Source organism: Priestia sp. VA7 (assembly GCF_055710015.1).
Genome location: NZ_JBVQPN010000002.1, coordinates 1 through 922,746, shown reverse-complemented (window position 1 = coordinate 922,746; position 922,746 = coordinate 1). Strand labels below are relative to the sequence as shown.

Here is a 922,746-nt window from a genome sequence, read left to right as displayed (position 1 = left end):
AGGTAATGAAAAGTAATTTATGCTTTGGGGAATCACATAAATTATGAGAACATAGGTGTAAATAAATACTTACATGCGAAACGTAAAGCATTCATTATTTAAATTGTACTTGGATAGTAGAAAGCAATGCCATTTTTTTTAATTTAAATATATTTTTTTAATTTACATATCAGGTTAAAAAACTTTCATTTATTGAGCTTTTCCCGAACTTAATCCGTTAGAAAAGCTGCAGATAAAAAGTTCTCTCACAAAAAAACCGTCTCTAAGTTAATAGCTTCACTTATGAGACAGCCTTTTCTTTTCCTTCTATTATTTCACCCAGCTTTCCGTCACTTTTTTATTTTTAGAAATCCAGTTTTTCACACCTTTTGTTTCGTCTTTTGCACTGTTAATTTCTGATTCTAAAGATGCTAGTTGATCGGCACTAATAGAAAAATTTTTCAGCCACTTTGCTGCTTCTGGATAATCTTCTTTAAATGCCTTTTTGCTAATCGACTGTATTTTTTCAGGTCCAGTTGGATTCATCGTATTTTTGGGATCTTTTAAGTATCTGAGATTATACTTTTCAAAAGCCCAGTGCGGGCGCCATAACGTAACAACAATGGGTTCTTTATTAGCAATGGCTTTATCTAATTCCGATAACATGGCGGCTGTGCTGCTTTCTACTAAATTCCAGTCTTTTAACTCATAGCTTGGCATCGCATGATCTTTAGTAAGACCGTTTATTCCAGATCCTGGTTCAATACTAATAATCTTTCCGTTAAACTCATCTTTCTTATTTTTTAAATCAGCTAGTGACTGCGCGTCTACGTAGTCGGGAACGGCCAATCCGCTATCTGCTTGATCATACCAAGTACCGAGCACGTCAACTTGTTTTCCAAATCTTTTCATATAAGAGCTATGGGTGGTCGGCATCCATACATCCAAAAATAAATCAATGTTTCCTTGAGCAACTCCTGAGAAAAGCGGAGCTACGTCACTTTGAACTGCTTTAACTTTATAACCTTTTTCCTCTAATAATTCCTTCCATAGAAACGTAACAGCTACGGCTTCGTCCCATGGTATGTATCCAATTGTAATTTCTTTTTTAGTCGTCGCGCTGCTTGCCGTATTGCTATTGCCGCATGCGGAGACAAGCAGCATAATGACGATTGTTAGCATAATAAAAAGAACTTTTTTTGATTGTTTCATATACTCCCACCTTTATTCATTTTATTTACTTGATTGAATACCTTCTCTTTTTTGAGTAGAAAGGTGCGTCAGACGATCTAAAATAACGGCAATAATGACAACTGCAATCCCGCCGATAAATCCTAAGCCTACATCCAACATACTGATGCTTCTTAATACCTCAGCACCCAAGCCTCCTGCACCGACCATTGAAGAAATAACAACCATCGAAAGAGATAGCATAATAACCTGGTTTACACCCGACATAATCATAGGCAAAGCGAGCGGCAGCTGGACTTTAATTAATTTTTGCCATTCCGTCGCTCCAAAAGCTTCTGCCGCTTCTAAAGTGGTTTGGGGAACTTGCTGAAGTCCAAGCAGCGTCAGACGAACGGCAGGCGGCATTGCGAAAATAAAAGTAGCAATAAGAGCTGTAACATTCCCTAATCCAAATAAAAGTACGGACGGAATTAAGTAAACAAAAGCAGGCATTGTTTGCATAATATCAAGAATGGGCCTTATCACTGCTCCAACTTTGTTAAAGCGGTGTGATAATATGCCTAAAGGAACGCCAAATAGAAGTGAGATAATAGTAGAAGCTAAAACGAGAGATAAGGTCAGCATCGATGCTTCCCATAAATTCAGGCTAATAATAAGAAGTAAACCAAAACACGTAAATACAGCTATCTTCCAATCTGTTAGCCATAGCGCTAATAGAACAAAAACAACGACCGTTACTAACGGAGGAGAAGCGGTCAATACCCATTCGAGACTGCTTATTAAGCTGGTCATTATCTGGTTGATTCCAGTAAATACACCTGAAAAACTATCAATCATGTAATCAACAAATGAGTTTGCCCATTTATCTAAAGGGATACGAGGAATCGTCGCGGAATTTACCATCATATTTATCGGACCTCCATTTGATATGACTTAACTTCTTGTTGCTCAGTCACTGCAGTACGTTCAGTGAGATTTGCAATAAGAGTGCTTGGGGAAATCATACCTTGTAGGCGATGATGATTATCAACAATGACTACAGGCGAATGACTGTCTGTAAATAAAGGAATCATTTCTTGTAAAGACATATCTGGATTAACACAATGGGGCTGTGTCATTTCTTTGCCTTTTAAATCATGCTTATGAGCTTCTATCAGCTCCATCACCGTATAAATGCTCATTAAGCCCAATAAGCGGTCAGCACTATCAAGAACAAAAATAGTAGATAAATGATTGGTTCTCATTCTTCTTAATACGACTTGCGGTGATTCATACTCATAGGCAGCCGTTTCTACCGGAACCACCGCATCTTTAGCAAGGCGAATTTTGCCGTAATTAACGTCTTGAACAAGCAGCTTTACATAACCGGTTGCCGGTTGACTTAAAATATCTTCAGCGGTTCCAAGTTGTACAATTTCCCCGTCTTTCATCACGGCAGCCCGGTGGCCTAAAGTTAATGCTTCATCTAAATCATGCGTCACAAAAATAACTGTTTTTTGTACTTCTCCCTGAATATCAAGAAATAGCTTTTGCATATCTCTTCGAATAAGAGGATCTAAAGCTGAAAAAGGCTCATCCATCAGCAAAATCTCCTGTTCAGAAGCAAGAGCTCTCGCTAGTCCAATCCGCTGCTGCATACCTCCTGATAATTCATAAATTCTTTTATAAGCTTGTCCATTTAAGCCCACCATTTCAAGAGCCTTTTTCCCTCGCTTTTCTCTTTCATTTGCTGATACACCTTGTATCTCTAGACCGAATGTAATGTTGTCAATCACGGTGCGGTTTGGAAGGAGGCCCACATTTTGAAAGACCATCCCAATTTTATTTCTCCGGACTTCCTGAAGCTGTCTTTTTGGCATATGAGAAATATCTGTGTTTTCTAGATATACCGTCCCTTCTGTCGGTTCTACAAGCCCGTTCAAGCATCGAAGTAAAGTAGATTTCCCGCTTCCTGATAATCCAATTAACACAAAGGTTTCTCCCTTTTTCACTTCGAAATGAGCATTGTAAATAGCAACGGTTGTCTTAGTAGCTTGTTCGACTTCATATTTACTTTCTCCAGCTTCTCGTAGCTTAAGAGCCTGTTCTTTTTGACGGCCAAATACTTTTGAAACATCGGTAACGCGGATAATGGGTTCTGTTAGTTTAGAGCTTGTACTCAATTTATTTCCCCCTTTTTTTAAAGTAGATTGTTAGAGGTGATCTGACACCTCAAGGTAACGTGTCAGACCACTTCTACTTACTATTCGACCTTCATACCGATTGCTTCCAATACATAATTGTAAAATTGAGAAACGTGCTGTTCGATAGGTACTAAAATACCTCCTTCTTTATAAGATTTTGAGCTCATATTTTCTTGACACCACTCACACGCTTCAAAGTCTTGTAAATTAACGCGATGAAATAATTCCACGGCATCTTTTGGGTCAAAATCAGGCTTAGCCATTTCTTCCGGGTCGAATAACCATTCACAAATCACTTTAGACTTTTCCGCACTAATTGGAATAATACGATGAATAATAACGTGATCCGGTGTTAAATTGATAAATACAAGCGGCAGAACGGTAATGCCAAAATACGTGCGGTCATCTTCCGGAAGCAATCCTTTTAGCATAGGACGGCTTCCTTTCCCGCTGATTGAAAAAGCTTCTAATTCATTCCCAAACTTAGCTCCGCCTCCCACGGAACTTTGAGTGCCGACTCCTGAACGAAATTCAGGCAGCGTTGCCGTAAGTTCAGGATGAATAGAGGAACAGTGATAGCACTCTTGAAAGTTTTCTACAATAAGCTTCCAGTTTGCCTCGACTTCATATTCTTCACGATGAGCGGATTTCAAGTTTTGAATTTCATATCTAGCAAACGTATAAAGTTCTCCAAAACGATCAAAAATTTGTGCGTCTAGCTGATATTCAACAGATATAGGATTGTCAGATAAATTAACCCAAACCATGCCGTGCCACACTTTAATGTGAACGGATGTTAGTCCGTAATTTTCATTATGCACGAGTTCTTCTCGACAGCGGCTTGTGTTAGGAACACCCACTAAATCACCATCTAAGCTATAGCTCCACGAATGATATGGACAGCGAATAACACCTGCTTTACCGGATGCTTGGCTGCACAGCTTAGCTCCTCGATGCCGACATACGTTCAAGAATCCACGCAGCACGTGATCTTTTCCTCTAGTAATTAAAATATTTTCGCCTTCAACTCTCGTCGTAATATATTGTCCTGGTTCCGCTATTTCGTATTCAAATGCAACTAAACTCCATGATTTAGAAAATATATGATCTTTTTCTAACTTAAAAATGTCTGAAGATGTATACAGCTCTCCTCTCAACGTGGGCTCAAGTCTCCCATTATCATTCACTAAACCATGTTCCATAACCATCTACTATTCCTCCTTCGCTTCTTTAGAAACATTTAAATAGAACCATTCGCAAGAGCTGACGACGATTTATACTATTTTATTCGCCGCAAATCGCTGCGGAGTAAACAAATCAATTGGGTGATTAGTTTTTCCCTCTATCACTAAATCTGCTAAAATCTCTCCTACTACGCTTGCAAACTTAAAACCATGTCCAGAAAATCCAGCTGCAATCGCTACTTGAGGATATTCAGGATGCAGTGAAATGACAAAATGTTCATCTGGTGTATTGGTATACATGCACGTTTTCCCTTGTAAAAATCGACCGTTAAGCTGTGGAATACCTTGAGCTAGATAGTGCCGCATCATGTTCACTTCGTCTTCATATATATTTCGATCAATCGTTTCCGGCGTACACGCTGTTCCTTTTCGAAAAAACGCCACTTTTGCTCCTTCAGCCTTTAATCCAAACGAAGGGAAACCATACAACTGTACATAATCATCTGCTTCCCAAATATAAATCGGCTGTTTTCCCACTGAAAAAATATCTATTCCTTGTGTTGGTTCAAAAAACATTTGCACATGACGCTCTACTTGTAAGCTAACACCCAAATCCCGTAATAAATCAGGTGCCCAAGCGCCTGCAGAAATAATGATTTTTCCAGCTTCATATACTCCATTAGCTGTTATAACGCGCACGCCTTCACCAGAAGGATGAGCTTCCCACGACACCACTTCCTCAAAAAAATGAAGCTCAGCTCCGTACTTTTCTGCTTGAAGAAGGTGAGTATATACGCTCGCTTCCGGCCTAACGAATCCAGCTCTTTCTTCATATAGAGCAACCGTAGCAGGTGAAGGTGTAAACGCCGGAAACCGTTTGTAAATATCCTTTGCTTCTAGAATCTCATACGCAAGATTCCACTGTTTAGAGCTTTCGATGCTTCCAGAAACCGTCAAACTATCAGGAGGTCCCATCATAAGTCCACCGGTAATCGTAAGAATTTCTTGACCGCTTTCTCTTTCAATTTCATTCCATAATTCGTAGGCGCGAAGCAATAATGGAACGTAAGCAGGGTCTTCAAAATACGACTGTCGAATGATTCTAGAACCGCCGTGACTCGATCCTAGGTCATGAGCGGGACCGTATTGTTCTAACCCCAATACCCGCTGACCTTTTTTGGCGAGCTGATAAGCAGCCGTACTCCCCATAGCTCCTAATCCGATAATAATGACATCATAATGTGTTGACATCTGCATTCCTCCTGTCTTTCGATTGATCAATTAAACTACCGCTGGGGAGTGTGTCATCATTGTTGCTTTATAACGCTGTCCAAAGTATTCAACTTCTAAAACCATTTCTTCATGTACAGCTTGAGATAATAAAGTGTGTACAATTCCTTTTCCTAAGCTGTATGAATAGCCGGCACTTGTCACAAATCCGAGGGCTGTTTCTCCATAAAAGACCGGTTCATATCCCATTACTATCGCTGAAGGATCATCTAATATGAGCGTCGCTAATACTGTTTCAGAATCTTTTCGCTGACGATCAAGCAATGCCTCTTTTCCAATAAAAACTGGTTTTGTTAAATCAACCATTTCATGAAGGTTAACTTCATATGGATGATGCTCGCTCCAAAAGTCTTTCCCGCTTTTTAAGGAAAAAGATTCAATTCGAAGATTTTCAAGAGCTCGGTCTCCCGCGGCAATCAGCTGATAAGGCTGTCCTTGCTCAATTAATACATCCCATAAATTCAGACCTTGATCAGAAGTCGTAATCAACTCCCAGCTCTCCATTCCCCCGTAGGAATCACGCAGAGCAAGAACTGAACTCTTTTCAATAAACAAGGTTTTCGCTTGCCCTTCAATCCAAGTGCTGCTAAGTTCTGAGCATTGAACCACGGACTTCATTACTCCTGTAGCTTTAGGACCAATTAATGCTATACTGCATGTCCCTGACGTTACATCTTGAAAAACAACTTGACCGTTTTGAGGCACGTGTTTTTGAATCCAGCTTGCTTCTACGGCTCCCGTACAAACAATCAAGAAAGTGGATATATTTTTGCGAATAACCATTATTTGATCTTTTATGCCGCCTCGCTCATGCAACATACACGTACGTATGCTTTGCCCTACTGTAATGTCTATATTTCCTGTCGTTAGCTTCTGTAAAAACTGGAGAGCTCCTTCCCCTTTAATTTCCAACCTTTTCTTTGCTGCCGTTGTATCGTAAATCGCCGCGTACTGACGAGTATGCAACTGTTCAGCCTCGATAATCGGTGACCAATATTCAGCCGACCACCCCTTTCTTATAACCATCTTCTTTTCATATGTGGATATAAGCGGATAGTTAGCTTCATACCACTGCGGCTGCTCCCACCCTGCTTTTTCGTTAAAATACGCTTTTAGTTCTTGCTGACGCATATAAAATGGACTTACGCGCATGTTTCGCGATACTTTTCGCTGCATAAATGGATGATGAATGCTATAAACCTCTTCATATTCTTCAATAGACCGCTGTTTGTAATAAACAGGGCTGCATGCATACGTATCGAAACGATTAATATCGCATAGCTCCAAATCCACAGTCGGTGCACCATTCATCAGCCATTCAGCCATTTGCCTAGCGACACCTGCAGAGTGCGTTACCCATATGGCTTCGGCTACCCAAAATCCCCCTACTGCTTGTGATTCGCCAAGCAGCGGCATCCCATCAGGTGTGAAGGAAAAAATGCCGTTCATTCCTTTTTTTATTCCTGGCTGTTTTAATGCCGGAATTAGTTCCAATGCATCTTCCCACGGTTTTTCAAAATCTTTTGGTGTAAAAGGTTTAACAGAAGGCATTTCTTTTGTTTCTCCGTATTTTGTAATGTCACTGAGTTCGATTGGAAACGGCTCATGCTGATATGACCCAATCCCAAGCCCTTTGTCTACCTGACGAAAATAAATTGCATTATCTTGATCTCGAATAAGAGGAGTCGCGACTTCTTCCGTTTCTCCGTTTAATTCAAGTAAATCATTTGTAAACACATATTGATGAGCCATCGGCTGAAGAGGAATTGTTACACCGACCATTTCTCCGATGCGAGGTCCCCAAAATCCGGCACAGCACACGATTACATCTGCTTCAAATTTTCCAGCACTCGTGTACACTGCTTTTACTTGACCATTTGTCACTTCGATATTCGTCACTTCTGTATGACCGTAAAATTCTACTCCGCACTCTTTAGAAAAACGAGTCATTTTATCAACGGCATGCAAAGGTTTGGCAATACCGTCTGAAGGAACATAGAGACCTCCGCAAATACGATCAGGACAAATCAACGAATTTTTTTCCGCGCATTCCTGCGGTGAAAGAAGAAGAGCTTCGATTCCCCATGAGCTGGCAACACCAGCCTTTCTCTTTAGGTCTTCTAATCGCTCTGGTGTACGGGCAACTTCTAAACTGCCGACAGGATAAAACGAGCGCTGTTCATCTGTACTCAACTCTTTAAAGGTCTCGACTGTTTGAGAAGCTAGTGTTGTCAGGACTTTTGAAAAGCTAAGCTGAAATACAAGCCCCGGAGCGTGAGAAGTAGATCCTCCCGTTTCGAACAAAGGGCCTTGCTCAATCACTGTTATGTTTCTTTGCCCCATTTTACTTAAATAGTAGGCAATGCTGCACCCGACAATTCCAGCTCCTATCACTACTATCCTCTTATGTTCCATCACTTTATATCTCCCTCCTTTTTTGGTTTGAAGATGTTAAATATTGTCGATAGTTAATTATATTTTTAAGATTCATAATTTTCAAAGTATTTTGTTAAAAAGTGTGACATAGATTTTTTTAGACTTTCTTCCGCTAATGTTCGGATAACGCTTTCTTAACTTTAAAATATCAGAAAAACTGCCGTCTTTTTCTTTCGAATAACGAATTTTAAAGAAACTATCTATCTGTCAAAATGACACTTATCAATGAATGGTTATATCAAAAATGACGGAAAGAAGATAGCTAAAATAACTTAGCTATCTTCTTTTTAAACCATTTACCGATTAATTAATTTTGAAGGCTTAAATACTTTTGCTTATTTTTAGACCAAAGTTGCTTGTTTGACTACTTTTTTCATTTCTTCTGCAACGTTTCTTTTGTCTTTTTCACTTGTAATCCCCCCGCCTACAATCACAAGATCCGGCTGTGATTGCACGACTTCAGGAAGTGTATTCAGTTTAATACCTCCTGCCACCGCTGTTTTTGCATGTTTTACAACTCGTTTAATCGTTTGAAGCTGCTCGAACGGGGTTTCTCCTTCAGCTTGAAGATCATACCCTGTGTGTACACAAATATAGTCAACACCGAGCGCATCGACTTCTTTTGCACGTTGCTCAAGGTTTTTTACATTAATCATATCAACAAGAATTTGTGTTCCTTGTTTTTTGGCCTCTTCTACAGCGCCTTTTATAGTCGAATCATCAGTAGCGCCAAGAATCGTAATAATACTAGCACCCGCTTCAGAAGCTTTCATTACTTCGTAAGCACCTGCATCCATAATTTTTAAATCAGCTAATACCTTTAAAGACGGAAAGGCTTCCTTGATTTCTTTGACTGCTTTTAGCCCTTCGTTAATTACAACTGGAGTTCCAATTTCTACAATATCGATATACTCTTGAACCTCCTGCACTACTTCTTTTGCCTCTGAAATATTTACAAGATCCAATGCTAATTGAAGTTCCATACTTACTTCACTCCTTCATTAAATGGGGTTGTCTAGCATGAATTCATTGTAAAACCGTTACTTTCAAAAAAAAAGTAGGCACTTTTAAAACATATAGTCACTAAAAATATACTATGGACGCTTCAATGCAGCGTATCATTTGTATTTGTTTTAGAAAATTCTGAATAATAAGAGTGGTTTTATCCTTCTCACCAAAAGATTTTAACCCATATGGCTGGAATTATTCATTTCAGGCTCTATAACGGTTTCCATATAATTTTTTCCCCACTCATCCATGCTCTCAAGGATGGGCATCAAGCTTCTCCCGTGTTCAGTCAAGGAATATTCAACTTTTGGAGGGACAACCGGATAGACTTTTCGGTGAACGATTTGATCTTCTTCCAATTCTCGCAGCTGACTTACTAACATTCGCTGAGTAATTCCCGGCATCATGGACTTTAACTCCCCAAATCGTTTCGTCCCTTCTTTTCCTAGGTGCCACATAATCAGCATTTTCCACTTGCCTCCAATAATCGTTAACGTTAATTCCTTTTCACAGTTAAACGTTTTGCTAAAAAGTCTGCTCAATCCTTTTTCCTCCCTTTTTATGCGTAATAGTATAGTTTTAGACACTATATGAAAATAAAGTGTCTACTTATAAAGGAAAATTGTACCTGCTATACTGTAATCTGTAAAGGTGGTAAAAGACTATATTCACTGCAATAGACCGTTAAAATAAAGGAGGAGATCAATTGGGCAGTGTAGCTCGTTCACGTGATAATTGTCTCAAGTCTCATTCACCACAAGCGTTAGAAGTGGATTCCATGACCTTTATCTTATTTGGAGCAACAGGAGATTTAGCTAAAAGAAAAATTTTTCCTGCGTTATATAATTTATTTTTAGATAAAAAGCTTCCTTCTTCCTTTTCTATTGTTGGTACGGATAGAAGCAACTGGTCTGATGATGCCTTTCAAATATATGTAGAAGAATCAGTAAAGACTTTTTCAAGGCGCTTTAGACAAGGTGAATCCAAGATAAAAGAATTTCTTAAGACAGTTCGCTATCATAAAATGGATGTTACCAATAGTGATGGATATGACCAGTTGCTGCATGCTATTCAAGAAGGCGAAGCAGAATTAAATATTCCTGAAAATCGTCTTTTCTATTTATCAGTGGCTCCTGAATTTGTAGACGTCATTGCTTCAAATATAAACAGCGGCGGATTAGGATCTACAAAAGGCTGGAAACGTCTTATTATCGAAAAGCCTTTCGGACACGATTTACAATCTGCTCAAGTGTTAAATCAAAAGCTTACTGAAACGTTCAATGAAGAAGAGATTTATCGTATCGACCACTATCTAGGAAAACCAATGATCCAAAATTTGGAGGCTTTAGCATCTGCAAACCCTATTTTACAAGCACTATGGAATCATCACTACGTTGCAAATGTCCAAATTACAGCTAGTGAAACAGTTGGTGTAGAAGAAAGAGCGCCTTACTATGATCAGGCCGGTGCAATTAGGGATATGCTCCAAAACCATATGCTTCAAATGCTTATGATGACTGCCATGCAGCTGCCAAAGACACTTAACATCGCAAAGACTCGCCAACAAAAGATAAAAATTATGAAAAGCCTTCGTCCTCTACAAAAAGAGTTTATCCATTCGAACGTCATAAGAGGTCAATACGAAGCGGGAAAAATCCAAAATCGTTCCGTTATAGGATATAAAGATGAGCCCGGCATCAATGCTGCTTCCGTTAATGATACATTTATAGCAGTGCGGGTATGGATTGATCATGAGCTTTGGAAAGGAGTACCTTTCTATCTTCGCACAGGAAAAAGAATGAGTAAAAAATGCACGCGTATCGTCATTGAATTTAAACATCCTTTAAAGGATGTTTATACAGACGAAGAAGTTATTCCCAACCTTTTGGTTGTCGAAATCAGCCCAAATGAAGGTATATCACTGCAATTAAACAGCAAAAACCCTTTGAATGATAATAAAATCGAACCTATTTTTATCAATTTCTCAACAAATCAAAGAGAAGTACCCGAAGCTTATGAACTGCTGTTAGTTGATGCTTTACAGGGAGATTCCACATTTTTTGCTCATTGGGAAGAAGTTGAATTATCTTGGAAATGGGTGCAACCTATTTTAGAAGTTTTTAATGATGAACGCTTTCCTCTTCATTTTTATCCTGCGGGTACGATGGGACCAGCGGCTTCAAATCATTTGTTAGAAGACGACGGGTTTAAGTGGTGGTGATTACTTTTAATCTCGTTAAAAAGAGGCTGGGGTAAAAGCATTTTATTTGAAGAAAGATCCGAACGATGAAGCGAGATTCTTGATGGAGAATCCAACTCGTTCGGACTTTTTCACTGTGGTCGTAAACGTAGGTTTACTGCATGTAGTTGCTTCTAGTTGTTCGTATTTTCTTTATTTAATATCAGCCATTTGATTTTTCGATCTCGCTCTTTTCTTTCTTGTTCATCAACCAAATCATATTTCTTCAGCAAATGAAACATCTCGTTTAATGTTGTTTGCGAAGGATTTCGTACGAGAAACTCATGAAATAACGAGCGAATATCTTCTGGCAGCCATTGTGACTGCGAGTTAAACTTCTGCTGTACATCTTCTACCGAGTGGTCTAAATTACATTTACCCATACCTTTTCCTCCCTTTTTATGTAACTGTTTTACATTTTTCAGTCTTCTTTTTGTTTAAACGTAGTTGGCATAACAACTGCTACAACTTCTCCGGTCGCAACAATGATGTCACTCGCGTATACTTCTGTTTTAACTCTCCATTTCTTCGGGTGAATTTCTTCAACCGTTCCTATTGCTTTTAGTACTTCACCCTGCGGCGTTGGTTTTTTAAAATCCACGTGGAGAGAACCGGTAACAAATCGCGGCGGCTCTGCTGAATCTCCTATTTCGTAGCCATTTTTACGGTATAGAGCAAGAGAAGCAGAGCCTGTTCCATGGCAATCAATCAGTGATGCAAGAAGTCCTCCATAAACAAATCCTGGTATAGCTGTATGTTCAGGCTTAGGTGTATAAAGGGTAATAGTTTTTTCTCCTAACCATCCTGTCCGAAAATGATAGCCTTCCTGATTTAATCGGCCGCATCCGTAACACCATGCAAAATCATCCGGATATTCGTCTTGAATCGCTTTTACTACTTTTTCCATAGTTCACCACTCCTTTTTTCGGAATATTTTAACACATTTTCTTCTACAATCGTTAGAACTAAACGGACTATTTTCAAGCTTAAATAACTAAAAATCATAATAGAAGAAAAGCCTCACTTAAAAAGTAAGTGAGGCTTTATAATTAAAATTCTTCATAAGCAGAGGGGTCTTGATTATTAAGTCTTCCATCCTCGCGATTTAATTCTGAAATCATATTCATCTCAGTTTCATCTAAAGAAAATGAAAAAATGGATATGTTTTCAAGCTGCCGCTTGCGAGATGACGATTTTGGAATTGAAATCGCTCCTAGCTGATAATGCCATCGCAAAATTACTTGTGAAACTGTTTTATTATGACGGTCGGCAATTTGTTTAATTGTTTCATTTTCTAAAACAGCACTTGCTCGCCCTAGCGGACTCCAAGATTCAATTTGAATGTTTTTCTCCTGATACCAATTTCGATATTGATGTTGATTAAAAAAAGGATGCAGTTCTATTTGATTGATACTTGGCAAAATGCCGGTCTCTTTTTCCAAGCGCTCAACATGCTCGGGAAGAAAATTACAAACACCAATTGAACGAATTAAGCCCCAGCGCTTCGCATCAATCAATGCTTGCCAAGCTTCTACATAATGATCTTGTTTAGGATTAGGCCAATGAATAAGATACAAATCGTAATAGTCTAAATTCGCGCGATATAAAGATTCTTGAATAGTAGGAATTGCTTTATCATACATATGGTAGCGCCCTGGGAGTTTAGATGTAACGAATAGTTCTTGTCTAGAAACCGGTGTTCTTCGAAGAGCTTGGCCCACGGTGCCTTCATTTTCGTAATTATAAGCTGTATCAATTAGACGATACCCTACATCAATCGCACTCGTTATAGCGTTGACTCCTTCATTTCCGTTAAGCTTATATGTACCAAAACCTATAGCAGGCAAGGTTACCCCGTCATTAAGGGTTATTTCAGGAATTACTTTACTCATTATTATCCACTCCTTTCGATCATGCCCTAAGGTTAGCATATATTATCCAATACTTGAATAAATTTGCACCACTCATTTTCACAAAGGAGTGATGCTTTCAAACAATCAAAAAAGTGATTACGGAGAAACCTCCGTTTTAAACTCATTAACTTCGCACTTTTCTGTTTCTTTCTTGTTTTTAGTTAACGTAAAGAAAGCTACAAAACCTAAAAGCGCCGTACTAAATAAAATAGCAGCCATCGGAATCGCTGTGGTTTCGTTAATACCCACTAAAGGAGAAACAATTGATCCTAAAGTTAGCGGAAGCATGCCTAACACGGCACTCGCACTTCCTGCTCTATGTCCTTGATTTTTCATTGCCAATGTCACCGAGCCTGTGATCGTCATTCCTATAGAGATCATGTAAATAAAAATGGGAATAACAATCGTAGCTAGCGGCCCTTTAAGCATGGTCATGATAAGAAGTACGCTAGTAGCACTTACAGCCGTAATCACGGCAATGCGAAGCAGGCTTCTTTCATGAAGAATTCCGCTAAAGCGCCCTATAATAAAGCTTCCAGTCACAATGGCCAAGCCGTTAATCCCAAACAAAATGCTGAAAATTTGCGGAGAAACATGGTAGATCCCTTGATAGACAAATGGAGTGCCTGATACATAAGCAAAGCTTCCTCCGTGGACCAGTCCGACAATTAAGGCATACCCAATAAAAGAACGGTCTTGTAATAAACTGCCCATCGTGCGAACGGAATGACCAATTGAGCTTGGCGTTCTATTTTCAATTGGCAAAGTTTCTTTTAAACGCATTGAGATTGTTAGAACAATTAAAAGACCTATTAAACTTAAAAACAAGAAAATAGTATGCCAGCTTGCAAAAGGAAGAAGTAAAATAGCACCTCCGGCCATTGGTGCTATCATTGGCGCAAAGGCATTGATAACCATTAACAGAGCAAAAAACTTCGTAAGCTCTCTTCCACTAAAAACGTCTCTGACAATGGCTCGAGAAAGAACAACTCCTGCCGAAGCCGTAAACCCTTGTAAAAAGCGTGCGATGACTAAAGCTGTAATAGTAGGAGCCAAAGCACAGAGCAAGGACGATATCATAAATAAAGAGATGGAGATAAGTAAAGGCCGTTTTCGTCCCTTCGCATCACTGATTGGACCAATCACGATTTGACCAATGGCAAGGCCTAATAAACACGATGTTAAACTAAGCTGAACAAGTGAAGCTCGCGCATCTAAATGATCAGCAATAGCAGGGAAACTTGGCAAATACATATCGATATTAAGGGGACCTAATATCGCAAGCGTGCTGAGGAGAAACGCCAATCCTAGACGTTTTTTTCCAGTTGGGTTATGAAGCATAATAGCAGAGCACCTTCCTCACCTAAATATTGTATTTTTACAGATAACCTTTAGTCTATTGAAAGGCATCTCTTCTGTCTAGGACATTTGTCTAAAGATGTAGGTAAAGTTCTATTCGCAAAAAAGGATGTATGAGTGATGACATGCGGTTGATATTCAAAAAACAACGCCTGAAATATCCTTAAGATACTTCAAGCGCTGTTTGAACGTTTGTTATATACTATCTAATGCCTGCTGTAAATCTCTCATAATATCTTCCCATGCTTCCAGTCCAACTGATAAACGAAGGAGTTCGTTTGAAATTCCCATTTCTTTCCGAGCTTGTTCCGGCACAACTGCATGCGTCATCGAGGCAGGATGCTGAATAAGTGTTTCAGCATCTCCAAGACTCACCGCAATAGAAATGAGCTTAAGCTGATTAACCACTTTTACGGTTTCTTCATAACCTCCTTTCACTTCAAAGGAGAGAAGCCCCCCTCCTTTTTTCATTTGCTTTTGCATGAGAGAATAAGCAGTGCTTTTTTTATCACCTGGATAATAAACGGCTTTCACCTTGGGGTGGAGACTTAATTGTTTTGCGATATGTTCAGCATTCTCACAGTGACGATCCATTCGAACGGCCAGCGTTTTTAAGCCTCGGAGTAATAGCCAAGCATCAAACGGTGAAAGAATGCCTCCGATATCTTTTTGCGTCGTTTTGCGCAGTACGGAAATAACTTCTTCGTTCCCTACTACAATTCCTGCTACAACATCTCCGTGTCCACCAATAAATTTTGTTGCGCTATGAATGACTAAGTCGCACCCAAGCTTCAGCGGCTGTTGCAAATAAGGAGTTGAAAAGGTATTGTCTACTACCACAGGAATTCCTTTTTGTTTAGCGATAGAAGCAACTAACTCTAAATCTACTAAAGTCATAGTCGGGTTAATCGGTGTTTCAATATAAATACATGCTGTATCTTTTCTGATAGCAGCAAGAATTTCTTCCTCAGTTTCCAAGTTGGAGAAAGAATGATGGATTTGATATTTTTCCTCAAGCATTTCTAAGAGACCAAATGTGCATCCATACACTCCTTTAGAACATAAAATATGATCGCCTGCTTTTGTAAGTCCAATCAATACAGCGGATACTGCAGCCATTCCCGATCCAAATGCCAAAGCGGCTTCTCCTTCTTCAAGCTGTGCCATACGCTCTTCTAAAATGGTGACCGTTGGATTCGATAACCGGGAATATACATAACCATCTTCTGCTCCGCTAAACCGGTTTGCACCTTGTTCTATAGATGAAAATGTAAATGTAGACGTTTGATAGATAGGCGGAGCTAAGCTATCAAAATGATGTTTTGATTCATACCCTGCGTGAATGGCTTTTGTTTCAAACTGATATTTCTCTTTTTCGTTCATACGGCTTCCCCCTTATGCACACAAGCACTATGTCATTTCTGAAAAATGTAAGCGTTTTCTTTTATTATATTTCTCTTTTCTTTTTTCGTTCCCTGCCTCTCCATGTAGATAATTCCACCGTAGAGAAAGAAGCGACATGCACCCTGCACCTCGCTTTACTTCATCATTTGTTTAATTAGTGCTGAATTACGTTTTTTGAATACTTCATTATGAGAAGAAACCATAGCCGCCTTAGCAGCAGAGGGCTGAACGAATTTTTTTGCTTTGTTTACGGCATTAGCAGCGTCTTGAAAAGCACCTGTAATCAAATGGACTTTTCCTTCGTGCATGAGAATATCTCCCGCTGCATACACGCCTTCTACAGACGTTTCGCTTGCTGCATTACCTGCGATGTAATAGTCATCAATAGTTTTGATATGTAGTTCACTGCCCTTTAACAGCTCTGTGTCTCTTTCATAGCCGTGATTAATAATAACTTCGTCAATCGGCAAGTAAGCAATTTCACCGGTTTGATGATTAGTCAGTTCAACTTTTTCTATAAATTCATGCGTCGCATCAGCCACTAATTTTGTAATAGATGTGTTAAGCAGACACCGAGCTGAGCTATTTATTAATTGTCTCACTTGTGCTTCATGACCATTTAGTTCGCTGTTTCGGTACGTAATATACACTTTTTTAGCAACGGGCTCTAGCTCATTTGCCCAATCAATGGCTGAATTGCCTCCACCGGAAACAATCACCGTTTTATTTTTAAAATGCTGCAGAGATTTAACTGTATAGTTTAAGTTTGTTACTTCAAATCGTTCTGCTCCTTCAATTTTGAGCTTTTGCGGGTTTAAAATACCTCCTCCGACAGCAAGGATAATAGTTTTAGAGTAATGATGTTCACCTGAAGAACTCGTTAGCTGGAAAATACCATCTTTTAAGCGAGAAATGGATTCAATCTTCTCATTTAAAACAACAGTTGGATCAAACGTCAGCCCTTGTTCAACAAGCTGTTCAATAAGCTTTGCACCAGCCACAGGAGTTTGTCCGCCCACATCCCAAATCATTTTTTCAGGATAAACGTGAAGCTTCCCGCCTAGCTTTGGCTGATATTCAATCAGCTTTGTTTTCATTTCTCTTAGTCCACTGTAAAAGGCCGAGTAAAGGCCAGCCGGTCCCCCGCCGATAATTGTCACATCAAAAAGTTCATGGTGTGTCATGCACGTTCACTCCTTATAATCAACCGTTATTGATTATCATTCTCATTTAAATATACATCTTCTTCACCGTTTTGACAATAAAAATAACTATTGACATACGAAAACGTTCGAATTATAGTATGTAAAGAAAACGATATTGATAATCATTATCATATATTTGTTGTATTAAATATAAACGGAGGTTCAGATATGGTTCGCCTATATACAGAGAAATTACATATTAGTTATGGTGAACGTCTAATAGTAAAAAATTTAAGCGTTAACATTCCAGACAAAAAGATTACAACGATTATTGGTTCCAACGGATGCGGCAAATCAACGCTTTTAAAAGCCATTACCCGCATTATTTCTCATCAATCTGGTTCCGTTATTTTAGATGGGGAAAACATTTCAAAAGAACATACAAAATCACTCGCTAAAAAAATGGCCATTCTCCCTCAAACGCCGGAAAGTGCCAGTGGGTTGACTGTTGGCGAGCTCGTGTCTTATGGGCGCTTTCCCTATCAAAAAGGTTTTGGACGTCTATCAAAAGAAGACTATCAAACGATTGACTGGGCGCTTGAAGTCACCGGCATAAAAGACTACAAGTTTCGTCTCGTTGACTCTCTTTCAGGCGGTCAACGTCAGCGAGTGTGGATTGCAATGGCTTTAGCTCAAGAAACCGACATTATATTCCTCGACGAGCCGACTACCTACTTAGATATGGCCCATCAGTTAGAAGTGCTTGAGCTGCTTCAAAAACTAAACAAAGAGCAAGAACGTACCGTCGTAATGGTGCTTCACGATTTAAATCAAGCCGCTCGCTTTGCAGATTATATTATCGCTTTAAAAGATGGAGAAATTGTTAAAGCTGGAACGTGTAACGAAGTTATTACGCATGACGTTCTAAAAAAAGTGTTTCATATCGACGCTGAAATCGGACGAGACCCGAGAACCAATAAACCAATGTGCATCACGTATAACTTATTAAGAGGAGATAACTAAATGAAAAAATTACTGCTTCCATTCATGCTCATATTCGTACTACTTATTAGTGCCTGCAGCAGCGGTTCAACTGAAAGCAAAAACGATTCTAATAAAGGAAACAGCGGATCCAAGACAATCACATATCAATCTGAAAACGGTCCTGTAAAAGTTCCGGCTAACCCGAAACGTGTCGTAGTGTTAGGCTCTTACGCAGGTAACGTCATGTCGTTAGGTGTCAATATTGTCGGAGTTGATTCGTGGTCTAAAATGAATCCCCGCTTTGAAAAGAAATTAAAAGGCGTTGAAGAAGTATCAGATGAAAATTTAGAAAAGATCATTAAATTAAAGCCCGACCTAATTATTGGCTTATCTACTACAAAAAACGTTGATAAATTGAAAAAAATTGCTCCTACCGTTACGTATACATACGATAAAGTAGATTACCTTACTCAGCATGTAGAAATCGGAAAACTATTAAATAAAGAAAAAGAAGCACAGTCATGGGTAAACGATTTTAAAAAGCGTACGGCAAAAGCTGGTTCTGACATCAAAGCTAAAATTGGCGAAGATACCACGGTTTCAGTTATTGAGAACTTTGACAAGCAGTTGTATGTGTTTGGCGATAACTGGGGACGCGGAACGGAAATTCTTTATCAAGAAATGAAATTAAAAATGCCAGAGAAAGTAAAGAAAATGGCTTTGAAAGATGGATACTATGCGATTTCGCCAGAAGTTCTTCCTGAATATGCCGGAGATTATTTAATCTTCAGCAAAAACCAAGATGGAGATACATCATTTGAGAAAACAGATACGTACAAAAATATTCCTGCTGTAAAGAATAATCACGTATTTGAAGCAAATGCAAAAGAATTTTATTTTAATGATCCAATCACATTAGATTATCAACTAGATTTCTTTACTCAAAAATTTCTTGGCAAGTAATTCATTCAAGAGGAATTCTTTTTAGAATTCCTCTTACTTTGTTTTACTAAATTTATTCTTATATGAAAAGATGGGTGTTTTATGAAAATAGACAATCAGCGGTTCATTCCTTTCTTATATAAATTAATAGGTATGCTGCTCGTATTCATCGTAATGTTTGGTCTTTCCATGGTTTTTGGTGCTGCTGACATATCGATAAAAGATGTGTGGCTAGCACTTTCATCAAGCAGTGTAAACGAACAGATTTCGATCATCCGAGATATTCGCCTACCTCGTGAAATCGCCGCTGCTTTTGTTGGCGCTGCTTTATCAGTATCAGGGGCGATTATGCAAGGTATGACAAAAAATCCTCTTGCAGATCCAGGACTTTTAGGCTTAACTTCTGGCGCAAATGCAGCTTTAGCTGTAACCATTGCCTTTATCCCTTCTGTAAATTATTTAGGTATTACGATTGCTTGCTTTATTGGAGCTACGGTTGGCGCAATTTTGGTGTTTGGAATTGCCGCTATAAAAAGAGGTGGTTTTTCTCCGCTTCGAATTGTACTAGCCGGGGCTGCCGTTTCAGCGTTTCTTTATGCGATTGGAGAAGGCGTCGGTATTTATTTTAAAATTTCAAAAGATGTATCGATGTGGACTGCTGGCGGAATGGTAGGCACTTCTTGGGAACAGCTTCAAATCATTGTTCCCTTTATTGTCGGAGGTATATTCATTGCCCTTTTGCTTTCTCGGCAGCTTACTATTTTAAGTTTAAATGAAGAAGTTGCTGTGGGGTTAGGTCAGCAAACAACAAAGGTCAAAACCATTTTATTTGTTGTCATGGTTCTTCTTGCAGGTGCTTCTGTTGCGCTAGTCGGAAACATGGTGTTTATCGGCTTGATGATTCCTCATATTGTACGAGGAATTGTAGGAACCGACTATCGTTATATTATCCCTATGTCGGCTATCACTGGCGCAGCGTTTATGCTGCTCGCTGATACGTTGGGCCGAACCGTAAGTGCGCCTTATGAAACACCAATAGCAGCAGTTGTATCCATGATTGGTTTACCTTTCTTTTTAATCATTGTTCGTAAAGGAGGAAAAGCATTCTCATGATCCACCCAGCCCTTATTAGAAAACAACGAATAATTATGATGCTGCTCACTGTTTTGATTCTTGGAACGATTGTGATAGGAGTGGGGCTTGGTGATGCCTCCCCTCCTTATAATAAAGTGTTTCCTACTCTTTTTGGCAAAGGGAATTTTGCGGATGAGTTTGTTCTTTTTTCAATTCGACTTCCGCGAATTATCATTACTCTTTTAGCAGGAATGGCTCTAGCTTTATCAGGCGCTATCTTACAAGGTGTTACGCGCAATGATTTAGCGGAACCTGGAATTATAGGAATTAATTCGGGAGCAGGCGTCGCAATTGCCGTATTCTTTTTATTTTTTCCAATTGAAGCTGGCTCTTTCGTGTATGCTCTTCCGTTAGTAGGGTTCATCGGCGCCTTGTTTACAGCTGGCCTTATCTACCTTTGTGCATATAGTAAAAGCCAAGGGCTGCAGCCTGTAAAGTTTATTTTAACAGGCGTAGGTTTTTCGATGGCTCTTTCTGGAATGATGGTGGTGATTATGTCATCAGCTGATCATGCTAAAGTTGATTTTATTGCTAAATGGATTGCAGGAAACATTTGGGGGACAGACTGGCCTTTTATATGGGCACTTCTGCCTTGGCTTCTTGTCTTGATTCCTTTTATATTGTACAAAGCAAATTCATTAAATATTTTTAACTTAAATGAAGCTGCAGCTATTGGAGTCGGCATCGCTATAGAGAAAGAACGTGTAACATTGCTTTTAGCAGCGGTTGCATTAGCGGCAGCCGCAGTTTCAGTTACAGGCGGGGTTGCCTTTATTGGGCTTCTTGCTCCTCATATTGCCAAAGGCTTAGTCGGACCGAGAAATCAGCTTTTTATTCCCGTTGCTATTTTACTTGGCGGCTGGCTTTTGCTGATTGCAGATACAATAGGACATAACATTGCCGATCCTAACGGTCTACCAGCAGGAATTATTGCTGCCGTAATCGGTGCTCCTTACTTTATTTATTTGCTTTTGAAAAGATAATAAACGAGGCTGAGAAATAACGAACCACTAATCAAACATTTCAATTAGTGGTTCGTTTTTCACTTGGGCTAAAATACTTTTATCTCAGCTTTATTTTTGCTTTTTTTGTCTCTCATCTGCAGCGTTCACTCTAGCCTGAGCTTCTAAATCGTCTTGGTCTGCTAATTCACGAGAAAACTCTTCGTCTACTCCATCTGCTTTAGATGCAGGATAATCCGCTACCTTTTTTAATTGTTTTTTCAACTCTTTTTCATTCATTATAAACCCTCCTTTATTCTAGATTGTTACTAGTATGCGTTTGTCGTTTCTGCACTATGTGGAGAAAGAAGGAATTTTACCAATAAGACCGAAAGCATACGTAATAAGAAAAAGAAAGGACGTTTTATATGATCATCATTATTACACTCTCTATTATCATTGTATTTGTTATTTTACTGCTATGCATAGTGACTACTTCGAAAGCTTATGATTACAAACATACGGTAGATCCACTTACAAAAAAACAAGACGAAAAAAAGTAGGTGCGCTCGTTTCACACCTACTTTTTGTATTAACCTTGCAGTGTTTTTAAATCATCATCGTTCAATTGAAATGCTTGCTTAATTTTGTCTTCCAAATTTTTTGTTACTCTTCGCTTCCCCACTTCAACCAGTGCAATTAAAGAAAAGCTGCAGTTCACTGCTTGAGCAAAGTTTCGCTGATTCATATTGTAGTTTTTCCGAATGTTTTTTACCATTTCTTTATTCATTTACACTCACTCCGCTTAACTCAATATACTTTTTTCTACTCAAGTTCAAGTCACATGTTCATCTAGCTGTCGACAGAGCGTGAGAAATTGCTGCTGTTCTTCTTCTTTATAGCAAGCAAACAGTTTTTCAACCCCTTGCTGCATGTCTTTTTCAGCAGCTTGAATCACTTGTTTCCCTTTGTTTGTAAGCTCGACCATAACTTTACGCCGATCTCTTTTTGAATGGTAGCGCTCCACAAGATTCAATTCATACAAACGTGTAATCGATGCTGTAATAACACTTGGGCTCGCCTTTATCTCGTCTGCCACTTTGGTGACAGGCATTGTACGTGCACGTTCAACAATCAGTAAAATATGATATTGAAAAGGGGTAATTCCGTAATGATGTAAAAGGCTTTTTACATTTGTCATTACTTTTTTGTTTAAAGATATTGAAATTCTTTGAATTTCTTCACCAAATATCAATGGCTCCATCCACCTCACCACCCCTTTCTCCCCAACATTTTTATGAGGAACTTTTGATTCTATAGCACCTTATGAATTTATACTTTTAGGAGCTGGAAGCATACGAATATCTTCCTCTTGAGCTTCTGATTTCTTTTCTTCGACTACTTTATCTTTACGTACGTCACGAAGGAAGAAACTTAGAATTAAACCGATAACAGAAATTGCTGTTGCCCAGTAAAAGGCATCGTTAATACCTTGGATCGTACCTTGCTGCGTCATTTTTCCAGATAAAATCGTCAGCGCTTGCTGCTGAGCCTCATCTTGTGATAAATGCAAAGTAGCAGCTACCTTTTGTACAAATAAATGAAAGCTGTTCATAAAGAATGGATCAGACGTATTCATGGAACTGCTGATTTCATTTACATGATACGTTGTACGATTCGTAAAAATGGTCGTCATTAAACTAATACCAATTGAACCACTTACTTGACGAAGCGTATTAGACATTGATGTTCCGTGACTGCTTAGTCGCTGCGGAAGCTGATTCAAACCGGCTGTCATAATCGGCATCATTAAGAGTGACATACCGAACGAGCGGATAATATAAATCGCTAAAATATGAGTAAACGGTGTATCCATCGTCAGCTTCGTAAATTCAAACGTTGAAATAGATGTAATGAGCATACCAACGATTGCTAGCGGACGAGGTCCAACTTTATCAAACAATGTACCTGAAATCGGCGACATAACCAGCATAACAAGTGCGCCAGGAAGCAGCAGCAGCCCTGAATCAAAAGCAGAATATCCGCGGATATTTTGCAAGTAAATTGGAAGCAAGAACATACCTGCGTACATACTGATTGTAATCGCAATACTAATAATATTTGATAGTGAAAAAATATTATATTTAAACACGCGCATATCCAATAGCGGCTTTTCAGATTTAATTTGTTGAAGAACAAATATAATTAAAAGAACTGCCCCGCCAATGATTGTAGAAAGAACAACTGAATCCGTCCAGCCGTCATTTCCAGCTTCACTAAATCCGTAAAGCAATAATCCCATACCTGCAAGTGATGTCACAACAGAAGGCATGTGAACTTTTACATCCTTTGGAGGCTGAATGTCTTTTAATTGAAAGAAAGCAATAATTAATACAATGGCACCTAATGGCACCATGCCGTTAAAAAGGATGTGCCAATCATAGTTTTGAATAACCCATCCAGATAACGTTGGTCCAATAGCCGGTGCGAACATCATGGCTAAACCAAAAATCCCCATCCCTTTTCCTCGCATGTGAGGAGGGAAAATAAACACAATAATGGTCATAACAAGAGGCGATAAGACACCTCCGCCAATAGCTTGAATTAAACGGCCGGTAAGCATAATCGAAAACGTAGGTGCAATTCCGCAAATCAATGATCCTACTGTAAAACAAAACATTGCAAATAAGAACAAGCGACGCACACCAAATCGTTCAATTAAAAAAGCTGAAAGCGGAATTAATGCCCCGTTCACAAGCATATATCCAGTTAACAACCACTGAGCTGTATTTGCCGTTACGCCAAACTCAGTAATCAAATGCGGGATGGCTACGTTCAGTAACGTTTGGTTTAATATGGCAAGAAACAAACCAAGCATTAAAACAATCAATAGCGGAATATGCTTTTTGATGGACCCATCACTTGTGTTTTCTATACTGGCTGTCATCATATTTCCTCCCTTCTTGAACTGTTGTAGTAAGAATTAGTCTTTCGAAATTTTTACTTCGGCGTTCATACCTGGCAGTACATGCTCTGAATAATTAGAAATAGAAATTTTTACAGGAACCGTTTGAGATACTTTTGTGTAGTTTCCATCTGAGCTTGAGTTCGATGTTAAAGATGAAAGTGAATTGGTTGCATATCCAATTTCTTCGACTTTGCCGTCGATTTTTGCACTGCTGTCTCCGTCTACCGTTACATCTACATCGTCGCCTTCTTTAATATCCTTAAGCTGATCTTCTTTAATATTTGCTACGATAAATAGGTCTTTCATATCTACTTCGGTTGCAATTTGCTGTCCAGCTTGAACCATTTGATTTTCTTTTACGTTTGTTTGAATAATTTTTCCATCTGCTGGTACTGTAGCAGCTATAGAGCCTTTTTCAGCTTGAATCTTAGCAATTTCAGCATCTTTTGATACATCATTTCCTTCTTCTACTGTCCAGCTTGCTACTTTACCTGCTGCAGGTGCAACTACATTGTATACATCTCCAGATACTTTAGCGTTATCCGTTGTAATATAGTTGGATTTTTGAACGTAATAATATCCTCCTCCAATTAATAAAGCTAAAATAACGATGATTCCAATAAAATTTGTTACCATTAAGCGACTTCTAGACATTCATTACTCCTCCTTAATACTTCACTAATAAAATTACTTTTTTATATAGCTTTTTCATAAAGATATTATCTCCATCTATTATGAGATATGTTTCTTTACAATCATCTATTTGGTTAACCGCCTAAATAACTTTATCATAAAGATATTTTTTCGTAAAGGTATTAATTTAAAAATAATAATGGTGGTTAAAGATAATCATTGCCATCCTTTACAATTGTTTCATTTTATTTTAGAGTTAGTTTATATACGTCCGTAGTGTACAAGGAGATGGAAGCTAGCATGGATAACAATTTAGATTCAAAAATTGAACACCTTTATCAAATTAACACATCTTTTTTTCAATATATGCGACATTTAGTCGAAGAAACATTAAAAACACAGCCTTATCACTTAACACCCACTAAATTTTATATCTTAAACTACATTGCCAGCGGCACAAAGTATATGGTAGCAGATATTTCAAATAAACTTCACTTAACCTCGGGCGCTACAACTAGCTTATTAAATCAATTGGAAGAAGAATCTCTCATTCAGCGCGTGCGAGACGAAAAAGACCGGAGAGTCGTGTGGGTTTCATTGACCGATGAATCAAAGAAACTTGTTTCAATGATTACAGAGAAGCGAAATGGATTTTTAAAAGATATGCTAGCAGCTCTAAGTGTAGAAGAACAAGAAGAATATTTTCGCTTATTAAATAAAATGGACGCCCTTTTAAGTGATAAATATGGATTTTCATATTAGATTATCCAAAAGAGCTCCGCTTCGAATTGAAGCGGAGCTCTTCGCTATTTTAGAAAGCAGAACTCATTAACGCACCTGCTTTGTCAGGAAAATCGATAAAAGGATTTCGGTTGCCTTGCAACTCAAAGATTGCTGCATTGCGATGTTTTTCATAAAGTGAAACAGTAAATTCTTCATGCCATTTTAGTAAAAGAGGAAGATCTACTCGCGAAGAGTCAATTTTATTATGATAGCGACTTAAAAAATAAAGAGTTGATCGAGCCACAATTCCTTTTCCATATTCAGGTTCAAACTTACCTTTTTCTGCTTTGCCACATCCTTCTTTCACATCTGATTGCTTTACTTCCGGCGTATAATCCGCGAAGTCAATATAAGAAGAATTACCTCTTCGGCTGTTGCAAGAAGGTTCACACGCAAATAAATGATGCAGGTCACCTCTCATAGGCTCGTGTTTTCCAAACCAAGATTGCGGGACAACGTGCTCACAGTTTAGCAGTATGTCATTGCTTGAAAGAGAGGAGTTACTAAACGATTGAAGTTGATCAATATCTTGCTGTATAGTTTCTAACGGATCCATCCCTTTCCCTGAGTATAGACTTTTCAGCTCCCCATTCTCCTGTAGATCCACCCATGGATATACATATTTATGCGGCGAATAACTTAGCAAATGCTGATGCGTTTCCGTTAACAAAGTTTGCATGGCTTCTCTTTCAAAGAGCGTATCTTGATAATAAAGATTTTTATTTTCTTCATCCGTCTTTTCATCATAATAACTTCGATTGTTTACGTATTCGTGATAAAGAGCTTTTGCCTGCTGCTTTTCCATCATTAACATATCTAAACTGCTTCTCATCTGATCACCTCTGAAGTCATTTGACTTTGAATTTCACGCAACAGCTTTTCAACAACGGTCAAGTGCACAAATCCGTTTCCTACTTCTCTTGGTGATTCATTTAATGGAAGGGTTCTTCTGATTAACTGTGCATAAAGCTCTGGTTCTGTAAGTTCTCTTCCAAACATTTCATTTGAAAGAACTTTTATCAATCCTAAGGCCCCTGCTACGTGAGGTGTTGCCATAGAGGTTCCGCTCAGTGCGGCATACTTTCCATTCAAGTAAGTTGATACGATCTTCTCTCCCGGAGCTACTACATCTACTTCGTTGTTTGAGTTGGAAAATACCGAAGATCGTTTCTCTAAATCAACAGCCCCTACGGTAATCACTTCATTATATGAGCCAGGGTACGCAAACTCATCTGTGGAGCCTTCTCCATCTCCTTCATTTCCCGCTGCGCAGACAACTAAAATATTCTGATCAACAGCATCTTGAATCGCTTCATGCAGCTCAGGCACATCCGACGGACCTCCAAGCGACATCGAAATGATATCTACTTTTTGCTCGATGGCGTAGTTAATACCTTGAATAATCCACTCGTATTGACCTGAACCATTTCCATCAAGTACTTTTAGGATAAGTAAGCCCACTTCAGGAGCCACTCCTACAACACCCGTTCCATTATGCGCTGCTGCAATTGTGCCTGCTACGTGAGTGCCGTGACCATTATAATCTTGAAAAATATCTGGATTTTGCTGATCATCTTGTGTAAAGTTTTTTCCTCCAATAATTCGCTCCTGCAAATCTGGATGTGTAACATCACAGCCGGTATCCAAAACCGCTATGGTTATTCCCCGTCCCTTTGTTTGCTTCCATACTTGCTCTGCTCCAATTAGAGCGACTCCTTTTGGGACTTCATTAAATTGATTCAATTGTTCAACTACTTGAAATGGGATAATGCGCACTTTGCTTTTCATTCAGATTCCCCCTGCAGGATTAAATGGAAGCTAGTTCATGGTGGGATCACTTTTAATCGCTTATTTTTGGAGCTTACTCATCGAGGTTTGTTGCTTCTAAACTTATTATAACACAAAAACAGAACGTGTGTTTGTGTTATTGTGAATTTTTTTGCAAATAAATAAAAAGCAGAAGCGAAATTTCCGCTTCTGCTTTTTATTTATTGTTGGTTTTTAGAGGAATCAGGAACGGCACATTGACCATCTGCACAAAAGGCATCATCTGCGCCTTCTGGAGAAAGGCTCTTCAAAGCGGGAGTCGGATTTTCTTCTTCCCATACTTGTTGGAGAGCTCCTACAAATGTTTCGACTGGCTGTGCACCTGAAATCGCATATTTTTGATTAACAACAAAATATGGAACACCGCTAATGCCATATTGCTGAGCCGTTGCTTCATCACTGCGCACTTCATTTGCGTATGCGTTTTTATCCGCGAGAATTTGACGTGCTTCTTCTCGGTCAAGACCTGCATCTTCTGCAACAGCAACCAGCGTCTCTTCTTCACCTAGATGTTTTGATTCAGTAAAGTATGCATATAAGAGTTTTTCTGTAATGGCTGCTTCTTTTCCTTGAGCTTTTGCAAATTTAGCTAAGCGGTGAGCATCAAATGTATTAGTTGGCTTCATATCGTCAAAATTAAAGGATAAGCCCACACTAGCTGCCTGCTGCCCGATACCTTCATTTGCTTGTTTTGCTTGTTCAATGGTCATTCCATATTTAGCAGCAAGAGCTTCATTAATCGTTTTGCCAGTATTAACTGGGGCATTTGGATCTAGCTCGAAGCTTTTAAATTCAACCTGCACATCATCTTTGTGTGCAAATTGCTGAAGCGCTTGTTCTAATCGGCGCTTTCCAATATAACAAAAAGGACAGACAAAATCTGACCAAACTTCTATTTTCATTGTGACACCTCTTCAATTCAAGATAATTCTTATCGTAGCATACCTTTGAAGAAACTCCATCATAACTTGCTCAAACAAAGCAAAAACACCGTGTTGATTTACATACTAAGTGTATTCAATCAACACGGTGCTTTTATCTCACCTATTTTAAATTCATTGCTTTTAGAAGAGCATCATGTAAATACGTATTTTCATATACTCCGGTAAATCTTTCTGAGCCGGCACCCATTGCATTTAAAGGAACGTCTGATGACGTATGCTCTTCAGTTGTCCAATCCGCAACGAACTGCTCTTTTGAATGAGCGATTGCAAATGGCCCATCTTCTTTTGATACTTCATCTCCACCGTTATCTTTATTGTCTACTTTTTCAAGTGCTAAACCTCCGGTTGCATGGTCAGCTGTTACTAATACGAGAGTGTCTGGGTGTGTTTTAGCATAAGCTTTAGCCATCTTCACCGTATCATCAAGCTGCTTACCTGCTTTAATCATGAGTTCAGCATTATTATTATGAGCCATTTCATCAATGGCCTCCTCTTCTACTACAAGAAAGAACCCTTTTTTATTTTGTGATAGCGTATTGATTGCTTTTTTTGTCATGTCTTTTAGAGATACTTGAGGGTTGTACACATCACCTTGGCCTTCAGGAGCTTGTTGAAACATTTCTTCATTAGCAAACAGACCAAGCAATTTTGTTCCCTTAGCATATTTTAATTCATTTTCGTTATTAACGTACGTATACCCAAGTTTTTGTGCTTTGTTTACTAAGTTTCCTTGCGTTCCTTTGCTTCCTTCAGTTTTATCTTCTGGCGGGGCATCTGAGTGTGCACCTTCATTTCCTTTTGTGTACCAATAATCTTCTCCGCCACCTAGAATCACATCTATCTTACTGTTTTCAAGATACTGCTTGGCGATGTCACTTTGAGCACTTCGATCTTTAACATGTGCGCCAAAAGCAGCTGGAGTTGCGTCTGTTACTTGACTTGTTGTCACAAGCCCCGTCGTTTTCCCAGCTAATTTTGCTTTTTCTAAAACTGTTTGAACAGGCTTTCCTTTCATATTTACGCCAATAGCGCCATTATAACTTTTAACTCCTGAAGCCATGGCTGTAGCAGCTGCTGCAGAATCCGTAACAAATGAATTTCCTGAAGATGTATGGACTCTCCCTACTGCCGGCATATCATCCATTGCTAACTTTCCATTTGCTCCTACGGCGGCCAGTCGGATTGCATCACGATGGTCGGTACCCATACCGTCTCCAACAAAAAGAATAACATTTTTAGCTTTTTGGTTATTTACGCCTTTAGCTGCTTTAGCATCTGTTGGTGAATTTGTTCCAAATGCCAGCGCTGCTACAGTTACCGCTGATAATACTGCCGCTCCAATTGCACGTTTTTTCATTGTTTACACCCTTTACTGTTTATTATTGACATAACTTAACTGTACACGCAGTCTGTTAAATCAACTTGAATAAAAGGTTAAAGGTGTGTAAAGATATATAAACTTCCATTTACAATGCATGAAAGAGGCTTTCATTTTAGCTAATCCATACTTGGCGGAACTTCAAGCCAGCCTTTTTTAATCATAATTTCTGTTGCTTCGCTTGCATATTGAAACGCATCTTCTCCTATCAGCATCATTTTAGCCACAATATCTCTTCGAAAACTAAATGCTGCTCCAAACGCCTGACTTCCGATACTGAAGTTACTTAGTAAAATATCGCATGTCAGCATCAAACGATCCGAAAAAGCAGGCGTTTCAGAAGTGGTTATGCTTCCTGTTGAGGCAACAGAAGGTGAAATATCGTCTTGTATAATTATTTCTTCAAGTCGCGTAATAATTTTTTTACTGACCTCTTTTCCTTTCAAAAAATGCTTTTTCACTTCGGTATCCTTAGCCGTTTGAGAAAAAGCCTTCATTAACTTCATCCCGACAATGTTTGTTTCGACTCCATGATAAATCTGCGCTAGCTCCATCGTATTTAGTACTCTTTTGTCCGCAAATACATTTAAGCCGCTCAGATATTTTCTATCTGAAACAAACTCAACGGTAGTTGGCATTGGAATATAGGGTGGGCGTGATAAAATTCCTTTTCTCAATAAGTACTGCGTACAGGAATCGTAGCACTCTTGCGTAATTTTTGTTAAATCCTGATAAAATTTCACCACATCTTCTCTGTAGGCCTTGCCTAAACTTAATGTATACATCCCCATACTAATTTCTTTGATGACACGAAGAAACATAATATCAAATCCATTAGTAAATAGTTTTGGAGCCTGTACGTTTACGTCTTGAGATGAAAGCCCGGTTGGCACTACGGCTCCTTCTTTTTCAAATATTGTTTTTATTTTTCGTATGTATATAATAAGCTGCTCACGCAAGTCCGTCATAATTGTTTTAGCATCTTCATCATCCGCATGTTCAATCATATAATCTAACAAGCAAATAATTAACGTTTTCTGCTGATATGTCATCCACAGCGTTCCAATTTCACTTGAGGTAATACTAGGTTTGTCAGGCACTGTTACTTCCCTCCGCTTCTTCAGCTTTATTGAGTGCTTTTATTGTTCAAAAGAGAACATACTCATTGTACGTTTACTTATCATTATGCTATCCAACATTCTTTTTTTTATTTAAATCTCTAACAAACAGCTTTTCAGGCAACAAAAAACAGCTCCGATTACAGAGCTGTTTTTACGTTTAATTTGTATAGTTAAGATTCTAATTAATATGAAAAGGCTCGTTTTTTATTAAATCGTTGCTACAATAAAAGTTAATTGACCAGATAGTTTGTATTCTCCAAATTGGGTAAGGACAGTGAAAATTGCTCTTTTAATATTGTCCGTTTTCTTTTAGCTGTTCCTCCAATGAAATTGAGCTGTGTATCCTCATCTACTTCTATTCCTAGCTTTTTAAAGGTATCTTTATTACGGATGCGGTATACAGGTTCACTGTCGACAATTACGCCATCCATATCAAAAATAAAAGCTAATTGATTCATCTTTACCCCTTCTTTCGTTTAAAGATTGTCACGAAAAACTTTTACTTTGTCCATGAATTTTTTTACACGATCAACATCCACATGGTTTTCAAATTTGCCGTCGTATTTAAATGTTGTACCTACAACTGCCCCATCAGCAATAGATAACTGTTCTTTGAAATTAGTGAAATTAACTCCTGTATTAACAAGTAGAATTGTATTGGGAACAGCCTCCTTTACGCGTATTAATAACTGCACGTCCGTCTTGGCCCCTGCTGTTAATCCAGATACACATAGTGCATCTGGTCTATTATTAAATACCGTAGATGCAACAATACTTTCAATTTCCCGATCAGCCAAATACGCAGCAGATTCAGGGACAACATTATATAATAATTTAACGTTTTGTGCCCCAATTCGATGCTGATGTCTAATTGTTTCTCCAACGTTGGTATTCCAAGTACCAAAATCACTTGCATATACGCCTGTAAAAATTTCTCTAACAAATTTAGCCCCTGTAGCAGCCGCTAAATCCAAAGATTTCTTAGCATCCCACAATACATTTACCCCAAAAGGCACTTTAATTTCCAACATCAATTCACCTATAATTCGGGCCATCGCAGCTACAGTTTCCGTTTTAACATCCGTTAAATATGGCATGCTAAACTCATTTGAAAACATAATGGCATCCACTCCGCCTTCTTGAAGAGCATGCAAATCCTTTCTTGCCATTTCTACCACATAGTCCATGCCTTTTTCATTATTAAAATATGGATCTCCGGGCAACGGTAACAAGTGACACATAGCAATAATAGCTTTTTCTGTTCCAAGTATTTCTTTTAACCAGGTCATATACATTGCCTCCTTATTCTACAAATACTATATTTCAAGTCAACTAGTAAACCTCCTTCCAAAATAATCAGAAGGAGGCAATTTTTAAATAAAAACATCAAATAATAGAACGCCTCCAAAAGCAATAAACGAAAGCAGGGTTTCTAGTACCGTCCATGTTTTAAACGTCTCTTTTACTGTTAGACCTAGATATTCTTTTACTAGCCAAAAGCCTGCGTCATTTACATGAGAGAACATTAGTGATCCTGCTCCTGTCGCAATAACCAGCAGTTCCAGATTGACTCCAGACATATGCACAATGATTGGTGAAACAATGCCCGCAGCTGTTGTTAATGCAACGGTTGCCGATCCTGTAGCAATACGAATTAATCCTGCTACCATAAATGCTAAGACAATAGGAGAAAGCGATAATTGCTCAGACATTTGAGCAATTGATGTACCTACACCGCTATCAATTAAAATTTGTTTAAATCCCCCTCCAGCTCCAATAATTAAAATAATAGATCCGACCGGAAGTAAAGATTCTTCCACTAATTTTTTAATCACATCTTTCTTCATTCCCTGACGCATGCCCAAAAGATAAAATGCGGCAAAGCAAGAAATTAAAAGTGCGATGACAGGGCTGCCGATAAATACAAAAAATTTAGTTAAAAAGCTAGAAAGCGGTATATACGGAGCCATAACAGATAACACCATTAATAACACAGGTAATAAGATAATGAAAAATGAAATACCTGTGTTAGGTAATTTTTCAGATGAAGTGCTGACACGAATTAATTCAGGTTCCCCTTCAGGAATCACACGTTTATGCACCCATTTTGCGAATACAGGACCTGCTACTATTGCTGCTGGAAGAGCAATAACCAATGAATAGAGCAAAACTCTTCCTAAGTCTGCATTATATATTCCAATGGCTGTCATCGCTCCTGGATGGGGGGGCACCAGACCGTGTACAATCGATAGTCCTGCAATTACAGGCAGTGCAATTAGTAGAATATTCTGTCTTGTTGTTTTATGAATAGAAATTACTAACGGCAGTAAAATAACAATTCCGACTTCAAAAAAAACCGGAATGCCTATTATAAAGCCGGCAAAGAGCATCGCCCACGGCAACTTTTTGATTCCAAAAAACCTAATAAAAAACTCCGCGACCTGCATGCCAGCACCTGAGTCTGACATCATTTTTCCTAAAATCGTTCCAAGCGCCAAGATTCCAACAAGGTGACCTAAAACACTGCCGACTCCTGTTTCATAAGCTCCCACAATTTTGTCCATTGAAAGCCCTGACATAATAGCCAGAAATAAACTGGCAACGGTTAAGCTGATAAAAGCGTGCCACTTCCACCAAGAGACCCCTAATACAACAATAACAATGGCTAGGCATGTCACAAGCAATAGATACATATCCATACTAAATTCCTCTTTTCCCCCATTTAGTAAACGCTCTCATTTTTTCAGGCGAAAAGAATATGTATTCTTCTCGCACTTCTTAAATATCGTAATTCACAATGTATTGCTGCATCTCTGTATTATAATAGCCCTCACTGTATTCAATGATATTTCCTTCTTCATCATATGAATACCGTGATCTTTTTAATAGCGCTTCTCCGGCCTGCACATTCAGTCTTTCGCCTACATAAGAATCAGCTTTTGCAACAGCAAACTGATCTCGAAATTTCTCCAATGTAATATCCTGTTCTTCAATCAAATCGTATAACGATTGTGCATTTAAGTGTGTTAATTCTATCCCTTCCATGCGCTGCATGGTTAAATAATGCGTGTAATGAATATAAGGTTCATTATCTAAATAGTAAAGACGTTCTATTCGAATGCATTGCTCACCGAACAGCTTATATAAAGTTGTTTCTGGTGCATTTTCAATTGTCTCTGCCCCAAGCAGCCTTTTTTGAATGATATGCCCTTTTTCCACCAACACTTCGGTAAAGCGTTTTCCTTTTGACAGCCTTGAAATGGATGTATTTCGAATAACTTTTGTTCCTTTACCGCTTTTTGTTTCTAAATATCCATCTTTCACAAGTTCTTTAATAGCATTTCGAACCGTAATTTTACTTACTTGAAATTCCTCTTCCATCTGCGGTTCAGAAGGAATATTTGTTTGAATGGGATACACGCCATGCAAAATTCGATCTTTTAAGATATTTTTTATTTGCAAATACAATGGTCCTTTTTTTCGAGATACGTTCACTATTACATCCTCTACCTTTCTACATCGCCTACTGATTCTGTCATCGCTTTTTGTATATCGTACTGGGATGACATAGGAGTATCGCCTACGATTGTATGAGCAAGCATTCCCGCTGTTACAGCGAATGCAACAGTCTTTTCTGTCGAAAAGCCCTCTAACTCGCCATATAAAATGCCGCTTGTATAGGCATCTCCTGCGCCTATTCTATCATAGACAGAAAAAGTAATCGTATCAGAAAATGTAAATGTATGATTTTTATATATAAAACCGCACAAAGAGTGCTTATTGTCCTTATTAATAGATCGGTGCGTACCGGCTACGACAGAAAGATCGTACTTCTTTGCCACCTTTGGAATTAGTTTCATCAGCTGCTCTCTTCTGCTTGTTTCTTCTGTTTCCATCTTAAGAATGTGCATAGCATCTTGTTCATTCATCATTACGATATCTGCAAGGTACAGCATATCTTCATAATGAGGTTTTGCGCTTTCATATCCTCCATCTCCCCATAGAGACGGACGGTAGTTACAGTCAAATACGACCATACCACCGCGTTCTTTTACCGCTTTGGCAAATGATTTCATATGGAACCGGACGGAATCATTCATTGCCAGAGAGATTCCGCAAAAATGCATCACATCTACTTTCTCCGCAATATTCTCAAAATCATATATGCCTTCAGGAGCTCTGTTGAAGCTGCTTTCTAAACGATTGGTATATGTAACCCGGCTAGATCGGGACCCAAATCCATTTTCTAAAAAATACATACCGACATGTTTTCCGCTGCGTTTAATAAATGACTGTGAAATACCTAACTTTTTAAGATAAGATACAGCCGCATCTCCCACAGCGTTATCCGGTAAAGCAGAAATCAAATATCCCGTATATCCGAAGTTAGCTAACCCCGCCGCTACATTTACCCCTGTACCAGAAAACGAATAGCTTAATGTATGAGCTTGAGAAAGTAATTCATATCCTGGTACTTGTAAACGCATCATTACCTCTCCAAATGCTGCAAAATTCTTAGCCATGCTGATCAACTAACTTTTTCATCTTTTCAAGAAGCTCGCGTACATCATTTACTTTTGTCTTTCCTGTTTTCTGATCAATAATTGACGAATAAACATGCGGAATAATTTTTGGAACGTCTGCTTCCAAAGCAATACGCAAAATTGTTTCAAAGTTTTCTTTATCAATTCCGCCAGTTGGCTCTAAAGCGAATCCTTCTTCCCCGCAAGCGTCTGCCACAGCTCGGAATTCCTCTTCATAGCTTAACCCTTTCATAGGAAAATACTTGAGCGCGTTTCCTCCCATGTCACGTACTAGGGAAATAGCTGTTTTGACCGGTACAATAGCTTGTTCATCATGCGCTGCACTAACTGGGCCAGTCGAAATATTTACGTAGCCGACTTTGCCGGTTGGGGACACTAAACTATTAATCCAGCTATCCTTTTCACCTAGATTAGCACGTGTTGCTCCAACAGCAGGAAATACTTGATTAATATGACTGCCAGCATAATTCTTTGCAATTTCTGCTACTACAGCTGCCTGACGATTGTCTCCAGCGCCTAAACCGATTGATACTGCTTCTTCAATTTCTTTTCCGTATTCTTTCATTGCTTTTACTGCTTCTTCGACAGTAGAATAATCCTTGGATAACACGCCTACTAAGACATGCCCTTCTGCAGCCTCAAATACTTCTTTGGCATTTTCGATACTGTTTGCTAATACGTTTAACGCTGCGCGCTCTTTATAAAAACGTTTTGTAATGTTTGACATGTCACTTTCCTCCTACAATTTCGCGTATTCTAGACTCAATTACATGTATATCATCGCCCTTTAAAGGTCTGGGATCGATATCAAAATATCCTTGTCTTATCCCATAATCGCGTGTATAAATAGCAATTTCACCTTCACACAACTCTTTTACAACCTCTTTCGCAGTTGTATTAGCCCGTTCTGGACTGATTTGAATTCGTGCACGGAATATAGCTCGACCTGCTTCATCTTGTACAATTGTCACATTCACGCCTTCTATATCTTTTAATGACATCAATGCTTGTAAACTTTCTTTTTCTTGTTCACTTTTATCTTTTTTCTCGCGATACTCATCAAGAGCTTGAAGTAATCCAAACGTTGTTTCCTTACCAACTTTCATACTTCTTCCAATGCAATGTAATTGAACTTTCAACCATTCAATGTAGCTACGTTTACCACCAACAATTCCAGATGTTGGACCTTCAATTGCCTTTGAACCACTATAAATCGCAAGGTCTGAGTATTTTACATACTTTTGAAGGTCTTCTTCTGCCGCGGCATCCACAATCAATGGAATATTATTTTTCTGTGCAACTTCCCACGCTTCTTCCACAGAAATCATATTTTTTTGAACAGTGTGATGAGACTTCACATAAAGGATAGCAGCTGTATTTTCGGAAATCGCTTCTTCAATATGAGTCGCTCTACCCTCATTAGCATAGCCAACTTCAATAAGCTTTCCGCCACCTAAATAAACCATGGTTTCAACTGGGGCCCCGTACTGTACGTTATGACCTTTCAGCATAATAATTTCATTTTTGGAGATGACCTCTTGATGAAGGCGCTCGCTTTTACGGCGGTTTCCTTGTGTAACAAGAGCAGCAATAGAGAGAGCAATTCCACTTGAAGCTGAGTTAACAACCACAGCTGCTTCTGATCCTAGAATGTCAGCAATATAGTCACCTGCTTTACCAACTAAATCAGCAATCTCAACGTAATTTTGTCCTCCTTGCTTCATTGCATCCATTACTGTATCAGTTGGTGCTGATACTCCTAAGATGCTCATTCGGCCGCTCGCATTAATTACTCGTTTCAAGCCATATTTAGCATTCAATGAACGTTCCATTTACAACTACTCCTTTTGCTTTAATTATTTGCTTACCTTCTCTCTGCTCTCCTTCGGAATCAATAAACAGAACAGGCTCGTCTTCTATAGTAAAGAGAGTTAAATTGGCACGGTCTCCAACTTGTATCCTTCCTAACTCGGGTCTGTTAAGCCATTTTGCCGCATTAACAGTAACACCATTAACTACTTCTTCAAGGCTGTATCCTAAATAAAGAAATTTAGATAATACATGAGCTAAGCTATATACAGGCCCATTTAGTCGGTTCTTCCGATAAATATCTGTACTGATTGTATCGAATTTAACATTATGCTTTTTGGCAGCTTCTGCTACTTGAAACGAAAAGCTTGCATTTCCATGCCCTACATCCAAATGAACACCTCGTTGGATGGCCTCCATTAGGAGTGGAAGCGGCTTTCCTTCATTATCAAATAGATTATTAGCTTTTCCATTCAAATAGTGAGTAATAATGTCTCCTTTTTCTAGAATCGAAACAACTTCCTCAATAGCAGGAGGGCCAGATCCGATATGAACCATTAATGGAAGTGAAATTTCACTAGACATTTTTCGAGCAAAATATAAAGGCTCAATACCGCTTTTACCTACTACACTTTTACTTATACGGGCTTTTAAACCTACAATAATGCTTCTATATGCTTTCATGGCTTCCAAAATTTTTTCCGCTTTTAGCCACTCCATATTTGAAAGCTCATCTGTGCGTTTTAGACCAATACGCGAAATATTTAAAAACGCTAACAAATTAGTTTTTGCTGCATATTGGCTTTGAACTAAATCTGCTATTTGATCAGCACCGCAGCTACCTGCATCTACAAGTGTTGTTACTCCTTGTTTCACTCCTATCTCGTCTATCTCATCTCCATACGGCTCGAAATCTGGAAATGCATGAACATGTAAATCAATCCATCCGCTTGATATGTAGGTTCCTGAGTAATCATAAACAAGCGGTGCTTTTCCTTCACCAGCTTTTGCTATCTCAGAGATTTTTCCATTTTCTATAACAATATCAAACTCTTTTTCAGTGACCGATTTGACATTCCGTAATAGAAACCGATTCTCCATTTCGTTCACTCCCCTTATGATGACGCTTACACTAATGTTAATTATTTTTCTGCTTTTACAAATGTAGAATAACATAAAGAATTAAATAAGTAAATATAACGTTATAATGTTTTGATTCAAAAAAAAGATAAAAAGCGACCAATAGCCGCTGGTTTTTACCTTTTCTTGAATATATATGTCACTTTTGTTAACTCTTCCGATGCGCTCCATAGTTTTTCTGCTACGTCCGGTTTAAATAAAACGTCTCCCATCATATCTTTTACAGGATATCCTTTTTTAGCATCTTTTCCGTCCGGCCCAATATACGCACCGCCTTCTATTGCTTCAGTGGCTGCGTAAAGGGTAGGCAGCGCGCCCATTTCTGCAGATTGACTAAATAGCTTGACCAAAAGCTTCAACAAAGCGTTTGGCTCTTTGCCTGAACCGCGTGATAATAGGTTAGTATTCGAAATGCCTGGATGCACCGCCGCACTAATTGTCGTTGATCCCGCTGCTTCTAAACGTTTTTGCAATTCTTTTGCAAACAACAGGTTGGCGAGTTTACTTTGTCTATAGAACTTCATTGGACTGTAGCCTTTTTCCCCGTCTAGATTATCAAAATAGATTTCTCCAGAATTAGCAGCTATACTGCTTACCGTTACGACTCGTGAATGTGGAGTTTCCATTAGCAAAGGAAGAAGCAAACCCGTCAATGCAAAATGCCCTAAATGATTACAGCCAAACTGCAGTTCAAATCCATCTTTCGTTTTGCTGTGAGGCGGCACCATCACGCCTGCATTATTAATGAGAAGATTCAAAGACGAGTATTGTTGAAGAAATTGATTGGTGAAATGTCGAATAGAGATCAAGTCACTGAGATCTAATGACATAATCGTCACTTTAGCATTCCCGTTAGCCGCTTTAATTCTCTTTTCAGCCTCTTTCCCTTTTGCTTCATTACGTACAGCAAGAATGATTTCTGCTCCGCGCGCAGCTAGAGCCTTTGCAGCTTCAAATCCAATACCGCTGTTTCCTCCTGTTATAAGGGCTGTTTTTCCCGTTACATCGGGCATTCGTTCAGCTGTCCATTTTGTTATCATATAAGTTCTCCCTTTCAGCTATAGCTGTTTTTCTAGAATTTACGCGTCTAAGTCACACTAAATTAACGTTTTTTAAAATTAAAGTATGTATAAAGTATAATGTCTTCAAAACAAAAGGAACAAGCTTTTTCAAAGCTTGTCCCTTTTATATATTTATGTGGTTCGCGGAGAATCGTAGCGCCCAAACCAGTCGTACCGGTTTGTGGAGACCCACTTGTATAGCGGGCTAAAGGCTTTGTTCATCAATGGTAAATGCAAAAGCACACCTATTGGAAATGTAAGAGGCAAAACAGCTAAAAGGCGTCTGACCGTTTCAAATCCTGCTAGAACTTCTCCTTTTTTGGTCACCATATGAATTTGATCATATAAGTCTCTTCCTTCTTCTTTTAAGTAACTATACTCCGTTCGTTCAATGTATTGAACTGGAATCCACTGGATTCGGTTGGTCCAGTCCAGCGCTTTAATTATTTTTTTTACGTTGTAACATAAAGGACATTGCGCATCAAAAAATACTTTGTGTTTCATTGTTTCCACCTTTCTTCTTTTGTTTCTTTTTCCTTAATTTATAAATACCCTTTTCTCCTTTTTAATAACCACTATTAGGAGGCACTTCTTGTGCAGCCTGGCTTTAAAGTGAACATTTTTTGTGGGTTTCTTTTGTGAATCCGCAAAAGAAGACAGGATTTTTTTATAAAATATCACTTTTTTAGTTTAAAGCACTAAAAACATGTTAGAATAGATTTCATATTGATTTGAAGCACCAGGCATTTAGTCACATACTAAAAAGGACTAAATAGATGTAATGATAAAAGATAAAGATAAAGGTAATGTCTTCATAAACTTATCATGGAAGTAGGTTTATAAATAACGAAGAAAAAAGGAGGAACGGGTGATTACTTTTATCCAGTTCATATAAGCTTTTTTACGTAAGGATGTGTAAAAGATGAAAAATAAGTACATGCTGTCAGCTTCAGGTATGTATATTAACTACTTTCTACTGGGCATGGTCAATATCATGCTTGCATCAAATATGTCATTTTTGACAAAACAATTAAATACCGACGGTGCTGGAATCAGCTATATCATTTCTGCTATCGGAATTGGAAAATTGCTTTCGTATTCTCTATCAGGCGTCTTGTCTGATAAAGTCGGACGAAAGCCTTTGATTATTGTTTCGTCTCTGACGATGGCGATTTTTTTAATTGGCATTCCATTATCGCCAAATTATCAAACAGCCTTTATCTTTGCTATTATCGCTGGTATTGCAAACTCTGCTATGGATGCTGGAACGTACCCTGCTTTGATTGAGGTCTTTCCTAAATCTTCAGGTTCAGCCAGTGTTCTTGTAAAAGCATTTATTTCTGCAGGAGCGGCACTTTTGCCGTTTATGATTGCCTTTTTTGCAGATCGTGATTTGTTTTATGGGTATGCTTTTTTTCTTCCTGCTCTTATTTATTTACTAAATATGATCTTTATGTTCAAACTGCCTTTTCCCAATCATAAACGCGAACAGAGTACAGTTCAACAGCTAAATACAGCAGAGAATAAATTTATCTCTGCTCCTAAAATGAAACAAGAAGGAATTGCTCTTATTGTGATTGGATTTACTTCTACAGCGCTTTTTACGGTGGCTCAAATTTGGCTCCCTACTTATGGTCAACAAGTATTAGGTATGGCTGAAAGCAGCTCGGTCCGCCTTTTAAGCTACTACAGCATCGGAGCTTTAATCTCTGTTTTAGTATTAGCTGTATTATTAAGCAAAGTGCTTCGTCCTGTAACGGTTATTCTCGTTTACCCGATGATTACCCTTATAGCCGTACTTACGCTTCTTTTTGTTAAAGTACCTGCTATTGCAATTGCAGCTGCTTTTTTCATGGGATTTTCTACGGCTGGGGTCTTTCAATTAGCGATTACTGTTATGACCGAGCTTTTCTGGAACAAAAAAGGAACGGTTACCGGAATTGTCGCGACGGCTGCTGGATTAGCTGCTATTTTATTGCCTTTAGCAACAGGGCTCATGTCTAAAACGGGACATATTTCAATTATCTTTATTTTTGATGCGATGCTCTCAGTAGTAGGTATGGCAGCGGCAGCTTTTGTTAATTACCGCTACCGCAAAATCTTAAATAAAAATCGCAGCGAACAAATTCAAGAAACAGCCTCATAAAAAAGAGGCGGGGGCAAAAATATTTTAGAGAAAGTAAAAAAAACGAACCATTAATCAATGGTTCGTTTTTTTTTGTTATGGTGAACGTATGTGTCATTTGTTTAGGTCCTTCTAGCAGTTGATTGGAGAGCAAGGCGAAAACTCCTGCGGGAAAAGTGGAACAGATGAGACCCCGCAGGAGCGCAAGCGACGAGGAGGCTCATCCGCCACCCGCGGAAAGCGAAGACTTGTACGGAAATCAACTGCGGTGGCACAAGCAGTCCAGCTCATGTATACTATTTGTCCGCCTTTAGATTGAATTAATTTGGTAATGTCTCAACCTCTTCTTAACTTTTCTTTTCAACTCATTTCCTCAGCTGATTTTTGCTTCATAAACAGGAACATCACACCTGAAATAACCGAGAAAACAGCTAAAATGTAAAAAGTAGAAGGCAGCGGAATCACGCTGACTAGCGACCCCATAGCTAAGCTACTGACAACTGCTGAAGTTTGTATAGCGGTCATATATGCCGTTGTGGCTAGTCCAATTTGACGCGGAGAGAGTGACTGAGCATACACCATTCCCACTCCCATTGTAGCGGACAGAATAAAAGCATAAAATACTTGAAGCACAATTAACCCACTCAGCGGTAAATGAAGGCTCGTTAAAATAAAATAAAGCACTTGGCAAGCAATTCCAATGATAAAGAATCGTTTAACTCCGATCTTATCAGAAAAATAGCCCCCTAACGGCATAAATACTAGCTCAAAAACAGATGTAACAGTAAAGAGAAACCCTACAATCGAAACGGATTGTTTTAACGTATCCGTTATGTAGAGTGGCAAATACATAGAACGCCCGGAATCACCCGCAAAAATGAAAAGAGCTGCTACGAATACAGCTATTAATACAGAAGGTATACCGGCTGGCGCTTTTGAAGATCCATGAACTGAAGTTTGAGGCATACTGTCTTCTTTAAGCGCAAAAAGAACCCACCCTAAAGTTGCTAGCGATAACAACCCTGATAATAAAAATAAAAGAGTATACCCTCCGTGGTCAATAATTAAAGCGCCAAGCATAGGTCCAAAAATATAGCCTTGTGAAAAAGCCATTCGCACGGTACCAGTAATCGTACCTGCCTGCGATTTGCTTTCTTGCTTTTTAACAATAAAATCATTCAGCAGGGCAAAGAAAAAAGAGAACGCATTAAACCCTCCTATAGCAAGTAAAACGAGTGCTATTGTATAAGAATGCGTAAACGCTAACGGCATTCTTGAAATGGTTCCAATCAGTAACGCCCAAATAATAAATGGCTTTCGTTTCCCCCATTTGTCTGATAACGAAGCTAAATAAAACGAGACGACTAAACCAATAATGCTCATTGGCACAAATAAAAATCCTGCTTGAAAAGAAGTGGCATGCAATGTATTTGTTGCCCAAACCGTTAGATAAGGCATAAAGCCGCCAACAGATAATCCAATAATAAATAATGAAATAAAAATCGTTCGAAAATCCCGGTCTGTAAATACAATCTTTATGCCTGATACAAACGAATTTTCTGTTTTTGACATAAACTCATTTCAACCCTTTCTATCCAGCTGTCAAACGTTCCATTTCCGCAAAAAAATGCACCTTTCTTCAAGAAAAATTAGAAGAAAGGTGTGTAAATGAAGGTTATTTTCCAATTTGTACAGCAATTTTTTCTTTTTGTTCTTCTTTGCTGATAAGTTCTTTGAATTTGGTCAAAAGAGGTGCTTTTAATTCTTCATCTTTTAATGCAAAAGCAAGAGTCGTAAAAATAAAATCTAATTTTTCTCCTGCATCATAACGTTCGCCCTCGAATTCGTAAGCATAAATAGAACGGTCTATATTCATACGCTGAATAGCATCTGTCAGCTGAATTTCCCCGCCTTTTCCAGCTTCCTGCGTTTCAAGATAATCAAAAATGTCAGGTGTAAATACATAGCGTCCAATAATTCCTAAATTAGACGGAGCTTCTTCGAATGATGGTTTTTCTACAAAACCATTCACTTCGTATAACCGGTTTTCATTTGCTTTTGGATCTATAATCCCATAACGGTGAACGGATTCTTCCTCTACGCGCTGTACGCCGATAACCGATGATCCCGTTTGGTTATACTGGTCAATCAGCTGTTTTAAACAAGGCTGATCTGGGTCTGTTAAATCATCTCCAAGTAAAACTGCAAACGGTTCGTTTCCAATAAACTGTCGAGCACAGCCAATTGCATGGCCAAGGCCCTTCATTTCTTTTTGACGAACGTAATGAATATTCGCTAGTTCAGAGATATGCTCCATTTCTTCTAATAGTTCAGTTTTTCCCTTTTGATGAAGCAAGTGCTCCAGCTGAATATTGTGATCAAAATGATTTTCAATTGCTTGTTTCCCGTTTCCTGTAACAATTAAAATATCTTCGATTCCTGATTTTAAGGCTTCTTCTACAATAAATTGAATTATGGGTTTATTTACAATTGGAAGCATTTCTTTTGGGATAGATTTTGTAACGGGTAAAAAACGAGTACCTAACCCTGCTGCTGGTATAACTGCTTTTTTTATAGTCTGCATATTATATTTACTCCTCTCTGTTAGTTATCTAGCTGCCTTACATCTATTACGCTTTGACAGGCACCACATTGAAAATTTCTTTCACTCCTTGCTTGTATCCTCCCGCTGAGCGAAGTGATTCTCCAATTTGTTGTGCATGCTGTTTATATGTGTGAGTAGTTAAAACGTCGTTAACTGTCTTTTTGATTAGCTCAGCAGATACATTATTTTTATCTAATTTTACACCTGCTCCTAACTCCTGCACGCGATCGCCAACCATAAATTGATCCACTGCCATTGGAATAACGACAAGGGGCGTATCGTAGTATAACCCTTCACTGCTGCTGTTCATTCCGCCGTGAGTAATGAATAAATCCGCACGTTTTAAAATTTCTAGCTGCGGTACGTATTGTTTCACAACGAAGTTTTCTGGAATGTGTGCTAATTCTTCAGGTTTTGTATTTTTACCAATAGATAAAATAACTTTACCCTCAAAATCTTTTAATGCTTCTACACATAAGTTATAGATTTCTAGCTGCTGATTAAAAATAGTTCCCATAGAAACAAAAATAATTTTTTCATTTTCATTTTGTAAGTAAGAAGGATCTTCAATGTCTAATCGTTTAACAATTGAAGGACCAATAAACTTGTACTCACTCGTAAATTCAGATACGTTTGGCTGAAAGAATTCTGACGTAAATACTAGCGTAATATCCCCTGGATTCGACATAATGTCAATGGAATCTTTTAACTGGGTATTATATTGGTTGTTGAACTTATTTAATGATTTTTCGAATTGAGGATAAAAGGAAGATTGGTCAGGTTCTGTTTGACCACTTGGCATCATACAAGTTGCTAACTCCTTATTTAACGCAAATGTTGTACAAAGAGAAACCTTCGGAAGCTGAAGAAGGTCGGCCACAGCGGAACCTGCTAAAAGGTGATAATCATAAAGTACATAATCATATGTTTCATGTTTCGTTTCACTCATAATTTTAGTAATAATATTTTCAGATTCATTTAAAAACAAATTCATTATTTCATAGCGGTCATAAGACTCTTCGTTTGTCATCCGGTTGCTCATATCAAGACTTGGACGAAAATCTTCGTATTCACGAAATTCCGCGCCTGATTTCCGAATTTTTTCAGCATAGTCTTCAATGCCGTAATAGACGACCTTTTCCCCTTGAGTCATCAACTCTTTTACAATTCCTAAAGAAGGATTCACATGCCCTTCACCTGGAAAGCCTATTACTAATACTTTTCCCATAATATTCATTCCTTTCACTTAATTAATAATTAAATTACTTAATTGTTCATTTAGTAAATTTATTGTATAGAAACTGAATTTACTATAAATTATCTTTATCGTAAAGTCATTAAGCGTTTTCAACTAAAAAAAGGTTAAATAGGCTCATTTTGGAATATAGTTATAAATTAACTCAAGAAAAACAAATATTGTAAAATTTCTCTCGTTTGTAAATAGATGTATGCGCTTCATTATGATGCAAATAAAAAACACACCTCACTAAATCAAGCAAGAGGTGTGTTTTTTATTTAAAAGTTGTATAACTCCCATATATCTGAGGTTTCTGAACCAATATACCAAGCTGCCGCCCCACCTAAATGATAGTCATTAATTAATTTAACCCGGCGCTGCATAGATGCTTTGTCTTCGAGCCATATTTGATGCTTCGTACCATTTTCCGTGTATTCTACATAGTACTGTGAGGCTTGGCTATCCCATTTTTTAGCTAACTTTTTAGAAGAGATAACAGCTTCGGCTTCTTTCATCGTTAAGTCTTTTGTGACAACTTTTTTGGTCGATAGGTCCGTTTTCCATTCTCGCGTATAAAAAGGAACTCCCAGAAGGATTTTGTGTGCAGGTACATCTTTCATAAGAAGTTGTGTGCCTTCTTTCACCCAAGGCAGTGAAGCAACAGATCCTGGAATCTGACTTCCTCCCCAGTGTTCTTCATATCCCATCATAATGACATAGTCTGCCACTTGACCAATCTGTTTCCTATCAAAGCTTCCCGACCAAAAAGGATCATTATTTTCTCTTGTTACGTCTACTGAAATAGTCATACCATGAGGTTTTAACGCTGCTTTTAATTCTTTAATAAATAAAACAAAATCTTGTTTGTTTTTAATATTAATGTTTTCAAAGTCAACATTGATCCCATCGCTGTTTGTTTTTACTAGCGAACTTTCTATTGATGATACAAGCTTTTTCCGCTTTGCTTTATTGCTTAGCACATCACTTGTAAGTACATCATCAAAATTGTTACCAATAAGCGGCCAGACTTTTTTGCCGTTTTTATGAGCCGTTTGAACATATGATTCATTTATAGAAGATGAAACAACTTTGTCATTCGACGTTAGCGTAAACCCACGAGGTGAAACAACGTCTAAATTCTTTTGCTTCATCGATTCTGTATAGCCTGCTGTTTTTTCATTAAAGCTCCAACCCATAACTACAGGCTGATGCTTCTTTTGCACTAAATCAGATTTTTTGATCCAGCCCTTTTTCCCTTCCAAAAGCTGTACTTGTACATAGTAATCAGGAATAATAAGCGTTTGTCCGGGCTTAATATTTGTTGAGGATAGCTGATTTAACTTTGTTAATTCATTTGCTTTTACACCGTACTTTACGGAGACTTTCCAAAGCGTATCTCCTGATACTACTTTATGTAACAAGCCTTTTGGTGGTATTTTCAGCGTTTGCCCTGGAATCAGCTCCGTCTTTTTTAGCTGATTTTGTTTTATTAGATCACTGACTGTTACACCGTATTGCTTAGCTAGTAGCCATAGTGTATTTCCCGGCACTACCGTATGAGTAGTAACTTGAGCTGCATCTCCAGCTTCAGATGAAATGACAGGAAATTCTTCTTCTTTTTTCACTGTTTGCATAACAGAAGAATGTAAGGAAGGAGAATGATATACGTTTACGTTGTCACCTTTGACAGTGCCCACTGAAGAAGCAGCGGCTCCTTTACTCATCGGGGCCAATCCTCCACTGAAAAGACAGAGAACGATCAGGCTCATACATATTTTCTTCATTTTATAATTTCGCCTCCCCACTTTTTGACATCACCTGTCTAGTTTACTACTCCTATAAGATAGAATCCTAGAGGTACATTGTGGTAAAGAAACGTCTGGGTATACGTGAAATTCAAATAAAAAAGCTTACCGTCCGATGACGATAAGCTTTCGTTTCTTATGCATTTCCCACTACATTTTGATCCTTAATATCCATATCAATTGTATTAGCGGTACTGGTACTGCTTGTAATATTCATAAAATTCCCTGTGTTCCCGCTGCCAGAACCGACTGTTGTAAAAGCTGTACTCTTTGGCTTAATAGCCAGACAATCACCAAACTCCACTGAAGATGAAACCAATACATTTGAGATATTTACGGCTCCTACTACCGATGGCATCTGCCTCTCCTCCTGTTCATTATCTATCTGCTATATGATATGAGCAGAAGGCCAAAAAGTAGCTTTTTCATCTTTTTAATTTTATTAAGGATCAATTCGTTTATACCTTGATTCTGCAAACATATATACTCCGTATGCCATAAGCCCGATTGATACGATAGCCAGCAGTACAGACCCAAAAGGACGCTGTGCTACTTCAGCAAGGGCTCCATCTAACCCTTTCGTTTCGTCTGGATCTGCTTGAAGAGCCGTGCGAATCAGAAAGAAGCCAATAATGCCAAAGACGATACTTCGAGCAATAATACCTGTTTTTCCAATATGCCCGCTCCATCGCCACTCTTCTTTTGACATTTCGTTTTTCTTTAGTTTTTTTAGGAAGCGTCCTGAAAGAGCCCAATATACTTGTCCAATCCCAAAGATAATAACGCCGATACCTGTAAGCGCAATGATGGTTTGCCCAAAGGGATAAGATAACAACTTGGCTGATACCGTTTGATAATGCTTACCTGACGTATGAACGTGAGCATGAAGCAAAATTTTTACCGAACTCACACAAAGACTAATATAAAACGTGGCTACCACTAAATAGCCTAAACGAGTAAAAACGCCTTTTACGCCATGCCCAACGTGGTGAGGATCAAAAATAGCAGAAATGATTTGCCAAAACGCATATCCACTTAAACCTACTGCCAAAATAATTAAAATTAAAAATCCAAACGGCTGCTTTGCAATGGTGTGTAGGGCTCCTTGAGAAGTAACTAAATCGCCTTTTAATCCGAAAGCTGTCTGAATTGCTAATATACCGATGATAAAATAGACCACACCTTGAGCCACATGACCAAACCGTGAAAAACGCACGACAAATGGCTTAGTACGTTCTTTTAAGCGATGTAACTTTCGACCAAACGTATCTTTTTTAACAAATGGAGATTCACCCATACGTTTCCTCCTGCTTTTTGAAAACAAACTTTATTTTATAAAACACCTGAAAATAAGCGAGCAAATGATTCTTTCGAACGTTCTACTAAGCTTCGTTTGTAAAATGCTACTGGTTTGATCAAATGACTGTCTTCAATATCTTCTTCGTAATTTTTGATGAGCGTTTGAATCGTCTCTCCTTCAATTAAAAATGCATTAACTTCAAAGTTCAGATGAAAACTTCTCATATCCATATTTGCAGTACCGACCGAAGCCATGTCTCCGTCTATAATCACAATTTTTTGATGCAAAAAACCTTTTTTATACGAATATACTTCAATTCCACAGCGAAGAAGTTCTGCAAAATATGACCTCGTTCCATATTGAGTCAGAAAGCCATCATTAATTTCTGGTACCATAATCCGTACCTCTACACCTTTTCTAGCCGCAATACGAAGGGCGGTTCTTATGGCTTCATTTGGAACAAAATAAGGAGTTGAAATCCAGATTGATTTCGTCGCGCTTGTAATCATAGTATAGTAATAATCACTCATATTTTCCTGCGTATCCGGCCCTGTCGCCACCACTTGCACAAAGCCTTCTCCTTCGACAGGATGAGGCTTTGTATACGCTTCATTGTTAATTAAGCATTCTCCAGAAACGTATTCCCAATCGAACATAAAGATTGAATGCAAGGTTTGAACAGATTCTCCTTTTAGCATCAGATGAGTATCTCTCCAAAAACCAATTTTTTTGTTTTTTCCTAGATACTCATCCCCAACATTCAATCCCCCTACAAAACCTACTTCCCCGTCAATTACGACTATTTTACGGTGGTTTCGAAAGTTAAATTTTTGATTGAAAAATCCATACTTAATAGGTAAGAAAGGATGCACTTTAATATTCGCTTTTTTCATTCGTTTAATATCTGAACCCGATAGTGTAAAACTTCCCATTGTATCGAATGTAAAGCGCACTTCTATACCTTCGCTTGCTTTTTTTATTAAAATATCAATGATTTCTTTTCCTAGAGAATCTGAGTGAAACATATAGTATTCCATATGAATAAACTGTTTTGCTAATTGCAAATGCTTTTTGATTTCATTAAACGTTTCTTGCCCGTTCTTAAGGACGTAGGTTTTTGTATGAACATTCATCTTCGTCAAAGATACACATTGAAGATACTGAGCAAAGTAACGCTGGTGCGATTGAAGCGGCGATAGATCAGGCGTCGTTTCTTTGTCTGCCATCTTTCTAAGCATCTCTCGGTTATGCATACGCTTTTTTTTAAACATATGCCCCTTTAAATAGAGCTGTCCTGAATACAAATAAAAGAAAAAGCCTGCAACAGGGAAGAAAAAGAGGACATATATCCAAACCAACGTACTTTCAGGCGTTCGATTTTCAAGCATAAGTGAATACATACAAATGAAAATGATGACCCCATATAATCCAACTAAGGCATACTTCCAATGAACATCAATAGAGGTAAAAAAGAAAGCATAAATGGAAAGTAAAATAATAAATAAAAAAATAAAGTCCAACCGGCGTTTTTTCATAAAAGCTCTCCTAAAAACAAACTGTATTGTATCACTTGTCTACCTTTCATATGAGGTAGTATATGGAATACACAGAATTCTTATCATGCACGCTACATAAATTGTACATATATTTGCACAAAAAGCAGTTTAGCCGCTTAAGCAACTAAACTGAACTACCTCAGACAAGCATCATTCATATACCTATACCCTGGATGGTAAAACAAAAAACCTCCTTACGGGGAGGTTTTTTGTTTTACACGCATGACGATGTCTTTTTATGAGTTGGTATAACCGGACTCTTTTTCTTTTTTAGGCCAAACGAAATTAGAAAGAGATAATAAGAAATCAATTCCTACAATAACTGTCCAAAATTCCACTACACTTTTCAGCACGTTGGTTTTTCCATTTGGTACTATATACATCATCGCCGCTAAAAGAGCTGCTCCAATAGCGTAAGCAACAAGATGCTGTAGCCATGCCTTAAAATAATGCTTTGCATATTCTTTTCCATAGCGCCTACGAGGTTTTTCTCCGCTTTTCATCACATAATATTGAAAGCGTTCGTCTGCCCATTGAATCATACTTTTTCCAAAAGCGATCGAAATTCCAATATACACGGCTGCAATAGCGTGAGCATACGTCGCTCTAGCACCTCCGTAAAGGTCTATGCTTGTCACAATCAGAAGAAAAAAATCAACAACAGGTGTTAGAGCTAAAATAAAAAAACTGAGCTTTTGTTTTTTAAACATATACCTTGCTGCTAATCCTAAAACGATGACTATCCAAAAAGCGATTTCACATGCAATAATCATCCAGGCTATTAAGTTCAAATAATCCCCTCTCTTCCTCTCCTTCAACGAATAGACAATTGGTTTTAAGTAAAAAATTTTTATGCATAAATTTATTTTTATGTATATACGTCCTGCTTCATAACCTTACGGCTTATTCCATCCTCAGCTGAGTTCTAAGATTCGTTGAACCGTATTTGCTAGGCGGATCTTTTAAATCGATGTCTATAATACTCCCAGCTCATTCCTACCCCGACTCCAATCGAATAAGCTAGTATATCGCTCCATAAGAAGCCATACCCCAGAATGAGCCCTCCTAGCGGAGTCTTTCTTATCTCATCAATCCACCGAGCATGATACAGCTGTGTAAATTCAATGAAGTAACAAAACACTATAGCAAACATACCAATCATTTTTGTCCTCCATGCAGGAAACGAAAAACCCGCGCTGACAAAAATCATTAAGGCCCATAACGAATCTCCCGCATATATATTTACGATGTGAGGAAGATACGCGGTAAGTTTTCTTGATAAAAGGCCTGCTCCCATGATCACAAAAGCTAGAAGAAGATATACCCATCTATTTCTTTTATTCATTTCAAACTCCTTTTTTCTTCTTAAATACTCTGTAGCAATAAGCCTTCACTGTATAATTTTATCAGAACCGCAGACTGTTAAATACCGCTTTTTTTCATTTTTTACAGCTTCCCCCTACGTATATATGACAACTGTCATAGTTTCTATATGACACGTATGTCTTAAATAGTCAGAAAAATCTCTTTATACTGAGGGTAATATACGGTGATGAAAGGAATTTCATATGACTATACAAAAACAAAAAAATTTACGAAAACAAGTTGCACCTTTTGAAAAAGCAGTAATGAAAGACAGCATAAGACAATTGATTAATACTTTTTTACCTTTTTTCACACTGTGGTTTCTCGCTTATGAGAGCCTTTCAATTTCTTATTTTTTAGCATTTCCGCTAACTGTTATCGCAGCAGGATTTTTAGTAAGAATATTCATTATTTTTCATGACTGTTGTCACTATTCTTTCTTTAAGAGTAGACAACACAATAAAATTCTCGGAACCATTACCGGTGTCTTAACGATGTTCCCTTACAGTCAATGGGGACATAGCCATGCAATTCACCATGCAACAAGCAGCAACTTAGATAAAAGAGGTACGGGTGACATTTGGGTGTTAACCGTAACAGAATATAAAGAAGCTTCTATATGGAAAAAAATCGCTTACCGTATCTATCGCAATCCGTTCATTATGTTCGGCGTGGGACCTATATATGTATTTTTGATTACGAACCGATTCAATCAAAAAAATGCAAAGAAACAAGAAAGAATGAATACGTATCTTACAAATGTATTGATCGTTGCATTAGCAGCAGCGACCTGCTGGTTGGTAGGTTGGCAGGCGTTCCTATTAATTCAAGGACCGATTTTCTTCATTTCAGGTTCAATTGGAATTTGGCTGTTTTATGTACAGCATCAGTTTGAAGATTCTTATTTTGAAGAAGATGAGCACTGGGATTATGTAAAAGCAGCCGTTGAAGGAAGTTCATTTTACAAGCTTCCAAAACTATTGCAATGGCTAACAGGCAATATTGGGTTTCACCATGTACATCATTTAAGCCCAAGAGTGCCCAACTATAAGCTTGAAGCTGTTCATCAACACACACAGCCTCTTCAAAATGTACCAACCATTACACTCGCAACAAGTCTTCGCTCTCTTCGATTCCGTCTATGGGATGAAGAAAACAAAATGTTTGTGAGCTTTAAAGAAATAAAAACACGCTCAGCTGCACCAAAAGCAAGCAGAATTTCATCTCAAACAAAAGCAGAACTTTAATAAAATAAAACAAAACAGTCAAGCTTTCAAAAGCTTGACTGTTTTATCTATCTCTCTAAACTTATTTCGTTCTACTTTGTGGTAAACTAATAGTGTATTTTAACAAGTAAACGAGGTTCTTTATGAAAAAATATACGTTTTTCCAAAAAATCACTGGGCTATCTCCTTACATATGGACGGTATTTGTCATTCTACCATTTTATTTTATTTTACAGTCTTCATCCATGAATCACATTATTGTTGGTTCGTTACTCACCATCTTATTTTTTATTTTCTATCGTTTTGCGTTTGTTTCAACAGGCAAGTCCGTTTACGTATGGACGGCTTTGTTAATCGTTATTTCCTTAGCCCTGACAACTATTTTCAATTATATTTACTTTGCCTTTTACTTTGCTTTTTTTATCGCTTATTTTATTGGAAATATCCAAAAACGACTCGCTTTCTTCACTTTGTATGCTGTTCATTTAATTAGCACCGTTATTTCTGTAAACTTTAACGTTGTTATGCAAGAGGAGATCTTTTTAAAACAGCTGCCTTTCATTTTTGTAATTTCCATCAGTGTGATTGTACTGCCATTTAGCATTTATAATCGGAAGAAGCGAGACCGTCTGGAAGAACAGCTTGAAGATGCAAATAAACGTATTTCTGAACTTGTAAAACAGGAAGAACGCCAGCGGATAGCTCGCGATCTGCACGATACGTTAGGCCAAAAGCTGTCTCTTATCGGTCTAAAAAGTGATTTAGCAAGAAAACTTATTACAAAAGATCCTGAAAAAGCAAAATCAGAATTAAAAGATGTCCAGCAAACAGCGCGCACGGCTCTTAATGAAGTGAGAAACATGGTTTCTCAAATGCGTGGAATCCGCCTTAGTGAAGAACTAAAACGCGTTCAAGAGCTTTTAGAAGCTGCCGAAATTAAGTTTGTAGGAGAAGAGGCCATTTCATTAGAGAATGTATCGTTGCTCATTGAAAATATTCTTAGCATGTGCTTAAAAGAAGCAGTAACCAATGTGGTCAAACATAGTCAAGCCACCGTTTGCACGATTACTTTACATCAGTCTGCAAAAGAAGTAGGCATAACGGTAGAAGACAATGGAATTGGTATCAATACGAAGAAAACCTGCTGGAAAGGAAATGGTCTTTTAGGAATGAAAGAACGGCTGGAGTTTGTAAACGGCCATCTTGATATCTCCAGTCAAGGGGGGACGATTATTCATATTACAGTTCCAAACATCGTTAAACATATTAAGGAGGAACAATTATGATTCGAATTGTCATTGCCGAAGATCAGCAAATGATGTTAGGGGCTTTAGGCTCTTTGTTAAATTTAGAGGATGACATGGAAGTTGTCGGAAAAGCTTCAAATGGGGAACAAGCAGTATCACTTGCTAAGCAGCACCAGCCAGATATATGCGTAATGGATATCGAGATGCCTCTTAAAACTGGGCTTGAAGCTGCAGAGGAACTGAAAGATTTAAACTGCAAAGTCATCATTTTGACAACATTCGCTCGCTCCGGCTATTTTCAAAGAGCTTTGAAAGCCGGCGTAAGCGGATACTTGCTAAAAGATAGTCCGAGTGAAGAACTCGCAAATTCCATTCGAAGCGTGATGGCAGGCAGACGCCTCTATGCTCCAGAATTAGTGGATGACTTATATAGTGAATCTACCAGTCCTCTTACAGCTAGAGAGAAAGAAGTATTAGCTCTAGTAGCTGATGGAAAAAACACAAAAGAAATTGCTGACGAACTATCTATTAAGACTGGAACGGTGCGCAATTATATTTCTACCATTCTAGACAAACTTGAAGTAAAGAACCGCATTGAAGCCATTACTCGCTTTAAGGAAAAAGGCTGGTTCAAATGAAAAAAGCATGCATCAAACCGAGATGCATGCTTTTCAATCATTTGGCAATTTATCGTACCCTAATTTGTCGATGATCACAACATGCTCGGGGAATTCATCAAGCAGCTGCTGTTTTGTGAATAATTCAAAGTCACGGAAATCAAAACCTGGTGCGACCATGCATCCAACGAGAGAAAACGTATTCTCATTTGCCACAGAGGAACCAAAAATCGTATCTCTTGGAACTAAAAATTGAGGAACTTCTCCATTTTCTAAGTTTGTACCTAGTTTTACTTCTTGATAGGTTCCGTCGCGGTAAATAATATGAATGGTTAAAGGACTTCCCCCATGATAGTACCATAGTTCATCTGATTGCAGCCGGTGGAAATGCGATACATCTTGAGACCTTAATAAAAAGTAAATACTCGTGTATAGGAAGCGTTTATCATCAAACTGCGATGACACTTCTTTATCAGAAATTTCATCGTTGGAGCGATAGGTTTGTTTATAATACCCTCCTTCTGGATGAGGCTGAAGCTCGAGCTTTGAAATCCAATATTCCCACTTATGTAAATCCATTACGTTCCTTCCCTTCCTTTTTCTTTTATCATTAACTACATCATAGTAAATCATTCTTTCTAACACAACAAACGGCTTCATTATTCCATCAGGAAAAATGAAGCCGCTACCACTGGTATCTTATCATTACATCCTACCCTTTCTGTTAGCACGGTTATATCTATACCTGCTAGGATGGCAGCGATGAAATAAATATGTCATATACAAATCTAACTGAAATCGATCTCCCTCAATGAAACATTGAAACGGCTGTTCTCTGCCTTGATCGTTTTTTGCAGATGAACGCTGCTTAAACGGGACAATATTCATCTCTTTTCCCCCTCAGACAAATGTACTTTCTAGTGTAAATGCTGATGACAAACGTAATATTTTTTGATAAAAGTGAGGGCTGCCTGTGCATCTTGAATGCCAAGCTTTTTACAAACGCCAGCTAACATGAGCAGTTTGTACATAACCAGCTTTTGATTATTTGTTGCCAGTACGTAATAAACAATCGTATTAGCAACTGCCCGCGGTAATCTTATTTTTTTCAACTCATATAGCGCAGCAGACGAAGACATGCCTGCTTCAGTTAAAATCTGCTCAGTTGTGTACGTCTCCAAATAGCGAGCAAGCTTTCTTTCTTTATCGTTAAATATACCTTTAGAATCGTTCATTTTCTCTCCCTCTGTTATTTTAATAATCCATTAAATGCTGCATTAATTAGCCATAATGCGATAGCTCCCCCTGATAAATAAGTGCTGAGATAGAATAATAATTCCATATACCTCCCTCCCATTTCTATCTTACCCCTTCATTTCCCTAGCTGCAGTGATATTCATCACAGGTAAAAAGTGTATTGTTGAGCTACTGAATAGCTCCGCAAAAGAGCTCGTGAGAAAGATCCCACGAGCTGCTTAGTTTAGCATTTTTATTTTCGGATAAAGCGTTTAAAAATCATAATAATTAATAATACAACTACAATAACAAGCAAAAATTTCAACATGAGTTGTCCATCCCTTCAAATCAGTAAATCATCTTTCATTAGTAAGTAGTTACCCTGTTTTGCTTTTTATAAACTGCTTACCTACTTATTTCATGCCAAAAATTATATAATAGTAGAAAATCATCTAAAATAGCCCTAAAAGTAAAACATAAATGGGAGTATAACCATGACTGATTATCTTCAAACATTTCTGCTTGAACATTTAGAAGCAGCTGGGTTTATCAGCATTCTCTTGAACATCCTTATTAGCATTACGGGCGTATTTCCAAGTACACCCCTTACGTTCGTAAACGTAAAATTATTTGGTTTTTGGAACGGATTTTTGCTTTCTTTTATTGGAGAAGTTTTAGGTGCAGCTCTCTCTTTTTGGCTGTATCGAAAAGGTTTCCGTACACTTGTTCATACAAAAACACCTTCTCACTCCAAGTCGCTGAAGCTGCTGCGCGTACAAGGGAAAGAGAGTTTTATATTGATTCTTTCTTTGCGTTTACTTCCCTTTGTTCCATCAGGCCTCATTACATTCCTCAGCGCTATAGGAAAAGGCTCCTTTGCGGTATTCATTTCTGCTAGCGCACTTGGAAAAATTCCAGCGCTTTTTATTGAAGTTTATTCGGTTTATCATATTTCACAAGGATCTATGCAAGGCAAAATCATTTTAATGGTTTTATCCATCATCTTACTTTTTTATATAAGTAAAAAATGGAAGAAAAAAGCTTAACAGACTATAAAAAGGGAAGACTATCTAAAAATAAGCAAAAACATTATCTTATGTAACTGTAATAAGATAACGTATTGGAGATGGTCCATTGATTTTTCTGTTAGTTTCTGGAAGTATTATTATTCCTATTATCATGCTCTTTTTCTCACTCAAATGGAAAGGAGCAGAGCTAGTTTTTAATACGTTAGCCCTTCTTTCAGCGCTAGTATTTGGAAATATAGCTGCTGCTTCTATCTATCGTATCTTAAAAAACCATACTGTTTTTATGACGAGCATTCATGCAATCTTTTTAAATTCAGCTTTTTTATTAACCGGTGCATACCTTGGAATCTATGTATTGTATAAACTGTTAGCTCTGACCTTAAATGTAAAAAGCCGTTCTTTTAAATAAGAACGGCTTTTTACATTAATGAACAAATTCCATTTTTTCTTCGATTTTATGAAATTTCTCATAAAATTCCTCCGCTGAAATCGGTTTGGAGAAATAGTATCCCTGCACTTCATCACATTTTTCTTTATGAAGAAGTTCTACTTGTTCAACTTCTTCTACACCTTCTGCTACGACGGATAGCTGCAAACTTTTGGCTAGTGTAATAATGGCTCTGACAATCGATACTTCCGTTGTATTAGGATCTAAATCTTTAATAAAAGACCGGTCAATTTTCAGCGTATGAATAGGCAGCTTCTGAATATAGCTGAACGAGGAGTATCCTGAGCCAAAATCATCAATCGAAATAAATACTCCTGCATCTTTTAAGATTTGTAGCTTTTCGATTGTTTGCTCAACATGCTTCATCGTTACACTTTCTGTAATTTCAAGTTCTAAATATCGTGATTCTAACTCTACTTCACGCAAGACACCTAACACATAATCAACAAAATCAGTTGTCCCAAAATCCACACTTGATATGTTCACACTCATTTTTAAGGGAGGAAGTCCTTGAAGCTGCCAATACTTATTTTGATGGCACGCTTTTTTTAATACCCATTTCGTCAGTGTAACAATAACGCCTGTTTCTTCAGCAATCGGAATAAATTCTGCTGGAGAAATGACGCCCATCTCGGCATGAGTCCACCGGATTAAAGCTTCCACCCCAACAATATGGCCACTTTGAATATTGACTTTCGGCTGATAGTGAAGCTCCATTTCGCCCAGCTCAAAAGCCTTGCGTAACCCATCTTCAATTCTCATTCGTCGCGTAGTATGAACCTGCATTTCTTTTTGATAAAACAGATAATGATTACGCCCTTGTTTTTTGACTTCGTACATCGCTAAATCAGCATGGCGAACTAGCACTTCAAGCATTTTTCCATCTTTAGGAAATAAACTAACTCCGATGCTTACCCCTAAATAAACATCTCTCGATAGCACTACAAAAGGAGTGGATAAGCATTCATTTAATGATTGACAGATTTTTTTCACTTCTTCATCAGTCCTATCATGCAGTAAAACTAAAAACTCATCTCCTCCAAAACGCGAAAGCACATCTTGGTTTCTTATGCAGCTCTTCATTCGATCAACAACCTGAAGCATAAGCTGATCTCCAGCATGATGACCAAGCGTGTCATTTACCTGTTTGAAACGATCTAGGTCTAAAAATAAGAAATGAAGCTTTTTTCCTGAAGCAGCTGCTGAATCAATGGATTTCTCTACAATGCTTGAAAACATACTTCGATTTGGTAAATCTGTTAGCATATCGTGAAAAGCCATATATTGAAGCGATTCTTGAGCTTTTTTCTGTTCCGTTACATCTCTAGTTACTGTCTGAAAAAGCGTCTCTCCATTAATTTGAATGAGCGTAGATTTTACTTCTAAGAAGAGTTCCTTACCTAACGCATTAAACATTTTCAACTGAGCTAATGGAGATCTTGGCTCATCTTTTCTATCCTTTACTGCCTTCAATCCTTTTTTAATATCAGGAACTTGTTCAGATGAAAAGAAATCATATAACGATTTACCAACGAGCTGGTCTTCCGTTACTCCTAAAAGCTGAATCATAGCATCATTCACAGACACGACCTCTTCTTCTCGATGGACCATAATTGCCAATGGAGAGGAGTAAAACAAGTTTTCATAGCGATTTTTTGCTTCAATCAACGTTTTTTCCGCTTCGCGCTCTTGCGTCATATTGCGGATATACAGCATATACTCAACCGTCTCTTCAATTCCTACCGCCATCACCGTTATCTCAACCGTAACTTCTCTATTACTTATCAAAAGGGAGTGCTCAGTTCGTCCATCTTGTAGAGAAGAAGACTCATAGAAGGGCAGCAGCTTAACAACATTACTCCCGATTACATCTGATGCTTTAAGAGAGAAAAGCGTTTCCGCTGCATAATTGAGCGATAAAACATGTCTTTTTTCATCGATCACCAAAATAGCATCTAAAGCGGATTCAAAAAAAGCCCATTTTAAAACTTCTTGTTTTTGTACGCGTCGATCCATAAAAATGGTTAAAAACACAGCCGTAAATAGGCAGACAATAAAAAAAACAATAACGACGGATAAATATATTGGATTTAAGGCAAAACCGTTTGAGTGTTCAGCCATTGACATTCCTGAAAAAGAAGCTGCCTGCATGCCCGTATAGTGCATACCTGCAATAGCAATGCCCATAATAGTAGAACAAATAACCTTAGCAAAAACGGTAAGCTTCCCTTCATTTAGCTTTGAATAAAAACCAAGCCACAAAGCTGTATTAGAAGCAGCAACAGCAATAAGAATAGAGAGAAAAACGATAAATGAATCATATGAAATCATAATTGGCTCCATAGCCATCATGCCCAAATAGTGCATAAAAACAATTCCCGCTCCCATAAAGCTCCCTGCAGTGATAAGTGCTTTTATACTTTTCTTTTGTTTGTGAATGAGGTAGAGGCCTATATAACATCCCGTTATCGCTCCCAAGATTGAGAGAAGAACAAACCATAAATTATATGAAACATCTACGGGCAGGTGAAAAGCAAGCATGGCGATAAAATGCATTGACCAAATGCCTATCCCCAATGTAAATGCCCCGCTGATTAACCAAAACTGAATAAATTTTGCCTGGGAAATTTTCACACGATTAGCTAACCCAAAAGAAGCGTACGCCGCAGTAATAGCGATAAGGAAAGAGAGTGTAACGAGTAACTCATTGTACGTCCCTTCTAGTAAATGTGTATGATGATTCATTCATGACCTTCCTTCAATTCGTTCTTTTCTTTGTTATCGGTTAAGGCCTAAAAATATTTACTATTTCAAAAGAACTTATGCTCGATTTACTTCTTACCTTTTGAACGTCCTGACAATATCACGCTCACTTTTTCCTTGTTGACGGTGTATAAACAAGTACAATCATCTGACTCATACGCCTCTTCTAGTTGAAACGAAAATTTTTTTAAAAGAGTAATTGAATCTTTATTATTAGGATCAACTTTTGCTTCAATTTCTTGTATATGAAACTCTTCAAAAGCTTTTTCTAGCAAAAGGCAGAGCGCTTCTGTCATGAGGCCCTTTTTCCAAAAAGGTCTGCCTAAATCATACCCAATCTCTGCTTGCTTTTTAACATAATCAATACGGTTTAGACCGCAGGTTCCAATGATCTCATCGGAAGTCTTTAATCGAATAGCATAGCGTGTTGCTTTCCCTTCTTTCGTCAAACTTTGGAGAAGTGCAATCATGCTTTCCGCTTGATAAAGCGTCGTAAAGGGCTCAATATTCATATATCTAGTAACCTCTTCATCCGACCAATATTCAAAAACTTTAGAAGCATCTTTTTTTTGAAGAGGAGATAAATATATCCTCATCTATGTTCTCCTCCTTTTGATGAATGATGGAGCAAGACATTTTCATCTGCGCCTCTTTCACATCTTAAAAAATCTCACATGGTGCACGAAACATGTGAGATTTGACATTTAACTATTTTTTGATTGTGCATCGCGCAGCTGCGTATATAAACGATTAATTGCTACAGTCATTGACTGTTCATAGGAATGATGATCATAATAAACCGCTATATTTTTTAACATTTCATACGTTTGATGATCAAGCTGCACCTCAAGCGTAATTTTTTCGTCAATTGTTGCTGTTTGCAAATGATGAGGCAAGTCCTCTTTTGTAGACACTTGCTCTGCAATATGAATTGCTTCTTCTACTGTTTCAATTCGGCCGTACTGATGCACCCATCTTCTGCCCATTTCAATCGTATCTTTTACAAACTGACGATTGGTAATGGTATCTTTAATATTAAATTGATGATCTGCCACATATACAGATTGATACAAGATTACACTGATCACTTCGTCTTTTAAATTTAATTTTCTCAGCTCATCAATTAAATCCGCTATATATTTAGGTAATGGACTAAATGTCCCTCGCACTTCCTTAATTAAATCCATGGCAATGGATTCAGTTGAATTGCGTTTAAATGCTTTTATAATATCTATCATTACATGTTCGTTTGCCATACATACACCACCATCTATGAATCGAATAATTTCATGCTCCTTGCTGCTTTGCATAGACATTCACTATTCGTTTAAAATATATACTATTATTCTATTATATAAAAAATATGAATAAGTTGGTATAGGATGAATGATTTATCATTATTTTTTCATAAAATTTTATGAAAAAGAACATGTTTATCTATTACTAGCACAAATCCAGCGCAGTAAACAACGGTCTCGCCAAAATCTGAGAAGACAAGCATTTATTATTAGTAAATGTGCGTTTTTCTTTGATAGAAGACATTAAATAAAAGGGAGCAAACCAATCCCGCTTATTGAAGTATATGGTCAAAAGATTTTTAGATGTTAGATGACAGAAGATATCCAATATCAGCAATTAATCTCCTTCCCTGTTCATTGTCACTTAGTCCATCTATCAAAACAACGGCATAATACGTTTCGTTACCTCGCATGAGAATAGCACTATCATGTTCTGCTCCCTGTAGTTCTCCAGTCTTATTCGCAGCTTGAAACGCTGATCCTATACGTGCTGGAAGCTTATGCTGAAACTGCTGCATTTCTAACATTCTCATTATTTTTTCGCGACTAGATTTTTGCAAAAGGTTTCCTTCATATATTTCCCTTAGACACTTTACTACATCAGAGGCACACGTATAATTATCAATCCCTTTTTCAACAGCGATTTCGTCCATCATATAGCGGTTTAAAACGGTTTTCTTTAATCCTAGATTTTTAGCACATTCGTTAATTTTTTCAAATCCTACTAAAGAAATGAGCTCATTTGTAGCTGTGTTGTCAGAAACAATTATCATAAGGGTAAGCAGCTCTTCCACTTTAATATGTGTTAACTGCGGAAGAGCTTTAAGTACGCCTGCTCCGCCAACCGTGTTTTTTTCCATTCTTTGAATGACAGATGTTAAAGCCAAGATGCCCGCATCAATTTGACGAAACGCTTCTATTGTAAGCAGCAGTTTGATTGTACTTGCTGCTCGTTGTTGGATAAAAGAATTAATCCGTATGGATTCTTTTCCTTCAATATGAATACGTATAAGTCCATTATTACTCCGCTTCCACGTAGTAACTGCATCTTCGATTTTCATTCTCGCTTTTTCCATCATTTTGTCGCAGCTGTTTCAATATAGTTGTTACTCATTATCTTTTGATTATATAAGTGACAGGCTACAAAGTGATTGTCTTCAACTTCCTGCCACTCTGGCTTTTGAGTCTTACAGGCTGCTACTGCAAGAGGACAGCGCGTATTAAACACGCAGCCCGAGGGCGGATTCATTGGACTTGGCAATTCTCCTTTAAGAACAATTCGCTTCCGATTATCCTCAACGTCAGGATCAGGAATAGGAATAGCTGACAGTAGAGCTTGAGTGTAAGGGTGAAGCGGTTTTTGATACAGCTCCGCACTTGTTGTTAATTCTACTAAATGCCCTAAATACATAACTCCAATACGACTGCTTATATGCTTTACCATCGACAAGTCATGTGCAATAAATAAATAAGTTAATCCTTTTTCTTTTTGGAGTTTCTTTAATAAATTAACTACTTGAGCCTGTACAGATACATCTAAAGCAGAAATAGGTTCGTCTGCAATAATGCATTCTGGATTTAACGCTAAAGCTCTCGCAATTCCTATGCGCTGGCGCTGCCCGCCGCTGAACTCATGAGGATAGCGATTGGCATGATCACGATTTAGCCCTACGTCTTCTAGCAGCTCATACACCCGGTTCAGCATTTCTTTTTTATTCGAATAAAGTCCGTGAACCTCCATTGGTTCTGAGATAATCTCCTTTACGGTAGAACGAGGGTTTAGTGAAGCATATGGATCTTGAAAAATCATTTGCATATTACGATGAAAAGCAAATTTCTCTTTCTCTGATAGCTCATGCACGTTTTTTCCTTTATAAAGCACCTCTCCCGATGTACGGTTATACAACCCAATGATTGTTCGCCCGGCAGTTGATTTTCCGCAGCCGGATTCACCAACAAGTCCAAAGGTTTCTCCTTTTGAAATATGAAAAGACACGCCGTCTACTGCTTTTAAAACCTGCTTATTCGTAATCGAAAAATACTTGCTCAGCTGCTTTACTTCTAACAAATGCTTTGTTGTCATAACTGCCACCTCCTAATAATAGCGCCGGGCTGCGCACAGCTCTTCTTCATAAAGCGTTCCTTTTAATTCAATGAGTTCGACGGTTTTACCCGTTTTAGGTGAATGAAGCATTTTTCCGTTACCATACCAAATACCAACATGGTGGATAGAACCTTCACCTTTTTCATGAGCGAAAAACAATAAATCTCCAGGTTGAATAGAGTCTAATCCTACTTCTTTGCCTCGCCTTGCTTGATCGGTGGCATCTCTTGGAATAAGATAGCCGTTTGCTTTATGAGTAGCATAGGCAAACCCGGAACAATCATATCCCCAAGCACTCATGCCACCCCATAAATATGGAAGATTCAAAAACTGTTCTCCTGCTGCAATAATCATATCTCCAGTTCCTTTTGTTGCTTTACGGTTTCTATCCTCTATTACAACAGCATCTTGACGTTTTATTTTCCCACTGCCAACCGGCGTTTGAACCTCTAGCCATTCTTTATCTTCTTTTAAAAGAGGCAGCTGCGTTTGATAACTAATTTGTAAGGCTTCTTCCGCTAGCTGCAGTGTCGCAATCGCTGCTGTTACCACTGCCGTTGGTTTATTCAATGGAGAATATTCAGCTTGGGAAATCAGTTGGTGGGAAGGAACCCACCCGGGATATCCTCTTTCATCTTTAGAAGAAAACTGAGAAGGAATAACGATTTTTGCCCATTTACCTTTCCGTTCCGTTACGTATACTTCTTCTCCTAGTAACAGCTGCGTTTGAACTAAATTTTTCTCACAAAGCTCCAACCGACGTGTATACGTTAATTGTTCTAGCCATTTATCTAGTTTTACTGGGACACTTGTTGCATTGTCATCTATTTCTCTGCAAGAGTCATAGGAAGTCCACACAGTCGCCACAGCCACACAAACGTAATACGTTTTTTTATCCATCACTTATTTCTCCTCCCCGCAGGTTTAACCTTCAGCGTTCGACTTTATCTTTTGGTAATGTAATACCGGATTCAAATTCCACCATTCGTTCATACGTCGACATCGTGGCATAACTTCCAATCGCCACAGCTGTTTGAGGAGAGCAATGTCCGATGCGAAACCCTCTCATAACGGGCTTTTTTAAAGAAGTTAGGTAACTTGTTAATGCCTCTTCCAATGAAAGCGACTCTGTACGTTTTTTAGGATAGCAGTTATGAAAATCTCCGATAATAATTCCCGCTGCATCCTGCAGTTTATTGGCCATATACAGCTGTGTCATCATGCGGTCAATTTCATACGGCTCTTCATCAATATCTTCAATAAATAAAATTTTATTTTTCGTATCTAGTTCAAATGGTGTACCAAGCGTGCTTACCAGCAAAGTAAGATTTCCTCCTATCAGCTGACCAGTTGCTTCTCCTTCACAAATAGTGTCGAGCGAACTAATTTGATCCGTATAGCAAAAAGAACGGTGAGAAAATAATTGATAAAAAGCTTGCTTCGTCTCTATATGAACATCTTCTTTTCCGATATCCGACGAAAGCATTGGCCCGTGAAAGGTAACCAAATCTGTGCGCTGATGAATAGCCGTATGTAAAAACGTAATATCGCTATATCCCCAAAAAATCTTTGGGTTTCGCTTGATTAAATCGTAGTTTAATTGCGAGGCAAGCCTAGCAGTCCCGTACCCTCCGCATGCACAAATAATTGCCTTTACTTCCTTATTGGCAAACATCGCATGTATATCGGCTGCTCTCTGTTCATCAGTCCCTGCCAAGTACCCGTTTTTTTTATATAAATGTGCGCCTGTTACTACGTTTAATCCTATTCCCTTTAAATATTCTATTCCTTTTTTTAGATTTTGCTGATTAGGCGGACTAGCAGGCGCAATAACAGCTACTGTATCACCTTTTTGTAATGGTTTTGGTTTTATCATCTGTCACACTCCTTTTGTGTAAAGAAATGAAGAAAGTGAAACTTGGGTCAGAAGGGAATTGAAATCCCCTCTGACGAAAAGTTCCACTTTACTGTTTATCTGCCCACTTCAAATCTAAATAGCCAACAGGATGACGAACAATTCCAGATACGTTATCTTTGATTAAAAACACATAGTTGTAGAAATGGATAGGAATGATCGGCATCTCATCAAATAAAATACCTTCTGCTTTATACATAAGCTCAAAACGTTTTTTATTATCAGTTTCGTTCATAGCTTGTTTAATTAACTCATCATATTCTTTATTGCTCCAAGCTGTACGGTTCATTGAATGACCCGTCTGGAAGCTCTCTAAAAAGTTAATTGGATCTGCATAATCAGCTAAAAATGAACTTCGTGACAGCTGAAACTTTAACGCTTTTTGTTCTTCTTGGAAAACATTCCATTCCATATTGGCAAGCTTCACATCTACGCCTAGATTTTCTTTGAACATTTGCTGCAGTGCTTCTGCTATTTTTTTATGCGTATCGTCTGTACTGTATGTTAGCGTAATAGCTGGCAGCTTTTTATATCCTTCTTCTTTCATTCCTTTTTTCAGAAGTGCTTTTGCTTCTTTGCCATCTGTTTTTAATAAATCGCCGCCCGTTTTACGGAAATCCTTTCCATCTGCATCTTTAAATCCGTAAGATACGAACCCACGAGCTGGTTTTTCTTTATTCTTTGTAACAAAATTAACAATTTGATCTTGATCTACAGCCATTGCAAATGCTTTACGGATATTTTTGTTTTGAAAGGGCTCTTTATCTAAATTAAAGCGATAGAAGTAAGTTCCCGCTTGGTCTTCGATATGAACATCTCCATCTTTCAGCAGCTTTTCACTTAAGTCCGATGGAATTTCAGAAACATCTAGTTCTCCATTTTGATACATTTGATATTCTGTGTTTGTATTTTCAACAATTGCCCATTTTACCTTGTCGAGCTTTACATTTTCAGCATCCCAATATTGATCGTTTCTTTCCATGACTAGATTACTGTTATGCTTCCATTGAGTTAATTTGAAGGGACCATTCGCAACAAACGAATCTGCTTCTGCAAACCATTTCGGATTTTTTGTTGCTACTTTTTCATTAATTGGGAAGAACGCTGGATTGGAAACTACGCTTAAGAAATAGGCTTGAGGGCTTTTAAGCGTAACTTCAAAGGTTTTGTCATCTAGCGCTTTTACCCCTACTTGATCAGCACTACCTTTACCCGTATTAAATTCTTCTCCACCTTGGATGAAATAACCTAAAAATGCCGCTGGTGAACCCGTCTTAGGATCTAAAAGCCTCTTCCAAGCAAATACGAAATCACTTGCTTTCACGTCATCTCCATTTGACCATTTAGCATCTTTTCGTAAATGAAACGTATAGACCTTTTTGTCCTCAGAGATATCCCATTTCTCGGCCATTGCTCCTTCAGGCTCATCGCTTTTTCCTAAACGAGTCAGCCCTTCCATTAAGTTATTAAGCATATTCCATGAATATGAATCAAATCCAATAGGTGGATCAAAAGACGTAGGTTCTGCGCCATTATTCATATAAAGGACCTTACCGTCTTCTTTTTCTGTACTGCTTTTCTTTTCTGGCTCCGCGCCTGAATCTTTTGTGGCCGTACAGGCAGCAAGTGCAAATATAAGTACACACATCATTAGTAAAGACCCTATTTTTTTCATCATTTCCCCCTCTTTCATAAGTTCTCTATTCATCTATAAATCTAGCTTATAGTTGTTACAAATTTTTGGGCTCTCTCATCTTGAAGCCAGCAGTGCACTTGGTGACTTTCTTTCAGCTTTGTCGACGCAGGATACATGCGGTCACATACTTCCATTACGTAAGGACAGCGAGGTGCGAACGAACATCCGGATGGAGGTGCAAATAAATCGGGAGGTGATCCTGCAATAGGCACAAGTTCACTTTCGTATAAATCTAACCGAGGAACTGAACGCAGCAATCCTTTTGTATACGGATGCTGCGGCGTATAAAAGATGTCTCTTCTTGTTCCAATCTCTACAATCTTTCCTGCATACATTACGGCAACACGGTCAGCTACCTGAGCAACTACACCTAAATCATGAGTAATTAAAACAATAGAGACATCCGTTTTCTGCTGAATGTCCTTAAACAATTCTAAAATCTGCGCTTGTATCGTGACGTCAAGAGCTGTGGTAGGTTCATCAGCAATTAGCACTTCGGGATTGCATACAAGAGCCATTGCAATGACAATACGCTGTCTCATTCCCCCGCTAAATTCATGAGGATATTGCTTTAGGCGTTCTTTAGGATTTGGAATTCCGACTAGCTCCAGCGTTTCAAATGCTTTTTCTTTGGCTTTTTCTTTTGAAATGTTTTCATGTTGCATAATATTTTCTGCAATTTGCTCACCTACGCGAAGAGTTGGATTAAGCGCAGTCATGGGATCCTGAAAAATCATCGAAATATCAGCGCCTCGAATGTCTCGCATTTTTTTTTCTGATAGTTTCGTTAAATCCTGGCCTTTAAATAAAATAGATCCGCTTGTGATCCTGCCCGGAGGTGTCGGAATTAACCTCATAATACTTTGAGATGTTACGCTTTTTCCGCACCCTGACTCTCCGACAATCGCTAGTGTTTCTCCTTTATGTAAATCAAAACTAACGCCTCTTACAGCTTGAACTCGCCCTCCGTAAGTTGAAAACTGTACGTGTAAGTTTTTGATTTGGAGCATTTTTTCCATTTGCTTACCTCCTTAATTTCGGATCAAGTGCATCTTGCAGTCCGTCTCCAAGGACATTAAAAGCAAACATGGTAAGAGAAATAAAAAAAGCGGGAAAAAACAAACGCCACCAATAGCCTGATAGAATCGTTGATAAACCATCGTTTGCCATTACTCCCCAGCTGGCATAAGGAGCCTGTACACCCAGCCCTAAAAAGCTTAAAAAAGCTTCAGCAAAAATGGCAGTTGGTACGGTTAGTGTCATTTGAACGATAATCGGTCCCATCGTATTTGGAAGCAGGTTTCGCTTAATGATACGACTAGTTTTTGTTCCAAACGTTTTGGATGCAAGCACGTATTCATAGTTTTTTATTTGCAATACTTGCCCCCGTACAATTCTCGCCATCCCGATCCAACCTGTAACGGAAAGTGCCACAATAATCGTAGAAAGCCCGGGGCCCATGACTACCATTAGTAAAATCACCACTAATAAATAAGGAAGACCATATAAAATTTCAATTACGCGCATCATGACATTATCTGTTTTTCCGCCTTTGTAGCCTGAGAATCCCCCGTAAATGACACCGATGATAAAATCAATAAGCGCTGCCATCAGTCCTACAAATAAAGAGATTCTAGCCCCGTACCATGTCCGGGTGTACATATCTCTGCCTAAGTCATCCGTTCCAAACCAATGACTAGCTGAAGGAGGAAGATTTTGCTCTGTAAAAGAAGCTTTCGTTACACTGTAGGGTGAAAACATAGGACCGAATATAGCCATCACAACGAGAATGACTAAAAAAAAGAGACCCAGCATGGCCAACTTATTTTTTACAAGCCTGCGCCAAGCATCATGCCAATAAGAAAGACTCGGCCTTACAACTGCTTCAGCTTCAGATTTCTTCTTTTTCTTTGGCACAAACCACTCATCAGGAATTTGCTTATACTCCTGTTTTTCCAGCACGTTATCCCTCCTTCTTATACAGTTTGATTCGTGGATCAAGTATTCCGTAAGCAATGTCTACTAAAAAAAGCATAATGATGAGAATTGAACTGTAAAAGACCGTCGTGCCCATAATTACCGGGTAGTCTCTCGTATTAATACTGTCCACAAAATATTTTCCCATGCCAGGAATAGCAAAGATTTGTTCAATAACAAATGTGCCGGTTAATACGCTGGCTGCAATCGTTCCAAGAACTGTTATAACGGGCATTAAAGCATTTCTAAGCGCATGCTTAAATACAATTTTTACTGGTGAAAGCCCTTTTGCACGCGCTGTTCGAATATAATCTTGAGTTAGTACTTCTATCATGCTTGAGCGAGTCAAACGTGCAATAATAGCCATAGGACCTGTGGCAAGAGCTAGAGTCGGAAGAATCATATGTAAAGGGCTCGTCCACGTAGCGGCAGGTAAAATTTTCAAATTAACAGAAAGCTGTTGAATTAACAACGTGGCCATAACAAAATTTGGAACCGACAATCCGATAACTGCTATGCTCATCGCCACGTAATCAATTATTCCATTCCTTCTAAGAGCAGCGATAATGCCTAGTGTAATACCGGAAGTCACCGCAAGAATTAACGTCACCATTCCAAGTTCAAATGAAACGGGAAACCCTCTTCCTAAAAGGTCGTTAACCGTTTGAGACGGCTGTTTAATGGAAGGACCAAAGTCAAAGGTAACAATGGACTTTAAATAAAGAATATATTGCACAGCTAGCGGCTCATCTAAGTGATAAAATGATTCCAGGTTTTTTTGAACTGCATCGCTTGTCGCTCGTTCTTCATTAAATGGAGATCCAGGAATCGAATGCATTAAAAAGAAGGTTAAGGTCACAATTACCCATAGCGTAACAAGCATGGATAAAAATCGTTTCAAAATATAACTTTTCACCTTTATCCCACCTTCTAACAGAATGTTGTGCGCGTCGCTAATTCAGTCATAACAAGCATGGCCTGATAAGCTTCTAAAATATCTTTTGCTTGAAACCGAACAGTCGTCGTTCCAGGCTCAATTTCTGTGCCCGGCATTAAGTGCGCCCACTCTGCTTGACCGTAATTTGCAAATTCTATTCGTAAGGTTGGATGTTTAGGTGGAAGTAAAGGTTTAACAAGGTGTCTATGTTGAATAGCTGCGGCTGTTTTTTCTTGAAGTAATTGTTCTGCTTTCTTAGGGGTTAATGTTTTGGCTGCAGAACGTGAAATGGCCTGTTTGACGATAGCAGTCGTCACGTTTGGAATAAGCTGCTGTGCTTCCAACGCCGTTTGGTCATCACCGACTACCATTAAAACTGGCACGCCGTAATAGCCTGCGACATATGCATTGAAGCCTAACTCTCCAATATTCGTATCGTCTATGTACATATTGCGAGCACCAAATATCATCGAATGAGACATGACACCAGGCATGGATGCTTTAGCATGATATCCTAGAAACATAGCACCATCAAAAGTCTGATCTAATCCCTGTACCATTGAATATGGTTTTACGCTTCCTGAAATAAGCTGAGTTTCTGGATGAAGCCGTTCAACAAGGAGATTATTCATACTCGAATGACTGTCATTTACCACAACTTCTGAGCACTGTTCTCTAAATCCTGCATAAATTACTGCATTTGCTTCATCCGTCATTATTTTGCGGCTTCTTTCATAATTTTCTTTCTGCCGCAGAACATTTGTGTGATCGACGAGTCCCGTAATTCCTTCCATATCAACCGACAGATATAGTTTCATTTGTCTTACTCCTCCTCCTTCCTTGACTGTTAGTCAGTTCATTATAAATTATTCTTATGTTTATAATTTATAATTGTAAGAAAATTATAAATTATCTTTCTTCTTTTTACAACAATATATTGAATTTTTTGACACTTTACTCATCTTCCTTTTAACAAGATATCGCTTACAAATTGGAAATCCCATGGTAAAATAATAGAGCAGCCTGTTGGTTCATTCAGCCGCTCGTCGGCATTAATTGAGGTGTTAAGAATGTTTCGAGTTTCCATTGCTTCACTACAATGGTTTTTATTTATGATTTCTAATAGTATGATTGTTCCTATTGTAATTGCTTCTCAGTTTCATTTAAACGCAGCGGATTCTATTCAATTTTTACAGCGAACGTTATTTATTTTAGCTTTATCCGGGCTCTTGCAGGTATTTATAGGGCATAAATATCCCATCATGGAAGGGCCAGCTGGTGTTTGGTGGGGCGTCTTTTCTCTGTATGCGAGTCTTGGAACCGTTCTATTTGGTTCTCACTCTGAAACGCTCCGCGTGCTGCAGTTCACCCTCCTTATAAGCGGGATAATTGCTATTTTGATGAGCCTGCTTGGTCTCATTGATAAACTAGCAAAATACTTTACCCCGACAGTTACCGGTACATATTTAATTTTATTAGTGACGCAGCTCAGCGGTTCCTTTTTAAAAGGAATGTTTGGTATTACAGAAACGAATTCAGCTATTAAACTTCCTATTGCGCTGGCTTCAGCTGCGATTTTGCTGCTGACTTTTTATTTATTATCGCACCGGACGTTAAATAAGCTCAGCATTATTATTAGTATTGGTGTAGGCTGGGGAGTATTTGCAATGCTAGGGTTAGCTAAACCTATCGAGTTTCAGGCGCATTTATTTTACATACCTAAAGTGTTTGTATTTGGAGCTCCTCGCGTTGAATGGAATATGGTTGTCACTGCTTTTTTTGTGACGCTCATTTTAATTACAAACATGCTAGCTTCTATTCGTGTTGTTGAGTCTGTTTATAAACACAAAGGAGAAAAAATTGAAAAAGACAATATTAAGCGTTCGGGGATGGTTTCGGGTATAAGTCAGCTGCTTGGAGGATTGTTTTCAGGTGTCGGTGCCGTGCCTATTTCCGGTTCCGGTGGATTTATTTCAGCTACAAATCTTTATAGCCGAGTTCCTTTTATTGTAGCATCGTGTCTTTTGCTTTTTCTGAGTATCTTTACTCCTTTAACATCCATTATGTCCGCTCTTCCTCCTGCCGTCGGATACGCGGCAATCTTTCCTGTTTTTACAGGTATGATGGCTCTTGGAATTGGAGAATTCAAGCATGCCAAACAGCCCGAAAAAGCAATGAAAAAAGCCGGTATTGCGTTGCTGTCGGGAATAGGGGTTATGTTTTTGCCTTCTCAAGCTTTTTCAACACTGCCACCTTTAGTTACTACTTTTTTAAGCAACGGATTAGTTCTTGGCACCATTATCATTCTTGCACTGGAAATTTTCGAATCCATTTCTTTGAAAAGACAAGGTGCAAAAGAGGGATAAAAAAAAGAAGCTGAAACCCAGCTTCTTTTTTTTTACCTTCTTACCGTTAATCCTTTTAGTTCATCGTCTTCCATAGCCATTTCATAAAATTCTCCCGTTTCATCGTGTGCTAAAACATAATCCAACTCTTCCTGAGCACAAGCAGTTTTTCCAAGAACAGCTAGATAGCATGCCAAGTTATAGCGAATAAAAAGATCTTCGTCTCCACTTTCTACTCTGGTTATCATAAGCGAAGCTGCTGCTTCCGTTTCACCTTCTAAATGATACGCGATACCTAAATCAGTATACATCCCTTCATACTCTTGACGCTGTTCAATCGCTTTTTGAAGAAGTTGAACAGTTTCATGATAACGTTCTGTTTTATTATACAGTTTTGCTAGTCCTGCATATATGTCAGGCTGATAAATCTCCTGTTGAAGTAATTCTTGAAAAGCTGTCTCCGATTTTTCTACCTCTTCAAGGCTACTCAAAATAAATGCTCGGTATATCTGCAAATCTATATGATACGGCTGCTGTTCAAGCAGTTTTTGAACTAAGTTTAGCGCTTCATGTGCAGCCTGTTCATTTTCATGGATATTAACGAGTATATTGGCTAAATGATAGGCAACATCAAAATCCCAGCTTTGATGCAGCGATTTTTTCAGCACGGTGATGCTATCTTCAATTAATCCTTTCTCTTCGTAAAAAGCCGCAAATGCATGCACAGCCTCTTTATTATTCGGATCCGTTTTTATAGCCAGTTCATACAGTTCAATCGTTAAGCCAAGCAGCGTAACCGTTTTTGCTTTTGCTTTGAACTTTGCTAAGCTTCGTTTGAAGATAGATCCTTGCTGCTCTTCTACGATCGAATCGGCATACTCATTTAAAGCCTCGGCTGCGTTTTTAAATAACAAGCTTTTTCTGTGTTTTTCCATTTTTATCTTTTTTAAATCTGCCGTAAGCCCGGACAGTTTTTTTCCATTTGGAAAGCTCGACATGAACGTTTGAAATAGAGCGTAATCTTCCGGATCCTCACTTAGTAACTCTGTAAGAATTTTTCTAGCTTCTTCATATCTATGCTCCATGATGAGCCATTTTGCCTGATGGTGGCGAATAGCAGGATTCTGTGGATCTAGTTCAAGCGCCTTCTCTAAATACGTTTCAGCCTGTGAAATGTCTCCTTTTAGGCGATACACATGAGCCTGGCTGTCAGCAAGCCACTGAGGCAAAACGATTTCCTCTACGCTTTTTAATACCTCTAACAGCTCTTCATACTCTTTCTCTGTTTCACAAAGTGAAGCTGCGTGCTCAACGTTTACTTCCATAGGATTCAGCTGTATCCATTGAAGCAGCCAATTCCTTTCAGCCGTCCGATTTTGTTCTTCACAAGCCATTTCAGCAAGCTTCATACAAGCGGCTTCAAATGTTTTATCAAGAGTTAAGCATTTTTGAAAGGCCTCTTTTGCTTCAGCAGTGCGATTCATTGATTGATATATTTCACCTAACCGATAATATGGTAAAGCATCTTGCTTGATACGAAGCGCTTGTTGATAAAGTTTCTCACTTTTTGTTAGCTGCTTGGCTTGTTCGTATAATATGCCTAAATAGCACATGTACAAAATCTCATTAGGGTGCTCTTGATATTCTGCGGTTAAAAACTTAATTCCACGAGTCAGTAAAGCCGTGTCTTCTAAATAACTCGTATATGCTTCTAACACTTCATCTAACGCTGTTTGAGCAAAATGAATTCCTTCTTCATAAAGAGCAAATCCAAACTCTATCGTTTGGTTGTCTAGCTCCTGTTGTTTTGCAGCATCTAAAAGCATACTGCCTGCATCCAACAGGACGTCGCTGTTCGATGAAAACTTCTGCGCAATAAGCGTGAGCGTATCAACGGCCGTTAAATGTTCACCTGTTTCTAGATACGCATAAGATAAGCCCAAATACATAAGGGCATCTTCTTCTATTTTTAAGCCTTCTTTATACAGAGCAATAGCTTCTTCGTACCTTTGATTCGCGACGTATAAATCGCCTAGTCTTCCTCGAATTGTCATGTCGCTTGGGAGATGCTTCATGCCTTCTTTGAGATAGCTTTCAGCTTCGTCTGTTTTTTCTAGTTGATATTGTAGCAAATCAGCTATCGAAAGATATGGATAAGGAACAGTCGGCAAAAGCTGTTTAGCTACTTGAAATCCCCGGTAAGCTTTACGAAACTTTTTTAAATGTTCATCACAACGGGCTCTTTCAAACCAGCTGTGCGCATCTTTTGGGTTTTCTTTTAATAACGCGTCGAAAAGATTTCTGGCTTCTGCGTATCTTTCTTTCTCCATTAAAATAAGTCCGTGATTGATTTGTGTATAAGATTCATCGCCATACATATTTAAGGAAATAGTCGAGCATTCAAAAGCCTTTTCGAGGTTTCCTTTGTACATATATGCAAGTGCTAAATAGCTCCAGTTCAAATGCTGCTCTACGTCTAATTGCAGCGAGCTGCGCAGTGCTTCAACAGCCTCATCATATTTCTCTTCATCCAGCGCAATTCTTCCTTTAAGATAGTGATAAAAAGAGCTATGCTTTTTGTTATCTATGTGGTGTAACAAAGAAGATGCTCCCTTACTGTCGTCAAGTTTAAAAAAGGCATATGCAGCGTGAAGCTTAAGATAATCATGATTGCTATATTTCTCTAACACATGGTTAATACACGTACGAATATAGGCTTCATGCTCTTTTCTATACAAATGCTTCATACTGTAAATAGCGCCAAATGGAACATGCTCATTTGCTTTTAGTAAAGAAACGAGATCATTAATGTGTGCCTCTTCATCCGCTTCAACTAGTTCGATTAAGTCATACAGCTGACGAATAAACATATCTTGCTCTTTAGAAAGTGAAGCGAGATCCGCTGCCGCTTTAGAAGCAACAATTGATAAAAAACCCGAATTAGCGTAATGCTGATCAAAATTTTTATATTCTACATACGTTGGACTTAGAAAATTAGCATCTTGTACATGAAAAAGTTCAAGTTCATCATCATAGCCAAATACAACTTGAACGTGGGAAGCTTGTTCAAATTCCAGACTGACCAAAATAGGCAGCCCTTTGTCTAATAGTTCTTTAAACTGTTCAACTGTGCCTGTAAAAAACATCGCTGCAAAGCCAAGAGATTCAAAGTAGCTCACCGCAGTTGATAATTTGGAGCCTAACCCTCCGTAAATATGCGTTCCAATCTCATCCTGTGTTTTTTCGGTATGTAAAAGCCTTAACATCATACTCATACTAGCTGGCACGCAATAATTATCTTTTTGAACAATTGGTACAATAGGAAGCTTGATTGTACTGCATTTATCGTCTGTATTCTTTCCAATTAATTTTTGATAAGGTGAATCTTTTAAGCATCGCTTGGTCGATAGCAGATGCGTAAGCTGAGATTGCTGCTGCTGTTCAAAATAAATGTCGGCGCGCAGCAGCGTAAAAAAATCTTGATAATCGTGATAGGGTAACTTTGAATCGATAAATTCAATTGTTTCAAGCAAGAGAGAATACTCTTTTAAATCTTTTAATCGCATCACTTTATCCATATATAAAGACGGAAGCTGTGGGTAGCGGGCAATAGCTTCGTTAATTTTTTCAAGCGATTGTTTATGCTTCCCTTCATACGCATATAAGTCTGCGAGCATTGCATAGCAAAAATCTCCATTCTTCTTATATGTCGTTCCTTCTTTTAAGCAGGCTTCAGCTTTCATTCTGTCGTTGAGCTGCAAATGAAAATAGCCCCATCTGTCAGCCATACCCTTTTGATTATGGGACGTTACTTGTTTCATCCACTCAGAAGCTTCATCCACTTGTTTCATTTCTAAAAGAATTCTTACCTTTAAAAAATAGATTTTCTCAAGCTGTTCCTCTTTAACTGATTCCGTATCCAGCTGAGAAATTAATAAAGAAAGTCTATCATCAGCGTCGAGTATCTTGCCTTCTCGCAGGAGATCATCACAATAAAGAGTCACCATTCGAATCGAGCCAAATCGACGATATCCATATGTCGTTAACATTCGACTTAAACGATTTAATAAAGCTTCATCACAAAAGCGGATAAGCTCGTACAGCTCTTCTTCCGTTTGTAAGTTTGCTAACCATTGTTTCACAATCACCGTAAGGCTCTTTGGTTGAAGGCTTTGTACTTCTTCTGTTATATACGCTACAAGATCAAATATTTGATAATGATCCACCATGCTTTTTAATTTCTGATAATTTATACTCAATTCAAAACCACCTTATTCAATAAAATAAGAACTATTGCATCTGCTGTCTATAAATTGAAGTATAAGAAATTTCAAGGATTTTTTCTAGACACAATATAAATTTAAGCATATTGACGGGTCTTTAAATAGCAAAGAGCCGTCTTTTATCATAAGACAGCTCCATAAAATCACACTTCAGCTTTCTTCAGTTTTACGCCGCCTTCAGGCTTTGGTTTAATCGCTTTTAAAACTAAAATGGCACCTACCGCACTAACCCCTAGAGACGTTTGGAACACAGCCATGTCCGACCACTTCATAAGCAATGTATAAAGGGGAGGCCCAGCTGCTACTCCTACAAAGCGCATCGAACTGTAAAGAGACGTAATGGTTCCTCTCTCTTCCTTTTCAATTCCTTCTGTAATAAGCGCATCAAGACTGGGAAGAGCTGCTCCAATTCCAATTCCACCAAGCACTAAAGTGAGTAAAATACTAAAAAGAGACGTATTAAAAAATAAAATGATGAAAGAACATGTTAACAATAAGAAGCCAAAAAAAGCAGACCACTTCATAACGATTTTATTGTTTCCAACTTTTTTCCCCGCCACAAAAGAAGAAATAGATAAAGCGAGCAAAGGAATAGCCATCACTAAACCTTTTTTCGTATTCACAATATGATAACGCTCCTCTAGTATGGTCGATAGGTAAAATAAAACACCGAATAATACAAGCATAATAATGGCGCCTAAAATAAAAATAGCCATAAGCCATCCAATATTTTCTTTGAGCGTTTTCTTCAAATCCTTCAAAAACTGCTTAATACTTTTCTTTTTTTGTTCAGATTCAGAAGAACTATCATTTTTCGGAACTTTTACTAAAAACATAACCAAAAGAATCGAAATAAGGCAAAGAATAGGAATGAACCAAAAAGGAAGAAACCAAATCATAGCCGCTAAAAAAGCTCCCAGTATTGGGCTTAGTACTTTCCCAAACGTATTAGCTGTTTCAATTAAACCTAGTCCTTTTGTAATTTCTTGCTCGTCTTTGAACATATCTCCTACACAAGGCATCACAACAGGCATAGCTCCTGCTGAACCTATTCCTTGAATCGCGCGGCCAATTAAAATAACCCAGAAAGGATTGGCCATTTGCCATGAAGCCCAGCCTGTTAAAGCCCCTCCTACTGCAGCAAGCAGCAAACTTGGAATAATAATTTTCTTGCGGCCAAATCGATCTGATAAATAACCAGCAATCGGGATTAAAAAAATAGCGAAAATTGAATAGACCGTGATAATCATGGATACCTGCAGCGAGCTTATCTGTAGACGTTTTTCAATCACCGGCAATACCGGAATTAACATTGAATTTCCGAGGGTCATGATAAGTGGCACAGAAGCAAGAGCAAGTAAATCCAATTTTTTTCTACTTTCCATAGCGTCCTCCAAACCTTACTTCTAATTAACGTCACAATCACACGTTTTTCAATTTAAGCTTTATAAAACCTCTCGTGTTCATTGATTTTAAAGCTTAACTATCTCATTACATAAGATGATGTGTATCTATATTTTTTAGCTAAAAAGGTGATTGCTATTCATGGTTTCACTGTTCTTCTTTAATTTATTAAACTTTGTTATTCATCCCTGTTAATACTTGTAAAATCACATATTTTTAATCCTATATATGAAGAAGCGTACGAGTATCTCCGTACGCTTCTTCATATATAGGTGTCACCTTGTTACACTACTTCACCTCGATGCCCCTCTCCATCATACATAAACTGTTTATCAATGATATGTTCGATATATATGGTTGTCAAATCACTTTTTTTCACTTGAGCTACAATTAATCCTAACGGATCGCCAATGGTGAAGCTTGTTCCATTTTGAAACATTAGCAGCTGCTCATTTAAATGCAATACGCGCTTATAAATTTGCTCTTTCTCTAGGTTGCTGCGGCTCTTTGCTGCTTCGAGCGTTGAAAATAACAAAATGATTTCTTTTCCATTTACTTGTGTACGATACATACACGATCCACTCCTTATCACCGCTTTAAAATTATGCTGACTATACTTTTATTATAAACTAAATTTTCAGTTATTTTTCATCTCATAAGAAATTTTTTTAGTTATAATTGTACTACGCCTACGTTAAATAAAATTTAATTTTCAGAAAAGTTAAATTTTAGTATTGAAATTTTATTTCTTCTTATTATATAATATAAACAATCATTTACCTCTATTGGAAATGATAATTCGAGTTTCAGCAGCATGAGGCTGCACAGTACTAGGGGGATTCAAGTTATGCAAAATGGTAAAGTAAAATGGTTCAACAATGAAAAAGGCTATGGCTTTATTGAAGTTGAAGGCGGCAGCGACGTATTTGTACATTTTTCTGCCATCCAAAGCGAAGGTTATAAATCCTTGGAAGAAGGACAAGAGGTATCTTTTGAAATTGTAGAAGGCAATAGAGGCCCGCAAGCCGCTAATGTCACTAAGCTATCATAAATAGATCTTTTTATTTTATAGTAAAAGAGACTCTTTCCGAGTCTCTTTTTTATTATGCCTAGCGTTTGGCCTCAGTAAGCTGCTGTTCACATGTTTGAATAGACTGCATGCACTGCTGAAGAAATTGCTCGTCTACTCCTGTGCCATGAGCTTTGGCAGATTGAAGCTGTGTTTTTGCATCATTAAGCGCATTCGTTGCCTCTTCAAGCTGCTGAGGACTCATACTCATCGTAGCTGTCCCAATCATCTTTTGAGCAGATTGAATAGACACTTCTACTTGCTTTAAATCATTATATCCTGTTGTTACTTCTTCATTTGAAAACTTATCCATTGAAAGAACACCTCCATATGGATAGAATGAAGCTGCTGCCGGCAAATTATACACGCTTACTTTCTAGTCAGCAAATCTCCATACTGCTTAATTTTTTCTCCTACGGTACACTCTTTAATACAAAACGTCTGAGCGTATGTTTTGCCCTTTTCTTTATTAAACGTTTTTTTTACAAAACAATCACTACAGTAGTAATCCAATAACTCCGTTACTTCTTCTAATAATTGTTTACGTTCCACTCTCGTTCATCTCCATTTCGTTCTGTGTGTTACACTTGCTTCCTGCTAGCAATTGGTATCCCTTGAAGAGCTTGAGTAGCAAGCTGATCAGCCTCTTCATTTTCCTTCCTTGAAATAGGCTCATATACCGGCCGGATACCAAGCTCCTGCATTTTATCTTCTATTCGATCTAAGTACCGATTAAACTCTTCTTCGAAACAGGGCCACTCCCCAGCCAGCTGATTTAATACAACCTGAGAGTCACCTCTAAACGTTACCGGTATATGATGAACACCAAGTTCCTCAAGCTCTTGTATTAAATAATAAAAAGCAGCATACTCAGCCTCATTATTTGATTCAATCTCTTGCAGCCTTGAGTTGCGTCGTATTCGGTAAGAGTTGTTGTTCTGTTTAAAATAAATCACAACCCCAAGCCCCGCTAAGAGCGTATCATGCTCATAGCCTCCGTCAAAATATGCCACAATATCGTGGGGCTCTGTCTGTACTTCCTGTAAGAGCTTTTTCGCTTCTTTTACAGTCCATTTTTGCTGCTGCTCATCAAGTAGAAAAATTTCCTTCGTTCGACCTGTTTTTTCTAAATCACCCACAATCATTAGCGCCTCATTCGCATCTGTGAAATCGGAGGTGAAAATTAACTGTTTATGTTTCGAGGATTTATAATGCCATTCAATTTGGAAATTCATAACGAGCATTCCTTTCATCAGCAATTTTGAATTCAACACTTTTTCTGCTTTTTTGTATTTTATCTTCTATTATGTCTTTTCATGACAGTTTTCTTACCTAATAAGCGGATTTTAGCGTTTATACGTGCTAATATAAAATAGCTGAAGTACTTATGATACAATACTATTGATGAAAAAACATGGTTTAAGCTTATATTGTTTTAACAAGGAGGCTGTATGATGATTGAAGTTTATATAGACGGAGCCACTGCTGGCAACCCTGGTCCTTCTGGAGCTGGTATTTTAATTAAAGGAAATGGTGAACATCATCGTTACGCTATTGCTCTTGGGACAATGACGAATCATGAAGCAGAGTACCATGCACTTCTTCATGCATTAAAAATTTGTTTAGAAAAAAAGTATACGAGCGTATCTTTTCGAACCGACTCTCAGCTAGTAGACCGCGCAATGAACCAAGAATACGTTAAAAATAAAGCGTTTGCTCCTTTACTGGAAGAAGCCCTCAAATTGTCCAGTCAATTTGAGTTATTTTTTATAAAGTGGATCCCTAGCTCTCAAAATGCAGGTGCTGATCAGCTGGCCAGACAAGCCATTAATCAAAAAGAAGCAGGAATGTAATCCTGCTTAAATCATACCTGATGACTTTAAATATTGAATGGCTTGTTTTTGATTGCTAATACGATTTGATGTCAAATTCTCGAGGAGCGATACAAAAAAACTGCCGTCAAATTCTTTTTGTACTTTTAGTGTCCATTCAATTGTAAATATGACCATCTCGTCAGCTGCACGCGTATACTGCTGACCAAATAAAATAAATCCACGTGCATCTTCTGCTAAATGAAAGCCTTTTTCTTCAAGATAAAGAAGATACTCTTCAACCGTTTGAGCTGTTTTTGTCACTTTTTCGTCCCATCCTTTTGCAAAGGTTCTTCTTTATCTTAGCTTACTTTTGGCTATTTGACTATGATTTCCCTTCTAAAAAATAGCCAATCGCTCCAAGTGCTACTCCTAAAATGGCTCCGCCAATCACTTCTTCGGGCTGATGCCCAAGCATTTCTTTCAAGCGCTGTTCCGTCAAATCGTGAAAGCCTCCGTCTGGAAGACCCGCAAGCTTTTCAATTTCTTCATCTAACGTATTCACTTTAATAGTAATTTCGCCAGTCTGCCTTCGAATTCCTTGTGCATCGTACATCACAATAATTCCAAAAACAGATGCTAACGCAAAATCAATCGTAGAAACACCTCTTTTTAACGCTACATAGGTCGCTAAAGAAGATACGCCGGCTGAATGAGAGCTTGGCATTCCACCCGACGCAGCAATCATCCGCATATCCCATTTTCCTGTTTGATACTTTTTAATGGGGATTTTTAAGGCTTGGGCTAAACCGATTGATGAAAGAGCAATGACAATTCCTTTATTCATATTGCTTCACCTCATCTATAGTTTGCGATGGATTGACATCTCGTACCCAAGCAAATATTGCCCAACAAAAAACGCCGGGCTAATCTGCTGACACAGCAGACTAATCTCGGCGCTTTTGGAAACAGTTCTGTTATTTTTTACGCTTTTTTTGTGCAGCATTATTCATTTTGGCAGATTCAACTTCAGCATAAGAGCCGAATTCTTGGCCATATTGATTATTTGCACTTTTATTAGCTTCTAACTTCTTGTTAACAGAATTGTTTTGGTTTTGTTGCACGTTGAACTCAGAAGCAAACTCCCCAGCATAAGTGTCATTTGCACTTTTTGCACGTTTTGCTTTTTGAGCCTGATTTGCTTTAAACTCAGAAGAGAACTCTTGGTTATAATTATGCTTTGCATTGTTATTCGCTTGCGCATTTTTATTACCTAATTTTTGACGACCCATCGCTATCTCCTCCTATTTGTACCTCGTTGGTACACTATTAGTATGGATCAAGCGGCATGTCATATCCTGTTCAAATTAAGGTAAAAACACCAGAGCTTAGCACGTTTATATTCTTGCTACGTACTCTTTAACCATTTCTTCTGTCACTACTTTACGGCCTGGAATGATGGTATATTTTTGAGACAGCTCATTAATTTCTGCTGTTACAGCATTAATACCGTCTACAGAAAAGGGTTTCCCTTCTTTGCAAAGAAGCACAGCTGCTTCAATAGCTTGCTCGCGTCGAGCTTCTAAGCTTGCAAAAGCACGTACTAATTCGTGTTGTTTTTTAGAATGGGCTGAAATTTCTTTATGTACACTCATGTTCGTTCCTCCATTATATTATGCTGAGTTAGTAAAAATAAGTTAATGTCCTCATAACTGATTTGCTTTTCCGGTAATTCTTTTACGCTTTTTTCTATCGCTGCAGCTTCTTTCTTAATGCTGTCCAAAAAGTTTTTCATCTTTTCATTAAAAGCAACTTTCCCGCTTATCTTGCACTGTACAAATTGCTCAATGATGGATTGCTGCCTATCGTCGAGATTTGCCTGCTTACATAAATCGGCAAATAAAATGACAGGGAAACTGCGCTGCTTTACTACTACTTTCAGTGATAAAAATGCACGAATCAGTTGAAGCATCACTTTTATATCCTCTATTGTAACAGAAGATGTCAGATTTCTTTTACTATTTATCGTTAAAATTTTAAAATAATGATACCCCAATGCTTTTAAGGAATATGATTGAGCCATCATTTGCCGCAGGGGCTCAGCAAACGATGGCTTCTGATAATAAACAAAAGGCGACCATAGCCACTCATAAAGCGAAGGGTTTGATTTTGTAAACAAATAAATGGTTTTGTACAAATCCCACCCTTGCATATCATAATTGCCTTCTGCTACATTAATGACCTCTTGAGGTCTATTGAGATGAAGATAGCGTGATGCTTTATACTTGTATATAAAGCGGACGTCAAAATCACTCGCTAACGTGTCGAGTCCGTAAGCACGGCTGCCTGATTCACATGCAAACAAAATTTCCACATTATATTCTTTTTCAATTTCCTGTAAACGTTTATTTATGTGTGTAGACATAAAAATTAATGACCCTTTCTTTCCTCCAATACATGTTCTAGCACCGTCATTGTACTTACCAATTCTTGAATTGGAAATTCTTCAGACACGGCCGCTTGCAGCTGTTTGTAATAATCATACCATTCTTCAGATACAGACTGTTTATGCGCTAAAACGTACTGATTCACTAAATTGGTATAGTGTGAATGAAGAGCGGCTTCTTCTTTCGCAATGTAGTGATTAATATCCGGCTTAATACGTTCTAGTAAAGCAGCGTGAAGCTTTACTTTCTCATTTTTTTCAAAAAAGCTTTTATTGTTTTTATACAGTGAAAGCTCTTTTTGATACGATTCATTCTCATCAAATTGATGACTTGTCACAACTTCACTGCCATTTGGAGGCTCTAACGAGTTCAACGTTGGAGTAAACGTCGGTTCATAGCGCTGTAGCTTTGTAATGATCATTCGATGCCAGTCTTCGATTAATTTTACGATGTATTTTTCGATTCGCAAAGTGGTCGCACGCACTTCTTGCGTTGCGTCGAAGGAAATAGACGTTAACAACTCCTGCAAACAAAGGCGCAGCTGCTTTTGCTTTTCACCTCGATCATCCCTTAAGTTTGCCGGACTGAAGGCTTCTTTAAAGAAGTCATCGTACCTTACAAACAGACGTTTTTTTACATAAAATAAGAGCTCTTCTAATTCTCGGTCAAACTGCTGTTGTTCATATTCAAAATGAATTTCATGCAGTTTTGCTGCTACCTGCTCATTTTTTATGTGAAGAGATTGAATGTATCGCTTTTTATCCACTTCTGATTTTGTTTGCACCTGTTTCATTTCATTGGAAACTGCTAAAATTTGTTCGAAATCTGCATAGACACTTTGGATAGCAAGCTCTGGTAATTCATAATTTATGAAGCGGTAAAACGCATTTTTGAATGGCAGAAACATTTTATCCTCATGGTTTTGCAAAGCCTGCAAGCTTGATACCGGGTATAAGCGCGGAAAACGTATACCATACTGTTCAAGCTGTTCTTTTACATAGGTCTGAACTAACTGCAGCTCTGTATCTGAGCTGGCTAGGTCCGCTGCATTTACTAAGAAAAACATTTTATCAAGCGCAAATACATCTTTTACACGGCCAAGCTGAATAAGAAATTCGCGGTCAGCTTTTGAAAACGCATGATTATAATACGTTACAAATAAAATGGCATCTGCATTTTTGATATACTCAAACGCTACTCCAGTGTGTCTCGCATTGATTGAATCAGCTCCGGGTGTATCAACGAGTGTAATGCCTAAGCGAGTAAATTCACAGTCATAATACAGGTTAATAAATTGAACAAAACACGCTTTTTCTTCTTTAGCTACATAATCATGAAATCCTTCTGTATCCACCACTACTTCTGAACCGATATGCTGCTTGACTTCGCCGTAGCCTTTTTCTACTGCCTGTAAAAACGACAAATGCAGCTGCAGCTCTTCTGTTGCCTGCAGAGTTGGAATAATTGTTAACGCTTCGTCAATTGATTCTACTTCATGGTGAAACAGCTTAAGTGCACCATTCAAATCTTGGATCATCTGCTCGTTTGTTTTCATTTGCACAACAGCTGTTTTATGCGGCCGTTTTTCTGTTGGAGGCATAATTTTATTGATAGTTGCTGTTGTTGGGTTCGGAGATACTGGAAGTAATCTTTCTCCAATCAACGCATTAGCAAAAGATGACTTACCGGCACTGAACGCTCCGAATAAAGCTACAGTAAACGTTTGATTTGATAGCTTTTTACGCTTTTCTTGAAGTCTGGTAATAAAGCGGTCTAACTTTCCAAATGAACGGAGCTGTTCGAGAACAGCTGATACATCTTGAAGAACCTTTTCCGTTCCTGTTTCATGCACAGCTTCCTCAGGCTGTGAAACTAACTGCTGCTCACTCACAGCTTCTTGCTTTTCTTCAGCTTTCATGATGCCCGTTTCATATTCTTCTTGTAACATATATGACAACTCGTTTGTATCTTCTGCCGTTAGGTCGTCATCAGTTTGCTGTAAAGATTGAAGCAAAGCTTTTGTACGTGCCAATTTTGATTTCATTTCCTGAAGAGATGTATACGCTTCTTCAAATACTTCACATTCCTGCAAGTGTTGATAAATTTTTTTACGCTTTACTTCATCTTGCTCGATTTTGCTCTGTTCAATTTGCGCATAAAGCTCGTATAATAATCGCGTCGCTTTTTTCTTAATATGCTCGGCTACATCTTTTGCGTACGTTAAAACATAATCACCATTAATCGTAGCTCCTGCCTTTACCGTTTCAATTAAATCATGCGGCTCTAACGGAATTTCAAACTGCTGAACCTGGCGTATAAGATCCGGATCGGTAAGATTTTGATTTTTCACCAGCTCTTGCACATATTGCTGCAAGTGCCACTGCAGCTGAGAAGCTGCTCGTTCTTTCATATCATCAAAAAATAACGTCAGCCGCTCTTTTTTTACTTCCTCGGTCTTTTTCTTAGCAAATAAAAGACCTACTTTAAAATCAGGCTTTGTCGTTTCTAAAAACAGCCTAGCTTTTTCTCTCATTTCATATGGTGTTAAATTGGCGTTGCTTAGTATCTTACCTGTTTCTTGTTGGTACGTTTCTGCTAGCTGCTTTTCAGCACGCCTTATTTCCGCTTCTTTTTCGAGAAGCTGCTCTTTTTGATGCTTATTCATTTCATGATTCTCAAGCGTCAGCTTATGGCGCAGCTCGTCATGAATCGTTAACTTTTCTTCTTCTTGGTCTTCAATAAAGGCAAGGTGATCGTCAATTAACATTTGCATCGCATGTTGAATATGCTGATGCCGGTTTTCTTTTTCCGTCATCATAGCAAGTAATAGAGATTTTACGTACGAAAGGTCATTATGACGGTTGGTTGGCTCTTTTAACGACGTATAGAAGATTCCTTCTGGTCTCACATTCCACTTTAAAAATGACGTTTCTACAGATTCTTTAAATGCTTGAAATGTTAGCTGATCTTCTTGGTGTTTATCAATTTGATTTACAATTAAATAAAGCGTTTTATTAGCTTCTTGCAGCTGTTTTGCAAATTGAAGATTTAATTCTGCCTGCACATGATTATAATCCATCACGTAGAAAATAACGTCCGCTAAGTGAAGAGCTGACTCGGTCGATACACGATGTGCATCATCTGTTGAATCAATTCCTGGTGTGTCCATCACCACAACATTTTTAGGAATAGCATCTGTATCTATCGATAAATGAATGGACTCTACTTCATCTCCATCCACAGCAAACTGCTTAATTTGCTCATACTCATAAGGTGCTTCATAACGCACCGGCGACTGTTTGCGATAATAAACGGTTGCATGCTCATCCCCTGCTTTTACTGATACTAAGTTTGCGCTTGTTGGAATAGGACTTGCAGGCAAAATTGCTTGCCCCATTAATTCGTTAATCATGCTCGATTTTCCAGCCGAAAAATGTCCGCAAAATGCTACAACAAATTCGCCGTTCACCCACTTTTTTAACAGCTGTATTGCTTTTGCTGCCTGCTGTTCATCTCCAGCTGCTTGAAATTGCTTATGTAAATGAAAAAGAGATGCTTCCAATCGGAGATTTTCTTGATGTTTCACACTCACTTTACCCATTATTACTCTACCCCTTTTGCCTCATTCAAGACTGTATTTAAATGTGCTCTATCCATCTTCATTTCTGCTTATTCTTTCTCTATTTTACTTGATTCGCATGCGTTTTCCCATAAAAAACTGAATTTTTAGTTACAAAAACAATAAAAAAAGCTGTCAATAATTTGACAGCTTTTTTTATTCATCGCATGTATGTTACGCCTTCTGGGCTTTTTCAATATTTTTCATTACATACGTTGTGACGCCAACATATGTAGCAAGTGCTCCGATCACAAAAAGACTAACCATTACGTCCACCACCGTTTCTACTTGATGAAATTGATAATCTTTATCATTTGTTTCATCTTATCATGAAAGATAATCATTTTCAATTAGTTTTAAGATTTTTTTACAGGAAAGAAACGTCCCCTGTTTTGCATCACTTCGCCGTAATTTGTTTCATTCGTTAACGCTTGCTCTTCTAAGGGAATTCTGACGGCTAATATACACAAATTGAAAACAGAAAAAACAGCTAACGTCCAGTATGCCTGAAATATAAGCGGAACTAACACCAATTCTGCCGCTACTACTGTATAGTTAGGGTGCTTCATAAAACGATAAGGACCTCTTAGCACAACCTTCGCATTAGGCAAAACGATAATTTTTGTATTCCAATACTTTCCTAACGAAGAAATAGCCCATATTCTTGCAAGTTGCACAAGCGCAAAAAAGCTAAACAACAAAAAAGAAAAGCGATACATTCCATCGTTTAACACGTACACTTCCGTAAAAAGAGCAGCAAAAAAAGCGGCATGCATGCTTACCATCCATTTGTAGTGACTTTGACCAGCTTCGTATGCTCCCTGCCTCTTCATCCAAGCTTCATTTCTTTTGGCAATAACCAATTCACATAGACGCTGTAAGATAATAAATACAAAAAAGCTATAAAAAAACAATCGCTTTACCTCCACTCTAATAGAAGCATTTCAGAACTAAATCCAGGGCCAAGAGCTGTTAATAAACCGTATTCTTTACTTGAAATTTCTTTCTTCATAAAGCGGTCTAGCACATACAAAACGGTTGCCGAAGACATGTTTCCATGGTTTTTAAGTACATCTAGGGAATCAGCAATCATATTTTCGTTTAACGACAGCGTTGATACATATGCTTCAAGCACTTTTTTCCCTCCAGGATGAGCAACAAAATGCTTCAAATCGCGACTGGTCAAATGCTGAGTTTGTAAAAATGACTCAACTTCTCCGCCTAACCACGAATCGATAATCGTGGGAATATCTTTTGAAAAGACGACAAATAGTCCATCATTTTTAATCTCCCACCCCATTACATCTTCTGAATTGGGCATGAGCGTCGATTGTGTATGTAAAATGTTAGGATAGCTTTTTGCAAGGGCAAAAGTGGTATCAGCTTCGTCACCTGCGACTAAAGCAGCCGCTACTCCATCTGCAAATAAAGACGTACCAATTAAGTTGCTTTTTGAACGATCATTTCGCTGAAAAGTTAAACTGCAAAGCTCAATGGATAAAACAAGGACTTTGGCACGCGGAAAGGCTTTGCAATACTCATAAGCTCTTGAAAGCCCAGACGCTCCTCCAGCACACCCTAATCCCCAAATAGGAATTCTTTTTGTATGGTCTGAGAACGCAAGCTTATTCATAATTCGCGCTTCAATGCTAGGCGTAGCTAAACCGCTTGTTGAAACATAAAAAACAGCCTCAATTTCTCCACACGGCAAAGGAGTACTTACATAGTTCTTATTTGTTAAGCAGTCTTCAATCGCTTTTGTACCTAATTCAACAGCAGATTCTATAAAAGCATCATTTTTTTCTTCAAATGTATGATCTTCTTGAAACCAAGATAAGTCTTTGGCAAAATTACGTTTCTCAATTTGACCATTTTGAAAAACGGTCAGCAGCCGATTAATATCTTTAAATGATTCGGAAAAAAGTTCTTTTGCAAATAGCAGCGTGTCTTGCTGAGTTAATTCATAAGGGGGAACTCCAAATCCAACTGAGATAATCTTTGGCATACACTTCACCTCTTTGATTGCGTTACATTTAACATTTGTAATAGCTGGGGATTTATTCAATTCTTTTTTAGTGGAATGGAAGCGAAACATAAAAAAACTTTCCTGTAACTCAGGAAAGTCTACGTTTTGAAGAAGTGTATGTTTGTTGTGCACTTTTATTATAGCGCAAATAATCTGAATGTACAGATACAATTTATGGATTGACGAAAATAAGTGCTTATTTTTTATGAAAAGAAAATGGACATATAGATTTCATCTACATATTCATTGTTGAAATAAGCTTGTTCTTTCATAACGCCTTCTTGTTCAAATCCTACCTTTCTATACAATTCGTATGCCACTTTATTCGAAGCAAACACAGTTAAAGAAAGTTTATGAAGATTATTTTCTTTGCACCAGTTTAGCGTATAATTCATAAATTGTTTTCCTATTCCCATTCCCTGTGCTTTTGAAATAAGCCATGTACGGAAGAGCCCCGTGTGGCGCTTCATTTTAATTTCGCCTCTAAGAACACGTGCAATTCCAAGTACTTCACCTTCGACTTCAGCTACAACGTACATGTGATTGTTCTTTTCTACTGATGCAATAAAATCTTGCTCTTCTTGGACTGTACGCGGCTCATCTTTTTGAATAAATTCCCCAGCCTCAATAATTTCTCTTACCGCTGTTGTAATATGCTCTGCATCGCTTGCCTGTGCAGGGCGAATAGTGACTTCACGTCCGTCTTTTGCTTTAAATTTCACTATGTTTTTCTCTGCTGTAATCATCTATATCAACTCCTATATTTTTCACCATTCAGTACTACTATTTTGGTTCTAGCGTGGGTAATTTATCAGTGGTAAAGTTCTGCTTTTTATTTCATCTAACAAGCAATCATGTGCGTTTGTTGTATTACCCACGCTTTAAACAAAGCTAAACCATTTTTGAAATACTTATTCTTGCACAGACATCCTAGAAATGCAATTAATTGCGTTAAAGAACTATTATTCCAAATTTTCTTTACAAAAGTGCATAAAAAAGAGGCTGGGACACAACGAAACACACGAAAGCTACGTCCATCTTCACAACAAAAAAATACGAACTAACAACCAATAATTTTGATTATTAGTTGCTAGTTCGTGTTTCACTTCGACTAAAATATTTTTGTCCCTCTACTTTTGATTAAAGTCCCATTGAGATATATTTTACTTCTAAATAATCGTCAATGCCGTAATGACTTCCTTCGCGTCCAAGACCACTTTCTTTAAAGCCGCCGAATGGAGCTTGAGCTGCAGACGGAGAGCCATCATTTACTCCTACAATGCCGTATTCTAACTCTTCAGATACAAACGTTGCTTCTTTAATGTTTTCTGTAAATACGTAAGCGGCTAAACCATAAGGGCTATTGTTTGCTCGTTCTACAGCTTCTTCTACTGTTTTGAATGTTGCTACAGGAGCCAATGGTCCAAACGTTTCTTCAAACATGCAATTCATGTCATCAGTTACATTTGTAATAATTGTCGGCTCCATAAAGAAACCGTTTTTAGTTGTTATAGCTTGTCCGCCAACCACAACTTTAGCTCCTTTACTTTTTGCATCCGCAATTTGTGCTTTTACTTTCTCAACCACTTTGTCGTTAATTAACGGTCCAACTTGTGTACCTTCTTCTAATCCATTTCCTACTGTTAATTGCGCTGCTTTTGCTGCAAATTTTTCAACAAAAGCATCTGCAATGGATTCTTGTACATATACGCGGTTTGTGCAGATGCACGTTTGACCTGCGTTGACAAACTTAGAAGCAATTACGCCGTTTACAGCAGCGTCTAAATCTGCATTTTCTGTTACGATAAACGGTGCGTGACCGCCTAATTCCAGCGATAATTTTTTCACAGTATCCGCAGCACCGCGCATTAAATGTTTACCAACCGCTGTTGAACCAGTAAATGTTAATTTGCGAATGCGTCCGTCTTTTTGCCATGTGTCACTTTATTCGCTCCGCTACAGGAGTAGAATTAACCTCAGCGGGTGAAATTCTTTTACAAGAAGGTGAATCCATACTTTCAAGTGTTCATGCTCTTCAAAAAAAATTAGTGTCTACGCAAGAAGCTTGTGATTTAACTATCGGAACGTGGCAAAGTATGGCTGCTTTTTACTTACCTTATCAACTGGCTTCTGCTAAAGAGCACAATCGCCATATTGATATAAAAACCTCGCATCACTATTATGATTTGTTAGAGAAGTTAGAAAGCAATCAAATTGACGGGGCTTTATTTGATGATCGAGAGGTTCAACATACTTACTGGTCAAAACTATTGTTCAAAGAAGACTTTTATTTATTTGTGAATGATCAGCACCCGTTAGCCGAAAAAGAAAGCGTATTATTTGAAGATTTCAAAGAAGAACCCATTGTAGTTCTCCCCCCAGGGTGCGATGTTCGGACACTAGTAGAAAAAGCGTACAAGCGTCATAACTTAAAAATTTCCCTTTCCAATGAAATTGAATTTGCGCAAAGTATTATGGGATTTATTTCAGCTAATTTAGGTATTTCAATTCTCCCTGAAATTTTTATGCACCATTTACAAAGCTCAAACATTAAAGCGTTACCCATTACAGACTTCAAATTCAAAAGAGAAATTTCATTAGTGGCAAAAAACCCTGACGTGGGGAAAATGCTTTATACACTCTTTTTCAAAACACGGTCTTAATAGGAAAGACGAACAAATTGGACAAATGATCTGCTATGGATCGCTTGTTAAAGCTATGTTCCTTAGGACAATGAAAAGATCCGAACGATTAATCGTTCGGATCTTCTTCACTAAAATACTTTTGTTCTAGCCTCTTTTTATTTCGATACTACTTCATTTGTTAACTTTGTTTCTGCAACTTGCGTACGTGGTGATTTCATCATATTAAAGACAATATTTAAAAAGATTGCTGTAAAGCTCCCCATTACAATACCGCTTCCAGTAAGAACTTGAAGACTCTCTGGTAAGTTTTTGAAGAGTTCAGGTACAACCGTCACCCCTAGACCCATGCCAACCGAACATGCAATCACAAGAAGATTTTCTTGTTTGGCTAAATCAACTTGACTAAGGATTTTAATACCTGAAGAGATTACCATTCCAAACATAGCTACCATTGCTCCTCCAAGTACAGAGCTCGGGATAACTGTCGTCACGGCTGCGATTTTAGGTAGAAAACCCAAAACGATTAAAATTCCACTCGCTGCAAATACAACATTTCTTGTGCGAACACCTGACAACTGTAAAAGTCCTACATTTTGAGAATACGCTGTATAAGGAAATGCGTTAAAAAATCCGCCTAATAAAATGGCCAATCCTTCTGCACGATAGCCTTTAGACAAATCTTTTTCATCCACTTCTTTTTTACAAATATCACTAACAGCAAAATAAACGCCTGTTGACTCGACAATGCCAACAAGTAAAACAAGGAACATTGTCAGAATGGCCATAATATTAAAAGTTGGCATCCCAAAGTACAGCACATGTGGCATATGAACCCACGCTTCTTCTTTTACGCCGGAAAAATCGACTTTTCCCATAAAAGACGCTGCAATTGTTCCAACAACTAATCCTAATAACACAGAGACGGAGCGCATAAATCCTTTTGTAAATCGATACAGAACAATAATTAATAACAAAACGCCAAAACCTAAACCTAAATTGCTCAAGCTGCCAAAATCTTTACTTCCTTCTCCTCCGGCTAAATCTTTAATCGCTACGGGAATTAACGTAATTCCAATAATCGTTACAACCGAACCTGTAACTAAAGGAGGGAAAAACTTAACCAATTTACCTAAAAAAGCAGAAAGAAGGACGATGAGTAAACCAGCCACGATAATAGAACCATATATGGAGGAAACGCCGTAAGAACCTCCAATTGAAATCATAGGTCCTACGGCAGTAAACGTACACCCTAATACAACTGGAAGACCAATTCCAAAAAAACGATTTTTCCATACTTGCAGTAGCGTTGCCACACCGCACATAAATAAGTCAATCGCCACTAAATACGTAAGCTGCTGCTGAGTCAAGCCAATGGCTCCTCCAACAATAAGCGGAACAACAATCGCACCGCCGTACATAGCTAAAACATGCTGTAAACCAAGTGAAAAGACTTTTCCTTTATTCATATTAAACCTCCACTGTTGGTTTATCTTCAACAAATGTCACTTTACCATTTGATAAAGACTGAATGCGTGCTAATGATTCTACTTTAACGCCTGATTGACGAATTTGTTTTCCTCCATCTTGAAACGCTTTTTCAATAACAATACCAATGCCGCCTACTTTAGCACCTGCTTTTTGCACGATATCCATCAAGCCGAATGCAGCTTGACCGTTTGCTAAAAAGTCATCAATAATTAAAATCACGTCATCTTCTTGAATAAATTTATCAGCAACTGAAATTTCATTTTCTTCTTTTTTTGTAAATGAATATACTTTTGATGTAATGAGTCCGTCTTGAAGTGTTAAAGATTTTCTTTTTCTAGCAAACACCATCTCAACGTTTAGCTTCAATGCGGTCATAATCGCTGGAGCAATTCCAGATGATTCAATCGTTAAAATCTTCGTAATTCCTGCATCTTCAAAACGCGAAGCGAATTCTTCTCCAATTTCTTTCATTAATACAGGATCCATTTGGTGGTTTAAAAATGTGTCTACTTTTAAAACCGCGTCTGATAATACGATACCATCTGTTAAAATTTTGTTTTGCAAAGCTTTCATAGTTCGTTCCTCCAACGTTTGTATTAAAAAAGCTCAAAAACATAGCTGCACTCGTATATGAGTAGAGCAATGTCTTTGAGCTTTTACGCACAAAAGTGAAAAACAAACTTCATCGCTCACCCATAGTCAAACTATTTACGGTAGTTTGGTAGATACTTACGAGCCTTATTCTCGTCATTATATGAGTGCGTTATTGAGTTAATTGTATTATATCAGCAAATCTTTTATTTGAAAATATCTAAAAACGATATTTTCGAACATTTACTTGTGATACAAAACATAATATTCGGTTATAGCGCTTTTTATACGTGATAAATTTCTCCATATTTCTTTTCTAGATACTGAATTAAATAATCTACATTTAAGCCTTCTCCCGTTACATCGTTTAAAATTTCAAGAGGCTTTTTCATTTTTCCGTACTGATGAATATGTTCTGTTAGCCAATTTGTAATCGGCGAAATTTCTCCTTTTTCGAGGAGTTCATCATAATTGGGCAAGTCTTTTAACATGGTATGCTTAAACTGCGCTGCGTACATATAGCCAAGAGCGTAGGAAGGGAAATACCCAAAGCTTCCTCCGGCCCAGTGTACGTCCTGAAGCACGCCTTCTCCATCGTGACCTGGACGAACTCCTAAATATTCTTCGTATTTCTCATTCCAAATTTCCGGTAAATCTGCAACTTTATATTCTCCGTTTATTAATCCCTTTTCAATCTCATAGCGAATCATAATATGAAGAGGATACGTTAACTCATCTGCTTCAATACGAATAAGCGACGGTTTCGCCTCATTTACTCCTCGGTAAAAATCTTCTAAATCTACATCGTCAAATTGTCCCGGCGCATGCTCTTTTAGTACGTGGTAATGATGCTGCCAAAATGCTTTATTTTTTCCGACAAACTGCTCAAAAAACAGCGACTGTGATTCATGAATTCCCATTGAAGTACCTTCACATAGAACCGTACCGACAAGATCCTTTGAAATATTTTGCTCATATAAAGCATGGCCGCATTCGTGAATCGTTCCAAAAATAGCCGTTCGGAAATCGTTTTCAGCATACTTAGTCGTGATGCGCACATCTCCCGGGTTTAAGCCAGTAGCAAAAGGATGGACTGTTTCATCAAGTCGCCCCGCTTCAAAATCATAGCCAAGCGTTTTTAACACGTCTAGACTAAATTGCTTTTGCGCTTCTTTTGGGAAAGTACGGAATAAAAATTCCGTATTTGGCTTTGTATTTGACCCGGCGATTCGCTGAACAAGAGGCACAATATGCTCCCGTAGCTTTCCAAATACCTCGTCTAAGATTTCAACCGTCATCCCTGGTTCAAAAAGGTCTAATAAACGGTTATATTTGTTTCCTTCATACCCCCAATACTCCACAAACTTCTGATTGAACGCTACAATTTTTTCGAGGTACGGTTGAAATAAAGCAAAATCTGCTTTTTCTTTTGCGTCTTCCCAAACCGACTCAGCTTTTGAAGTTAATGTAACGTATTCTTTATATTCATGCGGAGGAATCTTTTTATTTAAATCATATTCTTTTTTACATTCTTCCACTGCTTTTTTCGTAATATCGTTTATGTAAGGCTGTGACTCAGGGTTCGTTAATTTCTCAATAAAACCTGCCATTTCATCAGAAACAGAAAGATTGAACGCTTCTGATGACATCATGCCAATAACTTCAGAACGCTGATCCGCCCCTTTTTTGGGAGCACCCGTCCTCAAATCCCAGTACATCACTCCGATTGCCTCTTGATAACTTTTGATTTTATTCATGTATTCATAAAACTGTTTCTCAATTTTCTGTATGTCTTCTCTCATTGTTTTTCCTCCTTACTTTCCTTATTTCACCATAAATTATTTTATCATAATAGTAACGGCGTGTATATAACTGAATATTCAATCTATTATACGTATAAAAAAGCGCGGCTACAACCGCGCTTTTTTATACGTTTTCTATTTTCGTTGGGACATTTTGTTCAATGATTGAACGCACTTTTGAATCTGTGCTTTTTGGCATAAAGATCGTGATTAGACCCTTATCGTTATGAGAGCGAATCAGCCTTCCAACTCCTTGCTTTAAGCGAAGAAGCATATACGGCATATCTGCATCCCAGAATGGATCGACTACTTGATTGCGCTTTGCTTCAAAGACCGGATCATTTGGTGGATACGGCAGAGACCAAATAATTACATTAGATAGCGAAGGTCCAGGAATATCCAATCCTTCCCACAAATGAACAGCGCATAAAATCGTTTCTTCTTCCCTTTGGAACTGAGATACTAATTTACTGATTTCTTGATCGCCTTCAAATAAAAATGTGTACTGATTTAACTCTTTGGAAACTTCTTTGAACATCTCTAGTTCTTCTTTGCTGTTAAACAGTAAAAGTGCTCGTCCGTTCGTTTTTTCGAGCTGTGCAACAGCAAAGGCGAATTTTTCAGCAAACGCTTCTTCTTGATCATCCGAAACATTTTTTACCGCAATTTTCATTTGCTCATCATAATCAAATGGCGATTCCACAGAAAAAGAAAGCGGCTTTGCAATTCCTAAGCTATATGCTAAATAATCGAACGATTGGTTATCTGAAAGAGTCGCAGAAGTGAAAATATATGGTATTTTCTTCGCAAATACTCGTTCTTTTAAGACGTCTTTTACTGCTTGCGGCATAATAACCAACGTCAGCTGCCAGTTATTTTCTTCTACCCAGTAGATGGCATTTTCGTTGTCCATAAATAAGCGCAGCGAATAATCAATTTGATCTAGGTACTCATCTACAATTCGCAGCGTATACTCGTCTACTGTATAGGTCTCACTCTCAAACACAAGCTCGTTTCCGATATGCTCAAGCAGCGATAAAAGTTCTTTTCCTACACTTTGTAATCCGTTTGTGCGGGCTACTTCTTTACGGCTAGAACCAACGATTTCTGTACTTGCTTCACTTAAACGGTCAAAGAACATTGCATATACATCGATAGCGTGCTCGATCTTCACAGCAAATTCTTCTCGCACGTCATTTTCTAATAGACGCGTTAACAAGTTTTCTAACGTATCTTCTTGAATGCGATATGTTAAAGCCTTTTGTGCAGCAAATTCCAGCAGGTGACCTTCATCAAATACAACACAGCTGCTTTCAGGAAGAAGGGGAAGCTGTCCTTCACGCTTGCGGGCTTCATATGTCCAAATGTGCTCCATGTAAAAATCGTGAGAGCAAATAATTAAGTCATGTGCTTTTCTATAGTGCTCACGTGAAAGCGTTAAGCCGCATCTATGACGCTGCTCACAGGAAGAACAGTCTTGAAACGTATCCCAGTTAATTTGATTCCATTCCTCATCCGTTAAATGAGGATATTCTTTACGGTCTCCGTAGTGATAGAACGACTGCATACCGCTATGATCATGAACAAAATCAGGAAGCGTATCGTAAATTTCTTCAATGTTTTCATTATCTGTTCGTGCTGTCACAGCATCTAATTTCTTTAAACACAGATACTGATCTTGAGATTTTGCTAGGCGAACATCCATGTTAATATCTAAAATACCAGAGAGCTTTGCAATGTCTCCTTCGGCTTTTACTAACTGTTCAATTAATGTTTCATCCGCACAGGCAATAATAGCTGGCTTGCCAATATACCTTGCATAACAAATAGCGTACAGTAAATACACAATAGTTTTCCCTGTTCCTACACCTGCTTCTGCAAATATTACATTTTTTTCTTTAAAAGCTCGTTCGATTTGAAAAGCCATAAAAATTTGTTCATCCCGAAGTTCTAACCCCGCGTCTGGAAGATGATCATAAAAAACATCACCTATCCATTCATTTAATTTGTCAAAAAAGTTTTCATCCCGCTCAATTGTAAAAGGCAACCGCTCTCTCATCATCGATACTGACTCCTTTATTTATGTAAATATCTATCAATAAAAATTAGCTTCACTTCTTTTTATCTAGTAAATTTCTCATGTAAGCAAAACTTAATTATTGACTACTTTATCTAAAATGTCAATAAAAAGAGCTGAACATAAAAAAGTTCTGCCTGTAAGGACAGAACCTTTTTGTATAAAAGCTGAGTGTATAGAGCACAAACGGAATAAGTGCTATTAAAAATTAATTACAGCGGAATTTTGAGTCCGTGGACTGAGACAATAAAAAGGCCGCTTCATACTCGGCTTTTGCTTGTTCCAGCTGAGTAAGCGTTTCTCCGCTTACTTCTATTCCCTGCTGCATTAAATGATAGCTGTTTTCCAACGCTTGACGAATCATAGTGAACTCCGTGTTTCTATCCATTTATAAACATCCTCTCTCTGTAGTGCTTACTATAAAAGTGAATACTATCATTCTACACACCAGCTGTTTGTTTTATTCTCAAAACCAGCATCTCTAGCTTAATAAGTGGCTTCTTTCATTTAAGGAAATAATCGAACTTATTAAAATATCTTAATTCTCACTTGACTTATAGGAATTATTTTAAAATTACTTACAGATTCAATCACTCAAAACTACATAATACAGGCTTACCGGTCAACCGATAGCCTCTAATTGCCAGATACACGTACAATCCGTCTGTGCAATTAGAGGCTTTTATTTTTTTAAAAGCCTGCTGAAAGGAGAAAAAATGGCAGAACTGCAGTTACAGCATGTGTATAAAAAATACCGAAAAGATAGTCTTGCAGTTGATAATTTCAATCTTCATATTCAAGACAAAGAATTTATTGTATTTGTAGGCCCTTCAGGGTGCGGCAAATCCACTACCCTTCGAATGATCGCCGGCCTTGAATCGATAACAGAAGGAGAATTGCTTATTAATGGAGATCGTGCAAACGATTTACCTTCTAAGGACCGAGATATTGCAATGGTGTTTCAAAACTACGCGCTTTACCCTCATTTAACAGTTTACGACAACATGGCATTTGCCTTGCAGCTCCGCAAAGTCCCAAAACAAGAAATTGATGAGCGCGTTCGAGAAGCGGCTCGTATTTTGGACTTAGAACCCTATTTAAAACGCAAGCCAAAAGCGTTATCAGGAGGGCAGCGTCAGCGGGTGGCTTTAGGAAGAGCCATTGTACGGAATGCCCAAATTTTTTTAATGGATGAGCCTTTATCTAACCTTGATGCCAAGCTTCGCGTACAAATGCGAGCTGAAATTAGTAAGCTTCATCAGAGGTTGCAGACGACCATTATTTATGTAACCCACGATCAAACAGAAGCGATGACGATGGCAAGCAGAATTGTAGTTATGAAAGATGGAAAAATTCAGCAAATAGGTTCACCTATGCAAATATATAATGCTCCAGAGAATACGTTTGTAGCTAGTTTTATAGGATCACCGGGAATGAACTTTTTCACAGGAAAAGTAGTGAACAACAAACTGCAAATCAGTGAACATGAGTTTCAACTGACAGAAAATCAAATGCATTCGTTACATGAAAAAGGCTACAACAATCAGTTCGTTACTATAGGAATTCGACCTGAGCATATTACGCGGGCCTCTTCTGATGCTCCTCATATTTCATTACCGGTAGATGTGTCTGAGTTATTAGGAGCAGAGTACATGCTATACAGTAGTTTAGGAGACCAGCTCTTTGTGGCTAAAATCCCTGGGGATGAACATATTCAAGTTTATCAGTACTTTCCATTTCATTTTCAAATGAATCATGCTCATTTCTTTGACCAGGCATCTACCAACCGTATCAAAATTGACCAATAACTATCTAAAATGAATTCTATAAGTGGGGGAACTAAAATGAAAAAATTATTAATTCTGTTAGCAATGCTCACCGTGATCATCGCAGGCTGCGGCAAAAACAGTTCAACAAGCGGCGACAGCAGCGACTCTTCTAAAAAAGTAACCATTAACTTTACGCATTGGCGAGGAGAAGATTCGAAAGCTTTTGATTCTATCATTGAGCAATTTGAAAAGAAAAATCCAAATATTCATGTAGAAATGACCGTCTTTCCTTCTGATTCCTATCAATCACAAATTCAAGGATCTCTACTATCTGGAGAAGGTATCGATGTATTTGCTAGTTTTCCAGGAAGTCAATTTGAAACAATTCGCAAAGCAAACGGTTTTGCAAAGTTGGACGACCAAAACTTACTCAGCAAATTTGACGAAAAGCTAATCCAAGCGGGGAAAGCGGATAATACGCAATATGCTCTTCCTTATCAGCTAGTCTATAACATCCCTGTCTATAACAAAGGCATTTTTGAAAAATTAAATTTAGATGTTCCTAAAGATTGGAATAGCTTTTTAAAAACATCTGAAACATTAAAGAAAAATGGATACACGCCGATTTTATTTTCAGGAGACGTAAGTCCTTCTCAATTTATTAATCCAATGATTATGAATAACGAACCTACAAACAACGCCCTTCACGAAGTAGAAACGGGCAAGCGCAAGCTAACTGATGAATGGTTTATCAAAACCCTATCCCAAATTAAAGAATTAAATGACAAAGGTTACTTCCAAAAAGATGCTCTTGGTACGAAAAAAGAAAGTGCTGCAGCACTTTTTGCTCAGGAAAAAGGCGCAATGCTTGCTCAAGGTTCTTATATGATGGCTACAGTCAAACAGCAAAATCCGAAGATTGATCAAGGTTTGCTTGCACCGATTACAGTGGATCAAGATAAAGCAAAATACGAAGGTGTTCATACCACGACATTCTTATTAGGTGTTGCTGAAAAATCAAAACACAAAGAAGCTGCTAAGAAATTTTTAACTTTCCTTGCAGATCCAAAGATTTCTTCTGAGTATGCGAATGCTACTGGCCAGTTATTAACGGTCAAAGACGTGAAATATAATTCACCTGAACTCAAAGAAAGCGCAAAATGGAAAGGCAAAAAAACGGTCTTCCAACCTCGATTTACAATTTTAAATGAGCGCGTATCAAAAGCTGTTGAAACATCTGTACAGGACGTACTATCCGGTATGTCAGTGAAAAAAGCTGCTGAAAAAGCACAAGGAGAGGTAGAACGTGTCGCTAAAAACTAATACGTCTATTCAAGAAGAAGAAAAGAGAACCCCTTCGTTCTCTTTTCCTCTCTTTTCCTCTCTTTTCATTTAAAAGTATCTCTAAAAGCCGACATCTATGGTTGTTTTTACTTCCCGGCTTTATCATATATACTGTTTTCTTTGCATTGCCAACGCTTTCTGCTTTATTTTTAAGCACAACTGATTGGAATGGATTGTCTTCTCAGTTCTCATTTGTAGGGTTTCAAAACTTCAAAGAAATTTTAACAAACGATGCTATTTTTACACAGTCTCTTACAAACAACTTAAAATTCACAATTGGCGTGCTGATCTTTCAAACTTTATTGAGCTTGGGATTTGCACTTTTACTTTATAAAAATTCTGCATGGAATACATTTTATCGCTCACTCTTTTTTGTACCGACGATTATTTCGTCCGTATCGATTGCCTTCACGTGGAACTTTATGTATGACCCCAACATTGGAGGAGTTAACCTGTTTTTAAGTAAAATAGGCCTTGAGCATTGGACCCAGTCTTGGATTGGAAATGGACATATCGCAATTTACAGCTTGGCTTTTGTACAATTTTGGGCACATACTGGTCAAATGCTTATTATTTTTGTAGCTGGAATTCAAGCTATTCCCAGTGAGTTATATGAAGCTGCCAGTATTGATGGAGCAACACGATGGCAAAAATTCAAGCGCATTACGTGGCCTCTTTTAGCTCCAGCTACGACAATGGTTGTAGCTTATACGACCATACAAAGTTTTAAAGCATTTGATTTAATCATTGCAATGACAAATGGAGGTCCCTCCAACTCAACTGAAATTCTTTCGACACTTCTTTATCACGAAGCTTTTATTAATTTTCGTTTCGGCTATGCCTCTGCCATTTCAGTTGTATTTATGATTGTAATTGCTCTTTTAACGTTTCTTCAATTTCGCGTACTTCGCTTGACCAAAATGTAAAAGGAGATTCTTTTATGAAACAAAACCCATTCAGACAACTGATTTTAGGGATATACGGTTTGATCATTCTGTTGCCCTTAAGCTTGGTTTTATTATCAACCTTTAAAACAACGCCTGAACTTTACAGCAACCCAATCGGATTACCAGCAGGCTGGAATATTGAAAATTATAAACAGCTGCTCGTCAATGAACCCATCTTTGGCTATATTAAAAACAGCGTGAGTGTTACCGTCTTTAGCACGTTTTTTATTCTATGGTTTTCAAGCATGATTGCTTATGCCATTATTCAGCTACCTCAAAAGCTTGGCTGGATTGTATACGGCTTTTTTGTTTGCGGAATGATTGTCCCTACTCAAGTCAATATGATTCCTGTCTTTTTGCTGATGAATAAGCTTGGACTCGTCAATACGCTAACAGGCGTCATTATCGTCTCCATAAGTTTTTTGCTTCCCAGCGGTGTGTTTATTATCACGGGGTTTATGAAAACTTTGCCAAGGGAACTATTCGAAGCTGCTCGCATGGACGGAGCGTCAGAGTGGAAAATATATTCAAAAATCGCTCTTCGACTCTCAATACCATCAATGGCTACAGTAGGAATTTTTTCGTTTGTGATTGTGTGGAATGATCTGTTATTCCCTTTGCTATTGTTAAAATCTAAAGAAGTAAAAACGCTGCCTATTGCACTATTGGACTTTCAAGGGGAATTTCTGACTAATTACCCTATGCTGTTTTCAGCAGTCGTTCTTTCTTCTATCCCATTATTGATTGCGTACGTGTTTTTGCAAAAGCATTTCATTTCAGGAATGACATCTGGGGCATTAAAATAGCAGGCAAGAAAATCACGTTTCCCTGCCTGTCCCTTTATTCTATAGGATTATTTTTTAAAGCACGCTGAGGTTTCGGTTTCTCTACTACTAGATGTTGGTAAACGTACATTAAAGCAGCTTTCAACAGAAAGATACCTAGCAAATGGTACTTTTTAAATGTGCCTACCCTAAAAAGCTTTGCACGGCTCATAGCTCGTTGAAAAGGATAAACAAAAAATGTATCTACGATTGCATTTAATAACATATACCTTCCAAAATGGCCATATGTGAACTTTTTAATCCATAAAGAACCTGCTAAAAATGGACCTAAAAGTAAAGCAGCTTCACCTGTTAGATATGGATGAGGAGGATTAGGGAATATCCACCACTTCTTTTTTTCAGCAATATAGCTTTCAACCATCATTAAAAAGGAAATAAACATAGTAGATGATAAATAGCGCTTAATATGCTGTCGTCCTATAAAAGGGATGGTTAACCATGAAAGAAGCATCAGCCCCCCCAAAAATCCCTGCTGATCGATTCTTTCTCATTTTATCACCTCTTAGGTTTTAGTATGAGATTTCCCTTTCGTAAATATGTTAGAAATAAGCTAATCATTTCTCGTTTTAGGCCTGCTATTGAAAAGAAATGAATACATATATTGCCCTGCTACTCGCCCATACTATAAAAAACATAATGGGGTGAGTATATGCATGATTATTATGACGGACTATATAAATACCTGCTTAATGCTACATTTTGGTTTATTTTATTAATTGTCGTGCTCGGTATAGGCATGTTTGGAATGCTAGCTTATCGAGGTTTGAAAAAAAAATAACGTACAAAAGCCAAGCTGGTTTTTACACCGCTTGGCTTTTGTATTTATTGATCGTTGCGTGGAGGACGAGGTCCCCAATATTGATAGTAGTCTGTTTTAATAAACCCGTTAAACAATTTGCGTTTTTTCGTTGCTTTTTTACCGTAGTATTGTTCAAATTGTTCATGAGATGTAAGCATATAAATCGACCACGTATCAAGCTTAGAAAACGCTTCGCCCATTTCAGCGTACATTTTTTCAACAGAAGGACGATCGCTTAAACGTTCGCCGTACGGAGGGTTACCAATAATGATTCCATATTCTTTCGGCGTCGTAAAATCGCGCACTTGCATTTGCTTAAATTGAATTAAATCTCCAAGTCCAGCTTCAAATGCATTTTGCTCCGCTACTTTTACCATACGATGGTCAATATCATGACCAGCAATATCTAGCACTTGGTCGTAGTTCGCTAAGTCTTCTGCTTCTTCGCGCGCTTTGTCCCAAATACTTGCTGACATCCATGGCCATTCTTCTGATAAGAAGTCACGGTTAAATCCTGGTGCAATATTTTGACCGATAAGCGCTGCTTCGATAGCAATTGTACCTGAACCGCAAAAAACATCGACAAACGGACGATCCGCATTCCACGGCGTTAGCATAATTAGAGCCGCTGCCAGCGTTTCTTTTAAAGGAGCTTCCCCTTGCCCCACGCGGTAACCGCGCTTATGAAGCCCTGCACCGCTTGCGTCAATTGTTAATGTAGCAACATCTTTTAATAGCGCTACTTCAATTTTAAACGTTGACCCTGTTTCTTCGAGCCATCCTGTTGTTTTGTTATAATGTTTTTTCATGCTGTCAACAATTGCTTTTTTCACAATGCTTTGACAATCTGATACGCTGAACAATTTAGATTTAACTGATTTTCCCGATACAGGAAACTGTGCATCTACGGGCAAATAATCTCCCCAATTTAATGCTTTTGTTTGTTCAAAAAGCTCATCAAACGTACGAGCTTTGAACTGTCCAACCTGCACTTTAATTCGATCTGCTGTACGAAGCCATAAATTGCAGCGAGCAATTGCGAGCTCGTCTCCTTCAAAGATAACCTTGCCATTATCTACTTCACATTCATATCCTAAAGCACGCACTTCTTTAGCGACCAGTGCTTCAATTCCCATTGCTGCTGTTGCAATAATTTTATATTTCGCCATTTTTCAACCTCATTTTGTTTCTAATTATCTACACTAAGTGTAAAAGTACCATATACATGCGCCGTAGTCAAAGCTTTCTCCGTCTTTTTATTAAAATGCAAAAACTGCTCGCTCTTGACAGAGCCAGCAGTTTCTTCACCTATGTCGTCTATAAATGTGTTTTTAAAAGCTTTTCACTTTAAAAATTGCGCAATCGGTTGCTCAACTTGTTTATGAAAGTAAGTATACACGTGTTTCATATGGGTGCAGCGTACATTTTTCAAGCGTTTCATTTTTATCCAACGGATAATTATGAATCAGCACTTCTCTGTTTGAAAACGAGCTCTCTGAAGGAAACTCGAACGTTTGATTTTTCGGTGACATATTACAAATAACAACAGCGGTTTTACCTTCTAATGTTCGCGTATACGCGTAAATAGCGGAATCTTCTTCTGCCAATAGCTTATAAGTTCCATACACCAGCACATCATGCTGTTTTCTAATTTTAATGAGCTGTTTGTAAAAATTCAGTACCGAATTTTCATCACTTTTCTGCTCTTCTACGTTAATATCTACGTAATTTGGATTCACCTTCATCCAAGGGGTACCAGTCGAAAATCCTGCATTTCTTTCTGTATTCCACTGCATTGGCGTTCTTGAATTATCGCGGCCTGTTTCCCAAATTACTTTCATAATCTCGTCATGTGTATCGCCTTTTTCACGCTGAATACGGTAGTAGTTAATCATACCAACATCATCATAATCGTCAATAGAATCAAACTTAACATTGGTCATTCCAAGTTCTTGTCCTTGATAAATAAACGGTGTTCCTTTCATTAAAAAGTATAGTGCAGCTAAGCACTTTGCACTTTCCACTCGGTAAGCTACGCTGCCGAATTTATTTACAGAACGAATTTGGTCATGATTTTCTAAATATAAAGCATTCCAGCCGTTGATGTTTTCTAAACCATTTTGCCAATTAGTTAAAATCGTTTTTAACTCGATTAAATCAAGCGGTTTTTCTTCTCCTTTATCCCACAGTCCCATATGCTCGAACTGAAAAATCATATTGAAGTTTCCGCCATCTTCAGCTACCCACTCATCTGCGCTGTCCGATGTTACACCATTTGCCTCTCCAACCGTCATAATATCATATTTGGCAAACGTATTTTCTTTTAGCTCTTTTAAATGTTCTTGAATTCCCGGTCGATTCATATGCCCTTCAAACGATGGCACATAATCTAGCTTTTCAGGGTTCGGTAGATCTGGGAAGCCGGCCACTTTCTTAATATGCGAAATAGCATCTACACGAAAACCATCAATTCCTTTATCTAACCACCAGTTAACCATTTCATAAAGCTCATGACGTACTTTTTCATTTTCCCAGTTTAAATCGGGCTGTTTTTTAGAAAATACGTGCATGTAATATTCTTTTGTCTTCTCGTCAAACTCCCAAGCTGATCCGCTAAAAATAGATTCCCAGTTGTTTGGCTCTTTTCCATCTTTACCTTCGTGCCAAATATAATAATCACGATATGGATTCTCTTTAGAAGACCTAGATTCTAAAAACCAAGGGTGTTCATCTGAAGTATGATTAATAACTAAATCCATAATCAGCTTCATTCCGCGATGGTGAACTTCATCTAGCAGCTCATCAAAGTCTTCCATTGTTCCGAAATCTTTCATAATATCTTTATAATCACTGATATCGTAGCCATTATCGTCGTTAGGAGACTGATAAATCGGGCAAATCCAAATGACATCAATTCCAAGATCAGATAAATAGTCTAATTTTGAAATAACCCCTTGAATGTCACCAATTCCGTCGCCGTTTGAATCCATGAAGCTTCGCGGGTAGATTTGATACGCAACAGCTTCTTTCCACCATTTCTTTTCCATGTGCTCAACCCCTCAAAATAGTGCTTTTACGTAAGCGTTTGCCTTTACGCATATCGCTATTTTATAATGAATACATGCAAAAAAATAGGTTTTTCACAAAAAAAATCGTTATTCTCTTTTGAATAACGATTCTCACTGCGCTAATTTGTGTTTAAAGGCGTAGATGACGGCTTGAGTCCGGTCTTGTACATCCAGCTTACTTAATAAATTGCTCACATGTGTTTTTACCGTCTTTAGCGCAATAAATAATTCGTCTGCAATCTCTTGATTTGTTTTGCCTTGTGTCATTAGCAGTAAAATTTCCATTTCACGAGCTGTCAGTTCTTCATGAGGTAAAGACGGTTTTCTCATTTTAGACATCATTTTACCGGTTACTTCGGGCTCTAATACAGATTGCCCCTCATATGTACGGCGAATAGCAGCTGCAATTTCTCCTGCTTTAGACGTTTTTAATAAGTAGCTTGTTGCCCCTGCCTCTAGAGCGGGATATACTTTTTCATCATCTAGAAAGCTAGTGACAATGATCACTTTCGCTTCTGGCCACTGCTTAATCAGTTGTTTTGTTGCTTCAATCCCGTCCATTTCTTCCATGACTAAATCCATTAAAATAATATCCGGGCGCAGCTGAAGCCCTAATTCAACGGCCTGTTGGCCGTTTGCTGCTTCAGCTATTACATGAATGTCTGCTTGAGCCGACAAATACGCTCCTACGCCAATACGAACCATTTCATGGTCATCCACTAACAGTACATTAATCATTTTGCTTCTCCTCTCTTTCTACTAACGGTACTTTTACTTCTAGCTTTGTTCCTTTGTCGGGCAAGCTAATAATTTTTAATAGGCCCCCAATTTCAACTGCGCGTTCGTACATATTTTGCAGGCCGTACGATCCGACTTTTTCCTTTTCTACATCAAAACCAACTCCGTTATCAACAATACGTAAAATAATGGAAAAGTCACGTTTAATCAGCAGCACATCTAAAGCTGTTGCATTGGCATGACGCAGCGTATTTGATACGGATTCTTGCAAAATTCTAAACAAGTGGTCTTCAATGCCTTTATCAAGTTCAAATGCTTCTATTTTCCAATTTAATTCAAGCGGTACTTTTTGAGCAAGCTCATTCATCAGTTCTTTCATTCCAGCCTGCAGCGATTTTCCTTTTAATGCTGCAGGACGAAGATGAAGAAGCAAAGCCCTCATTTCAAGCTGTGATTGGTTAATCATTTTTTCAACCATCTTTAATTGCTTAGCTTCAGAGTCTTGTAGCGTAAGATTGGACTCCGTAATAGCAGACATAAGCATCGAAGCGGCAAATAGCTGCTGACTAACGGAGTCATGCAGTTCTCTAGCAAGCCGATTTCGTTCCTGAGAAACAATTTCTTGCACTTGCTTTTGCTGATTTTCCACTTTTTCCGTTGCCATCTTTTGAGATTGCTGTGCTTGAAGAATCATTTTATAATCTACTTTATTTAAACGGCTTATAATTCGAGACGTTTCTTGAATAAGCGGTTCATTTGCCGACATATGCCGGTGGCCATTTTCCATTTCATATAATCGGTTTTCAACATATGTCCACTGCTGTCTCCACATAAACCCCATGATTCCTCCAATCACGCTTCCAATCGTAAGGCTCAAACTGAAGGAAAACAGCACAAAAGGCATGCCCAATACGCTTGTTTTCCATAAGTCGCTAAGTTGAAAAACAGGATATGCAAAAAACACGGTAAGGAGCACGGATACAAATACAAAAAAACTTAGGAAAATCCCCCATAATAACTGCCGTTGAAGAATACTCATATCCTTTGCACCTCTAAATCTCCAATCACAACAGTTGTAACAATCTTCACCCTATGAGCAGATTGATCAAATCCCTCTGTTTTGATAGACAAATTTTCATTGAACGAAAAGCCGCGCTGATGTCCAAAAACCGTTACGTTTCCTGCTAGTTTAGAATGATTCACAGATACTTCCGTTTCGTAAGGAATGAGCACTTTAATATTTCCAAACACTTGACGAATAAAAATAACCGCATCGCCTTTTGGCAGAACGGTATTGCTTAAATCAACCACAATGTCTCCCCATACGCTTTGAATATTAATATCATCCCATTCGTATACGGAGTCTTCGGTTCTTTGACTACCAAGAAGTTTATTCGTCAAAACCGGCCGGACCTGCACCAAACTTTGGTTTGGCTGCTGGGTAAATTCGTCAGTTGGTCTGAATTCAACCGGATGCTTTCTTGATTGAATAAATCTAAGTAAAAAATACAGAAAAAGAGCAATAATTAAAAACTTAAAGGCAACCGTATTAAATATATTCAACACAAGCCCAATAACGCCAATCCAAAATAAAATGCGCCCTAGTTTTCTTCTCATTTTTTTTCGCCCAATATACATGAACGCACCGGCAATTAATACAGAAAAGATCAAGCCGCTGTGAAAAAACATAATTTCAATAAACAGGACAAATAAACTGCAAATAAAAATGAACATAAGAGATTCTGTTTTGTTTACGCTTTGCACAGCTCTCTCTCCCTTCTCCTCGTAGATGACATAGCGTTCTTTGGATGCTGCAGGTATCTATTCTCTCACCTTAAAAAGACGCAGAAACCTACGCCTTTTTTAGAATACCATGTTTTATGCAGAAACACTGATTTTTTACGATGATTTTACTCTTTTTTCTAATTCAGCAATCTTGCTGTCTACCGTTTGTCTATAGTAATTTGTATTAATTTGATTTTCAAGCTGGTCAATATAGGTTTCCATTTCGTCAAACTGGCTGTAAGACGTATAAGATGCTTCTGTTTTCATTACTGAATTCATACGATGATGCGCACGAGCAATATTTTCGCGCCCCATTAGTTCCATACGGCGAATATGCATATCTTTTACCTTATGCTTCATTTCTTCATACTTTTGTTCAAGCTCTTCTAACTGCTTGGATGCATCTTCATAAGATTCTTTTACGCGCTTTGCTCTCTCTTCGTAGTGAGCATGTTCTTTTAAAATAAATTCATGTAATTCCGCTTCTTCAGCTGCTTGTGCTACTTGTGCTTGCTCATGGCGCTTTTTCATCATATCAAGGGCCAGATGATATTCGCGATTAAACTGTTCTTTTAACGTGTGCTGTCGCTCAACAAGCTGCCTTACCTTTTCGGTCTCCTGCTCGCATTGACGCAAATAGTGGTTTAGTGCAGCAATTGGATTTTTTTGTTCTTTGTGATCAAGTAATTGATGAAGGTCTGCAGAAATCGTTTCTTTCATTCGAGTAAATAAGTTTCTCATTTTGTTCATCTCCTTAGATAATAAAGTGAAATTTTATTATTTTTGATTTAAGTCAGCCCACTGACGTTCAAAGTGCTTAAACGGATCTTCTTTTTCCGTTTTTATAGAGCTGCTGCTGTTCCACTTTTTATACACAATATAAAGTACGACTGCTGCGATGATACCAGCAAGGGCCGGAAGGTTTGAAACGGTTGTTAAGAGTACGACAACACCAATAAACCCCCAGAGCCATTTTTTAAAGGGGGTTTCTGCTTTAACAAACCCTTTAAATGCTACGTACAAAATAACCAAGCCAAGTGCAAGCCCTACCATCGGACCGGCATTTGCAAAAAGAACGATAGCAGCTACCGCTCCAATCAAAAACAAACCAACTTTTTGCATTTTGTCTCCTCCTTTCGCTTATCTATATACTTAGTTTAAGGATTATGACGTTTTTTCAAAACGAGCTAGAGCTTTATTTTCTCCTAAGACCTGAGGCTGACAACAAGCTCAGTCTGATTGTACAAAAAAATGACAGCTTATGATAAGCTGTCATTTTGACATAAAAAAAGCTCTTCCATTATACGAAGAGCTGGGTTGGATTAAAGTATAGTGTATAACAACAAGTGTCGATTGCTTTTCAATAACGTTCTGTAAGCCATGTTTTGTACCATTGTACTGCAAGCGGCTAGCTACCTCGTACTCCGGTGGCAATTATCTATCTACAAAATGTAACCATTTTGTCCTTCCTTCCGTTCAGTTCCTTCCAGAAAGTTCCCCTACCATTATTTGGGTTTCTCGCTCGAGGGGTTTACCTCGTTCCACTCTTACCATTTCTGATAAGACTTCGTCACTGTGGCACTTTCAGAGTAGTCAAGCCATATCTTAAAAAGACTTAGGCTTTTTCCCCGCCGTTAGCTTTTAACAGCTACCCTAGCTTATGACTTCGCTAGGCACGAACACTACAGACATCGCAGTCTGTGCGAGCATGGACTTTCCTCTACATCCTCATATGTGATGCAGCAATTACCCGAACGTTATTGATAACGACTTTCCTTAGTATAATAAAAATAGGAGTTGAATGCAACTCCTATTTTTAGGTTATTCGTATAATTTACTTCCAAACACATGTTTTTCTAAGTTCGACAAACGTTTTAAAATATCAAAGTTTGTCGTACCCGCTTGCTGCTGCTGTTGAGCCGGCGGCGGGGTAAACGAAGGTTGTTGCGGCTTTTTAGATAACTCTTCTACTTGCTTTTTTAAGCGTAAATTTTCAGTTTGTAATGCTTCAATTTCTTCATGAAATGCTTCATAATCTTTAATAACAGAATCTAGATACTTATCTACTTCTTCTTGATTATAGCCTCTCATGCCTGTTTTAAATTCTTTTTCTAAAATTTCTTTGGCCGTTAAACGAATTTTATCAGCTAACATCTCTATCACCTCGAATACGATAAACCTTATCTTTATTATAATTCATTTTTTCAAAAATAGCTTCAAATGTCAATTTATCTTTTAAAATGTTTCGCCAAATGGCGTTAAAAAGACGAAAATTTTTCTTCATCCACGATATCCTGTAAGTCGTGAGACGTCACCATTATAATAGGGTATTCTTCTCGTTCAGCACGTTTTTTAGCCGTTTCTAACATATATTTAGGACTTCCTTCGTGCTCTTCGTCGTAAACTAAACAAATACCTTCACTTTTTTCTACTAAAAACTGATTTTTTAACCGAAACTGTGCTGGACTTTCATATTTCTTTTTTGTGATGCTATCTACATAATCTGCTTGACTTAAGACGAATTCATACAATTCTTTATTGGCTTCATTCCATTTTTCTTCTTGCTCCAAAAATGGTGTTAAAACAGCTAACTGAAGCTCGGGATAATCCAGCTGGAGATCAAATACCACTTCCGCTGCCCAAATCTCTACTCCTAGCTGGCCACTAATCAATACCCATTCTAATCCATCTTCTACTAATTCCTGTAATTTTTTATAGAGCGCTTTTTTTATGTATGTAATGCCTTGATGTTTTTCATTAAAAATCCCAAGTTCGAATGGCTTATAACCAGTAACCGTCAGCACCTTCATTATATAACTCCTTTGTAACAAAATAGAATAGGAACTGATGTAATCAGCTCCTATTAACGTACATTATCTAAAATACCCTGAATTAGGTCCTTGATGCGCGCCTTTTGTATGACAGCTTCCTTGGCCGCAACCTTTGTGTCCCGGATAACTAGCACCTGCTACTTGACCTGGGTAGCCTCCTTGACCTGGAAAACCAGCTCCCCCTACTTGACCTGGGTAACCAGCACCTGCTACTTGACCTGGGTAGCCTCCCATTTGACCTGGATAGCCTGCTCCCCCTACTTGAGTTGGATATTGCTGCGCACCGCCAAAAAACTGTTGATTTGAAGTTTCATTTACAACAGATTGCGTTTGCGGGAAGTAATGTACGTGCTTCACATTTGTATGATTCACCAATGTATTATGACTTGGATGAATGTGAGGTACAACTACCTCCTGAGAAGTAAACTGCGTGCAACATTTTGTTGGATGCACAATTGGTGGCATACATTTTGTTGGTCTTGGATACATATCCTTTTTCCCCTTTCACTGTTTAGTTATTACACTATTACAATATGTGAAGGGTAGTGTACATGTACTAAGACAAACACCTATTTTTGGCCTACATAAAGGAGTTATACGAATTTTTCAAACTGCTTAAGACAATTACTGTTAAACAAATTAATGCGAAAAATGATACTAAAATCACATTTTTCATGAGGCCTCTCTCCATCTCACCAAAGTTCTGTTTTTAAGCTGTAAGAATAAGTCTTACATTGACTAATTTTATCAATGACTGAAAAATAGAACAATATAAAACATCCACAAAAACAAAAGAATAATAATTCTGAATATTTTAAAATAAATCAGCTGAAGTCTATGCTTTAGCTGATTTATTTTTTAGTCTAAGAAGTCTTTTTTCAAGCGCTTCCTTCGACGTTTTTTTAGTCCTTTCTCTGAGTTGATTCCACTTTTCCAAGGCGAGTTCAGTATATAGAAGTGCTTGATGCACATCTTTGAGACGATGCTCACAAATTTTAGCTAGCTCAACCAATGCTTCTATAGCGACGTCACCTTCACATGTTTGAACCAAGGGTTCAAACATGTCCACTGCCTCTTTCCAGCTCTTCTCTTTTTTATAATGATAAGCCATCGCTAGCTGAGCTTTTTCATGCTCTTCTTTTTCTTTTTCCGCTACGCCCTGATAAAGTGAGAAAGCGTGCTTATTCTCCCCTAACTGCTCATACCACCTTGCTACTTCATATGTTTCTTTTTCTGTAAACTCCTCACTAGTAAGGAGATGTTTTGATAAATGAATGTATAAGGTGATAAGTGATAAAATATCATGTTCATTATGTTTCATAATGTCGAATAAGCCTCTTGGATTTTTCGTTTCAATAAAATCAAAATAAATCATGGGAGCTAAGAAACCTGGAATATCATCAACTCGTTCAATTCCAAGTATTTCTTTTTCGACATTCGCAAGCTTAACCGAATTCATTTTGTGTTTCCACAGCCTTCTTGATGCATGCAGTAAATCAAAGTGACCGAACTTAGGCAGTTTGGGCAAATGATCTCTCAATAGTGTATGACGAGTCTTCACATGAGGCCAATCGAAAGATTTCCCATTATAAGTCACAAGCGTCGTATAGTCTACTTCTTTTAAGAAACTTTCGTAAAATGCTACTTCTCCGCTTGGCTCTGTTAATATATGTTGACGAAAAACGACGGAATCTTTTAGCACCCTTGCATATCCTAGCAAAAAGATAGTTGTTCCCGTACCTGTACTAAGCCCCGTCGTTTCCGTATCAAAGAAAAATAAATCTGAATATGTGCGGCCTTTTGATGAAAGCGGATGAGCAACTGTAGACCCATTCCATACTTCCACTACTTTTTTCAGCTCATTAAATTCATAATGTCCATGCTTGTAGTCGAGCGGGTAAACCACCTCTCTTATCATACAGTAGCTGTCTTCCGCAAAGTAAGGAACAGCATGATTTCCCTTCCATTCCTGCTCATAGGGAATAGACGCGCTTTTAGGTTGCTGCGGGTTACTTTCAACCGGCGGCTTTGCTTCTGTAACGTGAAGATGCTTTTTCATACGGTTTAATTTATTTTTAAAAGACAAGAGTTCACCTACTTTGCAGTTGTTGTAGCAGCACGAGCGCATCGCTTTTTGCGTGTTCTCCCTGTGCTTCCATACCGATACAAGACGGACAGCCGCTTTCGCAAGAACAATTTACAATTAATTGATTGGTTTGACTTAGCACATCATTCATTTGTTCGTACACTTTGTCACTTAGCCCAATGCCTCCCGGGTATCGATCATATAAGAAGATAGTCGGCTGTTCGTTGTGCACCGCTTTTACCTGAGGCACTACATGTAAATCAGACGGATCGCACATCACCATAAGCGGTGCAATTGACTGAAGGGCATTTGCCACGGAAATGAGCGCTTGTTCCAATCGTTCTTCAGATTCGTAAAACTGTTCTTTTTCAAAGCTTAGCCACACGGCATTTGTATGAAGCTCTTCTTCTGGAAGTGAAATGGGACCTGACCCTATGTTTTCATGCGTCTCAAACTTTATTTTTTTAAATATCGTAGCCATAGCGCTGACCATTACATCGCCATAACCAATTGAATATGTTCTCTCCATCCGTTCTTTATCAGCTTCTAGCACCTTTAAGTTAACCGCTAAGTTTGCATCGGTGAAATAGTCTATATCGACTTCACGAACATACGCTTTTTTCTCATCCCAGTCCAAGTATTCTACTTGATACTGAATGCCTTGATGCAAGTAAATCGCCTCATCATGAAGAAGCGTCATGGCACTAAACCGATCCATTTCTCCAATTACTTTCACATTTGCAACGTCCGATTGATCAATAATGACAACATTTTCTTGGGATGCAGAACGCAGACTGATATTATGAGCTGGGAACGAATCGTTCATCCAGTACCATTTGTCTCCGCTAAAATGAATCACTCGCTCTTCTTGCAAAAACTCCAGCACGTCTTCAATTTCTACCCCCTCAAATGTTTCTCCCTGCTTAAACGGCAGCTCATAGGACGCACATTTTAAATGATCGACTAAAATAACAAGATTATCAGGATTAATTCGAGCTGTTTCTGGGTTTCTGCTAAAAAAGTAGTCCGGATGCTGAATCATATACTGATCAAGCGGACTTGAACTTGCGACCATCACAATGACGGCTTCTCCGTGACGTCTCCCTGCTCGTCCTGCTTGCTGCCAAGCGCTTGCAACCGTGCCTGGATAACCTGTCATCACACACACCTGCAGCTGCCCGATATCTACTCCTAGCTCTAAAGCATTCGTACTGACTACCCCGTAAATACTTCCCTCTCGAAGTCCTCTTTCTATTTCGCGTCGCTGCTTCGGCAAATATCCTCCGCGGTACCCTTGAATAGACTTATTTTGAAGCTGGTTTTTTACGAGCTCCTGCAGATACGTTAAAATAATTTCCACTCGTACTCGGCTTCGTGCAAATACAATCGTTTGAATTTTATTTTTCAAAAACTCTCCTGCAATATTTCGCACTTCAAGCGTAGCACTTCTTCTAATATTTAACGGTTTATTAACAATAGGCGGGTTATAAAAAATAAAATGCTTGCGGCCGCTAGGCGCTCCGTTGTTATCTATTAACATAACATGAGCTCCCGTTAAATGTTCAGCGAGTTCTTTTGGGTTAGCGATGGTCGCTGATGTACAAATAAAGATAGGATTGCTTCCATAGTAGCGGCAAATTCGCTTTAACCTGCGTATAACGTTGGCTACGTGGCTTCCAAAAACACCGCGGTACGTATGAAGTTCATCAATCACAATGTACTTCAGGTTTTCAAACAGTGATACCCATTTAGTATGATGAGGTAAAATAGCTGAATGAAGCATATCTGGATTCGTAATAACAATATGACCTGCTTTTCTTACCTTTTGACGGATATTTGCCGGAGTATCTCCATCATACGTGTAGCTATTGATTGGTACTTCCATTTCTTCAATGATTTCATTTAATTCACTTTTTTGATCTTGGGCAAGCGCTTTTGTTGGAAACAAATAAAGAGCTCTAGCCTGATCATTCTCCATAATACTTTGAAGTACCGGCAGGTTGTAGCACAATGTTTTCCCCGATGCTGTCGGCGTCACAGCCACAACATTCTTCTTAGATGTCGCCAAATCAAACGCTGTTTTTTGATGCGTATAAAGCGAACCAATTCCTCGGTTCTCAAGTGCTTGCCGCAGTTTCGTATGCAAAGAAGCCGGAAATGGCGCAGTTTTAGCTTCTTTCTCTTCGATTGTATGCCAATGAACAATATTTTTCTGATATGACGGATTCGTTTGCAAGATATCCATTACTTCTTGTAAGTTTTTTCGTATTCTCATTTTCATCACCTGCTTCTATTTTAACGAATGAACGTTCGATAGAAAACAATAAGTTTTTGTATGTTTTTGGGGGATTCGGACATGGTATTAATACAGTAAATTTTTCAAGGAGATGTTAAAAATGGGAAGCCCTTATCTTTGCCCTAGCTGCAAAACAAATCGAACGCGCTTTAATATCATTGAACAAAATGCAAAACCTGTAAAAATGGACCCAAGAAGCGGAGACGTCGTAGAAGAATACACAAACGATACGCTCGATGCCTTTCACGCTGCTTATAACGGACCGCAAAAACGTATTCAGTGCGGAGCTTGCGGCTTAGTAGAAGATGAGACCATGTTTGTACGGCATGCTGAATCCAATAAACTTCAATAAAAAGGTGAGGCTCTTTGGCCTCACCTTTAATCATGTAAATCTTTATGCTTTTTCTTGATCAAAAAGCAGACATTCTCATCTAAAAAATTCATGTCTTTTCTTATACAAACATGCTAAAATACCTAAAAAAAGATATGGAGATGATGATCATGTCATTTCTTCTTTCGCTTTTACCTTTCTCCTTTCTGAAGAAATATCGTTTTCCTTCCCGAAGAGAAGTTAATAAAGATAAAATGTTCGATAAAACGAATGCAGAGATGCTTCAACAGAGAGTCAAGCTAGTTTCACTTGCTCTTGTAGTTTCCTATCCTATTTATATTTATATAGGGTTTTCTTTACTTCAACATGCGGGGACATCTCAGTTTAGACATACACTAATTGGTATTCATTTCACTAGTTTTGCTATCTCCTCTCTTTATTTATTTTTCTATTATGTTAGTAAGAGAAAAGAACGGTTTGCTAACTACTTAAGCACCATTGTATATGGCTATATATTTTATTACGTATTTGCTGCAGCCCTTTCTACTATTAACAGTCAGCTTTTCACAGGTCGCGTAGACGTGTATATGATGCTTTTGATTTCCACAGCTGTTTTATGTCCTATGAAATTAAAACATCTGTGCATCATTTTTATTCCTAACCATCTTTTTTTACTATACGGCTTATCACGATATGTACCAGATTCTTTTTCTCTTATTTCAAAGCAGATCAATACAACTGCAGCAGTTGCTATCGCTTTACTTATTTCATACATTCTTTATACATACCGTCACAAAGAATATATGAATCATTTACAGCTAAAAGAAAGCGAACGTAATTTTTTTACGCTGTTCAAAATTAATCCCTATCCTTTACTATTAACGAGATTATCCGACCACAAAGTGCTGCTCATTAACAATAAAGCTATTCATTTTTACAATCTTGCTTCTCAAGATCTTGATCAAATAGACGGGTTTATAATCTATCCTACCGATGAAGATCGAGAGGATATTTTAAAACGTCTTCAACAAGAGAAATATGTAAAAAACTACATCCTAGAAGCACGTGAACATGGAGATTCTAAGTGGGTTATGATCAATTATGAATTACTAGAGTATCAAAGCGAAAGCTGCATACTCGCAGGTATTACCGATATAACCGATTTAAAAGCAGTAGAGCATGAATTGAGCTTGCACGCTTCAACTGATATGCTAACGGGAATTTTAAATCGAAGAAGCGGAATGGAAAAACTGCAGCTGGAACTGCTGAGAGCTAAAACCAATGATACACCTTTTCTATTATGTTTTATCGATATTAATTCTTTAAAACTAGTAAATGATCAATACGGTCATAGAGAAGGCGACTGGGTTATTAAAACAATTGCAGAATCAATTAGTGGTTATATTAGCAAAGATGATACGCTCTTTCGGTACGGAGGCGATGAGTTTTTATTAATAGCTCCTGAACAAACGGAAGAATACGTACAAAAGCTGTGGCAAAATATTAATGAACAGCTAGAAAATAAAAAGAAAGAATTTAATAAGGCATATGCACTGTCTGCGAGTTACGGATTTATTATATGTGCGCCTTCAGACGACGCCAACCTAGATACATTAATTCAAAAAGCAGATGCTGCCATGTATAAGCAAAAACATACGCGCGTTTCTTCCGCCTTTAAGTAAATCATCGAAGTCCTTGCGCCATCGATTCGCTAAATAGAATGATCAAGGAATAAATCCGTGCATGAATTACGCCTGCACTTTCTTTCTTTGCAAAGAAAAACTATAATAGATGATGCAAGCATTTTACTGATATATGGAAAGGACGTACATATGTTTACAATTAAAGAATATACAGCTGAACAATTGCAGGATCCATTTGGTCTCCTTCTAGGTGAACGCTATGAATTTCATTTATACATTGAGGTAGAAGAAGATGATGAATTATATACGGGCAACGACCTAGCACTACGCTTAGTATATATTAAAGGCGAAGATAACACTTCTATTGCCCAAACTCATTTTTACGAAGTTTCAACAAATAAAGTATTAGACTTCGACCTTGAAGAAGAGGAAGAAGAAGCTGTAAAAGAGTTTTGCGGGAAGCACTTACCTTCAGAGGAAGGTACAAATAACGAGGAATAATTAAAAGAGACTGGGACAAACGTATTTTAGTTGAAGGAAAATCCGAACGATGAATCGAGATTCTTGGTGGAGAATCAAACTCGTTCGGATTTTTTCATTGGTAGAGTGAACATAGGTTTTATGTATGTAACTGCTTCTAGCTGTTGTGTAAAAAACGATCCCTACTAGCTCATTTATCTCATTTGTTCGTCTGTAGATTGAATTGATTGCGTTATGTCCAATCCTCATTTTTGATTTCGTTTTTCCATTAGCTTTTTAACTACTTCTTTTGGCTCCCAGCATGTAAACTGATAAGAAGGACGGGTTTCATAGCCTAGTCTTTTGCATCGATACTTCATTCCCTTATCCAATTTAATGCTTCGAAAATGTTCACATGTGGCACAGCAATGAAATGAACTCATGCCTTCCCTTCTCCCCTACTTTACTCTATTTTCTTAATCATACAAATAAAACAAATTTGTATAAAAAAAGCTGCCTATCGGCAGCTTTCATATGTAGCGTTGAATTATAATTTTACAACATTCTCCGCTTGAGGTCCACGTTGACCTTCAACGATTTCAAATTCAACTTTTTGGCCTTCTTCTAATGTTTTGAAGCCTTCAGATTGGATAGCTGAAAAATGAACGAATACGTCATTTTCGCCTGGTACTTCGATAAAACCGAAGCCCTTTTCACTGTTAAACCATTTTACTGTACCTGTAGTAGCCATGTAAAAAACCTCCAAAAAATGTAAAAATTTTAATATGTTACTCTATATTTACATTTATACCGTAAATAAAAAATTCACATATTATAAAAGAGACCTACGCGAAGTAGATCTCCTTTATAACAAGTGAATTTTCACTAAATCTAATTCGAGTGTATGGTCAAACTTAGTATTCATTACATTTATTAAATTTGGTTGCGTTTACATTATACTATACCTATATGTAGAATGCAAATATTGGGCCATTCTTAGCATATGGCTCAGCCGTTTTGCAAAATATTGATCTTCCTTACGTCAACATGTTATCAATATGGGCGTCGATAATTTCTTTTCGTTTATTTTGCAGGGTCTCAAATAATAACTTAGCTTCTTCTGAAGTTAGTGCAAACGTTGTTGTTTCTTCATGGTTTTCTTCTTTTGTATGAAGCACAAATATGCTTTGTTGAATTCCACTCATACATATTCCTCCTTTTTCGATAGTATAGGCTTTTTTATATTTTTCATGTATGCTTCACACGTTTTTAACAAATTATAAGAAAGGTTAAAACTTATAAGGAGTGATACTATCATGAAGAAATCGTTTTTGTTTGTTGTAGGCTGCATGACGACCCTTTCTTTATTCGGCTGCAGCACAGCAGATCAAGGTAAAGATGGCGTCATTGATGATGATACAGTCCGCAACGTCACATATGAAAATGGAAACAATAAAACGAAAATGAATGACGTAAACGATACGCAAGATGTACAGCGTAACGAAAAAGAACAATATAACCAGTCGGGCGGAATGAGAGTAGCCGATGTGGCTGCTGATCGTATCGTAGCGTTAAAAAACGTTAAAGATGCTAACGTAATCGTAACCGATCATACAGCTTACGTAGCAGCTGTATTAGACGATAACAAAGAAGGTAATCTCACAAAAGATATGGAGCATAAGATCGCACATGAAGTGAGAAAAGCTGACGGCAGTGTTCATCGAGTGTTTGTATCAACAAACCCTGACTTTGTAAACCGTATGAACGGATATGTAGACAAGCTTCAAACCGGCAAACCAGTCTCTGGACTGTTTGACGAGTTTTCAGAAGTTGTTCGCCGCGTATTCCCGAACTCACGCTAATATACATGAATGTCAAAAGAGCATTTTATAAAATGCTCTTTTCATTTTACCTATTGCATAAAATATTGCATAAAAAATGCGCTTGTAAATTTCTGAATATTTTTATTTTACTTTATTTTGAAAACGTTTTCATATCTATAATATAAAGGTTTAGGGGATTTTAGACTTAGGTAATTTACGGTTTTGTGGGTTGATAGTAAGGGAAAAGTTTGTTAGTTTTAGAAACCATAAGATGTTTGCATGGCGAGCAGTGCTCGTTTCGTGCATAAAAAATGCATAAAGGGGAGATTTGGTGGATATTGGTGTTTATATTTCACTGGGCATTTATTTTGTAGGAATGCTTGGAATAGGATGGTATGCCTACACAAAAACAACTCAAGACGTATCGGGTTACATGCTAGGCGGACGCGGACTAGGTCCGGCCGTTACTGCGCTTTCAGCTGGCGCTTCAGATATGAGTGGATGGATGTTAATGGGGCTTCCAGGATCCATGTATGTGACAGGTCTTTCAAGTTTATGGCTTGCAGTAGGTTTATCTATTGGTGCTTATTTAAATTATTTAATCCTCGCTCCGCGTCTTCGCACTTATACGGAAGTAGCGAATGACTCCATTACAATTCCAGACTTTTTTGAAAACCGCTTTGGCGACCATGCCAAGATTCTTCGAACAGTATCAGCGATTGTTATCTTTATTTTCTTCACTCTTTACACTTCAGCTGGTATGGTATCAGGCGGACGATTGTTCGAATCGGCATTTGGTGTGAATTATCAAATTGGCTTATTTGTAACAGCATCTGTTGTTATTGCCTACACCCTTTTCGGCGGATTTTTAGCCGTTAGTTTAACAGATTTTGTTCAAGGTGTTATTATGTTTCTTGCCTTAGTTTTAGTACCTATTGTAGCTTTCACCAATGTTGGAGGCGTTAACACAACAATAGATATTGTACAGGACATTAATCCAGCATATCTTGACATTTTTAAAGGTACGACCGTTTTAGGTATTATATCTTTCTTAGCCTGGGGACTTGGCTATTTCGGGCAGCCTCATATTATCGTTCGCTTTATGGCTATCTCCTCTGTTAAGGAGTTAAAACCCGCACGTCGTATTGGAATGAGCTGGATGATTATTTCTATTATTGGTGCTATGCTGACAGGACTTGTTGGGATTGCATATGTAGAAAAAACAGGTATGAAACTAGCAGATCCTGAAACTATTTTTATTAAATTTGCGGATATACTCTTCAATCCGTTAATTACTGGATTCTTATATGCAGCTTTACTAGCGGCAATTATGAGTACCATTTCTTCTCAGCTGCTTGTAACGGCAAGCTCTGTTACAGAAGACTTTTATAAAACATTTTTCCGACGCAAGGCCTCTGACAAAGAGCTTGTGACGGTTGGAAGAGCTGCGGTTTTAGGTGTTGCAATTATTGGCATTTTGCTTTCTTTAAAACCTAGTGATACGATTTTAGGGCTGGTTGGATATGCTTGGGCTGGATTTGGTTCAGCTTTTGGTCCTGCTATTTTACTAAGTCTTTACTGGAAGCGTATGACTCGATGGGGAGCACTTGCAGGGATGATTGTAGGTTCTGCTACAGTATTAATTTGGGTAAATACTCCATTGAAGGATGCCCTTTACGAAATGATTCCTGGGTTCTTTTTAAGCTTATTAGCTGTTATTATTGTAAGTTTACTAACAAAGAAACCGTCAAACGATGTTCAAAATCAATTCATTGAAATGAAAGAAATCTTAATAAAAGAATCGAAATAAACAAAAAGAAGCTGAAGAAAAGTATGTTAGTTGAAGGAAGATCCGAACGAATTTGATTCTTGATGAAGAATCAAATTCGTTCGGATTTTTTTATTGGTATGGTGAATGTAGGTTTCATGTATGTAGGTGCTTCTAGCGGTTGATTTAGTTATGTCTCAATCTTTTTTTGTTTTTAATCTCCTTTTCTTATCATATATATACTAAAGATCAATAAAGGAGGTTTTTGGTATGCAACATTCTTATTTCCCTTATGAACCTACACAGCAACTGCGCGTAGATACACAAAATAGAGAAATTAAAGTAATTGGGGAAGGAAGTGTTTCAGCAGTTCCCAATGAAATTTCCATGACGATTGGAACCCGCACGGAAAACCGAGACGTTCAAGAAGCCTTAAAAGAAAATTCAGCTGTTTCAAATACTTTGCTGCAAGAGATAAAAAAACTTGGAATCAATGACCAGCAAATTGAAACAGCTTCGTTTACCATAAACCCTAAATATGATTACAGTGATGGAAAATCGACTCTTACAGGATACGAAGTACAGCACTTATTTAGAGTAAGAGTACAAGATGTAAAACAAGCTGGCGATGTCTATAACGCTACTTTTTCAAGCGGAGCCAACGTAGCGCAAGATCTTCAATTCCACGTTACAAATGATGATAAATATGAACAAGAAGCGATAAGTAAAGCTTTGCTTAACGCTAAGGAAAAGGCCTTTACCATTGCCAACACGCTGCAGCTCCCTATTAACCAAATCCCCATTTTAATCGAAGAAGGCCCCGTCTATCAGTCATCTGGCTCCTCGCCTAAGTTATTAGCAGCCTCTCCCCCTATTCAAGCTCAGTCCTTGACTGTATCTGCTTCTGTAAAAGTTACGTACACGTATTAATACTTATGGTAAACTATAGATTATTATAATGAAGAAACTAATCTAAAGGAGCTCTTTGCACAATGACTTCTGAACATTTACTAGCAGCTTATCAAACCCTATGGTTGAACCGTTCGTTCGCTTCTAAACAAGCCACGACAAGTGAAGATCAGCTTCACGAAGCCATTATGAAGGATTTAAAAGATGAAATGACTCATCCACGCGTCCGGCAAACACCGTATGTAAAATATCATCTTGGCATAAAAAGAATTCTAAACAGCAGTCTTTCCTCTGATGAAAAAGTTGCGCTTACGTCCCTATACACAAACCTTTTAGATAGCTGTATATAACGGATATCAATCCAGTGTAAAGACGAACAAATGGGATAAAGGAGCTGAACGGCTTGTGACACCGCGGTTGATTTCCGTGCAAGACTTCGCTTTCCGCGGGCGGCCGATGAGCCTCCTCGTCGCTTGTGCTCCTGCGGGGTCTCACCCCTTCCGCTTTTCCCACAGGAGTCTTCGCCTTGCCCTCCAATCAACCGCTAGAAGCAACGAAATAGATGAAACCTACGTTCACCGTGACAACAAAAAACAAGAACTATTAATCAGTAATTTTGATTAATAGTTCTTGTTTAACTTTAACTAGAATACTTTTGTCCCAGTCTCTTTTCTTTATTTAATTAACGCCTTTTCTTCTAAGCTTTGAAAAACAGCGTTAAAGTCTTGCTTCAAATCCTCGAATTCCTCTAACCCTACTGAAAGGCGAAGAAGTGAATCAGTAATTCCTTTTTCTTCACGCACTTCTTTTGGGATACTCGCATGAGACATTGTTGCAGGATGCGTTAGAATGGATTCAACTGCACCTAGACTAACGCCAATTGAAGCCAATTTGACTCCTTGTAAAATATGTCGCGCTACTTTTTCATCCTGTACTTGGAAAGAAATCATAGCTCCATATCCATTTGCTTGTTCTGAAATCAGTTTGTGGTCTGGATGACTTTTTAAACCCGGGTAGTATACACGGCTCACTAGAGATTGTTCTTCAAGCCACTTTGCAAACTGCAGCGCTGTTTTTAACTGCTGATCTAAACGAACTTTTAATGTCTTAATTCCTCGAAGCAGTAAAAAACAATCCTGCGGTCCTAAGATAGCACCAAAAGCATTTTGTACAAACTTTACTTCTTCTGCTAGCTTTTCATCGCTTACCACAACTAGACCGCCAATGACGTCACTGTGACCGCTGATATATTTTGTAGCACTATGAATCACAATATTTACGCCAAGGTCAATCGGCTGCTGTAGATAAGGTGTTAAAAACGTGTTATCCACAATTGTAAGGAGGTTGCGCTCCTTCGCCAAACTTGCTACTGCTTTAATATCCGTTACCTGTAAAAATGGATTTGAAGGGCTTTCGATATAAATAGCCTTCGTATCTTTTGTGATAGCTTCTTCTACTTTCTCAACCTTCGTTGTATCAACAAAAGTTGTTTTGATACCAAACTTTGAAAATAACCGTGTTAATACACGATATGTCCCGCCGTACGTATCATGTGAAACTAAAATTTCATCCCCTGATTCAAAAATAGATAACACCGATGAGATAGCAGCCATACCTGATGAAAAAGCAAAACCAGCGTATCCATTTTCTAGCTGAGCAATGGTGTTTTCTAAAGCCTCACGAGTTGGATTTCCTGAACGAGAATAGTCATAGCGGCCGTTGTTCGTCTCATCTTCTTGGTTAAATGTAGATACCTGATAAATAGGTACGTTAACCGCTCCAAAATGACCGTCAATTCCTGTATTTGCATGAATTAAGTTCGTACCAAATCTATATTTATTATTGTTGGTATGCATCAAATGCCTCCTTCAAATCTTTAATTAAATCATCTGCGTGCTCAATTCCAACTGATAATCGCAGTAAACAGTTTGTTACTCCGACACGATTTCGAATTTCTTCCGGAATATCAGCATGTGTTTGACGAGCTGGGAATGTCATTAAACTTTCCACGCCCCCTAAGCTTTCTGCAAATGTAATAACTTTGACATTTTCTAAAAGTACTGAAACGATGTCAGGGTGTGAGACAGCAAAAGAAATCATGCCTCCAAATCCAGTTGCTTGTTTCTTCATGATTTCATAGCCTGGATGTGTTTCAAGACCAGGGTAATACACTTTTTCCACGAGATCATGAGCAGTAAGCCAATTTGCAATTTTCAGTGCATTTTCATTATGCTTTTCCATACGAAGCGCTAGCGTTTTAACACCGCGTAATAACAGCCAGCTATCCTGTGGACCTAAGATTGCCCCAGCTGCATTTTGATAAAAACGAATTTTCTCTCCTAAGCTACTACATCGAGCCACTACAAGACCAGCAACTACATCATTATGACCCCCAATGTATTTGCTTGCACTATGTATCACAATATCTGCTCCAAGCTCTAAAGGACGCTGATAATAAGGGGACATGAAGGTATTGTCAACGATAGTAAGCAAATCATGCTGTTTAGCTAACGCAATTGCTTCTGGCAAATCAGTCACGTGCATCATTGGATTCGTAGGTGTTTCAATAAATAAAGCTTTCGTATTGGGACGAAGCGCATCTTTTACTTGTTCGAGATGGGCTGTGTTGACGTACGAAACAGTAATTCCTTGCTCTGAAAAAATTTCATTTAGTACTCGGTACGTTCCTCCGTATAAATCCTCTGATACAATTAAATGATCTCCGTTTTTAAATAGTGCTAAAACTGCCATTACACCCGCCATTCCTGAAGCGAATGCTACTCCTACTTCTCCCTTTTCCAAAGCAGCAATTGCTTCTTCCAATGCTGTACGAGTAGGATTTGCCGTACGTGCATAGTCAAATCCTGTACTTTGCCCTAAAGCAGGATGAGCAAATGTTGATGCTTGGTAAATGGGTGTTGTAATAGAACCTGTTGAAGGGTCACGGCCTACTCCTGAACGAACTAATAAAGTTTCAATTTCCATCTATTTCTCTCCTTAACTCAAAATAAAAAACACTCTTCACAGATGGAAGAGTGTTCGTTTATACACGATTTCTCTCATCTGTTAGAACAATACTGATGTTCCACAGGAATTAGCACCGTTCAAATGAATGTTTCATTTGATGGTTGCCGGGCATCGCAGGGCCAGTCCCTCCGCCACTCTGGATAAGAGTTCTATATAATTGTTGGTGATTAACGTTTGTTGTTAATAACTTTAATAGAGATTTTCTGTATTGTCAACATAATTTTCTAAAAAATTTAAATCGTCTCATTTGTTTATTCAATATACTTGTCCTGATAAGCACATAAAAAAAGAGACGAAAGCGAGGTCTCTTTTTCTAAGGCAAGTGTACAGATTTTACGTGAGCTAACTTCCAATACATACTTTCTCCATTTGCCGTAATTAGTTCAACAATATTATTAGAAACTTCTTTAAGTACGCCAATTTTTTCTGATTGATCCCCTAAATCTAATACGACCAGTTGATTTTCATATTTTTTAAGCTGCTCTTCAAAGTTTCTGACAAAAGGTGCAGAGGCAGGTCTTACTGGGAGCTCTTTGTCACTTAAAGAATAAGGGGTTAACTCATTACTGTAAGGGGTAAGCCATTTCAAATGATGCAGAGAAACAAAGACATTTTTATACACTGGAGAATAAAACACAAGATAATCATTCAGCACGCTTGTAATATAGCCATGCAATGATTTTCCTCCTGTTACATAAATTTCAATAAATTTCCCTTTTGCCTGCTGTAAAATATTACGATAAGAAATCCGCTGACTTTCTTCTATTAAGTTCTCTTCTATTTCACGTAAAACCGTATAGTCTTCTTCTGATACTTCCCGCAAACGATGCATGTGTAAAAGAGGAATATACAAATAATCATGTCCATTATACAAAATCATGACATCTAATCCTAGGTCAACAAGTCTGCCAACAAACTTAGTATTTCCTGAAATATCTACTTCTACAATTTTATTAATATAGCGATTGATACTCATTCTCCTCCCCCTTTCCTATATGACAGAAAAGGTGCTTTATAAGCACCTTTTTTGTTCTTATTCATTATGCTTTCCAGCGATAATTTTTTGTTTGGATGACTTGCTCTCTTGACGCTGATGAGTGTGAATCTGTGCGGCGGCTTTTTCTTGACGAATATGAACCTGTGCGGCGGCTTCTTCCTGTACGACCTTCTGGAGTGCCTTCTGCTGATCCTCCGTCTTCAGTATTTGTATTTTCCTCTTTCTGCTCATCATCTTGATTATTATTTTGTTTAAAAGATCCCTTTGCTCCTACACAAATGGTTTTAACATGTCTTGGTTGTAAGCGTAATACTTGATTGTCCTGAACAAGGGTAAAAGTACCATTCCGGCTTTGCACCAATACACCTTCTACAGCCTCTGGACCGCCGCCATTGATTGATACCCATTTGTGTGATAGATGAGTAAATAAATTATTAAAGGTTTTTGATTTCATATAAGTTGGTTCCTGATTTGTAGCAAATTGATTATTCATTTGATTGTTATTATTGTTATTATTGTTATTATCATTTTGATATTCACTTATACTTTTCACATGTTCAACATTGATATAGACAACACCATCATCTTCCGACAGTAACACAAGGTAAGCAGACTCTGACGAACCTAATACGTCAAGTAGCTGACCTGCTTTTTTCTCAGGACCACCCTGATTTATTTGAACATATTTACTTTTCAGTAATGATAAAGTACTGGCAAATGTCTTGCCTCTATACAACTCTAAAGTACCCTCATTATCAAACCCGGTAAACGTCTGTGCTGAATTTGACATAGCATCTTCCGTAATACTCTTAACATGGGATAAATGATAATATACAACAGTATATTCTTGTTGATTATTTTGGTTATTTTGGTTGTTTTGGTTGTTTTGGTTGCTATTTCCTTCATTATTGTTTTCATCGTTGTTATTATTGTTATCGCTTTCTACTGCTAATATTAAATAATCAGACTGAACATCAAGTAAATAACCTGTTTTTGATTCAGGACCTCCTCGATAAACAGTCACCATTCTTCCTTTTAAAGGTTTAAACTGCGAAGAATAGCCTTTATCAGGCCGATTTGCATTTTTGCTGTGGCTGCGTTTCCGGTTTGGATTTGAATTTTGACCTTGATTTTGCCCATAATAATAATAATAGTTTTCCATTCTTTTTCCTCCTTGTTAGTCATCCATATTGGTCATTCATACTGTATATATACGTATCATGTACAGCTATTGATTTCGTACATTCGCCTATTATTAACAAATTCCACTTTTGCCTATCATTCTATGGTATCTAAAAAGTGAGAAGATTATTTTTAATATATGCTGTTCGGTCTTTTATAAAAGATAAAATAAATGCCGGCTCCTCATAAAATTGTTCTATATTATTTTTTACATAAGGATCTTTCAAAATATAAGGTTTAAGCTCTTCGTGCATTTGATAGACAATGGGCTTCATATATTCCACTGTAAATTGATTATTTAGAACATTGTTCATCTTTTTAATATAACGCTTTTTAATTCCATCTACTGCCAACAAACGAGCTGTAAGCGTGTTGAATCCTTGTGCACGGACATAATCTCCTTCCATTACTTTTCCATTTACATCCCTTCCCCAAGTCGCATCATAATCCCATGGAATCAGTTCAAAACGTCCACTGTCATGGTTTCGATAGAGAGCATAATTATGAACAAAACCGTCATAATTTTGCATACAAATAATACCAACTAACCAAGATAAGTACCGGTCGACGTTTAGATACTTCTCAATATTCTGTTCGAATTCTGTATTTGTCCATGTGTTAACATTAAATATAAACTGTTCTAATTTTTCCTTATCTCCTTGTTTCACTACTTTATCTTCATAACCTGATAATAAGGATGTTTTCGGCTTTTTATCCAAATCACTCATTAAAGAAAAATTAGCATCTCCGTCCACTGCATAAAATATGGATCCATCCGCTAAATTTCTTTTTTTTAAAAATAGTTCATCTACCGATTCAAGCTGAAGATATACTCCTTCGTTTTTCCCATTAATCGTGAGGGTAACAAACTGAGAGTGAGGAGATAAAACGTCTAAGGAGGAGAAAAAATCGAGGGACAATTTGTTGCGCATAAGGGATGGATCTTTGTATTCAGCGTTCAAATGTATTTCTTTAGAATACTGAAAGATTTTTGGGGAATAAAATTCAATATAATATGACTTTTTCTTCATCTTACGAATATGTGAGCCTCTTAGCAGCAAATCAATATCGTAACGCTTTTTGTTAAATTTCATCGTTGCCTGAACGACTTCTTCTGACCAAATGTCTCTGTGCATTTCTTTTAAATCTTTTACATTTACAAACAAAGCGTATTGAGGAATTTCTTTTTGTTTCATTACTTGACCACCTTTCTTCAATTAATAAATTATATGAACCTCAAATTCGCCGTGATACCTCATCCTATCAACTATTTATTTAAATTCCACTTTTGCCCTATATCAAAAATCAATACTGCAACGTATCCTATTAAGACAATACCTAGTCCAATATATAGGAGGTTTTTTAATTGCATATTACAGCTCAAAAAATTAAAGAGGCTGCAGAGGCCCTGGAGTGTACAGAATTAAAATCTTTTATGTTTCAAGAGCCGACTGCCGGCCCTCTGACAAGACGTCGCCGTTCTTCTCGTGGTTCTTCTCGTGGTTCTTCTCGTCGTTCTTCTCGCAGTACTCGCCGCTCTTCTCGTGGAACTCGCCGCTCTTCCCGCAGTACCCGCCGCTCTTCTCGTCGTTCACGCCGTTCTTCTCGTGGAACTTGCCGCTCTTCCCGCAGTACCCGCCGCTCTTCTCGTCGTTCACGCCGCTCTTCCCGCAGTACCCGCCGCTCTTCTCGTCGTTCACGCTGCTCTTCCCGCAGTACCCGCCGCTCTTCTCGTCGTTCACGCCGTTCTTCCCGCAGTACCCGCCGTTCTTCTCGTCGTTCACGCCGTTCTTCCCGCAGTACCCGCCGTTCTTCTCGTCGTTCACGCCGTTCTTCTCGTGGAACTCGCCGCTCTCGTCGTTCTTAATTTCCCTAAACACTCATCCTCTTATTGCAAAAAAAAGCCGAAGAACCATGAGTGTCTTCGGCGTTTTTTTCCACTTATAGTAGGGCACATTTGGAAATATACTAAGATGGGATGTTATTCATTTTACATAGAGAAGGAGAGGTTTTATGAAAAAAAGCAAGCATCAAATTTCAACTTCATCAACAACAGATGTCGAAGAAGTCAAACGTTTAAATGCTCAGTCTGGATTAACTTACAATGAAGTATTTACACTTCTTGGAGAAACCTATTTGAAAAATCAAAAGAAAAAATAATAAGCAGGGACTAGAAAACACCTTCTAGTCCTTATACTTTGAAAATCCCGGAAAACCCTTTAACTAGGGATGTTAATTGGTTCATGGCTCCCATCATCTGCCCCGCAGTATTCATCATCTTGTTCATATCGTAATTGCCATCACTCGATTTAAACTGAGACATTAATGACTGAAATTGAGAAGGCTGAGGCTTTTGTTGCTGAGCTTTAGGGTATGGATTAAAAGGCGCACCTGCATTATTGTACATGGGCTGCTGGTACATTCCGTTCATGTAGGGAATTTGCTGAGGACCAAAAGGCATTTGTTGCTGAGCGTACGGATGTTGCGGCATATAAGCTTCCGTCCATGGCTGCTGATGATACTGCGGAAATGGATGTACCTGACTTAAATCAAAACGTTCTGGTTGATGTTGCTCATAATACGGATAATGCTTACTTGTATACATGCAAAATCAATACCTCCTTTTTAATATTACATAATATATAGTATGTATGCAGAAATAAGAGGTGACGTTCGTCTACTTGTACTTTTGGAAAACACATTCAAAAATATGTAGGTTTCTGTCGAAAGTTTAAATTTTTCAAAAAAACGAGATTATTTAAATATATGGTACGATAAGAACAAGTGATACTACGATACGTAGTGGCACAAATGGGGATTAGGAGGGAATTTACATGTATGTGAACGAACTTCAAGAAGCTTTTATTGCGGTGAAACAGTATGAGCCGCAGTCAAGTAATGAATTACTCGATTTTGCTCAGCAGCAGTATTTAAAAGGTTTTTTAACTCCTATGAATTACAAAGCCGCTGTACGTGAACTCGAACAAATTGGAGCTACTAAGCCCGATTTTAGTGCACAAGATGATTAATTTTTTTACTACCACCGAGAAATCGGTGGTTTCTTTGTTTCCTATAAAGTGGACACATACTTCTTTTTTGACTTGTTTATACTATAAAAGCTTTAACGTAGTATTCAATAAAGGAGGTCTATCTCATGAGTCGTGGAAAACATTTTGATCATAAAAAGCAAGGCCAAAGTGCAGCAACTAAAACAAATAACGCCGTTGCTTCTAAACATACTGAAAAAGTTGATTATCATATCGATACAGTCGCTTCACAAGATCACCCAGCTGTTTCTATCCAATCTCAAAAAGACTTTGATTGATATGATAAAAAGAGGCTGGGACATAACAAAATGAATCCAATCTTGAGACGAACAAATGGGATACATGAGCTGAACCGCTTATGACACCGCAGTTGATCTCCAATCAACTGCTAGAAGGAACAAAACAAATGAAACCTATGCTTCTCATCAAAAAAAACGAACTACGAATCAAAAGTTTTGATCGATAGTTCGTTTTTCATTTCGTGTAAAATACTTTTGTCACAATCTCATACATAGAAAATCCCCACCTTATAAGTCTCAACGGAAGGCCGGGATTAATTATTCAATATCGACTCGAGCACATACTTATTTGAGTGATACATCTTTTTAAATCGCTTTTCTCGCGTCTCGGGATAAAACGACTGTAGTACAACGTTTTGTAAATTTTCTTTTAACGTCTCTACTTGATTAACATGAATATATTTTGGTCGCTCTTTCTTCAGCCATTCCGTTACGAGACTAGCCCATTCATCAAGTTCTTTGAAGAAAATATCTCCATAAGGCTTTACTTCTTCAAAAAATTTCACTTCATAATTTTCTTCCTGTTGAATAGACGCTAATCGTTCTACAGCTACTTCATTATATTGAAACATGATCTCCGTACTTTTTTTCACATCTTCATTCATCGTTATTCGTCACCTCTACGATGACTATTGTAACATAAACAGTCTTTATACTGTATGAAGAACCATTTCTCTTCGGCTTCTATTCCATTCTGTTTCGGAAGGCATGCTTTCATATACAGCTACTTCAATTTCTTGCAGTGATTGGTCAATGCGATGAACTTGTTCCATATATGTTTCTTCACAATGTGTAAATGCTTCATTTATAGATGTAGACATCGTTTTATCCACTAAATCTACTTGCTCTAGTAAGCTATCTAATAAAGTCATCATTTCGCTTGTTTTAACCATACTTTGTTTCATCGCCATCCCTCCAAATTTTCCTTTGCATAACGTATTCTCTCTTTTCTTCATTGTCCCTTCACACATGACAAAACTAGTTTCTATTCGTCAAAGAAAGATGTTTTCGACATTTTCGTTTATGGTGAATCGAAAGTGAACATATTGAAAACACTAGTATAGACATTTCAGCTAAGCAGATACATTCCGCTGCTGAACGTTTATTACAACATGATAGGAGGTGCCTAGATATGGCCAACAAACAGCAAAAATCACAGCCTAAAAATAAGCCTGAAACAAAAACCTACGGTGATCCTAAAAAGTTAAACGGTCCTAACCAGCCTTCTACTTAAGAACAAAACGGTCACTTGTGACCGTTTTTATTTACATTAAATACTTGCGCTACTTTCATTAATATATACAGCTGCTTTTGCTTTTGAAGATACCACTTTGTAAAATGAACTTTCTTTGGAAAAGACGGCTTTTTCATAAGCTTTTGCTCCTCTTTTTTCGTTAAAAACCACTCTTCTCTCTTCTTTTCATGATGTCTAATAGCCGGATACACCTTTCGAAGAGCAGGTGTACGGCAACTGATTTCATTCACAAAATACTGCTCATAATCGTATCTCGAACCCGTATGCTTTGTTTTTAAAGAAAATTCATAAAACAAGGGATAATACTTTTCATGAAATAATAAAGCCGCTAATTTCTTTCCCAAATCAATCCGATTATTTACTTTTGTAAAATCATGAACAGAACAACCGTATAGCTCCCCTTTTGTAGTAGGAAAAAGGACGGAACTAAAGTGGAATATATCTTGAAAAAAAAACAGCGTACTTTTAAACACTCTATCTTGATAAAAAGGCTGTTCAATAACGGGCTGTTGAATAACATGCTGCTCATTCACAATTAACGCATGAATAAGCTGCAGTTCACAAGGTCTCTGCATAAATTGTCTCCACTGCTCTTCGATAAAAGATGAAACATTTAAATAGGGAAGTAAATGAACGTAAGAGACATGTTTTTTACGCGAAACAGCATACAATAGTAATTGCGGGAAGACATCTTTAAAAATAAGCCAATTTGCTCTTTCATACGTCAAAAATAATAAATCGCGCGTTTGCTTTGATAACGCTTTTTTCATGTTTTTCCCTTGCAAATCACACATATTCCATCCTGCGTTTCGTGACACCATACTTGCGAGAAATGCCCACTTTACTTCAGGATATCTATGATAAAAAGTTGCATAAGCCTGGGTTCTTGATATATTATCAATATTCAGCTTGTCTGTGGTTTTTTTAATCGCCGTCAACAGCGCTTGTTCCGAACTATTGAGTGACATCTCTTCATCTTCTTTCATCTATTTTTATTTGTAGGATTTGGTATAATAGAATTTGTTTGTTTAATAGATTTACACTAAAGGAGTGATGGTTATGATTCGCTATCCTAACGGAAAGGCCTATAAGCCATTGAATACCAGCAGTCCTTCCCCTAAAAAGCTAGAAGCTAGCTATAGCAATCGTGGTATGACGCTGGAGGACGATTTAAACGAAACAAACGAATACTATGTTTCAAAAGGAATAGCCATTGTTCACAAAAAACCAACCCCTGTTCAAATTGTAAAAGTAGACTATCCGAAGAGAAGTGCCGCTGTTATTAAGGAAGCTTATTTTAAACAGGCTTCTACTACAGACTATAATGGAGTCTATAAAGGAAAACACCTTGACTTTGAAGCAAAAGAAACGAGAAATAAAACCTCATTTCCGCTGCGTAATTTTCATGAACATCAAATTGAACATATGAAGCAAATTGTGAAACAAAACGGGATTTGTTTCGTTATATTAATGTTCTCTACTTTACAAGAAATATACTTGTTCGAAGCACAGTTCCTTTTTCCTTATTGGGATGCCATGAAAAAAGATGGACGAAAATCAATCCCTAAGGCAGATATTGAAAAAAAAGGACATTTCATCGAACTTGGTTACCATCCGAGAATCGATTACATAAAAACTATAGATAAATTATACTTTTAAGAGTATGATATATATGTTTACGGAAATCATTCTCTTACAATGCGTTGAAAGGTAGGAGTTTTTATGTCAGATAATTATCGCTCTCGTGAAGAACGACGAAGAGCTATGAATGACAACAAACCAGAAGGTAAATCTCAAGGAAAACCGAAAAAGAAGAAAAAAGGAGGCCTATTTCGTAAAATTGTTGCCGCAGTTTTACTAATAGGAATCATCGGGCTCATTGCCGGAGTGGGAACTTTTTTTGCTATGATAAGCGATGCTCCAAAAGTTGATGACTCGGTATTAAAAAACTCTTTTTCATCTAAAGTATATGCAAACGATGGAAAGACAGTTGTAAAAGAAATTGGAGCTCAAAAACGTACATATGTGCAATACGATGAAATCCCTCAAGTCGTCAAAAACGCATTTATCGCTACGGAAGACGTTCGTTTTTATAAACATCACGGCGTCGACTTTTACCGAATTGGCGGAGCATTAATGGCGAACTTTAAAAACGGCTTCGGTGCTGAGGGCGGTAGCACGATTACTCAGCAAGTGGTAAAGAATTCGTTCTTATCACCAAAGAAGACGGTTAAACGTAAAGTACAAGAAATGTGGTTAGCTTACCAGCTTGAGCGTAAATATTCCAAGCAACAAATTCTTGAAATGTATTTAAACAAAATATATTTCGCATCAGGTGAAGTATACGGTATTGAACGAGCAGCTGAGAAATTTTACGGAGTTAAAAGCGTAAAAGATTTAACTCTTGATGAAGCTGCTATGTTGGCAGGCTTACCAAAAGCGCCAACTACTTATAACCCAGTTACAAACCCAGAGAATGCTACTAAACGCCGTAACACAGTATTAAACTTAATGGCTAAAAACGGCTTCATTACACAAGCCGAGGCCGACAAAGCAAAACAAGTAGATGTACAGGCTCACTTAGCTAAACAAACTGAATCAACATCTAAGTACGATGTATTTATTGATCAAGTAATCGAAGAAGTAAAAAAGAAAACAGACGCGGATCCATTTTCTGCGGGCTTAGAAATTTATACAACGCTTGACACTAATGCTCAGGACTATGTGGATGATGTGATGAATAACAAAGTAGTCAACTTCCCGAACGATAAATTCCAAGCAGGTCTTGTCGTTGTAGATAATGAAACAGGCGGTATTCAAGCAATTGGAGGCGGACGTAATCGTGTATCAGGCGGCTTAAACTTTGCAACAAATATGAGACGCCAGCCCGGCTCAACCATTAAGCCGATCTTAGATTACGGTCCAGCGATTGAGAACTTAAAGTGGTCCACTGGACAACCGCTAAAAGATGAAGAATATCATTATTCAAACGGCACGCCAATCCGAAACTTCGGACGAAACTATAAAGGCTGGGTTTCAGCGCGTGAAGCTTTAGGACGTTCACTGAATATCCCTGCTTTAAAAGCGTTTCAAGCAACCGGTGCGGACAAAGCAAAAGAGTTCGCTACGGGCCTTGGGCTAAAATTAGACGAAGAAGACGGCGAAGCTTATTCTGAATCTTATTCTATCGGAGGATTCCGTACAGGTGTTACACCGCTACAAATGGCTGGAGCCTATAGCGCTTTTGCAAATGAAGGTATGTACAATGCACCTCATACAGTGACAAAGGTAAAATTCCCAGATGGAACAGAAATTGATTTAACACCAAAATCAAAACGCGCAATGCAAGATTACACGGCATTTATGATGACGGACATGATGAAATCTGTTGTAAACGAATCATATGGTACAGCTCGTGCTGTTCGTACACCAGGATTAGAAATTGCGGGTAAAACGGGAACTTCGAACTTTAGTGCTGCAGAAAAACAACGATACAACATTCCAGACGCTGGTGAAAAAGACGTTTGGTTTAATGGGTTTACGCCAAACTATACGATTTCTGTATGGACAGGCTATGAAACTGCTAAAGATGGCTATATTTTAAGTCCTAATGAAACAGGCATGGCAAAAAATATCTTTAAGCATGTTATTACTCATATTTCTGAAGGCAAACCTAAAGGAAGTTTCAAGCAGCCGGACAGCGTAGTTGAACGTTCCGTGGAAAAACCAACGGGCAAAGACTTAAAACGCCCAAGCGGCTCTACTCCTTCGAGCTTAATTACTAAAGAATACTTTGTACGCGGTACTGCACCGACAAAAGTATCTCAAACGTTTGTGAAGAAAGAAAAAGAAGAAAAGAAAGAAGAGAAAAAAGAGGACAAAAAAGAGAAAAAAGACAATAAAGACAATAAAGATGTAAAGCCAAAAATTACTGCTTCGTATAGCGGAGGAGCAATTTCAGTTAACTGGTCAGCTTCAAACGCAGCCAGTGATACGACCTTTACAGTCACAATGTCATCTCCTAACGGTTCTGAACAACTCGCATCTGGCGCAGGAGCCGGTGGAAAAACAATTTCCAACCCAGCACCAGGCGCAACGTATAGTTTCACCGTAACAACAAATACGGGCGAAAGCGCTAGTTCTTCTGTAAAAGTCCCTGATTCATCAGATCAAGCTACCGAAGATGATTCTACTAAGCCTGAAGATGACGGAACAACGGACGATAATCAAAATGAAGACAATAGCAACCCTGATCAAAACAACGGCTCTGATCAAGGTGACGATTCATCTACTCAGCCGGATGATAACCAAAACAACAATAATGGCAGCAATAACGGCGGTAACAATAGCGGCAATACCGATAATAACAATAATGATAGCGGCAATGCTAACGATGGTAACAGCGGCCACAACAGTAATAACGGCGGCACAACAACTCCTCCAGCAGACAACGGTGGAAGTGACTCAGGAAGTCAGACACCACCAACAACCCCTGCTACACCATCGACGCCGTCAACATCTGCTACACCGCAGCAAGAGCCAACAACTGAAAATTAACGTAGCAGTAAAAAGCCCCTACACGTGTAGGGGCTTTATTTCTTGTGAAGAATAAGCATTTTTGCATACTGCTTACGCAGCTCATTAAATAACTCTGTCAGCTGAATATACGCTTGATAAGAAGAAACTCGCTGCAGCAAAAACACAAGTCTCTCAGCACAGTTAATAGGCTTATAGGTTAGGTCCGCTATATCTTCTTGCAGCCGATTTAAACGCCGAACGGGCTGTCCGTTAATCCAAAACAGTAAACTAATATACATAGCAGCAGCTTGTTTCATACAAGGGGCTGCTTCTTTTGCTTTTCGCAGAGAAAAAAGCGTATGCAGTTCTTCCCTTTGAGTTTCCCACTTTTCAAAAAATGGCCGTATATTCTTTTGAACATCCCTCCAGGGTGTTTTCGTTTCTTTATGTACATCGTATAAAATATCATAAGCAAAATAATTTTTTCCACCCACTTCAAGAATCCGATCTTCTTTTGAATAGAATGGTTCGCATATGAAATGTGACGGCACTTCAATCGGTAACATCTATCTTCTTCTCTTTTCCTTTCATTCGTTTCTTTCCTTCTCGGCAAAGATCAAGAACCGGGCAGACATGACATTGAGGAGACTGTGCTTTACAGTGATAGCGTCCAAAAAAGATAAGTCGATGATGCGTAACTGACCATTCATCTTTCGGAACTTTTCTCATTAGCGTTTTTTCTACTTCCAAAACAGAATCTTTCCACCTGCAAATCCCAAGGCGTTTACTTACACGTTCTACATGCGTATCTACTGCTATTGACGGTACTCCAAAAGCTACGGATACAACAACATTAGCCGTCTTACGCCCTACTCCTGGAAGATTGGTCAGCTCATCACGATCTGTTGGAACTTCTCCTCCATACTCATCAATGAGCATACGGCAGAGCTTTTGAATATTTTTAGCTTTGTTTCTATATAAGCCGATTGATCTAATATCTTGCTGCAGCTCTTCTAACGAAACGGCTAAATAGTCTTCGGGCGTTTGATATTTTTTGAATAAATCCGCTGTTACGCGGTTGACTAGAGCATCTGTGCACTGAGCAGATAGCGCCACAGCAATGACTAAATCAAAGGGATTCCGATGATTTAACTCACAGTGGGCGTCAGGAAACATTTCCGCCATAGCATCTAAGCACTGTCTGATTTGTTTTAACGTTAACATACTAGTTCTCCTTCTCCTTACAGGTAGTTCCCTCCTATTTTACAATAGGGTTCCTGTCAAATGCTACTTTTGTCCATATTCTTTTAAAAAAGCTGCTTCAAGATTCAATTACTTGGATCTTGAAACAGCTTTTTATCCTGTCATTGCTCTAGCCAGTTAAAAAAAGGAATGGCTGATGTAGACTGAGAAGGGTTAACAGAAGATAGTTTTTTGGGCTGTTGATTTTGACGAAATTTTTGGCTATGCTTGCGGGCTTGATCAATGGTCTGAATACCATTTTTCTTCCATTCAAATAAAATCCGATCAATATACCGGAAGTTTAATTTTCCAGACATCACCGACTCTCTTAGTGCCGCTTTAATAATAATGGGATCATGATGATCTTGATCAATCCACATCGCTAGCGTTTCGCATTCAAACGGAGACAATGCTCTGCCGAACTCTTTTTCAAACATTGTATATAAATTAAGCTCTTCTTGTTCTTCTTCACTTTTTTCTACTTCTCTTGTTTCTTGCATCATATGATGAATAAGCTTTTCCCAAAGCGGTTTTAATGAATAACGTTCACAAATAAGTGCGTTTTGCTGTTGATCTTGCTCAATAGATAAAAAGCCGCGCTGAATTAATGCTCGCAGCGTATCCATACAGACAGCACTTGAAATACTCATTTTTGCCGCCAATTCGTTAGGTGTCGGGAAACCTTCACCGCCTTCAATGGAAACATAAATATGCATTAACGTCATGAATTCCGTTTCGTTCATTCCCAAATCGCTATAGTGATTAAACAGCAGCTTCGGAATTGAAACTGTGCCTTGTTCAAACCATTCAATTAACGTTTCTTTTTTCATATCCGAACACCTCAGTAGTTAGTATATCATGAAGTTTATAGTCAAAGTAATAATTATTCGAAGCTAAAAAAGCTTCTATGTAAAACTTTCCGCTGAAACCGTACCATTGCTCTGCACATATAAAATATATATGAACGATGACTTCCTTCCAAGAATATTACACTAACTTATTTTTTCGAGAATTGCAACTCCCTTTTAAGTTATGCTCTTTTCTATGTTTGCCTTTGTTTTCTTATGATATAAGTAAAAGCCTCGTTTTTCTTTTCTTTTTATGATTCATAAAAAAAGCTAAAAAAGTATCCTGACTACAAGAGTCAGAATACTTTTTTCACTTCCTTACGGGTATAGACGGTTTAATAATCGTGGGAATGGAATCGTTTCACGAACGTGTTCTACGCCGCTAATCCATGCTACCGTACGCTCAAGGCCTAAACCAAATCCTGAATGTGGAACTGAGCCATACTTACGAAGCTCTAAATACCACTTATACGTTTCAGTATCTAATTTGTGCTCTTCTACACGCTGAGCTAAAAGCTCTTGATCATGAATACGTTCAGAGCCTCCAATGATTTCTCCGTAGCCTTCTGGTGCGATTAAGTCTGCGCATAATACTACGTCTTCATTTGTTGGATCTGGCTGCATATAAAATGGTTTTAATGACGTTGGATAGTGTGTAATGAATACCGGCTTGTCATAGCTTTCTGCGATAGCCGTTTCATGCGGTGCTCCAAAGTCATCTCCCCACTGAATGTCTGTAAATCCTTTTTCATGTAAGAATTTAAGAGCGTCATCGTACGAAATACGAGGGAATGGCGCTTTAATTTGTTCTAACTTAGATGTATCACGGCCTAGTACATTTAACTCTAACTTACAGTTTGTTAAAACAGACTGTACGACATGAGACACATACTCTTCCTGTACTTTCAAGTTATCTTCGAATTGGTAGAAAGCCATCTCTGGTTCAATCATCCAAAACTCAATTAAATGACGGCGTGTTTTAGATTTTTCAGCACGGAACGTTGGACCGAATGAAAATACTTTTCCAAGCGCCATTGCCGCTGCTTCCATATAAAGCTGTCCACTTTGAGAAAGATATGCATCTTCGTCAAAATATTTCGTGTGGAATAATTCTGTTGTTCCTTCAGGAGCACTTCCTGTTAGGATTGGCGGATCTACTTTTGTAAACCCGTTTTCGTTAAAGAATTCATACGTTGCACGAATAATTTCGTTACGAACCTTCATAACAGCATGTTGACGTTTAGAACGCAGCCATAAATGACGGTTATCCATTAAGAACTCTGTTCCATGTTCTTTTGGCGTAATTGGATAATCAACAGCTTCATGAATAACTTCAAGGCTTGTAACTGTTAATTCATAGCCAAACGGTGAGCGCTCATCTTCACGTACTATACCTGTTACATATAGTGATGATTCTTGCGTCATAGATTTAGCTAATTTAAAAGTTTCTTCTTCTACTTCAGCTTTTACAACTACCCCTTGCATAAATCCTGATCCATCGCGCAGCTGTAAAAAGGCAATTTTACCACTTGAACGTTTATTCGCTAACCAAGCACCAATTGTTACTTCTTTTCCTACATGCTTGCTTGCTTCTGAAATCGTAATTTTCACGATTAATATCCCTCCAAAAAACTTACATTTCGTAATTATGTATGCCATCCTATTATACATTTCGACAAACATAATAACAAGTAACAAACAAAAAGAGCCTTCTAACACGTGTGATTTGTGCTAAAAGACTCTTTTGTTTCTACCTATTGTTATTTTTTTATTTCATGTGACGAGTCATGAATGATTGAATTCGTTCCAATGCCTTTTCTAGCAAATCTAGTGATGTAGCATAAGAAAGACGTACGTTTTCTGGTGAACCGAATCCTGATCCAGGCACTAGCGCTACCTTCTCTTCTTCTAAAATAGCTTCTACCCATGCATCAACTGTATCAAAACCAGTTAACTTTGCAGCTTCAATTGCATTAGGGAATAAGTAGAAAGCACCCTGTGGTTTTAAGCATGAGAACCCTGGAATGTTAATCAGCTTTTCATGAATTACGTTTAGACGCTCTTCAAAAGCTTGTCGCATCATTTCCACCGGCTCCTGAGTGCCGTTATAAGCAGCAATTGTTGCATATTGAGCAATAGATGTTGGATTTGATGTGCTGTGACTCGCTAGGTTTGTCATCGCTTTAATAACTGTAGCATCACCAGCTGCATATCCAATACGCCAGCCCGTCATGGAATGTGACTTAGAAACACCGTTAATGATAATTGTTTTTTCTTTTAACGCTGGTGAAAGCTGTGCAATCGATACATGTTCATTTTGACCATATACAAGCTTTTCATAAATTTCATCTGATACGATAAAAATATCGTGCTTCAAGCAAACTTCTCCTAAAGCTTGAAGCTCTTCTCTTGTGTAAATCATACCTGTTGGGTTGCTTGGTGAATTGATAATAACAGCTTTGGTTTTAGCAGTAATAGCCGCTTCTAATTGTTCAGGTGTGATTTTAAATTCGTTATTTTCAGAACCTTCAACGAATACTGGTGTACCTTCTGCTAACTTTACTTGCTCAGGATAACTCACCCAGTAAGGAGTTGGGATAATCACTTCGTCACCTTCGTCTAACAGAACTTGAAATAACGTATACAGTGCGTGCTTAGCACCTGTACAAACAATAATTTCAGAAGGTGAATACGTCAGGCCTTGGTCACGTTTGAATTTTTCAATTACCGCTTCTTTTAATGGTGCAAGGCCGCCTGCTGGCGTATATTTTGTCTGACCATCATTCATTGCTGTAACAGCCGCTTCTAAAATGTGCTGCGGCGTATTAAAATCAGGTTCCCCTGCTCCAAGTCCAATCACATCATGACCAGCCGCTTTCAATTCTTTCGCTTTTGCTGTAATCGCTAATGTTGATGATGGCGTTAATGCTGATACACGTTTTGCTAACTTCACTAAAATCTCCCCCTATGAACTAAAGCTATAATCAGCCCGCGGGCTGATTATAGATAAAAAATTGGCTTCATTTTCATAAAGCGCTGAAATCTTATATTATGACACATATGGTATTTCATATGGTATAAACGATTTATGATTGAGATAAGCTGTATCGTTTTATAAATTCACCGCTAGAGAAATCAAGATAATAGTATGTTAAATGTTTCTTATCTTTATCCACATATGTTACTTCCCACAGCGGCTTTTTATTTTCAATGCCTAGGCGCACCGACTTAATTTCCTGCGGGTTTTTATCATTTTTCACAATGGAAATGGCTTTCTCTTTTGTGATCCCGCTGCTTGCTTTCTTTAAAACAGCTGTTTGTTTTTTGCTTTTAGGCATCCAAGCAATTACCTTTTGATTGCTTCGGTTTGTACCTTCTACTACATAAAATGCATGATTGCCGAAATATGGCTGGGTGCTTGTGACAGATTTCAAATTAAATTCTTTTTTTGCTTGGGATGCTGCTTTTTCCTCAGCAGACTGAACATCCTTCACGGACGAGTGATAAATGCTAAAAGAAATGCCTCCGATAATTAAAAGCACAGCAGCTACCGCTACAATAATTAACTTTTTCATAAAATCCCTACTTATGTACGATAAATTGTAAATACAGCTTTGCTTTGATCTTCTTCATCTAACGCTAATCCGAACATCAAATCTTGCTTTTTCAACGTGCGATTCAAACTATCAACAATTTTATATAAATCCGAGGAATTTTCCACGCGGACAGTTGATAATACTTCAATCCTACTTTCCATTGTAAACCTCCTAGCTCGTCTATCACGACGCAAAAATGACGATATCCGTATTATAACAGGTATCAAAAACCACCGTCATCTTTTTCACTCATCAATCCCGTCTGTACGTTTTGCGTAAAAACCGAATAAATAAGTAAACATATATAATATTATAAGGAATTTACCTCTTTTTGCAAAAGGAAATTTGTTTATTTTGCAGAAAATTTCATCACATCATAGGATTTTAGCGACATTTTAATAGAGTAAGCGCTCCCCTCTCTTACATCATATAACTCAATCCATTCAGCTGTTAAATTTGAAAGCAGTCGAGGGGAATAGGAACGGCCTGGTTTCGTAAACGCAACCGCAAGCTGTGTATCTAATTGCTTCAAAAATGCATTCGAAAAAAACGTTCCCTCTCCAAAATCAGGAATTTTCAATACATCTACATGAGTAAGAGGAATGCGCAAAAACTTTTCTTCTACTTCATCTGAGCTGCTCATTGCATATAGAATCCGATGTTCTCCGATCGTAAATAATAGATCCATAGCCGCTATTTTTTGCTTCGATGCATGCAAGACATCAACGTGTATATTATTTGTTAACTGAAATAAATCATTTTCTTTCCACTTCTCTGTTTGAAATTCCGCCTGGTACTGAGCGGGGACAATAATACGCTCTATTTGATAATCATTCACAGCTCGCTGAACATTTGAATCATAGTACTTTTGCTGTTTCGTAATCACTAATTGGTTGATTTTTTTCACTTTATATCGCTTCAACCACTTCTTTAGCTCGGGATAGGAAGATGCATTCCCGGTATTTATCAAAATAGTCTCACCGCTTCCGTCTTGAATCAGACTCGCTTCTCCAGCTGAAAGAGGTAAAAAGGTGATCACTACTTCATCAACTTGTAAACCAAAATCTACGTTTTTAATGACGGCTGCTGAAACCGAACAGTTCATAAAACTAAAAAACAGTACGGCACTTATTAATATTTTAATCATACACTGTCCTCATTTGCTTATCATAGTATATTACTATCGTCTCTCAAGTGAAGAAACAGTATGCATAAAAAAAGACTTAAGCGTATGCTCAAGTCTTTTCATTCCACCATTCTTTGTAGTCCAGTAAGACATCCGAAAACGTTTTTTGAACAACCTGGACTTTTGGAAGTGAGTGAAGGAAATGATACCCATATGCTGTTCGCGTAATACGATTATCAAAAATAAATATAGCTCCTCGGTCACTTTTCGAACGAATCAACCGTCCAAATCCTTGTTTAAAACGGATAACGGCCTGAGGAAGTGAATAATTCATAAAAGGACTTTTTCCTTCTTTTTTCATCTGCTCAAATTTAGCTGTCAGCAGAGGTTGATTTGGAGATGAAAAAGGAAGTCTGACAATTACGAGACATGATAATAAATCTCCTGGCAGATCAATTCCTTCCCACAGGCTATTTGTACCTAATAGAATGGAATGCTCAAACTGGCTGAAGTCCTTTAGCAGTCTATTACGATTTCTAGTTGTGACTCCTTGACCGAGCAGTACAAACTCTTCAAGATCGTTTAACTCTTTTAAATAACCATACGTAGCTTTCAACATGTCATATGAAGTAAAAAGCACCAGCATACGACCATTTGTTACTTTAGCTACGTCAAGAATACTTTCTGCCATCATAGCGCTATACTCATATAATGATACTTCGTTAACAGCAGGCATATCTTGAGGAATATAGACTCTAGCTTGCTTCTCATAATCAAACTCAGAAGGGAGAATGAGTTGAGCAGGCTGAAAGTCATATAACCCTAGCTCTTGAATTAAATAATCAAATGTTCCATTCACCGTCAATGTAGCCGATGTTAAAATAACGCTTTGTTTCTTGGCGAAAAATTCATCAGCCAGCGTATCGGCAATGGAAGTAGGCTGACTATAGATATACGTAGCATTCGCTGCTCCTTTTGGTTCAATCTCAAACCACGTTACGTGATGACTCTGCTGTTTGAACAAAAGCTTTTCTATTTGCTGAGATATGTGTTCAAATCCTTTAACAGCCGTTTGAAATTCATGAAGAGACGACTGTTCATTTTTTGTGACTTTGTCATATAGTTCGTCAAAAGAATGTCTTGCCCCATCATTCCATGTAAAAAGATCGTGAATTAAAAAACGAATGCGCGACGCTGCTTCTTGAATAGCCGTCCAGTAATGCCCATGCTCTTTTTCCACTTTATATCGATAGCTGCTTCTTCCAATCTCACCCTGCTGATTGCCGATTCTTTTTTGGACAAAAGAATGAATCAAACGAAATAAGTCATCGCACTCAGAATGAAGCTGCACAAACAGCCTTTGAAGAAATTCAGTGTTAAGCTCGATGCTATATTTTACAAACGTATGATGAATTTTTTTTAACAGCCCTTTGTCTTGAATGGTTCCGATTCGGTTTAATAGCGCATGAACCGCAAAATAATCTAAGCGCTCTCCCAGCTCTTCTCCGGCAATGTCTTCTAAGTGATGAGCCTCGTCAATAATAATCTGTTCATACTCAGGCAGCAGCTCATGATTACTCATCACATCCATCAACAGCAAGCGATGATTTGTCACTACTATATGGGCATTTTGCGCCCTGTTCTGCGCTCGTTCATAAAAAGAATAAAGTTTCCAAGGATGCTTAAAATCACTTGGAGACGGATTGCTTTCATTTAGCTGTTCCCAAAAAAGTTTGCCGCCAGAAGGCAGGTTTATTTCATCGCTGTCGCCCGTTTCCGTTTCCGTCAGCCAAATAAGCAGCTTCGCTTTTGTGAGGATTGCATCGTAATTATTATTGCGCTCTTTTAAGAGCTGAATAAACTTTCTTATACTAATGTAGTGTTCTCTTCCTTTTAAAACAGCTGCTGTAACAGGAAACGGAACAATCTTTTCTAAAATAGGCACATCTTTTTCGATGATTTGCTGCTGAAGCGTTACCGTGTTAGTTGAGATAATGACTGGTTGATGATGAACAGAAGCATAAAACACAGCAGGAACTAAATAAGCGTAGGTTTTACCAATACCGGTCCCAGCTTCAATTAAAGCATGCTCATTACCTGCAAAGCACTCTTGTACAAAGTTCATCATCTCCCACTGCCCTTTTCGTTCTTCAAACAATGGCAGAGCCTGATGGAACAGCTTTTGCTTTTCAGCTTCAAATATTTCGTAAGTATGAGAGTGCTGCTTTTCATTAGCTGAATGCGGCTGATATTTATTTAGCGCAATGCCATGTATAAATTCATAAGAATCATCCTCGGCATAACTTTTATCATCTATAACTTGTTGAATCAGTTCTCCAATTTCACTTTTAAAGTGCAAGCTTAGCGCATACAGCTGCTTTAAAGTTGTTAGAGGTAGCTTCTTTAATTTTTCAATTAGTAATAGTAAAATACGTGCCGTTACTTCTGCATCACTATCTGCTTGATGAGGGTTTTCATGTTCAATATGTAAATACTCAGCTAATTGGCTAAGTTTGTACCCATCAACTGTAGGCAGCAGAATCCGGGCCAGTTCGACGGTATCTACCGTTGAATTATAAAGCGTCTCCCTTCCGCACTGATAGAGTTCTTCTTGTAAAAAAGTTAAATCAAATGCCACATTATGTGCAACAAAATAAGCATCATCTAGCAATTCTATAATTTTAGGTGAAATTTCTTCAAATAAAGGCGCATCTTTCACCATATCATTTTGAATGTTAGTTAGTTGTGTAATAAAAGGCGGAATATCCATACCCGGATTTAAAAAACTAGAAAAACGTTCAACAATTTTGCCGTCTTCTACTATGACAGCAGCAAATTGAATCATTTTATCTCCTTGTTTTGGAGAATGTCCCGTCGTTTCAAGATCTACCACAACAAAGCGTTTATTCACGGTCAACACCTCGCAAGTCTGTCTTTTTATAGTATAAAGTGAAAGCCTGCTCTATATGCTTTAAAAGCGCAACTCCTTCTCGTGAAAAACAGAGAGGCTTTCATACATAGAAGTTTTACTTTAGTGTGTATAGAGGTTTATACCGTTCACTTACTAGCGTATGTATTTAAATAAAAATCCCCCTCATAAAGGGGGACTGTTCTTATAGAATTGTACCAGCTGGTTCTTGTTTAAGCAATTGTTGGATTTTATTCTGCTCATTCATAATCGCTACGGTTGGATGATGGTGAGCTACTTCTTCATTTGCTACGAGCGCATAAGAGATAATGATGATAATATCCCCAGGCTGCACGAGTCTTGCAGCAGCTCCATTTAAACAAACTACACCGCTCCCGCGTTCGCCGGGAATCACGTACGTTTCCAAGCGAGCTCCGTTATTATTGTTTACAATTTGGACTTTTTCATTTGCTGCGATTCCCACTGCGTCAATGATATCTTCATCAATGGTGATGCTCCCAACATAATTTAAGTTGGCTTCAGTTACATGAGCTCTGTGTATTTTGGCATTCATCATCGTGCGAAACATTTAGTTATCCCCCTGTACGTCTACAATTACATTATCAATTAAACGGGCTTTAGAGAATTGAACAGCTAAAGCAATAATGATTTTGCCAGCGGCTTGCTTAATCGTTTTTAGCTCTGGATACGTATAAACATCGATATAATCCACTTTACCGCTCGTATGTTGCTCAATTTCTTTTCGAATGGTCCCTTTAAGGATTTCTACATGCTTCTCTCCGCTTTCAAGAAGCTGCAGAGCGGTTTGTAAACTCTTAAATAAAACAGGCGCCTCTTCTCTTTCTTTATCTGTTAAATATACGTTACGAGAACTTTTAGCTAATCCGTCTGCTTCTCTCACCGTGTCTACTGCTCTAAGCTCCACGGGGAAATTAAAGTCTTCAATTAAGCTATCTACTACAGCAACTTGCTGCGCATCTTTTTTACCAAAGTATGCACGATCTGGAGTTACAATGTGAAAAAGCTTTGTTAGTACCGTAGCTACTCCATCGAAATGACCGGGGCGCTTCTGTCCACACAATACGTCTACACGATCTGTCACGGTTATAGCAACTGAACGGCTTGACTTATACATTTCCTCTACTGAAGGATAAAATAGGTAGTCGACGTTAGCTTCTTTTGCCACGCGCTCATCACGTTCAAAATCTCTTGGATACGTATCAAAATCTTCATTTGGTCCAAATTGAGTCGGGTTCACAAAAATACTTAGCACCACTACTTCATTTTCTGTGCGAGCTGCTCCAAGCAAAGTAGCGTGGCCTTCATGCAAATAGCCCATCGTCGGGACAAATCCAATTGAATGTCCAAGCTGCTTTTCTTTTTTCATCTCCTGCTGCATGTCTTTAATTGTTGTAATGACTTTCATCTTATTTCCCTCCGTACAGTGCCGTTAACTGCTCTTCTTTCATTGAAAAAGTATGTGCTTCTTTCGGAAACTCTCTTTTTTTCACTTCACTTACATACTGTGAAAGCCCTTGTGAAATAGGCTCATTTATTTTCGCAAATGACTGAACAAATTTGGGCACACGCTCTACGCCGTACGTTAATACATCGTGGTATACAAGTACTTGACCATCCGTGTCAGCTCCTGCTCCGATTCCGATTGTAGGAATGCTTAAGCGTTCAGCTACTTGTTTTGCTACTTGTTTAGGAACACACTCTAATACAACAGCAATAGCTCCCGCCTGCTCACACTTGATCGCGTCTTGGATTAGCTGTTTTGCTTCTTTCGCTTCTTTCCCTTGCACTTTATAACCGCCCAGAACACCGACAGACTGAGGTGTTAACCCGAGATGTGCAACAACCGGAATACCAGCTTGCGTCAATTCTGAAATTGTATAGAGAACATCATTTGCTCCTTCTACTTTTAAAGCATGAGCTCCGCTTTCCTGCATAATGCGAGCAGCATTTCTCATCGTGTCTTCTTTCGACACGTGATAGGACATAAATGGCATGTCGGTGACGATAAATGTATCAGCAGCTCCTCTTTTAACCGCTTTTGTATGATGAATCATGTCATCTACCGTTACAGGAATCGTAGAGTCATATCCTAAAACGACCATTCCTAGAGAATCACCTACTAAAATCATGTCTACGCCTGCTTCCTCAGCGTACTTAGCTGACGGATAATCGTACGCGGTCAGCATCACAATTGGTTCATTGTTTTGTTTCATACGTAAAAAATCTAATTTTGTTTTCACTAACTTTCTCCTCCTTCTCAGAGGAGATGAGCGCACGTCTGCACACAAAAAGCCCTTCTACCTATAAAAGGAAGAAGGACTTTGACAGACTTCATCTATAAAAAGCACACTTTACCTAATGTGCTTACCTATGCGTCATCCCTCTGTCCTAGTCCTTAATGGATCAAGGCAGATTTATTGTCGTATTAAAAATAAACAAACGAGTATCAAGTGAAGTTCTTGCGATACTACCTTGATACTCGTATTATAATAAAAATTTCTTTATTTTTCTACTATTTTTTAGCAGAGAGCTCAATATCTGCAGAATGAATTCGGTGTATAACTCCTTCATCATCTTCAATCAATAAAACGCCTTCATCTGTTATGCCTTTTGCAAAGCCTTCAATGTTGGCTGTCATCGTGCGCGCTATAATTCGCTTGCCAATACTAATTGCATACGTTTCCCAAAGAACTTTAATTAAACCAAAGCCATTTTTTAAGTATTCTTCGTAAAGGGTTTCTAACTTTAAGAAAAACGCTTGCATCAAAGCTGCACGATTAATTTCTTCACCTTTTTCAATACGTAAAGATGTGGCAATGTGTTTGATTTGTTCATTAAAATCCGTTTCCTGCTGATTCACATTGATGCCGATTCCAATGATGACCGAATGAATCCGGTCAAAATCAGCCTGCATTTCTGTTAAAATCCCAACTAGCTTCTTCCCATTTAATAAAACATCATTAGGCCATTTAATGTCTGGAGAAAGGTTCGTCACTTCTTGAATGGCCTGTACAACAGCCACTGCTGATAGTAGAGTCAGCTGAGGAGCCTGCTGCGGTGGGATAGAAGGACGCAGTATAATACTCATCCAGGCACCAGTATATTTTGGGGAATACCACGCTCTATCAAGTCTTCCTCTCCCTGCCGTTTGCTCTTCAGCAACTACGACCGTTCCTTCTTTGGCTCCTTCTTGAGCAATTCGATGAGCAATCTTTTGAGTAGAATGCACGCTTTCCTCATAATGAATATACTGACCGATTTTTGTTGTTTGGAGCCCTAATAAAAGCTCGTTGCTGCTTACTTTGTTCGGCTTCCCAACAATACGATAGCCCTTTTTACGAACAGCTTCAAGTTCATAGCCCTCTTTTCGCAGCTCTTCGATATGCTTCCATACAGCTGTTCTTGAACAGCCTAATAAATCGCTGATCTTTTGGCCAGAGACATAGTCCCCATCTGCGTTCGTAAACATTTCAAGCAGCGTTCTTCTTATATCTGACTGCAAGACTGCACCCACTTTCTTATTGAAGATTTCGTGTTCATTAACTCATTGTATAGAACTTTCTCCTCAATTTCTTTTAACAGTTGAGACACCCATGGACCACCCTTTTTACCTGTCCACACTAAAAGATCTTGACCATTTATATCTAAATCTTTTAAAGAATGAATAGGCAGCTCGCTATAGATGTAAAGAAGCTCATGTTCATTCATATGCTCATTGCTTCGAAGAAGTTGTAAAATACGATTCACGCTTACGCTGGCCTGCTCTCCAATTGTATACATGATGCGTTTTGACCATCCATTTTCCAAAACGTCTCGAAGACCAATAGACTGAAGCTGAATATCTTTAATTTGCTTATTAGATAATTTCCAGCTTTTAAAAAATGCCTGCTTGTCTTGAATGTCGAGTAGATGTACCAGAAGTGTCCATGACTCCGATACTCGCTGAAGCATCATCCAATCGTGTGCACAAACAGATCGGAATTTTTGCGGATCTACATTCAATTGGGGCAAGTAGCGATATAGCTCCGTATCTGCTACAAGTGCTAATGCTAAAGACGGACGCTTTCCGCTCAGCATTTTTTCGAATTCCACTGTAATGCGTTCAATAGAAACATGCCTCAGCAGTTCACCGTATTGTTGAATGGCTCTTTTAGTTTGATCAGACAGCGAAAACGCCAGCTGACTGACAAAGCGAACGGCTCTCATCATACGAAGAGCATCTTCATGAAAGCGTTCTTTAGCATTTCCGACAGTACGAATTAACTGGTTTCGCAAATCTTCTCTTCCATTAAATGGATCAATGATTTCTCCTTTTGCATTCATAGCCATTGCATTGATTGTAAAATCGCGACGCTGCAAATCTTCTATCAGAGACGAAATAAACGTAACGGACGAGGGACGACGAAAATCATCATATTCTCCCTCAGAGCGAAAAGTGGTTACCTCATAGGTCTCGTTCTCATGGACAACGACAACCGTACCATGCTCGATTCCTACATGAATCGTCTTAGGAAAGAGTTCCATCACTTGTTCAGGCCTAGCTGACGTAGCGATATCAATATCTCCAATCGTCCGATTTAAAATGAGATCCCTAACCGCTCCTCCAACAAAATACGCTTCGTAACCGGCTGTCTCCAGTTTTTCAATAATATAAAGCGGATGAATGAACGGTTCTTTCATAACTTCCTCCATTCTTCAACCCTGTACCAATTTATAATAAAGTTTTTCATATTGACTCACAATCTCTGTTGAATGAAATTTATGATTAACTGCGCTTAGAGACGCTTCCCTCATTTGGTGATGCAGCTGTTCATTTTCAAGTAGCTGAATTGCTTTGCTCGCTGCGTCTTCGACGTCTCCCACTTCGCAAATATATCCTGTTTTTTCGTGTTCAATTACTTCAGGAATTCCGCCTATATTTGTTCCGATGCATGGAACACCACAGGCCATAGCTTCTAAAAGTACAAGCCCAAAGCTTTCTTTTTCAGACAATAACAGTTTTAAATCGCTAATCGAATATAATTCTGCTACATTTTCTTGTTTCCCAAGAAATAATACAGAATCTTGAAGATTTAGCTCTCTTACTAATTGAGACACAACCGTCATTTCAGGGCCGTCTCCTACAAGCAGCAGCTTAGACTGAAGCTTTTTATTAATAATAGCAAATGTTTTGACTATATCTGTAACTCGTTTGACTTGACGAAAGTTGGAAATATGAATAACGACTTTTTCATTTTCTAATATGCCATACTCCGCTTTTAAATACTGCACTTCTTTTTTATGATAAACTCGTTCATCAATAAAATTATACATCGTTTCAATTTCTTTATCTGGACTAATCAAATGGTGAGTTTGATCAACAAGTGACTGAGATACAGCCGTCACTGCATCTGATTTCTCAATTCCAAATTTAATTAAGTCTTTTAACGATGGATCCTCTCCTAGAACCGTAATGTCTGTCCCATGAAGAGTCGTCACAATTTTCACTTCGTGCTCCACCATTTGTTTAGCTAAAATCCCGCAAACGGCATGGGGGATTGCATAGTGCGTATGAATAATGTCAAGCTTTTCTCTTTTAGCCACTTCAGCCATTTTACTGGATAAAGCCAGATCATACGGAGGGTATTTAAAGACGGAGTACTGATTTACATCTACTTCGTGAAAATAAATATTTGGATATACTTTCGTCAATCTAAAAGGCATGCTAGAGGAAATAAAATGAATTTCGTGCCCTTTTTCAGCCAGCAGCTTCCCTAGCTCCGTTGCTACCACTCCTGAACCTCCAACGGAAGCATAACATGTAATACCAATTTTTAACTTCATTTATTTTCCACCTACTAAATCGTCGTACATCAAAATCGGTTTTTTAGATAAAAAACCTTCAGCGTATGCTACCCCGACTTCTTTGCCAAATAATCGCTCTCTGCTCTCTACCGTTTCAATATATCCGTTTACCAGCGGCGTATCAAACGTATCTGCTGTTTTTATAAATTGACTTTCATAAGCCTCTAGACTAGCTACTTTCTTTTGAAACGTGCTTGATACATCTACGATAAAATCTGGCTTATGAAATCCATTTATCATATAGAAATAAAGAGACTCAGCACGATGAGCTTTTTGCTTTTTATAATCGATATAATTTTTAACGCCAGCGGAAAACATGGCCTCTTCTACAAGCTTTGCACAATTTCCATGATCAGGATGACGATCTTCAAAGTAAGGAGCAAATATAATCCTTGGTTGATACGTGCGAATGACTGAGGCTATTTCAGCTATATACTCTGCCTTTAAAACCAAACCTCTGTCTGGTAAATGCAGATGAATTCGCTCATGAACACCTAAGACATCAGCAGCTTTAGACGCTTCTTGTTTTCGAATTTCAACCGTTCCATTTGAAGAAAGTTCAGCTTGCGTCAAATCGCAAATAACTACCTTCAAACCTTGTTCACTCATTCTTGCAATGGTTCCACCCATGCCGATTTCTACATCATCGGCATGAGCACCAAAGGCAAGGATATCTATTGTTTCTTTCATTATCTTCACCCTATTTTTTTATAATTGAACGCCAATGCAAATCGCCTCGTTCAAGTCCATGAATTAAAATCTCTGCTGTTCCCATATTCGTTGCAAGAGGAACCGCATAGACGTCACATAGGCGCATCAGAGCTGAAATATCAGGTTCATGAGGCTGAGCTGTCAACGGATCTCGGAAAAAAATAACCATATCCATTTCATTTTGAGCAATTAAAGCTCCTATCTCCTGATCTCCTCCAAGCGGTCCTGATTGAAAGCGGTGAACCTTCAAACCTGTTGCTTCTGAAATACGCGTTCCTGTTGTTCCTGTTGCGAACAGCGAATGTTCCTGTAAAATCGCTTGATAGGCTGTTGTGAATTGTACCATATCATTTTTCTTTTTATCATGTGCAATTAAGGCGATTTTCATTTTTCTCGCTCCTTAGTCAATAATATTTTCTAATCCATATACAAGTGTGTCTACGTTCATAACTGTGTCAACAGCTAGCTTCACACCTGACATAAAAGAAGCACGGTTGTATGAATCATGACGGATTTTTAATGTTTGTCCAAATCCTCCGAACATCACTTCTTGGTGAGCAATCAGCCCTGGCAGGCGTACGCTATGTAGGCGGATTCCTTCATAATCTGCACCGCGCGCCCCTTCTAGCAATTCTTTTTCCTCAGGATGACCCTGTTTTTTTGCTTCACGAACTTCACTGATAAGCTCCGCTGTTTTTAAGCCTGTTCCTGATGGTGCATCTAACTTTTGATCGTGATGCATTTCAATAATTTCAACATCATCAAAGTACTTAGCTGCCATTTGTGAAAACTTCATCATTAAAATAGCGCCAATTGCAAAATTAGGCGCAATGATACAGCCAAGTTCCTTCTCTTCAGCAAGCTGCTGTAATTCTTTTAAATCTTCTTCTGAAAAGCCAGTTGTTCCTACAACAGGTCTTACTCCATATGTTAGGGCTGTTTTAGTATGAACGCGCCCAATTTCAGGTGTTGTCAAGTCAACTAAAACATCTGCCTTAACGTCTTGAAAACATTTTTCAATATCCGTGTAGATTGGTGCCTGTACATTTGGCATTCCTTCAATATCACTTATGTATTTTCCTTCATTGATACGATCTACCGCTGCTACTAATTCAAAATGCTCTGTTTCTTCTATTAATAATACAGCTTCTTTTCCCATACGACCTCTTGGTCCTGCAAGTACAATTCGAATTTTGTCCATTCTTTTTCTCTCCTTAGTCTTCTTTTTTCGTCCAGCGATCTTTGTCACGCGTATTAAATTTATTCATAACGCGATCATGCGCTTCTTGTAAATCAATATTTAATGAATTTGCAAAGCAAATTAATACAAATAAAATGTCGCCCATTTCTTCTTCGACCGTACGTTCTGCTTCAGTCGTTTTCTTCGGCTTTTCACCATAATAGTGGTTAATTTCGCGCGATAATTCGCCCACTTCTTCCGACATGCGCGCAAGCATAGCAAGAGGACTAAAATATCCTTCTTTAAATTGGCTAATATATGCATCAACTTCTTGTTGCATTTGCTCCATCGTTTTTTTTGACATCTTTTTATTTCACCTCTTTTAGAAGTACACTCAGCTTACTATTATAACATCTTTACTTCAAATTATTTAGTGTAATTACTTCTTCTTACCAAGCCTTTATCAGATGCTCTTTCGCAATATTCCTCACGTTGCCCTTAATTCTCAAAAATCTGTCTATATTTTACGAATTGAGGATACTACTAATACATAGCACTAGAAGAAACATCATCACTTTTTACTATTTTCAAAAATCTTTTCGATAGTTATTTACGAAATGAAATATATTCCTTTATGATAAGGTAGTGCAAAAACGGTCATAGGAGGTTTGTAAGTATGAAAGGTCTCAGATTAAAAAATATTATTTTTATACTGCTTGGTGCTGCCATATTTGCGTTTGGACTTGTTAATTTTAACATGCAAAACAATTTAGCTGAAGGTGGATTCACAGGCATTACCCTGCTTTTATTTTTCTTATTTAACATTGATCCCTCTTATTCTAACTTAGTGTTAAATATTCCTTTGTTTTTTGTAGGGTGGAAACTATTAGGGAGAACAGCATTTATTTATACCATGCTCGGAGTCGTTAGCTTATCCCTATTTTTATGGATATTCCAGCGCTTCCCAGTGAATATGCCCCTGCGTCATGATATGACTCTAGCAGCTCTTTTTGCCGGTGTTTTTATTGGAGTGGGTCTTGGCATTATTTTCAGGTTTGGAGGAACAACAGGAGGAGTCGATATCATCGCACGTGTTGTGCAAAAATATATCGGGTGGAATATGGGGAAAACGATGTTTCTTTTTGACTTTATTGTGATTAGTGCGTCTCTCATTTATTTATCCTACCGAGAAGCTATGTACACACTTGTTGCGGTCTTTGTCGCTGCACGGGTTATTGACTTTATGCAAGACGGCGCGTATGCCGCCAAAGGAGCAACGATCATTTCAAATCATAACGAAGCCATATCGGATAAAATTATGAAAGAAATGGATCGAGGCGTGACGATTTTAAAAGGACAAGGTTCTTTTTCTAAGCAAGATACCAACGTGCTATACTGCGTGGTTAGTAAAAATGAAATTTTCCGTTTAAAGCAAGTTATTACTTCTGTAGATCCGCACGCATTCGTTGCAGTTACGGATGTTCATGATGTCTTAGGCGAAGGATTTACCCTTGATGAAAATAAAAAACCGCTTGAAAGATAAAAAAATACCGCTAATGCGGTATTTTTTTTTAGTCGTCGTTATTCATTCCTGTATAAATCATGATTAAACGAACCAACTCAAGAACTGCTACGGCTGCAGCTGCTACGTATGTTAAAGCCGCTGCGTTAAGCACTTTACGCGTCTCGCGCTCTTCGTCATTTCTAATCGCTCCGACTGAGACGATTTGCCTCATCGCTCGGCTTGAAGCGTTAAATTCAACAGGCAGTGTTACAAGTTGGAATACGACAGCTGCTGCCATGAAGATAATTCCAAGTAGTAATAACCCACTAGCCTGCGCGATAATTCCAATCATAATTAAGATCCATGATACGTTAGACCCTAAACTTGCTACCGGCACAAGCGAGTGACGAAGGCGTAAAAACGAATAGTTTTCTTTGTCTTGAATCGCGTGTCCCACTTCGTGAGCCGCAACGGCAGCGCCTGCGACAGACGTTCCGTAGTAGTTGTCTTCTGATAAACGAATGACTTTTGAGCGAGGATCGTAGTGATCCGATAAAAATCCGCCTACAGGCTCTACGTGAACGTTGTACAATCCGTTTTCATCCAAAATTTTTCTTGCTACTTCTGCGCCTGTCATTCCTGATGAGTTGCTTACTTTTGAATATTTTTTGTAAGCACTTCTCACCTTAAACTGTGCCCAAATTGGCACAAGGATAATAATGAGAAAATAAATCAAAAAGCTCATTTACCCACACCTTTCATTATGTGTTTGACTACTCTTTTATTTTAGACAATTCTGCGCTTTTACGTCAATCATTACGCCCTCTAGCTGACTTTCTTTTCTGGTCAGCAAAATATTTCCGCGCTCCTACATAAAAAAGTGTAGCAATAATAATACTTCCGGTGGTAATTGTAACCCAAATAAAAGACGGGTCTGTACGATTTTCTTTTACTTGTTCAAAAAAATCTTTTAAGTTTTGTTCCATTTGGTTAAACTGCTCATCGTTAATCTCACTTAGCGTTCCTTCAGTTTGTAAAAAGTGAACGTCCGCGCTCACACGCTGTACATAGGGAGACGACACGTCTACCTGCGCGCTCGGTAAGATCATATCATATTCCTTCAAAAATTGCTTAAGCTGCGCTTCATAAGCCGATTGTTCTCCTTTTACCGCTTCATTTCGCATCTCTTTAAATGTTGCTAGCATACTGCCTTCGAGCTCAGTCCACATAGGCTGATGCTTGCTGTGCAGCGCATCGACTAACAATCGAAATTGAGTAGCTTTTTGAAGACGTTCTTCATCACTGGAATCAGAAGATAAAAGAGACCTTTCTACCTGTTCATAACAAAGAGTTAAAATACGTATATCTTCGGCCGATACGCCCAAAGAAGCTGTATTGAGACTGGTAAATTCATTCGAAAAGTTTCTGAACAAATGTTGGGCTGCTTTATACTCCTTTTGCTCTACAAGCGATAGCGTTTGATCAGATAAGTTATCAAGCTTTTCCCACTGCCCTTCAGCTGCATGTACAGTAGTCGTATATGCAAAGAAAAGTACGAGCAATATTCCTACTATTCTTCCTTTCATTCTCGTCCCTCCTCTAACCTCTACTAAAACTTATGAGAAAGAGGACAAGAGTAGACCAATTTTCAAAAGGAAGTTTTAATCTTACTATTCATTCATCGGAGTGATAAAGTTTTGCGTGTAATATTTCTCATATACACCTACACCAAGACGCGTAAACTCTTTATTGAGTAAAGCCTTACGATGTCCCTCACTATTAAGCCACCCTTCAACCGCAGCGATTCCATCCTGATAATTCGAGGCAATATTTTCGCCCGCGATACGGTATACTACATCACCTTTTTGCAGACGGTTGCCTAAATCACCTTGTGCTGGTGAAACGTGAGAGAAATAGTTTAAGTCGCTCATTTCTTTGCTGTGTAAATAAGCTACTCCGGCAGTGGCTTCGTCCCAAGCTAAAGGCGACAGCTGAAACCGGTCTCGAATTACATTTGTAATATCGATAATTTGCTGCTCTTCTCCTTCTTGGACACTTTTCCACTCCTCCGATGTCAATGACGGAGCTGTGGGAAGGTCGCCGCGGTAAACAATTTCGTACGGACGCTGTTTTAATAGCGTGTCCATGTCCATAATTCGAATACTTGAGATTGTATTAAGGAACTGATCAAAATATAGTTGGACGTATACATCTCCATATTTAATAATAGGACGCATTTTCATATCCTCTTCACTCAGACGAAATCGGTATTCATTTCCGTCTTTTTGAAGCGTGAGTTCCGATGAAAGTGAAACTCTTTTTTCTACTTCCTCTCGCTTCTCACCAATCTCAAAAGGATCTGTATTTGTTTTTGAGCCAATGACGTATACAGATACGACTTGATTATTTTCTACTCCTACCTGCACATAAGTTTGACGATTCTTTTTGTAAATCCACCAATCATAGCCATATGCAGAAGAATCAATACGATCCGGCTCTCCAAGCATTCCAATTAACTGTTCTGAATGATCTCCAATGAGCCTCATCATATTTTCACTTTGTTTTTCATAAGAAGCCACTTCTTGTGTGGGCTGACTTTTGGAATCCTTTTGGTTTTGCTCAATATTTTGACCCGTTAGATATTTTTCTAGCTGAGGTAAATAATCCTCCGCGTATACAAATGCCACTATTAATACGAGAATAAAAATAACTTTTTTCAGCTTTTCTTCCTCTCCTTACACCTGTTTTCTTTACCTGTTTAACTTATTTTTATCTCTATTATACATGCATTCAAAAAAAAATAGCTATCGGTATGAAGGAAACAAAAGAAAAAGCCAACTATTTACGAATATACTGCAAACAGTTGGCTTTCGCTTTTTAATGCGTTTGTTGTGAAATGTCTGAGAGCGCTTCTCCTGCACGTTCATTTGCATAGCGAAACGTTGATAAATCACCTAGCGATACAATCCCTACTAGCTTTTGATTTTCCACAACAGGAAGACGACGGATTTGATGTTGAGCCATAAGCTTAGAAGCTTCTTCTACAGAGGCTTCCGCTGTAATAGTTATAAGCTCTTCACTCATAACATCCGTTACTTTACTTGAATTTGGCTTCTTTTCTGCAATGCCTTTGATAACTAAGTCTCGATCTGTAATCATTCCTACTAGCTGGTCTCTATCGACAATTGGAATTGCTCCTACATTCCATTCCTTCATTTTCACTGCTACTTCATATACGTTATCAAGCGTGGTGCATGTTTCCGTATCAGCTGTCATTACCTCTTGTACAGTTTTCATTATTTTATCCTCCTTTACATCGTGTGTTCGTTTTATAGTGTGACCAACTTTTTAGTAAACTTTCGTATTTAAAACGTTTAAATAAAAATAGATAACGTTTACATTTTTCCTTATTAGATATTGCAAGTTTTATCCATTCGGCTTATGATTTAATTGGGGTATATCTGTTTTGGGAGGGAGTTCATATGAAATTTGAATATGCAAAATTTGATTCATTAAAGGTTGATTTAGATTTATTAGATGAGATTATGCATCAATTTGGTCTGGTCCGCGCCGGACAATGGGATTATGAACGCGTCACGTACGATCGAAAATTCGAGTTTCAGCGAGATACCTTCTATTTGCGAGTCCAAGGACATGCTATTTCAGGCGACGTAGGGGGCAGGCATGCTGTTATTCATCTTATGACACCTCTACTAGGCAAACATTATTATCCGCACGGTGTAGAATATGGAGACGGCGAATACTTTCCGCCATCCCTTGTAGAACAGTGTGAAAAGATATTAACACAAATCAAATCACAGCTTGAAACCGTTCAGCTATAGAATTAGAAAAAGCGCAGTAATCACACTGCGCTTTTTTTAATTCAAAGGAGGAGTAGACGGAAATTCCTTTGGTTTTATATCTTGAGGCTCAGTAAAATCGGGCATGTACATATCTTTCTCTCGTTCTTTTCGAGCCCACTGAAAAAAAATAAAGCCTAAAACCGTTCCATACACAATTTCTTGAATGATCTTCATAATAACGCCGCCTAGCTGCTGATCTTCCACGGGCGGCAGCGTATTAAACATCTCGGGAGCAAGCTGCCCTAAACTTGCAATCATAGAAGGCGGTACACAAAGGGAAAGAGCTTGTACCCAAGCGCTTGAATCTGTATACGTCGCATATAAAGAATGATTTGCAAAAATAATCAGCGCGCATGCTGGAGTAAGGAGTACGCCATCTGCAAAAATGTATCCAAGCTTTTTTAAAGAACTTAGCTTTTGTTCTTCTTCTAGCTGATTAACGAGTGGCCACCACATGCAAAATGCAGCGACAAATAATACAACACTCACGATTCCGTGGAGCATCATATCCGTTTTAATAAAATCAAAAAGCAGCGGAATATGATACAAAGAGAATAACCCATTGAATAATAGTAGCGCAATTAAGGGCTGTGTAAAGAATTTAAAAATAGGTTTAACTCCTCTTACATAAATAACAGAACGAGCTAACCACGGCGGAATTCCTAAAATAAAAAGCGGAGGAATCACCAAGTAAACGATTGCCATTTGCGTCATATGAGCACTAAACATAAAATGCCCTAGTAAATCTACAGGTCCTCCTTTACATATATATAAAAGAACCATGCTAATAACAAAATACGCTTTTGTTTTTCTGTTTACGGCCACCGCTCCTATAAAATTCCCTCTCCATCTACCAACGATGAAAAAATATAAGGCGGTCACCAGACAAATGGTTAAAAAATAGTAAGGACTCCAAAGTGCTTCAAAACCAAACATCTGCAAATTGTTAATCAACGTCTATTCCTCCTTCTACAGATGATGAAAAGGACTGGCGCATGCCAGCCCTTTTCTTTACCACCAAATAATGGTTACAAAAGCTAAAATGGTTAAAAGAGCTACCAATACACCTGAATACAAGAAAAATGCTGGTATGGTATGTCCTTTGTGGTTCATATGCATGAAATAATAAAGTTGAAAGATGACTTGAACAACGGCCAAGAGCACAATCACCGGCATAATGTACCATCCGCTAAACTCTTGATAAACCGCAAAAAAAGCAATTAGCGTTAGAAACAACATCATCCCAAAAGAGATAACTTGCATTTTCATATCTTCTGCGTTTCTTTTTTTACGATAATCTAAATTGAGCCTTGGGTTATCTGAGTTTGATTGATTTGTCGTCATCAGCTTATCCCACCATTCCCATTAAATATACAACCGTGAAAATAAAGACCCACACAACATCGATAAAGTGCCAGTATAAACTTGCGACATAATATTTAGGAGCGTTATATAAGTTTAACCCCCGCTTCGCATTTCGAATCATCAAAGAACCAATCCAAAGCAATCCGAACGTTACGTGAGCTCCGTGGGTCCCAACCAGCGCGTAGAAAGAAGAACCGAATGCGCTGCTTGTAAACGTATGCCCTTCATGAACATAATGCCTGAACTCATAAATTTCTAGCCCTAAAAACGCTAAGCCTAAAAGCCACGTAACGCCTAACCATAGCTGCATCTTTTTAAATTCAAAATTTTTCATATGATACATAGCATATACGCTTGTTAGTGAACTTGTTAATAAAATCATGGTGGCTGCAAAAACAAGCTTAATATCAAACAATTCTTCTGGCTTAGGTCCTGACATCGTTGAATTACGTAAAGCTAAATAAGTAGCAAAAAGTGAAGCAAACAAAACCGTCTCTCCGCCTAAAAAGAGCCAAAAGCCAGTAAATTTATTTTTCCCTTCAAGCGTTGCTTTTTCAGGCGAAGCAGGGAAAGTTTCAGCAGTTAGCTTTTGTTCAGTCTCCATTACATCTTCGCCTCCTTGTCATCATCAACTAAGTCTTCTTTATGAATATGAAAGCCGTGATCATCAATCCATGAACGGAAGAACATCGATAAAAACATGACGATCATTCCGATAATCCCTACAATATCTCCCCACGCATGATCATTTCGATACAAAAAGCCAATCCCTGCAATAAACATTCCAAGCGATATCATAAATGGAATAAACGATGAGTTTGGCATATGAATATCACCAAGAGGTTCGGCTGGCGTCATTTCTTTATTTCCTGCCATTTTTTCAATCCAATATGCATCTAACCCGCGTACAAGCGGCGTTTGTTTAAAGTTATACTCTGGAGGCGGAGATGAAATAGCCCATTCTAATGTGCGTCCGTCTCCCCAAGGGTCTCCTCCTACCTTTTGTCCTTTGGCAGTTGTTTTTATAATATTAACCAGTAAAATGAGCGTAGCAACCGCCATGAAAGCAGCTCCTGATGAACTGATTGCATTCCCAAGGTCAAGACCTTGATTAGGCAAGAACGTCCATACGCGGCGAGGCATCCCCATTAGTCCTAAGAAATGCTGAATAAAGAACGTTAAGTGGAAACCAATCAAAAAGAGCCAGAACGTTGCTTTGCTTAACTTTTCATCTAACATCTTCCCAAACATTTTTGGCCACCAGTATGTGACACCTGCTAATATAGCGTATACGACACCGCCTACGATAACGTAATGGAAGTGAGCAACGATAAAATAAGAATCTTGAAATTGATAATCTGCAGGTGCTACAGCTGCCATAACTCCTGTTACTCCCCCGATAACAAATGATGGAATAAAAGCGACAGCATACAGCATTGGAGACGTAAACTCAATACTTCCTCCCCAAAGCGTAAACAACCAGTTGAAAATTTTAATTCCAGTTGGAACGGCGATAGCCATCGTAGCGACAGCAAAAATGGCATTTGCAATTGGACCAAGTCCGGTTGTAAACATGTGGTGAGCCCACACCATGAACCCTAAAAATCCGATTAATACGGTAGCAAAAACCATCGACGAGTACCCGAATAATCTCTTTCTTGAAAAAGTAGGTAAAATTTCAGAGAAAACACCAAACGCTGGAAGAATTAAAATATATACTTCCGGATGACCGAATATCCAGAAAAGATGTTCCCAGATAATGGTGTTCCCACCCATTGTGGCGTCAAAAAAGTTTCCCCCGAATAATCGGTCAAAAATCATTAAAAACAATCCAACCGTTAGTGCTGGAAACGCAAACAAAATAAGGGCTGATGCAACAAACGTCGTCCACGTAAACAGCGGCATACGCATATAAGTCATACCTGGCGCCCTCATGTTAATGATTGTCACGAGAAAGTTGATACCTGAAATCAATGTCCCGGCTCCGGAAATCTGCAAACCTATCGCATAAAAATCAATTCCGTGACCAGGTGATGCAATAGACAGCGAAGCATATGAGGTCCACCCTGCATCAGGTGCTCCTCCTAAAAACCAGCTTAGATTTAAAAAGAGTCCCCCAAAGGCAAACAACCAAAAACCTAACAAATTTAAAAATGGAAATGCTACATCTCGAGCTCCAATTTGCAGCGGAACAACTGCATTCATCATGGCAAAAAGAAGCGGCATTGCGGCTAAGAAAATCATTGTTGTTCCATGCATTGTTAAAATTTCATTATACGTTCCTGCACTAACAAAGTCATTGCTTGGTATAGCCAGCTGAATACGTATAAATAGCGCTTCCACTCCTCCGACTAGAAAAAAGATACCGCCGGCAATTAGATAAAGAATGGCAATTTTCTTATGGTCAACGGTTGTCATAAAGTCCCAAATTGTTCCACCTACACCCTTCTTTTGACTGAGTGTACTCATCGCTAAACCTCCCCTTTTAAAAACGACTGGACGTTTATTTTTCTTTTAAACTCATTAAATAGTCTGCTAGCTCATTCACTTGTTCATCTGTTAAGTCAGGATATGTACCACTCATCTTATTACCCGGCTTAACTTTTTCAGGGTCTTTTAACCATTTTTTGATATTTTCCTTGTTGTGAGGAAGCACCCCAGCTACACGCTCACGTTCAGAAAAACCGGCTAAGTTTGGTGCTTGACGAGCTTGTTCTGGACGATTGTCTTTGACGTCAACAGCATGACATCCGATACAGCTTTCATTAAAGACCTCTTGACCAGCTTTCGCGGATGCTGTTTCTACATCAGGCTTTGCCTTTTTCAAATCTTTTGCCCACGTATCAAATTCATCGCTTGATACAGCCCGTACTTTAAAGTCCATAAGAGAATGAGATGGACCGCAAAGCTCAGCACATTTTCCGTAGAAAACCCCGTTAGCTTCCTTCGATTTTTTAGAATCAAACACTAGCCAGAATTTATTATCATTTTCTGTGTTAGCATCGAGCTTTCCTCCAACTGAAGGAATCCAGAATGAGTGCTTGACGTCAGAAGCTTTAATGTTAAAGTAGACTTTTTTATCCGTTGGAACAACTAGATCTTGCGATGTAATAATTTTTTGATTAGGATACTCAAATTCCCACCAGTACAAGTTAGCGCGCACATTTACTACGACAGCATCTTTGTCCTTCATTCCTTTTACATCCGCTAGCTTAAATGTTGAGATGACCGTTGGAACAGTCAAAATAATCAGCAGCAAGATAGGGATCACTGTCCATATAATTTCTAACTTTCTGCTTCCCTCTACTTGCTTTGGAATCACATTTTCTTCGCCTTTACGACGACGAAAGCGCAAAATAACAAATATAAAGATAATGGTGACAACAATAATAACTAAAACCATGATGGCTGTACTAAGCAGCATAAGCGAATATTGTTCTTCAGCTACCTCACCTGCAGGCTTAAGTGTTGACAAAAACGGTTTTCCACAGGCCGATAACACGAATGCAAGCAGCGTAAATAACGACAAAACGCGAAAGTTCAATCGCCATTTTTTCATACCATTCCCCAACCTCTCTTTCATTGACGTGATTTCATCTATGCCCTCTTGAGCATAAAACTTATTCCTTCTATAATGAATTCTACATGTAGAAGAAATCCCCCTTGTGCAGTGTCGCATTCAGTGAAAGATTTTATCTAGGCAAAAAGCGTTGCGACAATCATTGAGACAAATAAAATAGTTAAATAGTTTAGTGAGTAGACAAACATCATGCTAGCCCACTTTGTGTCTTCTTGTTTATTGTATTGAGCAAATCCTAAAAATAGCCATCCTATGTTTAAAACAGTGGCCAAAATTAGAAATGGAGTGCCTAATTCGTATAAATAAAGAGGTAATGGCAACAAACAAGCAATCCAAATGAGAATCTGTCGTTTTGTAAGCTCAAACCCGTGTACAACAGGCAACATAGGGATTCCCGCTGCCCGGTATTCTTCACATCTTCGCATAGCAAGAGCTAGAAAATGAGGGGGCTGCCAAATAAACATGATTAAAAATAATACCCAAGCCACTACATGTAAATTGGGATCAATAGCCGCCCATCCAATTAAAGGCGGGACAGCTCCTGATATACTTCCGATTACTGTATTAATTGTGTATAGTCTTTTGGACCACATGCTGTAAAGAACTACATATGTAAGTATTCCTGCTAATCCAATGAGAGCGGCTACTGAAGAAACAACTAGTAGCATAAGCAAGCCGGTTAACGTAAAACCGATTCCAATCCCAAGGACCGTCAAAGGTGTAAAACTCCCTGTCACTGTAGGTCGTCCCTTTGTTCGTTCCATTAGAGGGTCAATGTCACGATCTATGTAATTGTTCAAACTGCATGAACCGGCGATGATAAGTGAAGAACCTATTAAAGTAAAAAATGCTTTATCCAGGTTTTCTAAGAAGTGTTGTTCGTTGAAGAAAAGAGCTAGCCAAAAACCAGTAAAGGTGGTGATGAAATTCGAGTTGACTATTCCAATTTTAATCGTAGCTAAAAAGTCTGACCAAACGGAACTATTTTCGCTTACATGAGCTGTGTTAGGCGATGCAGAAAGCGTTGAATCTTCCACCATTTTTGAATCTTCCATGGCGCTTCCTCCTTTACTCATCCACAGACTTTTATCTAGTAAATAAAGAGTCTATAAATGAAGGCGTTTTCAACATATTTTTACAAAAATCTCCTCTTTGTTCACAAAGAAGTCATATTCCTCTCACCAAAGCTACTTAAAAGCTTCACATGTAAACGGTAAAATAGTAGAGAAATATCTATTTCTCATGTTTATTAAACCATATTTTGCCGTTACTTTGTGAATAATTCATGAAAAAAATATGGATTTTTTTTGTCATGAGCTAAATGCATGTCCCTGTCACTTGTTAAAAGATATTTGTGCAAGTAAAATAGTTTTCTGCACGGTACCTTTTACATATCTGCAGAGTCAAACTCATGAATAAACCTTACACTTTCTACCATTATAACAAATTCAATCAAGTTTATGGAGAATAAATGAAATTTATGTTTAATATACAAAAAGATTAGGATAAATTGTTTAGCTCGTTATATTACTTACTTTGCTTTTAGGATGGTGATTATTGTGCGACTGGGATTAAAATTTTTATCCGTTGTGACGAGCATGGCCATGTTACTTATTCTACTTGGCGGTGCCCTTGTCACGAAAACTGGTTCAGCAGACGGGTGCGGAGATTCTTGGCCTCTGTGTAATGGACAGCTCATTCCTGACCCTTTAACATTTGAAACCGTTGTTGAATTAAGCCACCGCTTAGTTTCTGGCGTGTCGGGCTTTCTTGTGCTCGCTTTATGCGTATGGGCATGGATTTCACTAGGGCATATAAAAGAAGTTAGACCTTTAGCGTTTATCTCTTTTTTCTTCCTAGTACTGCAAGCATTAATTGGGGCCGCTGCCGTTATGTGGGGGCAATCAGATGCAGTGCTTGCTCTTCATTTTGGTATTTCTCTTATTTCGTTTGCTTCTGTGCTGCTGTTAACACTTATTATCTTTGAAGTGGATCAAAAGCTCGACGCAACTAATATGCAGCTAGGCTCTAAAATGAAAAAACATATTTACGGGGTTATCTTGTACACATATGCCGTTGTGTACACGGGCGCGCTTGTTCGCCATAAAGAAGCTAGCTTAGCTTGTCCAGACGTTCCATTTTGTTCAAACGGAAACGGTTGGCTGCCTGTTGATTTGAATCAGTGGATTCAAATGGGACATCGATTCGCTGCTGTTTTAACGTTTGTATGGATTTTAGCCGCCTTTATCCATGCAGTTAAATATTATCGCCATCAAAAAAATATTTTTTACGGATGGTTAGCTGCTCTCATTCTAGTTACTTTTCAGGCGGTTTCCGGTATGCTTGTTGTTGTCACACGTTTGCAGCTAGAGCTCGCGCTTGCTCATTCTTTAATTATCTCTTTCCTATTCGGTGTATTAAGCTACTTAACCTTACTTGCAACGCGTCATACACATAATTGATCAAAAAAGGTACGAGCTCAGAGCTCGTACCTTTTTTGATCAGCTTTCTAATTCAATTAATAAATCTCCCGGCTGAATGCCATCTCCACTCGACACGTGTACTTGTTTAATCACGCCGTCAAATGGTGCTTGCACGGTTGTTTCCATTTTCATTGCTTCTGTGATCATTAAGTGATCACCTTTTGAGACTTTATCGCCTTTTTCTACTACTACTCGAATAACGGTTCCAGGCATTGAAGCACCGATGTGGGCCGGATTTGCTTGATCGGCTTTTTGTTTTGCCGTAACGGTTGTTTTAACACTTTCGTCTTTAATCACGACTTCACGAGGCTGACCGTTCAATTCAAAGTATACTGCTCGCGTACCGTCTGCCTGCGGTTCTCCAATGGATACAAGGCGAACAATTAAGGTTTTTCCTTTTTCAATCTCAATTTCAATCTCTTCTCCTAAACGCATGCCGTATAGGAAAGTCGGGGTATCAAGAACAGAAATGTCCCCGTATTGTTCGACTGCTTTGTGATAATCCATAAATACTTTTGGATACAGCGCATAAGCAACGGCATCAAAACTCGTTACTTGACGATTTAAGTCTTTAAACAGCTTTTCTTTCACTGCATCGAAGTCCACATCTTCTAACAGTTCTCCAGGACGAACTGTAATAGGTTTTCTGCCTTTTAGAATGATGCGCTGAAGCTCTTTAGGGAATCCCCCATGAGGCTGTCCTAAATACCCTTCAAACAATTCAATAACTGAATCCGGAAAGTCAAGCGTTTCACCGCGCTCAAACAGCGTTTCTTCTGTCAAGTTGTTTTGGACCATAAACAATGCCATATCTCCAACTACTTTTGATGATGGCGTAACTTTTACAATATCACCAAATAACAAATTCACGCGTGAATACATATCTTTTACTTCATCCCAGCGGTTTCCTAAACCAACTGCTTTTGCTTGTTGCTGTAAGTTGCTATATTGACCGCCTGGCATTTCATGCACATATACTTCTGTATGAGGAGCGTTCATGCCGCTTTCGAAGTCTTGGTAATATTTTCGCACGTCTTCCCAATAGTAAGAAAGCTCTTCTAGATTTTTAATATCTAGATTTGGTCTGCGGTCCGCACCTTCTAAGGCGTAATAAAGAGAGTTAGCACTTGGCTGAGACGTTAAGCCTGCCATTGAGCTTACGGCTACGTCTACAATGTCTACACCTGCTTCAATTGCTTTTGCATACGTGTATACACCGTTTCCGCTTGTATCATGCGTATGAAGGTGGATTGGAATATCAACCGTTTCTTTTAGAGCCGATACTAAATCATAAGCTGCCTGTGGTTTTAAAAGACCCGCCATATCTTTAATGCCCAGGATATGTGCTCCAGACTGCTCAAGCTCTTTTGCTAAGTTCTTGTAGTAATCCAAATCATACTTACGGCGCGTCGGATCTAAAATATCACCTGTATAACACATTGCTGCTTCTGCAATCTTTCCTGTTTGACGAACGGAGTCAATTGCAAGAGTCATTCCTTGCACCCAATTTAAGCTGTCAAAGATACGGAAAACATCAATACCTGCATAAGCTGATTTTTCAACAAATTCTTTAATTACATTATCAGGATAGTTTTTATATCCAACCGCATTTGACGCGCGAAGAAGCATTTGGAAAAGAACGTTTGGGGCTTGTTGACGTAAAGTAAGCAAGCGATCCCACGGATCTTCTTTTAAGAATCGATAAGCAACATCAAACGTTGCTCCCCCCCACATTTCCATAGAAAATAAATCTGGAAGCAAGCGTGCAGTTGGGTTAGCTACTTGTTTTAAGTCGTTTGTACGAATACGCGTTGCTAAAAGAGACTGATGGCCATCACGGAAGGTTGTATCCGTTAATAGCACTTCCTTGCGTTCTTTCACCCAATTTACTAGCCCTTCAGCGCCTTTTTCATCTAAAATCTGCTTTGTTCCGTTTTGAATTGGTTTGCTTATATCCACACTAGGAACGCGCGGTTTTGTAAAGATTGGCTTTTTCTTTTCCGATACACCTGGGAATCCGTTTACCGTAACATTCCCAATGTATGTAAGCATTTTAGTTCCGCGGTCTTTTCGCTTCGGGAAAACAAAAAGTTCAGGCGTTGTATCAATAAATGATGTATCATAAGCACCTGTTAAGAACTTATCATGCTTCACTACATTTTCAAGGAACGGAATATTGGTTTTAATTCCACGAATACGAAATTCTTTTAAGTTTCGTACCATTTTTGATGCGGCTTGATCGAATGTTAATGCCCATGTTGTTACTTTTACTAACAGTGAATCATAATAAGGCGTAATTACAGCACCTTGGAAACTGTTTCCCGTATCTAAACGTACGCCAAAACCGCCACCAGAACGATAAGCCATAATCTTACCCGTATCCGGCATAAAATTGTTTAACGGATCTTCTGTCGTTACACGAGATTGAATCGCATATCCATGTACGTGAATTTGATCTTGTGCAGGAATGGATACTTCCTTGCTGTGAAGCCCGTAGCCGTCTGCAATTAAAATTTGCGATTGAACGATATCAATACCTGTAATCATTTCAGTAATTGTGTGCTCTACTTGAACACGTGGATTTACTTCAATAAAATAAAAATCGTTTCCTGATACTAAAAATTCTACTGTACCAGCATTTATGTACTGCACTTTTTCCATCAGCTGTACAGCTGCTTCACAAATGCGGAGACGTAAGTCTTCATCTATAGAAACACTTGGTGCTACTTCTACTACTTTTTGGTGACGACGCTGCACAGAACAGTCGCGTTCATAAAGATGCACAACATTTCCTTGTTCATCACCTAAAATTTGCACTTCAATATGTTTTGGATTTTCAACTAGTTTCTCGACATACACTTCATCATTACCAAAAGCAGCTTTTGCTTCTGATTTAGCACGGTCATAAGATTCGTTCAGACTGTCTGCATCGCGAACGATACGCATGCCTCGACCGCCTCCGCCCAAAGCAGCTTTGATCATTAGAGGATATCCATGCTGATTAGCAAATTCTTTTGCTTCGTCAATTGAATCAATAGGACCATCGGTACCAGGAATAACGGGAATATCTGCTTGAATAGCCTGATGACGTGCTTTTACTTTATCCCCAAACATATCAAGATGCTTGGATTTTGGACCAATAAAAATAATGCCTTCTTCTTCGCAACGTTTCGCAAATTGGATATTTTCTGACAAAAAACCGTAGCCAGGGTGAATAGCATCTACATCATGAGACTTAGCAATGTCGATGATGCCTTCTATATCTAAATAAGCATCAATCGGTTTTTTCTCCGCTCCTACTAAATAGGCTTCATCCGCTTTGTAACGGTGATAAGAACCTGCGTCTTCCTTAGAATAAATTGCAACAGTCCGAATATTCAGTTCAGTACATGCTCGAAATACACGAATCGCAATTTCTCCTCGGTTTGCTACTAATACTTTTTTGATTTTTTTAGTTACAAAACTCATGTTGCTAATCTCCTCTCAATTTCGTATAAACTTCAATATATAGCAAAATTGGATAAAAGAAAAGCAAAAATCAATGGAAAATGATAAAATTCCAATAAATTTTTGCTTTTTTTACACATTTTTTCACGAAAATCAATCGCTTGTTGTTGATGTATTGTTCGGATGTAGCACAATATTTTCCGTATTTTTCTGTTTTTTATTTTGATAGTTTACGAAAAACGAAATATTTACAATAATTCCCATAGATACCATCAGCGTTAGCAGCGAAGACCCTCCGTAACTGATAAACGGAAGCGTGACCCCGGTAATCGGAATGAGTCCCGTAAGCCCTCCAAGGTTAATGCCTGTTTGAATACCTATCATACTGGCTACTCCAATACAAATCATGCTGGCAAACGGATCCTGAGATTTTTTAGCCAGCATTAAAATCCTGAAAATTAAGAAGCCTAAAAGACCCAGCACGAGCATAACTCCAAAGAACCCTAATTCTTCTGCAATAATAGCCATAATGAAATCGGTATGGGGCTCCGGAAGATAACCATACTTTTGTACACTTTCTCCTAAACCAAGGCCTTTTAAGCCTCCTGTACCTATTGCTAAATATGAATTAACCAGCTGATAACCGGTTCCTTGAGCATTCGTAAATGGATCTGATGCACCGGTAAAACGGCCAATTCGATTGGGAGTAAACTGCCCTGTAAAAAAACCAATCGTAATAATTACCGTAAGCAAAATGATACCTAGTGCTAGCATGCGGAAAAAGGTTTTTTTAGAGATTCCCGAACATAGCATAATGGTAACGGCAATAGCAAAAATAATTGATCCCGTTCCAAGGTCAGGCTGAATAGCTACAAAGCCTAATATTAGAAATACAAGACCCATAGGTCCAAAAAAAGCTTTTTTGATGTTGTCAATATACTCTTGCCTTTTAGACAAAACATACGATAAGTATAAAATGACAACAAGCTTGGCATACTCAGCCGGCTGCATGTTTGCCCCGCCAAGCTGCAGCCAACTTTGCGCATTGTTACTCGTATGCCCCATTACAAACACAAGCAAAAGCAGTACAAAAATCCCTAGAATCGCATAAGGCAGTATTTTAGGATACAGCTTGTAAGGTGTTAGCATTGTTAAAATGAACAATATAAGCGTAAAAGCAAGCCACATTTTTTGTCTGTTGTAAAAGAAATCGCTTGATGTATGATATCTTGTAATACTTACAATCATACTTGAACTGTAAACCATAACTAGTCCAACCGCACAAAGAAGCAGCACTGGAATTACAATTGAATAGTCAAAATGCCTAAATATTTTTTTTACCATAACCCTCTTCCTTTAAAAATGACGTGTTTCTGTTTCGTTTCATCTTTTATGTACAAATTTGAGTAAATTAGGAAATTTCAACCACCTGTAATAAAAAACTCAAACTACGTTTGTATATAGTTTGAGTTTCGATCGCGTGATTTTTATTTTTTTGTAAACGCTTCATGCAGTGCAGAAAGTTCACGCTCGAGGCGGTCTAGCAATGTTTTTCCAACACGTTCATCAATTAAACCAAGACGAACTGCAAAATCAATTTCTCTTGATAAACCAAACATTTGTGTATCTAAAACCTCTTCATAAAGAGGACATTGTGGCATTGTTAAGTTATCCATTTGAACTTGAATTAATTGCAAAATCTTATCTGCATCAGCTTTTAACAACGCATACGCTTTTTCACGATGATCTATCATTGTCTCAGGCGTCAAACTCAATCCCTCCGTTCGCGAGCGATTACCTAATCTATCTCTCAATTTTAAAGGCTATGCTCCAAAAAAGCAAGGATAAACATGTCCGTGAGGCTGGCCGTCTTTTTTATACTGTTACTTTCTCAAAACCGTTACCATAGATGTAGGAAATTTCGCACTTTCGTTGACCTTTACATTATATCATACGAGAATCACTCTCAACTAAATTTTTTCATCAAAGTGACAAATAAGTAGAAAGCGCTTATACTTTTAGCAAGGGGGCATTTATGATGAATTCAATTATTATGTTAAAAGGAAAAGTAAAATATACACTGACACTCGACCCAAGCGTGTGGATTTTCGATGACCGCAAGCTCGATATGGAGGTTTTCTTTGAACATCCACCGGAGCAAAAAGACGAGACAGAAGCGTACACAAAGGCTGTTTCGAAGCATTGGGACCGTGAAATTCAAGAGGGAGCCGTCTTTCCTCCTACGTTAAAAACCGAAAAGAAATTCAAAAAACAGGAGCTAGTAAATGGAACATTCGGCATTTTATTTGCACCTTTTCTAGCTAACGCTTCACCTACTGAAGAAGCTACCAACGTTTCATTTAAAACAAAAGACGCACTGGTTTCTTTTTCATTAGAAGAAGCACAAAAACTAATCTTTGGTTTTAGCCAAGATGGAAAGCCTCTTAGAGAAGATGGGCCTATCTATGTCTATTTACCTGACGGATCTAACCGAAATAACCCTATTAAATATGTGGAAGAAATCATCGTTACATAATAAAAGAAGCGGGGTTCCAAAAGGAACCCCGCTTCTTTTAAAGAATATCAGCTGCTAATTGTGCTAGCCCGGAGCGCTCTCCTTTGATTAACCGAACGTGGCCCGATACTTTTTGCTCTTTAAACTTTTCAACTACGTACGTTAATCCGTTGTTATACTCATCTAAATAAGGATGATCAATTTGAGCCGGATCTCCCATAAGGACAATTTTACTCTTTTCCCCTACCCGTGTTAAAATTGTTTTAATTTCATGCTTCGTTAAATTTTGCGCTTCATCAATAATAATGAACTGTTCCGGAATGCTTCGGCCTCTTATATACGTCAAGGCTTCCACTTCTATTGAACTGAGCCCTGCTAGAATGGCATCCAATTCTCCAGGTTTTTTAGTGTTAAATAAGTACTCTAGGTTATCATAAATTGGTTGCATCCATGGACGAAGTTTCTCCTGCTTTTCTCCTGGCAAGAATCCAATATCTTTTCCTAAAGGAACAATTGGACGAGCTACAAGTAGCTTTTTAAAACATCCTAGATCTTCCGTCTGCATAAGTCCTGAAGCTAAAGCAAGCAGCGTTTTACCCGTACCTGCCTTTCCAATTAACGTGACCAGTTGAACGTCGTCTCTAAGAAGAAGTTCTAAAGCCATGATTTGCTGAACATTTCGAGGTTTGATTCCCCAGATATGATCATATTCAAATAAAAGCTTTTTTACTTTCGTTGTTGTTTGATCGACAATGCCGATGGCTGATCCGGATCCCCCAAATGCATCTTTCATCACTAAGAATTGATTTGCAAAAAAGAAGTGGTTCGCAATTTGAGACGTTAGCAGTTCTCCTTTTTCGTAAAATTGACTCAGCAGTTCTTTTGCAATATAGACTTCCGAAAAGCCTGTATAAATACTATTGAATTCCACTACTCGATCACTTAAAAAATCTTCTGCTCTTAAGCCGATTGCGTCAGCCTTCACACGTACCAACACATCTTTACTCACTAGTATCACTTCACGTCCATCTTCTTTTGTTTCCTCTTCAAGAGATAGATTTTTAGCAACAGCTAAAATTCGATTATCATTTGTTTTTTCCACAAAGATTTCTTGAAGCTGTTGAAAAGAGCGATGATTGAGTTCAATTCGCAAATGGCCCCCATTTTCTAAAGGGATTTTCTCATATAACTTTCCATGTTGTCTCAAGTTATCAATGAGTTTGGATACCTGCCTTGCATTTCGTCCGACTTCATCCATATTTCTTTTTTTCGAATCAACTTCTTCTAGCACAACGGCTGGAATCACTACTTCATTATCATCAAATGAAAAAATTGAATGCGGATCTTGTAATAAAACATTCGTATCTAATACATAAATTTTTCCCAATAATTCAGCCTCCTACTCCGATTGTTTTTCCTGTAAGGAGTGAAACAAGGCACCCATCCATTTATATACTATGTAACGCACATGTGTGAAGTGACCTTAAATGGACGGACCATTTTCTTTAAATATATGAACACGTGTATAAAGATAGAAGAACTATTAGAAACTAAATACAAATTACTACAAAAAATGAGTCATTCATAAGGAGGAGTCTCCCACATGAACAAATTTTTTCTATCCATTAGCTTATGTTTTATTACACTAACCGGCTGTAACAATAACCAAGCAGACATTGAAGAAGGGCAAAAAACAGATCGAATTGTACAGGTCAAAAATTCATCTCCTGAGCGCTCTCACAAGCGTACTGCTAATGAAATATCAGCTCATTTAGTTGAACTGGCTTCAAGCGTTCCGAATGTAAATGATGCTACTGCCATTGTGCTCGGTAAGTATGCAATCGTAGGCATTGACGTCGGCAAAGACATTGATCGTTCAGAAGTAAGTTCAATCAAATATACAGTTGCCGAAGGTCTGAAAGCTGATCCGTACGGCGCTAATTCTGTTGTTATTGCAGATCCTGATACGGTCGCTCGGCTAAAACAAATTGGAAATGAAATTCGCAAAGGTCGGCCGGTTACAGGATTTTTAGATGAATTAGCAGCCATTGTAAACCGAGTGATGCCTGAATTTGCAGAAGAAATTCGCCGAAATCCTAGCTCAACAGATACAAACAATCAAAAATTAAATAATAAACAAGAGCAAAATTTAAAGAATGAGCAGGAAAAACAATCTAATAATCATCTTCAAAAAAATGAATAAGAAAGTCGCTTAGCGGCAGGCTGCTGCTAAGCTTTTTTTATCGCTTCAATTACTTGCTTATCGAGTTTAGCAGCTGCTACTGGATCATAGGTCTTTTCATATGAAGGGTTTACTGAAATCTTAGAACCATAGAACATGACATCTCTTACTTCATTAATATCTAGTTCGATTAGCGTCAGCTTTAAAGCCACTCCTTCTAACTTTTCTTGCACTACCTCAGCTATTCCGCTGATTGAGTAGCATGATTCATTAGCAAGAATATTTACCACTGCTTTATTCGTATGTTTAATGTTTTCTACAATCCTCGATTTGACATCTACGGCAAATCGAATTTTTTGTTTAGTCGGAGCTACTAACCACGAAATGGCACTAACATTTGGACCGTTTGTTTCAAAATCAATAGTTGAAATGGTTGCAAATCTCTCTGTCTGTAGCTCATCGTATAATGCATCTACTAGTTGAGTCTCGACTTCGTTGGCCATTTTCATCCCTCCTACTGTTTATGTACTTACTAGTTACTATCTTCGAGCTAACAAGCAAAATTACCTGCTTCTTTAGGAATGTTTTCCTATCGTTCCTTTTCTACTGAGAGACAGCACCGCAAAAAAACTTTATAAAACAAGAATTTTCGGCTAGAATGATGTATAGAGAAGTTGAGGTGATAGAAATGAGAGTACAATGTGTCATGTGCGATAAAATTGAAACAATTGAGGATGAAACGCTCGTAGCAAAACGACTGCGCAACCGTCCTATCCATACATATATGTGCAATGAATGTTCTGAACGGATTGAAAAACGAACAAAAGAACGCATAGCTACTGGCAACTTTAAACTATATGAGTCGAAAAAGACAGAGGAGGATTGGTAAGGTGCTCCGATTAGGAATAAGTATTGGCATGTTAAGCGGGATTATCCTTGGGTTATGTTTAAAATGGATAGAATGGCTAACCGGCAAACAAGTTTATACCCTTTTATTAAATGTTGATTTTATTCCTATCATTGGCCCTATTCAATGGCCTGAATGGGTAGAGTTTGTTTTTCATTTGCTCATTGCCGCTGCAATTGGGATCGTTTTTGTTTACATAGTAGGTAAATTAAATAATATGTCTATTCGAAAAATCGTATTGTGTTCCTTTTTATTAACACTTCCAACCATTCCTTTGTATTTTCCGTTGACGCTGCTTGCGCTCAAGCCTACGCCTGCGGTGGATGATGCAGTAGCGATTTTTTATTGGACAGCTGGCCATTTAGTTTTCACAGCCGCTCTTGTCTTCGGCTATATCATACTAAAAAGACGCTTGTAGCTACAAGCGTCTTTTTATGTAGTCGTTTATGAACCCAACGAGGAGTTTTGCTTTTTAGCCTGATACAGCCGTATTTTATAAATAATTAATACAAGTGCTGCAACCACAAGCCCTTCAGCTACAGGTAAAAAAATGCCTAAAAACGTTAAAATCGTACAGCCAAAAGCTAAAAATAGATAAATAACCACAGATTTTAAAAGCGGCAGTTTCTTTGCAAACCCGAGTTTGTATACGAGAACAGATAGCCCTAAAATGGTAAAGTATAACAGCCACATTCCTATTTTTGCATGTTCATCTACTTGATACAGAGCGGCAAAAAATGAAAGGTGTTCTTTTACATCCATACTTCTTCCCCCTATTCCTTACTTTATATTATTCGATATAAGCCACCTTTTTCCTTTCCAAATCACTTCTTTATAAAACGCTTTCAAAAAATAGAAAATTCTGATATAATAGATAAAAAACAAGCCGCTAGCAGATAGAGCTAACGACTTACTTTTTTTATTATTTCGTGTCAGCGTATTTTTTCTTTTTCGCTGCTTTTTCACGTTCATTTTTATCAAGAATTTTTTTACGTAGACGAATAGATTCTGGTGTGATTTCACAATATTCATCTTCGTTTAAATATTCAAGTGATTGCTCTAAAGACATAATACGAGGTTTTTTCATACCTGTTGTTTGATCTTTATTAGCAGAACGCATATTCGTCATTTGCTTCATTTTACAGATGTTAACAACGATATCATTTTCACGAGTGTGTTCTCCTACGATCATACCTTCGTATACTTCTGTACCTGGCTCAACGAAAATTGTACCGCGGTCTTCTACGCCTTGGATTCCATAAGTAGATGATTTACCGCTTTCCATAGAAACAAGCACACCTTGACGGCGACCTCCAACTTGACCTTGCTGCATTGGCTGGTAGCTATCAAATGAATGGTTAATGATACCGAATCCACGAGTTAACGATAAGAACTCAGTTGTATAACCGATTAAACCACGTGCAGGAACCATAAAGATCAGACGCACTTGACCGCTGCCGTTGTTAATCATATCAACCATTTCACCTTTACGAGCACCCATCGATTCCATAATAGAACCCGTATGTTCTTCAGGCACGTCGATTTGCACACGTTCAACTGGCTCACAGCGCACGCCATCAATTTCACGAACGATTACTTCAGGTTTTGATACTTGAATCTCATATCCTTCACGACGCATATTTTCAATTAAGATAGATAAATGAAGTTCTCCACGTCCTGAAACAACCCATACATCCGGTGAATCAGTATTTTCCACGCGTAAACTTACATCCGTCTCAAGTTCAGACATTAAGCGCTCTTCAATTTTACGAGATGTAACAAATTTACCTTCACGACCAGCAAACGGTGAATTGTTTACTAAGAACGTCATTTGTAAAGTAGGTTCATCAATACGTAAAATTGGCAGTGCATCTTGGTGGTCAAACGGACATACGGTTTCACCTACGTTGATGTCTTCCATTCCTGATACAGCGATCAGGTCTCCTGCTTTTGCTTCTTCGATTTCAACACGCTTTAAGCCTAGGAAACCGAATAATTTTGTTACACGGAATTGTTTTACCGTACCGTCAAGCTTCATTAATGCAACTTGCTGGCCTACTTTCATTGTTCCGCGGAATACGCGACCTACACCGATACGACCAAGATAGTCATTGTAGTCAAGCATTGCCACTTGGAATTGAAGTGGTTCGTCGCTGTTGTCTACCGGTGCTGGAATGTGCTCAATGATTGAGTCAAATAGAGATGACATGTTCTCATCTTGCTTTTCAGGGTTCGTGCTAGCTGTTCCGTTGATTGCTGAAGCATAAACAACAGGGAACTCAATTTGTTCCTCGCTTGCACCTAGTTCAATAAATAAGTCAATTACTTCATCCACTACTTCAGTTGGACGAGCAAAGTCACGGTCAATTTTGTTAACAACAACAATCGGCGTTAAGTTTTGCTCTAATGCTTTTTTCAATACAAAGCGAGTTTGAGGCATACATCCTTCATATGCGTCTACTACAAGTAGAACACCGTCTACCATTTTCATAATACGCTCAACTTCTCCACCGAAGTCAGCATGTCCCGGCGTATCCATAATGTTGATACGCGTATCTTTATAATTAATAGCTGTGTTTTTCGCTAAAATTGTAATTCCACGCTCACGCTCAAGGTCATTTGAATCCATCGCACGTTCTTCAACATGCTCATTAGTACGGAATGTTCCGGACTGATGTAATAATTTATCTACTAACGTTGTTTTCCCATGGTCTACATGGGCAATAATGGCAATATTACGTAAATCTTTACGAATGTTCACGCATTTCACTCCTATGCTTGTAATAACTAAGCTATTATATCACACTAACTCTAGAATTGCAGAATGATTTTGTTGTACACTATAAATATCCTTTATAAATGGGAGGAATCAACATGAGAAACATTAAGTGGGTATTTGTTTTATATGCATTTATCGCAACTGCGGCAATTATGTCAATCGGCATATTTATCGGAGAAGGAAGCGCTCTCGGGGTCATTTTAGCTATCGCAGCTTTAATTGTTGTAATGGGCCTTGGCTTTACGACTAAGAAAAAAATGCGAGAAAAAGGGCAGCTGTAATTTTTTTGCGATGATTGAAAGCGTCATGGCCATTTGCAACATCAAAATGGTTCATGACGTTTTTTCATCACAAAATTCTTTGACTACACGTAAGTCTTCACTTCTATTTTATTTATTCCACTTTCCTTCAAGGTACGTACGAAAGATTTCGTCATGTAATGTTGGTTTGCTTACAAATACACTGCTTTTTTCAAGAATTTCTAACGGCTTTCCTTCTAAATCCGTCATAACTCCTCCAACTTCTTCAATCAATACTTTACCGGCAGCAAAGTCCCATGGAGCCAAACGTAGAGTAATGTATCCATCCAAGCGTCCAGCTGCTACGTAAGCAAGCTCAATAGCTGCGGATCCATATGAACGGGTCCCTCTTACTTTACGCACAAGCGGACTTAATACGGAAGGATCAATACGGCGGTTCTCCGTTACCCATGTTGCATTTAGGCTAATAATAGCTTGTTCAACTGGTACAGGTTCAAGTTTCGGCAATTGGATGTCATTCATAAACGCGCCCTGTCCTTTTAAAGCATGATACAGCTCATTATGAATAACATCATAAATATAACCTGCTTGTCCTACACCATTTTCAAATATACCGATAGAAATAGCAAAATTCCGCTGCTGATGAACAAAGTTCATCGTCCCGTCGATTGGATCGATAATCCAAATCGTTCCTTCTTCTGATTCAAGCTCTTCTCCATATCCTTCTTCTCCAAGAATATGATGTTTCGGAAAGGTTTCATTGATTTTTGAGATAAAAAACTGTTCGATTTCTTTATCCATATTTGTTACTAAATCATTTGGATTCGATTTCGTTTGAATGAGAAGTTCTTTACTAAACGACTGTTGAATTTTTTGTCCAGCTTCTTTTAGCCACTCTTTAACGTATGTATCGATTTCTTTCCAGCGTTGCGTCATCTCAATTCCCCCTCAAAAATACGTCTCTTATTTAAGCTTAAAAAAACCTCTGCAAGATGTCAATTAACAGAGCACGTGGGAGAAGAACTGCCGCTTCTTCTCCCACGTGCTCTGTTACCACTTATGAATCTGCTCATTCAGTTTAATCCTTTTTTACAGTTTACCCTTATTTGTTCTATTTTATTCCCGTATCTGCTACTGAAGAGATATCATTTCTTCACGAAGTTTCTCGAGCTTTCGCTTACATTTTTGTTTTTGTTCCTCATTATTCTCCATCATGGCTTCATATAACGTCGCTAACTCGTAATCTAACTCCAAACGAATTACACCTAATCTTTTTTGTCCATCATTCTTCTTATACATATTCACCACTTGTTTCATGTTTCAAACACCCCTCTCAAATTATTGAACCCGCTTATAGAAAACTAAATTTTCAGATATTTTGATTGATATAGTCTATGTCGAAACCTAATCTCATGTAACTAAATTGTGTGATTACCTATAAAAAAATGATAGACACGTTTTGACAAGCATATGCGAATTAATTGGTGTTTATGCTTTTCATGTGGTAGAATCTTCGCGTAAATCATACTTACTTGCATAGATGCACAGCAGCTATACATATTCACTAAAAAACGGAGGTTTCACATGGCATTCTCAGGATTTTCACAAGATGACTTTAACGTATTCCGTATCGAGGGACTTGATGCACGTATGGAAGCCATCAAGACAACGATACGCCCAAAATTCGAACAATTGAGCAATCATTTTGCTCCTACTCTTTCTTCACTTTGTGGAGATGAAATGTTCGTACACATTGCCAAACATGCACGAAGAACAGTTAACCCGCCAGTAGATACGTGGGTAGCCTTTGCTAACAGTAAACGCGGGTATAAAAAGCTCCCTCATTTTCAAATTGGCCTTTGGGAAACACATGTCTTTGTGTGGTTCGCCGTCATTTACGAATCACCTATTAAAGAACAATTTGGAAAGCTGCTAAAACAAAACATTGAGGAGATTCGTCAAAATATCCCAGCCTCGTTTGTTTGGTCGAAAGATCATACAAAACCTGATAGTGACAAAATGGGCGACTTATCTTCTGAAGACTTAGAGAGTTTGTTTGAACGTCTAGAGACGGTTAAAAAAGCTGAGATCCTATGCGGCATTACAATTCCAAAAGAAGAAGCGATTGCAATGAACGGCGAAGAATGGATGGCTCGTATTGAACAAACATTTCATACGGTAACTCCATTATATGAACTAACTAAAAAAGCATATGCATAATTTTAACGAATTGATATAAAAAAAATGAGGGTGAGACATAACGAAAGGAAGCTCATCGAAAGACCAATAAATGGGATACATAAGCTGAAACGCTTGTGACACCGCAGTTGATTTCCCTGCAGGAGTCTTCGCCTTGCCCTCCAATCAACTGCTCGAAGAAACGAAACAGATAAACTCTATGTTCACCGTAACAAAAAAAACGAATCATTAATCAAACAATTTGATTAATGATTCGTTTTTTACTTCGGCTAAACTACTTTTGTCCCAGCCTCATTTTTTACATTTTTATAATATCTCCAGAAGAAGCAGCCTTTGCTTTTTGAATCGTTCGATAAGAAGAGTATTTGCTTTGATCTTCAAAATCGTTACAGATTGTTTTTTCTTCTGCTTTACTTGGCACAATTTCTTTAAATCGGCGATAGACTGCCATTAGGTGATCACGCTCAATACCTTTTTCATAAGCTCGTTCAATGCTTTCAAAAAACTTCACTACATCAATAATTTCTTCTGTACTCCAATCAAGGGAGATAGGGTATTGATATTCCACTTCTCATCACTCCATTTATTTCTTCAATCTATGTATATCTATATTCTTAACTCTATCACAATCTATAATGTACACAAAATTTATTCTCTTTTCGCACAAAAGAATTTCTCCTTTTTTTTCTTTTTATTTTCTCTTTAAAATATCTTTGCAAATGGGTTAATAAGTGCTATAATTCTTTTGTTTTATGGGGATTTTCAAAACATAAAGAACTATAAAATAATGAGTAATAAGCAGTTTACAATTACTTGTATTTTTTTAACTAAAAATTGTATTTATATTATCAAACAGTAGTAAACATACACGTTTCATTCATTTATATAATGGTTAAAATCAAGAAAACTGCCGAATAGAATTTCTGTTGAATTTCTTTTATAGAAAAAAGATGGGATATTTTAATATGTAGAATTCAACAGCCACTAGTTTTTGGTATATAAAATTGAATGCTGTAATTTGATAAAAAAACAATCAAAGTCCCTCTAAGCTTTGCTTAGAGGGACTGACAATTTATGATAAAAGAGGTGTATAGCAAAGTTGTCTTCTCAATTTTCAACTCCATTATTTACTGGATTAGTTAATCACGCTAAGAAAAACCCAACACAATTCCATATCCCTGGACATAAAAAAGGAAATGGAATGGATCCTGAATTCCGCTCATTTATTGGCGATGATGCTTTATCCATTGATTTAATTAATATCGGTCCCCTTGATGACCTTCACCAGCCAAAAGGCATTATCAAACAAGCGCAGGATTTAGCTGCAGAAGCATTCGGTGCTGACCATACTTTTTTCTCTGTTCAAGGAACGAGCGGAGCAATTATGGCAATGGTCATGGCGACATGTGGGCCTGGAGATAAAATTATCGTTCCTAGAAACGTGCATAAATCTGTTATGAGTGCGATTGTTTTTTCAGGAGCTACGCCTATTTTTATTCACCCTGAAATTGACGAAAATCTTGGCATTTCTCACGGTATTACATCGGACTCTGTAGAAAAAGCCTTAAAGCAGCACCCTGAAGCAAAAGCAGTACTTGTTATCAATCCAACTTATTTTGGAATTTCCGGAGACCTTCGTAAAATCGTAGAAATTGCCCACTCGTATCAAGTGCCTGTACTTGTTGATGAAGCTCACGGCGTTCATATTCATTTCCATGATGATTTGCCTTTGTCTGCTATGCAGGCCGGTGCAGATATGGCAGCAACAAGCGTGCATAAATTAGGCGGCTCTATGACGCAAAGTTCAATTCTAAATATACGCGAAGGCTTAATTTCTCCAAAACGTGTACAGTCTATTTTAAGCATGCTGACAACAACATCAACATCTTATCTGCTGCTGGCTTCTTTAGATGTTGCCCGAAAACGTTTAGCTACAGAAGGAAAAGAGCTGGCTGAACGTGCAATTTCTCTTGCTGAAAAAGCACGAAAAGAAATTAATACCATTGAGCATATCCGATGTATAGGCAGAGAAATTTTAGGGACAAAAGCTACGTATGATTTAGACCCTACTAAATTAATTATTTCTGTTTCAGATTTAGGAATTACGGGCTATGACGTAGAAAAATGGATGCGTGAAGCTCATAATATCGAAGTTGAAATGTCTGACCTTTATAATATTCTATGTATTATCACGCCTGGAGATACAGAAGAAGATCTGTTACGTCTGGTCACGGCTCTGCGTGAGTTATCTGCAAAATTCCATAATCTTTCTGAGACAACGGCAAAACCGGCTATTTTATTGCCTGATATTCCTGTATTGGCTTTAACGCCTCGCGATGCTTTTTACGCTGAAACCGAAGTGGTACCTTTTCATGAGTCGGCAGGTCGTATTATTGCGGAATTTGTGATGGTCTATCCTCCTGGTATTCCTATTTTTATTCCTGGGGAAATCATCACTGAGGAAAATTTAACCTATATTGAAACAAACTTAGAGGCAGGTTTACCAGTGCAGGGTCCGGAAGATTTTGAATTAAAAACATTTCGTGTCATTAAAGAACATAAAGCAATTCAATAAAAAAGGTGCGGAAATCCGCACCTTTTTTTATTGATTAATCTAAATCTTCATCTGCTTTTTGACATTCTCCGCTTTTACATGTTGAGTATAATCGCGTCACTTTCTCATCTTCGAAATGATCAATTGTGCAGTTACATGTTTGACATACGATTGTTCCCATTTTGTAAACTCCCCTTTAACCGTCTTTTTTTGTAAGCGTTTTACAACTCTTGATATTATATTATTATGTCACATTAAATATGTCAACAACTAATTAGTATGTCACATTAAAAATATTTTTCTCATAAATGTTATATTTGTTTTCAAAAAGCTGAACGCTTAGCATCATATCTATTTATATGAAAAAACAATGTCTAATTTCAAATCTATTTCATCACTTTAAAATAATTACGAAAAATAAAAATTTGTTCTCTTTCCGCTTTTTCTTACTAATGGGGTAGACATTTCATACAAACTTCACTAAAATGTATAACCATGTGGTTTCATATATACCTGAAAAGGCTATATGAAACACTATGTTATGTAAAATAGAATAGGAAAGGAGTGTTAATCGATGAAAAAACTGACTCCCGTTTTTATCATTTCGGTTATTATTGCTGCAGTATTTATCGTATGGGGTGTTATTCCGGAATCTACGCTAGGAAGCGCAGCGCTCACACCTGTTACATCGGCAATACATAGTTTTATCATCGAGAAATTTGGCTGGTATTACTTACTAGCAGCTACATTATTCTTAGTTTTTACACTATACTTAATTTTTTCGAAGTACGGAAACATCAAACTAGGGAAGCCTGACGAAAAACCTCAGTATGGTTATGTCTCATGGTTTGCCATGTTATTTAGTGCTGGTATGGGCATTGGTCTTGTATTCTGGGGTGTCTCAGAACCAATCAATCATTTTCATACTCCACCTTCTGGTGAAGGCGGTACAGCAGAATCAGCTCGTGCAGCTCTACGCTATTCGTTTTTCCACTGGGGTTTACATCCTTGGGCTATTTATTCCGTTCTTGCACTGGCCCTTGCATATTTTCAATTTAGAAAAGGTTACCCGTTCATCATCAGCAATATTTTACGTCCACTACTAGGAAAACGTGTTGATGGGCCTCTTGGAACGATCATAAACGTCATCGCCGTATTTGCAACTGTCTTTGGGGTAGCAACATCTCTAGGACTTGGCGCTATTCAAATTACCGGTGGAGCCTCTTACTTGTCGCCAAGTATTGATAACAATTTCACGACTCAATTAATTGTTATTATTATCGTGACGATCTTGTTCATGCTGTCAGCACAGACAGGGCTGAACAAAGGTATTAAGTATTTGAGTAACATTAATATTGTTTTAGCTATTCTGCTAATGCTGTTCTTGTTATTTGCAGGTCCAACCAACTTTATTATGGACTTATTCGTTACAACCATTGGCAGCTACATTCAAAACTTGCCGTCAATGAGTTTTCGATTGAGCCCGTTTGATAACAGCACCTGGGTTCAAGATTGGACAATTTTCTACTGGGCCTGGTGGATTGCTTGGGCACCGTTTGTTGGTACGTTCATTGCTCGTATTTCACGAGGCAGAACCATTCGAGAATTTTTAATTGGTGTACTAGCTGTTCCGACCGTATTTGGTGGTTTATGGTTTGCCGTATTCGGAGGTTCTGGGGTCTATTTAGACTTTTTTAAAGACCTTCCTGTTATGGATGTTATTAATAATAAAGGAACAGAAGTTGCTTTATTCTATGTACTTGAACAGTTTCCATTTGGTACGTTCATGTCCATTGTCGCTATTTGCTTAATTGCTACATTCTTTATTACATCAGCTGACTCAGCTACATTTGTTTTAGGAATGCAGACAACAAATGGTGATCTAAATCCTTCAGGCTCTATTAAACTTACGTGGGGCTTAATTCAATCGTTAACAGCAATCATTCTGCTTTGGACAGGTGGTTTGGACGCGCTCCAAACAGCTGCGATTATAGCAGCACTTCCATTCTCAATTGTGCTAGTGCTAACGGTCTTCTCATTAATGAAAGCATTTAAAGAAGAAGGAGCATTGAAAAGAGAAAAGAAATCTGTGTAAGACAAAAAAAGCGTTAGCTTATATAAGCTAACGCTTTTTTTATGCAATCTTACGCTGTGCAAAATAAAATTAGTTGATAACATGTCAAGCAGACAGCTGAAGTTGTACCCGTCATCATAAGCGCCAGTCTTTTAGATTTGACGTTCATTTCTGCTATGCCGTAAGCTAAATAAGCAAATACTAAAAATAAAATAATTTTAGATGTCAACTGATCACGTTTTGATAGCAATTCAACCAGTGAATAACCCATCCAAATAACAATGTGTAAGCTCCAAACGAAATACGTCTTCATAGCTCCTACGCCGCCTTTTCATTCGTTATCCAAAAGAGCAGTTTTTTATCTACCTATAAGAAAGCACGTCCCACTTCATATGTATGCATCTAGAGCTCATTTAAGACTGCCTCAGCGTTTTTACACGTTTCTTCTAAAAAGGAGTACTCATCAGCAACAAAAACTGTCTGACAAGCACCTGGCACTTTGTGAAAACCGTTTTCTTCAAAAAAAAGCTGATGCGTACGCATCAGCTTTTTAAACCATTATTTATTTTACAATGTGAATTGGGCTTCCAATAGCTACTTCAGCAGCTTCCATTGTGATTTCACCTAATGTTGGGTGAGCGTGAATTGTTAATGCGATATCTTCAGCCGTTACGCCAGCTTCGATAGCAAGACCAAGCTCAGCGATCATGTCAGAGGCGCTAGGTCCAGCAATTTGAGCACCAACAACTACTCCGTCTTCTTTACGAGTGATAAGCTTCAAGAAGCCTTCTGCAGCGTTAAGTGCAAGTGCACGTCCGTTAGCAGCAAATGGGAATTTAGAAGCTTTAACAGCTAATCCTTCTTCTTTCGCTTGTGCTTCAGTATAACCTACAGATGCAAGCTCAGGCTCAGAGAATACAACTGCTGGAATTCCTAAGTAGTCAATTTCAGCAGGTTCGCCAGCAATTACTTCAGCTGCGATTTTACCTTCGTAAGAAGCTTTGTGTGCAAGTGGAGGTCCAGTTACGATATCACCAATTGCAAAGATGTTGCTTACAGATGTACGAGTTTGGTTATCGATTTCGATAAGACCACGGTCAGTCATTTTAACGCCAACTTGCTCAAGACCAAGCTCATCAGTGTTAGGACGACGACCTACAGTAACTAATACGTAGTCAGCATCGATTACTTTTGACTCTCCGCCTACTTCAAACGTAACTTGTACGCCGTCAGCAGTTTCTTCAACACCTTTAGCCATTGCTTTTGTATAAATTTCAACGTTTCCTTTTTTCTTAAGGTTACGTTTAACAAGTGAACTCATTTGTTTTTCAAAACCAGCTAAGATTTCATCAGCAGCTTCTACAAATGTAACTTCTGTACCGAAGTTAGCAAAAGCAGTACCAAGCTCAGTACCGATGTAACCTCCACCGATTACAACTAATTTTTTAGGAACTTCTTTAAGCGCTAATGCACCTGTAGAGTTGATTACGCGCTCAGAGAATTTGAATCCAGGGATCTCGATTGGGCGAGAACCAGTTGCAAGGATAGCATTTTTGAATTTGTACGTTTGTGCAGAATTTTCATCCATTACACGTACAGTTTCGCTGTCAACGAAGTAAGCTTCACCTTTTACGATGTCAACTTTGTTACCTTTAAGAAGGCCTTCAACACCGCCAGTAAGTTTGTTTACAACGCCGTTTTTGAATTCTTGAACTTTAGAGAAATCAACTGTTACGTTCTCAGCGATAATCCCCATGTCTTCAGAATGTTTAGCGTGTTCAAAACGGTGACCTGCAGCGATTAATGCTTTTGAAGGAATACAACCAACGTTTAAGCATACGCCTCCAAGGTTACCTTTTTCTACGATTGTAACTTTTTGACCTAATTGAGCTGCACGAATTGCTGCAACGTAGCCACCAGGGCCAGCACCAATGACAAGAGTATCAGTTTCGATTGGGAAATCTCCTACTACCATTTATTACGCCTCCATTAATAATAATTCTGGATCATTTAATAAACGCTTGATTTGGTTAAGAGCGTTTTGAGCTGTTGCGCCATCGATAATACGGTGGTCAAAGCTTAGTGATAATGCTAATACTGGAGCAATTACAATTTCACCGTCGCGTACAACTGGTTTTTCAGCGATACGTCCGATACCTAGAATTGCAACTTCTGGGTGGTTGATAACAGGAGTAAACCATTGTCCACCAGCAGAACCGATATTTGTGATTGTACAAGAAGCGCCTTTCATTTCAGCAGGAGCTAATTTACCATCACGTGCTTTTCCAGCAAGGTCGTTAATTTGATCAGAAATTTCGAACACAGATTTACGATCAGCATTTTTCACAACTGGTACTAAAAGACCTTTTTCAGTGTCAGCAGCGATACCGATGTTGTAGTAATGTTTTTGAATTACTTCATCAGTAGAGTCATCGATTGAAGTGTTAAGAGCTGGGAACTTCTTAAGTGCTGAAGTTAACGCTTTTACCACGTAAGGTAAGAATGTTAATTTAATACCTTGATCTGCTGCAACTGTTTTGAATTTTTTACGATGAGCAACAAGAGCTGTTACATCGATTTCATCCATTAATGTTACGTGTGGAGCAGTGTGTTTAGAGTTAACCATAGCTTTTGCGATTGCACGACGGATACCGCTCATTTTCTCGCGAGTTTCTGGTAGGTCGCCTTCAGGAATAGCTTGTGCTGCTGCTGCTTTTGGTTCAGCTGAAGCAGTTTCCTCTTTAGCTGGAGCTTCAGCAGTTGCTGTAGCTGTAGAACCACCAGATAGGAAGCCATCGATGTCATCTTTAACAATACGTCCGTTTTTACCTGAACCAGGAACAGCTTTAATGTCTACACCTTTTTCACGAGCATATTTGCGCACTGAAGGCATAGCAATTACTTTACGGTTAGGATCAACATCAGCTTGTGCTGCAGGAGCTGTTGCTTCTTCAGTCACTTCTTCAGTTGAAGCTTCTTCTTTAGCTTCTTCTGCTGGTGCATCATCATGATCGTCACCTTTGAATTTTAAGTCTTCGTATCCAGGAGCATCAAAAGTAACGATAACTTGTCCTACAGTAGCTACTGTACCTTCGTCAACTTTTACTTCTAATACTTTACCTTTTACAGGAGATGGGATTTCAACAACAGCTTTGTCATTTTGTACTTCTGCTAGTACATCATCCTCATCAATTTCATCTCCAGCTTTTACGAACCATTTTACAATTTCACCTTCGTGGATACCTTCACCGATATCCGGCAGTTTAAATTCAAATGCCACGTGTCTTCACCCTCCTAGTTAGTTGCGTTCAATTTGTTAGTGTTTATTTTATCTAAGACAGAAATCAGCACAAAGCTGATTTCTATCACAGTAAAATGCTAATTAAAATTCAAGTACTTTCTTAGCTGTTTCAACGATATCTTTGTGGTCTGGTAACCATACGCCCTCAGCTTGAGAGAATGGGAACACAGTATCCGGTGCTGTTACACGTAATACTGGTGCTTCTAAGCTTAAGATTGCACGATCGTTAATTTCAGCTACAACGTTAGCTGCGATACCAGCTTGTTTTTGAGCTTCTTGAACTACTACTACGCGACCAGTTTTTTCAACTGATGCAAGAATTGTATCGATATCTAAAGGTTGAACTGTACGTAAGTCCACTACTTCAGCAGAGATACCTTCTTTTTCTAGTTCTTCAGCTGCTTTTAATGATGAGTGTACCATTGCACCGTAAGCGATAAGCGTTACGTCTGTACCTTCACGTTTCACATCAGCTGTACCTAAATCAATTGTGTATGATTCTTCAGGTACTTCTTGACGGAATGAACGGTAAAGCTTCATGTGCTCTAAGTATACAACCGGATCGTTATCACGAATTGATGAAATTAAAAGACCTTTTGCATCGTATGGAGTTGAAGGAATTACAACTTTTAAACCAGGTTGAGATGCTACGATACCTTCTAAGCTATCAGCGTGAAGTTCTGGTGTATGAACGCCTCCACCGAATGGTGAACGGAATGTAATTGGTGCATTCCAGCGACCGCCAGAACGGTAGCGCATACGTGCAGCTTGACCTGATACAGAATCAAGTACTTCGTATACGAAACCAAAGAATTGAATTTCAGGAACCGGACGGAAACCTTGAGTCGATAGACCTACAGCAAGACCACCGATACCAGATTCAGCTAATGGCGTATCGAATACGCGATCTTCGCCGAATTCTTGTTGAAGACCTTCAGTCGCACGGAATACTCCACCGTTTACGCCAACGTCTTCACCAAAAACTAATACGTTTTCGTCGTTTTTCATTTCTGTGCGTAACGCATCAGTAATCGCTTGAATCATTGTCATTTGCGCCATGGCTTACTTCGACTCCTTCTCTTTGTAGATTTCATATTGCTCTTGTAAGTTTGAAGGCATAGTTTCGTACATGATTTCCATTAAATCTGTAACTTTTTGTTTTGGATAATCGTCAGCCTTCTTAATAGCTTGTTTGATATCTTCTTTAGCTTGCTCGATTACTTTGTTTTCTTCTTCTTCATTCCAGATGCCTTTAGCTTCTAAGAATTTACGGAAGCGAACAAGTGGATCTTTCTTTTCCCACTCAGTGTCAAGCTCAGCTGTACGATAACGAGTTGGATCGTCACCAGCCATTGTATGTGGACCATAACGGTAAGTTAATGTTTCAATTAAAGTTGGACCTTCACCGTTTACTGCACGCTCACGAGCTTCGCTTACTGCAACGTATACTGCTAGTGCATCCATACCGTCTACTTGAACGCCTGGGATACCAACAGCCGCTGCTTTTTGAGCGATTGTACGTGCTGCAGATTGCTTTTCAACTGGTGTTGAAATTGCAAAGCGGTTGTTTTGTACAACAAAGATTGCTGGAGCTTTGAATGCACCTGCGAAGTTCATACCTTCGTAGAAGTCACCTTGTGAAGCTCCGCCGTCACCTGTATAAGTGATCGCTACTGCTTTTTTACCGCGCTTTTTAAGACCTAGTGCCACACCAGCAGTTTGCACGATTTGTGCACCGATGATGATTTGTGGAGAAAGTATATCTACACCTTCTGGCGCTTGGTTACCGTGGAAATGACCACGAGAGAATAAGAACGCTTGATATAGTGGAAGACCATGCCAAATTAACTGAGGCACATCACGGTACCCAGGTAAAATGAAGTCTTCTTTTTCTAATGCGAAATGTGAAGCGATTTGAGAAGCTTCTTGCCCAGCAGTTGGTGCATAGAAACCTAAACGACCTTGACGGTTCAATGAAATTGAACGTTGATCAAGAATACGAGTGTATACCATGCGAGTCATTAACTCTTTTAATTTTTCGTCAGATAAATCTGGCAACGCTGATTTATTTACTACTTCGCCCTCTTCATTAAGAATTTGGAACGTTTGGTACTGCTCAGCGATTTTATCAAGTTGCTTTGATACATCAATAATAGCCTTTTTAGTTTTAGCAGCCATCTAAGTCACCTCTTCCTTTCATTTAAGCCGTATAAATTCATTTTACTAATCAAACAAACATACACGCTTTTAGAATGTCCCAAATGGACAAGTAAAAGTCATATTTTGTCGAGTAGCTTTTTGAATTCGCTAATCCTTAACATTTCTATGTATTCCCCAGCGAATTCTGTGCAAACATTTACGTAAAAGGAAAGTTTAAGCGAAACGAACGTTTCGTTAAACTGTATTAATTATTTTGCAAAAATGATTAATACAACACTTACTACGCTACCTAGTTTACAATACACTAAAACAGTTCGTCAATGCATTTACATCAAGAAATTACGCTTTTTTAGTTTGTGAAATAAAGCACATAAAAAAGACATGCTGTACTATTACACAGATGCAAACTGTATTATATGTTTTATAATAACCTTTTCTTTTTTTACGTCTGCACATCTCCTATCTTGCCACAAATAAACGATTTTTTAAAACAATAACCTTTTGTAATTTTTACGTGAATCATGTCGAAACTCTTTCTTTATTTCAGAAAACCTTCCTTTTCAGCCAAAAAAAAGACCTGTAAACTTCACAGGCCTTCTTATTTATCCTCGCTATTTTTCACCTTTAACTTCGTTTTGTTATAAAAATCCTCTTTGGCTTTGTTATAGTCAGCCGTTAATGTGTTAAACGCTTCTTTTTTCTTTTCAACTTCTTTATAAGTAGCATTGATCGAAGCGATTTGTGTTTCAAGATTCTCTAATTTCACATTGTCTTTTTCAAAGAGCGTATATAGCTGACGATCTAATTCAATGGAATGAAGATAGGCATCATGTAAGGACTGGTACGCCTTATAACGCTTCTTCATTAACGAAGATAGTTCAAGCGCCTCTTCTTTTGCTTTGCCATCCTCTAGTTTTTGGATCTTCGGCTCTGTCGCTTCAAATTGTTTTTGCGAAGCGCTGATGCTTTTTTCTTCTTTTTGTAATTTACTTTCACGCTCATCTAATAACTGCTGCGCTTTTTGTGCTTTATTTTTTATTTTCTTTTTATCTTTAATCCCTAGCTCAATAATTTGGTCGTATATCGCATTTTCTTGCTGTTCTAAATCAGCTAACGGTTTTTGCTGATCAGCAAATTGCTTTTCTTGTGCTACCACTTTTTCTAATCCATTATATACCTCAAGCTCAGGCGATGAGCCCTCTGCACATCCTGCTAGTGACATAGCAGCAATGCCGATAACTATATATCTTCCGATGCATTTCATATCTGGTAAATCCTCCCTTATTCATGGGTCATTATACAATTTTTGTAGGGAATTAGCAATTTATCTACACCCTTTTTCCACCTTTTAATATATTATACTAACCCAATCGTGAAAAAAAGGGAGTTTATTACTTTTTACCTTGGGATTGATAACTACGGGAGGTTACATTATGTTGGGTTATGGTGGATATGGCTGTGGCGGTTCTAATAAAGGTTTTGTGTTATTAATCGTACTGTTCATTTTATTAGTTATTATCGGCTGCAGCTGTGGCGGCTGGTAATTATACAATAAAAGCGGCTAACGGTCGCTTTTATTTTTCTTATGCATGTTTTTCCATATGTTTGATACATATAATTAGTAGAAACATTTATGTGGTCAAGGTCGAGGTAATGACTTTTTTATACGGATTTGGTACACTTTATACCTATAAAATAGCCTAGGGAGATGTGAAAGTTGATTACAATGAACGATATTATTCAAGACGGACACCCAACGCTGCGAGAAGTAGCAAAAGAAGTACCGTTACCTGCTTCAGAAGAAGACAAAAAGATTTTACATAGCTTATTAGAATATGTAAAAAACAGCCAAGATCCTGAAATTGCTGCTAAATATGGACTGCGATCTGGTATCGGGCTTGCCGCTCCTCAAATTAATGTATCAAAACGAATGATTGGGGTACACGTTACGGATGAAAAAGGCAAGCTATACAGCTATGCATTATTTAACCCTAAGATCATTAGCCACTCAGTTGAAAAGACATACCTTACAGGCGGTGAAGGCTGCTTGTCTGTCGATCAAGATATCCCAGGATTTGTTCCTCGATATGCACGTATCACAGTAAAAGGCACAACGCTTGAAGGCGAAGAAGTGAAAATTCGTTTGAAAGGTCTTCCTGCTGTTGTCTTTCAGCACGAAATTGATCATTTAGACGGAATTATGTTTTATGATTACATTAATAAAGAAAATCCATTTCAAGAACCTGAAAATGCTTTTCCATATGAACGCTAAAAAACGCGAGCTAGAGCTCGCGTTTTTCTTACTTTAATAATCCTACTAGCTCTAATCCGTGGAGAATACCATCTTCTGCTACATCTTTTGTAACAAGATTAGCAACTTCTTTCACGACTTCTTCCGCATTTCCCATCGCTACTCCATTTCCGACAAATTCTAGCATTTCGATATCGTTTAAGCCGTCTCCGAATGCATATACATCTTTTTTGTCAAAGCCAAGCTTTTCAATCATGATCTCAATTCCTCGCGCTTTTGATCCACCTTTTGGCAAAACATCAGTTGAAAATTCATGCCAGCGAATAAAGTCAAATTTCTTAAATTTTTCTTCATAAGGAGCTTCTTCTCCCGCTGTACAGAATAAGAGGGATTGATAAATTTCACGCCCTTCGAAATAAGTAGGATCGTGGTGAGGGTGGTTAAATCCAATTTTCAGCGTGCTGATGCTGGATTCGATATAGTCATGAAACTCAATGTTTGATTTCATATCTTCATGATCCATGTATACGACAGGGTGATCATGCTCAACAGCAAAAGCTGTTAAATCTTGAAGTTCTTCTTTATTTAACGGGTTTTTGTAAAGAACTTCTCCATTTAAAACAATGTACTGACCATTAAAGCTAATATATGTTTGAATATCCAACTCTTCACGCAGATCTTTAAACATAAAAGGAGCCCTTCCAGTTGCAATTGCCACTTCATGCCCCTGCTCTTTTAACAGCTGGACAGCTTTTTTTGTAGAAGCAGGCAGTTTTTTATCATGATCCAATAACGTTCCATCAATATCAAAAAAAATAATCTTTCGTTCCACGTTTATCACCTTATTTTTTATAATTTTTCATCTCTTTGTTAAGCCTTTCCAATTATATCAAACAAGCGCTGGTTTCTCTATAAATGGACGGTCCTATTTGCAATTTTTCCATATTTAACCACGAGAAACCTCTCCCTTTTCATCATATAATAAAAGTACAGAGAGAGACAGGCAGGTATTGCAAAAAACAAAGGAGCTGAAAAATCATGTTAAAAGATTTTCGAAAAAGGCTGCTAAAACGCTGGAATGAATTATTGCGTAAAAAAACGATGGCATAATCGATTTTTTTAGGGCTTTCTGTTGTAAAATTTGCAGAGTGTGTGTCTGCATCGTACAATGGAATAGCCCTTATTTTTTATACGCCCGGAAAATATAGTCTTGTATCCGTTTCCTATTAATATTATTCTATAATTAATTGACTTGTTATATTTAGATGACTAAAATGTAGTGAAAGCAAGTTTCTTTAGAAAATACATGAAATACATACACATTTTATAATATAATAAAATAAGTTATTTGAATTTCGGAATTAAGGAGAGATTTTTGTTATGATTTTTAAAGTTTATTTTCAAGAAAAAATGAGTGAAGTAGCTGTACGTGAAAATACAAAAACAGTGTATGTGAACGCAGATTCTGAGCGTGACGTTCGTCAAAAGTTAAAAGCGCGTTCAATTAATATTGAGTTTGTTCAAGCAGTGACTGGAGACTATCTAGAATATGAACAACAGCATGAAGATTTTAAAGTATTGGAGATATGATGAAAATGAAATTTGTAAAAAATAATCAAACGGCAGTTTTCGCCCTGGGTGGACTAGGCGAAATCGGTAAAAATACGTATGCCGTACAGTTTCAAGATGAAATTATTCTTATTGATGCAGGAATTAAATTCCCTGAAGATGAGCTTTTAGGAATTGACTACGTTATTCCTGACTACAGTTATTTAGTAAAAAATGCAGATAAAATCCGTGGCCTTTTCGTTACACATGGTCATGAAGATCACATCGGCGGAATTCCTTACTTATTAAGAGAATTAAACATTCCTATTTATGCAGGGAAATTAGCCCTTGGACTTCTTCGCAACAAATTAGACGAGCATGGGTTGCTTCGTACAGCTCAGCTTCATGAGATTACTGAAGATGACGTAATTAAATTCCGTAAAACATCGGTAACGTTCTTCCGCACAACTCACAGTATTCCTGATTCTTACGGAATTGTGGTAAAAACACCAAACGGACAAATCGTACATACAGGAGATTTCAAGTTTGATTTTACACCAGTGGGCGAACCGGCTAACTTAACAAAAATGGCTGAAATCGGTAAAGAAGGCGTTCTATGCTTGCTTTCAGACAGTACAAACAGTGAAATTCCTAACTTTACGATGTCTGAGCGCCGCGTAGGTGACAGCATTCATGACATTTTCCGTAAAGTAGACGGCCGTATTATTTTTGCAACGTTTGCTTCAAATATTCACCGCTTACAGCAAGTAGTGGAAGCAGCCGTATTGCATAACCGTAAAGTTGCTGTATTCGGACGCAGTATGGAAGCAGCTATTGAGATTGGCCAACAGCTTGGATATATTTCATGTCCAAAAGATACGTTCATTGAGCCGTCTCAAATTAACCGAATTCCAGCTAACCGCGTGACTATTTTATGTACAGGCAGCCAAGGTGAACCGATGGCAGCGCTATCTAGAATTGCAAACGGTACTCACCGCCAAATTCAAATTATCCCTGGAGATACGGTTGTATTCTCATCTTCACCTATTCCAGGAAATACAGTAAGTGTTAGCAAAACAATTGATATGCTATTCCGTGCAGGAGCAGAGGTTATTCACGGTGCTCTAAACGATATCCATACTTCTGGACACGGCGGACAGGAAGAGCAAAAATTAATGCTTCGTTTGATGAAACCAAAATACTTTATGCCAATTCACGGTGAGTATCGCATGCAGAAGATGCACATCAAACTTGCAACAGACTGTGGAGTTCCTGAAGAAAACTGCTTCATTATGGATAATGGAGAGGTGCTAGCTTTAAGCGACAGCGAAGCTTCAGTAGCCGGCAAAATCCCTTCAGGCTCTGTATATATTGACGGAAGCGGAATTGGTGACATTGGAAATATCGTACTTCGTGATCGCCGCATTTTATCTGAAGAAGGTCTTGTTATTGTGGTTGTAAGCATCAATATGAAAGACTTCAAGATCGCTGCTGGTCCAGACATTATCTCTCGTGGTTTTGTTTATATGCGCGAATCTGGCGACTTAATTAATGATGCACAGTCCCTCATTACAAAACACTTGAACAAAGTGATGGAACGTCGTACGTCACAATGGTCTGAGATTAAAAATGAAATCACAGACACATTGGCTCCATTCCTTTACGAAAAAACAAAGCGCCGTCCAATGATTTTACCAATCATTATGGAGGTTTAATAAAAGAAAAAGAGCAGATGCAATTGCATCTGCTCTTTTTTATTAAGCACTGGCAAATTTATTTTCGAAGCGGTTGATATCTGCATCTGCTCCAATAACAATCAACACGTCCCCTTCTTGAATCGTTTCGGACGCCTGAGGAGAAACGATGATATCTCGATCACGCTTAATGGCTACAATGTTAATGCCATATTTTGCACGAATGTCTAACTCAATCAGCGTATTGCCAGCCATTCTTTTGCTCGCTACTAATTCGACAATACTGTGTTCTTCAGATAGCTCTAAATAATCTAGCACGCTGTTTGAAATCATGTTATTGGCAATTCTTCGGCCCATATCTCGTTCGGGATGCACGATAAAATTGGCGCCAATTTTTGATAATACTTTGGCGTGATAATCATTTTGCGCTTTTACCGTTATTTTTTCAACACCCAGCTCTTTTAAAATAAGGGTCGTCAAAATACTTGCCTGAATATTGTCACCAATAGCTACGATAACATGATCAAAATTACGAATTCCTAAACTTTTTAGAACCCCTTCATCCATTGAATCGCCTACTACTGCATGGGAAGCAACGTTAGCATACTCATTTACCTTTTCTTCATCAATATCAATCGCCAGAACTTCCATTCCTTGATCGCTTAATGTTTTACAAATACTTCCTCCAAATCTACCTAATCCGATGACTGCAAATTCTTTTTTCATTTGAATTCCTCCATTATGTACAGGAAAAAATCTGAACTACCGTTATTTTACCACAATTCTTTTGTATCAACCTCATTTTCCCGTTAACACTTATATCTCTTTACTATTTCTCACACTCATAGAAAAACAGAAGGATCAGCTCCCTCTGTTTTTAAGCTGTAGCATGGGTTTGAACAAGGTAATAATATACGCCTTTTTGCTGCATTAGTTCCCCGTGATTCCCCGTTTCAATAATGCTTCCATGATCTAATACAATGATCTTATCTGCTTCTCGTATAGTAGATAACCGATGAGCAATCATGATGGCCGTTCTGTTTTTTAACAGCGTTTTGAGCGCCTGTTGAATCTTCACTTCTGTTTCTGTATCGATGCTTGCTGTCGCTTCATCTAAAATGATAATACGAGGATTAGCCAACAGCGTTCGAGCAAATGAAATCAATTGACGCTCTCCCACGGATAAGACGTTTCCTCGCTCTTCTACTTCCGTATCATAGCCTTTTTTCAGACGCTTTATAAAATCTGCAGCCCCTACCGCTTCTGCGGCCTTAATCACTTCCTCATCAGTAGCATCCGGTTTTCCAAACCGAATGTTTTCCATAATAGTTCCTGAAAAAATAAAGGTTTCTTGCAGCACAATACTAATTTGCGCTCGTAAACTCGCTAGCGTAATATCTTGAATAGGCATATTATCAATTAAAATCTGCCCTTCGTTTACATCATAAAAACGTGTGATTAAATTAGCAATGGACGTTTTTCCAGATCCAGTATGCCCCACTAAAGCAACCGTTTGGCCTTCTTTTATGTCAATTGATACGTTGTTTAAAGCTTTCCGCTTCCCATCATAGGAAAATGAGACGTGCTTGAACTCAACTTTTCCTTTCATATCCTCTAAAGACGTAGCGGTTTCCAAATCTGCGACGAGAGGTTTTTCATCTAGAAATTCAAAAATACGCTCGGATGAAGCCATTCCCATTAATAATTGATTATACACTTGCCCTAAACGAGAAATCGGTTCCCAAAACATTCCAAGATAAAAAGCAAATGATACAAAAATACCAATTGTTAGCCGTTCATCTTGAATAAGTACAGCACCGAACCAAATTAAAATAGCCGTTCCGACAGCATTTGTGAGTTCTACAAACGGTCGAAACATGGCATTTTTTCGAGTAGCTTGCCTCCAGCTCTCGTAATTTTCATTGTTTATGCGCTCAAAAAACAGCATATTTTCTTGTTCTTGAGCAAATGATTGAGTGACGCGAATGCCTTGAATACTCTCATTTAAATGTGAATTTAATACTGACTGCTTCATACGAACAACTTGCCACGATCGACGGATTCTTCTTCTCAGCTTTGTGGAAATCAAAAACATAATCGGTAAAATGATTAAAACAGCACATGTCAAAGCAGGACTGAGAGAAAATAATATAACTACAATCCCAACTAACAATAAGAGGTCCATAAACAGGTTAACTACCCCGTTGGTAAATAAATCTTGAAGAGAGTTAATATCATTCATGATCCTTACAAGAATAGAGCCTCCTGAACGCGTATCAAAAAACCGGTGCGACAGCCCTTGAATATGCGTAAATAAATGTTTTCTTAAATCATATATAACGTGCTGCCCGAGTTGGTTCATCCATTTAATTCGAAAGATATTCGAAATATAAGATAGTACATACAAGCTAAAGATTATGAAAACTAACTGCATGAGCAGCGTGCTATTTTTATCTTTTACAGCATGATCAAGCGTATATACACCTATCAAAATAGGAATAGCGAGTCTAATGACCGTTGTGATAATGACCATAAGAAACGAGAAAGGAAGCAAGTTTTTTCGATATGGATGAAGATAACGAAACAAGCGGGCCATTTGCTTCCAGTTAAACATCTTATCAATGATTTGATCTGTTTGATAATAAAAGCGCTCTCGCACAACTTTATTTTTTCCGGCTTCCATTCTATTCCTCCCTTGTTATACGTTCATCACTGACGTATTGCTTTCATATTGAATGTCATAAATATTTTTATAAATCCCTTCCTTTTGAATGAGCGTTTTATGGCTTCCTCTCTCTTTTATTTGACCTTCATGCAAGACTAAGATTTCATCGGCATGTCGCAAAGAAGAAAGGCGGTGTGCGATAATAAACGTAGTACGATTTTTCATCACTTCTTTTAAAGCCAATTGAATTTCTCTTTCTGTTTTCATATCAACAGCACTCGTGGCATCATCTAATACTAAGATGCTAGGGTTTAAGATAAGCGCTCGTGCAATTGCAATGCGCTGCTTTTGTCCGCCTGATAACCCCAGTCCTCTCTCTCCCAGCATCGTGTCATACCCATCCGGAAGCTCCATAATAAAGTCATGCGCCTGCGCTCGTTTTGCAGCATCAATAATGTCTTCTCTAGAAATACCCGGCACGCCATAGGAAATGTTGGTTCCTATACTGCTTGAGAACAAAAAGGTTTCTTGAAGTACAAAGCCAATTTCTTTTCGAAGAACAGGAAGCGGATACTCTTTAATCGGACGATGGTTAACTAAGATTTGTCCTGAAGTCGGTTCGTAAAACCTCGTGAGCAGCTGGGTTAAGCTTGTTTTGCCGGCTCCAGTTGCTCCGATTAAACCTACTACTTTTCCTTTAGAAGCAGAAAAAGATATGTTCTCAAGCGACTTTTTTTCTTCGTTTGGATAGGATAAGCTAACATGTTGAAACTCGACCGTTCCATTAATAGAGAAACTTCCGGCATGCTCATGGACTTTTTCTTCTTCTTCTAAAATTTCTAGCAGCCTTTCACCTGAAGCTTTAGACTGTGAAAACATATTGATAACAAACCCTAGATTCATAATAGGCCACATTAAATAAGAGGTTAAGCTAAAGAAAGCAACAAGCTCTCCCGGACGTACGCTTCCGTTCATAACAAGCGCTCCTCCGTACGCAAGGAGACCAACAATAGATAAGTTTCCTATAAACTCCATTAAGGGGAAATAAGTTGCCCACACATTCGCGGTTTCAATGTTTCGATTTTTATAAACTCCGTTGGACTCGTTAAATTTAGATGTTTGAAATTTTTCTCTTGATAATGACTTGACCGTTTGTATGCCGCTTATATTTTCTTGAACATTTGTATTAAGTTCCCCAAACGATTGGCGAATTAAGCGAAACGCTGGATGAACGCGCTTATCAAAGCGATAAACAGCTACCCCCAAAAAAGGCAGCAGGCAGATTGTGACGAGAGTGAGTGAAATAGAGTAATAGAACATAACGGAAAAGCTGGCAGTAAGTAAAATAACGAAGCGAATTAATTCTGAGAATCCAAAAGATAGAAAAAAACGAAATCCTTCTACATCAGCTGTCAACCTGGACATCAAGTCCCCTGTTTTAGCATTGTCATAGTAAGAAAACGGTAAATACTGAAGTTTGCGGTAAAGTTTATTGCGAAGAGTATACACGGACTTAATTCCAAATAAGTCGCCGTAATATTGCTGAATATATGTAAAGATTCCTTTGACAATCATTAGCCCAATAAAAATAAATGCTACATTATCGACTAGCTGATATTGTTTTCCTAACACAATATGATCAATCGTATATTGCAGCACAATAGGGTAAATCACAGTGATTGAGGTTACAAACAACAAGCAAATAGCAGAATAAAAAAAGTACATTCGGTACGGCAAATAAAAATCTTTTAGTTTTTTAAACGTTTCCATATACCCCGTCCTTCCTTTAGCTAAAATGCGGCACACATATTTAAATATATCGGTTTCCGAAATAAATTACCATAATTTTTAGATATTTTTTCAAAAAAAGGTAAATAGTCATAAAAAAGAGGCTCGGATATAACTAAATGAATTCAATCTAAAGACGAACAAATGGAATACATGAGTTGAACTGCTAGAAAGATCTACACAGACGAAACTATCCACCATAACAAAAAAACGAACCACTAATCAAACATGTTGATCAATGGTTCGTTTTTCAATTCGTCTAAAATACGTTTGTTCCAGCCTGTTTTTTTATTGTTTTTCTACTGCGTGTCCGCCGAACTCATTGCGAAGAGCGGCAACTACTTTACCTGTAAACGTATCGTCTTCAAGTGAGCGATAGCGCATCATTAACGATAGAGCAATAACTGGCGTTGGCACTTGTAAATCTAGAGCGGATTCAACCGTCCATTTTCCTTCACCGGAAGAATGCATAACTCCTTTAATACTGTCCAGTTTTGCATCTTTTGAAAATGCACGTTCCATTAATTCGATTAACCATGAGCGAATAACAGAGCCATTATTCCATACGCGGGCTACAGCTTCATAGTCATAGTCAAATTCACTTTTCTCTAACACATCAAAGCCTTCAGCAATTGCTTGCATCATGCCGTACTCAATTCCGTTATGGACCATTTTCAAGAAGTGGCCGCTTCCTGCTGCACCTGAATAGAGATAGCCGTTTTCTACGTTGATGTCGCGGAAAATAGGTTCGATTGTAGCAAATGCTTCTTTATCTCCCCCAATCATCATACAAGCGCCGTTTCGGGCACCTTCCATTCCGCCGCTTGTTCCAACATCAAAGTAGTGAATTCCTTTTTCAGCAGAAGCTGCAGCACGTCGTACAGAATCTTTATACTTGGAATTACCGCCTTCAATAATCATATCTCCTTCTTCAAGTAGTTCTTGGAGCTCAGAAATTACTTTTTCTGTGAGCTCCCCAGCTGGAACCATTACCCAAGCAATGCGTGGTTTTTCTAATTTGCTCACTAATTCTTTAATGGAAGAAGCGCCTTCTGCTCCCTTTTCTGCTACTTTCTGTACGGCTTCGTTGTTTACATCGAATGCTACCACAGAATGGTTATGATCTAGTAAATTCAATACTAAGTTTGCTCCCATTTTCCCTAAGCCAATCATACCTAATTTCATATGTAAATTACCTCCAATAGTAAGTTTCGTATCATGTTGTTAGTGTTAGTATGGTGTAAACTCACAAGAAAAAATCCACATTTTTATATTTCCTTTATCAGTTACTTCCTACACACAAAAAAGAAAAACATTCGATGCAAGTTCTACTAAGCATCGAATGCTTTTCACCTGTTACAACTGCCTGTATTTATTCGTTCTCGCCTAATACACGATTCACGCGCTTTTCAAGCATTTTCATACCGCTTCCACCAGCTTGGAAGTGGCGTAGTTGACCTGTTTTGTCAAATACATAATATGCCGGTACATATTGATTTTCAAATGCATCCGTTAATTTATGCTCACTGTCTACAAAAATTGGCTGCGTAATATCATGTTCTGCTGCTACTTCTTTAATCTTTGATAAGTCTAAATCATCTTCAGAGCGCGGCATATGAACTGCTACTACGTTTAATTGATCTTTGTACTGGTCGCGAAATTCATTTACTTGAGGCATTGCTTCTTTACATAAATGACAGCTTACTGACCAAAAATGAATAAGCGTTGGCTTTTCGCCGATTAGCTGCTCTTTTGTAACCTCTCCGTTTAACCATTCTGTAGCGCCCGTTAACTCAGGCATTGGCTGACGTAATTTCATGAATAAAAGCCTCCCTTATTTTCACTATTATTAACTATATGTTCTTTATTATCCGATGAAAAAAAGGCCTAACGTGGACGTTAGACCTTTTAAACGTTGTGCTTACGCGTTTAAAGTAGCTTGACCTGGTTTCCAGTTAGCTGGGCAAAGTCCGCCAGTTTGTAACGCTTGAAGAACACGTAAAGTTTCATCAACGTCACGGCCAATATTGTTGTGGTTTACAACTGAATATTGTAATTCGCCTTCTGGGCTGATGATGTATAAACCGCGAAGTGCTACACCTTCTTCTTCAATTAAAACGCCGTACTCACGAGAAACAACGTGATTTGTATCAGCTGCTAATGGATATTTAAGATCACCTAAACCATTATCTTTACGATCAGTGTTGATCCAAGCTAAGTGTGTATGGATTGTGTCTGTAGAAACACCGATTACTTCTGCGTCAAGATCTTCAAACTCATCATAACGGTCAGAAAGTGCAGTGATTTCTGTTGGACATACAAATGTAAAGTCCATTGGATAGAAGAATAATACTGTCCATTTGTCATTTTTAATATTTTCTTCTAAGCTAACTTTACCGAATTCTTTGTTTGATAATACAGCTTCCATTTCAAAGCGTGGAGCTTGTTTACCTACCATACGTTCTGGCATACATGATCCCTCCAAATAATTATTAAATGAGAAAATGCATAAAACATTCTCACTTATGTACTGTTATAACGGTTTTCATTATAATGGATATTGTTTTTTTAGTCAATATTAATTAAGAATTAATTTAAACAACACCTTATAATGGCAATATAGTTGTTATGCCCGCCTTTAGGGCAAATTAAACCCTGACTTCAGCAAAAAAATGCTATAAAAGGGTTGCATTTATTTACCTTCTCAGTTTAGCATGTCTAATATCGGGAATAAACAAATGTGCTCATACTCTTACAAAATATTTTCCAGAGAATAAATTCCCACTTATTAATATTGAAACAGAACATAGGAAGGATGAACAATTAATGTTTAAGATGCAAGACATCAACTGGGAACAGCTTCTTACCAATGCTGGAGTTATTGTGTTAAAACTCATTGCTATTACCATTGTATTTTTACTTGTACGAGCAATTGGTAAAAAAGTTATTGAACGTTCCTTTGAAAAAATGAGTGAGCGAGAAAATGCTACGCGCGGACGTATGCTCACACTCAAAAGTTTAACCGTTAATGTGTTTTCATATGTACTTATTTTTATTTTTGTCGTCATGCTGCTTGAAGCAGTAAATATCCACGCCACAGCTTTATTAGCTGGTGCCGGAGTTGTTGGCCTAGCAATCGGGTTCGGTGCTCAAGGACTGGTTAGCGACGTTGTAACAGGTTTCTTTTTGCTTCTTGAAAAACAGCTTGATGTTGACGACTATGTCACAACCGGAAGTTTTTCAGGAATTGTCGAATCAGTAGGTCTTCGTACTACTCAAATTCGCGGATTTGATGGAACTCTACACTATGTGCCTAACCGTGAAATTACAAGTTTAAGCAATCATTCCCGAGGCAATATGCGTGCGTTGATTGATATTGGCATTTCGTATGATGATGATATTGACAAAGCTATTTCCGTACTAGAAAAAGTATGCGAACGCGTTGCTGCAACAAATGAAAACATTGTAGAAGGCCCAAACGTGATAGGAGTTCAAGGCCTAGGCGCATCGGACGTTGTGCTTCGTGTAGTTGGCAAAGCTAAAAACGGTGAACAGTGGGGAGTTGAACGTCAGCTTCGCAAAGAGTTTAAAGAAGCGTTTGACGCAAACGGTATTGATATTCCGTTCCCTCATCAAGTAAATATTGATAAAAAGCAGCCTGAAGATGCCAAGCAGCCTCAGCATGCATAAAAAATAGCCGAAGGATTTATATCCTTCGGCTTTCTTTTATCCTTGTACTTTGTTGCCTACTTGCTGACAAATTTCTTCTGCTGTTAATCCGCTAGCTGTAATAACTGAGCCTTGCGTTACTGCATCAGAAATCCCCATTACGTTTGAATCCTGTCCTGTTACAACACAGCAATCGCACCCTTGTGCATCACTTTCGTTGCGTAATTGTACCACTTCGTGTCCGAGCTGCTGAAGTGCAGCCTGTACATCTGTTAAACCGTATTCTACACCAATTCGTGCCATCGTTGCCCACCTCCTCATGGTATTAATTTAGCCATAAGGAAAAATGATTATACGATTTATTGATTGCCTTTATGTTCAAAATATTTTGTAATAAGTGAAATCGCAATGTCTATTGCGCCTTCATGAGGCTGCAGCTTTGCATGATGAAGCCCATATTCAGACTGAACGCCAAGCCAAAACATAAATCCAGGAATATCTTTTAGCATATAGCCAAAATCTTCTCCCGTCATTGCTTCTTTGCACTCAATCACATCCACGTTCGTTTGCGCTTTGGCAAATTCCATGAACTCTCGCGTGACTTCATGGTGATTATATACTTGATGATACATACAGCCATAATCAATGGCTGTTTCACACTGATATCCCACTTCTACTCCTTTAACAATCGCTTCAATTCGTTCTTTAACACGCGTCATTGATTCAGGAGATAGCGTGCGAATGGTTCCTTCTATGCGAGCTCGCTCCGCAATAATATTTTGAACCGTCCCGCCTTGAATTTTTCCTACTGTAATTACAGCGCTGTCTAGCGGATCAACGTTGCGAGCAACAATAGTTTGAAGCTGTGAAACGAGCTGACATGCAGCAACTACCATATCATTTGTTGTATGTGGATAAGCAGCATGGCCACCTTTTCCTTTTAAATCAATAAATAGCTCAGACGTGTTAGCAAATAGCAACCCTTCCTTCAGCGCAATCGACCCAACCGGATATTCAGGCGCTACGTGAAGGGCGAAGATGAAATCTGGAAGCCATTCTTTCATGATATCGCTTTGGAGCATTGGCTGTGCTCCTCCTGGCCCCTCTTCTGCAGGTTGAAAGATAAACAGTACATTATCTTTGATTTCATGCTGAGCAAAGTAAGTCAGTACGCCTAGCCCAATGGCCATATGCATATCATGTCCGCAGGCATGCATAAGTCCTTCATGCTGTGATTGAAAAGAATAATTCGTTTCTTCCGTGATAGGAAGCCCGTCAATATCTGCTCGGTAGCCTATTGTTTTAGTTGGATTTTTACCATGTACTTTAACAAAGAGTCCTGTTTTCCACGTCTTTACTTCTAAGCGCTCTTGCGGAAGAGTTTTAATATAATCAAGCAAAAAACGCTGTGTTTTCACCTCTTGAAACCCTAATTCAGGAATTTTATGTAGCTCTCTTCTTATTTTCACAAATTCATTTTCAGCCATGTGTATGTCCTCCTCACGAAATAAAGAAGAAAGCGTGGTTGCCCACGCTTCCAACTTGTCCCTATGATACGTTCAAGGATTCAGTATCCCAATCGCTAAAACCTATTAATTCAGCAAAGAAAAAGCGCAAACCGATTGTTTTTCTTATTCTTCGTTTAATTGACGCAATTCTTGCTTGATTTCTGTTTTAGACTTTGTTTTTTCGTCAATTTCTTTAATAACGCGAGCCGGCGTACCTGCTACTACTGTGTAAGGAGCTACATCTTCTACCACAATTGCACCTGCAGCAACTACGGCACCTTTACCTACTGTTACACCTTCAAGAACAACAGCATTAGCACCGATTACTACATCATCTTCTACTACAACTGGTTTTGCAGAAGGTGGCTCAATAACACCAGCTAATACAGAACCTGCACCGATGTGACAGTTTTTACCTACTGTTGCACGACCACCAAGTACTACGTTCATGTCGATCATTGTTCCTTCACCGATCACCGAGCCGATGTTAATAGATGCACCCATCATAATAACAGCGTTGTCCCCGATTTCAACTTGATCGCGAATAATAGCGCCTGGCTCAATACGAGCTTTAATTCCTTTCATATCTAATAAAGGAATCGCAGAGTTGCGGCGATCGTTTTCAATTACGTAGTCTTCAATTTTTCCTTCGTTTGCTTCAATAGCAGCTTTGATTTCTTTCCATTCGCCAAATACTACACCTGTGTTTCCCGTTACGAATGTTTTAGAAGATGAACCAAAGTCAATTCCTTCTACTTCACCTTTTACGTAAACTTTTACCGGTGTTGATTTTGTGCTGTTTTGAATAAATGAGATAATCTCATTAGCATCCATCATTTTCATTATGTATTCCTCCTAAGTAAGCAATGTCTCATTTAATGTAACAAAATGCTTTCACAATGACAAGCATCATTATCGTTTTAATAAAAAGATAACGATTGCAAATAAAAAAAGCGAGCATCTAGGCTCGCTTTAGACCGTTTCTCTTACATATTCACGTACAATATCAACAAATGCTCGAACTTGCTTCAGCTTAAACGCTGATTCATATCCAACTAAAGAAGTGTCTCGCGTAATTGGCTCTCCATTTGCTTTCAGAAGCGGCGTCCGGTGAATATGGCTTCCAGCTTCTTTAATAGCAATCGATGGTAAAATAGCGAAGCCAAGACCATTTAAAGCCATTTGCTTACACGTCTCAATCTGATCCACTACAATCGTACGCTTCGGTGTAGTATGAAACTCTCGATGCCACCATTCTAAAATTTCTTGATAATACGTTGAGTCACTTTTAAATTGAATAAATGGTCGATGAGTATTTACTACTTCCGCTGCCCTTTCAATTTCTGAATCAACTAGGTAAAGAGGATCTGTAAACAAATGTTCTTTGACACCTTTCCAATCCGGATTTCCGCGTATGATTCCAATATGTACCTCATCTTCGTACAGATAGCGAAGCATTTCACTGCTCCATCCGGTTACAAGAGAGATTTTAGCATGTGGGTAACGATCCATATAGCGTTTTAACACCGCCGGCAGCCAGTGCTGTCCAATAATCGAAGCCACCGCTAATTTGAGTGTACCATATACCTCATTATCTAAATGATGCAAGTCCTCACGAACCCGATCTTCTTTTTCTACCACTTCTTTTGCAAATTGAACAATCTTTTCTCCAGCAGGCGTTAATGACAGTCCTTTTTGCGAACGAATGAAGATTTGTGTATCCCATGCTTTTTCAATGGTTTGCAGCCTCTGTGATAAAGCTGGTTGTGATACAAATAATCTCTCTGCAGCTTTTCTCATATTTAATTCTTGAGCTAATACAACGAGCATTCGACATTCTATTAATTGCATTCAGTTATTCCTTTCAAGCCTCTTTTTACTTTCATTTTACCTTTATCATATAAGAAAAAAACGGAGAAAGATAGGCTGAAACACGATTTCTTAAAAAAATTATTGAAATAACTCTTTCGGGAGAATGATGGACTGCCTTCTTAATGACTTTAACAAATTTCTTCGTGTTAAAATCCCTTCAAAAATGCCATCTTCATTCTCTACGCACAAAAAAGGATGGTTAATCATGGCATTTATGACTTTTAATACGGATTTTTTCATGGAGACACGAGGAACATTTTGATTCATAACTTCTTCTACTTTCATGGTTTCTAATCGTTCAAATTCAATGCGCTTTAATCCTAAAATCGAATCTAAAATAAGCGTCATACTCACGAACCCCTGCAGCTGAAACCTTGGATTTAATACGGGAATGGACGTATAGCCAGTCTTTGTTAACACAAGCAAAGCATGTTCTAAATTATTTCCCACTTGAACATGAGCAACTTTATCAGAAGTGACAAGCAAATCTCGAAGTTCAATTTGATTTAACTGATTGTGATCAATATCAATCATTTATACATTCTCCTTCCATTTCTCATAACTTCCACGTGTGTAAAGAGAAAAAGAACAAGCTACAAAATGAAAATAGCTTGCTTACGTAAATGCGAATCTTTAAGAGGGAATAGAAACAGACACAATCGATGTTCTCCCTTATATGTTAAGTCTAGATTTTTTTAAAACAAGTGTCAACGAAAGTTCATAATTATCTGAATTTTTTATTTTGATTTTTTTACAGCATTCGACCCGTTCCTTCTATTTATCAGAAAATCCGCTATCACTTTGTCGATATTTCTCGGGAAAATAGGGCGGAAGCCACCGCAAAAACTCCATACGCAGTAACAAAAAAATACCGCAAAGTATAAAATCCTTTGCGGCATTCGTTTTGCTTTATCCCTTAATGAATAAGTTCAAAAATTTCAATTGCAATCATATCAACGTTATCAAATTGATAAACGGCTGGCTTTTCACCATCTTGATATACTTCAAGTTCGTATGTTTCAGTTTTTGCATGATATTTCACGCTGCAAATTCTTTTTCCCTCTACTTCGAAGAAGCGTTGTGGCGCTTCACTTCCACTTGCTTGCTCACGGAGATTCACAAGACGAGTTAAAATACCTTGTAATTGTGACATATAATCTCTCCTTTCACCTATTACATCATTACGCATTCGACTTTTCTACAATATCAATTCAAATAAATACGTTATCTAAACTAATACTTAAAAGACACCATTTCACTATATGCCACATACTAAAAAAACACAAGTACTTTACGTGATTTTTCATAAGAAAATGCCTTATTATAGCGATATATGTCGTTTTTTATTATAATAACATAGCGATATACTATGTATCATACAAAACTTCATTCTACTTTAACACCATTCATTTTAATATAGGGAGGTGCTTTCATTGAGATCTATAGAGTTGTACACACAACCAGCTTGCCCACCTTGCGAAATTGTTAAACAGTTTTTACAGCATCATCACGTTTCCTATAAAGAATTTGACGTATCTAAAGATGCTTCTGCTCGAAAACGAATGACTACTGAGTTAGAGTCTTATTCCACTCCGACCATTCGTGTTGACCAGGAAATTATCAGAGGATTTGACCTTCAAGCGCTTGAGAAGCTTCTTAACATCGGATAACAGAAACACTCAAAATAAGCTTTCCTCGGCTATTTTGAGTGTTTCTTACTATATATAAACTTTTGCACTTTCCATTTCCCCTGTTTTTTTACTAACGTGATCATTTCGTAATGATCTTGGTATTTTACCCGTTCATTATGCACAGCCGGAAAAAATTGATAGACATAAGCTTTGTTTTGGTCGGAATGAAGAGCTACCTTCGTCTGTTCATCAAAAGAAAAGAAAGGGATGTAGTGTGTTAAATATTCAGGTCCCTCTCCGACATACCCTTGAGCTTTTTGTAAGAGAGCCTCATTAAAAAACACAGATGCATACTCATCATCTAAAAACAATTTCAGCTCACGAACAGCGTCTTGATTAGTATGGGCAGACGCAGCTCTTAGCTGAGCCTGATAAGCGTCCTGCAAATTTATAAAGATTTCATGCCTAATCTCTCCTGATACTTCTGCATGAACAGATTTTCCTGAGTACAAGACAATCAGCAAAAAGACAAGTAAGCATATTTTCTTCAAATTAAATCAGCTCCTTAACTTCTTTTTTATTAGAATTCCGAAATTTTCCCTGCCTATGCATATCCCTATAACCGACTGTCGTTCTCCTTTAAAAAAAACATAAAAAACCGGCAACCACTTTTGCTGATTGCCGGTTTAACTTCAACTTATTTATTCTCTACAAAACGTCTCTTTCGTATAAAAAAGAATATGAAATATCAAGGAATATATAGTGCATATTATCAATTGGATACGAAAAAGTTCGGATATTCTCACCTGTTTCAATATCATTATACAAATCTGATAATATGCCTTTTTTTTCATAGCTCATTCGAATAATATTCTCAAGAAAATATGGGCGCCAGCTCCAATTTTTCTTTACATATTCAGGTTCAAGAATCCAATCCTCGTTTTTCTTTACATAGTTAGAAGACTTTTGAAATCCATTTTCATCGCAGATGTAAAGGCGAAAACACACGTTGGATAGTTCTTCTGCAATAACAGGCAGCATATCGTCATACGTTTCTAACTTTCTGCACTTTGTCATTACCTGCTGCATTTTATCTTGAAAACGTTCTGTCAGCTGGTAAACAGCAAGCAGCTTTTTCTTTTCGTGAGCGATATACATTTCAAAACGTTCCTTTAGTTTATCCTTTAAGATGTTGGGATCGACAAGTTCAGCAGCCGGCTTATGTAAATAATAACCTTGAAAATACCTGCCTCCGTTTCTCCATGCATATTGCAGCTGATAGGAGGCTTCTATATCTTCGTATAGAAGCGTAGCACCCATTTTTCTTGCTAACAGAGATAAAGAATACAATACGTCTTGATACGACTGCGCCATGTCCGTTTGTCTCAGAATATGTAAATCTACTTTTAAGATATCTGGTGAAAGCAACCCAATCCTGTCTAGATTACTACTTTCTTTTCCTATATTATCAATTGCAATCTTAATACCATATGTTTGATAATACTTTAGTAAGTGTTGAAGTGATTCCAAATCTCCACTAAAATTGTGTTCTGTAATTTCGAGAACAATTCGATCAAGCGATAATCCTTTATTTTCGAAAAGTTGCAATAATTCCAGCAAGGATTCTCCATGATCGTTCATTAATAAATTAGGGTTCTGATTAATAAAAATTAAAAATTGTTCTTCCTGGGTCAACATATGCTCGAGCGCTTGTGTTAAAACAGCATAATCAACTTCTATGCGATATTCATCCGGAATCGCATCATCATGAAAGAATGGGCCGAGACTTTCAATTTCCCCTTCATTTTGAAACCTCGCCAACACTTCATAGCCAATTACTCTATGTCCATCTGCACTAAAAATTGCTTGATAATACGGAAGAGTTTTCTCTATGTTTGTTAATACATCTAACGGGTCCACTCAACTCTCCCCTCTCCTTGTTCACTTTACGTTAGTATAATACGAATAGCATAATTTTGCTAGTCCTTCTCGGATTGCTTTGTATTTTTTAGTGCGTATCCAAACTTAAAAAGGATGCTGATTTAGCCACTGTCCCCCGTCCATTGTAATGCATTCCCCATTGATATAAGACGCTTCATCGGAGAATAAGAAACTAGCTAATCCTGCTATTTCCTCAGGAGTTCCAAGGCGTCCTAATGGTACAGAATCCAATGTACGCGCTTTCATTTTTTCTGACTCAAATAATTTATCGGCTCCTCCTGTTCGCTCGATCGGCCCCGGTGCAATCGCATTTACTCGTATACCATATTTCTTCCCCCACTCTACTGCGAGCGTGCGCGTCATGGTTAAAACTCCTGACTTGGCACAAGCTGAATGAATAACACCTGCTCCTGCGTTCCAGGCATATGTAGCTACAATGTTTGTAATGGCCCCTTTTGCGCCTTTATTGATCCAATATTTTCCTACTGCGGAACTGCAATAAAATGTACCGTTTAATACGATATTAATTACGCTGTTCCATCCGTTAATGGATAAGTCTTCAGCTGCACATATAAAATTGCCTGCAGCATTGTTAACTAAAAAATCAATTTGTCCAAATGCCTTGTCTGTTTCTTGCACCATGCGCTCCACATCTTCTGGATTGCGTACATCCATCACCACTGAAAGTACCTGTCCATCAAACGTTTTAATTTCATTTTCTGTCTCTTGTAATCGATCGGCTGATCTACCTGTAATTACCACATGAGCACCTTGTTCTGCAAATCGCTTCGCCATATGTTTTCCCATGCCACTTGAACCGCCAGTAACAATTACGACCTTGTTCTTCAATTTATATTCCTCCCCAAAACATAAGTGTTGTACAACTATCATTTTACTATTTTTTCTGAATAAAGTGAAACTTTTATCTATTTAACTTAAAAGCAGACTTCTCGTTGTGAGGATAAAAAAAACAATGCTATAATTAAAACTTGAAAACTATAAGGAATAGGTTGATTTTGCATGAAAAAGACGTATACAAGACGATCTTTTTTGAAAGGACTAGCGTCTATTTCGTTAGGGTCTTTGCTCACCACGTCTTTTGGGTATACATATGCCAAATATATTGAGCCTAGACGTCTGCAAATTGTTCGTCATACAATTACTTCTAAAAATATTCCGAAAAGCTTTAACGGAATAAAAATTTTACAATTTAGTGATATTCATCTTGGACTCTCTTATGATTTATTACAACTAGAACAGCTTATGGTGACCATAAATAATTTGAAGCCTACTATTATATTATTTACCGGAGATTTAATGGATGTACCTAATGAATACCCGCATCCAGAAAGAATTCCCCCGATTTTACAGAGGCTTCAGGCTCCTCTTGGAAAGTATGCCATATATGGTAACCATGATCACGGAGGATATGGAACAAATATCTATAAACAAGCCATTGAAGACGCAGGATTTAGACTTTTAGTAAATGAAGTTGACACGGTATTCATGCCTGATAAAAGCTACATTCATATTTGTGGACTCGATGATATTATGCTTGGGAATCCACAATATGAAGGAACACTAGGGCAATTACAGCCGGATATTTTTTCTATTGCTATGATTCATGAACCTGACGTTGCTGTCAAAGCAGCTCCTTTTCCAGTGGATCTTCAGCTCTCCGGCCATAGTCATGGAGGCCAAATTCAAATTCCTTTTTACGGTCCTTTGATTACACCGCCCTTTGGGACGGTTTACCCTGAAGGAATGTACGAAGTTGGAGATTCTAAAATGAAGCTTTATGTGAATAGAGGCTTAGGAACCACTCGCATTCCTTTTCGTTTTTTAGCTACGCCTGAAATTACGCTTTTCACCCTGCAATCAACATAAAAACGCCCTTACAGGGCGTTTTTATGTTGATTGTCTTTTTTTAGCTGATCATGACCGCCTAATTCTAGTCTTAAAGAAATAAACCAGGCTCAAAAACTTCTGTTCAGCCATACACTACAAAGACAACTGACAAGGAGGTTAAAATATGTACTATCAATATCCCTATACAGGATATCGTAATATTCCAAATGGCGACGAGCGCTTTTTTGGATTTCCTTTTGTTGCTGGCTTAGCTGGTGGGCTGCTTGGCGGACTAGCTGTTGGCGGTTTTGGAGGCAGACCTGGGTGCTGTCCACCACCTTATCCTTATCCAGTTCCGTTTTACGGCGGTGGATTTCCTGGAGGAGGCTACCCTGGTGCCGGCTATGGAGGCGGTGCTCCTGTTTATAACACATACTACGGACCTGGATACGGTCCTGTTGGTCCCATTCCTAGATAATACCATGACTAAAAAGCCGAGCACTCGGCTTTTTTTATGTTATTCTTGATCGTCGCAAAGAGCATATTGACAAAAAATCTCTTGACTATTAATAGAGAGCTCATGGTCTTTTTTTATGACGTAATGATAATTCCCTTCTTGGTCTTGTTCTCGTGCTTTTACATTATCAGCAAGCATAACTTCAAGCCACTTCCACACTTTTTTTTTCAAATGTGTATCCAAGATAGGAAATAAAATTTCTACTCGTTTCACCATATTTCTTGTCATCATATCTGCAGATGAAAAGAAAAACTTTTCCTGTTTATTATGATGAAAATAATAGATTCGGCTATGCTCTAAAAATCGTCCGACAATGCTTCTTACTCTTATATTCTCGCTAACGCCTTGAATTTGAGGGCGCAGGCAGCACGCTCCTCTAACAATGAGTTCGATTGTCACACCAGCTATAGAAGCTTCATATAGCTTCATAATTAAAATTTTATCCGTCAATGAGTTCATTTTCCCAATGATTCTTCCATTGCCATACCGTCTATGATAATGGATTTCCTGATCAATGAGGTGCAAAAAATCATTTCTTATATCAAATGGTGCAACGGATAAATGATGATATACTGGTTTTTGCGTATAGCCACTTAAGTAATTAAAAAAATTGGCCGCATCTATCCCGATGTTTCGGTTGACAGTAAAAAGACTTATATCCGTATAGATCTTTGCTGTGGCATCGTTGTAATTCCCAGTACCAAGATGAACAAACCGTTTAATATGCTCTCCTTCTCTTCTCACCACGAGCGTAATTTTACCATGCGTTTTTAAATGCGTCATTCCATATATCACGTGGCACCCTGCCCACTCTAGCTCTTTAGCCCATTGCACATTATTCTCTTCATCAAACCTCGCTTTTAGTTCAACTAGTACCGTCACTTGTTTACCTTTTGCAGCCGCTCGTTTTAATGCTTTAATAACGGGAGAATCTCCGCTTACCCTGTATAACGTTTGCTTAATAGCAAGCACATTTTCATCGTCTGCTGCACCGTTAACAAAATCGAGTACCGGCTTAAACGATTCATAAGGATGGTGAAGCAAAATATCTCTTTGAATCATTTGATCGAAAATATTTTGATACGGGTGTAACTCTGTTGTAAGCTTAGGAATAAAGGCTTTTTCAGCCAACTCTTCATGCGTAGATTTAAGTAATCTATAAAACGAAAATAAACTGGTTAAATCCAGCTGTCCTTCGATCTCATACACATCTTCATCGTCAATTTCAAGTACTGACTTTAAATACGCTAGTACACCCTGATCATATGGACTCTTAATCTCAAGACGAACAGCCGCTCCCCATTTTCGCTTCTGCAATTCTTCTTCAATTTCTTTTAGTAAATCTTGAGCGTCTTCTTCGTGAATAGTCATATCTGCGTTGCGGGTAATTCGAAATTGAGAAACGGAAGAAACGCGATATCCCTTAAACAACTTCTTAATAAAATAGGCAATCACATCCTCTAGCAATACAAATAGACGGGTAGAATCTGATGTGGCTATTTCAATGTAGCGCGTTAGCATCGAAGGTACTTGAACGATAGCTAGCCTTCCTTTTATTTCAGCAATTTGCTGCTCATCATTTAAATTTTCTGAAAGGACGACTGCTAAGTTCAAGCTTTTATTCATCAACATAGGAAACGGCCTATAGGTATCAATAGCCATAGGAGTTAATACGGGAAAGATTTGCTCGTCAAAATACTGTTCAAGCTTATCTAGATTTGATTTCTCCAGCTTTTCAACCGCAATGATTTCCACGCCGTATTTCTGTAATTCGGGAAGAAGTGTATGAATATACGTATCATACTGCTGCTTGATTATATCGTGGTTTTGTTTGGAGATAGAAAATAGCTGCTGTTTAGGAGTTAAGCCTGCTTTGTTTTCAGGTTTGCTAAATCCAGCTTTCACTTGATCTTTTAATCCGGCTACCCGAATCATAAAAAACTCATCCAAATTTGAACTGAAAATTCCTAGAAATTTAAACCGCTCAAGCAAAGGGTTTTTCGTATCTACTGCTTCTTCCAGCACCCGCTTGTTAAAAGCCAGCCAGCTTAATTCACGATTATTGTAATAAGCTGAATCAGCCACTTGTATGGTTTGCTTATAAGTGCGATTACTTTCTAACATTAGCCTCACCTTCCAGGATAATGGATTTAATCTAGTTAGCTATACTGAATATTCTAACCGATTCAGCGTTATTCTAAAGCTTAGCAAATTCAAGAACAATATTTTTTTTCACTACTTTTTCTAGATGCTTTTTCTGTTTTTCAGCCTCATATTGTTCAGGACGAAAGGTTTTTGTACATAATAGTTTAATCGTAACTGTGTTTTCATCGCTTTTCATGTCAATATGTTGAATAACATTTCGCTTTGTTGCATGTAAACCGTCAGCTATTTTTAAAACCGCACCGAGCAGCTGGACTTTTTTTTGTTCTTTTTTTGTTAACCACTTTTTAAAAGGAGCAACATATTGCCTAAAAGAAGACTTCCCTTTATATGAAGAAACAAGTGCCAGCTTTAAACGTTCTTTATGTGAAATTCCATCGATTGTACGATTAGCAAGCACATAAAACGTATGCTGGCTGCTTGATTCCGCATCAATATACTCTCCTATATCATACACTTGCGCAGCTTTTATAAGAAGCGCTAAGTCATCCTCTTTTAAATCAACCGGTCCCTGCTCCTTAAGATGCTGAAAAATCATAATAGCTGTGCGGGTAAGCTGTTTGACATAATCTTTATTTATTTCAAACTCTTCCATTATTTCTTGAAAACTTTGCTGTATGACATCGGGGTACATTGGCTGGATATTAGCATCAGACGCTTCCTTAAATAACACCCCTTCTCTTAAGCCTTTGCGACTTAAGATGAAGCGAGTCGCGTTGACTGTTTCATATAATGATTGAAATACTTCAATCGCTGGCAAAATTGTATCCGCACGATCTTTTGACAAGCGGTCTAGCTTTTGAAGATTGTGATAAGACAATGAGTCTATAGCGGATTTCACATGCAATATATCAGCTAAATTCATTTCATATTGATGCAGCCCGGCGAGAGGATAGTGGATAAAACCTTGATGCACTTGCACCATAGTTCTTGCACTTCCTCCAATTGCTACAATCGGAACTTGGCGATTTAAAAGCCACGGGACAGCATGGAAATACCGGATCAGGAAATCGCGGATTTTTACTTTTTCTTCTGCAGTGGGAATATTGCCTTTGACGAACTGCAGACGCAGAGATAAGGCACCGAACGGAAAGCTGTGGTACTGCACTAACTCTCGATTGCGAAAATACGTAACTTCCGTACTTCCCCCACCAATATCAATTGTAATGGCTTCTTCGATCGAAGTGGAATGAATAACGGCAACAAAGCCGTAATACGCTTCTTCATATTCAGACAATAGTTGAATAGAAAAGCCCGTTTCTTTTTTTACAAGCTCTAGAACTTCTTTTGCATTAGCCGCTTGACGGATGGTAGCTGTGGCCACACAGGTAACGTGCGGCAGCTGCTGATGCTTGATAATAACTCCAAACGTTTTAAGCGTATCAAGCAAGGTATATATTCCTTTAGCCGTTAACATTCCTTCTTTACTTAAATAATTTCGAAGCCGTGCAGCTACTTTCACGTTTTCAACTTGCTTAAATCCTCTGCCTTTTTTGTATTCATAAATAACAAGGCGTATCGTATTTGAACCTATATCAATCAGTCCATGTTTATAAGTCAATGTAATTTCAACACCTTTTTTAAAATAACTTTATGCTCACAAAGGTCACTTTTACTTTTTTCAACCGTATACTGTTACAACATAGTCATATATCAAAGGAGCGAAGTTAATGAGATATATAGTAAAGCGCGGTGAAACCTGGCAAAGCGTTTCAGGTGACTACCGGACTCCGGTTGAAGATCTGTGGATGGCTAATCCTTTTGTAAGCCATAGTACGCTGAAGCCTGGGCAAGTAATCATCATTCCAAACCTCCCTGATAAAGAGCTCATTCCTTACACGATCCACGTGTTTATTGCTGAAAAGCAGCTTGAATTACGAAGAAATAATATCATACAAAAAGTCTATCCCATTGCAGCAGGAAAAATGCTGAGCGCAACCCCTACTGGAGACTTTGTTATCGTTAACCGGGAGCCAAACCCCGGGGGGCCTTTTGGCACAATGTGGCTAAGCTTGTCTAAAAAGTCATATGGCATTCACGGAACAAATGATCCAAGTTCTATTGGAAAAGCCGTATCCAAAGGATGCATTCGCATGTATAATGCCCAAGTAAATGAGCTAGCTCAAATTGTGCCAAATGGGACTGGTGTTTATATTCGACCTTCTCGACGAATGGCTCAATAGTTCGGGATTTACTAATCAATGATGGTTTAACTGTGGGAGCAGCATTTTTTTAAAAATAGAAAGTATGGCGTGCTGTTCCACTTTACTTGTATAAGGAAGCGTAACAAAACAAACCCTATACATAGGAAATTTCATTAATTACCAAAATACTTCTTCGTGTAATTATTTTCAAATGGGACAAGACACGCTATAATGAACGTATCAGCTTTCACCTTATAGGTTGAACAGCTGATATGATAGAAAGGGAGTGAACGTATGTCTCAAGCAAATGGACAAGGCTCTTTGACCCCGTCTGTATCTGAGATTGCACAAGCTATTTTCACTGTAAATCGTCACGCAAAAGCTGCTCCTGATCCTAAGCAGTTATATACGTTAAAGAAAATTGCATTAGATCAACTAATTTTAGAAGGAAAAGCCAAAAAAGAAGGACTTCACTTTTCGCCAAACCCTGGTAAAAGTCAACAAAAATCAGATGTACTTGTATCAGTTGGAGACTACTTTTTCCATATGCCTCCAAAGAAAGAAGACTTCAAAGAGTTATCACACCTCGGCCATTTAAACCATCAGTATCGAAATCCCAAAACGACTATGTCATTATCTTATGCGAAGCGCTTATTATCTAAATATACGGGTCATCTCGTACAGCCGGCGAAAAGCCCTGTTTCGACTCCAAGAAAACGGCAAGCACCTGTGTTTAAACCGCTGGGTAAAAGTTATTTTTAAAAAAGTGCCTGAAGTGGAGCAATCTGCTTTCAGGCACTTTTTTGTGATCCTACAAAATATAGAGATCGATCAACTCAACAAGCTCTCCGATTTCCGGCTTACTTACTTGTCCTTCCGCTCCTACCATCTTTCCCTTGTGACGTAAATCTTCTGTGATAAGAGAAGAGAAGATAATGACTGGAAGTATAGAAAGCTGAGGATTTTCTTTCACTTTTTTAGTTAAATGATGCCCATCCATTTGCGGCATTTCTATATCTGTAATAAGCAGCTGGACTTGATCACTGATTTCCACACCTTCATCGATCACTGAGCTCAGATAGTTCCACGCCTCCTCACCGTTCTCAAAAAATCCCGTGTTCTCATAACCTGCTTGTGCAAGAGTATCTTCAATCATTCGGCGCAGCAGCGGTGAGTCTTCAGCTACGACAATCTTTTTATTAGAGCGTTCCCTAGCCCCTAGCTTTTTGATTTTCGACTGATTAATACCCGCATCAGGGTTCACGTCAGAAATCAGCTTTTCAAAGTCTAACAGCAGAATCATTTGACCGTGTAATTTTACCACTCCAGTAATCTGCGTTTCCAAACCTTGATACAAATCTGAAGGCTTCTCAATTTCTTTCCAAGAAATACGGTGAATTTGCGTCACTGCATGGGTATGAAAGACAATTTTTTGCTGATTGAACTCTGTAACAATTAACTTATCTTTTTCCGGCGTATTTGAAGGTTCCATTTTTAATGCTTTTGCTATGTCAACAACAGGAAGTACTTCCCCTCTTAGCTCTATAATACCTTCTATGTAAGAATGCGCATTGGGAACAGGTGTAATAGATACGGGATTAATAATCTCTCTAACTTTTACTACATTAATGCCAAACCAAACATTTCCTATCTCAAATTCGACAATTTCCAGTTCGTTTGTACCACTTTCCAACAGTATTCCTTTATCTGGATTCATATACTTACTCCTCTCATCTCACCTGCTTATCTAATAGTCCATATTTCCCATTATAGTGACGGCCTCTTATATCCGTAAAGAAAAATTTTCTTATTTTGTTATCCTTTTTCCCTAAAACATATACATAAAATATTGTTTTATGAATTAACAGAATATTATATACTATATAAAAACATGAGCGCCGATCCCTTTCGTCTCATCCTCTGCTCAGTTTTTTAATTGCTCTACTTTACTTCTCTATACTAGCTTATGAACTTGATTCAAACGACTACTCCTATTCGAACGAGGTGTAATTTATGAACAGAGGATTACAAAAAGAAGAAACAAAAAAACGCATCCAAAAAGCCGCTATCTCTTTATTCCAACAGCAGGGATATCAAAAAACGACTGTGTCTCAAATTACCCATGAAGCGGGTGTAGCAAAGGGAACATTTTTTAATTACTTCAAAACAAAAGAAGAAGTTCTTCACTACCTTGGAATTAATTTTACAAACCGTATCTCCTACAAATTAGAACAGCTCCTTCAAACAGAAGAATCAACTGCTGCCATTGTTAAACAACTGTTTTTATTACTAGCACAATCAAACGAAGAAGCGAACCCTCACCTAATCCGTTCTTGGTTTCATATTGCTATTACCAACAGTTCCTTTCAACAATCCGAAATTCTTCAAATTGAAAAAATGCGTACTCATTTCACAAAAGTTTTTCAAACAGGACAAGACCGAGGTGAACTTATAGTCGATATCCCTGCCGAAGAAATGGCTTCTATTGCTATACTTAATTTTTTTGGCACACTTCTTTACTGGTGTACCAACCAACCCGACTCTGCTACCCTTCAAGAAAGAATAGACAAGTCGGTTACTCTTCTATTTAGAGGGTTTCTTATTCATTCCTAAAAGCCTGTTCACAAATTTTTAACAAGAAATCGAAGATAGCTGTGGACTCTACAGCCAAAACGGTTTATACTACACAAAGTGAATGAATAATCTTAAAAGAAGGTGTTCGTAATATGAAAGGCTCCGTCATTCTTTTTAATGACGATAATGAAATGACCATTATTGAAAACGTAGAAGAAGCTGTATATCAAGATATTAAAGAACAAGAAGGCTCTGATCACTGCGTTGTAACATTGGACGATCATGAAGTTGATTTTGGCTACGTTTCCCCCGTTTATTGGCGTGAAGGCCAAATCCACACTGACTAATATACAAGACCTGCATATATATGCAGGTCTTTTTATGCGCTTATTATTTTGAATCTAGAATTGAACGTGAAGCAAGGAACCTCTGATTTCCTAACACATACCTCAGCACATTCGCAGCTAAAAACAGGGTTAACAACTATATAGAAAGGGTACATTTCAAGTAATAGAAGCTGCGTTTTATTTTAAAAAAGGAGGTTTATGTTATGAGTTCTTATCGCAAAAATATGAATCACTATCCTCACTCATCTCAGTACACACCTTACCAACACTATTACGCGAAAGAAGCTGATCGTATTTTAACGACTATGAGTACAAACTTTAATAAACAGCATTTGAAATCTCTTATCGACGATGCGTTAGATAACAGAGACGAAGAACAATTTTATGAACTAACAACTGCTTATAATAAGCTATATAACGCCTAACTTAAAACCACTATTTGCAAAATGCGCAAATAGTGGTTTTTTACCTATTTTCATTGTGATAAAATGAGTTGAAAATACGCGGAAGGATTTGAAACCATGGAGCACTTAATCAATAAACGTGTCAAAGAAATTGAACTATCAGGAATACGTACATTTTATAATATGGTCTCACAATACCAAGATGTTTTATCCCTCACAATTGGACAACCTGATTTCTTAACACCACAGCATGTAAAAGAAGCGGCAAAATCTGCAATTGATGGTAACCAAACTTCTTATACCCACAATGCTGGAACAATAGAACTGCGCGAGGCAGCAGCTCAATTTGTCAAAGAAAAATATGACTTGCACTATAACCCAGCGGATGAAGTGATTGTGACCATTGGAGCTAGTCAAGCAATTGACATTGCTCTTCGCACCATTTTAGAAGAAGATTCTGAAGTTATTTTACCTGGACCTGTTTACCCAGGATACGAACCGCTTATCCGGTTAAACGGCGCTAAACCTGTACATATTGATACAACCGAAACAGGATTTCGACTAACAGCGGATTTAATCCAACAACATCTGACGTCTAAAACAAGATGCGTCATCTTACCTTATCCGTCTAACCCTACAGGCGTGACGTTGTCCCAGCAAGAATTAGAAGAAATTGCCGCTCTTTTAAGCGATAAAAATATTTTTGTACTATCTGATGAAATATACAGCGAGCTCGTTTTTGATAAAAAACATCAGTCCATTGCCTCCATTTCCTCTATGAGAGAGAAAACAATTGTTATTAACGGAGTATCAAAGTCTCATTCTATGACGGGCTGGCGAATTGGCCTTTTATTTGCTCCTTCTTATTTAGCCAAACATATATTAAAAGTTCATCAATACAACGTGAGCTGTGCTTCTTCTGTCTCTCAAGCAGCTGCACTCGAGGCACTGACAGCAGGTAAAAACGATGCGGTGGATATGAAAAAAGAATACGAACAAAGGCTGAATTATGTGTATGACCGATTAGTAAACATGGGATTTGACGTAGAAAAGCCGACGGGTGCTTTTTATATCTTCCCTTCTATTCAGAACTTCCACAGCAATTCATTTGATTTTGCCCTGGAGTTAGTAAAAGAAGCAGGTGTTGCACTAGTACCCGGCAGCGCTTTTTCTTCCCACGGGGAAGGATATGTACGCCTGTCGTATGCGTATTCCATGAACACGCTGCGTGAAGCCTGTGATCGAATTGAAACTTATCTTACATCTCGTCAATCACGCTAAGCCGATGGTAAGAAGTGTATGCATTTTTTTGTGAGTGACAGCACATAAGAGCGGGTATACTAGAAGCATATAAATTGACTTCAATAGTGTATCATTATAAAATGTGCATCGATTCACTAAAGAAATACATACTTTTAACGGAGGTTTTTATTATGACAAAAGATTTTTTTGATGTGGTAAATGAACGTACATCGATTCGAGAATATGACTCTTCAGCTAAATTAACCAAAGAAGAATTAACGGAACTTTTAGAAGCAACAGTGAAGTCACCATCAGCTTGGAACTTACAGCACTGGCATTTCGTTGTTATTACAGATCAAGATGCGAAAGAACGTCTACTTCCAATTGCTTACAACCAAAAACAAATTACAGAAGCAGGCGCTGTAGTAGCTGTTTTAGGTGATTTAGAAGCCAATAAAAATGTAGATGACGTGTATAATCCACTAGTCGAAGCAGGTCACATGACAGAAGACGTAAAAAATATTTTGTCAGGACAAATTAACGGCGCTTATAAAAACGGTGCTTTCGCCCGCGATGCAGCGTTTACGAATGCTTCTCTTGCATCTATGACATTCATGCTTGCAGCAAAAGCAAAAGGATTAGACACTTGCTCAATGGGCGGATTTAACGCTCAAAAATTTGTAGAAGAATTTAAAATTGAGGATCGATACATTCCAGTTATGCTTATCTCAGTTGGAAAAGCGGCTAAAGAAGCACACGCTAGCGACCGTTTACCATTAGATCAAGTTACAACTTGGATTTAACAAAAAACCCTGCGGCTGCAGGGTTTTTCTATTTAACTAAATGGATTTCACCATACCTCCGTCGATTAGAAACGACTGGCCTGTCATATATGAATTCGCTCCCGAGACAAAGAAAGCAACGGCTTTTGCAAACTCTTCAGGCTGACCGTAGCGCTTAAGAGGAATTTGGTTTCTCATCTCTTCTTCAATTTTTGAAACGTCTACTCCCATTTTTTCAGCACGAGTGGTATCTAGCTCTTTCACTCGGTCTGTTGCAATTCTTCCTGGGGCAACCGTGTTAATTAAGATACCGTCCTCTGCTAGTTCTGAAGCAAGTGTTTTGGTAAGCCCCACTATTCCTGTACGGAAGGTATTTGACAGAATAAGTCCAGCAATTGGCTCTTTAATGGAAGAAGAAGCAATATTGACAATACGTCCTCCGCTCTTTTTCATAACGGGCACTACCTCACGAATGATACGAATATAACTGAGGAGATTTAACTCAAATGCACGCTTCCAATCATCATCTGTTAACGAAAGGAAGTTCCCTGCTTTAGGACCTCCTGTATTATTAATTAAAATATCAATGGTTCCAAACGTATCTACTGTATATTGAATAACATCTTGAATGTCTTGAGTTTTCGTGACATCTGCCGTTTTATGTAACACTTGTCCGCTTCCAAGGTATGAAATCTCTTCCGCTACTTGGATTAGTTTCTCTTCTGAACGACTTGCAATCATAACGTTTGCGCCTTCTTCTGCGAGCCTGGCAGCAATCGCTTTGCCAAGCCCTTGGCTCGCCGCAAATACAAGCGCTGTTTTTCCTTTTAATTCAACATCCATTTCTTTCACCTCGTCTAATAGTTCGAATCTTTTTAACTTTATCACGTTCTCGTCAAATTCTTCAATAAATATGAAATAATTTCTTTTTTTCATATGGTATACTTAATTATCTGAAAATTATTTCTTAAAGGAGGCAAAAAAGCAGTGTATAAAAAGCAATGCTTTGTCTTTCATCAAAATAAGCCTGTAACATGTACGGTACGATCATATACATCAAATGACTTCGATGAGTTGATTCGGATTCAAGAAGAAAGCTTCCCCCCTCCTTTCCCTTCTGAATTATTATGGAGCAACGATCAGTTAAATAACCATGTGTCCCTTTTTCCGGATGGAGCGCTATGCGTGGAGATAGACGGGACAATATGCGGATCTATCACAAGCGCGATTGTTTCAGTGGAAGGAAATGAAGCTCACACATGGGATGAAGTAACAGGAAGCGGATATATTCATACGCACGACCCTTCTGGTAATACACTTTATGTAGTGGACGTATGCGTCACTCCTTCGCATCGATCGATGGGGCTTGGGAAGCTGCTTTTGCAGTCTTTATATGAAGTTGTGATTCATTACAAGTTAGAAAGGCTGCTTGGTGGATGCCGCATCCCTGGATACGCATCAGTGTCTTCCTTGTACACGCCCGTTGAATACATGAACCTTGTATCAGCTGGAACTCTCTACGACCCGGTTATGACCTTTTTAATGCGCTGTGGCAGATCGCCTATTGGTCTCGCAGCAAACTATATTGAAGATGAAGATTCACACAACTACGCCGTACTAATGGAATGGAAAAATCCATTTTATACGGCTATTCAAAAAGAGGCTGAGACAAAAATAGTTTAGCCCAAGTGAAAAACGAACCATTAATCAACACGTTTGATTGGTGGTTCGTTTTTTTGTGATGGTGAATATAGTTTTATCTGTTTCGTTCCTTCTAGCAGTCCAGCTCATCTATCTCATGTGTTCGTCTTTAGGTTGAATTCATTTAGTTATGTCTCAGCCTCTTTTTAGATTATTGAACTTCTTCAATGCTCCACTCTAGCTCTTTATGAGTGAGAACAAGATGCGCCTGCAATTTACTCATCTCTTTGTGCTCAAACCGATCATTATACATTTCATTCATGTCGTCAAAGTCACCGATTGTATACAAAGGAATTTTAATATCTCTACGCGATTGCACCATGTGTTCAAAATCAATAAACAAACCGTCATTCGTTAAAGTAAGAAGCGTATTTGCTAACACGAGCGGCAATATTGGATATTCTAACTTCTTCCTTCTAAATACAAATCTTTTTTGCTTAATTTCTGACATTTTCAACGGAATGATTCGGCTTAAAATATGCTTCATATCATATACGTCTCGAAAATAGATTTTGTTATAAAATCCATCATCATGAGCTAAATAAACAAATTGATTACCGAGTTTATTATTAAATGGCGAATTGAGCGGTTTTTTTAAATGACCTAAATACAGCAGCGCTGCAATATCTTGAGGTTCTAACAAATCTAACGAAGATACATCCTCAAAATCAATCCAACAAAAATCACCATAATTATAAACATCATCTTCTGCTAAAAGATGAATTTGTTCTTCTTCTACGTAGTCCATATGGGTTTGGTAATGGTAATCACTGTCTTCAAAACCGTGCTTTAACAATAATATATTTGCAAGCGGCGTAGGAAGGGAATGATAAAACTCTTTAAATTCAATTCCATATGTAATAAAGCATTTTTTATTTACATGGCCATTAATATAAACGATATCTCTTATTTCATCTGCTTTACTCAACCGTTCTAACCACCTTATTGATTGATTCTGTGATCGATATGTAACCGTTCTACTGATTTATATATTATACTTCTAAAATAAACAATGTGTAAATATATATTGTTGGCAATTTCTTTTGTATTCACTGCCTCTTCTACTGATCATTTTATTTGATAGGAAAGAAAGGTATAGAGCTGATTGTGAATGTGGTAGAATGTGTGTATCTTATTAATTAGCATGTATGAACACGGAGGTATACAAAATGGATGTTCGCCATTTGCATTACTTAACAGAAGTGGCTAAACATAAAAATTTCACAAGAGCTTCTGAAGCGCTGCATATTTCGCAACCTTCTCTCAGTAAAATGGTTAAATCATTAGAAGAAGAGCTCGGCACACCTTTGTTTGATCGCGCTGGCAAACAAGTTCAGCTTACCGATGCAGGAATAATTGTGTACGAGCAAGCAGAAAGCATTTTATCTTCTCTCCGAGATTTATCGGATTCCCTCTATGATTTAATGCATTTAAAAAGAGGAACCATTAAAATAGGCATTCCCCCTATTATTGGTACATTGTTTTTTCCTACTATTATTAAAGCATTTCGAGAGCAATACCCTGAGATTCATATTCAATTAGTGGAATATGGCGCTAAAAAAATGCAAAAATTTGTGGAACAAGGAGAAGTGGATGTGGGCGTAGTTTTACTTCCAGTTGATGAAAACATGTTTTTTACGACTCCTTTAGCCCGAGAAACACTGCAGCTTGTTGTTCATAAATCTCATCCGTTGGCTCAGCATTCTACGATTTCATTAAAAGAGTTAAAAGACGAAACGCTTATTTCCTTTCATGAAGACTTCACCATGCATGAAATGGTCTATAACGAATGTTTAAAAAATGGTTTTACACCTAATATTGCTTTTAAAAGCTCTCAGTGGGACTTCATTGGAGAGCTGGTAGCTGCTAATCTCGGCATTGCTCTTTTCCCTTATTCATTATGCGAAAAGCTTGATTTGGAGCATGTGAAAGTAATTAATCTCGAGAATGCTATTCCGTGGGAAATTGCTTTAATCGTAAAAAAAGATCGCTATATCTCTTACGCTACACAGGCTTTTATTGATTATATTAAAAGTACAGTTTAACAAAGCTGAGACAAAAGTAGTTTAATTAAAAATCCGAACGAGTTTGATTCTTGATAGAAAATCCAACTCGTTCGGATTTTTTTCATGGCGGTGTAATAAGTCATTCATACTAAATCATTTATCCCATTGGTTCGTCTTTAAATTGAATTGATTTAGGCATGTCTCCATCTCTTTTATTAAATAATTAGACCTTATATTTCACAAATTCTTTTTTGAAAAGGTTACCAACGCATTTGTAAAGAGATTTCTTTCAACTATAACTAAAAAGAATAGTTATCATAGTTATTATATATTTCATATTATAGTCGATTTTTTGTAAGATAAGTGTGTAGCATTCATTTACTGAAGTTGTATCCCCATTTGCAAAATCCAAATAGTTTCTCTTTTCCCATGATGGAGTCGTCTTTTCAGCATAGACGACTCCATTATTGTCTCAACAAACTAGAAATGAATGAATAAAAACATAAATAAAGGAGGCTAATCATGAAACTGATTATGGTGATTTTACAGATTTTATTACTAACGGCTCTGTTTTTAATAGGAGAAAGTATTTCACAATGGTTTGACCTCCCAGTGCCAGGTAGTATCATCGGATTTTTCTTACTGTTTTTCTTACTGTACTTTAAAGTAATTAAATTAAGCTGGGTTGAACAAGGTGGAACACTGTTAGTGGGAGAACTATTACTATTTTTCATACCAGCCGTCGTTGGACTCATCAATTATGGAGATGTATTGATGCATTTTGGAATCCAGATTGTGATTATTATCACAATCAGTACGATTATTGTGATGTCTGTAACAGGAATCATTGCAGAACATATTTCAAGAAGAAAGGAAGGTTCGCTAAAATGACATTACTCACATGGATTGCTCTTCCGCTTACACTGCTCGTTTATGTCGGTACAAAAGTGCTCTATAAAAAATATAAGTCTATGCTAGTTTCCCCTATTTTACTAGCCCCCATTCTTTTAATTGGCATCTTATTAGTGACGAATGGCTCTTATGATCATTATAAGCAAGGTGCCAGTGCTATTAGCTTTATGCTTGGACCAGCAACCGTTGCTTTTGCTGTTCCTATGTTTAAGTATTTTGATTTGCTCAAAAAACACCGTGTTGAAATCAGCTTAAGCGTAGGGCTTGGCACGTTTGCTGCCATGATATCTTCCATGCTGTTAGCATTAGTGTTTCATTTACAATCAACGCTGGTTCATAGCTTGATTCCAAGATCGGTTACGATTCCTATTGCTGTTAATGTATCTCAGACGCTAGGAGGAGATCCGAATATTACCATTATGTTTGTGATTATAACCGGTGTAGTAGGATGTATGGTCGCTCCAAAACTGATTAAGCTCCTCGCACTGCACTCTTCTCTAGCAAGAGGTCTTCTTTTAGGAGTAGCTTCTCATGGGACAGGTACAGCAAGAGCTTTTGAATTTGGAAAAATTGAAGGTACTTTTTCTAGCCTTGGCATGATCGTAGCAGCACTTCTTACAATGCTGTTTGCGAATATGCTTCTGCCTACTATTTTCGCTTAAAAGATAAAAAAGGTGTGATCATATATGATCACACCTTTTTATTATCCAATATGAAAAGTTGATTTTACAAACTCAATAACTTCTTCCGTAGAAGACATTGATAGAATTGTATCTAAATGAGGTTCGATATCAGCTTTTGATAATTGACGGATTTGAGAACGAGCTTTCAGAATAGATGTTGCACTCATTGAGAATTCATCTAAGCCTAAACCTAAAAGAATTGGAATTGCAATCTCATCTCCTGCCATCTCTCCACACATGCCTACCCACTTACCTTCTTTGTGAGCCGCTTTGATTACCATATTCACCAAGCGAAGAATCGCTGGGTTATACGGTTGATATAAATAAGACACGCGCTCATTCATGCGGTCAGCAGCAAGCGTGTATTGAATTAAATCATTTGTTCCGATAGAGAAGAAATCTACTTCTTTAGCAAATAAATCTGCGATTACCGCTGAGGAAGGAATCTCTACCATCATCCCTACTTCGATGTCTTCCGAAACTTGGACGCCTTCTTGTTGAAGTTTAGCTTTTTCTTCTAAAAGAATAGCTTTTGCTTGACGGAACTCATCAACAGTAGCAATCATAGGAAACATAATTTTCAGATTACCGTATACGCTTGCACGTAGAAGCGCACGAAGCTGTGTACGGAACATGTCTTGCATCTCTAGACATAAGCGAATGGCACGGAATCCTAAGAATGGGTTCATTTCTTTTGGTAAATTTAAATAAGGAAGCTCTTTGTCTCCACCAATATCAAGAGTACGAACAACCACTGGTTTACCTTCCATACGTTCAAGAACTGTTTTATAAGAAGTAAACTGCTCTTCTTCCGTCGGAAGATCTTCGCGGCCCATATATAAGAATTCTGTACGATAAAGGCCAACGCCTTCGCCGCCGTTTTCTAATACGCCTTTTACATCTTCTGGTGTACCAATGTTAGCTGCAAGTTCAACGTGATGATCATCAGCTGAAACCGTTTTTTCATTTACAAGCTTAGCCCACTCAGCTTTTTGTTCTGCATACTCAGCGGCTTTTTTCTCGTAAGCTTTTACTGTTTCTTCGCTTGGATCAACGATAACTTCGCCATCTAAACCATCGACAATTACTAATACGCCGTTTTGAATGTCTTCCATAACTGTTTTTGTACCTACAACAGCTGGGATCTCCATGGAACGCGCCATAATTGCTGAGTGAGAAGTACGTCCGCCAATATCTGTTGTAAATCCTTTTACGAACTTACGATTTAACTGTGCTGTATCAGACGGCGTTAAATCTTCTGCGATAATGACAACTTCTTCTGAGATTAAGCTTGGATTTGAAACGTTTACACCTAAAAGATGAGCTAATACACGTTTTGTTACATCACGGATATCAGCAGCACGTTCTTTCATATATTCGTTGTCCATTGACTCAAACATATTAATGAACATTGCCGCTACTTCATCAAGTGCATGTTCAGCGTTTACATTTTCATTTGTAATTTTATCTTTAATTGGATTAATAAGTTCAGGATCGCTTAGAACTAATAAGTGAGCTTCAAAGATTTCTGCTTTGTCATCTCCAAGTTCTTTACGAGCGTGCTCTCTAATAATTTCAAGTTCTGATTTTGACTTTTCTAGCGCAGCTTCTAGACGTGCTACTTCTGCTTCAACTTCAGTTACTGATTTTTTTTCAACGGTTAATTCTGGATTTTCTAGACGAAATGCTTTAGCAATAGCAATGCCGCTAGAAGCGGCAATGCCTTGAATTTCCTTTGTCATTATTCGCCTAATCCTTCTTTGCTCATTGTATCTTCAAGAGCAGCAAGTGCATCTGCTTCGTCAGAACCTTCTGCAGAGATAGTGATTGTAGCGCCTTTTTGAATACCTAAAGACATAACGCCCATGATTGATTTTAAGTTTACAGTTTTACCGTTGAATTCTAAGTTGATATCAGAATCAAATTTGCTTGCTGCTTGTACTAAAGTTGTTGCTGGACGTGCATGAATTCCTGAGTCTGCTGTTACTGTAAATGTTTTTTGTGCCATGTTAAATCAATCTCCTTTTTACTTTGAAATGTTAATAATATTTGCTTCTTGTTGAGAAACTTGGCCCTGCTTTAAGATATCAATTTTTTCATCAGCTTGTAAATTCGTGAAAATGATCGGCGTAATCGTCGATGGCGCATTTTCTTTTACAAAGTCTAAATCAATTTTCAATAGAGGCTGTCCTTTTTTCACTTCATCGCCTTGGGCAACTAAAGCTTCAAAACCTTCGCCTTTTAAATTAACTGTATCAATACCAACGTGAATTAAAATTTCACGTCCAGTCGTTGATTCAATACCTAAAGCATGTTTCGTCGGGAATAAGTTTACTATTTTTCCGTCCACCGGTGCAACTACTGTGCCTGTTTTCGGAATAATCGCAAAACCGTCACCCATTAATTTTTGTGAAAATACCTGATCTGGTACTTCCGATAAAGGTACCAATTCTCCCTCAATCGGTGAAACAATATCATTACCATTATCGCTTCCTACTTCAGATGTTGCAACAGGTTTTTCAATTGTTTTTGTCTCTTCTTTTGTGACAACCGGTGTTTTGCCATTCATAATGTCTTGAATTTGACCTTTTAACGTGTCAGATTTCGGACCGAAAATAGCTTGAATATTGTTACCAACTTCAAGAACACCAGCTGCTCCAAGTTTTTTCAAGCGGTTTTTATCAACATTACCTACGTCATCTACTGATACACGCAAACGCGTAATACAAGCATCTAAATGTGTAATGTTTTCTTTACCGCCAAGTGCAGCTAAAACATTTGTTGGAAGCTCTGCTGCTTCTACTTTTACATCTTCTTCTCCTTCTTCTTTATCTTCACGACCCGGTGTTTTCAAGTTAAATTTACGGATTGCAAAGCGGAAACCGAAGTAGTAAATAACTGCTAGAACTAAGCCTACTGGAATAACTAGCCACCATGCTGTACGGTTTTGCATAACTCCAAATAGAACGTAATCGATAACCCCACCTGAGAATGTCATACCGATTTTAACATTTAATAATTGCATAACCATAAATGATAAACCAGCAAATACTGCGTGAATTGCAAATAGTACTGGTGCTACGAATAAGAATGAGAACTCAAGCGGCTCTGTAATACCCGTTAAGAAAGATGTTAAAGCAGCTGAACCCATGATACCAGCTACATATTTTTTGTTTTCAGGACGAGCTTCGTGATAAATTGCAAGAGCTGCTGCTGGTAATCCGAACATCATGAACGGGAATTTACCAACTTGGAATGTTCCTGCTGTTAAAGGCACGCCATCTGCTAATTGAGCAAAGAAAATCTTTTGGTCACCGTGAATATGTTGACCTGCTTTATTAACGTAATCACCAAATTCAAACCAGAACGGAGAGTAGAATATGTGATGAAGTCCAAATGGAATTAATGAACGTTCAATCAATCCAAATACAAAAGCTGATAAAGTTGGGTTTGCATCAATCATGTTAGTAGAGAAAGCATTTAATCCGCTTTGAATTGGCGGCCAAATGAAAATCATAATAACACCTAAAACAATTGAAAATACCCCAGTAATGATTGGTACAAATCGTTTTCCCGCAAAGAACCCTAAATAAGATGGTAATTCAATATTGAAATAACGATTATACATGGATGAAGCTAAAATACCTACTATGATACCCCCGAATACACCTGTAGCTAACGTAGGAATTCCTAAGATGCTAGTGTAAGCTGGATTGGCACCCATTTTGTCAGGATCTAGTTGTCCTGTAGCAACTAAGATTGTGCTCATCGTTTTGTTCATAATTAAGTAGCCTACGATTGCAGCAATACCTGCTACACCGTCACCACCAGCTAAACCAACGGCAACACCAACGGCAAACAATAGCGACAAGTTGTCAAATACAATTTGACCCGCTTGTGACAAAACATTTGAAACCAATTGAACCCAGTCTGCACCAAGTGCCGGTACTGCATCCAACAATGTAGGGTTTTGAAGCGCTGTCCCTACTCCAAGTAAAATCCCTGCTGCCGGTAAAATCGCAACCGGTAACATAAGCGCTTTTCCGACTTTTTGTAATACTCCAAAAAGTTTTTTAAACATGGCGCTTACCTCCTTTTATATATTTAGTGTGCAACAAGCTATTTATTTGATACGTGAATCATTAACGCGCTTTCATAAAACGCTTTCTTTAACTGGAAAACTCCTTACATCTCCTAGTGTCCTGAAGCCTAAGCTTTAAATGATTGCGCTTTCTTATAACAAAAAAAGGCATGAGGAAAAAGAAACGATAAATGGATACACTCATCCAATTACACATCGCTTCATTTCTCACTCATGCCTGATCGTATCAGTAACACGTATTGAAATGATTTTATAAATCCGTTTTTGTTATAAGTCGCTGCAGATGCATCGTTAAGTAAACTGCTTCTGCTTCATACACAGGTAAATGTAACGCTTGCTGCATTACTTTTATCACTTTCCAAGACACATTGTAACACAGGGGATATTCTTCTTTCAATAGCAAAGCAATTTTTTTTGGCTCTTCTATTTTTTCTCCTGTTTTTACTCGATCAATCGCAAAATGCAAATGACGAATCAATCTCATATAGTGCACAGATTCTTTGTCTACCTGCAGATGAAGCGATTCTTCAATCACATTAATAATCGTTTGAATAAGCTGCGAGTCTTGATTCACTTCCAGCAGGTTTTTTTCAGTCAGCGCACTGTGGATATGAAGCGCAATAAAACCAATCTCTCCTACTGGAAGCTGCACGCCTATTTTGCGACTAATAATTTCTACCACTTCAGATGCGATCGTATATTCCTCTGGATATAAAGCTTTGGTTTCAAGTAAAAATGGATTTTTAAGCCCCATTCCCTGCTGAAAACGTTTTATCGCAAACGCGATATGGTCCGTCAATGAAATGTGTATATGCTCATTCAAAGGAATGTTAACACGTTTTTGAATGTGCGTTACAATATCATTCATCATTTCAATCACGTCTTCATCCACTTGCGCTAAAAGCTGCTTGTACTGTTCTTGCTCTTCTTCACTCTTTAACAAAAACATTTTCTCCACGGCTTTTGCATCGATTTCATCGCCTTTTTTCTTATTGAACCCTATTCCTTTCCCAATTAGCACAACTTCATCATAGGTAAGGTGTTTAGCAATTAATACATTATTATTAAGTACCTTTTCTACAAAAAAGGACTCTTTCACGAATCCTTCACTCCCCTGTTTCGGCTTTCTATTATTTGCTTTCCTATCTTACAAATAATACGCATAACCGTCAATTCATTTTTCTTTGTTTCAAATATTATTGAACTAAACTATTTGAGTTACGTATTATCTTAGTAGTTCTTCGCTGGAAACGCAATGTCTTTTTTGCTCGTCCCATAACAATTTTTCATAATAAAGTTTTGAAGCATAACGCTCAGAATGAATACACCCGCTTGTAAAAGCGTAAAAAGAACAAGTGAAGTGGTAACAGATACCAGCAACACCCCATAGTGAATCAGCAAAATATCTACTATACGGAGCCCCGCTATAATCATCCCAGCCCCCATAAAAAATTCTTTGGCTACACTCCAAACGAGGAGAATCGTAACAATACAAACGTAAATCATCGTGGCATTTACGGAATCATGAGTAGCCGACGCAAACCATCCCGTATAAAACCAATTATTATGAAAATATGCTAACAGCATAAACATAATAGTAGAAGTAATGGCGAGCATTCCGAGAAAAAATGTAGCGTAATGCACAAATGTCATATACCGTTCTGTTAGCCATACATACCAAATCTTTGAAATACTAAAGCCTATAGTCATTAAAGCGCCTGTATAAACTGTTTTCCACCAGTGATGTGTATAAATATCCCAGTGTAAAAATAATTCTTCAATCCCCATAAACATAGCTGAAATGATTAAAATATAGCGAAATTTCAATTGATAAGCAGCTACCACCATAGCCATGATTGGAAAAGCAAACGCTTGAGAAGTTAAGGATCCGAACAAATTATCAAAATATTCATGGGTCATAAAATCAGGATCGTAATCGTAACTTTCAAACACCACAAATACAACATACTCTAGTACATAAGCCATTCCAATGATAAAAAAGAGCAAAACGACTAGCTTTTTATCTTTTTTACGTATGAATACTGTAAGCAAAACGGCTGTGCTGATAATAATCAATGCAAAAAAAGCAGTATAATGAGGCATAGACGTCTCCCTTTTACGACCTAATTATTACTTAGAGTAAGACGTTTTAGCTAAATTATACATAGCTAGCTTCTATTCAAAAAAGCTTGAGATATAACTACATCAATCCAATCTAAAGGCGAACAAACGGGATACATGAGACAGTATAGATCGCTTTCTACACTGCAGTTGATTTCCGTGCAAGACTTCGCTTTCCGCGGGCGGCCGCTGAGCCTCCTCGTCGCTTACGCTTCTGGGGGGTCACACTTCTCCCGCTTTTCCCGCAGGAGTCTTCGCCTGACCTTTTAATCTACAGATAGAAGCCACTACATACCTGAAACCTGCGTTCACCCTACCAATAAAAAAATCCGAACGATTCATCGTTCGGATCTTCCTTCAACTAACATACTTTTGTTTCAGCCTCTTTTAACTCTTCAGCTTATAAAAACTGGAATGGTATCTATTATCCTTCAATCATTTTTGAAAGGTTAGCCATTTCGATAGCTGATGCTGCAGCTTCCCATCCTTTATTTCCTGCTTTTGTTCCTGCACGTTCAATTGCTTGCTCAATTGTTTCAGTTGTTAATACACCAAAGATAATTGGCACGCCTGTTTGTAAGCTTTGAGATGCAACGCCTTTTGCTACTTCATTACATACAAAATCAAAGTGTGGAGTAGCTCCTCGAATAACGGTTCCTAGCGTGATCACTGCATCATATTTTTTAGATTCAGCTAATTTTTTGGCGATTAATGGGATTTCATAAGCGCCCGGCACCCAAGCCACGTCTACATCTTCATCAGCTACGCCGTGACGTTTGAGTGCATCTTCTGCTCCACTAAGTAAACGGCCTGTAATAAATTCATTAAAACGCCCTACCACGATTCCGATTTTTAATCCTGTGCCTACTAAATTTCCTTCATATAAATGATTCATCTTTTGTTCCTCCTGCTAGTATTAATATATAGTTATTTACATTTCTTTTCATGAATTAGCTTCATTTGTTATAACGAAAAAAAGTGTAAAATTATAAATGTAATAAATGACCTAATTTTTTAGCTTTTGTATCTAAGTATTTTTTATTGGCATCCACTGCCGGCATTTGAAGAGGCACTCGCTCGATTACTTCAAGGTCGTAGCCTTTTAGCCCAGTAATTTTACGAGGGTTATTCGTTAAAAGCTTCATTTGTTTGACTCCAAGGTCTTTTAAGATTTGAGCACCGATTCCATACTCTCGTAAATCTGCAGCAAACCCGAGTTTTTCATTCGCTTCTACGGTATCGTATCCTTCCTCCTGCAGCTTATATGCTCTTAGCTTATTTAGTAAGCCAATACCTCTGCCCTCTTGACGCATATACAACAGAATGCCGCGTCCTTCTTCTTCAATTTGCGTAAGAGCTGCGTGAAGCTGAGGACCGCAGTCGCAGCGTTCAGAACCAAACACATCTCCAGTCAAACACTCAGAGTGAACGCGAACGAGAACGGGGCTATTATGATCAATATCACCTTTGATAAGAGCCACATGTTCTTTATTATCAAGTTTATTTGTATATCCTACAGCTTTAAACTCACCAAATGCCGTAGGTAAGCTCACTTCTACTTCACGGCTAATAAGCTGATCATGTTTGCGGCGGTAGGCAATCAAATCTTTTATTGTAATCATTTTTAAATCAAATTGCTCTGCAATTTTTGTTAAATCCGGTACACGTGCCATTGTTCCATCTTCATTCATAATTTCACAAATAACACCCGCAGGCTTTCCTCCTGCTAATACTGCTAAATCAACAGCAGCCTCTGTATGACCTGCACGCTGCAGAACGCCCCCGTCTTTTGCAATCAATGGGAAAATATGTCCTGGGCGTTGAAAATCACTTGCTACCGTCGCTTCATTTACAAGAGCCATAACGGTAGCAGAGCGTTCATATGCACTGATACCTGTTGTACTTGAAATATGATCAATACTTACTGTAAATGCTGTGCCATGTGCATCCGTATTGTTCGCTACCATCGGGTGAAGATTCAATTTATGCGCAATTTCTTCATTAACAGGTGTACAAATTAATCCTCTTCCATGAGTAGCCATAAAGTTAATAACCTCAGGCGTCGTTTTTTCGGCTAATGCAATAAAATCTCCTTCGTTTTCTCGATCTTCATCATCGCATACAATAACCACTTTCCCCTTTTTTAACTCTTCAATGGCTTCTTCTACTTTATGAAACATCTCTTTCACCTCACTGTTAATTTGTAAAACCATGCTGCTGCAATAAATCCTTCATGTTACCTGAACGATTCGAGGCGCCAGGAGTTGACTTATTTGTCATCATCTGATGCATATATTTAGCTAACATATCGCATTCAATATTCACCTTGTCTCCTCGCTGTTTGTCTCCAACGACTGTGTGAAGCACCGTGTGAGGAATAAGAGAAATAGTAAATGATTGGTTGCTGACATCAAAAATAGTAAGACTTGTTCCGTCTACGGAAACAGATCCTTTTAACATCATAAATTCACGAAGTTCAGGATCGACTTGAATTTCATAATAAAAGGCATTTCCTTTACGTGTTTTGCTTACAATGGTTCCAATTCCATCAACGTGTCCGCTAACGAAATGCCCTCCAAACCGGCCATTTGCAGCCATCGCCCGCTCTAAGTTAACACGTGATCCAACGGTTAGAAGCTGAAGGGTACTTGCTTTAATCGTCTCCGGCATGACATCGACCGTAAATTCATTTTGAGAGTAAGCCGTTACGGTTAAACAAACGCCGTTAACTGAAATACTGTCCCCTAAGTTCACATCTTCTAACACGGTCTTCGCATCAATCGCAAGAACAATTGCTTCTGTGGCCTTTTGAATACGTTTTATTTTTCCAATTTCTTCAATGATACCTGTGAACATTTTCTTCACCTGCTTTGGCGCTATTGCAATTTCTTATACCGTTTTGAAATAGCAGCTGCTTTTTTTTCATATTTATCTTTCCCCCAACCACTGAAAATAAAAGAACCCCTTGAACAAATGTCCAAGGGGTCGGCTGAGCTGAATCAGTTTTATCTATGCAAAATTCCGCTAATTGTATACGAAATAAACAGTTATATTTTGTGTACAAAAACAAGGGTAGCTTTAAAAAAGGCAAGCGTGCCCCTTATTAATTCAACACAAAAAAACAACTGTGCTTCCTGATCCTTCTCCCATCCAGACTTTTACTGTCGGCTCTAGACTTTAACTAGATCCACCGCTAACATACATCGTATGAAAACGGGTCACGGGCTTAAAAGCATACGCTTTATCACCGCCGGTTGGGACTTACACCCGACCCCGAAGGATAATAATATATTCGACTGCTATAGTCTTATTTGTTTTACATTATAGCAAAGTAAAAACGACTTGTCACATCATTTAACTTCGTTTTTTCACATCTATTCTTTAAAATCCAGCTTTTAGCTTATTTTTTCTTTTTTAATACATAGCATCCATACAAAAGCTAGTCCAATATAGCCAAATATGGGATACAAAAATTCAAGAAGCTGGGCATATCCGAATTGCCCAATAATAAAGCAAGCCAAGATAATAAATGCAAAAGCTTGTTTGTCATTGAGGGGAAGAAATGACTGAAGCTGCTTAGCGATGCCAAATACATTTCCAATCAATGTAGTAAAAATCTCGCCCAACACAACTACCGTAAATAAAACATTCACCCACGCTGAGATATTTTTAACAACCGCACTCATCGGAATATCAAGTTGAAATGAATAAGGCAAATTGGAAAGGGCAAGATGAGTAGAAACAAGCATAAACGTAAGTACACATCCTCCTATTACGGCCCCTTTTTTAATCACGCTCCTATCTTTCACCGAGCTTCCTAATGGAACCAAAACGGCCTGAGCCAAAGCTAGATTCAGGGAAATATATAAAAAGGGACTAACCGCCCACTTCCACTGCGTGACGAGCGTTAAATCCGGCTTCGTTTGAATCAGTGAGAAATAGCTGATATTCGGCATAAAGATGATAAAAGCAAATGAAAGCATCATCGGCACAACAAGAGAATTAACCATTAAAATACCGTTAATTCCTTTTGCGATAAATATATAAGTTAAAACAATTGTAAAAATCATCCCAACAGGAGGCCACAGCCCGAACTGTTCTTTTCCTATTGCCCCCGTACTCGCTAGCATGACTGAAGTTACTCCAAATAAAATGACAATCATTACACCGTTTACCGCTTTTCCAAGCACATCACCAAATAAATATGTATTAAGCTGCTGATAAGAAGAAGCCCCAATTGCGTGCGAAAGCAGCATCATTTTTGAACCTAGCCAAATAAAAAACAAGCCGCTGACCAAAATTCCGACCATTCCAAGTTCCCCGTACTGTGTAAAAAATTGAACGATTTCCTTGCCTGTTGCAAAACCGGCTCCTACAACGGTGCCTACATACGTAGCAGCAACCTGCAGCGTGAGTTTCCACCTTTTCATGCCCATCACCCTTCTACCCTTCATAGTTCACTATATGTAGAAACGATAAAAAAAAGACGAGCCTTTTTACGTGGAAATCTACGCATATCCCAGCGCTTGTGCCTTTTCGTTTATTTTTTTCATTTTCTTTTTGTATTTCTCACAAAAAACTCCTTAACCCCTAACATAACAGTCATTTCCAAACAAAATATACGGATATTTTCCCTTTAGCTTTTAAATTTTCCTCAATATTTGCTGGAAATTCACAATTTAATGTTGTATAATTTCTAAAAATCAGATAAATTATTAAATAAGTATTCTTTCTATTTAAAAAAATATGTTTCAATTATATACAATTGATTCTTATCATGAGAGGTGGAGGGACTGGCCCTTTGAAACCTCAGCAACCAGTCGTTAGAGACATGGTGCTAAATCCAGCAAGCAATTTATTGCTTGGAAGATAAGAAGGCGAAAAAAGTCTTCTTCTTAAGAAGACTTTTTCTATTTTATCGGCATATTGCATAAAACGAATCACTCGTGAAATAGAAGCGGAACAATTTAAGGAGGTTTTGACATGGGGTTACTTGAAGATTTAAAGTCTAAAATTTTAATTGGGGATGGTGCCACTGGTACCCTCCTTTACTCACACGGTATCGACAGCTGTTTTGAAGAACTAAACATCACCAAACCAGAAGAGGTTTCTCGTATTCACAGAGCCTATGTAGAAGCTGGTGCAAACGTTATTCAAACAAATACGTACGCTGCTAATTATCAAAAACTTGCCCGTTATGGATTAGAAGATTCAGTCAAAGACATCAATGTTGCTGGTGTAAAATTAGCGAAACAAGCTGCAAAAGATCAGGCTTACGTGGTTGGTACACTCGGCGGAATTCGTTCTTTCCAAAAAAACGCTATTAGTTTAGAAGAGGTTAAGCGAAGCATTCGTGAACAAATGTTTTGGCTTTTAAATGAAGGCGTGGATGGCCTTTTGTTTGAAACATACTATGACTTCGAAGAATTAAAAACCGTTCTTACACTGGCAAGAAAAGAAACGGATAAGCCTATTATTACCCACGTTTCCCTGCATGATATTGGCGTACTGCAAGATGGCCGTCCTTTAGCAGATGCATTAAAAGAATTAGAGGCGCTGGGAGCAGATGTTGTCGGGCTAAACTGCCGTTTAGGTCCTTATCATATGATTCAGTCTCTTGAAGAAGTACCGCTTCCTGATCGTGCTTTCTTATCTGCTTATCCTAATGCCAGCCTTCCGGCGTATGTGGAAGGAAAGCTGGAATATGAAACAAATGAAGACTACTTTGTAGAAAGCGCGCGTTTATTCCGCGAACAAGGGGTTCGCTTAATTGGAGGATGCTGCGGTACAACACCAGCTCACGTACGCGCAATGTCATCTGCCTTAAAAGACCTGCCTCCGATTACAAGCAAAGTCGTTAAAATGAGACCTGCCGTTACGGTTCAAGAGCGTGAGCAGCAGGATAAACCTCATATGCATGAAATTGTGAAGAAGCGCCGCTCGGTTATCGTCGAGCTAGATCCGCCTAAACAGCTTGGTCCCACGAAATTTTTAGAAGGCGCAAAAGCACTTGATAAAGTCGGCGTAGATGCTATTACATTAGCTGATAATTCTCTTGCCTCACCTCGCATCAGCAACTTGGCAATGGCAACACTGATGCAGCAAGAAACAAAAGCACGACCGCTTATTCATATTACCTGTCGCGACCGAAATTTAATTGGACTTCAATCTCATTTAATGGGACTTCATACGCTAGGAATGAATCAAGTACTTGCAATTACCGGTGATCCGTCAAAAGTTGGCGATTTCCCTGGCGCCACTTCGGTCTACGATTTATCTTCATTTGACTTGATTAGTTTAATCGCTCAGTTTAATGAAGGACTATCTTATTCCGGCAAACCACTTGGTCAAAAAACCAATTTTTCCATTGCAGCTGCCTTTAACCCAAACGTGCGTCACTTAGACCGAGCCGTTCAGCGTTTGGAAAAGAAAATCGACTGCGGGGCTCACTATTTCATTACTCAGCCTCTCTATTCAACTAAGCAAATTGAAGAGGTATATGAAGCAACCAAACATTTAACAACACCGGTATATATCGGTATCATGCCGTTAACAAGCGCAAGAAATGCTCGATTTATTCACCATGAAGTACCTGGAATTAAATTATCAGAAGATATTCTAGAACGCATGGATGCAACGGGAAATGACCGAATCCGCGGTGAAGTCGAAGGTCTTGCGATTGCAAAAAACTTAATTGATACAGCATATGAGTTATTTGACGGTATTTACTTAATTACGCCGTTTATGCGCTATGAAATGACCGAAATTCTAACACGCTATATTCATGACAAGCAACTTGTTACATCAGAAAGGAAGATATAAATGAGCTCACTTATCGAACAACAACTAAAGAAGCGAATACTCGTCATCGATGGAGCAATGGGAACGATGATTCAAGATGCTGATTTAACCGCTGAAGATTTTGGCGGCGAAGAATATGAAGGCTGCAACGAATATTTGACTCGAACAGCGCCTCATGTGATTCAGCGCATTCATGAAGAGTACTTTGCAGCAGGTGCTGACATCATTGAAACCAATACGTTTGGCTCAACATCTACCGTACTTGATGAATACGATTTAGGTCACTTGGCTTATGAATTGAATATCGAAGCTGTGAAGCTTGCTTGTGCAGCCCGCGATAAATATTCAACTCCCGAATGGCCTAGGTTCGTAGCTGGAGCTATCGGTCCTACCACTAAGACTCTCTCTGTTACCGGAGGTATTACATTCCCTGAGTTAGTAGAATCGTACGAAGAGCAAGCTCGAGGTTTGTTAGACGGCGGCGTTGACTTGCTTTTAGTCGAAACCTGTCAAGACATGCTGAACGTAAAAGCCGCATTTTTAGGCATTACAGCGGCGTTTGAAAAACTAAAAATCGAAGTTCCTATTATGATTTCAGGAACAATTGAGCCGATGGGAACAACTCTCGCTGGTCAAGATATCGAATCTTTTTACTTATCACTGGAACACATGAAGCCTCTTTCAGTCGGACTTAACTGCGCGACAGGCCCTGAGTTTATGACGGATCATATTCGCTCTCTTTCAGACCTAGCCACTTCAGCAGTTAGCTGTTATCCAAACGCTGGACTTCCGGATGAAGAAGGCAATTATCATGAATCCCCTGAGCTGCTTGCTCAAAAAATTAAAGGGTTTGCTGATAAAGGCTGGCTGAACTTTGTAGGCGGATGCTGCGGTACAACGCCTGCTCATATTAAAGCACTGGCTGAAGCGGTAAAAGAGGTTGCGCCCCGTTCGCTTGATCGCTCCGAGCATAACCATGCTGTAACCGGTATTGAACCACTTGTATATGACGATTCTATGCGCCCTCTTTTTGTGGGAGAACGTACGAATGTAATCGGTTCTCGCAAGTTCAAGCGTCTGATTGCGGAAGGAAAAATTGAAGAAGCATCTGAAATTGCGCGTGCTCAAGTTAAAAATGGTGCTCACGTTATTGATATTTGCTTAGCGGATCCGGACCGTGAAGAAATGGAAGACATGGAGGAATTTATTCAAGAAGTTGTAAAAAAAGTGAAGGTTCCTCTTGTAATCGATTCAACCGACGAGAAAGTTATTGAAAAAGCTTTAACGTACTCACAAGGTAAGGTCATTATTAACTCCATTAACTTAGAAGACGGTGAAGAGCGTTTTGATGCAATCTTACCGCTAGTAAAAAAATTCGGTGCAGCTCTGGTTGTCGGTACAATCGATGAAACAGGCATGGCCGTTACTGCAGAACGAAAAGTAGAGATTGCTAAACGCTCACATGATCTGCTTGTTGAAAAACATGGCTTTAATCCAAAAGATATTATTTTTGACCCTCTTGTGTTTCCTGTAGGGACTGGTGATGAACAATATATTGGTTCTGCTGAAGAAACAGTTAAGGGAATTAAAATGATTAAAGAAGCCCTGCCTGATTGCCTGACCATTCTTGGCGTAAGTAACGTGTCATTCGGTCTTCCTCCAGTCGGACGTGAAGTACTAAATGCGGTTTACCTTTATCACTGTACGCAGGCTGGACTCGATTATGCCATTGTTAATACCGAAAAATTAGAGCGCTATGCTTCTATTCCAGAAGCTGAAATTGAGCTTGCTAATGCGTTATTATTTAACACAACTGATGAAACGTTAAGCACGTTTACCGACTTTTATCGTGATAAAAAGAAAGAAGCAAAAGTAGAAATTTCTACGTTAACACTCGAAGAACGATTGGCAATGTATATTGTCGAAGGTACAAAAGAAGGATTGCTTCCTGATTTAGAACAGGCTTTAGCTCAATATGATGATCCGTTAGATATTATTAACGGACCGCTTATGAAGGGGATGGCGGAAGTTGGACGTTTGTTTAATGACAACCAGCTGATTGTAGCAGAAGTGCTTCAAAGTGCGGAAGTTATGAAAGCATCCGTTGCCTTTTTAGAACCTCATATGGAAGCAACTGAAAATGATTCTGGAAAAGGCAAAGTTATTCTTGCAACGGTTAAAGGCGACGTGCACGATATCGGTAAAAACTTAGTAGACATCATTTTAAGCAACAATGGTTTTAAAGTAATTGATTTAGGAATTAAAGTAACGCCCCAGCAGCTGATTGAAGCAGTAAAAGAAGAAAAGCCAGACATCATTGGCCTGTCAGGTCTTCTAGTAAAGTCAGCTCAGCAAATGGTTTTGACTGCCCAGGATTTAACACAATCAAGCATTGATGTTCCAATTATGGTAGGAGGCGCTGCCCTTTCCCGTAAATTTACTGACTTTAAAATCGCCCCGGAATATGAAGGTGCGGTCCTCTACGCCAAAGATGCGATGGACGGATTAGCGTTAGCAAATAAGCTGCAGAACAAAGAAGAAGTTATTCAGCTTTTAGCAGATTTAAAAACGCGGCAAGAAAAGAAAGTAACGGTTCGAGAACGCCAGCCTCAAACCGCTCAAGCAGCTACCGCTGTTTTAGAAAGATCCGCCATTTCAACGGACGCTCCTGTTTTTGTACCGGCTGATTTAAAGCGGCACGTTGTCAAACACTACGATTTGGCACAGGTTCTTCCGTATATTAACTGGCAGATGCTTTTAGGCCATCACTTAGGACTAAAAGGAAAAGTGAATAAACTGCTTGCTGAAAAAGACGAGCGCGCTGTTCAATTAAAAGAAACCGTTGATGACCTGCTCGAACTGGCACTAAAAGAAAACTTAATTAAGCCAGCGGTTATTTATCAGTTCTTCCCTGCTCAAGCAGACGGAAATGATTTAATTATTTATGATCCTGCTGATGAAAAAACAGAAATTGAACGCTTTACCTTCCCTCGGCAAGCAAAAGGACAGTTCCTGTGCTTATCTGATTTTGCAAAACCTAAAGAAAAAGAGATGGACTATGTATGTTTCTTCTCTGTAACAGCAGGAACAGGCATTCGCGAACGCGCGGCGAAATTCAAAGAAAACGGCGAGTTTTTAAAGAGTCACGTGTTCCAAGCTCTTGCGCTTGAACTAGCTGAAGGATTAGCAGAACGTGTTCATCAGCAAATTCGTGACCGCTGGGGATTCCCTGATTCGCCTGACTTTACAATGGCGGAGCGTTTTTCAGCCAAATACCAAGGTCAGCGTTTTTCATTCGGATATCCTGCATGTCCAGACCTTGAAGACCAAGCAAAACTGTTTAAATTACTTAAACCTGAAGACATCGGCATTCAGTTAACAGACGGTTTCATGATGGAACCAGAAGCTTCTGTTACAGCCCTTGTTTTTGCACATCCTGAAGCGAAATATTTTAACGTATTGTAAAATATGGCCGCGGTCTTTTAGACCGTGGCTGTTTTTTACAGTGAACAAACCTGAAAAAAAGGCTGTGACAAATGGATTTTAGCTGAAGAAAGATCCGAACGGTAAATCCAGATTCTTAATTGAGAATCAACTGCGTTCGGATTTTTTCATTGTGATCGTGAACTTGATTTCATGTAGCTGTTTCTAGCTGTTTGAAGGGCAAGGCGAAGACTCCTGCGGAAAAAATTGATGTAGTTATGTCTTAGTCTCTTTGAATTCACCGCCGGTTTGAGCTTTTTTTATGAGTTTCTTGGGAAACACTGATAGAATAAGAAATGTAATAAATTTGTAACGCTCTTATCACAGAAAATTTTTCAAGGAAAGGAATTTTCAAGCAATGATTAAATTATTTGTAAGCGACTTAGATGGCACTCTTTTACATGAAGAAAAATACGTAGAACAGCATAATGCAGACGCACTTAGTGAACTTCAGCGCCAAGGAGTAGAGGTTTGTCTTGCTTCTGGACGAATGGATACGGAAATTTTAAAGATTTCTACTGATATTAATAATACATTTCATCGCATTAGCCAAAACGGAGGATTTGTGTGGACCAAAGAAAATCAAGAACTTCATGGAAAAGTGTTTGAAGATGATTTAGCGGTTCAACTTTATAAAAAAACGATAGATCCTAACCGTATTACGCTTGTCTGTTCAAACGACACGAATTATGTAGAGCAGCGAAATGAAATTATTAAAGCGATTGAAACTCACATGTTTTTCCCTATCGAAGAACAAATTGAAATGACGGATTCATTTGGTCACGCTCTTTCTCCATCCAAAATCACGGTTCTTGGAGATCATGATGAAATGGTAGCTCTGCAAAAAGAAGTGAACGAAGAGTTTGGTGATTATATTGATACATATATTTCCGCCAAGCAGTGTTTGGATATTATGCCTAAACATATCAGCAAAGGAAATGCCATTGAAATTTTATTAAATCATCTTCAGCTAAAACCAGAGGAAATTGCATGTGTGGGGGATTCATTTAATGATATTCCTATGTTTCAATTAACGCCGAACAGTTTCGCTATGGCTACAGCTCCTGAAGCTGTGCAGCGCCACGCCTCTGCTGTTGTGTCATCTGTTAGTGAAGCAGCGGGTATTGTTTTAGAAAAAAATAAGCAAACCATCTAAAAAAAGCGGTCAACGTTTAAATTGACCGCTTTTATCTATTTAATAAGAAAACGGTAGTTATTTTTTCCGTAAAGAACGAAAAAATTCACCTAAGCTTTTTTGCTTTCCATCTGCATGCTCTCCGTGATTAACCAAGCTGCTGATTCTTTCTCGTCGAACAACAACCATAATAAGAGTGGCAAAAAAGATAATGGAAACGGCAATGACAACCAGTGCAAGAACGGATGCTACAATAGCTTCAGAAGTCGTTAGTGACGATAGCATCTGCCTCGTACACCTCCATTTCGTTTGTGGCGAAAAGGAGCCTAGCAATTAGAAATGCAAATAATCTTTTTTCTCAGCTTGATGCATGTTATTATACACCATTTTCATTTTAGAAGCTGTAGCTTTTAAAGACGTAGACGAATCCACATCTTCGGCTAACATAATGTTTACTAAGTCAACCACAGAACGAGACAACAACTCTACATTATTTTGCAACTCTAATTCGTCATAAGTCGTACGGTCTTGAAGACGAAGTCGAATAATTTCATTTGCTAGCTCCCTAACACGCACTAATTGTTGATGTTCTCCCATAGTATCTCCGCCGCAAGAAACTTATAATCAGCCCTTTTATTGGCTTTTATAAGAGCTAGAACTCCCTGCAGCTTACCCCTCCTTATAAAGATGCCTAGCACACCTTTATGTAAATCACACTTTCACCTTGTTTATATGTATATTCGCTATAGCTGGTTCTTTTTCCTTTTGAAATTAGCAGTCATCGTCAACGACCTTCTTCGTTTATCGTTCAGATTTCAAATTTTTAAGGATGTGACATACGAAAATTAAAACGCCAATAGCCGTAAGTGTTGCTCCTGCTGCCACTACGGGTGTAAAAGCTTGGTTTTCTAGTACGATCATGAAAAATAAACCAATCATCATGACCGGTAATCCTATATTATGCAACCATACGTGCAGTTTGGCTAATTTACTTTCGCTAAACGCAGGAAACAAATAATAAATAAGTCCCGCTAACGTAAGCGACGTCCATCCTAATAAATTGATGCGCACGTGAACAGGTGTCAAAGCGTAGCTGTGAACAATTGACATATAATACCCCAATATGATGCCAAGTCCAAAATAAACGGCTGATATTTTAATTAATTTAATTCCCATCATTTTCTCCCCCTTATATCCCCCTCCGACTTCTGTACTACTTTACGCAGGAAACGTCATTTTAGAAGCGAAAGTTAGCCAAAGGACACGAAATACGGAGTATGATATCTAAAAAGAGAATTCTTTACCGCAAATACAAAAAACAGCTGAGCAAAAGTACTCAGCTGTCTATTTTAAGCAATATAATGCAGCACAAAATTCAAGAAAAACAACAGCGCGCTTACATACATAAACATCGATACTTCACGCATTTTACCAAGGAATAATTTAAGCAGTGGATACGCAATGAACCCAAATGCAATTCCATCAGCAATGCTGTACGTAAGAGGAATAAGCGCAATAATTAAAAATGCAGGGAAACCTTCTGTTAAGTCCTGTAAATTGATGTTTTTGATATTTTGAATCATCAATGCTCCAATAACAATAAGAATAGGTGCAATAGCACTATCTGGAACGAGCTTAATAAATGGAATAAACAGAAGTGAACTTAAAAATAAAACTCCTGTAATCAGCGATGTTAAACCCGTTCGCCCTCCAGCTGCAATACCAGATGCTCCTTCTACAGAAGACACCGTTGGACTTGTTCCAAATACGCCGCTTAGCAAAGCTGAGGCGGCTGTTGCTTGAAAGGCCCGGGGAAATTTGCTACCTTGATTCATCATACCTAGCTGACCATGCAGCAAACCGATATTTTCAAAAATCAATACCATTGTTAATGAAAAGACAGCTGCCCAAAACGCCACGTCTCCAATAGCTCCAAAAGACAATGTACCAAAGCTGCTAAAGAAGTCGTTCACGCTCCCAGCGGACTGTCCTTTTTCTGCACCGCTCCTTACACCAAGTAAGAAGGCAAGGACTGATCCAGCAATCATGCTTAACAAAAAGTTACCTTTCACATTTCGGATAAACAGTACGATTGTGATAATTAACGTCAACAGCGTACTGATCACAAACGGATCTGACAAGTCTCCAAGTGCTACAAAAGTGTTTTCGCTTGGAACTACAAGCTTCCCTTTTTGCAAACCGATAAATGTTAAAAATAAGCCAACACCGACTGTTATCGCTTCTTTTAGCGAATGCGGAATCGAAGAGACAATTTTGGCAGACAGTCGTGAGAAAGCTAATGCTATAAAAAGAAAGCCGGATATTACTACTGCTAATAACCCTTCTTGCCAAGATAACCCCATTGATTGAACCATCGTATACGTAAACAATGCATTAATCCCCATACCTGGCACCAGAATAAGAGGCGCGTTTGCCCAAAAAGCCATAATAACACAGCCTACAAAAGCCGAAGCTACTGTTGCGAATATCCCTGCTTCAAGCGGAATACCAGCATCAGACAAAATGGTTGAATTAACAGCAATAATATACACGATGGAAAGAAATGAAATGACCCCAGCTAAGCTTTCTTTTCCAACAGTTGTTTGGTGGTCGTTTAAACGAAACAACTTCTCAAATAATGCGTTCAATCTAATTTCCTTCTTTTCATCTATCCCTCGCCCACCCAGTGACCAAAAATGCCACCGAAGTTATTATAGCAAAATCAACAATTGTTGCAAGGAAAACTTGTCTCCTTTAGCTTAAGCGTTCATTCCTTATTTAAAACTGTTATCATTTTCTAAACGTAACGTCTTGCATTCATTCTATATATATATCTTGGACTGGACATAATAAAAGAGCGCTTTATCAGCGCTCATTGTTTTAATAATAATAAGGATAATATGGTGGGTACGGCGGATAATATGGTGCTGGATAACCGTAATAACCTGGACCTCCTAATGCACTTCCAAGAACTAATCCTCCAAGAAATGGAGCTCCAAAGCCCCAACCCCAAGGGCGACCAAAGCCAAAGCCGAACCCCGGACGGCCGAAGCCAAAACCAGGACGACCGAAACCAAAACCTGGGCGACCGAAACCGAATCCTGGACGACCAAAGCCTCCAAAACCACCGAATGGTCTTCTTATGTCATTAATATCAAATTCTTGCATGATACATGCCTCCTCAAATTATATTTCATTCTCTTTATTACATATGTTATTCACCTACTTCTTGCATAGGCGATCGCCTCTTTTTTTGTGATTTCTTAAAAAATATTCCTTTTCTACCACCTCGGTAGGATTAAACAAGCGTAGAGACATATATTTTTTAAGGCTTTGAAACATACTACATGTAACTTATGTAAAATAAGAGAGATGCAACGAGGAATGGACCTTTACAATTTTCAGCATCTGCTGTCTGCTGCAATGAGGAATAAACATAATATGAACGCATAAAAAGAACGCTCAACAAAAATGTTGACCGTTCTTCTTATGAAAATACATAACGATTTTTTATTAATTTATCTGACCCTTTGCTTGACCGTATATGCCCTAAAGCTATATAATCCCCTTTTTATACAATGCGCTTTGAACATAAAATCATAGGAGCGTCTCCCCAAACGCTGCTATGTATGTATATCTGTAATCGCTTACAAACCTTTAATAAAAAACCGATATGATTTCCTATCTATTTACATTAAACAATATTTCAGGCTAAATTTCAACACATTTTTTGTTTTTCTTTGTACTCAGCAAAAAAACAGGTGATATAGCACAGTGATTTTCCTTTTTTCCTGTCCCTTTTACTTATAGCCATAATCGTTTATAGTTTATAACGAAAGGAAGTGACGCAATGTCTGATCAACTAGAAGAATACTTAGAACGAGGAATGTACGGAGCAAAGGAAACAAAAAGAGACGAAAGAAGATATTTCTTAACTGCTCTACGTGAGAATATTGAACTTGCGCTAAAAAAAGGGCAAGTCATGAAAAAGGATGCAGCAAAAATAAAGCCTCTTTTAAAAAAATTGAAAGACGGTCATTTGTTTTTAAATGGCTCCTTGTCTTACTCATACCTCTCCCCCTATATTCAAGCGGCTAACCAACATAAAGTGCCTTTTACCATCGTTCAGAACTTAGAAGCTGATACCGATATTGGTCTGGTTTTAACAGGTTCTGAAGGCAGTTTGGAACGAGATATTTTTTTAGACTAAAAAAAAGAGCCAGAACGGCTCTTTTTTATTTGGCAAATACATGATGATCAATTGTTTTAATTACAGCACGTGAACGAATCCAGTTATCGGTAGCTGTTTTTGGATTATAAAAGTAAATGGAATCGTCTAAACGATCTTTTCTAGTCAATGCTTGCTCTACTGCTTTTTTCGAATCTTCTGAAGCAGGTTTGTTAATTGATCCGTTTTGGACCGGTGAAAAAGCGTATGCTTTTCCGACAACTTGTTTAATAACTCCTGTTACCGTATCTGGAAACTTCGGAGAATCTACACGGTTTAACACCACTGTTGCTACCCCTACTTTTCCTTCATAAGATTCGCCTTTTGCTTCAGCTTCTACTAAGCGAGCTAATAAATCTTTTTCACTTGCAGAGATTGAAACTGCAGGTGTTGCCTGCTCTGCGGGTTTGGCTTCTGGTTTTGGTTCTGGCTTAGCCGTATTAACCGGTGCTGCCGTTGAAGGTTCCGTTGTTTCAGCAGCCAGCACTTTTGTCTTACTCGGAATCGCTAATGTTTCACCAATATAAATCATATCTCCTTGACGATTGTTTAATTTTTTAATATCGTCAATTGTTACACTATATCTTTTACCTAACTTCCAAAGACTATCGCCTTTGACTACTTTATAATTAGTTGCAGCCGTAGCTGTTGCATTAAAACCTATAAATGAAAGAGTAGCTAAACAAGCTACTACCATTGATTTCATATAACTATGTTTCATAGGTAATACCTCCTGAAATTTCGTATGGTATTACTCTATCATAGCTATATAGGGGTTTCACCGAACGATTCAATTACATTTCTTTAAGTTTGATGAACAAAATTACGTTCGGAACACAATTATGACATTGTACCCTGTTTTTTGTCATAATCACGGTAATTTTTCTAAAATGCAGGTATATTTTCCCGATTTATTTCAGTTTAATCAGAAATTTCTTCATTCGTTTTTCCCTTATAATTCTTATGATAAACATTTAAATTCATCTACTTTTACACAAAAAAGCTGAATGTTGTAATCAACATTCAGCTCTTTTTAATCTTCGATCTCAATTTCTACAACATCATAGAAATCAATCACTAACTTAGCACCCGTATCATCCATAAACGTAAAGACGTCTTGATCATCTGATAAATGTATCACGTATCCGGTCAACTGCTGTTCACTGTTGTCGTAAACAGTAGTAATTAGAATTTTTTTATGATCTACATATGCTTCTTCTAATAACGAATGGAGGTCATAGTCCCCGTCATCTTCGGGCCGGTTCGTTAACAGCATCCCATAAGTCGTCATTCCATTTTTATCTTTCCATATATGATCTGCAAAATAAAAAGGTGCTGTACTTTTTCGAAACTCATCCATAATATCCCTCCTATAACTAAACACGTTTATTCGTTCTTACCGTACGTTACTAAATAAACGCACAAGCACTTGTAACAGTATATTCTCTACTGTACAGGCTCATACATTCATTATATAAGGCATAATCAAATAATGCCATCATTTCGTTTAGCTCCTAGGAATTTCTAGATACGTATAGGTGAAATCTCCACCGCGTCCAGCTATTCCACGAAAATGTTTGAAATCAGGGCGATTTACTAAAAAAGGGCGAAAAGCAAGAAAGTCTTCTTTTTTAACTTTAATTTCGGTTACTTTTCCTTCACTTAACTCATTCAACATGTTTATTGCTGTTTGTTCATCCATTCAGTTTCACCTCGCTTTTAACTGTTCAGCCAATTTTGCAGAGATGCAAATTGAGCTTCTGCTTCTTTATATCCTTGGTTGTAAAGAGCGTCGAGACGCTCACGATTCTTCTCAATTCTCCCTACTACAAGAGGGGTTTGCGGACGAATCACAAAGATATTCCCCTGTCTTTCCTGTTCTTCAATATATGACAATGTTTCATTATACAATTTATAGCGGTTCTCAAGCGCACGAGTCAGCCCATCATAATGACGATATTTGCGCTTCAATAACCAAAGCATATTTGATTTCTTTTTTCGATATCCTTCGTTTCGCGTTAGCACAACAATATTTTTTCTATATCCATCCTGCACTGCTTTTTTGATTGGAATCGGATCACTAATTCCTCCGTCTAACAGCTCTTTTCCTTTATATGTAACGACAGGTGCTAAAAATGGAAGGGAACTAGAAGCGCGAACCGCTGTCAAAATGTCCCGGTCATATTCATCAAAATAAACGGGTTCTCCCGTCACACAGTCCGTTGCTCCTACTACAAGCTTCTCTGTACGCTCAGCAAATGCCTCAAAGTCAAATGGAAGAAGCTGATTAGGAATTTCATCAAAAACGAAATCCATTCCAAATATCTCTTTTGTTTTAAAATAATTTTTCCACGACAAGTAGCGAGGATCCTCTAAAAAATCTAAATTAGCTTTGCGACTTCTTCCTATTTGTCTAGATAAATAAGAAGTGGCATGACAAGCGCCGGCTGAAACGCCAATTACATACGGAAGGTACAGATTTCTTTCCATAAAGTAATCTAAAACTCCAGTTGTATAAAGGCCTCTCATACCGCCTCCTTCGAGCACGAGTCCAGTATCTTTCAATTTCTACACCTTCTAATTCTTATAATTTATGACAAGATTATACCTCGTTTATTATAACGAAAGATGAACAAAGATGGAACTGTCCTGCTTCTCTCTTTCGTTAAAGCTATCAATTCCTTTTATTTCTCAGCACATTTTACTTGTTTTTTCAATTTTATTTTATATTTTTTCAAAAAACCCTTTACTAATTCCCAGTTTTAAGGCAAAATTGTAAAAAAGAAAACGCTAACTAGTTTTACTATTTTTAAAATTAAAATTATTGAAAAAATTTATAATGAACTAATTTAAAACAAAGGAGCGATGAATCATGAAAATAGCAGAGGTAGGAAACTTGATAGAATTTAAAAATGGCTTACAGGGCATTGTCGAAAAAGTAAATGAAAACTCCGTGATTGTAGATTTGACTTACATGACAAACTACCGCGATTTAGACTTAGAACAGCGAACTGTTGTCAACCATAAAAACTACATCATCATTAATCCAGCTATGTAAAGGAAAAAAGCAGCCGGACAGCAAAAGCGGTTGCTTTTTTATTGATTTTGAAAGAATTGATTCTTTTGTTCTTCTGTAATAATCCCCAGCTTATACATGAGGTAAATATACTGTTGCACCTTAACATCCTTCGAACTTTTTTTCACTGTATTCCCTCTTTTCTAAAATGTTTCTTTATACAATAATATATGGTTGAGATAAAAAAAGTTTCCTTAAAGAAACAAAAACAGGCCCCATTTTTCTTGAAAGGGGCTTATTTTCGTGTGACAATAACAACAAGCTACTACTATCTTATCTTCTTACCGAAAGGAATTACTAGCATGTTTGATACTGTATTGTTTATCGTTGCTCTTATTGTCATTCTTTTTTTCATCGTGCAGTTCGTTTTTAAACGCAAACAAACTTCAAATAAAAAAACATCCGTTGAACCCATGAATTATGCCGAAGAAGATTCTAACTCCTACACAAGCTGGAGTGAAACTGCTTCTAACCACGCTCATGATGGCGATGGAGATAGCGGTGGAGATGGAGATGCGGATGGTGACGGAAGATAGAAAAAAGCCCCTTCTTATGAAGAGGCTTTTCTTTATTTTGATAATACTCGCTTGCCGTTGGTAAACGAATAATAGCATTCACCTGTATAAATGTCTTGGCTTTCATGTACATGAACCCCACATTTATCTTCAAGAGCAGCTTTCATCATCGATTTGGCTACGTTATACGCTTTAATTGGACGATACTTTCTCCACTTTCCTACAAGGCAAAATGAACACGACTTTAACGTGTATCCCCCAATCTTTTCAAATAGGCGAAACTCTTGGCGCTTGCCTAATAATAACGATGGGCGGAAAAAGTGAGTAGAACGGATATACAAGCTTGCGATATCTTCTTCTACTTGCCCCTTTACTTTACTGTAAAAGAATGGCGAACGAAGATCAGCACCAATTGCTGTGATCGTTAAAAAGTTTTTGCAGCGATATTTTTCTGCACATTTAGCCGCTTTTAAAGGAAATTCGTAGTCCACTCTAATGAATTTCGCTTTTGTTTTTGCTTTTTTCATTGTCGTGCCTAAACAGCAATATACATCATCAACTGCAAAGCATTCTTCATGCTTATCAAGCTCTGAAAAATCAATTTCAAGCTGACGTAGCTTTGTGTGTTCGATTGGTAGCTTTTTTCGAACAAACACTGTCACATGGTTATATAAGCTGTTGCTTAATAACATTTTTAAAAGTTCTTGACCAACAAGTCCGCTTGCACCTAATACTAATGCTGATCTCTGTGACATTCTTTCACCTTCTCACCTGTTGTTTTTGCAATGGAAAACAGGTTGCATACACAACCTGTTTGTTCGAATTAACGATTATCAATTGTTTCTGGGTATAAATCATGATTCATCAGGCGATAATTAGCCATTTCTTCATACTTTGTACCGGGACGGCCATAGTTTGTATATGGATCAATTGAAATCCCGCCGCGTGGTGTGAATTTTCCCCATACTTCAATATATCTTGGGTTCATCAGTTTAATTAAGTCATTCATAATAATGTTCATACAGTCTTCATGGAAATCTCCATGGTTACGGAAGCTGAACAAATAAAGCTTTAACGACTTGCTTTCTACCATTTTCTCATCTGGAATGTAACTAATATAAATGGTTGCGAAATCCGGCTGACCTGTTTTTGGACATAAGCTCGTAAATTCCGGACAGTTGAATTTCACAAAATAATCACGATTTGGGTGTTTGTTATCAAATGCTTCTAGAATCTCTGGTGCATATTCAAACAAATAGTTTGTTCCTTGATTTCCAAGGAGTGATACACCTTCTAATTCTTCATCTTTTCGACCGCTCATTTGTATTTCCTCTCTTTCTACGATTGTCATTCTAACAGCGTTTTTTTATTTTGTATATATCTGTTTTTATTTTTCTTTGTAAATTTTTTGCTATGCGCTTACACGCCTCGTTTATTTCCCCAAACAAGGGCGTGAACCTGCGGCAGAACTCTTACATCGTTCATGTTTTTAGCTGCCACTGCCTTATCGATTAACCATTCATACTTTTTAAGCAATTCTTGTGTTAACGACGCATTATCGATTGTCGTTAAGTCCTCGTTTCCTACTTGAACAAAAAATGGAACCTCAGGATAACGTTCATGAACAGACGCTGCATACTCAAAGTCCTCATCATTAAATACAACGACTTTTATGCTTATGTGCGCCATGCGTTTTTCCTTTATTAATGTTTCTATAATATCGTCTAATACGGCGAAATTTGTTTTCATTAATGAACTTGGAGGCTTAGGAGAAATCGTTAAATCATCGATCTTTAGGAACCAATCCTGATAACGGCTTCCCTGTGTTTCAAGAGCTGCTTTTACCCCATGACTGTGCAAAAGCTCTACAAGTGAACCAATTGCCTTGATAAGCGCAGGGTTTCCTCCAGAAATGGTGACGTGATCAAAGCACTCTCCTCCAATTTCTTTTAGCTCCGTCCAAATTTGTTCTGCTGTTAGCTGACGAATATCGTTTTTAGCAGATCCATCCCACGTAAAAGCTGAATCACACCAGCTGCAGGAATAATCACAGCCCGCGGTACGAACAAACATCGTCTTACGTCCTACAACCATTCCTTCCCCTTGAATCGTTGGTCCGAATATTTCAAGTACTGGAATTGTATTAGCCACGTTTTTTCACCTTCTTTGGGCGGTAAACTACGTAACTTGTCGGCGTTTCCCGCACGAATACTTGTACGCAAGAAGGCTTATTTGGTAGTGTGTCTAGATATTCTTGAACCAACTCATAAATTTTACGAGCAACAACTTCAGTTGTAGGAAAATCATTTGGATTTTCTTCGTTAAAGATAGAATGATCGTTCAATAATGTATGATCAAATTGACCAGAAACAATTTTTTTCAATAGCGCAAAGTTTACTAAAAAGCCCGCTTCGTCTAATGTATCTCCGGCAACAGTTAGATTTACGAAATACGTATGTCCATGGACTTGACGGCATTTTCCTGCTTCTGTGTGAGGAACAAAATGTGCCGCAGCAAACTGCATATCTTTGTTCAGTTCGTATTGATAGTCATGAAATACTTGAGGATACATTTGTTGCAGCATTATTCCTCTCCCCCTTCTTTTGTTTGCATGTATTGATCTAACCCGCGTTTTCGCAATTGACATGCGGGGCATTCGCCGCATCCATCAGCAACAATACCGTTGTAGCATGTTAATGTTTTTTCACGCACATACTCAAGCGCCCCTAGCTCATCCGCTAACGCCCACGTTTCTGCTTTATCAATCCACATAAGAGGCGTATGAATCACAAATTCAAAGTCCATTGATAAATTAAGCGTGACGTTTAACGATTTTACAAATACATCTCGACAGTCTGGATATCCCGAAAAATCAGTTTCACAAACGCCTGTTACGATATGACGACCTCCGCTGTTTTTAGCCAGTACGGCTGCAAATGATAAAAATAACAGATTGCGGCCATCCACAAATGTGGTAGGCAACTCTCCTTCTTTTTGCTCGATCTCAATATCATCTCGCGTTAAGGCATTTGGTGCTAATTGATTTAAAAGTGACATATCTAGTACGGTGTGCTTCACACCTAAATCAGCTGCAATAGCTTTTGCTACCTCTATCTCTTGGCTATGACGCTGACCATATTGAAAAGTAACCGTTTCTACTTCTTTAAAGTTTTTCAAAGCCCAAAATAGACATGTTGTACTATCTTGACCTCCGCTAAATACAACAATAGCTTTTTCATTTTTCATCATTATTGTTCGTCTCCTTTTTGATTGAAATCAAAAGAAGAAGAAACTTTATTGAACCGTTCGTTCCCTTTGTGACTAATTTTATAACACAAAAAAGAGACTGCTCTTTTCCAGCAATCTCCCTAAAAAGCAACTAAGATACACGTCCTCGCCAGCATACACATCAAAAAGACGCGTTGATAGAAAAGCACGTGAAAGAAGACACGCTAAAACCGTGTCTTTTGTCATCAACGATGATCTTAGTTTTTTATAGAGGGAGTTTTCGAACCTCTCCCGTACATATACAAACGTGCACGGCGTTTCTTCTTGAATTGTCATCGTATTATACCACATGCGTATAAATAATGCTATGTTTGTTGGCTTCTATCGCCTTTAGCTGCCTTATTTTTCTTTATATAAGAAAGAGCAATAAATAACGCCGGAAAACAGACGCTTAGTACAAATAAATAAAACGGCCAGTAATATTTTTCAAAATAATTGAAGTACGCTGTGTTGGGAATAATGTAATACGCCACGCCTGTAATGATTAGACCTAAAGGAAAGCTTAAAAAATTACGTATGCGTAAATTACACAATTGGACGATACTTAACTAAATGGCATAGAACACAATGACAACTTTAAAAAAGATAGATAACATCCAAAATAGTGTTCAACTTCGTCTTTTTTTACTAACCCGTCGATGTAAGCAACACCTAAAGTAAATTTTTCTTCAACCGAAATTCGAAACTCTCGTACAACTAAATCCGTGCTCTGTCCCAGTGCTTTTTTCATGCGGGATAAATTATCTCCCACCCTCTCAGATAATTTCTGCTCTTCCTGTGTAGAAGAAGCACCAGTATCCTTAGTGTCCTTAGTGTCCTTAGAGTCCTTCGATTCATCAGCTTTTTCTTTCCGCTTTTTGGATTTATTCGTTAACTCAGATAGTTTTTTTATACGCATTGTTCATCCTCCACTACATTGAACGAAAAGAAACGGAATTTCTTCTTTTTAGTCTCTATAGTTTTTGTATGAAAAGGAAATTTATACTTGAAGCCATTTTAATAATCTTTATTTTTGACATCATTTGTGCATTTCTATAGGATAGTAATGGATAATTCTTTGTTATTATGAAGAATGTTTATGCGGAACATTGAAAGGAGTCTATACATGGCACAATCACTTAAAGGCAAAGTAGCTCTTATTACAGGAGCAGGAAAAGGCATCGGTCGTTCAACTGCGATTGAATTAGCAAAAGAAGGCGTAAATATCGGTTTAATTGCTCGTACAGAGGCAGATTTAAAGGCTGTTGCTTCTGAACTAGAAGCATTTGATGTACAAGTTGCTTATGCAACAGCAGATGTTTCTTCTATGGAAGAAGTAAATGCAGCAGTTGAGCATCTACATACAAAATTAGGGGCAACAGATATCTTAATCAACAATGCAGGAATCGGTAAATTCGGAAGCTTTTTAGAGCTAGACCCAGCTGAGTGGAAACAAATCATTGATGTGAATTTAATGGGCGTTTACTACGTAACGCGCGCCGTTCTACCTCAATTAATCGAAAAAAATGGTGGAGACATTATCAATATTTCATCCACTGCTGGTCAAAAAGGTGCTCCCGTTACAAGTGCTTACAGCGCTTCAAAATTTGGCGTGCTCGGCTTAACTGAATCTCTAGCGTTAGAAGTGCGCAAACACAATATTCGTGTAACAGCTCTAACACCAAGTACAGTAGCAACGGAATTAGCGTATAAAGAAAACTTAACGGATGGCAATCCTGATAAAGTGATGCAGCCTGAAGACCTAGCAGAAATTATGGTCGCACAATTAAAATTGCATCCGCGTATTTTTATCAAATCTGCGGGCATGTGGTCCACAAATCCATAAACAAACATAGAAAAAGGAGAGCTTCAGCTCTCCTTTTTTGTGTCTTCCTTTATGTGGTGGTTACCTTATTTACGTTTAGGCGTGATTTCTTCTGATAGTTCTTCAAAAGATTTCACTTTTCCATGCGATGGGTTTTGTGATTGTTTTCGCACATTCCACTGACGCTCTTTTTGACTTTTAGACTGAGTCATTTTGCTTCATCCCCTTTTTATATGCTTACATGTAGTAGGATAAAACAAGCTGCTCTTTTCCATTCATCAAAACTACTTCCAATTTCTTTACTGCTTAGCTAAATGTATTTTAAACCATTTATCAATTTCCGCGTTATATTGATCATAATAAGCAGTTAGCGGATGGTCTCCGTTTTTGTACAGTACATATTTATATTCTTTTCCCTGCTCATCTAATTGTTTCACAAGCTTTTCAGCCTGCGTGTGGTGAACTTTACGATCATGATCACCCTGTAAAATCAAAAGAGGTGAATTTACTTTATCGCTCCAATAGACAACAGAACGACTTTTATACCTCTCTGGATACTGCGCCGGATCTCCTACAATCGTCCGCAGCACTTGTTTCATTTCAGGCCCTCTTTGATCATAGAATTGAAACATGTCTGTAATACCTGATTGTACGACAACTGCATCAAATTTAACGCCGTTTTTCATCGTTAAATACGTCATCATGCCGCCGCGTGAATATCCTAGCGCTACCTTTTGCTGGTGATTTACATAAGGAAGCTGTTCTCCCCACTTAATAAGATTTAATACGTCGTCAATATCTTTACCCCCGTACGTCTCTGTACCTTCACTTCCGCCATTTCCCCTGTATTGAGTCGCAACCACGACGTAGCCTTTACTTGCCCAATATGATAAGTACTGCAGTGTTTTTGCGCGAATCATGCCATGTTCGCGATTTCCTCCGCGATTATATACTAAAAGCGGATAATGTTTGTCTGCAATGTCTTTAGGCTGTACTAAAAACCCTTTTATCTTTAAATTATCACTAGGATACGTAATGCTATATACATCTACTTTATTTGAATAAGGCGATAATAAATTCAATTTTTCTTTATTTACATCATCACTTTCAGCTCGGTTGAAAACCGCTGTCACACCGAGCACAGCTACAGTGATTAATGCAATGATGCCCCATTTTTTCAACAGAAACCCTCTCCTCAATAAATATCTTTTCTCTTTTATAATGAGTGTTTTCATTTGGCTTTACCCTTCTTAAATGTTTGCTAAAAAGGGCATTCATCCCATCGCCAATACAGCTTATTTATCATACCGCAAAACTCAAATTTCTTCATCAATAAAGAAATAAGAATTCATCCAAATACATTAACAAGAAAGACGTATAGTAAATTGTATTATTAAATTATAGATTTGAAAAGTGGAATGATACTTTTTTTGTCGTTTTTCACCTGTCCTTTTTCCAAAAAAAAAGCCCAGTTAAGACTGAGCTTTTTTCTTGGCAATGCCAATGCCTGTATATGCTAAAATAATTGAAAAAATAGGACATAAAATGCTAAAGAATGTAAATGGAATATAGTCAGCTGCAGAAATATTTAATGCAGTTGAAATAAAAGCACCGCTGACCCCCCATGGAATAATAGCATTAATAACCGTTCCACCGTCTTCAAGCGTTCGTGATAAGTTTTTTGGATCTAAATTCCACTTTTCATACAGCGGCTTAAACGTATGTCCAGGCAAGAGAATCGATAAATACTGTTCGCCTGTAATAACGTTCACTCCAATTGAAGATAGAAGCGTAGCAAAAATAACGTCTCCGCTGCGGCGAATTTGTTTTGCTAATCCTTCTAACAAAGCATCAATAATTCCAACGGCTCTCATCAAGCCACCTAGCGACAAGGCAATCATGATAAGGGAAATAGAAAACATCATGGACTGCATTCCGCCTTTATTCACAATCGCATCCACTACTTCATTTCCTGACTCTACTGCAGGCCCGCTTTGAAGAACGCCTAGCAATTGACTCAGCGTAAATTCATGCTGTGTGATCATTCCTGTAATGATGGCCGTTACAATACCTAAAACTAACGTTGGCAGTACATCGACTCTTCTCATCGAAAAAATAAGAACTAAAAGTGGAGAAAGCAACGTTAACACATGTAAATTAAACGTATGTTTTAATGCGTCTTGAATTCCTTGAATTTCCCCGTAATTGACGCTTTCCTGATTTCCGTTGATTCCGATTACCAGTGCAATGATTGCTGTAATAACAATACTTGGAACCGTCGTCCACGTAATGTGCTGAATATGTTTAGGAAGCGGAACTTCAACGATACCAGAAGCAAAATTTGTTGTATCAGACAATGGAGACATCTTATCTCCAAACACAGCTCCTGAAACAATCATCCCCGCTGCTAGCCCTGGATGTACACCAATAGCAGTTCCTACGCCAAATAAAGCGACCCCTACCGTACTGACGGTTGTTAATGAACTTCCCGTGAATGTTGAAACTAATACGGTAATAACTAAAGCACTAATTAAAAAGTACTGGGGTGAAATCCAGTGGAAGCCGTAGGATAAAATCGTCGGTATCGTTCCTCCTACCATCCAAATCGCAATAAGCATCCCGATCAGCATTAAAATAAGGATAGGCTTAATGCCCAGTCTGACACCGTCTAAAATCCCTTTCTCCATTTCTGTCCACTTATATTTCAACAAAAAGCCAATCACACTAATAAATGCTACACCAAATATCAGCGGAATATGAGGCGGCAGCTTTAACGTAAATAATGAAACAAAAATAATAGCTAATAGCACCAAAATCACCGCTATTGATTGTATAAATGAAATTTCTTTTTTCATGAGGTATTCCCTTTCTATCTTTCTTTTCCACTTAAACGCTTTTATGCTTTTACGCAGTTAAGTGCAAACCTTCTTGAGTATAATTTTTATCCTTCTTGCTGTCAATAACTTATTTTATCCAACGGTAAGCTCTGCACTCATTTTTCCACTTTTCTTCTTATTAATATTAATTCCCTCTCCAAGCAGATCATTGTACAAAATGCCTCTTATGTTTTTACATGTATAGAACGGGTACACATAAAACACATCTTTTTTTAATGTACTACCTTTTGTACATAAGCGAGGAACTTCCTTCAAAAATTTTTTAAGCAAAAGACTTGAAAGTCAAAAAAGGTCAAAGTATAATGAAATTACGAAAGGTCAAGAAAGGTCAAACACCTGCTGATCTTCGATTAAAATCATTTAGGGAGGCTAATTAAATGATTTGTCAAAACTGTAATAAACGTGAAGCATCTATTCAATTAAATGTACAAACAAATAACCAAAAATCTCAATATCGTTTATGTCATACATGTTATCAAGCACTAATGAAAGAACATAAAATCCCATCAGGTTTTGGAGGTGGCGGCTTTATGAACATCGATGATTTATTCAATCAAATGGCGCACGAACAAGCTGCACCGGAGCAGCCACAGCAAGGAAATGGCAGCGGAGGCTTTTTAGACCAGTTCGGTCGAAACTTAACTCAAATTGCGAAAACGGGATTAATTGACCCTGTTATTGGCCGAGAAGAAGAAGTAGAGCGTGTCATTGAAATTTTAAATAGAAGAAACAAAAACAACCCGGTACTAATCGGAGAACCCGGTGTTGGTAAAACAGCTGTTGTTGAAGGGTTAGCTTTAAAAATCGCGGAAGGAAAAGTTCCTGCCAAGCTGTTAAATAAAGATGTATATCTGTTAGATGTAGCATCTCTCGTAGCTAATACCGGCGTGCGCGGTCAATTTGAAGAGCGCATGAAACAGTTAATTTCTGAGCTTCAACAGCGAAAAAACGTGATTTTATTTATCGATGAAATTCACCTTCTTGTAGGAGCTGGTTCAGCGGAAGGTTCAATGGACGCAAGCAATATTTTAAAACCAGCTCTTGCACGAGGCGAACTTCAAGTAGTCGGAGCTACAACTTTAAAAGAGTACCGTTCCATTGAAAAAGATGCGGCTCTTGAACGACGCTTCCAGCCGGTTATGGTTCACGAACCGTCTGTAGAAGAAGCCGTTGAAATTCTAAAAGGAATCCAAAGTAAATATGAAGATTATCACGGCGTTAGCTATACAGATGAAGCAGTCCGCGCTTGTGTAAATTTATCACACCGCTACATTCAAGATCGCTTCTTGCCTGATAAAGCAATTGACTTGCTAGATGAAGCAGGTTCAAAAATGAACTTACAGGCGGGCATTACAAATAAAGACGACGCGGCCGCTCGCTTAAAAGAAATTACAAAAGAAAAAGAGCAGGCGCTAAAGGATGAAAAATATGAAGTAGCAGCAAAACTGCGAGATGAAGAAGCTGCTCTTGAAAAACAACTAAACGAAGAACAGCAAAAAATGAATGTGGATATTGCTGATATTCAAGCAATTATTGAAAAGAAAACGGGTATCCCTGTTGGTAAACTTCAAGAAAATGAATCAGCAAAAATGAAGCATTTAGCAGAGCACTTAGCTCAAAAAGTAATCGGACAGCAGGAAGCTGTAGAAAAAGTAGCAAAAGCGATTCGACGTTCTCGCGCTGGATTAAAAGCGAAGCATCGCCCAATTGGTTCATTCTTATTTGTCGGCCCAACAGGTGTCGGTAAAACAGAGTTAACCAAAACATTAGCTGAAGAACTGTTCGGCTCAAAAGATGCTATGGTTCGTCTAGATATGAGTGAATATATGGAAAAACACGCGGTGTCTAAATTAATCGGTTCACCTCCTGGCTACGTAGGTCACGAAGAGGCAGGACAATTAACAGAGAAAGTACGCCGTAATCCTTATTCCATCATCTTACTAGATGAAATTGAAAAAGCTCATCCAGACGTTCAGCATATGTTTCTGCAAATTCTAGAAGATGGACGTCTAACAGATAGTCAAGGTCGCACAGTAAGCTTTAAAGACACAGTTATCATTATGACAAGTAACGCTGGTGTAGGTGAAAAGAAAATTACGGTTGGGTTTGACGCAGAAAATGACGCACTTAAACAGGCATCCGTTTTAGATTCACTTTCATCTTATTTCAAACCAGAGTTTTTAAACCGATTTGATACAATCATTGAATTTAATCATCTTGAAAAAGACAACTTGATTAAAATCGTGGACCTTATGCTTGCTGAATTAAAAGAAACATTACAAGAACAAAATATCACGCTGAGCGTAGCAGCTGAAGTAAAAGAAAAACTGGCTGAACTTGGCTATCACCCTGCATTCGGTGCTAGACCGCTCCGCCGAGCAATTCAAGAACAGCTTGAAGATCGAATTACAGACTTACTTTTAGATGACGCAGACGTATCGACAGTGAACGTAACGTTAAATGAAGCAACCGAAATCACCGTACAAAACTAATAGAAAAAGCGACTCTACTTGAGTCGCTTTTTTTTATAAAAATACTTACGTTTATTTACTTTCATCTGTTTTTTCGTCAGCACTATCCGTTGATTCTTCTTGATCATCAGATGCTTCATCCCCAGATGAATCATCTGCTTCGTCTTGCTTCATTGTTTCCTGTGAATCATCTGTAGTTGTATCCTCCGCTTGAGTATCATCCGACTGTTCTGTTTGCTGTTCTGTGGCATCTTTTTCATCCGTTTGTGAGTTGCATGCTGTGATTAACATAATTGCTAGAAGTGATCCAAATAACTTGACTAATAAACTTTTGTTCATTTTACCGTCTCCTTTCGAATCATCTGAGCCTCTATGTAGTCACCATTCATATGGCTCTACTGGCAGTATAGCCTATCCAATTAGAAAAAAGTTCATTTTTACAAGGTTATCACAAAAGCTTTACATCCCCTTCATTTCATTCATATTCCCCTCATATTTCCTTAATAGTTTATGACTAGCTGTATTCTAGATCTATCTTCCTTAGTCAAAGTACTCAATTCGGCTATTCACACAGTTGTAACTATGCTAATATGAGTGATATATCACTATATCGAGCGACTAGCTGACTATAAAGTTATTCTCCTATAAAATTATTCACCATTTAAGAAAGGGATTTTTTATGGAATCACACAACCTCATAAAAAAACGGAATTTTATTCTTTTACTTATTTTTTGGCTGCTGTATTTTGTCCACATTGTGTTATACCACTTTATTGCAGCTGATCCTCATATGATTGTTTTTATAAGCGGAGGAATTTTATTATTGGTAGTGACGGCTATGTACTACTTTCGTTTTCATCCTGCTATCATTATGTATTCTTTTTTTATATGCTATTATGCCTATATTGCGTACATCACATCTATTGAACCTGCTGTTATTAATTATTTATTTTTGTTTCTTGGAATTATTGTTAGCTTTATTTATTATAGCTATGTCGCTATTGTAATTTCTACATTAATGTCCATAATAATTGTTTTGTACTTTTATGTAAGCAACACTCTTTTTACATCTGTGACTTTCGTGAAATTAGATATCGTTTATTTCATTTTGTTTACGCTGATCACAATGATTATTTTGTTGTATTGTGCTCATTTCTCTAAAAAACTGATTGCTATTAAGACGGTCAAAATGAACAAAACCGAAGATGAACTGTACTCAGCTCAAGAGTATTTACAATCTTTTTTTACATACAATCGCGACGCCATTTCCGTGTTCAGTCTAGACGGTAAAGTGATTAAAGTAAACGATGCTTTTGAGCAAATATACGGATGGAAAGCTGAAGAAATTGTCGGAAAAGCCATTCCATTCATTCCTGCTGGCTTAAAAGGCGGCGCTGAAAGCCGATTAGAAAGGGTTAAAAAAGGAGAAAAGCTGGTAGCCTTTGAAACTCAAGATAAGCGAAAAGACGGAAAAATAATTGATGTAGAAATCACTGTTTCACCTATTTTTAATCGTGATCAGCAAGTCGTTGCGCTTTTTGGTATTTCACGCGATCTTACAGAAGAAAAAGAAACAGAAAAATTTCTTCGCCAAACCGATAAGTTATCTTTAGCTGGCGAAATGGCAGCGGGAATCGCTCATGAAATTCGAAATCCGCTTACTTCTCTGAATGGATTTATTCAGCTTATTCATGAAGACAGCAGCCGCTATCATTCTTATACAACCATCATGCTGAGCGAACTGAATCGTATTAACTCAATCGTTGGAGAATTTTTATTGCTCGCTAAACCTCATGACACGGTTATGAAAAAGCACGCATTCTCTACTATTTTAAATGACGTTATTCTTCTGTATGAATCAGAATGTGTATTAAAAAATGTCGTAGTTAAAACGCAGGTGGAAGCCCCGCATACATACATCTGCTGTGATGCAAATCAAATTAAGCAAGTACTCATTAATTTGTTAAAAAATGCGCTTGAAGCTATGCCTAGCGGAGGAGAAATTCATTTAAACGTTACTCAGCATACTAAAGATCTTACTATTTTCATTAAAGATACAGGAGTCGGCATTCCTTCACATTTGCTTACGCACATTCAAAAGCCTTTTTTTACTACGAAGCCCTCAGGTACCGGTTTTGGACTTGTTGTGATTAAAAACATTTTGTATCAGCATAAAGGAACATTTGAGATTAAAAGCACTGTTGGCGAAGGAACCAGCGTTTCCCTTACGATTCCTTTATGGGAACAAGAAATTAATCATTAAAAAAAGAGGCTGGAACAAAAGTATGTTAGTTGAAGAAAGATCCGAACAAGTTTGATTCTTAATTAAGAGTCAAACTCATTGGGATTCTTTTATTATGAGGGTGAACGTAGATTTAATCTAGGTGCTTCTAGCTGTTGATTGGGGGGCAAGGCGAAGACTCCTGCGGGGAAAGCGGAATAGGTGAGACCCCGCAGGAGCATGAGCGCCGAGGAGGCTCACCGGCCGCCCGCGGAAAGCGAAGCCTTGCACGGAAATCAACGGCGGTGTAACAAGCGATTCATACTAGATTGTTTATCCCATTTGTTCGTCTTTAGATTGGATTGATTTTGTTGTGTCTCAATCTCTTTTTTTATAGCTTTTTATCATCAATACTATTTAAATAGTTTTCAATTTCATCTACTACAGACTGCACGCAGCCCTCTTCGAATGGAGAGATCAAATTCGCTTCCTCTACTAATTCTAAAAACGGCTTACTTCCGCCAAGCTTACACAAATGAACGTAATCTTGCCATGCTTGCTCATGATTTTCTCGATCTTTTTTCCAAAATTGAAATGCACAAATTTGAGCGAGCGTGTAATCAATATAATAAAACGGAGACGTGTAAATATGAAGCTGGCGCTGCCAGAAGCCCCCGCTTTCTAGATAATGATGGCCGTCATAGTTTTTAGAAGGCATATATTTCTTTTCAATTTCTCGCCACGTTTGTTTTCGTTCCGAAGGCGTCATCTCAGGACGTTCGTATACAGCATGCTGAAATTCATCTACCGCTACCCCGTAAGGTAAGAAAGTTAAGCCTGAGCTTAAATGAGAAAACTGGTATTTATCTTTGTCTTCTTTAAAGAACAACTCCATCCAAGGCCATGTAAAATACTCCATGCTCATCGAATGAATTTCAGCTCCTTCATGCGTAGGCCAGTGATACTCATTGGTTTCCATATCTCGGCTGGAATACACTTGAAAAGCATGCCCTGCTTCATGCGTTAACACATCAATATCCCCTGATGTTCCATTAAAATTTGAAAAAATAAACGGTGCTTTGTATTCTTCAATAAGCGTACAGTAGCCTCCGCCTGCTTTGCCCTTTTTAGCGACTAGATCCATCAAATTATTTTCAAGCATAAATGAAAAAAATTCGTCCGTCTCTTTAGAAAGCTCCTTATACATAACTCGTCCATTTTCAATAATCCACTTTTCATCACCTTTTGGCACTGCGTTTCCTGTTTCAAACTGAAACGGTTCATCATAATAAGTTAAGCTCTCTACTTGAATTCTTTCCTGCTGACGCTTTTTTAGTTTTTCAGTAAGGGGAACAATATACTCTTTTACTTGTTTGCGGAAAGCGGCAACCATTTCAGCATCGTAGCCTATTCTAGACATACGAGCATAGCCCACTTCTACGAAATTTTTATAGCCTAATTTTTCAGCAAGCTTGGTCCGCACTTTTACAAGTTTGTCATAAATATCATCAAATTCCTCTTCATGATCGGTAAAAAATTGAAATTTCGCTTCTGCTGCTTTTTTTCTCATTCCTCGATCAGGTGACTCCATAAACGGATCAAGCTGAGCTAACGTTCTTTCTTCTCCTTCAAATACAATTTTAGCTGACGCCACTAGTTTCGTATATTGAGACGATAGCTTATTTTCTTCCTGAAGCTCTTTTACTATTTCCGGAGAGAACGTTTTTAACTGCATTTCAGCAAGAGAGAACAGCTGCTTGCCCCACTTTTCTTCTAGTTGCCGTTTAAAAGGCGAAGAGATTAACGCTTTGTAAAATTTCTCTACATATCCTTCTAAAAGCGGCTGTGTTTCATCAAAATAGTCTTGTTCTTCTTTATAAAATTCATTCGCTGTGTCGATAGAATGACGAATATAGCAGATGTTCCCCATTGTGCTGTACTGGGAATACGCATCATTTGCTAAACGAATTGCCTCGTTTTGCTGACTGACTGACGCTGCTTCCGTAAAATGTGTAATGGCCTTTTCAAATTGCTTTTCAATTTCATTCATATCAGGTCGCGTATATGTATAATCTTCAAATTTCATCATTTGTTCTCCTTCCTCTATTGTCTGTATGTAACCTAATTCGTTTTTATCCAGCTGTATTCCTGTTAATTTCAATTTTTTGTCACTTTTTATTTTTATGTCGATTGGTCATGAAAGAAGTCATAGAAAAAAACTCGTTTGTTCAACAGAAACAAACGAGCTTTCCTTAATTAATTAGTCGATTCCGGTAAAAATTCATCTGCATAGTGCCCTAGTTTCTTAAGCATCGAAATGGCAACTTCCTTTTCTTCGCTAGATAAAACGGATAAAATATCATGAATTCTTTTTTCGTGACTCGGAAACATGCTTTCAATCATTTCCTTACCTTGCTTGGTGATAGCTGCATAGGTTACGCGACGATCGTTCGGACAAGCAACGCGCTCTAAGAAGCCTTTTTTCTCAAGCTTGTCTACTACATACGTAATACTGCCGCTTGCGAGTAGAATTTTTCCGCCAATTTGCTGCAGAGGCTGCTGGCCTTTGTGGTACAATAACTCTAGGACAGCAAATTCGGTTGGATTCATTCCATGCTGTTGAATAAATTTATGCACATGATCATTAATTGAACGATTGGCACGAGATAGTACAATAAATAATTTAAGAGATTGGTCTAACTCTTCTCTAGTTACATCATTCGTCATTTTAATCAGTTCCTTTAATATTATCTTGATATCAAGATAATACTAAAATTTCCCTTCAAAGTCAATCAAAGCAGGCTTATTTCATCGGTTATTCTCTCCGCTTGTACAATTTTTTTGATAAAAAATGTATATAAGTGGATTTATACATATGCTTTTAATACAATAAACATATGACCATTACATAAAAAGGTGAATGATTATGAAACCAACCCATTTATTATTTAATTCCGCGATTGGTTCACAAAAGCCTGAAACAATCGTTAACCGGCAAAATCCCTGTCCCTTTTGCGATGTAGAATCTCTTACAGGCATTATTGAAAAACAAGGACCTATCATTTGGCTGAAAAATAAGTTTCCCGTTCTGCAAGATGCTTATCAGACGGTTATTATTGAGACCGATGAATGTTCTTCGGAGCTATCTATTTATCCAAAGGAACATCTGTACACCTTGCTGAGCTTCGCTACTGAACGATGGATATCTATGATGAACAGCGGAGAATATGCTTCTGTTCTTTTCTTTAAAAACCACGGCCCTATGTCCGGAGGATCATTACGACATCCTCATATGCAAATTATTGGTTTAAATGAGATGGATGTAAATGAAAATGTGAAGCTAGAGCAGTTTGAAGGAGTCACAATTGCCCAAAATGAACACGTCACATTTAATTTATCTGTAAAACCTAGAATGGGCTTTTTTGAATTTAACGTGATAACGGATCAGCTTGACAAAGAGCTGCACGCATTTGCAGATTATCTTCAAACGGCTGCTCACTATTTATTAAATCATTTTCATCGTAGCTGCACGAGCTACAACTTATTTTTTTATAATCTTAAAAACGGCAAAATTGCGGCGAAAATCATTCCTCGCTTTGCCACATCTCCTTTGTATGTAGGATATGGCATTCCTCAAGTTTCCAATAAGCTTGAGCACATTGCTAACCAAGTTCAGGAGCTGTACTTTACCTAAAAAGTTGAACCTTCACTGGTTCAACTTTTTTGTAAGGTTATTGCATAAAGCTATTCACTTTTAAAATAGTCATGCTCATAGAAACCAAAAAAACATACACTAAAAGAACGATGTGAATTGAGGATAAAAAGAAGAATACGTAAAAGGAGACGGTTTATGACTGAGGTCCTAATTGGAAGCATTCTTTCTGCGCTATCGACTGGAGTAGGCGCTTTGCCTATTCTGTTTTTGAATCAAGAACTCACTCATCGCTGGAAAGATATACTTCTTGCGCTCACTGCAGGTATTATGACAGCAGCTTCTACTATGAGCTTGATTCCAGAATCTCTTCAAAGTGGCGGTTTTTTTTCCTTAGCCATTGGCTTACTGCTTGGAGTTGTAACATTAACACTCTTGGAGCAGAATATTCCTCACATTGATCTTGAGCATTCTAAAACCGGCATTCAGTTTGATGAAAAAGCACTTTTAATTGTTTCCGCTATTACTTTGCATAACCTTCCTGAAGGACTGTCTGTTGGGGTTAGCTACGCTTCAAATGTTGAAAATACAGGGAACTTAATTGCCCTTGCAATCGGTCTTCAAAATGCACCTGAAGGACTGTTGGTCGCGCTATTTTTAGCTCAGCAAAACATCAGTAAAATAAAAGCATTTTTAATTGCTACCCTTACAGGCTCCGTTGAGATTGTAACGTCTTTACTCGGGTTTTATTTAACTAATTTTGTTGATTCTCTCGTTTCATATGGATTAGCTTTTGCTGCTGGAGCCATGCTTTTTATTATTTATAAAGAGTTGATTCCAGAAAGCCACGGCGATGGAAACGAAAGATTTGCTACTTATTCGTTTATTTTTGGTATTTTGTTTATGATCTTTTTAATTAACATTTTTTAAAGGTGAAGAGAGGCCACGGGCAGCATGATTGTTTTACTGCCCGATCCCGAATGCTTGTCCTGTATTACAGCTTTGAAAAAGATAAAAAGCGGCTAATCAGTGTGGCAAACGATGTCTTTTCTTCCTCTTCTTTTAAACGCTTCTTTTGATAAACGAGTAAGAGCTGATCAAGCTCTTGACTACAGGTAACGGTTTCTTCATTAGTCAAACCTTTTTCTTCTCCGAGCTGCACCATCTTTTGTCTTTTTTGGACGATTTCTACTAATAATCTCTCTGATTTCGTTCTATTTCTCACTCCAAACACAAAATCCTCTCCTATGACAAAGAAATTAGCTTATAACGCATTATTACAAATTCTACTAAATATGTAAATAGAGTCGCAATAATAGACATTTTTTTTGCAAAAAAATTATTTTGTCGGAATTTAAAAACGCTTACATTACTATAGGAATACCATTTATCTTTTTTTTACAACTTGTTTTTCGACAAAAGATGCTGCTTGTCGAATCGAAAAAAGATTAAAAAATAACGAAATCAATACAATCTAAAAACGAACAAATAGGATACATGAGCCGAACCGCTTGTCCCGCAGGAATTTCCGCCTTGTCCTCGAGTCAACAGCTAGAAGCAGCTAAATATATGAAGCCTGCGTTCGTCCTCACCACAAAAAAATCCCAACGAAGTTGATTCTTAATCAAGAATCACTTTGTTCGGATCTTCCTTCAGCTAACATACTTTTGTCTCTATATCTTTTTCTATTCAGCTTTCTGAGCAGCAATTTGTACAGCATCCCATACCGTAGCAAAGGGAGGGGCATACGAAAGATCTAACATGGTTATTTCATCTGTTGTCAGGCGGCAAGTAATAGCTGTCGCAAATACATCGATTCGTTTTGATACTCCTTCTTTACCAATCATTTGAACCCCCAAAATCTCTTTTGTTTCAGGATGATAAACAAGTTTTATCACAATCTTTTCAGCTCCTGGATAGTAAGAAGCATGACTCGGAGCCTCTGCTGTGATGGCTTTGTATAAAAGAGAATTTTCTCTTGCTTCTCTTTCTGAAATGCCGGTTTTTCCAATTTCATAGTCCATCACTTTGACAATACTTGTACCTACAACACCCGGAAATTCTCGCTTTTCTCCCCCTAATCGGTAACCAAGAACCCTTCCTTGCTTATTGGCAATGGTTCCAAGAGCAATATGAACATCTTTTTTTAATACGCGGTGATAGCTCGTTGCACAATCTCCTGCTGCGTAGATATGAGGCACGTTGGTTTCCAACTTCTCATTTACTAAAATAGCTCCATTTTCAAGCATCCTTAGTCCGTTTCTTTCTAAGAATTGCGTATTCGGACGAACTCCTACATTTACAATCACTAAATCTGTTTGATACGTTTGACTGTTTGTTTGAACGTGAGTGACGGAACCATCTGAATACAGCAATGCTTCCACTTCTTCTTCGAAATGAAATAAAATATCGTCATCTAGCTGCTTTTGCAAATGCTCTGCCATTTCTTGATCTAAAATAGATAGAATCTGCTTTCCCTGTTCAATAACCCGTACTTCTTTTCCCAAAGCCTTCATTGCTTCAGCTACTTCCATTCCGACATATCCTCCGCCGATAATGGTGACTTTCTCTACGGAGTGAGTCTGTAGATATGTATAGATTCTTTCGCTGTCTGCTAATGATTTTAATGTGCATACATTCGGCATGTTATCACTCATAAAATTGGGTTTAACAGCTGTTGTTCCAGTTGCAATGATGAGTTCATCATATGTTACCTCTTTTTCCGTTTGCGTCTTTACATTTTGCACTACTATGTATTTTTTTGTATGATTTACTTCTTTTACTTCGTGAAAAAGATGGACGGAGATGTTTCGCTCTTCAAACTCTTGTTTCGTCCGAGCAACCAAATCGTCTTTTTCTTTTACAACACCTGACAGATAGTAAGGCATGCCACATGCGCTGTAAGAGATATCTCCACCTTTTTCAAACACAAGGATTTCCACTTCTTCTTTTTCTTTCATCCGGCGAAGCTGTGAAGCTGCGCTCATTCCGGCAGCTACTCCTCCTATAATGACGACACTTTTCATCTATACTCCCTCTTTCTACATAAATAATAGGCTATACTATCGTTTTTCCTTATTCTTCCCGATTTCAAACGAAAAAAACGGCTGTTTACACAGCCGTAGATGTTTGTTTTGAGCGGTAATACGTTAAAGCCAAGGCTCCTGCTAATACAGCTCCTTTAATAATGTCTTGCATATAATACGGAACATTTAGCATCGTTAACCCATTTAACAGCACACCAATTAAGATAGAGCCAATCAGCGTCCCGAATACATTCGGTTTCCCTGCTCCAAATACGGAGAAGCCAATGTATGTAGCAGCTACGGCATCCATTAAAAATGGTGAGCCGGCGTTCACTTCTCCTACTCCAATACGGGCAGCTAAAACGACTCCTCCAATTCCAGCAAGCAAACCTGAAAACATATAGGCATACATACGGTAACGATTAACCGGTACACCCGAAAGTCTTGCGGCTTCTATGTTCCCTCCTGTTACGTAGAAAAAACGCCCAAACTTCGTATAGGAAAAAACGATATGAACAAGCAGCACAGTCAACAGCATAATGATAACCGGGACAGGAATACCTAGTAAATGACCTTGCCCCAGTGCAAGGAAAGATGGAATAAAAATTCCCGGAGCTCTGTCTCCGCTTGGTAAAGGCATATTGGTATAAATAGCTGAGCCTTTTGTATACGTTAATAAAACCCCCTGTACGATGAACATCATTGAAAGAGTTGCTAAAATATCAGGAATCTTTACTTTCACTACTAAAAAAGCATTTACTAACCCGATAACAAGCGATGCAATAATCGGAACAATGATAGCGACTGCAATTTCTTGTCTGTGTAAAACAAGCATAGAGGCTGATAAAATAGTGGCTAACCCCGCCGTAGACCCTACAGATAAATCGAGTCCGTTGACGGTTAACGATATCGTTACACCAAGCGCTATTAAGGTAACAATGGAAATAGAGCGCAGGATATCACTAATGTTTTCTCCTGTTAAAAAGTTAGGTGTGGCAATGGAGAAGATAATCATAATAACAAAAATCATTAAGACTGTCCCATATTTATAAAAAAAGTCGAAAACACTTATTTTTCTCTTTGGTTTCGCTACAGGTTCTGTTACATACTCCGCACTCATCCTTTTACTCCTCCTGCTGTATAATAAAATAATTTTTCACTAGTTGCTTCTTCTTTGGATAATTCTTTCACGATTTTTCCGTTGTACATAACATAAATTCGATCCGCTACCCCTAGCAGCTCCTCAAATTCACAGGTTGCATAAACAACGCCTTTTTTCTGCGACACAAGATTTGTAATTAAGTCGAATATCTCTCGCTTAGAGCCGACATCAACTCCTTTAGTTGGTTCATCAAACAGCAGTACGTCAGAGTCCGTAACAAGCCATTTTCCGATTGCTACTTTTTGCTGATTTCCACCGCTTAACGTTCCAACTGACTGCTCGATAGAATGAGACTTTACGCCCACTTGTCCAGTCGTTTTCTGCGCTTTTTCTTTGATCTTTCTTCGCTTTAAAAACGAATACTTTGTAAAGCGGGACAGACTTGGCAAAACTAAGTTATCGGCAATCGATTCATGAACAAAAATTCCTTCTTTTCTTCGTTCTTCAGGAACAAGAGAAAGACCTTGTGCAATATAATAATACGGCTGCTTATTCAACTTTAGTTTCTTGTCTTTTAACCGAACGCTGCCGCTCACATATTGCTCTAAACCAAATAGACTTCGGCAAAGCTCCGTTTTCCCCGCTCCTACAAGTCCTGCAATACCGACTACTTCTCCTTCTTTTACATGAAAAGAGATATTCGAAAGGCGCCCTGGAAGAGATAATGCTTCTACATGTAAAAGTTCGTTTCCAAATTCTACTGATTTTTTGACCCACTGCTTTACAGAAGACGTTCCTAGCATGAGCGTAATCACGTCTTCAATTGATGTATGTGAAGTTTCTTTTGTAGCTACATAGCGTCCGTCCTTTAACACCGTTAAGCGGTCGCAAATATCAACCACTTCTTGAAGGCGATGTGAAATATAAATAATGCCTACTCCGCTTTTCTTCAGCTCTCTCATCACAGAAAACAATTGTTTCGTCTCTTCCACACTAAGAGGTGCGGTTGGTTCATCCAAAATTAAATAATCAACATTCTGTACAATTGCACGTGCAATAAGCACCTGCTGTTTTTCTGATAGAGTTAGATCAACGACATTTTTTTTAACGGATAAAGAAGAACCAAGTAAAGAAAGGGCTTCTTCCGCTTTCTTATAAATAGATTTCCAGTTTACAAATGCCTTACTTTTATTAGAAGCCTGTACGTCTAACACAATGTTTTCAGCTACTGACAGCGAAGGAATCAGCGCTACATCGACTTCTTGATGTACAATGCCGATGCCCTGGCGCTTAGCTTCTTTAGGAGAAGAAATAGAGATTTCTCCTCCGTCTTTGCAGATCTTTCCTTCGTACTCGTCGTAAGCTCCGCACAATATTTTCATTAACGTACTTTTACCGGCACCATTGGCTCCCAATAAAGCATGAATTTCCCCTTTTTGAACAGTAAAATCAACTTTGTTCAGCGCTTGAAAAGAACCAAAGTTTTTTGTAATGTTCTTCATTGAAAGCTCGTTCGTCATGTCTGTCCCTCCACTTCTACTCTTTTTTGCCCCATTCTTCTACGTATTGACTAAGCTGATCCATATTAATCGTTTGATTAGGCAAATCAGTTTGTTTGACTAAAACCGGATCAAAGGAATAATAACGAGGGATCTCTTGACCGGAAATCTTTTTAAGAAGCAGATCAACTTGCTTTTCTCCTACTGAAGCTGGATTTACGGCAGCTGACGCTTTCCACGGGCTGTTTTTTGCCTGCATCATTTGCAGATCTTCATCAGATAAGTCCACTCCGTATACTTTAATCTCGTCTCGTCCTGCTTCTTTAATCGCTCTTGTGACTCCTTTGGCAAATTCGTCCCAAGGTGCCCAAACGGCCGCAATGTCTCCTTTATTTGGATACTGCTTCAACACAGCTGCCATTTTATTTTGTGTGTCTAATGAGGTGTTGTCCGTTGCGCTTCCAAATGTGGCAATTTGTTTTACATCTGGATAGCGATTCATCATAATTTTATAAATGCTGTCGCGTTTTTCCATCGGCGCAAATCCTCCAACAAACGCATATACAATGTTTCCTTTTCCGTTAATGTCCTGCATCATTTGCTTCAGACCTTGCAGCGCAAGCATATAATCGTCTTGGTCAATTGTTGTAACGCCTTCTACTTTTAGTTCTACATCGGTTGCAATAACCGGAATCCCTTTTGCAATCGCGCGCTTCACGCCGGGTTCAAGGGTTTCAGCCCGGCCGTGGTCAATCATAATACCGTCTACATTTTGGTTAATAGCCGTGTCTAAATAAGCAGCCATTTTAGATTGATCATTGTTTGAATCAGAAACAGATAGCTGTACTCCTGCTTTTTTAGCCGCTTTTGTCACACCTGTTATGTACTGAGCAGCGTGAGTGCCTGACGTAAATTCAGAAATAAGCGCAATTTTTGTATCTTTCGTAACCTTTTTTCCTTCTTGCTGTACAGGCTTAGCAGAAGCCGCTTGCTGCGCTGGAGCTGCCTGTGCTTTCTCGTTTAGACTTGGCTGTTCTTTCGTGCAGGCAGTCAGCGCAAAGATTAGAAGCACGAGCAAAGTAAGTGGCCACAGCATTTTTTTACTCTTTTTCATGATGTTCCTCCTATTAAACTTATTATTCATATAAAAATAGTTAGTTTTATAATAATCCAAAGAATACCCCGCTTTTAGATGTAAAAGCGGGGTGATGATGACCTATGCTTTACAAGTAGTTGTTATGCGTAAATAGGTACCCATCCTTCAGTTGTCACGAAAATTCGGACAGCGACTACTTTGCGATCTTCCATTAATGTAAAGTAATGAAGAATGTTTTCTGGTACTGAAATTAAATCGCCCGGCTCTAATTCAACATCAAAAAATTCGCCGTCTTTTCCTTGAATAACAAAGATTCCATGACCGCTTACAATAAAGCGAACTTCGTCATCTGTGTGAATATGCTTGCGCTGAAAGTTTTTTAACAATTCATCAATATTTGGTGTAGATTCCGATAACGAGATAACATCTTGAGCTTTATAGCCGCGGCGTTCCGAAATATCTTTAATATCCTCACCAAAAGCGTTTAAAATTTCTGTTTTTTCTTCATCAGTTAAATCATATTTTTCACGAAGATTTTCTGGAAGTTTTGTAATGTCCCAGTTTTCATAAATAACTTCATTGTTTGCCAGAAAAGCTGATACTTCCTCTTGAGTTTCAATCCTTTTATTGTTTACATGTAAGCGAATGTGCGCCATTGTTGTTTCCTCCTTTTATAAATGCACCTTTGGCTTAATGCCTTTAAGTGACAGTAATTTGACGTGGTAGCTAAATAGAAATTCATAGGCTTCTAGCGCTTTTTTTGTTTCAAATGCATTTTTTCCCCATACCGTAATCCCATGGTTACGAATCAAAATCGCGCCTTGATCGCCTTTTATATGATGAGAAAACTCTTCTGCTAGTGTCGGAATATCTGCGTAATTCGGAATAATCGGAACAGTAATTTCCGCATCTTCTTCCCAAATCCCTAGCGCCTTAATAATTTCTTGACCCTTGAATGAAATAACGCCTTCATCTCCGTACAGTTCGGAGATCACGTTGTTGTCGATTGTATGTACATGAAGACTGCACCCAGCACTCGTTAAATCGTAAATCTTAACGTGTAAAAGCGTTTCAGCAGAAGGCTTTAAATGCGTGTCTTCTGCAGGCTTTCCGTATTGATCAACTAATAAAAAATCTTCATTTGTACGTTTTCTTTTGTCTTTTCCACTTGCTGATACAAAGAAAGTTGTCGGATTTTGGTCCACTTTAATCGCTAAGTTTCCGCTTGTACCGAAGAACCAATCGCGCTCTGCCAACTCATCTTTTATATCCGCAAGCTCATGCAACCTTTGCTGAGCCATGATACTCATGCTTTCACCTCTTCTGTTAATTCTTGTAAATGATGAATTACATCATAAAAAGTAGAAAAAGGACGATACGGTAGAGATAGCTCTTCACATTTTTCAATTAAAAAGTCACGTGCAATGACCGTATCAGCTAATTTGGCAGCCTGCAAATCCGTAATTGAATCGCCAATAACAACCATATGATCTCTTTCATCTGCAAGATGGCGAATAATCGTTGGCTTACAGCAGCCGCAGTCATTTGTACACTGTTTATCACATGTATGAGGCCACGTAATGGAAATATGCTCACCGGAAAAATCAGATCCGTTGCAGTAGAGCATTTCCTCTGCAACTCGATTTCCCAAAAGTGGTTTTACAAAAAAGTCAATTCCTCCGCTTACAATATAAAGCGGAATATGGTGCTCTTTTGTATAGGCAATAAAATCATCAAATCCATCTCGAATAGCAGACGTCTCTAAAATATAAGAAATAATATCTTCTTTTAATTCCACGGGGAGCAAGGCAAACATTTGCCCAACTCCTTCTTGAATGGAGACGCGCTGTGCCAACACGTCGTCTTTAATACTTTCCCACTCCGGAGGAGCAAATTGTTTCATAATAGCAATAATGTTATCGCTATTTGTAATTGTTCCATCAAAGTCACAAAAGATTTTTAACGATGTCATGCTTTCACCTCTACTGTTCCCCATAGTTGCAAAGCTTTTTGCAACTCTTTTGATTCTTCAGCTTTTTCGGCTAGTGTTTGATGAGAGAGTACTGCATCTATCGCCGCACGGAATGCTTTTCCTCCTCCGATAGCTCCGTCTGGATGACCGTGAACTCCGCCTCCTGCATTAATAATGCTGTCGATTCCAAAGTCCTTCACAAGCTGCGGTACCATTCCAGGATGAATTCCTGCTGAAGGAACCGGGAAAGACTGCTTATATTTGTATACAGGACGCGTTAATTCGTAGGTAATGCCTGTCGTATCTTCAAGAGAAAGCGCTACGCTTCCGTATGGTGATGGAAACAGTGAGAAATCTGCTCCGACTAAACGCAATAGCTTTCCAAGCAGCAATGAATTTGAAAAACCGTAAAACTCTGACGGCGTAAGCGCTCCGCTAACAGCTGGGTGCGCCATAATCGGCAATTCAATTTCATCATCTTCTCGAAGTGCCTGCAGTACGTCTAACCCGTAAGCAAATACGTTGAATAAAAGAGCATCGGCTCCTAGCTCAGCTGCTTTTCTCGCTTTTTCTTTTAACTCAAACGTTCGTCCCGTTAAATTAACAGCATACAGCGTGCGGTGTCCCGTTTTTTCGTATACTTCATTCAGTACTTTTTTTCCTTCTGTAACGCGAGCTTCAAAAGGTGTTCGTTCACTATCAAACAAAATCTCGTCGTCTTTAACCAAATCCACTCCGCCAAGCGCTTGCTCACGCAGCTGAGTTGTTAAGTACGTCATATCTCTTCCAATCACGCCTTTAAAAATACTCATCACAAGCGGACGGTCATAAACGCCTAGTTTCTCTCGGATACCTTCTATTCCAAAGCGCGGTCCTGGGAATTCAGCTAATAATTCATCAGGAAAATCCAAGTCTAATAATTTCACTTTTCCATCAAGTGATAGTTTTCCGAAAACCGTAACTAAAATAGCCGGTAAATCTCTTGAAAAGTTGGCAGTTGGATAAGCAATTTTGACAATAGCCTGCTTAATTTCTCCGCCTAAATATCCATTTACACGTTCGCAATCTTGAAGCTCAGTTACGGACACGACGCGCCCTTTATGCTTTTGAAGCTGCTGCTGATCTAAAAGCGGCAGATTTGTCCATGAGCCGACGGTTAGTCCTAAAGCGATTCCTTCCGCTTTTTTATGAAAATTTCCTTTATTATCATGTAGTAAGTAGCTTGCAACGATTTCGCTCATTATGCTAAAAACTCCCTTGCTGTTTAATATCGTTAATAAAAAAAACCTCTTCTGTGATTAAGAAGAGGCTTTCGTTGCTCTTCTTATCTCTCAGCTGCGGCTGCAAGAATTAGCACCGTGCTTAACATGCGTTAAGTCGGTTGCCGGGCTTCATCGGGCTAGTCCCTCCACCTACTCTTAATAAGAAAGTTGCTATTTATTTAAATTGAATTCGTAGATTATATACTAAATAAAAAATACCGCTAGGATTTATCGGTTATTAATCTCGTTAACTTCTTACATATTAAGCCAACTCAAAAAGGATTGTCAATGCGTTTTTAAAATAAATTTAATTTTTTTATTCGAGATACAGCTTCTCTCATGCGCTCTTCATCCGTCAGCAGTCCTACGCGCACATAGCCTTCACCATATGTTCCAAAGCCTACACCAGGAGCAACCACAACGTGGGCTTTTTCAAGGAGTAAATCTGAAAACTGTTCGGAAGTATATCCTTCAGGAACTTTTAGCCATGCAAAAAAGGAGCCTGCTGGAGATGTAACATCCCAACCAATTTCTCGAAGCCCTTGAATAAAGGTATTGCGTCTAGATTCATAGCGCTTAACTAAATCATTCACACATTGTTGAGATTCCAACAGAGCTGCGGCTGCTGCCTCTTGAACGGCCCCAAAGAGACTGACATACATATGATCTTGAAGAAGATTAATAGCTTCTACTACACTTTCATTTCCTACAGCAAATCCAACTCGCCATCCCGCCATGTTATACGTTTTAGAAAGAGTATAAATTTCAATTCCCGTCTCTTTTGCACCAGGCGTCTGTAAAAAACTGATTGGCTTTTTACCATCAAACCCAATTGCTCCGTAAGCAAAGTCGTGTACCACACAAATATCGTGCTTGGCAGCAAACGCCACGGTGTCTTCAAAAAATTCTGCCGTTGCCACTGCACCAGTAGGATTATTCGGATAGTTTAAAAACATGAGCTTTGCCTGTTCTTTAGCACGTTCACTTATCTCTTCGTATACGGGTAGAAAATGATTTTCAGCCGTGAGAGGCATCACTTCCATCTTGGCTTTTGCAAGCTCTACTCCAGACCAGTAGTCAGGATATCCAGGATCTGGAACCAGCACCGTATCTCCAGGATTTAACAAGCACTGCGGGATTTCAACAAGTCCACCCTTTCCGCCAAATAAAATAGCTACTTCTTTTTCAGGATCCACATCAACGCCATATTCTCGTTTATAAAAAGTCGCCACGGCCTCTTTTAAAAACTGGTGCCCCCGAAATGGAGAATATTTATGATGCATAGGATTAGCACTTGCTTTTTGCAGTGTTTCTACAATATGTGAAGGAGTAGGCTGATCAGGATTTCCCTGCCCTAAGTTAATAACGTCGTGCCCTTGGGCCATTACTTTTCCTACCTTGCCCACAAGTGATGCAAAAAATTGTTTTGGTAAACTTTTTAATAGTTCCGATTGCTCAAATTGTTTCATCATCGCACACCTTCTCAAAAAATTCTTGAAATTCTAGTCACAAATAATATATTGTAATACTCAACTTGTAAAGTCATTTTTTTCAACTACTAAAAAAGGACGGATGATAAAGTGAGTGTAAAAATTACGTGTTTGCAGCTTGATATTGCGTTTGGAAACCCAACTAAAAACCGAAAATATATCGAACAAAAGATGACGGAAGCCCTGAAAGAAAACCCTGATATCCTTGTGCTTCCTGAGCTATGGGATACAGCCTATGATTTGACGCGGCTAGACGAAATTGCAGATGATGAAGGGCAGCAAGCCAAGCAATTAATCTCTCAGTTTGCTAAAACGAACGAAGTAAATATTGTGGGAGGTTCGATCGCGAAAAAAACAGAGCAAGGCGTCACGAATACGATGTATATTTTTGACCGAAAAGGTCGTGAAGTATCACAATACAGTAAACTGCACTTATTTAAATTAATGGATGAACACCTGTATTTAGAAGCAGGAACAGCAAAAAACCTTTTTACACTTGAACAGTCACTGTGCGCAGGAGTTATTTGTTACGATATTCGTTTCCCAGAATGGATACGGGTTCATACTAGCAGCGGAGCAGAAGTCTTGTTTGTTGTCGCTCAGTGGCCGGCTCCAAGACTTGCCCACTGGAAAGCCCTGCTCATTAGCCGTGCAATCGAAAATCAATGCTATGTAATCGCATGTAATCGTGTAGGCCAAGATCCTAATAACACATTTGCCGGACATTCCTTAGTCATCGATCCGTGGGGAGAAATAATCGCTGAAGCTGGCGATAGCGAAGAACTTTTAAGTGCTGACGTTAACCTGGAACTTGTAAAAGAAATTCGTAAACAAATTCCCGTCTTTACAGATCGCCGTACAGAATTTTATTAATTATGTATTGACAGCCGTTTTTTTGCATGATACGATTTTCACCAGATATCATAAAATATTCAAACAAATCAAAATTGAATAAGTAATCGTACTCTTATCAAGAGTTGGCTGAGGGATTTGGCCCTGTGAAGCCCAGCAACCGACCGTCATTCCATCCTAAGATGGATCACACCCGTAAAACATGTTTTACAAAGGCACGGTGCTAATTCCAACAGAAAGTAATTTTTTCTGGCAGATAAGAGGTTTGAACACTACAATCAAGCCTCTTTCCAACGAAAGAGGCTTTTATATTTTCTAAAATTATAAAAGCCTCCATATATTCTTAAACCTATTAACTTAGTAAACAAATCAGTTTAATAAACTATGGAGGGATTCCGATGTCAATAACAAAAACAGAGAAGTATCACCCTTTAACAGAAATTTCAGCAATCAAACTTGTGAAAAAGCTAGGTCTTTTTGATGCCACAGAAGCACTGACTGCCCGTGAAATTGGTGACGGCAACTTAAATCTTGTCTTTCACATCATAAATGATCAAACGAATAAATCCATTATCGTCAAACAAGCGCTTCCCTATGCAAAAGTTGTAGGCGAAAGCTGGCCTCTATCCTTGAACCGTGCCACAATTGAAAGCAATGCGCTCAAGCAATTCGGTGCATTTACGCCAGAACTTGTGCCCGCTGTTTATTACCACGATGAAACGCTTGCTGTTACGGTCATGGAAGACCTGTCTCACTTAACGATTTCTCGCGCCGGACTTATTCAAGGTGAAAGTTATCCTCTGCTCTCACAGCATATCGGTTCTTTTTTAGGACATATTGCGTTCAAAACGTCTGATTTCGCCTTAAAACCTCAGGATAAAAAAGAAGAAGTTGTTAAGTACAGCAACCCCGACTTATGCAATATTACGGAAGATTTAGTTTTTACAGATCCTTTTTTTGATATTGATACAAATGAATTTGAAAAAGCGCTGCGTCCTGATGTAGAAGAATTGTGGAATGATGGTGATGTAAAGCTACAAGCAGCAAAATTAAAATATAAATTTTTAACAAATGCGCAAACGCTAATCCACGGTGATTTACATACAGGCAGCATCTTTGCTAGCAGTCAAGAAACGAAAGTGATTGATCCAGAGTTTGCTTTTTACGGTCCGTTTGGATTCGATTTAGGGCAATTTGTTGCGAATTTATTTTTAAATGCTCTTTCTCGAGAAACAAATCGCGAACCGTTATTTGCACACATTACGAACACATGGAACGTATTCAAAGATACCTTTACTGCGCTTTGGCATTCTGAAAACACTGAACCTTTCGCTAAAGATGAGCGCTTATTACATGAAATTTTAACGCAAACGTGGCAAGATGCTGTTGGATATGCAGGATGTGAAATCATTCGACGTACGATTGGCTTAGCTCACGTGGCGGACTTAGACGAAATTTCTTCAGAGGAAAGAAAAATTAACGCTAAACGTACTGCGTTAAAAATTGGACGCTATTTGCTTCTGCACCAACAAGACGTTTCACCAAATGAATTTGAACATTTACTTCGATAACGAATAATGTACACAATGAAAGGATCGGTATCAGCATGACAAATACACTATCACTTCCGCGCTCAGTGGAATGGAATGAATCATATATTACTTTATTAGATCAGCAGCAGCTTCCTGGCAACGTTGAATATATTAAGCTGCAAACCATTAAAGACGTATGGGATGCTATCACTACCTTGAAAGTACGCGGAGCCCCTGCAATTGGCATTACGGCGGCTTTTGGTCTTGCTCTTTCTGCGCTTAGCTATGACACAGATTCAGTCAAGGAATTTAACAAAAAGCTAGCTCTTGATCAACAGTATTTAGCTAGCTCACGCCCTACTGCCGTCAATTTATTTTGGGCATTGGAGCGCGTAGCGAAAAGCGCTGAATCCGCTTCGTCCGTTAATGAAGCTAAAACAAAAGTTGTTCATGAAGCTATTCAAATTCAAGTAGAAGATGAAGAAACGTGCTACCGAATTGGGGATTATGCTCTTTCTTTATTTAAAAAGAAGGATAAAATCATGACAATATGTAATGCTGGTTCAATTGCTACAGCTTATTATGGAACAGCCTTAGCACCTTTTCACTTGTCTAAGCAGCGTGATATTCCGCTTGAAGTATTTGCCTGTGAAACAAGACCCGTTCTTCAAGGTTCTCGCTTAACAGCCTGGGAACTTCAGCAGTCGGAAGTGGACGTGACGCTGATTACGGATAATATGGCCGCTCATACCATTAAAACAAAAGGAATTAATGGGATTATTGTAGGTGCTGACCGCATTGCAGCAAATGGCGATACGGCTAACAAAATTGGAACATATGGACTTGCTCTTTTAGCGAAAGCATTCGGTATTCCATTTTACGTAGCAGCGCCGCAGTCCACATTTGATTTATCTATTCAAGACGGCAGCAGCATCCCTATTGAAGAACGTTCACCTAAAGAAGTAACGCACATTGGAGATACACAAATTGCTCCAGACGGAATCTCTGTGTACAATCCAGCTTTTGATGTGACGCCAAGCGAACTGATTACGGCCATTATTACAGAGCATGGAATTATCCATTCCCCGTCTTTGGAATCCATTCAAAAAGTTTTGCTGCAATCTGCTCAATAAAAAAAGCCGCTGCTATGCGGCTTTTTTTGTTGAGCACTGGTTTCCACCTGCATTTGTAACACAATTGTAACAGTACTCTCTTCTTTTTCTACATATATTATAGGGGATTCTTTTTGAATAAGGGGGAGTAAATATGAGTTCAGAGCAAAAAACAGATAAAAACAAAGCGCTGAATCGTAAGCAGCACTATCAGCTATTCGATTTATCCAAAGATGAAGAACTAAATTCCCTCCCTTCTCCTCAGCAAATTGACGGTGTTTTTGTGCAGGGAGAAGGCTGGAAATTGGACGGTGAATAGTTATTTTAACTCCAGAGCGCCTTTTGCTACATTTCTTTCAAGCATTAATAGTTTCTCTTTTATATGAGTTTGGGAGCCTGCATAACCTGTTAAAGCTCCATTTTTTCCAATCACACGGTGACAAGGTAAAATAATAGGCAGTGGATTTCGACGATTCGCTTGTCCCACAGCCCTTACGGCTTTAGAGCGATTAACAGACTCCGCTACATCACTATAAGACCACGTTTGTCCATAAGGTATACCTTTAAGCGTTAGCCACACTTCTTTTTGGAAGTCTGTTCCTTTTATATCCAAAGGCAAATCAAATGTTAGCGTGCGCCCTTCAGCATAATCCTCCAGCTGTCGCTTCGCTTCTTTCACATGGTGATAATTCTCGTCATGGACAAGTTCTTTAAGCTGCTCATTATGATCATCGCTATCAAACCAAATATGTTGAACCCCTGTTTCCGAGGCTACAATATAAATTTTCAAATCAGAAAATAAATTCATTTCTCCGTAGTACATATTTTTTATCCTTTCTAATTAAGCTGGAAGAATAACATGAAAAGCTGTGCCTTCTCCTATTTTGCTTTCCACTTCAATTCGCCCTTTATGTTCTTCGATAATTTTATATGAGACCATCAAACCGAGTCCCGTTCCTTTTTCTTTTGTCGTATAAAATGGTTCTCCTAAGCGCTTGATGCGCTCTTCGGGCATTCCATCCCCTTGATCTCGAATGGAGACCGTCACGTAGTGCGGCTCTGTAGAGTAGACTTCAACAATAATTCTTCCTCCGTTTGACGTGACTTCAATTGCATTTTTAATGACATTTATTAGTACTTGCTTAATCTGGTTCGGCTCGCAGTACACCATTGGCAGCTGAGGAGACACACTTAGTTCAAACTGAATATTTTCTAAAAGCGCTTGAGCATTTAATAAATCAATCGTTTCTTTAACAACCGCAGCTAGATTTTTCTTTTCAAACTTTACGGCCTGTGGCTTAGCGAGTACGAGAAACTCTGTAATAATGGTTTCAATTCTTTTTAATTCAGATTTAATAATATCAAAATAAAGAGAGTGGTCTTCTTGAATGCTGCTTTCTAACAGCTGAACAAACCCTTTTAAAGCTGTCATCGGGTTGCGGATTTCATGCGCAATCCCAGCTGCTAACTGTCCGACTACTTGAAGCGTATCCGATTTTCGAATCTGCTCTTGCATTTGATTTCGTTCCGTTACGTCTCTTAAAAGCGTCATATATAGACCTGGTAAGATATCTTTTTTCGTGGAAAATTCGATATTTTTAACTTTTCCGTTCCCCGTAACGTACGTAATCTCTCCTTCAGCTTCCCCTTTTTGCTCAATCGTTTCTTTATGCTCAATGACCGCATCCAAATTCGCTGAAGAAATAAAATCCTCCATGGAGTGCGCACAAATCTCCTCTTTGCTGAGTTCTAGAATATCACAAAGAGAAGAATTTACATCAATAATATTTCGCTTGCCGTCCCATAAAACTAACCCATCGATCGAACCATTAAAAATCTGTCTGAATTTCTCTTCGTTATTCCGAAGCTCCTGTTCGATTTTTGTACGTTCACTGATGTTTCGAAAAATCGTTAAATGGTCTCCTTCTATAATGCCTTTTTTCCCTGTGAATTCCAACTGTTTGATTTCTCCATTTGGCATGTAAAAAGGAAGCTGATTGCGAATTTCTCCTTTTGTTTGAAACGTTTGGAGCACCTTTAACGCACTAAAGCTTTTTGTATCGATAAATGTATACAAATTGCTTCCAATTAATTTGTTTAACGGCAGCTCAAATGTACGCGAAGAAGCAAGATTAGCGTTCAAGATTTCACCATCATCTCTCCAAATCAAGATCGCTTCAATCGCATTTTCAAAAATAGCCCTGAAATTTTTTTCGCTTCTCAACAGCTGCTGCTCCATCAGCCGTTTTTCCGTCACATCTCTCATAATGGACATATAGTATTGACTGTATATATTAGCCGTTGTGGTAAATTCAAAAAAAGTAACGTCTCCATTTTCGAGCCTGATCGGTAGCTCACCGCTTGTCTTTCCTTCTTGATGCAGAGTTCTCCATAATTTTTTCACCTTATAATGATAAGTAGGTTCTACAAGCTCTTCTAATGTTTTGGTTAGAAGCTGTGCTCTTGTATAATTTAATCGTTCGCAAAATGAAGGGTTCGCGTCGATAAGCTGACCCGTTCGATCAAAAATGACAATTCCGTCTACCGCTTCATTAAATACATCCATAAACATATGATGACTAATAAACCGTTCATTTTCCATCATTTTGTGCTGCGTAATATCCCGAAATGTACACACAATAATGCCCGACATGTGACTATGTTTGTGTGAAGTAAATTCAACATGTTTCATCATGCCGCTTCGAAGCGTCATCGCGCCTTCATATTTGAAATAGCTTTCTTCTAAGAGTGCTGGATAATACGCTTCAATCATGTCATACGGAAAATACATCAGAAAATCTTTCATTTGATACGTTAATAGCTCATCCTTTGTTTTTTCAAACAGCCCGCAGGCTGATTCATTTGCATTTATAACTTGAAAATACTCATCAAATACGACAATGGCATCTAATACGTCATTAAAAATAGCTCGTAGCTGCTGTAATTCACCTTGCTGCTTTTGCTCAGCTTCAGATGTTAATTCTCTGTGTGGTGACATGCTCATTGCTCCTTTCTTTTGCACTTCCCATTTCCCCACCTTTTATCTATAGACTTAATATTCTACAAGATTTGCTTTTTACCTTTTTAAAATTAGGCACGTTTATTCAAAATACGACATTTCTTCACATTATCCCGCTATTTAGAAAGAAAGCATGAATAAAAGAGGCTCATAACTAAATCAATCTAATCTAAAGACAAACAAATTGGATACATGAGCTGAACCGCTTGTTACACCGCTGTTGATTTCCGTGCAAGGCTTTTCTTTCCGCAGGAGTCTTCGCTTTGCCTTCCAATCAACTGCTAGAAGGAACGAAACGGATGAAACCTACGCTCACCATAACAAAGAAAACGAACCATTACTCAAACACGTTGAGTAATGGTTCGTTTTTCACTTGGGCTAAAATACGTTTGTCACAGCCTCATCGATCATTCACTACAATATAAGTTGCTTGAATAGGCCCATGCACACCAACTACTAAATTCATTTCAATATCAGCTGAATTGCTCGGTCCCGTAATAAAGTTAATGCAAGAAGCAATCTTTTCTCCTCGCTCTACTTTTTCATGAATCATTTCAGCGGCTTGTGTCATGCGAGGAACAATTGAGCTTTGAGGTATGATTGCAATATAAGTGGCGGGCAGCAAGCTTACCGATCGTCCTTTTTCAGCGCTGCTGAACAAAACAACTGTGCCGGATTCCGCTAGCGTCAAATCACTGAAGGTAATGCCAACATTTGCTTGTTCAGCTAGTTTAATATTCTCATCGCCTTTTCCAGAATTCCATACATGAAGGCTACTGCTTGTTTCCCATTTCTCCATCAGCAGATTCAATCCATATTCGGAAAACCTAGGATCATTCCACGTGCAGACAAGACCATTTCCATAGTTCGCTACAGCTTCCTCAAGGACAGCTGGCAAGTGTTGTGATGATGTTTCTACATAGCGAGTATGAATACGTTCGCAATGGTTTTCAAGCTCTTTCTTTAATTGATCTGGCGAATAGCTGCGGTAGACCTCATGCTGAGGAGCATGCTTCCATTGTGGCTTTACTACGCCGCTTGTTCGCCTGCTTCGCTTAAGATTAGCAGCGATATTGTCTAAAAAACTGTCTCTATTTTGAATGCTTCCGTTCATCATCATCACTCCTTTTATCAAACCAATCTCGTAAGCGCTCTTTTGTAGGCGCTGGAAACTCTCTGCTTTCCGTCCACGCTTTTAATGGACCAGGCCCTTTGGAAATACTGCTTCCTGACATAAAAGGAGTAAGAGCTGCCGGTGCTACTTTAGCGCCCACTGTATATAGAGAAGAAGAAGCTGCTCCCAAGCCAAATGCTTTCATCGCCAGCTTTTCCGAAATAGGTGCTTTTCCTTCTTTTTCGACAATTCGCTGACGATGCTTGTGCAATAGCTCATGCAGCGGAATTTTGACCGGACAGGCATCTGTACAGGCTGCGCATAGCGTTGAGGCATATGGAAGCTCTTTGTAGTCTTCATAGCCTCCAAGTAAAGGAGATAATACAGCTCCAATCGGACCTGAATAAATAGATCCATATGAATGTCCTCCAATATGGCGATACACGGGACATACATTCACACATGCCGCACAGCGAATACACTGTAAAACAGATTGAAATTCAGTTCCTAAAATCGCAGATCGTCCGTTATCCACAATTACTAGGTGAAACTCTTCCGGTCCATCTACTTCTCCAGGAAGTCTAGGTCCTGTAAGCGCTGTTACGTAACTTGTAAGCCGCTGACCTACTGCACTTCTAGTTAACAGACTTACCAACACTTCAAATTCTTCAAACGTTGGCACAATTCTTTCCATTCCCATAACCGTAATTTGCGTTTTAGGAAGGGCTGTTGTTAACCTTGCATTTCCTTCATTGGTTACAAGTGAAATAGATCCAGATTCTGCAATCGCAAAATTACATCCTGTGATGCCAATATCTGCTGATAAAAATTCTTTTCTCAGCATTTCCCGGGCATGAAGAGCTAGTTCTTCAGGTTTTTCTGTCTTTTTATAAGAAAGCTTTTCCTGAAACACATCTCTAATTTGTTCTTTATTTTTATGAAGCGCAGGAGCTACGATATGAGAAGGCGGATCGTGATCATCTACTTGCAGGATATATTCTCCTAAGTCCGTTTCAATAACTTCACAGCCTAGTTCTTCTAAAGCAGCGTTCATATGAATTTCTTCTGTAACCATTGACTTGGATTTAACCACTTTCTTTGCCTGTTTTTGCTTCGCTACATTTTTTATGTACTCATTCGCTTCTTCAGCTGTTTGAGCGAAAAAAACGTGGCCTCCGCGTTTAGCTACATTATCAGTGAGCTGCTCTAAATAATAATCTAAATTTTCAAGCGTATGCTGACGAATTTCTTCGCCCAGCGCTCTCCATTCTTCCCAGTTTCCTAACTCTTCTGCCGCATCTAATCTACGGCTTCTTAAGCGCTCTTGAGCACCTGAAACCGCAAAGCGCATAAACGCATTATTGACTCCATCATCGACGCGTTTTTTAAACTGATCGTTTCCTATTTTCATAGACATTCGGTATTCTCCTTTCTTTACATTCTGCTATTTAACACTTCAGCGATATGCATCACTTTTACAGGCTGTCCTTTTCGTTCAATTCTTCCTCCAATATTCATAAGACAGCCGCAGTCAGCTCCAATTAAGTACTCTGCGTTTGTCTTAGCTATACAGCTCACTTTTTCATCGACCATTTGTTCAGAGATTTGCCCCATTTTAACCGAAAACGTCCCGCCGAATCCGCAGCAGTTATGACTGTTTTCAAGGTTTTCCATTTCAAGACCCTTTACATTGTTTAATAGTGTAAAAGGTTCTTTTTTTACGTTTAGCAAACGCGTCATATGACAGGAAGAATGATAAGTGGCTTTCCCATTTAAGCTGGCTCCTACATCTTCCACTTTTAAAACGTTTACAATAAAATCTGTTAGCTCATACGTTTTATCAGCAAGCTTCACGGCAGGTTCATGCCATGCAGTATCACCTTTAAAAAGATGGGGATACTCTTTGAACATTGTCACGCACGATCCAGACGGAGATACAACGTATTCTGCATGCTCAAACGTTTTTATCATGTTTTTCATCGCTTCTTTTGATTCTTTTACGTAACCGCTGTTATACGCAGGCTGCCCGCAGCAAACTTGACTCTTTGGAAAATCCACTTCGCATCCTAATCGTTCTAACAATTCTACCGTCGCTTTTCCTACATTTGTTTGAAACATATCAATCAAACATGTGGCAAATAAAGATACTTTCATCATTTGCTCCCTCCAAGCTGATCATTTTACTTCTTTTAGTTAACAGGTCATCAGATGACTTAATGCTATTATACTCCTATGTTTTTCTAATTTCACTAGTTTTTCGAAAATACCTTTCTTTGTTTGCTATCTTTTTTTCATAAAAAATAAGAAATTGGGATACGTGAAACCTACGTTTGCCATAACATTAAAAAAATCCGACCGGTGAAGATTCTCTATCAAGAATCTTCACCGGTCAGATCTTCCTTTAACTAAACTACTTTTGTCTTAGCTTCTTACTTATTTATTTCCAAAAATCATCAAATACTGTGATTGGCAATTGGCGTTTATGCTGCGTTTTTAAGAAGTGACCTTCAATGACGTTACTTGCATGTTCACCTACATCTTTGCCTTCTAAATAATCGTCGATTTGCTCATACGTTACGCCAAGCGCTTCTTCATCCGGAAGCTGTGGACGATCTTCTTCCAAATCAGCCGTTGGTTTTTTCATATATAGATGCTCGGGACAGCCTAATTCTTTTAGCATTTGTTTTCCTTGTCGCTTGTTCAGACGGAAAATAGGTACTAAGTCAGCTCCTCCGTCACCGAATTTTGTATAAAATCCTGTAACAGCTTCAGCAGAGTGATCTGTTCCGAGTACGACTCCACTGTACATGCCCGCTACCGTATATTGCGCAATCATTCGTTCACGCGCTTTTACATTTCCTTTGTTGAAGTCGGAAACTTTATCATCTGCCGCTTCTTCAACAGCAGAAAGCATAGCATCTACTGCTGGTTTTACGTTAATAGAAATAGATTTTGTTGGTTGAATAAAAGCAAGTGCATCTTGACAGTCTGCTTCATCTGCTTGCACACCGTATGGAAGACGAACAGCAATAAACTGATAGCGCTCTTCTCCCGCTTCTTCGTTCAACTCATTAACCGCTAGCTGCGCCAGCTTTCCAGTTAACGTAGAATCTTGGCCGCCGGAAATACCTAGTACAAACGAACGTAAAAACGGATATTTGTTCATGTAGGATTTCAGAAAATCAACGCTGCGGCGAATTTCTTCCACGGGATTAATTTCTTTTTGGACGTGCATTTCTTCAATAATTTGCTTTTGTAGCTCTTTCATAAAAAAACTCTCCTCTCATTACTAGCTGACGGAATCTACACAAGTACGGTATCAGATAGTAACTTGCTTCTAGTCTCTTCAATATTTTGCATTTTGTTATCCCAGCAGTTTGTACTCAAGTCTACCGGATACTCTGTAGGACGGAATACATCTTCGTTCGATTTTGTAATGACTTTGTAGTCATCCCATAGATGCTTTAAGTTCTGTAAGCAGTAGGCTCTCATTTCTTCAATGGTAGGCTGCTCGTACACAAGCTTGCCGTCTGTAAAGATTGGCTGGTGAATTTTACGTGCGTTAAAGTTCGTGACAAACTTGCTGACGTGCGTATGAATAGGATGAAACATTTTTAAATGCTGCTCTTCATTCGGCACTTCGTCTTGCATCGTAATATAATCGCCTTCCCATTTGTGGTTCACTTGATTTACAATTCGGTATACCTCTTTTAAACCAGGAGTGGAAATTTTTTCCGGGTTCTCTGACAGTTTAATCGTATCCACCATGTTTCCATGATTATCTTCAATCGAAACCAGCTTGTACACCGCTCCTAGCGCAGGCTGATCAAAAGATGTCATGAGTTTTGTTCCAACTCCCCATCCATCAATTTTGGCACCTTGCGCTTTCAAATCTAGAATGCTGTACTCATCGAGATCATTCGAAGCAAAAATTTTCACATCATGATAGCCGGCTTCATCAAGCATTTTTCTTGCCTCTTGAGAAAGATATGGAAGTCTTCCGCTATCTAATCGAATACCGATAAAATTAATGCGATCTCCCATTTCATTTGCTACTTTAATAGCATTGGGAATACCTGATTTTAACGTATTATATGTATCTACTAAAAAGATACAGTTACGGTGTGATTCCGCATACTTTTTAAACGCGCTGTACTCATCACGATAGACTTGAACAAGCGCGTGAGCATGAGTGCCGCACACAGGAATTCCAAATACTTTCCCCGCTCTGACATTACTGGTTGCATCAAAGCCTCCAATATAAGCAGCTCTCGCTCCGTAAAATGCAGCATCCATCTCGTGTGCTCTTCTTGAGCCAAATTCCATAAGCTGATTCGTACCCGTATGCTCATATAAATTATCTTCTCCCGCGGCCAGGCGAATACGCGATGCTTTTGTCGCAATCAGCGGGTGGAAATTTAAAATATTTAAAAGCGGCGTTTCAATAAGCTGCGCTTGCGCTAAAGGAGCGTCAATTTGCAGCATCGGTTCGTTAGCAAAAATCATTTCGCCTTCTACAACCGAACGAACATTACCGCTAAAGCGAACTTGCTTTAAATAGTCGATAAACTCCGCTTCATAATGCAATTCTTCATATAAATAATCTAAGTCCGTTTCGCTAAATCTGAAATTAGCAATAAAATCAATTACTCTTTCTAGCCCGGCAAACACAGCATAACCGCTTTCAAACGGCATCCGACGAAAGTAAGCTTCAAATACAGAACGGCGTTTATGAATATGGTCTTTAAAATACGTATGTGCCATATTCAGTTCATATAAATCTGTATGCAAAGCTAAACTATCATCTCTATATTGCTTTTTCATACTTTGTAACCCTCCATTTGACAATCCTAGTTTCTATTATGTAAATCTTTTCACAATAGAGCAAGCATAAATTATCGGAAGGTGCTTGAATTTTAGTTTTTCTGTTATTTGGTGCACACTTTTCTACCTGAAATGGCATTATTTTTCTTCTGGTATGTATTTCATTAACACGTGTTCAACATTATCAAGATGACTCATCATAAAATGCTGAGCGTCTTCTGCGTGCTGAGAAAGAATAGCTTCATAAATTTGCTGATGCTCTTTATAAATCCGTTCAGCCGTTTTTTCTTCCGCATAAAGCCAGATGCGTCTTGTCTCTTTCATCGTTTCAATCATCATTTCTGATACGTTATTCATAAGCTTCACTAAAAGAGGGTTTTGCGAGGCTTTGGCAATGGCTAAATGAAAAGCAAAATCTGCTTTCTCTCCCAGCTCTTCATTGCCAAACGCTCCTTTCATTTGCTCCAGGCTATCAGACAGTTGTTTAAGGTCCGCATCTGTTCTCTTTTGAGCTGCCGCTCGAACAGCTCCAATTTCTAATACTTTTCTCACTTCAAGCAAATATTCAATATCATTTTTATTCATTAATACAGCGCTAGTTACAGGCAAAGACAGCATATCAGAGTTAAATTCGCGTACAAATGTGCCTTCTCCTTGCTTCATCTCCAGAAGCCCCATCGCCCGCAGAGCGCTAAGAGCTTCACGAATAGCTGAGCGCCCTACCTGAAAGTTTTCCGCCAGCTGCTGCACTGAATCCAAACGGTCACCAGGCTTTAAGCTGCCTTCTTTTATATTCTCAAGAAGCGTTTCAGCTACTTCTTCGTATATTTTTTTTGGCTTAATTCGCTTATATTCCACGTTTTCCACCTCATTTTTTTCGTTCACCAAGGTTTACATTAACCGAGACTCTTTCTTCTTTTACGTTTCTGTTACATTTTACCGAAATCCTTTCCCCTCCACAACAAAAGTGGCAAGGTATTTATACTTTATTTCTCAAATGTGCTAAAATAGTAAATTGATTTCATATTACGAGTTAAAAGGAGCTTTTTGAATGAACATTGTTGTCAGTACATTGAATGCGAAGTATATCCATACTTCTTTAGCGCTTCGATGTTTAAAAGCCTATGCCGAGCCTGACTATAAAGTGGATATGGCCGAATATACGATTAAAGATCCTGCTATGAACATTGTCACGGATTTATATAAACGCAACCCAGATATTATTGGTTTCAGCTGTTACATTTGGAATATTGAAGAAACGATTAAAGTCGCACAAATGCTAAAAAAGATCAATCCCGAGCTCATCATTATATTCGGTGGACCAGAAGTAACCTATGATGTAACTCACTGGCTAGAGCGTATTCCTGAAGCTGACTTTATCGCGATCGGTGAAGGAGAAGAAACATTCAAGCAGCTGTTGGACGAACTTCACGGAGAGTGCCAGTTTGAAAACGTAAGCGGCGTGGCTTTCCGAAAAGAAGGAAAACCAGTTGTAAACCCGCAGCGCAATAAAATTGATCTGCGCGAAATGCCTTCTCCTTTCCGTTTTGAAGAAGACCGTCAAGAACTTTCAAAACGCGTTGTATATATCGAAACAAGCCGCGGCTGTCCGTTTAGCTGTCAGTTCTGTCTCTCTTCTATTGAAGTAGGCGTTCGCTATTTCGATAGAGAAAAGGTAAAAGAAGATATTCGCTATTTGATGGATAACGGAGCGCGCACGATTAAGTTCGTAGACCGCACATTCAACATCAGCCGCAGCTACGCCATGGAAATGTTCCAATTTTTAATTGATGAACATCGTGAAGGTACCGTATTTCAATTTGAAATTACTGCCGATATTATGCGCCCAGAAGTTATTCAGTTCTTAAATGATAATGCGCCAAAAGGATTATTCCGCTTTGAAATTGGCGTTCAATCTACAAATGATGCTGTCAATGAACTAGTCAAACGCAAACAAAACTTTAAAAAGTTAACGCGTACCGTAACAATGGTAAAAGAAGGCGGAAAAATCGATCAGCATTTAGATTTAATCGCGGGACTGCCAGACGAAGATTATAACTCATTTAAGAATACGTTTAATGATGTATTTGCACTTCGCCCTGAAGAGCTTCAGCTAGGCTTTTTAAAAATGCTTCGCGGCACTGGCTTACGCTTAAGTGCGCCTCACTATAATTATCAATACATGGATCAGTCGCCTTATGAAATTTTAAGCAATAACGTCTTGCCATTTTCAGATGTCGTACGCATTAAACATGTAGAAGATATTTTAGAAAAGTTTTGGAATGACCATCGAATGGATGAAACAATAGAGTTTTTAGTAGAGCACTGCTATGATACACCTTTTGATTTCTTCCAAAACTTCGGGACGTATTGGGATGAAATGGGCTGGGTTCGAATCGGCCATCAGCTTGAAGATTTATTCAAACGCCTTAGACAGTACATTGAAACAGAGAATTTTTCAAATGAAGAAATGATTGAAGGGTTTATGAAAATTGATTATTTACAAAACCAAAAGCATAAGCCTCGTAAACCTTGGTGGGACGATAAAGTAGAAAAACAAGTCCGCTCTCATTACTATCAGCAAATGCTTGCTAATCCTTCTATCATGGGACAGGCTTTTGAAGCTGAACAGCTTGCTGAAAAAGAATTATACAAGCACACTGTTTTAGAGATTCTTCCATTTGACTATATGTATTATAAACAAACGGGAAAAATAAATGAACAACCATCTGTTCTTCTTGCTTATTATGATCAAAAAGCAAATGATACAAAACTTTATTCAGCACCTGTAGAGGCATTTGGCCTTCCAGTTGTAAGCTAAAACCTCGGATATCCGAGGTTTTTTTCTTTAACATTCTTTTTTCTTTTCATGCTCTTTATCAGACTTTGTCTTTCCTAGGGATTCATATATTTTAGCTGCGTTGGGATCGCCCATTTCCGCTCCGAACTCTTCTTGCAGTAACTGTTTTTGCTTCGCTTCAGTGCTTGCGATATGCTTATTATTTTGTTTATGTTTGCTCATCGTTACTTACCTTGCTTTCCTTTTTTCGAATTGCGATTCGCGCCTTTAGCCGGCTCCTCGCCGCCAGCATATTCAGCAGCAAATTCTGCATCTGAAAGGCTCTCTTTTGGTGTATTATTGTTAGTCAGTGCTGATTTGTAACCCACTTTACGCTTTGCCATCATATATCCCTCCTATGCTTGGAAGTCCATTGAACTTCCTTTTCTTAGAATGCACTTTCTGATGCGTAATATAAGCAGAAAAAGCTGTAAAAAAGCGGTTGAAACATAACGAAATTACTTTAATCTAAAGACAAACAAATGGGATAAATGAGTTCATCTGAACCGCTTGTGACACCGCTGTTGATTTCCGTGCAAAGCTTCGCTTTCCGCGGGCGGTCGGTGAGCCTCCTCGTCGCTTATGCTCCTGCGGGGTCTCACCTGTTCCGCTTTTCCCGCAGGAGTCTTCGCCTTGCCCTCCAATCAACAGCTGGAAGCAGCTAAACATATGAGACCTATGTTTACCATCATAAAAAAATCCGAACGAGCTTGATTAAGAATTAAGCTCGTTCGGATTCTTCTTCAACTAACATATTTTTACCTCAGCCTCTTTTATCCAATAATAATACGTTCTTTCGGATAGTGATAATCCGGTCCAGACGTTGGACGGCGAAGCATTAAAATAAATGAAAACATGCCGATTCGGCCAATAAACATTAAAATCATAATAACGCATTTGCCGATATCAGAAAGCCCTCCCGTAATTCCCATTGATAAACCTGTTGTCCCAAAAGCTGAACACACTTCAAAAATAAGCTCAATGAGAGAAAAATGTTCTGTAATACTTAAAATAAGAAGAGAAATCGAGCAAATGATTACGGCTAACATCGATACAGCTACTGATTTAATAATGTCATCTTCATGAATTTCGCGGCGAAAGATTTTAATCGTCTTATTTCCTCTGACATAATAAAATAGGAAAAGAATATTTAATGCAAACGTCGTCGTACGAATTCCTCCCCCTACTGAACTCGGTGAAGCACCGATAAACATCATCGCACTCATCATAATTAACGTAGGAAGTGAAAACTCATTAATATTCATGGTCGCTACTCCTCCGCTCCTTGTGGCAGCAGATTGGAAAAATGCATAAAAAAACGATTCATCCCAAGACTTATCTGCTAGAAATCCTGAATGCTCTAGCACAAGAATCAAGATTGTTCCCCCTGCTAACAGCAGAAAAAACATAATGGTCGTTAGCTTCGTAAATAGCGAAAATTGAAATTTACGCTTATCTTTAAATGTTAAAAAATAGTGCTTAATTTCAATTAATACAGGGAATCCAATCGCTCCAAGCGTAATTAAAATAACGGTTACCACTTGGACAAAATAATCATGGGCATACGGAATAAATGAAGATCCTGTAATATCGAAGCCAGCATTTGTTGTAGCGCTGACAGAAGCAAAGAAACCATGCAAAAATGCATCTGTCCAGCTCGAATAATAACGGAGAAAATGTAATCCTAAAACAATGGCGCCAACTAGTTCAATGGCAAAAATAATAAATAAAATATTTCTCATCAAGTCAACTAATCCTGATAAGCGGGATTGGTTATGGTCTGTCATAATGAGCTGACGTTCCTTTAAACCGATTTTTTTACCCAAAATCATCCAAATAAATGTACTGAGTGTCATTACACCAATACCACCGATTTGAAAAATAAAAGCGAGCAAAAAATAGCCCGTTGTACTAAATGTATCCGGAGTAGAGACAGGTGTCAGCCCTGTTACACTTACCGCACTAACGGCAATAAATAAGCGATCAATAAATGCTAACTTCACTCCCGGCTTTAAAGCTTCTGGAATACTAAGTAATAGAAATCCAAGCGTAACAGCCACTATGTAAAATGTAACAATAATTTGAGCTGAAGACATCTGCCTTACTCGTCGTTTCCATGGTTGCGGCATAATCTGACATTCCTTTTTTGTTATAATACTAATAGTTTTCTTCTTTCTTCTCAAAGCATACTCATTGTTACACGAATTGCAATATCCATGTAAAAAATCCCATGTTCAAGAAGGTGACTACATTAGTATAAAAGAAGTCACCTCACTTGTCATTAGATATCATATATTCCAGCAGCCCGCATAAAGAACCGTCAATCAATATTGTCTGTTTACAAAAAAAAACGAGGTTGAGACATAATTAAATGAATCCAATCTAAAGACGAACAAATGGGATACATGTGCTGAACCGCTTGTGACATCGCTGTTGATTTCCGTGCAAGACTTCGCTTTCCGCGGGCGGCCCGTGAGCCTCCTCGTCGCTGACACTCCTGCCGGGTCTCACCTGTTCCGCTTTTCCCGCAGGAGTCTTCGCCTTGCCCTCCAAGCAACAGCTAGAAGCAACTATATATTTGAAACCTACGTTTACCATAAAAAAAAACGAACCACTAATATCAGTGGTTCGTTTTTCACTTCGGCTAAAATACTTTTGTTCCAGCCGCTTCTTTATTTTATTTAGAGCGTTTTTCTAGCCAATCGCCGATTGAAGGATATGTTTCCTTCACTGCTTTTGGACCAAATACAACAGATACGTGACCTGTTTGCAACAATTTGTACTCTTTATCTTCACTTGAAACAGCGTCCATTAAAGCTGCCACTTGATGCGGCATCGCAATATGATCACGGCTAGCAGCAATGTTTAAAATATTAGCTTTAATATTTTTCAAATCTACTTTGCGTCCGCGAACTTCAAGTTCACCATTGATTAATTTATTTTGTTGATAGAAGTCACGAATCCACTGACGATAAGCTTCACCAGCAAATGGGATTCCGTCAGCAACCCACTTTTGCATTAGCTTCCAGCTTTCAACAAACCGCTGATTTTCCGAACGGTCCACCAACGTTACATATGGGCCATAGAAATTCGTGATTGGCTTTAACATCTTATTTCCAAAGTCAATCATCTCTGGAGGGATGTTTCCGAATGTATCTACTGCTTTATCTAAATTAAAGTAGCGATCGTCTAGGAATGCTCCGTATAAACCTGTATCCGAAAAATCAAATGGACTTGTCATAAAAATTAAGTTTTTAATCGGCAAGTCTTCATTTAATGCAGCAAAAATAGATGTCATAGTTCCGCCCATGCAGTAACCAAGAACAGACAAATCAGGAGATTTAGAAGTGCGCAGCACCTTTTTCGCCGCTTTTGGAATATAATCTACAATATAATCATCTAGCTTCATATTGCTGTCTTCAAGCCCAGGAGTTCCCCAGTCAAGCAAATACACGTCAAAACCACGGTTTAATAAGTATTCAACAAGGCTGTTTCCAGGTGTTAAATCCAAAATATACGGTTTATTGATCAATGCATATACGAGTAAGATTGGTGTTTTATGCAGGTTATCTTTTACTGGCGTATAGCGGTATAATTTCGCTTTGTTCTTTTTCCAAATAACCTCTTTTGGTGTTAATCCAACTTCCGGTTCCGCTTCTGCTGTCATAATTTCATATGCACGCTTAAAACGTCTTGCAGAACTTTTATATTCACTTGGCATTGATTTGATTAATTTTTCCCACTCTTGCACGTAAGGAATTGCCACGAATATACACACCCTTTCATTCCATTAGTAGTTAGTTAACAAGCACAGCCCCGACAAAAGTCAGGGCCAGCATTTATTACATGTATAAGCCGCCGTTAATGTTTAACTGTTGTCCTGTAATGTACGCGCCGTCTTTTGCTAAGTAAACAACCCCACGTGCAATTTCTTCAGCGTGGCCTAAGCGACGAGTTGGAATTTTCGCAACAATTTTTGCACGAACATCTTCAGGAATTGCCATCACCATTTCCGTTTCAATAAACCCTGGGCAAATTGCATTAACTGTTACGCCTGTCTTAGCTAGTTCAAGAGCTAATGATTTAGTGAATCCTAGCATACCTGCTTTAGCAGCTGAGTAGTTTGTTTGACCAAATCCGCCCGCTTGACCAATAATTGATGAAATATTGATAACACGACCACCTTCAGATTCTAAAAGGTGCGTTAGCGCAGCTGATGTTGTGTTGTATACGCTATGTAAGTTTACATCAATTACTTTTTTCCAATCTTCTTCACCTAACTTCTTGAATGAACGGTCGCGCGTAATTCCAGCATTGTTTACTAGAATGTCTAATTGACCAAACGCAGCTTTTGTTTCTTCGATTAGGTGTTTTGCTTGATCTACATAAGACACGTCAGCTTGAACCGCAATAGCTTCTCCGCCGTTGTCTTTAATTTCTTTTACGATTGCTTCTGCAGATTCTTTACTGCTGTTATAGTTTACTGCTACTTTTACTCCATTAGAAGCAAGCTCACGTGTAATTGCTGCCCCGATACCTTTAGATCCGCCTGTTACGATTGCTACTTTACCTTGTAATGTTGTCATGAAAAATTTCCCCCTTGCTTCTTCAGCGATGATTTTTACTGTAAATACAGCAGTTAATGTTGTTATAAAATCCCCTATACCTTACTTGCGAGCTGGCTGCTCAGTTTTTTGAGCGTTTGATGGTTTTGCTTCAGATTTAGCTTCTGCCTTTGGCTTTTCAGCTAATTTTTCTTGTTTTTCTAACAGCTGAGCCTGAAGCTGCTCACCTTGAGCTTTAATTTGTTTTTGAATAGTTTCTTTTAACTCGTCTTGTGTTTTTTGCTGCCCTTCAAGAAGAGATAAAACTTTGTCGAGTTTTTTGTCTAACGATTTGACATCAGATTTCAGCTTAGTTACATCTTTTTTCAAAGCAGATGCACTTTCTTGCTGTGCTTCTAATTCATCAAAACGATCGTCAAATTGCTCTTCTAATAATTCTACTTTTTCTTCCACATTGATGACTAATGACGCAACGTTTGCTACATCTTCTTTTGTTGGTACATTTACTTGGTGCAGATAGCGCCCCGTTACTTCATTTACTGCTTGTTGATATTGAAGGTTCATATTTAGCACATTTCCCATGAGCTGGGAAAATTCTTCACGATTCATATTGTCCCCAATAACTTTACCCCAGTAAGATTCGGTTTTGTCATATACGTCTTTCCATGCTTGAAACGGATCAAATACTTTTTGCTGTTCCAAAACTCCATCTCCTTTCTTGTGTACGTTAAAAGTGATGGCTTTCAATATGGACACTTAATGTGACAAGCGACATATTAGAAGCTCTAAGTAAACGCAACCAATTTTGCGTTTATTTATTGGATAATGTAAATCTTTTCACAATTCACTTACCAACAAATTATAAATGTTATAAAAATTACCTACATGTACTATTATAAATACGTTTTCCAAAATAAACAATTCTAAATCTTTGTTTATTTTTGAATTTTTTTGACGCTTTTTGTCGAAATCCAAAAAATCGTTCTTTTTTCCTGTATTTGAAAGACCTGTTTTAAAGTGTTGACAAGTTTTTCATCTAGGTGTAAATTACACATATGGAAAACAAATTCTCTTTTTTCGAAGGGGTGATTACCTTGGGATCAAGTGAAAAAGATAACACCTCTAATTCAAACAACTTAGAAAAATCGATTAGCGGTGCACCAAAAAACTTGATGGTTCCTTTTCTTCTTTTAAGTTTAAGAGGTTGGAATCTACATGGTTACAAGCTCATTCAGCAACTAATGAGCTTTGGATTCACATCAGTTGATCAGGGAAATGTCTACCGCACGCTGAGACAGCTTGAAAAAGACAACTTGATTACATCGCAATGGGATACCTCAGCTGAAGGACCTGCACGCCGGATTTATTCATTAACAGATGCCGGCGAACAATATTTAAGCATGTGGGCTAATTCACTTGAACAGTATCAAAACATGTTAGATTCATTTTTTCACATGTATACCGACATGTTGTTCCCTTTTAGCTCTTCTTCTTCTAAAAAGTCAAAAGAATCAAAAGAGGAAGAAAACGATTAAAGGGATTCACGCAGTACATCTGCGTTTCCTAATATAATGTTAAATTTCACGGTCAACCAGCGAGCGCGGAATGTTAGGTTTATCACACAACTACGAATTTCTTCTTTAACGTTTTGTTCATTACGATAACTGTTCGCCAGACCAAATTATTCAAGGAGGAATTTGATTATGTCAACAGTAAAGTATGATACAGTAATTGATGCAATGTGGGAACAATGGACAAAGGGGTTACAAAACATTGCAGAAGGAAACAAACAAATTGAGCAATGGACGTTAAAAGCACTTGAGCAACAGCAAGAATTTGTAACAAAAGCAGTTGAACAACTTCAAGCAACAGACAAACAATGGAAAGCTGAATTAGAAGATCTTCAACAAAAAACAGTTGAAAACTTACGTAAAACAGCTGGAAACGCTGTTGCCGATTCTTATGAAGAATGGACAAACCGCACGCATGAAGCATTAAATAAATTACAAGAGCTTTCTCTTAACCAAAGCAAATCAAGCTATTCTTTAGTAAAGCAAGCTCAAGAACAATATCATCAAGTAGTAACACAATTAGTAGAAGAGCAAAAGAAAACGCGCCAAGAATTCCAACACGTATCTGATGCATACGTAGAACAAGTAAAATCTCTTCAAAAGTCATTTGCTCAGTCTCTTGAGCAATATGCAGTTGTAAAATAATATATAAAAAAGCCCAGCTTCTTTGAAAGCTGGGCTTTTTTATACTTTCTTGCAAACCATTACCAGTATGCAAAATAGGAAACAACAAATAATACAGGTACAGCAGTTCATTGCTGTACCACTAAAAAAAAAAGGAGATGACTAATCATGGCTAGAACAAATAAACTATTAACACCAGGTGTAGAACAATTTTTAGATCAATATAAATATGAAATCGCTCAAGAATTTGGGGTAACTCTAGGTTCTGACACTGCTGCACGCAGCAACGGTTCAGTAGGCGGAGAAATCACAAAACGCTTGGTGCAACAAGCTCAAGCTCACTTAAGCGGCAGCACACAAAAATAAAACATAACTTCATAACATGGCTAAAAAAAGGCACCTGCGTGTGCCTTTTTCTTACATAATATAGTCTTTTAAATACACGTAGTCCCCCGCTAATATAATAACCATCGCGATAATATATTTACGGTTTCTTTCAATTGTTTTCCGGCTCACTTTGACATGTTTTTCAATCAAGCGAATAGGAAGCTGCCGCTTTAAAAACAGCTTATCTTTTAATTCTTTTTCCTTGACGATAAAGGATGCAACTTCCACTGCATTTCCCCTTGCATCCTTATGTTTAGGAGATGTGTTAATAATGTCTTCAAGAGTTAATTTAAACATTTTTAGCGTCTGACAAAAATAAGTCATTTCCTCTTGAATATATGAAGTTTCATTTTGCCTTTTATAGTTAGAAAGCGATATATCCCTTTCTACCTTGCCTTGAATAAAACCTTCATTTTCAATTCGGCCATAGAGCAGCGTTTGATTTCTCTTTTCTTTTCGAATATAGTCAATTACTCTTCTTTTAATAATAAGTTCCGCAAATGCAAGAAGGGATCTGCCTTTTTGGATTGTGTAATTTTCAATGGCTTCATTAAATGCAATCAGACCAATGCTAAATTCATCGTCAGCTTCACTTATATAACGTTTACATACAGCTGAAACAACTTTAGCAATAAACGGTTTATATTGTTGAATCATTTCGTTATGTAATTGTTTATCCCCTTGCTGAATCGTCAGTACAAGCGTTTCAAGCGATGGAGGCGTTTGAACTTTTGTGAGCATTGGCTTCACCTCTTTTACTATACTCAGTTGCTTTATACCATGTTAATATCCATTCTTTTGATGACGAACAGGGTTGAGAAGCGCTCTGCTCCTTTTAATTTCCCTTTATTATAACCCATAATAGCTCAATTTTACCAATTAACATACATTTGAAATATATGTTTATAAACTGAAATAAACTTCATTGAACTGAATTACTCACAGCTGCTTCTGTTCTCTACAGAATATGAACGAAAAAGCAAAACATTCGGATATAAAATAATTAAACATTAGTTAGTTCTTTTACCCTTTATCTAAACAATCCAAACTAGGTATTTTGTCTTAATATAGAAAACGCGCCTTCAATTAGCATTGAAGGCGCGTTTTCTATATTATTGATTTTCAATTTTTTTTAACGATTCTTTTTTTTTCTCTGAGCCTTCAAGATCAGTTTGTTCTTTATTTTTAGATAGAAACCAGCCTGAAGCTGCTATGCCAAGTAACACAATCCAAAACGTAATTTTCCACACTTTTGATTCAGGGAAATGTTCATTAATAATACCTAATTCCGGATGAGCAAGGGTATACACCGCTAACTTAACTCCTACCCAGCCTACAATAGCAAAAGCCGCCGTTTCTAGGCCTGGGCGCGTATTTAATAGCTTCACGAACCAAGTTGCAGCAAAACGCATAATGATTAATCCCATAATTCCTCCGGCGAAGATCACCAAGAATTGTCCGCCATCGAGTCCGCCAATTTGAGGAAGATTTGTTGTTGGCAATGTAACAGCGAGAGCCACAGCAGCCAAAATTGAATCAACGGCAAAAGCAATGTCTGCTATTTCTACTTTTAAAACCGTCATCCAGAAACTTGAGCCCTTTTTTCCGTCTGCTTCTTTCACTTTTTCATGATCGTCTTTTTTCACATATCGCTTCACAATATGATTAATGGAAATGAACAATAAGTAAATGGCTCCTATAGCTTGAAGCTGCCATACGTCGACTAAAAATGAAATCAAGAACAACGAACCAAATCTAAAAATAAAGGCACCGGCTAGTCCGTAAAATAATGCCTTCTTGCGTTTTTCTTCCGGTAAATGTTTGACCATAATAGCCATCACAAGAGCATTATCCGCCGCCAAAATTCCTTCTAATGCAACCAGCACTAACAATACCCATCCATACTCTAACAAAAGCGATGCATCCATAAAAATCCCCTCTCATTTCTTGTATAAGTTTATTTATCCTCATTACCGGAATAAAACACAAAAAGACCTTTGCCAAATATGGCAAAGGTCTTGCTAAGCATAATCATTATGCCAACAAAGCCGATGGAATACTCCATGTAATGACGACTTTGTTTCAGGTTTCCCTGACGCTACTCCCCTTTACTCCTTAAGAAGTAAATATATTAAGTTGTTTTTATTTTACAAAGAGTCCACTAATAAGTCAATTAAAAGCCCTCTAAACTTTTGTTAAGCTTTTGTTAAGCGTTTTAATACATTCAAAAACGTTGCAATATGAATAGGCTTTGTTACGTATTCACTAAAACCGACTAAAAAAGCTTGATCGATATCGCTTTGCATCGCGCTTGCACTCAGGGCGACTCGAGGAATATGCTTCAACTCTTTTTCCAGCTGAAGCTGTGTGCATACCTCAAAACCATTCATATCAGGCAGATCAATATCAATTAAGATCATATCCGGTGAAATGGACCTGATTAGCCCGATGCCGTTTTCTCCTGTTTTGGCAACTAAGAGCTTAACGTTTTTATATGGAGAAAGAATCGATTGCATAAGCTCGATATTTGTATCGTTATCCTCAATATACACAATTGAAATTGGCATGGAAAAACCTAAGAATGACTCGGCTTCCCCTCCACTGGATAATCGTTTAGGAACAGGTGGATGGACTATAGGAAAACGCACCCAAAATGTACTGCCTTTTCCTTCTTCACTTCGCACTCCGTACGTTCCATTCATTAATACAACAAGCTGTTTTACAAGCGCCAACCCAATTCCTGTTCCGTCTTTTTCTAGTCTATTCACACGGTAGAAAGGCTCAAAAATCCGATTTAATTCTGAAGCTGGAATTCCAAAGCCCTTATCTTCGATCGATATAGTTACGTGATGCTGAGTGATGTCGGTATAGATAGTAATATCGCGATAAGCGGGCGAATATTTAATGGCGTTTGTAAGCAGATTTAATAAGATCTGCTGAAACCGAAGTTCATCTACTTCAATAAAGACTTCCTGGTATGCGTGAAAGCGAGTATAAAGTATACTATGCTTATCTTTTGCTAGTGGTTTCATAATTTTAAGCGCGTCTTCAATTGCCTCTTTTACCGACACCGGTTCAAGATTAATCGCTAAGTGGCCTGATTCAATTTTCGATAAATCAAGCGTTTCATTTATCAAATAAAGAAGATGATTACCTGCTTTTAAAATTTTCCGTATACGATTCAATTGTTTTTCTGTTAAATCTTTTTCCCCTTGCTCTTCCAATATCTGTGCATAGCCTAAAATACTGTTTAAAGGCGTACGAAGCTCATGGCTTACTTTTGATAAAAATTCAGACTTGGCTTGATTTGCCTTTTCGGCTTCTTCTTTTGCTATAATCATTTGCTGATTGGAATGAAGCAAATCTTGTTCTTGTTCCTGCTGTTTTGTAATATCATAAAATGTGACAACTACGCCTTTATAATATTTGCTTTCTTGAAGAGGTTCAGCATTCACCGAAAGCCAAGTCAATTTTTTCTCATTTAAATAAATGCCCATGACCGTGTTTCGTACAGGCTCTTTTGTGTGAAGACAACGAACAGATGGAATGTCTTCCAGTGCAAAAGGTGTACCGTCAGGATGAATAATTTCCCAGTCTAAACCAAAAGGGTTAACCGATAACATTTGGTCGTAAGGCACGTTTAGAATTTTAGCAGCGTATGCATTGGCAGCAATTAGATTTCCTTCAAGATCATGAAACACTACACCTTCTGACATTGTAGAGAGAACGGAGCGATACATGCTTTCACTTTTAGCCAGCTTTTCTCTTGCTTCGTGAAGATCAGTAATATCTACTATAGAACCAATAACTTCTTGTACTTCTCCTTTGTAGATATGAGGTATTAACTTCGTATAGTAAGCAAAGTCGTTCAAAAGTACTTCATAAGACACTTTCTCTCCCGCCCATGCCTTCTCATAGTATCTCTTATTTTCTTTTGCGTAGGATTCAGGCAAAAATTCTTCAAGTGTTTTACCAACAACATCTATTTCCTCATATCCCATTTCACGAACCATCTTTCCTTCGCACATGGTATGAATATATCCTTTATCGTTTTTGACAAATTTAAAAATAGCGCCATCTTGCTGTGAAAGCGTGCGTTTTAAATCTTTTTGTAAATCCAACAGCTGCTGTTGAGCCTTTTTTCGGTCCGTCACATCTTTGGCGATGACGTAACTTCCTTTAATTTGACCATGAACAATAATAGGCATTTGCGTTACTTCAACATATACAGGCTGATTATCTTTGCGAATGAGCGTTGCTTCATAATAAACAGAGTCTCCGCTCAGAGATTTCCACATATATTCTTCAGCTTGTTCAGCTTCTCTAAACATATAAGGAAACGGAATTTTCTCCATTTGATGCAACGTGTATCCCGTTAGCTCAATTCCTTTTGGATTAATCGTTTGAATATTGCCGTACAAATCAACCGCACACACAATATTGGGATTGTAGTTAAAAAGAGATTGATAATACTCTTCTTTTAATTGACTCTCCCTCACTTCTTCCTGACGCTTAAAAGCTGCAACGAGCAGGAAGACAATGAGTAGCGTAATTGTGATACTTGCAATAATATTGGAAAATGGTGCTTGATACGGCAGCCACTGCCCCCATTTTCTAGCAACTGAGTGTGCAATATGCAGCTTCATTCCATACATACTGATGAAATGCATAACTGAAATTCCAATGCCCAGTAAAATAGAGCTAACAAGTTTAAGAAACGGATTAGCCTTCACGCTTTTCGAACGAAAAAACAAGTGCATCGCATAAAATGCAACGACCAGGGCGATGATGATAGAAAGCAAAACAGATAGCAGGGCATAATGAATGCGTGCTTCTGTTTCGATTGCTGCCATTGCAATGTAATGCGTACCCAGAATGCTGCTTCCTAAAATAAGCCCTGACCATACCGACGTGCGCCATTTCCAGAATGTCCAAAACGCAACTAATGATCCGCTAATCGCTATTATTAAAGCAAGGACAGAAAGTACAGCATCAAAATGAAAGCTAACAGGAACATAATAAGCAAGCATAGCAATATAATGCATCGCCCCCACTCCAAGCCCCATTGAAGTTGCTGACAGTGTAAGCCACAAATAATTGTTCCGCTGTTTTTTTATCATTTTGCTCATAATATCAAGTGCTGTATAAGAGGCAAGAATCCCTACAATGACAGCAAGAAATACGGTAAATTCATTATAGTGACCAGTAATTGACATCATTTGCTTTCCTTTCAATTCAACGTTACTTCTTCTATCTAACTCTTCTCTTAAGAACTATATTACTATCATTTATTCCGAAAGCAGACACATGAAATAGACGAAACTTGCATAAGCTTCGTCCTTTCATCAACATAGCTATTTTAGAAGCAGCAGCATCTCTTAATTCGTCATTAACTGATGCAGCTGTTTTTGAACGTCTTGGATTTTTAATTTTGAGATATGAGCATATTCATCAATTTCTAAGAAATAAACAAGATATGTTTCGTTTTTTGGCGTGATGTGCGAAACTTTCTGTAAATTCACGATATAAGACCGGTGTGTTTGACTAAATACAGAAGGGTTCAAATACATATAGATATCACTAATATTTTCATATGTCTCATAGACACGTGATTGAGTATAGATTAAGCATTTTTTTCCGGATTTCTCGATAAAAATAATTTGATCAATTGGAATGTAATAAGTAGAACCATTAAATTTTACAGGTAGTCTTTTTAATTTCTCCCCTGGCTTTTTTGACTGATTTTTATCAATTCCAATGGAGTTTTTTGCCCGCTCTAACGCCATATAAAGCCTGGTTTTTTCAATCGGTTTTACAATGTAATCCAGTGCTGACAGCTCAAATGCCTTCACAGCAAATTCATCATAACCGGTGATAAAAATGAAGTTTAAATTCGGCTTAATGCGCAGGCACTTTTTTATGGCATCTACCCCGTTAATCGTAGGCATATTAATGTCTACGAGCAAAAGGTCTGGACTCTTAGCCATCACTTCCTGTACAAGCTGCTCTCCGTCTTTGCAGATGCTAATCACTTCAAATTCCGGAAGCTGTTCTATAAAATAATCTAAAATTTCAACCGAATCTTCGTTATCATCGGCAATAATTAAGTTAATTTTGTTCATCCTGACTCCCCCTAGGATACAATGTTAAAGTATAGTACGAACTATTGCCCATTCTGTTTTATGCATGTCTACACATCGTTATAGTGTTTTTATGTTGAGATGAATGATCTACACGGACGCTAATCGTTAATAAACACACAACGATTGTTCATGGGGAATATTGCAATAATTGTAGGTTTTCTAGAAGAAGACATAAAAACCGTTTATCCATTATCATTTATTTTCCTAACAATGATTTAATACCCTTTTTATAATCTGTAAATCAGCATGTCAAAATCTTTATTTAACATTTTAGATAAAGGCGACACGCTCTTTTCAATCATTTTGTTTTCTCTTACTATTAAAACATGTTCTACGCTCTTTCACCCATACTTTTGTTAATTTTTTTACTTTTTATTAAAGGTAATTACTTACATATTGTCCTTAACAATCATGATTTTGTGATTTCATCCAAAAGAATTTATGTATTTTTTATTCATTTTATTATAAAAATTCTAGCATATAAAGGTATGAACTTACATATGTATTCCGAACTAGTTCCTTTTAAAACTATGATTATTATACCATTTCATAGTATAAATCACATATAGTTAAACGTGAAGACTTTCCATTTCTTTAAGTGTTCAAAGCTATTTATTTGTAAAATAAATAGCTTCATTCCTCTATAAAGGCTACATAACCTAATTAACCATCTATTATTTGTAAAAAAACAGGCCTAAAGTTATAACCCGGCCTGTTTTGCATTCATTTCTTATTTTTCATTTTTTACAATTTGCTGGGCTTGTTTTGATACAAAGAAGCGATTCTTTTTATCCTGTACCACTACGCTGTCCATTTGAATTTCTTTTCCATTTACAATAGCAATATTTTTATTTACTGGAAAACGCACCGTTCGCTTATTGTTTGTAACAACCAGCACAGGGTTGTTTTTGTCTTTTGAGTCAACCGCTACCTTTGAGCCTTTAAAAGCTTTATTTGCTTCAATAAATAATTCATTTGTTAACTGGTTTAAGTTAATATTCATCGATTTAGCTATATGTTTGGCAATATCCGTATTATCAAAGTGCCCTGTTGGTCGATTTACGCCGTATGAATACAGAAATACATCCTCACCCGTATGACCGCCCGTTGTGAATCCAAGGTTTGCTCGGTTGGCTAATAACTTCGATAGTGCAGCACTGATTTCTTTTTTATCTCTTGCTTTAGTCAGCTGCGCTTTTTCCCCTGAAGTTAGATTTGATAAACCATACAGAGCAGCTACTTCTTCTTTATTTGATAAATCTTCTTTTAATTTAGACGTAGCACCTTCTAACGTCATTTTTGCTTTTTTTAATGGATCAATATAAGCAGAAACAGGTGTGGTATCATATCCTTTTGTTGTATTTGCATTACCGATTGAAAGACCGCTGTTTCCGTGATCGGCAATCGCAATAACCATCGTATTTCCATCTTTTTCAGCGAACTCTACTGCTTTGCCTACTGCTTCATCAAACGCTAGTACATCGCTAATCATGCCTATTGGATCATTCGCATGAGCTGCCCAATCGGTTTTGCTTCCTTCAACAAATAAGAAAAAACCGTCTTTATCTTTGGATAGTGTTGTTATTGCTTTATTTGTCATCTGGGACAACTTTGGCTGTTCTGCTTTTGTCTGCGGTCGGTCCATATCATACGCTAAGTCTCGGTCGGCGAAGCTCCCCCAGATTTTTTTGGCGCGTGACTGCTCTAATTCCTTTTTATTTTCTACAAAGTCATATCCTCTTTTATTCAATACATTGACTAAGTTTTCACTATCTTTCCGGCTTTTTTCTTCTTTTCCCGGAAGAAGAGATTGCTTACCTCCTCCAAGCACTACATCAATGTTTTGATACACTTGCTGCTCCGCTAGCGTTTGAAAATCATCACGGTTATAGTTGTGGGCTGAAAAACCAGCTGGTGTGGCGTGCTGGATTTCAGAAGTAGCCACAATTCCTGTCGCGCGCCCTGAAAGCTTTGCTCCTTCTAGAACGTTTGCTACGGGACGAAACTGATCTTCTTTTTCTACGGGTTTAATTCCAGGTGTATTCACTACTGAAGGAAGCACACCTACATAGCCTGAATTTGATTTATTTCCTGTTGCTAAAGCAGTAGCTGCCGGAGCGGAATCTGTAATAGCAGATTCTGCCGAATACGCACGTACTCCCCCGGCCATCAGCTGATCCATATGTAACGGTTTTCCCTTGTACCATCTTGCGAGTGTAGTAGCATTTGAACTCGTCCCGTCCATTACCATCATAATGACATTTTGAGGTTTCTTAGCTGACTTGTGCTCCACTTTTGCTTCCGTTTGAATAAGTGAGTTTCCTACACCAAACGAGGCCAATGCTACGGCTCCTGCCAGTGTAATACCTGCTAATTTTTTCTTCATATAAATGTACCCGCTCCTTTATTTCATTATCTTCGACATGTCTAAAGTTACCATTCAAACGTAAATCCACTGTTTATCCACTGTAAAAGAGTGTAAAGTTTGTCTTTATATTCTTCCTTTCTTCTTGAGAAAAAATAGTCGAATAAAAAGGAAGTACATGAACAAACTACCAGTAATAGAAAGTCAAGTGAGGGGCACGGTTATGTTTAAACATTTATTTAAAAAAAAGAATGCAGACGATCAGCCCAAAAAATCATTGGATGAACTGATTAAACAGTTTAAGAAATCAAGTGACTTTATGACATTAGCCATTGGCTCACAGCATCGAAAATACATCATTACTTATTTTAAGCAGCTCGTAAACATGCAAAGCGTTGAAGATAAAATACTCGAGCCCTTTCAAAAACTAGATTTCACGTTAAGCAGCGTGCAAGAAGTCGAAAACGTGCTGCCAATCGAAGATATTTCCGTTACAAAAGATACAAAAGAGATTTTAGAAAAGATGCTGCGCGGCTACGTAATGTTTCAATTACATAAAGACGATAAGCTAGTAGCGCTTATTAAAGTTCAAAGCTTTGATACAGGTTTTCGAAAAGAAAATGAAACGGAAAATGAGTTCAGCGTTGTTGGTCCTAAAATTGGTTTTGTAGAGGATTTAGATGTCAATCTCTATTTAATGAGAAAAACGGTCATTTCCGAAAACCTTATTTTTAAAGAACTCACCGTAGGAAATAAATCGAAAACGCGCGTGGTGCTTGTTTACTTAGAAGGCGTAACGAATCTTCAGCACGTGGACACTATGACCCAGCGCCTTGAAGATATAGATTTCGACGTCATTTTTGATAGTACAATGCTTGATCAATTAATTTCCGATAATTCTTCTACAGCGTTTCCGCTTTTTTTAACAACAGAGCGGATTGACCGAGTCTTGTTTAGTCTGTTAAACGGGCAAGCTGCCTTCTTTTCAAGCGGTTCACCCTACGCAGTTACGGGGCCGTCAACGCTGCTTGACTTCTTTGTTTCACCTGAAGATTACTATTTACCATGGGTTCTAGGATCGTTTTTCCGAGTTATTCGTATTTTAGGCGTCTTTTTCTCTATTTTTGCTACGCCTCTTTATGTAGCCATTGTTACGTATCATTATGAGATGCTTCCAAAAGATCTGCTGGGTCCTATTATCTTTTCAAGGACCAACGTTCCTTTTCCACCCGTCATCGAAGTACTTTTTTTAGAAATCACCATTGAACTGCTTCGTGAAGCCGGAGCCAGACTTCCAACAAAAGTAGGTCAAACGCTGGGAATCGTAGGCGGGATTGTTATTGGGCAAGCAACAGTAGAAGCTGCATTAACAAGCAATATTTTGCTTATTATTGTTTCACTCACAGCTTTAGCTTCTTTTACAACGCCTATTTTTAAAATGTCTAATACCATCCGGCTGCTACGTTTTCCGTTTATTTTGTTTGCCACTGCATTCGGTTTAGTCGGCATCACCTTTGGTTTTTGTTTCTTACTGGTTCATTTACTTCGTTTAAAATCTTTGGGCATGCCTTATCTTGTTCCGCTTTTTCCGTTTCGTCCAACAGAGTATAGGGATACCTTTCTGCGATTGCCCTATAGTCATACGGCTAAGCGGCCAAGCTACTTGCGTCCTTTAGAACGCTTTCGCTATAACCCTAATAAAGCGAATAAGGCTAAAAGAAAAAGTAATTTAGATAACGAGTAAAGCGAGGAAACGTCATGAAGAAAATACTTATTTTATGCACTTGCCTTACTTTCTTAACAAGCTGTGCAGATCGTGAAACGATTGACGAAATTCAAGTAGTCAACTCCATCGGATATGATTATATTCCTCAAAGTAATAAAGTCAGAGGAACCATTTTATACCCTATCTATAAATATGGACCAACGGAAGAACCAAGTATTATTGCGGCTACTGCTAATTCATCCTTTGATATTCCGCTTCGTTTAAACAATAAATCATCTCTTCCAGTCGCTTTTGGGCAGCTGAGGAGCATCGTCATGGGAAAAGAATTTGCAACACATGGCGTGGATGAATTAGTAAACACAATTGCTAGAAATCCAGACCTTGGACGTAATATTAAATTAAGCATTGCAGATGGCAACGCACATGAATTATTGAGCTCTGTTACGAAAAAGAAAATTAAAGACTATCAGTTTATTTCTAATTTAATCGAACAAAATATCCGCACAGAAAATTTGCCTAACACCAATTTACAAATTTTTTTATTCAGTTTTTTTAGCGACGACCGCGACCCTTATCTTCCTGTTTTAGCGCAGCAAAAAGATGCCATTAAATTAAAGGGACTGGCGCTTTTCAAAAAACAAAAAGTCGTTACAACCATCGGAATGAAAGAAACGTTTTTATTTAAGTTGCTAACAAGCGGAGCAAAGCACGGCCGCTACTCGGTAAAAATTAAAGAAAGTGACCGTAAAGGCGAAATTATACTGCAAAACTTGCGCACCAAAACAAGATATGAAATTAAAGGAAACCATCAAAATCCAAGTATTATTGCGCACTTAACTATCGATGGCCTTGTAAAAGAGTTTCCTGGATGGATAAATTTAACAGAACCAGCTAGTATTAAAATGGTGGAAAAAACGCTCCAAAAAGATATTGAAAAAGATGGGAATGTCTTTATTAAGAAGCTTCAGCAGCACCAAATCGACCCCATCTGTTTTACAGATTATGTTCGAAGTAAAACGCGAGGGTTTAATAGTGAAAAATTCAAAGCGCAATATCCGGATATGAATATTGAAGTAAAAGCTCGCGTTCATCTTATTCAAACCGGTATTAGCAACTAGGAGGAAGAAAAGATGCACAATACAATTAAAGAAGAAAATCAAGTTTCCCCTTCTTTTCTTTTTTTTCTAGTGCATTCTACGCAAATTGGCGTTGGGATACTAGGATTTCAGCGTCTCATTATTAAAGGAGCTGGTTATGAAGCATGGATATCTATCATCCTTGCTGCGATCAGCGTCTGTATTTTACTAGCCATGGTTTTTAATATCTTAATCCGCGAAAACAGCGATATTGTTGATATTCACCGGTTATATTTCGGGAAATACCTCGGAGGAGCTTTAACTCTTGCCGCATCGGCTTATTATTTTATTTTTGCGTTAACCATTTACCGAACGTACGTAGAAATTTTACAAATATGGATGTTTCCGCAGTTAGAAACATGGATTGTATCACTTGTTTACTTGCCTATTATATACTATACAGTTTCCGGTGGGTTTCGCGTGATCACTGGAATTGCTTTTTTTGGGGTTATGCTTCCCTTGCCGCTCATATTTTCCTTACTTTATCCATTAAAATATGGACACATTAACAATTTATTTCCTTTGTTTGATCACACGATATGGGAATTTTTAATTTCGACTAAAGTGATGACCTTTGAGAATTTAGGGTTTGAATCCGTGCTTTTTTTCTATCCTTTTATAAAAAATGGTGCCACTAGCCAAAAATGGGGGCAGCTTGGCGTTTTGTTTAGCACTTTTTTATATTTGTGCACAGCATTAGTATCCTTTGCCTACTTTAGCCAGGGACAGTTAATGCATACGATCTGGCCAACTTTAACGATGGCTAAAATTATTGAAATTCCATTTTTACAGCGTTTTGAATATATTTTAATTGCTCTGTGGCTTTTAGTTGTTCTTCCTACTATTGCTGTCAGCATATGGTGTACCATTCGTGGATTTAGTAAAACATTTAATAAGCCGCCTACGATTTTTCTCATATTAGCTCTTATTGCCCTTCTTGGTTTCTCTATTTTCTTTGATGATCGGGAAACCATCGATCAGCTTAATACACGATTATCCATGACCGGCTTTTACTTTATTTATGGCTACATTCCTTTCCTTTTTCTCTATAGCCTCATTCGAGCCAAAATAAAACAAAAGAAAGCACAAAAAGAAGAGCGTGAGCCAACTTTAAGTTGAATCACGCTCTTCTTCTCATATTATTTTATTTGTTAAATAAAACCGTATATTCCCCGTATCCTTCTTTTTCTAAATCTTCTTTCGGAACAAAGCGAAGAGCTGCTGAGTTGATGCAGTAGCGCAAGCCGCCTGCATCTTGCGGACCATCGTCAAATAAATGACCTAAATGAGAGTTAGCCGTCTTGCTTCGTACTTCTGTACGAACCATATTATGACTAACGTCCATGTTTTCTTTTACTTCATCTTTATTAATGGCTTTTGTGAAAGACGGCCATCCGCATCCGGCATCATATTTATCAGTTGAACTAAACAACGGCTCTCCTGATACGATATCTACATAAATACCATCTTCTGTATGATCCCAAAATTCATTGCGAAACGGAGGTTCCGTTGCGTCATTTTGAGTAACTTCATACTGAATAGGCGTTAATGTCGTTTTCAGCTGCTCGTCGCGTCCAAAGTCTTTCCAGTTTTCTTTAATAAAACGATCACGTCCAGACCCGCGTCGATACATAGCATAGCGGAATTTATTTTTCTTATAGTAACCTTGATGGTATTCTTCCGCTTCATAAAACGGTTTTGCCGGTAGAATTTGTGTAGCAATCGGCTCAGAAAAACGACCGCTTGCTTCTAATTGCTGCTTCGATTCTTCAGCTAGTGCCTTTTGGTGTTCATTGTGATAAAAAATAGCTGTTCGATATGAATCGCCTCGATCCGCAAATTGTCCGCCTGCATCAGTTGGATCAATTTGAGGCCAGTATAGTTCTAAAAGCTTTTCATATGGAAAAACCTCTGGATCAAATGTAATTTGGACCGCTTCATAGTGGCCCGTTGTTTCTGAGCATACTTCTTTGTACGTCGGGTTCTCTTTGTGACCGCCTGTATAGCCAGATACAACTTTTATAATGCCTGGCTGTTCATCAAAGGGCTTCACCATACACCAAAAACAGCCGCCGGCAAAAGTTGCTACTTCATATTGTTCTGTCAAAAAGATGACCTCCTTCATGTGTTCTTTCTATTATTATACGCTGATTTTATGTTCTCACCAACTAACTTGCCTTTCATACTCTTTGCGTTTTAAGACAAAAAAATAATCAGTGAAAGCCATGTTCGCTGATTATTCTTCCGCATTTAAAGCGCTTTATTTTTGATCGCCTTTAATTTTGTGAAACAGTTTATTCACCGTTTCAATTTCTTTATCTGTAAAGTGCTCAAAACGCTCAAGGAAATAGGCTCGTTTCTTCTCTTGAATAGCATTAAAAATATCCTGTCCTTCCTTGGTCAGTTCGATATCAATAATACGCCGATCGTTTTCAGACCGTTTGCGTGCAATGTAGCCTTTTGATAAAAGCAAGTCGGTTACCGCGGTAATGTGGCTTGCTGAAACCTGAAGATACTTTGATAAATCAGTTGATCGCTGCCTGCCGGAATCAACCAGCATACGAAGCACCATAAATTCATTTGTTGATAGCTCTGAATTGTATACTTCATTAATTTCTTGGCGTAGCTGTCTGAACACAAAGCGAAACAGCGTCTCCATTTCTTGAACGAGCTCTTCTCTTTTTTTCACTTGTCACTCTCCTTAACGCTATCGCCTGATAACGAATATGTATTTACGAAAGTATTTCACTTTCTTAACTTAATTAGTTTTATCAAATTACTAAGCGTTTCGTCAACTATTATTGAGATTTTTTTCCACAATTCCGTACAAATTGATGTATTTTTCATAAAATTCCATAAAAAAGGCGATTTACCGTTATGGTAAATCGCTGCTAATAGCTAAAAATACCGGTTAAAAAGCTTCTCCATCTCGGAACAGGCTTTTTACCTTTTAAGCTGTCTTCACTTTTTAACTGACTTTCAAGTTCCACTACTCGATTTTCTAATTTCGTAATAACTTTATTTAATCGATCGATTTCTGAACGATGCTCTAAAATTTGAAAAGTCACTACTTCTCCCGCTTTTTCTTCTGTACGCTTTTCATTTTCAATTAGCCTTAAAAAAAGCTGATCAAGCTGCTTTTGCATGTCTTGTGCACGTTCATCAGATATAACGACTTCCTCTTTTTCCACTACTTTTTCTACCACTTTGACGACGGCTTGACGATTGCGGTTTTTTTGAAAGTTTCTAAGTGCTTCAACATTTTCTTCTGTAAACTCACAGTGTCCCGATTCATTTCTCTCTAGCTCGATATCTGCCATTTTGACCCACTTTAATACCGTACTTGGATGTATTCCTAGCGCTTTTGCCACATCTACCGTTTTCATCGTCATGTTCCATCCCTCCATTTTTTTCATTTACTAGCCATTTCGAGAGAAATTTTTAAATCCCTTCATACGTGACAAAACTAGTATGAATTCGTCAAAGAAAGTGGACGTTCAACAAATGAAGAAAATGATGTCATTATTGCTTAGAAAAACTCGTACAATCCTTCTGCAAAATAACAAAATTCGTGCTGTGAAATCCCCTTGCCGTATCCCTTAAAAAAACACGCGCGCTCTTTACCTGTAAAAATTCCGTCTTCAAAGCGAACAGCAAGGGCCATATCATAACGAGCGTCTCCCCAAGTTCCTCCGCTCCAGTCAATAACAGCTGTTATCCGACCGTCGTGCACAAGTACATTATCAATCGTGTAGTCTCCGTGAATAAGCACCTCTTGTTTGCATATCATGTTTTGCTTCTGCAGTTGTTTTAGCAGCTGTTGATTTCCGTCTACCTTATAGTGGATTAAATTGTACTCTGCCTCTTGCAGCATTCGGTGGATCCACAGCTGCTTACTCACTAATTGTTCTGGACACTTCGCATCGTGAATGCGAGCAAGAAGACGCCCCATTTCGTAGACAATGTGCTCGCGCTTTTCTTCATTATCTTCTTTCTCTAAATACTCTCTTACAGTTTTTCCTTCAAAAAATTCTAGCAGCAGCCAGCTCTCTTCTGCTGTTTTGACGAATTTGTAAACGATCGGACTTCGACATTCTGCCAGTGCTTGTATATTCTTTAATACATAATATTCCTTATATAACCATTTTCTGTACTTTTCCCCTTTTGTCCGCTTTAAAACATACCTTCCTTTAGCGGTATGAAGGATACCAACATCCGACGTACATCCCTGCTTTGGAAACGTCACTTTTTCGATTTGTTTCACATACTTTTTTATAGAGTCAGGAATTTCTTCTACTATAATAGGATGCAACTGTCTCACTCTCCTTTCTTCCTACATTCTCTTTTAATTGCTCTTTCCCTACACAAAAAGTTGAGACATAACGAAATCAATTGAATCTAGAGATAAACAACTACACATACGATAATCATAACAATGAAAAAATCCGAACGAGTTGGATTCTTTATCAAGAACCTCGACTTATCGTTCGGACCTTCCTTCAACTAAACTACTTTTGCCCAGTCTCTTAACCTTTACCAAGCACCCAGCGGCTTTTGGTAAACATCGTATAACCAATCGTAAATAAAACAACTGTACAAACCGACAAGCTTCCTATTGTATAGGCAAGACTCTGCATGTCATAGACACCGTAGAGAAGCTGTTTCATAAGTGCAAATACGTTATAAATAGGAATTAAGAATCCGCTTGGCTGCAGTTCGTGTACGGATTTTCCCATCAGTAAAAAGTATGGAAGTATCGCTACCATCATAATCTGGGATGTGTAGCTTTGCGCTTCTTTAACCGAACTTGCTAAAAGGCTAAGAATACATAATACCATAGCTCCTAGAAGCGCTAGTAAAGTAAGACTAACTAAAAATGAGAAAATAAAGGTTGTAAAATGCCCCTTAAGCTGCAGTGCATTATTTAATACCGTTGTTAAATAACGTACAGACAAAACAAAGGCCAATGTCGACAAAAGGCCGCTTATGATACCGAATGTAGAGATAGTCAGCCATTTCCCAACCAATAATTGAGTTCTTTTGACAGGAGACATCAATAAAGCTTCCATCGTCTTTCGTTCTTTTTCACCGGCAAAGATATCATTTGCAGAAGGAAGAATACCACCTAAAACGCCCATAATGATAATCATTGGGGCAAACATCGCAATCATAGTTAAAGAGCCGTCATCTTCCTTAGACACTCCTTTTTCAACCACATTAAACGGAGCAATCGTTTGACTATTGACATTTAATTGACCTAAGCGTTCGGTAACTATAGCTTCTCGATGTTTATTTAATATATTTTGTATATAATCCGCCGTAGCGCCTGAGTTCATACTGGATGAATCAATATAAACAGTAACTTCTGGCGATTTCATGTTACGCATTTCTGAAGAAAAATTACCTGGTATCTTTAACGCCGCTAACGCTTTCCCTTGTTCTACAGCGCTGAGTGGATTTTTACTTTCAATTACTTTAATGTTGTCATCGTTTTTTAACCAATCGATCACACTGGCATCAGAATTCTTTGTAACAGCTACAGACATAGAATCTATTTGATCACTAGCCATCATTTTGTCGGCAAAAAAGATACTCCCTACATTTAATAAAATAGGAATCAACACACTAAAGATAATCGTCTTTCGATCTCGCAAACAATCAATTAACTCTTTTTTATAAATATGCCAAATCATATTAAGCCCCCCTCACGATACGCGACATAAAGATGTAGTTTAAGTCTGTGCTTTCCTCTTCTTTATAAAGCTGTTCATTTGTTCCTTGATAAATCATTTTTCCTTTATGAATCATGATGATAGACTGACATAGCATCTCCACTTCTTCCATAATGTGACTGGAAAAAACAATCGTTTTTCCTTCTCTTTGCAGACTTTTAATAAGCTCACGAAACATGTTTGCTGATGTAATGTCTAACCCTGTAGTCGGCTCATCAAATAGGATAACGTCCGGGTTATGAAGAATAGTGCGTGCAATGGCTACTTTTTGACGCATTCCTTTTGAAAAGCCTCCGACGCGGCGATCCAAGTAGTCTTTCATTCCAAAACGTTTGGCCAGTTCCTCAATCCTTATCTTTGTTTCATGTTTGCTCATTCCATAAAACTTAGCAAAATAAGCTAAGTTTTCACGCGCAGTCAAACGGTCGTATAAACCTGTTTCACCGCCAAAAAGGACGCCGATTTTTTTCTTTATTTTATCAGGCTGTTTATGAATGTTTATTCCGTGAATGAACATATTACCTTCCGATGGTTCAAGTACAGTCGACAGCATACGTAAAAGAGTTGTTTTCCCCGCTCCATTTTCACCTAATAGTCCTACAATTTCTCCTTGTGCGATGGTTACATGAATATCTTGAACAGCTGCAATTGTTTGCTTTTTCTCTTTAAAATATTTCGTCACACCTTTGATTTCAATCATATCTGCTCTCCCCTTTTACTGTGATTGAATCTATCTTAGCTTATTTTTCATACAGCATCTTCCATCTTGTCATAAAGAGGGTTTTTTATGTCGCGAAACGTCCTTTCTATCTTGTAAATCATGGTAAAATAGTGTGGTAATATCCAATAGAATGAAACAAAGAGGGTTTTTATTTATGAAAGTAGGATTAGTGGATGATCATTCATATGATTTAGAAAAATTGAGGATTTCTTTAGAAAGAGAAGATGATATAGACATACTTTTTTCGACTAGCAGCGCGGAGGAAGCTTATAACGAAATTAAAAAAAATGAAATTGATTTATTAATTACAGATATTGAAATGCCAAAGCTATCAGGTTATGAGCTTGCAGACTCTATCAATGCTTACGCACTTGATATTCAAGTCATCTTTGTCACTGGGCACAGCGGCTTTGCCGTTCATGCATTTGAACTCAACGTTTTAGACTACATTATGAAGCCTTATTCTAAAGAGCGTCTGTTAAAAGGTATTCAGCGTTTTCATCAAAAAAAACAATCAACTGACACAAGAGATAAGCTTATTTTAAAACAAAAAACCGAAATGCAAGTGCTGAACAAACAAGATATTATATTTGCAGAACGAACAGGTCGCTCTACCACAATCATAACGATAAATGGAGAATTTAGTACTTATCAATCATTAAACGAAATTGAAAAAGAATTAACAGCGAGTCATTTTCTAAGGTCTCATCGAGCTTTTATTATCAACATTTCCTATATTCAAAATTTCTCCCTGTATACTAAGCACTCCTACTCAGTGATGTTTCAAAGCACCGAAAAAACAGCTTTAATCACGAAAACAAATTTAGACATCTTGCAAAAAGAATACTTTTAAAGGAGGGACTATCTAAAATGAAACTATTTTACACACTAGTTTTACTAACGGTTTTCGTGCTCCTCTTTTTTAAAGACCTGCCTGTTAGTTTACATCTCCTACTTTGTTCTTTTATAATTGGTTCATTTTTTATATGGAGAAAGAAATATCAAACGGCTCCTCCACTAACGATAAAAAAAGCAATCGTACTGACGTCTTTTTTCCTGCTTTTATTTAGCCTATCTTCACCTTTTAGCATTGCCCTAACCGTTATCGCAATGATTGGTTACATGACCGACATGTTTTCCTCTTATCAACAATACATATTCGTAACCAACCGGGAAAACAGTACTTCACGTGAAATTCAAAAAAACAATGAGCTTTTTCAAGCGTTAAGGGCTGAAAGACATGATTTTATTAAACATGTCAGCGCCGTATCCTATCTTCTAGAAACAAATCAAAGACAGCAGGCACAAGAGTACATTCAAGATTACGTTGAAGCTTTGAATGATACCCGTTCATATATTCAAGGTGAACATTCGCACGTTGCTTCTGTTGTACATCAAAGCAAGAATCAAGCACATACGTGGGGAATACATATGAATGTTCAATTAGATTCACCGTTATCACAGCTGCCTTTAAAGCACCTTGACCAAATGAATCTCATTATGAATTTACTGCATAATGCTTTAGAAGCCGCTCATTCTTCTGAGAAAAAAGAGATAACCGTTTCGAGTATGATCCGAAGTGGCATTTACATTTTAGAAGTCAGCAATTCTACTGCTCCTTTATCACGAGAGCGTCAAGATCACTTGTTTACTTCTTTTCATGTTACAGAAAAGAAAGAACGCCACGAAGGCCTTGGCACGTGGATCATTTCTGAACTTGTTTCCAACTACCACGGACGCTTGGAATATACGTATAACGATTTAACTCTTTCCATTAAAATAAAATTTCCAATAGTCGTTTCCTCAAAACAAGCAACATAGCCGCCGCAGCCCAAGCGGCTTTTTTCGTATGAGCCTCTTCTATACGCACACACTATAAAAAGCACCGAAAAAAAGAAATATTTCACACTTGTTTTAGCTCTTTTATCGTCACTTTTTTAGTTTTTGATTTTTTATATGCAAATCTATTGCATTTCAAGTAAAAAACGAATATTATATATCATGTTGCTTTTAATGTTCGTTATTTTTGGAGGTTACTTATGTTTAAGTTAAAAGAATATAACACGGATGCTAAAACGGAGATTTTAGCTGGTATTACAACGTTTTTAACCATGATTTATATCGTCATTGTGAACCCAGTTATTTTGTCCAGCGCCGGCGTTCCTTTTGATCAAGTATTTACAGCTACTATTATTTCAGCAGTCGTAGCTACGCTATGGATGGCTCTTGCAGCTAACTATCCAATCGCTATTGCTCCCGGTATGGGAATGAATGCATACTTTGCTGCTTTAGTTGTTGGTTCAAATGGAAGTATCGACTATGCTACTGCTTTTTCAGCTGTATTCGTAGCGGGCATTATCTTTATCATCCTATCGTTAACATCGTTTCGTGAAAAATTAATTGAAGCTATTCCAAACAATTTAAAGCACGCGATTAGTGCTGGTATCGGTTTATTTATTGCTTTTATCGGGCTTCGTTCAGCCGGTATTATTGTTGCAAATAAGTCAAATTTAATTGGACTTGGTGATTTGCAGTCTGAAAAAGTAGTTTTAACACTGATTGGACTTGCGATTACAATCATTTTATATACGCTAAATGTAAATGGCGCTTTATTCTTCGGTATGATTATTACGGGGTTAATTGCTTTCTTTAGAGGACAGCTTTCATTTGATAAAGGTTTGTTTGCTTCTCCTCACCTTCCAGACGGCTTAATGATTTCAAATCCTTTTGCTGCTTTTGGAGATGTTATTCATCATGATCTGTACACAGTTGTTTTTTCTTTCTTACTTGTTACAATTTTTGATACAACAGGTACAATGGTAGGAGTAGCTCAACAGGCCGGTCTTATGAAAGGTAATAAGATGCCTCGCGTACGTCAAGCATTGCTCGCTGACTCATTTGGTACAACGATTGGAGCTTTATTTGGTACAAGCCCAACAACGGCTTACGTTGAATCTTCATCTGGTGTAGCAGCAGGCGGACGTACAGGTCTAACGGGTGTGACGGTAGCCATTTTATTTATTGTGGCAGCGTTCTTTAGTCCAGTTGTAAGCTCGGTTTCTGGCGTAGCAGCTATTACTTCACCTGCATTAATTATTGTCGGAAGCTTGATGATGGGCGCTGTAGCTAAAATTAATTGGAATGACTTTGATGAAGCGTTCCCTGCCTTTTTAGTTGTTCTAGCGATGCCCCTTACATCAAGTATTGCAACAGGAATTGCGCTTGGCTTCATTTCTTATCCGTTAATGAAGCTGGTAAAAGGAAAAGGCAAACAAGTCCATCCGCTTGTGTATGTCTTTGCTGTTTTATTTCTCTATCAGCTCATCTTTTTACCGCATTAAAAAAGCTTGGAGATTCGTCTCCAAGCTTTTTTAATTGAAAGTGATTGTTATTTTCTTTGGTTTAATAAAGATAATTTTCCACATAGATTTGTTCTGCATCAGAAGCATTCTTTATTCCTTCTTCTGGATCTAATTCGATACATCTCTTCTTAGCTATATAATCCACTAGCGCCCCAAACCCTAAAAGACCGCCTATGATCCCAGCAAATACAATCCATATTGGCAATCGCTTCACGTCCCTTTCCTTTTAATTGTATCATCCTCAGCACAACAGGTAAGTATTAACATAGTTATCCATTTGTAAATAAAACGCTTTTTACCAAATATACGTAAAAAACTTCTTTGTATTTGGTATACTAAACTCACGGCATGTTCTACAGAGAAAGGGGCTTAATTGCATATGAACAAACAGCTTGGAACGTTAATGTTTGTTATTTTTATGGTATTTGTCGGCTTTGGAGTGATCATCCCCATCGTACCTGAAGTTATTCGTGCCACGGGTGCAAGCACGGTCAATTTAGGAATACTAATGGCTAGCTATTCGATCGCATCTTTTATTACCGCACCTTTTTGGGGAAAGCTTTCCGATATAAAAGGCCGGCGTCCCATCTTACTTTGGGGCTTACTCGGCTTTAGCGCAAGCTTTTTTCTTTTTTCGGTGGCAGAAAACTCTCTGACTTTAATGTATACGTCGCGCATCATCGGAGGTTTGTTTGCAGGAGCTGTTATTCCTTGTGCTTTTGCATATGCTTCTGATAGTACAGATGAAGAAAACCGAACGAAAGCAATGGGACTGTTAGGAATGTCGATTGGCTTAGGCTTTATTTTTGGACCGGCATTAGGCGGCGTCCTTTCATCTTTCGGCTTGTTTGTTCCCTTCGTTATCTCTGGTATCTTGTCACTGATTATGACAGCGTTCTCATTCTTTACGTTAAAAGAATCTTTACGAAAAGAATCTGCTGATAAAGTACAGACATCGAGATGGCATGACTTCACGTCAGATTTTCAAGGAGCTATGAAGTATTTATATGTTCTTTCATTTTTAGCGACTTTTACGCTCGCTGGTTTAGAAGCTACTTTTCAATTTTTTCAAATAGCGAAAATTAATGCTACTCCTACGACAATCGGATGGATGTTTATGGCGAGCGGTTTAACTCAAGCGCTGATTCAAGGCGGTGTGCTGCAGCGATTTAAAAAAGGAAATGAAAAAAAGCTGATGGCCATTGGCTTATTAGTTTCAGCAATAGGATTTACGTCTATTTTGTTATCTTCTAGTGCCGTTAATGCTACCTTATTTTTGTGCATATTTACAGCAGGAAATGCCCTTATTCGTCCTTGTGTCCTCTCACTAATTACGATGAGAACCAAAGTAGGATATGGCTCTGCTTCGGGGCTAACCGCCTCAATGGATAGCTTAGGGCGTATTTTTGGCCCTCTGCTTGGTGCATTTGCCTTTAAACTCAATATGACGCTGCCTTTTATTATCGGAGCTGTTGTCACTTTAGCTGCTTTACTGCTGATTCAGCGTCATACAGCTCTAGATTATTCTGAGCAAACACTCTCATCGTAGAGGCCGGGACAACATTATTTTAGTCGAAAGAAGATCCGAACGGTGAATCGAGATTCTTGATGGAGAATCAACGCGTTCGGATTTTTTTATTGTTATGAGTATTCTAGCTGTGTTGATTGGAGAGCAAGACGGAGACTACTGAGGAATGGCGGAAGAGATGAGACCCCGCAGGAGCGCAAGCGACGAGAAGGCTCAGCGGCCGCCCGCGGAAAGCGAAGTCTTGCACCGAAATCAACAGTCGATTCCTACTAGCTCATGTAGCTCATTTGTTGGCCTTTAGATTAATTTAGCGATGTCTTAATCTCTTTTCATCGTTACTAACACAAGGTTATCAGCAGCTACAGTGTGTTTTATAATTGAAAACTGATGCGCTTTGTACAGCTTAATCGCAGGTGTATTTTTTTCGGCTGTAGACACTATACATTCACATTCAGAATATCTTTGAAGTACATGTGTTAAAAGACAGCTTCCGATTCCTTTTCGAAAGTAACGAGGACGCACAACGAGGCGGCAAATCGTTAATCGCTCATTTTCTTTTTCAAACGACAGCACTCCTGCTAGCTTACCTTCAATCATTTCTCCGATAAACACTTCCTTGCTTTTCATAATATCTTCTTTGCTTTCTGTAAGCTGAGGAATATCTGAAAAACCAATGAGCCTTGCTTCTTCTTGATAAGCTTCTCCTTGCACAGCTACTATTTGAAGAGCGATATCCACTCTTTGATGTTCGAGGATTTGAAGCATGAAAACCACTCCATTTCTTTCACAAATTTAGACAAATTCCATGTTTTCACTATATCCAAAAGCTTTCTTGGTACGTATTCTATTATGTACTACTTAATTAGACCCTAAGGAGGTGTTTGTATGCATATCCCTGCTCAAAAAATTAGAGAAGCAGCAGAATCTCTCTCTTGTACGGAGCTCGAAACATTTATGTATCAAGAGCCAAATTCTCGACGTAAAAGCTCTAGAAGACGCTCTACTCGTCGTTCTAGCCGCCGTTCTACTTATTGCTCTACTCGTCGTTCTAGCCGCCGTTCTACTTATCGCTCTACTCGTCGTTCTAGCCGCCGTTCTACTTATCGCTCTACTCGTCGTTCTAGCCGCCGTTCTACTTATCGCTCTACTCGTCGTTCTAGCCGTCATCACCACTGTCAATGCGGTTCACCTTGCTGCTCATATCCATGGTTTAATAAATCATTGGGCTGCTGCTTTAAAGGACATGGCTGTCGTCGCTAAATAACTCAAAAGCAAGTCGAGTCTCAAACGTACACGGCTTGCTTTTTTAAACTCTCTATTTTACACCTTACATAATCATTCGTTTTACTCTTCTTGGAAAGGAAAATAACGTATAATAATGGGAAAGAATCTCTTTTAAAAGGAGGCCTATCCATGCACTTATCTTTTGATCATCTTGTTCATTTTTCACCTGATCCTATTAAAGCTCAGAAAGAACTAAATGAATACGGAATAAATGCCATTAAAGGCGGCATCCATGAAAAATGGGGCACTTTTAACACGTTGGCTTATTTTAACCTCAGCTATATTGAATGGCTTGGGCTTAGAGATATCGCGTTAGCTCAAAACGTTACAGATAATGACCTTATTCAGCAGCTTGTTAACGAACATACACCGCTTGGTCATTTTGGCCGATTTGCACTTCGTACAGATGATATGGATTTGCTGATAAAAGAGCTGGAAAGCAAGAACGTCACTGTGAAAGGTCCTGTAGCGGGTTCTCGCCAAACCAATGATGGAGAAAGACTTCAATGGAAAATGTGTTTTATTGAAGCTGACCACGATTCCCTGCCTCTTCCTTTTTTTATTGAATGGGGTGAACCAGAAGAAAAACGCAAGCCAAAGCTAGCGGATCTTTCTTCCCACCAAGCTGGTCAGCTGCAGCTAAAAAATATTTACTGTGCTGTACATAACCTCGAAGAATCCATCAGCAAGTGGACGAAACTGCTGGACGTTCAGTCTGGCGAAAGCTACAAAGACTCTTTACTTGATGCACGTTGTCAAAAACTATATGTCAATGGAGGAAACCTTATTTTTTGCAGCGGAACACAAGGTGTTGTCCATGATACATTAAAAAAAGTTGGAGAACGTCCATTTTTGGTTGAATTGGATCACGCTCTAACACCGCAACAAATTACCGTACAAGGAGCTTCTTTTAAATTCAACAAATAAATATCCGCGGACGGATGTTTATTTGTGTGCTTCTTTTATAGCTTGATAAATGAAATGAGGCAAAATTTCAAAGGAATACTGAACGTCTAATCTTTCGGTCCATTGATGCGCATCTCTTCCTAGCGGTCCAATGTTCAGCACCGGCATCTTCAGCTCCTCTAGCTCTTCTAGCGGGATATGATACCCTTTATTCCATAGGGGCATATTGGCTACTAACGTGTTAAATGTATGAAGCGGATGCTGCAGGCTGGCATAGCTTAAATCCGAAATTCCGCCAAAATAACTTTGTTCAACTAGCTCCAATTGGAATTGCTCTTTGGCAGTTGCCTGTACGTTTGACAAAATCTCTTGTACAAATGGATCATCATGTGAACAAACGGCCGGATAAAAAGGCGGCGTAAAAAATAAGACCATCATCGGAGCTGCTTCTTTACATAAACTAGCTAAAGAGTTTACTAATTTAATGGTTTTATTTCTGTCATCCTCCTCTTGTGCCAAAAGTGCTGCTTCCATTTCGTGCACATATTTTTCGCCGTGCTGTTTGACTGCATGAGTATAAAGTTCTTCATACGTCCATACGTTCACGTCACGAGATGAACCCTCCATTCCCTCAGCGTACTGCCTAGCGGCTTTATTATAATGTTTTTTTACATTCAAAGCCGCTTTGTCAGCCGATTTCAACAGCAGATCTGTTACTTCTTTAAGAGAGCGATTTAACATAAATAAATTAAATAATACAACGGCAGAGTGCGGAACTTGAACTGAATACTCTTCTTTTAAATCTTTTTGTATCAGCACCGTAGGAGGTGGACTCGTTTCATCTCTTACTTTTTCGCAAAAATCAACGTTTAATTCTATTTCTTTTGTTAAATAAGAAGCTAGTAAATTAGCATTTAAACCAGCTAGCGGTTCCCCTACATGAGTTTCTTTTCCATAACACAAAAAGCTTGGCATGATTTTTCCAATCGATCCTGAGTACACATAGTTCGTTTGATCTCCAGGATAGCGGCTGAACACCGGTTCTGCATTTAGCATGAGAGAAAAATCCAGCTGATGTTTGCGGGCAAGTTCTAAAAGAACAGGCACTGCTTTTCTCATCCCAAGCGAATTTACTTCTTCATCCGGCACTGACAGCAGCAGGATGTTTCCGTCAAACTCTCCGTTGCATGCTCGTTCAACCATACTGATATGCAAGGCAATGCCTGCTTTCATGTCCATCGTTCCTCGGCCAAAAAGCCAGTCTCCTTTTATCATATCTTTTTGTACGTGCGCCGGAACTTGTTCCATATGGTTATAAAAAGTACTCGTTAATGTATCAGCGTGAAAAGCATCCTTTTTCCACTGTCCATAATCTTGTACATCCACTACATCGTAATGACTTACTAGTACAACTGTTTTATTCGTAATTTCCCCTTGAACAAAAGCTGTGACAATCGATCGCCCGTCTCCTGTTGAATGAAGCTCGACTTGCTCGTTTTTTTGAAAGTAAGGCAGCTTCAATAAATACGACGCTATCGATTCAGCCATTTCCACTTCTGCCATCGTTCCTGTCACGCTAGGTATAGAAACCAATTCGCTTACAAGTTTTTTTAACTGTGCTTTTGTTTGATACAAAGATGTTTTGTTCGACATACCCTTCATCTCTTTCCTTTTTCTAAATTTTCTATCAAACAAAACCATTCGTCAATCCCTTTGACAGAGACCCTTTCATTCTATCCCTATGTATCATAGTATGGCGCTGCCTTTACGCACATGATAAAAAAAGAGTGCGCGGCTAGGGATAGCACCGCACACTCTTTTTTTACTTTTGGTCATCTTCTAAAAAGTCTAGGATACGATCAATAAGCTGTTCGCTTCCTGCATCGTTTCCGTGTTCAAGAGACATTTCCATTTCAATGCTCCTTTCATAAAATATTCTTGTTTTATAACATACCACAATTCATTTCGAATGTAACCTTTAATTTGTGTAAAAATTTCGACAATTTATGATTAATTTTAAAACCTATTGAGTATTGATTATACCCACCAGATTCTTTGCTTGTCAAAAACCATGCTTTCTATTTAAAAACACTTAAAAAATAGAGGCGCGAGCAGACTTCTTCTATAAAAGACAGCCTACTCGCTCAAGCTTGGAACAGCATGATGAATAAATTTCTAGTTCATTTGCTTTTTGTATATCTTTAATATCTATGCCTACAGCATATGTACGAACATGGTTTTCGACCACAATTTCATAAAATGTTTCTAACTCACGATAAGCTACTTGATAATGCTTTCCTAATAATTTCACTGCTTCCTTTAATGCTTTCTCTCCTGTATGTGCTGCAACTGCTGTATGACTCATAAAACCCTCTCCTTTTAGAAAAATAAAAAAAACTCATTTTGCTTTGATGCAAAATGAGTTTTTCACCCGTTTTATCACCCAAAGCACATGCTTTGCTGGTAGGAGCACCTTACATTCGTAGGTTGCTGTGGAGTCAAAGAGCCAGATCTCTCGTCCACTCGTGATAACTTTTTAATTTAAAATTTATTTTATCAAACAATTCCATCCCCGTAAATAGAAAAATAAAAATATTTTAATTTTTTCGGTAATGGAATGAATTCAAAAAATGAAAGCTTAGATTAGCAAAATAAGAAGCTGCTACAAGCAATGCCTCTTCATTTAATGAAAAAGAAGGATGGTGCCATTCATATTCTCCAGCTGTACCCATCCATACAAAAAATCCTGGTACATGCTGCTGATATACGGCAAAGTCTTCTCCTCCAGGCGATTGTTCAGCTTCTACGACTTGATAACTAAGATTCTCTGCAGCGTTAATAGCCAGTTTTTCCAGCGTATCATCATTGTTTACTACAGGAAGATATGGATACCATTTAACGTCTACTGAAGCCCCGAAAGCTGCTCCAATCCCTTCAGCAGTTCGTTTCATAAGACCCGGTATTTTTTCTCTAGCTTCTTCTTGAAAGGTACGCACCGTTCCTTCAAGCGTTACTTTGTCAGGAATGACGTTCCACGAGCTCCCTCCATGGATTTGAGTTATGCTGACAACAACATTTTGAAAGGGGCTGAGATTACGGCTGACAATGGTTTGTAAACTAGTAACAATTTGACCAGCAGCAGCAATCGGATCTACTGTTTTTTCAGGGATGCCCGCGTGACCTCCTACTCCTTTGATGTCAATTTCAAAACGATCAACGCTTGCCATTAAAGGTCCCGATTTGATACCAATGGTTCCTACAGGAAGATCCGGTTTGTTATGCATCCCAAATATCGCTTCTACTCCTTCGAGCACACCTTTTTCAACTAGCATTTTTGCCCCTGAAGCCGTTTCTTCACCCGGTTGAAAGATAAACCGTACCGTACCGCAAAGCTCCTGCTGACGCTCTTTAAGAAGAGTGGCTGCTCCGATTATAGAAGCTGTATGAAAATCATGACCGCATGCGTGCATAACTCCGTTTACTTCAGATGCAAATGGCAGATTGGTTTTTTCTTCAATTGGCAGCGCATCAATATCAGCTCGAATTGCGATAGTAGGTCCCGGCTTTCCTCCCACAATTTCCGCTACTGCTCCTACGTCTAATTGGAATGCATCAGCTATAGAAATATCATAGTGCTTTAACCACTTTTTAATACGTTTAGTTGTTTCATATTCTTTCATTGAAAGCTCTGGAAACCGGTGCAGCTCACGGCGTATGTCTATTAGCGTATTTAGTAGTAATTGATCTGTCACATTTATCACTCTTTCACATTTCTTAATTTGGAGAACTTCTCTATCTTTTACGACAAAGAGTGTACCTTATTAAATTTTTTATAAAGAAATACAGTCGTATAACCTTCTGCAAGGTGCTTTTCTTTAGCTTGAACATATCCTTTTCGTTCATACATCTCAACTAACCAAGGATGTTCTTTTGCTGTTCCTAAAGACATACCTGGTGATTTAAACATATTTTTTATTATCTCTTCCTCTACTAGATGCAGCAGCTTAGATCCAATGCCTTTCCTGGCAAACGACGGGTCTACTGCAAACCACCAAAGATGCGGAACAGCAAACGGACCTGGATGTTCTCCCCAAGGCATTCGTATAGACACAGTTGCAGCGATTCTTTTCTCTTCTTCATATACATAGCATAGCAAAGGTTTTGAGAAATATTTTTCTTAACGAGGGCAAGATCAGCAGTAGCTGCTAAGAAAGGAATGCCTATCTCTTGAATAGGCTTATATGCTTGTAGAGTTAAGTTCAATAAGTTATCTGCGTCGTCATTTGTTGCCAAACGGAATTCATTTTTCATCCCTTCGTCTCCTTATGTATAAATATTTTATTTAACTTATAAGTTTACTAAGAATTAAAAAAGACAGACTGCCGCCTTGCGTACTCACTATACAACTGCTTTTATAACGTGTCAATTTTCATTATCTCTTTCTATGAAAGCTATCATAAAAACCAATACTTACAGTTTATTATACTGAACAAATATCAATAAATCCCCTTACGAAACCCCTTTCATTACTTTCGTTAAATTTTCAACCGCCATTATAGAGCGACGTATGATAAAATAGAACACGGTAGTTGTAAGAAAAGCAAACAGAAATGTAATCACTAGCATAATCGAGGCTGCTTGCTCTTGTTTCATAATAAGATAATAATTTGTCACTTCAATTACAGTAAGTGTTATGACCATCATATATAGCATTTCACATGTAAACTTTGAAACGCTTTTTTTATTTTTCATTCCCTATACCATCTAAAGACATAGAATGTCTAATCTATATTAGTAGTATCGGCATATTTTTATATGTTTTTGTAAAAACTAAAGAAGAATTGAAGCAATTATTATTGGCGCTTTCCCACTAAATATTGGAATACATATCATTCTGAAAGGCGCTGCAACAGCAGTTGATAACTGTCTGATTATTCTTTCATTTGACCAAACTCTACCTTTGCTTATAAAATGAAGATTTGTAGAAAGGAGTACGAAAAATTTTATGTATACGTATCAAACAGGCAATCAAACAATTGACTACAAAATTGAAGTCGTTCCAAATAGAACCGATATCACGGTGCAAATTTGTGACAAAGAAGGGGTAAAAGTTATTATCCCAAGAGGTCTTAATGAAAACAATGTGCGTTCAATCATCGCACGCAAAGCAACATGGATTTTAAAACAACTAAACGGTTCACAGCCAGCTGAGGAAAAGCCAGCTGCTCCAAAGAAAGAAGCAGTAAAAAAAGAAACAGCTAAAAAAGAGGCTTCTAAAGCAGCAGCTTCTGCAGCTAAAACTGGTTCTTTTGAAGAGGGAGACAAATTCCCTTACCTAGGACGTCAATATCGATTAAACATCGTTCGTGGAGATGTAGTAAAGGCTGAAATGACATTCCGTGCAAAATTCATTGCTACAGTACCTGAAAGCTGGAACGAGCAGCAAACAAATGAAGGTATTGGACAACTATTAACAGAATGGTACCAAAGCCGCGCAGGTGAAAAATTCCAAGAAGCTTTGAAATCTGTTAAAAAAGCAGCAGACAATGCTCCTGAATCTGTTAAGTGGGACGAGTTAGGTGAAGAATACGCTACGACTCAAGATAATACAATCGTATTAAACTGGCGTTTGCTAACAGCTCCTCTTGCAACAATTGAATATGTCATTGCTTCTCAATTTACAAATGCAGATGAGTTATTCGAAGATGCAGCTGAACGCAAACAGTGGTTAAGCGATAACACCCTAAACGCATTTTAAGTTTATACATAAAAAAAGCACGCGGCGAACGCGTGCTTTTTTTATTTGGATAGAAGTACTCGAATAATCTCACTGCTCAAAAATTAGTTAACCTGATAGGTTCATTCAAGCGCAGTTTATAAACCAATATATAATATACATGTTTAAAGTTTTATTAATCTAATTTTAAAAGCAGTAAGTAAGAATAAACTGATTCTATAAAAAACTGATTCTTATCCTTTTAATACTCTAAACGCTTCTCTTACTTTTCGTGCAAAATCTAACGGTGGTTCTACGGATTCAAAATGCATATACATTGCTCTCGGCTCTTCAAATAGCCAATGGTTGTGAACGGCCGTAACCTTAATATCTCTTTTTCTAAGCTCCGTTAATAATGGATTTACCTCTTCTTGCAAAAGCACGGTTTCACCTAGATTTAGCGCTCTTCCCTTGCTATCTAAATCTTCAAAAGTGAAAAATTGAGGAGTAACTAACGGAGAGCGTGTTGGACGCCCTAAAATTTTAAAACGAATCGTCCGAAACTTTTGTACCAAACAAACGCCATTTTCATCTAAACTGCCTTGTCCACCTAGAATTCTCGCAAACTCCTGACACAGACTCTTTTTATTTTCCCAACTCATTATGCTGACTTCCTTTCGTATCATAACTTGTCCTTTCTTAATAAATATATGTGAAAGTTATCAAGTAGAAACGGTAAACACACAGGAAGACTACCTATTTTATAAATCCAGATTATCAAAAGTCATATTTATTTTTCTTTGTTCATATCAATAGCATGTATTTTTGAATTTAACTAAAAAGAGAAATTCAAATGCCAATTTAAAGAATTTACTTAAACAGTTTTTAAAATTGAATTTGTAGGGGGAAGTAAAATGAAAAAAATAGGCAAGGACGATTTTGTTTCAGGATTTGTTCCTCATCATAATCATGGCTCAGTAGACTACACTTCTGTTGCGTCAGGACATGTCCATCAATGCCTCGATGTAACGTCTCCTCCAATTCAAAGCGAGGATGGAAGCCACATTCACTATACAGAAGGCTATGTTGTTTTTGAAGACGGACATACACATCATTACAAAGCCTACTCTGGTCCCGCTATTCCCATTGGCAACGGTATGCATGTTCACTATTATGACTTTTATACCAGTGAAGACAACCAGCATCGGCATCATGTCAAAGGTGTAGATCATCCTGCTCCGGGCGATAGATAATGAAATAGTTTAATGCAATTAAGCCAAGGTCTCAGCTTGAGTTCATATAACCGCTTTAATAAAAGTGAGGCTGGGACAAAAGTATCTTAGCCCAAGTGAAAAACGAACCATTGATCAACATGTTTGATGAGTGGTTCGTTTTTTTGTTACTTGAATACTGCTTCATCTGTTTCGTTCCTTCTAGCAGTTGATTGAAGGGTAAGACGAAGACTCCTGCGGGAAAAGCGTGACAGAGGAGGCTCAGCGGCCGCCCGCGGAAAGCGAAGTCTTGCATGGAAATCAACTGCGGTGTCATAAGCGGTTCAGCTCATGTATCTCATTTGTTCGTCTTTAGGTTGGATTCATTTGGTTATGTCACAGCCTCTTTGTACATATATGATTTAAATGAAAGTCTCTCACCCCCGCTTAATCTGCTTAATCAAAAAGGATACGCGAGCTCTTCATTCCAAAAATTCGACATACCAGGTCTTTGGACATGTCAAAGTTGCTACACCAATCGATATATTGTGTTTTAAAAGAAAGATACATATAATCAAGAAAATGTTTGATTTTGTTTAAATGTGGATACGTATACCTATAAGCAAGATAGCAAACACTTAAGATGAGTGGTTACGCTATAAAAGTTGTAATGACCATGTAAAGAAAGGAAGTGCAGCTTATGAAAGGACAGAGCTTTTTTATTTTAGGACTTATATTTGCTCTTATCATTGCTGTTTTAGCTGTAATTAACAACGATCCTGTACAATTTAACTATGTATTTGGTTCACAAAAATGGCCTCTTATTTTAATTATCTTAACAACGGCCGTGTTTGGAGGAGTTGTTGCTGCTTCATTGAGCTTTGTAAAAATTGTTCAACTAAGAGGACAAGTGAAGCAGAAAAACAAGCGAATTGCTGAGCTGGAAGAAGAAATCAAGCAGCATAAGCCTGTTGAGCCTGTTGTGGAAGAAGAACCAAATCAACCAGCTACTCGAACTGAGCGCGCTCACTTATAATAAAAAAGAGCCGTTATTCCCTAGAATAACGGCTCTTTTCATTTTTTGTTCCCTCATGCATATTTTTATATTTTTGGCATACACGCATAAACAGATAGATATAGATATGGAAAACTTTAGTTCTGAATGGTACAATCAACACTGTTATATCTCTATGAAAAACTTAAATTGACAGTCTTACCGTTAAGAAGGTGTTCATCCATTATGGTCAATAAAAAACTAAAGCGTGAAATTCTTACATACACAAGCGTCATCCTCGGCACTGTTTTGCTTTCTGTTGTCGTTCAGCACTATTGGTTTCAGCCCTACACTGTAAAAGGCGATTCTATGAGGCCTATTTTGCACGAAGGCAATCGAATTATTATTAACAAACACAGCAAGCTGGAGCGCTTTGACATTGTCGTTTTGCAAGCTCCCTATAGCAGTGATTTTCTAGTAAAGCGCATCGTCGGCTTACCAGGAGAAACGGTCGAATACAAAGATGATGTTCTGTATATAAATAACAAAGTCAAAAAAGAACCGCATCTTCATAAATATTTATCCAAAGTACCCGCTTACGAGCGATTTACTGAAAATTTTTCCACGTACGAACTGTCTCAAGACGGCACGATACCCGATGGATACGTATTAGTGCTAGGTGACAACAGACGCATTAGCCGAGATGGCAGACATTTTGGCCTCACTCCGATTTCTTCGATCATAGGAGAAGTCAATATGAAATACTGGCCTTTAAAGGAAATGACTCTTATGCATTAACACATAAAAAAGAAAGCTCAAAAGTGAGCTTTCTTTTTATTTTGGATTTTCCTTGTTTTCTACATGCTGTTCTTCTGCAAATTCTGTGTCATACGCTAGTTTTCGCTTAAAAGCGGGACGCGTTCTCGCTGTATGTTTCGTTTCAATATGGTTGAATAAGTAGCGGTGAACAAAAACCTCGGCAAATGTAATAATAGCTGCAGAAATAATACTTCCCCAAGCAATTTGAACGTAGCTGTCTAATAACAATGTTCCAAAAATCCATACGCTCATATAGGTTAGAACAAATTCAACAATAATGGCATCACGGTTGCCCACTCGAGGCAGTACAATTCGATCCACTACTAAATATGTCACAACTGTCGTTAGCAAGCTAAAGGAAATAATGTCTCCGATGGTTGCATCAAAAAACAAATCAAGGCCTATACCAAACGCAATAAGTGCCGCTGCAAATTTAATGAGCAATAATGTTGCATGATTCATATTTGAACCCTCCTTTTTCTATATTAATTTGAACAAAAATAGGGAAATTAATACCTTTTTTGCCAAGAAGGGTATAATATAGGCAAAGCCAGTACGTTTGAGACAGCTCTAGCGTACAACAATGATTTGGGAGATGTTGTAATGATTGTACTAGAAAATAGCGAACTGAAAGTCACCATTGAAGAAAAAGGAGCGGAAGTTGTAGAAGTATTTCATAAAGAAAAAGACCTGCAGTTTATGTGGAGCGGAGACCCCGCTTATTGGGGACGAGTATCCCCCGTATTGTTTCCAATCGTAGGCCGATTAAAAAATGATCAGTATACCGTTGATCAGCGCGAATACTCTTTGCCACAGCACGGTTTTTTACGTGATTCTGCTTTCAGCGTGATCGAACAAACAAACGAAACGGCACGGCTGCAATTTGCTACAAACGGCCGCTTTAAAGACGTATATCCGTTTGAGTGTTCAGTTGAAATCAGCTACCGTCTGGAAAATAACCGATTAACTTTTCAGTGGAAAGTAGTGAATGAAGATAAAGACGATATGTATTTTTCAATTGGAGCCCACCCTGCTTTTCGTATTCCGTTACGTGAAAACGAGCAGATTTCTGATTACTTTTTAGAAATAGAGCCTTCTAAAACTACGCCGAAGGAATTTATATTAAAAGACGCTCTTATTCATGAAAAAGGAGCTGCAGAAAATTTGCATCAGCTGCCGCTAAGCGCAGATTTATTTGCAAATGATGCGCTAATTTTTAGTCATATTGACGGAATTACGATTAAATCGCCGGTTAATGAAAATCAAATTAACGTTCAGTTTAATGATTTCCCGTATGTCGGTATTTGGTCAAAGTATGATGCAGAAAATCATACAATCGCTCCTTTTCTTTGCATCGAACCTTGGTTTGGAATTGCAGATACGCATGATCACAACGGAAATTTCAAAGAAAAATTAGGCATCAACCGTTTATCAAAAGACGGTGTATTTCAAACAGAATTCTCTGTTTCCTTTAGCTAATTCAACACATAACAAAATCAATCCAATCAACAGCTAGAAGCAGCTAAATAGATTAACTCTACGTTCACCATAACAATAAAAAGCTCCGAACGATTACTCGTTCGGAGCTTTCTTCAGCTAAACTACTTTTGTCCCTGCTTCTTTTTGTATTAGTTATTTACAACATCGCTATTTTTTAGCGCATGGACTTGTTCTATTAGCTTCTGAACATATTCTTCGCTGAGTACACCTGTTGCCCCTCGAATAATTTCAGTCGAATAATGATCCGGAGGTGCGACTTCTTTTTCTTTATTTAACACAAAAAAAGTAAGAACATGATCCACCATCTTACCTTCATGCTCGACAGAAATAATAGCAGGACGATAGCCGTTATTATCTACGCCTTCTCTGCCATACAGGTACGTAATTGCTTCAGGCGGCACGCGGTACAGTTTGCCTTCAACGACTCCGCCTTCTTCAACCATGTCTGCACGTCCTCCGTCATGAATAACGTGGTTATATCGAAGCGTATAGCCTTTGAAAACAGCTCTGCCGAGACAGTCTTGGAAATGCTGATCTACCCCGTGCTTAATAAAACGATCGTTATCCATACATGAACCGTAAGCAAAATACAGCATACCTTCTAATAAATCTTCTTTCCACACGCGCCAGTTTCCGCTCGGGATAAATTCGTGCAGCAGCGAACGATCGCTTGCCACATACACAACGGCTTCAAATTCACCTTGGTCCGTTTCAACCGTTTGCACAACTTTATCATATTCATTGTCTTTATGACCTTCATGAATGTACCCTTCTAATTCATCAAGAGCCTTCCACATAAGCTGATCGGTCACTTCATATACTTCTCCGTACACAGTATGTTCACTGTCGATATCAAGCATAGGATAGCCTTGCTTTGTGTCATATAATTTCCCTTTCGTTTTTGCCTGCTTGGCAATAGGGCGCGCATGATGCAGCAATCCGTGATTACCTTCTCCTTCAAGAAGCGTTCCGTATACAAATAAATAATTGCACATACTCCTTATTCCCCCTCTTTCTCTTCATAAAGCTCTAGCGGTAACCCATCCGGATCAGCAAAAAATGTGAATTTTTTTCCCGTTAGTTCATCTACCCTAATAGATTCCACATCAATCCCTTGCTGCTCTAGTTCACGCTTGGAATCCTCTACGCTTTCAACCGCAAAAGCTAAATGGCGTAAGCCGCACGCTTCAGGCCTTGAAGGACGCCGTGGCGGATTTGGAAACGAGAACAACTCAATTTGATAGCCAGGAGCTACTTCTAAATCTAGCTTATATGAATCTCTTTCTTTTCTATATGTTTCTTCTATAATCTTGCATCCTAACACATTTACATAAAAAGCTTTTGAACGTTCATAATTACTTCCTATAATGGCTACGTGGTGCATTCGTTTTAAATTCATTTCATTCTCCCATAAAAACCCTTTTCTAATCATCCTACACAAAATGCCGGCAAACATCAAATAATTACGTTATCACCTTTGACGAGAGTGATAAAAGTCACGGACATAGCTCCTCATAACAAGTAACATAACAACGAGGTGAATAACATGATTTCGTTAACATTTAAAGCAAGAATTGACCGAACTCAAAATTTAGATTCGTTAAAAGAAGAAGCTGCTATTATGCACCGTATTGCTGATCAGCTATCTCCAATGAGCCCTGAGTTCATAGAATATACCGAACGTATTCAATATGTGTATGAACGCATGCACACTATCGTACGTCATCCTACTAAAAAACTCGCTTAATACAAGCGAGTTTTTTTATAAAATCTTTGTCAAACTACCTTATTTTGAGATATACTGAATGCTAATAAAAAAATGAAACTTTTTGATCTTACGCGCGTATACTTAATTACGATAGGATAAAAGATAAATAGTTGCGTAGATAAAAACCATCACGTGATGGTTGACATAGTTAAAGGAGGTGGTATTCTGATGGGGTTGCGACATACAAAATTGGAGAACTTGCAGAGATGGCACATGTAACGAAACGCACGGTTGACTATTATACTAACATTGGGTTGTTAAAAGCAGAACGCTCTGCTTCTAACTATCGCTTTTATAACGAAGAAGCGCTGAAACGTCTTTACTTAATTGAAAAATTAAAAAGCGAAGGCCGTTCTCTTGAAGAGATTTCTTCTCTATTTTCTATAGAGCAATCCGAGAATAGCCACTCCAAAGACGAATTAGCATCCAAATTTTACGTACTAAACGACAGTTTAAAAGAAGTTGCACCGCTTATGGAAAAGCTTAATGAAGAAGATCGAAAAGTAATGATGAATCGGCTTTCACCAGAAAGCGTCACTCTTTTGCACTCTTTACTGCTGCTGCTGTCGTAAATTTATTATTTACAGGAGGTGTTTACTTACTTTATAGCATTATAAAGTAAGTATATTCATTGATAACCATTAACTTAATTATTTTTGCGATTTTAATTGTACTCACTGCTTTTTTCGTTGCTTCAGAGTTTGCAATTGTGAAGCTTCGTAGTTCACGGGTAGATCAACTTGTTGCTGAAGGAAAAAAAGGAGCGAATGCGGTTAAAACCGTGACGACACACTTAGATGAATATTTATCTGCGTGTCAGCTTGGTATTACGATTACTGCTTTAGGACTCGGTTGGTTAGGAGAACCGACTGTTGCGAAGATTGTAGAACCCCTGTTTGAAAAAATGGGTGTTGCTGCATCTTTAACACATATTCTTTCATTCATTATCGCATTTGCGCTTGTAACGTTTGTTCACGTAGTCGTTGGTGAATTAGCGCCAAAAACATTTGCGATTCAAAAAGCTGAAACCGTTACGTTATTGTTTGCTCGTCCGTTAATTTTATTCTATAAAATTATGTTCCCCTTCATTTGGTTACTAAATGGTTCTGCCCGTTTATTAACTGGAATGTTTGGATTAAAGCCCGCTTCAGAGCATGAACTTGCGCACAGTGAAGAAGAGCTGCGCATTATTTTATCAGAAAGTTTTAAAGGCGGGGAAATTAACCAGTCTGAATATAAGTACGTGAACAACATTTTCGAATTCGATAACCGTGTTGCTCGCGAAATCATGGTACCAAGAACAGAAATTTCAGCTGTTTCTGAAGACGACAGCATTGAAGATTTCTTAAAGCTTGCTGTAGAAGATCGCTACACTCGTTACCCTGTTACCGTTGACGGAGACAAAGATAACATTATCGGCTTAGTCAACGTCAAAGAGATTCTAAACGATGTCGTAATTAACGATGCGTTAAAAAAGCAAAGCGTGAAGCTTTATATGAATCCTATTATTCAAGTAATTGAAACCGTAGCGATTCAAGACCTATTGCGCTCGATGCAAAAGAAACGTACGCATATGGCTGTGTTGATTGATGAGTACGGCGGTACGGCTGGTATCGTTACCGTTGAAGATATTTTAGAAGAAATCGTTGGAGAAATTCGAGATGAGTTTGATACAGATGAAAAGCCGCTTGTTCAAAAAATCAGCGATCAGCACTTTGTCTTTAACTCAAAAGTACTGCTTGAAGAAGTTAACGAAGTCCTTCATATCGAAATTGAAAACGACGATATCGATACAATTGGCGGCTGGATGTTAATGCAAAATATCGATATCCAGGAAAGCGAATCGTTCAAACTTTTCGGATACGAGTTTATTGCAAAAGAAATGGACGGTCACCAAATGAAAGAAGTAGAAGTACGTGCCCTTCCTGAAGAAGAACGCGTGCAGCCTGAAAGTCATTCACCAGAACAAGAAGTTACACAAGCATAATAGAAAGAGCCGCTTCTTCATGAAGCGGCTCTTTTTTATCATTACTTTATCTTAATCATGCAGCAGCTTATACACAACGTTCTCTTCTGCCTCTTCCCCAGTCTTTTCCTTCGCTTGGTCCATCGTGCCGACAAATTCCAGCTTTCCTTCCTTCAAGACCGCAAACCGATGACACACATCTAATATTTCATTCAAATCATGGGTAATATAGATAATCGTCTTTCCTTTTGCCGCCAGCTGTTTAATATAACGAATGATCTCAAACTTGGACTGCAAATCAATTCCGACCGTCGGCTCGTCCATTAACAAAACGGACGGTTCATGAATAAGTGAAACGGCTATGTTTAGCTTTCGCTTCATGCCTCCTGATAAATTTTTCACTTTTTCCTTCCATCTTCCTTCGAGCTGTACAGCTGAGCAAAGAGACTGAAGCTGTTCATTCGACAGAGAGTGTGAAGTCATTTTGCTCCACATTTTCATGTTTTCTTTTACGCTAAGCTCTTCCCACAGCGCTATGTCCTGTGGAACATAGCCAATGACTTCTCGAATCGCTTTTTGATTTTTCTTAAGCGATAAGCCTCCAATCGTGACATTCCCGCTTGAAGGAGCCGTAATGGTAGACAAAATAGACAGAAGCGTCGACTTACCAGCGCCGTTTGGTCCTAAAAGACCAATGACTTCTCCACTTTCTACAGTCAGCGTAACATTTGCTAACGACCGTTTTTTTCCGTATGTTTTGCTAACATTGTTAATTTCAATCATTTGATGCTCCTCACATTCCACACTATTTTAAACGCGCACAAACATATACATGCAATGGAAACAGCTATCTCTTTCCAAATGAACGTAAGCGGCAGTGCATGCTGATACAGAAGCAGATGCTGCGGAAGCCACTGACTTATTCTTTCAATCGTTGCAGAAAGCTCTCCTACTGGGAAAAAGCTCCCTCCTATTATACTGAGTCCTGTGACCATGACAACGCTGATCATATAATAAGATCCAACTCGCTGACTTTCACTTGCAAGCCACGTGCTAAAAGCAACGCACACAATCACATAGATACACATATACAGCAGCACACTGTAAGACTCTACTCCATACAGCCATTTAAATAGAGCAAAGCTTATGAGAGCTTGAAACACGTATAGCACAGCATAAGCAGCGCTGACGCTTCGAATATAACCATAAAGCCCTTTTTGCATCGTTTTCATTCGTTTGAAAAGATGCTTCCTCTCTTTAATCATCCAATCTGATGTGAGGCAGCAAAGTAAAAGCGTAAAGAATCCCCATAGCGGCACGTATCCGGTCACTTGAGCGCTCCCTTGCTTCGTATGCTTCGTTCCTTGCGCCTCGTAATCAATTGTCATCAGCGGCTTTGGCTTCCACTGGTTATCGGTATAACGATACGCTTCTTTCCATAAATCCGGTCCTGCATGAATGTTATAAACTCTATATAAAAAACGCACTTCATTTGCCGCTTTAACATTTGTCGTTAACCTTGTCACTTCACTCGCCACGACTTCTCGAACCGCTTCTGTGGCAACTGAAGAAGGCAGCGTAAGCAAATCAATGACTCCTTGATAATTCCCCGCTTCTACTTCTTGTTGAAATCCGTTAGGAAACATAAAAATGCTGTCAATTTTATTTTTGGCCAGCTGCTTTCTCGCTTGTTCTTCATTTAGGGAAATAAACTGAATTTCTGTTGTTTTCTGTAGTCGATCCACCACTTGTTTAGACATTTTGCTATGATCTTGATCGACAAGAGCAACAGGTATTTTTGAATCATTTTGTACTTTTGCTAAAAACGAGCTGCTAATAATCGTTCCTATTAAAGGTAAAAAGAAAATCATGATAACAAGCATAGGGCGCTTCAGCAGCTGCTTTATTTTTTCACTCATCATTTTCTCCACCGCCTTTGCAGCGTCATCACGTAGCCAGCAGCAAGAACAAAACTTCCCGCTGCTGTAATGAGAATAGGCTTAAGGTAAAGAAAAGCTTCGTCTGTGTTATATCCATCAAATTCATAAAATAACAGCTCCAAGACGCGGGTGTTGAGTGACCATTTCTGAAAAACACTCGCCCAGTCCGGTAAATAGACGACCGGCACAACATGTCCACTTAACATCGCACTCAGCAAAATAAACAGCAAACCGGTTATTTGATAAGCTTTTTGTGATAAAAAAAGAACCCGAAGCAGTAAAAACAAACATAAAAAAGCAAACAAGCTTCCGCTTACCCCTAAAAAAAGCTCTCCGTACGTACCGGTTACAGGCAGTTTTAGTCCTCTAAGGAGACTTCCAAACAAAACGACAGAGACCGGTAGCAAAAGAACATACAGAGCCGTCAGCTGCGCTAAATAAATGTGGACAAACGATACACCTCTTGTTTTCATTCGAGCCAGCACGGGAGAAGTCTGCGTTTCACTAGCAAGCAGCCATCCGCCGTAGCTCCAAATCATAAGCAGCAAAGCAGCAAAAGACAGGACATAATATTGCTTCATATCCTGCTGAAAGAAACTCGTTTCTATTTGTTCATCAAATAAACTTCCTCTATCTAACACGTGAAGCCCAAACGTCACCAAGCTCTTCTTAAACTCTGCGCGTCTATTTTCATCGGAAACATTTTCTTTTTCTAAAAAGGCATCAACCGTATTAATACCGCTTTGAGCAGCTGACGTGTAGTCGGCTGCACTTTCCATCACATAGCGAAACAGCTGTGACTGAAGCGGCTTATTGCTATTTCCAATGACGTATAAAGGCTGATTTTTTCCATGAGCAATATCGTGACTAAAACCTTTTGGCAGCGTTACAATGGCTGCCACTTTATTTTGCTGCAGCAGCTGTTTAGCTTTCTGTTCATTCGTGTAAAGAGGCTTCATGATCTTGCGAAGCTTACCTTCAGTCAACTGTTCGATGACGTACTTCGTTTGTGCAGTGTCATCTTTATCCACAATTGCCACGGCGAACCGATTTACTCTCTCCTCACCTTGCATGGTCTGACTAATAATGATCCCTGCTCCAAGTAAAAACAGAGCAGGGATCATTATTAGCAGTATGAGAGATTTTATATTTTTCAATAGAGCTTTACATGTAAAAAGAGTCAAAGAGAAATATATCTTCATCTGCTTTGCACCTTTTAGTAACCAGCGGTTCCCATATTCATCATAAGACCTTGAACATTTTTAGCGAAATTTTCTTGAATCGACAGCATATCTTCAGGCGTTACATCTTTTACATTTGTTGCATTAGACGCATCAAGCTCTGGAATAGTGGCTGATTTTTTTAATTGCGAAGCAGAGTCGATTTTTAACGTAACGTTTGCCGGATCTGCTTTTGGTCCTATTTTTGTACGAATATCAAACGAATAATCTGCTTTTCCTTTTGAAGCACTTATTGCTTGATTTTGCTTTACTTCTCCGTTTACTACTAGATCTTCTTGATCACCTAAGTCTAAAGAGAAAGTACGGTCAGCCGTTTGTTTTGCATCGGTTTTACCGTTAATTACTGAATTCATTTTAAACGTCATATTCGTGTCTTCATCTTTTGAATCTTTTGTTAACAAATGAATAGACATGTTTTCTTTTCGTTTTTCACTTTCCGTTGTTACGTTATTTTTCATATCAAACGTAAACGCATCATCGGTAGTGCTATCCGCTAAAACTGCTTTAAACTGCTTAGCCGTTTTGTTATCTTCATACGGAATATTTTTAGTTACTACGTTAAGTTTGCCTTTATCGTTAGAAGCATTTTTTACGCCCATGTTCATATCGCGAGCTACCACAACATCATCTTGAACGTACACAGTTGATTTAACACCGCCAGGGTAAGTCGTATCTTTTGCTTCTTTTTGGAAGTCTTGAAGACTTTCTTTTACTGATTTTTTCAATTCTTTTGGATCCGCCATATCTTTTAATTCTGGATTCGTTGCTGCCGAAGATTTAAACAGCTTAGATACATGATTTGCATAGATGGTATGAAGCTTGTCATCTTTTGCTACCTTCGCAATAAGCTTATCCATAAATTGTTTTGTTTCTTTATCAGACATGTTAAGCGTCACGCTTGTTAACTGAAGCGTTTTGCCATTTGTTTTATAATCCACATTTTTTTCTTTGGTAAAATAATCGCTGTCTAGCTCATCATAAATGAACGTTCCGTACTCTTTTGCAATGTGGGTCTTTTCTTTTTCCGTTAACTTTAAGTCTTCTAAACTCACGTTGCTTGTGTTAATATCAAGCGTTTCAGGACCTGAATAAGAAGGATCGAACTTACGCGCTACCTGTCCATATTCGTCTAAGTTTAAATAGAAATATTCATTTGCAAGAATCGGGGCTTTAAAACCTATTCTTTCTTTCGTTTGAAAGCCTTCTAGGTCAAGCGCTTTTGAACCGCCGATATTAAGAGCCAGTGAACCGTATCCTTCACTTTTTTTCGGATCTTGTTCCGCTTTAATTTTAATTTCCGCTTTACTGATAAGATCTTGAATCATTTTAAAGCTTGGATCATAGGAAAGTGAATCCATGTTAAAGCCGCCTTTGATAGTAGCATTTGTAGTAGAAGGCTGCTTCATCGCTTTTTCCTGATAAGCCATCGTTTCACTGTACTTTGTTTCTAATTCATCAGCTGCTTTTTGATACGTATTTACTTCAGAAATTAAGTATAATTGCTTAGGAGATTTTTTAAATACCGTAGCAAATGTAATTGCTCCTCCAATAATCACAATTAAAGCTGCTAAAATGATAATCCATTTAGCCGGTGCTTTTTTGGGAGCGGGCGCTGTTTCTAGCGAAGCCGCTGTTTCGTTTGTTGTTCTGTTTTGATCTTTCTCACTCATCTACACCAGAACCTCCTATGTATTTTGTTAGTCACTTTGTACATGATAAGGAATGGTTTCCATAAATTCTACTACTTCGACAAAATAAGACAATAATTAGTCCGATAAACCGATGTCTTTCGGTGCAATACCGTGTGCAAAGTACTCTACTTAAGTACCCAATATATTGAAAATAAAACCAATTATTCAAAACTATCTCAATAACTATTAAAATAGGTAAATGACTTAACTTCTTATTTTATTACAATATATTCCTATTTTTAAGCATTTACACCTAAGAATTACGAATCGGCACTTTTTCTATAGTCGATTCTTTTTCCTTTCATCATATACAGGTGATATCTATGTACGCCTTTATGAAAAGATGATAAAAAAGCACCGTTTTGTTCTGGTTCGAAAGGGAAATAATATAAGAAAGCTTTTTTCTTGCCGGTGATATAAAAATCGAGTAAAGTATTGCTAAATACATTTTACACAATTTAATTTGAGGATAGAAAAAGGAGGATATCATTATGAATATACGCGTCACTCCTTCTGCAAAAGAAGCGTTGCGGAACGTAGAACAAAATCAAATGATTCAGCTTTCTTTTGATCGAGGAAGCTGCGATATTGTTAATACAATTTATGAAATGAAGATCATCTCAAAGCGCAGCCTTCAATCCTATGAAAAAGTTGTAACGGTTGAAGACTTAGAATTTATTGTTGATGATGACATGGAAGAAGTGTACGACAACGAGCTGGTGATTGATCACGCAGCAGGTGCTTTTATCTTCAAAAATCACAACCAAATTTTTAATAACCGCGTAGGATTGCGCTATATCAATTCATAGAAAAAAAGCAGGGAACTAACTCCCTGCTTTTTTCTTGCATATGTTAGGAAACTCGCTTCTATCGATTGACCTTTAAGCGCTCTTGGATAAATAACAACACGTTCACAAGGCTGTTTTCTTCATATACATTCACTTGCTGACGCTTAAATTCTCCTTGTTCATGGTAGTAAATAATATCTCCCGTCCCTTTGTCTTCATTCATATGTAAATGAAAACTAAGCGGCGTTGCCAAAATAGATCCGTCTTCATCTCGCTGAAGAATTTGACAAAGCGTTTGATTCCCTTGTTTTTCAGATAAAAAGTCATAGCCAAATTGACGTGCTAACTTTTCCACTTGTGCAACAATAAGAGCTGTAATCTGTTGATTGTCTTTCATAAGCAGTATTTCTCCTTACTTCATCTCATTAGGGTTTTCTTATTAGTATACTATACCTTAAACTTTTGGTGCTAACGACTTAACCTGTACAAATCATGACCACATGTCCATCCGGATCTTTTATGGTAAAAAACGAAAAATCTTCAAAAGAAGTAATCGGAGAATCAATCGTATAGTGCAGCCCTTTAACAAATTCATACGCTTCTTTAATATCTTCAGTATGAAAATTAAAAATTGGATGGAGACTAACCGCTATTTGTTTTTCTTTTCCTTCAGGACCTGCGTCTAGCGTTAATCCTGTTTCTCCATCAATGTTAAGATTATAAACTGGGTTCTTAACTTCGCTCATCTTGTATTCTTGATTCAATAACTCGCTATACCATTTTACCGAAGTTTTTAAATGAGCTACGTGAATAAATACCGTATTCATTTTATTGAAAACAGGACTCGGCATTTTTAATCCTCCTTTTTGTTTTTGGCTCATTCTATACCATTATCCACGTATCGCTTTATACCTGCTATTCCCTTAACTTTTGCTCATATATACAAAAAAGCTTGCGAATACTATTCACAAGCTTTTTCTTCATAAGAAATATGTATGCTGTACAACTACAATCACAACCGCAATCAAAATCGAAGGCAGTAAATTGGCAACTTTAATTTTAATAATTTCTAATAAATTAATCCCAATCGCTAAAATTAATACGCCGCCTACCCCTGTTACTTCAGCAATGATACTATTCATTAAATCTTGTGGCACGACCGCATTAATTTGCGTAGCAAATAGCGCAATGATACCTTCGTACAAAAATACGGGCACCGCTGAGAAAATGACGCCTATTCCAAGCGTAGTCGCTAATAATAATGAGATAAACCCATCCATCACCGCTTTTGTAAACAATACGCTGTGATCGCCTCGTATTCCGCTGTCTAATGCTCCTACGATTGCCATTGCTCCAATAACAAAGATCAACGTTCCTGTCACAAAGCCCTGTGACATACTGAATGTTTGCTTGTCATTTTGCTGCGATTGAAATTTTCGTTCAATCATATTGCCTAAAAGGTTTAGCTTTTCATCTAAATCAATGAACTCACCAATAACCGCTCCAATGGCTAAGCTCAAAATTACAATTAAAAACTGATGACTTTTAAAGCCCATTTGTAAACCGAGGGTGATAACGGATAAACCCATCACTTGCATCACCGTCACGCTTACTTTTTCAGGAATGCGGTGAGCAAGCTTGCCCATTAATGTTCCTACAACAATTGCTAATCCATTGACTAATGCTCCTATAATAAACATGCCGTCACCTTTACTATGAATAATGCCGCTTCTTTTTTCATTTGTTCTACTCCCTCTCTGCTCCACACTAGCTGTATCAAACACCCTAAATTTTAACACAAAATTCTTTCAATTATGAAGAAAAAAAAGATCCGAACGATGAATCGTTTGGATCTTTTTTTAACTAGAACAGGTTTGTTCCAACCTCTTTATTAAAATGTAATAACATCTTTTGTACCTTGCTTTTGGTAGCCTGTTTTTAACAGCTTCACTTCTTTATCCGCTGGCAAGTTGGTAAATACAACTGGTGTCACAATCGACGGTGCATGCTTTTTAACATAGTCTAAATTCACTTGTAAAAGCGGCGTCCCTTGTTGAACGCTGTCACCTTCTCGAACAAGCGCTTCGAATCCTTCGCCTTTTAAATTCACGGTATCTAATCCAACGTGAATGAGGATTTCAATTCCTTCTGCTGTTTTTAAGCCAATCGCATGTTTTGTTGGGAACACGGTCATGACTTCACCGTTAATCGGTGATACGAGCGTTCCTTCAATTGGTTCAATCGCAAAGCCGTCGCCCATCATTTTTTGTGAAAACACTTGATCTTCCACTTCACTAAGCGGCTTTACAACGCCTTCAAACGGTAAAACAAACTCTGTGTGTGCGTCTGCTTGAACAGCCTGTTGTTCAACAGGTGCAGCGGTTGACGCCGTGCCGTATTTAACTAATTGATTCATTGCGTCTGCAACAAACTCTACTTCTGTTCCGACAATGACTTGAACATTTGTTTTGCTGAGCTTCATGATTCCTCTCGCTCCGTGGCGCTTTAAGGCAGCTTCATTAATATTGCCGGCATCAGCTACTTGTAAGCGAAGACGAGTCGCACAGTTATCAATCACGGTTAAGTTTTCTTTTCCGCCTAGATCTTCAATAAAATACGATGCCATATCCACATATTTATCGCCTGTTGCTACAACCGTTTCGTTTGATGTGTCTACTTCTTCATCATCTTCACGTCCCGGTGTTTTTAAATTTAACGCTTTAATCAGCGTGTAGAAAATGATAAAGTAAATCACTGCATATACAATTCCAATTCCCGCTAACAGCAGCGGTTTTTGTGAAATTCCGTAGTTTAAGAAGAAATCAATGGCCCCTGCTGAAAATCCAAATCCAGCGTGAATGCCAAGAGCAACGGCTAAAGCCATCGATATTCCTGTTAAAACGGCATGAATAACGTATAATAGCGGTGCTACGAACATAAATAAAAATTCAATTGGTTCCGTAATTCCTGTTAAAAAAGAAGTAACCGCAAGTCCAATTAACATACCGCTGACTTGTTTGCGCTTTTCTTTTTTAGCTGCTGCAACCATCGCAAGCGCAGCTGCCGGTAAACCAAACATCATAACCGGGAAGAATCCAGACATGAAGGTTCCTGCCGTTGGATCTCCTTTAAAGAAGCGATTCAAGTCTCCCGTTACGCCGTGATAGTCTCCGAATACAAACCACACTAAGCTGTTTAACACGTGATGCAGCCCAATTGGAATTAATAGACGGTTTAAAAAGCCGTATATACCTGCCCCAAGCGCTCCTGCTCCTGTAATCCACGTTCCTAAGCTGTTAATTTGATCTTGAATCGGCGGCCAAATAACCCCGAAGATTCCTGCAAGCGCAAGCATAACGACTGACGTAATAATCGGCACAAACCGCTTTCCTGCAAAGAAGCCAAGCCACTCGGGCAGCTTAATCGCTGAGAAACGATTGTATAGTAAACCGGCCGTTACCCCTGAGACAATCCCGCCGAGTACACCCATGTTAATATCTTTATCAATAGCTACAGTTCCTTTTGTTAATACAAAATAACCAACGACTCCGGCAAGTGCTGCTGCGCCGCTTCCATCTTTTGAAAGCCCTACAGCAATTCCGAGTGCAAACAGTAGTGCTAAATTCGCAAAAATCGCATCTCCGGCTTGAGCCATAAATGGAATATCTAATAAGTCCTTTTGACCCAAACGAAGAAGCAATGCCGCAGCAGGTAATACTGCGATTGGCAGCATAAGCGATTTACCAATACGTTGTAAAAAATTCAGCATGTTTCTATCCCCTTTGTATAACGTATTTAACCCGATGTTACGAGCAAGGATTTTCGTAACAATATTTATCGGATGACAAGTTACCGCATTCATCCCCGGCCTATGATTACATCATCAGCTGAAATAACGGCGGTTTTACTGCATGGACTCATACTAGCACATAAAATATATAGTTGTCTATACCAATTTCCTTTTTAAAAACCTCTCTATATCAATGTTAAAAGCCCTTACAAAACTTTCTATTTCACAAAAAAGAAACAACTGGTCTAGACAACTATTCCAAAAAGCGTTACACTTAAATCAATACAACGAGCAAAGGAGTGTATGTATGGATACACATTCATCCATCATTATTTATAATGTAACCGTTTATAGTGAAAATCAGACATTAAAAAACGGGTATATTAAACTAACGAACAAGAAAATTACTGAAATCGGAGAGATCCATCAATACGTACGTCAGCCGAATGATCATGTGATTGAGCTTTCTCCTTCCTATAAAGTGATTCCTGGTGCCATTGATGTGCATATTCATGGCGTTAACAATGCCGATGCGATGGACGGTACAGCAGAAGCATTAGAAACAATGGCACGCACGCTCCCAAAAGAAGGGACAACAAGCTTTTTAGCAACCACTATGACGCAGTCGAATAAAGCGGTTGAAAAAGCGCTTCGCAATGCGGGGGCTTATATAGAAGAACAAACAGATGCAGATGCTGAAGTAGTTGGTATTCACTTAGAAGGTCCGTTTATTTCACCAAAACGTGCGGGTGCACAGCCGCCTACTCACATTCAAGATCCGAATGTAACACTGTTTCAAGAGTGGCAAAAAGCAGCCGGAGGACATATAAAACTTGTTACGTTAGCTCCCGAGCAGCCAAACGGCTTAGCGCTTACTTCTTATTTAAAAGAAACAAACGTCGTCGCTTCTATTGGCCATTCTGACGGCACATATGATCAAGTTGGTGAAGCCATCGAAGCGGGAGCTTCTCATATTACGCATTTATATAACGGCATGCGCGGTCTTCACCATAGAGAGCCGGGCGTATTAGGCGCCGCTTATTTGAGAAATGAATTATTTGTAGAGCTGATTACAGACGGCATTCACTGCCGACCTGAAATGGTCAAGCTTGCGTACGATCAAATTACAAGTGAACGCATGATTCTTATCACGGATTCTCTTCGTGCCAAATGGCTAAAAAACGGTACGTATGATTTAGGCGGACAGCCTGTTCACGTAAATGACACAACGGCTACCCTTGCAGACGGAACGTTAGCGGGAAGCATCTTAAAGATGAACGATGCGATTAAAAACACGATGAGCTTTACGAACTGCTCATTAGAAGACATCGTAAAAATGACCGCTGAAAACCCAGCAAAACAGCTTAACCTGTTTGATACAAAAGGAAGCCTTAAAATTGGAAAAGATGCGGATATCGTGGTGTTAAATGAAAACTTAGATGTTGAAATGACATTTTGCCGAGGCACATTGAGCTTTAAAAAGGAGGACTAACAATGAATATCATCCAAGTGAAAAATTACAGTGAAATGAGTGCAAAAGCAGCTGATATGCTGATTAGCAAACTTCATGAAAAGCCAAATATGAATCTGGGACTTGCAACGGGAGGCACGCCGAAAGGATTATATGATCGTTTAATTCAAGATCATAAAGAGCACGGGACGTCTTACAAACACGTTACTTCCTTTAACTTAGATGAATATGTCGGTATGAAGCCGCAAGATCCAAACAGCTATCACTACTATATGGCAGATGCGTTATTTAATCATATTGATATTGACATAAGCAACACGCACGTTCCTAACGGCCTAGCTGATACGCCTGAAGAAGAATGCCGCCGCTACGATGAAATGATTCAAAATCACGGAGGGATTGACCTTCAGATTCTTGGAATCGGCCAAAACGGACATATTGGCTTTAACGAACCTGGTACGTCATTCAACTCTCCTACTCATATTGTGACGTTAGAAGAGTCAACGCGAAAAGCCAATGCGCGCTACTTTAATTCTCTTGACGAAGTGCCTACTCAGGCTATTACGATGGGAATTGAATCGATTATGAAAAGTAAAGAAATTTTACTGCTTATCTCCGGGCAAGCCAAAGCAGAAGCGATGTATCAGCTGCTTAACGGAGAAATCACAGAAGACTTCCCTGCTTCTATTTTAAAGAAGCATCACTGTGTTACAATTATTGCGGACCAAGAAGCTTTAGCTAAAGTATCGACTACGGTTTAATTTATAGCCTCCTCGTCTTTTTTAGATGAGGAGGTTTACATAAAGGAGAGAACTTAAGTGATTGATAAAAGCTCACCTCTTCCGATTTATTATCAAATTGAAGAACAGTTGAAAAGACAAATTGAAAACGGAGAGTTAAAACCAAATGATTCGCTTCCTTCTGAACGAGAGTTTGCAGAACGATTTGAAATCAGCAGAATGACCGTTCGCCAAGCGATTAACAATTTAGTAAACGACGGTTATTTATACCGTCAAAAAGGCCGCGGCACCTTTGTATCTGAAAAAAAACTGGAGCAGCAGCTCGTTGGATTAACGAGTTTTACAGAAGATATGAAAGCGCGTGGAATGGTACCAAGCAGTAAGCTGCTGAGCTTTGAAATTATTGCAGCTTCAGAGAAAATTGCCGAGCAGCTGCAAATCTCTCTTCATGCGCCCGTTTATGAAATCAAGCGTATTCGTTTAGCTGACGACGTGCCAATGGCGCTTGAAAGCGTGTATGTATCCGCTAACTTAGTCAAAGGATTAACAGAATCCATTGTTAACGACTCTCTTTACCGCTATATTGAAGAAGAGCTCGGGCTGAAAATTGGCGAAGCCAACCAAACGTTAGAATCCATTTTAGCTTCTGAAACCGAAGTGAAGCATCTTGGAATCAGCTCATATTCACCCGTTCTATTGATTCAACGAAATACGTATTTGCAAGACGGCACGCCGCTTGAAGTGGTGAAGTCTTCGTACCGAGCAGACCGCTATAAGTTTACGATTAACATGACACGATCTTAACTAAGGAGTTTTTTTATGTCTAGTTTATATCTACAGGAACTAACAAAACTGCTTGCTAAAGTGGAGGCGCATGAACAGCAGGCAATGGAATCCGCAGCCGAGAAAATCTCACAGCAATTAGCTTCTCACCACCTCATTCATTTATTTGGATGCGGTCATTCTCATATTTTAACGGAAGAAGTGTTTTACCGTTCCGGAGGGCTTGCGCCGATTCATCCTATTTTTGTAGAAGAACTGATGCTTCATAAAGGAGCTTCGCGCTCTTCACAGCTAGAGCGTAAAAACGACTATGCTTCCACCTTTATGGAAAAAGAAGATATCGTACCAGGCGATATTATGATTGTCATTTCTACGTCAGGCGTAAATCCTGTTCCGATTGATGTGGCCTTAATTGCAAAAGAAAAAGGCGCCTTTGTGATCGGGCTTACCTCTCCTTCTTATGCCACGAGCCGGGCTTCGCGGCATAAAAGCGGAAAATACCTTCATGATGTCGTGGATCTTGTTATTAATAATCACATTCCAAAAGGAGACGTTCTTCTTCATCAGCAAGACATTTCTTTCGCTTCGGGTTCTACTGTAATCGGAGGCGCTATCCTAAACGATGTTTTATCTAAGGCAATCCAAAAATTGCTCAGCCGCGGCATCACGCCTCCTCTCTTTTTAAGCGGAAATATGGAAGGTTCAGATGAACATAACCAGCGGTTGATTGATACTTACAAAGGAAGAATTACTGCCCTATAACAGCCCGTGCGGCTGTTTTTTTGCACAAAAAAAAGATGCTTGAAAGCATCTCATCAAAGTCGGACTGTACGATTTGGACTAGATCTCCTCTTTATCAGTAGAAGTCTTGTTCACAGTACCATAACCTACTTATCCGACATAATTACTATGTTTAACACAAGTATACTCTTTTATACCTTAGGTGTCAAATAAGTTATAAGAAATTTCGTAGTGCATTCATTTGAAGATTTTTTTGCGGTAATGTTCCAGCTGCCTTTTAGCTTCTTTCATAATTGTTGTATGTATGATTTCATCCGTGATGGTAAAATAATTTACTATACTTAATTTATAGATTTTACATATAAATTTCTGCCAAAATTTTGTATACGATTTCCTGCCGCATCTCACAAAAAAGAAGCTGCATCAAAACTGATGCAGCTTCTTCCCTTCATATCATGCTAATTATTTCATGTTCATTTGCCCTTGTGAGGCCCTTTCGCTACGTATATCGGTTCATAACGAGAGTACCAATTGTGAGATCAGAATATCTGCTTTTCATGTGAGGTAATACGTTTGCTGAAGTTGCTGTTAAGTATTCCAAAACTAAACCAGTCCCTTCATGAAGCTAAGTATTTACCTTTCACAGTAGCCTTAGAAAAATTTCTATCGGCTCTGTACTAGTTGTATACCACGTTTCAATGGAACTAAACGAAAAAATTTACTTTAATCAAAAAATTCTTATCACAGAGCTACACCCATTAACAGCGAATTACAAATGGAGCTTTAATCCTTCATGAGAAGCTGTGAATCCAAGCTTTTGATAAAAACGCAATGCCTCTGACCGTTCCTTGTCGGTTGTTAATTGTACTAACTGGCAATTACGTTCTTTCGCTCGTTCAATCGCCCAAGTAATCAGCTGATATCCAACCCCTTTTCCGCGCTGTGACGAAGCGGTTCGAACTCCTTCAATCGTTGCTCTCCACCCGCCTTGTCGTGCAATGTGGGGCGTAAAGGTTATTTGTTGAACACCTATTACTTCACTATCTTTACATGCGACAATCAGTTCATTGTTTGGATCCGCATCAATTGCCTGAAATGCTTGAACATAACAGTCTGGAAGCGGTAATTCGTAGCGCTCTCGTTTGCTTCCGAGCATATCATCAGCGAGCATTTCAACAATTTGATCTAAATCTTCCCGGACTGCTTCTCTAAAGGTTATTTCTCCCATTTCACACAGCACCTTTCCCGTGTCTATTTATGATGTTAAAAAGAACGCTGACGAACAAGCTCAGAACCGACGCTACAAACAAAGCAGCCGCTAAAGCACCAAGCCCCATTCCTTCAAAGCCACCAACTCCAAATATGCTATATAGAAATAGAAATATACTTATTAGCATGCTGCTAAGTGAAATCCCGTACTGCACAGGCGAGTTCCTTCTATAGAAGAAGTGCGACGCACCAAACAGCAGCACAAAGAAGGCACCCATTAATCCAAATAAAGAAATCATTTACACCCTCCTCCCTCTTCAAAAAAGGAATTTATATCCATTATATACTATCATTTTTATTTATTCTATCTATATTACTAGCCCTGCAGCCACAACTAAATAGACATGACCAAAATGGCCATGTCTATTTTTCTACTATATTAAAAAGAAAGTTCTTTGAACCAAAAAGAATAAGGGGCTAAACAAGCTTCATCAATTTCATTCATACGTTTTTTGCATCGCTGAAGCACCTCAGCAGGAATGTGTCGCTCTAAGTATGCAGATTCTCCGTTCGCTTGAATCGTTTCTTCTACTAGTTCTTCAAACACATCTAAGCATGCTAAAAACTGTGGAAAAGTTGTATTAATAAAGCGCTCGCAGTCATCGTTGGACGTATCGAGCAGTACAACAGAACCGTTTTGGTGGTGAAGACAAATTGGATCTCCAGCGCCTGTTGTTCCTAAAAACCAATAGTGTTGATAGCGAGATGATAACTCAAATGTTTCGCATAGCGTTGTTAGCTTTCCTTTGGATGAAACGAACTCTAGAAATGGTGAAGCTTCTTTGGGCAATCCTTTTTCTGTTAGCAACTTCTTTATCTCTTCATCAATATCAAGGGGTGCAAGCTGTTCGGCATCAAACTTCATTCGTTTTTCCTGTCGTTGCATCACATTTGACAACTTCTTTCACTCCTTTTCACCATTTGCTCTTTCTTTGCTTTTGTTTATTATAAAAGAAATCCAGCTCGTATTATATGCTACAAATGAACTTAATTAGACTGAAAATTTTTCCAATCTTTATTTATATAGCCCGATTTCCTCTTTATAAACACAGGTAAAAAGAAACCGATCAGATTTTCTCCAACAGATTCTGCTTTTAAAAATAATTCTCATTCCCTTCTTCCCTTTTCAGCGTACTCTTGCCTCTTATAAATAGGCTCAATCTTTATTATTCCAATTTTTTCTACTTTTTGCAACTAGGACTTATCTCACCATTTATTCTATGAGATTAATAACTTGACAAAATAACAAAATAAGCAACAGTAATTATTTACAAATTTTTAAACTTTATGGTTTAATAGGTATGTAATTCCTGTTTTTTACTATATTTTTTGGAGGTTTAACATGAAAAAAGGGTCAATTTATCGTTTTATTGCTTTTGCTTTAATGTTCACCTTGTGTTTTAGCCAATTAGGCTTACTGAAAACACAAGCGGCAGGCAATCCTCCTGCTAATGAAAAAACATTAAGCATTGGTAAAGCAGCAAAAGGAACATTTACAGAACCAGAACAAACACATTGGTACAAAATTAATCCTTCTAAGCAAGATGTAGCAAAGTTTTCACACTACCGAATTAAGCTTCAAAGTGATGATGAAGTAAATATCACGGTTTATTCTAGTCTTGAAAATGCCAAAAACAACGTGGCATTTGACCGTTATATGGGATACTCCTACAAAGATGAACCTGCTCAGCTAGATTTTCCAATCGCTTGGACTGGCCCTTATTATGTAAAGGTTGAGTATTACGGAGATGGAGATCTTATTGTTGAAGATGATACCGAAGAAGGTGGACAAACCCCTTCGGAACCTGAGCCGGAATTAAAAACAGAAGTTCCTTACACAATCAGCTATGAAGGCGCTTCACTTCCCCCTTCTCAAATGGTGGCAGAAGAATGCCCAGCTGAATTGAGTACAAGCCAAAAAGAAAACGGAAAAGGTATTTTAAAAGATTTGCGTACGATTCGTGACGCTGTGCTTTCAAAAACAGCAAGCGGAAAAGACCTTTCTTCTCTTTATTACAAAGCCGCTCCGTTTATCAGCTCTAAAATGATTATTGATAAATCGATGCGCGAACAAGTATACAAAGATTTAGTTCAGCTAAAAGGTCTATTTACAGATGTAGCGAAAAACGGCGCATCAAGCACGTACATGATTACAAGTGCTGATCAAAAAGCAATCAATGATTTATACAGCATCGCTTATAAATCCGTTCCGGCTGCTTTAAAGAAAGATTTAGAAAAAGTTGCAGCACAGACAAAATTAAAAGACGTAACGGACTTAAACGTATCGTCTGTATTAGTAAGAGCTAAGTTAGTCAGCGCAAACAGCGTTTCAACAAAAGCTGAAACTCGCTATATTGTTAAATTAAAAGATGGTGCAAATGCTAAATCATTTAAAACAAAAGCACAGTCAAAATCAGCAGGCATTGAATCTATTAATCCATTAAAACAATCAGCTGCTTCTTTTGATAATATGTTTGTTATTCAATTAGATGACAGCAATGGAAAAAGCTTCAGCACGTCATCTGCTCAAGGTAAAATGACGGCAAAACAAATTCAGGCACTTCCTGAAACTGAATTTATCGAGCCGGTTCAAGAGTACCACGCTCTTTCAATGGATTCACAATACCCGTATCAATGGTCATTAAACAATACGGGTAAAAATGACGGTACTCAGCATGCCGATATTCAATACGAATCACTTGAAAAATTACTAAATGGTCAAAAGTTAAAAGATACGGTTATTGCCGTTGCCGATACGGGTGTCGATTCATCACTAGCTGATTTAAAAGGCGTGGTGGATACAAAAACAGGCTATAACTACGTGGATCGTTCGTCAAATGCAACTGATGACAATGGACACGGAACTCACGTAGCAGGTATTATCGCAGCCTCTGCAAACAATAACTATTCAATGGCCGGCATTAATTCTCATGCGAAAATTTTACCGGTTAAAATTCTAGACGCATCTGGTAGCGGAGATACAGAACAAATTGCGTACGGTATTAAATACGCGGTTGATCACGGTGCAAAAGTCATTAACTTAAGCCTTGGCGGATCTTACAGCCGCGTGCTTGAATATTCGTTAAAATATGCATACGACCATAACGTAACGGTTGTAGCTGCAAGTGGAAACGACGGTATGGAAGAGCTTTCTTACCCTGCTTCATCTGCCTATGCGATTTCAGTAGGCGCATCAAACCGTTTAGATATCGTATCTGACTACTCAAACTATGGAAAAGGATTAGATATTACAGCTCCTGGCTCTGATATTCCAAGTCTTGTTCCAGACGGAAACGTCACTTATTTAAGCGGAACATCCATGGCAACACCTCACGTGGCAGCCGTTGCGGGATTATTGCTATCCCAAAACCCAGGCTTAAAGCCAAAAGACGTTGAAAAACGCCTAACCGATACAGCTAAAGATATTAAATTTGATGAAAAAGATGCTCCTGTATACGATGATGAAGAAAGTCCAGCAGAACCCCCTGCTCCAGGCTACGATTACGTATCAGGATGGGGACGTTTAAATGCGTACAGCGCTGTAAGTGCACAGCAGCTGCAAGCGCAGGTAAATCCATTTGTCAGCACGCAAAAAATTATTACAGGTAAAGCTCAAAGCGGTTCAACTGTTAAAGTAATGAACGGTTCAAAAACACTTGGCACAGTTAAAGCTGATGCAAAAAATACGTTCTCTGTGAACATTCCAGCTCAAAAAGCTGATACCGTTTTACAAGTAGTTGTCACAAACGGAAAAGCAAGTACGAGCATTCGTGCAGTTGTTCAAAAAGCACCTGCCAAACCAGCGGTAAAAGCGGTGACGAATAAAGATGAGTATGTAACAGGAACGTCTAAAGCAAATTTTACGGTAAATATTAAAAACAGCGTTAAGAAAGTGATTGCTTCAGCAAAAGCTGATGCAAAAGGCGCGTTCAAAGTAAAAATTCCAAAACAAAAAGAAAAAACAGTCTTGTACATCACGGCTACAAACAGCCAACAACAAGAAAGTGAAGAAGTAAAAGTAATGGTGCGTGACGTTATTGCTCCAAATGCACCTAAAGTAAATCCAGTCAGCGATGCGGATACAGCTATTAAAGGAACAGCAGAAGCAAATGCATCTGTTGTAGCGAAAGTGAACAACAAAGAAATCGGCAAAGCAAAAGCCAATGCAAAAGGTCAGTACAGCATTACGATAAAAAAACAAAAAGCAGGTACAGCAATCAGCGCAACAGCAGCAGACGCAGCCAACAACACAAGTAAAGCTGCGACTGTAAAAGTGAGCGATAAAACTCCTCCTGCTGCACCAAGCGTAAATGCTGTCACAACAAAAAGCACGGCTGTAACAGGTAAAGCAGAAGCAAATGCTACCGTAACGGTAACAGTAAACAAAAAAGGCATCGGCTCTGCTGCTGCAAACAGCAAAGGGCAATACTCAGTAAAAATTAAAAAGCAAAAAGAAAAAACAGTCTTAAGCGTAACCGCAAAAGACAAAGCGAACAATACGAGTAAAGCAACAACAAAAACAGTGACAAAATAAAGAAAAAGGCGCTTGGCTTATGGCCAAGTGCCTTTTTGTTATAACAGCTGTTTGTTTTTAAAGTATTTCCACATTCCCCACGTTAACACAATTAACATAACGATAATAACAGCAGTAGCCCAGTGGGAATTCTGATATGGAATCGGTACGTTCATTCCAAAAAATCCGGTTACGAACGTTAGCGGAAGCATAATCGTTGAAATCAGCGTTAAGACATTCAGCTTTTCAGATGAAGTTGCATTGGTAATAGAATAATACGTATCAAGCGCACTGTTTACGAGGTCTCTAAACGTTTCAGCAGAATCTACAATACGCTCTAAGTGGTCAAGCAAATCAATGTAGAAAGGAACATTTTCTTCTCGTATATCGAATTTCCACTTTCCATTAACCGTTAAGAAAATTCGGCGCTGAGGCAGAATAACGCGACGGATTAAGATAATCGTTCTTTTTAACGCCAAGAACTCTTCCGTCACTCCGCGCACTTCTTTGTTGTAGATTTCATCTTCTAATTCATCAATACGCATGTCGATTCGGTCTAAAATCGGGAAGTATTCGTCCGTGATGCCATCAATCAAAGCATATAATAAAAAGTCGGCGCCGCGGTTCATAAACTTTGGATAACGTGAGCACACAGCATCCATTTTGCGAAGCCAGCCCATTTTATGTTTATGAATTGTTACTACGTAATTTGATCCGACAAAGGCATTTAACTCAAGCGTCGTAATCTCGTCATCACTTTCTTCGTTATAGCGAAGCGCGTGAAAAACGAAAAATTTATAGTCTTCGTAATCATCCATTTTAGCGCGAGGACTGTCGTGTAAGCAGTCTTCAATCGCCAATGGGTGAAAATCGAATAATTTAGCAATTTGAGCAAGCTCTTGTCCGTGGACATCATACAAATCAATCCACAGCAAATTATCAGGATTGCGCAATTTCTCATGCACGTCTCCTAAATCAAGATTCGTTACCATTTCTTTTGTTTCATCATCATATAAGTATGTTTTAATCATTGATTTTTCACCTCACATCATTGAGGCATTAAGGAGTATTTTCCTTCGTTGAAATGAGAGGAACACATACACCTTTGTTGCCCCTATCTTGTTTTGCAGTAACCTTCATCGAAATGGGGTCATCAGTGCCCATTCATCTCACCTCCTAATTAGTTGAAGGAACGCTGACTTGTAATACAGCTACTTCACAAAGTTTAATTTTAACATACAATCCAACTCTAGCGTAGCGCTTTTTTCAAAACCTTGCCCTCTCTATTTAAAGTTTCAAACAAAACTTCCGATATTATAAAAGCAGTTATTATACCCTTATTTTACGAACGTTTTACTAATATACCCGCTATTTAATAATCCAATAGTACTCACAATCAGCAATCGATAACTAAGACCTCTCGAACCCTCCCACAAAGGTCCACCTAAGCGGAGGCCACCAACCCCACAAGGGGGGTGACCTCCGCTTAGGTCTAGAATATCTACCAGGGCCGGTCTGTGGTCATGGTAGATATTCTACATCGATAAACATTATATGGGTGATGGAGAAAAACGTGTAGGAATTTTTAGACTTTCATCGAATACTTACTTAACAAACTTAGATTACGAAAAGGACTGATGATACATGCATTTTAAACGTGAAGAACCGTTTCGCTTTTTATTTGAGACTCCCATTGTTGGAACGTTTTCCATTGCTAAATACGACAACAAAGAAATCGATTCTAAGCCCGGTCCTTTGTCTGTTATCGACCTTTCACCAAAAGGAATCAAAATAATTACGCCGCTTGATTTACCTATTTTCAGCCATCAAATCCAGCTAAAAATCAGCTTTTATTTAAATGAAAAACCCATTCATATTACCGGACTTTGCGTGTGGAAAGAAAAACGGCACACCGAATACCTTTATGGCATTGAAGCATTTAACGATGCGGAAGAACAAGCGATTTTAATTACAGAGCTCAAAACCTACGCCAAGAAAAAGCGAGATAAGCAATAAAAATAGCGCTCATTTGTTTTACTCCCCTTTTAAGATGGCAATACTACGAACGACTTCGATAGAAAAAGGTGAGACGATGAGCAGCAAAGCAAAAAAAGAGTGGATTGGCGGTCTCGTACTATTTTTACTCGTCAGTTTTGTCAGCATCACATTTGCAGGCTATCATACGGTGAAAGCTGCCGTTGATCAAACATATGTACCGCTTGAGCATGGGGACAAAACACACGTCAATTTAAAAAAAGGGCAACCGTTTTCCCTGCTTTTAATTCAAGAGAACCATCAAAATACGTCATTTGTATATATGACTGTTAATAAACAGCATGAATCAATAAAAATGACCCACTTGCCAGGGTCAACTCAGCTCGGCAATGAAACACTGCGAACCATTTATCATCGAGGAAATATGAATGCTGTCGTAAAGAACGTCGAAACGTATGCAAAGCTTCCTGTTGATTATTATGTCAAAATGGATCAGCAGTCAGTCGTCGATGCTGTAAATAAATTAGGCGGCATTATCGTCACAAACAAACGTGCTTTTGAACACAGCAACATTGTTTTTCCAAAAGGATCGATTCGCCTTAACGGAAAAGAAGCACTTGTTTTTTTAAAGGAGCGTAATGAGCAAGACATCTTTACTGCACATGAAAGACAGCTGTCCGTCGCAAAAGCCATTTTCAGCCAAGCAGCTACGATTCCCAATGTTGCAAAGCTTCATTCTCTTGTATTTACGCTCGCTGATCACATTGAAACCAACGCAACGTTTAATGATATCAAACGGATTCAAAAAACCTACAAACCGGCCATTTCTCACGTAGACAAGCAGCAGTTTCCGCAAAACGAATGGAATCAAAAACAAGTCACAACGCGGCTGTATAAGCACTTAGAACGTAAGGAGCTGTTTTTATAAAAAACGCTTCACGAAAAAGAGACTGGGACATAACAAAATGAAACCAATCTAAAGACGACCAAAGGAGATGCATAAGCTGAACTGCTTGTGACACCGCAGTTGATTTCCGTGCAAGACTTCGCTTTCCGCGGGCGGCCGCTGAGCCTCCTCGTCGCTTGCGCTTCTGCGGGGTCTCATCTGTTCCGCTTTTCCCGCAGGAGTCTTCGCCTTGCCCTCCAATCAACTGCTAGAAGGAATGAAACAGATGAAATCTACGTTCACCATAACAAAAAAACGAACCGTGAATTAAACATTTTGATTCATGGTTCGTTTTTCACTTCGCCTAAAAGACTTTTGTCCCAGACTCTTTTTTTGCTACTTATCTTCAGCAGGCACCACTTTTTCATTTATTTTAACCACAATTCTTTCATCCCGTTCATCTTTAAGATAGCTCTTTTGATAAAAAGAATGATTATTAGGCGGTCCAATCACAACCGTATCCGTAATCGGAGCAACCGCTTCTGCTACTTCGCTTGCACTTATTCCATACGCTTTTTGAAACACAATGGGAGGCGTTAAGCGCAGCACGTCGGATCCTTCTGTAGACTCAAATTGATCATTGTTAAAAAAGAGATGAAGATGCGCTTCTTCCGATAAGGGCTCAATCCAATGCCACCAGCCCATCGGTATAAAAACAACTTCGCCTTCTTTTATTCGGTAATTATGCATGCTGCTTGTATCAGGGTCCAAGACAGACACCTGCACTTCACCTGAAACGACGACATCCAATTCCCACGCATTTGGATGCCAGTGCGGTTCTCTCATATGCCCTTTCGTCATATATAAATCAACAAACGCTCCTCCGAGCATGGCAGGCAGCTGAGTTGATGTTAGCTGATACGCTATATTTTGATCATTTCGCTTGAACAGGACGTTTTGCTTATAGTTTACTGACAGATTAGGCGTTCCTGAGCTTTTTTTAATATTTGAATTATCCGGCACAAATCCAGATTTACTCATAGTGTCATACCCTCTTTTCATTAAAAAGTTATATGCACTATCCTATTAAAACTTTTAGCTAAGGGTGTTTTAATTAGAAAAAATAAAAAACGAGCGTTTCCACTCGTTTCTCATCCGACAAGACGTTCAATTTTCTTTTTCTTCCATACAAATTGATAATAGCTGTACTGCAGGATTAAGCTGACCACAAACGCCGCTGGATATCCAATCCAAATCCCTTTAATCGCAAGAGAGGTAAACTGCGATAACACGTAGGCTACCGGTACCTCTACACACCAAATAGCCATAATACTAAATACCGTAGGCCAAAGCACCGTACCGCTCGCTCGCATCGTAGCGGTAATAATTTGCGCATGACCGAAAATCAAATAGCTCCAAAGTGTGATCACTAACAGCTCTTCGGCAATACGGAGCGTATGCTGACTTGTTAAAAACAGAGCTAAAATTTGATTGGAAAAGAGATAAATAAGTAAAATCAATACGCTGCCAATAACGTAATTCAGCATAATTCCAGAGCGGATAACTTCTTTTAAACGCTCAAATTTATTGGCACCAATCGACTGCGCCGCAAAAATAGAAACCGCAATTCCTAAGCTGATTGCCGGCATTTGTACATAGCTTGCCACTTGGTTCACCGCTCCGTACGCTGCTGTAGCGTCTGAGCCAAATCCGTTTACAAACGTAATAACCGCAATTTCAGAAAGAGAAACTAAAATCATATTGATACTCGCTGGAATCCCTAAACGCATAAGCAGCTTTAAAAGCGTTCCGTCCATTTTTAATGAAATAGATGAGTCAAACTTTAACGGATGATTTTTCTTGCGTAAATAGATAATCATAATAATGAACGTTAATACGGTTGAAAACACCGTTGCATACGCAGCGCCGTACACTCCAAGCTTTGGCACTCCGATCCATCCAAAAATTAAAATCGGAAGAAAAATGATGTTTAAGACCGTACTCACAACTAAAAAGTAAAAAGGCGTTTTAGAGTCTCCGGTTCCGCGCATAAACGTCGTATAAACAAAGTATAAAAACAAAACAGGAATCGCCACAAACAAAATGCGCGCGTAGTGAACCGTTACGTCAATAATATTAGCCGGCGTTCCCATAATCCGAAGAATATCCGGAGCAAATATGCTTCCCAAAACAGCAAGCACAATTCCGACTAGAAATGTAAACGTGAGCGTGGTACCGATAATTTCTTTGACTCGTTTTTCGTTTTGTGCCCCGTACGCTTGCCCGATTAAAATGGAACTTCCTGAACCAATTCCAATCGAAAACGACACGAGCAGAAAAAACAGAGGAAAAAAAGCGGAAATAGCGGCTAACGCATCAACTCCAAGCGCTCTTCCGACAATAATACTTCCCGCCAGCTGCCCAACTGACTGCATGGCGTTACTTAACATGAGCGGAATCAAAAACACAAGCATCAGCTTACTGACGGATTTTTCTGATTCCACTACTTCACTTTTAACATCTTGATTCTTCACACCTATTTCTCCTTTGTATCAGCTTTCGGTGAATGATAGCCTTTTTCACCGTAAGGCTGCAGCTTCTCTAACCATTTCGCTTCCAGTTTCAGCAAATCCTTTTTTGAAAGTGCTTTTTCTTCTTCTCTTTTAATCGTTTCCAGCATCTCAATTGAAAAAGCATCCGCCCCGTACGTATTCCACTCGTTTTGAAGCTCTTTATTTTGATGAGTGTTCGTCTTTAACGTGAACTTTACGCCGTTTAACGTTTTGATGTTAGGCGTAGAGCCAATGTAAATCTTATCGTTGTGAAGGTTTTTAATTTGATACACGCCGCCTTCTGTTTTTACTTCTTTCGCTAGCTGCTTCATTTGTTTTTTATAGTCTTTTGAGTCCATACTCATCTCTGTCTCTCCTTTTCTCCAGTAGCTGCTTCCGTCTGCGCTGCGCTCTAAGAAACCGTATTCAATTAAATAGCGTCGCAGCACGGCGTAGTCATCATAAAAAGGTGTTAACCTATCGTTCACTTCTTTTTCGGTATACGTGCTGCCAAAATCAAAATGTCCGCTTAATTCTTCAAGAACAACAAGACGGTGCTTTTCTTGCAAGTGAAAGGTGCGAAGAGGTCCATTTAAACCTTGCGGAAAGTTCTTCGCTAAAATTTTTTCACGCTCTTCATCACTGACGCTGTAGCGCTGACTTCTTCTAGGCGCTGCAGTGGATGCTCGTAGCTTCTTCTCTTCTTCCCCGTCGTTCAACAGTTCCATCAGCGTTAAAAACACTTTTGCCTGACGCTCTTTTTTCTTTAACGTAAAGCGGTGATTTCGAATGGTCGATGAACTGCCAATTCCCATTTCTTTTTGAATATCGCTGTCACTTTTTCCTTCCTTAAAAAACTTCACTAAATTTTTTTGATGATCAGAAAGACCCGTTACCTCTTTATCTAGCCCTATTAAATGATGGAATACAGACCCGTGCTGCTGTTCCACATGAAGCTTCATATAGCGTTTTGCTTCATAAAAAACACCTTCCACCGGATAAATAATGCCTTTTTCAATGCTTTCACCGCACAGTAAGCAGTGGTAGTGATCTTCGCTTTCCCCGTATCCTTTTTTCATCTCTTCAAAAGATGATTCCCAAAACAAATCGTTTACCATTTAAATAGACACCTTTCTATTTTGTTTATTAATTTATAAACAAATATATTATATGTTTATAAATATGTCAATTCTACGTTTGTGATACATAAAAAGATGGAGACATAACGAAATGACTCCAATCAACTGCTAGAAGGAACAAAACAGATCAAACCTACGTTAACCATAACAAAAAAAACGCACCACTAATCAAACACGTTGATCAATGGTGCGTTTTTCACTTGAGCTAAAATAATTTCGTCCCGGTTTCTTTATTCCATTCACTTAAATAAGGAAAATCCTTAGATATAACGGGCTTATCATTCAAAAGCGTAATCAACTCCAAGCGGTTGCCGTCAGGGTCATTAAAATAAACGCAAGCCGCTGGCATCCACGTATGAACAATCGGCTCTGTTTGGGGCTTTCCAAACGACGTCTCTTCCGGTTCAATGCCTTTTGAACGCAGCCATGTTAACGCTTCATGAATATATGCTGCTTCAATTCCAAAAGCAAAATGACTACTTTTCAACTCTTTTTCATCGGTTTCCCAAAGTCCAAGCATCTGCTTTTGTTCCCCAACAAAGAAAAAAGCACAGCGCCTCTCTTCAATTTTATGAACAAACGTCAGCCCAAGACGTCTATAAAACTCAATCGAATCCTCCAAATTCCGAACCTGCACATGCGTCTCATAAATACTCTTAATCATAGCCTTCCCTCCATCCTTTCCTACTACTATAAGCCATTTCACACCAAACAGCTTCCTAACAAAGAATGAAAATCAATCAGCCTTAAGAACGAGAACCCCCAACAGGAACATGCAGCCTTGAAATTCCGAAGAGCACTATAGGTTTGGTTTTGACTACGGTTTTGACCTTAACTACGGTTTTGAGGCCACCCCGCCAGGGGTGGCCTCAAAACCATAGGTCTAGAAAAAACCTCATGGCTGTACTTTAGCCATGAGGTTTTTTCTACATCGATAAATTAAGGATAAATTAAACGTGAGCTTTTGCGAGGCCGATACAGATACCGCCTGAAATAATCAGTACACTCGCAAGAGATACATAGAATAATTGACGCTTTGTTTTCTTTTCTCCCAAGAAGACAATACCGCCAAAGATTGAAATAACAATACCCATTTGCGATAATGAAAAGCTTGTTGCTACGCCTAGTCTTGATTGAGATAAGAATAAGAACATGTTTCCAGATGCCCAAATTAGACCTGGTAAGATATTACGAATCGTATATTTGTTAAATGGCTTATGTTTGTATGTAATGATTAAACCGCCAATTAACATACCGATTGCTTGCGGGAATAGTGCTGCCCATGCGTCTACGTTGAAGATACGTGCGATAACTACGTAAACTAAGAATCCAAGACTTGAAATGATAAGAGTGATAACTCCTTTTTTCGTTTGTCCTGGAGCCCCTTGTGCCCCTTCTTTTTTACCGTCTAATGAAGAAAGCACGACGCCTGCTAGTATTAAAAGAATCGCAATAGATCCAAGCACAATCGTTTGAAGCGTTGACCATTCTTTAAATACAATAACACCAAAAAGAGCTGTTGATACTAATTGCATACCTGTTGAAATCGGCATTGACTTTGAAACACCAAGGTATGGAACACTTTTAAACTGATTGCTTTGACCTACTGACCAGAACAAACCTGAAACAATCCCGACAATAACGAGCGTTGGTGTTAACACCGGCTGCACAATCATAAACTGAACAAATGAAAGAATCAAAGCTCCAATAATTGTTCCAAGCGTTTGACTGTAAGGTCCACCGCCCATCTTCATACTAACTAAAATCATGCTTCCCCACGCAACGGAAGGAAGAACACCTAGCAAAATATCCATCTTTCTCTTAACCTACTTTCCTATTTCTAATCTATGTACATCGTATGTAACGACCTGCTGCTTTTCTCTCATCAAGGGCAAAGAGCCAAGCACTCATACTCCCTCGAATATTCCCCCAAAGGTCTACCTATGCGGATGCTGCCTCCCCCGCAAGGGGGGCAGCAACCCCTTAGGTCTAGAACATTCAATAGGCTCGCTCTTTAGTCCTATTAAATGTTCTACATCGATAAATATATAACGTTTTCATAAATGGTGGTAAAACTGCTATTTCTTGCTGCTCGTACTATACTAACACGAACATTTATTATTTAGCTAGAAATTTTTTTGATTATTTTTTAAAAACAGAAAAAAATTTTTTCTTCTTGCTCTGCAGCTCGCTTCTCCCTCTTATGTGATTTGCAATCAGCAGAAACGGACGCCTCTGCTGATTGCAAATAAGAAGGGATAAAGCCTTTTCATTTTAGTTAGCTACAGGCTTACAAAATTGCTCTACTACTTCTTTGGCTGGAATTGAGCTGATCGCACCTTTTCCAGTTGTCGTTAAGGCACCGCTTGCATTTGCAAAGCGCAAAATAGCGTCGTGGTCAGAGTCAAGAATAGCCGTTAAGTTTTCTTGTGACACATCGCGGCTTAATAGCTGATAAAGGAATCCGCCAATAAATGCATCTCCTGCACCTGTTGTATCAACAACTGCTACTTTGTAACCGTTTGATTCATAGACTGCTTGTTTTGTATAAAGCGTTGCACCTTCTGCACCTTTTGTGAACACCACTACTTGAACGTCACCTGTAAATAGAGACTGAATCGCTTGCTGTTCATCTTCAATTCCTGTGATAAACGATAGCTCGTCGTCTGAAATTTTGACAATGTGCGCTTGTGGGATAAATTCTAAAATTGTTTGACGGCATAGCTCATGGTCTTTCCAAAGCGGAAGACGTACATTTGGATCAAAGCTGATAACGCCGCCTTTTTCTTTCATGCTTTTAATCGCTTTCATATGAGCGTATTTCATAGGACTTTCAACTAAATCAACCGAACAGAAGTGAAGAACATCGTTGCTTGCAAACCAATCTGGGTTAATTTCGTCTTCAGTTAGCAATAAATCTGCTGAAGGATTACGATAGAAGCTGAAATCTCTTTCTCCGTCTTCGCGCAGAGAAACGAAGGCTAAAGCTGTATTTGCTTCTTCCGTACGATAGACCATATCAGTACCTACTCCTACTTCACGAAGCGTATCTACTAGAAAGTCTCCAAACGCATCTTCCCCAACTTTTGTAATAAGCGCTGACTCATTACCGTATGTAGAAACAACTGCTGCAACGTTTGCCGGCGCTCCGCCTGGCACACGCGTAAACGATTCCACTTCTTTCAATTGAAGACCTTTTTGAGCTGGAATCATATCAATTAATACTTCACCGATACTAAATAACTTACCCATTCTATTCACCTTACTTTTCTTTTTTGTCATATTGTCATACTATGTTCCAAAAAATCCTTAAATCAAATTATACGTCCCAAACATCTTTTTCGTAAAGAGAAATTTCCAATTTTTTTTAAAAAAATCGTAAATTATCGTTTTTTTCTCACAATCTTTTATGGGTTAGCCCCCTTCCATCCCTTGTCAAATCTGGGATTTAAATGACGTTCTTAAATAAAGATCACAGAATAAAAAAAGTTAATTTCCAGTTTAAACTGTTTATCTATTCATTTTTCGTTCGACATCTCTTTCCTTATTTCCTGTTTATTCGCCATGAATATGCAAATAATGATAAAAATTCGTGTTTTTACCCCTATTTAAGAAGGAATGCAGGAAAATGTGTCGAATAGACTTAGGTAGGTATATGACATTATGTATGTTACACTAAATACAAGGCAAGGAAGGGAGAATCAGTCATGAAAATCAATGTTTTTCTAGACGACTATCGCAAGTGCCCTGACGGTCATGTTTTAGCCGAAACGATTGACGAATGTATTGATCTGTTAAGGTCATTCGATGTTGAACATTTGTCACTCGATCACGATTTACTCAGCAAGACACGGAATGGATTAATGCTCGTGCATTTTATGGTAAAGCATCATTTATATGCCGATCGAATTACGATTCACTCCGCTAATCATTTAGGCAGCAAAGCAATGTACAACTGCTTTAAGGAAGCTCAAAAAGAGCATAAAATGCCAAACAACATTAAAATTCTAAGATGCCCTCTGCCTCTTCGATGATATCTGCACCCTCACACATTCATTTCAACAGAATCTGTCCGATTCAATTCTCACAGACTCCCTGTTTCTATAAAATGAAGAACGATACTGCTTGTTCGATACGTATAGATGTGAATACGCTTTAAGCAGTTTATATTATATAGAAGAAAACCGCTCTAAAATACCGTGATGATAGCTTTAAAAAGCAGGCTATATGGTATAAAGAGCGGTTTTTTGCTATTTAGACAGTTTAGCAGAATCCAAGTCAGCTGAGAGAGCAGCCGGCTGTTTTTTAACTTCTTTTAGCTGCCTAGCGTTCACGAACCAGTAAATGCTTCCTACAAACAATCCTCCCCCTACGATGTTTCCGAGCGTAACAGGAATTAAATTATGAAATAGTCCAGCAGCCAAAATCGCATCAGGATGCGGAAGCAATAAAGCTAGGCCAAGAAACGTCATATTTGCCACGCTGTGCTCGTATCCTGATGCAACAAATGCAAACAGCATCCAAAAAATGAGCATGATCTTTGCCGCATCGCTTTTAGTGCGCGCAGCCGTCCAAATCGCAAGACAAACAAGCCAGTTGCAAAGAATGCCGCGAAAAAATAATTCACTGACCGGCAAATTCATTTTTTTAGCTGCCAGCGTCATAAGTAAATGGTTCGGTTCAATTCCTTTAAACAAACCAGTTCCGGTAATTAACAAACAAAGCCCAAACGCTCCTATCGCATTTCCGATAAAACACCACGTCCAGTTTTTGACCGTATCTTTCCATGTGGTGACTCCCGATAGCGTACTGACTGTATAAACCATATGATTTCCCGTAAACAATTCAGCTCCTGCAAATACGACAAGCAGGAGAGCAACAGCAAAAGATAATCCCATCACAAGAGAAACGACCGGTAAAGAAGCAGAAGCTAAAGGCGCTCCTACCGATAGAGCTAATATAACGCCAAGTCCTACGTAAGCACCCGCTAGCACAGCTAACAGCAAATAACTCGGCAAATGATCATTCACAAGCTTCGTTTTTTCACGGGCTAACTCATTCATTGACTGCAGTGAATTCTTAAGCAAAAGCGTTTCCTCCTTTTATTCATCTTAGACGCATACTTTTTCTTCTGTTTTTTCCAAAAACCAAGAAAGAGCAGAAGCTTGCTTCACCACTTCACCAATCACAATCATCGCGGGGTTGCTGACTTGCTGCTCCGCAGCCGTGTCTACGATTGTGCCAAGCGTGCCTGTAACCGTGCGCTGATAAACCGTCGTGCCTTGTTCAATAAGAGCGACCGGCGTATCCGCGCTTTTTCCCGCGTCTAAAAGCTGACGGCAAATATACGGCAAGTTTTTAACGCCCATATAAATCGCAAGCGTATCAACTCCTTTTGCTAAATGCTCCCAGCGAATACTTTCCGGCTTGCCGCTTAAACAGTGTCCCGTCACAACGGCAAATGAACGGCTCAGCTCACGATGCGTCACAGGAATTCCAGCATAAGCAGGTGCCGCGATGCCCGCTGTAATACCCGGAACGACTTCAAACGAAATTCCGTTTTGAACGAGCACTTCTGCTTCTTCCCCGCCTCTTCCGAAAATAAACGGATCTCCGCCTTTTAACCGCACGACGGTGTTTCCTTTTCTTGCGTAGCATACAAGCAAATCATGAATATCATCTTGAGAAACGCAGTGATCACCAGGCTTTTTCCCGCAGTAGACGAGTTCGGCTCCTTCTTTTGCATACTGAAGAAGAACAGGGTTCACTAGTCGGTCATATAAAATAACGTCTGCTTTTTCTAAACATTTTGCTGCTTTTATCGTTAGCAAATCTGGATCTCCTGGTCCGGCTCCTACAATGTACACTTTTCCTTGTCTCATCTTCTGCTTCGCTCCTTTGAGTATGTCCCCTTGAATTTTTGTGGCGCGTTGAAAATCAACGCGCCTCGTTACTTATTCTTCAATTAAAAGATACAGCAAATCTCCTTCAACAGACGCTTCGTACGTGTCTACACAGCCACTGTCTGGCTCTTGTACGTTACCGTCATGCAGGCAAATTTTCCAGTCGTGCATCGGACAGAACACCGAGTCGCCGCTCACGATTCCTTCACTTAGCACCCCGCCTTTATGCGGACAGCGATTTTCAATTGCTCGTATTTTTCCGCTTGATAGCTTAAACACCGCAACTTCTTTTCCGTTTACTTTTACTGTTTTACCCAGGCTTACCGGAAAATCATGAATAGACCCCACGCATACTTTTGTAATGTTTTTATTCACCATCTTTATTTCCCCCCAGCATTATGATGTGACAACTGTTTCGAACAGCTCTTTTTTCGTCTTTTTGCTTTCGACGATTTCTTTCCAAGGATCACGGTACGTAGATAACGCTTCGTCCATACGCATATTCAGCTCTCTTCTCGTCTGGGCGTCATCAAGCACTGATTGAATGTGCGAAAGTCCCATGCGCTCAATCCATGCAGACGTACGCTCTAAGTAATTAGCCGTTTCTCGGTAATACTGCAAATACGCTCCTGTAATGTCCATCAATTCTTCATCTGTTTTTACTTTATACAATAAATCTCCGCCGCGAAGATGCGTACCTCCATTTCCGCCCACGTAAATTTCCCAACCGCCGTCAATTCCAATAAAGCCAATATCTTTAATACCTGACTCAGCACAGCTTCTCGGACAAGCAGATACAGCCATTTTCACTTTATGAGGCGTCCATAGTCCTTCAAATTTTTTCTCAAGCGCAATTCCAACGCCCATTGAATCCTGCGTGCCAAAGCGGCAAAACTGTTCGCCGACGCATGTTTTCACCGTTCGCAGCGACTTGCCGTACGCGTAGCCGGAAGGCATATCTAACTCTTCCCATACGCTAGGCAAATCTTCTTTTTTAACACCAAACAAGTCAAGACGCTGACCACCCGTCACTTTTACGAGCGGAATTTCATATTTATCAACAACATCTGCAATTTTTCGTAAATCTTCTGCATTTGTGACGCCTCCGTACATGCGAGGAACAACAGAATACGTGCCGTCTTTTTGAATATTTGCGTGCATGCGTTCATTCACAAATCGTGATTCGCGTTCATCAATGTATCCCGTTGGATTCACCATACCTAAATAATAATTCAGCGCCGGACGGCATTTCGAACAGCCTTCTTCATTGTTCCAGCCAAGTACATTCATAACTTCACGCGTATGCGAAAGACCTTTTGCTTTGATTTCTTCGACAACTTCATCTCGTGACAGAGTCGTACAGCCACAAATCGCTTCTTTTTGAGCCGCTGCGTCAAAGTCAGCGCCAAGAGTATGCTGAAGCACTTCCGCTACAAGCGGTTTACATCCTCCGCAAGAGCGAGAGGCACTTGTACAAGCTTTGATTTCATCAACCGATGAGCATCCTTGTTTTTGGATAGCTTCCACAATCGTACCTTTTGTTACGCCGTTACAGCCGCAAATAATATCATCAGCGCTCATGCTTGCTACTAAGCTTTCACCCGCGTTACCGCCAGATGGCTGTAAAATTGACACTTTTGCGACATCGGATACATCTTCTTGCTTTTGTATCATTGAAAACAGTCGATTTCCGTCGCTGCTGTCTCCAAAAAGAACGGCTCCTACGATTTGATTGCCTCGCAAAACAAGCTTTTTATAAATGCCGTCTTGTTCATCGAACACTTTGATCGCTTTTTTCTCTTCATCTTCTGTAAAGTCTCCTGCCGAAAACACTTCAACACCTGATACTTTTAGCTGCGTGGATAAAACTGATCCTTCATAAGGCACTTTTTCTGCCCCGCAAATCGCTTTTGCTAATGCTTTTCCTTGCTCATACAAAGGTGCCACCAGTCCGTATACCATTCCTCTATGCTCTGCACATTCTCCAACCGCGTAGATGTTTGGGATATCCGTTTGCATATAGTCATTTACAACAATTCCTCGGTTTACGTTAAGTCCCGCTCCTTTTGCAAGCTGAACATTTGGCTTAATTCCAACGGCCATCACGACTAAATCAGCTTCTAAAAACGTACCGTCTTTAAAAGAGAGACCTTCAACTCGCTCATCTCCGACGATTTCTGCCGTTTGTTTTTCAAGCAAAAACTTCATGCCTTGTTTTTCTAATTCGTTTTGAAGCAATTTGCCCGCTGTTGGATCAAGCTGACGTTCCATTAAATACGGAGCTAAATGAATCACAGATACGTCCATTCCTAGATTTAACAGTCCGCGCGCCGCTTCTAATCCAAGCAGTCCGCCTCCAATAACCGCTGCTTTTTTATACTGCTGAGATGCCTGCAGCATTTCATCCGTGTCTTTTATATCTCGAAAAGCCGTAACTCCTTTTTTATCAGACCCTGGAATCGGAAGAATAAAAGGAAGAGACCCCGTTGCTAAAATCAACTCATCATACGATTCTACTCTGCCGCTGTTTGTCGCTACTTCTTTTTTCACTGAATCGATACTAGTAACCGTTTCGCCCGTATATAATGTAATATTGTTTTCTTGATACCAGTTCCAATCGTTTAGCGTAATGTCTTCAACATTCGTATCTCCTTGCAGCACTTTTGATAGTAAAATACGATTATAGTTCGGATGAGGCTCGCTTCCGAAAATCGTAATTTCAAACGCTTCGTTTGAAACCTTCAATACTTCTTCAATCGCTCGAACTCCAGCCATTCCATTTCCAATCAATACGAGTTTCTTTTTTTGCATCTTCCATTCCTCCCCTGGCGTCTATACCTGCTTGTTTCAAAGATATATTTTCTATGCATCTTTAAAGATATATTCAAGATATATGAATTTTCTGAATCGTTCAACTTATGTGTTAGGTTATCTAACATAGTTATGTTATGTATGCGATTCCATTACTTTAACAGCAAGCAAAAAAATAAGTAGTCTCATTACGTCTTAATTGAGATCATCCTTTGCATTTTATTTTGTGATGTTTTTCACAACATTAATTTAGCAGAATAAATAACCGGAGCTATGATAAAAATCACTCCTGAATGTTGATAAGCCAAAAATAAAAACTCTAAAGTTCTTTATAAAGAATTTTTTAAATAAACCGTTCTTTATATTATTTACTATTAATCTCATATTCTTTATAATGAATATACAGAACTTTATAAAGAACGGAACGGAGAATTAAAATGCCACTCGTAAACATTAAAAAACTTTGGACTCCTTTAGAAATCTTTGGCTTTAAGCTTTATAAGTGTAGAGATACAAAAAGCTACTACTATAAAACGAGGAAAAGTCATAATCTAATAAAATTATAAAAAACAAGCCCTATTCCTTTTCAAATAGGGCTTGTCTTTTTATTTTCCCGTAAACCAATTCACAACGTACTCTCCCCACACTTCATTTCCTTTTTTCGTTAAATTACCGCTGTCTTTATTTATATACTCGCCTAAATGAAACGGCCAAATGAGCGAGTGATTCATATAATATACCCAGTTTGCTTCAGATACTCCCCTGATCGCTTCTACCCCTTCTTCATAGGACTCCGTTTGTGAAATGTACGGCTGTGAAGGCTGAATCATAAGGGTTTTTTTCAAGTCTTTAAGCTGATGAATCAGCTTGTCTGTATTTTCAAGCGTCTCATCTAGCGTAAGGTGCTGATAGTCATTTTTAAGAGGTGCTTCAAACAGAATAATGTTTGGCTGAAGTTGATCAATTTGATCAGCAATATGTGAGGATAACAGCTCATCAGTTGTCCCGTTACCATATGAAAGGGTTTTAACCGTAAATACATCACTTCCATATGTAGCTGCTAGCTCTTTTTTTAACTGCTGTGGCCACCCTGCTTCCTTTGCGGATGTGGCAATTACAAGAGTCAGAGGTTTTTTATTTGCAATAGATGACTCTATTTGCTTTGTGATAAAGTCCGGAAGATTTTTTGTATAAGCAGATACATCGGAAAACTGTTTTTCTTTATGTACAACAGCGGACTTCACTTCACTTGCCTGCGCTTCCGTTTGCTCCTGCCAGTGCTGCGTCCCCGCATACATCACCGCCCCGCACAAAACAGCCGCCGCCACATTTACCCCAACCATCGCCTTCATTCAATCTCCCCTTTACAAGTTCTTCTTACAATCTCAGCAAATTGCTTTCATAAAGAAGAACTCAAAATTAGTAGCTCCTTCGAATATACCCTCAAAGGTCCACCTATCCTGATGAGGCCAGCCCGCAAGGGAAGGACTCATCTGGATAGGTCTAGCAACTCTATCATCACTGCTCTTCCGTGATGGTAGAATTGCTACATCGATATAAAAATAATTATAGATTAGTAGAATTTGGAATGGGAGACCTTTCGTACGTAAAATCTCTACAAATACGTATATACTTCGCATATTTCCTAGCGAAACGTGAAGTTTCCGGGGAAATTACGTCACGTTTCTTAAAAAGAAAACATAATGTTCGTTCATTCGCACATGTGACCTTCCCCTTGTACAGTAGAGATACCGGCGGAATACAGCAAAAACGCGTTTTTGAAAAAGGAAGGCTGCATGCAAAAAAGCTCGTTTGATCAAATCGCTTCATCTTTTCATCCATTAATTGTATCGATGATTAAAAAATTTCATATTTACAAAGACTACGACGAATATTATCAAATTGCGTTAATTGGTTTATGGAGAGCGTATCAAAAATTTGATGAAAGCAAAGGCTCTTTTTCCGCTTATGCCTACACAACCGTGCGCGGTACGATCCTTTCTCATTTAAAAGGCACCATTTTATACGAAGAACGTGAAACACCTGCTGAGCAAAACCTGCTTTCACTAAACGAAGATCCCGCTCTTCCCGTTCCGCTAGAAAGTGAAATCATTGAGCAGCATATCGAACACTTAACAGGAAGAGAAAAAATCTATGTACTCGAACATCTGCTAGAAGGCTACTCGTATAAAGATATTGCCTATAAATACGGAGTCTCCACGGGAGCCGTTAAAAACTGGGGAAAAGCAGCTCGCAAAAAGCTAAAGGCCTCGCTTCTTCAGGAGTAAGAAAAGGAGGAAGCTTATGATAAGCTTCCTCCTTCCGTTCATATGTGTAGTCCAAACGATTGTTCATATGTAGGACAAGTTTATTCGATAAATCGAACGCATTATGCCAAGACAACCGGACTTTCTAAACAGTAATTGCGAATAACAGCTGCTCTGGCCAACTTTTTTTCTAAACTATAATAAGAAAGCTTAACTGGAATGAACGTTCCGTCTTTGAAGTGAATTAGCATGGAGGATGAATGAACTGTAGCAAGCGTATGTGAAGTATGAACGTGAGAGGAGAAAATCCAAGCGCAGCTGTAGTCATTGGGCGAAGATGTAGGAAACGCAATAATCGCTTGTGAACGACTAATGACAAGAGGTGTAAGCTGTTTATAGGGAAATAGTTTTCTAACAGCGGCAATCGATCCTTTAAATGTACTTAACTCTCGAATACAAGCTTCTTCTAATAATTGCTTACACGTCTTTCTTAGCATGTATTCTCCTGCTTCATCCAGCACCTTCGTTCGGTGAATAGGATCGTTCACTGGAATCAATGCTTTTGTCGTCAAACCAATTTGATATTTTTCATCATTTGTCATACATCTACCCCCTTTGCTGCTTTATAACTATTCTATACTATCGAAACGGGAAAAATCTAGTCTTTTTTTCTCATTATTTGAAATATTTTGAATGTATTTTATATCAAAGAAAAAAGCGCTGAAACCAGCGCTTTTTCTCTTAGATGAAAATGTCTAAAATAAGAACCATTGCAAACGCCGCAAATGATAGAATCGTTTCCATCACTGTCCACGTTTTTAACGTTTGAGCAACTGACATATTGAAGAATTCTTTGATTAACCAGAAGCCAGAATCATTTACGTGCGATAGCATCACCGAACCTGCGCCTGTTGCTAGCACCAATAGCTCTGGACTTACGTTTGGCATCGTTGCTGCAATTGGTGCGACAATACCTGCTGCTGTTGTCATTGCTACTGTTGCTGAACCAACTGCTGCACGAATTAACCCGGCAATCACAAACGCTAGCACGATGGGAGAAAGATGTGCATCTTGAGCAAATCCTGCAATCGCGTCACCTACACCGCTTGCTGTTAAAATTTTATTAAAACCGCCGCCCGCACCGATGATTAAAATGATCGAAGCAACGGGTCCAAGACATTCGTTTGTGAATTTTAATAGATCGTCTTTGTTGTATCCTCTTGCAAAACCGAACGAATAAAAAGCAAACACTAGCGAAATCAACAGCGCAACGATTGGACTTCCGATAAAGTTTGTTACGTAGCGAATCGTACTTGTTTCTGGATAAACAAACCCAGTGATCGTTGCTAAAAGCATTAATAGTACTGGAAGTAAAATCGTAAATAACGTAATGCCGAAGCCAGGAAGATCTTTATGCTTTGACTCTGTGAACTGCTCCATAATTTCACCCGTTGGCTCTACGTGAACACGGCGTGAAATGAACGATCCGTAAATCGGACCTGCTACGGCTGCAGCTGGAAAGGCCACAACTAATGAATACAAAATTGTTTTACCTAAATCTGCTTTAAAGATATCCACCGCTAGCATCGCTGCCGGATGCGGAGGCACTAAACTGTGAACAACTGCTAAACCGGCAATTAATGATAAACCAATTTTAATAAGTGACGTACCCGTATGCTTGGCAATTACAAACACAAGCGGAATTAATAGTACAACACCAACTTGGAAAAAGACCGGGATACCGCAAATAACGGCTACAACCATCATTGCCCAGTGTACGTTCTTTTCACCGAATACGTTAATTAACGTGCGGGCAATACGCTCGGCTCCGCCTGACTCTGCCATCATTTTACCTAACATCGTTCCAAGACCAAGAACAATCGCGATAAATCCTAATACGCTCGCTACTCCTTCTTGGAAAGCCGTTACGATATCAGGCAGCTTCATTCCTGAAATAAGACCCATAAACAAAGCCGCAACAATCAGCGCTACGAACGGATTTGTTTTAAACTTAGCAATTAAAAAGATAAGTCCAACAATCGATACAATCGCATATAGCAAAAGACTTGCTTCATGACTTAATCCGAATACTGAATTCATATGTTCATCCCCTTAGTGTGACCATTTTTCATGTACGTACATCCAAATAATGTATACGCTTTCAAATAATTTCTAAAGTGAACGCACCTCGTACGTTCACTTCTTTCTATTTACTTAGTAATTCAACCGTTTCTCGAAGCGTTGTTTTTGCTCCAACATTCCCAGGGAAAATGATGTACGCAATGCCTGGAAACTTGCTTTCCTCTCCCGTTACCCATACCGGAATGCCCGGCTTGATTTGTCCAGCAACGGTCGCACGCTTTACAGACAAGCCGTTTACGCCAATGTCACTTGACGTAATGCCGCCTTTTGCGACGATAAAGTTTGGCCGAACGTTCAAGCGGCGAACAATGCTTGTAACCGCATCTGAAATTTTCACCGATAATTTAAGCTCTTCTTCTTTTTTGCCTTCGCCAAGATCTAAGCGCTCGCGTCTTGTATACACAGCTACCGTTTGACCTTTAGAAATAAGCTTCTCTGCTTCATTGATAATACGGTTCACTTCTGCTTCAAACTTTTCAGGTTCTAAGACAAGATGACAATCAAATTCAATAAATTCAATGAAGCTGCATTTCTTCAATTCTTCTAACTGCTCTGTTGTTTTTTTAACATGCGAACCAACCATAATTAATCCGCCGTTTGACGACTTTTCTTTAATGAGCTCTTCTTTTGTTAACAAATCTTTATCGCTCACGCCGCCCATTACTTTTGTTAAAGCCGCAGCGCTGCGATACATAAAATGCTTTCCAAGCTTCATCGCGCGAAGAAGCGCAATCGTCACAACTTTTACGTCTACATAATCCACTGCGTTCACGATCACTTTGTTAAAGTCTTTCACTTCCATTAACTGATTTGTGATCGTCACTAAATCAAGTGCACGAATGCTTCCGAGCGAAATATATGTTGTATGACTTGCTTTGAATTTCCCTTCTGACTTTTCTTCTACCCACTCGCCTAAATGAGATTTACTGTAGCCAAACGTACGGTCTTTTGCAAATTCGGTTTCTCCTGCCGGCACTAAGCAGTCTTCATCTTGCACGTAGTGAATGTTATCAATGGTGAATCGTCCGCCTTCTTTAAAGAAAGGAAAGATCACTTCACCGTCAAGCACTTGATTGGAGTGCTGTTCAACCGTTTTCTTTAACACTTCTGTTTCTAACGGATAGTGACCGCGGAGAGTCGAATCACCTCTGCTGATAATTAAAAACTCTTTATCTACTTCAGCCGCTACCTCTGTAATAACAGCGGCAATGTCCGCGTGGGCTTTTTCCGTTTCAGAAGCGGTAAATCCGCGTGAATTTGTTAGAATAAAAAACATTGAATTTTCTTCTAAAAACCCTTGCTTAATGCTGTCTTTGCTCCAGTCTGTATAAACGGAAATGCCGTTAACCGTTTGAACGCCCGTTGGATCATCATCCAGTACGATGATTTTTTGATTAAACGTCAGCAGCTCTTCATCAAGTATTTTTTGTACAAGTGCCTCATCAACTGCTGGAATGTCTTTAAATACATCGCTTACAAGACGCTTTTCCTGCTGTTTAATCATGCTTCCACCTTCTTTTTCACTTCAACGTTTGCTAACTTTTCATAATACTGTACAATTCCGCCGTGATCATCGCTTGCTTTTCCGTCTACTTTTAACGCATGGAAAATTTCCACAAGCTGACTTGAAAGCGGAAGCGGTACGCCAATGTCATGAGCCGTTTCCATCACGTTTGTCATATCTTTTAAGTTAATATCAATGCGTCCGCCTGCTACGAAGTTGCGGTCTAAAATCAGCGGCACTTTTGCATCTAATACAGCGCTTCCTGCTAATCCGCCGCGAATTGCTTGATACATTTTTTCAACGTCAATGCCTGCTTTGGCTGCTAGTACAAGTGCTTCAGACATCGCTGCAATATTTAAGTTTACAATCACTTGGTTTGCAAGCTTAGCCGTTACGCCGCTTCCGTTTTCTCCAACAAGCGTTATTTCTGCTCCCATCGCATGAAGAATAGGTGAAACGCTTTCAAAGATACGTTCATTTCCTCCGACCATAATCGCAAGCGTGCCGTCAATTGCTTTTGGCTCTCCGCCGCTAACCGGCGCGTCTAGCATGTGAATTCCTTTTTGTGCGAGCTCAGCCGCAATTTCTTTTGATGCTACCGGTGAAATGGAACTCATATCGATGATAACGCTTCCTTCTTTTGCGCTATGAATTAACCCTTCTTCTCCAAGTACTACGCTTTTTACATGATGTGAAGCCGGAAGCATCGTGATCATCACATCGCTGTTCACTGCAACTTCAGCAAGGCTTTCTGCTCCAAATCCTCCTGCTGCTTTCACTTCTTCTACTGCTGCTTTATTAATATCGTAAACCGTTACCTCAAAACCTGCTTTTAATAAATTGAGCGTCATCGGTTTTCCCATAATTCCAAGTCCAATAAATCCAACGCGTTTTGTCATTTTCGTTTCCTCCCCTTGTTGTATACGTTTTCAAATACGTTTCAAAAATAATGTATACGTTAAAATATTTTTTGTATACATTTCTGATAATTTTGTATACACTCATCATATTCGCATTCTATTTATTTGTCTAGCCTTTTTTAAAATGAAATTTATTTCCAAAAGCGAAACTTTCCGTCCCACCTTTTCACAAGTTATAGTATGATTTGGGTATACGCGTACAAAATGATAAAAACTAAAGAGAGAAAGAGACGAGATTTCCTCGTGTCGAATGCTAGAGGTGAAGCAGAGTATGTTAAGAAATCAAGGTTCTCGTTCGTCTCATCACCCTTCTTATGAGATGATTCGAGATAAAATTTTAAACGGTGAGCTTGAAGGCGGTACAAAAATTGTCGAAGAAAAATTAGCGAGCGAGCTTGGATTCAGCCGAACGCCGATTCGTGACTCCATTAGACGCTTAGAATATGAAGGACTGATTGTTCGAAAAAAAGTGGTGTCACCGACAGAAAAAGACTTACGCAACTTGTTTGAAGTGCGAATGCTGCTAGAAGGCTCAGCTTCTAAAGCTGCCGCGACTTTTTTATCTGACAACGAATTAGAAGAATTAAAGGAATGCGTAGACATCGGAAGAAACGGCTCGTTTGAAGAAATTATGAGCGCGAATGAACGTTTTCACGCCATTATTGTGAACGCAAGCAACAATGACGTCATGATTAATATCATCGACCGCATGCAGTCGATCATTTACTTATTCCGTCACACTGTGGTATTTTACAACCGACCGTTTTTAATTGACGAACACGAAGACATTTATAACGCTATTAAAGAACGTAATGCCGAAAAAGCCGAAGCATTAATGCAAGAGCATCTTCAAAAAGACTTAGAATTTTGCCTGCATTTGCTTCAGCGAAGACAATAAAAAAGCTGCCGATCGGCAGCTTTTTTATACGTACATCTTTTCTTTTATAGAAATATCAGCTAACTGTCCGCTGCTGTTTTTGAACACCACGTGTTTTCTTGAAAACTTCGTTGGCGAATCAATACCGGCTGCTGCGGCTAAATTAAACAATCCTTCACGTAATGACAGCACGTAGTTGCACACGCGGTATGATTTTTCTTCAATAATAAGCGCTTTTTGCCGCTTAGGATCCGTTGTGGCTACGCCGACTGGGCACTTATTGTTGTGACAAACCTCCGCTTGAATACAGCCAACAGAAAACATAAAGCCTCTGGCAATATTTACGCAGTCGGCACCCAGTGATAAAGCCGTCGCAATTTTATCAGCCGTTAACAGCTTGCCCGATGCAAAAAGCTTCACTTCATCACGAACACCATACTTTTTAAGCAGTTCATCCACAAAAGGAAGGCCTGAAAACAGCGGTACGCCCGCTCCGTCCGCTAATTCTTGAAACGATGCGCCCGTTCCTCCTTCTGCTCCATCGATTGTAATAAAATCAGGTCCGCTTCCCGTCTCTTTCATATAGGCCGCCATTTCTTCAAGGTCATTTGTGTTTCCAACAACCATTTTAATACCTACTGGCTTGCCTCCCACATCTCGAAGTTTTTCAATAAACTGAAACATTTCAGGATACGATGCAAACTCTTTAAAACGGTTTGGACTGTCTACCGATTCTCCTGGCTTTAAGTTGCGGATTTCAGCGATTTCTTCCGTTACTTTTGAACCGTCTACGTGACCGCCTCGCGTTTTCGCTCCTTGGGCGAGCTTGATTTCAAACGCTTTGATTTGCTTCATTTTACTTTTCTTTTTAAATTCTTCCCATGAAAATTCGCCTTCTTTTGTCCGAACGCCATAGAGTCCTGGACCAATTTGAAAAATAATATCGACGTTTCCTTTTAAATGATAAGGTGACAGTCCGCCTTCTCCCGTGTTCATCCACGTGCCGCCTGCTCGCCCTAATCCTAGTGATAAAGCGGTAATCGCGTGGTCACCAAGCGCTCCAAAGCTCATGGCTGATTGACCGATTAATCCTTTTACAACAAACGGATTTTTGCATGAAGGCCCTATAACGACCGCATCTTCATCCCGCAAATAAAATGGATCCGCTTCTTTTTCTTCTCGATGCTCCCTTCGGCTGAATAAGTTATCGGCGTCCATTTTATATACTTTTGTTTTAATTTTTTGCGTATTATCCGCTTTCATTTCATCGCGCTGCTTTGGAAACACCGCATTTCGAATATAATAGCCCGGTTCGTTAAAATCACGCTCTGAGCCAAACCCCATCATTCGGTTCAAGTATTTACCTGACTTAACGGTTTGTTCATATTGATTTCTAGAAAACGGCTTGCCTTCGTTATTATTTAAAAATAAATACTGACGCAGTTCAGGCCCCATTTTCTCAGAAATATAGCGCATTTTCCCGAGCAGCGGATAGTTTCTAAGCACCGAATGCTCTTCTTGCTTTTCATCTTTTAACCAAAGAATAATAGCCATAATAACCGGCACTACAATCACAAGCATCATTACCGCGCCAAAAATAAGTAAAATGATTTCAAACACTCCCATGATATCCCTCCTAAAAAGACTCTCCTGTAAGGAGAGTCACTGATTAAAGCATTCTGCTTAGCCCTTTTCGAAGCGGCGGCATTTCGAGCTCATGTTCTTTAAAGAACTTTTTCATGATATGTTTCGAATAATTGGCCGCTTGTCCAAATGAAATTTTGCCTGGAAGCGGCGGTTCATCCGCGACAACGACATCAATCACCACAGGGACATTCGCAAGCGTTGCTTTTTCAAACGCTGTTTCGAGCTCTTCGTATTTTTCAACGCGGTAGCCAATTCCCCCGCATGATTCAGCGAACTTCGCAAAGTTCATTTCACCAAGCTGCGTTTGATAATCCAAGTGACCTTGAAGCGCTTGTTCATATTTAATCATCCCGATTTCACTGTTATTAAGGACGACGACAACAATCGGCAGCTTATACTTCACAGCCGTTACAAAATCTTGCATCACCATCGTAAAGCCTCCGTCACCGCATACGGCTACCGATTGTTTTTCAGGATGCGCAAGCTTTCCTGCAATCGCAGCCGGAAGTCCGCAGCCCATTGTTGCCAGCCAGCTTGAAACCACAAATTTTTGATTTGTCATGCGGAAATGTCTCGCCATCCATACCGTCACGTTCCCGACATCAACAGATACAATCGCATCATCTTCAACGATTTTTTGCAGCTTAGAAATGACTTGCTGCGGCTTGATTGGCGTACTCACTTCGTTTTCTTCTTTTTCTACGTGCTTCCACCAGTTTTCCATATTAACTTGACACTCTTCTAAGAAACGGCGGTTTTCTTGATAATCTAAATGATGCGTAAGCTGCGACAGCGTCGTTTTAGAGTCACCGACTAATCCGATCGATACAGGATAGCGTCTGCCAATTTGTGTGGCATCGGAATCAAGCTGTATTGCTTCGGCTCCATCTGGTAAAAACTCACGGTATGGATACGAAGTCCCAACCATAATTAACAAATCGGTTTCTTCCATTGCTTCATACGCAGGCTTCGTCCCAAGCTGGCCGAGCTGTCCTAGATTATAAGGGTGACGGTCAGGCAGTATTCCTTTAGCGGGAAGCGTAAAAATAACCGGCGCTGCAATTTTCTCCGCAAACTGTGCCAATTCAAGCTTCGCATGCTTTGCACCTGTTCCTGCTAAAATAACCGGTTTTTTTGCATATTTAATCGCTAGAAGCGCTTTAGCTACATCTTCCGGGTCACTGTGAGAAATCGATTTTGATACATTCGCAATTGGCGTTTTTTCATCAATTTTAATCGATGAAGACGGAATATCATCTGGAATGACTAATACCGCGACGCCTTTTTTCGCATAAGCTGTTCGGATGGCTTGCTGCAGAAGGTGCGGAAATGATTCAGGCGAATCTACTCGGTGATTAAACACCGACACATCGTCAAAAACACGTTCTAAGTTTACTTCTTGAAATGATTCATTGCCAAGCTTCGCACGCGGCACCTGTCCGGCTAGCACCAACACCGGTGCACCGTCTGCTTTCGCATCATATAAGCCGTTTAACAAATGAATCGCACCCGGTCCCCCGATTGACAGACACACACCGATTTTCCCTGTAATTTTAGCGTAAGAAGATGCCGCCAGTGCGCCTACTTCCTCGTGACGGACTTGAATGAATTCAATTTCATCTTTTTCACTGCGCAAGTTATCCATGAAATGATTGATGGAATCTCCCGGCATACCGAAAATGTGATCAATCTTCCATTCTTTTAATACCGACATGGCTGCTTTTCCAGCTGTAGTTTTTATCATATTCAGCCTTCCTTTCTTTAACTTTGTTTCTATTCCATACCACAATGAATGAAAGACAAAACAAGGGACTTTCCCGTTTTTATGGAAAAGTCCCTTGTTTTCAGCTGAATAATTTAAATAAACTAAATTTTTTCATCGGCTCAGGCTCTAATTGATGAACCGGACGACCGTCGATAATCGCTTCTGCATTTTCAATAAAAAAATAAAGTTCTGACGCACCGTACATATCGGAAATATAATCATACGCTTTTGAAAGTGAATAGTCGTGGTAATTGCGAGCATGAACGCCAGAGGCAATCACGTGGGCTAAGCGGTATTTAATAAGGGTAAATGCCGCTTTTCTTTCTTTTTTGCCGTTTAAACCGAGAATACTAGCGGCGCTCAGCTGAACGAGTACGCCTTTTTTAACAAGCTCATACAAACGCTCAGGGTGATCTCGGAAAATCGGATGACATTCTGGTGAACGTAGAATAGGCACAACGCCTTTTGTTAGAAGATCAGACAGTATCTTTTCAAAATAAGGTGAGATATCATATTCAGGCAGTGAAAGAAACAAATATTTATCGGTGTGATTAAGCGTAAGAAGCTGATTTCGCTCATAGTTTCGCAGAAGTTGAGGCGATAAAGGGACAAGCTGACCTGGTAATACTTGAAGAGGAATATATGAATTTGTAAGCCATTCATTAGCTGCATTCACATAGAGAAATAAATGGTGTTTCATAAACTCTTGATCACTGTCATAAAGAGGCGTCGCCACGACGGATTGAACGCCTTGATCCGCTAAGGAGCGTGCCATCTTCAAAAAGCCGTCTACTTCCTCAGGTCCGCTATCGATATTAGGCAATATGTACGTATGAATATCAATCACTTTATTTCCCTCCCTACGTTTTGTATAGCTCTATTCTACGACGATTTCTAGTGTGAAACTATGTATTCTTCTCGACATTTACCACCACGAATCCCGGAAAACCGCGTACTTTACTGTCATCTGCTCAACTAACAATATTTTACTATCACTCTATGTGAAAACGCAAACATAATTTGTAAAATAACTCCAAATAATGATGATAAAAGAAGGGATTTAAATAGGTCTTTGTATGCAAATACCCTGATTAAACAGAAGTTAATCAGGGTACAAAGGGAAAGTTTAAAAGATTCCTAGGAATTTTGTTTTTTTGATGCGTTCAGGCTCATCTTTTAGAATGGAGTATCCAGTGACAATAGCTTGAGCGTTTTCTACCAAGGTATCTCTAAGTGATTCTCCGTATTGATGACTAATTACATCATATACTTTAGCTAAAGAAGCTTTTTGATATGTAAAAGGATTTGCACTTGAGCTAATTGCATGACATAAACCATGGTCTAACAATTGAAAAGCCACTTTCTTTGTTTTTCGACTATTCATTCCCAAAAAGCTTTGGGCGTCTACTAAAAGAATAGCTCCTTGCTTAGCAATTTTGTATAAAGAATTAGTGTTTTCTTGAAATGATGGGTATTTTTCTGGATGAAGGAAAACCGGAATGAGTCCTGATAATTGAAGATCATATACAAGCGTTTCTATATCAAATTGAAATCCTTGAGGTGGCAAACGCAAATATAAGTATTTGTTGTTTTCATTGACTGTCATAAGCTGATGATTGTTATATTGAATGGGTATGTCTGAACTAGCCATTACTTCTTGAGCACCCGTTAAATGCAAAGGTATAAATTTACTGCTTAATAGCTCGTTAGCTTGTTGTATATACGTTCTAATATTTTTCGGTTGCATCCTGCCGCTTCCGTCATCGAATGGCGCAACAACTGCAGTTTTAACACCTTGCTCCACAAGCTTTTTAGCCATTTCTGTAAATACACTTTCACTTTTGGGACCTTGTCCTACATTTAACAACAAATGTGTATACAAATCAATCATTCTACTAGCCCCCTTAAAATTTGACTTACTTGTAATATTCTACGATTATTATACCAATTCCTACCCTGTTTTTTCTATTTTCAACCATTATCTCATAAAAAAAGAACCTCAATTTTCATTGAAGTTCTCTTTCTTAAAATATTCCTAAAAACTTTGCTTGTTTGATTCGTTCAGGACGTTCTTTAATTAACGCTTCTCCTCGAATAATCGATTCTGCATTTTCTTTCAGCATATAGACCGTTCGACTTCCGTAGCGTTTAAATAACACATCATAAGCTCGCTGCAATCCGTATGTATTAAATGTTTGAGCCGTAACTCCTGACGCAATAACATGAGCAAGACCATGCTCTATAAATTGAAAAGCAGCACGCTTGGCTTTACGACCATTTTGGCCCAAAATGCTAGCGGCCGATAGTTGAATAATGGCTCCATTCTTTACAAACTGATACAGCTTTTGAGGGTTATCTAAGATAAAGAAACACATTTCCGGTTCACTAATAATAGGAACTATTTCCTTTAACTGCATTTTATAAATAATATCCTCAAGCTGCGCAATAAAGTCTTCTTCAGTAAGATCTATCATTAAATACTTGCTTGTATCGTTAATAGTTAAACTTTCTGTGTATAAATTTAGAATTTGTCTGGATGAACGAACTTTTTGTCCAAGAAGAATTTTCAGGGGGATTGATAGTTCAGTTAAGTAGCGATTAACAATATCGATTTGATTAAGAATACCTTCTTTAGTCTCAACTGATACTTCGCTATTAATAGTGGGTGTGGCGACCGCATGGGTAACGCCTTGTTTGACAAGCATTTTAGCTATATGTATAAATGTATCCTTATCTTTTGGTCCCTTACTAAAATTAGGTAAAAAAAAAGTGTGAATATCAACCATAAAAAAAACTCTCCTCTTATTATATAGATATACTTAATAGTAAAATAAAAGAAAAGAATTAAAAAGATTCACTTTTAACAAAATACACCAATTTTAAAGGTAATGCATGTGAAATATTCAAACTAAAGCGCGAAAAGAACAAAAAAGATGTTGAAAAGTTTGCTTAAATTAAGATTTTTGATTTATTAGCTTTTCATCAGATATCCTTCGTTAAGAAAAATTGTTCGTTCTATTGAAATATTGTTCGACTTAACAAACATTTTATATTTATATAATATATTTTCTATAAAAAAATTCAATTTTATTTTTAAAATTTTATATAATGTCACAAAAAAAAGACTGTCTATCTAGACAGTCTTTTTTCATTTACTATTGGTAAAATAAATTTCTAGAGCTTTTGCCCACGCTGCATTTCCTTTTTCACTTGGTGCTGTCTTGTCTGCATTCAAGTAGTTCAACAAGCTTTCAGAATCACTGTTTGGCCATTGTGACCAATGATTGATATACTCATACTCATTTTTTTTAGCAAATGCCTTTAATTGCTCTGCCTCTTTTGGATAATTAGTTGCGTGATAAATGGGGTGAGACGGCTGAATAATCGTGACCAAATCGTCTACATTCTCATTGATATGAGTCATGATTAGACTGATATTATCAAGCGTATTTGTAATACCCACTGTTCCATTATCGTTAGCTAAAAATGGCTCAAACAAAAGTATATCTGGCTTGGCTTCAATAACCTTTTCATAAAGTTTTCCACGTATAAACTCAAGTGAATTTTTATCTTTATATTCTTGAACTTCAACTTCTACTGCAGATCCATATGTATCATTCAACTTTTTTTCTAGCTGAGCAGGCCATGCCCCTGAATCCGTTGAGGTATCTTGTGAGCCTACAATAACCAACTTAATTGATTTTCCAGTTTTCTTTGCTTTCTCCAATTTTTCTACAATAGATGTGGGAAGATTCCCCGTATAGCTTTTCCAGTCTTTTGAAGAAGCAGGAGCCGATGAACTACCAACTGCAGTTGGACGGACAGCACTTTCTGCCTCAACTTTCTCACTCCAATACATCTTACCTACTACTATAGTAGTAATTAAAGTGATAATAGCAATAATATTAATCCATACTTTCATAAATAATCTCCTTACTATTTTTTTTACTTATCCATTATAATATAATTCGAGAAATCTTTTATAAAAAATGATTAATTTTGTCATTTTTTTTGGTAGAATGGAAGAATGATTGTGTCTTTTATCACATGTTAAAAGTCTTGACATTATCAGCAACAAATTTCTTGTAAAGGAAGAGTGAGAATGGAAGAAGAACGTAAGCGTAAGAAACGCAGAAAGAAAAAGAAAAAAGGATTTAAAATAGCTTTAGGTATTATTTTGCTACTTATTATCGGAGTAGGTATCTACGGCTTTTCTGTTTATAATTCAGTTGCCAATACATTTAACAAAACACATGAGCCATTAAGTAGATCAGTTTCTGACAAGCGTTCCACTCAAGTAAGTTTAGAAAAAAAGGATCCTATTTCCATCTTACTAATGGGGGTAGATCAGCGTGGTGCCGATCGAGGACGATCTGATTCTCTTATTCTAATGACTGTTAACCCTGCAACTAACAAAGTAAAAATGGTTAGTATTCCTCGTGACACGCGCACTGAAATTATTGGTAAGGGCAAAAAGGATAAAATTAATCATGCTTATGCTTTTGGCGGCATAGATATGTCTGTTAAAACTGTAGAAAATTTCCTTAATGTACCTATTGATTACTATGTACAAGTCAATATGGAAGGTTTCAGGGATATTGTGAATGCTGTAGATGGCATTACTGTCAATAATCCTTTTGCCTTTGATATCGATGGTGTTCATTATTCAAAAGGCACGCTGAATTTAGACGGTGATAAAGCTTTACTTTATACCCGTATGCGATATCAAGATCCACGAGGAGATTTTGGACGCCAAGAAAGACAGCGACAAATCATTCAAGCTGTTATTGAAGAAGGTGCAAGCGTAAAGTCTTTGGCTAACTACGGTCATATTCTTGATGCAATCGGTAATAATGTAAGAACTAATTTAACATTTGATGAAATGAAAGATATTCAGTCTAATTACAAAGAGGCTCGTAAAGACTTAGAACAAATACAAATCAATGGTAAAGGGACAAAAATGAATGGAATTTATTACTATATTGTTTCTGACTCCGAACGAGAAAAACTATCTAGTATGTTAAAAGAACAATTAAATCTTAAATAGTACATAAAAAGTGAAAGAAGCTTCAGTTCTTTCACTTTTTCACTTATTTTTGCTTGCTTATACATAGTTAGATTTCGATCGAAAATACCCCTAGTATTCCCAAATATTTTTCAAATATGTGGTACAATAGTCTAGTTATGAATTAAATTGGAGGTTTATATGAAAAAGAAATTAGTAAATGAAATTTTTTGGTTAAGAGCCCTCGCATGTTTGGCAGTTGTAACTATCCATTCCATTCAGAAAGGAATCGATTACTACTTTACAGGTGAAAATACACCGATGGTTTATTTTCTGCATTTGTTTTATGCAGCAGCATTATTTGGAACGCCGTCATTTGTTTTCATTTCAGAGTTTTTATTAGCTAAAGCATATCCCTCAGGTGTGCCAAAAGGTTTTTTAAAGAAACGGGTAAAGTTTTTGATCACACCTTTTATCTTTATGGGAATTATTTATACTTTCTTTGAGCTGGGTGCCTCTATCACCTTAAAATCTTTTATCATTGAGTCATTAAAGAATATTTTAATTGGTGACTATGTAGCTTGGTTTATCTTGTTAATTTTGCAGTTTTATTTACTGCACATGTTTGTACCAAAGTATTTAGAAAAAGCATCTCCGAAAGTCATACTGCCTGTTTCACTAATAGTAAACGTTCTTTACTTATCCTTTTTTAAATTTGTACAGCCTATTCAAGCAATTCCATTCCATGACTACATTTGGGAAAGAGGTTATTGGCTATTAGCTATTGGATGGATTTTTTATTTTACTTTAGGATATTATATAGGTAAAGATTTCGAAGCTTTCAAACTTTGGTTGAATAGAAACGGAAAGATTATTTTACTTTTTGCTGTCGTTGCTTATTGTATGGTAGTAGGACTAAAATTAGTTGGAATACTTCCTGATTCATCCTCTAAAAGACCTGATATACCAATTTATACAACAGCTATCATCTGCTTAATTTTTTACTTGACTGAAAAGATAAAACTTGCTCCAAGCTTTATTGTTCTAATAAGCAATTATTCTTTTAACATTTACCTATTACATATGATGTTCTTATATACTATTAAACCGTTACCGCATATGAATATGATTACATATACTTTATATTTATTAATATTGAGTATCACCGGTTCTATTATTTTAGCTACCGTGATTAATAAATTGCCATTTGGTAAATATCTTGTAGGTAATATTTTAAAAATAGGAAGAAAACAAAATAATAGAACACCTAATCACCCAAAAGCTGTTTAAATACTAATAGTTATTCGCTAAATAGGCTAACCTATTTAAATGAAATATTATAAAACACCTCCGAATAAGTTCCCTTAAACAAAGTACTTATTCGGAGGTGTTTTTGTGTAGGCAAAATTAGTTGTTCAAATGAAATCAAATAGGAACTAAAGTGGAGTTAATGATCATCGAAACAATACGTCTAAAATGGGATGTCATTTCATAAGAAAAGAATCAGAAGAGGCAACGTATGTTAACTATAATTCCTATGCGCACGGGCCAAATTCCCACAAAAGAAAAGACTATAGTAAGTAATATGTTGAGAAGAGAAAACCGTGTATGAGGACAATGAGGCAATAGAATAGCTACATTTAAAACATGAAGACTTCCGATTTGTAAAAATATTTCTATGTCTTTTACGAAAGAAAGAACGATTCATCAATAAAATAAGACTACCACGCACCTATAGAATTTGGTGATATGGCAGCCTAAAAGGTTTGCTTTTTATTGATATTGTTTCATCAAACTAAAATTTTAATTGCTTTTGTACCTTTTGCTCTGGTGTTTCAAACAACCGAAACTTAATTCGAGGTTTTTTCTCTTTATTTGTTGCGCCCAATTCATAATTGATTGAATAAGAATTTCGATAAGCCATTCCAATTTGTATCCAAAGAATTATGTTGAAAGGATACATTTCAAGGCAATTTGTGAACATTGAAGATATGCCTAAGGCTATTATTAAAGCATTGGCGTTATTTTCGAATCCTGTCCGATTAGCATTTAGACATCCACTCATTAAAGTTAGAAATAATAAAAATAATAGAATGACCCCAGAAATCCCCATCTGCTCATAGATAGCAAAGAATTGATTATCTACTGCATAGCTTTTTTCCATTGTATTCAATGCAGCTGTAGAAACACTTGCTGCACCAACTGAACCAATCCCCTCGCCATACAAGCCCTGGTGGCTGAACAATGGTGACAAATTGTCACCCCAGTGTGAAAGTCTATCCTGTGTAGATGAAACGCTACCTAAAGTTGTATTTGTAAAAATGTATGTACCGCCTAAAACAACAGGTATTATTAAAAACATTAATAAACCTAGAACCGTATATCCGTAACTTCTAGGTAACTTAGCAAACGAACGAAGAGTAGTGATTATCTGATAGATTAGCCAGAAAATAATTGCCGATCTGATTGTAGCCAACAGTAGGAAAACTAGCGTAAGTACCTTAAATAAAATTGCAAGCTTCTTTTTTCCGCGTTTTGTTAAATCCCAGTCTATAAGAATTCCTATTAAACTTAGTAGAAAAGCATAACCATCTGGTGTCCCTACAAGTGAAGGAAGACGTAAATTTTCATTAAACGTTTTAACGTTCACCCCATATTCAAATCCCATAGACATGAGTGATTCAACTCCCAACATCCGTTGTAGGAACCACACGATAATAATTAGGAAGAAAACAATATACAAAGGCTTAACAATGTTAACTTTAGCTTCACGAAGCGAGATACCTATTAATAAGCCCAGCATTGGGAATATAGTAGTTTTAACTCCATATACAAAATCAGTGGAAGAATATCCACTGGAATTTCCAAATAGACCTATTGCACTTATACAACTGAAAATGACAAGCATAGAAATAATAGAAAATGTTTGTTTTTCAAATCCCTTACGGGTAAAAAATGAAAATAGAAAACTTAACACAATAAATATTAAAATAATATCTTTGGATATCTTAAATATTGTATTATCAAAAAATACGGCAATTGTTCCATAAAAAGATATAAATACGAGAAAAAAGTAAATTAATGGTTTTGAATTAGACATGTTTTGCAATGTTTTTTTCCTCCTTAACTAGACTTATTATACTAATTCACAAATGGAAATACCAATCATTTTTTCAACTCTATACTATTTAACGCCTACTTTCTATCTAAATAAATGATACTAAAGAACTAACCCTGTACGTGTATAAGCTTATTAAGGTTTGAACGCCTTACATGCACTCGAACAGTGATATAACTTCTTATTCATTCAATTATGTAATGCATTCTAAGCATCCAAAACCTAATTCTTAGCATTTATGAAATGTATGTAATTAAACTATATACTCGTCTTGTATTCCCTTGTTGAGTACTTCTGAAAGCAGTGACATTTATGGATGCACAGAGGTATTTCTCAAGCCGATGTGTAAAAGTTCTCTGCTGCATAGAATTTCATTGTTTTCACTGCCTTTCATTCAATGTGTTTTACATCCTCATTAGCTGAAATTAACTCATTACTAGTAATAAGCTCGGTATTGGATTAGGTTACTAAGCGGGCGGCAACCTTTCTGATAACACTTCTTTAAATTAAACACACAACGTATGCTTTTTAAGGGCTTTCCAGCACCTTATAGCGAGCTTCAGCACATTAATTAATACCGCAGTTGTCTATTAAACGCTAAAGCCTAACCAATGATATGTGAAACAATAATTACTATGTATACACGGACTTTTTTATAAATCAAAAAAAGAGCTGATAACAGCCCTCTTTAACCAAAAAATACACCTTCTTGCTAATCAATCATTAAATAAGTAGGACTTGTAAGAAGATTTAAACCCATCTTTTTTTTCAATTCGACTTGCTGTTTAATTCCAAGCATTGAAATTTTTATAGCTTTGCCATCTTTTAAAGGTATAGTTGTGTGATGACTATTTCCAGTTGTCCAATAAACAATAGCCTTTTTCTTATTTCCTTTTGAAAATTCCAATATATAGTCATTGGGGTTTTGAGTTTTAATTTTCTTCGAAAAACGATATCCCTCTAAAGTTCTAGATAAGGTTTGAATAGATAAATAGCTTAATTTAGGAGTTGAATAATAAGAGTTAATACCAAAGTTATGTTCTCTATTATTGGGGTCTTCTCCATCGTTTTTCCAATCATACCATATACTGACTGGTATCTTTTCTAAGTTATTTACTAAATTCATTCTAGCTACATATTCTGCCTGCTGCATTTCAGTAATAGACTTTTGATTTTTTGTATTAGATAGTGAATATCCCCACTCGCCTGATATTATTGGTACATCTTCTTTACTATATTGTTTTATTAAACTTCTTAATTCTTGGTATTGGTCAATAACATTTTCAGGATTATCATATTGGTAAGGGTGAACGGATACCGCATCGATGTAAGGCAATATTCCTTGATCCAACGTATTCTGCATCCATGTTAAAGACTGTTTATTAATACCTGCAAGTGCAGGTGCTACAATAGTTGAACCTTTATCATTTTTTTTAATTACTGGTGCTACTTTTTTAACTAAAAGAGCGTAATTAAGTTCACTAGGCTGTGGACTCCAAAACTTCTCTATGTTCGGCTCATTCCATATTTCCCAAATACCTTTTTGATTACCATACCTTGTAACTGTAGCTTTCACAAATTTCGCAAATGCTGCTCTTCCTTCGCTAGTATTAACTGACCTATCTTGCTCATATAAGGAGTTTCCATAATCTAAGATATAATAGGGTTTAATGTTATTTTCTTTCAAAGATTTGTTTAATTGATCGTATCCTGTTCCTTTAAAATCATAGATACCTTTTTTAGTTTCAACCGAAGACCAAAAAATGTCAATTCTTACCCATTTAAACCCTGCTTCTGCAATAAATTTTATTTCTTCTTCTTTTAATCCTGGATGAATACTTACTCCCAAACCATCAGACACGCTATAATGCGATTCTAGGAAATTTTGTTGCTTTTGTTTCCAAACACTGATGATTCCTGTTATAGCTATTAATAAAATTAACAGTAAAACGAGAATTTTCTTCCTAGAAATCCGTTTTAAATTACTGATTAACATATTTCCCCTCTTTCTTAACCTTCTTTATAATTATATTGTTATGTTTTCTATTATAATTACGTTTAAATCAATTGAGCTGATATTATATATAGTTTTTGATTGACTAGATTCAGTAAATATAATCAAAGAAGTTTATAAGTACCTTTAACTTGCTATATCCAAACTATAGACTTTTAAGTTAAGTAAAGGTCGTACCCAATTAAGAAGCGGTACGGTCGTTAAAATTAGTAGCACTAGAGTCATTCCAATAAAATTTAAAACCTGAAGGATTCTAATACGTAAATATAACTCCTTGTCTGTTGAGAAAGTGAGAGAGTGTGTGTGAGTGAGTCTGTCAATAAATAAAATTAGGCTGCCACACACCTATAGAACTTGGTGATATGGCAGCCTAAAAGATTATTTTATTCTTTTCTTAAATTACTAAGTGAGTCTAAATATCAAGATTTTATTAATTAGTACCATAATAATAGTAATATTGACTATCATTGTCCAACTTTCGATTATTTAAAATAACTCCTAATAATCTACCTTTAGAATTACTTAATAACCCCTTAGCCTTCTTAGCAGCGTCCATATTGGTCTTGCCACTACTTACTACTAAGATGGTACCATCGGCTTTATTAGATAGGATTTGTGAATCTGTAACTGCCAGTGTTGGTGGCGTATCAAAGATAATAAAATCAAATCCAGCTTTCATTTGCTCCAATACTTCATTCATATAACCTGAGGCAAGAAGCTCTGAAGGGTTAGGTGGTATTGGGCCACTTGTTAAAACAAACAGATCTGGAACGTCTGTCTTCTTAACCGCATTTAATAATGTTTCTTGTTTTGTTAAAACATTTGTAAAACCAACGTAGTTTTCTAATCTAAAAGAATAATGTACAGTTGGTTTTCGTAAATCACTATCTACTAAAAGAACTTTCTTGCCTTGCTGAGCATATACAATCGCTAAGTTAGCAGCTGTCGTAGACTTCCCTTCACCAGGACCCGAAGAAGTCATAACAATTGTCTGAATATCCTCCTCCAAAGTAGAGAATTGAATATTTGTACGAATTGTACGATATTGTTCGGCCGATGGTGATTTTGGTGAATTATGTGCAACTAAACGACGTTGAACTGTCAACAGTTTATCGTTATTTTTATTTTTGCGAGCCAATGGATTCCCCCCTCACTCTCTGACCACTAGAAGAATGAGCTCTTCTACTAGTAGACAAGTTAGTGTCACTAATAGGTGCCACAATGCCCATGATTGGCAACTCTAATAAACGTTCTATATCATCTTCTGTTTTTACTGTGTTGTCTAGCTGTTCAGCTAAAAATACAACACCTAACCCTACAATAAGACCTAACACGATTCCGATACCAATATATAACGGCGGATTCGGGCTTACTGGAGATATGTTTTCCTTAACTTCTGCTGGTGCTAAAATACTAACATTATCGATATTCATAATCTTTGAAACTTCATTTTTGAATACCTGTGCTGTTTTGTTTGCAATTTTAGCTGCTACGTACGGTGATTCATCCGTTACTAATACTTCTACTACTTGAGTATCTTTTGCACTTGTAACTTCTATCTTTTCGTTCAATTTTTCAACACTCATATCCAAATTTAGTTCAGATTTGACTTTTTCAAGTATTGCTGGACTTTTAATAATAACGTTATATGTGTTAATTAATTGAATATTTGTTTCTACTTCTCCAGAGTTATAGAGTTGCTGTTCAGACTTAGCCTGGTTCACCAGTAGCTGTGTTTTCACTTCATAAGTTGGCGTTAAAATAAAAAAACTTAAGACGCTACTGATTATCGCTGCTATCAAAGTAATAATACCGATAAGCCACAGACGCTTTTTAATTGTCCGAAACAAGTCTCTCAGCGTGATTGTTTCTGCCATGTTGACCTCCAATAATAGATGAATTCATTCCTATTCATTATAATAGAACTTTTATCCAACTTCTACACTATTTTATAAATATCTGATAAAATTCTCTAAAAAAAAACAACTACTTACCTGTTTTCTAAACTAATGAATAGTTCTTAATTCATATTTTTAAGTGACTGGTTGATTCTTTTTACTTATTATACTATCTACTAATTCTATTACTTCTGTTTGAAGTCTTTCCAATAAATTTTGACTTTCTTCTAGATTTTTACCTTGTACAGCAAAATAAAATTTAGCTTTAGGTTCCGTTCCAGACGGACGGACGGTAAACCATGATCCGTCGTTTAGGTAATATTTTAAAACATTAGACTTCGGTAAGTGAATGTTTTCCAATCTATTGTGAACTACATCTACTTTTTTACTAGATTGGTAATCTTCTATGAACGTCACAGACTTATCAGCTACTTGCGTTGGCGGATTATTTCGGAAGGAAGTTAAAATTCGTTCAATTTGCTCTGCTCCGTCTTTTCCTTTAAGCGTTAAAGAATAAAGAGATTCTTTGTAGTATCCGTATTTTTCAAAAATCTCTAATAGACCCTCATAAAGAGATTTCCCTTGCGCCTTATAAAAAGCTGCAACTTCAGCTGCAAAAACTGCTGACTGGACAGCATCTTTATCACGGACAAAGTCCCCGATTAAATAGCCATAGCTTTCTTCATATCCAAATTGGAATTGATACTCTTTTGTCTGTTCAAACTCATTAATTTTTTCGCCAATAAATTTAAAACCTGTTAATGTATCAATTGTTTCTAATCCGAAGCTAGCAGCAATAGCACGCCCAATTTCAGACGTTACAATAGTTTTAACAACGACTCCATTTTCGGGAAGAATATTTTGTTTTTCTTTCTGCTCTAACAAATAGTGAAGCATTAAAGCACCCATTTGGTTTCCTGTAAGTACTACATATTCACCATTTTCATTCTTCACTGCCACACCTAAGCGATCAGCATCTGGATCTGTTCCCATTAGGATATCAGCATCAATTTCTTTGCCATATTGAATAGCTAATTCGAAAGCTGCATGCTCTTCAGGGTTAGGCGATTTAACGGTTGAGAAGTTAGGATCCGGAAGCTCTTGTTCCTTTACAACCGTAACATTTGTAAAACCAAATGCTTTTAATCCGGCACGAACAGGCTTATTGGCAGTACCATGTAGAGGTGTAAAAACAATTTTCAAATCTTTTCCCGCTTGCTCTACAACTTCACGATTCAACTGAATTGTTTTCAACTGTTCCGTATAAGCTGCATCAACTTCGTCGCCAACATACGTCAATAATTCATTAGCAAGAAGTTCTTGTTCTGCTTTTACTGGTATCAATAACTCGTTTTCCACTGCATTTACATAAGAAATAATAGTATCTGCAGCAGCAGGCGGAAGCTGTCCTCCATCTTCTCCGTACACTTTATATCCGTTATATTCTGGAGGGTTATGACTGGCTGTAATCACGATGCCTGCAAATGCATTTAAATAACGGACGGCAAAAGACAGCTCAGGCGTAGGACGCAACTCTTCAAAAATATACGTTTTAATTCCATGGTGCCCTAATACTTTTGCTACTTCTAATGCAAATTCAGGTGATTTGTGACGAGAGTCGTAAGCTACTACAACTCCTCGTGTCTTTGCACTATCTCCATTTTCCTCAATATAAGAAGCCAGGCCTTTGGTAGCTTTACGAACCATATAAATGTTTAAACGATTTGTACCAGGTCCAAGCTCTCCTCTCATTCCGCCTGTGCCAAATTCTAGGTTTTTATAAAATGCATCTTCTGCTTTTTTTTCATTTTTTTCCATTAAAAGTAACTCTTTTTTTAATTCTTCATTCAAATCATCAAACATTAGCCATTTGTCTAGCTGTACTTGCCATCTCACGTTGATGACCTCCTTTACTGTTTGGTTGTGAAGCAATTAATTGTACCTGTCCTTCAATTGTAAATGAATGCATTTCATGTGGAATAATAAAATGATCACCATATTTAATTGAGTATTCTTTATCTTCTGAGATTATTTTACCTTCACCATTAATCACACTTACTAGTGTAAAGTAGCGTTCCTGAGTCAGTGATAAGGAGTTAGTAATGTCCCATTTATATAGAGTGAAATAATCTTCTTCCACGAATGTTGTAATGCTTCCCCCAGCTGTTTTAGCGATAGCTGGCTCAATTTTAGCTGCAGTGTGAGGAACAGTAGTAACATCAATTGCTTTATCTAAATGAAGCTCTCGAAGCTTACCATCTTCTCCTCGGCGATCATAGTCGTACACGCGATATGTAGTGTCTGAACTTTGCTGAGTTTCTAATACAAGCGTTCCTTTACACAAAGCGTGAATCGTACCGCTTGGAACGTAGAAAAAATCACCTGGCTTAATTTTGACTCGTTGCAGAAGCCCTTCCCAATTACCATCTTCCACTAACTGAACAAATTCTTCTTTGGACTGCGCATGATGTCCAAAAATCATATCTGCGTCTTCATCGCAGTCAACAATATACCAGCATTCTGTCTTGCCTAGCTCACCATTTTCAAACTTATTGGCATACTCATCATCCGGATGAACTTGAACAGATAAATCATCATTTGCATCTAGAATTTTAGTTAACAAAGGAAAACGATCGCTTTCAAAATGACCAAATAAATCTGGATGTTCTTCCCATAGTTCTCCTAAGCTTTTTTCAGCAAACTTTCCAGATGCTACAACACTTTGACCATGTGGGTGAGCAGAAATTGCCCAGCACTCTCCCGTTCTCGAGGATGGAATGGTATATCCGTACTTTTTATTTAGCTGATTTCCACCCCAGATCCTCTCTTGAAATGATGGTCGTAAAAAAATAGGTTGTTTCAATGATTGTACATCTCCTCTATTATTACTTATATAACGTTTTTAGCAGCAAAAATACCAAACAAAAAAGAGTAGATGAAGCTACTCTTTTTTGCTTTTGCTCCTACACTTCTTTTACACTTAATACATGCTCCTGAATAGCGTCCCATTCCATATATAGTCGAACAATGTCTTCTTCGATTAATTGAGAACCAGTTTGCACTTCAATGAATTCCATATCCGAGATTGCTTTAATTGCATGCTTCTCTCCTGCTGCTATTTTTATTACATCCCCGGGTCTTACCATTTGCAAGCGGTCATTTAAAACTAGTTCCCCTTCTCCTTTAATGATTGTCCATACTTCGTCCCTATAATCATGCAGCTGATAGCTTAAATTCTTGCCTGCTGCTACGCCAATTCTTTTTGTTAAAACTTCTTTTTCTTCCTCAAGCTTTGTATAGTCTAATACGCGATACCATCCCCATCGACGTTCTTCGTACATAGGGCGATTGTCAAACTCACCTACTAACTCTTTAATACGAGGACTGGATTCTTTATCCGATACAAGAATGCCATCAGGACTTACAGCTACTACCAGATTAGAAGCTCCAAGTACTGTGACCGGGATATCTAGCTCGTTAATTAAATGAACTCCTTCGCTGTCTTCACTGATAACACCTTTACCAATTTTGACTGTGCCCATTTCTTCCGTTAATGTATTCCAAGTTCCTAAGTCTTTCCAATAGCCGTCATATGGAAGAACCACAATGTCTTTTGTTTTTTCTACTACTTCGTAATCAAAGCTAATCTTAGGAAGAGTACTATATTGTTTCAGCAACTTTTCATAATCAGTTGGCCAGCCCTTAGCCTCAAGAATAGAGATCACATATTCTAGTTTGAAAGCAAATACTCCGCAATTCCACAAAGCGTTATTCTTAATTAAATCAGCGGCTGCCGCTTCACTCGGCTTTTCTGTAAATCGGTTAACTGAAAGGTAATCCGCTTTACTTTCTTCCTTTTCTTCTGCAGGAACAATATATCCATATTTAGATGAAGGATATGTAGGGGTAACACCAATAAGAGCCAGCTGTGCTTCGCTCTCTTGCACAACTCTTTCTAACTCTTTTACTCTATTAAAAAAAGCATCATCTACATACGGATCTACTGGAAGAATAGCTACTACTTCGTCTAATGAAGCTTTTTTAACGCTGTATATATAAGAAGCAGCAAGCGCAATAGCCGGAAATGTATCTCGGCGCATAGGTTCTACAATCAGGTCAGCTTCATTCGATAACTGACTGTGAATCATATCAACCTGAGATTTGCTCGTTGCAATGACTGAAGATTCAGCGAGTCCGACATTCTTTAGCTGATTCCATACTCTTTGAACCATTGATTCAAGCGACTCATTTTTATCTTCTAATACTTTTAGAAATTGCTTTGAACGCGCATCATTGGACAGCGGCCATAGGCGCTTGCCAGACCCACCTGATAAAAGTACTAAATTCAAATTTATGCCCACCTTATTAAATTATTTGTTTGTATACATCAATAATTTTTTTATTCATTATTTCGCTAGTAAAGTTGTCCATAAAATAGTCATAACCATTTAGACCTTTACGTCGCAGCTCAGCTTTATTAAGTGAGTTCAAGATTTGTTCCAATGTACTTAACTGATTAAGCGAAAAAATATAACCATTATCATTTCCAACTAAATCAGGTAACGCTCCTCGATCACTTACTATAATTGGCTTTGCGTTTTTCATTGCTTCCACAGCAACTAATCCAAAACCTTCCCATCTGGAAGGAATAATCACCGCATCAAATAACTCATAATATGAATCTAGTTGATTATTATCTACCCAGCCAACGCTTATCACATTTTCAGGGATTTCAATTGCACTATTTTTCAGCACACTATCACCAATAATATATAGCTGGATATCTTTATTTTTATAGCCTGTAAAAAACTCAATTAAGATATCTAGTCCCTTTTGTCGGTCAAACCTCCCTACAAATAAGAGGTTTATTTTTTCTTTATCGACTTTAAGGTTTGGATTTCCATCACGTACAGTTGTATTAATTCCATTGTTAATGAGCGCTAATTTATTATCAGTAAACCCTAATTCAAGAGATTTCTTTTGTTCGTTTTGCGAAATATTGATAATTTTATCTGTCTTTGTAGACAGTACCTTTTCAACAAACGTAAATACCTTTTTCTTTAAGGAAGATAACTCCATCAAGAAAGCCCATCCATGTGAACAATAAACAACTTTATATTTCTTTCTTCTAAAAAACAAAGGAAACCTTACAAACACTCCTGCAAACGTACTGTGAACATGTACGACATCAGGCTGTACTTGATCGATTGCTTTTTCTATTTGTTTAACCGCACTTGCAACGCTCTTCAAATTGCGTTCGTATTTATAAAAAAACAGGTGTTCAGAAGGAAGATCAAAATTTTTATCAGAATTTGTGTCACTTGCAACGAGATAGATTTCTTCAATATCTTCGCAGTTTTTCTGGTAATCAATAACTTCCTTTACATAAGTGGCTACTCCGCCTTTTACGTATTCACCTACATGCATTACTTTCATAGGGGATAAATCTCCTTTCATAAAAAGACCTTTGCCTTTTTATACATCCAGCGACTTTGTATATCCGATCAGCTGATTAGCTGCTGTTTGCCAAGAAAATTTTTCAGCTTGTTTTAAACCTTTTACTTTTAGCTCTTGCTTTACATCATCACTATTCATGACATATCTAATTTTATCCGCAAGTTCTTGTGAATCGTTCGGATTAAAATAAATAGCAGCGTCACCAGATACTTCAGGCATCGGGCCGACATTGGACACAAGTACAGGACATCCTGTAGACATTGCTTCCAAGGGAGGTAATCCAAATCCTTCGTAAACGGACGGAAATACAAAACAGCCTGCATTCATATACAGACCTTTTAAATCTTCGTCTGTTACATATCCAACTTGCTTAATATTTTCATTTTCAATGTCAATTTTATTAAAAACTTTTAAATCCGTTCCGCCAGCTATAACAATCTGAAAATCTTCGTCTTGCAAATACTCGGTAGCATCGACTAGCGCTTTGAAGTTTTTGTTTGGATTCATACTGCTCACAGCTAGAATGTATTTCTGGGGTTTCAAATCAAACTTCCCAAGGATTGAATCATCTTCTTTAATAGAATCAAAATGTTCTTTGCCTTCAGAAATTAACTCTAATTTCTTTGAACTGATTTTTAGATATTTTATTAATTCCTCTTTTGAAAATTGAGAAATAGTTAATACTTTTTTTGATCTAAGTTTGAAGAATGTGAACATTGTTTTGTACCACACTCTAAAAGCTTTTGAAAAGCCTTGCGGTGAAGCATAGACAGCCGTGTCATGAATCACAACAATTTGATTTTTTTTCAAAATAGGACCCGTATTACAGAAATTAATTAAAGGCTTTGCTTTTACATAAACCGGTAGCTCTAACTGCTCCCATTTATGTCCTGTAGATTGGCCAATTGATTTGATTTTTATGTTTTGAAGCGAATGCTCCCCCTCATAATTAGGGGGAACTAAAATCGTGAATTGAACGTCTTTTTGTTTGTCTAAACGCTGTATGATTTCCCACGCAAACCGTTGCACACCTGTTACGCGCTGAGTCAAAAAGCGTCCATTTATATATACATCCATAGTATTCTCCTTATATTCATTAAAATTTATTCCTAATAGGAAAGGGAAGCCTTGAAAAAGAGAGAAGGCAATTAACCTTCTGATCTCTTAGGAATTAATTAATGACTTAGAAGTGTAAATAGATTTTCGACCAACAGAATGATATTCAATACCTGCTTCTGTTACGGCTTTTTCATCAAAACAATTACGTCCGTCAAAAACAACTGCTTCATTCATGACCGTATGCAAGTCTTTTAAGTTCATATTTTTAAATTCATCCCACTCTGTTACAATTACTGCTGCATCGGCATTTTGTAGAACACCTGAAAGTGATTCTTCGTAAGTAACTGCTTCTGGAAGAAGTGATTTTGCATTTGCCATAGCAATTGGATCGTATGCTTTCACTTTAGCTCCTTGAGCAATTAATTCTTTTGCTAAAACGATAGAAGCTGCTTCACGCATATCATCAGTATTTGGTTTAAACGCCAGACCTAATAATGAAATAACTTTTCCTTCTAAACTGCCAAATTTATAAACAATTTTATCTACCATTAGACGCTGCTGATTGTTATTTACTTGAATAACAGATTTAAGCAACTCAAAATCATGCTCCACTCCGCCTGCGATTTGCACTAATGCATGCGTATCTTTTGGGAAACATGACCCTCCGTAACCAATTCCCGCATTTAAAAAGTTTCGGCCAATACGCTGATCATAGCCCATGCCATTTGCTACATCTTCTACATTCGCCCCTAGCTTTTCACAAATATTAGAAATTTCGTTAATAAAGCTAATTTTTGTTGCTAAGAACGCATTTGATGCATATTTAATCATTTCAGAACTTGAAATGTCTGTTTTAAATACTGGAATATTCAAAGGCTTGTACATCTCTTCAAGAATAGCCGCTGTTTCAGCGTCATCTGTTCCGACAACAATTCGATCCCCGTTAAATGTATCTTGAACCGCTGAACCTTCGCGTAAAAATTCAGGGTTTGAAGCAATGCTGATTTTTACGTCATTTTTAAGATTTTCACGGATAATTTTCTCTACTCGATAATTTGTTCCTACTGGCACTGTACTTTTTGTTACAACGACCACATCAGTTGTTACCTCTTGAGCAATTTGCTCTGCTACCGCTTCAATATATTGTAAATTAGCAGAACCGTCTGGAAGCTGAGGTGTTCCTACTGCGATGAACACGACTTCTGAATTTTCGAAGCCTTCTTTATGGACATTTGTAAAATGTAAGCGACCTTCGTTAATATTTTTAACCATTAGCTCAGCTAATCCTGGTTCGTAGATGGGCGATTGACCTTGTCTCATTTTGTTAATTTTGTTGATGTCTGTATCAATACACGTAACATCATGGCCAATTTCTGATAGACATACACCTGTTACAAGCCCTACATATCCAGTTCCTACCACACTAATTTTCATGTTCTACTCCTCCTACATGCGTGCCTTTATAACACTTGTTACATTACTTTCTCATACACGCGTTTGTAATCTACAAGATTGTCTCTATATTTAACGGAATTTTCGTAACTATCAGAAACTAACTTTTCATAAGATTTACGCGACATTTTTTGGATAACGATTAATTTTTCTTTTAACTCTTCTATATTTTCTCTTTCAAACAACATATCTTTTTCAGGAATTAATTCAGGAATGCCACCTACAGCTGTTGCAAGAACAGGAGTGCCCTGCTGATAAGATTCAATAATTACCCGTCCAAAAGGCTCAGCCCATTTTGACGGTACGACGGTTACATCTACACTGGCCATCTGCTGATATACTTCTTCTTGAGAAATTTTTCCTTTTACTACAATTCTGCTATCTGTCTTAGCAATTTCTTTTATTACGTCAAGCTGATCTCCTGTACCGCAAATAACTAGCTTATTCACAATCGAAGAATCTAGCTGTTGAATTGTATTTACGAGCATCATAACGCCTTTGTTAGAAGCCACTTGGCCAAAGTATCCAACGGTTAGAGGGTCACCCTCTACTCTTGGATTGCGATCAAAACGCTCAGCATTTACTACATTACCAATAACGTCTGCGTCGGAGCGTTGAAACAATTGATGGTCTTGATGATACTTCAAAATATAATTTGAAATACCAACCACTTTTTTCACGTTCAAACTTCTTTTTACATTGACCTTATGAATGAAACGATTGACCACACCGCTATTTACGGGCTCAATAAGAGCATAGTCACGCGTTGTGTGAACAATTGGAATAGATAGCTGGCTGCAGATATTCCATAGATAAGTTCCGATACCCATTAAATTCTGAGAATGAATGAGGTCAGGTTTAATTTCTTTTAACACTTTAGTCAGTAACTTCGCCTGAGATGGCTGATACATATTAATAAAATGCCAGGTTAACTTTTTCAACGTTCCTTTATCTTTTCGGTCTAAAGGCGAATAGATATTTAATGAAGGCAAACGGTGCACCGTAACTCCGTTAATAACTTCTGTAAAAACTTTCTTTTTTTGTTCACCCGTTGTTAACACATGCACTTCGTAATCAGCTGACAATCCCTCTGCAAGCAATTGAGTTGAAATTTCAGCTCCTCCTACGATGGTAGGAAAATAGAAGCTATTGACAATCAATATCTTTTTTTTCATGTTCTCCCTCTTTTTAACGACAAAAGTTTATGCTGCTTGTTTCTTTTTAACGTAGTTAAGAATCCATTTAGACTGGGATTTATTAAAGATAAACGAACCCGTAATATAAGCAGCCGCACCAATTGCAACTTTAAGTACAAATAGAATCAGTACGTTTATTTCAATCTCTAACAAATTCATTCCATACAGTACAATAATCATGAGTACTAACGATTGCACAGTAGGCAGCAATTGCTTACATACAGCTCGTACAGATACACCTAAATGCTTTCTGATGAGCCACAGTCTTGTTGTCTCTACAAGAACAACACGGCAGCACTCTGCTATAGCAACTGCTAGAAGGCCATGCTTTACTCCAATAAGAACTAACGCCGTAAAAGAAACAAACGAAAATACACTAAGCTTCATTTCTAAATCAGGTCGCCCTATACCTCGCAGCACCGGTCCTCCTACTACACTGATAGAAGATATTCCCCCCGCTATGAGCAGCAACTGAAGAACAGGCACAACGTCCATCCACTTCTCTCCATACAGGACGTAAATAAACTCATATGCTACAAGGGCTAAACCGAAGCAAATTGGAAGTGTAATAAAGGCTAATTTTGAAACAACGTTTAAATACATATCTTTTAGTTTGCTAGGATCATCTTGCTGTCTAGATACTTCTGGAAATACAACCCTCATCACAGCTCCTGAAAGATAATATCTAGCTAGTGCTCCCCATTGAAAGGCTAGTGTATAAATTCCTAAGATTTTATCTCCTAAGAAACGCCCTACTAAAAAGAAATCCACGTTGTTATTCATATACATAAATAATTGAGAACCCAGTACATTTGCGCTATACAAGAACAAGTCCTTCAACTCATCCATGTAGATAGCAAATTGAATACGATATTTAGAGTATTTAAAAACAACTAAAGATTGAATGAACGGTCTAAATACATATTTCGCTGATACTGCCAATAACCCGTTGATATAGAGTGCTAGGATAATAGCGGCGATACTTGATACTACCTCAGCTAAGATATCGACCTTTGTTACATCTTTAAATTGATTATTTTTCATTAACAGCGCTCGATGGGTACTTCCAATCGAACCTACTAAAATCCCTATACAAATAAAATGTAAAATGGTAATTACGTGTGTATCGCGATAAAAATCAGCGATAGCCCCTGAACTAAAGTACAGAGCTCCCGCGATGACAATAGAAAAAATGATATTCAGCCAAAAAGTAGTAGAGACAACTTTTTGAATATCACCTTTTTTAAAGATTAAATATGAGTTTAAGCCAGCCTCTTGCACTACAAATGCAAATCCAGCAAACACAATAGCCATCCCTAAAATTCCAAATGTTTCTGGGCTCAGGATTCTAGCTAATGCTACATTGGTCATAATGTTAATGAACTGAACGCCGACAATACTCAGAAACGACCATATAGTATTACGAGACATTGAAGAAGACATAATTTCACCTATTTATTTCTGAATTTAATCGTTCGTTTAATATGCATCTTTTGATCCAAATAAAACGCCGACTGTTTTTAAAATGATATTGATGTCGTATCCAATCGTACGTTTTTGGATGTATTGCAAGTCAAGCTCCACCATTTCTTCAAAACCTATACTGCTTCTTCCGCTTACTTGCCAAAGGCCTGTACAACCCGGTGTTACAAGAAGTCTCTGCTTGTCATACTCAGAATATTGTTCAACTTCCCTTTCGATAGGAGGTCTTGGCCCTACTAGACTCATTTCTCCTTTTAACACGTTCCAAAGCTGAGGCAATTCATCTAAGCTGGTTTTTCGAATAAAACGTCCAATCTTTGTGATACGAGGATCATGCTTCATCTTGAACATGATACTTCCTGTTTCATTTTTCTCAAGTAAATCTTTCAGTCGTTCTTCAGCATCAGAGACCATGGAACGAAACTTAAACATATGAAACTCTTTTTCGTTTTTTCCAATGCGCTTTTGACGAAAAAAGACAGGCCCTTTAGGGTCTTCTACTTTTATAGCAATTGCAATGATAAGAAATAGCCACGATAACAAAATAATTCCAATTAATGCACCTGAAATATCGATAATCCGTTTCCCTATGTAATAAGAAGCAGGTTGTTGTTGAACAACCGCTTCTATGTTCTGAGTTGTGTACGAAGCAGATGATTTACTTTGTGCTACTTTTGATGCACTCAAAAACAAGCCCTCCCATTTACTCCTTATTGTTTTACAGCATTTAATTGAGCAAGCTCATCGATTAGTTTGCGCACATCATCACGCAGCTCCTCGTGATTTAATGCAAATTCAAGCGTTGTACGGATAAAGCCTAATTTTTCACCCACATCATAACGTTTTCCTTCGAAGTCATAAGCAAATACGCGCTGAATTTCATTTAGCTTTTGAATTGCATCCGTTAATTGAATTTCCCCGCCTGCACCAATTTCCTGTTCTTCTAAGAATTTAAAAATTTCCGATGTGAATACATAGCGTCCCATAATAGCAAGGTTTGAAGGTGCTGTTCCTTTTGCTGGCTTCTCCACAAATGTATTCACTTGATGACGACGGCCTTCATTTGAAATAGGATCAACAATTCCATAACGGTGAGTTTGATCGTCTGCAACTGTTTGAACACCGATTACAGATGATAATGTTGTTTCGTATTCATCCATTAATTGACGCAGACAAGGTGTATCAGCTTGAACAATGTCGTCCCCTAACAATACAGCAAAAGGCTCGTCCCCAATAAAATTACGTGCACACCAAACCGCATGGCCAAGACCTTTTGGCTCTTTTTGACGGATATAGTGAATATCTACGTTAGAAGACTGACGAACTTTTTCCAGCAAATCAAACTTCTCTTTTTCCATTAAATTGTTTTCTAGTTCAGGTGCATAATCAAAATGATCTTCAATTGCACGCTTTCCTTTTCCCGTTACAATAATGATATCTTCAATACCTGATTCTACTGCTTCTTCAATTATGTATTGGATTGTTGGCTTATCGACAATCGGCAGCATTTCTTTTGGCATTGCCTTTGTAGCCGGTAAAAATCGTGTTCCCAGCCCTGCAGCTGGAATAATCGCTTTTCTTACTTTTTTCATAGTATTCTCTCCTTTTTAATAAGTAATGGGGAAGGTACTTAATCTAAATTAAATACTTAGGTAAGAAATAAACTATTATTCCTTACCTAAGTATTTAATTGTAAAGCGGGCATCTAACCCTCCCTCACATTGTACTTTTGACGACTAGCGTCTAAGGCTTGATAACCCACAGCACAATCGAGTATCTCCGTCGATAACGGCTAGGAGACATCACCTAAATCTTTAAGTTTTAGATTTTTTTATCTTACAAAGAATAATAATCCAGTTAAAAGAAAAAAATAACATTTATGTAAGGTAAACTTACATAAACGTTTTAAAAAATACCTAAAATCTTCTTTCTTTTAATCTTTTCCGGCGGCTCTTTAAAACACATTTTTGCTTCAATAACAGCTTCCGCATTTTCCTGAAAAAGATAAACCATATCTATTCCAAACTCCTGCTCAACTGCATCAAACGCTTGATCCATTAGAAATCCTCTATTTGTAACATTATGAGCATCAGATGCCACAAAGTGAGTTAAATTACATTCAATCAGTTTATTCGAAAACTTTTGAATCTTTTTACCGAAATGACCAGTTAAGCTCGAAGCTGTAACTTGGGTTAAAGCCCCTTTGTTTACTAAATTATAAAGAATATCTGGTTCTTCCATAATTCGACTGTTGCGTTCTGGATGTACAATAATAGGTGTTAAACCTTCAGATTGAAGGTTAAATAAGAGCTGTTCCGTATATCGAGGCACTTGACTAGATGGAAACTCTACAAATATGTATTTATGCGTATTGTTTAAGGTTAAAACTTTTCCATTCTTGTACTCTTCTACCATTTCTCCAAATATACGAGATTCTTGTCCTGGTAAAATCGTGACAGGGATCTGTTTATCAATTAATATTTTATTTAGAAAAGATGCTTTTTCCTCAATATCTTTTTTTTCATTTGTATACTTGCCATTTCGATGATGAGGTGTCGCTACAATCGTTCGAATCCCTTGAGAAGATGCATGCTTAGCCATTTCTATACTGTCTTCTATATCTTTAGCACCATCATCTATACCAGGCAAGATATGACAATGTAAATCAATCATTTCCTCCACCTCCATTAATCCAAAAGACCCAAAATTACACTTAATCTTAGCATAGGAATTTTATAGGTTCAATGTCTTATTTTGTCGAAGTTCACGAAAAGCACATTTTTTTACTTTTCATGGCTGTTTTTGTCTCCGAAATAGTCCATATCATTCATGAAAGAGGCACTTATAAGCATAAAGAAATATCATTTTAATATAATATCCATTTTTATCTTATTATGATATTTTCTATAATATAGTTTATATATTACCAATAATTACTCGTTTTTTCTTGAGACTGCAGACTTGTTTATCTTTTCAGATTATTTTATGTTATACATAAATAATTTAAAGATTGTTATCGCTTTCATCACTACCATAATAGTATTTTGATGAATTTTGAATTCTCTTAATCGAACACAAAATAATGATTCTTTAGACCTATAAACATTCATAATAAAAACGCATCTAGCAAAATATTATTTATTTATTGGGAGCATTTTTTTGCAGGTTATTATACCTTAGTTCCATAATAATAGTATTGACCATCAGCAGGATGGTTTTTCTGATTCAGTACGACGCCTAAAAATTTACCCCTGACATGTTCTAAAATATCCTTGGCTTTTAACGCTGCATCTTTTTCAACCGCTCCGCTCTTCATCACAAACACAATACCGTGGCTTTGATTTGCTAAAATGTCACAATTACTCTTTGAAAAATAGTTTTCTGGTCATTAATTGTTTTTCATACATTTCTTTTTACTTAGTCACTTATACTTCCTAAATTTTATAACAGAGTAATAATTAGGTTTATACATACTTTTACAATTATCGGAAAATCCGAGTTTACTTCTTGCAATTGCATTTAAATTTCTTTATGATTATTTTTATGATTTTTAAAAATTTAGGAAAAGAGTTTCCATTATGCTAAAACGTATTCTTTTAATCTTTTTAATTTTATCTATTTCAAAGTTCTCTCATACTCCGCATTTGCTAGTCACCAATCCTTCTACTTGGATAAACTCTTCCGTATGGGATCACAATGCGACATTTTGGTCCATATTAAGACCAGGAAGTGAATTTTATACGTCTTATACATATGGATTTGACTTAGAGTTTATATTGCGTAAAATCGCTCACCTTTCATTTTTCGGATTTCTTGGCTTGCTTTTTTACTGGAATCTTAAAAAACAAAAGCACCGATATTTGAAAGCATGGTGCTGCTTGGCTGCGTTTGCATTTTTAGATGAAATTCATCAAGCTTTTATTATTGGACGAGACGGCCGAATTGTGGATGTAATGATTGATTCAGCCGGAGCTGCCATTATGCTATTTTCATTATTTTCATTGCAAAGAAATAAACTCCCAGCTAAATAGTTTGCAAGATAAAAAGCAGAAGGGTTTCTTCTGCTTTTTATCTTATCTCTTATACTTCAACGCCTATTTCTTTCATAATCTTTGTCGTGCTTCCTTCCAAGTTAAAACCACTCTACGGATTGATTCAAAGAACGTTTGATTCGATTAATAACAAAGCGTTCTCCGTCAATATTGCATTGTCGTAAATTATGGAATAACGTTTGAATTTTAGCTTTTATTTCTTCATGGTTAAATGCATAGTGACCTGCAATATCTAAAATTTTGTCAGTGAGTTCTTTTTGTTGAAAAATATCTTCGATTTGCAGCTCGCGCTGATCCCCTACCATCCATTTTCTCCATCTCTCACTTTTAATCGCTTGAAGTGTTAAAACGTATTCAACATTTGATTTATGTTCAATGAACCCATCTTGAGCAAGCTGTTCTTCTACTTTAGCTAATTCAATATACGCACGCGTTTATTCCGTGCCGAACTGCGGAGCAACGTTTGTTGCGGTGATGCCAAGAGGCACGTGTTGCAGCAAAATATGATCATCAATATAATCTCCGTTGTGTTCTTTAAGGCCCACTCCATACTGTTTAGCGATGCTTGCTAGCTCTTGAGCGTTTTTAGAGTTAAATATTCCTACATTCTCTGTCATTTTCACAAGCGTTCCTATTTGACCTATAATAAAGGTTGGAGTAGGCAGCTGCCGTTTCTCCAGCTCACTGTTTAATGTTTGAATGAACGTTTCATAGGTTTCCCTTGAAGTTAATCCCCCATTCGTCTCTTCCGTCCCTACTTCATAGCCAATTTCAGCTAATCCCAGTCGCTTTCATCACTTTCACAGTACTGAATTAGTTCAATTGTACGACGAAGAGCACTTTCCATTGGAACAACTTTTCCCATTTCATAAGGATCTTTGGTTGGATCGATATGAAGTAAATCAAACCCGTTAAACAAATCCTCTCAGTATGATTGCTTGCCTAACTGCATCGCAAGTTCTTCTTCTAGATGATCATTTCTTTCATTGCCCCGCTGCCACGGCCCGCCGTGATCTCGGCACGTGTAATACAAGCCGTCAAACCCTGTCTCAGCCGCTGTTTCAGCAATGGTTTGAGTGAACGTTCTCTGATTCCAACTGCACACGTAGCCTCCGCCTAGTTCTGTTGCATCTACTTGGTTACGGCTTGCGATAAATAACAGTGGAAAATCTTTTTCTTTTCCTAATTCAAAACAAGCTTTTAATAGAATTTTAGACATTGGTCCAATTCCCAGAAGCGTAACTGCCTCTCCTTTGTCTTGCATTTTGAGCATTACTTTTACTACCTCATTAATGTTTACTTTTTGCACGATACTTCCTCCTTTTATGGTTAACACCCCTTTAAAATGGAACGAACAATATGTATACACATATTGTTCATTCGAGGGATTGCTATTTACTTTTAGACGCTGATGCTTTGTTGATCGATCGGTTCTTCGTCAGGCACTTCTTTTGTTACATTTTTCTTTAAAGCATTCACCATGACAGCTGTTACCACTGTTCCTGCTAAAATTGCTCCTATATACCAAAGCTTATGATCGACAACCAATAAAACAATTGGTCCTCCGTGAGGAGCATGATCTGTTACTTTAGCAGTCGCGCTAATGACAGCTCCTGTGGCAGATCCTACCATATATCTTTTTTCATCTCAGAAAATAATAAATACTGTTTTATATAGTAGATTTCATTTTCTAGTATATTAATATCGAAACATTCAGATATTTCTTCACTTACCTTTTTAGCAATGTTATACATTTTCAAAACGTAATCCGTTTGATGATGTAACTCTGGCTCATTAACAGCTGCTATACGCTGATTAGATCGAACACGCTTAATTAAAATTAAAATATGAGTGACCAAATTCAAAAAATACGTATGACTAATGCGGTATTGAAGCTTTTTCTCTGCACGCTCAATGATGTGTTCTACTTGTTTGACTTCAGGATTTTCAAACAAGTTGGATAGCCCCGAAAAAGTCGCAGCATCCATCCTGCTACTGGATTGAATATTATAATCCTACTGATAATTTAAATTTAAAAGTTCATTTGTAATACCGGCTATTGCTCGCCGAGTACTTTCTTCATTTCCTTTTACCCTCGTGCCTTCGTGGTTTTTTATTAAAATTAAACCATAGGGCTTTAACCATTCTTTTACTTTCTCTAAGTCTTTTACTTTCTCTAAGTCTTTTACAATTGATGTTTTACTTACCATAAATTCTTCTGATAACTTTTGAAGAGAAGTCGACTGATTTGCATATAACAGCTGCAAAATAATTTTCATCTTTCTTATTTTAGTTGATAGAGGATCGACTTCTTCTTTTTTAAAATCTAAATCATTTAACAGCATGAGTTTATAATCTGATTTAGTCTTAATTTTAATTCCTACTCCAGTTTTTTTATGAAGAGTGGCGCTTCCTTTTGATAAATATCCAGAAACTAACTTTAAATCATTATGCACCGTTGGTTCTGAAACCTTCATTTTCTGAGAATAGAAATCAATCATTTTGTACTCTTCTTCACTAATGATTAAATGTAATAACTTCTTTTGTCGTGCTGTTAACATCTCCATTTCTACAAACCCCTTTTTATAAATCATGGATTGTAACGTATACTTATTTTTTGTAAACGTTTTCTTGTTAGTTAAATCTTATCACCTTCTTTTGATAATGGGTATATCAATTCTTTGCAACTTCACTGTTGAAGAAAGAGCACAGAACTATGGTAGAAAGTACCTTGTAGCTTAAATAAGCCTACTTCATACAAAAAACATGGAGCGAGTGCTCCATGCTTTTTCTTAGATTTTAAACCTCGCAATCAATTCTTTCGGAAGTATGTTAAAAATAATTTTTCTACTTAGATTTTTGTCCCAGACACTTTCCCCGTGTTATCAACGCTTAGCTTCCAGGTTTGTCCGTCAGGAGATTTAAGGATCAGGCTGTTTCCTTGCTGAAACTCAAGGTTTCCGTACATTTTGCTTCCAGACGTTGCCACCCAAGAGGAACCTGGCAACATGGAAGATGTACCGAATATACGGTTAATTCGAAAGCGCTTGTGGTCTTTTGTATATTCACTTAGGGTGATCCTCATTTTATACAGCGTATTGGCGCGCACTTCTGCTGTTACCGTGTTTCCTAAGTTGTTTTTTACGTCTTTGGCTGTTGTCCACGCCCCGTCTAGTGCTGTTAGATATTCAAATTTAATATTTTTAGGTGACTCACCCCATCCAAATGAAACGCCGGCCATATTCAGCATTTTAATTGGATTCGAGCTAAAGTCCATTTCAATCACAACGGGAACGGAAGCTGGCACGTCGAGGTAGTTCATGCTTTGTTCATCAACTAAGCTGAAGCAGTTGCTGATGCTACCTCCGTATGGAGCTTTTCCAGCGATTTGTTTGACGGTATATTTTTTATCAGCTTGTACGAAAATATCGTCTTGATTGCCAATGATATCTGGTTTTCCCGGGAGACCTGGAGCAAATATATTTCGGGTTTGTTCAAAAGGAGAAGTGATTTCATTGTATTGTCCGTTGTTTAAAATCGATGTGGATAAAAGATTAGAGGCAAGCTGATTTCGATGCGCGATACTTGTAAATTCTACGGGTGGTTCCCCTCCGTTCATTAAATACGCATCCCAAATATGTCCTTCAAACGTGTTGTAAGCACCTGAACATTTAATTGCTCGTTTCGTTTGGCTGCGGCACTGCATTTGAAAATGACTAAAGCTGTTTCCTGATGTTTCATACGGCACATCGCTGATGCCGGCCACGTCAATTCCATACTGACAGCCGTCAATCGATAAATAGCTAAAGTTATTCGCGTTAATCCATGCAGGCGTATTGATGTTAGTGATTTTTTCGGTTTGCAGCAGTACGCCCCTTTCAAAGTTGCGAAGGTGTACAAAGGATACGTTCACAAAGCTAATAAAATTCCACGCTTTCTGGCAGTAAAAATAAATGCCTTTTCCATTATAAGCACCTGACGTATTGATCATGCTGATGTTGCTTATCATCGTTTTGTTTCCTGTTTCTAATTGCTGCGATCCATGAAGGTAAATGACTGAAGATATAAAGGAAGGATCGGTCACTTCAACCGTTCCACCTGAAATGGAGGCATCTTTTTGGAGGGTAAAAACATGATAATTTCCCGTTACTTTAAGTTTGGTTCCGCTGTCCATTTCAAACGAAATAGACGGTTTAATCACAATGGGTGATGCGATGGCGTACGTATATTTTCCTGTTAGGAGTACTCGTGATAATTTGTTAGCCTCTGCGTAATCAATTGCTTGCTGTATCGCAGGTGCATCATCCGTCACGCCGTCTCTTATCACGCCAAAACAAGCGGCGTCGACTATTCTTTCTTCACTGCAGTTTTCCATTAAATTCATCTCGCTTTCTCAGCAGGTGTAAAGCATGTACTGCTTGTATTACTTTATGCGTTTTGGCTACCTGTGGTTCACTTTTTTCATAGAAAAAAAGCTTCCGGTTTAGAAGCTTTTTGCGTTCATATTTACATATTGATCAGCAGTAGAAGCAATCATTTGACTCGACGTAAAGTGCTGCTCGACTTTTTTTCTCGCTCCTTTAGCAAAACGCTGCTTTTGTTCTTGCTCGGCGTACAGTGCCGTAATTTTTTCTGCGAACGCTTGAGGTGAATACGTAGGGATTAAATAGCCCGTGTCTCCGTCTGCTATTGCTTCTTTCACGCCTCCTACATCAATTGAAATCATCGGTGTACCAACGGCCATTGCTTCTAGAACAACCATTGGAAAGACTTCACGATGAGAAGTTAAAAGAAGCATATCCATTTTCGTAATAAATGCTTCTGGATCTTCCACTTCGCCCCATATCTTTATCTTTTCAGACAAGCCTTGCTGCTGGATAAGCTCTTGAATTCGCTGAAGCTCAGGCCCTCCTCCTCCGATATGAAACTTCATATGTTCATGATCTCGGAGCAATGATGCAATTTCGATAAACAGCTCGTGATTTTTTTCTTTTGAAGCTCGTGCCAACAGACCGATATGACAATCGAGTGAAGCAGCTTTTTCCTTAAACACAAATTGATTCAGGTCCACTCCGTTATAAATCGTTGTTACTTTACCGCTATTCACGCCGATATTCATTAGCTGCTCTTGTTCAAAGCGGCTGACGGTAATCACTTGATGTACAAAAGAGTTTACCAGTTTACAAAATAGGCTCTTCGCTTTTTGTTCAAGCACCGTTACATTATGCTTTGTATAAAGTATTTTTACTTTTTTTCGCAGCATCCGATTCACGCATACTGCATACATCACCATGCGCAGGCTGTTGGCATGAATGATGTCAATTTGACAGTCACGCACTTTTTTCCAAAGTACATAAAGGTTATGAAGATGATTGTTTCTGCTTAAAGGCGTGAACCGTTTTTTATATTGAATTTTGCTGTACAGTTCTCCCATTGCAGCTGCTGTGTATACGATAATATCCGGATGATTTAACTGATTTTCCAGTTTGCAAAAATACGTTTCTGCTCCGCCTGTAATCAATTTATCCGTAATTAAAAGTACGTTTTTCAAGACTTCACATCCTTTACGATTTTGAGAGGTTTTTACTTTTGGCGTACGCATTCACGCTGTACTGGACAAAATAAGTGGCGCTTTTCCATAACGGCAGCCTTTCTTGCTTGCGCAGGAGCTTCCAATACCTCGTTGCTGCTTTCAGCTTGTTGCTAGAAACGGAGTGAGATACAAGACGATAATAAGCAAGTGACTCTTGAAGGCCGTATGCTGTATAGCCTTGTCTCAGCAGTGACAGCCAAAGCGCCGTGTCTTCCGGCTGAATGTTTGGCATTGAAATCTCGGAAATTTGTTTTTTATCAAGCATCACCGTCAAACAGCCGATAATGGTGTTCCCCGCTAGCATTCTATAGTCAACACTTTTCGGAACGTTTACTTCAACACCTGTTTTTTCACCTTTTTCATTGATAATGCTGTAGCCCGTATAGGAAAAAACACAGTTTTTTTCAAGCATAAAAGCGACTTGCTTTTTAAGCTTTCCCCTATGCCATAGATCATCACTGTCCAAAAAAGCAATAAACCGTCCGCTTGCTGCGCTTATACCTTCGTTGCGTGCCGCTGCGGCTCCTGAATTTTTTGTAAGCTGAAGCAGCTGAATGCGTTGATCTTTTTTACTGAATTTCCTTACTACTTCAGCCGTTTCATCTGTCGAACAGTCGTCAATCACAAGCAGCTCCCAGTTGAGATACGTTTGCTGCTGAATGGATTTTATGGTGGATGAAATAAAGGCTGCGCAGTTATAGGCAGGTGTAACAATTGAAACGAGGGGTTGATCCGGTTGAGATTTGAAGTTATTCATCTCACATTCTCCTCACTTTGATGATTTCGTAAATAGCCTGACAGCAGCGCTAAGTATAAAAAGAACAGCTCATTTACAATTAACGAAAGCGACATCATTTGAAGCAAAAAACCAATAAACGTTAAAAATAAGTAAGGTTCTTGTTTATGAATTTTTTGTTTCAAAAGCTGAAGCAACACAAGAAGTAAAAAGCTAAAATATAAGCAAAAACCAATCATACCCGTCTCTGATAAAATTTCTAAAAACGTGTTATGAACGTACAGCGCTTCGCCGTAATAAAACAAGTTGTACTCTGAAAAGTTAAAAGCGCCAATTCCAGCAAACGGATGAGATGAAAAAAACTCAAATGCCCGGCTCCACAGCGAAAACCTTCCGCTTCCTCCGTCATGTAAAAAATCATCGGCTCGTTCGGTTAAAATGGTGAACACGTTAAAATTCGTCATAAAATGAGCTATAAGAGCAAGTACACCAAATAAAAACACAAACGAAAGAACTGTTTTGAGACTGTTAAGCGAACGAGTAATGAGCAAATACAGAATCAACACGGCGACCATAGCGATTAATCCCCCACGGGAAAACGTTAAAACGCTGGCTAATGTACTCAGTAAAAGTCCGACTTTATTTTTAGTACTATCGCTACTCGTTAAAAAGTAAGTAAAAAACAGCGTATTATAAAACACATAAATATTAGGATCATCCAGCACGCCAATCAAACGCGGATAGCTGCGGTCAATCATCACGCCCCATTTGATAATTTCTACATCGGAGGCGAATTGAAAATGAACGGCTTGAAGACCCGCCATATAAAGCAGCAAACTCACGCCGTTAAAAAGAATGCCAGCTCCGGTTAACGCACGTTTGATGCTGCCGCTATGAAACTCTGCTATGACATATTTCATTAAAAAGTAGCAAGCAAGGATAAGCAAAACGCCTAGCATAATACGAAGACTCGCTTCTGGATACAGTGAAAACGCTCCGGTCATACAGTAAAAAAGATAAAATAAAAGCAGCAGCACTTCATACGCCTGGAGCTTATAAATGTAAAAAGAAGCAAAGCTCAGCAGCAGAAGGGCAAATAAAAAAATCATGTACGGCTTTAATGCAAAACCAATATTGACGTTATATTTGCTTAGCGTGACAAGAACAAAAAGGCAAAACAAAACGGTCGATTTTCGATTCTGTACATATACACTATCCATTTTGTGCCTCCTTTCTGTTCTCTACGTTTACTGGTTTGTTTTTTTGCAGGTAGCCTAGCGCTTGATTTCTAATCTCTTTATCTAGCAGCGTTAATACAAACACAAGCAGCATGTTTACGCATAGCGCGATAAACGGATGCTTTGAAAAAAACAGCGTGGTAATTGCAAGCGTGCTTCCAAATAAGCAAACAAAAATCGGAAAGGTTTTACGCATGATAATGACTCTTTCAGGATTGCATAACCAGCAGCCAATAAATAAAATTCCTTCAATTAAAAGCGCAGCATATACGGCTCCCATTACCCAATAAACGGAACTTAAAAAGTAGTAGAAAACAATCCCGAATACAACAGCAACCAGCTGAACCCCCGTTCTTCTTCCTTGAAGTCCTTTTGTTGTTAAGCCGTCTGCTAATGCTACGCTTAAGCCTTGGAAAATCAGCATTAGTGACAACCACTTTAACGCACTTCCTGCTGCAGTCCATTTGTCTCCAAACAATAACGACACGGCAAGATCAGATAAATGATAAAAAGGAAGGGCCGTTACCATCCCTACTAAACTCATAAGCTTCACTTGCAAAATATTTAACTGTAAATGTTTGTCTGTCTGCTGATGATTATAGTGGCGAAACAATACTGGATAAAACGCACCCGCCACAATCCCTGGAACTTGATAAAGCGCCGATGGAATGCGGTACGCAACGGCAAACACGCCGACGGCTGCAAGCGGAATTGTATTTTCTAATACGATTGGACCAAGCTGAGGCAGCAGCATAATCAGCAGGCCGCTTATAATAAAAGAGCCGATATTTTTTAGCAGCCCCCGTTGAATTCGCTTTTTCAAATTAAACGCTACTCTTTTTCCCACCATCCACAGACCGTACACTCCTGCTAAAAAGTAGGAAAAGCCAAACAAAAACGAAATAAAAAACGGGCTTGTATGCATCAGCATTCCAATCGTCAGCAGAACCACCAGCAACAGAGCTGAGTAGATCCGAATGGCTCCTAAGTGATGCATTTGTTCAGTGAGCTGAAAATACGTAATCCCGATGCTTTGCATCGCAAGTCCTGTCACCATCGGTATAATCAAGTAGTACATCATCTTTACAAGTGATGCTTCGTGATAAAACAAGGAAATCACTATATACGCTCCTGCAAACGTCGCGAGTAAAAGCAAAATTCTCATTTTCACATACGATGACAAAAGATGATCCACATCTGCCTGTTTTTTAGAGCCTTCGCGAAGCACCGTATTGCTTAAACCAACATCGGTAAAGTAGCCTAATATCATCACAAAAGCTAGTGCTACGCTGAATCTGCCGTAACTGGCTGCGCTTAAATACTGTGCCAGTACGATAAGCGCAGCTGCATTTAACAAACGTGATACAACGGTACTAATAAATAAGTGAACAATGTTTTTCCAAATGGAATTTTTCTTCATACATCCCTCTTACTCCATCGTTTTAGCAAATTGCTGAGCTAGCGTTTCATGATAATAGTCATACGTTTTGGCTAATCCTTTTTCAAGCGTAAAAGCAGGCGACCACTTCAATAATTTGATGGTTTCTTTATTGCACAGCCTGCTGTCTGCAATATCACCTTCACGCACGCTGTGGTAAACAGGTGTTAAGTGACTGCCGGATATACTTTTCATTGTGAAAAAAAGTTCGTTAATGCTGATGCTGCTGTTATTGGAAATATTAAACGTGCCGCACCCTTCATACTGAATAGCCTGTAAGCATGCCTGGCTCACGTCTTCTACGTAAATAAAATCTCTTGTTTGACGGCCGCTGCCGTAAATAATCGGCTGTTGGTTCGTAACAAACCGGTCAAAAAAGATTGAGATTACGCCGCCTTCACCCTGTGAATTTTGCCGTGGGCCGTACACATTGCTGTAGCGAAGAATGACGTAGTCAATATCATACAGCTGTTTGGCAAGCTTGAGATATTCTTCAGATGTAAACTTTGACAGTCCGTACGGTGAAGCTGGACTCGTTGGATGAGTAAGTGAAATTGGAGTGATGTTCGTATTTCCGTACACGGCCGCTGATGAAGCAAAAATGATTTTTTCAGCTCCATGCTTTTTGCATGCATTAATAATGTTAATCGTTCCTTGAATATTGACGTTGGCATCATGATGAAAATTAGTAACAGAATGAGCCACGCTTACTTGAGCCGCTTGGTGAACAACATAATGAGGTTTAAACTCGGCAAATACTTTATCTAATTCTTCACTTACAATATCTCCGTAGTGAAAAGAAATGCCTCGATTTTCTAAGTTTGCTATTTTTCCCGTTGAGAGATTGTCAATGACCTTCACTTCAAATCCTTTTTGATAAAGAAGCTCTGCCATATGTGACCCAATAAAACCGCATCCGCCTGTAACTAATACTCTTTTCATGTTATCCCTCTCCTATCTTGATCCGTCTCCTGTTACGATGACTCTTAGCGTTTTTATCATAATCTTCACGTCAAACCGTATATTCGTATGTTGAATGTAGTAAAGATCAAGCTCCAGCTTTTCTGCTGGCGTTAGCTCATATCCTCCGTTAATTTGTGCCCAGCCTGTCAGGCCCGGCTTAACGGCAAGCCGCTGACTAAAGGAAGGAAGTGTTTTTTGAAACTCTTCTATAAATACGGCTCTTTCAGGTCTTGGTCCGACAATCGACATATCCCCTTTTAACACATTCCACAGCTGAGGCAATTCATCAATTCGCGTTTGGCGAATCAGCTTTCCTATCCTGGTGACCCGGCTGTCATTTTTAACCGCCCACTGCGCTCCGTTTTTTTCCGCGTCACTGTACATTGAACGCAGCTTCATGATGGTAAATGCTCTGCCACTTTGACCTAGACGCTCTTGAAGAAAGAAAGGTGAACCCGGTGTTTCAATCATCACAATGAGCGCAAACAGCAAAATAACAGGCAGCAATACCACTAGAGCCACAAGCGAAATCACAATATCAGCCATGCGTTTACACAGCGAGTAAAAAAGCGGAAATTCTTTTTTTAGCACATCGGAATCACCGTTCGTTTTCGAGACAATTTGATTCATCGTTTCACTTCCTTCTATATAAAGTGAGGAGCTAGTGAGACGGACTCCAAATAACGCCTAGCACATCAATACGCGCTTTTCCCAGCATATTTTTCGTTTTGACAACGGTATCTAGTTTCGTTTTACGCTCTTCCACAACAAGCATAGTAGCATCACATTTTGCTGTAAGAATATGAGAATCGGTCTCTTCTAAAAACTGAGGCGTTTCAAAAAGAATCAGATCATATTCTTCTTTCCATTTTTCTATGAGCTCATCAAAATACTTGGAAACAAATAGTGTGGATGCGTTTCGAAAGTGAGATCCGGCCGGAAGCACATCCAGTCCTTTGTATGATGTTTGTTTAATGGGTACATGTCGGCCTCTCCCGTTTACTAACACATCCGTTAACCCTTCTGAACTTCCAAGGTCAAAGAGCTGATGAAGAGAAGGACAATGTACGTTTCCATCAATAAGAAGAACGTTTTTCCCTTGTTCAGCAAATGAAATCCCTAGCTTTGCCGTTATAAGCGGCTTTTTATCGTTCACTTCCGCTGATGTGATTGTCAGGCATTTGGCTTCACTATTCAGCAGAACCTCAACATTTTTTCGAATCATATTTGTTTGGTTGATCGTTTTGGCATCTTGATACAGTGAAAATGGATACTTTCTTCGTTTAAAACTCAAGGTTCTCCCTCCTAGTCTTTGGTTGATCACTGCCTTGCTTTTGGTTTCTCTTCATTTTTCGAGGTTGGAGTTCCATATGCCCAATGACAGGGAGACCGATAAGCTTCTCAATTTCCTCTTCATTTCGAAGTGAGTCATCTGCGTATTCACGAAGAACAGCAATCGCTACTCCAAGCATGAAGCTTACGACAATTGCTATAGCTGCTACAGGAAGCGGTTTCGGAAAGATTTGTTCACTATCAGAAGGATCTGTCAGCACTTGAATATTGCTTCCTTTCATTAGCTTCTCAGCTTGATTTTTTGATAGAAAAGCGACTCTGTTTGCAATTTCACTTACTTGTTTAGAATCGTGATCTCTGACTGTAATATTAATAAACTGAGAGTTTTCATTGTGCTGAACGGTGATTTCATCACTTAAATCTTTTATTGAGCTTTTTAAGCTCAATTCATCTTTTACTCCTTTTAATACAATAGGATTTTTAATAAAATCGATGTAAGAAGAAATCAATTGTGTGTTCAGCTGTGTAATATTTGCGATTTCATCTACATTTTTAGAAGTTGCTTGATTTACCAGGACTTGAGCTGACGCTTGATATGTTGGCTTTAACACATAGAAACTTACCGCAGCAATACTTGTGCTGGCTAACAGCATAGTGGCTAAAACAGTCAGCCACCTTTTTTTTAAGATGTAAAAGAAGTCCTTAAGCTGAAGCTTATCTTGCATAATAATGTCCCTCCAACTAATCATTTATGGCTCAAACTGCCTTAATAGCGGCTAATTGTACGTCTATTATTTTTTAAAGCTATATTCTTATTTTTAACTAACATCTTTCCAAATTTGCATGAAGGTTTCTCAACAAAACGGTTAACTCCAATAGCCAAACAAAATGATGCAAAGAAACAAAGACATAAAATTATTTCATACGGCAACCGTCCATGTAGAAGATAAATAAACGAAAATAAGACAATTAAATGGACTAAATATAAGCTATATGAAATTTCCCCTAACAAAGTAAACAGCTTTTTTTTCAACATTTTGGAAGCAGCTGGTGATGCTAATGCGAGAACGATTAGAATACAGCTTCCTGCCATTGCTAATACATTTCGGCATAAAAAGTTATTTGTAATATCATAGTTTGTTAGTACGCCTTCAGAAAGATAGAGTGCAAAGCCAATAGTGATAATTCCTATTTTTTGCATCCAGCTTCTTGCACGGTATACATGAATGAAAGTATCTCTGTACTTAGCTGTTATGGCACCAGCCATAAAAAGAAGCAAATAATGAAATGAAAGTAAATAACTCGTAGGTGTTAATGAAGATTGATTTACCAATAACAACAGAGATGACACTACAAAAATGAAAAAGAAAAGCCTCATTACTTTTTGACCAGATAGCTTGACTAATACCAACAAAATTAAAGGAAACAAAAGAGAAATTCTCATTTCATGAACAAGTGACCAAATCACATTGTTGTAGGCATCAGTATTGTATGTCCCGATTAAAAAGAAATGTTCAATTAGTAATCTTGGCGATTCTCTCATGTTCCAAGAATTGTTAAACCATAGACTTAATTCATTGATCCCTCCTTGAGCGAAAAGTAATTTACACCCAATCGCAAGACAAACAGAAAACAGATATGGAAGATAGATCCGGCACACTCGCCTAATTACATATTCTCCGTAACGAAAAGAACTGCTTTCATAAAACGGAAGAGCTAATACAAAACCGCTTAAAACAAAAAACAAAACAACCGACTCGTTGCCGCTGCTAAAAAATAACCGTAGCGGACTTTCTTTTAACACGTACATTAGGAAAGAAGAATGAATTTGATAGCTGTATTCACTGAAACTTGGGAAAATCATGAGGTAATGATTAATAACAACAAATAAAGCGGCCAATCCCCTTACAGAGTCAAGTTCTACGTAACGCTGTTTCATACAATCCCCTGTCTAAAATGTAGTAGCACAACGCGATTATTCTTTTAGATCACGTAATTCAGCTCGTTCATTCTCTTTCTGTATACTCGGCAAAACGTTCATTATAATGAATGAAAAATATGATAAATCGACAAATATTCTTAATAAAGAACAATTTGTAAGTGAAGTATAGCATAATATACCCTCCTCAAGAATAGATATTTCGACCTATTTTATTCTTTATAAAGAACAAAATATTATTTATTTTATATTTTTATGTACACAAAATGCACAAATATACGTTATAATGAACAAAAAACCTATAAGAAGAGGATGAACTGAATGTGATAGGGGAAAAGATTAAGAATTTGCGACTAAAAAAAGGCTATTCTATTACACGCTTGGCTGAGGAAGCCAATATTTCAAAATCGTATTTATCTCATTTAGAAAAAGGGCTAAATAATAATCCCTCTCTTCAAATGCTTGATAAAATTGCTTCTTCTCTTCATACAACAATTGACGATTTAATTGAAGGAGACATCAGCTGTCCGGCTCTAACTTCAAAGCCAGCCCTCAATCTAGAATGGCTACATTTAATTGAACGAGCCATTCAAGACGGCATGACCAAAGAAGAATTTATTGAATTTCAGTATTATTTAAAGTTCCGAAAAACAAACTGATAGATCCATTCATGAACGTTTAATTTTTTTGTTATAATCGACCTATTTCGACATCTTTTACAAATATTATTTTGTAAAATAACTGTATACTAAGAATACTATTACAAATTATCCAGATAAGGGCAAAACTATTGAAAAATAGTGACGCAAAGCTTCAGGTCTAAGGCCGCTTTCGGCTACGATAGCTGGGTTCCCTGGCAAAGGGTGGATGAATCGTAATGAAAAAAGAAAATGTACTGTCAATCGATCAAGAGTGGGTAAGTCTTATAGAAACAGCCCGCAATCTGGGTCTGACCATCGAAGAAGTCCGGAAATTTTTATCGGAGCTTAAGCGGAACTAACTGTAAAAAGCACGCTCAGATTAGAGCGTGCTTTTTACAGTTAATACTATTCTTCTAAAAGAAAGTGAAACACACTCCTATTAAATGCGAATTCCTTTTGGCTTGCGTTGATCAAACGTATAAATCTCCGTAAATCCGCACTGCTTCGCCATTTCAACCGCTTCTTTCATATGTGCTCCTACTGTTTCAGCGAAGTGTGAATCAGAGCCAATCGTTAAGATTTCTCCGCCTAAATCACGGTACAGCCCAACAACTTCCAGTGCCGGCAATGCTTCACCCAGCTTCCCTCTTATACCTGAAGTGTTAATTTCAATTCCAATATTACGATCAATTGCTTTTTTCAAAATATCGGCAAGAATGTCTTTGAATTGATGGAAGTCATATATGCCATATTGCTCAAACGCATAGCGCTTCATTAAATCTAAATGAGCCAACACGTCAATGTCCGCTTCGCTTACTAGCTTATACATTTCATTAAAATAAGCGCGGTAAATTGCTTCTTTATTGTTCAGCTCCAAATGTTTACGAAGCTTGATGTTATTAATGTTATGAACCGACCCTAAAATAAAATCAAAGTTCTCTTGCTTCATCGTTTCTTGATACTTCTCTTTTAAATAGTGCGGCTCGCAAATTTCAATTCCTTTTTTAATCACTAGCTGGCCTTGAAATTGATTTCTGCATTCCGCTAGTTCTCGTTCATATTTATCAAAATCCATATGACCATATGTTGGCGCTAATGGATTTAATGAAAAGTGCTCGGTAAAACAAATTTCGTTTATACCGTTTTTTACAGCCTGCTCGCACACTTCTTTCATGACTGCCTGTGAGTCAAATGAATTGTTCGTGTGATGATGGTAGTCTACTAGATACATAATTTAGTCACCTCTAGGTTTATTATACATCTCTCTTGCCCTTACTGCACATAGAGACCCTTTCCACCGCCTATCCCACCTTTTTTCGTTCATAAAAAGAATTTCCACTAAAAAAAGATATTTTTCCTCTTCCAGTAATCCTTCTTTTCTTATAAACTAACTTAATATAGCAGATGTTCTGACATAAAACTTGACAAACAACTTTTACTTACAAAAGAGAAAGGAAAGAAGAAATGCAGATTGAAAAAAGTTTTGCTCAAACAAAAAATCCCTTTCTGTCTTACTTAAGCTCTTATACTAAAAAGATGAAAGGAGAACTAAAAGAAGAACCAAAAATCAATTATAGAGATGCAGTCGTTTCTTCGATCGGAGGCTTAATTGCGATTATCATCAGCAGCGCGATTGCACTAGCGCTTGGTTATCCAATGGCGCTTGCTCCGATTGGCGCAAGCTGCGTACTTGTCTTCGGAGCTCACAAAGGTCCTTTATCACAGCCCCGCCACGTTCTTGGAGGGCACTTGCTCGCAACGGTTTCCGCACTTATTATTTGGAGTTTATTTCATCGAAGTCTAATCACCATAGCGATTGTGCTTGCTTTTGTTCTTATTTTAATGATTCTTACCAAAACCGTTCACCCTCCCGCTGCAGCTAGTGCGATTGTCGCCATTAACACTCAGGCAGGCTGGGGATACTTAGGTATTATTATGATTTGTGCATGTGTGGTTGTACTAATTTCTACCGTTTATAATAATTTATTTCAAGATCGGCAGTATCCCAGGTATTGGGTTTGAGTAAAAGCTTTGGAATTTTATATTCCAAAGCTTTTTTTGTTTTCATTTATTTCACTAATCAAACTATTTTGCGATTGAAACATCTTGTTTTAATTTTCAGAATTGTTTATACTCAAAACATCTTTGTTTTTTTAGAAAAGCAATGGAGGTGACTTTGCAGCACGGCCTATACATACTCAAGGGGGATTTTTATGTTGAGATTAACTGGAGTTTTACTAGTGGCAGTGGGGTTTCTATTTCGTTTAAACACGCTGCTTGTGATAACTGTTGCAGGCATCGTGACGGGCCTTGTATCAGGCTTATCACTGCATGAAGTAATCACGATGTTTGGACAGTTTTTTGTGGATAACCGCTATATGTCTATGGCTATTTTACTTACTCTTCCTATCTTCGGCGTGTTAGAAAAATACGGGTTAAAAGAACAAGCAGAAGTGCTGATCAAAAAAGCCAAAAACGCTTCTTCTGGAAATGTTTTACTTATATATCTTTTTATCCGTGAAATCTCAGCCGCAGTCGGCTTAAATATCGGAGGACATGCTCAATCCGTGCGTCCGTTAGTGGCACCGATGTCTGAAGGTGCGGCTCGTGCCAAATACGGAGAGCTTCCGCCTAAAGTAAAAGAAGATATTCGCGCCCACGCAGCGGCAGCTGAAAATACAGGCTGGTTTTTCGGAGAAGATATCTTTATCGCAACGGGTGGAATTCTTTTAATGAAAGGGTTCTTTGACTCTGTAGGTATTCACGTTGACGTCTGGGATATGGCGCTTTGGGGAATTCCAACGGCCATCGCAGCGCTGCTGATCAGCGCCATTCGCTTCCGTCAGTTAGACCGACGAATTCACAAAAAAATGGCGAAGCACCAACCAACATCATCTTCTAAGACGGAGGCGAGCTAAATGAAAAGCATCTTGACGCTTGATACGATTTACTACTTACTCGGTATTATTGTCGCTTTTATCGCGATTCGAATTGCACGTGACCCTAACCATCCTAACCGTTTAGGATCTTCTCTATTCTGGGCGCTTTTTTCCATTACGTTTTTATTTGGCAACGTGATTCCGCCTTTTTATGTAGGGTGTTTGGTCATTATCATGGTGCTGCTTGCTTCATTTAACCGCGTGACTAAATCCAATGAAGCGGAAACATCTGCTGAAGAACGAGTGGCTCACGCACAGCGATTAAAAAATAAAATCTTTTTACCAGCTTTATTTATTCCTATTTTTACGATTATCGGTACGCTTCTTTTTGGAAAAATTAAATTTGGAAACTGGGCATTAATCGACCCAGAAAAAGTCACGTTAATTTCACTGGCAATCGCAGCTGTCATTGCCTTTATCGCTTCAATGGGCGTCACTAAAGCCAAAATGGACGTACCTGTTAAAGAAGGAAGCCGCTTGCTTCAAGCAGTGGGGTGGGCCGTTATTTTACCGCAAATGCTGGCAGCTCTTGGCGGCATCTTTTCAAAATCAGGCGTTGGAACAGTAGTATCAGATATTGTAAGTGATGTACTTCCGACTAACTATGCGTTTGTGGCTGTGCTTGCTTACTGCTTGGGAATGCTGCTATTTACGATCGTCATGGGAAATGCCTTTGCTGCGTTTGCCGTTATTACTGGAGGTATTGGACTTCCGCTGATTGTACATATGCACGGAGGTAATCCAGCGATTATGGCAGCGCTCGGCATGTTTGCTGGCTACTGCGGAACACTTCTTACGCCAATGGCAGCCAACTTTAACATCGTACCTGCCATGCTGCTTGAATTAAAAGACAAAAACGCCGTGATTAAAGCTCAAGTGCCAATTGCTTTATCCGTGTTTGTAGTAAATACGCTATTAATGTACTACCTTGTATATCACTTTTAAAGGAGAGTAATGGAATGACAACTGTATTACTAACTGGCTTTGAACCATTTGAAGGTGAAAGTATTAATCCGTCGTTAGAAGCGGTAAAAGCTCTAGACGGCATAGCTGTTGAAGACTATCACATTATTGCTAAGCCTCTTCCCACTGTTTTTGGCGAATCAATCGCAAAGCTTCATACGTATATAGAAGAAATTAGCCCTTCTATCGTCATTTGCGTTGGACAAGCAGGCGGCCGAGAAGGAATTACGGTCGAACGCGTTGCTATTAACGTAGACGATGCGCGAATCCCTGACAACATCGGCCAGCAGCCGATTGATCGCCCTATTATCGAAAACGGCCCTGCCGCATACTTTTCGACACTGCCTATCAAAGCAGCTGTCGAAAACCTGCGCCAAGCTGGCATTCCAAGCAGTGTCTCGCAAACCGCTGGAACGTTTGTGTGTAACCATGTATTTTATGGGCTGATGAACATGATTCAAAACTGCTGTATTAAAGGCGGATTTGTTCATATTCCTTACCTTCCTGAACAAGCTGTGAATCATTCTGGGAAAGCGAGTATGTCTTTGGATTTGATTGTGGAGGGACTGCTTAGTGTGGTGAAGACGACGATTTTGGTTGAAGATGATATTGTAGTGTCGGGTGGAGCTACTCATTAATGCTAAAAACCAGTTCGTGTAGAGAACTGGTTTTTCTTTTTATACACGCGCAAATTTTTTATTTAATAAATTAATGGAAAGTATAAACAACCTCTCTTCTCAGTCGATATATAGTATGAACATATTTACCAAAGGCGTTCAATTAATTTTATCCCGTTTCAAAGCGGGACACTTCTTGCATACAAGGATGTAAGCCAAGAAGTAAAACTATTATATGGAGGTAAGGAAAATGAGAATTAATCACAACATTACAGCTTTAAACACGTACCGCCAGTACAACACAGCCAATAATGCACAAGCAAAATCTATGGAGAAATTATCTTCAGGTCAGCGCATTAACAACGCGGCTGATGATGCAGCGGGTCTTGCAATTTCTGAGAAGATGCGCGGGCAGATTCGCGGATTGGATCAGGCTTCTCGTAATGCTCAGGATGGAGTATCAATGATCCAAACTGGTGAAGGTGCATTAAATGAAACACACTCTATTTTACAACGTGTTCGTGAACTAGCTGTTCAATCAAGTAGTGACACTAACACTGCAGATGACAGAGCTGAAATTCAAAAAGAAGTGACAGATCTAATAAGTGAAGTAGATAGAATTGCTACTGATACAGAATTTAATACTCAAAAATTATTAGATGGTACAGGTGGAAATGCTGGGAAGTTCACTTTTCAGATTGGGGCGAATAAAGATCAAAAAATTGATGTAACGTTTGCTAAAATGGACTCAACTAGTTTAGGAGTTAACGCTATTGATTTAAGTGCAGATGCCGCTACATCTACTGCTGCAATTGATACAATCGATGCAGCAATTAAAAGTGTTTCAGATGAACGTGCTCAACTTGGTGCTAAACAAAATCGTTTGGATCACACGATTAACAACCTAAGCACATCATCAGAAAACCTAACAGCTGCAGAATCACGTATCCGTGACGTAGATTATGCTTTAGCTGCCTAAGCAGCCCTAAGCACAGTCGTCCTAGCTGGTAACGGCTAGTGAGCATAATTGGGTGAATTGCTGGAAACCCCTGAGAGCTTTTCTTACCACAGCGTAGTTGGAAACGACAGGCGTAACGGTTAAAAAAAGAAAAGATTGGGCAATCAGCAGCTAAGCTCCTGTGAGGAAACTCTGGAGAAAGTTCAACGACTAAGATAAACCGTCTAAGGCATCCTGCTACGACGATGAAATCTGTAGGGTAAAAATATGCTGTTCCGCTTATTTTCACCTGAAGTGCCCAACCCCTACTTTTTTCAGAGGGTGAAGATATAGTCTAGTCATTTGTGAAAGCAAATGTTCGCACGATGGCGAAAGAAATGATGGAACAAACAAAGAATTCAATTTTATCTCAAGCTTCTCAAGCTATGCTAAGTCAAGCTAACCAACAGCCGCAAAACGTACTTCAATTGTTACGTTAATTGGTATTTTAAAAGAGTCTCCGTTACGGAGACTCTTTTTTATCATGTGATCTTATTTATTTGTTCCTAACATATTAACGCTGTTGATTGATTAAATCATCTCTTCTCAACAAAAGCTTTCCTTCTCAGCAAACTTCCAAAACCTTTTCTGATAGTTTACAACGTTATCTACTGCTTGAAATAAAGCAGGTGGTGTATTTCTTTGCGGCAAAACGTGCGGATCTTTCCAGTTCACATCTACCCCGGTAAGTCCTTCAATAACTCCCATGGTGGCGATAGGAAGATATGCTAGGTTATATCCTCCTTCTTGTGCTACAATGAGCCTTCCTTTGCAATATGATTCTGCTAATTCTCGCATTTTGTTTGCCATATATTTAAATCCTTCTCTTGTTACCATTAAACGAGAGATAGGATCCAAAGCATTTGCATCTTGGCCCGCTGATACTATGATAAGCTCAGGCTCAAATTGGCTAATAACTGGTGCAATGATAGATTCAAATACATATTGATAGCCTTCATTTCCAGTCAGAGAAGGTACTGGTATATTTATATTATATCCTTCCCCTTTTCCTTGTCCGACTTCGTGTACCTGACCAGATTCTAATGGAAAATATTCTGCCTCGTGAATAGAAATAACAAGTACGTCGTCACGTTCATAAAAGATGTCTTGCGTTCCATTTCCGTGATGAACATCCCAATCCAAGATAACAACTCTTTTTAACCCGTAATGTTCAATTGCATAAGCAGCGCCTACAGCCACATTGTTATAAAAACAAAAGCCCATTGCTTGGTCTGAAGACGCGTGGTGCCCTGGTGGACGTATTTGAGCATAGACTTTACTTATTGTTTCACTCTCCATTACCGTATCTACTGCTTTCATGACGGCGCCTGCGGATAGCCTCGCGATCCCTTCTGTTTCAGGAGACGCATAAGCTTCAGGTCCAATTTCCCTTGTTCCTGCTCTACATGCTTTTTGAACACGCTGGATATGATCTTTAGTATGGACCCGCAGTAAATCTCCATCCGTTGCTTCATAGGGTGATTGTCTAACTAAGTGCTTTGCTAAACCGCTTTTTTCAATCATTTCTTTAATCACAGTCATTCGATGCTTATTTTCAAACTCGTCACAAGGCTCTACTGTTTCTCCACCTTCAAATACATACTGAATCTTGCCGGTGTCATGGCGTAAAAATCGTTCATCCCAAATCCAGCTTGTTTTATGTAACATTCTGTTTGGCTCCTTTCTTTTCATACTAGAAATTAAGCTTATACATTTGAAGGCGTGCGGAATGCTTCTTTTTTTAATAATAATTCGTACGTATCTGGTCTTCTGTCACGCATGAACTGAAGCAAATTACGGGCCGAATCAATTTCTTTCAAATCAACTTCTTGAATCAAAATCCCTTCTTCATCCGTTAAAGATTGTAGAATTTCTCCCATCGGATTGCTTACAAAGCTACCTCCGTAAAAGGTCATCTCTTTTTCCGTTCCTACCCGGTTCACCGCAGCAACAAAGACTCCATTTGAAATCCCGTGTGCTGAAATAGCTTTTTCCCATACGGGACGAGTTGAAAGTTCAGGGTGATCAGGCTCTGAACCAATCGCAGAAGGATAAAATAGAATATCCGCTCCTTGCAGGGATAAAATCCGCGCTACTTCTGGGAACCACTCATCCCAGCATATTCCTACTCCAATTGTTCCGTATTTTGTTTCATATACAGGATATCCCGTATTTCCTGGAACAAAATAATATTTTTCATGATAGTTCGGCCCATCAGGAATATGGTTCTTTCTTGTAATTCCTAAGCAAGTTCCGTCTGCATCGAATACGGCTGCACTATTAAAATAAACGCCTCTAGCCGCTTTTTCATAAAAAGGAACAATTAATACAACTTTCAGCTCTGCTGCAAGGTCTGCCATTTCTTTTAATACGGAGCTCTCTGCTGGTATAGCCAGCTCATATCCTGCCGGTGAAACACTTTGAGGGAAATACTGAGCGTTAAATAGTTCTTGTAGACAAATAATTTGAGCTCCATTCGCTGCGGCTTCTTTAATTTTTGTGAACGTATAGTTAATATTAGCTTCAACGCTTTCTTCACACTCAACTTGAATAAGACCAACTTTTACTGTTTCTTTCATTTTGACCTCTCCTTTTATGTTAGAAATTTCAGATAATTAATAATGTACTCTATCAAGATATATGTTCAGTTTTGAGCTCGTTTGGCTCTGTTTTTTCATCAAAAGCAAATTGCGGCGGTGCTTTTGTAAAAAACGACGTCTTGTATACTAGATACATAAAGCCTATAACAACCCAAATGCTCCCTAACGAAATAGATTTTATATCTAAGCTTGTCCATAACCAAACTGTAAAGACCGCTCCAATAATGGGGCTGATTAAATAACGACATGTGCCTTTAAAATCTCTTTGTTTTCCGCGGATATAATAGTGGAAGATAACAGAGATATTTACAAATGTGAATGCAATCAACGCGCCAAAATTGATAAAGGAAGCAGCTGTAACGACGTCCATTGCAAGTGCACTTGATGAAAGTAACCCAATAAATACAACGTTTCGCGATGGTGTTTTATATTTTGGATGTATATATGCAAATAGTCTTTTAGGCAGCATGGATTCTCTGCCCATTGCATAAAGCAGCCGTGAAGCACTGGCGTGTGAAGAAATTCCTGATGCAATCGTTGAAGTAATAATTCCGGCAAGAAAGACGGATGAGAAGAGTGTTCCTCCAATATAAGCTGCTATTTCAAACGAAGCTGAATCTACAACTTTAAATGAATGGTAGTTTGGATAAACAAGCTGGGTAATGTACGAAACGAGTATAAAAAGTATTCCTCCTATAAATGCTACAAGAAAAATAGCCTTTGGTACATTTTTCTTTGGATCAACCGTTTCTTCAGAAAGCGTAGTCACAGCATCAAATCCAAGGAAAGATAAGCAAAGAATTGAAGCTCCTGCAAGAACAAAAGAAAAAGAAGCCTCTGAGTCGAAGAGCTGTAAAGAAGAAAAGAACAAAAGATCACTTTCTCCTTCTATCATTTTCTTAATCGATAAGATAACAAATAGAGCTGTTACAAGAAATTGAAAAAGAACAAGTATTCCGTTCACTTTTGCTGTCATTTGAATACCAAATACGTTTATACAAGTGATGATAACAATAAAAAGTAGAATCCAAAGAGACGATGGAATAGACGGAAACGCAGCTGATAAAAAAGTTCCCGCTAACAAAAAATTAATCATTGGTAAAAAAAGATAATCTAAAAGCACAGACCAGCCGACGAGAAATCCTATGTGAGGATTTATAGACTTTTGAGTGTACGTATAGGCAGAGCCTGATAAAGGATATTCTTTGGCCATATGCCCGTAGCTGTATGCGGTAAATAGCATCGCTGCAAGAGCAAGGGCATATGCTATAGAAACCATGCCATGCGTAGTTTGAGCCACCACTCCATATGTAGTAAAAACCGTCATTGGAGCCATATATGCAAGCCCTAAAATGACGAGTGATCGAAGCGTGAGCGTACGAACAAATGTAGCACTTGGCTTACCTTCCATCTTGTTTCCCCCATTCAACTAGTATAATTCTCATACACGCCCCCTTCTATTTTGACGCACATAAATGAATGACTATCATTCATTTATGGTTAATGTAATGGAAATTCATAAACAACAACAGAATTAATGAATGACTATCATTCATTATTCTTCTATTATAATCGATAACTTTTTCTTTGTCTTTACTTTTGTCAGAATTTTTAACATATTTAATTTAACTATATATTCTATTTTATAACTTCCACGACTATCATTTATCAATCATCACTTTACTGCATCCCATCTCCCTGTGTATATCAAGTCCAATAAATGGTTCATCAAATTTGGACGCTTCGAAAACATATTCAAGCTTAAAAAAGTGATGTCTCGACGAGACATCACTTTTTTTTATAAAAATCGCATTTTTAAATATTCTGCGGTTTTTTGATGAGCCGCTGGTTGACTGACAATATATCCTTGAATAAATGAACATGCTTGCTTTTGTAAAAAAGCCAGCTGTTCTTTTGTTTCAACGCCTTCTGCGATCACTTTCATGTTAAGGGCATTCGCTAAATACAAAATGCTTTGTGTAATAGCCTGCTGCTTTCCTTTATCAGTAGCGTGTTGAATAAACGTTTTGTCGATTTTTAACGTGTTAAATTCAAAGTCTTTTAAATGTGATAACGAAGAAAAGCCGGTGCCAAAATCATCTAAAGCAAACGTTACGCCGATTTTCTGTAATTCGTCCATCACTTTTTTTACGTGTTCTTCATACTGAATAATGGAGCTTTCCGTCACTTCAAATTCAATGAATGAAGGGTCGATGCTGTATCGGGCTAACGTTTGTTGAACGTGCTCTACAAATCCTCGTTTCAGCAAATGTTTAGACGAAACGTTAATCGAAACGGGCACGGTTTGTAATCCTTGATTTTTCCACTGCTGCAGCTGCTTGCACACATGCTCGATTACCCAGTCGCCGAGTTCGATAATTAAATGAGTTTCTTCTGCTAATGGAATAAAGTCTCCTGGTGATACGCGTCCCCATTCTGGATGATTCCAGCGAATTAACGCTTCGATGCTGTCAATCTCTCTGCTGTTTGTATGAACCTTTGGCTGATATTCAATAAAAAACTCATTTTGAAGAAGTGCGTTGCGCAGACCTTTTTCCAGATGATAGCTTTTATACGTCTCGCTGTCCATTAACGGTGAATACAGCTGCCAGTCGCTTCGCCCGATTTCTTTGGCACGGCGCATAGCAAGGTTGGCATTCGTTAATAGCATCTTCACATCTTCTCCGTCATGCGGGTAGATACTGATTCCGATACTGGCTGTGACATAGAGAGAAAAGTCGTCAATAGTAATTTCTTTTTCGATTTCTTGAAAAAGAGTAGCGGCTAGCTTTTGACATTCATTAATATGTGAAAGAGATAAAAAACAAATCGCAAGCTCGTCTTCTCCTGCTCTAGCTAGCATCACATCTGGCGTTACGAACTTTTTTAACCAATTGGCGATAGACTGTAGCAGGCGATCGCCTACGTCGTGTCCTAATGTGTTATTAATATGTTTGAAGCGATTCATTCCTAGATAAAAGACCGCTAATGAATCTTTTTCTTTTTTCATTTGCCGAATGAAATTTTTTAATTCTCCTTCAAACTTTCTTCGATTTGGCAAGTTTGTCACATGATCATGAGCCGCAAGATATTCAACTTGATCCATGTACTTTTTTTCTGCAGTGATATCTTCAACAATGCCGTCTATGCGTACCGACTTACCGTTCTCATCAAGTGTTGGAATGCATCGACCTTTTACCCATTTCATCTCACCCTTTTTTGTGTAGATCCGATACTGCTGACGAATCGTTTTTCCTTTTTGCAGCTGATGCTGCGCTTTTGCCACAGCAGGTTTATCTTCAGGGTGAATAAAGCTTTCCCACAGATTTCTATCTTCTAAAAATTTAATCGCATCTTCTCCGTAAATATTGCTAACACCACTCGAGCATACAATCACTTTATTACGCTGCACATCAACGGACCATATTCCAACAGCATCCAAATTATTATAAATCGTTTGAAACTGCTGTTCTTTTTGCTTTAATTCATTCGTAATCACTTTTGATTCGGTAATATCATGAACAACGCCAATCAGCTGTATGACGTTTCCTTGCTCATCTATTAGTGCATCCGCTTGCTCAAACACCGTACGTTCTTCACCGTTTGGCCGCACCAGCGCGTATTCAATTTTATAGCTTTCTCCCGTTGAAAGTGCCTCCATCACTGCTTTTTCTAACCTTTTTTGATCACAGCCGCTGATAAATTGAAGAACTTCTTTTAAAGAAGGAGTAAAGAACTGATTAGGGTTTAATCCGCAAATATTATACAGCTGAGGTGACCAATAGCTTTTATCTTCCCCTACGTCATAATACCAGCTTCCTACATTCGCAAGCTTTTGCTCCATTTTTAAATGCGTTTCTAATTTAGAAATGTGATTAGAGCGCTCCTGCTCTTTTGAATCATCTCGGCACACGGCATAGACTCCTGCTACTTGCTCACTTACGATAATAGGAATGAGAGTAATAGACAAAGGAAGTTCTTTTTTTGTGTGGTGATTAATCGTCGTCGAAAACTGAACTTTTTCCCCTTTTAAAGCACGTTGAAAAAGCTCTTGGGCTTGCTGTTGTTTCGTCTTATGTATAAAAGCTGTCAGCTGCTGGCTTTTTTGTTTATGCTCGTTTCCTGTTAGCTTGAAGGCTGCTTCGTTGCTAAACATGATATCCCCTTCACAGTTGATAAAAAAAATACCTTCACTGTATTCTTTTAAAAGCTGCGTATTCAAACGATCAAGATGGTTTATGATCATGATCGGCTGCTCCTTCTCCGTGTTTTTATCTGGCAAGGTCTCATGCTGCCTCCTTTTATCTATTTCTTCTATACTAGTAGAATAAGTTACATTTGACATATATTTTACCCTACTTTCCCCAAATGAGGAACATCTCAGGTAAAGATAGCTGAAAACGTTTTTAAAGCCTTTTTCATTTAGTAAAATAAAACATATAAAGGAGGGATAACGTGACTCAAAGTGCTAAAAAACATGATTTATTTTCTAGAGGTTCCTTTCAAACCGCTGCTTTTCTGCTTCTTTTCTCGCCTCTTTTTACTCGTTTGTTTCAGCAGAACGTCTGGGCGTATATAACAGTCGCTTCTATCATTATTCTTTTTAATTTCATTACCGAGTGTATTCTAGTAAAAAGAATCAGCTCTGTGCATCAAAAATACACTGCTTTTTTCCAAACGATTTGTCTGCCTGTGAATATACTTCTGCTATGTTTCTTTTACTATGTTACGTAAAAAAGCATCTATCCAATTGATAGATGCTTTTTTCATATTATGACTTTTTCAAAAGGCTCGATACATGCTTGGCTACAATCGATCCTTGACCGGCTGAAGAGCTGATACTAGAAAACAAAGGAGTCGTGCAGGCGTCTCCGATTGCGTAAATAGATGGATTGCTGCTTTGATGCACTTCATTGATGACGATGAGCCCGCTTTGTGTAGTGGTGACTTTTTCTTTAATAAGTTCAACATTGGGTGCTACGCCTAGTCTGATCAGCACTGCGTCTACCAATAAATTCTCGCATTCACTGTTTTTACTTTTTAAATCGATCGATGTGACGTGATTTTTCCCGTGGATAGCCGTCACTTCGGTATCTGTCATCACTTTAACACCGGGGTCGGAAAGAACTTTTTCAACGTATTGCTCTCTTGCTTTAAAATGTGTAGAACGATGAATCAGATATACTTCTTTTGCTTTTGATGCTAAAAGATGTGCTCCTTCAAACGCCCGGTCTCCTCCGCCAATGAAAGCAACCCTTTTACCTTTTAGCCGTTCTCCGTCTGCTGAAGCTGAATACACTTCTCCTCGGTCAATCATTTGCTGCTCACCCGGCACTCCGAGCTTTCGCTGACTAGAGCCCGTTGCTAAAATAAGATACGTATAGCCAATTTCTTTTTCTGTTTCTTGCTGCTTTACTTTTACTGTTTTAGAACGTTCATCAATGGAAATTACTTTTGTATTCGCTTCATATAAGCAGTCCATATCGATAAAATGCTGAACCATTTTACGCTGCATTTCGATTCCATTTTCCGCTTGTATTCCGGGATAATCAATAATTTCATTATAAATCGCAAACAGCTGTCCGCCTAACTGTGCCTGTTCTTCAAGAAGCAAGCACTCAACGCCTAGCCTTTTACACCACACGGCAGCAGAGATACCAGCGGGCCCTCCGCCAATAATCAGTACGTCAACGTGTTGCATACAGCTCACCTCGCTTCTGCTTCTCAGCTTATATGGCTTTTTGTTTCTTTACATTTGTCGCTGTAAAAGAGATAAAAATTCTCCTCGAACCTCTGGTTTTTCCATAAACATTCCTCGAACAGATGAAGTGGCTGTAGAAGCTGAAGATTTTTTAATTCCTCTTCCGCACATGCACATATGCTTTGCTTCAATAATCACCATGACTCCTTTTGGCTCTAACACTTCTTCGATTGCATCTGCAATTTCATTTGTTAGACGTTCTTGAACTTGAAATCTTTTTGCATATCCTTCTACCGTACGAGCAATTTTAGATAGACCTGTAATTTTTTTATCCGGTATATACCCAACGTGCGCAACGCCAAAGAACGGCGCAAAGTGATGTTCACACATTGAATGAAACTCAATGTCTCGTATTAACACCAGTTCGTTGTGATTCACATCAAATGTTTTTTCCAAATGAGCTTTCGGGTCTTCTCGGTAGCCTTCCGTGTATTCTAAAAACGCCTTTAACACGCGGTACGGCGTCTCTTCAAGGCCGTCTCTTTCCGGATTATCTCCGCATAAATCAATCAGTTCTTTCACCGCATTCATAAATGTGTCAGCTTGACCGATTTTTTTATCTATTTCAGTTGAATTTGTTCCTAGTGTTTCTAAAAATTTTTGAGCAATTAAATTTTGTGTACTAAGTGCCATCTCTTTATGTCCTCTTCCCTTTTCTTAGTAAGTTTATTTTCAAATGATGGTTTTGTTTCAGCTATTTAAAAACGCTGCTTCAAAATCTTCCGCAGCAAGAGGCTTGCTAAACAAGTATCCCTGCATATGATCACAGCCATTTTCCATTAAAAACGCTTTTTGATATTCTTCTTCCACACCTTCTGCGATCACCTGCAGCTTTAAGCTTTGAGATAAGCTGATAATCGCCTGCGCAATTTCACTATTGCTGTAATCTTCTTGAATATCCTGGATAAAAGACCGGTCGATTTTCAAACAATCGATTGGTAATTTTTTTAAATAACTCAATGAAGAATATCCGGTTCCAAAATCATCGATAGAAATTGATATACCATATTTCTTTAACAGATGTAAAGCTTTAATCGTTTCTTCCGCGTTCATCAGCAATGTACTTTCCGTAATTTCCATTTCAAACCATGTGGGATCAAATTTATGGAGCGAAAGAAATTGCTGTATTTCATTAACCAACACAATCGGATCTTGAAACTGCCGCGGAGAAAAGTTAACCGCTAGCGTCAATTTTTCGCTTCGGTCCTTGTTCCATTTGCTGACTTGAAAACAAGCTTTTCTCATGACAACTTCCCATAGAGACTGAATCAAACCAGTTTCTTCTGCTATAGGGATAAATACTTCCGGAGAAACAAATCCAAGCTCTGCGTCATTCCAGCGAACTAATGCTTCTACGCCGGTGATTACATTGCGATGCGCTTCTATTTTCGGCTGATAGTAAACGTCAATGTCACCTTTTTGAATTGCTTTTCGCAAGCGCGTTTCGATGTGAACTTTCTCAGCTTGTTTTTGATTTAACGAATCATGATAAATACTTACTTTGCTGCCGCCTTGTCTTTTTGAAGCATACATGGCGACATCTGCATACGTAATAAGCGTGTCCAAATTCGTAGAGTGCTCCGGATAAAAGCTTAGCCCGCTGCTGATACTGACGAAAACTTCATCATTGTCAATGTAGCAGGGCTGTTGAACATACGCAATGATCTTCTCGGTGATACCTTTAACTTCTTCCTGCGTAAAATCACTGAATAAAATGACAAACTCGTCTCCTCCTTGCCTTGTAAGAAAGCTGTTAGCAGGAGGCAGACATTCTTTAATACGGTTGGCTATCAGCTGTATAAGCTGATCTCCTTTTGAATGCCCTAGCGTATCATTAATATCTTTAAACCGGTCTATATCCATAAATAACACGGCTACGTGACGAATGGACTTTTCCTTCGACTCAATTAAGCGCCTGTTTAATTCTTCTTTAAAATATCTTCTGTTTGGCAACCCTGTCAAAAAGTCGTGGTAGGCATGGTACTCACTTTCTTCCTGACTTTTCTTTAAATCGTCCACATATGTTTTTAAAAAGTGAGAAAGGTGGTTGATGTTTTCTACAAGTCCTCCCAGCTCATCTTTTCTTCTTACATTCAGCACCTTGCCAAAATTGCCTTTGGCGATTTGATTTACGTGTTCCATAATATGTTTAATCGGCCGTGTAATGGATGTAGAGAAGACAAAGCTGACAATAAGGACAATAAAGATAAACGGAAGAGACAGCAGTAAATGTTTGATTAATTCTTGCTGCAGCTCTTTTTCAATAAGCCCGTAGTCATACACTACCCCTATTACGTAAGCTGGAGAGTTTTTTTCTTTAATCGGTACCAATGTTTTTAATACTTTTTTATGGTTGATTTCAGCAGTATAGCTTTGTGATTTCCCTGTTTTTAAGGCCTTTTGAATAGACTTTTTATCACGTTCGGTATTTCGATACGTGTAGGTACCGTACCAAATTGGCTGATCTTTTATTTTAATATATTTATTGCCGTTTAAATATACGTTTTGATTTCTTTTTCCGAAATTTTTCGGGTTAAAAGCCGTTAGTTCAAGAACGCCTTCAAGATTTTCCGTAAAACGGTCCATCACGTTCGTAGGGCCAAACCTTTTTTCAAAATCGAGGACGTGCTGATCCCGGAAATAAGGATCAACAATATAATTAGTAGACCCATCGTAATAATAACCCCATTTATCAATGTGATTAGGATTACTAGAAGCTACCTCAATCGGCCCGCTCCAATAGTGAGGTAAAGTCAATCCTTTTGTTGTCGTGACCGGCTGCTGAGAAAGCAGCTGCTGAAAAGATGTATACCAATAGCCCCACTCTTTTGTAGACATATTGATTTCTTTAGGGTCAGAAGATTTTACGCCTATAATATCACCTTCTACGGGTGCTAATAACGTAATATGAGATACCATCAGTTTTTTAGCCAATTGCTTTAACTCGTCATTGCTGACGTCTCGGTAATCAGCAGGCAAAGACTGTTGAATCGCAATTGAAGCCGTTCGTAATTCTTGTCCCATTCGATCTTCCATATAGGAAGCACTATTTTTGGAATTTTCGACTTCGTATGCAATTTCTTCTGTGACCAGCGTGATTTCCCTTTGGTTAAACTCTGTTAATCTATTTTTTGATCGAATGTAGTGCAAGGTGTTATTCGCTAGTAGAATACACAATACCAGCAAAGTAAAGAATACGGACAACTTTTTCTTTATCGACACTAGTGATGGCCTCCTGTTTAAAGAACTGATCCGACAGTTTTAAAACTCGCCTGTATGCTCTAGCTTTACATCGGATACTATTCTTCAATTTCCACAAAAAGAGAATGAACTCATACAAAAAACCAACCGCTTTGGTTGGCTCTATTCTTAACTAATCATAAAACATATTAAATACATACTTTTATTTACATGGGTAGAACAAATTTGTATTACTATAATATTTTAACTGCTTTTGTGAAAATATCAATGCGTAAAATTTAACTTTCTTTATCCCTGACGCTACTTCTTAAACTTCTTCAAAATTCGGTGATACCAGTAAATTCCGGCTCCCGTTAGTAAAATAATCGTTCCCCACTGATGCGGTAAAAACTTCAGCAGCCATATGGACATGATAATAGTCGCTACTGTTAAGCTACTCAGCCACTGTTCTCGGCTTAGCTTTTTCTTATTCATCACTACCGCCACATAACCAATGGGCGGTGCAAAAAAACACAGAAGCATCAGAAATTTTTCTGAACGGTACCAAGGCTGTTTTTTCATTTTCGCTTACTTCCATCTCTTCTATTTTAAATAAACTGATAGCCAAACGTCACAATGATTCCTGTCCAAAACATCGAGAGCGACGACATTAACTCGGCCCCATTATAGGAATACATTATTATGTTCACAAAAAGCAAGAATAAAAGAATATAAAAACCTACCGACACAGCTTTATTCCAATTTTGATGCTCCTGCTTAGAAGCATCTTTAAACAACTTCATCAAAACTCTCCTTTTACATCTGATACATCACTTGTCCATTTAGGAATTCTATATTTATGTTAGCATATTGGGTAGTTTTGGAAAATAGATAAAGAGAATTCTATAAAAAATCCATAATCAATAACATTAGAACTATAAAAAGATAATAAATGTAAATAAATAATTCTTTTTAACTATTATTTTCCACACAAAACGCCCATATTAGTATACAATAATCTCAAAATATGTTTTTAAAGGAGATAAAAGGATGACAGCAACTCATAATCAGCTAACAAACGCTTTTCACCGTACACCGCACGATCAAAACACATTTCATTTTCTTGATGAAAAAGTAACGCTTCTTGTATCAGGTGAAGATACAAACGGAGCTTACGCCGTGGCACACGTAGTGAAACCAGCAAACCAAGGTCCCCCGCTTCACCTTCACGAATATGAAGATGAAACGTTTTACGTAAAGCGCGGCTCAATGATTTTTTACATAGGAGAAGAAATAATTGAAGCAAAAGCGGGCGATTATGTTTTTGCTCCTCGAGGTATTCAGCATCGCTTTGTGACCGGACCAGAAGAAACGGAATTTATCCTTACTGCTTCTCCAGCAGGCTTTGATTCATTCGTTAAAGAACTTGGTACTTCCGTTCCCGCAAATGCTCCTCTGCCGCAAGTCGGACCGCCTACTGAAGAAGAAATTATGAGTTTAGTTACCGTCTCTAAAAAATACGGCATTACCTATCCTGAAATTGAAAAAGAAATGAATAAAAAATAAACCAATACATAGAGATCTGCGCTTTACCGGGCGGGTCTTTTTTCTATTTTGATTTCAATTTAAATGTGGAATAATTTAACACACCCTTGTTCACACTATACTTATCTGTTTTTTATAAATACGTACCATTTTTATAGATAGGAGGAAAGCCAATTGAACGCAGAAAGCAAGCGTTTGACTTCAACTGAAATAACGAGTCTATGCGCGCAGTATCACCAGGATACGCTGGCGGTTTGTGTAGCGAAACACGTTCTTGCAACCGTGACAGATGCTGACATTCGGTCGCTGTTTGCCTTTTCGCTAAAGTTATCTGAAAAGCATATTGAGATACTGACTGCCATTTTTCGGGCCGAACATTTTCCGCTGCCGAATGGATTTACAGATGAAGATGTGGATTTGCACGCACCTCCTCTTTTTACAGACTCGTTTTGGCTGAAGTATCTTCACGACATGACGATTCATGGCTTGTCAGGATACGGTATTTCATTTAGCGTGTCAGTTCGCCGAGATATTCGAGATTATTATCATAAATGTAATTTAGATGCGATGGAAATCTACAATCGGTCGCTCGATTTGCTTTTAGCAAAAAATCTTTATGTGCCTGCTCCTTATTTTTTAAATCCGAAAAAACAAGAGCCGATCACAGATTTGTCTTACGCTCTTGATTTTGTCGGAAAGCAGCGTCTTTTAAACGCAAATGAAGCCGGTAATATTTATTTTAACTTACGCAAAAGCATGGCAACCAAAGCGCTTTTGATTGCCTTTAAACAAGTGAGCAAACGAAAAGATGTGAAGAAAGTAATGGAGACCGGTCTTGATGTGGCCCACAAGCATATTGAGCTTTATTCTTCCATTATGCACGAAGAAAACCTTCATACTCCTCCGCTTTTGGATAATGAAATCACAACGTCTACGCACGCGCCTTTTTCAGAAAAGCTGATGACGTTTCATGCAGGCGCAATGTTTAAGGTAGCCATTACTTACTACGCAACGGCAATGACCACAAGCATGAGGCTCGATATTGTCGGGCACTGTGAAGCGTGTATTTTACGAGACTTAAAAGTAGCGGGGCGCTGCAGTGAAGTGATGATTAAAAATGGGTGGATTGAAAAGCCGCCTGAAGCAAGTGATCGTAAGCAAATGTAAGTTTTTTCATAGCAGCTCTTGACCTGAAACGCGTTTCATACTCTATGCTGTATTTATTCCCATCAGCCGGCGTGACACGAACGGTGGCGTTACGGCTGATATGTTATCCATAAAAAAATCCGGTATGTTCACCGGATTTTTTGGTATGCTTACATATTCATTTCTTTTTTATACGCCACGTACGAATACAGATAAGGAACCGCCACGCACAGAACGATACTGCCCCACATGATAACTGACTTGTATCCATCTGGTAAAAAAGCGCTAATAAGAATTAGCAGTCCGCCGATAAAAAAGAGCTTTCCAGATAAACGATGCGTCTTTTTCCATACGGTTTCATTGCTCAATGTCCACGGTGTACGAATCCCCATAAAATAGTTCGAGCGCACGCGCTGCAAGTAGTTTCCGATAATGATAAAAACGAGTCCAGCCATAATCGGAGCAATGTACGCCATCGGCACGTTATAGCCCAGCCCCTGTAAAATAGTACTCATATTTACAAAAAAGAATAATAGCAGTACGGCGTTTAACACGATGTTATACGTTTTTGAAAAGTACTTATAATTTTCTTTACGCGGGTCAATTCGCGGAACAAATGCGATGATAAAATAAATTAGTACCATGATGCCTACTGTTAAGATCATTGCGTTGATCTTCGTTGCAAATCCGTCTGCTTCTCCATTTGCTCCCCAGTGAATGGGCATCGTAGCTGGTAGGTGTGGCAGTGCAATGAGCCATGCAACCAGTGTTAAAAGGGTAATGCCTAAAGGAAATACGTGCTTTTTCATTTAACTCTCTCCTTTCTGAAAGCTGAAAAACCAGCCGATTAAATCTTGAAAAACGGTTGTATTTAACGAATAAATCACAAACTGCCCTCTTTTTTCATCTTGAACGAGGTCCGCTTGCTTCAAGATTTTTAAATGATTTGAGATGCTTGGTTTGGTCATATTAAAATACTCGGAAATTTCTCCTGCGGTTAAATCCCGCTCTTTTAGCAGCTCTAAAATCTTTCTGCGAGTAGGATCCGCTAAGGCTTTAAACGTTTCATTCAATTGAAGTTCATCTCCATCGTATTTAAGTATTTAGATAATTACCTAAATATTAAACTATAAAATATACTATGTCAATATTTTGAAAAGAGAACATGTGCATTTGACTCATTTTTTTGTTTTTTCAAAACAGTCCATGCATACACACTGCGCCTCTTGATGTAGAAAAGCTTTAATTTCGGTCATGCCTCTTTTACTCGGATACTTCATCCGCATCCATACTTCTTCATTCGGCTGAATTTCTTTTTGACAAACAGAACACTGCTCTTTTGTTCCAAACATATTATCCCCTCCATTTCTTTATCTAACTATACGTTTTACTAGCCAAAAGTTTCATAAAAAAGAGGCTGGAACGTACCCAAATCAATTCCAGCTAAAGACAAACAAATGAGAGAATGAGCTGAGCCGCTTGTGACACCGCTGGTGATTTCCATGCAAGACTTCGCTTTCCGCGGGCGGACGGTGAGCCTCCTCGTCGCTTGTGCTCCTGCGGGGTCTCACCTGTTCCGCTTTTCCCGCAGGAGTCTTCGTCTTGCCCTCCAATCACCAACTAAAAGCAACTAGAGACATGAAACCTGCGTTCACTCTGCCAATAAAAAAATCCGAACGAGTCGGATTCTCTCTCAAGAATCTCAATTCATCGTTCGGATTTTTCTTCAACTAAACTACTTGTGTCCTAGCCTTTTTTAAACATTATAGCGGCGCTACGTCTTCCTGCTGTTTTTGCTGTATTCTTTGCTTTTTCGATTTTCTGAAATGAAGCAGTTCATATACAACCGGAATAACTACAAGCGTAAGAAGAGTCGCAACGGCCAATCCACCGATTACAACGACTGCAAGACTTTGAGAAACGAGGCTTCCGCTTTCGCTTTGTTTAAATAAAAGCGGCAGCATCGCACAAATCGTAGCAGCAGACGTCATGACGATTGGACGCATACGCGTAGCGGCTGCTTCGACAATGGCATCGCGCATAATCATTTTCTTTTCATTTTGCTTCACGCGGTCTAATAGTACAATGGCGTTGGTTACAACAATACCAATCAGCATCAGTGCTCCAAGTAAAGCCGTTACGTCTACTGGAATGCGGCTGATTAATAATCCTAAAACGGCACCGATTGCTGCAAGCGGAAGCGAAAATAAAATGGCAAACGGCGTGCGGATTGTTTTAAACGTAATCACCATAATTAAAAACACAATACCAATTGACACGAGCATTGTAATAAACAAGTCAGAGAAATCTTCTCCTTGCTGCGTGCTTGCTCCTCCAATTACAACGTCAACATCTTTTGAAATGGAGAGTCCTTTACTCTTACCGTCTCCAAAAATCGCTGTTTGGATGTTTTTATTAATCTCTGAAAGCTTTTCTGGATTGACATCTGCTGTTACTTGAATATATGGGTCTCCATTTTTATGAAACTGATTGGTCGGCTTTTCAACTTGCGTTAGTGAAGCCACTTTTGAAACAGGCGACGGTCCTGTCTCTGTCATAATAGAAATATCTTTTAGCTCTTTTGGTGACGTCGGATTTAAGACAGATTCAAGAAGTACGTTTGCTTGCTTGCCTTCTAAATCTATCGCTCCAATCGGCGTTTTGTTCAGCATAACGCCAAGCTGCTGCGCTACTTTCTGCGTATTCGCTTTTGTTGGATCTACGTCTAAAGAGTAAATCGTTTTCTTTTCGTCTTGGTTCGTAGAAACTTTGTCTACTCCTTTTATATCGCTAATTTCTTTCTTAATGCTGCTTGCCGTTTTTTCTAACTTGTTCATGTCGTTTCCAATTACATCAACGGTAATGGAAGTAGTGGAAGCTCCCATTAGTGAAGCAGCACTTACGCTAAGATCCCCTCCGTCATCATAAAGTTTCTTTTGATTTTGGATTCGTTTCATTAGCGAATCAGTATTTCCACTGTCTTTTACGATAATCGTATACGTAGCTTCAGTAGGCGAACCAACGTCTCCCCACTTGGCTCCTTCATCCGTATTACCAAGCTGCATATATACCTCTTTTACTTCTTTTTGAGCTAAAATATAGCGTTCAAGCTGCAGTGATTTTTCTTCTACAGTTTTAATTGGCGTGTTGTTTGGATAGCTTAACGTTGTGCTTACAAAGTCAGATGAAGAGTTATCAACCGCTCCTTTAGGCATCATTGTGTACGCGCCAATAGATCCGACAAATAAAAGCAGCGAAAGCAGCAGCACAACCCATTTATGATTAAGCGACCACGTAATGACCTTTGTAAAACGAACCGGCTGCTTGTGCTTGCGAAGTTTTTCATTTTTTAATAATCCCGCACTCATTAACGGTACAACCGTAAGCGCCACAATTAATGAAGACAGCAGTGAATACGTCAGCGTTAGAGCAAACGGAAGCATAAAGTCCTGAAGCCCTCCGTTTACAAGGCCGATTGGTAAAAAGACAGCTACTGTCGTTAACGTAGAAGCGGTAATAGCAGAGCCCACTTCTTTTGTTGCGTCAATAATTAAACCAAGCGAAAACTCTTCTTTTTGCATTTTTCGGAAGATGTTTTCAATAACAACGATACTATCATCTACCAACCTACCAATCGCTACCGCTACTCCTCCAAGCGTTAAAATATTGAGCGTTACGCCTGATTTAGACAGTAAGAACAGCGTAAAGCAAAGCGATAAAGGAATGGATACAATTGTGATAAACGTAGAGCGAACGCTGCGTAAAAACAGCATGATGACAACGGTCGCAAAAAGTGCGCCTAGCAACACTTCTTTCATCATGGAATGAACAGAGTTTTGTACGCTGTCCCCTGTTGCAAAAAATACAGAAGCATTCACATTGTTATAGTCTTTGTTAATTTGCTGAGACAGTTTTTTTACTTCTTTTGTAATGCTAACGGCGTTTGAGTGACTGTCTTTTGTAACAATAAGTAAAAGTGCATCTTTTCCGTTAATATGCGTCACGACGCCTTCAGGCTTTTTGACCTCTACTTTTGCAAGGTCGCCTAGCGTTACATTCGGTGCAACCGGCAGCTTTTTCACTTTGTCCAAGCTGTCAATTTTACCTGTTACATTGATGTTGCTCGACTTGTTATTAATGACTTTTTCTCCAACTGCAAGCGACGTGTTTTTCCCTTCTAACACGCTGATGACTTTATCAATCGTCACGTTCTTTTGTGACAATTTTTTATTATCAACTTTAATAGACACGTAGGAATCCGCTGTTCCATACGTTTGAACACTCGCAATGCCTTTAACGTCTTTATATTTAGGGATCAGTTTTTTTTCTGCAAGATCCAGGTTGTCTCTTGTTAATCCTTCTTTAAATGTAAGTGAAATATCTGCGATGGGAATCATAGAGGTATTTAATTGAATAACATTAGGCTTTGATACGCTGGCTGGAAGCTGCACCGAAGACAGCACTTCTTGGACGTTTGTTTTTGCTTCTTTCATATCCGTTTTGGATTCAAATGAAATATCGATTTTGGAATAGCCGTCTCCCGTCGTCGAATACACGTTACTTTTTCCTTTAACACCAGCTACCGCTTCTTCAATCGGTGACGTCACTTGTTTTTCCATCGAGTCTGCATCCGTTCCTTGCCCCATAACCACTACTGACACTTGAGGCTGATCAGCGGTCGGCAGGAACTCCATCGGAAGTGTAAAATAACTAATGACTCCTAAAGCTAAAATTAAAATAGACATAATGGTAATAGCCGCTTTGTTTTTGAACGACCATTTGGTGAGCCATGACATGAAATATCCCCTTTCACTTTTTCGTACAAACTCAGTCAAACATTTCTAAAATATGCTAAATGACTACTAAATTATACCTAATGTTTTTTGCCATTTAAAGACTTATTTTTGTAAAAAGTCCCATTATTTAAATTTAACATTCTTTACATATTCGTTTTGTTATATAACCTGCGTATAACCACGCAAAAAAAGACGCCGATACCCGGCGTCCCACATGTAGTAAGTGAAAGAAGAAGAAGAATATGCCTACGGTTTATCAGGCAATTCTATGACCTTATTTGGTTTCTTCCCGTTTTTTTATGAAATAAACATATTTAGCATAAATTCCCTCAACTAGCAGCTCGATTGTGCTTTGCTTCCGTATCGTTTTGAATTTTTAAGGAAGTTAATAACGCCACGATGCTTCCGGCAAAGCCAAATAAAAACAAGTGATGAATGCCCGCCATAAAGCTTCCGCCTGAAGTCAGCAAAGCACCCATAATGGTAACGCCGATTGCTGTTCCCATGTTTCTGCAAAACATAAAAAATGACGTTGAAATACCTCTTTCATGTCCGCCTACTAATTGCTGTACACCAATGACGCCAACCGTAGAAAGCAGTCCAAACGATAGTCCTTGTACAATCATGACGCAAAACACATAAAAGAAACCGTGACTTTCATTTAGCATAAGCAGCAGTGTTCCTGAGCCAACCAGCAGCACATTTCCAATTAACAACAGCTTTCTGTAGCCGTGTTTTAAAATCCATTTCCCCGCCGGCACGGACACAGACATCCATCCGACCGCTGTTCCTAACAGGGCTACTCCGCTCATAAACAGTGACAGATGCGCTACTCGCTGTAAAAATAACGGAATGTAGCTTGACGTCCCGAATAAAGCTACTGTCCCAATAAACGCATTGATATTAATCCATGACAGCGTTTTGTTTTGAAACATAGACAGCGGGACAATCGGAGAAGCATGTTTTCGTTCATGGAGATAAAAAATCACTAATAAAATAAGTCCCGCTACTGCATACACAACTCGGTTTTGTTCCACTACCGTAACGAGCAGCAGCGACGTAACGCCCGCTCCAAACAAAATGGCACCGATGTAATCGACTTTTGCTCTTTTCGGCTTATAGCTTTCTTGATAGGGCATTAACGTCAGAAATGAAACAATACATACGGGTAAATTAATAAAGAAAATCCATCTCCACGTTAAATAATCCACAAAAAAAGCGCCTAAAAGCGGAGCTAACACAGCTGATAATCCCCACATCGTTGTAAAGAGCGCCTGAATTTTCCCTCTTTTCTCTACAGGAAATAAGTCTCCGGCAATAATAGCGGGAAAGGCCACCATAAACCCGGCTCCTATTCCTTGAACCGCACGGAAAAGAACAAGCTGAATCATCGTATTCGCCACGCCGCAAAGCATCGAACCAATTAAAAAAGCAATAATTCCAAACCCAAATACTTTTTTGCGGCCAAATAAATCCGATAATCTCCCCGCTACCGGAGATAAAATCGTACTTGCAATCATGTACGAAGCAAACGACCACGCGTACAAATCAAACCTTCCAAGCTCTTTTGCAATAACGGGCATCGTCGTATTCATTATCGTTGAATCAAGCGAAGCCACTAGCATTGCCAGCACAATACTAACCATTACGGACGTTCTGCTTTTCATTTGACAATCTCCTTATCTGTATAATCTGAGCATTTAGTTTACTCCTGCTTGATAGATGTTGTCTAGATTTGTGCATAAAAAAGCAGATAAAAAGCTGAACTACAGCTTTTTATCTGCTTTTTTGACAAGGCCAGCTAACCCCCTGATTGTCAGCAATGTAAAACTAACACTTGCAAATGTATGAAAGATGGTCCACTTTTTCCATTTAAACAGATTGCTATTTCTCTCTAAATACCACTGGCTGATACTCATCGGAACGCTCCACATCAAGCTTTTTAGTAAGATTGCAGGAAGCTTATCTTCATAAGATTGTCTAACCCAAACCATACTTAGCAAAGGAAAAAACAGCAGATCATATAAAATATTAGTTGAAAAAATGCGAGGATACGGCCGAACAGGATATTTGATTCGATTCGTGTTTACAGCATAGGCATCTATAAGCGTGGCCAAAATCCCTTTTGCAAAAAAGACAATCAGCATTTCTTTAAATTTCGGTTTTTTTACAACAAAAGGAAAAAGAACTGCACACAACACAGTTAGCCCTTTTAGCAGTGTTCGTTCCATTTGTAACACTCTTTTCTTTGGGAATATCCATTAGTATGTACGATTACTGGCTAAAATAATAAGCAGGAATATAAAAAGCTTCTCACCGTAAAGGAGAAGCCTTTCTTTTCTTATTTTACATCTTCGCTTATCGGCTCTTGGTCAGACAGTTCTTTGTTTCGAGCCATAACCGCAAATCCAGCCATTACAATGATACTGCTTGAAATTCCGTACAGGATTGGCGTAGTAGAAGAAAGTCCTTCAATCAACAGACCTCCAAGTACTACTAGTGTACTAACAACAATCGCTGAAACTCCTGCTTTTGGATGAATGTCTTTCCAAAACAGCGACACAACAAACGGAACAAAAATCGCTCCTGATAAAATGGCATACGCAACGTCTAAAGCAACAAGCACGTCTTGAATCCAAAGAGCAAAAATAATAGCAAGCACGCCGACAATAAGTGTATTCACACGGGTTAAAATTAAATAGTTTTTCTCTGAAATATTTTTAAGCCACACTTTTTTAATAATATCATTACTAATCAGCGTAGAAGACGCAAGCAGCGTTCCTGAAGCAGTTGACATCAGCGCCGAACAAACGCCTGCCAGCACGAGACCTAATAACCCTTGAGGCAGAATTTGAACTGCAAGCGTCGCAAATATACTTTGACTGCTTTCTGCGTTTGGCAGCAGCAAATACGCACACATTCCAATTACACTTCCCGCAATCGCGTAGGCAATGCTGTACACACCTGCAAAAATGGAGCCGTTTCGCGCAATTTTTTCTGTTCGCGCCGTAAATACCCGCTGCCAAATATCTTGAGATACTGCCATACCAAGCGTATACAAGAGGAAATACTGAAAGATTTGACCGTATCCAATCGATGAAAAATCAAAATAAGATGATGGCAAATCTCCGGCAAGCGCTTTGAAACCTCCTGCTTCTGATACGCTCATTGGAAGCATAAATCCAAAAATCGCGACCGTCATCACAACAAACTGAATAATATCAGTGACCGTTACGCTCCACATTCCGCCTAAAATCGTGTAGAACAAAACAATCGAACCGCCAATTAGCATTGATGCCGTCATGTTCCAGCCAAGCAACGCATGAATGATCGTTCCCATTCCAATCACTTGAGTGACTGATACCATGAGTGTATAAATAGCGGCAACAACGGCGCTGATAATTTGCGCTTGAGCGTTATATCTTTTTCCTAGCAGCTCACTGATAGTGGTCACTTTCAACGACGAAATCCGCTTAATAAAAATCGTGCCAAGCGTAATGATTCCAAGTCCAATCATCGTCACGAACCAAATGCCAGACAGCCCGTGCTCGTAGCCAAGCTGAGCCGTTCCAATCGTTGACGCTCCTCCTAGAATAACGGCAGACAAACATCCTAAATACATGAACATCCCTAAGTTTCGCCCGGCTAAAATAAAATCTTCTGATGACTTTGCTTTTAACGAGCCAATGATACCAGCTACAACCAATACGCCAAAATAGACAAACATAACCGTCATATCCAGTCCGTTCATAACAGATTCCTCCTTATTATGGGTCAATCTATCTTTCATTGAAACAAAGAGCTTTCTAAAGCTTTAGATCACGTGAAGACTTGTGATTTCTGTCAATGCTTCGTCTAACACGCGAAGCCCGGCATCAATTTCTTCTTTTGTAATCGTTAAAGGAGGAATCATTCGAATTACTTCTCCGCTATTTCCGCAAAGGTAAAACAGCACCCCTTTTTCCAAACATTTGTCTAAAATCTCAAGAAGAAGGCTTCCGTCACCTTGCTTTGTTTTCGGATTAATAATTTCAATTCCAATCATTAGTCCTACTGAACGAATACTTCCGATAACTTCATGCTTCGCTTTCAAATGCTGAAGCTGATCCGCTGCATATTCCCCCATTGCTTTTGAGTTTTCAATCAGCTTTTCTTCTTTTAGTACGTCCAATGTCGCAAGCGCTGCTGAACAAGCGATTGGATTGCCTCCAAAAGTGGTTCCGTGTGTACCAATCGGCCACTTTTCCATTAGCTGCTTGGAAGCTACGGTAGCACTTAACGGAAGTCCTGATGCTATGCCTTTTGCGATCGCCATAATGTCAGGCGTCACGTCAAACGTCTGAGCTGCAAACCACTCGCCGGTGCGTCCAAAGCCGGTTTGCACTTCGTCAAAAATAAGCAGAATGCCGTGTCTGTCACACACTTCTCTTATTTTTTGCAGCCACGCTTTCGGAGGGATCACGTAGCCGCCTTCTCCAAGAACCGGCTCTACAATCATGCACGCTACTTCTTCCGGCGTTACTTGATGCTTAAACAAAGTGTCAAAATCTCTTTCCAGCTTTTCCACGCAGTAGATTTCCGGATCTTCTCCTTTTGGACACTGAGTCGCGTCTGCATAAGGCACTTGATACGTTAAGCCCGATGGCTGAAGAAATTTCCGGTATTTGCTTTTTGATGTTGTCACGCTAAGCGCTCCGAGAGAACGGCCGTGAAAGCAGCCCGTAAACGAAACCGTATAAGGTCTTTGCGTAACGTACTTTGCCAGTTTTAACGCTCCTTCTATTGCTTCGGTTCCGCTGTTGGCAAAGAAAAAGCAGTCCAATCCTCTTGGCAATACTGTTTTTAATTCTTCAGCAAGCTGTAAAATAGATTTGTACATAATCACACCTGACGGGCCGTGCATAAGATGATCGACGCTTTCTTTAATCGCTTGTACAATTTTAGGGTGACGATGACCTGTATTCGCTGTTGCAATACCTGATGTAAAATCTAAATACGTTTTTCCGTCCACTCCGTAGTAGTAGCAGCCCTCTGCTTTTACCACGGGTAAATTAGGGTGATCTTTCGCCATGCTTGGTGCTAGTAAATCTGGTAAACTGTTCATTAACTGTGTAAGTGATGCCTGCGTCATCTGACTTCCTCCTCGCAATCTATCAAGTAATGTGTTTGTACTTGTTTTACATGCAAAGAGCGTGCCAAAGACGTTAAAAAACGGAATGTTTTTTTAATTTTCTAACAACTGAAGGCTGACTGATTCCAAGTGCTTCCCCTATTTCTGTTGTCGTTTTATACTGTTTTTTTGCTTTTACTAATATCTCTTTTTCCAGCTCGTTTAACGCGTCGTTAAGCTTCATTTCCCCATGTTCTTCAACGTGTTGAATCCGTTTTTTTCTATGCAGAGAATGCGGCAAATGCTCCATTGTAATCAGCGTTTGTGAAGACACAACCACGGCGTGTTCAATCACATTGATTAACTCTCGTACGTTTCCTTTCCACTCATGTGCAAGTAGTGCGTCAATAACCGCATTATCAAACGTTCTTTTTCGGTTATATTTCTTTTCAAACTGCTCGGCAAAATGTGTGAGCAGCGGAAAAATATCTTCAGGGCGCTCGTTCAAAGATGGAATGGTAATCGGTACGACGCTTAAACGAAAATATAAATCTTCTCGAAATTCTTTTTCAGCAACGGCTTTTTCTAAATCTTTGTTCGTCGCTGCAATTAAGCGAAAGTCCACGGTTTTAGGCTTTCTTCCGCCAACGGAATAAAACTGTTTTTCTTGAATGAGCTTTAAAATTTTTACTTGATGCGCCGGTGACAGTTCTCCCACTTCATCTAAAAAAAGCGTACCTCCATCTGCTAATTCGGCCAGTCCCACCTTTCCATTTTTAGATGCACCGGTAAAAGCACCCGCTTCGTAGCCAAACAGTTCGGCCTCAAATAAATGATCTGGAATGGCCCCGCAGTTCACTTCAATAAACGGCCCTTTGCTTCTTGTACTTTTGTTATGTATTAGCTTAGCTACGTGCGTTTTTCCTACTCCTGACTGCCCTAAAAGTAAAATATTTACGTCTACGTTCGAAACGTGAACAGCCGTACGAAGAACGTGCTGCATCTTTTCGCTGTTGCATACAATTCCTTCTGTTGATAGATTTTGGTTCCGCAGCAGCATAAGCTCGCTCTTTACGCGCTGCATTTCGCCTTCCATCGCATCAAGATATGTTTTCATTTCCATAAGCTCCGTCACATCATGAGAATAGCTGACGATTCTTTTAATCTCTCCTTTTTCATCTTTGACAGGAATGCCTGTAACGAGCACTTGCTTGCCTTGTTTAGTTGTTTGTACAAGCGTAATTTTCTTCTTTGTTTCAAGTACAATTGGCGTAACGATTGGCGTAAACAACCCTTGTTTTTCAAGTTCATAAACAGACTTTCCCAGCAGTTTTTCAGCTTTTACGTCGTAAATATTTCCCGTTCCTTCATGTATTCGGACAATGATGCCTTTTTCATCCGTCACAAGCAAATCATCTTTTAATGAATGAAGGATCCACTGATTTTCATTCCATTCTGAATTCATGTATGCTCCCCGCTTTCTATTCATTTTTGAATAAAACACAATTCGTTTTTGAATAATGGCATTTATTTTTGAATAATCAATTTATTATATCACGAGGGCTTCTTTTTATTTTGAAACAGCGATTGAAATGAAGTTAAAAATGCATTAATATATTTTTATGAAGTTATAACTTCTTTTTAGGAGGCTATATGAATCCATCATTTCAAGAATTAATTAAACATAAATTTCCTGACCTTTCTCGCGGTCAAAAAAAAGTGGCGGAGTTTCTCGTTAATTTTACGGAAAAAGGCTCGCTGTACACGGCTGGGCAAATTGGCAAAGAAGCAGGTGTCAGTGAAACAACCGTTATTCGTCTAGCTTACGCACTTGGGTTAAATGGTTTTTCCGATTTACAGGAGCTAATGCGAAAAGAATGGCTTTCTTCTGCCGAATCAAAAGAAGCAGCTAGCAAGCCTGCAGCTGCTTCTGCAGCAGAAGAAAAGAAACCTTTTAATGAATGGCTTTCCCCTGTTGACGAAAAGGAATTATCTCAAGCTGCAGATGCGCTTATCAAAAGTGATCAAGTGTATATTGCAGGTTTCCGCGAATCTCATACGGCAGCTTACTGGCTGTATTATAAAATGAATCAGCTTCGCAATCATGTTCTTTTATCTTTTCCAACAGGATTTTTGCTTGAAACGCTATGCAATCTTACTAGTGAATCTGCTGTTGTTGTATTTTCACTGCCGCGCTATACAAAAGAAGCGCTTGAAGCAGCTCAGCAAGCTAAAAAACAAGGAGCGAAAGTAATTGCCATTACAGACCGCCGTCTGTCTCCGGTAGGTCAAATCGCTGATATCACGCTTTTAGCCGGCACAACCGAACATATTTTATCGCTTCTTGCCCTATCTCAAATTGTCATTAGCAGCATGCAAAAAAGAGATGAAAAAACGGCTGGAAAAAGACAGGAACACTTGGAAAAGCTCTATGCTGAGCAAAACATCTTTTTAGAATAGATAATAGAAAGGAAGTAAACATATGACTGAAGCTTTAACGATTCGTTCACTTACCACAACCACTGAACTAGAAGACGTACGCGCATTAGAAAGCCGCGTCTGGGGAGAAGAAGAAGCAACGCCCGTTCATCAAACCTTGACCGCTGTTAAAAACGGAGGTCTTGTTCTCGGTGCGTTTCTAAATGAAAAGCTGATTGGCTTTCAGTATAGTTTTCCAGGGTTTGACGGAAATTGCGTCTACTTATGTTCTCATATATTAGCAGTTGACCCTGCCTATCGCAGCATGGGTATCGGAGCTAAGCTTAAGTATGCTCAGAGACAGGAAAGTAAAAAAAAGGGTTATTCATATATCAGCTGGACGTATGATCCTCTAGAAAGCGCGAACGGGTATTTAAATATTGGAAAGCTTGGAGCCGTTTGTTCTACCTATATTGAAAACTGCTACGGAGACATGAATGATCCGTTAAATGCTGATTTGCCTTCTGATCGATTCGTTGTGGAATGGGCATCCACAGAAGATACGAAACGAGCTCAGCCTCTCCATACGCCAGATCAAATGATGGAGGCATCGCTTACTCAATGGACGTTAACGGATCAAGGGGTTCCTTCTGTTACAGGTATTGATGAAAGATGGTTGAATCGTGACTTCGTGTCTGTAGCTATTCCGGCTGCTTTTCAGCAAATGAAAGAAGTCTCTCCTTCTCTTGCATTAGACTGGCGTATGCGAACAAGACGCGTATTTCAAACGTGTTTTGCAAAAGGATTCCAAGTAACAGGTTTTATGAAGCATCCAGAGGGCAGCACGCCCGTTCATTTTTATATTTTAACGAAAAAAGAGGTGCAAAAATGAAGATCAAACGCGTTATTTTACGGCATTTAAAAATGGATTTACTTCATCCGTTTACGACAAGCCTTGGAAAAGAAGTGGATCGAGATTTTATTTTAGTAGAAATTCAAGACGAAGACGGACGATCCGGCTGGGCTGAATCCGTAGCGTGCGCGGATCCTTTTTATAAAGAAGAAACGCTCAAAACAAACTGGCACATCATGGAGGATTTTTTAATTCCTTTGCTTCAACAGAAAGAAATTCAGCATCCTGACGAAGTATCCCAACGCTTTGCTCATATTCGAGGCAATTACATGGCAAAAGCGGCGTTAGAAGGCGCAGTTTGGGATTTGTATGCGCGCAGGCAAAACCTCTCTCTATCTAAAGCGCTAGGAGGCAGTAAAAGTCAAATTGAAGTTGGTCTCAGCGTTGGCATTCAGCCTACGATTGACGAAACGCTTCGAAAAATTGAAGCCGGCTTGAATGAAGGATATAAGCGGATCAAAATTAAAATTAAGCCGGGCTGGGATCTTAACTTGACGCGCGCAGTTCGAAACGAGTTCCCTTCTATTCCCCTGATGGTTGATGCGAACTCTGCTTATACGCTTGCAGATGCTGATCACCTTGCTCAGCTTGATGAGTTTGATTTAATGATGATCGAACAGCCGTTGGCTCATGATGATTTAATTGATCACGCTGAACTGCAGGCCCGCATGCGCACGCCCATTTGCTTAGATGAAAGCATTCATTCAGCTGAAGACGTTCGAAAAGCTATTAAACTTGGAAGCACACAAATTATTAACATTAAAATTGGACGAGTAGGCGGACTAACAGAAGCCAAAAAAATTCATGACCTTTGTCAAACTCACGGTGTGCCCGTATGGTGCGGCGGTATGCTGGAATCAGGTATCGGACGAGCACATAATATTTCCATTACCACACTTGCCAATTTTACGCTTCCCGGAGATACAGCTGCATCCTCTAAATACTGGCCGCGTGATATCGTTCATCCGGAAATAACGGTCGACAACGGTATTATTTCCGTTCCTGATACACCAGGCATCGGCTACGAACCTGACCACGATCAGATAAAAGCGCTAACTTTATACGAAAAAGTCTATACTTGCTAATCTTGAACGGGCTGGAACAAAAGTATGTCAGCTGAAGGAAAATCCGAACGATGAATGGTTCGGATTTCTTTATTGATATGGTGAGCGCAGGTTTCATGTATATAGCGGCTTCTATCTGTACACGACGAAGACTCCTGCGGGACAAGCAGAAAGCAAAGGCTGGCATGGAAATCAACAGCACTTTAAAAAGCAATGCCTACTAGCTCCTTTATCCGATTGATTTCTCTTTAGATTGGATGGGTTTAGTTATGTCCCAGCCTCTTTTTTATAGGCTCCTCTCCCGAGGTGATACGTGCCTTGGCAAGATAAACAAACATATTAGCAAAAATGGTCTTATGCACAATCCTTCTAGTAATAAATGAATATAAATAGAGTGTAAGGGACATGCAAGGGTATATTCATTACAAATTTTAGAAGAAAGGAGCATACTGATGAATATTGAAATTGGAATTGCCATTTTCGTGTTTACAATGACAATGCTCGTCATTTTTTGGAGGCCAAACGGCATCAACGAAGCATGGCCGGCAGCCATAGGAGCAGCCATTATCCTGCTTACAGGAATTGTATCCAAATCAGACATCGTTGATATTTTCGGAAAGATAAGCGGCGCTTCTATCACCATTATTGCCACCATTGTCATGGCCGTCATATTAGAAAGTTTTGGATTCTTCCACTGGGCAGCTGCACGACTAGTGAGTTTATCCAAAGGCTCAGGGTACCGATTATATTGGTACATTCAACTGCTGTGCTTTTTAATGACTTTACTATTTAATAATGACGGCAGTATTTTAATTACCACTCCAATTTTAATTCTACTTTTGAAAAACCTTCAGCTAAAACCCCACCAGCAGATCCCCTACCTTTTAAGTGGAGCGCTTATTGCTACCGCTTCCAGCGCGCCTATAGGTGTAAGTAATATTGTCAATTTGATTGCCTTAAAAATTGTTCATATGTCGCTTTATATGCACACAGCGATGATGTTTGTACCGGCGACACTTGGTTTATTATTTATGTCTTGGCTCATGTATACGGTCGTAAAACGCCATTTGCCAAAAAAACTGCCGCATGCTTCAAAAGATATAGAAGAGAGTTTCTTTACGAAACAGTTTCACCCCTTAAAAGGAAGCATTTCTGTTGAAACAAAACGTAAACGCACACAATTTATGCTGAAAGTTTTATTATTTGTGTTTGTCATGCGCTGTCTCCTATTTGTCGCCTCTTATTTCGGCATACCAATCGAATTGGTTGCTGTACTGGGCTCACTGATCTTACTTATTTGGAGATGGTATCACTTACGTACAAACCCGATTGATATTTTAAAGAAAACCCCGTGGCACATTTTCGTTTTTGCATTTTCAATGTACGTTATTATTTACGGATTGCATAACGTAGGATTGACAGAGCTACTTGTAAAAATTTGCGAACCAATTGTGAATCGAGGGCTTTTTGAAGCAAGCTTTATCATGGGCGGACTTGTTTCCATTCTCTCTAACTTGTTTAACAATCACCCTGCCTTAATGGTCGGAACCATTACCTTGACTGAAATGGGGCTCGATCCTATTACTCTTAAAACCATTTATCTTGCTAATATTATTGGAAGTGATATGGGCTCGCTTTTATTGCCGATTGGAACACTGGCTTCTCTTATTTGGATGCATATTTTAAAAGAAAATCATATCAAAATAAAATGGAAAGATTATTTAAAAGTATCACTTATCGTTATCCCGCTTACCACCATCGTTACGCTTTTCCTCCTATTCTACTGGGTTCAGCTCATTTTTTCTTAATATTGATTTACAGGACGGATTGTACTCTTTTGAAGCTTACAGTCCGTCAGAAATAAACAAATGTCTCTCATAAAAATCCAATAGATTTTTCTATTGTTTTTTCATAGATACACATTCACCTAATAAAAACATTTTTTTACATTCACTAATTATTTAGAACAATTTAAAAAGAAAATCAATAAATATATTGAATCGAATTTCCTTCATGTGATAAGATATGGTTATATTGTTACTTTAACAATACATAGAGCGAATGAATTAGAAAATATGCAGTTGCATAGAACTTTCTAAACCCCACACGCAACATTTAGAGAGTGACATTCATTTTCTCAGTAACACCCATACCTTTCTGAAAAGAGTGAGTACATTAGACTTGCTCTTTTTATCTGTTTACTAGCAAGGTGCACTTCTTATGTAAGGCCTTGTTTTGCAATGAGACAACAAAAAAACAGGTAACTAAGCATGCCGCTTCTTACCTGTTTTTATATGCTAAAATGATAAAATCAAATTCTATCGCGCGAACGCTCTTTACGAAATTGATTTTAATTCTTCAATTAATTGAAAAAATTTCTCTTTGTTTCTTTCTTCTAATGTTTGATCGACTTCACGTAAAATTTGATCTCTTCTAAAATCTCGGATAGCCTTATTTAATACCATTTTAGCAAATATAGAATCGAGGATATCCATACGGATGGGCTGCGAGTCTGTCGGGTGCTTTTCGATATAAATCAACTCCTATCCTTTCCTCTATTATAACAAATTCTAGCAATGTATCAAAATTTCATTGAGATATGCGCTGTTGTGCAACGGCTTCGTATTCTGATTCTAGTTCTTGAAGCGTAAGCTCGTATAGCTGCTTATTTCCTTTTTTATAAACCCCTGCATCCAGCAATAAATCAATCATTGATGTTTTTTTACATTGTATGTGAGAGTAAGCTTGTTTTGTCATCGTTACACCGCCTATTTTACACTTGAAAATGAAATGATTTCTCTATCTTTCACGACCTTTCTTTATCATACAGCCCGTCCTTTAGCTTACTGTGAAGAAAATGTTAAATTTATGTAATAATGCATAAAAAGAGGCCGGGACATAACTAAATGAATCCAACCTAAAGACGAACAAATGAGATACATGAGCTGCACCGCTTATGACACCGCCGTTGATTTCCATGCAAGGCTTCGCCTTGCTCTTCAATCAACAGCTGGAAGGACGAAACAGATGAAGCTGTATTCACCATAAAAAAAACGAACCACTCATCAAACTAGTTGATCAATGGTTCGTTTTTCACTTGGGCTAAAATACTTTTGTCCCAGCCTATTAGTTCTTCTATTAAAAATCAAAATTGTCCGGATCTGGACCTACTCGGTGATTTTGATTTAATCCATCAATTTTGCTTACATCTTCAGCATCCAATTCAAAATCAAACACAGATGAATTTTCAACAATACGGTGCTCTTTTGTTGATTTTGGAATCGTTACAACTCCGTTTTGCAGATCCCATCGCAGAATGATTTGAGCAACTGATTTACCGTGTTTTTCAGCAATTTCTTTTAACACATCGTTATCTAGCAATTCTCCTTGCATAAGCGGAGACCATGCTTCTAGCTGAATATCGTGCTTTTGACAAAAAGCATGCAGCTCTTTTTGCGTCAAACGAGGATGATACTCAACTTGGTTAATAACAGGCTTAACGTCTGTATCTTTCATTAAGTCTTCTAAATGATGAATTTGAAAATTACTTACACCTACAGCTCTTACTTTTTCTTCTTTATAAAGCGTTTCTAATGCTTTCCACGCTGCTTTATACTTACCTTCTACCGGCCAGTGAATTAAGTATAGATCCAAATATTCTAAGCCAAGCTTTTGTAAGCTTGTTTCGTAAGCAGCGAGCGTCTCTTCATAGCCTAAATCTGCGTTCCAAACTTTTGATGTAACAAAAATGTCTTCGCGTGAAAGACCTGCTTCTTTTAGACCTTGGTGAATTCCTTCCCCTACACCTTCTTCGTTTCCATAAATAGCTGCCGTATCGATGCTGCGGTAGCCTTTGACGATAGCTGTTTTCACCGCGTTCACTAATTCAGGCCCTTCTTCTACTTTAAATACACCTAATCCAAACCACGGCATTTTGACTCCGTTATGAAGTGTTACTGTATCTTGCAAATGATTACTCATTATAAAAAACCTCCTGCTAATTTCTTTACATTTGTTATTATGAAACAGAAAAAAAGAAAAAGATAGAACCCACTTTAAAGTAAGTTAGGCACTTCAAAGTTCTAAGGTAACTTTTTAGTAACCTTCTATCCCACTTAAAAATCCCTAAAAAAAGAATCCTCCGCAGAGAATTCTTTTTTGTTTTTATTTAACGTTTATATTGACTGCTGAACTTGTATTTCCAGCGGCATCTTTTGCCGTCACAGCCAGCTTTACGCCTGCTTTTTGTTTTGGAATAGTGACTTTAAACTGTCCTTTGCTATCTGCTTTGCCCGATGCGATCAGTTTTGTACCACTTTTAATCATAACCACGGCATTCGCTTCCGTTTTTCCAGAGATAAACGTGGACAAAAACGTAACGGCATTCACTGCCGGAGGTGCCGGCGGGGTTGTGTCTTGCACTTTTACAATTTTATACGGGCTGTATCCTACTTTATTTTGCAGCACGGCCGTTACTTCTGTTCCTGCTTTTTGAGCAGGAATTTTCACGCTGAACTTGCCGTTTCCATCAATTTTTCCACTCGCAATAATTTTTCCGCCTACTTTAATATAAATAGACGCATTTTTTTCTCCTGTTCCCGTTACCGCTGTACTTTTTTCAGTAAGCGTATTAACGGTTGGAAGCGCTGGTTTTGTCTGTACGGCACTAACCGTTACAAACGTGTTGGAGCTGTAGTTATTAGCTGCATCTTTTGCAATAACAGCTAATTTTGTAGCAGCAGGCTGCTTTGGAATCTTGATGCTGAACGTTCCATCCGATTTTGCATTTCCTTTGCCAATTACTTTTTTATCAATTTTCACATGCACTTCTGCGCCCGCTTCTGTGCTTCCTGTTACGACTGTATCTTGATTGCTTACAGCGTTTACTTTTGGTGTAACGGGTGCTGTTTTATCCTGCACGATTACGGTTACAGCTGGACTTACCCCCGCTGTGTTTCCAGCCGTTACAGACAGTTTGCTTCCTGCTTTTTGTTTTGCAATCGAGATGCTGTATGTTCCTTTAGCATCTGCTTTACCAGCTGCAAGCTGAAGACTTCCGTTTTTAATGATAACCGCCGCGTTTGCTTCTGCTGTACCCGTAACGGCTGTACTTCGATCACTCACTTCATTAACTGTCGGTTTTACCGGAGCTTTTTGCTTTGCTGCAACGATTACAGTCGATTCAGAGCTGTTATTTCCTGCTGCATCTTTTGCTTGTACGCTTAGCTTTGTATTCGCTTTTTGCAGAGAAATGGCAACAGAAAACGCTCCGTTTGCACCTGCTTTAGCCGTTCCCGCATTTGTTGTTCCGACTTTTACAGTAACCGTCGCATTTGCTTCTGCTGTACCTGTAACTTTTGTATCTCGATCACTTACTGCGTTTACTTTTGGCGCAGCTGGTGCCGTTTTATCCTGTACGGTTATCGCAGTGGCTGAACTTGTTCCACCTGCATTTTGAGCCGTTACGGACAGCGTGCTTCCTGCTTTTTGTTTCGCAATTGAGATGCTGTAATTTCCTTTGGCATCTGCATTGCCTGCTGCAAGCTGAAGACTTCCGTTTTTAATGATAACCGTCGCATTTGCTTCAGCCGTTCCTTTAAGCATTGTGTCTTGATCACTTACTGCATTTACTTTTGGTGCAAGCGGTGCTTTTAACGTAGATTTAACCGCAAAAGAAGGAGCTTGACTTTCGTTTCCTGCTTTATCTTTTGCACTTACCGCTATTGTTGTTCCACCTATTTGTACTGGAATTGAAACAGTAAATGTACCGTTACCATCCGCTACTGCAGAGAACGTTGCAACGCCTGCTTTTACCGTCACGGCGGCGTTTGCTTCTGTTACGCCTGTTACGGTCGTATCTTGGTCACTTACTTCATTTACAATTGGAACAGAAGGCGGCGTTTGATCGGTTACGGTCACTACTGTGGCCGTGCTTTCATTTTGAGCTGCATCTTTAGACGTTACCGATACTTTTGTATCTGCTGGCTGCTTGGCAATCGTAATTGTAAATTTTCCAGCTTCGTCAGCAAGACCCGTTCCAATTACTTCATTTTCCACTTTTGCAATAACAGAAGCATTTGGGTCTGTCACGCCCGTAAGCGATGTTTGATTGTCTCCTAGTGCATTAACTGAAGGTGCATCAGGCGCAACCGTATCTTTTGGTGCTTCTTGCTCCTGCTCTTTTCGCGGATATTTAGTTGTATAAAAACTTAAAAGAGTAGTGGTTGGATAATAAAAATCTAAAATTTCACGATAGTCTTTTCCTATGCTTGCCATTTTTTGAGCACCGTATTGACTCATTCCAACACCGTGTCCATTTCCTTTACCATTAAAAGTTGTTGATGTACTTGTTTCATTTGTTTCCGTTACAAGCAGACTAAGCATCGCACGGCTGTTTAACATCGATTTTAGCTTCGCCGATGTTAAATCCTTTAATTCCAAATGATGAACCACTAGTTTTTGCGAACTGTCTACATCTCCTTTAACGAGGTAGTCCACTGTAATTGCACCTTTCGTCACACGGCCTCCTGATGAAGGAGCATAAAAGCTCACCTTTGGAATAGACGTAATTTTAATGGTTTTACCAGGATGCTTATTGGCTACTAACCATGACTTCAAATTATCCGTAACGGTTTTATCTTTTTCAGAAACCATATTCCACCAAGCGCTATAGTTAGCTAAATCTTTTCCTGTTAAATCAATTTGCGTTTTTTGAATAGCTAACGTCCACGGCGTCTGCTTATCGTATGGATCTTCTTTCACCGGGAAATAAGAAAGCTGAGTTCCTCCCCAGGCATTGCTGTTTGATTCGGTTCTTCCGCCGTTGCTTGATGAGAACACGGCGTTGATTAATTTATTGTTGTAGGTGACTACTTGTCCGAATGTCTGATCTACTGCTTGGTTTGTACTGTCATACCACGTATAGCCACCGTACACTTGATAGCTTACCGTGTCATTGATTACTTTTCCTGCATAGCTCATTGCGTATGTTCTTGCTGCTACCGCCTGAGTTTTTAAGGCTTGCAGATTCCAAGATGTATAGACCTCATTTGGCACAACGCCTTTTAAATAGTCTTCAATCGGCAGCGTATTAACAGGTCTGACGTACGTTCCTTTTTCATTTGTAAACGCAACGTCCCCTAAGTACTGTCTGCCGTTAATAGATACGGGATTTTTATAAAGAGACGGTGTAATTTCAAAGCTTGTAAATTCACCTAAGACAGTGCTTCCTTGTTTTAAAGTGACACCTTGAGTTGTTGCTGTTACCGTATACTCTGTATTTGCATTTAAGACCAAATCCGAGTTTTTAATAGTGTATAAATAAGACGGCTTAATTGTAATTGCATGATGATCTCCTAAATAGTTTACTAATTTTACAGACACAACTGGTTCTACCGTTTCAGCTTTCACGCTAGCAAGCGGCGTGAATTGAAACAGCAGTATGCTTAGTACTAAAGCAAATGCCGTTAACTTTCTCATCTTGTTCCCCCATTTTCATATACTGTCTAACGCATTTTAATATCACTTTCTATATCGACACAGTTCTATAAAAATTAAAGCATTTTACCTAGTTTTCTTTTCTGCTCGTCCATTTTTTTGTCGAAAAAACGCTTTTTTATATCATATGAAGGACAAAAAAAACGTGTGACATAAATCAATTGATTTAGTCACACGCTTTTATAGGTCTTTTCACCTTTTATTTTTTCATTTCTTCATATGCCACGATACCGTCTGCAACATGATTCATCAGCTTTGTAAGGTAAGCCTGATCAGACAGGTTCCGGTCTTCTTCTGGATTCGTCATATACCCCAGTTCAACTAGCGTTACGGGTACAGTCGACCAGTTAAATCCTGAAAGATCACTGCGATAGCGAATGCCGTCTGCTTCGACAAACTGATCTTTTTTCACCTCTGTCAGAATAGCTTGAGATGCCTGCAGACTGCTTTGATAAATAGACTTTGTATAGGAATTATCTTCTGCAGGAGTAAGCACAGAAAATCCTTTTACAGAAGCATTTTCAGAACCATCTGCATGTATACGTACGTGCAGATCAGCTTTTGAATTATTCGCAAGCTCCGCTCGTTCCCGGTTGCTGATATCTACATTATCAGAATTTCGAGTAAGCTTTACGGTTATTCCTTTTTCTTCGAGCAGCTGTTTTAATATCATAGAAGCTTCCAACGTCAGCTTGTATTCCGGCTTCTTGGTCACTACGCCTGATGTGCCTCCGGAAACCTTTATTTTTGTTTCTGCTGATCCTGGTCCGATTGGCTCTTTCTCCAGGTTAGCCTGAGATTGATGACCAGGGTCAATGTAGACTAAAAAAGAAGGAGGATCCGCTTTTTCAGGCATGTTGTTTTTTACATTTTTCACTTCATTACCTGCTTCATGAGGCTGTACTGCTTGGAACTGTGAGATCGGCTGCTTCACTCTTTCTCCCTGCGCATGAGCTTTTGGTACATTTCCGCTAACGACGGCTTTCTCTGTTTGACCTTTCATCATAAAGAAAAATGAGAGTACTGCTACTATTGCAACAATACCTATTCCATAACTCCATACTAAGCGCTTCATCTTCGCTCACCAGACTTTCGAATAGAGTGGGATATTCCTTATGTTAAAGTACAAAATGTGTTAACGTTATTATCTCATAGAATATGGATTTTTTTGTATAAAACGTTAAAAATAATATCGGCAATACGTTACGTATATACCAACAAAAAACAACACTACATAATGTAGTGTTGTTTTTTAAAAAAATGACGGATGGTTAAATCCGTTTTGCACCAATATAACGTGCTTTCCAGTAGCTGTTGCTAAGAGATGTAATCGTCACGCCTTTAGATGTAGAAGCTTGAAGAAACTGATTATTTCCTAAGTACACGCCTACATGTGAAGGACCTTTTTTATACGTTTGAAAGAAAACTAAATCTCCTTTTTGAAGCTTTGCTTTTGAAACGCTTGTCCCTACTCGATACATTTGTTCCGTTGTGCGCGGAAGTGTTTTTCCAGCTTTTTTGAAAATGTATTGAATAAATCCCGAGCAGTCAAAACCTTTTGTTGTTGTGCCTCCCCATTTATAAGGAACACCCATTAATTTTTTACCAGTAGCAATAGCCGTGTCCTTGTATGAATATGACGCTGCTTCTACTGTTTGAGCAGGTGCAATAAACGGACTGGCTCCGCTAAATAAGACTGCCGCTGCCGTTATAGACCCAATGATGGCTTTTTTCATTTTTCTCCTCCATTATGTAACCGAACGTTACGTTTCTATGAACTTATTTTTCAATATGTTCGGTTTAATTATAATGAAAAAAGCCTCAAAAACTATTACGCTATGATTAAATAATGTTACAAAATGGTTACTTAGGAATTTTTATCTTTAGATATGTATAAAAGAGGTTGAGACATACCTAAGTCAATCCAATTTACAGACGAATAAATGAGCTAGTATGAATCACTTGTTACTCGGCAGTTGATTTCCGTGCAAGACTTCGCTTTCCGCGGGCGGGCGCTGAGCCTCCTCGTCGCGTACGCTCCTGTGGGGTCTTACCTATTCCGCTTTTCCCGCAGGAGTCTTCATCTTGCCCTTCAATCAACCACTAGAAGCAACTACATAAACGAAAACTACGTTCACAATCACAATGAAAAAATCCGAACGAGTTGGGTTCTTAATCAAGAATCTCGATGCATCGTTCGGATTTTCCTTAAACTAAAACACTCTTGTCTCAGCCTTTTTTCTTTTACTTTTCTTTTTGCTGTTTCAAAATTAAGTCCTGTTTCGCTTTAGCATCATGATGCTGCGCTAATTCACGTGAAAATTCTTCATTTGCTTGATCCGGAGCAATTTTTAACTCTTTTGGTGTTTGAGGCAGTGACCCTTTGTTGTTATGTGATGATTTGTGATTATTTGCTCTTCCCATGTTGAGACCTCCTTGTATCAATCATTTGTTTTTCATCTTTAGTTACTATTCCCAACTTTTCAAAGCAAATTCAAACGAAAAAAGATCCGAACGAATAATCGTTCGGATCTTTCTTCAACTACAATGCTTTTGTCCCACACTCTTTGTTGTTACGATACTTTTTTTGTTACTTCGTTAATATAAGCTTTCTTGTGTTCGTCGTTAAATTGTCCTTCCCACTTCGAAATCACGATTGCGCCAAGTGAGTTTCCAATTACATTTACCGCTGTACGTCCCATATCTAACAAACGATCGATTCCAGCGATAAATGCAAGCCCTTCTACCGGAAGTCCTACAGATCCAAGCGTTGCAAGCAGTACAACAAACGATACGCCCGGAACTCCTGCAATTCCTTTAGATGTAACCATTAAAATTAATATCAGTGAAATTTGCTGTGTGATGCTCATATCAATACCGTACATTTGCGCGATAAAAATCGCAGCAAGCGCTTGATAAAGAGTAGATCCGTCTAAGTTAAATGAATATCCCGTCGGAATAACAAAAGATGTAATGGCTTTAGGACATCCGAACTTTTCCATTTTCGCAATAATACGCGGTAATACTGTTTCTGAACTTGCAGTTGAAAATGCTAATAGCAATTCATCTTTTAGCACTTTTAATAAGTGGAAGATGTTAACGCCAGCCCATTTAGCTACAAGTCCTAGCACAACTAATACAAAGAAAATCATTGTGCCGTAAGCAACAATTACAAGCTTACTAAGCGGAATCAGAGACGCTAGTCCAAATTTTGATACCGTTACACCGATTAATGCAAATACGCCAAACGGTGCAAACTTCATAACTAAATTCGTTACCCAAAACATCGCTTCTGCCGTGCCTTCAAAAAATCTTAAAACCGGCTTGCCTTTTTCACCGATTGATGCAATTCCAAGTCCAAATAGGACCGAGAAGAAAATAATTGGCAGCATGTCGCCTGCAGCAATTGACTCAAATACATTCGTTGGAACGATGTGAACAAATGTTTCTACAAATCCTTTTTGCTCTGTAGCTTCTGCCGTTGATGTGTAGCTGCTGATATCTGATTTTTCAAGACCGCTGCGGTCCACACCAGTACCAGGGTGAAGCAAGTTAGCTGCTAATAAGCCTACAACAATAGCAACCGTTGTAATGATTTCAAAGTAAAGAATTGTTTTTCCGCCTAATTTACCAAGCTTCTTAATATCACCAACACCCGCAACGCCCACAATGATACTAGATATAACAATCGGCACCACGATCATTTTAATTAAATGAATGAATACGTCTCCAATTGGCTGCAGCACTTCAACTGCTTTAGGATTTCCGTAAAAAATAGCCCCTACAATAATACCTGCAATCAAACCAATTAAAATTTGTCCTGCTAATCCAAGCTTTTTGAACATATCTTTGCACCTTCCTTCTTTTTTCTAACAGCTCAAAGCTGTTTATTTGCACTTAATGTATTCAACAGATACAATTCCATTAAGAACTGTTTATTAAGTAGTTCTTTTATTCATAAGATTACATTATCATAGGCATCACAAAATCTAACAAAAACCTACTGAAACTAACAAAAAGTTTTTAGAAAATTACAAAATGAAAACGCTGTATTTTTTTTACTACAGCGTTTGTTTAACTTCATAATAGAGCATTTGGATAAATTTTTTTACGTTTATACGACTCGGAGTGCTGCTTTTTCCCGTGCCTTTTTCTATATCTCTCATGCGCTGATGCACCATTGAAAAATCGAAAAACTTAGAAGCATAATTTTCAAATTTAGGATTAAAGAAGTCAACCATGCCAAGAGAGGTCAAATGATTTAAAGACTGATAAATAGCTCTTCTTACTCGCTGCTCAGCTGCTTTCATTTCTTTTTGCAGCACGTCTTCTGAAAAAGATGAACCAAGCTTTCTCACGGTAATTTTCTCAAAAATTTCTTTGAGAGAAGGAAAATGCTGTTCATACATGGTGCTTTTTTCCGTTTGATGCAAGTAATTGATGATTTCAATCAAATCTTTACTTCCGCTTTCCCCTAAAATCCCAAGTTCTCTTAAAAGAAACCTGCAGGCTTCTGCCGGATCGCTTTCTTTTTTACCAAAAGAAGGCGTTTTTTGCTGATTTCCTACATTAAGTACGGTATTTAACGATTCTTGAATTTTCTCCATTGATTGTTGAACATGAATTCGTTCAATTACTTTTTGAATGACCATAAGCACTTCCATACGATTAAGCGGCTTCGTGATATAGTATTCAATGCCAAGCGAGTAGGCTTTTCCAATCAAATCTTTCGTTTCTACCTGTGACATCATAATAATTTTCCCTTTAAAACTATCCTTTATTTTGCGCACGGTTTCGATTCCGTCTTGAATCGGCATTAATAAATCAATAAATAAAATATCGATCTGCTGCAATAAAGAAACTTGATCATTTAACACGATCCCGTCTTCTCCTTCTCCTATAACCTCCCCTAGATCATTATCTTCAATAATTTCAGCTAACATTGAACGAAAGACTTCGTCATCATCTATGATATAAAATCGCATATTAGTCCTTATCCCCCATTAACGTAGAAATAGGTAAATCTATAGCAAATTGAACACCGGGGCTTGGAGACAGATTAACAAATTGAATATTCCCTCCCAGCTGCTCGGTCATTTGCTTAACGTAGACAAGCCCAAGACCCGTAGAAGGCGTTCCGTCCTTTGCATACTTGGATGTAAATCCCGCTTTAAAAATAAGACGTTCATGCCTTTTTTTCACTCCGGGACCGCTGTCTCTTACATACAATAAAATGCGGTCTTCTTCTCGACATACGTCGATAATAATCGCGCCTTCTTTTTCAATCGCTTCGACCGCATTCGTTACTAGGTTATTAATTAATGATAAAAACAAGTACACATGATAGCGAGGATGCTCTCCTAAAATCGAATATGAAAAATGAATATCTTTTGCTAACATCGCCGCATATTTTTCGTTGCTGCGCATCACGATTTGAAGCAGACTTTCGATTTCCATATACTCAGAAAATTCTTCTTTTGTAATGACCTTGGACAGCCCTGCTGATATCCGCTGGTTGTCTTTTTTAATATCATGTACTTCTCCTGCAATTTGTAATGCTTTTTGGCTAAAATCGTGCAGTGAAGTAAGCTGGTGGATATCCGCTTCGTGTAATTCTTCATACAAATCATACGACTTTTTCGTAATTCTCTCAGCGTCCTGCAGCGTTTTTTTCAAATGAATGGATTCCTCATATAAATTTGAAAGCACAACAAGCAGCTGATCATTTTTTTGAGAGATTTGTCGTTCTCTCAGCTGCCCCTCGTAAAGTTTGATCATGCTAAATAGGCATAAAACAAAGAAACTCCGAAAGACGCCTACAATAAAAATCTGCATGAACTCCGGAAACACAATATGATGATGAACCATTACATACATAAAAAACAATTCCATCCCGCCTGAAACCGTTTCGATGATGATGCTCCATATGCCAATAATCCACGGCTTTGAATGAAAATCGTTAATTTTAAACCAAGAAAAAGCAATGGCATAAACTAGATAATAAATCCCCGCTGAACACCTAATCTGCAAAGAATGCAGAAAATCAAATGATTCGTAGCTATACCAGTCAAGCCACATCCGAAAGCCCACTATAGCACTCGCAACTAAAATACCTGGTATAACAGGAGATACCTTTCTTAAAAGCAGCAGTGAAAAGAAAAAAATGGGCACAGCAAAGCTAACTCTATACGTATCATGAAAAGGATAATATTTAAGCTCTCCTGCTAGCGGCACAACGACTATCATCACCAGAATAAGGAAAACATCTTTTTTTACTACCGTATCAACTTTCATCGTTCACTTCCTGCACTTTTTGAACATAAGTATATAGTTTAGCAATCTAAAAGACAATCGCTCTTCCCCATATTTTTTACATTCCTACTTCCATTTATAAATATAGCCCATATATAAACAGTTATTTATTCTCTTTCATTATTCTCTGTAGTTTTTTAGATTTTCTTGTTTTATTTTGTAATTTTTGTTGTATAGTAGAAGTACCTTTTAAAATGTGAGGCTGTATCACAACTATTCAATTATTATTACATCACCTGATAGCTACACTAAAAAGGAAAACTATTATTTATAGGGGGAGCTTATTTTACAATGTGGATCATTACCGTTTACTCGAAAAACCAAAGTCCGACTATGTTTGAATTTGAATCAGAGGTAGAGGCGAAAAAGACATTTCAGGAGATTAAAGGGTGTAAGATCCTATCGGAAGTTATTTACTATAACGACCGAGTTCCCGCTTTAGCGTAAATCAGTTGATGTAGGAAATTTTACAAATTATCGGTTAAAAGCCACGTAAAGGGCCAAAGGATGATTCTATTCCTTTGGCTCTTTGCTGTTTGATTAGAAAAAATGAGACTGAAACATAATGAGATGAATCCAATCGAAAGACGAACAAACGGGAGACATGAGCTGAACTGCTTGTGACACCGCAGTTGATTTCCGTGCAAGACTTCGCTTTCCGCGGGCGGCCGCTGAGCCTCCTCGTCGCTTGAGCTCCTATGGGGTCTCACCTGTTCCGCTTTTCCCGCAGGAGTCTTCGTCTTGCCCTCCAATCAACTGCTAGAAGGGTCTAACGTTGACCTAACAAAAAAACGAACCCCTAATCAAACGTGTTGATTAATGGTTCGTTTTCCACTTCGTCTAACATACTTTTGTCCCAGCTTCGTTTTGCTTTGTGAGCATACTGACTGCCCACATTACGATAAAGTTGACAAGCAGAGCAATAAATCCGACATTGATATCCTTCATTTGCTGAGGCAGTGACGGAAATAACGTCCCAATAGTAGATCCGCTGATTGTAATATAGGCTACTACAATAATTCCAGCAACAATCCCCCACGCTGCTCCTTGTTTCGTTACAAAGTTATTTTTCTTCAAGCTGAAAAGCAGAGATGGAAACAGCTGTGTCATTAGGCTATAGCCCATTAAAATAATTGTTGACAGCGTCGTTCCTCCGTTTAGCGTAAAGTAAACAGAAATGAGAGCCACAACGGGTACAAAGCTTTTCGCTAAACGAGCAATACGCGCTTCGCTTGCTTGAGGAGCAAACGGTTTGTATATGTTTTTAGCCAGCAGCGTTGATGCACTCATTAACAGCATCGATCCCGGCACAAGCGCTGTCAGCAAACCCGCTCCTCCTATAATTCCAATAAACCAAGGATCAAAGGTTTGGATTGAGATCCGTAATAGGGCGAGATCCACGTCTCCTCCGCTTAAACCAGGAACTTTTAAAATAGCTGCAAATCCAACAAAAAATACAAAGAGCAGCATCAGCGTATAAAGAGGACTAATGATTGCATTTTTACGAAATACCTTTGCATTTTTCGCTGTATAGCTTGAACTAAACACCTGCGGCCACATATAAAACCCAAGTACTAGTAAAATAACGGTCGAAATAAACCACGAGACGCTTAATCCTTGCTCAGGAAACTTTAAAAATCCCGGCTTCGCTGTATTCACCGCTTCAAACATTGGCCCGTATCCTCCGTAATAATGAAAAGGTAAATAAATGCCTAAAAATCCAATTACAGCAAGCATCATAATGTCTTTAATAACGGCCGTCCATGCAGAACCGTGGATACCGGATATCATAACATACAGCGTTAAACTGATAGCTCCCATCCAAATGGCTGCCGGCATTGAAATGGCACCGTAGGATGCTTGTGATACAATAATCCCCAATCCTTTTAACTGCACAACGATAACAGGAATGACAGCAATCACTCCTACAGCAGCTACAAGCACACCAAGGTAAGGGCTTTTATATTTGCTTACAAAAAAATCAGGCTGCGAGACGAGCTTATGATCTCTTGCATACTTCCAAATAACAGGAAGAAGCCAGTATGATAAGACATATGATAAGCTAATATAAATTAACACATAAAGTGCAGGAGCTCCTTTTCCATAAGCCCATCCGCTTCCGCCTAGAAACGAAAATGTTGTATAGATTTCTCCGGCCATCAGCACAAACACTAAAACAGCCCCGAAACCGCGTCCGCCTACCGTCCACTGCTCCAAGTTCATATCCTTGCCTTTGGTTGATCGTATGCCAAGAAAAATAGCTGCCACTAAAAATAGTAAAATAATAATAAGTGCACTATTCATTCTTCTTCCCCTTCCCGATTTCTGGGATCAAGCTTGTACATAACCCCTAAAATAATGGACGTAAGCACCACCCATATCACCATCCAAAACATATTGAACGGCATACCGAGAACAAACGGAGTGACTCGGTTAACAAAAGGGAGAAAACCTAATATGCCTACGAACGGAAGGACAGACAAAATATAGATAAATTTCATGACTAAACTCCTCCGACTTTCTAAAACTAACTTCTTTATATTATCACATATTCCGTGTATTCAATGAAGGAATGCTTGCATTTAAGCTGAAATAATCTCCAAAAGATAAAATATTCTGTACTATTTTACAAAAATACTGTTTTAATTTTTCTGAATAAATAGTATAATTTCTTCTTATAGTTCGCAGGAGGTATCGTACAGATGAAAACAATAGAGAAAATCAGTACATTTGCAGGAAAAACATTTACGCTTTGGGTTATTTTAATTTCCGTTATTGCCTACTCATTCCCAGAGCATTTTGTATGGATTGGAAAGTACATCGTTCCGCTCTTAGGAATTGTCATGTTTGGAATGGGATTAACGCTGTCAGCGTCTGATTTCAGCGAAGTATTTCGAAGACCGAAAGAAGTAGCACTAGGCGTGGTGGGACATTTTATCATTATGCCGCTTCTCGCATTTGGTTTGGCGATTGGCTTAGATTTACCAAAAGAAATAGCAGTGGGCGTTATTTTAGTAGGCTGCTGTCCAAGCGGCACATCATCAAACGTAATGGTCTTTTTGGCTCGAGGAAACGTTGCGCTCGCAGTTGCTATCGCTTCTGTTTCAACCATTTTAGCACCGATTGTTACACCGCTTCTTATTTTATTATTTGCAAGCAAGTGGGTCGATATTGATATCATGTCTCTTATTATTTCCATTATACAAGTTGTCATCATTCCCCTTGCTCTTGGATTTACAATCAAAAAGTTTTTTGGAAAAGCTGCAGAAGCAAGTTCCAAAGCTCTTCCCCTTGTTTCAGTAGTCGCGATTGTCTTGATTGTATCTGCCGTTGTGGCAGGAAGCCAAGCACAGCTTGCTAAAACAGGCGGTATCATTTTTGCCGTAGTTGTTCTTCACAACATTCTTGGTTTCACAATCGGCTTCTTCTTTGCCCGCTTATGCGGAATGGATCTAGCCAAACAAAAAGCAGTGGCAATGGAAGTTGGCATGCAAAACTCAGGGCTCGGCGTCACCATTGCTTCCACTCACTTTTCGCCGCTAGCCGCTGTCCCAAGCGCCATCTTCAGCGTCTGGCACAACATCTCAGGCTCAGTTCTTGCCTTTATCTTTAGCAAACTAAAAGACAAAAACCAGCCTTCGTCTGATAAAAAAATGGCTGGGTAATACAATAAACCTATAAGGGAAGTACAAAAAGCTTTTACCTAGGCGAAGGCCACCAACCCCGCAAGGGGGGTGACCTTCGCTTAGGTATAGAAAAAAGAGACATGGCGCTTTTGCCATGTCTCTTTTTTCCACATCGATTAAAAACTATTAGCCTCTTCCTGCTTGGAAAGAAGGGTATTTCGTCATACCACCATCAGCAAATAATGTAATACCTGTTACATAGCTTGCTTGTGATGATGCTAAGAATGCTGCAACTGCTGCTACTTCTTCTGGTTTACCGATGTAACCCATTGGAATCATGCTTTCTACGTCTGCACGTTGTACAGGATCTGCAAATTTCTCTGCGTTAATTGGTGTGTTCATCGCACCTGGTCCAATGTTATTTACGCGGATACCTTTTGGCGCATATTCAAGAGCTAATGTTTCCGTCATTAGTTTCATACCGCCTTTACTTGCTGCGTAGTGAACAAATAATGGCCAAGGAATCATTTCGTGAACGCTGGACATGTTAATAACGTTTCCTTTAATGTCGTTTTCAACGAAATATTTAATTGCTTCACGGCTTCCTAAGAATGCACCTGTTAAGTTTGTATCAATAACTTTGTTCCAGTTGTCTAAAGATAGCTCATGAGAAGGAACTGGGTTTTCAACACCAGCGTTATTAATCATTACGTCTAATGTACCGAATTCTTTAATAGCTGTTTGAACAAGGTTTACAACGTCTTCTTCTTTTGTTACGTCGCCTTGAACGATGATTGCTTGTCCGCCTGCTTCTTCTACTTCTTTTTTCGCATCTAAAGCTTCTTCTTCATTGTTGTAATAGTTAATAACAACTTTTGCTTCTTCTTGACCGAAACGAACAGCCATTGCGCGTCCTAAACCTGTTGATCCACCTGTAATTACAACTACTTTATCTTTTAAATCTGTATACATAATAAAATCCTCCTAGTGTTTTCATTTATTCATACATACTATCATTAACTTTTACGTAAACGTTAACTTTTAGCCATTCCGAGGAATACGCCACCTAAAATGATGAGCACAATACCAATCGTAATTGAAATAAGCTGACGCTTTGTTTTCTTTTCTCCAAGTAAGAAGATACCGCCAAGCGTTGAAATAACGATTCCCATTTGTGATAATGAGAAGCTTGTTGCAACCCCTACTTTAGGTTGAGAAATAAATAAGAACATATTACCAGCTGCCCAAATGAGGCCTGGAATAATGTTGCGAATTGCGTATTTATTAAACGGTTTGTGTTTATAAGTAAGTATAAGTCCACCAATTAACATACCAATTGCTTGTGGGAATAGTGCCGACCAGCCGTCTACATTAAATAAACGAGCGACAACTACATACACTAAGTATCCAATTGTTGAAATAATAAGGGTAATGATCCCTTTTTTGAATTGCCCAGATTGCTCTGGGTTTTTTTCGCTTTCTAGTGATGTTAGCACGATACCAATAACAATGAAAATAAGAGCTAACACGCCTAAAATAACGGTTGTTGTTGTTGACCACTCGTGAAACACGATAACACCGAACAGCGATGTCGTCACAAGCTGCATACCAGTTGAAATTGGCATGGTTTTTGAAACACCAATATAATCAATCGTTTTCAACTGATTACTTTGCCCAACTGCCCAAAATAATCCCGAAACGATTCCGACAATAAAAATAAGCGGCGTCAACACTGGATGAACTACGAAATAAATAACGGCTGAAAAGATCAGCGCACCAATTGTAGTCCCAAGCGTTTGACTGTAAGGACCTCCGCCCAATTTAACGTTGAACAGGACAATACTTCCCCAGAAAATCGCAGGAAGAATAGCCAAAAGGATATCCATTTGATACTAACCTTCTTTCTCAAACTCTTGATGTAATTGTAAATTTAAAGTACCTTTTATTTAACTAGGTAACTTTATGTAACCAATCTTAGACCTTTTTTCTTGATACGTCAATAATAATATGTCGATTTTGTGACTTTTTTTAAAAACTTTACAATACAGCGTTTCCAAGCTACTGAAAGTTTTGAAAATAAAAAAAGATAGCCTTTTCATTATCCAAATGCTAGTATATAATAACATTACAAGAGTTACTTTTAATATCCTATATACGATAAAGTAGGTGGCATGAATGAATGAATTTGATGAGTTATGTCCAAAAGTGTGGAAAACGTTTGATATAATAGGAAAAAGATGGAACGGGTTAATTATTTATGTCCTGATGATCGGTCCTAAACGCTTTAGTGAAATTCACAGCAGCATTCCCTCTTTAAGTAAACGAATGTTAACCGAACGAATGAAAGAGTTAGAAGAAGAAGGCATTGTAATCCGGCACGTTATTCCTGAACGTCCGGTTCGTATTGAATATATCTTAACTAAAAAAGGATCAGAGCTTGGTACGATCTTAGGCCCCGTCAGCAAGTGGGCAAAAACATGGATAAAATAAAAAAGCCTCTTTGGAGGCTTTTTTTACGTTTGGTAGAGGATATAATTATTTTTCCCTTCTCTTTTTCCTTTATATAACGCATCATCTGCATTTTTTAATAATGAAGCAGCCGATTCCCCGTCTTCTGGATAAATAGAGACACCGATGGTAGTTGTTGTGCGCAAACAATAGCCCCGTACATTCCAGCTTTGCTGAAGAGATACGTGAATTCGCCTAGCAATTTGTTCAATTTCTCGTCCATTTGTTACGTTTAAAATAATGATAAACTCATCTCCGCCCAAACGATAAATGCGATCGCCTTTCCTCACACAGCTTTTTAACCTCTTCGTGTATGCTTTTAGAAATTCGTCGCCTATATGATGGCCATATTCATCGTTAATCTGCTTAAAATTATCACAGTCGAGAAACAAAAGCGCAAAAAACTCATCGCTTTTTTGCTGCCCTTTTTCAATTACTTTGTTTAACTCTTTTAATAACATCGCCCGGTTGGGAAGACCTGTTAAACTATCGTGAGTGGCTTCAAAATGAAGTTTATTTTCTAGCGCTTTTTGTTCTGTAATATCATTATGAATCGAGACATAATAAGTAATATTTCCCTCTATATCTTTTAATGGCACAATTGTGTTCGATACCCAGTATAACTGATTATGCTTCGTCCACATTTCAAGCTCGCCTCGCCATACTTTTCCGCTTTTTATTGTCTCACGCAGCTCAGAAAGGTCATGACGAAGCCCTGCATCTCGATAATACTTCCCCAATAAATCTTCTTTTTGATAATCTGAATAACGTATATACATATCGTTTATATAAGTGATAGTTCCATTTGCATCTAGAATCATAACGCTAGCTGATTCATCAAGCGCATATTTTATATTTTCAAGTTCTTTCATTGTATAAGCCAGCTGTTCTTCTGCTTCTTTTTGAGGCGTAATATCGTGTAAAATTACGTAAGCACCAACCGTTTGATTATTTACTTTGACAGGAATGGTTGTAATGTACACGTGCTGTGCGGAATGTTGACTTCTACGAAGTGTTAGCTCTGTGCTGTAGCTGATTGCTTCATATACATTCCAAGACTTGTAATTACAGACTCCCAGCCTTTTAGCAATATCTCGGTAATTTTGGTGCAGCACATCGCTTGCAGAAAGATGAAGCGTTTCTAAGAATGCGCTGTTAATATTTAAAATCGTACCGTCCATATCCAGCATACAAACTGCGTGGTGGTGATTTGTAAACAGCGACTTGTACCACTGTTTACTTTCAATAAGCTCCAGTTCTAACTTTTTAATCGGTGTAATATCTCGGTAAATCACCGAATAGGCGACCAGTTGATTTTGATCATCATAAATCGGTGAACAGCTGACAGATACACACACGCTTTCGCCGCTTTTGGTGTACCTGACTGTTTCATAAGGAAGCAGCGTCTTACCATTTTTTAATTCTTCGATTAATTTAAGGTTTTCTTTTCCCTCTTCTTTTGATACGATGTCCATCTCTTGACGGCTTTTTCCTATAACTTCTTCTTTTCTCCACTGAAATAGCTTTTCAAATGCTCCATTGACTGTTAAGACCTTCTCATTACAATCAGCAATTAGAATGGCATCTACCGTGTTTTCTAGAAACGCATTGAGTAAACGCGTGCTCTCTTCCTGCGTTTTTTTATAATGAATTTCTTGAGCCATGACAAGGACATGTGAAGGGGCCGTCGCTTGATTAAAAAGAGGGGTAAATGTTACTTCATATGCATGCCGGTCGGGCTGAAAAAGCTGTATGTATTGATATTGAATTGATTCTTTCGTGGCAATAGCTTTTTCACAAAGTGTGTAAAAAAGCAGATTTTCTTCTTTATTGATTATCTTGTCTTCCATTTTTTCAAAGAATTGCTGAGCTGCTTTGTTACATTCTTTATAATATAGCTGATGTTTTTCTTGCTGAATTAAAATAACAGGCTGCGGCATATTCATAAAATAAAATTGGAATACCCCTTCACTATACATACTACATATCCTCCATCTGCCTTTGAACTTTCATTGAACCTTTTATTTCTATATGTAATTCACTCATTATTCCAAACAAACACGTCTTCTGTATCTCTTAAAATATTTTAACAATCGCATAAAATCACATAATTTTATAAAAATTTAAGATATCTATGCTGCACATAAGTCTAATTACCCGTTCCTATATTACGATAAATTATCTATTTAGTGAAGCGTATGGGTTAAGAGTTCAGCAGCCGTTCTCGTCTGAATAGACCGCGGTACTTATTATAAGTTAAGTAGGAAGAGATCGACTGCGGCAGGCCCAGCAAATAGCCTTGAGCAGCATGTAGATTTAACGAAATCGCTGCGGCTAAATCTTTATCTCGTTCAACGCCTTCTAAAATGAGATTCGTATGCGGATAATAGTTAACAAGCAAATCAATCAGATCTTTCTTTTGCTTGCAGTCAGCTAGCCCTTCCGCATAGCTTCGATCTAATTTCATATAGTGAGGCTCGTACATGCTCACTTGTCTCATCGCTGCGGCTCCTGCTCCAAAATCATCAATCGCAATTTTGAAACCGGCCTCTTTCAAACTCATTACTCGGGTAAAAAGAGCAGGCGATTCCCATAAAATCTTTTCATGAAGCGTTTCATTTAACTCCCATACAATGCGATGCTTCGCGTTTTTATAGGTGTTCAACAGATACGTTAAAAACAGCTGAAAATGCGGGTGGAGAAGAGTAGATGGAAACACATTGATAAATACATCCTCTGATTTTAATACCTCAAACGGAAAGTTCTTTATAGCCCCTTCAATTGCCATCGTATCAAGCTTGTACAAATAATTATGGCATCTTGCCAGTGAAAACAACTCTTCAATTTGCCCTTTTGCGAAAGCTGTGCGCAGCAAAGCCTCAAAACCCAGCGTCTCCCACGAATTCAACGCATAAATAGGCTGATATACAAACTGAAAGTCTTCATACGTCAGTTCCTTTAAAACATGAGCATCCATTCTTTCGTTTAATCACCTTTCGTTTTCAATATACTATTTCTTCCATAACCTAAACTTATAAAAATATATCCTAAAAACAGCTAATTGTCCATTAAAAGTAAGATATTCCATTAGGCGATTTAGGTATTTTGAGACTTGCTGGAGGCTTATGATAGCAACAAAGAAGTGTTTTAGAGACTTTTATGCTTTTGATAGACAGGCTGTAAAAGATGTTTCAAAAAAGAGTGAACTCAATCTCATCTAAAGCGAACAAATTGGATAAAGGAGCTGGACTGCTTGTGACACCGCGGTTGATTTCCGTGCATGGCTTCGCTTTCCGCGGGCGGGCGCTGAGCCTCCTCGTCGCTTGCGCTCCTGCGGGGTCTCACCTGTTCCGCTTTTCCCGCAGGAGTCTTCGCCTTGCCCTCCAATCAACCGCTAGAAGCATCTAATATGTGAAACTTACGTTTACCATAACAACGAAAAAATTCGAACAATTAATTAATCGTTCGAATTTCTCTTCGACTAAAATACTTTTGTCCCAGCCTCTTTAAAAAAAGCCGGATTCACGTGTTAATCTTTATACACTCGAGGCCTGAAGCAAGCCATGAATGAAACAATAAGAGCCCCGATCTCAAAAATAAATATGTAAACAGTTATTTGATTTGTGTTAGGTTCCCATTGTTGCTTAGAAACTAATAGCATCATATACGTTAATGCAAGAAATAAGTTTGCTTGTATAAAGCTTTTCAAGCCGCGATATACTGAGAATTTTTTTAATAACGACGTTCGTTTTACTTTATTAGGAGAATACGAGGATACTTCCTTGTTGAGCAGTTCAACTTTTGCATTTTCAATTAAACCTAAAAAATCATCTAATTTAGCACTTACAAAATGAACTTCTTTACTTTCTTTTTGAACATCTGGAAGCCAGCAATAACGGTTCCCAGGAATAAAAGAAAGGACAGTTTGGACGTGCTGATCGTTTTGGAACATAACATGAATAATCTCCTGACCATTACCCTTGAAGTCTTGTAAAAACTGTTTCATTTGTACCTCTACTGAATCATCCTCAATCATTTTATTCAAAGCTTTTGATGACATATGATGAAGAGAATCATATGTACTATCAGATAAACTAACTTTAGTTTTGAAAACACAATTCTCTCCCTGATTTAACTTATAAAAATTTGTAACCTCTTCTCCAAAACCTAGAAGAGAATGAGTAAACGAAAAAATATGTTTTTTCTGGAATTGTTGCTCCATGATTATATGATTATTATTTATCCAATAGAAATTCAGACTCTTACCTTTGTGCACAAACTTAATTTTCTTAGGTGCCTCTACTATATTTTGAATGAGGTTGACCATTGTTTCATTTATTCCTACATCAGTTTCGTCATCCCATAAGTTAGATTTTTGCATAATAAAATCAGGCCCATATAATATCTGGTCAAGTTCCAATTTTTTGATATTTTGTTGTTTTCCTACACTTTGCGCTTCTTTTTCATAGCCGCATAAGGTTAAGGCTGCGATTAGTTGATTCGTGCTTAAAGTAATAGGGCTCTGTGTCATTTTTTAAACTACCTTCCTTTATCAAATGTTATAAATCATCCCCGTTGTAAAACCTAGTATCCAAAACCAAATGACAAAAATTAAGGCTAATAAACGATTCACAATAAATGGAGCTCTGTTAATCCTTTTTTGCACGTAATAGTTAGGTGTAAATACAGCCATAACTAAATATTTGGCGCAATAACCTCTTATCGTTGGCTTGTAATCATAGACAAATTGCTCATATTGATAAATAGACGCTCGTTGGAAAATTAACGATAATAGCCCATATAAAGCATTACAAAAAAACATGGCAAATAAATAGGCTGACAAGAAAGGGAAACCTCTTCCGTTTCCCCAAAAAAACATTGTACCTATAGCTAATATACTAACAGCTAAAGCAAATCCTATAACTTTCTTCATTTAATGCGCTACCCCTCTTCGCTAATTACCTACTATTTTCCCTCGTTAAAATGAATATTTTTTAGCATTTTTAAAAACCAATCCTGCTTTTTTTCTTCATCACTGCATTTATATTTATCGCTACTATCGAAGGAAATCTGTAATATTTTATTAGAACGCTTATCTGCTACATGTGCCAAGTATGTATTAGGAATATGTTTCTTCTTATCTACTATTACATGCTTTTCTGTTCCTTTGAAATAAATATAAGCTGATTGGTAGTAAATCCTCGTCTGAGAGTTTTCAATCTTATTAGGAACACTTAATCCAAATCTTCTCTTAAATAAAGCCTCAACGTGAATACTCTCATCTGCAGGATTACTGGTTAAAAACTCAGTTTTTATATAATTCGCTTGTTTTTTACCTTCAACTTCTTCATTGTAAACAGCCCACCAGCTCTCGTAGGAATCATTATTTACACCATAATCCTCTCTATTTTCATGTGAAACTTGATACTCTTCTGGAAACCACATCGTATACTGACCTGTCTTTGACTTAAACTCATAAAACCCGTCGTCCACTTTTTTATCTTTGTTCAAGAACTTACGCGTGAAGTGATCATCAAAAGCTGGAACGTTGGGATAACAACTTTCGTTTATGCCCCATATTCCGCCTATTAAAATAGCTGCCCCTACAATGATTGCGGGAAGGGTCTTCGTACGTTTTTTTATTGTCATACACTCCCTTTATTATTCTTTTGAAATAAACGGGACTTAATGTAAATTGTTCAACATATAAAAATCCCTCAGACCACTGTCTGAGGAATAGCAGTATCCCTTATGTTAATTCACTTTCATCCATTGATTCTTTATATCGAATTTTGTACTCTCTCTTATGCATATCTTTAACAGAATGCATAAAACTCATAATATGCTGAAATGCTCCAGTATCATACTGCTGAGCCCTTAGCGTATATCCCCTCTCAGCTGCTTCTAATTTACTTTTAACAGCATCCGCAAACTCACCCGTTTGGTTTTCTAAATAGCTTTTAGCATGCCAAAGCTTTTCATTCACTTCTTGATCCTTTTTGATTAACTCTTTAATCCTTTTTGCCTGCTCGTCTTTGAAGTCATCACCATCAAATTCAAACGTGTATTTACCGCTCGTTGTTCCTGTGTGTGTAAAATCAAAATCAAACAATTAAATCCCCCCTACTACTTCTTTCATGCTTTTAATATCTGAAGCTACCGATTCGTCTGCTTCCATTATCTTCTCGAAATTTTGGAAGAACGCTTCAAGAAACTTTTGATAGTATGTAACTTCCTCTTGAATAGAAGAAATAATCTCTTCAACAGGGGTAAATACACTATTGTCTAGCGGATCAAACGTTTTGTCAAACGTCACTTTTTCAGCCACACGCTTTTGTCCAAACCAAGCGAGAGTAGCTCCGTCTTTATCTACCTTTTCCATAAATGACTGGGGATAAGCTTCTTCTCTGGATATTTTCATTTTTAACTTTTTCTTCTTAGCTTCGAAGACTTCGTTAATTTCACTATGTAAATACTGCTTTAGCGCATTTAAGTTTGCTTCTTTGTCTTTAATGGCATTAGCACAGTAATAAACAAACTTCTTCATTTGTTCATAATCTAGCAAGATTTCTTCCTGAGATCCTGAATCAAAAACCTGGTAATACGTCTTCATAGCATTAGCTTCTGTGTATTTGACAACATAATTAATTCCGTGGAGTTTTGCTTGATCTCTTTGAGATATTCCTTTATAAACCTGTGAGAACCCCCCGGGACTAGTTAGTAAATTAACTCCACCTGCTACACCTAGAGCAACTCCAGCTTTTATCTCACCTAAATAGAGAAAAGGATACTTTTTTATATGCTCAAGGTATTGCTCACTCTTATTAGGAAGGTCGAGTAACGTTTCCTGTTTTACATGATCATTTGCAAAGCCTAAGCCACCTAGTATCGTTTTCACTCCAAGATTATAGCGAAATTGGTCTATCATATACACTGGGTTCCATTTTGCTTCTTTCTGAAAAGGATATTTTCCCATGTTAATCATTTCTTCTGTATCTAAATCTCCGAGCATGGTTACTTTATTGCCTGCATACCAGCTGCCAGGAAACGATTGTGCATGCATTGGTTCACCTTTCACCCAAGTATGGCTGATAGCAGCTTTTTGTCTCTCATAGTAGATGTTGGCTAGTTCTGTTAGCCTTTTAGCAGATATTTTATTTTCTCTGCCTACTTGATGCTCCACGTACCTTGCAAAGGTCTGATCAAGCTCCACTAGTTGCTTTACATTAACAGGTGCATCATTTAGGCCCCTTACACCTGTAAAATTCTTCGTTATCAAGCTCAATGTTACTATAAGGTGGCCTCCCAAAGAATGCCCATCGCCATATCTTTTTACTTTCACATTGGAGCCTTTTAAATTTGCCTCTACTTTTTTATACATCTTTACTGCATCGTTAATCTGTGCATTATTTTTTCCAGCCCCAACACCTAAAGCATCATAAACAACATCTCCAAAGTCCTTAGACGGCTCAGTGCCTCTAAAAATATAATAGACTTCGTTAATATTTCTTTGTTTATCATAAAAATGAATAGCAGCTCCGTCAAATCCAGACTTTTTTCCAATCCCCATCTCTGAGCTACTGTAAATTTCAAAATTAGGAATTTCTCTCCCTGTATGTTTTTTGTATATCTCTTTAATTTCTTTTTCTTTATTAGATAAGTTTTTATATTCAAGTTGAGTTATTTTATTTCTTAAACTATTATCTAAAATGCATTTATCATTCATGCTTCTTTCCCTCTTTAAAATGAATACTATTCAGTACTTTTACAAACCAATCTTTTTTGTCAGATTCCCTACCAACTTGATTATTTAGACTGTCATCGAACCATAATTCTATTACTTTACTAGAATTCTTATCTGCTACGTATGCTATATATGTATTGGGAGCATGTTTATTTTTATCATAGATAACATGTTCTTCTGTTCCCTTAAAATAAAGATATCCTGTATCAAAGTATATACGTGTATTAGCTGTTTCCCACTTTTGAGGATTATTTACTCCAAACTCATCTTTAAATAAACTCTCCACGTAAATAGATTCATCATCAGGATTGCTCTCTGATAACTTTACTTGTAAATAGTTCAACTGATTTTCTTCTTTATTCTTAACTGATGAAGCTTTCCATCTTTCGTAATAATCTCCATCCCTTACATACTGTTGCTCATTTTCATGTAACAACTGATACTCCTCAGGAAACCACATCGTATACTGCCCGGTCTTCGACTTAAACTCATAAAACCCGTCATCCACTTTTTTATCTTTGTTTAAGAATTCACGTGTAAAGTGATCATCAAAAGCGGGGACGTTTGGGTATCGGCTTTCGTTTATCATCCATATTCCTCCTATTAAAATAGCAGCTCCTGCAATGACTGCAATAATGGTCTTCGTACGTTTTTTCATTGTCGCACACCCTTTTAGTTATGTTATAACCTATGTTTTATACATGTTCGATACTATCATACTTATAATGGGAGAGTCATAAGCAGAACGAATCAAAGAACCATAATTAGGAAGTGGTTATTTTTTACTATCACTTACCCTTTCTATTAAAGAAATAATCACTTCTTTTTTTATCATTGTTACCTTTATTAATGATTTCTCTTAATAAAGAAAACCTCACTTTCAAAAAAGTGAGGTTGATTACATAATATAAGCCATTTACTGAATGTTTCGCTCTTCTTGTGCCAGCACATCAATTTCAGCATCAATCTTTACGCTGTGGGTTTTTCCATCAGGTCCAAGAATCACAATTTCGTACTGCTTGTTAGTGAGAACAATCGATTCGATAATACCTTTATGCTGTCTTAGCGCATATGCTTTTGCACGGCTTTTAGTTAAAGGAATCGTTTTTTCTTTCAAAATACTGCCGGTTTCGGCGTTAATTTTTACTTTGTGCTCTTCTCCGTTTAACGTAAGGATATCTACTATATAAATAGGAAGAGTGAGTATTTTACTCAGCGATATGGATTTGACAATGCCTTTATATTCTTTTAATGCGAGAAGCTTTGCTTGTTCTTTCAACAAAAGAGATCGTTTTTCAGAAATCATTTGACGCCATCCTTTCTAGTTTATAAAACGGACTGCTGTTTCAATTTCTTAACGTACCATACCCTATGTATACGTCTACTAACTAGTATAGCGGGCTTGTCTTAAATTTATCTTAATATTACATGAAAGATAGCTGAAGAAAGCTGTTATTCACTGAAAAAACTAGACCTGGTTAGATCTAGCTTCTTATTGGTGAATGTGAATTCTACATTTTTTTCGTTTCGAATCGTTCTACGGCTCTCATTTGTTTGATTGATGGGGATTTATGGACGCACATGCCTAGATGGACTTTTTGAAGCAAATAGGGATCAATGTAAAAACCATTTTGAAAGATGTTTTCTTTTTCCTGTTCGTCATGAAATTTGGAGCATCTTACACAGTAATACATATCATAACCTCCTTGCGGACTATTTTATAAACGGGGATAGTTGTGAATGGTATATTTACCTACATCATATGGAAAAGAACAAAAGTCGTGCTTGTTTAGGGAAAATGTCCGAAAAGAAGAAGGCTTATCTGTGGGCTAAAACACTGGATTTTAAAAATGATTATTTAGAACATAAATCAGTTTAATCGTAATAAAAAAGCCTCTTTCAAAAAGAAAAGAGGCTTTTTTATTAATTTGTTACTTTTGCGCTGTTTTGATGCCAGTTCCAAGCTGATGCGATGATTTTTTCTAATGAAATTTGCGCTTTCCAGCCTAATTCTGCATGAATTTTATCAGAAGATGCAACTAGGCGTGCCGGATCTCCAGCGCGACGGTCTGCCATTACAACATTCGCTTTTTTACCGGTTACTTTTTCACACGTTTCGATCACTTCTTTTACAGAGTAGCCAAGTCCGTTTCCAAGATTGTACGTTGCTGTTTTCTCCGAGCCGTCTAACAAGGCCTGAAGCGCTGAAATATGAGCATTCGCTAGGTCCGTTACGTGAATGTAGTCACGGATGCACGTTCCGTCTGCAGTATCGTAGTCTGAGCCGAATACAGAGATGTTTTCACGTTCACCAAGAAGGTGCTGAAGAATGATCGGAATCAAGTGCGTTTCAGGATCATGGCACTCGCCAATTTCTGCTGTTTCGTAAGCACCCGCTGCGTTGAAGTAACGAAGCACCACATATTCCATATCGTAGGCACTTGCAAAGTCAGCTAAAATCTGTTCAATCATTAACTTTGAACGTCCGTACGGATTTATTGGGTTTGTTGCCGTATCTTCTGTAATGATATCTACAGAAGGAATCCCGTATGTAGCAGCAGTAGATGAAAAAATAAACTTTTTCACATTATGCTTCATCATCGTTTGTAAAAGGGTTAACGTGGCAGCTACGTTGTTTTGATAATATTTAAGAGGATCTGTTACTGACTCCCCTACTAAACTATTAGCAGCAAAATGCATGACAGCATCAATTTTATGATTTGTGAATACGCTTTCTAAATCTTTCTCATTACCTAGATTTCCTTCTACGAATACCGCTTTCTCATCGATTGCCCAGCGATGACCCGTTGATAGATTATCAAGCACCACAACCTCATTTGTTTTCACTAATTCTTTTACTAGGTGGCTTCCGATATAGCCTGCTCCTCCGATGACTAAAATCATACTGTCAGTCAGCTCCTTTTTATTAAGTGTCGCTACAGATATCGTACCCGTTTCTTTTCCATTTGTAAATATTTCATTTTTCAGTATATGATACCGCAGCTGTCTCTTTTAATTAGTATATCTACTAATTGTGAACTGAGTGTGAAGATATTCGTTTCTGCTCAAAAACCCGTGCGTGTAGGCAACGGGTTTTCTTCTTAGATTTGCTGAGGCACTTTCTTCATATCTTTTACTTTATTTTTTAATGGAAGCATCCCTTCAATATGACATTCAATACAGTCCCCGTCTTCAATAACAGCCGGTCCCGGCGTTCCTGTTAGAATGATATCACCTGGATGCAGCGTCATGACTTTTGAGAAAAATGAAACACAGTATGCGATGTCGTAAATCATATTAGACACTGTATTTTCATGCTGCATGTCTCCGTTTAGCAATGTGCGCACTTGAAGTGATTTCACATTTGATATGCTTTCTTTTGTAATAAATTCTGAGCCTATACTGCAAAATGTATCAAAACTTTTCGCTCGCATTAAGTAGCGATGATTCGCCGCATGAATATCAGCTGCGGTTACGTCAATTGCTGATGTATAACCAGCAATTACGTTTATGGCTTCATCTGGCTCTATATCCTTACACGTTTCGCCGATTACCACCGCTAGTTCTGCTTCAGCCGTTGTTTTGTAGGACTGCTTTGGAATACGAATACTGTCATCTGGTCCAATAATGGCGGTTGCGGGTTTTAAAAAACTAACTGGATCAATGGCACGGTCGTAGTCTTTTAGTTTTTCTTCAGAAGCCGCATAATTAAATCCAATGCCTAATAATTTCGACGGATTACTAATGATAGGAGCTGTTTTTCTGCCCTGCAAGTGCAGTAAGGGAAAAGAGCTGTTCATACCAAATTTATTATGGGCATACCATGTTTCAAGGTGGCGAAGTTCTTTATATTGAATAAGATCCCAAATTGTTGTAGACCAGTTTGTTAAATATTTAGTATTAATATCTTCTATAAGCAGAATGCTGTCATTGTCTAAAATGGCTGCTTGTTCTTTCCCTTGCTCTATTATATTTACTAACTTCATGATACGCTCCTTACCGATGCTTGAATGATACGACCGCTGTTTTCTTTCACCCAATTTAATAATTTTTCATCTTGGTTGTATCCTGCAATAAAAGATAAACCGACTGGCAAACCGTCTAGTTCTCCTGCAGGTATCGTAACTTGGGGAAGACCGCTCAGGCCGGCAATACACGTCATTTGAAGTGTTCGCAATCTTCTGTTTTCTAACTCCGGTCCTTTTGCATCTTTTACAGGCGCGGGTCCTGGAGCTGTAGGAAGGACTAATATTCCTTCTTCCCCAAGCTGTGAGTACATAAAATAGCGAAGTTCCCGACGCTTTTCTTCTATATAATTCATATTTAATAATGTAAGAGTGCTGGCCCATTGAAAGCGGCTTCTAATGTCTTCTCCAAACGTTGGGTTTTCTTTTTGAATCCACTCTCCGTGCGTTTGCCAGATTTCTTTTCCTTGCAGCAAACGGAAGGTTTCCATATATGTAGAAAAACCCTGAGGAGCAATCGCTATCTCTTCTATAGTAGAGAAAGACTCCATTACGTGGTTGATAGACGGCGCAAGAGCTCGCATGCTTTGTTCATCCACAAGTTCCATCACATCTGTTGGTACATACAGCCGTGTAAATCCACTAGCACGCGACGTTGAATTTAATAAAACCGCTCCTACTTTTTGCAGAGTGTGGCCGTCTCTAGCCATTACACCAACTGTATCAAAGCTTGGAGCAAGTGGAATCAGACCGTTTGTAGAAATGCGTCCGTGAGAAGGACGATACCCAAAAATACCGCAGTAGCTTGAAGGAATTCGAACCGATCCTCCCGTATCTGTTCCAATCGCAAAATCAGTTAGTCCCGCTGCGACAGCAACCGCTGATCCGCTTGAAGAACCTCCCGGAATTCGATCTGCGCTTTTTGGGTTTACGGGTGTTCCGTAATGCGCGTTTTCTCCATTTAATCCGTACATAAGCTCATCGGTATGCGTAACTCCCTTTAGTGCAGCTCCTTCTTTTAAAAGAGCAGCTACTACGTCTGCATGTTCGCTTGCAGGCTGATGCGTGGCGAGCCAATCTGGATTTCCCGCACTTGATATATGTCCTTGTACATCAAATACGTCTTTTAACGCAAAACTCAAGTTATTTAACATTCCCGTTCCCGTTGGAGGTACGTAAAGGTCACTGTCTACAAATGCGTTCCACGTATCTTTCATTCAACCATCTCCTCATTTCTTATATCTGTTTAGAATATAAAATTTGGAATAAGCTGGTCAATGAATGTGTCAGGTCTGTTAACACTAATATTATGTAAATCTTCCAGTTTCTCTTTTCCTAGAGAAACTAGCCGTTTCATTTCCCTTTTAGCACGTTTGCGAGTAAAGTAGAAACATATCATTTTACGAAAAGGACTATCGCGATGGAACAATCTACTACGCTTTTCTTATTTATTTTATTAGCTTTTGTGCTAACAAGAGGCATTCCATTTATAGGTTCATTTGCTCCTAGCATTAATCAGCTGCTTCGGCATATTGGACGTTATTTTTCAAATTTAAATACGATGTTTCATGAAGATGGCCACGCGTTAATGGGGCTTATTGTCGGAAAAGGCGTCAATCGCATTGAGCTTTATACCAATAATGAAGGCGTAGCTGTGACTGCCACCTACGCAGGATCCCGTGGATGGCTGCCGCGCGTTATTATTGCTTTAGCCGGCTACCCGTTCAGCTCAGCAATGGCTTATTTGTTTTTCTACCTGCTCGTTCACCATCACTACGACTGGCTTTTTTACGGGTTAGGAAGTGTTGTTGTTATTAATTTACTGCTTTGGGTACGTAACGGATACGGAATTGTGTGGCTTTTTTCTATCGGTTTGATCCTCGGAGGTATTTATTATTTACAAGACCCACAGCTTACACGCTACAGCATGATGTTTGTTGGTGCACTCTTACTTGTAGAATCTCTATTTTCTGCCTTTATTATTTTTGTGTTAAGCATCAAATATCCACACGATGCAGGTGACGCTACGAGTTTAAAGCAGCTTACCCATCTTTCAGCACGCTTTTGGGGTTTTTTATTTTTCGCACAGGCCGTGCACGTGGCTTATTTAATTTTTCAACTGATTTATTAAAGACAAAATTCTATGATTTCCTAAGAAAAATTTGGGTATTTTATAATTTAAAGGAATAATTTACTTTCATGCACTAAATAATGGTTTACGAGTTCCCTTAATGAGGTATATATTGGGTACTATGAAGTCGTAAAGAGGTGTGGGATACTTGTCATTATTTTTAAAGTGGAAGCAAAAGAAGCAGGAAAAAGAAGCAGAGCGTGTTCTTGAGGAATCAATCTCAAAAAGAAAAGACTACTGGAACACAATTGGACATGTAGACGGAGACGTATTAACTCATTTGTTAAATCCCATGTTTTTTGGCGGGCCTGCTTGGCCATCTGGACGTCAAACATTTATTCGCGTTCAAAAAACAGAGACGGTTATTCTCGCAAGCGACGGCTTGTCCGATCCGTTTCAATCACCCGAAGAAAAGAGCCGAAAGCAAGGAAAAGGATTAGAATTCTATATCGAATGCGATGATGAATCTCTGCGCGGACCTTTATCTGATATCCAGGATCACTGGGCATTTGACCTTCTTTATCAAATGAGTCAAAATGCTGCCGCTCATCCTAATATGCTAGAACTATTCATGAAGCACGATATTCTTTCAATTGAATTTACTGATTTGGACGTACCGTCTCATTTTGTAAATGAAAACGGAGAAATTGGTGTATTGCTAGGCGTTCAGTCTCCTTCTGTTTCAGCTAGCCTCTCTTTACCTTACGAATCTATTAAACTGATTAGCATGAAGCTTCTTACACCAAACGAATTAGAGTATGTACGCGAACAAGGAGCGCAAGGACGCAGGCAGCTTGCTGAAACATTTCAGCTGTCAAAAAGTTATCATATTACCATGACTAAAAGAGAATCTCTTATTTAAAAGAGGTTCTTTTTTTATTTCTGCTATTGAAATAGAGCCCTGTAGAATATACTCCTTATTTACATGTAACTCAAGTTCACATACTTTTTTAAAGCTGCTTTTCATATGAGCGTACTATTTTTGATTCATGGTATATTTTGCTATAGTAAAAAAGAAGATATAAAAAAGGAGATGGACGTTAGACATGGCAGAAAAAGTACAGATTGGAAAATCCGAATTATATGTTAATCCTATTGGACTTGGAACAAACGCTGTAGGAGGACATAACTTATATCCTAACCTAAACGAAGAAGTCGGCAAAGACCTTGTTCATAAGGCGCTAGATAATGGCATAAACCTCCTTGATACAGCGTTCATTTATGGTCCAAAACGTTCTGAAGAACTAATTGGTGAAGTGCTAAAAGAACGTGGAAATCGTGAAGAAGCGGTTATCGCCACAAAAGGAGCACATAAAATTGTTGGAGATGAGGTACTGCTAGACAACTCTCCTGCGTTTTTAAAACAATCAGTTGAAGATAGCTTAAAACGCCTTCAAACAGATTATATCGATTTGTATTATATTCATTTCCCAGACAAAAACACACCAAAAGACGAAGCGGTTGGTGCGTTAAAAGAACTAAAAGATGAAGGTAAGATCCGTTCTATTGGCGTATCAAACTTCTCGTTAGATCAGTTAAAAGAAGCAAATAAAGATGGTTATGTAGACGTGGTACAAGGCCAATATAACTTAATTCAGCGAGAAGCAGAAAACGATATTTTACCTTATACGGCTGCAAACCGCATTTCATTTATTCCATACTTCCCGCTAGCTGCTGGTTTACTTGCTGGGAAATACGATAAAAATACAAAGTTTAATGACCTGCGCGAAGATATGCCTCATTTTATCGGGGAAGCATTTCAGCAAAATCTAGAAAAAGTAGAGCGTCTTCGTCAAATCTCTAGCGCAAAAGGCGTAGAAGTAGCTCATCTTGTTCTGGCTTGGTACTTAACGCGCGATTCAATTGATGTATTAATTCCAGGGGCAAAACGCTCTGAACAAGTACTTGATAACTTAAAAACACTAGATGTTCAGCTCACTTCTTCCGAAATTAAAGACATTGATCATATTTTTAAATAATATAAAAAGAGGCTCGGACAAAATAGCTGAAGGGAAATCCGAACAATCAATCGAAACGATTGATTGTTCGGTTTTTTATTATTATGGTGAACGTAGGTTTCATACGTTTAGCTGCTTCTAGCTGTTGATTGGAGGGCAAGACGAAGACTCCTGCGGGAAAAGCGGAAGGGGTGAGACCCCACAGGAGCGTCAGCGACGAGGAGGCTCACCAGCCGCCTGCGGAAAGCGAAGTCTTGCACGGAAATCAACAGCGGTGTCACAAGCGTTTCAGCTTCATATATCCAATTTGTTCGTTTTCAGATTGGATATATGTAGTTATGTCTCACCTCTTTTTCTATATCCTTCCGCTGGCTAATAGAACAAAAGCCGTAAAGAAGAATCCCATCTGTACAAAGCTTGTTACGTATTCTTTTGTTTCTTGTTTATATTTCCATTCATCTATACTTTTCAGCAAAATATTCGCGACTAAGAATAGGAAAGATACGATATAAGGCTCTACAACCATAAAAATCATATCCAATATCAGAAAAAGAACAAAAGCTACCATTACATATTTGTCCCAACGTTCTAAAGCTAGACTTTCATACTCATATTTGCCCCAAAATTTGCTGCGAGGTATATCAAGCACTTTTCTTAAAATAAAATCTACTACGACTGCTGCTGCAACTAGCATGATTAATATATACATCGTCATCTCTCCTTCCTTTTTATGGTATCATTTCAGCTCGTTTCTGTTAAGGTCTCAGCTACAAAGTGCTTAAACTGCTTTATTTCTTCTGTTTCGCCTTTTGTTACGATATACGTGTGTGAAGAAGGCCGAATAATTTTTTGCTGTGAAATTATGCTTAACGTTTGATTTTCAACTTCCTTTTTCACCATAGAAAATGGCAAATAAGATACGCCTAAACCTTCTTCAATAAAGCGCTTTGTAATTTCTACTTGCGTCACAGGAAGCAGCTGAATGTGAGGATAACAAGCCTTGAGTTGAAGGAGTAAATCTTCCCAATAAACAGGATGATTATTCGTAAGCAGCCGGTAGGAAGATAACAGCTCCTGTTCCGTACGTGCTCCTACAGAAAACGGGGCGACTAAGACTGCTTTTTCTTTATGAATTAACTCATAAAAAACGTCTGCCTGACCCGGAAGCATCCTTGTTAATCCAACATCTGATTTTCTGTCGCTGATGTCTTTTCCCACCTGAAACGAATTTGTGATATTAACCGTGACTTCAATATGGGGATATCTCTCTACAAATTGTTTGATTAGACTCGGCAAAATCGATGCTGCTATTTGAGGAGCAGCGGATATAGTCAATTTTCGGTTATATCCTTGCTTCCATAACTTAAAATCCCCTACTCCTTCCTCATATGCTCCCACCATTTTTTGAGCATGAGGCAAAAAAAAGCGTCCTGCCTCAGTCAGCGCGATATATTTACCTTTTTTTTCAAAAAGCTCATCTCCTAATTCTTGCTGCAGTCGCTGAATATGCTTTGATACAGCAGGCTGCGTTAAAAATAAATCTTCAGACGCTTGTCTGAAATTTTCATAAGAAGCCGCTATGATGAATGTTTTTAGCCATTTGATCTCCATTTTCTTCTCTCCATCTCTTTCTATTCATAACAAACTGGAATCAATACTGCTTATTTTTGTTTATTTTCTTTTCTATCAAACTTCTATACGATATATGTATCTTCATATTACCAAATAAAGGAGCTGTAAAAATGAAAAATAGCGTTAAAGAAAAATTTAATGCTCATGCTTCTCAGTATGATGAGCAGCGCCGCAAACTCATTCCTTGCTTTTTTGATTTTTATTCTATTCCCGTTTCTCTTCTTCACTTTTCAAAAAAGCCTCTTCGCATACTTGATATTGGAGCAGGTACAGGCTTGTTTTCTTCTTTTATTAAAGAAAAGTACCCAGATGCGCATTTCACGTTGATTGACGTCTCAGATCAAATGCTTGAAAAAGCAAAGGAACGCTTTAAAAATGAACAGCATATAGAATTTATCGTATCAGATATAACAAACTACAAATTTGAGCACTCATTTGACATTGTGATTTCTTCACTTGCTATCCATCATTTAGAAGACAAACAAAAACACAAGCTGTATGAACAAATTTATGATTTGCTGCATACAGGAGGAATATTTATTAATGCTGATCAAGTATTAGGCCATTCTTCTATTATTGAAGAGTTATATAAAAAAGACTGGAGCGAACGAATTGCCGCAAGCGGGTTAACTCATGAGCAAATTGAGGCTGCTCATGAACGTACGAAGTTAGATAAAATGGCAACCCTACATGATCAGTTAAATTGGTTAACAGCAAGCGGGTTCAGCACAGTGGATTGCATTTATAAATTTTTTAATTTTGTTGTAATGTATGCTCAAAAATAACGATTTAAAAACTACTTGTCTCTTTGCAAGTAGTTTTTTTACTCTCTCCCTCCCTATATTCGAATAAGAATATTTATCTATTTCCACAAAACTACGCATACTTCTTTTCCAGTTTCGTATATCTAATAATAGCTTCGTTCTCCTTAACTTTTAATTTTTTTGTACATAAAACCCATATAAAGTATTTTTATACTATTTTATGTCTTTTTATGGTATAAAAAATACAAATATGTTACAATACGATTACAAAACAATCTGTATAACGCTTTCATTTCTTTACACGTAAATGAAGAACTGGAAAGGATGTGATGCTTATGTAAATATGAATCCCCTAAATTAGTAAACTTATATTCCTAAAGTTGTACAAAGCATCAAGAAAAACTTAGTTATTCTTATTATTATAAATTCCCGCTAGTAAAGTCTTTCTACTTAATGATTTCCTTATTAAGCGCATACATACAGGCATAGAAAATGCAGCTATTCGTCTTTTATTTTATTAGTGAAGAATTTACAGCACCGCCGCACCATACGTTTTTCATTAATGCAGCCTAAGGAGGCGCACCACATGGCAAATAGAATATCAAGAACAACAATCGTCCTCATAGCGGCTATTTTAGCTCTAGCCTGCTTATTTGTAGGAGTTCCAAAAACGGAAGCTGCTTCAACACCATCTCATTTAATTATCATTAACAAAGCGACGAATAAACTCGCTTATTACCAAAATGGTTCACTTGTCCGAACGTTTTCAGTAGCAACAGGACGCACGCAGTCTCTTACACCAGAAGGCCATTTCAAAGTGGTGAATAAAATTGTCAATCGCCCTTATTACAAAGGGAACATTCCTGGTGGAGATCCTAGAAATCCCCTTGGCAATCGCTGGCTAGGCCTAAATGCGAGAGGTACATACGGCACGACGTATGCTATTCACGGAAATAATAATCCTGCTTCCATCGGCAAATATGTAAGCAGCGGATGCGTTCGTATGTACGATGAAGAAATAGAATGGTTATTTAGTAAAGTGACCGTCGGTACACCAGTGGTGATTACAACTTCTTCTAAATCATTTAACGACATTGCAGCAGCAAACGGGTACAACGTTTCTGGAAACTCAGGTTCTGCTCCAGCTCCTTCTACAGGAACTGTTTTAAAGAAAGGAAGCAAAGGAAATGCAGTTAAAGAACTTCAGCAGAAACTAACTTCACTTGGCTATAATACAAAAGGTACGGATGGTGTGTTCGGTGCCAATACAGATTCAGCTGTTCGTAAGTTCCAAAAAGACCACGGCTTAACGGCTGACGGCATTGTTGGCCCATCAACATATAAAGCTTTAGGAAGTTCAGGAACGAACCCGAACCCGACGACACCAACAAAGCCAACAAATCCACCAGCAGATACAACAATTAACACAAAACAAACGCTTAAAAAAGGAAGCAAAGGCAGCAATGTTCAAGCCCTTCAAAAGAAATTAACGGCGCTTGGCTATGATACAAAAGGCACGGACGGTATTTTCGGTGCTAATACGGAATCAGCTGTACGTAATTTTCAAAAAGACAATAAGCTAGCAGCTGACGGCATTGCCGGACCTAATACTTTAACTGCTATTTCTAAACGCTAATAGAGCCTGAAATCAGGCTCTGTTTTTTTATTGATAAACCTTTTTTATATTGACCTCCCTTGACTCCTTAATGAACCAGTACGCCGTCTTTCTTTTCTACAACATATTTGATCAACTGATAGACCGTTCTCATAAGAATTTGCTGCTGATAGATATCATTTTTGGCAGGAATTACGTTTTCTATTAGTCTGCTATATTTGTAGGCTTGATCGTCTTCTTTTTGTTTATAAAGAGCGACCCAGTCATTACGGGAATTTTCAAGCAGGTGTTCGTTAAAATAGGAATAAATGACGGTTGCGAACTCACCTGCCAATTCTTGAATAACCTGCTGTCGGTCGGTGACCGAATGATAGGTACTTGACCACCCAGACGGCTGGCTTAGAAAATGCTCGTAGACAGATGAAATAAAAGCGGACGCAATGACTGGCACCGGCCCTTCATGCTCTCCTAAGGAAATGTTCAAACATGTTTCTCTATCCATATAAGGAATGTTCAGCGACTCCATCGCTTCATAAAAAGCCTGAGAGACAGTCAAATTTAAATAAATAGGATGCAGCTCTTGCTGCTTTTTTCTCGTTTCTGATACTAAAGCTGCCTTTAAGTCTTTATACAGAAGATGACTCTCTTTGGATTCCTCGTGTACACATTCTAAAATAGACGTATTCCCTACTGTTAAATAGTAGTGAAGCTGCTTTTTCATAAGAGGTGAAACGCTTTTAAGCGCATAATCTATCATTTTAGCCATGGCATGTTTTTTAGCATAATCCGTACGGCAGCTTGGAGAGGTAAGCAAATCTCCGTGTGTAACACAAACGTTTACCTTAGCACCGTGACCATGTACGATGAGCTGTTGAAGAAATTGAATATTTAATTGTTTAAGTCCATGATGTACGTATAAAATAGAAGCTGCTTGTTTAAAAGAATCGTGGATGGTGCTCGTATATTCAAAACAAGCATGCTCGCAAATCGCTACTCCTTTTTTAAAAGAAAAAGGGCCGCAAACTTCAATTCTACGAAACAATGGATAAATAAGACGTCCGTTATTTTCTTCTTCTTCATTTGTTAGCGGACCAAAGGAAGACAACTCTTTTGCTGTGAGACGGCAGGATATTGGCCAGTCGTCTTCTCCTATTTCCCATGTTCCCTCCTTGTATTCTTTCAACCGGGATTCAATTGCCAGAAGCATTTGCTCGGTAATTTTCCTACATTCAAGCCTCTTGTGCCATCCTTCTGCAAAATCTTTTCCTTCGTGATCAACAGCGTCTTTTACTATTTCACTTTCTCGTTTAATTGCATCTACAAATTGTTTGAATGAACTATTTTCATCACTCATTCTTAAAGGAATATCATCATTAAAATAACGGGCTTTGTATGGGATATCTCCCAAAAGAGCGCGCAGATTAAAAGAGGAATCTCCGTGTAATAATTCAAAGACCAAGTCATAATCCGTGCCTCCTTCAGCATACACTTCAGCGCTTCTTAGTAGGATATTCTCCAATTTCCTTTGCACTTCACTTCGCGTAAAAAAAGAGACAGCAGCTTCATAGTGTTGGGAATCCTTCACCTTATACGTAGCAGAATAAGCGCCTTTACTGCCTATTCCTAGAAAGCCACATTCCTTTTTTATACCAAGAAGCTGGCGGATTAAGGCTGTTTTGCCGCTTCCTTGTTCTCCGATTACATGAATGTACTCATACTCGCTGTCAATTTGTTCGCTCGTTCTTTTTTCAATATCGTTATAAAAAGCATTCACTACTCGTTCATCATATCTTGCTTTTGCTCTTCCTTTTGCAGTACTTGTCCAAAAATCCTGCACTCTCAGCAGTTCATTCATCTCTTCAACGAGAATGTCAATTTCATCGTGTTGCTCTGTATACATAAACCGTTTAACAAACGGGTGCGATCTTCCTCTTTCATCTTTTTTAAACGGATGCTGAAACATAATTGACCAGCCTTTTCGCATAGGAGATTGACAGGCTTTTGCACGAAAAACTTTCATTCATTTCCCCTTCTTTCCCTAACATTGTCCTATTTGAAATGTATGGCTTTTAAAGGGGGGATATGTCTATGATTTTCCTCTTTTTAGAAGGATTTTTCCTTCATTTATCGAAGTAATTAATTGAGGTGATGGGAGAATGTTGACAAAAATTGTGAAATGCAGCATACCGACTGATAAAAAAGCATCTTTTTCATATACGCAACAGCATTGGGCTGCTCTTGCACACGTGAATGGTTTCATTGGCCAATTAGGGGGTTGGAACGTGGAAGATGGAACAGATGCTTGTATTCTAGCTCTGTGGGAAGATGGAACAACTTATCAAGAATTCATGAAGCATACTCATGATTCTATTTTTTATAAAAGCAAGCAGGATCAAACATATACGAATTTGGACGTTTCAACATCAGATCCGTCCTACTTCATAGGAGCACGCTACAATTATTATCGAAGCAGCGCCATTGAAAGCCGTTATTTAGTAAAGACGGAAATTGAAGTCGATTTTTACGACAAAGAAGATATCCATGAGATGGTAAAAAGCTTGATAAATCCTTCTTATCGCTGTTTATCTCACGTTGTATCACCAATCGAGCATAGCAAGCTTGTCATTTTTTCATTATACGGATCTGCTTGTCCGCAAAAAACAATTGATACCTTTGTTCATCCAAATGTACTGAACGCGTCTCAATACATATATCAATTAGAGAAAAATTGGAACGTTCTTTCCAATTAAAAAATAGAAGCCTAGGCCCGACGCCAAAGCTTCTATTTTTTTATGATATAAACATCTTGGTTTTGTACGGTAATAACTTCCTCCGTCATTCCTACAAACAAACCGCTTTCTACTACGCCTGGGATCCTTATCAGCTGCTTTTCCAACTCAGCAGGATTTTCAATTTCTGAAAAATGGCAGTCTAGAATGTAATTTCCGTTATCGGTGATAAACGGCGTATGATCATCTAAAAGCCTAAGCTGCGGTACACAACCTGCACTGCGAATGTGCTTCGCAGTCATTTCCCAGCCAAAACGTATAACTTCAACAGGAAGAGGAAAAGCTCCTAGCGTCTTCACTATTTTCTTAGAATCTGCAATCACGATAAACCGCTTCGCTGCGTACGCAATCATTTTTTCTCGAAGCAGCGCGCCTCCTCCTCCTTTAATTAAAGAAAGTTCGCTATCTACTTCATCTGCTCCGTCAATTGCTATATCAATATATTCAACATCTGCTAAGGTAACAATGGGAATACCTAGTTTCCTTGCCAGCTCTTCTGTTTTTTGAGAAGTAGGAACCGCTTTGATGTGTAATCCATTTTTTACTCGTTCACCTAGTTTTACAATTGTATAATAAGCTGTTGAACCTGTCCCTAGTCCTACAATCATTCCATCTTCAACAAATTGTGCTGCTTTTTCACCAACTGCTTGTTTTTCAATCATACAAAGGCCTCCTTACTCATATTGTACCCGTTTACATAAAAAAGGAAAAGCATTATGAACCCTTACGTAAAAACTCAGCTGACTATTCAGCTGAGTTTTTTTGAAACTGTGTATTTAGAAGAATTTTTTCTACCCAATACTGCTGTTTTGTACTGTTTGTCTGTTCGCTGCTTTTTAGTTCAAACGTATAGTAAATATACTTGTCTGAATAATCATCATTCACATAAGCATGATAAATGCTATGCTTTCCATCTCTTGTTTGTTTTTTCACATAAATCGTTGCATTTTTACCTTTTAACATGTAATCAGGCTGAAACGCATCCATTTTATTTTGAGCTGCTTTGCTTTTTTTCTTAGAAAATAAAGCCGTTATTTTCCCAGCATTGTATGAATCATTTTCCTTCGTTGATGCTGTCCATACTTCACTTTCATCTTCACTGCTTTTATAAGAAGATTTATGAATAACATACTGAAGCGGAAACCACATCCTATATTGATTGGTATCCGAAGTAAATAATTCAAATCCATTGTCTGTTTGTTCATGATCGACCAAAAATGTACTCGTAAACTTATCTGCCTGCGCTTCACTTTTAAATTTCCCGCTTTGAAATAGCCAAATTCCTACGGCAATAACCAATGCTCCAGCTACTGATGCGACTTTTTTTCGATCCATTGTTTCCACACACCTTTTAATATCCCTTTAACTTTTGATAATACCATATTGACGTTTATATCGTCATAAGGAGAAATAACCAAAGGGTTATAAGAGCGCACATGCTAATTTAACTAGAAAAAATAAACTTTTTTACAATAGTAAATTTGATAACAGACGCTGAGCTAACAGCCGGTTAGCCTCATCGGGCTCTATCGTATACGTTAGTAGTTCTTGCTTTTCAGCTTTCGCTTTTATCAAACATTCACCCTTTGGAGAAAGAAGAGAAGTGGTGCTTTTTTGGTTCTCTAAGGCATAATTCACGCTTGCAAAGTAAATACCATTCTCCGTACTTCTTGCAATCATTGCATAATCATAAAACTTCGGATCTGGTACTTCACCAGTAAACTGTGGATGAAACACAATGCTTGCTCCTCTTACAGCAGCCCATCGGACAGTTTCAGGATAGCGCCATCCCTCATGGCAAATAACAATACCGAATTTCACGCCGTTTATTTCAAACAACTGGCGGCTATTTCCAGGCTTATAACCAAATTGATCTTCTGCTGGATCAATTTGATTTTTAGTTTGATACCCTAATTCTTTTCCATTTTCATCAATTACAAAAGCAGTTAAATGCATACCAAGTTCGTCGCGCCATTCCAGTGGTAAAATTACGTTGAGCTTTAACTGTTTGGCAAGCAACTTAACTTTATAAAGCGTATTTTGTTGAATTTCGTGATTGTAGGCCTCAACTTCAAAACCCACCCCTCTAAGTCCCGGCACAATTGATTCTGGAAAACATACAAGGTTACACCCTTCTTCTGCTGCTTGTTTCATACAATTTTCTACCGTTTCTACACCCTCTGCGGCTGACTTTGGAAATCTCACTTGCGCTAACCCAATTTTCATTCATTGCTCCTCCACTTCCAATATCATAAAAAACTCATGCTACTAGCGTAACATGAGTTTTTTATCTTTACGTAAATAATTTAATTAGCATACTAAGAAGAATACCTACCGCACTAAAGTCCGAATCTCCAAATGTTGTGCCTTTAAAACCTAACGACGCGAGAACAGGCAGTAAAATAGCCGGTAAAAAACTAATTAAGATTCCATTGGCAAATGACCCGACCACTGCTCCTCTTCTTCCCCCCGTCGCATTTCCAAATACTCCGGCAGCTGCTCCCGTAAAAAAGTGCGGAACGAGGCCCGGCACGATAATACTTAGACCAAATAGAGGCAAAAAGAACATTGAAATGAGACCAGCGATAAAGCTTGAAAAGAATCCAATGACCACTGCGTTAGGAGCAAACGGAAACACAGTTGGACAATCTAGAGCTGGAATGGCATTTGGTACCGCTTTGTCAGCAATTCCTTTAAATGCTGGTACAATTTCTGCTAAAAGCATACGAACACCCGCCAGCACGACATATACTCCTGCTGCAAAAGTGATTGCTTGAATTAGCGAGTACACAATAAAGTTTTGACCCCCGCTTAATTTTGTTTCGATAAATGCAGGGCCTGCAAAAAGTGCAACAATAATAAATAAAACGGTCATGGTCAGTGAGACAGAAACGGATGTATCCCGAAGAAATCCTAAGGATTGAGGAACTTTAATTTCTTCTGTTGTTTTTTCGCGATTTCCTACTCGCTTGCCGATAAACCCTGCTACTAAATAGCCTAAGGAACCAAAATGACCAACGGCAATATCGTTTGACCCTGTAATTTCACGCACATACGGCTGAAGCAGTGCAGGAAATAAAACCATTAAAATACCTAATAATAGTGCCCCGATCAAAACCAAAGGTGCTCCCGTTAACCCGCCGGTAGATAAAATTGCTGCAATCAAACAAGCCATAAACATGGTGTGATGCCCAGTTAAAAAGATATACTTAAATTTCGTGATGCGCGCGATAATGATATTTACAATCATACCTAAGAGCATAATCATCGCTGTTTCTGTACCAAACGTTTGTTGAGCTACAGCTACAATTGCTTCATTATTAGGAATGATGCCTTCAACGGAAAACGCTTTATTAAACATTTTTCCAAACGCTTCAAGTGAAGCAATTAATATATTAGCTCCCGCTCCTAATATAAGAAAACCCATAATTGTTTTTAAGGTGCCTGATACAATATCTGCACTTTTTTTCTTTTGAAGCAACAAACCGATTAGTGCAAACAACCCTACTAGAATAGCGGGTGTTCCTAATATATCTTTCATAATTAAATCAAACATGGCTTACGCCTCCACGAAGTATTTTTGCAGTGCTCCTTTAATTTCCGCTTGATTTAAAATGTTTTGCAGTGCCACAACCGTGCGAGTGCCATCATCCAATTGATTTACAATATCTGCAGATCCTAAATAGATATCTGCCTGCTCCGTTTTACTAGTTGTTAAATCCGTATGAGATACCTGTGCTTCAACACCAAGCTCTACTAAAATTTTCTTTACATTCATTTCCACAATAAAACTGCTTCCTAAACCGTTTCCGCATACAACTAAAATCTTTTTCATTTTTTATCTCTCCTTTTAATTTGAGTAAGCTTCAATTAATGCAAGCATTTCTTGTTTTGTATTCATAGCAATAAGCTTGTCAATATTATCGTTTTCAGATAGCATCATTGAAAGCTGTGACAGTGCTTTTAAGTGGGTTTCATTATCAGTAGCAGCAAGTACGATAATAAGCTGCGCTCCGTGCTGTTTTTCAGTAGAAAAATAGACCGGCTCCTTTAAACGAAGCATGCTCATACCCACACGATTTACACCGTGTTCCGGCCTTGCATGAGGGAGCGCCACTTTTGGCGCAATAACAATATAAGGGCCTAACTGTTCTACACTTTTGATCATTGCTTCTACATAAGAAGGTTCAATATATTCATAGTTCAACAAAGGCTTGGCAGCCAGCCTAACAGCTGATTTCCAATCATCTGCTGAATCTGTAAGCTGCAAGAATGGCTCTTGCAATACTTCATGCAACATTGGCTTTTTATCCTCTCTTACCATTTTTTTAGATTGCTGTATCACTAGTTTTAAATTAGCTAACAGAGCTGGTTCATCCTGAATATTTGCATGCTGCTTAATAATACCCATGATGGCTTGAGTGGTTAGCTGAGAAGAAGCTGGTTCAACTAAGTCGATTAACCGCTGCTTTTCATCATCCGTTAAAATAGGATTCACAAGCATCACATTCATTCGCTTTTTTAATGGCGTAGTTGTAATAACTAAATCATAGGTTTCTTTAAACTGCTCATAATCTCTTACCGTCATTGGCCCTATCAATTCAGCATCTGTTAACAGTTGTTCAAGCTGATACTGAAGCATACGGGACGTTCCAATTCCATTGGCACAAACAATAACAATACGCTTTTGTTTTTGCCTTCCCTCTTGTTTTTTCATCCATCCTCCGAAATGAAGAGCAAAATAAGAAATTTCGTCTTCATTAATACGTGTTTGAAGGCTGTTTTCCAAAGGAAGCAACGCTTTTTTTGTCAGTTCCACTATATCCTGATACTTTGTTTGAATAGCCGAAAGCATAGGATTAGGGAGGTGAATATTATAGAGAAGCCTGTAATAAGCCGTCTTCAAATGAATATATAAATTTTGTTCAAGACGATTTCGATCTTCAAATACCACACAAGCATATGCTTGAAACCGTGATACCATTTCTTTTACAATGCTTCTCATCCAATCATCACTATCTGCTTGATTTACTACATTTACTTTTGCACTTAGTAAAACCGTGGCCAGATAATGTTTTTCGTGAGGTGGAAAATCAAATCCTAAAACGCTTTCAATTTCTTGGAGCGCTTTGTACTGCCTGGTTTTTTCTAATTCATCTTTTCTAGTAATCAAGGCGTCTACATAGCGCTTGCCTCCAATACGCTGAATACAGCACGTGAGCATATAGGCTAATTGCGTCAGCATCTTGTCTGTAAACGCCATTCCCAGTTTATCTTCACACTCTACAAGCCAGTGATAAATCATTGAATATTCGTAATCTGCTTTCATGACCCTTTTCAACAACTCTTCATGATGTTGACTTAATAATTCTGTGATGTGTATATAAAGCAAATTTCGAATGTCGCTTTCAGATCCTTTTACTTCGTACCCATCTTTATAGCTATATGTCAAAGATATGCCTTTCTTTACCCACTTGTTTTTTAAGTCTTTAATATCTTGTAAGACAGTATTGCGACTAACTTCTGTTTCATCCATGAGCTGCTGAGTTCCGATTTTCCCGCCTCGAAGTATACACATCAAAGCAACGTATATTTGCCGGTCCTCAACTGATAAGTAAGCAGATGGCATAACATGAGAAATTTGTTTAGCAACTTGGTCCTTTACTTGATCGTTTAGAAAAAAGCCTTTCCCATATGTGTACTGAACAAATTCTAATTCTTGCTGACACAGCCAATCGTTAATTTTTTCAATATCATAATAGATAGTACGCCTTGACACTTGAAACTGCTTCATTAACTCTTGTACTGATATAAATGTTGCGGCTTGAAGCAAAACTTGCAATACGGCCGTACTGCGTTTGTCTAACAAATGAATCACCTTCAGTCCAATTCGTGCACAAATTGAAATACTTACTATGCTTTATGCTTTTACTATACTACGGGTCTTACAAAATGATTAGACCGAATTCACCCACATACATTGTGCAAAAAATGTACTCAACAAAAAAAGAAGTGCCGTATGCACTTCTTTTAAGAGCTAATCTTTAGTCGGCTGTTCCATTGCTTCTCCGATGGCTTTTTTTAAATGTCCGTCATGTTTATCAAGCAGCCGATGCACCTCATCACCTTCTGTAGAAGTAAGAAGCGCAAGAATGGCGGCTTTTGGCGTTTTGTATGTTTGTAAACTTTCCGCTGCCTCCTCTGGTGAGACGCCTGTTAGTTCCGCAATAATATTTTTAGCACGCTGTACAAGTTTATCATTAGTCGGCTGTACGTCTACCATTAGATTGCTGTAGACTTTACCAATTTGAATCATAGAAGCGGTCGTCAGCATATTAAGAACAAGCTTTTGAGCAGTTCCGGCTTTCATTCTTGTTGAACCTGTGACAACTTCCGGCCCTGATTCTGCTACTATTGCATATTTTGCTTCTTGTTCCATAGGTGATTGAGGAGAATTTACAACACAGCCCGTTACTGCCCCCAGGCTGTTTGCATACGCAAGCGCTGAGAGTGTATAAGGAGTTCTTCCGCTTGCAGCTATACCTACAAGAATATCTTTATTTGATAAATTAATCGCTTTCAAATCTTCTATCGCTTGTTTCTTATTATCTTCTGCTCCTTCTAACGCATGACGAAGCGCTTTGTCTCCCCCGGCTATGATCCCAATTACTTGTTCGGCAGGTGTACCGAATGTTGGTACACATTCAGATGCATCTAATACACCTAGCCGCCCGCTTGTACCTGCTCCGATATAAATAAGACGTCCGCCTTGTTTAAAAGCACTGACAATTTCATCTACTAACAGAGCAATAACAGGCAGCACTTTATTGATCGCCTGAGGCACTTGATGATCTTCTTCATTAATTTTTTTTACAATTTCCAGACTTGATAATTCATCAATGTTTAAGGTTTGCGGATTGCGTTTTTCTGTTAAGATATGATTTAAGTTCACTGTGATCCCCTGCCTTTTCCACCATCATTTTTTCTCTATTTATACTCTTTCATGAACAGCTGATAAGCTCCTTTAGCAGATGATACTCGCTGTGTTGCCCACTGGATATGCTTTATTTCTTTTTCACATGCTTTTTTATAAACATCAAACACTTCTGGAACTTCCGTTAAAATGCTGCCTTTGCATGACAGCAAGCAGCTCCCTTCAAACCGCTGTTTCTTATATAAATGAAGAGTCATGTTTGCAAGGTTCTTTCCAGCCTGTTGAAGAATGTCACTTGCTTCTTGTTTATGGTTTCTCGCTTGATTTACAACAAGCGGAGTGAGTGAAGCAACTTCTGATTTAGGAGATGAATAGACAAACTTTTTTATATCGTGTATGGTATCTGCTTTTACATGTTGCAAGATTGTCTGACTAAGGCTGCTGTAAGGACGGCTTTGATCATGCTCTTTCGTCAGCAATATCAGTGCTTGAAGACCAATCCAATATCCGCTTCCTTCATCTCCAAGAAGGTGTCCCCACCCTCCTCCGTATTCGTACACTCCGTCTTTTTTCCCAATGCTGACGGCTCCAGTACCTGCAATAGTTAAAATCCCGTCTTTTCCATGCAGTAGTGCTTCATGTGCAATCATGGCGTCATCATATAAACCTACTTCTACCTGATAACGATCATAAAAATATCTTTTTATTTCTTCTTTAGATAATGCTTTACTTCCAGCAAGCCCCAGTGAAATGCCTTTACATGTATGATCAGCAAGCGCAGCTTTGCACGCCGTAATACATTCATCAATATGAGTAATAGCCGTATTGTAATTAATGAGCAAATTGCCATAGCCGCTTTTTGAAGCAGCGAGCTCTTGACCATTTAAGCTGTAAGCAACGGCTTCTGTTTGTGTTCCCCCGCCGTCGATACCAATAATATAGTCCATTTTATCACCGCTCACAAAAAGCAAATTTGTCCCATGGCTGCAGTTCATTTAGTAAAAAAATTTCCTCTTCTGCAATGCGTCCTACTACGTTTGTTTTACCTGAGTTCTCCATGTCTAACAGCGCAATTTGCAGCTCTCCTTTGTATTGTCCATAGAGTTCATTTTCTATTAAAATATCGCCTCTTCGAATGGAAGGAGTATGCGTAGGCTTGAATTCTTCTTTTTTATATTTTACTCGGCTTTGCGTAGAGCGAATTAAATAATCAGATACGTCTCCGCGGTAAAAATGAAACTCTTCCAGCACAATTTTTTTCTCAAGCTCGGTAATCGTATCATACAGGGTCACGTTAAAAGTAAAGCGCTCTTGCTGAACAACATCACGCAGCGCCTTCATCTCTTCTTCTGATGCATACGCATTCGCAATGATTGCACAATCAATTAATCCCGTTTTAAAAAGATGCTTAGCCTGCACGTCGATCGGAAGCGTGCGATGCATTTCAAGCGTACAAAGCCCTTCAGTAACAGGCCACGGTCCAAAAGTAGCGCTTGGTGAATTAATAAAGGCTGCTGTTTCAAGGTTATGTTCTTTAAACAATGCTGAACACTTCAAAAAGTGATCATACGACAATCCCGCATATCGATGAGGATAGAAGTTGTGCGACCCGAGCAGCTGCTTTCGATTCGGTCTGTAACTTAAAATATTATCCACATACTTCGTCGCATTACTCATGTTAATTTCAATTTTTAAGCCGTATGGATTAAAGGTCATAATGGACTCTTCATTTCCCGTATACCCTAGATCAAGACGAATAGCATAAGCCCCTAATTCGTAAAAAAAAGATAAGTCATCATAAGAAATGCCAAGCGCTCCAAATACGCGAGGAGCGATGTCCACTACTACTTCCATCTCTAGCTCATTGGCAAACTCAATGATTTCTTTAAAATTTGCCATTACTTTTTTCTGATCGCCTTCAACAGAAAGCAAGCATGTAAAAATGCGGGTAAATCCGTATTGATGCGCAAGTGCTATATACGCTTTATCTTTTTCGACAGTCGAATGTTCCGGGTAAATCGCAATACCTAGCTTTTTCATTGATTTTCGCCTTCTTTTTTAAATTTTTTAATAAGCTTAATCATATGTTCAATTAATTTTTGCTCTGAAATAGCCGTCATTAAATGATCTTGTGCGTGAATTAAAAGCAGCGACTTTTCAATTGTTTTTCCGTTCAATTCACGTTGAATAAGCGCAGTTTGCGTTTTATGAGCATGACTGAGCTCTTCTTGAGACTGCTTTAAAAGTTCGTCAGCTCTATTAAAATCATAGTCTTCAGCTGCTTCTAACGCTTCATATGCAAGTGACCTGGCATTTCCTCCGTATGCAATAAGTTCAAAAATTTCATTTTCCATATTTGCTGCTTCTGTCATTTCTTCCATCCCCTTTTTTATAGTGGTACAGGCGTAATGTTTCCTAATATTACAGGAGACAAGGCGCCGGTTGCGCTTGGTACATTGCTTGGATAACCTGAAAGTGTTTCATTTGCGAGCACCGCAAAAGCTACGGCTTCTTTTGCTTCTGAAGACATTCCTATTTCTTCTTGTGTATACACGCTGCAGCGTTTCCCGATCTGCGCTTTAATCATATTCATCAGCGTATTATTATAACTTCCGCCTCCTCCAATAATCACTTCGTCAATAGAATAGGCAGGAAAAATAAATGTTTCATAGTGATGTACAATGGATGATGCCGTGAACATAGTAATCGTAGCTAGCAGATCTTCCTTTTTATGTTTACTATAATTCTCTAGCAGTCTCTTTGTGTACTGTGTACCGAACAGTTCTCTTCCCGTCGATTTGGGAGGAGAAAGCTTCATGTAATCATGATTCATACAGTCTCCTAAAAGCTCTGAAATAATCTTTCCTTCAGCTGCTAAACGCCCATTTTCATCAAATGAAACATTAAAAAGCTGCTGACATGCTTCGTCTATCATCATATTTCCCGGCCCTGTATCAAAAGCTACTACGGGTATAGGAGATTTTTTTGGCGGAATCAACGTTACATTTCCAATACCTCCAACGTTTTGAAGCAGCCTTGTACGCTCATCGTGGCTGTACAAAATCCGTTCCGTGTGAGGAACTAACGGAGCACCTTGCCCCCCTGCTGCCATGTCCATCACTCTGAAGTTTGCTACTACCTTCGTTTTGGTTTCATAGGCAATAACAGCCGGCTCTCCAATTTGGAGTGTAGACATCACTGTACTTCCCGAAGCATAAGGCTGATGGTAAATGGTTTGACCATGCGATCCAATAACATCTATTTGTTCAAGAGAAAAGCGGGCTTCTTGGCACACTTTTTTCACTGCATCCGCAAATGCATAGCCAAGTTTAAAATTTAAGCTGCAGATCAGCTGTACATTTGAATGTTCAAAAGAAAGCGCCTGCTCAATTTCCTTTTTTAACTGAGGTGAAAACGGCACGGTAATAAAATGAAGAAGCTTAACTTTACTTTCATAGCCGCTTCCTTCAATTTGAACAAGAGCTGCATCAATTCCGTCGAGTGACGTTCCTGACATAAGTCCAACAGCATACATACTACGCGTTCACTTCCTTAAAAAAAGCAGGTAAATACTTGCGATGAGCTTGAAGCAGTTCATCTAAGACCGACTTAGCCAGCTCGTCACTTGGAACAAGCGGATTAATGCTGAGCGCAACCAGTGCTTTTTCATAAGATCCTGTAACCGCAGCTTCTGCTCCTATTCGTTCAAACGATTTAATTTGCTGCACAAGTCCATTAACTTCTACTGGAAGTTCACCGAAAGCGAGCGGTACTGGCCCTTGCTTTGTTACTACACAGTTTACTTCAACCGCAGATTCGTTTGGGAGCGAGGAAATAGCTCCATTGTTTTTTACATTTAATGTTTGAATATCGCCTTTATCGTTATAAATGGATGAAATTAAATTACATGCGGCATCGCTGTAATAAGCGCCCCCTCGTTTTTCCAGCTGCGGAGGCTTCATTTCTAGATTTGGATTTTTATAGAGTTCAAAAAGCTCGGCTTCTAATGCTTTTACCACTTCAGCGCGTGTTGTACCTGACTGAAAAGCCAGAAGCTCTTCTGCTAATATTTCTTTTGTTTTGTAGTAGTAGCGGTGATACGGACATAAAATCACGCCAAGAGCTTCCAAAAAGTCCGGTTGCCATGGAATAGGAGCTATGTTTCTCATTGTTACTTGAGAGTTTGGATCACTTAATCGCCGAATGACTTCTTGCGTTACTTCCTTTCCTTTTGCATACACATGCAGTCCATATACCAAGTGGTTTAACCCTGCAAATTCAATGTGAACATCTTCTTTTTCTACTTGAAGCAAGCCCGCGATGGAGTTTGTCATATGTGCAGGCAGGTTACAAACTCCTACTACTTTAGAATGCTCTCCGTAGCGAAGCAGCGCCTCCGTTACCATACCTGCAGGATTTGTAAAATTAATAAGCCAGGCGTTTGGACAAACTTCGTGTATTTCCTCGGCAATTTTCAACAAAACCGGTATCGTTCGTAAGCCCTTAAATAATCCTCCCGCCCCGTTTGTCTCTTGACCAATCATTCCGTACTTAAGAGGGATGCGTTCATCTTGAATACGTGCATCAAGCTGACCTACTCTAAGCTGTGTCGTTACAAAATCAGCATTTATCAACGCCTTTTGTCGATCAAGCGTTAAATGAATTTTCATATCAACACCTGCTTTTTTGACCATTCTTTTCGCAAGTGCTCCTACGATTTCAAGTTTCTCTTTTCCTTCTTCAACATCTACAAGCCATAGCTCTCGAATTGGAAGCTCATCATATCGTTTAATAAACCCTTCGACCAATTCCGGTGTGTAGCTTGATCCTCCCCCAATTGTCACTACTTTCATTTTTTGCCCCTCCTTGTTAAAAAACGGCTAAATATGTAACGGCTGTGCACCCTATTCCAAGCAAAACAAAGCGTATACAAACGGCGGTTTTAGATAAAGCTGCGTTTGAAAGCCGAATGGAAATAAATGTTGTAAGCAGTGCTGCTGATAGGCTTGTAATGGCAAATAAACTATGCTGCGCTGATAAACCAGCATACTGCAGCAGAGGTGTAAAAATAACGTTGCAAAAAACCATGGTTAGCAGAAATAAAAACACAGTTTTATATCGAAACCGCACAAACATTGACCCTCAACTCCTACTAAAGAGATAGAAGCCAAACAAGTTGGCTTCTCTTTCTTTACATTTGAACTGAACTATCAGATGGTGCAACCGTTGCTTCATCGCTTTTTTCCATTTCGACCATCTTTCGGTCGTACATTTTAAAGAACGGAAGATAAATGACAACAGAAATAGCAATATTGATAACGACTAGCACAACCGCCCGCCAGTCTCCTCCGGTCGATAGATAAGCTCCGATCGGCGCCGGGAGCGTCCAAGGAACCATTACGTAGGTTGGCGTAATAAGACCTGTCGCCGTTGCTGCGTATGAAATGATCGTTGTAATAATCGGGATAATGATAAATGGGATAATTAAAATAGGATTTAAGACAATTGGCAAACCGAAAATAATTGGTTCGTTAATATTAAAAACCGCCGGAATAAAAGATGTCCTAGAAAGCGCTTTCGAATATTTAGATTTTGAGAAAAACAGCATTGCTAAAGCAAGGCCCAGCGTCGCTCCAGATCCTCCGATCCAAACAAACCACTGAAAGAACGTTTCAGGTGCAATATACGGAAGTGTGGAAGCTCCGTCTGCTACCGCTTCAGCATTTTTGGCTAAATACACTTCCCATACAGGCCGTGCCACTGTCCCAACAACAGAGACGCCGTGAATACCAAATGACCAGAAAAACGTAATTAAGAAAACCGGTATTAATACTCCTGCTAAACTATCTCCAGCTTCCACAAGCGGAGCAACTAGTTTATCAACTAAATGGTGAAGATCGATACCTAAAACAATGGTAATAATCGTCATAAGTACAACAACAATCGCAACCGGAATTAGTGCTTCAAAAGACCTCGATACCGAAGGCGGCACTTGTTCCGGCATTTTTATGGTGACATTTTTTGCTTTACAAAACCTGAGAATTTCGACCGATAAAATCGATACAATCATCGTTACAAACAAACCGTGACCTCCAAGGTTTGTCATTGGAAGCATAAATCCTTCTTCTTCAATCAGCTTTGGAGTCACCGTAAGAAGTAGTGCAGCTACTGCAATTTGCGCTCCTGACAGCGGATCGAGATTATAGCTTTTGGACAAGTTATACCCTATCCCAAAGGCTATATATAAAGACATAATAAACATCGTTACGCGATACGGTATTAAAATATTGGCGCTGTTATCAGCTGCCCATTTTGCAATTGTGCTATCTTGCGGCACAGGCGGAAATGCTAAAATTAAGAAAAAACTTCCGATGATAATGAACGGCAAAGCGGAAATAACACCATCGCGAATGGCTTGAAGATGCCGCTGTTCCGATAACCTGGCCATAGGTCCTGATAAATTGTTCTCTAAAAACGACACAAATTTGCTCATATACCCTTTCCCCCTCTATATTCTCCCCTTGTGTAATAAACCCCTTATTTATTTAAAAAGCAGGAATACACCTGCTTTCCTCAGCTAACGAGCTGTTGAACCGTTTTATAAAGCGTCGGACCTCCAAGCGGCGTATAAGCCTGCGGCGGAATCGGCCCGCACGGAACAGAAGCTTTATCCGCTTCCGCTTTCACTGCGTTAAACCGGTGGCGAATCTGCGGTGCAACCATTACAACATCCCAGCCTTTTTGAATTTCCTCTGCTACTTCATTTGTCCCAATTGCCAGCACTTCCATATCCGTTCCGTGCTTTTGTGCTTCCGTTTTTAATGCTTTTACCACAATCGAACTTGACATTCCTCCAGAACATACAAACAATACCTTCATTTTCTCGTTTCCCCCTACCTCTTAATTTTTTGAATTACATTATGTGTATCGATTATGCGTTCAAACACTTGATTGCCTTTTTGAATACATAACCGTATAAACATCGCATCTACAACGGCTAACTGAGCAATACGAGCGCTCATCGTTCCAATTCGAATATGCTGTTCTTCTACTGAAATAGTCAGCAGAATATCAGCTAATCTAGAAGCTGGCGATGAGCCGTGCTGCGTTAGCAAAATAACCGCTGCTCCTTTATCTTTGGCTATTTGCATCAGTTCCACCACTTCTTTTGTTTGACCAGAAGTCGATACTACAAACAGCACATCATCTTTTGTCATGTTCGTAGCCATCACCATTTGAACATGACTGTCTAATGAAAACAGCGCTGAAATATCAATTCGAAGCAGTTTATACTGAGCATCTAGCGCAACTACAGATGATCCCCCTGCTCCGTATAAAAACACTCGCTTCGCTCTATGAATAGCTTCCGCGGCTGCATCAATTGCAGAAGAGCTCACTAAACGACTTGTGTTCATAAGTGCGCTCATACTTTTACTCATGACTTTTTCAAGCACGGCTTCGGTCTCGTCTTCAAAATTAACCGGAAGATTCGGCAGCTGCTCGTTATTCACCTTATGGGCATCTTTTGCTAATTCAATCTTTAATTCTTTAAAACTATTGATTCCTACACGCTGACAAAAACGAATAATCGTAGCTTCGCTGCACTGACACTGCTTAGCTAGCTGTTTGGTCGTTAAATTCAACGTGGTCGTAGGATTTTCTAACACGTAATCAGCTACTCTTCCCTCAGCAGGACTGTAATGATTCATTTGTGCATCGATTAAAGTAAGTACGGAAAATTGGCGCATGAATTCCTCCATCGTTAAGTAACGTATTTCTAAAATATTCTTTAAATTACCATTATTATATTTTTTCTGAAGTTTAATTTCAATATTTTTCTGATATTTTCAAAACTTTATTTTATTTTTCAGAATATTTTATTAAAATCTATTGTGAATATAACGACCACATGCTATATTATGAAAGAAATTTTATCTCAACCAAAAAAGAAGGAGGAACGAACATGTATATTAAAAAATGTATAGGAAGCATCCTGTTTTTACTGCTGTTTTGTTCGAGCGCGTTACCTGCTAAAGCAGACGTACCTACCACGTATCAAAAACGGGAGCTTCGAGCCGCTTGGATTGCAAGCGTATACAATATTGACTGGCCTTCTCAGCCTGGTCTTCCGGTTGAGCAGCAGAAAAAAGAGTTTACCTATTTGCTAGATGAAGTAAAAAAAATGGGGATGAATGCTGTGGTGGTTCAAATTAAACCTACCGCTGATTCCTTTTATCCGTCGAAATATGGCCCGTGGTCAGAATATTTAACGGGTACACAAGGAAAAGATCCCGGCTACAATCCTCTAGCTTTTATGGTGGAGGAAGCACACAAGCGCAACTTAGAATTCCACGCATGGTTTAACCCTTATCGCATTACCATGAATCATACTGATTTAAACAAACTTGCCGATAATCATCCTGCCAAACAACATCCTGATTGGGTCGTCTCCTACGGAAAACAACTCTACTATAACCCAGGTATTCCAGAAGTAAAAAACTTTATTATTGAAGAAGTGCTCGAAGTCGTAAGAAACTATGATATTGATGCTGTTCATATGGACGACTACTTTTACCCTTACAAAATTGCAGGGCAAACGTTCCCAGATCAAAAAACATATGAAACCTACGGTGCTCAAACGTTTTCCAACATTGAAGACTGGCGACGAGACAATGTTAATCAGCTTGTTCGAGATTTAAATACGTCTATTAAAAAAACAAAATCATACGTGAAGTTTGGTATCAGTCCGTTCGGCGTGTGGAGAAACATCGCTAATGATCCAACTGGCTCTGAGACTACTGCTGGACAAACAAACTACGATGATTTGTATGCCGATACGCGTACGTGGATTCAAAATGGATACGTTGATTACATCACTCCGCAAATTTATTGGAATATCGGATTTGAACCAGCTGCTTACGATACGCTGCTCAACTGGTGGAGAGATGAAGTTCGTGGAAAGCCAGTTCACCTTTATATTGGACAAGCTGCTTACAAAATTAATAACAACGCGGTGGAAGCATGGTCTGATCCCGATGAGTATCCAAGACAAATTGCTCTGAATCACCAATTTCCAGAAGTACACGGGAGCATGCATTTTAGCCTGAAAGATTTGAACCGAAACCCACTAGGAATAAAAGACAAGCTGCAAAACGATATTTATAAACATCCTGCTCTTATTCCATCAATGCCTTGGCTTGATGATACGGCCCCAAAAGCACCAAAATTAAAAAACGCGGGCCCTCATACAAAAGAAGCAGCGTTTGAAATTCGAGATCATCAGCAGAATGATTCCGCATATTATGCCATTTATCGCTTCCAAGGCAATATACGAGGCGACATTAATAACGCAGAAAACTTGCTGACAACCGTTCGGAAAACAGGAGAAACACAATTGTTTGTAGATCAAAGCGCACTCAAAAATCAAACGTACACATATGTTGTAACCTCTGTTGACCGTTTGCATAACGAAAGTGCTGTTTCCCGCACGCTTACTGTAAAAGCATCTCATTAAAAAAGGTTCTATAGCAAAATGTATGGTAGGATAAAGAAATCAAATGATGCTTTATCAAGCCATTCTGTTATAGAAAGTAGTGAAAAAAAGATGGAACCAAACTATGATCGCGCCTTTGGCGTATATGGAATTTGTATGCGAGATGACAAGCTGCTTGTTATCAGAAAAAATAGAGGGCCGTATATTCATCGCTTTGATTTGCCAGGCGGACAGCTAGAACACGGTGAAACATTAACAAATGCGATGAAAAGAGAATTTAGTGAAGAAACGGGCTTTGAAATTACTATTATTTCTCAAGCGGGTACAACGGATTTTCAGTATCCCTGTAAGTGGAAAGAATTTACCCACGTACATCACATTGCCGTTTTTTATCACGTAGACATTGCCGGCGGTGAGCTTCTTTCCAACCCGGTCCAGTTTGAAGGACAAGATTCTTTGGAAGCATTGTGGATCGCACCGCAGGATCTTAACATCGATAATGCTTCTCCTCTTGTTCTAAAAGCAGTGGAATCTTTAAGCTTTTTGTCGTGGCCTTATGAATCTCAGATTTATGATGAATGGGAACTTAAAACCTCCGAACGATAATGATGATAGTGCCTACACATTACTTTTGAATATCGCAGGCTTAGCTTTTGTTTAGGTCAAAATCAGAGAATATGTTTAATTTCTTTCTAACGGTGGAACAGACAAGTAACACTACTTAATCACTAATAGAAAGGAAGATTAAAATGAGTAAAGGTTTAGGAGATAAAGTTAAAGGAAATGTATCAAAAGCTAAAGGTGAAGTAAAAGATCAAGTCGGAAATGCAACGAATAACCGCGACCTTCAGCGTGAAGGAAAAGCTGAGAAAACAAAAGGAAATGCTCAAAAAGCAGTAGGCGAAACAAAAGATACATTTAGCAATAAATAAAAAAGAACGAGCTTAATGCTCGTTCTTTTTTTATTTAATAAGCTGATTTAAGCTTTTAATGATTACGTTTGGCTGCAATTCTTTATGTTCAGCTACATTTCCTTTTCGGTTGACCCAAGCTGTTGCGAACCCGTAGTTTTTAGCACCGGCAATATCCCATGTATTCGATGACAAAAATAATACTTCTTCTCTTTTTGCGTTCATTTTATTTTTTGCATAATGATAGCTTGCCATCGTAGGCTTGTACTGTTTGATTTCGTCTACGGAAATAACGTCTTCAAATAAATGATTCATGTTGTGATAAGAAACAAGCGGATCAATCATGTGCTTAGGACCATTCGTAAAAATAGCCAGACGATATCCTTTTTCTTTTAAATAGGCGAGCACCTCTTTGACCTCATCGTAGACATTCAGCTTCATATAAGCACTCATCAGCATTTTTTCTTCGTGTTCCGTCAAATCAATATCATTTGCTTCTGCTGCATATTTCAGGGATTGATTTGTTAATGCATAAAAGTCAACGTATCGCCCCATCAGCTGGTATTGCATGGCATATTCAATTTGCTTCAAACGCCATAAATGGCTAATACTTTCTCCCCGCTCCGGATACAGCTTATCACACGTTTCAATAACGGTATGTACATCAAACAGCGTTCCATATGCATCAAATAAAATCGTTTTAAATTTCATCTGTGTTCGCCTCCTCCTTTCATTTTACCCACTCGCAAAAAAACATAACGTTTTTTCTGTTAAAAAAGAGGCCTATTAACAGCTGATGTATGCTCATTTCTTATGAAGATAAAAAAACAGCAGGCTCTCCTACTGTTTATAATCCCACACGACTTTCCATTCCCCTTTTTCACGAACAGCATACACTTTCTGCACCAAATCAAAGTTTCCATATTTCCCTTTATACGTTTGGATAACGGTCATTTCGTAAACAACAGGAAACGCTTTACGATCATTTTCCATCTTCCAGCTCTTTCTTTTTTCAACATCTTCAATGGAATACGTAAAGGTGTCTACCCCGAAATGATTGAGAAATACGTGTGCTCGATCTTGTATGTATGCACCTTTTGTCCATTTCTTTTTCATGGATGAATGAAAAAGGTCCCATGATTCCGAAAAGTTTCCTTCCTGTTCTAGCGTATAAAATTCTTTTACGGCAGATTTGGCTTGATGACTTGGAGAAAAGAATGTAAATTGAAACATCCAAACTCCCAGCGCAATAACAGAAAGAAACACAGCTACTCCTAAACTTCGCTTCAAAAGCAGTGTTTTTTTTCGATACAAGTAAAAAGCCCCTTTATCAAAAATGCAGTATACAACAGCTTATTCGATATCCAAGCTTTTTAGTATTGCCGGATTAAACTTATCCGGCATATCTTTAAAAAAGGGATTGAGACATATCTACATTAATTCAATCGAAAAACAAATAAATAGGATAAATGATCGAGTGTAGATCGCTTGTTACAACGCTGTTGATTTCCGTACAAGACTTCGCTTTCCGCGGGCGGCCGGTGAGCCTCCTCGCCGCTGACGCTCCTGCGGGGTCTCACCTATTCCGCTTTTCCCGCAGGAGTCTTCGCCTTGCCCTCCAATCAACGGCTAGAAGCCACTACATAGATGAAATCTCCGTTCATCCTAACCATAAAAGATCCGAACGATTCATCGTTCGGATCTTCCTTCAACTAAACTACGTTTGTCCCAGCTTCTTTCGTCGCTATACAATGTGAAAAGCCATTTGCATGGCTGCTAAAAAGCCCACGAACACAAGGCCCGTCACGAGACCCTCTTTCCAATCTGGCCGGTCCCCTCGAACAAATTTAGCAATATCATACGATAGCATCGCTGCTAAAAAAATTGATAAGACAATATACAGTGGCTCCATCTTTTATCACCCACTATTTTTTTTCTTCAGTGTAACAACTTTTTCATAAGTATGCATGTAAGAAAAACAGCTTAAAATTCTTGACGAATGTGTGAAATTTCTCTTTTTTATGCATAAACTACTTAAAAGCGTGAAAGGAAGATGCCGTTTGTCTGCTTTTAATCCTCAGCAATTTAGCGTCACATACCGGCAAGGAAGCACGCCCACCTCTCCTTTTATTGGGCGACGCTATACGCTCACACATTCTGAACAAACAGACGATTTATTTCTTTGGATCGACGAAAAGTTTGCTGTTGATCAATTAAATGAACAGCGAAATGAGCTTTTTGCCGAATGGCTCCACAAAGACGGTGTTGATACGCTGTATGTATACGTATTTATTGGCAATGAACAAACGGAAAAGTCCGTTCAAGCCATACGGCACGCTATTTTCAAACAGGAAATGCCTTACTTGCTAAAAGCATTGCGCTACGGTGATGCCACGTTTTTCAACGCTCACCCTGCTTTAGATCGTTCCCCCATTTACGTACATTTTCATTCCAGCGACAAAGATTTTCATTCCATTCGATATTTTCAAACGCCTTCTCACTATGCCTAAGCATATGAGAAGGGATCTTTACTTCGTTAATCTCCTGTTTTCCAAACTCCATTTCTTCTAGGGTCTCCGGCTCCTTCCATTTGTTTATCTTGAAAATTAATGGTTAACGCTTGAATACCTCCATAAAAGACGTCGCTTTCCTTTGTTTCTATTCGAAACGCAGAAGGAATATTTTTGGTATTTAAATCGGGCTCTACATAAATAGTCGAATCGTCAAAAATAAAGCGCGGTTCGTTTACAGCTTTTTGAAGCGATTCATTTCCGTCAAGGTTTTTAGAAAGTACCTGAGTTAAAATTTGAGGAATCCGCGTTCCGCCCGGAGAACCTATTCCCATCGCCCACTCGCCTTTTTCTCTTATAATAGTTGGAGCCGTAAAAGTTCTTGCTCTTTTTCCCGGCTCGCGATTATTCGGTTCTTTGCTTCCAAACGTATCAGCATTGTTATTAAGAAAAAAGCCGTCAACTTGTTCGCCTGTACCAAAGAAGTTACTCAACGTATTAGTTGTAGATACGACGGTTCCTTCTGAATCAATAACCACAAAATGTGTTGTACTTTCGTGTTCTTCATCGCCTTCACCTGAAGAACGTGTCGGGTGATTGACCAAGTTTGTTATATAATCATCACTGACTAATTCACTTGAGTTTTGATTATGAAAGTCTGGATCTCCGATTTGTTTTAACCGGTCGGAGTAAGCTGCCTTTTTAATTCTGTTCATCGTTTCGTAATATTCTTTTTCAGGCATTGTTTCAAGATTTTCTTTCTCTGTCATTTTTAACATTTGAATCAGTGTAATTCCGGAAAAAGGCGGAGGCGCTGAAATCACTTCCGTTCCATTGTAAGTTGAAACGACAGGCTTGATTTCTGTCACTTGATAGGAAGATAAGTCTTTTTTAGAAATAGGCGTTGCATCAGCAAGATCTTGTGCCACATCTCCTTTATAAAATGCAGACGCACCTTCTCGCTGAATCTTGATTAGTGTTTTAGCTAACACGGGCTGCGACAGAGTTTCTCCTTCTTCGATTGCTTCTCCCTTTGGATAAAAAGCAGATAGATCGTCTACATCCATCCTTCCTCTAGAGTAATACAATCGAGACGATAAAAGAGAGTCTACTTCAAACCCTTTTTCAGCGTATTCAACAGCCGGCTGAATCAAATCACTCATTGATTTTGTACCATACTTCTGCTGAATATATTCCATACCAGCGACAAATCCCGGCACCCCGTTTTTACCACTCATAGAAGTTGGAGCGGTTTCCCGGTAATCGATAAAAGTAGCAGGCTGATCTTTTTTGGCAATCAGCATACCTCCACCTCCGCCAATTCCAGATCCAAAAGGTTCGACTACGTTAAGGGCATACGAAATAGCAATGGCCGCATCTACTGCATTCCCGCCTTCTTTTAATACGTCCATCCCTACATTTGCTGCCAGAGAATTAGAAGAGCTCACACCATAAGAATGATCATTATTTTTTTTAAGCAGCTTTTCAGGACTAAGATCTGTACTCGATTGAGTCATAAAAAAAGCGGCTATAACGCAAATTAATAATAAAAAAGCAATAATATTAAACAACAGTAATTTTTTATTCACATATTACCCTCCATTTTTACTCATCTGTATATTTTATGAAGCGCTTTCATTTTTATCCATACATTACATTGAACACAAAAAAGACATCGTCTAGGACGATGCCTTTTTGTTATTTATTTTCCAGCTGCTGCCGCAGCATCATTTACTGCATCTGCAGCAGCTGATTTTGTTTGTTCAATCATTTTTACGTTATTTTCAATTTTTTGCTGTTCATCTGTTGAAAGAGTAGCCGGATGTTTCAAAGCTCCAAGTCCTGCTACTACTCCTGCTACAATAGCAATTGGTCCTACAATCCCTACGATACGTTTTGCGATCATTTTCTATTCCTCCAATTAAGTTAGTCTGTACTTTTTTCCCATAAACCGTGGCGGCGCGGATCAGCGTCACCTTGAATCTTATTTTTCTTTAAGTCTTTCACAAGAGCTTGAACGCCTCCGTAAAACATCGCGTTATCATTGTTTTTTAAGTCATAGCCGTACGTTTTTAAACCATCCTTCGTTGACTGTTTAAGCTTGGCTTCTGAATAAAACTTATGAGAATCAAAAATGACACGCTTGTTTTCTACTGCATTTTTAATGGAATCTTTGTCTTCAAAATAATCCCCAATTACTTGCGTTAACACTTGAGGAATGCGATTTCCTCCCGGTGTGCCAATGGACATTACCCATTCATCACCTTCACGAATAATGGTAGGGGCTGTAAATGTTCTTGGACGCTTGCCAGGTTGACGCTTATTAATTCCTTCCCCAAACGTATTGAGCGTATTATTTAAAAAGAATCCATCTACATATTCACCGCTGCCGAAGAAATTACTCAGCGTATTCGTTGTTGATACAACGGTTCCTTCACCGTCCATGACAACAAAATGAGTGGTACTTTCATGTTCTTCGACGTCGCTTACTTTGGTATGATCTGTTTCAGTATTATTTAATTTATTACGAAGTAAATGCACGTAATGGTCGTCGATCCAATCATTTGGCGTTTCTTTTATAAAAGCGGGATCAGCAATTTTTTTCAAGCGATCTTGATAAGCTACTTTTGAAATTTGACCAAGAAAATGATAATAAAGACTAGGATGCGATTCCTTCAGCTTCCAAATATCTTCTTGATCCGTCATTTTTAACATTTGAATAAGCGTAGCACCAGCAAAAGGAGGAGGTGCTGAAATAATTTGATGACCTTTATAATTCGTCGATAGAGGTTTCCGTTCAACAGGCGTATACTTTCGCAAGTCTTTGTGACTTACTTTTGTTTCTTCTGTAATATCGTCTGCAATTTTCCCTCTATAAAAAGCATTTGGCCCTTCTTCCTTAATCTTTTGCAGCGTGTTCGCTAATTCATGCTGTTTCACAATTTCACCTGTGTTGATAGCGTCCTTATCTGGATAAAAGCTAGGAATTTCATCTTCATTCACATTACCTTTGTATGAAACTAGCCTATCGTGCAAATCTTTGTCCACTTTATACCCATTCTCAGCATAGTTAATGGCCGGGTCGATTAGTTTGCTCATCGACATAGATCCGTAGTGGTGCTGAATATAATCCATACCAGCAACGAACCCTGGTACGCCAATCTCATCTTCTTTATCATTCTTAGGTGCAATTTCTCGGTAGTCAATAAATGTTGGAGAGGCATCTGCTGGATCAATCAGCATTCCGCCGCCTCCCCCAAGTCCTGATCCGTACGGTTCCACAACACCAAGCGTGTAGGAAATGGCAATAGCTGCGTCAACTGCTGTACCGCCTTGTTTAAGAATTTCCATACCTACTTTTGTGGCGCGAGGATCTGAAGTACTTACTGCATATTCTTGTTTTGGAAACATAAATTGATAAACACATACACCTACTATGAGTGAAAAGATGACAATGGAAACAATAATCGTATTACGTTTATTTATCATCTTTTACCTCCTCTGTGTATGACGGGCTATTAGTTAGCTTGCGCTTCGTTCTTTTTGCGCTCCTCTGCATGTTTTATAATGCGAGAATGATCTAAGTTTAATTCAAACTTGTTTCGTTCTTTTTCTAACAGTTCAGGGTTTGAAGAAAACTTGTTTAAATCGTTATAAATACGCTTCATGCGCCAAGGGTTATCTGTTGGAGTTGGTGTACCTGCTTTAATAACCATTGGAATAACATCAATTTTAGCTTGGCCCTGCTTGTTTAAATGATACTGAACCATCGCTGTATTTTTTGTACTTGACCACCCTTGGTCAAAAATAAAGTTTCCTAAGCTATAGAAAATAACCGAACCTTTATATACGTCATATGACTGTAGAACGTGCGGGTGGTGACCAATGATAATGTCCGCACCAGCGTCTACCATCGCTTTTGCTAGCCCTTCTTGACGAGGACTTGGCTGTGCATCGTATTCTTCACCCCAGTGGGCATTTACTACAACTAAATCAGCATTTGCTTTCGCTTGCTGAATCGTGCTGAAAATAAGATCCGGATCTGCTTTTAAAATACCTGGGTTGTTTTTTCCAGCCGACATTCCGTCTGAATGTACATCCGTAAAACCTACGGTTGCAATGCGAATACCGTCAGCATCTTTATACGAAATATGCTTTGCTTCTTCAGAGTTACGGCCAGCACCAACAAAATCTAATTTGTTTGCTTCAAAAGTAGAGATCGTATCTTCTAACCCTTTTGCACTGTAATCCATTGAATGGTTGTTCGCTAAGTTTAATACGTCGAAACCTGCATTTTTAACAGTCGCTAGATCAGCAGGCTTACTATATAAATGAATACCTTTTTCCATTGCTTTATATGAATCTACGTCATTTGTTAAAATCGGTGTTTCGTAGTTTCCGCTTACGTAATCCGAATTTTTAAAGAACGGCTCCACGTTGCGGAATACAAAATCTTCTCCGTAGCGTTCAGTTACTTCTCTTACATGGCGACCCATCATAATGTCTCCGACCATAGTCATCGTTAAATCATTATTGGCCTCTGGATTAGCCGTCTCAGGGTTTTCAAGAGCATCCGAACGCTCCATCCATCCTGAAAGAGCTAAAATTACGATTAAAATTGGCGTTAAGATAAGAGCTTGCTTGCCCGTTGTAGGCTTTGTTTTCTTTATAAACATCAATACTTTTTCTTGAAAGTTTAATTTTTTCTCTTTCAACGCTTTCACCTTCCTTTACCAGCTGCGGTTTGTTTGTGTATTAAAATAAATAATAAACTTGCATAATTCCAAATGTTACACCACTTAATAAAACCGTTGTTCCAACTGTTAAAGGAAGACCTTGCTTTTGCATTGTATTTGCAATTAAGCCCGGTACAATGATACCAATTCCGCGTAATTCAAACACTTCAAACGGCAAGATCGGGAAGAAATAATCAAATGCAACTTTAATCACAATACCCGTAATTAACATCGCTGTAAATTTGCGACGTCCATATAAAATAACTACTTTTGAGATTCCGTATACGACGATAACATACGTTAAAATACTAATTAAGAAAATCATTAAAATGGTAATTGGCTGATCAAATACAAGAGCTAAATACCCCGGTACGATAAGACCGGCTGGCAATACGCCCGTTTTTTCTGTAAAAATTAAGCTTAGTGTAACCCCTAACACAAGGGCGATATATAAATCTGATCCGAACATGAAATGGCCTCCTAGATTAAACTGCTTTTCTCATCTTTTTCATTTCAATAATAGCTTCAACAAGCGGCTCGGCTGAACCGTGGATATTTCCGACACCGTATACGATACGATCTTTTAAATAAGGCTTCATGCGCTCTAAAATTTCTTCTGTAGAAGCGCCTTCCATATCCCAGAATTCTTTTGTTGGCAATTCGCCTCTTTGATATGCTGCAGCGATTGGTGAGGTCGTCTGACCAATTGCAATCATTACGTCCGCTTCAATGTATGGCATTACATCTTCAGCAAATTGCTCCGTGCGATCTACACGGTCCGGACGGCAGTTCATAATGACAATAGGAAGCTTTTCACTATAGTTCATTGAATCTACACGTTCCCAAATACGAAGCGTGGAAGAAGCGTCGTTGGCAGCAAACCCATTCACTAAAAAGGCTGGATTTTTTTCATCGCCAAACGTTGTAATTCTCATAGCTCCTGGGTCAGGCTGCGCATTTAACATTCCTCTCATCGCTGTTTCAGCATCGATACCAAGTGCTTCTGCTACTGCTAAACCGATGGAAGCATTATCAGGGAAAACCATATAATCAAATTCACGTAAATACGCTTCAGATACTTTATCATTGTCAGCTACAATAACTTTTGTGTTGCGCTCTGCGGCTATTTTTTTATAGTATTCCAAATATGGACCTTCAATTGTAACAAGGTGGCCATCATAAGGAATAGTAGCAGTGAACGCTTGAGCAACTTCATCTAGAGTTGGACCCATTACATCCATGTGATCTTCTAGTACGTTTACAATAACGCCTACCTTGGCTTGAATCAGCTGATTTTGGAATGTGATTTGATAATCAGGCTGTACAGCCATACATTCACAAATAAGAGCTTCCGCGCCAATATCGGCAACTTCATTTACTACTCGTCGCTGTTCTCCAATGTTCGGACCTTCTTTACGACGAATAATTGGTTCTTCTTCACTTGTATGCCAGTAGATCATACGCGCTTGTGTTCCTGTCGTTTTTCCTACTGTTTTGTAACCTGCTTCTTTTACAATACCTGTAATCAATCGTGTAACGGTGGATTTTCCGCGAATACCATTAACATTCACTCGTACAGGAATTGAATGCAGCTTGCGTAAATGTCTGCGATACTCCCAAACGCCATACCCTACTAAAAATAGGCAGCATAGGATAATTAAGATCATGTTTCATTCTTCTCCTTCCAAACTTCTCCTGTTGGATACGTTATGAATGCTTTTGATTCATAATGATAGATATACGATTTCATAGTTTCACTCCCTTTATATATGTATGGGAGCTAATCAATTAACAGCGCTAGCATGCTGCTAAAACACCTGCTTTGAAAAATGGACTCGAGTACCAATTTCAACAGCTCTAAAACTATCATCTGCGCTCATTAGTGGTCAATAGCTCAAATGTTATATATTCTTACAATTCCGATTGTCTATTTACAGAATTAAAAACTCATCGTTTTATTTAAAATTTACACAATAGGTCTAAAGTTTATTTACCTAGAAAAATCCCATCGATACCTTTTTTTACCATAACAACAGGAATATTTTATACATCACTCTTACAATTAACACACGGAAATATTACGTAATTAAAAATTTCTTAACTTTAGAAAACGTTTTGTAATATAAAGGCGGGATAAAAAAATATTTTATCCCATTAATTCCTTTTTATGGATATACCAATTGAATTTGTCTAACAACCGTACTTGTAAGGATGATAGATAGATATAAAAGTAAGAAAAATACATTTATTTATCATTTTCTGCTTACATTTAACTTACTTAAATAGAAAGGACATTAAATATTTTTTTCTAATTATATAAGCATTTAGACTCCATGTGTTCCTAGTTCTTTTGTTGTTATTTTATAGATTTCCTTTATTTAATAATCAATTCAGTAAATCTAAATCTCTTGACTATGGCCTCTTTTCCTATTTTTATTTCAATATTTTCTGAATCTTTCTACCGATAAAGGCAGCTTTTGTCCGTTAAGATTGCCTAGAAAAATGCATGATTTCTCACTTTTTTGGCATATGATGTTATCATAAAAAGAAGAAGTATCATCAAAAGGAGGAAAACAATGGTTGATACAACTCTTTATTTTCTATTTTCTTTTTGCTATATTGTCCTGTTTTTCTTTAGCATATATGTAGTGCGAAAAAACACTTCGCCGTTTTACATGCTTTTTCTTCCTTTAGTAATAGCTGGACTAATTTACGATAATATAATGATTGGGATCGGTTCATTTATCGGTGAAGGGGATACTTTACGTTCACTCAGCATGCTTCGCTTTTGGTTTCACGCTTTATTTACCCCTACTTTGGTGCTCTTTGCGTATGGCGTAGCGAAATATTCGACGATTACATGGACTAAAAAACCTGTTGCCGGCATTCTTTTTTTGCTAACTACGTTTGCCTTAATTAGCTATGAAATAATCGAGACGATTAGTCAGCGTATGGAAGTTGTACGTGAATATGGCATTGTTCGCTATACATTAGTAGGATCATCCGGTCCCCCTCTTATGGTTCTCATTGTGGCGATTATTTTGCTTTTTGTTGGAATTTCCTTATTTCGCAAGACGCGATGGAGCAGTATGATGATTGGAGTAGCCGTGATGATTGTAGGAAGTGCCGTGTCAATTCCTATACCAAGCACAGCTGTAACAAATACGTTTGAGCTTATTTTTATCTTCTCTTTATTTTTAACTCAGCGTCATTTAGTGAAAATACATTAAAAAGAAGCGATTCCCTTGCTTCTTTTTTTTATATTTGATATCTTTTACCTAACGACCGTTAGTTAGATTGAGGAGGAGCTTTTCTTGAGTGAATTATCAACTGTAGAAAAAATTAGAGCTGCAGCAATGGAGCTCTTTGGAGAAAAAGGCTATACAGAAACATCGCTTGCTGATATCTCATCAAAAGTAGGCATAAAAAAACCTTCCCTGTACGCTCATTTTAAGAACAAAGACGACTTATTTTTACTAACCGTGCATGATTTAATGAATTTATTCCTAACAAAGTTATCTGTTATATACGAACAGCATAAAACAAAGTCTGCTAAAGAACAGCTTCACTGCTTTATTGTAGATTTCTGCACGATGATTGAAAAAGATTCTTTCGGCCAGATGTACCGTCGTCTTATTTTGTTTCCACCTGAACATTTACAGTCGGAAGTAAAAGCTATTTTCTTAAGAAGCGAACGATTGTCTGATCAAATTCTGCATGCTATTTTTACACAGGGAATGGCTGAAGGCGAAATAATTGAACGTCCGATTGATTTGTATATCAATAGCTTTTATTGTTTAACCGACGGACTGTTCATCCAGCGCTTTTATTATGAACCGGAGTATTATGACCAAAAAATTCACGATGCTTGGAAGATATTTTGGGAAGGCATACGTGCTAAATAGGCCCTATAAAAAGGGCTTATTTTATGCAAGGAGGAATTAAAATGGCTTGGATTTACCTTATTATCGCTGGTTTGCTCGAGATTGTATGGGCAATCGGCTTAAAATATTCGCACGGATTTACTGAAATAACTCCAACAATCATTACAATCGTCACAATTGTGATCAGCTTTTATTTCTTTTCAAATGCCTTAAAAAAAATTGCTGTCGGAACAGCTTACGCAGTATTCACTGGTATAGGAGCTGCTGGCACAGCGATACTTGGAATGACCGTTTTAGACGAAGGAGCAAATATTGGAAAGATTTTATTTTTAGGATTAATGATCTTTGGAATCGTTGGTTTGAAGTTGATTTCTACTGAAGAAACAGAAAGAGAGGAATCGTAACATGGCTTGGATTGCATTAATAGCTGCCGGTTTTTGCGAAGTGGGATTTGTGATTTTTTTAAAACTTTCAGATGGGTTTAAGCGGTTGTTTCCTTCGATTGGATTTATCCTTTTCGGTGCAGGAAGTTTTTATCTTCTCTCCTTAGCACTAAAGGAGATACCTATCGGAACAGCTTACGGCATATGGACGGGAGTAGGAGCTGCTGGAAGCGTACTTCTTGGCATGCTTTTCTTTCATGAAGCAAAAGACATGCGTCGAATTTTATTTATTTTTTGTATTGTAGCAGGTGTAATCGGTCTTAAAATCACTGGATAATGATGTACTACTTCCTTTCTTTTCATGCTATACTAAACTTGTAAACACTTTCAAAAAATAGGAGACGATGACAATGAACCTTGGGTTTGGAGAAATTGCCTTAATTGTATTTGTCGCTCTATTGCTTTTTGGTCCAAAGAAACTGCCGGAATTAGGGAAAGCTGCCGGAAAAACGTTAAAGGAGTTTAAAAACGCTACAAAAGGAATTATGGAAGAAGATGAAAAAGAAAAAGCTCCTCCTAAATAAGAGGCTTATATCTCTTTTAAAAGCTGACTCAAACGTTTGAGTCAGCTTCTTTGTGGTGAGAATATACTGAAATTCGATTTCGACCCGTATGCTTTGCTTCATATAAAGCCTGATCTGCTCCATGGATAATTGAAATCAGCTGTATGTTTTCGGATGGAAAGACTGTCATTATTCCAACACTGATTGTGACACCCTTAAACACGTCAGAAGCTTGATGGATAATTGCACGCTGCTCCACTTGCTGTCTAATAGCTTCTGCCATTTTTATCGCTTCATATTGATTAGCTAGAGGAAGCAATATACCAAACTCTTCTCCTCCGTATCTTGCAACAAAAGCCGATTCGTCAAAAACAACGCTTTTAGCAATATTCGCTACTTCTTTTAAGCATTCGTCTCCTTGAATATGGCCATAGGTATCGTTATACGCTTTAAAATAATCAATATCAAATAATAGAAAAGAAAGCGGCTCTTTTTCTTTCAGTGCGTATTCCCACTCAATTTCCAGCTGTTATCAAGAGATCGGCGGTTGTTCAGACCTGTTAAGCCTTCTTTTATGGACAGCATTTCAAGCTTTTTATTGGCTTTCATAATATTTTACCTTTTTTTAATATTTATCCATTTCTATTTTTTGTATTTTCGTAAGGTAAGTAGTCGAACTTCAGCAAAAATAAAAAAAGAGCGTCGATACAACGAGCGCTCTTTTTTATTTATGGCGTAAAAATTCCCAAAGTCCTGGCGTTTTGGAAAAATCAAACGTCTTAACAGCGGAAAGAATTTTAATCTTTAAATCTTGCTTTACGTCTTCTCTCTCATGCAGCGAAAAGCTTTGAACAGCTTTATTTAGTTTTGGTTCCAGCTTTTTTAATAAACGCCTTGACGCCTCTTCATCTCCAGCTTTCACTTTATTTACAAGCTCATATAGAGTTTCCATTTCTTCACTTCTTTCTTAAGTCAGTTGTTAATTTCTCCACTTTTTCTTCAAGTCGCTTTATATTGTTTTCTACACGCAGTAATAAATAAAAAGAAAGGACAGCGGGAAATCCTACGTTTCCAACAAGTTGAAGCCACTGAGGATCAAACATATCTATCACTCACCTTCATAATTTTTTTCAACTTGCTTAGCGCACGTTGATAATGATTAGAAACCGCTTGCTGAGAAATAGAAAAATAAGCAGCGATTTCTTTATGAGTCCAGCGTTCAACAATAATCAAGTGCAGCATACACTGCTGCTTGGCCGTTAATTGGCGAAATGCATGATGAAGAATACGATTTTCAAGTTGATTTCCTAAAAATTCATGCTCCCATACAGCCCCGTCCTGTACTCCTAGCATATCTTCCACTGTTCGATTTCCATCTAGCGCAGCCGGCTGCTGCAGGCGAAGAGGAATATAAGAACGCTCTTTTTCTTTGACACGCATAACATCTCTGGAATAATGTCTGCAAAGCTTGTTAATATAATGAAGCAATCTAACTTCGCTATAAAACTGATGAAATTCTTTGTTTAGAAGTCTTTGTTCTTTTGTATCATGTTTAACAACCGCTTTTTGTAATCGCTCATAGCGTTCTGGTGTCAAAAATGTATTCATTATATGAGTCTGAAGAGTTGCGCTGTGGTTTGTAAGAAATGTATGAAAGGTACATTCTTTGTCGTGCCGCTTTTCTTGCTGCGAATAGAGCTGAGTCATTGTGCAAATCTCCTCCTTTTTTTCTTATACTTATTAAAAAGGGAGAAAAGAGTAAAATAACAACACCAAAAACGAACGTTTGTTCTTATATAAATTTAACTATATGAGGTTTTTTATGTCAATATGATGAATTGCTCATTAATAATCAAAACGACTCAGTAAAAAATAAAAAAGAGATTGAGACATAACGAAATGAATCCAATTTAAAGACGAACAAATAAGATACATGAGCTGATCCGCTTGTGACACAGCCGTTGATTTCCGTGCAAGACTCCTGGGGGAAAAGCGGAGTCTTCGCCTTGCCCTCCAATCAACTGCTAGAAGGAACGAAACAGATAAAATCTATGTTCATCACAACAAAAAAAACGAACCACTAATCAAATATTTTGATTAGTGGTTCGTTTTTCACTTCGGCTAAAATATTTTTATCGCGGCCTTTTTATTTCTTCTTCATGTAGAGATTATTCTTCGCCTAAAACGCGGTTAATACGTTTGCGAAGCATGGGCATTCCATTTCCACCCGCTTGGAAATGACGAAGCTGACCTTCTTTATCAAATACATAATATGCTGGTACATATTTATTTTCAAAAGCGTCTGTTAACTTATGCTCACTGTCTACGTAAATTGGCTGAGTAATATCGTGTCCCATTGCCATTGCCTCAATAACACCCATATCTAAGTCATCTTCCGAACGAGGCATATGAACTGCTACAACATTCAATTGATCATCATACTCATCACGAAGATCATTAACTTCAGGCATTGCTTCTTTACATAAATGGCAGCTTACTGACCAAAAGTGGATAAGCGTTGCTTTATCACCTACTAAGTCTTCCTTTGTTACTTCGTCGTTAATCCAAGATGTTGCTCCAGTTAATTCAGGCATTTGTTCACGTAATTTCATTTTAAAATCCTCCTCATCATTTATAAAACTGAATATTCTGTCTTTTATAGTTAGAAAACTATCTTTTCTATTTTAATGGCAGCAGTAGAGGAATTTCTCCTCTACTCCACCGCTATTTATTAAAGTGTTTTTTGACCTGGTTTCCAGTTAGCTGGGCAAAGTCCGCCAGTTTGAAGGGCTTGAAGTACACGTAATGTTTCTTCTACGCTGCGGCCGATGTTGTTATGGTTTACAACTGCGTATTGCAATTCACCTTCTGGATTAATAATAAACAACCCGCGAAGCGCTACGCCTTCTTCTTCAATTAACACGCCGTAATCACGTGCTACTGCGTGAGTTGGATCTGCAGCTAATGGATAATTCAAATCTCCAAGTCCATTATCTTTACGATCTGTGTTAATCCAAGCTAAGTGAGTATGAATTGTATCTGTAGAAACACCTACAACTTCAGCATCTAGATCTTCAAACTCTTCGTAGCGATCTGATAGAGCTGTAATTTCTGTTGGACATACGAATGTAAAGTCCATTGGATAGAAGAACAATACTGTCCATTTACCGTTTTTCATATTTTCTTCTAAACTTACTTTTCCAAATTCCTTATTTGCAAGTACAGCTTCCATTTCGAAGCGTGGTGCTTGTTTTCCTACCATACGTTCTGCCATGTCAAAACCTCTCCTTGTACGATGTATTTCACAAGCTTATGCTTGTATGTATTATTTTTAATGCAATCAATGACTCCCTCTATTTGATAACGATTATTAGTATCATTATAAACTAGTAATGACTATTGATTACATTCTTTATTATACACGAGCTATTATTATAGTCAATACTTTTTTATAATCATTTTAATCTTGGATTGATTATCGAATATTTTCCGCTCTTTTTATTCTTTCCTTTGATTAATCTTATGTATGCAGGGATGAATAAAGATAGAAGATACTAAAAAACTTCTCTTGTTTCAACATATTTGCTTTTAAAATGTGCTGCAGCAAGATTTCGAATCTCAATTATGCTCTTTATAACCACAATAAAAGAGAATGAGACATAGCTATCTCAATCTAATTTAGAGACGAACAAATTAGAAAATGATCTAGTATGGATGACGGGTGACACCGCTGTTGATTTCCGTGCAACAGCTAGAAGCAACTTCATACATGAAACCTACTTTTACCCTATCAATAAAAAAATCCGAACGAGCTTGATTCTCCATCAAGAATCAAACTCGTTCGGATCTTTCTTCAACTAAACTACTTTTGCCCAGCCTCTGTTATTTATTGTCATTTGGATATACAAGACCGATTTGCTCTCGCACTTTATCCATCACGTGCATTGTTAAATATGAATTCTCATAAGAATTTGTGTCCGATTCCATCTTTCCTTGCTTTAACAGCTCTACGAATTCATTTATTTCATAGTACATAGCAGGATAAGGCTGATCGACCGTTAACTCTTCTACCCGTCCGTCATTGTATCGAATTTCTACCTTTTCAGCGGTATGTATTTTGTCAATAACCATACTGCCTTTTTCTCCTTGAATTTCACTTGGCAAATGCGAATTTGTAATTTTAGAATACATGATAACCGCGTCGCGATCTTCGTACTCGAAAGCAACTGACCCTTCTCCATCTACCCCAGATTCTAGCATAAACGCCGTTGCCTTTATTTTATGAGGCCCTCCAAACAACGTAATCAGAGGATAAAGACAATATACACCTAAATCCATCAGTGAACCGTTGGCAAGCTCAGGCTTAAAGGCATTAAGCACGATACCTTCTTTATATTTATCATAACGAGAAGAATACTGACAGTAAGATGCAACGTATTTCCGAATTGGACCAATTTTATGTAAGTTCTCTTGAATCACTTTGAAGTTAGGAAGAAGGGTTGATTTCATCGCTTCCATTAGTAACACCTTGTGATTTTTGGCTGTTTGAATCATGCGGGTTACTTCTGCTGCATTGGCTGCGAGCGGTTTTTCACACAGTACATGCTTGTTATTTTTCAAAAATAAGATAGCTTGTTCCGCATGATAAGCATTTGGAGTAGCAATATACACTGCATCAATTTCAGCACTCGCTGCCATTTCCTCTAAATCAGTAAATATATGAGGAATATCATATTTACCTGCAAATTCTTCTGCTTTTTCAATGGTTCGAGAATAAACAGCTGCAAGCTGAAAGTCGTCTACATACTGAGCTGATTCTAACAGTCGATCTGTTATCCAGTTTGTTCCTATTACGCCAAAACGAATCATCTTTTCATCTCCTTTTTATCACCTATGTTGTATTGTATCGTTTTTGAAAAGAAAAACGAAGAAATAATAAAAAATCTATATTGGTTTTCATCGCTTTATATCTATTTTGTTCCATAAAAAACAGCTTACATCAAATGCAAGCTGTTTTTCAATATGAATCAAACGTAAGCTTATGCTTTTTCACCCACTACAGCAAAGCGTTCATTCACATGATTTTCATTCTCTAATTCATCTATTAAAGCAATCGCGTAATCAGCATAGCTAATATAGCTTTCATTTTGACTATTTGTGATCACATGATCTTTTCCTAATTGATAGACTCCCGTGCGAGCACCTTCTGCATCAAAAAAGGCTGCTGGGCTTAAATAAGTCCAATTTATAGTCGACTTTTCAAGTTCTTTTAAACCTTTCCCCATGTTTGAAGCCGTTGGATAATAAGCTGCTGGAAAACCTTCTGTGCTCATTAAAGGCGTTGTTTTTTCTGAATCTACAAATAAACTTCCCGCTCCGCCCACTACTGCGAGTCGCGTTTGAACACCTTGAAATACCTTAATAAGTGATTGTATAGACTCAACGTGGAGCTGTTCGCTTCCAGGAGGTGCATTAAATGCATTTACCACAGCATCGAACTGTTCAATATCTTTTGAAGTAATGGCAAAAATATCTTTTTCAATTACGTTTGTTTGATTTTTTAGTTTAGAAGCATTTCGAACAACGGCTGTTACTTCATGTCCTCTCTGTTTTGCTTCTTCCATAATTAATTGACCTGCTTTTCCTGTTGCTCCAATAACACCAATTTTCATTTTTATTCTCTCCTTTTATTTCAGTTGTAACCATCATGGTTACATATAACACAAAAAAATTTGAGCTTTTTATAGCACTGCTAATTCTTCTCATCTTGTTGTAACCATTATAGTTACACATTACTCAATTTGTCAACCTCGCTATTCATTTTTTTACGAGATAAAAGATTTTAGTGATTGCTAAAAATCCACAAAACGATAGCTCATTTACCATTTCAAAATATATCCATATTTTCAACTTATTTTTATCTTAGAGTACTTTTTTATGAAAAAAGGTTTCTTTTTTATAAAAAAGTGTTATACTAGGTATATTATTTCTTGTTCGGTGTTAACAAATAGAAAGACTTTCTTTAAAGTGATTCTTATTGAAATTGAGCAGAGATAGTAATATATTCGTGGATTTTCCACACAGGAGGTACTACAATGGTACAAGGTAAAGTAAAATGGTTTAATGCAGAAAAAGGTTTTGGATTCATCGAAGTAGAAGGACAAGACGACGTATTCGTACACTTCTCAGCTATCCAAGGCGAAGGTTTCAAATCACTTGAAGAAGGTCAAGAAGTTACATTTGAAATCGAAGATGGAGCTCGTGGACCACAAGCTGCTAACGTTCAAAAGTAATTGATTAAGAAGCTGTCACTAATGTGACAGCTTCTTTTTATGTTTATTTAACCAATTAAAATTTGATTTTCCTGCCAAAGGTTAGTCAAGTTCGTATCAGCGAGCCGCTGATGCGTCTCTTTTACGCTAAGCCAGCGATGCTTGTTGAAAACAAAGCGAGTTTCGGGAAGTTCAGTCCATATTTCCTGTACAGACTGCACATTTAATAGAACAAAGTTTGCTTCGTTTCCTTCTTCCACTCCATACTTTTCTTTTCCAATCAGCCGGGCTGGTATACTTGTAATCATTCGGAGCAACTGCCGCTGATCATCCGGACTTCCCATATGTGCAGCATAGGCAGTTAGTAACCCTACTTGCAGCAAGTCTGCTTTTCCAAACGGATGAAAGGGGTCGTTCACGTTATCAGATGCAGTAGCAATTGGAATCGCTGCTTTTTGTATGTCGCGAATACGCGTTACGCCTCGTCTTACAATTCCTTTATCTTCTCTTCCCTGTAAATATAAATTAGAAGCAGGTAATGTGACAACTCCAATTTTCGCCTGTTTTAAAAGGTTTAAGATTTCTTTCACTTTTGCATCAGTCATTCCTGCAAGCGAGCAAAGATGCCCCACTACCACTTTTCCTTCCATATTTAATTCAATTGTTCTATGAGCAATATTAATTATTGTATCAACAGACGGATCATCGCTTTCATCCACATGTAAGTCAAGAGGTTTATTATAGGCTTGAGCCAGCGAAAATAGAGCATCAATCTCTTTTTCTGGATTTCTAGCTAAATGAGGGCAGCCTCCAATCGCATCAATTTCAAGGTCGAATGCTCGTTCAATTTTATTCATCTTATGCATATCATCAATGTCTAGGTTAGAGAATAGCGGAACAACCTGCACGTCCATATACGGGCTTAATTCATCTCTCACTTCGACAGCCGCTTGTAAACTTCGAAATAAACTATCTTCTTCCATGCTGCAGTCAAAATCAATATGCGTTCGAATCGTAGTCGTACCGTTAGCCAATGCCTGCAATGCAGTTTTTAACATTCGCTGCTTGATTTCTTCTTCTGGAAATGCCGGCAGGATGCTGCTGTAATTTTTAATGGCTTCTTGAAGAGTTCCAGATATATTGGGCACTTGAGGAAGCGAATGAGCTTTGTCTAAATGCATATGCATATCTACAAATCCTGGTAATAGCACACGACCCTGTGCATCAAGTGACGTTTCTTTTCCTAACACGGCCGCGTGCAGCGGAAAAAACTCGTCACCTTCAAGATAACCGTTTTGTAAAACGATAGAAGTATACATTCCATTTGAAATTTTCACTTCAAAAAGAGCGTGGTCGTGCATAATTGGCAAACGAACATTAATTAAGTGAAGCAACATAATTCCCTCCTCAATTTTTCAACTTCTTCATTTTTCATAGACCGCTTTATCTTCTCTATCATTTATTGTTTAAAGCATTAATTCGCCAAATTTCGCAAATCACCTTCTCTTTAAAGACCTTTATTTACAGAGAAAAAAGCAAGAACAAAAAAAGGAGCAGCGTCCCCACGCTGCTCATCAAAGAAAAAATGCTAGAAAATAGATAGAATGTACTTCCCATGGTTAAATGAGGGCTTACAGATAAAGCTTCAGTGAGTGATTTCATGCTTTGCATCGCTATTCTCCCCAGAAAGCAATGCAGATACAAACAAGAAACTTCCATCACTCGCTCATACTGTAAATAGACACATAAGAAAAAGCCCAAACAAAGGCAGGTCTCTCAAATACAATGAGCAAAAACCTACCCGCCTGGGCTTTTATCCCTTCGGTGTCATATCCACTTCTTTTCAAAAATGAATATGTGAATCGCTTGGACCAAACTTTCTACTAACGTAAAAATGGGAACCTAGATTCACTTTTTACTCATAGTCCTATCATTTACGGTGATAAGGTAGAAACGTCTGAGCCATATTCTCAAACATATATGAGTGAACCGTATTTAGCTTTTTCTTGTCTACAAATATACTATAGGTCTTTCTGTAAGTCAACTATAAACGAATAATCTTTTTAATAAAATTATATATAGTTCGCCTTTTACAAAAGTTTACTTTTTCAAAAAGTTTGTTAAACTATCTAACACAGTAGTTGCATCTTCCTACAATCCTGCTTATACTTCGAACTACTTACATTACCTATAAAAGTCTTCACTCTGTTGAAGACAAAAAAGCGATCTAGGGTTCCGTTTAACACATGTTAAAGGCTGGTCCGAGAGAGAGCGTACGGAATGGTTCCGTATACACGGAGGGATAAAAGCCTGGGAGAATGACATCATTCTCCCAGGCTTTTCTTTTTTACTACTATAAAATAGAGGAAAGAAGGGATTTATATGAACAACCAACCAGCGTTAAGTAAATCGCTAAAGGTATATCAAATTGTGTTTTTGGGTCTTGCCTGGATGACTCCGATGATTTTCTTTACAGTTTATGGAGTAGCCTACGATGCGGCTGGAGGGCAAATGGTCCTTGCTTATTTAATCGCTTTTTTAGCTATCTTTTTTACCGCATATAGCTACAGCCGAATGGTAAAAGCATATCCGATAGCAGGATCTGCTTATACGTATACGAAAAAAGCTATACATCCTCGCCTTGGCTTTTTAGTAGGCTGGGCACTTCTTTTAGACTATATTTTCTCCCCTATTATCGCTATTTTAACATTTGGTATTTTTATGCATACGGAATTCCCTTCTATTCCTGTATACGTATGGGTCATCGTCATGAACATTATCTTAGCTTTAGTCAATATTGTTGGTATTAAATCTGTAGCTCGTATAAGTGGCATCTCTGTTGTAGTTCAGATTCTCTTTATAAGTTTGTTTTGTTTATTTATTATCAAAGATATTGCAACAGGTCAAGCTAGTTCTTCTACTCTTTTTTCACTTCATCCTTTTTTGGCTTCAGATGTACCGTTTACGACTATTTTTTCTGGAGCTGCGCTCATTTGCTTTTGCTTTTTAGGATTTGATGCAGTTACAACAATGGCGGAAGAAACGATTCAACCGAAAAAGACAATTCCAAAAGCCATTTTTCTTATTGTTTGCATCGCAGCTGTTATGTACATCGCTATCTCGTATTTTACACAGATTGCCTATCCGGGATTCACGTTTACTAACCCTGATAATGCAGCCTACACCCTTGTAAAATTAGTGGGTGGAAATCTTTTAAGCAGTCTATTTATTACGGTATTAATTATTGCAACCTTTACTCAAGGAGTTTCTTCAGTCACAAGCGTTACTCGCTTTTTATATGCTTTAGGCCGTGAATCCGTACTGCCTCAAAAGGTATTTTCAAATATTCATCCAACGTTTAAAACGCCCGTGGTGAATATCTTGCTTGTTACCGCTTTTTCGTTTTTGGGAATGTTCATTGATTTAAACACAGCGGTCACTTTTGTCAGTTTCGGTGCCTTAACCGCTTTTACATTTGTGAATGTATCAGTCATTGCCCATTTTTATATTAAGTTAAAGAAACGGTCGTTTACTGAAACAATACTCTATTTAATCTTCCCTTTGATCGGAGCGGCATTTATCGGATGGCTGCTCACACTGTTAAACAAAGATACTCTTTTGATTGGTGTCGCCTGGCTTACTGTTGGATTTCTCTATTTATTTGTAAAATCCCGACTGTCGGCTCCTTTTGTAAAGAGAGATCATTCAAAAGTGACGGTCCCTGAAAAATAAACTGAAAAATCAGTTTTTGTGTCATGTATTCTAACAAACTACTTGTCAACTCATTTTCACTCATACTATACTACGATTAATCGAAAGCCACAAATGGATAAAGGTTCTTACAGCCGTTAAGAACAAAAAAGCTGTCTAGGGTTCCGTTTAACATATGTTAAAGACTGGTCCGAGAGAGAGCGATATAGCGCTACGCTGTATAACACGGAAGGATAAAAGCCTGGGAGACTACTCTCCCAGGCTTTTATCCTTTTTTTATTCTAAGGAGGTTATTTTATGAGTTCTATCTGGAAGCAAACAATCCCGGCTGGTGGAAAATGGTCAGGCCGAATTGGAAGAGGAAAATCAGTGACGTTTACTGCACAAGAATCCGGTGCAAATGTATCCCTACTATTATACAACGCTTATGATTTAACAGAACGATACAACATGCCCGATACCTTAAAAGCTCAGCACACTGCTCACTTAACAAAAGGACATGTTCTGATGAGTGACAACGGCAGAGCATTTGCAAGCATCACTGCTGATACCACCGGCTGGCATGATACCATTTCAGGCTACATTACGCGCAGCTTAACTCATCAAAAATACGGTGTATCTACTTATCAAGAATCCCGAAATGAATGGAGAAGGAATGGCGAAGAAAACTTCTCAATGGAGCTTTTGCGCAACGGTTTAACAACACGGGATTTAGTCCCTAATCTTAACTTATTTTCAAAAGTATACTGCGACGAAGAAGGCAATATGAATTTTGTTTCTTCTCATTGTAAAAAAGGAGATTTTATTACGCTTAGAACAGAAATGAATTTGCTCTTTCTACTGTCTAATACACCTAACCCTTTAGACCCGAGCGGAACGTATCCTTCTGTTCCAATTGAAATAACCGTAGATGAAGCGGCTCCTGTAAGCTCAGATGACTACTGTTTAAATTTTAGACCTGAAAATAAACGAGCGTTTGAAAACACATGGTCTTATGACCTATTGCTTGGAAATAAAACATTATCAAGGATTTAAAAATGAAGGAGGCTTCTATAATGGCTGTATTTAATCGAGTGGAAAGCAACAGAAAAATAGAGAACGCAATTTATGATGAAACGGTACTGGCTGGGGACGGCTGGATGCACGAACTTAAACCAGGCCAAACTCTTAGAATAATAGATGTAGAAGGCAATCAAGCAGCGGATACTTTATTCTTTGATGCTGAAAACCTAGAAGATCATTACAGTGCAGTATCTACGATTGCTAATCAAGGAAATATTTATTTATCCACTGGCACAGTGCTGCTTTCTCAATCTGGCAAAGAACTAGTCAAAATTGTTGCTGACACGTGCGGACGCCACGACACCTTAGGCGGAGCTTGTTCGGCACAAAGCAACACCGTACGTTATGCACATGACACGCTTCCGATGCATAACTGCCGAGATACATTTATGCTTCAGCTATCAAAATATGATAGCCGCTACACCAAAAGAGATTTAGCACCAAACGTAAACTTTTTTATGAATGTACCTGTGACGCCAAGCGGCGGATTAACGTTTAATGACGGGGTATCTGCCCCTGGATACTATGTAGAAATGGAAGCTATCAATCCTACACTTGTATTGATCAGCAACTGCCCTCAGCTTAACAACCCGTGCAACGATTATAACCCTACCCCTATTCGCTTAGTTATTTGGGATTCATTATAAAAAGGAGTGTTCATCTATGTTTACAAAAGTATTAATTGCGAACCGAGGAGCAATTGCCGTTAGAATTGAGCGAACATTACGACATTTAGGAGTGAAATCTGTAGCTGTTTATACAGAAGCTGATCAAGACAGCCTGCACGTTGATGAAACAGATGAAGCCATTTTAATTGGCAGCGGCCCGGTCAAAGAAAGTTATTTGAACGAAGACCTTATTCTAGATATTGCAAAGAAAACAGGCGCGGAAGCTATTCATCCAGGCTACGGTTTTTTAAGCGAAAACGCGGAATTTGCTCGTCGCTGTCAGGCTGAAGGAATTGTATTTATTGGTCCTACACCTCAGCAAATGGAAATATTCGGATTAAAACATTCAGCTCGGGAAATTGCGCAAAAAGCCGATGTGCCTTTGCTGCCCGGTACACCTCTTATTACAGATGTATCAGAGGCTGTATGTGCTGCTGAAGAGATTGGCTATCCCGTTATGTTAAAAAGTACGGCTGGCGGCGGCGGAATTGGAATGCGTGTTTGCCAAGATGAAAAAGCGCTTCAAGCAGCTTTTGACTCAGTTTGCCATTTAGCACAAACAAACTTTAAAAACAGCGGTGTTTTTTTAGAGAAATACATTCAAAAAGCTCGCCATGTAGAAGTTCAAATCTTCGGGAATTCTTTTGGAGAAGTAGTGGCTTTAGGAGAACGCGACTGCTCTATTCAGCGAAGAAATCAAAAAGTAATTGAAGAAAGCCCAGCTCCAAACTTCCCTTCATATATACGGGAAAATATGCTGCAAGCAGCTACGCGACTAGCTAAAGAAGTCGGATATCGAAGCGCAGGAACGGTAGAGTTTCTTTATGACGCCGAAGCGGAGAAATTTTATTTTTTAGAAGTAAATACTCGCCTTCAAGTAGAGCACGGCGTTACAGAAGAAGTGTTAAACGTTGATTTAGTAGAATGGATGCTTAAAGAAGCATGCGATGAGCTAGTAAACCTTCCTTCTTTGCTTCCTGTGCCTTCAGGTCACAGTATCCAAGCTCGTATTTATGCAGAAGATTGCTTAAATGATTTTCGTCCCAGCGGCGGGCAAATCGACCAAGCAATGTTCTCTAAAAGTGCTCGAGTTGAAACGTGGATACGAGACGGGATTACTGTAACATCACTTTATGATCCTATGCTGGCTAAAATTATCGTTCATGGAAAAACACGAGAAGAAGCCCTTCTAAAATTGAGCGCTGCTTTAAAAGAAACAAGATTATACGGCGTTACTACTAATCTTCAATACTTGCAGGGACTGCTAGAAGAAAAAGCGTGCAAAACAGGCGACGTGTATACTCAAATGCTTAACTCATATAATCCGAGCGAACAAGCACTCGAAGTCTTAGACGGAGGCGTTCAGTCCACTGTTCAAGATTATCCGGGACGTACCGGGCACTGGAACGTAGGGGTTCCTCCGTGCGGTCCAATGGATCCTTTTGCTTTTCGCATAGGAAATAAACTTCTCGGAAACTCCCCGGATGCACCAGGGATTGAAATGACTCTCCGAGGCGGCTCTTATAAATTTAGAGACAATCTATCTTTTTGCATTACGGGTGCTAATATGCATGCTACATTAGACGAAGCTGAAATCCCTATGTATAAGACCATTAGAGCAAAGCCGGGACAAATTCTTTCATTTAGTGAAGCAACCGAAGGAATGCGTACGTATTTACTGATTGGCGGCGGACTTGATATGCCTAAAATATTAGGCAGCTCTTCTACTTTTACACTAGGAAGCTTCGGAGGACACGGCGGTAGAGCACTTCGTACGGGAGATGTACTGCGTGTCTCTGACTACTCTCACGTTGAAAATGAACTTGCCCTTCCCTATCAGCCAGCCATGTCTAAAGAATGGTCAATCGGGGTAATTCCCGGTCCTCATTGTACAGAAGAGTTTTTACAGCCAGAATATTTACAGCAGCTAACAGATACGAAGTGGGAAGTTCATTTTAACAGTTCTAGAACAGGCGTGAGGTTAATAGGCCCCGCTCCTTTTTGGACCCGTGAAGATGGAGGAGAAGCCGGTTTGCATCCATCAAATATTCATGATAACGCATATGCCATCGGCACCTTAGACTTAACGGGAGATATGCCTATTTTACTTGGCCCAGACGGTCCGAGTCTTGGCGGCTTTATTTGCCCTGTTACCACCGCTTCAGCAGAGTTTTGGAAAATAGGACAGCTTCATCCCGGAGATAAAATTTCGTTTAAATTAATTGACCTTGAACAAGCTGAAAAACTCAAATGTACTCAGGAAGACTTTTTGCAGCATATCGGAACATCTGCATCACTTCCTGTACTTACAAATCCAGTAGCACAGCCGCTCAAAAGCGATTATCCGCTGCTGATTAACGAAACGGAAAATAGACGCTTTCCATTTTCCGTCCGCTGCTCAGGCGATGCGAATATACTTGTGGAATACGGAGAAATGGAGCTTGATCTGCTGCTTCGCTTCCAAGTACATGCTTTAATGGAAGCTATCCAAAAGCGTGAGGATTTACCGGTTCTAGATTTAACGCCTGGTATCCGTTCTCTTCAAATTCATATTGATGCAACAAAGATATCTATTCTTGAACTTTGTCAGCGCATTTCAGCTATTGATCGTGCGCTTCCTCCTCTTGAAGAAATGGAAGTTCCATCTCGGATTGTAAAACTTCCACTTTCATGGGATGATCCTGCAACTCAATTAGCTATTGAACGCTATCAGCAAAACGTTCGTCCAGATGCACCATGGTGTCCAAGCAACCTAGAGTTTATTCGCCGAGTAAACGGGCTGGACCACCTTGGAGATGTTAAACGAATTGTATTTGACGCTAATTATCTTGTAATGGGGCTTGGAGATGTATATTTAGGCGCACCTGTTGCTACACCTCTAGACCCTCGTCACCGTTTAGTTACAACGAAATATAATCCTGCCCGTACATGGACGCCTGAAAATGCAGTTGGTATTGGCGGTGCGTATATGTGCGTATACGGAATGGAAGGTCCTGGCGGCTATCAATTTGTGGGACGCACGATTCAAATGTGGAACCGACTTCGTCAAACGGAAAGTTTTGAAACAGGAAAACCGTGGCTTCTTCGTTTCTTTGATCAAATTCAATTTTACCCAGTAGAAGCAGACGAGCTTTTAAAACTGCGCGAAGATTTCCTTCGTGGGAGATTTGAAGCAGATATTACGGAGACAACGTTTAAACTTGGAGAATATTTAGATTTTCTTTCATCCATTGAAGAAAGCACGGCTGCTTTTCGTCATACCCAGCAGGGTGCTTTTCAAACAGAACGAGAAAATTGGAAAGCACTTGGTTTAGCTGAGTACGTCTCTGAACATGAAACAGCTGAAATTACGGAACAAGAACTGCCCGAAGGTACGGAAGCCGCGCGCTGTACAATGCCGGGAAGCGTCTGGAAAGTTCTTGTAGAAGAAGGACAAAAAGTTGAAAAAGGCGATACGTTAATTATCGAAGAAAGCATGAAAATGGAGTTTCCGCAGCTAGCACCTATGGATGGATATATCAGTTCGATTCATGTAAAACCCGGCGATGAAGTACAACCTGGACAGCTGATTGCCGGTATAAAAGCCTTTGCTCCAATTACTCATTAAGGACGGTGGATACAATGAAAACAGTGAGCTTGCCTAAAACATTTTCGGTTCAATGGTTACGTAATATGTATATCAAAAAAGAATTAACTCCGGAAGATGTAGTACATCAAATTTTCACGCGTGTAGAAGCTGACAAAGACATGAATATTTGGATTACCCCTCCTACACTCGATGAGTTAAAACCTTATCTCGATCGCTTAGCTACGCTAAGCCCTGAAGCGTTGCCTTTGTGGGGAATTCCATTCGCCATTAAAGATAATATCGATGTAGCACATGTACCGACGACAGCCGGATGTAAAGAATATACGTATATCCCTTCTGAACATGCTACGGTTGTTCAACACCTTATCGATGCAGGTGCTATTCCTCTTGGAAAGACCAACTTGGACCAATTTGCTACAGGACTGGTCGGTACACGGAGCCCATATGGCGAAACGCACAATGCGTTAAAGCCAAAGCTCATTAGCGGCGGATCGAGCTCAGGATCAGCTGTATCCGTAGCTCGGGGGCATGCTGCTTTTTCTTTAGGCACCGATACAGCAGGTTCAGGGCGGGTTCCAGCTGGTTTAAACCGTCTAATCGGCTATAAACCTTCCCTCGGAGCTTGGTCATCTGCAGGTGTAGTTCCGGCATGTAAAAGCTTAGACTGCGTCACTGCTTTTGCTCATGAATGGAGTGACGTACTGCTTGTAGATTCCATTATTAGAGGAGTAGACGATCGAGACCCATGGTCACGCTCTGTTGTTCGGGCTTCTTCGGCGCTTCCTGAAAAAATTTATATGGTAAAAGAACCGCTTTCGTTTTACGGGCCGTTTGCTGAGCAGTACGAAAAAGCGTGGAAACAAGCTGTGAAAAAGATTGAAGATTTATCTATTCCCATCGAATACATTGACGGCTCGTATTTAAGTGAAGCAGCTGCTTTATTATATGACGGCCCTTACGTAGCAGAGCGCTGGGCTGACTTAGGAGAATTTATCACTTCTCATGAAGAAACAGCCTTTCCTGTAACCGAGCAAGTGCTTCGTTCAGGAGCTAAATCAGAATATGATGCTGCTGCTTTATTTCAAGCTTCACATAAGCTTCAATCCTTTAAACATAAAGCATATCATCAACTTAAAAATGCTGTTCTTGTTATGCCGACAGCAGGCGGAACGTGGACGCGGGAACAAGTAAGAGAAAATCCAATTGAAACAAACAGTGACATGGGGCGTTTTACAAATCATTGTAACTTACTCGACTTGTGTGCTGTCTCTCTTCCATCTCAAGATGCGGATCTTGATTTACCGTTTGGCATTTCATTTTTCTCTACATTTGACGGCGAACAATTCATTTGCGGACTCAGCGAATTGTTTTTAAATGGGGAACGAACGGCTGATTCAAAAAAAGATAGAACATTAGTAGCTGTTTGCGGTTTGCATATGCGCGGGTTTCCACTTGAATCTCAAATGCGTGAACACGGAGCTTCGTTCGTACGAAAAGACCAAACCGCTCCTTATTACCAGCTTTTTAAACTGCCTACTTCTCCAGCAAAACCGGGGCTGTTGCGAACACATCAACAAGGAGAAAAAATTGAGGTTGAACTTTGGGAAATGCCTTTATCACTACTCGGCTCTTTTGCCGATTCTATCCCTTCTCCTCTCGGACTAGGCAAAATCACTCTTGAAGACGGCAGTGAAGTAGCGGGTTTTCTTTGTGAAGCTCATGCGACAGAAGATGCGGAGGATATTACGTCTTATAGAAGCTGGCGGGCTCTCTCAACTTACTAATAAATCGATTATTTACTAAGCTGTTGAGTACATTCTCAGCAGCTCTTTTTCATCAAATCTTCACTGTATATAAAAATAAGAACTTAGCATTAATTATGACAAAGTGAATGTATGATGTCACACTTTTATATTTATTCTTGATTCTTACGTTTACCGTTTTAACAGAGAATACCCCCACTTTAAGCTTGCTAAGTAGGGGTACTTCAATTAAATAAACCTAAAAGGTAAGCTGCACAATGCTCTCCAGAATACCTATCGTGTAGAATGGAAACGCAGCTGATCTTGATGAGAAACATACTTCTTGCGCGGATGCTTATCTAAGTATTGTTTAGCAGTTTGTAAACATTGGCGCGCAAACTCTTCATATCCTAGTTCGTTGGCACGTTTTACATTTGGCAACTCTATGGAATAAGGAACCTGCGGGATACGATTAATAATACTTGCAACATCAATACCTTCTTCATTTAAATACAATCGTTCTTCTCTAAGAACTCGAGTCATTTCCTCCTTTGAACTCGGAATTTCCGCAGAAGCATTGCAAAGATGAAGATAGCGAAACCACCCACGAGGCACGTCGTCCAAATCTTCCACCTTATCTCCTGATCGATGAAAATGGTGGATATCAATCATAAGACCTGCATTTTCACGATTAGCCGTATGAAGAACATCCATTGCGCCTTTAAGGTTATATACGCTCCCAATAGGAACAAATTCTAATTCAATGGTTAACCCAAAAGGCTTAGCTAGATCACAGAGTTCAGCAAAGCATTCGATACCAAAATTGCGATCGTCCGTCCAAATGCTGCTAAGAACGTGACGTCCTCCAAGTTCAGCAGCTGCTTCCATTGCAGGTAAGTAACGTTTTGGATCAACTCCCTCATAGATACGTGCTAACTCTATATCAAGAAGCTTCACTCCTGTTTCTGACATAGCAGATTTTGTTTCTCGCATCAGCTGCTTATTTTCAGCTAACGCATAGTTAGGCTCTCCAGGCAACCCCATGTAAATAGGCCTTAAACTAACAAAATCATATCCTGCCTTCGCAGCCATATACGTCATTTCAGGCGGGGAACATCCAAGAACAGTAAGATACGCAAGGGAAAATTGATTAGGCATTTTATAACTTCCTCCTTTATTCAAACGAATTAGATCGATCTAATTAAAATGACGATATATGCTTATAAACGTCCTACATATTGATTTGATTTTAATTCTCTGTAGGCAGTCTTAATACAATCATCTTCGTTTCAGTCATTTCTTCAATGGCGTAACGTGGACCTTCTCTGCCAATACCGCTGTTTTTCACTCCGCCATATGGCCAATGATCTAATCTAAAGTTAGATGTTCCATTAATAACTACACCGCCCATTTCAAGAGAATGAGCTACTTTATAAGCCAAATCCATTTTGTTCGTAAAAATCCCTGCTTGAAGACCAAAAGCAGAATCATTTGTCTCTTCAATAGCTTCTTCAATCGTATCGTACGGCACAATACTAATAATAGGGCCAAATACTTCTTCACAAATAACTTTACTTTCTTTAGAAGGGTTTAGTAGAACGGTAGGTTCCACCGTAGCTCCGCGGCGCTTTCCTCCGCATATCACTTGTGCCCCCGACTGTACGGCCTCGCCAATCCAGCTCGTCACTCGCTCAGCTGCATGGACATCTACTACACACCCTACATCCGTATCAGGCAATAAGGGATCTCCGATTTTAAGTTTCAGCACCTCTTCTTTTAAAAGATTGGTAAACTCAGAGACCACAGATTGATGTACATAAATTCTTTGAACAGAGATACAGCTCTGACCGGAATTGCTAAATCCGGTTTTAGCACACATAGCCGCAGCACGGTTTAAATCTGCGTCGTTATGGACGATCGTTGCAGCATTTCCTCCTAGCTCTAGCAATACTTTTTTCATTCCAGCTAGCTCACAAATATTTTTACTAGCTACCGTTCCACCTGTAAATGAAATAATGTTCACGCGATCATCTTTTACAATTTGCTGTGCAACCTGTCTTCGACCAAGCACCATATTTACAGCATCCTTAGGAAATCCTGCCCGCAGCAGCAGCCTTAAGAGCTCTGTTGCAATTAAAGTTGTTTGCGAAGAAGGCTTTAAAATCACGCTATTCCCAGCAGCAAAAGCCGGCCCAATTTTATGGCATACAAGATTTAAAGGAGCGTTAAACGGTGTGATAGCCGCTACAACACCAACGGGCACTCGAAAAGTAGATGCAATAGCTTGTGCACCACGTTCTGAAACATCGCCAGGCAATGTTTCACCAATCAATCTTTTTGCTTCTTCCCCTGACAGTTCCAATGTTTCGATTGAACGGGCCACTTCGTCCAGCGTATTTTTCAAAGGCTTTCCTAGTTCTAAAGAAATAAGTCGAGCAAATTTTTCTTTCTCTTGTTCTAGTAATAGAGCCGCTTTCTTTAAAATTTTAGAACGCTGGTAAGAAGAAAGGGCGGCGACATGTTTTTTTGCTTCATAGGCTGATGCTAATGCTTTTTCAACATCTTCTTCATTCGCTAATAGCTGCTCACCTATGACTTCTCCAGAATAGGGGTTTTTTATTAAAGCAACTTCTCGATCTTCAATAATCCATCCACCGTTAATATAAGGCTGTGATTTCTTTTGAATAGTTTCTATCATGTTTAGCACCAACTTTTCATTTTTATTAAACAAACTTTTATATAAAACAAGGCCTGAACGTTTTTACATGAGAAGAAAATAGATCGATCTAATTTATTTTAATTTAAACGCTCCCATCACCTCCTAAAAGGTTATCATGTTCACGGCTTAGTTATACTAATTTCTCTTGAACCTTTGGCTTGGCATGAAGTTCTGAACAAGGACCTGCTTGCAGCATATAGCTTCCACCGTCATGACCAATTACTTGCTTCACCTCTTTTGCTGCTTCAATAAGCTTGTTAAGATCAATGCCCGTATGAATTCCCATTTCACTTAATCCATGAACCAGATCTTCTGTAGCTATATTTCCAGTGGCACCTGGAGCGTAAGGACACCCTCCTAACCCGATAATAGAACTATCAAAATGAATAACACCCTGCTGCAAAGCAGCCACTACATTAGAAAATGCCATTCCTCTCGTATTGTGCAAATGCATGGAGAAAATAATGCCGGGATAATTTTGTTTAAGAAACCCTAGCATACGATACACTTGCTGAGGATTTGCCATCCCTGTTGTATCTGCTAAAGAAATTTCTTCGACACCCATCATTCTGTATCGTTCTACAATAGAAGAAATGCGTTCTATAGCAACTTTTCCTTCATAAGGACATCCAAACGCTACCGAAATTGAACCTCCCACTTTAACGTTATGCTTTTCCGCTAATTCGATAATAGGATAAAAACCTTTTTGGGCTTCTTCTACAGAACAATTTGCGTTAGACAAGCTGTGAGAATCTGTAGCTGAAAGCATAAGCTTTAACTTTTTCACTCCGGCGTCAATGGCTCTCTGTGCACCTTTTACATTCGGCACTAACGCGCGAAATTTGATATTTGTTAAGTCTTGAACACTTTCTACGACCTGCTCGGCATCCTTTAACTGAGGAATCGCTCTCGGATGTACAAAAGATGTAATTTCCATTGATTGAATGCCTGTCTTGGCTAGCTGACGGATAATAGATATTTTTTCTTTTGTAGGAATCCACTCATGTTCAGCTTGAAACCCATCCCTTGGGGCTACTTCACAGATTATGACTTTTTCCGGTAATTCTATTTTTTGAATAGTATTCATTAAATAACCCCCTTTTCTTTTAACACCGCTAAGTCTTCACTTGATAACCCCAGTTTTCCACCTAGAATTTCTTCATTATGTTCTCCCAATTCAGGGGCACGATGACGAATTGCTCCCGGTGTATGTGAAAACTTTGGCACTACTCCCGGAACCTTAATTTTCCCTAGGCGGGGGTGCTCTACTTCTACAATGTTTTCTCGTTCTCTATACTGGGGATCATTAAATATATCTTCAATGCTGTAGATAGGGCTAACTGGCACGCCAAATGAATCTAACTTTACCTGCAGCTCGTCTTGAGTGAAGGACTTAATCCAATTTGATACAATTTCCTGAACTTCATGATCATGCTTTAGACGCTCTACGTTTGTATAGTATCGCGGATCCTTTAACATATCTTTTCTTTCCATTGCCTCTGCAAGACGATCAAAGGTAGAGTCTGTACTGCATACTAATACAACAAACTTTCCGTCTTTTGTTTCATATGTGCCTGCTGGGCTTGAGTGACCTGCAAGTCCAGGGCTTCTCTCTCTTACTTTTCCGTTTTGATCATATTCAGCGATTAAAAACTCCATCATTCGAAAAATAGATTCATATAATCCCATTTCTACTACTTGACCTTCCGGCTGTTCGTGCACATCTCTATGATAGATAGCGCTTACACAAGCGAACGCGGTATATATGCCCGTTACATAATCTAGTAAAGAGTAAGAAGGACTGACGGGCGGACGATCTGAATATCCTTGTAAATAAGTATGTCCGCTAAATGCTGTCCCCGGTGTGCCGAATCCAGCTTTCTCTCGATAAGGACCTGTTTGTCCATAACCTGATACGCGCACCATTACTAGCTTAGGGTTAACTTTTTTAAGCTCTTCATATCCTAAGTTCCATTTTTCCAGTGTACCCGGGCGAAAATTTTCAATTATTATGTCTACGCCACTAATTAGCTTTTTGAAAATTTCTGCTCCTTCTTCTGATCGAATGTCCAGCGTAACAGACTTTTTATTGCGAGCAAGTCCGGGCCACCTTAAAGGTTCAGTCCCTTTCCAAGGCCCTACAGTCCGAAGCGTATCTCCTTTTCCCGGAAGCTCAATTTTGGTTACTTCCGCCCCCAAGTCCGCTAGTAAAGTAGCTCCAAAGGGAGCAGCAATCATAGTAGAAATATCTAGTATTTGAACTCCTGTTAAAGGTCCATAATTTTTGGTTAACACGTTGAATCCCCTCCGGTAATAACTGTTTGTATGCTTAATTAAGATAATTAATTAGTAGATTTCCTTTGATATGTTAAAAATGAATATCATTAGTCGAAATATTAAGATGATTTATTTTTCTAAAGTTAACTCTTTTTCTTCTAATAGAATAGACTCTTTGCTTTCAATCGGGTCTAAATCTGTTAATAGGAACGTATAGCTTAAAATTCCAATCACTAAAAAAGCAGCTGCTAAAAGGAAAGCATACATAAATGAACCCGTGGCTTGAACAATAAACCCAGTCGTAATAGGTGCAACAATAGCCATCGAGTTATTCCCAAATGTTAAAAGTCCCGTTAATGTTCCTACCGTTCCTTTTGGTGCAATAAATGTAGGAATGCTGTAGGCAACAGCAGATGTGACCACAAGACCTCCAAGTGCTGTTGAAATCCAAAATACAGCTACGTTCGCACTGTGAGTAAACGCTGCCCCAATAATTGACAAACCAAATACCATACCTATTACTAGAAAAAACTTGCTGACACGCGTCCGGTTATACCCTTTGTTAATAAGACGATCAACAAGCCAACCCCCGATTACTATTTCAGTAATGGTACCTACAATCCACGGTATGGCCGAGTACCAGCCTGATTTTAAAATAGACATGTTCATTTCTGTTGCTAAATATCCAGGAAGCCAAGTCAAGAACAAAAACCATGAATAGCCGTATGCCGCAAATCCAATGAATACTGCCCAGACTTTTCTTTTAGTTAGCAAATATCGAATGTTCTCCATTGCACTGCCTTTAACTTCTTCTGAACTTTGAGAACCGCCTTGAACAATGTAGTCATATTCTTCTTTTGTCAAACGCTCATCTTCATGAGGTTCACGATACCAGATCCAATAAACAATAGCATATATGAAACTAAGAATAGCAGTTGCTAAGAAACCGCCTCGCCAGCCCCACTCTGTTACAATTAGTGCTAATATAGGCGCTCCGATGGCGTTGGAAAGTTTGGATTGAGAATCATAAGCTGCGATAGCTTTTCCGCGTTCCTGACGCGGAACCCAATGGCTAACTGCTTTAGCAGCAGATGGAAAGAACGGTGCTTCTCCAACTCCTAACAGCACTCGAGATAAAATAATTAACCCCCATCCATTTGCTACTGCAGTTAAAAGACAAGCTACTGTCCATATCACGGTCGCTACACGCGTTACCCATTTTACGCCTATTTTATCTAGCAAAGGCCCTATAGGAAGTTGAAGTAAAGCGTAAGACCATGCAAATGCTGATAGGAAAATCCCCATCTGACCTGCTGTCAAGTTAAATTCTTTTTGTAACAATGGCATAGCAATGGACATATTAATTCGATCAAAATAGTTTACAACTACACCAACCGCAATCAAGAATACAATCGACCAACGATGTTTTTTCATTTTTTTCCCTCACTCATAAGATTTTAAGTATGCGCTTTCATTTTTGTAAAATATCTCTTTGCTCAGATTCCATTTATAATTACTTGCTTACATAAAGTCTGTCTGAACTCAAGTTGAAAGATGGCAATGCTGAAAACCTAATCCTCTAGCTATTTACTTATTCTTTTATCCTTTCGTAAAAACATTTTATTAGTGAAACTAAAAAGATTAATAGAAAGTTCTAATTAGAACGATCTAATAAATTTTTATTAGAACGATCTAATTCCAGCGGAAATCTCTTCATATATTGCGGAACGGTGCTTATATTTTATGATCTACTCAAATATCCGAACATGATGATCAACGTCTGCTTTTTTAATTTCTCATTGTAACACCTGCCTTTTTTCGCGAAGCGTCGTATTTTGACACAGCCTAATATAAAATCAATTCAAACTTGAGCTTTAGTATACTGAATTACATTTGCCTGCGCAATATATATTTTTAATTTTTAGAAAATTAAAATACACACTTTTTTAATATAATAAATCCAAAAATAACTGTATTAATTTCACAAATATTTCTCTTATCGCGTTAAAAAAACAGAAAATACAGACACTTCATTCGTACAATTGTAGTAAGGTTTGAAGATACGAGTTTTTAATACTGTAAGCTTGGTTCAAACATTTGTTCCTTAATATACTCCACAGGCATCTCTTTTCCTGTCCACAATTCAAACGCCATGGCCCCTTGCCAGATCATCATTCCTATTCCATTAATGGTGTGACATCCAATTGATTCAGCTTGTTCTAACAGTTTTGATCTCATAGGCATATACACGACATCGGTTACAATTAAATCCGGACGCAGCATTGATATATCTTCAATAATGCTGAATTCTTCTAACGGTTTCATTCCCACTCCTGTTCCATTTGTCAAAATATCGCTCGTTTTAATTTCTTCTCTTAACCTGTCTGTATCTTCAAGAGAATACAGCTTCGCTTTACATGAAACATGTTTCATCTCTTCATTAATAATTTTTACGTTTTCTACAGCTTTTGAATAAAATTCATCGTGACGAGCAAAAATTGTTAATTCTTCAAGCCCTTCTAAAGCTGCTTGAATAGCAATAGGCGTCGCTGCTCCACCCGAACCGATCAACGTCATTTTTTTTCCTGTGATATCCACGCCGTGCTCTTTTAAATTTCGAATGTAACCCATGCCGTCTGTGCTATGCCCAACTAGTACGCCATTATCATTTACGACGGTATTGACAGCTCCTGAAAATTTGGCGCTGTCTGCTAATTCATCAAGAAACGGGAGAATTTTTGTCTTATTGGGCATGGATACATTAAAACCTTTAACATTTAACGCTCTCAGCCCTTTAATTGCATCTTCTAACGAGTCATTTCCTACCTCAAAAGCTAAATAAGCATAATTTAATCCCAGTTTTTTAAAGGCCATATTATGCATAGATGGTGACAATGAATGTCCAATTGGAGTTGCTAAAAGGCCGATGAGCTGAGTTTTACCATTAATACGCCCTACGCTTTTCATGATTTTACCTCCTGTTTTATTAAAATTCAGAAATATTTGTGGTACCTAACCTGTACTTTTTCAGCTTATCTTCATTTACAATCAAACACATTTCGAATTCATATAATACAGGTAATTAGATCGATCTAATTTTAAGATATACTGACTATTCAACCAACCCGTAACAAGCTGCATTCAAAACCAAAGCTGCTCTACTCACATGTAAAAATAAAGAAACCGCTTACAAATTTACGACTTTAATAACATAAGTTTGACACGTACTGTACGTTTTACCTCCCTTCCCAAGGCAGCATTTCTCAACATTACTAGAAACAAAGCTTTCACCTATACCTGGCTTCTTTTATTAAATGAATGCAGTAAACACCCGGTGAACCAAGACAACTCTTAGCGACCTTATGTATCATAGTATCACATTTTTTTAAAAGGAAAAATGTTTTTTTGTTACTTTTCAGAAAAATCTTTTTATTTAAAGAATTTCTTTATATTAAAATAAAGCTATAACCATAATTATAGCTTTATTCTTGAGCGTGGCTTTCTCTTCTCTTTTTCATCCACCAGCCTGCACCAACTATCACTCCGATTATAAGAATAACAAATATTAAACGATCAACATCATGCAAATATTTTTGGATTTTTTCAATATCTCCAAGTCCTCCTACATAGAGCAAAAAAACAAACCACGGAAAAATGCCTAAGGTGCTGTATAAAACAAAATCCCTAGATTTGATTTTACTAAGACCTGCCAAATAGGTTATATAGTTTGCGATACTGATGGGACGAGAAATCGTAATACTCCATTTTCCATATTTATGAAACCATTTTTGGGCACGCTTTATATTTTTTTCACCAAACCAGCGCTTGGTAATAGATTCAAACCTGTATCCCATAACGAACGGAATATAGTTGAATGCGATATAAATAACGGTATTGACAGCTGAAACAATAAGGATTTTCCATATTGAGAGCTGCAGCACCGAGCCAATAAGCAAAATCGATAACGTACACGGAAAAGGAATTGCCGCAGCTTCGATTGCTGTAGCAATAAAGATGCCCACTATGCCTAAATTTTGTACAAAATCAATAAACCCTTGCACCTTTTTTCTCCTTTCAATCATACAAATTTCACGTTCTTTCATCATAACTCAAACTATTCAAAATTTCACGATTTCAAAGCAATTTTACTAGTAAAAAAAGCTCATACGCACCCGTTTGCTATATTTGATTATCTTCTATCATATGCAGTTTATAAGTGAAGTAACGCAAAAAAAGAATATAGCAGAAAAAAAACTCTTTTATTAGTTGTAATAAAAGAGTCTTTTCTGTCCTACTATTATTTAACTTTAGCAATAATTTTCCCTTTCACATGGCGGTTTGATAGCTCTTCTAATGCACTTGGCACTTCTTTTAACGAGATGATGCGCTCAATCATCGGAGCTACTTTCTTCTCTGCTACTAATGCTAAAAGCTCATCACCCATTTTTGCTAAATCCGCTTGCGCAATCATGTCATCAATGTGATGTGCAGCATTTAAAGCTACTTCATGATAAGAAATCACCTTTGTAAAAGGCTTTACTTTTGTATAATCAGGTGCACCAGCAATATGTGCTAAATGTCCTCTATAGGCAATCATATCTAAAGAATCCGTTGCGTTCTTTGCGCTCACCGTATCAAGCACAGCATCTAAGCCGCGGCCATTTGTCAGCTCCAATACTTTTTCCACGACGTTTTCCTCGCGATAATCAATTACATAATCAGCTCCTAACGACTTCACATACTCATGATTATGTACTGAAGCTGTTGAGAAAACGGTTTTTTCAGCGTTTTTAGCAAGCTGTACGCCAAAGCCTCCTACGCCTCCAGCTCCTCCATGAATTAAGATGGTTTGAATATGGTTCATTGGAAGTTTACGAAATAGTGCTTCATAAGCTGTGTAACCTGCAGTAGGCAAAGCAGCAGCTTCTTCAAATGTAACAGCATCAGGAATGCGCGAAATTGAATGAGCATTCGTAACCGCATATTCAGCATATCCGCCTTTTTTCATAAAGTCCCCGTGATAGACAACGCGGTCTCCTTTTTTCCAGTCAACTACTCCTTCTCCAACTTCATCAATTGTCCCAGCTACATCTAAACCTAGAATGTGAGGATATGTCCAATGAGGGTTTCCGTTAGTAGCCGTTTTATAATCTACGGGATTAAGTCCCACTGCGTGAACTTCAACTACTACTTCCCCTTTATTTGGAAGAGGTTTTTCTATTTCTTCTACTTTCATTTCTGTCCATTTATTTTTATCTTGCAATAATAATGCTTTCACAGCCTAACTCTCCTTTTTAAATCATTTGCCTAGCGTTGCTTTAATTATTCTATCTAAAAATGATTTGCTTACTATTTTTATTTTAAAGAGAGCTTGTCTATAATACAAATTAGAAAATAAATAGATATCTATAAATAAATTTATAAGAAAGGATGACATAAATGATTGATTTTGAATGGTATCGCAGCTTTATTAGCATTTACAAATATCGATCTGTTTCTGAAGCAGCCAGAGCGAGGATCTTAACGCAGCCGGCCATGAGTCAGCACTTAGCTGCTTTAGAAGCTGAAATAGGCGAAGGTTTATTTATCCGTGCACCGAGAAAGATGATTCCAACAGAAAAAGGTAAAGAACTGTACACGCGTATTGTCCCGTTAATTGAAAGTCTAGAAGCTGCTTCAATTGAATTAAAAATGACCGCTTCATCTCCCGACGCGCTGCCGGTCGTAAAAATTGGTTCTCCCGTAGAGTATTTTACCGAACAAGCTTTAGAAAGAATAAAAGATGCAGGTATCCGCTGCTACAGCCAGTTTGGTATTGCTTCTGTTTTGCTTGAAAAGATACAAAGCGACGAAATTGATATTGCGATTACAACCCAAAGATTGCAAATACCTGGAATTGAATATACGGTCATTGAAGAAGAAGAGTTTGTCTTAACCGTCCCTCCTTCTTTTGAAATGACAGCTAGTAAAGACGTAGAAGATTTTTTATATAATCAGCGGTGGATTAGCTATGGTCTTGAACTTCCTATTATCAGGAGATTTTGGCGGCAGCATTTTAAAAAACGACCTGAAATTCAGCCTCATCATGTAATTCCAAATCTTCAAACGGTGTTAAAAGCCATTCAGCATCACATGGGAATCAGCATGCTTCCCCGCTATTTGATTCAAGAAGCGCTCCGAGAAAAAAAGGTGAAAATTGAACTTGAACATTTAGCGGTAAAAAATCAGATCTTTCTTGCTTATAAACTTAAGCATCGAGATCATCCAATCATTCAAAAAACGATACGCTCGTTAAAAAAAGAAGAGGTTGAGAAATAATGACATGAATCCATTCTAAAGACGAACAAACAGGATACATGAGCTGAACCGCTTGTGACACCGCAGTTGATTTCCATGCAAGGCTTCGCTTTCCGCGGGCGGCCGCTGAGCCTCCTCGTCGCTTACGCTCCTGCGGGGTCTCACCTGTTCCGCTTTTCCCGCAGGAGTCTTCACCTTGCCCTCCAATCAACTGCTAGAAGAAACGAAAACAGATGAAACCTACATTCACTATAACAAAAAAAAACGAACCGCTAGTCAAACATGTTGATTAATGGCTCGTTTTTCACCTCGTCTAAAATCATTTTGTCCCAGCCTCTTCTTTTTTTGACAGTTGCTGTGCTGAATCTACTCCTACTAAATCTAAAAAGAAAATAAAAATAGGAATACCAAGAATCAGCCCCCATACGCCTAAGAAGTGTTCACCAAACACTAAAATGATAAACGTAATGAACGTTGGCAAGTTTGTTTTAGATGACATGAGCTTTGGATTTAATACATAGCTTTCAAGTGCGTGAAGTACTACCACCATAATTAACACAGATAGTACTTTTACACCGCCTCCTAAACTGTAAGCGATTGTACAAAGTGGAATGAGTGAAACAAATACCCCAAGAACCGGCACTAGCCCTAGTAGAAAGACCATAACGCCAAGTGCAAGCAAATTAGGAAACCCTAACACCCACAGCGCAATAACGGATAAAATGCTGTTCACAAAAGCGATAATAAACTGAACTTCTATTACCTTGCCGAAGGAATTAACAAATTTTCTCCCCAAATAGCCCGCTTCTTTGAAAAACCAGCCCAGCCTAGATTGTTCCAATTGGACAAATAATCGGTGAATCCGCGACTTTTCAAGTAAAAAGAATAGGCTTAACAAGAGTGCTAAGAAAACTTGTGCACTTACTTTTCCAATATTAGATAAATAGCTGTATACTAAATCAATATTCTGCTGAATATTCTCCGGTGATTTGAATCTCTTTAGATTATCGATAATATAGGTGACGAATGTATTATCAGGGGGGTGCTTGTAAAAATACATCAGCTTCTGTACAAGCTCGGTAACTTGCGTCATAATAACCGGGATGTATACATATCCTACAATACCGAGGGCCCCAATCAGTGCGATATAGATGACGATGAGTATAAGCGTTGAATTAAGCGGAAGCTTTCTTCTTAACGTTTGTTGAAAACGACCAATTAAAAAGGTAAAAATAAACGTAAATAACAGCAGCTGAAGCATACTTCTAATGCTGACAAGTAAAACTGTAATGATAATAAGCGTAATGATGCGAATAGTAAGTTTGTTGTGAAGCCAACTTCTTGCAATATTCATGAAACCTTCAATTCTCCTATCTCTCTTTTTCCCAAGTCATTTGTATACATATAAATAAAACGGATACGCTAGACGCTCATATCCGCTTTCGCTATATATAGTGTATCATTTAATATTCAAATTTTACTATATTTCGGCGCTTTTTATTATGTCTTTATTTTCTCTCCGCTATTCTTTTTCATTTTCCCATACATTATGATAAATTAGCTTGTCTAAATCCCTTCTTTTTTCCCAGTTAGCTTGTTCTAAGATTGGTTTCTCAGGGTATTTATCTGTATAGCCAATTGACATGAGCGCTACAGGATCAATATGAGGAGGAATATGTAAAATGTCACGCACATCATTTTTCTTATAAAAACTTACCCAACCCATTGCCAGTCCTTCTGCATATGAAGCAAGCCACATATTTTGAATCGCACACGCAGTTGACATCATATCGGTTTCTGGAATTGAGTTTCTTCCGAGAACATGAGAGCCCCCTCTTGTTGGATCACACGTTACGCAAATAGTTAATGGCGCCTCTTTTAATCCTTGAATCTTGAGCTCTAAAAAATCTTCTTTCTTTTCACCTTCATAATGAATAGCCAGTGCCCTTCTCTCTTTATCTGCTGCCCAGGCAAGTTTATTTTTCACTTCTGTATCAGATACTAATATAAAATTCCAAGGCTGCATAAACCCGACGGAAGGTCCGCTGTGAGCAGCCTGTAGAATGTTATAGACCGTTTCATTCGGAATCTCATCAGACAAAAATGTTCGTACATCTCTTCTTCCATAAATCGCTTTGTATACCGCTTGCTTTTCGTCGTTTGTAAACGAATTCATCTTCTTTAACCTCCATTAAATTCTCTTTTTAACTATTTTTCTAAAAAAACATTTAAAAAATGTGATCCAAACTTTATATTTTCTCGTATTACTATATGAATCTATCATAAAGGAGGTTGCAAACATGTTCAACGACGTTTTAATGAACTTATTTAACGCGGTAAGCAGCATCATTAACACAATTGGATAATTTGATTGTACATATTTAGTAAGAAAGGAGGCATATTACATGCTAAACGAGGTACTTATGAACTTTTTTAACGCAGTAAGCAGTATCATCAACACAATCGGATAAAAAAAGCACAAAGAAAAGGGTAACTGCCATTACCACCGTCTTTATGCTTTACTAGTTCAAAATCATATATTTTACAATAAAAAGAACTCTTTGATTAGGAGTTCTTTTTATTTATCCTAACATGTTCCCTTTTATTTGTATATATGCCTTGCCATTTCAACAGATTCACTTATATGTTGCAAGCATACACATAGGTCTGCAGCTCGTAGTGCAGTTCTTTTAAGTCTTCAGCTGCTTGAGTCAATAACTTCTTTCGCTGAGCTGTATACACATCTAGAATAGCTCTTTCTACTTTTACCTTTTCTTCATATAAAATATCTAACTTATCTTCATTTCCTTCAAGGGAAATAGGCTTTAACATAGCAAATTGATAAATGGGTTGTCCATAATCCAATTTTGTTAAAATAGAACCTACTAATACATCCTGCGAGCATTCATATACGAAGTTTAACAGCGTACTTAGTTCTTCAAGTCGAGAAATATCCAGCTCTGCATTTTCGTTGATCACAGTCCCTATATATTGAAAGCACTCTTCTTCTAACTCATTATAAATAGTTGTGATGCGGTGCAATACTTCATTTAACTTCATAAAGTTCCCCCTTCACACACGCTTCTTGATACAACCATATGACAAAACTTGGTGTTTTATACTAACGAAAAAGCGAGGAATATAAACCTCGCTTCTTCTTTTTACCGATACATACTGGCAATATCTTCAATAAACATAAGCGGTTCTTCTTCTGTTAGTTGTTTAATTGGAGAATAATCCTCTCCACCAAAACTTTGATCTATGTCTTCAATAAACGAAGAAACTTCTTCCGACTCTTCACGATTAGCCGGCATTTCGTATTTTTGTAATTCTGTACGATGCACGACGGATAAAATATGGCGAGGAAATTGCTGCTTCGTTTTTCCAAAACAGTATACCGGCTTGTGTTTCAAAAAGCGTTCTACTTCCTCTTGCCGGTTATAAATGCTTCCATGATCACCCCAAGCTACCACAACCAGTTCAGCATCCTCCACTGCTTTTTGAATATATTCACCTGTTCTTGTTCCAACAGCTTCTTCTTTTGAAAGCATGCGTAAAAACGAAACATGGTCGGTTTGATAGCTGAATAAATAAACGATTTCTAAGACTCCAAATCCCCACTTTTGCGCCAGTTCTATGCATTTGGATACAGCTGTATCGTCGCTGTATTCATACGTATTTTCTGGAAATGACAAGATAAACGTAAGTTTACGTTCGTTTACTTCACTCCATTTGCATAATAGAGAGTATTTGTATGTGCCAGTTTCATCAAAAATAACTTCTTTTTTCACTGCTTCCATCCCCCTGCCTTCTTACAATCTTGTTACTTATCTATTGCAAATGAGCTAAGCAGTAATCGTAACCTTGACTGTTAAAAGTTTTATTTTATATGTATTTCAAAATCATGCCTTCATGACAACTTTTCTTCCATTTTTTCAAAAAGCAATTTTTTCTTCTATACATGCTTTTTACAGCTAGTGAACATTCACATATACATCTTTCCTCTTTTCGGACCTCCAGTCAAAATAGATAAAATCAAAAGAATGGTCTATAATAAAGAAATAACCAATGACCTTTTCACTCATGTTTTTGACAGTTACGGATTTTTTCTCAGCAGGTACGTTCAAAACTGATCCTCTGAGAAAATAGAAGATAAATTTGTGTAAAGAAAGGATTTTGTAAATGGCTACTACACACACATTTACAAGAGGAGAAGAAATTGCAAATGCGATTACACACGGCGTTGGAGCCGTACTCAGCATTGTTGGATTAACGCTTTTAATCGTACTTTCTTCGTTAGAAGGAACGCCTTGGCATGTTATCAGTTTTACTATTTACGGAGTAACCATGCTGCTTCTCTATGTCTCCTCTACGCTTGTCCATAGCTTTCCAGAAGGTAAGTTAAAAGATCTTTTTGAGATATTTGACCACTCTTCTATTTATTTGTTTATTGCCGGTACGTACACTCCATTTTTATTTATCGCAGTAAAAGGAACCACCGGCTGGACACTTTTTGGAATTGTATGGGGCATTGCTCTTGCAGGAATTGTATTCAAAGCTTTTTTTGTAAAGAAATTCCTTTTTATTTCCACCATTCTTTACGTATTTATGGGATGGATGATTGTGTTTGCTTGGGATTCGTTAACTCAAAATATTGCCCATCAAGGAATTGTCCTTCTCGTAGTAGGAGGCGTGTTGTATACAATCGGGGCCGTTTTTTACGTATGGCGAGGATTTCGTTTTCATCATATGATTTGGCATATGTTTGTTCTTGGCGGAACCGTACTCCACTTTTTAGCAATCATTTTATATGTATTGCCTATAACCAATTAAAAAAGGGCCAGAAGGCCCTTTTTTAATTGGTTATCGAATTCCTTACCACAGTTTTGCCATTTGAGTCACAAGCGTATAGACTCCTAGCACAGCCATAATAACGACCACAAAACCGCCAAAAACGGCAAGCCAAGTTGGATGCTTGTAATCGCCTACTATCTTCTTTTTATACGCCGCTATAAGCATCGTTCCAAGTGTAATAGGTAAGATTAGCCCATTTAATGCTCCAGCTAAAATAAGCAGCGTGACCGGCTGGCCAATCGTTAAGAAAACCAGGGTTGAAATCGTAATAAATGCAATGATAATCCAGTTTTCATATTTCTCAATCCTTTTACTGAAGGATTTAATAAAGGAAACCGATGTATATGCCGAACCAATAACTGAAGTGATAGCCGCCGCTGCCATGACAACACCGAATAATTTATAGCCAATATCCCCTGCGGCTAACTGAAAAACAGAGGCAGGTGGATTATCAGGATTCAGCTTTAGTCCTTGACTCAACACACCTAGTGTGGCTAAAAATAGAAAAATTCGAATGATCGAAGCAATCGTAATACCGGATACTGCTCCTCTTGTTACTTCAGGAATCGCGGCTTTTCCTTTGATTCCTGCATCTAATAAACGGTGACCTCCTGCAAATGTAATATATCCTCCTACCGTTCCTCCTACAAGAGTAACAATCGCCATTACGTCAATGTGATCCGGCCAAAATGTTTTAGATACTGCTTCTCCTAATGGCGGAGCGGAAGAAACTGCAACATACACCATTAAAACAATTAATATTCCACCCATTAATTGAGCAAATCGATCCATTAATTTTCCGGCTTCTTTGACTAAAAAGATTGCGATAGAAATGATGGCTGTAATGACTGCACCCGCTTTAGGAGAAATACCAAATAGCGCATTGAAGCCAAGACCCGCTCCTCCTACATTTCCAATATTAAATGCTAAGCCCCCGATTACAATTAAAATAGCAATAAATAAGCCGAGGCCTGGCAAAACATTGTTAGCGATATCCTGTGCTCTTTTTTCTGAAACGGCAATAATACGCCATACGTTTAGCTGAACGCCAATGTCTAATAAAATCGACAGTAAAATGACAAAACCAAAACTTGCGGCGAGAGCTTGTGTAAAGACCGTTGTTTGAGTTAAAAAACCTGGCCCCACTGCTGAAGTAGCCATTAAAAATGCTGCTCCGAGCAGCACGCTCCAGTTGCGTTCTTTTTTCATGATGTCACCTCATTGTGGTTGAATAATGATTTGTTCTTCTTTTAGCTTGTCACAAATAGCTTTGGCAAATTCAACAGCATGTGCACCGTCTCCATGAATACAAACGGTATCTGCTTGAATGGGAATCTCTTCATTTTGCACAGTAAACACTTTTTTTTCTTTGACCATTTTAATTACTTGAGAAATAGCCGCTTCTTCATCTTGAATCACGGCGTTTTCAACGTTTCTCGGCGTCAGCATACCGTTCTGTTGATAGGTTCGATCTGCAAATACTTCCTGAGACGTACGCAAGCCTATTTCGTTTCCAGCTTTAATCAATTCACTTCCAGCCAAACCATATAAAATAGCTTCCTCACTAACATTATAAACGGCTTCAGCAACAGCTTTAGCTATGTCTCGATCTCCTGCAGCCATATTATATAAAGCGCCATGAGGTTTCACATGATGAAGGGCCCCTCCTTCTGCACGTATAAAAGCTGAAAGGGCCCCCATTTGATATACCATCAAATCATAAGCTTCTCGAGGCGTAATTTTCATATATCTACGTCCAAATCCAGCTAAATCTTGCAATCCGGGGTGCGCGCCAATCGCCACATTTTCACTCAAAGCCAGCTTTACTGTTTCTCTCATAACTGAAGGATCTCCGGCATGAAAACCACAAGCAATGTTTGCAGACGTTACATAGCGTAAAATTTCTTTATCATTTCCTAATCTATAGTTCCCAAAGCTCTCCCCTAAGTCACAGTTCAAATCAACGGTAGCCATCTTCTTCCTCCTTATATTTTCATTCGAAGTGCTCTTTTAATATGATTTATTTTCTTTTCCTGCTCCATATATAAATGCTGCGCTTCATCCAGTGAAATTGCTTGAAAAGAAACCTTTTTCCCTGGAGAAATTTGCGCCAGCGCTGAAAAATCTGCAGTTGCTACCTGTCCGATTCTAGGGTATCCTCCTGTGGTTTGATGATCTGCTAATAAAACAATGGGCTGCCCTTCTTTTGGTACTTGAATCGTACCGAACGTCACAGCGCTAGAGAGCAGCTCTTTTTCTTGACCAAGAACTAATTTCTTCCCTTTTAGCCTATAGCCCATACGGTCAGATTGAGGGGTAACGTCAAATTCTTGATTAAAGAAATGTTGTTGACTTTCTTTTGTAAACCAATCAAATTCTGCACCTTTCATCGTGCGGATAATAGGCGTCTCGTATGAAGGAAGAAGTTTAGGATGAATCGTCCAAAAAGCCTGCTGAAAAGAGCGGTCCGTTTGCTTTTTCACCAGTTTCTTTATAATTGCTCCCCCTGTTTCTGTAGGAGGGTGGCTTAATACTTCGTCCCCTGACTGTAATGCTTTACCATGCAGCCCGCCTATCCGAGCGCGGAGTGAAGTAGATGTACTTCCCATAACTGCAGGAACATTAAAAGCACCGGAAACCGATAAATAAGAACGGCATCCTAAAATCGGAACACCAAACTGCAGCACGCTCCCTTTTTTCACATATAAAGGCCGCCACATCTTTACGGCTTCATCATTAACAGTTGGCGATAAATCCCCTCCCGTCAGGGCAATCAAAGCATCTTGCTGAAATTCAATTTTTGGTCCCATTAACGTAATTTCAATAACCGGCTGATTTTCTTGATTTCCTACTAATAAGTTGGCAATCCTTAAAGCAACTTTATCCATTGCCCCGCTGACAATCATGCCGTCCTTTTGATATCCATGTCTGCCGATATCTTGAATCGTTGTTAATAAACCGGGACGTATCACTTTAATACTCATCTTCATCCACCTCCTTTTGGGCTTCATATTCCGTTTCAGAAATGGAAACAAATCGGATACGATCACCTGCTTGAAGCAAGCTTGGCGAATCATTTTTTGGGTTAAATAGTGTAAGAGGAGTACGCCCGATTAACTGCCATCCTCCAGGTGTCTCGATTGGGTACACGCCGGTTTGCATTCCTGCGATGCCAACCGACCCTTTTGGGATGCTGTTTCTCGGTGATTCTTTTCTTGGAGTCGCAATTTCTTCGCTCATCCCTCCCAAGTAAGGAAAACCAGGAGCAAAGCCTAGCATATACACCAAATATTCTCCATTTGTATGAATGGAGATAACTTCATCAGGCGTTAATGAATGAAAAGCAGCTACTCTCTCTAAGTCCGGTCCGTACTTTCCTCCGTAACACACCGGAATTTCAATTTGTCTAGCGACTGCTTCAGATTTTTCTTCCTGGCGGAAAAGCAGTTCTTCAATATATATAGATATTGCTGTATAAGGATTTCTTCTTCCTTTTTCACTCATTATCCAAGGATCATAATAGATTGTAACTGTTGTAAAAGCCGGCACATATTCAATCATTCCCTTACATAATGATTGCTCTAGCACCTCAGTAAATTGCTGAATACGTTTATGTATGCCGAAATTAATTTCGTCTCCAAATGAAACGACAATGCCGCTGTCACCAAGAGGATAAAGTCGATAATCGTGACTCATTCCGTCTCCTCCTTTTTACTTAGTATTGTTTGAGCAGCTCCCTTTAATGCTGTAGTTAGATACATTCATTAGAATTACTAATGTAATTGTTATTTTTAAATAACATTTTCTTATATATCTAATAAAAAAAAGAACAATAAATCTCTATCTTGTATGGATAACATTATACAAATATAAAATAATCTTATGTTCTACTAAAACAAACTCCAAAGAAAAATTCAAACTTTTTAAAGTTTTATCGTCAAAAGGATCACGTTTTTTCAATTTTCTCCATAAAAAAACTGCTTTGTTTTTTATACCAAAGCAGTTTTTTGTAAACATATACAAAAAGGAAAAACTCATGGGCAGTAAAACATTATATACCCCTGCGAGCAAAATCTACAAAACGAAACTTATCAAGACGATGACGTGATTCCGTATATTGAAAAAGGCTTGCATCTTCTAAATACACATAGTTTCTTACTACCACAATATGTTCATAGTCTTTTAAATCTAAGTAACACTTATCTTCGTCCGTCAGCTCGTCAACGGAAATTTCTTTTTTGGCAAAGCTTATTTTCAGCCCAAGATCTTTTTCTAAGTATTCATAAATAGAGCCTTTACATATGTCTTTTGTGAGGTGAGGAACATACTTTTTATGAAAAAAATCTTTATCTAAAATAATTTTCTCCCCATCGATTTCCCGCGCTCGAACCACTTTCCATATAAGATCTTTTTTCGTCGCCCCAAGCTGTGTGCACAAATCTTGATCGGCCTTAACTAATTCAAATTCTTTTACAATAGTAATCGATGTATGTCCTAGCTTTTCCGCCATTTCCTTGAAGCTAACAAGTCCTGATACTGGAAAATCAAAGCGTGATACGTCCAATACAAATGAGCCTTTTCCTTTCATTTTTTGAATGTACCCATTTTGTGAAAGTAAATTTAACGCTTTCCGTATCGTTTCACGAGACGTTTGATACTGTTCAACAAGCTCATTTTCAGAAGGAAGTTTCATATTAGGACGCCAGTCACCACGTTTAATTTTATCGACTAACTGTTCGTAAATACTGATAAATTTATTTTCTTTCAATTGCCATCACCTATTTTACTTTCTATATATACCCAATTGTATAAAAAGAACGATAGATTGTCACCCATCGTTCTTTTTACTTTTTTCTCTATTTTTTTAAATGATACACGATTGATTCATACGGCCGAAGTAAGACTTGCTTGAATTCCTTTGATGAATCTTTGTAGTTAGACAGCAATATTTCACTATGATATCCTTCAAAAGTTATATCTTCTGGCAGTTCAAAGGCTGTTTCGCTGCCGTAGAAATTATTTATCACCAACAGCTTTTCACCTGCTCCATTTCGGATATAAGCAAAAATCTGCTCGTCTTCTCCAAGAATCAATTCATAGTTTCCATAGGTAATAATCTCATACTGCTTGCGCAGTGCAATAAGCTTTTGATAAAAATAAAAAATTGAATCTTCATCATCTAACGCTTTTTCCACATTAATTTCACGGTAGTTATCGGCCGGATTAATCCATGGCTTTCCTTTTGTAAAACCTGCATTTGGCTCATCGCTCCATTGTACCGGTGTACGGGAATTATCTCTTGATTTATGTTTTAAAATCTCCAAAATTTCATTTTCGTTCATTCCTTGTGCACGTTTTATCTCATACACATTTAATGACTCCACATCTCTATATTCATCAATAGAGGAAAACTTCGGGTTTGTCATACCGATTTCTTCCCCTTGATAAATATAAGGTGTTCCCTGCATCAGATGAATGGCTGCAGCGAGCATTTTGGCAGATTTATTATGATAGAGTTCATCGTTTCCATAGCGGGAAACAACGCGAGGCTGATCATGGTTGCACCAAAATAGTGCATTCCATCCCCCTCCTTTATTCATCTCCCTTTGCCAAGTTGATAGAATCTCTTTTAATTTAATAAAATCAAAATCTGCTAGTGCCCACTTTTCTCCGTTTGGGTAATCGACTTTCAAATGATGAAAATTAAACGTCATGCTAAGCTCGCCCCGGTCCGGATGAGAATATTGAATACAGTGGTCAACAGTTGTCGACGACATTTCCCCAACAGTCATGCTATCGTATTTTGAAAAAACTTCTTGATTCATTTCTCGCATATATTCGTGAACGCGAGGACCGTCGGTATAAAATTTCCGTCCATCTCCTGGAGCGATAGAACCATCATCATCTAAAAAGCGCTGATCTTTTGAAATTAAGTTAATAACGTCGAGACGAAATCCATCTACTCCTTTTTCAAACCAAAACGTCATCATATCGTACACGCTGCGGCGCACACGCTCATTTTCCCAGTTCAAATCCGCTTGCGTGACATCAAACAAATGCAGATAGGATTGTTCTGTCAGCTTATCATGCTCCCACGCCGAACCTCCAAATTTTGAAACCCAATTCGTCGGAGCACTTCCATCTTCTTTTTGATCTTTCCAAATATAAAAATCTCTGTACGGGTTATCTTTCGATTTTTTAGCTTCTTGAAACCATTCATGTTCAGTTGACGTATGATTAACGACAATATCCATGATGATTTTAAGATCCCGCTTATGCGCTTCTGTTATTAAACGATCGAAGTCCTCCATTGTTCCGTATTCTTCTTGAATAACAAAATAATCACTTATATCATATCCATTATCCCGCTGCGGCGATTTATAAATTGGCGTTAGCCACACAACGTCTACGCCAAGCTTTTTCAAATAATCTAGCTTTTCAATAATGCCAGCTATATCACCCACGCCGTTGCCAGTCGTATCATAAAAGCTTTTAGGGTAAATTTGATAGACAACCGATTTTTTCCACCAAGGTTCTTGCATTTTTAACACCACCATTTAATTCTTTGGATTATGTTGAAACGATTCTGTAGCCGCGACAGTTGATGTAACGGTTGATTTTTTCTGAAGCTTTCCAAGCGTTAACGTTAAAAGAAACGGCACCACAATTACGATTATCATTCCAATAATAAAAGCTGGCCAGCTCTGCGGAACAATTGATAACGGAGCAGGAATACCACCAATTCCCACCGATGCTGCTTTCACTCCCGCCACGGATATGACGACACCTGCAATAGCTGAACCAATCACTGCAGAAATAAAAGCAAATCTAAAGCGTAAATTCACACCAAACATTGCAGGCTCCGTAATGCCAAGCCACGCTGAAATTCCTGACGTTAAAGACAGTCCTTTTAATTTCTCATCATTTTTTGAAAGAATCATTATCGCAAAAGCCGCAGAGCCTTGTGCAATATTAGATAACGCTACCATTGGCCATAAGAACGTACTTCCTACGCTTCCAATCAGCTGTAAATCTACCGCTAAAAATGTATGGTGCATGCCCGTAATAACAAGGGGAGCATATAAGCCTCCGTATACAAGCCCTCCAATAAATGGAGCCGTTTTAAACAGCCATACAACTGCACCTGTAATAACATTTCCTATTGCAAATGTAATCGGACCAATCACAATAAAAGCGAGAAACCCTGTTACTAAAAGAGCTACAGGCGCTACAATTAAAAGCTGAAAACCATCCGGTATTCGTTTTCGTAAAAACAATTCGATTTTTGCTAGTACAAACGAAGCAGCTAACACAGGTAAAACCTGCCCTTGATAGCCAACTTTCTCAACGTGCAGACCAAATAAATTCCACGTATCGATACTTCCTTTTTTTAATGCTTCTCCATAAGACCAGGCATTTAGCAAATCAGGGTGTACAAGCATGAGCCCAAGGACAATTCCAAATAAAGGGCTTCCTCCAAAACGCGTAACAGCTGACCACCCAATAAGAGCTGGCAAAAAGGCAAAAGCCGTATTGGCAATTAAATTAATCATGCTTGCGAAGTCTTTCCACTGTGTATGAACATCTACGATTGATTTATCATCGTAAAAAATTCCGGCTCCTGTTAATACATTATTGATTCCCATTAATAAACCCGCGGTTACGATGGCCGGTAAAATGGGAATAAAGATGTCCGCTAATGTTTTTATTGCGCGCTGCAGCGGATTTAAGTTTTTAGCCGCTTCGTTTTTCACTTCTTCTTTAGATAGTTCACCTATACCTGTAAGCGCCACCATTTCTTTATATACTTTATCAACCGTGCCTTGACCAATAACAACTTGAAACTGGCCGTTTGTAGAAAAAGATCCTTTTACTAATTCGTGCTCATCTAGCATACGTTGATTGACTTTACCTTCATCTTTTAAAACAAGTCGAAGACGCGTTACACAATGCGTTGCAGCAGAGATATTTTCTTTTCCGCCAACGGCTTCTACAATGCGTTCAACAGATTCTCGATTCATGTCTTTTCCCCCTTGTTTCCGTTTTCATTTTACTCCTGTATTTCCTATCCCCTATATAAATCTCACCGCAAACCTGTATATACAAGTTTTATGTTTTTATTCTAACCTGTATATACAAGTTCGTCAACAAAAAATAAAATTACTTCTTTTTCATTTCATGATATAGTCAAAAAGCAAAGTATATGGAAGGAGACGTTACAATGCTGCAAGTAAGATTAATGGGAAAACAAGAAGAAATTAATGAAGCGATCAAACAGTTTGAACAGAACTACCATATAGAACATCAGTCAAAAGAATATACGCGAAGCGCTAATCCAAAGTACGAGCGCAAAAAAGATACTCGGGTGTATCTTTCCATGCATTTAAAGGATAAATAAAAAGCACAAGAGCATAGCATGCTCTTGTGCTTTTTATTTTATATCGAAACAATTTGATGAGAATAACGGCTCTCAGGACCCGTAACTTTTTTTGTTAACTGAATTATTTTTCGTAATTCATCAATTGGAACTTGCCCAGGAGCTGAGCTGCTTTTCCCTACAGCGAAAGTAACAGAAGATCCGTACATCCACCCGACGATCCGGCTAATAGCTCCTAACCCTCCCATCGACATGGTAATGAGAGGAATGGTGAGCTCTTTTTCAGCCTCTCTTGTAGCTTCCAATAAAGTTAAAACATCTTGATTGTTCTGAGGCATGACAGCCGCTTTCGCTGCATCTGCTCCGTAAAATTCAGCTAGAAATAAGCTTTTAAAAATTTCCGCTTTAGGAGGCGTAAAAGAAAAATTATGATAAGAAAGCACAAGTTTCTTATTATTTCCCTTGGAAACCTTACGTAAATAGCGGATATGCTCTGGCTGATTTGATACTTCAAAATCAATAATTGCTACATATGGATGCTTACATACCTCTGCAAGTATGGCTACTACTTCCTTTTCTGATAAGGAAATAGGCTGCCCCCCTTCTTTTTGAGAACGTACAGTAAGCAAAATAGGCGTGCGTTCACTATTTTCATATATATCCTTAGCTGCAGAAAGGACGCTGTTTATATCTTGAATTTCTTCGTAAAAATCTAAGCGCCATTCAATTATATCCGGTTTTTTTAATAGAATTTCCGCTAGCTCTGTTAAAAGCTCTTTGCGATCTTTGCCCACTAAAGGCGTACAAATAGCTGGAGAATGAGCTCCTTCTCCTCGTTCTAGCATAGGAACAGCTCCTTTTTATCAAAGTTAAATGTTTCCGTTTTCATTTCAGCATTTGTTCCATACTTGTTAAACAGATACATGGTGTACTTTCTTATCCGGTGAGTAAATATCCATGATGTTCCAATGTCCTGACGTTGGTACAGGATTGTTTAACATCGCCACATCAATTACAACTGGTCTATTAGAAGCAACAGCTCTTTGAAGTGCCGGTTTAAACTCTTCGGCTGACTGAATTTTTATACCTTCTACTCCATAAGCTTTAGCGATACTTGCAAAGTCAGGAGAATATACCTCTCCATCTTTTTCAAATACCGTGCCTAGAGTAGTTCCAAAATGTGCTTTTTGCAGTCCCGCGATCGTACCAAACGCAAAGTTGTTCATAATGATCCACACCACAGGGATATTCTCTTCGGCTGCCGTAGCAAGCACAGCTGGATTTTGGCCGAATCCCCCGTCTCCTACTAGAGAAACAACTACTTTATCAGGCTGAGCTACCTTTGCTCCTAAAGCTGCCGGCGCTCCAAATCCCATTGTGGCAAAACCTCCTGGAGTTAATATACTTCCAGCTTCATAGATTGGAAACTGCTGTCCTACCCCATTCTTATTCCAGCCTACATCAGTAGTAATATAGGCATCTTTCGGCAGGACTTCGCGAACTTCATTTAAAATTCGCTGCGGCTGCATTGGGAATGAATTGTCATGAATATATTCTTCATTGCTAGCTTTAAACTCTTCACGATAAGAAGCAATCTCTTTGATTAATGCTTCATTTTTTACTCCTTTCGGAATAAGCTGTTTAGCTACGCGATTTAAGACTTTAAGGGCTTGTTTTAAATCAGCCACTGCACCGATTTCGGCAGGGTAATTACGCCCTATCTCGCTAGGATCAATATCAATATGAAGCAATTTTGTTTTTGAAAAATCAAACGTATATTCCGGCTCCCAAGAGCTAGAATCTGCTTCTGCAAATCGTGTTCCTAATGCTAAAATATAATCAGCAGTCCGACACTTTTCATTGATAAACTTCGTGCCCCAAAAACCAGTCATCCCTAGAGTCAAGTCATGATCATCTGGAAGTGCTCCTTTGCCCATTAAGGAGTGGGCTACCGGAATGTTCAAGTGGTCCACAAGCTCTTTTAATTCATTTGCTGCATCTGCTAATAGGATGCCTCCGCCTACATATAACACTGGATTTTTAGCATTAATTAATTTTTGTACAATACTCTTTGCCGTTTCATCATCAATAGAAGGTTTTTGCAAAGATTTCGTTTGGCGATGCAATCGATCAAATAAAGCAACATCGATCTTTTTTGAAAAGATATCCATAGGTACAGATACTAATACGGGGCCAGGATTTCCACTTTCCGCTAGTAAAAATGCTTTCTCTAATATTTCTGGAAATAAATCTGGCCGGTCAACTCTCCATGCACGCTTAACGAATGGACGGTAAATTTCATATTGGGAAGCATCAGCATGTAAATTTACCTCTTGATGCGGATGCTTTCCATAATAATGAGTAGGAACATCACCAGCGATGACCACCATTGGAATTGAATCTAACGCTGCATTGGCTACACCTGTAGCAGCATTTGTTAAGCCAGGACCTAAGTGACTTAATACTACTGCTGCTTTTTTCGTCACACGTGCATAGCCATCAGCTGCATGCGCTGCAATTTGTTCGTGTCGAACGTTGATAAATTTAATTTTACTTTCATCTAAGGCTGTTAGTACCGCTATATTTGTATGACCACACAAACCAAAAATATGCTCAATGCCTCGTTCCTCAAGATAATTTACTAATTGATGTGATATTAATTTTTCCATTATATATCCCCCTTTAAATTCACTATATATTTTTTTAGGTAATAAACTCAGCTACGATAGCTGCAGGACAATCATTTTTGTTTCTGTCATATCTTCAATCGCAAATCGAGGTCCTTCTCTACCAACGCCGCTGTCTTTTATCCCGCCGTACGGCCAATGGTCGAGCCGAAAATTAGAGGTCCCATTAATCACAACTCCTCCTACTTCTAAAGATTCAGCAACACGGTAAGCTAAATCCATTTGATTTGTAAACAGCCCTGCTTGCAAACCGAATGATGAATCATTTGTTTCCCGAATAGCTTCTTCAATATCTTGATAAGGAATGATGCTCACCACAGGCCCAAACACTTCTTGACACACCACTTTGCTTTGTTTAGGAGGATTTAATAGAACAGTAGGTTCTATAGAAGCCCCTGTCTTTTTGCCACCGCATATCAGCTTTGCACCTAGAGCGACTGCTTCTTCAATCCAAGCCAAAACTCGGTTTGCTGCTTTTTCATCTACTAAACATCCAACATCCGTCTGCGGAAGCAGAGGATCACCAACTTTTAAAGACGTTACCTCATTGTTCAGAAGCTCTGTAAATTCAGAAACAACTGAGTCATGTACATAAATACGCTGAACTGAAATACAGCTTTGACCGGAGTTGCTAAACCCTGTTCTCCCACACATTTCAGCAGCTTTCTTAATGTCGGCATCTTCATGAACAATCGTTGAAGCATTTCCTCCTAATTCTAGAAGCACTTTTTTCATTCCAGCCAGTTCACATATATTTCTGCTTGCCACTGTTCCACCGGTAAAAGAAATTATATTTACACGGTCATCTTTTACGATTTTCTGTCCTGTTTCTACTCCCCCTAAAACCATATTAATAGCGCATTCAGGCATTCCAGCTTCTAATAATAGAGCTATAAATTCTGAAGCAACTAAGGTTGTTTGCGGAGCTGGTTTTAAAATAACACTGTTGCCAGCAGCAAAAGCTGGTCCAATTTTGTGGCATACTAAATTCAAAGGTGCATTAAAAGGAGTAATAGCAGCAACAACCCCGACAGGCACACGGAATGTGGAAGCTATCGCTTTTCCCCCTCGTTCGGAAGCATCTCCTGGTATCGTTTCACCGATAAGCCTTTTTGCTTCTTCCGCAGATTGCTCTAATGTTTCTACAGATCGAGATACTTCATCCAACGTATTCTTCAGGGGTTTTCCTAACTCATTTGAGATGAGAGAAGCAAACTTTTCTTTTTGCTTTTCCAAAAGCCGTGCTGCTTCTTTTAAAATTTTGGCCCTTTCATAAGAAGACAGACTCGCAATTGTTTTTTTAGCTTCATAGGCAGCTGATAGCGCTCGTTCAACATCTTCTGGCGTTGCTATAATTTGCTCACCAATTACTTCCTGCGAATACGGACTTTTAATACTTACTGCTGATCGATTACCTTCAAGCCATTCTTTATTTACATAAGGTCTTGCTCGTCTAAAGCTCATTGTGATCTCTCCTTTTAACAATTGACCTGACCGTTTTTTAGATCGATCTAATTTCATATTTAGATCGATCTAAAATTTGGTGTAGTTTTCTATAAAACCTATTGATTTAAAGTAATAACTCGCTTTGTAAACGTTATCATAATCCTACAACAGAAATTTTAATCTAGCAATAGAAAATTAAAGAATTTTCTAAAAATATTTATTGATCCTGAGTCCAGTTTGCTTGTACTCGCTTACGTAGTTTCACGTTCACTTCCTTTTTTTTCTTACATACACTGTAGGAGCATGTAAGATAGCAGCACTGTCAATATGACAAAGATTTATGATTGTGATCGAGCTTAACTATTACTTATTTGTTTTGGTTACAGCGTATCACCATCTGTTGACTAACAAGAATTTTATAAACATGAGCTGATACTTGCTTCTTAGGACATAATACGAATTTTACTGTTTTTACAAACAGTAAAATTTGTATTATAATTCTAATAACTAAAATACAAAATAATAAGTTTTTTATTGTTAAAAACAGAAAGAGGCTTTGAAAAATGACTTACAGCGAGATGTCTCTTAGAGAAAAAAGCATTGTATTTATTGGCTTTATGGGCGTAGGTAAAACAACAATCGGCGAACTAGTCGCTAAGAAATTATACAGAGATTTTGTCGATATAGACCAAGAAATCGAAAAAATGTTTCAAATGCCTACATCACAAATCTTTAAAGAGTTTGGTGAAGAGTTTTTCCGAAATAAAGAAAAAGAAGTAATTAGCCAGTTATCTCAGCAGCGTTTAAAAATTATATCCGTTGGCGGAGGCGCATTTCTTCAAGAAGAAATTCAAAAAATATGCTTATCAAATTGTATTGTATTCTTTTTAGACCTTTCATGGGACTCATGGAAAGAGCGCATCAGTCTCATTATTGACAGTCGCCCTGTTTTACAAGGAAGAAGTCTAGAGGATATTGAAGAATTATTTTATACACGACAAGCAATTTATTCCAACCACCACTCCAAAGTAGAAACTGACAATTTGGATATTGAAGAAGTAGCAAATTATATTGTTGATTCCTTGAAAATGGCTTGGGATATTTATGAACCGTCTAAATAATTCACAAAAAAAAAGAAGCAGTTCATTAACTGCTTCTTTTTTTTGATGAGGATTCTCGAACAACTAACTGAGGCGTTAAAATAATGCGATGATGATGTTCTTTTTTATCAACAATTTGGTTATGAAGACACCGTGCAGCATCTTTTCCTATTTGTCTTGCAAAAGAAGAAACGGTTGTTAGAGTAGGGTGACATACGGATGATTCCATGACATTATCAAATCCCACTACCGCTATATCTTCTCCCGGAACAATCCCTTTCTCTTTTAAACCTTGCATAACACCAAATGCAACTAAGTCGCTAAAACAAAAAACTGCTGTTGGAGGCTCAGAAATGTCCAGCACTTGACGTGCAGCTTCTACACCGCCGCTTCTTGTCGGACCGCTCGGAATAACAAGCTCTTCATCAATAGAAATTCCTGCGTTCTTTAAAGCCAAGCGGTAACCTTCCATTCTTTCTTTCCACGTTGTAGAACCGGTTGTTCCTCCTAAAAATGCGATTCTTTTGTGTCCCTGTTCAAGTAAGTGTTGAACCGCTTTTTGAACGCCTAAGCTATAATCTACCCCTACATAATCTGACTCCACCTCAGGCAATTCTCTTACTGCTAGTACTGAAGGAACATCTAAATGCTGAATTTTTCTTATCGTATCTTCCGATGTACCCGCAACAGGACATAAAATAATGCCTCCTACCCGATGCTCTAGCATCGTAGAAAGCAGCTGATCCTGTCGATTATCCGAATCAAACGTTGTACCTAAAAACACCGTATATCCGTCTTTCTCGAGCTCCTCGTGTACTCCAATTAACAATTCTGTAAAAAACGTATTGGATATATCCGTAATAATAACTCCGATTGTTGATGAAGTTTGAGATCTTAAATTTGCTGCAATACGGTCATATACATATCCTAACTCTTTCATCGAAGCTAGAACTTTTTTCCTTGTTTTTTCAGAAACACTTGGACTATTTCGCACAATAAGCGAAGCGGTAGCTCGAGATACTCCCGCGTGTTCTGCCACTTGTTGTAAGGTTACACGTTTGCGTTTACTTTGTTTCAATTTATTCCACCAACCCTTTATAACGCACCTTTTATAATTATTTTACAATTATCTAAAATAAAAGAAAAGCTTCATCCTTTCACGATGTTCTCTGACAAGGAATCAGTAACAAAAAAAGACGCAGCGTGGGGCTACGTCTTTTCTTCCTAATGCGAACTCATATAAAAATTGATAAAAAAGGCAATCGTGATCACATACATCATCCAATGAATTTCGCGATGGCGTCCTGTAAACAGTTTAATCGCTGTGTATGAAATGAAGCCGAACGCTAAACCTTCTGCAATGCTGTAGGTTAACGGCATCATGACAATTGTTAAGAAAGCGGGAACAACTTCAGTAAAGTCGTCGAAGTTAACGTTTCGAATGTCACTTAGCATAAGCGAACCAATAATAATGAGTGCTGGAGCTGTAGCAACGCTTGGGATAAATTGAATAAGCGGTGCAAAAAACAAAGTAAATATAAATAAGATGGCAACCGTTAATGCCTTTAAGCCGGTACGCCCTCCTTCTGCAATACCTGTTGCATTTTCAATATACGTATTTAACGCAGTGCTTCCAAAAATAGCACTCGCCATTGTACCGATTGAATCTGCTGCAAGCGCGCGATTTAAACCTGGAATTTTACCGTTTTTATCTACTAAGTTTGCTTTTTTAGATAGTCCAATCAATGTCGCTAGCGTATCAAATAATTCTACGATGGTGAAAGAAAATACAACTGAAAAAATGCCGTAGGCAACTGCGCCCTTTAAATCCATTTGAAAAAATGTTTCTCCAACGCTTGGCGGCGTAGCTGAAAAGACGTCTTTCAAGGAATGAGGAACTGCTTGTACTCCTACAATCATCGCTAATATTGTCGTAGCAAAAATACTTATAATGAGAGCGCCTTTTACATTTTTAGCCATCAGTACAGCTGCTAATATCAGCCCAAAAATAGCCAGTAAGGGACCCTTATCCATGACATTTCCAAGCCCTACAAAAGTAGACTCGTTTGCCACAACTAATCCAGCGTTTTTCAAACCGATAAACGCAACAAAAAGACCAATTCCAACTGCTATGGAAGACTTTAATACGTTCGGAATGGCATCAATAATCTTTCCGCGTATTCCTGTTACCGTTAAAACAAAAAATAAGACCCCGGATATAAAAACTGCTCCAAGTGCCGTTTGCCATGACAACCCTTGTCCTAATACTACTGAATACGTAAAAAACGCATTTAAACCCATCCCTGGACCGGTTACAATCGGGAAATTTGCCCACAGAGCCATCAGTAACGTACTAAATACAATGGCGTAAATGGTAGCTGCAAGAGCCGCTTCTCGGGGGATACCGGCGTCAGACATGATAATGGGGTTGACAATTACCATATAACTGACCGTCATAAAAGTTGTAAGTCCTGCTAGTATTTCTTGTTTTGGTGTTGTGTTGCGCTCTGATAGTTTAAACAAGCGCTCTAATATTCCGTTACGCTCCAACACGCGCGCCTCCCTACTTCTAAAAAAAATAAAAAATCCTACCTATTCAAATGTCCTAAAAAAGACACGATTTAGGAGGATTTTACGTTGCAAAGTAAAATCTTTTGTCCTATTATAGTCTTAATTTGTAGATATGCAAAGGTAGAAAACGCTATCAATATAAAAATTTTTATCTTCCGTTAGTTTGGAATTTTGAAAATTTATTTCTCTTATCTTTTTAGTCTGGTGCAAGAGTACTCTTTTTACTCATTTATACAAAAAAGAGATTAAGACACCACTAAATAAATCCCATTTACAGACGAACAAATTGGATAAATGATCTGGACTGCTTGTGACACCGCTGTTGATCTTCGTGCAAGGCTTCGCTTTCCGAGGGCGGGGGATGAGCCTCCTTGTCGCCTATGCTCCTGCCGGGGTCTCATTCCTTCCGCTTTTCCCTCAGGAGTCTCCGCCTTGTCCTCCAATCAACAGCTAGAAGCAACTAAACAGATGAAACCTACGTTCACCTTGACAACAAAAACTCGAATTATTAATCAATAACGCCGATTAATAATTCGAGTTTTACTTTTGTTAAAATACTTTTATTCCAGCCTCTTCTTTGTTTTACATCTTATGAAATCAAAAGCGGGATTCTTTTTAAAAGACGATCAATCGAATGATTTGCTTCTTTCAGCACAATTCCTTGGTCAATGGTTTTTAACACGCGATTTTCCATCACAATTTCTCCATCAACCATCGTTAATTCTACATCTCCTCGCGTTGCTGAATACACAACTCTGGAAATAGGGTCTACGCCGTAAGATGGAAAAGTATGAAGCTGATTTAAATTTAAAATAGCAAGATCCGCTTTTTTCCCAACCTCTAAACTTCCAATTTCTTTTTCAAGCCCGACTGCTTTCGCTCCGCCGATTGTAGCCATTTCTAGCACGTGCTTTGCATTCATGGCTGTTGGTCCGTGCGAGGGTTTATGAATCGTAGCGGCCAGCCTCATTTCGTTGAACATATCCAAATTATTATTACAAGGAGCACCGTCAGCGCCAAGACTTAAAAATACACCTTGCTCTAATAAACCGGGCACATCTGCGATTCCCGATGCAAGTTTTAAGTTTGAGCCTGGGCAATGACTAACTTTTACTCCTTGATTCTTAATAATTTGCTTTTCTTGATCATTTAGCCACACACAGTGCGCTAAAATAAGGCGCTCATTGGCTAATCCTAAATGATCTAAGTACATGATATTTCTCATACCCGTTTCAGCTTCTACGATGCGAATTTCTTCTTGATTCTCAGAAGCATGAGTATGTACATGGACATTATATCCAGCTGATAAATGGCTCACTTCACGCAGCAAATCTTCCGTACACGACAGCACAAATCTTGGGGAGAATGCGTATCGAATACGACCGTTATTTGAATTATGCCATTTTTCAAGCAGCTCTACACTTTCTTTGATCGAGTCAGCCGTTGTCTCCTGCAGAGCTTTTGGCAGATCATCGCCTTTTTTATCCATCATTACTTTTCCTGCAAGAGCTCGGATTCCACTTTGAGATATAGCTTGAAAAGCAGAGTCCGTATGATGAACAGTTTCCATATCTACAATTGTTGTAGTTCCGCTTTGAATGAGTTCGCCGATCCCTAACAGTGCTGAATAATAGACAGATTCTTCATCATGTGAAGCTTCAAGCGGCCATATTTTCTTCTTTAACCAGTCTAGCAGCTCTAAATCATCTGCTTGCCCTCTAAAAAGCGTTTGACATAAATGAATATGAGTATGTATAAAGCCCGGCACAATCGTTTTATTTGCTGCGTCAATGACTTTATCTACCTTTTCCGGATGCAGGTTTTTCCCGATGGCTGCAATACGATTTCCAACAATATAAAGGTCACCGTAAATAATATCATTCTTCTCATTCATCGTAATAATCTCTGCATTTTTAATTAATGTGTGCGTCATACCTTCTTTCCCCTCTTTCGTAACATCTATCTATTTCTAGCTCAAGCCGAGCACTAACATCTTCAAGCAATCTTTCTTACACTGGTCTTATATATATGGTGTATGCTCTGAGTTGAATAAGTGTAGGTAACCTCATGGGCGATAGAGAGTTTGGGTAAAAAAAATTCCTAGCTGATTATACAGCTAGGAGGTTGGATTTATGATAAAATCCCAAGTCCCTTTTTCAAGAGGTTATACGAAATCGCAGGAGAATAATGTGATCTTGTATTTATAATATGGTGTTTTCAGTCTATATACCAGCTTTTTGTCAGAAGTTCTAACATTGTTTTTTTATTCTTTTTTATTATGTGACTTTTCTTAACACCCTTATTTTTCATGTTATGCAATTTATTTTCGTTTCTTCTATGTAATATTTCCTAAAAATAAAGAATCTATCTTCTGTTTCTATACAAAACAGAAAAGTTATTTTATGATTTGTATGATTAAAAAACTACAAATCTATATTTTAGAGGTGATTAACTTGGAAAAAATAAATGTTGGCTGCCGTTTTACGCTTTCCGTTATGAGTGATAACTTTATCGATATTATTTTAGGCGCATTAAACGAAGTGGATATGTCTAAAGTTCAGCGAAAAACGGACCGTGTTAGTACGTTTATTGAAGGAACTGCCAAAGACGTATTTGAAGTTGTGCAAGCCGTTTATAAAAGTGCTGGAAAATCAGGAAAGCATATTGTGCTGAATGCCACGTTTTCAACAGGGCAGCACGAAGAATATTTCGAAGAAACAAAAATAAAACCAAAAGAAAACACGTCTTCAAACCAACAGCTTTGTGCTTCGTTCCCTGTATCCACTCAATTTTCTTTGTATCCATTAGATACGCCGCATTATGTAGACATCATCAAAAGCGGAATTGGCGCAGTTAAACAACAGGGAGTATTTGCTGAAACCGTGCCTTTTGCAACAGCTTTAGAAGGAGATGTGGACAAAGTATTCGCTTCTCTATACGAATGTTTTATGAAATCTGTACAGCAAGCTCGTGTCGTGATGACAGTTAATATGTCAGCACACAGTCCTTCTTCAAAACGATAAATTACTTCGTATCTATTTATAAAGATAGAATACTAGAAAGGATTTATATAAATATGGCTACAAAAAGAACGTTTTTTTCTTTTTTCCTGATAAGTGCGTTATTATGTCTATTAGTCGTGCCAAACTCTGTTATGGCTAGTGAAAAACCTGCACATTTAACGGTTGCTTCTTACACGCAGTTCTTGAAAGCGCAAAGTGATAAAAGTTCACTGTATGAATTTTCAAAACTGTCGCGTCAGCAAAAACAAAAAGTTGTACAATCACTAAAGGATCCATCTCTGTTAAAAATGGATATTGAAGAGACTAGCGGCACGGTCGAAGCTGCAAGTACAGCAGCATACGGAGCAAGAACGGCTTCACCTTTATTCAAAACAGCAGCTTATACGGCTTCTTATAAAGCGGCTGGATTTACAACAACAAAACTAACGGTGTATGTAGACTATTATACGAAAAACTCATCGGTGACTTCAGTCAAAAGTGTACGAGGCGTCGTCACGAAAAATGTAAACCCCCTCGTGTCTATTTCAAAAAAGAGTTCAAAATCTTGGGTGCAAAATAATCGAGCCTACGGGCAAATTGACTGGCAGTGGAAAATTGCAGCTAAAAATGCCGGAATTAAAAGACAAACTGCTTACGGTACAGCTTCCGGCACTTCAGGCGGATCAACAGCTATAGTTAATTGATAAAGAGGAATAAATAATGAAAAAAATGATGTGGTGGATTGTTGGTATTACAATTGGAGTACTTTCACTAGGAATTCTGGTAGGTTATTTATCATTTTACAGCATATAAAAACAGCAGGTAATTTCACCTGCTGTTTTTTATCTAAATGTCATCTTCTTGTCATAAAATTAAAACCTCCACTTACAGTGTCTAAGTGCCTGTAAGAAGAGGTTGGGATCACAATTGTTAGTAAGCCTGGTCTCTTCTTATCTTTCAAGCACTGCTTGTGGGAGTTAGCACGGTTCTATAAAGTCCGTTGCCGAGGTTTCAAAGGGCCTATCCCTCCACCTCTCTCGATAAGAAGTTTGTCGAATTTTGTTGATAATTGTTGATAAGATAAATATTATGTTACATGCTGCACAAACAGATGTCAACTACTTTTCAGAAAATTGTTTTCCCTCTAAAACTATGATATCGCTACCATTACTATGACAACTAGGTTACAAATATATAAATTTTTATATTTTTTATCACGCTTTTACAGCTGACTTTTTCTCAAAAGAAGTAATAGCCTCATCTAGCATACGAATGCCGGCATCTATCTGTTCTTTTGTTACAGTAAGCGGAGGTACCATACGAATAACTTCACTTGCATTTCCGCAAAAATAAAATAACACGCCTTTTTCTAAAGCTAAGTCCAGAATCTCAAATAAGGCGTCTCCATCTCCTTCTCCCGTATCCGGATTAACAATTTCAATTCCAATCATAAGCCCTAAACCACGGATATCCCCAATAACTGAATGTTTGTCCTTTAAAAGATGCAGCTTTTCTAACGCATAAGCGCCCATTTTTCTTGTGTTATCAAGCAGTTGTTCTTCTTTCATCACTTCAAGAGTTGCAAGGGCTGCTGAACATCCAATAGGATTTCCTCCAAATGTTGTACTATGTGTGCCAAGGGGCCACTGCTTCATTAATTCTTGAGAAGCTACCGTTGCACTAAGCGGAATTCCAGAAGCAATTCCTTTTGCTATAGCCATAATATCTGGCACGACATCAAACGTTTGTCCAGCAAACCATTCGCCGGTACGGCCAAAACCTGTTTGGACTTCATCGAAAATAAGTAATATTCCGTGACCATCACAAATCTCTCTTAATTTCTTCATCCAACTTTTCGGAGGAATAATATAGCCGCCTTCTCCTAATACTGGTTCCAAAATAACGGCCGCCACTTCTTCAGGCGTGACTTGGTGCTTAAAGAGTATTTCAAAATCTTTTTCAAGCTTTTCAGGAAAGTACACATCGCTGTCTAGCTCCGCAGGGCACTCTTTTGGATTGGCATATGGAATTTGATACGTCAGTCCCGAAGGCTGCTGAAATTGTCTATATTTGCTTTTCGAGGTTGTAACACTTAATGCTCCCATCGAGCGGCCATGAAAACACCCTAAAAAAGAAATAACATACGGACGCTTTGTGACATGTCTCGCTAATTTCAAGGCTCCTTCAATTGCTTCGGTGCCACTATTTCCAAAGAAAAAGCAGTCTAAATTGCCCGGCGTTACTTTTCCTAACTCATCCGCTAACTTTAATATCGATTCGTACATAATAACACCTGAAGGACCGTGCAATAATTGATCTGCTCCGTCTTTGATTGCTTTTACTACTTTCGGATGTCTGTGTCCTACATTTGTCGTAGCGATTCCAGAAGTAAAATCGAGATATTCTTTACCATCCAATCCATAATAATAGCATCCTTCTTCTTTCACAACGGGCAAATTCGGATGGTCTTTAGCCATCGTCGGTGCTAGCAATTCAGGCATTCTTTCAAATAAGTGACTCCAATCTTTTGACATACTACATCCTCCTTGAAATTATACAAATCAATTAATCTTATTCCGAAATATAGTTACTTATTAAACAATATTAGGAAATTCAGTTATACTAAACGCTTTAATAGAATAGTAATAAAACTTATTTTACTATGCATTTTTATTAAAATCAATTGTATAAATATTTATATATAAAATTAATATGCGGGGCCTCATCCCTTCCACTTTTCCCGCAGGAGCCTTCGCCTTTCCCTCCAATCAACAGCTAGAAGTACTTACATATATGAAAGCTACGTTCACCATCACCATAAAAAAATCCGAACGATTAATCGTTCGGATTTTCCCTCAACTAAAATACTACTGCCACAGCCTCTTTAAGTATATTTATTCAAGATGTTTGGCATCATTGATCGTTTCAAGACGCCATTTCCCACTTTCATAAGCAAAAGTTGTAATCGATGTATTTTGTAAAATAGTAGTCCCCGTTCCTTGTTCTCCGCTTGTTACATGATGAATGAATGTATTAATTGCCGCCCCGTGACTAACAACTGCTACTTTCTTTCCGATAGAATTCTTCATAATTTCCGTTAACCGCCGAACCATCCGTTCTTGAGCGGCTTCGAGTGTTTCGATATTATATAAAGGTTCTTCTCCCCAATTTGTTACATAGTTTGGCACAAGCTCATGCAAAACTTCTACGTTCTTTGATTCTAGTTCTCCAAAAGAGCGCTCACGCAGCTGCTCACAAACTTCAATTTTTTCTACTTTAGCAGCTGCTGCAATTTCCCTAGCCGTCTCCTGCGCACGAAGCAAATCGCTTGTATAGATTACATCAATATGGATATCTCGAAAACGTTCCGCTACGCGTTTAGCTTGTTGCTTTCCCGCTTCGTTGAGCGGAATATCAGCATGCCCTTGAATAAGTTTGTTTTTATTCCAATCTGTTTGGCCGTGTCTAATTAAGTAAAGCATCGTAATCCCCCTTTAATCCCGTTTTAAAAATTGATAGACAGCTTTATCAACCTCTGAGCTTTCATGTAAATCTGAATGTGCTTCATGAAACGTTTGGAGATGAATGTGTTCGGTGAACTCTTGCAGTCCGTATGCACTTTCTACTGTTACCACTCCATCTGTCTTATCTCCCACATCTCCTGCTCCTGAAAAAACGTCGATTTCTTTTGAGAAATCTTGACGACTTTCATAAAGCTTGTTTAACGCTATAGAGTGAAAAGCTAAATCACGAGCACCCATAGATTCAATATGATTGCGTGCATGAGGATACATCTCCATTAATTCCTGATAATCTAATCCTTGAATTGGCGATCCTAACGTAACTAACTTTTGAATATGCTGAGGGGTAGACAAACTAACAGCTGCTGCTGTTACTCCTCCCATACTATGTCCAACTAAATCAACAGAAGATGCTTTATATGTATCACGTACATCTTGCATAATAGCTTCAATCCATTTTTGCTGCTGTGCAATACTGGCATCTGGCTTTTTAAAGACGATATGAATAAGCGGAAGTTTTCCCTCTTTTGCTTTCATAATATGCTTCCACTGAATAGCTCCATCTTTTTGAACAACGCAGTAACCTACTTTAGTTCCCCATCCGTTTTGTTCAAATCGTTTAATCATTTTCCCTAAGCTTTTTTGACTGCCTAAATAGCCATGAATAAATAAAACCGGCACATTTTTCGATTGGGCACCTCGTTTTATTTGTGGGGCAAAAATATAAAAACAAAGCGAAATAAATAGTATGATACTGATCAATAAAATTAACAGCCGCAAGTTCTCACCCTCCGATCGTCTGGTCCATTACACTCATTAATAAAAAAATTTGGAGTAAATTTTATTCTGATACGTCCTGTAAGCTGCAGAACTTGTCATCTTTTTCTTGCCAACGAGCTGCTCAAAGCGCAAACGCTTTTCCGTAAGCATCTCTGTTAGCCTTTGTTCTTCATTAGCATCCGTGCATATAGAAATCAATTCTTCTATTGTAGCTATATCTCGTTTCAACTCTTGTTCATCCGTTATCATGTTTGCATTTTTTAATATCCTATACGCTTGGCGCAGTTCTTCAGGTATGTGTGACAAATCTTCTAACTTTAATGGTTTTCCTTCCCCAGACAGCTTATCAAAGTCACCGTCTTTTATTGCTTGTCTAATTCTTTCTTCAGCAATTATATACGCAATATCCAAGGAAAGACCTCCTTTAAGAAAATATAAAATTCAACCTTACCTTCTATATAAAAGATGTATAATAAACACAGCTTTTATAACCGTATTTTTTATTATACTATGATTATAAAAATTGAACTACCTTCACTTCTGGGATAGACTATCCTCCCTTGGTAAAATGATTTCCAGAGCTTCACTCCTTTCACTATCAAACTTTCTTGAGCAGTTTCTTAACTAGCTGAAATTCAATAAACGATTCTGCATCAGGTTTTGTTATCTTATCTTACTATATTTATACAAAAAAGCCTCCTTACGCATGTAAGGAGGTGGAAAAAGGTAATTCTAAGGTCATCATGTTATGCCTACTTACTATAAAACCACAAATTGATAGCGTTTTCAACGTTTTTTTATTACTTTACTAATTTTCTTTTCGTTTAATGAGACTCCGTAAATATAACGAAGCCTCACCAAATTTCTACTCTTCTTTATCTGATGGAATCATAATTTCTCCTTCGTGCTCTTGTTTTTTCAAAAGCAGCTGGAGAATCGTTTTGGATAATTTACTAGGCTGATAAGGTTTAATCAGAAACTCACACACTCCAAGCTCTAACCCTTTGCTTCTTTCGTCTAAAGCAGATGAGATTAAGATAGGAATTTTTTCTGTCTCTGTATTTTCTTTGAGGTGTCTTAAAACATCCCACCCGTCTAACTTATTTTCTCCTAACATAATATCTAGAACAACCACTTCAGGCTTTTGCTGATGAATAGAGTTTAATGCGTCTTCTCCGTTGTTAAAATACCGAACATGAAAACCGCTTTCTTTTAATTCTACCTGTAAAAGCGTCGCTAAACTTTTATCATCTTCTACAATCACTACGCTTTTACGGTTATCATTCGCACTTATCATCTCTTCGTCGTACTGAACTTCATATAGAAGAGGCAGAACAACCGTGAATGTTGTTCCTTTTTTCCATTCCGATTGTACAGTAATGTCTCCGCCATGAGCTTTTACAATTTCTTTTACAATTGCTAATCCTAGACCCGTTCCGCCAATTTTGCGCATATCGGAGTTATCTACTCTGTAGAACTTGGTAAACAATTGACCTAGCGCTTTATTTGGTATACCAATTCCTTCATCTTGAATATCAATATAAACAGCTTGTTCCTTTTGATACACTTTAACTGTAACGTTCCCTCCATCGGGCGAATATTTCACTGCATTGCTAATTACATTATTAAACAATTGCAGCAGCTTATCTTTATCTCCCATTACTGTAAAATGCTCTTGATCGGAAATCATATCAAATTCATGCTTACTTGTTTGTATTTTCTGGACTTCAATCACCTGCTTAATAAGCGGAAGAATGTCTTGATACTTTTTATCGTAGGTTTGTTTCCCCGCTTCCATTCTTTGGACGTCCAGAAAATCGTTGATTAAAGAAGTTAACCGCTGTGCTTCCTGATAAATAGTAGTTAAATACTTCTTTTGTCTTTCTTCTTTTAATGTTTTGTTTAGCATAAGCTCAGTGAACCCTAATACACTTGCTAAAGGTGTGCGCAGCTCGTGACTCACAGTGCTTACAAATTCCGACTTCATCTGATCAACTTCAAATTCTTTCGTAATATCACGATGAACGAACAATACGCCAAACATCTGACGGTTTCGATACACGTATTCGCTATAAACTTTTATAACTTTTCGCTTACCTTCCGTGTGCAGGTAATAAATAAAAGACTTTTCTACTTGCTCTCCCTTACAAATAGCTTCAACGTATTGTCTTAGCTGCCCTATATTTTCGACTTTTTGAGAGAGAGCATCTAGCCATTGATCGAGAGAGAGCTGAAGAAGCCCGCTTTGATGCTCATATTGAAACAATTCGCTAATCTTCGTATTCACTTGTAGAATCGTACCGCTTGTATCTACAAGCTGCATTCCTTCTTGAATCGAATTTAAAATATCTTGAGATAGCAGTCGGTCGTGCTCAGACTCTTCGTAAATATAAATTTTTTCAAGAGCAATTGTGATTTGTTTGGCCAGTATTTCAAATGTCTGTAGTTCATGCTCTGTGTACTCATCCGCATAGCGACTGTAAAACATATAGGCTAGCATATCTCCCTGTGAAGACAGCACCGGTACGATAACATCATACAAATAAAACGTTTGCTGATGATATAGGCGCTCATGTTCTATACACTCTCTTTTTATTACCATACATTTTTTTGTCTTTTGCACATGATCAACGTAATTATTATGAGGATTTGCCACCATCTGTTGAACACTTGATGAAGATAGACCAAATGAAGCATGTGTCTTTTCATCGGCTAGCATAATAAACCCGTGATCAGCTTTCATCACCCGGCTCATGTTTGTGACAGCACTCTTGAGAACCTCTTGCTTGTGAAGAGAATTTGTTAGTCCATGCACAAATAAATTGCGCAATTCCAACTCTCCTTCTCGTTCCTTGGTCAATTCTAATGCGTGCTGAAGTTCATCTTGCTGACTGTGCAATTCATCTTGCTGTGCAATCAGCTCCTCATTTTGAGCCGTTAACTCCTGTTCATTATTTTGCAAAGTCGATACCATTTTGTAAAAGGCTTGAGATAGCATACCAATTTCATCTCTTCTATGTTCATCAAATATCATAGGCATTTCTTTTCCGGCAGCAATTTCGCTTGCCGTATATGCTAGCTGACTCAGTGGCTTTACAAACTTATTTAGCAGTATCCGTGTAAGCAATAATAAAATGACCACTGTAAACGCTAAAAATAAAATAAAGAGGGTTTGACTTTTCTGCATGTCACTCGACGTATCATCGTACTGTGTATTTAAGTCTTTAGTTAATTCATTTTGGTAGTCATCAAGTTCTTTTTGCATTTGTTCTATTGATTTAGAAGCAACCTTCCGCTCAGGACTAGAGCGGACTCCTTCAATACCTTTTTTGTCGTAAATATCTTTAAAATAAGGAAGTGTTTGATTAAAATACGTGTTTAGCATCACCGTCGCTTCATTTACAAACGTACGCTCACGTCTATCTGCGGCTAGACCTGAAAGTCGAGCAAGATTTTCTTCGATAATTTTTTGCTGACTTGCAGCCTCGTTATACATATCCTCTGAATCAAATGCAATAAACCCACGAGCCTGCAAAAAAGCCTTGTTCATTGATTTATCAATTGTAGATAGCAGCTGTGTCTTTTCCCGTACTTGTGCCCTGTACTGGGCATAATCAGCTGTAATTTCTTTTTGTCGTACGACAAGTACAGTTGAACCCGCCGCAAAAGCAAGTAAAAGGATACTTGCTAAGAGGATGAACTGGGTTGAAATACTTTTTCGTTTTAGTTTATTGTTCATCTAAAATTTCCTCGATACGTTCGGCTAGCAATAGGGGACTAAACGGTTTAGACATAAAATACGCAGCCCCTGCTTCTAACACCCGGCTTTGATCAGCAGCTTGATTCTTAGCTGAAAGCATCAATACCTTTGTATGGCGCTTATCTTTCATTTCTTTCAGCTGCTGAATGACTTCAAGCCCGGTGAACACGGGCATCATATAATCCAAAATAATTAAGTCAAAATCACGTTCTTTAATAAATTCCAAAGCTTCTTCGCCATTTTCTGCTTCCGTCACATCATGTCCTTCATCTTCAAGGGTATCTACCACTAACATACGAAGCACTTCTTCATCTTCCGCTAATAAAATTTTTGCCATTGTTATTCCTCCGCTTGTAGTCGTCCATACGTTTTTTGCAATATGAAGTAGGACGGCTTTATTCGTTCGTGAAAAGTTGGATACTCCCAATTTTTCCACTTGTATAAGTAAAAATCTTTTAATAAAAGTTCTCCTTTTTTCTGAGTCGGAAACGTATCTTCCACGTCATTGCTATTCTTATTAATAGCTACGACTCCCACTTGAATTCCTTTTATTTTCTCGCTGGATTCTAATCCTTTTTTGGACCAAATATCTCCCATTATTTCTTTTTGACTCGGGTCTTTTACATTTAAAAGCGCCCAAGGAATGCGAAGTTCAGCAATTCCACTTGATTTATTCACTTTAAAATCTGCTAGCGAATCAAATGAAGAAGAATTAGGATCGCTGTTTCCTTCTTGGAGCTTACCAGTTTCATAGGCGTCAAAAGGAATGGTTCTCTTGTTTTTCCCCTCTCCAATCGCTAACTCTTTGTTAAGGGCGAGCCTGATTGGATTAACCATGCCGTTGTTTTTTGTATCGGTTCCTTTTACGGCCGGAATCATTTGAAGCTGATGAGCATATGAAAAATAATACGTATCGTAATAGCTGTCTATCCATAAATGACTGCCTTCTTTCCCGTTTAATTCTGCTACAAAATCAATTCCTTTTGTTTTTAAGGAAGGAATTTGAGGAATCTTTGACTGTCCCTGATTGTTAATCGTGTTAAACAAGAAATAAAGCTTTTGATTTTCCAGTTCTTTTGCACTCACGTGTAGGTATAAGTAACCTTCATCACTTGTAATGTTCAATGCTTTTAACTTCTTAGACGGCTTATATACCGACTTGCTGTTCAGCTTTTTCCAATCATCTGATTTACCGTCTACTTTGACTTTCAGCTTCGTTCCCGGATCAAAACTCAGCAGTCCAAAATGCTGCTCTCCCGTTTGCAAATTCGTCCAAAATGGCCTTCGGTTCGGATTGTCGTACTCCATCGTATTCCACGTTCGCTTAAACCATTCATCTTGCCATGTAAAGACCATACCGCCAGCCATTTTTTCTTCGACAATGTCTTCATATAAGCGTGACAGAATCTTTCCTTGTTCTTGTTCCGTGTGAAAGCCTTGATCCCACCCGTATACGTTTCTATGAGTGAGTCCTCGCGAAGCCGGAATGCCAAATTCAGCAACGAGAACGGGCATATGATGAACTTCTTTCATATTTTGCAAATAGCCTGCATAGTTATTTTTCTCTCCTCGATGATCTTGATAAGCGAGATAACGAGGTTCATAGTTTAAGAAATCAGGATAGTACGGATAAATATGATAAGAGGCAAATAATCCCGGCTCAAATTTTTTAGTTGTGTGAATTACATTAGGATTAACAGACACTTTATCTTCGTCTTCAGAAGGCTCATATGGATGAGTCAGCAAATCCGTCGTCACCCAGTTTGTAAAGCTCATAGGCCGCTGCCAATCATATTTATCCTGCTCATAGGAAATTGTTTTTTCCATAAGCTGAGCAAGCCAAGTTTCAAAGGGGTTGCCTTTTTCGGTATAGATATACTGCCCTTTAAAATCTTTCATTCCTTTATGTTTTACATTTGTCGAAAGAGCTACCGTGGGATCCCATTCAACTCCTATAATCCAGCCCAAAACATAAGGAGAAACGTCTGCTGTATACGTTCCGCTAGCATGTCCCGTCCGTTTTGGCAGTGTTGCCTTTCCATGAATAACGTTTACAATCCTTTTCATTTCAGCTTCAAATTCTTTTGTATTTTCCTTTGCAAAAGCATCTTGTGAATCATAGAAAACTTCTTCATTCACCCATACTCCATGAAAAAGATAAATGGGTTCTTTGGCTTTTTGATTATACTCAGCAAGCGCTTCATAAAAGGCGGGAGGATGAATGGTGTATACGCGGATTGAGTTTGCATTCATCTTTCCGATTTCTTTAAACCAGCGCAAATATTCTTCTTTCGAAATAGCAGTCTCACCGGGGAAATGTCCTGGCTTACTAATGCCCATATTTACTCCTTTAATCAGCAAATCTTGCCACTTGCCATTTTGATAAACTTGCAAATAATCTTTTCCTACTTTCCCTGCTACTTTAAGGTCAGCATCTTCATAGATTTCCATATTTTTATTAAAAGTAACAGAAGCAGGCTGAGATTCATTTTGCTGGTGATCTATGATCTTATTCATAAGAGGCAGATAAACAGTCCAGTAAAAAGAAGACTCATCTTCTTTTCCGATTTTCTCTGTCCATTTCTTCCACACCGGGTAAAAAGAGGTTTGATAAATGGAAGGTACTTCTCCTTGATCTGCAAAATCTCCTGCAAAGTAATAAGTATCATATCGCTCTTTATTATGATGAACGACTGCTGGTATGGACAAAGGGATACCATTTTCCTTTAGCTTGTTTTTTCCTTCAGAATCCAAGTGAAAGACAAACTGAGCCTGCACATCACTTTTTTGCTGGGGTGTAATTACGTCAAACCAATATTGATAAGCAGATTCATCCTGTAAATTCAATGTTTTCTTTCCTTGTTTTGTATATTGAAACCATACTGGATTTTCTTTTAATTCTTTTTCCGTTATAATAACGAGCTTATTGGATTCATTAACGAATAATAAGCCTTTTCCTGTAAGGCTCCACTCTTTGTTGTACTGCTTTTTGTAACCACTTTTCACCCAAGCAGGAACTTCTTCACTGCCGAATTCCTCAAAGTAGCGACCAATCCAGCCGGACCACGTAACATTGTACAATTCATACAGTTCTTTGCGAACGTCTAAGGAAGTAGGACTTCCAAATGTATTAAACTCTCCAATCAGCGTTTTTGTACGTCCATTCAGCGCTTTCTTAACGTAGCTCACGTCTTCAGAAGTCATGCCGCCATACACCAATTGAGAGCGATCTCCTCTTTTAGCTTTTACGCCTAAATCTTCTTTGTATACACCATACGTGTCGGTGATATAAATTATATCTGCAGAGTTTGTTTTTGGCAGAGATTTAATGCTGTATGTTTTATCTCCTTTCGGGTAAAACCCTGCATAATCTTTTGAGATTTCATAAGGCTTCCCGTCTTTGCGTACTTTCGCTTGATTCAGCATCCACATTAAGCCTTGATGCTCTCGAAACGTTTGATCTCGCACTGTTTTATCAATGACAAGCATATTCAAATCAGCTGGTTTCTTTAGCTGCCAAATAAGAAATGGAGAAGCCGTTATTCCCATAACCAAAATAATGCCGCCGATTAATAACCATTTTTTCATTGTGAAACTCCTTTTCGCTGCATGTCTCCCCAGCCTTTTTTATTGCGAATAACATCCAACAATCCATGACAGCGCCATATAACAGTTAGAGGGCGATACCAAAAGGATTCAGTCAGGGAAAAGACAAATAGCTTAGCAATATCGGATACTTTTGGATATTTACGAAGGCTCCACTCTTCTAGCAAAACGGCCGCCATTGAATAAAGAGAACCATATACAACCATTAAAAGAAAAAGCAAATAAGCAAATTCTACATAAATCCCGCCTACAACTAGAGAAATAACAATAAACAAATAGCCTAACATTTCCATGACCGGCCCGATTAGTTCAATAAACACAAAATAAGGCATAGAAATCATTCCGATGCTTCCGTATTTCGGATTAAACAGCATCTCTTTATGCTTCCAAAGACTATCAAATAAACCACGGTGCCAGCGGTTCCGCTGTCTTCGCAAATATTTGATTTCATCGGGTGCTTCCGTCCAGCATACGGGATCTGGAATATAAACAATTTGATTGCTGGTTTTTTTCTGTTTAATCAGTCGGTGCAGGCGAACAACGAGCTCCATGTCTTCGCCGACTGTATGAGAATAACCCCCAGCTTCAATCACCCAGCGTTTAGAAAATACGCCAAATGCTCCTGACACAATAAGCAATAAATTATGGCGACTGAGACCAATGCGCCCCATAAGAAAGGCACGTAAATATTCAATAATCTGCATCACAACAAGCGGCTGCGTATCAAGTCCAATCGATACGACCGCACCGTTTTCGATTTTACATCCGTTTGCAATTCGAATACTTCCCCCTGAAGCAATTACTTCTCCGTCTGAATCAATAATTGGCTTCATAACTTTTAAAAAAGCATCTCTTTCTAACACTGAATCGCCATCGATCGAACAAAAATAAGGATAGTTGGATAAATTAATTCCTGCATTTAATGCATCTGATTTTCCCCCATTTTGTTTATCGACTACATATAAATAATCGTATAATTTAGAACGATATACAGCTTTTACTTCTTTCGTCTCTACTTGCTTTCTCACAACTCGATTCATTTTCACAAGAGAAAACTCCTCGATTAGCTTTTCTAACGTATCATCTGAAGATCCGTCGTTTACTACAATTACTTCATATTCCGGATATTCAATTCCAAGCAGCGAACGCACGCTTCCAATAATCCCGACAGATTCGTTATAAGCGGGAACTAATATAGATAACGGCGTTGTATAGCTGACCGCAAGCAAATCTTCATAAGGTTCTTCATCATTTAATTGATATTGCTTTCGCAGTTGAAAAGCCGAGATGATAAACATCATAAAATAAAAACAAAGCACAAAAATCATATAAGCAAATACAGCCCATCCACAAATGGACAATAAAAGATGCCAAATACTATTCCACAACCGTAATTCCTCCTTTTTCAAGCCATTCTGCTGCCATATCTTTCGAAAACTTGTCATCAGTCGTTTTGTATACTTGAACTAAGTATTCTTTACCTGTTGGGATTTTCATCATTGACTGAGCAGCATTTGAACGCACAAGAAAATGAGAATCTTTTAGCGACTGCTCAAGAAGTGACAATCCCTTCTCATCTCTCGTTTTGCCTATTAGTTTTGTAGCCATCATTCTTTCTTGCCAAATACCTGACTGAAGATGGTTCGTGAGCTCTTCTATTCTTAATGGAAAAGATAAAGCATTAAGTGATTTCAATGAACGAATTCGCAGTTCTTCTGATGAACTTTTCATGTGCATTTTTAAGAAATCTATATACTCTAACTTATGATTGATACCGATCATATCGATAAGAGGCAGCTGAATTTCTTCTTGCAGGTCTTCAAATTTATTAATAAATTGCTGAAACTGCTCACTGTTCATAGTTCCAAACAAAGAGCGGTACATGAATTCAGACAGCGGTCTAGAAGCGTTTGTCATGTACATAACAAACTCAGGGCGATTCAGCTTAACTAAAATTTTTAAAATTTGATTTTTTTCAGCCGCTGTACTATTTTTTTTCTCATATATTTCTACTAATTGGTCTGTTAGCGTAGTTAGCCCAAAATCTTCAATAGCATAAAGGGCATTCATTCTGACACTCCATCTAGAATGATGCAGCTCTTTTTTATATTTGGGTGTAAACACCTTCTCCGCATAGAGCGTAATGTTATTTAGAATTTCATCGCCTTGTACAGCTGCAGAAAAACCGCTCAATAGTTCCTCTACACCCGCCAGCTCTATTCTATTTTTAGGCTCTACCCGATGTTCTTCATCTTTTCTGTATAAATAAATAAAAAGAGATTCTTTCATACTATCTTTATAGGATTCTACTTTTGCTCGAAAAGCGTTTAAACGCGCTTTTTGAATAAGTAAATAACTCAGAAAACAGACTAAAAGCAATAGCAACCCGCCAAATAAGATATATACCACTTGAATTGACATCGCCATTTATTTCACCTTCTTCATTAAATGACGCACGCGCGCTTCAAGCTCCATTAACTTAAATGGCTTTGTCATGTAATCGTCTGCCCCAAGTTCTAATGCTCTTTGAATATCTTGTTCGCTGTTTCTTGATGTAAGCATAATAACCGTATACTGATCGTGACGTTTATTCTGTCTTAATTTTTGCAGCACTTCTAAGCCATCCATTTTAGGCATCATTCCGTCTAAAATAACAAAGTACTGATCGCTAGAATGAATCCATTGGGACTCAAAGAATTCGATGCCATCTTTAAACACTTCTATTTTCACTTCATAGCGATCTCCTACATCAATCTTACTTAAAAGCTCTTTCAGCATCGTTCGAATGATAGAATCATCATCAATAATAGCCATACGAAGCGTTCGCTTTTTAACCAGCTTGCTTTCAGAAGAAGCTACAATTTTTTGACGTCCTGATTCCTTCGCTATATATAATGCCTCATCAGCTTGATGAAGAGCTTTTTCTAACGGCCATTCAGTGTTATGAACTTCTACAACCCCGCCGGAAAAGCTGCAATAAAACGAAGTGCTTTGATGTGTGAACACTTTTTTCACAAAGGAATCCAACAGTCTATTTAATACTGTTTCTGCCTCTTTTATATTGGTTTTTGGCAGTAAAAGAATAAATTCTTCGCCTCCATATCTAAAAATGTGATCTGTTGGACGAATTTCATGCTTCATATACTCTACAAATGCTTGCAGCACGCGGTCTCCCATAACATGTCCATAGCGATCATTTATTCTCTTAAAGAAATCTAAATCTAAAATCGCTAAACAAAAAGGCTCTTTTAAGCGGTCGTAGCTGGATAGCTGCTGACTGTAGATTTCTTTTAAATACGTTCGGTTATAGGCTCCTGTTAATTCATCAAACATTAAATAGGAGTTAAACATCTGCTTTCGTTCAATATGGTGACCAATTCGAAGCAGACTTTCTTCCATATCGAGAGGTTTAACAAAAAAATCATCGGCCCCTAATTTAAAAGCCTTCAAACGCGTCTCTCTTTGATTATCAACGCTCATCATGACAATGGGGACGAACAGTTGCTTTGTTTTATCACGTAAAAATGACAGAATGTCAAAGCCTGTACAGTCTTTCATATGTACATCAACAACAAAACAATCCGGCTTTAATTCGTAAAAAGCCGTAATGGCTTTTTCTTTAGAGGCAGTTGCTAATACGTACCAACCTTGTTTTTCAAACTGTTCTTTTAAATACATCAGCATTGAAAGATCATCATCCACAAGTAAAACATTCGCTGTTTGTTCACTAATTTCTATCGGTTTATTTATATCTTCTGCGGATTGAATTTCATCTTGATAACAAATTTTAATAATATCTAATAAAAATGTATTCAACTCCGCGTAATCCCAGGTTTTTTTCTGATTTTTTTCAACAGCTTCCATTAACTCGCGGGAGCGATCTCCTAAATAATTCAGTCCAATGGTTGCAGACGTTCCAGAAATTGAATGCAAAAAGCGGTACACTTCTTCATGAGGTATTTCTTTATTTTGATCGGTCCACTCTTGCAGCTGCTTACGCACATTAGCTAATAATGCAATTTGATATTTATCCATCTTATACACCCTTTGTTCGATATAGTTAACATTTACCCCATATTACTCCATCCATTTTTTATAATATTTTGTAAGTAAATGAAATATTTTCTTACTTTTATTTTAAGTATGTTTTTTTAAAATGAAAAGCAATTCCTTTTTAACCATACTTTTCCTCCAATGATTTTACTTTAAAATGATTCTTTTTTCACTCATTATTTTTTCTTCCCAATAGATACAATGACCTGTTATCTTCTTTATAAATAGACCTACAACCTTATTGACAAAATTAATGAGTCTTTGTTACCCTTATACACGTTATGAAAAATTTAAAAGTGAATGCTAAGGAAAGCAGCCGTTTTGATGAATAATCAATCAAATCAGGTTCTTTCCTTTTTATATTTTTACTAAGGTAGATACTTTGCTAAATAAAGTTTCGCTTTATACACCGTGTCCTCTTTGTCATAGGCGCACTTAGACCGAAAACAGACGGAAAGGAGTATAAAATGTTTACTCAGCTTACAGAAAAAAATCAGAATGCAGAAGAACTAAAAGAAACACTTGATGATTTAGAGTTTCAGCTATTTCGCATGCAGGATAATTTAAAAGAAATTGCTAAAAAGTATGAAGTTATTGGTGTCGATCAGCCTGAAGATAATCAGTTAGTTATTGTATCGGCACAAAATGACGGAAACGCATGTAAAATTATGCTAAATGAATGTACAAAAGCCTATAGAGGGGCTTGGGATTTTGCCATCGATGGCGTATATGAAGATAATCACACGATTTTTATTGGTGACATTAAAGGGCCCGCTAATAAGGGATATGGCTCTGTATGTATGAATTATTTAAAAGAAGTAGCGGTTGATCAAAATGTTCATGTCATTAAAGGCGATATCGCTGAGCGCGATTGGGATCATCTCGAAAGATTGATTCATTTTTATGAAAAACATAACTTTGAGGTGAATATTGATTATACGAATAAGTGCGGAGAAATTGAGTGGACTCCAGCTTAGCTTATCAATAAAAAAACGAACAGACGCTGTCTGTTCGTTTTTTTATTTGATATATGCTAAGCTTTTTTTAATGCTGCTAAGAGGACTTTCTATACAGTGATCTTGTTCAACGATCCACCATTTTACGCCTGCTCTATGTCCTTCTTGCATTACAGCCTTTATATCTACTCCTCCGGTACCAAGAGGAGCAAAAAATTGTTCGCCGTCTGTTGTCATATCTTTTAAATGAATAAAAGGCGTACGATTTTGATAATGCTTCATCCACTCCACTGGATCTTCGCCTGCTTTAGTCAGCCAATAAATGTCCAACTCTACGTTTACCTCAGTTTCTTCTAAGATTGTTTGGAGAGCTGACTTTCCAGTTGACAATTTCTTTAGCTCAAAATCATGATGATGATAGCTAAACGACAGGCCTTCTTTTTTACAATAAGCATCAATGTAATTTAAAGAATCAATAAGTTCGAAATATCCTTTTTCAGTTTGTCGTTCAGGCATTAAATAAGGACAAACAATATGTGAATTTCCAACTTGCTGCTCAAAGTGAATCACCTGCTCTAAATTTGATTCTAATTGTTCAAGCGGCACGTGACTAGAAGCTGCCTTCAGCTGTAAATCCGTTAACCATGCTCTTACTTCTTGCGCTGTATATCCTTCGTACCCCGCAAACTCTACCCCTTGATACCCTAAAGCAACTACTTTTTGAAGCGTTCCTTTAAAATCTTTTTTCGTTTCTTCACGCAGCGTATAAAGCTGAACTCCTACAGGTATTTCTCCCATTTTCTCTCCCCCTGTTCATTAAGAAAGTGATTGAACTATGGCTAAATCAACCCAATCTAAAGACGAACAAATTGAATAATTGAACTAGTATGAATTACTTATTACACAGCTGTTAATTTCCGTGCAAGACTTCGCTTTCCGCGGCCGGTGAGCCTCCTCGTCGCTTACGCTCCTTGCGGGGTCTCACCTGTTCCGCTTTTCCCGCAGGAGTCTTCGTCTTGCCCTCCAATCAACACCTAGAAGCAATTAACTACAATTAAATCTAAGTTCATCCTAGAAAGGAAAAAATCCGAACGAATTTGATTCTCAATCAACAATAAGATTCGTTCGGATCCTCCTTTAACTAACATACTTTTTTTCAACATCTGCTGCTTTTTATTTTACTGCACTTCCAAGCATTCCGGAAATAAAATGACGCTGAAGTGCTAGGAAGAAGACAATGATTGGAATGGTTGCAATCGTTACTCCCATCATTACTTGGCCGTAATCAATAATCGATAAGCCAATTAAGCTTGAAAGAGCAACTGGCAATGTAGCCATTTCGTTAGATGTAGTCGCAACTAAAGGCCACATAAAGTTATTCCACTGTGTCATAAATAAGAAAATAGCTGCTGCAGCCATAGCAGGCTTCATAGAAGGAAGCACAATAGTTAAAAAGATTCTCATCTCTCCAGCTCCGTCCAAACGAGCTGCTTCAATAAGTTCTGTTGGAAAAGCTAAAAAGTTCTGACGTAATAAAAAGATAGCAAACGGAAAGCACAGCTGCGGAACAATAAGTGCAAAATACGTATCAAGCAAATTAAAATTCGACATCAGCTGAAAAAGTGGAATGAGCGTTGCTTGATATGGAATCATCATAGACAATAAAAGCGTAGTGAAAATTGCGTTGCGGCCTTTGAATTCAAATTTAGATAACGCATATGCAGCTGTGGAGCAGACCATTAAAGCTACAATCACATACACGACTGAAACAAATACTGAGTTAAAAAAGACGCGCCCTAAATCAATTGAAGCATTTAAATTTTGTAGATTTGTCATAAATTGATCGCCAGGCTTCAGCGTTGGAGGGTTTGTAAACATTTTTCCTGATTCATTCGTAGCGCCGATAAACATCCAGTAAAAAGGAAAAATCGAGATAATCGTAAACAGCCCAAGCAAGCTGTATAGTCCTATTTTGCGCATGATGTGCCTTTTCTTTTTGACCTTAGGAACGGTAACTACTGCGGTTGCTTCTACTCTCTCTAATACACTCATGATTTATCACCCGTAAATTTAAATTGGAAGAACGTTAAAATACCAACTAATAATACAACAACGTACGCAATAGCTGAAGCATATCCAAAATCAAAATATTTAAAGCCATTTTGATAAATATATAAGCCTAGCGTCATCGTTGAATCAGCAGGGCCGCCTTTTGTTAAGTTAAAAGGTTCGTCAAACAATTGAAGCGTGCCAATTGTTGATAAAATAGTAGCAAACAAGATAACGGGTTTTAATTGTGGAACCGTTACGTGGAAAAACTTTTGAATACGATTTGCTCCGTCTAAATCAGCTGCTTCGTAAACTTCATGAGATAAACTTTGAAGAGCTGCTAGAAAAATAACCATGTTATAACCTGTCCATCTCCAAGTCATCGCAACGATGATTGAGACTTTAGCCCAAAATGGATCCCCCAGCCACTGAATGGCATCGATACCGAAAAACCCTAAAATAGTATTCATAATTCCTTCATCTTGAAGAATGATTGAAAACAAAATAGAGTAGGCAACTAGTGACGTTACTGCCGGCAAGAAAAATGAAACTCGGAAAAAACCTTTTAGTCTTAAAAGCTGACTGTTTAACGCGTTAGCTAGTACAAGCGCTAATAAAATCATAACGGGTACTTGAACGATTAAAATAATTCCCGTATTTCCAAGCGCTTTCCAGAAAATATCATCTCCTAGTAAGCGTGTATAGTTTGATAACCCGGTAAATACATACTTTCCGCCTTCCATACTCTGAAAGCTTAGAACAAACGATGAAAAAATAGGATAGATTGTAAACAGCGCGAACAGCAAAAGTGCTGGAGCAATAAATAAGTAAGGCAACGATTTATTTGTCTTCATGATGACCTCCTAGTACCGCAAGAAGAAGAGATAGAAGGCAATTTTCCATAAATCACCTTCTATGCTTCTTGATTATTTTTTAATTCGGTTTTCTAAGCGTTTTTGAGCTGCTTCAAGCGAGTCTGTAACGCCCTTACCATTTGTTACTTCTGACACAGCTTTGACTGCTTCACTGTTTGCAACTGAGTAATTGCCCGTAAAATTAACCGGCTTAATATCTTTCATTTCATCTGCGAATGTTTTCCAAATCGTCTGATTGTTAAAGTACTCATCTTGTGCAGTGAATAATTTTGAAGAGTATACGGTATTTAATGATGGGAATAATCCGCCCTTCATCGCTTCTTCTTGAATTTTATCCGTTGTTGAGAAATACTCCATAAATTTGTACGCTTCATCTGCTTTTTGACTAGTTGCTGAAATCACATAGTTGCTTCCACCTAAGTTAGAAGCACGGTTGCCTCCTTCTTCAAACGAAGGTAATAAAAACACTCCCCATTTTCCTTTTAAATCCGGAGCCTGCTGTGTAATAGAACCGGATAGCCAAGCACCAGATGGTGAACTTGCTACTTTACCTTCTGCTAAGGCACTGATTGAAGCATCCCAGCCCACTGTATTTTTAACAATGCCTGCTTCTTTTAACTTCTTATTTAACTCCATTGCTTTTTTCGCTTCTTTAGAAGTTAAATTTAGCTTTCCTTTGTTATTAAAATAGAACGTACCTTGCTGTGTCAGCGTCATTCGGAATAAGCCATCGTCATTATTAAAATCTAAACCTAGTAAATCAACGCCAACTTTTTCTTTAATTTTCTTACCAGCTGCAATGTAATCATCCCATGTTTTGATACTGTTTGGATCTACGCCTGCTTTTTCAAAGTAATCTGTGCGATAGAATACGCCTGTTGGACCTGCATCAAACGGGAAGCCGTACATATCTCCATTCTTTGATAAAAGGGCTCTCTTAAACTCAGGAAACTTATCTTCTTGCTTATCAAATCCTTTTTTAGATAGGTTTAAAAATGCTTTTGGAAATGCATCTAAATATCCTTGGAAACGATCGTCTTCTACTAATACAATATCAGGAAGGCCTTTTCCGCCAGCTTGCAATCCTGTTGTTAGTTTTGAATAAACATCTTCACGTCCCATATCCACTACTTTTAATTTAAACCCTGGATTCTCTTTTTGGTATTCTGCTGCTGCTTTCTTTAATACCGGTACGTTAATATTCCAAGCCCATGCAACAACTTCTTTTTCACCGCTACCACTTGTTTCATTAGCGGACTTTCCTCCGCATCCTGCAAGTACTAGGGTTAAAATGAGTGCAAAACTGATTAAACTAAACCAACGTTTCAATGAATACCCCTCCTATAATCTCGTCTCCTAGTGTGGCAAGTTTTTTTGTAGACGCTCATGACTCTTTCTCCAGAGAATTATTGAAAAATAATTCTGTATATTGAAAGCGTATACAATTTACTTAATCTAAATTATATGAATGAATACCTTTTTCCTCAATGGTAAATATAAAAGGCAAAAACCTTACATTTTTGCCTTTTTCTAAATTGATTTTGTTATTATGGTTTCTATTAACTTTTTCGTTCATGAAAAAAAGCGAATGTACTGTCGTTGTTGAAACAGAACACAATCGCTTATTTAAAAAAATCCAATGTATACTATTTTTTTGCTACATAAGTAACACTTTCTTGCTTATTTGGGACGTTCTAAGGAAAATAATTGCCCCAATTTACTATAGTTAGAACCCGCAAGCCGGCTGACTGGCTTCACACGTTCTGCAGAAACGCGATCGTTTTCTATCACTTTTTCACTAATATGAAACATCACAACTTCACCGATAAACAAATCTGAGCTGTATGCCTCATCCGTTCCTAATGGAACAATTTGGTGAAGCTTACATTCCATTCGAATGCTTGCTTCTTGAATTCCGGGAACCTGCACTTTTTTGCTGGGTGCTAGTGTTAACCCTGTTTCTTCGACTTCACTCACGGAAGAAGGATAAGAAGATGCCGCTTGATTCACTTGTTCCACTAAGCTTTCGTCTACAAGATGAACTACAAATTCTTTAGATGCACTAATATTTTTGGCCGTATCTTTCGTCATTTGACCTTCACTTCTCGAAACCGAAACGGCAATCAGCGGAGGCTCTGCCGCAACTACATTAAAAAAACTGAACGGCGCGGCATTCACTACACCGTCATCATTTTGACTTGTAATAAACGCAATTGGCCGAGGAATGACGACACCTGTTAGCAAATGATAATTGTCTTTTGCACTTTGTACCGCTGGATCCACTACTTTCATTTTACCCACTCCTTTTCTTCCATTTACTTTATTGTATGGTAACGAAAAGAGCATAGATTAGCTAGCAACTTGCTCACCAATACAATGAAAAGATCCGAACGATTACTCGTTCGGATCTTTCTTCAACTAAACTGCTTTTGTCTCAGCCTATTTCGTTAATTTAACACCGTAATTTTCACTGTACGACGTCCAAATGCTTTTGCAGCTGACTCGGAAGGTACTAATACGTCAATTCGATATCCTTTAATCGCACCGCCCGTATCACCTGCTGTTGCCACTCCGTATCCTTCTACGTATACTTTTGAACCTAATGGAATAACGGATGGATCTACCGCAATAATTTTATGAGTGCCTGAACTTACATTTTGTCCAGTGGCTGTTACACCGCTGCAGCCTGCACAATTAGCTGTATAAGCTGTTGCTTCTACATACATTTCTTTTCCAGAATGCTTTTGTGTGCTTTCTTCTTTTTTCGTTTCTTTTGCTTCTGAAGAAACGGCTGCTTTCTTCTCTGTAGCTGCAGCTGTTTTTACTTCTTGTTTTGGCTCTGTTTTTACTTCTTTTTTAGCTGTTGCTAGTTCAGCTTGACGCTTTGCTTCTGCATCAGCCTCAGCCTTTTCAGTCGCCTGCTGTTTTGCCACTTGCTCAGCTTGCTTTTGAGCTGCTTCTTTTTCTTTTGCAATCTTATCTTGAATGCCTGTTAGTTCAGACTGAAGATTTGCTTTTTCTGAAGAAGCTGCATCAATTTCATTTACGACCGTGCTGTATTTTTCTTGCATAGTTGTTAACGTTGCTGTTTGTTTCGCAACGTTTTTATCTAATTCAGCTTGTTTAGCTGCTAGGCTACCTTTTGCTGCTTCTAATACTTTTTCTTGCTTATCAATTTCTTTTTTATCTTTTTCAATTTGATCTAAGTCATTTTGATGCTGCTTTAAAATATCATTATCTGCTGACAATAACGTTGTGACAGCACCCATACGCGCGACAAAATCTCCAAAGTTATCAGCATTCATTAATGTATCAATAACAACGCTTGTTTTATCGTCTTGCTGTAAAGCAACTAATCGATTTTCAATAATATCTTTACGACTTAACACTTTTTCCTGAAGCAAAACGATTTCTTTTTTCTTTTTCTCAATCATTTTGTTCGCTTCTGAAATCTGCTTTTCAGTCGATGCTAACTCTTTTTTATTGCTAGAGATTACTGTATGTAATGAATTTAATTGTGATTGAATGTTTTGAACATCTGAATTGATAGACTGTTTCTCTTTCTCTTTTTGTTGAACAGCCTTTTCTGTTTCTTTAATTTTATTTTCAGTACTCTGGAGCGCTTCTTCATTCGATTGGGCGTGAGTCTCTGTGATGCCGGTCATGAAGAAAATTCCTGTGACTGCTGCAAGAGTCATACGCTTAAAAATTTTCATAAAGTAATAGTCCCCTTTCCTCATAGACATAGTTATACCATAAAAAACTATCTGTTTATGTTACAATACAGTTAAAAGTTTCCCATAATCTGTATAACCAAGAATCTCTTTCTGGGAATTCATCACCAAAATCCCTTTATAGAGAGGTTTACTGTTTATTAAAAAAGATATATTTTTGTCATAAACAGGGCATATTTGCTCTTTAAAAATAGAAATAAACGCTTATTATTACAGGTATATTACAAATTTTTCACAGAAAATTATGTGTTTCACCGTCTTTTCTCGGTGTTTTTTACTTTTTATTACATAAATTCCACCTACATAATTCCTACACTATTTATAAAGTTATGACTTTTTCACTTCTTTTTTACACTTTATATACATAAAAAGACGCCCATAAATCAAATGAGCGTCTTTTTTCTGCACACGTATAAAACCATTATTTGTCAGAGGTTACTAGTTTTAAAGGCACTGGAATTTGCTTATCTACCTTTTTGCCTTGAAGAACATTTTTAGCAGACTTTACGGCAAGTTTACCGATTAAAACAGGTTGCTGAGCTACAGTTGCTCCTAGCTTCCCTTCTTTTACCGCTTTAATTGCATCGTCGTTTCCATCAAACCCTACTACTAGCACATCTTTTCCTGAGCTGTTAATCGCTTGAATAGCTCCTAATGCCATTTCATCATTATGAGCAAATACGGCTTTGATACCAGGATTTCCTTGAAGAACATTCTCCATAACGTTTAAGCCTTTTGTACGGTCAAAATCAGCCGACTGTTTAGCCGTAATATCTAGCTTTTGATCCGCAATGTTGTGGAACCCTTTTCCTCGTTCACGAGTTGCTGAAGCTCCCGGCACGCCTTCAAGTTCTGCTACTTGAGCTTTTTCCCCTACCTTTTTCACAATGTAATCAGCAGCCATTTGACCACCTTTTACATTATCTGAAGCTACTAGGGTTTCTACTTTTCCTTTTTCTGCTGAACGATCTAGTGTAATAACTGGAATACCTACATTATTAGCCGATTGTACAGCTGTTGAAATAGCAGCTGAATCCGTTGGGTTAATAAGCAGAATGTTAACACCTTGCTGCATTAAATCTTCCACATCGTTAATTTGTTTTGCTGAATCATTTTGAGCATCTACTACAACTACTTCCATGCCCAGTTTTTTTGCTTCTTTTTGTACCCCTTCTTTTAGCGAAACAAAAAACGGATTGTTTAATGTAGAAACGGATAAACCAATTTTAATATCTTTTAAATTTTTACTTTCAGATGGTTTCGCCCACTCAGGAGGCTGAAGTGAACAAGCCCCTAACAGTAATAATGAAAATGATAATAGCACGAGCCAAATTTTCTTCATGTTTTTCCCTCCTAAGCTGACTTTTTGCGATCAATTAATACCGCGATTAAAATAACAATTCCTTTTACGACCATTTGGTAAAAGGACGAAACGCCGAGTAAGTTTAAGCCGTTGTTTAACGTTCCGATAATCAGCGCACCAATTAACGTTCCAACAATGCGTCCACGTCCTCCAGAAAGGCTTGTTCCACCCAGTACTACTGCAGCGATAGCATCTAACTCGTAAGACGTACCTGCCGTTGGCTGAGCAGAGTTCAAACGAGAAGTCAAAATCGCTCCTGATAGCGCTGCCAATAATCCTGCTAGTGAGTAGATCATAACCTTAACTTTTGGTACTTTAATTCCTGAAATAAATGCTGCTTTTTCATTTCCCCCGATTGCATATGTTCTACGGCCAAACGGCGTTTTATGCAAAATCACCCATAGGACAGCAAATGCTAGTACCATCGTAATTGCCGGAACAGGAATACCGAGAAAATAGCCGCGGCCAAATAACTGGAAGTAATAGTTTTCGCCTAAGCCCGTAATCGGATTTCCATCTGTATAAACAAGCGTTAACCCTCTAAAAATTGTCATCGTCGCTAGCGTTGCAATAAACGGCGCCATTTTTCCTTTTGTAATAAGCAAGCCGTTAATCATACCCATTACAGCTCCTAACACACATCCTATTAAAATAGCTAAAATAGGATCTACACCTGACACAATCATACCTGCCATTAACGCACTTGATAAAGCAAGTATAGAGCCAACCGATAAATCAATTCCGCCTGTTAAAATGACAAACGTCATACCGAATGCAATTAAGGCATTAATGGCTACTTGACGCAGCAAGTTTAAAATATTTAAAGGTTCTAAAAAGCTTGGATTTAAAATCGATACAATGACAATAAGAATAAATAGACCTAGTAACGGACCTAGCTTTTGCATCACGTTATCAACGCGATTTTCTTTGATCGCTGTGTTTGCTTTCATTTTACTGACCTCCTGTTGCAAATGTCATAATTTTTTCTTGAGTTGCTTCTTCACTTGTCAGTTCACCTGTCATTTTTCCTTCATGCACAACCAAAATGCGATCGCTCATGCCGAGTACCTCTGGAAGCTCTGAAGACACCATGATAATAGCCACGCCTCTGTCTGTCAGTTCATTCATAAGCTGATAAATTTCACGCTTTGCCCCGACGTCAACTCCTCGAGTTGGTTCATCTAAAATCAGCACTTTTGGTCCAATGCCAATCCACTTGGCGATAACTACTTTTTGCTGATTTCCTCCCGATAAGTTACCCGCACTCGTCTCAGACGACTCGGTTTTGATCGTTAAACGTTTAATAAGTAAATCTACAAATTGCTGCTCGCTTTTTTGTTCAATAAAGCCTTTTGGCGAAAAGCTGAATAGACTTGGAAGCGCAATATTTTCTCGAATAGAAAAATCCAGGACGAGCCCTTCTGTTTTACGATCTTCTGTAATGAACCCGAGACCTAATTTAATGGCTTGGTCGGGCTTTGTGATACTGACCCGTTTGCCATTTAATATAATTTCGCCTTTTTCTAACGGATCAAGCCCGAAGATAGCGCGCATAATTTCGGTTCTGCCAGCTCCCATTAGCCCCGCAACACCGACAATTTCTCCTGATCGCACTGAAAAATGAACGTCTTGAAATACACCTTTTCTCTCCAAGCCTTTTGCTTCAAATACAACGTCTCCCTTAGGAGATGTCCTAGCAGGAAATCGATCCGTTAGCTCTCTTCCTACCATTTTGCGAACAACATCATCGAAGCTGGTTTCTGGAATCGGCTTTTTGTCTACCGTCTGTCCGTCACGCATGACCGTAATGGAATCACAAATAGCGAAAATCTCTTCCATACGATGTGAAATATAGACAATCGATACACCTTGTTTTCGCAGCGCATTAATTACGTCAAATAACTTTTGAATTTCTCTTTCAGTAAGCGCTGCGGTTGGCTCATCCATGATAATGACTTTTGCATTCGTCATCAGCGCTTTGGCTATCTCAATCATTTGCTGCTGTCCGACAGAACAAAGTCCCGCTTCTTGGTCAAGAGGAATGGTCACAGCTAATTTTTCAAACTGCTTCTTTGCTAACGCTTTCATTTCTTTTGTTTTTAAAAAACCTAAAGGCGTTTTTAATTCTTTGCCAATAAATAAGTTCTCAAGCACCGTCATTTCAGGCCAAACGTTCAGCTCTTGATGAATAAAGGTAACTCCGTTTTGTTCTGCTTCTTTTGGGTTTTGAAAATACGTCTCTTTGCCATCAATCAGAATCTGCCCTTCATCTTTTTTGTGAAGGCCGGTTAAAATATTCATCAGCGTAGATTTCCCCGCTCCATTTTCCCCCATTAGTGCGTGAACTTCACCTTCATGTAATTCAAAATCCACGCCCCTTAGTACACGGTTTGCTCCAAAGGCTTTATGAATCCCTCTCATTGCAATATGCATGCTGTTCACCTCTTTTAAAAAATAACTCCCGCTTGTAAAATGCAGTTTGCATAAGGAGTTGCTTCTCCTGTACGAATCACAACTTTCGCTTTGCTTGTCAGCATTTTTAATTGTTCATGCGATACTTCTTCTACTAAGATGTTTTGCTTCTCCATCAACTCGTAAGCCTTTTGATTTCTTTCTTTCATTTCAGAAGCAATCACTATTTTTTCTGTAGCCATATCTTCTAACACAGCTACTACTACATCTTCAAAGCTAGGCACCCCTAGCTTTAAAGATAAATCAATTTTAGGCACGTCACTCGGAACAGGTAACCCTGCATCTGCAATGACAATAGTGTCTGTATGACCTAGATCTGTTAGTATTTTTGTAATATGACTGTTAATCATTCCGTGACGTTTCATTTACAGACTCTCCTCCACTTCTTTTCGAGTCGGCATACCGCCTTGCGCACCAAATTTAGTGACGGATAGCGAAGCTGCGCGATTAGCAAACTGAATTCCTTTTTCAAAACCCATTCCTTCGGCAAGTGCCACAGCAAGCGCTGCGTTAAATGTATCTCCTGCTCCTGTTGTATCAATCGTTTCTACTTGATAAGAAGGAACCAATACTTCTTTCTCGCCGTTAAAATAGCGCACACCTTGTTTTCCTTCTGTAATAAACAATTTATTTGGATATTGTTTTAATACTTCTTCTTTTTCTTTTCCTTCAAATAAAAGCTCTGCTTCATGTTCATTTGGAGTGATGTAAGAAACTTGTTCAATCACTTCTGCTTTTAATGGTCTTGCAGGCGCTGGATTTAACAAAAGCGGTACTTTAAGTTCCTGACAAAGCTGAGCAACATATTCAACCGTTTCTTCTGGAATCTCTTGCTGAATAAGTACGATATCCGCGTCTTTAATTTTTTCTTTTGCTTTTTCTACGTAGTCTGGAGTAATATAATCGTTTGCTCCTTTGACAACTACAATGCTGTTATCTCCTTCAGCGAGTATAATGTGAGCTGTTCCGCTATCTAAATCTGTAACCGGTTTCACATTTTTCACGGATACACCGTTTGATTTGAAATTCTCCAGAATTGCTTTTCCGTAATGATCTTCGCCCACACACCCAATCATACTCACATCAGCTCCAAGACGGGCTGCTGCAACAGCTTGGTTCGCTCCTTTTCCTCCAGGAACAGTTTTGAATGATTCTCCTAACACTGTTTCTCCAGCTCCAGGACGAATATTTGATGTTACTACTAAATCCATTGATGAACTTCCAATCACAGTTACTTTAGCCATGTTCCTCAACCTTTCGTGTCGTATTTCGTTCAATAAACGTAACGGGTAGTTGTACTTGCTTTTGAATTAAAGGTTCTTTCTTAATACATTTCATTAACAGACCTGCTGCTTGCTTGCCCATTTCATAAGCAGGCTGACGAATTGTAGACAGCGCTGGAAACGAAAAGCGGCTTTGCGGAATATCATCAAAACCAATTACTTGTAGATCATCGGGCACGCTTTTTTCTAATCGAAACGCCTCGTGTAAAACGGCTGTGGCTACAATGTCATTACTTGCAATAATCCCGTCCGTTTCAGGGTACTTTTGAAAGATTTCCTTTGCCCATTTCTGTGCATCGTCAAACGCTAGAGAATTTGTATTTAATACGTAAAAGTCTGCATCAGACTGACTCAAAACAGACAGAGAGCCTTGAAAGCGTTCCTGAGCAGGCTTTACATTTACTGGGCCTTTGATAAGTGTAATTCTTTTACTTCCTCTTTTGATTATTTCTTCTGCAGCAAGTTTTCCACCCTCAAAACCATCAGCATAAACGGATGGATACTGATCAGAACTTCTATCTAAAAACACGACGGGAAATGTAAGACCTTCATATAGTTTCTGAGCTAGACTTGTTGTTGCCGTGATCATCCCTACTACATGGTTTTGCGTAAACGTTTGGAGATAGGTTAATTCTTTCTCTAACTGCTCATCACTATTGCCAAGAATTAAACGAAATCCATGGCTATGTACTTCATCTTCTATTCCTCGTGCAAGCTGAGGGAAAAAAGGGTTTGTAATGTCTGGAAGCAAGAGACCAATCAAACGCGATTCACGTGTATAAAGCGAACGGGCTACCTCGTTAGGGCTGTAGTTTAATTTTTGAATTGTATTCATTACTCGCACACGCGTGTCTTCTTTTACATATCCTGTACTGTTTAAAACGCGCGAAACGGTCGCAACGGACACGCCTGCTTCTTTTGCTACATCACGAATTGTTACCACTTTATTTCCCTCCCTTCATATATGTAACCGTTTACACAAATGATAACATGGAAAAGTGAAGTTGACAATCTTTTTATTAAAAAAATCACTTCATTAAGAAGTGATTTTTCTTTCATTAGATATTAGCGTCTAGTTTCTTAAATAATTTCAAAAATTGCTCTTGATCTTTCGGTTCATAGCAAGAAAAGAAATGAGCAATCATCTTTTGCACAATTTCATTTGCTTCTTCAATCACTTGTTCACCTTTAGCTGTTAACTCAATGTTTACTTTGCGGCGATCCTCTTTAGAGTGATAGCGTGAAACTAACTCTAAGTCTATTAAACGATTAATAACAGGAGTAATCGCACTAGGCTTGACGCGCATCTCTTCTGCCAGCTTGGTTACCCCAATGTGACTGCACTTACCGATAATTAATAAGATATGATATTGAAAAGGTGTAATCCCTTGTGAAAGTAACCTTTCTTTTATCTCTGTCATTACCTTTTTGTTAAGGGATATCGAAATTCTCTGGACCTCTTCAATAAATGTGAGCTGTTCCATGTTTTGACGTCCCCTTTCTTATAATCAGGGAGTCGATGTTAACATGTCAGCCCCCTGCTGCACTCCAAGCGAAACCTAGCCTGGGGAGAGCGGCTGGTTTCGCGGAATGCTTATAACCTATTTTCTATCTATTTTATTCCGTACTATTATAATAGAAGAAACTCATTCACTATCGTTTTTCTTAAACGATCTTAAAGCCTTACGAAAAGCGTCATCATTCATAACGTCACGTTCTTCTTTTGTAAAAACCGTGTCGTCTTTTTCGCCTTCTCTAAACTTTTGCAGCACTTGACGATACATATCATCGTTCATGACATCTTTTTCTTTCTTATGTCTAGATGTTCTCGTTTCCGTCTTGGCCTGCGGCTCTTTTGGTGCTTCTTTTGGTGCTGCAGGTTTTTTTTCTGCCACTTTTTTCTCTTCTACTTTTGGCTCTTTAGGAGCATTTGAAGCAGCCGCTTCTTTTTTAGGTGGAACTGTACGCTGGCGCTTAGAAGATGATGCTTTAGCATTCATTGTAATAATTAGTACAACCAGAATCACAGCTACAACGATCAGTAAAATACCTAACATACTGTCACCTACTGTCCTTGTGTCATTCGTTTAGTCACTTGAACAACACGTTCTCCTAACGCTTTACCTAGCGCTTGGTCGTTCTCTGTTAATAATTCGTCACCTTCGATTGGACAAGTAATTCCCACACCGTAATAAGTACCGTACAGCGCATTTTCTGGAATGTTACCTGGTAAGCCAGCGATAACCATTCCTTGATGAAGCATCGGTGTAATTAAATTTAAAAGCGTTGCTTCTAAGCCACCGTGCGTTGTAGCTGTTGTACAGAACACCGCACCTACTTTATCAATTAATTTACCTTCTGCCCATAAATAACCTAATTTATCAATCCACGTTTTTAACCCTGAACTGATTGTTCCAAAATGCCCTGGGCAGCCCCAAATAATAGCATCCATTTCAGGCAGTTCACGTACATCTGCTTCTTCTACATGCTTTACATATACAGTTGCTTCTCCAGACAGCTCGGCGCCAGAAGCAATCGCTTTTGCTAATGCCTCTGTATGTCCGCCTTCACTATCATATACGATACAAATTTTCATCCTTTATCCCTCCGTTGCTTATGAGTTCATATCTTTTGGTGCCGGTAACATACGAATATCGTCTGTTGTTTCTTTTTCTGTCTCTTCTACTTCTACTACTGCATCTTTACGAACATCACGTAGGAAGAAACTTAAAATCAATCCAATAATGGCAATAATAACTGTCCAATAAAACGCGTCGTTAATTCCTTGTACAGTTGCTTGCGCTTGAACTTTTCCAGCTAATGTTGTTAAAGCTTGTTTTTGCGCCTCTGTTTGAGAAAGGTGAAGCGTTTGAGCAATCTTTTGCACAAATGCCTGGAAGTTATTCATAAAGAATGGATCGGATGTAGTCATGGAACTGCTCATTTCATTCACATGATATGTTGTGCGATTTGTAAAGATTGTAGTCATTAAACTGATACCGATTGAACCACTCACCTGACGAAGCGTGTTCGCCATTGATGTACCATGGCTGCTTAATTTTGCCGGCAGCTGATTTAAACCAGCCGTCATAATTGGCATCATCAATAATGACATACCGAATGCACGGATCATATAAATAATAACAATATGACTAAACGGTGTTTCAAGCGTTAATTTTGTAAATTCAAATGTTGTCACCACTGTAATCAACATCCCGACAATCCCTAGTGGACGCGGTCCTAATTTATCAAACAGCGTACCAGAAATTGGTGACATAACTAACATAACAAGTGCACCAGGCAAGATTAATAAACCTGAATCAAATGCTGAATAGCCACGAATGTTTTGCAAGTAAATTGGCAATAAGAACATACCAGCATACATGCTGATTGTAATGGCAATACTAATGATATTAGATAATGAGAAAATACTGTATTTAAATACTCTCACATCAAGTAATGGACTCTTAAGTCGAAGCTGCTGCACGACAAAGATGATTAATAAGACAATACCGCCAATCATCGTTGACAATACAACTGAATCCGTCCAACCATCGTTTCCAGCTTCACTGAAGCCGTATAGAAGTAAAGCCATACCTGCAAGAGATGTAAACACAGAAATTAGATCTACTTTTACATTTTGAGGTGGTTTAATATCTTTTAATTTAAAAGCTGCAATAATAAGTACGAGTGCACCTAGTGGCACCATTCCCGTAAATAAAATGTGCCAGTCATAGTTTTGAATAACCCATCCTGAAAGCGTCGGTCCAATTGCCGGAGCGAACATCATGGCTAAACCAAAGATACCCATTCCTTTTCCGCGCATATGAGGAGGGAAAATAAATACGATAATGGTCATAACTAGAGGTGCTAGCACTCCGCCTCCGACTGCTTGAACCAGACGTCCGATTAGCATAATCGAGAAAGTAGGCGCAATCCCGCAGATAAGTGCACCTATTGTAAAGCAGGCCATTGCAAATAAGAATAAGCGACGAACTCCAAAACGTTCAATTAAATAGGCTGATAATGGAATAAGTGCACCATTGACAAGCATATATCCTGTAAGCAACCACTGTGCGGTATTAGCCGTAACGCCAAATTCTGTAATCAGATGCGGAATCGCAACATTTAGCAGCGTTTGGTTTAAAATTGCTAAGAACAATCCAAGCATAAGTACGACTAGCAGCGGGATATGCTTTTTAACTGAGCTTTCCTCTGGTTGTATCGTGTTTGCTGACATCAGTTCCTTCCTCCTTTCTTCTCTTCTTAATCATGTACGTTCTTAGTTTTTAGAGATTTTAACTTCTGCGTTCATACCTGGTAGTACGTTTTCAGAGTAGTTAGAAATAGAGATTTTAACAGGAACTGTTTGTGATACTTTCGTATAGTTGCCGTCTGAATTAGAACTTGGCATTAATGAGAAAATTGAGTTTGTTGCATAACCGATTTCTTCTACTTTTCCATCGATTGTTGTTTTAGTATCTCCGTCAACTGTTACATCAACGTCATCGCCAGCTTCAATATCTTTTAATTTGTCTTCTTTAATGTTTGCAATGATGAATAAGTTATTCATATCTACTTCGCTAGCAATTTGTTGACCAGCTTGAACCATTTGATTTTCTTTTACCTGTGTTTTGATGATTTTACCGTCTTCTGGTACTGTAACTGTTTTTTCTCCATCTTCTGATTGGATTTTAGCTACCTCATCATCTTTTGAAACATCTTTACCTTCTTCAACGTTCCAGCTTGCTACTTTACCTGCCGCTGGCGCTACTACTGTATAAAGGTCGCCGGACACTTTTGCATTGTCTGTGGATACATAATTAGATTTTTGAATATAATAGTATCCCCCACCAATAATTAAAGCTAATACTACAATAATTCCGATAAAGTTCATTAAAATTAAACGCCCTCTTGACATTTATTTTACCTCCTTAATATTTCATTCAGTTAAGTATTACGCTAGATAACTTTATCACAAAGATATTTAGTTGTAAATAACTTTGATTTTAATTTATTTTTAAAACTAAACATTTATGTTTCATAAAGTTTTCCCGACTGAATACTTTACTACATCTTTAACTGAAATACAACTTAAAAGTTTTGGTTTCTTTACAAGTACTTTACTTTACTTTAAAGTTAGAGATATAAGCATAGGGTTATCCACAAAAACAGCTTCTTTTTTTCGGAACAAACTCCCTATATACATAAACCACAATAGGTAACTAGCAGCACTTGTTTAACACCTATAATGATAAAGAAAAGGTGATTATAATGGATCAGCAGTTAATAGATAAACTAGAAAAACTTGACCAAGTTAAAACCTCATTATTTGAACTCAAGCGAAAGCTCTTGGAAGATAAAATCAGTGAGCAGCCCTATAATTTGACCATTACGAAATTTTTAATTCTAAAATTCATTGGAGTCAGCTCTAAACGTATGGTAGCTGAAATTTCTTCAAATCTAAAGCTAACCTCCGGAGCTACTACCATTTTATTAAATCAATTAGAAGATGATGCACTCATTAAGCGCGTACGTGACCAAAAAGACCGCCGAATTGTATGGATATCCTTAACAGAGGCTGGCGAAACATTAGTGAACTATGTAATTGAGCAGCGAAATTTATTTTGGCAAGACATGCTTTTTGCTCTAACTCCTGAAGAACAGGATGAGTACCTCCGCATGCTTGAAAAAATGGAAAAACGAATTAGACAAACTGTAGATCGTTAATGCTAAAAAGCGTGTGTTCATTTATTTATGGACACACGCTTTTTATAACCCGCTACTATTGACGAGTTTAGGAAGCTTTTTGTTTGCTGTCTTTAAAATTCAGGATTATTTTTCAAAAATCCTTTCCAAGCCTGTGCTGTAGCTTTCTCAATTTCTTCTTTGGAAGCATGAAGCCTCTTAGCGCTGTCTCCATAGCCAATTTCGATTTTACCTTTTTTCAATTCTTCAAATATCGAATCAGCAAAGTCATCAAGCGGTGCTCCAAATGTATGAAGTCCCGGTCCTCCTAAATCCGTGTTCACCGCTGGAGGAAGAATTTCTATCACTTCGGTATTTGTTTCTTCTAATTGATGTCTTAGACTAATCGTAAACGACCTCAACGCCGCTTTTGTTGCGCTGTAGATTGGTACCCATGCTCCAGGTGTTAAAGACAGCCCGGACGTTACATTAATAACCGCAGCACGTTCTTGCTGAACAAAATGAGGAACCAATAACGACGTTAAATGAATAGGAGCACTTACATTACTCATTAGTTCTTTTTCGTAATACTGCCACTCTTCGTGCATGTGTAAAAGATTTACGCGCTGCTGAATGCCTGCATTATTCACAATAACATTTAATTTCGAGAACCTTTCAGTCGCCCATTTTACTAGCTCTACTCTGCTTTCTTCCATTGATACGTCGCACACTTTTGTATGTAATGAAGGGAATCTTTCTTTTGCTTCTTGCAGCTTTGACTCCCTTCTTCCACAAATAATGACTTCATTTCCTTCATTTAAAAACCGTTCTGCAAGCGCCAACCCAATTCCGGACGCTCCGCCCGTAATTAAAATAGTGTTTCCTGACATCTTCATTACTTTTCCTCCTCGTTCGACTATCACATTTATTTGTTGATAAACAAAGCGCTACTGCATGAATGACAATAGCGCTTTGTTTATTATTTATCTTACAAGACGTTTTAGTCTTGCTTTAAAATTAAAAGTCAAAGTTATCTGGATCTGGACCTACGCGATGATTTTGATTTAATGCGTTAATTTTTTCAACTTCTTCTGCATTTAATTCAAAATCAAATACGTCTGCATTTTGGATAATACGATGTTCTTTTGTTGACTTAGGAATAGTTACTACTTCGTTTTGCAAGTCCCAACGTAAGATAACTTGAGCAGTTGATTTTCCGTGCTTTTCAGCAATTTGAGTTAACACTTCGTTATCAAGCAGCTCACCTTGTGCAAGCGGTGACCATGCTTCCACTTGGATTCCTTGTTTTTTGCAGTATTCACGCACTTCTGTTTGTGTTAAAAGTGGATGAAATTCGATTTGGTTTACCATCGGCTTGACTTCTGCATCTGCAATCAAGTCTTCTAAATGATGTACTTGGAAATTCGATACGCCGATTGCACGAATTTTCCCGTCTTTATAAAGCTTTTCAAGTGCTTTCCACGTATCATTATACTTACCTTCAACTGGCCAGTGAATTAAGTATAAATCTAAATATTCAAGACCTAGCTTGTTTAAGCTTGTTTCAAACGCTTGAATAGTTGTGTCATATCCTTGATCTGCATTCCACACTTTTGATGTAACAAACAGTTCTTCGCGAGAAACACCTGATTCTTTGATCGCTTGTCCCACGCCTTCTTCATTTTCATAAATTTTAGCCGTATCAATGCTTTTATATCCAGCTTTGATTGCATATTTAACTGAATCTACAACTTCTTGACCATCTTCTACTTTATAAACACCTAAACCTAACCAGGGCATTTTAACGCCGTTTGCTAAGGTCGTAGTTGACTGTAAGTTTTCCATGTTGCTGTTCATCCCCTTTTTTACTATTGAATTATTCGTAAAGAGTAATTGCTTGTGAAATTTGTTCTGCGCACTGTTTAACAAGTGCAGCATGTTCTTCGTCTTTCTCTTGTGAAATACGAAAGGATGGACCTGATAAAGCAATAGCCGCCATTATTTTTCCTTTTCTGAAAATAGGAGCTGCAATACAGCGAACGCCCGGCTCCCGTTCTTCATCATCGACAGCATATCCTCTTTCCTTACTTAAAGCCAAATCAGCTTCAAGCTCGTCCAGCTCGGTGATCGTTCGATCTGTATAAGCTTCAAGCGAAAGTTCATGAAGGATAGATTTTTGTACGCTGTCCTCTTGATAAGCAAGAATACACTTTCCAATAGCATTTGCATGAAGCGGCTTTTTATTTCCTACTTCGGAATGCGTACGAGTGCTATATTGCCCGTTGACCACCTGAGTTGTAACCATTTGTTTATGATGGAGAATTCCCGCGTAAATGGTCTCTTTGGTCTCTTCACTCAGCTTCTGCATAGCAGGAACAGAGAGCCAATTCATTTCATAGTTCGTATGCATCGTATTTTGCACGAGTGCCAGCACCAGTTGTGGTGAAACCGTATAGCGGTTAGACGGGTTTCTTACAATAAATCCGTTTTGTTCAAGCGTGCTCACAAGACGATACATCGTACTCTTATTAAAACCGAGCGCTTCCATCATTTCTGGAATAGTCATATTCGGACGGTTTAAAAGCAAAGAGAAGATATCTAATCCTTTTTTTAAAGTTCCAACCTCGGACATGCCCTTCTTCCTCCTTTTATCCGAACCACAATTTTATTATAAAGCAAAGCTCTTTATCGTATCAAATAAGGAAACTTAACTAAGGTTTTTCCCTATAAGAGAGAATATATGACGTAATTGTTCTTCTTAATCTATTCCACTGTTTTTTCTATTTAAACATAAAAAAAGCCTTAACAATAGAATTTTTTTACAGTTTTTTAAATTAGTTTTGCTTTTCACTCGTTAACTTCTTCAAATCGCTTCAGCTGCTCCAGCTGATTTTCCTTTTTCATAATTTCTTTCTGACGCTCACCTAGTAAATCGAAATGAGGATAGCCGGATCGATTATCAATATACTTAGCGGGAATACCATACTTTTTTCCCCACTTAATCAGCTTATTTAAGTCACTGCAACCTACTTTTGTTACAGTAGTTGCATGTGGAAAACGCTCATCAAGCCAATAATGAGTTAAAAATGCGATCTCTCCTCGCTTAACAGCTGCTTTCCATGCGTTTAGTTCCGGGCGTTTAATTCCAAATGCCATTATTTCACCTTTTCTCTTTTATATAAGTAGTCACATGATTTGTTTGCTATAAAGAAAAAATATCATTCATATAGAAATCTTTCATAATATCTTGTCTATTTATAACCATCTCTAAATAATAGCGTACTTTCTCAACCTGTTTCCTATCTAAGCATTATTGTGGGCATATGATTTTATCATTATCTTCTTTTCTTTTTCAAAAGATCAAACAAAAAAATAATGTCTAAATAATAAAGAAAAGCCTTATATGTAAAAGAAACTAAGGATTAATTTCAATATTTCTTTTTCGAATGATTCTTCCTTTGTATTGAATGTTGTTCTTTTTTTATTATGGCAGTATGCATTTAGTGTGAACCTTCAGTATATTAAAAAACTTATACGGTTACCATTCTCACAAAAAAGACAGAATTTACTTTTTATTCCGAAAATAATATAATTCAAGTGATATGAAGCTTTTCGCTTCATCTATTTATTATCAAAGGGGGAATTCCGCTTGGCGATGAATGAAAATTCTTTAAAGAAGGTAAACAATGCTTCTTCCTCTCCTGATTACACAGAAATTGCACAGTCTGCTTCATTTCAAAAGCTTTTGAAACAAAAACGCAATTTTATTTTACCGCTCTCTCTGTTTTTTCTTGCTTTTTATTTTACCTTGCCTATTTTAACGGCTTACACAACCGTCTTAAACAAACCAGCGTTTGCTTCTATGACCTGGGCGTGGGTATTTGCTTTTGCACAGTTTGTGATGACCTGGACCCTATGCATTTTATACACAAAAAGAGCCTCGAAATTTGATGAACTTGTTGACACGATTAAAAAAGAAGCTGCAAATTAAATAGGGGGTTAAATGAATGAACGTACTAGCTTTTTCACTTTTTTTAGCCATTGTAGGTCTTACGCTAATCATTACGTATGCGGCATCCAAGCGGACAAAAACGACCAGTGACTTTTATACAGCAGATGGAAGTTTAACCGGCTGGCAAAACGGTATGGCGATTGCCGGAGATTATATGTCTGCTGCATCATTTTTAGGTATTGCTGGAATGGTAGCGCTTTCTGGATTTGACGGTTTTTTTTACAGCATCGGCTTTTTAGTTGCCTACCTGGTTGTGTTATACATTGTAGCTGAACCACTTCGCAACTTAGGAAAGTACACAATGGCAGATATGATAGCAGCTCGTTTTAACGAAAAGAAAGTGCGAGGAGTTGCTGCGTTAAACACGATCACCATTTCCATTTTTTATATGATTGCGCAGCTTGTTGGAGCAGGAGCATTAATTCATTTATTACTCGGTCTAGATTACGTGTACTCTGTCTTGATTGTCGGCGTCTTGATGACGGTTTACGTTGTATTTGGAGGAATGACAGCGACTAGCTGGGTGCAGATTGTCAAAGCCTTGCTTCTGATGATTGGTACGTTCATTATTTCCATTATCGTATTTTCAAAATTTGATTTTAGCTTAGCTAAAATGTTTTCCGAGATGAAAACTGCAACTCCTCTTGGTGACGGCTTTTTAAATCCAGGAAATAAATTCAAAAATCCGCTGGACATGATTTCGTTGAATTTAGCTCTTGTTCTTGGTACAGCAGGCCTGCCTCATATCCTTATTCGTTTCTTCACAGTAAAAGATGCCATCACCGCAAGAAAGTCTGTTATTTATGCAACGTGGATCATTGGCGTTTTTTACATTATGACAATCTTTTTAGGATTCGGTGCTGCTGCTTTTGTAGGATATGATGATATTATCAAAGCAAATGCAGCAGGAAATATGGCGGCTCCTCTGCTCGCTCAAGTTCTTGGCGGAGACTTTCTTTTTGCGTTCGTTTCAGCTGTAGCATTTGCTACAATTTTAGCTGTTGTAGCTGGACTGGTGCTCTCAGCAGCTTCAGCATTCGCGCACGACTTCTATAGTCATATTCTGCGTAAAGGAGCTGCTACTGAAAAAGAACAGGTAGTGGCTGCACGATGGGCTTCTATTGGGGTATCCATTTTATCTATTATTCTTGCATTATTTGCTCAAAACATGAACGTGGCATTTTTAGTGGCACTTGCGTTTGCGGTAGCAGCGAGCGCTAACTTGCCAATTATTCTTCTCACTATTTTTTGGAAACGTTTTAATACAGCAGGAGCAGTCACTGGCATGCTGGTTGGACTATTCAGCTCCCTGTTTTTAGTTGCCATTAGTCCAAACGTGTGGGCACCTGAGCCGGGAGCTGCTATCTTTGTAGGTGAACCGCTCATTACGCTAACAAACCCTGGTATTATCTCTATTCCTCTAGGCTTCTTAGCTGCTTTTATAGGAACACTTCTTTCGTCTAAAAAAGCAGACGAAAAGAAATTTGATGAGATTTTAGTAAAAGCAAATACAGGTATGGGAATCGAAGAGCCCGTCAAACATTAATGCCAAAAAGCCTTGAAGCACTTTGCTTCAAGGCTTTTTACGAGAATAAATCTTCTTGTAAACCAATAGCGGAAATTTGTTCATTTCTAAACTTTACAGCTAACATATGCTCTTCTTCCCACGTACATTCAAAAAACAAACCAAGTTCTCTTGTATCATGAGGTGCTTCAGGAACAAAGATTTGAATACACTCAACTAAAAACCCGATGTCTTTTCGCTTTTTTACATTCGGAACTAATAAGTCTACCACGTCTTTTTCAACTTGAGTTCTGTATTCATCTCGCACCTGTTGATAATAATCAAAAAGAGCTTTTTCCGTCCTCTTTAACAATAATTCACCTTGAAGCCAAAATGCTTGAAAAGCCTCTTCTTGCCGTTTTTGAAATGGCTTCTCTTTATCTCCATCAATTGTCAGCAACACCTGTTGTTTTTGTCCAAAGAAAGTGACCTGTTTTTCTCCAACCCAGGCCGAGTCATATAACAAAGATCCAAAAAGCGGATGATGTACTCGTAATGTTTGATTCATTGCATACCTGACCCTCTCAAAAAGTGGATTTCTGCTTGCATTGGCGTATAATAAATGGTGCTTGAAACAAACTTCTAAACTTATTCTATGTTACCATATTTTTTACAGAAAGGAGTGCCACAATGTGTGAATACAATTAAATCTTTGTACCCTTACTTAAAACCTTACAAATGGCTCGCGCTGTTTGCCCCGCTATTGATGGTAATTGAAGTGTTAGCTGACCTTCTTCAGCCTACTATTATGCAGCATATCATTGATTATGGCATTGCAAACAACGATCAAACATATGTTATCACTCGAAGCATCCTTATGCTTGTGTTAGCAGTCATTGGCTTAGCTGCCGGTATCGTCTGCGCCATCCTTAGCACAAAAGCGGCAGTAAATTTTTCTACCGATATTCGGAAATCGCTTTTTGAAAAAATTGAAAACCTCTCAAACAGCAACAGAGACAAACTAGGGACTGGTCACTTAATTACCGTCATGACAAATGATGTAACAAGTATTCAAAACGCATTGAATATGACGCTAAAAGTATTAGTTAGAGGTCCTTTACTTTTTGCAGGAAGTATTGTGATCGTGTTATTAACCGCTCGTTCTTTGTTTCCTATTATCGTCGTGGTCGTCCCTATTTTATTTTTATGCATTTGGTTTGTGATCACGAAAGCTGGAAAACTTTTTAAAAAAGTTCAGCAAAGCGTTGATCGTGTAAATACAAAAGTCCAAGAAAATTTATCAGGGATGCGTGTAGTAAAAGCGTATGTAAGAGAATCGTATGAAATCAATCAGTTTAAAGAAGCAAACAGTTCCTTGACGCGAGCTAATATGAGTGCTGTTCAGCTTATTTCGCTTTTAATGCCCGTTATTTTATTTGTAGTAAATATCGGAATGGTAGCTACTCTATGGCTGGGAGGACTTCAAGTCGAAGCAGGAAAAATTGAAGCAGGTGTGATTTTAGCTTTTATTAATTACTTAACGATTATTTTAAACGGACTTATGTCAAGCAGCATGGTGCTGATGCAAATTACACGCGCATTCCCTTCAGCTGAACGAATCGATTCTGTTTTAAAAACAAAAATAGACATCCCTCCAGCAAACTCTCCTGCTCAAATCAACAGACTTAAAGGTGATCTATCGTTTCAAAACGTTACATACAGCTATAGTAAAAATGGCGAAAACGTATTAAAAGATATTTCGTTCACTGCTAGACACGGAGAAACCATTGGCATTATCGGCTCTACTGGAAGCGGGAAGTCGACGCTTGCAAAACTTATTTCCCGCTTATATGATCCTGATGACGGCGAAATCTTCGTAGATGGAAAAAACCTTACGGACTATGACGTAAAAGTGCTTCGCTCATCCATTGGGTTTATTCCTCAAAAAGCTACGCTGTTTACCGGCACGATTGATATGAATATTCGAATGGGAAAAGATCAGGCTTCTTCCTCAGAAATTGAAGATGCTGCGGATTTTGCATGCGCAACGGAGTTTATTGAAAAACTTCCAGAAAGATATGAGTATCCTTTAACGCGAGGAGCAACCAATTTATCAGGAGGGCAAAAGCAACGTCTTTCAATCGCGCGTGCATTTGTTAGAAAGCCCGCTATCCTGGTCATCGATGATGCAACTTCGGCATTAGACGCTGTCTCAGAAGCGCAGGTACTAAAACATTTAAAAGAAGAGTTTGCAGATGCGACCGTTATCATTATTGCTTCTAAAATTTCGTCTCTTCTCCACGCTGATCATATTATCGTCATGGATGAAGGCAAAATTGCTGAACAAGGGACTCATGAAGAATTGCTTCGTTATCGCTCTCTTTATTACGACATTTACCTTGCACAAGGCGGAAAAGAGGCGTTGCCTAGTGAATAACCAAGGTAAAAATCAAATGAGCTCTATTCGTGGCCCTAGAGGAATGATGAAAGGCCCTGTAGTTAAGCCAAAAAATGCGAAAAAAACACTGTACAGAATCTGGTCATATATGGGGAAACGAAAACCTCCGCTTGCGGCTGCGATAATCTTAGTTATTGTGACTTCCCTACTTAATTTATTAGGCCCTTATTTAATTGGGGTTATTATTGATGAGCATATTATTCCCAAAGATATCAGCGGAACGATACGAATGTCCCTTATTCTTGCAGGAATTTATATTACGACATCTTTGTTAACATGGCTGCAAACCTATTTAATGGTGAACGTTTCGTTTACGACTATTGGAATGCTTCGACAAGATTTATTTGCAAAGCTTCAGACTCTCTCCCTTCGCTTTTTTGACAAACGAGCTCACGGAGAGTTAATGAGCAGAGTCACAAATGATATTGATAATCTAAACAGCGCTCTAAGTCAAAGCGTTATTCAGGCTCTGTCCTCTATTTTGTCTTTAGTCGGCATTACCATTGCGATGTTCTCGCTCAACTGGATTCTTGCCATTATCACGCTGATTGTTATTCCCTTGATGGTTATAATCGTTCGACAAATATTAAAACGAAGCAGTGAAAATTTTGTCAAACGCCAAAAAGACTTAGGCGAGCTAAACGGCTTTGTAGAAGAAGCAATCTCTGGAGGAGAAGTTGTTACGCTTTTTAGTAAGGAAAAAGACTTTTTAACTGTTTTTAATGAACGAAATGAACAGCTGAGAAGTTCAGCAACAAAAGCGGAAACATTTTCAGGCTTTTTAGGTCCTGTCACAAACTTTATTAACAACTTAGGCTTAGCACTAGTGATCGGAGCAGGAGCATTTATGGCTGTTCAAGGTAGCGTTACAGTTGGGATGATTGCTTCATTTGTTAACTACTCACGTCAGTTCTCTCGTCCAATCAGTCAAATGGCAAACTTAGTAAACACCATTCTTTCGGCTATTGCCGGCGCAGAGCGCGTGTTTGCGATTATGGATGAGCAGCCGGACGTCACAAACAAGCCAAACGCTCTTTCTGTTACAAAATTTGCAGGAGACGTTGCTTTTGAGAATGTATCATTTGGCTATAACGATGAAAAAATGATTTTAAAAAATGTTACACTGACAGCAAAAAAAGGTGAAATGGTTGCTTTGGTCGGTCCGACAGGTTCTGGTAAAACAACCATCATTAACTTGCTCACACGATTTTATGACATCTCAAACGGAGACATTAAAATTGACGGACGTTCCATCAGTGACTATAACATTCATGATTTACGAAACCGAATCGGCATTGTTCTTCAAGATACCTATTTATTTTCCGGTACGATTGCGGATAACATTCGATTTGGCCGGTTAGATGCCAGCGACGAAGAAGTGAAAAGCGCCGCAAAGATGGCCAATGCTCATTCGTTTATCAAACATTTGCCCCAGCAATACAATACCGTGATTTCAGCTGGCGGAGGAAATTTAAGTGAAGGTCAAAAGCAGCTTTTATCGATTGCTCGAGCCATGCTTTCTGACTGTGATATTTTAATTTTAGACGAAGCTACTTCCAACATTGATACAAAAACAGAAATTGATATTCAACGAGGAATGAGTAATCTATTAAAAGGAAAAACAAGCTTTGTCATTGCCCACCGCCTTAAAACGATTGAAAATGCAGATCAAATCCTTGTCTTAAAAGACGGACAAATTATTGAAGAAGGAAATCATCGCGAGCTGCTAGAGAAACAAGGGTTTTATCACAAGCTCTATACGCAGCAGTTTACGATTTAAAAGCGGCTAAAATAAAAAGTATGTTAGTTTAAGGAAGGTCCGAACGAGTACTCGTTCGGACCTTTTCATTGTGTTGGTAAACGTAGGGTTCATCCAGTTAGTTGCTTCTAGCTGTTGATTGGAGGGCAAGGCGAAGACTCCTGCGGGAACAGCGGAAGGGATGAGACCCCGCAGGAGCGCAAGCAACGAGGAGGCTCAGCGGCCGCCCGCGGAAAGCGAAGCCTTGCATGGAAATCAACAGCGGTGTAATAAATGGTCGATACGAGCTCCTTTATTTCATTTGTTTGTCTTTAGATTGAATTGATGTAGTTATGTCTCAATCTCTTTTTCGTTCTATCATTTATCTATTACAGCTACAATTTTACCTTTTACTCGACGAGTCGCCAGTTCATCTAATGCTGCTGGCACTTCTTCTAGTGAAATGACTTTTTCCACGAGTGCATTTAGCGTATTTTCTTGTAAAAGCAAAAGCATTCTATTTCCCATCTCAGCAAGTTTTTGCTGTTCTTTTACGTTATTAGACTGATGTACACTTCCTAATGCAACTTGATGAAACGATAGTGGGTGCGCAAACGAAATCGCCTCGTTTACATTAGGCGGTCCTGCGATGAATGCAATTTGACCATTAAAAGCAAGAGCCTTTACCGACTCGTCTGCATTGTCTCGTCCAACGGTATCCAAGACTAAATTTACACCGATTCCATCGGTAAGCTCCAGCACTTTTTTCACAAAGTCTTCTTTACGGTAGTCGATTACATAATCAGCACCTAAACTTTTTACAAACTCATAATTGGCAGAAGATGCGGTTGTGAGCACTGTAAGGCCTGCATTTTTGGCAAGCTGAATGGCAAACCCTCCAACCCCTCCAGCACCTGCGTGAATTAAAATCGTTTGCCCTTTTGAAGCGTTCATTTTATGAAACAATGCCTGATATGCTGTATATCCCGCACATGGAATAGCCGCAGCGTCTTCGAATGAAACCCCTTGCGGAATAAGAGAAACTGTGTGGGCTGTTGTCACTCCGTATTGTGCAAACCCGCCTTTTTTTGATAAATCGCTATGATATACAACGCGGTCTCCGACTTTGACAGTTGTGACTTCTTCTCCCACTTCCTCGACAACGCCCGCTGAATCAAGTCCTAATACGTGAGGATATGTCCAACTAGGATTACCGCCGTTTCCAGTTTTATAATCTACAGGGTTCAAAGCAGTAGCTTTAATTTTAACTAAAATTTCACCTTTAGCTGGATGCGGCTTTTGGATATTTCCGACTTTCATCTCACTTACTTTCCCTTTGCCTTCTAGCAGTAAAGCTTTCATCAAGATCTCCCCTTTTACATTTCTTCCTTCAATTAAAAGTTCTTTTTCAGTATAATAAATACATGTTGTTTACAAAAGACGGCACTTTCATGTAACCAGGTACCTTACCGGTAACCTAGGTCTATGGATATTAAATTATTATATCCATATTTCATATCTGTTTATGAATGGAGGATTAACGGTGAAAGCACCCCACTATAATGTACCTGTTGAAGCAACGCTTGAAGTAATCGGCGGGAAATGGAAAGTCGTTATTTTATGCCTATTAAAAGAAGGTGAAAAACGTTTTAGTGAACTTCAGCGAGCTATGCCTGCTATTACCAAAAAAATGCTGTCTCAACAGCTAAAAGAATTAGAAAAAGACGGTGTGGTCAATAGAAAAGTATACAATGAAGTTCCTCCTAAAGTAGAGTACTCACTCAGTGAAGAAGGCGAAACCTTACGAGAAATTTTAAATATGATGTGCGCATGGGGAGATAGAAGAATGGGAAACACCCCAAATTGCAGCTAAGTTCTCCTAGCGGCTCTGTTAAAACAAACGAATAGCTATTGCCAGAAGCTATTCGTTTTTGTTTTATCTATTCTCCTACTCTTTCTTGCGATTCGCCCCTGTGTAAGAACATCTGACAACACTATAGAATTCTTTCGCATTTTCAGCTATGATGATGTCGAACGATGCAGCCAGAATTGTCGAAATAAAACTCAAGAATGATAGGTGATCCAATGATGCAATTAGGTTTAGATTTATCCCAAAAACAACTATTAAAATTGGCCATGACACCTGAATTACGTCAGTCTATCAACATTTTAAATTATTCTACGGCCGATTTAGTTCATTATCTTCATCAGCAAGTCAATGAAAATCCTGTAATTAAACTGTCTGCTGGCGACTCTCAGCAAAAAGATTCATTTGATACTCGAGAACAGCGTTCATATTCAAAAGGTTATACCGATGACGAGTATAATCCGTTTAATTATATATCTGATCAAACTGTGACATTAGAGAGTCATTTATTAGAGCAACTGTCTATGCTAAATCATTTACACACACACCAAAAACACATCGTTCAATTTCTAATTGGAAACTTAAATAAAAACGGCTTTTTAGCAATTGAGCCAAAATTGGCAGCCGAACTGCTGAATGTTTCAATTAACGAAGTCAACGATATGATTCACGTTTTACAAAGCTTTGATCCGATTGGCGTGGGCGCTCAAAATTTTGTCGATTCACTGCTTATTCAAATTAAGGCCAAAAAGTCAAAGCCTCCTCTTTTATACGACGTGGTAAAACACGATATTGAAGATATTGCCAACAAAAAATATCGGAACATTTCAAAAAAATACTCTATTTCGATGCGTGAAGTACAAGAAATTGTTGACTGCTTGCGGACATTAAATCCTCGTCCAGCAGGAGATTTCCATGTCCCGCTTACGAAGTACATCTCTCCTGATGTAACGGTACAAAAAGTTGACGGTCGCTATCATCTTATTCTTCATAGCGAGCTGCTTCCGCCCATCGAAATTAACGGCACCTACCAAAAGCTGGTTCATCGCTCTGCATGCGTAACAACCGATCGATACGTACAGGAAAAAATTCATGAAGCTACTTGGCTAATCAATAGTATTGAGCAGCGTAATGCGACGATTTACAACGTGTCCAAAGCCATTGTGGAACATCAGCAAGATTTTTTTGAAATGGGTATTTCGGGGCTAAAGCCGCTTACCTTAAAAGATATTGCTCAAAAAATAGACTGTCACGAATCAACGGTAAGTCGTGCGACTAACGGAAAGTATATTCAAACGCCACGCGGGCTGTTTGAGTTAAAATACTTTTTCACCAATTCTTTAGAGCGAACTGATGGCGAACAAAGCAATTCTACTGCCTTTATAAAAGAAAAAATCAAAACATTAATTGCCGAAGAAAATAAATTAAAACCTCTTTCAGATCAAAAACTCATGTCTCTTCTTTCCAGCGAAGGAATTCAAATTTCAAGAAGAACAGTAGCTAAATACCGTGAAGAAGCAGGAATTGAAAGTTCTTCTAAGCGGCGACGATTTTAATATTGCTTATTCTAAATTACAGCTTTATCCCTACTAAAAAGAACCCGTTGATTTTACTCAACGGGTTCTTTTTATCGGTTTCCAATAAATAAAAGCCATATGATATTGATACGTATATTCATATGTGCCATTTATTTTCTTTGCATACTGTAAAATAATCTTCTCAGTTTCTAACTTGTCAATATCTTTAGAAAGCACCTTTGTCGAGTTCTTCTTGATGAGATCTTCGTACGTCTCATAGGTTACCGTTTTGGTTATAGGAACCAGCTTACAATCTGCGTAAATACCCAGTTCATATAAAATATTTAGTAAGTCAATATATTCCTTACGGCGCCATTTAATCTCGTACCCAAGCTTTCTATGTAACTCTACGTAGTGAGGCTTTTCTGGACCCGTTGACATGCCTATAACCGCCAAACGATTAGCCGAATCATTCATATTTAAGAGACCATCGACAATATTATGCATACGGTAAAAACAGTTTATTCCTACTACGGCATCGTAGTTATCTGTTAGACGCTCATACTCCCATTTACCTTCTATGAACTTTAGATTAGAGCGGGCATCTGATTGCCTTTGTAAGTAGCGAATAATGCTTGGCGAACAATCCATACACGTAAGTTCTTTTACATAATCAGCAATCGAAAACGTATAATTTCCCCAGCCAGGGCCAATTTCCATAACAGAGTCATTTGGATTCAAAAAAGCAAGGAGTTCTTGTTGAAGCTGTTTTACTACAGGGTCATTTACTGAATTAAAAGACATTTTCTCTAAATACTGCTGCCAAAATTCATCTTCAGCTCGGTCGTTTATCATCCGTTCCGATATTGAACCGTCCCATTCTTTCAGTCCTTCTTGCCACTTTTTTACACGATCACTTTCATATACCGAAAATTTTGTAAGCTGCATGCCTTCACGTTCCCCTCTTTTATACGTAAACCTATACTATCATAAAGAAAAAGAGAGTTCCTTTTTAAACTGGAACTCTCTTTTTATATTAGTTAAATTATGCTGCTGCCTCTTCCTCTGTGTGATGCTTCTCTTTTCTGGCATTGATATAAAACATTATCAATGAAAGAGTGATGAAGATTGCTGCAAAGATTCCAAGTACGCCAGCCTGATGCCATACATAGCCGAAATCATCACCAATTGAAATGATTTCACGGAAACCGCGAATTGCATAGGTCATAGGCAAGTACGGATTAATTGCCTGGAAGAATTCCGGCACAAGTGCTTTAGGGAATGTACCTGCACTGCCGCCAATTTGAAGCAACAGAATAATGAAGGCTAAATACTGCCCTACTTTTCCTAACCCTGTTGTTAAGAACAAGATAAGTGTAAAGAACGTCACACCTGTAATCATGGTAAAGATATAGAAGTGCCAAATGCTTGTTACGTTTAAATGCAAGCCCCATAGAAGAGCTGTAACAGCAATCGCTGCCTGCAGCATACCTACAATAGTGATGACACTAAACTTACTTAGGAACCACGAAATGCCTGATGTCGGTCGAATTGATGGCTCTTTCATTGGATATACCGCTGAAAACATTAACGTTCCCGCAAACAAGCCAATACATAAGATGTATGGAGCTAATCCGACACCGTACTTATCTACGTTGTTTTGTTTATCTGATTTTAAATCCGTCGGATTTGAAAACATGCTATATGTTTTATCATCCGCTTTAACATCTTTTGCATCTTTTGCACCATCTGCTAAAGATGAATGAAGTTCGCTTGTTCCATCTGATAATTTAGATGAACCATCATATAGTCTGGACGAACCGTTTGTTAACTCTTTAGAACCATTTGCTAATTTGGTTGCCCCGTTTTCTAGCTGTGTTAAACCATTTGCTAGCGCTGCGCTTCCTTGTTCAGACTTCTTAAGTCCATCCACAATTTGCTGCTGCCCGTCAGCAAGCTTTCCAGCTCCTGTATGAGCGTCAGCAATACCGCTGTTTAGCTCTGCAAATTTGCTGTTGAACTGCTTTTCTCCGTCTGCTAGTTTAACAGCACCGTTATATACTTTCGTTTGTCCATCGTACAGCTGACTTTGTCCATCAGCAATTTTATTAATAGCGCTTTGAATATCTTCTCCGCCTTTAGAAAGCTTTTGAAGCGCTGCTGATAATTCTTGCACTTTATCTACTTTTGCTTTTAGCTGCTCTGCTTTTTGCTGCTGTTCATCCATAAACTGCTGAGACGTGAGTTTTTTAATTCCTGCAATCAGCGTTTGTTTTTGCTCATCAGGAATGGACTCATTGCTGTTAATGCTGTCAATGAGAGCTTGCTGCTGCTGTTCAAACTCTGCTTTTTTTGAATCGACCTGCTGTTTAATCTGTGTAATTTCCTGTTCCGCTTGATTAATTTGCTGCGTAACGCTGCTCACTTCAGCGTCCACTTGATTTAAGCCGCTTGTGAACTGCGGAAGCTTTCCTTGAAGTGTCTGAGTTCCATCATTAAGCTGTTTGGTTGCACTTTGTAACTTTGACAATCCATCTCGAACACCAACAGCTCCAGTTTCTAATTGACTAGAAGCGCTATATAATTGACTGCTTCCACTCTCTAGCTTCCCTAAACCGCTGTTTAGGCTGCCTAAGTTTTCATTAATTGTGTCCGCACCGTTTAAGAGCTTAGCTGCACCTGCATTTAAATCTGTTGCTCCTTTTCTTGCATCCGTTAACCCACTTGCCAATTTAGCTGTACCGTCTTCGAATGTAACCGTGCTGTCTGCTAATTTTTTCATGTTATCTCGCAGCGTTTTCGAGCCATTTTCTAGCTCTCCTGCACCGTCACTTGCTTTTTGAAGACCGTCCGCTACTTGTTTAAAGCTGTCAAATACCGTTTCAGCATACTGCTTTGTGACTGCTTCTTTAATTTGATCATTGATTTTAGCCACTGCATTTGAGCTAATTTGAGCGCCTGAATAGTTCTTTCCGGCATTTGTATGGTAGATAAATTTCATTTTTTTAGGATCTTTATCCATTAATGTTGTTGCATTTTTGGAGAAATTTTTTGGAATTTCTAAAACTAAATAGTAGTCCTCATTTTTTAAGCCTTCTAACGCTTTTTCTTTGTTCGTAAATTCCCAGTCAAATTTATCGTTTTTCTTTAAATCATCAACAAAATCACGACCGACATTCAATTTCTTTCCATCTAATGTAGCACCTTTATCTTCATTTACCACTGCAACTGGAATTTGATCTGTTTTTCCATATGGATCCCAGTAAGCAGATAAAAAGATGACATTATAAAGTAATGGAACAAATAACAATCCGCAAATCACAACAATAGTCATTGGTTTGGAAAAGATTTTTTTCCATTCTCCTTTAATCATATTCATGTTTTTTAGCCTCCAATAATCCTTACTTCCGTCTGACCATTTGACCGAAAAACATTTTCGGTCATTAAGTTCTGATTAATGTTACCATATTCACAAGAATAAGGTCAATCGTTATTCTGTAATTAAAAGCTGATTTTAGCAGAAAGTTTAAAATCAGCTTTTTAAGATAACGTTCACACTAAATATCAAGCTTAAATCATGAGCTTCATTCGCATCGTTCTTAATAAATGCCCGTCAAATTCATCATCAAATTCATCCACAAGCTGGAAACCTTTTGATTGATAGAATGCACGGCCTATTCCGTTTTCCCTTTCTACGTTAATGTAAACAATTTTTAATTCCTTCGAGCGCTTCATTCCTTTTTCTAACAATTGCGAACCGATTCCTTTTCCTTGATAAGCAGGCAGTATATAGATAGATCCTAGTTCTATTTCCCCTCTGTTTTGTAGTCGGAAAAAGTTAGCGTACCCTACGATTTTCTCATCAATAGTTGCTACATAAATGAACGAGTTGCGCAAGCGCCACAGCATCCTTTTATTGGAGTATGCTTCTGAAAGAAACCGATTCTGAACGCTCCTAGGAATAATTCCTTCATATGTATCGTACCAGCTCATCTTTGCGACGTATTGAACAGACGTAATATCTTCTTTTCTCATTTTGCGAATGATTACCTCCACTCACATCCCTCCTGACAATTTGCTGCTAAAATCGTACATAATTTCACCTGAAAAATATAGTTATAAATATATATTTTTAATTGTAACGCTCTAGAAGCATTGATTGATTTTAGAACCTTATGTATAATCGAGATAGATACAAATTGAAAATGATTATCATTAACAGGAGTGCTGAATGATGAATTTAACTACCGTGAGTATTGGCGACAAAGTAAAAGTTAAAAACATTGAATTTTTAGACAGATCATTAGAACGCCGCCTTCTTTCTTTTGGAGTAAAAAAAGGCTGTGAACTATGCATGAAGCAAAAAACCATCTTAGGAGGACCTTGTATTATTGAATGTCAAGGTCAAATGATTAGCATCCGAAAACGCGATGCAGCTAAAATTGAGGTTGAGACAGCATGAGTACAATTGCACTTTTAGGAAATCCAAACACAGGAAAAACTTCTTTATTCAATATATTAACAGATTCCTATGAATACGTTGGAAACTGGAGCGGTGTAACCGTTGAAAAGAAAGTTGGCTCTATTAAAAAGCAAAACAGCCAGCTGGTTGATTTGCCGGGTGTGTATGATTTTACTCCGCTTTCTTCAGATGAAGCAGTGGTAACTAACTTTTTGTTAACCGGAGAATTTAACAGTATGCTGAATATTATAGACGCTTCTCAGTTTGAAAGAAGCATGCACCTCACTATTCAAGCATTGGAATATGGAAAGCCATTAGTAATCGGCTTAAATATGATTGATGTAGCGGAAAAACGTGGATTAACTTTTCATTTGGAAAAGCTTAGCAAATCATTACATATTCCGGTTTCTGCAATTATTGCCCGCAATGGAAAAGGAATTAATGAGCTTCTCTCCACTTTGAAGCAAGATTTAAAAGCCCCTTCATTTCAATTAAATTACGGGGAAACCGCTGAACAAGCAATTCATATGATTCAAACAAAAGCGGATGTAAGCAGATGGATTGCCATTCAATTTTTAGCGGAAAATAGCGTAATCGAATCAACGTTAAAAGAAAAAACGAGTTACTCAGAGCTGCTTGAGCTTCGAAAAGCGGCTGTACAAAAATTAACCAAGCCGCTTAGCGAGCATTTCTTCGACGTGCGTACAGCATTTATCGAGCACATTTCCAGCGAGTGTATCATAAAGGGCAGCGGAACACCTCTAACCTTCACAGATCGAATCGATCGAATTGTGACGCATAAGTGGCTTGGTCTCCCTATTTTTCTTGGCTTAATGTATTTGATTTTTAATATTACGTTTACTTGGATTGGCGTTCCTCTTTCTGATAAACTGGACGGTTTTTTTGGCGGAACGCTTAGTAAAGGTGCTGATTCTCTTCTAAATGCAGCTGGTGCTGCTCCATTTATTCATGATTTAATTGTGGACGGCATCATCGCAGGCGTAGGCGGCGTATTAGTATTTGTACCACAAATCTTTGTCCTGTTCTTTTTCATTTCACTGCTTGAAGATTCAGGATACATGGCTCGAATTGCTGTAGTAATGGATCGTATCATGGAATTTTTCGGTTTGAACGGAAAAGCATTTATTCCGATGATTATTAGCTTTGGATGTAACGTACCGGGGATCATGGCCGCACGTACAATTGAACAGCGAAAAGAGCGTCTTATGACCATTTTAGTAAATCCATTTATGAGCTGCTCAGCACGCCTTCCTGTATACGCTTTGTTTGTAGGTGCGTTTTTTGTGCAAAACGGAGCAGCTGTGGTGTTTTCTATGTACTTGCTTGGCATTATTTTAGCACTTGTTGTAACGAAAATTTTATCAGTAACGCTTCTTAAAGACGAACAATCAACTTTTATTGTTGAACTTCCTCCTTACCGCGTACCTCAAGCTAAGACTCTTTGGAGAAGCACGTGGGAAAAAGGCCGAAATTTCGTCCGAAAAGCAGGTACGGTTATTTTAGCTGGCTCTGTATTTATCTGGCTATCATCTTACGCTGGCCCTGGCGGTTTTGGAGTAGATATGGAAAATAGCTTTATGGCTATTATTGGAGGTGCTATCGCTCCGCTATTTATCCCTTTAGGTTTTGCGACATGGCAAGCTGTAGCATCACTGATTACAGGCTTCCTAGCAAAAGAAGTGGTTGTTTCGACTATGAGCATCATTTATAAAGTACAAGAAGGACAGCTTGGCGACACAATGAAGACATTCTTTACACCGCTAACAGCCTGTACGTTTATGGTGTTTGTTCTTCTTTATGTTCCGTGTCTAGCAACCGTCGCTGTTATTCGACGAGAAACCGGCTCATTGAAATGGACAGCATTTGCTGTGGCCTACCCTTTGATTGTCGCTTATCTCGTAGCTTTGCTTGTACACACTATTGGAAAAGTACTTGGTTTTTCTTAAAAGGAGTGAATAACATTGATTATTAACATTTTAATTGGGGTTTTAATATTTGGATATGCCCTTTATCATATGACAAAATTCTTCCGCAAGAGTACTCAGGGAAAATGTGCAAGCTGCGCACAGCAATCTTCTTGTGCAACGGATGATTGCGGTATTGACTGGGATAAAACGATTCAAGAGGCTCAAAATCAATCATCTTAATACATTAAAAAAGCATCCTAATAGATGGGATGCTTTTTTAATGTTACGCAACTAGTTTTAAAATGAGATGAGAAAGGACTTCCTTTTCCTCTTCACTGCTGACTTTCCATAATTCATGAAGGACTTTTTCTTCTCGGTTTCGAGGCTCCTCATTTTTGGCTAAATAGCTAGCCACTTTTTTTGTAGCAGCTGCTAATTGTTCCTCATTTAACCCGAGTTTTTTACCGACATGGACTTTTTGAGTTAAATAATCAGTAAACGTATCAAAATTCTGCAAAATTGCTTCTTTTTTCTCCGTCCCTAAATTATCTACCGTTTCTTCAATTTTATTCATGTCTTTTGTAGTTCCTTCATTCATTTGACTCACAGTTAACATCTCCTTCTTAGTGAATAGACTGGTATGTTCTTTCACGCTCAGCTTCTGGCTTTTCGTCCGGCGTCATCTTTTCCTTACTTATTTCAGAAGTTGCATCTTTCACTTTTTCACCAATTTGCTGTAAATCACTTTTAGCATCTTCTACCGTCGATTTTGCATCATGCGTAACGCTTTTCACATCTTCTGCTTGCTTAAAGAAATCTTCATTTACACGCTCGTACAAATGTTTGGCATCATTAATTGCATCTTTTAAGAGATTCGATGCGTTTTTCATTTGTTGCACCATTTTTTCTTTTGTTTCTTGAGGGTTCTCTTTTACTTGATTAATCATGTTTGCAGAAGAGTCCTTTAATGTAACGGCTCTTCTTTTAACAGATGAGCGAGTTTTATTATCAAGTAATGTTATACATCCACCCACAACTGCCCCGACAACAACACCTTTTACTAGCTTGCTGCTGCAGCTTTTTCCCGTGCTAACAGCAGTGCTATTAGCTGTCTGTGGATTGTTATTGATTCCTACGTCGTTGTTAATGCCTGCGCTGTTGCTTAAAGCAGGGTTTTGTAATTCAGATCGGCTTCTTTCCATTTTTACTGCCTCCTTTAGCATTGTTATTGAGTGATTTCCCATCTTTTTTTATATTTAAACAATTAAACACAAAAAACATGACTAAAGGCCACCTTTTTGCTCCCACTAGTCAAGAATAACTATGTATTAAAAAAGCTCCCTTTTTTAACGGAAAAGCGCAAGCCGGATTTTTGTAAAAGGATTGTCAGCACCGGTATAATAAGAAGTACTTTAAAATAAATTTTATACTATTGGTTATAGGGGTGAAGCAATTGAGCCAGCTTAATAAGGAATTTAACTGTGAAAAAGAATTAACGCTTGCTATTATCGGTGGAAAATGGAAGATGCTGATACTATGGCATTTAGGACGTGAAGGAACAAAACGGTTCGGGGAACTAAAATCGCTTATCCCTGATATTACGCCGCGCATGCTGGTTAATCAGCTGCGGGAACTGGAAGAAGATCTAATTGTTAACCGTAAAGTTTATCCTGTCGTACCACCTAAAGTCGAATACTCACTTACAAAAGAAGGAGAAAGTTTAATGCCCATTTTGACAGCCATGTACGATTGGGGTAAAAATTACCGTGATACAGTGCTGATCAATCAAGAACAAAAGGCGGAAACGTTGATTAAATGATGGAAACTACTCCTTCTATTCCATAGTTTTTATTTTTTTATGCGGATGATGTTACTCAACATCATCCGCATTTTTAATGAAGATTAAGCGGTTACAAGACTGATATGTCCATTAGTATACTTCTGTATACTATCATTCCCCACACTATTTGTGGGAAAAGTGCGTACTTTTAAGAACCTCAAACTGCGGGTACAATAACTACACCAGCTGCTTTATATGTAAAAAAGCACAAAAGGTATTTATACATTTCTGTAAGGAGTGGAGTAGAATGGAATTACAATTAGCATTAGATCTTGTTAATATCTCTCAAGCAAAAGAGGTAGTAAAAGAAGTTGAAGAACATATTGATATCGTGGAAATCGGTACGCCCGTTGTAATCAATGAAGGGCTTCGCGCCGTTAAAGAAATTAAAGAAGCATTTCCTAATTTAAAAGTATTAGCTGACCTAAAAATTATGGATGCAGCTGGCTATGAAGTACAGCAAGCTTCTCAAGCTGGAGCAGACATCATTACCATCTTAGGTGTTGCTGAAGATATGTCAATTAAAGGTGCAGTTGAAGAAGCCAAAAAACAAGGTAAAAAAATTCTAGTCGATATGATTGGGGTAAAAGATATTAAAGGACGCGCAAAAGAGCTAGACGAATTTGGCGTTGACTATATCTGTGTACACACAGGATACGACCTTCAAGCTGTTGGCCAAAACTCTTTTGAAGATTTAGTAACAATCAAAAGCGTTGTAAAAAATGCAAAAACAGCCGTTGCTGGCGGAATTAAATTAGAATCTTTACCTGAAGTAGTAAAAGCACAGCCTGATCTTGTTATCGTTGGCGGAGGCATCACGAGCCAAGACGATAAAAAATCAGTTGCTTCTCAAATGAAAGAGCTTATTACAAATTAAGGAGCTTTCTATGCAGACGAGCGAACATTTAAAAACAGTTATGAATGAGCTTTTACAAACAACAGCTCTAATCGCTGACGATGAAGCTGAGCAGCTTGTAAATGGCATCATCTCATCTAAAAAAGTGTTTGTCACTGGAGCAGGCCGTTCAGGTCTTATGGGCAAGTCGTTTGCTATGCGTATGATGCATATGGGCATTGATGCTTATGTCATTGGAGAAACCGTAACGTCCACTTTCACGCAGGATGATTTATTAATCATCGGATCAGGTTCTGGCGAGACGAAGAGCTTGATTCCTATCGCTCAAAAAGCAAAAGAACTTGGAGGAAAAGTTGGAGTAGTCACAATTTCTCCCGACTCCACGCTTGGCAAGCTGGCTGACTTTATCGTGAAGCTGCCTGGTGCTCCTAAGGATCAAGAACAAAGCAGTTATCAAACAGTGCAGCCTATGGCATCATTGTTTGAACAAACGCTTCTTCTCTTCTACGATGCGCTGATTCTTCGCTTCATGGAGAAGAAAGAACTTGATACCCATACAATGTACGGAAAGCATGCAAATTTAGAATAAAAAAAGGTCTTGCTCTAGGCAAGACCTTTTTTGTTTTGAAACTTTCTATTTCACCAAATATTTATTTATCGCATAACTAAATGTACTTTATCGTTAACTTTTTTTAAAAATTCTATTCGAATTTTGTTGCATCTCCATAAAACGGCTGTTCTGCAACTTTAATCGAGTCTGTTGGGCAACCTTCGTACGCTTCCATCATCTCATCTTGCTGATGTTCAGGAACCTCTTTTGTTCCTTCATTGTTATCTAACACTGCATAAGCAAGACCTTCTGAATCATAATCATAAAGATCTGGTGCGCTCCCTCCACATGCTCCGCAAGCAATACATGTTTCCTTATCTACTATCGTAAAAATCATAAAAAAACCTCCTTTACCTTTTCGCTTTCTCGTTCAGAAAGTTACGTTCAGTATAAGAAGGTTTTTTTAAATTTGTCTTAAATTATTTACTTGGATTCTCCGATATTCTCAAACATTTCATCTACATTTGGCTTTTTCTTAAGTAATCCTGACTCTTTTAACCAGTCCACATTTGACTGCCATGATTCTTTCGTTTGACTGCCAAATCCTTGTTCAGACTTCATTTTCGGAAGTAAAATATTTAAACTTTTTGTTTCCACGTCTTTTTCAAGAGGGAAGTTTGATTTATCTTGGTTATCTAATAGAATTTGAAGTGATTCTTTTGGATGTTTCTCTGTATACTCATACCCTTTTGTCGCGGCACGCCAAAACGCTTTAATCGTATCAGAATCTTTTGCCCACGTTTGATCCCCAGTAACTGCCACTAGCTCGTAATAAGATGGCACGCCGTAATCTGAAGGATCAATATCAACCGTTTTATATCCTTTTTTATGAAGTAATGGTACTTCATGATTAATATATGCCCCTATTACGGCATCTACTTTTTTACTAATCAGCGATGAATTTAACTCAAATCCTACGTCTACTAGTTTTACTTTATTCGGATCTCCTCCATCGCTTTTCACCATTTTCTTTAGAACAGATTCACTTAATGGTGTTCCGCTGTAGCCTACTACTTTTCCTTCTAAATCTTTAGGACGCTTAATACCGCTATCTTTCAATGCCACAACTCGGTTTAGCGGAGATCTTACAATCGCTCCTACCGACTTTACCGGCACATCTTCGTTTGCTCGTGCCATTGCTACATCAGGCTGATAATAAAGGCCGAGCGTAACTTTCCCCGCAGCTGCTAAATTAAGCGAGTCTGTTGGATTAGCAGGAAACTGTACTTTTACATTCAGCCCTTCTTTTTTGAAATATCCTTTTTCTTGTGCAGCGTAAATGAAGCTGTGCACTGCATTTGGATACCAATCAAGCATAATTGTAACGTCTTTTAATTTTTTACTGTCACCAGCTTTATTTTCCTTGTTCTGACCACAAGCAGCGAGCATCAAAACAAGCATCAGGCTTAAGCCAATTACAAACCATTTTTTCATTCTGTTTTCCTCCACTTTAATGAACGTTTTTCAAAACCTGCTACAATAATAAAGAATAAAATACCAAGCGCAGATAAAATTACAATTGGTGCAAATACACCAGCTGCATCAAACTGTGTCATCATGCGACGACTGAAATATCCTAAGCCTGCTTGTGCACCTAACCATTCGCCAATGGCAGCACCTATTATACTAAAGGTAACCGCTACTTTGAGCCCTGAATAAAAATGAGGCAGTGCAGAAGGAATGTTCAACTTAAAGAAAATATCTTTTTTTGTTGCTCCCATCGTTAACATGAGTTCTTTTAACTCTTTGTTTGTGGAACGAAGCCCGTCAAACGTGCTAACGGTAATGGGAAAAAACGTAATTAATACGGTCACAATCACTTTGCTCCAAATGGAGTAGCCAAACCAGAGAACAAATACAGGAGCAATGGCAATGGTCGGGATCATTTGTGACGCAATAATAAGCGGATAGAAAGCACGCTCAATAAGCGGGCTCCAATTCATCCACACGGCCAGCAGAACCCCTAGCACAACGGATATAACCAGCCCAATTACGACAATAGATAACGTAGCTGGTAAATGCTTAAACAATAAATCCATTCGCAAATCCCAAAGCTTCGTTAAAATACCGGTGGGCGTTGGTAAAATAAACGGATAGTTTACAATGCGTGCTCCAATTTCCCAAGCAGCCAGTAAAATGACTACTAATATCACTGAAGCTCCGTACTTTTTCATGTGTTCACCTTCGATCTAAGCTGTTCAATTAAGTAATCTTTTACGTCAAGCACACGCTGTTGATTCAAATCTTTTTGCGTTCGAGGTCTGCTAAGCGGCACCTGAATCTCTTCAAGATGACTTACCGGCTTGTCTGAAAAGATAAAAATACGATCTGATAAAAAAAGCGCTTCGTTTACGTCATGAGTGATAAATAAGATGGTGTGCTTACGCTTTTGCCATTGTTCAAGCAGCCATTCTTGCATCGACAAACGCGTAATGGCATCAAGCGCACTAAAAGGCTCATCTAAAAGCAGCACGTTAGAACCGCTTAATACCGTTCGCAGAAAAGAAACACGCTGCTTCATCCCTCCAGATAAATCACTTGGAAAACGATTTTCATACCCTTTTAAACCAAACTCTTCGAGCAGCTGAGATACTTGCCTATGAGCACTTGCTTTTGACACATTGTGAAGCTCAAGCGGCAGCGCTGCATTGTCTAAAATCGTGCGCCACGGAAGAAGCAAATCTTGCTGCGGCATGTAGCCTACTTTTCCAAGCCGTTTTTCATAAGACTGTCCGTTAATCACGATATCGCCTTCACTCTGCTGTTCAAGACCTGTAATGAGACGAAACAACGTACTTTTCCCAGAACCGCTCGCTCCAACGATACTGACAAACTCGCCTTCTTTCACATCTAAGTTTAATGATGTTAAAATCGGTTGATCACCGTTTTTGTACGTAAAACTGACGTTTTGAAAAGATAACACAGACTTATTCATGAATTGGCCACATCGCTTCGTTATAAGCCATATCCCAGAACATATATTCAAAACGCGTTGTATTTAAGAAAATTTCTTCGAGCTTTTCTAATTCCGCTTCTGATTTGTCTTCAGTAAGTGAGTCGAATAAATTAATACACCATGTCGCTAGTTCTCCAAATTCTTCTGAGCTGTACATTTCAATCCACTCACGATAAAATTCATTGTTAGCTCCAGGCTTTTCACTGAGTTCTTTTCCTATTTCCCAGTAGCTCCACATACAAGGCAAAAGAGCCGCCACTAATTCAGCTAATGTTCCGCTTTGACCAACGTGCAGCATATAGTGTGTGTATGCAAGCGTTGTAGGAGATGGCTGCGCTTTTTCTAATTCTTTTTCGCTGATTTCAATTTTCTTGGCATACTCACGGTGCAGGCTCATTTCTTCGTTTAATGTAGAATCCAAAAGTGCAGCAAATTTCCCCATCGTTTGAAGATCGGTAGCTTTCATGGCTCCAATCGCAAATAATTTGGCATAATCAATTAGGTAAAGGTAATCTTGAATCATGTAAAAGCGAAACTTCTCCTTTTCAAGCGTTCCGTCTCCCATTCCCTGTACAAAGGGATGATTATGATTTTGACGCCAAATAGGCTGCAGCTTTTCGTATAATCGCTCACTAAATTTCATGATGATCACTCCTTATGCGTATGCAGCCACGTATAAATGAACTGCACCATCACTTTTGTATATTGAATAAGCTGATTCATATCTAATTGTTCATTCACAGCATGTGCATTTGCTAAATTCCCCGGACCGTAAATAGCCGCCGGAATCCCCGCATCAGCTAGCCAACCGCCATCTGTTACGCTAGTTGACACATCGATTGGAGGCTTTTTCCCTTCAATTTGTTCATGAGTATTTGCAAGCAGCTGTACTCCAGCATGATTTTCATCAATTTCTAATGACGGGAAGATTTCTCCTCTGTCTTCAATCATTGATGTGCCTCCCCATTCAAAGGTTGGCAGGTTATCTTTTAACCATGGATCTGCTTTTGCAATAGCTAAAATGTATTCTTCCACTTCTTTTGATACTTGGTCGTATGATTCATTGGGATAATAGTGAACGGTGATCCACAGCCTGCATTCATCTGCAATAAACGCAGCATGCCTTCCCCCTTCGATTACTGCTGGATTAATCGTATTTGTTCCCGGCAAAAATCCTGGATAGCTTTTTGTAACAGCCCAGTGGCGCTCCAATTCTTGCAGCCCTCCGATCACTTTTGCCATCTTTTCAATAGCACTCGCAGCTAACAGCCCTCCTCCAGCATGAATCATACTTCGGCGTGTACCGTCATGGTAGGTTTTACTGCTTTTTATCGTAATCCATCCCGTGATCACTCCGCCTTGACCTTGAATATGTAAATCACTCGTATCAGCAACAAGCGCAAAGTCAGCTGTATATCCTTTCTGACAGCATTGCAGCGTACCTGCCTCTCCCACTTCTTCTCCTACAACGGATTCAAAAATCAAGTCTCCCGGCAGTTCGATTCCTGCTTCTGTTAGAAGCTGAACTGCAAATAATGCTCCTGCCAAGCCGCCTTTCATATCAGCAACTCCGCGTCCGATTATCATGTTGTCTTTTACCACAGCTTCAAACGGATTTGTCTCCCACTTTTCATTTTCTTGTACCTCAGCTACATCCATATGCCCGTTAATAATTAAGCTTTGATAGTCAGCTGATTTTTTCCCTTTTAACGTGCCCACTACAATAGGATCGTTGCAATATAAATCCCACATATCGATGGAAAAACCGCATTTTTTAAGGAAATCCGCTACGTAGCGCTGCGCTTCATGAGAATTCCGTGCAGGAGGCGCCGGCGTTTTATATGAAACAAGCGTTTTTAATAACTGGACTAGCTCCCCTTTGCGCTCCTCTACCTGTTTGACAAGCAAATCAATTGTTTCTTCCATGTATGACACCTTCCTTTACGCATAAAAAAACACTTCTTTCGCAGGAAAGAAGTGTTTTTGTTTATATACAAAAAATTATTATAACGAGTTCGTAAGGAAATACCATACAAAACATCCATTACAATACCTCTTTCCTACGCTAGTATTACCTAGTTCAGGTTATAAGGGTTAAGACTTCTCGTCTCTCTCAGCTTAGAAAGCACCCCTAGTGGCGTTGTATCTCTATAAAATTAAACGATTATCATATGTTTACCTGTAATAGTTTTATCATAGTAAAGCGTTTTATTCAATAGAAAGGTTCATTATTCAGCAATGAAAATAGTTTCCTTTTTAGGAAAACAAAAAGCACACACCTTTTCAAGCAGTGTGTGCTCTTTACTTTTATAAGCTTACTAGTTAGCTATCGGCTTCTTTAAAAATACATCGTTTTTCCATTCAGACAGGAAGAAGCGCAAGTTTTTGCCCCGGTCTCACTAACGAAAGCAGCTCATGATCTTCTTCTATCACATACCCAATCACATTCACATTAGCATTTGCAGGCAAATTTGTTTTAGCTATTTGAACCTCTCCTCTGTAACGTCCGTAGCCATCATTGTCCATTGTAATTGCTCCCATTCTGCGTTCTACTGTATGAAATGGCGGCACTGGTTTTACAGATCGAGTATCAACTAAACGCAGAACGTCTCTTGATACATCCGGACGCACGCTGTACGTTCCCTCTATATGAGGTGAACGAATGCGCAGCGGAATAATGCGGCTTTCTTGATATTGAACCAAACGCTTTAATAAACTTGAACCGGCGCATGGATCTCCAATATAAACCTCTGCTACTCCGCATCCGTATAAATCTACTGCAGAAGTAAAAGGACATCTATTACGGTCTTTTTCTCTAGTAGGAAGACCTTGATAAACAGGGCCTCTTTTTTCGTCTTTTCCAGGAATATAAGCGCAGACTGGAATACGAAGTTCATTAAATAAATCTGTCTGCTGTTGAAAAAACGTTTCTTCAAGCCCTGTTTCAGGCCGCGGATAAAAATTATGCCATGCAAGCAGCTGATGATGATGAAGACCTGCAGATAAGAGTGCTTCAATTTCTTGTTTGGATAACGTACTTGCATTAACAGCAATATAAAATTCATTCGCAAGCGAAAGAGTTTCTTCTGCGCTAAAGCCATCGTCTAGTCTAATACCAGATACGCCAAGTGAAGATAGCGACATAAGGCTTTCAATACCTAAATGAACTGGCGTATGCTTAGATACGTCTGCATACACGCTTATTCCACAATCTCTAGCCACATGAAGCAATTCTTTTGCCCGTTCAGCCAAATCTCCTTTTTCTTCTGGAATGTGAAGCGAAGTGAATGCACGTGTGACGCCGCACTCACTCGCTTCTATTAATTTTTTGGGGGCATCACTATCATTTAAATAAAACGAAATGCCAATCATCCAAACTCCCTCGCCATTTCATCGTTAAATCCAAAGAAATAGGTACAAATAAAGCCTGCTGCGTAAGCAATAACTAATCCAAGTAAATAAAGAAGAATTTGATGCGCATGAACTAAAAACGTAAGCGGTAAACCTGATACTCCCACTGCTACAGTTGCAATATGGAAGTGCGCCTGAAACGCTCCGCCGATTCCAGCTCCAAGACAAGCGGTTAAGAATGGCCGCCCTAAAGGAAGTGTGACTCCAAAAATAAGCGGCTCTCCGATTCCGAGCAGTCCTGAAGGAAGTGCGCCTCCAATTGCTCGCTTTAAACGTTTTTTCTTTGTTTTGATATAAATAGCAAAAGCTGCACCGACCTGACCGGCTCCGCCCATTGCTAGGATAGGAAGAAGCGGATCATCTCCAACTGAATTGATAAGCTCTAAATGAACAGGAGTAAGACCTTGATGCAGTCCTGTAATGACGAGCGGCAAGAATGTTGCTCCTAACACAAAGCCTGCTACAACTCCTCCAATCTCTAAAACTCCTAAAAGACCTTTTGTGATTCCGTCTGAAATCAAGCCGCCGATTGGCATGAATACTACATACGTAATAATGCCTGTAATTAATACCGTAACGGTTGGTGTAATAATAATATCCAGTGACTGAGGGACAAATTTGCGTACTCGTTTTTCTAACATGGCCATAAAGATTGCTGCAAGCAAGACTCCTATTAAGCCACCCCGTCCCGGCAAAAGTGCTTCACCGAAAAGTTTAATATCAGCTACGGCAGGATTAATGACTAAAATACCCGCTAAGCCCCCTAGAGCCGGTGAACCACCAAATTCTTTTGCGGCATTAATACCTACTAAAATACCAAGATAAGCAAATAAGCCGCTTCCGATAACCGTTAATAGAATAGCAATCTGTGAATCTGCAGGAAGCCACTTCGCTTGAACTGCTGCTTTTGTCACTCCGGTGATAAGTCCAGATGCTACAAGAGCAGGTATTAACGGAATAAAAATACTTGCAATTCGGCGAAGCAAAAGCTTAAACGGAGTTGCATTTTTTTCTTTCAGCTCTGATTTCCGCTGAGCCGCACGATTTTCTAAATTAATACCGCCGGATTCATCAATTAACTTTCCGAATTCCTCTGTTACTTTGTTTACTTTTCCAGGACCAATAATAATTTGAAGCGTTTCTTCTTCCACTAATCCGAGCACGCCTTCAAGTTTTCGTATATCCGTCTTTTTTACAATTGAATCATCTTTTACCGTCACACGCAGCCGCGTCATACAATGCGTATACGCTTCAATATTGGATGCTCCCCCAAGCATCTCCAAAGCAGCCTTTGCTAATTGATGATTATCTAAAGACATGTTAATCCCCCTTTGTATTTTCCTCTTAGATGGATACGGTACTGAGGAAACAGACCACAAAATCCCCTTTTTGTAATCGCTTTCTTTTTTTATTTCTTACCTTTCAAAAACTGAATGGCATCTCTTGTTTTGTCAATATACTCAATCGTTTGGTCATACTGCTGCGCTGCAATACTTAAAAATAACACATCAATCACGTAAAGCTGGGCTAAACGAGACGATGTAGCTGCGCTTCGAAACGGCGCTTCTTGAGAATAAGACGTATACAAACAAATATCAGCTAAAGACGAAACGGTGGACTGTCCGTACTTGGTTAAGCTAATCGTCTTTACTCCGCGGTTTTTAGCTAAAGATAAGACGTTGCTTACTTCAGGAGTCTCCCCTGAAAAAGAAATACCCACAACTACATCGTCTTTACTTGCATTTGCGATGAGTGTAGCTGCTAAATGGCTATCTGCAAAAGCCGTGGCATTTTTATTAATTCGAAGAAATTTTTGCTGCGCATCTATAGCAATAATATGTGAAGCACCGATTCCAAAAAAATGAATGTTTTTGGCTTCAATCAGCGCCAAAACAGCCCGCTCTGCTTCTTTATAATTCACAAGCTCGGCCGTATCACTTAGACTTTGAATGCTGTTGCTTGCCGTTTTTTTGACAATAGATTGAATCGTTTCATTTGTTTCAATATCGCGGTATCCTTGCTCCGTATCTCTGGCTAAATCACCGGCTACTCTTACCTTTAATTCTTGAAACCCGCTAACCCCGATAGATTTGCACAAACGAATAACAGCAGCACTGCTCGCATTCGCTAGTCTACCTAATTCTCCAGCCGTACTGTTTACCACAGTATGCGGGTTGTTTAAAATATATTCAGCAATTTTCCTCTCCGAATCAGGAAGCTTAGCCACCGTGTTTTTAATCATTGTTAATCCGCCTGTTGACATCGTTTCTCTCCTTTATATACGTAATGTTCAATCGCTTTTCTCACATAACCGTCCGCATTATTCAGTAACATCTTCGCGGTGTCATAATTTTCATTTGTTTTGATCATAACCACTGCTGTTTTTACCTCATTATTTGCTTCTTCAAGCGTTTGACTTGCTTGCTCATAAGAAACACCTGTAATTTTACAAATAATACCTATTGCTCGTTCTTTAAGCTTTTCATTACTCACATGAACATCTATCATTAAGTTTTCATACGCTTTTCCTACTTTGATCATAGCCGCTGTAGAAATCATGTTGAGAATCATTTTATGAGCGCTTGCTGCTTTTAACCTTGTGGAACCTGTTAGCACTTCCGGCCCTACTACCACCTCAATACTATGGTCCGCTTCTTTTCCAATAAGAGAATTACCATTGCAAGACAGCGCCACCGTTTTAGCTTTTACAGATTTTGCATATCTTAATGCACCAATCACATAAGGAGTGCGTCCGCTTGCAGCACTTCCAATGACTGTGTCTCGTTCATTCAAATAAATTTTTTGTAAATCTGCTGCTCCCAATTCTTCTTTATCTTCAGCACCTTCAACTGCTTTAACAAATGCTTTTTCTCCTCCAGCCATCAATCCCTGTACCTGATCAGGATTGGTACTGAAAGTAGGCGGGCATTCAACAGCATCCAATACTCCCAGTCGTCCGCTTGTTCCTGCGCCTACATAAATAAGCCGGCCTTTCTTTTGAAACGATTCACTTACAAATTCAACTGCCACCTCTACGTCTGGAAGTACTTTTTGTACAGCCAGCGCCACTTTTTGATCTTCTGTATTCATTATGTTTAAAATTTCTTTTGTACTAGCTGTATCGATCTTCATTGTCTGTTCGTTTTGGGACTCTGTTGTTAATAACGTAAGCTGTTCATTCATCTTTTCGGCTTCTTTTTCATCATGTAGTGAAGTTATGGTTATTATAATTTGTTTAAAATATAATTTCAATAATTATTTTATTTTTTAAAATTATATTTTATAATTAACATAAAAAAGACTTCAGGCATATAGCTGAAATCTTTTTTATGTCTATTTATGATTGTTGAGCAAATGTTAACAGATACTCATCTTGCATTAAAACTTCGTAATCTTGTTCACCATTTCTTACGACGTGTACAGGGACTGTTTTTGCCGGAAGTAATTCAACTGGCTCACGATAACGTTTTGCTACTCCGTCAATAAGTTCGTTTACTAACTGCTCGTTACTCAACTCACCCGCCTGATATTTTTCTGCAAGTGGTGTCATGACTTCTGCTAATACACTTGCATCGTTAAATCCTTGAATTTCGACTTGTACGACGTACGCATCATCTTCATCACTATACGCTGCATCTTTAATGGTATATTTTGTAGATGAAAGAGCTTTTAGAAACGCGCTGCTTACTTCGTTTAACTGCTCGTCGGTTATATTTGAGCTCAATGATGATAAGGCACCTTTAAAATTCGTTTCAAAAAACTCTACAAACGAACTCTTTTGGAACTCCCCTTTTTCTTTCACCTGTTTCTTATCTTGCTGATTCGGATGTTTAGCAACAAATTGATCTGTATTTTGATAAACAGTTGCTTGAATTAAAGCATCCACATATTGTTCCGCTTCCTTCGCATAAGCAGCTTGCTTTTCTTTATTTGGTGTTTCGGTGCTGCTATCTGTAGAAGCAGCAGCGGCTTTTGCTTCCACTTTTGGTTTTGTTACATTGTCTAATTGATTGTATGTATACGTATACGTTTGCTTAGAATTTGAGTTTTCTGTTTTTCCGTCTACTTTAACTGAATACGACTGATTTTTTACTACTTTCTTTATTTGCTTCGTTTCTTTATCAATTGTCACAACAAGCGAAAAATCTTTTCCTTTAACTTGGTCAAGGTCTACAGCGGTATCGCTGCCTTGATTTGTTATTTTATAATAAGCTTTAGCATCACCTGCTACAATTTTTTGCTTTTTGCCTTTGTCTCCGTTAAATGTTAATACATACTCTTTGTCTTTTTCAGTGACGTCAAATTCATCTGGAAGATTTTTATCATATTTTTGATAGTAGCGTATTGGATTTTGTTGAAGCTCCCTAGCGTTATTGATTAAAGCCGTAACGTACTTTTTTTCTTCTCCCTGTACTTTTGTGCTTTCTTCTCCAGCCACAGCTAACGTTTCATCACCGTCATGATACATCTTCAATTCTTCGCCGTTCATTTTTGTGTTAATGTAACCTGCTTTACTTTTAAAATCAAACTCTTGTACTCCGTTTACTTGGTAATCAGAGGACCCTTCTTCTTTTCCAGTGACCTTCACTTGAACATTTTTCACCTTTTCTTGTGCTTCTTTCACGTCACCCGTTAATTCCTCTGAAGACGGCATCCCACATGCCGAAAGCAATAGAGCGAATGATAGTGCTAAGCTGGTATTCATTATTTTTTTCATGTAAGAACTCCTTTTTAAATATTTTTCCAAAAATAAGAATCTATGTACTTAGTAAATACACATTTTTACCATTTACAAAACCCAACTTTATTAAATTACCATATTTACATTTAAATGGTAACCAACAAAAGAAGGAAATTGCACAATAAAAAAGTCACGAATCCGTGACTTTTCTAACAACCTTCATAACTTATTTTTGTTAACGTTTTCATTTTAATCTCTAATAATTCCATTACTTGTCCCTATCAGTACTTCTTTACCTTGTTGATTTCGATATACTGATTTAATTTTCACTTTTTGAAAACCATCTGCTTTTTCTACTTCAGTTAATATGCATTCACAGGTAACTGTATCTCCTGCAAAAACTGGACGAAGAAATTCACTCACCATTTCTCTTGCAATATAGTTTAAGTCTCCTCCTATTTTTGTTCCAATGCTAGCAGTCATAAGTCCATGCACCATTAGCCGCCCTTTTTCGTCACGTTCTATATGATGTTTGCCCCGGTCTCCAGTCATCTCTGCAAACTGCATGATTTCTTCCTCTTGAAACGTTCTTTGCCACGTAAATGTATCTCCTGTTTTACATTCCATCTTATCCCTCCCCTTAAGATTAAGACTTTACTTTTTAACTATATCACAAAAAATGAACAGTCATTCATTCCCGCATCAAAAAAATAGCAGAATAAATATATCCTGCTATTTTTGACAAGTAGGACAGTAATAAAGCCTTCTAGAAGCAGCTTGCACTTTTAAGATATGCGTGCCGTCAATTCGGCAAGCTTCTCCTTCACGGTTAAAAACCCAGTGGCGGTATTCAGAGCGCTTTTGGCCTTTCTTTTTTAACGTTTCAGCAAGCTTTACATCATTTGTAATGCCACCTGTTTCATAGGACTGTTTGACAAGAGAAATGGTTGCTTCAGCTGCCTTTTTAAGCTGTTCTTCCGTGCAGTCTACCGGACGAGATGCAGGATTAATTCCCGCTACAAATAGGATTTCACTGCGCAAATAATTTCCAATCCCCGCTATAAAGCTTTGGTCTAGCAGCAGCGACGCCCATTTTCTGCGGTAAAATCGCTTAGAGTAAAAGCGATCTAAAAGCTCATTTGCCGTTACTTCTTCACTTAAAATATCCGGACCTACTCTTGATACAAAAGGATGAGCAGAAACTTCTTCATCACGCAATACTTCAATATCAGAAGCGCTATAGAGCAACGCTGATTTCTTTTCATTATGAATAGCAAGACGCAACTGTCTGTTTGTAGATGGATAATTGTAAGATGAACGTACATACCATTTTCCATAAAGCTGATTATGTGAATAAATGGTATAGCCATTGTCAAAACGAATAAGCATAGCCTTCCCTTTTGTATCTACCCTTTTAATACGAGCACCCGTTAATACTTCTTCGTAATGCTGTAAAGATGGAAAAGCAAACCATATCTCGCTAACGGGAAGACTAATAATCGCTTTTTCCACTTCATCGGCTGCTCGTCTAATTTCTGGACCTTCTGGCATATAATGAAACTCCTTTCTTGCCTAACTTTCTTCATTTATTATTTCGGTTTTATTTCTGCTTTGCAAGAAAGAAGCGGTTGAACTCTTCTTTTCCTAAAAGAACCTTTAAATTATGCATGACGGTTACTCTTATAGTAAAATGTTGATACTTTTTTTACTTTCTATAGTGTTTATCTTACTTCCTTTGACTTATACTAGTTGATAACCTTTTAGAAACTTGTTAATTATCTATATATGAGGAGTTTATTATGAACAATCAATCATTTTCTCCACTATCAGCCGCCGAGATGGCTGTTATTTGGAAGCAATATATGAACGATAAAGCAATTTCTTGTATGCTTAACCATTTTCTGTGTCATGTAGACGATTTAGATATTCAAAAAGCGATTCAAGGTACACTGCACATCACAACAAAAAACAGTGATGCGCTCACTGCTATCTTTTTAAAAGAAAATATGCCAACCCCGCTAGGTTTCGGCGAAGAAGACCTTAATGTTGAAGCTCTAAAATTATTTTCGGATTCTTTTTATTTGCTTTATTTGAAGCATATTTCAAACGATAAAGAACTCTTCTTAGGAAGCTATTTTGATGAAAAACGGCCGTTAACGGTCATTGAAATTTCTCATATCGTGTCAAGCATACAGACGAACTTAATTGCAAAGGATTTAATTTTAGGGTTTGCTCAAACAGCTCCTTCTCAGGAAATTCAAGCTTTTTTGTTAAAAGGTAGAGAGCAGGTACAGCAGCACATTGAATCCCTGTCACAACCGCTAATGGTAGAAAACATACCGGTCACAATGAAGTGGGATTACGGAGTAGAAAAGTCTTCCATTCCTCCATTTTCAGAAAAACTCATGATGTTTCACCTGGCCGCGATGATTACTGAAAATGTACGTGGATACGGGCTGGCGATGTCAACGAGCCCGCGTTTAGATCTCGCTTTAAACTATACAAACTTCACGAATGAAATTTTGGAATACGCCAAAGAAGTATCAAGAATAAGTATTGAACAAGGATGGCTAGAAGAGCCTCCGCATATTCCATTCCCAAAAAATTCATTTGGAATAAAAATAAGCTCGCGCTAAAGCGCGAGCTTATTTTTTAGATTCTCTCCACAATAAATAAAGAAAATACGGAGCGCCGATAATGCCGATGATTAGCCCAGCCGGAATTTCAATCGGAGGAGCAATTCCTCTCCCAATTAAATCTGCTGCTAGTACAAACAAAGCGCCAAGCAAAGCGGCTGTAGGAATCAATTTTTTGTGTCTCGGTCCCACTAACCGCTTGGCCACATGAGGAATAATAAGCCCTACAAAGCCAATTGTGCCAACCACCGATACAACCGCAGCCGTCATTGCCACTGCGCTTGCCAGCAATACTAGACGAATTAACTCTACTCTAGCCCCTAGTCCTCGAGCCACTTCATCACCTAGATGAATTAAATCTAACCGGGCAGCTAACAGCCAAATCAGCGGTACTAATATAACGACCCAGGGAAGTAAACCAATTAATTGATCCCATGTTCTTCCCCATAAGCTGCCGCTCAGCCAAATCAGTGCCGCATTTACGTTTGGATTTGCTTTTGAAATTAACAAGTGAATACCGGATGAACAAAAAGCGCTGACTGCTACACCTATTAATGCAAATCGAATAGGTTCTACTCCTTTTTTATAAGCAAGCAAATAGACGATTACAAAGACAAGCGAGCCTCCTGCAAACGCAGCGACGGATAAAACGGATGGGGTTGCTAAAGGCAGTAAAATAGTGACTGCAACAGCTGCTAATCCTGATCCGCTTGATAGACCTAATGTATCTGGACTAGCGAGCGGATTTCTCATAATGGACTGTACGACGACTCCGGACACAGCTAGGCCGACTCCTGTTAAAATAGCCAGCAAAATACGAGGCAGACGAAATTCTACTAAAATGGACGTCAAGTCAGGATCGCCAATACCAATAAAAGACGTAATAATGTCTAGAGGAGGTATGTTAATGTCTCCTAAGCTAAGGCTTATCACACTCAGCGCTATAATTAAGACAGAAAGAATGATAAACAGGCCGACAGACTTGAATCGAGATGGCTGCTTTTTTGTTTTATTGACAGTCTGCATATAACTCATGCCTTCCTTTCTGTTTTTTTGCGTCTCGCTAAGTAAATAAAGTACGGCGTTCCGAGCAATGCTGTTACTGCACCTACAGGAGTCTCATACGGGTATGTAATAAATCGTGATAATACGTCTGCTAGCAGCAATAAAGATGCACCAAGCAGCGCGCTCATTGGCAAAACGAACCGGTAATCTACACCTATTAAATAGCGTACCATATGAGGAACAACAAGCCCTACAAAGCCAATGGGACCCGCAATTGCCACCGAAACACCTGCTAATACAATCACAACAACTGCAGTGAACGCTCTAATGGCAAAGACTCGCTGCCCGAGTCCTCTAGCTACGTCATCTCCCAAAGACAATAAAGAAGACGCTCTTCCCAGACCAAACGCAATAAGCAGGCCCGCGATGCTAAAAGGAACCAATACATGAACATGTCCCCAATCTCGCCCAATAACTGAACCGGTGAGCCAGAACATAACGCCTTCTGTTTTGCTTTCATTAAAAATCAGCAGCGTTTGCGTGAGAGACATAAGCATACCTTGTATAGCAACACCTGTTAAAGCAAGCTTTACATCACTGTCGCCTCCTTTAATCAACGAACTCATGACATAAACAATAACAGCAGCAAATGCGCCTCCTAAAAATGCACCAAATACCCCGCCAATCATGCTTACACTAGGCACTAAAACCGTTAAAAATACCATTGCCGCTGATGCGCCGGCATTAATACCAAAAATTCCAGGAGAAGCTAACGGATTTCTAGTTAATGCTTGCATCAAAGCTCCAGCGACAGCCAAATTAGCGCCAACAAATGCCGTTACCAATAAGCGAGGCAGACGCACAGTTTGAATAATAGACTGTTCTTTTGATCCGTCAAAATTTAGTATAGCTTGCTTAATCGTTCCAAAAGAAATATGTATAGAACCGATGGAAATAGATAAAAACATTGAAATCAGTAAAAGAATAATAACCGCAAGAAAAGTAGCTATTATACGAAGCGGAGATTTGTTTCTTTTGGATAAGCCGTGAACAGCTTTCATAGTAGAATGCGCCTCCTTCCATTTGAAAGTTCATTAAAAAGAAAAGAACAATCCCGCTGGATTGTTCTTTTCTTCGTTATTATTTGCCTTCAAATAATAACTTTTCTGCTTCATCTGCAATACCATTTGCACCTTGTACACTTCGGCGAAGAGACCATTTAAATACATCAACTTCATACACTTGATTATTTTTAACCGCTTTTAGCTCTTTCCATAATGGCTGTTTTGCTAAAGGCGTATGACCTTTTTCATTTCGCATAACAATGAGTTTGTCCGGATCTGCTTTTACAAGCTGTTCCATTGTCATTTTTACACTGTACTCTTTTGTAGGATCTGTTAATGCATTTTTGAAGCCTAATTGCTCAAGAACACCCGTTGTAAAGAAATTTGAAGTTCTAGCATTAATATTACCATTTGCATCAGCGATAACCAGTACATTGCCCGGATTTTTTGGTGCTTTTGCTTTTAAATCCTTCATTTTTTGCTTATGCTCTTCTACCACTTTTTCAACTTTTGCTTTCTTGCCAACCGCTTCTCCTACTTTTAACTCTGTATTTAGTAAATCATCGTAATTAGCATTTAAGTTTTTCAACTCAATCGTTGGCGCAATTTTCGATAATTCTTTGTATACATTTTTATGACGTTCTGAATCGGCGATAATCAAATCGGGCTTCAGCAGTTTAATCGATTCCAAGCTTGGCTGCGCTCGCGTGCCAACTGATTTGTATCCTTTGATTTCTTTTAGTACATCTTTATCAATAAGCTGTTCTGCTTTATCATCATCAGCTACTCCTACAGGTTTGATACCAGCATCTAACAATGCATCAATAAAGCCTAACTCTAATACGACTACTCGCTTTGGATTCTCTTTTACCTTTGTCTCTCCAAGCTCATGCTTGACCACTCTTGTTTTTTCACTTTTTTCATCAGCTGAATTTCCCTTATTCGTGCTGCTGCAGCCGATAAGCATTCCGATTGCCAGCATTGTAATAAAAGCCAGCAGTCCTATTTTTTTCTTATTCAAATGTCATTCCTCCTGCTTGTATCTTTATGTAGATAATCGACTCTTGAAACTGATAATCGTTATCATTATATCAGTTTTATCTATTTAAACAAGCTGATTCGTTATTTTTTAATTAAAAAAATTATATCTATTCTATAAAAAAAGAAAGGACGCAGTAGGAGCGTCCTTTCTTTTTAATCTTCAATACAAAGATACTGAATCACTTCTTTTAAACTTTTCTCTTTCATCGATTCGATGTGTAAGTGATATCTTTCGAACGACAGATGTTTAGTTAACGGATTTGGTACAATCACACAGCGCAAGCCTGCTGCCATAGCAGCTTTTGCTCCATTAGAAGAATCTTCAAATGCCAAAGTTTCAGAGGGGTCTACTCCTAGCTTTTCAATTGCATTTCGGTAAAGAGCGGGATCTGGCTTCACTTTTTCTACATCATCGCGCGTTTGAATGACTTCAAAATAGTGCAGCAAATCTAGCTCTTTTAAAAATGCTGTTACCCAGTCACGATATGAGCTGCTTGCTAAACCAATTTTCAATCCAAGTTCTTTTGCTTCTGCCAAGTACTCCGCTACACCTTCTCGGGCTACTAATGATTTCATTTTTTCTTGATGACGTCTTAACGATTCTTGAGCTAGTTCCTCTTTTGTGAACTCATTGTTAAACTGCTGAAGCAAGTAATCGTAAAGTGCCGTAGCATCCGTTCCTACATAAGAAGCAAACGTTGCAATCGGTAGATCTACTCCCCTGTCTTCTAACATTTCGCGGTACACCTCGTACCATACAGATTCTGTATCAATAATTAATCCATCAAAATCAAACACAACTGCTTTAATCATAATTTACCTACCTTTTTCTATCTTATCGTTCTTACATAGTAACACGTTCAAAATACGTAATCCATAAATGTGGCTTCCTTAATAAGATAGGCTTAAACAGGTAGTTTCTATCCTTACTTTTCTCCGACTTTCATCAAAGGTGACATTTCTTCTGTTTCCTTAAACTCAATGGAAGACAGCTGCCTTCTAAAACCTTTCGTTGCATACACTAAATAAACTAAACCAGCAATCGCCCAGCCAATACCAAGTAAAAATGAATTGCGCTCCAAGTTAAGCCATAAAACGCCAATCGCTGCGGCTCCTAATAGTGGCATAACAATGTATGACCAAAACCCCTTAGCCGACCGGTGCTGCTTTTGATGAACAGCATAGTGCGCAATAACCGAAATATTAACAAAAGAAAACGCAATGAGTGCTCCAAAATTAATAAATGACGTAGCCGTTGCCAGACTGAAGAAAATGGCAGTTGCTGATACAACTCCGACTAATACAATATTTCGAGAGGGAGTGCGCAGCTTAGGATGAACATAACCAAAAAATGACTGAGGTAAAATTCGATCGCGTCCCATTACGTATAATAAACGCGAAACGCTTGCATGCGATGACATGCCTGACGATAATGTTCCTGCAATTCCTCCAGCTAAAAAGACAATTTGAAACAGCGTACCGCTCACATACATAGCAATTTCAGGAGCCGCAGCGTCTGGATGCTTGAATCCTTCTAACGTTGGAAAAACCGCTTGAATAAAATAAGATGTCACGGTAAACATGACTCCTCCGATTAACGCAACTAAAAAAATAGCTTGCGGAATCGTTTTTTTAGGATTAGGCGTTTCTTCTGATAACATAGCCACTGCATCAAATCCTAAATAGGAAAAACACATAAGTGTGGCTCCTGCTATTAGCCCTGATGACGTCATGTTCTGATTAAAGAAAGGCTTCATAGAAAAAAGAGTACCTTCCCCCATTCCTCCTAGCAGGGCTTTGATTGAAACAGCAACAAACAATACTAAAATCGTCATTTGAAATACAACAAGAAACGTATTGAAATTGGCGGTGAAATTAACGCTTCGTAAATTTAGCAGCGTAACGATAATGACGAAGCTGACAACCCAAATCCACGATGGTACCGAAGGAAAAATAGATGATAAATAAATTTGAAAAATAAGTGCGTTAACCATCGGTAAAAAGAGATAATCCATTAGTGCAGACCAGCCAACTAAGAATCCTAAATGTGGATTGATTGTCTTTTGCGTATATGTATAAGCTGACCCTGCATTTGGAAACACTTGAATCATCTTTTTGTAGCTTACTGCTGTGAGAAGCATCCCGACAAGGGCTATGATATAAGACGTGGGAACGTGTCCATTCGTCATATCAGACGCAATCCCAAACGTATCAAACACTACCATCGGAGTCATATATCCGATCCCCATTAATACAATCTGCCATAATTTCAACGACCTTTTTAATGTTACTGTTTCATGTTTCATTTATCTTCCCCCTTCTATTTATTAAGAACATTCTGACAATTAAATCCATAAATGCCTGTATTTAATTTCTTTATATAAAAATGAATGACTTTCATTCATTTTTATATAAAGAGTAGTTACATTTACTATAACAAATATATGATTTATTTCTTTAAGTTGGTAAGGGTTGCTAACAAACTATCTTTTTCTTTTATCATATTATGAAAGCGCTTTATTTTAAATAGCTATATGTTCCTAATCTCCTGTTATATCAACGCAGAAATACCCTCTGAATAAGAGGGATTTCTGCTTACAAGCCGTTATTCAATCATCGTATCCAATGACTGTCTTTTCGTTTTCACTGCAACTAAACTAGCAAAATCATGAATGATTGTAGCTGCAAGCAACGAGGTTATCTGAGTTGGATCATAAGAAGGCAGCACTTCCACCAGGTCAAATCCAACATAGTTAAATTCCGCCAGAGAACGGATCATTTGCAGCGTTTCTCTGCTGCTGAATCCGCCTACTTCAAGCGTTCCTGTTCCTGGTGCACAAGAAGGATCAACAAAATCAATATCAAACGTTAAAAAACACGGCGTATCTCCAATGGCTGTCTTCATTTGCTCTAAAACCATTGAAAATCCTTGATGTTCAAGCTCCCCTGCCGTTACTACATGATAACCGAGGTCTTTGCTTTCTTGAACATCTCCCGGATGATTTAATGTTCCTCTGATACCGATTTGAAAGACCTTCTTTGGATCTACTAGTCCTTCCTCATATGCGCGTATAAAAGGAGATCCGTGCCAATATTTTTCATCGTAATACGTATCCCACGTGTCTGTATGAGAATCAAAATGAATCATAGCCACTGGACCATATCTTTTAGCAGCAGCACGAAGGCTTGCTAAGGTAATCGAATGATCTCCTCCAATTCCAATTGGAACAATTCCTCTATCCATAAGAGTGCCTACCGCTTCTTCCATTAATTCATAGCTTCTGTGAATATTATGCGGAATAACGGGCACATCACCAATATCGATAGCATTTGTATCATCGAATGGATATACGTCGTGTACCGGGTGATAAGGAAACAGCGTCATGGAAGCTTGCCGAATTGCCTGAGGTGCAAAGCGCGCACCTACTCTGAAAGATGCTGCCGTATCAAACGGCATCCCTACTAGCCCTACTTTTGCATTTTCTCTTTCCGCTGGCAGCCTCATAAATGAGCCCGTTGTACAAAATTCCGGTTTGACATCTGGGGACAATGGATATTTCATAATTTACTCCTCCGTTTCAATGATTTCAATTAGTCACTAGGCATTTCCACTACTAAAATCATTGAAAGCAATACGGGAATAAGAAACGTTTGCCGACTCATATTCATTGCTCCTTGTTACATTTATTGGTGATTCAGCTCATTTAATACTTTTTCAAATGTAGAAATGACTTGATCTACTTCTTCCGCTGAAATAGTCAACGGTGGCTCAATACGAATTGTTTTAGAGTTTACAAGCGTCCCGGCTACTAGAATCCCTTCATCAAACATACCTTTAGAAAGCGCGTAGCCAATTTCATCTTGGTGAAACTCAATTCCAATCATTAAACCTTGCCCTCTGATTTCAAGTACTTTATCTCCATGTTTTTCAGCTGCTTTCTTTAAACCAGCAAGGAAATATTCTCCCAGCTCTTTTGCACGGTTTGGCAGCTGTTCTTCAATCAACACGTTAATGGTGGCAATAGCGGCTGCGCAGGCAAGCGGGTTGCCTCCAAACGTTGTTGTGTGCATAAACGGATTATCAAAGAAACTTGAAAACACTTTTTCTTTTGCTACAACCGCGCCAGCAGGCATAACTCCTCCTCCAAACGCTTTAGCAAGACATAAAATATCGGGTACAACATCGTATAGTTCTGATGCAAACATTTCACCGGTACGTCCCATACCTGTTTGAACTTCATCAAAAATTAAGATAGCATCGTACTCATCACATAGTGCACGCACTTCTTTTAAATAATTTTCAGGAGGAAGAATAATGCCGCCTTCTCCTTGAATTGGTTCTAATAAAACAGCTGCCACATCTTCCCCTACAAGCGCGCACGTTTCAAATGTTTTGCGCATCATGTCAATATCACCAAACGGTACGTGACGGAAACCTGGAATTAACGGCAGAAATGGTTTGCGGAACATTCCTTTTGCCGTACCTGATAAAGAACCTAGACTTTTTCCGTGAAAAGAACGTGTTGTGGAAATAAACGTTTTTCGATCACTATACATTTTCGCTAATTTTAAAGCAGCTTCTACACTTTCTGTTCCGCTGTTTGTGAAAAAGGAATACTTCAAATCCCCCGGTGTAATATCTGCTAAAATTTTCGCAAGCATCGCACGAAGTGGATCTAATAAGTCTTGGCTATGGAGCGCTTGACGCTGAAGCTGATCTTGAACAGCTTTGACTACTTTAGGATGGCGGTGCCCCACGTTATAAATTCCAAATCCGCCCAAACAATCAATGTATTTTTTACCGTTTACATCCGTAAAACAAGAGCCTTCATCTGACCATTCAACAGCTGCAAACTGCGTATCCACCGTTACTGTTTTGCGATATTCTAAAAAGCCTGGGTTGACATGTTCACGAAATCCGTCTACTGTTTCTTTCGTAATCCACTGTGCTTCTTCAGCTGACACTTCGCTTTTTTCAATAAGCCCCAGCACTTTGTTGATATATTCGTTTACTTCACCATATGCTTTGTTTACCTCTTGATTTTTCGTCACTGTATTCATTTTAATATCGCTCCTTCTCTACTTTTTAATTTTTAAACCAGCCGATTGGCTCTACTTGTAAATTAATATTAATTTGTTTTACTTCTTGAAATTCTTCCAATCCAAACGTGCCCAGTCCTCGACCAATTCCGCTCTGTTTATATCCGCCCCAAGGCGCTTCGTTAAATGTAAAATGATATGTGTTTACCCAAGTGATGCCCGCACGCAGCTTTTTAATCACCCGAAGAGCTTTTGCGCCGTCGTTTGTAAACACACTGCCTGCCAAACCGTATTCCGTATCATTTGCAAGCTTAATAGCTTCTTTTTCGTCTTTAAACGTTTGAATAACAACAACGGGTCCAAAGATTTCATCTTGCACAATTTTCATATTTGACGTAACGTTACTAAAAACCGTAGGTTCTACAAAGAATCCTTTTCCCAATCCACTGCTGGTGATTCGATTGCCTCCGCATACAAGGCGGGCGCCTTCTTGCTTTCCAATTTCGATGTACTTTAATACTTTTTTCATATGTTCTTCACTTACAAGAGGGCCCATTTCAATCTCTTGATTCATTCCATTTCCTACTTTAATTTTTTGAGCACGCTCTGCAAAACGTTCAATAAATTTCTCAGCGATGCTTTCTTCTACTAAAATACGAGAACCTGCAGCGCAAATTTGGCCGCTCCCTGCAAAAATTCCAAATAAGGCATAATCTACAGCTGTTTCAAAATCAGCGTCAGCAAATATAACGTTCGGTGACTTTCCTCCAAGTTCTAAAGAGACTTTCGTCACATTCTCTGCTGCTTGACGCATGATGTGTTTTCCAGTTACCGTTCCGCCCGTAAAGGAAATCTTATCAACACGCTTATCTTGAATAAGCGTGTTTCCTACAGTATCTCCGGCTCCCATAACAAGGTTTGCTACTCCTTTTGGCAATCCTACGCTTTCTAAAATCTCAAAAAGTTTTGTAGAAGTAACCGGTGTCACTTCAGAAGGTTTAAATACAATGGTATTTCCTGCAGCTAAAGCAGGTGCAATTTTCCACACGCTCATCAACAGCGGATAATTCCAAGGTACAATCAGTCCGCACACCCCAATTGGTTCTTTTATAACCATTGCTTGCATAGGTGCAGGAACACTGTACGTTTGACCGTCTGGCTTTGTAATTAATCCAGCGTAATATCTAAAACAAGCAGCCGCATCTTCCACATCAGCCTCCGCTTCACGATATGGCTTTCCGTTATCCATTGTTTCTAGCGCTGCTAATTCTTCTTTCGCTTCTTCAAGCTTATCGGCAATTTTAAATAAGATAGCTGCTCTTTCAGATGCAGAAGTCTCAGACCAAATTCCGCTGTCAAAGGCTTCTCGTGCTGCTGTAATCGCTGTTTTCATATCTTCTATGCTGCCTTCTGCAGCATATCCAATCACTTCACCTGTAGCTGGATTAACAGTAGGACGCTGCTTCTCTGCTTTTTTCCACTCTCCGTTTATGTACATATTTAAAGTTAACGTTTTAACGGCTGTACGATCCATAAGATACCTCCTTATTAAATAACGACTGATTGTCAGTCATTTTAAACTTTTAAAAACTTATAATTCTGATAATTAATTGTATATTTTGAATGAATGTCAGTCATTTTGATAGGTGTAATATCAGCAGTGCTAATATTACATAGATGGCACAAGAGAACGCTTTAAGAATTGAAAAAGTTCTTCCTTCGATTGTTCAAGTGTGACATCTTGCTCTCGCCCAATATAAAAAAGTTCAGCAGCATTTTCAATCAAATTGATCATCGTTTTAGCTGTCCATTTAACGTTAAGCTGTTTGATGACTTCATCTTTTTTCACTGCCTCATTTAATACCTGTTCAAACCAGTTGTAATAAGGTAAATAAATAGCTTCCCATGTTTCTAATGAATAGTCAAAGGCGAGCCCCGAATAGCATAAAACAAGAACATCTCTATATTCATCTGTTGTTTTATACGTTTCATCAATCATTACCTCTAATGTACTTAAAAAATCTGTTGCTGTTTTAGCTCTTTCTTTAATTTTTTCAAGTGACAAAGAAAGTAAGTTCTCTGCAATAGCAGGAACAAGGGCATTTTTAGATCTGAAATAAAGATAAAAAGTTCCTTGAGCTACACCTGCACGCTTCACAATGTCTGAAATTGACGTTTTATCAAGCCCCTTTTCAGATATAACTTCAATCGCCGCCTGTAAGATTTTATCGTATTTTTCACTTGTGCTTGTAACCAACTCTTTCCCTCCACCTATAAAATGAATGACTTTCATTCATTTTACTATAAGCAACGCAAATTATGCAAGATAAAATTTTCTGAATCTTTAAATTTAATTAAAAATCGGTCGCATGCCGGCTTCAAAAATATTTTTTTATTTTATCATTTTATCCTCGCTCTTTTTATATGTCTCACTGTTATTTCTCCTCCTTTAACCATCCGAAGTAAAAGCTGATACAACGCTCTTTAAGCAACTATTTTTCTGCGTTTATTTATAAAGCTTTATCGGCTAATTACTCTTCACTTGAAGTTGACGGAGTAAAAAAAAGAGTGATAACATGTAAAACTGATTCTACAGTCACTTATTTTATCCATTTATTTCCCATAATTTCTCGCAACTACGATGTACATTTTTAGCTAAAAATAACTTTATAATGCCGAAAAATCACCCACTCTATTTCACATTTTATATTTTCTATGTTTACCATCTAAAAAAACCGGGTATACACTTCGTTGTGTTTAGCATCCGTTCTACATATCAGTCAGATTGATTTAAAACTTTATAAAGGAGTTACACTGCATGAAGAAACTATTGTTAATCAGCATGATTTGTTTTCTTCTAGTTATTACTTCAGCTTGCGGCAACGGTAATGGTGCATTTAAAGATAAAAAAACCATTACCATCGGCATGAATAACTATACTGAAAACATTGCCTACACGTACGTGTGGAAACACATTTTAGAAGATCGAGGCTACAAGGTTAGAACCGTTTTCTTAGAGAAAGCTGGTGTTTGGGTAGGAACAGCTAATGACGACATTGATATTTCATTTGCACCATGGCTCCCTACAACAGATGCGCCTTTTTACAAAAAGTATAAAGATCAAGTGAACATTGAAGATCCTTGGCTTAAAAATGCACGCTTAGGATTTGCAGTTCCAACCTATATGAAAGACGTGAATACAACAGAAGATCTTGCTAAAGTTGCTTCCGATGTCGATAACAAAGTCATTGGAATTGACCCGGGCTCCAGTATTAACGGATTAGCTGAACAAGCGTTAAAGGACTATAACCTTAAAAACTATACGCTTGTAAAATCGTCTGAGGCAGCTATGCTCAGCGAACTGCGCAAAGCCTATGATGCAAAAAAACCAATTGTTGTGACTATGTGGAATCCGCACTGGGCTTTTGCAGACTTTGATATCAAATACTTAAAAGATCCTAAAAATTCGTTTGGAGATCCTGACAACATTTACACAATGACAAGCAAGGAATTTAAAAAGACAAATCCTCAAGTTATAAAATGGATGAATAATGCACAGATGAATGATAAATTAATCAGTCCTCTTCTGTCACAAGTCGAAAAATCTTCAAACCCTGAAGAAGCAGCACAGAAATGGGTAAAAAAACATAAAAAATTAATCGACAGTTGGACAAAAGAGTAATGAACGTAAATGAAAACAACAATTGAGGTGGACATATGGAACACGTAAAATTAAAAGTACAAAATATAACCAAAGTGTTTGGTAAGAATCCGTCAAAGGCGATTGATTTACTTCAAAAAGGAAAAACAAAAAAAGAAATTCTAGAAGAAACAGGAATGACAATCGGGGTTAATCAAGCAAACTTCGAAATTAAATCCGGTGAGATCTTCGTTATTATGGGCCTGTCTGGAAGCGGTAAATCCACTTTAGTTCGTATGTTTAATCGCCTTGTTGAACCAACATCTGGATCTCTTATTTTAGACGGTGACGATGTAGTAAAAATGAACAAAGAGGAACTTCGCGACATGCGCCGAAAAAAAATGAGCATGGTTTTTCAAAACTTTGCCCTATTCCCTCACCGTACGGTTCTTGATAACACAGAATACGGATTAGAAGTTCAAGGTACACCAAAAGCCGAACGTGAAAAAAAAGCAAAAGAAGCGCTTGAATTAGTAGGTTTGAAAGGGTACGAAAATCAATACCCTGGTGAACTGAGCGGCGGTATGCAGCAGCGCGTCGGACTGGCCCGAGCACTTGCCAATGACCCTGACATTTTATTAATGGATGAAGCATTCAGTGCGCTAGATCCGCTTATTCGTAAAGACATGCAAGATTTCTTACTGGAGCTTCAAGAAAAAATGGAACGTACAATTATTTTTATTACCCATGATCTTGATGAAGCTCTTCGAATCGGAGATCGCATCGTTTTAATGAAAGACGGCAGTGTTGTTCAGGTAGGAACACCTGAAGAAATTATGACAAACCCTGCCAATGATTATGTTGAGCGCTTTGTAGAAGACGTTAATGTAGCTAAAGTATACACAGCTGAAAGCGTGATGAACCGTGCTGAATCTATTACCGTAGACCGAGGTCCGCGCGTGGCGCTTAAAATTATGCAAGAAGCTGGTTATTCAAGCATCTACGTCGTAGACAAGAAAAAAACGCTTCTAGGAGTTGTAACGGCAGATGATATTAGCCGCGCCATTAAACAAGATAAACTGACAGCAGACGTATTAGATACGGATATTCCAACTGTTACAACAGATACGCTACTAGAAAACTTGTACGACAAAATGGTTATCAGCCGCTTTCCACTACCGGTTGTAGATGAAAACCATCGTCTGCGCGGCATCATAAAAAAAGAACGAGTAATTGAAGCACTCGCTGGTACTGATAGTAATGAGGTGAACGTAAATGAATAGTATTCCTAAAATTCCCGTTGGCAATTGGATTGACCATTTTGTGACGTTTTTAAACGATAATATCAAAGGGTTTTTTGATGTTATTTCAGCTATTGTCGATGGTATTGTAAGTTTTATTGTACTAGTGCTAACCTTTCCACCCGCATTGATTTTAATCTTAATTGTCGGAATCATTGCTTGGTTTTCAAGTAAAAAATGGTCATTTACTATTTTATCGATGATTGGCCTGTTATTTATTCTTAATCTTGGCTACTGGCAAGAAACCATGGACACACTAGCCCTCGTTTTAACAAGCGTACTGATTTCGATTATAGTAGGAATTCCGCTTGGCATTTGGGCATCTCAAAGCGAAAAGACGGCTCGAATTATTACGCCAATCTTAGACTTTATGCAGACAATGCCCGCATTCGTTTATTTGATTCCAGCACTTTTCTTCTTTGGAATTGGTGTGGTACCAGGTGTTATCTCATCTGTTATCTTTGCAATGCCTCCGACGATTCGCTTAACGAATCTAGGTATTCGTGAAGTACCCGCTGACTTAGTAGAAGCAGCAAATGCCTACGGTTCAACAACAAAACAAAAATTATTTAAAGTACAGCTTCCATTAGCTACAAAAACCATCATGGCCGGAATTAACCAAAGCATCATGCTATCTCTTTCAATGGTTGTTATTGCCTCTCTTGTAGGTGCTCCGGGGCTTGGTGCGGAAGTATATCGTGCAGTTTCTCGACTTGAAGTCGGCACGGGCTTTGAAGCCGGAATTTCAATCGTTATTTTAGCGATTATTTTAGACCGTATTACGCAATATTTTGGAAATCGTTCAAACCAACGAGCATAAGTAAAACAAGAAGCCAACTCCGCTGAGTTGGCTTCTTGTTATTTATTTTTGCAACACGCTACAAAGATTGCTTCTCCTTGAAACGATTCAATTCCCTGTTGATTTGTTTTGATATCAAAAAACTGCTTAAACCCGCTTGGTATATTCAGCATATATTGAGTAAGCTCACGCTTTGTCTCTTCCGAAACATTCATCATCCCGCACCAGTCATCAAATAAAAAGCGCTTTGAGAAAGTTGTCAGCACTTCTGTACGGAATCCTTGCATTTCAAGCATAGAAAGCCACTCTGTCTTTTTATAAGCACGATAATGGCTTGGATCTCTTGTCTTTTCAACTCGATTATAAAACTCGTCATAAGCATTCACTTCCGGTGCTACATTATCAATGAGCAAGAACTGTCCGCCTGGCTTTAACACTCGGTACACCTCTTTGATGAACTGTTTAATATTAGGAAAATGGTGCGGTGCAATTCTGCACGTTACTGTATCAAACTCGTCATCTTGAAATGGCATATCTTCAGCATCTCCTTGAACAAACGATACATTTTCATAACCATTTTCTTTAATGAAGCCTTCAGCACTTTGCAACATTTGAGGAGTTAAGTCAAAAGCCGTTACTTCTTGAAAGACAGGTGCTAGCTTATTTGCCACGTGTCCTCCTCCTGTCGCTACATCAAGCAGCTTTCCTCCTCTATTTTCTTCAGCAATTTCCGCTAAAACCGCTAAATCTTTGCCTTTTGCATGACCTTTACTTTTGACATACTTTCCGGCATTCCCCCCGAACTGACTGACCACCATTTCTTTATTACTCATCTTTTCTCCCCCCATTTCTCTCTGTAAAACTCTCTCTTACTTTGCCTAGTGCATTCACATATTTATTATGAAACGTGTGAATGTATTCTTTTTCTTTCTCCCCACTGATGAAACAATCGAAACAGCGGAGGAAGAAGCAGCCAAATGGTTAAAATCCGAAGCACTTGGACCGCTACTACTAACGTCGAATCAGCCTGCAATACAATGGATGTAGTCGCCATTTCTGCAATGCCCCCAGGAGCAAACGCTAAAATAGACGTGATAAGCTCAATTCCAGTTATTTTGGAGACTACTAGTGCACATACGAACATAGCGGCGATCAAACCGATTGTATTAATAAGCGCAACAACCATAATTTTTTTTACGCCAATAAACATTTCTTTATGAAAGCGAGAACCAATGCTTGAAGCAATAAAAATTTGCGATAAAATCATCACAGAATGAGGCCAGTATGCTTGAAGATTATACCCTACGTACGATGAAGCAGCTGTTTGAACAATCGCAACAGTAAGCATCCCTCCTACTAACCAAGGCGCAGGAAATTTTAGTTTTTTTCCTATATAATAGCCTACTACTGCTGTAACGATTAAAACGCCTGTCCATAACAGTGATCCCCATTGAAAAACGCTTGGGGTAACTGACACTGCATGCCGTCCTGTATTACTTCCCCAATAAACCACAAATAAAGGAACAGCAAGCACAACTAAAAACACGCGCATTGTTTGAATAATGCTTACAATTGCCGTATTGGCCCCTACCTCTTCAGCCATGCCTGGCATTGCGCTCATTCCTCCAGGAGTCGTGCCGAAAAAGCTTGTTAATAAATCTGTGGAACTGAACTTCCATAGCAAATAACCGGATAAAAGAGAAAAAACAACGGACAGCAAAAGCATGATCGTAATGGTGGACCAGTGAGATTGAAACGTAGTTAATACAGACAAGTTAATCTTTTGACCTAATTCAATCCCTAAAATACACTGTCCTGCGTACAGCCAATATTTTGGAATACCTTTTTTGCTTGTTTGAGATAAAAAACGCGGCTTCCGAAAAGTTAGAATAGCAGCTAAAATGAGGGTCCCAAGCATCCAGCCAATGGATAAGCCTGTTAACGATAGAAGAAATCCTCCCACGCATGTTAATAAAATAAAAAATATAGATTGTAAAAAAATAATTCTTGCGTTCATATCTACTTCCTTCCTTCTCCAAGGCTTTTCTTTCTTACGCCGAACATTCTTCTTCTTAACTATAGTATAATTTTAGAGATAATTAAAATATCGAAATTTTATTATAAACCATTCATTTTTCTTATTCCTGGAGGGATAGTATGGACGATCGAGATTGGCTTATTCTACAAGTGTTGTATCGAGAAAAAAACATTACAAAAGCAGCCAAGGAGCTGTTTATCTCTCAGCCTGCGCTTACGCATAGACTGCAGCAGATGGAAAAGGAATTTCATGTTCAGATCGTGAACAGAGGACGCCGCGGAGTTCAGTTTACACCGCAGGGAGAATATTTAGTGAAGTGCGCAGAAGAAATGCTGCTCACGCTTCAAAAAATAAAAGAAAATGTGTTAAACATGGATGATCAATTAACCGGTACTTTACGTCTAGGAGTGTCTAACTTTTTCACTGACTACAAGCTACCTGGGCTATTACGCTTATTTAAAGAGCGATTTCCTGACGTGGAATTCAAAGTCACGACCGGATGGAGCAGCGACATGGCTCATCTTCTTTATAAGCACGATGTTCATATTGCGTTTGTAAAAGGTGATTATAACTGGCAAGATCAGAAAGAGCTGCTTTTTAAAGAAACAATTTGCATTGCGTCTGCACAGCCTGTCGACATAAACAACCTTCCCAATCTACCTCGGATTGACTATCACCAAGATCGTTTTTTAAAAACATCTGTTGATAACTGGTGGGCTGAAAATTACTCTCAGCCTCCCCTTGTCAGTATTGAAGTGGATAAAGCAGAAACATGCAAAAAGATGGTTGTAAACGGACTCGGTTACGCGATTTTGCCGAGTATGCTGCTTGATGACGCAGCAGAGATTTACAGATACACGTTAAAAACAAAAGACCAGCAGCCTTTAACGCGCAGTACATGGATGTTTTATCATGAGGATTCATTAAAGATTAACATCGTAAAAGCTTTTATTGAGTTCATTCAAAACTTGGATTTAAAAGATGTACACTGATAGAAAGAGGTTAAGACATACCGAAATGAATTCAATCTAAAGACGAACAAATGAGATATATGAGCTGAACTGCTTTTGACTCCGCAGTTGATTTCCGTGCAAGACTTCGCTTTCCGCGGGCGGGCGGTGAGCCTCCTCGTCGCTTACTCTCCTGTGGGGTCTCACCCCTTCCGCTTTTCCCGCAGGAGTCTTCGTCTTGCCCTCCAATCAACTGCTAGAAGGAACAGAACAGATGAAACTATGCTCACCAAAACAAAAAAACGAAACACGAATCAAAAATCTTGATCAATGGTTCGTTTTTCACTCCGTCTAAAATCCTTTTATCCTAACCTCTTTCTATTATATTTATTCATCATTTGTTCCGCCCATTAAGTCAGAATATAGCTTGCTTTGCTGTTCAAGAAAGACTTTAGCACCGCTGCTATTTTTATAAAAAGAGGTTAAATCGTTATCTTTAAGCAGCTGTTCCCATTCTTTTGTATGAACCATTTCATACACTGTCTTATTCCAATATGCTACCTGCTCTTTGGTCATATTAGGCGGTCCCATTAGACCTCTCCAATGGCTAAACGTTACGTCAATTCCCGCTTCTTTCCACGTTGGGATCTCTTTTAACTCTTCTAGCCTGCTGGGAGAAGAAACGGCGAGTATTCTTACCTGCCCTTGTTCATACTGCTTTTTCACTTCTGATAATGACATAGGTGCTACATCTAGCTGATGATGAACGAGTGCATCGATCACTTTATGACTGCTATTGTAAACGAAGAACTCAAGCTTGGAAGAGTCTACGCCTGCTTTTTTATTTAGCTGCATGAACGATAAATGATCGTCGTTTCCTAAGCGAGGTGATATTCCCACTTTCATGCTGGATTCACTTTGATTTAACGTGCGTATGAGCTGTTTTAAATTATATATAGGAGAGTTAGCAGGAACTACGATGACCTCCCATTCAGATGTTAAAATAGCGAGCGGAGTAAAGTCTTTATATGTTAATTGACTTTGCCCTAGCAAATTATTTGTAATCAGCAAGCTGGAATTTCCGGAAACAATATTCCCTTCTTTTCTCTGTTTAATATATTTCCATCCTTCTTCACCTTGCCCACCTATTTTATTACTAACAGAAACGGGTACCTTCACAATCTTCTTTTCCGTTAGCACTTGTTGAATGGCTCTTACTGTTGCGTCTGCTCCTCCGCCTTTTGCACCGGCTGCCACAATTTCAATTTCCCCCATATCAATACGGTCTTTTTTAGAGGGAGAAGAACAGCTAACAAGCAATACACTTATAAACACTATCATGAGCTTTTTGATCATATATACCATCCTTCAAGGCTAATGCTACGCTAAATAGTACTTGCGCTCTGGCCGTCCAATAATCCCATAATCATATTCAACGTGACATTCACCAGTTGATACTAGATACTCTAAATATCGTCTAGCTGTCGTTCTAGATACTCCCATGTGCTGCCCCATCTCTTCGATCGTAATTCCTTTGATGCTTTTTAAAATATCTTTTGACTTTTGTAATGTGATACCATCAATACCTGAAGGAAGAGATTTATCCGCTTTTGGCTTTGTCCTGACATGTCCAAAGTACGCATCAATAAATGATTGATCTACTTCTTCATGCGTACTAAACAGTTCCTTTTTCTCTTGATACTGTTTAATAGCATTAATGAAGGATTCCATCATAACCGGCTTAATCAAATAATTAACGACGCCGTTTCTCAAACAGATTTCTACAATGTTTTTTTCGGTGGCAGCCGTTACCACGATAACGTCAACGTGTGGAAACTGCGCTCTGATTTTTGGCAGTAAATCTGTTCCCATTTCATCTGGCATATAGATGTCTAAAAGAAGTAAATCAACTTTCTTCTCCTTTAGCATTTCAAGCGTCTCTTTTGCATTCAACGCTTTACCTACAACTTCCACACCATCTACTTCTAATAAAAATCGTTCTTGAACTTGAGCAATTCGAAAATCGTCTTCTGCAATTGCGACTCTTAACATTTCAACTCTCCCCTTACTTCTCATGATTCAGTTTTTTGGAAGGTAAACTGAAAAAATAGCTCCTCCTTCTGGCTGATTATACACTTCAATAGATCCTCCAAGCTCATCTACCATTTTCTTTATATTTGCCAGTCCGTATCCTCTGTCTGTACCTTTGGTTGAAAAACCTTTTGTGAAAATTTGATTTAGTACTTCTTCTGATACACCAGGTCCATTATCCATCACTTCAATAATTAAATCATGACCAATATCGGTAATAAAAAACGACACTTCTTTTTCAGACTGCTGACTCACCGCTTCAAATGCATTATCAATTAAATTCCCAATAATGATAATGAGATGAGAAATTTCAATATGTTCTGGGAGCGTATCGAGTGTACTCTCCGAATCAACCGAAAAGTGAATTTTCTTTTCAGATGCTTTTCCAATCTTCCCAAGCAATATTGCTTGGACTTTAGAATCTAGTATCTGATCAAATAGAATACGGTTTTGTGTTTGGTGTACGGCTGATTCTTTTTGAATAAACTCAAATGCATCTTTGTACTGCCCTAACTGCAGCAAACCCGACAAAACATACAGCTTATTCGTAAACTCATGCGTTTGAGCTCGTAAATCCTCTGAATACTTTCGTACTTCTGAAATCGTATTGATTAAGCTTTTTAATTCTGTCTTATCACGAAAACTAGCGACCACTCCTACAATTCGCTGATGTTCAATAATAGGTGTTAAGTTTAAGATAAACGTTTTTTCATTCAGAAAAATCTCTTGGTCGCTTCGGGCTATTCCCGTATCTAGCACTTCAATCATATTCGTATAAGGAAATACTTCAATGATATGATGATGTAAATATTCCGTCTGTAGTCCTAGCATATTTTTAGCTGATGTATTCATCATCGTAATAAAGCCTTGATGATCAATAGCAATAATTCCTTCTTTTATCGAAAGTAAAATCGCATTTCGTTCACGGTATAAAGAAGCGATTTCATGGGGCTCAAGACCGAGAGTATCTTTTTTAATACTTTTAGCTAAAAAAATACCCCCGATCATACCAAGCAATAGAACAGCTAGTGAAAATAGGATAATTTGCTGAATGCGCGCAATGAGCTGAGCATGAACATGAGACTTTAAAAACTCAACCGTCACTACTCCCACGACGTCCGTATACTTTCCGTGACTGATGACAATAGGCGCTTTCCCCATAATTGCAGGACCTGTGGTTCCCTCTCCGTCAAGCGTATAATATCCGCCGAATAATAGTGCTCTATCGTTAACCGCCTCTTTGTCTTTCTTTCCTATCCATTTTTGATTAGCATGAGAATAGATGATTTGCTCACGGTTTTGAACTACAATACTTGCTGCTCCGATTTGTTCCCTCACTTGCTCGGCAAGCGGCTGAATGTAGCGACTCGGCTGTTTTTTTTGAAAAGCAGCTTTGACTTCCGGCATAAATGATATTGATTTGGCTGCTTGAAGAGCCAGCTGCTCGGCTTGCCTTTTAGATTCTACAAACTGCATGTAAGAGAAAATACTCGCTAAAAGAACAATAACAGTTATGATTAATGCTGCGGATAAACCTACGATTTTTGTTTGCAGCGATACTTGAAACCATTTTTTCATTTCATCGCACCTTTAGCCTTTACCTTATAGTTCTATTCCTCTTTTATTTTATCAAAATTTTTTGTATATCCGCTCCTTATTCCAAAAGCTTTTTAGACAAAAAAACTTATCAATCCCAAAAGCGGAATTGATAAGTTTTTAAGTTCATGATCTTTACAGCGTAATAACTCCTGTAATAATAGCTACTAAAAGCATCACCATCGCTGTTCCAATCGTCCACTTTAAAGTAAAGCGCTGGAATTCACCAAGCTCGACTTTTGCCATACCGACCAATAGATACGTAGAAGCAACTAAAGGACTTAGTAAGTGAACAGGTTGACCAATCAATGAAGCACGGCCAATTTCTGCAGCATCAATACCGTATGCTGAAGCTGCTTGAGCAATAATTGGTAAAATTCCATAGTAGTAAGCATCATTTGACATAAAGAACGTAAATGGCATACTTGTGATGGCTGTAATCACAGACATGTAAGGCCCTAACGCATCTGGAATTAATCCTACTAAACTGTTACCCATTGCATCTACCATTTTTGTACCTGATAAAATGCCTGTGAATACGCCTGCTGCGAATACAAGAGATACAACAGCAAGTACATTACCAGCATGTGCTGTGATACGCTCTTTTTGAACTTCTAAATTTGGATAGTTAATCATGATAGCGATTGCAAATCCAATCATAAACAGAATTTGAAGCGGCATAACTGCTGTGATAAGTCCTACTAATAAGAGAGCTGTTAAAGCAAAGTTTACCCATAAAAGCTTCGGACGCTTGTACTCGATTCCTTCAGCAGCGGCTGCTTCTGCAAAAGCTACTTGAGCATTTGTAACGTCTTGAATATCAATAACACCTAAGCGCTGGCGCTCTTTTTTCCCGAAATAGTAAGCCGTAAATAATAACCAAATAGCCCCACCAATCATGGCTGGAATCATTGGTGTGAACACCTGGGAAGCATCTAACTTCAATGCGCTCATCACGCGAGCAGTAGGTCCGCCCCAAGGCGTTAAGTTCATAACTCCACTACCCATAATAGCGATACAGGCTAAAATCATAGGCTTCATGTTTAGCTTTTTATAAAGCGGAAGCATCGCTGAGAGCGTAATCATATATGTTGTTGTTCCGTCTCCGTCTAATGAGATAATAAGAACTAAAATAGCTGTACCAATTGTGATTTTTAGTGGATCACCTTTTACGATTTTTAAAATTCTTCCTACAACTGGATCAAACAAACCAGCATCAATCATAATCCCAAAATATAAAATAGCAAACATTAACATAACGCCTGTAGGTGCTAATTCTTTTACACCATTTAAAGCCATTTCTCCAATATCACTTGTGAATCCCCCTATGATTGCAAACAATACTGGAATAACCATTAAAGCAATAAGCGGCGTTAATCGTTTTGTCATAATTAGAAACATAAATGTACAAACCATCAAAAACCCAAGAATAGCTAACATTATTACCCCTCCTATTTTTGAATCCGCTTTCATAACAGTGGAAGCGATTCGTTTGTATGTATGACCCGCATATGTATGCCAGTTCGTCTATACGATTACAACATCGCTTGTTCACTATTAAGTTGTACCTTAAAACTTTAAAATTTTCTGTTTTTTCTTAAAATAATCATAATTTACAGGAGGGTATAGTGTAAATAATTCGTACTATAAAAACTTTTAAAACTTTATGGGTAATTAAATCCTTTTTGTTCATTGGAAGGATAAAAGAAAGGAAGAAGAAAAAGATAGGAAAATAAAAAAACGGAGAGAGAGGAACTATTCTCGTGAATTATTCAATTTGAACTCTAAGAGAATAAGCGCCAGGATGAGGAGTTTTATTCCATTGAGTAAGAGATTCCTCTAAAAATGGAATGTTTTTCAACTTCTTTGTTTGGAACTTTTCTATTTTTGAATATTTCTCTAAAGCATACGTATTAGCAAACATTTCTTGCGTTCTATTTCCTTCTTTTAAAAGCGTTCCATTTGTCATACGATCCACATGATGGCCTAATTCATGCAGAATGATAAAAGCAAATTGATGAGGCTTTTTATTTTTTGTTGTATCGATAAAGACAATAGGACATTCCGTTACTGTATATTTAATATAATCAATTTCAAACTGAAGTTTGCGCTTCTCTTTTGGAAGGTTATCATTAAATTGGCCATAGTACACGCCTAGCACATCTTTTCCTTGCACCTTTACACTGCCTAAGCAATACACACCTTTTAGCCCCTCCCAGTCTTTTTCGTCTGTTACATTAGCAATTTCCTGCAGGGCGGCTTTTTGCTTCGCGCTCATGACTCCGTGAAACGTTACACCATGAATTTGGATTTTTTCACTACGCTTAAACATCTTCTTGCCTCCTTTACTAAATTCCTTCTACAACATATTATTTAGCAATAAGTATATTCATTCACAATACATGGTTAAAAACATGAAGTTAATGTCAAGATTCCCGTTTTGATGTTTTTTAACCCTGCTTATATGCTGCTTCGTTTATTTTCTATTTTTACTATATTACATATGTAGCCATTAATAAAATATCATTTTTTTATGATTTATCATTACTTTTTTTTATTTCTATTTTTGTTTATCGATAATCTGAAGCCTACGTATCATTTTTAAATTTAAAACCATTGCTATATAAAGAAAAGGATAGCAAAACAACGAGTATAGCGTCTTCCATGCATTATAATAAAACACTTCTGTTTGGATACTCCTTTTGTAAAGAATCCATAAAGATCATATTTAACATCAAGATATACATCTCCTACCGATCCTAAAAACATAACAAACAAAGAAGTTGTGTACATTTCTATCCAGCTGATACGTTTCGGCATGACTAGTACACTCAAAATAGAAATCATCGTTGTAAGGATTAAGAGCACCATGCTGAAGAACTCGTTTTCTATAGGAGATAGAAACAGCTTTCCCATTGGATATTAAATTCATTCTGAAGGCTAAAAAATTAAGATTTCGTAAAAAAAGAGATTGAGGCATAACGAAATCAAGCCAATCTAAATACGAACAAATGGGATAAATGATTTGGACTGCGTGGTACGCCGCTGTTGATTTTCGTGCAAAACTTCACTTACCCTTCTGCGGGGTCTCAGCCACTCCACTTTCCCCGACGGAGTCTTCGCCTTGCCCTCTAATCAACAGCTAGAAGCAAATATATACAATCTACGTTCACCATCACAATAAAAAATCCGAACGAGTTGGATTCTCTATCAAGAATCTCGATTCATCGTTCGGATCTTCCTTCAACTAAACTACTTTTGTTTCCGCTTCTTTTTGTTAACGAAAGGAAATGATACAAGAACCAAGCTCTTGCTGTCCCCATTTAAGTGAAAGCTCATCATGATGAGTAAGCGGACCTACTCCCTCAGGTGTCCCTGTAAAAATAAGATCTCCTTTATCAAGACCAAAATGTTTTCCTGTAAAATCAATAATCGTTTGTAAGTCAAAAATCAAATCTTTAATATTCCCCAGCTGCACGCGTTCATTGTTTTTCACTAACGAAAAGTCTTTCTTCTTAGATGCTTCTACTCCTTCAAATGGAATAAAGTTTCCCACGACCGCTGAACGTTTGAATCCTTTTGCAAGCAGCCAAGGGTGCTTTTTTTGTTTTAATTCACTCTGCACGTCTCGAAGGGTCAAGTCTAATCCAATCGTCATCTCGTCAACAAGTTCATCTACTGTTATGCCCTCTTTGTAAGATTGTCCAATATGAAGAATCAGTTCAGTTTCAAAGTGCACCTCTCCTTGGTCGCTAGGAAGAGTGATTGATTGTCCAGCTGCTTCAACGAGAGCGTGAGTAGGTTTGGAAAATAAAAAAGGTGATGTTGGAATATCATTATGTAATTCTTTTGCATGCAGTGCGTAGTTCCGCCCCACACAATAAATATTTTTAATATCTTTCACTTTCATCATCCCTTCTTTCGTTCAAATAAAGATTTTTTAACTTGTATTCTTTTATTTTACAAGAAAAAAAAGATTGGGACATAATAAAATGAATCTAATCTAAAGACGTAAAATGGGGATAAATGAGCTGAACTGCTTATGACACCTTTGTTGATTTCCGTGCAACAGCTAGAAGGACCTGCCCACACGAAACCTACGTTCACCATGACCATAAAAAAAAACGAACGATCTATTTTTGATAGATCGTTCGTTTTTAACGCTAGCGAAACAACTTTTCTCACATTCTCTTTCTTTTAATCCGTTATTTTCTAGCCCATTTTGTAATGCCTTTGATATCATCTGGAGTTGTACGACAGCACCCTCCGATTAACTGAGCACCTGCTTCATACCAGCTGTGAGCGCTGCAGCCATACGTTTCGCCAGCAGATGTCCCGTTCCATGTTTTAGATTCAGCATCATAATGCTCCCCTGAATTTGGATACACAATGACTGGCTTATCCGTTTGAGATTTAATTTCTTTAATAAGTGAAGAAATATATTGAGGCGGCGTACAGTTAACTCCAAGAGCCGCTACTTGCTCATAGGAATCCAGATAGCGTGCACACTCCGAGATTAATGTTCCGCTGCTAATGTGCAGATCATCTTTTGCGCTGAACGTAATCCATGCGTACGCTCCTTCAAACTCTTCTAGCAGCCTCGCAATGGCTCTTGCTTCCATTAAATTAGGAATAGTTTCACAAGCTAATACGTCCGCTCCTGCTTCAATTAATGCTTTCATACGAGGACGATGAAATTCCATTAACTCTTCTTCTGTTACGTCATACTGTCCAGTATATTCCGATCCGTTTGCTAAAAATGCTCCGTAAGGCCCTACCGAAGCGGCAACAATTGGTTTTGGACGATTAAGACGATTCTCTTCTTGGTACCAAAATTCATCTCTCGCTTCAGCCGCAATTTTTACAGATGCTTGAATTAGCTCGCGAGCCTCTGATGCACTCAAGCCACGTTTAGCAAAACCTTCAAATGTGCTTTGATAACTTGCTGTAATCGCACAGTCAGCTCCTGCTGCAAAGTAGTCTTGATGCACTCTCTTAATCAATTCCGGCTGCTCCATCAACACTTTTGCAGACCATAAGCTGTCATTTAAATCACAGCCATATCTTTCAAGTTCAGTTGCCATTGCACCATCTAGTACAATCACAGGGAATGTATGTAAAATTTGTTGGATAGGATTCATTGTTTAATCTAGGGTTGTCCACTAGCAGTTAGCTTCGATTACCCTATCCTCCTTTCAGATAATTTAAAATATATGCAAAAAAGTCTAAAGGACTAGGCAACTTTTGTCAAGAAACCGAAAAAACGAGCATGGATTTATAACCAAGCTTTTTTTAATCGTTTTATTCCTTCTTCTATTTCTTCTCTCCCCAAACTTCCGAAGCCTAACAAAACATGAGGCTTTTGTTTAGGTACTTCCGTAAGCCAATAACGAGAGGTACCGTAGACGGAGACATCTTGCTTTCGAGCTGCGTTAATTAACTGCTGTTCGGTCATATCGTTGTGCACGCGTACAAGTATATGCAAACCTGCAGATTCACCTGATATCGTAATGTTTTCGTTAAGCTCTTTCTGTAAAGCTGCTAAAAGAGTAACGTGTTTCAGTTGATAAACAGTTCTCACTCTTCTTAAATGCTTACTCCACTCTCCATTTTTCATCATCAGCCCGAGCGTCCGCTGATGGAGAGTTGGAACAGCTTGCTCGTATAATGAGAAATGTTCATGATATTCCTTTAGAAGAACTTCAGGTAATACAAGGTAGCTGATTCTTAAAGAAGGCATAAAAGATTTTGAAAATGTACCTGTATAAATGACGCGCCCCTTAGTGTCTAAGCTTTGCAATGAAGGGATGGGAGAGCCTTTATAACGAAATTCTCCGTCATAATCATCTTCAATAATAAACCCGTTGCGGTCATTCGCCCATTTAAGAAGCTCTATTCTTCTTGAAACAGGCATGATCATTCCGTATGGAAACTGATGAGATGGTGTGACATAAACAGCTCGTGCTAGGCTGTCATAAAGCTCCTGGATGTTTATCCCTTTGTTATTAAGCGACACGGGTTTTAAGGAAAATCCATGCTGCTTAAATACAAAGCTAGCCCCGTCATAACAAGGATTTTCAAAGGCAATGTCCCTGATGCTTGGTTTTAGCATCTGCGCTAATAAACTGAGTGATTGCTGCGTACCTGCTCCAATAATAATTTGATGTTTTGAACAAACCACTCCTCTTGATTGATAAAGGTACGTCGCAATTTCTTTTCGCAGTGATTCTTCTCCTTGACTTTCTTGGTAAGTAAACAGAGATTCTCTATAAGTTTGAAGACTTTCATTGTATCGTTTTTTCCACTCATTCAAGGGAAACAAACGGCTATCAACTTTTCCATACCGAAAATCATAGGTACACGACTTTGTTTCTGAGTGAGGGTGTAAAAATACAGCCGGCTTTTTATCTATTTGCAGTAAATCAAACTGTGTATTCGTTACGTACATTCCACTTTTGGGCCTGCTTTCTACATATCCTTCAGCTAAAAGCTGCTGATAGGCCACATCTACAGTATTTCGACTTACGTTTAAGTAATCAGCAAGAGACCGGATAGAAGGCAGTTTGTCATTTACTTCCACCCTGCTGGATACAATTTCTTTTTTTATATATTCATATAGCTGTTGATACAAAGGCATATCATCTTTACGGTTTAATAAAGGTGTGAACTTCACGCTATTTCCTTTCATCTGTCCCTATTTTATTTTTCAAATCTGGCTCTTTTAGAGGGGATACATTTCTTTTACTATAAGTGTAGATCATTTGATTAAAAAGGAGAAGATTTAATGACTACTATTACAATTCGTCAAGCTAATGCCGCTGACATGGAAGCACTTATTTCATTAATGAACGAATACATTGTTGATTTTTACAAGCGCCCTCAGCCTACCAAAAAGCAGCTGAGAAATTTAATTAATCACTTATTTCAGCATCCGGATGCTGGCGTTCAGTTTATCGCGACTCAAAATGACGAAGCAGTAGGTTTTTCGACGCTTTATTTTACATTTAGCACCACGCGTGTAAAGCCTGTAGCGATTTTAAATGACTTATACGTTACTGAAAAAGCAAGAGGACAAAAAATTGGAGAAAAGTTATTTTCGACTAGTCACCAGTATACAAAAGAACATCAGTATGCAGCTATGTCTTGGGAAACGGCTTATGATAACACAGGAGCCCAAATGCTTTACAGAAAAATGGGCGGAAATGTAACGAACGATGAATGGATTCACTACGACATTTCAAACGATATTTTATAATATTCTTCCATCCATAAAGTTTTAACACGTTCTTAACACTCCTTTCATAAATGTGTTTTATGATGAATACGACAAATCAATTAGTTTCTGTATGTATTTGTCATATTCTCTGTTAAAGTTTTCACAAAGTGTTCAAACTTTAAGTGAAAACGCTTTCTATTTTTGTGTATAATAAAAATATGCAAATGAAAATGAATGTTACAGCTCGTTAATCATAAACATTTTAAATATGGAAGGAGTTTTGAAGATGATTTTAAAAGCATTAAGAAAAAACGGGGCCGTTACAATTAACTATTATAAAAACGGTTTGCTTCAAACGTTTAAAGGAAAAGTACAGCGCCTAGATTTAACAGACCAAACGCTTTCATTAAAAGATGAACAGCAAAATACTTTCTCTATTCGTTTATCGGGAATTAAAGAAATTTATTGATGAATAGTTTACAGTAAAAAAGAACATGATGTTCATTCTGCTTTGCAGAAGTCATCATGTTCTTTTGATTTTAGCTTTATTTAGCTGATGTTTCTGTTTCTTCTTTCCCGTACATATATTTCGAAGGGTCGACTGTTTGGAAATCCTTCAGCTTGTGGAAACGAAGCAAGTCTCCATAAAGCACTTGATCAGATAACTCCAGTTCTTTCGCTACCTTCTGTTTATAAGCTTTCATTTGATTATTTTCTTTAAGCGCTTGGCCCGTCTTAGAATCATAATACGTTCCATCCACTAATGTATATCTAGGAGATACGTAGTTGCCATTGCGGAATGCCACTACATCATCATGATCCTTAGAAAATAAATCTGTGCCAAATTGGATAAACTCTTTGCTGTCAATCCCTACTAAATGAAGAAGAGTTGGCACAACGTCAATTTCTCCACCGTACGTATGATTAACTCCGCCTTTTACTCCAGGAACGTGAATGAATAGAGGTACACGCTGCAGCTGAGCATTTTCATAAGGCGTAATTTCTTTTCCCATTACTTTTTCCATTGCCGCATTATGATTTTCAGAAATACCGTAGTGATCTCCATAAATCATAATCACAGAATTATCATAAAGCCCAGAAGCTTTCAGTTCTTGGAAGAAAGATTGCAATGATTCGTCTAAATAACGAGCCGTTTGGAAATAACGGTCAACTGTTGCATCGCCCGTGTTAGCAGGCTGTATGCTTGCCTCATTGTTTCCAAGTAAAAATGGAAAATGATTTGTTAACGTAATTAAATGCGCATAGAACGGCTGTGGTAAAGACTGCAGCATTGGAACAGATTCTTTAAAGAACGGTTTGTCTTTTAAGCCATAATTAATTTTATTTTCACCCGTCATATTGTAATAACTTGCATCAAAGAACTTATCCACACCGAACTGCTTGTAAATTTCGTTACGGTTCCAAAACGTCTTATAGTCTCCGTGCAGCACAGCGCTCGTATAGCCAGCTTTTTGATCCAAAATAGCTGGTGCTGCCTGATACGTATTGCTTCCTTTCAGTACAAAGGCGGAACCTTGAGGAAGGCCGTATAGAGAGTTGTCCATCATCAGCTCAGCATCTGATGTTTTTCCTTGTCCCGTTTGATGAAAGAAGTTATCAAAATACGTAAAGTCATTTCCATGGGCCAACGAATTTAAGAAAGGTGTCACTTCCTGACCATTTAATTTGTAATCAATTAAAAAAGACTGAAATGATTCCAAATGAATTTTAATAATATTTTTCCCTTTAGCTTTTCCAAAATAAACGGAATTAGGCTCCGCATAATGACTGTTTTTAAAATTAACGACGTTTGTTAAATCATTGCTGCTTGCAAAAGCTCGCTGTTTAGAGTTTTGAGCAGTCTGAACACCGTCATACATCGTATAATTATAGGCGCCTAAATACTTTACTAGATAATTGCGGTCAAAAGTTCGAGATAGAAGCTGCGGGCGATCAATTTCTGCTAATGTTAAGTTGACAGAAAAGACCATGAATCCTAAAGAAAGAATGGTTACAGCATTCTTAACCGATACTTTTTCATTATGCCAGTCAATTTTTTTACTAAAAAAGAAGAAAAAATAGATAATAAAATCAACAAAATAAAAAACATCATGTGCTTTTAATAAATCCATAATGCTTCCGCCCATACTCCCTGCATTACTTGTCTGCAATAGTGTAGGAAGCGTTACAAAATCGTTAAAAAAGCGATAATAGAGAATGTTGCTGTATAACAGCAGCGTCATAATGAAACTGCCTGCAAGAATCCAAGCTCCTGCTTTTTTTCCTTTAAAAAATAAGCCGATTCCTAAAAAAATCAGCACTGAACTCACAGGGTTTATGAACAGCAGAATTTGCTGCATTACGCCGCTTACGCCTAAGTTAAATTCAGTTTTATAAGCCACATACGACTTTATCCACATTAAAACAGCGGCTAATATGAAATAGTGCAGCGGCTTAGAAACGATTCGCTTCATTTTGATTTTCCTTTCTCGATTAGTTTATGAGTAGATTCACAAAGAACATATAGAAAACCTTTATCATTATACTCATAGAAAATGAAAATTAAATGAAATCCTAGCCTTCACAACCATAGATAGATTCTTTAAATTCATCTACTAGTTTACCTAATACCCACAAATAAATAAACTAAAATCACCTTTTTTATCATAAAACCCCTTCTTCCCTCATATACTGTATTCTGTTGCAACACCCGTACTGCAAACTTGTGCATTTTTTCACAATTTATCTACAAACTATTCTCATCTTGCTGTATAATAATAATTCTGCCTTGAGCATTCTCCAAATTCTTATGCTTAAGCTACAGCTTTCTTTTCATAACAGATGCACACATGAAAGGAGATGAATTAATGATTTTAAAAGCGTTAAAGAAAAACAAACATGTAACCGTGAATTATTACGAAAATGGCCTGCTTCAAACCTTCAAAGGAAAAATCCAAAATTTAAACCTAACCGACCAAACCCTCTCCCTACGAGATGAAAAACAAAACATTTTTTCCATTCGTTTGTCTGGCATTAAAGAAATTTATTAACAAAAAAGATCCTGAAGAACTCTTCTAGGATCTTTTTTGTATTTTTTATCCATTAATTATTGAAAAATAATCCAATTAATGTTAAATTAACTTTACATAATGTTAAATCAACTTAACAAATTTATTAAAAAGTCAGCGGGGGATCATATTGACTCTTATTAATCATGTAAAAGAGCTTAGAGCTAAACATGGATATACGCAAGGAGATTTAGCTGAAAAAGTTGGAGCCACTCGCCAAACCATCGCAGCTATTGAAAAGGGAAATTACATTCCTTCCCTACTGCTTGGTTTAACAATTTGTGATGTCTTTCAATTAAAAATGGAAGATGTTTTTACACTTCAAAAGGAGGAGAAAAATGTTGAGTAATGTTATTAAATCTTATTTGTTGAATGTAGTGTCTCTGTTGTGCGTAGGTTGGTTTTTATATGATTTTTTAAGCCTAAATATTCAATTTAGTGAAGTTATGACCCACCCTGAACCCCCGTGGGAAATTACTATGTCTATAGGGTCTTTTGCTTCTTTAATTGTGCTTTTAATCGTCTCATTTTTTTACTACCGCGCGCGTAAAAAGACGAAGAACGTTTCGCCTTTATTGTTCCCTTTTGAATTTGCAGAAGAAGATGAACGTGAAAAGATGATAACAGCAGAAGCTTGTAAGAAAGCCTTTGTTTTTCTCCTATTTTCTATTCCTATAGGGGCTATATTAATAGCTTTTTATCCGCTGCTACCTAATTCTTTTAGCTTCTATCCCATTGCCGTTCTTTTGCTTCTTTCTCTTGTGCAGTTAACGGTTTATTACGTATCAATTAGTAAGATTTACCGCTGATTAAAAAAAGGTTGTTCTAAAAAGAACAACCTTTTTTTAATCTAATAATTCGCTGAATTCCCCCACAAAAATAATCCGCCCTACATCTATTTCACTATTTTTTCATTTTCTCTGTCTATATTGAACTATAACAATTGAACGATGTACGTTACCTTCCATTGCAGTTTTTCTTCAGTGTTCAGTTGCAAAATAGGAAAGATAAAAGGAGCATATCAATGGCAGCTAATAAATGGACAAAATGGATGGTTGGTTTATCGAGCGTTGCTGCATTTACCACTTTTGTAGGACTTTCTCAAAAATATGATCAAACAAATTCAACAGCTACAGCACTAAATAACGATACATCAGCCAGTAATTCATCGCAAACCCAAACGGAAGATGAGACGGACCTATTTCCAAATTCAGGACCTGACTCCAATACGGACAATGGAACTAACGGGCAAGATCAGTGGTCAAATGACAGTTCTAATGAGCAAAGTGATCAATGGTCAGACGATGATTCGATTAATCAGCAAGACCAGTGGTCAAATGATAATTCCTCCAATGACCAGGATAACTGGGGGAATAATAATGATTCCTCTATGCAATCAAGACCTTCTTAAGGATGTGATGTAATGAGCTACTCATTTAAAGCGATGAATACCGAATTTAATGTATATCAGCTGGAAACACCTGTAATCAAAAAAGTGGAGAGCTGGTGTTATCTTGTAGAAGAAACCCTAAGCCGCTTTCTTCCAACAAGCGAGCTTTCACAGCTTAATTCGCTGAACGGAAGATTATTTTTACCGTCAAAAATGTTGTATGAAGCTGTAAAAACAGCCTCTTACTATTACAATGAGACAAACGGAATTTTCAACCCATTTCTTTATCATTCTATTCAAACTCTAGGATATAACCAAAGTTTTGAACAACTGCCTAACAATCAGCTTCCTCAAGAAATAGCAGCTTTTGATGCTGTTAACCCTATTATGATTCACAAAGGAATGAGAAGTATTCAGCTTGCTTCTAATGTCGGTCTGGATTTAGGCGGAATCGCAAAAGGTTGGAGCATTCAGCAAATGGCGAATCAATTAAAGAAAAAAGGAACTTCACTTGGTGGAATCGATGGAGGGGGTGATATTGTAACGTGGGGGCCTGCTAGCAAGCACTGGTCCATTGCGCTCTCTCATCCATTTGATTTATCAAAAAATCTCATGAGTATTAAAGTAAAGAGCAACAGCGGCATTGCCACAAGCAGTGTGGGCAAGCGATTGTGGAAAGTAAATGGACACACTCACCATCATATTATTGACGGCAGAATCAGCAAGCCTAGTTCATCAGAGCTTCTGCAAGTAACGGTTGTTTCAGAAGACTTGACCGTTTCTGAAGTCTATGCAAAATGCATGCTTATTCTCGGGTGGGACGCCGGATTAAGATTAGCTAAAATGCATCACCCTTCTTTAGAGGTAATTGCGGTTACAAAAGAAGGCGAAGTGTTAATCGAAAAAAATGTGAAAGGTCAGGTATACCATTATGGCTACTCTCCTCGCGCAATTTAGTGCCCACTTTCCCGTTTGGAATACCATTCGGGCAGCCGGCTTAACTTCTTATTTGCTCATGTTTGTATCGATTGCCGCTGGCATTTCTCACAGCTTTTCATTTTTTAAACCAAAACGAAAAAAACAGCTTTTGCTGGTTCATCAATCATCAGGGTGGTTCGGATTATTATTTGGCATGATTCACGGACTTGTTTTATCATTTGATCAATCTATTCATTTTTCACTTTCTGACATTTTAATTCCGTTCACTTCCGATTACAAACCAGTTAGCACAGGTCTTGGTACTATTTCACTCTACATTTTATTTGTACTGATTATCACATCCGATTTTATAAGACAGCTGGGGAGAAAAACATGGAAAGCCATTCATTTTCTTGCTTTTCCAGGCTATTTGCTCGCACTGTATCACGGCATTACTTCTGGAACAGATACACAGCAGCCGCTTATTCTTGGGATGTACAGCATCACTGGCTGCATCGTTTTGATTTTGCTTTTTTTACGAATTCAACACCAGTCATCAGCTCCTAAGAATCCCCAAAAAGCTCAGGAAAACTAAAAAACGCACTCTATCATAGAGTGCGTTTTTTCTTATCCGCGTCCTGCTTGGAATGATGGGTACTGTGTCATACCGCCGTCAGCAAAGAGTGTAATCCCTGTTACATAACTTGCCTCTGAAGAAGCTAGCCATGCAGCAACCGCTGCAATTTCTTCCGGCTCTCCAATGTATCCCATTGGAATCATGCTTTCTACATCTGCACGCTGCTCAGGATCAGCAAATTTCTCAGCGTTAATCGGTGTATTAATCGCTCCCGGTCCAATGTTATTTACACGAATACCTTTTGGAGCGTATTCTAATGCAAGTGTTTCGGTCATGAGCTTCATTCCGCCTTTACTTGCTGCGTAATGAACAAATAATGGCCAAGGAATTTTCTCGTGAACACTCGACATGTTAATAACTGTTCCCTTAATATCATTTTCCACAAAATATTTAATCGCTTCACGGCTGCCTAAAAATGCTCCCGTTAAGTTCGTATCAATGACTTTATTCCAATCGCTTAAAGACATTTCATGAGACGAAACCGGATTTTCCATTCCTGCGTTATTAATCATAACGTCTAGCTTTCCAAATTCTTTAATAGCAGATTGAACTAAATTGATCACATCAGACTCAACTGTTACATCACCTTTGACGGCAATAGCCTCTCCGCCCACTTTTTTAATTTCTTCTAAAACGCTGTTAGCTTCTTCTTCTTTCGAACGATAGTTCACAACTACTTTAGCTTTTTCTGTCGCAAAACGAATCGCCATTGCTTTTCCTAAACCGGTAGATGAACCTGTTATGACAACTACTTTTCCTTCTAAATCTTTATACATTGCTAATAACCTCCTAGTTAGCTTTTGGCGAGCCCTAACATGACTCCTGCTATGATGATCAGTATAATCCCAATAATAATCCCAACTAACTGACGCTTCGTTTTCTTCTCACCTAAAATAATGATCCCGCCTAATGTTGAAATGACGATTCCCATTTGAGAAAGCGAAAAGCTTGTCGCTACGCCTACTTTAGGTTGTGAGATGAATAAAAACATATTACCAGCGGCCCAAATAAGACCTGGGATAATGTTGCGAATTGCATATTTATTAAATGGCTTATGCTTGAACGTCAGCAATACTCCTCCAATAACCATACCAATTGCTTGAGGTAATAAAGCCGACCATCCGTCTACATTAAATAGACGGGCTACTACAACATAAACTAAATAACCAACGGTTGAAATTAATAAAATAACAATTCCTTTTTTGAAGTTTCCTTTTCCTTCTTCAGCCTCTTTCTCTTCTTTGCTTTGAAGTGATGCTAAAACAATCCCTACAATAATAAAGATAAGAGCGAGCACACCAAGAATGATTGAAGTTTTTGTAGACCACTCGTGAAACACAATTACTCCAAATAATGAAGTGGAAACTAACTGAAGCCCCGTTGAAATAGGCATCGTTTTAGAAACTCCAATTAAATCAATACTTTTCAGCTGATTACTTTGTCCAACTGCCCAAAATAGCCCCGAAACAACTCCAACCCCAAAGATTAAAGGTGTAAACGTAGGGTGTACAAAAATATAAATACCGATGGAGAAAATTAAAGCTCCCAATGTGGTTCCAAGCGTTTGACTATAAGGTCCTCCGCCTAGTTTCACATTGAAAAGCACAATGCTTCCCCAAAATATGGCTGGTAAGACGGCTAAAAATATGTCCATGTTTCAAAACCTTCCTGTGTTAAAATTAAATGTCAAAGTGCATATTCCCCAATTTTTCCGCCATTAATCCCTTTTCAGGGACATTTTATGGATTAATGACCGCACGAAATATTCTTTGGGTAGCGAAAACTGTATACCTTAATTTGTTCTAGGAGAGAAAAAGATATACTTTCTAACGCAAAAAAACAGCTTTTCCAAATAAAAGCTGTTCTGTATGATTTAATTTATTTTTAACATATAGCGATTAATAGGTCTCCCCACTCTGCCGTATTCAACTGATAATTTCAGCTCGTTTTCCTGTTCTAAAAACTCTAAATACCTTCTTGCTGTAACACGCGCAATTCCTACGCCGTCCGCCACTTCTTCAGCAGAAATTGGATGATTTTGTTCGGAAAGATATTGTTGTATCCTCCTTAACGTAACCGCATTTAGCCCCTTGGGAAGCAAATCGGCTTTTTCTTCGAATTGCTGAAACAGCATAGAATCTAATTCAGACTGAGTAATATGTTCTTTTTGACTTATTTTAACTTGAAACGAACGATACTGCTCAAGCGCTTGCTTCATTCGTTCAAACTTGAACGGTTTCATAATATAATCCACAGCGCCATATTGAAGCACTTTCCGTACGGTTTCAATGTCACTTGCAGCCGTAACTGCTATCACGTCTGTTTTATAGCCATTTGCTCGAATTTGCTGTAAGGTGGTTAAGCCATCTTGACTAGGCATATACATATCAATAATCGTTAAATCAGGCTGATGCTGTTTAATGAGCTGTATACCTTCTAAACCATTCGAAGCTGCAGCGATAACGATGAATCCTTCAACTTGTTCAATAAATTGGCGGTTCACTTCTTGTACCATAGGATCATCTTCTATGAGAAGCACCGTCCATTCTTTTTTATTCATTTCCCACTCCCCCTATAAAAAGAATGTAATGATAAAAGTCGTTCCAACATCTAATTCTGACTCTACTTCGATCTGACCGTTTCCTTTTTCAACAATTTGTTTTACTAAATGCAAACCAATTCCTCTATTTTCCTTTGCTTTGGTTGAAAAACCTTCATCAAAGATTCTCTCTACCTGATCTTCATTCATACCACACCCGTTATCTTCAACTAATATAGAAAGAATGCCGTCATTTTGTTCCATACTTATATAGATCTTCCGTTCACGACGCTCCATATGCTGATACGAATCAAAAGCGTTCTCAATTAAGTTACCAATAATAATCACAAAATCATGATGATCTAAGTAAGGAGGAAATGAGTGAAGCTCGCTGTGGCGATCGATAGCTAACTCAATTCCAAGTTCTTTGGCACGGCTGACTTTGCTCAACAGCAATCCCGATATACTTTCATCTTTAATATGCTTATGAAGAAATTGTGTGAGCTCTTCTTGCTGTTCAGACACTTGAAAAACGTACTGAAGAGCCTTGTCTTTATTTCCAAGTTGGATAAGCCCTGCAATCGTATGAAGTTTATTCATGTATTCATGGTTTTGAACTCTAAGAGCGCTTACAAATGATTTAACTCCTGTTAACTCTTCAGCTAATTTTTTAACTTCCGTTCTGTCTTGAAAAACAGCGACCGCACCGACTGTGTGATTATTAACCTTAATCGGCACACGATTGCTTAAAATATTCAAATTTCGAACTTGAAGCTCTCGATTATAAACAGGCTGATTAAGCTGCAGAATTTCTGGAAGCCTTGTATCTGGAATCACATCATAGATCTTTTTTCCAATTACCTCATCGGGTACATCCATCATAATTTTCGCTTTATGATTAAAAATAGTGATGTTCTCCTCTTTATCAATGGCAATGACTCCTTCATGCATGGCATTAAAGGTCTCCGTTCGTTCTACGAACAAACGAGCAATTTCATGGGGTTCAAGTTCAAACATCTCTTTTTTGATACGAGATGCAAGCGCCCACGCTCCCCATCCTCCAAAGAAAAGAGCAAGACCTGAGATAAGAAAGATTTCTTTTTTTAAACTTAAAATGACCTCTGTAAATTTCGGAAGAAGATAGCCTGAGACAACCACTCCTACTTGTTCATGCTGATCGTTTACAACGGGCACAAAAGAGCGAATGACCATTCCGCCTTCTCCTTTTGCTTTATCGGTATAGGTATGTTCTGCAAACGCCTGTCCCTCATCATCTCCTTTAGAGGTTTTTCCAACCATGCTTTGCAAAGGGTGAGACAAACGTTCATGATTCATATTCATAACCACTACATAATAAGCACCGTGAATAATGCGAATCGGCTCTACAATTTGATTAATGTTCTTACTATCTTTTTCAATTTTTTCTCGAATTTCAGGCATTTCAGCAACTGTTCTCGAAGTGATTAAAGCCCTTTGCTCTAAATCATTTTCTTTTGACTGTACAAAATTATTAATTACCACGATACTTGCTAAAAACAACGAAAAGGCCACGATAAAAAAGATTAACCCGGTCATTTTCGTTTGCATCGATAAGCGCATCATAGCGGAACACCTACTGCTGATTGAAGTTTATTTTAATTTTACCACGTTGAGAAATTGCGTGTTAGAATATTTGTAGAGAAAAATTATTGAATCGTGGGGTTGGACATTTTGAAGATGTTTATAGGGGCAAGTATCATTGTTAGCGTTTTCTTGATGATCTATGTTTTTTTGCAGTATACGGTTATAAATCAGGATAATGTGTATCATGACGATGAGCAAAAAGGATTAAATAAGCAAATTGTGATTAATTTTAGCCACGTGGTAGCTGAAAATACTCCAAAAGGCTTAGCCGCTCAAAAATTTGCTGAAATCGTTAATCAAAAATCGGATGGTAAAGTTAAAATTGAAGTATATTCAAACGGCGTATTGTATTCAGACGACGAAGAACTTGCCGCCCTTCGCCGAAATGATGTACAAATGATTGCACCTTCCATTTCAAAGCTAAGCGACCTCTCCTCTACGTGGCAACTTTTTGATCTTCCCTTCATTTTCGATGATTACAGCGAGGCAAAACAAGTGTTTACCGGTAAAATCGGACAGGATTTGTTGAGTACGCTGCAAGAGAAAAACATTAAAGGGCTTGCTTTATGGAGCAACGGCTTTAAACAAATGACTAGCAATACGAAACCTTTGCTCCATCCAGCAGATTTTCAAGGTCAAACATTTCGCATTATGCCAAGTGAAGTAATCAAAAAACAATTTGAACTTCTTGGCGCCAAGCCTCAGGCTGTCTCGTTTAATAAAGTATATCAATCCCTTGAACGACAGGAATTTGATGGACAGGAAAATACCATTTCTAATATTTATTCAAAACGTTTGTACGAGCTGCAAAAATATATGACCATCAGCAACCATGGATACTTGGGCTACGCTGTTCTAATGGATGAAAAGTATTGGGACAGCCTCCCTGAAGATGTAAAACAACTATTAAGTGATGCAATGGTAGAAACAACTAACTGGATTTGGACTCAATCAAAAATGATGAACGATAAACAGCTGCAGCAAATAAAAAATAAATCTGGCATGCGCGTTTATTACTTAAATGATTTACAAAAAGCTGAATGGAAAAAACAGTTTAACTCTCTTTATCAATCGTTTGAAAACAATGCCACAAAACAAACGCTTGATATCATTCAACAAATAAAAAATATCGAAAGCAAAAAGTGATGACTATATGTTCATCACTTTTTTTGACCAAAATGACCAAAAAGAACATTATCACCAGAAATATAAATAGTTAAAATTATCAGTTAATATAAGGATAAGAATAATGTAAGCGTTAACAAAAACATTCTCGAAAGGAGCATTACGTATGAAATTAAGTTTTAAAAATCTAACTGTTCAAGTTGTTATCGGTATCCTTCTTGGTATTGCAATTGGCTTCATGTTTCCTGAATTTGGAGCTAAATTAAAAGTATTGGCTGATATCTTCATTAAATTAATTAAGATGGTGATTGCCCCAATTATTTTCTTAACAGTGGTCATCGGTATCGGAAGCATGGGAGATTTAAAGAAAGTGGGACGAATTGGAGGTAAAGCTCTTTTATACTTTGAGATTGTCACTACTTTTGCCTTAGCAATTGGAATTATCGTTGTAAACTTTATCAAACCTGGGGCTGGCTTTAATATCAATGGCGCAAGCGGAGCTGATGTTACTCAATATACGCAGCAAGCAGCTGAAGCGGAGCATGGCTTTATGGAGTTTATCATGGGAATTATTCCAGACAGCGTATTTGGCGCAATGGCAAATGGTGAATTATTGCCAATCTTATTCTTTGCCGTACTATTTGGAATGGCTACAGCTACACTCGGCGAAAAAGCGGCTCCTGTCATTACATTCTTTGAACGCTGTACAGATATTTTCTTTGGAATTGTTAATATGATTATGAAACTTTCACCTATTGCCGCGTTTGGAGCGATGGCTTATACGATCGGTAACTTTGGAATAGGCTCTCTTCAAAAACTCGGTTTCTTAATGGGATCTGTTTACATTACTATGTTCTTATTTATTGTATTTGTACTTGGAACCATTGCTAAGATTTATGGATTTAATATTTTTAAATTCATTGCTTTTATTAAAGAAGAAATTCTACTTGTATTAGGTACGTCTTCTTCGGAATCTGCACTGCCAAAAATGATGGACAAAATGGAGAAGTACGGATGTTCAAAATCTGTAGTAGGACTTGTCATTCCAACTGGTTACTCATTTAACCTAGATGGAACAGCAATCTACTTATCAATGGCTGCTATCTTTATCGCTCAAGCGTATGGAGTCGACCTGTCGTTAATGCAAGAGATTACGCTACTTGGTATTTTAATGTTAACGTCTAAAGGAGCTGCCGGAGTTACTGGCTCTGGATTTATTACACTAGCAGCTACGCTTGCTGCATTCCCGATGATTCCAGTTGAAGGAATCGCGCTGTTAATTGGGGTAGACCGCTTTATGTCGGAAGCTCGTGCCATTACAAACTTAATTGGAAATGGTGTAGCAACTGTAGTTGTATCGAAAATGGAAAACGAATTTCATCCTCCTGTAGAAACAGTACAGGACGTTAATTCCGCACCTCCATTAGCTAAGTAATAAAAAAAGAGGTTGAGACATAGCCAGATGAATTCAATCTAAAGACGAATAAATGGGATACATGAGCTGAACCGCTTATGACACCGCAGTTGATTTCCGTACAAGACTCCAATCAACTGCTAGATGGATCTAAACAAATGAAGCCTACGTTCATCCCCACAAAAAAACGAATCACTAATCAAAATGTTTGATTAGTGGTTCGTTTTTCACTTCATCTTAAATACTTTTGTCCCAACCTCTTTTTTAGGATTAATGCGTTTCTTTTTTAGAACGTCCGCTAAGTTTCCCAACAACAACAACTAAAATAGCTAACAAAATAGGAATAATCGTATGCAAATGCGGATTTAACCCTTCTAATACGTGTCCCACCGCTTTGTCTTTAAAGATCATTTCACCAGCAGTATAGCCAAGAAGCGCTGCTCCGGCAATGATGATAATCGGGAATTTTTCCATAATTTTCATTAAAAGCTGACTTCCCCAAATGATTAACGGAATGCTGATAACAAGACCAAGGATAATGAGTAGAATACTGCCGTTAGCCGCACCCGCAACCGCTACTACGTTATCTAAACTCATAACAAGATCCGCTATAATAATTGTTTTAATAGCACCTGCTAGAGTTGAATTCGCTTTAATATCTCCGTCATCTTCACCTTTTAAAAGACTAATCGCAATCCATAGAAGAAGCAGGCCTCCGATGAAATTTAAAAATGGAATTGTTAATAAATAGACAGCGACAAACGTTAGCCCTACACGTAATACAACCGCTCCTAATGTACCGAAAACAACCGCTTTGTTTCGATGCTCGTCCGGAAGATTCCGACAAGCTAAAGCAATCACGACTGCGTTATCGCCACTCAGTACAATGTTAATCAGTAAAATTTCTAAAAGATTTAAAATAAAACTCTGATCCATAAAAAAACTCCTTGATTGATTTTTATTAGTCTATTTCTCTATCTCTTATTTCATTACTAGAAATAGAGAACTAAAACTCTATCAATATAAACCGTTCTTATCCTTTAATGAAAAGAAGTAGTTATTTCACTAACAGTATTTTATCACTAAAAAGAAATTTGAAATAGGTATTTGTAAAGGAAAAGTCAGTTCATTACAATAAATCAAACCTTATCCTTTATCTTTCATCTATTTTTCACCATCGCTCTCTACTATTAGTAGCAGGAGAGCATTTATAAAAAATAGAGTGATTTTTATAAATAATACAAGCCTCCAATGCTTCTTCGTTATTTTGTAGTTTTTCGTCAGCTACGATATAAGAAAGGAGAAAATAGGTATGATTTTAAAAGCGCTAAAAACAAATAAATTATTAACTATTAACTATCAAAACAACGGTTTTGTTCAAACGGTAAAAGGTTATATTCAAAACTTAAACTTACTCGAACAAACTCTTCTATTAAAAGATGAAAATCAGCATGTACGATCACTTCGCCTATCAAGTATTAAGAATATTTATTGATAAAAAAAAGAAGAGATTGAGAGATAACTACACCAATCAACCGCTAGAAGCAGCTAAATAGAGTACATTCACGTTACCATAACCATAAAAAGATCCGAACGCTTCATCGTTCGGATCTTTTTTCAACTAAATAAAAATCTTTTGTCCTATCCTCTTTTTATTTAACTCACTGTATGACGTGCGATTACTTCTTTAATTGATTTATATACAATTTCAACCATTGTTTTTAATTCTTCGTTTGTCATTGAAAGAATAGGCATCATCGTAATCACAGGACCTAGCTCTCTAATAATTAAACCTTTTTGGCGAGCGGCTAAAATAATGTCTCCCATCACTTTTTTATCTCCAAAAATCGATTTTGTTTGACGGTCTTTCACAATCTCGATTCCTGCCATTAAACCTCGTTGTCTAATGTCTCCCACATTAGGCAGTTCATAAAGCTTTAATAGATAGCGTTTAAAAACTTTTTCCTTTTCTTTTACACTACGGATTAATTCTCTTTCTTCTATCAGTTCAATATTTTTAAGCGCTACTGCACAGGCTAATTGATTTCCCGTATACGTATGGCCATGGAAGAACGTTTTATTTTCATCCGGATGAGCTAAAAAAGCATTAAATATCTTTTCGCTTGTTAACGTAGCAGCAAGCGGCATATATCCTCCTGTTATCCCTTTTCCTACACACATAATATCCGGTACAACATCTTCTTGTTCACATGCAAACAGCGTTCCTGTTCGTCCAAATCCAACTGCTACTTCGTCACAAATCAGCAATACCCCGTACGCTTTGCACAGCAGCTCTACTTGTTTTAAAAAACCGGGAGGATGGGTAATAATACCCGCTGCTCCTTGCACAAGCGGTTCAATAATCAACCCGGCTACTTCTTCCCCTTTGTTCTGCAAGAGCTTCTCTAGCTGGTGAATACAGTAAGCTGAAGCTTGCTCTTCCGTTTCAAATCCTTCCATACGGTAAGTATAAGGAGAAGGTGCGGGAATTCGTTCAAACAGCAATGGCTTAAAGATGCGATGAAATAAATCCATGCCTCCTACACTGACTGCCCCGATTGTATCTCCGTGATATGCCTCATTCAATGAGATAAATTTACTTTTGTTTTTGTACTTTACAGAGTCGAGATTTTGCCAATATTGATAGGCAATTTTCAACGCAATTTCAACAGCGGCGGAGCCTGTATCAGAGTAGAAGACTTTCGATAAGCTGCCAGGAGTAATTTCCGCTAGCTTTTTGGCTAACAAAATGGATGGAACGTTTGCCGATCCAAGCAGCGTAGAATGCGCTAATCTTTCCACTTGTATATGTAAAGCTGTATTTAATTCCGGATCATTATGTCCATGCACGTTCACCCATAGAGAAGCGTATCCATCTAAATATTTGTTTCCCTCTACATCATATAAATAGCTTCCTTCTCCTCTTTCAATAATAAGAGGGTTGGATTGACGATAAGCTTTCATTTGTGTAAACGGATGCCATACATATTCTTTATCCCATTTCTCCAGCTCAGCTTTTTGATACGGCACAGTCAAACACCTCCTGAATATGTTGAATAACACTTTTTTGCCTCATCATTTTCTCAATATATGCATCTAACTCTTCATCGATATGTGTGAATACTGGAACGGTCATTAGAGATGATATTTGAAGCAGCTTTTCAATCGTTCGAACATTGTCGTTATGAATGATACTGCTGTGATTAAAACGATTAAAAATGAGTCCGTTGATTTTAAGGTGATGCTCACTTGCATATGAAAAGGTAGAAAGCGCATCATGAATAGCTCCTAATCCCGTCGTTCCCACAGCAATAACCGGCATTTGTGCATCTATGATCAAATCTTTTGTCATATAAAACGTTGTTTCCTCCTCAATTAAAGGCACGGCAAGACCTCCCGCTCCTTCTACGAGCACTACATCAAATTTCTTTTTTAATTCATTAATGCGTTTTAAGACGATTGAAGGCTCCACTTGCTTGTTGCTCAGTGCAATAGCCAAATGAGGAGACGTCTCCGGCTTTAACTGATAAATACCCGTATCTGCTACTCCAAGCCTTGTTTCAAACCAGTGAATATCTGGATAACCTCCAATTTCGTCTTGGTAGCCGGTTTGAAATGGTTTGCAAATTGTCGTTTTTATTCCTAGACGACCAAGTACTTTATACAAAATACTTGTAACCAGGGTTTTTCCAATATCTGTTCCAGTTCCCGTAATAAAATACGCTTTGCCCATTTTTTTCTCTCCTTTTTTTCTATGTCTTAGTTACCCCGCTTTGACCCGCTTTGATGACAAACGACTAAATTGAGGCTGCATTCGGTGAATCAGCACTGAACATAAAATACATAACAAAAGATCTCCAGGCATTGGTAAAACAGCTCCAAAAAGAAGTGTATCACTCAGTGAAAGAGGCTTTTCAATTATCCATTTCATTGCTCCGTAAAGCCAGAAGCAGCCGACTGCGTACACAATAGCTAACGTAGATAAATTAGCTGAAAAGATAGAAAAAGGTTTCTTTAAGTCATATTTTTGAATAAGGTAGCCGTTCATAAATGCACCCATAGCATAGCCAATTAAATAGCCAAACGTTGGTTTGAAGATATACCCTAAACCTCCTCCTTCTGCAAAAACCGGAACACCGATTAACCCAATACCTATGTAGCATAGCTGACTATACAAACCTAAACGCGGACCTAACAGCGCACCGGCTAAATAAACAGGAACAATTTGAAGAGTAAACGGTATGTAGGGAATAGGAATTTTTATAAATGCACCAATCGCCGTTAAAGCTGCAAATAAGGAAACATACGCCATTGTTTTCGGTTTCATATTCACCCTCCTTTCTCTTTTCATTGCTTTAAGTTTGCAATAATTTCTTTTTATTTGTCAACTTAATTTTATTACGAGTTGACAAATAAACAATAAAAAAAGACGCAAAAACCTAGGCTTTTGCGTCTTTTGATTTTTATAAAATTACTTTTTTGTCGTCTTTAAGCTGCACTTCTTGACGGCTGATAGATAAATCAACTTTCTTTTTTACACGTGCATGATAATAAGCATAAAACAGCAGCGCTAGTGGAATACCGACATACAACGCCATTCGCTGTTCTGCATCAAATGCCATGCTTCCCAATACGATTGTATTTAATACTAATGCGATTAAAGGTAATACCGGGTAAAGAGGGACTTTAAATTTTAAATCCTCGATTTGCCCTCCTTGATTTATATATCTTTTTCTAAATGCAAGCAGTGATGCAGCAATCGTAATCCAGCCGATTTGTGCACCTAAACCCGCTGCAGAAATGAGCCATACAAATACTGTTTCTTGAGCAAAGAATCCTGAAAGTAAAGATAAAAGCGCAATGCCTAATGTTAAAAGGAGGGCATTCATCGGCACACCGCGTTTATTTACTTTCATGAAAGCTGAACTTGCCATGTTATCTTTTGACAATGAATACAGCATACGCGTTGCTGCATAAAGACCTGAGTTAGCTACAGATAGCAGTGCCGTTAGGATAACAAAGTTCATAATATCTGCTGCATATGGAATACCAATTTGGTCAAATACAACAACAAATGGACTCTCAACTACGCCTGCTTTTTCAAGCGGAATCATACCCGCTAAGACAGCTACAGCTAGTACAAAAAATACAAGCGTTCTCCATACCGTTTGTTTAATGGCTCTTGGTACAGTCTTGTCTGGGTTTTCACTTTCCCCAGCCGCTACACCAATAAGCTCCGTGCCTTGGAATGAAAAGTTAACTGTAATCATGGTAATCAACACGGCACTAATTCCGTGAGGAAACACGCCATGAGCCGTATAATTAGAGAAAAGCGGTGCGCTGTCTCCATTACTTAGTGGAAGAAAACCAAACATAGCAGCTCCACCAAGCACGATAAATAAAATAATAGCTAACACTTTAATGCTGGCAAACCAAAACTCCGCTTCACCAAACGCTTTAGCTGACAGTGCATTTAATGAGAATAATAAAAGGGCAAATATAGCACACCAGATCCATACAGGAGAATCAGGAAACCATCTTTGCATAAGCTGACCTGCTGACAAAAATTCTAATGCAACCGTTACAGCCCAGCCCAACCAATATAACCATCCAAAAGCGAAACCAACACCAGGGCCAATAAATTTTGTTGTATATGTCTGAAACGAACCCGAAACTGGCATTGCTACTGCAAGTTCCCCTAAGCAAAGCATTGTTAAGTACATAATGAAGCCACCTACGATAAACGAAAGGATAGCTCCAATCGCTCCTGCTTGGCTAATCGTGTATCCTGTTCCTAAAAAGAACCCTGTACCGATAACCCCGCCGAGCGAAATCATAAACAAATGTCTGCTTTTCATCGTCTTTTTTAATTCATTTGTTTGCTGTTGTCCTTCTATCATATTAACGACATTTCCTTTCAACCTATTTATTACGAGATATTACCTAGAAAAAAATTAATAAACCTTTGTTTTCTATGCATATTTACTTACATATTTATGCGGTGTTCTCAATTTAAATGAAACAGCCTTTTGTAATCTTAACATAATGCTCACTAGATTTAAAATGTTTTTCTGCAAAAGTAAAATGAATTTTTCTTGAATAGTGTGATTTTCTTTTACTGTTGATATTCATAACCGTTTTTCTTTAAATGAATAGAGGATGCAACAAGAAAAAAGCTGTGCTTTCGAAGACGAAAGCACAGCTTTTTCACACTTTTTACCAAACAAACAATCCAACAATCATAGCACTTAATAACGAAACAGCAATACCGCTCACAAGCAGTTTCCATACGTTTTTTCCAATAATCGTTGATTTACCTTCTGATAACGTAGAATTATACGTCCCATAAATCATACCTACCGTACTGAAGTTAGCAAAAGATGTTAAGAATGTTGTAGCAACTGCAATCGTATGCGGTGGAAGTGTATCTAGATTTTTCTTCAAATCCATCATTGCCACGAATTCATTTGTTGCTAGCTTGATACCCATCAGCTGAGCTACGTACATTGCATCATGTCCCGTTAGCCCTAGTAAAAATGCGAATGGACTAAAGATATAAGAGAAAATCTTTTGTACAGTCAAGCCGTCTACAATAACGCCTAAAATACCGTTAAGCGCAGATGTAAGAGCTACATATCCAATAACCATCGCTAAAATAACAATAACCATGTTCATTCCGACTAACATACTGTTTGAAATGGTAGAGAAAAAGTCTTTTTTCTCCGACTTTGGCGGTACGTAAATCATATCTTCTTCTTTTGTAACATGAACTGGATTCAATAAGCTCACTAAAATAAGCGCGTTTAAACAGTTCAGTGGAATTGCTGTAAACACGTACGTAGCGGGAACCATCGTTAAATAAGCACCGATAATAGATCCGCTAATACTGCTCATACTCATAATTCCAAACGTAAGCAAACGGTTGTCTTTTAACACAGAAAGCTGATTACGAATAACCGCTAATGCTTCTGTATTTCCTAAAAACATCATTTGAATAGCGAAAAAGCTTTCTAATTTAGGCAAACGAGAAACTTTCGAAATGACCCAGCCTACTTTATCAATAATCCACGTTAAAATACCAAAGTAAGATAAAATATCAAAAAATGTCACGACAAAGATGATAGGCAGTAATGCACTGAAGAAAAAGTCAACCGTTTCATTTCCCATTACAGATGGGAATGCAAAAGCAATTCCATCGTTAGCACAGGAAATTAGCCAAGTAAAGAACGAAGCAATCTTATTAATAATCCATGTTCCGATTGAAGTTCCTAACATAAACCAAGTAATGAGGACTTCAACGACTAACAGTGAAGCAATTGGACGCCACTTTATCTCTTTCTTTTTAGGAGAACATAAAAAGACGACACCCATTACGACAAAAACGCCTAATAAATTTAATAAAAAGTACATGCAAGCCACTCCCAGGTGTGTATTTGAAAAACAAAAAAAGCTCTTACTTTTCATAAATTCTGACAATAACAGAAAGTATGAAAAGTAAGAGCTTTGAAAGAAGACTGTACTCATGAGAATACGCTCTTCTTTTTGCTGCTTATATCCAAACTTTCTTGTAGTCTAGTTTTTTACGGTTACTAGGTAGAGACTATCAGACCATATTACTGATAATATACAAGATCGTAATCTTAGCTGTATTCAATTGATATGAACAAATTCTACCCTTTATTTTTTTAATAATCAACACTTTAAAAGTTTTTCGGAATAATAAAATTGGTATGAAAATTCTATTTATTTATCACTTCTTTTGAACTACCCATCGGAAAATTACACAAAAAAAGTGAATTTAATCGTCCTTTCAACCCAATTATTTTCCTATTTTTGAAACAAAAAAATTGATTCTTTAATGAGTATGCTTAAATATCTACTTCGCTTTTCGTTTAATTCCTCAAAAAAAGATTTCATTTTTACGACTTGAGACGTAGAAAAAAATAATCCTGCTGTTCGTTGAAATTAACCACTTTTCAATTTACACTTTATGGTAGAAGAAAACAAATTTAATTTAGGTAGAAAGCGGGTTATAACGTGAAAAAAATATTGGCTTTTATTTTAGTGATAGGTGGTACGGCACTCCTCTTTTCTACTGCGTTTGCACCTTCCTCTTGGTCGTTAAGTTCATTCAAGACGTCCAGGTCTGAAGCGGCGTTATCAAGTGATATTCAGCATATTCAAATTGACTCTCCCAGCATTAGTACAACTGTTGTGCCGCAAGATCGTCAAGATATTAAAACAAAAGTAGAAGGTAAAGGAAAAGTAGATGTAAAGCAAAATGGAGATACCCTAGTCGTCACTTATCAAAAAAGTCCTTTTCAATGGCTTTCTATTTTTTCAAATACAAAAGTGACAATCTGCATTCCTAGAGATTATCACCACAACCTTGCGCTTACGGTAGGTTCTGGGGACCTTCAAGTTGCTACACAGCCTGAGCAAGCGCTTCAGCTGAAAGATGTTTCGATTAAAGTAGGTTCTGGAAATGCAAGTATTTCAAACTTGAGGAGCACCTCTCTTCGTACGGATGTCAATTCTGGAGATTTACAGCTGAGTAATGTTGAAAGCCAAACAGCTAAATTTGCTGTAGGCTCTGGGGAAATTAAAGGAACAAACTATAAAGGAAAACTTCAGGCGCGCATTGGATCTGGTGATCTCTATATGGATTTTAAAAAACTAGAAGAGGCCGTTTCTGTAGATGTAGGATCTGGAGATGCCGTGCTGGTTCTTCCGAAAAGCGCTGGTTTTAAAGTGAATGGAAAAGTAAGCAGCGGTGATATAAACAATGACTTTAAGTTAAGCAACGCAACCGTAACAGAAGATGTATTAAAAGGAAAGCATGGAAATGGAAGATATCCTATTGATGCAGCTGTTTCAAGCGGAGAATTAACGTTAAAATCAAAATAAAACGAACACGGAAGTGTTCGTTTTATTTATGGTCTCACTGCAATATACCACGCTACTCCTACGATTGATCCTATGAATACGACTCCGTAAATAATAGATAAATTCACTATACTTTTCTTTTTAGATTTTCCGTAATCTTCATCTACTTTCTTTGCAGCACTGATCGTACCTGCAAGGGCAGCAACGCCGATAATAATGACAAGAAGCAATGCTAGTTTCATTCATTCTCTCCTCCATATTTCGGTGATTGAATAAGACTGAATACCAAGATGTTATTTATTTCATTTTAAGCAGCACGATTTAATCAGAATATGAAAGCGTTATATCTTCTCTTTCTATCATAAAGCTAAATTATGTAAAATCAACCATCCAATCGTGCATTATTTTCCTCCGCCACTTTACATACATAAAAAATTCCCGAGCTTCACTGCTCGGGAATCTTCACCTAATAGAAATGGCATTTTAATGATTATTAAAACTGAAATGTATGTTTTCCTACCAGTACATCTGCCATCTTTACAAAGCGCTTGATTTCTAATACGTCATGAACCCGAACCATTTGAACGCCTTGTGCAATCCCTGCATATACAGTAGCTGCAGTTCCTTCCATTCTTTCCGTAGGAGGAGCATTGACTATTTGTCCAATAAATCCTTTACGAGAAGTAGCAAGCAGCACAGGATAGCCCATCTTTATCAGCTGATCTAGATGCTGAATCGCTTCTACATTATGCGCAGCCGTTTTTCCAAAGCCAACGCCTGGATCTAAAATAATTTGATCATCTCGAACTCCTGCAGCTTTTGCAATTGATATGCTTTCTTCCAAATCACTTATCATATCTGTAATCAGATTTGTATAATTGGGCTCATGGCGATTATGCATTAAAATAATAGGAACATTATAGTCAGCTGCAACTTGAGCCATTTTGGGATCAGCCTTTGCGCCCCATATATCGTTAATAATATGTGCTCCTGCTTCTAGCGCATGCTTGGCCACTTCCGACTTGTATGTATCTACAGAAATCGGCACCTCTACGCGCTTAGCCACTTCAGAAATAACGGGCACAATCCGTTTAATCTCTTCTTCATCACTAATTCTTGTATAACCAGGACGAGTTGATTCTCCTCCGATATCAATGATGTCTGCTCCTTGCCTCACCATTTCCTCAGCATGAGCAACCGCTTTCTCTACATCGTAGTATTTTCCGCCATCTGAAAATGAATCCGGGTTTACGTTTAAAATTCCCATAATAAGCGTACGGTCCGCATAATTCAGTTCATACTTTCCGCATTTAATGACCGATTGAGACGTTAAAGTTGACACTATCCTCAGCCCCTTCGTAATTTGCAAATTGATGTATATTTATAAATATCATGTATTTTGAGAATGTCATACCGTTCGTAATTATATCAAAGGTTACCAGTCCTATGTGATTTTTCTTGGAGTTTCTTTCTTCTATAGTGTGAGATAAACATTAAAAGTGAATACACAGATAACATTAAAAATCTCTATCGGGCTTGTCTTCAGGGTCTTTTTTCCTCTTCTCACATCTTTTGTGAGTCTTTTTATTTAAAAAGAAAGGATTCGCATGAAAAATGTTTAATTTATAGAAATAGTTGGGAATTTATAATTAAACAACTTCCGTTTTTATGAAATTCATTTTAAGGAGGATGACTATGACTCAACAACCGTTACAAGTCAAATTAATTCCTTATACAATTGAGTCGATTATCGACTCAACAAACGAAACGCCTAAAGGAGTAAGCTTAATTCAAGCGCCTGCTATTTGGGAACAAAGCAATCAAGGAGAAGGCATTGTAATTGCAGTTATCGACACTGGTGTTGACACAAATCATCCTGACTTAAAAGATTGTATTATCGGAGGAAGAAACTTCACTTCGGATTATGACGGGGATTCTTCTGTATTTGAAGATAATAATGGGCACGGCACTCACGTGTCTGGTACCATTGCTGCTGCGCTCAATAATGAAGGGGTAGTAGGAGTGGCACCCAAAGCAAAAATTCTAAGCTTAAAAGTACTTACCGGTGAAGGATCGGGAAATTACGAATGGATTATTGATGCTATTAACTACGCCGTCGAATGGCGCGGTCCTAACAATGAGCGAGCACGAGTTATTTCCATGTCACTCGGGGGACCACAAGACGTTCCAGAACTGCACGAAGCTGTTCAAAATGCTGTGAATAAAGATGTTTCTGTTGTTGTTGCGGCTGGAAATGAAGGTGACGACCGCGAAGAAACCCTTGAATATTCATATCCAGGAAGTTACAACGAAGTCATTCAAGTAGGAGCAGTGGACAGCAGCTTAAATCTTGCCCCTTTTACCAATGCAAATGAAGAAGTGGACCTAGTCGCACCGGGAGTTAACATTATCTCTACTTACTTGGAAAATAAGTACGCGACTCTTTCAGGAACTTCAATGGCAACTCCCCACGTGGCAGGAGCTTTAGCTCTATTAATTAACTTATGTGAGAAGGAATTTGGCCGCTCTTTAATCGAAGCCGAAATCTATGCTCAGCTTGTAAGAAGAACCCTTCCTCTTGGATATCGAAAAAGCTCTGAAGGAAACGGATTTCTCATGCTCGATTTGGTAGAGAAAATACATGATATTATTAACGTAGCCCGTATCAACCCTAGTAAGTAATAAATAAGAAAAACGAGAAATCTTCTTGGTTCTCGTTAAATTAAAATAAAGACATGCGAACGCATGTCTTTATTCATATCTTAATGCTTCGATTGGATCTAGCTTCGCCGCTTTGTTTGCAGGAAGCATGCCGAATACAATGCCAATCGTCATGGAGAACAACACTCCTCCAAGTACTACTTGCCACGAAATTAATGACGGCCAGCCAGCAAATAATGAAACAAGAGCTGCCCCGCCCGCGCCGAGGCCAATTCCAAGCAAACCACCAATTAACGTGAGGGTAATGGATTCAATCAAAAACTGAGTTAGAATTTGTCTTTTAGATGCTCCCAACGCTTTACGAATACCAATTTCTCTTGTACGTTCCGTTACAGAAACCAGCATAATGTTCATAACGCCAATCCCGCCAACAAGCAGGGAAATGCCTGCAATCGATCCAATAATCGTTGTCATAATCCGCGTTACATTTCCAATGCTATCTGCTATTTCTTCTAAGTTCTGCACTTGGTAAGCGTCTTCCGCATCATGCAAATTATTTAACAAATCCGTTGCGTCATTCCCTACTTTTTTTAGTTGATCAGAGCTTTTTGCTTGAACACTAAGGTTTGTGTAATCGAGCTTACCGAAGCTTGATTTATACGTATTATTCGGAATATAAATGGTTGGTATTTCAAATGCTAAAAAGCCCGTTGCCTTTTTTGTGACACCAATAATTTTGATAGGCTGGCCTTGCACCCATACTACTTGTCCAAGGGCTTCTTTTTTATCAAATAGCTCTTTTTTCATATCGCTTGTGATAACACCTACTCGATTACCTGATAAAAAGTCAGAGCTGTCTAACATTCTTCCTTTTGAAACTTCCAGCTGATTAACTTCAATATAGCCTTCGTTAATAGCATTAACAGTCGTATCAGATTCCTTGTCTCTATATCTTATCCCCATTCCCATTGAACTAGAAGCCACCACATTCTTCACTCCGGGAATAGTCGAAAGAGCTTTAATATCATCCTCTGTAAAGATAGGCTCACCCGTCATTGAAAGGTCATCAGCTTGCATCTCGTCTTCAGGAGGCTGATAGTATACATCAACTGTATTGCTTGCTCCTGTTATTTCCGACTTAATCATCTGTTCTCCGCCCTGACCAATGGCTACAACGATAATAACAGCCGCTACGCCAATGATAATACCAAGCATCGTTAAAATAGAGCGCATTTTATGAGCAAGAACCGAAGAGAGAGCCATGCGAATATTTTCTATCAAACTCATAAGCTATCGTTCTCCTTATCGCTATGACTTAGCACTTTACCGTCACGAACGATAACTGTACGCGATGTGTATTCTGCCACTTCAGGTTCATGGGTAATGACTACAACCGTTGTGCCATCTGCATTAAGCTGAGAAAATTGCTCCATAATATCAGCACTTGTTTTTGTATCTAGAGCTCCTGTTGGTTCATCTGCTAAAATAAGCGTCGGATTGTTAACAATAGAACGAGCAATAGCAACGCGCTGCTTTTGCCCTCCTGATAGCTCGCTCGGTAAATGTTTCATCCGCTCACTCAGCCCTACTTTTTCAAGCGCAGCTTCTGCTCTGGCTCGTCTTTCCTTACGCGTTACACCGGCATATACCATTGGAAGCTCTACGTTTTCTACCGCTGTTAAACGCGGCAACAGCTGAAATTGCTGAAAAACAAAACCGATATGAATATTTCTTACTTTTGCAAGCTGCTCATCACTATAAGTGGAGATTTCTTGTTCATTTAATAAATAGGACCCTGAAGACGAACGGTCTAAACATCCGATAATGTTCATTAGCGTTGATTTACCAGAGCCAGAAGGTCCCATAATCGCAACAAATTCACCGTCATAAATCTTCAAATTAATATCTTTTAAAATTGGCACTTCCTCTTTGCCAAGATGATAACTTTTATGAATATTCACAAGCTCGATCATTGAACAGTCACTTCCGCACCGTCAGTTAAGTTCTTTGTAGGATTTGTAATGACTTTGTCTTTAGAAGATACGCCGCTTTTGATTTCACTAAATTTATTTGTTGTTTCTCCAATCTTTACTTCCTTACGAACCGCCTTTTTATCTTTCACCACATATACATATTTTTCTCCGTCTTCATTTACAACTGCTTTTATCGGCAGTGATGAAGCTTTTTTACTGCTTGTTTCAATTTCAAGCAGCAGCTTAAATCCCGGCTTAATCATCGTGATATCTTGGTCATCTACTTTTACTTCAACTGGATATTGATTAGCCCCATCATTGCCCGCTTCTGCTGATGCCTGCTGCTGAGGTAGATAGTCAATTTGTTTAACGCTCCCTGCCCATTCTTTATCAGGCAGCACATCTGATGTAATTTTGACAGCTTGACCGGTTTTAATTTTTAATGCATCGTACTCAGACAGCACACCAGTAGCTAAGTATTCATCGGTATTACCAATATGTATAAGCGGTTTTTGAACGTCACTTGTGTTATTAACCGCTTCTTTATCTACTTCTAGCACCGTCCCATTAATATCACTCGCTACGTCTAAATTACGTTCTTTTTTAGCAATTGATTTGGCTTCTAGTTTGTTTCGTTCTAAATCAATTTTAGCCGTTTCTAAATCGAGATTGAGCTGCGTACGTTCTGTATCGATTTGATCTTTCGCTTCTTGCTTACTCATTTCTTTTTCCAATTCTTTTTGTTTTTTATTTAAATTAGAAAGCTGTTTGCTTACTGAGTCAATTTGCAGCTGACTGGATTTTTTTTCTAGCTTATTTTGTTCTTGCTCTAAATCAAGCGTATCGCTTTCGTATGTTACAAGAGAGGTTCCCTGCTGGACACGAGATCCTTCTGTTACGTGAAATCGTTCAACCTCGCCTTTTTCAGCATCAAAATAGACATATTGCTCATCAGCAAGCTTTAACGTACCGGGAACCATAACTGTATTTCTTAACTTTTTTTCCTTTATATTTGCTACGTGAACATTGATTGCTTTCCCACTTACACTTTGTGCACGATATACGTTAATTCCAATAACCGCAACAATAACAACTGCTACAGCTGTAATAATTATTCCTTTTTTCATTTACAATCCTGCTCCTTTAAGCGCTTCTGAAGCAGCTCCTCCAACTCCTGAAATAGCGGCTCCTAAGATGAATAAAATAATCACTGTAATAATAGAAGCAGCTTTTGATACATTTGCCACTTTTTGTAGTCCTACTGCTGTCAGAATAAGTCCCCAGATAGAAAAGATTTCAATGGAAGTAAATACTCCTCCCATAGCACCTTTCGCATCAACCATTCCATTTAACGAAGTCACATTAGCTGAAGTATGTGCTAGTGCAGCTACTCCCGTATTAATTAGCTGACCGATTGCTGTGATGAACGTAACAAACAAATTTAAGCTAAACATTTGGCGGTAAGTTGTTTTTCCAGTCCCTAACTTTGCAATTAAAAACAAAATTAAACTCGTGAATGCCAGTGTAGCAACTATTGCAATCACTCCTCCAACCGCTCCGCCGATCATACTAAATGTTGAATTCACTTCAATGCCAGCTTCTTTTTGCTGCTGTAATGCTTCTTTTGCCTGAGGGGTATAGACGGCTAGAATCGTTGTTGCAGCTGTTAAGATGAGGATAAGTAAAAGAGGTCCCCAAATGACCGGGCTGCTTTTCATTTTCTCAAACTGTACAACTGGACTCGTAATAAAACCAAAAATAGAAGGCTTTCCTTTCTCTTGGACTTCCGAAGATACGTTAACTTCTGTGCTCATAATCAAACTCCTTTTATTTTGTTTCGTTATTAGCTCTTAAGACCCGTCTTTTGCTGTTTTTTAAAGCTTTCTAGCAAAATCGACTCTTTCTAAGAAACTCTCAAACACCTAATATTCTAACATAATTATACAAATTAATTGACATTTTTCTTACATTTTATATTTTTTATGGTATTTTTAGAAATTAAAGAGATGTCTGAATGAAAGTATTAATCTTACTTATAATTTCTAAATATTCTAATTATTATTTGACATCATTCAATAGAATCCGTATATTATGATTAAAGTTTATTATTCCTATGTTTTTTATAAGTTTTATATCTAAGGAGGAGTTTCAATGTCTGCTAAGAAACCATTTCGTCCTGAAACACAAGCCATCCATTCTGGCCAACAGCTTGACCCGGCTACTTTTTCGCGTGCGGTACCTATTTATCAAACAAGCTCATTTGGATTTAAAGATACGGAGCATGCTGCATCTTTATTTAATTTAAGTGAACAAGGCTACATCTACACTCGAATTGTAAACCCTACTACGGACGTTTTTGAACAGCGAATTGCTGAGTTAGAAGGCGGAGTAGGTGCTCTAGGAGTAGCTTCGGGTCAGTCAGCTACTACCTTTTCCATTTTGAATATCGCTTCGGCAGGAGATGAAATTGTATCAGCAAGCAGTTTATATGGGGGAACATATAACCTCTTTTCGTCTACGCTTCCTAAACTGGGTATTACCGTCAAATTTGTAAACGCCGATAATCCAGAAAACTTTAGAAGTGCAATCACTTCCAAAACAAAGGCAATTTATGCTGAATCTGTTGGAAACCCGCAGGGAAATGTGCTAGACATCGAGGCAGTTGCAGACATTGCCCATGAGCATGGAATTCCTCTTATTATTGATAATACGGTTCCAAGCCCTTACCTTCTTCGTCCCATCGATTTCGGAGCAGATATTGTCGTTCATTCTGCTACTAAGTTTCTTGGAGGACATGGAACAGCAATTGGGGGTGTTATCGTAGACAGTGGAAAATTTGATTGGGAAGCGAGCGGGAAATTTCCAGACTTAACAACTCCAGATCCAAGTTACCATGGCCTTGTATACACAGAAGCTGCCGGTGAAGCTGCTTATATTACAAAAGCGCGCGTTCAGCTTTTACGAGATATTGGAGCTGCTTTATCACCTTTTAATTCCTTTTTACTCCTTCAAGGGGTAGAAACACTCCACCTGCGATTAGAGCGTCACAGCGAAAACGCATTAAAGGTAGCAAAATTTTTAGAGCAGCATGAATTAGTACAATGGGTAAATTATGCGGGGCTTCCTTCCCACCCTTCCTATTCTTTGGCACAAAAATACTTGCCTAAAGGGCAAGGAGCAATTTTAACCTTTGGTGTAAGGGGAGGAAAAAACGCTGCGGCTAAGTTAATTGATTCGGTTCAGTTATTTTCTCATTTAGCCAATATCGGCGACTCTAAATCACTCATTATTCACCCGGCAAGCACTACTCATCAACAGCTATCTAAAGACGAACAAAAAGCTTCGGGTGTGACGCCAGAACTTATTCGTTTATCGGTTGGAACAGAAGCAATCGACGACCTTCTTGAAGATTTAGATTATGCCTTAAAAGCCAGCCAAAAAGTGAATACAACTGTTTAAAAGCTGTGATTTTTCACAGCTTTTTTTATATCATCCAATAACTTTTTATACTTTCGCTTATGCTACAATAAACAAAACGAATGAAAAAGGAGTTACTATGAACACGTTCAATTCAATACCTGCTATTACATTTACAGACGTTCATAAAACATTTAAGGATAAAGAACATAGTGTTTTAAAAGGCATATCGGGTACAGTAATGCAAGGCTCGCTCGTCATGATGGTAGGACCATCAGGATCCGGAAAAAGCACCCTGCTTTCCATGTGCAATTTACTTTCTGCACCTGATGAAGGAAGTATTGAAGTATATGGAAAAGACATTAGCAAATGGACTATTTCTGATTTACGAAAAAAAGTGGGCATTGCTTTTCAATCAGCTCCTGTTATTGATGGAACAGTGCGAGATAACATGATGCTTGTTCAAAAACTCCATGGCAAGCAGGATATTATGCCTGAAGAACTCTGTGCCTTAACGGGTCTTTCACCTGACTTGTTAGAGCAGGATGCAAGAGATTTATCCGGTGGTCAAAGGCAAAGGTTATCATTAGCCCGCACGCTGTCGAACGGATCTGACCTTTTACTTTTAGACGAAATCACTTCCGCTTTGGATGCCACTTCTGCTCATGAAATTGAGCAGCTTATTTCTCATTTACATAAAGAGCGGAATAAAACGATTATTTGGGTTACCCATAATTTAGATCAAGCGAAACGTTTAGGAGAGGAAGTCTGGCTTTTAATGAACGGAGTGATTGTAGAAAAAGCGAAGACTGAGACCTTTTTTCATACTCCTGTAAAAGCTGAAACAAAACAATTTATTGAAGGAGCCTTTCTATGAGTTCACTTTCACTGATTTTTACAATCGTTTTTGTTTTTATTGCTCTTTTTTTATCAAAATCTTTTCGTATAGGACTCGAAAAAGATATTATCATTGCCAGTATTCGAGCAGCCATTCAGCTGTTAGTGATCGGATATGTTTTATCGTTTATTTTTGACGCGAATCACCCTGCGTTTATTATTCTCATTTTATTCGTTATGCTGACGGTCGCTTCCCAAAATGTTGTAAAGAAAAAAAAGCAGGGATTTAAAGCTTTCTTTCGTGTATTTGTCACTCTTTTTATTGTAGAAATCCTGACCCAAAGCGTTATGCTCGGACTACATATTATCCCTGCTACTCCGCGATATATCATTCCCGTCAGCGGTATGATTATTGGAAATTCGATGATTTTGGCCAATTTATTTTTAAATCGGTTAGATGCTGAAGTAAATAGAAGACGAGACGAAATTCAATTGATTCTGGCGCTTGGCGGCACTCCTAAACAAGCTATTCATAGTATTTTAAATGCCGCAATCAAAGCTAGCATGATTCCTACTGTAGAAAGTCAAAAAACAATTGGACTCGTTCAGCTTCCGGGTATGATGACAGGCCAGATTATTGGAGGGGCAGATCCGATACAAGCTGTCAAATTCCAGCTGCTTATCGTTTTTACTATTCTAGCGTCTGCTACGCTTTCCTGCGTCATTTTAAGCCAATTAACATATCCTACCCTTTTTAATAGCTATCAGCAGCTTATCCGTGAGCATGCATAAAAAAAGAAAGGAGACTCCTTTCTTCTTTTTTTATTGAGCAGCTTTTTTTAACCTTGATCCTATATCACTTCCAAAGGTTACTCCTAAATCGCCGAGCCATCTTCTATACGCAATACTCAGTCGGTCCGGATTCAAATGAAGCTCTGCTTGTAAGTCAAGCGGCAGCTCTTCTGGTTTTTGACTTTCCACAATACTGGTATCTTGTTCAATAATAAGCTGCTGAAAATCGCGGAAATATTGATCAGGTGCATCAAACGAATAGTTTCTAGAAACCAGCGCAAACACGGTGGACTTTCTTTCCTCTTCAGGTAAAACCGCAAACAGCATTGAAAAGATTTCACCCGTTTCGTGGTTCACTTTTTTCAACCTTGCAACGGTAGGACGAAGAATTTCAAAGGTGTAATAAATAGTCGTAAAGTTACCCGTGCCATCTGCATCTGCGTACACAGCGATTTCATCAGAAACGTATCGGTTATCTTTCCAATGCACCTTATAATCAGGAATTTCGGCGTAGTCAGAGTGCCCAAGGCTTCCTTCGTGAACAAAAGCCAAATGGCTTACATCTAGAAAGTTTTCTACGACACGAGGAGCTGCTGCCTGCAGAGTATGAGGGCTGGCGCAAACCGTTTTGAATCCGGAGTTAAGATGTTCATCATACAGGGGAAGAGGAGTATCACCTGCCTCGCTGTTCATCTTCACCCATATAATCCCGTACTTTTCAACGCAGTCATACACCTGTGCTTTTGCTTTTGAAGGAATAGCTCTTCCTGGCGGCTGTTGAGGAATTTTCACACAAGCCCCGGCATCATCGTATTTCCATCCGTGATAAGGGCATACAATGCAATCATCTACCACTTTTCCAAGAGATAACGCTGCACCGCGGTGGATGCACAAATCCTTAAATGCTTTAATAGCATTAGTTGTGCGAAAAAGTACAACTCGCTCTTCTAAAATCGTTACTTGCAAGGGCTGATCTGTTAAATCATGTGAATAAGCTGCAGGCAGCCATTCCTTAGCCAATACTAAATCTTTAATCATCTGCATCGCCTCCGTACAATAAGTAAATTTATTTCTTGTTTATAAAAAAAACCGCAGAAATAGAAGGAGTGCTTCTAATTCCGCAGCTTTTTCGTTCCGTAAAACAGACTATAAGCGCGAAGATTCTACATGTTTGCAGATAGAGCGACCTTAGCACTTCATCTACAATGACAATACGTATTCATCGCTATTTTTTTAACCTTAAAACCTAACCCTTATATATTGAATAAAGAGCGGCCAGCCGCTAAAAGCTTTTCTGTCCACTGATTTCTCTTAGTTTTACTTTATCAATTTCCCACTGAAAAATCTCTTGATTTGTAAGCATCTCTAACATAATTTTTTCGGTTAAACGAATAAAAGCTGCGGTTTTAAAAACCGCAGCTTGCTTTATTATGAGCTCATATAACTGGCTGTATATTTTTTCGTCTGCTTTTGTATTTCTTGATTTAAATGCTTGAAAAATGAGAGGGTTTCTTCATAATCCGTCGCTTTTTCATGAAACTTCAATGTAAGACTTTCTTCAAACAACGTTTCTCCTTGATGACCAACCGCTTTCAGCTGAACATCTGTAACAATACCTTGCGAAATCGAACATAATAAATAATTAAAGCAATGAACCGGAACGATATGCATGAGATGAAAATCGTCGATAGTTCTATCACTTTTTGTTTTCTTAAATTCCACGGTGAGTTCTTCTGGATGAATAAACACATTTATATGCTGTTTGGACAAACAAGTAGGATTCATTTTTTGTGTATACTCACAAAATTCCAGTCCAATAAATATAGAATTCTCGGAGTCAGCTTCAATGAAGATTTGCGAATTTTTTACCATTGTCCTCGTCCTCCATATTCAATCTAGTTATCCCGTCACCCGCACCTATTTGTAGAATATTTCCATCCTTTCTCTATTCTATCATTGATTTTTCTCAATGCCTATTTCGCAGGCGGAAGTTCTCTTTAAAAGAGAGGGAACTGACAGACAGTTCTTTATGTGAGAAGAATAAACAAAAGACACCTCTTTTATTTTCTTGAGGTGTCTTTTGGTATCATCAGCCTGTGTTACGCAACCCTGCTGCAATGCCGTTAATCGTTAATAACGCTTCTTTTAAAAGTTCTTCATTTAACGTTCCAGCCTCATCTTCACGCAGCTTGGAAATGACCTTAACTTGTAAGAATGTTAGAGGGTCCACATACGGATTTCGTAATTTAATAGATTCTTTAATCGTAGGAAGATGATCCATTAATTCTTTTTGACCTGTGATTTGAAGAATCATTTCTTTTGTGAGATTATACTCTTTTTTAATGGCGGTAAAAATCCGCTCTGAAATAGCCGGGTCTTGTACCATTTCCGTGTATTCTTTTGCTGCCATTAAATCTGCTTTTGTTAAGGCCATTTGCAGATTATCGACGGTGGAGCGGAAAAATGGCCATTCTTTATACATTTGCTGAAGAAGCTGTATATCTCCGGATTTCTCTACTAAATGCTGTAAGCCCGTACCTGCAGCGTACCAGGCTGGAAGCAGCTGTCTGCTTTGAGTCCATGCAAATACCCACGGAATCGCTCGCAAGTCTTCAAAGCGATCACTTCCTTTTCGACTCATTGGACGTGACCCAATATTTAAAGCCCCCAGCTCAGGAAGAGGTGTAGCTTGTTTAAAATACGTTAAAAAGTCTGGATCTTTGAAAACAAGCTCTTGATACTTACGTAAAGAAGCAGTTGAAATCTCGTCCATTGTTTCTTCCCATTCATGTGTACGAATATCACATTGTTCAGCTTCTTGAGAAACATTTGCTGCCGCTGTAAGAAGAGCTGAGACCGCTTGTTCAAGGCTTCGGTAAGCAATGTCATATAAAGCGTATCTAGAAGAAAGAACTTCTCCTTGCTCTGTAATTTTCACACCGTCTCCTAGCGTCTCAACAGGCTGAGATAAAATGCTTCGGTTTAACGGCCCACCGCCTCGGCCTAGTGAGCCGCCTCGACCATGGAAAAACTTCAGACGAACTTGATACTTCTTCGCCATATCATGAATTTCCTGCTGCGCTTTGTAGAGCTTCCAATTAGCAGTAAGCGTTCCTCCATCTTTGCTTCCATCTGAGTAGCCAAGCATAATTTCCTGCAAATCCTGCTGTTTCCTTAAGTGCTCACGATAAAAATCTAATTGAAATAGCTGTTCCATGATTTTAGGACCCGCTGTGAGATCATCAATCGTTTCAAGCAGCGGAGCTATATTTAACTTACTTTCAATGCGGCCATCTGCATGGAGGCGGTAAATACCCGCTTCTTTGGCGAGTACCATGACTTCTAACAAGTCACTTGCAGACTGCGTCATACTGATTAGGTAGACTTCAATAGATCTTTCTCCAAATTCTTTATGTGCTCGATGTATCATGTTAAATACTTCAATTACTTGCTGCGTTTCTTTAGAGTAATTCTCTACAAACGATATCACAGGTCTTGGGTCTTGAAGAACTTTCCCTAGCAGCTCGACTTTTTTCTCTTCCGTTAACGCTGAATAATCTTCAGCTAAAGAAACAGCCTGGAAAATTTCTTTGATTGCCGCTTCATGTTCCCCGCTGTGATTACGGATATCAAGCGTTGCTAAATGAAAACCAAACAGCTCAACTTGGCGAATTAATTTACATAAGCTTTTTAACTGATAATCCTGAGGCTGGTGCTTTTGCAGGCTATCTTTGATTAGAAATAAATCATGTAGAAGTTCTTCCGACCTTTGATAACCTGCTTCCGATTCTCCAACTAAATTTAATTTATGAAGCATAATCGTAAGCTTGCAGCGATATACTTCGTGTTTGATTCTCCATCGCTTTTTCTCAGGCAGCAGCGATATTTCTTGATTAATAGAATCAAGAAGATTATCTGAAACTGCGACTCTTTTTGTAGACTGACTTAACCTTTGTCTCAATTGAGTAAGTGACTCTTTATATTTACGAATAGCTAACTTCCTTTGTTTGACAAGCGTTTGCCACGTTACTTTAGGAGTTACGTTTGGATTTCCATCTCGGTCTCCGCCAATCCATGAACCAAATCGAAGAATATTAGGCACCTTCCAATTTTCTTCGGGGTAATTCTCCTGCAATGAATTTTCCAACTCCTGATGAAGTTGAGGAAGCACTTCAAATAACGTTTCATCAAAATAATATAATCCATTGGATACTTCATCCATTACCGTCGGCTTGCGATCTCGCAGTTCATTTGTTTGCCATAAAATCAATACTTCGCTAAACAGTCTTTCTTCAATTTCCGTACGTTCACGTTTTGTTAACGTTGGATTATCCAAGTTTTTTAGAAGCTCAGCCATTCGTTTATGAATATCAAGGACACTTCGTCTAGTGGCTTCTGTTGGATGAGCAGTGATGATGAGCTCTAGGGATAGAGTTTGAAGCAAGTTAGCAATTACGTCTGGCGCCACGCCATTATTTTTAAGCGAAACAACGGCACTTTCCAATGAGCCCGGCTGCATAATAGAATCTTCTTGCTGCTGATATTCGCGTCTGCGACGAATTCGATGATTTTGCTCTGCAATATTAACTAAATGAAAATAAACTGCAAACGCCCGAATAACCTGCTCGCGCATCGGCTGTTCAAGAGTAACGATTTCATTTTTTATTTCTTTATAGATAACTTCATCTTTGTTTTCTCTAAGTGATTTTGCTACTTCGCGTATTTTTTCTACTTTGCTGAGCAGTTCTTCTCCACCTTGGTGAACCAGAACTTTCCCTAACAATTGACCGAGAAACTTAACATCACGGCGCAGGGCAGTGCTGCTGTTTTGTCTTTCTGCTGCTTCTACTGTTACCATTAGACACGACACCTTTCTTCATAAATATTGTACTTTTTAAACTTTTTAGAAAATTATATTAAATTCATATTACCATGAATGAAAATAAATTTCATATAATTTTATTTCCTCCTCTCGTTCAGGAGAGGAGATTCATCAAATATAAAAGAGAGGTTAAGACATAACTAAATGAATCCAATCTAAAGACGAACAAATGGGATACATAAGCTGAACCGCTTGTGACACCGCAGTTGATTACTGTGCAAGACTTTGCTTTCCGCTGGCCGCCGATGAGCCTCCTCGTCTCTTTCGCTTTTCCCCCTTAGTCTTCCTCTTGCCCTCCAATCAACTGCTAGAAGGAACGAAACAGATGAAACCTACGTTCACCATAACAAAAAAAACGAACCACTAATCAAACATGTTGATCACTGGTTCGTTTTTCATTTGAGCTAAAATACTTTTGTCTCGGCCTCTCTTTTATGCTACCAAGGTTGTCCTAAATCCAATACCGAGGCTAGTTCATTGCTTTTTTTACGCACTTGTTTACGCGTGGCAGCGCGATCTGCCCCCGTTTGAAACAGGTATTTTTCTTCTTCTGTTTCTGGAATAAGCTCCGGTACTGCACGGGGCTTTCCATCATCATCCATTGCCACAAAAGTTAAAAATGATGTGGCTGCAATTTGACGCTCCCCGGTTTTTAAATTTTCTTTAATCACTTTCACAAACACTTCCATGGATGAGCGACCTGTCCATGATACGTATGACTCCAAACATACAGAATCCTGAGGCGTAATAGGGTGCAGAAAATGAATAGAGTCTGCTGAAGCTGTTACACACTCTGTACGACTGTGACGATAAGCTGAAATGGACGCAATCATATCAATATCACTCATTAACTTTCCGCCAAATAACGTATTGTGATTATTAATATCATTAGGAAAAATGCGGCTCGTTCGAACGGCCTTTGTATCTTTACAATAATTTGCTTTCATTAGTAAGAACCTCCATTGATGCCTATCATAATAAGAATAAAAGAATGAATGAACCTATACTAGCATATTTTGATAAATTTAGCTTTACAAAAACTCGTTGATTTATTTACAGAAAACAAAAAAGAGAAGAAAAATTCTTCTCTTTTTTGTCTACCGAATATAGCTTGATCCAAACGTTTTACCTAACGAATCACTGTATAGGTCACTTGACTTTACAGTCCATTTCCCATCTTCTTTTACCATAAAAATTCGTAGGGGACGACTTGCTTCTTTCGTTTCTAATTCATTTACAATATCTTTGAATTTAGAAGCCGCAAACTCTTCAGAGTGTTCTGTATCGTAATCTTTCGTTTCATCTGTATATGCTCGCTTAAGCTGCGATACGTATGAATATAAGTCTGATAAATTAAGAGTAGTGTACTCCACTTCTACTACGGCTTTATTATTTGCATTCGCAATCACATTTGTTTTCACGCTTGCTTTTTCTTTTAAAACATCTTTATACATGTTAAAAAAATCTTTTTTTGCTTTGTCGGTTAAACTGTTAGAAAACGCACCTTTTAATTCCTCATTAAACGCTTTTTTCTGTTCTTCTATGACAGCTGTTTTGTCTGCTGTTACATATTTATCATAGTCTACGTTTTCTTTGTTTAAGTAAAGGACTTCTGTATAAGCTTGCAGAGCTTTTTCTGGATCTTGCAGTTTATTATAGCTTTTCGCGTATTTTTTCGTATCCAGTGTTAATGTCACTTCGTCAATTTCTTCATCATAATCAGATGATTTTGGCTGAAGCCCAATTTTGTACTTTTTATCTTTTTTGACTTCAAAGACAAACGTTAATTTTTTTTGTTTTCCAGCGCCAATCTTGTCAGATGCACTGCTTTCTAGTCCAAGCTCACGACTGTTCACTCCCGTTTTTGGAGACAGCTGTTCATCTCCTTCGTATAAATACACACCGTCGTAATCCGATAAAGATATACTGTTTTTGGAGACATTTTTCACTTTTAAATCAACTTTCAACAGCCCTTTTTCTTCACTTGTAGCTCCTTCATCACTATCTACTAAAATGTAAGAAGCGCTGTCAATGGATGCTTCAATCGCCTTATTTTTAGCCGACGTGGATCCTCCCGTTTCCTTAGAATTGTTGCAAGCCGCTAATACTAGCATAAGTACAAAAGCTAAAGCCAAAACATTCATTTTTTTCACAGCTGCCTAATCCCCTTTATTTTGTTTTTTTAGAACTTTATCCCAAATAAAGGTTCCCTCTGTATAAATACTTAAACCTTAAAATCTATATTTTTTACAATATTTTGATAAAAACTAAGTCTAAATTCCCCACTCCTCTAAATAAAAAAACACGAGCACGGGCTCGTGTTTTTTTATTTAGATTTAAAATTTTCTTGATTGATGTGTTCAGCTTCTTTCATATATCGGTTAGATTTGCCACTTTTAATTCCCCAGTAATAAAAAGCTAATGATACGCAAGCAATCACTAGCATATCCCATCCGAAAGGCAAAATATTTTTGCCTCCGAATTTTTCGCTTCCTATGTAGGAAATAAAAATCATGCACGCTAAATAGATAAGCATCCAAGCCCCGGTTAAAAATTCTTTTTTAAAGCCCACCCATTTATTTTTCGCTTGGTAATAAAAATAAACAGGCAGGCCAATTGCCATAATAAAGATCACTTCACCTGTAAGTGGCCACCTTGCCCAGTAAAGCGTCAAGGAAGCAAAAACGAAGCCGCATGGCGCAATAACTGATGCCCCTTTTAAATAAAATGGACGGTAAAAGTGTGAAGCCGTTTTTCTTAATGTTATAAGCGCTACAGGACCCATAATATAAGAGATAAGCGTCGCTACTGAGATCACTTCTGCTAAGACACCCCATCCTCTAAATAAAAAGAGAAACAAGAAGCAAGCTGCTAAATTTAGCCACATAGCTGGGCGCGGGACATTGTAAAGTGGATGAAGAGTACCAAATATCTTTGGCAAGTATCCATTTTGCTGCATCCCGTATAACATTCTAGAAGTAGTTGCCGTATATGTAGCACCTGTGCCGGAAGGAGAAACAAATGCGTCTGCGTATAACACAATTGTTAGCCAGTTAATTCCAAGCGCAATCGCTAAATCAGCAAAAGGAGAATTAAAATTCAAATGATTCCATCCATCAGCAATTGATGACGGACTTACTGCTCCGATAAAGACAATTTGCAATATAATGTATACAATTCCTGCAATAAAAATTGAACCAATTACAGCTATCGGAATCGATTTATTAGGTGATTTTGCTTCTCCTGCCATATTTACAGGACTTTGAAACCCATTAAATGCAAACACAATACCTGATGTTGCCACTGCCGTTAAAACACTGGCCCACCCATAAGGGGCAACCCCATGCTCACTTGAAAAGTTTCCACTATGAAAACCAGCAAAAAATAAAGCCCCTGCCGTTAAACCAGGAATAATTAATTTAACAATCGTAATAAATGAGTTTGCTTTAGCAAAGAGATTTACCGTCCAATAGTTCACAAAAAAGTAAACGAATAATAACAAAGACGCAACTGCCAACCCCTTGGATGTTAAAATTCCATTGTCTACCAATTCATGAGTCCAGCGAGCCCACTTCCACGGCCAAGTACTCATATATTGCACAGATGCAATAGCCTCCACTGTTATCGTTGAAGCGATTGAAATCCAGTTAGCCCAAGCAGCCAAAAAACCAATAAATGATCCGTGTGAATACTGAGGATATTTAACCATCCCCCCTGCTTGTGGAAACATCGCGCCCAGCTCAGCATATGATAGGGCAATGGTCAAAATAACCACCATTCCAATAACCCATGAAAAAATAGCCGCGGGTCCCGCAATTTGAGCTGCTTTCCATGCTCCAAACAGCCACCCTGAACCGATAATCGAACCTATGCCTGTCATGGTTAAAGCAAATGTTCCCATCTTCCTTTGCATATTGCTCATCCAAATCTACTCCTCTTCCCTAGGAAAATAAAAAAAACACTTGCGGAATTTTCTCAAGTGTTTGCCCAGGCGCGCGGCTTATACGCTATATGCTCCCCCATGGTCATCCATGTTGCGCCAGTCACATATAGGAATATATTTTTTATCAGTATATAACATTCATTACTATTACTCAATATACAAAATGTTTACATTACTTTTCTAAAAATAATAAATTATTCGTAAAATTCAGAATTAACCTTCTGAAAATCTCTTTTTAATTATAAAAATAACTAAAATCCTAACTTTCCTTGTTGTTTGATTCTTTTACTCCACGAGCAGATTATCTTCTGAAAATTATACTAATATATAATATTCATTTACATAATAAGAATTAACAGCTATATATCCATAGAATTCTTGCACTAGACTCTTTACTTATATACAATATGAAGAAAAGATACTAAAGTGAACTGCCCACCACTTAGCTACGCTTGAAGTGGGAGACTCCTTTTAGGAAAACGTTAAAACCTACATATCATGCACTTCGCAACAAATGAAGTACTTCGAGCAAACTTCTCTGTTTATGCAAGCACAAAACAGGGAAAATTACGAAAAAAGATTGTTAGAGGGATGCTTATGAATTATGCAAATGTAAAAGTTCTTTATTTTGATGACGACGGAACCATTCCAAATCACCCTCGTCTTCCAGTTTTGTTGTATGAACACGTATTTATTAGTAAGAAAGAGAAAGTGGAGAGCATTTTCAATTCTCACAACTGGAAAAACAGCTGGGTAGGCGGTATACATGATTTTCACCATTACCACAGCAATTCCCATGAAGCACTAGGTGTAATTAGCGGATCTGCACGTTTAAAACTAGGTGGACATATGGGGGAAAATATCGTGGTGCATGCTGGTGATGTGCTCGTACTTCCTGCAGGAACAGGGCATATGCGTCTGCAGTCAACTGCTGATTTTAAAGTGGTTGGAGCTTATCCAGAGGGCATGGATTACAATTTACGAACAGGAAAACAAACTGATCGCCCTCACGTATTTGATGAAATTGCACAAGTACCTATTCCTACAACAGATCCTGTTTATGGCGACAAAGGACCATTGACAGAGTGGTGGAACTAGACAAGCACTTATTGTCTAGTTTTTTTATTTGCTCTGTTTTATTCTTTCCATGAATCTCTATTTGAACATACAAATTCTTTTCTTATGATGCAATAGCAATATACTTTATCTCGGCGAAATAAAAAAAACTTCCCGGTCAAAACTAAATTTCTTCTTTTCCGTTCTCTTTTCACTTCAAGAGCAACTTCGCTTAGATTATTCCCCTTTTTTTCTTTCATAATTATTTCAAATATACTCTCATCACAAGTTCTTTTTTGTTTTTCTAAAAAAATTTTCATAGATTATAACGAAATTTTCAAAAAACTTATTGCTTTACTATGTCAGACTTGCTATCATAGTGAACATTGTTAGATAAATTTTTAGTAGGAGGAGTAAAATTGAATAGAAAATTCATAATTTTTATTTTATTCATCATTCCATTTATTGCTCAATTCGCTTTTTTACCTTTTGTAAATAACATTCATCCAATTATTTTTGGATTACCTCTTTTGCATTTATGGTTATTTTTATGGGTCTTCTTAACGCCTGTGTGTACATTTATCATTTATCGTTTACAAAAATCTTGGGGGGACATTGAATAATGCAAGGAAATTTAACCGCACTTTTAATCACATCAGCAATTGTTCTTGTCGTTATCGCAATTGGCTTTATAGCGGGACGTGACAAATCTTCTAGAAGCTCAGTTGAAGAGTGGGCTGTAGGGGGAAGACGTTTTGGAAGCCTGCTCGTCTGGCTTTTAGTAGGAGCAGATTTATATACTGCTTATACATTCCTAGGTCTTACAAGTACAGCTTATCAGGGGGGAAGCATCGCATTTTTTGCTATTCCTTACTCTGTTTTAGCCTTTTTAATTTCATACTTTTTTCTTCCAAAGCTTTGGACTGTTGCTAAAAAGCACAAACTTACTACGCTTGCTGATTATGCCAGAGAACGTTTTAGCAGTAAATTTCTCTCCTCTTTAATTGCTATAGTAGGTGTATTGATGCTCATTCCATATATTGATCTTCAGCTTAGCGGTATTCAAGATACTCTTCGCGTTGCAGGAACTGGCTACATTAACGTAAAAGCAGTCGTTATTCTTTCATTCTTTCTTGTGGCTCTTTATACCTTTTTCAGCGGAATTAAAGGTCCCACATATACGGCAATTATTAAAGATATTTTAGTATGGGCGATTATGTTATTTATGGTTGTTTCTCTGCCAATTATGCATTTTGGAAGCTGGGGCAACATGATCGACAATGTTGCAAAGGATTCACCTCAGCTATTAACGATCCCAACACAAGGACCTAAAGGCATTCCATGGTTTATTACAGCATCACTCGTATCTGCTTTAGCTTTATTCATGTGGGCCCACGCTGCTACAGGTGTTTTCACTGCTAAAAGTGCAGATTCGCTTCGTAAAAATGCTATTTTCTTACCGCTTTACAATATTGTTTTAATTCTAGTCATCTTCTTAGGATTTATTGCTTATCAAGTATTACCTCAAGATACAACGGATCCTAGATTAGCGTTATTAACCTTAATTCAATATTCATATGGCGGCATTGGCCAAGGGTTAGCTTATGCAACGATTGCTCTTGCTTCATTAATTCCATGTTCTATCATGGCTATCGGAGCGTCTAACTTATTTGCAAATAATATATTCAGAGATTTAATTAATCCAAATGTACAGGGTAAAACATTAACAATGGTTACTCGTTCTATGGTTTTCGTTGTTATTGGACTGGCACTTTTATTCGGTTTATTATTCCCTCAAGCACTTGTTTCCCTACAGTTACTAGGGGTATCCGGTATGGTACAAATCTTCCCGGCTATCGTTATCAGCCTCTTCTGGAGAAATCAATCGAAAGAAAGTACGATTGCTGGATTAGTAGTAGGGCTGGTTGTAACGTTTACCGTACATGCCACAGGAAATTCATTTGGTCTTTATGAAGGGTTCTGGGGATTATTATCTAACTTACTCGTAGTTGTTATTTTAAATCCAATCTTTTCGGCCAAAACAAAAGCAGCAACTAACGGCGTGAAAGAAACATTGTTTTCTAAAGGCACTGCGCAAACTGAATTAAAGAAAAACGCATAAAAAAGTTCAGCCAATTGGCTGAACTTTTTTTAGATAATATTCTCTTTTTCAGAAGGGGGCGGAGCAGATTCTCTTTCCCAACATTCGATATTTTGATTGTTTTCTAACGCATCTCTATAAAAGACTGGATTTTTCCCTTCCTTTTTTTGCTCAGTATAGTCATGCAAGGCGGAAAATGCCACTTTCGATAATAGAAAAATAGCAATCAAGTTCACGACTACCATCATCCCCATAAATAAGTCTGCCAAATTCCATACAAGCTGAAGCTGAGCGATCGATCCAAAAATAACCATCGCTAAAACACCTACACGATAAGACCAAAGCCACAACTTATTTGAATTTAAAAACTCAATATTCGTTTCTCCATAATAATAATTGCCAATTAACGTACTAAAAGCAAATAGAAATACCATGATAGCTAAAAACCCTGATGCCCAAGAGCCAATATGGGTACTAAGAGAAGCTTGCGTTAGTTCAATGCCGCTTAGTCCCTGCTTATAGGCGGGGGACAAGAGAACGATAAATGCTGTGCTTGTACAAATCACGAGTGTATCCGTCAAGACACCAAATGCTTGGATAAGACCTTGTTTAACTGGATGACTCGTCACTGCAGTTGCCGCGGCGTTGGGAGCACTTCCCATTCCTGCTTCATTGGAAAACAGTCCGCGCTTTACTCCGTTGATTAACGTTGCACCAATTGCCCCCCCAAGCGCCTGTTCAAATCCAAATGCATTTTTCACAATTAGCGATAGAACCGCCGGCATTTGATCAATATTTTTAAAGATAATGAACAGAGCCATTCCAATGTATAAAACGGCTAATACGACCACGATGTATTCCGATATCTTGGCGATGCGTTTGATTCCGCCAAAAATAATTACCGCAAATATAACTGTCATAATAATCCCAACCAACAAGCGGCTCGTTCCAAAAGAGTTCTCAAATGCTAGCGTAATCGTATTAGACTGCACAGCGTTAAACACCAGGCCAAATGATAGTGTAATGAGTACAGCAAATAGCCCGCCCATCCACCTTTTATTTAACCCTTTTTCCATATAATAAGCGGGTCCTCCTCGAAACCCGTTTGATCCTTTTACTTTATAAATTTGAGCGAGTGTACTTTCTACAAAACTTGATACTGAACCGATAATGGCAATAATCCACATCCAAAATACAGCACCCGGGCCACCAAGTGCAATAGCAATCGCTATCCCTGTAATATTTCCCGTTCCTACTCGAGCTGCCATGCTTATGCAAAAAGCTTGAAACGGAGAGACTCCTCCACCTTTAGCCGCTCGTCCTTCTTTCAAAACAAGTACCATTTCTTTCAACATGCGAAACTGCAAAAAACGAGAGCGAATCGTAAAATAAATACCAATTGATACAAGTAAAATAATTAATAAATTCGACCAAAAAAAATCATTGATGACACTAATCACACTTTCGACTGCTTGTTGCATGCCTATCACCTCATTAAAAAATTTGGTAGAACAAATGCACAACATGAAAGTTTTTTCTCTTGGTGTTTATATTATTGAAGCGAATGAAGAGTACGTAAATAGACTAAAAAATACTCAAATCCCATTCTTTTGCGATTTTTTTTAGCAGCGTAACGCCTTTTACGCTATTCCCGTACTCATCAATAGCTGGACTGTATATTCCGATACCGCATCCGTCTGGAAATGGAGACTGCTTTTTCGTATTAGGTGGCACCAATGACATGATTCCTCCCGATACACCGCTTTTAGCTGGCATACCAACAAATGCCGCAAACTTCCCTGAAGCATTATACATACCGCATGTAAGCATGAGCGCTTTTGTTAATTTAGCTACTTCTTTTGGAATTACTTGTTTGTGAAATACTGGATGATATCCGTCTAATGACAGAATTAATCCAATCAGTGCAATATCTTCAGTCGTTACTTCAATTGAGCACTGCTTTAAGTAAACCTCTAGAACCTCCTCTACTTCTCCTTGTAAGTAATTCGTTTCTTTTAAATAGTAGGCAAGCGCACGATTTCGATGAGACGTTTGCCATTCTGATTCAAAGACCGTTTCATTAATAAGTGGTGTTTTCCCCGTAAGCATTGTTATCACATCAAACAAATAGCTTAATTTTTCTTTGGCCGTCTCCCCAGATAAAAGAGATGAAACCGTTAAAGCACCGGCGTTAATCATAGGATTGAACGGCTTTCCTGGTTTATGCATTTCCAGTCTTATAATAGAATTAAATGCATCTCCAGTTGGCTCTACATCCACTCTCTCTAGCACATAAGGAATGCCGCAGCATAAGCAAGCTGCTATAAAGCTAATGACTTTAGAAATACTTTGAAGAGTAAATACCGATTCATAATCTCCAGACTGGATAACAGTTCCGTCAGCACCAATCAAACAAATACCTAATTGAGACGAGTCCATATCTTTCAGAGCTGGAATGTAATCAGCCGTTTTTCCTTCTGAAGAAAATTCTTTTATTTGCTCTACCCACTCATGTAACTGCTCTTTTGCAGTGACGTGTAAGTAAGACATTTCCTGTTCAATTTCTCTTTTCATTAAAATCACCTCATCACTTAATTAACTTTTTATTTTAAAGCGCTTTCATAAAGCGGGATTTCATTTTCATTTTTAATGTACAATGCAACCTACGAGAGCATACAAAAACCTACAAAACTTTTTGTAATTATATTTTTATCTTTGGCACTCTTCTCCATTGTGCTGGACGCTGTCACAATGTATACTAATTCACGAATCACTTCAGGAGGTGAAATTATCTGAATTTTAAATCTTTCATTCGGAAAGATCCGTACATTTTATTGCTCATGCTCATTACTGTCCCGCTGGCGGGAGAGTTAAAATTTTATCCGTTAAATGAAACATTTCGAATTACATTTGGAGCTCCTACATTTTTCTTTTTCCTGTTGCTTTTAAAACGAAAAACCGTTTTAGCCGGGGGCTTGTTAACCGCTTTAAGTGTCGTTCTCTTTCGCATCATGCTCGATTATGTCATGCTCGATCATTTTCAATTTGCGGCTTCTGCACATACGCATTACCCTACGTTTTTCTTCTACTTTACGTATGCACTTTTATTTTTTGTTTTTAAAGTAAGCCGCATGAATTATAGTGCTATTGTAATTGGAGTGATTGGACTCATCATTGAAATTGCTGCTGATGTAGTGGAACTAACTGCGCAGTATATAGTTTTGCACACAACAATCCATGTCGATTCATTATCTGACATGGCCGTTATTGCTTTTGCTCACAGCTTCATTGTACTTAGCTTTTTTAATATGATGACGATTTATGAATCACAGTCACGAGAACGTCAAATTCGCAAACAAAATGAGCACATGCTAATGCTCATTACAAGCCTTTATGAAGAAACCGTTCATTTAAAAAAGACCCTTCATAATACAGAAGCGATTACAAAAGCTTCGTACGATTTATACCGCGTATTAAATCAGCAGGAAAAAGATCATTCTGTGCTAAACCAAACGCTCAGTAAAAAAGCGCTTCGGATTGCGGGAGATATTCACGAAGTAAAAAAAGACAACCAGCGTATTTTTGCGGGCTTATCTAAAACAATTTCAAATGAAAGTTTCCAAAATTATATGAAAGCAGAGGAATTAATCGAGCTGATCGTACGCATCAACAAAAAATATGCCGATTCTCTTCACAAACAAATTACCTTTTTTTCTTCTGTAAACGGGGAACATTTCAGCTACCACGTTTACACCATTTTATCGATCATTAATAACTTGGTAGCCAACGCAGTGGAAGCGATCAAAGATGAAGGAAGGATTATTTTATCGGTACATAGACAAGCTGAACATGTAGAATTTCATGTACAAGACAACGGTCCTGGAGTACCTTTAAAGTACGAAAAAGCTATCTTTGAACCTGGTTTCACCTCAAAATACGATCAATTTGGAAACCCCTCTACTGGCATTGGTCTTTCTTATGTAAAAGATATTGTTCAAGAACTTGAAGGTACGATTAAAGCTACACAAGAAGACAGCGGAATGACGTTTATCATTCAAATCCCCCTTCGTAATCTAATTCAGAAAGGATGAGTTTATGCGATTTTGTATTACAGATGACGATTCAGCTATTCGTTCAACGCTCAGTCAGCTGATTGAAGATGAGGATTTAGGAGAAGTTGTAGAGGAAGTCGTCGACGGAAGCTTTTTAGATGCCTCTACGTTAAATTTAAAACAAATTGATATTTTATTTATCGATTTACTTATGCCAGGGCGGGACGGAATCGAAACGATCCGTCATTTAAAAGATTCATTTAAAGGAAAAATGATTATGATTTCACAGGTGGAATCCAAAGAATTGATAGGAGAAGCCTACTCATTAGGAATTGAATACTATATTACAAAACCAATTAACCGAATTGAAATTTTAACGGTTATTCGAAAAGTAACGGAACGAATCTCCCTTGAGAAATCAATCGATGATATTCAAACCTCCTTGAATAGTTTAGCGACAGCTCATCACGCCAACCCTTCAAGCCAGCCGGTAACGAAACAAGCCCATCTATACGATGTAGGTAAATTCTTATTAGCCGAGTTAGGTATTGTAGGAGAAAATGGTGCAAAAGATTTACTGGATATTTTACAGTTTCTGTACACTTATGACCAAAGAGAAAGTGTGGAAAAACATTTCCCTTCTCTAAAAAATATTTTTGTGAATGTGGCTGAGAAAAAATTAGGAGCTCACGCGTCTTCCATTGAAATTAATCGCGAAACCAAAGCTTGTGAACAGCGAATAAGACGAGCAGTTACTCACTCACTAAATCACTTTGCTTCTATCGGATTAACAGACTTTTCAAATCCGAAATTTGAAAATTATGCTTCTAAGTTTTTTGACTTTACAGCTGTTCGTAAAAAAATGAAAGAATTACAGGGAGATTCTAAAATTTTGCCGATTCGCATTAACACCAAAAAATTTATTCAAATATTCTTTTTTGAAGCAAAGCGCTTGTTAAGCAAGGAAAAAAGCTGGTATTGACAGAAAAGACGGAAAAGGTGCAAATGCCTCTTCCGTCTTTTATACTAATTGATTCAGTTTTATTAAGGAAGGTCCATATACAGTACGCAGAAGCAGCGTCTTTTCTCCCCTTGCATATTCCACCAGAGAAAATGCTCCTTTTTCTGTTTCTACCTGTACATCTACAGAAACTGGACACTCTTTTAACTGATTAACTATCAGTTGCGCTTGTTCCACCGACAAATAAGAAGAAAGGCGAATAAGTATATCCAAATCACTAGTTGTTGTAACAACTTCGGCACCACTTGCAAATTCGAATCCCACACTGCCGGTTGGTCCCCACGCAAAATCTTTTAAAATAATAGCAACTTCTTTTAAAGCACCTGTGGCTGGCATGTTTCTAAAGGGGCCGTTTTGAAAAATAGAAACGAGATCTTCCGGCCTAATTCTTTGTTTAACAGCCTGCTCAGATACAAATGCTCCAAAACGCTGCTTCCTTCTTTCTCCTCTTACTCCAACAGGTATCAGGCTATCTCGTTGAACAGCCCGCCTTACAACGACAAACGGAGCCTTCCCTAAAGAATGCTCCACCCAATCAGGGATAGGTGTATAACTGATAAGCTTTGCTTCCTCTTTTAACTGAAGCAAATCATGAGCTATATATTCCATTGTTTTTCCAACTCATCTCTTACTAATAAAGAAGCTTTTCGCCCTTCCTTCCTTGCTTGCTCACTGTATAGCCGGGTGCTTAAATCGTACACACCTTCACGGCGTACATCTTCTACTGCTCCAGTCAAAATATCTTGAATCGTTTGAACGTCGCGCTTTGTGGGCTGCTCTGCTTGAATACCGCTAACCAGCTCATATAAAGCGCCAAGTGAGGCAAAAGATTCAATATCATAAGCCATGGACGGGACTTTCTTTGAAGCTTCTTCAAGTTCTTTTATATTTCTTTTAGTAATGCGCGCTGCCGACTGTTTGGACATGGCGTGAACATTCACTCCTTCGTCTTTTAAAGCCACAATTCGATTTGATTGGTATCCATGAGCCAGAAATGCTCCTGAAATTGCTTTCCCGACAATTAACGTAATAACCGGATGACCTGCTAAGCGCGCTGCTGCATAAGCATCAGCCGCAGCACCGCAAGCATAGTGAATACCTAGAAGTTCTTCATGATAGCCATACGCTTGACTCGGTACGTCCACAATGGCGATTATAGGCCGAGGAGATTGATTTCGATCTTCTTTTATTATTTCACGAACGTGCTTGGCAATTGTCCATCCTTCATCTAGTCCTATTTCCCCTTTCCGTGCACGTAAGAAACGATTATAAGGATTAGGTACAACCGATATATATCGGACCTTTTCTCTTCCTAGCAATGCGTCTTTATAAAGAACGGAAGGAATTTCAAAATCTGCTTCTTCATCATTTATTAAGGCGTTGATCCACACGCGACCGCGGCTGTTGGGCATGTTACCTGGAACTTCATTCAGCGAGTAAGAGACTGTTGAAGGGAGAGGTTCATTTTTTGTTATGTTATACAATTCTTGAAACTGATCAGGAGCCAGTTTTTCTGAAGGATCAACCTTACTAAGCAAATGTCTGTAAAAATCTACTTGTTCTGTTTTACTAGTTACTTTTCCTTTCTTCTGAAACGTCTCTTGAACCGCTCGTTGAATAGCCTTGACATCATCCTGTGCTAAGGTATCTGCAAACCCGGTTTCATAGCGTTGCATACCCCCAATCGTTTTCCAGATTAAGCTTCGGTCTCTTGCATCAAACTCTTCAACCCCTGCTTCTTGTTCGATCACTTCAGGGCCGTTAAGGCCAAACCTTGCTTCTTTTGTCATAATGAGATAACTAAAGAGTGAAGCAGTGATGGACATTCCTCCAAAGCAGCCTACATTTCCTGAAATAACCCCAACAACAGGTGTATGCTCACGCAAAGCAACCACAGCTGAGCCAATTTCAGATATCGACAAAAGTCCATAATTCGCTTCTTGGAGCCTTACCCCTCCTGTATCGAATAGAAAAACAGGTCTAACAGGAACACCTTTTTTGTGATTATTAAGGGCTAGTTCTAAAGCTCCTGCAATTTTAGCTCCCGATACTTCACCAATGCCTCCCCCTTGAAACCCTCCTTCTATTGAAATGACAACGGCTGGCTCTCCTGCTATCATCCCACCTGCTATAATGACACCATCATCGCTTTGAGGAACAATATTTTGCTTAGGTAAATGAGGCGATTCGATTCCGTCAAAAGGGCCAAGCAGCTCACAGAATGTTCCTTGATCTAAGATGGCCTGTGCTCGTTCTCTTCCATTTAACTCAATAAAGCTTTGATTATTCACTCCCATTTTCACTCACCTCCAAAGCTTGTGCAAGACGCAAGGCGACTACACCAGGCGTAGCACCGAAATCATTAATTACAATTTTCGCTTGAATGGTATGAACACTAAAGAACCGGTCTAATACGGCTTTCCATGTTTCACTAAATCCTTCACTTCCTGTTCGTACTGATACGTGAGCATGTTCTTCATCAGAAGGAACCATTAAAATTTCTAAATCCCCTGAACCAACAACGCCTACATGTGCGCGCTGAGTTAACTTTCGATCGGCTTTGTATTTAAACACTAACGTTTCCATTAGCCACTCCTCCCTGCAGACGTTTACGATTCTTTAAAAAGAGATATTCGATCTAAAAATAATACAGCAGCCAGCAAATCTGCACTTCCGCCTGGAGAAGCGTTAGATGATAGAAGTATATGATCTAACGCTTTTAGCCGCTGTTTTCCCATTGATGTAGATACCCCTCCAGCTTCTAACACATTGGATGCCGCCATTTTAACCTCCTTTAACACAACCGGACCAGCACGATGCAAAATACACGTATCATTAAGGTTGGCGATTAGTGTTACTAAAGCATCAATCCTGGCTGATGTTTCATGTATGCCTAGCTTACGAGCTTTATGTAAAGCAGGCAAGCCTATATGAATTACGTGAGGAAATCCTTGCTTCGCCTCTCCAGCCGCTCCTTTTGCGCCATACTGTTTTTTCACACGAAGTCCATTAGATGAATGCAGAGGACAAAAACGATCTGCATAACGAGCAATTTTTCCTGCAGCTTCTGTGATGGATGAAGGTGATGCTTGAATGCCGCAAACCGATGTTGCAGACGCAAGTAGGCCTAATGCCCAAATGGCTCCTTTGTGTGTATTAACACCATCTGTAGCCCCGTACATAATTTGTTCGCCCTCGCGTCCAATTCGAGCAATTTCTTCCCTTAGCATCTGACTTGGCTGCTTTCCTTGACTGTATAATGCAATCTGTAAAAAGGTCGGTTGTAAAGCATAAGCAGAAGTTAACAGCGTCTCAATATTCATATCTTGATGAGATCCAGTTGTTGCTGCATCTACAAGCCCAGGCTTAGGTGTAAGCACCGCTTCATCAACCAGAGCGGTAACTGCCATTTTAGCTATTAGACATGAGTAAAACACAGCTGGTCTTAGCTCTTCTTGAATACTTTGAATACGCATATTTCTTACCAGCTCCTAAATTTAGCAGGCGGATTATACAAGCCATCCGACCATTCTACTAAATCTTCGACACTTCTTGCTGCCAATAATGAACGTTTTGCTTCTGTACGGCGAATCTGTAAATCTTCGGGAAAAGCCACTAGGCCATCTCTGCGCATCTTTTCCACTTTATTTTGGTTATATCGAAGGCCTATAGGTGTTACCCCTGCTACTGCTTCAAGCGCTGCTTTTCTTTCGTCCAAGCTTTGTGCTTTATATAAATAAGCAATTCCTTCTTCCGTCACAACATGCGTCACATCATCCCCGTAAATCATGACAGGAGCAGTAGCTACGCCTGCTTGTTTCGCTACCTTTATCGCATCCAAAGACTCCACAAAAACAGGCTCATTTCCTGATTGAAAGGTTTCAACCATTTGAACAACTAATTTTCTGCCTCTCGCTAGTTCGTGCTGCTCGTTTATCATATCCAACCAAGCAGGCGTAGAATGTCGGCGGCCTCTAGGGTCATGCCCCATATTAGGAGCTCCGCCAAACCCTGACAAACGTCCAGATGTGACGGTAGAAGAATTTCCTTCTCCATCTATTTGCAAAGTTGATCCTACAAAAGCATCTACCGCATATTGACCAGCCACTTGACACATCGCACGGTTTGAGCGCAGGCTGCCGTCGCGTCCTGTAAAAAACACATCAGGACGCGCTGTTGTGTATTGTTCCATTCCTACTTCTCCGCCAAAGCAGTGCACGCTCTCAATCCATCCGCTTTCAATAGCCGGAATTAACGTGGGGTGAGGATTCAGAGCCCAGTGCTTGCATATTTTACCTTTCAGTCCTAACTTTTCTCCATAGGTAGGCAGCAAAAGCTCAATTGCAGCGGTATTAAAGCCAATGCCATGATTTAATGATTGTACGCTGTGGCGCTCATAGATACCTCGAATTGTCATCATAGCCATTAAAATTTGGAGTTCTGTAATATGACGAGGATCTCGCGTAAATAAAGCTTCCAATTGATAAGGCTGATCCGCCACGACGATACAATCAACCCAAGAAGCTGGAATATCAACTCGCGGAAGTTCTTCAACAAGTTCATTTACCTGCACAATAACAATCCCATCCTTAAACGCGGTTGCTTCGATAATGGTTGGTGTTTCTTCCGTATTTGCTCCTGTATATAAATTACCTTGTACATCCGCTTTGTCAGCAGCCACTAAGGCAATGTTCGGAATTAAATCAATGAAAAGGCGTCCGTAAAGCTCTAGATATGTATGAATTTCTCCAATTTTCAACGTCTCATCTTCAATCATTTGAGACACGCGAAGGCTTTGAGCACCGGCGTACGAAAAATCAATTTTTTCAGCAATTCCTTTTTCAAATATGTCGAGATGTTCCGGACGTGAAATACTAGACATAATCATATGAAGACCGTGTATTTTATCAGCGCTTACTTCATTCAGCGCCTTTGATAAAAAAGATGCTTGCTTTTGATTGTCTCCTTCAAGCACTACTTTATCTCCGGGTGATATAAGCAATTCTAACGCTTCAATAATGTGTTCATTACCTAATAACTTTCCTTTAAGAAGCTGGTCTATTTTCGCAAGGCGCGCTGCTTTTTGATCTCGGCGAGTTGTCCATGATTTTGAAGTTTTTTTTATGCCACTCATGTTCTAGCTCCTTTCTGATACTTCTAAATTAATACGCTTACATTTTTTCTTTTTCCATTAAAATCAGCAAAGTTTTCATCGTAGATTCGGCTGCCGAAATAGCCCTTGCTTCAGGGAAGCTCTTAGCAGCCAAATCCGTTAGCACTCTTCCTGGAGCCATTTCAATATATAATCTTGTGCCCATTTCATACATAACTTCCGTCGTATCATGCCAACGGACGGGCAGGGCAACACTCGCTGCCAAATCTTCCTTAATATCAGCAGCTTTCCATAATTTCCGAGCTTTACAATTACCTATAAAAGGAACGGACGGGTCCTTTCCTTGCACCTCCGTTATGGTTTTTCGTAATTCACTCGAAACTCCTTCCATAAGAGGACAGTGAGAAGGCACCGTTACATGAAGCATTTTAGTTTTTCTAGCCCCTTTTTTAGATGCTTTTTCAAGAACTTTCTCAATTGCTTTTAAGGTGCCAGAAATCGTTATTTGATCAGGAGAATTTAGATTCGCTACGTACACAGGAGCTGCATCAGTTGATAGTTCATTTACAATAGAGAGAAGCTGATGTTCACGCAGTCCCATCACAACCCCCATACCATAACCATCAGGATAAGCATTTTCCATCAGTTTCCCTCTTTTTTTCACAAGAAGAAGAGCTTCTTTAAAAGATAACACTTCAGATGCAACTGCTGCTCCAAACGCCCCTATAGAATGCCCTCCTACCACGTCTGGCGAGTATCCTTTGTTTTTAAACGACCTAGCCGCAGCCACTCCTGCAATAAAAAGACATATTTGAACATTTTTATTATATTTTAACTTTTCTGACGAATCTAAAGATAATACGTCTTGATTTAAAACCTCACTTGCTTCTTCAAACGTAGTCGCTAATCCCCATTTATTTTTTATATCATGAAGCATACCAGCATATTGTGCGCCTTGGCCTGGAAATAGAAATGCAACACTCATCGTGTTTCTCCTTTCGACTTTATATCATCCAAGGAGATAATGGATAATTTTATTATAAAGAACATAGGATCAATAACTCTAATACATATTTCTTATATATCCTATAACTTGAAATCTATATAAAAAGAGATTGAGACATAACGAAATCAATGGAAAAATCCGAACGGGTTAGATTCTCCATTAAGAATCTAACCCGTTCGGATCTTCAACTAAAGTACTTTTAGCTACAGATGAGCCGGAAAATGCGGAAGCACTTCTTCGCCAAGCTCATGTATAACTTCTTCAGCCGGACGCTTGCTATCAAAAAGAGCAAAAAAGAGATGATTAACTCCTATTTCTTTATAAATAGAAAGAAGTTCAATTAATGTATTACGACCTGCTCGAAATCCTAAACGAATTGGCGTTGGCATTTCATTTGGATCTTCTGCCAAATCTAGATGCATAGGTTGTGTAAAAGGTTTAAAAACGCCTGGATGATAGATATCAACCAGTTTCCTCCATTGGGTAATAGCTTCTGCTTGAAAATGGGGATGACGAGGATAATACATCCAGCCGTCCCCATACTGTGCAAACCACTCCATATTTTGCTGACTGTATCCCGTAATCATCGTTGGAATACGTTTCGTTGGCTTAGGAACGACATTTGCTCCTTGAATGGATCCCAAAGCAGACTCGATAGATGGAAATTCTTTATTTAACGCTTCTTCTAAATAATGAAAAGCCTCTGAAAATCGCTTTCCTCTTTCTTCATGAGGAATACCTAACCCTCGAAAATCTGCTTGACGGTCTCCAGAAGATACGCCCATAATCAAACGCTCAGGAAAAGCTGATCAATGGTTGCCATTTCTTTGGCTACGCGAAGCGGATGGCGCAAAGGCAGCACAATAGCAGATGTACTAAGAGCAATCTCTCTTGTTTGACTGGCCAGATACGTCAAATAAATAAGCATATCATAAATTTGACCCGTGGCTGGATCGCCAAATGATGGATCTTGAAGAAGGACATCGCGGAACCATAAGCTTGTAAATCCATATTGTTCTGCAAGCTGCGTGAGCTCCACTTGTTTCTCCATCGTAGGCGTGGCATATTGATAATTTTCAAGCGGCATATGCAAACCTAACGTTAACTCATTCTCCTTGTACATACGACGATACGCCTTATGATGTTGAAATGTAGTCATTTGCTTCCTCTCCTTTTATAGCTAAGAGATCATCGCCTTTTGCGATGATCTCTTGTTTTATTTTGCTTTTGCTTCTATTGAGCGGCTCCATGCTGTTAATAAGACCGCTCCTAAAACCATCACTCCTCCAATCCAAGGAGTATGAACAAGACCAATCGAATCAACAATCAGGCCGCCTACAAAAGAACCAATAGCAATTCCAACGTTAAATGCAGCAATATTAAGCGCAGAGGCTACGTTCACTGCTGAAGGAACATACTTTTCAGCTAAGTTCACGACCAGCACTTGAAGTCCAGGTACGTTCATAAATGCCAATAAGCCCATGGCAAAAATCGTAATCGTTCCCGCTACTTTAAACGATGCAGTAAACGATAAAACAACTAAGATAACTGCTTGAATTAGAAACATCCAAAATAATGCTTTTAACGGATTTTTATTCGCAGCTTTTCCTCCGATTGTATTTCCGATGGCTACTGCTACACCGTATACCAGCAGTAAGATACTAACCGCGCTTGGTGCGTATCCTGTTAGTTTTTCAAGAATAGGTGCTAAATACGTATAAGCTACAAACGTTCCGCCATATCCTAAGGCAGTAATAGCAAACGATAGTAAAAGCGGCCCGTTTTTCAAAATTTTCAATTGATCACTAAACTTTGCCGGCGGCGCTTCCTTTAAGTTTTTAGGCACTAAAAGAGCACTTGCAATAATGGCAATAACCCCAAGTAACGCTACTCCCCAAAATGTTGCTCTCCAGCCGAAAGCTTGTCCGATAAATGTACCAAGCGGAACACCTGTAACAGTTGCAACTGTTAAACCTGTAAACATTAAAGCAATGGCACTTGCTCGCTTATCTTCTGGCACTAAATCAGCAGCGATAGTCGCACCGATAGAAAAGAAAATCCCGTGTGAAAATGCAGTAATAATTCGTGCTATAAGCAGCAGCCCAAAGCTTGTTGATAAAGCTGCTACTGAGTTTCCTACGATAAAAATAACCATCAATAGCATCAACAGTGATTTTCTGCTCATTTTACTTGTTAAAGCTGTTAATACGGGAGCTCCAAATGCAACTCCCATTGCGTATCCTGAAATTAATAACCCTGCTAGTGTAATGGAAATATTTAAATCATCTGCAAGCGATGATAATAAACCTACTGGAACAAACTCTGTAGTCCCGATTCCAAAGGCGCTAATAGCTAGCGCTAATAGCGGCAAAGAACCGCTTTTTTTACTTTGTTGTGTTTGTGAAAGTGTGTTCACTTCTTAACGCCTCCTGTTCGTTATGATAACTTCTTCATAATAGCTTCTCTTACGGCTAATTAGCTTAGGTACCTTTCATATATTCGCTAACTCGCCATCAACAATTGTTATTATGAGCGATGTAAAACCAAAGAAAAAGTACGCACTTTCAAGTGATATAGGCACCTGGAGGTTACAATAAGCGTAAATACTAAAGTCATGAACTATTGGGTATTCTAAAAAAATGCTTACACCTAGAAAATTTTGCTCTATAGTGATATGATAAACATCAGAAAAAATGCGAAAACATGCATTTGACCGTTATCTCTAGAACAAGGAGAGTTGTTAACGTGAAAAAATATAATATTCCAGTGGAAGCGGCACTAGAAGTCATTGGAGGCAAGTGGAAAGTCGTTATTCTTTGCCACTTAATTAAAGGGACAAAGCGCCCTGGAGAATTAAAAAGAATTATGCCGCGCGTTACGCAAAAAGTATTAACGCAGCAGCTTCGAGAACTTGAAGCAGACGGCATCATTGTTAGAAAAATGTACAATGAAATGCCGCCTCGAGTAGAATACTCTTTAACAGATTACGGATGGTCTTTAAAAAGCATTCTTGATTCATTATGCTCTTGGGGAGAACATCATATTGAAAAAACGTATCCTGATAAAGAAGCTGTACTTATGCAGCCTGTAGAAGAAGTCACTGTTTCTAATTAAAAAAAGCTGACTATCTAGTCAGCTTTTTCATTCCCTTACTTTCTTTGTTTTTTCAGATGATGTATATATTCAGGAGGAACCCATATGACAGAACAACTTAAAAAGAAAATTAGTCTTCAAGATGCTATCAAACAGCAGCTTGCTAATAAGAAAAATCAATCTTCAAGTAAAGCTCAAAATAGCAGCACCAATCAAGCAACCAAAAAGCTGACGAGTCAACAAACAAAAAAAACGAATAATCAGCGAAAGAGAACAGGTGTATAATGAACGGACAAAATAGAAAAGACGTAGCTCCTGGAATTGAAGTCGACATTGTTTTAAAAGCAGATCAGCGTTCTGGAAAACTTACACACGGAACGGTCAAAGACATTCTGACCAATTCAAGCTTTCACCCACACGGCATCAAAGTCCGTTTAACAGATGGACAAGTCGGACGCATAAAAGAAATTTACCCAAATTAAAAAAGCATGTATTCTACATGCTTTTTTAATTTACACTTCAAATAAATCTACTTATCATTTCCTACTTTTGTTAAAATAAAGAAGCACTGTCGTCCCCTTTCTTTCCCTTGGGAATTCACGCAAGGAAGAAAAAGGTGGTGGATAGTCTGAGACGAATCCTCAAGTCATTTTTCCTAGATGCTGAGAATGTTCAGCTCCTAACGGCTTACGTAGAGCTTTTAGGAGCCATAGTCGCTCTTATTTTGCTATTTTTCCAGTAGTAAAATAAGTAATCACCGGTAAGTATCGTCTAAAAGGTTCTTCATCCATAAGGCTCGTGTGCTGATTGTCTTTAGGGAATCGTGTTTGGCGGCACTTCCCTATAGTAAAAAGACAGCTTCCTTGCAGAAATGGACAAGGTGTAATCAACTACGGCCGATTATGGGTGCGGGACCTTTTTCTTTATTAGTCTATGTCTTTTTTTTACTTCGCATACACAAAAATAAAAAAACCTCCGAGCTGGCGGTCTCGAAGGTTTTTTCTAGTGAATCGTTTTCGACAAATCCTCATCCAGGCTAACAAGGTTCAGATCTAATAAGATTATGTGATGAATTTCTTCGCCTTACAAGTTACACTTGTCAAAGCTAAGAATTCATTCGCTTGTTAAGAATAACTGAACGTGCGCTCCAGATTGTCATTTTTCCTAGCCTCAGTATATCATACTTATTGAAAACAGGTAAAAAAAGTGTTCGACAAAGCTTGTTAGCAGCTCTTCACCTATGTCATATTTTTCAAAACAAAAAACATTTTACAAATATGAAGGAATTTCATACTATTAGATAAAACATAGAAGATAGAAGTATTCTGACTTGGAGAGGATTTCAATGAAGCAACCTCAGTTAGAAAAAGAAATTCGAGCCTTACAATCAGATATTTACCAATTAGCTAAAAAAACAAGCAGCTATTCTCACGGTGAGATTTTAAAATTAAGTCAAAAGCTAGATCAAAAAATTGTTAGTTACCAAAAGCTTTTTAACCATACCAAATAAGAGCCGCGTTGGACTTTCACTTGCTATCCCTCAAGTACCATAAACCTACAAATAAAACAGATATGTTTTATTCGCAATAGGTACATCTCTGCTTCCCTAATTAATAGGGAAGTTTTTTATTTAGAAAATTAAAACCTTCTCCTTTCCTTAGGTTAGTTGTCATACAAATTGGGTATCCAATCAGTAGGCCTTAAAACCTATCTAAGAAACATAAAGGAGAGAATGCATGATGAGTAATGCTGATACTGCCGAAACAAAAAAAGGCGCTGACTTACTAGTAGAAAGTTTGGCAAGTCAGAATGTGCCTTATATTTTTGGCATTCCAGGAGCCAAAATTGATGGCGTATTTGATATTTTGAAAGAAAAAGGACCAGAAGTAATTGTTTGCCGCCATGAACAAAATGCTGCGTTTATGGCAGCTGCTATGGGAAGACTGACAGGTACGCCGGGCGTTTGCCTTGTCACATCAGGTCCAGGTGCCGCTAACTTAGCCACTGGCCTTGTGACTGCTACTTCTGAAGGTGACCCAGTGGTAGCCCTAGCAGGAGCCGTTCCAAGAGCAGATCGATTAAAAAAGACGCATCAATCAATGGATAATGAAGGACTATTTAAATCTATCGCCAAATTCAGCGTTGAGGTAGAAGACGCTGCAAACGTTCCAGAAGTGATAACAGACGCCTTTCGCGAAGCTGTTTCTTCTCCTTCAGGAGCATGTTTTGTCAGCTTGCCGCAGGATGTAATGGATAGCGAAACATCAGCTTCCACTCTATCCGTTTTAAAAGCTCCTACGATTGGGACTGCCAATTTAGACGCTGTTGCCCAAGCTATACACACTATTCGCACAGCAAAACTACCTGTCTTGCTTTTAGGTATGAGAGCAAGTAAATCTAAAGCAGTGGAATCAATCCGTCAACTTATAGCAGAACATGACCTTCCTGTGGTGGAAACGTTCCAAGGTGCGGGAGCTGTTTCAAGAGAGCTTGAAACCCGCTTTTTTGGGCGAGTAGGTCTTTTTCGCAATCAGCCTGGAGACGTCTTATTGAAGCATGCTGACGTCGTCTTAACAATCGGATATGACCCAGTTGAATACCCTCCTTCTCTTTGGAACTCAGAAAGTCAAAGAAGCATTATTCATTTAGATGATTTACAACCACAAGCTGACCACCATTATCAGCCGGAAATTGAGTTAGTAGGGGATATTCCAAGCACAATTGACATATTAGCGGATAAACTCCCACATTTAATACGTTCAAAAGAAAGTGCTTCTTTTTTAAAAACGCTAAAAAGTAAACTTGAGCAACCTGACGATCAGTACGAGTTTTCTAATGACACTCACCTTCATCCCCTACAATTAATTGAAGCTCTGCAGAACTTTGTTGAAGATGATACTACCATCACATGTGACGTTGGTTCGCATTACATATGGATGGCTCGTTATTTTCGTTCCTATGAACCTCAGCATTTACTATTCAGCAACGGTATGCAGACACTAGGTGTTGCTTTGCCTTGGGCTATTTCAGCTGCACTCGTTCGCCCCCATAAAAAAGTTCTGTCTATGTCTGGAGACGGCGGGTTTTTATTTTCAGCTATGGAGCTCGAGACAGCCGTTCGATTAAACTTACCAATTGTTCACATTATCTGGAACGATCAAACCTACGATATGGTTGGCTTTCAACAGCAGATTAAATATGGTCGAAAATCTGCAGTAGAGTTTGGCAGTGTAGACTTTGTTACGCTTGCTGAAAGTTTTGGTGCCAAAGGATTTAGAGTTAACTCGCCAGAAGAATTTTCGGACACTCTAGCAAGCGCTTTTCGTGAACAAGGCCCAGTTATCATCGATGCTCCTGTAGATTATAAAGATAATGAAAAATTAAATACACAGCTACTGCCAGATCAAATTAACTGAAAGGACTGAGTAAAGAATGAGCAATAAAGAAAAATTAACGATTCACCAAACTTCCACCATGATCGCTTTATTAGACGGAGTATTTGACGGTGTTGTCACATACAAGGATTTAGCTAAGAAAGGTGATTTCGGCATTGGTACGTTTAATCAATTGGACGGTGAAATGATTGCCTTTGACGGAGAATTTTATCATATTGCTGATGGGAAAGCCGCGCCTATTGGCGAAGATGCAAAAACACCTTTTGCCATTATGACAACCTTTTATGAAGATATCTCTTATCGTGTAGAAAAGGAAATGAATCGTGAACAACTAGAAACCTTAATGAACGAGCTTATTCCTAGCCCGAATTTATTCTATGCAGTTCGCATTGACGGGAAGTTTAAAGAAGTAAAAACGCGCACGGTTGCAAAGCAAGAGAAGCCCTATCCTTCTATGGTAGATGCGGCTGCTGATCAGCCTACATTTACATTTTCAGATGTAAATGGAACACTAGCAGGTTTTTATACGCCAGAATATTCTTCAGGCATCGGTGTTCCAGGCTACCACCTGCACTTTATTGATGAATATAAAAAAGAAGGGGGACATGTTTTAGATGTCTCTGTTCAGGATGTTACAATTCAAATCTGCAAAAAAACGAAATTAAATCTCAATTTATCGGAAACAAGTGAATTTTTAAATGCTAATTTAGAAGACCATGATGTAGAAGAAGAAATTGCGACGGCTGAATAAACAACGATACTTTTACTGATAAAAAAACGCTCATCGTCATGCATGACGATGAGCATTTTTTATTTAATCGCGTTCAGGCTTCATTTCTAGCACAACACAGAAACCTTCCGCCTATACGTAAAAAGAGCCTGTGTCTTTTAAAACATAGAAAAATGGTATTTCAGCTTCTTTTAGACATCTAGCCATTCGATCCTTAAAGTTATCTAATTTAATTATATTTTTTGCTTCTTCTAACGTAAAATATCCCACATCCTGCGTTTCATTGGAGACAGAAATTTCCCCGCTAATCGCTTTTCCCTTTAATAAAATAACAGTAGTAGATCGTTTAACATCTTGTTCTACTCCTAGAAAGTTGGTCACTTCAATAACAATTCCAGATTCTTCTTTAACTTCTCGTATCCCCGCATCTTTTATTGATTCACCTGCTTCAACAAAACCGCCTGGAAATTCCCATCCCCGTCTATGGTTCTTGACTAGAAGCACGTGATGATCTTGATTTACCACCATAACTGCTACAGCTAATTTTTGATTCAACTTTTTCTCACTCTCCTTTTAGACCGTTAAGATATTGTTCAAGAAGATGAAGAAATCTTTCTATATCTCTATATGTGATATCACCAATATTTGCTATTCGAAACGTTTCTAATTTATCAATTTTACCAGGATAAATGGTGAATCCTTGTTTATAAAAAAAATCATGCATAATATCAAAATTATACTTTTTATCGGAAGGCTCGAGGATAGAGGTAATAATTTTAGAATGATGTGTTTCAGGAACCAAATAGGTTAACCCAAGTTGAGTAATTCCATCCGTTAAAGTAGTCCATGATTTTGAGTAGCGTTCATATCGTTTCTCAATTCCTTCCCACTGAGTTTCTATAATTGCCTGCTTTAAGGCGTACATAGTCTGAACAGGAGGAGTAAAACGCAATTGTTTATTCATTTGGAAATATCGATACTGATCATATAAATGAAGATAAAGGTTACGAGGCTTTATTTGCTCCGTTTTTTCTAACCGGTCTTTATTTGCTATAACAAACGACACGCCTGCCATTCCTTGAAGGTTCTTATTTGCACTTGCGGCCAGATAGCTTATATTCATTTTTTGCATGTCAATTGGAACAGCTGCATACGAACTCATTGCATCCACAATCATTTCGATATTTTTCACTGCACAAAATTCCCCAATTTTTCCAATGTCATTAAGAAGCCCCGTGGAAGTTTCACAGTGAACAAGAGCCAGATAAGAAACGTTCGTTGAAATCTTTTTTATAAAAATTTCTAAGTTGTTCATATCAATAGCCTGCTCGGCGGAGCTTTTATATTCTAAATAATTCAGTCCATAAATTTCAGCGATTTTACACATTCTTTCACCGTATGGACCATTATTGATAATAACAACCGTACCGTTATCAATTACTGAACTTAAAATCGATTCCACTGCCGCCGTTCCAGATCCGCCGAATAATACCGTAGTATACTTTTCTGGATTCCCCACAAATTTTGTTAGTTCAGCAGAGATAAATTCCATCGTCTCTCCAAATTCTTTTTCTCTCGGGCAAATGTCTTCCACTATTTGAGCATATTTGACGGTATCTGTTGTAGTTGCCGGTCCGGGGTTTAGGAGTATACTTCTCTTAACTGTATGCGTAATACCTTCTCGAGCTTTAATAATCGGATAAACAATAGCAGTTGCTCTTGCCCAGTGATCTTCATCATCCACTTCACACCATGCCAAATTATCCAGTTTATGAACATACACATTTGCTTTTTCGGAAATTTTAACGAGGCCATATTCATAATCGATCGTTTGATTAAACTGGAACAGCGTATTTGCTTCATCACAAAGTCTCTGAAATGTAGCATAAGAGATTTTGGTTAAACCAACTAGTTCTGCATAGATACTATTCAACTCTTCTTTTTGTTTTGACATATTCTTAAGGTTATTATTTTCATCAGCTTCAATATAAACTTCATCGCCAGCACCGTTCAACTTACTTGCTAGTATGACATCTGATCTCGAGTGGTTTACTAATGTTTCCAACGCATTCTTTTCATAAATTACATCTGATTCCAATAGTAAAAAATCTTCTTTAATATAATTTTTAAATTGATACAGCGTAAACAGGCTTCCCGTTGTTTCGTATCTAGAATTATAAACACATTTTATTTGAGGATATCTAACCATTAGCTTTTCATATTCTTCTTTCATATATCCTGTTCCAATAAAAATCGTCTTGACTCCTGCTTTTATTAACTTCGAAATGGAATGTTCAATAATCGATTTTTCATCAATCATCAAAAAACCTTTAGGGCGGTTTCCAGCTCTTTTACGAATCCTGCTTCCCATCCCTGCAGCTAGAATAACAGCTGTTTTAATCATCTAAAAACACCTGCAGTCTTTCTTTGACTTCATAAGGCTTCATTTCAGGACGCCCCAGGTTCTTTTTAGATCCTTTCGCTATTTTAAGATATAAAAACGTTAATTTTTTATCACTTTTCCACTGTTTGATATACGTCTCTAACTCATGTAAGTTATGAACATGAATAGAATTTTGATACCCACAGGAAGAAGCAATATCTACGAAATTAATGTTATGAGAGACCGTATGTTGTCCCCCTGTAGAATCATGGGTTTGATTGTCTAAAAGAATGTGTAATAAATTTGCTGGACAGTAGTATCCGTTGGTCGCTAGATTTCCCATGCGCATAAGCAACGCTCCGTCTCCATCAATTGTAATGATGTTCTTTTCATTTCTGCTCAAAGCTAAGCCTAAACCAATGGAACTAACGCACCCCATAGATCCAACCATATAAAAATTATTTCTTGCGTCTTCTATTTCGTAAAGCTCTCTTCCTGTTTTTCCTGTAGCGGCCAATTGAATAGTATCGTTGTCTTTTAATGAATTAACTACTTGTAATGCCTCATACCTTGAAGGTAACTCGTCGGTTGTTATCTGTTCACTTCTCATTTTAGGAGTAATGTTTTTCATTGATTTTTCTAAAAGCTTAACTGGCTCAAACGTTCCTTTTTTTACAATAAAGAAGTAGCTTTCATTATTTTCAACAGCTTGATTAGCCCGCTGTAATTGTTTTTTAACTTCCGTAAAATCAAAAGACAAATATTCCCATTTTATTTTCATCGTATTTAGCAGGGCAGGAGTAATTTCTCCCATTAATTCATGCTGCGGTTCATCTGGACATCCAGGTTCTCCGCGAAAACTGACAAATCCAAGGACAGGAATTTTAAACGGATGAATAAGAGAGGTTAAAGGGGAAACAGCATTTGCTAATCCGGAGTTCTGCATTAAAACAACCGCTTTGTTGCCAGCAATTGATGCGCCAGCAGCAATCGCTACCGCTTCTCCTTCGTTTGCTGCTGCAACATATTCACATTCGTTGATAGCATAGTTAATAAGATGTTTAAGATAGGAACAAGGAACCCCGCTATAAAATTGAAAACCTAGTTTTTTTAATTGAGTTCCAAATACGGACGTACTAATCATTTTTCCCACCATCTTTTTGAATCTTTGTATACGTTTCGGTATCTATCCATGACCCCATTGTATATTTAACAGCAACCGGGTGAGTTAGATTAACATAATTAAAGAAATCAGAAAACGTGAGCTGAGCAAAATCTTTTCTTTGCGCCAGTTCTTCCAAAGCTTTTTTTACAACCTCAGTGCCTTTTGCGGAAACTTTCCAAAGACCAATGAATTCACCGTGAATGTTGTTAAAGTTTGGATTGCACGACATTTGAATCAAGTCTACTGTTTTGGAATACAGCTGCTTGGAATAGGGAAGTTTAGCAGTTACATAAGATGTTTGATTCCCTTTTAACTCATAATCAGCTCCTGCTACAATAGTGATATCGCCACTTTCATGAATTAACTCCTCAAAAACATGTGTTTTATATACGATGTTACTGTCGCTTATTAAAGTAGCCGTTCCTAACTTATCTCTTGCAGCATAGAGATGATATAATTCCCCTTTATTAGGAAACGCCTTATCTTCCATAGCTTTGTCGGAACCTACTTTTATACTATTTGTCACGCCGACTTTTTTTAACTGATTTATCTGCTCAGTTATCAAAGCTTCATTTGCTGATTCTTTTACCAGAATCATAGCGTTCGTGCTATGATTGGCAGAGCTTAAATAAAGTTTCTCTGCGATGTCGAGCTCTTCAGCTTTTTGAAGACGGAAAACTTCCTCAAGCGGAGAGACATTTTTTTCTACGTTAATCAAGCTTTTATCGTAATAAATCTGAGCGGACGTTTTTTGCATAGCTGTAATGGAAGATCTTAAGTTATGGTTGGCCCAAATGCTCAAGCTAATTCCTAAATCACTAAATTTATCAGTTGGAACTGAATAATATTTGGTTGGAACAATAATAACCGGAAGCCTGTTTCCCCACTCTTTCATAAAAGCTTCAATCTCTGTCATATCTGACCTTTTACTATGAATCAAAACGGCGTCGGTTCCCGCTTGGCGATAAGCTTCTGCACGTTTTAAAGCTTCCTTCAGCCCCCACCCTGCAATAAAAGCTTCTACACGCGATACCACTACAAAATCTTCGTCATTTTGGCTATCTTTCATTGCTTTGATTTTGCCGCAAAATTCATTAATATCTGCAAGCGGCTGTGCTTCACCTTTAATAAATGAGTTTGTTTTTGGAAACAATTTATCTTCAATACATACGCCTGGAATGTCTCGCTGCTCCAATTTCTTAACTAATCTTCTTGCATTATTAAAGTTCCCATAGCCTGTATCACCATCTAGAAGAATTGGAATGGACGTTGCGTCACTCATAAACTCTAAGATGTCTAATACCTGTGTCCATGAAGCCTCATTATTATCTCTTACACCCAGTGCTGCAGATAATGATAGGCCGCTGGCCCATATCCCTTTGAACCCTGCTTCTTCTACAATCTTTGCAGATAGCGCACTGTGAGCCTCCATAATAAACTCTAGCTGTTTACTTTCTATCAACTCTCTTAGCTGTTTAGTCTTCTTCATGTCTATCCTCCTTTTACTCTTCGTTGTCTGGAATAAGTTTATTTCTTAATTCCTTAAAAGTAGGTTTTGTCATAACACGGTGCGTTACTTTTAATAAAATCATTGTATTTTCATTTAAATATGGCGCTAGCACATTGTATACTTCATCACCAGTCTTACAAAAATAGACTTTATTAGGGTCCATTCCACATTTTAAAGCTCCTGTCCCAATAGCTTTTGCTTCTTCTCCTACTACCACTAAAATATCAATCTTTGATTCCGCTGCTTTTTTTCCCATATCTTCATATTGTTTAATTGCATAAGGTCCTTCTCCTAGCTGAGGCATGTAACCTAATAAAGCAATAGATTGTTTCTCTTTTGACATATCACTAAGAACTCCAAGAGCTGTAGCCATCGATAAAGGTGAAGAGTTCCATGTATCATTAATTACCGTACATTCATTCATTCCTCTTTTAAATTCCAAATGTTCTTCTACTTGTTCAAACAAGCTAAGTCTTTGTATGGCAACGGAAATATCAACGCCCACATAAAATACTGCAGCAATGGCAGCCAGTGCATTATACACATTATGTTCACCATATCCAGGGATAAAAGCATCGTATTCTGTGTTTTGGTACTTTAAAGTAAAAGCCATTCCTCCATTAGCATATTTAATATCTTTTGCTTGAAATTGGGAACTACCATTTTTACCTATATATACAACATTTTGAAGGTGCCTAACATCAAGCACTCTCTTAATATTTTCATCATCTGCGTTTAAAATCAAAATGCCGCTGTTTGGATCTAAGCCTTCTACAATTTCGGCTTTTGCTTTCATATATTCTTCAGGTGTTTCACAATCAGCGAGATGGTGCACGCCTATATTTAATAGAATTCGTATTTGTGGCTGAAAGTAGCGACACGCAACTTTTAAATAGCCCGGATAAGCGACAGGCATTTCAAAAACAGCTACTTCTGTCGTATCATCAATACCTGTTAAATAACGTAGATTTACAGACATAGAATTCATACTCATCCACGTAGCTTTCACTTTATAATCTTCAATTAATATTTGTCGGATCATCTCTTTTGTGGTCGTTTTTCCACAAGTTCCTGTAACACCAATAACAGGAAGATCAAAAAGCCCTCGGTAGTATTCGATAAATTTCCAATAAGCCTCTTCTAATTGAGCTGTTTTAACAAGAATAATATTTCCCTCTAAGTTCGTGCACAGCTCAGGGTGATCTGTTATAACGACAATTGAATGATTTTCTTTCCAATACTTCCCTCTAATCGGTTCTCTATCTAAATGAAAGATGAGTGTATGATCCTCTATATCCTTTTTAGCGTAGTTTATAGCATGTTTAATAACAGGATTTCCTGATCCATAACAAAGGTCTCCCCCCGTTTGTTTAAGGATTTCATTTAATGTGAAGTGCTTCATGTTAAATCCTCCTTTTCTTCTTCGTAACCAGCCAGTGAAGACGCATAATTAAGCAGACGAATCCCCGCCAAAGTACGCAGCTTGTAGGCTCTAATTTGTGAGAATAGACTATCTGGTTTTGCATTTATTTCAAGTAACTTTATGGAACCGTACTGATCTATACATAAATCTACCGCCAGCTCCCCAAAAGGACCTACTTTCTCCTCTACTGTTGCAACAATATTTTTAGATATTTTAGCTAATTGATTTATAATGAGCCTTCTGTCTGTTGGATCAGGATATAAACTGTTTAATATTTTACTGAGACGCATATTCGTTTCAGAATCTTCCGTTAGCACATCTTCACCGGTGAGACGCGCAACCATACCCGTTCGAAGCCAAATTTGCTTTTCATTTTTTTGCATATAAACCCGTATTTCCAAATTTTTATCTTTATGCTGTTTTCTGCGAATTCCTTCTTGAACAAGATAAGGATTGTTTTTCATCAAAGGAGAGAGCAAAGTAAATAATTCTTCCATATTACTGAATTGATGCAGCTCTTTTTTATTAAGATCGAACCAAAAGATGCCTGTTGGTCGGCGAACGATACGCATGACTCCTTTACTTAAGGCTCCGCCAAGCGGTTTTAAATAAACTTCTCCATAGCTATCAAGCATTTCTGCAATGTCAGCAGAATTTTGTACGAGACGTGACTCTGGAAGAAATTCTTCATATTCTTTCATAAGAAGTTCATATGTTGCCCACTTATCTCCCGTAAGCTGAAACAAATTTGAAGAATTAACAAAAGGAATTTTATAAATCGCCTGGAGTTTTGCCCTTACTTCATCTATTAAAATATTCTTTCTACCATCTATGAAATAACGGTCATAAATAACAGCAGGAAAAGGAAAAAGCCCTTCACCATTAATAGTTGTTCCTTTAACCAATTTTTTCTCCCAATCAATATCTTCGGGTTCAAACACATATACAAGCATTCGCTTTTCAGTTGCTAAGCGACATAGATGATGGAAATAGGTTGTTTGTCTTTCAAAAGGACGGTTAGCAAGAATGCCAATGATAGGACCTAAAGTTATGATGCCTTCTGAAGCTGATAGCTTGGGGCACCAATCTTTCGGGAGAGATAGTTTATCACGGAGAGATTTAGAGAGTTGAACCATATTTGGATGGCGAAATGAAAAAGGATAAGAATGAACAGTTGCAGTTGATATTGCCTTTCCTGCACTAACAATCGTAGACTGCCCCTCTTTGAGGCCGTATTTTAAACGGAGCTTTTTGGGGATTTGAATAATATGTCCGCGGTCATAGATTTCTTTAGAAATCTTTACATTCCAATTCCTACGAATATCCTTTGATTCATCACAAGGAGTTTCTTTTTCTATCATTTCAAATAGAAAAGATAGTTCATTTTGATAGTGTGGATAGCTGGATGTTTTCATAAGATTGGCCTTGATATCTTTCCACATTCGTTTAAGAAAGATTTTATTCCCTTGATAGTAGGCACGCTGCGTAAGTGGATGAAATAAAAATTCGCTTTTTAATTCATGATGATGAGTAGCAACTAGCTGAGCAAGAGCTAAAGTGGAGAGAGTAATTCTAGGGTCGATAATCCAAGAGCTTAAAGTTAAATACTCAAATCCATACGGTTTCTCACGATAGCGTCCAAGACCTCCATGGTTCGTTTTCCGTCTGAGTTTAGCGGTCTTAGATTCTTCTATCAGCGCTACTGGAATAGCAAGGTAGTGGTCAAGAGCTCTTAATAAGGATAAAGAAAGCGGAATGCCAAAATGAATATGTCCTCCACATTGATACCCTGAAAACGGCATGCTGCCTGCCCGAAAATGAATATTTTCATATGGTACCTGTGCAGATGCTTTTTCTATTAATTTTTGAATATTCTCAAATAGTTCTGTTGATGAATTCGCTTTTTCAGGCCTAACTTCTACTAATGCATACTCACCGCTATCTTGCTCTATTTGTCTTTCATCACAGCCTACCGGACCTTCAACAGAAAAAAAAGTAGAAGCTGGTAGAAGCTCTCCATCACAACTTAACATAAACTCAACGTCAGCACCCATACTAAAAGGAACACTAGGCTTTAATGGATTTTCTATCCATTCACTTTCTGATGAGTTAATATCTGTGACGATACACTCTCCATTTTCTAATACCCCCATTTTGACAAAGCCGCTTTTAGCTCCCGTTACATAAAGCGCTCGAATGGCTATGCTTACCAACATTTCCGGTACATCCATGCTGTTTATCTGTTCTAATTTCCACCCGAAGGCTTTTGTTCGAATGGGTATTTCATTAAATACAACGTGTTCACTAGTAACTACTTGTACTGATTTTACGTTCAGCCCTTCCACTTCTAGGAAATACTCTTTGTCTATTGCATACATTTTCGTAAAATAATCATATCCTTCATATATTGCTTGATCCTTTGTATTTACGATGACAATATCTCTTCCGTTATGGTGACCATACTTCCTTCCTATCACTGGATATGAACAGGTTTTGGGGTCAACTAATTCAACAGACGGTACATTATTCAGATTAAGAGTTTGCAACGTCATTTCTTTATCAGATAATATCCCTAACTCTTCTCTCATTGGATCCATTTTAAAGCCTCCTAATTAGAACTTTCTATGGTATTTTGCTACTTTAATGCCCTATAACAATAATCAGCTACTCCTATAGTATGTAAATATACAAAATACTCCTGTACATTTATCTATTTATTTCCACCATCTCTAAAAACTTTTTATGTATGTATTTAACACGTGTAATAATTCACCAATTTTATTTTTACTGCATTTATTATAGAAAGGATAGATTTCAAACGATATAAAAGGAGAAATAGTCAATGACATTAAAATTCATTCATGGAAACTACTTAAAATACAACAAAGGAACTGGTTTTATAAGCTGTCACGTGGATGCACTTCATGCAGAACCACCCGCTGCTGATTTATTTACGGATAAAATTGTAGAAAATTTAGTCAAGAAAACAGGATGTGCAGGAATCGTTAGTACGATTTCCAGAACCATAGCAGATTTAAATAGAAATCTAAATGAAACAAACCATGAGGGGATACATGAATATAGAAGAACAATCCAAGAAATTGTTAAATCTTTAAAAATAATAGATAGTGATAATTTCCTTTTAACACCCTATTTGCATTTATCTTTTCATGGAATGAAGGACACGCATTACGGGCCTCATGCAATTGAAGTGGGGACTTTATATGGACAATCTTGCTCAAAGGAAGTTAAAGATTGGTTCCAACAGGAGCTGACTAAAAAATCTGAAGATTCGTTCCCGAAAATCCATGTAATATTTGATAATAAATTTGTTGGAAACGAATCAATTGCCTTTCACAGACAAGGTGACAATAGCGGCTATCTAGGTTACAGTCATAATTTTAATACATTTCAAATTGAATTATCCCGGACTCTGCGCAGCAAACACAGAACTACTATAACGAAGATATTTTCCGAGATTATTGATGACTTTCAACAAACATTCGTCGCTACTTAGTTTTTAGAAATCTTTTCCATCTACTATTTCTTTTATATATTTAGGTAAAACAAATGATGCACGGAAAATTTCAGGATCAATATATTGAGTATCTGTATGCTGTAGCTTCGTCAAATCGGCCTGAAGAGGATCCATTTTTTTAGAAGCAATCGTAAAACTCCAAATGCCGCAAGGGAAAAGAGGTATAGTCACTAAATATGTGCGGACAATTGGAAATAGCTCCTTTAAATTTTTAATTGTGCCTTGTAATGTAGAAGTATTGTAGTAAGGAGATCCTGATTGAAAAACAACTACGCCATCATCCTTAAGGCTGTTGTAGACATATTGATAAAAATCAGGTTGAAATAGTTTTTTTCCCGGTCCAACAGGGTCAGGCCGATCAATTATGAGAACATCATAAACTCCCTTTTGTTCTTGAATCCAATCTATTCCATCGCGATGTATCATATTGAGCCTAGTTTCACCATCATAACAAGAAGCCGGAGTTAGCCATGTGCGGCAGATTTCTGTAACTTTTGGATCGATTTCGACTACATCAATTTGTTGAATTCCGTCATACTTCATGGCCTCCCGTGCAGGACCACAGTCTCCTCCGCCAATCATCGCAACTTTTTTGGGATTTGAATGCGTTATAATCGGCACATGGCTAATCATTTCATTATAAATAAACCCTTCTCCTGTTGAAATTTGTGGAGTACCATCTAGCACCAACATTTTCCCATACCATTTTGTATCCACAATACTGATTTGTTGATAGGAAGATTGCTCATAGTGAAGCAGACTTTTTACTTTATACCCCATTTTCACTCTAGCCTGTCCAACGTAACTCCATATCCAGAGAACTCCATTATCATCCTTTTTATAACCTGAAAGAGGATGCTTTTCTGTCACTTTTTCCACCTTCTATTTCAAAAATTTGTGTTCTATATAAAATATGAATTATTTTTTATTTCGCTATAATTCGATAGCACAAATTTATAGATGCTTACTCTATTAATCTCTTCTAATTTCAATTTTCCTTCCATTCTTTCGACAATATTTCTACTTACTGTTTCTTTCAAAGCTTTTTAACCGTTTCTTCATCAGCACTTAGATAGAGTGTAAGTGTAAGTGTAAGTGTAAGTGTAAGTGTAAGTGTAAGTCTAAGTTATCTCTCCACTTTTATCTGGGTCCGCTCTTCAGTAAAAGTACGGAAGAAAACCTAACACAGAATGATACATAAGAAAGAAAGCGTAGTATCATAATTACCATATTGCAACAGCTTTACGCTGGATATAAAAAAGGAGGTTTTTAAGTAATGTTTTCTAAACGGCCCTTATCTGTACTTCTTATCTCGACTTTATCTATGATTATTGCTTTTTCAGTATGGTCTGTCTTCGCACCTATCGCTGCAGATATTCAAGTAATGTATTCATTAACCAATGCTGAAAAAAGTGTCTTAATTGCCACTCCCGTCTTATTAGGTTCCCTCATGCGAATCCCGATGGGGATTTTAACAGATCGCTTCGGGGGAAGAAAAGTCTATTCTTTGACTATGCTGGCTCTTTTACTCCCTACCATTTGTGCAGGCTTTACTCATTCTTATTCTATGCTGCTCTTTTGGGCATTTTTTATCGGCATGGCTGGAACAACATTTGCTATTTCCATTACCTATGTCTCTAAATGGTATTCACCTCAAAAGCAAGGTTTTATTTTAGGAATTGCTGGGATGGGCAACTTAGGATCGGCGGTAGCAAGCTTTAGTATTCCACTTATCTTTTTTTCTTTTGGCTTGCCTTGGGTATTTTGGAGTTTAGCAATTGCGGTAGCCTTAATGGCTCTTTTATTATGGGTAGGAACTTCAGACCACCCTTCTGTTGCTCCCCCCAAAACGCTGCAGGAATCTTTATCGGTATTAAAATTTAAAGAAACGTGGTTTTTATCCATTTTCTATTTTTTAACATTTGGTGGATTTGTAACGTTCAGCATCTATCTTCCTACCATTTTGCATGATCAATTTAACGCTTCAACTGTAGACAGTGGACTGAAAACAGCTGTATTTGTCGTGCTAGCAACGTTTGTACGGCCTCTTGGAGGATATTTATCGGATGTCTTCGGAGCAAAAAAAGTACTCACCTTCGTCTTTACCACAATGCTACTAATAGGGTTATTTATTGCATTTACCATCACTGCCTTCTCCCTATTTAGCGTAGGTTGTTTACTTGCAGCCATTACTCTTGGTATCGGAAATGGAGCTGTTTTTAAAATGGTTCCATCTGTTTCAACAGGAAATATTGGAGCTGTTACCGGGATCGTAGGAGCATTCGGAGGAGTAGGCGGCTTCTTTCCCCCTATTGTGCTAGGCTTTATAAAAGATACAAGCGGAGATTACGTTGTCGGTTTTTCCTTACTAGCGCTTTTTGCCCTATTCTGTCTCTTACTAAATTATTCTGGATTCAAAAAACAAAATGTACGTATTAACCAAAAGCACCTTGCTTGATTCCATGCAAAAAGCCTCTTTTTTCAAGAGGCTTTTTGCATCAGCATTTTTAATAGCTGTTTCTTTTTACAGAAGGGCTAATCTTCACAGCACTTACTTTAAACCCCGGCATCTTACAGGCGGGATCTAATTTCTCAGAAACAAGGTTATTAACATTTTGAGAATCCGCCCAGTGAAAAGGAACAAATACGGTATCTGGCCGAATGCCCTCTGAAAATTTGCTTCTTACCACAATCCTTCCATATGAAGATTCAATTTGTACTAATTCTTGATTCAAAATTTCATATTTTTTCGCTGTTAACGGGTGGATTTCCATAAAAGATTCGAAATTTCTAGCAGATAAAGACGCACTTTTTCGCGTTTGCACACCCGTTAAATAGTGCGACATCACTCTCCCCGTTGTTAAATAGAGAGGATATTTTTCCGTTATTTTTGCTTTAGGTACAATAGCTTGATTCGAGACAGGGACCATCATCGCTTTTCCATCACTATGAGCAAAACGCGTTTCAAACAGGCGCTCGGTTCCTTTATCTGTTAAGCTTCTGCATGGCCATAAAATTCCTTTTTCCTCTCGTAATCGTTCGTACGTAATACCAGAGTAATCCGCGATCCCTCCTTTACTTGCTATTCGCAGTTCATTAAATATTTCTTCAGCTGATGAAAATGAAAAATGCTCCTCTTTCCCTAAAGCTTTAGCAATTTCACATAGTATTTCCCAGTCGTGTTTGATTTCGCCGCCGCATGGAAAGCTAGCTTCGCGTAATGTAACTCTTCCCTCTACATTTGTCATGGTTCCTTCATCTTCCAAGTAGGAAGATGCTGGTAAGATCAAGTTTGCTAATTTTGCCGTTTCTGATTCAAACATATCTGCTACCACTAGAAATTCAAGCTTTTCAAAAGCCTTCTTAACAAAATTAGCATTTGGATTTGAAACTGTTGGATTTGAACACATCAAAAACAGCCCTTTAATCTCACCATCATGAATTTTTTCAATCATCTCATATGCAGAAACACCTTTTCTAGGAAGATCTTTCTCCTCTATGTTCCACACATCTGCTATATACATCCGGTGCTCATGATTTTCGATTGAACGGTAGCCTGGAAGCTGATCCGCTTTTTGACCATGCTCCCGGGCTCCTTGCCCATTTCCTTGACCGGTAATAGCCCCATATCCGCAGCGAGGTTTACCGATTTTCCCAACAGAAAGTAGAATATTCAAAAAATTTTGCACCGCAGCACTTCCGTCTGTTTGCTGCTCTACCCCTCTAGCAGTAAAAATCATTCCCGTTTTTCTTTGACCAAACATACGGGCAGCTTGGTACATCTCTTCAAGTGGCACTCCCGTTATTTCTTCAATGATATTAAATTCTAGAGACGCCACATATTGAATTACTTCTTCAAATCCATTGACACGTTCTTGTAGAAATCGTTCATCTAGATAATTTTCTTCGATAAGGATCTTCAAGATTCCATTGGCTAATGCCGCATCGCTCCCCGGCTTAAGTTTCAAGTGTAAATCAGCTATTTTAGTTGTAGCGGTTTCTCTTGGATCAATTGCAATAATAAAGGCTCCGTTTTCTTTTGCTTTCTCAAAATAAGGCATAATCGTTGGCTGACATTCCGCAATATTTGTTCCAGCTAACATAATACATTCAGTAAACGGAATCTCCTGCAAGCTATTCGTAAATCCTCGGTCCATGCCAAATGTTTTACTAGCAGCAGAAGCAGCAGCCGACATACATAAGCGTCCATTGTAATCAATATACTTTGTTTTTAACGCAACTCGAGCAAATTTCCCTAATAAGTAAGCTTCTTCATTTGTAATAGAGGCACTTCCATAAACACCTAGCGCATCTGCTCCATTCTTCTCTTGAATCTCTGCAACGTTTTCTTTAATATAGTGAAGAGCTTCTTTCCAAGAAATCTTTACAAACTCTCCGTTTACTTTTAATAAAGGATATTGAATCCGATCTTTATGCAAGGGATGCTGATGCGCATTCATTCCTTTAATACATAACCTTCCTTGAGAAGTAGGGTTGTCTGTTCCAATTGTTTTATACGTTTTCCTTTTTACATGTGTTTGTTCAACTAGCTGCATTTTGCACTGCATGCTGCAGTAAGGACACTGAGTATTATAGATACGCTCGGTTTCAACTTGCTTTTGCTGCTCACGAAAATATTTCAATAGCATCTCAGTCATCGTAGGTCACCCTTCTTTCCTATAATAAATATGTGATTGCACGAGAGCGCTCTGAACTGAGCTGCTTCATTAAATACTCTCGATTGTCTACCTCAAACAAAACTTCTCTGACATGAACAATTCCTACTCGCTCGATCCAGCTCCCGACGGTTTCCAAATAGTTCCCCGTTTCACGGTAATATTGAATCAAAGAACAGCTGATTTCTACTGCTTCTTCGTTCGTTTCGGCCACATAAAACAGCTCCCCGCTTCTGGCTTCTGCGCTGGTTCCGCCGACATATATTTCCCATCCTCTGTCTATTCTTCTTAATCCTATATCACTTGTTGTTACATTCTCTGCAATGTGAGAACACGAAGCAATACTGATTTTGATATCACATGGGGTCTTTACATATTCAAGCTGTTTATCTAATTCATTTGATAAAGCAAGAGCAGGTTCATACTGACAAATACACGTTCCTTTTCCTATATAAACAGATACATTTTTAACTGTACGTTCATATAGATGCTGAAGTCCTCTATCTATTTCCTCACTTACCAACGGAAGATATTCTTTTTTCACTCCAATAAGTTGAATGCGCTGATCACTTGTTAAACGAATATTAGAGATGTTGTACCTTTCAGCTACATTTGCTATGTTCCTTAATTCCTGTACATTTGTCAGACCACCGTGAATTTGCGGTACCACTGCATAAGTCCCATCGTGAAGCAAAACGGCCTGTTCATTCTCCGTAGTAAATAAAGAATGTCGATTGTTTTCATAATGAGGATTCATCATATCTAAATAGTAATGAAGACCGCCTTCACATAACGAACAGCCTTTCATGTCTTTAAACTTTAATATTTCTCTTACTTGCTGAACCGTCTCAAATTGATATTGCTGCATTTCTCTTACCAGCTCATCTTCTGATAAATGTGTACATGTACAAAAGGTTTTTTGTTCAATGATTTCATCAAACTCATCGCTTTGAATATATGTTAAAAGATCTGTTACAAGGGGTTTGCATCCTCCGCATGAACCAGAAGCTTTCGTGCAATTTTTTATTTCATCTACTGTCGTTAAATCATTTTTCTGTACTGCTTCAATAATGGCTCCCTTTGTTACACCGTTACAGTTGCATACAATATCTGTAAGTGGCATAGAAGTTACTGCATTTTCTTTTTCATGTTGAGAAGGAAATAATTGTACTTTTTCCGCTTGCAACAAATCCTTTTTTTCATTAATCATTTGTGATAGCTTTATAGCCTCACTGGTATCTCCAAAAAGAACAGCTCCCACTATTTTCCCATCGCGAAAAACGACTTTTTTGTATATACCATCTAACATATTCGAAATCGTAATGGCTTTTGTACCTTGATTTTCCTTGAACTCTCCGACTGAGTAAACGTCTATTCCTGATATTTTTAATTGAGTGGAAAGAACGGACCCGCGATAACCATCGTTTTTTATTTGGCAAAGGTGTCGTGCTAAGACTTTTCCTTGTTCGTAAAGAGGAGCAACAAGGCCGTATGTCATCCCTCGATGTTCCGCGCATTCACCTACTGCATAGATATCCGGGGTGCTCGTTTCTAAATAATCATTTACGATGATTGCTCTATTTGTTTCTATTCCACTTTTTTTAGCTAGATTAACATTTGGCCTCACTCCTGTAGCCATTACAACTAAATCAGCTGCAATTTTGCTGCTATCGTTAAATCGGACGCCTTCTGCTCGATTTCCCCCTATAATCTCATCCGTATGTTTGTTTAATAGAAAACTCATGCCTTGCTTTTCTAATTCTTCTCTTAACATAGCAGATGCTGCTCTGTCTAACTGTCGCTCCATTAAGAAACCCGAATGATGAATGACTTGAACATCCATTCCCAAATTTAATAGTCCTCTAGCAGCTTCCAGCCCTAACAGCCCCCCTCCAATAACCGCTGCTTTTTTATACTGTTTAGAAATTTTAATCATTTCCTGACAGTCTTCGATGGTACGAAAACCGAGGACACCTTCTTTGTCAGACCCTTTAACGGGGAGCATATACGGGCTCGAACCAGTAGCAAGAATAAGCTTGTCGTACATCGTCTCTCTGTTTTTATCTGTTTTTATTATTTTTCTCTTGGTGTCTATGTGCGTAACGCTTTCTCCTTTAAATAAAGTAATATTATTTTCCTTATACCATGCCAAAGAATGAATATTGATATCTTCAAGCTTTGTACTGCCTTGTAAAACGGTTGATAATAAAATTCGATTATAGTTAACGTGAGGCTCACTTCCAAAAACAGTAATATCAAAACAATCTGGAGAATGAATAAGAATTTCTTCAATACAGCGCATTCCTGCCATTCCATTTCCGATTAATATTAGCTTTTGTTTCGTCATATAAAAACCTCCAACACATAGATTCAGACCGTAAAATATACAGTTTTTATTATTTCATAAACTTCTCTAAAAGAAATGAACCTTGTTATAACTTCTAACATTAAAATCTGTTTAAAGCTTATGAATACGCCGATACCATTCGTTGAAAGCAAGCTTTTATATAGAAGATTAATATGCTTTAAAAAGGGGTAGAAAAAAGGATGCTATGCTTATATCACCTTTCCCTACGCCTTATAAGTAATCTATATAAAATTTTGTTATCTTCTTTTTGCCTACTGTTTATTTATTTTGAAATCAATTATGATAAAAAAAAGAGTCTGAATTGGAGGTTTAAAACATGTCAATAACCGTTCACGCCACTCAGTGGATTCATTTTCAAATTAAATTGTATAACCTTCATTCCAAAACGAGATCGCTTAAAGATCAAAAACTAGAATTACCTCTGCCAGAATTCCATCAAAACCTAATCATATTTACATCAGCAGCTCATCATGGCCTTACGTTTGGATATCAAGCCATTCAATGGGATACACCCTATACTTCCTGTCCGATTTACATAGAGCATCAGTCTATTCCATGGTCCACTTTAGAACAACGTTCCCATAAGCACATAACCGAACATATTACAGCTATTTTCTTGGAGACAATGTTTTATAGACAAAGTCAATTCAAACAATGTCAATTTTGTTTTGAATTTATCATTCCTGAGAGTCTTTTTGACCATACAACCTGTCAAAACTGCGCATCACGACATTTTGGAGTGGTGTATTAATTAACAAACAAAAGCCTGAAGGAGTCAGAAAATCTCTGACTCCTTCAGGCTTTTGTTACATGACTAGCTGAACAAAAAGTGGAATAACGGCAACTGTGACGACGCCTACAATAACAACTGCAATACTTGCCATGGCTGCCTCTACTTCTCCCATTTCAATCCCTACGGCTACTCCTAGCGCATGCCCAGAAGTTCCAAGAGCTAATCCTTTCGAAATTGGATTCTTCACCTTGAATACTTTTAAAAATAAAGCGCCCAGCGCATATACGATGACTGCATTAAAAATAACAGCAAAGGAAGTAATAGCAGGAATCCCTCCAATATCTTGAGACAATGGCAGCGCAATCGCTGTTGTAGCTGCTTGTGGAAGCATTGATTTCATCACAACTTCATCCATATGAATACCTTTAGCAATCGCAAAAATAATCGCTACCGAACAAACTGACCCTACCGCAATAGAAGAAAGAATTTGCCACCAGTACTTTTTTAATTTATCGGCTTGCTTATATAAAGGGATGGCAAAAGCAATTGTTGCCGGTTCTAAAAAGAAGCTGATAATCTTCCCCCCGCTGCTATATTCCTCATAAGAAAAATGACCAATTTTCAAAAAAGCAATTCCGAGTACCATTGCCACAAATAAAGGAGTAAATAAGAAAAAACCTTTTGACTTTTTAAATAAATACGTTCCAATGCCGTACGCAGCTAAAGAAACCACGATTCCAAAATACGGATTCATCTTTCCAACCACCTTGTCTCTTTATAATTGATGTTAAGCAATACCTTGTTTTTTCGTTTTTTCACTCATATCTACATCTTTTATTTCTTCTTTTGCTTTATTATCTTTTGTCATGCCAAGTATAAGCTGTGAAAATAAGCCTGTAACGCCTAACAAAATAATCGTTGCCACGATGATAACTAAACAAATTTGAATGCCGTACTGCTGCATAATACCTAATGAATTCATAACAGAAATACCTGCTGGTACAAATAAAAATCCGATCAAAGAAGTTAAAGCCGTTCCCAGTGATTCAACTTGCTCTAGTTTAATAATCTTCAAGCAGAGTGCAAGAAATAACAGCACAAGTCCAATGACTGAAGCAGGCATTGGAAAAGGCAAATGCTCTGCAATAAAATCTGAAATCAACATAATTACGGAAAAAATAAATGCTTGTGTTAAGAAGCCATACACTTTTTTAGCACTCATTTCTTTCACCTCTCTCTGTTTGTTGACTTCATTATATAAAATGAAAATCGACAAGAAAGCGTTTTCAAATTAAAGAGTCAAATATTTGTGCTCACTTACAAAAATCGAGCCTTGAAATGCAAAAAAAAGCTTGCCAAAATGCATATGCAAGCTGTTTTTTCTTTAAATTCCTAAACGTTTCTTCAATTCTTTAGCATATGTACGGCTGACAGGAACTCGCTCATCATTTTTCATTACTAAATTATACGTAGAATTAAACCAAGGCTGTACTTCGGAAATATGATCTACGTTGACGATATACCCCCTGTGGACACGACTAAACGACTGAGAAGGGAGCTTTTTTTCTAGCATAGCCAGCGTATCAGCAGTATGGTAGGATTCTGTTATAGTCTGAATAGTGACTTCTCCTTCTATTAATCCTACAAACAAGATGTCCTTTATATTCACCAACACAATCGAATCGTCTACAGAAATCGCTAACTTTCCAGTTTGAGAAGAAGACTCTCCTATCGATTCTTCTTCTTTCACAGCGGGATGAGGAACACGCATTTTTTTATATTTATGAATGGCCTGCACCACTCTTTCTTCATCAAAAGGCTTCAAAATGTAATCAATTGCATCTACTTCAAAGGCTTGTAAAGCGTACTGATCGTACGCGGTTGCAAATATAATAGCTGGCGGATTTTTCATTTTTTTAAGCCTTTTAGCAATATCAAAACCGCTGTCATCTGACAATTGTATATCTAAAAATAATAAATCCGGCTTTTCATCCATCATTTTATCCAACGCCTCTTCGATACTTTCAGCTTCTTCAATGAAGTCTACTTCTTTCGTTCGATGTAATAAATATTTTAATTCATCTCGCGCTAACATTTCATCATCTACTATTAGTACTCGCAGCATATTACATACCCTCGCTTTTTAATTCAATTGGTATAACAAACGAAACCGCTGTTCCTTCTGTTACGTCAAACTCCAGCGTTGTTTCTTTTCCAAACAATCCGTGCAAACGTTGTTTAATATTGTAAAGAGCCGTCCCCGTTCCTTTTTCTGAAAAAACGGGCTGATTGCCAAGCATTTGCAATCGTTTTGTTTCTATACCTTGTCCATTGTCTTTTACCTTTACGTATACATATTTATCTTTTGTCTCAATATAAACTTCTACTCGACAGTGCTTTTGTTTACGCGGAAACGCGTGCCGAATGGCATTTTCCACAAGCACTTGAAGAATAAATGGCGGAAGCAAGACATCATCTAGCCCTTCTTCAATATACATGTCAATTTCGTATTTATTAGGGAACCTGGCTTGTTCAAGCGATAAGTACGCGTGAACATGATCAAGCTCTTTTGATAACGGAATCAACAGCTGCCTTGCACCTTGCAAATTGGAACGAAAATAAATGCTTAGCTGTAAAAGCAGCTTTCTGGCTTTTTCTACATCCTGTCTGCACAGCGCCGATATCGTATTAATAGCATTAAATAAAAAATGAGGATTCACCTGAGCCTGTAAAGCTTTAATCTCCGCATCTTTTAGCAATTTACTTCGAAGCTCTGCTTCGCCGAGCTCTAGCTGAGTTGAAAAAAGTTTAGCTAATCCTTCTGCCAGCTCTTCCTCCACTCGGCTTAACCCGCTCGCATCTTTAAAGTACATTTTTAGTGTTCCAATGGTAGTACCGTGAGAAGTAAGCGGCATCACAATAGCGGCATGAAGCGGGCAGTCTTTATGCTGACAATCAATTTGTTCTCTCGATTTTGCTTTCATAATTTTTCCTGTCTTCAGCACTTCGTGAGACAGCCCGGTAATTAAACTATGCGAAGGAACGTGATGATCAATTCCTTCCCCTACATGAGCTAAAATTTTGTGCGTATCAGTTAGCGAAACAGCATCCGTACCTGTGAAGCGATGAATAATATTTGCAACATTTTCACATGATTCACTAGTAAGACCCTGACGAAAATGTGGAAGAGTTTGATCCGCGATTAATAATACTTTGTGTGTCTGAAGCGCTCTCATTTGTTCCTCTTGCCGTAAAATGGACTGAATAATAGATAAGAAAATATAGCTTCCCGTGCCATTTACAATAATCATTGGAATAGCAATAATACTCACTAGCGTCCATGCCGAATCAAACGGTTTAGCAAATAATAAAATAATCAGCATCTGAAGCGTTTCCATCGCTATGCCTACAAGTGCAGCAAAGCGCGGTGTAATCGTTCGATGTTTTTTCCGGTAGGCATAGCCGATATATCCAGTTAACACCCCTGCTAAAACGGATGAAACTGCACAGCTAAACGCCGTACTCCCTCCTAACATAAAGCGATGAACGCCAGCAAGTATTCCTACTCCTAAACCAACAAATGGACCGCCAAGCAGACCGCCCATTTCCACACCCATAATTCGTGTATTTGCAATCGAGCTTGATGGATCTACTTTTAATAATAAGTCTTCATTTCGAATAATTGTTCCTTGAATTTCAATTCCCGTGTAGTTACTAATAATGCTAAAAAGAGAAAAAATAAAAATAAGTACAGCTTTTCCTTTATATCCTTGCTGTTTGCGGAGAAATTGCCGAAAAACTTTTGTATGTGCCAGCAAAAAACCTAAGATGACAATAACTCCGACTCGTTCTACCATCATAATTAATAAATGAATCATTTCTAGCCACCCTTTGCTGTCTGTTTCTATTTTATATTGTTACATTGATGGTGGCAGAAATCTAGCTTTACAAATAGAAAAAAACTGTGCGAATACGTACTGTATTCGCACAGCTTGATTTTAAGCTTGAACCATTTTAAAAAATTGAGGCAAGTAATCTTTATGAGCTTCTAGCATCTCATCGACAATTTGCTTAGCTAGTTTATCAGAAGCCACAAGAGGATTAATGGTTAATGCTAAAATAGCTTTATCATAATCTCCTGTCACTGCTGCTTCAGCTGCAATACGCTCAAATGACTTAATTGTTTGGACAAGACCTCGCACAGGTACAGGAAGGTCGCCGACTGAAATTGGCTTCGGTCCATCTTTTGTAATGATACAGCTTACTTCTACGGCAGAATCAGCAGGAATGCTTGCTATGGCACCATTATTGATAGTATTTACGGGCTGAATATCACCTTTATCCGTGTAAATGGATGTAATCAATCGAACGGCTGCATCACTATAATAGGCTCCGCCGCGCTGTTCTAATTGAGGCGGTTTAATGTCTAGATTAGGATCTTTATACAGTTCGAACAGCTCTTTTTCCAACTGTTTTACGACTTCTGCTCTCGTTTCACCTTTTTCATAATTAACGAGCTCTTTTTCTACCATTTCACGCGTTTTATAATAGTACATGTGATATGGACAAGTTAACGCATTTAGGGCTTTTGTAAATTCTGGCTCCCATCCAAGTCCCGCTACATTTTTCACAAAGCTGCTGTTAGTTGGATCACTCAATAAATCAATAACTTGATCTTTAACGCTTACACCATCTACATATACATCCAATCCATAGACCATGTGATTTAAGCCAGCAAAATCAATTCGAATGCGAGAGTGATCTACATCAAGCAACTTAGCAATCCCCATTTCCATTCCGATTGGTACATTACAAAGTCCTACAATCTTTTTAATGTTACTATAGCGGAGCACAGCTTCTGTTACCATACCTGCAGGATTTGTGAAGTTAATCAGCCAAGCTTCTGGACATAACTCTTCAATGTCACGGCAGATATCTAAAATAACGGGAATCGTGCGAAGTCCTTTAAATAATCCGCCCGGTCCATTTGTTTCTTGACCAAGCACCCCGTATTTAAGCGGTATTCTTTCATCTTTCGCTCGTGCATCTAACAAACCAACTCGGAATTGAGTCGTTACGAAATCCGCATCTTTTAGTGCTTCTCTTCGATCTAACGTTAAATGAACATCAATTGGCAAACCTGATTTTTTCACCATTCGTTTTGCCAAATTACCAACAATCTCTAGCTTTTCTTTTCCTTCTTCAACGTCTACTAGCCACAGTTCTCGAACTGGAAGTTCATCGTATCGTTTAATAAATCCTTCTATTAGTTCAGGCGTATAGCTTGAACCTCCGCCAATCGTTACAATCTTAATACCTTTTTTCATAGTGTAATCCCCCCAGAAATTTTGATTGCTTCATATAAATCTACAAATTCAGTAGCCATTTCTTTTACCGTCATCGCATTCATTAAATGATCTTGAGCATGAATCATGAGCAGAGAAATTTCTGTGCTTTCCCCTCTAATTTCACCTTGAATTAACGACGTTTGGATATGATGAGCAGCATTTAATTCTTCTGCAGCCTGTGTAAGCTTTTCACGTGCTTCTGAAAAATTTCCGCTTTTGGCAGCTGCTATCGCTTCCATTGCTGAACTTCTGCCGTTTCCACCGTGTAAGATTAATTTAAAAATATATTCTTGAATGCTTTCCATCCTTTATCCCTCCTTACACAATATCTTTCTTTGTATCACTTGGTACCCCTTCAGCTGCAGGCTGTATACCATTTTCTTCAGTGAATTTTTGTTTATCCCACATTCTAAAGAAAGGATAATAAATGCAAACAGAAATTCCGATATTAATAGCTTGCATAACTGCACCCGATAATTTCCCTCCTGTTGCCAAATAGCCAGAAATAATCGGAGGCATAGTCCAAGGAACCGCAATACCTGCTGGTTTTGCTACCAGTCCTGTCGACATGGCAATATAGGTTGCTACTACCGTCACAAGAGGGGTAATAATAAACGGAATAAGCATCATTGGATTCATCACCATCGGAAGTCCAAAGATGATTGGCTCATTAATATTAAAAAGAGCTGGCCCTATTCCTAATTTACCAAGCTGCTTCATTTGTTGACTGCGCGCTTTTAAAATCATCGCAACGACTAAAGCTAACGTTGCTCCACTGCCTCCGATATTAATCCAAATATCAAAGAACTGCTGTGTAAAAATATTTGGTAATGCTTCATGATTAGCAAATGCAATTCGGTTTTCATCCATAGCTCCATACCAAATGGGAGCCATAATTCCACCGACAATATTCGCTCCATGAAGTCCACATGACCACATGAGCATAATAACAAGTTCGGCAACTAGCGTACCGCCTAAACTGCCGCCTAACACACCTAAAGGCTTTCCAAGCAATTCTCCAACGATATTATGCAGGCTTCCAAAATGCGTTTGTTCTACTAACAAACGTAAAATCCAAATAAATGCTATTACCGTAAAGCCAGGAATAAGAGCAGCAAACGATTTTCCAACAGCGGGAGGAACTCCATCAGGCATCTTGATGATAATGTCTTTTTGAATAAACCATCTGTAAATTTCCGTAGAGAGAATCGCGACAATCATTGCTACAAAGAGTCCTTTACTTCCCATTAAAGCGGTTGGAATTCCGCCGTCTACTAAAATAGCTTCTTTGGCTCCACTTGGGAGAAAGGACACTTTATACGGAGTAGCAAGTAAAAAAGCAGCAAGTGAAATAGCCCCTGCGGACAAAGCATCTACTCCGTATTTCTCAGCTAACCGATAGGCTATTCCGAAACAAGCAAGCAGCGCCATAATATCGAATGTAGCTCCAACTGGATAGGCCATTTTCGTTGCCCATTCTTTTCCGAAAATCCCTGCCATAAGATCGTTATAACCTGGTATCGGTAAATTCGACAGTATTAAAAATACTGAACCGATAATAATGAGCGGCATTGTCAGAACAATACCGTCTCGAAGCGCTTGTAAATGGCGTTGACCCGCCATTTTTCCAGCGATAGGCATAACTTTGCTTTCAAGCATACTATTAAATTTGCTCATGTAGTCCACACTCCTATTTTGAAACTAGTTGAACTGCAAATTTTAACACTTGTTCTCCATTACACGTTCCGTAGTGAACAGGATTTATAACGTCAACTGGCACTCCTTTTTCTTCACCTAGCTTCTTAAGCTGCGGCAATAGGTAGCGCACTTGAGGTCCTAATAAAAGTACATCCGCTTGATCAATATGGTTGCGAACAGAGTCACCAGGAACCGCCCAAATTTTATACTCCGTGCTTTGCTCCTGAGCGCTTTTTTCCATTTTTGTTACTAGTAAACTTGTAGACATTCCAGCTGCACAACATAATAGAATATTCATTTGTCATTCCCCCGTTTTTTATTTTGCTATCTGTTTTGTTGATAGTTTTATCTTAAAATAAAAGCGCTTACATTTATACACAACCTTTTTCCGTTACTAGCGGAAAAATTATGTTTGAACATTCAGATAAAAAAAGAAGCCCCTCTCTTAGACTTCTTTTTTTATCTAATATTTTTCATAAACACCTCTATAAATTCCTCATAATCCTTGCACTTTACTAAGCGCTGCACGACCTGCTTATCATCCACAACGCGGACTAACAAACTGTACATCTTTTGCAAATCGCCTTGATTATTCGCTTTTACACTTAAAAGGCAAATAAATTGCACGAGGTTTCCTTCCCACATAATCGGTTTTTTTAACGTACAAATGGCCCAAAACGTCGTATCCGTTTGAGGAACCATAGGATGAGGAATAGCAACGAGATTGCCAAAACTTGTTGGTGATGCAGCTTCTCTTTCAAAAACAGATTCTATAAATTGAGAAGGAACTAGTCCTAGATGAGTTAATTTCTCTCCTAAAAAATGAAGCACTTCTTCTCTCGTTTGAAATTCTTGCTGTAAATATACTAATTCTTTTTTGGTGTATTCTAAGGAAGGCTGCTGTTTGTTCTTCATTAAACAGTCAATTTTTTTAAAATCACTGTTTCCTAGAATCGTACTTACTTGTACTACAGGAACAGGAAGATGATCTGGAATTGGAATCGTACTAACAATAAAATCTAAAGAGTGCAGCGACATTTGGTGAAGCTTATAATACTGCGTTGTTCCTAAAATAGTCAGATTTAATCCAAAAGTAGCCTGCAGCTTATATGATAATAGCTTGGCACTCCCTACTCCCGATGCGCATACAATCAAACAGCGCTTAGGCTGGTTGATAATTTTCCGACGTTCAATGGCCCCTCCAATATGTAAAGCTAAATAGCCAATTTCCGTTTCATGCATGTCGATTTCAAGGCGATTTTTCAAAACCTTCCCAGCTATAATCCCAGCTTCAAAAGCCAGAGGGTAATGACTCTTAATTCCTTCAAGCATCGGGTTTCGCAGATTCATTCCATATTTATAGCGATTGATAGCCGGTTTCAAATGCAAGCTCATGCCAAGGATCAGCTCTGAATCTTCGCTAATTCCTAAATGAAGCTCTTTCTCAATTGCTTCTAATATAGCTGCTGTTAATTCATAGATATGTGTGTCAATAAACTGCTTCACTTCTTTTTCTTCATGATTGCTATTGTTGAGCATTTTTGTACCTAACAAATGAATGGCGATATATGCCGTTTCTGACTTCGGAAAACGAATCTTGAATGCATTTTCAATCTCTCGCACAATTTCAGCTGCCACTTCATATTCTTTATGCTCCATAATCTCAAGCAGATCTTCTGAATACAAAGAGATAAAATTTTCTTCTTGTATTCGCTTACAAGCTATAGCTAAATGAATGATTAAATTATTTAATCCAATGTCTGAAACCATAATATTGTATCGTTTTATTTGATTCAAAATGTGGGCTTTAATCGTTAAGATTGATTCTTGGGGCAGAATAGATATTTTATTGTATACCATATCTATTTCTTTATCTTTTCGGTTGAATATGTACTCAGACATACAGAATCTCATTTTCATTTCGTCCCCTTTAGCTTTCAAGCCATAGTTAGGACGTTTTTCTAAAAGAATATCATACTTACACAGCTGTTTTTTGACGTCTCTTAAATCGTTTTGAATCGTTGATTTGCTAATATACAACTCGTCTGCTAAATCTTCAAGCTTCAAATATTCGTCTGCTAACAGCAATCTTTTGATTAAATAATGCACGCGGTCATCAGGAACCGTTGGAATAGAGGTTGCATCAAACAATTGATTAGCCGAAAGTTCTTTTAATAGCTGATGAAACTGTTTTTCATCTAAAACGCTAAGTTCGTACCCTGTTCCTCGAGCTGATTTAACCTTGGCACCGTACTGAGACAAAATGTCATCCAGCTGTTTTATATCAGTTCGAATAGTTCGCGAAGATACTTGATTTACTGTTGCTAAATATTCGCTCGTAACGGTTGATAATGTAGACTGTATGGACATTAGTTCTCGTAATATGACGATCATTCTTGAATTAAGCATATTTGTTTCTCTCCATTCTCAGAAGATTTTCCCCTTTATAAAATAAATTAAAAGGGCTAGTTATTTTAAACAAAAACAAAAAATACCTAAACAGCAACAAACAGAAACTACATTTTCTGTCCTTGCAGCTTAGGTTTTGCCTGCTCCATCAGTAACAACCCTAAAACAATAGGAATAAATATCTTTATTTGTAATCTATCATTCTTTCTCTTTTTTTTCAATTTCAATTAACGGGTTTAGTAGCATTAATAGAATTTATGTAGCCTGCTCGTACTGATGCAGCCCTAATACAAACGTACGAATTAAAAAAGCTAGTGTCTCATCGGTACTTAACGATAGCCCAAATCCCCCTCGCTGCTCCAATGAAGAAAATCCATGTAAAATACTTCGAAGACCTCTAACAGCATGAAGAGCTGCATTTTCCGGAAGTTGATACGGTTTCAACACATTCAACACTAAAGATACAACGTTATCAGATGCTTTTTGTACTTCTTTATCTTGTATCTTTGGTGCTACCGTTGCCGTTGCTTCGTATATTCCTGGAGACTCCCTTACAAATGAAACATACGCTTTACTTAACTGATAAACAGCTTCTTCTGCAGAAGCACGTTCAACAGCATTTTTTAGAAGATGATATAGCTGCTGCAGTCCACTTAAAGCCAGTTCTTTGCGCAGCTCTTCTAACCCTTTTATATGGTTATATAAAGACGGTGGACGGACATTTAATTCTTTGGCTAATGAAGCAATTGTAACAGCATAAAATCCTTCACGATTGGCCAAATCTTCACCTGTTTGAATCACTTTTTTGAAATCTAGTCCCTGTCTTGGCGACATCTCTTCATCTCCTTTTTTCCATTTTTACTTTTGCTTGTTGTATTGCTTTTTCCATCAATTTTAGCGGCTGAGAAAGAATTCTTCCGTGTCCAACAGCAAGAAGTGACGGGTTTAATTCATATAGCTTTTCTGCACTTTTAAGCGCTAGCTCTTTGCTCCACGTTCCAAAGGCAGGAAACGGAAACAGCGGTTTTAACTGACCTGATACCGCAACTCCTCCTTGCACTTGGAAAGAATCTCCGGCAATTAATGCGTTCGTTCTCTGGTCTAAGAAAGACATAGAACCAGGTGTATGTCCCGGTGTAAAAACAGGAGCAAGTGAGCCAATGCAAGACCCTTCTTCAATGAACTGATCAATTTCAGTTGAAATCTTTCCTAGTTTTGGAACCCCTCCGCGAATCGGGTTTTGAGGTTCCTCCGAATCGATTGTTAAATCTCCTGAAAATAATCGATAATCTCTTTGCGACATATAAACGGAAGCATTCGGCAAGCTTTTTTTCAAAGTATCAATTGCTCCGATATGGTCTTCATGAGTATGCGTAAAAACGATTCGCGTAATCGGTTTTCCAATTTGATCTGCAGCTTTCAAAATACCTGACGCGCTGTAAGGAAGAGCTGCATCAATTAATGTAAGGCTGTCTTTCTCTTCGACTAAATAACAGTTTACCGGAAAAAAGCGAGGCAAAAACGTCAGTTGATACAACATTTTTTCACGAACTATTTTCATTTCCTCATCCCCTACTATATAAAATAAAAACTAATGGTATTAGTTTTTATTTTAACTAATACCATTAGTTTTATCAATCATATATTGGAAAAAACAAAAAAAGTGTGAGACATAACGAAATCAATTAAATCTAAAGACGAACAAATGGGATAAAGAAGCTCGTATAGATCACTTGTTACACCGTCCCCACAAAAAAATCCGAACGCGTTTGATTCTCTATCAAGAATCAAACGCGTTCGGATCTTCCCTTTAACTAAACTACTTTTTCCATAGCCTCTATTAAAATTAAACGTCTTTTCTTTCTCCTGTAGCAGCCACTACAATCGCACTGCCTTTCTTTAACTCTTCTTCATATTTTTTTGTTTCATCTTTTGATAAGCCTAGTGAAGCCATTTTTGTTCGAAGCTCATCTTCTCTGGTTAAAAATAAACTCGCTGCTGAATGTAAAGGACCTTCTTCAGACAGACGAATAATATTTGTGTCCGTTACTTCTGTTAAATTTTTAGAATTTTCCTTGTCATACGTAAACACGTATACTTCATCTTTCTCAAAACCTTTGTCTGCAAATTGATTAACTGCTTCGTTAATATTTGCTCCTTTTTCTACTACTTCAACATGTTTCATTATTTATAACCTCCTGTTTCTATCGCACATCTTTCTTTTATACTTAGCAAAAGAATAAACTTCTTACTACTATGTATACCCGTTTTCAGAAAGGAAAACCCGCATTTAGCGCTTCGGAGAGAGTTTAGAAATTCTTCCATAGTATCCTTTAATTAGACGCATACCTCTTTCGATTAACGTATCTAAAACAATTATTCAGCTGCTTTTCAGCTAACGTTCATAAGAAATTCATCTCCATTGCTTATCGTAATAAAAGAAAAAGACGCTAATCAGATACTTTATACGCATAATGAATGTCTGTGTCAGAGTAAGCCGGATATGAATGCAACAATTCATATCCGGCTTTTTACATGAAAGAACTTCTAACAACATCCTGTCCTTCCGCCTTACAACATACTATAATTCTCCATATTAACTAAAAATCCAGGTTATATAGGAGGTTTTACAATTGAACAGCCAGCCACAGTTAAAGAAAGAGTTAAAGATTAGGCACATCACCATGATTTCTCTTGGAGGAATTATCGGGGCAGGATTGTTTATCGGAAGCGGATCGCTCATTAACACCGCTGGCCCGGGATCTATTTTTTCGTACGCATTTGCTGGTTTGCTCGTTATTTTAGTCATGCGAATGCTTGGCGAAATGTCTACTGCAAATCCTTCCAGCGGTTCTTTTTCTACCTATGCAAAAGAAGCATTAGGCCCTTGGGCCGGCTACACGATTGGCTGGCTTTACTGGTTTTTCTGGGTTATCGTTATTGCTGTTGAAGCCATTGCAGGTGCAAACATTATTCAATACTGGTTCCCGTCTTTGCCGTCTTGGGGAGTAAGTCTTGCTCTTACTTTTTTATTAACAATGACCAATCTGTACTCTGTTAAATCTTTCGGAGAATTTGAATATTGGTTCTCTCTCATTAAAGTCGTCAGCATCGTTCTTTTTTTACTTTTAGGTATAGCTATTATTTTTGGATTTATTCCAGGCATTGATTCTCCCGGCACTTCTAACCTTTTGCATAAAGGCGGATTTTTACCAAATGGAATTAGCTCTGTATTTTTAGGAATTGCCCTCGTCATGTTCTCTTTTATGGGAACAGAAATTGTCGCAACCGCAGCAGGTGAATCGTCTCAGCCTGAAAAAGCCATTACCATCGCGACCAATACCGTTATTTATCGCATTTTGTTTTTCTATTTAGGCTCTATTTTTATTTTAGTAACGGTTCTTCCGTGGAATTCGTCAAGCCTAATGAAAAGCCCATTTGTATCTATTCTTGAATTAGTGAATGTACCGGCCGCAGCTCAAATTATGAACTTTATTATTTTAACAGCCGTTCTTTCCTGTCTGAATTCTGGTCTGTATACGAGTTCTCGCATGCTGTTTTCCATGTCTCAAAACGGCGATGCGCCAAAAAGATTTTCAAAATTAAATAAAAAAGGCGTGCCGGTTAGCGCGATATTAGCTTGTACAGTTATCTCGTACGTTAGCGTTATCTTTAACTACATTTCACCGGACAAAATCTTTTTGTTTTTAGTGAATGCATCAGGTGGCGTAGCGCTTCTTGTATATCTTGTTATTGCATTTTCACAGATTAAAATGCGAAAAAAATATGAAAAAGAAAATCCTGAAGCATTAAAAATTAAAATGTGGTTATTTCCTTACTTAACTTACGCTACAATCCTTGCCATCACTGGTATTTTTATAGCCATGGCATTTATTGATTCATTACGTTCTCAGTTCTTCTTAACTCTTTTAATTGCTGTACTCGTCGTAGGTTCTTTTTTCTTTCAGCGTACCAAAATGACGAGCGGCTTAGCAGCAAAAGAAAATACATCAAAATAAAAGAGGTTGAGACATAACTAAATGAATTCGATCTCAAGATGAACAAATGAGATAGATGAAACTATATTCACCATCAAAAAACGAACCACGAATCAAACATATTGATTAATGGTTCGTTTTTCACTTGGATTAAAATGCTTTTGTACCAGCCTCTTTTTATTTAACGAGATAAATCTCCTACAATTTTTGTTCCGTGTAATTCAGCTGCTTTTGTTTCTTTTATAACCGCCTCTGCGTTGCTTTCATGAATTCCTCCGCCGGGCAAAATAATAATACGGTCGTTAGCATATGTGATCAATTCTCGGATCATATGAAGATTTTGCAAAGCAGATCCTTTCCCTCCTTTGGTCAAAATACGGTCTGCTCCCAATTCACTAAGTATATCAATGGCTTTGTATTTATCTTTAATCTCATCAAATGCCATATGAAACGTAACGCTTAAAGGATGAGCTTCTGCTATTAACTCTTTAGTACGTCCGTAATCGATTTCAGCTTCTTCTGTTAAAATGCCAAATACTACTCCGTTTACTCCAAGGTCTTTACATGCTTTAACGTCTTTTTTCATAATTTGAAATTCTGCTTCGGAATATATAAAATCACCGCTTCTTGGGCGAATAATTACGTTGATATCTGTATCAAGATGTTCGCTTGCATATTCAATGGTGCCGTAACTTGGCGTAGCGCCTCCTTGACTGAGATTGTCACACAATTCAATGCGGTCTGCTCCTAGCTTTTCTGCTTTTTTTGCCTGCTCATACCCTTCTGCACACGCTTCTTTTATGTACTTCATACTCTCAACTCCTTTATTGGCTCTATAAATAAAGCCCATCTTTAAAAAGATGGACTTCCTTCTGCTATTTAATCGCTTTATGAACTTTTAATTTCTTTCCTTTAATCGTTTTGTTTTTCATTGCTTGTAACACTTTGGTACCTTTTCCATTCAGAATCTCTACATAAGAGACGTTTTCTTGGATCGTAATAATTCCAATATCGTCTGCGGTTACTCCGTCTAACTTTGCAATTGTTCCCACAAAATCAACCGCTCTAATTTTCTTTTTCTTTCCTCCGTTAAAATACAGCTTCATAATGTCTTTATTTAATGACTCGCTTTTATCTTTTTTAACTTCTGGACGCTCATTGATTTTTTCAGTAAAAGCGGATGCTGCCTGCTGTACTTCTTCTTTAGAAGGAGGAGTAGATGTTGAAATTGAAAAACCGATATATTCTTCAATTTCCGATAGCATTCTCTCTTCATAAGGCGTTACAAATGTGATAGCCTTCCCTTTTTTACCGGCACGTCCCGTTCTTCCTGTACGGTGAACGTAGCTTTCTTTTTCTAACGGAAGGTCATAGTTAATAACGTGTGTGATATTATCAATATCAATTCCTCTCGCAGCTACATCTGTCGCCACTAAATAGCGAAATTTACCTTTTTTGAAATCATTCATAACCTCAAAACGGTCTTCTTGCACCATTGCCCCGTGAATTTTATCACAAGGATACCCAAGATCATCTAAATCATCTAACAGCGTATTTACCTGCTCTTGCGTGCGGCAAAAAATGATGCAGCTGTCCGGGTTTTCTACTGTGGTTACGTCTTTCAGCAGTTCAAATTTACGTTCGTTTTCTACTGATATAACAGAATGGTCAATCGTACTTGTCGTTAATCCATTCGCTTTGATTTCAACATCAACCGGCTTTTTCATATACTTGCGAGAAAGCTCTTCAATATCTTCAGGAAGCGTAGCGGAGAAAAGCATCGTTACACGCTCACTAGGAAGATGTTGAATAATTGCTTCTACTTGGTCAATAAAACCCATATTTAGCATTTCATCTGCTTCATCAATAACCAAATAACGAATTTTCTCTAATGCAAGCGTTTCTTTTTCTATATGATCAAGCACTCGCCCAGGCGTACCTACAACAATATGTGTTTTTTGCTTTAATTCTACTTTTTGCTTGGCAAACGGTGATTTTCCGTAGACAGCTGCTGCTTTAATTCGCTTAAAACGGCCGATATTTGTAATATCTTCTTTTACCTGCGCGGCCAGCTCTCGTGTAGGTGTTAACACTAAGGCCTGAGGCTTATTTTCTTCCCAATTAACTAATTCACACAGTGGAATGCCAAAGGAAGCCGTTTTTCCACTTCCTGTTTGAGACTTCACGACAACATCTCTTTCTTCTAGCGCGATGGGAAGCACCTTGCTTTGTACTTCCGTAGGATGATTGTATTGCAGGCTAGAAAGCGCCTTAGCTACCTTGTCACTAAGACCATATTGACTAAAACTTCTTTGATTCATTTTGTACCCTCATTTATTTTAAATTAGTGATTATCTTTATCATGACCTGATGCACTATGTTTCATTATACTTTAATTCTTCTATACGCGCTCAAGATTTAATGTAACATTGATTTGTCAAACAAAAGAGAAAAGCCGCTCTCTTATTAATAAGAAAACGGCTTTGGTATGAGCGATGAGGGATTCGAACCCCCGACCCCATCCCTGTCAAGGATGTATTCTCCCACTGAACTAATCGCTCGTGATATGTATTGACTATATTATAGAAAGAGTTATCCAATTTTGTCAACTATTTTTCCAAAGTTCCCAAGTTGGAAGGATCATCTTTACTTTTGATAAAATAAAAACATGCCATAAAGGAGCGTGACGGGATGAAAGCGCATATTGAATTTTATTTTGATTTTGTCTGTCCACTATGTTTTCTAGCCACTAAGCCTTTGAGAGAAGTCATGAAAGAACAAAAAGCTGAGATTGAATGGAAGCCTTTTGAACTTTGGCCTGAGCCAGCCCAGCAGATGGAGCAAATAGAAGATTTTTTAGAGAGAACTTGGAATCAATCGATAGCTCCCTTAGCACAACAGCTGCACGTGGAAATAAATATGCCGGAGAGTCCTTCAGTCCCGCGCACTCATTTAGCACATGAAGGCTTTCATTTTGCTAAAAAACATGGTCAAGAAAGTGCCTATGTAGATGCTGTTTTTAAAGCTTATTGGGAAGATGAAAAAGATATTAGCCAGACTGAAGTCTTAGCAGAAATCGCTGATTCCTTACATTTAGATCAAGAAATATTTATACGTATCTTAAAAGACCGGACGTTCGAACAAGTTCATAAAGATAGCTTAGTTCATGCGTATGAAAATGCTCATGTAACGAAAGTACCAACTTTAAAAATTGGCAGCCGTGTATTTCAAGGATTCGCTTCCAAAGAGACAATCGAAAAAGAGCTGTTACATGAACGTTCTGCTAAAGACAAAGAGAAATGATTTACTAAGAGGTGCATTTGATGAATATTAATTATTATTTTAGCCGGTTTTTAGCTAAGAAACCGGATAGCCCAACGTATCAAAGCTTAGCTGCTTTACAGAACAAACACATGCTTCATGTTCCTTTTGAGAACTTAGATGTTCTGTCTCAAACCCCTATTATAATTGATTTGGAACGAATTTTTCAAAAAGTAATTGTAAATTTACGCGGAGGATTTTGCTACGAATTAAACGGTCTATTTGGCTGGCTGTTAAAAGAAAGCGGATATGAAGTCTCTTACGTTTCAGCTACCGTCAAAAAACCCGACGGCACGTGGACCATTGAAGGAAGTCACGCTACAAACCTTGTGACGATTGAAAATCAGCCTTACATCGTAGACGTTGGATTTGGAGATTCTGTGCGCAAGCCAATGCCTTTAAATGGCGAAGTAGTAAGAGATGTAAGCGGCTCTTATCGTATGACAAACGTTGCTGAGCATATGTATGATTTGCAGCGATGGGAAGATGATGTATGGAAAACGCTGTACCGTGTGTCTACGCTTCCTAAGAAACTGACTGACTTTACTCCCATGTGTGAGTTCAATCAAACGTCAGCCGATTCTCCGTTTGTACACAAACGTCTTGTTACGATCGCAACCCCTACAGGGCGCATTACCCTCTCTGGTGAAACGCTAACTGTAACAGATGGCGAAAAAAAGACGAAAAGGAACGTTTCAGAAGAAGAAACACCTGATATTTTACAAAATCATTTTTATATTATTAAAGGATTTTATTAATATTGTTCTTATACAAAAAACCGGCCTCTTATGGGGCCGGTTTTTGTACAGGAGTAATCATCCTGTTTTCTACAGGCGACTTTAAAATAATCGACGTATTCACGTTTCCATAAGGAATCAGTTCATCAACCAGCATTCGAAGCCCTTCCATTCCACACACCGCTGCTTTGATAAAATAAGAAACTGGCCCCGTTACACGATGACATTCAAGTACATCTTCATTTTGCTCAATAAAGTCTTCAAATTCCTCTGGTTTTCTTTTTAATTCGCTTACTTGAATAAATAGCTGTGTATCTCTTCCTAAAGCTTTCGGAGACACCGTAGCGCTGAAACGCTGGATCACTCCTCGTTCCTGCAGACGCTGCAGTCTTTCTGATACGCTTGGACGGCTAAGAGCCAGATTTTTTGATAAATCACTAATCGTCATACGCCCATCTTTTTGCAAAATAGATAATAATTGTACATCGATTTGATCCATACAAACCTTTCCTTTCAAAATGAATATAATAAATAAAATCTTCATTCAATTTGATAACAGAACAAGTATTATTTCCTTCACTTATGCATGTGTTTTCTTTATTTAATATCCTATCATTAAAGTAGATGATTGAAAATGAAAATTCAGAAAAAACAAACAAAGGGGTTTATTTATGAAAAAAGTTTTATGGATTATTCTTGGATGTACAATTGCAAGTATTGGTGTCCTTATCTTGCGACACTCTCACGTAGTGACGGGAGGAACAGCTGGTCTATCTCTCAGCTTGTCATATGCTCTTCCTTTATCATTTGCGGTGATCTTTTTTCTCATTAATATTCCTTTTTATCTCTTTTCCTTCTTTCAAATGGGATGGAAATTTACCGCCACAACTATAGGATCAGTGTCTTTACTATCACTTCTCACTTCACTCGATCACTTGCTTCCTTCCTTTACACTTCCCAGCCTTATGGGTGCTGTTACTGGCGGACTAATTGCAGGCCTTGGGTTATCCATTTTATTTATGAACGGAGCTTCTCTCGGCGGTGCTAATATTCTAGCGCTATTCGCACAGCGAAAATTCGGCTGGGATCCTGGAAAAGTGAATTTTTCATTTGATTTCCTTGTCGTGCTGTCGAGCATGTATTCAATTGGATTTTCAAAAGGAATTTTCTCTGTCATGTCTATTGCAATTACAGGGTTTGTTATCAGCTACTTTAAACAAAAAATTGCTTTACACAATCAACCCACACCCGCTTCTGTTACACAGCCTTTAGATAATGCGATTTCCAAATAAAAAACACGATTTAGCTGTGACTAAATCGTGTTTTTTATTTAAATTTTTTCTACTTTTATAAAATCAAATTGGGCTTCATATCCTTCTCCTTGAGGACTACAAGCGTAAATGCCAACTTGAACAGGTTCTTTGGATGAGTTCAATAAGTAAGCGAGTCGGAGCTGAGTCCACGAATCTCCATCACTTGAATAACAAACGGTGTAATCATCGTTTTTTCGCTGAATTTTAAAATAAAGCGCTGATTTGTTTTGAGTAAAATTTTGACTGGACCAATCTGAGAAGCCCTGGTTGGTTACCACTGCTCCTAATTGGTTAGGACCATCGGGATTGTATTCAACTGACGTTTTGATCCACGTATCTTTTGATACACGAATCATGAGACCTGCTTGATCGTAGCGATTAACTGGATATGTATGCACCTTTGTCATGATTTCAAAGTCGCCTTCTACTTCACGGTAAAGAAAGTGTCCATTGTCCGCTTCAAAACCATAATGAGTACGCTGCCAAAAATCTGTTTTAGCATCTGTTTTAATCACTAATCGATTCGTTTCCGTATCAATTTGAAATTGAGCTGGTGGACAATACCAAGAAACGTCTGAATCTAATTTTCCTTCTGAAAAGTTTGTGAAAAATACTAGTTGATTACTCACTCTCTGTCATTCCCTTCTTAGAAGCTATTGTTCTTCTATTTCTATTCTGCCATAATTTAACGAATAAATAAAATATTTTGATTATTCTTCTTGTAAATTCTTTTTTTCATAAAAAAAATAAGACTCTTTTACATAGAGTAAAAGAGTCTTATTTTTAGATTAGTGCATTTAGAATAAGTGCTCCTGCAAAAGCAATAAAGGATAGAAGCGTTTCCAAAACGGTCCATGTTTTGAATGTTTCTTTCACTGTTAATCCTAAATACTCCTTCACCATCCAGAAGCCAGCATCATTAACGTGAGAGAACATTAGTGAACCCGCACCAGTAACGATAACAAGAAGTTCTAAGTTAACACCGGACATGTGCTCAATGATTGGTGAGACAATACCCGCCGCTGTTGTTAATGCAACTGTTGCTGAACCTGTAGCGATACGGATTAACCCAGCAATTAAAAATGCAAGTACAAGCGGCGACAGTGACAGATGTTCAGACATTTGACCAATTGTTGTCCCTACTCCGCTATCGATTAATACTTGTTTGAAGCCGCCCCCTGCACCAATAATTAAGACAATAGATCCTACAGGAAGCAAACATTCTTCCGTTAGTTTTTTAATCACATCTTTTGTCATACCTTGACGTTTTCCAAGCAGGTAAAACGCTGCAAAACAAGCAATTAAAAGTGCAATTAATGGGCTTCCTATTAATTCTACACACTTCACTACGCCGCTTGGCAATCCGTTAATAACAGGTGCTATAGCTGCTAAGACCATTAATAGAACGGGCAGTAAAATGACAAAAAATGAAACGCCTGTACCAGGAAGATCTTTTGATGTTGTCGTAATACGAATTAGATCAGGTTCTCCTTCTGGAACCACTCGTTTGTGAACCCACTTTGCAAAAACTGGTCCAGCGATAACTGCAGCTGGAATTGAAATGATTAATGCATATAAAAGTACTTTCCCCGTATTTGCTCCGTAAATACTAATAGCTGCCATCGCTCCTGGATGAGGAGGAACGAGACCATGAACAATTGATAATCCTGCAATAACTGGCAGAGCAATCAATAATATATTTTGTTTTGTTGTTTTATGAATAGAAATAACTAAAGGCAGTAAGATTAAAATTCCTACTTCGAAGAAAACAGGAATACCAATAATGAAACCTGCTACTAGCATCGCCCATGGCAGTCTTTTCACACCGAATATTCTTACGAAATAATCCGCTACCTGCATGCCGGCACCTGAATCGGCCATCAGCTTACCTAAAATTGTTCCCAGCGCTAAAATTCCTACTAAGTGGCCTAAAACACCGCCCACTCCCGTTTCGTAAGCACCAACAATTTTATCCATTGATAATCCAGAAGCAATTGCTAAAAACAAACTCGCAACCGTTAAACTAATAAACGCATGCCATTTAAAAACTGAAACACCTACAATAACAATAACAATTGCGGCAACTGTAATAGCTAATAAGTATGCATCCATCTTGCTTTCCACCTTCCCTTTAAGTAAACGCTTTCTTCGTGTGACAAAAAAGCTCTACACCCTGTGAATTTTTTAAAAAATAAGTTCCAAATATCGAAATCGTTTACATTAATTATTTTAGAAAACGATTTCATTTTTTTATTACTTAAATTATATGAAAAAAAAATTCTTAAATCAATAAAAAAACTCAAAAAAATTTTATCAATTTTCTTCCATACAGTTTTAACACATAAAAAAATCCAATCATGTTAATGATTGGATTCGTCTTGTTTATTTGGTGATGGTTGGATCAGCCGTTTGACTGTCGATAATCGTTTTTTCGCTTGTTTTTAACGTTATCTCTTCATATTCCCCCGGCGCTAATACACTTTTATCTCCTCTCATGAGATACGTGTAAGCGATGATAGAAATGAATAGACCAAATGTCCAGGCATTATCCCATAAAAAGCGCAGTCCAGGAATCAGTAAGCCTAAAACGGGTATGGCCACGCCAATTACTAATGCATAAATACCGTTTTTATTAAAACCTGTTGAATAACTGTAGCGACCGTTTACCTCATATAAATCCTTTAATGCCATCTGTCTCCTTCTTACAAGCCAGTAGTCAGCAATGGCGATGCCGTCTATGGGGCCAAGCAGCGCTCCGTATGTTCCAAGCCAGCCGAAAATATAGTTCCCGAAATTAGACATGATGTACCATGGCTGAAGTAAAATAGCAAAAATACCGGTCACTAGCGCCCCCATCGCAAACGTGATTTTCTTTGGATTCAGATTCTCAATTGCACGAGCTGGTGCGACGATATTTGCTCCCACATTAATCGTTAAAGAAGAAAGCACGATAACGATTGTTCCTAAGAAAATGATAAACGGAGGGAATTTAGCTACCAAGGCCACTGGATCCCAAATAGCTTCTCCAAATATAACGATTGTTGCTGAGGTAACAGCAATTCCAATAAATGAAAAAATACTCATCGTCAATGGCAAAGAGAAGGTTTGCGCAACCATTTGAGATTTTTGACTCCTAGCATATCGACAAAAATCAGGAATGTTCAAAGCGAGCGTCGCCCAAAATGCAATGACTCCGGTTAAAGCAGGGAAAAATACAGCTAGAAATTCTCTGGTTGATGTAAATTTAGAAGGCGTAGATAAAATCGGGCCCCACCCTCCGGAGTTTGTATAAGCCCATATAAAAAGAATAATAGCTGAAATACCAATAACAGGGGCAGCAACCGCTCCTAATACTTTAATTGCTTGCGGTCCTTTATATGCCACTCCTACATTTAAAAGCCAAAAGAGAGCAAATACAATAGCTGTATGACCAGGCAAACCACTCCAAGATGAAAACGAAGCGCTTAGCAGTGTATCAATTGCTTCCGTTCCAATCCACGTATTAATTCCAAACCACCCAGCAGCCACAATAGCCCTCGCCAGTGCTGGGATATGTGCTCCTTTATCTCCAAACCACAGGCGGGCAAATACTGGATAAGGAATGCCAAACTTGGTTCCAGCGTGAGAATTAAGCAAAATAGGAATAAGAACAATAACATTTCCTAAAAAGATTGTACCAATTGCTTGCCACCAGTTCATTCCAAGCGTCATCATTCCACTCGCCATTGTGTAAGCTGGAATACACAGACACATCCCAATCCAAAGCGTGGCAAAGTTAACTCCTTTCCAAGAATGCTCTTTCATCGTAGTCGGACGTAAATCCTCATTCCAAAGGTCACTGCCGCTCAGCTGATTGTGCGTCTCATCTGTGAGCGTTACAATTCCATCTTGCTCAATTTGTGTTTTCATCCATAAAACCCCTTTTCATAAAATAAGTTCATTTCAAAAAACAAATTTTATTTGAATTTTCTGAAATATAGAGGCGTTTGTGACGATTCCTTCTAGTATGTGATAAATACTAACGTTATTCCTTATTATATTTAATGAGAAACGGGGATACACTGGACAAATTGTAACATTATTTGAGGGAACTTTTATATATTGTGTAGTGTCAACTCCTTTGGTTGTTAGATAACCTAACACGCAAAAAATCATCGCTTGAAAACTTCAAGCGATGATTTTTGAACTTAATGTACATATTTTTTTTGAAAAGCCGTAATGCTTTCGTATTCTTCTTTAAATAAGCGAGCCAAACGAATATAGATAGCCGTTAACTCTTTATATACTTCACTGTTTTCTTTGATTGGATAATGATGATTAGTCGCTCCAACCATATCAGAAACAACGTTTAATGAGTCAACTTCGCCAAGGCTATATAAGCCAAGGATAACTGCTCCTAGACATGAACTTTCAAAACTTTCCGGCACGGATACTTCTTGGTTAAAAATATCTGCCATCATTTGACGCCAAAGTGCGGAACGTGCAAATCCGCCCGTTGCCTGAATTTTTGTAGGCTCTCCAATTAACTCTTCAAGTGCCAATAATACCGTATACAAGTTAAAGATAACACCTTCTAATACAGCACGAATCATATGTTCTTTTTTATGATGCAAACCTAGGCCAAAGAATGAACCTTTAGCATTTGCATCCCAAAGCGGCGCACGCTCTCCTGAAAGGTATGGGTGAAACAATAAGCCGTCCGCTCCCGGCTTCACTAAAGCTGCAATATCCGTTAATACTTCATACGGATCTTTTCCAAGGCGTTTAGCTGTTTCTACTTCCGACGCTCCAAACTGATCGCGAGCCCATCTGAAAATCATACCGCCGTTATTCACAGGGCCGCCAATTACCCAGTGGTCTTCTGTCAACGCATAACAGAAAATACGACCTTTGGGATCGACTACTGGCTTGTCAGTCACTGCTCGAATAGCTCCGCTTGTCCCGATTGTCACAGCCACAACGCCTGGTTCAATTGCATTTACGCCTAAATTTGATAATACACCGTCACTTGCACCTACAATAAAGGGCGTATTTGGAAGTAAATGCATATCAACTGCAAGCGCTGGGTTTAACCCTTTTAACTGATGCATTGTTGAAACAGGAGTGGATAACTGATCAGTTGTAACACCTGCTACTTTAAGTGCTTCTTCATCCCACGCAAGATTTTTTAGATTAAACAAACCCGTTGCTGATGCAATCGAATAGTCGATAACATATTCATTAAACAACTTAAAGAATACATATTCTTTAATCGAAATAAACTTATGTGTTCCCTTCACTAATTCAGGCTGTTCATTAGAAAGCCATGTTAGCTTGGAAAGCGGCGACATTGGATGAATTGGCGTACCCGTACGTAAATAAATCTCATGGCCATTGTATTCATTTTTAATTTTTTCCGTCCATTCTGCACTTCTATTATCCGCCCACGTGATACATTTTGTCAGCGGTTTTCCCTGCTGATCAACGGCAATAACACTGTGCATAGCTGAGCTGAATGAAACGCATAAAATATCATCAGGTTTTACGTCGCTCGTTTTTACAATCGTTTGAATTGTACGTACAACTGCTTGAAAAATTTCTTCAGGATCTTGCTCAGCCATCGCGGGCGTCGGCGAGTATAATGGATACTCAATCCCATGATTTGCAATGACTGTACCGTCTACTGAAAACAATACAGACTTTGTACTCGTTGTTCCGATATCTACACCTATTGCATATTTTTTGCTCATGCTGCTGTCCCCCTATTTTACTACTTTACTTATTTACAACACCGTGGCCGCCGAATTCGTTTCGAAGTGCTGCTACAACTTTTCCTGTAAATGTATCTTCCTCTAATGAACGATAGCGCATCATTAGCGATAAAGCAATAACAGGAGTTGCCGTTTGAAGATCAAGAGCAGTCTCTACGGTCCATTTCCCTTCTCCAGAAGACTGCATGACTCCTTTAATACTGTCTAATTTAGGATCTTTTGAAAACGCATTTTCCGTTAGTTCCATCAACCAAGAACGAACAACAGATCCGTTATTCCAAACGCGTGCTACGGCTTCATAGTCGAAATCAAACTGACTTTTTTCCAGAACTTCAAATCCTTCAGCAATGGATTGCATCATTCCATATTCTACACCATTGTGAACCATTTTTAAAAAGTGACCGCTTCCGCTTTTACCTGCGTACATAAATCCATTTTCTACGCAAATATCATTAAAAACCGGTTCAATTGTACGGAATACTTCCGCATCTCCGCCAATCATTGTACACGCTCCGTTTCTTGCGCCTTCCATTCCGCCGCTTGTCCCTACATCAAAGAAGTAAATACCTTTTTCCTGAAGATCCTGAGCACGTCGAACAGATTCTTTATAATTAGAGTTTCCTCCATCTATTATAATATCTCCTTCTGACAGAAGTTCTTTTAGTTCTGTAATAACATTTTCCGTTACTTCTCCAGCCGGAACCATAATCCATACAACTTTAGGTGAATGAGGAAGTTCATTAACTAACTCTTCAACAGTAAAGGCGCCAGTTGCTCCTTCATTTGCAAGTTTTTCTACCGCTTCTTTATTTACATCATAAGCTACTACTTCATGATGGTTGTCCATTAAATTTAATGATAAATTATATCCCATTTTTCCTAAACCGATTAATCCAATTTTCATTTTACAAACTCCCTTTGAAAAAAAATTTCACATTACCTCCATTATACGAATTATTTTTCATTTTGCAATCGTTTACAAGAAAATTTTTTTCACTCATATTTTTGTGCTATACTCTTTTTACTACTAAATTCGTGGAAAGGAACATCAGTTATGACGCAAAATTGCTTAGGAAAAATTCGTTCTCACTATGCTAGATTCAGTGAAAAAGAGAAAAAAATAGCAAATTATATTTTAGAACAGCCGGAACAAATTATTCACAGTACCATTAACGAAGTGGCAGACGATTTAAATGTAGCTGATGCAACAGTCTTTCGCTTTTGTAAACGAATTGGCTTCAAGGGCTATCAAGCGATGAAAATAGCGCTGGCTGCTGAAATTATGACACCTATTCAGCAGATTCACGAGGAAATTGCTGAAACGGATAATGAAAAAACGATTGCTGAAAAAATCTTTCGCTCCAATGTGCGAACGCTTGAAAATACATTGCAAATACTAGAAAGCAACGCTATTGAAAAAGCCGTCAAACTTCTTATGAAGGCGGATAAAGTTCAGTTTTATGGCACGGGCGGCTCTTCCGTAGTGGCTATGGATGCTTTTCATAAATTTGTTCGAACAGGAATTAAAACGTTTGCATTTATTGATTCCCACTTCCAGCTTATGTCCGCTTCTCAATTAACAAAACAGGATGTAGCGGTAGTGATTTCTCATTCTGGAACAAATAAAGACACGATGAACATTTTAAATACAGCAAAAGCGAACGGTGCCAAAACGATCGGTATTACGGGTTTTCCAAAATCTCCATTAAGCCAAAATGTCGATGTTTCTCTTTATACGAGTTCAGAAGAAACAGAATATCGATCTGAAGCTCTTGCCTCAAGAATTGGACAGCTAAGCCTCATTGATGCTTTGTACGTTAATGTAATGATTGCGAATAAAGATGCCTCTAAACACTCGCTTGAAAAAGTACGCGATGCCATTGCTGAAACTAGAATTTAACGTTTCGCTCTTATATATTCTTCAACTATAACATCAAACAGAGCATAGAATATATGCTCTGTTTAGTGCAGTTCTTCCCTTAAAATTTTCAAGTTTTAATTCTCATTTAACATTTTTTAAGCTGCTACATATGATAAAGCACAACTTTTAAAAAGTAGGTGAAGTGTGTATGGAGATTATCTATCGCACTGCAAAACTCGATGATTATACAGAAGTAAATAAAATATTAGGGGAATCACTAGAACTCCACGCAAATGCGCTTCCTTCTATGTTTGATAATCAGATGGCTGTTTTATCTCCGGAACAATATCAAGCTACTCTTTATTATGCAACTATTGATATTCTTGTAGCTCAATATCGAAATCAAATTATTGGGGCGTCTGTTGTTGAATTAAAATATAACCCTCCCACTACATTAGCTCCTCTTTCCTACACAGCGTACATCCAATATTTTGGCGTTAAGAAAGGCTTTCAAAATTATGGCGTAGGAAAAAGTCTTTTTTCTGCTACGAAACAGTGGGCTGTACAAAAAGGAGCAAGTGACCTCCAGCTTACCGTATGGGCATTTAACGAGAAAGCACGTGCTTTTTATGAAAGTCTTGGGCTGAAAAACTTAAGCTACCTTATGACTACTTCACTACAGCCATAAATCGTTCCATTAACGGAGACTAGACACGCAGGTGATACGTGCCTAGTCTCCGTTGTTTAAATAAAAGACTAAATCATTCGGCGTGTTAATTTACGCAGCTTATATACATACTAAAAGAAATTTATTACGTAGCCGGATTGCCTTCTTGCAGCTGTTCTTGTTCATCACGCTGACGGTGAGCTAAACGACTTGCCGCACTAGAAGCCACGCTCGCTACTAAATCATCTAAAAAGGTATTAACTCCTTTTTCTTTTTTACAGTCCAGCTTTTCAATAATGCCTACTTTTACTTTATCTAAATAGCCAAAGGTCGTAACAGCGATACTGCCATAGGTTAAAACGGCACCTAAAGCAATCGTTTCGTCAACACCAAACAACCCTTCGTCTTGTTCTACAATACTTTGAAGAGGTTCTGATAATTTATTTTGCTCTGCTAACTTATCGAGTTCGATTCCAACTAGAAGCGCATGCTGAATTTCTCTCTTTTGCAGTACTCTCTCTACGCTCTCAGCGCATTCCTGAATGGTTAGAGCTGGGTGATAAGGAAGCTGTAAATCATACACAATTTCAGCAATATCTAAAACTGTTACGCCACGCTCTTCTAGCAAATCAAATGTTGCCTTTGCTACTTCTTTGCTCGTTGGGATTTTTTTCGCTGTCATGTCTCTCTCTCCTTTTCAAGTTGTTGTCTCTCTTTATATTAAATTCGATGAGAGGCGCTAAAAACCTTTTTTGTTTCATCCACCTGAATTCATAAACTCGTCACATATCTCTTTAGGCGCTCATTACATTTACTTGCTATAATAAAATTATCTAATCAGGAGGTTTGTCTACTGTGGAAGAAAAACAAAGTAAATTTAGCAGAGGCTTATTATTATTTTTCATTGGCGCAACAGCCCTTTTCTTTATCGTCTTAATCGTTCTGTTTCTCATGTCTACTTTTGGAAAAAGCGAAAAAGAAGCCGTAGCTCTTCTAGCAGGGAATCACTACGCTATCGTTAAGGAAGAGAATTCATATACTCTTTATGATCAAAAAGAAAACAAGCCTATTTTAGAAGATGTAAACGGCTATTTCGGTGCTCGCAATATCCGAAGTTATGTAAAAAATGATACAGAATTGGTTTCGATTGATGAAAAAGAAGAAGAATATACGAAGAAGCCGCTAGAAAAAGCCACTCAAGCAGAAAAAAATATGTTTAAAAAGATGAAAAAATTAGATTAACGAAAAGAGGCTTGGAAAAAAGTAGTGTAGCCGAAGTAAAAAACGAATCATTAATCAAACTGTTTGATTAATGATTCGTTTTTTTGTTAAAGTAGACGCAGATTTTATCTCTTTCGTTCCTTCTAGCAGTTGATTGGAGAGCAAGGCGAAGACTCCTGCGGAAACAGCGGAACAGGTGAGACCCCGCAGGAGCGCAAGCGACGAGGAGGCTCACGGGCCGCCCGCGGAAAGCGGAGTCTTGCACGGAAATCAACTGCGGTCGAGCAAGCTGTCCAGATTCTATATCCAGATTATTCGTGTTTGGATGAAATTCATTTCGTTATGTCCCAGCCTCTTTTTTAGCAACGCATGCCTCTTTCTCGTCATTCGCTAAAAAATTCGTTACAATAAAATAAAGAACGGTTATTAGAAAATGTGTTACAATAAAGGTAACGCTTTCATTCAAATGCATAGGAGTCGATTATTCATGTCAGAAAGTAAGCGGAAGTTAGAAGAAATTTCTTTTTATAGTGACGCACTGCAAGAAGATGTCACGTTACTAGTCTATTTGCCGTCAAACTATTCTACGCTCTATAAGTATTCCTTACTTATTGCCCAAGACGGAAAAGATTATGTTATGTACGGACGGACACCTCGTTTAATTGATGATTTAATGAACGAGTCGGAAATCGATCGTACTATTTTTGTTGGAATTCCATATAAAAGCGTGGAAGACAGACGCGATAAGTATCATCCAGAAGGAAATCAAGTAGATGCTTACATTCGCTTTTTAGCACATGAACTTGTGCCATTTTTGGATAAAACATATCCTACATATCAAATGGGAAAATCACGTGTTCTAATTGGTGATTCGCTTGCTGCTACAGTTTCACTGCTGACGGCCATTGCGTATCCTCACACGTTCGGGAAAGTAATTATGCATTCTCCTTTCGTGAACGATGCTGTATTACAAACGGTCAACTCATTTGCTTCTCCTTCACTTCTGGATTTGTATCATGTTATTGGAACTGAAGAAACGGCTGTCAAAACAACACAAGATGGTATATTGAATTTTATTGAACCTAACCGCCTGTTGCACGAACAAATGAAGCAGCGTGGATATTCTGTTTTCTACGAAGAATTTAATGGAAATCATACGTGGAAATACTGGCAAAAAGATGTAAAGCGGTCGCTTCAATATATGTTGAAGTAGAAAGATATCATATTTTTTGAAAATTTGTTATAATAAGCTCGCTTTATACATATTTTATGATCTTACTTTGGAGGGATTTTTTATGAAATTTGGCGTTGTACTTTTTCCATCTAAAAAATTGCAAGATGTAGCGAATTCTTATCGAAAGCGCTATGATTCTCACTATTCATTAATTCCGCCTCATCTTACATTAAAAGAAGTCTTTGAAGCTACAGAAGACCAAATTGATGAAATTGCGGCTAACTTGCGTAAAATTGCCGAAGAAACAAATCCATTTACATTAAATGTAACGAAAGTAAGCTCATTTTCACCAGCTAATAACGTTATTTACTTAAAAGTGGAACAAAAGCAAGAACTGACGTCACTTTACAATAAACTTCATGAAGGCAATCTCGAACAGCCAACTGAATATTCATTTATTCCCCATATTACAATTGGTCAACGCCTTTCAGATGATGAGCACTTAGATGTGTATAGCCAGTTGAAGCTTGTAGATGTCGCTCATGAAGAAACAGTGGATCGCTTTCACTTAATGTATCAGCTTGAAAATGAAACATGGACTGTGTTTGAAACATTTCGTCTTGGAAAGGGATAAGATACGTGAACATCAAAGTACTAACGAACAAACAAGATCATTCTGATGCTTACTTCGTACGTCAAAAAGTATTTGTAGAAGAACAGCAGGTTGATGTGGAGCAAGAAATCGATGAATACGATTCCGAAGCCCTGCATTTAGTTGTATACAAAGGAACTGCACCAATTGGGGCAGGACGCTTCCGTATGGTAGAGGACTATGGAAAAGCAGAACGAATCTGCGTTCTTTCTTCTTATCGAAAAGACGGTGTAGGAAAGCTTTTGATGGATAAGTTAGAAGAGCTCGCAGCAGAGCATGAGATTGAAAAGATTAAGCTGCATGCTCAAACGCATGCGGAAGGATTTTATAAAAAGCTAGGCTACTTAACGGTTTCAGGTGAATTTATGGATGCTGGAATTCCACATGTAGAGATGGTAAAGAAACTAAGTAAAAAACACTAGGAATTGAACCTGGTGTTTTTGCTTTTTTAAAGGATAAGAACCTTTGCTTTGCTTATACTAATACCTAATCATGTGAATTAGGTGAAAATATGGATGAACTTATCGGAATTGCATTAGAACTCTTTATCGGATTTATCTGCCTGTTTATTTTAACTAAATTGTTAGGCAGAGCTACGATCACTCAGCTTACCACTTTTGATTTTATCTCTGCTCTTGTATTAGGAGAGCTAGTAGGAAATGCGCTATATGACTCAGAAGTAGGAGTAGGAAAAATTTTGTTTTCCGTTATATTTTGGGGAGCACTTATATATGTGACCGAAGTTATTACTCAAAAAAATATTCGCCTGCGTTTGTTTTTAGAAGGACGCCCATCTATTATTATTCGAAAGGGAAAAATTTCGTACAAAGAACTTAGCAAAAATCGATTGGATATCGATCAGCTTCTTCATATGCTTCGTTCAAAAGACATATTTTCCATTCGTGAAGTTGAATATGCCATTTTGGAAACAGATGGATCACTAAGCGTATTGCCAAAATCTGATTATGCTAAGCCAACCAGAAGCGATCTGCAGCTGCCCCCTTCTGAACCTGCTTTACCTATTGCCTTTGTCAGTGATGGACGTTTACTTTTGAAGAACTTAATTCAATCTGGCTTTGATGAAGACTGGTTAAAGACACAGTTGAAAAAACAAGGATTTACCGATTATAAACAGGTGCTTTATGCTGAATGGCAGCAGGGCAGTACTCTTTTTATTGAATCTTACTAAGGTGTTTTTTACTTGTTCATTACTTTGTTAAAAAATCGTGAGCGCATTCATTCTGCTGCGTTCACGATTTTTTGTATTAGACACGTGTATTAATCACTAGGCCCTTATTTGTTAGCTTGCTGTATACACGCTCTGCTGCTTGAAGCTTTTTTCGCTTTTGTACTGAACTTGGCGTCAATTCCAGTAAGTGAGAACGCGATTCAAACTCTTCGTCAAAGCTTTTTTTCTCAATAGGCCAAATACGATTTGAAAAAGAAGCATTATTTTTTTGAAGGCGATTTGCATATTGAATAGATTGATAAGGCGTGACGGGCAGTATATATCCCATATGAACCCTCCTCTTTTTCAAGATACCTTCTACTCCCAGACCTCAGTATTTTTCTCAAGAAGTATCGACATTGAAACAGCTTACTTAAATCCTCTACTTTAGACTTGTTCAAAACAGATGGCACCTTGTATCTATACCGCCTTTTTTGAACATATGTGATGTCTTATTCAATATATACCCTTTTTTACATCCTATCCCTCCAAAAATATCCGTGCTCTTTTTAAAAAAAGGTGATTTTGATATGATAGACTTTGACTATAAAACAAAAACTGTGCGTATACACACATCTATATCGATGTAGAACGAGAGCGGCTTCTTGCTTTAACTCCCTCTTATTTACTATTGATTATTCATGTTTTAAAAAGGAGGCCATGTTTTTTGCAACGTGCACTTTATCAAAATCAGATACTTAATCTTGCTATAACGGCTAGAGACCGATTTCAATATTTATATGAAGCTAGTCTCCGAGGAGAAATAACGTGTGCTCACTGCGGAGAACCAGTTAAATTATATCTGGGGATTGAGCATTCTCCTTACTTTTATCATGCTCAAGTTCCCCATGAAAGAGAAGAGTGTTCAGACATACTATCAGAAACAATAGCTGTGCAACAAATAAAAGAAACTCCGGCTGAATACAGAGAAACCAATGGATTTCGTATTCCTAAAGGACGAGCTATTGGTGAGAAAAGTTCAACTGTAAAAGAGAAAGCGACATGGAGGTCTTCCACACCTTTTTCAAGTGTTCCTGCTTTTCGCTTAAAACCAGCTGTTCCTAAACACTCTGACTCTCCATATTTAAATGAATTTAAAGAGAGCGGTATTGAATTAGATTCGAACCAATGGAAAGCTGTTACACATTCAGAAGGACCGCTCCTTATTCTAGCCGGTGCAGGCAGCGGAAAAACGCGTGTATTAACAGCTCGCACCGCATATATGATACAAGAAAAACAAATTGATCCAAAATCCATTATGCTGGTGACTTTCACGGCTAAATCAGCTAAAGAAATGAAAGAACGATTGGCTACATACCCAAAGATGTCCGGCTTACATCTTCGTCAAATGCTAGTTGGAACTTTTCACAGCATTTTCTTACGTATGATTGTTCATCATAATCCTCAAGCGTGGCAAATGGACCGCCTGCTAAAATGGGATTGGCAAAAAGAACAGATTGTGAAAGAAGCAGCAAGAGAGCTCCACGTGGATGAAAAAGATTTTCCCTTTGATCAGGCCCTTCAGCAAATCGGCTATTGGAAAAACACGCTTGTTGGCGTGAAAGATGTTCGCCCAAAGGACAAATGGGAACAAGATGTGCACTTTTTATATCGTCGTTATGAAGAAGTCAAAAAGCAAAAACAGCTATTCGATTTTGATGACATGCTGTATGGATGTTATGAAATGCTAAAACAAAATCCCGATTTACTAACTCGTTATCAAAAAAGGTTTCGCTATTTTTTAATTGACGAATTTCAAGATATCAATAAAGTTCAATATAAAATTATGAAAATGCTAAGTGAAGGCTCTAAAAACTTGTGTGTCGTAGGAGATGATGATCAATCAATTTACGCTTTCCGCGGAAGCGACCCTTCGTTCATTTTAAACTTTGAAAAAGATTTTGCTAATACAACTGTTATTACGTTAAACCAAAATTATCGTTCAGCTCATGCCATCGTTTCTTCCGCGAATAAAGTCATTGCACGAAATACAGCGCGCCGACAAAAAGAAATGGCTGCCCAGTTTGATAATGAGTTGCGACCTACCTTCTTCTTTCCATACGACGAAGAAGAAGAAGCAACAATGATTGTAACGGATATGAAAGAAAAAATTAAGCAAGGGGCTTCTCCAACTGACTTCGCGGTCTTGTACCGAACTCACGCTTCTTCACGCGCCATCTTTGAACGTTTATCGCAGTCAAACCTGCCATTTTCAATCGAACAAGATGCAGATTCTTTTTATAAAAGACGAATGGTTCGAAGTTTACTTTCATTTCTACGCTTGAGCGTGAATCCAAATGACGCAAGTTCGCTACAAGATTTAGTAAACGCACTCTTTTTAAAGAAAACAGCAGTCAATGACTTAAAAGCAGCAAGTATTCTTCATGATGGTACATTTATTGATGCACTTGAATATCTTCAAGATTTAAAACCGTTTCAGCAAAAAAAGCTCAAGAAAGTAATTCCTTTATTCAAGTCGCTAAAATCAATGTCTCCTTCTTTGGCACTTGAGACGATTTCTAAAGATATGGGATTCGATGATTTTGTCAAAAAACGCGGAAATGAAGGAAATATGATGGAAAAAGGTTCGGATGACGTGCGGGATTTAAAAGTTGTAGCACGTAAATTTAAAACCGTACCTGAACTGTTAGAGCATGTGGATCATATGATTGCCATGAACACAGAGATGAAAGCTTTAAGCAAGCAATTTAATGAAAGTATTCAGCTAACCACAATTCATCGAGCAAAGGGTCTTGAATATAAGCATGTATACGTACTGAGCAGCGTAGATGGCGGATTGCCTCATGATTATGCACTCGAAGCTTATCGAGGCGGAGATGATATGCCGCTTCAAGAAGAACGCCGCCTTTTATATGTAGCCATGACGCGTGCACAGAATTCACTTTACTTATCTGTTCCGCAAACTAGAAGAGGTAAAACCGCTTATCCTTCAAGATTCCTGAAGTCGTTTATAAAAAAAGTGTAAAGGAAAAACAGGCTGGGACAAAAGTAGTTTCATTAAATTGCAACACGAACTATCTATCATAAACGGATAAATAGTTCGTGTTTTTTATAATCATGGTGAACGCAGGTGCTTCTAGCTGTTGGTTGGAGGACAAGGCGAAGACTCCTGCGGGCTCATCGGCCGCCCGCGGAAAGCGAAGTCTTGCACGGCAAGCAACAGCGGTCGAGCAAGCAATCCAGATTGCTTGTCTTTAAATTTGATTCCTGTAGTTATGTTTCAACCTCTTTTTCTTACTTCATGCTAGCGTCCATAACTAATATTCTCACCATCTATTATTAACCAAATATTCCACTAAGAGGTAGATATTCATAAGTAGATGCGTTACACTACGTTATGTAATATATTACCATATTTTAGGAGGTTCCATTATTGAACGCCAAGCTTATTCATGAAAATGAAAAGATTTTTTTCATTCTGTGTATGGTTATTAGCTTATTAACCTATTTCTTTTTAATTATTTCACTCGTTGATATTATTTATCTTATAATCGGTTTTTTAATTACATTTATACTCCACGGTTTCTCTATTGCTCAAATTCGCAATAATGGAGTTAGATTGACAGAGAAGCAGTTCCCGCACACTTATCATCAGGCAAAACATCTATCTTCAGAGCTGGATTTAGAGCTGCCCGATATTTATATTGTTCAATCAGGCGGCTTGTTAAACGCGTTTGCTACACGTTTTTTTGGACGTCACTTTGTTGTTTTATATTCCGACATTGTTGAAATGATTGAAGATAATCAAGAAAAAGAACTTTCTTTTATTATTGCCCACGAATTAGTTCATATCAAACGTAAGCATACACTCTACCACTCACTTATTCTACCTGCTCTTTGGGTTCCTTTTTTAGGAAAAGCTTACTCTAGGGCCTGTGAATATACGTGTGATCGCATAGCTTCCGTTGCGATTGGTGATGCAAAAGCTGCCACTCAAGCACTCACTATACTTGCGGTTGGCCATTGTCTAAATAAAAAAGTAAATCAGAAGGAATTTGTTCATACGCACTCACAGGAAAAAGGTTTTTTTATGTGGTTGACTCAAGCTACTTCAACTCATCCCCCTCTCGCTCATCGTATTAAAGAAATTAATTACTTAGCACAGCATCCGGAACTGTTTGATCTTGATTCTACCGCATTTCAAACAAATGAAATTGCATAAATAGAAAAAAGCCCTGACACGTCAGGGCTTTATATAAAAACATTAAATTATTTTTTCTCATTTAGCATTTTAGCGATGGTCGCAAAATCAATGGATTGATTATTGTTTGCAATCGCCTTAACAATTTGTTCTTCTTTTTGTTTTGAAATTGGCTTATTCGCAATTTGTGCTACTCGCTTCACAATATTACGCACCGTTTGCTCATCTTTAAAATTAGCATTTTGTACAGAATTCGCAAGTTCAAAAATATCCTTCATATTAACGCCTGTTTTCTTTTCTATATTTTTAAACATATTATTATCCATTTTGCATGACCTCCTTTATTTATACTTCATCGTATGCACCATGTGCCTAGATGGTGCCCTTTACATTTAATAAAAAAATAAAGTGCGAGTGAAACTTCACCCGCACTTTTCGGTGCCTTATTCATAGAAGGGATTAATTGTAAAAACAAACACAACCAACAATAATTAATAGAATGAATAATACAACGATTAACGCAAAACCACCGCCGTAGCCACCACCGTAACCACAACCACCGTAGCCAAATCCGCAGCCCATAATATTACACCCCCTCTGTTTTACTCTCTATACTGTATGTTCACTCAAATGATTTTGTATGGGCTTTTCAACTGTGTACATTAAATTTCATTGTCCAAACGGATCTTCAGCATCTTGCTCATCAAGTCTTTTTACATTTTGCTGCAGTTTCCTCTCTTGCTGTTCCATCTGCTTTTCTTCTTTTTCTACTTCTTTCATTCTCTTTCGATGTTCTCCCATCATATGCTGTTCAAAAAAACGTTCAAATTCATCGAAAAAATCCGGCATATCTACACCTCTCTCCACTCTATGTAAAAAAGCATTGTCGGAGTGACAATGCTTCTATTGCTTATCGCTTTGGTAACTTTGAACCACAGCCGCAACCACCTTGTTTTGGAGAAGGGTACTGGACTGGCTTAGGAGTAGACTGACCTTCCTTCACTGATTGTTTTGTAATGGGTTGTGGATGATAAGGCAGTGGCTGAGGATATTGATTAGGATTATAATGATAATACATCATGTTTCCCTCCTTTTCACAGCATCCTATCTATAACATTATATTCAGGACTAAAGAAAGACGTTCTATCTTATTTGTCCATTTTGCGCTGCATGGACAAAAATAAATCCGTGCTGCTTTTGGGTTTCCTTGTTCTTGGTGCTTCCACCCTTTCTTGCTCTGTTACTTCTCCCAGCCTGCTCTGTAGCTCCTGAATCGTTTCTCGTGCATGATCATCGTACTGCACAATAGACTGTTCATTTTTTGATTTTTGTTCATTGACACATGCCTTAAGCCAATCTATTTTTTCTTGCAGCTTTCTTTTTTCTTGTTCATGCTTTTCCTTTAATTCAGCTAACTCTTCTTTCATATCTTCATATTCAAATTCTTGGTGCTTGAACTTTTGATATTCTTCCTTATAAAAAGCCAGCTCTGACTTTAATGAAGAGATCTTTTGTTTCACTTTTTCCTCACTCATACTGCTCACTCCTTCATTATAAACAATGCACAAACCTCTGAAAATCAATTAAAGATGAATAACACTTTTTACTAACATGAATATGCTGTAATTGAGTTTATTATTTCCTTCATTTTTTATGCTCGCTTCATCCAGAAATTATTGCTATAAATTCCGCTTTTACTAAGGAACATAAAAGTAAGTCATTCATACACTATAGTAGTCCGATACCTAGTAACGAACAGCGTAAAGGAAGGACAATTACAATTAGGAGGTTTAAAAATGGGAGAACATTTTGAAGCATTGTGTATCCGCGTACCTAAAGTGTACGATTGGGTCAGACGTCAAGTGGTTTTGCCACAAATCTTTACTAATGACGCTTCACTATTTGATGAAGAGGCGCTTGAAGATTTAGGCCATGATGTAGAAGTAGAAGTTATTTTAACTGATAGTAAAGGACACTCGGTAGACGTTTCTGATGAAGAGGCGCTCGATCATGTAATTGAGCTTGTACCACAAGGTGGTCGCAAACCTAAGAAGGTCGTTTTACCAGACGGAGAAATTGTTATTCTTCATGAAGTAAAATTATCAATTAGCGGTTTTTATAAAATTAGGTTAATTAATTTAGGTGGACATCATAAATACAGCGATGTCGAATCTAGTGTTATTCCTTGGAAAATTCATCAAACATTCTATCTTTGCGCACCTGAAGGAACAGAACCTGTGGTACACCTTGATTCTTTTGAAGGAACTGATGGTTCTATTAGATTATCAGACATTCACTTACAGCAGCTAAGCTTCGATCTTGTGTTAGGTCTAAGTGTGCAAATTGAAAAAGATGTTAAGATTGAAGTAGAAGGAAGCTTCTGTTATCCTCGCCCCGAAGTTATTTCTACAAGCGGTTTCTCACCGATTGAATATCCACCTCAGTGTGAAGCTATCTTCCCTGGAAGACCTTATCGTGATTCTGATGAAAGTGACTTCGAAAGTGACTTTGAAAGTGACTTTGATTAACTGGATAACCTCAGAGGAGAATATTTCTCCTCTTTTTTCATCGTTTACAAGCTTTGTGCATACATATAAATAAAACTGCTGTGAGCAGCCCTAGTTTACAAAGCTGGTTCATAGCTCAGCAGGAAAGGAGACTACTAGATGAGTCGTAACTCCCCTTCCCCTAAAGATGATTTAACTCAATTAAAACAAAAGCTCATTCACTATAAATCGGAAATCCGGAACGTACAAAACCAATTAAAAAGCTATGAACGAGCTTTAGAACGAGAAAAAGAAAATACATCGTTTTGGAAGAAAAAACACGCTGAGACGCTTTCTACATCTGAAAAAGAAGTAGAAATTGAAGGATTAGAAAAAGAGCTGGATTTACTGAGAAATGAGCTTTCTGAACAAAAAATTATTGCAGAAGCATTTCGGGAAAAAGCCTCGAGAAAACAGCCGGTTATTGAAGAAAAGATCGTGGAAAAAGTGATCGAAAAAATTGTAGAAAAACCCGTGGAAAGGTTTGAAAAGAGTGATATCCTCTGTTTCTTTCAACATTCTATACTGCTGCCAGAACAACATGAAAGGGAGCTGATGATATTCGGCAATGTAATTATTCAAAATCAAACGAGCAGTACTTTACACTCTCCTGTGCTTTGCTTAAAAATGAAGCCTGCCGCTTCGTCTACATTAAGCGGGAAGATCGTTGATGAAAAAAGCATTGATGCTTCTAGTATTCCATCTTCTTCTTTACAATGGCGTTACGCTCATCCAAAATGGAACGAAAAAATTCAACGTGAGGGTGAGTATTGGATTAAACCTATTAAGCAGACAGTATTAAAGCCAAAAGACAAATTACTATTTGACTCTTTTCAAGTAGTTGTTCCTCTTTCCTCTGATATGCCCTCATTTATTTTAGAAGGCTTTTTCTATAGTGAAGAATGGCAAGAAGGCATTCCTTTGTTAAATAAAGTTGTGCTAAATTTTCCTTAATAACTAAAAGACATATTGATGTTCAATATGTCTTTTAACTCGTCCATTTATTTCATAAAAGATTCTACAATTCCAGCACATCCTGCAATAGCTAAGATTGTAATGATAGGAATAGCAATGTGGGGAACCGCTACATAACTAAAATAAATCCCTACCGCACACCATATGCCCGTGCACCAATAACAGCTGAGCAGTTCTCCAATCCATCTTCGTAGTCCTTTTCCTTTTATTTCCAAGTATGTTATCCTATTTCCTTCTTCATCTTGATCTTCTACAATTTTGTGAAACGGTTTACGAATAAAAGCCGTAATTTTATCAAAAACGATTAGGCGAGTGAGCCGAAACGTCGCAAAGACAAATAACGTTAGATAAATCCATGTCATCTTCATTCCTCCGTGCATTCCCAAGCTTATGAAAATAAAAGCTAACGTGCTTTTTCACTGTTAGCTTTTAGGCTTACTTAAATTTTAATGATAGATATGGTCTGAATATCATTAAATGTTAATACTTTCTTCTCTTTATTAGGAGGGATGCTTACGTATAAATTTCCTTCTTTGAGTTCTAAAATTGTTCCTATATATTTTTGGTTTTGACATAAGATTTCACAAATAGGTTGAGACATATGAGCCGGAAAGCTGCATAGAAATTCAATTTTTTCTTTGATCGTCATAGACTGAAACATTTTATTTGGCTTTTTAGTCTCTGATTGCGGTATATTCACAGGAATAATTGAATGTTCTACAACTTTTTCCTGCTTAATTTCTTGCCTAATTTCTACATCTTTTTCCCGCTTAATTTCTTGCTTAATTCCTACATCTTTTTCCCGCTTAATTTCTTGCTTAATTCCTACATCTTTTTCCTGCTTAATTTCTTGCTTAATTCCTACATCTTTTTCCTGCTTAATTTCTTCTACTTTTTCTACCTCAGGCTCGTTAACTTCTTGAATAGAAGAAAAGCTGGGCTCTTCTTTTAACACATACTCTTTCTTTATTTCTTTATTGTCTTGCTGTTTTGAACTGAAATAATATTGCATAGAACGCTGGTTTTGCGTAGCGTTTGGCTGGATAATGTACATTAGCGGCTCGTTTTCTTCTGACTTAGATTTTGAGTTAGTCATGAAGCATACCTCCAATTGCTTGTTATCGTTCTTTTAAAAATGTATGCTTGAACACGGAAAAACTTGTTTATTTTTTTGCGGTAGCCTTTTTAACACCAAAAGCAGGGCTGTACCTTCATTTTCAAAATTTGTTAAAAAAACAATAAAAGAGGTTGAGACATAACGAAATTAATTCAATCTAAAGACGCATAAATGGGATACATGAGCTTAACCGCTTGTTACACCGCAGTTGATTTCCGTGCAAGACTTCGCTTTCCGCGGGATTCTTCGTCTTCCCCTCCAATCAACTGCTAGAGAGAGCTAAACAGATGAAACTAATTTTCAAGACAACAAAAAAACGAACCACTAATCAAATATTTTGATCAATGGTTCGTTTTTCACTTCAGCTAAAATAATTTTGTCCCAGCCTCTTTCTCTCATTCAATAACATAGAAAACTAAACCTACCTAGATACCTTTATCTAATTTTATACTCAAGAAGCATACGCAATTCATTCACATACGAACGAGACCCCGTTACAATCAAACGATCATCAAATTCAAGCTCTGTATCGCCATGAGGTACAATGGAATCTTTGCCTCTAAAGATTCGAACAAAAATCACATCTCCTGTAAATGGGAACTTACGAAGCTCTACCCCCTCGTATTTAGGGTTACGCATATTAATTTGATAAAGTGCTGTTTCTTGATTCGTTAAGATATTTAAAATATTTGGCGATTCGATTAAAGCTTTTAGCAATGCAGTCGTAGATAACAGCACAGAAAAAACTTCAATGTTATTTTCTTTCATCTTTTCATCTAATCCAGGACTTTCTACGCGGGCAATAACCCGTTCTGTACCATATTTTTTTGCAAATAGAGCAATGTCGCTATTTCTTTCTTCTTCCCCTGTTGTTACGACTAATACATCCGCATCTAAAATCCCCATACGCATTAAAGTTTCCTTACTATATCCATCGATGTCCACGATATTAAAAATGGAATCCGACGTACGGTTTTCAATTTTGTCCTGAGTAGGATGATAAATCGTAACATCATATAAATCAAGATCCATTTCTCGAATAACCGGGAGTGTAAATTGATTTGCACCGAGCATATTAACCTTCAGCTTTCTGTCACTGATTTCTGGCTTTGGAAACAGCTTTCTAAAGATAATAGGTGTAATAATACATGTAATAATCGCCACCAAAATCAGCGCACCGGACATTTGTGAATCAATAACACCAATATTTTCACCAACCGTTGCTGCCGCAATAACGAGTGATAAAGTCGATGTTAAAAGAAAACCCGATGCCAAAACGGTTTTCATATCATACCATTTTCTTAAGATTAACACTGGGACTAGCTTGGATATCAACAATGCAATGAATAATAAAGGCATTAATATCAGCACTTTTTTATCACTGAACAATGACCAAACATCAAGCTTCACTCCTACCATCACAAAAAAGATAGGAATTAAAAATCCATAGCCAAACGAATCTAATTTATGAACTAAGTTTTTGTTAGGAGCTAGAAGAGAAACAAGTGATCCCGCTAAAAACGCACCTAAAATGTTTTCAACACCAATTGACTCCGAAAGGCCCACCAGAATGATAATGAGTGCAAATACGGCGCGCGTGTCGATTTGAATTGTACCTTTAGACATTGTTTCAAGAAACGATCGGTTTTTAAACTGCTTCCCTATGAAGTATAAAATCACTCCTACTCCAAATAAAATTAAAATCAACCACGTATTGCTATTTCCTGATTTATCATAGACGGAAGCAAATACGGCTAGTAAAATCATCGTGACTAAGTCCGCAATAACCGCAATCAATAAAATGGTTTGTCCAATCGGCTTTTTCATAATCTGTGCATCTTTTAATGTCGGCACTACTACTCCTAGTGAAATGGTAGAAATAATAAGCGTCATCAAAAAGGCATTATCAATAAAACCTGTCCATACAAAAACATAGGACAAAAATAGTGAAACGGCAAAGATAGCTGCAAACACTAGTATAGAAATGGAAAAAGCATTTGGCACCTTCGCTCCTGAAGCCTTTTTGTCTTTTGAATTTCCTCCAGCAAAAGCAGAAAAATCAATTTCTAAACCACTTAAAAACATCAAAAAGATAAAGCCTAGAGTGGAAAGTGTTTCAAGCCACATATCCTGCTCCACAAGGTCAAAACCACTTTTCCCTATAATTAATCCCATAATAATTTCAGCTACGACTACAGGTATAATGTTAAGTTTAAACCGATGCAACAGTATAGGCGTTAAAAAGGCCAAACTAATGACGATAACAAGTGATGTAAAGGACGCGTGCTGTTCCATTAGATCCCCCTCCTTTTACCTTCGCTATTTATAAAACGAAGACGTTAGTATTCAAAATTAAAGGTTAATCATAAAAGCTTGAAGGTTCTCTGTCAACTATATGAACTAATACTGAAAATCCGACATGATTACTCATGCCGAATTCTAACGTCCCTTCATTATTTTAAATAACTCATAAATGTTGTCGCTAGACCGAAGTAAATTAAAATACTGATAAGATCATTGATCGTTGTAATAAATGGTCCTGATGCGACTGCAGGGTCAATTTTGAACCTGTGCATGAGAAGCGGGATAAACGCTCCTGCAAGTGTAGCCACAATCAATGTTGAAAATACAGAGACGCCTACCAAAGCGCCTAAAATAAGATCCCCTTGCCAAATATAAACAATTAATACAACTAAAAGTCCACATGATGCGCCCGTAATCATTCCGGTAGCTGCTTCTCTGATTAACAGCTTAAATTTGCTTTCTTCTTCGATTTCTCCCGTCGCTAGTCCGCGAACCGCAACGGCTAGTGCCTGTGTTCCTGTATTACCAGCCATACCGCCAATCAAAGGTATAAATACAGCTAAAATAGCTACTTGATTCAACGTATCTTCAAAACGTCCAATTAAACTCGCTGTCATCATTCCTAAAAACAGCAAAATGATAAGCCAAGGCAGCCTCTTTTTGGCCGCTACTAAAGGATTGTGGTCAATCGTATCATCTACATCACTAATACCGGCTAATTTAGAATAGTCATCCGATGCCTCTTCATCAAGAACATCCATCACATCATCAACCGTAATAATCCCGAGAAGATGCTGCTGAAAATCAACAACTGGAAGCGCAAGAAAGTTGTAATCGCGCATAATACGCGCAACTTCTTCTTGGTCTTCCGCTACTGATACGGATACGACTCGTTCATTCATAACTTCGCTTATCATCGTATCTTCATCTGCTATAATTAAATCACGAAGAGAAATAACACCTGCTAGATGCTTTTGTTCATCAATAACAAATACATAATAAATTGTTTCCGCTTCTGGAGCTTCCCTGCGTAGAATGTGCATGGCTGAATGTACGGTTTGATTTTCACGAATGGCCACAAATTCAGTCGTCATAATACTTCCAGCGGTATATTCCTCGTAATGAAGCAGCTCTTTAATTTCATCGGCTGCTTCTTCATCCATAATCGTTAAATAGCTCGCCACTTGTTCTTTATCCAATTCATTTAATACGTCAACGGCATCATCCGCCGACATTTTCGACAGCATGTCTGCTGCAAAATTGGGATGCATCTCTGAGAGAATTTCTTGATAATCTTCTTCTCGTATCTCTACATTTTCAAAGATATCCGCCATTTCTTCCGGAGATAACATCTCGTACAGCGCAAATCTAGAAGGCTCATCTAATTCTTCAAAAAATTGAGCTTGGTCATACGTATGCATATGTAAAAATTCTTCACGAAATGCATCGATTTCATTTTTTTCTAAAAGTGATAATAAATGTTCGGCGAACCATGCCTTTTCTTCTTTTTCAATTGAATCTGTCATGTCTTCAACCTCCCTGTCGCACAAAACTCATTTAACTTTATGATGAATTTTGTTTTTTTTCAACTCCTAGCTCTTTACTCTTTTCCCAATAATATATAAGTTCTACACATAGTTTGCTCCATATAAGGGTAATTTTATATCGTCAAAGGAAAAACCTTTTAAGGATGTGGATAAAAGATGAAAGTAGATATAATAGGCGATATCCATGGGTGCTATGATGAATTAAAAGCGTTAACAGAAAAACTTGGGTATGAGTGGCAAGACGGGATTCCTGTCCACTGTGACGGACGGCGCCTTGGATTTGTAGGTGATTTAACAGACCGAGGACCTCATTCACTAAAAGTGATTGAGCTCGTATGGTCACTTGTAATAAAGCATCAGCAAGCTTACTACTGTCCAGGCAATCACTGCAATAAGCTATATCGCTTCTTTTGCGGTAACAAAGTGCAAATTACTCATGGATTAGAAACGACCGTTGCCGAGTACGAAGCTTTACCTTCAAGAGAACAGAAATTCATTAAAAAAAAGTTCATTGAGCTTTATGAACAATCACCTCTATATGTGCAGCTTGATCAAAACCAATTAATTATTGCTCACGCCGGTCTTAAAGCTGAATACATCGGCAGAACGGATAAAAAAGTAAAAACCTTTGTGCTATACGGAGACATTACGGGTGAAAAACATCTAAACGGCATGCCTGTCCGACGGGATTGGGCCAAACATTATAACGGAAAACCGTTTATCGTGTATGGGCATACACCCGTAGTACAAGCCAGAAAAATTCATAATACCATTAATATTGATACAGGCGCAGTTTTTGGAGGAGCTTTAACGGCGTTTCAGTATCCTGAAAGGAATATTATATCGGTGCCTTCATCTATGCCTTACGTAGAGGAAAAATTTAATCACTTCGTGTAAAAAGAAAGTCGCTTTTCATTAAAAAAAGCGACTTTCTTTTACGATTTGAAGTTTCTGCATATCTGGCGGCAAAGGTGCTGTAAAAGACAAAGTTTTTTGTAAAAAAGGATGAAAAAAAGTGAGCTCATAGCTGTGAAGAGCTTGACGAGAAATAAGATGATTCGTTCCTCCATATAAGGTATCTCCAAGCAGTGGATATCCTTTATAAGCCATATGAACACGAATTTGGTGAGTTCTCCCCGTCTCAAGCGAAAGAGCAACTTCTGTAAAAGAAGAATACTGACGAAGCGCCGTATAGTGTGTAATAGCAAACTGCCCATCTTCTCTTACTTCCCGTTCGATGATACTTGACTCTTTTCGGCCAATCGGTGCCTCTATCGTTTCTTTGCCAACAAGCTTCCCATGAACAAAAGCTCGGTACACGCGTTTAATTTCATGTTCTTTTTGTGCTTTAGAGAATAAGTAATGAACGTGCCTATGCTTAGCGACAATAAGCAGCCCAGATGTGTCTCGGTCCAACCTATTTACAAGATGAACAGTCGAGTTAATGTTATTTTTCTCATAATAATAGAGCACAGCATTACTTAGTGACCACGTTAGATGTTCTCGAGAAGGTATACTTGGCATGTTTGGCTGCTTATTCAACACTAATATATACTCATCTTCGTATACAATATCCAAAGGTATAGCTTTAGGAAGAAGACTTTCACTTGCTTTTTCTGGTGGAAACGCCACCTTAATTTCGTCACCTTTTTGCAGAATATATCGAACCGTTGCATGCTTTCCATTTACTTCAATTGCTCCTCCTCTGAACTTAATGTCCGTCAGAGAAGCTTTGGAAATATCATGTTCTTTTAAAAATTCACGAACCGCTACACCCTCGAAAGAATGATCTACGGTCCAACTCAACGTAAAAACTTGTTTCATTCTCTTCCCTGCCTTTAATCATCACATACAAAAGAGTCTCTGACACGCTGCCAGAAAGGAAACGCACGAAAGCGAGCAAATCGAATTTTTTCGCTTGCTACCCGAAATTGAATCGACTTTACATCTTTATGTAAAAGAGTTAAATGATCAATGGTGATTTGAAAGTCTGCGTCGTTGACAGGCTTTAACAGCGCTGTATGATGTCCAGGAAGAACCAATGGAGAACCTATCGTACGGAACACTCGATTGTTAATAGAAGCCATTTCAGCAATTTGAATAGCTTGAAGCGAAGGATGTAAAATCGCGCCTCCAAGGGATTTATTGTAAGCTGTACTTCCCGAGGGAGTGGATACGCAAAGGCCGTCTCCTCGGAATGTCTCAAATCGCTGCCCTTTAATTTCCACATCCATTACTAAAGAACCTTCTACACTTTTTACCGTACATTCATTCAGAGCTAAGTATCGAGCTTCGCGTCCACCGTTGGTGTAGCGAATAATCACTTCAAGCAGTGGATACTCTACAGTCTGATAGGGTGTCTTTGCAATAGCAATCACCAGCTTCTCAATCTCATCAGGTGTCCAATCTGCGTAAAAGCCTAAATGGCCGGTATGAACCCCAATAAAAGCTGTCTTGTCAAGTCGGTTTCGATAGCGGTGAAACGCGTAGAGAAGCGTTCCATCCCCTCCTACTGACACTACAATATCAGGCTGGTTTTCATCATATTCTAAATGAAAATCTAATAAATACGTTTTCATTTTTTGCATAAGCGTATTTGATATTTGGTTGCCTTTTGATGTAATAGCAAATTTTATTTTCTCCACCTAATTCTCTCCCCCTATCCATCCAATGTACAAAGCTGTTGCTGAGTCATACCTAAGATTCTTCCGCCGATTCTTTTTTTCGTGAGAAAATAGCCTGAGCTTCTTGAATCTCACCTCGTATTTGAGACATTTCTTCATCGAGCTGAGTAGCTGCTTCAGAAGCACGCTGAAGTCGCTTTTTGATGTTCTCAGGAAATTTCCCGCTGTACTTATAATTTAAAGAATGCTCAATTGTAGCCCAAAAATTCATAGCCAGTGTACGAATTTGAATTTCCACTAAAATTTTCTTTTCACCTTTAATTGTTTGAACAGGATAACATACGACCACATGATATGAACGATAGCCGCTTTCTTTTTTATGAAGAATATAATCTCTTTCTTCAATCAATTCAAAGTCTGTTCGCTGACGAAGAAGCTCTACGACCGCCTTAATATCGTCCGTAAATTGACACATCATACGGAGTCCCGCAATGTCCTGCATCTCTTCCTCTAAGCGATCGAGAGAAATTCCTTTTCGAGTCGCTTTATCCAAAATACTGGCGATAGGCTTTACTCGTCCCGTAACGAATTCAATAGGTGAATGCGTAGATTTCATATCATATTGTGAACGAATTCCTTTTAATTTCACCTTAAGTTCTTCAACGGCTTGTTTATACGGTGCTAAAAATAAATCCCAATGCCTGATCATTAATAACACCCCCCTTTTTTCTCTCTATTACTTATTTTCTTTATCTAAAAAAACTTCCTCTACCCTTGCTACCATCTCGTCTCCATAATTCACATTTCCTTCGATGTTACTGATGAGATAAGATAGCTCTTCTTTAACGGCTGATAGCTCAATTATTTTCTTATTAATTTCTAAAAATACTTTCATATCTTTATGTAAGACGTGCTTTAAATTTGCCCAAATATTATCACTAAGGCCAACATACATAAATTGATCATTAATATCTACAACATATACAAATGACATGTTATCTGAGTCAACAAGCATTTGTTTTGTATCTTCCAATTGTTCAATTTCCGTCTCAATAGGGTCTGCTTTTAAATGTAATTCATTTGATTTCATCACACAGGTAGTGATGTCAATTCGATTGTGCATAAATAAACTCCTTCCAACTATACAATTCGTTACTATTTTAACACATTCCAGGAACGTTTAATAAAGGTAAAACCTAAACAATCCGTATTTCTTCATTTTCCAAGTTCTCCATATGGATATTCCTGTTAGGAAATGTAGTTTGACTGTCTCAAAAAGTGTGATAAATTAAGATGGAAAGTGCCTTACCAAAAGACCTAAATTAAAAGGATGATTTCATTGAAACAAGAAATTGAAATTGAATTTAAAAATATAGTAACGAAAGAAGAGTTCGATCGTCTCCGCTCACACTTTCAACTAACTGAAGATCAGTTTGTCTCTCAAGAAAACCACTATTTTGATACACCTGCTTTCTCATTAAAAGACTGCGGGGCTGCCCTGCGAATTCGAAGCAAAAAAGATAAGTCCGTTCTCACGCTCAAACAGCCTCATCAAGAGGGTCTTTTAGAAACACATGAAGCATTAACAAATGAACAAGCTAAAGAATTGCGAAATGGCAGCGCCAAGATTCCGTCAACAATTCAACAGCTTATTACTGATTTACAAGTCGATAGCCATGCGCTAACTTATTTTGGCACTTTGTGTACAAGTCGAGCAGAAATTCCATATAAAAACGGGTTACTTGTACTCGATCATAGCTTTTATCTAGGTGCTGAAGATTATGAACTTGAATACGAAGTAACCGATGCCAATGAAGGAGCAAAATATTTTGAGCAATTGCTTACGGAGCTTGATATTAAAAAGAAACCAACGGAAAACAAAATTCGACGGTTTTACAAGCGAAAGTATACGTTAATAGATGGAGAATAAATTCATGAGCATAAATATTAACAATTACATGTCTTCCGTTCAATTTCCTGGAACTCAGCCATTTTCAGTTAACAACCAGATGCCAACAGCTAACGTGATGCTTGGTACAACTTTACTCTCTGTATTTGCTCAGCTTTTTCAAGACTACGTCAATCAAGAGCCTCAAATGAGTACCAATCTTTACTTGAAGGCAGCGCAGATGTTTCCATCTACGGCGGTTCAAATGCAGTCCAAGCCATCTGTTTCTTCCTCAGGTAAGGCAGCGGCTTCAAATTCTGCCTTACCTGCACAAAAAAATGAAACGGCAAAGGCCAGTTCTCAGGATGTACAAACGATAATTACAGAAGCAGCTGCACGCTACCAGCTGGATCCTAAACTTATTCGTTCTGTTATTAAACAAGAATCAAACTTTAATCCATCTGCCAAAAGTTCTGTAGGAGCGGCTGGGCTTATGCAGCTAATGCCAGCAACTGCTAAAGCTCTTGGTGTAGAAGATCCGTATGACTCCAAGCAAAATGTATTTGGAGGAGCCAAATATCTTCGACAAATGTTAGATAAATACAACGGAAACGTGAAATTAGCATTGGCGGCCTATAATGCTGGACCAGGTAATGTTGATAAATACGGCGGAGTCCCCCCTTTTCAAGAAACGCAAAAATATGTAAACAAAATTATGTCTTCTTATCTTGTGTAAATGAGCCAAATCATTCACCACTCGAACATAGAATGGCTGTAGTTTGTCGAGGTTACACTATATAAATAGAAGGAAACGTTTGTGAAAGTATTCCTTTGTTTCTCATGATTAGTGATTCGCCACAGCATCATAGACTTTTCTTATGTAAAATTCCACTTTATCTCTTTTCCAGTAGAAGAAGTAAGCGGATAGTTTGAGTTAACGAAATGACACTGCTAAAATTAAGGAAAGTAAAAAACACCAAAGAGTTAAGACGTATATTTCTTATAACAAAGGAGTTATCAACATGAGAGAAAAAATCCACTCCCCTTACGAATTATTAGGCGGTGAACATACGATTTCAAAACTTGTTGATGCTTTTTATACACGCGTTGGAAAACATCCTGAGCTCGCGCCAATTTTTCCTGATGATTTAACAGAAACAGCACGAAAGCAAAAGCAATTTCTGACACAATATTTAGGAGGACCTTCGTTATACACTGAAGAGCATGGTCACCCTATGCTGAGAGCTAGGCATCTTCCTTTTGAAATTACACCGTCAAGAGCCAAAGCCTGGCTGACGTGTATGCATGAAGCAATGGACGAAATTAATTTAGAAGGTCCTGAGAGAGATGAACTTTATCATCGTCTTATTTTAACTGCCCAACACATGATTAATTCACCGGAACAGACAGATGAGAAAGGATTTTCACATTGAGTAATCTAAATAGCCAATTCCCATCCTTGCATCAGCTTTGTCAAGGTTCAAATAAAAAACCGCTTGAAATCTATGTATTTGTTGACCCTCTTTGCCCGGAATGCTGGGCACTCGAGCCTATTCTAAAGAAGTTACAAATAGAATATGGTCAGCTGTTATCCCTCAAGCATGTGCTTGGCGGAAACTTACAGCAATTAAATATTGGAGCACAGCAGAAATTTGAACATATTGCAAAATCGTGGGAGAAAACTGGAAGCCGCTCCGGTATGTCATGTGACGGCAATCTGTGGCTTGAAAACCCAATCGATACTCCTTACGCTGCATCAATTGCGATTAAAGCGGCCGGTCTGCAAGGAAAGAAACAGGGCATTCGCTTTTTGAGAAGACTTCAAGAAGTAGTATTTTTAGAAAAACAAAATGTTACAGAAGAATCTGTCTTAATACAATGTGCAAAACATGTGGGGCTAGATGTTGATGAATTTGTAAAAGATTTGCATTCAGATTATGCTGCGAAGGCTTTTCAATGTGATTTAAAAATCACGTCGGAAATGGATGTCGATGAGATTCCAACTCTTGTGTTCTTCAACGAAAAAGTTGAAGAAGAAGGCATTAAGATATCAGGATACTATTCGTACGAAACATATGTACACATCATTAAAGAGATGTTAGAAATTGACCCAGATCCAGCTTGTCTTCCGCCTCTTCGTTCATTTTTAAGCTATTTTCAATTTGTTGCTTCAAAAGAAGTTGCAGTTGTGTATGGTTTATCATTAGAAGAGGCTGAAAAGGAATTGAAAAAACTTCAGCTTCAGCAAGTGGTTGAGAGAGTTCCTGTCAAATACGGCACCTTTTGGAGAAGTACTGAAAAGAGCTGCTAATCATTAAATGTTGATGCTTATCCTAAGCATCAACTAAACAAAAAAGACTTGGCTTTCGCCAAGTCTTTTCGTTTGTCTTAAGACAACAAGGGGATGGGAGAAATTTTTCACGGTCAAACAAAGGGGTATATGTTTGTTTTGTGATAAACTTCACGATTAATACTATAGCAAATTATGTCGACTTTTGGCAACCCCTTTTTTCAATTTTATTCACTTTTTTATAAAAAAACTTCATAAACAGCCAGATTCACTCATATAGTACAACCAATTATGCTTTTAATAGAGGTGTTAACTATGAAAATTGCTGGAATTACTCTAGGGGTTGTTATTCTTTTGGTTTCTTTTTTATTCTATATTTTATCTCTTATGCAACTTGTCCCTCTCATTATCGCAGGCCCTCTCTTATTTTTAGCTATCCTTATTATTTTTACATTGCTTAACAATCACAACAAGTTTCGAGGATTTAAAAAATGAAGCAGGATACAGCTCCTGCTTCATTTTAATTTTATTGATTTAATAAACGTTCCATTTCCGTTAATTTCTCTTCAAATACGGCTAGCGCTTCTTCAATAGGCTGAGATGTTGTCATGTCTACTCCTGCTTTTTTCAACACTTCAATTGGATAATCAGAGCTTCCTGACTTTAAGAAACCTACATAGCGCTCAACAGCTGCATTTCCTTCTTCAAGGATTTGCTTGCTTAATGCCGCTGCTGCACTGAACCCTGTAGCATATTGATAAACGTAGTAATTGTAGTAGAAATGCGGAATACGAGCCCATTCTAATCCAATCTCTTCATCAATCACTAAGTTGTCTCCAAAATACTTTTTATTTAAGTCATAATATAATTTTGTTAATAATTCAGGTGTAAGCGGCTCTCCGTTTTGAGCACGCACGTGCACATCGTGCTCAAATTCAGCAAACATTGTTTGACGGAATACCGTACCGCGGAATCCTTCTAGATAATGGTTAAGCAAGTACAAGCGCTGCTTTTCATCATCAATCGTTTTTAGTAAATAATCGTTTAGAAGCGCTTCATTACACGTTGAAGCTACTTCTGCCACAAAGATTGAATAATCTCCGTAAGGATATGGCTGCGTTTTTCTTGTGTAATAACTGTGTACAGAATGGCCAAATTCATGGGCTAGTGTAAACAAGTTATTTACATTATCCTGCCAGTTCATTAAGATATAAGGATTGGTGCCATACGTTCCTGAAGAATAAGCACCGCTTCGCTTGCCTTTGTTCTCATGAACGTCTACCCAACGGTTTTCAAATCCTTCTTTTAACACGTTAAGGTAGTCTTCACCTAGTGGTTTCAGGCCTTTTAAAATATAATCTTTTGCTTCTTCATAGGTTACTTCCATTTTTACGTCTTTTACTAAAGGCGTATAGAGATCATACATATGAAGCTCTTCAATTCCCAATACTTTCTTACGTAAATCAATATATCGATGCAATAAATGCAAATTATCGTTCACTGTTTTAACTAAGTTATCGTATACTTCTTCTGGGATGTTATTTGTGCTAAGAGCTGAGTGACGAGCTGAATTATAGTGACGAACGCGGGCGCTAAAATTATCTTTCTTCACCGTGCCGCTTAACGTACTTGCAAACGTATTTTTAAATTTACCGTACGTTTCGTACACCGCTTTAAACGCTTCTTCTCGTACGCGGCGATCGCTGCTTTCTAGGAAACGAATATAGCGCCCGTGCGTAATTTCTACTTCTTCTCCATTTTCATCTTTAATGGAAGGGAATTCTAAATCTGCGTTGTTTAGCATTCCAAACGTGTTGCTTGAAGATCCTAGCACTTCAGAAGCCTGAGCAAGAAGCGCTTCTTCGCTTTCTGATAAAATGTGCGGACGCTCGCGAGTAATTTCATCTAATGCATGAGCATATAACTTTAGCTCTTTATGTTCCGCCATGTATTGTTTAATTTTTGATTCTTCAATAGACAAAATTTCTGGTGTTACATACGATAGTGCACTTGCAATTTGGGTATAAAGTGTTTTGATTCGATCATTTAACCCTTGATAAAAAGAGTTAGTGGTATCTTGATCGTAGCGCATATGAGCATATGTATAAAGTTTACTAACGCGCATTGTGAGCTCGTCTTGCTCTTGAAGAGCGTCGTATAAAGTTTGAGCGGACTCTCCAAGTTTCCCTTTGAATTTTTCCATTTGCGGAATAAGAGCTTTTACTTCTTCAAATTCTTTTTCCCATGCGTCATCTGAAGCAAAAATATCCTCTAGTTTCCACGTATCTTCTACTTTTATCTCGCTTCTACTTGGTAACTTTTTTACTTTTGATTGTTCACTCATGGTCATCCCTCCATCTTTTTCTACCTGTCTATAACTGTTCGCTTTTTCTAAGGCGAATCCTTTTTATTTCTCTCGTTATTGTATGTTGTTTTAAAAGAATTAATCAAAAGTCAGTACGCTTTTGAAAAAAGGATTCTTTCTTAAGCGTACTGATTTTCAGTGATTATGTCACTTCTTTTGCTTGATTTAACCACCTTTTCATCATTTGTCCATCTTCTAAAAAAGCATCAGATGTTTGCTTTGGAATCGTGTAGGGCCTTCTGATTTTGTATACCCCAGAAGTTATATACGTTAGCATTCCTAGCCGGCATAATACCTCTATATACTCAAACAGGGGCTGTTCCACAGCGACAGGGGCCATTGGCAAAGACCGAAATACAATATGCCGCTTATGAATTCTGTAGAGCCATAGCCGGCCTAACTCTTTTTCTGTAACTAAATCCCCTACTTGCTTCTGCTGCATTAAATCGAGAAGCAGCCACGTCTGCCATATAATAGCAGACGTTTCAACCATGTATAAAGAAGGCAGCGGCATGCCTGCTTCTGCTGGAATATGGGAGGGAGGAATATTATTTTCATAAAGAGCGTGTAAAAAAGGCTGAAGCTTCTGATTAGGATAGAGGATATAATGCGTTCTCCATGCCTTCTTTTTCTTTATCCACGAAGAGAAAAATTGAGGTTGTGTATGTGTAGAAAAAAGATCATGAAAGGTATGCTCGTGAGGAGAGAGCACGACAAGCTGTGCATAACAAATCTGAGATGAAAAAGGAATAAGATGTTCAAGTTTCAACAGTTGATTAGTAGAAGGTGAAAAATAAAGAAGTGTGGGCGTATAATCGGAAAGAGTAAGAAACTGCCACTCTTGAAAAGAAAGTTGATACATATAAGTGGATAAGCGCTTCATTCTTTTTGCCCCCATAATCCAAAGGGGCATATAATTTCCTTTCTCATAATGAATAGAACGTTTGGTTAGCGCTGAGGAAGATAAGGAAGCACATTGAAATTCGATTGCATATTTTTGCGAGGGCGTATCTACAAGAAGATCTGGACGCTGCATAATGTCAGGAAGATAACTTTCTAACTCGACTTCAAGATGAGAACTAAACCAGTGAAACAGCTTTCGTTTTCCGTCGAGATGATAATCTGTTTCACCTTCATGCTGAGCGACGCACGTTTTTTTCAGGTGCGCAAAATGAGGAATTTTTTTTGTACCTACCTTTAACTGTACAGGGGATTGACAAGAGGGACAGTAGAATTGCTTTTCTTTTTTCCACAGCTTAAGCTGTTCAAGCGAAAAGCGCTGAGCTAGTGAAATGAGGCCTTCTTCTGTTTGGGCAACTAACAATCGTACATTTCTCCTTCCTATAATAGCGAGCTATATTCTTGTATTCGACACCTTTCTACTAAACCCTTTTCTTTCAGAAAAAAACCACATTGCACCGTACGCAATGTGGTTTACAGCGATTATAATAGCGGTGAAAGCAAACGGGCTGTTGATTCAAATAGCCGCTGTATAAATGGCCGCTTTTCAAAGTCTTTAAAGTGAAGCTCACTCGTTTCTTCTAAATCTTGCATATATTCATATACGAGCTTTTGAGTACTAGCTGTGCGATATAAAAAAGCATTTACTTCAAAATTCAAATGAAAGCTTCTCATGTCCATGTTAGCCGTTCCAATAGAGGCAATTTCTCTATCAACAATCACAATCTTGCTGTGCATAAATCCTTTTTTATACTCGTAAATTTTCACACCTGCTTCTAGCAGCTCTGGAAAATAAGAGCGTGATGCATGAAAAACAATTTTTTTATCAGGCTTCTGAGGTACAAGAAGCCTTACATCTATACCGCTTAGAGCAGCTACTTTGAGAGAAGTAAAAATATCTTCATCAGGTATGAAGTAAGGAGAGGCAATCCAAATGGACTCTTTCGCAGACGTAATCATCGAAAAAAATAAGTGTTTGATAATTTCCCACTCACGGTCTGGTCCGCCGGCAATCATTTGAACACCGCCGCACTTTTCCATATCAATGTCAATTAAATCCGGCGATAGATACGTTTGAGTAAGCATCGTCTGACCTGTCATATAATACCAGTCTTGCAAGAAAATAAGCTGCAATGAACGGACTGCCTCACCCTTCACCATCAAATGGGTATCTCTCCAAAAGCCAAAATGCCGACTTTTCCCAAGATATTCATCACCAATGTTCAAACCTCCTACAAATCCAATTGTTCCATCAATGACTACAATTTTACGATGATTACGGAAGTTGATTTTATTATTGAGAAATGGAAGTCTGACCGGCAAGAATGGAATCATTTCTACGCCCGCGTTTCTTAACTCGTGAATATAATGCGGTGAAAGCTGAAAACTGCCCACGGCATCGTACAAGAAACGTACATAAACTCCTTCTTGTACCTTCTGAATTAAAATATCTTTAATTTGTTCTCCTAAGTGATCATGTCGTACGATGTAATACTCTAAGTGGATATGATGCCTTGCATGCTTTAATGATTCCATAATTTCGTGAAACGTCTCTTTTCCATTCGTCAATGCGCGCGTATCTGATGAAAAAGAAATTGGACTCTTGCCAAGCCTGACGGCTAGCTTCAGCATTTGCTTTCTACTGGTGCCCAACTGTTCAAAGTGATTTTCTAATATACCGGAATCTCTTTCCATCTTTAAAAGCACCTGTTCATCCAGCTTTGCTTTTTTAGCAAATAAACGCCGTTTTCGCGTATTGCGTCCAAATAACAAATAAAAAAAGAACCCTATTACCGGGAAACCGCCTAATACTACGAGCCACGTTAGCGTTTGAGTTGGATGACGGTTTTCTAATGAAATAACAAGACCGATGAAAACAACACTAATCGTAATTAAGATACTTAGCACGCCAATAAATTTACCGTCCCAATACCCTTTTGTAAAATAAAGCAAAGCAATAATACCAATAACAAAAATTAAAAGCTGTAATCTATTTTTCAACTTGTTTTCACCTATCCTAAAACCAATCTTTCATCATTAATAACAGGTCTCTATACCGTTATTATCCTCAAACTTGTTATTTTAACACTACACTTTCCCATGTAGGAACCAGCCGCCTGCTTTTTCCACCTAAATTGTTCGATATGAGCGGAGAGCTTTTCCCAAAATGAAGACAAAACAAAGACCGATTTCATATACATGAAATCGGCTGCTATTATCGTAAAGGAAAATACTGCTTTACTTGTTCAAGTGCATTTTCACTGATTAATTCTTTTCCATATTCCATTAAACGATGAACTGTTACATTTGATTCATTTGCATATTCTAAAATGATACTTAAAATGTTATCAATTTCAGCTACAAAGTCTTCATCATCTGTAAACTCAACGTATAAATAATATTTTCCTTCAAACACGTACATGCTGTTGATGATATCATCTAACTCTAAATGGTGACTTAAGGAAATTAAATGTTCTAAGTCTTGAAAGCGTGCGACGAACTGTAGCCCTTCGTCTTCTATAATTTCTTCTTCAATATCAGCTTTTTTATTTTGATTCGCTTGATGATCAAGCAACGCTTCAATTTTTCCATCTACAGGGATATCGATTTTATCATTTTCACCAACAGGTACTTCGAACTTTTGACCGTCTTTTGAAACTTGTGCTCTTGTTACAATAACCTCTAGCCCCTTCTCAAGCGCATGTACTTGAATCCAAAGAGGACCTTCTGCTACAAACTCTTCTTCTTGATGAATTTCGTCCATCATCTCCCAGAATAGCTCTTCACTGCGCTCTCGGCTAAACCAAATTTCATTGCGATCAAATCCACGTTCTTCAATATCTACGTAAGTGACAAAGAATTTTACTGTGTTTTCATTAATGCGTTCGATTTCCATTATCATCTCTCCCTTCGGAAAAATCAGTGAAGGTAATCCGGCCATTTCGAACATTACCCCTAAACGATGAAGGGACTATTTTACCCCCGTGTTAAAGCAATATTACATGTACTTTCTCACTTTGTAAAGCATTCTAACTTGGGATATACAAGCATACACTATTTGAGTGAACCTTGTATATCTATTTTATGACAAAATGCGAAAGAAAGGAAATGAAAAATACTCTGGCAACTCATAGCCACCTTACACCTTACTTTGTTATATACATAATCTCTTTACCCTATGAACGCTTTTTGTTAAAAATGAACACAGATAAAGCAATATGAGCTACTTATCCTTACATATTGGGAGGGAAGACTATTGGATTTAGAATTAATAACCTCCATTCTTCTTATTATCGGTATCGATATTGTATTAGGTGGAGACAACGCTATTGTTATTGCCTTAGCAAGCCGCAACTTACCTGAATATCAGCGAAACAAAGCTATTTTTTTAGGGACTGGCTTAGCTGTGATCGTTCGCATTGTACTTACTATTTTAGCTGTTTATTTACTAACTATTCCTTACTTGCAGCTCATCGGCGGTTTTTTATTAGTGATCATTGCCTTTAAGCTTCTTGTATCAGAAGGTGATGATGCATCTTCAATCCGTGCAGGCGTGACATTAGTCGCCGCTGTAAGAACGATTGTATTTGCTGATATTGTAATGGGACTAGATAATGTAATAGCTGTAGCAGGCGCAGCTCATGGAAATATTATCTTGGTTGTTATCGGATTACTCGTATCCGTCCCCATTATTGTTTGGGGAAGCAAGCTCATTTTGTATTTGATGGAACGATTTCCCCTGCTCGTTTATGGGGGAGCAGCTATTTTAGCTTATACTGCTGGAAATATGATTGGACATGAAAAGAACTTACATTCATTCTTTGCAGCCCATACATCTCTAGGAACATTTATTCCGTATATAACAATTGCTGTTGTGCTGATAAGCGGCATGGTTGTTAATAGCTTTCGTTCAATTAAACGATAAAGAAAAGGCCATACTAAACATTTTTATTTAGTATGGCCTTTTCTTTAGTTTAATGAGCATAGCAGTCTTTTATTCATAAAACACTTTGTACACTTAAAAAATAATCTCTGTGAGTAAAAAAAGAATAGATGGTACGAGTAAGCAACCAAGACCTGTATAAAATGTAGCTGTCATGGCTCCGTAAGGTACAAGTTTTACATCTGTCGCGGCTAAACCAGCTGCTACACCGCTCGTCGTCCCCATAACTCCTCCATAGATCATTGCTGTACGAGGGTTGTTTAATTTGATTTTCTTAGCAAATATCGGTGTCAAAATCATAACTGAAATGGATTTAATTAATCCTACAGCTATACTTAACGCGATAATATCAGAAGAGGCTCCAATCGCAGTTCCAGAAACCGGCCCCACAATATAGGTTACGGCTCCTCCTCCGATTGTGGTCAAAGCAACGGGATCTCTATATCCAAAACAAAGAGCAATAATTACACCTATTACAAAGGAATAGAAGACCCCAAAAAACAAGGCCGTAATCCCGCTGATTCCCGTTTTTTTGACTTCGCTAAAACTGGCGCCGAACGCAGTAGCAATAATGGCAAAGTCTCGCAGCATCCCTCCGCCCATTAAACCAATTCCTGAAAATAACTGTATATCAGAAATTCCTTTCTCTCCTCCTGTATTCACTCCACCGATATAAGCAAGGATTAACCCAAACATAATAGCAATAGCAGATCCATGAACTCTTCCTTTTGTTAATTTATCTGATAAAAAATAAGCAATATACATGACAATCCCAATAATAGCAAATGCCGTAATCAGCCCGTTATTTTCTAATCCTTCTTTAATCATATTCATCATTTTATCTGCTCCTTAGGTAAAATAGAAAGCTCTATTTCTTGTTCTTTCACCTTCGCTTTCTCTCCTATTCTGCTGATAAATGGTATGGATAAAAAGCCTACTACGACTACTACTACCCCTGCAAGAAGCGCCATGCCTCCTCCATCAAGAGCAGCTACAACATTTTGCTGTGCAGACATTGCTACCACGATAGGAATATAAATACCTCCCCAAAAAGCAATGCCTTCTTCGGATTTTACTTGGAGCTTATTTTTCTTCTTTAAATAATCCACCGCTAGTACAAGAAGAAGCATGGATACCCCTACTCCTCCAACGTTGGCTTCTACTCTCATCAGCCCTCCTAATGCGTCCCCAACAATTACCCCTATCAACATGCAAATAGACAGCAGCGCTACACCGAAGATTATCATATTACTTCCTCCCCACCTCATTATTGAAAGCGTTTACTTTATGATTTAAAAATAGTGTAAAGGAAAAAAGTTGAATAACCTATGCATTTTTAGTTATATACTTATATCAAAAATGACATAATACAGTTTTTCTCTACTGTTCACTTTAGATTTATTCGAAAAAGAAATAAAAATCATGACATTTAGTCATGATTCTTATATGTATTCATGAGACATACCGGAGCGTAGATGTTTAAAATAATCAATCACAAACTGCCTGAAGATTTGTTGTAAATCCGTCACATAGCCTCCATTGTTCCAAGCTAGAAAGATAGTACGTTCAAATGTTTCCTCTTCAATTTTCAGCAGTTTTACATCTTTTCCTGTAGAACCTCCCCAAGTTACTTCAGGAATAAAACCTATTCCTTGCTTCGCTCTAATCAAACCTCTTACTGTTGCTGGATCATCGCTTTCAAACGTAATTTGAGGTACAAAATTCTGTTCCTTACAAATTACATCCGTTATTTTCCTTAGCTCTTTCCCTTTCTTCAGCACAATGAATTTCTCATTTTTAAGTTCATTTAACTTTACACGTGATTGCTTGGCTAAAGGATGATCAAGAGGCACTGCAAGCAAAATCGATTCACGAAGTAAAGGAGTATGTTCGATCTGACGGGTTGTTAATGGAAAAGCTGAAATGCATAAATCAAAATCAGGCTGTGAATTGCTATTAGTCAAATGCTGCATCAGTCGAAAACGCACCTGAGGATATTGTTCACGAAACCTGCTTAATAGCTCTGGAAGCAAATGTGAACTAGCTAATACAACAAGGCGAATTTCTTCACATGGATCGTTCGACATATCCTTTAGCTCGTGCTTTGCATGTTCCAATGTTTTTAAAGCAAGTTCTACTTTGGCATAGAATGCTTTACCATATCGATTTAATTTAATGTATTTACCGTTTCGATCAAACAAACGAATGCCTAGCTCTTTTTCTAACTGTGAAATCGTTTTGCTGAGCGCAGGCTGAGATACGTATAGCTCTTCGGCCGCTTTACTTATATGTTCTAGTCTAGCAACTACTTGGAAATATTTTAGCTGTAAAAGCTCCAATCCGTTCACCACCACTTTTATATGTTTAGATACTCTCTTTCTTTATTAATTACATATATACTTCATTTCCCCTGCTATTTCGACAAAAAATAAGCAGCAGAGGCCATCTGGCCCCCTGCTGCTTATTTTTTATATACCAACTTCAAGCAAACGTTACTTGGTTGGTTTCTTATTTAAATCTTAAACAGACAAATATAAAAATTAACCATTCACAAGTCTTTGAGCTTCGCGAAGTTGGAAAGTACGCACTTTACGTGGTAAGAAACGACGGATCTCGTCTTCATTGTAACCAACTTGTAGACGTTTTTCATCAATGATAATCGGACGGCGCAACAAGCCAGGATTTTGCTGAATTAATTCATACAAATCTTGCAAAGGCATAGCGTCTACCTGAACGTCTAGTTTTTGGAAAGTTTTCGAACGTGTTGAAATGATTTCATCTGTTCCATCTTCTGTCATACGTAAAATTTCTTTAATCTCGTCGATTGATAACGGCTCTGAAAAGATATTACGCTCTGTATATCCAATATCATTTTCCTCTAACCAAGCTTTCGCTTTACGACAAGATGTACAACTTGGTGATGTATATAATGTAACCATTTACTCCTTCACTCCTTCTATCATAATCGGTCATAACATTTAAAACATGAACTGTAAATCATGTTGTTTTATACAAACTTCAACGAGTGTAAATATTTAATGACTGATAATGAAAATCGATACTACTTTATAATTACTTTTAAAAAATAATATCTATTTGCATTATACTATAAACTTCATCGGAATGATATACTTTTTGAAGTGAACTAGTACATTAGTTCGTTCCTTCACTGTCATCATTTTCATTGCCGATTTTCTTCATTATTTATTTACCACACTACTATTACGAATAAACCTGTAGATTAGTTTCATTTTTTTTATTATTTTTTTCTTTTACAAATTCCTCAAATTTTTCAGTCACTAAAAAAGCCTTGCAGAAGAACTGACATTCTGCAAAGCTTTTGAAATAACCTCTTATTTATTTAATAGCTGATGTGCTTTTTCCTCGTCTCATTAAGATAGGATACAGTAACAGCCCGATTACAAATAAGCCAATACCTAAGAAAAATGTTTTTAAATCAGCTGTCCCTGTCTTAATCACCCAAAGTGAATAAATAAGTGCTAACGAGGCAATGATTCCGTCTTTTACTCGCGATCCTTTAATCGTGTCGTACGTGTCACCCGTCACAATAAGCTTTAATTGATAAACTGTCGTCACGAAATAAGGAACTAAATAAGCGAGAGTAGCTACAACAATGGCGAAATTATAGGCTTGCGAAACTGTACCTGAAATAGTCGCAAACAAAAACAACTGTGTTAAGCCATTTGTTAATGTTAGTGAGCGGGCTGGACTATTGTTCTGATTTGTTTTAGCAAACCACTGTGGAAACAACCCTGATTTCGCTGCTTGATAAGGAACTTCTGCACTAACAACAATCCATCCAACAGTAGAACCTAATAAAGAAATAAGTGCTAAAATGGCCATTACGTAAGCACCTTTATGTCCAATCACCATTTCTAACGTATCTACCAAAGGTTTTTGAGACTGCTGAAGCTGAGCTGTTGAAAGAATCCCCATAGCTAGAAGCGTAATCCCCACATAGATAACCATTGAGATCAATAATCCAAGCAGCGTTGCTTTCTTCACTACTTTTTGTGATTTTGCACGGTTAGATAATAGTACAGCCGATTCAATTCCGATAAAGGCCCACAGCGTAGCAATGGCTGCCCCATTGACCTGACTTCCCAATCCTACATTTATACCTTTTGAATTAACAAATTCTGTACTGACCAGGTTGGATGCGCTAAATAGCGATAGCGCCACAACAATAAATAAACCGAATCCAATAATTTTAGCTGCCGTTGTGATAAAGTTAATATTACCGGCACTATTAATATCTCGCTGCAAAATAGCTTGAATTCCCCATAGGACAATAGAACATACTAAAAACGTAATGAATTTTCCAGCTTCTAATTGAAAATTTCCGACTGAAAATAAAATATCCTTACTCTCCATTACTGGAAAGAACGTTGTTAAATATCCCGCAAACGATATGATGACAGATGCTGTTGCAGCCCAGTTAGCTGCCCAATAGCCCCAAGCCATGCTATACCCTGCTACTTTACCTGCTTTAGGCGATGAAAAAAGATTCGCCGCATAACTTTGAGGCCCTCCTTTTAATTCGGGCTTTCTCATGACTAAATTCCCGAATACAAGAGCAATCATGAACACGCCAAGACCTGTTGCAATCCAAGCAAGTGTTGAACCGACTGGACTTGATACGTTTGCTAAATTAGAAGGAAGCATAAATACTCCGCCGCCTACCATATTACCAACTACAAAGGCTGTTAAAAACCAAAGTCCCCATTTTTTATCTTTCATTTGCTGTGTCTCCTTTTGCTTTCTAAAAGCTTAAACTTTTGAGATAGAAAGCTCGATGCTAATCTATTAACACGTAAAAATTATTTGTTTCTTTATTCATCTCTTCATTTGTTTAACAATATAATATATTAGCACACTAAAGCAAAAAGTTAAATAATAAATCCTTCATTTTCTTTTGGAAAAAAATGCGGCTGGGACACAACTACATCAATCTAAAGATGAATAAATGGGATATATGAGTTCGTATGGATCCCGCTTGTTACACCGCTGTGGAGAGTCTACCCCTTGCCCTCCAATTCAATAGCTAGAAGCCCTACATACAGTAAACCTATGTTCACCATAAAAAAATCCGAACGAGTTGAATTCTTGATTAAGAATTCAACTCGTTCGGATCTTTCTTCAACGAAACTACTTTTGTCCGAGCTTTATTTTTTATCTTTTATGAAAACCTTTTGAATAGTAGACAACAACCAATAAAACAAACCATACCGGACCTACAATAAGGGCTATTCTTGTATCAGAGGAAAAGCCCATCACCACTACTACTCCCGCTAAGAAAGCAAGAGAGAGATATGACGTATACGGGAAAAATGGAAGCTTATATTTTAAATTACTTACTTGCTGATCGTTTAATCCCTTGCGGAAGCGAATTTGAGAAAGTAAAATAATTCCCCATGTCCAAATTGCTCCAATAGTGGCAATACTCGTCACCCAGGTGAACACCTTATCAGGAACAACATAGTTTAAGCCAACTCCGATTAGCAGTACAACAGCTGAAGCAATAACTGCTGCACCAGGCACGCCGCCTTTTGTTAAGTTAGCATAGCGTTTTGGAGCTTCCCCGTGCTGAGCTAAATTAAATAACATACGGCCTGTACTAAAAATTCCACTGTTACAAGAAGATAAAGCCGCTGTTAACACTACAAAGTTTATAATCCCTGCTGCGGCGGGAATTCCAGCTTTATCAAATGTTAAAACAAATGGACTTCCTTGCGTTCCAATCTCTGGCCAAGGATAAATAGACATAATAACAAACAAAGCTCCGATGTAAAAAATCAAAATTCTCCACAGTACATTATCAATTGCTTTTGTTAGTGTTTTTTCCGGATTTTTCACCTCTCCTGCTGTTACCCCAATCATTTCAATACCAAGGTAAGCAAACATAACCATTTGAAGTGATAAAAGAACGCCTTTCATGCCATTCGGGAAAAAGCCCCCGTGACTCCATAAATTACTGATTCCTGTTGCAATACCGCCATTTCCAATTCCAAAGATAATCATGCCTAGGCCCAACACAATCATAAGGATAATCGTTACTACTTTAATAAGAGAAAACCAAAACTCTAGTTCGCCATATGCTTTTACAGCTAAAAAGTTAACCCCTGTCATGATAACGAGTGCTGCAAGTGCCCATATCCACTGAGGTACACCTGGGAACCAAAACTCCATATATACTCCAACAGCTGTAATTTCAGCCATACATGTAATAATCCACATAAACCAGTAGTTCCAGCCTGTTAAATAACCAGCAAGTGGCCCTAAATAATCGTTAGCATACTTACTAAAAGAACCGGCTACTGGATTTTGTACTGCCATTTCACCTAGCGCTCTCATAATAAAAAACATAATAAGACCACTGATTCCATACATGATAAGAATACCAGGACCCGCTAACCGAATAGCGGATGCAGAACCTAAAAACAGTCCAACTCCGATAGCTGCACCTAAAGACATTAAGCTAATATGTCTTTCCTCAAGTCCACGGCTTAATTCTTTTTCTTGCGTGTTCCCTTGCATAATTCTCTCTCCTAACATATCCATTTCATTTAATAGCGATAGCGGCTACGTGTATAGTATTAACTTATTTTTCAGCCAAATAATTCTAGGCAGTGTATGTACTAAAAATCTGATATTGCAAGTTTCACACCTATACTTTTACCGCTCTCACATCTATAAAATACAATATTAAAAAAACTTCACTTTGTTCATTTTATCAAAAATCACAAAAAATGCGATAGTTTTTTGTGATTTTCACAAATAAACTTACGGTTTAAATATAATAAAAACCATTTTTTACATTATATGTTCTTATTCTGCTATAGTTATATAAATATTAAGAATAATCTATCGATTATTCTTCTATATTTTCAATTATAGATGCTTACTTTTCCCTAAAAAGGGTAAAGATAAGATAACTGTTTAAACACTATTATGAACATCATCATGAAAAGATCAGTAGGAGGGTGCTATGAATTGGTATGAAAAACTAAGTCAATATTTTCCCATTGAAGAAATGAAATCAAAGAAGCATATCGAAACGCTTTTACAAGAACGCAGCGATATTTATCATAAAAACGAAGGACCTCATCACGTATTAATGTACGTGGAAACAGACCAATTTATCTTTATTGATTACCTCTTTGTTTCAAAAGACGCTCGAGGTCAAGGGCTTGGAGGTAAATTAATTGATGAGTTAAAACAGCATAACAAACCAATTATCTTAGAAGTAGAGCCTGTAGACTATAAAGATTCAGACTCAGCAAAACGACTGCATTTTTATAAACGTGCAGACTTTAAGCATGCTCAAACAATTGGCTATAACCGCCGGTCATTAGCTACAAATGAAATTAACCAGATGGAAATTCTATATTGGTCTCCTACCTCTGAAACAGAGGAAAGCATTTTAAATAAAATGAAAAAAACGTACGAGTTAATTCATACGTACAAAGACAAAGAAATATATGGTGCGTCTTATCAGCCGGCAGATCAAGTATTAAAAATTGACAAAAATCGTAAAGACGGCGATATCTTAGCAGATTTATAAAAAGAAGGTAGACGCATGTCTACCTTCTTTTTATAAATCTTGAATTATTATTCAATACACAACATTATTAATCACTTATATTCCTTTAGTTATAAGATTTATACATAGATATTTTGTCTTAAATATAAAATTCTGAAAATTTTCAATAGTATTTTTCAATCCTTTACTGTATAATACCTGTAAAGCGCTAATGTTACTTGTTCTTACATGTTTTTTGCAACTTGAAGCTTAGTGTTCTTTGATAACTAAATAAAAAACGACCTCGTTGTGAGATCGTTTTTGTTATGTTGTATATGTGGCAAACTCTGCTTGAGAACAAGACACGTAGTGACCTGGAGATACTTCTCTAAGCTCCGGTTCTTCACCGTTATAGTCATGGATACTTGGATCATAAATTTTGCGCTGACGCGTTTTTTCACTGTCAGGATCGGGAAGCGGAATAGCTGAAAGTAACGCTTTTGTATATGGATGAACAGGGTTTCGATAAAGTTCATCACTTGGTGCAAGCTCTACAATCTTACCTCTGTACATAACGCCGATGCGGTCACTGATGTATTTTACCATTGACAAATCATGGGCGATAAATAAATATGTTAGTCCACGTTCACGCTGTAACTTCTTCATTAAGTTAACAACTTGAGCTTGTATAGACACGTCCAAAGCTGAGATTGGTTCATCTGCGATGATAAAATCAGGTTCTACTGCCAGTGCTCTTGCGATACCGATACGCTGACGCTGGCCGCCACTAAACTCATGTGGATAGCGATTTGCATGTTCTTTGTTAAGCCCCACTGTTTCAAGAAGCTCGTGAACCTTTGCCATACGCTCCTTTCTCGTCTTAGCTAAACCGTGAATATCAATGCCTTCTGCTATGATATCTGCTACGGTCATACGAGGGTTAAGCGACGCATATGGATCTTGGAAAATCATTTGCATTTTACGATTGAATTTTTTAAGCTCTGAGCGTGATTTGCGACCATGTACATTTTCGCCATTAAATAGTACCTCACCGCTAGTAGCGTCATATAAACGAATAATCGTTCTGCCTGTCGTTGACTTTCCGCAACCGGATTCACCTACAAGCCCTAATGTTTCTCCGCGGAAGATGTCAAACGTCAGACCATCAACTGCTTTAATTGTTCCTTTACTTGTGAAAAAATGTTGCTTTAAGTCTTTAATCTCTAATAATTTATCTGTCATGTTATTCACCATCCTTCGCTACGAGTACAGGTGTACTGTATACATTATCAACTTTACGCATGCGGCGCTGAACTGAAGCAGGCGGCTCTACTTTTGGTGCATCGGGATGTAACAGCCATGTTTTCGCATAGTGCGTATCAGATATTTTGAACATTGGAGGTTCTTGCTCAAAATCAATTTTCATTGCGTATGGATTTCGCGCTGCAAATGCATCTCCTTTTGGAGGATTCGTTAAATCTGGCGGCGTTCCAGGAATAGCAGCCAGCTCTTCTTCTGCCTCGTTGTCTAAGCTTGGCATAGAAGCTAGCAGTCCCCACGTATACGGATGTTTTGGATCGTAAAACACTTCATCCACTGTGCCCATTTCAACAATTTGACCAGCGTACATAACGGCTACTCGATCTGCTACATTTGCTACTACACCAAGATCATGGGTAATAAAGATAATAGAGGTATCCGTTTTTTTCTGAATGTCTTTCATCAACTCTAAAATTTGGGCTTGAATTGTTACATCAAGCGCCGTTGTTGGTTCATCAGCGATCAATAGCTTCGGATTAGAAGCAAGAGCCATCGCAATGACAACACGCTGTCTCATCCCGCCGCTGAATTCATGCGGATATTGATTCACACGCTGTTCTGGAAAAGGAATTCCTACAAGCGTTAATAACTCGACTGCCCGTTTTTTCGCTTCTGCTTTAGACACTTTGGAATGCTTAATTACGACTTCACCAATTTGAGCCCCAACTTTCATCGTTGGATTCAAGGAAGTCATCGGATCTTGGAAGATCATACCGATATCTTTACCGCGAATAGCTTCCATTTCTTTATCCGTTTTCTTAGCTAAATCAATGCCGTCAAACAGCATTTCACCGCTTTTGATTCGGCCAGGAGGCATCGGAATAAGGCGCATGATCGTTTGTGAAGTTACACTTTTACCAGATCCTGACTCACCAACAATTGCTAAAGTTTCACCTTTATTTAAATGGAAGTTAACGCCGCGAACAGCTTGAACTTCTCCGCCATATGTTTTAAATGATACAGCTAAATTCTTTACTTCTAATAAACGTGACATATGAGTCCACTTCCTTACTTACGTAGTTTTGGATCTAACGCATCTCGTAATCCATCACCAATTACGTTGAACGCTAAGATTGTTAAACAGATAAACAAACCTGGGAAAAATAAGCGCCAAGGATAGTATTCCAAAGCAGGTAAGCCTTCTGAAGCCATTGTTCCCCAACTTGCAAGCGGTGCCGGAACGCCTAGTCCCAAGTAGCTTAAAAATGCTTCTGTAAAGATTGCTGAAGGAATCGTTAGTGTCATTGTTACTAAAATTGGACCTGTCGCATTAGGAATAAGATGTTTAAATAAAATACGTTTTGTTGTTGCTCCTAATGTTTGTGAAGCCATTACGTACTCTTGGTTTTTCAACTGCAATACTTGTCCACGTACAATACGGGCCATGTTAATCCAGCCGGTAATGGTCATCGCCAAAATCATCGTGCCTAACCCTTGGCCAAGCATAACCATTAAAATAATAACGAGTAAAAGGTAAGGAACACCATATAAGATATCCGCAACACGCATCATTGTTTCATCCGTACGGCCGCCGCGGTATCCAGAGATGCTTCCCCAAACTACGCCAATGAATAAATCAATTAAAGCTGCTGCTAACCCGATAAATAATGAAATACGAGCGCCTTCCCACGTGCGAGCAAAAACATCACGCCCTAATTCATCTGTACCGAACCAGTGCTCAGAAGATGGAGCCTGATTAGCATTCAGCAAATCATTGGTTGCATAATCATATTTCACCATCAATGGACCAAATATAGCCATAAAAACAAGGAGAACCATTAGTACTACACCAAACATAGCAAGCTTGTTTTTGCGAAAACGAATAAAAACATCTTGCCAGAATGAAAGACTCGGTTTTTCAATCTTTTCTGCCTGAGCGCGGTCAATCCCTGCTGTTTCAAACATTTCTTTAGGAATTTTTGGAAGTTGCTGCATAGTTACTCTCCTTTCTTAGCACCTGTAAGTTTAATTCGAGGGTCAATGAATCCGTATGCAATATCTACAAGCAAGATACAAAAAAGTAGTAAAATACTGTAGAACACCGTTACGCCCATAATCGTTGTATAATCTCGGTTTGAGATACTGAGTACAAAGTGTGAACCTAATCCCGGGATACCAAATATTTTTTCAATAACAAAGCTACCCGTTAAAATCCCTGCTACTAAAGGTCCCATATAGGATACGACTGGAAGCATCGCATTTCGCATGGCGTGCTTAACTGTAATAACGCCTCTGCTTAAACCTTTTGCTTTCGCTGTACGAATATAATCATTGCTTAATACTTCAAGCATACTCGAACGAGTTAACCGTGCGATAAATGCCATAGGGGTTGAAGCGAGCGCGAGAGCTGGTAACACCGTGTGTGCCCAAGATTCCCAGCGTGCAACCGGAAAAATTTGTAGTTTCATAGCCAGAACGTATTGTAATACCGCTGCCATAATAAAACTCGGAACTGAGATTCCTAGAACTGCAATAACCATCGCCGTGTAATCTTGCCACTTATTATGTTTTAAGGCAGCAATAACACCAAGTACTACACCAATAGCAATTGCTATTAAAATAGCTTCCATCCCTAGCATGAATGAAACAGGGAATCCGCCGTAGATCAAATCGTTTACCGTTTGGCCTTTATATTTGAAAGATGGACCAAAATCCCACTTTAAAATTGATGTTAAATAATCAAAGTACTGATGGTACCAAGGCTGGTCTAAACCGTAATACTGATTTAGATTTTTTTGAATTTCAGGGGGAAGCTGCTTTTCTGATGTGAATGGACCTCCCGGAACAGCACGCATTAAGAAAAAGGTTGCTGTTACGATTAGCCATAATGATAGAAACATATAAATAAGTCGTTTTCCTATATATTTGAACACCCTGACACACCTCCATATTTTTACAAAATTCGCGCACAAGAAAGAAAAGTATATGGAGCACCAGGCCCCATATACCCTTTGTCATAATTGATGTTACTTACTCAAAATGAGCCCACTTAATCTGAATGTCTCCAAGTCCAGACATCACAACATCTTTCAGCTGCTTGTCTTGTACCCAAGCGTTTGTGTAGAAGTAGATTGGTGCCACTGGCATTTCATCCATGAAGATACCTTCTGCTTTTTTCAACATTGCCTGACGTTTTTTAGGATCTGTTTCTTTTTGAGAGTCAATTAATAACTTTTTATATTCTGGGTTTTCCCAGTTTGTATCATTGTTTCCGCCTTTTTTATCACGGAACAATTCTAAGAAGTTAATTGGATCGTTAAAATCTCCTAACCAGCCCATACGTCCAACTTGATAATCTCCTTGGTGTAACTTTTCAATGTAAACAGCCCACTCAGAGTTGTCTAACTGTACTTTAATGCCAAGGTTTTTCTTCCACATATCTTGAACAGCTTGTGCAATTTTTGCATGTTTTTCATCCGTGTTGTATGAAACCTTAATTGCTGGTAGTTCTGAAGCATCTTTAAGGCCCATTTCTTTCAAGCCTTTTTCTAAATATTCTTTTGCTTTTTTCACATCATTGTCTTTGAAATAACCTTTTTTGTTATCTTCAAACATTGTTGGTGGTACAGCCGCCATCGCTGGAACTGAACCGTCTTTTGTAATTTGTTCTGTAATACCTTTACGATCAATTGCATAAGCTAATGCTTTACGAATGTTCACGTTGTCTAAAGGTTTTTGTTCTGTATTAAACTTGTACCAGTAAGTACCTGCAATCTCTTGAATGTTTAATGAACCGTCTTTCTTTAATTCAGGAAGTGCATCAGCCGGTAATTGACCAGTAGGCATACCCGCCCAGTCTAATTCACCGTTTTTGAACATTGAAAGTTCAGTGTTGTTATCATTGATCATGTACATTTCAACTTTTTTAAGTTTTACAGCATCTTTATCCCAATAGTTTTCATTAGGAACTAACTCGATTTTGTCATTATGTTTCCAAGCTTTAAGCTTGAAAGGACCGTTTGACGTATAGTTTTCGCCTGCATTTGTGTACCATTTTTCATTTGATTCAGCAATTTTCGTATTCACTGGGAAGTACGTATAGAAAGCTGTTAATTCTAAGAAATATGGCGTTGGGTTTTCTAATGTTACCTCAAGCGTTTTATCATCTGTTGCTTTAACGGCAACATCATCTAATGAACCTTTTCCTTCATTGGCAGCTTGTGCATTTTTAACATAGTATAATTGATATGCATATTGAGATTCGTTTTTAGGATCTAACGCCCATTTCCATGCATATTCGAAATCTTTTGCTGTTACAGGGTCACCATTTGACCATTTTGCATCGTCGCGAATCGTAAACGTATATTTAGTTTGATCATCGCTGACCTTCACATCTTTCGCCATTGCATTTTCAGGTTTTCCATCTTTACCGATACGAGTTAAACCCTCAAATGTTTGTAATAATACGTTTGATGACGTTGAATCATTAGCTAAGCCTGGGTTTAATGAAAAAGGCTCAGTTTTAATGTTTACGCGAAGCTCTTGCTCTTTTTTCTTTTCGCCGCCATCACTGCTAGCATTTTCACTGCCACCAGATTCTTTGTTAAATCCACATGCAGCTAAAAACAAGCTCATTACAAGCAGCAAACTGAAAAGAATCGACAACCTTTTCTTCATTGCGTGTTACCCCCTATTAAATTTTGTTTGTGTGGCAACCATATTTTTTTGATATGCACTAATTTCTTAATCCTCTTTCAATACAAAATAATCAGTTATTTTTTCACGTAGTAGAGCATTAAAGACCTCACTGCAAAATTATTCTTCTACTCTATGAAACTGTCATCAATTGTTTACATGCTGTAAATCCAATGTATGCGCTTAATATGTAGAAGACTCATTCATTACAAAATTCGCTAATTGAAACAAAACATTGTCTATTTTGTGTTTTCTGAAAAATTAAGAAATTGTAATACCTTTGTAAAAAATATGTTTGTTACGCCTATTATAAATATTTTAAAAATTTATTGCAATACTATTATTTAATGGTATTTTTTTGTCATGGGGGAAAAAACCTTATCTTATAAGGATTGTGCCTACTTGTCAGACTTCTAAAATCTTTTTTGTAGTATAGGTATTACGATAGTATTACAAAGCCATTAGAAATATTAAATAAAAGATTTTTACCAAATCCTCCACCAAATTTTCATCAAGAAATGCTTTAGTTAAAAGGTTCTTGTCTTTTTTTGCCGCTGAAAAATCCCAGTAAATTGTCTTATAAAACTTTTTAGTGATAAGATGTTTAAATTCCTGCTTTTTCGCGTTATAATAACGAATAACTATATAATTAAAGCTGTGAAAAAGAGTAGTATGCAGAATTTTCATTTTCAGAGAGTTTGTGGCTGGTGAGAACAAACATTGAAACCTGCAGAATGGACTTTGGAGCTTTCAAGTGCAAAGCTTGAACGTTGACCTCAACGTTACATGAATAAAGATAGTTCACAATTATGTGTACTAATTAGGGTGGCAACGCGGTCCATTCGCCCCTAGCTTATGCTAGGAGCGGATGGGCCTTTTTATGTTGTATCCGTAAATTAGCATCATATATGAGCAGATGAAAGGAAGATTTGATGAAAACAATTTTTTCAGGTATTCAACCAAGCGGTACAATCACTTTAGGTAACTACATTGGAGCGATGAAGCAATTTGTTGAACTTCAACATGACTATAACTGTCATTTTTGTATTGTAGATCAGCATGCGATTACAACGCCTCAAGATCGTTTAGCACTTCGTAAAAACATTCGCAGCCTTGCTGCTCTGTATGTAGCGGTAGGAATTGATCCAGCAAAATCGACTTTATTTATTCAATCGGAAGTGCCTGCCCACACAGAAGCGGGATGGATGTTACAGTGCGTAGCGTATATCGGTGAACTTGAACGTATGACTCAGTTTAAAGATAAGTCCGCTGGAAAAGAAGCAGTATCAGCAGGATTACTAACTTATCCTCCATTAATGGCAGCGGATATTCTTTTATACAACACCGATTTGGTTCCAGTTGGTGAAGATCAAAAGCAGCATTTAGAATTAACGCGTGACTTAGCTGAGCGCTTTAACAAAAAATACAATGATATCTTCACTATTCCTGAAGTACGTATTCCAAAAGTGGGCGCACGCGTCATGTCTCTTCAAGACCCTACGAAAAAAATGAGCAAGTCCGATCCAAACCAAAAAGCTTTCATTACGCTTTTGGATGACGCTAAAACAATTGAAAAGAAAATCAAAAGTGCCGTAACGGATTCAGAAGGTATTGTTCGCTACGATAAAGAAAATAAGCCAGGCATTTCAAACTTATTAAGTATTTATTCGATCCTAGCCAATAAATCGATCGAAGACATTGAAGCGATGTACGAAGGCAAAGGTTATGGTGACTTTAAAGCTGACACAGCCAAAGTGGTAGCTGAAGCACTCGCTCCAATTCAAAAAAGATATTATGAATTAGTTGATTCTAGCGAGCTAGATGATATTTTAGATCAAGGTGCCGATAAAGCAAATGCAACGGCTAATAAAATGCTTCGCAAAATGCGAAACGCAATGGGAATTGGCCGTAAACGTTAAAAAAAACGACTGCTATGCAGTCGTTTTTTTTAATTAACTTTTGGCTCTTGTTCAATTTCCCAAAGTTTTTCAAAGAAAGGTTGTCCTTTTACTAAGCGCTCGCATAATAATTTATGCTTCGGTGACCACCCTGACTTCGTTTCATCGTATAGCTGACTCCACACGTCTTGAAACGGCATCTCTTGAATATCTTCGTACTTCGTTGGATTCCACTCCGTGTACCAGTAGCGGATTTGAGCTGTATTTTTTGTGGTATGTAGCTGATCAAGTGCCATAAATAACAGCTGTTTTAGCTGACGTTCTTTACGTGTTAGTCCTCTCATCGTTTCAGGAGACGGTGAAAGAATATGATGCTCTTTTTTATTCAGCTCGTCTTCACTGAACTTATATTCTAGCTCTTCTTGATCCGCAATCATCTCATAGACTAACTGTTCCTGTCTTGGAATTAAGCGGCTTTTTCGAATCGGAATATGATATCCCATCGTATCAATTGCTAAAATATTCGTTCCATCTGTAACAATAAAACAATATTCAACCTGCGTGCGTTCATGATTTTTCCGAATGTATGCTTTCTGATAGACATCTTGTAGTAGTTGTTGAGGTAGCTCGGAAAGATCATTTTCAATGTAATGAAATAAAAGCGGATTTACTTTTAATAACGGTGCTTGATCGAGCAGTTCTACACAATCGTCTTTTCTCCACTCATGGAAATGACACACATTATAACCGTTTTCTTCGCCTTCAAACCAATTAACCCATACATCATGAAGATATAGCATAATTTACCCCTCACTTACTATCTGTTTGTTATCCATCAGTATAGGCAGAGAAAGGAATTTTTATTCCAAATGATGTTATTTTTCTAAAAATTAATTGTAAAATGCCTTCGTTTTTGGTCGTTATTCAAATGCACTTGTTTCGAAGCTCAGATATAACGCCAGTGCTAATGATTGCTAAAGGCTTCATGAGCTATATTCACCCCTATAAGCAGAAAAAAATCCGAGTTTCTTCTATAGTAATAGGTTTGTCAGGAGGTCTGACAAACCTAAAAAAATCTATCACACTTTTGTGATAGATTTTTAACGAAGAGATTTGGGATTCAAAGCATCTTTTAATCCTTCACCAATGAAGTTGATAGCTAGGATCGTAAATGTAATGGCTAAACCTGGCGGAACCCACATCCAAGGCTTATTCTGCAGCACATCTGATTCCCTTGCTTCTGTCAGCATATTCCCCCAGCTTGGCGTATCAGCCGGCACGCCAAAACCGATAAAGCTAATCGCTGACTCAAACACAATAAGGATCGCCATCTGCAAACTGGCTTGAACCACAATCGTTGAAAACACATTTGGCAGCAAATGTTTAAAGATGATTTTAAACGGGCTGCACCCAATGGAAACGGCTGAAAGCACATATTCATTTTCTTTTTCAGCCAAGACTTTGCTTCGCACCAGCCGGGCCGTACTTCCCCAGCTTAAGAAACTAACAACTAGGATGAGCGTCCAAACGCCTGAGATCTTTCCAATTAGGATTGTATTTAACACTACAACGAAAACAATTAGCGGAAAGTTTAATACAAAGTCTGTAAAACGCATTAAGAATTGATCCACTTTGCCTCCGTAATAACCCGCAATCGAACCAATAAGAGTTCCGATTAAAATAACGAGTGTTGTACAGGCAACTCCAATCAGTAACGAAGTTCTTCCTCCATACAATGTACGTGCAAATACGTCTCGCCCATTTGTATCCGTTCCAAACCAATGCTCACTAGAAGGCGCTGCATTCATCGCCATATAGTCGATACGTGTAATATCTGCTTTTGTAAGCAGCGGTGCAAAAATGGCAAGAAGCGTAATCACAATCATGAAAGCTAAACTTATCATGGCTAGTTTATTTTTAACAAACTTCTTTCGCGCAATCGCCCATGGAGAAAGGTTTTTAGGAGCTTTCATATTCACTTCTGGCTGTACATCTTTTTTCGTTACAATTTCCATACTTTCTCCTCCTAATCCAAACGAATACGCGGATCTGCTACGCCGTATAACAAATCAGCAACCAGATTCCCAACCAGTGTTAAAATTGAAAACAACATTGTAAGCGACATCATAACTGAGTAGTCACGAGTTGCTACAGAGTCAACAAACAATTTTCCAATTCCTGGATACGTAAAGATCGTCTCTGTAATGATAGAACCGCTAATGATTGTTACAAGATCAAACCCTAAAAACGTAATAAGCGGAATCATTGAGTTGCGTAGGATATGAACATTATAAATTTTAGATTCTTTTGTCCCTTTTGCTCTAGCAGTGCGCACAAAATCTTTGCGACTGTTTTCAATAATATCATTGCGCAAAAATTGGGTATACTGCGCGGTCGACATCAAGCCAAGAATCAGCGCGGGTAATATAACGTGATGAATTCTACTTTGAATAAATTCCCATGATCCCTCTTTCAATCCTACTTCAACAGAACCGCTAAATGGAAACCAACCTAACTGAAAGGAAAATAAATAAATGCCTACGATCCCTGCGATAAACGATGGAACCGCTAATGCAAAGTAATTATATCCTGCAATAAAGTTATCTGCTAAGGTATACGGTTTTCTTCCTGCATACATACCTAAAATAAATGCAAACACATACGTAATCAAAAGCGAAGTCAAAGCTAAAAAGATAGTATTAGGCATACGCTCTAAAATAATATCTAATGTCGGTAACTTATGAGTTGTTGACTTTCCTAAATCTCCTTGTGCCACTCCCTTTACCCAGTTCCAATATTGAACGTAGATAGGATCGTTATATCCTAGCTTATCACGCATTTCCTCAATGTATTTTGGATCTGTATTACTAGGGTTGATTTCTCCCCCAAAAGGGTCCCCTGGCATCATTTTTGCCAGGGAAAACACAACAAAGGAGATCAGAATCAACATTGGAATCATCCCTAAAATACGTCTTAGTGAGTATTGCAGCATCGTTGACTCTCCTTTACATGTAAAATACTTATTCCGTTACAGACCATTTCTCCGGATCTACAACTACCGTTGATGGATCTAGAGTTACGTTTTTCACACGCTTATTCACAGCATAAATATTGATATTTTCCCATAAAGGAAGTGCTGGCAGCTGCTCATTAAAGAATTTTTGCCATTTTACATATACATCTTTACGGTATTTATCATCAAATGATTTTTCACTCAAACCGTCTTTAAGCATTTCATCAGATTCCTTATTTACCCAACGTCCATAGTTCCATTCAGCATCAGAGCTCCATAATCCTGTAGGATCTGGATCTGAACCAGTGTCCCAAGAACCAAAGAACGCTTCTAACGCCTTATCGTCGTTATCTTTCATTTCATTGTACAAGTTAAATTCAACAAGTGAACCCGTTGCTAATTTTGTTTTAATACCAATATCATTCCATGCTTGCATAATAGCCTTCGCACGACCCTCGAAGTTAGCTGGACCAGCATAGTGACCGAATGAAATCGTAAATGGTTTTCCGTTTGGATCTTCTACAAAACCGTCATTATTCTTGTCTTTATAACCAGCTTCAGCTAATAATTTTTTAGCTTTTTCAGGACTATACTTGTACTTAGTTAAATCTTTTTGGTCAGCAGCAATCCAGAATACAGACGGAATAACTGTGTTAGAAACAACCGCTTTGTCGTTCATAAATGCTTTTACCATTGCTTTTCTATCTATTGCATAAAGCAATGCTTGACGAAGTTTTAGATCTTTGAACTTTTCGTAATCATCTACGTTTTTACCAGCTTTTTGATCACGATGTCCAAATCGTAGACCAATATACGAATAACTAGTTGATTTCCCTTCCAAAAAGTCTAAGTTTTCTGCTTTTTCAACTTGCCCTAGATCAGCTGGGCGAACATCCATAATGTCGACATCGCCTTTTTTCAATGCTCCGGCGGAAACAGATGGATCCAGTACTTTTACAACAACACCATCGAGGTGAGGTTTACCTTTCCAATAATCATCATTACGTTCCATTTGGACATATTCACTTGCTACTACTTTTTTCACTTTAAACGGCCCAACACCAATAGGCTCTTTACGAACTTGTTTGGACTCTGCAAGATCTTTTACAGCAATTCCTTCGTAGTACTTTTTCGGCATTGGATACGGCCATAGATTGTCTAAGTTATTTACACGAACTTCTTTAAACGTTACTTTAAATGTTTGTGGATCTACTACTTCAACTCCGGAAATAGAATCCGCTTTGCCGTCGTGATATTCTTGAGCGCCTTTAATGTGCTCAACGTTTACATAGCGTGGACCTGTATAGTCTTTATCGGCAATCGTTTCATACGTATATTTAAAATCATCTGCAGTTAATGGATCTCCGTTATGCCACTTAATCCCCTTTTTTAATTTAAACGTGTAAGTTAGTTTATCACCACTCACGTTCCAAGTAGCTAAGTCAGATTTAATTTTTAATTTCTTATCATAAGTAAAGAGACCTTCATTGATAAATTCTAAGATTTGGCTATCATATGCACTACCATACAATGCGTACTCAAAAAGCCCTTCCGGCGCTCCGTCAATCCCATACGTAATCGTTCCGCCATCTTTTGGCTTGTCTGTTTTTGCACCTTCAGTTTTTGTTTCTTCGCCTTCTTTATTACTAGAAGATGAAGAACTGCTTCCACCGCTGCATGCCGCTAGAAAAAGCGATAGCACAAGCAAAATGGAAACAAGTGATAAAAACGATTTCTTTTTCATCATGACGTTCCCCCTATTTAACTAATAATCTGTTCGTATGTAGCTTTTACGAGTTATATAAATGGCAAGCTACTTGATGGCCAGGTCTCACCTCCTTTAAGGCAGGTTTCGTTTGGCTGCACTCCGCCATTGCATGTATACAGCGAGGGTGAAACGCACAGCCTTTTGGCGGATCAATTGGACTTGGCACATCTCCCTGTAAAATAATACGCTGTTTTTTCTTTCGCGGATCTGGTTCAGGTATAGCCGATACAAGCGCTTGCGTATAAGGGTGCAATGGCTCTGCGTACAGACTTTTCTTATCAGCAATTTCCACTAAACCGCCTAGGTACATAACACCGATACGATCACTCATATGTTTAACAACACTCAAATCATGGGCAATAAATAAAAAGGTTAGGTCGAATTCTTGTTGAAGTTCTTTTAGAAGGTTTAAAACTTGTGATTGGACAGAAACGTCGAGTGCCGATACCGGTTCATCAGCAATAATAAGTTTTGGACGAAGTGCAAGTGCACGTGCAATTCCAATCCGCTGACGCTGTCCACCGGAAAATTCGTGAGGATATTTATAGTATGCATCTTCCGGTAACCCTACTTTTGTAAGTAGATTCATAACTTCTGATTTTAATTGATTGGTTGATTTTCCTGTAAAATTCCGAATTGGTTCAGAAATAACATCTCCAACCATTTGCATTGGGTTGAGGGAAGCATAGGGATCTTGAAAAACCATTTGAAAATCTTGTCTAATTTTACGGAGAGAAGTTCCTTTTGCTTCTGTGATATCTTTACCATCGAAAATAATTTTTCCGCTAGTTGGTTCCAACAGTCTTAGAATCGTTCTTCCTGCCGTGGATTTTCCACAGCCAGATTCTCCTACTAGACCGAGCGTTTCTCCTTTTCGAATAGCAAAAGAAATACCGTCAACTGCTTTTACATCACCAATTTTCTTTCGGAAAAATCCGCCGTGAATAGGATAGTAGGTTTTTAAATGCTGAACTTCTAGCAATACATTTTTCACTGCTTTAGTCATTAGCTTGTCTTCACTCCTTTTGACGGATAGCTATTTTTATACAGTAGACATGCGACATCATGTCCCTGTGAATCCTGGCGAAGAACAGGCGTAACGGAACTGCAGTCTTCCATTGCATGAGGACATCGGTTAACGAAACGACAGCCTGTCCGCGGCATGTTTACAAGAGAAGGCACAATTCCTTTGATCGTATTTAATACTTCTACATCATCTTCCATGCGTGGAATTGAGTGAAGAAGCGCTTTCGTGTACGGATGTTTTGGGGCATAAAATAACGTATCAACATCTGTATGCTCCACAATTTTTCCGCCATACATGACAATCACTTCATCACACATCTCAGCAACTACTCCTAAATCATGTGTAATCATAATAATAGACATATCATTGCTTTCTTGAATTTCTTTTAGCAATTCTAAAATTTGAGCTTGAACCGTAACATCTAGGGCCGTTGTCGGCTCATCAGCAATTAAAAGTTTAGGCTGACAAGCTACCGCCATGGCAATCATGACACGCTGCCTCATTCCTCCTGACAGCTGATGCGGATATTCATCGATGAGCTTTTCGGATCTCGAAATACCAACGCTTTTTAAAAGCGCAATGCTTTTTTCACGCGCTTCCGCTTTGGATATATTCATATGGTTAAACAATACTTCCTGCAGCTGATACCCAATGGTTAACACAGGATTAAGGGATGTCATTGGTTCTTGGAAAATCATTGAGATATCTTTCCCCCGAACATCATTCATCTCATCTTCTGATAAGTGCGTAAGATTCTTTCCGTTAAATAAAACGCTTCCGCTTCTAATTTGACTATTTACTTTAGGTAACAGCCCAATGACGGATAAAGACAATACGCTTTTTCCACAGCCAGATTCTCCTACAACCCCTATAATTCGCTTTCGTCCGACTTGAAACGACACGTCGTCCACAGCATTATGCCAGGAATCATTAATGGAAAAAGCAGTTTGTAAATTTTTCACTTCTAGTAAAGGTGTTAATTCGACGGGCTTTTTATCCATTTATAGTGCACACCTCATTTTTCTAAAAATTGTTATATTTGAATAAGATATTATTACAATTTCATTACAAAATCAATATATTTTGAAAATTAATTATATTTTTTATTTTTAAAATAATGATTTCTGAATATCTCTTCGGCACTTTAACGCATAAACCTCCTAATTTTTTGTTGGAAATAGGATAAAATTTACTATTTTTAACTTTAGGTATATAGAACTTGTTTTTTTACAGTTGGAACGCAGATTTTTTTAAGATAGTATTGGTGCTAAGAGGAAGCAGCTGGGTAGTAGTTAAAGTGTGAGGCTTCATACATGAAGTAACAAGATGATAACCAATATTGTAGCCCATCATTTCTGGATACCAATTTTGGCCGAATAACAGTTGATCATATTTCTTTTCGTCGGCGCGCAGATTGTAATAAGGTTTAACATGCTTTTCCCACATTTTTTTAGCTTCTTCAATGGTATAATAATTTGTCCACGGAGCTAAATATTTTTTACCACAATACTCCTCTACAGCTCTTTCAGCTAACCCTTCCATCATCATAGCGTCTAACAAAGTAATCGTTTCATCAGATTTATTAATGGCTTTTAGCCTGCAAACGTGATGGTATTCATGGGTAAGCACTGCTAACATTTCTTCATCGGATGTATGACTTGTCATAAACACAAATAATTTATCGGTAAAAGCGACACCTGCTCTTCCATTAAATTCACGCTGCATTTTTCGATTTCTAGGATTGCTTGGAAGCACTAGCACCGCTACATCGGGCCCATTCCATGCTTTTTTAAGCTTCTCATAATGCGCTTTAACTTTCTTCCAAACCTGTCTTTTCTTCATTTCTTCTAATTCTTTTATAAACATTAAAGAAGGCGGACACATTCCATAGTTAAAAAGTAATTCCATATATTCTTTTTCTTTTAATTTCTTAAAATAGCGCGCGAGATAACGGCTTATTTCTTTCGGCTCCGTCCAAGTAGAAGTTGAAACAATCGGCATGTTTTCCCCTCACTTTCTTCTTCCTTTTGTTTCATGATATGTTCACAGCTACTCTTTTGGTTATTAAAAATAAAAAAAATTCTAGGCATCAGCCTAGAATTTTTCATTATGCTTCGTATTTTTTAAAGATGATTGTTGCATTGTGACCGCCAAATCCAAGTGAGTTGCTGAGCACCGCTTTTACTTCTTGCTTACGCGCTTTATTTGGAATGTAGTCTAAATCGCACTCTTCATCAGGTGTTTGATAGTTAATTGTTGGAGGAAGAATACCGTCTTGAATTGCCTTCACACTAAAAATAGCTTCTACTCCGCCAGCAGCTCCTAACAAGTGGCCAGTCATTGACTTTGTTGAACTAATCGCTACTTTTTGAGCGTGGTCGCCAAATACTTCTTTAATAGCCATTGTTTCAAATTTATCATTGTATCCTGTACTTGTACCGTGAGCATTGATGTAATCAATATCACTTGGCTGTAGGCCTGCATCTTCAATCGCATGACGCATTGCACGAACGCCGCCTTCTCCTCCTGGAGCTGGCGCTGTGATATGGTGAGCATCTCCTGTTGAACCATAGCCCACAATTTCAGCATAAATACGTGCGCCGCGCGCTAGTGCATGTTCAAGCTCTTCAAGCACAATAACACCTGCACCTTCTCCCATAACGAAGCCGTCGCGGTCTTTATCAAACGGACGAGATGCTGTTGCAGGATCTGGATTTGTAGAAAGTGCTTTATTCGCACAGAAACCAGCAATAGATAAACGCGTGATTGGCGCTTCCGTACCGCCCGTCACCATCACGTCTGCATCTCCGCGTTGAATGACTTTAAACGCATCACCAATAGAGTTTGTACCTGTTGCACATGCCGTTACCGTACAAGAGTTCACGCCTTTCGCCCCTAAAGCAATAGAAACTTGTCCTGTTGCCATATCAGGAATCATCATCGGAATGAAGAATGGACTTACACGGCGGGCACCTTTTTCTAATAACGTTGAATATTGGTTTTCAAACGTTTCCATACCGCCAATTCCAGAACCAATCCAAACGCCGACGTTTGGAGCAATTTCTTCTGTAATAGTCAAATCCGCATCTTTAACAGCCGCCAATGCAGCTACCATTGCATATTGAGTAAAGCGATCCATCTTACGAGCCTCTTTGCGGTCAATAAAATCTTCCACGTTAAAATCTTTTACTTCAGCCGCTACTTTAGCCGGGAATTCATCTGCATCTAGTCTTGTTAAAGGACCAACGCCAGACACGCCTGCTACTGCGTTTTTCCAAGCTGTTTCTACGTCATTTCCAATTGGTGTAAGCCCACCAAGTCCTGTTACAACTACACGTTTTTTATTCATCGTACATTCATCTCCTTCAGTTGCTTTAAAAATGTAGTGTTATTTTCCCCATCTAATAGCAATAGCTCCCCATGTTAAGCCGCCTCCGAAACCAACCATTACAATTAAATCATCATCTTGAATTTTCCCTGCTTCAAGCTCATGAACAATTGAAATTGGAATCGATGCTGCTGATGTATTGCCGTAGTATTGGATTGTTTTAGACATTTTTTCTTCAGGCAAGTCTAATCGCTGTCTTGCAGCTTCCATAATACGAATATTCGCTTGATGAGGTACGAGAAAATCAACATCCTCTTTTGTTAACCCTGCTTTTTCAATTACATTAACAGCAGATTCCCCCATTTGTCGAACAGCAAACTTAAATACTTCACGTCCGTTCATGACAATATGATCAAGCTCGTTTTGATACAAGTGCTTGCCTCCCGTACCGTCCGACCCTAGTTCAAAGGATAAAATACCTCGTCCTTCTGATACAGGTCCCATTACAACTGCACCTGCTCCGTCTCCGAATAAAACAGCCGTGTTACGGTCGTCCCAATCTGTAATCTTAGAAAGCTTTTCTACACCGACCACTAATATATGCCTGTAAGCATTGGTTTCAATAAATTGCTTAGCTGTAATCATGCCGTACATAAACCCTGCACATGCGGCGCTCACATCGTAAGAAGCTGCTTTTTTTGCTCCCAATTTTTCTTGTAGCATACATGATACTGTAGGAAACGGTTGATCTGGCGTTACCGTAGCAACAATGATCATGTCAATATCTTCTGCCTCGACGTTAGCTTTATGTAAAGCTTCAACTGCTGCTTTATAAGCTAAATCAGATGTGTCCTCGTTATCGGCTGCAATTCGGCGCTCTTGAATACCTGTGCGCGTACGAATCCACTCATCTGATGTATCCATTACTTTTTCAAGATCTAAATTTGTTACAACTTTCTCTGGTACATAACGTCCAATTCCTAGAACACCAGCGTTCATATCAACCTCTCCTTTAAATAAAAGGCTTATATTCCTATAAAACCTATATCCGTCATTTCATTTATCGATTATATAATCAATTATTATGAGTTGGTACTAATTTTACTTCATTTTTTATTTTTTGTCTATATAGGTGTTCGTCCTACTCAGGTATCTATCATGCTACATATAGTAATCATACGGGACCCTCTTACTCTAGTATGGGACATTAAGTAAGAACTTACCCACCATTAAAATAGTGAAAGGAATGAGTATCATGGCAAGAAGACAAAGAAATGAAGGTTTTTCTGATTTTATGTTTGGAGCTGGGCGCAGAAAATCAAAAGAAGAAAGAGAGCGAGAGGAGTGGGAACGATTATTTAAACAAATCGATGAAATTGTACTCGCTGTCGAAGAACTAGCTCCTCTTCTTAAACAGTTTGCCCCTTTAGTCGATTTATTTTCCAAACAAAAATAACAGCTCGGATTCTACCGAGCTGTTTTCTTTAGTTGTTTTCATTTTCAGCTAATGCATCTTGCTTGCCAAGCTCATAGGCATCGTTCATTACTTTTGTTAGTAATGTCAATACCGGCTGTACGTGTTCCATTGATAACTCAACGCCTGTTTCATCTAAGATCTGTTTTGCTTCTGGCAAGTACTTCATTGCAATTTGCATGAATTGCATATTTTGCTCTTCCATAGTGAAATCTCCTTTATTAAAAACATTTATTCCTCCTTATATTAGCGAATCTATTCTATAAGTACAACTTTCTCCTTTTAATGAAGAGGTAAAAAGAATGTTCTCATATGTTTTTTTTGCAGATAAATGCCTTCTTTAGCCGTTACTTTTGAAGAAAATTGCAGCAGTTCTTTCGCTTTCCTGCTGATTTCATATTTTTCTTGAGCCGCTTCTTCCTTCACCTCCATATGAGTAATGTTTGCTCCTGCGCTCCAAGGCTGTAACTTTTCTTCAACTAAATGAATCACTTCATATGAATATGCAGCAGTTTTACAGCGTCTAAGTGCACTGACGGCATCTTCAATATAAATAATAAAATCCGTGCCTTCCATAATGTCAAAAGCCTCTTCGTACCCGGCAATATTTTTGGAATAGCACATTGACAAAGGCTGCCAAGGTCCGTAAAGAGTCGGCGTTCTGACAATTATAATGGGCCATCCATCATCTTTATATTTTTCTATCATTCGCTCAAAATGAACGTATAGCCTTCCTTCACTACTGTCCGGTTCTGGAATCGTTGTTTCTTCAATCTTTCGCTGCTGGTCTCCAAATACGCGCATGGTAGAAACAAACACAAATCGAATGTTGAATTGACGGCATTTGTTAAGCGCTTGAATGAGCACTTGCTGCGCTTTTTGCATTTCTTGTCTTAAAAAATCAGGATGATAAAAGTCTCCTCCATCGAAATACGTAAAGTAGACAACATCCGTTTCTGAGGTAATCATATCTAATGACTCTCCTACTTCGGTCGATGCATAATTAGCGTTTCGCCCTAAGAAAAATTTCATCTCTTCCTGCAAATCATCTTCTTCTTTATGAGCAGAATGTGTATACCCTTTTACTTCTGTACCTTCGTCTAAAAAAGCCATACATAAATGAAAACCAATAAAGCGGTTTGCCCCTATTACTACTACATTTCCCATATCGCTTCCTCCAATTCTTCATTCATCATTTACTCAACAAAAAGCTTAAATCCCTATAGTTATAGAGGGCACTCGTTCCTTATTTCAAAGAAGCTCATCTGTAAAAGCATCATGAACTCTTTTTTCATTTTATCTCTTATACAAAAAGCCCCTATGATATGTATAATCATAGAAGCTTTGCTTATAACACTTTTTCATGCTGTTTATAAAATTGGAGAAGGGACCGTTCAAACAAATAGTTTTTTTCCGGTAAATAAAGTGAAAGCATAATAGGAGAGTGAAGTTCTTCACGATGTAGTTCATATTTTTTACTGTGTGCAATTGGATAATGAGTAGAGGCATTAGGCGCCGTCCATATTTTCACGGGCAGCGTTGATTTTAATTCTGTAACAGAAGGGTACTCCTTAATTAACTTTGATACTTGCTTCCGCTCCACTTTATAAGCTTGAGTCAAGTCCTTCGTGAATTGTTTATAAAAGAATTTATTGTTTTTTTCATGTTCTGCATGCGTATGAAGATCAATACATGGATTTAGTAAACCAGTTGATCGAACGAACGTATTCCCGTCATTTTCCATTAGCTGCAGCGCTAACAGAGCCCCCATTCCTTCAGCTAAAATATGAATTCGTTTATTTAAAATTTCTTGTTTCATTACTAAATGATAAAGTTGTTTTGCAAGGTGATATGCTTCTGGAGACCCCCAATGCCGGCCATATAAATTGGAATAAAATACTGTGTATCCTTCATCTTGTAAACATTGCAACAGCTGTGACCTTCCGCCGTGCTGAATCCATAAGCTAGTTGAACTTTCAACAAAATGATCTTTATCACCCAATACTAACACACCGAAACCATTCGGTCGTTCAGGGACATGTACGACATTCCATTGCGTATCTAAGCTAAAAAAGCGTCGATGTATCATAGCTCTTCCTCCGTAACTTACTAGTTGTTCCATACAGTGTATGATAGAACCATCAAAAAGCGCACTAGAATAATGCCTATTTCTGACTTATTGCTCTTTTGTTTCTGCATGGGAACACGCCCCTTATTTATTCATAAAAAATTCAATTTCTTATTTGACTGCTATATGCTAAAATGAAATCAAACTGTACTGTAAACGAGGTGAATAGAATGCGTGTCGTAATGGCTTTTGTTTGGGGCTTTTTACTAATGAATATGGCAGTGTACGTAATCTCTGCAATGACGGGCGGTACTTACAGTTTCGCAACCGCTTCCATCCTTGGAGTAGTTTTCACGCTAGTTGTAATTTTGATTGGAGAACTGGGTGTACCGAATAAACCAGCAAATAATCATCACTAAAAAGTGTTGGCTGTAAAGCCAGCGCTTTTTTTATCTTTTGGCATAAGCTCTTCTCAGCAATTTCTTTCGTTAACTCGTATTCAAAACAAATGATTGAAGCTATTTTTTACATTTATATACATTCATAATCATTGATTATCCTAACCTTTAACTATATAATTTTAGAATAATCAAACTATTAATTATAGGAGTGAATACTGCTGTGACTAAAGAAAAAATTGGTTTTATCGGAACAGGCGTTATGGGTCAAAGCATGGCCGGGCATTTAATTGACGCAGGATATGAAGTCCTTGTTTATACGCGAACAAAAACTCGTGCTCAAGCACTACTTGAAAAAGGGGCCAACTGGAAAGAAACCGTTCAAGAAGTGGCCGAACAATCTGATGTTATTATCACCATGGTAGGCTATCCTCACGATGTAAAAGAGATTTATTTAGGCAAAGATGGCATTATACATAATGCAAAGAAAGGCTGCTATACAATTGATATGACGACATCAAGCCCTATACTTGCTCGTGAGATTTATCAAGCAGCAAAAGAGAAGCACATTCATGCGCTTGACGCTCCTGTTTCAGGAGGGGATATTGGGGCTCAGAAAGCAACATTAGCGATTATGGTAGGAGGGGATTCTGAAGCATTCTCTGCCGTTACGCCTATTCTTGAAAAAATGGGAACAAATATCGTTCTTCAAGGAAGTTCTGGTGCTGGTCAACATACAAAAATGTGCAATCAAATTGCTATTGCCTCTAATATGATGGGCGTGTGTGAAGCGATACTCTATGCTGAAAGAGCTGGGTTAGATCCAAACACCGTTTTAAAAAGTATTGAAACAGGAGCAGCTGGAAGCTGGTCGTTAAGCAATTTAGCTCCTCGCATGATTAAAGGAGACTTCGAACCAGGTTTTTATATTAAACACTTTATTAAAGATATGAAAATTGCCATTGAATCAGCTGAAGAAATGGAGCTGTATACACCAGGGCTAAAGTTAGCAAAATCGCTTTATGAACAGCTCGAAAAACAAGGCGATGATAATAAAGGAACACAGGCTCTGTATACCCTTTTAAAACAGCATGCCCTAACTGTATAAAAACAGGCAGCTCATTATGAGCTGCCTGTTTTTATTAATGATTTACGCTTCATTTAACGAATTCATAAAACGACTGAATGCGAGCTGCCCTTCAGTGTTTTGTTTAAACACACCTGCATGTTCTAAGATAGTTGCAAAAACCAAACCGAGCTCTTGTTGGAGAATGCTTTGGACATTTTGCTCTTCAATATGTGGATATTTTTTCTCGATTTGTTCGGCCCATTTTACATGTTTTTGCACTTGATCATGTCTGCTGGCTAACTCGTTCAGGTTATTCTGAACTAACCCTTTGGCCACTAGACTCATTTCGTCTTTCAAACGACCAGGTAAAACCGCAAGCCCCATTACTTCGATTAAACCTATGTTCTCTTTTTTGATATGATGAACTTCTGCATGCGGATGATAAATGCCACCTGGATGTTTGCCGTTTGTTCGATTGTTTCGCAGTACTAAATCTAATTCGTACAAATCCCCTCTTTTCCTAGCAATAGGCGTGACCGTGTTGTGAGGAGTTTGATCTGTAAAAGCTAAAATACCAGCACTTTGATCACTATATGATTTCCATTTCTTCAAAATGAAATCCGCTGCTTCTACTAATGGTGTAAGGTGCGAACTTTGAAGACGAACGACCGACATCGGCCAATGAACAATTCCAGCTTTCACGTCTGGATATGCTTTAAGAGAGAACAATTTATTTATTTTTGCTTTAGCCATAGGAAAATCATGATAGCCGCCTTGAAAGTGGTCATGAGTTAAAATAGATCCTCCTACGATGGGTAGATCTGCATTTGATCCTAAAAAATAATGTGGAAATTGTTCAACGAAGGCAAGCAGCCGCTTAAACGTTTGCTTTGAAATATGCATGGGTGTATGTTCACTCGCAAAAACAATGGCATGTTCATTATAATAAACATAAGGTGAAAACTGCATGTACCACAGCTCTTCCTGTAATTCCACAGGAATAATCCGATGATTTTGACGAGCTGGGTGGTTAATACGACCTGCATAACCAGCATTTTCTTTACAGAGCAGACACAGCGGATAGTTGCTTTCCTTCAATGATTTGCTTGCTGCAATTGCTTTTGGATCTTTTTCCGGCTTGGATAAGTTAATAGTAATTTCAAGTTCTCCAAAGTCAGTGTTTGTTACCCATCTTTCGTTTTTAGCAATTCGGTCTCTGCGAATATAGTGAATGTCTTTTGACAGCTTATAATAATAGCTTGTGGCTTTTTGGGGGCTTTGCTGATAGTGTTCATAAAATGTCCGATTAACCTCTGAAGGCATGCTTGCAAAGCATCCCATTATTTTGGTATCGAATAAATCTCTATACGTGATAGAATTCTCGGCGATTCGATTGTTTTCTGCAGCCCAATCAAGCATGTTGTCTAAAATAGCAGCTGGATGTTCCAGACGTTCTTCTTTGACTTCTACTATAATACATTCGTCGAGCTTTAACACTTCCAGCAGTTTATTTCTCACCACATCTATATCCCATTTTGTTAATAGATTCTTTTGTAAACCATATTGAATAAGTCGGGTGATTTCTTCATGAATGTTGACTGACATACACTCGTTCCTTTCTCTATCTGTGTTTTCTCTTATACTGCTTCTAATGTGAGTTCACGCGCTCCTTCTCCAACGGTAACCACATAAAATTCAGCTTCTAAACTCGTTTTCTCATAATAGGTATCCCTTACTTGTTCAATAAACCTATCAACCTGTGCTTTTTGTACGATGCTAATTGTACAGCCGCCAAAGCCTGCACCCGTCATGCGTGATCCAATCACACCTTCTTGCAACCAAGCTGCTTCTACAAGAGCATCTAGTTCTTTCCCACTTACTTCATAGTCATCTCGCAGTGAGCAGTGCGATTCATTCATCAATTGACCAAACCCTTTTAAATCACCGTTTTGCAATTTAGCAACCGCTTCTTTTGTGCGTTCATTTTCATATACCGCATGTTTAGCGCGCTTACAATCTACTTCATTTTGTATCAAAAATTTGTACTTTTCAAATTGCTCTTTGGTTAAATCACCAAGCGAATTAATAGAAAGTGACGTTTGCAAATCTGACAGCGCTCTTTCACACTCCATGCGGCGTTCATTATATTTTGAGTCTGCCAGTCCTCTTCGCTTATTTGTATTAGAAATAACGAGCACAGCATCTGTTAATTGCAGCGGGCTATACTGGTATTCAAGAGTTTGACAGTTTAACAATACGGCTTGATTTTCCTTTCCCATTCCAATTGCAAACTGATCCATAATCCCGCAGCTTACGCCGATAAATTCATTTTCAGCTTGCTGCGCCATTTTTACAAGGTCCATCATATCAATATTCAATTCAAAAATTTTATTTAAAAGTACGCATGTGACTAACTCAATTGATGCTGATGATGAAAGCCCTGCTCCGTTAGGAATATTGCCAAAAAACAAGATATCAAAACCAAAAAGAAGATCATATCCGTGCTTTTTAAAGGTGTCCATTACTCCTTTTGGATAATTAGCCCAATCATCTTCGGTTTTGTACGTTAATTGCTCTAGAGAGGATTCAATAACTCCTGCTTCAGAGAAGTTTTTAGAGTACATACGTATTTTTCGATCATGACGTTTTTGTACTACCGCATACGTTCCTATACTCAATGAACAAGGAAAAACATGCCCTCCATTATAATCAGTATGTTCTCCAATTAAATTGACACGTCCTGGCGCAAAAAAGCAGCGAATAGCTTGTGACGAATGAAATATTTGTTTGAACTCTTCGATTAATTTTCCCAGCATTTATTATCACCTATTTTAAGTAGTTTTTTGGAAACGGATTCATATGTACATTGTAAAGTCCATTTTTCTTTGCCTCAATGGTAAAATTACTATTGATAATCGGTACTTTTTTGCTTATCACTTTGAAAATGATTCTTTTGAATTGACGATGAACTACTCTTACGCCAAAAAGGTGTTATCTTTATGTAAGCCTTGACTTGCAAATGATATGAAAATAATAGATTTAGAGACATCCCCTAAAAATAATCACGATATTTTCAAAAAATTATAGAAAAATGAAAGCGATTACGTTAAAGTAAGAATTAAGTACTACTTTATTTCAAAAAGAAGGTGAAAATTTGCTCTCACATTTCCAAGCTCAAGAATATTCAACGTACGCATACAGGTTTTTAGAATCCCGCACAAATGAAGTTGCGCAGCTATGGTCTGTTGGGTGGGATGAAGTTTTCTCTCCCCTTTATAACTGGAGCGGAAATCAGCGAAAAGACGTAGGGAAATATATTTTTCAATACACGGTTTCTGGGTACGGAATGATTGAAATAGATGGACAAGAATATAAAGTGGATGCTGGGAAAGCATTCATCGTCAATATACCTGGAAATTATCGCTATTACTTACCAAAGGAAAGTGAAAACTGGGAGTTTATTTTTCTTACATTATACGGAGATGAAGTACAAAAATGCTGGGATTATATTCAGTCAATCCACTCTCCTGTAATACGGTTTCACCCTGAATCAGCACCTGTTCAGCTGCTTGCTCAAATATATAAGCGGGCAAGTGAAAAACATATAGCAGATCCATTTCATGCCTCAAGCTTATCTTACCGCTTTGTAATGGAGCTGTACCAATATATTAAAAGCATGGACAGTTTTACAGAAGATTGGCCTGAAAGTATTATTAGCTCTATTTTATTTGCCCGTAATCATTATCATGAAGAAATCGGTCCGGATGAAATGGCAGATGCAGCTCATTTATCTCGCTATCATTTTAGCCGGTTATTCAAACAAACGACTGGGATTACGCCGATTCAATACTTAACGAAGCTTCGCATTCAAAAAGCGGCCGAGCTATTGCATCAAACCAAGTACTCAATCGAAGAAATTGCTGAAAACGTCGGCTATGCAAATGCCAATTATTTAACAAAAGTATTTCGCAAAACGACCAATATGACACCCGGGCAGTATCGAAAAAGTGATGCATCCATTGATGAGCACTTTGCATTGCCAAAATAAAAACGACTTCCATAAAAGGAAGTCGTTTTTATTTTTTATCGGGAATTTCTACTACCACAGAACCTTTTTCGTAAATAAAAGTCAATTTTTTACCCGGGATAATCATATTTTCTAAAATATCTCGTGCAGCTTGAAGTGCAAACTCTGTCCGTTCTGCCTTTTCCTGCACTTCTTCATTTTCAGCTTGAAGATCATTTTTATCCAGCGCTCTTATTTTAGTTAATGCCTGATCTATAAAATCGTATGCTTCGTCATATATAAGCTCTATACGGTCCTTCATGTGCTCATTCATGCTCCTTTGCCCATTTTGTATTATCATAAATGAATTAGATATATTCTACAACCTAAAACTGAATAAGTTTTTACGCTTAGCTCTCACGTATTTTCTTTCATTTCTTTTCATTTATTTTAAAAGAAGAGCTGCTTTTAATAGCAAAAAAAGACCATTCAATTTATCATGAATGATCTTTTTAGAAAACTTATACGCTGACAACAAACTCATCATCTTTTACATCAACTGTCACTTGACTATAATCTTCAATTTGCCCTGCAATTAATTCTCTGGCAATTTTTGTTTCAATATATTTTTGAATAAACCTTTTTAAAGGGCGAGCTCCGTATACCGGATCAAATCCGGAGGCTGCAATATAATTTTTTGCTTCTTCTGTTAACGTTAACGAAATATGACGATCGGATAAACGCTTTTCAAGCTGAACCAATAGCTTATCAATAATCCCTTTTACTTCATGAACAGTTAGCGGTTTGAATAAAATCGTGTCGTCTACTCGATTTAAGAATTCTGGACGAAAATGCTGTCTTAATTGAGCCATCACTTGCTCTCTGGCTTTTTCAGTAATCTCGCCTTCACTTGTTAAACCGTCTAATAAAAATTGAGAACCGATATTCGACGTCATAATAATAACTGTGTTTTTAAAATCAATGACTTTTCCTTTTGAATCTGTTGCTCTTCCATCATCTAGTATTTGAAGGAGCACATTAAATACTTCGGGATGGGCTTTTTCAATTTCATCTAACAAAACGACTGAATAAGGCTTGCGTCTCACCGCTTCCGTTAGCTGGCCGCCTTCTTCGTATCCTACATAGCCAGGAGGCGCTCCTATAAGCCTAGAGACCGCATGCTTTTCCATGTACTCAGACATATCAATACGAACCATTTGTTCTTCACTGTCAAATAAAGAATGTGCCAGCGTTTTGGCTAGCTCCGTTTTTCCTACTCCGGTAGGTCCTAGGAAAATAAATGACCCAATCGGACGGTTCGGGTCTTTAATGCCTGCCCGTGCGCGAATCACAGCATCCGTCACTAAGGATACAGCTTCATCTTGTCCAATCACACGCTGCTGTAAAATTGACTCAAGCTTCAACAGCTTTTCTCTTTCCCCTTCAACTAGTTTTGATACCGGAATTCCCGTCCATCTTCCTACAATTTCAGCAATTTCTTCTTCTGTTACTTCTTCTCTTAACAAACGGTTTTCTTGTGCTTTTTCAGCAGCTGTTTCTTCCAGCTGTTTTAGTTTTTTTTCAAGAGCTGGAATGCGTCCGTGGCGAAGTTCAGCTGCTTTATTTAAATCATATTTCCCTTCAGCTTCTTCTAGGTCTCGCTTCGCTTTTTCAAGCTGCTCCCGGACATCTTGCACCGTTTGAATCGACTGCTTTTCTTTTTCCCACTGCAGCTTCATTGTATCTGCACGTTCTCTTAAATCAGAGACTTCTTTTCGAATTGCCTCTAACCTTGTGATGCTTGCTTGATCTGTTTCTTTACTTAATGCCGCTTCTTCAATTTCAAGCTGCATGACACGTCGTGTAACTTCATCTAATTCTGATGGCATCGAATCAATTTCTGTTCGAATAGTTGCGCATGCTTCATCAATTAAATCAATTGCTTTATCAGGTAAAAAGCGATCTGATATATAACGATCAGACATAACCGCTGCTGAAACAATCGCTCGGTCGTGAATATTCACTCCGTGATGAATTTCAAATCGTTCTTTTAAACCACGTAAAATAGAGATTGTATCTTCTACTGAAGGTTCTTCAACCAGTACCTGTTGAAAGCGTCTTTCAAGCGCTGGATCTTTTTCAATATACTGACGATACTCATCAAGAGTTGTAGCTCCTATACAGTGAAGTTCTCCTCTAGCAAGCATTGGTTTTAAAATGTTCCCTGCATCCATCGCTCCATCCGTACGGCCTGCTCCAACGATTGTATGAAGCTCGTCAATGAATAAAAGAATTTGACCGTTGCTTTTCTTAACTTCTTGAAGAACAGCTTTTAAACGCTCTTCAAATTCTCCCCTGAATTTCGCTCCTGCTACTAAAGCTCCCATATCTAATGAAAAGATGGTTTTATCTTTTAATCCTTCAGGCACATCTCGGCGAACAATACGCTGTGCTAGACCTTCAACAATCGCTGTTTTACCAACGCCAGGTTCTCCTATCAAAACTGGATTGTTTTTTGTTTTTCGCGATAAAATGCGGATAACGCGGCGAATTTCTCCGTCTCGTCCAATGACTGGATCAATGTTGCCTGCTCGTACTTCTGCTACTAAGTCTCTTCCATATTTAGCTAACGCTTCATATGTGACTTCGGGATTTTGACTTGTAATTCGCTGATTTCCTCGAAGGCTGGTAAGCACATCTTGCAGAGCTTTTTTTGTTATACCGTGACTTGAAAATAACTTGCCATATTCACTAGAAGACGGTTCCTGTGCTAATGCTAAAAAGATGTGCTCAACTGAAACGTAATCATCTTGCAAACGAGATGCTTCTTCTTGAGCTTTAACAAACAGCTGCTGAAGTTTATTCGTAATATAAACCTTCCCTGCTTCAGCACCACTTCCTGTAACGGCTGGTTTTTTCGCAAGCAATTGATTTACCTGCTGCTGAAAAGATTGATGATCTATATGTAAATGATCTAATATGCGAGGAGCAATACCATCTTGCTGATGAATGAGCGTATAAAGCAAATGAGCAATATCCACTTCCTGCTGATTTCGTTTAATAGCTTCGGACTGCGCTTCCATCACGCCTTCTTGCAATTTTTGGGTCATTTTATTTATATCCATTGAACATCCTCCTTCGATACATTTGACCTTTATTGACCTTTATTTCATTATACCCAGCAATAGGAAAACAAGTAAAGCCATTCAATTTAGAATGGCTTCTTTATTTTTTACTATTTAAGGCTTACGCATGTACGTCCAGTGGCGATCATCGTTGGCCGTCTCTGGAAAACGCTCTCCTGCTTTTAATTTAACCTTTTGAGGATTATTTACGTTACTTCCTGTTTCACCAATTTCAATATACACTCCGTTATTAGGAGCTTTTTGACCCGGTGTGAAATGACGATTTTGTCCCATTGTCCTGCCTCCTCATTCCTGAAATGAAATGTTCTCCTATACTATTCCCTTAAGATTTCTGTTTCATAATGGAGATGTTTTCATATTAGGCAGAGAAAAAGAGCAGACCTTTAGATCCGCCCTTTTATATTAATGAGTAAATTTGATAGCTTGTTCGATTTCAGTTTCTCCAGCTAGCATTTCAAACGTTTTTCCTATCGTAGCTTCTTCGTTTAGACATTCTACAAGCACGGCTGCTACATCTGCTCGGGGAATCGTCTGAGATTTATCTTCAATATCATTATTGATATCAATTTTCCCAGTAGCTTGATCATTCGATAAAGTTCCTGGTCGTACAATTGTATACTGTAGATTAGACTGCTTTAAGTATTCATCCGCTATCGCTTTCGCACGCAGGTAAAGCTGTAAGCCTTCTGGTCCTTGTTCAGGTGCGTCTGTTCCCATTGAACTTAACATAACAAAGCGCTTTGCGCCTTGATTTTTTGCTTCATCAATGATATTTTTAGCGCCGTTTTGATCCACAGCGATTGTTTTTTCGTCTCCCGTATGTCCTCCAGAACCTGCTGCAAATATGACAGCGTCCATACCTTTTAAAGCATCTGAAACATCTTGCTCCAAGTCACCAAGCACAACGTTGGCACCCAGCTTCTTTAACGCGTCTGCTTGCTTTTCGTCGCGAATCATCGCATAAGCTTCGTGATGCTTGCTGTTTGCAACTTTTTCTACCACTTGTTTTCCCGTTGTTCCGTTTGCTCCAACAACTAATACTTTCATCATAAATCACCTTTCGTTCTGTTTAGTATACAGTTGATGTTCCCACAATTAATTCCCTTTAAACAAAAAACCCCTTCTGCTATTCTCAGAAAGGGTTTTTCTCTTAAGCTAAAATGGCTTGCAGCAAAGCTTTTTGTACATGCATACGATTTCCAGCCTGCTGAAAAACAACAGAATTTGGTCCGTCAATAACGCTTGCTGTTACTTCTTCTTCACGATGCGCAGGCAAACAGTGCAGAAATAAATAGTCTGACTTAGCATAGGCAGCTAGTTCTTCATTTACTTGATAAGGAGCAAATATTTTCAAGCGTTGCTGTGCTTCTTCTTCCTGTCCCATACTTGTCCATACGTCTGCATAAATAGCATCGGCATTTTTCACAGCTTCTACAGGATCTTTTGTAATCGTAACCTTCGCACCTGTTGTAGCAGCTATTTCATGAACATAAGCTGTTACAAAGTCTTTTGGCTCATATCCATCAGGGCATCCAATTGAAATATCTATCCCCATTTTTGCACAGGCAATCATTAACGAATGCGCTACATTATTTCCGTCTCCAACATACGCTACTTTTAGCCCTTCAAATGATTTCTTGTGCTCGTAGATCGTTAATAAATCAGCTAGAGCCTGACAAGGATGATAATCATCTGTCAAACCATTAATAACGGGAATGGATGCGTAATCTGCAAGCTCTTCGATCTTGCTGTGTTCAAACGTACGAATCATTATAGCATCGATAAATTCAGATAGTACGCGTGCTGTATCAGCAATCGTTTCTCCGCGTCCAATCTGTAAATCTTGGCTGCTTAAAAAGAGGGCGTTTCCTCCAAGCTGCATCATTCCCGCTTCAAATGAGACTCTTGTTCTTGTTGAAGATTTTTCAAAAATGAGCCCCAGCGTTTTTCCTTTTAACGATGTTACGATTTCACCATTTTTATGCTTTTCTTTCAGCTCAATGGCGCTTTCTAAAAGTGACATAATATCGTCTGATGATAAATCTTTAAGTGTAAGCAAATCTTTTCCTTTTAAATTCGTATTTACCGAGACTGTACTCATGATACTGTCACTTCCTTTTTAGTTTTTTGAAACCATTCTTGCAGTGATGAAACGTGATATTCATCGACTTGGAACGATTGGAAAAATAGCGAAGCCGTTTCTGCCTCCGTCATAACCATTAAACCGTGTTTTAATGCTGACATACGGCTTTCTTTATCTTCAGGCTGTAAACTTACATATAATAAAGCTTCTTTCGTTTTCACCCATTCACTAACTTCTTTATCTTTAACAAGAGTTAATCCCGCGCTTTGCGCAAGCTCTTCAAGGCCCTGCGCCTCTCCGTTGATATACACTTCTGCAGCACCTTTTTTACTTAACACATACTGATGGAATACTTTTTTTGCTGCTTCTTCAATCGTTGAAGAAATCGCAATTCCTTCACCAGTTGACTTCATTTCTGGTCCAACAAGTGGATCAACTCCTGATAATTTACTTGTCGAAAACACTGGAAACTTGATAGTTGTGTAAGCCGGATCCGGCAATAAACCTAGCTTTTCACTAATTTCCGACAATGATTTCCCAAGCAATATTTGAGTTGATAGCGAAACAAGCGGCGTGTTGCACACTTTGCTTACTACAGGCACTGTACGGCTGGCACGCGGATTAACTTCCAGCATGTAGACTTCATCGTTGTAAATAACATATTGGATATTCATAATCCCTTTATATTGAAGTTTGGTTACAATTTTTTGAGCGTAGCTCACCATTTTTTCTTTATGTGCTGCTTTTACTGTTTTTGCTGGTAAAAGCGCATAGCTGTCTCCTGAATGAACGCCGGCTTTTTCAATATGTTCAACGATTGTCGGAATCAACACATCTTTTCCATCTGCTACCACGTCAACTTCTGCTTCTTTTCCCGGGAAGTAAGCATCAATAAGCATTGGGAAATGAGACGCTTTAATAGCCGGTAAACAAGCCTGCAGCTCCGTTTCGTTTTGAATTGTCAGCATTCCTTTTCCGCCAATCACGTAAGAAGGACGAATAAGTAATGGGAAGCCCATATCTTTTGCTTTTTTTACAAGTTCTTTCGCGTCCTTCGCCATTTCACCTGGGATATGCAGAATATCACAGTCATCTAAGAGCTTATAAAACAGGTCACGATCTTCAAGTGCATCAATGACATCATTTGTAATCCCTAGTAAATTAACGCCAGCTTCTTCTAGACCTTTAACAAGCGAAATAGCCGTTTGACCTCCGTATTGAACAATTACATCCGTTACATTTTCAGCATCAAGAACATTTAATACGTCCTCTACTGTTACAGGTTCAAAATATAAGCGATCTGCTACTTCAAAATCTGTACTTACCGTTTCTGGATTATTGTTAATTAAAATCGTTTCGTATCCTTCTTTTTCAAGAGCTAGCACACCGTGTACAGAGCTGTAGTCGAACTCTACTCCTTGCCCGATACGAATTGGTCCAGAACCGATAATCGCAACTTTTTTATTCGTTGATGGTTCAATCTCACTTTCGCCGTAGTAACTAGAGTAGAAATAAGCCGTTGAAGATTCAAACTCCGCTGCACATGTATCCACCATTTTATAGCTTGGCGTAATATGTAGTGCTTTACGTTTCGCTCTTACCTCAAGTTCTGGCACATTCCATACGTCTGCTAGATACGCATCTGTAAAACCATGTTCCTTCACTTGCTTGAATTGTTCAGCTGTAATCGAATCAAAACGTACTTCTTTTAAAGATGCTTCCATTTTAATCAGCTGTGCAAAGTGTGTTAAATAGAAATAATCAATTTGTGTTACTTCATGGATATACTCAGGCGTTGTACCGCGGCGTAAAAGCTCAAGGATAACAAAAATACGCTCATCGCTTTGTTCACCTAGCCTGCTTTTTAATTCATCCGTTGAAAGTTCTTGCAGTTCTTCTACTTCTAATCCTTGTAAGTCAATTTCTAAAGAAGATAATGCTTTTTGGAAGCTACGTGTAAAGTTACGGTCAATAGCCATTACTTCTCCAGTTGCTTTCATTTGCGTACCAAGCGTTCTTTCAGCGTAGAAAAACTTGTCAAACGGCCACCTTGGAAATTTCACTACTACATAGTCAAGAGCAGGTTCAAAGCTTGCATACGTGTCTCCTGTCACAGGATTTAATAATTCATGAAGCGTGTAGCCTACCGATAGCTTTGCAGCAATTTTGGCAATCGGATAGCCAGTTGCTTTTGATGCAAGAGCAGACGAACGGCTCACACGCGGATTTACTTCAATTAAATAGTACTGCTTGCTTTTTGGATCAAGCGCAAACTGAATGTTGCAACCCCCAATAATGCCAAGCGATGAAATAATTTTAACTGAAGCAGAGCGAAGCATTTGATATTCCACGTCTGTTAGTGTTTGAGAAGGAGCAACGACCACCGAATCTCCAGTATGGACGCCTACGGGATCGATGTTCTCCATATTACAAATTGTGATGCACGTATTGTTTACGTCACGCATAACCTCGTACTCAACCTCTTTAAATCCGGCGATGCTTTTTTCAATTAAGCACTGAGTAATAGCACTTTCACGCAAACCTGACGCTGAAAGCTTTTCAAGCTCTTCCATAGAATGAGCAATTCCTCCGCCCGTTCCGCCTAGCGTATAAGCAGGACGTACAATAACAGGAAAACCAATTTTCTTGGCAAAAGCTAACGCTTCTTCTACTTTTGTAACAACTTCACTTTCCGGCACCGGTTCATTCAGTTCATTCATCAATGCGCGGAACTCTTCACGACTTTCACCTTTTTTGATTGATTCAATCGGCGTTCCTAAAAGTTTCACATCATATTTTGGCAAAATGTTTTGTTCATGAAGCTCAAGTGCTAAGTTTAAACCCGTCTGTCCACCTAATGTTGCTAACAAACCGTCCGGCTTTTCTTTTGCAATAATTTTCTCTACGCAGTCTACTGTTAATGGTTCAAAATAGATTCGGTCTGCTACGTGAGTGTCCGTCATAATTGTAGCTGGATTATTATTGATTAAGATAACTTCATAACCTTCTTCTTTTAATGACAAGCATGCCTGAGTTCCTGAATAATCAAATTCTGCTGCTTGCCCGATTACGATTGGTCCTGATCCGATTACTAAAATCTTTTTTAACGTTTGGTCTTTAGGCATATACTTTTCCGCTCCCTACTTGCTGTACTTTCGTCATAAATTCATCAAAGATATACGTGCTGTCACTTGGTCCAGGATGTGCTTCTGGATGATATTGAACCGACATAACAGGAAGGTCTTTATGCATTAAACCTTCAACCGATCCGTCATTCACATTTTTAAATCGAACGTTTAATGGCGTAGACGTAATCGTCTGTTCATCTACGACATAGCTATGGTTTTGAGACGTCATACACACTTTGTTATTCGTTAAATCAATTACAGGCTGATTAGCTCCTCGGTGACCGAACGCCAGCTTTTTGGTTTGTGCCCCAAAAGCAAGCCCAATTAACTGATGTCCAAAGCAAATTCCCAAAGTTGGATACGATGAAATAATTTCTTTTAATTCATCCAGCTGACTGCTCACTTGGGTTGGATCTCCAGGTCCGTTTGATAAGACAATGCCATCCGGCTGCAGCTCTTTTACTTTTGAAGAGCTTGTAGAATAAGGAACAACTGTTACTTTGCAGCCTCGATTTAACAGCTCTTGTAAAATTGATTTTTTATAGCCAAAGTCCATTAATACAACGTGTTTTTCACCGTTCCCGTAAGTAACAGGCTCTTTTGTTGATACTTCTTTTACTACATATCCATCGCATTCAGCAGTAAATGCTGGTGGTTCAGCAGATGTCGAAAAGGCAGATTGCATCGTACCTTCTTTTCGAATTCGTTTTACGACCGCTCTCGTATCCACATGTGTAATAAGCGGAATGTTCCATTTCTTTAAATATTGTTTAAAGCTGTACATCGCTTCGTAATGGAACCCTTCATCTGAACATTCGTATACGACAACGCCTGCTACGTGAGGCTTTTTGCTTTCATAATCTTTTTCATTGATACCATAGTTCCCAATCAAAGGGTACGTAAAGACGATAATTTGATCTTTGTAAGATGGATCAGTCACAACTTCTTGATAACCAGTCATTCCAGTAAAGAAAACAATTTCTCCTTCTGCCTGGTGCGTTGCTGTATGTTCAATGTGTCCGGCGAACGAATCGCCGTTTGCTAAGTGTAAATATCCGTTCATTGTGCATCCCTCTTCGAATAATTATTTATAAAACAGAATTTTTATACAAACATATTCAAAAAAATTTGTATTATGAAGTAATTTTTGTTTGGCTAAACGCTTCTTCAATGATATGAATCGCTTGGTCCAACTCTTCTTTTGTTACAGTTAAAGGCGGCAGCAATCGTACTACATGCGGTCCTGCTCCCAGTGCTAGCAATCCTTTTTCACGCATAGCTGCAAGCAATGCTGACTGATGTTCTCCGCATTCAATTCCAATCATAAAACCTTTTCCACGAACATCGGTTACAAATGAATAATCTGCTACGCTATTTTTCAAAGCATTGGTAAAATAAAGGCTTTTTTCTGTAACCTCTGCCAAAAATGCTTCATTAAAAATAATGTTTAAGGTTGCTTTGGCTGAAGCTAGTGCAATTGGGTTTCCTCCAAAGGTTGTTCCGTGAGTACCAGGTCCAAATGCTTCTTTGAGATAGCCTTTGCCAATCATCGCACCAACCGGCATTCCGCTTCCTAATCCTTTAGCTGCTGTAATAATATCTGGTGAAACGTTAAAATGCTGATAAGCAAATGGTTTTCCAGTTCTGCCGATTCCAGTTTGCACTTCGTCAACTATAAACAGTGCTTCGTGCTTTTTACATAGCTCTTGAATGGTTAATAAAAATGCTTCGGTTCCTGGAACCACTCCGCCTTCTCCTTGAATGACTTCAACCATAATTGCTGCTACGCTGTCGTCCATTTCCTGTTTTAATGCTTCTTCATCATTGTAGGGCACGTAAACAAACTCATTAACAAGAGGACCGAAGCCATCATGAATTTTTGCCTGCCCTGTAGCTGTCATTGTAGCAAATGTACGTCCATGAAATGATTTTGTAAACGTAATAATTTTGTGTTTTTGTGTGTACTTGCGCGCTAATTTAATCGCCGCTTCGTTGGCTTCTGCACCGCTGTTACAGAAAAATACTGCATCACCGTTTGAGCGTTCCACAAGCTTACCTGCTACGTCTTCTTGAATCGATTGATGAAATAAATTTGACACGTGCCACACTTTATTTAACTGCTCTTCGACCGCTTTTTGAACATCAGGATGACGATGACCTACGTTACAAACAGCGATACCTGAAATAAAATCTAAATACTCATTTCCTTTGTTATCTATTAATTTTGTTCCTTGCGCCTCTTCCACATGGATATCAAACCGTTGATATGTTGGAAACAATGAACTCATCGCTATCTTCTCCACCTTTCCCACTATATTTAATTGCTGTACCAATCAGCTTTCCTTCCTTATCTAAAAATCCATCAGTTCCGCTAATAATATGAACTTCTTCAAGCAAAGGAGATAACGCATTTACCGCTGATGTTACTTTCGGAATCATTCCGCCATAAATTACTTTTTCTTCAATAAGTGCATCAATCTCTGACTTTGTAAGCTCAGGAAGCAATGCTCCATCCTTTAACACACCTTTTACATCCGTTACAAACATCAGCTTTTCAGCATTTACTGCTTGTGCAACGGCTCCGGCTGCCACGTCAGCATTAATATTATAGCTATTACCTTCTTCATCTGCTCCAATGGAAGAAACAACTGGAATATACTTACTGTCAGTTAGTTGTTTTAATAATGTATCGTTTACGCCTTTTACTTCTCCAACGTAACCTAGACGTTCCACATCAATTGCCTCTGCTTTAAGCAATAATCCATCAATTCCTGATAGTCCTACCGCTTTTAAGTTCGATTTTTGTAGATCTTTTACAAGCTGCTTATTAACCTTGCCTGCTAATACCATCGTCACAACTTCTAATGCTTCTTTGGACGTTTTTCGAAGCCCATCTACAAATTCCGTTTCAATGTGAAGTTTGGTAAGCGTATCTTGAATATCAGGTCCGCCTCCGTGCACAACAATGATCTGATATCCATTTGCTTTTAACTGCTGAATGCTTTCAAAAAAAGCGCTTGTTAACTGGTTGACAATGCTGCCTCCGCATTTTACAACGACGATTTTTTCATTGCTCATTTCACTCTCTCCTTACGTTCGATAACTGGCATTGATTTTGACATAATCGTAAGTCAAATCGCAGCCCCACGCTTTGCCGATCCCGCTTCCCTGCTGTAAGTCCACATAGACTTCGACCGTATCATTTTCTAAATAAGCCTTTGCCTCTTCTTCACTAAATGAAACAGGCTGACTGTTTTCTAACATCTGGATATTGCCTAACGAAACATTCACTGTTTCTGGATTAAACGCTACTCCGCTGTATCCAACTGAACAAATAATTCGCCCCCAATTAGCATCGGCTCCATACATGGCCGTTTTCACTAGGTTCGAGCCCACAATTTGTTTAGCAATCACATTTGCTTCTTCGTTTGTATGAGCACCAGATACGTTTACTTCAATTAGTTTTGTTGCTCCTTCACCGTCGCGTGCAATTTGTTTGGCTAAATCTTCACACGTCAAGCGCAGTGCTTCATAAAACGAATTCCATTCAGGATGATCTGGTGTAAGCGACTGGTGATCAGCTTTTCCATTTGCTAAAACAACAACCATATCGTTGGTGGACGTATCACCATCCACTGTAATTTGATTAAAGCTTTTATTTGTAATAGAACCTAGCGCATCTTGTAGCACTGAAGCTTCAACCTTAGCATCCGTTGTGATAAAGCTAAGCATCGTAGCCATATTTGGGTGAATCATGCCTGATCCTTTCGCTGTGCCGCCAATGGTGACTACTTTGCCGTCAATTTTTGTTTCATAGCAAGCTGATTTCATCACTGTATCTGTTGTTAAAATAGCCGTTTGAAATTCTTCTGCTTTTTCTTTGTTCGACGAGGGACTTAACAACCCAATGCCTTTCACGATTTTTTCCATATCTAGAAGCTCTCCAATTACGCCTGTAGAAGCTACCGCTACATGATGAGGTAGGATATTAAGCTTTTTTGCACATGTATTTCGCATTTGGTATGCATCTTTTAATCCTTGTTCTCCAGTACATGCATTTGCACATGCGCTGTTCACAACGATCGCTTGCAGCTTCTGCTCCACCGCTACACTTTCTTTTGTAACAGCTAAAGGCGCCGCTTGGAAGGCGTTAAGCGTGTAAACAGCTGCGCAATTAGCTGGCACATCGCTTACAATAACTCCTAAATCTTTTTTAGCATAACGTAAACCAGCGTGAACGCCGTCTGCTGAAAAACCTAGCGGCGTTACAATTGTACCGTTCTCTATTTTCTTTATCTTTTCTTTCGTTTGTTTAACCGTAATCACTATACGTTCCCTCCTGCTTTTATCGTGATTAGTGATGCTGTTGACTTTATGGGAAGACAGGCAGTAGCCCCATACCCGCTTGCTGTTCAAATCCCATCATGATATTGGCATTTTGAATGGCCTGGCCGGCTGCCCCTTTAACTAAGTTATCAATGACAGAAACAATCGTGACACGCTTTGTTCGTTCGTCAAATGCAACACCGATATCGCAATAATTTGATGCACTTACTTCTTTAGTAGACGGAAATTCACCAGCTTTTCGAACGCGAACGAACGGGGAGTTTTGATATGTATCTACATATAGCTGATGAAGCTCTTGTACTGAGCTTTCTTCAGAAAGTTCAGCGTATATTGTACTCATAATCCCTCGCGTCATTGGAACTAAGTGCGTACTGAACGTAACGTGGCCAATTTCTTCATCCCACTTTTCTAAAATAGATTCGATTTCTGGGATATGCTGATGTTGATTAACTTTGTATATTTTCATATTTTCATTGATTTCAGCATAATGAGCCATTTGCGAAAGACCGCGTCCTGCTCCTGAGATCCCGGACTTTGCATCAATGATAATAGAGTTTGATTTCACCATTTGTTTACTAACGAGGGGAGCTAACCCAAGCAGTGTAGCTGTTGGATAACAACCCGGATTCGCAACGAACGTACTGCTTTCAACTTCGTCTGCAAACCATTCTGATAATCCATACACAGACTGATGCAAAAATATTCCATCCGCAGCAGGCTTTTTGTACCATTTTTCATAAAGCGCTTCTGTTTTTAATCTAAAATCTCCAGATAGATCTACCACTTTTATTCCTTCTTCTATTAATTGAGGTACAAGTTTGCTAGAAACACCGGACGGAGTTGCTGTAAACACTAAATCTAATTCTTCAGCCATCTTCTTAGGGTTTATATCTTGCAGTGTATATACAGTATTAGAAAGGTGAGGATAAACTTCTGCTAGTTCCATCCCATCCTGAGAGGATGAATAAACTGCATAAACATGAAAATGTGGGTGATTCGCTAACAAACGAATCAGTTCTACTCCTCCATACCCTGTTGCTCCAACAATTCCTACCTTGTATTCTTTCATTTTAAAACTCCTTTTTCCACGTATCTATTTGAATTATTTATCATTATAATACCGTATAAAAATAAAATCAAATGAATATTTAAAAAATCCAACACTTTTTTCTATATTTTTAAACATTTTTATTTATTCATAAGTTTTTATTTTTATAACTATCTTTCTATTTTTGTTTAGAAATTGTTCACAGATAGTTTTGGAAAACACTGGTTGTTTTTGTGTATAATAAGAATATCGATAAAATCATCCGTATGACATTTTTTTATACGGCTAGTGGACGTACAGCATATACAGACTGTTCTAACTTAATAGATTAATAAGTAGCAGTCGCAAAAATTTTAATTAAAAGGTGATAACATGATGAACATCACAACGGATTCTTTTTCGAATGAGCTCCAGCAATTTTTTATGAGCTTTGATCATAAAATTTCGTTTAAAAAAGGTGACTTTCTCTTTCAAGAAGGTTCGACTTCAACTCATTTATTTTTTATTACATCAGGGGCCGTGCAAGTAGGTAAAGTGACACCGGAAGGACGCGAGCTGACGCTTCAGCTGGCGAGTTCAGGAGACTTAGTCGGGGAAGTCATGCTGTTTTGCGGATCTACTCCCCATATGCTTCAAGCAAAAGCTATTGAACCTTGTACGGCAATCAGTATTCAAAAACGGGTGTTAGAAAACGAACTAGCACAATACCCTGCTCTTTCTATGGAGTACATGAAGTGGATGGGACTACAAATTAAACGAATGCAGACAAAATTTAGAGACTTAATTCTAAATGGAAAAAAAGGTGCTCTCTATTCTACTCTGATCCGCATGTCTAATAGCTTTGGAGTAATGAAGCCAGATGGTATTTTATTAAACGTAACGTTGACCAATCAAGAAATCGCCAATCTATGCGGGACATCTCGAGAAGTGGTCAATCGCATGCTCGCTGAGTTGCGAAAAAACGAAGTGATTTCAATGGCAGATGGAAAAATCATCATTCATAAGCTTTCTTTTTTAAAGAAAGAAATAGACTGTGAGGACTGCCCTGTGGAATTGTGCAGAATTGAATAAGAAAAAAAGCCATCGTTGATGGCTTTTTTCTTATTGAACACCTAATGCAATTTTAGCGTAGCGCGTCATGCGATCTTTATCCCATGGCGGATTAAATGTGATATTCACTTCTACATTTTCTACTTCTTCAAGCGAAATTAATTGTTTTTTCACTTGTTCGCCAATCACACCAGCCAGCGGGCAGCCGATAGAAGTTAACGTCATCGTCACGATAACCGTGTTGTTTTCTTCCATTTCTACACCGTACACTAAGCCTAAATTTACGATATCAACGCCAAGCTCTGGATCAATTACTTCTTCTAGTGATTCCATGATTTTATCTTCTAACTGTTTATCCATATTCATTCTCCTTTCTTTTACTTCCGTAATTATCTTCACGTATTAAATATACCCTTAAACAATTTATCGTAAGCAATCAATAACTATGTCTTACACCGTAACAAGACAGCTTTTGCATGTCAATCGTTCTGCTTTGCTCTTAAGGAAAAGTTGTGTAAAATATGGGAATACAAGCATGAATATTAGTAGAATTCAATATAATCGTATAACTACTTCAATTTAAAAGGAGCCCTATATGAGACACGATCAACACTTAATCGCCTTAGATCTGGATGGAACATTGTTAACGAATGAAAAAACCATTTCACCTACAACGAAACGGGTATTAGAAAAAGCCAAACAAGAAGGACATATTGTAATGATTGCAACTGGAAGACCTTATCGTTCCAGTGCTATGTATTACAGCGAATTAGATTTATCCACGCCTATCGTAAACTTTAACGGAGCGCTTGTCCATCACCCCCTTCAGCCTGATTTCGGCACGCATCACGAACCTTTAAACCGCCGCACTGTCCATGATATTGTGACAGCTATGCAAGACTATCGCATCAACAATATCATGGCAGAAGTACAAGATGATGTGTATCTTCATTTTGAAGATCGAAAATTAATGGATGTACTTAGCCTAGGGGATCCTAAATTACAAACGGGTGATTTGCGTCATACGCTGCAGCACGATCCAACGTCTATTTTAATTCACGCAGATGAAGAACATGTACAAGAGATACGCTCTCACCTTTCAGATGTTCATGCAGAAGTACTAGAACATAGACGCTGGGGAGCACCTTGGCATGTCGTTGAAATTGTAAAAAAAGGACTTAATAAAGCTGTAGGTCTTGAGCGCGTAGCTAATCATTATCAAATTCCACGCGAACGAATTATTGCGTTTGGAGATGAAGACAATGATTTTGAAATGATTAAATTTGCAGGACACGGTATCGCCATGGAAAATGGTATTAGCGAATTAAAACAGCTAGCGCGTGAAGTAACAAAATCGAATGAAAATGATGGTATTGCTTATTATTTGGAAAAAACGTTAAATTTATAACTTAGCTTTTTTTGAAAAGCAAGGTAAATTTTTATCGCTATCATTTTTTTTATTTAGTACACACTATAACCGACACTTCTTAAGGTGTCGGTTTTATTTATATTACGAGGAGGAATTTATGATGGGCAGAGGCAATCGATCAAAACGTTTTGTGAAACAAGGTGCAGACGCAGTTCAAAAACATGATGAACGAATTCCTTATCATATGACTATGGCAGAGGCAGAAGCATTTCAAGCTCAGCAGCGCCAAACTCCTCATGGAGGACAGTAACTTATGAAAAATTCACTTTTTGGTCAAGTAAAAGATGCGATTCGAAATGCAGTATCCGGCCATTCAGAAGATCAGCTTCACCGTCAAAAGCACGGCAACGGTGAACTTGATATTTCAGAAGGTGTATTAAATAGCATTGCTTCTAACGCTTCTCCTGAGGAGCAAGAGCAGCTGAAGCAATTCCAAAACTCATTGCATCAAGCGTACGATACAGATGGAGAATCACATTCACAAGAGAAAAGCGCAGACATTATGTCTGATACGCTGTCTCATATCGTTCAGAATGCTTCTTCCGAAGAGAAGGCACAGCTTGAACAGCTTCAAAACACTTTAGAAGGCGGTCAGTCTCACGCTCACGGTAAAGCTCACACGTCCAGTGAAAGCGTAGCAGCTGATATATTATCTCATGCACAGCAAAATGCTTCTCCTGAAGAAAAGAGCCAGCTTGAACAGCTTCAAAGCACTTTAGAAGGCGGTCAGTCTCATGCTCACGGTGAAGCTTACACGTCTAGTAAAAATGTAGCAGCTGATATGCTGTCTCATGCACAGCAAAGCGCTTCTCCTGAAGAACAAGCTCAGCTTCAGCAGCTTCAGAATACATTGGGAGCTGCTGGTCAAAATCATCAAACGTCTCAGGCTCATACGTCTGCAGCTTCTGGTGAAAACATTGCAGCTGATATGCTGTCTCATGCGCAGCAAAATGCTTCTCCTGAAGAACAAGCTCAGCTTCAAGAACTTTCTAATGACTTAAAAGGTACACATTAATACAAAAGGTCCAGGTAATTAATACCTGGACCTTTTTTAATCCTTGCGAAACAAACCAAAGATTCCCGTTGTCTGAACGATATTGGTAAATGCTTTAGGATCTACCTCTTTAATCACTCGTTCCAAGTCATATAATTCATATCTGGTCAAAACAATCATCAGCATTTCTTTATCTTCATTTGTAAAGCCGCCTTTAGCCGGTACCGCCGTAATCCCTCGCACGAGTTTGGCGTGAATCGCCTTTCTTAGCTCCACTCCTTTTTTTGTTACGATCATTGCTGTGAGTTTGACATGACGCGTATGAATAACATCAATGACGCGAGTAGTTGTATAAAGCGTCACAAGCGTATAGAGTGACTTCTCAGCACCATATAAAAGACCTGCTAGCACGATAATAATTGCGTTTAATATGAACATATAAGTGCCAATTGGTCGGTCTTTTACTCGAGACAAAATCAGGGCAATAATATCGAGCCCACCAGTTGAAGCTCCAAATTTTAATGTAATCCCTACCCCTACCGCTAAAATAACGCCTCCAAAAACTGCGTTAAGAATGATGTCTTTAGAAAGTGCTTGAATAGGAATAATTCCAAGAAACAAAGTTGTTGCAGCAACGCTGATAAAGCTGTAAACAGTAAATGACTTCCCAACTTTTTTCCACCCTAAAATAGTTACAGGAATATTTAACAACAACAACAGCACTCCCGTGGAAATAGTAAAAGGGGTGTAATCTGTCACGATACTCGAAACAAGCTGCGCTACTCCTGTAAAGCCGCTCGAATATACATTAGCAGGTATCAAAAACAAGTTGAGCGCAAGCGCATTCAATAATGCTCCTACCAAGACGACTATCGCTTTTTTTGTTTCAAGCCACATATTCAAATGACCGACCTCCGCTTTTTTAAAACTTCTTACTCTCCTATACCCATTTATAAAATGAATAAAGTCAGCATCTTTAAAATAGTTAGTACATATAGTATGTACGATTTGGCAGAATTAAAAAAACTTATTCAAAAATTGTATTTTCCTCAAAGTGCTTATACACTAATACTATATCGTATATAACGCTTCTCAATGTTTATACATCAAATTCATTTAATATTTTATAAATGCAATTAGGAAGGTGACATTTATGTCAATTAAACTTTTAACCGATAGTGCAAGCGATTTGCCTTTATCCTTTTTTCAAGAAAATAACGTTGGCTTTTTACCACTTCGCGTAAGCCTGGATAATCAAGAATTTTTAGATCTACAAACGATTGAGCCAGCTTCTGTCTACGAAGCTATCCGTAAAGGCAAGATGCCAAAAACATCTCAAGCGGCTCCAACTACTATGTATGAAGTCTTTGAAGACATAGCTAAATCAGGTGATTCGTGCGTTTATTTAGCTTTTTCTTCAGAATTATCCGGTACATATCAAACAGCAATGATGATTCGAGAAGAACTCCTAGAAAAGTATCCCGATTTTCAATTAGAGATAATCGATACGAAATGTGCATCTCTTGGCCAAGGAGTAGTTACTTATTATGCAGCACAATTACTACAACAAAACCTCTCACTAATAGAGATGACAGAAAAAATAAAACAATACGCGCTGCATATGGAACATATTTTTACGGTCGATGACTTAGATTTTCTTGCTCAAGGAGGACGCGTGAGCAAAGCTTCTGCTTTTGTAGGAGGCCTGCTTAATATTAAGCCGCTGCTTCATGTGGAAGATGGAAAATTGATTCCAATCGAAAAAATCCGCGGCCGTAAAAAAGTATTTAAGCGCATGCTTGATGTAATGGAAGAGCGAGGAAAAAACCTCTCTTCTCAAACCATTGGAATTAGCCATGGAGATGATTTAGAAACAGCTCTTCAGCTGAAAGAGATGATTCAAGAACGTTTTGGAACCAAACATTTTATTATTAATATTATTGGTGCAGCCATAGGTTCTCACTCTGGCCCAGGGACGATTGCAGTCTTCTTTTTGAACGAAAACATCGAATAATTTAAAGAGGTCAGGGCATTCTAAAGGTACGACCAAAAAGGGGTGTATCACGATGCCAAAAACGAGCGATAACGATAAAAAAGCAAAAGATAATAACGCAAAGCTTCACGAAAAGAATCTGCAAGCTAAGCATAACCGTGAGCTTGGAAAACATTCATTTTCTAAAAAAACTGATCACTTATAAAAAGAAGCCGCTGAATTTTCAGCGGCTTCTCCTTTTAGTTTTCTTCTTTTTTAAAATATGTCCATCCTTCTTCTTGATAAACTTTTCCTTCTTTCATCAGTTTACCAAGCGCACGTTTGAACGCAGCTTTACTCATATTAAAGCGCTCACGAATATCTTCCGGATAGCTTTTATCCCAAAATGGCATAACGCCACCGCGGCTTTCCATGTAATCGTATAGTACTTGTGCATCTTCATCCATGCTTTCTTGCTTGCGCGGAAGAAGCGATACGTTTAGCGTTCCGTCTTCTTTTACATTAATTACGCGGCCTGTTACATATGTACCAAGCTTTGGTTCTTTGCGTCTCTCGCTTTCATGAATAAATCCAACATATCCTTCATCTGTCATAATAAATGAACCTACGCGCAGTACGCGATAGATGTATCCGCTCACTTCACGATTAAAAAGTTCGGGCGGAGCATCTAATGCCATTGCTTTCATCACATCATCTGTAGCAATTTTTCCGTACATCTTACCGCGCTTTGAAATCTTCATTGTACAGTAAACCTTGTTTCCGACTTCTGGCCACAGATCTTCTAGCGCAGGTAAGTCTGTTGAACCAATTAACATATCTTTGTTCATGCCGATATTTACAAACACGCCCAAACCTGGATTAACATCTACGACCTCGACCCACTCATAAACACCTTCTTCAACAAGAGGTAAGTGCATCGTTGCCGTTAAACGGTCATGCTGATCAAGGTATAGAAAAACTTCTACTTCTTCTCCTTCAGCAAGTTCTCTTGTGGTTTCATTTTTATGTAGCAAAATTTCTTCTTCACCTTCTGCTAACATATAACCAATCGGCGTTTCCCGGTTTACTGTTAAATACGCTTTCATCCCAGCTTCTACATTCATCGTTCTATCCATCCTTTATATAAATTAGTAGTGACTATTCCCTCACCACATACCTTCTCCCTTTGCATCGAACAGCATTTTAAATTTCAAATCAACTTAAATGCATGCATGGTTTAAAAAAGCTGCTTCTATAGCTTACAACAAAAAGCATAACTTGTATTGTATCAATTACCGGCTCTCTATTCAATATCAGTTGTATACAGTTTGTGTTTTATTTATAATAAAAGAACAAACTCTTTACATATGGAGGTTATTATGGCTAAAGATAGTTCATTTGACATTGTGTCACAAGTCGATTTATCAGAGGTAACAAACGGCATTACCATGGCAACAAAAGAAATTAAAACCCGCTACGATTTTAAAGGCAGTAAAAGCGAAATCTCACTTGAAAACGAAGAGCTTGTTCTTATTTCTGATGATGAATTTAAGCTTGAACAGTTAAAAGACGTACTGATCTCCAAGCTTATTAAACGAGGCGTACCTACACGCAATATCTCATATGGAAAAATTGAGAACGCCTCTGGAGGAACGGTTAGACAACGTGCCAAGCTAATTCAAGGTATCGACAAAGACAACGCTAAAAAGCTAAATACAATTATTAAAAATACCGGTTTAAAAGTAAAAAGCCAGATTCAAGATGATCAGCTTCGCGTAAGCGGTAAAAATCGTGATGACCTGCAGCAAATTATTTCAGCTATTCGCAGCGCTGATTTACCTATTGACGTACAATTTATTAATTACCGCTAAAAAATGGATGCCACGGCATTCATTTTTTCTTTTAAAGCCTTTTTTTATTCGTTCAGACTTATTCCTACGCATAGATACACTTTCTTAACAAATACTAGTATACGCTTACATACTCATATTAATTAAGGAGTGTATACTAATGAATCAAAATCAAAAACAAAACTTCCCTCCTCAGCATCAGCAAACTCAGCCAGGTATTGAAAAAGATATGCATCCAATCCCTACCTCTATCGCTCCAGATTATAAGGCAAGCGGAAAATTACAGAACAAGGTAGCTGTTATCACCGGAGGAGACAGCGGTATCGGACGTTCTGTCGCTTATCATTACGCTAAAGAAGGCGCAAATGTTGTCATAACCTACCTTAATGAACACGATGATGCAAATGAAACCAAAAAACAAGTTGAACGAATGGAAGCTTCTTGTTTATTGCTTGCTGGCGATATAGGAGATGAGCATTTTTGTCAAGAAGTCGTCTCAAAGGCGATTCAGACTTTCGGAAAAATAGACATCTTAGTCAATAATGCAGCTGAACAGCATCCTCAAAAAAGTATTACGGATATTACGACTGAACAGCTTACTCGTACGTTTCAAACGAATATTTTTTCAATTTTTCATCTGACCAAAGCTGCATTGCCTCATTTAAAACAAGGAAGCGCTATTATTAATACAACGTCTGTGACAGCTTACCATGGACATGATCAGCTGATTGATTACTCTTCAACCAAAGGTGCTATCGTTGCTTTTACACGTTCTTTATCAGCTTCGCTCGCAACAAAAGGCATTCGCGTAAACGGCGTAGCTCCGGGACCCATTTGGACACCTCTTATTCCGTCTACGTTCGACGAACAGCAAGTTGCGACATTTGGGTCTAATACACCTATGAAACGGGCAGGACAGCCTTCTGAGCTCGGACCGGCCTATGTATACTTGGCAAGCTCTGATTCTTCTTATATGTCCGGGCAAGTTCTGCACATTAATGGGGGATCCATTGTAAACGGATAACATTTCTCTTCGGTCATTCATTTATTTTTATGTGGAAACACTATCAGAATTCAGCTATTTTTGTTTAAATAGAGATATGAACACCGCTAAAGGAGAGTATTTGAATGACCGATACATTAAGCACTCTTAAACATATATACGAAACCATTTTAAATAAAGTCGATGCCGGTATCCACGCGGTCGATGAAACAGGAAAAACTATTATTTATAATGAAAAGATGACAAAGATGGAGCTGATGGATGAACAAGACGTTTTACATAAAAACTTGTTAGATGTGTTTATGTTCAAAGAAAATCAGCAAAGCACGCTTGTACAGGCGCTGCAAAAAGGAAAAGAAACGGTTAACGTCAAGCAAACGTATTTCAACAATCAAGGACAAGAAATCACGACGATTAATAATACCTTCCCTATTTTAAAAGACGGGGTCATTCAAGGAGCGGTTGAAATTGCTCAGGACGTGACGAAACTAGAGCGTCTAATCCGGCAAAACATTAGGCAAAAAGGAAACACACGCTTTACGTTTGATAGCATCATCGGAAACAGTCAAGCGGTTCATGATGTGATTGAAGACGCCAAGCGCGCTACTAGAACTCCTTCTTATGTCTTAATTATTGGAGAAACAGGCACGGGAAAAGAACTGTTTGCTCAAAGCATACATAATGGCAGCAGCCGCTCTTCTGCGCCTTTTATTTCACAAAACTGTGCTGCGCTACCGGATAATTTAATTGAAAGCCTTTTGTTCGGTACGAAACGCGGAGCTTTTACAGGTGCAATGGATAATCCTGGTCTTTTCGAACAAGCGCAAGGAGGCACATTACTGCTAGATGAAATCAACTCGTTAAACCCAAATCTTCAGGCTAAGCTTCTTCGAGTGCTGCAGGAAAAAACCGTACGAAGAATTGGGGATACAGTGGACAAACCGGTTAACGTTCGAGTGATCGCGAACATGAACGAAGATCCAATCGATGCAATTGCAGAAAACCGATTACGCAAAGACTTATATTATCGACTTGGAGTCGTGACGCTTTTTATTCCTCCTCTTCGTGAACGAAAAGAAGATATTATTGAATTAACAAAGTTTTTCATCAAAAAATACAATGATTTGTTTCAGATGAATGTAAAAACCGTAGATCACCAAGTCATGTCTTCTTTTCTCTCTTATGACTGGCCAGGGAACGTACGGGAATTAGAACACATTATTGAAGGTGCAATGAACTTGGTAATGGACGAAGATGTTATTCACTATTCTCACCTTCCTTTCCAATACAGAACGAAGTTCCAGCTAAAGCAGCATGAACATTTTGAAAATAAAGCAAGCAGTGACGCACCTTCTTATCCAAGCGCTTTTCACCCTTCTCTTCCTTTAAAGGAACAGCTGTTAGCGTTCGAAGCAGAATGTATTAAACAAACGCTTGAACAACACAGCCACAACATCTCAAAAAGTGCTAAGATACTAGGGCTGACCAGACAAAGCTTGCAATATCGTATGAAACGATTAAACATCCGCTCTAAATAAAAAAGAAGTGCACAGTGCACTTCTTTTTTATTTTGCTTTATAAACCGGTGAATCCGATTGTTTTTGATCAATATTTTTCTTGATTCCTACGTGATAATACACGTAGAGTACAATGATTAAAGGGACACCACAGTAAAGACCAATTCGTTGATCCGGAATAAAAATTAAGCTGATTAATACAAGTCCATACAAACAAAAACCTAGAATAGGAACGAACGGATAAAGTGGCGTTTTAAATTTCAATTCCTTTATGTCTCCTCCTTCCGCTAAAAAACGACGGCGGAACATAAATTGAGAGGCACAAATGGACATCCAAACAATAATGGTCACCATTCCTGAAATCGAAATAAACCAAAGATATACGGTTTCAGCAGCCACGACACTTGTAATCAACGAGCACCCTGAAATAATCATTGTCACAATTAATGCGTTAATTGGAACACCTTTTGTAGATAATTTCTTCAAAGGTTTTGGCCCCATATTGCTGTTTGACAGTGACCAAAGCATACGAGAAGCAGCATAAACGCCGGAGTTCGCCACTGATAGAACGGCTGTTAAAATGACAAAGTTCATGATATCCGCTGCGTATGGAATGCCAATTTGATCTAATACGGCAACAAACGGACTTTCAATGACGCCTGCTGTTTTGTATGGCAGAATAGAGACTAAAACAAACATAGCTAATACAAAGAAAAACAGCGTTCTCCAAATGACGTTTCGAATAGATCTCGGCAACGTTTTCTCAGGACTTTCACTTTCTCCTGCTGCAATGCCGACAAGCTCCGTTCCTTGAAACGAAAAGTTAACCGTTACTAAAGTCAATAAAACTGCCAGTATTCCATTTGGAAAAAGACCTGCGCCTTGGGTGAAATGTGAAAGAAACGGGGCGGGTTCTCCTCCCTTGAAATCTATAAAACCAAAAACAGCAGCTCCTCCAATTAAAATAAATAGAATAATAGCCGTAACTTTAATACTCGAAAACCAAAACTCAATTTCAGCATAGCTTCGAGCAGAAAGAGCGTTAATTAAAAATGTAATGACACCAAAAATCAAGCACCATGACCATATAGGTACATCAGGAAACCACCTCTGCATTAAAATTCCTGCTGACGTAAATTCAAGCCCCGTCGTATTTGCCCAGCTGAACCAGTACAGCCATCCAATCATAAAGCCTGTAGAAGGTCCTAAAAACCTTGTAGCGTATTCTTGAAAGGAACCTGAAACCGGCATTGCTACCGCTAGCTCTCCTAAACAAAGCATAACTAAGTACATGAGGAAGCCGCCTATTATATATGCAAGAATGGCTCCTCCCGGCCCTGCCTGGCTAATAGTAAAACCCGAACCTAAAAATAGGCCTGTTCCAATTACGCCTCCTAACGCAATCATAAATAAATGTCTGCTTTTCATTGTTCTCTGTAATTGGTTTTGTTCTGTATGTCTATTCATCGGTACCTCCGTTCTTCATTTTCTTATATGTGGTTTGTACAAGCATGCCTACTTTTTAGCATCTGAACGGTTGTTTCTTGAATCAACTTAGGAAGAACTCCGAACGAATAAGGCTTATACACTCGCTCTGTCCACTTATGTCCGTCTTTCCCATATACTCCTATATTGATGGACGGAATATTTAACTCTCGAATTTCACGGAAAGGAATCGCCCCTGCAATCCCCCACCCCGGAAAGTTACGTGTAAAAGCATCGATTTCCTCATCTGTCTCATGAAGAGATAAAAAGCTGCCATCCGCTAGGTAGGGAAAAAATTTTTTAAACTGAAACGTCTCTCCCGTCTGTTTTCCAATCTTCTCCACAGCTGCTTGCAAGGGATAAAGAAGCTGCTGATCTCTGCTTTCGTCTTTCTTCAAGTGATTATGAGGCAAGTAAGGCGGTGCAAAAAAGACAATTACGCGCGGACTTTGATGCGGATCTAACTTTTGAAGTTCTTCAATTACTTTAAAGCACCTTGTTCTAAGTTCTAAATGCGCATACTGTTCGAAAGCTCGTTCAATACAAGCCTGAGCATTTATCCCTTTTTGATCCAATTCTTCCAGGTAATCTTCCAAACTCACAACATCCACTTTCCAAGACAAGTTTCGCTTTGGTAAATTCGTTCTCTGAACAAAAAGTTCGTAATAATCAGAAAGTTTTTTCTCCACTTTTTCACATGCTTCGATTGATAATCCAATTAATTGACTCATCACTTCTTTTGCCGTTCGTTCATAGATGAAATAGTTAAAATACAAATGACTGCTTACAGCAGTTTGCACATTATAAGCCTCTTTATTATCTCGTTGATACAGACAGGAAGGTGGCAGTACCAGCTCTCCTTCAATATTTTCAGTTAGATTAATATTGTTATGGATGCTTCCTGTGATCTCAGATGCAATCAAATTAGGATCTATACCAGCAAGCGTATCTCCTACGTGTACCTCCCTTCCGTAAATATAAAAACATGGAAGCAGTTTCCCAGCAGCTCCTGTATAAATATAGCGCGTGGAATCTCCATCGTAAAGAGGTGTAATAAAGTCGGTATTAATCGCTGCTACATATGAAAGATTTTTTTCTTTTTTCAAACGGTTCAGTTCAGAAACGGCAGAAATAATTCCAGCATGCTGACTTTCCTCATCTGGGTTGACCATAAAAAGGACGTTTCCTTCTAATTTATTTGGATGCTTAGTAAAATGCAGCACATTGGCTAAATGTACAGCAATTCCACTTTGCATATCAACGGCTCCTCTTCCAAACATCCATTCACCTGAGCGAGCATCTCGCTGTACATCTTCATTAATGTTATGCGTAGAGAAATAGCGCTGAAGTTCTTCTGGATCTAATGCTATGTCTTTTAATGGACCAAAATCTTCAATGCCAACCGTATCTAAGTGAGCGTGATAAATCATTGTTTGAGCATTTTTTTTGCTGCCTTGAATAAAAGCAAATACATTTTTTCTACCTAGCGTATCGCCATTAATTTTCTGTTCCCAAACGTGGAGGGGATTTTCTTTGAAATAAGGAAAACTTTGAAGCGTGTTTTTAATGAAATCAGCAATCTTTACTTCGCCGCTTGTCCCATTGATACTTTTGATTTTCACTAACGTTTTTGTTAAACATTCAACTTGCTCTTCCATGCTTAGCTGTGAGAGTTGGATATACACTTCTATTCCTCCTGCCTATCAAATAAAAACGTCATTTAGCTGCATATGAATAAAAATAGTACGATATATACATATCGTACTATTTTTATTTATTTTAAACCGATTACTCAGCAAATACTTTTTCAATTCGTTCAATTGCCCAGTCTAACTCTTCTTTTGAAATCGTTAGCGGCGGAGCAAAACGAATAACCGTACTGTGCGTTTCTTTACAAAGCAAACCTTGGTCTTTTAATTTTTCACAATAAGGACGAGCTTCTTCGTGTAATTCTACCCCAATGAATAGACCTCGGCCGCGCACTTCTTTAATAACTGGATTGCTTAAGCTTTGGAGCTTCTGCTTGAAATAAGAACCTAATTCTAATGAACGCGCTGGAAGTTCTTCATCTTCAATTACTTCCAAAGCAGCTAATGATACGGCACAAGCAAGCGGGTTTCCTCCAAATGTTGAACCATGAGAGCCAGGGTTAAAGACACTTAGAATGTCTTCATTAGCAACTACGCAAGAAATAGGGAAAACTCCTCCTCCAAGCGCTTTACCTAAAATCAGCATATCTGGTTCTACACCTTCCCAATCACAAGCAAACATTTTGCCTGTACGCGCTAAGCCAACTTGGATTTCATCAGCAATAAAGAGCACATTATGTTCTTTACATAAATCAGCTGCAGCTTTTAAGAAGCCTTCTGGAGGTAAAACGATACCTGCTTCACCTTGAATTGGCTCAATTAAAAATGCGGCTGTATTTGGTGTAATAGCAGCTTTTAACGCTTCTAAATCACCATAAGGAATGGTTTGAAGCCCTGGAAGCATTGGTCCAAAACCACGTTGATATTCTGCTTCAGACGATAAGGAAACAGCTGTCATTGTACGACCGTGGAAGTTGCCCACACATGCGATGATTTGTGCTTGATTTTCAACAACGCCTTTCACATCGTAAGCCCAGCGGCGTGCAGCTTTAATGGCTGTTTCCACCGCTTCTGCTCCCGTATTCATTGGAAGAGCCATATTTTTATTTGTTAATTTACAAATCTTTTCATACCATGGACCAAGCTGATCATTATGAAACGCTCGTGACGTTAACGTTACTTTATCAGCTTGACGTTTTAATGCTTCAATAATTTTTGGATGACGATGTCCTTGGTTAACAGCGGAATAAGCACTTAGCATATCCATATATTTATTATTTTCTGGATCGTGTACCCATACGCCTTCTGCCTTTTCAATTACAATCGGCAGCGGATGATAGTTGTGTGCCCCAAATTTTTCTGTTTGCTCAATGATTTTCACCGTTTTTTGTGTTTCAGTTGTCATATTTACTCCTCCTTATTTTCTAATTAGAATGTTTCAGATGTTGTTTTTGCTTGCATGTGAAGAACAAGATAATCCGGTCCGCCTGCTTTTGAATCCGTTCCTGACATATTAAATCCGCCAAAAGGCTGGTAACCAACAATCGCTCCTGTACATCCTCTGTTAAAATACAGATTTCCAACATGGAACTCTTCACGAGCGCGCTCAATATGCTCGCGGTTGTTTGATAATAAAGCGCCTGTTAATGCATATTCTGTATTGTTTGCAATCTCCATCATATGATCAAAATCTCGCGCTTTAGAGAATGCTACTACCGGACCAAAAATTTCTTCTTGCATGAGACGAGCTTTTTCATCTACATCCGCAAAAATAGTTGGCTGAATAAAGTATCCAGTTGAATTGTCTGCTTCTCCTCCCGCAACAAGCCGTCCTTCTTCTTTTCCAATTTCAATATACGATAATACTTTGTTATACGACGCCTCATGAATAACAGGTCCCATATAAGTTGAAACTTCTTCCGGGTTTCCAACGGTTAATGTTTTTGTTAGCGCAACTGCTTTTTCAAGCACTTCATCATACACATCTTGATGCACAACAGCACGAGAACCAGCGGAGCACTTTTGCCCTGCAAAACCAAATGCAGAATATACAATTGAAGAAGCAGCTAAATCCAGATCCGCATCTTTGTCTACAACCACCGTATCTTTTCCGCCCATTTCAGCAATAACGCGTTTTAGCCATTTTTGGCCCGGCTGTACTTTTGCTGCTCTTTCGTAAATGCGGCAACCTACTGCGCGCGAGCCGGTAAACGAAACAAAACGTGTTTTTGGATGTTCAACTAAGTAGTCACCGATTTCAGGTGTAGCACCAGGAATAAAGTTTAATACGCCTTTCGGTAAACCTGCTTCTTCCATTACTTCTACAAATTTCGCTGCTACTACAGGAGTGGCATCAGCTGGCTTTAATAAAATCGTGTTGCCTGTTACGATAGCTGCTACTGCTGTTCCAGCCATGATAGCTAACGGGAAGTTAAATGGTGAAATAATAATACCTACGCCAAGCGGAATATAATTGTACTGATTATACTCACCGTCTCGACTCTGTACTGGAGAACCATCTTTTAACGTCAGGACTTGACGTGCATAGTACTCTAAAAAATCAATTGCTTCTGCTGTATCAGCATCTGCTTCGTTCCAAGGCTTTCCTGCTTCTTTTACAAGATAACTAGAAAATTCATGCTTTCTGCGACGGATGATGGCCGCTGCACGGAAAAGAATATCCGCGCGATGTTCTACTTTCCATTTTTTCCACGTTTCAAAAGCTTTTAAAGCTGACTGCATCGCTTGCTCTGCTAGATCTTTATTTACTGTAGAGACATATCCAATCACTTCTTTTATATTCGCTGGGTTAACAGACGTAATTTTCTCTTCAGTTTCCACTTTTTCACCGTCGATCACAAGCGGGTACGTTTTGCCAAGCTGTGTATTTACATATGTTAATGCTTCTTGAAATTCCTTTTTATTGTTTTCGTCCTTAAAATTTGTAAATGGTTCATGAGAATAAGAAACTACCATGATATATACCTCCTAGTATGCAAATCTTTGTTTACTTTATAGTTATGCAAATAGCGTGCCAACTTTTAATAAAACTTTACGGCCTATTTGTCATCAAGGTTTTCACCACTTGTATCATTCTTTCTTTTTGATAAAGGGAAAAATAATTTGCGGGTGTTCATTTTTTTTGCACTTCAAACGCCAATATATTTTGCATAAGAATATATTAAGACATACCTAAATCAACAGCTAAGAAGCAGCTACCTACGTTTACCCTACAAACGAAAAAATCCGAACGAGTTTGATTCTCCATCAAGAATCAAACTCGTTCGGATCTTCCTTCAACTACAATACTTTTGTTCCAGCCTCTTTCTATTCGTTTATAAAGTTATCTCTTCGTCATTTGAATGGTTTTACAGGATTGCCTTTTAATCATTTTGTGAGGAACGCGCACTTGTTCTGCAACAGCATATGGCGTTTCAATCTGCTTAATCAAGCAGCGTACAGCCTGATAACCAAGTTCAAAAATATTAATATCAATAGATGTGAGAGCAGGTCTAGCCATTTCGGCGATCAGAACATTATTAAAACTGACAATCGAAATGTCTTCAGGAACCGAAATCCCCATTTCATCCAATGTATTTAAAACGCCTAATGCCATTAGATCGTCTGCTACTACCAAAGCCGTTGGACGTTCTTTTAGAGATAAAAGTTCGCAAACAGCTTCTTTTCCTCCCTTCTGTAGAAATTCTTCATGAATTACATACTCGTCCCGGTAAGGAATGTTTGCTTTTTGAATCGCTTTATCATACCCTGTTAAACGGTCAATGGTAACGACTAATTCAAGACTTCCGCCAATGAAAGCAATACGTTCATGTCCAGATTCAATTAAATATTCCGTCGCTTCTTTTCCAGCTTTAAAATTATCATTATCAACAAACGTGATGCTTTCACTATGTTTAAACGGCTTTCCAATAACTACAAACGGCACGCTCTGTTCTTGCAAATAAGAAAGTACTTGATCATCAACTTTGGAGTACAGCAAAATTAATCCATCCACTCGTCTTCCCTGTACCATTTGAACAACTTCTGCAAAAATCTCTTCTTCCGTTTCTCCAGTGGACATATAAATCGCTCTTTTGTTTTCGTGAGCTCCGGTGCTGATTCCTCTTAGCACTTCAGGAAAGAATGGATTCTGAAACACCTTGTCTGCTGAGCTCGGCATCACTAGGCCGACTGCCTCTGTCGTTTGATTTGCTAGACTTCGCGCAATAATATTTGGGTGATAACCAAGTTCTTTCATAGCCGATCGCACGCGCTGTTTTGTTTTTTCACTAATTCTTGAGCTGTCTGCAATGACGCGAGATACCGTCGAAGGGGCTACATTTGCTAAATTTGCCACATCTTTTATTGTTACACCCATAATTCCACCTCTTAATTATGTTTTCTTCATTAATACTTATCCAATATAATTTGACAACTATGACGCGCTGTCCTTTTTACGAGATTGAGAAATTTTCTTTTCTTTTCTTCTTTTTGAAGATGTTTTGTACAAAAAGATGCCAAATCCCGTATAAACAGCAGCAACCGCTGCGATATATCCAATATTAAACCCTGACTTTTTCACTACTTTATATACATTTGTGGTCTCAGGCTTCAATGAAATGTTGTATACATCGTCAACGGGTCGTATAATTCCTTCCGTTATTAACCCTCTTAGTTCATTTTCTTTTCCAACTTTTTTAAGCGGAACATTAATGGCCGACGTTTCCTTTGTATTATTAATCACAACAAACGTCGTTTCGTCCTTATACCTTCTCTTGTATACAGCCACACCTTTTTGCTCAGACACAAGGGTAAAGCTTCCTTTTCGAAGAGAAGGCGACTTTGCTCTAAGTTCAGACAGTTTTTTTAAATGATCTATAATATCGGGATTAGCTAAAAAATTCATCATGCCATAATTTTCTGCTCCCTTTCCCCCATTCAGCGCAATTTCCGTTCCATAAAAAACGATTGGTACACTCGGCGAAGTATAAAGATAGGAAAGCCCTTGCTTTGTTCGGGCTCCAGGATGATTTTCACTCTTTAATGCTTGTGCTGTAAAACGTGTGCTATGAACATCATCTAAAAAATTGGCTAAAGGCTGATTACTTTCTTTTCCCCACTTGTCATACAACATTTTTTGCGGAAGACTAGTACCGCTAAACGTAGCAGCAGTGGCTTCGGCTAGCGTTCTATCTACAAGCAAATCTACTCCTAATGAATCAGCCTGCTCATTTTTTTTTAATGGTTGCCCGTTTATTTCTCCTATTAATAGAAAAGAAGGATCCATGCTTTTTAGCGTCTTAGAAAAGGATGAAATAAATGCAGAAGAAGCTTGATCGATATCTTTAACGTAATATCCGTCAATATCTGCTTGTTTGCTCCACCAAGCAGCATTTTTAATAAGGTATTTCTGCACAGCGCTTTCTTTTAAATTAAGGTGAGGCAATGCTTTAATTACTTCGTTATCTGTACCGGATTCATTACTTATCCATGTTTGTTTTTCTTTATCTGCTACCCAGGGATGATTGTTACTGATTGTCAAAGGAAATTCAACCATAATTTTTATATTGCGCTCATGTGCTTTCTTCACAAGATTTTGTAAGTCTTTTAACGTTCCAAAATGATCGTCTATTTTATAATGGTCGGTCACCGCATATCCATGATAGCCTGTCTCATCATTTTCTATAAAAGGAGTTAATAAAACAGCGGTAAATCCCATCTCTTGAATATAGCCTAACTTTTGTGCTATTCCCTGTAAATCGCCCCCATAATAGGCATCTGAACGTTCATAGTTAACATTTCGATCATTCTGTTCACTTCCGTTATAAAAACGGTTGATCATCAATGAGTATATTACCTCATCACGTATATCTTTATGATCTTGCGCTGAGGCACTGCTTCCAAAAAGCAATAATAGTATAAGCAGCATACTTGTCCTTTTCCATTTCATCTATTCCCCTCCTATAGACGAACTGTTTCAAACTCACTTTTGTTTCCATTATAACGTTAACGCTTACATTATTGTTAAATAAGTTGATAAAAACAAAAAAAGTGATTAAAAGTTTTTACTTTTAATCACTTTTTTCCATCTATATACTGCTATACCGTCTCATTTACGTTCGAGATATGAGGTTTATCCGATACTTTACCAACTTTATTTAATCGATCAATCAATCCAACACCAAATTCAGGATGAAGGTTACCATCTTCTGTCGCTACGAAACTTTCACGAAATTCGTATGCGGATGAACCGTGTTCAGCAAAATCTAAACCAGCAATTTCTTCTTGGCTGAGACTTTTTTCTTATTTACATAATAGTTAACGTTTTCATATCTTTTCAAAAAAAAGTAACGCAAAGGAAAAGTAATTCCTTTGCGTTACCCCGTAGAAATAGATGTCATAATTTTCTTTTTCACTTGACTTGTGACAAAGTGCTTTTCTGTAAATACGTCATAATTTTCTTTTCGAATTTTATCAAGAATCGCTCGGTATAGATGCGCCGCTCCTGTAAGAGGCAAACGAGAAGCGACCGGATATTTATGAATCGACTGAAGTCCTTTTATATAATACATCTCCGCTTCTTTGGCCAGGTGCTCCCACATCTCTATAAATTCAGAAGTGACCCACCGGTTCTCTAATAGCATGCGCGTATATCCGTAAGAATTCATAAGATCTTTCGGTAAATAAATGCGCCCTCGCTCTAAGTCTTCCCCAACGTCTCTTAAAATGTTGGTCAGCTGCATTGCAATGCCTAATACAATTGCTTCTTCTTCTAATTCTTTATGAGTAGTTGGAGCTAAAATCGGTAAAAGCATTAACCCTACCGTACTCGCTACATGATAAGAGTATGTTTTCACTTCATCAAGCGTATCGTATTCTTTTTTTACTAAATCCATTCTCTGGCCGGTAATCATATCATCAAACGCTTGAACATTCATCTCATATTGTTCAAATACATTGCGCAGAGCTACCCACATGGCGCTTTCGTTTAATAGTTCTCCATTTTTAAATCGGGCAAATTCTGATTCGAATTGATGCAGCTCTATTTCAGGGTTGCATCCTTCATCTACAATATCATCGACTTGACGGCAAAATGCATATACTGCCCATACTGCCTTTCTTTGTTTTGACGGCAGCATGGAAAAAGCTTTGTAAAACGTTTTTGAGTTTTCTTTAATAATTTCTTCACACTGATTGTACGCTTTGTCTAACGAAATGTTCATCATATAGGACCCCTTTCTCTATTAAAGGATAAACCATCATTTCCTTATGGCTTACAAGATCTTAAGAAAGCTTTGCAACCGTTTGAACAGATGATTGTTCAATAAGATGATCAGCTAACATTTTTGCTCCTTGCATAACAATTGGCACGCCTCCGCCTGGATGAATAGATGCTCCGACCGCAAAAACATTTTTATATTCGTACGGCTGGTACTGGGGTCTGAATACGCCTGATTGAAATAGCTCAGGAGCAATACCAAAGCTTCCTCCTTCGTAAAGTCCAAATGCTTGAGCATCATTTGGCGTGCGTACTTTTACCCACTCTATTTTTTTACGAAGCTCATCAAACCCTTTTTCTTCTAAAGTTCGAATGATTCCATCAACAAAATCTTGCTGATTGCTCCAATCAATGTGGCCACCTGATGGAACCGGTATAAGTGCATATAGCACACTTTTCCCTTCAGGGGCTAACGATGGATCAATAACAGAGGGATTAAATGTATAAATAGCGGGATCTTCAGGAATCGTTTTATGCTTAAACACTGCTTCCATATGTTTAGCTAAATCATTGCCCATAAAGTATTGATGCACATTGTGATGATCATATTTTCTCTTCAAACCAAGATAAAGCAGTAAACAGCTGGACGAAGGCACATACTTCTTTTCTTTTTTTCGAGCAATTTTCGCCATATTAGGAAAGTCGCCATTTAAAACAACTTGATCAAATGAATAAAGTTTTTCGTCAACAATAACCCCTTCCGTTTTGTCTCCTGATATAGAAAGCTCTTGAACCGCCTTATTCAAATGAATGTTTACACCTTGCTCTATCAGCGCCTTTTCAAGAAGTGGCACAAGACTTGCGTATCCGCCTTTTACGTAATAGATGCCATGAGCATGCTCACTGTAAGGAACAAGGGAATAAATAGCTGGCGCCGAATAAGGATTTCCTCCAATATAGAGAGATTGCAGGGAATAGGCATCTACTAGACGTTCATCACGGAAATACGTTGAAACAAATTTTCTCATTGATTTATTTGCATCCATTTTTTTTAATGCCTTGATGTTTTGCCATGTCCAAAAATCTCGTTTATTTACAAATGTTTTTTCCAAAAATGCCTTACTTCCTAATTCAAATCGCTTTTTTAATTCAGTCATAAAACGCCGGTAGTTTTGCTGTTCGCCTGGGAACAAACGGCTAATTTCCTCTAACTGATCTTTTTCAGTCGCTTTTTTTGTATAGGTCGTACCGTCTGGAAAATGAATATCATAAAGTGGATCACAGCGTATTAGTTCATATTGAGAAGCGGAAATGCCTGCTTCATCTAAAATACGTTCAAGCATTAAAGGCAGTAAGACAATCGTGGGACCTTCATCAATTTTATAACCGTCTTTTTCTACAAACGCCAACCGGCCGCCAAGCTTGTTTTCTTTTTCGAAAATATCAACAGAAAATCCTCGTTTGCTTAATAACAAAGCGGTAATCAAACCGCCTATGCCGCCTCCAACAATTGCTGTTCTCATAATGCACTCTCCATTTCCTTCATGGTTTTAAACGGCTCATTCAGTAATTGTCCGTCTCTTTTTAAGATGAGCTTTGTCGTAATGCGAGATGATTCCAGAATAGTTGGTAGACCGCTTCCTGGATGAGTTCCTCCTCCAACTAGCCAGCAGTTTTCTAATTCTTCAAATTTATTATGCGGACGCAGCACCATCATTTGAGTGAGCTGATGTCCAAGGTTAAATGTCGCTCCTTTATAGACCAGCACGTCTTCTTCCCACTGCTTTGGTGAAATGATTTTTTCAACTTCAATATGACTCTCTAAATCCTTGAAACCCGTTTTCTTTTCTACAATTTTTAATACTGCATCCCGAAAATCTTTTTGTTTTTCATCCCAGTTTACACCGCTGAAATTATTTGGAACCGGCGCTAAAATATAAAGAGCAGACTTTCCTTCTGGTGCTAAAGTTGGGTCTGTTACACCTGGGTTTTGGATGTAGATAGAAGGGTCCTCTGAAAGAGCTAGCGTTTTTGTGATCTCTTCTACATTTTTTTTATAATCTTCAGCGAACACAATCGTGTGATGAGGCAGGTCTTTGTACTGTTTGTCTATGCCTAGATAAATCATGAAAGTAGAACAAGAGTATTTTTTCTTTTCAAGTTTTTTAACTGCATATTTTTTAAGGGCACCTTCATCTATTAAATTCGTCATGGCATGAGCAAAATCTCCATTGATAATGACGTCGTCTGCCCCTATTCGCTCTCCATTTTCTAGAATAATTCCTTTTACTCTCTTATTTTCAATCCATAGTTTTTGGACACCTTGGTTTAAGTGGATGTGCCCTTGATGTTCTTCCACTACTTTTGCCATTGCTTGAGATAGTTGGTTTACTCCTCCTATTGGATGGAAGATACCGTAAGCGTGTTCCATAAACGATAAAATAGAAAAGGCTCCTGGACATTCCCAAGGGGACATTCCCAAGTACTTCGATTGAAAAGTAAAAGCTAATTTCAATTTCTCATCAGTGAAATACTTGCCAAGTACATCATAGAGCGTTTTACCTAAGGATAAATGCGGCAGTGCTCGAATTGATTCAGGCTTTAAATAGTGATGAAAACGATCCATCTCGCCCTGCAATAAAGGCAGCAAAGCCGCCATCTTTGCTTCGGTGTCTTTCATAAAGCGCTCATAGCCTTCCCCGTTTCCTGGGTATAAACGTTCGATTTCTTCTTTCATCTTTTTATGGTTATCCGTCATCTGAATCTGCGCATCATCGAAAATAAGCTCATACATGAGATTTAGACGCTTTAAGTCCATATAATCATGCGCATTACGATTAGCAGCTTGAAATAATTCTTCAAAAATCTGTGGCATGCTCAAAAATGTAGGACCCATATCAAACGTATAACCCGACATTTTAATCGCTGAATTTCGCCCGCCCACGTATCCTTGCTTTTCATATACATCTACTTTATAGCCATGACTTGCTAACAGCATCGCTGCCGCTAGTCCTCCTGGACCTGCTCCAATCACGATTACGTTTTTTTGCATACATACACTCCTAATCCTATACAATAGTTATACAAACATTATACAAAGCTTTATTATTAAACACAACGATAAACTGCTTGTCTTTATTCGAATCATAAAATTACCAATAACTAAACCATTAAAATATGACATTTGTACCATTTTTCCAGAGCTTCAGTACACTTTCCCTTTATTCGGTGCTTTCAAGCTTTTATTTTATATCTATGTAAAGTTATACAAAAATAGACTGCGGTCTTCTTCTCTAGTTAAACGTACAAAAAAGAGAAACAGATGACTTTATTTCATAAAAAAAACCCTCTGTACTGAGAGGGTCCTGTCATTCCACAATTTGAATATTATTGTGAGTAAACCAGACGTGAATTTGAGCTAGATGAGCTAGCAGCTGAGGTCCTGTCATTAATTGACCAAACCACGGTGCTTTAAATCCTTCTCCGCCTGTATCAATAATATGCTTTAACTGTTGCTTATCAAAAAATTCATGAAGAGGTGACTGTTTATCTTGTAAAAGAGATTGAAGCCATACAGTTACAGCTTTTGTATAAGCTGGGTTATGCGTTTTAGGATAAGGGCTTTTCTTGCGATAAAGAACGTCATGAGGCAAAATTCCTTCAAGCGCTTTTCGTAAAATCCCCTTCTCTTTATTGCCCGTCATTTTCATCTCCCACGGAATATTCCATGCATATTCCACAAGACGATGATCTGCAAAAGGTACGCGTACTTCTAAGCTCGCGCCCATGCTCATACGATCTTTACGATCTAATAAAGTTGTCATAAACCAAATCTGATTTAAATAAAACAGCTTTCTCCGCTGCGCATCTTCTAACGATTCACCTTCTAATTCAGGCACTTCCTTTAATGTTTCTTCATATCTTGCACGCACATAATCTTCTAACTGTAATTTCTTTCTCCATGAACTTTGCAGCAAATCAATTCGAGCGTCTAATGAACGCATCCACGGGAAGGTATCCGAAGACAAATCATGTTTTCGGTGAAACCACGGATATCCTCCAAAAATTTCATCCGCACATTCTCCTGATAAGCTCACAACAAAATCTTGTTTGATTTCACGGCAAAACCAAAGCAGCGATGAATCTACATCAGCCATTCCAGGAAGGTCTCTCACCTCTACAGCCTCTGTTAAATGCTGCACAAGGTCCTCCGTTGAAATAATGCAGCGGTGATGATTTGTTTGAAACGTATCCGACATGAGCTTGATATAAGTTCCATCAGAATTTGGCTGAAACTCATTTACTTTAAAAAATTTATCATTATCTTCATAATCGATAGAATACGTATGAAGAGAGCCCTTGCCGCTTTCTTTGAACGCATTTGCAGCAATTGCTGTAATGGCACTTGAATCTACTCCACCTGATAAAAATGTACAAACCGGGACATCCGACACTAGCTGTCTTACAATCGCGTCTTGCACTAAAAATTTAACTTTTTCTGTAGTTTCACCTAAATCATCTGTATGCTGCTCACTTTTCACGTTCCAGTATCGCCAAATTTTCAACCCGTTACGAGTAAGCGTGAGCGCGTGAGCCGGGCGTAATTCATTTATTTCTTTAAATACGCCGTGGCCGGGAGAACGAGAAGGTCCTAAGCCAAACACTTCTGCTAATCCATCTAATCCTACTTCCGCTTTCACCTCAGGATGAGCTAATATCGCTTTTAATTCCGATGCAAATTGAATTCCACCTTCATAAGATCGATAGAATAAGGGCTTCACTCCCATTCTGTCGCGTGCTATAAATAACTTTTCATTGGCTTCATCCCAGATTGAAAAAGCAAAGATACCGTTAAAATGATCTACGCATGATTCTTTCCATTCTATATAAGATGTTAAAAGTACTTCCGTATCTGAATGTCCCTGAAATTGATAACCTCTTTTTAGTAATTCTTTCCGAATATCTTCCGTGTTGTAAAGCTCTCCATTATAGCAAAGCGTATAGAGCTGTTCATTTTTTTCTCTTGTCATGGGCTGTCTTCCGCCTTGAGGATCTACTACAACTAAGCGTTTGTGCCCAAAAGCAACATGCTGCTGTGTCCATACGTTGGTGTCATCAGGACCTCTTTTCGATAAAGTGTCAGCCATTTTTGTTATTGTTGCTGTTTCATTTAAAAGCGATCGCTTTAAGTCGACCCAACCCGTTATACCACACATCGTTTATCATCCTTTCTTTCACGCTCTTGTTTATGAATGAAATAATGCCATTGTATGCACGCAATAGTTACAGTTGAATTGTCCTTATATTTTATTTTCACTTTCGAGTTATAAAGAGAGCTTTTTTAGGCAATAAAAAAATATGGATAAATTTCACACGGAGGTTTGATTATGAATCATTATTCTAAACAACAAGCTCTGAACAATCAGCCGCGTTCCTTCGTGATTGGTACGGTTGAATGTGTTGATTCACAGTGGATTTTCTTTGAAGATGAAAGTGACGAAGCTTCCATGCTCCATGAAGTAATGGATGATACCTTAGAACTTCTTATTGATACACGCTGGGAAAAAGCCATTATGGTTGATGACCGTCAAATAAAGCTTCACGATGGAACGTATTTATTGCGAAATGGGGATAAGCTAAGACTGACTAAAAAGCTACCTTATGCATACGAACAGCTTCTTCAATCACTACCGAAAGAGACCTTTTTATCATTCACTCAGCACTTAAATTCATTAAAATTCTCTCTTTATGATTGTATTTACTGTCACAACACATTATGTTTTTTACCGACAGACGGTGATACAAAAGGTGCTAATTTTATCATTTATGACAATGAGGAAAAAATTTGTGCCGTTCAGCATTTATTCGAACGAGGCACGCATCACCTAGATCGATTTGAATATACCGTTAATGATGGAGAACGTTCAATGAATCTTTTTTTAGATTAAAGCAAAAGAAAAAAGCTATCTTATCCAAGATAGCTTTTTTCTTATCCTAGTACGACATATCCGTAATAGAATACTAAGATAAGCGCAATTACAAGTACTCCCCAAGCAACGCCTGTACGCTTTCTTTTTTCAGTACGAACAAGTACCATTTCCATTCCCACAAGCACTAACACTCCGGCAATTCCTTTAATGAGCGCTGCGCCTTGAAAATGGTACCAAGCCGCTAACATATGCAGACCTGATACTAATACTAATAAGTATAGGAGTCTCGCCACCATATGTAGGATTTTTTGACCTTTAGCTTTACCTGCTCGATGTAAAATCAACGAAACCACAAACGAGATAATTAATAATGTCCAAAGCGTTACATGAATATGTAGTGGAGCCATTCATCTCACGTCCTTTCTGAAAATATCATATCATGAAAACCTTTCCTTCACCAATAATATAAGGAAGGAAAAGGATTTTTAGCGGCTGCGTCCATAAGTAGCATACCGAATGAGTTTTTCAAGGGGTCCATCTGAAAATAGGCTCATCCATATCCGGCTTACCAGCAGTTGAATAAAAATGATAATCCCCGCAATAACCAAGCCTTCTACAATTGAAATATGTCCGTAGTATCCTAACCCATATGAGTAAAAAAGAAATGTGCATACAATGGACTGGACAATATAATTAGTTAAAATCATTCTCCCCAAAAGGGCAAATGGCTGCATGGCTTTTTGAATAGATACACTTCGCATAGCTAATGTGACCAACGTTACAATAAAAATTGCTCCTGCCGTTCCTCCGATTGTATCGTGAATATACGATGTCGCTACATTGTGATCTAAAACATACGGCAATACAGATGATGCTGCATACACGATGAATGAAATAAGACAAAGCCACTTTGTCTCCACTATATATTCTTCTATTTCTTCGAACCACTCGCTTTTCGCCATAAAACCGCCTAATAAAAACAGTGGAAATAGCGATAAAAACAGAAAAGGAACCGTATTTAAATTATACGCGTAGTACCAATCAAGCAAGCGCTGATGAAAGATTGACACAAGACTTCCGTGTCCATATGCTTGAAGCGCCTGGTCAATAATAGGCTGGTGAATTCCCGCTGCTGTCTCTCCTTCGTTAACAAAAGCCGCTACTGTTAAAATAACAATCATAATCACAGCATAAATGCTAAATATTCCGATTCCCCACGCTAATAACACTTCTTTCTTTGCTTCTTGAAAAAATAGCATCATCAAAGCGAAGAAGCTGTACATCACAATCATATCACCGTACCAAATAAATAAAGCATGAATAGCACCAACAAGAAGCAAAGCCGTGATTCTTCGTACATAAAAAGGAGTAAAGCTTACTTGCCTTTCGTATGTACGCTGGAACATTTTCATAAAACCAAATCCAAACAAAATAGCGAGCAGCGCGTAGCCTGTCTGCCCTACAACTACATCAACCAATCCATTAGCAACATAATTCATTCTTGAACCGTCCAACAAATTATGGTCGTAATAGGAAGCAGGTGAATAAAAATTCGGCATGTTCATGAGCAAAATACCAATAAGCGCGATTCCTTTTAATACATCTGCTGCCTCAATGCGCTGTTCTTTATCAGCTGCGTTCATTTTGAAACGTTTCATTCTTTCACACCTTACATTATTTCATTATTGCTTTCACATTATATCGAACGCAAAAGTTTTTCTTCAATGTTTACTATTTCCATTCCTCTCTTTAATGTTTTGCTTACTCTCGGCATATAGATAAAGAAAAAGCATTAATCACCTTTTTGTCTAGGCTTCATATGCTGTTACTAGACTAAATTAAAAGGGTGTTTGCCTATGCCTGCCATTGTTGGTGTTGTTAATCTTAACAGTGTTGGTTCAGCCAGCGTCTTTCATATTGGAGATGTTTATACAATAGCCCCTATTTCCACTGCTAAAACATTTGCTGGCGCAGGTTCGTTTAATACAGGTGACGGATTATATGTTGTGAATCAGCAGAGCTCAACCAATACGTCAGACAATGACGTAAATGATCAAAATGTCGCTGGAAATCTATAATAGAAATGAAGCTCATACAGGAGGATGCTTATGAACTTTTATGTGAATCAAAGTATCTGTATTCAAAGTATGAAAATCAGTGCTGTAAGTAACTCTTCGGTACTTCAAATTGGAAGCGTCGGTGTCATTAAACCCAACTCAAATCTCTTTAATACAGGAGGGTTTACAGGCGCTGCACCTACTGAAACAAAAAAAGGCATTCTTGGATCTGTTTCCCCTTCTACCTTTACTCCCGGAACCGGTGCGGGCACTGCCCCAGCTCCTTTCTCACAGTCGTTAACTCCCCCAGTTCGAGACAACGACTGACATGTTACAACCTTCATCGCCATATGTATATATATAACTATTTTCTTTATCAGAAGATAAGGGAATCGAGGTGATTGAAGGTGGATAACATGGACTATATTCAGCAAGTACATCAGTATGTTCAGCAAATGTCTTCGTATATTCAGCAGCAAGAAGGACGCATTGCTCAGCTTGAAAAAAACGTACAAGAACTTCAGAAAAAAATAAAAGAGTTAGGTGAACAGCCACCTATTAAAATTGATAAAATTGAATATAAATTTGAACAGTTAAAAATTGATTCATTAGATGGAACATTAAATATTGGATTAAACCCTCTTACGCCTGATAATTTAGAAGATATCATTATCAATGAGAAACCAGAAGTAACGTTTTCGCAAGGAGCTCAGCCACAAGGGCAGCCGCCTCAAGGTGAGCAGCCGGGACAACCCGGAGGTCCTGGACCACAAAATCCTAGCTTAAAACCATTGGACCGCCAGCTAGAAAAACAGTGGGTCTCTGATATCCACGAAACGATTTTAGCTGAGCTTAATCAATATGGATTTTCTATAGTTCAACATGTGCTTGATGAGCGCTCGATGATGATTGATGAATCGTACTACGAGTTTATTTTAGAAGATATTAAAAAGCAGCTGCAGCAGCGGATTACTTTTTATATACAGCAAGTTCAGCCGGAAGAAATGGAACGAAATTTTGAACAAATTAAACCTCAAATTATCGGTAAACTTTATGAAGATATGAAAAAAGGAATTGATGCATTTTTAACTTATTTACCTGAATCTTTAAAGAAAGGTGGACCCCCTTCATGAACTTTAACGTTGTAAACCGCGAATTGCTTGTTGGAGACGTTAGTATTACAGGCGTATCTTCTTCTTCTCTTTTTTTAATTGGTGATGCCAATTACATCTCTCTATCCTCAACATTTGATACGCCGGCTGAATCTTTGATTATCGGCCCTTATGTTCCACTATCGTTATCATAAAGGAGCTTACCTATGCTTTCACGCACATCTTCTGTTAATTATATAGAAATTAATTCCTTGTCGGCGAGCTCCTTTTGCCAAATTGGAGATTCAACAGAAATTCATCTACTTAATAAAGCTTTAGCTGATCGGAGACAGTATCCGTTTTTCTACGGTCGAGAAGGAAACTTTGATGATTACGCTATCTTTAATGAGCCTATTCCTCATGGCGATTACGAACCTATTCCCGTTCAAACATGGAATGAAATACCTTTGATCCGCGTTAACAGAATTGATATAAAAGGGTGCTCATTCTCGTCAGTTATTCATATTGGATCAACGTGTAATGTTTATGCAGAAGCCCGCATTAAGCATATTCGCGAACTGATCAACGATGAACCTTCAAAGGAAACTGAAACAGGAACATCAAGCAGTACTTCTTCACAAGCTAGCGGCAGTGAGCGAACCTTTTAACAAGCTGCTCATATACTAAACTGATATCAAGAAAAAAGGGTGTGAACCTCATGCCAGCAATAATCGGACCCGTTAGTATCACGAGCGTCGGAGGCGGTGTCGTAACGTTTGGAGATACGTTCTACGTCTCTCCAAAAAGTTCCGCTAAAACAGCCTCAGGCTCTGGTTCCTTAAATACAGGTAACTTTGTTAATACCAATAACGGCATTTCAGGAACAAATACGTTAGATCCAGATTTATTCGATCAAAATATAGCAGCAAACGCTTAAAAAAACCCCTTATCTTTGCTACTAAAGCAGATAAGGGGTTTTTTATTCACTTGAATTTTCGGCTGTTTGATTTCTTTGTTTTAGGTAATTTAGAAGAAGGCTGTTTACGAATCCATTTAATAAAAGAGCTAATTTTAGAATCAGCTTGTAATAAAGAAATCGTATTAAGACGAATGGCTAATTCATCATTTGTATATAATGCATGAATTTGTTTATGACACGGAATACATAAGTTTGCCGTTGGTTCAAACGCTCCGCCCATTTCCTTTGGCGTTAAATGATGTACGGTCGTCAAGACATCCTGCCTTCCGCATAATTCGCATGTTCCTATCCGCCTGTCTTTTTTCTTCATATAGATTTCCTTCCCTATAAAGTTTCTACTCTTACACTAGTTCCTTTGCCAGAAGGCTCGGATGGCTCAACAATCAAACGTTTTGGCAGACGAGCGCGAAGTTCTTGAACGTGACTGATGACTCCAATTGATAAATTATTTGATTGAAGCTTTTCAAGCGCTGTAACAACCGTATCAAGAAGCTCTCCATCAAGTGTTCCAAATCCTTCATCTAAAAAGAAAAACTGCAGTGGATATTCTCCTCTTAGCTGAATTTGTGCAGATAATGAAAGGGCTAAAGCCAGCGAAGTTAAAAACGTCTCTCCACCAGATAAAGTTGAAACCGGACGTTTTACGCCTCCATTGGCATCATCTCTCATAATAAAGCCACCTTGGGAATCAACTTCAATGGCATAGCGCTGACGTGTTAATATACCCAGACGCTCTGAAGCATCTCGGCTAACGGACATCAGCTGTTCTTCAGCAATATATTCCACGAAAGCATTTCCTTTAAATACTGTTTGAAGCTTTTGATACTGTTCAAATAATGCTTGTTTTTCTTCACGGTCTTGTTCAAGCACTAAAAATCGCTCATGTCGTTCTTTAACGCTTTTTAACGTTTGCTCAGCTGCTCCCTTGAGCTGAACGGCTTCTTTCACAGCCGCTTTTATATCATGAAGCAGCTGCTGAGTTTCTTCAAATTGCTGCTCTTCTATGGACTGGTGATTCAGCTGGATATTTAACTTTTCAATTGATGACTTCATCTGTTTTATGTTGTCCCAATAAGCCTGAACAGTTTCATCCAACAATTTCATCTCATCATGTGATAACAAAGCTTGCTGAACTTCTTTTCCTTCGCTGAATAAAGAATTCCTTATAGCTTCTTCCCATTTTTCAGCTGCTTTTTTATACTGCATATAAGCTGTTTCTAGAGATTCGCTCGCTGCTTTTTCATCCATTTGCAGCGTTTGATACGCTTTTTGAACAGTCTGCCAATGTTGATATGCCTGCTGTTCATCCGTCTCTAACTCCGCAAGTAAAAGAAGTGTTTTTTGCAACGCCTGTTCAATATCTTCTTGATCTGTAAGCGTACGCAAGCGTTCAATTTGCGAGTGAACAAGAGATTGTTTATGAGACAGCATTGCTTTTAATTCTGTAAATTCTTTTTCGCCCGCATATTTCTCTTCTTTTAGACGTTCGATTTTCTTTTGCTGATTTTCAAAAAATACGCTGCTTTTTTCAATTCGAGCCTTTATTGTCTGCTCTTCTTTTTCTCTTTCAGTCAGCCTTTCATTAATTTTTTCCATTTCTTCAAATACAAAGGAAGGATAGTCTTGTTGAAAAGCTTCTTTTCCTGCTTGTAGCACCTGTTTTTGCTGATTTACTTTTCCTTCTAATTCAGCTTGTTCTTTTTGATAATGAGCAAGCTCTAATTCAATCTTTTCAAGACTTTGCTGGACCTTTTGTATCTGCCCGAGAATTGCTTGCTGTTTTTCACTTACCTGCAAATAATCCTGCTCAAGAGATTTGATTTCAACTTCTATTTTCTTAGCGTAATGCTCAAAGGCATCTGTATCCATTTCTCCTAAAGCAGGAACTTCGCCAGCTTCGTTCATAAACTCAGCTAACTCAGGTATTTTTTCAACAAGAGGTTTAGCTAGCTGTTCAAGCTGCATTTTGAGCGACGAATAGCTAAATCGCTGTTCACGCAATTGATTAACTTGATCTTCGAACTGATCCGCTGATTCAGTTGTGATGTCATCTTCTTGTTGGTGTAATACGGGGTTAGGGTGATTCTCAGAGCCACAAACTGGACAAGGCTCACCTTGGGTCAGCTGCTCAGCTAATTGATGAGCCAGACGGCGTGACCATTCTTTTTCTTTGCGTCTTTTTAGATCGCTCATTAAACGATCTGCTTGTTGAAAAAGCTGCTGAAACTCTTTTTCTCGCTCACATACGGTGTGATACAAGCCTTGAATATCTGCAAATAACCCTTTACTTTGTTCTATTGTTTGCTGATATCTCTCTTGGTGTGTTTGTTTTTGTGTGTGCAAATGCTTAAGCTGTTCGGCTTTTTCTTTATACGTTTTTTGACCTTCATCTAGATTTTTTTTATCGTTATTCCATACTTGATAATGATAAAATGCTTGCTGAACAGCCTGCCGATAATCAGGTTGAATTTCCACTTTTGTTAATGCTTCTTTTAACTCTTTTTGAAGAGTCAAGCCTTGCTGATACCGCTTATCTGCTTCCATTAATTCATCATTTTTCGCTTGAAGTGCCTGCTGCTTTTGCTGAAGAGAAACTTCCGCTTCTTTTATTTCTTGCTGACCTTCTTTAATTTGTTTTTGAAGATCAGAAGCTTGTTGAAGCTGTTCTTTTTGAACAACCAATTTGGGCTGCTGTTCATTTTTTTGTAAGCGAGCCTGCTCATATAAGTTATTTGAGCGCTTATATTCCTCACTTTTTTGAACAATTTGTGCTTTTAATTTTTCTACTTTATCTTCATAAAGCTTCTGCTGTTTTTCAGCTTGTTCAAATGTTTCTAAATAGGGAAAAAGACGTTCTGCCTGCTGAGCTTTCGTCAGCACATCTTGCTTTTGTTTAATCTCCTCTTCCTGCTTAGAAGCATGCACTAGTTTTTCTTCTAGCATTGTTTTTTCCTGCTGCGCTTTCCAAAGAGACGCCTGCTGATCGTATCTTTCCTGCAAATCAGACGCTTCTTTTTCTCGTTTTTCCAAAAGTACAATGCTATCACTTACAAGTTGCTGGGCTTCCGCTACTTTCTCTGTTGAAGCTTCACCTAATCCCGTTTGTTCTGCCGTGATTTTATCTAGGTCTGTTTTTAGCTGCTGAACTTGATAGCGTATTTTCTTACTAAGCTGATCTCCGTACTGCTCGAGATTAAAAAGACGCTGCAGCATTTGACGGCGCTCCGTCCCTTTTAACGATAAAAACTCTGCAAACTTTCCCTGTGGTAATACAACAGCTCTTGTAAAATCATCAATAGTTAAACCGAGAAGTTCCTGTACCTGCTGATTTACATCATTCGTTTTATCTGCTAATACGTACGTTTCATCTTCGATTTCAATCAATCGACTTGAAGCTGATTTCACACGCAGTTCATCCGTCCGTTTGAAGCTTCGTTCAACAGTATAGCGTTTTTTATGACTAGCGTTTTCCAGCTCGAACGTAAACGATACTTTCAGTTCATTTTCCCCGTGATTTAAAATTCCTTGTGTATTATTTGCTGCACGCTCTACTTTTCCGTATAAAGCTAGTGTAATGGCATCCAAAATGGAGGATTTCCCGCTTCCTGTAGGACCAAATATTCCGAAAACACCGCCTGAACACAGCGCTTCAAAGTCGACAGTTTGTTTTTCTCTAAAACTGTGAAGCCCCGAAACGGTCAAGTTAATAGGTTTCATTTTTCATCCTCCTTTTCCGATACTTCTTCATCGTTAATCAAGGTTAAAAACAGTTTGACTAATTCATCATCAGGTGCCCCTCCGCCGGTTTGCCTGCTGTAGAACTTTGTAAACAGTTCTTCGATCGGCACTTCGCGCTGTGAACTTGTTTCAAGCGCTAGTTCTTCCGCTTTGAATACCGGACGGATATGAATAAAGCCTGGATGAAGCTTGCGAAGGCGATGGATTTCTTCTAGTGAAAGTGCATCTTCTACGTGAACTTCTAAATCAACCCATGCCTGCGTATCTTTTTGCTCATCAAGCCACGTATATACTTCTGACAATCCGTTTTTCGCTTTCCAACGTGTCAAAGGCTTTCCGCTGGATAATGGAATTTCAGTCATTTCAATCTCTTTTCCTGGCTTAGCATCTAAAATGGTAACGGACTTTGCATAGCCAGACTCTGAAAAACTATAGGCAAGAGGTGAACCGGAATATCTTGCAAAGGTGCTGGCGCGATTGATCATTTGCGGGCGATGCAAATGTCCTAATGCTACATATTGAGCATTAGCAGGTAAACTAGTTGCCGCCACCGTATAAGCTCCTCCTACTTCAATTGGACGTTCTGAGTCCGTTGAACTTCCGCCTGCTACGTAAATATGACTCATGGCAATATTAACGCTATCTGTTGTGAACTGCTCACTCATTTTGTCGAAAATACCTTTTACTCTGGCATCATATGAGTTTCGAAGAGCCAGCTCATCATTTTCTTCTGCTAACAGTTCCTTTAACCTTGATTCAGATGGATAAGGAAGAGCCGCAACCTTTAACATTTCATCTGATGTAGGAATGTAAATGCTCTCTACATCGGTAGTAGGCAAACCAAGAAGCGTAATATTTTGATGAACAGCTAATGGAGAAGCCGCCGACAGCCGATCTGGGTTATCATGATTACCTGCAATAACAATAATCGGACGTTTTCCATTGTTGCTCAACCTAGACATACTTTCGTAAAAAAGCTGCTCTGCCGCTGCTGGAGGGTTAACCGTATCAAAGGCATCTCCCGCCATAAGAATAGCATCTATCTTTTCTTCTTCCACAATGTCTGCCAGTTCATCTAAAAACTGTGCTTGCTCAGCCAGGCGGCTTCGACCTTCTAACGTTCGCCCCAAATGCCAATCCGCTGTATGTAATAAACGCATGTCACTCTCTCCTTATTGGTGAAAAAGAAGAAGACTATCGCCTTCTTCTTTTTTTATATTTCAACAGCATATCCACCATCTAAAAAGTACAGATAGCGATGCTGCACAGGTTGTTTTACAATCCGCTCAATGGCCTTTGCGTAAAGCTCTAACTGAATGCGGTATCTGTCAATTAGAAATGGTTTTGCTCGTTCAAAATCCCCTTGAAAACGATCCGAAATGTTATCGGTTTTAAAATCAAGTAAAACGAGGCCTTCTTCCGTTTCATACAAACAATCAATAATACCTTGCACTAAAATTGTTTCGTCTTCCTGCTCCCAATGATCATAGATTTCTTTAGCGGAGACACCTAAACTAAAAGGCATCTCTCTATAAACCGTGCGAGCCGTTCGAATACCTTGTGCAATGTCACTGTCTAAAAAGTCTGCTACATCATTTGCATCAACAGCATCCGCTTGTTCTTGCGTCAATAATTCTTTGGTAACCATTGATTGAATAAAGTCTTGAACCATTTCAAGGGTATAAGCTTTATTTAATGGAAGCTGCTGCATAACGGCATGTGTAGCTGTTCCTCTTTCAGCTCCTGTCAGAGATTTCTCTTGAAGAAACAGCGGACGATTTTCAAGAGGTGCTTTAGATCCCCGAACGAGATCGTCGCTTCCACCTGCGTCCGTCAGCTGCTGCTGCCTTTTTAGTTCAGAAACAGATTGCTTCGAACGATGAACGGAAGCTACACGATAATCATAAGACCAATTTAAGCGTCTATACACTTCGTCTTTATAATGGCTCGATTCTGAAACTAGCTCATGCTTTTGAAGAGCGTTTAAAAGCTCTTCATGATGCTGCTGCTCTTCAAGAGGCTGTTCGGCTAAATCACCTGCTAATAACGTTGAAAGTTTCCAGCTTGAAGCATGCTGATGAATCACCTCAGCCGGCTGGACCTCTCCTTCAACCATATGACTAACATTTTGGTGACGAATTAAAGAAGGTCCAATCCAGTCTAAATAACATTTTGCATCTCTTCTCACGTGAGCTGGAAGCGTCCAATCTTCATGTGCCATAACGGAGCTCCATTGTCTGAGCTTTTCTGTTGCATCTTTTACTGTTCCAACTAAAATAAGTTTTTCTTTCGCACGCGTCAAAGCTACGTATAATACCCGCATTTCCTCTGCCATGCTTTCCTTTTTCATTTTTTTCTTCATGGTCTGCTGAAGAAGAGTAGGGTACGTAATACGCAGTTTTGGATCAATATATTTAGATCCAAAACCTAGTTCTTTATCGAGTAAATATGCTTTATTCAAGTCCATTAAGTTAAACTGACGAGCAAGACCAGCTACAAAAACAACAGGAAACTCAAGACCTTTACTGCTGTGGATCGTCATCAAACGCACCACATCTTCTTGTTCTCCCAGTGCTCGAGCAGCTCCTAAATCGTTCCCTCGGTCCTGCATGCGTTCAATAAAGCGTAAAAATCGAAACAGACCTCTAAATGAAGTTGCCTCGTACTGGCGAGCGCGATCGTAAAGAGCACGTAAATTGGCTTGACGCTGTTTCCCGCCAGGAAGTCCGCCAACAAATTCAAAGAAACCCGTATCGCGGTAAATTTGCCATACCAGTTCTGACAAGGAGCTTTGTCTAGCTTGTGTTCTCCATGCTTTTAACTGCTCATAGAAATACTTTACTTTATCGCGAAGTTCTTCATCATCTGAAACCGCTAAGTACGTTTTTAACGCATCGTAATACGTTCCTTTCTTTTGCTCTGCTCTCAGTGTAGCTAACTCTTCATCTGAAAGCCCTACTACCGGTGAGCGAAGAACAGAAGCTAACGGAATGTCTTGATGTGGGTTATCTACTACTTTTAATAAAGACATCATAATCATCACTTCAGTAGCATCAAAATAACCTGTTGATAAATCGGCATAAATGGGCACGCCTTCTTGCTTAAATTCATCCATAATCTGCGCAGCCCAAGGCATGGAACGAAGCAAAATAACAAAGTCACGATACGTCACATTTCTCATGATATCGAGCTTGCGATCATATATTTGAAAGCGGTTTTGAACGAGTTCTTTGATTTTACGCGCCATTGCTCTTGCCTCTAACTGAGCCGTTTCAAGCTCTGCTTCTGAAAAAGCGACGAGAGAAGAATCCGATTCTTCTTCCCCTCCTTCTTCTGCATTTTCTTTTGCAATGAGCAGAAGCTCCGTTTCCATTCCTTCCACTTTTGGATACGATGCTCCTAATTTTAAAGAAGCATCATCGTCATATGCAATTTCTCCTACTTCTTCATCCATCAGCTGATTAAAAATGAAGTTTGTAGCATCAAGCACTTGAGAACGACTACGGAAGTTTTTATTCAAATCGATACGTTTTCCGAACTGGCGACCATCTTGTGTAAAGCGCTTGTACTTTGTTAAAAACAAAAATGGCTCCGCTAAACGAAAGCGGTAAATGGATTGTTTTACATCTCCAACCATAAATAAATTCCCTTGTTCTTCACTATCTCTCGTCACTAATTTAATCAGTGTTTCTTGAACCATATTTGTATCTTGATATTCGTCAACAAGCACCTCTTCAAACTGAGTACGATATTTTTGGGCAATGGACGAAGGCTTAAGCACTCCATCTTCTTTTACACTCAAGATTTGCAGGCAATAATGTTCTAAATCAGAAAAGTCCACTAACCCTTTCTCTTTTTTCATATTTTCATATCGTTCACCGAAGCGCTGAACTAAAAAGATTAGCGTTTCAATAACGGGTTTCATTTTCTCAAAATCAGCCATGTAGCCGTGCAAAGGCCTAGAAAACAAATCAGCATGAAGTTTTTCAAGACTTGTTTTAGCTTTTTTGCGAAGCTCTCCGAAATCATCTAAAAGCTGCGAGTCGTATGCTTCTCCTTTACATGGCTTTAAACGAGTAAAATTCAAATTCTGCATTTCCTCATGCAAATCAGCAAAAGAATGCTTAGAAGCGCTGATCAGCCGATGAATTTGAGCCAGGTCTTCCTCTGCATTAACGGCGCGAGGAGCAGGCCCTCCTGGCAGCTTTGTTAACTCTAAGCCCTGTTTTAAAATCGACTCAATGCCCATCAGCTGCGTTGTTACTTCTTGTAAAAGAAAAGATAGAAACGGAAGTGAATCAATAGAAGAGTCTTCTGTCACATCATATTGACTCACGATCATTTCAAGCCAGCCGTTTGGGTCAGGGTTAGATCTTGCAAAGTCATACAGCTTTCTTACCATAAGCTGAATATCTAAGTCATTTCTGTCACTTGTATAACGATCAATTAAATCAAAGAATCGCTCGTTCTGTTCAATACTGTACTGTTCTTCAAACAATTCTTCTAATACTTCTTCACGCAGAAGATCCGCTTCCGTATCATCTGCAATCCGAAAACCAGGGTCTACATCGATCAAATAATAATACGTTCGAATGACTTCTAAACAAAAAGAATGGAGCGTAGAAATCGACGCACGGTTTAATAAATTAAGCTGTCTGCGCAAGTGCAAAGAAGATGGATTCTTTTTTAACTCTTTTTCCAATGCTTCTCCAATTCGATTTCTCATTTCGGCTGCAGAAGCATTTGTAAACGTAGCAACTAGTAATCTATCAACATCGATTGGTTCCTCGCCCATTGTAATCTTTTTAATAATACGTTCGACTAAAACCGCTGTTTTTCCTGAGCCAGCCGCCGCGGCTACTAATATATCTTGACCGGATGAAACAATGGCGTTCCACTGGTCATCCGTCCACTGGGAGTCGGCCGGTTTCACGTGTATATCTTCACTCATCTCGTTTGGCCTCCTCTCGAATTTTATCTAAAATAACACTTTGACTCTCTGTACTAAGCTGACGATATTCGTTGTTTTCCATTGATTCATCGAACTGACAGATTGAGCGGTATTCACAAAACGCACATGGTGTTTTATCTTTTAGTTTATACGGAGAAATATCAATTTTTCCATTTGTAATCTCTGTACCTGCCTCCACAAATTTACCTCGCACATACTGACGGAGATGTGTAAAATCTTCTTCGCTCGCAACCGAAGAATTAGAATAAAAGCCCCCTGTCTTTTTAATGCCAGCTGATATAACCTGTGAGTGCCCTGATTCTAACGTTTCGTCCATTAACCTTACTGCTTCCTCGTCTCCTACAAGCAGTCCCTTCATTTTAAACTTCTTGAAGATTTCAGCTTCAATTTGATCAGGCTGTAATGCTTTAGTACTGTTGATCATTGGATTATGAACGTGGAAATAAAGAACGCCAGCAGGCAATGCTCCTCTATTATCATGAAGAAGCTGTTCAGCATACGTCACGACTATGTCTAAATAAGCTAAAATTTGAAGAGATAAACCGTAGTACACTTCCACTAGGTTTAATGCTTTATCGCTTGATTTATAGTCGACAATACGCAGTAAAAGTCCTTTTGAGCTTTCCGCTTTATCTACCCTGTCAATTCGTCCAACGAGTTCCATCGTATGGCCATTTGGCAGTGTGAACTGCATAGAAGGCAGCTCTGCACTAGGTCCAAATCCAAGCTCCAATCCAACAGGAACAAAGCCGCTCATCTTAGCGTGCTCACTTAACACAAGCGACGCACGTTCAATAATTTGCTGCAGCTTATGTGTTAAATAGTGGTGGCGATTCGAGCTCAATAAAATCTCATTTTGCAAGCGCGGAGCAAGTTCATGCACTGCAGCCGTAGAAAGCTGCTGACAGTCTTTTCTCGTTAAGTTCTTCCATTCTTTTTGACCGCCGCGAAGTTCGTCTGAAATCATTTTCAACGCCGCGTGAAATAACTCGCCTATGTCAGGAGCCGCCAATTTGAAAACTTTTCGTTCTTTAAGCTTGAGCCCGTGAGAAGCAAAATGCGCATATGGACAGGCTTCAAATTTTTCCATTCTCGATACGCTTGCTTGAATATGCTTTCCATACAGACGCTGACTCGTTTTCTTTGTTAAGCGTTTTGCTTCATTTTTATAAAATAAGCTGCTTAGTACTTTCCCACTGTATGAGTTCCAATCTGGATTTTCCACATAAAAATTATACACATCCCACCAAGCGGAACTCATCGGATAATGGCGTTTCCATCCTTGCAGCTGGCTGGCTAAATGCGCGATGCTCGTTAAAGGATTTGTGATATAATCAACTTGCTTTTCTTCTTCTAAATCTGTAGGTTCCGTCATTAACAGCTTTTCCTGCAGGAGCGGAAATAGCTCTTTTACTCGATTAATAACGAGTGAAGGCAGCAGGGTCTTCCCTTCCTCATTGGCAAGAGGATACGAAACATAAAGTTTTTCCGAAGAGCTGGAAAGTGCTAAATAAATGAGAAACTGTTCGTCAAACAGCTTTTGTCTTCCGGTTGGCGCAAGTAATAAACCTGATTCAAGCAGCTGCTCTCTCTCCTTCTCAGATAACAGGCCATCGCTTTTTGGTTTAGCTGGAATCACACCGTCATTTACACCTAACACAAAGCTTGCTTTGATATTGGATAAACGCGAACGCTCAAAACTTGCCGCAACCACTTGATCCAGTGCAGGCGGAACAAGTGCAAACTGCATGCTGTCAAGCCCTGTCTCAAATAGATCTGCGAACAAAGAAATCGATACTTTCTCTTCTCCCATCATTTCAACAAACTGATCAAATAAGTGAAGAATTGCTTTCCATACCTGCTCGTGCTCTCTGGCTTCCTGAAGCTTTCCTTCTTCTTCACATCGATTGCGCAGCGCTTCTATCTTTTGTGGAATATCTAAATTCGTTAAAAAACGATAGAGCGCTTCTGCTTTTTCTTTTCCTATTTTCCCTTGTTTTAATTTTTGCTGAAGCGAATAAATAGGAGGAACAATCATATTTTTTAATTCATTTATTTTTTGCTCAAAAGCAAGCTCTTCGTCCGTTTTCCCAAGGTTCATGTCTTCAAGTGAACGATATTTTCTGTAGGTAAATGGTTCCTTGCTCGTCCACTTAGATCCTTGAATACCGTAAGCAAGTACATAGTTTTCTAATTCATCCATCTCTTCGCGAAGCTGGTGCACATCAGATGACAAAGGAAATAAAAGATCTGTTTTCACTGCTCGAAAGATGGTTTCATATCGCCATGACCCGCTTATCACTTCTAAGACTGAGCGAATAAATTCAACGAGTGGATGGTGAAACATCGCTCGCTTTTGGTCAATAAAGTACGGAATTTCATAATCTTGAAAAATGGTTTGAAGCAAGTCATGGTAGTCTTCTGCATTTCTAACAATCAAGGCAATATCACGATAGCGATAGCCGCGATCGCGCACAAGTGAAAGCACTTCTCTTGCAATCCCTTCAACTTCTGCTCTTCGGCTAACAGCCGGCAGAAGCTGAATGTTCTCGGGCTCTGACTGAAATTCCGGCGTTGGCCGTTCATCATAATATCGTTCTAAATAGGCAAGCTCTGGACTGTTTTGATGTCTTTTTTGTTCGTTAAATACGATTGGCTCTTGAATCTCTATCCCGTTTTCAGCCGCAAGGCCCATTAGTTCTTGGTACGTTTCGCTCGTTAATCGAAACAAGTGCAAGTCATTTGGAATAAAATCTTGATATGAATAATCAGAAGTCACCGCTATTTTTACTTCTCTACAAACTTTCATCAGCTCTACTAATACGGTTAATTCTTGAGGAGTATAGTGATGAAATCCATCCACATAAATTGTTGCTTGAGCAAGGTAGGCAGAAGACGCTACTTTTTCACTCAGCAGCTTCAAATAATCTTCCCCATCTACATATTTCGTCATCAGCTGGTTTTCTAATTCTCCGTAAATGAGATGTAAATCATGTAATTTATCAGCAAGAACTTTCTCATCTTCTGCTTGAAGCTTTTTCTTCATCTCTTCGAGAGACGGGGCATCTACTGTGTACTGTTTAAATTCTTTAACCATTTTTTCTAGTTCTTCAATAAACCCTGCTTGTTCTGAAGAATTCGCAAACAGTCGAAGCTCTTCTTTTTGATGTTCGATAATTTTTTTAAGCATCATATGAATACCTGTTTGATCCACATGATAGCGGCTAATACCTCCCACTTCTTGCAGGATACGCCATGCAAGACGTGTAAAACTATAAACTTGAGCACGCATCATGCCTTCTAACCCAGGTGTTTGAACAAGCGCATACTCCGACTGAAATGTCATCTGTTCAGGTACAATATAAATAAGTGGATGCCCAAGCGGAGCATTTAACAGCTCTTGGCGCATGCTATTTAAAAGATATTCCGTTTTCCCGCTTCCTGAACGTCCTAATAAAAACTGTAGCCCCACGTTTTCACCCCTTCATTTTTTTCTCTATGTTTTCATTTGTTTAAGTACAAAATGGATAAACGCCACGTAAACACGTGACGCAGTCGTCAAAATTTTATAGTGATCATCATCTAAATCTCTCTATCTCTCTCCTTATTATTTTACTGAACTTGCAGACAAAATTCCACTTTGCCGATATGTGAAATGCTGGATGCAACAAAAAAACTTTTCAGTAGTCAAAAGACCGCTGAAAAGTTTTAGAAAAGCGAATTATTTTCTACTTTTACATCATGATTCCACCATCTACATGAAGTGTTGTACCGTTAATATAGTTGGACTCATCAGATGCTAAATACAGATAAGCATAACCAATGTCAGAAGGCTGACCTAATCTTTGTAAAGGAATAGTGGATTTCATTTGATCAATGATTTTGTCTGGCATCGCCTTCACCATATCTGTCTCAATAAACCCGGGAGCTACAGCGTTTACATTAATCCCTTTTCGTCCAAGCTCTTTAGCCCATGTTTTTGTCATTCCTACTACGCCTGCCTTTGTCGCCGCATAGTTTGTTTGACCAACATTTCCATATACGCCAGATACCGAAGATGTGCTAATAATTTTCCCTTTACCTTGAGCAACCATATGCGGTACCACTGCTTGTGTACAGTGAAAAACGCCTGTAAGGTTTACGTTGATTACTGCTTGAAAATTTTCAACTGATAATTTGGTTAGCATTCCATCTCTAGTGATACCTGCATTGTTAATTAAAATATCTATTTTAGAGTAGTGTTTCACTACTTCTTCTACCATTGCATCTACACTGTCTCGATCCGCTACGTTCACTTGAAAAAATGCTACATCTCCGCCTTCTTCTTTTAGCTGAGCTGCTCGTTCTTCTCCAGTTTTTGCATCGTAGTCAACCATAGCGACCTTTGCACCCTCTTGTGCGAATATTCGAGAAGCTTCGAACCCTAATCCATTTGCTGCACCCGTAATAATTGCCACTTTATCTTTTAATCTCATGTCACCCGCGCTATAAGACGCTTACTAACAACGATTAATCAGCAAGTCGCTTGAATCTTAGTAGCGCATTCCCCTCCTCAAAACGACGCCAAGCACGTCTTAATGATCATTCGGTGCTTTTCTAGTAATGATCCCTCTACTTACATCTTAGTAGCCAAGCTCAAAAATCATTCATATAATTTTTAAGAAAACGTTTTGAAATACATGAGGTGATAATACATGTTGAGAAAAAACATGTATATTTCTAGAAAACAAAGGGTTCATTACTTAGGTGCAACTAGGAATAGACGTCTAATTTATTCCCAGTTTTTTCTTTTATTTTAGCATATTTCTCACAATTGATAAACAAAAAACTTGTTCATTACTGGACAGATACTCTGTATATGCATTGTTCTGCCAACCGAATAAACAGACAAATAACTTCTTTAAGAAAAATTTTAAGATCCTTTCAAAAATGCTGTTGTATCCCTATAAGAAAAGGCTTTTCTATAGTTTACAATACCCCTTTTGGCTGTATGTATAACAAAAGACTGTCTATTAAAAAGCAGTCTTTCATCACTATTTGTTATATATAAACAAACTATTTGTCATACTGTTTCACTTTAGATTTTTCATTTAATCTTCGTTCAATTTGTTTTCCAACAAGCCATAGAACAAAAATGATGACTAAAACAAGTACTGCTTTTAGAGGCTGTTTCACAAATGAAACAAAATCGGCCCCAATAAAGCTCATCATAAATATCATCACCATTTTACCGGCTAATACAGCAAGCATAAACTGAGCCATACTAACACGTGATAGTCCTGCTACTACATTAATTGCCGAAGACGGGGTAAAAGGGAAACAAAGCATAATAAACAGCGGTCCGAACCCGTGTCTTTCTACCCAAATCATAATCTTTCGAATTTGCGCATGCCGGCTGATGAAATGTAAAAACCTCGCCTGTCCATATTTTCTAAAAATCAAAAAGACAAGCAGTGATCCAACGCAGCTGCCAACCCATGAAATTAAAAAACCTAACCATAAGCCAAAAGCAGCAGCATTGGCCATTACAAACGCAAAAAGCGGCAAGATGGGGATGAACGCTTCTAAAATAGGCAACAGCAGCCCTGGAATGATTCCAAATGATTGATATTGTTTTAATAACTCGAGGACGCCGTCTAATGTCAAATAATGCTTTAATGTTTCAAAATCCATCGAATGTTCTCCTTATTTAAACAACTGTGCTACTTTTCACTTATTGTACTACTTTCCTTTACCAAACAAAAGTTTTACAGCGTTTTACCTTTCCTGTTCTTTTACGTTTGCCATACAGCCTTTATTTGCACACACATTTTTGGTTGAACAGCCATGCACTTTTTACTGAGACTGTTTTAAATAACGTTTAAACCAGCTTGTTAGATATTTTAGTCTTGCCGTTCGTAAATTAGGCTTACCGCTTCTAGAAAGTTCATGATTAGACTGGGGAAAACGAATAAATTCTACTTCCTTGTCTTTTCTTTTCAGTGCCACATAAAGCTGTTCAGCTTGTTCAATTGGACATCTATAATCCTGTTCGCTATGCAAGATTAACAGCGGTGTTTTAACGTTCTCCGCTAAACGAAGCGGCGAGTGGTTCCAAAGTTTTTCCGGATTTTCATAAATATCAGCTTTTAATTCCCATTCGGTAAAATAATAGCCAATATCACTAACGCCGTAAAAACATGTCCAATTTGAAATAGACCGTTGCGTTACCGCTGCTTTAAATCGATTTGTACTTCCTACAATCCAGTTTGTCATAAACCCTCCGTAGCTTCCTCCTGTTACGCCAAGCTTATCTTCATTAATATAAGAGTAGCGCTTAACTGCTTCGTCGGTCACTGCCATCAAATCCGTATAATCCATGCCTCCGTAATCCCCTCGAACCGCATCTGTAAATGCTTGACCATATCCTCTGCCGCCTCTTGGATTAGAAAAGAGGATATTGAACCCTTTTGATGCAAGTACTTGGAATTCAAACATAAATGTATGACCATACATAAGATGCGGACCTCCGTGAATTTCTAAAATGGTTGGAGATACATCATTGGTAGCAGCCGCTTTTACGACCCAACTGTGGATATGTATACCGTCCGTAGAAGTCGCGTAAAAAGATTCTGCTTCCGTTAACTGCACAGCTTTAAAAATGAAGCATTAACGTTTGTCAGCTTCACTAATTCCTCTGTTTTTAAATTTAGAGAATAAAGATCTCCGGGATGTGTAAATGTACTGATTGCCACGATAGCTTCCTCACAATTTGGAAGAACAGATATCCCATATACGTGAGCATTATCCACAAATACAGGGTCTAACTTTCCATTCACATTTCCTTTATATATGCCTACAGACCCCTTTTCACTTACGACAAAATAAAATTCTTCATTACGGCCCCACATAATTCCCGCTGCGGTTCTTCCAAAGTGAAAATCTCCTGCTACCATATCTCCTACTTCTAAGTCTATGCCAGCAGTGATACAAGCTGTTTTTTGGTTAGAGATCTGATAAATGTATATGTCATTCATTGAAGCTGATCCATATGTACGTTCATTTCCAATGTATGCTATGTATGACCCATCCGGTGACCACGAAACTTGATGAAAATATCCTGTTTCTCCTGTAATAGATGTTACTTTTTTAGTATCGCGATGCAAAATAAACACGTCCATAGTTAATGATAAATCCGGATTCTCTCCTCGGCTGCTGCAAAATACAATTGAGTTTGTATCAGGGGACCAGCACCCAACAGAGTGATGATAAGGTCCATCCGTTAAAAACGTCACTTCTTTGTTTTTAAGTTTAACGACAGCAACTTGAGCATATTCACCTTTTAAATAACCGCTGGCATCGGATTTGTACAATAGACGCTCCACTTCGTAAGGCTGAGGATATTCATAATTTTGTTCAACTCTTACAGCTTTTTCTCCTACTTTTGTAGAAAACATAATTTCGTCACTATAAGGAGACCACACCAGATTACTAACGCCTTTTTCAAGATCTGTGAGTGCTTCTGCTTCTCCTCCTGCCACTGCTAATAGGTATAGCTGAACAGCTTGACTGCGATCGGATAAAAAAGCAATCCACTTGCCGTCCGGGGACCAGGCGGGAGAATGATTATTTCCTTTGTAGTACGTTAATTGCTTAGTTTCTTTCGTTTCAATATCTAGCATAAACAGCTGCGTTTCATACGCGTTCTCTATTTTCTTCGTTTCTCGAACCGTATAAACTACACTTTTCCCATCTGGAGAAATCTGAGGATTATAAACAGACTTCAATTCATACAAATCCTCTATCGTTACCGTACGCTTTTTTAAATGATTCAATTTCTTCGCCCCCAAGCACTCATTTTTAAACCAAATAGTCAATCGATAAAAACGAAAGTAGCGTTTCCCTCTTACTTTATCATTTCTAAAAATAAAAATCTAAAAATTTAGAAAATTAGTTGTTTTTTCTTCTTTTAATCTATATAATAATAAAAAGGGTGCAGAGGTGATGAGGTATGAACAATGAAAAATCGTACACGGAAATGATGAAGTCCCTCGCTCGCAAGAAAAAAATAATTGATACTGTGAGTATGTTGGATGTTTATATCGAAATGGTAATTGATGAATCGCTTTTTAAGCGTCAAAAAGAACTGTTAGAAACAAACATTAACACGGCATTAGATCAACGTGATGAAATTGCTTTCTATGAGCTATCAGCACAGTACCAATCCCTGCTTCAAACATCTACTTAATATTTTAAGAACTTAATTCATGTTAATGATTTATATGTACGTTTAACAGGCAGATCCTTTCTTCTCAGGAAGAACAGCTGTCTGTTAAATCGTGTTTACTACATAAAAAAAGATTCTTACACCTGTAAGAATCTTTTTTAGTAGAATCTTTCCTATGAGTGGACGTAACCGACCATTCCACTCATAGGTTTTTTTGTTATTTATGCGTCTGAAACTGCTCTTCTTCTGTGGAACCTTTTAAAGCTGTTGTAGAAGAAGTCCCACCAGAAACTACTTGTGCCACTTCATCAAAATAGCCCGTTCCTACTTCACGCTGATGTCTTGTAGCTGTATATCCATTTACTTCACTAGCAAACTCTCTTTCTTGTAACTCTGAATAAGCTGCCATTCCTCTTGTTTTATATCCTCGTGCCAGCTCAAACATGCTGTGGTTTAAAGCGTGGAAGCCAGCAAGCGTAACAAATTGGAACTTGTAGCCCATTGTTGCAATTTCTCTTTGGAATTTTTCAATCGTTTTCTTATCTAACTTTTTCTTCCAGTTGAAAGATGGTGAACAGTTATAAGCAAGCATTTTACCTGGGAATTTTTCATGAATAGCATCTGCAAATTTTTGTGCTTGTTCCAAGTTTGGTTCAGACGTCTCACACCATACTAGATCTGCATATGGCGCATATGCTAAGCCACGAGCAATAGCTTGATCGATTCCGGCTCTCGTGCGATAAAAACCTTCAGCAGTGCGTTCACCTGTAATAAACTGGCGATCTACAGGATCAACATCACTTGTAATTAAATCAGCGGCATCAGCATCGGTACGAGCAATCAGAAGTGTTGGAACACCCATTACATCAGCAGCTAAACGAGCAGCAATCAAATTTTTCACAGCGGTTTGAGTTGGAAGCAATACCTTGCCGCCGAGATGACCACACTTTTTCTCAGAGGATAATTGATCTTCAAAGTGTACGGCAGATGCTCCCGACTCAATCATTCCTTTCATGAGTTCAAATACGTTTAACTGTCCTCCAAACCCTGCTTCTGCATCTGCTACAATTGGAGCAAAGTAATCGATATCCCCTTCTCCTTCTAAATGCTGAATTTGATCGGCACGCTGCAGCGCTTGATTGATTCGTTTCACAACATGCGGCACGCTGTTTGCCGGGTATAAACTTTGATCAGGATACATGTTTCCTGAAAGATTTGCATCTGCAGCTACTTGCCATCCGCTTAAGTAAATTGCTTTTAACCCTGCTTTTACCTGTTGTACTGCTTGATTCCCTGTTAAAGCTCCTAAGGCATGAACGTATGGCTCTGTTTTTAATAAGTTCCAGAACTTTTCGGCTCCTCTTCTAGCAAGCGTATGTTCAATATCAATGGACCCTCTTAGCCCAATGACTTTTTCTGCAGAATATGGACGTTCAATTCCTTTCCAACGCTCATCGCTTTTCCAGTTCTCTTCAAGGTTTTTTACACGAATGTCTTTCATTCTTTATACCCCCTAATAAATTTAAAATTCTATATTCATAAAAATATAAAACGCAGCAGTTAGAATATGTCTGTTTCATGATGAAGTAAATTAGCATCTTGCCATAATATGAGCAAGAACGTAGATGAAATAAGTAAGTAGTTGAAGGACATGTAGTAAGACTTAGCTGAGGTGAATATACGCTGAGAATTTAGACTGCTATCTTTTCAATCACAAATAACTATTCCTCCCTATTGTTATAAAACAGTTTTTATTTTACATACGTTATTATATAACAGTACTTTCGGAAATGAAACCTCCTTTTAGAATTTTTTTCCTACTCGCAAGGAGGCTTTTCTATTAATACCTACGTATAAAAGGCTTCATATATCCTTTACTTTTTCTTATATCACTTATTCATTTCTTTCATACTTCTCAACAAATGAAATTCTTTCCAGTATTGTTGGGTGACCATATCGGAAAATCTTCACTAAATACGGCGGATTTACCTGAGATAGTCCTGATTTCGTTAAGTCCTGAAACGTTTTAATAGCAGCTTGCTTATCTCCTGTTAGGTCCATAGCGTACGTGTCAGATTGAAGTTCATGATGACGCGACTGCATGTTTGTTAACGGACTCACAGCAAATGTAAGAATAGAAAAAATAAGTAAAATAAGCGGTAAAGAATTTACATCACTAAGAGAAGTAATTTTTAATGCTTTCCCCCATCTCTTAATCACAAAGCTGGCTAAATGTTTCGTTAGCCATAAGCCTACGATCGATAAAACTAATGCTGAAGCAATCCCCACATAAATATGTTTCTTTACATAATGACCCATTTCATGCGCCATGATAAACAAAATTTCACGTTCCGTTAATTTATTAAGAGTGGTATCCCATAACACAATTCTTGAATTAGAACCTATTCCCGTCACATATGCATTAAGGGAGTTCGTTTTTTCAGACATGTTTACTTCATATACATGCTTAGCAGGTATATGAGCTTCGTCTGCTAAATGTAAAATTTTCGTCTCCAGCTCTTTATTCTTTAATGGATAAAAATCGTTATATAACGGATCGATAACCACCGGTTGAATAAACGTCAAAAATAGCGTAAATGGAATAGATACTAGCCACGCATACAGCCACCATCTTTTTGAAAACTTACGAATGAATGCATATAACACAGCAATCACTAAAAACATGGTGGCATAGTTTACCCAAAAATCTGTAAAAAGATCTTTCATCCATCCTTGGAAAGGTTGCGTCGTAATATGATAAGCCTTTGAAAGCTTATAGCTAATCCAGTCCATAGGGAAAGAATAGATCAGCAGCAGAACAGATAACCAAAATACATAAATAGCAGTTTGGAGAAGACTGAAACGGCTGACGTCTTTAGACCACTTATTAACTTTCTTAGACACACCTAACACTAAAATTAAGATAAACCCTAGCCACTCATATGGAATTCGGATAAAAAAGAGCGCATCTCTAATTTTTGAATATTTTTCGGTCAACATAAGTTCTCGTGCATTCATAAACGTAGCTGGGTCTACGCTGGTGCCTTTTAATGATTGTGGAATAGAGGTATCGCTTATATAGAATAAATACACCAAAATACACGCTCCATACACAAGAAAAACTCCGATGGACCACCAAAAAATTTTTTTCACGCATTCCCCTCCTTTTGTACAAACAGTATGCCGTTATTACTATTGTAGGTTTTTTTTCGAAATTTAGAACAAGCGTTTATAGATGTGCTATAAGAAATGCAATTTTGGGCGAGGAAATCATAGAAAAACGGAAAATAGAGTTTAGACAAAAGAATAAACTCTGTTTACAACAAAAAAAGCAGTTTGCATATGCAAACTGCTTTTAAGATGACCCGTACGGGATTCGAACCCGTGTTACCGCCGTGAAAGGGCGGTGTCTTAACCGCTTGACCAACGGGCCAGTATGGCTCCACAGGTAGGACTCGAACCTACGACCGATCGGTTAACAGCCGATAGCTCTACCACTGAGCTACTGTGGAATATGGTGGGCCTAAGTGGACTCGAACCACCGACCTCACGCTTATCAGG

General features: G+C 38.3%; 900 protein-coding genes, 3 tRNA genes, 1 other RNA gene, 5 pseudogenes, 17 riboswitches and 1 other annotated feature. Of the genes and pseudogenes, 259 read left to right on the top strand and 650 right to left on the bottom strand.

The features are described 5' to 3' along the window. Nucleotides 1–309 precede the first annotated feature (309 nt). From AC0C45_RS11210 to AC0C45_RS11175, 8 genes are all read right to left on the bottom strand, one after another. Nucleotides 310–1,191, bottom strand: a complete 882-nt coding sequence (locus AC0C45_RS11210; protein ID WP_047930878.1) for a glycine betaine ABC transporter substrate-binding protein — start codon at nt 1,189–1,191, stop codon at nt 310–312. Between the two features lie 21 nt (nt 1,192–1,212). After that, entirely contained in the window at nt 1,213–2,076 is an 864-nt protein-coding gene (locus AC0C45_RS11205; RefSeq protein WP_047930879.1) for an ABC transporter permease, read from the bottom strand. 2 nt (nt 2,077–2,078) lie between these two features. Next, the gene (locus AC0C45_RS11200; RefSeq protein WP_472928142.1) at nt 2,079–3,332 is read right to left on the bottom strand and encodes a quaternary amine ABC transporter ATP-binding protein; all 1,254 of its coding nucleotides are present in this window, start codon (nt 3,330–3,332) and stop codon (nt 2,079–2,081) included. 80 nt (nt 3,333–3,412) lie between these two features. Further along, complete coding sequence (locus tag AC0C45_RS11195) at nt 3,413–4,561, bottom strand: aromatic ring-hydroxylating oxygenase subunit alpha (RefSeq protein ID WP_047930880.1); 1,149 nt, start codon at nt 4,559–4,561, stop codon at nt 3,413–3,415. Between the two features lie 66 nt (nt 4,562–4,627). After that, complete coding sequence (solA, locus tag AC0C45_RS11190) at nt 4,628–5,788, bottom strand: N-methyl-L-tryptophan oxidase (protein WP_047930881.1); 1,161 nt, start codon at nt 5,786–5,788, stop codon at nt 4,628–4,630. A 30-nt stretch (nt 5,789–5,818) separates the two neighbouring features. Next, nucleotides 5,819–8,242, bottom strand: a complete 2,424-nt coding sequence (locus AC0C45_RS11185) for a GcvT family protein (protein ID WP_034655247.1) — start codon at nt 8,240–8,242, stop codon at nt 5,819–5,821. A gap of 362 nt (nt 8,243–8,604) precedes the next feature. Then, the gene (hxlA, locus tag AC0C45_RS11180) at nt 8,605–9,246 is read right to left on the bottom strand and encodes a 3-hexulose-6-phosphate synthase (RefSeq protein ID WP_034653267.1); all 642 of its coding nucleotides are present in this window, start codon (nt 9,244–9,246) and stop codon (nt 8,605–8,607) included. 201 nt (nt 9,247–9,447) lie between these two features. Further along, complete coding sequence (locus tag AC0C45_RS11175) at nt 9,448–9,813, bottom strand: winged helix-turn-helix transcriptional regulator (RefSeq protein ID WP_013056244.1); 366 nt, start codon at nt 9,811–9,813, stop codon at nt 9,448–9,450. A 164-nt stretch (nt 9,814–9,977) separates the two neighbouring features. On the opposite strand from AC0C45_RS11175, the gene zwf reads away from it, so the two are divergent. After that, the gene (zwf, locus tag AC0C45_RS11170; RefSeq protein ID WP_080743091.1) at nt 9,978–11,492 is read left to right on the top strand and encodes a glucose-6-phosphate dehydrogenase; all 1,515 of its coding nucleotides are present in this window, start codon (nt 9,978–9,980) and stop codon (nt 11,490–11,492) included. 152 nt (nt 11,493–11,644) lie between these two features. Here the strand turns inward: zwf and AC0C45_RS11165 are convergent, their stop codons facing one another. The 6 genes from AC0C45_RS11165 to AC0C45_RS11140 all read right to left on the bottom strand — a co-directional run bounded on the left by AC0C45_RS11165 (nt 11,645) and on the right by AC0C45_RS11140 (nt 17,370). Beyond that, nucleotides 11,645–11,893 (bottom strand): hypothetical protein, encoded by a 249-nt coding sequence (locus AC0C45_RS11165; protein WP_013082444.1) that lies wholly within the window; start codon nt 11,891–11,893, stop codon nt 11,645–11,647. Between the two features lie 38 nt (nt 11,894–11,931). After that, entirely contained in the window at nt 11,932–12,417 is a 486-nt protein-coding gene (locus AC0C45_RS11160) for a PaaI family thioesterase (protein ID WP_237893742.1), read from the bottom strand. A gap of 142 nt (nt 12,418–12,559) precedes the next feature. Beyond that, on the bottom strand, nt 12,560–13,402 hold the full coding sequence (locus AC0C45_RS11155; protein WP_016763559.1) for an aldo/keto reductase: 843 nt from the start codon (nt 13,400–13,402) through the stop codon (nt 12,560–12,562). A 117-nt stretch (nt 13,403–13,519) separates the two neighbouring features. Continuing rightward, nucleotides 13,520–14,764, bottom strand: coding sequence for a Bcr/CflA family efflux MFS transporter (locus AC0C45_RS11150; protein ID WP_016763558.1), 1,245 nt, complete (start codon nt 14,762–14,764; stop codon nt 13,520–13,522). A gap of 213 nt (nt 14,765–14,977) precedes the next feature. Then, nucleotides 14,978–16,165 carry a methionine gamma-lyase gene (gene megL, locus AC0C45_RS11145; protein ID WP_016763557.1) on the bottom strand — a complete coding sequence of 396 codons (1,188 nt, stop codon included), beginning with the start codon at nt 16,163–16,165 and terminating at the stop codon, nt 14,978–14,980. A gap of 155 nt (nt 16,166–16,320) precedes the next feature. Then, a complete protein-coding gene (locus AC0C45_RS11140; RefSeq protein WP_016763555.1) occupies nt 16,321–17,370 on the bottom strand; it encodes an NAD(P)/FAD-dependent oxidoreductase in 1,050 nt (349 codons plus the stop codon). 189 nt (nt 17,371–17,559) lie between these two features. On the opposite strand from AC0C45_RS11140, the gene AC0C45_RS11135 reads away from it, so the two are divergent. The 4 genes from AC0C45_RS11135 (at nt 17,560) to AC0C45_RS11120 (ending at nt 21,374) form a co-directional block, all read left to right on the top strand. Beyond that, on the top strand, nt 17,560–18,354 hold the full coding sequence (locus AC0C45_RS11135) for an ABC transporter ATP-binding protein (RefSeq protein ID WP_034653274.1): 795 nt from the start codon (nt 17,560–17,562) through the stop codon (nt 18,352–18,354). Further along, nucleotides 18,355–19,278 carry an iron-hydroxamate ABC transporter substrate-binding protein gene (locus AC0C45_RS11130; RefSeq protein WP_257063126.1) on the top strand — a complete coding sequence of 308 codons (924 nt, stop codon included), beginning with the start codon at nt 18,355–18,357 and terminating at the stop codon, nt 19,276–19,278. Nucleotides 19,279–19,359: 81 nt separating this feature from the next. Then, nucleotides 19,360–20,370 carry a FecCD family ABC transporter permease gene (locus tag AC0C45_RS11125; protein ID WP_171777494.1) on the top strand — a complete coding sequence of 337 codons (1,011 nt, stop codon included), beginning with the start codon at nt 19,360–19,362 and terminating at the stop codon, nt 20,368–20,370. After that, the gene (locus AC0C45_RS11120) at nt 20,367–21,374 is read left to right on the top strand and encodes a FecCD family ABC transporter permease (RefSeq protein ID WP_047930887.1); all 1,008 of its coding nucleotides are present in this window, start codon (nt 20,367–20,369) and stop codon (nt 21,372–21,374) included. The genes AC0C45_RS11125 and AC0C45_RS11120 overlap by 4 nt, the downstream gene beginning before the upstream one ends. Nucleotides 21,375–21,464: 90 nt before the next feature. Here AC0C45_RS11120 and AC0C45_RS11115 read toward each other — a convergent pair whose 3' ends face one another. Then, a complete protein-coding gene (locus AC0C45_RS11115; protein WP_472928141.1) occupies nt 21,465–21,632 on the bottom strand; it encodes a YfhD family protein in 168 nt (55 codons plus the stop codon). 128 nt (nt 21,633–21,760) lie between these two features. Between AC0C45_RS11115 and ytzI the strand changes: the two genes are divergently transcribed. Then, nucleotides 21,761–21,895, top strand: coding sequence for a YtzI protein (gene ytzI, locus AC0C45_RS11110; protein WP_016763550.1), 135 nt, complete (start codon nt 21,761–21,763; stop codon nt 21,893–21,895). Nucleotides 21,896–21,924: 29 nt separating this feature from the next. On the opposite strand, the gene AC0C45_RS11105 is transcribed toward ytzI, so the two are convergent. Genes AC0C45_RS11105 through AC0C45_RS11090 form a run of 4 tightly spaced genes read right to left on the bottom strand, consistent with a single transcriptional unit; the run spans nt 21,925 to nt 24,954 of the window. Further along, nucleotides 21,925–22,122, bottom strand: coding sequence for a helix-turn-helix domain-containing protein (locus AC0C45_RS11105; RefSeq protein WP_016763549.1), 198 nt, complete (start codon nt 22,120–22,122; stop codon nt 21,925–21,927). Between the two features lie 45 nt (nt 22,123–22,167). Then, nucleotides 22,168–22,596: a MarR family winged helix-turn-helix transcriptional regulator gene (locus tag AC0C45_RS11100; protein WP_257063125.1), complete on the bottom strand. Its 429-nt coding sequence runs from the start codon at nt 22,594–22,596 to the stop codon at nt 22,168–22,170. A 60-nt stretch (nt 22,597–22,656) separates the two neighbouring features. After that, complete coding sequence (locus AC0C45_RS11095; RefSeq protein WP_016763547.1) at nt 22,657–24,282, bottom strand: DHA2 family efflux MFS transporter permease subunit; 1,626 nt, start codon at nt 24,280–24,282, stop codon at nt 22,657–22,659. 33 nt (nt 24,283–24,315) lie between these two features. Continuing rightward, nucleotides 24,316–24,954, bottom strand: a complete 639-nt coding sequence (locus AC0C45_RS11090; protein ID WP_047930888.1) for a biotin/lipoyl-containing protein — start codon at nt 24,952–24,954, stop codon at nt 24,316–24,318. A 279-nt stretch (nt 24,955–25,233) separates the two neighbouring features. Between AC0C45_RS11090 and AC0C45_RS11085 the strand changes: the two genes are divergently transcribed. Continuing rightward, the gene (locus tag AC0C45_RS11085) at nt 25,234–25,695 is read left to right on the top strand and encodes a MarR family winged helix-turn-helix transcriptional regulator (RefSeq protein WP_016763546.1); all 462 of its coding nucleotides are present in this window, start codon (nt 25,234–25,236) and stop codon (nt 25,693–25,695) included. Between the two features lie 49 nt (nt 25,696–25,744). On the opposite strand, the gene AC0C45_RS11080 is transcribed toward AC0C45_RS11085, so the two are convergent. The 15 genes from AC0C45_RS11080 to AC0C45_RS11010 all read right to left on the bottom strand — a co-directional run bounded on the left by AC0C45_RS11080 (nt 25,745) and on the right by AC0C45_RS11010 (nt 40,044). Further along, entirely contained in the window at nt 25,745–26,548 is an 804-nt protein-coding gene (locus tag AC0C45_RS11080) for an endonuclease I family protein (RefSeq protein WP_257063123.1), read from the bottom strand. After that, entirely contained in the window at nt 26,545–27,504 is a 960-nt protein-coding gene (locus AC0C45_RS11075) for a S8 family peptidase (RefSeq protein WP_257063122.1), read from the bottom strand. Before AC0C45_RS11075 ends, AC0C45_RS11080 begins: the two co-directional genes overlap by 4 nt. A gap of 200 nt (nt 27,505–27,704) precedes the next feature. Beyond that, complete coding sequence (locus AC0C45_RS11070; protein ID WP_034653288.1) at nt 27,705–28,445, bottom strand: DsbA family oxidoreductase; 741 nt, start codon at nt 28,443–28,445, stop codon at nt 27,705–27,707. A gap of 142 nt (nt 28,446–28,587) precedes the next feature. After that, nucleotides 28,588–29,844, bottom strand: a complete 1,257-nt coding sequence (locus AC0C45_RS11065) for an alkaline phosphatase (protein ID WP_074894509.1) — start codon at nt 29,842–29,844, stop codon at nt 28,588–28,590. A 140-nt stretch (nt 29,845–29,984) separates the two neighbouring features. After that, a complete protein-coding gene (locus AC0C45_RS11060) occupies nt 29,985–30,965 on the bottom strand; it encodes a DUF3231 family protein (protein WP_013082423.1) in 981 nt (326 codons plus the stop codon). Between the two features lie 251 nt (nt 30,966–31,216). Beyond that, nucleotides 31,217–31,444 carry an HAD family hydrolase gene (locus AC0C45_RS11055; protein WP_047930893.1) on the bottom strand — a complete coding sequence of 76 codons (228 nt, stop codon included), beginning with the start codon at nt 31,442–31,444 and terminating at the stop codon, nt 31,217–31,219. 18 nt (nt 31,445–31,462) lie between these two features. Beyond that, nucleotides 31,463–32,275 carry a BtpA/SgcQ family protein gene (locus AC0C45_RS11050; RefSeq protein WP_257063121.1) on the bottom strand — a complete coding sequence of 271 codons (813 nt, stop codon included), beginning with the start codon at nt 32,273–32,275 and terminating at the stop codon, nt 31,463–31,465. An 84-nt stretch (nt 32,276–32,359) separates the two neighbouring features. Then, complete coding sequence (locus AC0C45_RS11045; RefSeq protein ID WP_016763539.1) at nt 32,360–33,685, bottom strand: GntP family permease; 1,326 nt, start codon at nt 33,683–33,685, stop codon at nt 32,360–32,362. A gap of 79 nt (nt 33,686–33,764) precedes the next feature. Beyond that, the gene (locus AC0C45_RS11040) at nt 33,765–34,481 is read right to left on the bottom strand and encodes a GntR family transcriptional regulator (protein WP_047930895.1); all 717 of its coding nucleotides are present in this window, start codon (nt 34,479–34,481) and stop codon (nt 33,765–33,767) included. An 11-nt stretch (nt 34,482–34,492) separates the two neighbouring features. Next, nucleotides 34,493–35,509, bottom strand: coding sequence for a sugar kinase (locus AC0C45_RS11035; protein ID WP_034655251.1), 1,017 nt, complete (start codon nt 35,507–35,509; stop codon nt 34,493–34,495). After that, nucleotides 35,502–36,257 (bottom strand): 2-dehydro-3-deoxy-phosphogluconate aldolase, encoded by a 756-nt coding sequence (gene dagF, locus AC0C45_RS11030; RefSeq protein ID WP_047930896.1) that lies wholly within the window; start codon nt 36,255–36,257, stop codon nt 35,502–35,504. Before dagF ends, AC0C45_RS11035 begins: the two co-directional genes overlap by 8 nt. A gap of 1 nt (nt 36,258) precedes the next feature. After that, entirely contained in the window at nt 36,259–37,362 is a 1,104-nt protein-coding gene (locus AC0C45_RS11025) for a DgaE family pyridoxal phosphate-dependent ammonia lyase (protein WP_034653304.1), read from the bottom strand. Next, on the bottom strand, nt 37,340–38,440 hold the full coding sequence (locus AC0C45_RS11020) for an amidohydrolase/deacetylase family metallohydrolase (RefSeq protein ID WP_095379881.1): 1,101 nt from the start codon (nt 38,438–38,440) through the stop codon (nt 37,340–37,342). The genes AC0C45_RS11025 and AC0C45_RS11020 overlap by 23 nt, the downstream gene beginning before the upstream one ends. Nucleotides 38,441–38,595: 155 nt before the next feature. After that, entirely contained in the window at nt 38,596–39,519 is a 924-nt protein-coding gene (locus tag AC0C45_RS11015) for an oxidoreductase (RefSeq protein ID WP_034653307.1), read from the bottom strand. Nucleotides 39,520–39,672: 153 nt separating this feature from the next. Next, a complete protein-coding gene (locus tag AC0C45_RS11010) occupies nt 39,673–40,044 on the bottom strand; it encodes a thiol-disulfide oxidoreductase DCC family protein (protein ID WP_013082413.1) in 372 nt (123 codons plus the stop codon). A 418-nt stretch (nt 40,045–40,462) separates the two neighbouring features. Between AC0C45_RS11010 and AC0C45_RS11005 the strand changes: the two genes are divergently transcribed. After that, a complete protein-coding gene (locus AC0C45_RS11005) occupies nt 40,463–41,686 on the top strand; it encodes an MFS transporter (protein WP_034653309.1) in 1,224 nt (407 codons plus the stop codon). Nucleotides 41,687–41,804: 118 nt separating this feature from the next. Continuing rightward, on the top strand, nt 41,805–41,984 hold the full coding sequence (locus AC0C45_RS11000) for a hypothetical protein (RefSeq protein ID WP_080743092.1): 180 nt from the start codon (nt 41,805–41,807) through the stop codon (nt 41,982–41,984). Nucleotides 41,985–42,025: 41 nt separating this feature from the next. On the opposite strand, the gene AC0C45_RS10995 is transcribed toward AC0C45_RS11000, so the two are convergent. The 9 genes from AC0C45_RS10995 to AC0C45_RS10955 form a co-directional block, all read right to left on the bottom strand. Then, nucleotides 42,026–43,237, bottom strand: coding sequence for an MFS transporter (locus AC0C45_RS10995; protein WP_047930899.1), 1,212 nt, complete (start codon nt 43,235–43,237; stop codon nt 42,026–42,028). 103 nt (nt 43,238–43,340) lie between these two features. Then, nucleotides 43,341–44,249, bottom strand: a complete 909-nt coding sequence (gene galU, locus AC0C45_RS10990) for a UTP--glucose-1-phosphate uridylyltransferase GalU (protein ID WP_047930900.1) — start codon at nt 44,247–44,249, stop codon at nt 43,341–43,343. Nucleotides 44,250–44,295: 46 nt separating this feature from the next. Continuing rightward, nucleotides 44,296–45,498 carry a macrolide family glycosyltransferase gene (locus AC0C45_RS10985; RefSeq protein WP_034653315.1) on the bottom strand — a complete coding sequence of 401 codons (1,203 nt, stop codon included), beginning with the start codon at nt 45,496–45,498 and terminating at the stop codon, nt 44,296–44,298. A gap of 287 nt (nt 45,499–45,785) precedes the next feature. After that, nucleotides 45,786–47,231, bottom strand: coding sequence for a glycosyl hydrolase family 18 protein (locus AC0C45_RS10980; protein WP_237893736.1), 1,446 nt, complete (start codon nt 47,229–47,231; stop codon nt 45,786–45,788). Nucleotides 47,232–47,448: 217 nt separating this feature from the next. After that, nucleotides 47,449–47,670 carry a spore germination protein gene (locus tag AC0C45_RS10975; protein WP_016763526.1) on the bottom strand — a complete coding sequence of 74 codons (222 nt, stop codon included), beginning with the start codon at nt 47,668–47,670 and terminating at the stop codon, nt 47,449–47,451. Between the two features lie 84 nt (nt 47,671–47,754). Then, nucleotides 47,755–48,609 (bottom strand): DUF1206 domain-containing protein, encoded by an 855-nt coding sequence (locus AC0C45_RS10970; protein ID WP_016763525.1) that lies wholly within the window; start codon nt 48,607–48,609, stop codon nt 47,755–47,757. Nucleotides 48,610–48,644: 35 nt separating this feature from the next. Beyond that, nucleotides 48,645–50,147 carry a cardiolipin synthase gene (cls, locus tag AC0C45_RS10965; protein WP_047930904.1) on the bottom strand — a complete coding sequence of 501 codons (1,503 nt, stop codon included), beginning with the start codon at nt 50,145–50,147 and terminating at the stop codon, nt 48,645–48,647. 257 nt (nt 50,148–50,404) lie between these two features. Beyond that, nucleotides 50,405–50,959, bottom strand: a complete 555-nt coding sequence (locus AC0C45_RS10960; RefSeq protein WP_047930906.1) for a hypothetical protein — start codon at nt 50,957–50,959, stop codon at nt 50,405–50,407. 158 nt (nt 50,960–51,117) lie between these two features. After that, nucleotides 51,118–51,513 carry a ribosomal maturation YjgA family protein gene (locus AC0C45_RS10955; RefSeq protein WP_047930907.1) on the bottom strand — a complete coding sequence of 132 codons (396 nt, stop codon included), beginning with the start codon at nt 51,511–51,513 and terminating at the stop codon, nt 51,118–51,120. Between the two features lie 223 nt (nt 51,514–51,736). On the opposite strand from AC0C45_RS10955, the gene desA reads away from it, so the two are divergent. The 3 genes from desA (at nt 51,737) to AC0C45_RS10940 (ending at nt 54,644) form a co-directional block, all read left to right on the top strand. Then, complete coding sequence (gene desA, locus AC0C45_RS10950; protein WP_013082402.1) at nt 51,737–52,780, top strand: Delta(5) desaturase DesA; 1,044 nt, start codon at nt 51,737–51,739, stop codon at nt 52,778–52,780. Between the two features lie 122 nt (nt 52,781–52,902). Next, nucleotides 52,903–54,045 carry a sensor histidine kinase gene (locus AC0C45_RS10945; protein WP_016763521.1) on the top strand — a complete coding sequence of 381 codons (1,143 nt, stop codon included), beginning with the start codon at nt 52,903–52,905 and terminating at the stop codon, nt 54,043–54,045. Continuing rightward, nucleotides 54,042–54,644 carry a response regulator transcription factor gene (locus AC0C45_RS10940; protein ID WP_013056197.1) on the top strand — a complete coding sequence of 201 codons (603 nt, stop codon included), beginning with the start codon at nt 54,042–54,044 and terminating at the stop codon, nt 54,642–54,644. Before AC0C45_RS10945 ends, AC0C45_RS10940 begins: the two co-directional genes overlap by 4 nt. A 33-nt stretch (nt 54,645–54,677) precedes the next feature. Here the strand turns inward: AC0C45_RS10940 and AC0C45_RS10935 are convergent, their stop codons facing one another. From AC0C45_RS10935 to AC0C45_RS10925, 3 genes are all read right to left on the bottom strand, one after another. Further along, entirely contained in the window at nt 54,678–55,202 is a 525-nt protein-coding gene (locus AC0C45_RS10935) for a cupin domain-containing protein (RefSeq protein WP_034655253.1), read from the bottom strand. Between the two features lie 126 nt (nt 55,203–55,328). Beyond that, a complete protein-coding gene (locus AC0C45_RS10930; RefSeq protein WP_016763519.1) occupies nt 55,329–55,511 on the bottom strand; it encodes a hypothetical protein in 183 nt (60 codons plus the stop codon). A gap of 29 nt (nt 55,512–55,540) precedes the next feature. Beyond that, a complete protein-coding gene (locus AC0C45_RS10925; RefSeq protein WP_013056195.1) occupies nt 55,541–55,858 on the bottom strand; it encodes a hypothetical protein in 318 nt (105 codons plus the stop codon). Nucleotides 55,859–56,353: 495 nt separating this feature from the next. Here AC0C45_RS10925 and AC0C45_RS10920 point away from each other — a divergent pair, with 495 nt between their 5' ends. Continuing rightward, on the top strand, nt 56,354–56,905 hold the full coding sequence (locus tag AC0C45_RS10920) for a TVP38/TMEM64 family protein (protein ID WP_047930908.1): 552 nt from the start codon (nt 56,354–56,356) through the stop codon (nt 56,903–56,905). 88 nt (nt 56,906–56,993) lie between these two features. Further along, the gene (locus tag AC0C45_RS10915; protein ID WP_013056193.1) at nt 56,994–57,296 is read left to right on the top strand and encodes a hypothetical protein; all 303 of its coding nucleotides are present in this window, start codon (nt 56,994–56,996) and stop codon (nt 57,294–57,296) included. A 15-nt stretch (nt 57,297–57,311) separates the two neighbouring features. On the opposite strand, the gene AC0C45_RS10910 is transcribed toward AC0C45_RS10915, so the two are convergent. From AC0C45_RS10910 to AC0C45_RS10855, 12 genes are all read right to left on the bottom strand, one after another. Continuing rightward, on the bottom strand, nt 57,312–60,080 hold the full coding sequence (locus AC0C45_RS10910; protein WP_237893734.1) for a bifunctional diguanylate cyclase/phosphodiesterase: 2,769 nt from the start codon (nt 60,078–60,080) through the stop codon (nt 57,312–57,314). Between the two features lie 86 nt (nt 60,081–60,166). Continuing rightward, entirely contained in the window at nt 60,167–60,694 is a 528-nt protein-coding gene (locus tag AC0C45_RS10905; RefSeq protein ID WP_034653330.1) for a GNAT family N-acetyltransferase, read from the bottom strand. A gap of 108 nt (nt 60,695–60,802) precedes the next feature. Next, a complete protein-coding gene (locus AC0C45_RS10900) occupies nt 60,803–61,354 on the bottom strand; it encodes a hypothetical protein (protein WP_013056190.1) in 552 nt (183 codons plus the stop codon). A 341-nt stretch (nt 61,355–61,695) separates the two neighbouring features. Further along, nucleotides 61,696–62,457: a serine hydrolase gene (locus tag AC0C45_RS10895; RefSeq protein WP_233335082.1), complete on the bottom strand. Its 762-nt coding sequence runs from the start codon at nt 62,455–62,457 to the stop codon at nt 61,696–61,698. Between the two features lie 14 nt (nt 62,458–62,471). Beyond that, on the bottom strand, nt 62,472–63,479 hold the full coding sequence (locus AC0C45_RS10890) for an ABC transporter ATP-binding protein (protein ID WP_016763512.1): 1,008 nt from the start codon (nt 63,477–63,479) through the stop codon (nt 62,472–62,474). 12 nt (nt 63,480–63,491) lie between these two features. Further along, nucleotides 63,492–64,400, bottom strand: coding sequence for a C40 family peptidase (locus tag AC0C45_RS10885; RefSeq protein WP_237893731.1), 909 nt, complete (start codon nt 64,398–64,400; stop codon nt 63,492–63,494). 31 nt (nt 64,401–64,431) lie between these two features. Then, complete coding sequence (locus AC0C45_RS10880; RefSeq protein WP_047930912.1) at nt 64,432–65,376, bottom strand: S66 peptidase family protein; 945 nt, start codon at nt 65,374–65,376, stop codon at nt 64,432–64,434. Nucleotides 65,377–65,464: 88 nt separating this feature from the next. Continuing rightward, on the bottom strand, nt 65,465–67,108 hold the full coding sequence (locus AC0C45_RS10875; protein ID WP_047930913.1) for a peptide ABC transporter substrate-binding protein: 1,644 nt from the start codon (nt 67,106–67,108) through the stop codon (nt 65,465–65,467). Between the two features lie 23 nt (nt 67,109–67,131). Further along, the gene (locus AC0C45_RS10870) at nt 67,132–68,130 is read right to left on the bottom strand and encodes an ABC transporter ATP-binding protein (RefSeq protein ID WP_034653340.1); all 999 of its coding nucleotides are present in this window, start codon (nt 68,128–68,130) and stop codon (nt 67,132–67,134) included. Nucleotides 68,131–68,134: 4 nt separating this feature from the next. Continuing rightward, nucleotides 68,135–69,091 carry an ABC transporter permease gene (locus AC0C45_RS10865; RefSeq protein WP_170959573.1) on the bottom strand — a complete coding sequence of 319 codons (957 nt, stop codon included), beginning with the start codon at nt 69,089–69,091 and terminating at the stop codon, nt 68,135–68,137. Then, a complete protein-coding gene (locus tag AC0C45_RS10860) occupies nt 69,075–70,004 on the bottom strand; it encodes an ABC transporter permease (RefSeq protein ID WP_152669661.1) in 930 nt (309 codons plus the stop codon). The genes AC0C45_RS10865 and AC0C45_RS10860 overlap by 17 nt, the downstream gene beginning before the upstream one ends. 14 nt (nt 70,005–70,018) lie before the next feature. After that, the gene (locus tag AC0C45_RS10855) at nt 70,019–70,843 is read right to left on the bottom strand and encodes a M55 family metallopeptidase (protein WP_047930914.1); all 825 of its coding nucleotides are present in this window, start codon (nt 70,841–70,843) and stop codon (nt 70,019–70,021) included. Nucleotides 70,844–71,095: 252 nt separating this feature from the next. Between AC0C45_RS10855 and AC0C45_RS10850 the strand changes: the two genes are divergently transcribed. Continuing rightward, entirely contained in the window at nt 71,096–72,391 is a 1,296-nt protein-coding gene (locus tag AC0C45_RS10850) for a purine/pyrimidine permease (RefSeq protein WP_047930915.1), read from the top strand. 32 nt (nt 72,392–72,423) lie between these two features. On the opposite strand, the gene AC0C45_RS10845 is transcribed toward AC0C45_RS10850, so the two are convergent. From AC0C45_RS10845 to AC0C45_RS10835, 3 genes are all read right to left on the bottom strand, one after another. Continuing rightward, nucleotides 72,424–76,629 (bottom strand): tetratricopeptide repeat protein, encoded by a 4,206-nt coding sequence (locus AC0C45_RS10845; protein WP_472928139.1) that lies wholly within the window; start codon nt 76,627–76,629, stop codon nt 72,424–72,426. A 167-nt stretch (nt 76,630–76,796) separates the two neighbouring features. Beyond that, a complete protein-coding gene (locus tag AC0C45_RS10840) occupies nt 76,797–78,038 on the bottom strand; it encodes an MFS transporter (RefSeq protein WP_047930917.1) in 1,242 nt (413 codons plus the stop codon). 302 nt (nt 78,039–78,340) lie between these two features. Beyond that, on the bottom strand, nt 78,341–78,628 hold the full coding sequence (locus tag AC0C45_RS10835; protein WP_013082386.1) for a hypothetical protein: 288 nt from the start codon (nt 78,626–78,628) through the stop codon (nt 78,341–78,343). 276 nt (nt 78,629–78,904) lie between these two features. On the opposite strand from AC0C45_RS10835, the gene cspD reads away from it, so the two are divergent. Then, a complete protein-coding gene (gene cspD / locus AC0C45_RS10830) occupies nt 78,905–79,108 on the top strand; it encodes a cold-shock protein CspD (protein WP_013056175.1) in 204 nt (67 codons plus the stop codon). 58 nt (nt 79,109–79,166) lie between these two features. Here cspD and AC0C45_RS10825 read toward each other — a convergent pair whose 3' ends face one another. From AC0C45_RS10825 to AC0C45_RS10815, 3 genes are read right to left on the bottom strand one after another with little or no spacing between them, the layout of a single operon-like run. After that, on the bottom strand, nt 79,167–79,439 hold the full coding sequence (locus tag AC0C45_RS10825) for a DUF2564 family protein (RefSeq protein WP_016763504.1): 273 nt from the start codon (nt 79,437–79,439) through the stop codon (nt 79,167–79,169). 56 nt (nt 79,440–79,495) lie between these two features. Beyond that, entirely contained in the window at nt 79,496–79,678 is a 183-nt protein-coding gene (locus AC0C45_RS10820) for a zinc-finger domain-containing protein (protein ID WP_280168976.1), read from the bottom strand. A gap of 29 nt (nt 79,679–79,707) precedes the next feature. Further along, nucleotides 79,708–80,361, bottom strand: coding sequence for a ribonuclease H family protein (locus AC0C45_RS10815; protein ID WP_016763503.1), 654 nt, complete (start codon nt 80,359–80,361; stop codon nt 79,708–79,710). A gap of 219 nt (nt 80,362–80,580) precedes the next feature. Between AC0C45_RS10815 and AC0C45_RS10810 the strand changes: the two genes are divergently transcribed. Then, nucleotides 80,581–80,979, top strand: coding sequence for a reverse transcriptase-like protein (locus AC0C45_RS10810; RefSeq protein WP_016763502.1), 399 nt, complete (start codon nt 80,581–80,583; stop codon nt 80,977–80,979). A gap of 6 nt (nt 80,980–80,985) precedes the next feature. On the opposite strand, the gene AC0C45_RS10805 is transcribed toward AC0C45_RS10810, so the two are convergent. The 10 genes and pseudogenes from AC0C45_RS10805 to AC0C45_RS10760 form a co-directional block, all read right to left on the bottom strand. Further along, on the bottom strand, nt 80,986–81,261 hold the full coding sequence (locus AC0C45_RS10805; RefSeq protein ID WP_047930918.1) for a DUF6123 family protein: 276 nt from the start codon (nt 81,259–81,261) through the stop codon (nt 80,986–80,988). Nucleotides 81,262–81,322: 61 nt separating this feature from the next. Beyond that, nucleotides 81,323–81,784, bottom strand: a complete 462-nt coding sequence (locus AC0C45_RS10800; RefSeq protein ID WP_013056169.1) for a divergent PAP2 family protein — start codon at nt 81,782–81,784, stop codon at nt 81,323–81,325. A 130-nt stretch (nt 81,785–81,914) separates the two neighbouring features. Further along, nucleotides 81,915–82,229 (bottom strand): hypothetical protein, encoded by a 315-nt coding sequence (locus AC0C45_RS10795; protein WP_013056168.1) that lies wholly within the window; start codon nt 82,227–82,229, stop codon nt 81,915–81,917. 105 nt (nt 82,230–82,334) lie between these two features. Beyond that, nucleotides 82,335–82,592, bottom strand: coding sequence for a DUF2533 family protein (locus AC0C45_RS10790; RefSeq protein WP_013082381.1), 258 nt, complete (start codon nt 82,590–82,592; stop codon nt 82,335–82,337). After that, nucleotides 82,589–83,362, bottom strand: coding sequence for a nucleotidyltransferase domain-containing protein (locus AC0C45_RS10785; RefSeq protein WP_034653357.1), 774 nt, complete (start codon nt 83,360–83,362; stop codon nt 82,589–82,591). Before AC0C45_RS10785 ends, AC0C45_RS10790 begins: the two co-directional genes overlap by 4 nt. A 5-nt stretch (nt 83,363–83,367) precedes the next feature. Beyond that, nucleotides 83,368–86,985: a dynamin family protein gene (locus AC0C45_RS10780; protein WP_034653360.1), complete on the bottom strand. Its 3,618-nt coding sequence runs from the start codon at nt 86,983–86,985 to the stop codon at nt 83,368–83,370. A gap of 374 nt (nt 86,986–87,359) precedes the next feature. Then, complete coding sequence (locus tag AC0C45_RS10775; RefSeq protein WP_472928138.1) at nt 87,360–87,917, bottom strand: isoprenylcysteine carboxyl methyltransferase family protein; 558 nt, start codon at nt 87,915–87,917, stop codon at nt 87,360–87,362. 5 nt (nt 87,918–87,922) lie between these two features. Further along, nucleotides 87,923–89,008 (bottom strand): type III polyketide synthase, encoded by a 1,086-nt coding sequence (locus tag AC0C45_RS10770; protein WP_016763497.1) that lies wholly within the window; start codon nt 89,006–89,008, stop codon nt 87,923–87,925. A 224-nt stretch (nt 89,009–89,232) separates the two neighbouring features. Then, a complete protein-coding gene (locus AC0C45_RS10765) occupies nt 89,233–89,775 on the bottom strand; it encodes a GNAT family N-acetyltransferase (RefSeq protein WP_016763496.1) in 543 nt (180 codons plus the stop codon). Nucleotides 89,776–90,169: 394 nt separating this feature from the next. Continuing rightward, nucleotides 90,170–90,970, bottom strand: a pseudogene (locus tag AC0C45_RS10760) (aldehyde dehydrogenase family protein); the annotation flags it as partial. Here AC0C45_RS10760 and AC0C45_RS10755 point away from each other — a divergent pair. Further along, on the top strand, nt 90,931–91,692 hold the full coding sequence (locus AC0C45_RS10755) for a LysR family transcriptional regulator substrate-binding protein (RefSeq protein ID WP_472928137.1): 762 nt from the start codon (nt 90,931–90,933) through the stop codon (nt 91,690–91,692). The pseudogene AC0C45_RS10760 and the gene AC0C45_RS10755 overlap by 40 nt on opposite strands. Nucleotides 91,693–91,829: 137 nt before the next feature. Here AC0C45_RS10755 and AC0C45_RS10750 read toward each other — a convergent pair whose 3' ends face one another. The 5 genes from AC0C45_RS10750 to AC0C45_RS10730 all read right to left on the bottom strand — a co-directional run bounded on the left by AC0C45_RS10750 (nt 91,830) and on the right by AC0C45_RS10730 (nt 98,020). Then, nucleotides 91,830–93,140, bottom strand: a complete 1,311-nt coding sequence (locus AC0C45_RS10750; RefSeq protein ID WP_013082372.1) for a nucleobase:cation symporter-2 family protein — start codon at nt 93,138–93,140, stop codon at nt 91,830–91,832. 1 nt (nt 93,141) lies between these two features. Then, the gene (locus tag AC0C45_RS10745) at nt 93,142–93,735 is read right to left on the bottom strand and encodes a xanthine phosphoribosyltransferase (RefSeq protein ID WP_171777507.1); all 594 of its coding nucleotides are present in this window, start codon (nt 93,733–93,735) and stop codon (nt 93,142–93,144) included. 103 nt (nt 93,736–93,838) lie between these two features. Next, a riboswitch (purine riboswitch) is annotated at nt 93,839–93,940 on the bottom strand. A 97-nt stretch (nt 93,941–94,037) separates the two neighbouring features. Further along, the gene (locus AC0C45_RS10740; RefSeq protein ID WP_047930924.1) at nt 94,038–95,555 is read right to left on the bottom strand and encodes a carboxypeptidase M32; all 1,518 of its coding nucleotides are present in this window, start codon (nt 95,553–95,555) and stop codon (nt 94,038–94,040) included. 124 nt (nt 95,556–95,679) lie between these two features. Further along, nucleotides 95,680–97,617 (bottom strand): ATP-dependent DNA helicase, encoded by a 1,938-nt coding sequence (locus AC0C45_RS10735; RefSeq protein WP_013056155.1) that lies wholly within the window; start codon nt 97,615–97,617, stop codon nt 95,680–95,682. A 223-nt stretch (nt 97,618–97,840) separates the two neighbouring features. After that, nucleotides 97,841–98,020 carry a hypothetical protein gene (locus AC0C45_RS10730; RefSeq protein ID WP_016763491.1) on the bottom strand — a complete coding sequence of 60 codons (180 nt, stop codon included), beginning with the start codon at nt 98,018–98,020 and terminating at the stop codon, nt 97,841–97,843. Nucleotides 98,021–98,348: 328 nt separating this feature from the next. On the opposite strand from AC0C45_RS10730, the gene AC0C45_RS10725 reads away from it, so the two are divergent. The 4 genes from AC0C45_RS10725 to AC0C45_RS10710 all read left to right on the top strand — a co-directional run bounded on the left by AC0C45_RS10725 (nt 98,349) and on the right by AC0C45_RS10710 (nt 102,498). After that, nucleotides 98,349–99,440: an ABC transporter ATP-binding protein gene (locus tag AC0C45_RS10725; RefSeq protein ID WP_472928136.1), complete on the top strand. Its 1,092-nt coding sequence runs from the start codon at nt 98,349–98,351 to the stop codon at nt 99,438–99,440. Nucleotides 99,441–99,476: 36 nt separating this feature from the next. Then, nucleotides 99,477–100,724: an ABC transporter substrate-binding protein gene (locus tag AC0C45_RS10720; RefSeq protein ID WP_047930927.1), complete on the top strand. Its 1,248-nt coding sequence runs from the start codon at nt 99,477–99,479 to the stop codon at nt 100,722–100,724. Nucleotides 100,725–100,825: 101 nt separating this feature from the next. After that, on the top strand, nt 100,826–101,671 hold the full coding sequence (locus tag AC0C45_RS10715; RefSeq protein ID WP_211186111.1) for a carbohydrate ABC transporter permease: 846 nt from the start codon (nt 100,826–100,828) through the stop codon (nt 101,669–101,671). Nucleotides 101,672–101,685: 14 nt separating this feature from the next. Further along, nucleotides 101,686–102,498 (top strand): carbohydrate ABC transporter permease, encoded by an 813-nt coding sequence (locus AC0C45_RS10710; RefSeq protein WP_472928135.1) that lies wholly within the window; start codon nt 101,686–101,688, stop codon nt 102,496–102,498. Between the two features lie 34 nt (nt 102,499–102,532). Here AC0C45_RS10710 and AC0C45_RS10705 read toward each other — a convergent pair whose 3' ends face one another. Further along, nucleotides 102,533–102,988 (bottom strand): hypothetical protein, encoded by a 456-nt coding sequence (locus AC0C45_RS10705; protein WP_336437530.1) that lies wholly within the window; start codon nt 102,986–102,988, stop codon nt 102,533–102,535. Between the two features lie 198 nt (nt 102,989–103,186). Here AC0C45_RS10705 and AC0C45_RS10700 point away from each other — a divergent pair, with 198 nt between their 5' ends. Continuing rightward, nucleotides 103,187–103,315, top strand: coding sequence for a hypothetical protein (locus AC0C45_RS10700; RefSeq protein ID WP_013056148.1), 129 nt, complete (start codon nt 103,187–103,189; stop codon nt 103,313–103,315). A 44-nt stretch (nt 103,316–103,359) separates the two neighbouring features. Here the strand turns inward: AC0C45_RS10700 and AC0C45_RS10695 are convergent, their stop codons facing one another. The 13 genes from AC0C45_RS10695 to AC0C45_RS10635 all read right to left on the bottom strand — a co-directional run bounded on the left by AC0C45_RS10695 (nt 103,360) and on the right by AC0C45_RS10635 (nt 116,119). Then, nucleotides 103,360–104,505 (bottom strand): THUMP domain-containing class I SAM-dependent RNA methyltransferase, encoded by a 1,146-nt coding sequence (locus AC0C45_RS10695; protein ID WP_013082362.1) that lies wholly within the window; start codon nt 104,503–104,505, stop codon nt 103,360–103,362. A gap of 210 nt (nt 104,506–104,715) precedes the next feature. Further along, entirely contained in the window at nt 104,716–106,383 is a 1,668-nt protein-coding gene (locus tag AC0C45_RS10690; protein WP_047930930.1) for a glycoside hydrolase family 13 protein, read from the bottom strand. Nucleotides 106,384–106,515: 132 nt separating this feature from the next. Then, nucleotides 106,516–107,142: a response regulator gene (locus AC0C45_RS10685; RefSeq protein ID WP_013082360.1), complete on the bottom strand. Its 627-nt coding sequence runs from the start codon at nt 107,140–107,142 to the stop codon at nt 106,516–106,518. After that, on the bottom strand, nt 107,135–108,181 hold the full coding sequence (locus tag AC0C45_RS10680; RefSeq protein WP_472928134.1) for a sensor histidine kinase: 1,047 nt from the start codon (nt 108,179–108,181) through the stop codon (nt 107,135–107,137). The genes AC0C45_RS10685 and AC0C45_RS10680 overlap by 8 nt, the downstream gene beginning before the upstream one ends. Next, nucleotides 108,178–108,906, bottom strand: a complete 729-nt coding sequence (gene liaF, locus AC0C45_RS10675) for a cell wall-active antibiotics response protein LiaF (RefSeq protein ID WP_047930931.1) — start codon at nt 108,904–108,906, stop codon at nt 108,178–108,180. The genes AC0C45_RS10680 and liaF overlap by 4 nt, the downstream gene beginning before the upstream one ends. Before the next feature lie 135 nt (nt 108,907–109,041). Further along, on the bottom strand, nt 109,042–109,668 hold the full coding sequence (locus AC0C45_RS10670) for a PspA/IM30 family protein (RefSeq protein ID WP_013056142.1): 627 nt from the start codon (nt 109,666–109,668) through the stop codon (nt 109,042–109,044). Between the two features lie 36 nt (nt 109,669–109,704). Further along, a complete protein-coding gene (locus tag AC0C45_RS10665; protein WP_034653389.1) occupies nt 109,705–110,049 on the bottom strand; it encodes a lmo0954 family membrane protein in 345 nt (114 codons plus the stop codon). A gap of 247 nt (nt 110,050–110,296) precedes the next feature. Beyond that, an RNA gene (rnpB, locus tag AC0C45_RS10660) (RNase P RNA component class B) lies at nt 110,297–110,685 on the bottom strand. A 63-nt stretch (nt 110,686–110,748) separates the two neighbouring features. Further along, complete coding sequence (gene gpsB / locus AC0C45_RS10655) at nt 110,749–111,081, bottom strand: cell division regulator GpsB (protein ID WP_013056140.1); 333 nt, start codon at nt 111,079–111,081, stop codon at nt 110,749–110,751. Between the two features lie 104 nt (nt 111,082–111,185). Further along, a complete protein-coding gene (locus tag AC0C45_RS10650) occupies nt 111,186–111,737 on the bottom strand; it encodes an SLOG family protein (protein WP_016763482.1) in 552 nt (183 codons plus the stop codon). Nucleotides 111,738–111,800: 63 nt separating this feature from the next. Continuing rightward, the gene (locus tag AC0C45_RS10645; protein WP_472928133.1) at nt 111,801–112,247 is read right to left on the bottom strand and encodes a CotD family spore coat protein; all 447 of its coding nucleotides are present in this window, start codon (nt 112,245–112,247) and stop codon (nt 111,801–111,803) included. A 346-nt stretch (nt 112,248–112,593) separates the two neighbouring features. Further along, entirely contained in the window at nt 112,594–113,844 is a 1,251-nt protein-coding gene (locus AC0C45_RS10640; protein WP_257063109.1) for a ribonuclease H-like domain-containing protein, read from the bottom strand. Nucleotides 113,845–113,848: 4 nt separating this feature from the next. Beyond that, on the bottom strand, nt 113,849–116,119 hold the full coding sequence (locus AC0C45_RS10635; protein WP_472928132.1) for a DEAD/DEAH box helicase: 2,271 nt from the start codon (nt 116,117–116,119) through the stop codon (nt 113,849–113,851). A gap of 121 nt (nt 116,120–116,240) precedes the next feature. Between AC0C45_RS10635 and AC0C45_RS10630 the strand changes: the two genes are divergently transcribed. The 3 genes from AC0C45_RS10630 to AC0C45_RS10620 all read left to right on the top strand — a co-directional run bounded on the left by AC0C45_RS10630 (nt 116,241) and on the right by AC0C45_RS10620 (nt 118,615). Then, nucleotides 116,241–116,492 carry a hypothetical protein gene (locus AC0C45_RS10630; RefSeq protein ID WP_013056134.1) on the top strand — a complete coding sequence of 84 codons (252 nt, stop codon included), beginning with the start codon at nt 116,241–116,243 and terminating at the stop codon, nt 116,490–116,492. A gap of 149 nt (nt 116,493–116,641) precedes the next feature. Further along, the gene (locus AC0C45_RS10625; protein WP_472928131.1) at nt 116,642–118,153 is read left to right on the top strand and encodes a sensor domain-containing diguanylate cyclase; all 1,512 of its coding nucleotides are present in this window, start codon (nt 116,642–116,644) and stop codon (nt 118,151–118,153) included. Nucleotides 118,154–118,303: 150 nt separating this feature from the next. Continuing rightward, entirely contained in the window at nt 118,304–118,615 is a 312-nt protein-coding gene (locus tag AC0C45_RS10620) for a DUF6509 family protein (protein ID WP_013056132.1), read from the top strand. A gap of 224 nt (nt 118,616–118,839) precedes the next feature. Here AC0C45_RS10620 and AC0C45_RS10615 read toward each other — a convergent pair whose 3' ends face one another. From AC0C45_RS10615 to AC0C45_RS10605, 3 genes are all read right to left on the bottom strand, one after another. Continuing rightward, a complete protein-coding gene (locus AC0C45_RS10615) occupies nt 118,840–119,016 on the bottom strand; it encodes a hypothetical protein (protein WP_162837670.1) in 177 nt (58 codons plus the stop codon). A gap of 104 nt (nt 119,017–119,120) precedes the next feature. After that, nucleotides 119,121–119,324 carry a cold-shock protein gene (locus tag AC0C45_RS10610; protein ID WP_013056130.1) on the bottom strand — a complete coding sequence of 68 codons (204 nt, stop codon included), beginning with the start codon at nt 119,322–119,324 and terminating at the stop codon, nt 119,121–119,123. Between the two features lie 286 nt (nt 119,325–119,610). Continuing rightward, on the bottom strand, nt 119,611–119,778 hold the full coding sequence (locus tag AC0C45_RS10605) for a hypothetical protein (protein ID WP_013056129.1): 168 nt from the start codon (nt 119,776–119,778) through the stop codon (nt 119,611–119,613). A 111-nt stretch (nt 119,779–119,889) separates the two neighbouring features. On the opposite strand from AC0C45_RS10605, the gene AC0C45_RS10600 reads away from it, so the two are divergent. From AC0C45_RS10600 to AC0C45_RS10585, 4 genes are all read left to right on the top strand, one after another. Continuing rightward, a complete protein-coding gene (locus tag AC0C45_RS10600) occupies nt 119,890–120,435 on the top strand; it encodes a YhcN/YlaJ family sporulation lipoprotein (RefSeq protein WP_016763474.1) in 546 nt (181 codons plus the stop codon). A gap of 292 nt (nt 120,436–120,727) precedes the next feature. Next, nucleotides 120,728–122,206, top strand: coding sequence for a sodium/proline symporter PutP (gene putP / locus AC0C45_RS10595; protein WP_472928130.1), 1,479 nt, complete (start codon nt 120,728–120,730; stop codon nt 122,204–122,206). 228 nt (nt 122,207–122,434) lie between these two features. Then, entirely contained in the window at nt 122,435–123,094 is a 660-nt protein-coding gene (locus AC0C45_RS10590) for an SIMPL domain-containing protein (RefSeq protein WP_016763472.1), read from the top strand. 62 nt (nt 123,095–123,156) lie between these two features. Beyond that, nucleotides 123,157–123,423, top strand: a complete 267-nt coding sequence (locus tag AC0C45_RS10585; RefSeq protein ID WP_257063106.1) for a hypothetical protein — start codon at nt 123,157–123,159, stop codon at nt 123,421–123,423. Here AC0C45_RS10585 and AC0C45_RS10580 read toward each other — a convergent pair. From AC0C45_RS10580 to AC0C45_RS10555, 6 genes are all read right to left on the bottom strand, one after another. Continuing rightward, the gene (locus tag AC0C45_RS10580) at nt 123,324–123,614 is read right to left on the bottom strand and encodes a hypothetical protein (protein WP_080967529.1); all 291 of its coding nucleotides are present in this window, start codon (nt 123,612–123,614) and stop codon (nt 123,324–123,326) included. The two genes, AC0C45_RS10585 and AC0C45_RS10580, sit on opposite strands and share 100 nt — an antisense overlap. 133 nt (nt 123,615–123,747) lie before the next feature. Next, complete coding sequence (locus AC0C45_RS10575) at nt 123,748–124,929, bottom strand: trans-sulfuration enzyme family protein (RefSeq protein WP_047930937.1); 1,182 nt, start codon at nt 124,927–124,929, stop codon at nt 123,748–123,750. Then, nucleotides 124,913–126,058, bottom strand: coding sequence for a trans-sulfuration enzyme family protein (locus AC0C45_RS10570; RefSeq protein ID WP_016763470.1), 1,146 nt, complete (start codon nt 126,056–126,058; stop codon nt 124,913–124,915). The genes AC0C45_RS10575 and AC0C45_RS10570 overlap by 17 nt, the downstream gene beginning before the upstream one ends. A gap of 71 nt (nt 126,059–126,129) precedes the next feature. Further along, a riboswitch (SAM riboswitch) is annotated at nt 126,130–126,247 on the bottom strand. A gap of 166 nt (nt 126,248–126,413) precedes the next feature. Further along, the gene (locus tag AC0C45_RS10565) at nt 126,414–127,076 is read right to left on the bottom strand and encodes a hypothetical protein (RefSeq protein WP_016763469.1); all 663 of its coding nucleotides are present in this window, start codon (nt 127,074–127,076) and stop codon (nt 126,414–126,416) included. A gap of 64 nt (nt 127,077–127,140) precedes the next feature. Further along, nucleotides 127,141–128,259 carry a spore coat protein gene (locus AC0C45_RS10560; protein WP_472928129.1) on the bottom strand — a complete coding sequence of 373 codons (1,119 nt, stop codon included), beginning with the start codon at nt 128,257–128,259 and terminating at the stop codon, nt 127,141–127,143. Between the two features lie 130 nt (nt 128,260–128,389). Next, nucleotides 128,390–129,475, bottom strand: a complete 1,086-nt coding sequence (locus tag AC0C45_RS10555) for a CotH kinase family protein (protein WP_047930939.1) — start codon at nt 129,473–129,475, stop codon at nt 128,390–128,392. Between the two features lie 170 nt (nt 129,476–129,645). On the opposite strand from AC0C45_RS10555, the pseudogene AC0C45_RS10550 reads away from it, so the two are divergent. Further along, a pseudogene (locus tag AC0C45_RS10550) lies at nt 129,646–129,693 on the top strand (hypothetical protein); the annotation flags it as partial. A gap of 19 nt (nt 129,694–129,712) precedes the next feature. On the opposite strand, the gene AC0C45_RS10545 reads toward AC0C45_RS10550, so the two are convergent. Continuing rightward, the gene (locus AC0C45_RS10545; protein WP_257063105.1) at nt 129,713–130,159 is read right to left on the bottom strand and encodes a hypothetical protein; all 447 of its coding nucleotides are present in this window, start codon (nt 130,157–130,159) and stop codon (nt 129,713–129,715) included. Between the two features lie 133 nt (nt 130,160–130,292). Between AC0C45_RS10545 and AC0C45_RS10540 the strand changes: the two genes are divergently transcribed. Then, the gene (locus AC0C45_RS10540; protein WP_016763466.1) at nt 130,293–130,439 is read left to right on the top strand and encodes a hypothetical protein; all 147 of its coding nucleotides are present in this window, start codon (nt 130,293–130,295) and stop codon (nt 130,437–130,439) included. 31 nt (nt 130,440–130,470) lie between these two features. Here the strand turns inward: AC0C45_RS10540 and AC0C45_RS10535 are convergent, their stop codons facing one another. Continuing rightward, nucleotides 130,471–130,884, bottom strand: coding sequence for a YppG family protein (locus tag AC0C45_RS10535; RefSeq protein ID WP_013056116.1), 414 nt, complete (start codon nt 130,882–130,884; stop codon nt 130,471–130,473). Nucleotides 130,885–131,113: 229 nt separating this feature from the next. On the opposite strand from AC0C45_RS10535, the gene AC0C45_RS10530 reads away from it, so the two are divergent. After that, the gene (locus AC0C45_RS10530; RefSeq protein WP_013056115.1) at nt 131,114–131,308 is read left to right on the top strand and encodes a YppF family protein; all 195 of its coding nucleotides are present in this window, start codon (nt 131,114–131,116) and stop codon (nt 131,306–131,308) included. A gap of 125 nt (nt 131,309–131,433) precedes the next feature. After that, nucleotides 131,434–131,604: a hypothetical protein gene (locus AC0C45_RS10525; RefSeq protein ID WP_013082336.1), complete on the top strand. Its 171-nt coding sequence runs from the start codon at nt 131,434–131,436 to the stop codon at nt 131,602–131,604. A 275-nt stretch (nt 131,605–131,879) separates the two neighbouring features. Here the strand turns inward: AC0C45_RS10525 and AC0C45_RS10520 are convergent, their stop codons facing one another. Beyond that, on the bottom strand, nt 131,880–132,230 hold the full coding sequence (locus AC0C45_RS10520; RefSeq protein ID WP_013056113.1) for a YppE family protein: 351 nt from the start codon (nt 132,228–132,230) through the stop codon (nt 131,880–131,882). A gap of 45 nt (nt 132,231–132,275) precedes the next feature. Then, nucleotides 132,276–132,530 carry a hypothetical protein gene (locus tag AC0C45_RS10515; RefSeq protein WP_013056112.1) on the bottom strand — a complete coding sequence of 85 codons (255 nt, stop codon included), beginning with the start codon at nt 132,528–132,530 and terminating at the stop codon, nt 132,276–132,278. Between the two features lie 227 nt (nt 132,531–132,757). Here AC0C45_RS10515 and AC0C45_RS10510 point away from each other — a divergent pair, with 227 nt between their 5' ends. Next, on the top strand, nt 132,758–132,859 hold the full coding sequence (locus tag AC0C45_RS10510; RefSeq protein WP_016763465.1) for a hypothetical protein: 102 nt from the start codon (nt 132,758–132,760) through the stop codon (nt 132,857–132,859). Nucleotides 132,860–132,870: 11 nt separating this feature from the next. Here AC0C45_RS10510 and AC0C45_RS10505 read toward each other — a convergent pair whose 3' ends face one another. Then, nucleotides 132,871–133,866, bottom strand: coding sequence for a DUF2515 family protein (locus AC0C45_RS10505; protein ID WP_237893711.1), 996 nt, complete (start codon nt 133,864–133,866; stop codon nt 132,871–132,873). A 73-nt stretch (nt 133,867–133,939) separates the two neighbouring features. Here AC0C45_RS10505 and recU point away from each other — a divergent pair, with 73 nt between their 5' ends. Both recU and AC0C45_RS10495 read left to right on the top strand, forming a co-directional pair. Beyond that, complete coding sequence (recU, locus tag AC0C45_RS10500; protein ID WP_014460963.1) at nt 133,940–134,539, top strand: Holliday junction resolvase RecU; 600 nt, start codon at nt 133,940–133,942, stop codon at nt 134,537–134,539. A 63-nt stretch (nt 134,540–134,602) separates the two neighbouring features. After that, nucleotides 134,603–137,437, top strand: coding sequence for a transglycosylase domain-containing protein (locus AC0C45_RS10495; RefSeq protein WP_280168967.1), 2,835 nt, complete (start codon nt 134,603–134,605; stop codon nt 137,435–137,437). Nucleotides 137,438–137,472: 35 nt separating this feature from the next. Here AC0C45_RS10495 and AC0C45_RS10490 read toward each other — a convergent pair whose 3' ends face one another. The 19 genes from AC0C45_RS10490 to AC0C45_RS10400 form a co-directional block, all read right to left on the bottom strand. Continuing rightward, on the bottom strand, nt 137,473–137,964 hold the full coding sequence (locus AC0C45_RS10490) for a YpoC family protein (RefSeq protein ID WP_034653426.1): 492 nt from the start codon (nt 137,962–137,964) through the stop codon (nt 137,473–137,475). Next, on the bottom strand, nt 137,951–138,622 hold the full coding sequence (gene nth, locus AC0C45_RS10485) for an endonuclease III (RefSeq protein ID WP_034653428.1): 672 nt from the start codon (nt 138,620–138,622) through the stop codon (nt 137,951–137,953). Before nth ends, AC0C45_RS10490 begins: the two co-directional genes overlap by 14 nt. A gap of 140 nt (nt 138,623–138,762) precedes the next feature. Then, nucleotides 138,763–139,470, bottom strand: a complete 708-nt coding sequence (locus AC0C45_RS10480; protein WP_016763459.1) for a DnaD domain-containing protein — start codon at nt 139,468–139,470, stop codon at nt 138,763–138,765. A gap of 336 nt (nt 139,471–139,806) precedes the next feature. Then, entirely contained in the window at nt 139,807–141,099 is a 1,293-nt protein-coding gene (asnS, locus tag AC0C45_RS10475; protein WP_013082328.1) for an asparagine--tRNA ligase, read from the bottom strand. A 157-nt stretch (nt 141,100–141,256) separates the two neighbouring features. Beyond that, the gene (locus AC0C45_RS10470; protein WP_013082327.1) at nt 141,257–142,441 is read right to left on the bottom strand and encodes a pyridoxal phosphate-dependent aminotransferase; all 1,185 of its coding nucleotides are present in this window, start codon (nt 142,439–142,441) and stop codon (nt 141,257–141,259) included. Nucleotides 142,442–142,574: 133 nt separating this feature from the next. After that, the gene (locus tag AC0C45_RS10465; RefSeq protein WP_013056103.1) at nt 142,575–143,063 is read right to left on the bottom strand and encodes a cell wall elongation regulator TseB-like domain-containing protein; all 489 of its coding nucleotides are present in this window, start codon (nt 143,061–143,063) and stop codon (nt 142,575–142,577) included. Between the two features lie 11 nt (nt 143,064–143,074). Beyond that, on the bottom strand, nt 143,075–143,245 hold the full coding sequence (locus AC0C45_RS10460) for a YpmA family protein (RefSeq protein ID WP_013056102.1): 171 nt from the start codon (nt 143,243–143,245) through the stop codon (nt 143,075–143,077). 188 nt (nt 143,246–143,433) lie between these two features. After that, nucleotides 143,434–144,231 (bottom strand): ComEC/Rec2 family competence protein, encoded by a 798-nt coding sequence (locus AC0C45_RS10455; RefSeq protein ID WP_171777521.1) that lies wholly within the window; start codon nt 144,229–144,231, stop codon nt 143,434–143,436. 88 nt (nt 144,232–144,319) lie between these two features. Continuing rightward, nucleotides 144,320–147,121 carry an ATP-dependent DNA helicase DinG gene (gene dinG / locus AC0C45_RS10450; protein ID WP_034653434.1) on the bottom strand — a complete coding sequence of 934 codons (2,802 nt, stop codon included), beginning with the start codon at nt 147,119–147,121 and terminating at the stop codon, nt 144,320–144,322. A 202-nt stretch (nt 147,122–147,323) separates the two neighbouring features. Then, on the bottom strand, nt 147,324–147,707 hold the full coding sequence (gene panD, locus AC0C45_RS10445) for an aspartate 1-decarboxylase (RefSeq protein WP_013056099.1): 384 nt from the start codon (nt 147,705–147,707) through the stop codon (nt 147,324–147,326). Beyond that, nucleotides 147,708–148,565: a pantoate--beta-alanine ligase gene (panC, locus tag AC0C45_RS10440; RefSeq protein ID WP_237893708.1), complete on the bottom strand. Its 858-nt coding sequence runs from the start codon at nt 148,563–148,565 to the stop codon at nt 147,708–147,710. It lies immediately after the preceding gene. Nucleotide 148,566: 1 nt separating this feature from the next. Then, nucleotides 148,567–149,400, bottom strand: a complete 834-nt coding sequence (panB, locus tag AC0C45_RS10435) for a 3-methyl-2-oxobutanoate hydroxymethyltransferase (RefSeq protein WP_014460974.1) — start codon at nt 149,398–149,400, stop codon at nt 148,567–148,569. Between the two features lie 272 nt (nt 149,401–149,672). Continuing rightward, complete coding sequence (locus tag AC0C45_RS10430; RefSeq protein ID WP_016763453.1) at nt 149,673–150,662, bottom strand: bifunctional biotin--[acetyl-CoA-carboxylase] synthetase/biotin operon repressor; 990 nt, start codon at nt 150,660–150,662, stop codon at nt 149,673–149,675. Continuing rightward, complete coding sequence (locus AC0C45_RS10425) at nt 150,647–151,840, bottom strand: CCA tRNA nucleotidyltransferase (RefSeq protein ID WP_028407961.1); 1,194 nt, start codon at nt 151,838–151,840, stop codon at nt 150,647–150,649. The genes AC0C45_RS10430 and AC0C45_RS10425 overlap by 16 nt, the downstream gene beginning before the upstream one ends. 15 nt (nt 151,841–151,855) lie before the next feature. Continuing rightward, on the bottom strand, nt 151,856–152,983 hold the full coding sequence (gene bshA, locus AC0C45_RS10420) for an N-acetyl-alpha-D-glucosaminyl L-malate synthase BshA (RefSeq protein WP_034653442.1): 1,128 nt from the start codon (nt 152,981–152,983) through the stop codon (nt 151,856–151,858). Further along, nucleotides 152,984–153,694 (bottom strand): bacillithiol biosynthesis deacetylase BshB1, encoded by a 711-nt coding sequence (bshB1, locus tag AC0C45_RS10415; RefSeq protein WP_237893707.1) that lies wholly within the window; start codon nt 153,692–153,694, stop codon nt 152,984–152,986. Nucleotides 153,695–153,704: 10 nt separating this feature from the next. Beyond that, nucleotides 153,705–154,103, bottom strand: a complete 399-nt coding sequence (mgsA, locus tag AC0C45_RS10410) for a methylglyoxal synthase (protein WP_013056092.1) — start codon at nt 154,101–154,103, stop codon at nt 153,705–153,707. Nucleotides 154,104–154,115: 12 nt separating this feature from the next. Continuing rightward, on the bottom strand, nt 154,116–154,916 hold the full coding sequence (gene dapB, locus AC0C45_RS10405; RefSeq protein WP_013082318.1) for a 4-hydroxy-tetrahydrodipicolinate reductase: 801 nt from the start codon (nt 154,914–154,916) through the stop codon (nt 154,116–154,118). A gap of 13 nt (nt 154,917–154,929) precedes the next feature. Then, on the bottom strand, nt 154,930–155,259 hold the full coding sequence (locus AC0C45_RS10400) for a nucleotide pyrophosphohydrolase (protein ID WP_013056090.1): 330 nt from the start codon (nt 155,257–155,259) through the stop codon (nt 154,930–154,932). 312 nt (nt 155,260–155,571) lie between these two features. Between AC0C45_RS10400 and AC0C45_RS10395 the strand changes: the two genes are divergently transcribed. Further along, complete coding sequence (locus AC0C45_RS10395; RefSeq protein WP_013082317.1) at nt 155,572–156,438, top strand: YitT family protein; 867 nt, start codon at nt 155,572–155,574, stop codon at nt 156,436–156,438. Between the two features lie 28 nt (nt 156,439–156,466). Here AC0C45_RS10395 and AC0C45_RS10390 read toward each other — a convergent pair whose 3' ends face one another. The 4 genes from AC0C45_RS10390 to AC0C45_RS10375 all read right to left on the bottom strand — a co-directional run bounded on the left by AC0C45_RS10390 (nt 156,467) and on the right by AC0C45_RS10375 (nt 159,696). After that, nucleotides 156,467–157,144, bottom strand: coding sequence for a zinc metallopeptidase (locus AC0C45_RS10390; RefSeq protein ID WP_047930947.1), 678 nt, complete (start codon nt 157,142–157,144; stop codon nt 156,467–156,469). 64 nt (nt 157,145–157,208) lie between these two features. After that, nucleotides 157,209–157,985, bottom strand: coding sequence for a sporulation protein YpjB (locus AC0C45_RS10385; RefSeq protein WP_013082316.1), 777 nt, complete (start codon nt 157,983–157,985; stop codon nt 157,209–157,211). A gap of 84 nt (nt 157,986–158,069) precedes the next feature. After that, nucleotides 158,070–159,086, bottom strand: coding sequence for a CAP domain-containing protein (locus AC0C45_RS10380; RefSeq protein WP_257063098.1), 1,017 nt, complete (start codon nt 159,084–159,086; stop codon nt 158,070–158,072). Nucleotides 159,087–159,276: 190 nt separating this feature from the next. Then, nucleotides 159,277–159,696, bottom strand: coding sequence for a CBS domain-containing protein (locus AC0C45_RS10375; RefSeq protein WP_013056085.1), 420 nt, complete (start codon nt 159,694–159,696; stop codon nt 159,277–159,279). Nucleotides 159,697–159,881: 185 nt separating this feature from the next. Here AC0C45_RS10375 and AC0C45_RS10370 point away from each other — a divergent pair, with 185 nt between their 5' ends. Then, nucleotides 159,882–160,241, top strand: coding sequence for a YugN family protein (locus tag AC0C45_RS10370; protein ID WP_013056084.1), 360 nt, complete (start codon nt 159,882–159,884; stop codon nt 160,239–160,241). A gap of 36 nt (nt 160,242–160,277) precedes the next feature. Here AC0C45_RS10370 and ctaG read toward each other — a convergent pair whose 3' ends face one another. The 6 genes from ctaG to cyoE all read right to left on the bottom strand — a co-directional run bounded on the left by ctaG (nt 160,278) and on the right by cyoE (nt 166,262). Further along, nucleotides 160,278–161,216: a cytochrome c oxidase assembly factor CtaG gene (gene ctaG, locus AC0C45_RS10365; RefSeq protein WP_016763449.1), complete on the bottom strand. Its 939-nt coding sequence runs from the start codon at nt 161,214–161,216 to the stop codon at nt 160,278–160,280. A 57-nt stretch (nt 161,217–161,273) separates the two neighbouring features. After that, nucleotides 161,274–161,606 carry a cytochrome c oxidase subunit IVB gene (ctaF, locus tag AC0C45_RS10360; protein WP_013082313.1) on the bottom strand — a complete coding sequence of 111 codons (333 nt, stop codon included), beginning with the start codon at nt 161,604–161,606 and terminating at the stop codon, nt 161,274–161,276. 4 nt (nt 161,607–161,610) lie between these two features. Further along, nucleotides 161,611–162,231: a cytochrome c oxidase subunit III gene (gene ctaE, locus AC0C45_RS10355; RefSeq protein ID WP_013056081.1), complete on the bottom strand. Its 621-nt coding sequence runs from the start codon at nt 162,229–162,231 to the stop codon at nt 161,611–161,613. Continuing rightward, entirely contained in the window at nt 162,231–164,096 is a 1,866-nt protein-coding gene (ctaD, locus tag AC0C45_RS10350; protein WP_013082312.1) for a cytochrome c oxidase subunit I, read from the bottom strand. Before ctaD ends, ctaE begins: the two co-directional genes overlap by 1 nt. Before the next feature lie 34 nt (nt 164,097–164,130). After that, complete coding sequence (coxB, locus tag AC0C45_RS10345; protein ID WP_016763448.1) at nt 164,131–165,186, bottom strand: cytochrome c oxidase subunit II; 1,056 nt, start codon at nt 165,184–165,186, stop codon at nt 164,131–164,133. Between the two features lie 137 nt (nt 165,187–165,323). After that, nucleotides 165,324–166,262: a heme o synthase gene (gene cyoE / locus AC0C45_RS10340; protein WP_034653457.1), complete on the bottom strand. Its 939-nt coding sequence runs from the start codon at nt 166,260–166,262 to the stop codon at nt 165,324–165,326. Nucleotides 166,263–166,766: 504 nt separating this feature from the next. On the opposite strand from cyoE, the gene AC0C45_RS10335 reads away from it, so the two are divergent. Next, nucleotides 166,767–167,669, top strand: a complete 903-nt coding sequence (locus tag AC0C45_RS10335) for a COX15/CtaA family protein (protein WP_034653460.1) — start codon at nt 166,767–166,769, stop codon at nt 167,667–167,669. Nucleotides 167,670–167,708: 39 nt separating this feature from the next. Here the strand turns inward: AC0C45_RS10335 and pyc are convergent, their stop codons facing one another. The 3 genes from pyc to AC0C45_RS10320 form a co-directional block, all read right to left on the bottom strand. Beyond that, the gene (pyc, locus tag AC0C45_RS10330; RefSeq protein ID WP_472928127.1) at nt 167,709–171,158 is read right to left on the bottom strand and encodes a pyruvate carboxylase; all 3,450 of its coding nucleotides are present in this window, start codon (nt 171,156–171,158) and stop codon (nt 167,709–167,711) included. Between the two features lie 132 nt (nt 171,159–171,290). Further along, the gene (locus AC0C45_RS10325) at nt 171,291–172,481 is read right to left on the bottom strand and encodes an FtsW/RodA/SpoVE family cell cycle protein (RefSeq protein WP_047930950.1); all 1,191 of its coding nucleotides are present in this window, start codon (nt 172,479–172,481) and stop codon (nt 171,291–171,293) included. 143 nt (nt 172,482–172,624) lie between these two features. Next, nucleotides 172,625–172,891, bottom strand: a complete 267-nt coding sequence (locus AC0C45_RS10320) for an Fpa/YlaN family protein (protein WP_370506486.1) — start codon at nt 172,889–172,891, stop codon at nt 172,625–172,627. Nucleotides 172,892–173,172: 281 nt separating this feature from the next. Here AC0C45_RS10320 and AC0C45_RS10315 point away from each other — a divergent pair, with 281 nt between their 5' ends. Next, entirely contained in the window at nt 173,173–173,673 is a 501-nt protein-coding gene (locus AC0C45_RS10315) for a hypothetical protein (RefSeq protein WP_080967530.1), read from the top strand. A 37-nt stretch (nt 173,674–173,710) separates the two neighbouring features. On the opposite strand, the gene AC0C45_RS10310 is transcribed toward AC0C45_RS10315, so the two are convergent. Further along, nucleotides 173,711–175,039: a PhoH family protein gene (locus AC0C45_RS10310; protein WP_257063096.1), complete on the bottom strand. Its 1,329-nt coding sequence runs from the start codon at nt 175,037–175,039 to the stop codon at nt 173,711–173,713. A gap of 216 nt (nt 175,040–175,255) precedes the next feature. On the opposite strand from AC0C45_RS10310, the gene AC0C45_RS10305 reads away from it, so the two are divergent. Then, the gene (locus tag AC0C45_RS10305; protein ID WP_034653464.1) at nt 175,256–175,855 is read left to right on the top strand and encodes a YhcN/YlaJ family sporulation lipoprotein; all 600 of its coding nucleotides are present in this window, start codon (nt 175,256–175,258) and stop codon (nt 175,853–175,855) included. Nucleotides 175,856–175,881: 26 nt separating this feature from the next. Here AC0C45_RS10305 and AC0C45_RS10300 read toward each other — a convergent pair whose 3' ends face one another. Then, a complete protein-coding gene (locus AC0C45_RS10300) occupies nt 175,882–176,337 on the bottom strand; it encodes a pyridoxamine 5'-phosphate oxidase family protein (RefSeq protein WP_013082304.1) in 456 nt (151 codons plus the stop codon). Between the two features lie 185 nt (nt 176,338–176,522). On the opposite strand from AC0C45_RS10300, the gene AC0C45_RS10295 reads away from it, so the two are divergent. Both AC0C45_RS10295 and AC0C45_RS10290 read left to right on the top strand, forming a co-directional pair. After that, entirely contained in the window at nt 176,523–176,723 is a 201-nt protein-coding gene (locus AC0C45_RS10295) for a YlaI family protein (protein ID WP_013056069.1), read from the top strand. Nucleotide 176,724: 1 nt separating this feature from the next. Next, a complete protein-coding gene (locus tag AC0C45_RS10290) occupies nt 176,725–177,159 on the top strand; it encodes a hypothetical protein (protein WP_016763442.1) in 435 nt (144 codons plus the stop codon). 26 nt (nt 177,160–177,185) lie between these two features. Here AC0C45_RS10290 and AC0C45_RS10285 read toward each other — a convergent pair whose 3' ends face one another. After that, complete coding sequence (locus tag AC0C45_RS10285; protein WP_013082301.1) at nt 177,186–177,503, bottom strand: YlaH-like family protein; 318 nt, start codon at nt 177,501–177,503, stop codon at nt 177,186–177,188. 160 nt (nt 177,504–177,663) lie between these two features. Beyond that, nucleotides 177,664–179,502: a translational GTPase TypA gene (gene typA / locus AC0C45_RS10280; protein ID WP_013056066.1), complete on the bottom strand. Its 1,839-nt coding sequence runs from the start codon at nt 179,500–179,502 to the stop codon at nt 177,664–177,666. Between the two features lie 113 nt (nt 179,503–179,615). On the opposite strand from typA, the gene AC0C45_RS10275 reads away from it, so the two are divergent. Beyond that, nucleotides 179,616–179,801 carry a YlaF family protein gene (locus tag AC0C45_RS10275; RefSeq protein ID WP_016763441.1) on the top strand — a complete coding sequence of 62 codons (186 nt, stop codon included), beginning with the start codon at nt 179,616–179,618 and terminating at the stop codon, nt 179,799–179,801. A 108-nt stretch (nt 179,802–179,909) separates the two neighbouring features. Here the strand turns inward: AC0C45_RS10275 and AC0C45_RS10270 are convergent, their stop codons facing one another. Together AC0C45_RS10270 and AC0C45_RS10265 are read right to left on the bottom strand one after the other, a co-directional pair. Further along, on the bottom strand, nt 179,910–180,716 hold the full coding sequence (locus AC0C45_RS10270; protein WP_162213859.1) for an inositol monophosphatase family protein: 807 nt from the start codon (nt 180,714–180,716) through the stop codon (nt 179,910–179,912). Nucleotides 180,717–180,911: 195 nt separating this feature from the next. Continuing rightward, on the bottom strand, nt 180,912–181,097 hold the full coding sequence (locus AC0C45_RS10265; protein ID WP_013056063.1) for a hypothetical protein: 186 nt from the start codon (nt 181,095–181,097) through the stop codon (nt 180,912–180,914). 267 nt (nt 181,098–181,364) lie between these two features. Here AC0C45_RS10265 and AC0C45_RS10260 point away from each other — a divergent pair, with 267 nt between their 5' ends. Beyond that, on the top strand, nt 181,365–182,000 hold the full coding sequence (locus AC0C45_RS10260) for a YktB family protein (protein WP_034653469.1): 636 nt from the start codon (nt 181,365–181,367) through the stop codon (nt 181,998–182,000). A 277-nt stretch (nt 182,001–182,277) separates the two neighbouring features. Here the strand turns inward: AC0C45_RS10260 and AC0C45_RS10255 are convergent, their stop codons facing one another. Continuing rightward, nucleotides 182,278–182,547, bottom strand: coding sequence for a UPF0223 family protein (locus AC0C45_RS10255; RefSeq protein ID WP_013056061.1), 270 nt, complete (start codon nt 182,545–182,547; stop codon nt 182,278–182,280). A gap of 531 nt (nt 182,548–183,078) precedes the next feature. On the opposite strand from AC0C45_RS10255, the gene AC0C45_RS10250 reads away from it, so the two are divergent. Next, nucleotides 183,079–184,554, top strand: a complete 1,476-nt coding sequence (locus tag AC0C45_RS10250) for an aminotransferase class I/II-fold pyridoxal phosphate-dependent enzyme (protein ID WP_013056060.1) — start codon at nt 183,079–183,081, stop codon at nt 184,552–184,554. A 34-nt stretch (nt 184,555–184,588) separates the two neighbouring features. Here AC0C45_RS10250 and AC0C45_RS10245 read toward each other — a convergent pair whose 3' ends face one another. After that, on the bottom strand, nt 184,589–184,714 hold the full coding sequence (locus tag AC0C45_RS10245; protein ID WP_013056059.1) for a GapA-binding peptide SR1P: 126 nt from the start codon (nt 184,712–184,714) through the stop codon (nt 184,589–184,591). Nucleotides 184,715–185,107: 393 nt separating this feature from the next. Between AC0C45_RS10245 and AC0C45_RS10240 the strand changes: the two genes are divergently transcribed. Further along, complete coding sequence (locus AC0C45_RS10240) at nt 185,108–186,628, top strand: glycine betaine uptake BCCT transporter (protein WP_016763438.1); 1,521 nt, start codon at nt 185,108–185,110, stop codon at nt 186,626–186,628. Between the two features lie 49 nt (nt 186,629–186,677). Here AC0C45_RS10240 and AC0C45_RS10235 read toward each other — a convergent pair whose 3' ends face one another. From AC0C45_RS10235 to AC0C45_RS10210, 6 genes are all read right to left on the bottom strand, one after another. Continuing rightward, on the bottom strand, nt 186,678–186,920 hold the full coding sequence (locus AC0C45_RS10235) for a hypothetical protein (RefSeq protein WP_016763437.1): 243 nt from the start codon (nt 186,918–186,920) through the stop codon (nt 186,678–186,680). A 249-nt stretch (nt 186,921–187,169) separates the two neighbouring features. Then, a complete protein-coding gene (lpdA, locus tag AC0C45_RS10230) occupies nt 187,170–188,582 on the bottom strand; it encodes a dihydrolipoyl dehydrogenase (protein ID WP_013082295.1) in 1,413 nt (470 codons plus the stop codon). Between the two features lie 3 nt (nt 188,583–188,585). After that, nucleotides 188,586–189,887, bottom strand: coding sequence for a dihydrolipoamide acetyltransferase family protein (locus AC0C45_RS10225; protein WP_013082294.1), 1,302 nt, complete (start codon nt 189,885–189,887; stop codon nt 188,586–188,588). 102 nt (nt 189,888–189,989) lie between these two features. Continuing rightward, nucleotides 189,990–190,967, bottom strand: a complete 978-nt coding sequence (locus tag AC0C45_RS10220) for an alpha-ketoacid dehydrogenase subunit beta (protein WP_013056055.1) — start codon at nt 190,965–190,967, stop codon at nt 189,990–189,992. Nucleotides 190,968–190,970: 3 nt separating this feature from the next. Then, a complete protein-coding gene (gene pdhA / locus AC0C45_RS10215) occupies nt 190,971–192,086 on the bottom strand; it encodes a pyruvate dehydrogenase (acetyl-transferring) E1 component subunit alpha (protein WP_013082293.1) in 1,116 nt (371 codons plus the stop codon). Between the two features lie 580 nt (nt 192,087–192,666). Next, nucleotides 192,667–193,332, bottom strand: a complete 666-nt coding sequence (locus AC0C45_RS10210; RefSeq protein WP_013082292.1) for a YkyA family protein — start codon at nt 193,330–193,332, stop codon at nt 192,667–192,669. Nucleotides 193,333–193,501: 169 nt separating this feature from the next. Here AC0C45_RS10210 and AC0C45_RS10205 point away from each other — a divergent pair, with 169 nt between their 5' ends. Both AC0C45_RS10205 and def read left to right on the top strand, forming a co-directional pair. Next, a complete protein-coding gene (locus AC0C45_RS10205) occupies nt 193,502–193,612 on the top strand; it encodes a YjcZ family sporulation protein (RefSeq protein WP_016763434.1) in 111 nt (36 codons plus the stop codon). A 173-nt stretch (nt 193,613–193,785) separates the two neighbouring features. Beyond that, nucleotides 193,786–194,340, top strand: coding sequence for a peptide deformylase (def, locus tag AC0C45_RS10200; RefSeq protein WP_013056051.1), 555 nt, complete (start codon nt 193,786–193,788; stop codon nt 194,338–194,340). A gap of 28 nt (nt 194,341–194,368) precedes the next feature. On the opposite strand, the gene AC0C45_RS10195 is transcribed toward def, so the two are convergent. Beyond that, nucleotides 194,369–195,151 carry a Cof-type HAD-IIB family hydrolase gene (locus AC0C45_RS10195; protein WP_047933411.1) on the bottom strand — a complete coding sequence of 261 codons (783 nt, stop codon included), beginning with the start codon at nt 195,149–195,151 and terminating at the stop codon, nt 194,369–194,371. Between the two features lie 548 nt (nt 195,152–195,699). Here AC0C45_RS10195 and AC0C45_RS10190 point away from each other — a divergent pair. Then, the gene (locus AC0C45_RS10190) at nt 195,700–195,909 is read left to right on the top strand and encodes a DNA-dependent RNA polymerase subunit epsilon (protein ID WP_013082289.1); all 210 of its coding nucleotides are present in this window, start codon (nt 195,700–195,702) and stop codon (nt 195,907–195,909) included. A 5-nt stretch (nt 195,910–195,914) separates the two neighbouring features. After that, nucleotides 195,915–197,582 carry a ribonuclease J1 gene (gene rnjA / locus AC0C45_RS10185; RefSeq protein WP_013056048.1) on the top strand — a complete coding sequence of 556 codons (1,668 nt, stop codon included), beginning with the start codon at nt 195,915–195,917 and terminating at the stop codon, nt 197,580–197,582. Nucleotides 197,583–197,624: 42 nt separating this feature from the next. Here the strand turns inward: rnjA and AC0C45_RS10180 are convergent, their stop codons facing one another. The 6 genes from AC0C45_RS10180 to AC0C45_RS10155 form a co-directional block, all read right to left on the bottom strand. Continuing rightward, entirely contained in the window at nt 197,625–198,287 is a 663-nt protein-coding gene (locus AC0C45_RS10180; protein ID WP_013056047.1) for a potassium channel family protein, read from the bottom strand. Nucleotides 198,288–198,438: 151 nt separating this feature from the next. Further along, nucleotides 198,439–200,244, bottom strand: a complete 1,806-nt coding sequence (locus AC0C45_RS10175; RefSeq protein WP_047933415.1) for an ABC transporter ATP-binding protein — start codon at nt 200,242–200,244, stop codon at nt 198,439–198,441. 15 nt (nt 200,245–200,259) lie between these two features. Continuing rightward, a complete protein-coding gene (locus AC0C45_RS10170) occupies nt 200,260–201,996 on the bottom strand; it encodes an ABC transporter ATP-binding protein (protein ID WP_016763431.1) in 1,737 nt (578 codons plus the stop codon). 306 nt (nt 201,997–202,302) lie between these two features. Beyond that, the gene (gene gnd / locus AC0C45_RS10165; RefSeq protein WP_013056044.1) at nt 202,303–203,199 is read right to left on the bottom strand and encodes a phosphogluconate dehydrogenase (NAD(+)-dependent, decarboxylating); all 897 of its coding nucleotides are present in this window, start codon (nt 203,197–203,199) and stop codon (nt 202,303–202,305) included. 187 nt (nt 203,200–203,386) lie between these two features. Then, nucleotides 203,387–203,833, bottom strand: a complete 447-nt coding sequence (locus tag AC0C45_RS10160; RefSeq protein ID WP_013056043.1) for a redoxin domain-containing protein — start codon at nt 203,831–203,833, stop codon at nt 203,387–203,389. Between the two features lie 102 nt (nt 203,834–203,935). Then, a complete protein-coding gene (locus tag AC0C45_RS10155; RefSeq protein ID WP_013082283.1) occupies nt 203,936–204,484 on the bottom strand; it encodes a peroxiredoxin in 549 nt (182 codons plus the stop codon). A gap of 356 nt (nt 204,485–204,840) precedes the next feature. Between AC0C45_RS10155 and AC0C45_RS10150 the strand changes: the two genes are divergently transcribed. Next, nucleotides 204,841–205,704 carry a mechanosensitive ion channel family protein gene (locus tag AC0C45_RS10150; protein WP_016763429.1) on the top strand — a complete coding sequence of 288 codons (864 nt, stop codon included), beginning with the start codon at nt 204,841–204,843 and terminating at the stop codon, nt 205,702–205,704. 36 nt (nt 205,705–205,740) lie between these two features. On the opposite strand, the gene AC0C45_RS10145 is transcribed toward AC0C45_RS10150, so the two are convergent. The 6 genes from AC0C45_RS10145 to AC0C45_RS10120 all read right to left on the bottom strand — a co-directional run bounded on the left by AC0C45_RS10145 (nt 205,741) and on the right by AC0C45_RS10120 (nt 210,216). Then, entirely contained in the window at nt 205,741–205,986 is a 246-nt protein-coding gene (locus tag AC0C45_RS10145) for a YkuS family protein (RefSeq protein ID WP_013056040.1), read from the bottom strand. Nucleotides 205,987–206,042: 56 nt separating this feature from the next. After that, complete coding sequence (locus tag AC0C45_RS10140) at nt 206,043–207,170, bottom strand: N-acetyldiaminopimelate deacetylase (protein WP_016763428.1); 1,128 nt, start codon at nt 207,168–207,170, stop codon at nt 206,043–206,045. Nucleotides 207,171–207,314: 144 nt separating this feature from the next. Further along, the gene (gene dapD, locus AC0C45_RS10135) at nt 207,315–208,034 is read right to left on the bottom strand and encodes a 2,3,4,5-tetrahydropyridine-2,6-dicarboxylate N-acetyltransferase (RefSeq protein ID WP_013082280.1); all 720 of its coding nucleotides are present in this window, start codon (nt 208,032–208,034) and stop codon (nt 207,315–207,317) included. A 129-nt stretch (nt 208,035–208,163) separates the two neighbouring features. Beyond that, nucleotides 208,164–209,042 carry a LysR family transcriptional regulator gene (locus AC0C45_RS10130; protein ID WP_013056037.1) on the bottom strand — a complete coding sequence of 293 codons (879 nt, stop codon included), beginning with the start codon at nt 209,040–209,042 and terminating at the stop codon, nt 208,164–208,166. A gap of 99 nt (nt 209,043–209,141) precedes the next feature. Further along, a complete protein-coding gene (cbpB, locus tag AC0C45_RS10125; protein ID WP_013082279.1) occupies nt 209,142–209,597 on the bottom strand; it encodes a cyclic-di-AMP-binding protein CbpB in 456 nt (151 codons plus the stop codon). Nucleotides 209,598–209,979: 382 nt separating this feature from the next. Then, entirely contained in the window at nt 209,980–210,216 is a 237-nt protein-coding gene (locus AC0C45_RS10120) for a YkuJ family protein (RefSeq protein WP_013056035.1), read from the bottom strand. Nucleotides 210,217–210,496: 280 nt separating this feature from the next. On the opposite strand from AC0C45_RS10120, the gene AC0C45_RS10115 reads away from it, so the two are divergent. After that, a complete protein-coding gene (locus AC0C45_RS10115; RefSeq protein WP_013056034.1) occupies nt 210,497–210,733 on the top strand; it encodes a glutaredoxin domain-containing protein in 237 nt (78 codons plus the stop codon). A 29-nt stretch (nt 210,734–210,762) separates the two neighbouring features. On the opposite strand, the gene AC0C45_RS10110 is transcribed toward AC0C45_RS10115, so the two are convergent. The 3 genes from AC0C45_RS10110 to fadH all read right to left on the bottom strand — a co-directional run bounded on the left by AC0C45_RS10110 (nt 210,763) and on the right by fadH (nt 213,484). Beyond that, a complete protein-coding gene (locus tag AC0C45_RS10110; RefSeq protein ID WP_034653485.1) occupies nt 210,763–211,245 on the bottom strand; it encodes a DUF3993 domain-containing protein in 483 nt (160 codons plus the stop codon). 157 nt (nt 211,246–211,402) lie between these two features. Further along, complete coding sequence (locus tag AC0C45_RS10105) at nt 211,403–212,614, bottom strand: EAL domain-containing protein (protein ID WP_013056032.1); 1,212 nt, start codon at nt 212,612–212,614, stop codon at nt 211,403–211,405. A 105-nt stretch (nt 212,615–212,719) separates the two neighbouring features. Beyond that, the gene (fadH, locus tag AC0C45_RS10100; RefSeq protein ID WP_016763424.1) at nt 212,720–213,484 is read right to left on the bottom strand and encodes a 2,4-dienoyl-CoA reductase; all 765 of its coding nucleotides are present in this window, start codon (nt 213,482–213,484) and stop codon (nt 212,720–212,722) included. 171 nt (nt 213,485–213,655) lie between these two features. Between fadH and AC0C45_RS10095 the strand changes: the two genes are divergently transcribed. Both AC0C45_RS10095 and AC0C45_RS10090 read left to right on the top strand, forming a co-directional pair. After that, a complete protein-coding gene (locus AC0C45_RS10095; RefSeq protein ID WP_016763423.1) occupies nt 213,656–214,522 on the top strand; it encodes a metallophosphoesterase in 867 nt (288 codons plus the stop codon). Between the two features lie 145 nt (nt 214,523–214,667). Then, a complete protein-coding gene (locus AC0C45_RS10090; protein WP_013082274.1) occupies nt 214,668–214,961 on the top strand; it encodes a hypothetical protein in 294 nt (97 codons plus the stop codon). Nucleotides 214,962–215,000: 39 nt separating this feature from the next. Here AC0C45_RS10090 and AC0C45_RS10085 read toward each other — a convergent pair whose 3' ends face one another. After that, nucleotides 215,001–217,124, bottom strand: a complete 2,124-nt coding sequence (locus AC0C45_RS10085; RefSeq protein ID WP_171777525.1) for an RNA degradosome polyphosphate kinase — start codon at nt 217,122–217,124, stop codon at nt 215,001–215,003. Between the two features lie 73 nt (nt 217,125–217,197). Then, the gene (locus AC0C45_RS10080) at nt 217,198–218,724 is read right to left on the bottom strand and encodes a Ppx/GppA family phosphatase (RefSeq protein ID WP_047933057.1); all 1,527 of its coding nucleotides are present in this window, start codon (nt 218,722–218,724) and stop codon (nt 217,198–217,200) included. A 109-nt stretch (nt 218,725–218,833) separates the two neighbouring features. Between AC0C45_RS10080 and AC0C45_RS10075 the strand changes: the two genes are divergently transcribed. Both AC0C45_RS10075 and AC0C45_RS10070 read left to right on the top strand, forming a co-directional pair. Then, the gene (locus AC0C45_RS10075; RefSeq protein ID WP_016763420.1) at nt 218,834–219,346 is read left to right on the top strand and encodes a L,D-transpeptidase family protein; all 513 of its coding nucleotides are present in this window, start codon (nt 218,834–218,836) and stop codon (nt 219,344–219,346) included. 255 nt (nt 219,347–219,601) lie between these two features. Further along, a complete protein-coding gene (locus AC0C45_RS10070; RefSeq protein ID WP_013056025.1) occupies nt 219,602–220,069 on the top strand; it encodes a YkyB family protein in 468 nt (155 codons plus the stop codon). Nucleotides 220,070–220,118: 49 nt separating this feature from the next. Here AC0C45_RS10070 and AC0C45_RS10065 read toward each other — a convergent pair whose 3' ends face one another. Then, the gene (locus AC0C45_RS10065; protein ID WP_472928126.1) at nt 220,119–221,024 is read right to left on the bottom strand and encodes a chemotaxis protein; all 906 of its coding nucleotides are present in this window, start codon (nt 221,022–221,024) and stop codon (nt 220,119–220,121) included. Nucleotides 221,025–221,320: 296 nt separating this feature from the next. Here AC0C45_RS10065 and AC0C45_RS10060 point away from each other — a divergent pair, with 296 nt between their 5' ends. From AC0C45_RS10060 to AC0C45_RS10040, 5 genes are all read left to right on the top strand, one after another. Further along, nucleotides 221,321–221,920: a TetR/AcrR family transcriptional regulator gene (locus AC0C45_RS10060; protein ID WP_128821194.1), complete on the top strand. Its 600-nt coding sequence runs from the start codon at nt 221,321–221,323 to the stop codon at nt 221,918–221,920. A gap of 113 nt (nt 221,921–222,033) precedes the next feature. Then, complete coding sequence (locus AC0C45_RS10055; protein WP_013056022.1) at nt 222,034–222,228, top strand: hypothetical protein; 195 nt, start codon at nt 222,034–222,036, stop codon at nt 222,226–222,228. 203 nt (nt 222,229–222,431) lie between these two features. Next, nucleotides 222,432–222,653 (top strand): IDEAL domain-containing protein, encoded by a 222-nt coding sequence (locus AC0C45_RS10050; RefSeq protein ID WP_013082268.1) that lies wholly within the window; start codon nt 222,432–222,434, stop codon nt 222,651–222,653. Between the two features lie 96 nt (nt 222,654–222,749). Continuing rightward, a complete protein-coding gene (locus AC0C45_RS10045; RefSeq protein ID WP_237893699.1) occupies nt 222,750–223,913 on the top strand; it encodes an aminotransferase A in 1,164 nt (387 codons plus the stop codon). Nucleotides 223,914–224,065: 152 nt separating this feature from the next. Continuing rightward, on the top strand, nt 224,066–224,677 hold the full coding sequence (locus AC0C45_RS10040; protein ID WP_016763416.1) for a nitroreductase family protein: 612 nt from the start codon (nt 224,066–224,068) through the stop codon (nt 224,675–224,677). 36 nt (nt 224,678–224,713) lie between these two features. On the opposite strand, the gene AC0C45_RS10035 is transcribed toward AC0C45_RS10040, so the two are convergent. Beyond that, complete coding sequence (locus AC0C45_RS10035; protein WP_016763415.1) at nt 224,714–225,499, bottom strand: SDR family oxidoreductase; 786 nt, start codon at nt 225,497–225,499, stop codon at nt 224,714–224,716. Nucleotides 225,500–225,643: 144 nt separating this feature from the next. Here AC0C45_RS10035 and AC0C45_RS10030 point away from each other — a divergent pair, with 144 nt between their 5' ends. Beyond that, a complete protein-coding gene (locus AC0C45_RS10030) occupies nt 225,644–226,339 on the top strand; it encodes a GNAT family N-acetyltransferase (RefSeq protein ID WP_280168961.1) in 696 nt (231 codons plus the stop codon). Between the two features lie 169 nt (nt 226,340–226,508). Here AC0C45_RS10030 and AC0C45_RS10025 read toward each other — a convergent pair whose 3' ends face one another. Next, on the bottom strand, nt 226,509–227,285 hold the full coding sequence (locus AC0C45_RS10025; RefSeq protein WP_013056016.1) for a hypothetical protein: 777 nt from the start codon (nt 227,283–227,285) through the stop codon (nt 226,509–226,511). 241 nt (nt 227,286–227,526) lie between these two features. On the opposite strand from AC0C45_RS10025, the gene AC0C45_RS10020 reads away from it, so the two are divergent. From AC0C45_RS10020 to AC0C45_RS10010, 3 genes are all read left to right on the top strand, one after another. Continuing rightward, nucleotides 227,527–228,402, top strand: coding sequence for a LysR family transcriptional regulator (locus AC0C45_RS10020; RefSeq protein WP_016763413.1), 876 nt, complete (start codon nt 227,527–227,529; stop codon nt 228,400–228,402). Nucleotides 228,403–228,885: 483 nt separating this feature from the next. Continuing rightward, nucleotides 228,886–229,254, top strand: coding sequence for a CidA/LrgA family holin-like protein (locus tag AC0C45_RS10015; protein ID WP_014461029.1), 369 nt, complete (start codon nt 228,886–228,888; stop codon nt 229,252–229,254). Further along, nucleotides 229,251–229,937 (top strand): LrgB family protein, encoded by a 687-nt coding sequence (locus AC0C45_RS10010; RefSeq protein ID WP_013056013.1) that lies wholly within the window; start codon nt 229,251–229,253, stop codon nt 229,935–229,937. Before AC0C45_RS10015 ends, AC0C45_RS10010 begins: the two co-directional genes overlap by 4 nt. 41 nt (nt 229,938–229,978) lie before the next feature. Here the strand turns inward: AC0C45_RS10010 and ptsP are convergent, their stop codons facing one another. The 9 genes from ptsP to AC0C45_RS09965 all read right to left on the bottom strand — a co-directional run bounded on the left by ptsP (nt 229,979) and on the right by AC0C45_RS09965 (nt 240,611). Continuing rightward, nucleotides 229,979–231,700 (bottom strand): phosphoenolpyruvate--protein phosphotransferase, encoded by a 1,722-nt coding sequence (ptsP, locus tag AC0C45_RS10005; RefSeq protein WP_013082261.1) that lies wholly within the window; start codon nt 231,698–231,700, stop codon nt 229,979–229,981. Further along, the gene (locus AC0C45_RS10000; protein ID WP_013056011.1) at nt 231,700–231,966 is read right to left on the bottom strand and encodes a phosphocarrier protein HPr; all 267 of its coding nucleotides are present in this window, start codon (nt 231,964–231,966) and stop codon (nt 231,700–231,702) included. Before AC0C45_RS10000 ends, ptsP begins: the two co-directional genes overlap by 1 nt. 18 nt (nt 231,967–231,984) lie before the next feature. Next, nucleotides 231,985–234,039, bottom strand: a complete 2,055-nt coding sequence (ptsG, locus tag AC0C45_RS09995) for a glucose-specific PTS transporter subunit IIBC (RefSeq protein WP_013056010.1) — start codon at nt 234,037–234,039, stop codon at nt 231,985–231,987. Between the two features lie 271 nt (nt 234,040–234,310). After that, the gene (gene glcT / locus AC0C45_RS09990) at nt 234,311–235,159 is read right to left on the bottom strand and encodes a glucose PTS transporter transcription antiterminator GlcT (RefSeq protein WP_013056009.1); all 849 of its coding nucleotides are present in this window, start codon (nt 235,157–235,159) and stop codon (nt 234,311–234,313) included. A gap of 131 nt (nt 235,160–235,290) precedes the next feature. Next, nucleotides 235,291–236,163 (bottom strand): hypothetical protein, encoded by an 873-nt coding sequence (locus tag AC0C45_RS09985; RefSeq protein WP_257063094.1) that lies wholly within the window; start codon nt 236,161–236,163, stop codon nt 235,291–235,293. Between the two features lie 442 nt (nt 236,164–236,605). After that, nucleotides 236,606–237,076 carry a 6,7-dimethyl-8-ribityllumazine synthase gene (gene ribH / locus AC0C45_RS09980; protein WP_013056007.1) on the bottom strand — a complete coding sequence of 157 codons (471 nt, stop codon included), beginning with the start codon at nt 237,074–237,076 and terminating at the stop codon, nt 236,606–236,608. 91 nt (nt 237,077–237,167) lie between these two features. Next, nucleotides 237,168–238,361, bottom strand: a complete 1,194-nt coding sequence (locus tag AC0C45_RS09975) for a bifunctional 3,4-dihydroxy-2-butanone-4-phosphate synthase/GTP cyclohydrolase II (RefSeq protein ID WP_034655260.1) — start codon at nt 238,359–238,361, stop codon at nt 237,168–237,170. A 16-nt stretch (nt 238,362–238,377) separates the two neighbouring features. Further along, on the bottom strand, nt 238,378–239,037 hold the full coding sequence (ribE, locus tag AC0C45_RS09970; RefSeq protein WP_047933046.1) for a riboflavin synthase: 660 nt from the start codon (nt 239,035–239,037) through the stop codon (nt 238,378–238,380). Nucleotides 239,038–239,315: 278 nt separating this feature from the next. Next, a riboswitch (FMN riboswitch) is annotated at nt 239,316–239,466 on the bottom strand. A gap of 110 nt (nt 239,467–239,576) precedes the next feature. Further along, complete coding sequence (locus AC0C45_RS09965) at nt 239,577–240,611, bottom strand: YkvI family membrane protein (RefSeq protein WP_230586580.1); 1,035 nt, start codon at nt 240,609–240,611, stop codon at nt 239,577–239,579. 339 nt (nt 240,612–240,950) lie between these two features. After that, nucleotides 240,951–241,057, top strand: a riboswitch (SAM riboswitch). Between the two features lie 107 nt (nt 241,058–241,164). On the opposite strand from AC0C45_RS09965, the gene AC0C45_RS09960 reads away from it, so the two are divergent. From AC0C45_RS09960 to AC0C45_RS09950, 3 genes are all read left to right on the top strand, one after another. Beyond that, complete coding sequence (locus AC0C45_RS09960) at nt 241,165–243,003, top strand: bifunctional homocysteine S-methyltransferase/methylenetetrahydrofolate reductase (protein WP_013082256.1); 1,839 nt, start codon at nt 241,165–241,167, stop codon at nt 243,001–243,003. Then, nucleotides 243,004–246,447, top strand: coding sequence for a methionine synthase (gene metH, locus AC0C45_RS09955; RefSeq protein WP_016763407.1), 3,444 nt, complete (start codon nt 243,004–243,006; stop codon nt 246,445–246,447). It begins immediately after the preceding gene. 376 nt (nt 246,448–246,823) lie between these two features. Further along, on the top strand, nt 246,824–247,621 hold the full coding sequence (locus AC0C45_RS09950; RefSeq protein ID WP_237893697.1) for an HAD family hydrolase: 798 nt from the start codon (nt 246,824–246,826) through the stop codon (nt 247,619–247,621). Nucleotides 247,622–247,678: 57 nt separating this feature from the next. Here the strand turns inward: AC0C45_RS09950 and AC0C45_RS09945 are convergent, their stop codons facing one another. The 5 genes from AC0C45_RS09945 to AC0C45_RS09925 all read right to left on the bottom strand — a co-directional run bounded on the left by AC0C45_RS09945 (nt 247,679) and on the right by AC0C45_RS09925 (nt 250,768). Further along, nucleotides 247,679–247,885, bottom strand: a complete 207-nt coding sequence (locus AC0C45_RS09945; RefSeq protein WP_013055999.1) for a hypothetical protein — start codon at nt 247,883–247,885, stop codon at nt 247,679–247,681. Nucleotides 247,886–247,933: 48 nt separating this feature from the next. After that, the gene (locus AC0C45_RS09940) at nt 247,934–248,197 is read right to left on the bottom strand and encodes a hypothetical protein (RefSeq protein ID WP_013055998.1); all 264 of its coding nucleotides are present in this window, start codon (nt 248,195–248,197) and stop codon (nt 247,934–247,936) included. 204 nt (nt 248,198–248,401) lie between these two features. Continuing rightward, complete coding sequence (locus AC0C45_RS09935) at nt 248,402–248,776, bottom strand: cytochrome-c oxidase (RefSeq protein ID WP_171777856.1); 375 nt, start codon at nt 248,774–248,776, stop codon at nt 248,402–248,404. A gap of 173 nt (nt 248,777–248,949) precedes the next feature. Then, nucleotides 248,950–250,248, bottom strand: a complete 1,299-nt coding sequence (locus tag AC0C45_RS09930) for an NCS2 family permease (RefSeq protein ID WP_034653512.1) — start codon at nt 250,246–250,248, stop codon at nt 248,950–248,952. 232 nt (nt 250,249–250,480) lie between these two features. After that, nucleotides 250,481–250,768, bottom strand: a complete 288-nt coding sequence (locus AC0C45_RS09925; protein WP_013055995.1) for a hypothetical protein — start codon at nt 250,766–250,768, stop codon at nt 250,481–250,483. Nucleotides 250,769–251,450: 682 nt separating this feature from the next. Here AC0C45_RS09925 and AC0C45_RS09920 point away from each other — a divergent pair. Continuing rightward, nucleotides 251,451–251,810 carry a YueI family protein gene (locus AC0C45_RS09920; RefSeq protein WP_016763402.1) on the top strand — a complete coding sequence of 120 codons (360 nt, stop codon included), beginning with the start codon at nt 251,451–251,453 and terminating at the stop codon, nt 251,808–251,810. Nucleotides 251,811–251,835: 25 nt separating this feature from the next. On the opposite strand, the gene AC0C45_RS09915 is transcribed toward AC0C45_RS09920, so the two are convergent. From AC0C45_RS09915 to AC0C45_RS09900, 4 genes are all read right to left on the bottom strand, one after another. Continuing rightward, complete coding sequence (locus AC0C45_RS09915; RefSeq protein WP_047933035.1) at nt 251,836–252,549, bottom strand: cell wall hydrolase; 714 nt, start codon at nt 252,547–252,549, stop codon at nt 251,836–251,838. Nucleotides 252,550–252,861: 312 nt separating this feature from the next. After that, on the bottom strand, nt 252,862–253,188 hold the full coding sequence (locus AC0C45_RS09910) for a hypothetical protein (protein WP_013082248.1): 327 nt from the start codon (nt 253,186–253,188) through the stop codon (nt 252,862–252,864). 147 nt (nt 253,189–253,335) lie between these two features. Further along, nucleotides 253,336–253,530: a hypothetical protein gene (locus AC0C45_RS09905; RefSeq protein ID WP_013055990.1), complete on the bottom strand. Its 195-nt coding sequence runs from the start codon at nt 253,528–253,530 to the stop codon at nt 253,336–253,338. 17 nt (nt 253,531–253,547) lie between these two features. Beyond that, entirely contained in the window at nt 253,548–254,393 is an 846-nt protein-coding gene (locus AC0C45_RS09900; protein WP_013055989.1) for a patatin-like phospholipase family protein, read from the bottom strand. Nucleotides 254,394–254,700: 307 nt separating this feature from the next. Between AC0C45_RS09900 and AC0C45_RS09895 the strand changes: the two genes are divergently transcribed. Beyond that, complete coding sequence (locus tag AC0C45_RS09895) at nt 254,701–254,886, top strand: YkvS family protein (protein WP_013082245.1); 186 nt, start codon at nt 254,701–254,703, stop codon at nt 254,884–254,886. Between the two features lie 263 nt (nt 254,887–255,149). After that, a complete protein-coding gene (locus AC0C45_RS09890; protein WP_472928125.1) occupies nt 255,150–255,440 on the top strand; it encodes a hypothetical protein in 291 nt (96 codons plus the stop codon). A gap of 32 nt (nt 255,441–255,472) precedes the next feature. Here AC0C45_RS09890 and AC0C45_RS09885 read toward each other — a convergent pair whose 3' ends face one another. The 6 genes from AC0C45_RS09885 to AC0C45_RS09860 all read right to left on the bottom strand — a co-directional run bounded on the left by AC0C45_RS09885 (nt 255,473) and on the right by AC0C45_RS09860 (nt 259,605). Continuing rightward, complete coding sequence (locus AC0C45_RS09885; RefSeq protein WP_047931146.1) at nt 255,473–256,174, bottom strand: NAD(P)H-binding protein; 702 nt, start codon at nt 256,172–256,174, stop codon at nt 255,473–255,475. 68 nt (nt 256,175–256,242) lie between these two features. Continuing rightward, the gene (gene queF / locus AC0C45_RS09880) at nt 256,243–256,740 is read right to left on the bottom strand and encodes a preQ(1) synthase (RefSeq protein ID WP_013082243.1); all 498 of its coding nucleotides are present in this window, start codon (nt 256,738–256,740) and stop codon (nt 256,243–256,245) included. Between the two features lie 98 nt (nt 256,741–256,838). Next, complete coding sequence (queE, locus tag AC0C45_RS09875; protein WP_013082242.1) at nt 256,839–257,570, bottom strand: 7-carboxy-7-deazaguanine synthase QueE; 732 nt, start codon at nt 257,568–257,570, stop codon at nt 256,839–256,841. Further along, nucleotides 257,563–258,003, bottom strand: coding sequence for a 6-carboxytetrahydropterin synthase QueD (queD, locus tag AC0C45_RS09870; protein WP_034653522.1), 441 nt, complete (start codon nt 258,001–258,003; stop codon nt 257,563–257,565). The genes queE and queD overlap by 8 nt, the downstream gene beginning before the upstream one ends. Next, nucleotides 258,003–258,668 (bottom strand): 7-cyano-7-deazaguanine synthase QueC, encoded by a 666-nt coding sequence (gene queC / locus AC0C45_RS09865; protein WP_013082241.1) that lies wholly within the window; start codon nt 258,666–258,668, stop codon nt 258,003–258,005. Before queC ends, queD begins: the two co-directional genes overlap by 1 nt. A 230-nt stretch (nt 258,669–258,898) precedes the next feature. Further along, nucleotides 258,899–258,942, bottom strand: a riboswitch (PreQ1 riboswitch). A gap of 309 nt (nt 258,943–259,251) precedes the next feature. Further along, on the bottom strand, nt 259,252–259,605 hold the full coding sequence (locus tag AC0C45_RS09860; RefSeq protein WP_472928124.1) for a hypothetical protein: 354 nt from the start codon (nt 259,603–259,605) through the stop codon (nt 259,252–259,254). Between the two features lie 207 nt (nt 259,606–259,812). Here AC0C45_RS09860 and AC0C45_RS09855 point away from each other — a divergent pair, with 207 nt between their 5' ends. Further along, entirely contained in the window at nt 259,813–260,532 is a 720-nt protein-coding gene (locus AC0C45_RS09855; protein WP_013082239.1) for a 3-ketoacyl-ACP reductase, read from the top strand. Nucleotides 260,533–260,597: 65 nt separating this feature from the next. Here the strand turns inward: AC0C45_RS09855 and AC0C45_RS09850 are convergent, their stop codons facing one another. From AC0C45_RS09850 to nhaC, 3 genes are all read right to left on the bottom strand, one after another. Next, the gene (locus AC0C45_RS09850) at nt 260,598–260,723 is read right to left on the bottom strand and encodes a DUF6254 family protein (RefSeq protein WP_013082238.1); all 126 of its coding nucleotides are present in this window, start codon (nt 260,721–260,723) and stop codon (nt 260,598–260,600) included. Between the two features lie 87 nt (nt 260,724–260,810). Beyond that, on the bottom strand, nt 260,811–261,692 hold the full coding sequence (locus AC0C45_RS09845; protein ID WP_014461062.1) for an alpha/beta hydrolase family protein: 882 nt from the start codon (nt 261,690–261,692) through the stop codon (nt 260,811–260,813). A gap of 291 nt (nt 261,693–261,983) precedes the next feature. Then, nucleotides 261,984–263,366, bottom strand: coding sequence for a Na+/H+ antiporter NhaC (gene nhaC, locus AC0C45_RS09840; protein ID WP_472928123.1), 1,383 nt, complete (start codon nt 263,364–263,366; stop codon nt 261,984–261,986). A 419-nt stretch (nt 263,367–263,785) separates the two neighbouring features. Here nhaC and AC0C45_RS09835 point away from each other — a divergent pair, with 419 nt between their 5' ends. Then, nucleotides 263,786–265,900 (top strand): ATP-dependent Clp protease ATP-binding subunit, encoded by a 2,115-nt coding sequence (locus tag AC0C45_RS09835; RefSeq protein ID WP_472928122.1) that lies wholly within the window; start codon nt 263,786–263,788, stop codon nt 265,898–265,900. A 51-nt stretch (nt 265,901–265,951) separates the two neighbouring features. Here the strand turns inward: AC0C45_RS09835 and AC0C45_RS09830 are convergent, their stop codons facing one another. Then, the gene (locus AC0C45_RS09830) at nt 265,952–266,218 is read right to left on the bottom strand and encodes a hypothetical protein (protein ID WP_047931154.1); all 267 of its coding nucleotides are present in this window, start codon (nt 266,216–266,218) and stop codon (nt 265,952–265,954) included. 340 nt (nt 266,219–266,558) lie between these two features. On the opposite strand from AC0C45_RS09830, the gene AC0C45_RS09825 reads away from it, so the two are divergent. Beyond that, nucleotides 266,559–268,142 carry a PAS domain S-box protein gene (locus AC0C45_RS09825; RefSeq protein ID WP_472928121.1) on the top strand — a complete coding sequence of 528 codons (1,584 nt, stop codon included), beginning with the start codon at nt 266,559–266,561 and terminating at the stop codon, nt 268,140–268,142. Between the two features lie 134 nt (nt 268,143–268,276). Then, a complete protein-coding gene (locus tag AC0C45_RS09820) occupies nt 268,277–268,411 on the top strand; it encodes a hypothetical protein (protein WP_257063089.1) in 135 nt (44 codons plus the stop codon). Between the two features lie 80 nt (nt 268,412–268,491). On the opposite strand, the gene AC0C45_RS09815 is transcribed toward AC0C45_RS09820, so the two are convergent. Together AC0C45_RS09815 and AC0C45_RS09810 are read right to left on the bottom strand one after the other, a co-directional pair. Beyond that, nucleotides 268,492–270,186: a M3 family oligoendopeptidase gene (locus AC0C45_RS09815; protein ID WP_237894127.1), complete on the bottom strand. Its 1,695-nt coding sequence runs from the start codon at nt 270,184–270,186 to the stop codon at nt 268,492–268,494. Nucleotides 270,187–270,356: 170 nt separating this feature from the next. Continuing rightward, nucleotides 270,357–270,827 (bottom strand): MarR family winged helix-turn-helix transcriptional regulator, encoded by a 471-nt coding sequence (locus tag AC0C45_RS09810; RefSeq protein ID WP_013082231.1) that lies wholly within the window; start codon nt 270,825–270,827, stop codon nt 270,357–270,359. Between the two features lie 199 nt (nt 270,828–271,026). Here AC0C45_RS09810 and AC0C45_RS09805 point away from each other — a divergent pair, with 199 nt between their 5' ends. After that, nucleotides 271,027–271,794 (top strand): DUF4931 domain-containing protein, encoded by a 768-nt coding sequence (locus AC0C45_RS09805; RefSeq protein WP_047931157.1) that lies wholly within the window; start codon nt 271,027–271,029, stop codon nt 271,792–271,794. Between the two features lie 156 nt (nt 271,795–271,950). Then, nucleotides 271,951–272,682, top strand: a complete 732-nt coding sequence (locus tag AC0C45_RS09800; protein WP_016763389.1) for a ZIP family metal transporter — start codon at nt 271,951–271,953, stop codon at nt 272,680–272,682. 64 nt (nt 272,683–272,746) lie between these two features. Here AC0C45_RS09800 and AC0C45_RS09795 read toward each other — a convergent pair whose 3' ends face one another. The 10 genes from AC0C45_RS09795 to AC0C45_RS09750 form a co-directional block, all read right to left on the bottom strand. Beyond that, nucleotides 272,747–272,986 carry an aspartyl-phosphate phosphatase Spo0E family protein gene (locus AC0C45_RS09795; RefSeq protein WP_016763388.1) on the bottom strand — a complete coding sequence of 80 codons (240 nt, stop codon included), beginning with the start codon at nt 272,984–272,986 and terminating at the stop codon, nt 272,747–272,749. Nucleotides 272,987–273,437: 451 nt separating this feature from the next. Beyond that, entirely contained in the window at nt 273,438–274,778 is a 1,341-nt protein-coding gene (locus tag AC0C45_RS09790; protein ID WP_472928120.1) for a CoA-disulfide reductase, read from the bottom strand. Nucleotides 274,779–274,863: 85 nt separating this feature from the next. Further along, nucleotides 274,864–275,898 carry an ABC transporter permease gene (locus AC0C45_RS09785; RefSeq protein ID WP_237893690.1) on the bottom strand — a complete coding sequence of 345 codons (1,035 nt, stop codon included), beginning with the start codon at nt 275,896–275,898 and terminating at the stop codon, nt 274,864–274,866. Continuing rightward, complete coding sequence (locus AC0C45_RS09780) at nt 275,895–277,400, bottom strand: sugar ABC transporter ATP-binding protein (RefSeq protein WP_237893689.1); 1,506 nt, start codon at nt 277,398–277,400, stop codon at nt 275,895–275,897. Before AC0C45_RS09780 ends, AC0C45_RS09785 begins: the two co-directional genes overlap by 4 nt. 16 nt (nt 277,401–277,416) lie before the next feature. Next, entirely contained in the window at nt 277,417–278,493 is a 1,077-nt protein-coding gene (locus AC0C45_RS09775; protein WP_016763384.1) for a sugar ABC transporter substrate-binding protein, read from the bottom strand. 122 nt (nt 278,494–278,615) lie between these two features. After that, a complete protein-coding gene (locus tag AC0C45_RS09770) occupies nt 278,616–279,131 on the bottom strand; it encodes a 1,2-dihydroxy-3-keto-5-methylthiopentene dioxygenase (RefSeq protein WP_013082223.1) in 516 nt (171 codons plus the stop codon). Between the two features lie 15 nt (nt 279,132–279,146). Continuing rightward, the gene (locus AC0C45_RS09765; RefSeq protein ID WP_047931161.1) at nt 279,147–279,785 is read right to left on the bottom strand and encodes a methylthioribulose 1-phosphate dehydratase; all 639 of its coding nucleotides are present in this window, start codon (nt 279,783–279,785) and stop codon (nt 279,147–279,149) included. Then, nucleotides 279,782–280,447: a 2-hydroxy-3-keto-5-methylthiopentenyl-1-phosphate phosphatase gene (locus tag AC0C45_RS09760; RefSeq protein ID WP_472928119.1), complete on the bottom strand. Its 666-nt coding sequence runs from the start codon at nt 280,445–280,447 to the stop codon at nt 279,782–279,784. The genes AC0C45_RS09765 and AC0C45_RS09760 overlap by 4 nt, the downstream gene beginning before the upstream one ends. Further along, the gene (gene mtnW, locus AC0C45_RS09755; RefSeq protein WP_472928118.1) at nt 280,444–281,688 is read right to left on the bottom strand and encodes a 2,3-diketo-5-methylthiopentyl-1-phosphate enolase; all 1,245 of its coding nucleotides are present in this window, start codon (nt 281,686–281,688) and stop codon (nt 280,444–280,446) included. Before mtnW ends, AC0C45_RS09760 begins: the two co-directional genes overlap by 4 nt. Nucleotides 281,689–281,768: 80 nt before the next feature. Then, nucleotides 281,769–281,875, bottom strand: a riboswitch (SAM riboswitch). A 130-nt stretch (nt 281,876–282,005) separates the two neighbouring features. Continuing rightward, on the bottom strand, nt 282,006–283,178 hold the full coding sequence (locus tag AC0C45_RS09750; RefSeq protein WP_025749446.1) for a pyridoxal phosphate-dependent aminotransferase: 1,173 nt from the start codon (nt 283,176–283,178) through the stop codon (nt 282,006–282,008). Between the two features lie 111 nt (nt 283,179–283,289). On the opposite strand from AC0C45_RS09750, the gene AC0C45_RS09745 reads away from it, so the two are divergent. The 4 genes from AC0C45_RS09745 (at nt 283,290) to AC0C45_RS09730 (ending at nt 287,014) form a co-directional block, all read left to right on the top strand. Beyond that, on the top strand, nt 283,290–284,072 hold the full coding sequence (locus AC0C45_RS09745) for a carbon-nitrogen family hydrolase (protein WP_013082218.1): 783 nt from the start codon (nt 283,290–283,292) through the stop codon (nt 284,070–284,072). A 91-nt stretch (nt 284,073–284,163) separates the two neighbouring features. Further along, a riboswitch (SAM riboswitch) is annotated at nt 284,164–284,314 on the top strand. Nucleotides 284,315–284,449: 135 nt separating this feature from the next. Continuing rightward, the gene (gene mtnK / locus AC0C45_RS09740; RefSeq protein ID WP_047931164.1) at nt 284,450–285,622 is read left to right on the top strand and encodes an S-methyl-5-thioribose kinase; all 1,173 of its coding nucleotides are present in this window, start codon (nt 284,450–284,452) and stop codon (nt 285,620–285,622) included. 35 nt (nt 285,623–285,657) lie between these two features. Then, nucleotides 285,658–286,716, top strand: coding sequence for an S-methyl-5-thioribose-1-phosphate isomerase (gene mtnA / locus AC0C45_RS09735; RefSeq protein ID WP_472928117.1), 1,059 nt, complete (start codon nt 285,658–285,660; stop codon nt 286,714–286,716). Between the two features lie 133 nt (nt 286,717–286,849). Continuing rightward, a complete protein-coding gene (locus AC0C45_RS09730) occupies nt 286,850–287,014 on the top strand; it encodes a hypothetical protein (protein ID WP_013082215.1) in 165 nt (54 codons plus the stop codon). Here AC0C45_RS09730 and AC0C45_RS09725 read toward each other — a convergent pair whose 3' ends face one another. From AC0C45_RS09725 to AC0C45_RS09690, 8 genes are all read right to left on the bottom strand, one after another. Further along, nucleotides 287,015–287,518: a methylated-DNA--[protein]-cysteine S-methyltransferase gene (locus AC0C45_RS09725; RefSeq protein ID WP_047931166.1), complete on the bottom strand. Its 504-nt coding sequence runs from the start codon at nt 287,516–287,518 to the stop codon at nt 287,015–287,017. It abuts the gene before it with no gap. A gap of 18 nt (nt 287,519–287,536) precedes the next feature. Continuing rightward, nucleotides 287,537–289,693, bottom strand: coding sequence for a PAS domain S-box protein (locus tag AC0C45_RS09720; protein WP_237893684.1), 2,157 nt, complete (start codon nt 289,691–289,693; stop codon nt 287,537–287,539). A 421-nt stretch (nt 289,694–290,114) separates the two neighbouring features. Continuing rightward, nucleotides 290,115–290,828: a LutC/YkgG family protein gene (locus AC0C45_RS09715; protein WP_047931168.1), complete on the bottom strand. Its 714-nt coding sequence runs from the start codon at nt 290,826–290,828 to the stop codon at nt 290,115–290,117. After that, on the bottom strand, nt 290,806–292,245 hold the full coding sequence (locus tag AC0C45_RS09710) for a LutB/LldF family L-lactate oxidation iron-sulfur protein (RefSeq protein WP_028407882.1): 1,440 nt from the start codon (nt 292,243–292,245) through the stop codon (nt 290,806–290,808). The genes AC0C45_RS09715 and AC0C45_RS09710 overlap by 23 nt, the downstream gene beginning before the upstream one ends. A 17-nt stretch (nt 292,246–292,262) precedes the next feature. Then, complete coding sequence (locus tag AC0C45_RS09705; RefSeq protein ID WP_047931244.1) at nt 292,263–292,982, bottom strand: (Fe-S)-binding protein; 720 nt, start codon at nt 292,980–292,982, stop codon at nt 292,263–292,265. Nucleotides 292,983–293,265: 283 nt separating this feature from the next. Continuing rightward, on the bottom strand, nt 293,266–294,096 hold the full coding sequence (gene nadE, locus AC0C45_RS09700; protein ID WP_013082209.1) for an ammonia-dependent NAD(+) synthetase: 831 nt from the start codon (nt 294,094–294,096) through the stop codon (nt 293,266–293,268). A gap of 35 nt (nt 294,097–294,131) precedes the next feature. Further along, a complete protein-coding gene (locus tag AC0C45_RS09695) occupies nt 294,132–295,652 on the bottom strand; it encodes a nicotinate phosphoribosyltransferase (protein WP_047931169.1) in 1,521 nt (506 codons plus the stop codon). 138 nt (nt 295,653–295,790) lie between these two features. Further along, nucleotides 295,791–296,510 (bottom strand): FadR/GntR family transcriptional regulator, encoded by a 720-nt coding sequence (locus AC0C45_RS09690; protein WP_034653575.1) that lies wholly within the window; start codon nt 296,508–296,510, stop codon nt 295,791–295,793. A gap of 193 nt (nt 296,511–296,703) precedes the next feature. Here AC0C45_RS09690 and AC0C45_RS09685 point away from each other — a divergent pair, with 193 nt between their 5' ends. Continuing rightward, nucleotides 296,704–298,473, top strand: coding sequence for a B12-binding domain-containing radical SAM protein (locus AC0C45_RS09685; RefSeq protein ID WP_047931170.1), 1,770 nt, complete (start codon nt 296,704–296,706; stop codon nt 298,471–298,473). A 27-nt stretch (nt 298,474–298,500) separates the two neighbouring features. Here AC0C45_RS09685 and AC0C45_RS09680 read toward each other — a convergent pair whose 3' ends face one another. The 8 genes from AC0C45_RS09680 to phaR all read right to left on the bottom strand — a co-directional run bounded on the left by AC0C45_RS09680 (nt 298,501) and on the right by phaR (nt 303,758). Continuing rightward, entirely contained in the window at nt 298,501–298,674 is a 174-nt protein-coding gene (locus tag AC0C45_RS09680) for a thiamine pyrophosphate-dependent enzyme (RefSeq protein WP_013082205.1), read from the bottom strand. A gap of 2 nt (nt 298,675–298,676) precedes the next feature. Beyond that, the gene (locus tag AC0C45_RS09675) at nt 298,677–298,838 is read right to left on the bottom strand and encodes a hypothetical protein (RefSeq protein ID WP_013055942.1); all 162 of its coding nucleotides are present in this window, start codon (nt 298,836–298,838) and stop codon (nt 298,677–298,679) included. 121 nt (nt 298,839–298,959) lie between these two features. After that, nucleotides 298,960–299,139, bottom strand: coding sequence for a hypothetical protein (locus tag AC0C45_RS09670; RefSeq protein WP_162488939.1), 180 nt, complete (start codon nt 299,137–299,139; stop codon nt 298,960–298,962). Nucleotides 299,140–299,264: 125 nt separating this feature from the next. Beyond that, nucleotides 299,265–300,644 carry a TrkH family potassium uptake protein gene (locus AC0C45_RS09665; protein ID WP_256656514.1) on the bottom strand — a complete coding sequence of 460 codons (1,380 nt, stop codon included), beginning with the start codon at nt 300,642–300,644 and terminating at the stop codon, nt 299,265–299,267. Nucleotides 300,645–300,829: 185 nt separating this feature from the next. Next, nucleotides 300,830–301,048 (bottom strand): hypothetical protein, encoded by a 219-nt coding sequence (locus tag AC0C45_RS09660; RefSeq protein WP_280168953.1) that lies wholly within the window; start codon nt 301,046–301,048, stop codon nt 300,830–300,832. 120 nt (nt 301,049–301,168) lie between these two features. After that, nucleotides 301,169–302,257 (bottom strand): class III poly(R)-hydroxyalkanoic acid synthase subunit PhaC, encoded by a 1,089-nt coding sequence (locus tag AC0C45_RS09655; RefSeq protein WP_016763365.1) that lies wholly within the window; start codon nt 302,255–302,257, stop codon nt 301,169–301,171. Between the two features lie 76 nt (nt 302,258–302,333). Next, on the bottom strand, nt 302,334–303,077 hold the full coding sequence (locus AC0C45_RS09650) for an acetoacetyl-CoA reductase (RefSeq protein WP_013055938.1): 744 nt from the start codon (nt 303,075–303,077) through the stop codon (nt 302,334–302,336). Nucleotides 303,078–303,158: 81 nt separating this feature from the next. Then, nucleotides 303,159–303,758 (bottom strand): polyhydroxyalkanoic acid synthase subunit PhaR, encoded by a 600-nt coding sequence (gene phaR / locus AC0C45_RS09645; protein ID WP_472928116.1) that lies wholly within the window; start codon nt 303,756–303,758, stop codon nt 303,159–303,161. Between the two features lie 353 nt (nt 303,759–304,111). Between phaR and phaQ the strand changes: the two genes are divergently transcribed. The 3 genes from phaQ to AC0C45_RS09630 all read left to right on the top strand — a co-directional run bounded on the left by phaQ (nt 304,112) and on the right by AC0C45_RS09630 (nt 305,617). Beyond that, complete coding sequence (gene phaQ / locus AC0C45_RS09640) at nt 304,112–304,591, top strand: poly-beta-hydroxybutyrate-responsive repressor (protein ID WP_013082201.1); 480 nt, start codon at nt 304,112–304,114, stop codon at nt 304,589–304,591. A 168-nt stretch (nt 304,592–304,759) separates the two neighbouring features. Further along, nucleotides 304,760–305,272: a polyhydroxyalkanoic acid inclusion protein PhaP gene (gene phaP, locus AC0C45_RS09635; RefSeq protein ID WP_013055934.1), complete on the top strand. Its 513-nt coding sequence runs from the start codon at nt 304,760–304,762 to the stop codon at nt 305,270–305,272. A gap of 147 nt (nt 305,273–305,419) precedes the next feature. Then, nucleotides 305,420–305,617, top strand: coding sequence for an alpha/beta-type small acid-soluble spore protein (locus tag AC0C45_RS09630; RefSeq protein ID WP_013055933.1), 198 nt, complete (start codon nt 305,420–305,422; stop codon nt 305,615–305,617). Between the two features lie 51 nt (nt 305,618–305,668). Here AC0C45_RS09630 and sigI read toward each other — a convergent pair whose 3' ends face one another. The 5 genes from sigI to AC0C45_RS09605 all read right to left on the bottom strand — a co-directional run bounded on the left by sigI (nt 305,669) and on the right by AC0C45_RS09605 (nt 314,167). Beyond that, nucleotides 305,669–306,379, bottom strand: a complete 711-nt coding sequence (gene sigI, locus AC0C45_RS09625; protein ID WP_472928115.1) for an RNA polymerase sigma factor SigI — start codon at nt 306,377–306,379, stop codon at nt 305,669–305,671. Between the two features lie 371 nt (nt 306,380–306,750). Continuing rightward, on the bottom strand, nt 306,751–307,566 hold the full coding sequence (locus AC0C45_RS09620) for a TerC family protein (protein WP_237893682.1): 816 nt from the start codon (nt 307,564–307,566) through the stop codon (nt 306,751–306,753). Nucleotides 307,567–307,661: 95 nt separating this feature from the next. After that, nucleotides 307,662–307,757: riboswitch (yybP-ykoY riboswitch) on the bottom strand. Between the two features lie 76 nt (nt 307,758–307,833). Further along, nucleotides 307,834–310,872, bottom strand: a complete 3,039-nt coding sequence (locus tag AC0C45_RS09615; RefSeq protein ID WP_472928114.1) for a PAS domain S-box protein — start codon at nt 310,870–310,872, stop codon at nt 307,834–307,836. Nucleotides 310,873–311,016: 144 nt separating this feature from the next. Continuing rightward, the gene (locus tag AC0C45_RS09610; RefSeq protein WP_016763362.1) at nt 311,017–311,760 is read right to left on the bottom strand and encodes a LytR/AlgR family response regulator transcription factor; all 744 of its coding nucleotides are present in this window, start codon (nt 311,758–311,760) and stop codon (nt 311,017–311,019) included. Nucleotides 311,761–312,511: 751 nt separating this feature from the next. Next, entirely contained in the window at nt 312,512–314,167 is a 1,656-nt protein-coding gene (locus AC0C45_RS09605) for an alkaline phosphatase (RefSeq protein WP_472928113.1), read from the bottom strand. Between the two features lie 202 nt (nt 314,168–314,369). On the opposite strand from AC0C45_RS09605, the gene AC0C45_RS09600 reads away from it, so the two are divergent. From AC0C45_RS09600 to AC0C45_RS09590, 3 genes are read left to right on the top strand one after another with little or no spacing between them, the layout of a single operon-like run. After that, nucleotides 314,370–315,890 (top strand): spore germination protein, encoded by a 1,521-nt coding sequence (locus AC0C45_RS09600; protein ID WP_472928112.1) that lies wholly within the window; start codon nt 314,370–314,372, stop codon nt 315,888–315,890. A gap of 14 nt (nt 315,891–315,904) precedes the next feature. Next, nucleotides 315,905–316,990 (top strand): Ger(x)C family spore germination protein, encoded by a 1,086-nt coding sequence (locus AC0C45_RS09595; protein ID WP_047931176.1) that lies wholly within the window; start codon nt 315,905–315,907, stop codon nt 316,988–316,990. Between the two features lie 12 nt (nt 316,991–317,002). Continuing rightward, nucleotides 317,003–318,127 (top strand): GerAB/ArcD/ProY family transporter, encoded by a 1,125-nt coding sequence (locus tag AC0C45_RS09590; protein ID WP_472928111.1) that lies wholly within the window; start codon nt 317,003–317,005, stop codon nt 318,125–318,127. A 25-nt stretch (nt 318,128–318,152) separates the two neighbouring features. On the opposite strand, the gene msrA is transcribed toward AC0C45_RS09590, so the two are convergent. From msrA to AC0C45_RS09560, 6 genes are all read right to left on the bottom strand, one after another. Next, complete coding sequence (msrA, locus tag AC0C45_RS09585) at nt 318,153–319,115, bottom strand: peptide-methionine (S)-S-oxide reductase MsrA (RefSeq protein WP_080743077.1); 963 nt, start codon at nt 319,113–319,115, stop codon at nt 318,153–318,155. A gap of 153 nt (nt 319,116–319,268) precedes the next feature. Next, nucleotides 319,269–319,697: a MarR family winged helix-turn-helix transcriptional regulator gene (locus tag AC0C45_RS09580; protein WP_013082191.1), complete on the bottom strand. Its 429-nt coding sequence runs from the start codon at nt 319,695–319,697 to the stop codon at nt 319,269–319,271. 202 nt (nt 319,698–319,899) lie between these two features. Beyond that, a complete protein-coding gene (locus AC0C45_RS09575) occupies nt 319,900–320,400 on the bottom strand; it encodes a MerR family transcriptional regulator (RefSeq protein WP_034653601.1) in 501 nt (166 codons plus the stop codon). A 137-nt stretch (nt 320,401–320,537) separates the two neighbouring features. Beyond that, nucleotides 320,538–321,329 (bottom strand): phosphotransferase family protein, encoded by a 792-nt coding sequence (locus tag AC0C45_RS09570; RefSeq protein ID WP_233335074.1) that lies wholly within the window; start codon nt 321,327–321,329, stop codon nt 320,538–320,540. A gap of 205 nt (nt 321,330–321,534) precedes the next feature. Continuing rightward, nucleotides 321,535–322,701 (bottom strand): ABC transporter permease, encoded by a 1,167-nt coding sequence (locus AC0C45_RS09565; RefSeq protein ID WP_472928110.1) that lies wholly within the window; start codon nt 322,699–322,701, stop codon nt 321,535–321,537. A 1-nt stretch (nt 322,702) separates the two neighbouring features. Continuing rightward, entirely contained in the window at nt 322,703–323,440 is a 738-nt protein-coding gene (locus AC0C45_RS09560; RefSeq protein ID WP_047931182.1) for an ABC transporter ATP-binding protein, read from the bottom strand. 175 nt (nt 323,441–323,615) lie between these two features. On the opposite strand from AC0C45_RS09560, the gene AC0C45_RS09555 reads away from it, so the two are divergent. From AC0C45_RS09555 to AC0C45_RS09545, 3 genes are all read left to right on the top strand, one after another. Next, a complete protein-coding gene (locus tag AC0C45_RS09555; RefSeq protein ID WP_047931183.1) occupies nt 323,616–324,314 on the top strand; it encodes a LytR/AlgR family response regulator transcription factor in 699 nt (232 codons plus the stop codon). Between the two features lie 17 nt (nt 324,315–324,331). Next, a complete protein-coding gene (locus AC0C45_RS09550; protein ID WP_047931184.1) occupies nt 324,332–325,282 on the top strand; it encodes a sensor histidine kinase in 951 nt (316 codons plus the stop codon). A gap of 218 nt (nt 325,283–325,500) precedes the next feature. Continuing rightward, nucleotides 325,501–326,802: an NCS2 family permease gene (locus AC0C45_RS09545; RefSeq protein WP_013055916.1), complete on the top strand. Its 1,302-nt coding sequence runs from the start codon at nt 325,501–325,503 to the stop codon at nt 326,800–326,802. A gap of 61 nt (nt 326,803–326,863) precedes the next feature. Here the strand turns inward: AC0C45_RS09545 and AC0C45_RS09540 are convergent, their stop codons facing one another. Next, nucleotides 326,864–327,037 (bottom strand): hypothetical protein, encoded by a 174-nt coding sequence (locus AC0C45_RS09540; protein ID WP_257063076.1) that lies wholly within the window; start codon nt 327,035–327,037, stop codon nt 326,864–326,866. Nucleotides 327,038–327,202: 165 nt separating this feature from the next. On the opposite strand from AC0C45_RS09540, the gene AC0C45_RS09535 reads away from it, so the two are divergent. Further along, nucleotides 327,203–328,372 (top strand): MFS transporter, encoded by a 1,170-nt coding sequence (locus AC0C45_RS09535; RefSeq protein ID WP_013082183.1) that lies wholly within the window; start codon nt 327,203–327,205, stop codon nt 328,370–328,372. A 297-nt stretch (nt 328,373–328,669) separates the two neighbouring features. On the opposite strand, the gene AC0C45_RS09530 is transcribed toward AC0C45_RS09535, so the two are convergent. After that, nucleotides 328,670–329,116, bottom strand: a complete 447-nt coding sequence (locus AC0C45_RS09530; RefSeq protein ID WP_047931185.1) for a GNAT family N-acetyltransferase — start codon at nt 329,114–329,116, stop codon at nt 328,670–328,672. Between the two features lie 120 nt (nt 329,117–329,236). Here AC0C45_RS09530 and AC0C45_RS09525 point away from each other — a divergent pair, with 120 nt between their 5' ends. Continuing rightward, entirely contained in the window at nt 329,237–329,611 is a 375-nt protein-coding gene (locus AC0C45_RS09525) for a CotG/ExsB N-terminal domain-containing protein (protein ID WP_257063075.1), read from the top strand. 153 nt (nt 329,612–329,764) lie between these two features. Then, complete coding sequence (locus tag AC0C45_RS09520; RefSeq protein WP_047931187.1) at nt 329,765–330,562, top strand: VOC family protein; 798 nt, start codon at nt 329,765–329,767, stop codon at nt 330,560–330,562. An 18-nt stretch (nt 330,563–330,580) separates the two neighbouring features. On the opposite strand, the gene AC0C45_RS09515 is transcribed toward AC0C45_RS09520, so the two are convergent. The 5 genes and pseudogenes from AC0C45_RS09515 to AC0C45_RS09495 all read right to left on the bottom strand — a co-directional run bounded on the left by AC0C45_RS09515 (nt 330,581) and on the right by AC0C45_RS09495 (nt 335,245). Then, nucleotides 330,581–332,194: a M20/M25/M40 family metallo-hydrolase gene (locus AC0C45_RS09515; RefSeq protein WP_472928108.1), complete on the bottom strand. Its 1,614-nt coding sequence runs from the start codon at nt 332,192–332,194 to the stop codon at nt 330,581–330,583. Nucleotides 332,195–332,663: 469 nt separating this feature from the next. After that, nucleotides 332,664–332,906: a hypothetical protein gene (locus AC0C45_RS09510; protein WP_013082177.1), complete on the bottom strand. Its 243-nt coding sequence runs from the start codon at nt 332,904–332,906 to the stop codon at nt 332,664–332,666. Nucleotides 332,907–332,974: 68 nt separating this feature from the next. Continuing rightward, nucleotides 332,975–333,076: riboswitch (SAM riboswitch) on the bottom strand. A 62-nt stretch (nt 333,077–333,138) separates the two neighbouring features. Continuing rightward, entirely contained in the window at nt 333,139–334,293 is a 1,155-nt protein-coding gene (locus AC0C45_RS09505) for an amidohydrolase (protein ID WP_237893674.1), read from the bottom strand. A 47-nt stretch (nt 334,294–334,340) separates the two neighbouring features. Next, nucleotides 334,341–334,852: pseudogene (locus tag AC0C45_RS09500) on the bottom strand (GNAT family N-acetyltransferase). 198 nt (nt 334,853–335,050) lie between these two features. Beyond that, nucleotides 335,051–335,245, bottom strand: a complete 195-nt coding sequence (locus tag AC0C45_RS09495) for a hypothetical protein (RefSeq protein ID WP_228459472.1) — start codon at nt 335,243–335,245, stop codon at nt 335,051–335,053. A 301-nt stretch (nt 335,246–335,546) separates the two neighbouring features. Here AC0C45_RS09495 and AC0C45_RS09490 point away from each other — a divergent pair, with 301 nt between their 5' ends. Next, nucleotides 335,547–336,299 (top strand): M48 family metallopeptidase, encoded by a 753-nt coding sequence (locus AC0C45_RS09490; RefSeq protein ID WP_257063073.1) that lies wholly within the window; start codon nt 335,547–335,549, stop codon nt 336,297–336,299. Nucleotides 336,300–336,511: 212 nt separating this feature from the next. Here AC0C45_RS09490 and AC0C45_RS09485 read toward each other — a convergent pair whose 3' ends face one another. Continuing rightward, nucleotides 336,512–336,919, bottom strand: coding sequence for a DUF1259 domain-containing protein (locus AC0C45_RS09485; RefSeq protein WP_016763340.1), 408 nt, complete (start codon nt 336,917–336,919; stop codon nt 336,512–336,514). Nucleotides 336,920–337,171: 252 nt separating this feature from the next. On the opposite strand from AC0C45_RS09485, the gene AC0C45_RS09480 reads away from it, so the two are divergent. The 3 genes from AC0C45_RS09480 (at nt 337,172) to lepB (ending at nt 339,260) form a co-directional block, all read left to right on the top strand. Beyond that, nucleotides 337,172–337,510: a YmaF family protein gene (locus tag AC0C45_RS09480; RefSeq protein ID WP_016763339.1), complete on the top strand. Its 339-nt coding sequence runs from the start codon at nt 337,172–337,174 to the stop codon at nt 337,508–337,510. 658 nt (nt 337,511–338,168) lie between these two features. Further along, on the top strand, nt 338,169–338,504 hold the full coding sequence (locus tag AC0C45_RS09475; RefSeq protein ID WP_016763338.1) for a LapA family protein: 336 nt from the start codon (nt 338,169–338,171) through the stop codon (nt 338,502–338,504). Between the two features lie 204 nt (nt 338,505–338,708). Then, complete coding sequence (gene lepB, locus AC0C45_RS09470; RefSeq protein WP_257063072.1) at nt 338,709–339,260, top strand: signal peptidase I; 552 nt, start codon at nt 338,709–338,711, stop codon at nt 339,258–339,260. A 36-nt stretch (nt 339,261–339,296) separates the two neighbouring features. On the opposite strand, the gene AC0C45_RS09465 is transcribed toward lepB, so the two are convergent. Next, on the bottom strand, nt 339,297–339,743 hold the full coding sequence (locus AC0C45_RS09465; protein WP_016763336.1) for a YndM family protein: 447 nt from the start codon (nt 339,741–339,743) through the stop codon (nt 339,297–339,299). A 141-nt stretch (nt 339,744–339,884) separates the two neighbouring features. On the opposite strand from AC0C45_RS09465, the gene AC0C45_RS09460 reads away from it, so the two are divergent. Further along, nucleotides 339,885–340,760 carry an aldose 1-epimerase family protein gene (locus tag AC0C45_RS09460; RefSeq protein WP_257063071.1) on the top strand — a complete coding sequence of 292 codons (876 nt, stop codon included), beginning with the start codon at nt 339,885–339,887 and terminating at the stop codon, nt 340,758–340,760. Between the two features lie 149 nt (nt 340,761–340,909). Here the strand turns inward: AC0C45_RS09460 and AC0C45_RS09455 are convergent, their stop codons facing one another. After that, the gene (locus tag AC0C45_RS09455) at nt 340,910–341,776 is read right to left on the bottom strand and encodes a gamma-glutamylcyclotransferase family protein (RefSeq protein WP_047931193.1); all 867 of its coding nucleotides are present in this window, start codon (nt 341,774–341,776) and stop codon (nt 340,910–340,912) included. 5 nt (nt 341,777–341,781) lie between these two features. Then, nucleotides 341,782–342,180: an SMU1112c/YaeR family gloxylase I-like metalloprotein gene (gloA2, locus tag AC0C45_RS09450; protein ID WP_016763335.1), complete on the bottom strand. Its 399-nt coding sequence runs from the start codon at nt 342,178–342,180 to the stop codon at nt 341,782–341,784. A 147-nt stretch (nt 342,181–342,327) separates the two neighbouring features. Here gloA2 and AC0C45_RS09445 point away from each other — a divergent pair, with 147 nt between their 5' ends. The 3 genes from AC0C45_RS09445 (at nt 342,328) to AC0C45_RS09435 (ending at nt 344,536) form a co-directional block, all read left to right on the top strand. After that, nucleotides 342,328–342,528: a hypothetical protein gene (locus AC0C45_RS09445; RefSeq protein ID WP_171777557.1), complete on the top strand. Its 201-nt coding sequence runs from the start codon at nt 342,328–342,330 to the stop codon at nt 342,526–342,528. Nucleotides 342,529–342,755: 227 nt separating this feature from the next. Then, nucleotides 342,756–343,121, top strand: coding sequence for a MerR family transcriptional regulator (locus tag AC0C45_RS09440; RefSeq protein ID WP_013055894.1), 366 nt, complete (start codon nt 342,756–342,758; stop codon nt 343,119–343,121). A 59-nt stretch (nt 343,122–343,180) separates the two neighbouring features. Next, nucleotides 343,181–344,536, top strand: coding sequence for a hemolysin family protein (locus AC0C45_RS09435; RefSeq protein WP_013082163.1), 1,356 nt, complete (start codon nt 343,181–343,183; stop codon nt 344,534–344,536). Nucleotides 344,537–344,587: 51 nt separating this feature from the next. On the opposite strand, the gene AC0C45_RS09430 is transcribed toward AC0C45_RS09435, so the two are convergent. The 4 genes from AC0C45_RS09430 to AC0C45_RS09415 are packed head-to-tail and all read right to left on the bottom strand — an operon-like array spanning nt 344,588 to nt 349,366. After that, on the bottom strand, nt 344,588–345,298 hold the full coding sequence (locus AC0C45_RS09430; RefSeq protein WP_237893669.1) for an ABC transporter ATP-binding protein: 711 nt from the start codon (nt 345,296–345,298) through the stop codon (nt 344,588–344,590). Further along, a complete protein-coding gene (locus AC0C45_RS09425) occupies nt 345,295–346,437 on the bottom strand; it encodes an ABC transporter permease (RefSeq protein ID WP_047931195.1) in 1,143 nt (380 codons plus the stop codon). The genes AC0C45_RS09430 and AC0C45_RS09425 overlap by 4 nt, the downstream gene beginning before the upstream one ends. Further along, entirely contained in the window at nt 346,434–347,657 is a 1,224-nt protein-coding gene (locus AC0C45_RS09420; protein ID WP_257063070.1) for an ABC transporter permease, read from the bottom strand. Before AC0C45_RS09420 ends, AC0C45_RS09425 begins: the two co-directional genes overlap by 4 nt. Before the next feature lie 14 nt (nt 347,658–347,671). Next, nucleotides 347,672–349,366 carry a DUF6583 family protein gene (locus AC0C45_RS09415; RefSeq protein WP_257063069.1) on the bottom strand — a complete coding sequence of 565 codons (1,695 nt, stop codon included), beginning with the start codon at nt 349,364–349,366 and terminating at the stop codon, nt 347,672–347,674. A 512-nt stretch (nt 349,367–349,878) separates the two neighbouring features. Here AC0C45_RS09415 and AC0C45_RS09410 point away from each other — a divergent pair. Continuing rightward, nucleotides 349,879–350,196 carry an iron-sulfur cluster biosynthesis family protein gene (locus AC0C45_RS09410; RefSeq protein WP_013082158.1) on the top strand — a complete coding sequence of 106 codons (318 nt, stop codon included), beginning with the start codon at nt 349,879–349,881 and terminating at the stop codon, nt 350,194–350,196. Between the two features lie 58 nt (nt 350,197–350,254). Here the strand turns inward: AC0C45_RS09410 and AC0C45_RS09405 are convergent, their stop codons facing one another. The 4 genes from AC0C45_RS09405 to nagE all read right to left on the bottom strand — a co-directional run bounded on the left by AC0C45_RS09405 (nt 350,255) and on the right by nagE (nt 353,944). After that, complete coding sequence (locus AC0C45_RS09405; protein WP_257063068.1) at nt 350,255–350,572, bottom strand: hypothetical protein; 318 nt, start codon at nt 350,570–350,572, stop codon at nt 350,255–350,257. A gap of 79 nt (nt 350,573–350,651) precedes the next feature. Further along, entirely contained in the window at nt 350,652–351,026 is a 375-nt protein-coding gene (locus AC0C45_RS09400; RefSeq protein ID WP_171777561.1) for a VOC family protein, read from the bottom strand. A gap of 129 nt (nt 351,027–351,155) precedes the next feature. Then, entirely contained in the window at nt 351,156–351,875 is a 720-nt protein-coding gene (locus tag AC0C45_RS09395) for a DUF554 domain-containing protein (RefSeq protein ID WP_047931247.1), read from the bottom strand. Nucleotides 351,876–352,066: 191 nt separating this feature from the next. Further along, nucleotides 352,067–353,944: an N-acetylglucosamine-specific PTS transporter subunit IIBC gene (gene nagE, locus AC0C45_RS09390; RefSeq protein WP_472928107.1), complete on the bottom strand. Its 1,878-nt coding sequence runs from the start codon at nt 353,942–353,944 to the stop codon at nt 352,067–352,069. A gap of 328 nt (nt 353,945–354,272) precedes the next feature. Here nagE and nagA point away from each other — a divergent pair, with 328 nt between their 5' ends. Genes nagA through AC0C45_RS09370 form a run of 4 tightly spaced genes read left to right on the top strand, consistent with a single transcriptional unit; the run spans nt 354,273 to nt 357,721 of the window. After that, nucleotides 354,273–355,457: an N-acetylglucosamine-6-phosphate deacetylase gene (gene nagA / locus AC0C45_RS09385; RefSeq protein ID WP_472928106.1), complete on the top strand. Its 1,185-nt coding sequence runs from the start codon at nt 354,273–354,275 to the stop codon at nt 355,455–355,457. A gap of 2 nt (nt 355,458–355,459) precedes the next feature. Next, nucleotides 355,460–356,197: a glucosamine-6-phosphate deaminase gene (gene nagB / locus AC0C45_RS09380; RefSeq protein ID WP_280168943.1), complete on the top strand. Its 738-nt coding sequence runs from the start codon at nt 355,460–355,462 to the stop codon at nt 356,195–356,197. A gap of 57 nt (nt 356,198–356,254) precedes the next feature. Beyond that, nucleotides 356,255–356,980 (top strand): GntR family transcriptional regulator, encoded by a 726-nt coding sequence (locus AC0C45_RS09375; RefSeq protein ID WP_095379818.1) that lies wholly within the window; start codon nt 356,255–356,257, stop codon nt 356,978–356,980. Between the two features lie 15 nt (nt 356,981–356,995). After that, complete coding sequence (locus AC0C45_RS09370; protein WP_237893664.1) at nt 356,996–357,721, top strand: SIS domain-containing protein; 726 nt, start codon at nt 356,996–356,998, stop codon at nt 357,719–357,721. A 748-nt stretch (nt 357,722–358,469) separates the two neighbouring features. On the opposite strand, the gene AC0C45_RS09365 is transcribed toward AC0C45_RS09370, so the two are convergent. From AC0C45_RS09365 to AC0C45_RS09355, 3 genes are all read right to left on the bottom strand, one after another. Then, entirely contained in the window at nt 358,470–358,928 is a 459-nt protein-coding gene (locus AC0C45_RS09365; RefSeq protein WP_028414227.1) for a GNAT family N-acetyltransferase, read from the bottom strand. 1 nt (nt 358,929) lies between these two features. Then, entirely contained in the window at nt 358,930–359,208 is a 279-nt protein-coding gene (locus AC0C45_RS09360; RefSeq protein WP_047931205.1) for a YesK-like family protein, read from the bottom strand. Nucleotides 359,209–359,348: 140 nt separating this feature from the next. Next, nucleotides 359,349–359,858, bottom strand: coding sequence for an SUKH-4 family immunity protein (locus AC0C45_RS09355; RefSeq protein WP_228459546.1), 510 nt, complete (start codon nt 359,856–359,858; stop codon nt 359,349–359,351). Between the two features lie 453 nt (nt 359,859–360,311). Between AC0C45_RS09355 and AC0C45_RS09350 the strand changes: the two genes are divergently transcribed. Further along, on the top strand, nt 360,312–363,503 hold the full coding sequence (locus tag AC0C45_RS09350; protein WP_472928105.1) for a S8 family peptidase: 3,192 nt from the start codon (nt 360,312–360,314) through the stop codon (nt 363,501–363,503). A 38-nt stretch (nt 363,504–363,541) separates the two neighbouring features. On the opposite strand, the gene corA is transcribed toward AC0C45_RS09350, so the two are convergent. Next, entirely contained in the window at nt 363,542–364,513 is a 972-nt protein-coding gene (corA, locus tag AC0C45_RS09345; protein WP_013055874.1) for a magnesium/cobalt transporter CorA, read from the bottom strand. Nucleotides 364,514–365,126: 613 nt separating this feature from the next. On the opposite strand from corA, the gene AC0C45_RS09340 reads away from it, so the two are divergent. Beyond that, the gene (locus AC0C45_RS09340; RefSeq protein WP_472928104.1) at nt 365,127–365,498 is read left to right on the top strand and encodes a PilZ domain-containing protein; all 372 of its coding nucleotides are present in this window, start codon (nt 365,127–365,129) and stop codon (nt 365,496–365,498) included. Nucleotides 365,499–365,574: 76 nt separating this feature from the next. Further along, nucleotides 365,575–366,405 carry an LCP family glycopolymer transferase gene (locus tag AC0C45_RS09335; RefSeq protein WP_257063063.1) on the top strand — a complete coding sequence of 277 codons (831 nt, stop codon included), beginning with the start codon at nt 365,575–365,577 and terminating at the stop codon, nt 366,403–366,405. Here AC0C45_RS09335 and AC0C45_RS09330 read toward each other — a convergent pair. The 7 genes from AC0C45_RS09330 to AC0C45_RS09300 all read right to left on the bottom strand — a co-directional run bounded on the left by AC0C45_RS09330 (nt 366,356) and on the right by AC0C45_RS09300 (nt 373,306). Further along, nucleotides 366,356–366,628, bottom strand: coding sequence for a hypothetical protein (locus tag AC0C45_RS09330; protein WP_257063062.1), 273 nt, complete (start codon nt 366,626–366,628; stop codon nt 366,356–366,358). The two genes, AC0C45_RS09335 and AC0C45_RS09330, sit on opposite strands and share 50 nt — an antisense overlap. A 131-nt stretch (nt 366,629–366,759) precedes the next feature. Continuing rightward, the gene (locus AC0C45_RS09325; RefSeq protein WP_257063061.1) at nt 366,760–367,404 is read right to left on the bottom strand and encodes a cupin domain-containing protein; all 645 of its coding nucleotides are present in this window, start codon (nt 367,402–367,404) and stop codon (nt 366,760–366,762) included. Nucleotides 367,405–367,514: 110 nt separating this feature from the next. Then, nucleotides 367,515–368,837, bottom strand: a complete 1,323-nt coding sequence (locus AC0C45_RS09320; RefSeq protein ID WP_237894124.1) for an MATE family efflux transporter — start codon at nt 368,835–368,837, stop codon at nt 367,515–367,517. A 62-nt stretch (nt 368,838–368,899) separates the two neighbouring features. Beyond that, nucleotides 368,900–370,033 carry a DUF2087 domain-containing protein gene (locus AC0C45_RS09315; RefSeq protein WP_171777571.1) on the bottom strand — a complete coding sequence of 378 codons (1,134 nt, stop codon included), beginning with the start codon at nt 370,031–370,033 and terminating at the stop codon, nt 368,900–368,902. A 226-nt stretch (nt 370,034–370,259) separates the two neighbouring features. Beyond that, nucleotides 370,260–370,718, bottom strand: coding sequence for a VOC family protein (locus AC0C45_RS09310; RefSeq protein ID WP_472928103.1), 459 nt, complete (start codon nt 370,716–370,718; stop codon nt 370,260–370,262). A 286-nt stretch (nt 370,719–371,004) separates the two neighbouring features. Beyond that, complete coding sequence (locus AC0C45_RS09305) at nt 371,005–371,868, bottom strand: GRP family sugar transporter (RefSeq protein ID WP_013082140.1); 864 nt, start codon at nt 371,866–371,868, stop codon at nt 371,005–371,007. 460 nt (nt 371,869–372,328) lie between these two features. Next, a complete protein-coding gene (locus AC0C45_RS09300; protein ID WP_171777572.1) occupies nt 372,329–373,306 on the bottom strand; it encodes a carbohydrate kinase family protein in 978 nt (325 codons plus the stop codon). 455 nt (nt 373,307–373,761) lie between these two features. Between AC0C45_RS09300 and AC0C45_RS09295 the strand changes: the two genes are divergently transcribed. Next, nucleotides 373,762–374,088: a cyclic-phosphate processing receiver domain-containing protein gene (locus AC0C45_RS09295; protein WP_014461165.1), complete on the top strand. Its 327-nt coding sequence runs from the start codon at nt 373,762–373,764 to the stop codon at nt 374,086–374,088. Between the two features lie 216 nt (nt 374,089–374,304). Here AC0C45_RS09295 and AC0C45_RS09290 read toward each other — a convergent pair whose 3' ends face one another. The 5 genes from AC0C45_RS09290 to AC0C45_RS09270 all read right to left on the bottom strand — a co-directional run bounded on the left by AC0C45_RS09290 (nt 374,305) and on the right by AC0C45_RS09270 (nt 380,120). Beyond that, entirely contained in the window at nt 374,305–375,141 is an 837-nt protein-coding gene (locus tag AC0C45_RS09290; RefSeq protein ID WP_472928102.1) for a formate/nitrite transporter family protein, read from the bottom strand. A gap of 24 nt (nt 375,142–375,165) precedes the next feature. Continuing rightward, entirely contained in the window at nt 375,166–375,936 is a 771-nt protein-coding gene (gene cobA, locus AC0C45_RS09285; RefSeq protein ID WP_047931215.1) for a uroporphyrinogen-III C-methyltransferase, read from the bottom strand. Nucleotides 375,937–376,008: 72 nt separating this feature from the next. Continuing rightward, the gene (gene nirD, locus AC0C45_RS09280) at nt 376,009–376,335 is read right to left on the bottom strand and encodes a nitrite reductase small subunit NirD (protein ID WP_472928101.1); all 327 of its coding nucleotides are present in this window, start codon (nt 376,333–376,335) and stop codon (nt 376,009–376,011) included. A gap of 18 nt (nt 376,336–376,353) precedes the next feature. Further along, nucleotides 376,354–378,768, bottom strand: a complete 2,415-nt coding sequence (gene nirB / locus AC0C45_RS09275; protein WP_412999567.1) for a nitrite reductase large subunit NirB — start codon at nt 378,766–378,768, stop codon at nt 376,354–376,356. A 605-nt stretch (nt 378,769–379,373) separates the two neighbouring features. Beyond that, nucleotides 379,374–380,120, bottom strand: coding sequence for an SGNH/GDSL hydrolase family protein (locus tag AC0C45_RS09270; protein WP_472928100.1), 747 nt, complete (start codon nt 380,118–380,120; stop codon nt 379,374–379,376). 444 nt (nt 380,121–380,564) lie between these two features. Between AC0C45_RS09270 and AC0C45_RS09265 the strand changes: the two genes are divergently transcribed. Then, on the top strand, nt 380,565–381,056 hold the full coding sequence (locus tag AC0C45_RS09265) for a sigma-70 family RNA polymerase sigma factor (RefSeq protein WP_472928099.1): 492 nt from the start codon (nt 380,565–380,567) through the stop codon (nt 381,054–381,056). 101 nt (nt 381,057–381,157) lie between these two features. On the opposite strand, the gene AC0C45_RS09260 is transcribed toward AC0C45_RS09265, so the two are convergent. From AC0C45_RS09260 to garR, 4 genes are all read right to left on the bottom strand, one after another. Next, nucleotides 381,158–381,637: a competence protein ComK gene (locus AC0C45_RS09260; RefSeq protein WP_472928098.1), complete on the bottom strand. Its 480-nt coding sequence runs from the start codon at nt 381,635–381,637 to the stop codon at nt 381,158–381,160. Nucleotides 381,638–381,776: 139 nt separating this feature from the next. Continuing rightward, a complete protein-coding gene (locus AC0C45_RS09255) occupies nt 381,777–383,135 on the bottom strand; it encodes a GntT/GntP/DsdX family permease (RefSeq protein WP_057238872.1) in 1,359 nt (452 codons plus the stop codon). Between the two features lie 106 nt (nt 383,136–383,241). Beyond that, nucleotides 383,242–384,681 carry a four-carbon acid sugar kinase family protein gene (locus tag AC0C45_RS09250; protein WP_472928097.1) on the bottom strand — a complete coding sequence of 480 codons (1,440 nt, stop codon included), beginning with the start codon at nt 384,679–384,681 and terminating at the stop codon, nt 383,242–383,244. Further along, on the bottom strand, nt 384,678–385,580 hold the full coding sequence (gene garR / locus AC0C45_RS09245) for a 2-hydroxy-3-oxopropionate reductase (RefSeq protein WP_472928096.1): 903 nt from the start codon (nt 385,578–385,580) through the stop codon (nt 384,678–384,680). The genes AC0C45_RS09250 and garR overlap by 4 nt, the downstream gene beginning before the upstream one ends. Before the next feature lie 292 nt (nt 385,581–385,872). Between garR and AC0C45_RS09240 the strand changes: the two genes are divergently transcribed. After that, on the top strand, nt 385,873–386,499 hold the full coding sequence (locus AC0C45_RS09240) for a GntR family transcriptional regulator (RefSeq protein WP_047751465.1): 627 nt from the start codon (nt 385,873–385,875) through the stop codon (nt 386,497–386,499). 24 nt (nt 386,500–386,523) lie between these two features. Here the strand turns inward: AC0C45_RS09240 and AC0C45_RS09235 are convergent, their stop codons facing one another. From AC0C45_RS09235 to AC0C45_RS09210, 6 genes are all read right to left on the bottom strand, one after another. Beyond that, nucleotides 386,524–388,104, bottom strand: coding sequence for an FMN-binding glutamate synthase family protein (locus AC0C45_RS09235; protein ID WP_472928095.1), 1,581 nt, complete (start codon nt 388,102–388,104; stop codon nt 386,524–386,526). A gap of 43 nt (nt 388,105–388,147) precedes the next feature. Continuing rightward, the gene (locus tag AC0C45_RS09230) at nt 388,148–389,869 is read right to left on the bottom strand and encodes a pyruvate oxidase (RefSeq protein ID WP_472928094.1); all 1,722 of its coding nucleotides are present in this window, start codon (nt 389,867–389,869) and stop codon (nt 388,148–388,150) included. 100 nt (nt 389,870–389,969) lie between these two features. Further along, complete coding sequence (locus tag AC0C45_RS09225) at nt 389,970–390,737, bottom strand: tyrosine-protein phosphatase (protein ID WP_328234685.1); 768 nt, start codon at nt 390,735–390,737, stop codon at nt 389,970–389,972. Between the two features lie 279 nt (nt 390,738–391,016). After that, nucleotides 391,017–391,781, bottom strand: coding sequence for a CpsB/CapC family capsule biosynthesis tyrosine phosphatase (locus tag AC0C45_RS09220; protein WP_252287997.1), 765 nt, complete (start codon nt 391,779–391,781; stop codon nt 391,017–391,019). 133 nt (nt 391,782–391,914) lie between these two features. Then, complete coding sequence (locus AC0C45_RS09215; protein ID WP_472928093.1) at nt 391,915–392,676, bottom strand: tyrosine-protein phosphatase; 762 nt, start codon at nt 392,674–392,676, stop codon at nt 391,915–391,917. Nucleotides 392,677–393,038: 362 nt separating this feature from the next. Beyond that, nucleotides 393,039–393,812 carry an SGNH/GDSL hydrolase family protein gene (locus AC0C45_RS09210; RefSeq protein WP_472928092.1) on the bottom strand — a complete coding sequence of 258 codons (774 nt, stop codon included), beginning with the start codon at nt 393,810–393,812 and terminating at the stop codon, nt 393,039–393,041. Nucleotides 393,813–393,992: 180 nt separating this feature from the next. Here AC0C45_RS09210 and tagU point away from each other — a divergent pair, with 180 nt between their 5' ends. Continuing rightward, nucleotides 393,993–394,937, top strand: a complete 945-nt coding sequence (tagU, locus tag AC0C45_RS09205; protein ID WP_472928091.1) for a polyisoprenyl-teichoic acid--peptidoglycan teichoic acid transferase TagU — start codon at nt 393,993–393,995, stop codon at nt 394,935–394,937. A gap of 159 nt (nt 394,938–395,096) precedes the next feature. Then, complete coding sequence (locus AC0C45_RS09200; RefSeq protein ID WP_472928090.1) at nt 395,097–396,185, top strand: acyltransferase family protein; 1,089 nt, start codon at nt 395,097–395,099, stop codon at nt 396,183–396,185. A gap of 505 nt (nt 396,186–396,690) precedes the next feature. Here AC0C45_RS09200 and AC0C45_RS09195 read toward each other — a convergent pair. The 16 genes from AC0C45_RS09195 to AC0C45_RS09120 all read right to left on the bottom strand — a co-directional run bounded on the left by AC0C45_RS09195 (nt 396,691) and on the right by AC0C45_RS09120 (nt 415,890). Beyond that, nucleotides 396,691–398,004, bottom strand: coding sequence for a hypothetical protein (locus AC0C45_RS09195; RefSeq protein ID WP_472928089.1), 1,314 nt, complete (start codon nt 398,002–398,004; stop codon nt 396,691–396,693). 721 nt (nt 398,005–398,725) lie between these two features. After that, nucleotides 398,726–400,009, bottom strand: a complete 1,284-nt coding sequence (locus tag AC0C45_RS09190) for a cellulase family glycosylhydrolase (protein WP_472928088.1) — start codon at nt 400,007–400,009, stop codon at nt 398,726–398,728. A gap of 448 nt (nt 400,010–400,457) precedes the next feature. Next, nucleotides 400,458–401,165: a CpsD/CapB family tyrosine-protein kinase gene (locus tag AC0C45_RS09185; RefSeq protein WP_472928087.1), complete on the bottom strand. Its 708-nt coding sequence runs from the start codon at nt 401,163–401,165 to the stop codon at nt 400,458–400,460. After that, a complete protein-coding gene (locus AC0C45_RS09180; protein WP_472928086.1) occupies nt 401,149–401,904 on the bottom strand; it encodes a YveK family protein in 756 nt (251 codons plus the stop codon). The genes AC0C45_RS09185 and AC0C45_RS09180 overlap by 17 nt, the downstream gene beginning before the upstream one ends. A gap of 156 nt (nt 401,905–402,060) precedes the next feature. After that, nucleotides 402,061–403,821: a phospho-sugar mutase gene (locus AC0C45_RS09175; protein WP_472928085.1), complete on the bottom strand. Its 1,761-nt coding sequence runs from the start codon at nt 403,819–403,821 to the stop codon at nt 402,061–402,063. Beyond that, entirely contained in the window at nt 403,781–404,788 is a 1,008-nt protein-coding gene (gene manA, locus AC0C45_RS09170; protein WP_252287984.1) for a mannose-6-phosphate isomerase, class I, read from the bottom strand. Before manA ends, AC0C45_RS09175 begins: the two co-directional genes overlap by 41 nt. A gap of 100 nt (nt 404,789–404,888) precedes the next feature. After that, nucleotides 404,889–406,274, bottom strand: a complete 1,386-nt coding sequence (locus tag AC0C45_RS09165; protein ID WP_472928084.1) for a sugar phosphate nucleotidyltransferase — start codon at nt 406,272–406,274, stop codon at nt 404,889–404,891. A gap of 16 nt (nt 406,275–406,290) precedes the next feature. Beyond that, nucleotides 406,291–407,361, bottom strand: a complete 1,071-nt coding sequence (locus AC0C45_RS09160; RefSeq protein ID WP_472928083.1) for a glycosyltransferase family 4 protein — start codon at nt 407,359–407,361, stop codon at nt 406,291–406,293. A gap of 39 nt (nt 407,362–407,400) precedes the next feature. Next, nucleotides 407,401–408,459: a glycosyltransferase family 4 protein gene (locus AC0C45_RS09155; protein WP_472928082.1), complete on the bottom strand. Its 1,059-nt coding sequence runs from the start codon at nt 408,457–408,459 to the stop codon at nt 407,401–407,403. A gap of 87 nt (nt 408,460–408,546) precedes the next feature. Further along, complete coding sequence (locus tag AC0C45_RS09150; protein WP_155008338.1) at nt 408,547–409,875, bottom strand: UDP-glucose dehydrogenase family protein; 1,329 nt, start codon at nt 409,873–409,875, stop codon at nt 408,547–408,549. Nucleotides 409,876–409,913: 38 nt separating this feature from the next. Beyond that, on the bottom strand, nt 409,914–411,068 hold the full coding sequence (locus AC0C45_RS09145) for a glycosyltransferase family 4 protein (protein ID WP_472928081.1): 1,155 nt from the start codon (nt 411,066–411,068) through the stop codon (nt 409,914–409,916). Nucleotides 411,069–411,095: 27 nt separating this feature from the next. Further along, complete coding sequence (locus tag AC0C45_RS09140; RefSeq protein WP_472928080.1) at nt 411,096–412,532, bottom strand: lipopolysaccharide biosynthesis protein; 1,437 nt, start codon at nt 412,530–412,532, stop codon at nt 411,096–411,098. 36 nt (nt 412,533–412,568) lie between these two features. Beyond that, nucleotides 412,569–413,201 (bottom strand): sugar transferase, encoded by a 633-nt coding sequence (locus AC0C45_RS09135; RefSeq protein WP_180230502.1) that lies wholly within the window; start codon nt 413,199–413,201, stop codon nt 412,569–412,571. An 80-nt stretch (nt 413,202–413,281) separates the two neighbouring features. After that, nucleotides 413,282–414,163: a UTP--glucose-1-phosphate uridylyltransferase GalU gene (gene galU / locus AC0C45_RS09130; RefSeq protein WP_472928079.1), complete on the bottom strand. Its 882-nt coding sequence runs from the start codon at nt 414,161–414,163 to the stop codon at nt 413,282–413,284. Between the two features lie 313 nt (nt 414,164–414,476). Then, nucleotides 414,477–415,244, bottom strand: a complete 768-nt coding sequence (locus AC0C45_RS09125) for a tyrosine-protein phosphatase (protein WP_472928078.1) — start codon at nt 415,242–415,244, stop codon at nt 414,477–414,479. Nucleotides 415,245–415,740: 496 nt separating this feature from the next. After that, nucleotides 415,741–415,890 carry a hypothetical protein gene (locus AC0C45_RS09120; RefSeq protein ID WP_472928077.1) on the bottom strand — a complete coding sequence of 50 codons (150 nt, stop codon included), beginning with the start codon at nt 415,888–415,890 and terminating at the stop codon, nt 415,741–415,743. A gap of 259 nt (nt 415,891–416,149) precedes the next feature. Between AC0C45_RS09120 and AC0C45_RS09115 the strand changes: the two genes are divergently transcribed. Further along, nucleotides 416,150–416,602 (top strand): VanZ family protein, encoded by a 453-nt coding sequence (locus tag AC0C45_RS09115; RefSeq protein WP_472928076.1) that lies wholly within the window; start codon nt 416,150–416,152, stop codon nt 416,600–416,602. 101 nt (nt 416,603–416,703) lie between these two features. On the opposite strand, the gene AC0C45_RS09110 is transcribed toward AC0C45_RS09115, so the two are convergent. From AC0C45_RS09110 to AC0C45_RS09030, 17 genes are all read right to left on the bottom strand, one after another. Next, nucleotides 416,704–416,928 carry a hypothetical protein gene (locus tag AC0C45_RS09110; protein ID WP_472928075.1) on the bottom strand — a complete coding sequence of 75 codons (225 nt, stop codon included), beginning with the start codon at nt 416,926–416,928 and terminating at the stop codon, nt 416,704–416,706. A gap of 129 nt (nt 416,929–417,057) precedes the next feature. Further along, on the bottom strand, nt 417,058–417,240 hold the full coding sequence (locus AC0C45_RS09105) for a hypothetical protein (protein WP_472928074.1): 183 nt from the start codon (nt 417,238–417,240) through the stop codon (nt 417,058–417,060). 158 nt (nt 417,241–417,398) lie between these two features. After that, complete coding sequence (locus AC0C45_RS09100; RefSeq protein ID WP_472928073.1) at nt 417,399–417,542, bottom strand: hypothetical protein; 144 nt, start codon at nt 417,540–417,542, stop codon at nt 417,399–417,401. A 6-nt stretch (nt 417,543–417,548) separates the two neighbouring features. After that, nucleotides 417,549–417,932, bottom strand: coding sequence for a hypothetical protein (locus AC0C45_RS09095; RefSeq protein WP_472928072.1), 384 nt, complete (start codon nt 417,930–417,932; stop codon nt 417,549–417,551). A gap of 92 nt (nt 417,933–418,024) precedes the next feature. Next, a complete protein-coding gene (locus AC0C45_RS09090; protein ID WP_472928071.1) occupies nt 418,025–418,255 on the bottom strand; it encodes a hypothetical protein in 231 nt (76 codons plus the stop codon). After that, entirely contained in the window at nt 418,249–418,578 is a 330-nt protein-coding gene (locus tag AC0C45_RS09085) for a PRD domain-containing protein (RefSeq protein WP_472928070.1), read from the bottom strand. Before AC0C45_RS09085 ends, AC0C45_RS09090 begins: the two co-directional genes overlap by 7 nt. Before the next feature lie 60 nt (nt 418,579–418,638). Next, nucleotides 418,639–419,190, bottom strand: a complete 552-nt coding sequence (locus AC0C45_RS09080; protein WP_472928069.1) for an HTH domain-containing protein — start codon at nt 419,188–419,190, stop codon at nt 418,639–418,641. A 284-nt stretch (nt 419,191–419,474) separates the two neighbouring features. Continuing rightward, nucleotides 419,475–420,998, bottom strand: a complete 1,524-nt coding sequence (locus AC0C45_RS09075) for a pectate lyase family protein (protein ID WP_472928163.1) — start codon at nt 420,996–420,998, stop codon at nt 419,475–419,477. Between the two features lie 108 nt (nt 420,999–421,106). After that, nucleotides 421,107–422,174: a glycosyltransferase family 4 protein gene (locus AC0C45_RS09070; RefSeq protein WP_472928068.1), complete on the bottom strand. Its 1,068-nt coding sequence runs from the start codon at nt 422,172–422,174 to the stop codon at nt 421,107–421,109. 13 nt (nt 422,175–422,187) lie between these two features. Next, a complete protein-coding gene (locus AC0C45_RS09065; protein ID WP_472928067.1) occupies nt 422,188–422,973 on the bottom strand; it encodes a glycosyltransferase family 2 protein in 786 nt (261 codons plus the stop codon). Further along, a complete protein-coding gene (locus tag AC0C45_RS09060; RefSeq protein ID WP_472928066.1) occupies nt 422,970–424,172 on the bottom strand; it encodes an O-antigen ligase family protein in 1,203 nt (400 codons plus the stop codon). The genes AC0C45_RS09065 and AC0C45_RS09060 overlap by 4 nt, the downstream gene beginning before the upstream one ends. Further along, nucleotides 424,165–425,610, bottom strand: coding sequence for an oligosaccharide flippase family protein (locus AC0C45_RS09055; protein ID WP_472928065.1), 1,446 nt, complete (start codon nt 425,608–425,610; stop codon nt 424,165–424,167). The genes AC0C45_RS09060 and AC0C45_RS09055 overlap by 8 nt, the downstream gene beginning before the upstream one ends. 9 nt (nt 425,611–425,619) lie before the next feature. Further along, nucleotides 425,620–426,570 carry an NAD-dependent epimerase/dehydratase family protein gene (locus tag AC0C45_RS09050; RefSeq protein ID WP_472928064.1) on the bottom strand — a complete coding sequence of 317 codons (951 nt, stop codon included), beginning with the start codon at nt 426,568–426,570 and terminating at the stop codon, nt 425,620–425,622. A gap of 12 nt (nt 426,571–426,582) precedes the next feature. Then, nucleotides 426,583–427,221 carry a sugar transferase gene (locus AC0C45_RS09045; RefSeq protein WP_472928063.1) on the bottom strand — a complete coding sequence of 213 codons (639 nt, stop codon included), beginning with the start codon at nt 427,219–427,221 and terminating at the stop codon, nt 426,583–426,585. A 31-nt stretch (nt 427,222–427,252) separates the two neighbouring features. Then, nucleotides 427,253–427,885 carry a CpsD/CapB family tyrosine-protein kinase gene (locus tag AC0C45_RS09040; RefSeq protein WP_472928062.1) on the bottom strand — a complete coding sequence of 211 codons (633 nt, stop codon included), beginning with the start codon at nt 427,883–427,885 and terminating at the stop codon, nt 427,253–427,255. After that, nucleotides 427,875–428,609: a YveK family protein gene (locus tag AC0C45_RS09035; RefSeq protein ID WP_472928061.1), complete on the bottom strand. Its 735-nt coding sequence runs from the start codon at nt 428,607–428,609 to the stop codon at nt 427,875–427,877. The genes AC0C45_RS09040 and AC0C45_RS09035 overlap by 11 nt, the downstream gene beginning before the upstream one ends. A 41-nt stretch (nt 428,610–428,650) precedes the next feature. Further along, on the bottom strand, nt 428,651–429,823 hold the full coding sequence (locus tag AC0C45_RS09030) for an acyltransferase family protein (RefSeq protein WP_472928060.1): 1,173 nt from the start codon (nt 429,821–429,823) through the stop codon (nt 428,651–428,653). A gap of 323 nt (nt 429,824–430,146) precedes the next feature. On the opposite strand from AC0C45_RS09030, the gene AC0C45_RS09025 reads away from it, so the two are divergent. Then, nucleotides 430,147–430,482 carry a helix-turn-helix domain-containing protein gene (locus tag AC0C45_RS09025; RefSeq protein WP_280559166.1) on the top strand — a complete coding sequence of 112 codons (336 nt, stop codon included), beginning with the start codon at nt 430,147–430,149 and terminating at the stop codon, nt 430,480–430,482. Nucleotides 430,483–430,593: 111 nt separating this feature from the next. Next, a riboswitch (cyclic di-GMP riboswitch) is annotated at nt 430,594–430,680 on the top strand. 20 nt (nt 430,681–430,700) lie between these two features. Further along, nucleotides 430,701–430,823 (top strand): anti-repressor SinI family protein, encoded by a 123-nt coding sequence (locus tag AC0C45_RS09020; RefSeq protein ID WP_472928059.1) that lies wholly within the window; start codon nt 430,701–430,703, stop codon nt 430,821–430,823. An 80-nt stretch (nt 430,824–430,903) separates the two neighbouring features. Here AC0C45_RS09020 and AC0C45_RS09015 read toward each other — a convergent pair whose 3' ends face one another. After that, a complete protein-coding gene (locus AC0C45_RS09015; protein ID WP_472928058.1) occupies nt 430,904–431,695 on the bottom strand; it encodes a histidinol-phosphatase HisJ family protein in 792 nt (263 codons plus the stop codon). A gap of 233 nt (nt 431,696–431,928) precedes the next feature. Between AC0C45_RS09015 and AC0C45_RS09010 the strand changes: the two genes are divergently transcribed. The 6 genes from AC0C45_RS09010 to AC0C45_RS08985 all read left to right on the top strand — a co-directional run bounded on the left by AC0C45_RS09010 (nt 431,929) and on the right by AC0C45_RS08985 (nt 436,420). After that, nucleotides 431,929–432,486: an HPP family protein gene (locus AC0C45_RS09010; protein ID WP_412999522.1), complete on the top strand. Its 558-nt coding sequence runs from the start codon at nt 431,929–431,931 to the stop codon at nt 432,484–432,486. A 191-nt stretch (nt 432,487–432,677) separates the two neighbouring features. Next, nucleotides 432,678–433,382 carry a DUF969 domain-containing protein gene (locus AC0C45_RS09005; RefSeq protein ID WP_472928057.1) on the top strand — a complete coding sequence of 235 codons (705 nt, stop codon included), beginning with the start codon at nt 432,678–432,680 and terminating at the stop codon, nt 433,380–433,382. After that, entirely contained in the window at nt 433,383–434,348 is a 966-nt protein-coding gene (locus AC0C45_RS09000) for a DUF979 domain-containing protein (RefSeq protein ID WP_472928056.1), read from the top strand. 14 nt (nt 434,349–434,362) lie between these two features. Then, entirely contained in the window at nt 434,363–435,004 is a 642-nt protein-coding gene (pcp, locus tag AC0C45_RS08995) for a pyroglutamyl-peptidase I (protein ID WP_472928055.1), read from the top strand. A 229-nt stretch (nt 435,005–435,233) separates the two neighbouring features. Further along, a complete protein-coding gene (locus AC0C45_RS08990; RefSeq protein WP_472928054.1) occupies nt 435,234–435,962 on the top strand; it encodes a flagellin N-terminal helical domain-containing protein in 729 nt (242 codons plus the stop codon). 323 nt (nt 435,963–436,285) lie between these two features. Further along, on the top strand, nt 436,286–436,420 hold the full coding sequence (locus AC0C45_RS08985) for a flagellin (RefSeq protein ID WP_071276448.1): 135 nt from the start codon (nt 436,286–436,288) through the stop codon (nt 436,418–436,420). A gap of 106 nt (nt 436,421–436,526) precedes the next feature. Here the strand turns inward: AC0C45_RS08985 and AC0C45_RS08980 are convergent, their stop codons facing one another. From AC0C45_RS08980 to AC0C45_RS08965, 4 genes are all read right to left on the bottom strand, one after another. After that, entirely contained in the window at nt 436,527–437,648 is a 1,122-nt protein-coding gene (locus AC0C45_RS08980; RefSeq protein WP_472928053.1) for a class II histone deacetylase, read from the bottom strand. A 38-nt stretch (nt 437,649–437,686) separates the two neighbouring features. Continuing rightward, nucleotides 437,687–438,559, bottom strand: coding sequence for a carbon-nitrogen hydrolase (locus tag AC0C45_RS08975; RefSeq protein WP_472928052.1), 873 nt, complete (start codon nt 438,557–438,559; stop codon nt 437,687–437,689). A gap of 52 nt (nt 438,560–438,611) precedes the next feature. After that, nucleotides 438,612–439,991, bottom strand: a complete 1,380-nt coding sequence (locus AC0C45_RS08970; RefSeq protein ID WP_472928051.1) for an APC family permease — start codon at nt 439,989–439,991, stop codon at nt 438,612–438,614. 387 nt (nt 439,992–440,378) lie between these two features. After that, nucleotides 440,379–442,826: a sensor domain-containing protein gene (locus AC0C45_RS08965; protein WP_472928050.1), complete on the bottom strand. Its 2,448-nt coding sequence runs from the start codon at nt 442,824–442,826 to the stop codon at nt 440,379–440,381. 209 nt (nt 442,827–443,035) lie between these two features. On the opposite strand from AC0C45_RS08965, the gene AC0C45_RS08960 reads away from it, so the two are divergent. Beyond that, complete coding sequence (locus AC0C45_RS08960) at nt 443,036–443,314, top strand: hypothetical protein (protein ID WP_472797300.1); 279 nt, start codon at nt 443,036–443,038, stop codon at nt 443,312–443,314. Between the two features lie 37 nt (nt 443,315–443,351). On the opposite strand, the gene AC0C45_RS08955 is transcribed toward AC0C45_RS08960, so the two are convergent. From AC0C45_RS08955 to AC0C45_RS08935, 5 genes are all read right to left on the bottom strand, one after another. Continuing rightward, on the bottom strand, nt 443,352–444,281 hold the full coding sequence (locus tag AC0C45_RS08955; RefSeq protein ID WP_472928049.1) for an NAD(P)/FAD-dependent oxidoreductase: 930 nt from the start codon (nt 444,279–444,281) through the stop codon (nt 443,352–443,354). Nucleotides 444,282–444,329: 48 nt separating this feature from the next. Then, on the bottom strand, nt 444,330–444,974 hold the full coding sequence (gene folE, locus AC0C45_RS08950) for a GTP cyclohydrolase I FolE (RefSeq protein WP_047931724.1): 645 nt from the start codon (nt 444,972–444,974) through the stop codon (nt 444,330–444,332). Between the two features lie 57 nt (nt 444,975–445,031). Then, the gene (locus AC0C45_RS08945; RefSeq protein ID WP_472928048.1) at nt 445,032–447,563 is read right to left on the bottom strand and encodes a putative bifunctional diguanylate cyclase/phosphodiesterase; all 2,532 of its coding nucleotides are present in this window, start codon (nt 447,561–447,563) and stop codon (nt 445,032–445,034) included. A 279-nt stretch (nt 447,564–447,842) separates the two neighbouring features. Next, nucleotides 447,843–448,103, bottom strand: a complete 261-nt coding sequence (locus tag AC0C45_RS08940; RefSeq protein ID WP_257063007.1) for a hypothetical protein — start codon at nt 448,101–448,103, stop codon at nt 447,843–447,845. A 26-nt stretch (nt 448,104–448,129) separates the two neighbouring features. Further along, nucleotides 448,130–448,324, bottom strand: a complete 195-nt coding sequence (locus tag AC0C45_RS08935) for a hypothetical protein (RefSeq protein ID WP_472928047.1) — start codon at nt 448,322–448,324, stop codon at nt 448,130–448,132. Between the two features lie 247 nt (nt 448,325–448,571). Here AC0C45_RS08935 and AC0C45_RS08930 point away from each other — a divergent pair, with 247 nt between their 5' ends. Next, nucleotides 448,572–449,087: a cupin domain-containing protein gene (locus AC0C45_RS08930; protein WP_472928046.1), complete on the top strand. Its 516-nt coding sequence runs from the start codon at nt 448,572–448,574 to the stop codon at nt 449,085–449,087. A gap of 153 nt (nt 449,088–449,240) precedes the next feature. After that, nucleotides 449,241–450,233, top strand: coding sequence for a DUF3231 family protein (locus AC0C45_RS08925; RefSeq protein ID WP_047931733.1), 993 nt, complete (start codon nt 449,241–449,243; stop codon nt 450,231–450,233). 149 nt (nt 450,234–450,382) lie between these two features. Here AC0C45_RS08925 and AC0C45_RS08920 read toward each other — a convergent pair whose 3' ends face one another. The 10 genes from AC0C45_RS08920 to AC0C45_RS08875 all read right to left on the bottom strand — a co-directional run bounded on the left by AC0C45_RS08920 (nt 450,383) and on the right by AC0C45_RS08875 (nt 461,583). Beyond that, entirely contained in the window at nt 450,383–451,021 is a 639-nt protein-coding gene (locus AC0C45_RS08920) for an SdpI family protein (protein WP_237893598.1), read from the bottom strand. Then, nucleotides 451,022–451,285 carry an autorepressor SdpR family transcription factor gene (locus tag AC0C45_RS08915; protein ID WP_013082079.1) on the bottom strand — a complete coding sequence of 88 codons (264 nt, stop codon included), beginning with the start codon at nt 451,283–451,285 and terminating at the stop codon, nt 451,022–451,024. A gap of 105 nt (nt 451,286–451,390) precedes the next feature. Next, complete coding sequence (locus AC0C45_RS08910) at nt 451,391–451,564, bottom strand: hypothetical protein (protein WP_047931736.1); 174 nt, start codon at nt 451,562–451,564, stop codon at nt 451,391–451,393. A 91-nt stretch (nt 451,565–451,655) separates the two neighbouring features. Next, entirely contained in the window at nt 451,656–451,829 is a 174-nt protein-coding gene (locus tag AC0C45_RS08905; protein ID WP_216873966.1) for a hypothetical protein, read from the bottom strand. A 146-nt stretch (nt 451,830–451,975) separates the two neighbouring features. After that, entirely contained in the window at nt 451,976–455,008 is a 3,033-nt protein-coding gene (locus AC0C45_RS08900; protein WP_472928045.1) for an efflux RND transporter permease subunit, read from the bottom strand. A gap of 329 nt (nt 455,009–455,337) precedes the next feature. Beyond that, nucleotides 455,338–456,675: an MFS transporter gene (locus AC0C45_RS08895; protein WP_034653888.1), complete on the bottom strand. Its 1,338-nt coding sequence runs from the start codon at nt 456,673–456,675 to the stop codon at nt 455,338–455,340. A gap of 99 nt (nt 456,676–456,774) precedes the next feature. Further along, nucleotides 456,775–457,239 (bottom strand): CBO0543 family protein, encoded by a 465-nt coding sequence (locus AC0C45_RS08890; protein ID WP_016766452.1) that lies wholly within the window; start codon nt 457,237–457,239, stop codon nt 456,775–456,777. 110 nt (nt 457,240–457,349) lie between these two features. Further along, entirely contained in the window at nt 457,350–458,759 is a 1,410-nt protein-coding gene (locus AC0C45_RS08885; RefSeq protein ID WP_047931743.1) for a sodium:solute symporter family protein, read from the bottom strand. Between the two features lie 63 nt (nt 458,760–458,822). Next, complete coding sequence (locus AC0C45_RS08880) at nt 458,823–460,139, bottom strand: aspartate aminotransferase family protein (protein ID WP_472928044.1); 1,317 nt, start codon at nt 460,137–460,139, stop codon at nt 458,823–458,825. 73 nt (nt 460,140–460,212) lie between these two features. After that, on the bottom strand, nt 460,213–461,583 hold the full coding sequence (locus AC0C45_RS08875; RefSeq protein ID WP_233335025.1) for a sigma-54 interaction domain-containing protein: 1,371 nt from the start codon (nt 461,581–461,583) through the stop codon (nt 460,213–460,215). Between the two features lie 188 nt (nt 461,584–461,771). Here AC0C45_RS08875 and AC0C45_RS08870 point away from each other — a divergent pair, with 188 nt between their 5' ends. The 4 genes from AC0C45_RS08870 to AC0C45_RS08855 all read left to right on the top strand — a co-directional run bounded on the left by AC0C45_RS08870 (nt 461,772) and on the right by AC0C45_RS08855 (nt 466,321). Further along, the gene (locus AC0C45_RS08870) at nt 461,772–462,578 is read left to right on the top strand and encodes a MurR/RpiR family transcriptional regulator (RefSeq protein WP_472928043.1); all 807 of its coding nucleotides are present in this window, start codon (nt 461,772–461,774) and stop codon (nt 462,576–462,578) included. 22 nt (nt 462,579–462,600) lie between these two features. After that, nucleotides 462,601–463,428 carry a GNAT family N-acetyltransferase gene (locus AC0C45_RS08865; RefSeq protein ID WP_257062999.1) on the top strand — a complete coding sequence of 276 codons (828 nt, stop codon included), beginning with the start codon at nt 462,601–462,603 and terminating at the stop codon, nt 463,426–463,428. Continuing rightward, nucleotides 463,425–464,534: an o-succinylbenzoate synthase gene (gene menC / locus AC0C45_RS08860; protein WP_472928042.1), complete on the top strand. Its 1,110-nt coding sequence runs from the start codon at nt 463,425–463,427 to the stop codon at nt 464,532–464,534. Before AC0C45_RS08865 ends, menC begins: the two co-directional genes overlap by 4 nt. A 431-nt stretch (nt 464,535–464,965) precedes the next feature. After that, nucleotides 464,966–466,321 carry an arsenic transporter gene (locus AC0C45_RS08855; protein ID WP_045294673.1) on the top strand — a complete coding sequence of 452 codons (1,356 nt, stop codon included), beginning with the start codon at nt 464,966–464,968 and terminating at the stop codon, nt 466,319–466,321. Between the two features lie 528 nt (nt 466,322–466,849). Here AC0C45_RS08855 and AC0C45_RS08850 read toward each other — a convergent pair. The 14 genes and pseudogenes from AC0C45_RS08850 to AC0C45_RS08785 form a co-directional block, all read right to left on the bottom strand. Further along, complete coding sequence (locus tag AC0C45_RS08850; RefSeq protein ID WP_016766443.1) at nt 466,850–467,053, bottom strand: IDEAL domain-containing protein; 204 nt, start codon at nt 467,051–467,053, stop codon at nt 466,850–466,852. A gap of 49 nt (nt 467,054–467,102) precedes the next feature. Beyond that, nucleotides 467,103–467,270, bottom strand: coding sequence for a Fur-regulated basic protein FbpA (locus tag AC0C45_RS08845; RefSeq protein WP_016766442.1), 168 nt, complete (start codon nt 467,268–467,270; stop codon nt 467,103–467,105). Between the two features lie 381 nt (nt 467,271–467,651). Next, complete coding sequence (locus tag AC0C45_RS08840; protein WP_472928041.1) at nt 467,652–468,494, bottom strand: aldo/keto reductase; 843 nt, start codon at nt 468,492–468,494, stop codon at nt 467,652–467,654. A 183-nt stretch (nt 468,495–468,677) separates the two neighbouring features. Beyond that, the gene (locus tag AC0C45_RS08835; protein ID WP_472928040.1) at nt 468,678–471,992 is read right to left on the bottom strand and encodes an Ig-like domain-containing protein; all 3,315 of its coding nucleotides are present in this window, start codon (nt 471,990–471,992) and stop codon (nt 468,678–468,680) included. Nucleotides 471,993–472,209: 217 nt separating this feature from the next. Further along, nucleotides 472,210–473,085 carry an N-acetylmuramoyl-L-alanine amidase family protein gene (locus AC0C45_RS08830; protein ID WP_472928039.1) on the bottom strand — a complete coding sequence of 292 codons (876 nt, stop codon included), beginning with the start codon at nt 473,083–473,085 and terminating at the stop codon, nt 472,210–472,212. Nucleotides 473,086–473,281: 196 nt separating this feature from the next. Next, nucleotides 473,282–473,746 (bottom strand): C40 family peptidase, encoded by a 465-nt coding sequence (locus AC0C45_RS08825; protein WP_016766438.1) that lies wholly within the window; start codon nt 473,744–473,746, stop codon nt 473,282–473,284. Between the two features lie 229 nt (nt 473,747–473,975). Beyond that, nucleotides 473,976–474,110 carry a hypothetical protein gene (locus tag AC0C45_RS08820; protein WP_412999492.1) on the bottom strand — a complete coding sequence of 45 codons (135 nt, stop codon included), beginning with the start codon at nt 474,108–474,110 and terminating at the stop codon, nt 473,976–473,978. Nucleotides 474,111–474,254: 144 nt separating this feature from the next. Beyond that, entirely contained in the window at nt 474,255–474,434 is a 180-nt protein-coding gene (locus AC0C45_RS08815; protein WP_013055768.1) for a YfhD family protein, read from the bottom strand. A gap of 149 nt (nt 474,435–474,583) precedes the next feature. Then, nucleotides 474,584–475,855: a cation:dicarboxylate symporter family transporter gene (locus AC0C45_RS08810; RefSeq protein ID WP_074894094.1), complete on the bottom strand. Its 1,272-nt coding sequence runs from the start codon at nt 475,853–475,855 to the stop codon at nt 474,584–474,586. Between the two features lie 216 nt (nt 475,856–476,071). Beyond that, the gene (locus AC0C45_RS08805) at nt 476,072–476,995 is read right to left on the bottom strand and encodes a response regulator (protein ID WP_034653912.1); all 924 of its coding nucleotides are present in this window, start codon (nt 476,993–476,995) and stop codon (nt 476,072–476,074) included. A gap of 1 nt (nt 476,996) precedes the next feature. Continuing rightward, nucleotides 476,997–478,304 (bottom strand): sensor histidine kinase, encoded by a 1,308-nt coding sequence (locus AC0C45_RS08800; protein ID WP_047931765.1) that lies wholly within the window; start codon nt 478,302–478,304, stop codon nt 476,997–476,999. Nucleotides 478,305–478,862: 558 nt separating this feature from the next. Further along, nucleotides 478,863–479,078: pseudogene (locus AC0C45_RS08795) on the bottom strand (hypothetical protein). A gap of 84 nt (nt 479,079–479,162) precedes the next feature. Next, complete coding sequence (locus AC0C45_RS08790; protein ID WP_047931766.1) at nt 479,163–480,626, bottom strand: sodium:solute symporter family protein; 1,464 nt, start codon at nt 480,624–480,626, stop codon at nt 479,163–479,165. Continuing rightward, entirely contained in the window at nt 480,623–480,823 is a 201-nt protein-coding gene (locus tag AC0C45_RS08785) for a DUF3311 domain-containing protein (RefSeq protein WP_013055761.1), read from the bottom strand. The genes AC0C45_RS08790 and AC0C45_RS08785 overlap by 4 nt, the downstream gene beginning before the upstream one ends. A gap of 201 nt (nt 480,824–481,024) precedes the next feature. On the opposite strand from AC0C45_RS08785, the gene AC0C45_RS08780 reads away from it, so the two are divergent. Beyond that, nucleotides 481,025–481,987, top strand: coding sequence for a bile acid:sodium symporter family protein (locus AC0C45_RS08780; protein ID WP_013082056.1), 963 nt, complete (start codon nt 481,025–481,027; stop codon nt 481,985–481,987). Between the two features lie 147 nt (nt 481,988–482,134). Here AC0C45_RS08780 and gdh (AC0C45_RS08775) read toward each other — a convergent pair whose 3' ends face one another. Continuing rightward, nucleotides 482,135–482,920, bottom strand: a complete 786-nt coding sequence (gene gdh / locus AC0C45_RS08775; RefSeq protein ID WP_013055759.1) for a glucose 1-dehydrogenase — start codon at nt 482,918–482,920, stop codon at nt 482,135–482,137. Nucleotides 482,921–482,982: 62 nt separating this feature from the next. Then, nucleotides 482,983–483,834: a GRP family sugar transporter gene (locus AC0C45_RS08770; RefSeq protein WP_014461263.1), complete on the bottom strand. Its 852-nt coding sequence runs from the start codon at nt 483,832–483,834 to the stop codon at nt 482,983–482,985. A 289-nt stretch (nt 483,835–484,123) separates the two neighbouring features. Here AC0C45_RS08770 and AC0C45_RS08765 point away from each other — a divergent pair, with 289 nt between their 5' ends. Further along, complete coding sequence (locus AC0C45_RS08765) at nt 484,124–484,438, top strand: winged helix-turn-helix transcriptional regulator (protein ID WP_257062981.1); 315 nt, start codon at nt 484,124–484,126, stop codon at nt 484,436–484,438. Nucleotides 484,439–484,461: 23 nt separating this feature from the next. Here the strand turns inward: AC0C45_RS08765 and AC0C45_RS08760 are convergent, their stop codons facing one another. The 14 genes from AC0C45_RS08760 to AC0C45_RS08695 form a co-directional block, all read right to left on the bottom strand. After that, nucleotides 484,462–486,435, bottom strand: coding sequence for a sensor domain-containing diguanylate cyclase (locus AC0C45_RS08760; protein ID WP_237893586.1), 1,974 nt, complete (start codon nt 486,433–486,435; stop codon nt 484,462–484,464). Nucleotides 486,436–486,659: 224 nt separating this feature from the next. Then, nucleotides 486,660–487,433: an EAL domain-containing protein gene (locus AC0C45_RS08755; RefSeq protein WP_237893585.1), complete on the bottom strand. Its 774-nt coding sequence runs from the start codon at nt 487,431–487,433 to the stop codon at nt 486,660–486,662. Between the two features lie 240 nt (nt 487,434–487,673). Beyond that, on the bottom strand, nt 487,674–487,847 hold the full coding sequence (locus AC0C45_RS08750; protein WP_216873948.1) for a hypothetical protein: 174 nt from the start codon (nt 487,845–487,847) through the stop codon (nt 487,674–487,676). Nucleotides 487,848–487,985: 138 nt separating this feature from the next. Continuing rightward, nucleotides 487,986–488,987 carry a hypothetical protein gene (locus AC0C45_RS08745; RefSeq protein WP_047931770.1) on the bottom strand — a complete coding sequence of 334 codons (1,002 nt, stop codon included), beginning with the start codon at nt 488,985–488,987 and terminating at the stop codon, nt 487,986–487,988. Between the two features lie 21 nt (nt 488,988–489,008). Further along, a complete protein-coding gene (locus AC0C45_RS08740; RefSeq protein WP_237893584.1) occupies nt 489,009–489,389 on the bottom strand; it encodes a hypothetical protein in 381 nt (126 codons plus the stop codon). Nucleotides 489,390–489,421: 32 nt separating this feature from the next. After that, nucleotides 489,422–490,099, bottom strand: a complete 678-nt coding sequence (locus tag AC0C45_RS08735) for a hypothetical protein (protein WP_472928162.1) — start codon at nt 490,097–490,099, stop codon at nt 489,422–489,424. 106 nt (nt 490,100–490,205) lie between these two features. Then, nucleotides 490,206–490,568 carry a hypothetical protein gene (locus AC0C45_RS08730; RefSeq protein ID WP_237893583.1) on the bottom strand — a complete coding sequence of 121 codons (363 nt, stop codon included), beginning with the start codon at nt 490,566–490,568 and terminating at the stop codon, nt 490,206–490,208. Further along, on the bottom strand, nt 490,569–492,182 hold the full coding sequence (locus AC0C45_RS08725; protein WP_472928038.1) for a DUF6792 domain-containing protein: 1,614 nt from the start codon (nt 492,180–492,182) through the stop codon (nt 490,569–490,571). Next, a complete protein-coding gene (locus AC0C45_RS08720) occupies nt 492,175–492,858 on the bottom strand; it encodes a hypothetical protein (protein ID WP_237893581.1) in 684 nt (227 codons plus the stop codon). The genes AC0C45_RS08725 and AC0C45_RS08720 overlap by 8 nt, the downstream gene beginning before the upstream one ends. A gap of 258 nt (nt 492,859–493,116) precedes the next feature. Next, nucleotides 493,117–493,506 carry a PepSY domain-containing protein gene (locus AC0C45_RS08715; protein WP_034653927.1) on the bottom strand — a complete coding sequence of 130 codons (390 nt, stop codon included), beginning with the start codon at nt 493,504–493,506 and terminating at the stop codon, nt 493,117–493,119. Nucleotides 493,507–493,711: 205 nt separating this feature from the next. Next, nucleotides 493,712–493,894 (bottom strand): DUF3973 domain-containing protein, encoded by a 183-nt coding sequence (locus tag AC0C45_RS08710; RefSeq protein WP_013055747.1) that lies wholly within the window; start codon nt 493,892–493,894, stop codon nt 493,712–493,714. Nucleotides 493,895–494,123: 229 nt separating this feature from the next. After that, nucleotides 494,124–495,104: a UDP-glucose 4-epimerase GalE gene (gene galE, locus AC0C45_RS08705; RefSeq protein ID WP_472928036.1), complete on the bottom strand. Its 981-nt coding sequence runs from the start codon at nt 495,102–495,104 to the stop codon at nt 494,124–494,126. A gap of 197 nt (nt 495,105–495,301) precedes the next feature. Continuing rightward, nucleotides 495,302–496,186 carry a fumarylacetoacetate hydrolase family protein gene (locus AC0C45_RS08700; protein WP_075421379.1) on the bottom strand — a complete coding sequence of 295 codons (885 nt, stop codon included), beginning with the start codon at nt 496,184–496,186 and terminating at the stop codon, nt 495,302–495,304. Next, nucleotides 496,183–497,382 carry an amidase gene (locus AC0C45_RS08695; RefSeq protein WP_237893579.1) on the bottom strand — a complete coding sequence of 400 codons (1,200 nt, stop codon included), beginning with the start codon at nt 497,380–497,382 and terminating at the stop codon, nt 496,183–496,185. The genes AC0C45_RS08700 and AC0C45_RS08695 overlap by 4 nt, the downstream gene beginning before the upstream one ends. A 203-nt stretch (nt 497,383–497,585) precedes the next feature. On the opposite strand from AC0C45_RS08695, the gene AC0C45_RS08690 reads away from it, so the two are divergent. The 4 genes from AC0C45_RS08690 (at nt 497,586) to AC0C45_RS08675 (ending at nt 500,630) form a co-directional block, all read left to right on the top strand. Further along, a complete protein-coding gene (locus tag AC0C45_RS08690) occupies nt 497,586–498,296 on the top strand; it encodes a M50 family metallopeptidase (RefSeq protein WP_472928035.1) in 711 nt (236 codons plus the stop codon). A gap of 148 nt (nt 498,297–498,444) precedes the next feature. After that, nucleotides 498,445–499,158 (top strand): suppressor of fused domain protein, encoded by a 714-nt coding sequence (locus AC0C45_RS08685; RefSeq protein WP_047931780.1) that lies wholly within the window; start codon nt 498,445–498,447, stop codon nt 499,156–499,158. 184 nt (nt 499,159–499,342) lie between these two features. Next, the gene (locus tag AC0C45_RS08680) at nt 499,343–500,275 is read left to right on the top strand and encodes an aldo/keto reductase (RefSeq protein WP_016763291.1); all 933 of its coding nucleotides are present in this window, start codon (nt 499,343–499,345) and stop codon (nt 500,273–500,275) included. A 124-nt stretch (nt 500,276–500,399) separates the two neighbouring features. Continuing rightward, nucleotides 500,400–500,630 (top strand): hypothetical protein, encoded by a 231-nt coding sequence (locus AC0C45_RS08675; RefSeq protein ID WP_237893577.1) that lies wholly within the window; start codon nt 500,400–500,402, stop codon nt 500,628–500,630. Here AC0C45_RS08675 and AC0C45_RS08670 read toward each other — a convergent pair. Then, complete coding sequence (locus tag AC0C45_RS08670) at nt 500,610–500,963, bottom strand: DUF4181 domain-containing protein (protein WP_237893576.1); 354 nt, start codon at nt 500,961–500,963, stop codon at nt 500,610–500,612. The genes AC0C45_RS08675 and AC0C45_RS08670 overlap by 21 nt on opposite strands. Before the next feature lie 32 nt (nt 500,964–500,995). Then, complete coding sequence (locus tag AC0C45_RS08665; protein ID WP_034653940.1) at nt 500,996–501,865, bottom strand: LysR family transcriptional regulator; 870 nt, start codon at nt 501,863–501,865, stop codon at nt 500,996–500,998. Nucleotides 501,866–501,996: 131 nt separating this feature from the next. On the opposite strand from AC0C45_RS08665, the gene AC0C45_RS08660 reads away from it, so the two are divergent. Both AC0C45_RS08660 and AC0C45_RS08655 read left to right on the top strand, forming a co-directional pair. Further along, nucleotides 501,997–502,671, top strand: a complete 675-nt coding sequence (locus tag AC0C45_RS08660; RefSeq protein ID WP_472928034.1) for a class I SAM-dependent methyltransferase — start codon at nt 501,997–501,999, stop codon at nt 502,669–502,671. 565 nt (nt 502,672–503,236) lie between these two features. Beyond that, nucleotides 503,237–504,286: a L,D-transpeptidase family protein gene (locus tag AC0C45_RS08655; protein ID WP_472928033.1), complete on the top strand. Its 1,050-nt coding sequence runs from the start codon at nt 503,237–503,239 to the stop codon at nt 504,284–504,286. Nucleotides 504,287–504,353: 67 nt separating this feature from the next. Here AC0C45_RS08655 and AC0C45_RS08650 read toward each other — a convergent pair whose 3' ends face one another. Next, complete coding sequence (locus tag AC0C45_RS08650; protein WP_472928032.1) at nt 504,354–506,285, bottom strand: hypothetical protein; 1,932 nt, start codon at nt 506,283–506,285, stop codon at nt 504,354–504,356. A 136-nt stretch (nt 506,286–506,421) separates the two neighbouring features. Here AC0C45_RS08650 and AC0C45_RS08645 point away from each other — a divergent pair, with 136 nt between their 5' ends. Further along, on the top strand, nt 506,422–507,015 hold the full coding sequence (locus AC0C45_RS08645; protein WP_472928031.1) for a YdbC family protein: 594 nt from the start codon (nt 506,422–506,424) through the stop codon (nt 507,013–507,015). A gap of 32 nt (nt 507,016–507,047) precedes the next feature. Here the strand turns inward: AC0C45_RS08645 and rpiA are convergent, their stop codons facing one another. From rpiA to AC0C45_RS08565, 16 genes are all read right to left on the bottom strand, one after another. Next, complete coding sequence (gene rpiA, locus AC0C45_RS08640; RefSeq protein ID WP_034653951.1) at nt 507,048–507,716, bottom strand: ribose-5-phosphate isomerase RpiA; 669 nt, start codon at nt 507,714–507,716, stop codon at nt 507,048–507,050. Nucleotides 507,717–507,798: 82 nt separating this feature from the next. Next, the gene (locus tag AC0C45_RS08635; RefSeq protein ID WP_028407704.1) at nt 507,799–508,389 is read right to left on the bottom strand and encodes a hypothetical protein; all 591 of its coding nucleotides are present in this window, start codon (nt 508,387–508,389) and stop codon (nt 507,799–507,801) included. Between the two features lie 132 nt (nt 508,390–508,521). Beyond that, entirely contained in the window at nt 508,522–509,280 is a 759-nt protein-coding gene (locus AC0C45_RS08630) for a carbon-nitrogen hydrolase family protein (protein WP_047931786.1), read from the bottom strand. Nucleotides 509,281–509,347: 67 nt separating this feature from the next. Beyond that, nucleotides 509,348–510,610: a PTS ascorbate transporter subunit IIC gene (locus AC0C45_RS08625; protein WP_034653955.1), complete on the bottom strand. Its 1,263-nt coding sequence runs from the start codon at nt 510,608–510,610 to the stop codon at nt 509,348–509,350. A 3-nt stretch (nt 510,611–510,613) separates the two neighbouring features. Then, on the bottom strand, nt 510,614–510,889 hold the full coding sequence (locus AC0C45_RS08620) for a PTS sugar transporter subunit IIB (protein WP_013055730.1): 276 nt from the start codon (nt 510,887–510,889) through the stop codon (nt 510,614–510,616). A 15-nt stretch (nt 510,890–510,904) separates the two neighbouring features. After that, nucleotides 510,905–512,932: a BglG family transcription antiterminator gene (locus AC0C45_RS08615; protein WP_472928030.1), complete on the bottom strand. Its 2,028-nt coding sequence runs from the start codon at nt 512,930–512,932 to the stop codon at nt 510,905–510,907. Nucleotides 512,933–513,091: 159 nt separating this feature from the next. Then, entirely contained in the window at nt 513,092–514,006 is a 915-nt protein-coding gene (gene murQ / locus AC0C45_RS08610) for an N-acetylmuramic acid 6-phosphate etherase (protein WP_047931788.1), read from the bottom strand. A gap of 35 nt (nt 514,007–514,041) precedes the next feature. Next, a complete protein-coding gene (locus AC0C45_RS08605; RefSeq protein ID WP_472928029.1) occupies nt 514,042–514,935 on the bottom strand; it encodes a BadF/BadG/BcrA/BcrD ATPase family protein in 894 nt (297 codons plus the stop codon). 4 nt (nt 514,936–514,939) lie between these two features. Continuing rightward, on the bottom strand, nt 514,940–516,028 hold the full coding sequence (locus AC0C45_RS08600) for a DUF871 domain-containing protein (RefSeq protein ID WP_034653965.1): 1,089 nt from the start codon (nt 516,026–516,028) through the stop codon (nt 514,940–514,942). Then, nucleotides 516,025–516,360 (bottom strand): PTS lactose/cellobiose transporter subunit IIA, encoded by a 336-nt coding sequence (locus tag AC0C45_RS08595; RefSeq protein ID WP_016763277.1) that lies wholly within the window; start codon nt 516,358–516,360, stop codon nt 516,025–516,027. Before AC0C45_RS08595 ends, AC0C45_RS08600 begins: the two co-directional genes overlap by 4 nt. Before the next feature lie 17 nt (nt 516,361–516,377). Then, nucleotides 516,378–517,523: an anhydro-N-acetylmuramic acid kinase AnmK gene (gene anmK, locus AC0C45_RS08590; RefSeq protein WP_016763276.1), complete on the bottom strand. Its 1,146-nt coding sequence runs from the start codon at nt 517,521–517,523 to the stop codon at nt 516,378–516,380. Nucleotide 517,524: 1 nt separating this feature from the next. Next, on the bottom strand, nt 517,525–518,841 hold the full coding sequence (locus tag AC0C45_RS08585) for a 6-phospho-beta-glucosidase (RefSeq protein ID WP_047931790.1): 1,317 nt from the start codon (nt 518,839–518,841) through the stop codon (nt 517,525–517,527). A gap of 16 nt (nt 518,842–518,857) precedes the next feature. After that, the gene (locus tag AC0C45_RS08580; protein ID WP_047931791.1) at nt 518,858–519,124 is read right to left on the bottom strand and encodes a hypothetical protein; all 267 of its coding nucleotides are present in this window, start codon (nt 519,122–519,124) and stop codon (nt 518,858–518,860) included. A 55-nt stretch (nt 519,125–519,179) separates the two neighbouring features. Further along, nucleotides 519,180–520,481: a PTS sugar transporter subunit IIC gene (locus AC0C45_RS08575; RefSeq protein WP_013082024.1), complete on the bottom strand. Its 1,302-nt coding sequence runs from the start codon at nt 520,479–520,481 to the stop codon at nt 519,180–519,182. Nucleotides 520,482–520,561: 80 nt separating this feature from the next. Then, on the bottom strand, nt 520,562–520,867 hold the full coding sequence (locus tag AC0C45_RS08570; protein ID WP_013082023.1) for a PTS sugar transporter subunit IIB: 306 nt from the start codon (nt 520,865–520,867) through the stop codon (nt 520,562–520,564). A 14-nt stretch (nt 520,868–520,881) separates the two neighbouring features. Then, entirely contained in the window at nt 520,882–521,736 is an 855-nt protein-coding gene (locus tag AC0C45_RS08565) for a MurR/RpiR family transcriptional regulator (protein ID WP_047931792.1), read from the bottom strand. A 215-nt stretch (nt 521,737–521,951) separates the two neighbouring features. Here AC0C45_RS08565 and AC0C45_RS08560 point away from each other — a divergent pair, with 215 nt between their 5' ends. The 3 genes from AC0C45_RS08560 (at nt 521,952) to AC0C45_RS08550 (ending at nt 524,413) form a co-directional block, all read left to right on the top strand. Further along, entirely contained in the window at nt 521,952–523,502 is a 1,551-nt protein-coding gene (locus tag AC0C45_RS08560) for a glycoside hydrolase family 10-like protein (RefSeq protein ID WP_237893571.1), read from the top strand. A gap of 90 nt (nt 523,503–523,592) precedes the next feature. Then, the gene (locus tag AC0C45_RS08555; protein ID WP_171777862.1) at nt 523,593–524,087 is read left to right on the top strand and encodes an NUDIX hydrolase; all 495 of its coding nucleotides are present in this window, start codon (nt 523,593–523,595) and stop codon (nt 524,085–524,087) included. 143 nt (nt 524,088–524,230) lie between these two features. Continuing rightward, a complete protein-coding gene (locus AC0C45_RS08550; RefSeq protein WP_013082019.1) occupies nt 524,231–524,413 on the top strand; it encodes a CsbD family protein in 183 nt (60 codons plus the stop codon). Nucleotides 524,414–524,443: 30 nt separating this feature from the next. On the opposite strand, the gene AC0C45_RS08545 is transcribed toward AC0C45_RS08550, so the two are convergent. From AC0C45_RS08545 to AC0C45_RS08530, 4 genes are all read right to left on the bottom strand, one after another. Then, complete coding sequence (locus tag AC0C45_RS08545) at nt 524,444–525,103, bottom strand: haloacid dehalogenase type II (protein WP_047931794.1); 660 nt, start codon at nt 525,101–525,103, stop codon at nt 524,444–524,446. 129 nt (nt 525,104–525,232) lie between these two features. Then, entirely contained in the window at nt 525,233–525,706 is a 474-nt protein-coding gene (locus tag AC0C45_RS08540; RefSeq protein ID WP_013082017.1) for a hypothetical protein, read from the bottom strand. Between the two features lie 177 nt (nt 525,707–525,883). Further along, nucleotides 525,884–526,018, bottom strand: a complete 135-nt coding sequence (locus AC0C45_RS08535; RefSeq protein ID WP_257062917.1) for a hypothetical protein — start codon at nt 526,016–526,018, stop codon at nt 525,884–525,886. Between the two features lie 118 nt (nt 526,019–526,136). Next, the gene (locus tag AC0C45_RS08530) at nt 526,137–526,304 is read right to left on the bottom strand and encodes a hypothetical protein (protein WP_013055713.1); all 168 of its coding nucleotides are present in this window, start codon (nt 526,302–526,304) and stop codon (nt 526,137–526,139) included. Nucleotides 526,305–526,452: 148 nt separating this feature from the next. On the opposite strand from AC0C45_RS08530, the gene AC0C45_RS08525 reads away from it, so the two are divergent. Continuing rightward, complete coding sequence (locus AC0C45_RS08525) at nt 526,453–526,902, top strand: staygreen family protein (protein ID WP_016763267.1); 450 nt, start codon at nt 526,453–526,455, stop codon at nt 526,900–526,902. Nucleotides 526,903–526,928: 26 nt separating this feature from the next. Here the strand turns inward: AC0C45_RS08525 and AC0C45_RS08520 are convergent, their stop codons facing one another. The 6 genes from AC0C45_RS08520 to pgsB form a co-directional block, all read right to left on the bottom strand. Then, nucleotides 526,929–528,491 (bottom strand): gamma-glutamyltransferase family protein, encoded by a 1,563-nt coding sequence (locus tag AC0C45_RS08520; RefSeq protein WP_257062912.1) that lies wholly within the window; start codon nt 528,489–528,491, stop codon nt 526,929–526,931. Between the two features lie 113 nt (nt 528,492–528,604). After that, nucleotides 528,605–528,808, bottom strand: coding sequence for a CapE family protein (locus AC0C45_RS08515; protein WP_016763265.1), 204 nt, complete (start codon nt 528,806–528,808; stop codon nt 528,605–528,607). Nucleotides 528,809–528,828: 20 nt separating this feature from the next. Next, complete coding sequence (locus AC0C45_RS08510; protein ID WP_016763264.1) at nt 528,829–530,391, bottom strand: gamma-glutamyltransferase family protein; 1,563 nt, start codon at nt 530,389–530,391, stop codon at nt 528,829–528,831. Nucleotides 530,392–530,420: 29 nt separating this feature from the next. Beyond that, nucleotides 530,421–531,617: a CapA family protein gene (locus tag AC0C45_RS08505; RefSeq protein ID WP_013082012.1), complete on the bottom strand. Its 1,197-nt coding sequence runs from the start codon at nt 531,615–531,617 to the stop codon at nt 530,421–530,423. Nucleotides 531,618–531,657: 40 nt separating this feature from the next. After that, entirely contained in the window at nt 531,658–532,107 is a 450-nt protein-coding gene (pgsC, locus tag AC0C45_RS08500) for a poly-gamma-glutamate biosynthesis protein PgsC (RefSeq protein ID WP_013055707.1), read from the bottom strand. 16 nt (nt 532,108–532,123) lie between these two features. Next, on the bottom strand, nt 532,124–533,305 hold the full coding sequence (pgsB, locus tag AC0C45_RS08495; RefSeq protein ID WP_016763263.1) for a poly-gamma-glutamate synthase PgsB: 1,182 nt from the start codon (nt 533,303–533,305) through the stop codon (nt 532,124–532,126). 909 nt (nt 533,306–534,214) lie between these two features. Between pgsB and AC0C45_RS08490 the strand changes: the two genes are divergently transcribed. From AC0C45_RS08490 to AC0C45_RS08470, 5 genes are all read left to right on the top strand, one after another. After that, nucleotides 534,215–534,868, top strand: coding sequence for a hypothetical protein (locus tag AC0C45_RS08490; protein WP_241096870.1), 654 nt, complete (start codon nt 534,215–534,217; stop codon nt 534,866–534,868). Between the two features lie 84 nt (nt 534,869–534,952). Continuing rightward, on the top strand, nt 534,953–535,543 hold the full coding sequence (locus AC0C45_RS08485) for a TetR/AcrR family transcriptional regulator (protein WP_472928028.1): 591 nt from the start codon (nt 534,953–534,955) through the stop codon (nt 535,541–535,543). A 41-nt stretch (nt 535,544–535,584) separates the two neighbouring features. Beyond that, on the top strand, nt 535,585–535,926 hold the full coding sequence (gene sugE, locus AC0C45_RS08480) for a quaternary ammonium compound efflux SMR transporter SugE (RefSeq protein WP_013082007.1): 342 nt from the start codon (nt 535,585–535,587) through the stop codon (nt 535,924–535,926). 1 nt (nt 535,927) lies between these two features. Next, on the top strand, nt 535,928–536,242 hold the full coding sequence (locus tag AC0C45_RS08475; protein ID WP_047933611.1) for a DMT family transporter: 315 nt from the start codon (nt 535,928–535,930) through the stop codon (nt 536,240–536,242). 73 nt (nt 536,243–536,315) lie between these two features. Continuing rightward, nucleotides 536,316–536,489, top strand: coding sequence for a twin-arginine translocase TatA/TatE family subunit (locus AC0C45_RS08470; protein WP_013055701.1), 174 nt, complete (start codon nt 536,316–536,318; stop codon nt 536,487–536,489). Between the two features lie 28 nt (nt 536,490–536,517). Here AC0C45_RS08470 and AC0C45_RS08465 read toward each other — a convergent pair whose 3' ends face one another. From AC0C45_RS08465 to AC0C45_RS08430, 8 genes are all read right to left on the bottom strand, one after another. Further along, nucleotides 536,518–536,970, bottom strand: coding sequence for a diguanylate cyclase (locus AC0C45_RS08465; RefSeq protein ID WP_237894117.1), 453 nt, complete (start codon nt 536,968–536,970; stop codon nt 536,518–536,520). Nucleotides 536,971–537,192: 222 nt separating this feature from the next. After that, nucleotides 537,193–537,420, bottom strand: a complete 228-nt coding sequence (locus AC0C45_RS08460; protein WP_013055697.1) for a helix-turn-helix domain-containing protein — start codon at nt 537,418–537,420, stop codon at nt 537,193–537,195. Between the two features lie 4 nt (nt 537,421–537,424). Next, nucleotides 537,425–537,571: a YvrJ family protein gene (locus AC0C45_RS08455; protein WP_013082003.1), complete on the bottom strand. Its 147-nt coding sequence runs from the start codon at nt 537,569–537,571 to the stop codon at nt 537,425–537,427. Then, complete coding sequence (locus tag AC0C45_RS08450; RefSeq protein WP_016763255.1) at nt 537,564–538,175, bottom strand: sigma-70 family RNA polymerase sigma factor; 612 nt, start codon at nt 538,173–538,175, stop codon at nt 537,564–537,566. The genes AC0C45_RS08455 and AC0C45_RS08450 overlap by 8 nt, the downstream gene beginning before the upstream one ends. 461 nt (nt 538,176–538,636) lie before the next feature. Then, nucleotides 538,637–539,080: a TlpA family protein disulfide reductase gene (locus AC0C45_RS08445; RefSeq protein ID WP_013055693.1), complete on the bottom strand. Its 444-nt coding sequence runs from the start codon at nt 539,078–539,080 to the stop codon at nt 538,637–538,639. A gap of 119 nt (nt 539,081–539,199) precedes the next feature. Next, nucleotides 539,200–539,742, bottom strand: a complete 543-nt coding sequence (locus AC0C45_RS08440) for a peroxiredoxin (RefSeq protein WP_013082001.1) — start codon at nt 539,740–539,742, stop codon at nt 539,200–539,202. A gap of 608 nt (nt 539,743–540,350) precedes the next feature. Next, nucleotides 540,351–541,337, bottom strand: coding sequence for a Gfo/Idh/MocA family protein (locus tag AC0C45_RS08435; RefSeq protein ID WP_034653985.1), 987 nt, complete (start codon nt 541,335–541,337; stop codon nt 540,351–540,353). Between the two features lie 170 nt (nt 541,338–541,507). Next, nucleotides 541,508–542,140: an NAD(P)-dependent oxidoreductase gene (locus AC0C45_RS08430; RefSeq protein WP_047933609.1), complete on the bottom strand. Its 633-nt coding sequence runs from the start codon at nt 542,138–542,140 to the stop codon at nt 541,508–541,510. 423 nt (nt 542,141–542,563) lie between these two features. Between AC0C45_RS08430 and AC0C45_RS08425 the strand changes: the two genes are divergently transcribed. After that, nucleotides 542,564–542,761: a cold-shock protein gene (locus tag AC0C45_RS08425; RefSeq protein ID WP_013055689.1), complete on the top strand. Its 198-nt coding sequence runs from the start codon at nt 542,564–542,566 to the stop codon at nt 542,759–542,761. Between the two features lie 47 nt (nt 542,762–542,808). Here AC0C45_RS08425 and AC0C45_RS08420 read toward each other — a convergent pair whose 3' ends face one another. Then, a complete protein-coding gene (locus AC0C45_RS08420) occupies nt 542,809–544,137 on the bottom strand; it encodes an amidohydrolase family protein (RefSeq protein ID WP_047933608.1) in 1,329 nt (442 codons plus the stop codon). A gap of 505 nt (nt 544,138–544,642) precedes the next feature. Then, nucleotides 544,643–544,744: riboswitch (purine riboswitch) on the bottom strand. 212 nt (nt 544,745–544,956) lie between these two features. After that, nucleotides 544,957–545,059, top strand: a riboswitch (guanidine-I (ykkC/yxkD leader). Between the two features lie 63 nt (nt 545,060–545,122). Here AC0C45_RS08420 and AC0C45_RS08415 point away from each other — a divergent pair. The 5 genes from AC0C45_RS08415 to atzF all read left to right on the top strand — a co-directional run bounded on the left by AC0C45_RS08415 (nt 545,123) and on the right by atzF (nt 553,554). Next, nucleotides 545,123–546,472 carry an APC family permease gene (locus AC0C45_RS08415; RefSeq protein WP_257062894.1) on the top strand — a complete coding sequence of 450 codons (1,350 nt, stop codon included), beginning with the start codon at nt 545,123–545,125 and terminating at the stop codon, nt 546,470–546,472. Nucleotides 546,473–546,596: 124 nt separating this feature from the next. Beyond that, nucleotides 546,597–546,701: riboswitch (guanidine-I (ykkC/yxkD leader) on the top strand. 47 nt (nt 546,702–546,748) lie between these two features. Next, nucleotides 546,749–547,486: an urea amidolyase associated protein UAAP1 gene (locus tag AC0C45_RS08410; RefSeq protein ID WP_013081996.1), complete on the top strand. Its 738-nt coding sequence runs from the start codon at nt 546,749–546,751 to the stop codon at nt 547,484–547,486. Nucleotides 547,487–547,506: 20 nt separating this feature from the next. Then, complete coding sequence (locus AC0C45_RS08405) at nt 547,507–548,160, top strand: urea amidolyase associated protein UAAP2 (protein ID WP_013081995.1); 654 nt, start codon at nt 547,507–547,509, stop codon at nt 548,158–548,160. A gap of 16 nt (nt 548,161–548,176) precedes the next feature. Next, nucleotides 548,177–551,788 (top strand): urea carboxylase, encoded by a 3,612-nt coding sequence (uca, locus tag AC0C45_RS08400; protein ID WP_280168871.1) that lies wholly within the window; start codon nt 548,177–548,179, stop codon nt 551,786–551,788. 14 nt (nt 551,789–551,802) lie between these two features. Continuing rightward, nucleotides 551,803–553,554: an allophanate hydrolase gene (gene atzF, locus AC0C45_RS08395; protein WP_047933604.1), complete on the top strand. Its 1,752-nt coding sequence runs from the start codon at nt 551,803–551,805 to the stop codon at nt 553,552–553,554. A 252-nt stretch (nt 553,555–553,806) separates the two neighbouring features. On the opposite strand, the gene AC0C45_RS08390 is transcribed toward atzF, so the two are convergent. From AC0C45_RS08390 to AC0C45_RS08355, 8 genes are all read right to left on the bottom strand, one after another. Continuing rightward, nucleotides 553,807–554,670: a sugar phosphate isomerase/epimerase family protein gene (locus AC0C45_RS08390; protein WP_257062888.1), complete on the bottom strand. Its 864-nt coding sequence runs from the start codon at nt 554,668–554,670 to the stop codon at nt 553,807–553,809. A gap of 91 nt (nt 554,671–554,761) precedes the next feature. After that, a complete protein-coding gene (locus tag AC0C45_RS08385; protein ID WP_257062885.1) occupies nt 554,762–556,210 on the bottom strand; it encodes an aldehyde dehydrogenase family protein in 1,449 nt (482 codons plus the stop codon). Between the two features lie 151 nt (nt 556,211–556,361). Next, a complete protein-coding gene (locus tag AC0C45_RS08380; protein ID WP_034653992.1) occupies nt 556,362–557,318 on the bottom strand; it encodes a hydroxymethylglutaryl-CoA lyase in 957 nt (318 codons plus the stop codon). After that, nucleotides 557,318–558,526 carry a CaiB/BaiF CoA transferase family protein gene (locus tag AC0C45_RS08375; protein WP_257062882.1) on the bottom strand — a complete coding sequence of 403 codons (1,209 nt, stop codon included), beginning with the start codon at nt 558,524–558,526 and terminating at the stop codon, nt 557,318–557,320. The genes AC0C45_RS08380 and AC0C45_RS08375 overlap by 1 nt, the downstream gene beginning before the upstream one ends. A gap of 111 nt (nt 558,527–558,637) precedes the next feature. After that, nucleotides 558,638–559,942 carry an MFS transporter gene (locus AC0C45_RS08370; protein ID WP_013081988.1) on the bottom strand — a complete coding sequence of 435 codons (1,305 nt, stop codon included), beginning with the start codon at nt 559,940–559,942 and terminating at the stop codon, nt 558,638–558,640. Nucleotides 559,943–560,578: 636 nt separating this feature from the next. Next, a complete protein-coding gene (locus AC0C45_RS08365; protein ID WP_013081987.1) occupies nt 560,579–561,475 on the bottom strand; it encodes a shikimate dehydrogenase in 897 nt (298 codons plus the stop codon). 515 nt (nt 561,476–561,990) lie between these two features. Then, the gene (locus tag AC0C45_RS08360) at nt 561,991–562,569 is read right to left on the bottom strand and encodes a DedA family protein (RefSeq protein WP_016763242.1); all 579 of its coding nucleotides are present in this window, start codon (nt 562,567–562,569) and stop codon (nt 561,991–561,993) included. A gap of 236 nt (nt 562,570–562,805) precedes the next feature. After that, nucleotides 562,806–563,786, bottom strand: a complete 981-nt coding sequence (locus AC0C45_RS08355; protein WP_237893565.1) for a zinc-binding dehydrogenase — start codon at nt 563,784–563,786, stop codon at nt 562,806–562,808. Between the two features lie 161 nt (nt 563,787–563,947). Here AC0C45_RS08355 and AC0C45_RS08350 point away from each other — a divergent pair, with 161 nt between their 5' ends. Then, nucleotides 563,948–564,826, top strand: coding sequence for a LysR family transcriptional regulator (locus tag AC0C45_RS08350; protein ID WP_237893564.1), 879 nt, complete (start codon nt 563,948–563,950; stop codon nt 564,824–564,826). Here AC0C45_RS08350 and AC0C45_RS08345 read toward each other — a convergent pair. The 5 genes from AC0C45_RS08345 to AC0C45_RS08325 form a co-directional block, all read right to left on the bottom strand. Continuing rightward, nucleotides 564,777–565,016, bottom strand: coding sequence for a hypothetical protein (locus tag AC0C45_RS08345; protein ID WP_013081983.1), 240 nt, complete (start codon nt 565,014–565,016; stop codon nt 564,777–564,779). The genes AC0C45_RS08350 and AC0C45_RS08345 overlap by 50 nt on opposite strands. A 108-nt stretch (nt 565,017–565,124) precedes the next feature. Continuing rightward, nucleotides 565,125–566,159: an AI-2E family transporter gene (locus AC0C45_RS08340; RefSeq protein ID WP_016763239.1), complete on the bottom strand. Its 1,035-nt coding sequence runs from the start codon at nt 566,157–566,159 to the stop codon at nt 565,125–565,127. Nucleotides 566,160–566,327: 168 nt separating this feature from the next. Next, nucleotides 566,328–566,981: a 5,6-dimethylbenzimidazole synthase gene (bluB, locus tag AC0C45_RS08335; protein WP_013055676.1), complete on the bottom strand. Its 654-nt coding sequence runs from the start codon at nt 566,979–566,981 to the stop codon at nt 566,328–566,330. 464 nt (nt 566,982–567,445) lie between these two features. After that, nucleotides 567,446–567,865: a hypothetical protein gene (locus AC0C45_RS08330; protein ID WP_016763238.1), complete on the bottom strand. Its 420-nt coding sequence runs from the start codon at nt 567,863–567,865 to the stop codon at nt 567,446–567,448. Nucleotides 567,866–567,966: 101 nt separating this feature from the next. After that, nucleotides 567,967–568,605 carry a DUF1643 domain-containing protein gene (locus AC0C45_RS08325; RefSeq protein WP_016763237.1) on the bottom strand — a complete coding sequence of 213 codons (639 nt, stop codon included), beginning with the start codon at nt 568,603–568,605 and terminating at the stop codon, nt 567,967–567,969. A gap of 382 nt (nt 568,606–568,987) precedes the next feature. On the opposite strand from AC0C45_RS08325, the gene trhA reads away from it, so the two are divergent. Continuing rightward, a complete protein-coding gene (trhA, locus tag AC0C45_RS08320) occupies nt 568,988–569,638 on the top strand; it encodes a PAQR family membrane homeostasis protein TrhA (protein ID WP_047932684.1) in 651 nt (216 codons plus the stop codon). Nucleotides 569,639–569,680: 42 nt separating this feature from the next. Here the strand turns inward: trhA and AC0C45_RS08315 are convergent, their stop codons facing one another. The 7 genes from AC0C45_RS08315 to treP form a co-directional block, all read right to left on the bottom strand. Further along, on the bottom strand, nt 569,681–570,868 hold the full coding sequence (locus AC0C45_RS08315) for an NRAMP family divalent metal transporter (RefSeq protein WP_034653999.1): 1,188 nt from the start codon (nt 570,866–570,868) through the stop codon (nt 569,681–569,683). Nucleotides 570,869–570,877: 9 nt separating this feature from the next. Further along, nucleotides 570,878–571,633: a LamB/YcsF family protein gene (locus tag AC0C45_RS08310; protein ID WP_047932682.1), complete on the bottom strand. Its 756-nt coding sequence runs from the start codon at nt 571,631–571,633 to the stop codon at nt 570,878–570,880. A gap of 11 nt (nt 571,634–571,644) precedes the next feature. Further along, nucleotides 571,645–572,643 (bottom strand): 5-oxoprolinase subunit C family protein, encoded by a 999-nt coding sequence (locus AC0C45_RS08305; RefSeq protein ID WP_415761377.1) that lies wholly within the window; start codon nt 572,641–572,643, stop codon nt 571,645–571,647. Continuing rightward, entirely contained in the window at nt 572,633–573,355 is a 723-nt protein-coding gene (pxpB, locus tag AC0C45_RS08300; protein WP_034654004.1) for a 5-oxoprolinase subunit PxpB, read from the bottom strand. Before pxpB ends, AC0C45_RS08305 begins: the two co-directional genes overlap by 11 nt. Nucleotides 573,356–573,710: 355 nt before the next feature. After that, on the bottom strand, nt 573,711–574,427 hold the full coding sequence (treR, locus tag AC0C45_RS08295; RefSeq protein WP_013081972.1) for a trehalose operon repressor: 717 nt from the start codon (nt 574,425–574,427) through the stop codon (nt 573,711–573,713). A gap of 88 nt (nt 574,428–574,515) precedes the next feature. After that, on the bottom strand, nt 574,516–576,201 hold the full coding sequence (treC, locus tag AC0C45_RS08290; RefSeq protein ID WP_013081971.1) for an alpha,alpha-phosphotrehalase: 1,686 nt from the start codon (nt 576,199–576,201) through the stop codon (nt 574,516–574,518). Nucleotides 576,202–576,216: 15 nt separating this feature from the next. Continuing rightward, nucleotides 576,217–577,680, bottom strand: coding sequence for a PTS system trehalose-specific EIIBC component (gene treP / locus AC0C45_RS08285; RefSeq protein WP_025749687.1), 1,464 nt, complete (start codon nt 577,678–577,680; stop codon nt 576,217–576,219). 200 nt (nt 577,681–577,880) lie between these two features. Between treP and AC0C45_RS08280 the strand changes: the two genes are divergently transcribed. Then, nucleotides 577,881–578,057 carry a YvzF family protein gene (locus AC0C45_RS08280; protein WP_013081969.1) on the top strand — a complete coding sequence of 59 codons (177 nt, stop codon included), beginning with the start codon at nt 577,881–577,883 and terminating at the stop codon, nt 578,055–578,057. Between the two features lie 38 nt (nt 578,058–578,095). Here AC0C45_RS08280 and aroD read toward each other — a convergent pair whose 3' ends face one another. The 3 genes from aroD to AC0C45_RS08265 all read right to left on the bottom strand — a co-directional run bounded on the left by aroD (nt 578,096) and on the right by AC0C45_RS08265 (nt 582,187). Continuing rightward, nucleotides 578,096–578,881 carry a type I 3-dehydroquinate dehydratase gene (aroD, locus tag AC0C45_RS08275; RefSeq protein WP_415761374.1) on the bottom strand — a complete coding sequence of 262 codons (786 nt, stop codon included), beginning with the start codon at nt 578,879–578,881 and terminating at the stop codon, nt 578,096–578,098. A 66-nt stretch (nt 578,882–578,947) separates the two neighbouring features. Beyond that, complete coding sequence (locus AC0C45_RS08270) at nt 578,948–580,705, bottom strand: thiamine pyrophosphate-binding protein (RefSeq protein WP_237893561.1); 1,758 nt, start codon at nt 580,703–580,705, stop codon at nt 578,948–578,950. A gap of 51 nt (nt 580,706–580,756) precedes the next feature. Continuing rightward, nucleotides 580,757–582,187 (bottom strand): aldehyde dehydrogenase family protein, encoded by a 1,431-nt coding sequence (locus AC0C45_RS08265; RefSeq protein WP_171777640.1) that lies wholly within the window; start codon nt 582,185–582,187, stop codon nt 580,757–580,759. Nucleotides 582,188–582,732: 545 nt separating this feature from the next. Between AC0C45_RS08265 and AC0C45_RS08260 the strand changes: the two genes are divergently transcribed. Next, the gene (locus AC0C45_RS08260; RefSeq protein ID WP_013055659.1) at nt 582,733–583,290 is read left to right on the top strand and encodes a shikimate kinase; all 558 of its coding nucleotides are present in this window, start codon (nt 582,733–582,735) and stop codon (nt 583,288–583,290) included. A 25-nt stretch (nt 583,291–583,315) separates the two neighbouring features. On the opposite strand, the gene AC0C45_RS08255 is transcribed toward AC0C45_RS08260, so the two are convergent. From AC0C45_RS08255 to AC0C45_RS08245, 3 genes are all read right to left on the bottom strand, one after another. Beyond that, nucleotides 583,316–584,347 (bottom strand): LacI family DNA-binding transcriptional regulator, encoded by a 1,032-nt coding sequence (locus tag AC0C45_RS08255; protein ID WP_034654015.1) that lies wholly within the window; start codon nt 584,345–584,347, stop codon nt 583,316–583,318. A gap of 146 nt (nt 584,348–584,493) precedes the next feature. Then, complete coding sequence (locus AC0C45_RS08250; RefSeq protein WP_016763224.1) at nt 584,494–585,819, bottom strand: NCS2 family permease; 1,326 nt, start codon at nt 585,817–585,819, stop codon at nt 584,494–584,496. A gap of 610 nt (nt 585,820–586,429) precedes the next feature. After that, nucleotides 586,430–587,773 carry a 5'-deoxyadenosine deaminase gene (locus tag AC0C45_RS08245; protein WP_415761371.1) on the bottom strand — a complete coding sequence of 448 codons (1,344 nt, stop codon included), beginning with the start codon at nt 587,771–587,773 and terminating at the stop codon, nt 586,430–586,432. 520 nt (nt 587,774–588,293) lie between these two features. Here AC0C45_RS08245 and AC0C45_RS08240 point away from each other — a divergent pair. Both AC0C45_RS08240 and AC0C45_RS08235 read left to right on the top strand, forming a co-directional pair. Then, the gene (locus AC0C45_RS08240; RefSeq protein ID WP_016763222.1) at nt 588,294–588,863 is read left to right on the top strand and encodes a YkoF family thiamine/hydroxymethylpyrimidine-binding protein; all 570 of its coding nucleotides are present in this window, start codon (nt 588,294–588,296) and stop codon (nt 588,861–588,863) included. A 53-nt stretch (nt 588,864–588,916) separates the two neighbouring features. Continuing rightward, entirely contained in the window at nt 588,917–589,546 is a 630-nt protein-coding gene (locus AC0C45_RS08235) for a hypothetical protein (RefSeq protein WP_047932666.1), read from the top strand. A gap of 243 nt (nt 589,547–589,789) precedes the next feature. Then, a riboswitch (SAM riboswitch) is annotated at nt 589,790–589,889 on the bottom strand. A 167-nt stretch (nt 589,890–590,056) separates the two neighbouring features. On the opposite strand, the gene AC0C45_RS08230 is transcribed toward AC0C45_RS08235, so the two are convergent. The 10 genes from AC0C45_RS08230 to AC0C45_RS08185 form a co-directional block, all read right to left on the bottom strand. Then, the gene (locus tag AC0C45_RS08230; RefSeq protein ID WP_472928027.1) at nt 590,057–591,376 is read right to left on the bottom strand and encodes an aspartate aminotransferase family protein; all 1,320 of its coding nucleotides are present in this window, start codon (nt 591,374–591,376) and stop codon (nt 590,057–590,059) included. A gap of 360 nt (nt 591,377–591,736) precedes the next feature. Further along, on the bottom strand, nt 591,737–592,324 hold the full coding sequence (locus AC0C45_RS08225; RefSeq protein ID WP_472928026.1) for a histidine phosphatase family protein: 588 nt from the start codon (nt 592,322–592,324) through the stop codon (nt 591,737–591,739). A 12-nt stretch (nt 592,325–592,336) separates the two neighbouring features. After that, the gene (locus tag AC0C45_RS08220; RefSeq protein WP_237893559.1) at nt 592,337–593,143 is read right to left on the bottom strand and encodes an alpha/beta fold hydrolase; all 807 of its coding nucleotides are present in this window, start codon (nt 593,141–593,143) and stop codon (nt 592,337–592,339) included. 36 nt (nt 593,144–593,179) lie between these two features. Further along, nucleotides 593,180–593,554: a DnaJ family domain-containing protein gene (locus AC0C45_RS08215; RefSeq protein ID WP_237893558.1), complete on the bottom strand. Its 375-nt coding sequence runs from the start codon at nt 593,552–593,554 to the stop codon at nt 593,180–593,182. Nucleotides 593,555–594,008: 454 nt separating this feature from the next. Then, nucleotides 594,009–596,882: an ATP-binding protein gene (locus AC0C45_RS08210; protein WP_237893557.1), complete on the bottom strand. Its 2,874-nt coding sequence runs from the start codon at nt 596,880–596,882 to the stop codon at nt 594,009–594,011. Next, a complete protein-coding gene (locus AC0C45_RS08205; RefSeq protein ID WP_013081953.1) occupies nt 596,872–597,240 on the bottom strand; it encodes a response regulator transcription factor in 369 nt (122 codons plus the stop codon). The genes AC0C45_RS08210 and AC0C45_RS08205 overlap by 11 nt, the downstream gene beginning before the upstream one ends. Before the next feature lie 2 nt (nt 597,241–597,242). Next, complete coding sequence (locus AC0C45_RS08200) at nt 597,243–600,491, bottom strand: hypothetical protein (protein WP_472928025.1); 3,249 nt, start codon at nt 600,489–600,491, stop codon at nt 597,243–597,245. Next, complete coding sequence (locus AC0C45_RS08195; protein ID WP_171777646.1) at nt 600,488–601,897, bottom strand: glycosyltransferase family 2 protein; 1,410 nt, start codon at nt 601,895–601,897, stop codon at nt 600,488–600,490. The genes AC0C45_RS08200 and AC0C45_RS08195 overlap by 4 nt, the downstream gene beginning before the upstream one ends. Next, the gene (locus tag AC0C45_RS08190; protein ID WP_047932659.1) at nt 601,887–602,936 is read right to left on the bottom strand and encodes a HEAT repeat domain-containing protein; all 1,050 of its coding nucleotides are present in this window, start codon (nt 602,934–602,936) and stop codon (nt 601,887–601,889) included. Before AC0C45_RS08190 ends, AC0C45_RS08195 begins: the two co-directional genes overlap by 11 nt. Continuing rightward, nucleotides 602,937–604,544: a GGDEF domain-containing response regulator gene (locus AC0C45_RS08185; protein ID WP_047932657.1), complete on the bottom strand. Its 1,608-nt coding sequence runs from the start codon at nt 604,542–604,544 to the stop codon at nt 602,937–602,939. It lies immediately after the preceding gene. Between the two features lie 485 nt (nt 604,545–605,029). Between AC0C45_RS08185 and AC0C45_RS08180 the strand changes: the two genes are divergently transcribed. Continuing rightward, nucleotides 605,030–605,539, top strand: a complete 510-nt coding sequence (locus AC0C45_RS08180) for a GNAT family protein (protein ID WP_016763212.1) — start codon at nt 605,030–605,032, stop codon at nt 605,537–605,539. 42 nt (nt 605,540–605,581) lie between these two features. Here AC0C45_RS08180 and AC0C45_RS08175 read toward each other — a convergent pair whose 3' ends face one another. The 17 genes from AC0C45_RS08175 to AC0C45_RS08095 form a co-directional block, all read right to left on the bottom strand. Continuing rightward, a complete protein-coding gene (locus AC0C45_RS08175) occupies nt 605,582–606,316 on the bottom strand; it encodes a sugar phosphate isomerase/epimerase family protein (protein WP_237893554.1) in 735 nt (244 codons plus the stop codon). A 375-nt stretch (nt 606,317–606,691) separates the two neighbouring features. Beyond that, on the bottom strand, nt 606,692–607,498 hold the full coding sequence (locus AC0C45_RS08170) for a carbohydrate ABC transporter permease (RefSeq protein WP_026106517.1): 807 nt from the start codon (nt 607,496–607,498) through the stop codon (nt 606,692–606,694). A gap of 68 nt (nt 607,499–607,566) precedes the next feature. Beyond that, the gene (locus AC0C45_RS08165; RefSeq protein WP_013055639.1) at nt 607,567–608,421 is read right to left on the bottom strand and encodes a carbohydrate ABC transporter permease; all 855 of its coding nucleotides are present in this window, start codon (nt 608,419–608,421) and stop codon (nt 607,567–607,569) included. A gap of 72 nt (nt 608,422–608,493) precedes the next feature. Further along, a complete protein-coding gene (locus tag AC0C45_RS08160) occupies nt 608,494–609,771 on the bottom strand; it encodes an ABC transporter substrate-binding protein (protein ID WP_034654044.1) in 1,278 nt (425 codons plus the stop codon). 351 nt (nt 609,772–610,122) lie between these two features. Next, the gene (locus tag AC0C45_RS08155; RefSeq protein WP_034654047.1) at nt 610,123–610,734 is read right to left on the bottom strand and encodes a flavin reductase family protein; all 612 of its coding nucleotides are present in this window, start codon (nt 610,732–610,734) and stop codon (nt 610,123–610,125) included. 155 nt (nt 610,735–610,889) lie between these two features. Beyond that, the gene (locus AC0C45_RS08150; protein ID WP_095380068.1) at nt 610,890–612,158 is read right to left on the bottom strand and encodes a 3D domain-containing protein; all 1,269 of its coding nucleotides are present in this window, start codon (nt 612,156–612,158) and stop codon (nt 610,890–610,892) included. 439 nt (nt 612,159–612,597) lie between these two features. After that, nucleotides 612,598–613,518 (bottom strand): ribose ABC transporter substrate-binding protein RbsB, encoded by a 921-nt coding sequence (gene rbsB / locus AC0C45_RS08145; RefSeq protein WP_047932653.1) that lies wholly within the window; start codon nt 613,516–613,518, stop codon nt 612,598–612,600. A gap of 11 nt (nt 613,519–613,529) precedes the next feature. Next, complete coding sequence (gene rbsC / locus AC0C45_RS08140; protein WP_025749709.1) at nt 613,530–614,489, bottom strand: ribose ABC transporter permease RbsC; 960 nt, start codon at nt 614,487–614,489, stop codon at nt 613,530–613,532. A 1-nt stretch (nt 614,490) separates the two neighbouring features. Further along, on the bottom strand, nt 614,491–615,972 hold the full coding sequence (locus tag AC0C45_RS08135; RefSeq protein WP_047932651.1) for a sugar ABC transporter ATP-binding protein: 1,482 nt from the start codon (nt 615,970–615,972) through the stop codon (nt 614,491–614,493). 14 nt (nt 615,973–615,986) lie between these two features. Beyond that, a complete protein-coding gene (gene rbsD, locus AC0C45_RS08130; RefSeq protein WP_013055631.1) occupies nt 615,987–616,376 on the bottom strand; it encodes a D-ribose pyranase in 390 nt (129 codons plus the stop codon). Beyond that, entirely contained in the window at nt 616,377–617,255 is an 879-nt protein-coding gene (gene rbsK / locus AC0C45_RS08125; protein ID WP_047932650.1) for a ribokinase, read from the bottom strand. Then, nucleotides 617,248–618,237 (bottom strand): LacI family DNA-binding transcriptional regulator, encoded by a 990-nt coding sequence (locus AC0C45_RS08120; protein ID WP_013081939.1) that lies wholly within the window; start codon nt 618,235–618,237, stop codon nt 617,248–617,250. Before AC0C45_RS08120 ends, rbsK begins: the two co-directional genes overlap by 8 nt. A gap of 115 nt (nt 618,238–618,352) precedes the next feature. Further along, on the bottom strand, nt 618,353–618,778 hold the full coding sequence (locus AC0C45_RS08115) for a MarR family winged helix-turn-helix transcriptional regulator (RefSeq protein WP_013055628.1): 426 nt from the start codon (nt 618,776–618,778) through the stop codon (nt 618,353–618,355). Nucleotides 618,779–618,940: 162 nt separating this feature from the next. Further along, on the bottom strand, nt 618,941–619,351 hold the full coding sequence (locus AC0C45_RS08110; RefSeq protein ID WP_034654067.1) for a hypothetical protein: 411 nt from the start codon (nt 619,349–619,351) through the stop codon (nt 618,941–618,943). A gap of 8 nt (nt 619,352–619,359) precedes the next feature. After that, nucleotides 619,360–619,890 carry an NAD(P)H-dependent oxidoreductase gene (locus AC0C45_RS08105; RefSeq protein WP_014461382.1) on the bottom strand — a complete coding sequence of 177 codons (531 nt, stop codon included), beginning with the start codon at nt 619,888–619,890 and terminating at the stop codon, nt 619,360–619,362. 18 nt (nt 619,891–619,908) lie between these two features. Then, nucleotides 619,909–621,534 (bottom strand): DHA2 family efflux MFS transporter permease subunit, encoded by a 1,626-nt coding sequence (locus AC0C45_RS08100; protein WP_013081936.1) that lies wholly within the window; start codon nt 621,532–621,534, stop codon nt 619,909–619,911. A 42-nt stretch (nt 621,535–621,576) separates the two neighbouring features. Next, nucleotides 621,577–622,215 (bottom strand): biotin/lipoyl-containing protein, encoded by a 639-nt coding sequence (locus AC0C45_RS08095; protein ID WP_013055624.1) that lies wholly within the window; start codon nt 622,213–622,215, stop codon nt 621,577–621,579. 353 nt (nt 622,216–622,568) lie between these two features. Between AC0C45_RS08095 and AC0C45_RS08090 the strand changes: the two genes are divergently transcribed. Beyond that, the gene (locus AC0C45_RS08090; RefSeq protein WP_016763199.1) at nt 622,569–623,024 is read left to right on the top strand and encodes a MarR family winged helix-turn-helix transcriptional regulator; all 456 of its coding nucleotides are present in this window, start codon (nt 622,569–622,571) and stop codon (nt 623,022–623,024) included. 92 nt (nt 623,025–623,116) lie between these two features. Here the strand turns inward: AC0C45_RS08090 and AC0C45_RS08085 are convergent, their stop codons facing one another. The 4 genes from AC0C45_RS08085 to AC0C45_RS08070 form a co-directional block, all read right to left on the bottom strand. Beyond that, entirely contained in the window at nt 623,117–623,878 is a 762-nt protein-coding gene (locus tag AC0C45_RS08085; protein ID WP_237893553.1) for an SDR family oxidoreductase, read from the bottom strand. A gap of 121 nt (nt 623,879–623,999) precedes the next feature. Further along, nucleotides 624,000–624,827 carry an aldo/keto reductase gene (locus tag AC0C45_RS08080; protein ID WP_034654075.1) on the bottom strand — a complete coding sequence of 276 codons (828 nt, stop codon included), beginning with the start codon at nt 624,825–624,827 and terminating at the stop codon, nt 624,000–624,002. A 31-nt stretch (nt 624,828–624,858) separates the two neighbouring features. Beyond that, the gene (locus AC0C45_RS08075; protein WP_013081930.1) at nt 624,859–625,614 is read right to left on the bottom strand and encodes an IclR family transcriptional regulator; all 756 of its coding nucleotides are present in this window, start codon (nt 625,612–625,614) and stop codon (nt 624,859–624,861) included. A gap of 215 nt (nt 625,615–625,829) precedes the next feature. Next, nucleotides 625,830–626,138, bottom strand: coding sequence for a hypothetical protein (locus AC0C45_RS08070; RefSeq protein ID WP_013055618.1), 309 nt, complete (start codon nt 626,136–626,138; stop codon nt 625,830–625,832). 499 nt (nt 626,139–626,637) lie between these two features. Between AC0C45_RS08070 and AC0C45_RS08065 the strand changes: the two genes are divergently transcribed. Then, entirely contained in the window at nt 626,638–626,973 is a 336-nt protein-coding gene (locus tag AC0C45_RS08065) for a DUF485 domain-containing protein (RefSeq protein WP_034655296.1), read from the top strand. Between the two features lie 16 nt (nt 626,974–626,989). Further along, a complete protein-coding gene (locus AC0C45_RS08060) occupies nt 626,990–628,540 on the top strand; it encodes a solute symporter family protein (protein WP_013081928.1) in 1,551 nt (516 codons plus the stop codon). 37 nt (nt 628,541–628,577) lie between these two features. Here AC0C45_RS08060 and AC0C45_RS08055 read toward each other — a convergent pair whose 3' ends face one another. Continuing rightward, nucleotides 628,578–629,066 (bottom strand): DUF6985 domain-containing protein, encoded by a 489-nt coding sequence (locus tag AC0C45_RS08055; RefSeq protein WP_237893552.1) that lies wholly within the window; start codon nt 629,064–629,066, stop codon nt 628,578–628,580. A gap of 126 nt (nt 629,067–629,192) precedes the next feature. Between AC0C45_RS08055 and AC0C45_RS08050 the strand changes: the two genes are divergently transcribed. From AC0C45_RS08050 to AC0C45_RS08040, 3 genes are all read left to right on the top strand, one after another. Continuing rightward, a complete protein-coding gene (locus tag AC0C45_RS08050; RefSeq protein WP_269138151.1) occupies nt 629,193–630,935 on the top strand; it encodes an ABC transporter ATP-binding protein in 1,743 nt (580 codons plus the stop codon). 16 nt (nt 630,936–630,951) lie between these two features. Next, on the top strand, nt 630,952–632,736 hold the full coding sequence (locus AC0C45_RS08045) for an ABC transporter ATP-binding protein (RefSeq protein ID WP_034655299.1): 1,785 nt from the start codon (nt 630,952–630,954) through the stop codon (nt 632,734–632,736). A gap of 114 nt (nt 632,737–632,850) precedes the next feature. After that, nucleotides 632,851–632,985 carry a hypothetical protein gene (locus tag AC0C45_RS08040; RefSeq protein WP_256656504.1) on the top strand — a complete coding sequence of 45 codons (135 nt, stop codon included), beginning with the start codon at nt 632,851–632,853 and terminating at the stop codon, nt 632,983–632,985. Between the two features lie 87 nt (nt 632,986–633,072). On the opposite strand, the gene AC0C45_RS08035 is transcribed toward AC0C45_RS08040, so the two are convergent. Further along, complete coding sequence (locus tag AC0C45_RS08035; RefSeq protein ID WP_047932340.1) at nt 633,073–634,056, bottom strand: zinc-binding dehydrogenase; 984 nt, start codon at nt 634,054–634,056, stop codon at nt 633,073–633,075. Between the two features lie 163 nt (nt 634,057–634,219). Between AC0C45_RS08035 and AC0C45_RS08030 the strand changes: the two genes are divergently transcribed. After that, on the top strand, nt 634,220–634,567 hold the full coding sequence (locus AC0C45_RS08030) for a winged helix-turn-helix transcriptional regulator (protein ID WP_034668472.1): 348 nt from the start codon (nt 634,220–634,222) through the stop codon (nt 634,565–634,567). 212 nt (nt 634,568–634,779) lie between these two features. After that, nucleotides 634,780–636,117, top strand: a complete 1,338-nt coding sequence (rpoN, locus tag AC0C45_RS08025) for an RNA polymerase factor sigma-54 (RefSeq protein WP_234943481.1) — start codon at nt 634,780–634,782, stop codon at nt 636,115–636,117. 57 nt (nt 636,118–636,174) lie between these two features. Here the strand turns inward: rpoN and AC0C45_RS08020 are convergent, their stop codons facing one another. The 3 genes from AC0C45_RS08020 to AC0C45_RS08010 form a co-directional block, all read right to left on the bottom strand. Further along, nucleotides 636,175–637,026: a class I SAM-dependent methyltransferase gene (locus tag AC0C45_RS08020; protein ID WP_047932343.1), complete on the bottom strand. Its 852-nt coding sequence runs from the start codon at nt 637,024–637,026 to the stop codon at nt 636,175–636,177. A 97-nt stretch (nt 637,027–637,123) separates the two neighbouring features. Beyond that, entirely contained in the window at nt 637,124–639,457 is a 2,334-nt protein-coding gene (locus AC0C45_RS08015) for a YhgE/Pip family protein (RefSeq protein ID WP_472928024.1), read from the bottom strand. A 191-nt stretch (nt 639,458–639,648) separates the two neighbouring features. Next, nucleotides 639,649–640,134, bottom strand: coding sequence for a GNAT family N-acetyltransferase (locus AC0C45_RS08010; protein ID WP_237893546.1), 486 nt, complete (start codon nt 640,132–640,134; stop codon nt 639,649–639,651). 175 nt (nt 640,135–640,309) lie between these two features. On the opposite strand from AC0C45_RS08010, the gene AC0C45_RS08005 reads away from it, so the two are divergent. Genes AC0C45_RS08005 through AC0C45_RS07995 form a run of 3 tightly spaced genes read left to right on the top strand, consistent with a single transcriptional unit; the run spans nt 640,310 to nt 642,708 of the window. Next, complete coding sequence (locus AC0C45_RS08005; RefSeq protein ID WP_013055605.1) at nt 640,310–640,540, top strand: FeoA family protein; 231 nt, start codon at nt 640,310–640,312, stop codon at nt 640,538–640,540. Next, the gene (feoB, locus tag AC0C45_RS08000; RefSeq protein WP_472928023.1) at nt 640,537–642,507 is read left to right on the top strand and encodes a ferrous iron transport protein B; all 1,971 of its coding nucleotides are present in this window, start codon (nt 640,537–640,539) and stop codon (nt 642,505–642,507) included. Before AC0C45_RS08005 ends, feoB begins: the two co-directional genes overlap by 4 nt. A 15-nt stretch (nt 642,508–642,522) precedes the next feature. After that, the gene (locus tag AC0C45_RS07995; protein WP_013081918.1) at nt 642,523–642,708 is read left to right on the top strand and encodes a FeoB-associated Cys-rich membrane protein; all 186 of its coding nucleotides are present in this window, start codon (nt 642,523–642,525) and stop codon (nt 642,706–642,708) included. Nucleotides 642,709–642,751: 43 nt separating this feature from the next. On the opposite strand, the gene AC0C45_RS07990 is transcribed toward AC0C45_RS07995, so the two are convergent. Both AC0C45_RS07990 and AC0C45_RS07985 read right to left on the bottom strand, forming a co-directional pair. Further along, the gene (locus AC0C45_RS07990) at nt 642,752–643,075 is read right to left on the bottom strand and encodes a DUF3243 domain-containing protein (protein WP_013081917.1); all 324 of its coding nucleotides are present in this window, start codon (nt 643,073–643,075) and stop codon (nt 642,752–642,754) included. 16 nt (nt 643,076–643,091) lie between these two features. Beyond that, nucleotides 643,092–643,670: a hypothetical protein gene (locus tag AC0C45_RS07985; protein ID WP_047932346.1), complete on the bottom strand. Its 579-nt coding sequence runs from the start codon at nt 643,668–643,670 to the stop codon at nt 643,092–643,094. A gap of 251 nt (nt 643,671–643,921) precedes the next feature. Here AC0C45_RS07985 and AC0C45_RS07980 point away from each other — a divergent pair, with 251 nt between their 5' ends. The 3 genes from AC0C45_RS07980 to hxlB all read left to right on the top strand — a co-directional run bounded on the left by AC0C45_RS07980 (nt 643,922) and on the right by hxlB (nt 645,753). Next, nucleotides 643,922–644,287: a winged helix-turn-helix transcriptional regulator gene (locus AC0C45_RS07980; protein ID WP_013055600.1), complete on the top strand. Its 366-nt coding sequence runs from the start codon at nt 643,922–643,924 to the stop codon at nt 644,285–644,287. A 268-nt stretch (nt 644,288–644,555) separates the two neighbouring features. Continuing rightward, on the top strand, nt 644,556–645,185 hold the full coding sequence (hxlA, locus tag AC0C45_RS07975) for a 3-hexulose-6-phosphate synthase (RefSeq protein ID WP_013055599.1): 630 nt from the start codon (nt 644,556–644,558) through the stop codon (nt 645,183–645,185). A 10-nt stretch (nt 645,186–645,195) separates the two neighbouring features. Further along, nucleotides 645,196–645,753, top strand: a complete 558-nt coding sequence (gene hxlB, locus AC0C45_RS07970; RefSeq protein ID WP_013055598.1) for a 6-phospho-3-hexuloisomerase — start codon at nt 645,196–645,198, stop codon at nt 645,751–645,753. 112 nt (nt 645,754–645,865) lie between these two features. Here hxlB and AC0C45_RS07965 read toward each other — a convergent pair whose 3' ends face one another. The 13 genes from AC0C45_RS07965 to nei form a co-directional block, all read right to left on the bottom strand. Next, on the bottom strand, nt 645,866–646,111 hold the full coding sequence (locus tag AC0C45_RS07965; RefSeq protein ID WP_047932348.1) for a ferredoxin: 246 nt from the start codon (nt 646,109–646,111) through the stop codon (nt 645,866–645,868). A gap of 86 nt (nt 646,112–646,197) precedes the next feature. Further along, a complete protein-coding gene (locus AC0C45_RS07960; RefSeq protein ID WP_472928022.1) occupies nt 646,198–647,208 on the bottom strand; it encodes an ABC transporter substrate-binding protein in 1,011 nt (336 codons plus the stop codon). Next, a complete protein-coding gene (locus tag AC0C45_RS07955; RefSeq protein ID WP_013081912.1) occupies nt 647,205–647,948 on the bottom strand; it encodes an ABC transporter permease in 744 nt (247 codons plus the stop codon). The genes AC0C45_RS07960 and AC0C45_RS07955 overlap by 4 nt, the downstream gene beginning before the upstream one ends. Further along, nucleotides 647,945–648,709 (bottom strand): ABC transporter ATP-binding protein, encoded by a 765-nt coding sequence (locus AC0C45_RS07950; RefSeq protein ID WP_013081911.1) that lies wholly within the window; start codon nt 648,707–648,709, stop codon nt 647,945–647,947. The genes AC0C45_RS07955 and AC0C45_RS07950 overlap by 4 nt, the downstream gene beginning before the upstream one ends. Next, a complete protein-coding gene (gene tenA, locus AC0C45_RS07945; RefSeq protein WP_171777653.1) occupies nt 648,702–649,373 on the bottom strand; it encodes a thiaminase II in 672 nt (223 codons plus the stop codon). Before tenA ends, AC0C45_RS07950 begins: the two co-directional genes overlap by 8 nt. A 5-nt stretch (nt 649,374–649,378) precedes the next feature. Then, nucleotides 649,379–650,656, bottom strand: a complete 1,278-nt coding sequence (locus AC0C45_RS07940; RefSeq protein ID WP_472928021.1) for an acetylornithine deacetylase — start codon at nt 650,654–650,656, stop codon at nt 649,379–649,381. 114 nt (nt 650,657–650,770) lie between these two features. Next, nucleotides 650,771–650,873: riboswitch (TPP riboswitch) on the bottom strand. 218 nt (nt 650,874–651,091) lie between these two features. After that, nucleotides 651,092–652,102 (bottom strand): MupG family TIM beta-alpha barrel fold protein, encoded by a 1,011-nt coding sequence (locus tag AC0C45_RS07935; protein WP_171777654.1) that lies wholly within the window; start codon nt 652,100–652,102, stop codon nt 651,092–651,094. After that, nucleotides 652,099–653,460, bottom strand: coding sequence for a PTS transporter subunit EIIC (locus AC0C45_RS07930; RefSeq protein ID WP_472928020.1), 1,362 nt, complete (start codon nt 653,458–653,460; stop codon nt 652,099–652,101). Before AC0C45_RS07930 ends, AC0C45_RS07935 begins: the two co-directional genes overlap by 4 nt. An 89-nt stretch (nt 653,461–653,549) precedes the next feature. Then, nucleotides 653,550–654,404 (bottom strand): MurR/RpiR family transcriptional regulator, encoded by an 855-nt coding sequence (locus AC0C45_RS07925; RefSeq protein ID WP_034654100.1) that lies wholly within the window; start codon nt 654,402–654,404, stop codon nt 653,550–653,552. Further along, entirely contained in the window at nt 654,386–655,324 is a 939-nt protein-coding gene (murQ, locus tag AC0C45_RS07920) for an N-acetylmuramic acid 6-phosphate etherase (protein ID WP_472797283.1), read from the bottom strand. Before murQ (AC0C45_RS07920) ends, AC0C45_RS07925 begins: the two co-directional genes overlap by 19 nt. 154 nt (nt 655,325–655,478) lie before the next feature. Then, on the bottom strand, nt 655,479–656,858 hold the full coding sequence (locus tag AC0C45_RS07915) for a DUF6612 family protein (protein ID WP_472928019.1): 1,380 nt from the start codon (nt 656,856–656,858) through the stop codon (nt 655,479–655,481). 213 nt (nt 656,859–657,071) lie between these two features. Continuing rightward, nucleotides 657,072–657,449 carry an FAS1-like dehydratase domain-containing protein gene (locus AC0C45_RS07910; RefSeq protein ID WP_034654106.1) on the bottom strand — a complete coding sequence of 126 codons (378 nt, stop codon included), beginning with the start codon at nt 657,447–657,449 and terminating at the stop codon, nt 657,072–657,074. Nucleotides 657,450–657,554: 105 nt separating this feature from the next. Beyond that, entirely contained in the window at nt 657,555–658,373 is an 819-nt protein-coding gene (gene nei, locus AC0C45_RS07905; RefSeq protein WP_047932356.1) for an endonuclease VIII, read from the bottom strand. 248 nt (nt 658,374–658,621) lie between these two features. Here nei and AC0C45_RS07900 point away from each other — a divergent pair, with 248 nt between their 5' ends. Further along, nucleotides 658,622–659,458: a DUF3231 family protein gene (locus AC0C45_RS07900; RefSeq protein WP_472928018.1), complete on the top strand. Its 837-nt coding sequence runs from the start codon at nt 658,622–658,624 to the stop codon at nt 659,456–659,458. 9 nt (nt 659,459–659,467) lie between these two features. Here AC0C45_RS07900 and AC0C45_RS07895 read toward each other — a convergent pair whose 3' ends face one another. The 9 genes from AC0C45_RS07895 to AC0C45_RS07855 all read right to left on the bottom strand — a co-directional run bounded on the left by AC0C45_RS07895 (nt 659,468) and on the right by AC0C45_RS07855 (nt 669,865). Then, entirely contained in the window at nt 659,468–660,484 is a 1,017-nt protein-coding gene (locus AC0C45_RS07895) for a FecCD family ABC transporter permease (protein WP_034654110.1), read from the bottom strand. A 5-nt stretch (nt 660,485–660,489) separates the two neighbouring features. After that, entirely contained in the window at nt 660,490–661,524 is a 1,035-nt protein-coding gene (locus tag AC0C45_RS07890; protein WP_034654113.1) for a FecCD family ABC transporter permease, read from the bottom strand. A gap of 79 nt (nt 661,525–661,603) precedes the next feature. After that, a complete protein-coding gene (locus AC0C45_RS07885) occupies nt 661,604–662,548 on the bottom strand; it encodes an ABC transporter substrate-binding protein (protein ID WP_016763165.1) in 945 nt (314 codons plus the stop codon). A 173-nt stretch (nt 662,549–662,721) separates the two neighbouring features. Then, nucleotides 662,722–663,378 carry an HAD family hydrolase gene (locus AC0C45_RS07880; protein WP_257063228.1) on the bottom strand — a complete coding sequence of 219 codons (657 nt, stop codon included), beginning with the start codon at nt 663,376–663,378 and terminating at the stop codon, nt 662,722–662,724. A 116-nt stretch (nt 663,379–663,494) separates the two neighbouring features. Further along, the gene (locus AC0C45_RS07875; RefSeq protein WP_257062783.1) at nt 663,495–664,874 is read right to left on the bottom strand and encodes an APC family permease; all 1,380 of its coding nucleotides are present in this window, start codon (nt 664,872–664,874) and stop codon (nt 663,495–663,497) included. A 299-nt stretch (nt 664,875–665,173) separates the two neighbouring features. Then, entirely contained in the window at nt 665,174–666,130 is a 957-nt protein-coding gene (speB, locus tag AC0C45_RS07870; RefSeq protein ID WP_047932362.1) for an agmatinase, read from the bottom strand. Nucleotides 666,131–666,252: 122 nt separating this feature from the next. Next, nucleotides 666,253–667,629 carry a putrescine aminotransferase gene (locus AC0C45_RS07865; protein WP_047932363.1) on the bottom strand — a complete coding sequence of 459 codons (1,377 nt, stop codon included), beginning with the start codon at nt 667,627–667,629 and terminating at the stop codon, nt 666,253–666,255. A gap of 25 nt (nt 667,630–667,654) precedes the next feature. Next, entirely contained in the window at nt 667,655–669,142 is a 1,488-nt protein-coding gene (locus AC0C45_RS07860) for an aldehyde dehydrogenase family protein (RefSeq protein ID WP_047932364.1), read from the bottom strand. Between the two features lie 135 nt (nt 669,143–669,277). After that, a complete protein-coding gene (locus AC0C45_RS07855; protein ID WP_016763156.1) occupies nt 669,278–669,865 on the bottom strand; it encodes a TetR/AcrR family transcriptional regulator in 588 nt (195 codons plus the stop codon). Between the two features lie 561 nt (nt 669,866–670,426). On the opposite strand from AC0C45_RS07855, the gene AC0C45_RS07850 reads away from it, so the two are divergent. Genes AC0C45_RS07850 through AC0C45_RS07840 form a run of 3 tightly spaced genes read left to right on the top strand, consistent with a single transcriptional unit; the run spans nt 670,427 to nt 673,369 of the window. Further along, nucleotides 670,427–671,290 (top strand): glycine betaine ABC transporter substrate-binding protein, encoded by an 864-nt coding sequence (locus tag AC0C45_RS07850; RefSeq protein ID WP_034654140.1) that lies wholly within the window; start codon nt 670,427–670,429, stop codon nt 671,288–671,290. A 35-nt stretch (nt 671,291–671,325) separates the two neighbouring features. After that, entirely contained in the window at nt 671,326–672,531 is a 1,206-nt protein-coding gene (locus AC0C45_RS07845) for a quaternary amine ABC transporter ATP-binding protein (RefSeq protein ID WP_013081886.1), read from the top strand. Next, nucleotides 672,524–673,369: an ABC transporter permease gene (locus tag AC0C45_RS07840; RefSeq protein WP_013081885.1), complete on the top strand. Its 846-nt coding sequence runs from the start codon at nt 672,524–672,526 to the stop codon at nt 673,367–673,369. Before AC0C45_RS07845 ends, AC0C45_RS07840 begins: the two co-directional genes overlap by 8 nt. Nucleotides 673,370–673,407: 38 nt before the next feature. On the opposite strand, the gene AC0C45_RS07835 is transcribed toward AC0C45_RS07840, so the two are convergent. Further along, complete coding sequence (locus AC0C45_RS07835) at nt 673,408–674,181, bottom strand: class I SAM-dependent methyltransferase (protein ID WP_016763154.1); 774 nt, start codon at nt 674,179–674,181, stop codon at nt 673,408–673,410. 65 nt (nt 674,182–674,246) lie between these two features. Then, entirely contained in the window at nt 674,247–675,365 is a 1,119-nt protein-coding gene (locus tag AC0C45_RS07830; protein WP_016763153.1) for an AbrB family transcriptional regulator, read from the bottom strand. Nucleotides 675,366–675,505: 140 nt separating this feature from the next. On the opposite strand from AC0C45_RS07830, the gene AC0C45_RS07825 reads away from it, so the two are divergent. Then, the gene (locus tag AC0C45_RS07825; protein WP_016763152.1) at nt 675,506–676,378 is read left to right on the top strand and encodes a LysR family transcriptional regulator; all 873 of its coding nucleotides are present in this window, start codon (nt 675,506–675,508) and stop codon (nt 676,376–676,378) included. A gap of 31 nt (nt 676,379–676,409) precedes the next feature. On the opposite strand, the gene AC0C45_RS07820 is transcribed toward AC0C45_RS07825, so the two are convergent. The 9 genes from AC0C45_RS07820 to pdxR form a co-directional block, all read right to left on the bottom strand. Next, complete coding sequence (locus AC0C45_RS07820; RefSeq protein WP_412999388.1) at nt 676,410–676,589, bottom strand: hypothetical protein; 180 nt, start codon at nt 676,587–676,589, stop codon at nt 676,410–676,412. 134 nt (nt 676,590–676,723) lie between these two features. Further along, entirely contained in the window at nt 676,724–677,692 is a 969-nt protein-coding gene (locus AC0C45_RS07815) for a tripartite tricarboxylate transporter substrate binding protein (protein ID WP_025749762.1), read from the bottom strand. A gap of 24 nt (nt 677,693–677,716) precedes the next feature. Continuing rightward, complete coding sequence (locus AC0C45_RS07810; RefSeq protein WP_013081881.1) at nt 677,717–678,388, bottom strand: response regulator; 672 nt, start codon at nt 678,386–678,388, stop codon at nt 677,717–677,719. A gap of 27 nt (nt 678,389–678,415) precedes the next feature. Continuing rightward, nucleotides 678,416–680,005 carry an ATP-binding protein gene (locus AC0C45_RS07805; protein WP_034654150.1) on the bottom strand — a complete coding sequence of 530 codons (1,590 nt, stop codon included), beginning with the start codon at nt 680,003–680,005 and terminating at the stop codon, nt 678,416–678,418. Between the two features lie 153 nt (nt 680,006–680,158). After that, nucleotides 680,159–681,463, bottom strand: a complete 1,305-nt coding sequence (locus AC0C45_RS07800; RefSeq protein ID WP_034654158.1) for a CitMHS family transporter — start codon at nt 681,461–681,463, stop codon at nt 680,159–680,161. 328 nt (nt 681,464–681,791) lie between these two features. Beyond that, complete coding sequence (locus AC0C45_RS07795; RefSeq protein ID WP_047932369.1) at nt 681,792–682,355, bottom strand: ImmA/IrrE family metallo-endopeptidase; 564 nt, start codon at nt 682,353–682,355, stop codon at nt 681,792–681,794. 945 nt (nt 682,356–683,300) lie between these two features. Next, nucleotides 683,301–683,933, bottom strand: a complete 633-nt coding sequence (locus AC0C45_RS07790) for a fumarylacetoacetate hydrolase family protein (protein WP_013081877.1) — start codon at nt 683,931–683,933, stop codon at nt 683,301–683,303. A 295-nt stretch (nt 683,934–684,228) separates the two neighbouring features. Next, on the bottom strand, nt 684,229–685,164 hold the full coding sequence (mmuM, locus tag AC0C45_RS07785) for a homocysteine S-methyltransferase (protein ID WP_171777668.1): 936 nt from the start codon (nt 685,162–685,164) through the stop codon (nt 684,229–684,231). Nucleotides 685,165–685,298: 134 nt separating this feature from the next. Beyond that, complete coding sequence (gene pdxR / locus AC0C45_RS07780; RefSeq protein WP_051975640.1) at nt 685,299–686,711, bottom strand: MocR-like pyridoxine biosynthesis transcription factor PdxR; 1,413 nt, start codon at nt 686,709–686,711, stop codon at nt 685,299–685,301. Nucleotides 686,712–686,807: 96 nt separating this feature from the next. On the opposite strand from pdxR, the gene AC0C45_RS07775 reads away from it, so the two are divergent. Then, complete coding sequence (locus AC0C45_RS07775; RefSeq protein ID WP_034654168.1) at nt 686,808–687,278, top strand: GNAT family N-acetyltransferase; 471 nt, start codon at nt 686,808–686,810, stop codon at nt 687,276–687,278. Nucleotides 687,279–687,507: 229 nt separating this feature from the next. Further along, a complete protein-coding gene (locus AC0C45_RS07770; RefSeq protein WP_074893948.1) occupies nt 687,508–687,708 on the top strand; it encodes a YolD-like family protein in 201 nt (66 codons plus the stop codon). A 76-nt stretch (nt 687,709–687,784) separates the two neighbouring features. Here the strand turns inward: AC0C45_RS07770 and ltaS are convergent, their stop codons facing one another. Continuing rightward, nucleotides 687,785–689,713 carry a lipoteichoic acid synthase gene (gene ltaS / locus AC0C45_RS07765; protein WP_237893518.1) on the bottom strand — a complete coding sequence of 643 codons (1,929 nt, stop codon included), beginning with the start codon at nt 689,711–689,713 and terminating at the stop codon, nt 687,785–687,787. 375 nt (nt 689,714–690,088) lie between these two features. Between ltaS and AC0C45_RS07760 the strand changes: the two genes are divergently transcribed. The 6 genes from AC0C45_RS07760 (at nt 690,089) to AC0C45_RS07735 (ending at nt 693,210) form a co-directional block, all read left to right on the top strand. Continuing rightward, entirely contained in the window at nt 690,089–690,289 is a 201-nt protein-coding gene (locus AC0C45_RS07760; RefSeq protein WP_370881275.1) for a YolD-like family protein, read from the top strand. 148 nt (nt 690,290–690,437) lie between these two features. Next, nucleotides 690,438–690,656, top strand: coding sequence for a helix-turn-helix transcriptional regulator (locus AC0C45_RS07755; RefSeq protein ID WP_237893516.1), 219 nt, complete (start codon nt 690,438–690,440; stop codon nt 690,654–690,656). Further along, complete coding sequence (locus AC0C45_RS07750) at nt 690,646–691,116, top strand: DUF2178 domain-containing protein (RefSeq protein ID WP_034654174.1); 471 nt, start codon at nt 690,646–690,648, stop codon at nt 691,114–691,116. Before AC0C45_RS07755 ends, AC0C45_RS07750 begins: the two co-directional genes overlap by 11 nt. A gap of 215 nt (nt 691,117–691,331) precedes the next feature. Beyond that, nucleotides 691,332–691,718, top strand: a complete 387-nt coding sequence (locus tag AC0C45_RS07745; RefSeq protein WP_237893514.1) for a hypothetical protein — start codon at nt 691,332–691,334, stop codon at nt 691,716–691,718. Nucleotides 691,719–691,730: 12 nt separating this feature from the next. Beyond that, a complete protein-coding gene (locus tag AC0C45_RS07740) occupies nt 691,731–692,654 on the top strand; it encodes an FAD:protein FMN transferase (protein WP_034654180.1) in 924 nt (307 codons plus the stop codon). Next, nucleotides 692,629–693,210: a ferric reductase-like transmembrane domain-containing protein gene (locus AC0C45_RS07735; RefSeq protein ID WP_472928017.1), complete on the top strand. Its 582-nt coding sequence runs from the start codon at nt 692,629–692,631 to the stop codon at nt 693,208–693,210. The genes AC0C45_RS07740 and AC0C45_RS07735 overlap by 26 nt, the downstream gene beginning before the upstream one ends. A 32-nt stretch (nt 693,211–693,242) precedes the next feature. Here the strand turns inward: AC0C45_RS07735 and gdh (AC0C45_RS07730) are convergent, their stop codons facing one another. The 4 genes from gdh (AC0C45_RS07730) to AC0C45_RS07715 form a co-directional block, all read right to left on the bottom strand. Then, complete coding sequence (gene gdh, locus AC0C45_RS07730; protein ID WP_013055546.1) at nt 693,243–694,028, bottom strand: glucose 1-dehydrogenase; 786 nt, start codon at nt 694,026–694,028, stop codon at nt 693,243–693,245. 17 nt (nt 694,029–694,045) lie between these two features. Next, on the bottom strand, nt 694,046–694,906 hold the full coding sequence (locus AC0C45_RS07725; protein ID WP_013081864.1) for a RhaT/GlcU family sugar-proton symporter: 861 nt from the start codon (nt 694,904–694,906) through the stop codon (nt 694,046–694,048). Nucleotides 694,907–695,125: 219 nt separating this feature from the next. Further along, nucleotides 695,126–695,812, bottom strand: coding sequence for a response regulator (locus AC0C45_RS07720; protein ID WP_115653111.1), 687 nt, complete (start codon nt 695,810–695,812; stop codon nt 695,126–695,128). 12 nt (nt 695,813–695,824) lie between these two features. Further along, nucleotides 695,825–697,393, bottom strand: coding sequence for an ATP-binding protein (locus AC0C45_RS07715; protein ID WP_472928016.1), 1,569 nt, complete (start codon nt 697,391–697,393; stop codon nt 695,825–695,827). Between the two features lie 108 nt (nt 697,394–697,501). Between AC0C45_RS07715 and AC0C45_RS07710 the strand changes: the two genes are divergently transcribed. Both AC0C45_RS07710 and AC0C45_RS07705 read left to right on the top strand, forming a co-directional pair. Then, complete coding sequence (locus tag AC0C45_RS07710; RefSeq protein ID WP_047932374.1) at nt 697,502–698,560, top strand: DctP family TRAP transporter solute-binding subunit; 1,059 nt, start codon at nt 697,502–697,504, stop codon at nt 698,558–698,560. A gap of 145 nt (nt 698,561–698,705) precedes the next feature. Next, nucleotides 698,706–699,974 (top strand): dicarboxylate/amino acid:cation symporter, encoded by a 1,269-nt coding sequence (locus AC0C45_RS07705; RefSeq protein WP_013081860.1) that lies wholly within the window; start codon nt 698,706–698,708, stop codon nt 699,972–699,974. 249 nt (nt 699,975–700,223) lie between these two features. Here the strand turns inward: AC0C45_RS07705 and AC0C45_RS07700 are convergent, their stop codons facing one another. Further along, nucleotides 700,224–700,889 carry a TerC family protein gene (locus tag AC0C45_RS07700; RefSeq protein WP_034654187.1) on the bottom strand — a complete coding sequence of 222 codons (666 nt, stop codon included), beginning with the start codon at nt 700,887–700,889 and terminating at the stop codon, nt 700,224–700,226. Nucleotides 700,890–701,265: 376 nt separating this feature from the next. On the opposite strand from AC0C45_RS07700, the gene AC0C45_RS07695 reads away from it, so the two are divergent. Beyond that, entirely contained in the window at nt 701,266–701,448 is a 183-nt protein-coding gene (locus AC0C45_RS07695) for a YolD-like family protein (RefSeq protein WP_013081858.1), read from the top strand. Between the two features lie 161 nt (nt 701,449–701,609). Here AC0C45_RS07695 and bioA read toward each other — a convergent pair whose 3' ends face one another. The 5 genes from bioA to AC0C45_RS07670 form a co-directional block, all read right to left on the bottom strand. Further along, complete coding sequence (gene bioA / locus AC0C45_RS07690; RefSeq protein WP_047933658.1) at nt 701,610–702,983, bottom strand: adenosylmethionine--8-amino-7-oxononanoate transaminase; 1,374 nt, start codon at nt 702,981–702,983, stop codon at nt 701,610–701,612. Continuing rightward, a complete protein-coding gene (gene bioD, locus AC0C45_RS07685) occupies nt 702,964–703,686 on the bottom strand; it encodes a dethiobiotin synthase (RefSeq protein WP_013055537.1) in 723 nt (240 codons plus the stop codon). Before bioD ends, bioA begins: the two co-directional genes overlap by 20 nt. A gap of 30 nt (nt 703,687–703,716) precedes the next feature. Next, nucleotides 703,717–704,280 (bottom strand): biotin transporter BioY, encoded by a 564-nt coding sequence (locus tag AC0C45_RS07680; RefSeq protein ID WP_013081856.1) that lies wholly within the window; start codon nt 704,278–704,280, stop codon nt 703,717–703,719. 136 nt (nt 704,281–704,416) lie between these two features. Then, nucleotides 704,417–705,853, bottom strand: a complete 1,437-nt coding sequence (locus tag AC0C45_RS07675) for an amino acid permease (RefSeq protein WP_013055535.1) — start codon at nt 705,851–705,853, stop codon at nt 704,417–704,419. A gap of 316 nt (nt 705,854–706,169) precedes the next feature. Beyond that, on the bottom strand, nt 706,170–707,363 hold the full coding sequence (locus AC0C45_RS07670) for a NupC/NupG family nucleoside CNT transporter (protein WP_013055534.1): 1,194 nt from the start codon (nt 707,361–707,363) through the stop codon (nt 706,170–706,172). A 138-nt stretch (nt 707,364–707,501) separates the two neighbouring features. Beyond that, nucleotides 707,502–707,603, bottom strand: a riboswitch (purine riboswitch). 387 nt (nt 707,604–707,990) lie between these two features. On the opposite strand from AC0C45_RS07670, the gene liaG reads away from it, so the two are divergent. After that, complete coding sequence (liaG, locus tag AC0C45_RS07665) at nt 707,991–708,860, top strand: LiaG family protein (RefSeq protein WP_472928014.1); 870 nt, start codon at nt 707,991–707,993, stop codon at nt 708,858–708,860. Between the two features lie 26 nt (nt 708,861–708,886). Here the strand turns inward: liaG and AC0C45_RS07660 are convergent, their stop codons facing one another. Together AC0C45_RS07660 and folP are read right to left on the bottom strand one after the other, a co-directional pair. Then, nucleotides 708,887–709,081, bottom strand: coding sequence for a hypothetical protein (locus AC0C45_RS07660; protein WP_013055532.1), 195 nt, complete (start codon nt 709,079–709,081; stop codon nt 708,887–708,889). 251 nt (nt 709,082–709,332) lie between these two features. After that, the gene (gene folP / locus AC0C45_RS07655; protein ID WP_472928013.1) at nt 709,333–710,181 is read right to left on the bottom strand and encodes a dihydropteroate synthase; all 849 of its coding nucleotides are present in this window, start codon (nt 710,179–710,181) and stop codon (nt 709,333–709,335) included. Nucleotides 710,182–710,534: 353 nt separating this feature from the next. On the opposite strand from folP, the gene AC0C45_RS07650 reads away from it, so the two are divergent. Further along, complete coding sequence (locus AC0C45_RS07650; RefSeq protein ID WP_080743195.1) at nt 710,535–711,521, top strand: S8 family peptidase; 987 nt, start codon at nt 710,535–710,537, stop codon at nt 711,519–711,521. A gap of 69 nt (nt 711,522–711,590) precedes the next feature. On the opposite strand, the gene AC0C45_RS07645 is transcribed toward AC0C45_RS07650, so the two are convergent. Genes AC0C45_RS07645 through yknW form a run of 4 tightly spaced genes read right to left on the bottom strand, consistent with a single transcriptional unit; the run spans nt 711,591 to nt 715,287 of the window. After that, a complete protein-coding gene (locus AC0C45_RS07645) occupies nt 711,591–712,787 on the bottom strand; it encodes an ABC transporter permease (RefSeq protein ID WP_016763129.1) in 1,197 nt (398 codons plus the stop codon). Then, a complete protein-coding gene (locus AC0C45_RS07640) occupies nt 712,784–713,473 on the bottom strand; it encodes an ABC transporter ATP-binding protein (RefSeq protein ID WP_013081850.1) in 690 nt (229 codons plus the stop codon). The genes AC0C45_RS07645 and AC0C45_RS07640 overlap by 4 nt, the downstream gene beginning before the upstream one ends. After that, on the bottom strand, nt 713,470–714,600 hold the full coding sequence (locus AC0C45_RS07635) for an efflux RND transporter periplasmic adaptor subunit (RefSeq protein ID WP_472928012.1): 1,131 nt from the start codon (nt 714,598–714,600) through the stop codon (nt 713,470–713,472). Before AC0C45_RS07635 ends, AC0C45_RS07640 begins: the two co-directional genes overlap by 4 nt. After that, nucleotides 714,601–715,287 carry a YknW family membrane protein gene (gene yknW, locus AC0C45_RS07630; protein ID WP_472928011.1) on the bottom strand — a complete coding sequence of 229 codons (687 nt, stop codon included), beginning with the start codon at nt 715,285–715,287 and terminating at the stop codon, nt 714,601–714,603. It lies immediately after the preceding gene. Nucleotides 715,288–715,624: 337 nt separating this feature from the next. Between yknW and AC0C45_RS07625 the strand changes: the two genes are divergently transcribed. From AC0C45_RS07625 to AC0C45_RS07615, 3 genes are all read left to right on the top strand, one after another. After that, nucleotides 715,625–716,932, top strand: a complete 1,308-nt coding sequence (locus AC0C45_RS07625) for a homocysteine synthase (RefSeq protein ID WP_367040748.1) — start codon at nt 715,625–715,627, stop codon at nt 716,930–716,932. Between the two features lie 97 nt (nt 716,933–717,029). Continuing rightward, nucleotides 717,030–717,767: an ABC transporter ATP-binding protein gene (locus tag AC0C45_RS07620; RefSeq protein ID WP_034654219.1), complete on the top strand. Its 738-nt coding sequence runs from the start codon at nt 717,030–717,032 to the stop codon at nt 717,765–717,767. Further along, on the top strand, nt 717,764–718,519 hold the full coding sequence (locus tag AC0C45_RS07615; protein WP_472928010.1) for an ABC transporter permease: 756 nt from the start codon (nt 717,764–717,766) through the stop codon (nt 718,517–718,519). The genes AC0C45_RS07620 and AC0C45_RS07615 overlap by 4 nt, the downstream gene beginning before the upstream one ends. Nucleotides 718,520–718,549: 30 nt before the next feature. On the opposite strand, the gene AC0C45_RS07610 is transcribed toward AC0C45_RS07615, so the two are convergent. The 6 genes from AC0C45_RS07610 to AC0C45_RS07585 form a co-directional block, all read right to left on the bottom strand. Continuing rightward, nucleotides 718,550–719,557: an aromatic ring-hydroxylating dioxygenase subunit alpha gene (locus tag AC0C45_RS07610; RefSeq protein ID WP_034654223.1), complete on the bottom strand. Its 1,008-nt coding sequence runs from the start codon at nt 719,555–719,557 to the stop codon at nt 718,550–718,552. Nucleotides 719,558–719,947: 390 nt separating this feature from the next. Next, a complete protein-coding gene (locus tag AC0C45_RS07605) occupies nt 719,948–720,391 on the bottom strand; it encodes a hypothetical protein (protein WP_176585059.1) in 444 nt (147 codons plus the stop codon). 217 nt (nt 720,392–720,608) lie between these two features. Beyond that, nucleotides 720,609–723,377 carry a phosphoenolpyruvate carboxylase gene (ppc, locus tag AC0C45_RS07600; RefSeq protein WP_472928009.1) on the bottom strand — a complete coding sequence of 923 codons (2,769 nt, stop codon included), beginning with the start codon at nt 723,375–723,377 and terminating at the stop codon, nt 720,609–720,611. Between the two features lie 461 nt (nt 723,378–723,838). After that, nucleotides 723,839–724,348 (bottom strand): acyl-CoA thioesterase, encoded by a 510-nt coding sequence (locus AC0C45_RS07595; protein ID WP_013055518.1) that lies wholly within the window; start codon nt 724,346–724,348, stop codon nt 723,839–723,841. 150 nt (nt 724,349–724,498) lie between these two features. Next, nucleotides 724,499–725,545 carry a DUF5105 domain-containing protein gene (locus AC0C45_RS07590; RefSeq protein WP_253948248.1) on the bottom strand — a complete coding sequence of 349 codons (1,047 nt, stop codon included), beginning with the start codon at nt 725,543–725,545 and terminating at the stop codon, nt 724,499–724,501. Between the two features lie 182 nt (nt 725,546–725,727). Beyond that, complete coding sequence (locus tag AC0C45_RS07585) at nt 725,728–727,323, bottom strand: APC family permease (RefSeq protein ID WP_472928008.1); 1,596 nt, start codon at nt 727,321–727,323, stop codon at nt 725,728–725,730. A 56-nt stretch (nt 727,324–727,379) separates the two neighbouring features. After that, nucleotides 727,380–727,458: riboswitch (ZMP/ZTP riboswitch) on the bottom strand. Nucleotides 727,459–727,842: 384 nt separating this feature from the next. Between AC0C45_RS07585 and AC0C45_RS07580 the strand changes: the two genes are divergently transcribed. From AC0C45_RS07580 to AC0C45_RS07570, 3 genes are all read left to right on the top strand, one after another. Next, on the top strand, nt 727,843–728,442 hold the full coding sequence (locus AC0C45_RS07580) for a cupin domain-containing protein (RefSeq protein WP_080621362.1): 600 nt from the start codon (nt 727,843–727,845) through the stop codon (nt 728,440–728,442). Nucleotides 728,443–728,819: 377 nt separating this feature from the next. Next, entirely contained in the window at nt 728,820–729,023 is a 204-nt protein-coding gene (locus tag AC0C45_RS07575) for a DUF3311 domain-containing protein (protein ID WP_013055514.1), read from the top strand. Continuing rightward, nucleotides 729,023–730,522 (top strand): sodium:solute symporter family protein, encoded by a 1,500-nt coding sequence (locus tag AC0C45_RS07570; RefSeq protein WP_043980342.1) that lies wholly within the window; start codon nt 729,023–729,025, stop codon nt 730,520–730,522. The genes AC0C45_RS07575 and AC0C45_RS07570 overlap by 1 nt, the downstream gene beginning before the upstream one ends. A gap of 29 nt (nt 730,523–730,551) precedes the next feature. On the opposite strand, the gene AC0C45_RS07565 is transcribed toward AC0C45_RS07570, so the two are convergent. Both AC0C45_RS07565 and AC0C45_RS07560 read right to left on the bottom strand, forming a co-directional pair. After that, a complete protein-coding gene (locus AC0C45_RS07565) occupies nt 730,552–731,982 on the bottom strand; it encodes an alanine/glycine:cation symporter family protein (protein WP_258356942.1) in 1,431 nt (476 codons plus the stop codon). 103 nt (nt 731,983–732,085) lie between these two features. After that, entirely contained in the window at nt 732,086–733,075 is a 990-nt protein-coding gene (locus tag AC0C45_RS07560) for a glutaminase (RefSeq protein WP_013081836.1), read from the bottom strand. A gap of 266 nt (nt 733,076–733,341) precedes the next feature. Here AC0C45_RS07560 and AC0C45_RS07555 point away from each other — a divergent pair, with 266 nt between their 5' ends. Together AC0C45_RS07555 and AC0C45_RS07550 are read left to right on the top strand one after the other, a co-directional pair. Next, entirely contained in the window at nt 733,342–734,592 is a 1,251-nt protein-coding gene (locus AC0C45_RS07555; protein ID WP_258357021.1) for an ATP-binding protein, read from the top strand. A gap of 4 nt (nt 734,593–734,596) precedes the next feature. Then, complete coding sequence (locus tag AC0C45_RS07550; RefSeq protein ID WP_472928007.1) at nt 734,597–735,535, top strand: response regulator; 939 nt, start codon at nt 734,597–734,599, stop codon at nt 735,533–735,535. A 39-nt stretch (nt 735,536–735,574) separates the two neighbouring features. Here AC0C45_RS07550 and AC0C45_RS07545 read toward each other — a convergent pair whose 3' ends face one another. From AC0C45_RS07545 to AC0C45_RS07510, 8 genes and pseudogenes are all read right to left on the bottom strand, one after another. Next, nucleotides 735,575–736,183 carry a malonate decarboxylase holo-ACP synthase gene (locus AC0C45_RS07545; protein ID WP_472928006.1) on the bottom strand — a complete coding sequence of 203 codons (609 nt, stop codon included), beginning with the start codon at nt 736,181–736,183 and terminating at the stop codon, nt 735,575–735,577. Next, on the bottom strand, nt 736,171–737,871 hold the full coding sequence (mdcD, locus tag AC0C45_RS07540) for a biotin-independent malonate decarboxylase subunit beta (RefSeq protein WP_472928005.1): 1,701 nt from the start codon (nt 737,869–737,871) through the stop codon (nt 736,171–736,173). The genes AC0C45_RS07545 and mdcD overlap by 13 nt, the downstream gene beginning before the upstream one ends. Then, nucleotides 737,858–738,160, bottom strand: a complete 303-nt coding sequence (locus tag AC0C45_RS07535) for a malonate decarboxylase subunit delta (RefSeq protein WP_013055506.1) — start codon at nt 738,158–738,160, stop codon at nt 737,858–737,860. The genes mdcD and AC0C45_RS07535 overlap by 14 nt, the downstream gene beginning before the upstream one ends. A 23-nt stretch (nt 738,161–738,183) precedes the next feature. Further along, nucleotides 738,184–739,050 carry a triphosphoribosyl-dephospho-CoA synthase gene (locus AC0C45_RS07530; RefSeq protein WP_472928004.1) on the bottom strand — a complete coding sequence of 289 codons (867 nt, stop codon included), beginning with the start codon at nt 739,048–739,050 and terminating at the stop codon, nt 738,184–738,186. 5 nt (nt 739,051–739,055) lie between these two features. Then, the gene (gene mdcA / locus AC0C45_RS07525; RefSeq protein ID WP_472928003.1) at nt 739,056–740,708 is read right to left on the bottom strand and encodes a malonate decarboxylase subunit alpha; all 1,653 of its coding nucleotides are present in this window, start codon (nt 740,706–740,708) and stop codon (nt 739,056–739,058) included. 37 nt (nt 740,709–740,745) lie between these two features. Next, complete coding sequence (gene mdcH, locus AC0C45_RS07520; protein ID WP_034654242.1) at nt 740,746–741,672, bottom strand: malonate decarboxylase subunit epsilon; 927 nt, start codon at nt 741,670–741,672, stop codon at nt 740,746–740,748. Between the two features lie 224 nt (nt 741,673–741,896). Next, nucleotides 741,897–742,852, bottom strand: a pseudogene (locus AC0C45_RS07515) (LLM class oxidoreductase). Nucleotides 742,853–742,909: 57 nt separating this feature from the next. After that, nucleotides 742,910–744,109 carry an MFS transporter gene (locus tag AC0C45_RS07510; RefSeq protein WP_472928002.1) on the bottom strand — a complete coding sequence of 400 codons (1,200 nt, stop codon included), beginning with the start codon at nt 744,107–744,109 and terminating at the stop codon, nt 742,910–742,912. Between the two features lie 329 nt (nt 744,110–744,438). On the opposite strand from AC0C45_RS07510, the gene AC0C45_RS07505 reads away from it, so the two are divergent. The 6 genes from AC0C45_RS07505 (at nt 744,439) to budA (ending at nt 748,932) form a co-directional block, all read left to right on the top strand. After that, the gene (locus tag AC0C45_RS07505) at nt 744,439–744,807 is read left to right on the top strand and encodes a winged helix-turn-helix transcriptional regulator (RefSeq protein ID WP_013055500.1); all 369 of its coding nucleotides are present in this window, start codon (nt 744,439–744,441) and stop codon (nt 744,805–744,807) included. Between the two features lie 84 nt (nt 744,808–744,891). Continuing rightward, complete coding sequence (locus AC0C45_RS07500; protein WP_013055499.1) at nt 744,892–745,071, top strand: hypothetical protein; 180 nt, start codon at nt 744,892–744,894, stop codon at nt 745,069–745,071. Further along, nucleotides 745,071–745,268: a YwbE family protein gene (locus tag AC0C45_RS07495; RefSeq protein WP_013055498.1), complete on the top strand. Its 198-nt coding sequence runs from the start codon at nt 745,071–745,073 to the stop codon at nt 745,266–745,268. The genes AC0C45_RS07500 and AC0C45_RS07495 overlap by 1 nt, the downstream gene beginning before the upstream one ends. Before the next feature lie 863 nt (nt 745,269–746,131). Beyond that, nucleotides 746,132–746,296, top strand: a complete 165-nt coding sequence (locus AC0C45_RS07490; RefSeq protein WP_014461503.1) for an aspartyl-phosphate phosphatase Spo0E family protein — start codon at nt 746,132–746,134, stop codon at nt 746,294–746,296. A 226-nt stretch (nt 746,297–746,522) separates the two neighbouring features. Next, nucleotides 746,523–748,202, top strand: a complete 1,680-nt coding sequence (alsS, locus tag AC0C45_RS07485; protein ID WP_472928001.1) for an acetolactate synthase AlsS — start codon at nt 746,523–746,525, stop codon at nt 748,200–748,202. 16 nt (nt 748,203–748,218) lie between these two features. Next, nucleotides 748,219–748,932, top strand: a complete 714-nt coding sequence (budA, locus tag AC0C45_RS07480; RefSeq protein WP_472928000.1) for an acetolactate decarboxylase — start codon at nt 748,219–748,221, stop codon at nt 748,930–748,932. Between the two features lie 111 nt (nt 748,933–749,043). On the opposite strand, the gene AC0C45_RS07475 is transcribed toward budA, so the two are convergent. From AC0C45_RS07475 to AC0C45_RS07450, 6 genes are read right to left on the bottom strand one after another with little or no spacing between them, the layout of a single operon-like run. Beyond that, nucleotides 749,044–749,466, bottom strand: coding sequence for an NUDIX hydrolase (locus AC0C45_RS07475; RefSeq protein WP_230183602.1), 423 nt, complete (start codon nt 749,464–749,466; stop codon nt 749,044–749,046). Nucleotides 749,467–749,473: 7 nt separating this feature from the next. After that, a complete protein-coding gene (locus AC0C45_RS07470) occupies nt 749,474–751,315 on the bottom strand; it encodes a 2-aminoethylphosphonate aminotransferase (protein ID WP_237893494.1) in 1,842 nt (613 codons plus the stop codon). Next, nucleotides 751,308–752,438, bottom strand: a complete 1,131-nt coding sequence (gene aepY / locus AC0C45_RS07465; RefSeq protein WP_257062704.1) for a phosphonopyruvate decarboxylase — start codon at nt 752,436–752,438, stop codon at nt 751,308–751,310. The genes AC0C45_RS07470 and aepY overlap by 8 nt, the downstream gene beginning before the upstream one ends. Continuing rightward, the gene (gene aepX / locus AC0C45_RS07460) at nt 752,431–753,948 is read right to left on the bottom strand and encodes a phosphoenolpyruvate mutase (RefSeq protein ID WP_257062703.1); all 1,518 of its coding nucleotides are present in this window, start codon (nt 753,946–753,948) and stop codon (nt 752,431–752,433) included. Before aepX ends, aepY begins: the two co-directional genes overlap by 8 nt. 13 nt (nt 753,949–753,961) lie before the next feature. Next, the gene (locus AC0C45_RS07455; protein WP_034654257.1) at nt 753,962–755,371 is read right to left on the bottom strand and encodes a Mur ligase family protein; all 1,410 of its coding nucleotides are present in this window, start codon (nt 755,369–755,371) and stop codon (nt 753,962–753,964) included. Beyond that, nucleotides 755,368–757,989, bottom strand: a complete 2,622-nt coding sequence (locus AC0C45_RS07450) for a putative amidoligase domain-containing protein (protein ID WP_047930972.1) — start codon at nt 757,987–757,989, stop codon at nt 755,368–755,370. Before AC0C45_RS07450 ends, AC0C45_RS07455 begins: the two co-directional genes overlap by 4 nt. Before the next feature lie 245 nt (nt 757,990–758,234). Here AC0C45_RS07450 and AC0C45_RS07445 point away from each other — a divergent pair, with 245 nt between their 5' ends. Beyond that, nucleotides 758,235–758,909 carry a hypothetical protein gene (locus AC0C45_RS07445; protein ID WP_095380113.1) on the top strand — a complete coding sequence of 225 codons (675 nt, stop codon included), beginning with the start codon at nt 758,235–758,237 and terminating at the stop codon, nt 758,907–758,909. A gap of 3 nt (nt 758,910–758,912) precedes the next feature. Here AC0C45_RS07445 and speE read toward each other — a convergent pair whose 3' ends face one another. Next, nucleotides 758,913–759,800, bottom strand: coding sequence for a polyamine aminopropyltransferase (gene speE / locus AC0C45_RS07440; protein ID WP_095380114.1), 888 nt, complete (start codon nt 759,798–759,800; stop codon nt 758,913–758,915). A gap of 406 nt (nt 759,801–760,206) precedes the next feature. Here speE and AC0C45_RS07435 point away from each other — a divergent pair, with 406 nt between their 5' ends. Then, the gene (locus AC0C45_RS07435) at nt 760,207–761,388 is read left to right on the top strand and encodes an MFS transporter (RefSeq protein WP_472927999.1); all 1,182 of its coding nucleotides are present in this window, start codon (nt 760,207–760,209) and stop codon (nt 761,386–761,388) included. 49 nt (nt 761,389–761,437) lie between these two features. On the opposite strand, the gene nasC is transcribed toward AC0C45_RS07435, so the two are convergent. Next, entirely contained in the window at nt 761,438–763,588 is a 2,151-nt protein-coding gene (nasC, locus tag AC0C45_RS07430; RefSeq protein WP_034654271.1) for an assimilatory nitrate reductase catalytic subunit NasC, read from the bottom strand. A 19-nt stretch (nt 763,589–763,607) separates the two neighbouring features. Continuing rightward, nucleotides 763,608–765,953: a nitrite reductase large subunit NirB gene (nirB, locus tag AC0C45_RS07425; RefSeq protein WP_472927998.1), complete on the bottom strand. Its 2,346-nt coding sequence runs from the start codon at nt 765,951–765,953 to the stop codon at nt 763,608–763,610. A 337-nt stretch (nt 765,954–766,290) separates the two neighbouring features. On the opposite strand from nirB (AC0C45_RS07425), the gene AC0C45_RS07420 reads away from it, so the two are divergent. After that, nucleotides 766,291–766,725: a hypothetical protein gene (locus AC0C45_RS07420; RefSeq protein WP_016763097.1), complete on the top strand. Its 435-nt coding sequence runs from the start codon at nt 766,291–766,293 to the stop codon at nt 766,723–766,725. Between the two features lie 55 nt (nt 766,726–766,780). On the opposite strand, the gene lrgB is transcribed toward AC0C45_RS07420, so the two are convergent. The 12 genes from lrgB to AC0C45_RS07360 all read right to left on the bottom strand — a co-directional run bounded on the left by lrgB (nt 766,781) and on the right by AC0C45_RS07360 (nt 778,347). Further along, nucleotides 766,781–767,461, bottom strand: coding sequence for an antiholin-like protein LrgB (gene lrgB / locus AC0C45_RS07415; RefSeq protein ID WP_013055484.1), 681 nt, complete (start codon nt 767,459–767,461; stop codon nt 766,781–766,783). Between the two features lie 33 nt (nt 767,462–767,494). Beyond that, nucleotides 767,495–767,929 (bottom strand): antiholin-like murein hydrolase modulator LrgA, encoded by a 435-nt coding sequence (gene lrgA / locus AC0C45_RS07410; protein WP_034654275.1) that lies wholly within the window; start codon nt 767,927–767,929, stop codon nt 767,495–767,497. 162 nt (nt 767,930–768,091) lie between these two features. Beyond that, the gene (locus AC0C45_RS07405; protein WP_016763094.1) at nt 768,092–768,832 is read right to left on the bottom strand and encodes a LytR/AlgR family response regulator transcription factor; all 741 of its coding nucleotides are present in this window, start codon (nt 768,830–768,832) and stop codon (nt 768,092–768,094) included. Nucleotide 768,833: 1 nt separating this feature from the next. Then, nucleotides 768,834–770,585 (bottom strand): sensor histidine kinase, encoded by a 1,752-nt coding sequence (locus AC0C45_RS07400; RefSeq protein ID WP_047930979.1) that lies wholly within the window; start codon nt 770,583–770,585, stop codon nt 768,834–768,836. A 120-nt stretch (nt 770,586–770,705) separates the two neighbouring features. Continuing rightward, nucleotides 770,706–772,034: a 6-phospho-beta-glucosidase gene (locus AC0C45_RS07395; RefSeq protein ID WP_047930980.1), complete on the bottom strand. Its 1,329-nt coding sequence runs from the start codon at nt 772,032–772,034 to the stop codon at nt 770,706–770,708. After that, nucleotides 772,031–772,360: a PTS lactose/cellobiose transporter subunit IIA gene (locus tag AC0C45_RS07390; RefSeq protein ID WP_013081807.1), complete on the bottom strand. Its 330-nt coding sequence runs from the start codon at nt 772,358–772,360 to the stop codon at nt 772,031–772,033. The genes AC0C45_RS07395 and AC0C45_RS07390 overlap by 4 nt, the downstream gene beginning before the upstream one ends. 13 nt (nt 772,361–772,373) lie before the next feature. After that, nucleotides 772,374–773,732: a PTS cellobiose transporter subunit IIC gene (gene celB / locus AC0C45_RS07385; protein ID WP_016763090.1), complete on the bottom strand. Its 1,359-nt coding sequence runs from the start codon at nt 773,730–773,732 to the stop codon at nt 772,374–772,376. Nucleotides 773,733–773,745: 13 nt separating this feature from the next. Next, nucleotides 773,746–774,051: a PTS sugar transporter subunit IIB gene (locus AC0C45_RS07380; RefSeq protein ID WP_013055477.1), complete on the bottom strand. Its 306-nt coding sequence runs from the start codon at nt 774,049–774,051 to the stop codon at nt 773,746–773,748. Nucleotides 774,052–774,212: 161 nt separating this feature from the next. Continuing rightward, the gene (locus AC0C45_RS07375) at nt 774,213–776,162 is read right to left on the bottom strand and encodes a BglG family transcription antiterminator (RefSeq protein WP_016763089.1); all 1,950 of its coding nucleotides are present in this window, start codon (nt 776,160–776,162) and stop codon (nt 774,213–774,215) included. A 255-nt stretch (nt 776,163–776,417) separates the two neighbouring features. Beyond that, nucleotides 776,418–776,996, bottom strand: coding sequence for a TetR/AcrR family transcriptional regulator (locus AC0C45_RS07370; RefSeq protein ID WP_237893472.1), 579 nt, complete (start codon nt 776,994–776,996; stop codon nt 776,418–776,420). A 4-nt stretch (nt 776,997–777,000) separates the two neighbouring features. Continuing rightward, nucleotides 777,001–777,723, bottom strand: coding sequence for an MBL fold metallo-hydrolase (locus tag AC0C45_RS07365; protein ID WP_034654294.1), 723 nt, complete (start codon nt 777,721–777,723; stop codon nt 777,001–777,003). A 285-nt stretch (nt 777,724–778,008) separates the two neighbouring features. Next, nucleotides 778,009–778,347: a YflT domain-containing protein gene (locus AC0C45_RS07360; protein ID WP_013081802.1), complete on the bottom strand. Its 339-nt coding sequence runs from the start codon at nt 778,345–778,347 to the stop codon at nt 778,009–778,011. Nucleotides 778,348–778,846: 499 nt separating this feature from the next. Here AC0C45_RS07360 and AC0C45_RS07355 point away from each other — a divergent pair, with 499 nt between their 5' ends. Beyond that, entirely contained in the window at nt 778,847–780,181 is a 1,335-nt protein-coding gene (locus tag AC0C45_RS07355; protein ID WP_171777868.1) for an amino acid permease, read from the top strand. A 160-nt stretch (nt 780,182–780,341) separates the two neighbouring features. Here the strand turns inward: AC0C45_RS07355 and AC0C45_RS07350 are convergent, their stop codons facing one another. From AC0C45_RS07350 to AC0C45_RS07340, 3 genes are all read right to left on the bottom strand, one after another. Next, nucleotides 780,342–780,971, bottom strand: a complete 630-nt coding sequence (locus AC0C45_RS07350; RefSeq protein ID WP_034654301.1) for a copper homeostasis protein CutC — start codon at nt 780,969–780,971, stop codon at nt 780,342–780,344. Nucleotides 780,972–781,035: 64 nt separating this feature from the next. Beyond that, the gene (locus tag AC0C45_RS07345; RefSeq protein WP_016763084.1) at nt 781,036–782,481 is read right to left on the bottom strand and encodes a DEAD/DEAH box helicase; all 1,446 of its coding nucleotides are present in this window, start codon (nt 782,479–782,481) and stop codon (nt 781,036–781,038) included. 168 nt (nt 782,482–782,649) lie between these two features. Beyond that, nucleotides 782,650–782,721 (bottom strand) — tRNA-Val (locus tag AC0C45_RS07340). Between the two features lie 130 nt (nt 782,722–782,851). Between AC0C45_RS07340 and AC0C45_RS07335 the strand changes: the two genes are divergently transcribed. Next, complete coding sequence (locus tag AC0C45_RS07335) at nt 782,852–783,463, top strand: DsbA family oxidoreductase (protein WP_237893469.1); 612 nt, start codon at nt 782,852–782,854, stop codon at nt 783,461–783,463. 20 nt (nt 783,464–783,483) lie between these two features. Continuing rightward, entirely contained in the window at nt 783,484–784,239 is a 756-nt protein-coding gene (locus AC0C45_RS07330) for an arylamine N-acetyltransferase family protein (RefSeq protein WP_013081797.1), read from the top strand. Between the two features lie 28 nt (nt 784,240–784,267). On the opposite strand, the gene AC0C45_RS07325 is transcribed toward AC0C45_RS07330, so the two are convergent. Beyond that, on the bottom strand, nt 784,268–784,717 hold the full coding sequence (locus AC0C45_RS07325) for an Lrp/AsnC family transcriptional regulator (protein WP_013081796.1): 450 nt from the start codon (nt 784,715–784,717) through the stop codon (nt 784,268–784,270). A 172-nt stretch (nt 784,718–784,889) separates the two neighbouring features. On the opposite strand from AC0C45_RS07325, the gene AC0C45_RS07320 reads away from it, so the two are divergent. Further along, on the top strand, nt 784,890–785,510 hold the full coding sequence (locus AC0C45_RS07320; protein ID WP_237893468.1) for a YitT family protein: 621 nt from the start codon (nt 784,890–784,892) through the stop codon (nt 785,508–785,510). Nucleotides 785,511–785,548: 38 nt separating this feature from the next. Here the strand turns inward: AC0C45_RS07320 and AC0C45_RS07315 are convergent, their stop codons facing one another. The 5 genes from AC0C45_RS07315 to gnd (AC0C45_RS07295) form a co-directional block, all read right to left on the bottom strand. After that, nucleotides 785,549–786,160 (bottom strand): DUF1349 domain-containing protein, encoded by a 612-nt coding sequence (locus AC0C45_RS07315; protein WP_034654315.1) that lies wholly within the window; start codon nt 786,158–786,160, stop codon nt 785,549–785,551. 154 nt (nt 786,161–786,314) lie between these two features. Next, entirely contained in the window at nt 786,315–787,643 is a 1,329-nt protein-coding gene (locus AC0C45_RS07310) for a GntT/GntP/DsdX family permease (protein WP_237893467.1), read from the bottom strand. Between the two features lie 270 nt (nt 787,644–787,913). After that, nucleotides 787,914–789,440 carry an NCS1 family nucleobase:cation symporter-1 gene (locus AC0C45_RS07305; RefSeq protein ID WP_237893466.1) on the bottom strand — a complete coding sequence of 509 codons (1,527 nt, stop codon included), beginning with the start codon at nt 789,438–789,440 and terminating at the stop codon, nt 787,914–787,916. A gap of 278 nt (nt 789,441–789,718) precedes the next feature. Then, nucleotides 789,719–791,260, bottom strand: a complete 1,542-nt coding sequence (gntK, locus tag AC0C45_RS07300; protein ID WP_237893465.1) for a gluconokinase — start codon at nt 791,258–791,260, stop codon at nt 789,719–789,721. A gap of 25 nt (nt 791,261–791,285) precedes the next feature. Next, nucleotides 791,286–792,185: a phosphogluconate dehydrogenase (NAD(+)-dependent, decarboxylating) gene (gene gnd, locus AC0C45_RS07295; protein ID WP_034654325.1), complete on the bottom strand. Its 900-nt coding sequence runs from the start codon at nt 792,183–792,185 to the stop codon at nt 791,286–791,288. Between the two features lie 150 nt (nt 792,186–792,335). On the opposite strand from gnd (AC0C45_RS07295), the gene AC0C45_RS07290 reads away from it, so the two are divergent. Further along, nucleotides 792,336–793,181: a MurR/RpiR family transcriptional regulator gene (locus AC0C45_RS07290; RefSeq protein WP_013055460.1), complete on the top strand. Its 846-nt coding sequence runs from the start codon at nt 792,336–792,338 to the stop codon at nt 793,179–793,181. Between the two features lie 169 nt (nt 793,182–793,350). Continuing rightward, nucleotides 793,351–793,830 (top strand): GNAT family N-acetyltransferase, encoded by a 480-nt coding sequence (locus tag AC0C45_RS07285; RefSeq protein ID WP_013081789.1) that lies wholly within the window; start codon nt 793,351–793,353, stop codon nt 793,828–793,830. Nucleotides 793,831–793,954: 124 nt separating this feature from the next. On the opposite strand, the gene AC0C45_RS07280 is transcribed toward AC0C45_RS07285, so the two are convergent. Continuing rightward, nucleotides 793,955–794,491 carry a phosphatidylglycerophosphatase A family protein gene (locus AC0C45_RS07280; RefSeq protein ID WP_013055458.1) on the bottom strand — a complete coding sequence of 179 codons (537 nt, stop codon included), beginning with the start codon at nt 794,489–794,491 and terminating at the stop codon, nt 793,955–793,957. Nucleotides 794,492–794,664: 173 nt separating this feature from the next. On the opposite strand from AC0C45_RS07280, the gene AC0C45_RS07275 reads away from it, so the two are divergent. The 6 genes from AC0C45_RS07275 (at nt 794,665) to AC0C45_RS07250 (ending at nt 798,045) form a co-directional block, all read left to right on the top strand. After that, nucleotides 794,665–795,051, top strand: coding sequence for a hypothetical protein (locus tag AC0C45_RS07275; RefSeq protein WP_047930990.1), 387 nt, complete (start codon nt 794,665–794,667; stop codon nt 795,049–795,051). A 129-nt stretch (nt 795,052–795,180) separates the two neighbouring features. Continuing rightward, nucleotides 795,181–795,393: a hypothetical protein gene (locus tag AC0C45_RS07270; RefSeq protein ID WP_237893463.1), complete on the top strand. Its 213-nt coding sequence runs from the start codon at nt 795,181–795,183 to the stop codon at nt 795,391–795,393. 124 nt (nt 795,394–795,517) lie between these two features. Further along, a complete protein-coding gene (locus tag AC0C45_RS07265; protein WP_013055456.1) occupies nt 795,518–796,243 on the top strand; it encodes an alpha/beta hydrolase in 726 nt (241 codons plus the stop codon). A gap of 82 nt (nt 796,244–796,325) precedes the next feature. After that, the gene (locus AC0C45_RS07260; protein ID WP_013081786.1) at nt 796,326–796,838 is read left to right on the top strand and encodes a YjcG family protein; all 513 of its coding nucleotides are present in this window, start codon (nt 796,326–796,328) and stop codon (nt 796,836–796,838) included. 5 nt (nt 796,839–796,843) lie between these two features. Further along, nucleotides 796,844–797,278: a GNAT family N-acetyltransferase gene (locus AC0C45_RS07255; protein ID WP_047930992.1), complete on the top strand. Its 435-nt coding sequence runs from the start codon at nt 796,844–796,846 to the stop codon at nt 797,276–797,278. A gap of 89 nt (nt 797,279–797,367) precedes the next feature. Then, the gene (locus tag AC0C45_RS07250) at nt 797,368–798,045 is read left to right on the top strand and encodes a DUF421 domain-containing protein (protein ID WP_047930993.1); all 678 of its coding nucleotides are present in this window, start codon (nt 797,368–797,370) and stop codon (nt 798,043–798,045) included. Nucleotides 798,046–798,121: 76 nt separating this feature from the next. Here the strand turns inward: AC0C45_RS07250 and AC0C45_RS07245 are convergent, their stop codons facing one another. Then, nucleotides 798,122–798,373 carry a hypothetical protein gene (locus AC0C45_RS07245; protein WP_043980435.1) on the bottom strand — a complete coding sequence of 84 codons (252 nt, stop codon included), beginning with the start codon at nt 798,371–798,373 and terminating at the stop codon, nt 798,122–798,124. 378 nt (nt 798,374–798,751) lie between these two features. Here AC0C45_RS07245 and AC0C45_RS07240 point away from each other — a divergent pair, with 378 nt between their 5' ends. The 3 genes from AC0C45_RS07240 to AC0C45_RS07230 all read left to right on the top strand — a co-directional run bounded on the left by AC0C45_RS07240 (nt 798,752) and on the right by AC0C45_RS07230 (nt 802,267). Then, nucleotides 798,752–801,070: an ATP-dependent helicase gene (locus AC0C45_RS07240; RefSeq protein ID WP_047930995.1), complete on the top strand. Its 2,319-nt coding sequence runs from the start codon at nt 798,752–798,754 to the stop codon at nt 801,068–801,070. A 118-nt stretch (nt 801,071–801,188) separates the two neighbouring features. Continuing rightward, complete coding sequence (locus AC0C45_RS07235; RefSeq protein ID WP_155276313.1) at nt 801,189–801,353, top strand: hypothetical protein; 165 nt, start codon at nt 801,189–801,191, stop codon at nt 801,351–801,353. Between the two features lie 125 nt (nt 801,354–801,478). Then, the gene (locus AC0C45_RS07230) at nt 801,479–802,267 is read left to right on the top strand and encodes a M48 family metallopeptidase (protein WP_233335013.1); all 789 of its coding nucleotides are present in this window, start codon (nt 801,479–801,481) and stop codon (nt 802,265–802,267) included. Between the two features lie 47 nt (nt 802,268–802,314). On the opposite strand, the gene spoVIF is transcribed toward AC0C45_RS07230, so the two are convergent. From spoVIF to AC0C45_RS07205, 5 genes are all read right to left on the bottom strand, one after another. Then, on the bottom strand, nt 802,315–802,572 hold the full coding sequence (gene spoVIF, locus AC0C45_RS07225; RefSeq protein ID WP_013055449.1) for a sporulation-specific transcription regulator SpoVIF: 258 nt from the start codon (nt 802,570–802,572) through the stop codon (nt 802,315–802,317). Between the two features lie 133 nt (nt 802,573–802,705). After that, nucleotides 802,706–802,828 (bottom strand): YjcZ family sporulation protein, encoded by a 123-nt coding sequence (locus tag AC0C45_RS07220; RefSeq protein ID WP_013055448.1) that lies wholly within the window; start codon nt 802,826–802,828, stop codon nt 802,706–802,708. An 87-nt stretch (nt 802,829–802,915) separates the two neighbouring features. After that, nucleotides 802,916–803,095, bottom strand: a complete 180-nt coding sequence (locus AC0C45_RS07215) for a hypothetical protein (protein ID WP_028407491.1) — start codon at nt 803,093–803,095, stop codon at nt 802,916–802,918. 61 nt (nt 803,096–803,156) lie between these two features. Next, nucleotides 803,157–803,327, bottom strand: a complete 171-nt coding sequence (locus AC0C45_RS07210) for a hypothetical protein (RefSeq protein WP_162837671.1) — start codon at nt 803,325–803,327, stop codon at nt 803,157–803,159. Between the two features lie 67 nt (nt 803,328–803,394). Beyond that, the gene (locus AC0C45_RS07205; protein ID WP_047930997.1) at nt 803,395–803,781 is read right to left on the bottom strand and encodes a hypothetical protein; all 387 of its coding nucleotides are present in this window, start codon (nt 803,779–803,781) and stop codon (nt 803,395–803,397) included. A gap of 261 nt (nt 803,782–804,042) precedes the next feature. Here AC0C45_RS07205 and AC0C45_RS07200 point away from each other — a divergent pair, with 261 nt between their 5' ends. Next, nucleotides 804,043–804,774 carry a BMQ_0737 family morphogenetic spore coat protein gene (locus tag AC0C45_RS07200; protein WP_013081780.1) on the top strand — a complete coding sequence of 244 codons (732 nt, stop codon included), beginning with the start codon at nt 804,043–804,045 and terminating at the stop codon, nt 804,772–804,774. 138 nt (nt 804,775–804,912) lie between these two features. Next, the gene (locus AC0C45_RS07195) at nt 804,913–805,746 is read left to right on the top strand and encodes an OmpH family outer membrane protein (protein WP_237893460.1); all 834 of its coding nucleotides are present in this window, start codon (nt 804,913–804,915) and stop codon (nt 805,744–805,746) included. 47 nt (nt 805,747–805,793) lie between these two features. On the opposite strand, the gene AC0C45_RS07190 is transcribed toward AC0C45_RS07195, so the two are convergent. From AC0C45_RS07190 to mgtE, 4 genes are all read right to left on the bottom strand, one after another. Further along, nucleotides 805,794–806,129 carry a DUF1360 domain-containing protein gene (locus AC0C45_RS07190; protein ID WP_016763066.1) on the bottom strand — a complete coding sequence of 112 codons (336 nt, stop codon included), beginning with the start codon at nt 806,127–806,129 and terminating at the stop codon, nt 805,794–805,796. A 77-nt stretch (nt 806,130–806,206) separates the two neighbouring features. Next, nucleotides 806,207–806,863, bottom strand: coding sequence for a CotO family spore coat protein (locus AC0C45_RS07185; RefSeq protein WP_416434077.1), 657 nt, complete (start codon nt 806,861–806,863; stop codon nt 806,207–806,209). Between the two features lie 456 nt (nt 806,864–807,319). Continuing rightward, the gene (locus AC0C45_RS07180; RefSeq protein ID WP_237893458.1) at nt 807,320–809,179 is read right to left on the bottom strand and encodes a monovalent cation:proton antiporter family protein; all 1,860 of its coding nucleotides are present in this window, start codon (nt 809,177–809,179) and stop codon (nt 807,320–807,322) included. Nucleotides 809,180–809,337: 158 nt separating this feature from the next. Beyond that, nucleotides 809,338–810,714, bottom strand: coding sequence for a magnesium transporter (gene mgtE / locus AC0C45_RS07175; protein WP_013081775.1), 1,377 nt, complete (start codon nt 810,712–810,714; stop codon nt 809,338–809,340). 177 nt (nt 810,715–810,891) lie between these two features. Between mgtE and prpE the strand changes: the two genes are divergently transcribed. Continuing rightward, nucleotides 810,892–811,632 carry a bis(5'-nucleosyl)-tetraphosphatase PrpE gene (gene prpE, locus AC0C45_RS07170; protein ID WP_047931001.1) on the top strand — a complete coding sequence of 247 codons (741 nt, stop codon included), beginning with the start codon at nt 810,892–810,894 and terminating at the stop codon, nt 811,630–811,632. Nucleotides 811,633–811,650: 18 nt separating this feature from the next. On the opposite strand, the gene AC0C45_RS07165 is transcribed toward prpE, so the two are convergent. The 4 genes from AC0C45_RS07165 to AC0C45_RS07150 all read right to left on the bottom strand — a co-directional run bounded on the left by AC0C45_RS07165 (nt 811,651) and on the right by AC0C45_RS07150 (nt 814,482). Then, nucleotides 811,651–812,559: an RluA family pseudouridine synthase gene (locus AC0C45_RS07165; protein WP_013081773.1), complete on the bottom strand. Its 909-nt coding sequence runs from the start codon at nt 812,557–812,559 to the stop codon at nt 811,651–811,653. A gap of 14 nt (nt 812,560–812,573) precedes the next feature. Next, on the bottom strand, nt 812,574–813,371 hold the full coding sequence (locus AC0C45_RS07160) for an NAD kinase (protein ID WP_025749877.1): 798 nt from the start codon (nt 813,369–813,371) through the stop codon (nt 812,574–812,576). A gap of 61 nt (nt 813,372–813,432) precedes the next feature. Continuing rightward, nucleotides 813,433–814,068, bottom strand: coding sequence for a GTP diphosphokinase (gene yjbM, locus AC0C45_RS07155; RefSeq protein ID WP_014461566.1), 636 nt, complete (start codon nt 814,066–814,068; stop codon nt 813,433–813,435). 27 nt (nt 814,069–814,095) lie between these two features. Then, nucleotides 814,096–814,482 carry a UPF0738 family protein gene (locus AC0C45_RS07150; RefSeq protein WP_034654361.1) on the bottom strand — a complete coding sequence of 129 codons (387 nt, stop codon included), beginning with the start codon at nt 814,480–814,482 and terminating at the stop codon, nt 814,096–814,098. Nucleotides 814,483–814,698: 216 nt separating this feature from the next. On the opposite strand from AC0C45_RS07150, the gene AC0C45_RS07145 reads away from it, so the two are divergent. From AC0C45_RS07145 to AC0C45_RS07130, 4 genes are all read left to right on the top strand, one after another. Further along, complete coding sequence (locus AC0C45_RS07145) at nt 814,699–815,289, top strand: CYTH domain-containing protein (protein ID WP_280168840.1); 591 nt, start codon at nt 814,699–814,701, stop codon at nt 815,287–815,289. 4 nt (nt 815,290–815,293) lie between these two features. Further along, nucleotides 815,294–815,983 carry a lytic transglycosylase domain-containing protein gene (locus AC0C45_RS07140; protein WP_257062662.1) on the top strand — a complete coding sequence of 230 codons (690 nt, stop codon included), beginning with the start codon at nt 815,294–815,296 and terminating at the stop codon, nt 815,981–815,983. A gap of 286 nt (nt 815,984–816,269) precedes the next feature. Next, nucleotides 816,270–816,680, top strand: a complete 411-nt coding sequence (locus tag AC0C45_RS07135) for a globin domain-containing protein (protein ID WP_013081768.1) — start codon at nt 816,270–816,272, stop codon at nt 816,678–816,680. Nucleotides 816,681–816,706: 26 nt separating this feature from the next. Further along, nucleotides 816,707–817,558 (top strand): ClpXP adapter SpxH family protein, encoded by an 852-nt coding sequence (locus tag AC0C45_RS07130; protein WP_013081767.1) that lies wholly within the window; start codon nt 816,707–816,709, stop codon nt 817,556–817,558. Nucleotides 817,559–818,063: 505 nt separating this feature from the next. Here AC0C45_RS07130 and pepF read toward each other — a convergent pair. The 4 genes from pepF to mecA form a co-directional block, all read right to left on the bottom strand. Next, nucleotides 818,064–819,881, bottom strand: coding sequence for an oligoendopeptidase F (gene pepF / locus AC0C45_RS07125; RefSeq protein WP_013081766.1), 1,818 nt, complete (start codon nt 819,879–819,881; stop codon nt 818,064–818,066). Between the two features lie 163 nt (nt 819,882–820,044). Next, a complete protein-coding gene (locus AC0C45_RS07120) occupies nt 820,045–821,226 on the bottom strand; it encodes a competence protein CoiA (protein ID WP_047931003.1) in 1,182 nt (393 codons plus the stop codon). A gap of 119 nt (nt 821,227–821,345) precedes the next feature. After that, a complete protein-coding gene (gene cls, locus AC0C45_RS07115; RefSeq protein ID WP_013081764.1) occupies nt 821,346–822,863 on the bottom strand; it encodes a cardiolipin synthase in 1,518 nt (505 codons plus the stop codon). A 214-nt stretch (nt 822,864–823,077) separates the two neighbouring features. Beyond that, the gene (gene mecA, locus AC0C45_RS07110; RefSeq protein WP_280168838.1) at nt 823,078–823,758 is read right to left on the bottom strand and encodes an adaptor protein MecA; all 681 of its coding nucleotides are present in this window, start codon (nt 823,756–823,758) and stop codon (nt 823,078–823,080) included. A gap of 360 nt (nt 823,759–824,118) precedes the next feature. On the opposite strand from mecA, the gene AC0C45_RS07105 reads away from it, so the two are divergent. Beyond that, on the top strand, nt 824,119–824,787 hold the full coding sequence (locus AC0C45_RS07105) for a TerC family protein (protein ID WP_047931006.1): 669 nt from the start codon (nt 824,119–824,121) through the stop codon (nt 824,785–824,787). 93 nt (nt 824,788–824,880) lie between these two features. On the opposite strand, the gene madM is transcribed toward AC0C45_RS07105, so the two are convergent. From madM to AC0C45_RS07075, 6 genes are all read right to left on the bottom strand, one after another. Beyond that, a complete protein-coding gene (gene madM, locus AC0C45_RS07100; RefSeq protein ID WP_013081762.1) occupies nt 824,881–825,642 on the bottom strand; it encodes a malonate transporter subunit MadM in 762 nt (253 codons plus the stop codon). Continuing rightward, on the bottom strand, nt 825,639–826,052 hold the full coding sequence (madL, locus tag AC0C45_RS07095) for a malonate transporter subunit MadL (protein ID WP_237893454.1): 414 nt from the start codon (nt 826,050–826,052) through the stop codon (nt 825,639–825,641). The genes madM and madL overlap by 4 nt, the downstream gene beginning before the upstream one ends. A gap of 195 nt (nt 826,053–826,247) precedes the next feature. Next, entirely contained in the window at nt 826,248–827,144 is an 897-nt protein-coding gene (locus AC0C45_RS07090; RefSeq protein WP_047931007.1) for a LysR family transcriptional regulator, read from the bottom strand. 201 nt (nt 827,145–827,345) lie between these two features. Further along, on the bottom strand, nt 827,346–827,744 hold the full coding sequence (gene spxA, locus AC0C45_RS07085) for a transcriptional regulator SpxA (protein WP_013055422.1): 399 nt from the start codon (nt 827,742–827,744) through the stop codon (nt 827,346–827,348). 418 nt (nt 827,745–828,162) lie between these two features. Next, nucleotides 828,163–829,566, bottom strand: a complete 1,404-nt coding sequence (locus AC0C45_RS07080; RefSeq protein ID WP_472927996.1) for an amino acid permease — start codon at nt 829,564–829,566, stop codon at nt 828,163–828,165. Between the two features lie 432 nt (nt 829,567–829,998). Then, a complete protein-coding gene (locus tag AC0C45_RS07075) occupies nt 829,999–831,363 on the bottom strand; it encodes an amino acid permease (RefSeq protein ID WP_034654378.1) in 1,365 nt (454 codons plus the stop codon). A 451-nt stretch (nt 831,364–831,814) separates the two neighbouring features. On the opposite strand from AC0C45_RS07075, the gene AC0C45_RS07070 reads away from it, so the two are divergent. Continuing rightward, entirely contained in the window at nt 831,815–832,390 is a 576-nt protein-coding gene (locus AC0C45_RS07070; protein ID WP_013055419.1) for a GNAT family N-acetyltransferase, read from the top strand. A gap of 282 nt (nt 832,391–832,672) precedes the next feature. On the opposite strand, the gene AC0C45_RS07065 is transcribed toward AC0C45_RS07070, so the two are convergent. The 5 genes from AC0C45_RS07065 to AC0C45_RS07045 form a co-directional block, all read right to left on the bottom strand. After that, a complete protein-coding gene (locus AC0C45_RS07065) occupies nt 832,673–833,590 on the bottom strand; it encodes an ABC transporter ATP-binding protein (protein WP_020465427.1) in 918 nt (305 codons plus the stop codon). Nucleotide 833,591: 1 nt separating this feature from the next. Further along, nucleotides 833,592–834,662, bottom strand: coding sequence for an ABC transporter ATP-binding protein (locus AC0C45_RS07060; RefSeq protein ID WP_016763049.1), 1,071 nt, complete (start codon nt 834,660–834,662; stop codon nt 833,592–833,594). A 14-nt stretch (nt 834,663–834,676) separates the two neighbouring features. Then, nucleotides 834,677–835,603 (bottom strand): ABC transporter permease, encoded by a 927-nt coding sequence (locus tag AC0C45_RS07055; RefSeq protein ID WP_013055416.1) that lies wholly within the window; start codon nt 835,601–835,603, stop codon nt 834,677–834,679. A 2-nt stretch (nt 835,604–835,605) separates the two neighbouring features. After that, entirely contained in the window at nt 835,606–836,541 is a 936-nt protein-coding gene (locus AC0C45_RS07050; RefSeq protein WP_472927995.1) for an ABC transporter permease, read from the bottom strand. Between the two features lie 97 nt (nt 836,542–836,638). After that, nucleotides 836,639–838,285: a peptide ABC transporter substrate-binding protein gene (locus AC0C45_RS07045; protein ID WP_013081756.1), complete on the bottom strand. Its 1,647-nt coding sequence runs from the start codon at nt 838,283–838,285 to the stop codon at nt 836,639–836,641. Nucleotides 838,286–838,951: 666 nt separating this feature from the next. Next, nucleotides 838,952–839,156: a binding site (T-box leader), on the top strand. A gap of 76 nt (nt 839,157–839,232) precedes the next feature. On the opposite strand from AC0C45_RS07045, the gene trpS reads away from it, so the two are divergent. Continuing rightward, the gene (gene trpS, locus AC0C45_RS07040) at nt 839,233–840,222 is read left to right on the top strand and encodes a tryptophan--tRNA ligase (RefSeq protein WP_026106503.1); all 990 of its coding nucleotides are present in this window, start codon (nt 839,233–839,235) and stop codon (nt 840,220–840,222) included. A gap of 29 nt (nt 840,223–840,251) precedes the next feature. Here the strand turns inward: trpS and AC0C45_RS07035 are convergent, their stop codons facing one another. From AC0C45_RS07035 to AC0C45_RS06995, 9 genes are all read right to left on the bottom strand, one after another. Further along, entirely contained in the window at nt 840,252–841,001 is a 750-nt protein-coding gene (locus AC0C45_RS07035) for a YjbA family protein (RefSeq protein ID WP_016763046.1), read from the bottom strand. A gap of 300 nt (nt 841,002–841,301) precedes the next feature. Further along, the gene (opp4C, locus tag AC0C45_RS07030) at nt 841,302–842,216 is read right to left on the bottom strand and encodes an oligopeptide ABC transporter permease (protein ID WP_013081753.1); all 915 of its coding nucleotides are present in this window, start codon (nt 842,214–842,216) and stop codon (nt 841,302–841,304) included. A gap of 11 nt (nt 842,217–842,227) precedes the next feature. Next, nucleotides 842,228–843,193 (bottom strand): oligopeptide ABC transporter permease, encoded by a 966-nt coding sequence (gene opp4B, locus AC0C45_RS07025; protein WP_013055410.1) that lies wholly within the window; start codon nt 843,191–843,193, stop codon nt 842,228–842,230. 28 nt (nt 843,194–843,221) lie between these two features. Next, nucleotides 843,222–844,961 carry an oligopeptide ABC transporter substrate-binding protein gene (gene opp4A / locus AC0C45_RS07020; RefSeq protein ID WP_472927994.1) on the bottom strand — a complete coding sequence of 580 codons (1,740 nt, stop codon included), beginning with the start codon at nt 844,959–844,961 and terminating at the stop codon, nt 843,222–843,224. A gap of 43 nt (nt 844,962–845,004) precedes the next feature. After that, entirely contained in the window at nt 845,005–845,988 is a 984-nt protein-coding gene (locus AC0C45_RS07015) for an ABC transporter ATP-binding protein (protein ID WP_237893450.1), read from the bottom strand. Continuing rightward, nucleotides 845,988–847,010 (bottom strand): ABC transporter ATP-binding protein, encoded by a 1,023-nt coding sequence (locus AC0C45_RS07010; protein WP_016763041.1) that lies wholly within the window; start codon nt 847,008–847,010, stop codon nt 845,988–845,990. Before AC0C45_RS07010 ends, AC0C45_RS07015 begins: the two co-directional genes overlap by 1 nt. Before the next feature lie 226 nt (nt 847,011–847,236). Then, nucleotides 847,237–848,010, bottom strand: coding sequence for a DUF2268 domain-containing putative Zn-dependent protease (locus AC0C45_RS07005; protein ID WP_016763040.1), 774 nt, complete (start codon nt 848,008–848,010; stop codon nt 847,237–847,239). 106 nt (nt 848,011–848,116) lie between these two features. After that, nucleotides 848,117–849,358 carry a beta-ketoacyl-ACP synthase II gene (gene fabF / locus AC0C45_RS07000; protein ID WP_013055405.1) on the bottom strand — a complete coding sequence of 414 codons (1,242 nt, stop codon included), beginning with the start codon at nt 849,356–849,358 and terminating at the stop codon, nt 848,117–848,119. A 39-nt stretch (nt 849,359–849,397) separates the two neighbouring features. Beyond that, nucleotides 849,398–850,336: a beta-ketoacyl-ACP synthase III gene (locus tag AC0C45_RS06995; protein ID WP_016763039.1), complete on the bottom strand. Its 939-nt coding sequence runs from the start codon at nt 850,334–850,336 to the stop codon at nt 849,398–849,400. Between the two features lie 256 nt (nt 850,337–850,592). On the opposite strand from AC0C45_RS06995, the gene AC0C45_RS06990 reads away from it, so the two are divergent. Next, nucleotides 850,593–850,793 (top strand): hypothetical protein, encoded by a 201-nt coding sequence (locus AC0C45_RS06990; RefSeq protein ID WP_016763038.1) that lies wholly within the window; start codon nt 850,593–850,595, stop codon nt 850,791–850,793. Nucleotides 850,794–850,821: 28 nt separating this feature from the next. Here AC0C45_RS06990 and AC0C45_RS06985 read toward each other — a convergent pair whose 3' ends face one another. The 3 genes from AC0C45_RS06985 to AC0C45_RS06975 form a co-directional block, all read right to left on the bottom strand. Further along, nucleotides 850,822–851,016 carry a ComZ family protein gene (locus tag AC0C45_RS06985; RefSeq protein ID WP_013081746.1) on the bottom strand — a complete coding sequence of 65 codons (195 nt, stop codon included), beginning with the start codon at nt 851,014–851,016 and terminating at the stop codon, nt 850,822–850,824. 77 nt (nt 851,017–851,093) lie between these two features. Beyond that, complete coding sequence (locus AC0C45_RS06980; RefSeq protein ID WP_034654396.1) at nt 851,094–851,978, bottom strand: NAD-dependent epimerase/dehydratase family protein; 885 nt, start codon at nt 851,976–851,978, stop codon at nt 851,094–851,096. A gap of 181 nt (nt 851,979–852,159) precedes the next feature. Beyond that, nucleotides 852,160–852,900: a hypothetical protein gene (locus AC0C45_RS06975; protein WP_047931010.1), complete on the bottom strand. Its 741-nt coding sequence runs from the start codon at nt 852,898–852,900 to the stop codon at nt 852,160–852,162. A 209-nt stretch (nt 852,901–853,109) separates the two neighbouring features. Here AC0C45_RS06975 and AC0C45_RS06970 point away from each other — a divergent pair, with 209 nt between their 5' ends. Together AC0C45_RS06970 and AC0C45_RS06965 are read left to right on the top strand one after the other, a co-directional pair. Beyond that, on the top strand, nt 853,110–853,298 hold the full coding sequence (locus AC0C45_RS06970) for a YjzD family protein (RefSeq protein WP_013055400.1): 189 nt from the start codon (nt 853,110–853,112) through the stop codon (nt 853,296–853,298). Between the two features lie 202 nt (nt 853,299–853,500). Further along, complete coding sequence (locus tag AC0C45_RS06965) at nt 853,501–854,385, top strand: NAD(P)-dependent oxidoreductase (protein WP_034654398.1); 885 nt, start codon at nt 853,501–853,503, stop codon at nt 854,383–854,385. 42 nt (nt 854,386–854,427) lie between these two features. Here AC0C45_RS06965 and galT read toward each other — a convergent pair whose 3' ends face one another. Beyond that, entirely contained in the window at nt 854,428–855,951 is a 1,524-nt protein-coding gene (galT, locus tag AC0C45_RS06960) for a UDP-glucose--hexose-1-phosphate uridylyltransferase (protein WP_047931011.1), read from the bottom strand. A gap of 32 nt (nt 855,952–855,983) precedes the next feature. Further along, a complete protein-coding gene (locus AC0C45_RS06955) occupies nt 855,984–857,162 on the bottom strand; it encodes a galactokinase (RefSeq protein WP_047931012.1) in 1,179 nt (392 codons plus the stop codon). Between the two features lie 338 nt (nt 857,163–857,500). Between AC0C45_RS06955 and AC0C45_RS06950 the strand changes: the two genes are divergently transcribed. Beyond that, nucleotides 857,501–858,394, top strand: a complete 894-nt coding sequence (locus AC0C45_RS06950; protein WP_472927992.1) for a helix-turn-helix domain-containing protein — start codon at nt 857,501–857,503, stop codon at nt 858,392–858,394. A 28-nt stretch (nt 858,395–858,422) separates the two neighbouring features. Here AC0C45_RS06950 and AC0C45_RS06945 read toward each other — a convergent pair whose 3' ends face one another. The 11 genes from AC0C45_RS06945 to argC form a co-directional block, all read right to left on the bottom strand. Then, complete coding sequence (locus AC0C45_RS06945) at nt 858,423–858,674, bottom strand: hypothetical protein (RefSeq protein ID WP_014461601.1); 252 nt, start codon at nt 858,672–858,674, stop codon at nt 858,423–858,425. A gap of 199 nt (nt 858,675–858,873) precedes the next feature. Further along, nucleotides 858,874–861,477, bottom strand: coding sequence for an ATP-dependent chaperone ClpB (clpB, locus tag AC0C45_RS06940; protein ID WP_472927991.1), 2,604 nt, complete (start codon nt 861,475–861,477; stop codon nt 858,874–858,876). A 114-nt stretch (nt 861,478–861,591) separates the two neighbouring features. Further along, nucleotides 861,592–861,771 (bottom strand): YjzC family protein, encoded by a 180-nt coding sequence (locus tag AC0C45_RS06935; RefSeq protein WP_013055394.1) that lies wholly within the window; start codon nt 861,769–861,771, stop codon nt 861,592–861,594. Nucleotides 861,772–861,900: 129 nt separating this feature from the next. Next, nucleotides 861,901–862,545 carry an SDR family oxidoreductase gene (locus AC0C45_RS06930; protein WP_016763030.1) on the bottom strand — a complete coding sequence of 215 codons (645 nt, stop codon included), beginning with the start codon at nt 862,543–862,545 and terminating at the stop codon, nt 861,901–861,903. Nucleotides 862,546–862,648: 103 nt separating this feature from the next. Further along, nucleotides 862,649–863,599 carry an ornithine carbamoyltransferase gene (argF, locus tag AC0C45_RS06925; protein ID WP_016763029.1) on the bottom strand — a complete coding sequence of 317 codons (951 nt, stop codon included), beginning with the start codon at nt 863,597–863,599 and terminating at the stop codon, nt 862,649–862,651. Continuing rightward, nucleotides 863,596–866,706, bottom strand: coding sequence for a carbamoyl phosphate synthase large subunit (locus AC0C45_RS06920; RefSeq protein WP_472927990.1), 3,111 nt, complete (start codon nt 866,704–866,706; stop codon nt 863,596–863,598). Before AC0C45_RS06920 ends, argF begins: the two co-directional genes overlap by 4 nt. Further along, nucleotides 866,699–867,772 carry a carbamoyl phosphate synthase small subunit gene (locus AC0C45_RS06915; RefSeq protein ID WP_016763027.1) on the bottom strand — a complete coding sequence of 358 codons (1,074 nt, stop codon included), beginning with the start codon at nt 867,770–867,772 and terminating at the stop codon, nt 866,699–866,701. The genes AC0C45_RS06920 and AC0C45_RS06915 overlap by 8 nt, the downstream gene beginning before the upstream one ends. Before the next feature lie 70 nt (nt 867,773–867,842). Next, nucleotides 867,843–868,997: an acetylornithine transaminase gene (locus AC0C45_RS06910; RefSeq protein ID WP_016763026.1), complete on the bottom strand. Its 1,155-nt coding sequence runs from the start codon at nt 868,995–868,997 to the stop codon at nt 867,843–867,845. Continuing rightward, nucleotides 868,963–869,787, bottom strand: coding sequence for an acetylglutamate kinase (argB, locus tag AC0C45_RS06905; protein WP_013081733.1), 825 nt, complete (start codon nt 869,785–869,787; stop codon nt 868,963–868,965). The genes AC0C45_RS06910 and argB overlap by 35 nt, the downstream gene beginning before the upstream one ends. Before the next feature lie 12 nt (nt 869,788–869,799). Next, a complete protein-coding gene (gene argJ / locus AC0C45_RS06900; RefSeq protein WP_472927989.1) occupies nt 869,800–871,035 on the bottom strand; it encodes a bifunctional ornithine acetyltransferase/N-acetylglutamate synthase in 1,236 nt (411 codons plus the stop codon). A 46-nt stretch (nt 871,036–871,081) separates the two neighbouring features. Then, entirely contained in the window at nt 871,082–872,125 is a 1,044-nt protein-coding gene (gene argC / locus AC0C45_RS06895) for an N-acetyl-gamma-glutamyl-phosphate reductase (protein ID WP_472927988.1), read from the bottom strand. Nucleotides 872,126–872,476: 351 nt separating this feature from the next. Between argC and AC0C45_RS06890 the strand changes: the two genes are divergently transcribed. After that, on the top strand, nt 872,477–873,175 hold the full coding sequence (locus tag AC0C45_RS06890) for a Crp/Fnr family transcriptional regulator (RefSeq protein WP_047931019.1): 699 nt from the start codon (nt 872,477–872,479) through the stop codon (nt 873,173–873,175). 30 nt (nt 873,176–873,205) lie between these two features. On the opposite strand, the gene AC0C45_RS06885 is transcribed toward AC0C45_RS06890, so the two are convergent. Further along, the gene (locus AC0C45_RS06885; protein WP_013055384.1) at nt 873,206–873,514 is read right to left on the bottom strand and encodes a metal-sulfur cluster assembly factor; all 309 of its coding nucleotides are present in this window, start codon (nt 873,512–873,514) and stop codon (nt 873,206–873,208) included. 235 nt (nt 873,515–873,749) lie between these two features. Between AC0C45_RS06885 and AC0C45_RS06880 the strand changes: the two genes are divergently transcribed. The 3 genes from AC0C45_RS06880 (at nt 873,750) to AC0C45_RS06870 (ending at nt 875,598) form a co-directional block, all read left to right on the top strand. After that, nucleotides 873,750–874,562, top strand: coding sequence for a Cof-type HAD-IIB family hydrolase (locus AC0C45_RS06880; protein WP_047931020.1), 813 nt, complete (start codon nt 873,750–873,752; stop codon nt 874,560–874,562). 118 nt (nt 874,563–874,680) lie between these two features. Further along, entirely contained in the window at nt 874,681–874,833 is a 153-nt protein-coding gene (locus AC0C45_RS06875) for a hypothetical protein (RefSeq protein WP_013055382.1), read from the top strand. A 3-nt stretch (nt 874,834–874,836) separates the two neighbouring features. Next, nucleotides 874,837–875,598 (top strand): DUF3813 family protein, encoded by a 762-nt coding sequence (locus tag AC0C45_RS06870; RefSeq protein WP_047931021.1) that lies wholly within the window; start codon nt 874,837–874,839, stop codon nt 875,596–875,598. 36 nt (nt 875,599–875,634) lie between these two features. Here the strand turns inward: AC0C45_RS06870 and AC0C45_RS06865 are convergent, their stop codons facing one another. After that, nucleotides 875,635–876,474: a YitT family protein gene (locus AC0C45_RS06865; RefSeq protein WP_034655312.1), complete on the bottom strand. Its 840-nt coding sequence runs from the start codon at nt 876,472–876,474 to the stop codon at nt 875,635–875,637. A 256-nt stretch (nt 876,475–876,730) separates the two neighbouring features. Here AC0C45_RS06865 and AC0C45_RS06860 point away from each other — a divergent pair, with 256 nt between their 5' ends. Continuing rightward, a complete protein-coding gene (locus AC0C45_RS06860) occupies nt 876,731–877,591 on the top strand; it encodes a DegV family protein (protein ID WP_034654417.1) in 861 nt (286 codons plus the stop codon). A 52-nt stretch (nt 877,592–877,643) separates the two neighbouring features. Then, nucleotides 877,644–877,775 carry a DUF3941 domain-containing protein gene (locus tag AC0C45_RS06855; protein ID WP_013055378.1) on the top strand — a complete coding sequence of 44 codons (132 nt, stop codon included), beginning with the start codon at nt 877,644–877,646 and terminating at the stop codon, nt 877,773–877,775. Between the two features lie 34 nt (nt 877,776–877,809). On the opposite strand, the gene AC0C45_RS06850 is transcribed toward AC0C45_RS06855, so the two are convergent. After that, nucleotides 877,810–878,673 (bottom strand): CvfB family protein, encoded by an 864-nt coding sequence (locus AC0C45_RS06850; protein WP_013055377.1) that lies wholly within the window; start codon nt 878,671–878,673, stop codon nt 877,810–877,812. A gap of 255 nt (nt 878,674–878,928) precedes the next feature. Here AC0C45_RS06850 and AC0C45_RS06845 point away from each other — a divergent pair, with 255 nt between their 5' ends. The 3 genes from AC0C45_RS06845 (at nt 878,929) to AC0C45_RS06835 (ending at nt 881,940) form a co-directional block, all read left to right on the top strand. Further along, nucleotides 878,929–879,420 (top strand): YajQ family cyclic di-GMP-binding protein, encoded by a 492-nt coding sequence (locus tag AC0C45_RS06845; protein ID WP_013055376.1) that lies wholly within the window; start codon nt 878,929–878,931, stop codon nt 879,418–879,420. A 139-nt stretch (nt 879,421–879,559) separates the two neighbouring features. Next, nucleotides 879,560–880,423, top strand: a complete 864-nt coding sequence (locus AC0C45_RS06840; protein ID WP_016763019.1) for an SDR family oxidoreductase — start codon at nt 879,560–879,562, stop codon at nt 880,421–880,423. Between the two features lie 104 nt (nt 880,424–880,527). Next, nucleotides 880,528–881,940: a sigma-54 interaction domain-containing protein gene (locus AC0C45_RS06835; protein WP_028407442.1), complete on the top strand. Its 1,413-nt coding sequence runs from the start codon at nt 880,528–880,530 to the stop codon at nt 881,938–881,940. 27 nt (nt 881,941–881,967) lie between these two features. Here the strand turns inward: AC0C45_RS06835 and AC0C45_RS06830 are convergent, their stop codons facing one another. From AC0C45_RS06830 to asnB, 10 genes are all read right to left on the bottom strand, one after another. Beyond that, nucleotides 881,968–883,386: an amino acid permease gene (locus tag AC0C45_RS06830; RefSeq protein ID WP_472927987.1), complete on the bottom strand. Its 1,419-nt coding sequence runs from the start codon at nt 883,384–883,386 to the stop codon at nt 881,968–881,970. 23 nt (nt 883,387–883,409) lie between these two features. Next, nucleotides 883,410–885,089 carry a M20/M25/M40 family metallo-hydrolase gene (locus AC0C45_RS06825; RefSeq protein ID WP_047931022.1) on the bottom strand — a complete coding sequence of 560 codons (1,680 nt, stop codon included), beginning with the start codon at nt 885,087–885,089 and terminating at the stop codon, nt 883,410–883,412. Between the two features lie 103 nt (nt 885,090–885,192). Then, nucleotides 885,193–886,398: an ornithine--oxo-acid transaminase gene (locus tag AC0C45_RS06820; RefSeq protein WP_047931023.1), complete on the bottom strand. Its 1,206-nt coding sequence runs from the start codon at nt 886,396–886,398 to the stop codon at nt 885,193–885,195. A gap of 23 nt (nt 886,399–886,421) precedes the next feature. Further along, on the bottom strand, nt 886,422–887,969 hold the full coding sequence (gene pruA / locus AC0C45_RS06815; protein ID WP_013081720.1) for an L-glutamate gamma-semialdehyde dehydrogenase: 1,548 nt from the start codon (nt 887,967–887,969) through the stop codon (nt 886,422–886,424). Nucleotides 887,970–888,336: 367 nt separating this feature from the next. Then, a complete protein-coding gene (locus AC0C45_RS06810) occupies nt 888,337–889,371 on the bottom strand; it encodes a LacI family DNA-binding transcriptional regulator (protein ID WP_013055369.1) in 1,035 nt (344 codons plus the stop codon). Nucleotides 889,372–889,428: 57 nt separating this feature from the next. Then, complete coding sequence (locus tag AC0C45_RS06805; RefSeq protein ID WP_472927986.1) at nt 889,429–890,943, bottom strand: alpha-amylase family glycosyl hydrolase; 1,515 nt, start codon at nt 890,941–890,943, stop codon at nt 889,429–889,431. A 427-nt stretch (nt 890,944–891,370) separates the two neighbouring features. Then, complete coding sequence (locus AC0C45_RS06800) at nt 891,371–892,219, bottom strand: phytoene/squalene synthase family protein (protein ID WP_472927985.1); 849 nt, start codon at nt 892,217–892,219, stop codon at nt 891,371–891,373. Nucleotides 892,220–892,277: 58 nt separating this feature from the next. Next, nucleotides 892,278–893,735 (bottom strand): phytoene desaturase family protein, encoded by a 1,458-nt coding sequence (locus AC0C45_RS06795; protein WP_016763012.1) that lies wholly within the window; start codon nt 893,733–893,735, stop codon nt 892,278–892,280. Then, nucleotides 893,732–895,264, bottom strand: a complete 1,533-nt coding sequence (locus tag AC0C45_RS06790; RefSeq protein ID WP_237893440.1) for a phytoene desaturase family protein — start codon at nt 895,262–895,264, stop codon at nt 893,732–893,734. The genes AC0C45_RS06795 and AC0C45_RS06790 overlap by 4 nt, the downstream gene beginning before the upstream one ends. Before the next feature lie 316 nt (nt 895,265–895,580). Next, nucleotides 895,581–897,428 carry an asparagine synthase (glutamine-hydrolyzing) gene (gene asnB / locus AC0C45_RS06785; protein ID WP_047931026.1) on the bottom strand — a complete coding sequence of 616 codons (1,848 nt, stop codon included), beginning with the start codon at nt 897,426–897,428 and terminating at the stop codon, nt 895,581–895,583. A gap of 171 nt (nt 897,429–897,599) precedes the next feature. On the opposite strand from asnB, the gene AC0C45_RS06780 reads away from it, so the two are divergent. Further along, nucleotides 897,600–898,160, top strand: coding sequence for a DUF2777 domain-containing protein (locus AC0C45_RS06780; protein ID WP_013055361.1), 561 nt, complete (start codon nt 897,600–897,602; stop codon nt 898,158–898,160). Nucleotides 898,161–898,201: 41 nt separating this feature from the next. Here AC0C45_RS06780 and AC0C45_RS06775 read toward each other — a convergent pair whose 3' ends face one another. After that, on the bottom strand, nt 898,202–898,549 hold the full coding sequence (locus AC0C45_RS06775; protein ID WP_013081713.1) for a DUF1516 family protein: 348 nt from the start codon (nt 898,547–898,549) through the stop codon (nt 898,202–898,204). Between the two features lie 78 nt (nt 898,550–898,627). Beyond that, complete coding sequence (locus AC0C45_RS06770) at nt 898,628–899,800, bottom strand: DUF418 domain-containing protein (RefSeq protein ID WP_280168825.1); 1,173 nt, start codon at nt 899,798–899,800, stop codon at nt 898,628–898,630. Nucleotides 899,801–899,998: 198 nt separating this feature from the next. Between AC0C45_RS06770 and AC0C45_RS06765 the strand changes: the two genes are divergently transcribed. The 6 genes from AC0C45_RS06765 to AC0C45_RS06740 all read left to right on the top strand — a co-directional run bounded on the left by AC0C45_RS06765 (nt 899,999) and on the right by AC0C45_RS06740 (nt 902,227). Continuing rightward, complete coding sequence (locus AC0C45_RS06765; protein WP_013055358.1) at nt 899,999–900,220, top strand: spore germination protein; 222 nt, start codon at nt 899,999–900,001, stop codon at nt 900,218–900,220. 30 nt (nt 900,221–900,250) lie between these two features. Next, the gene (locus AC0C45_RS06760; RefSeq protein WP_016763006.1) at nt 900,251–900,526 is read left to right on the top strand and encodes a spore germination protein GerPB; all 276 of its coding nucleotides are present in this window, start codon (nt 900,251–900,253) and stop codon (nt 900,524–900,526) included. A gap of 89 nt (nt 900,527–900,615) precedes the next feature. Continuing rightward, the gene (gerPC, locus tag AC0C45_RS06755) at nt 900,616–901,332 is read left to right on the top strand and encodes a spore germination protein GerPC (protein WP_034654436.1); all 717 of its coding nucleotides are present in this window, start codon (nt 900,616–900,618) and stop codon (nt 901,330–901,332) included. Continuing rightward, nucleotides 901,329–901,505 (top strand): hypothetical protein, encoded by a 177-nt coding sequence (locus AC0C45_RS06750; RefSeq protein WP_013055355.1) that lies wholly within the window; start codon nt 901,329–901,331, stop codon nt 901,503–901,505. Before gerPC ends, AC0C45_RS06750 begins: the two co-directional genes overlap by 4 nt. Nucleotides 901,506–901,517: 12 nt before the next feature. Then, complete coding sequence (locus AC0C45_RS06745) at nt 901,518–901,958, top strand: spore germination protein GerPE (protein ID WP_047931028.1); 441 nt, start codon at nt 901,518–901,520, stop codon at nt 901,956–901,958. 50 nt (nt 901,959–902,008) lie between these two features. Continuing rightward, on the top strand, nt 902,009–902,227 hold the full coding sequence (locus tag AC0C45_RS06740) for a spore germination protein (protein ID WP_016763004.1): 219 nt from the start codon (nt 902,009–902,011) through the stop codon (nt 902,225–902,227). Between the two features lie 46 nt (nt 902,228–902,273). Here AC0C45_RS06740 and AC0C45_RS06735 read toward each other — a convergent pair whose 3' ends face one another. From AC0C45_RS06735 to AC0C45_RS06695, 9 genes are all read right to left on the bottom strand, one after another. Beyond that, complete coding sequence (locus tag AC0C45_RS06735) at nt 902,274–902,579, bottom strand: HNH endonuclease (RefSeq protein ID WP_047931029.1); 306 nt, start codon at nt 902,577–902,579, stop codon at nt 902,274–902,276. 14 nt (nt 902,580–902,593) lie between these two features. Then, nucleotides 902,594–905,986: an SbcC/MukB-like Walker B domain-containing protein gene (locus AC0C45_RS06730; RefSeq protein ID WP_472927984.1), complete on the bottom strand. Its 3,393-nt coding sequence runs from the start codon at nt 905,984–905,986 to the stop codon at nt 902,594–902,596. Next, on the bottom strand, nt 905,983–907,167 hold the full coding sequence (locus AC0C45_RS06725) for an exonuclease SbcCD subunit D (protein WP_047931031.1): 1,185 nt from the start codon (nt 907,165–907,167) through the stop codon (nt 905,983–905,985). Before AC0C45_RS06725 ends, AC0C45_RS06730 begins: the two co-directional genes overlap by 4 nt. A gap of 53 nt (nt 907,168–907,220) precedes the next feature. Then, entirely contained in the window at nt 907,221–910,958 is a 3,738-nt protein-coding gene (gene addA / locus AC0C45_RS06720) for a helicase-exonuclease AddAB subunit AddA (protein ID WP_472927983.1), read from the bottom strand. After that, nucleotides 910,951–914,451 carry a helicase-exonuclease AddAB subunit AddB gene (gene addB / locus AC0C45_RS06715; protein ID WP_472927982.1) on the bottom strand — a complete coding sequence of 1,167 codons (3,501 nt, stop codon included), beginning with the start codon at nt 914,449–914,451 and terminating at the stop codon, nt 910,951–910,953. Before addB ends, addA begins: the two co-directional genes overlap by 8 nt. A 262-nt stretch (nt 914,452–914,713) precedes the next feature. Continuing rightward, nucleotides 914,714–915,454: a 3-oxoacyl-ACP reductase FabG gene (gene fabG / locus AC0C45_RS06710; protein WP_472927981.1), complete on the bottom strand. Its 741-nt coding sequence runs from the start codon at nt 915,452–915,454 to the stop codon at nt 914,714–914,716. Between the two features lie 580 nt (nt 915,455–916,034). After that, nucleotides 916,035–916,652 (bottom strand): TVP38/TMEM64 family protein, encoded by a 618-nt coding sequence (locus AC0C45_RS06705; RefSeq protein ID WP_013081701.1) that lies wholly within the window; start codon nt 916,650–916,652, stop codon nt 916,035–916,037. Between the two features lie 162 nt (nt 916,653–916,814). Further along, nucleotides 916,815–917,609, bottom strand: a complete 795-nt coding sequence (locus tag AC0C45_RS06700) for an alpha/beta hydrolase family protein (RefSeq protein WP_472927980.1) — start codon at nt 917,607–917,609, stop codon at nt 916,815–916,817. After that, complete coding sequence (locus AC0C45_RS06695) at nt 917,600–918,793, bottom strand: TolB family protein (RefSeq protein ID WP_472927979.1); 1,194 nt, start codon at nt 918,791–918,793, stop codon at nt 917,600–917,602. Before AC0C45_RS06695 ends, AC0C45_RS06700 begins: the two co-directional genes overlap by 10 nt. A gap of 176 nt (nt 918,794–918,969) precedes the next feature. On the opposite strand from AC0C45_RS06695, the gene AC0C45_RS06690 reads away from it, so the two are divergent. Continuing rightward, complete coding sequence (locus AC0C45_RS06690) at nt 918,970–919,206, top strand: IDEAL domain-containing protein (protein WP_016762998.1); 237 nt, start codon at nt 918,970–918,972, stop codon at nt 919,204–919,206. A gap of 196 nt (nt 919,207–919,402) precedes the next feature. On the opposite strand, the gene aceA is transcribed toward AC0C45_RS06690, so the two are convergent. The 4 genes from aceA to AC0C45_RS06670 all read right to left on the bottom strand — a co-directional run bounded on the left by aceA (nt 919,403) and on the right by AC0C45_RS06670 (nt 922,697). Further along, nucleotides 919,403–920,686 carry an isocitrate lyase gene (gene aceA, locus AC0C45_RS06685; RefSeq protein ID WP_034654451.1) on the bottom strand — a complete coding sequence of 428 codons (1,284 nt, stop codon included), beginning with the start codon at nt 920,684–920,686 and terminating at the stop codon, nt 919,403–919,405. A 392-nt stretch (nt 920,687–921,078) separates the two neighbouring features. Continuing rightward, nucleotides 921,079–922,338, bottom strand: coding sequence for a M48 family metallopeptidase (locus AC0C45_RS06680; RefSeq protein ID WP_237893428.1), 1,260 nt, complete (start codon nt 922,336–922,338; stop codon nt 921,079–921,081). Between the two features lie 208 nt (nt 922,339–922,546). Continuing rightward, nucleotides 922,547–922,618, bottom strand: a tRNA-Glu gene (locus tag AC0C45_RS06675). Between the two features lie 4 nt (nt 922,619–922,622). Beyond that, nucleotides 922,623–922,697: transfer RNA gene (locus tag AC0C45_RS06670), tRNA-Asn, on the bottom strand. Nucleotides 922,698–922,746 lie beyond the last annotated feature (49 nt).

Bases quoted from the DNA above. Each gene is read 5' to 3' on its own strand.
- AC0C45_RS10600 (WP_016763474.1), top strand. From the start codon at position 119,890: ATGAAGAAATCGTTTTTGTTTGTTGTAGGCTGCATGACGACCCTTTCT.
- AC0C45_RS09260 (WP_472928098.1), bottom strand. From the start codon at position 381,637: ATGACAAATGATGAAAAATATCAAATTGGTTTGACGACAAAAGCATTG.
- AC0C45_RS10790 (WP_013082381.1), bottom strand. From the start codon at position 82,592: ATGAGTGTACATAAAGAAATTTCAGCCCATTCTAAAAAACAACACGAA.
- AC0C45_RS11130 (WP_257063126.1), top strand. From the start codon at position 18,355: ATGAAAAAATTACTGCTTCCATTCATGCTCATATTCGTACTACTTATT.
- AC0C45_RS10560 (WP_472928129.1), bottom strand. From the start codon at position 128,259: ATGGAAAACTATTATTATTATTATGGGCAAAATCAAGGTCAAAATTCA.
- AC0C45_RS08600 (WP_034653965.1), bottom strand. From the start codon at position 516,028: ATGAAAAAGCTAGGTATTGCGATTTACCCGGAACATTCGACTGTCGAA.
- AC0C45_RS07220 (WP_013055448.1), bottom strand. From the start codon at position 802,828: ATGGGCTGCGGATTTGGCTACGGTGGTTGTGGTTACGGTGGTGGCTAC.
- AC0C45_RS10095 (WP_016763423.1), top strand. From the start codon at position 213,656: ATGAAAAAGACGTATACAAGACGATCTTTTTTGAAAGGACTAGCGTCT.
- AC0C45_RS09520 (WP_047931187.1), top strand. From the start codon at position 329,765: ATGCACTTATCTTTTGATCATCTTGTTCATTTTTCACCTGATCCTATT.
- AC0C45_RS07260 (WP_013081786.1), top strand. From the start codon at position 796,326: ATGAAATTTGGCGTTGTACTTTTTCCATCTAAAAAATTGCAAGATGTA.
- AC0C45_RS08980 (WP_472928053.1), bottom strand. From the start codon at position 437,648: ATGTTACATAAAACAAGCTGGATTTGGGATGAACGATTTTTACGCCAT.
- AC0C45_RS09725 (WP_047931166.1), bottom strand. From the start codon at position 287,518: ATGTACTACGGAGAAATGAATTTATTTTCTGATTTGAAAATTTATATT.
- AC0C45_RS07370 (WP_237893472.1), bottom strand. From the start codon at position 776,996: ATGTCGCCAAGACAGGGACTAGATTTCAAAAAAGTGATTCAAACAGGT.
- AC0C45_RS08435 (WP_034653985.1), bottom strand. From the start codon at position 541,337: ATGATTCGTTTTGGCGTAATAGGAACAAACTGGATAACAGATCGACTG.
- AC0C45_RS08340 (WP_016763239.1), bottom strand. From the start codon at position 566,159: ATGAATATTGCAAGAAGTTGGCTTCACAACAAACTTACTATTCGCATC.
- AC0C45_RS10895 (WP_233335082.1), bottom strand. From the start codon at position 62,457: ATGAAAATCGAAGATGCAGTTACTACGTGGAAGCGGAGTAATAATGGA.
- gnd (WP_013056044.1), bottom strand. From the start codon at position 203,199: ATGAAATTAGGTATGATTGGCTTAGGGAAAATGGGAGCAAACTTAGTA.
- bluB (WP_013055676.1), bottom strand. From the start codon at position 566,981: ATGAATTCGTTTACAAACGACGAAAAGCAAGCGGTATACAAAGCGATT.
- mgtE (WP_013081775.1), bottom strand. From the start codon at position 810,714: ATGACAGATTCAATTGAAAAAGAAGAAAAGGCATGGTTCGCCGAACAT.
- AC0C45_RS09620 (WP_237893682.1), bottom strand. From the start codon at position 307,566: ATGGATGCATCGCTTTTGTTAGAGTATGGATGGGTATTGTTAGTGCTG.
- AC0C45_RS09715 (WP_047931168.1), bottom strand. From the start codon at position 290,828: ATGAACGGAAGCATTCAAAATAGAGACAGTTTTTTAGACAATATCGCT.
- AC0C45_RS09600 (WP_472928112.1), top strand. From the start codon at position 314,370: ATGTTTAAACATTTATTTAAAAAAAAGAATGCAGACGATCAGCCCAAA.
- AC0C45_RS09425 (WP_047931195.1), bottom strand. From the start codon at position 346,437: ATGATGAGTGAAAAAATAAAGCAGCTGCTGAAGCGCCCTATGCTTGTT.
- AC0C45_RS08580 (WP_047931791.1), bottom strand. From the start codon at position 519,124: ATGTTTGTGCGGTTTCGATATAAAACTGTGTTTTTATTTCTGCTAACC.
- AC0C45_RS09480 (WP_016763339.1), top strand. From the start codon at position 337,172: ATGAAAAAAATAGGCAAGGACGATTTTGTTTCAGGATTTGTTCCTCAT.
- AC0C45_RS09160 (WP_472928083.1), bottom strand. From the start codon at position 407,361: ATGAAAGTAATGCATGTAGGTGAATACGTAAAAGGCGGAGTAGCCACT.
- AC0C45_RS10980 (WP_237893736.1), bottom strand. From the start codon at position 47,231: ATGAGTAAAGGAGCCGCTGCTTCTTCAGTGGGCACTGTCAAAGGTGAC.
- AC0C45_RS09335 (WP_257063063.1), top strand. From the start codon at position 365,575: ATGAGCAGCAAAGCAAAAAAAGAGTGGATTGGCGGTCTCGTACTATTT.
- AC0C45_RS11115 (WP_472928141.1), bottom strand. From the start codon at position 21,632: ATGAATGAAAAAGAGTTGAAAAAACAATTAAAAAAGGTAGCGGATTAT.
- AC0C45_RS08425 (WP_013055689.1), top strand. From the start codon at position 542,564: ATGGTACAAGGTAAAGTAAAATGGTTTAATGCAGAAAAAGGTTTTGGA.
- AC0C45_RS06840 (WP_016763019.1), top strand. From the start codon at position 879,560: ATGAATCAAAATCAAAAACAAAACTTCCCTCCTCAGCATCAGCAAACT.
- AC0C45_RS11150 (WP_016763558.1), bottom strand. From the start codon at position 14,764: ATGCTTCATAACCCAACTGGAAAAAAACGTCTAGGATTGGCGTTTCTC.
- rbsB (WP_047932653.1), bottom strand. From the start codon at position 613,518: ATGAAGAAAATTTGGCTCGTGCTATTATCATTTTCATTATTACTGTTA.
- AC0C45_RS08550 (WP_013082019.1), top strand. From the start codon at position 524,231: ATGAGTAAAGGTTTAGGAGATAAAGTTAAAGGAAATGTATCAAAAGCT.
- dapD (WP_013082280.1), bottom strand. From the start codon at position 208,034: ATGAAAATGATGGATGCTAATGAGATTATCTCATTTATTCAAAACAGC.
- AC0C45_RS08385 (WP_257062885.1), bottom strand. From the start codon at position 556,210: ATGATAGAAACTATTCAAAAGAAATCACAGCCTTATATTAACGGTGGA.
- AC0C45_RS08585 (WP_047931790.1), bottom strand. From the start codon at position 518,841: ATGAAAGTAGTGACAATTGGGGGAGGATCAAGCTACACACCGGAATTG.
- AC0C45_RS09370 (WP_237893664.1), top strand. From the start codon at position 356,996: ATGTCTAGTTTATATCTACAGGAACTAACAAAACTGCTTGCTAAAGTG.
- AC0C45_RS08150 (WP_095380068.1), bottom strand. From the start codon at position 612,158: ATGAAAATTTTTAAGCGTATGACTCTTGCAGCAGTCACAGGAATTTTC.
- AC0C45_RS11195 (WP_047930880.1), bottom strand. From the start codon at position 4,561: ATGGTTATGGAACATGGTTTAGTGAATGATAATGGGAGACTTGAGCCC.
- AC0C45_RS07005 (WP_016763040.1), bottom strand. From the start codon at position 848,010: ATGCCGATTGTTTCAACTTCTACTTGGACGGAGCCGAAAGAAATAAGC.
- AC0C45_RS10935 (WP_034655253.1), bottom strand. From the start codon at position 55,202: ATGGATTTACATAAGTGGGAATATTGGATTTCAAAGCTCGAGCTTCAG.
- AC0C45_RS07760 (WP_370881275.1), top strand. From the start codon at position 690,089: ATGAAAGGAGATGAATTAATGATTTTAAAAGCGTTAAAGAAAAACAAA.
- AC0C45_RS09800 (WP_016763389.1), top strand. From the start codon at position 271,951: ATGACTGAGGTCCTAATTGGAAGCATTCTTTCTGCGCTATCGACTGGA.
- AC0C45_RS09305 (WP_013082140.1), bottom strand. From the start codon at position 371,868: ATGGATATTTTGCTAGGTGTTCTTCCTTCCGTTGCGTGGGGAAGCATG.
- queC (WP_013082241.1), bottom strand. From the start codon at position 258,668: ATGATGAAAAATGAAAAAGCTATTGTTGTATTTAGCGGAGGTCAAGAT.
- AC0C45_RS06990 (WP_016763038.1), top strand. From the start codon at position 850,593: ATGGCAAGAAGACAAAGAAATGAAGGTTTTTCTGATTTTATGTTTGGA.
- AC0C45_RS08370 (WP_013081988.1), bottom strand. From the start codon at position 559,942: ATGAAAAAACATCGTTGGTCGATTGTATTCTTGATTGCGGTTGGTGTA.
- AC0C45_RS07925 (WP_034654100.1), bottom strand. From the start codon at position 654,404: ATGTCAACAGGCGGATTAACAATGATTAAAAACACGGTGGCTAAGCTT.
- AC0C45_RS08180 (WP_016763212.1), top strand. From the start codon at position 605,030: ATGTTTACTCAGCTTACAGAAAAAAATCAGAATGCAGAAGAACTAAAA.
- AC0C45_RS10735 (WP_013056155.1), bottom strand. From the start codon at position 97,617: ATGATGAGAGAGCGGTTGCCTTTTACAATTGAGCGGGATGAAAACTTT.
- AC0C45_RS10610 (WP_013056130.1), bottom strand. From the start codon at position 119,324: ATGGCTACTACAGGTACAGTAAAATGGTTTAACAGTGAAAAGGGCTTC.
- atzF (WP_047933604.1), top strand. From the start codon at position 551,803: ATGAAAACAGTGAGCTTGCCTAAAACATTTTCGGTTCAATGGTTACGT.
- AC0C45_RS10835 (WP_013082386.1), bottom strand. From the start codon at position 78,628: ATGTATCGTACACAAGTAAATGGAAAAGAAATCATTTTGTTATTTTCA.
- AC0C45_RS07290 (WP_013055460.1), top strand. From the start codon at position 792,336: ATGACGCAAAATTGCTTAGGAAAAATTCGTTCTCACTATGCTAGATTC.
- AC0C45_RS10590 (WP_016763472.1), top strand. From the start codon at position 122,435: ATGCAACATTCTTATTTCCCTTATGAACCTACACAGCAACTGCGCGTA.
- AC0C45_RS09010 (WP_412999522.1), top strand. From the start codon at position 431,929: ATGCAGATTGAAAAAAGTTTTGCTCAAACAAAAAATCCCTTTCTGTCT.
- AC0C45_RS08815 (WP_013055768.1), bottom strand. From the start codon at position 474,434: ATGGGAAGAGCAAATAATCACAAATCATCACATAACAACAAAGGGTCA.
- AC0C45_RS06955 (WP_047931012.1), bottom strand. From the start codon at position 857,162: ATGCTGGGAAAATTAATCGAAGAGTTCAAACAAATATTTCATTCGTCA.
- AC0C45_RS10090 (WP_013082274.1), top strand. From the start codon at position 214,668: ATGTACTATCAATATCCCTATACAGGATATCGTAATATTCCAAATGGC.
- AC0C45_RS06915 (WP_016763027.1), bottom strand. From the start codon at position 867,772: ATGAACGGATATTTACACTTAGCAAACGGCGATTCGTTCGCCGGACAC.
- AC0C45_RS10855 (WP_047930914.1), bottom strand. From the start codon at position 70,843: ATGAAACTATATCTGTCGGTTGATATGGAAGGAATTACGGGACTCGTC.
- AC0C45_RS10970 (WP_016763525.1), bottom strand. From the start codon at position 48,609: ATGGGTGAATCTCCATTTGTTAAAAAAGATACGTTTGGTCGAAAGTTA.
- AC0C45_RS08080 (WP_034654075.1), bottom strand. From the start codon at position 624,827: ATGGAAAACTTACAGTCAACTACGACCTTAGCAAACGGCGTTAAAATG.
- AC0C45_RS06735 (WP_047931029.1), bottom strand. From the start codon at position 902,579: ATGAAGAAAAAAGACAGGCGGATAGGAACATGCGAATTATGCGGAAGG.
- AC0C45_RS09805 (WP_047931157.1), top strand. From the start codon at position 271,027: ATGAAACCAACCCATTTATTATTTAATTCCGCGATTGGTTCACAAAAG.
- lpdA (WP_013082295.1), bottom strand. From the start codon at position 188,582: ATGGTAGTAGGAGATTTCCCAATCGAAACTGATACTCTTGTCATTGGT.
- AC0C45_RS09705 (WP_047931244.1), bottom strand. From the start codon at position 292,982: ATGAAAGTATCTTTATTTGCCACATGTTTGATTGATATGTTTCAAACA.
- asnB (WP_047931026.1), bottom strand. From the start codon at position 897,428: ATGTGTGGTATAACGGGTTGGGTCGACTTAAAGCGATCGCTTTTAAAT.
- AC0C45_RS08680 (WP_016763291.1), top strand. From the start codon at position 499,343: ATGGCAGAAAAAGTACAGATTGGAAAATCCGAATTATATGTTAATCCT.
- AC0C45_RS09935 (WP_171777856.1), bottom strand. From the start codon at position 248,776: ATGGGAATTAAATTAATTAAAATATCAGCCGTTTATTTTGGACTTGGC.
- AC0C45_RS09440 (WP_013055894.1), top strand. From the start codon at position 342,756: ATGGCACATGTAACGAAACGCACGGTTGACTATTATACTAACATTGGG.
- AC0C45_RS08845 (WP_016766442.1), bottom strand. From the start codon at position 467,270: ATGACAAAACAAGCTTACTCTCACATACAATGTAAAAAAACATCAATG.
- AC0C45_RS07640 (WP_013081850.1), bottom strand. From the start codon at position 713,473: ATGATCGAGCTTGTGAATATTCATAAAAGTTATCATCTTGGCAAAGAG.
- AC0C45_RS08380 (WP_034653992.1), bottom strand. From the start codon at position 557,318: ATGAATACTATTCAAAAAATAGAATTACCGGAAAAAGTCATAATCTGT.
- AC0C45_RS10890 (WP_016763512.1), bottom strand. From the start codon at position 63,479: ATGACAACAAAGCATTTGTTAGAAGTAAAGCAGCTGAGCAAGTATTTT.
- AC0C45_RS09295 (WP_014461165.1), top strand. From the start codon at position 373,762: ATGAAAATCAATGTTTTTCTAGACGACTATCGCAAGTGCCCTGACGGT.
- AC0C45_RS09310 (WP_472928103.1), bottom strand. From the start codon at position 370,718: ATGATTAAGAGTATTTATGAGACGCATGTGCAGGTTCGGAATTTGGAG.
- opp4A (WP_472927994.1), bottom strand. From the start codon at position 844,961: ATGATGAAAAAGAAATCGTTTTTATCACTTGTTTCCATTTTGCTTGTG.
- AC0C45_RS10710 (WP_472928135.1), top strand. From the start codon at position 101,686: ATGAAACAAAACCCATTCAGACAACTGATTTTAGGGATATACGGTTTG.
- AC0C45_RS09610 (WP_016763362.1), bottom strand. From the start codon at position 311,760: ATGAACAAAATTAACTTAATTATTGCCGATGATAACGAAGATTCGGTT.
- treC (WP_013081971.1), bottom strand. From the start codon at position 576,201: ATGCAAGAACCTTGGTGGAAAAAATCGGTTGTCTATCAAATTTACCCT.
- AC0C45_RS09750 (WP_025749446.1), bottom strand. From the start codon at position 283,178: ATGAAACAATTTGAGCAATCGGAACTATTAAAAAGTTTACCAAAACAA.
- AC0C45_RS07775 (WP_034654168.1), top strand. From the start codon at position 686,808: ATGACTACTATTACAATTCGTCAAGCTAATGCCGCTGACATGGAAGCA.
- metH (WP_016763407.1), top strand. From the start codon at position 243,004: ATGAGCTCACTTATCGAACAACAACTAAAGAAGCGAATACTCGTCATC.
- aepX (WP_257062703.1), bottom strand. From the start codon at position 753,948: ATGAAGAAGACTAAACAGCTAAGAGAGTTGATAGAAAGTAAACAGCTA.
- AC0C45_RS09445 (WP_171777557.1), top strand. From the start codon at position 342,328: ATGATTTCGTTAACATTTAAAGCAAGAATTGACCGAACTCAAAATTTA.
- AC0C45_RS10690 (WP_047930930.1), bottom strand. From the start codon at position 106,383: ATGGAAAAGAAATGGTGGAAAGAAGCTGTTGCGTATCAAATCTACCCG.
- AC0C45_RS08785 (WP_013055761.1), bottom strand. From the start codon at position 480,823: ATGAAATTTATCTATATTTTGTCTGTCCTTCCGTTCGTAGGCATATTA.
- AC0C45_RS08410 (WP_013081996.1), top strand. From the start codon at position 546,749: ATGAGTTCTATCTGGAAGCAAACAATCCCGGCTGGTGGAAAATGGTCA.
- AC0C45_RS07250 (WP_047930993.1), top strand. From the start codon at position 797,368: ATGGATGAACTTATCGGAATTGCATTAGAACTCTTTATCGGATTTATC.
- AC0C45_RS09105 (WP_472928074.1), bottom strand. From the start codon at position 417,240: ATGACAGAGAATGTAGGAATATTTAACTCTAAAAACGCTCAAGAGCTA.
- AC0C45_RS08015 (WP_472928024.1), bottom strand. From the start codon at position 639,457: ATGAATATGATTAAAGGAGAATGGAAAAAAATCTTTTCCAAACCAATG.
- AC0C45_RS08490 (WP_241096870.1), top strand. From the start codon at position 534,215: ATGGTTGATACAACTCTTTATTTTCTATTTTCTTTTTGCTATATTGTC.
- nadE (WP_013082209.1), bottom strand. From the start codon at position 294,096: ATGAAAGAGCTACAAAAGCAAATTATTGAAGAAATGCACGTCCAAAAA.
- AC0C45_RS10120 (WP_013056035.1), bottom strand. From the start codon at position 210,216: ATGTCACAATTACAAGGTATTTTAACTCGTCTTGTGAATCTCCGTGAG.
- AC0C45_RS10905 (WP_034653330.1), bottom strand. From the start codon at position 60,694: ATGAGGATATATTTATCTCCTCTTCAAAAAAAAGATGCTTCTAAAGTT.
- AC0C45_RS10295 (WP_013056069.1), top strand. From the start codon at position 176,523: ATGAGAGTACAATGTGTCATGTGCGATAAAATTGAAACAATTGAGGAT.
- AC0C45_RS06875 (WP_013055382.1), top strand. From the start codon at position 874,681: ATGATGGGCAGAGGCAATCGATCAAAACGTTTTGTGAAACAAGGTGCA.
- AC0C45_RS07435 (WP_472927999.1), top strand. From the start codon at position 760,207: ATGTTTTCTAAACGGCCCTTATCTGTACTTCTTATCTCGACTTTATCT.
- queF (WP_013082243.1), bottom strand. From the start codon at position 256,740: ATGAGCGGTCGAAAAGATGAAGAATTAGAAGGTGTATCACTCCTTGGA.
- AC0C45_RS09895 (WP_013082245.1), top strand. From the start codon at position 254,701: ATGAAAATAGCAGAGGTAGGAAACTTGATAGAATTTAAAAATGGCTTA.
- AC0C45_RS06770 (WP_280168825.1), bottom strand. From the start codon at position 899,800: ATGAAACGTTTCAAAATGAACGCAGCTGATAAAGAACAGCGCATTGAG.
- sigI (WP_472928115.1), bottom strand. From the start codon at position 306,379: ATGCTCACAAAAGTTCAAACGCCTCCATCGCTTGAAACGCTTGTACTG.
- AC0C45_RS09920 (WP_016763402.1), top strand. From the start codon at position 251,451: ATGTCTGATCAACTAGAAGAATACTTAGAACGAGGAATGTACGGAGCA.
- nth (WP_034653428.1), bottom strand. From the start codon at position 138,622: ATGTTAACGTTAAAACAAATCAGACAGTGCTTAGATGCTATGGCGGAA.
- AC0C45_RS11085 (WP_016763546.1), top strand. From the start codon at position 25,234: ATGGATAACAATTTAGATTCAAAAATTGAACACCTTTATCAAATTAAC.
- AC0C45_RS09555 (WP_047931183.1), top strand. From the start codon at position 323,616: ATGAAAGTAGGATTAGTGGATGATCATTCATATGATTTAGAAAAATTG.
- AC0C45_RS09415 (WP_257063069.1), bottom strand. From the start codon at position 349,366: ATGAGTGAGAAAGATCAAAACAGAACAACAAACGAAACAGCGGCTTCG.
- AC0C45_RS09825 (WP_472928121.1), top strand. From the start codon at position 266,559: ATGGAATCACACAACCTCATAAAAAAACGGAATTTTATTCTTTTACTT.
- AC0C45_RS08390 (WP_257062888.1), bottom strand. From the start codon at position 554,670: ATGCCTAATCAATTTTCCCTTGCGTATCTTACTGTTCTTGGATGTTCC.
- AC0C45_RS08030 (WP_034668472.1), top strand. From the start codon at position 634,220: ATGAATGGAGGATTAACGGTGAAAGCACCCCACTATAATGTACCTGTT.
- AC0C45_RS08935 (WP_472928047.1), bottom strand. From the start codon at position 448,324: ATGAAGTTGTTTAAAGATGCTTCTAAGCAGGAGCATCAAAATTGGAAT.
- hxlB (WP_013055598.1), top strand. From the start codon at position 645,196: ATGCAGACGAGCGAACATTTAAAAACAGTTATGAATGAGCTTTTACAA.
- AC0C45_RS10780 (WP_034653360.1), bottom strand. From the start codon at position 86,985: ATGGGTAAAGTGAGTGTGAAACATCAAGAAAATCTCCGATTGGAAGCA.
- AC0C45_RS06800 (WP_472927985.1), bottom strand. From the start codon at position 892,219: ATGATGAACATTTCGTTAGACAAAGCGTACAATCAGTGTGAAGAAATT.
- AC0C45_RS10040 (WP_016763416.1), top strand. From the start codon at position 224,066: ATGACAAAAGATTTTTTTGATGTGGTAAATGAACGTACATCGATTCGA.
- AC0C45_RS10930 (WP_016763519.1), bottom strand. From the start codon at position 55,511: ATGAATATTGTCCCGTTTAAGCAGCGTTCATCTGCAAAAAACGATCAA.
- AC0C45_RS10085 (WP_171777525.1), bottom strand. From the start codon at position 217,124: ATGTTAGAAAGTAATCGCACTTATAAGCAAACCATACAAGTGGCTGAT.
- AC0C45_RS09495 (WP_228459472.1), bottom strand. From the start codon at position 335,245: ATGATGGTCATAACACTTACTGTAATTGAAGTGACAAATTATTATCTT.
- AC0C45_RS11075 (WP_257063122.1), bottom strand. From the start codon at position 27,504: ATGAAAAGCAAAGTGCGCATTATCCCATTTCAAGTAGTTGAACAATTG.
- rbsC (WP_025749709.1), bottom strand. From the start codon at position 614,489: ATGAAAGCAAACACAGCGATCAAAGAAAATCGCGTTGATAACGTGATG.
- nagA (WP_472928106.1), top strand. From the start codon at position 354,273: ATGGATACACATTCATCCATCATTATTTATAATGTAACCGTTTATAGT.
- AC0C45_RS11090 (WP_047930888.1), bottom strand. From the start codon at position 24,954: ATGTCTAGAAGTCGCTTAATGGTAACAAATTTTATTGGAATCATCGTT.
- AC0C45_RS10530 (WP_013056115.1), top strand. From the start codon at position 131,114: ATGTATGTGAACGAACTTCAAGAAGCTTTTATTGCGGTGAAACAGTAT.
- AC0C45_RS09720 (WP_237893684.1), bottom strand. From the start codon at position 289,693: ATGTCACCACACAGAGAATTAACATCTGAAGCTGAGCAAAAGCAGCAA.
- AC0C45_RS09365 (WP_028414227.1), bottom strand. From the start codon at position 358,928: ATGGGAGAAATAACCTTTAGAGAAGCAGTCCGGGAAGATTTAGATCAA.
- AC0C45_RS09350 (WP_472928105.1), top strand. From the start codon at position 360,312: ATGAAAAAAGGGTCAATTTATCGTTTTATTGCTTTTGCTTTAATGTTC.
- AC0C45_RS08855 (WP_045294673.1), top strand. From the start codon at position 464,966: ATGAATATTGAAATTGGAATTGCCATTTTCGTGTTTACAATGACAATG.
- AC0C45_RS08035 (WP_047932340.1), bottom strand. From the start codon at position 634,056: ATGAAAGCTTTACTGCTAGAAGGCAAAGGGAAAGTAAGTGAGATGAAA.
- AC0C45_RS07365 (WP_034654294.1), bottom strand. From the start codon at position 777,723: ATGAAAATAGTTCGTGAAAAAATGTTGTATCAACTGACGTTTTTGCCT.
- AC0C45_RS07400 (WP_047930979.1), bottom strand. From the start codon at position 770,585: ATGATTCATTTATTAATTATGATGGTAGAACGAGTCGGAGTTATTGTC.
- ppc (WP_472928009.1), bottom strand. From the start codon at position 723,377: ATGGTAACAGTAGAAGCAGCAGAAAGACAAAACAGCAGCACTGCCCTG.
- AC0C45_RS08260 (WP_013055659.1), top strand. From the start codon at position 582,733: ATGACTTACAGCGAGATGTCTCTTAGAGAAAAAAGCATTGTATTTATT.
- AC0C45_RS10325 (WP_047930950.1), bottom strand. From the start codon at position 172,481: ATGGTAAAAAAAATATTTAGGCATTTTGACTATTCAATTGTAATTCCA.
- AC0C45_RS09395 (WP_047931247.1), bottom strand. From the start codon at position 351,875: ATGTTTATTATAGGAGCATTAGTCAATGGATTAGCAATTGTTGTAGGA.
- AC0C45_RS07140 (WP_257062662.1), top strand. From the start codon at position 815,294: ATGAGCATAAATATTAACAATTACATGTCTTCCGTTCAATTTCCTGGA.
- AC0C45_RS08870 (WP_472928043.1), top strand. From the start codon at position 461,772: ATGAATCCATCATTTCAAGAATTAATTAAACATAAATTTCCTGACCTT.
- AC0C45_RS08165 (WP_013055639.1), bottom strand. From the start codon at position 608,421: ATGAAGACAAATAAATCGTTGCCTTACTTATTTATTGCTCCAGCACTT.
- AC0C45_RS08100 (WP_013081936.1), bottom strand. From the start codon at position 621,534: ATGTCAGCAAACACGATACAACCAGAGGAAAGCTCAGTTAAAAAGCAT.
- AC0C45_RS09965 (WP_230586580.1), bottom strand. From the start codon at position 240,611: ATGAAAAGGTGGAAACTCACGCTGCAGGTTGCTGCTACGTATGTAGGC.
- AC0C45_RS07570 (WP_043980342.1), top strand. From the start codon at position 729,023: ATGCAAGGAAATTTAACCGCACTTTTAATCACATCAGCAATTGTTCTT.
- AC0C45_RS09155 (WP_472928082.1), bottom strand. From the start codon at position 408,459: ATGGATGTATATATAAATGGACGCTTTTTGACTCAGCGCGTAACAGGT.
- AC0C45_RS11045 (WP_016763539.1), bottom strand. From the start codon at position 33,685: ATGGATATGTATCTATTGCTTGTGACATGCCTAGCCATTGTTATTGTT.
- AC0C45_RS07830 (WP_016763153.1), bottom strand. From the start codon at position 675,365: ATGAACGCAAGAATTATTTTTTTACAATCTATATTTTTTATTTTATTA.
- AC0C45_RS09250 (WP_472928097.1), bottom strand. From the start codon at position 384,681: ATGATTAAACAGCAGGAAAAGCGTCTTGTAAGCGATGTATTTAAAGAC.
- AC0C45_RS08555 (WP_171777862.1), top strand. From the start codon at position 523,593: ATGGAACCAAACTATGATCGCGCCTTTGGCGTATATGGAATTTGTATG.
- AC0C45_RS09975 (WP_034655260.1), bottom strand. From the start codon at position 238,361: ATGTTTCATAAAGTAGAAGAAGCCATTGAAGAGTTAAAAAAGGGGAAA.
- AC0C45_RS10650 (WP_016763482.1), bottom strand. From the start codon at position 111,737: ATGAAGGTGCTGACGGTTACTGGTTATAAGCCATTCGAACTTGGGATT.
- AC0C45_RS08560 (WP_237893571.1), top strand. From the start codon at position 521,952: ATGTATATTAAAAAATGTATAGGAAGCATCCTGTTTTTACTGCTGTTT.
- AC0C45_RS10665 (WP_034653389.1), bottom strand. From the start codon at position 110,049: ATGCAAAAAGTTGGTTTGTTTTTGATTGGAGCGGTAGCTGCTATCGTT.
- cls (WP_047930904.1), bottom strand. From the start codon at position 50,147: ATGAAAAAACGCCGGTTGGACTTTATTTTTTTATTTATTATTTTACTT.
- nagE (WP_472928107.1), bottom strand. From the start codon at position 353,944: ATGCTGAATTTTTTACAACGTATTGGTAAATCGCTTATGCTGCCAATC.
- AC0C45_RS06780 (WP_013055361.1), top strand. From the start codon at position 897,600: ATGAATCATTATTCTAAACAACAAGCTCTGAACAATCAGCCGCGTTCC.
- AC0C45_RS06760 (WP_016763006.1), top strand. From the start codon at position 900,251: ATGAACTTTTATGTGAATCAAAGTATCTGTATTCAAAGTATGAAAATC.
- AC0C45_RS08450 (WP_016763255.1), bottom strand. From the start codon at position 538,175: ATGACTCAGCTCTATTCGCAGCAAGAAAAGCGGCACGACAAAGAATGT.
- AC0C45_RS07035 (WP_016763046.1), bottom strand. From the start codon at position 841,001: ATGCTATATCTTCATGATGTATGGGTTAATTGGTTTGAAGGCGAAGAA.
- AC0C45_RS09560 (WP_047931182.1), bottom strand. From the start codon at position 323,440: ATGATTGAAATCAAAGGTGTGACGAAATATTTTAAAGAGAAAAAGCAA.
- spxA (WP_013055422.1), bottom strand. From the start codon at position 827,744: ATGGTTACATTATATACATCACCAAGTTGTACATCTTGTCGTAAAGCG.
- AC0C45_RS10515 (WP_013056112.1), bottom strand. From the start codon at position 132,530: ATGAAACAAAGTATGGTTAAAACAAGCGAAATGATGACTTTATTAGAT.
- AC0C45_RS07555 (WP_258357021.1), top strand. From the start codon at position 733,342: ATGCTCATTACTGTCCCGCTGGCGGGAGAGTTAAAATTTTATCCGTTA.
- AC0C45_RS07215 (WP_028407491.1), bottom strand. From the start codon at position 803,095: ATGCCGGATTTTTTCGATGAATTTGAACGTTTTTTTGAACAGCATATG.
- alsS (WP_472928001.1), top strand. From the start codon at position 746,523: ATGATGAGTAATGCTGATACTGCCGAAACAAAAAAAGGCGCTGACTTA.
- AC0C45_RS10695 (WP_013082362.1), bottom strand. From the start codon at position 104,505: ATGGCGAAATATAAAATTATTGCAACAGCAGCAATGGGAATTGAAGCA.
- AC0C45_RS10000 (WP_013056011.1), bottom strand. From the start codon at position 231,966: ATGGCACAAAAAACATTTACAGTAACAGCAGACTCAGGAATTCATGCA.
- AC0C45_RS10190 (WP_013082289.1), top strand. From the start codon at position 195,700: ATGATTTTTAAAGTTTATTTTCAAGAAAAAATGAGTGAAGTAGCTGTA.
- AC0C45_RS09265 (WP_472928099.1), top strand. From the start codon at position 380,565: ATGCAAAAAAGCTCGTTTGATCAAATCGCTTCATCTTTTCATCCATTA.
- AC0C45_RS09325 (WP_257063061.1), bottom strand. From the start codon at position 367,404: ATGAGTAAATCTGGATTTGTGCCGGATAATTCAAATATTAAAAAAAGC.
- AC0C45_RS09050 (WP_472928064.1), bottom strand. From the start codon at position 426,570: ATGAAAAGAGTATTAGTTACAGGCGGATGCGGTTTTATTGGGTCACAT.
- AC0C45_RS08170 (WP_026106517.1), bottom strand. From the start codon at position 607,498: ATGCGCAAAATAGGACTATACAGCTTGCTTGGGCTGTTTACGATTATC.
- dagF (WP_047930896.1), bottom strand. From the start codon at position 36,257: ATGTCAAACATTACAAAACGTTTTTATAAAGAGCGCGCAGCGTTAAAC.
- AC0C45_RS10210 (WP_013082292.1), bottom strand. From the start codon at position 193,332: ATGAAATGCATCGGAAGATATATAGTTATCGGCATTGCTGCTATGTCA.
- AC0C45_RS07135 (WP_013081768.1), top strand. From the start codon at position 816,270: ATGAGAGAAAAAATCCACTCCCCTTACGAATTATTAGGCGGTGAACAT.
- AC0C45_RS08060 (WP_013081928.1), top strand. From the start codon at position 626,990: ATGAACGTACTAGCTTTTTCACTTTTTTTAGCCATTGTAGGTCTTACG.
- AC0C45_RS09110 (WP_472928075.1), bottom strand. From the start codon at position 416,928: ATGGTAGGGGATCAGCGCGAGCTGCAAATCGAAGATATTTTTCAACAA.
- AC0C45_RS08720 (WP_237893581.1), bottom strand. From the start codon at position 492,858: ATGAAAAAACGTACGAAGACCATTATTGCAGTCATTGCAGGAGCTGCT.
- AC0C45_RS10395 (WP_013082317.1), top strand. From the start codon at position 155,572: ATGAAAGGTCTCAGATTAAAAAATATTATTTTTATACTGCTTGGTGCT.
- coxB (WP_016763448.1), bottom strand. From the start codon at position 165,186: ATGAAAAAATGGCGATTGAACTTTCGCGTTTTGTCGTTATTTACGCTG.
- AC0C45_RS07625 (WP_367040748.1), top strand. From the start codon at position 715,625: ATGTCTGCTAAGAAACCATTTCGTCCTGAAACACAAGCCATCCATTCT.
- hxlA (WP_013055599.1), top strand. From the start codon at position 644,556: ATGGAATTACAATTAGCATTAGATCTTGTTAATATCTCTCAAGCAAAA.
- AC0C45_RS09910 (WP_013082248.1), bottom strand. From the start codon at position 253,188: ATGGATGAGTTTCGAAAAAGTACAGCACCTTTTTATTTTGCAGATCAT.
- AC0C45_RS08230 (WP_472928027.1), bottom strand. From the start codon at position 591,376: ATGTCAAAAGATTGGAGTCACTTATTTGAAAGAATGCCTGAATTGCTA.
- AC0C45_RS10455 (WP_171777521.1), bottom strand. From the start codon at position 144,231: ATGATTAAAATATTAATAAGTGCCGTACTGTTTTTTAGTTTTATGAAC.
- AC0C45_RS07770 (WP_074893948.1), top strand. From the start codon at position 687,508: ATGGAAGGAGTTTTGAAGATGATTTTAAAAGCATTAAGAAAAAACGGG.
- AC0C45_RS08780 (WP_013082056.1), top strand. From the start codon at position 481,025: ATGAAAACAATAGAGAAAATCAGTACATTTGCAGGAAAAACATTTACG.
- AC0C45_RS08235 (WP_047932666.1), top strand. From the start codon at position 588,917: ATGGCTACAAAAAGAACGTTTTTTTCTTTTTTCCTGATAAGTGCGTTA.
- AC0C45_RS08420 (WP_047933608.1), bottom strand. From the start codon at position 544,137: ATGTTGCTTCACTTAATTAATGTTCGTTTGCCAATTATGCACGACCAC.
- yknW (WP_472928011.1), bottom strand. From the start codon at position 715,287: ATGAGCACAGAAGTTAACGTATCTTCGGAAGTCCAAGAGAAAGGAAAG.
- AC0C45_RS10160 (WP_013056043.1), bottom strand. From the start codon at position 203,833: ATGAAATTACGTCAGCCAATGCCTGAGTTAACGGGCGCTACAGAATGG.
- AC0C45_RS07960 (WP_472928022.1), bottom strand. From the start codon at position 647,208: ATGAAAAAATGGTTTGTAATTGGCTTAAGCCTGATGCTTGTTTTGATG.
- AC0C45_RS10265 (WP_013056063.1), bottom strand. From the start codon at position 181,097: ATGAAACAAGTGGTGAATATGTATAAGAAGAATGATGGACAAAAAAGA.
- AC0C45_RS08575 (WP_013082024.1), bottom strand. From the start codon at position 520,481: ATGAGCAAATTTGTGTCGTTTTTAGAGAACAATTTATCAGGACCTATG.
- AC0C45_RS10275 (WP_016763441.1), top strand. From the start codon at position 179,616: ATGAGAAACATTAAGTGGGTATTTGTTTTATATGCATTTATCGCAACT.
- AC0C45_RS10055 (WP_013056022.1), top strand. From the start codon at position 222,034: ATGAAAGGCTCCGTCATTCTTTTTAATGACGATAATGAAATGACCATT.
- AC0C45_RS10015 (WP_014461029.1), top strand. From the start codon at position 228,886: ATGAAACTGATTATGGTGATTTTACAGATTTTATTACTAACGGCTCTG.
- AC0C45_RS11005 (WP_034653309.1), top strand. From the start codon at position 40,463: ATGAAAAATAAGTACATGCTGTCAGCTTCAGGTATGTATATTAACTAC.
- AC0C45_RS06855 (WP_013055378.1), top strand. From the start codon at position 877,644: ATGCCAAAAACGAGCGATAACGATAAAAAAGCAAAAGATAATAACGCA.
- ribH (WP_013056007.1), bottom strand. From the start codon at position 237,076: ATGAATCATTTATATGAAGGAAATTTAGTAGGCACAGGATTAAAAATC.
- AC0C45_RS09550 (WP_047931184.1), top strand. From the start codon at position 324,332: ATGAAACTATTTTACACACTAGTTTTACTAACGGTTTTCGTGCTCCTC.
- AC0C45_RS08095 (WP_013055624.1), bottom strand. From the start codon at position 622,215: ATGTCAAGAGGGCGTTTAATTTTAATGAACTTTATCGGAATTATTGTA.
- lepB (WP_257063072.1), top strand. From the start codon at position 338,709: ATGGTCAATAAAAAACTAAAGCGTGAAATTCTTACATACACAAGCGTC.
- AC0C45_RS07840 (WP_013081885.1), top strand. From the start codon at position 672,524: ATGAATAGTATTCCTAAAATTCCCGTTGGCAATTGGATTGACCATTTT.
- AC0C45_RS07280 (WP_013055458.1), bottom strand. From the start codon at position 794,491: ATGACAGCGAAAAAAATCCCAACGAGCAAAGAAGTAGCAAAGGCAACA.
- AC0C45_RS10460 (WP_013056102.1), bottom strand. From the start codon at position 143,245: ATGGAAAGTAGGATTGAAGTATTATCAACTGTCCGCGTGGAAAATTCC.
- AC0C45_RS08710 (WP_013055747.1), bottom strand. From the start codon at position 493,894: ATGTATTACTGTGTAAGATGCTCCAAATTTCATGACGAACAGGAAAAA.
- opp4B (WP_013055410.1), bottom strand. From the start codon at position 843,193: ATGCTGCAATACTCACTAAGACGTATTTTAGGGATGATTCCAATGTTG.
- AC0C45_RS08045 (WP_034655299.1), top strand. From the start codon at position 630,952: ATGAGCTCTATTCGTGGCCCTAGAGGAATGATGAAAGGCCCTGTAGTT.
- pepF (WP_013081766.1), bottom strand. From the start codon at position 819,881: ATGAGTGAACAATCAAAAGTAAAAAAGTTACCAAGTAGAAGCGAGATA.
- pgsB (WP_016763263.1), bottom strand. From the start codon at position 533,305: ATGATCTTAATTATCCTATGCTGCCTATTTTTAGTAGGGTATGGCGTT.
- AC0C45_RS09960 (WP_013082256.1), top strand. From the start codon at position 241,165: ATGGGGTTACTTGAAGATTTAAAGTCTAAAATTTTAATTGGGGATGGT.
- AC0C45_RS08875 (WP_233335025.1), bottom strand. From the start codon at position 461,583: ATGAATTCAGAATGGAATGAAAATCAGTGGATCCTTCATTCATTAAAA.
- AC0C45_RS10495 (WP_280168967.1), top strand. From the start codon at position 134,603: ATGTCAGATAATTATCGCTCTCGTGAAGAACGACGAAGAGCTATGAAT.
- AC0C45_RS09015 (WP_472928058.1), bottom strand. From the start codon at position 431,695: ATGTATCTAGTAGACTACCATCATCACACGAACAATTCATTTGACTCA.
- rpiA (WP_034653951.1), bottom strand. From the start codon at position 507,716: ATGATTGAAAAACAAGCAGTTGGTGAAAAAGCAGCACAATTTGTTGAA.
- AC0C45_RS08545 (WP_047931794.1), bottom strand. From the start codon at position 525,103: ATGAAATTTAAAACGATTTTATTTGATGCATATGGAACGCTGTTTGAT.
- AC0C45_RS06790 (WP_237893440.1), bottom strand. From the start codon at position 895,264: ATGCAAAAAAACGTAATCGTGATTGGAGCAGGTCCAGGAGGACTAGCG.
- AC0C45_RS09835 (WP_472928122.1), top strand. From the start codon at position 263,786: ATGATTTGTCAAAACTGTAATAAACGTGAAGCATCTATTCAATTAAAT.
- AC0C45_RS11140 (WP_016763555.1), bottom strand. From the start codon at position 17,370: ATGACACACCATGAACTTTTTGATGTGACAATTATCGGCGGGGGACCG.
- AC0C45_RS09240 (WP_047751465.1), top strand. From the start codon at position 385,873: ATGTTAAGAAATCAAGGTTCTCGTTCGTCTCATCACCCTTCTTATGAG.
- AC0C45_RS10825 (WP_016763504.1), bottom strand. From the start codon at position 79,439: ATGGATAAGTTTTCAAATGAAGAAGTAACAACAGGATATAATGATTTA.
- AC0C45_RS06835 (WP_028407442.1), top strand. From the start codon at position 880,528: ATGACCGATACATTAAGCACTCTTAAACATATATACGAAACCATTTTA.
- AC0C45_RS08075 (WP_013081930.1), bottom strand. From the start codon at position 625,614: ATGTCCGAGGTTGGAACTTTAAAAAAAGGATTAGATATCTTCTCTTTG.
- pdhA (WP_013082293.1), bottom strand. From the start codon at position 192,086: ATGGCTGCTAAAACTAAAAAGGCTATTATTGATGTATCAAAGCAACTT.
- dapB (WP_013082318.1), bottom strand. From the start codon at position 154,916: ATGGACAAAATTCGAATTGTACTTGCAGGACCAAGAGGTCGTATGGGA.
- AC0C45_RS08865 (WP_257062999.1), top strand. From the start codon at position 462,601: ATGACTGAAGCTTTAACGATTCGTTCACTTACCACAACCACTGAACTA.
- aepY (WP_257062704.1), bottom strand. From the start codon at position 752,438: ATGATTAGTACGTCCGTATTTGGAACTCAATTAAAAAAACTAGGTTTT.
- AC0C45_RS07195 (WP_237893460.1), top strand. From the start codon at position 804,913: ATGAGTCGTAACTCCCCTTCCCCTAAAGATGATTTAACTCAATTAAAA.
- AC0C45_RS10705 (WP_336437530.1), bottom strand. From the start codon at position 102,988: ATGCTTCTTTCATGGTTAACCATCCCTTTTATAGGACGACAGCATATT.
- mdcD (WP_472928005.1), bottom strand. From the start codon at position 737,871: ATGGGAGTGAATAATCAAAGCTTTATTGAGTTAAATGGAAGAGAACGA.
- ptsG (WP_013056010.1), bottom strand. From the start codon at position 234,039: ATGTTTAAAAAACTTTTTGGAGTATTACAAAAAGTCGGAAAAGCGCTT.
- AC0C45_RS08210 (WP_237893557.1), bottom strand. From the start codon at position 596,882: ATGAACAATAAACTAAAACGAAAAAGTATTTCAACCCAGTTCATCCTC.
- prpE (WP_047931001.1), top strand. From the start codon at position 810,892: ATGAAAGTAGATATAATAGGCGATATCCATGGGTGCTATGATGAATTA.
- trhA (WP_047932684.1), top strand. From the start codon at position 568,988: ATGGCTACTACACACACATTTACAAGAGGAGAAGAAATTGCAAATGCG.
- AC0C45_RS07950 (WP_013081911.1), bottom strand. From the start codon at position 648,709: ATGAATAAGTCTGTGTTATCTTTTCAAAACGTCAGTTTTACGTACAAA.
- ctaE (WP_013056081.1), bottom strand. From the start codon at position 162,231: ATGGAGACTGAACAAAAGCTAACTGCTGAAACTTTCCCTGCTTCGCCT.
- AC0C45_RS11065 (WP_074894509.1), bottom strand. From the start codon at position 29,844: ATGAAAAAACGTGCAATTGGAGCGGCAGTATTATCAGCGGTAACTGTA.
- AC0C45_RS08135 (WP_047932651.1), bottom strand. From the start codon at position 615,972: ATGCATATTGCAATGAGAGGGATTCATAAAGCCTTTGGAGCAAACCGT.
- AC0C45_RS09530 (WP_047931185.1), bottom strand. From the start codon at position 329,116: ATGCTTCAAATCCTCGAACATCAAAGAGTGGATATCGCTCTTCAAATA.
- AC0C45_RS08765 (WP_257062981.1), top strand. From the start codon at position 484,124: ATGAATGAATTTGATGAGTTATGTCCAAAAGTGTGGAAAACGTTTGAT.
- AC0C45_RS07865 (WP_047932363.1), bottom strand. From the start codon at position 667,629: ATGAATACAGTGACGAAAAATCAAGAGGTAAACAAAGCATATGGTGAA.
- AC0C45_RS10795 (WP_013056168.1), bottom strand. From the start codon at position 82,229: ATGGGTCGTCAAAAATTAGGTAATAAAAATGCGCAAGCGAATAACAAT.
- AC0C45_RS08725 (WP_472928038.1), bottom strand. From the start codon at position 492,182: ATGAATGATAAATGCATTTTAGATAATAGTTTAAGAAATAAAATAACT.
- AC0C45_RS07790 (WP_013081877.1), bottom strand. From the start codon at position 683,933: ATGAAAGTGAAAGATATTAAAAATATTTATTGTGTGGGGCGGAACTAC.
- AC0C45_RS09945 (WP_013055999.1), bottom strand. From the start codon at position 247,885: ATGCTATCGTCACTAACGACTTCTGAAGCTATTGTAGCATCCGTTCTT.
- AC0C45_RS07150 (WP_034654361.1), bottom strand. From the start codon at position 814,482: ATGCACAATCGAATTGACATCACTACCTGTGTGATGAAATCAAATGAA.
- AC0C45_RS09485 (WP_016763340.1), bottom strand. From the start codon at position 336,919: ATGAGTTGGGAAAATAAAAAGAGTCTGTGTCAGGAGTTTGCGAGAATT.
- AC0C45_RS06795 (WP_016763012.1), bottom strand. From the start codon at position 893,735: ATGAGAACAGCAATTGTTGGAGGCGGCATAGGCGGTTTGATTACCGCT.
- madM (WP_013081762.1), bottom strand. From the start codon at position 825,642: ATGATGAATATGATTAAAGAAGGATTAGAAAATAACGGGCTGATTACG.
- AC0C45_RS10900 (WP_013056190.1), bottom strand. From the start codon at position 61,354: ATGGCAAACGAACATGTAATGATAGATATTATAAAAGCATTTAAACGC.
- AC0C45_RS10370 (WP_013056084.1), top strand. From the start codon at position 159,882: ATGAAATTTGAATATGCAAAATTTGATTCATTAAAGGTTGATTTAGAT.
- galE (WP_472928036.1), bottom strand. From the start codon at position 495,104: ATGATTTTAGTCATCGGAGGAGCAGGCTATATCGGAAGCCACCTAGTA.
- AC0C45_RS08715 (WP_034653927.1), bottom strand. From the start codon at position 493,506: ATGATTTCTGAAAAACGATCTCTTTTGTTGAAAGAACAAGCAAAGCTT.
- mecA (WP_280168838.1), bottom strand. From the start codon at position 823,758: ATGGAAATCGAACGCATTAATGAAAACACAGTAAAATTCTTTGTCACT.
- AC0C45_RS09315 (WP_171777571.1), bottom strand. From the start codon at position 370,033: ATGGTAAACGATTTGTTTTGGGAATCATCTTTTGAAGAGATGAAAAAA.
- AC0C45_RS07080 (WP_472927996.1), bottom strand. From the start codon at position 829,566: ATGAAAGATAAAAAATGGGGACTTTGGTTTTTAACAGCCTTTGTAGTT.
- AC0C45_RS07380 (WP_013055477.1), bottom strand. From the start codon at position 774,051: ATGAATATTCTATTATGTTGTGCAGCTGGAATGTCTACAAGTTTACTA.
- ltaS (WP_237893518.1), bottom strand. From the start codon at position 689,713: ATGAAGCGAATCGTTTCTAAGCCGCTGCACTATTTCATATTAGCCGCT.
- AC0C45_RS07965 (WP_047932348.1), bottom strand. From the start codon at position 646,111: ATGATTTTTACGATAGTAGATAAGGAAACATGTATTGCTTGCGGAGCA.
- AC0C45_RS07420 (WP_016763097.1), top strand. From the start codon at position 766,291: ATGTCAATAACCGTTCACGCCACTCAGTGGATTCATTTTCAAATTAAA.
- rbsK (WP_047932650.1), bottom strand. From the start codon at position 617,255: ATGGCTAAAGTAACTGTGATTGGAAGTTCATCAATGGATTTAGTAGTA.
- AC0C45_RS07455 (WP_034654257.1), bottom strand. From the start codon at position 755,371: ATGAAGCACTTCACATTAAATGAAATCCTTAAACAAACGGGGGGAGAC.
- AC0C45_RS08280 (WP_013081969.1), top strand. From the start codon at position 577,881: ATGCTGCAAGTAAGATTAATGGGAAAACAAGAAGAAATTAATGAAGCG.
- mtnK (WP_047931164.1), top strand. From the start codon at position 284,450: ATGTCAATAACAAAAACAGAGAAGTATCACCCTTTAACAGAAATTTCA.
- AC0C45_RS10730 (WP_016763491.1), bottom strand. From the start codon at position 98,020: ATGGATAGAAACACGGAGTTCACTATGATTCGTCAAGCGTTGGAAAAC.
- AC0C45_RS08570 (WP_013082023.1), bottom strand. From the start codon at position 520,867: ATGAAGGTATTGTTTGTATGTTCTGGAGGAATGTCAAGTTCGATTGTG.
- rbsD (WP_013055631.1), bottom strand. From the start codon at position 616,376: ATGAAACGTCACGGAATGATTAACAGTCATATTACAAAAATACTAACA.
- AC0C45_RS09770 (WP_013082223.1), bottom strand. From the start codon at position 279,131: ATGGCGCACATTCGCTTACATGTAAACAATAAAAGGATTGAAACTCAA.
- AC0C45_RS11120 (WP_047930887.1), top strand. From the start codon at position 20,367: ATGATCCACCCAGCCCTTATTAGAAAACAACGAATAATTATGATGCTG.
- queD (WP_034653522.1), bottom strand. From the start codon at position 258,003: ATGCTGCAACAAATGTATCCTCAAGTATTTCATGACTATCAATACGAA.
- AC0C45_RS07680 (WP_013081856.1), bottom strand. From the start codon at position 704,280: ATGAAACCGAAAACAATGGCGTATGTTTCCTTATTTGCAGCTTTAACG.
- pruA (WP_013081720.1), bottom strand. From the start codon at position 887,969: ATGGTAGTTTCTTATTCTCATGAACCATTTACAAATTTTAAGGACGAA.
- AC0C45_RS08920 (WP_237893598.1), bottom strand. From the start codon at position 451,021: ATGAAAAAGCACGTATTTCCTTTAGGCATTACCCTTTTAACACTGGTT.
- AC0C45_RS09465 (WP_016763336.1), bottom strand. From the start codon at position 339,743: ATGAATCATGCAACATTATTGCTCATTAAATTTGCAGCGGCACTTATT.
- AC0C45_RS09765 (WP_047931161.1), bottom strand. From the start codon at position 279,785: ATGAGTATCATGGCTCAGCAAAGGTTGCATGAGCTTGCGGATATAAAA.
- AC0C45_RS09730 (WP_013082215.1), top strand. From the start codon at position 286,850: ATGAGTTCAGAGCAAAAAACAGATAAAAACAAAGCGCTGAATCGTAAG.
- AC0C45_RS08660 (WP_472928034.1), top strand. From the start codon at position 501,997: ATGAAAAATAGCGTTAAAGAAAAATTTAATGCTCATGCTTCTCAGTAT.
- AC0C45_RS06935 (WP_013055394.1), bottom strand. From the start codon at position 861,771: ATGGGACAAAATCGTCATTTCACACCGGGTCAAAAAGCTCCTAATAAC.
- AC0C45_RS10020 (WP_016763413.1), top strand. From the start codon at position 227,527: ATGGATGTTCGCCATTTGCATTACTTAACAGAAGTGGCTAAACATAAA.
- AC0C45_RS08470 (WP_013055701.1), top strand. From the start codon at position 536,316: ATGAACCTTGGGTTTGGAGAAATTGCCTTAATTGTATTTGTCGCTCTA.
- AC0C45_RS09885 (WP_047931146.1), bottom strand. From the start codon at position 256,174: ATGTCACAGAGATCAGCATTAGTATTAGGTGCAAGCGGACTTGTTGGT.
- AC0C45_RS07670 (WP_013055534.1), bottom strand. From the start codon at position 707,363: ATGTACTTTTTATTAAATTTATTAGGCGTTTTTGTCGTAATGGGTGTC.
- AC0C45_RS10840 (WP_047930917.1), bottom strand. From the start codon at position 78,038: ATGGAAAGTAGAAAAAAATTGGATTTACTTGCTCTTGCTTCTGTGCCA.
- AC0C45_RS11165 (WP_013082444.1), bottom strand. From the start codon at position 11,893: ATGGGTAAATGTAATTTAGACCACTCGGTAGAAGATGTACAGCAGAAG.
- AC0C45_RS07320 (WP_237893468.1), top strand. From the start codon at position 784,890: ATGAAAAAAGTTTTATGGATTATTCTTGGATGTACAATTGCAAGTATT.
- AC0C45_RS07265 (WP_013055456.1), top strand. From the start codon at position 795,518: ATGTCAGAAAGTAAGCGGAAGTTAGAAGAAATTTCTTTTTATAGTGAC.
- AC0C45_RS09985 (WP_257063094.1), bottom strand. From the start codon at position 236,163: ATGCCTCATTATACTGCTTTTTTTGCATTGATTATTATCAGCACAGCC.
- AC0C45_RS10180 (WP_013056047.1), bottom strand. From the start codon at position 198,287: ATGAAAAAAGAATTTGCAGTCATCGGATTAGGTAGATTTGGAGGAAGT.
- AC0C45_RS08645 (WP_472928031.1), top strand. From the start codon at position 506,422: ATGTTGACAAAAATTGTGAAATGCAGCATACCGACTGATAAAAAAGCA.
- AC0C45_RS10555 (WP_047930939.1), bottom strand. From the start codon at position 129,475: ATGAAACAAAAAGAAATTCCTCAATACGCTTTGTTTGTAAATGTAAAA.
- AC0C45_RS09675 (WP_013055942.1), bottom strand. From the start codon at position 298,838: ATGATGGCAAAGCGTAAAGTGGGTTACAAATCAGCACTGACTAACAAT.
- ribE (WP_047933046.1), bottom strand. From the start codon at position 239,037: ATGTTCACAGGTATCATTGAAGAAATTGGAAAAATAAAACGTATTCAA.
- AC0C45_RS08690 (WP_472928035.1), top strand. From the start codon at position 497,586: ATGGAACAATCTACTACGCTTTTCTTATTTATTTTATTAGCTTTTGTG.
- AC0C45_RS08910 (WP_047931736.1), bottom strand. From the start codon at position 451,564: ATGTTTGGAACAAAAGAGCAGTGTTCTGTTTGTCAAAAAGAAATTCAG.
- AC0C45_RS08650 (WP_472928032.1), bottom strand. From the start codon at position 506,285: ATGAAAGTTTTTCGTGCAAAAGCCTGTCAATCTCCTATGCGAAAAGGC.
- lrgA (WP_034654275.1), bottom strand. From the start codon at position 767,929: ATGAGTGCTAAAAAAGTGTATGGCTTCTTAACACAAGCATTTATTTTT.
- AC0C45_RS06995 (WP_016763039.1), bottom strand. From the start codon at position 850,336: ATGAACGCTGGTGTTCTAGGAATTGGACGTTATGTACCAGAGAAAGTT.
- AC0C45_RS08440 (WP_013082001.1), bottom strand. From the start codon at position 539,742: ATGGCAGAACGTATGGTAGGAAAACAAGCACCACGCTTCGAAATGGAA.
- AC0C45_RS10785 (WP_034653357.1), bottom strand. From the start codon at position 83,362: ATGTCTACACACATAAATAAACGTTTACAGGAAATTGAAAAAGAATAT.
- AC0C45_RS10145 (WP_013056040.1), bottom strand. From the start codon at position 205,986: ATGGCACGAATTGGTGTAGAATACGGTTTAACAGATGTACAGGCTGCA.
- cobA (WP_047931215.1), bottom strand. From the start codon at position 375,936: ATGAGACAAGGAAAAGTGTACATTGTAGGAGCCGGACCAGGAGATCCA.
- tagU (WP_472928091.1), top strand. From the start codon at position 393,993: ATGGAAGAAGAACGTAAGCGTAAGAAACGCAGAAAGAAAAAGAAAAAA.
- AC0C45_RS07535 (WP_013055506.1), bottom strand. From the start codon at position 738,160: ATGGAAACGTTAGTGTTTAAATACAAAGCCGATCGAAAGTTAACTCAG.
- AC0C45_RS09405 (WP_257063068.1), bottom strand. From the start codon at position 350,572: ATGAAAGACAATCAACAGATTACAGCTCTTATTGTTGCACAAGTGGAA.
- AC0C45_RS10975 (WP_016763526.1), bottom strand. From the start codon at position 47,670: ATGCCATCGGTAGTAGGAGCCGTAAATATCTCAAATGTATTGGTTTCA.
- AC0C45_RS09535 (WP_013082183.1), top strand. From the start codon at position 327,203: ATGAACAAACAGCTTGGAACGTTAATGTTTGTTATTTTTATGGTATTT.
- AC0C45_RS08350 (WP_237893564.1), top strand. From the start codon at position 563,948: ATGATTGATTTTGAATGGTATCGCAGCTTTATTAGCATTTACAAATAT.
- AC0C45_RS11035 (WP_034655251.1), bottom strand. From the start codon at position 35,509: ATGGCTAAGAATTTTGCAGCATTTGGAGAGGTAATGATGCGTTTACAA.
- AC0C45_RS10750 (WP_013082372.1), bottom strand. From the start codon at position 93,140: ATGAATAAAGGAAAAGTCTTTTCACTTGGTTTACAGCATGTTTTAGCT.
- AC0C45_RS08620 (WP_013055730.1), bottom strand. From the start codon at position 510,889: ATGAAAAAGATTTTAGTTGTATGCGGAAACGGTTTAGGAAGCAGTTTT.
- AC0C45_RS10925 (WP_013056195.1), bottom strand. From the start codon at position 55,858: ATGAACGATTCTAAAGGTATATTTAACGATAAAGAAAGAAAGCTTGCT.
- AC0C45_RS09410 (WP_013082158.1), top strand. From the start codon at position 349,879: ATGAATATACGCGTCACTCCTTCTGCAAAAGAAGCGTTGCGGAACGTA.
- AC0C45_RS09545 (WP_013055916.1), top strand. From the start codon at position 325,501: ATGTTTAAGTTAAAAGAATATAACACGGATGCTAAAACGGAGATTTTA.
- AC0C45_RS11095 (WP_016763547.1), bottom strand. From the start codon at position 24,282: ATGATGACAGCCAGTATAGAAAACACAAGTGATGGGTCCATCAAAAAG.
- AC0C45_RS10245 (WP_013056059.1), bottom strand. From the start codon at position 184,714: ATGGGAACAATCGTATGTCAAACATGTAACTGCACAATTGATCATTTC.
- AC0C45_RS09790 (WP_472928120.1), bottom strand. From the start codon at position 274,778: ATGAAAAGTGTCGTCATTATAGGAGGAGTAGCTGCCGGAATGAGCGCA.
- AC0C45_RS08105 (WP_014461382.1), bottom strand. From the start codon at position 619,890: ATGAAAATTTGTATCGTATATGATAGTGAAGGCGGACATACAGAGGCA.
- AC0C45_RS10800 (WP_013056169.1), bottom strand. From the start codon at position 81,784: ATGAATAAAGGAATTGTCATTGCTCTTTCATCAATCGGTTTAGCCCAA.
- AC0C45_RS10720 (WP_047930927.1), top strand. From the start codon at position 99,477: ATGAAAAAATTATTAATTCTGTTAGCAATGCTCACCGTGATCATCGCA.
- AC0C45_RS08810 (WP_074894094.1), bottom strand. From the start codon at position 475,855: ATGTTCAAAAAGCTTGGATTAGCAGGACAAATTTTAATTGGTTTGATT.
- AC0C45_RS08405 (WP_013081995.1), top strand. From the start codon at position 547,507: ATGGCTGTATTTAATCGAGTGGAAAGCAACAGAAAAATAGAGAACGCA.
- AC0C45_RS06885 (WP_013055384.1), bottom strand. From the start codon at position 873,514: ATGGATAAACAGTTAGAAGATAAAATCATGGAATCACTAGAAGAAGTA.
- AC0C45_RS06890 (WP_047931019.1), top strand. From the start codon at position 872,477: ATGATGAACATCACAACGGATTCTTTTTCGAATGAGCTCCAGCAATTT.
- nirB (WP_412999567.1), bottom strand. From the start codon at position 378,768: ATGCAAAAAAAGAAACTCGTATTGATTGGAAATGGAATGGCTGGAGTT.
- spoVIF (WP_013055449.1), bottom strand. From the start codon at position 802,572: ATGGATAATAATATGTTTAAAAATATAGAAAAGAAAACAGGCGTTAAT.
- AC0C45_RS09115 (WP_472928076.1), top strand. From the start codon at position 416,150: ATGCTAAAACGTATTCTTTTAATCTTTTTAATTTTATCTATTTCAAAG.
- AC0C45_RS08245 (WP_415761371.1), bottom strand. From the start codon at position 587,773: ATGACGCACACATTAATTAAAAATGCAGAGATTATTACGATGAATGAG.
- AC0C45_RS07900 (WP_472928018.1), top strand. From the start codon at position 658,622: ATGAACAATCAATCATTTTCTCCACTATCAGCCGCCGAGATGGCTGTT.
- AC0C45_RS10625 (WP_472928131.1), top strand. From the start codon at position 116,642: ATGTCATTTCTTCTTTCGCTTTTACCTTTCTCCTTTCTGAAGAAATAT.
- celB (WP_016763090.1), bottom strand. From the start codon at position 773,732: ATGAGCAAATTTAATAGTATGCTTGAAAGCAAAGTTATGCCTATCGCT.
- pgsC (WP_013055707.1), bottom strand. From the start codon at position 532,107: ATGTTCGGATCAGATTTATATATCGCCCTTGTGTTAGGGGTTACACTA.
- fabF (WP_013055405.1), bottom strand. From the start codon at position 849,358: ATGAATAAAAAACGTGTAGTTGTAACAGGACTTGGTGGGCTTACACCA.
- AC0C45_RS09150 (WP_155008338.1), bottom strand. From the start codon at position 409,875: ATGAAAATTAGTGTGGTAGGAACTGGATATGTAGGGCTTGTAACAGGT.
- AC0C45_RS07180 (WP_237893458.1), bottom strand. From the start codon at position 809,179: ATGGAACAGCACGCGTCCTTTACATCACTTGTTATCGTCATTAGTTTG.
- AC0C45_RS10630 (WP_013056134.1), top strand. From the start codon at position 116,241: ATGGGAAGCCCTTATCTTTGCCCTAGCTGCAAAACAAATCGAACGCGC.
- AC0C45_RS09230 (WP_472928094.1), bottom strand. From the start codon at position 389,869: ATGATAAAAACTACAGCTGGAAAAGCAGCCATGTCGGTATTAAAAGAA.
- AC0C45_RS09210 (WP_472928092.1), bottom strand. From the start codon at position 393,812: ATGAAAGTATGGATTAATATTATTGCTATTATCACTTTAATTACTACT.
- lrgB (WP_013055484.1), bottom strand. From the start codon at position 767,461: ATGAATCCGTATTTTGGAATCGTGGTTTCTTTAGCTGCGTACGGCATT.
- AC0C45_RS08975 (WP_472928052.1), bottom strand. From the start codon at position 438,559: ATGAAAGAAACAGTAAAAGTTGGTCTTATTCAAGTTGAGTGTGAAGAA.
- cspD (WP_013056175.1), top strand. From the start codon at position 78,905: ATGCAAAATGGTAAAGTAAAATGGTTCAACAATGAAAAAGGCTATGGC.
- AC0C45_RS07825 (WP_016763152.1), top strand. From the start codon at position 675,506: ATGGACGATCGAGATTGGCTTATTCTACAAGTGTTGTATCGAGAAAAA.
- AC0C45_RS09695 (WP_047931169.1), bottom strand. From the start codon at position 295,652: ATGAAAAAGCAATATAGAGATGATAGTTTAGCTTTGCATACAGATTTA.
- AC0C45_RS10540 (WP_016763466.1), top strand. From the start codon at position 130,293: ATGAAAAAAAGCAAGCATCAAATTTCAACTTCATCAACAACAGATGTC.
- AC0C45_RS06730 (WP_472927984.1), bottom strand. From the start codon at position 905,986: ATGAAACCTATTAACTTGACCGTTTCGGGGCTTCACAGTTTTAGAGAA.
- AC0C45_RS07915 (WP_472928019.1), bottom strand. From the start codon at position 656,858: ATGAAAAAAATAATGAATACCAGCTTAGCACTATCATTCGCTCTATTG.
- AC0C45_RS07590 (WP_253948248.1), bottom strand. From the start codon at position 725,545: ATGAATGTTTTGGCTTTAGCTTTTGTACTTATGCTAGTATTAGCGGCT.
- AC0C45_RS10270 (WP_162213859.1), bottom strand. From the start codon at position 180,716: ATGACGCAACGCTGGAAAGAAATCGATACATACGTTAAAGAGTGGCTA.
- opp4C (WP_013081753.1), bottom strand. From the start codon at position 842,216: ATGGAAATTGTAACGAAAAAAGATGTACAGCCAGAAGTGAATATGAAA.
- aceA (WP_034654451.1), bottom strand. From the start codon at position 920,686: ATGAAAGACATTCGTGTAAAAAACCTTGAAGAGAACTGGAAAAGCGAT.
- AC0C45_RS09400 (WP_171777561.1), bottom strand. From the start codon at position 351,026: ATGCCGAGTCCTGTTTTCAATAAAATGAATACGGTATTTATTCACGTA.
- AC0C45_RS09760 (WP_472928119.1), bottom strand. From the start codon at position 280,447: ATGACATCGTTAAAAATCTTTTGTGACTTTGATGGAACAATTACAAAT.
- tenA (WP_171777653.1), bottom strand. From the start codon at position 649,373: ATGAAATTTAGTGAGCGATTATACGAAAAGCTGCAGCCTATTTGGCGT.
- AC0C45_RS07715 (WP_472928016.1), bottom strand. From the start codon at position 697,393: ATGATGCGCTTATCGATGCAAACGAAAATGACCGGGTTAATCTTTTTT.
- AC0C45_RS07210 (WP_162837671.1), bottom strand. From the start codon at position 803,327: ATGATGTATTATCATTATAATCCTAATCAATATCCTCAGCCACTGCCT.
- AC0C45_RS10285 (WP_013082301.1), bottom strand. From the start codon at position 177,503: ATGGATGTAAAAGAACACCTTTCATTTTTTGCCGCTCTGTATCAAGTA.
- AC0C45_RS08695 (WP_237893579.1), bottom strand. From the start codon at position 497,382: ATGAAAGATACGTGGAACGCATTTGTAGACAGTGACCTTTACGTACCT.
- AC0C45_RS10910 (WP_237893734.1), bottom strand. From the start codon at position 60,080: ATGAATCATCATACACATTTACTAGAAGGGACGTACAATGAGTTACTC.
- AC0C45_RS07355 (WP_171777868.1), top strand. From the start codon at position 778,847: ATGATTTCTCTTGGAGGAATTATCGGGGCAGGATTGTTTATCGGAAGC.
- AC0C45_RS06860 (WP_034654417.1), top strand. From the start codon at position 876,731: ATGTCAATTAAACTTTTAACCGATAGTGCAAGCGATTTGCCTTTATCC.
- AC0C45_RS10920 (WP_047930908.1), top strand. From the start codon at position 56,354: ATGACTGATTATCTTCAAACATTTCTGCTTGAACATTTAGAAGCAGCT.
- AC0C45_RS11160 (WP_237893742.1), bottom strand. From the start codon at position 12,417: ATGGAAAAAGTAGTAAAAGCGATTCAAGACGAATATCCGGATGATTTT.
- hxlA (WP_034653267.1), bottom strand. From the start codon at position 9,246: ATGGAACTTCAATTAGCATTGGATCTTGTAAATATTTCAGAGGCAAAA.
- gnd (WP_034654325.1), bottom strand. From the start codon at position 792,185: ATGAAAATTGGATTAATCGGTTTAGGAAAAATGGGATATAATTTATCA.
- AC0C45_RS06945 (WP_014461601.1), bottom strand. From the start codon at position 858,674: ATGAAGGACCGTATAGAGCTTATATATGACGAAGCATACGATTTTATA.
- AC0C45_RS10260 (WP_034653469.1), top strand. From the start codon at position 181,365: ATGGCATTCTCAGGATTTTCACAAGATGACTTTAACGTATTCCGTATC.
- AC0C45_RS09300 (WP_171777572.1), bottom strand. From the start codon at position 373,306: ATGGGTAAGTTATTTAGTATCGGTGAAGTATTAATTGATATGATTCCA.
- bshB1 (WP_237893707.1), bottom strand. From the start codon at position 153,694: ATGAAAGAAACAATAGATATCCTTGCCTTTGGTGCTCATGCCGATGAT.
- argC (WP_472927988.1), bottom strand. From the start codon at position 872,125: ATGAAAGAATACAAGGTAGGAATTGTTGGAGCAACAGGGTATGGAGGA.
- AC0C45_RS09850 (WP_013082238.1), bottom strand. From the start codon at position 260,723: ATGACTCAGTCTAAAAGTCAAAAAGAGCGTCAGTGGAATGTGCGAAAA.
- panD (WP_013056099.1), bottom strand. From the start codon at position 147,707: ATGTTTCGCACGATGATGAATGCCAAAATACACAGAGCTCATGTAACT.
- AC0C45_RS09815 (WP_237894127.1), bottom strand. From the start codon at position 270,186: ATGAAATTTGAAGATTATACATATACGCGACCTGATATGAATGAAATT.
- AC0C45_RS10300 (WP_013082304.1), bottom strand. From the start codon at position 176,337: ATGGCCAACGAAGTCGAGACTCAACTAGTAGATGCATTATACGATGAG.
- AC0C45_RS07645 (WP_016763129.1), bottom strand. From the start codon at position 712,787: ATGAGTTTGATAGAAAATATTCGCATGGCTCTCTCTTCGGTTCTTGCT.
- AC0C45_RS10850 (WP_047930915.1), top strand. From the start codon at position 71,096: ATGTTTCGAGTTTCCATTGCTTCACTACAATGGTTTTTATTTATGATT.
- AC0C45_RS10240 (WP_016763438.1), top strand. From the start codon at position 185,108: ATGAAAAAACTGACTCCCGTTTTTATCATTTCGGTTATTATTGCTGCA.
- AC0C45_RS09710 (WP_028407882.1), bottom strand. From the start codon at position 292,245: ATGTCTATGAAAATAGGAAACGATCAGTTTAAAAAACGCGTCGATGAT.
- AC0C45_RS07545 (WP_472928006.1), bottom strand. From the start codon at position 736,183: ATGGAATATATAGCTCATGATTTGCTTCAGTTAAAAGAGGAAGCAAAG.
- AC0C45_RS10520 (WP_013056113.1), bottom strand. From the start codon at position 132,230: ATGAATGAAGATGTGAAAAAAAGTACGGAGATCATGTTTCAATATAAT.
- AC0C45_RS09080 (WP_472928069.1), bottom strand. From the start codon at position 419,190: ATGGAGATGTTAACAGCACGACAAAAGAAGTTATTACATTTAATCATT.
- AC0C45_RS08225 (WP_472928026.1), bottom strand. From the start codon at position 592,324: ATGCTTTACTTAATTAGACACGGCCAAACAGATTGGAATAAAAACAAA.
- AC0C45_RS10815 (WP_016763503.1), bottom strand. From the start codon at position 80,361: ATGAATTTCCAAATTGAATGGCATTATAAATCCTCGAAACATAAACAG.
- AC0C45_RS07500 (WP_013055499.1), top strand. From the start codon at position 744,892: ATGACAGAACAACTTAAAAAGAAAATTAGTCTTCAAGATGCTATCAAA.
- AC0C45_RS11125 (WP_171777494.1), top strand. From the start codon at position 19,360: ATGAAAATAGACAATCAGCGGTTCATTCCTTTCTTATATAAATTAATA.
- AC0C45_RS09525 (WP_257063075.1), top strand. From the start codon at position 329,237: ATGCATATCCCTGCTCAAAAAATTAGAGAAGCAGCAGAATCTCTCTCT.
- AC0C45_RS09020 (WP_472928059.1), top strand. From the start codon at position 430,701: ATGAAAAAAGAAAATGTACTGTCAATCGATCAAGAGTGGGTAAGTCTT.
- AC0C45_RS08305 (WP_415761377.1), bottom strand. From the start codon at position 572,643: ATGAGTATTAAAGTGATACGTCCCGGTTTATTAACAACGATTCAAGAT.
- AC0C45_RS10985 (WP_034653315.1), bottom strand. From the start codon at position 45,498: ATGGGAAAAGTATTAGTAATAGGCTTTCCAGGTGAAGGGCATGTGAAT.
- AC0C45_RS10465 (WP_013056103.1), bottom strand. From the start codon at position 143,063: ATGAAAAAGTTAATTATTGTAGCGGTAGCTGCTGTGCTTTTAATTATC.
- AC0C45_RS09200 (WP_472928090.1), top strand. From the start codon at position 395,097: ATGAAAAAGAAATTAGTAAATGAAATTTTTTGGTTAAGAGCCCTCGCA.
- murQ (WP_472797283.1), bottom strand. From the start codon at position 655,324: ATGAATGAACAGCTTACGTTATTAACAACAGAGTCCCAAAACGAACAG.
- AC0C45_RS08460 (WP_013055697.1), bottom strand. From the start codon at position 537,420: ATGGAAACTCTATATGAGCTTGTAAATAAAGTGAAAGCTGGAGATGAA.
- recU (WP_014460963.1), top strand. From the start codon at position 133,940: ATGATTCGCTATCCTAACGGAAAGGCCTATAAGCCATTGAATACCAGC.
- gdh (WP_013055546.1), bottom strand. From the start codon at position 694,028: ATGTATAAAGATTTAGAAGGAAAAGTAGTTGTCATAACAGGTTCATCT.
- AC0C45_RS07405 (WP_016763094.1), bottom strand. From the start codon at position 768,832: ATGCTGCGAGTACTAATAGTAGATGATGAAATGTTAGCGCGAGATGAA.
- menC (WP_472928042.1), top strand. From the start codon at position 463,425: ATGAAGATCAAACGCGTTATTTTACGGCATTTAAAAATGGATTTACTT.
- AC0C45_RS08110 (WP_034654067.1), bottom strand. From the start codon at position 619,351: ATGTTAGGTATTTTACTGATCGTTGTAGCTGTGATTCTGGTTGTACTA.
- AC0C45_RS10385 (WP_013082316.1), bottom strand. From the start codon at position 157,985: ATGAAAGGAAGAATAGTAGGAATATTGCTCGTACTTTTCTTTGCATAT.
- panC (WP_237893708.1), bottom strand. From the start codon at position 148,565: ATGAAAGTCATTACAACAATTAAAGACATGCAGCAGGAGATGAAAAAA.
- AC0C45_RS06750 (WP_013055355.1), top strand. From the start codon at position 901,329: ATGAACTTTAACGTTGTAAACCGCGAATTGCTTGTTGGAGACGTTAGT.
- galU (WP_472928079.1), bottom strand. From the start codon at position 414,163: ATGAAAAAAGTAAGAAAAGCGATTATTCCAGCTGCAGGGCTGGGAACA.
- AC0C45_RS07530 (WP_472928004.1), bottom strand. From the start codon at position 739,050: ATGCGTATTCAAAGTATTCAAGAAGAGCTAAGACCAGCTGTGTTTTAC.
- bioD (WP_013055537.1), bottom strand. From the start codon at position 703,686: ATGGGCAAAGCGTATTTTATTACGGGAACTGGAACAGATATTGGAAAA.
- AC0C45_RS10390 (WP_047930947.1), bottom strand. From the start codon at position 157,144: ATGAGCTTTTTGATTTATTTTCTCATTATTATCCTTGTGCCAATTTGG.
- AC0C45_RS06980 (WP_034654396.1), bottom strand. From the start codon at position 851,978: ATGGGAAATGTAGTAGTAATAGGGGCAAACCGCTTTATTGGTTTTCAT.
- AC0C45_RS07815 (WP_025749762.1), bottom strand. From the start codon at position 677,692: ATGATCAAAAAGCTCATGATAGTGTTTATAAGTGTATTGCTTGTTAGC.
- AC0C45_RS10745 (WP_171777507.1), bottom strand. From the start codon at position 93,735: ATGAAAGCTTTGCAAAACAAAATTTTAACAGATGGTATCGTATTATCA.
- AC0C45_RS08055 (WP_237893552.1), bottom strand. From the start codon at position 629,066: ATGAATCAAACATTACGAGTACATCATCCGCTTTTTGGATCTTTGTTA.
- bshA (WP_034653442.1), bottom strand. From the start codon at position 152,983: ATGAAGTTAAAAATTGGTATTACATGTTATGCTTCCGTTGGAGGTTCA.
- AC0C45_RS08115 (WP_013055628.1), bottom strand. From the start codon at position 618,778: ATGGAACAGCTCACATTTATTGAAGAGGTCCAGAGAATTTCGATATCC.
- AC0C45_RS08090 (WP_016763199.1), top strand. From the start codon at position 622,569: ATGGATCAGCAGTTAATAGATAAACTAGAAAAACTTGACCAAGTTAAA.
- AC0C45_RS06775 (WP_013081713.1), bottom strand. From the start codon at position 898,549: ATGGCTCCACTACATATTCATGTAACGCTTTGGACATTATTAATTATC.
- AC0C45_RS07305 (WP_237893466.1), bottom strand. From the start codon at position 789,440: ATGAAAACACAAATTGAGCAAGATGGAATTGTAACGCTCACAGATGAG.
- AC0C45_RS08970 (WP_472928051.1), bottom strand. From the start codon at position 439,991: ATGGAAGGTAAGCCAAGTGCTACATTTGTTCGTACGCTCACGCTTCGA.
- AC0C45_RS11010 (WP_013082413.1), bottom strand. From the start codon at position 40,044: ATGAAACACAAAGTATTTTTTGATGCGCAATGTCCTTTATGTTACAAC.
- budA (WP_472928000.1), top strand. From the start codon at position 748,219: ATGAGCAATAAAGAAAAATTAACGATTCACCAAACTTCCACCATGATC.
- AC0C45_RS08190 (WP_047932659.1), bottom strand. From the start codon at position 602,936: ATGGCGATGTCAATTCAAGTGGTATATATCTTATTTGGCGGGTTGCTA.
- AC0C45_RS08200 (WP_472928025.1), bottom strand. From the start codon at position 600,491: ATGAAAAAATGGTTATTAATCGGCGGCATTATTTTGGTTATGGGAATA.
- argF (WP_016763029.1), bottom strand. From the start codon at position 863,599: ATGAGTACAGTCTCGGTAAATACGAATTTAAAAGGAAAAGATTTGCTT.
- AC0C45_RS07605 (WP_176585059.1), bottom strand. From the start codon at position 720,391: ATGGTAAAAAATTCGCAAATCTTCATTGAAGCTGACTCCGAGAATTCT.
- AC0C45_RS10305 (WP_034653464.1), top strand. From the start codon at position 175,256: ATGAACAAATTTTTTCTATCCATTAGCTTATGTTTTATTACACTAACC.
- AC0C45_RS07610 (WP_034654223.1), bottom strand. From the start codon at position 719,557: ATGATTAAAGATTTAGTATTGGCTAAGGAATGGCTGCCTGCAGCTTAT.
- AC0C45_RS08805 (WP_034653912.1), bottom strand. From the start codon at position 476,995: ATGCGATTTTATATCATAGATGATGACGAAGTCTTTCGTTCAATGTTA.
- AC0C45_RS07190 (WP_016763066.1), bottom strand. From the start codon at position 806,129: ATGACATGGATTTATCTAACGTTATTTGTCTTTGCGACGTTTCGGCTC.
- AC0C45_RS10620 (WP_013056132.1), top strand. From the start codon at position 118,304: ATGTTTACAATTAAAGAATATACAGCTGAACAATTGCAGGATCCATTT.
- mtnA (WP_472928117.1), top strand. From the start codon at position 285,658: ATGACAAATACACTATCACTTCCGCGCTCAGTGGAATGGAATGAATCA.
- AC0C45_RS08070 (WP_013055618.1), bottom strand. From the start codon at position 626,138: ATGGCATTTGGAATTAAACGCCCGGAACTAAACGCATGGAAAGCAGCT.
- AC0C45_RS08800 (WP_047931765.1), bottom strand. From the start codon at position 478,304: ATGAAAGTTGATACGGTAGTAAAAAAAGATGTTTTCCTTATTCTGGTG.
- AC0C45_RS09035 (WP_472928061.1), bottom strand. From the start codon at position 428,609: ATGCAAGATAAGCTTCAGCTTAAGGACTTCTTTTACATCTTAAAAAAA.
- AC0C45_RS08605 (WP_472928029.1), bottom strand. From the start codon at position 514,935: ATGGACTATATTATTGGTATCGACGGCGGGGGAACACAAACAGAAGCC.
- AC0C45_RS07910 (WP_034654106.1), bottom strand. From the start codon at position 657,449: ATGGAATGTAAAACAGGAGATACATTTACGTGGCAAAGAACGTTTCAA.
- AC0C45_RS07450 (WP_047930972.1), bottom strand. From the start codon at position 757,989: ATGGATCCAATGAGAGAAGAGTTAGGGATATTATCTGATAAAGAAATG.
- AC0C45_RS07045 (WP_013081756.1), bottom strand. From the start codon at position 838,285: ATGAAGAAAAGGTTGTCGATTCTTTTCAGTTTGCTGCTTGTAATGAGC.
- AC0C45_RS06930 (WP_016763030.1), bottom strand. From the start codon at position 862,545: ATGAAAGTATTAGTTGTTGGAGCAAACGGAACAACGGGAAAACAAGTG.
- AC0C45_RS10680 (WP_472928134.1), bottom strand. From the start codon at position 108,181: ATGAGTATTCTTCAACGGCAGTTATTATGGGGGATTTTCCTAAGTTTT.
- AC0C45_RS10875 (WP_047930913.1), bottom strand. From the start codon at position 67,108: ATGAAAGAGGGGGAAATGATGAAAAAAATAGGGTCTTTACTAATGATG.
- AC0C45_RS07800 (WP_034654158.1), bottom strand. From the start codon at position 681,463: ATGTTAGCTATTCTTGGGTTTTTGATGGTTTGTACATTTATGTTTCTA.
- AC0C45_RS09595 (WP_047931176.1), top strand. From the start codon at position 315,905: ATGAAGAAAATACTTATTTTATGCACTTGCCTTACTTTCTTAACAAGC.
- cbpB (WP_013082279.1), bottom strand. From the start codon at position 209,597: ATGATTGATATTGATCACAATCAGTTAAATCAAATTGAACTTCGAGAT.
- AC0C45_RS08630 (WP_047931786.1), bottom strand. From the start codon at position 509,280: ATGAAAATTGGGTTAGCGCAAGTGAGATTTCCAAAGTCAGCCGCAGAG.
- AC0C45_RS10535 (WP_013056116.1), bottom strand. From the start codon at position 130,884: ATGTATACAAGTAAGCATTATCCGTATTATGAGCAACATCAACCAGAA.
- AC0C45_RS07285 (WP_013081789.1), top strand. From the start codon at position 793,351: ATGGAGATTATCTATCGCACTGCAAAACTCGATGATTATACAGAAGTA.
- AC0C45_RS09650 (WP_013055938.1), bottom strand. From the start codon at position 303,077: ATGACAACATTACAAGGTAAAGTAGCAATCGTAACAGGCGGATCTAAA.
- AC0C45_RS10870 (WP_034653340.1), bottom strand. From the start codon at position 68,130: ATGGAAAAAATGCTCCAAATCAAAAACTTACACGTACAGTTTTCAACT.
- AC0C45_RS10425 (WP_028407961.1), bottom strand. From the start codon at position 151,840: ATGAAAGAACCGTTCATTCATCCGCTTTATATTATTGAAAAACTGGAG.
- AC0C45_RS11015 (WP_034653307.1), bottom strand. From the start codon at position 39,519: ATGATAACAAAATGGACAGCTGAACGAATGCCCGATGTAACGGGAAAA.
- AC0C45_RS10755 (WP_472928137.1), top strand. From the start codon at position 90,931: ATGTTAATTTGCGAATGCGTCCGTCTTTTTGCCATGTGTCACTTTATT.
- AC0C45_RS08930 (WP_472928046.1), top strand. From the start codon at position 448,572: ATGACAGCAACTCATAATCAGCTAACAAACGCTTTTCACCGTACACCG.
- AC0C45_RS09055 (WP_472928065.1), bottom strand. From the start codon at position 425,610: ATGAAGAAAAATTCCATTTGGAAAAACATTGTTCACTTATTTATTAGT.
- gerPC (WP_034654436.1), top strand. From the start codon at position 900,616: ATGGACTATATTCAGCAAGTACATCAGTATGTTCAGCAAATGTCTTCG.
- AC0C45_RS09255 (WP_057238872.1), bottom strand. From the start codon at position 383,135: ATGAATTCAGTATTCGGATTAAGTCATGAAGCAAGTCTTTTGCTATAT.
- AC0C45_RS09925 (WP_013055995.1), bottom strand. From the start codon at position 250,768: ATGCAAGAATTTGATATTAATGACATAAGAAGACCATTCGGTGGTTTT.
- AC0C45_RS07695 (WP_013081858.1), top strand. From the start codon at position 701,266: ATGATTTTAAAAGCGCTAAAAACAAATAAATTATTAACTATTAACTAT.
- AC0C45_RS07860 (WP_047932364.1), bottom strand. From the start codon at position 669,142: ATGGATCGTACAGCCGTTAAAACGTTAACTTTAAATATGTACATAAAC.
- AC0C45_RS09340 (WP_472928104.1), top strand. From the start codon at position 365,127: ATGCATTTTAAACGTGAAGAACCGTTTCGCTTTTTATTTGAGACTCCC.
- AC0C45_RS11070 (WP_034653288.1), bottom strand. From the start codon at position 28,445: ATGAAAATAGAAGTTTGGTCAGATTTTGTCTGTCCTTTTTGTTATATT.
- AC0C45_RS09830 (WP_047931154.1), bottom strand. From the start codon at position 266,218: ATGAACAAAAGTTTATTAGTCAAGTTATTTGGATCACTTCTAGCAATT.
- AC0C45_RS08510 (WP_016763264.1), bottom strand. From the start codon at position 530,391: ATGATAAATAAACGTAATACGATTATTGTTTCCATTGTCATCTTTTCA.
- AC0C45_RS07585 (WP_472928008.1), bottom strand. From the start codon at position 727,323: ATGAGCAATATGCAAAGGAAGATGGGAACATTTGCTTTAACCATGACA.
- AC0C45_RS10565 (WP_016763469.1), bottom strand. From the start codon at position 127,076: ATGAGTATCAATCGCTATATTAATAAAATTGTAGAAGTAGATATTTCA.
- AC0C45_RS08310 (WP_047932682.1), bottom strand. From the start codon at position 571,633: ATGGCTACCGTTGATTTGAACTGTGACTTAGGGGAGAGCTTTGGGAAC.
- AC0C45_RS08890 (WP_016766452.1), bottom strand. From the start codon at position 457,239: ATGGAACGAACACTGCTAAAAGGGCTAACTGTGTTGTGTGCAGTTCTT.
- mdcA (WP_472928003.1), bottom strand. From the start codon at position 740,708: ATGAGTGGCATAAAAAAAACTTCAAAATCATGGACAACTCGCCGAGAT.
- mgsA (WP_013056092.1), bottom strand. From the start codon at position 154,103: ATGAAAATCGCCTTAATTGCACATGATAAAAAGAAAAATGATATGGTA.
- AC0C45_RS09360 (WP_047931205.1), bottom strand. From the start codon at position 359,208: ATGATTTCTTTATTTGGATTAATGGGTGCCTTCTTTGTGCTGCTGTTT.
- AC0C45_RS08315 (WP_034653999.1), bottom strand. From the start codon at position 570,868: ATGAAAAAAGAACGCAACTGGAGCGTGCTGCTCGGAGCAGCATTTTTA.
- clpB (WP_472927991.1), bottom strand. From the start codon at position 861,477: ATGGATATAAATAAAATGACCCAAAAATTGCAAGAAGGCGTGATGGAA.
- AC0C45_RS07490 (WP_014461503.1), top strand. From the start codon at position 746,132: ATGAAGCAACCTCAGTTAGAAAAAGAAATTCGAGCCTTACAATCAGAT.
- AC0C45_RS06765 (WP_013055358.1), top strand. From the start codon at position 899,999: ATGCCTGCCATTGTTGGTGTTGTTAATCTTAACAGTGTTGGTTCAGCC.
- AC0C45_RS08325 (WP_016763237.1), bottom strand. From the start codon at position 568,605: ATGGAAGCAGTGAAAAAAGAAGTTATTTTTGATGAAACTGGCACATAC.
- AC0C45_RS09060 (WP_472928066.1), bottom strand. From the start codon at position 424,172: ATGGATAGTGTATATGTACAGAATCGAAAATCGACCGTTTTGTTTTGC.
- AC0C45_RS09475 (WP_016763338.1), top strand. From the start codon at position 338,169: ATGAAAGGACAGAGCTTTTTTATTTTAGGACTTATATTTGCTCTTATC.
- AC0C45_RS07310 (WP_237893467.1), bottom strand. From the start codon at position 787,643: ATGGATGCATACTTATTAGCTATTACAGTTGCCGCAATTGTTATTGTT.
- ctaD (WP_013082312.1), bottom strand. From the start codon at position 164,096: ATGAGTACACTCAGTCAAAAGAAGGGTGTAGGTGGAACAATTTGGGAC.
- AC0C45_RS08990 (WP_472928054.1), top strand. From the start codon at position 435,234: ATGAGAATTAATCACAACATTACAGCTTTAAACACGTACCGCCAGTAC.
- AC0C45_RS10170 (WP_016763431.1), bottom strand. From the start codon at position 201,996: ATGGAAACGTTTAAAAAACTAAAAGATTTTTATTTGCCGTACCGAATG.
- AC0C45_RS10940 (WP_013056197.1), top strand. From the start codon at position 54,042: ATGATTCGAATTGTCATTGCCGAAGATCAGCAAATGATGTTAGGGGCT.
- ctaF (WP_013082313.1), bottom strand. From the start codon at position 161,606: ATGACGACAAATCAATCAAACTCAGATAACCCAAGGCTCAATTTAGAT.
- AC0C45_RS07055 (WP_013055416.1), bottom strand. From the start codon at position 835,603: ATGCAGCAACTTCCAAAAATTCCTAAAGAAATGTTTGAAACAGCAGGG.
- AC0C45_RS07750 (WP_034654174.1), top strand. From the start codon at position 690,646: ATGTTGAGTAATGTTATTAAATCTTATTTGTTGAATGTAGTGTCTCTG.
- AC0C45_RS06845 (WP_013055376.1), top strand. From the start codon at position 878,929: ATGGCTAAAGATAGTTCATTTGACATTGTGTCACAAGTCGATTTATCA.
- AC0C45_RS10995 (WP_047930899.1), bottom strand. From the start codon at position 43,237: ATGTCAAAAACAGAAAATTCGTTTGTATCAGGCATAAAGATTGTATTT.
- garR (WP_472928096.1), bottom strand. From the start codon at position 385,580: ATGACAAAACGCGTTGGATTTATTGGACTTGGAATTATGGGAAAACCG.
- AC0C45_RS07985 (WP_047932346.1), bottom strand. From the start codon at position 643,670: ATGGAAAGAAGCCGATCTGAATTACAAAACCCTGCTTTAAGCAACAGC.
- AC0C45_RS09005 (WP_472928057.1), top strand. From the start codon at position 432,678: ATGTTGAGATTAACTGGAGTTTTACTAGTGGCAGTGGGGTTTCTATTT.
- AC0C45_RS10150 (WP_016763429.1), top strand. From the start codon at position 204,841: ATGTTTAAGATGCAAGACATCAACTGGGAACAGCTTCTTACCAATGCT.
- AC0C45_RS07325 (WP_013081796.1), bottom strand. From the start codon at position 784,717: ATGGATCAAATCGATGTACAATTATTATCTATTTTGCAAAAAGATGGG.
- AC0C45_RS07360 (WP_013081802.1), bottom strand. From the start codon at position 778,347: ATGAAACATGTTGAAGTAGTAGAAAAAGGAGCAAATATTAACGAAGCA.
- AC0C45_RS10045 (WP_237893699.1), top strand. From the start codon at position 222,750: ATGGAGCACTTAATCAATAAACGTGTCAAAGAAATTGAACTATCAGGA.
- AC0C45_RS07725 (WP_013081864.1), bottom strand. From the start codon at position 694,906: ATGGACATATTTTTAGCCGTCTTACCAGCCATATTTTGGGGAAGCATT.
- AC0C45_RS07075 (WP_034654378.1), bottom strand. From the start codon at position 831,363: ATGCAAGGGAACACGCAAGAAAAAGAATTAAGCCGTGGACTTGAGGAA.
- AC0C45_RS07390 (WP_013081807.1), bottom strand. From the start codon at position 772,360: ATGGAAAGCATTCAAGAATATATTTTTAAATTAATCTTACACGGTGGA.
- AC0C45_RS10480 (WP_016763459.1), bottom strand. From the start codon at position 139,470: ATGAAAAAAGAAACGTTAATTGAATGGTTTGAACAAGGCACAGTTTCA.
- argB (WP_013081733.1), bottom strand. From the start codon at position 869,787: ATGAGCAATGAAAAAATCGTCGTTGTAAAATGCGGAGGCAGCATTGTC.
- rpoN (WP_234943481.1), top strand. From the start codon at position 634,780: ATGATGCAATTAGGTTTAGATTTATCCCAAAAACAACTATTAAAATTG.
- AC0C45_RS11155 (WP_016763559.1), bottom strand. From the start codon at position 13,402: ATGAGTAAAGTAATTCCTGAAATAACCCTTAATGACGGGGTAACCTTG.
- AC0C45_RS08565 (WP_047931792.1), bottom strand. From the start codon at position 521,736: ATGCGCCAATTTTCCGTACTTACTTTAATCGATGCACAAATGAATCAT.
- feoB (WP_472928023.1), top strand. From the start codon at position 640,537: ATGAGTACAATTGCACTTTTAGGAAATCCAAACACAGGAAAAACTTCT.
- AC0C45_RS10035 (WP_016763415.1), bottom strand. From the start codon at position 225,499: ATGGATGTTGAATTAAAAGGAAAAACAGCGCTTGTATTTGCGGCGAGC.
- AC0C45_RS09075 (WP_472928163.1), bottom strand. From the start codon at position 420,998: ATGGAAAACTGCAGTGAAGAAAGAATAGTCGACGCCGCTTGTTTTGGC.
- AC0C45_RS10175 (WP_047933415.1), bottom strand. From the start codon at position 200,244: ATGGAAGCCGGAAAAAATAAAGTTGTGCGAGAGCGCTTTTATTATCAA.
- AC0C45_RS06880 (WP_047931020.1), top strand. From the start codon at position 873,750: ATGAGACACGATCAACACTTAATCGCCTTAGATCTGGATGGAACATTG.
- AC0C45_RS06970 (WP_013055400.1), top strand. From the start codon at position 853,110: ATGCGTGTCGTAATGGCTTTTGTTTGGGGCTTTTTACTAATGAATATG.
- AC0C45_RS09090 (WP_472928071.1), bottom strand. From the start codon at position 418,255: ATGGTAGGATCTGCCACAGGAGCTGTCATTAGCGCGACTGCTAAAGTA.
- AC0C45_RS07070 (WP_013055419.1), top strand. From the start codon at position 831,815: ATGAATTGGTATGAAAAACTAAGTCAATATTTTCCCATTGAAGAAATG.
- AC0C45_RS10130 (WP_013056037.1), bottom strand. From the start codon at position 209,042: ATGCAATTAATAGAATGTCGAATGCTCGTTGTATTAGCTCAAGAATTA.
- AC0C45_RS07635 (WP_472928012.1), bottom strand. From the start codon at position 714,600: ATGAAAAAAGGAATAATTATTACAGCTGTAGCAGTTGTTATTGTTGCG.
- AC0C45_RS10955 (WP_047930907.1), bottom strand. From the start codon at position 51,513: ATGAATAAAAGAAATAGATGGGTATATCTTCTTCTAGCTTTTGTGATC.
- AC0C45_RS10320 (WP_370506486.1), bottom strand. From the start codon at position 172,891: ATGATAGATCATCGTGAAAAAGCGTATGCGTTGTTAAAAGCTGATGCA.
- AC0C45_RS08515 (WP_016763265.1), bottom strand. From the start codon at position 528,808: ATGATCGCAAAACGTATCGTAGGGATTGTAGGACCAATTGCTATTGTA.
- uca (WP_280168871.1), top strand. From the start codon at position 548,177: ATGTTTACAAAAGTATTAATTGCGAACCGAGGAGCAATTGCCGTTAGA.
- AC0C45_RS07560 (WP_013081836.1), bottom strand. From the start codon at position 733,075: ATGAAAAGAGAAATTGAACAGGAAATGTCTTACTTACACGTCACTGCA.
- AC0C45_RS06740 (WP_016763004.1), top strand. From the start codon at position 902,009: ATGCCAGCAATAATCGGACCCGTTAGTATCACGAGCGTCGGAGGCGGT.
- AC0C45_RS09780 (WP_237893689.1), bottom strand. From the start codon at position 277,400: ATGACGAACGAGCTTTCAATGAAGAACATTACAAAAAACTTTGGTTCT.
- AC0C45_RS11080 (WP_257063123.1), bottom strand. From the start codon at position 26,548: ATGAGAAGCAGTTTAGATATGTTAATGATGGAAAAGCAGCAGGCAAAA.
- AC0C45_RS09490 (WP_257063073.1), top strand. From the start codon at position 335,547: ATGTATACGTATCAAACAGGCAATCAAACAATTGACTACAAAATTGAA.
- addA (WP_472927983.1), bottom strand. From the start codon at position 910,958: ATGAGTGAAGATATACACGTGAAACCGGCCGACTCCCAGTGGACGGAT.
- gntK (WP_237893465.1), bottom strand. From the start codon at position 791,260: ATGAGCAAAAAATATGCAATAGGTGTAGATATCGGAACAACGAGTACA.
- AC0C45_RS10670 (WP_013056142.1), bottom strand. From the start codon at position 109,668: ATGAGAAACTTATTTACTCGAATGAAAGAAACGATTTCTGCAGACCTT.
- AC0C45_RS06745 (WP_047931028.1), top strand. From the start codon at position 901,518: ATGCTTTCACGCACATCTTCTGTTAATTATATAGAAATTAATTCCTTG.
- AC0C45_RS07185 (WP_416434077.1), bottom strand. From the start codon at position 806,863: ATGACTAACTCAAAATCTAAGTCAGAAGAAAACGAGCCGCTAATGTAC.
- nasC (WP_034654271.1), bottom strand. From the start codon at position 763,588: ATGACTGAGATGCTATTGAAATATTTTCGTGAGCAGCAAAAGCAAGTT.
- AC0C45_RS09125 (WP_472928078.1), bottom strand. From the start codon at position 415,244: ATGATTGATTTACATTGTCATATCTTGCCTGGTATAGATGATGGTGCT.
- gpsB (WP_013056140.1), bottom strand. From the start codon at position 111,081: ATGTTAGCTGATAAAATTCGTTTAACGGCCAAAGAAATTTTAGAAAAA.
- AC0C45_RS10220 (WP_013056055.1), bottom strand. From the start codon at position 190,967: ATGGCGCAAATGACAATGATTCAAGCGATTACTGATGCGTTACGCACA.
- AC0C45_RS10615 (WP_162837670.1), bottom strand. From the start codon at position 119,016: ATGAGTTCATTTCATTGCTGTGCCACATGTGAACATTTTCGAAGCATT.
- AC0C45_RS07700 (WP_034654187.1), bottom strand. From the start codon at position 700,889: ATGGATCAGAGTTTTATTTTAAATCTTTTAGAAATTTTACTGATTAAC.
- AC0C45_RS09905 (WP_013055990.1), bottom strand. From the start codon at position 253,530: ATGGATGAACAAACAGCAATAAACATGTTGAATGAGTTAAGTGAAGGA.
- AC0C45_RS07650 (WP_080743195.1), top strand. From the start codon at position 710,535: ATGACTCAACAACCGTTACAAGTCAAATTAATTCCTTATACAATTGAG.
- gdh (WP_013055759.1), bottom strand. From the start codon at position 482,920: ATGTATACAGATTTAAAAGATAAAGTAGTTGTAATTACAGGTGGATCA.
- AC0C45_RS08265 (WP_171777640.1), bottom strand. From the start codon at position 582,187: ATGAGCTTTAGACGAGCAAGACCTTATGTAAATAAAGAATGGCTTGAA.
- AC0C45_RS08430 (WP_047933609.1), bottom strand. From the start codon at position 542,140: ATGAAAATTGGTGTTATTGGAGCAACAGGAAAAGCAGGTCAATTAATT.
- AC0C45_RS07205 (WP_047930997.1), bottom strand. From the start codon at position 803,781: ATGAGTGAGGAAAAAGTGAAACAAAAGATCTCTTCATTAAAGTCAGAG.
- AC0C45_RS10700 (WP_013056148.1), top strand. From the start codon at position 103,187: ATGCATGATTATTATGACGGACTATATAAATACCTGCTTAATGCTACA.
- AC0C45_RS07875 (WP_257062783.1), bottom strand. From the start codon at position 664,874: ATGAAACATGAAACAGTAACATTAAAAAGGTCGTTGAAATTATGGCAG.
- AC0C45_RS09680 (WP_013082205.1), bottom strand. From the start codon at position 298,674: ATGAGCAAACATAAACAAAATAATAAGCATATCGCAAGCACTGAAGCG.
- AC0C45_RS07375 (WP_016763089.1), bottom strand. From the start codon at position 776,162: ATGCTTAATTCAAGAATGATCGTCATATTACGAGAACTAATGTCCATA.
- AC0C45_RS06920 (WP_472927990.1), bottom strand. From the start codon at position 866,706: ATGCCTAAAGACCAAACGTTAAAAAAGATTTTAGTAATCGGATCAGGA.
- AC0C45_RS07165 (WP_013081773.1), bottom strand. From the start codon at position 812,559: ATGAAACAAGTTTTTACGTTGAGTTGGACCGTAGATCATTCTTTCGAG.
- AC0C45_RS07795 (WP_047932369.1), bottom strand. From the start codon at position 682,355: ATGTTTAAGCGTAGTGAAAAAATCCAAATTCATGGTGTAACGTTTCAC.
- AC0C45_RS07015 (WP_237893450.1), bottom strand. From the start codon at position 845,988: ATGACTAAAGCAGTGAAAAATGTATTGCTAGAAGTTCAGCATTTAAAA.
- AC0C45_RS10605 (WP_013056129.1), bottom strand. From the start codon at position 119,778: ATGAGTGGAATTCAACAAAGCATATTTGTGCTTCATACAAAAGAAGAA.
- AC0C45_RS07660 (WP_013055532.1), bottom strand. From the start codon at position 709,081: ATGAAACTAGCATTGCTTCTTGTCATTATTATCGGCGTTGCTGCCCTT.
- nirB (WP_472927998.1), bottom strand. From the start codon at position 765,953: ATGACGAAACAAAAGCTAATATTAATCGGAAATGGAATGGCAGGAATG.
- AC0C45_RS08885 (WP_047931743.1), bottom strand. From the start codon at position 458,759: ATGAACGGACTGGATATGACGGTTATGTTTGTCTATTTTGGCGTATTG.
- AC0C45_RS10490 (WP_034653426.1), bottom strand. From the start codon at position 137,964: ATGTTACCGATTGAAGTGCCGTCACATTTCATATGCGAACCATTCTAT.
- AC0C45_RS08770 (WP_014461263.1), bottom strand. From the start codon at position 483,834: ATGGATATCCTTTTGGCTATTCTTCCTGCGATTTTCTGGGGAAGTATT.
- AC0C45_RS08940 (WP_257063007.1), bottom strand. From the start codon at position 448,103: ATGAAAAAACAGCCTTGGTACCGTTCAGAAAAATTTCTGATGCTTCTG.
- AC0C45_RS06850 (WP_013055377.1), bottom strand. From the start codon at position 878,673: ATGAATGTAGAAGCTGGGATGAAAGCGTATTTAACAGTAAACCGGGAA.
- galT (WP_047931011.1), bottom strand. From the start codon at position 855,951: ATGTCAGTCAACATTCATGAAGAAATCACCCGACTTATTCAATATGGT.
- mmuM (WP_171777668.1), bottom strand. From the start codon at position 685,164: ATGAATCCTATCCAACAAATTTTACATACATTCCCTGTGATTGTACTA.
- pdxR (WP_051975640.1), bottom strand. From the start codon at position 686,711: ATGAAAGGAAATAGCGTGAAGTTCACACCTTTATTAAACCGTAAAGAT.
- AC0C45_RS09215 (WP_472928093.1), bottom strand. From the start codon at position 392,676: ATGGTTGATATTCACACTTTTTTTTTACCTAATTTTAGTAAGGGACCA.
- AC0C45_RS07580 (WP_080621362.1), top strand. From the start codon at position 727,843: ATGCACTTCGCAACAAATGAAGTACTTCGAGCAAACTTCTCTGTTTAT.
- AC0C45_RS09685 (WP_047931170.1), top strand. From the start codon at position 296,704: ATGAACATTGTTGTCAGTACATTGAATGCGAAGTATATCCATACTTCT.
- AC0C45_RS07850 (WP_034654140.1), top strand. From the start codon at position 670,427: ATGAAGAAACTATTGTTAATCAGCATGATTTGTTTTCTTCTAGTTATT.
- AC0C45_RS08790 (WP_047931766.1), bottom strand. From the start codon at position 480,626: ATGAATAGTGCACTTATTATTATTTTACTATTTTTAGTGGCAGCTATT.
- AC0C45_RS07890 (WP_034654113.1), bottom strand. From the start codon at position 661,524: ATGAAAGCTGTTCACGGCTTATCCAAAAGAAACAAATCTCCGCTTCGT.
- AC0C45_RS09605 (WP_472928113.1), bottom strand. From the start codon at position 314,167: ATGAAGAAAAAATTAGCAGGTATTACACTGGCAGGAGCCGTAGCATTG.
- AC0C45_RS09000 (WP_472928056.1), top strand. From the start codon at position 433,383: ATGAAAAGCATCTTGACGCTTGATACGATTTACTACTTACTCGGTATT.
- AC0C45_RS10685 (WP_013082360.1), bottom strand. From the start codon at position 107,142: ATGATTAATGTACTGTTAGTGGATGACCATGAAATGGTTCGTATTGGC.
- AC0C45_RS08205 (WP_013081953.1), bottom strand. From the start codon at position 597,240: ATGGCAAAAATTTTATTAGCGGAAGATGAAGAAGTGCTTCGTATGTTA.
- AC0C45_RS09420 (WP_257063070.1), bottom strand. From the start codon at position 347,657: ATGAAGATATATTTCTCTTTGACTCTTTTTACATGTAAAGCTCTATTG.
- AC0C45_RS10155 (WP_013082283.1), bottom strand. From the start codon at position 204,484: ATGCCAGAACGTATGGTAGGTAAACAAGCTCCACGCTTTGAAATGGAA.
- AC0C45_RS07345 (WP_016763084.1), bottom strand. From the start codon at position 782,481: ATGAATCAAAGAAGTTTTAGTCAATATGGTCTTAGTGACAAGGTAGCT.
- AC0C45_RS10315 (WP_080967530.1), top strand. From the start codon at position 173,173: ATGATGAATTCAATTATTATGTTAAAAGGAAAAGTAAAATATACACTG.
- AC0C45_RS09510 (WP_013082177.1), bottom strand. From the start codon at position 332,906: ATGAGTCATACAGCAGTTGCAGCACATACAGGAGAGAAAGCATTAAAG.
- AC0C45_RS08415 (WP_257062894.1), top strand. From the start codon at position 545,123: ATGAACAACCAACCAGCGTTAAGTAAATCGCTAAAGGTATATCAAATT.
- AC0C45_RS10375 (WP_013056085.1), bottom strand. From the start codon at position 159,696: ATGAAAACTGTACAAGAGGTAATGACAGCTGATACGGAAACATGCACC.
- AC0C45_RS07445 (WP_095380113.1), top strand. From the start codon at position 758,235: ATGACATTAAAATTCATTCATGGAAACTACTTAAAATACAACAAAGGA.
- AC0C45_RS08955 (WP_472928049.1), bottom strand. From the start codon at position 444,281: ATGCAACACGTTGACGTACTGATTATTGGCGGAGGGCCCGCTGGTATC.
- AC0C45_RS10725 (WP_472928136.1), top strand. From the start codon at position 98,349: ATGGCAGAACTGCAGTTACAGCATGTGTATAAAAAATACCGAAAAGAT.
- pyc (WP_472928127.1), bottom strand. From the start codon at position 171,158: ATGAGTTTTGTAACTAAAAAAATCAAAAAAGTATTAGTAGCAAACCGA.
- AC0C45_RS10635 (WP_472928132.1), bottom strand. From the start codon at position 116,119: ATGAGAATACGAAAAAACTTACAAGAAGTAATGGATATCTTGCAAACG.
- AC0C45_RS10585 (WP_257063106.1), top strand. From the start codon at position 123,157: ATGACTTCTGAACATTTACTAGCAGCTTATCAAACCCTATGGTTGAAC.
- AC0C45_RS09565 (WP_472928110.1), bottom strand. From the start codon at position 322,701: ATGATTTGGCATATTTATAAAAAAGAGTTAATTGATTGTTTGCGAGAT.
- AC0C45_RS08155 (WP_034654047.1), bottom strand. From the start codon at position 610,734: ATGAAAGTAGTGGATCCAGCGGTACAAAGTGCAAAAGACAATTATCAT.
- AC0C45_RS07675 (WP_013055535.1), bottom strand. From the start codon at position 705,853: ATGATAGAAGGACAACAGCAAACAAATGAATTAAAAAAGACGATGAAA.
- AC0C45_RS07805 (WP_034654150.1), bottom strand. From the start codon at position 680,005: ATGAAAAAATGGTTTCAAGTATCGCTGCAAACAAAAATCGTAGGTTTA.
- AC0C45_RS09940 (WP_013055998.1), bottom strand. From the start codon at position 248,197: ATGGGAGAACATCAACAATTAGTGCGTGTTAGGGAGCTAGCAAATGAA.
- AC0C45_RS06870 (WP_047931021.1), top strand. From the start codon at position 874,837: ATGAAAAATTCACTTTTTGGTCAAGTAAAAGATGCGATTCGAAATGCA.
- ptsP (WP_013082261.1), bottom strand. From the start codon at position 231,700: ATGACAAAGGAAATTCAAGGCATTGCCGCTTCTAGCGGCATTGCTATT.
- AC0C45_RS08065 (WP_034655296.1), top strand. From the start codon at position 626,638: ATGAATGAAAATTCTTTAAAGAAGGTAAACAATGCTTCTTCCTCTCCT.
- folE (WP_047931724.1), bottom strand. From the start codon at position 444,974: ATGGCACTTAGTACACAAAATTTAATTGCTCAAAAATTTTTAGAAACA.
- AC0C45_RS07395 (WP_047930980.1), bottom strand. From the start codon at position 772,034: ATGAAAAAAGGTATTAAGATTGTAACGATTGGCGGAGGTTCAAGCTAT.
- rnjA (WP_013056048.1), top strand. From the start codon at position 195,915: ATGAAATTTGTAAAAAATAATCAAACGGCAGTTTTCGCCCTGGGTGGA.
- AC0C45_RS09460 (WP_257063071.1), top strand. From the start codon at position 339,885: ATGATTGTACTAGAAAATAGCGAACTGAAAGTCACCATTGAAGAAAAA.
- AC0C45_RS10070 (WP_013056025.1), top strand. From the start codon at position 219,602: ATGTCTCAAGCAAATGGACAAGGCTCTTTGACCCCGTCTGTATCTGAG.
- AC0C45_RS10740 (WP_047930924.1), bottom strand. From the start codon at position 95,555: ATGAGAGAAGACATACAGAAAATTGAGAAACAGTTTTATGAATACATG.
- AC0C45_RS11135 (WP_034653274.1), top strand. From the start codon at position 17,560: ATGGTTCGCCTATATACAGAGAAATTACATATTAGTTATGGTGAACGT.
- AC0C45_RS10065 (WP_472928126.1), bottom strand. From the start codon at position 221,024: ATGAATCCAGATAAAGGAATACTGTTGGAAAGTGGTACAAACGAACTG.
- AC0C45_RS07595 (WP_013055518.1), bottom strand. From the start codon at position 724,348: ATGAAAGCAAATTATTGTAAAGATACAAAGGCCGTTCGAACGAGCCGC.
- aroD (WP_415761374.1), bottom strand. From the start codon at position 578,881: ATGCTAGAACGAGGAGAAGGAGCTCATTCTCCAGCTATTTGTACGCCT.
- megL (WP_016763557.1), bottom strand. From the start codon at position 16,165: ATGAACGAAAAAGAGAAATATCAGTTTGAAACAAAAGCCATTCACGCA.
- nhaC (WP_472928123.1), bottom strand. From the start codon at position 263,366: ATGAAAAAAGAAATTTCATTTATACAATCAATAGCGGTGATTTTGGTG.
- AC0C45_RS07550 (WP_472928007.1), top strand. From the start codon at position 734,597: ATGCGATTTTGTATTACAGATGACGATTCAGCTATTCGTTCAACGCTC.
- AC0C45_RS09235 (WP_472928095.1), bottom strand. From the start codon at position 388,104: ATGGGAGTGTTTGAAATCATTTTACTTATTTTTGGCGCGGTAATGATG.
- nirD (WP_472928101.1), bottom strand. From the start codon at position 376,335: ATGGTGAATAAAAACATTACAAAAGTATGCGTGGGGTCTATTCATGAT.
- AC0C45_RS06810 (WP_013055369.1), bottom strand. From the start codon at position 889,371: ATGGGTGTAACAATAAAAGATGTGGCAAATTTAGCAAATGTAGCCCCT.
- AC0C45_RS08835 (WP_472928040.1), bottom strand. From the start codon at position 471,992: ATGAGAAAGTTAACGGCATTTGCTTTAGTACTAAGCATACTGCTGTTT.
- AC0C45_RS10140 (WP_016763428.1), bottom strand. From the start codon at position 207,170: ATGGCTGAAAATGAATTTGTGAAAATAAGAAGAGAGCTACATAAAATT.
- AC0C45_RS07745 (WP_237893514.1), top strand. From the start codon at position 691,332: ATGGCAGCTAATAAATGGACAAAATGGATGGTTGGTTTATCGAGCGTT.
- AC0C45_RS06975 (WP_047931010.1), bottom strand. From the start codon at position 852,900: ATGATACATCGACGCTTTTTTAGCTTAGATACGCAATGGAATGTCGTA.
- AC0C45_RS08965 (WP_472928050.1), bottom strand. From the start codon at position 442,826: ATGATCATAAACCATCTTGATCGTTTGAATACGCAGCTTTTAAAAGAA.
- AC0C45_RS07495 (WP_013055498.1), top strand. From the start codon at position 745,071: ATGAACGGACAAAATAGAAAAGACGTAGCTCCTGGAATTGAAGTCGAC.
- AC0C45_RS07740 (WP_034654180.1), top strand. From the start codon at position 691,731: ATGAGCTACTCATTTAAAGCGATGAATACCGAATTTAATGTATATCAG.
- AC0C45_RS09775 (WP_016763384.1), bottom strand. From the start codon at position 278,493: ATGAAAAAGAGTAAAAAAATGCTGTGGCCACTTACTTTGCTCGTGCTT.
- AC0C45_RS07615 (WP_472928010.1), top strand. From the start codon at position 717,764: ATGAGTTCACTTTCACTGATTTTTACAATCGTTTTTGTTTTTATTGCT.
- pxpB (WP_034654004.1), bottom strand. From the start codon at position 573,355: ATGAGTCACGATTATCGACTTTATCCTCTTGGTGACAGCGGCATTGTC.
- AC0C45_RS06690 (WP_016762998.1), top strand. From the start codon at position 918,970: ATGAACAATGAAAAATCGTACACGGAAATGATGAAGTCCCTCGCTCGC.
- AC0C45_RS07245 (WP_043980435.1), bottom strand. From the start codon at position 798,373: ATGGGATATATACTGCCCGTCACGCCTTATCAATCTATTCAATATGCA.
- AC0C45_RS08880 (WP_472928044.1), bottom strand. From the start codon at position 460,139: ATGACGCAGGCATCACTTACACAGTTAATGAACAGTTTACCAGATTTA.
- AC0C45_RS07845 (WP_013081886.1), top strand. From the start codon at position 671,326: ATGGAACACGTAAAATTAAAAGTACAAAATATAACCAAAGTGTTTGGT.
- AC0C45_RS09590 (WP_472928111.1), top strand. From the start codon at position 317,003: ATGCACAATACAATTAAAGAAGAAAATCAAGTTTCCCCTTCTTTTCTT.
- AC0C45_RS09180 (WP_472928086.1), bottom strand. From the start codon at position 401,904: ATGGCAGAAACAATCACGCTGAGAGACTTGTTTCGGACAATTAAAAAG.
- AC0C45_RS07335 (WP_237893469.1), top strand. From the start codon at position 782,852: ATGAAAGCGCATATTGAATTTTATTTTGATTTTGTCTGTCCACTATGT.
- ytzI (WP_016763550.1), top strand. From the start codon at position 21,761: ATGATCATCATTATTACACTCTCTATTATCATTGTATTTGTTATTTTA.
- AC0C45_RS10880 (WP_047930912.1), bottom strand. From the start codon at position 65,376: ATGATAAAACCAAAACCATTACAAAAAGGTGATACAGTAGCTGTTATT.
- AC0C45_RS10060 (WP_128821194.1), top strand. From the start codon at position 221,321: ATGAACAGAGGATTACAAAAAGAAGAAACAAAAAAACGCATCCAAAAA.
- nei (WP_047932356.1), bottom strand. From the start codon at position 658,373: ATGCCAGAAGGTCCAGAAATTAGACGAGCAGCCGATGAAGTGGAAAAA.
- AC0C45_RS09810 (WP_013082231.1), bottom strand. From the start codon at position 270,827: ATGACGAATGATGTAACTAGAGAAGAGTTAGACCAATCTCTTAAATTA.
- AC0C45_RS10885 (WP_237893731.1), bottom strand. From the start codon at position 64,400: ATGGATAAAAAAACGTATTACGTTTGTGTGGCTGTGGCGACTGTGTGG.
- yjbM (WP_014461566.1), bottom strand. From the start codon at position 814,068: ATGATCAGGCATTGGGATTTATTTTTAGCACCGTATAAACAAGCCGTT.
- AC0C45_RS09270 (WP_472928100.1), bottom strand. From the start codon at position 380,120: ATGAAGGCGATGGTTGGGGTAAATGTGGCGGCGGCTGTTTTGTGCGGG.
- AC0C45_RS08825 (WP_016766438.1), bottom strand. From the start codon at position 473,746: ATGAAAAAAGCCATCATTGGGTCTATAACGGCAGCGGCAGTCTTATTT.
- AC0C45_RS08185 (WP_047932657.1), bottom strand. From the start codon at position 604,544: ATGGATAAATATCAAATTGCATTATTAGCTAATGTGCGTAAGCAGCTG.
- AC0C45_RS07720 (WP_115653111.1), bottom strand. From the start codon at position 695,812: ATGAATAAAAAAGAATGGACGGTGCTTCTCATAGAAGATGATCCTATG.
- AC0C45_RS10505 (WP_237893711.1), bottom strand. From the start codon at position 133,866: ATGAAAGAAGATGAAGAGATGTCACTCAATAGTTCGGAACAAGCGCTG.
- AC0C45_RS08760 (WP_237893586.1), bottom strand. From the start codon at position 486,435: ATGTATAGTGAAGGGGTATTCCAATTTTATTTTATGAATATGCCGCAG.
- phaP (WP_013055934.1), top strand. From the start codon at position 304,760: ATGTCAACAGTAAAGTATGATACAGTAATTGATGCAATGTGGGAACAA.
- AC0C45_RS07565 (WP_258356942.1), bottom strand. From the start codon at position 731,982: ATGCAACAAGCAGTCGAAAGTGTGATTAGTGTCATCAATGATTTTTTT.
- AC0C45_RS08005 (WP_013055605.1), top strand. From the start codon at position 640,310: ATGATGAATTTAACTACCGTGAGTATTGGCGACAAAGTAAAAGTTAAA.
- AC0C45_RS07930 (WP_472928020.1), bottom strand. From the start codon at position 653,460: ATGTCTTTAGATAATCATCAATTAGCAAAGGCTGCTTTGGAGATGCTT.
- AC0C45_RS11020 (WP_095379881.1), bottom strand. From the start codon at position 38,440: ATGGAGAATCGGTTTCTATTACGGAATGTCAAATCGGTCACTGAAAAA.
- AC0C45_RS08365 (WP_013081987.1), bottom strand. From the start codon at position 561,475: ATGAAAAGCGTAGGGCGTATTAATGGTAAAACTCAGCTCATCGGCCTT.
- galU (WP_047930900.1), bottom strand. From the start codon at position 44,249: ATGCAGACTATAAAAAAAGCAGTTATACCAGCAGCAGGGTTAGGTACT.
- AC0C45_RS07735 (WP_472928017.1), top strand. From the start codon at position 692,629: ATGGCTACTCTCCTCGCGCAATTTAGTGCCCACTTTCCCGTTTGGAAT.
- AC0C45_RS10770 (WP_016763497.1), bottom strand. From the start codon at position 89,008: ATGCCAAAGATTATCTCAGTTGGATTTGGAGTTCCCCCTTATGAATTA.
- AC0C45_RS10235 (WP_016763437.1), bottom strand. From the start codon at position 186,920: ATGAAGACGTATTTCGTTTGGAGCTTACACATTGTTATTTGGATGGGT.
- AC0C45_RS08085 (WP_237893553.1), bottom strand. From the start codon at position 623,878: ATGAAGATGTCAGGAAACACTATTTTAATTACGGGCGGAGCGTCCGGA.
- fabG (WP_472927981.1), bottom strand. From the start codon at position 915,454: ATGAGATTAAAAGATAAAGTGGCAATTATTACGGGTGCAGCAAATGGA.
- AC0C45_RS09320 (WP_237894124.1), bottom strand. From the start codon at position 368,837: ATGCTTGTGTTTTTGATTCCGCTCATGTTAAGTAACGCCATGCAGTCA.
- phaQ (WP_013082201.1), top strand. From the start codon at position 304,112: ATGGAAAACAAATTCTCTTTTTTCGAAGGGGTGATTACCTTGGGATCA.
- AC0C45_RS08840 (WP_472928041.1), bottom strand. From the start codon at position 468,494: ATGAGTAATCATTTGCAAGATACAGTAACACTTCATAACGGAGTCAAA.
- AC0C45_RS08655 (WP_472928033.1), top strand. From the start codon at position 503,237: ATGGCAAATAGAATATCAAGAACAACAATCGTCCTCATAGCGGCTATT.
- AC0C45_RS06820 (WP_047931023.1), bottom strand. From the start codon at position 886,398: ATGACAACTGAAACACAAAAAACGGTGAAAATCATTGAGCAAACAGAA.
- corA (WP_013055874.1), bottom strand. From the start codon at position 364,513: ATGATTAAAACATACTTATATGATGATGAAACAAAAGAAATGGTAACG.
- AC0C45_RS11205 (WP_047930879.1), bottom strand. From the start codon at position 2,076: ATGATGGTAAATTCCGCGACGATTCCTCGTATCCCTTTAGATAAATGG.
- AC0C45_RS09455 (WP_047931193.1), bottom strand. From the start codon at position 341,776: ATGTGCAATTATTTATTTGTATACGGAACGCTTCTTGAAGGAGAAGGT.
- AC0C45_RS09140 (WP_472928080.1), bottom strand. From the start codon at position 412,532: ATGTCTTCTTCAATGTCTCGTAATACTATATGGTCGTTTCTGAGTATT.
- mdcH (WP_034654242.1), bottom strand. From the start codon at position 741,672: ATGAGTGTTGCATTTCTATTTCCAGGCCAAGGCGCACAATATGCTGGT.
- pcp (WP_472928055.1), top strand. From the start codon at position 434,363: ATGACAACTGTATTACTAACTGGCTTTGAACCATTTGAAGGTGAAAGT.
- AC0C45_RS09430 (WP_237893669.1), bottom strand. From the start codon at position 345,298: ATGATTGAAATTAACAATGTTAGCAAAACATACGGAAAAAAACGGTCG.
- AC0C45_RS09220 (WP_252287997.1), bottom strand. From the start codon at position 391,781: ATGATTGATTTGTATACACATTTGTTGTTAAATGTAGGACAAGGTCCC.
- AC0C45_RS10525 (WP_013082336.1), top strand. From the start codon at position 131,434: ATGAGTCGTGGAAAACATTTTGATCATAAAAAGCAAGGCCAAAGTGCA.
- AC0C45_RS09190 (WP_472928088.1), bottom strand. From the start codon at position 400,009: ATGTTAATCAGTAATTTAAAACGGATTTCTAGGAAGAAAATTCTCGTT.
- speB (WP_047932362.1), bottom strand. From the start codon at position 666,130: ATGAAATATCCATTGTCCCCAGATGTCAAACCGGAATTTTGTACAACG.
- AC0C45_RS08175 (WP_237893554.1), bottom strand. From the start codon at position 606,316: ATGGGAGAAATACCTGTAGGAGTTCAGCTTTATACGCTGCGTGAAGAA.
- AC0C45_RS09915 (WP_047933035.1), bottom strand. From the start codon at position 252,549: ATGAAACATAGTTATATGAAATCAATGGTAGTAGCTTGTTTAGCTACT.
- AC0C45_RS07810 (WP_013081881.1), bottom strand. From the start codon at position 678,388: ATGTTAAGAGTCGCAATTGCAGAAGACGATTTTCGAATTGCTCAAGTT.
- AC0C45_RS08900 (WP_472928045.1), bottom strand. From the start codon at position 455,008: ATGTCATGGCTCACCAAATGGTCGTTCAAAAACAAAGCGGCTATTACC.
- AC0C45_RS06910 (WP_016763026.1), bottom strand. From the start codon at position 868,997: ATGAGTTCATTGTTTCCAACATATCAACGGTTTGATATCCATGTGGAA.
- AC0C45_RS08625 (WP_034653955.1), bottom strand. From the start codon at position 510,610: ATGTTTGATTTAATTATGAAAGATATATTAGGAACACCCGCTATTCTA.
- treP (WP_025749687.1), bottom strand. From the start codon at position 577,680: ATGAATCGAGAATCTGTTGAACGCATTGTAGAAGCCGTTGGCGGAAAA.
- AC0C45_RS09030 (WP_472928060.1), bottom strand. From the start codon at position 429,823: ATGAAACAGCGTTACGTAGAACTTGACTCTGTAAGGGGATTGGCCGCT.
- AC0C45_RS08745 (WP_047931770.1), bottom strand. From the start codon at position 488,987: ATGACACAGAGCCCTATTACTTTAAGCACGAATCAACTAATCGCAGCC.
- AC0C45_RS08755 (WP_237893585.1), bottom strand. From the start codon at position 487,433: ATGGATGCTCATGTTTTAAAGGAACTGACGTATGAAGACTTTCAGTTT.
- AC0C45_RS07350 (WP_034654301.1), bottom strand. From the start codon at position 780,971: ATGAAGTACATAAAAGAAGCGTGTGCAGAAGGGTATGAGCAGGCAAAA.
- AC0C45_RS11105 (WP_016763549.1), bottom strand. From the start codon at position 22,122: ATGAATAAAGAAATGGTAAAAAACATTCGGAAAAACTACAATATGAAT.
- AC0C45_RS09785 (WP_237893690.1), bottom strand. From the start codon at position 275,898: ATGAGTGCGGAGTATGTAACAGAACCTGTAGCGAAACCAAAGAGAAAA.
- AC0C45_RS07955 (WP_013081912.1), bottom strand. From the start codon at position 647,948: ATGAAAAAGTACGGAGCTTCAGTGATATTAGTAGTCATTTTACTGGCT.
- AC0C45_RS10400 (WP_013056090.1), bottom strand. From the start codon at position 155,259: ATGTCAAAAAAAACGATGGAGCAAATGCAACAAGAAGTTGATGCATAT.
- AC0C45_RS07060 (WP_016763049.1), bottom strand. From the start codon at position 834,662: ATGTCACGTTTATTAGAAGTAAAGAATTTAGCTGTATCATTTAAAACA.
- AC0C45_RS08700 (WP_075421379.1), bottom strand. From the start codon at position 496,186: ATGAAGTTAGTAAATATAATAGAGCAAGGGAAAGAACAAGCAGCCATT.
- cyoE (WP_034653457.1), bottom strand. From the start codon at position 166,262: ATGGAAGATTCAAAAATGGTGGAAGATTCAACGCTTTCTGCATCGCCT.
- AC0C45_RS06705 (WP_013081701.1), bottom strand. From the start codon at position 916,652: ATGGATTTTGAAACATTAAAGCATTATTTGACATTAGACGGCGTCCTC.
- gloA2 (WP_016763335.1), bottom strand. From the start codon at position 342,180: ATGAATTTAAAACGAATGCACCACGTAGCCATTATAGGAAGTAATTAT.
- AC0C45_RS08895 (WP_034653888.1), bottom strand. From the start codon at position 456,675: ATGAAAAGCAGAACGTCCGTAATGGTTAGTATTGTGCTGGCAATGCTA.
- AC0C45_RS11050 (WP_257063121.1), bottom strand. From the start codon at position 32,275: ATGACCTGGTTAAAAGAAATACTTGGAACAGAAAAAGCTATTATTGCT.
- AC0C45_RS09065 (WP_472928067.1), bottom strand. From the start codon at position 422,973: ATGAATAACTTCAAATCTCAACCGGATCAACCCCTCGTTTCAATTGTT.
- AC0C45_RS09860 (WP_472928124.1), bottom strand. From the start codon at position 259,605: ATGCGTATAAAAAAACTATCTGAGTTAACGAATAAATCCAAAAAGCGG.
- AC0C45_RS06985 (WP_013081746.1), bottom strand. From the start codon at position 851,016: ATGGAAGAGCAAAATATGCAATTCATGCAAATTGCAATGAAGTACTTG.
- AC0C45_RS09145 (WP_472928081.1), bottom strand. From the start codon at position 411,068: ATGAAAAAAAAGATATTGATTGTCAATAGCTTCTATTTTCCTACCATC.
- AC0C45_RS08475 (WP_047933611.1), top strand. From the start codon at position 535,928: ATGGCTTGGATTGCATTAATAGCTGCCGGTTTTTGCGAAGTGGGATTT.
- AC0C45_RS10575 (WP_047930937.1), bottom strand. From the start codon at position 124,929: ATGCATACCAACAATAATAAATATAGATTTGGTACGAACTTAATTCAT.
- AC0C45_RS07835 (WP_016763154.1), bottom strand. From the start codon at position 674,181: ATGAGTAATAAAGAAATGGTGGTCAGTCAGTTCGGGGGGAATGCCGGA.
- AC0C45_RS09515 (WP_472928108.1), bottom strand. From the start codon at position 332,194: ATGTCGAACAAAACATCTTTGTATCAAACAAAAGCACAGTTAAAAAAA.
- AC0C45_RS06805 (WP_472927986.1), bottom strand. From the start codon at position 890,943: ATGAAATGGAAAAGGACAAGTATGCTGCTTATACTATTATTGCTTTTT.
- AC0C45_RS10510 (WP_016763465.1), top strand. From the start codon at position 132,758: ATGGCCAACAAACAGCAAAAATCACAGCCTAAAAATAAGCCTGAAACA.
- AC0C45_RS10010 (WP_013056013.1), top strand. From the start codon at position 229,251: ATGACATTACTCACATGGATTGCTCTTCCGCTTACACTGCTCGTTTAT.
- AC0C45_RS07065 (WP_020465427.1), bottom strand. From the start codon at position 833,590: ATGACAGATAAATTATTAGAGATTAAAGACTTAAAGCAACATTTTTTC.
- AC0C45_RS10945 (WP_016763521.1), top strand. From the start codon at position 52,903: ATGAAAAAATATACGTTTTTCCAAAAAATCACTGGGCTATCTCCTTAC.
- AC0C45_RS08740 (WP_237893584.1), bottom strand. From the start codon at position 489,389: ATGAAGAAAGTTATAGGATTTGCTTTAGCTGTTAGTATATTAGCTATA.
- AC0C45_RS07935 (WP_171777654.1), bottom strand. From the start codon at position 652,102: ATGATTGGCATTTCGTTTTATTTAAATGATAGTGATGCCCCCAAAAAA.
- AC0C45_RS07620 (WP_034654219.1), top strand. From the start codon at position 717,030: ATGAACACGTTCAATTCAATACCTGCTATTACATTTACAGACGTTCAT.
- AC0C45_RS09045 (WP_472928063.1), bottom strand. From the start codon at position 427,221: ATGAATCAAATTGTCTCGAAAACGAACGGTGATTCCGATGTGCTAAAA.
- AC0C45_RS11210 (WP_047930878.1), bottom strand. From the start codon at position 1,191: ATGAAACAATCAAAAAAAGTTCTTTTTATTATGCTAACAATCGTCATT.
- AC0C45_RS10765 (WP_016763496.1), bottom strand. From the start codon at position 89,775: ATGATTACAGCAGAGAAAAACATAGTGAAATTTAAAGCAAAAGACGGA.
- AC0C45_RS08455 (WP_013082003.1), bottom strand. From the start codon at position 537,571: ATGTTTGATCCTCAGTGGCTTCAACTTGTTGGAAACGTAGGATTTCCC.
- mtnW (WP_472928118.1), bottom strand. From the start codon at position 281,688: ATGAGCGAAATCGTTGCAAGCTACTTACTACATGATAATAAAGGAAAT.
- AC0C45_RS11185 (WP_034655247.1), bottom strand. From the start codon at position 8,242: ATGGAACATAAGAGGATAGTAGTGATAGGAGCTGGAATTGTCGGGTGC.
- AC0C45_RS11025 (WP_034653304.1), bottom strand. From the start codon at position 37,362: ATGGAACGTTCATTGAATGCTAAATATGGCTTGAAACGAGTAATTAAT.
- madL (WP_237893454.1), bottom strand. From the start codon at position 826,052: ATGATAATCTTCGGTGTAGCGCTGCTGTCTATTTGCATGTTGATAGGG.
- AC0C45_RS07330 (WP_013081797.1), top strand. From the start codon at position 783,484: ATGAATATTAATTATTATTTTAGCCGGTTTTTAGCTAAGAAACCGGAT.
- AC0C45_RS09575 (WP_034653601.1), bottom strand. From the start codon at position 320,400: ATGACGATGAAAACGGTAGATGTGGCAAAAGCGCTAGGAATACATCCA.
- AC0C45_RS10645 (WP_472928133.1), bottom strand. From the start codon at position 112,247: ATGTATCCAAGACCAACAAAATGTATGCCACCAATTGTGCATCCAACA.
- AC0C45_RS09855 (WP_013082239.1), top strand. From the start codon at position 259,813: ATGGCACAATCACTTAAAGGCAAAGTAGCTCTTATTACAGGAGCAGGA.
- AC0C45_RS09630 (WP_013055933.1), top strand. From the start codon at position 305,420: ATGGCTAGAACAAATAAACTATTAACACCAGGTGTAGAACAATTTTTA.
- AC0C45_RS07010 (WP_016763041.1), bottom strand. From the start codon at position 847,010: ATGGATAAAAAGCCCGTCGAATTAACACCTTTACTAGAAGTGAAAAAT.
- AC0C45_RS08665 (WP_034653940.1), bottom strand. From the start codon at position 501,865: ATGGAGATCAAATGGCTAAAAACATTCATCATAGCGGCTTCTTATGAA.
- AC0C45_RS08670 (WP_237893576.1), bottom strand. From the start codon at position 500,963: ATGTATATATTAATCATGCTAGTTGCAGCAGCAGTCGTAGTAGATTTT.
- AC0C45_RS08595 (WP_016763277.1), bottom strand. From the start codon at position 516,360: ATGACAGAAGCAGCAAATATGGAAAATGAAATTTTTGAACTTATTGCA.
- AC0C45_RS06865 (WP_034655312.1), bottom strand. From the start codon at position 876,474: ATGTGGCTTGAAACAAAAAAAGCGATAGTCGTCTTGGTAGGAGCATTA.
- AC0C45_RS08330 (WP_016763238.1), bottom strand. From the start codon at position 567,865: ATGAAGTTAAATGAAGTATTGCACCGCATCACAACTATTTATAATGAG.
- sugE (WP_013082007.1), top strand. From the start codon at position 535,585: ATGGCTTGGATTTACCTTATTATCGCTGGTTTGCTCGAGATTGTATGG.
- AC0C45_RS08830 (WP_472928039.1), bottom strand. From the start codon at position 473,085: ATGAAGCGCTTAGTATGGAGTTATGGAATAGGTATTGTTGCAATAGTA.
- AC0C45_RS10810 (WP_016763502.1), top strand. From the start codon at position 80,581: ATGATTGAAGTTTATATAGACGGAGCCACTGCTGGCAACCCTGGTCCT.
- AC0C45_RS08635 (WP_028407704.1), bottom strand. From the start codon at position 508,389: ATGGATCGAAAAAAAGTCGCATCAGTAGCTGGAGCATTGGTTATTGCC.
- AC0C45_RS11100 (WP_257063125.1), bottom strand. From the start codon at position 22,596: ATGGAGCCATTGATATTTGGTGAAGAAATTCAAAGAATTTCAATATCT.
- AC0C45_RS08020 (WP_047932343.1), bottom strand. From the start codon at position 637,026: ATGCAGCTTACAAAATTTTCGGTATATGAAAGTGATCGTGTAAAAAAG.
- AC0C45_RS08445 (WP_013055693.1), bottom strand. From the start codon at position 539,080: ATGAAATTACGTGAACAAATGCCTGAATTAACTGGAGCAACATCTTGG.
- AC0C45_RS10050 (WP_013082268.1), top strand. From the start codon at position 222,432: ATGAGTTCTTATCGCAAAAATATGAATCACTATCCTCACTCATCTCAG.
- AC0C45_RS08530 (WP_013055713.1), bottom strand. From the start codon at position 526,304: ATGGAGCCACTGTATATTGTCTTATCAATTTTTTTAGCAGCGATGCTA.
- AC0C45_RS07705 (WP_013081860.1), top strand. From the start codon at position 698,706: ATGAAATTAAGTTTTAAAAATCTAACTGTTCAAGTTGTTATCGGTATC.
- AC0C45_RS11055 (WP_047930893.1), bottom strand. From the start codon at position 31,444: ATGAATCAATTAGCTTTTATTTTTGATATGGATGGCGTAATTGTCGAC.
- AC0C45_RS07940 (WP_472928021.1), bottom strand. From the start codon at position 650,656: ATGGAAGAAACAATTGATTTGCTTGTCAAACAGGTAGAGGAGCGCAAA.
- anmK (WP_016763276.1), bottom strand. From the start codon at position 517,523: ATGTATGCTGTTGGACTTATGTCAGGAACGTCACTCGACGGAATTGAT.
- AC0C45_RS10570 (WP_016763470.1), bottom strand. From the start codon at position 126,058: ATGGAAATTGAAACTTTATTAGTTCGTTCAGGAGTAGGCCGTGACCCT.
- AC0C45_RS06830 (WP_472927987.1), bottom strand. From the start codon at position 883,386: ATGAATAGACATACAGAACAAAACCAATTACAGAGAACAATGAAAAGC.
- AC0C45_RS10205 (WP_016763434.1), top strand. From the start codon at position 193,502: ATGTTGGGTTATGGTGGATATGGCTGTGGCGGTTCTAATAAAGGTTTT.
- AC0C45_RS07470 (WP_237893494.1), bottom strand. From the start codon at position 751,315: ATGATTAAAACAGCTGTTATTCTAGCTGCAGGGATGGGAAGCAGGATT.
- AC0C45_RS07895 (WP_034654110.1), bottom strand. From the start codon at position 660,484: ATGCAGACTGTCAATAAAACAAAAAAGCAGCCATCTCGATTCAAGTCT.
- AC0C45_RS10075 (WP_016763420.1), top strand. From the start codon at position 218,834: ATGAGATATATAGTAAAGCGCGGTGAAACCTGGCAAAGCGTTTCAGGT.
- AC0C45_RS06725 (WP_047931031.1), bottom strand. From the start codon at position 907,167: ATGCGTTTATTACATACAGCGGATTGGCATTTGGGGCGAACGTTAGAA.
- AC0C45_RS08270 (WP_237893561.1), bottom strand. From the start codon at position 580,705: ATGGAAAAATTAATATCACATCAATTAGTAAATTATCTTGAGGAACGA.
- desA (WP_013082402.1), top strand. From the start codon at position 51,737: ATGACTATACAAAAACAAAAAAATTTACGAAAACAAGTTGCACCTTTT.
- nagB (WP_280168943.1), top strand. From the start codon at position 355,460: ATGAATATCATCCAAGTGAAAAATTACAGTGAAATGAGTGCAAAAGCA.
- AC0C45_RS07200 (WP_013081780.1), top strand. From the start codon at position 804,043: ATGGGAGAACATTTTGAAGCATTGTGTATCCGCGTACCTAAAGTGTAC.
- solA (WP_047930881.1), bottom strand. From the start codon at position 5,788: ATGTCAACACATTATGATGTCATTATTATCGGATTAGGAGCTATGGGG.
- AC0C45_RS09950 (WP_237893697.1), top strand. From the start codon at position 246,824: ATGATTAAATTATTTGTAAGCGACTTAGATGGCACTCTTTTACATGAA.